Origin of the sequence: Herbaspirillum hiltneri N3, from assembly GCF_001267925.1 — a bacterium.
In the GTDB taxonomy this organism is placed as follows: domain Bacteria; phylum Pseudomonadota; class Gammaproteobacteria; order Burkholderiales; family Burkholderiaceae_D; genus Herbaspirillum; species Herbaspirillum hiltneri.
This window is the reverse complement of sequence record NZ_CP011409.1, coordinates 3,604,511-4,527,256: the sequence shown is the minus strand read 5'-3', so window position 1 is coordinate 4,527,256 and position 922,746 is coordinate 3,604,511. Positions and strand designations below refer to the sequence as shown.

816 protein-coding genes, 9 tRNA genes, 3 rRNA genes and 11 pseudogenes (2 of these 839 only partly in view) are annotated in these 922,746 nt (G+C 59.3%); 453 read left to right on the top strand and 386 right to left on the bottom strand.

Features of this window, described 5'->3' with window-relative positions:
• Positions 1 to 1,478 carry the 3' portion of an L-lactate permease gene (locus tag F506_RS20465; RefSeq protein WP_053200502.1) on the top strand. Its footprint begins 136 nt before the window's first position, so the window shows 1,478 of its 1,614 coding nt (coding positions 137–1,614); its start codon lies beyond the left edge, outside the window; it ends in the stop codon at positions 1,476 to 1,478.
• A 90-nt stretch (positions 1,479 to 1,568) separates the two neighbouring features.
• Positions 1,569 to 2,384, top strand: coding sequence for an SDR family NAD(P)-dependent oxidoreductase (locus F506_RS20460; RefSeq protein WP_053200499.1), 816 nt, complete (start codon positions 1,569 to 1,571; stop codon positions 2,382 to 2,384).
• Between the two features lie 84 nt (positions 2,385 to 2,468).
• Here F506_RS20460 and F506_RS20455 read toward each other — a convergent pair whose 3' ends face one another.
• On the bottom strand, positions 2,469 to 3,386 hold the full coding sequence (locus F506_RS20455) for a LysR family transcriptional regulator (protein ID WP_053200497.1): 918 nt from the start codon (positions 3,384 to 3,386) through the stop codon (positions 2,469 to 2,471).
• A gap of 262 nt (positions 3,387 to 3,648) precedes the next feature.
• Between F506_RS20455 and F506_RS20450 the strand changes: the two genes are divergently transcribed.
• From F506_RS20450 to F506_RS20420, 7 genes are all read left to right on the top strand, one after another.
• The gene (locus F506_RS20450) at positions 3,649 to 4,752 is read left to right on the top strand and encodes a porin (protein WP_083458123.1); all 1,104 of its coding nucleotides are present in this window, start codon (positions 3,649 to 3,651) and stop codon (positions 4,750 to 4,752) included.
• A 58-nt stretch (positions 4,753 to 4,810) separates the two neighbouring features.
• Complete coding sequence (locus F506_RS20445) at positions 4,811 to 5,857, top strand: ABC transporter substrate-binding protein (protein ID WP_053200495.1); 1,047 nt, start codon at positions 4,811 to 4,813, stop codon at positions 5,855 to 5,857.
• A 181-nt stretch (positions 5,858 to 6,038) separates the two neighbouring features.
• Positions 6,039 to 6,848: an ABC transporter permease gene (locus tag F506_RS20440; protein WP_235471259.1), complete on the top strand. Its 810-nt coding sequence runs from the start codon at positions 6,039 to 6,041 to the stop codon at positions 6,846 to 6,848.
• Complete coding sequence (locus tag F506_RS20435) at positions 6,845 to 7,624, top strand: ABC transporter permease (RefSeq protein WP_053200491.1); 780 nt, start codon at positions 6,845 to 6,847, stop codon at positions 7,622 to 7,624. Before F506_RS20440 ends, F506_RS20435 begins: the two co-directional genes overlap by 4 nt.
• Positions 7,625 to 7,630: 6 nt before the next feature.
• On the top strand, positions 7,631 to 8,647 hold the full coding sequence (locus F506_RS20430) for an ABC transporter ATP-binding protein (RefSeq protein WP_053200489.1): 1,017 nt from the start codon (positions 7,631 to 7,633) through the stop codon (positions 8,645 to 8,647).
• Between the two features lie 37 nt (positions 8,648 to 8,684).
• On the top strand, positions 8,685 to 9,650 hold the full coding sequence (locus F506_RS20425; RefSeq protein WP_053200487.1) for a nucleoside hydrolase: 966 nt from the start codon (positions 8,685 to 8,687) through the stop codon (positions 9,648 to 9,650).
• 154 nt (positions 9,651 to 9,804) lie between these two features.
• Entirely contained in the window at positions 9,805 to 10,878 is a 1,074-nt protein-coding gene (locus tag F506_RS20420; RefSeq protein WP_407638192.1) for an adenosine deaminase family protein, read from the top strand.
• A gap of 151 nt (positions 10,879 to 11,029) precedes the next feature.
• On the opposite strand, the gene F506_RS20415 is transcribed toward F506_RS20420, so the two are convergent.
• Complete coding sequence (locus F506_RS20415; RefSeq protein WP_053200485.1) at positions 11,030 to 12,106, bottom strand: hypothetical protein; 1,077 nt, start codon at positions 12,104 to 12,106, stop codon at positions 11,030 to 11,032.
• Between the two features lie 205 nt (positions 12,107 to 12,311).
• Here F506_RS20415 and F506_RS20410 point away from each other — a divergent pair, with 205 nt between their 5' ends.
• Genes F506_RS20410 through pdeM form a run of 4 tightly spaced genes read left to right on the top strand, consistent with a single transcriptional unit; the run spans position 12,312 to position 18,249 of the window.
• Entirely contained in the window at positions 12,312 to 13,352 is a 1,041-nt protein-coding gene (locus F506_RS20410; RefSeq protein ID WP_053200483.1) for a ligase-associated DNA damage response exonuclease, read from the top strand.
• Entirely contained in the window at positions 13,345 to 15,024 is a 1,680-nt protein-coding gene (locus F506_RS20405) for an ATP-dependent DNA ligase (RefSeq protein ID WP_053200481.1), read from the top strand. Before F506_RS20410 ends, F506_RS20405 begins: the two co-directional genes overlap by 8 nt.
• Positions 15,005 to 17,569, top strand: a complete 2,565-nt coding sequence (locus tag F506_RS20400) for a ligase-associated DNA damage response DEXH box helicase (RefSeq protein WP_235471258.1) — start codon at positions 15,005 to 15,007, stop codon at positions 17,567 to 17,569. The genes F506_RS20405 and F506_RS20400 overlap by 20 nt, the downstream gene beginning before the upstream one ends.
• Entirely contained in the window at positions 17,566 to 18,249 is a 684-nt protein-coding gene (pdeM, locus tag F506_RS20395; RefSeq protein WP_053200479.1) for a ligase-associated DNA damage response endonuclease PdeM, read from the top strand. The genes F506_RS20400 and pdeM overlap by 4 nt, the downstream gene beginning before the upstream one ends.
• 6 nt (positions 18,250 to 18,255) lie before the next feature.
• Here the strand turns inward: pdeM and F506_RS20390 are convergent, their stop codons facing one another.
• Together F506_RS20390 and F506_RS20385 are read right to left on the bottom strand one after the other, a co-directional pair.
• Positions 18,256 to 19,623 carry an iron-containing redox enzyme family protein gene (locus tag F506_RS20390; protein WP_053200477.1) on the bottom strand — a complete coding sequence of 456 codons (1,368 nt, stop codon included), beginning with the start codon at positions 19,621 to 19,623 and terminating at the stop codon, positions 18,256 to 18,258.
• A 442-nt stretch (positions 19,624 to 20,065) separates the two neighbouring features.
• Positions 20,066 to 20,440 (bottom strand): hypothetical protein, encoded by a 375-nt coding sequence (locus F506_RS20385; protein ID WP_053200475.1) that lies wholly within the window; start codon positions 20,438 to 20,440, stop codon positions 20,066 to 20,068.
• Between the two features lie 325 nt (positions 20,441 to 20,765).
• Here F506_RS20385 and F506_RS20380 point away from each other — a divergent pair, with 325 nt between their 5' ends.
• A complete protein-coding gene (locus F506_RS20380; protein WP_053200473.1) occupies positions 20,766 to 21,122 on the top strand; it encodes a hypothetical protein in 357 nt (118 codons plus the stop codon).
• 19 nt (positions 21,123 to 21,141) lie between these two features.
• Here F506_RS20380 and F506_RS20375 read toward each other — a convergent pair whose 3' ends face one another.
• The 9 genes from F506_RS20375 to pdxR form a co-directional block, all read right to left on the bottom strand.
• Positions 21,142 to 21,816 carry a GntR family transcriptional regulator gene (locus F506_RS20375; protein WP_053200471.1) on the bottom strand — a complete coding sequence of 225 codons (675 nt, stop codon included), beginning with the start codon at positions 21,814 to 21,816 and terminating at the stop codon, positions 21,142 to 21,144.
• A 123-nt stretch (positions 21,817 to 21,939) separates the two neighbouring features.
• Positions 21,940 to 23,220: an amidase gene (locus tag F506_RS20370; RefSeq protein WP_053200469.1), complete on the bottom strand. Its 1,281-nt coding sequence runs from the start codon at positions 23,218 to 23,220 to the stop codon at positions 21,940 to 21,942.
• A gap of 156 nt (positions 23,221 to 23,376) precedes the next feature.
• Positions 23,377 to 24,363: an ABC transporter substrate-binding protein gene (locus F506_RS20365; RefSeq protein ID WP_083458121.1), complete on the bottom strand. Its 987-nt coding sequence runs from the start codon at positions 24,361 to 24,363 to the stop codon at positions 23,377 to 23,379.
• Positions 24,345 to 25,106 (bottom strand): ABC transporter permease, encoded by a 762-nt coding sequence (locus F506_RS20360; protein ID WP_083458118.1) that lies wholly within the window; start codon positions 25,104 to 25,106, stop codon positions 24,345 to 24,347. The genes F506_RS20365 and F506_RS20360 overlap by 19 nt, the downstream gene beginning before the upstream one ends.
• Positions 25,107 to 25,119: 13 nt before the next feature.
• Positions 25,120 to 25,911, bottom strand: coding sequence for an ABC transporter ATP-binding protein (locus F506_RS20355; protein WP_053200463.1), 792 nt, complete (start codon positions 25,909 to 25,911; stop codon positions 25,120 to 25,122).
• A gap of 333 nt (positions 25,912 to 26,244) precedes the next feature.
• The gene (locus F506_RS20350) at positions 26,245 to 28,167 is read right to left on the bottom strand and encodes a hybrid sensor histidine kinase/response regulator (RefSeq protein ID WP_053200461.1); all 1,923 of its coding nucleotides are present in this window, start codon (positions 28,165 to 28,167) and stop codon (positions 26,245 to 26,247) included.
• 164 nt (positions 28,168 to 28,331) lie between these two features.
• On the bottom strand, positions 28,332 to 28,652 hold the full coding sequence (locus F506_RS20345; protein WP_053200459.1) for a DMT family transporter: 321 nt from the start codon (positions 28,650 to 28,652) through the stop codon (positions 28,332 to 28,334).
• A 58-nt stretch (positions 28,653 to 28,710) separates the two neighbouring features.
• On the bottom strand, positions 28,711 to 29,169 hold the full coding sequence (locus F506_RS20340) for a carboxymuconolactone decarboxylase family protein (protein ID WP_053200457.1): 459 nt from the start codon (positions 29,167 to 29,169) through the stop codon (positions 28,711 to 28,713).
• A gap of 123 nt (positions 29,170 to 29,292) precedes the next feature.
• Entirely contained in the window at positions 29,293 to 30,717 is a 1,425-nt protein-coding gene (gene pdxR, locus F506_RS20335) for a MocR-like pyridoxine biosynthesis transcription factor PdxR (RefSeq protein WP_053201814.1), read from the bottom strand.
• A gap of 198 nt (positions 30,718 to 30,915) precedes the next feature.
• Between pdxR and F506_RS20330 the strand changes: the two genes are divergently transcribed.
• Together F506_RS20330 and F506_RS20325 are read left to right on the top strand one after the other, a co-directional pair.
• On the top strand, positions 30,916 to 31,524 hold the full coding sequence (locus tag F506_RS20330) for an FMN-dependent NADH-azoreductase (RefSeq protein WP_053200456.1): 609 nt from the start codon (positions 30,916 to 30,918) through the stop codon (positions 31,522 to 31,524).
• Between the two features lie 144 nt (positions 31,525 to 31,668).
• Complete coding sequence (locus F506_RS20325; protein ID WP_053200454.1) at positions 31,669 to 32,940, top strand: HD-GYP domain-containing protein; 1,272 nt, start codon at positions 31,669 to 31,671, stop codon at positions 32,938 to 32,940.
• Between the two features lie 112 nt (positions 32,941 to 33,052).
• On the opposite strand, the gene F506_RS20320 is transcribed toward F506_RS20325, so the two are convergent.
• On the bottom strand, positions 33,053 to 34,870 hold the full coding sequence (locus tag F506_RS20320; RefSeq protein ID WP_053200452.1) for a hybrid sensor histidine kinase/response regulator: 1,818 nt from the start codon (positions 34,868 to 34,870) through the stop codon (positions 33,053 to 33,055).
• Positions 34,871 to 34,990: 120 nt separating this feature from the next.
• Here F506_RS20320 and F506_RS20315 point away from each other — a divergent pair, with 120 nt between their 5' ends.
• From F506_RS20315 to F506_RS20305, 3 genes are all read left to right on the top strand, one after another.
• Positions 34,991 to 35,617, top strand: coding sequence for a response regulator (locus F506_RS20315; RefSeq protein ID WP_053200450.1), 627 nt, complete (start codon positions 34,991 to 34,993; stop codon positions 35,615 to 35,617).
• Between the two features lie 155 nt (positions 35,618 to 35,772).
• Positions 35,773 to 37,179 (top strand): transferrin-binding protein-like solute binding protein, encoded by a 1,407-nt coding sequence (locus F506_RS20310; protein ID WP_144424133.1) that lies wholly within the window; start codon positions 35,773 to 35,775, stop codon positions 37,177 to 37,179.
• Between the two features lies 1 nt (position 37,180).
• Positions 37,181 to 38,599 (top strand): surface lipoprotein assembly modifier, encoded by a 1,419-nt coding sequence (locus tag F506_RS20305; protein WP_083458116.1) that lies wholly within the window; start codon positions 37,181 to 37,183, stop codon positions 38,597 to 38,599.
• A 7-nt stretch (positions 38,600 to 38,606) separates the two neighbouring features.
• Here the strand turns inward: F506_RS20305 and F506_RS20300 are convergent, their stop codons facing one another.
• From F506_RS20300 to F506_RS20280, 5 genes are all read right to left on the bottom strand, one after another.
• Positions 38,607 to 39,542: a cupin-like domain-containing protein gene (locus F506_RS20300; protein ID WP_053200445.1), complete on the bottom strand. Its 936-nt coding sequence runs from the start codon at positions 39,540 to 39,542 to the stop codon at positions 38,607 to 38,609.
• An 83-nt stretch (positions 39,543 to 39,625) separates the two neighbouring features.
• On the bottom strand, positions 39,626 to 40,087 hold the full coding sequence (locus F506_RS20295) for a cupin domain-containing protein (RefSeq protein ID WP_053200443.1): 462 nt from the start codon (positions 40,085 to 40,087) through the stop codon (positions 39,626 to 39,628).
• 73 nt (positions 40,088 to 40,160) lie between these two features.
• Positions 40,161 to 41,468 carry an MFS transporter gene (locus F506_RS20290; RefSeq protein ID WP_053200441.1) on the bottom strand — a complete coding sequence of 436 codons (1,308 nt, stop codon included), beginning with the start codon at positions 41,466 to 41,468 and terminating at the stop codon, positions 40,161 to 40,163.
• 33 nt (positions 41,469 to 41,501) lie between these two features.
• On the bottom strand, positions 41,502 to 42,260 hold the full coding sequence (locus F506_RS20285) for an aldolase (protein WP_053200439.1): 759 nt from the start codon (positions 42,258 to 42,260) through the stop codon (positions 41,502 to 41,504).
• Between the two features lie 93 nt (positions 42,261 to 42,353).
• Positions 42,354 to 43,232, bottom strand: coding sequence for a LysR family transcriptional regulator (locus F506_RS20280; RefSeq protein WP_053200437.1), 879 nt, complete (start codon positions 43,230 to 43,232; stop codon positions 42,354 to 42,356).
• Positions 43,233 to 43,982: 750 nt separating this feature from the next.
• On the opposite strand from F506_RS20280, the gene F506_RS20275 reads away from it, so the two are divergent.
• Positions 43,983 to 47,627: an Ig-like domain-containing protein gene (locus tag F506_RS20275; RefSeq protein ID WP_053200435.1), complete on the top strand. Its 3,645-nt coding sequence runs from the start codon at positions 43,983 to 43,985 to the stop codon at positions 47,625 to 47,627.
• Between the two features lie 219 nt (positions 47,628 to 47,846).
• Here F506_RS20275 and F506_RS23870 read toward each other — a convergent pair whose 3' ends face one another.
• From F506_RS23870 to F506_RS20255, 4 genes are all read right to left on the bottom strand, one after another.
• Positions 47,847 to 48,182: an IS3 family transposase gene (locus tag F506_RS23870; protein WP_144424132.1), complete on the bottom strand. Its 336-nt coding sequence runs from the start codon at positions 48,180 to 48,182 to the stop codon at positions 47,847 to 47,849.
• A 161-nt stretch (positions 48,183 to 48,343) separates the two neighbouring features.
• Positions 48,344 to 49,132, bottom strand: coding sequence for a 2OG-Fe(II) oxygenase (locus F506_RS20265; RefSeq protein WP_235471257.1), 789 nt, complete (start codon positions 49,130 to 49,132; stop codon positions 48,344 to 48,346).
• A 61-nt stretch (positions 49,133 to 49,193) separates the two neighbouring features.
• Positions 49,194 to 50,027 carry a hypothetical protein gene (locus F506_RS20260; protein ID WP_053200433.1) on the bottom strand — a complete coding sequence of 278 codons (834 nt, stop codon included), beginning with the start codon at positions 50,025 to 50,027 and terminating at the stop codon, positions 49,194 to 49,196.
• Positions 50,028 to 50,067: 40 nt separating this feature from the next.
• Positions 50,068 to 51,081 carry a hypothetical protein gene (locus F506_RS20255; RefSeq protein ID WP_200907693.1) on the bottom strand — a complete coding sequence of 338 codons (1,014 nt, stop codon included), beginning with the start codon at positions 51,079 to 51,081 and terminating at the stop codon, positions 50,068 to 50,070.
• 452 nt (positions 51,082 to 51,533) lie between these two features.
• Here F506_RS20255 and F506_RS20250 point away from each other — a divergent pair, with 452 nt between their 5' ends.
• Both F506_RS20250 and F506_RS20245 read left to right on the top strand, forming a co-directional pair.
• The gene (locus F506_RS20250) at positions 51,534 to 51,896 is read left to right on the top strand and encodes a transposase (protein WP_053200431.1); all 363 of its coding nucleotides are present in this window, start codon (positions 51,534 to 51,536) and stop codon (positions 51,894 to 51,896) included.
• Between the two features lie 15 nt (positions 51,897 to 51,911).
• A complete protein-coding gene (locus F506_RS20245; protein ID WP_144424131.1) occupies positions 51,912 to 52,163 on the top strand; it encodes an integrase core domain-containing protein in 252 nt (83 codons plus the stop codon).
• A 495-nt stretch (positions 52,164 to 52,658) separates the two neighbouring features.
• Here the strand turns inward: F506_RS20245 and F506_RS20240 are convergent, their stop codons facing one another.
• Positions 52,659 to 53,324, bottom strand: coding sequence for a hypothetical protein (locus F506_RS20240; protein ID WP_144424130.1), 666 nt, complete (start codon positions 53,322 to 53,324; stop codon positions 52,659 to 52,661).
• A gap of 67 nt (positions 53,325 to 53,391) precedes the next feature.
• Complete coding sequence (locus tag F506_RS22895; RefSeq protein WP_083458112.1) at positions 53,392 to 53,565, bottom strand: DUF1289 domain-containing protein; 174 nt, start codon at positions 53,563 to 53,565, stop codon at positions 53,392 to 53,394.
• Positions 53,566 to 54,310: 745 nt separating this feature from the next.
• On the opposite strand from F506_RS22895, the gene F506_RS23710 reads away from it, so the two are divergent.
• From F506_RS23710 to F506_RS20205, 8 genes are all read left to right on the top strand, one after another.
• Positions 54,311 to 58,081 carry an ATP-dependent DNA helicase gene (locus F506_RS23710; RefSeq protein ID WP_083458110.1) on the top strand — a complete coding sequence of 1,257 codons (3,771 nt, stop codon included), beginning with the start codon at positions 54,311 to 54,313 and terminating at the stop codon, positions 58,079 to 58,081.
• A 651-nt stretch (positions 58,082 to 58,732) separates the two neighbouring features.
• Entirely contained in the window at positions 58,733 to 59,272 is a 540-nt protein-coding gene (locus F506_RS20230; RefSeq protein ID WP_144424129.1) for a Pycsar system effector family protein, read from the top strand.
• Between the two features lie 12 nt (positions 59,273 to 59,284).
• Entirely contained in the window at positions 59,285 to 60,658 is a 1,374-nt protein-coding gene (locus tag F506_RS20225; protein ID WP_053200421.1) for a nucleotide-binding domain-containing protein, read from the top strand.
• 229 nt (positions 60,659 to 60,887) lie between these two features.
• Positions 60,888 to 61,091 (top strand): hypothetical protein, encoded by a 204-nt coding sequence (locus tag F506_RS20220; RefSeq protein WP_053200419.1) that lies wholly within the window; start codon positions 60,888 to 60,890, stop codon positions 61,089 to 61,091.
• A 14-nt stretch (positions 61,092 to 61,105) separates the two neighbouring features.
• A complete protein-coding gene (locus F506_RS23450; protein WP_158443145.1) occupies positions 61,106 to 61,258 on the top strand; it encodes a hypothetical protein in 153 nt (50 codons plus the stop codon).
• A 13-nt stretch (positions 61,259 to 61,271) separates the two neighbouring features.
• Complete coding sequence (locus F506_RS20215; protein WP_053200417.1) at positions 61,272 to 61,601, top strand: hypothetical protein; 330 nt, start codon at positions 61,272 to 61,274, stop codon at positions 61,599 to 61,601.
• Positions 61,602 to 61,655: 54 nt separating this feature from the next.
• Positions 61,656 to 61,922 (top strand): helix-turn-helix domain-containing protein, encoded by a 267-nt coding sequence (locus F506_RS20210; RefSeq protein WP_053200415.1) that lies wholly within the window; start codon positions 61,656 to 61,658, stop codon positions 61,920 to 61,922.
• Positions 61,923 to 61,926: 4 nt separating this feature from the next.
• Entirely contained in the window at positions 61,927 to 62,145 is a 219-nt protein-coding gene (locus F506_RS20205) for an AbrB/MazE/SpoVT family DNA-binding domain-containing protein (protein ID WP_053201812.1), read from the top strand.
• A 40-nt stretch (positions 62,146 to 62,185) separates the two neighbouring features.
• On the opposite strand, the gene F506_RS22890 is transcribed toward F506_RS20205, so the two are convergent.
• Positions 62,186 to 62,374: a DUF1289 domain-containing protein gene (locus F506_RS22890; RefSeq protein WP_083458107.1), complete on the bottom strand. Its 189-nt coding sequence runs from the start codon at positions 62,372 to 62,374 to the stop codon at positions 62,186 to 62,188.
• 1,755 nt (positions 62,375 to 64,129) lie between these two features.
• Here F506_RS22890 and F506_RS20195 point away from each other — a divergent pair.
• The 15 genes from F506_RS20195 (at position 64,130) to F506_RS20145 (ending at position 75,344) form a co-directional block, all read left to right on the top strand.
• Entirely contained in the window at positions 64,130 to 64,495 is a 366-nt protein-coding gene (locus F506_RS20195; protein ID WP_144424128.1) for a hypothetical protein, read from the top strand.
• A gap of 64 nt (positions 64,496 to 64,559) precedes the next feature.
• Positions 64,560 to 64,895: a hypothetical protein gene (locus tag F506_RS23345; protein ID WP_144424127.1), complete on the top strand. Its 336-nt coding sequence runs from the start codon at positions 64,560 to 64,562 to the stop codon at positions 64,893 to 64,895.
• 339 nt (positions 64,896 to 65,234) lie between these two features.
• Positions 65,235 to 65,519 carry an immunity protein Imm33 domain-containing protein gene (locus F506_RS22885; RefSeq protein ID WP_083458105.1) on the top strand — a complete coding sequence of 95 codons (285 nt, stop codon included), beginning with the start codon at positions 65,235 to 65,237 and terminating at the stop codon, positions 65,517 to 65,519.
• 96 nt (positions 65,520 to 65,615) lie between these two features.
• The gene (locus F506_RS20190; protein WP_053200409.1) at positions 65,616 to 66,017 is read left to right on the top strand and encodes a lysozyme inhibitor LprI family protein; all 402 of its coding nucleotides are present in this window, start codon (positions 65,616 to 65,618) and stop codon (positions 66,015 to 66,017) included.
• A gap of 155 nt (positions 66,018 to 66,172) precedes the next feature.
• Entirely contained in the window at positions 66,173 to 66,622 is a 450-nt protein-coding gene (locus F506_RS20185; RefSeq protein WP_053200407.1) for a hypothetical protein, read from the top strand.
• Between the two features lie 108 nt (positions 66,623 to 66,730).
• Positions 66,731 to 67,123 (top strand): hypothetical protein, encoded by a 393-nt coding sequence (locus tag F506_RS20180; protein WP_053200405.1) that lies wholly within the window; start codon positions 66,731 to 66,733, stop codon positions 67,121 to 67,123.
• Between the two features lie 208 nt (positions 67,124 to 67,331).
• Entirely contained in the window at positions 67,332 to 68,558 is a 1,227-nt protein-coding gene (locus tag F506_RS20175; protein WP_053200403.1) for an IS256 family transposase, read from the top strand.
• 377 nt (positions 68,559 to 68,935) lie between these two features.
• The gene (locus tag F506_RS20170; protein WP_053200401.1) at positions 68,936 to 69,328 is read left to right on the top strand and encodes a hypothetical protein; all 393 of its coding nucleotides are present in this window, start codon (positions 68,936 to 68,938) and stop codon (positions 69,326 to 69,328) included.
• 727 nt (positions 69,329 to 70,055) lie between these two features.
• Complete coding sequence (locus tag F506_RS20165; protein WP_053200399.1) at positions 70,056 to 70,421, top strand: hypothetical protein; 366 nt, start codon at positions 70,056 to 70,058, stop codon at positions 70,419 to 70,421.
• Between the two features lie 115 nt (positions 70,422 to 70,536).
• Positions 70,537 to 70,971 (top strand): hypothetical protein, encoded by a 435-nt coding sequence (locus F506_RS20160; RefSeq protein ID WP_053200397.1) that lies wholly within the window; start codon positions 70,537 to 70,539, stop codon positions 70,969 to 70,971.
• 57 nt (positions 70,972 to 71,028) lie between these two features.
• Positions 71,029 to 71,550 (top strand): hypothetical protein, encoded by a 522-nt coding sequence (locus F506_RS20155; protein WP_053200395.1) that lies wholly within the window; start codon positions 71,029 to 71,031, stop codon positions 71,548 to 71,550.
• Positions 71,551 to 71,619: 69 nt separating this feature from the next.
• Positions 71,620 to 72,069 (top strand): hypothetical protein, encoded by a 450-nt coding sequence (locus F506_RS22875; protein ID WP_083458103.1) that lies wholly within the window; start codon positions 71,620 to 71,622, stop codon positions 72,067 to 72,069.
• Positions 72,070 to 72,899: 830 nt separating this feature from the next.
• Positions 72,900 to 73,187, top strand: a complete 288-nt coding sequence (locus F506_RS23340; RefSeq protein ID WP_144424126.1) for a hypothetical protein — start codon at positions 72,900 to 72,902, stop codon at positions 73,185 to 73,187.
• An 801-nt stretch (positions 73,188 to 73,988) separates the two neighbouring features.
• Positions 73,989 to 74,783: a hypothetical protein gene (locus F506_RS20150; protein WP_144424125.1), complete on the top strand. Its 795-nt coding sequence runs from the start codon at positions 73,989 to 73,991 to the stop codon at positions 74,781 to 74,783.
• Positions 74,784 to 74,855: 72 nt separating this feature from the next.
• Positions 74,856 to 75,344, top strand: coding sequence for an HAD family hydrolase (locus tag F506_RS20145; protein ID WP_053200391.1), 489 nt, complete (start codon positions 74,856 to 74,858; stop codon positions 75,342 to 75,344).
• Between the two features lie 677 nt (positions 75,345 to 76,021).
• Here the strand turns inward: F506_RS20145 and F506_RS20140 are convergent.
• The 3 genes and pseudogenes from F506_RS20140 to F506_RS23335 form a co-directional block, all read right to left on the bottom strand.
• Positions 76,022 to 77,062, bottom strand: a complete 1,041-nt coding sequence (locus F506_RS20140) for an AAA family ATPase (RefSeq protein ID WP_053200389.1) — start codon at positions 77,060 to 77,062, stop codon at positions 76,022 to 76,024.
• 297 nt (positions 77,063 to 77,359) lie between these two features.
• A pseudogene (locus F506_RS23705) lies at positions 77,360 to 77,533 on the bottom strand (AAA family ATPase); the annotation flags it as partial.
• 192 nt (positions 77,534 to 77,725) lie between these two features.
• A complete protein-coding gene (locus F506_RS23335; RefSeq protein ID WP_200907692.1) occupies positions 77,726 to 78,013 on the bottom strand; it encodes a hypothetical protein in 288 nt (95 codons plus the stop codon).
• 656 nt (positions 78,014 to 78,669) lie between these two features.
• Here F506_RS23335 and F506_RS20135 point away from each other — a divergent pair.
• On the top strand, positions 78,670 to 78,969 hold the full coding sequence (locus F506_RS20135) for a hypothetical protein (protein ID WP_053200387.1): 300 nt from the start codon (positions 78,670 to 78,672) through the stop codon (positions 78,967 to 78,969).
• 125 nt (positions 78,970 to 79,094) lie between these two features.
• Here F506_RS20135 and F506_RS20130 read toward each other — a convergent pair whose 3' ends face one another.
• Positions 79,095 to 79,865: a hypothetical protein gene (locus F506_RS20130; protein ID WP_053200385.1), complete on the bottom strand. Its 771-nt coding sequence runs from the start codon at positions 79,863 to 79,865 to the stop codon at positions 79,095 to 79,097.
• Positions 79,866 to 80,023: 158 nt separating this feature from the next.
• Positions 80,024 to 80,608, bottom strand: a complete 585-nt coding sequence (locus F506_RS20125) for a hypothetical protein (protein WP_053200383.1) — start codon at positions 80,606 to 80,608, stop codon at positions 80,024 to 80,026.
• Positions 80,609 to 80,861: 253 nt separating this feature from the next.
• Here F506_RS20125 and F506_RS20120 point away from each other — a divergent pair, with 253 nt between their 5' ends.
• The 3 genes from F506_RS20120 (at position 80,862) to F506_RS20110 (ending at position 90,717) form a co-directional block, all read left to right on the top strand.
• Positions 80,862 to 84,911, top strand: coding sequence for a helix-turn-helix domain-containing protein (locus tag F506_RS20120; RefSeq protein WP_053200380.1), 4,050 nt, complete (start codon positions 80,862 to 80,864; stop codon positions 84,909 to 84,911).
• Between the two features lie 30 nt (positions 84,912 to 84,941).
• A complete protein-coding gene (locus tag F506_RS20115) occupies positions 84,942 to 88,808 on the top strand; it encodes an NACHT domain-containing protein (protein ID WP_144424124.1) in 3,867 nt (1,288 codons plus the stop codon).
• Positions 88,809 to 89,274: 466 nt separating this feature from the next.
• Positions 89,275 to 90,717 carry a HipA domain-containing protein gene (locus F506_RS20110; RefSeq protein WP_053200376.1) on the top strand — a complete coding sequence of 481 codons (1,443 nt, stop codon included), beginning with the start codon at positions 89,275 to 89,277 and terminating at the stop codon, positions 90,715 to 90,717.
• Positions 90,718 to 90,751: 34 nt separating this feature from the next.
• Here the strand turns inward: F506_RS20110 and F506_RS23865 are convergent, their stop codons facing one another.
• The 7 genes from F506_RS23865 to F506_RS20080 all read right to left on the bottom strand — a co-directional run bounded on the left by F506_RS23865 (position 90,752) and on the right by F506_RS20080 (position 100,014).
• On the bottom strand, positions 90,752 to 91,048 hold the full coding sequence (locus F506_RS23865; protein WP_407638248.1) for a helix-turn-helix domain-containing protein: 297 nt from the start codon (positions 91,046 to 91,048) through the stop codon (positions 90,752 to 90,754).
• Positions 91,049 to 91,298: 250 nt separating this feature from the next.
• A complete protein-coding gene (locus tag F506_RS20105) occupies positions 91,299 to 93,596 on the bottom strand; it encodes a hypothetical protein (RefSeq protein WP_144424122.1) in 2,298 nt (765 codons plus the stop codon).
• 5 nt (positions 93,597 to 93,601) lie between these two features.
• Positions 93,602 to 94,162 (bottom strand): hypothetical protein, encoded by a 561-nt coding sequence (locus tag F506_RS23330; RefSeq protein WP_144424121.1) that lies wholly within the window; start codon positions 94,160 to 94,162, stop codon positions 93,602 to 93,604.
• Positions 94,163 to 94,280: 118 nt separating this feature from the next.
• On the bottom strand, positions 94,281 to 95,237 hold the full coding sequence (locus F506_RS20100) for a PDDEXK family nuclease (protein ID WP_053200372.1): 957 nt from the start codon (positions 95,235 to 95,237) through the stop codon (positions 94,281 to 94,283).
• Positions 95,230 to 96,207 carry a hypothetical protein gene (locus tag F506_RS20095; protein ID WP_053200370.1) on the bottom strand — a complete coding sequence of 326 codons (978 nt, stop codon included), beginning with the start codon at positions 96,205 to 96,207 and terminating at the stop codon, positions 95,230 to 95,232. The genes F506_RS20100 and F506_RS20095 overlap by 8 nt, the downstream gene beginning before the upstream one ends.
• 602 nt (positions 96,208 to 96,809) lie before the next feature.
• Positions 96,810 to 98,135, bottom strand: coding sequence for a helix-turn-helix domain-containing protein (locus F506_RS20090; RefSeq protein WP_144424120.1), 1,326 nt, complete (start codon positions 98,133 to 98,135; stop codon positions 96,810 to 96,812).
• Between the two features lie 469 nt (positions 98,136 to 98,604).
• Complete coding sequence (locus tag F506_RS20080) at positions 98,605 to 100,014, bottom strand: hypothetical protein (protein ID WP_053200364.1); 1,410 nt, start codon at positions 100,012 to 100,014, stop codon at positions 98,605 to 98,607.
• 883 nt (positions 100,015 to 100,897) lie between these two features.
• Here F506_RS20080 and F506_RS20075 point away from each other — a divergent pair.
• Positions 100,898 to 101,395: a DUF6471 domain-containing protein gene (locus F506_RS20075; RefSeq protein ID WP_053200362.1), complete on the top strand. Its 498-nt coding sequence runs from the start codon at positions 100,898 to 100,900 to the stop codon at positions 101,393 to 101,395.
• 104 nt (positions 101,396 to 101,499) lie between these two features.
• Positions 101,500 to 101,970 carry a protein-tyrosine phosphatase family protein gene (locus F506_RS20070; RefSeq protein WP_053200360.1) on the top strand — a complete coding sequence of 157 codons (471 nt, stop codon included), beginning with the start codon at positions 101,500 to 101,502 and terminating at the stop codon, positions 101,968 to 101,970.
• Between the two features lie 234 nt (positions 101,971 to 102,204).
• Here the strand turns inward: F506_RS20070 and glmS are convergent, their stop codons facing one another.
• Positions 102,205 to 104,022, bottom strand: coding sequence for a glutamine--fructose-6-phosphate transaminase (isomerizing) (glmS, locus tag F506_RS20065; protein ID WP_053200358.1), 1,818 nt, complete (start codon positions 104,020 to 104,022; stop codon positions 102,205 to 102,207).
• A gap of 147 nt (positions 104,023 to 104,169) precedes the next feature.
• Here glmS and F506_RS20060 point away from each other — a divergent pair, with 147 nt between their 5' ends.
• Positions 104,170 to 104,634 carry an Lrp/AsnC family transcriptional regulator gene (locus tag F506_RS20060; RefSeq protein WP_053200356.1) on the top strand — a complete coding sequence of 155 codons (465 nt, stop codon included), beginning with the start codon at positions 104,170 to 104,172 and terminating at the stop codon, positions 104,632 to 104,634.
• A 37-nt stretch (positions 104,635 to 104,671) separates the two neighbouring features.
• Here the strand turns inward: F506_RS20060 and glmU are convergent, their stop codons facing one another.
• Positions 104,672 to 106,030 carry a bifunctional UDP-N-acetylglucosamine diphosphorylase/glucosamine-1-phosphate N-acetyltransferase GlmU gene (glmU, locus tag F506_RS20055; protein WP_053200354.1) on the bottom strand — a complete coding sequence of 453 codons (1,359 nt, stop codon included), beginning with the start codon at positions 106,028 to 106,030 and terminating at the stop codon, positions 104,672 to 104,674.
• Positions 106,031 to 106,281: 251 nt separating this feature from the next.
• On the opposite strand from glmU, the gene F506_RS20050 reads away from it, so the two are divergent.
• Genes F506_RS20050 through F506_RS20025 form a run of 6 tightly spaced genes read left to right on the top strand, consistent with a single transcriptional unit; the run spans position 106,282 to position 112,394 of the window.
• Positions 106,282 to 107,340, top strand: a complete 1,059-nt coding sequence (locus F506_RS20050) for a glycosyltransferase family 4 protein (RefSeq protein WP_053200352.1) — start codon at positions 106,282 to 106,284, stop codon at positions 107,338 to 107,340.
• A gap of 27 nt (positions 107,341 to 107,367) precedes the next feature.
• Positions 107,368 to 108,408 (top strand): hypothetical protein, encoded by a 1,041-nt coding sequence (locus tag F506_RS20045; RefSeq protein WP_235471256.1) that lies wholly within the window; start codon positions 107,368 to 107,370, stop codon positions 108,406 to 108,408.
• Positions 108,409 to 108,413: 5 nt separating this feature from the next.
• The gene (locus F506_RS20040; protein ID WP_053201811.1) at positions 108,414 to 109,751 is read left to right on the top strand and encodes a glycosyltransferase; all 1,338 of its coding nucleotides are present in this window, start codon (positions 108,414 to 108,416) and stop codon (positions 109,749 to 109,751) included.
• Positions 109,752 to 109,809: 58 nt separating this feature from the next.
• Positions 109,810 to 110,511, top strand: a complete 702-nt coding sequence (locus tag F506_RS20035; protein ID WP_053200350.1) for a class I SAM-dependent methyltransferase — start codon at positions 109,810 to 109,812, stop codon at positions 110,509 to 110,511.
• Between the two features lie 60 nt (positions 110,512 to 110,571).
• Positions 110,572 to 111,696: a DegT/DnrJ/EryC1/StrS family aminotransferase gene (locus F506_RS20030; RefSeq protein ID WP_053201810.1), complete on the top strand. Its 1,125-nt coding sequence runs from the start codon at positions 110,572 to 110,574 to the stop codon at positions 111,694 to 111,696.
• Entirely contained in the window at positions 111,693 to 112,394 is a 702-nt protein-coding gene (locus tag F506_RS20025; protein WP_053200348.1) for a WbqC family protein, read from the top strand. Before F506_RS20030 ends, F506_RS20025 begins: the two co-directional genes overlap by 4 nt.
• Before the next feature lie 40 nt (positions 112,395 to 112,434).
• Here the strand turns inward: F506_RS20025 and F506_RS20020 are convergent, their stop codons facing one another.
• The 5 genes from F506_RS20020 to F506_RS20000 form a co-directional block, all read right to left on the bottom strand.
• Positions 112,435 to 113,160: a class I SAM-dependent methyltransferase gene (locus tag F506_RS20020; RefSeq protein WP_053201809.1), complete on the bottom strand. Its 726-nt coding sequence runs from the start codon at positions 113,158 to 113,160 to the stop codon at positions 112,435 to 112,437.
• A 2-nt stretch (positions 113,161 to 113,162) separates the two neighbouring features.
• On the bottom strand, positions 113,163 to 113,942 hold the full coding sequence (locus F506_RS20015; protein WP_053200346.1) for a phytanoyl-CoA dioxygenase family protein: 780 nt from the start codon (positions 113,940 to 113,942) through the stop codon (positions 113,163 to 113,165).
• A 5-nt stretch (positions 113,943 to 113,947) separates the two neighbouring features.
• Positions 113,948 to 114,637, bottom strand: a complete 690-nt coding sequence (locus F506_RS20010; protein ID WP_200907691.1) for a class I SAM-dependent methyltransferase — start codon at positions 114,635 to 114,637, stop codon at positions 113,948 to 113,950.
• Between the two features lie 85 nt (positions 114,638 to 114,722).
• On the bottom strand, positions 114,723 to 115,646 hold the full coding sequence (locus F506_RS20005) for a glycoside hydrolase family protein (protein WP_053200342.1): 924 nt from the start codon (positions 115,644 to 115,646) through the stop codon (positions 114,723 to 114,725).
• A gap of 15 nt (positions 115,647 to 115,661) precedes the next feature.
• Positions 115,662 to 116,318: an acetyltransferase gene (locus tag F506_RS20000; protein ID WP_053200340.1), complete on the bottom strand. Its 657-nt coding sequence runs from the start codon at positions 116,316 to 116,318 to the stop codon at positions 115,662 to 115,664.
• A gap of 115 nt (positions 116,319 to 116,433) precedes the next feature.
• On the opposite strand from F506_RS20000, the gene F506_RS19995 reads away from it, so the two are divergent.
• Positions 116,434 to 117,273 (top strand): phytanoyl-CoA dioxygenase family protein, encoded by an 840-nt coding sequence (locus tag F506_RS19995; protein ID WP_053200339.1) that lies wholly within the window; start codon positions 116,434 to 116,436, stop codon positions 117,271 to 117,273.
• Between the two features lie 68 nt (positions 117,274 to 117,341).
• Here the strand turns inward: F506_RS19995 and F506_RS19990 are convergent, their stop codons facing one another.
• The gene (locus F506_RS19990) at positions 117,342 to 119,288 is read right to left on the bottom strand and encodes a glycosyltransferase (protein WP_235471255.1); all 1,947 of its coding nucleotides are present in this window, start codon (positions 119,286 to 119,288) and stop codon (positions 117,342 to 117,344) included.
• Here F506_RS19990 and F506_RS23325 point away from each other — a divergent pair, their 5' ends adjacent.
• The 5 genes from F506_RS23325 (at position 119,289) to F506_RS19970 (ending at position 123,847) form a co-directional block, all read left to right on the top strand.
• Positions 119,289 to 119,501 (top strand): hypothetical protein, encoded by a 213-nt coding sequence (locus F506_RS23325; RefSeq protein WP_144424119.1) that lies wholly within the window; start codon positions 119,289 to 119,291, stop codon positions 119,499 to 119,501.
• A 96-nt stretch (positions 119,502 to 119,597) separates the two neighbouring features.
• Positions 119,598 to 120,374 (top strand): glucose-1-phosphate cytidylyltransferase, encoded by a 777-nt coding sequence (gene rfbF, locus F506_RS19985; RefSeq protein WP_053200337.1) that lies wholly within the window; start codon positions 119,598 to 119,600, stop codon positions 120,372 to 120,374.
• Positions 120,375 to 120,384: 10 nt separating this feature from the next.
• Positions 120,385 to 120,936 carry a dTDP-4-dehydrorhamnose 3,5-epimerase family protein gene (locus F506_RS19980; protein WP_053200335.1) on the top strand — a complete coding sequence of 184 codons (552 nt, stop codon included), beginning with the start codon at positions 120,385 to 120,387 and terminating at the stop codon, positions 120,934 to 120,936.
• Positions 120,933 to 122,156 carry a class I SAM-dependent methyltransferase gene (locus tag F506_RS19975; protein ID WP_053200332.1) on the top strand — a complete coding sequence of 408 codons (1,224 nt, stop codon included), beginning with the start codon at positions 120,933 to 120,935 and terminating at the stop codon, positions 122,154 to 122,156. Before F506_RS19980 ends, F506_RS19975 begins: the two co-directional genes overlap by 4 nt.
• 29 nt (positions 122,157 to 122,185) lie before the next feature.
• Complete coding sequence (locus F506_RS19970) at positions 122,186 to 123,847, top strand: hypothetical protein (protein WP_053200330.1); 1,662 nt, start codon at positions 122,186 to 122,188, stop codon at positions 123,845 to 123,847.
• A gap of 51 nt (positions 123,848 to 123,898) precedes the next feature.
• On the opposite strand, the gene rfbD is transcribed toward F506_RS19970, so the two are convergent.
• The 9 genes from rfbD to F506_RS19925 all read right to left on the bottom strand — a co-directional run bounded on the left by rfbD (position 123,899) and on the right by F506_RS19925 (position 132,049).
• The gene (gene rfbD, locus F506_RS19965; protein ID WP_053200328.1) at positions 123,899 to 124,834 is read right to left on the bottom strand and encodes a dTDP-4-dehydrorhamnose reductase; all 936 of its coding nucleotides are present in this window, start codon (positions 124,832 to 124,834) and stop codon (positions 123,899 to 123,901) included.
• On the bottom strand, positions 124,831 to 125,376 hold the full coding sequence (gene rfbC, locus F506_RS19960) for a dTDP-4-dehydrorhamnose 3,5-epimerase (RefSeq protein ID WP_053200326.1): 546 nt from the start codon (positions 125,374 to 125,376) through the stop codon (positions 124,831 to 124,833). Before rfbC ends, rfbD begins: the two co-directional genes overlap by 4 nt.
• Positions 125,377 to 125,388: 12 nt before the next feature.
• Positions 125,389 to 126,294, bottom strand: coding sequence for a glucose-1-phosphate thymidylyltransferase RfbA (gene rfbA, locus F506_RS19955; RefSeq protein ID WP_053200324.1), 906 nt, complete (start codon positions 126,292 to 126,294; stop codon positions 125,389 to 125,391).
• Entirely contained in the window at positions 126,291 to 127,358 is a 1,068-nt protein-coding gene (gene rfbB, locus F506_RS19950; protein ID WP_053200322.1) for a dTDP-glucose 4,6-dehydratase, read from the bottom strand. The genes rfbA and rfbB overlap by 4 nt, the downstream gene beginning before the upstream one ends.
• A gap of 30 nt (positions 127,359 to 127,388) precedes the next feature.
• Positions 127,389 to 128,399: a UDP-glucose 4-epimerase GalE gene (galE, locus tag F506_RS19945; RefSeq protein ID WP_053200320.1), complete on the bottom strand. Its 1,011-nt coding sequence runs from the start codon at positions 128,397 to 128,399 to the stop codon at positions 127,389 to 127,391.
• A 33-nt stretch (positions 128,400 to 128,432) separates the two neighbouring features.
• Entirely contained in the window at positions 128,433 to 129,512 is a 1,080-nt protein-coding gene (rfbG, locus tag F506_RS19940; protein ID WP_053200319.1) for a CDP-glucose 4,6-dehydratase, read from the bottom strand.
• Between the two features lie 350 nt (positions 129,513 to 129,862).
• Complete coding sequence (gene ttcA, locus F506_RS19935; protein WP_053200316.1) at positions 129,863 to 130,813, bottom strand: tRNA 2-thiocytidine(32) synthetase TtcA; 951 nt, start codon at positions 130,811 to 130,813, stop codon at positions 129,863 to 129,865.
• A gap of 23 nt (positions 130,814 to 130,836) precedes the next feature.
• Positions 130,837 to 131,232, bottom strand: coding sequence for a dihydroneopterin aldolase (locus F506_RS19930; RefSeq protein WP_016835279.1), 396 nt, complete (start codon positions 131,230 to 131,232; stop codon positions 130,837 to 130,839).
• 43 nt (positions 131,233 to 131,275) lie between these two features.
• Positions 131,276 to 132,049, bottom strand: coding sequence for an SDR family oxidoreductase (locus F506_RS19925; RefSeq protein WP_083458333.1), 774 nt, complete (start codon positions 132,047 to 132,049; stop codon positions 131,276 to 131,278).
• A gap of 88 nt (positions 132,050 to 132,137) precedes the next feature.
• Here F506_RS19925 and F506_RS19920 point away from each other — a divergent pair, with 88 nt between their 5' ends.
• From F506_RS19920 to F506_RS19900, 5 genes are all read left to right on the top strand, one after another.
• Positions 132,138 to 133,283, top strand: coding sequence for a class I SAM-dependent methyltransferase (locus F506_RS19920; protein ID WP_053200314.1), 1,146 nt, complete (start codon positions 132,138 to 132,140; stop codon positions 133,281 to 133,283).
• 13 nt (positions 133,284 to 133,296) lie between these two features.
• A complete protein-coding gene (locus F506_RS19915; protein WP_053200312.1) occupies positions 133,297 to 133,491 on the top strand; it encodes a DUF2905 domain-containing protein in 195 nt (64 codons plus the stop codon).
• A gap of 9 nt (positions 133,492 to 133,500) precedes the next feature.
• Positions 133,501 to 134,157, top strand: a complete 657-nt coding sequence (locus F506_RS19910; RefSeq protein WP_053200310.1) for a response regulator — start codon at positions 133,501 to 133,503, stop codon at positions 134,155 to 134,157.
• Positions 134,154 to 135,458, top strand: a complete 1,305-nt coding sequence (locus tag F506_RS19905) for a sensor histidine kinase (RefSeq protein ID WP_053200308.1) — start codon at positions 134,154 to 134,156, stop codon at positions 135,456 to 135,458. The genes F506_RS19910 and F506_RS19905 overlap by 4 nt, the downstream gene beginning before the upstream one ends.
• A 90-nt stretch (positions 135,459 to 135,548) precedes the next feature.
• A complete protein-coding gene (locus F506_RS19900; RefSeq protein WP_053200306.1) occupies positions 135,549 to 137,036 on the top strand; it encodes a DegQ family serine endoprotease in 1,488 nt (495 codons plus the stop codon).
• Between the two features lie 78 nt (positions 137,037 to 137,114).
• Here the strand turns inward: F506_RS19900 and kefC are convergent, their stop codons facing one another.
• Together kefC and kefF are read right to left on the bottom strand one after the other, a co-directional pair.
• The gene (gene kefC / locus F506_RS19895; RefSeq protein ID WP_053200304.1) at positions 137,115 to 138,914 is read right to left on the bottom strand and encodes a glutathione-regulated potassium-efflux system protein KefC; all 1,800 of its coding nucleotides are present in this window, start codon (positions 138,912 to 138,914) and stop codon (positions 137,115 to 137,117) included.
• A gap of 21 nt (positions 138,915 to 138,935) precedes the next feature.
• Entirely contained in the window at positions 138,936 to 139,499 is a 564-nt protein-coding gene (gene kefF / locus F506_RS19890) for a glutathione-regulated potassium-efflux system oxidoreductase KefF (protein ID WP_053200302.1), read from the bottom strand.
• A 279-nt stretch (positions 139,500 to 139,778) separates the two neighbouring features.
• Here kefF and F506_RS19885 point away from each other — a divergent pair, with 279 nt between their 5' ends.
• From F506_RS19885 to F506_RS19865, 5 genes are all read left to right on the top strand, one after another.
• Positions 139,779 to 140,822: a gamma-glutamyl-gamma-aminobutyrate hydrolase family protein gene (locus F506_RS19885; RefSeq protein ID WP_053200299.1), complete on the top strand. Its 1,044-nt coding sequence runs from the start codon at positions 139,779 to 139,781 to the stop codon at positions 140,820 to 140,822.
• 230 nt (positions 140,823 to 141,052) lie between these two features.
• Positions 141,053 to 141,358: a DUF883 family protein gene (locus tag F506_RS19880; protein WP_053200297.1), complete on the top strand. Its 306-nt coding sequence runs from the start codon at positions 141,053 to 141,055 to the stop codon at positions 141,356 to 141,358.
• A gap of 17 nt (positions 141,359 to 141,375) precedes the next feature.
• Positions 141,376 to 141,768, top strand: a complete 393-nt coding sequence (locus F506_RS19875) for a phage holin family protein (RefSeq protein ID WP_053200295.1) — start codon at positions 141,376 to 141,378, stop codon at positions 141,766 to 141,768.
• Positions 141,769 to 141,789: 21 nt separating this feature from the next.
• Entirely contained in the window at positions 141,790 to 142,191 is a 402-nt protein-coding gene (locus F506_RS19870) for a hypothetical protein (protein WP_053200293.1), read from the top strand.
• 66 nt (positions 142,192 to 142,257) lie between these two features.
• Positions 142,258 to 142,914 (top strand): OmpA family protein, encoded by a 657-nt coding sequence (locus F506_RS19865; RefSeq protein WP_053200291.1) that lies wholly within the window; start codon positions 142,258 to 142,260, stop codon positions 142,912 to 142,914.
• Positions 142,915 to 143,018: 104 nt separating this feature from the next.
• On the opposite strand, the gene F506_RS19860 is transcribed toward F506_RS19865, so the two are convergent.
• On the bottom strand, positions 143,019 to 143,600 hold the full coding sequence (locus tag F506_RS19860; protein WP_053200289.1) for a c-type cytochrome: 582 nt from the start codon (positions 143,598 to 143,600) through the stop codon (positions 143,019 to 143,021).
• Between the two features lie 204 nt (positions 143,601 to 143,804).
• On the opposite strand from F506_RS19860, the gene F506_RS19855 reads away from it, so the two are divergent.
• Positions 143,805 to 143,880: transfer RNA gene (locus F506_RS19855), tRNA-Arg, on the top strand.
• A gap of 97 nt (positions 143,881 to 143,977) precedes the next feature.
• On the opposite strand, the gene F506_RS23320 is transcribed toward F506_RS19855, so the two are convergent.
• The 3 genes from F506_RS23320 to F506_RS19845 all read right to left on the bottom strand — a co-directional run bounded on the left by F506_RS23320 (position 143,978) and on the right by F506_RS19845 (position 146,368).
• The gene (locus tag F506_RS23320) at positions 143,978 to 144,982 is read right to left on the bottom strand and encodes a tyrosine-type recombinase/integrase (protein WP_144424118.1); all 1,005 of its coding nucleotides are present in this window, start codon (positions 144,980 to 144,982) and stop codon (positions 143,978 to 143,980) included.
• Between the two features lie 46 nt (positions 144,983 to 145,028).
• A complete protein-coding gene (locus tag F506_RS19850) occupies positions 145,029 to 145,412 on the bottom strand; it encodes a hypothetical protein (protein WP_053200287.1) in 384 nt (127 codons plus the stop codon).
• A gap of 74 nt (positions 145,413 to 145,486) precedes the next feature.
• The gene (locus F506_RS19845; protein WP_144424117.1) at positions 145,487 to 146,368 is read right to left on the bottom strand and encodes a hypothetical protein; all 882 of its coding nucleotides are present in this window, start codon (positions 146,366 to 146,368) and stop codon (positions 145,487 to 145,489) included.
• 432 nt (positions 146,369 to 146,800) lie between these two features.
• On the opposite strand from F506_RS19845, the gene F506_RS19840 reads away from it, so the two are divergent.
• From F506_RS19840 to F506_RS22855, 3 genes are read left to right on the top strand one after another with little or no spacing between them, the layout of a single operon-like run.
• Positions 146,801 to 149,500: a TnsA endonuclease N-terminal domain-containing protein gene (locus F506_RS19840; protein ID WP_158443143.1), complete on the top strand. Its 2,700-nt coding sequence runs from the start codon at positions 146,801 to 146,803 to the stop codon at positions 149,498 to 149,500.
• A complete protein-coding gene (locus F506_RS19835) occupies positions 149,497 to 150,657 on the top strand; it encodes an ATP-binding protein (protein ID WP_083458089.1) in 1,161 nt (386 codons plus the stop codon). Before F506_RS19840 ends, F506_RS19835 begins: the two co-directional genes overlap by 4 nt.
• Positions 150,650 to 151,999, top strand: coding sequence for a TniQ family protein (locus F506_RS22855; RefSeq protein ID WP_083458086.1), 1,350 nt, complete (start codon positions 150,650 to 150,652; stop codon positions 151,997 to 151,999). The genes F506_RS19835 and F506_RS22855 overlap by 8 nt, the downstream gene beginning before the upstream one ends.
• A gap of 98 nt (positions 152,000 to 152,097) precedes the next feature.
• Here the strand turns inward: F506_RS22855 and F506_RS19825 are convergent, their stop codons facing one another.
• From F506_RS19825 to F506_RS22850, 3 genes are all read right to left on the bottom strand, one after another.
• Positions 152,098 to 153,714 (bottom strand): hypothetical protein, encoded by a 1,617-nt coding sequence (locus tag F506_RS19825; RefSeq protein WP_144424116.1) that lies wholly within the window; start codon positions 153,712 to 153,714, stop codon positions 152,098 to 152,100.
• A 12-nt stretch (positions 153,715 to 153,726) separates the two neighbouring features.
• Complete coding sequence (locus F506_RS19820; protein WP_053200274.1) at positions 153,727 to 153,921, bottom strand: hypothetical protein; 195 nt, start codon at positions 153,919 to 153,921, stop codon at positions 153,727 to 153,729.
• Positions 153,922 to 154,277: 356 nt separating this feature from the next.
• On the bottom strand, positions 154,278 to 154,523 hold the full coding sequence (locus F506_RS22850; protein WP_083458331.1) for a helix-turn-helix domain-containing protein: 246 nt from the start codon (positions 154,521 to 154,523) through the stop codon (positions 154,278 to 154,280).
• Positions 154,524 to 155,110: 587 nt separating this feature from the next.
• On the opposite strand from F506_RS22850, the gene F506_RS19805 reads away from it, so the two are divergent.
• Together F506_RS19805 and F506_RS22845 are read left to right on the top strand one after the other, a co-directional pair.
• Positions 155,111 to 155,560, top strand: coding sequence for a hypothetical protein (locus F506_RS19805; protein ID WP_144424115.1), 450 nt, complete (start codon positions 155,111 to 155,113; stop codon positions 155,558 to 155,560).
• Between the two features lie 64 nt (positions 155,561 to 155,624).
• A complete protein-coding gene (locus F506_RS22845; RefSeq protein WP_083458083.1) occupies positions 155,625 to 155,876 on the top strand; it encodes a hypothetical protein in 252 nt (83 codons plus the stop codon).
• A 15-nt stretch (positions 155,877 to 155,891) separates the two neighbouring features.
• Here the strand turns inward: F506_RS22845 and F506_RS19800 are convergent, their stop codons facing one another.
• Positions 155,892 to 156,530, bottom strand: coding sequence for a hypothetical protein (locus F506_RS19800; RefSeq protein ID WP_053200266.1), 639 nt, complete (start codon positions 156,528 to 156,530; stop codon positions 155,892 to 155,894).
• Between the two features lie 205 nt (positions 156,531 to 156,735).
• Between F506_RS19800 and F506_RS19795 the strand changes: the two genes are divergently transcribed.
• Positions 156,736 to 157,200 (top strand): hypothetical protein, encoded by a 465-nt coding sequence (locus F506_RS19795; protein WP_053200261.1) that lies wholly within the window; start codon positions 156,736 to 156,738, stop codon positions 157,198 to 157,200.
• A gap of 510 nt (positions 157,201 to 157,710) precedes the next feature.
• Here F506_RS19795 and F506_RS19790 read toward each other — a convergent pair.
• From F506_RS19790 to F506_RS19775, 6 genes and pseudogenes are all read right to left on the bottom strand, one after another.
• Complete coding sequence (locus F506_RS19790; RefSeq protein WP_053200259.1) at positions 157,711 to 158,715, bottom strand: DUF4238 domain-containing protein; 1,005 nt, start codon at positions 158,713 to 158,715, stop codon at positions 157,711 to 157,713.
• Positions 158,705 to 159,901, bottom strand: a complete 1,197-nt coding sequence (locus tag F506_RS23315) for a hypothetical protein (protein ID WP_144424113.1) — start codon at positions 159,899 to 159,901, stop codon at positions 158,705 to 158,707. Before F506_RS23315 ends, F506_RS19790 begins: the two co-directional genes overlap by 11 nt.
• Before the next feature lie 43 nt (positions 159,902 to 159,944).
• The gene (locus F506_RS23310; protein ID WP_144424112.1) at positions 159,945 to 160,562 is read right to left on the bottom strand and encodes a hypothetical protein; all 618 of its coding nucleotides are present in this window, start codon (positions 160,560 to 160,562) and stop codon (positions 159,945 to 159,947) included.
• Positions 160,563 to 160,642: 80 nt separating this feature from the next.
• Positions 160,643 to 160,819, bottom strand: a complete 177-nt coding sequence (locus F506_RS23580; RefSeq protein WP_268762610.1) for an ATP-binding protein — start codon at positions 160,817 to 160,819, stop codon at positions 160,643 to 160,645.
• A 70-nt stretch (positions 160,820 to 160,889) separates the two neighbouring features.
• A complete protein-coding gene (locus F506_RS23440) occupies positions 160,890 to 161,288 on the bottom strand; it encodes a hypothetical protein (protein WP_158443141.1) in 399 nt (132 codons plus the stop codon).
• 226 nt (positions 161,289 to 161,514) lie between these two features.
• Positions 161,515 to 161,685, bottom strand: a pseudogene (locus F506_RS19775) (helix-turn-helix domain-containing protein); the annotation flags it as partial.
• Positions 161,686 to 161,805: 120 nt separating this feature from the next.
• Here F506_RS19775 and F506_RS19770 point away from each other — a divergent pair.
• Positions 161,806 to 162,801, top strand: a complete 996-nt coding sequence (locus F506_RS19770; RefSeq protein ID WP_083458074.1) for a quinone oxidoreductase family protein — start codon at positions 161,806 to 161,808, stop codon at positions 162,799 to 162,801.
• A gap of 168 nt (positions 162,802 to 162,969) precedes the next feature.
• Complete coding sequence (locus F506_RS19765) at positions 162,970 to 164,103, top strand: branched-chain amino acid ABC transporter substrate-binding protein (protein ID WP_053200252.1); 1,134 nt, start codon at positions 162,970 to 162,972, stop codon at positions 164,101 to 164,103.
• Positions 164,104 to 164,114: 11 nt separating this feature from the next.
• On the opposite strand, the gene F506_RS19760 is transcribed toward F506_RS19765, so the two are convergent.
• Positions 164,115 to 164,969 carry a D-hexose-6-phosphate mutarotase gene (locus F506_RS19760; protein ID WP_053200250.1) on the bottom strand — a complete coding sequence of 285 codons (855 nt, stop codon included), beginning with the start codon at positions 164,967 to 164,969 and terminating at the stop codon, positions 164,115 to 164,117.
• Positions 164,970 to 165,097: 128 nt separating this feature from the next.
• Here F506_RS19760 and F506_RS19755 point away from each other — a divergent pair, with 128 nt between their 5' ends.
• The 4 genes from F506_RS19755 to F506_RS19740 all read left to right on the top strand — a co-directional run bounded on the left by F506_RS19755 (position 165,098) and on the right by F506_RS19740 (position 169,383).
• A complete protein-coding gene (locus tag F506_RS19755) occupies positions 165,098 to 166,372 on the top strand; it encodes an E22 family MetX-like putative esterase (protein WP_053200248.1) in 1,275 nt (424 codons plus the stop codon).
• Positions 166,373 to 166,497: 125 nt separating this feature from the next.
• Positions 166,498 to 166,710, top strand: coding sequence for a hypothetical protein (locus F506_RS19750; protein WP_053200243.1), 213 nt, complete (start codon positions 166,498 to 166,500; stop codon positions 166,708 to 166,710).
• 112 nt (positions 166,711 to 166,822) lie between these two features.
• Positions 166,823 to 168,385 carry a M20/M25/M40 family metallo-hydrolase gene (locus tag F506_RS19745; RefSeq protein ID WP_053200240.1) on the top strand — a complete coding sequence of 521 codons (1,563 nt, stop codon included), beginning with the start codon at positions 166,823 to 166,825 and terminating at the stop codon, positions 168,383 to 168,385.
• Positions 168,386 to 168,501: 116 nt separating this feature from the next.
• Positions 168,502 to 169,383, top strand: coding sequence for a PhzF family phenazine biosynthesis protein (locus F506_RS19740; protein ID WP_053200238.1), 882 nt, complete (start codon positions 168,502 to 168,504; stop codon positions 169,381 to 169,383).
• A gap of 5 nt (positions 169,384 to 169,388) precedes the next feature.
• Here F506_RS19740 and F506_RS19735 read toward each other — a convergent pair whose 3' ends face one another.
• Positions 169,389 to 169,982 carry a hypothetical protein gene (locus tag F506_RS19735; protein WP_053200236.1) on the bottom strand — a complete coding sequence of 198 codons (594 nt, stop codon included), beginning with the start codon at positions 169,980 to 169,982 and terminating at the stop codon, positions 169,389 to 169,391.
• Positions 169,983 to 170,251: 269 nt separating this feature from the next.
• Between F506_RS19735 and ilvD the strand changes: the two genes are divergently transcribed.
• Positions 170,252 to 172,114: a dihydroxy-acid dehydratase gene (ilvD, locus tag F506_RS19730; protein WP_053200234.1), complete on the top strand. Its 1,863-nt coding sequence runs from the start codon at positions 170,252 to 170,254 to the stop codon at positions 172,112 to 172,114.
• 106 nt (positions 172,115 to 172,220) lie between these two features.
• Here the strand turns inward: ilvD and F506_RS19725 are convergent, their stop codons facing one another.
• From F506_RS19725 to F506_RS19705, 5 genes are all read right to left on the bottom strand, one after another.
• The gene (locus F506_RS19725) at positions 172,221 to 173,780 is read right to left on the bottom strand and encodes a sensor domain-containing diguanylate cyclase (RefSeq protein ID WP_053200230.1); all 1,560 of its coding nucleotides are present in this window, start codon (positions 173,778 to 173,780) and stop codon (positions 172,221 to 172,223) included.
• Between the two features lie 188 nt (positions 173,781 to 173,968).
• Positions 173,969 to 174,952 carry a sensor domain-containing diguanylate cyclase gene (locus F506_RS19720; RefSeq protein ID WP_053196450.1) on the bottom strand — a complete coding sequence of 328 codons (984 nt, stop codon included), beginning with the start codon at positions 174,950 to 174,952 and terminating at the stop codon, positions 173,969 to 173,971.
• 200 nt (positions 174,953 to 175,152) lie between these two features.
• Positions 175,153 to 176,184, bottom strand: coding sequence for a tetratricopeptide repeat protein (locus F506_RS19715; protein ID WP_053196452.1), 1,032 nt, complete (start codon positions 176,182 to 176,184; stop codon positions 175,153 to 175,155).
• 54 nt (positions 176,185 to 176,238) lie between these two features.
• The gene (locus F506_RS19710) at positions 176,239 to 176,598 is read right to left on the bottom strand and encodes a nucleotide pyrophosphohydrolase (RefSeq protein WP_200907690.1); all 360 of its coding nucleotides are present in this window, start codon (positions 176,596 to 176,598) and stop codon (positions 176,239 to 176,241) included.
• Between the two features lie 117 nt (positions 176,599 to 176,715).
• The gene (locus F506_RS19705; protein ID WP_053196454.1) at positions 176,716 to 177,537 is read right to left on the bottom strand and encodes a MipA/OmpV family protein; all 822 of its coding nucleotides are present in this window, start codon (positions 177,535 to 177,537) and stop codon (positions 176,716 to 176,718) included.
• 179 nt (positions 177,538 to 177,716) lie between these two features.
• On the opposite strand from F506_RS19705, the gene F506_RS19700 reads away from it, so the two are divergent.
• The 6 genes from F506_RS19700 (at position 177,717) to F506_RS19675 (ending at position 186,105) form a co-directional block, all read left to right on the top strand.
• Positions 177,717 to 178,415 carry a response regulator gene (locus F506_RS19700; RefSeq protein ID WP_053196457.1) on the top strand — a complete coding sequence of 233 codons (699 nt, stop codon included), beginning with the start codon at positions 177,717 to 177,719 and terminating at the stop codon, positions 178,413 to 178,415.
• 267 nt (positions 178,416 to 178,682) lie between these two features.
• Positions 178,683 to 179,981, top strand: a complete 1,299-nt coding sequence (locus tag F506_RS19695; protein WP_053196459.1) for an ATP-binding protein — start codon at positions 178,683 to 178,685, stop codon at positions 179,979 to 179,981.
• 370 nt (positions 179,982 to 180,351) lie between these two features.
• Complete coding sequence (locus tag F506_RS19690; RefSeq protein ID WP_053200228.1) at positions 180,352 to 181,677, top strand: MFS transporter; 1,326 nt, start codon at positions 180,352 to 180,354, stop codon at positions 181,675 to 181,677.
• Between the two features lie 66 nt (positions 181,678 to 181,743).
• Positions 181,744 to 182,652, top strand: a complete 909-nt coding sequence (locus F506_RS19685; protein ID WP_083458069.1) for an isocitrate lyase/PEP mutase family protein — start codon at positions 181,744 to 181,746, stop codon at positions 182,650 to 182,652.
• Positions 182,653 to 182,744: 92 nt separating this feature from the next.
• Positions 182,745 to 184,292 (top strand): methyltransferase regulatory domain-containing protein, encoded by a 1,548-nt coding sequence (locus F506_RS19680; RefSeq protein WP_053200226.1) that lies wholly within the window; start codon positions 182,745 to 182,747, stop codon positions 184,290 to 184,292.
• 139 nt (positions 184,293 to 184,431) lie between these two features.
• Positions 184,432 to 186,105 carry a sensor domain-containing diguanylate cyclase gene (locus F506_RS19675; RefSeq protein ID WP_053196705.1) on the top strand — a complete coding sequence of 558 codons (1,674 nt, stop codon included), beginning with the start codon at positions 184,432 to 184,434 and terminating at the stop codon, positions 186,103 to 186,105.
• Between the two features lie 2 nt (positions 186,106 to 186,107).
• Here the strand turns inward: F506_RS19675 and F506_RS19670 are convergent, their stop codons facing one another.
• Positions 186,108 to 187,034, bottom strand: a complete 927-nt coding sequence (locus tag F506_RS19670; RefSeq protein ID WP_053196707.1) for a LysR family transcriptional regulator — start codon at positions 187,032 to 187,034, stop codon at positions 186,108 to 186,110.
• Between the two features lie 772 nt (positions 187,035 to 187,806).
• Complete coding sequence (locus tag F506_RS19665; protein ID WP_053200224.1) at positions 187,807 to 188,481, bottom strand: flagellar basal body L-ring protein FlgH; 675 nt, start codon at positions 188,479 to 188,481, stop codon at positions 187,807 to 187,809.
• A 600-nt stretch (positions 188,482 to 189,081) separates the two neighbouring features.
• Here F506_RS19665 and F506_RS19660 point away from each other — a divergent pair.
• From F506_RS19660 to F506_RS19555, 22 genes are all read left to right on the top strand, one after another.
• Entirely contained in the window at positions 189,082 to 189,867 is a 786-nt protein-coding gene (locus F506_RS19660; protein WP_007882427.1) for an ABC transporter ATP-binding protein, read from the top strand.
• Between the two features lie 169 nt (positions 189,868 to 190,036).
• The gene (locus F506_RS19655; protein ID WP_053200222.1) at positions 190,037 to 191,047 is read left to right on the top strand and encodes an ABC transporter substrate-binding protein; all 1,011 of its coding nucleotides are present in this window, start codon (positions 190,037 to 190,039) and stop codon (positions 191,045 to 191,047) included.
• Positions 191,048 to 191,899, top strand: coding sequence for an ABC transporter permease (locus F506_RS19650; RefSeq protein WP_053200220.1), 852 nt, complete (start codon positions 191,048 to 191,050; stop codon positions 191,897 to 191,899). It begins immediately after the preceding gene.
• A 14-nt stretch (positions 191,900 to 191,913) separates the two neighbouring features.
• Positions 191,914 to 192,678: an SDR family oxidoreductase gene (locus F506_RS19645; protein WP_053200218.1), complete on the top strand. Its 765-nt coding sequence runs from the start codon at positions 191,914 to 191,916 to the stop codon at positions 192,676 to 192,678.
• Positions 192,679 to 192,715: 37 nt separating this feature from the next.
• On the top strand, positions 192,716 to 193,255 hold the full coding sequence (locus F506_RS19640; RefSeq protein ID WP_053200216.1) for a cupin domain-containing protein: 540 nt from the start codon (positions 192,716 to 192,718) through the stop codon (positions 193,253 to 193,255).
• Between the two features lie 22 nt (positions 193,256 to 193,277).
• Positions 193,278 to 194,177 carry an alpha/beta fold hydrolase gene (locus tag F506_RS19635; RefSeq protein ID WP_053200214.1) on the top strand — a complete coding sequence of 300 codons (900 nt, stop codon included), beginning with the start codon at positions 193,278 to 193,280 and terminating at the stop codon, positions 194,175 to 194,177.
• Between the two features lie 10 nt (positions 194,178 to 194,187).
• Positions 194,188 to 195,021: an IclR family transcriptional regulator gene (locus tag F506_RS19630; RefSeq protein ID WP_053200212.1), complete on the top strand. Its 834-nt coding sequence runs from the start codon at positions 194,188 to 194,190 to the stop codon at positions 195,019 to 195,021.
• A 5-nt stretch (positions 195,022 to 195,026) separates the two neighbouring features.
• The gene (locus F506_RS19625; RefSeq protein WP_053200211.1) at positions 195,027 to 195,842 is read left to right on the top strand and encodes an SDR family oxidoreductase; all 816 of its coding nucleotides are present in this window, start codon (positions 195,027 to 195,029) and stop codon (positions 195,840 to 195,842) included.
• Positions 195,835 to 197,571: a thiamine pyrophosphate-binding protein gene (locus F506_RS19620; RefSeq protein ID WP_053200209.1), complete on the top strand. Its 1,737-nt coding sequence runs from the start codon at positions 195,835 to 195,837 to the stop codon at positions 197,569 to 197,571. Before F506_RS19625 ends, F506_RS19620 begins: the two co-directional genes overlap by 8 nt.
• A gap of 19 nt (positions 197,572 to 197,590) precedes the next feature.
• Positions 197,591 to 198,391, top strand: a complete 801-nt coding sequence (locus F506_RS19615; protein ID WP_053200208.1) for an aspartate dehydrogenase — start codon at positions 197,591 to 197,593, stop codon at positions 198,389 to 198,391.
• A 19-nt stretch (positions 198,392 to 198,410) separates the two neighbouring features.
• Entirely contained in the window at positions 198,411 to 199,895 is a 1,485-nt protein-coding gene (locus F506_RS19610; RefSeq protein ID WP_053200206.1) for an aldehyde dehydrogenase, read from the top strand.
• Between the two features lie 64 nt (positions 199,896 to 199,959).
• Positions 199,960 to 200,931 carry a VOC family protein gene (locus F506_RS19605; RefSeq protein ID WP_053201805.1) on the top strand — a complete coding sequence of 324 codons (972 nt, stop codon included), beginning with the start codon at positions 199,960 to 199,962 and terminating at the stop codon, positions 200,929 to 200,931.
• Positions 200,932 to 200,945: 14 nt separating this feature from the next.
• On the top strand, positions 200,946 to 202,091 hold the full coding sequence (locus F506_RS19600) for an FAD-dependent monooxygenase (protein WP_053200204.1): 1,146 nt from the start codon (positions 200,946 to 200,948) through the stop codon (positions 202,089 to 202,091).
• An 11-nt stretch (positions 202,092 to 202,102) separates the two neighbouring features.
• Positions 202,103 to 202,432: a hypothetical protein gene (locus tag F506_RS19595; protein WP_053200203.1), complete on the top strand. Its 330-nt coding sequence runs from the start codon at positions 202,103 to 202,105 to the stop codon at positions 202,430 to 202,432.
• The gene (locus tag F506_RS19590) at positions 202,432 to 202,665 is read left to right on the top strand and encodes a recombinase-like helix-turn-helix domain-containing protein (protein WP_053200201.1); all 234 of its coding nucleotides are present in this window, start codon (positions 202,432 to 202,434) and stop codon (positions 202,663 to 202,665) included. Before F506_RS19595 ends, F506_RS19590 begins: the two co-directional genes overlap by 1 nt.
• A gap of 32 nt (positions 202,666 to 202,697) precedes the next feature.
• Positions 202,698 to 203,744: an aromatic ring-hydroxylating oxygenase subunit alpha gene (locus F506_RS19585; protein WP_053200198.1), complete on the top strand. Its 1,047-nt coding sequence runs from the start codon at positions 202,698 to 202,700 to the stop codon at positions 203,742 to 203,744.
• 16 nt (positions 203,745 to 203,760) lie between these two features.
• Positions 203,761 to 204,183 carry a RidA family protein gene (locus F506_RS19580; RefSeq protein ID WP_053201804.1) on the top strand — a complete coding sequence of 141 codons (423 nt, stop codon included), beginning with the start codon at positions 203,761 to 203,763 and terminating at the stop codon, positions 204,181 to 204,183.
• A 12-nt stretch (positions 204,184 to 204,195) separates the two neighbouring features.
• On the top strand, positions 204,196 to 205,146 hold the full coding sequence (locus tag F506_RS19575) for a PDR/VanB family oxidoreductase (RefSeq protein ID WP_053200196.1): 951 nt from the start codon (positions 204,196 to 204,198) through the stop codon (positions 205,144 to 205,146).
• A 305-nt stretch (positions 205,147 to 205,451) separates the two neighbouring features.
• A complete protein-coding gene (locus F506_RS19570) occupies positions 205,452 to 206,537 on the top strand; it encodes a porin (RefSeq protein WP_053200194.1) in 1,086 nt (361 codons plus the stop codon).
• A gap of 126 nt (positions 206,538 to 206,663) precedes the next feature.
• The gene (locus F506_RS19565; protein WP_053200192.1) at positions 206,664 to 208,364 is read left to right on the top strand and encodes a methyl-accepting chemotaxis protein; all 1,701 of its coding nucleotides are present in this window, start codon (positions 206,664 to 206,666) and stop codon (positions 208,362 to 208,364) included.
• Positions 208,365 to 208,529: 165 nt separating this feature from the next.
• A complete protein-coding gene (gene folE, locus F506_RS19560) occupies positions 208,530 to 209,237 on the top strand; it encodes a GTP cyclohydrolase I (protein WP_053200190.1) in 708 nt (235 codons plus the stop codon).
• Between the two features lie 5 nt (positions 209,238 to 209,242).
• The gene (locus tag F506_RS19555) at positions 209,243 to 209,668 is read left to right on the top strand and encodes a BLUF domain-containing protein (protein ID WP_053200189.1); all 426 of its coding nucleotides are present in this window, start codon (positions 209,243 to 209,245) and stop codon (positions 209,666 to 209,668) included.
• A 68-nt stretch (positions 209,669 to 209,736) separates the two neighbouring features.
• Here F506_RS19555 and F506_RS19550 read toward each other — a convergent pair whose 3' ends face one another.
• Both F506_RS19550 and F506_RS19545 read right to left on the bottom strand, forming a co-directional pair.
• Entirely contained in the window at positions 209,737 to 211,002 is a 1,266-nt protein-coding gene (locus F506_RS19550) for an HD-GYP domain-containing protein (RefSeq protein WP_053200186.1), read from the bottom strand.
• Positions 211,003 to 211,301: 299 nt separating this feature from the next.
• Entirely contained in the window at positions 211,302 to 212,720 is a 1,419-nt protein-coding gene (locus F506_RS19545) for an MFS transporter (protein WP_053200184.1), read from the bottom strand.
• Between the two features lie 324 nt (positions 212,721 to 213,044).
• Here F506_RS19545 and F506_RS19540 point away from each other — a divergent pair, with 324 nt between their 5' ends.
• The 9 genes from F506_RS19540 (at position 213,045) to rrf (ending at position 222,851) form a co-directional block, all read left to right on the top strand.
• Positions 213,045 to 214,535 carry a HAMP domain-containing sensor histidine kinase gene (locus F506_RS19540; protein ID WP_053200182.1) on the top strand — a complete coding sequence of 497 codons (1,491 nt, stop codon included), beginning with the start codon at positions 213,045 to 213,047 and terminating at the stop codon, positions 214,533 to 214,535.
• A 13-nt stretch (positions 214,536 to 214,548) separates the two neighbouring features.
• The gene (locus F506_RS19535) at positions 214,549 to 215,052 is read left to right on the top strand and encodes a hypothetical protein (RefSeq protein WP_053200180.1); all 504 of its coding nucleotides are present in this window, start codon (positions 214,549 to 214,551) and stop codon (positions 215,050 to 215,052) included.
• Between the two features lie 15 nt (positions 215,053 to 215,067).
• Positions 215,068 to 216,441 carry a sigma 54-interacting transcriptional regulator gene (locus F506_RS19530; protein WP_053200178.1) on the top strand — a complete coding sequence of 458 codons (1,374 nt, stop codon included), beginning with the start codon at positions 215,068 to 215,070 and terminating at the stop codon, positions 216,439 to 216,441.
• A gap of 220 nt (positions 216,442 to 216,661) precedes the next feature.
• Positions 216,662 to 217,015, top strand: a complete 354-nt coding sequence (locus F506_RS19525; protein ID WP_053200176.1) for a BON domain-containing protein — start codon at positions 216,662 to 216,664, stop codon at positions 217,013 to 217,015.
• 621 nt (positions 217,016 to 217,636) lie between these two features.
• Positions 217,637 to 219,168: ribosomal RNA gene (locus F506_RS19520) — 16S ribosomal RNA — on the top strand.
• A 116-nt stretch (positions 219,169 to 219,284) separates the two neighbouring features.
• A tRNA-Ile gene (locus F506_RS19515) sits at positions 219,285 to 219,361 on the top strand.
• Between the two features lie 9 nt (positions 219,362 to 219,370).
• Positions 219,371 to 219,446, top strand: a tRNA-Ala gene (locus tag F506_RS19510).
• A 284-nt stretch (positions 219,447 to 219,730) separates the two neighbouring features.
• Positions 219,731 to 222,604 (top strand): 23S ribosomal RNA (locus F506_RS19505).
• Positions 222,605 to 222,738: 134 nt separating this feature from the next.
• Positions 222,739 to 222,851 (top strand): 5S ribosomal RNA (rrf, locus tag F506_RS19500).
• The 16S, 23S and 5S rRNA genes sit together here with 2 tRNA genes alongside, the layout of an rRNA operon.
• 813 nt (positions 222,852 to 223,664) lie before the next feature.
• On the opposite strand, the gene F506_RS19495 is transcribed toward rrf, so the two are convergent.
• The 15 genes from F506_RS19495 to F506_RS19425 all read right to left on the bottom strand — a co-directional run bounded on the left by F506_RS19495 (position 223,665) and on the right by F506_RS19425 (position 237,788).
• A complete protein-coding gene (locus F506_RS19495; protein WP_053201803.1) occupies positions 223,665 to 224,279 on the bottom strand; it encodes a HupE/UreJ family protein in 615 nt (204 codons plus the stop codon).
• A 75-nt stretch (positions 224,280 to 224,354) separates the two neighbouring features.
• Complete coding sequence (gene ureG / locus F506_RS19490) at positions 224,355 to 224,984, bottom strand: urease accessory protein UreG (RefSeq protein ID WP_053200173.1); 630 nt, start codon at positions 224,982 to 224,984, stop codon at positions 224,355 to 224,357.
• Positions 224,985 to 225,060: 76 nt separating this feature from the next.
• Positions 225,061 to 225,741 carry an urease accessory protein UreF gene (locus F506_RS19485; protein ID WP_053200171.1) on the bottom strand — a complete coding sequence of 227 codons (681 nt, stop codon included), beginning with the start codon at positions 225,739 to 225,741 and terminating at the stop codon, positions 225,061 to 225,063.
• Positions 225,742 to 225,755: 14 nt separating this feature from the next.
• Positions 225,756 to 226,265: an urease accessory protein UreE gene (gene ureE / locus F506_RS19480; RefSeq protein ID WP_053200169.1), complete on the bottom strand. Its 510-nt coding sequence runs from the start codon at positions 226,263 to 226,265 to the stop codon at positions 225,756 to 225,758.
• 8 nt (positions 226,266 to 226,273) lie between these two features.
• Entirely contained in the window at positions 226,274 to 227,974 is a 1,701-nt protein-coding gene (ureC, locus tag F506_RS19475) for an urease subunit alpha (protein WP_053200168.1), read from the bottom strand.
• Positions 227,974 to 228,297 carry an urease subunit beta gene (locus tag F506_RS19470; protein WP_053200166.1) on the bottom strand — a complete coding sequence of 108 codons (324 nt, stop codon included), beginning with the start codon at positions 228,295 to 228,297 and terminating at the stop codon, positions 227,974 to 227,976. Before F506_RS19470 ends, ureC begins: the two co-directional genes overlap by 1 nt.
• Positions 228,298 to 228,308: 11 nt before the next feature.
• Positions 228,309 to 228,611 carry an urease subunit gamma gene (locus F506_RS19465; protein ID WP_007881339.1) on the bottom strand — a complete coding sequence of 101 codons (303 nt, stop codon included), beginning with the start codon at positions 228,609 to 228,611 and terminating at the stop codon, positions 228,309 to 228,311.
• A 34-nt stretch (positions 228,612 to 228,645) separates the two neighbouring features.
• A complete protein-coding gene (locus tag F506_RS19460; protein WP_053200165.1) occupies positions 228,646 to 229,542 on the bottom strand; it encodes an urease accessory protein UreD in 897 nt (298 codons plus the stop codon).
• A 132-nt stretch (positions 229,543 to 229,674) separates the two neighbouring features.
• Complete coding sequence (urtE, locus tag F506_RS19455; RefSeq protein WP_053200164.1) at positions 229,675 to 230,373, bottom strand: urea ABC transporter ATP-binding subunit UrtE; 699 nt, start codon at positions 230,371 to 230,373, stop codon at positions 229,675 to 229,677.
• Between the two features lie 33 nt (positions 230,374 to 230,406).
• Positions 230,407 to 231,261: an urea ABC transporter ATP-binding protein UrtD gene (urtD, locus tag F506_RS19450; RefSeq protein WP_053200162.1), complete on the bottom strand. Its 855-nt coding sequence runs from the start codon at positions 231,259 to 231,261 to the stop codon at positions 230,407 to 230,409.
• A complete protein-coding gene (gene urtC, locus F506_RS19445; RefSeq protein ID WP_053200160.1) occupies positions 231,258 to 232,373 on the bottom strand; it encodes an urea ABC transporter permease subunit UrtC in 1,116 nt (371 codons plus the stop codon). The genes urtD and urtC overlap by 4 nt, the downstream gene beginning before the upstream one ends.
• Positions 232,370 to 233,986, bottom strand: a complete 1,617-nt coding sequence (gene urtB, locus F506_RS19440; RefSeq protein WP_053200159.1) for an urea ABC transporter permease subunit UrtB — start codon at positions 233,984 to 233,986, stop codon at positions 232,370 to 232,372. Before urtB ends, urtC begins: the two co-directional genes overlap by 4 nt.
• Before the next feature lie 208 nt (positions 233,987 to 234,194).
• Positions 234,195 to 235,448, bottom strand: a complete 1,254-nt coding sequence (gene urtA, locus F506_RS19435) for an urea ABC transporter substrate-binding protein (RefSeq protein ID WP_007881331.1) — start codon at positions 235,446 to 235,448, stop codon at positions 234,195 to 234,197.
• A 233-nt stretch (positions 235,449 to 235,681) separates the two neighbouring features.
• Positions 235,682 to 236,518, bottom strand: a complete 837-nt coding sequence (locus F506_RS19430; protein ID WP_053200158.1) for a ferritin-like domain-containing protein — start codon at positions 236,516 to 236,518, stop codon at positions 235,682 to 235,684.
• A 94-nt stretch (positions 236,519 to 236,612) separates the two neighbouring features.
• Positions 236,613 to 237,788: an MFS transporter gene (locus F506_RS19425; protein WP_053200157.1), complete on the bottom strand. Its 1,176-nt coding sequence runs from the start codon at positions 237,786 to 237,788 to the stop codon at positions 236,613 to 236,615.
• A 171-nt stretch (positions 237,789 to 237,959) separates the two neighbouring features.
• On the opposite strand from F506_RS19425, the gene F506_RS19420 reads away from it, so the two are divergent.
• Positions 237,960 to 238,898 carry a LysR family transcriptional regulator gene (locus tag F506_RS19420; protein ID WP_053200155.1) on the top strand — a complete coding sequence of 313 codons (939 nt, stop codon included), beginning with the start codon at positions 237,960 to 237,962 and terminating at the stop codon, positions 238,896 to 238,898.
• Positions 238,899 to 238,907: 9 nt separating this feature from the next.
• On the opposite strand, the gene dapA is transcribed toward F506_RS19420, so the two are convergent.
• From dapA to infA, 5 genes are all read right to left on the bottom strand, one after another.
• Positions 238,908 to 239,777, bottom strand: a complete 870-nt coding sequence (dapA, locus tag F506_RS19415; protein ID WP_053200153.1) for a 4-hydroxy-tetrahydrodipicolinate synthase — start codon at positions 239,775 to 239,777, stop codon at positions 238,908 to 238,910.
• Positions 239,778 to 240,078: 301 nt separating this feature from the next.
• On the bottom strand, positions 240,079 to 240,732 hold the full coding sequence (locus F506_RS19410; RefSeq protein ID WP_053200151.1) for an HD domain-containing protein: 654 nt from the start codon (positions 240,730 to 240,732) through the stop codon (positions 240,079 to 240,081).
• A 217-nt stretch (positions 240,733 to 240,949) separates the two neighbouring features.
• Positions 240,950 to 241,162 carry a cold-shock protein gene (locus tag F506_RS19405; RefSeq protein ID WP_053200149.1) on the bottom strand — a complete coding sequence of 71 codons (213 nt, stop codon included), beginning with the start codon at positions 241,160 to 241,162 and terminating at the stop codon, positions 240,950 to 240,952.
• Positions 241,163 to 241,393: 231 nt separating this feature from the next.
• Positions 241,394 to 241,705, bottom strand: coding sequence for a hypothetical protein (locus tag F506_RS19400; RefSeq protein ID WP_235471253.1), 312 nt, complete (start codon positions 241,703 to 241,705; stop codon positions 241,394 to 241,396).
• A gap of 25 nt (positions 241,706 to 241,730) precedes the next feature.
• Entirely contained in the window at positions 241,731 to 241,994 is a 264-nt protein-coding gene (gene infA, locus F506_RS19395) for a translation initiation factor IF-1 (protein ID WP_007881321.1), read from the bottom strand.
• Positions 241,995 to 242,456: 462 nt separating this feature from the next.
• Between infA and F506_RS19390 the strand changes: the two genes are divergently transcribed.
• Together F506_RS19390 and F506_RS19385 are read left to right on the top strand one after the other, a co-directional pair.
• Positions 242,457 to 242,711 carry a DUF1488 family protein gene (locus F506_RS19390; RefSeq protein ID WP_053200147.1) on the top strand — a complete coding sequence of 85 codons (255 nt, stop codon included), beginning with the start codon at positions 242,457 to 242,459 and terminating at the stop codon, positions 242,709 to 242,711.
• 239 nt (positions 242,712 to 242,950) lie between these two features.
• Positions 242,951 to 245,554 (top strand): DbpA RNA binding domain-containing protein, encoded by a 2,604-nt coding sequence (locus tag F506_RS19385; protein WP_053200144.1) that lies wholly within the window; start codon positions 242,951 to 242,953, stop codon positions 245,552 to 245,554.
• An 81-nt stretch (positions 245,555 to 245,635) separates the two neighbouring features.
• On the opposite strand, the gene F506_RS19380 is transcribed toward F506_RS19385, so the two are convergent.
• The 3 genes from F506_RS19380 to F506_RS19370 form a co-directional block, all read right to left on the bottom strand.
• Complete coding sequence (locus tag F506_RS19380; RefSeq protein ID WP_053200142.1) at positions 245,636 to 246,940, bottom strand: LLM class flavin-dependent oxidoreductase; 1,305 nt, start codon at positions 246,938 to 246,940, stop codon at positions 245,636 to 245,638.
• A 9-nt stretch (positions 246,941 to 246,949) separates the two neighbouring features.
• Positions 246,950 to 247,924: a sulfonate ABC transporter substrate-binding protein gene (locus tag F506_RS19375; RefSeq protein WP_053200140.1), complete on the bottom strand. Its 975-nt coding sequence runs from the start codon at positions 247,922 to 247,924 to the stop codon at positions 246,950 to 246,952.
• A 121-nt stretch (positions 247,925 to 248,045) separates the two neighbouring features.
• Positions 248,046 to 248,477 carry a hypothetical protein gene (locus F506_RS19370; protein ID WP_053200137.1) on the bottom strand — a complete coding sequence of 144 codons (432 nt, stop codon included), beginning with the start codon at positions 248,475 to 248,477 and terminating at the stop codon, positions 248,046 to 248,048.
• 180 nt (positions 248,478 to 248,657) lie between these two features.
• Here F506_RS19370 and F506_RS19365 point away from each other — a divergent pair, with 180 nt between their 5' ends.
• The 3 genes from F506_RS19365 (at position 248,658) to F506_RS19355 (ending at position 251,787) form a co-directional block, all read left to right on the top strand.
• Positions 248,658 to 248,999 (top strand): zinc ribbon domain-containing protein YjdM, encoded by a 342-nt coding sequence (locus F506_RS19365; RefSeq protein WP_053200135.1) that lies wholly within the window; start codon positions 248,658 to 248,660, stop codon positions 248,997 to 248,999.
• 36 nt (positions 249,000 to 249,035) lie between these two features.
• The gene (locus F506_RS19360; RefSeq protein ID WP_053200132.1) at positions 249,036 to 250,085 is read left to right on the top strand and encodes an oxidoreductase; all 1,050 of its coding nucleotides are present in this window, start codon (positions 249,036 to 249,038) and stop codon (positions 250,083 to 250,085) included.
• A 157-nt stretch (positions 250,086 to 250,242) separates the two neighbouring features.
• On the top strand, positions 250,243 to 251,787 hold the full coding sequence (locus F506_RS19355; protein WP_053201801.1) for a methyl-accepting chemotaxis protein: 1,545 nt from the start codon (positions 250,243 to 250,245) through the stop codon (positions 251,785 to 251,787).
• Positions 251,788 to 251,884: 97 nt separating this feature from the next.
• On the opposite strand, the gene F506_RS19350 is transcribed toward F506_RS19355, so the two are convergent.
• The 3 genes from F506_RS19350 to F506_RS19340 form a co-directional block, all read right to left on the bottom strand.
• A complete protein-coding gene (locus F506_RS19350) occupies positions 251,885 to 253,606 on the bottom strand; it encodes a methyl-accepting chemotaxis protein (protein WP_053200130.1) in 1,722 nt (573 codons plus the stop codon).
• A gap of 233 nt (positions 253,607 to 253,839) precedes the next feature.
• Positions 253,840 to 255,558, bottom strand: a complete 1,719-nt coding sequence (locus tag F506_RS19345) for a sensor domain-containing diguanylate cyclase (RefSeq protein WP_053200129.1) — start codon at positions 255,556 to 255,558, stop codon at positions 253,840 to 253,842.
• Between the two features lie 44 nt (positions 255,559 to 255,602).
• Entirely contained in the window at positions 255,603 to 256,928 is a 1,326-nt protein-coding gene (locus tag F506_RS19340; RefSeq protein ID WP_083458060.1) for an ABC transporter substrate-binding protein, read from the bottom strand.
• Between the two features lie 437 nt (positions 256,929 to 257,365).
• Here F506_RS19340 and F506_RS19335 point away from each other — a divergent pair, with 437 nt between their 5' ends.
• From F506_RS19335 to F506_RS19270, 14 genes are all read left to right on the top strand, one after another.
• A complete protein-coding gene (locus F506_RS19335) occupies positions 257,366 to 258,589 on the top strand; it encodes a Bcr/CflA family multidrug efflux MFS transporter (RefSeq protein WP_053200127.1) in 1,224 nt (407 codons plus the stop codon).
• 320 nt (positions 258,590 to 258,909) lie between these two features.
• Positions 258,910 to 259,596: a FadR/GntR family transcriptional regulator gene (locus F506_RS19330; RefSeq protein ID WP_053200125.1), complete on the top strand. Its 687-nt coding sequence runs from the start codon at positions 258,910 to 258,912 to the stop codon at positions 259,594 to 259,596.
• A gap of 90 nt (positions 259,597 to 259,686) precedes the next feature.
• The gene (locus tag F506_RS19325) at positions 259,687 to 261,339 is read left to right on the top strand and encodes an ABC transporter substrate-binding protein (protein ID WP_053200123.1); all 1,653 of its coding nucleotides are present in this window, start codon (positions 259,687 to 259,689) and stop codon (positions 261,337 to 261,339) included.
• Positions 261,340 to 261,430: 91 nt separating this feature from the next.
• Positions 261,431 to 262,384: an ABC transporter permease gene (locus tag F506_RS19320; protein WP_053200121.1), complete on the top strand. Its 954-nt coding sequence runs from the start codon at positions 261,431 to 261,433 to the stop codon at positions 262,382 to 262,384.
• A 2-nt stretch (positions 262,385 to 262,386) separates the two neighbouring features.
• On the top strand, positions 262,387 to 263,304 hold the full coding sequence (locus F506_RS19315; protein ID WP_235471252.1) for an ABC transporter permease: 918 nt from the start codon (positions 262,387 to 262,389) through the stop codon (positions 263,302 to 263,304).
• Positions 263,301 to 264,359, top strand: a complete 1,059-nt coding sequence (locus F506_RS19310; RefSeq protein ID WP_053200119.1) for an ABC transporter ATP-binding protein — start codon at positions 263,301 to 263,303, stop codon at positions 264,357 to 264,359. Before F506_RS19315 ends, F506_RS19310 begins: the two co-directional genes overlap by 4 nt.
• Positions 264,352 to 265,356: an ABC transporter ATP-binding protein gene (locus tag F506_RS19305; protein WP_053200117.1), complete on the top strand. Its 1,005-nt coding sequence runs from the start codon at positions 264,352 to 264,354 to the stop codon at positions 265,354 to 265,356. The genes F506_RS19310 and F506_RS19305 overlap by 8 nt, the downstream gene beginning before the upstream one ends.
• Before the next feature lie 61 nt (positions 265,357 to 265,417).
• A complete protein-coding gene (locus tag F506_RS19300) occupies positions 265,418 to 266,629 on the top strand; it encodes an amidase (RefSeq protein WP_053201799.1) in 1,212 nt (403 codons plus the stop codon).
• Positions 266,616 to 267,146: an ureidoglycolate lyase gene (locus F506_RS19295; RefSeq protein WP_053200115.1), complete on the top strand. Its 531-nt coding sequence runs from the start codon at positions 266,616 to 266,618 to the stop codon at positions 267,144 to 267,146. The genes F506_RS19300 and F506_RS19295 overlap by 14 nt, the downstream gene beginning before the upstream one ends.
• A 151-nt stretch (positions 267,147 to 267,297) precedes the next feature.
• Positions 267,298 to 268,176 carry an EamA family transporter RarD gene (gene rarD / locus F506_RS19290; RefSeq protein ID WP_053200113.1) on the top strand — a complete coding sequence of 293 codons (879 nt, stop codon included), beginning with the start codon at positions 267,298 to 267,300 and terminating at the stop codon, positions 268,174 to 268,176.
• A gap of 67 nt (positions 268,177 to 268,243) precedes the next feature.
• Positions 268,244 to 269,911 (top strand): energy-dependent translational throttle protein EttA, encoded by a 1,668-nt coding sequence (gene ettA / locus F506_RS19285; RefSeq protein ID WP_053200111.1) that lies wholly within the window; start codon positions 268,244 to 268,246, stop codon positions 269,909 to 269,911.
• 163 nt (positions 269,912 to 270,074) lie between these two features.
• Positions 270,075 to 271,232 (top strand): branched-chain amino acid ABC transporter substrate-binding protein, encoded by a 1,158-nt coding sequence (locus F506_RS19280; protein ID WP_053200109.1) that lies wholly within the window; start codon positions 270,075 to 270,077, stop codon positions 271,230 to 271,232.
• Positions 271,233 to 271,454: 222 nt separating this feature from the next.
• Positions 271,455 to 272,375: a ketopantoate/pantoate/pantothenate transporter PanS gene (gene panS / locus F506_RS19275; protein ID WP_053200107.1), complete on the top strand. Its 921-nt coding sequence runs from the start codon at positions 271,455 to 271,457 to the stop codon at positions 272,373 to 272,375.
• 115 nt (positions 272,376 to 272,490) lie between these two features.
• Positions 272,491 to 273,081 carry a molybdopterin-dependent oxidoreductase gene (locus F506_RS19270; RefSeq protein WP_053200105.1) on the top strand — a complete coding sequence of 197 codons (591 nt, stop codon included), beginning with the start codon at positions 272,491 to 272,493 and terminating at the stop codon, positions 273,079 to 273,081.
• A 47-nt stretch (positions 273,082 to 273,128) separates the two neighbouring features.
• Here F506_RS19270 and F506_RS19265 read toward each other — a convergent pair whose 3' ends face one another.
• The gene (locus F506_RS19265) at positions 273,129 to 273,707 is read right to left on the bottom strand and encodes a DUF4337 domain-containing protein (RefSeq protein ID WP_053200103.1); all 579 of its coding nucleotides are present in this window, start codon (positions 273,705 to 273,707) and stop codon (positions 273,129 to 273,131) included.
• A gap of 215 nt (positions 273,708 to 273,922) precedes the next feature.
• Between F506_RS19265 and hisC the strand changes: the two genes are divergently transcribed.
• Positions 273,923 to 274,990 (top strand): histidinol-phosphate transaminase, encoded by a 1,068-nt coding sequence (hisC, locus tag F506_RS19260; protein WP_053200101.1) that lies wholly within the window; start codon positions 273,923 to 273,925, stop codon positions 274,988 to 274,990.
• 34 nt (positions 274,991 to 275,024) lie between these two features.
• On the opposite strand, the gene F506_RS19255 is transcribed toward hisC, so the two are convergent.
• The 5 genes from F506_RS19255 to F506_RS19235 all read right to left on the bottom strand — a co-directional run bounded on the left by F506_RS19255 (position 275,025) and on the right by F506_RS19235 (position 280,735).
• Positions 275,025 to 277,088 (bottom strand): 2Fe-2S iron-sulfur cluster-binding protein, encoded by a 2,064-nt coding sequence (locus tag F506_RS19255; RefSeq protein ID WP_053200099.1) that lies wholly within the window; start codon positions 277,086 to 277,088, stop codon positions 275,025 to 275,027.
• Positions 277,089 to 277,110: 22 nt separating this feature from the next.
• Positions 277,111 to 277,722, bottom strand: a complete 612-nt coding sequence (locus F506_RS19250; protein ID WP_053200096.1) for a glutathione S-transferase family protein — start codon at positions 277,720 to 277,722, stop codon at positions 277,111 to 277,113.
• Positions 277,723 to 277,832: 110 nt separating this feature from the next.
• Positions 277,833 to 278,735 carry a LysR family transcriptional regulator gene (locus F506_RS19245; RefSeq protein WP_053200094.1) on the bottom strand — a complete coding sequence of 301 codons (903 nt, stop codon included), beginning with the start codon at positions 278,733 to 278,735 and terminating at the stop codon, positions 277,833 to 277,835.
• A gap of 71 nt (positions 278,736 to 278,806) precedes the next feature.
• On the bottom strand, positions 278,807 to 280,027 hold the full coding sequence (locus tag F506_RS19240) for a YbfB/YjiJ family MFS transporter (protein WP_053200092.1): 1,221 nt from the start codon (positions 280,025 to 280,027) through the stop codon (positions 278,807 to 278,809).
• A 111-nt stretch (positions 280,028 to 280,138) separates the two neighbouring features.
• On the bottom strand, positions 280,139 to 280,735 hold the full coding sequence (locus F506_RS19235; protein ID WP_053201798.1) for an HD-GYP domain-containing protein: 597 nt from the start codon (positions 280,733 to 280,735) through the stop codon (positions 280,139 to 280,141).
• Between the two features lie 104 nt (positions 280,736 to 280,839).
• On the opposite strand from F506_RS19235, the gene F506_RS19230 reads away from it, so the two are divergent.
• Genes F506_RS19230 through F506_RS19220 form a run of 3 tightly spaced genes read left to right on the top strand, consistent with a single transcriptional unit; the run spans position 280,840 to position 283,230 of the window.
• Positions 280,840 to 282,030, top strand: a complete 1,191-nt coding sequence (locus tag F506_RS19230) for an MFS transporter (RefSeq protein WP_053200090.1) — start codon at positions 280,840 to 280,842, stop codon at positions 282,028 to 282,030.
• A 27-nt stretch (positions 282,031 to 282,057) separates the two neighbouring features.
• The gene (locus F506_RS19225) at positions 282,058 to 282,510 is read left to right on the top strand and encodes an META domain-containing protein (protein ID WP_235471251.1); all 453 of its coding nucleotides are present in this window, start codon (positions 282,058 to 282,060) and stop codon (positions 282,508 to 282,510) included.
• Between the two features lie 24 nt (positions 282,511 to 282,534).
• The gene (locus F506_RS19220) at positions 282,535 to 283,230 is read left to right on the top strand and encodes an alpha/beta fold hydrolase (protein ID WP_053200087.1); all 696 of its coding nucleotides are present in this window, start codon (positions 282,535 to 282,537) and stop codon (positions 283,228 to 283,230) included.
• A gap of 220 nt (positions 283,231 to 283,450) precedes the next feature.
• Here F506_RS19220 and F506_RS19215 read toward each other — a convergent pair whose 3' ends face one another.
• Positions 283,451 to 283,717, bottom strand: coding sequence for a hypothetical protein (locus F506_RS19215; protein WP_053200085.1), 267 nt, complete (start codon positions 283,715 to 283,717; stop codon positions 283,451 to 283,453).
• Between the two features lie 148 nt (positions 283,718 to 283,865).
• Complete coding sequence (locus tag F506_RS19210; RefSeq protein WP_053200083.1) at positions 283,866 to 284,837, bottom strand: NAD(P)H-dependent flavin oxidoreductase; 972 nt, start codon at positions 284,835 to 284,837, stop codon at positions 283,866 to 283,868.
• Between the two features lie 244 nt (positions 284,838 to 285,081).
• Between F506_RS19210 and F506_RS23755 the strand changes: the two genes are divergently transcribed.
• Positions 285,082 to 285,204 carry a hypothetical protein gene (locus F506_RS23755; RefSeq protein ID WP_268762584.1) on the top strand — a complete coding sequence of 41 codons (123 nt, stop codon included), beginning with the start codon at positions 285,082 to 285,084 and terminating at the stop codon, positions 285,202 to 285,204.
• 118 nt (positions 285,205 to 285,322) lie between these two features.
• Positions 285,323 to 287,152 carry a methyl-accepting chemotaxis protein gene (locus F506_RS19205; RefSeq protein ID WP_083458062.1) on the top strand — a complete coding sequence of 610 codons (1,830 nt, stop codon included), beginning with the start codon at positions 285,323 to 285,325 and terminating at the stop codon, positions 287,150 to 287,152.
• Positions 287,153 to 287,230: 78 nt separating this feature from the next.
• Here the strand turns inward: F506_RS19205 and F506_RS19200 are convergent, their stop codons facing one another.
• The 3 genes and pseudogenes from F506_RS19200 to F506_RS19190 all read right to left on the bottom strand — a co-directional run bounded on the left by F506_RS19200 (position 287,231) and on the right by F506_RS19190 (position 288,900).
• On the bottom strand, positions 287,231 to 288,139 hold the full coding sequence (locus F506_RS19200; protein WP_053200081.1) for a hydroxymethylglutaryl-CoA lyase: 909 nt from the start codon (positions 288,137 to 288,139) through the stop codon (positions 287,231 to 287,233).
• A gap of 75 nt (positions 288,140 to 288,214) precedes the next feature.
• A pseudogene (locus tag F506_RS19195) lies at positions 288,215 to 288,589 on the bottom strand (NAD(P)-dependent oxidoreductase); the annotation flags it as partial.
• Positions 288,571 to 288,900: an MFS transporter gene (locus F506_RS19190; RefSeq protein ID WP_456152201.1), complete on the bottom strand. Its 330-nt coding sequence runs from the start codon at positions 288,898 to 288,900 to the stop codon at positions 288,571 to 288,573. The pseudogene F506_RS19195 and the gene F506_RS19190, both read right to left, overlap by 19 nt.
• A 533-nt stretch (positions 288,901 to 289,433) precedes the next feature.
• On the opposite strand from F506_RS19190, the gene F506_RS19185 reads away from it, so the two are divergent.
• From F506_RS19185 to F506_RS19170, 4 genes are all read left to right on the top strand, one after another.
• Positions 289,434 to 290,759, top strand: a complete 1,326-nt coding sequence (locus tag F506_RS19185; protein ID WP_083458060.1) for an ABC transporter substrate-binding protein — start codon at positions 289,434 to 289,436, stop codon at positions 290,757 to 290,759.
• Between the two features lie 44 nt (positions 290,760 to 290,803).
• Positions 290,804 to 292,126 carry a sensor histidine kinase gene (locus tag F506_RS19180; RefSeq protein ID WP_083458058.1) on the top strand — a complete coding sequence of 441 codons (1,323 nt, stop codon included), beginning with the start codon at positions 290,804 to 290,806 and terminating at the stop codon, positions 292,124 to 292,126.
• A gap of 29 nt (positions 292,127 to 292,155) precedes the next feature.
• The gene (locus tag F506_RS19175; RefSeq protein WP_053200075.1) at positions 292,156 to 293,175 is read left to right on the top strand and encodes an alcohol dehydrogenase catalytic domain-containing protein; all 1,020 of its coding nucleotides are present in this window, start codon (positions 292,156 to 292,158) and stop codon (positions 293,173 to 293,175) included.
• A 276-nt stretch (positions 293,176 to 293,451) separates the two neighbouring features.
• Positions 293,452 to 294,318, top strand: coding sequence for an SDR family oxidoreductase (locus F506_RS19170; protein ID WP_053201796.1), 867 nt, complete (start codon positions 293,452 to 293,454; stop codon positions 294,316 to 294,318).
• Between the two features lie 148 nt (positions 294,319 to 294,466).
• Here F506_RS19170 and F506_RS23515 read toward each other — a convergent pair whose 3' ends face one another.
• Entirely contained in the window at positions 294,467 to 294,643 is a 177-nt protein-coding gene (locus F506_RS23515) for a hypothetical protein (RefSeq protein ID WP_167552709.1), read from the bottom strand.
• 277 nt (positions 294,644 to 294,920) lie between these two features.
• On the opposite strand from F506_RS23515, the gene F506_RS19165 reads away from it, so the two are divergent.
• Complete coding sequence (locus F506_RS19165) at positions 294,921 to 295,412, top strand: DUF421 domain-containing protein (RefSeq protein ID WP_053201795.1); 492 nt, start codon at positions 294,921 to 294,923, stop codon at positions 295,410 to 295,412.
• 129 nt (positions 295,413 to 295,541) lie between these two features.
• On the opposite strand, the gene F506_RS19160 is transcribed toward F506_RS19165, so the two are convergent.
• Complete coding sequence (locus tag F506_RS19160; protein WP_053200073.1) at positions 295,542 to 296,516, bottom strand: MBL fold metallo-hydrolase; 975 nt, start codon at positions 296,514 to 296,516, stop codon at positions 295,542 to 295,544.
• 255 nt (positions 296,517 to 296,771) lie between these two features.
• Between F506_RS19160 and F506_RS19155 the strand changes: the two genes are divergently transcribed.
• The gene (locus tag F506_RS19155; RefSeq protein ID WP_053200071.1) at positions 296,772 to 297,680 is read left to right on the top strand and encodes a LysR family transcriptional regulator; all 909 of its coding nucleotides are present in this window, start codon (positions 296,772 to 296,774) and stop codon (positions 297,678 to 297,680) included.
• 92 nt (positions 297,681 to 297,772) lie between these two features.
• Here F506_RS19155 and F506_RS23435 read toward each other — a convergent pair whose 3' ends face one another.
• Positions 297,773 to 297,943, bottom strand: a complete 171-nt coding sequence (locus F506_RS23435; RefSeq protein WP_158443140.1) for a hypothetical protein — start codon at positions 297,941 to 297,943, stop codon at positions 297,773 to 297,775.
• A gap of 91 nt (positions 297,944 to 298,034) precedes the next feature.
• Here F506_RS23435 and F506_RS19145 point away from each other — a divergent pair, with 91 nt between their 5' ends.
• The 3 genes from F506_RS19145 to F506_RS19135 all read left to right on the top strand — a co-directional run bounded on the left by F506_RS19145 (position 298,035) and on the right by F506_RS19135 (position 300,937).
• A complete protein-coding gene (locus F506_RS19145) occupies positions 298,035 to 298,817 on the top strand; it encodes an SDR family NAD(P)-dependent oxidoreductase (protein ID WP_053200067.1) in 783 nt (260 codons plus the stop codon).
• A gap of 435 nt (positions 298,818 to 299,252) precedes the next feature.
• Positions 299,253 to 300,008 (top strand): SDR family oxidoreductase, encoded by a 756-nt coding sequence (locus F506_RS19140; protein WP_053200065.1) that lies wholly within the window; start codon positions 299,253 to 299,255, stop codon positions 300,006 to 300,008.
• Positions 300,005 to 300,937 (top strand): sigma-70 family RNA polymerase sigma factor, encoded by a 933-nt coding sequence (locus tag F506_RS19135; RefSeq protein WP_053200062.1) that lies wholly within the window; start codon positions 300,005 to 300,007, stop codon positions 300,935 to 300,937. Before F506_RS19140 ends, F506_RS19135 begins: the two co-directional genes overlap by 4 nt.
• Before the next feature lie 39 nt (positions 300,938 to 300,976).
• On the opposite strand, the gene F506_RS19130 is transcribed toward F506_RS19135, so the two are convergent.
• From F506_RS19130 to F506_RS19120, 3 genes are read right to left on the bottom strand one after another with little or no spacing between them, the layout of a single operon-like run.
• Entirely contained in the window at positions 300,977 to 301,390 is a 414-nt protein-coding gene (locus tag F506_RS19130; protein ID WP_053200059.1) for a GFA family protein, read from the bottom strand.
• 39 nt (positions 301,391 to 301,429) lie between these two features.
• Positions 301,430 to 301,894 (bottom strand): SRPBCC family protein, encoded by a 465-nt coding sequence (locus F506_RS19125; RefSeq protein ID WP_053200058.1) that lies wholly within the window; start codon positions 301,892 to 301,894, stop codon positions 301,430 to 301,432.
• Positions 301,891 to 302,217 carry an ArsR/SmtB family transcription factor gene (locus tag F506_RS19120; protein ID WP_144424109.1) on the bottom strand — a complete coding sequence of 109 codons (327 nt, stop codon included), beginning with the start codon at positions 302,215 to 302,217 and terminating at the stop codon, positions 301,891 to 301,893. Before F506_RS19120 ends, F506_RS19125 begins: the two co-directional genes overlap by 4 nt.
• Before the next feature lie 304 nt (positions 302,218 to 302,521).
• Here F506_RS19120 and F506_RS19115 point away from each other — a divergent pair, with 304 nt between their 5' ends.
• Together F506_RS19115 and F506_RS19110 are read left to right on the top strand one after the other, a co-directional pair.
• The gene (locus tag F506_RS19115; RefSeq protein WP_083458056.1) at positions 302,522 to 304,144 is read left to right on the top strand and encodes a methyl-accepting chemotaxis protein; all 1,623 of its coding nucleotides are present in this window, start codon (positions 302,522 to 302,524) and stop codon (positions 304,142 to 304,144) included.
• Positions 304,145 to 304,364: 220 nt separating this feature from the next.
• Positions 304,365 to 305,141 carry a substrate-binding periplasmic protein gene (locus F506_RS19110; RefSeq protein WP_053200056.1) on the top strand — a complete coding sequence of 259 codons (777 nt, stop codon included), beginning with the start codon at positions 304,365 to 304,367 and terminating at the stop codon, positions 305,139 to 305,141.
• A gap of 318 nt (positions 305,142 to 305,459) precedes the next feature.
• Here F506_RS19110 and F506_RS19105 read toward each other — a convergent pair whose 3' ends face one another.
• The 5 genes from F506_RS19105 to F506_RS19085 form a co-directional block, all read right to left on the bottom strand.
• Entirely contained in the window at positions 305,460 to 305,825 is a 366-nt protein-coding gene (locus tag F506_RS19105; RefSeq protein ID WP_053200054.1) for a YunG family protein, read from the bottom strand.
• A gap of 115 nt (positions 305,826 to 305,940) precedes the next feature.
• Positions 305,941 to 306,921: a GNAT family N-acetyltransferase gene (locus F506_RS19100; RefSeq protein WP_053200052.1), complete on the bottom strand. Its 981-nt coding sequence runs from the start codon at positions 306,919 to 306,921 to the stop codon at positions 305,941 to 305,943.
• Positions 306,922 to 307,016: 95 nt separating this feature from the next.
• Positions 307,017 to 307,658 (bottom strand): glutathione S-transferase family protein, encoded by a 642-nt coding sequence (locus F506_RS19095; RefSeq protein WP_083458053.1) that lies wholly within the window; start codon positions 307,656 to 307,658, stop codon positions 307,017 to 307,019.
• 65 nt (positions 307,659 to 307,723) lie between these two features.
• The gene (locus F506_RS19090; RefSeq protein ID WP_053200047.1) at positions 307,724 to 308,095 is read right to left on the bottom strand and encodes a nuclear transport factor 2 family protein; all 372 of its coding nucleotides are present in this window, start codon (positions 308,093 to 308,095) and stop codon (positions 307,724 to 307,726) included.
• Between the two features lie 43 nt (positions 308,096 to 308,138).
• Positions 308,139 to 309,788 (bottom strand): methyl-accepting chemotaxis protein, encoded by a 1,650-nt coding sequence (locus tag F506_RS19085; protein ID WP_083458051.1) that lies wholly within the window; start codon positions 309,786 to 309,788, stop codon positions 308,139 to 308,141.
• Between the two features lie 344 nt (positions 309,789 to 310,132).
• Between F506_RS19085 and F506_RS19080 the strand changes: the two genes are divergently transcribed.
• Both F506_RS19080 and F506_RS19075 read left to right on the top strand, forming a co-directional pair.
• On the top strand, positions 310,133 to 310,399 hold the full coding sequence (locus tag F506_RS19080) for a hypothetical protein (protein ID WP_053200045.1): 267 nt from the start codon (positions 310,133 to 310,135) through the stop codon (positions 310,397 to 310,399).
• 167 nt (positions 310,400 to 310,566) lie between these two features.
• On the top strand, positions 310,567 to 311,988 hold the full coding sequence (locus F506_RS19075; protein ID WP_407638191.1) for a sensor domain-containing diguanylate cyclase: 1,422 nt from the start codon (positions 310,567 to 310,569) through the stop codon (positions 311,986 to 311,988).
• A gap of 55 nt (positions 311,989 to 312,043) precedes the next feature.
• Here the strand turns inward: F506_RS19075 and F506_RS19070 are convergent, their stop codons facing one another.
• Positions 312,044 to 312,454, bottom strand: coding sequence for a GNAT family N-acetyltransferase (locus F506_RS19070; RefSeq protein ID WP_053201792.1), 411 nt, complete (start codon positions 312,452 to 312,454; stop codon positions 312,044 to 312,046).
• Positions 312,455 to 312,537: 83 nt separating this feature from the next.
• The gene (locus F506_RS19065) at positions 312,538 to 313,461 is read right to left on the bottom strand and encodes an AraC family transcriptional regulator (protein WP_053200041.1); all 924 of its coding nucleotides are present in this window, start codon (positions 313,459 to 313,461) and stop codon (positions 312,538 to 312,540) included.
• 119 nt (positions 313,462 to 313,580) lie between these two features.
• On the opposite strand from F506_RS19065, the gene F506_RS19060 reads away from it, so the two are divergent.
• Positions 313,581 to 314,612, top strand: a complete 1,032-nt coding sequence (locus F506_RS19060; protein ID WP_053200038.1) for an SDR family oxidoreductase — start codon at positions 313,581 to 313,583, stop codon at positions 314,610 to 314,612.
• Between the two features lie 105 nt (positions 314,613 to 314,717).
• Here the strand turns inward: F506_RS19060 and F506_RS19055 are convergent, their stop codons facing one another.
• The 4 genes from F506_RS19055 to F506_RS19035 form a co-directional block, all read right to left on the bottom strand.
• On the bottom strand, positions 314,718 to 315,266 hold the full coding sequence (locus F506_RS19055; protein ID WP_144424108.1) for a hypothetical protein: 549 nt from the start codon (positions 315,264 to 315,266) through the stop codon (positions 314,718 to 314,720).
• 122 nt (positions 315,267 to 315,388) lie between these two features.
• Positions 315,389 to 316,054 (bottom strand): hypothetical protein, encoded by a 666-nt coding sequence (locus F506_RS19050; protein WP_053200035.1) that lies wholly within the window; start codon positions 316,052 to 316,054, stop codon positions 315,389 to 315,391.
• Between the two features lie 121 nt (positions 316,055 to 316,175).
• Positions 316,176 to 316,757, bottom strand: coding sequence for a hypothetical protein (locus F506_RS23295; protein ID WP_144424107.1), 582 nt, complete (start codon positions 316,755 to 316,757; stop codon positions 316,176 to 316,178).
• Between the two features lie 471 nt (positions 316,758 to 317,228).
• The gene (locus F506_RS19035; RefSeq protein ID WP_053200029.1) at positions 317,229 to 317,678 is read right to left on the bottom strand and encodes a hypothetical protein; all 450 of its coding nucleotides are present in this window, start codon (positions 317,676 to 317,678) and stop codon (positions 317,229 to 317,231) included.
• Between the two features lie 101 nt (positions 317,679 to 317,779).
• Between F506_RS19035 and F506_RS19030 the strand changes: the two genes are divergently transcribed.
• Positions 317,780 to 318,790, top strand: coding sequence for a hypothetical protein (locus F506_RS19030; RefSeq protein WP_144424106.1), 1,011 nt, complete (start codon positions 317,780 to 317,782; stop codon positions 318,788 to 318,790).
• Positions 318,791 to 318,918: 128 nt separating this feature from the next.
• On the opposite strand, the gene F506_RS19025 is transcribed toward F506_RS19030, so the two are convergent.
• From F506_RS19025 to F506_RS19010, 6 genes are all read right to left on the bottom strand, one after another.
• Positions 318,919 to 319,314, bottom strand: coding sequence for a hypothetical protein (locus F506_RS19025; RefSeq protein ID WP_053200024.1), 396 nt, complete (start codon positions 319,312 to 319,314; stop codon positions 318,919 to 318,921).
• A gap of 73 nt (positions 319,315 to 319,387) precedes the next feature.
• On the bottom strand, positions 319,388 to 319,825 hold the full coding sequence (locus F506_RS23290; protein ID WP_144424105.1) for a hypothetical protein: 438 nt from the start codon (positions 319,823 to 319,825) through the stop codon (positions 319,388 to 319,390).
• A 546-nt stretch (positions 319,826 to 320,371) separates the two neighbouring features.
• Positions 320,372 to 320,644 (bottom strand): hypothetical protein, encoded by a 273-nt coding sequence (locus tag F506_RS23285; protein WP_144424104.1) that lies wholly within the window; start codon positions 320,642 to 320,644, stop codon positions 320,372 to 320,374.
• Positions 320,645 to 320,997: 353 nt separating this feature from the next.
• Positions 320,998 to 321,546, bottom strand: coding sequence for a hypothetical protein (locus F506_RS23280; protein WP_144424102.1), 549 nt, complete (start codon positions 321,544 to 321,546; stop codon positions 320,998 to 321,000).
• A gap of 299 nt (positions 321,547 to 321,845) precedes the next feature.
• Positions 321,846 to 322,079, bottom strand: a complete 234-nt coding sequence (locus F506_RS19015) for a hypothetical protein (protein ID WP_144424103.1) — start codon at positions 322,077 to 322,079, stop codon at positions 321,846 to 321,848.
• A 268-nt stretch (positions 322,080 to 322,347) separates the two neighbouring features.
• A complete protein-coding gene (locus tag F506_RS19010; RefSeq protein WP_235471245.1) occupies positions 322,348 to 323,100 on the bottom strand; it encodes a LysR family transcriptional regulator in 753 nt (250 codons plus the stop codon).
• Between the two features lie 317 nt (positions 323,101 to 323,417).
• Between F506_RS19010 and F506_RS19005 the strand changes: the two genes are divergently transcribed.
• The gene (locus tag F506_RS19005; RefSeq protein WP_083458047.1) at positions 323,418 to 324,191 is read left to right on the top strand and encodes an SDR family oxidoreductase; all 774 of its coding nucleotides are present in this window, start codon (positions 323,418 to 323,420) and stop codon (positions 324,189 to 324,191) included.
• Positions 324,192 to 324,748: 557 nt separating this feature from the next.
• Here the strand turns inward: F506_RS19005 and F506_RS19000 are convergent.
• Positions 324,749 to 325,546 carry a transporter substrate-binding domain-containing protein gene (locus tag F506_RS19000; RefSeq protein ID WP_053200017.1) on the bottom strand — a complete coding sequence of 266 codons (798 nt, stop codon included), beginning with the start codon at positions 325,544 to 325,546 and terminating at the stop codon, positions 324,749 to 324,751.
• 483 nt (positions 325,547 to 326,029) lie between these two features.
• On the opposite strand from F506_RS19000, the gene F506_RS18995 reads away from it, so the two are divergent.
• Positions 326,030 to 327,700, top strand: a complete 1,671-nt coding sequence (locus tag F506_RS18995) for a methyl-accepting chemotaxis protein (RefSeq protein ID WP_053200015.1) — start codon at positions 326,030 to 326,032, stop codon at positions 327,698 to 327,700.
• Between the two features lie 106 nt (positions 327,701 to 327,806).
• Here F506_RS18995 and F506_RS18990 read toward each other — a convergent pair whose 3' ends face one another.
• The 4 genes from F506_RS18990 to F506_RS18975 all read right to left on the bottom strand — a co-directional run bounded on the left by F506_RS18990 (position 327,807) and on the right by F506_RS18975 (position 331,346).
• Positions 327,807 to 328,538 carry an amino acid ABC transporter ATP-binding protein gene (locus tag F506_RS18990; protein ID WP_053200013.1) on the bottom strand — a complete coding sequence of 244 codons (732 nt, stop codon included), beginning with the start codon at positions 328,536 to 328,538 and terminating at the stop codon, positions 327,807 to 327,809.
• Positions 328,519 to 329,175: an amino acid ABC transporter permease gene (locus F506_RS18985; RefSeq protein WP_053200011.1), complete on the bottom strand. Its 657-nt coding sequence runs from the start codon at positions 329,173 to 329,175 to the stop codon at positions 328,519 to 328,521. The genes F506_RS18990 and F506_RS18985 overlap by 20 nt, the downstream gene beginning before the upstream one ends.
• On the bottom strand, positions 329,172 to 329,885 hold the full coding sequence (locus tag F506_RS18980; RefSeq protein WP_053200010.1) for an amino acid ABC transporter permease: 714 nt from the start codon (positions 329,883 to 329,885) through the stop codon (positions 329,172 to 329,174). The genes F506_RS18985 and F506_RS18980 overlap by 4 nt, the downstream gene beginning before the upstream one ends.
• A gap of 561 nt (positions 329,886 to 330,446) precedes the next feature.
• Positions 330,447 to 331,346, bottom strand: coding sequence for a LysR family transcriptional regulator (locus tag F506_RS18975; RefSeq protein WP_053200008.1), 900 nt, complete (start codon positions 331,344 to 331,346; stop codon positions 330,447 to 330,449).
• A gap of 280 nt (positions 331,347 to 331,626) precedes the next feature.
• On the opposite strand from F506_RS18975, the gene F506_RS18970 reads away from it, so the two are divergent.
• Positions 331,627 to 332,829, top strand: a complete 1,203-nt coding sequence (locus F506_RS18970; protein WP_053201791.1) for a M20 aminoacylase family protein — start codon at positions 331,627 to 331,629, stop codon at positions 332,827 to 332,829.
• Positions 332,830 to 332,967: 138 nt separating this feature from the next.
• A complete protein-coding gene (locus F506_RS18965) occupies positions 332,968 to 333,885 on the top strand; it encodes a glutaminase (RefSeq protein WP_053200006.1) in 918 nt (305 codons plus the stop codon).
• A 206-nt stretch (positions 333,886 to 334,091) separates the two neighbouring features.
• On the opposite strand, the gene F506_RS22835 is transcribed toward F506_RS18965, so the two are convergent.
• From F506_RS22835 to F506_RS22825, 6 genes are all read right to left on the bottom strand, one after another.
• Complete coding sequence (locus F506_RS22835; RefSeq protein WP_083458045.1) at positions 334,092 to 334,784, bottom strand: SIR2 family NAD-dependent protein deacylase; 693 nt, start codon at positions 334,782 to 334,784, stop codon at positions 334,092 to 334,094.
• A 68-nt stretch (positions 334,785 to 334,852) separates the two neighbouring features.
• Entirely contained in the window at positions 334,853 to 335,401 is a 549-nt protein-coding gene (locus tag F506_RS23275; RefSeq protein WP_144424102.1) for a hypothetical protein, read from the bottom strand.
• A 100-nt stretch (positions 335,402 to 335,501) separates the two neighbouring features.
• On the bottom strand, positions 335,502 to 335,930 hold the full coding sequence (locus F506_RS23270) for a hypothetical protein (RefSeq protein ID WP_144424101.1): 429 nt from the start codon (positions 335,928 to 335,930) through the stop codon (positions 335,502 to 335,504).
• Between the two features lie 73 nt (positions 335,931 to 336,003).
• Positions 336,004 to 336,387: an SMI1/KNR4 family protein gene (locus tag F506_RS22830; protein WP_083457563.1), complete on the bottom strand. Its 384-nt coding sequence runs from the start codon at positions 336,385 to 336,387 to the stop codon at positions 336,004 to 336,006.
• A 203-nt stretch (positions 336,388 to 336,590) separates the two neighbouring features.
• Positions 336,591 to 336,995 (bottom strand): ester cyclase, encoded by a 405-nt coding sequence (locus F506_RS18955; protein ID WP_053201790.1) that lies wholly within the window; start codon positions 336,993 to 336,995, stop codon positions 336,591 to 336,593.
• Positions 336,996 to 337,104: 109 nt separating this feature from the next.
• A complete protein-coding gene (locus F506_RS22825; protein ID WP_083458042.1) occupies positions 337,105 to 337,428 on the bottom strand; it encodes a VOC family protein in 324 nt (107 codons plus the stop codon).
• A gap of 53 nt (positions 337,429 to 337,481) precedes the next feature.
• Between F506_RS22825 and F506_RS23430 the strand changes: the two genes are divergently transcribed.
• Together F506_RS23430 and F506_RS18950 are read left to right on the top strand one after the other, a co-directional pair.
• Positions 337,482 to 337,637 carry a hypothetical protein gene (locus F506_RS23430; protein WP_158443139.1) on the top strand — a complete coding sequence of 52 codons (156 nt, stop codon included), beginning with the start codon at positions 337,482 to 337,484 and terminating at the stop codon, positions 337,635 to 337,637.
• A gap of 68 nt (positions 337,638 to 337,705) precedes the next feature.
• Positions 337,706 to 338,698: an SLAC1 anion channel family protein gene (locus tag F506_RS18950; protein ID WP_053200002.1), complete on the top strand. Its 993-nt coding sequence runs from the start codon at positions 337,706 to 337,708 to the stop codon at positions 338,696 to 338,698.
• Here the strand turns inward: F506_RS18950 and F506_RS18945 are convergent.
• Positions 338,695 to 339,660, bottom strand: a complete 966-nt coding sequence (locus F506_RS18945; RefSeq protein ID WP_053200000.1) for a GlxA family transcriptional regulator — start codon at positions 339,658 to 339,660, stop codon at positions 338,695 to 338,697. The genes F506_RS18950 and F506_RS18945 overlap by 4 nt on opposite strands.
• Before the next feature lie 28 nt (positions 339,661 to 339,688).
• Positions 339,689 to 340,315 carry a flavin reductase family protein gene (locus F506_RS18940; RefSeq protein ID WP_053199997.1) on the bottom strand — a complete coding sequence of 209 codons (627 nt, stop codon included), beginning with the start codon at positions 340,313 to 340,315 and terminating at the stop codon, positions 339,689 to 339,691.
• Between the two features lie 126 nt (positions 340,316 to 340,441).
• Here F506_RS18940 and F506_RS18935 point away from each other — a divergent pair, with 126 nt between their 5' ends.
• The 4 genes from F506_RS18935 to F506_RS18920 are packed head-to-tail and all read left to right on the top strand — an operon-like array spanning position 340,442 to position 345,173.
• The gene (locus F506_RS18935; protein ID WP_053199995.1) at positions 340,442 to 342,331 is read left to right on the top strand and encodes an ABC transporter permease; all 1,890 of its coding nucleotides are present in this window, start codon (positions 340,442 to 340,444) and stop codon (positions 342,329 to 342,331) included.
• Positions 342,328 to 343,104, top strand: a complete 777-nt coding sequence (locus tag F506_RS18930) for an ABC transporter ATP-binding protein (RefSeq protein ID WP_053199993.1) — start codon at positions 342,328 to 342,330, stop codon at positions 343,102 to 343,104. The genes F506_RS18935 and F506_RS18930 overlap by 4 nt, the downstream gene beginning before the upstream one ends.
• Positions 343,101 to 343,826, top strand: a complete 726-nt coding sequence (locus F506_RS18925) for an ABC transporter ATP-binding protein (protein WP_053199991.1) — start codon at positions 343,101 to 343,103, stop codon at positions 343,824 to 343,826. The genes F506_RS18930 and F506_RS18925 overlap by 4 nt, the downstream gene beginning before the upstream one ends.
• A gap of 33 nt (positions 343,827 to 343,859) precedes the next feature.
• On the top strand, positions 343,860 to 345,173 hold the full coding sequence (locus tag F506_RS18920; RefSeq protein ID WP_053201789.1) for an NAD(P)/FAD-dependent oxidoreductase: 1,314 nt from the start codon (positions 343,860 to 343,862) through the stop codon (positions 345,171 to 345,173).
• A gap of 18 nt (positions 345,174 to 345,191) precedes the next feature.
• Here the strand turns inward: F506_RS18920 and F506_RS18915 are convergent, their stop codons facing one another.
• Positions 345,192 to 346,943, bottom strand: a complete 1,752-nt coding sequence (locus tag F506_RS18915) for a putative bifunctional diguanylate cyclase/phosphodiesterase (protein ID WP_053199989.1) — start codon at positions 346,941 to 346,943, stop codon at positions 345,192 to 345,194.
• Positions 346,944 to 347,213: 270 nt separating this feature from the next.
• Here F506_RS18915 and F506_RS18910 point away from each other — a divergent pair, with 270 nt between their 5' ends.
• The gene (locus tag F506_RS18910; protein WP_053199987.1) at positions 347,214 to 348,941 is read left to right on the top strand and encodes a methyl-accepting chemotaxis protein; all 1,728 of its coding nucleotides are present in this window, start codon (positions 347,214 to 347,216) and stop codon (positions 348,939 to 348,941) included.
• Between the two features lie 211 nt (positions 348,942 to 349,152).
• On the opposite strand, the gene F506_RS18905 is transcribed toward F506_RS18910, so the two are convergent.
• A complete protein-coding gene (locus tag F506_RS18905) occupies positions 349,153 to 349,626 on the bottom strand; it encodes an Lrp/AsnC family transcriptional regulator (RefSeq protein WP_053199985.1) in 474 nt (157 codons plus the stop codon).
• A 135-nt stretch (positions 349,627 to 349,761) separates the two neighbouring features.
• On the opposite strand from F506_RS18905, the gene mdeB reads away from it, so the two are divergent.
• From mdeB to greA, 7 genes and pseudogenes are all read left to right on the top strand, one after another.
• Complete coding sequence (gene mdeB, locus F506_RS18900; protein ID WP_053199983.1) at positions 349,762 to 352,473, top strand: alpha-ketoglutarate dehydrogenase; 2,712 nt, start codon at positions 349,762 to 349,764, stop codon at positions 352,471 to 352,473.
• Positions 352,474 to 352,738: 265 nt separating this feature from the next.
• The gene (locus tag F506_RS18895) at positions 352,739 to 353,593 is read left to right on the top strand and encodes an undecaprenyl-diphosphate phosphatase (protein ID WP_053199980.1); all 855 of its coding nucleotides are present in this window, start codon (positions 352,739 to 352,741) and stop codon (positions 353,591 to 353,593) included.
• Between the two features lie 18 nt (positions 353,594 to 353,611).
• Entirely contained in the window at positions 353,612 to 354,484 is an 873-nt protein-coding gene (locus F506_RS18890) for an undecaprenyl-diphosphate phosphatase (protein ID WP_053199979.1), read from the top strand.
• Positions 354,485 to 356,272, top strand: a pseudogene (recQ, locus tag F506_RS18885) (DNA helicase RecQ); the annotation flags it as partial.
• A pseudogene (gene carA, locus F506_RS18880) lies at positions 356,268 to 357,302 on the top strand (glutamine-hydrolyzing carbamoyl-phosphate synthase small subunit); the annotation flags it as partial. The pseudogenes recQ and carA, both read left to right, overlap by 5 nt.
• Positions 357,295 to 360,528, top strand: a complete 3,234-nt coding sequence (gene carB / locus F506_RS18875; RefSeq protein ID WP_053199975.1) for a carbamoyl-phosphate synthase large subunit — start codon at positions 357,295 to 357,297, stop codon at positions 360,526 to 360,528. The pseudogene carA and the gene carB, both read left to right, overlap by 8 nt.
• A 203-nt stretch (positions 360,529 to 360,731) precedes the next feature.
• The gene (gene greA / locus F506_RS18870) at positions 360,732 to 361,214 is read left to right on the top strand and encodes a transcription elongation factor GreA (RefSeq protein ID WP_053199973.1); all 483 of its coding nucleotides are present in this window, start codon (positions 360,732 to 360,734) and stop codon (positions 361,212 to 361,214) included.
• 129 nt (positions 361,215 to 361,343) lie between these two features.
• Here greA and F506_RS18865 read toward each other — a convergent pair whose 3' ends face one another.
• The gene (locus F506_RS18865; RefSeq protein ID WP_053199972.1) at positions 361,344 to 361,808 is read right to left on the bottom strand and encodes a YhbY family RNA-binding protein; all 465 of its coding nucleotides are present in this window, start codon (positions 361,806 to 361,808) and stop codon (positions 361,344 to 361,346) included.
• 96 nt (positions 361,809 to 361,904) lie between these two features.
• On the opposite strand from F506_RS18865, the gene F506_RS18860 reads away from it, so the two are divergent.
• The 5 genes from F506_RS18860 to phoB all read left to right on the top strand — a co-directional run bounded on the left by F506_RS18860 (position 361,905) and on the right by phoB (position 367,989).
• Positions 361,905 to 362,549, top strand: a complete 645-nt coding sequence (locus F506_RS18860) for an RlmE family RNA methyltransferase (RefSeq protein WP_053199969.1) — start codon at positions 361,905 to 361,907, stop codon at positions 362,547 to 362,549.
• 326 nt (positions 362,550 to 362,875) lie between these two features.
• The gene (gene ftsH, locus F506_RS18855) at positions 362,876 to 364,759 is read left to right on the top strand and encodes an ATP-dependent zinc metalloprotease FtsH (RefSeq protein ID WP_053199968.1); all 1,884 of its coding nucleotides are present in this window, start codon (positions 362,876 to 362,878) and stop codon (positions 364,757 to 364,759) included.
• Positions 364,760 to 364,933: 174 nt separating this feature from the next.
• Positions 364,934 to 365,785 carry a dihydropteroate synthase gene (gene folP / locus F506_RS18845; RefSeq protein ID WP_053199964.1) on the top strand — a complete coding sequence of 284 codons (852 nt, stop codon included), beginning with the start codon at positions 364,934 to 364,936 and terminating at the stop codon, positions 365,783 to 365,785.
• A 42-nt stretch (positions 365,786 to 365,827) separates the two neighbouring features.
• Complete coding sequence (gene glmM / locus F506_RS18840) at positions 365,828 to 367,165, top strand: phosphoglucosamine mutase (protein WP_053199962.1); 1,338 nt, start codon at positions 365,828 to 365,830, stop codon at positions 367,163 to 367,165.
• Positions 367,166 to 367,293: 128 nt separating this feature from the next.
• On the top strand, positions 367,294 to 367,989 hold the full coding sequence (gene phoB / locus F506_RS18835; RefSeq protein ID WP_053199960.1) for a phosphate regulon transcriptional regulator PhoB: 696 nt from the start codon (positions 367,294 to 367,296) through the stop codon (positions 367,987 to 367,989).
• Positions 367,990 to 368,059: 70 nt separating this feature from the next.
• Here the strand turns inward: phoB and F506_RS18830 are convergent, their stop codons facing one another.
• Both F506_RS18830 and F506_RS18825 read right to left on the bottom strand, forming a co-directional pair.
• Positions 368,060 to 369,358: a c-type cytochrome gene (locus F506_RS18830; protein ID WP_053201788.1), complete on the bottom strand. Its 1,299-nt coding sequence runs from the start codon at positions 369,356 to 369,358 to the stop codon at positions 368,060 to 368,062.
• A 19-nt stretch (positions 369,359 to 369,377) separates the two neighbouring features.
• Positions 369,378 to 370,118: a c-type cytochrome gene (locus tag F506_RS18825; protein ID WP_235471241.1), complete on the bottom strand. Its 741-nt coding sequence runs from the start codon at positions 370,116 to 370,118 to the stop codon at positions 369,378 to 369,380.
• Between the two features lie 177 nt (positions 370,119 to 370,295).
• On the opposite strand from F506_RS18825, the gene F506_RS18820 reads away from it, so the two are divergent.
• A complete protein-coding gene (locus tag F506_RS18820; RefSeq protein ID WP_053199958.1) occupies positions 370,296 to 370,859 on the top strand; it encodes a sigma-70 family RNA polymerase sigma factor in 564 nt (187 codons plus the stop codon).
• Between the two features lie 452 nt (positions 370,860 to 371,311).
• Here the strand turns inward: F506_RS18820 and F506_RS18815 are convergent, their stop codons facing one another.
• Positions 371,312 to 373,735 (bottom strand): penicillin-binding protein 1A, encoded by a 2,424-nt coding sequence (locus F506_RS18815; RefSeq protein WP_053199955.1) that lies wholly within the window; start codon positions 373,733 to 373,735, stop codon positions 371,312 to 371,314.
• A gap of 394 nt (positions 373,736 to 374,129) precedes the next feature.
• Here F506_RS18815 and F506_RS18810 point away from each other — a divergent pair, with 394 nt between their 5' ends.
• Entirely contained in the window at positions 374,130 to 376,040 is a 1,911-nt protein-coding gene (locus tag F506_RS18810) for an ATP-binding cassette domain-containing protein (protein WP_053199953.1), read from the top strand.
• A gap of 50 nt (positions 376,041 to 376,090) precedes the next feature.
• Here the strand turns inward: F506_RS18810 and F506_RS18805 are convergent, their stop codons facing one another.
• Both F506_RS18805 and murJ read right to left on the bottom strand, forming a co-directional pair.
• The gene (locus tag F506_RS18805; RefSeq protein ID WP_053199950.1) at positions 376,091 to 376,930 is read right to left on the bottom strand and encodes a SirB1 family protein; all 840 of its coding nucleotides are present in this window, start codon (positions 376,928 to 376,930) and stop codon (positions 376,091 to 376,093) included.
• A gap of 91 nt (positions 376,931 to 377,021) precedes the next feature.
• The gene (gene murJ, locus F506_RS18800; protein ID WP_053199948.1) at positions 377,022 to 378,572 is read right to left on the bottom strand and encodes a murein biosynthesis integral membrane protein MurJ; all 1,551 of its coding nucleotides are present in this window, start codon (positions 378,570 to 378,572) and stop codon (positions 377,022 to 377,024) included.
• Between the two features lie 281 nt (positions 378,573 to 378,853).
• On the opposite strand from murJ, the gene rpsT reads away from it, so the two are divergent.
• A complete protein-coding gene (gene rpsT, locus F506_RS18795) occupies positions 378,854 to 379,120 on the top strand; it encodes a 30S ribosomal protein S20 (RefSeq protein WP_034294187.1) in 267 nt (88 codons plus the stop codon).
• Between the two features lie 256 nt (positions 379,121 to 379,376).
• Here rpsT and F506_RS18790 read toward each other — a convergent pair whose 3' ends face one another.
• The 3 genes from F506_RS18790 to F506_RS18780 all read right to left on the bottom strand — a co-directional run bounded on the left by F506_RS18790 (position 379,377) and on the right by F506_RS18780 (position 380,878).
• Complete coding sequence (locus F506_RS18790) at positions 379,377 to 379,817, bottom strand: DUF192 domain-containing protein (RefSeq protein WP_144424100.1); 441 nt, start codon at positions 379,815 to 379,817, stop codon at positions 379,377 to 379,379.
• Positions 379,818 to 379,966: 149 nt separating this feature from the next.
• Positions 379,967 to 380,158, bottom strand: coding sequence for a hypothetical protein (locus F506_RS18785; protein WP_016834805.1), 192 nt, complete (start codon positions 380,156 to 380,158; stop codon positions 379,967 to 379,969).
• A gap of 153 nt (positions 380,159 to 380,311) precedes the next feature.
• Positions 380,312 to 380,878, bottom strand: coding sequence for a pseudouridine synthase (locus F506_RS18780; protein WP_053199946.1), 567 nt, complete (start codon positions 380,876 to 380,878; stop codon positions 380,312 to 380,314).
• 186 nt (positions 380,879 to 381,064) lie between these two features.
• Between F506_RS18780 and icd the strand changes: the two genes are divergently transcribed.
• Entirely contained in the window at positions 381,065 to 382,318 is a 1,254-nt protein-coding gene (icd, locus tag F506_RS18775; protein WP_053199944.1) for an NADP-dependent isocitrate dehydrogenase, read from the top strand.
• 146 nt (positions 382,319 to 382,464) lie between these two features.
• Here the strand turns inward: icd and cspE are convergent, their stop codons facing one another.
• Positions 382,465 to 382,668, bottom strand: coding sequence for a transcription antiterminator/RNA stability regulator CspE (cspE, locus tag F506_RS18770; RefSeq protein WP_009665919.1), 204 nt, complete (start codon positions 382,666 to 382,668; stop codon positions 382,465 to 382,467).
• 339 nt (positions 382,669 to 383,007) lie between these two features.
• On the opposite strand from cspE, the gene clpS reads away from it, so the two are divergent.
• Positions 383,008 to 383,322: an ATP-dependent Clp protease adapter ClpS gene (gene clpS, locus F506_RS18765; protein WP_053199942.1), complete on the top strand. Its 315-nt coding sequence runs from the start codon at positions 383,008 to 383,010 to the stop codon at positions 383,320 to 383,322.
• On the top strand, positions 383,319 to 385,625 hold the full coding sequence (gene clpA, locus F506_RS18760) for an ATP-dependent Clp protease ATP-binding subunit ClpA (protein WP_053199940.1): 2,307 nt from the start codon (positions 383,319 to 383,321) through the stop codon (positions 385,623 to 385,625). Before clpS ends, clpA begins: the two co-directional genes overlap by 4 nt.
• Positions 385,626 to 385,787: 162 nt before the next feature.
• Here the strand turns inward: clpA and F506_RS18755 are convergent, their stop codons facing one another.
• From F506_RS18755 to F506_RS18730, 6 genes are all read right to left on the bottom strand, one after another.
• Positions 385,788 to 386,876 (bottom strand): M48 family metallopeptidase, encoded by a 1,089-nt coding sequence (locus tag F506_RS18755; protein ID WP_053199938.1) that lies wholly within the window; start codon positions 386,874 to 386,876, stop codon positions 385,788 to 385,790.
• A gap of 12 nt (positions 386,877 to 386,888) precedes the next feature.
• The gene (gene dut, locus F506_RS18750) at positions 386,889 to 387,338 is read right to left on the bottom strand and encodes a dUTP diphosphatase (protein WP_050475703.1); all 450 of its coding nucleotides are present in this window, start codon (positions 387,336 to 387,338) and stop codon (positions 386,889 to 386,891) included.
• Between the two features lie 37 nt (positions 387,339 to 387,375).
• Positions 387,376 to 388,584, bottom strand: a complete 1,209-nt coding sequence (coaBC, locus tag F506_RS18745) for a bifunctional phosphopantothenoylcysteine decarboxylase/phosphopantothenate--cysteine ligase CoaBC (RefSeq protein ID WP_053199937.1) — start codon at positions 388,582 to 388,584, stop codon at positions 387,376 to 387,378.
• Positions 388,585 to 388,687: 103 nt separating this feature from the next.
• Positions 388,688 to 389,197 carry a signal peptidase II gene (lspA, locus tag F506_RS18740; RefSeq protein WP_053199934.1) on the bottom strand — a complete coding sequence of 170 codons (510 nt, stop codon included), beginning with the start codon at positions 389,195 to 389,197 and terminating at the stop codon, positions 388,688 to 388,690.
• Between the two features lie 80 nt (positions 389,198 to 389,277).
• Positions 389,278 to 392,172, bottom strand: a complete 2,895-nt coding sequence (gene ileS / locus F506_RS18735; RefSeq protein ID WP_053199932.1) for an isoleucine--tRNA ligase — start codon at positions 392,170 to 392,172, stop codon at positions 389,278 to 389,280.
• Positions 392,173 to 392,278: 106 nt separating this feature from the next.
• Positions 392,279 to 393,256 (bottom strand): bifunctional riboflavin kinase/FAD synthetase, encoded by a 978-nt coding sequence (locus F506_RS18730; protein WP_053199930.1) that lies wholly within the window; start codon positions 393,254 to 393,256, stop codon positions 392,279 to 392,281.
• Positions 393,257 to 393,531: 275 nt separating this feature from the next.
• Here F506_RS18730 and F506_RS18725 point away from each other — a divergent pair, with 275 nt between their 5' ends.
• Positions 393,532 to 393,987: a GNAT family N-acetyltransferase gene (locus tag F506_RS18725; protein WP_053199929.1), complete on the top strand. Its 456-nt coding sequence runs from the start codon at positions 393,532 to 393,534 to the stop codon at positions 393,985 to 393,987.
• Positions 393,988 to 394,021: 34 nt separating this feature from the next.
• On the opposite strand, the gene F506_RS18720 is transcribed toward F506_RS18725, so the two are convergent.
• The 12 genes from F506_RS18720 to atzF all read right to left on the bottom strand — a co-directional run bounded on the left by F506_RS18720 (position 394,022) and on the right by atzF (position 406,116).
• Positions 394,022 to 394,714 (bottom strand): GntR family transcriptional regulator, encoded by a 693-nt coding sequence (locus F506_RS18720; protein WP_053199927.1) that lies wholly within the window; start codon positions 394,712 to 394,714, stop codon positions 394,022 to 394,024.
• Between the two features lie 41 nt (positions 394,715 to 394,755).
• Positions 394,756 to 395,136: an oxalurate catabolism protein HpxZ gene (gene hpxZ / locus F506_RS18715; protein WP_053199926.1), complete on the bottom strand. Its 381-nt coding sequence runs from the start codon at positions 395,134 to 395,136 to the stop codon at positions 394,756 to 394,758.
• Positions 395,133 to 395,819 (bottom strand): cysteine hydrolase family protein, encoded by a 687-nt coding sequence (locus F506_RS18710; RefSeq protein WP_053199924.1) that lies wholly within the window; start codon positions 395,817 to 395,819, stop codon positions 395,133 to 395,135. The genes hpxZ and F506_RS18710 overlap by 4 nt, the downstream gene beginning before the upstream one ends.
• Positions 395,816 to 397,414: an ABC transporter ATP-binding protein gene (locus tag F506_RS18705; RefSeq protein WP_053199921.1), complete on the bottom strand. Its 1,599-nt coding sequence runs from the start codon at positions 397,412 to 397,414 to the stop codon at positions 395,816 to 395,818. The genes F506_RS18710 and F506_RS18705 overlap by 4 nt, the downstream gene beginning before the upstream one ends.
• A 2-nt stretch (positions 397,415 to 397,416) precedes the next feature.
• Complete coding sequence (gene biuH, locus F506_RS18700) at positions 397,417 to 398,112, bottom strand: biuret amidohydrolase (RefSeq protein ID WP_053199920.1); 696 nt, start codon at positions 398,110 to 398,112, stop codon at positions 397,417 to 397,419.
• A gap of 24 nt (positions 398,113 to 398,136) precedes the next feature.
• A complete protein-coding gene (locus F506_RS18695; protein ID WP_053199918.1) occupies positions 398,137 to 399,057 on the bottom strand; it encodes an ABC transporter permease in 921 nt (306 codons plus the stop codon).
• Positions 399,050 to 400,192: an ABC transporter permease gene (locus tag F506_RS18690; RefSeq protein WP_053201785.1), complete on the bottom strand. Its 1,143-nt coding sequence runs from the start codon at positions 400,190 to 400,192 to the stop codon at positions 399,050 to 399,052. The genes F506_RS18695 and F506_RS18690 overlap by 8 nt, the downstream gene beginning before the upstream one ends.
• Positions 400,193 to 400,303: 111 nt before the next feature.
• Positions 400,304 to 401,401: a BMP family ABC transporter substrate-binding protein gene (locus tag F506_RS18685; RefSeq protein ID WP_053199916.1), complete on the bottom strand. Its 1,098-nt coding sequence runs from the start codon at positions 401,399 to 401,401 to the stop codon at positions 400,304 to 400,306.
• A gap of 71 nt (positions 401,402 to 401,472) precedes the next feature.
• Complete coding sequence (locus tag F506_RS18680) at positions 401,473 to 402,318, bottom strand: ABC transporter ATP-binding protein (RefSeq protein WP_053199914.1); 846 nt, start codon at positions 402,316 to 402,318, stop codon at positions 401,473 to 401,475.
• Entirely contained in the window at positions 402,315 to 403,172 is an 858-nt protein-coding gene (locus F506_RS18675; protein WP_083458039.1) for an ABC transporter permease, read from the bottom strand. Before F506_RS18675 ends, F506_RS18680 begins: the two co-directional genes overlap by 4 nt.
• Before the next feature lie 2 nt (positions 403,173 to 403,174).
• A complete protein-coding gene (locus tag F506_RS18670; protein ID WP_053199912.1) occupies positions 403,175 to 404,218 on the bottom strand; it encodes an ABC transporter substrate-binding protein in 1,044 nt (347 codons plus the stop codon).
• A 32-nt stretch (positions 404,219 to 404,250) separates the two neighbouring features.
• Positions 404,251 to 406,116 (bottom strand): allophanate hydrolase, encoded by a 1,866-nt coding sequence (gene atzF / locus F506_RS18665; RefSeq protein WP_053199910.1) that lies wholly within the window; start codon positions 406,114 to 406,116, stop codon positions 404,251 to 404,253.
• On the opposite strand from atzF, the gene F506_RS18660 reads away from it, so the two are divergent.
• On the top strand, positions 406,115 to 406,393 hold the full coding sequence (locus F506_RS18660) for a hypothetical protein (RefSeq protein ID WP_053199908.1): 279 nt from the start codon (positions 406,115 to 406,117) through the stop codon (positions 406,391 to 406,393). The two genes, atzF and F506_RS18660, sit on opposite strands and share 2 nt — an antisense overlap.
• Positions 406,394 to 406,453: 60 nt before the next feature.
• Here F506_RS18660 and F506_RS18655 read toward each other — a convergent pair whose 3' ends face one another.
• Positions 406,454 to 406,915 (bottom strand): YidB family protein, encoded by a 462-nt coding sequence (locus F506_RS18655; protein WP_053199906.1) that lies wholly within the window; start codon positions 406,913 to 406,915, stop codon positions 406,454 to 406,456.
• A gap of 176 nt (positions 406,916 to 407,091) precedes the next feature.
• Entirely contained in the window at positions 407,092 to 407,817 is a 726-nt protein-coding gene (locus tag F506_RS18650; protein ID WP_053199905.1) for a 16S rRNA (uracil(1498)-N(3))-methyltransferase, read from the bottom strand.
• Positions 407,818 to 408,129: 312 nt separating this feature from the next.
• Between F506_RS18650 and tkt the strand changes: the two genes are divergently transcribed.
• From tkt to F506_RS18620, 6 genes are all read left to right on the top strand, one after another.
• Positions 408,130 to 410,124, top strand: a complete 1,995-nt coding sequence (tkt, locus tag F506_RS18645) for a transketolase (protein ID WP_053199903.1) — start codon at positions 408,130 to 408,132, stop codon at positions 410,122 to 410,124.
• Positions 410,121 to 410,708 carry a GNAT family N-acetyltransferase gene (locus tag F506_RS18640; protein ID WP_053199901.1) on the top strand — a complete coding sequence of 196 codons (588 nt, stop codon included), beginning with the start codon at positions 410,121 to 410,123 and terminating at the stop codon, positions 410,706 to 410,708. Before tkt ends, F506_RS18640 begins: the two co-directional genes overlap by 4 nt.
• Positions 410,709 to 410,717: 9 nt before the next feature.
• Complete coding sequence (gap, locus tag F506_RS18635) at positions 410,718 to 411,731, top strand: type I glyceraldehyde-3-phosphate dehydrogenase (protein WP_053199900.1); 1,014 nt, start codon at positions 410,718 to 410,720, stop codon at positions 411,729 to 411,731.
• Between the two features lie 184 nt (positions 411,732 to 411,915).
• On the top strand, positions 411,916 to 412,380 hold the full coding sequence (locus F506_RS18630) for a hypothetical protein (RefSeq protein WP_053199898.1): 465 nt from the start codon (positions 411,916 to 411,918) through the stop codon (positions 412,378 to 412,380).
• A 174-nt stretch (positions 412,381 to 412,554) separates the two neighbouring features.
• Positions 412,555 to 413,244, top strand: a complete 690-nt coding sequence (lepB, locus tag F506_RS18625; RefSeq protein ID WP_053201783.1) for a signal peptidase I — start codon at positions 412,555 to 412,557, stop codon at positions 413,242 to 413,244.
• Between the two features lie 89 nt (positions 413,245 to 413,333).
• Positions 413,334 to 414,062, top strand: coding sequence for a class I SAM-dependent methyltransferase (locus tag F506_RS18620; protein WP_053201782.1), 729 nt, complete (start codon positions 413,334 to 413,336; stop codon positions 414,060 to 414,062).
• A gap of 65 nt (positions 414,063 to 414,127) precedes the next feature.
• Here F506_RS18620 and glnE read toward each other — a convergent pair whose 3' ends face one another.
• On the bottom strand, positions 414,128 to 416,857 hold the full coding sequence (glnE, locus tag F506_RS18615) for a bifunctional [glutamate--ammonia ligase]-adenylyl-L-tyrosine phosphorylase/[glutamate--ammonia-ligase] adenylyltransferase (RefSeq protein ID WP_235471567.1): 2,730 nt from the start codon (positions 416,855 to 416,857) through the stop codon (positions 414,128 to 414,130).
• Between the two features lie 347 nt (positions 416,858 to 417,204).
• Between glnE and F506_RS18610 the strand changes: the two genes are divergently transcribed.
• From F506_RS18610 to F506_RS18590, 5 genes are all read left to right on the top strand, one after another.
• On the top strand, positions 417,205 to 421,368 hold the full coding sequence (locus F506_RS18610; RefSeq protein ID WP_053201780.1) for a YhdP family protein: 4,164 nt from the start codon (positions 417,205 to 417,207) through the stop codon (positions 421,366 to 421,368).
• 61 nt (positions 421,369 to 421,429) lie between these two features.
• Positions 421,430 to 422,236, top strand: coding sequence for a carbon-nitrogen hydrolase family protein (locus tag F506_RS18605; protein ID WP_053199895.1), 807 nt, complete (start codon positions 421,430 to 421,432; stop codon positions 422,234 to 422,236).
• Positions 422,237 to 422,282: 46 nt separating this feature from the next.
• Positions 422,283 to 423,743 (top strand): metalloprotease TldD, encoded by a 1,461-nt coding sequence (gene tldD / locus F506_RS18600; protein ID WP_053199893.1) that lies wholly within the window; start codon positions 422,283 to 422,285, stop codon positions 423,741 to 423,743.
• Between the two features lie 327 nt (positions 423,744 to 424,070).
• Positions 424,071 to 425,135, top strand: coding sequence for a 3-deoxy-7-phosphoheptulonate synthase AroG (aroG, locus tag F506_RS18595; RefSeq protein ID WP_053199892.1), 1,065 nt, complete (start codon positions 424,071 to 424,073; stop codon positions 425,133 to 425,135).
• Between the two features lie 157 nt (positions 425,136 to 425,292).
• On the top strand, positions 425,293 to 425,787 hold the full coding sequence (locus F506_RS18590) for a VOC family protein (RefSeq protein ID WP_053199890.1): 495 nt from the start codon (positions 425,293 to 425,295) through the stop codon (positions 425,785 to 425,787).
• 120 nt (positions 425,788 to 425,907) lie between these two features.
• Here F506_RS18590 and F506_RS18585 read toward each other — a convergent pair whose 3' ends face one another.
• Entirely contained in the window at positions 425,908 to 426,393 is a 486-nt protein-coding gene (locus F506_RS18585) for a YajQ family cyclic di-GMP-binding protein (RefSeq protein WP_053199888.1), read from the bottom strand.
• A 164-nt stretch (positions 426,394 to 426,557) separates the two neighbouring features.
• On the opposite strand from F506_RS18585, the gene murB reads away from it, so the two are divergent.
• A complete protein-coding gene (murB, locus tag F506_RS18580) occupies positions 426,558 to 427,583 on the top strand; it encodes a UDP-N-acetylmuramate dehydrogenase (protein WP_053199886.1) in 1,026 nt (341 codons plus the stop codon).
• Between the two features lie 84 nt (positions 427,584 to 427,667).
• Here murB and ppnP read toward each other — a convergent pair whose 3' ends face one another.
• Genes ppnP through argF form a run of 4 tightly spaced genes read right to left on the bottom strand, consistent with a single transcriptional unit; the run spans position 427,668 to position 430,718 of the window.
• Positions 427,668 to 427,982, bottom strand: coding sequence for a pyrimidine/purine nucleoside phosphorylase (ppnP, locus tag F506_RS18575; RefSeq protein WP_016832939.1), 315 nt, complete (start codon positions 427,980 to 427,982; stop codon positions 427,668 to 427,670).
• Between the two features lie 31 nt (positions 427,983 to 428,013).
• Complete coding sequence (gene argG, locus F506_RS18570; RefSeq protein WP_053199884.1) at positions 428,014 to 429,354, bottom strand: argininosuccinate synthase; 1,341 nt, start codon at positions 429,352 to 429,354, stop codon at positions 428,014 to 428,016.
• A gap of 54 nt (positions 429,355 to 429,408) precedes the next feature.
• Positions 429,409 to 429,807 carry a VOC family protein gene (locus F506_RS18565; RefSeq protein WP_053199882.1) on the bottom strand — a complete coding sequence of 133 codons (399 nt, stop codon included), beginning with the start codon at positions 429,805 to 429,807 and terminating at the stop codon, positions 429,409 to 429,411.
• Positions 429,804 to 430,718, bottom strand: coding sequence for an ornithine carbamoyltransferase (argF, locus tag F506_RS18560; RefSeq protein ID WP_053199880.1), 915 nt, complete (start codon positions 430,716 to 430,718; stop codon positions 429,804 to 429,806). Before argF ends, F506_RS18565 begins: the two co-directional genes overlap by 4 nt.
• A 351-nt stretch (positions 430,719 to 431,069) precedes the next feature.
• Between argF and F506_RS18555 the strand changes: the two genes are divergently transcribed.
• On the top strand, positions 431,070 to 433,211 hold the full coding sequence (locus F506_RS18555) for a TonB-dependent receptor (protein ID WP_053199879.1): 2,142 nt from the start codon (positions 431,070 to 431,072) through the stop codon (positions 433,209 to 433,211).
• Between the two features lie 66 nt (positions 433,212 to 433,277).
• On the opposite strand, the gene rsgA is transcribed toward F506_RS18555, so the two are convergent.
• From rsgA to F506_RS18540, 3 genes are read right to left on the bottom strand one after another with little or no spacing between them, the layout of a single operon-like run.
• A complete protein-coding gene (gene rsgA, locus F506_RS18550) occupies positions 433,278 to 434,183 on the bottom strand; it encodes a ribosome small subunit-dependent GTPase A (protein WP_053199877.1) in 906 nt (301 codons plus the stop codon).
• 2 nt (positions 434,184 to 434,185) lie between these two features.
• Positions 434,186 to 434,539, bottom strand: a complete 354-nt coding sequence (locus F506_RS18545) for a 4a-hydroxytetrahydrobiopterin dehydratase (protein WP_053199876.1) — start codon at positions 434,537 to 434,539, stop codon at positions 434,186 to 434,188.
• Between the two features lie 10 nt (positions 434,540 to 434,549).
• Positions 434,550 to 435,824 (bottom strand): M48 family metallopeptidase, encoded by a 1,275-nt coding sequence (locus tag F506_RS18540; protein WP_053199874.1) that lies wholly within the window; start codon positions 435,822 to 435,824, stop codon positions 434,550 to 434,552.
• Between the two features lie 137 nt (positions 435,825 to 435,961).
• Between F506_RS18540 and orn the strand changes: the two genes are divergently transcribed.
• Together orn and F506_RS18530 are read left to right on the top strand one after the other, a co-directional pair.
• A complete protein-coding gene (orn, locus tag F506_RS18535) occupies positions 435,962 to 436,552 on the top strand; it encodes an oligoribonuclease (protein WP_053199873.1) in 591 nt (196 codons plus the stop codon).
• A gap of 54 nt (positions 436,553 to 436,606) precedes the next feature.
• Positions 436,607 to 437,368 carry a sulfite exporter TauE/SafE family protein gene (locus F506_RS18530; protein WP_053199871.1) on the top strand — a complete coding sequence of 254 codons (762 nt, stop codon included), beginning with the start codon at positions 436,607 to 436,609 and terminating at the stop codon, positions 437,366 to 437,368.
• 21 nt (positions 437,369 to 437,389) lie between these two features.
• Here the strand turns inward: F506_RS18530 and F506_RS18525 are convergent, their stop codons facing one another.
• Positions 437,390 to 438,082 (bottom strand): UPF0149 family protein, encoded by a 693-nt coding sequence (locus F506_RS18525; protein ID WP_053199869.1) that lies wholly within the window; start codon positions 438,080 to 438,082, stop codon positions 437,390 to 437,392.
• A 98-nt stretch (positions 438,083 to 438,180) separates the two neighbouring features.
• Here F506_RS18525 and F506_RS18520 point away from each other — a divergent pair, with 98 nt between their 5' ends.
• Both F506_RS18520 and F506_RS18515 read left to right on the top strand, forming a co-directional pair.
• A complete protein-coding gene (locus F506_RS18520) occupies positions 438,181 to 439,176 on the top strand; it encodes a serine/threonine protein kinase (protein WP_053199867.1) in 996 nt (331 codons plus the stop codon).
• Positions 439,177 to 439,192: 16 nt separating this feature from the next.
• Positions 439,193 to 439,774: a DNA-3-methyladenine glycosylase I gene (locus tag F506_RS18515; RefSeq protein ID WP_053199865.1), complete on the top strand. Its 582-nt coding sequence runs from the start codon at positions 439,193 to 439,195 to the stop codon at positions 439,772 to 439,774.
• A gap of 87 nt (positions 439,775 to 439,861) precedes the next feature.
• Here the strand turns inward: F506_RS18515 and F506_RS18510 are convergent, their stop codons facing one another.
• From F506_RS18510 to F506_RS18500, 3 genes are all read right to left on the bottom strand, one after another.
• Positions 439,862 to 441,295 carry an NAD-dependent succinate-semialdehyde dehydrogenase gene (locus F506_RS18510; protein WP_053199864.1) on the bottom strand — a complete coding sequence of 478 codons (1,434 nt, stop codon included), beginning with the start codon at positions 441,293 to 441,295 and terminating at the stop codon, positions 439,862 to 439,864.
• Positions 441,296 to 441,462: 167 nt separating this feature from the next.
• The gene (gene namA / locus F506_RS18505; RefSeq protein ID WP_053199862.1) at positions 441,463 to 442,578 is read right to left on the bottom strand and encodes an NADPH dehydrogenase NamA; all 1,116 of its coding nucleotides are present in this window, start codon (positions 442,576 to 442,578) and stop codon (positions 441,463 to 441,465) included.
• 168 nt (positions 442,579 to 442,746) lie between these two features.
• Positions 442,747 to 444,564 (bottom strand): ABC transporter transmembrane domain-containing protein, encoded by a 1,818-nt coding sequence (locus F506_RS18500; RefSeq protein ID WP_144424099.1) that lies wholly within the window; start codon positions 444,562 to 444,564, stop codon positions 442,747 to 442,749.
• A gap of 297 nt (positions 444,565 to 444,861) precedes the next feature.
• Here F506_RS18500 and egtD point away from each other — a divergent pair, with 297 nt between their 5' ends.
• Positions 444,862 to 445,830, top strand: coding sequence for an L-histidine N(alpha)-methyltransferase (egtD, locus tag F506_RS18495; RefSeq protein ID WP_407638190.1), 969 nt, complete (start codon positions 444,862 to 444,864; stop codon positions 445,828 to 445,830).
• An 81-nt stretch (positions 445,831 to 445,911) separates the two neighbouring features.
• Positions 445,912 to 447,126 (top strand): ergothioneine biosynthesis protein EgtB, encoded by a 1,215-nt coding sequence (gene egtB / locus F506_RS18490; protein ID WP_083458033.1) that lies wholly within the window; start codon positions 445,912 to 445,914, stop codon positions 447,124 to 447,126.
• Positions 447,127 to 447,211: 85 nt separating this feature from the next.
• Here egtB and leuA read toward each other — a convergent pair whose 3' ends face one another.
• Complete coding sequence (leuA, locus tag F506_RS18485; protein ID WP_053199860.1) at positions 447,212 to 448,915, bottom strand: 2-isopropylmalate synthase; 1,704 nt, start codon at positions 448,913 to 448,915, stop codon at positions 447,212 to 447,214.
• A 621-nt stretch (positions 448,916 to 449,536) separates the two neighbouring features.
• Between leuA and F506_RS18480 the strand changes: the two genes are divergently transcribed.
• Genes F506_RS18480 through F506_RS18465 form a run of 4 tightly spaced genes read left to right on the top strand, consistent with a single transcriptional unit; the run spans position 449,537 to position 453,159 of the window.
• Complete coding sequence (locus F506_RS18480) at positions 449,537 to 450,169, top strand: paraquat-inducible protein A (protein ID WP_053199858.1); 633 nt, start codon at positions 449,537 to 449,539, stop codon at positions 450,167 to 450,169.
• A complete protein-coding gene (locus F506_RS18475; RefSeq protein WP_053199855.1) occupies positions 450,166 to 450,921 on the top strand; it encodes a paraquat-inducible protein A in 756 nt (251 codons plus the stop codon). Before F506_RS18480 ends, F506_RS18475 begins: the two co-directional genes overlap by 4 nt.
• Positions 450,914 to 452,542 (top strand): PqiB family protein, encoded by a 1,629-nt coding sequence (locus F506_RS18470; protein WP_053199853.1) that lies wholly within the window; start codon positions 450,914 to 450,916, stop codon positions 452,540 to 452,542. The genes F506_RS18475 and F506_RS18470 overlap by 8 nt, the downstream gene beginning before the upstream one ends.
• Positions 452,542 to 453,159 carry a PqiC family protein gene (locus F506_RS18465; RefSeq protein ID WP_083458031.1) on the top strand — a complete coding sequence of 206 codons (618 nt, stop codon included), beginning with the start codon at positions 452,542 to 452,544 and terminating at the stop codon, positions 453,157 to 453,159. Before F506_RS18470 ends, F506_RS18465 begins: the two co-directional genes overlap by 1 nt.
• A 106-nt stretch (positions 453,160 to 453,265) precedes the next feature.
• On the opposite strand, the gene F506_RS18460 is transcribed toward F506_RS18465, so the two are convergent.
• Together F506_RS18460 and fabI are read right to left on the bottom strand one after the other, a co-directional pair.
• Positions 453,266 to 454,699: a DEAD/DEAH box helicase gene (locus F506_RS18460; protein WP_053199849.1), complete on the bottom strand. Its 1,434-nt coding sequence runs from the start codon at positions 454,697 to 454,699 to the stop codon at positions 453,266 to 453,268.
• Positions 454,700 to 455,111: 412 nt separating this feature from the next.
• Positions 455,112 to 455,894, bottom strand: a complete 783-nt coding sequence (gene fabI, locus F506_RS18455; RefSeq protein ID WP_053199848.1) for an enoyl-ACP reductase FabI — start codon at positions 455,892 to 455,894, stop codon at positions 455,112 to 455,114.
• A gap of 267 nt (positions 455,895 to 456,161) precedes the next feature.
• Here fabI and F506_RS18450 point away from each other — a divergent pair, with 267 nt between their 5' ends.
• From F506_RS18450 to F506_RS18435, 4 genes are read left to right on the top strand one after another with little or no spacing between them, the layout of a single operon-like run.
• Positions 456,162 to 457,979 carry an extracellular solute-binding protein gene (locus F506_RS18450; RefSeq protein ID WP_053199846.1) on the top strand — a complete coding sequence of 606 codons (1,818 nt, stop codon included), beginning with the start codon at positions 456,162 to 456,164 and terminating at the stop codon, positions 457,977 to 457,979.
• A gap of 46 nt (positions 457,980 to 458,025) precedes the next feature.
• Positions 458,026 to 459,084 carry a microcin C ABC transporter permease YejB gene (locus tag F506_RS18445; protein ID WP_053199844.1) on the top strand — a complete coding sequence of 353 codons (1,059 nt, stop codon included), beginning with the start codon at positions 458,026 to 458,028 and terminating at the stop codon, positions 459,082 to 459,084.
• Complete coding sequence (locus tag F506_RS18440; protein WP_053199842.1) at positions 459,081 to 460,130, top strand: ABC transporter permease; 1,050 nt, start codon at positions 459,081 to 459,083, stop codon at positions 460,128 to 460,130. Before F506_RS18445 ends, F506_RS18440 begins: the two co-directional genes overlap by 4 nt.
• A complete protein-coding gene (locus F506_RS18435; protein ID WP_053199839.1) occupies positions 460,127 to 461,737 on the top strand; it encodes an ABC transporter ATP-binding protein in 1,611 nt (536 codons plus the stop codon). The genes F506_RS18440 and F506_RS18435 overlap by 4 nt, the downstream gene beginning before the upstream one ends.
• A 207-nt stretch (positions 461,738 to 461,944) precedes the next feature.
• On the opposite strand, the gene tssJ is transcribed toward F506_RS18435, so the two are convergent.
• From tssJ to F506_RS18390, 13 genes are all read right to left on the bottom strand, one after another.
• Positions 461,945 to 462,463, bottom strand: coding sequence for a type VI secretion system lipoprotein TssJ (gene tssJ, locus F506_RS18430; RefSeq protein WP_053201776.1), 519 nt, complete (start codon positions 462,461 to 462,463; stop codon positions 461,945 to 461,947).
• A 31-nt stretch (positions 462,464 to 462,494) separates the two neighbouring features.
• Complete coding sequence (gene tssG / locus F506_RS18425) at positions 462,495 to 463,454, bottom strand: type VI secretion system baseplate subunit TssG (protein WP_083458317.1); 960 nt, start codon at positions 463,452 to 463,454, stop codon at positions 462,495 to 462,497.
• Between the two features lie 86 nt (positions 463,455 to 463,540).
• The gene (tssF, locus tag F506_RS18420) at positions 463,541 to 465,340 is read right to left on the bottom strand and encodes a type VI secretion system baseplate subunit TssF (RefSeq protein WP_053199837.1); all 1,800 of its coding nucleotides are present in this window, start codon (positions 465,338 to 465,340) and stop codon (positions 463,541 to 463,543) included.
• Positions 465,341 to 465,359: 19 nt separating this feature from the next.
• Complete coding sequence (tssA, locus tag F506_RS18415) at positions 465,360 to 466,934, bottom strand: type VI secretion system protein TssA (RefSeq protein WP_053201774.1); 1,575 nt, start codon at positions 466,932 to 466,934, stop codon at positions 465,360 to 465,362.
• Between the two features lie 5 nt (positions 466,935 to 466,939).
• Positions 466,940 to 470,470, bottom strand: a complete 3,531-nt coding sequence (locus F506_RS18410) for an ImcF-related family protein (protein ID WP_053199836.1) — start codon at positions 470,468 to 470,470, stop codon at positions 466,940 to 466,942.
• A gap of 41 nt (positions 470,471 to 470,511) precedes the next feature.
• Entirely contained in the window at positions 470,512 to 470,826 is a 315-nt protein-coding gene (locus F506_RS22820) for a PAAR domain-containing protein (RefSeq protein WP_167552708.1), read from the bottom strand.
• Positions 470,823 to 472,106 carry a hypothetical protein gene (locus tag F506_RS18405; protein WP_053199833.1) on the bottom strand — a complete coding sequence of 428 codons (1,284 nt, stop codon included), beginning with the start codon at positions 472,104 to 472,106 and terminating at the stop codon, positions 470,823 to 470,825. Before F506_RS18405 ends, F506_RS22820 begins: the two co-directional genes overlap by 4 nt.
• Before the next feature lie 9 nt (positions 472,107 to 472,115).
• Positions 472,116 to 474,269 (bottom strand): T6SS phospholipase effector Tle1-like catalytic domain-containing protein, encoded by a 2,154-nt coding sequence (locus F506_RS18400; RefSeq protein WP_235471239.1) that lies wholly within the window; start codon positions 474,267 to 474,269, stop codon positions 472,116 to 472,118.
• A 2-nt stretch (positions 474,270 to 474,271) separates the two neighbouring features.
• On the bottom strand, positions 474,272 to 474,754 hold the full coding sequence (locus F506_RS22815; protein ID WP_158443138.1) for a DUF3304 domain-containing protein: 483 nt from the start codon (positions 474,752 to 474,754) through the stop codon (positions 474,272 to 474,274).
• Positions 474,755 to 474,782: 28 nt separating this feature from the next.
• Positions 474,783 to 474,938: a hypothetical protein gene (locus tag F506_RS23425; RefSeq protein ID WP_158443137.1), complete on the bottom strand. Its 156-nt coding sequence runs from the start codon at positions 474,936 to 474,938 to the stop codon at positions 474,783 to 474,785.
• 29 nt (positions 474,939 to 474,967) lie between these two features.
• Positions 474,968 to 475,450 carry a DUF3304 domain-containing protein gene (locus tag F506_RS22810; protein WP_083458023.1) on the bottom strand — a complete coding sequence of 161 codons (483 nt, stop codon included), beginning with the start codon at positions 475,448 to 475,450 and terminating at the stop codon, positions 474,968 to 474,970.
• 28 nt (positions 475,451 to 475,478) lie between these two features.
• Positions 475,479 to 476,378: a DUF4123 domain-containing protein gene (locus tag F506_RS18395; protein WP_053199831.1), complete on the bottom strand. Its 900-nt coding sequence runs from the start codon at positions 476,376 to 476,378 to the stop codon at positions 475,479 to 475,481.
• A 31-nt stretch (positions 476,379 to 476,409) separates the two neighbouring features.
• Positions 476,410 to 477,564, bottom strand: coding sequence for a DUF2345 domain-containing protein (locus F506_RS18390; RefSeq protein ID WP_053199829.1), 1,155 nt, complete (start codon positions 477,562 to 477,564; stop codon positions 476,410 to 476,412).
• On the opposite strand from F506_RS18390, the gene F506_RS18385 reads away from it, so the two are divergent.
• A complete protein-coding gene (locus F506_RS18385; protein ID WP_235471236.1) occupies positions 477,460 to 478,359 on the top strand; it encodes a helix-turn-helix domain-containing protein in 900 nt (299 codons plus the stop codon). The genes F506_RS18390 and F506_RS18385 overlap by 105 nt on opposite strands.
• Positions 478,360 to 478,461: 102 nt before the next feature.
• Here the strand turns inward: F506_RS18385 and rbsD are convergent, their stop codons facing one another.
• The 8 genes from rbsD to gloB form a co-directional block, all read right to left on the bottom strand.
• Complete coding sequence (rbsD, locus tag F506_RS18380) at positions 478,462 to 478,854, bottom strand: D-ribose pyranase (RefSeq protein WP_053199825.1); 393 nt, start codon at positions 478,852 to 478,854, stop codon at positions 478,462 to 478,464.
• Positions 478,855 to 478,869: 15 nt separating this feature from the next.
• Positions 478,870 to 479,784, bottom strand: a complete 915-nt coding sequence (gene rbsK, locus F506_RS18375) for a ribokinase (RefSeq protein ID WP_053199824.1) — start codon at positions 479,782 to 479,784, stop codon at positions 478,870 to 478,872.
• 60 nt (positions 479,785 to 479,844) lie between these two features.
• The gene (locus tag F506_RS18370) at positions 479,845 to 480,843 is read right to left on the bottom strand and encodes a LacI family DNA-binding transcriptional regulator (protein WP_053199822.1); all 999 of its coding nucleotides are present in this window, start codon (positions 480,841 to 480,843) and stop codon (positions 479,845 to 479,847) included.
• A gap of 88 nt (positions 480,844 to 480,931) precedes the next feature.
• Positions 480,932 to 481,906 carry an ABC transporter permease gene (locus F506_RS18365; protein ID WP_053199820.1) on the bottom strand — a complete coding sequence of 325 codons (975 nt, stop codon included), beginning with the start codon at positions 481,904 to 481,906 and terminating at the stop codon, positions 480,932 to 480,934.
• A gap of 40 nt (positions 481,907 to 481,946) precedes the next feature.
• The gene (locus F506_RS18360; protein ID WP_053199818.1) at positions 481,947 to 483,488 is read right to left on the bottom strand and encodes a sugar ABC transporter ATP-binding protein; all 1,542 of its coding nucleotides are present in this window, start codon (positions 483,486 to 483,488) and stop codon (positions 481,947 to 481,949) included.
• A gap of 117 nt (positions 483,489 to 483,605) precedes the next feature.
• On the bottom strand, positions 483,606 to 484,568 hold the full coding sequence (locus tag F506_RS18355) for a sugar ABC transporter substrate-binding protein (RefSeq protein ID WP_053199816.1): 963 nt from the start codon (positions 484,566 to 484,568) through the stop codon (positions 483,606 to 483,608).
• Positions 484,569 to 484,914: 346 nt separating this feature from the next.
• Positions 484,915 to 486,441 carry a transglycosylase SLT domain-containing protein gene (locus F506_RS18350; RefSeq protein WP_053199815.1) on the bottom strand — a complete coding sequence of 509 codons (1,527 nt, stop codon included), beginning with the start codon at positions 486,439 to 486,441 and terminating at the stop codon, positions 484,915 to 484,917.
• Between the two features lie 317 nt (positions 486,442 to 486,758).
• A complete protein-coding gene (gene gloB, locus F506_RS18345) occupies positions 486,759 to 487,541 on the bottom strand; it encodes a hydroxyacylglutathione hydrolase (protein ID WP_053199813.1) in 783 nt (260 codons plus the stop codon).
• Between the two features lie 73 nt (positions 487,542 to 487,614).
• On the opposite strand from gloB, the gene F506_RS18340 reads away from it, so the two are divergent.
• The 4 genes from F506_RS18340 to F506_RS18325 all read left to right on the top strand — a co-directional run bounded on the left by F506_RS18340 (position 487,615) and on the right by F506_RS18325 (position 489,887).
• Positions 487,615 to 488,406, top strand: coding sequence for a class I SAM-dependent methyltransferase (locus F506_RS18340; RefSeq protein WP_053201773.1), 792 nt, complete (start codon positions 487,615 to 487,617; stop codon positions 488,404 to 488,406).
• An 87-nt stretch (positions 488,407 to 488,493) separates the two neighbouring features.
• Positions 488,494 to 488,943: a ribonuclease HI gene (rnhA, locus tag F506_RS18335; RefSeq protein ID WP_407638189.1), complete on the top strand. Its 450-nt coding sequence runs from the start codon at positions 488,494 to 488,496 to the stop codon at positions 488,941 to 488,943.
• A 32-nt stretch (positions 488,944 to 488,975) separates the two neighbouring features.
• Positions 488,976 to 489,701 (top strand): DNA polymerase III subunit epsilon, encoded by a 726-nt coding sequence (gene dnaQ / locus F506_RS18330; protein ID WP_053199811.1) that lies wholly within the window; start codon positions 488,976 to 488,978, stop codon positions 489,699 to 489,701.
• A 111-nt stretch (positions 489,702 to 489,812) separates the two neighbouring features.
• Positions 489,813 to 489,887: transfer RNA gene (locus tag F506_RS18325), tRNA-Val, on the top strand.
• A 54-nt stretch (positions 489,888 to 489,941) separates the two neighbouring features.
• On the opposite strand, the gene F506_RS18320 is transcribed toward F506_RS18325, so the two are convergent.
• Positions 489,942 to 491,327: a sensor histidine kinase gene (locus F506_RS18320; protein WP_053199809.1), complete on the bottom strand. Its 1,386-nt coding sequence runs from the start codon at positions 491,325 to 491,327 to the stop codon at positions 489,942 to 489,944.
• Positions 491,317 to 491,991, bottom strand: a complete 675-nt coding sequence (locus tag F506_RS18315) for a response regulator (protein WP_053199807.1) — start codon at positions 491,989 to 491,991, stop codon at positions 491,317 to 491,319. Before F506_RS18315 ends, F506_RS18320 begins: the two co-directional genes overlap by 11 nt.
• Positions 491,992 to 492,156: 165 nt before the next feature.
• Here F506_RS18315 and F506_RS18310 point away from each other — a divergent pair, with 165 nt between their 5' ends.
• From F506_RS18310 to mdtD, 5 genes are all read left to right on the top strand, one after another.
• Entirely contained in the window at positions 492,157 to 493,182 is a 1,026-nt protein-coding gene (locus F506_RS18310; protein ID WP_053199805.1) for an ABC transporter substrate-binding protein, read from the top strand.
• Between the two features lie 48 nt (positions 493,183 to 493,230).
• On the top strand, positions 493,231 to 494,244 hold the full coding sequence (locus F506_RS18305) for an ABC transporter substrate-binding protein (RefSeq protein WP_053199803.1): 1,014 nt from the start codon (positions 493,231 to 493,233) through the stop codon (positions 494,242 to 494,244).
• Between the two features lie 157 nt (positions 494,245 to 494,401).
• Positions 494,402 to 495,223, top strand: a complete 822-nt coding sequence (locus F506_RS18300; RefSeq protein ID WP_053199801.1) for an ABC transporter ATP-binding protein — start codon at positions 494,402 to 494,404, stop codon at positions 495,221 to 495,223.
• A gap of 71 nt (positions 495,224 to 495,294) precedes the next feature.
• Positions 495,295 to 496,149 carry an ABC transporter permease gene (locus F506_RS18295; protein ID WP_029363220.1) on the top strand — a complete coding sequence of 285 codons (855 nt, stop codon included), beginning with the start codon at positions 495,295 to 495,297 and terminating at the stop codon, positions 496,147 to 496,149.
• Positions 496,150 to 496,189: 40 nt separating this feature from the next.
• On the top strand, positions 496,190 to 497,557 hold the full coding sequence (mdtD, locus tag F506_RS18290) for a multidrug transporter subunit MdtD (protein WP_053199799.1): 1,368 nt from the start codon (positions 496,190 to 496,192) through the stop codon (positions 497,555 to 497,557).
• 21 nt (positions 497,558 to 497,578) lie between these two features.
• On the opposite strand, the gene F506_RS18285 is transcribed toward mdtD, so the two are convergent.
• Both F506_RS18285 and F506_RS18280 read right to left on the bottom strand, forming a co-directional pair.
• A complete protein-coding gene (locus F506_RS18285) occupies positions 497,579 to 498,265 on the bottom strand; it encodes a Fe2+-dependent dioxygenase (RefSeq protein WP_053199797.1) in 687 nt (228 codons plus the stop codon).
• Between the two features lie 27 nt (positions 498,266 to 498,292).
• Positions 498,293 to 500,545 (bottom strand): TonB-dependent receptor, encoded by a 2,253-nt coding sequence (locus tag F506_RS18280; RefSeq protein WP_053199795.1) that lies wholly within the window; start codon positions 500,543 to 500,545, stop codon positions 498,293 to 498,295.
• A gap of 335 nt (positions 500,546 to 500,880) precedes the next feature.
• Between F506_RS18280 and F506_RS18275 the strand changes: the two genes are divergently transcribed.
• The 5 genes from F506_RS18275 (at position 500,881) to F506_RS18255 (ending at position 504,542) form a co-directional block, all read left to right on the top strand.
• Complete coding sequence (locus F506_RS18275; RefSeq protein ID WP_016833287.1) at positions 500,881 to 501,549, top strand: response regulator transcription factor; 669 nt, start codon at positions 500,881 to 500,883, stop codon at positions 501,547 to 501,549.
• A gap of 63 nt (positions 501,550 to 501,612) precedes the next feature.
• The gene (locus tag F506_RS18270) at positions 501,613 to 502,974 is read left to right on the top strand and encodes a sensor histidine kinase (protein ID WP_053199794.1); all 1,362 of its coding nucleotides are present in this window, start codon (positions 501,613 to 501,615) and stop codon (positions 502,972 to 502,974) included.
• A gap of 82 nt (positions 502,975 to 503,056) precedes the next feature.
• Entirely contained in the window at positions 503,057 to 503,275 is a 219-nt protein-coding gene (locus F506_RS18265) for a hypothetical protein (protein WP_053201771.1), read from the top strand.
• On the top strand, positions 503,275 to 503,775 hold the full coding sequence (locus F506_RS18260; protein WP_053199792.1) for a SecDF P1 head subdomain-containing protein: 501 nt from the start codon (positions 503,275 to 503,277) through the stop codon (positions 503,773 to 503,775). Before F506_RS18265 ends, F506_RS18260 begins: the two co-directional genes overlap by 1 nt.
• 113 nt (positions 503,776 to 503,888) lie before the next feature.
• Complete coding sequence (locus tag F506_RS18255; RefSeq protein ID WP_053199790.1) at positions 503,889 to 504,542, top strand: DUF1345 domain-containing protein; 654 nt, start codon at positions 503,889 to 503,891, stop codon at positions 504,540 to 504,542.
• An 85-nt stretch (positions 504,543 to 504,627) separates the two neighbouring features.
• Here the strand turns inward: F506_RS18255 and mgtA are convergent, their stop codons facing one another.
• The gene (mgtA, locus tag F506_RS18250; RefSeq protein ID WP_053199788.1) at positions 504,628 to 507,390 is read right to left on the bottom strand and encodes a magnesium-translocating P-type ATPase; all 2,763 of its coding nucleotides are present in this window, start codon (positions 507,388 to 507,390) and stop codon (positions 504,628 to 504,630) included.
• A 789-nt stretch (positions 507,391 to 508,179) separates the two neighbouring features.
• Between mgtA and F506_RS18245 the strand changes: the two genes are divergently transcribed.
• Entirely contained in the window at positions 508,180 to 508,362 is a 183-nt protein-coding gene (locus tag F506_RS18245) for a hypothetical protein (RefSeq protein WP_053199787.1), read from the top strand.
• Between the two features lie 221 nt (positions 508,363 to 508,583).
• Here F506_RS18245 and F506_RS18240 read toward each other — a convergent pair whose 3' ends face one another.
• Positions 508,584 to 509,774 (bottom strand): diguanylate cyclase, encoded by a 1,191-nt coding sequence (locus F506_RS18240; RefSeq protein WP_083458017.1) that lies wholly within the window; start codon positions 509,772 to 509,774, stop codon positions 508,584 to 508,586.
• A 193-nt stretch (positions 509,775 to 509,967) separates the two neighbouring features.
• Here F506_RS18240 and dacB point away from each other — a divergent pair, with 193 nt between their 5' ends.
• Positions 509,968 to 511,401, top strand: a complete 1,434-nt coding sequence (gene dacB, locus F506_RS18235) for a D-alanyl-D-alanine carboxypeptidase/D-alanyl-D-alanine endopeptidase (protein ID WP_053201769.1) — start codon at positions 509,968 to 509,970, stop codon at positions 511,399 to 511,401.
• Between the two features lie 47 nt (positions 511,402 to 511,448).
• On the opposite strand, the gene F506_RS18230 is transcribed toward dacB, so the two are convergent.
• The 4 genes from F506_RS18230 to F506_RS18215 form a co-directional block, all read right to left on the bottom strand.
• A complete protein-coding gene (locus F506_RS18230) occupies positions 511,449 to 512,489 on the bottom strand; it encodes a GGDEF domain-containing response regulator (protein WP_053201768.1) in 1,041 nt (346 codons plus the stop codon).
• Between the two features lie 73 nt (positions 512,490 to 512,562).
• Positions 512,563 to 513,063, bottom strand: a complete 501-nt coding sequence (locus F506_RS18225; protein WP_053199785.1) for a TPM domain-containing protein — start codon at positions 513,061 to 513,063, stop codon at positions 512,563 to 512,565.
• Positions 513,063 to 513,908, bottom strand: coding sequence for a TPM domain-containing protein (locus tag F506_RS18220; protein WP_053199783.1), 846 nt, complete (start codon positions 513,906 to 513,908; stop codon positions 513,063 to 513,065). The genes F506_RS18225 and F506_RS18220 overlap by 1 nt, the downstream gene beginning before the upstream one ends.
• Positions 513,909 to 513,926: 18 nt before the next feature.
• The gene (locus tag F506_RS18215) at positions 513,927 to 514,520 is read right to left on the bottom strand and encodes a LemA family protein (RefSeq protein ID WP_053199781.1); all 594 of its coding nucleotides are present in this window, start codon (positions 514,518 to 514,520) and stop codon (positions 513,927 to 513,929) included.
• Positions 514,521 to 514,658: 138 nt separating this feature from the next.
• On the opposite strand from F506_RS18215, the gene pyrF reads away from it, so the two are divergent.
• Positions 514,659 to 515,477 carry an orotidine-5'-phosphate decarboxylase gene (pyrF, locus tag F506_RS18210; RefSeq protein WP_053199779.1) on the top strand — a complete coding sequence of 273 codons (819 nt, stop codon included), beginning with the start codon at positions 514,659 to 514,661 and terminating at the stop codon, positions 515,475 to 515,477.
• 96 nt (positions 515,478 to 515,573) lie between these two features.
• On the opposite strand, the gene F506_RS18205 is transcribed toward pyrF, so the two are convergent.
• The 3 genes from F506_RS18205 to thiL form a co-directional block, all read right to left on the bottom strand.
• Entirely contained in the window at positions 515,574 to 516,053 is a 480-nt protein-coding gene (locus tag F506_RS18205; protein WP_053201767.1) for a CinA family protein, read from the bottom strand.
• 138 nt (positions 516,054 to 516,191) lie between these two features.
• The gene (locus F506_RS18200; protein WP_053199777.1) at positions 516,192 to 516,728 is read right to left on the bottom strand and encodes a phosphatidylglycerophosphatase A family protein; all 537 of its coding nucleotides are present in this window, start codon (positions 516,726 to 516,728) and stop codon (positions 516,192 to 516,194) included.
• Positions 516,725 to 517,690 carry a thiamine-phosphate kinase gene (gene thiL / locus F506_RS18195; protein ID WP_053199775.1) on the bottom strand — a complete coding sequence of 322 codons (966 nt, stop codon included), beginning with the start codon at positions 517,688 to 517,690 and terminating at the stop codon, positions 516,725 to 516,727. Before thiL ends, F506_RS18200 begins: the two co-directional genes overlap by 4 nt.
• A 252-nt stretch (positions 517,691 to 517,942) precedes the next feature.
• On the opposite strand from thiL, the gene F506_RS18190 reads away from it, so the two are divergent.
• Complete coding sequence (locus tag F506_RS18190) at positions 517,943 to 520,255, top strand: NADP-dependent malic enzyme (RefSeq protein WP_053199773.1); 2,313 nt, start codon at positions 517,943 to 517,945, stop codon at positions 520,253 to 520,255.
• Between the two features lie 123 nt (positions 520,256 to 520,378).
• Here the strand turns inward: F506_RS18190 and F506_RS18185 are convergent, their stop codons facing one another.
• Positions 520,379 to 521,395, bottom strand: coding sequence for a zinc-dependent alcohol dehydrogenase family protein (locus tag F506_RS18185; protein ID WP_200907686.1), 1,017 nt, complete (start codon positions 521,393 to 521,395; stop codon positions 520,379 to 520,381).
• Between the two features lie 118 nt (positions 521,396 to 521,513).
• Between F506_RS18185 and F506_RS18180 the strand changes: the two genes are divergently transcribed.
• Positions 521,514 to 522,422: a LysR family transcriptional regulator gene (locus tag F506_RS18180; RefSeq protein WP_053201765.1), complete on the top strand. Its 909-nt coding sequence runs from the start codon at positions 521,514 to 521,516 to the stop codon at positions 522,420 to 522,422.
• Between the two features lie 140 nt (positions 522,423 to 522,562).
• A complete protein-coding gene (locus F506_RS18175) occupies positions 522,563 to 524,698 on the top strand; it encodes a TonB-dependent receptor (RefSeq protein WP_053199771.1) in 2,136 nt (711 codons plus the stop codon).
• 87 nt (positions 524,699 to 524,785) lie between these two features.
• On the opposite strand, the gene F506_RS18170 is transcribed toward F506_RS18175, so the two are convergent.
• Positions 524,786 to 525,463: an alpha/beta hydrolase gene (locus F506_RS18170; protein WP_053199769.1), complete on the bottom strand. Its 678-nt coding sequence runs from the start codon at positions 525,461 to 525,463 to the stop codon at positions 524,786 to 524,788.
• A 125-nt stretch (positions 525,464 to 525,588) separates the two neighbouring features.
• Between F506_RS18170 and F506_RS18165 the strand changes: the two genes are divergently transcribed.
• Positions 525,589 to 526,236 (top strand): hypothetical protein, encoded by a 648-nt coding sequence (locus tag F506_RS18165; RefSeq protein ID WP_235471232.1) that lies wholly within the window; start codon positions 525,589 to 525,591, stop codon positions 526,234 to 526,236.
• Positions 526,237 to 526,243: 7 nt separating this feature from the next.
• Here F506_RS18165 and mog read toward each other — a convergent pair whose 3' ends face one another.
• Complete coding sequence (gene mog, locus F506_RS18160) at positions 526,244 to 526,867, bottom strand: molybdopterin adenylyltransferase (protein ID WP_053199767.1); 624 nt, start codon at positions 526,865 to 526,867, stop codon at positions 526,244 to 526,246.
• Positions 526,851 to 527,453, bottom strand: coding sequence for a ribosome biogenesis factor YjgA (gene yjgA / locus F506_RS18155; RefSeq protein WP_053199766.1), 603 nt, complete (start codon positions 527,451 to 527,453; stop codon positions 526,851 to 526,853). The genes mog and yjgA overlap by 17 nt, the downstream gene beginning before the upstream one ends.
• 69 nt (positions 527,454 to 527,522) lie before the next feature.
• Here yjgA and pmbA point away from each other — a divergent pair, with 69 nt between their 5' ends.
• From pmbA to F506_RS18145, 3 genes are all read left to right on the top strand, one after another.
• On the top strand, positions 527,523 to 528,887 hold the full coding sequence (pmbA, locus tag F506_RS18150; RefSeq protein WP_053199764.1) for a metalloprotease PmbA: 1,365 nt from the start codon (positions 527,523 to 527,525) through the stop codon (positions 528,885 to 528,887).
• Between the two features lie 25 nt (positions 528,888 to 528,912).
• On the top strand, positions 528,913 to 529,164 hold the full coding sequence (locus F506_RS23260; protein ID WP_144424097.1) for a hypothetical protein: 252 nt from the start codon (positions 528,913 to 528,915) through the stop codon (positions 529,162 to 529,164).
• Positions 529,165 to 529,283: 119 nt separating this feature from the next.
• On the top strand, positions 529,284 to 530,882 hold the full coding sequence (locus F506_RS18145) for an MDR family MFS transporter (RefSeq protein ID WP_053199762.1): 1,599 nt from the start codon (positions 529,284 to 529,286) through the stop codon (positions 530,880 to 530,882).
• 80 nt (positions 530,883 to 530,962) lie between these two features.
• On the opposite strand, the gene F506_RS18140 is transcribed toward F506_RS18145, so the two are convergent.
• Together F506_RS18140 and puuE are read right to left on the bottom strand one after the other, a co-directional pair.
• Positions 530,963 to 531,808, bottom strand: a complete 846-nt coding sequence (locus F506_RS18140; protein WP_144424096.1) for an outer envelope protein — start codon at positions 531,806 to 531,808, stop codon at positions 530,963 to 530,965.
• Between the two features lie 73 nt (positions 531,809 to 531,881).
• Positions 531,882 to 532,841, bottom strand: a complete 960-nt coding sequence (puuE, locus tag F506_RS18135; protein ID WP_053201762.1) for an allantoinase PuuE — start codon at positions 532,839 to 532,841, stop codon at positions 531,882 to 531,884.
• Between the two features lie 155 nt (positions 532,842 to 532,996).
• On the opposite strand from puuE, the gene uraH reads away from it, so the two are divergent.
• Positions 532,997 to 533,350 carry a hydroxyisourate hydrolase gene (gene uraH, locus F506_RS18130; protein ID WP_053199760.1) on the top strand — a complete coding sequence of 118 codons (354 nt, stop codon included), beginning with the start codon at positions 532,997 to 532,999 and terminating at the stop codon, positions 533,348 to 533,350.
• An 84-nt stretch (positions 533,351 to 533,434) separates the two neighbouring features.
• Here uraH and F506_RS18125 read toward each other — a convergent pair whose 3' ends face one another.
• A complete protein-coding gene (locus F506_RS18125) occupies positions 533,435 to 533,995 on the bottom strand; it encodes a gamma carbonic anhydrase family protein (RefSeq protein WP_053199758.1) in 561 nt (186 codons plus the stop codon).
• Between the two features lie 257 nt (positions 533,996 to 534,252).
• Between F506_RS18125 and F506_RS18120 the strand changes: the two genes are divergently transcribed.
• From F506_RS18120 to F506_RS18110, 3 genes are all read left to right on the top strand, one after another.
• Positions 534,253 to 534,969 carry a DUF4198 domain-containing protein gene (locus tag F506_RS18120; RefSeq protein ID WP_053199756.1) on the top strand — a complete coding sequence of 239 codons (717 nt, stop codon included), beginning with the start codon at positions 534,253 to 534,255 and terminating at the stop codon, positions 534,967 to 534,969.
• 244 nt (positions 534,970 to 535,213) lie between these two features.
• Entirely contained in the window at positions 535,214 to 535,621 is a 408-nt protein-coding gene (locus F506_RS18115) for a DUF2946 domain-containing protein (protein ID WP_053199754.1), read from the top strand.
• Between the two features lie 94 nt (positions 535,622 to 535,715).
• Positions 535,716 to 537,983, top strand: a complete 2,268-nt coding sequence (locus F506_RS18110; RefSeq protein WP_053199752.1) for a TonB-dependent receptor — start codon at positions 535,716 to 535,718, stop codon at positions 537,981 to 537,983.
• A gap of 71 nt (positions 537,984 to 538,054) precedes the next feature.
• On the opposite strand, the gene F506_RS18105 is transcribed toward F506_RS18110, so the two are convergent.
• On the bottom strand, positions 538,055 to 539,437 hold the full coding sequence (locus tag F506_RS18105; protein ID WP_053199750.1) for an NAD(P)H-dependent oxidoreductase: 1,383 nt from the start codon (positions 539,435 to 539,437) through the stop codon (positions 538,055 to 538,057).
• 159 nt (positions 539,438 to 539,596) lie between these two features.
• Between F506_RS18105 and F506_RS18100 the strand changes: the two genes are divergently transcribed.
• Positions 539,597 to 540,556 carry a LysR family transcriptional regulator gene (locus tag F506_RS18100; protein ID WP_053199749.1) on the top strand — a complete coding sequence of 320 codons (960 nt, stop codon included), beginning with the start codon at positions 539,597 to 539,599 and terminating at the stop codon, positions 540,554 to 540,556.
• A 56-nt stretch (positions 540,557 to 540,612) separates the two neighbouring features.
• Here the strand turns inward: F506_RS18100 and F506_RS18095 are convergent, their stop codons facing one another.
• The 3 genes from F506_RS18095 to F506_RS18085 form a co-directional block, all read right to left on the bottom strand.
• Positions 540,613 to 540,801, bottom strand: coding sequence for a hypothetical protein (locus tag F506_RS18095; protein WP_053199747.1), 189 nt, complete (start codon positions 540,799 to 540,801; stop codon positions 540,613 to 540,615).
• A gap of 441 nt (positions 540,802 to 541,242) precedes the next feature.
• The gene (locus tag F506_RS18090; protein ID WP_053199745.1) at positions 541,243 to 543,012 is read right to left on the bottom strand and encodes a methyl-accepting chemotaxis protein; all 1,770 of its coding nucleotides are present in this window, start codon (positions 543,010 to 543,012) and stop codon (positions 541,243 to 541,245) included.
• A gap of 197 nt (positions 543,013 to 543,209) precedes the next feature.
• Positions 543,210 to 543,938 carry a YdcF family protein gene (locus F506_RS18085; protein WP_235471230.1) on the bottom strand — a complete coding sequence of 243 codons (729 nt, stop codon included), beginning with the start codon at positions 543,936 to 543,938 and terminating at the stop codon, positions 543,210 to 543,212.
• Between the two features lie 228 nt (positions 543,939 to 544,166).
• Between F506_RS18085 and F506_RS18080 the strand changes: the two genes are divergently transcribed.
• Positions 544,167 to 545,480: an HdeD family acid-resistance protein gene (locus F506_RS18080; protein ID WP_083458312.1), complete on the top strand. Its 1,314-nt coding sequence runs from the start codon at positions 544,167 to 544,169 to the stop codon at positions 545,478 to 545,480.
• Between the two features lie 389 nt (positions 545,481 to 545,869).
• Positions 545,870 to 546,709, top strand: a complete 840-nt coding sequence (locus tag F506_RS18075) for an alpha/beta hydrolase (RefSeq protein WP_053199740.1) — start codon at positions 545,870 to 545,872, stop codon at positions 546,707 to 546,709.
• Between the two features lie 680 nt (positions 546,710 to 547,389).
• Here the strand turns inward: F506_RS18075 and F506_RS18070 are convergent.
• From F506_RS18070 to F506_RS18060, 3 genes are all read right to left on the bottom strand, one after another.
• Positions 547,390 to 548,787: a GGDEF domain-containing protein gene (locus F506_RS18070; protein ID WP_053199738.1), complete on the bottom strand. Its 1,398-nt coding sequence runs from the start codon at positions 548,785 to 548,787 to the stop codon at positions 547,390 to 547,392.
• A 271-nt stretch (positions 548,788 to 549,058) separates the two neighbouring features.
• Positions 549,059 to 549,496 (bottom strand): hypothetical protein, encoded by a 438-nt coding sequence (locus tag F506_RS18065; protein WP_053199736.1) that lies wholly within the window; start codon positions 549,494 to 549,496, stop codon positions 549,059 to 549,061.
• Between the two features lie 106 nt (positions 549,497 to 549,602).
• Entirely contained in the window at positions 549,603 to 550,223 is a 621-nt protein-coding gene (locus F506_RS18060) for a helix-turn-helix transcriptional regulator (protein ID WP_235471224.1), read from the bottom strand.
• Positions 550,224 to 550,346: 123 nt separating this feature from the next.
• Between F506_RS18060 and F506_RS18055 the strand changes: the two genes are divergently transcribed.
• Positions 550,347 to 551,765 carry an MFS transporter gene (locus F506_RS18055; protein ID WP_083458014.1) on the top strand — a complete coding sequence of 473 codons (1,419 nt, stop codon included), beginning with the start codon at positions 550,347 to 550,349 and terminating at the stop codon, positions 551,763 to 551,765.
• 14 nt (positions 551,766 to 551,779) lie between these two features.
• The gene (locus F506_RS18050; RefSeq protein ID WP_053201761.1) at positions 551,780 to 551,971 is read left to right on the top strand and encodes a hypothetical protein; all 192 of its coding nucleotides are present in this window, start codon (positions 551,780 to 551,782) and stop codon (positions 551,969 to 551,971) included.
• Here F506_RS18050 and F506_RS18045 read toward each other — a convergent pair.
• The gene (locus F506_RS18045) at positions 551,911 to 552,501 is read right to left on the bottom strand and encodes an IMPACT family protein (RefSeq protein ID WP_053199730.1); all 591 of its coding nucleotides are present in this window, start codon (positions 552,499 to 552,501) and stop codon (positions 551,911 to 551,913) included. The genes F506_RS18050 and F506_RS18045 overlap by 61 nt on opposite strands.
• Before the next feature lie 18 nt (positions 552,502 to 552,519).
• The gene (locus F506_RS18040) at positions 552,520 to 553,404 is read right to left on the bottom strand and encodes a hypothetical protein (protein WP_053199728.1); all 885 of its coding nucleotides are present in this window, start codon (positions 553,402 to 553,404) and stop codon (positions 552,520 to 552,522) included.
• 164 nt (positions 553,405 to 553,568) lie between these two features.
• Between F506_RS18040 and F506_RS18035 the strand changes: the two genes are divergently transcribed.
• A complete protein-coding gene (locus F506_RS18035; protein ID WP_053199726.1) occupies positions 553,569 to 554,210 on the top strand; it encodes a LysE family translocator in 642 nt (213 codons plus the stop codon).
• 42 nt (positions 554,211 to 554,252) lie between these two features.
• Here F506_RS18035 and F506_RS18030 read toward each other — a convergent pair whose 3' ends face one another.
• From F506_RS18030 to F506_RS18025, 3 genes are all read right to left on the bottom strand, one after another.
• Positions 554,253 to 554,849, bottom strand: a complete 597-nt coding sequence (locus F506_RS18030) for a gamma-glutamylcyclotransferase (RefSeq protein WP_053199724.1) — start codon at positions 554,847 to 554,849, stop codon at positions 554,253 to 554,255.
• Between the two features lie 151 nt (positions 554,850 to 555,000).
• The gene (locus F506_RS23510; protein WP_167552707.1) at positions 555,001 to 555,153 is read right to left on the bottom strand and encodes a hypothetical protein; all 153 of its coding nucleotides are present in this window, start codon (positions 555,151 to 555,153) and stop codon (positions 555,001 to 555,003) included.
• 209 nt (positions 555,154 to 555,362) lie between these two features.
• Positions 555,363 to 556,229 carry a LysR family transcriptional regulator gene (locus tag F506_RS18025; RefSeq protein ID WP_053199721.1) on the bottom strand — a complete coding sequence of 289 codons (867 nt, stop codon included), beginning with the start codon at positions 556,227 to 556,229 and terminating at the stop codon, positions 555,363 to 555,365.
• A 112-nt stretch (positions 556,230 to 556,341) separates the two neighbouring features.
• Here F506_RS18025 and bla point away from each other — a divergent pair, with 112 nt between their 5' ends.
• The 6 genes from bla to F506_RS23505 all read left to right on the top strand — a co-directional run bounded on the left by bla (position 556,342) and on the right by F506_RS23505 (position 564,431).
• Positions 556,342 to 557,244 carry a class A beta-lactamase gene (bla, locus tag F506_RS18020; protein WP_053199718.1) on the top strand — a complete coding sequence of 301 codons (903 nt, stop codon included), beginning with the start codon at positions 556,342 to 556,344 and terminating at the stop codon, positions 557,242 to 557,244.
• Positions 557,245 to 557,523: 279 nt separating this feature from the next.
• Positions 557,524 to 559,137, top strand: coding sequence for a methyl-accepting chemotaxis protein (locus tag F506_RS18015; protein WP_053199716.1), 1,614 nt, complete (start codon positions 557,524 to 557,526; stop codon positions 559,135 to 559,137).
• A gap of 415 nt (positions 559,138 to 559,552) precedes the next feature.
• Complete coding sequence (locus tag F506_RS18010) at positions 559,553 to 560,887, top strand: MFS family transporter (RefSeq protein WP_144424095.1); 1,335 nt, start codon at positions 559,553 to 559,555, stop codon at positions 560,885 to 560,887.
• A gap of 91 nt (positions 560,888 to 560,978) precedes the next feature.
• On the top strand, positions 560,979 to 562,838 hold the full coding sequence (locus tag F506_RS23700; RefSeq protein WP_053199714.1) for a sensor histidine kinase: 1,860 nt from the start codon (positions 560,979 to 560,981) through the stop codon (positions 562,836 to 562,838).
• Entirely contained in the window at positions 562,801 to 564,141 is a 1,341-nt protein-coding gene (locus F506_RS18000) for a sigma-54-dependent transcriptional regulator (protein WP_053199712.1), read from the top strand. Before F506_RS23700 ends, F506_RS18000 begins: the two co-directional genes overlap by 38 nt.
• Before the next feature lie 149 nt (positions 564,142 to 564,290).
• Positions 564,291 to 564,431, top strand: a complete 141-nt coding sequence (locus F506_RS23505; RefSeq protein WP_016833343.1) for a hypothetical protein — start codon at positions 564,291 to 564,293, stop codon at positions 564,429 to 564,431.
• A gap of 34 nt (positions 564,432 to 564,465) precedes the next feature.
• Here the strand turns inward: F506_RS23505 and F506_RS17995 are convergent, their stop codons facing one another.
• Entirely contained in the window at positions 564,466 to 564,885 is a 420-nt protein-coding gene (locus tag F506_RS17995) for a hypothetical protein (RefSeq protein WP_053199710.1), read from the bottom strand.
• Between the two features lie 158 nt (positions 564,886 to 565,043).
• Here F506_RS17995 and F506_RS17990 point away from each other — a divergent pair, with 158 nt between their 5' ends.
• Entirely contained in the window at positions 565,044 to 566,087 is a 1,044-nt protein-coding gene (locus tag F506_RS17990; RefSeq protein WP_053199707.1) for a dienelactone hydrolase family protein, read from the top strand.
• Positions 566,088 to 566,103: 16 nt separating this feature from the next.
• On the opposite strand, the gene F506_RS17985 is transcribed toward F506_RS17990, so the two are convergent.
• Positions 566,104 to 566,763: a thiopurine S-methyltransferase gene (locus tag F506_RS17985; RefSeq protein ID WP_053199704.1), complete on the bottom strand. Its 660-nt coding sequence runs from the start codon at positions 566,761 to 566,763 to the stop codon at positions 566,104 to 566,106.
• 134 nt (positions 566,764 to 566,897) lie between these two features.
• Here F506_RS17985 and F506_RS17980 point away from each other — a divergent pair, with 134 nt between their 5' ends.
• On the top strand, positions 566,898 to 567,332 hold the full coding sequence (locus tag F506_RS17980) for a DUF6566 family protein (protein WP_053199701.1): 435 nt from the start codon (positions 566,898 to 566,900) through the stop codon (positions 567,330 to 567,332).
• 134 nt (positions 567,333 to 567,466) lie between these two features.
• On the opposite strand, the gene F506_RS17975 is transcribed toward F506_RS17980, so the two are convergent.
• Positions 567,467 to 569,572 (bottom strand): TonB-dependent siderophore receptor, encoded by a 2,106-nt coding sequence (locus tag F506_RS17975; protein WP_053199699.1) that lies wholly within the window; start codon positions 569,570 to 569,572, stop codon positions 567,467 to 567,469.
• A 283-nt stretch (positions 569,573 to 569,855) separates the two neighbouring features.
• Between F506_RS17975 and F506_RS17970 the strand changes: the two genes are divergently transcribed.
• The 10 genes and pseudogenes from F506_RS17970 (at position 569,856) to F506_RS23250 (ending at position 581,614) form a co-directional block, all read left to right on the top strand.
• Positions 569,856 to 570,866 (top strand): zinc-binding alcohol dehydrogenase family protein, encoded by a 1,011-nt coding sequence (locus F506_RS17970; protein WP_053199697.1) that lies wholly within the window; start codon positions 569,856 to 569,858, stop codon positions 570,864 to 570,866.
• 7 nt (positions 570,867 to 570,873) lie between these two features.
• A complete protein-coding gene (locus F506_RS17965) occupies positions 570,874 to 571,995 on the top strand; it encodes a mannitol dehydrogenase family protein (RefSeq protein WP_053199695.1) in 1,122 nt (373 codons plus the stop codon).
• Positions 571,996 to 572,133: 138 nt separating this feature from the next.
• On the top strand, positions 572,134 to 573,048 hold the full coding sequence (locus tag F506_RS17960) for a GntR family transcriptional regulator (RefSeq protein ID WP_053199693.1): 915 nt from the start codon (positions 572,134 to 572,136) through the stop codon (positions 573,046 to 573,048).
• 290 nt (positions 573,049 to 573,338) lie between these two features.
• Complete coding sequence (locus F506_RS17955; RefSeq protein WP_053199691.1) at positions 573,339 to 574,352, top strand: aldo/keto reductase; 1,014 nt, start codon at positions 573,339 to 573,341, stop codon at positions 574,350 to 574,352.
• Positions 574,353 to 574,807: 455 nt separating this feature from the next.
• The gene (locus tag F506_RS17950; protein WP_053199690.1) at positions 574,808 to 576,394 is read left to right on the top strand and encodes a sugar ABC transporter ATP-binding protein; all 1,587 of its coding nucleotides are present in this window, start codon (positions 574,808 to 574,810) and stop codon (positions 576,392 to 576,394) included.
• Positions 576,387 to 577,370 carry an ABC transporter permease gene (locus tag F506_RS17945; protein ID WP_200907685.1) on the top strand — a complete coding sequence of 328 codons (984 nt, stop codon included), beginning with the start codon at positions 576,387 to 576,389 and terminating at the stop codon, positions 577,368 to 577,370. Before F506_RS17950 ends, F506_RS17945 begins: the two co-directional genes overlap by 8 nt.
• 131 nt (positions 577,371 to 577,501) lie before the next feature.
• Positions 577,502 to 578,404, top strand: a complete 903-nt coding sequence (locus F506_RS17940; RefSeq protein WP_235471566.1) for an ABC transporter substrate-binding protein — start codon at positions 577,502 to 577,504, stop codon at positions 578,402 to 578,404.
• Between the two features lie 459 nt (positions 578,405 to 578,863).
• Positions 578,864 to 580,212 (top strand): annotated as a pseudogene (locus F506_RS17935) (tyrosine-type recombinase/integrase).
• Between the two features lie 458 nt (positions 580,213 to 580,670).
• Complete coding sequence (locus F506_RS17930) at positions 580,671 to 581,402, top strand: hypothetical protein (protein ID WP_053199683.1); 732 nt, start codon at positions 580,671 to 580,673, stop codon at positions 581,400 to 581,402.
• A gap of 8 nt (positions 581,403 to 581,410) precedes the next feature.
• The gene (locus F506_RS23250; protein ID WP_144424094.1) at positions 581,411 to 581,614 is read left to right on the top strand and encodes a hypothetical protein; all 204 of its coding nucleotides are present in this window, start codon (positions 581,411 to 581,413) and stop codon (positions 581,612 to 581,614) included.
• A 485-nt stretch (positions 581,615 to 582,099) separates the two neighbouring features.
• Here the strand turns inward: F506_RS23250 and F506_RS17925 are convergent, their stop codons facing one another.
• Both F506_RS17925 and F506_RS17920 read right to left on the bottom strand, forming a co-directional pair.
• Entirely contained in the window at positions 582,100 to 583,704 is a 1,605-nt protein-coding gene (locus tag F506_RS17925; RefSeq protein ID WP_144424093.1) for an OmpA family protein, read from the bottom strand.
• Between the two features lie 271 nt (positions 583,705 to 583,975).
• The gene (locus tag F506_RS17920; protein ID WP_144424092.1) at positions 583,976 to 584,986 is read right to left on the bottom strand and encodes a hypothetical protein; all 1,011 of its coding nucleotides are present in this window, start codon (positions 584,984 to 584,986) and stop codon (positions 583,976 to 583,978) included.
• Between the two features lie 93 nt (positions 584,987 to 585,079).
• Between F506_RS17920 and F506_RS23695 the strand changes: the two genes are divergently transcribed.
• Both F506_RS23695 and F506_RS17910 read left to right on the top strand, forming a co-directional pair.
• Positions 585,080 to 585,394 (top strand): hypothetical protein, encoded by a 315-nt coding sequence (locus tag F506_RS23695; protein WP_235471222.1) that lies wholly within the window; start codon positions 585,080 to 585,082, stop codon positions 585,392 to 585,394.
• A gap of 880 nt (positions 585,395 to 586,274) precedes the next feature.
• Complete coding sequence (locus F506_RS17910; protein ID WP_053199676.1) at positions 586,275 to 587,588, top strand: YagK/YfjJ domain-containing protein; 1,314 nt, start codon at positions 586,275 to 586,277, stop codon at positions 587,586 to 587,588.
• 147 nt (positions 587,589 to 587,735) lie between these two features.
• Here the strand turns inward: F506_RS17910 and F506_RS23245 are convergent, their stop codons facing one another.
• The 3 genes and pseudogenes from F506_RS23245 to F506_RS23690 form a co-directional block, all read right to left on the bottom strand.
• A complete protein-coding gene (locus tag F506_RS23245; protein ID WP_144424091.1) occupies positions 587,736 to 588,737 on the bottom strand; it encodes a DUF6602 domain-containing protein in 1,002 nt (333 codons plus the stop codon).
• 222 nt (positions 588,738 to 588,959) lie between these two features.
• Entirely contained in the window at positions 588,960 to 589,412 is a 453-nt protein-coding gene (locus tag F506_RS17905; RefSeq protein ID WP_053199674.1) for a hypothetical protein, read from the bottom strand.
• A gap of 515 nt (positions 589,413 to 589,927) precedes the next feature.
• Positions 589,928 to 590,101: pseudogene (locus F506_RS23690) on the bottom strand (transposase); the annotation flags it as partial.
• 133 nt (positions 590,102 to 590,234) lie between these two features.
• On the opposite strand from F506_RS23690, the gene F506_RS22800 reads away from it, so the two are divergent.
• The 14 genes and pseudogenes from F506_RS22800 to F506_RS23240 all read left to right on the top strand — a co-directional run bounded on the left by F506_RS22800 (position 590,235) and on the right by F506_RS23240 (position 614,602).
• Positions 590,235 to 590,468 carry a helix-turn-helix domain-containing protein gene (locus tag F506_RS22800; RefSeq protein ID WP_083458007.1) on the top strand — a complete coding sequence of 78 codons (234 nt, stop codon included), beginning with the start codon at positions 590,235 to 590,237 and terminating at the stop codon, positions 590,466 to 590,468.
• Positions 590,465 to 593,260 (top strand): type I restriction endonuclease subunit R, encoded by a 2,796-nt coding sequence (locus F506_RS17895; protein ID WP_053199669.1) that lies wholly within the window; start codon positions 590,465 to 590,467, stop codon positions 593,258 to 593,260. The genes F506_RS22800 and F506_RS17895 overlap by 4 nt, the downstream gene beginning before the upstream one ends.
• A gap of 31 nt (positions 593,261 to 593,291) precedes the next feature.
• A complete protein-coding gene (locus F506_RS17890; RefSeq protein WP_053199666.1) occupies positions 593,292 to 594,995 on the top strand; it encodes a type I restriction-modification system subunit M in 1,704 nt (567 codons plus the stop codon).
• Complete coding sequence (locus F506_RS17885) at positions 594,992 to 596,566, top strand: restriction endonuclease subunit S (RefSeq protein ID WP_083458004.1); 1,575 nt, start codon at positions 594,992 to 594,994, stop codon at positions 596,564 to 596,566. The genes F506_RS17890 and F506_RS17885 overlap by 4 nt, the downstream gene beginning before the upstream one ends.
• The gene (locus tag F506_RS17880) at positions 596,563 to 598,365 is read left to right on the top strand and encodes a restriction system-associated AAA family ATPase (RefSeq protein ID WP_053199664.1); all 1,803 of its coding nucleotides are present in this window, start codon (positions 596,563 to 596,565) and stop codon (positions 598,363 to 598,365) included. Before F506_RS17885 ends, F506_RS17880 begins: the two co-directional genes overlap by 4 nt.
• Positions 598,365 to 599,480 carry an HNH endonuclease gene (locus F506_RS17875; RefSeq protein WP_053199662.1) on the top strand — a complete coding sequence of 372 codons (1,116 nt, stop codon included), beginning with the start codon at positions 598,365 to 598,367 and terminating at the stop codon, positions 599,478 to 599,480. Before F506_RS17880 ends, F506_RS17875 begins: the two co-directional genes overlap by 1 nt.
• 441 nt (positions 599,481 to 599,921) lie before the next feature.
• Positions 599,922 to 600,290: pseudogene (locus tag F506_RS22795) on the top strand (helix-turn-helix domain-containing protein); the annotation flags it as partial.
• 452 nt (positions 600,291 to 600,742) lie between these two features.
• Positions 600,743 to 603,355 carry a filamentous hemagglutinin N-terminal domain-containing protein gene (locus tag F506_RS17870; RefSeq protein ID WP_053199660.1) on the top strand — a complete coding sequence of 871 codons (2,613 nt, stop codon included), beginning with the start codon at positions 600,743 to 600,745 and terminating at the stop codon, positions 603,353 to 603,355.
• A gap of 38 nt (positions 603,356 to 603,393) precedes the next feature.
• The gene (locus F506_RS17865) at positions 603,394 to 605,142 is read left to right on the top strand and encodes a ShlB/FhaC/HecB family hemolysin secretion/activation protein (RefSeq protein WP_053201757.1); all 1,749 of its coding nucleotides are present in this window, start codon (positions 603,394 to 603,396) and stop codon (positions 605,140 to 605,142) included.
• A 40-nt stretch (positions 605,143 to 605,182) separates the two neighbouring features.
• The gene (locus tag F506_RS17860) at positions 605,183 to 606,037 is read left to right on the top strand and encodes a peptidyl-prolyl cis-trans isomerase (protein WP_235471219.1); all 855 of its coding nucleotides are present in this window, start codon (positions 605,183 to 605,185) and stop codon (positions 606,035 to 606,037) included.
• Between the two features lie 81 nt (positions 606,038 to 606,118).
• Positions 606,119 to 612,943 (top strand): two-partner secretion domain-containing protein, encoded by a 6,825-nt coding sequence (locus F506_RS17855; RefSeq protein ID WP_235471218.1) that lies wholly within the window; start codon positions 606,119 to 606,121, stop codon positions 612,941 to 612,943.
• A 9-nt stretch (positions 612,944 to 612,952) separates the two neighbouring features.
• Positions 612,953 to 613,270, top strand: coding sequence for a hypothetical protein (locus tag F506_RS17850; protein ID WP_053199657.1), 318 nt, complete (start codon positions 612,953 to 612,955; stop codon positions 613,268 to 613,270).
• A 167-nt stretch (positions 613,271 to 613,437) separates the two neighbouring features.
• The gene (locus tag F506_RS22790) at positions 613,438 to 614,040 is read left to right on the top strand and encodes a MalM family protein (RefSeq protein WP_083458001.1); all 603 of its coding nucleotides are present in this window, start codon (positions 613,438 to 613,440) and stop codon (positions 614,038 to 614,040) included.
• The gene (locus tag F506_RS23240) at positions 614,033 to 614,602 is read left to right on the top strand and encodes a hypothetical protein (RefSeq protein ID WP_144424090.1); all 570 of its coding nucleotides are present in this window, start codon (positions 614,033 to 614,035) and stop codon (positions 614,600 to 614,602) included. The genes F506_RS22790 and F506_RS23240 overlap by 8 nt, the downstream gene beginning before the upstream one ends.
• A 190-nt stretch (positions 614,603 to 614,792) precedes the next feature.
• Here F506_RS23240 and F506_RS23235 read toward each other — a convergent pair whose 3' ends face one another.
• The 3 genes from F506_RS23235 to F506_RS23685 are packed head-to-tail and all read right to left on the bottom strand — an operon-like array spanning position 614,793 to position 615,867.
• Positions 614,793 to 615,137, bottom strand: coding sequence for a hypothetical protein (locus F506_RS23235; protein WP_144424089.1), 345 nt, complete (start codon positions 615,135 to 615,137; stop codon positions 614,793 to 614,795).
• A 51-nt stretch (positions 615,138 to 615,188) separates the two neighbouring features.
• Positions 615,189 to 615,509 carry a hypothetical protein gene (locus F506_RS17845; protein ID WP_144424088.1) on the bottom strand — a complete coding sequence of 107 codons (321 nt, stop codon included), beginning with the start codon at positions 615,507 to 615,509 and terminating at the stop codon, positions 615,189 to 615,191.
• Between the two features lie 19 nt (positions 615,510 to 615,528).
• Positions 615,529 to 615,867 (bottom strand): hypothetical protein, encoded by a 339-nt coding sequence (locus F506_RS23685; RefSeq protein ID WP_235471217.1) that lies wholly within the window; start codon positions 615,865 to 615,867, stop codon positions 615,529 to 615,531.
• A 170-nt stretch (positions 615,868 to 616,037) separates the two neighbouring features.
• Between F506_RS23685 and F506_RS22785 the strand changes: the two genes are divergently transcribed.
• Positions 616,038 to 616,286, top strand: a complete 249-nt coding sequence (locus F506_RS22785) for a helix-turn-helix domain-containing protein (protein WP_083457997.1) — start codon at positions 616,038 to 616,040, stop codon at positions 616,284 to 616,286.
• Positions 616,287 to 616,364: 78 nt separating this feature from the next.
• Here the strand turns inward: F506_RS22785 and F506_RS17835 are convergent, their stop codons facing one another.
• Positions 616,365 to 617,309 carry a DUF932 domain-containing protein gene (locus tag F506_RS17835; RefSeq protein ID WP_053199650.1) on the bottom strand — a complete coding sequence of 315 codons (945 nt, stop codon included), beginning with the start codon at positions 617,307 to 617,309 and terminating at the stop codon, positions 616,365 to 616,367.
• Between the two features lie 113 nt (positions 617,310 to 617,422).
• On the bottom strand, positions 617,423 to 617,755 hold the full coding sequence (locus tag F506_RS22780; protein ID WP_083457995.1) for a hypothetical protein: 333 nt from the start codon (positions 617,753 to 617,755) through the stop codon (positions 617,423 to 617,425).
• A gap of 607 nt (positions 617,756 to 618,362) precedes the next feature.
• On the opposite strand from F506_RS22780, the gene F506_RS17825 reads away from it, so the two are divergent.
• From F506_RS17825 to F506_RS17805, 5 genes are all read left to right on the top strand, one after another.
• A complete protein-coding gene (locus tag F506_RS17825) occupies positions 618,363 to 618,575 on the top strand; it encodes a hypothetical protein (protein WP_144424087.1) in 213 nt (70 codons plus the stop codon).
• A gap of 3 nt (positions 618,576 to 618,578) precedes the next feature.
• On the top strand, positions 618,579 to 618,842 hold the full coding sequence (locus tag F506_RS17820; RefSeq protein ID WP_053199645.1) for a hypothetical protein: 264 nt from the start codon (positions 618,579 to 618,581) through the stop codon (positions 618,840 to 618,842).
• Between the two features lie 180 nt (positions 618,843 to 619,022).
• Complete coding sequence (locus tag F506_RS17815; protein WP_053199644.1) at positions 619,023 to 619,226, top strand: hypothetical protein; 204 nt, start codon at positions 619,023 to 619,025, stop codon at positions 619,224 to 619,226.
• A gap of 36 nt (positions 619,227 to 619,262) precedes the next feature.
• Positions 619,263 to 619,907, top strand: coding sequence for a hypothetical protein (locus F506_RS17810; protein ID WP_144424086.1), 645 nt, complete (start codon positions 619,263 to 619,265; stop codon positions 619,905 to 619,907).
• Between the two features lie 42 nt (positions 619,908 to 619,949).
• A complete protein-coding gene (locus tag F506_RS17805) occupies positions 619,950 to 620,582 on the top strand; it encodes a hypothetical protein (protein ID WP_053199640.1) in 633 nt (210 codons plus the stop codon).
• 709 nt (positions 620,583 to 621,291) lie between these two features.
• Here the strand turns inward: F506_RS17805 and F506_RS17795 are convergent.
• Together F506_RS17795 and F506_RS17790 are read right to left on the bottom strand one after the other, a co-directional pair.
• A tRNA-Lys gene (locus tag F506_RS17795) sits at positions 621,292 to 621,367 on the bottom strand.
• Positions 621,368 to 621,761: 394 nt separating this feature from the next.
• Positions 621,762 to 622,079, bottom strand: a complete 318-nt coding sequence (locus F506_RS17790) for a DUF2726 domain-containing protein (protein ID WP_268762609.1) — start codon at positions 622,077 to 622,079, stop codon at positions 621,762 to 621,764.
• Between the two features lie 253 nt (positions 622,080 to 622,332).
• Between F506_RS17790 and F506_RS22775 the strand changes: the two genes are divergently transcribed.
• The 3 genes from F506_RS22775 to F506_RS22770 all read left to right on the top strand — a co-directional run bounded on the left by F506_RS22775 (position 622,333) and on the right by F506_RS22770 (position 626,076).
• Complete coding sequence (locus F506_RS22775) at positions 622,333 to 623,100, top strand: site-specific integrase (protein WP_235471216.1); 768 nt, start codon at positions 622,333 to 622,335, stop codon at positions 623,098 to 623,100.
• Positions 623,101 to 623,215: 115 nt separating this feature from the next.
• Positions 623,216 to 625,363, top strand: coding sequence for a DEAD/DEAH box helicase (locus F506_RS17780; RefSeq protein ID WP_053199634.1), 2,148 nt, complete (start codon positions 623,216 to 623,218; stop codon positions 625,361 to 625,363).
• Positions 625,360 to 626,076 carry a DUF2290 domain-containing protein gene (locus F506_RS22770; RefSeq protein ID WP_083457992.1) on the top strand — a complete coding sequence of 239 codons (717 nt, stop codon included), beginning with the start codon at positions 625,360 to 625,362 and terminating at the stop codon, positions 626,074 to 626,076. The genes F506_RS17780 and F506_RS22770 overlap by 4 nt, the downstream gene beginning before the upstream one ends.
• Positions 626,077 to 626,428: 352 nt before the next feature.
• Here the strand turns inward: F506_RS22770 and F506_RS17775 are convergent, their stop codons facing one another.
• Complete coding sequence (locus F506_RS17775; RefSeq protein WP_053199633.1) at positions 626,429 to 627,253, bottom strand: spermine/spermidine synthase domain-containing protein; 825 nt, start codon at positions 627,251 to 627,253, stop codon at positions 626,429 to 626,431.
• Here F506_RS17775 and F506_RS17770 point away from each other — a divergent pair.
• Together F506_RS17770 and F506_RS17765 are read left to right on the top strand one after the other, a co-directional pair.
• Positions 627,252 to 627,533: a hypothetical protein gene (locus F506_RS17770; protein WP_144424085.1), complete on the top strand. Its 282-nt coding sequence runs from the start codon at positions 627,252 to 627,254 to the stop codon at positions 627,531 to 627,533. The two genes, F506_RS17775 and F506_RS17770, sit on opposite strands and share 2 nt — an antisense overlap.
• 91 nt (positions 627,534 to 627,624) lie before the next feature.
• Positions 627,625 to 628,320 (top strand): P-loop NTPase family protein, encoded by a 696-nt coding sequence (locus F506_RS17765; protein ID WP_053199629.1) that lies wholly within the window; start codon positions 627,625 to 627,627, stop codon positions 628,318 to 628,320.
• 48 nt (positions 628,321 to 628,368) lie between these two features.
• Here the strand turns inward: F506_RS17765 and F506_RS17760 are convergent, their stop codons facing one another.
• On the bottom strand, positions 628,369 to 628,863 hold the full coding sequence (locus F506_RS17760) for a DNA-deoxyinosine glycosylase (RefSeq protein ID WP_053199627.1): 495 nt from the start codon (positions 628,861 to 628,863) through the stop codon (positions 628,369 to 628,371).
• 125 nt (positions 628,864 to 628,988) lie between these two features.
• Here F506_RS17760 and F506_RS17755 point away from each other — a divergent pair, with 125 nt between their 5' ends.
• The 3 genes from F506_RS17755 (at position 628,989) to F506_RS17745 (ending at position 630,819) form a co-directional block, all read left to right on the top strand.
• The gene (locus tag F506_RS17755) at positions 628,989 to 629,738 is read left to right on the top strand and encodes an SDR family oxidoreductase (RefSeq protein WP_053199626.1); all 750 of its coding nucleotides are present in this window, start codon (positions 628,989 to 628,991) and stop codon (positions 629,736 to 629,738) included.
• A gap of 27 nt (positions 629,739 to 629,765) precedes the next feature.
• Positions 629,766 to 630,209 (top strand): Mpo1 family 2-hydroxy fatty acid dioxygenase, encoded by a 444-nt coding sequence (locus F506_RS17750; protein ID WP_053199624.1) that lies wholly within the window; start codon positions 629,766 to 629,768, stop codon positions 630,207 to 630,209.
• Positions 630,210 to 630,366: 157 nt separating this feature from the next.
• A complete protein-coding gene (locus tag F506_RS17745) occupies positions 630,367 to 630,819 on the top strand; it encodes an outer membrane lipoprotein (protein WP_053199622.1) in 453 nt (150 codons plus the stop codon).
• A 91-nt stretch (positions 630,820 to 630,910) separates the two neighbouring features.
• Here the strand turns inward: F506_RS17745 and F506_RS17740 are convergent, their stop codons facing one another.
• The 3 genes from F506_RS17740 to htpG form a co-directional block, all read right to left on the bottom strand.
• On the bottom strand, positions 630,911 to 631,507 hold the full coding sequence (locus tag F506_RS17740) for a GNAT family N-acetyltransferase (RefSeq protein WP_053199621.1): 597 nt from the start codon (positions 631,505 to 631,507) through the stop codon (positions 630,911 to 630,913).
• Positions 631,497 to 632,003, bottom strand: a complete 507-nt coding sequence (locus F506_RS17735; RefSeq protein WP_053201754.1) for an FUSC family protein — start codon at positions 632,001 to 632,003, stop codon at positions 631,497 to 631,499. Before F506_RS17735 ends, F506_RS17740 begins: the two co-directional genes overlap by 11 nt.
• Before the next feature lie 146 nt (positions 632,004 to 632,149).
• Entirely contained in the window at positions 632,150 to 634,063 is a 1,914-nt protein-coding gene (gene htpG / locus F506_RS17730) for a molecular chaperone HtpG (RefSeq protein WP_053199619.1), read from the bottom strand.
• A gap of 717 nt (positions 634,064 to 634,780) precedes the next feature.
• On the opposite strand from htpG, the gene F506_RS17725 reads away from it, so the two are divergent.
• The 6 genes from F506_RS17725 to F506_RS17700 all read left to right on the top strand — a co-directional run bounded on the left by F506_RS17725 (position 634,781) and on the right by F506_RS17700 (position 650,262).
• A complete protein-coding gene (locus tag F506_RS17725) occupies positions 634,781 to 636,262 on the top strand; it encodes a TolC family protein (RefSeq protein ID WP_053201753.1) in 1,482 nt (493 codons plus the stop codon).
• 17 nt (positions 636,263 to 636,279) lie between these two features.
• Positions 636,280 to 637,059, top strand: a complete 780-nt coding sequence (locus F506_RS17720) for an OmpA family protein (protein WP_053199616.1) — start codon at positions 636,280 to 636,282, stop codon at positions 637,057 to 637,059.
• A 74-nt stretch (positions 637,060 to 637,133) separates the two neighbouring features.
• Complete coding sequence (locus F506_RS17715) at positions 637,134 to 638,435, top strand: HlyD family type I secretion periplasmic adaptor subunit (protein ID WP_407638247.1); 1,302 nt, start codon at positions 637,134 to 637,136, stop codon at positions 638,433 to 638,435.
• A 70-nt stretch (positions 638,436 to 638,505) separates the two neighbouring features.
• On the top strand, positions 638,506 to 640,179 hold the full coding sequence (locus tag F506_RS17710; protein ID WP_053199612.1) for a hypothetical protein: 1,674 nt from the start codon (positions 638,506 to 638,508) through the stop codon (positions 640,177 to 640,179).
• Positions 640,180 to 640,220: 41 nt separating this feature from the next.
• The gene (locus F506_RS17705) at positions 640,221 to 641,939 is read left to right on the top strand and encodes a peptidase domain-containing ABC transporter (RefSeq protein ID WP_053199610.1); all 1,719 of its coding nucleotides are present in this window, start codon (positions 640,221 to 640,223) and stop codon (positions 641,937 to 641,939) included.
• A gap of 268 nt (positions 641,940 to 642,207) precedes the next feature.
• On the top strand, positions 642,208 to 650,262 hold the full coding sequence (locus tag F506_RS17700; protein WP_235471215.1) for a calcium-binding protein: 8,055 nt from the start codon (positions 642,208 to 642,210) through the stop codon (positions 650,260 to 650,262).
• A 49-nt stretch (positions 650,263 to 650,311) separates the two neighbouring features.
• Here F506_RS17700 and F506_RS17695 read toward each other — a convergent pair whose 3' ends face one another.
• A complete protein-coding gene (locus tag F506_RS17695; protein ID WP_053199608.1) occupies positions 650,312 to 651,826 on the bottom strand; it encodes an aminotransferase-like domain-containing protein in 1,515 nt (504 codons plus the stop codon).
• 164 nt (positions 651,827 to 651,990) lie between these two features.
• Here F506_RS17695 and F506_RS17690 point away from each other — a divergent pair, with 164 nt between their 5' ends.
• The 7 genes from F506_RS17690 (at position 651,991) to F506_RS17660 (ending at position 657,099) form a co-directional block, all read left to right on the top strand.
• Positions 651,991 to 653,013 carry a threonine dehydratase gene (locus tag F506_RS17690; RefSeq protein WP_053199607.1) on the top strand — a complete coding sequence of 341 codons (1,023 nt, stop codon included), beginning with the start codon at positions 651,991 to 651,993 and terminating at the stop codon, positions 653,011 to 653,013.
• A complete protein-coding gene (locus F506_RS17685) occupies positions 653,010 to 653,366 on the top strand; it encodes a DUF2917 domain-containing protein (RefSeq protein ID WP_053199605.1) in 357 nt (118 codons plus the stop codon). Before F506_RS17690 ends, F506_RS17685 begins: the two co-directional genes overlap by 4 nt.
• On the top strand, positions 653,366 to 653,956 hold the full coding sequence (locus F506_RS17680; RefSeq protein WP_200907684.1) for a LysE family translocator: 591 nt from the start codon (positions 653,366 to 653,368) through the stop codon (positions 653,954 to 653,956). The genes F506_RS17685 and F506_RS17680 overlap by 1 nt, the downstream gene beginning before the upstream one ends.
• 28 nt (positions 653,957 to 653,984) lie before the next feature.
• On the top strand, positions 653,985 to 654,887 hold the full coding sequence (locus tag F506_RS17675) for a DMT family transporter (RefSeq protein WP_053199601.1): 903 nt from the start codon (positions 653,985 to 653,987) through the stop codon (positions 654,885 to 654,887).
• Between the two features lie 155 nt (positions 654,888 to 655,042).
• Complete coding sequence (locus F506_RS17670; RefSeq protein ID WP_053201751.1) at positions 655,043 to 655,501, top strand: RidA family protein; 459 nt, start codon at positions 655,043 to 655,045, stop codon at positions 655,499 to 655,501.
• 75 nt (positions 655,502 to 655,576) lie between these two features.
• The gene (locus tag F506_RS17665) at positions 655,577 to 656,770 is read left to right on the top strand and encodes an aminotransferase-like domain-containing protein (protein WP_053199599.1); all 1,194 of its coding nucleotides are present in this window, start codon (positions 655,577 to 655,579) and stop codon (positions 656,768 to 656,770) included.
• On the top strand, positions 656,770 to 657,099 hold the full coding sequence (locus tag F506_RS17660; RefSeq protein ID WP_053199597.1) for a DHCW motif cupin fold protein: 330 nt from the start codon (positions 656,770 to 656,772) through the stop codon (positions 657,097 to 657,099). The genes F506_RS17665 and F506_RS17660 overlap by 1 nt, the downstream gene beginning before the upstream one ends.
• Positions 657,100 to 657,173: 74 nt before the next feature.
• Here the strand turns inward: F506_RS17660 and F506_RS17655 are convergent, their stop codons facing one another.
• Both F506_RS17655 and F506_RS17650 read right to left on the bottom strand, forming a co-directional pair.
• Positions 657,174 to 658,265: an MBL fold metallo-hydrolase gene (locus F506_RS17655; protein WP_083457991.1), complete on the bottom strand. Its 1,092-nt coding sequence runs from the start codon at positions 658,263 to 658,265 to the stop codon at positions 657,174 to 657,176.
• A gap of 89 nt (positions 658,266 to 658,354) precedes the next feature.
• Positions 658,355 to 658,738, bottom strand: a complete 384-nt coding sequence (locus F506_RS17650) for a tautomerase family protein (protein WP_053199595.1) — start codon at positions 658,736 to 658,738, stop codon at positions 658,355 to 658,357.
• Positions 658,739 to 658,889: 151 nt separating this feature from the next.
• On the opposite strand from F506_RS17650, the gene F506_RS17645 reads away from it, so the two are divergent.
• From F506_RS17645 to F506_RS17630, 3 genes are all read left to right on the top strand, one after another.
• Positions 658,890 to 659,750, top strand: a complete 861-nt coding sequence (locus F506_RS17645) for a LysR family transcriptional regulator (protein WP_053199593.1) — start codon at positions 658,890 to 658,892, stop codon at positions 659,748 to 659,750.
• Positions 659,751 to 659,962: 212 nt separating this feature from the next.
• Positions 659,963 to 660,415: an Hsp20 family protein gene (locus F506_RS17640; protein ID WP_053199592.1), complete on the top strand. Its 453-nt coding sequence runs from the start codon at positions 659,963 to 659,965 to the stop codon at positions 660,413 to 660,415.
• 580 nt (positions 660,416 to 660,995) lie between these two features.
• Positions 660,996 to 662,210: an MFS transporter gene (locus tag F506_RS17630; protein WP_053199589.1), complete on the top strand. Its 1,215-nt coding sequence runs from the start codon at positions 660,996 to 660,998 to the stop codon at positions 662,208 to 662,210.
• Between the two features lie 36 nt (positions 662,211 to 662,246).
• On the opposite strand, the gene F506_RS17625 is transcribed toward F506_RS17630, so the two are convergent.
• The gene (locus tag F506_RS17625) at positions 662,247 to 663,239 is read right to left on the bottom strand and encodes a hypothetical protein (protein WP_053199588.1); all 993 of its coding nucleotides are present in this window, start codon (positions 663,237 to 663,239) and stop codon (positions 662,247 to 662,249) included.
• A gap of 154 nt (positions 663,240 to 663,393) precedes the next feature.
• Complete coding sequence (locus tag F506_RS17620) at positions 663,394 to 664,128, bottom strand: siderophore-interacting protein (RefSeq protein ID WP_053199585.1); 735 nt, start codon at positions 664,126 to 664,128, stop codon at positions 663,394 to 663,396.
• A gap of 32 nt (positions 664,129 to 664,160) precedes the next feature.
• Here F506_RS17620 and F506_RS17615 point away from each other — a divergent pair, with 32 nt between their 5' ends.
• Positions 664,161 to 664,625, top strand: a complete 465-nt coding sequence (locus F506_RS17615; RefSeq protein ID WP_053199583.1) for a MarR family winged helix-turn-helix transcriptional regulator — start codon at positions 664,161 to 664,163, stop codon at positions 664,623 to 664,625.
• Between the two features lie 399 nt (positions 664,626 to 665,024).
• On the opposite strand, the gene F506_RS17610 is transcribed toward F506_RS17615, so the two are convergent.
• The 4 genes from F506_RS17610 to F506_RS17595 all read right to left on the bottom strand — a co-directional run bounded on the left by F506_RS17610 (position 665,025) and on the right by F506_RS17595 (position 671,602).
• Positions 665,025 to 666,233, bottom strand: coding sequence for a multidrug effflux MFS transporter (locus tag F506_RS17610; protein WP_053199581.1), 1,209 nt, complete (start codon positions 666,231 to 666,233; stop codon positions 665,025 to 665,027).
• Between the two features lie 167 nt (positions 666,234 to 666,400).
• Positions 666,401 to 668,713, bottom strand: a complete 2,313-nt coding sequence (parC, locus tag F506_RS17605; protein ID WP_053199578.1) for a DNA topoisomerase IV subunit A — start codon at positions 668,711 to 668,713, stop codon at positions 666,401 to 666,403.
• A gap of 32 nt (positions 668,714 to 668,745) precedes the next feature.
• Complete coding sequence (locus F506_RS17600) at positions 668,746 to 669,588, bottom strand: lytic transglycosylase domain-containing protein (protein ID WP_053199576.1); 843 nt, start codon at positions 669,586 to 669,588, stop codon at positions 668,746 to 668,748.
• Positions 669,589 to 669,601: 13 nt separating this feature from the next.
• Entirely contained in the window at positions 669,602 to 671,602 is a 2,001-nt protein-coding gene (locus tag F506_RS17595) for a DNA topoisomerase IV subunit B (protein WP_053199574.1), read from the bottom strand.
• A gap of 173 nt (positions 671,603 to 671,775) precedes the next feature.
• Between F506_RS17595 and F506_RS23220 the strand changes: the two genes are divergently transcribed.
• A complete protein-coding gene (locus tag F506_RS23220) occupies positions 671,776 to 672,015 on the top strand; it encodes a hypothetical protein (RefSeq protein ID WP_144424084.1) in 240 nt (79 codons plus the stop codon).
• Entirely contained in the window at positions 671,979 to 672,659 is a 681-nt protein-coding gene (locus F506_RS17590; protein ID WP_053199571.1) for a nitroreductase, read from the top strand. Before F506_RS23220 ends, F506_RS17590 begins: the two co-directional genes overlap by 37 nt.
• A gap of 6 nt (positions 672,660 to 672,665) precedes the next feature.
• Here F506_RS17590 and F506_RS17585 read toward each other — a convergent pair whose 3' ends face one another.
• From F506_RS17585 to F506_RS17560, 6 genes are all read right to left on the bottom strand, one after another.
• Complete coding sequence (locus F506_RS17585) at positions 672,666 to 673,841, bottom strand: acetyl-CoA C-acyltransferase (protein WP_053199569.1); 1,176 nt, start codon at positions 673,839 to 673,841, stop codon at positions 672,666 to 672,668.
• Complete coding sequence (locus F506_RS17580; protein ID WP_053199564.1) at positions 673,838 to 675,241, bottom strand: AMP-binding protein; 1,404 nt, start codon at positions 675,239 to 675,241, stop codon at positions 673,838 to 673,840. The genes F506_RS17585 and F506_RS17580 overlap by 4 nt, the downstream gene beginning before the upstream one ends.
• Entirely contained in the window at positions 675,241 to 675,843 is a 603-nt protein-coding gene (locus F506_RS17575) for a biotin transporter BioY (RefSeq protein WP_053199562.1), read from the bottom strand. Before F506_RS17575 ends, F506_RS17580 begins: the two co-directional genes overlap by 1 nt.
• Before the next feature lie 34 nt (positions 675,844 to 675,877).
• Positions 675,878 to 676,471 (bottom strand): energy-coupling factor transporter transmembrane component T family protein, encoded by a 594-nt coding sequence (locus tag F506_RS17570; protein ID WP_053199560.1) that lies wholly within the window; start codon positions 676,469 to 676,471, stop codon positions 675,878 to 675,880.
• The gene (locus F506_RS17565) at positions 676,471 to 677,256 is read right to left on the bottom strand and encodes an energy-coupling factor ABC transporter ATP-binding protein (protein ID WP_053199558.1); all 786 of its coding nucleotides are present in this window, start codon (positions 677,254 to 677,256) and stop codon (positions 676,471 to 676,473) included. Before F506_RS17565 ends, F506_RS17570 begins: the two co-directional genes overlap by 1 nt.
• A 100-nt stretch (positions 677,257 to 677,356) precedes the next feature.
• Complete coding sequence (locus tag F506_RS17560; protein WP_053199556.1) at positions 677,357 to 679,891, bottom strand: EAL domain-containing protein; 2,535 nt, start codon at positions 679,889 to 679,891, stop codon at positions 677,357 to 677,359.
• Between the two features lie 299 nt (positions 679,892 to 680,190).
• Here F506_RS17560 and F506_RS17555 point away from each other — a divergent pair, with 299 nt between their 5' ends.
• The 8 genes from F506_RS17555 to F506_RS17520 all read left to right on the top strand — a co-directional run bounded on the left by F506_RS17555 (position 680,191) and on the right by F506_RS17520 (position 689,480).
• Positions 680,191 to 681,522, top strand: coding sequence for an ATP-binding protein (locus tag F506_RS17555; RefSeq protein WP_053199554.1), 1,332 nt, complete (start codon positions 680,191 to 680,193; stop codon positions 681,520 to 681,522).
• 27 nt (positions 681,523 to 681,549) lie between these two features.
• On the top strand, positions 681,550 to 682,899 hold the full coding sequence (locus F506_RS17550) for an HD domain-containing phosphohydrolase (protein ID WP_053199552.1): 1,350 nt from the start codon (positions 681,550 to 681,552) through the stop codon (positions 682,897 to 682,899).
• A 32-nt stretch (positions 682,900 to 682,931) separates the two neighbouring features.
• A complete protein-coding gene (locus tag F506_RS17545; RefSeq protein WP_053199550.1) occupies positions 682,932 to 683,750 on the top strand; it encodes a response regulator in 819 nt (272 codons plus the stop codon).
• Between the two features lie 5 nt (positions 683,751 to 683,755).
• Entirely contained in the window at positions 683,756 to 684,079 is a 324-nt protein-coding gene (locus F506_RS17540; protein WP_053199547.1) for a hypothetical protein, read from the top strand.
• Positions 684,076 to 684,927: an HDOD domain-containing protein gene (locus F506_RS17535; RefSeq protein ID WP_053199546.1), complete on the top strand. Its 852-nt coding sequence runs from the start codon at positions 684,076 to 684,078 to the stop codon at positions 684,925 to 684,927. Before F506_RS17540 ends, F506_RS17535 begins: the two co-directional genes overlap by 4 nt.
• Positions 684,928 to 684,960: 33 nt before the next feature.
• Entirely contained in the window at positions 684,961 to 686,433 is a 1,473-nt protein-coding gene (locus F506_RS17530; RefSeq protein ID WP_235471213.1) for an ATP-binding protein, read from the top strand.
• Between the two features lie 138 nt (positions 686,434 to 686,571).
• The gene (locus tag F506_RS17525) at positions 686,572 to 687,729 is read left to right on the top strand and encodes a substrate-binding domain-containing protein (protein WP_407638188.1); all 1,158 of its coding nucleotides are present in this window, start codon (positions 686,572 to 686,574) and stop codon (positions 687,727 to 687,729) included.
• Positions 687,730 to 687,746: 17 nt separating this feature from the next.
• Positions 687,747 to 689,480, top strand: coding sequence for an ATP-binding protein (locus tag F506_RS17520; protein ID WP_053199542.1), 1,734 nt, complete (start codon positions 687,747 to 687,749; stop codon positions 689,478 to 689,480).
• An 18-nt stretch (positions 689,481 to 689,498) separates the two neighbouring features.
• Here F506_RS17520 and F506_RS17515 read toward each other — a convergent pair whose 3' ends face one another.
• The 4 genes from F506_RS17515 to F506_RS17500 form a co-directional block, all read right to left on the bottom strand.
• A complete protein-coding gene (locus tag F506_RS17515) occupies positions 689,499 to 690,851 on the bottom strand; it encodes an amidase (RefSeq protein ID WP_053199540.1) in 1,353 nt (450 codons plus the stop codon).
• A 31-nt stretch (positions 690,852 to 690,882) separates the two neighbouring features.
• Positions 690,883 to 691,557 carry a DUF2848 domain-containing protein gene (locus tag F506_RS17510; RefSeq protein WP_053199538.1) on the bottom strand — a complete coding sequence of 225 codons (675 nt, stop codon included), beginning with the start codon at positions 691,555 to 691,557 and terminating at the stop codon, positions 690,883 to 690,885.
• A gap of 103 nt (positions 691,558 to 691,660) precedes the next feature.
• On the bottom strand, positions 691,661 to 692,983 hold the full coding sequence (locus F506_RS17505) for an MFS transporter (protein WP_053199536.1): 1,323 nt from the start codon (positions 692,981 to 692,983) through the stop codon (positions 691,661 to 691,663).
• Between the two features lie 343 nt (positions 692,984 to 693,326).
• Positions 693,327 to 694,256 carry a LysR family transcriptional regulator gene (locus F506_RS17500; RefSeq protein ID WP_053201748.1) on the bottom strand — a complete coding sequence of 310 codons (930 nt, stop codon included), beginning with the start codon at positions 694,254 to 694,256 and terminating at the stop codon, positions 693,327 to 693,329.
• Between the two features lie 135 nt (positions 694,257 to 694,391).
• On the opposite strand from F506_RS17500, the gene F506_RS17495 reads away from it, so the two are divergent.
• From F506_RS17495 to F506_RS17455, 9 genes are all read left to right on the top strand, one after another.
• Complete coding sequence (locus F506_RS17495) at positions 694,392 to 694,760, top strand: VOC family protein (protein ID WP_053199534.1); 369 nt, start codon at positions 694,392 to 694,394, stop codon at positions 694,758 to 694,760.
• 368 nt (positions 694,761 to 695,128) lie between these two features.
• Complete coding sequence (locus tag F506_RS17490; RefSeq protein WP_053199532.1) at positions 695,129 to 696,103, top strand: MurR/RpiR family transcriptional regulator; 975 nt, start codon at positions 695,129 to 695,131, stop codon at positions 696,101 to 696,103.
• On the top strand, positions 696,100 to 697,083 hold the full coding sequence (locus F506_RS17485; protein ID WP_053199530.1) for an isoaspartyl peptidase/L-asparaginase family protein: 984 nt from the start codon (positions 696,100 to 696,102) through the stop codon (positions 697,081 to 697,083). Before F506_RS17490 ends, F506_RS17485 begins: the two co-directional genes overlap by 4 nt.
• Positions 697,084 to 697,112: 29 nt before the next feature.
• A complete protein-coding gene (locus F506_RS17480; protein ID WP_200907683.1) occupies positions 697,113 to 699,026 on the top strand; it encodes a dipeptide ABC transporter ATP-binding protein in 1,914 nt (637 codons plus the stop codon).
• A gap of 64 nt (positions 699,027 to 699,090) precedes the next feature.
• Positions 699,091 to 700,659, top strand: coding sequence for a glutathione ABC transporter substrate-binding protein GsiB (gene gsiB, locus F506_RS17475; protein WP_083457985.1), 1,569 nt, complete (start codon positions 699,091 to 699,093; stop codon positions 700,657 to 700,659).
• A gap of 154 nt (positions 700,660 to 700,813) precedes the next feature.
• Positions 700,814 to 701,734, top strand: a complete 921-nt coding sequence (gene gsiC / locus F506_RS17470) for a glutathione ABC transporter permease GsiC (protein WP_053199529.1) — start codon at positions 700,814 to 700,816, stop codon at positions 701,732 to 701,734.
• 8 nt (positions 701,735 to 701,742) lie between these two features.
• On the top strand, positions 701,743 to 702,648 hold the full coding sequence (gene gsiD, locus F506_RS17465; RefSeq protein ID WP_053199527.1) for a glutathione ABC transporter permease GsiD: 906 nt from the start codon (positions 701,743 to 701,745) through the stop codon (positions 702,646 to 702,648).
• 26 nt (positions 702,649 to 702,674) lie between these two features.
• Positions 702,675 to 703,730, top strand: coding sequence for a DmpA family aminopeptidase (locus tag F506_RS17460; RefSeq protein WP_053199525.1), 1,056 nt, complete (start codon positions 702,675 to 702,677; stop codon positions 703,728 to 703,730).
• The gene (locus tag F506_RS17455) at positions 703,727 to 704,551 is read left to right on the top strand and encodes a M55 family metallopeptidase (RefSeq protein ID WP_053199523.1); all 825 of its coding nucleotides are present in this window, start codon (positions 703,727 to 703,729) and stop codon (positions 704,549 to 704,551) included. The genes F506_RS17460 and F506_RS17455 overlap by 4 nt, the downstream gene beginning before the upstream one ends.
• Here the strand turns inward: F506_RS17455 and F506_RS23215 are convergent.
• The 21 genes from F506_RS23215 to F506_RS17350 all read right to left on the bottom strand — a co-directional run bounded on the left by F506_RS23215 (position 704,548) and on the right by F506_RS17350 (position 722,945).
• Complete coding sequence (locus F506_RS23215) at positions 704,548 to 705,240, bottom strand: 4'-phosphopantetheinyl transferase family protein (RefSeq protein ID WP_144424083.1); 693 nt, start codon at positions 705,238 to 705,240, stop codon at positions 704,548 to 704,550. The two genes, F506_RS17455 and F506_RS23215, sit on opposite strands and share 4 nt — an antisense overlap.
• Positions 705,218 to 705,667: a hypothetical protein gene (locus tag F506_RS17445; protein ID WP_053199520.1), complete on the bottom strand. Its 450-nt coding sequence runs from the start codon at positions 705,665 to 705,667 to the stop codon at positions 705,218 to 705,220. The genes F506_RS23215 and F506_RS17445 overlap by 23 nt, the downstream gene beginning before the upstream one ends.
• A gap of 31 nt (positions 705,668 to 705,698) precedes the next feature.
• Positions 705,699 to 706,952, bottom strand: coding sequence for a beta-ketoacyl-ACP synthase (locus F506_RS17440; protein WP_053199517.1), 1,254 nt, complete (start codon positions 706,950 to 706,952; stop codon positions 705,699 to 705,701).
• Complete coding sequence (gene fabG, locus F506_RS17435; protein ID WP_053199514.1) at positions 706,949 to 707,686, bottom strand: 3-oxoacyl-ACP reductase FabG; 738 nt, start codon at positions 707,684 to 707,686, stop codon at positions 706,949 to 706,951. The genes F506_RS17440 and fabG overlap by 4 nt, the downstream gene beginning before the upstream one ends.
• On the bottom strand, positions 707,683 to 708,165 hold the full coding sequence (locus F506_RS17430; protein WP_235471204.1) for a hotdog family protein: 483 nt from the start codon (positions 708,163 to 708,165) through the stop codon (positions 707,683 to 707,685). Before F506_RS17430 ends, fabG begins: the two co-directional genes overlap by 4 nt.
• Position 708,166: 1 nt before the next feature.
• The gene (locus F506_RS17425; RefSeq protein WP_053199511.1) at positions 708,167 to 709,369 is read right to left on the bottom strand and encodes a beta-ketoacyl-ACP synthase; all 1,203 of its coding nucleotides are present in this window, start codon (positions 709,367 to 709,369) and stop codon (positions 708,167 to 708,169) included.
• Positions 709,366 to 709,947 carry a DUF3261 domain-containing protein gene (locus tag F506_RS17420; RefSeq protein WP_053199509.1) on the bottom strand — a complete coding sequence of 194 codons (582 nt, stop codon included), beginning with the start codon at positions 709,945 to 709,947 and terminating at the stop codon, positions 709,366 to 709,368. The genes F506_RS17425 and F506_RS17420 overlap by 4 nt, the downstream gene beginning before the upstream one ends.
• On the bottom strand, positions 709,938 to 711,176 hold the full coding sequence (locus F506_RS17415) for an NAD(P)/FAD-dependent oxidoreductase (protein ID WP_053199507.1): 1,239 nt from the start codon (positions 711,174 to 711,176) through the stop codon (positions 709,938 to 709,940). The genes F506_RS17420 and F506_RS17415 overlap by 10 nt, the downstream gene beginning before the upstream one ends.
• On the bottom strand, positions 711,160 to 713,595 hold the full coding sequence (locus tag F506_RS17410; protein WP_235471203.1) for an MMPL family transporter: 2,436 nt from the start codon (positions 713,593 to 713,595) through the stop codon (positions 711,160 to 711,162). Before F506_RS17410 ends, F506_RS17415 begins: the two co-directional genes overlap by 17 nt.
• Positions 713,588 to 714,214: an outer membrane lipoprotein carrier protein LolA gene (locus F506_RS17405; RefSeq protein ID WP_053199505.1), complete on the bottom strand. Its 627-nt coding sequence runs from the start codon at positions 714,212 to 714,214 to the stop codon at positions 713,588 to 713,590. The genes F506_RS17410 and F506_RS17405 overlap by 8 nt, the downstream gene beginning before the upstream one ends.
• Entirely contained in the window at positions 714,211 to 714,672 is a 462-nt protein-coding gene (locus F506_RS17400) for an acyl-CoA thioesterase (protein ID WP_053199504.1), read from the bottom strand. The genes F506_RS17405 and F506_RS17400 overlap by 4 nt, the downstream gene beginning before the upstream one ends.
• Positions 714,665 to 716,254 (bottom strand): HAL/PAL/TAL family ammonia-lyase, encoded by a 1,590-nt coding sequence (locus F506_RS17395; protein WP_053199501.1) that lies wholly within the window; start codon positions 716,252 to 716,254, stop codon positions 714,665 to 714,667. Before F506_RS17395 ends, F506_RS17400 begins: the two co-directional genes overlap by 8 nt.
• On the bottom strand, positions 716,241 to 717,236 hold the full coding sequence (locus tag F506_RS17390; RefSeq protein WP_200907682.1) for an LpxL/LpxP family acyltransferase: 996 nt from the start codon (positions 717,234 to 717,236) through the stop codon (positions 716,241 to 716,243). The genes F506_RS17395 and F506_RS17390 overlap by 14 nt, the downstream gene beginning before the upstream one ends.
• Positions 717,233 to 717,979, bottom strand: coding sequence for a glycosyltransferase family 2 protein (locus tag F506_RS17385; protein WP_053199499.1), 747 nt, complete (start codon positions 717,977 to 717,979; stop codon positions 717,233 to 717,235). The genes F506_RS17390 and F506_RS17385 overlap by 4 nt, the downstream gene beginning before the upstream one ends.
• Positions 717,976 to 719,787: an AMP-binding protein gene (locus tag F506_RS17380; RefSeq protein ID WP_053199496.1), complete on the bottom strand. Its 1,812-nt coding sequence runs from the start codon at positions 719,785 to 719,787 to the stop codon at positions 717,976 to 717,978. The genes F506_RS17385 and F506_RS17380 overlap by 4 nt, the downstream gene beginning before the upstream one ends.
• On the bottom strand, positions 719,780 to 720,337 hold the full coding sequence (locus F506_RS17375; RefSeq protein WP_053199494.1) for a COG4648 family protein: 558 nt from the start codon (positions 720,335 to 720,337) through the stop codon (positions 719,780 to 719,782). The genes F506_RS17380 and F506_RS17375 overlap by 8 nt, the downstream gene beginning before the upstream one ends.
• Complete coding sequence (locus F506_RS17370; RefSeq protein WP_186447168.1) at positions 720,324 to 720,611, bottom strand: acyl carrier protein; 288 nt, start codon at positions 720,609 to 720,611, stop codon at positions 720,324 to 720,326. Before F506_RS17370 ends, F506_RS17375 begins: the two co-directional genes overlap by 14 nt.
• Before the next feature lie 10 nt (positions 720,612 to 720,621).
• Positions 720,622 to 720,888: a phosphopantetheine-binding protein gene (locus tag F506_RS17365; RefSeq protein WP_053199489.1), complete on the bottom strand. Its 267-nt coding sequence runs from the start codon at positions 720,886 to 720,888 to the stop codon at positions 720,622 to 720,624.
• 3 nt (positions 720,889 to 720,891) lie between these two features.
• The gene (locus F506_RS17360; RefSeq protein ID WP_053199487.1) at positions 720,892 to 721,674 is read right to left on the bottom strand and encodes a lysophospholipid acyltransferase family protein; all 783 of its coding nucleotides are present in this window, start codon (positions 721,672 to 721,674) and stop codon (positions 720,892 to 720,894) included.
• A 37-nt stretch (positions 721,675 to 721,711) separates the two neighbouring features.
• Positions 721,712 to 722,485 (bottom strand): beta-ketoacyl synthase chain length factor, encoded by a 774-nt coding sequence (locus tag F506_RS17355; RefSeq protein WP_083457983.1) that lies wholly within the window; start codon positions 722,483 to 722,485, stop codon positions 721,712 to 721,714.
• 373 nt (positions 722,486 to 722,858) lie between these two features.
• Positions 722,859 to 722,945, bottom strand: a tRNA-Leu gene (locus F506_RS17350).
• A 151-nt stretch (positions 722,946 to 723,096) separates the two neighbouring features.
• Between F506_RS17350 and F506_RS17345 the strand changes: the two genes are divergently transcribed.
• Positions 723,097 to 725,052, top strand: coding sequence for an APC family permease (locus tag F506_RS17345; protein WP_053199482.1), 1,956 nt, complete (start codon positions 723,097 to 723,099; stop codon positions 725,050 to 725,052).
• A 19-nt stretch (positions 725,053 to 725,071) separates the two neighbouring features.
• On the opposite strand, the gene F506_RS17340 is transcribed toward F506_RS17345, so the two are convergent.
• The 4 genes from F506_RS17340 to F506_RS17330 all read right to left on the bottom strand — a co-directional run bounded on the left by F506_RS17340 (position 725,072) and on the right by F506_RS17330 (position 727,974).
• On the bottom strand, positions 725,072 to 725,470 hold the full coding sequence (locus F506_RS17340; protein ID WP_053199480.1) for a surface-adhesin E family protein: 399 nt from the start codon (positions 725,468 to 725,470) through the stop codon (positions 725,072 to 725,074).
• Between the two features lie 37 nt (positions 725,471 to 725,507).
• Positions 725,508 to 725,636 carry a hypothetical protein gene (locus F506_RS23750; protein WP_268762579.1) on the bottom strand — a complete coding sequence of 43 codons (129 nt, stop codon included), beginning with the start codon at positions 725,634 to 725,636 and terminating at the stop codon, positions 725,508 to 725,510.
• 145 nt (positions 725,637 to 725,781) lie between these two features.
• Complete coding sequence (locus F506_RS17335) at positions 725,782 to 726,798, bottom strand: DctP family TRAP transporter solute-binding subunit (protein ID WP_186447170.1); 1,017 nt, start codon at positions 726,796 to 726,798, stop codon at positions 725,782 to 725,784.
• 99 nt (positions 726,799 to 726,897) lie between these two features.
• On the bottom strand, positions 726,898 to 727,974 hold the full coding sequence (locus F506_RS17330) for a tartrate dehydrogenase (RefSeq protein ID WP_053199478.1): 1,077 nt from the start codon (positions 727,972 to 727,974) through the stop codon (positions 726,898 to 726,900).
• Between the two features lie 97 nt (positions 727,975 to 728,071).
• Between F506_RS17330 and F506_RS17325 the strand changes: the two genes are divergently transcribed.
• A complete protein-coding gene (locus F506_RS17325; RefSeq protein WP_053199476.1) occupies positions 728,072 to 728,995 on the top strand; it encodes a LysR family transcriptional regulator in 924 nt (307 codons plus the stop codon).
• A 15-nt stretch (positions 728,996 to 729,010) separates the two neighbouring features.
• On the opposite strand, the gene F506_RS17320 is transcribed toward F506_RS17325, so the two are convergent.
• Entirely contained in the window at positions 729,011 to 730,078 is a 1,068-nt protein-coding gene (locus tag F506_RS17320) for a substrate-binding domain-containing protein (protein WP_053199474.1), read from the bottom strand.
• A gap of 161 nt (positions 730,079 to 730,239) precedes the next feature.
• Between F506_RS17320 and F506_RS17315 the strand changes: the two genes are divergently transcribed.
• A complete protein-coding gene (locus tag F506_RS17315) occupies positions 730,240 to 731,883 on the top strand; it encodes an OFA family MFS transporter (RefSeq protein ID WP_053199473.1) in 1,644 nt (547 codons plus the stop codon).
• A gap of 160 nt (positions 731,884 to 732,043) precedes the next feature.
• On the opposite strand, the gene F506_RS23420 is transcribed toward F506_RS17315, so the two are convergent.
• Positions 732,044 to 732,211 carry a hypothetical protein gene (locus F506_RS23420; RefSeq protein WP_158443136.1) on the bottom strand — a complete coding sequence of 56 codons (168 nt, stop codon included), beginning with the start codon at positions 732,209 to 732,211 and terminating at the stop codon, positions 732,044 to 732,046.
• Positions 732,212 to 732,384: 173 nt separating this feature from the next.
• Here F506_RS23420 and F506_RS17310 point away from each other — a divergent pair, with 173 nt between their 5' ends.
• The 5 genes from F506_RS17310 to F506_RS17290 are packed head-to-tail and all read left to right on the top strand — an operon-like array spanning position 732,385 to position 738,478.
• Positions 732,385 to 732,864, top strand: a complete 480-nt coding sequence (locus F506_RS17310) for a formate dehydrogenase subunit gamma (protein WP_053199470.1) — start codon at positions 732,385 to 732,387, stop codon at positions 732,862 to 732,864.
• Complete coding sequence (locus F506_RS17305; protein WP_053199469.1) at positions 732,861 to 734,423, top strand: formate dehydrogenase beta subunit; 1,563 nt, start codon at positions 732,861 to 732,863, stop codon at positions 734,421 to 734,423. The genes F506_RS17310 and F506_RS17305 overlap by 4 nt, the downstream gene beginning before the upstream one ends.
• A 39-nt stretch (positions 734,424 to 734,462) precedes the next feature.
• Positions 734,463 to 737,342, top strand: coding sequence for a formate dehydrogenase subunit alpha (gene fdhF / locus F506_RS17300; protein WP_053199466.1), 2,880 nt, complete (start codon positions 734,463 to 734,465; stop codon positions 737,340 to 737,342).
• Between the two features lie 30 nt (positions 737,343 to 737,372).
• Positions 737,373 to 738,212, top strand: a complete 840-nt coding sequence (gene fdhD / locus F506_RS17295; RefSeq protein ID WP_053199464.1) for a formate dehydrogenase accessory sulfurtransferase FdhD — start codon at positions 737,373 to 737,375, stop codon at positions 738,210 to 738,212.
• Between the two features lie 29 nt (positions 738,213 to 738,241).
• Positions 738,242 to 738,478, top strand: coding sequence for a formate dehydrogenase subunit delta (locus tag F506_RS17290; RefSeq protein WP_053199461.1), 237 nt, complete (start codon positions 738,242 to 738,244; stop codon positions 738,476 to 738,478).
• Between the two features lie 48 nt (positions 738,479 to 738,526).
• Here F506_RS17290 and F506_RS17285 read toward each other — a convergent pair whose 3' ends face one another.
• The 3 genes from F506_RS17285 to leuC all read right to left on the bottom strand — a co-directional run bounded on the left by F506_RS17285 (position 738,527) and on the right by leuC (position 742,038).
• Positions 738,527 to 739,849: a 2-hydroxycarboxylate transporter family protein gene (locus F506_RS17285; protein ID WP_053199459.1), complete on the bottom strand. Its 1,323-nt coding sequence runs from the start codon at positions 739,847 to 739,849 to the stop codon at positions 738,527 to 738,529.
• A gap of 73 nt (positions 739,850 to 739,922) precedes the next feature.
• A complete protein-coding gene (gene leuD, locus F506_RS17280; protein WP_235471199.1) occupies positions 739,923 to 740,630 on the bottom strand; it encodes a 3-isopropylmalate dehydratase small subunit in 708 nt (235 codons plus the stop codon).
• On the bottom strand, positions 740,623 to 742,038 hold the full coding sequence (gene leuC / locus F506_RS17275) for a 3-isopropylmalate dehydratase large subunit (RefSeq protein WP_053199457.1): 1,416 nt from the start codon (positions 742,036 to 742,038) through the stop codon (positions 740,623 to 740,625). Before leuC ends, leuD begins: the two co-directional genes overlap by 8 nt.
• Before the next feature lie 144 nt (positions 742,039 to 742,182).
• On the opposite strand from leuC, the gene F506_RS17270 reads away from it, so the two are divergent.
• A complete protein-coding gene (locus tag F506_RS17270; RefSeq protein ID WP_053199455.1) occupies positions 742,183 to 743,094 on the top strand; it encodes a LysR substrate-binding domain-containing protein in 912 nt (303 codons plus the stop codon).
• A gap of 460 nt (positions 743,095 to 743,554) precedes the next feature.
• Here the strand turns inward: F506_RS17270 and F506_RS17265 are convergent, their stop codons facing one another.
• The 5 genes from F506_RS17265 to F506_RS22760 form a co-directional block, all read right to left on the bottom strand.
• Positions 743,555 to 743,938 (bottom strand): c-type cytochrome, encoded by a 384-nt coding sequence (locus F506_RS17265; RefSeq protein ID WP_235471198.1) that lies wholly within the window; start codon positions 743,936 to 743,938, stop codon positions 743,555 to 743,557.
• A gap of 36 nt (positions 743,939 to 743,974) precedes the next feature.
• Positions 743,975 to 745,735 (bottom strand): GMC family oxidoreductase, encoded by a 1,761-nt coding sequence (locus F506_RS17260; protein WP_053199452.1) that lies wholly within the window; start codon positions 745,733 to 745,735, stop codon positions 743,975 to 743,977.
• Positions 745,736 to 745,744: 9 nt separating this feature from the next.
• Positions 745,745 to 746,509: a gluconate 2-dehydrogenase subunit 3 family protein gene (locus tag F506_RS17255; protein WP_053199450.1), complete on the bottom strand. Its 765-nt coding sequence runs from the start codon at positions 746,507 to 746,509 to the stop codon at positions 745,745 to 745,747.
• 189 nt (positions 746,510 to 746,698) lie between these two features.
• On the bottom strand, positions 746,699 to 748,408 hold the full coding sequence (locus F506_RS17250; RefSeq protein ID WP_053199447.1) for a methyl-accepting chemotaxis protein: 1,710 nt from the start codon (positions 748,406 to 748,408) through the stop codon (positions 746,699 to 746,701).
• Positions 748,409 to 749,222: 814 nt separating this feature from the next.
• Complete coding sequence (locus F506_RS22760; protein ID WP_083457981.1) at positions 749,223 to 749,618, bottom strand: GFA family protein; 396 nt, start codon at positions 749,616 to 749,618, stop codon at positions 749,223 to 749,225.
• 120 nt (positions 749,619 to 749,738) lie between these two features.
• Between F506_RS22760 and F506_RS17240 the strand changes: the two genes are divergently transcribed.
• From F506_RS17240 to F506_RS17220, 5 genes are all read left to right on the top strand, one after another.
• Positions 749,739 to 750,635 carry a LysR family transcriptional regulator gene (locus F506_RS17240; RefSeq protein ID WP_235471197.1) on the top strand — a complete coding sequence of 299 codons (897 nt, stop codon included), beginning with the start codon at positions 749,739 to 749,741 and terminating at the stop codon, positions 750,633 to 750,635.
• A 142-nt stretch (positions 750,636 to 750,777) separates the two neighbouring features.
• Positions 750,778 to 751,431, top strand: a complete 654-nt coding sequence (locus F506_RS17235; RefSeq protein WP_053199439.1) for a hypothetical protein — start codon at positions 750,778 to 750,780, stop codon at positions 751,429 to 751,431.
• A gap of 445 nt (positions 751,432 to 751,876) precedes the next feature.
• Positions 751,877 to 752,464 carry a hypothetical protein gene (locus F506_RS17230; protein WP_053199437.1) on the top strand — a complete coding sequence of 196 codons (588 nt, stop codon included), beginning with the start codon at positions 751,877 to 751,879 and terminating at the stop codon, positions 752,462 to 752,464.
• A gap of 146 nt (positions 752,465 to 752,610) precedes the next feature.
• Positions 752,611 to 753,174 carry a hypothetical protein gene (locus F506_RS17225; RefSeq protein ID WP_144424082.1) on the top strand — a complete coding sequence of 188 codons (564 nt, stop codon included), beginning with the start codon at positions 752,611 to 752,613 and terminating at the stop codon, positions 753,172 to 753,174.
• A gap of 109 nt (positions 753,175 to 753,283) precedes the next feature.
• Positions 753,284 to 753,688 (top strand): VOC family protein, encoded by a 405-nt coding sequence (locus F506_RS17220; RefSeq protein ID WP_053199433.1) that lies wholly within the window; start codon positions 753,284 to 753,286, stop codon positions 753,686 to 753,688.
• A gap of 132 nt (positions 753,689 to 753,820) precedes the next feature.
• Here F506_RS17220 and F506_RS17215 read toward each other — a convergent pair whose 3' ends face one another.
• Positions 753,821 to 755,935: a TonB-dependent siderophore receptor gene (locus tag F506_RS17215; protein WP_053199431.1), complete on the bottom strand. Its 2,115-nt coding sequence runs from the start codon at positions 755,933 to 755,935 to the stop codon at positions 753,821 to 753,823.
• Positions 755,936 to 756,347: 412 nt separating this feature from the next.
• Between F506_RS17215 and F506_RS17210 the strand changes: the two genes are divergently transcribed.
• From F506_RS17210 to F506_RS17160, 11 genes are all read left to right on the top strand, one after another.
• On the top strand, positions 756,348 to 757,409 hold the full coding sequence (locus F506_RS17210) for a LacI family DNA-binding transcriptional regulator (protein ID WP_144424081.1): 1,062 nt from the start codon (positions 756,348 to 756,350) through the stop codon (positions 757,407 to 757,409).
• Between the two features lie 186 nt (positions 757,410 to 757,595).
• The gene (locus tag F506_RS17205; RefSeq protein ID WP_053199426.1) at positions 757,596 to 758,402 is read left to right on the top strand and encodes a transporter substrate-binding domain-containing protein; all 807 of its coding nucleotides are present in this window, start codon (positions 757,596 to 757,598) and stop codon (positions 758,400 to 758,402) included.
• Positions 758,403 to 758,653: 251 nt separating this feature from the next.
• Complete coding sequence (locus tag F506_RS17200) at positions 758,654 to 759,352, top strand: amino acid ABC transporter permease (protein ID WP_016832033.1); 699 nt, start codon at positions 758,654 to 758,656, stop codon at positions 759,350 to 759,352.
• A complete protein-coding gene (locus tag F506_RS17195) occupies positions 759,349 to 759,999 on the top strand; it encodes an amino acid ABC transporter permease (RefSeq protein ID WP_053199424.1) in 651 nt (216 codons plus the stop codon). The genes F506_RS17200 and F506_RS17195 overlap by 4 nt, the downstream gene beginning before the upstream one ends.
• Positions 759,986 to 760,720 (top strand): amino acid ABC transporter ATP-binding protein, encoded by a 735-nt coding sequence (locus F506_RS17190; RefSeq protein WP_016832037.1) that lies wholly within the window; start codon positions 759,986 to 759,988, stop codon positions 760,718 to 760,720. The genes F506_RS17195 and F506_RS17190 overlap by 14 nt, the downstream gene beginning before the upstream one ends.
• The gene (locus F506_RS17185) at positions 760,717 to 761,463 is read left to right on the top strand and encodes a sugar phosphate isomerase/epimerase family protein (RefSeq protein ID WP_053199422.1); all 747 of its coding nucleotides are present in this window, start codon (positions 760,717 to 760,719) and stop codon (positions 761,461 to 761,463) included. Before F506_RS17190 ends, F506_RS17185 begins: the two co-directional genes overlap by 4 nt.
• A gap of 38 nt (positions 761,464 to 761,501) precedes the next feature.
• A complete protein-coding gene (locus F506_RS17180) occupies positions 761,502 to 762,446 on the top strand; it encodes a sugar kinase (RefSeq protein WP_053199420.1) in 945 nt (314 codons plus the stop codon).
• 19 nt (positions 762,447 to 762,465) lie between these two features.
• Positions 762,466 to 763,425: a 2-hydroxyacid dehydrogenase gene (locus F506_RS17175; protein WP_053199418.1), complete on the top strand. Its 960-nt coding sequence runs from the start codon at positions 762,466 to 762,468 to the stop codon at positions 763,423 to 763,425.
• Positions 763,426 to 763,653: 228 nt separating this feature from the next.
• Positions 763,654 to 764,409, top strand: coding sequence for an electron transfer flavoprotein subunit beta/FixA family protein (locus tag F506_RS17170; RefSeq protein ID WP_053199417.1), 756 nt, complete (start codon positions 763,654 to 763,656; stop codon positions 764,407 to 764,409).
• Between the two features lie 12 nt (positions 764,410 to 764,421).
• On the top strand, positions 764,422 to 765,372 hold the full coding sequence (locus F506_RS17165; RefSeq protein ID WP_053199415.1) for an electron transfer flavoprotein subunit alpha/FixB family protein: 951 nt from the start codon (positions 764,422 to 764,424) through the stop codon (positions 765,370 to 765,372).
• Between the two features lie 129 nt (positions 765,373 to 765,501).
• Positions 765,502 to 767,301 (top strand): acyl-CoA dehydrogenase, encoded by a 1,800-nt coding sequence (locus F506_RS17160; RefSeq protein ID WP_053199413.1) that lies wholly within the window; start codon positions 765,502 to 765,504, stop codon positions 767,299 to 767,301.
• A gap of 40 nt (positions 767,302 to 767,341) precedes the next feature.
• Here F506_RS17160 and F506_RS17155 read toward each other — a convergent pair whose 3' ends face one another.
• A complete protein-coding gene (locus F506_RS17155; protein WP_053199412.1) occupies positions 767,342 to 767,758 on the bottom strand; it encodes an NINE protein in 417 nt (138 codons plus the stop codon).
• A 272-nt stretch (positions 767,759 to 768,030) separates the two neighbouring features.
• Between F506_RS17155 and rpsP the strand changes: the two genes are divergently transcribed.
• The 11 genes from rpsP (at position 768,031) to trpS (ending at position 776,779) form a co-directional block, all read left to right on the top strand.
• Positions 768,031 to 768,285: a 30S ribosomal protein S16 gene (gene rpsP / locus F506_RS22755; protein ID WP_083457979.1), complete on the top strand. Its 255-nt coding sequence runs from the start codon at positions 768,031 to 768,033 to the stop codon at positions 768,283 to 768,285.
• Positions 768,286 to 768,379: 94 nt separating this feature from the next.
• Entirely contained in the window at positions 768,380 to 768,934 is a 555-nt protein-coding gene (gene rimM / locus F506_RS17145) for a ribosome maturation factor RimM (RefSeq protein WP_235471196.1), read from the top strand.
• A 46-nt stretch (positions 768,935 to 768,980) separates the two neighbouring features.
• A complete protein-coding gene (gene trmD / locus F506_RS17140; RefSeq protein ID WP_053199406.1) occupies positions 768,981 to 769,727 on the top strand; it encodes a tRNA (guanosine(37)-N1)-methyltransferase TrmD in 747 nt (248 codons plus the stop codon).
• 133 nt (positions 769,728 to 769,860) lie between these two features.
• Positions 769,861 to 770,244, top strand: coding sequence for a 50S ribosomal protein L19 (gene rplS / locus F506_RS17135; protein ID WP_007879931.1), 384 nt, complete (start codon positions 769,861 to 769,863; stop codon positions 770,242 to 770,244).
• 70 nt (positions 770,245 to 770,314) lie between these two features.
• Complete coding sequence (locus tag F506_RS17130) at positions 770,315 to 770,980, top strand: CoA pyrophosphatase (protein WP_053199404.1); 666 nt, start codon at positions 770,315 to 770,317, stop codon at positions 770,978 to 770,980.
• Between the two features lie 197 nt (positions 770,981 to 771,177).
• Positions 771,178 to 772,134: a CobD/CbiB family protein gene (locus F506_RS17125; protein WP_053199402.1), complete on the top strand. Its 957-nt coding sequence runs from the start codon at positions 771,178 to 771,180 to the stop codon at positions 772,132 to 772,134.
• 201 nt (positions 772,135 to 772,335) lie between these two features.
• The gene (locus tag F506_RS17120; protein ID WP_016836400.1) at positions 772,336 to 772,680 is read left to right on the top strand and encodes a DUF3579 domain-containing protein; all 345 of its coding nucleotides are present in this window, start codon (positions 772,336 to 772,338) and stop codon (positions 772,678 to 772,680) included.
• A 151-nt stretch (positions 772,681 to 772,831) separates the two neighbouring features.
• A complete protein-coding gene (gene fumC, locus F506_RS17115; RefSeq protein ID WP_053199399.1) occupies positions 772,832 to 774,220 on the top strand; it encodes a class II fumarate hydratase in 1,389 nt (462 codons plus the stop codon).
• A 245-nt stretch (positions 774,221 to 774,465) separates the two neighbouring features.
• On the top strand, positions 774,466 to 774,798 hold the full coding sequence (locus F506_RS17110) for a hypothetical protein (protein WP_053199397.1): 333 nt from the start codon (positions 774,466 to 774,468) through the stop codon (positions 774,796 to 774,798).
• A gap of 58 nt (positions 774,799 to 774,856) precedes the next feature.
• Positions 774,857 to 775,420 (top strand): glycine zipper family protein, encoded by a 564-nt coding sequence (locus tag F506_RS17105; RefSeq protein ID WP_053201739.1) that lies wholly within the window; start codon positions 774,857 to 774,859, stop codon positions 775,418 to 775,420.
• 300 nt (positions 775,421 to 775,720) lie between these two features.
• Positions 775,721 to 776,779, top strand: a complete 1,059-nt coding sequence (gene trpS / locus F506_RS17100) for a tryptophan--tRNA ligase (protein WP_200907681.1) — start codon at positions 775,721 to 775,723, stop codon at positions 776,777 to 776,779.
• Here trpS and F506_RS17095 read toward each other — a convergent pair.
• From F506_RS17095 to F506_RS17085, 4 genes are read right to left on the bottom strand one after another with little or no spacing between them, the layout of a single operon-like run.
• Positions 776,776 to 778,182, bottom strand: coding sequence for an ATP-binding protein (locus F506_RS17095; protein ID WP_407638246.1), 1,407 nt, complete (start codon positions 778,180 to 778,182; stop codon positions 776,776 to 776,778). The two genes, trpS and F506_RS17095, sit on opposite strands and share 4 nt — an antisense overlap.
• 17 nt (positions 778,183 to 778,199) lie before the next feature.
• Complete coding sequence (locus tag F506_RS17090) at positions 778,200 to 778,928, bottom strand: response regulator (RefSeq protein ID WP_053201737.1); 729 nt, start codon at positions 778,926 to 778,928, stop codon at positions 778,200 to 778,202.
• An 8-nt stretch (positions 778,929 to 778,936) separates the two neighbouring features.
• Complete coding sequence (locus F506_RS23500) at positions 778,937 to 779,080, bottom strand: hypothetical protein (protein ID WP_167552699.1); 144 nt, start codon at positions 779,078 to 779,080, stop codon at positions 778,937 to 778,939.
• Positions 779,077 to 779,448 (bottom strand): GFA family protein, encoded by a 372-nt coding sequence (locus F506_RS17085; protein WP_053201275.1) that lies wholly within the window; start codon positions 779,446 to 779,448, stop codon positions 779,077 to 779,079. Before F506_RS17085 ends, F506_RS23500 begins: the two co-directional genes overlap by 4 nt.
• A gap of 184 nt (positions 779,449 to 779,632) precedes the next feature.
• Here F506_RS17085 and F506_RS17080 point away from each other — a divergent pair, with 184 nt between their 5' ends.
• The 3 genes from F506_RS17080 (at position 779,633) to F506_RS23745 (ending at position 781,728) form a co-directional block, all read left to right on the top strand.
• Complete coding sequence (locus F506_RS17080) at positions 779,633 to 780,355, top strand: cytochrome c biogenesis CcdA family protein (protein WP_053201273.1); 723 nt, start codon at positions 779,633 to 779,635, stop codon at positions 780,353 to 780,355.
• A gap of 12 nt (positions 780,356 to 780,367) precedes the next feature.
• Entirely contained in the window at positions 780,368 to 780,895 is a 528-nt protein-coding gene (locus tag F506_RS17075) for a thioredoxin family protein (protein WP_053195612.1), read from the top strand.
• Positions 780,896 to 781,098: 203 nt separating this feature from the next.
• Positions 781,099 to 781,728, top strand: coding sequence for an alpha/beta fold hydrolase (locus F506_RS23745; RefSeq protein ID WP_053199393.1), 630 nt, complete (start codon positions 781,099 to 781,101; stop codon positions 781,726 to 781,728).
• A gap of 145 nt (positions 781,729 to 781,873) precedes the next feature.
• Here the strand turns inward: F506_RS23745 and F506_RS17065 are convergent, their stop codons facing one another.
• The 4 genes from F506_RS17065 to F506_RS22750 all read right to left on the bottom strand — a co-directional run bounded on the left by F506_RS17065 (position 781,874) and on the right by F506_RS22750 (position 787,638).
• A complete protein-coding gene (locus F506_RS17065) occupies positions 781,874 to 784,504 on the bottom strand; it encodes a fimbria/pilus outer membrane usher protein (RefSeq protein ID WP_053199391.1) in 2,631 nt (876 codons plus the stop codon).
• A gap of 85 nt (positions 784,505 to 784,589) precedes the next feature.
• A complete protein-coding gene (locus F506_RS17060) occupies positions 784,590 to 785,348 on the bottom strand; it encodes a fimbrial biogenesis chaperone (protein ID WP_053199389.1) in 759 nt (252 codons plus the stop codon).
• 127 nt (positions 785,349 to 785,475) lie between these two features.
• Positions 785,476 to 786,039, bottom strand: a complete 564-nt coding sequence (locus F506_RS17055) for a fimbrial protein (protein ID WP_053201736.1) — start codon at positions 786,037 to 786,039, stop codon at positions 785,476 to 785,478.
• Positions 786,040 to 786,864: 825 nt separating this feature from the next.
• Entirely contained in the window at positions 786,865 to 787,638 is a 774-nt protein-coding gene (locus F506_RS22750) for a fimbrial protein (protein ID WP_158443135.1), read from the bottom strand.
• 411 nt (positions 787,639 to 788,049) lie between these two features.
• Here F506_RS22750 and F506_RS23210 point away from each other — a divergent pair, with 411 nt between their 5' ends.
• On the top strand, positions 788,050 to 788,457 hold the full coding sequence (locus tag F506_RS23210) for a hypothetical protein (RefSeq protein ID WP_144424080.1): 408 nt from the start codon (positions 788,050 to 788,052) through the stop codon (positions 788,455 to 788,457).
• A 52-nt stretch (positions 788,458 to 788,509) separates the two neighbouring features.
• Here F506_RS23210 and F506_RS17045 read toward each other — a convergent pair whose 3' ends face one another.
• A complete protein-coding gene (locus F506_RS17045) occupies positions 788,510 to 789,178 on the bottom strand; it encodes a response regulator transcription factor (RefSeq protein ID WP_053199385.1) in 669 nt (222 codons plus the stop codon).
• Between the two features lie 358 nt (positions 789,179 to 789,536).
• On the opposite strand from F506_RS17045, the gene F506_RS17040 reads away from it, so the two are divergent.
• Entirely contained in the window at positions 789,537 to 790,001 is a 465-nt protein-coding gene (locus tag F506_RS17040) for a fimbrial protein (protein ID WP_053199383.1), read from the top strand.
• A gap of 116 nt (positions 790,002 to 790,117) precedes the next feature.
• On the opposite strand, the gene F506_RS17035 is transcribed toward F506_RS17040, so the two are convergent.
• A complete protein-coding gene (locus F506_RS17035) occupies positions 790,118 to 790,930 on the bottom strand; it encodes a ferredoxin--NADP reductase (protein ID WP_053199381.1) in 813 nt (270 codons plus the stop codon).
• Between the two features lie 262 nt (positions 790,931 to 791,192).
• Here F506_RS17035 and F506_RS17030 point away from each other — a divergent pair, with 262 nt between their 5' ends.
• The 4 genes and pseudogenes from F506_RS17030 (at position 791,193) to F506_RS17015 (ending at position 794,965) form a co-directional block, all read left to right on the top strand.
• Entirely contained in the window at positions 791,193 to 792,947 is a 1,755-nt protein-coding gene (locus F506_RS17030; RefSeq protein WP_053199379.1) for an autotransporter assembly complex protein TamA, read from the top strand.
• Positions 792,935 to 793,462: pseudogene (locus F506_RS17025) on the top strand (HAD-IA family hydrolase); the annotation flags it as partial. The gene F506_RS17030 and the pseudogene F506_RS17025, both read left to right, overlap by 13 nt.
• An 11-nt stretch (positions 793,463 to 793,473) precedes the next feature.
• A complete protein-coding gene (locus F506_RS17020; protein ID WP_053199377.1) occupies positions 793,474 to 793,845 on the top strand; it encodes a Rieske (2Fe-2S) protein in 372 nt (123 codons plus the stop codon).
• A gap of 79 nt (positions 793,846 to 793,924) precedes the next feature.
• A complete protein-coding gene (locus F506_RS17015; RefSeq protein WP_053199375.1) occupies positions 793,925 to 794,965 on the top strand; it encodes a S49 family peptidase in 1,041 nt (346 codons plus the stop codon).
• Positions 794,966 to 795,037: 72 nt separating this feature from the next.
• Here the strand turns inward: F506_RS17015 and F506_RS17010 are convergent, their stop codons facing one another.
• Positions 795,038 to 795,790, bottom strand: a complete 753-nt coding sequence (locus F506_RS17010) for an SAM-dependent methyltransferase (RefSeq protein ID WP_053199373.1) — start codon at positions 795,788 to 795,790, stop codon at positions 795,038 to 795,040.
• Positions 795,791 to 795,989: 199 nt separating this feature from the next.
• On the opposite strand from F506_RS17010, the gene F506_RS17005 reads away from it, so the two are divergent.
• Positions 795,990 to 797,447: a Ppx/GppA phosphatase family protein gene (locus tag F506_RS17005; protein ID WP_053199371.1), complete on the top strand. Its 1,458-nt coding sequence runs from the start codon at positions 795,990 to 795,992 to the stop codon at positions 797,445 to 797,447.
• A 65-nt stretch (positions 797,448 to 797,512) separates the two neighbouring features.
• Here the strand turns inward: F506_RS17005 and F506_RS17000 are convergent, their stop codons facing one another.
• Together F506_RS17000 and F506_RS16995 are read right to left on the bottom strand one after the other, a co-directional pair.
• On the bottom strand, positions 797,513 to 799,171 hold the full coding sequence (locus F506_RS17000) for a peptide chain release factor 3 (protein WP_053199369.1): 1,659 nt from the start codon (positions 799,169 to 799,171) through the stop codon (positions 797,513 to 797,515).
• A 238-nt stretch (positions 799,172 to 799,409) separates the two neighbouring features.
• Positions 799,410 to 800,774, bottom strand: a complete 1,365-nt coding sequence (locus tag F506_RS16995; protein WP_167552706.1) for a DUF3300 domain-containing protein — start codon at positions 800,772 to 800,774, stop codon at positions 799,410 to 799,412.
• Positions 800,775 to 801,122: 348 nt separating this feature from the next.
• On the opposite strand from F506_RS16995, the gene F506_RS16990 reads away from it, so the two are divergent.
• The 5 genes from F506_RS16990 (at position 801,123) to F506_RS16965 (ending at position 806,399) form a co-directional block, all read left to right on the top strand.
• Positions 801,123 to 801,199: transfer RNA gene (locus F506_RS16990), tRNA-Pro, on the top strand.
• Positions 801,200 to 801,807: 608 nt separating this feature from the next.
• A complete protein-coding gene (locus F506_RS16980; protein WP_144424079.1) occupies positions 801,808 to 803,148 on the top strand; it encodes a lipopolysaccharide biosynthesis protein in 1,341 nt (446 codons plus the stop codon).
• Positions 803,145 to 804,503: a hypothetical protein gene (locus F506_RS16975; protein WP_053199363.1), complete on the top strand. Its 1,359-nt coding sequence runs from the start codon at positions 803,145 to 803,147 to the stop codon at positions 804,501 to 804,503. The genes F506_RS16980 and F506_RS16975 overlap by 4 nt, the downstream gene beginning before the upstream one ends.
• Before the next feature lie 397 nt (positions 804,504 to 804,900).
• Positions 804,901 to 805,935, top strand: coding sequence for a methyltransferase domain-containing protein (locus F506_RS16970; protein WP_158443134.1), 1,035 nt, complete (start codon positions 804,901 to 804,903; stop codon positions 805,933 to 805,935).
• 387 nt (positions 805,936 to 806,322) lie between these two features.
• A tRNA-Arg gene (locus tag F506_RS16965) sits at positions 806,323 to 806,399 on the top strand.
• A gap of 140 nt (positions 806,400 to 806,539) precedes the next feature.
• Here the strand turns inward: F506_RS16965 and F506_RS16960 are convergent.
• From F506_RS16960 to prfB, 7 genes are all read right to left on the bottom strand, one after another.
• Entirely contained in the window at positions 806,540 to 807,490 is a 951-nt protein-coding gene (locus tag F506_RS16960; protein WP_235471187.1) for an amino acid ABC transporter substrate-binding protein, read from the bottom strand.
• 201 nt (positions 807,491 to 807,691) lie between these two features.
• The gene (locus F506_RS16955; protein WP_053199357.1) at positions 807,692 to 808,480 is read right to left on the bottom strand and encodes a MetQ/NlpA family ABC transporter substrate-binding protein; all 789 of its coding nucleotides are present in this window, start codon (positions 808,478 to 808,480) and stop codon (positions 807,692 to 807,694) included.
• Between the two features lie 14 nt (positions 808,481 to 808,494).
• Positions 808,495 to 809,157: a methionine ABC transporter permease gene (locus F506_RS16950; RefSeq protein WP_053199355.1), complete on the bottom strand. Its 663-nt coding sequence runs from the start codon at positions 809,155 to 809,157 to the stop codon at positions 808,495 to 808,497.
• Positions 809,154 to 810,164, bottom strand: a complete 1,011-nt coding sequence (locus tag F506_RS16945; RefSeq protein ID WP_053199353.1) for a methionine ABC transporter ATP-binding protein — start codon at positions 810,162 to 810,164, stop codon at positions 809,154 to 809,156. The genes F506_RS16950 and F506_RS16945 overlap by 4 nt, the downstream gene beginning before the upstream one ends.
• Before the next feature lie 226 nt (positions 810,165 to 810,390).
• Positions 810,391 to 811,017: an outer membrane lipoprotein gene (locus F506_RS16940; protein WP_083457971.1), complete on the bottom strand. Its 627-nt coding sequence runs from the start codon at positions 811,015 to 811,017 to the stop codon at positions 810,391 to 810,393.
• Positions 811,018 to 811,195: 178 nt separating this feature from the next.
• Positions 811,196 to 812,746 (bottom strand): lysine--tRNA ligase, encoded by a 1,551-nt coding sequence (lysS, locus tag F506_RS16935; RefSeq protein ID WP_053199349.1) that lies wholly within the window; start codon positions 812,744 to 812,746, stop codon positions 811,196 to 811,198.
• A gap of 104 nt (positions 812,747 to 812,850) precedes the next feature.
• Positions 812,851 to 813,955, bottom strand: a protein-coding gene (gene prfB / locus F506_RS16930; protein WP_144424078.1) for a peptide chain release factor 2 whose coding sequence is annotated in 2 segments (ribosomal slippage) — positions 812,851 to 813,873 and positions 813,875 to 813,955 — 1,104 coding nt in all. Because the reading frame shifts where the segments join, the coding sequence is not laid out codon by codon here.
• Positions 813,956 to 814,098: 143 nt separating this feature from the next.
• Here prfB and F506_RS16925 point away from each other — a divergent pair.
• From F506_RS16925 to F506_RS16905, 4 genes are all read left to right on the top strand, one after another.
• Positions 814,099 to 816,054 carry a PhoX family protein gene (locus tag F506_RS16925; protein ID WP_053199347.1) on the top strand — a complete coding sequence of 652 codons (1,956 nt, stop codon included), beginning with the start codon at positions 814,099 to 814,101 and terminating at the stop codon, positions 816,052 to 816,054.
• A gap of 263 nt (positions 816,055 to 816,317) precedes the next feature.
• A complete protein-coding gene (locus F506_RS16920) occupies positions 816,318 to 817,043 on the top strand; it encodes a hypothetical protein (RefSeq protein WP_053199345.1) in 726 nt (241 codons plus the stop codon).
• A gap of 153 nt (positions 817,044 to 817,196) precedes the next feature.
• Positions 817,197 to 818,213 carry a GlxA family transcriptional regulator gene (locus F506_RS16915; RefSeq protein WP_053199343.1) on the top strand — a complete coding sequence of 339 codons (1,017 nt, stop codon included), beginning with the start codon at positions 817,197 to 817,199 and terminating at the stop codon, positions 818,211 to 818,213.
• 234 nt (positions 818,214 to 818,447) lie between these two features.
• Entirely contained in the window at positions 818,448 to 821,591 is a 3,144-nt protein-coding gene (locus F506_RS16905) for an efflux RND transporter permease subunit (RefSeq protein WP_053199340.1), read from the top strand.
• On the opposite strand, the gene F506_RS16900 is transcribed toward F506_RS16905, so the two are convergent.
• The 4 genes from F506_RS16900 to F506_RS16885 all read right to left on the bottom strand — a co-directional run bounded on the left by F506_RS16900 (position 821,560) and on the right by F506_RS16885 (position 827,430).
• A complete protein-coding gene (locus tag F506_RS16900; RefSeq protein ID WP_053199338.1) occupies positions 821,560 to 823,179 on the bottom strand; it encodes a diguanylate cyclase domain-containing protein in 1,620 nt (539 codons plus the stop codon). The genes F506_RS16905 and F506_RS16900 overlap by 32 nt on opposite strands.
• Positions 823,176 to 824,543 carry a TAXI family TRAP transporter solute-binding subunit gene (locus F506_RS16895; protein WP_053199336.1) on the bottom strand — a complete coding sequence of 456 codons (1,368 nt, stop codon included), beginning with the start codon at positions 824,541 to 824,543 and terminating at the stop codon, positions 823,176 to 823,178. Before F506_RS16895 ends, F506_RS16900 begins: the two co-directional genes overlap by 4 nt.
• Positions 824,544 to 824,660: 117 nt before the next feature.
• Positions 824,661 to 826,355: a single-stranded-DNA-specific exonuclease RecJ gene (gene recJ / locus F506_RS16890; RefSeq protein ID WP_053199334.1), complete on the bottom strand. Its 1,695-nt coding sequence runs from the start codon at positions 826,353 to 826,355 to the stop codon at positions 824,661 to 824,663.
• 10 nt (positions 826,356 to 826,365) lie between these two features.
• On the bottom strand, positions 826,366 to 827,430 hold the full coding sequence (locus F506_RS16885) for a hypothetical protein (protein ID WP_053199332.1): 1,065 nt from the start codon (positions 827,428 to 827,430) through the stop codon (positions 826,366 to 826,368).
• A gap of 238 nt (positions 827,431 to 827,668) precedes the next feature.
• Here F506_RS16885 and F506_RS16880 point away from each other — a divergent pair, with 238 nt between their 5' ends.
• Positions 827,669 to 828,934: a lipoprotein-releasing ABC transporter permease subunit gene (locus tag F506_RS16880; protein ID WP_053199330.1), complete on the top strand. Its 1,266-nt coding sequence runs from the start codon at positions 827,669 to 827,671 to the stop codon at positions 828,932 to 828,934.
• The gene (lolD, locus tag F506_RS16875) at positions 828,927 to 829,643 is read left to right on the top strand and encodes a lipoprotein-releasing ABC transporter ATP-binding protein LolD (protein WP_200907680.1); all 717 of its coding nucleotides are present in this window, start codon (positions 828,927 to 828,929) and stop codon (positions 829,641 to 829,643) included. The genes F506_RS16880 and lolD overlap by 8 nt, the downstream gene beginning before the upstream one ends.
• 40 nt (positions 829,644 to 829,683) lie before the next feature.
• Here the strand turns inward: lolD and F506_RS16870 are convergent, their stop codons facing one another.
• Positions 829,684 to 831,231: a methyl-accepting chemotaxis protein gene (locus F506_RS16870; RefSeq protein ID WP_053199328.1), complete on the bottom strand. Its 1,548-nt coding sequence runs from the start codon at positions 831,229 to 831,231 to the stop codon at positions 829,684 to 829,686.
• A 547-nt stretch (positions 831,232 to 831,778) separates the two neighbouring features.
• Between F506_RS16870 and argE the strand changes: the two genes are divergently transcribed.
• From argE to F506_RS23860, 5 genes and pseudogenes are all read left to right on the top strand, one after another.
• A complete protein-coding gene (gene argE, locus F506_RS16865; RefSeq protein ID WP_053201732.1) occupies positions 831,779 to 832,951 on the top strand; it encodes an acetylornithine deacetylase in 1,173 nt (390 codons plus the stop codon).
• A gap of 68 nt (positions 832,952 to 833,019) precedes the next feature.
• On the top strand, positions 833,020 to 833,817 hold the full coding sequence (locus tag F506_RS16860; protein WP_053199326.1) for a TatD family hydrolase: 798 nt from the start codon (positions 833,020 to 833,022) through the stop codon (positions 833,815 to 833,817).
• Between the two features lie 2 nt (positions 833,818 to 833,819).
• Positions 833,820 to 836,348 (top strand): DNA internalization-related competence protein ComEC/Rec2, encoded by a 2,529-nt coding sequence (locus F506_RS16855; RefSeq protein WP_053199324.1) that lies wholly within the window; start codon positions 833,820 to 833,822, stop codon positions 836,346 to 836,348.
• A gap of 104 nt (positions 836,349 to 836,452) precedes the next feature.
• Complete coding sequence (locus F506_RS16850; protein WP_053199322.1) at positions 836,453 to 837,268, top strand: alpha/beta fold hydrolase; 816 nt, start codon at positions 836,453 to 836,455, stop codon at positions 837,266 to 837,268.
• Positions 837,269 to 837,384: 116 nt separating this feature from the next.
• A pseudogene (locus tag F506_RS23860) lies at positions 837,385 to 837,498 on the top strand (hypothetical protein); the annotation flags it as partial.
• Here F506_RS23860 and F506_RS16845 read toward each other — a convergent pair.
• The 7 genes and pseudogenes from F506_RS16845 to lptM all read right to left on the bottom strand — a co-directional run.
• A pseudogene (locus F506_RS16845) lies at positions 837,499 to 838,254 on the bottom strand (alpha,alpha-trehalose-phosphate synthase (UDP-forming)); the annotation flags it as partial.
• A 69-nt stretch (positions 838,255 to 838,323) separates the two neighbouring features.
• Positions 838,324 to 840,177 (bottom strand): glycoside hydrolase family 15 protein, encoded by a 1,854-nt coding sequence (locus F506_RS16840; protein WP_144424077.1) that lies wholly within the window; start codon positions 840,175 to 840,177, stop codon positions 838,324 to 838,326.
• Positions 840,178 to 840,270: 93 nt separating this feature from the next.
• A complete protein-coding gene (gene otsB, locus F506_RS16835) occupies positions 840,271 to 841,026 on the bottom strand; it encodes a trehalose-phosphatase (protein ID WP_053199321.1) in 756 nt (251 codons plus the stop codon).
• A 223-nt stretch (positions 841,027 to 841,249) separates the two neighbouring features.
• On the bottom strand, positions 841,250 to 842,695 hold the full coding sequence (locus F506_RS16830) for a sodium:solute symporter family protein (protein WP_053199319.1): 1,446 nt from the start codon (positions 842,693 to 842,695) through the stop codon (positions 841,250 to 841,252).
• Between the two features lie 198 nt (positions 842,696 to 842,893).
• A complete protein-coding gene (locus F506_RS16825; RefSeq protein ID WP_200907748.1) occupies positions 842,894 to 843,607 on the bottom strand; it encodes a DNA-3-methyladenine glycosylase in 714 nt (237 codons plus the stop codon).
• 53 nt (positions 843,608 to 843,660) lie between these two features.
• Positions 843,661 to 844,956 (bottom strand): diaminopimelate decarboxylase, encoded by a 1,296-nt coding sequence (gene lysA / locus F506_RS16820; protein ID WP_053199315.1) that lies wholly within the window; start codon positions 844,954 to 844,956, stop codon positions 843,661 to 843,663.
• 22 nt (positions 844,957 to 844,978) lie between these two features.
• Positions 844,979 to 845,233, bottom strand: a complete 255-nt coding sequence (gene lptM, locus F506_RS16815) for an LPS translocon maturation chaperone LptM (protein ID WP_235471186.1) — start codon at positions 845,231 to 845,233, stop codon at positions 844,979 to 844,981.
• A 40-nt stretch (positions 845,234 to 845,273) separates the two neighbouring features.
• Between lptM and cyaY the strand changes: the two genes are divergently transcribed.
• A complete protein-coding gene (cyaY, locus tag F506_RS16810) occupies positions 845,274 to 845,609 on the top strand; it encodes an iron donor protein CyaY (RefSeq protein ID WP_053199311.1) in 336 nt (111 codons plus the stop codon).
• 126 nt (positions 845,610 to 845,735) lie between these two features.
• Here the strand turns inward: cyaY and F506_RS16805 are convergent, their stop codons facing one another.
• The 9 genes from F506_RS16805 to glpD all read right to left on the bottom strand — a co-directional run bounded on the left by F506_RS16805 (position 845,736) and on the right by glpD (position 857,537).
• Positions 845,736 to 847,967, bottom strand: coding sequence for an autotransporter family protein (locus tag F506_RS16805; protein WP_053199309.1), 2,232 nt, complete (start codon positions 847,965 to 847,967; stop codon positions 845,736 to 845,738).
• A 236-nt stretch (positions 847,968 to 848,203) separates the two neighbouring features.
• Positions 848,204 to 849,685, bottom strand: a complete 1,482-nt coding sequence (glpK, locus tag F506_RS16800) for a glycerol kinase GlpK (protein ID WP_053199307.1) — start codon at positions 849,683 to 849,685, stop codon at positions 848,204 to 848,206.
• A gap of 251 nt (positions 849,686 to 849,936) precedes the next feature.
• Complete coding sequence (locus tag F506_RS16795) at positions 849,937 to 851,664, bottom strand: ABC transporter substrate-binding protein (protein ID WP_053199306.1); 1,728 nt, start codon at positions 851,662 to 851,664, stop codon at positions 849,937 to 849,939.
• Positions 851,665 to 851,792: 128 nt separating this feature from the next.
• Positions 851,793 to 852,074 (bottom strand): DUF2160 domain-containing protein, encoded by a 282-nt coding sequence (locus F506_RS16790; RefSeq protein WP_053199304.1) that lies wholly within the window; start codon positions 852,072 to 852,074, stop codon positions 851,793 to 851,795.
• A gap of 2 nt (positions 852,075 to 852,076) precedes the next feature.
• On the bottom strand, positions 852,077 to 852,895 hold the full coding sequence (locus F506_RS16785) for a carbohydrate ABC transporter permease (protein ID WP_053199301.1): 819 nt from the start codon (positions 852,893 to 852,895) through the stop codon (positions 852,077 to 852,079).
• Entirely contained in the window at positions 852,892 to 853,791 is a 900-nt protein-coding gene (locus F506_RS16780; RefSeq protein ID WP_053199299.1) for a carbohydrate ABC transporter permease, read from the bottom strand. The genes F506_RS16785 and F506_RS16780 overlap by 4 nt, the downstream gene beginning before the upstream one ends.
• Before the next feature lie 3 nt (positions 853,792 to 853,794).
• On the bottom strand, positions 853,795 to 854,883 hold the full coding sequence (locus F506_RS16775; protein ID WP_053199297.1) for an ABC transporter ATP-binding protein: 1,089 nt from the start codon (positions 854,881 to 854,883) through the stop codon (positions 853,795 to 853,797).
• Position 854,884: 1 nt separating this feature from the next.
• Positions 854,885 to 855,970 (bottom strand): ABC transporter ATP-binding protein, encoded by a 1,086-nt coding sequence (locus F506_RS16770; RefSeq protein WP_053199295.1) that lies wholly within the window; start codon positions 855,968 to 855,970, stop codon positions 854,885 to 854,887.
• Between the two features lie 46 nt (positions 855,971 to 856,016).
• Positions 856,017 to 857,537 carry a glycerol-3-phosphate dehydrogenase gene (gene glpD, locus F506_RS16765; protein WP_053201730.1) on the bottom strand — a complete coding sequence of 507 codons (1,521 nt, stop codon included), beginning with the start codon at positions 857,535 to 857,537 and terminating at the stop codon, positions 856,017 to 856,019.
• 142 nt (positions 857,538 to 857,679) lie between these two features.
• On the opposite strand from glpD, the gene F506_RS16760 reads away from it, so the two are divergent.
• The 3 genes from F506_RS16760 to F506_RS16745 all read left to right on the top strand — a co-directional run bounded on the left by F506_RS16760 (position 857,680) and on the right by F506_RS16745 (position 860,372).
• Entirely contained in the window at positions 857,680 to 858,438 is a 759-nt protein-coding gene (locus F506_RS16760) for a DeoR/GlpR family DNA-binding transcription regulator (protein WP_053201729.1), read from the top strand.
• Between the two features lie 109 nt (positions 858,439 to 858,547).
• On the top strand, positions 858,548 to 859,030 hold the full coding sequence (gene gspG, locus F506_RS16755; RefSeq protein WP_053199294.1) for a type II secretion system major pseudopilin GspG: 483 nt from the start codon (positions 858,548 to 858,550) through the stop codon (positions 859,028 to 859,030).
• A 110-nt stretch (positions 859,031 to 859,140) separates the two neighbouring features.
• A protein-coding gene (locus tag F506_RS16745) for an IS3 family transposase (RefSeq protein ID WP_144424076.1) occupies positions 859,141 to 860,372 on the top strand; the annotation gives its coding sequence in 2 pieces (ribosomal slippage) (positions 859,141 to 859,506 and positions 859,509 to 860,372; 1,230 coding nt in all).
• A gap of 49 nt (positions 860,373 to 860,421) precedes the next feature.
• On the opposite strand, the gene bamE is transcribed toward F506_RS16745, so the two are convergent.
• Complete coding sequence (bamE, locus tag F506_RS16740) at positions 860,422 to 860,919, bottom strand: outer membrane protein assembly factor BamE domain-containing protein (RefSeq protein ID WP_053199291.1); 498 nt, start codon at positions 860,917 to 860,919, stop codon at positions 860,422 to 860,424.
• A 188-nt stretch (positions 860,920 to 861,107) separates the two neighbouring features.
• On the opposite strand from bamE, the gene rpsO reads away from it, so the two are divergent.
• The 3 genes from rpsO (at position 861,108) to F506_RS16725 (ending at position 865,402) form a co-directional block, all read left to right on the top strand.
• The gene (gene rpsO / locus F506_RS16735; RefSeq protein WP_016832358.1) at positions 861,108 to 861,377 is read left to right on the top strand and encodes a 30S ribosomal protein S15; all 270 of its coding nucleotides are present in this window, start codon (positions 861,108 to 861,110) and stop codon (positions 861,375 to 861,377) included.
• A 310-nt stretch (positions 861,378 to 861,687) separates the two neighbouring features.
• The gene (gene pnp, locus F506_RS16730) at positions 861,688 to 863,820 is read left to right on the top strand and encodes a polyribonucleotide nucleotidyltransferase (RefSeq protein WP_053199289.1); all 2,133 of its coding nucleotides are present in this window, start codon (positions 861,688 to 861,690) and stop codon (positions 863,818 to 863,820) included.
• Positions 863,821 to 864,112: 292 nt separating this feature from the next.
• Positions 864,113 to 865,402 (top strand): NAD(P)/FAD-dependent oxidoreductase, encoded by a 1,290-nt coding sequence (locus tag F506_RS16725; protein WP_053199286.1) that lies wholly within the window; start codon positions 864,113 to 864,115, stop codon positions 865,400 to 865,402.
• An 80-nt stretch (positions 865,403 to 865,482) separates the two neighbouring features.
• Here F506_RS16725 and F506_RS16720 read toward each other — a convergent pair whose 3' ends face one another.
• From F506_RS16720 to pxpB, 6 genes are all read right to left on the bottom strand, one after another.
• The gene (locus F506_RS16720; protein ID WP_053199285.1) at positions 865,483 to 866,487 is read right to left on the bottom strand and encodes a DUF2891 domain-containing protein; all 1,005 of its coding nucleotides are present in this window, start codon (positions 866,485 to 866,487) and stop codon (positions 865,483 to 865,485) included.
• Between the two features lie 112 nt (positions 866,488 to 866,599).
• A complete protein-coding gene (locus F506_RS16715; protein WP_053199283.1) occupies positions 866,600 to 867,586 on the bottom strand; it encodes a DUF979 domain-containing protein in 987 nt (328 codons plus the stop codon).
• Positions 867,583 to 868,302: a DUF969 domain-containing protein gene (locus F506_RS16710; RefSeq protein WP_053199279.1), complete on the bottom strand. Its 720-nt coding sequence runs from the start codon at positions 868,300 to 868,302 to the stop codon at positions 867,583 to 867,585. The genes F506_RS16715 and F506_RS16710 overlap by 4 nt, the downstream gene beginning before the upstream one ends.
• 96 nt (positions 868,303 to 868,398) lie before the next feature.
• Entirely contained in the window at positions 868,399 to 869,139 is a 741-nt protein-coding gene (gene pxpA, locus F506_RS16705) for a 5-oxoprolinase subunit PxpA (RefSeq protein WP_053201728.1), read from the bottom strand.
• Between the two features lie 24 nt (positions 869,140 to 869,163).
• Positions 869,164 to 870,174, bottom strand: a complete 1,011-nt coding sequence (locus tag F506_RS16700; protein WP_053199278.1) for a 5-oxoprolinase subunit C family protein — start codon at positions 870,172 to 870,174, stop codon at positions 869,164 to 869,166.
• The gene (pxpB, locus tag F506_RS16695) at positions 870,171 to 870,824 is read right to left on the bottom strand and encodes a 5-oxoprolinase subunit PxpB (protein ID WP_053199275.1); all 654 of its coding nucleotides are present in this window, start codon (positions 870,822 to 870,824) and stop codon (positions 870,171 to 870,173) included. The genes F506_RS16700 and pxpB overlap by 4 nt, the downstream gene beginning before the upstream one ends.
• 154 nt (positions 870,825 to 870,978) lie before the next feature.
• On the opposite strand from pxpB, the gene F506_RS16690 reads away from it, so the two are divergent.
• From F506_RS16690 to F506_RS16590, 21 genes are all read left to right on the top strand, one after another.
• Positions 870,979 to 871,533 carry a winged helix DNA-binding protein gene (locus F506_RS16690; RefSeq protein WP_053199273.1) on the top strand — a complete coding sequence of 185 codons (555 nt, stop codon included), beginning with the start codon at positions 870,979 to 870,981 and terminating at the stop codon, positions 871,531 to 871,533.
• 48 nt (positions 871,534 to 871,581) lie between these two features.
• A complete protein-coding gene (locus tag F506_RS16685) occupies positions 871,582 to 872,562 on the top strand; it encodes an NAD(P)H-quinone oxidoreductase (protein ID WP_053199271.1) in 981 nt (326 codons plus the stop codon).
• A 119-nt stretch (positions 872,563 to 872,681) separates the two neighbouring features.
• Entirely contained in the window at positions 872,682 to 873,437 is a 756-nt protein-coding gene (gene tpiA, locus F506_RS16680) for a triose-phosphate isomerase (protein WP_083457969.1), read from the top strand.
• A gap of 30 nt (positions 873,438 to 873,467) precedes the next feature.
• Positions 873,468 to 873,842: a preprotein translocase subunit SecG gene (gene secG, locus F506_RS16675; RefSeq protein WP_029363012.1), complete on the top strand. Its 375-nt coding sequence runs from the start codon at positions 873,468 to 873,470 to the stop codon at positions 873,840 to 873,842.
• Between the two features lie 109 nt (positions 873,843 to 873,951).
• Positions 873,952 to 874,036: transfer RNA gene (locus F506_RS16670), tRNA-Leu, on the top strand.
• 116 nt (positions 874,037 to 874,152) lie between these two features.
• The gene (locus tag F506_RS16665; protein ID WP_029363013.1) at positions 874,153 to 874,512 is read left to right on the top strand and encodes an NADH-quinone oxidoreductase subunit A; all 360 of its coding nucleotides are present in this window, start codon (positions 874,153 to 874,155) and stop codon (positions 874,510 to 874,512) included.
• A 3-nt stretch (positions 874,513 to 874,515) separates the two neighbouring features.
• Positions 874,516 to 874,992: a NuoB/complex I 20 kDa subunit family protein gene (locus F506_RS16660; protein WP_029363014.1), complete on the top strand. Its 477-nt coding sequence runs from the start codon at positions 874,516 to 874,518 to the stop codon at positions 874,990 to 874,992.
• Between the two features lie 18 nt (positions 874,993 to 875,010).
• Positions 875,011 to 875,607, top strand: coding sequence for an NADH-quinone oxidoreductase subunit C (locus F506_RS16655; RefSeq protein ID WP_053199267.1), 597 nt, complete (start codon positions 875,011 to 875,013; stop codon positions 875,605 to 875,607).
• A complete protein-coding gene (locus F506_RS16650) occupies positions 875,607 to 876,860 on the top strand; it encodes an NADH-quinone oxidoreductase subunit D (protein ID WP_053199265.1) in 1,254 nt (417 codons plus the stop codon). Before F506_RS16655 ends, F506_RS16650 begins: the two co-directional genes overlap by 1 nt.
• Positions 876,861 to 876,949: 89 nt before the next feature.
• Complete coding sequence (gene nuoE, locus F506_RS16645) at positions 876,950 to 877,441, top strand: NADH-quinone oxidoreductase subunit NuoE (protein WP_053199263.1); 492 nt, start codon at positions 876,950 to 876,952, stop codon at positions 877,439 to 877,441.
• Positions 877,438 to 878,733 carry an NADH-quinone oxidoreductase subunit NuoF gene (nuoF, locus tag F506_RS16640; RefSeq protein ID WP_053199262.1) on the top strand — a complete coding sequence of 432 codons (1,296 nt, stop codon included), beginning with the start codon at positions 877,438 to 877,440 and terminating at the stop codon, positions 878,731 to 878,733. The genes nuoE and nuoF overlap by 4 nt, the downstream gene beginning before the upstream one ends.
• Before the next feature lie 91 nt (positions 878,734 to 878,824).
• Positions 878,825 to 881,152, top strand: coding sequence for an NADH-quinone oxidoreductase subunit NuoG (nuoG, locus tag F506_RS16635; protein ID WP_053199259.1), 2,328 nt, complete (start codon positions 878,825 to 878,827; stop codon positions 881,150 to 881,152).
• Positions 881,152 to 882,231 carry an NADH-quinone oxidoreductase subunit NuoH gene (gene nuoH, locus F506_RS16630; protein WP_053199257.1) on the top strand — a complete coding sequence of 360 codons (1,080 nt, stop codon included), beginning with the start codon at positions 881,152 to 881,154 and terminating at the stop codon, positions 882,229 to 882,231. The genes nuoG and nuoH overlap by 1 nt, the downstream gene beginning before the upstream one ends.
• Positions 882,232 to 882,253: 22 nt before the next feature.
• The gene (gene nuoI, locus F506_RS16625) at positions 882,254 to 882,742 is read left to right on the top strand and encodes an NADH-quinone oxidoreductase subunit NuoI (protein WP_016832378.1); all 489 of its coding nucleotides are present in this window, start codon (positions 882,254 to 882,256) and stop codon (positions 882,740 to 882,742) included.
• Between the two features lie 136 nt (positions 882,743 to 882,878).
• Positions 882,879 to 883,523, top strand: a complete 645-nt coding sequence (locus F506_RS16620; RefSeq protein WP_053199256.1) for an NADH-quinone oxidoreductase subunit J — start codon at positions 882,879 to 882,881, stop codon at positions 883,521 to 883,523.
• Between the two features lie 13 nt (positions 883,524 to 883,536).
• Positions 883,537 to 883,845: an NADH-quinone oxidoreductase subunit NuoK gene (gene nuoK, locus F506_RS16615; RefSeq protein ID WP_016832380.1), complete on the top strand. Its 309-nt coding sequence runs from the start codon at positions 883,537 to 883,539 to the stop codon at positions 883,843 to 883,845.
• Between the two features lie 137 nt (positions 883,846 to 883,982).
• Positions 883,983 to 886,088 carry an NADH-quinone oxidoreductase subunit L gene (nuoL, locus tag F506_RS16610; protein WP_053199254.1) on the top strand — a complete coding sequence of 702 codons (2,106 nt, stop codon included), beginning with the start codon at positions 883,983 to 883,985 and terminating at the stop codon, positions 886,086 to 886,088.
• A 20-nt stretch (positions 886,089 to 886,108) separates the two neighbouring features.
• Entirely contained in the window at positions 886,109 to 887,602 is a 1,494-nt protein-coding gene (locus tag F506_RS16605; RefSeq protein ID WP_053199252.1) for an NADH-quinone oxidoreductase subunit M, read from the top strand.
• A gap of 161 nt (positions 887,603 to 887,763) precedes the next feature.
• A complete protein-coding gene (gene nuoN, locus F506_RS16600) occupies positions 887,764 to 889,275 on the top strand; it encodes an NADH-quinone oxidoreductase subunit NuoN (protein WP_053199250.1) in 1,512 nt (503 codons plus the stop codon).
• A gap of 13 nt (positions 889,276 to 889,288) precedes the next feature.
• Complete coding sequence (locus tag F506_RS16595) at positions 889,289 to 889,603, top strand: DUF2818 family protein (RefSeq protein WP_029363020.1); 315 nt, start codon at positions 889,289 to 889,291, stop codon at positions 889,601 to 889,603.
• Positions 889,604 to 889,691: 88 nt separating this feature from the next.
• Complete coding sequence (locus F506_RS16590; protein ID WP_053199248.1) at positions 889,692 to 890,267, top strand: NUDIX domain-containing protein; 576 nt, start codon at positions 889,692 to 889,694, stop codon at positions 890,265 to 890,267.
• 86 nt (positions 890,268 to 890,353) lie between these two features.
• Here F506_RS16590 and F506_RS16585 read toward each other — a convergent pair whose 3' ends face one another.
• Positions 890,354 to 891,424: an alpha/beta fold hydrolase gene (locus F506_RS16585; protein WP_053199246.1), complete on the bottom strand. Its 1,071-nt coding sequence runs from the start codon at positions 891,422 to 891,424 to the stop codon at positions 890,354 to 890,356.
• A 144-nt stretch (positions 891,425 to 891,568) separates the two neighbouring features.
• Positions 891,569 to 893,245, bottom strand: coding sequence for an electron transfer flavoprotein-ubiquinone oxidoreductase (locus F506_RS16580; RefSeq protein WP_053199244.1), 1,677 nt, complete (start codon positions 893,243 to 893,245; stop codon positions 891,569 to 891,571).
• A 275-nt stretch (positions 893,246 to 893,520) separates the two neighbouring features.
• On the opposite strand from F506_RS16580, the gene F506_RS16575 reads away from it, so the two are divergent.
• The 12 genes from F506_RS16575 (at position 893,521) to F506_RS16520 (ending at position 906,822) form a co-directional block, all read left to right on the top strand.
• Positions 893,521 to 893,931, top strand: coding sequence for an acyl-CoA thioesterase (locus F506_RS16575; RefSeq protein ID WP_053199242.1), 411 nt, complete (start codon positions 893,521 to 893,523; stop codon positions 893,929 to 893,931).
• Between the two features lie 125 nt (positions 893,932 to 894,056).
• A complete protein-coding gene (locus tag F506_RS16570) occupies positions 894,057 to 895,208 on the top strand; it encodes an ABC transporter substrate-binding protein (RefSeq protein WP_053199240.1) in 1,152 nt (383 codons plus the stop codon).
• 308 nt (positions 895,209 to 895,516) lie between these two features.
• Positions 895,517 to 896,407: a branched-chain amino acid ABC transporter permease gene (locus F506_RS16565; protein WP_053199237.1), complete on the top strand. Its 891-nt coding sequence runs from the start codon at positions 895,517 to 895,519 to the stop codon at positions 896,405 to 896,407.
• Positions 896,408 to 896,412: 5 nt separating this feature from the next.
• Positions 896,413 to 898,371 (top strand): branched-chain amino acid ABC transporter ATP-binding protein/permease, encoded by a 1,959-nt coding sequence (locus F506_RS16560; RefSeq protein WP_200907678.1) that lies wholly within the window; start codon positions 896,413 to 896,415, stop codon positions 898,369 to 898,371.
• Between the two features lies 1 nt (position 898,372).
• Positions 898,373 to 899,101, top strand: coding sequence for an ABC transporter ATP-binding protein (locus F506_RS16555; RefSeq protein WP_053199234.1), 729 nt, complete (start codon positions 898,373 to 898,375; stop codon positions 899,099 to 899,101).
• Between the two features lie 351 nt (positions 899,102 to 899,452).
• On the top strand, positions 899,453 to 900,361 hold the full coding sequence (locus F506_RS16550) for a LysR family transcriptional regulator (protein ID WP_144424075.1): 909 nt from the start codon (positions 899,453 to 899,455) through the stop codon (positions 900,359 to 900,361).
• 282 nt (positions 900,362 to 900,643) lie between these two features.
• Positions 900,644 to 901,603, top strand: a complete 960-nt coding sequence (locus F506_RS16545; RefSeq protein ID WP_053199230.1) for an SMP-30/gluconolactonase/LRE family protein — start codon at positions 900,644 to 900,646, stop codon at positions 901,601 to 901,603.
• A 95-nt stretch (positions 901,604 to 901,698) separates the two neighbouring features.
• On the top strand, positions 901,699 to 902,715 hold the full coding sequence (locus tag F506_RS16540) for a TRAP transporter substrate-binding protein (protein WP_053199228.1): 1,017 nt from the start codon (positions 901,699 to 901,701) through the stop codon (positions 902,713 to 902,715).
• 2 nt (positions 902,716 to 902,717) lie between these two features.
• Positions 902,718 to 903,338, top strand: coding sequence for a TRAP transporter small permease (locus F506_RS16535; RefSeq protein ID WP_053199225.1), 621 nt, complete (start codon positions 902,718 to 902,720; stop codon positions 903,336 to 903,338).
• The gene (locus F506_RS16530; protein WP_053199223.1) at positions 903,322 to 904,608 is read left to right on the top strand and encodes a TRAP transporter large permease; all 1,287 of its coding nucleotides are present in this window, start codon (positions 903,322 to 903,324) and stop codon (positions 904,606 to 904,608) included. The genes F506_RS16535 and F506_RS16530 overlap by 17 nt, the downstream gene beginning before the upstream one ends.
• Positions 904,609 to 904,664: 56 nt before the next feature.
• Positions 904,665 to 905,630 carry a hydroxymethylglutaryl-CoA lyase gene (locus tag F506_RS16525; RefSeq protein ID WP_053199220.1) on the top strand — a complete coding sequence of 322 codons (966 nt, stop codon included), beginning with the start codon at positions 904,665 to 904,667 and terminating at the stop codon, positions 905,628 to 905,630.
• Between the two features lie 10 nt (positions 905,631 to 905,640).
• Positions 905,641 to 906,822 carry a CaiB/BaiF CoA transferase family protein gene (locus F506_RS16520; RefSeq protein ID WP_053199218.1) on the top strand — a complete coding sequence of 394 codons (1,182 nt, stop codon included), beginning with the start codon at positions 905,641 to 905,643 and terminating at the stop codon, positions 906,820 to 906,822.
• Between the two features lie 119 nt (positions 906,823 to 906,941).
• Here F506_RS16520 and oxlT read toward each other — a convergent pair whose 3' ends face one another.
• The 3 genes from oxlT to F506_RS16505 all read right to left on the bottom strand — a co-directional run bounded on the left by oxlT (position 906,942) and on the right by F506_RS16505 (position 910,608).
• Positions 906,942 to 908,213: an oxalate/formate MFS antiporter gene (oxlT, locus tag F506_RS16515; protein WP_053199217.1), complete on the bottom strand. Its 1,272-nt coding sequence runs from the start codon at positions 908,211 to 908,213 to the stop codon at positions 906,942 to 906,944.
• Between the two features lie 267 nt (positions 908,214 to 908,480).
• The gene (locus F506_RS16510) at positions 908,481 to 909,248 is read right to left on the bottom strand and encodes a GntR family transcriptional regulator (protein ID WP_053199215.1); all 768 of its coding nucleotides are present in this window, start codon (positions 909,246 to 909,248) and stop codon (positions 908,481 to 908,483) included.
• Positions 909,249 to 909,342: 94 nt separating this feature from the next.
• A complete protein-coding gene (locus F506_RS16505; RefSeq protein WP_053199213.1) occupies positions 909,343 to 910,608 on the bottom strand; it encodes an MFS transporter in 1,266 nt (421 codons plus the stop codon).
• Positions 910,609 to 910,899: 291 nt separating this feature from the next.
• On the opposite strand from F506_RS16505, the gene F506_RS16500 reads away from it, so the two are divergent.
• The 4 genes from F506_RS16500 (at position 910,900) to F506_RS16485 (ending at position 916,878) form a co-directional block, all read left to right on the top strand.
• Positions 910,900 to 911,487 carry a pyridoxamine 5'-phosphate oxidase family protein gene (locus tag F506_RS16500; RefSeq protein WP_053199211.1) on the top strand — a complete coding sequence of 196 codons (588 nt, stop codon included), beginning with the start codon at positions 910,900 to 910,902 and terminating at the stop codon, positions 911,485 to 911,487.
• Positions 911,488 to 911,597: 110 nt separating this feature from the next.
• A complete protein-coding gene (gene imuA, locus F506_RS16495) occupies positions 911,598 to 912,311 on the top strand; it encodes a translesion DNA synthesis-associated protein ImuA (protein ID WP_053199209.1) in 714 nt (237 codons plus the stop codon).
• Positions 912,241 to 913,719, top strand: coding sequence for a Y-family DNA polymerase (locus F506_RS16490; RefSeq protein ID WP_053199206.1), 1,479 nt, complete (start codon positions 912,241 to 912,243; stop codon positions 913,717 to 913,719). The genes imuA and F506_RS16490 overlap by 71 nt, the downstream gene beginning before the upstream one ends.
• A 12-nt stretch (positions 913,720 to 913,731) precedes the next feature.
• A complete protein-coding gene (locus F506_RS16485) occupies positions 913,732 to 916,878 on the top strand; it encodes an error-prone DNA polymerase (RefSeq protein ID WP_053199205.1) in 3,147 nt (1,048 codons plus the stop codon).
• 84 nt (positions 916,879 to 916,962) lie between these two features.
• On the opposite strand, the gene metE is transcribed toward F506_RS16485, so the two are convergent.
• Complete coding sequence (metE, locus tag F506_RS16480; protein ID WP_053199203.1) at positions 916,963 to 919,254, bottom strand: 5-methyltetrahydropteroyltriglutamate--homocysteine S-methyltransferase; 2,292 nt, start codon at positions 919,252 to 919,254, stop codon at positions 916,963 to 916,965.
• 115 nt (positions 919,255 to 919,369) lie between these two features.
• Here metE and F506_RS16475 point away from each other — a divergent pair, with 115 nt between their 5' ends.
• From F506_RS16475 to F506_RS16460, 4 genes are all read left to right on the top strand, one after another.
• Positions 919,370 to 920,269 (top strand): LysR family transcriptional regulator, encoded by a 900-nt coding sequence (locus F506_RS16475; protein ID WP_053199201.1) that lies wholly within the window; start codon positions 919,370 to 919,372, stop codon positions 920,267 to 920,269.
• Positions 920,270 to 920,618: 349 nt separating this feature from the next.
• Positions 920,619 to 921,059 carry a hypothetical protein gene (locus tag F506_RS16470; protein ID WP_053199200.1) on the top strand — a complete coding sequence of 147 codons (441 nt, stop codon included), beginning with the start codon at positions 920,619 to 920,621 and terminating at the stop codon, positions 921,057 to 921,059.
• A 15-nt stretch (positions 921,060 to 921,074) separates the two neighbouring features.
• A complete protein-coding gene (locus tag F506_RS16465) occupies positions 921,075 to 921,632 on the top strand; it encodes a hypothetical protein (RefSeq protein ID WP_144424074.1) in 558 nt (185 codons plus the stop codon).
• Positions 921,633 to 921,893: 261 nt separating this feature from the next.
• Positions 921,894 to 922,746, top strand: the 5' portion of a protein-coding gene (locus tag F506_RS16460; RefSeq protein WP_053199196.1) for an alpha/beta hydrolase family protein. Its footprint extends 11 nt past the window's final position; only the first 853 of its 864 coding nucleotides appear in the window; the start codon lies at positions 921,894 to 921,896; its stop codon lies off the right edge, out of view.

Here is a 922,746-nt window from a genome sequence, read left to right as displayed (position 1 = left end):
TGTTGATCTGCGCCGTGGTGGCGGGCTTCATCTATGGCATGCCATGGGCGACAGTCGCCAATGTCGGTGTCTACGGCGCGGTGTTCAGCGTGCTGACCGTGTTGTGGATCATCGTCAACGCGATCTGGTTGTACAACCTGACGGTGCGCTCGGGCCACTTTGCGGTGTTGCGCGACAGCTTTGCGCTGATCAGCGACGATCCGCGCATCCAGGCGATCCTGATTGCATTTAGTTTCGGTGCGCTGATTGAAGCGCTGGCCGGCGCCGGCACGCCGGTGGCAATCGCCGGCGCGATGCTCGTGGCGATCGGCCTGCATCCTTTGAAGGCCGCCGTGATTGCACTGGTGGCCGATACTGCGCCCGTGGCGTTCGGCGCGCTGGCGGTACCGATCACAACGCTGGCGCAAGTGACCGGCCTGTCGTTCGAAGAGCTGGGGCATCACGTCGGACGCCAGACGCCGGTGGTCGCGGCTTTTGTGCCGCTGGCGCTGGTGTGGATCATGGACGGCAAGCGCGGTCTGCGCCAGACCTGGCCGGCGGCAGTGGTGGCGGGAGTTGCTTTCGGCGCGGCGCAATGGATCAGCGCAAGCCATTTCTCGGTGGTGCTGGCCGACGTGGTGGGCGCGCTGGCTTCGGCTGCCGGCGTGATGGTGCTGCTGAAATTCTGGAAGCCGACGAAGTTGCCCGCCGACGCGTTCCAGAACGACGTCACCAAGCAGGCCGAGCATATAGCTATCGGTCACTCGCGCAAGCAACTGATGCTGGCCTATGCGCCGTACCTGCTGATCATTGCGATCTTTACCGTGGTGCAGTTCGGCCTGGTGCAGAAGTGGCTGGGGGTAGGCACCTTCAAGTTCGCCTGGCCGGGTCTGGCTATCAGTACGCAGGAAGGCAAGTCCATCGGCACCATGTTCACGCTCAACAGCTTGTCGGCAGCCGGCTCGTTGCTGCTGCTGGCCGGCGTGATCAGTGCGATGATGCTGAAAGTATCGGCGCGTGCTGCGGTGGAAACCTACGGCAAGACGCTGGTGCAGATGCGCTGGGCGGTGCCGACGGTGCTGTGCGTGATGGCGCTGGCCTTCATCATGAATTATTCAGGCCAGACCGCGACCTTGGGGCGCTGGCTGGCGGGGACGGGATCGGCGTTTGCCTTCCTGTCGCCGGTGATCGGTTGGATCGGCGTGGCGGTGACCGGCTCGGACAATTCTGCCAACGCCCTGTTCGGCGCTTTGCAGGTGGCGGCGGCGCATGAGACCGGCTTGTCGCCGGCGCTGCTGGCGGCGGCCAATGCCTCCGGCGGCGTGCTCGGCAAGATGATTTCTCCGCAGAGCCTGGCGGTGGGTGCAGCGGCGGTCGGCATCATCGGGCAGGAAGGCCTGATCTTCCGCAAAGTGATCGGCTGGAGTCTATTCTTCCTGCTGATGATGGCGACGCTGGTGTATCTGCAATCGACGCCGGTGCTGTCGTGGATGCTGTAAGCGCGGGGAATGTCTTCCTGCAGCAATGATGATTTTTATAACGAAGCTGCCGCGCGTAAGTGCGCTGCGGCTTCATCGAAGGAGCAAGCAATGCAGGACTACAAGAAACTGTTCGACCTGAGCGGCAAGACCGCCGTGGTGATCGGCGCCGCCTCAGGTATCGGCAAGGCATCCGCCGAGGCCATCGGCAGCCTCGGCGCGCAGGTGATCTGCGCCGATGCCGACCTGGCCGGCGCAGAGGCCACGGCGCAGGAAATCTCGGCCCTCGGGTTGGCGTCGGCAACCGCGATGAAAATCGACGCCGCCGACGGCAAGGACATTGAGGTGCTGGCGCAGCATGCACTACAACTGCTCGGCAAGATCGACATCGCCGTCAGCACGCCGGCGCTCAACATTCGCAAGCTGATCATTGACTACACCGAAGAAGAATACGACCGCGTGATGAATCTGAACATGAAGGGCGCCTTCAATTTCTTCCGCAGCTTTGGGCGGCCGATGATGAAGCAGGGTTTTGGCAGCATCATTGCATGCTCGTCAATGCGCGCCGTAACGATCGAGCCGGGACTGGGCGTGTATGCCGCGTCCAAGGCCGGCATCGCACAACTGGTGAAAGCCTTTGCTGCCGAGATGGGACCCTACGGCGTGCGCGTCAACGCCATCACGCCGAGCATCATCGAGACCAAGTTGACCGCGCCGCTCAAGGAGCGCGCGGACATCTTCAAGACCTACGCCGGCCACACCGTGCTCAATCGCTGGGGGCAACCGTCGGAAGTCGGTTCGGCTGCCGCCTTCCTGGCGTCGGACGCGGCCAGCTATATTTCTGGAAGTTCGCTGCTGGTGGATGGCGGCTGGACCGCGATCGATGGTCCGCCGACCGGGCTGACGTCCACGCGGCCATCGGAATAGGAACGCTGCCGATCAGGAAAAACGCCACGATCCACGTGGCTTTTTTATGGGGAATGGGTGGCGTTGCAAGCCCATCCCACGATGTCAGAACCAGTGATTGGCCTGTTTCAGGTCATTGCGCAATTCTCGGAAGCAGTGATCGGTCCATTCGCTGCGGCTGACTTCATTGCGCCGCATCAGCACGATCTTGCGCTTGAGCGTGGGGAAGCGCAGCGGGGCGACATGCAAGGTGTCGTCGCGCAGGTAGCTGGTGTACAGACTCGGCATGATGCCAACGGCGATGCCGGAGCGCACCACACCGTACAGCGATTCGCTGTGCACCATCTGATAGCGGCGCGATGCCGCCAGGCCATGCTGCAGCAGCGCGGCAGAAGCGAATTCCCACACGCTGCCCTGCGCGAACATCACGATTTCCTCGCCGGCCATCTGGCGCCAATGGACTTCTTTCGAGTCCGACAGTGGGTGGTTTTTCGACACGATCAGCACCAGTTCATCCTCAAACAGCGTCACCGTATCGAGAGACATGGAATCGGGCGGCTTGATGCCGACGCAGAAATCCAGCTTGCCCGTATGCAAGGATGACAACAGTGCATCGTTGGGCATATCCGACAACAGGATCTCGACGTGCTCGTCGTGCGCTTCGTTGTAGCGCGCGATGACCGCGGCGGTCAGCGTCACCGCCGACGGAATAGCGCCGATGCGCACGCGGTGGCGGCCGGTGCCGATGGCGTGGCGGATGTCGTCGAAGGTATTGGTGGCGGTATTGAGCAGGTGCTTGGCGTATTCCAGCACCACCGCGCCTTGCGCCGTCAGCGCAATCTGATGCGTGGTGCGGTCGAACAGCTTGGTGCCGAGCTGGTTTTCCAGCTGTTTGATCGAGGCGCTCAGCGCCGGCTGGGTCACCGAGAGCTGCTCCGCCGCCTTGCTGAAACTGTTGGTGCCGGCGAGCGTGGCGAAGGCCTGCAGGTGGCGCAGCGTGACCTTGTTGGTGAGCTTGATCATGGCGATGGGGCGCGGTTGCGGCGTGGTCGGTTGGCGGTCGGCATATCGTTTACGGATTAATTCGGTACCGATTCCGCATGGTTATAAGTTTAATTTATTAAATTATAAATATAAACAAATTATATTATTGTTTGACATCGCCTATTCTCCACTTCGGCAAACAGAATTCAAACGAAATCGATATCCGGTGTTCACGGGATCGATGTCCGACTTTACTTTGGCCTGAGGGCCTTTTTCCCGGGGGATGGTGATGAAACAATGGATGATCGGCGCAGTCGCAGTGCCAGCAATGCTGGCCGGGGCTCAGGTGCATGCACAAAGCAAACTGGAAATTTACGGACTGATTTCGGGCGGCGTCGGCTATCTCACCAACCAGGGCGGTCCGCATAATCTGGAAGCGCTGAGCGGCACCAACCAGAATCCGCGCATCGGTTTCCGCGGCCAGGAAGATCTGGGCGGCGGCTCCAAGGCCATCTTCAATTTGGAGAACGGCTTCAACGTGATGACCGGCGCAGCGGCGCAAAACGGCCGCCTGTTCGGCCGCCTGTCGTATGTCGGCCTGAGCAATACCGACTTCGGCACGCTGACGCTGGGACGCCAGTATGAAGCCGTCAAGGACTACCTCGGCCCGGTCGTGATCGCCAGCAACGGCGTGCACATCGGCGACAATGACAACGGCTACAACAACCTGCGCGCGCAGAATTCGGTCAAGTACATCAGCCCGACATTCAGCAACTTCAACGTCACCGCACTCTACGGTTTCGGCGAAGCGGCGGGCGACGCCAGCATCAACCGCGTCATGAGCATCGGCTCGGGTTACAAGAGCGAGCGCTTCAAGTGGGCCGTCGCCTACACCCAGATGGACACGCCGAACAGCAGCAAGAGCCCGGACGGTGCGATGAGCAACGACTACGCCAGCTCGCTGCTCATCTTCAACAAGAGCGCGGTCAACAGCACCATCGGCGTGCGCAAGCAGCGCATCGCGGGCACCGGCGGTTTCTACACGGTTGGCAACACCGATTTTGGCGTGATGTACAGCAACGTCAAGTACGACTACCTGGACAACACCAAGCTGACGCTGCAAAACCTGGACCTGAATCTGGTGAATCACTTCACGCAGGCTTTGAACCTGGGAGCATCCTATTTCTACACCGTCGGCAAGTACGACACCATCAACACCAATCCGAAGTGGCATCAGTTCAACTTCCAGGCCGACTACTTCCTGTCCAAGCGCACCGACGTCGCGATCACCTACAGCTACCAGATCGCTGCGGGCGACGCCAAGAACGCAACGATCTTCGGCTTCCCCTCGTCCAGCGACAAGCACCAGGGTGTCCTGATGATCGGCATGCGCCACGTGTTTTAAGATCGCGGGAAGCGCTTCGGCCTAAAATGGGCATCGCATCCATGTTGAAAGGAATCTCATTTTGAAAAAAGCATCACTGGCGGGTCTGGGTCTGAGCCTCGTTACGGGTTTGCTCAGCCTGACCGCCGCGTCTGCCCATGCCGAGAAGCGTACCCTGGTCCTGTCGGCCTATCCGATTGCCCAGCCGCTGTTTGCCAAATACGTCTATACGCCGTTCAAGGAAAAATGCGGCTGTGAAATCGTGGTTGAAACCGGCAACAACGCCGACCGCATCGCCAAGCTCGATGCGCGTCGCGACAATCCCGTGGTCGACCTGGTGCTGCTGTCGGACTTCGGCATGCTGGAAGCCGCGCGCAAGGGCCTGATCCAGCCGCTGGACTATGGCCGGCTGAAGAACTACGGGCAGATCTACAATTTCGCCAGGAATCCGATCGGCGGCAACTTCGCCGTTGGCTACACCATCTATTCGGTCGGCCTGGTGTATCGCACCGACAAGATCAAATCGCTGGCGTCGTGGAAAGACCTCTGGCGTGCTGACATGAAAGGCCATCTCTCCCTGCCTGATGTCAGCACGACCCAGGGGCCCCTGGCGCTGCAGATGGCGGATATCGCCTGGAACGGCAAGGGTGACGATTTCGCTACCGGCATGCAAAAGATTCTCGACATCAGGAACAACGTCGTGACCTTCTCCAAGAACAGCGCGCAGTTGTCGTCGCTGTTCGCCCAGGACGAAATCTGGGCGGCGCCGGTGGCGCGCTTCACCTGGGCGCAGCTGGCCAAGACCGGCTTGCCGCTGAAGTGGAGCATCCCCACCGAAGGCCAGGCCGCCGGGATGAACGTGATGGGCATCGTCAACAAGTCCAGGAATGCAGACCTGGCTTATCAGCTCATCGACTTCTGGCTCTCGAAGGAAGTACAGACCGCGCTGGCGATGGACCTGGTGGATTCGCCGGTCAACACGCAAGTCGTCCTGCCGAAGGACAAGGCCGAGTTCAACACTTACGGCGCCGATCACATCGCTTCGCTGAAATTCGTCAAACCGGAAACCCTGCTCAAGCATCGCTCGTCGTGGATGGAGCAGTGGAACAAGGGCATCAGCAAGTAGCAGGCCGCGGGCGGGGCCAAACATCCTGCCGATGCAGGAGCCGCCCGGTGCTCGCGCAGCGCCGGGCTTGTGCATTTGCAACGACGGATACAACAGAAGCAACAGAAACAACAGAAACAGCAGCAGAGGGAAGAGGGAGTCCAGGCCGATGTCGGTGCATCATAAAAAATGGAACGGCGTCATGCTCGTCATGCCGGCGTTGATCTTCACGGTGGTGTGTTTCCTGCTGCCGGTGCTGGCCCTGCTGCTGGAAGCCTTCCGCGTCGACGCGCCGGCGGCGCATTGGGGTCTGGGACGCTTTGCCGATTTCTTCGCCGAGCCGCTCAATCGCCAGGTGTTCCTGCGTACGCTGCGCATCGCCGCGCTGGTGACGCTGGTGTCGGCGCTGCTGTCCTATCCGGCCGCCCAGGCCATCGTGCGTGTCGCGCCTCGCTATCGCGGCATGGTGCTGGGCATGATGATCCTGCCGCTGATGGTGTCGCCGATTGCGCGCACCTACGCCTGGATCGTGCTGTTCGGCCGCAACGGCGCCATCAACTCCGTCCTGCTCTCGCTGGGCCTGGCCGATGAGCCGCAACGCCTGCTGTTCAGCGAGATGGCGGTGTTCGTCGGCCTGCTGCAATTGCTGCTGCCGCTGATGCTCATGTCGCTGGTGAGTTCGATGGAAAACCTCTCGCGCGACATCACGCTGGCAGCCTCCACGCTCGGCGCCAACGCCTGGCAGGTCTTCACGCGCGTGACCCTGCCGCTGACGCAGGAAGGACTGATCGTCGGCGGCACGCTGGTGTTCACCGGCTGCGTCACCGCCTACGTCACGCCGGCCTTGCTGGGCGGACCCAAGGTGCTGATGCTGGAAACGCTGCTGTACCAGAAGGTCAGCGTGGAAAGCGACTTCGGCACCGCCAATGTCATCGCGGTGATCCTGGTGCTCATGACGCTGGCCGTCAACGCCGGATTGAAACGCATCTCTTCCAGCCGGAGCACAGTATGAAAGAAGGTTTGTTTTCGCGCGCCATGCTGTGGCTGGTGTTCCTGTTCTTGCTGGGGCCGTTCGTCATCGTGTTCCTGGCCGGCTTCAGCGCCGGCGACACGCTGGCGTTCCCACCGGCTTCGTATTCGCTGCGCTGGATCGGCGAAGTGCTGGTCGCAGACGAGTTCCAGCGCGCCTTCTGCACAAGCCTGGAAATCGGCCTGCTCGCCACCGTCATCGCGCTGCTGCTCGGCGTGCCGGTGGCCTACGCCATGTCGCGCATGCCGCCGCCCGGCATGGGGGCGATCAAGCAGGTCCTGACCTCGCCGCTGATCATTCCCGCCATGCTGGTGGGACTGGGCCTGTTGCGCCACTTCGTGCTGGTGGCCGATGCGCCGGTGTTCCTCGGCCTGCTGGTCGGCCACATCGGTCTGCTTACGCCGTATGCCGTGCGCGTGGTCTATGCCAGCCTGGTCAACCTGCGCGTTGACATCGAGGAAGCCGCCGTCACCTTGGGCGCATCGCGCCTGCAGACCTTCTTCCTGATCGTGCTGCCGAACATCCGCAGCGCCGTGATCGCCGCATTCTTCCTGGCGTTCGTGACCTCGTTCAACCAGGTGCCGGTCTCGCTGTTCCTGACCGGTCCGGGCATCAGCACCTTGCCGATCGAAATGCTGGGCCATATGGAAAACAGTTTCGATCCTTCCATCGCGGCGTTGTCGACGCTGCTGGTTCTGTTCACCATGGCCTTCGTGCTGGTGACGGAAAAGGTGCTGGGCATTTCAAAATACATGTGAGACACGATGAGCTATCTTGAACTACATCAACTGGCGCTCGGCTACGGCAAGAACAAGACCGCCGTCGAACACCTGGACCTGGCGGTGGAGCAGGGTGAACTGATCTCGCTGCTCGGTCCCAGTGGCTGCGGCAAGACCACCACCATGCGCGCCATCGCCGGCCTGATCGACCTGCGTGCCGGCAGCATCATGCTGGACGGCCGCGACATCGGCCGCCTGCCGCCCAACAAGCGCAACATCGGCATGGTGTTCCAGTCGTACGCGCTGTTCCCGCATCTGAACGTATTCGATAACGTCGCCTTCGGCCTGCGTCTGCGCAAGGTCGACGCGGTCACGCTGCGCAGCAAGGTCGAACGCGTCATCGCCGCAGTCGGCCTGAGCGGCTTCGAAACACGGCTGCCGGCGCAGATGTCGGGCGGACAGCAACAGCGCGTGGCGCTGGCGCGGGCCATCGTGATCGAGCCGAAGTTGCTGCTGCTGGATGAACCTCTCTCCAACCTCGACGCCAAACTGCGCGTGCAGATGCGCGCCGAGTTGTGCCGCATCCAGCGCGAACTGGGCATCACTATGCTGTACGTGACGCACGACCAGGAAGAAGCGCTGGCCTTGTCGGATCGCATCGTCGTCATGAACGGCGGCAAGATCGAGCAACTGGACATTCCTGAAAATCTCTTCAACGCGCCGCGCACGCGTTTCGTCGCCAACTTCATGGGTTTTGAAAACCTGTTCGACTATCGCGAAGGCTTCCTCCACGGGGAAGGCGGCAAGCTGCCGTTCGCCGTGGCGCCGCCGGCCGGCACCGTGTGCGCCGGCTGGCGGCCGGAGCGCGTGACGGTCGGGACCGGTCCATACAATGGCACGGTGCTGTCGCGCGGCTTCCTCGGAGATGCGGTGGAATATCTGCTGCAGACACCCGTCGGTCCGGTCAAGGGCATGGCCGCCGCGGCCACGGCGCGCTGGCGCGAAGGCGACAGCGTCGACTTCGCGTTGCCTGCCGGCCAGGCTCTGTTGTTGCAGGCCTGAGGGCATTTCATAAAAATAACAGGCAGGAAAAAACATCATGCAAAAAATATGGCTCGATACCGATCCCGGATTTGACGACTGGCTCGCCATGCTGCTGCTGTCGGCCAACCTCGACGTCGAATGGCTGGGCGTCTCGGTGGTGGCCGGCAATGCACCGCTGTCGGTGACCTACGACAACGCCCTGCGCATCCGCAAGCACTATCACCTGGAAGTGCCGGTCTATGCCGGCTGCGAAGCGCCGCTCAGCGGCGCCGTCGAGACCGCCCAGTGCATCCTCGGCGACGACGGCATGGCCACCACTGGAGAACCTTTGCCGACAGTGGATATCGGCCAGGTCGAACGCGAACTGGAACAGCAGCAAAAGCGCAGCCCGCTGCCGCACGCCGTGGATGCACTGATCGAAGCGGTGCGCCGGCATCCCGGCCAGCTCACGCTGATGTGCATTGCGCCGCTGACCAATATCGCCACCGCTTTGCAGCGCGCCCCCGACATCGCTCCGCAGATCAGGGAGATCATCCTCATGGGCGGTTCGGCCGACCAGGGTAATCACACCGCTGCGGCGGAGTTCAACATCTACGCCGATCCCGAAGCCGCCGATATCGTCTTCAACGCCGGCGTGCCGTTGCGCATGTTCGGGCTCAACCTGTGCCGCCAGTTGCTGGTGACCGCGACCGAAGTGCAGCAAGTACGCGCACTCGGCACCCTGCGGGCCAAATGGCTGGCAGGCTATTTCGAAGCTTACCTGCGCATCCGCAGTCCCGACGGCTCGGTGCCGATGCCGATGTACGACCCGGCAGTCGCGATCTATCTGCGCCGTCCGGAGCTGTTCAGCTTCAAGCCTGCCCGCGTGGACATCGAACTGCAGGGCAAGCTGACGCGCGGCATGACGGTGTGCGAATTCCGTGTTCCGCGCCGCGCCGCAGCCAATGTCGAGGTCGCCATGACGGTCGACGGCGAGCGCGCCATGGCCTGCATGATGCAGGAGTTGCTTGGCGCCCTGTAGTCGTCGGTCGCTTTGTTGATCGCCTTGCCGATCACTTTTTCCGCAGTGCCGCCACGGAGATGGCGACAACCGCTTTTGCATATGGATATGGATGTGCGCTTTATGAGAACAATGGATGCTTCCGCCGTCGTTGCCGCCGCTACGGAGCATGGCCATGCTTGACGCGGAAATCGACACGGCCGGTCCCCTGAACCTGGAGCAGTTCGTGCGCGCCCTGCCCAAGATGGAGCTGCATTGCCATCTGTTTGGCACGGTGCGTCGCCAGACGTTCATCGACCTGTCCGTCAAGGCCGGCAACCGCATCTCGCACGACGAGATCGAGACCTTCTATACGCGCGGCGAAAAGCCGGTCGGCGTGCTGCGCGTGTTGCGCGCACTCGACGCCCACCTGATCCAGGGACCGTCCGACCTGCATCGCATCACCTACGAATATCTGGAAGATGTGCATCGCCACGGTGTGCGCTACACCGAGTTCTTCTGGAACCCGACCGGCACCGTGCGCGTTTCCGGCATCAGCTACGCCTCGGCGCAGGCCGCCATCGTGCTGGCGATTCGCGACGCGCAGCGCGACTTCGGCGTGATCGGCCGGCTGATTCCCAGCATCGACCGGGAAGCCAGCCCCGACGAAGCGGTGGCGATGGTCGAATGGATGTGCGCGCATCGCCAGCCGGAAGTGATCGGCATCGGCATGGATTATCGCGAGAACGACCGGCCGCCGGAACTGTTCTGGAAAGCCTATCGCGACGCGCGCGCCGCCGGCTTCCGCACTACCGCGCATGCCGGCGAGTTCGGCATGCCGTGGATGAACGTGGAAAGCGCGATCGATCTGCTCAAGGTCGATCGCATCGATCACGGCTATACGGTGGTCGACAATCCGGCCTTCCTGCAGAAATGCAAAGAGCGCGGCATGATCTTCACGGTGGTGCCGACCAATTCCTACTATCTGCGTACGCTGGAACCGGCGCGCTGGGCGCTGGACCACCCGATCCGCGCGATGGTGCGCGCCGGCCTGCGCGTGCATCCGAATACCGACGACCCGACGCTGCATCTGGTGACCCCGACGCGCGCCTGGCTGATGATGATGGAATTCGGTTTCGGCATCGACGACATGCACGGCTTCATGCTCAACGGCCTGGACGCCGCCTGGATCGACGACGACCAGCGTCGCCAATGGCGGCAGGAATGGAGCGCTGCGTTCGAATCCCTGCGCGGCCGGCTCGCGATGTAATTGCCCCACAAAAAAGCCGCGCCCTGTGAGGGGCGCGGCTGGTTTTCAAGCCTCGGCGGCAGCTGAATCAATGCATCAGCAGCACGATGAGGATGATGATGGGAATCGGGACCCCCAACAACCAAAGCAGTATGGCTCCCATGCTGATCTCCTAGCTCAAAGTAACGGATTCGTGAGTGGTGCGGGCGATGTCGCGATTGCCGTCGACGGTGGGTTCCACCGCCGTGTACACCACGCGATCCTTGCGGTCGCGCAGACGGCCGCCGAAGGTTGCCGCCAGGCTGGCGATGAATGCACCGCACAGCAACGCCACGAACATCCACAGCGAACCGTAAGCCGCTGCCTTGCGCGCCGTGTCGGCAGCTTCCTTGGCCTTGGTGGCGGCGTCATCGACGGCCTTCTTGTAGGCGGCGTAGCTGTCGTCGACGCGTTTTTCCGCCTCGGCCTGGCTGATGCCGCTACGTTTTGCGATCACTTGCGCCACGTAGGTCTTGTCGCCGGCAGGCAAGGCGCCGGTGCGCAGGGCATTGGCGAAGATGCGCATCACCTCGTTGCGCTGTGCAGGCGCCAGCGGCGGGCTATCGGCGGCGACGGCCAGGGGTGCGGCAGGAGCAGGTGCAGGAGCAGCATCGGCGGAAGCCGGTGCGCCGGTCTGCGTGCCGGTTGCCGGAGCACGGAACAGCGAGTCGATGAAGTAGCCGGAGACGTTATCGGCGCCTGCAACGGCATTGCCGTCCGGGGCCGCAGCAGCGCCGCCGGCAGCCGCCGTGGCGCCCGTGGCAACTACTGCCGCTCCGGCCGAGCCGGCCACCTTGGCGCCGCTCGATATCACGCTGCCGATGGCCGTGCTGAGCAGCGCCGCCGTCGCCAGCGATGCCACCGCCCACGCCAGGAAGCCGTGCGCGGTGTCGCGGAAATACACTTCATCGGTATGCACGCTGGCCCACTTCACGCGCAGGCGCCCGGCCATGTAGCCACCGATGGCCGATGCGGCGATCTGGGTGAAAGTGATCCACGCGATGGTGGTCCAGCCTATGGTCTGCGCGCTGAGACCGCTGCCGGACCAGGGCGAAACCGATGAAAATCCCAGGCCGAAGCCGAGGATCACCAGGATGAAGGACAACGCCGCCGCGGCAAACGCGCCCGCGAGGATGGCTCCCCACGAGACGCCGGACGCGGCGCTGTCGTCCCCATTGACTGCATGTGCATGCAGGTTGCTATTGATCATGTCGATCTCCTCTAGAGTGTTCTTGTCACGACAGCAAATGTACCCATAGCGCTTACCGCCAACCATAGGACGATCACGTCACCTTTCGTAGGATTTGCGGCAGGCAGGAAGGTGGCCGACGCGACAAGCGGGCATCCGCTGACAGCGCCCGTGCCGCGTCCCGATTACAGTGGAAGCTTTCCATCATCCTTTTTGCAGGAGCGGCATGAGCGACCTGGTCGTGGTGCGCAAGGAAGGCCTGTATTGCGTTCCCGGTGATTTCTATATCGACCCCTGGCGTCCGGTGGACCGCGCCGTGATCACGCACGCCCACGCCGACCATGCCCGTACCGGGCACGGCCACTATCTGGCGACCGCCGACGGCGCCGGCATCCTGCGCGCACGTCTCGGCGAGATCCGTCTGGATGCTTTGCGCTACGGCGAATCGGTTACCCATAACGGCGTCGCATTGTCGCTGCATCCGGCCGGCCACGTGCTCGGTTCGGCGCAATTGCGCATGGAATACCGCGGTGAGGTCTGGGTCGCCTCCGGCGATTACAAGCTGGAACAGGACGGCACCTGCGCGCCGTTCGAGAGCGTGCGCTGCGATACCTTCATTACCGAATCGACCTTCGGCATGCCGATTTACCGCTGGCAGCCGCAGGCCGAGATATTCGGCGACATCAACGCCTGGTGGCGTCGCAATGCCGGGGAGGGTCGCACCAGCGTGCTGTTCTGCTACGCCTTCGGCAAGGCCCAGCGCATCTTGCACGGACTTGATCCGACTATCGGCAGCATCGTTTGCCACGGCGCCGTGACGCCGCTCAACGCGCTCTACCGCGAAGCCGGCGTAGCTTTGCCGCCAACCCTGGCGGTCAGCGACGTCGAGGACAAATCGGTGTTGCGGCAAGCGCTGGTGCTGGCGCCGCCATCGGCTGCCGGGTCACCGTGGATGCGCCGTTTCGGCGACTACAGCGACGCCTTCGCCAGCGGCTGGATGCGCCTGCGCGGATCGCGCCGGCGACGCGGCGTCGATCGCGGGTTCATCCTGTCCGATCACGCCGACTGGCCCGGCCTGCTCAGCGCCATCGCTGCCACCAGCGCATCGCGCATCATCGTCACGCATGGACAAATTCCGATCATGGTGCGCTGGCTGCGACAGAACGGCCTCGATGCCGGCTCCTTCGATACCGAATACGGCGGCGAAGAAGAGGTGGAGACCGATAAAGAGCATGAGGAAGAGAAAGGGGCAGGCGGCCATGCGTGACTTCGCCCACCTGTATGCGGAACTCGATGCCACCACCGCGACCAGCCGCAAGCTCGAGGCGCTGCAGGCTTACTTTCGCCATGCCGACGCCGCCGATGCGGCATGGGCGGTGTATTTCCTGGCCGGCGGCAAGCCGCGCCAGGCGGTGCCGACAAAGTTGCTGCGCCACTGCGCGATGCAATATGCGCAGCTCGACGAATGGCTGTTCGATGAGTGTTACCAGGCCGTCGGCGACCTGGCCGAAACCATCGCCCACGTCCTGCCGCCCGCCACGCGCGACGACGATCTCGGACTGAGCCTGTGGATGGAGCAGCGCGTGGCACCCTTGCGCGGCGCCGATGCCGAAACCGTCCGCGCGGCGCTGTTCTCGTATTGGGACGTGCTCGACTGGCAGGGCCGTTTCCTGCTCAGCAAGCTGATCGGCGGCGGCTTCCGGGTCGGCGTCTCGAAACTGCTGGTCACGCGCGCGCTGGCCGTGGTTGCCGGCGTCGACGCCAAGACCGTCGCGCAGCGCCTGGTCGGCTGGACCGACCGCGGCACGCGGCCCACCGCAGCCGGCTTCGCCGAGTTGATTGCACCGCCGTCCGAAGCCGATCGCCAGCGTCGCGGCGGCCAGCCTTATCCCTTCTTCCTGGCGCATCCCTTGCTGGCCGATCCCGCCACGCTGGGCGATCCCGGCGAATGGCAGATCGAATGGAAATATGACGGCATCCGCGCACAGCTGGTGCATCGTGAAGGACGCAGCTGGCTGTGGTCGCGCGGCGAGGAACTGATCACCGACCGCTTTCCGGAACTGGCGCAGTTGCCGCTGCCCGAGGGCGTGGTCATCGACGGGGAGATCGTGATCCGGCGCGGAGGCGGCAGCGATGGCAATGAAGGTGTCATTGCGCCCTTCGCCGACCTGCAAAAGCGCATCGGCCGCAAGACGCTGTCGGCCAGATTGTTGGCCGATCTGCCGGCGGCGCTAATCGCCTACGATCTGCTCGAACTGGACGGGCAGGACCTGCGCGGCAGGCCGCAGCAGGAGCGACGTGCACTGCTGGAAAAACTCGCTGCAGACGTCCCCGGCCTGACCCTCGCCCCCGTGATCGGCCCCGCCGAAGCCGCCGACTGGAGCGCGCTGGCGACCCTGCGCGAAAGCGCTCGCGCACGCGGCGTCGAGGGCATGATGCTGAAGGCGAAATCGTCGCACTACGGCATCGGCCGCACCAAGAACGTCGGCACCTGGTGGAAGTGGAAGATCGATCCCTACTCGGTCGACGCCGTCCTGATCTATGCGCAAAGCGGCCACGGCCGGCGCGCTTCGCTGTACACCGACTACACCTTTGCCGTGTGGGATGCCGAAGATGCGGCCGGAGAGCGCCGGCTGGTGCCCTTCGCGAAGGCCTATTCCGGATTGACCGATGCCGAGATCGCACGCGTCGACCGCATCATCCGCAGCAGCACCGTGGAAAAGTTCGGACCGGTGCGCAGCGTCAAGCCGAGCATGGTGTTCGAAATCGGCTTTGAAGGCATCGCCGCCTCGCCGCGCCACAAGGCCGGCATCGCGGTGCGCTTCCCGCGCATCCTGCGTATCCGCGACGACAAACCGATCGCGGAGGCGGACAGCCTGTCGACCTTGCAAGCCTTGCTCAGCGAAGCGGAAGGACATCATGCTGCGCGCACGGCCTGACGACACCGGCGACGAGGTTCCACCCGTTGCGGCAAGATCGCGCAGCACGCCGGTGGAGCGCTGGTTCGCCGCGCAAGGCTGGAAAATCTTCGCCTTCCAGCGCGACACCTGGCAAGCCGCCCTGCGCGGCGAGTCGGGCCTGCTGCATGCCAGCACGGGCTCCGGCAAAACCTATGCGGTCTGGTTCGCCGCCCTGCAGCATGCCGTACCGGCGTTGGCCAAAGCCGGTCCCTTGCCCTTGACGGATATGCCTGCCGCCGGCGCCAGGCGTACCAGGGCAATCAATCAGACCGGCCTGCGCATCCTGTGGATCACGCCGATGCGCGCGCTTGCGTCCGACACCGCGCGCGCATTGGAAGCGCCGCTGAACGCCTTGTTGCCCGCCTGGACCATCGGCAGCCGTACCGGCGATACCTCCGGCAGCGAACGCGCGCGCCAGCTGCGCAGCTTGCCGAGCGCATTGATCACCACCCCCGAAAGCCTGTCGCTGCTGCTGAGCCAGGATGACGCCGCCGCGCGGTTCGGCAAGCTTGACGCCGTCATCGTCGACGAATGGCATGAGCTCATGGGCAGCAAGCGCGGCGTGCAGACGCAACTGGCGCTGGCGCGTCTGCGCCGCTGGCGGCCGCAGCTGATGGTGTGGGGCTTGTCAGCCACACTGGGCAACCTGCAGCAGTCGAAGGACGCCCTGCTCGGAGAAGGGCGCGGCGTGCTGGTGCAAGGCAAGACGCGCAAGAAGATCGTGGTCGATACGCTGATTCCGGCGCATCCCTCGCGTTTCGCCTGGGCCGGCCATCTCGGCCTGCAGATGCTGCCGGCGGTCGCGGCGGAGATCGACGGCCACGCCAGCACGCTGGTCTTCACCAACACGCGCTCGCAGGCCGAGTTGTGGTACCAGAATCTGCTGGCGGCGCGGCCCGACTGGGCCGGGCTGATCGCGCTGCATCACGGCTCGCTGGACCGCGAGGTGCGCGACTGGGTCGAGCTGGCGATCAAGAACGGCCAGCTCAAAGCGGTGGTCTGCACTTCCAGCCTCGACCTCGGCGTCGACTTCGCGCCGGTCGAGCGCGTGCTGCAGATTGGCAGTGCACGCGGCGTCGCGCGCCTGCTGCAACGCGCCGGCCGCAGTGGTCACTCGCCCGGACGCGTGTCGCGCGTAACGCTGGTGCCGACCAACACGCTGGAATTGCTGGAAGCCGCCGGCGCGCGTCACGCCGTCGCCGCCGGCCAGGTCGAGCAACGTCCGGTGCCGGATACGCCGCTCGATGTGCTGGTCCAGCATCTGGTGACGATTGCGCTGGGCGGCGGCTTTCGTTCGCAGGAATTGTTCGACGAAGTGCGGACCGCCTATTCCTACCGCGCGCTGCGTCCCGACCAGTGGCAATGGGCGCTGGATTTCGTCGCGCGCGGCGGCCAGAGCCTGACCGCCTATCCGGAATATCAGCGGGTGGCGCCCGATGCCGACGGCGTCTATCGCGTGCCGGATGCGGCTATTGCACGCCGCCATCGCATGAGCATCGGCACCATCGTGTCCGACGCCAGCATGCAAGTGCAATACTTGCGGGGCGCGCGTATCGGCACCATCGAAGAAGGCTTCATCGCGCGTCTGCGTGCGGGTGACCGTTTCCTGTTCGGCGGTCGCATGCTGGAGTTCGTGCGGGTGCATGAAATGACCGCCTATGTGCGTCGCGCCACCAGCGGTTCCGGCGCCGTCCCGCGTTGGCAGGGCGGGCGCCTGCCGCTGTCGTCGACGCTGGCCCATGCCGTGCTCGATTGCCTGGAAGAAGCCGCGCACGACGCGTACCGCGGTCCCGAAATGCAGGCGATGCAGCCTTTGCTGGCCTTGCAGCAGCAATGGTCGGCGCTGCCCACTGCGCGCAAACTGGTGGTCGAACATCTGCACAGCCGGGAAGGCCATCATCTGTTTTTCTATCCGTTCGCCGGGAGACTGGTGCATGTCGGGTTGGCGGCATTGATTTCCTATCGGCTGGCGCAGCGGCGGGCTGCAACGTTTTCTATCGCGGTCAACGACTACGGTTTCGAATTGCTGAGCGCGACGCCGATCGACGTCACCGATCTCTTTCCGGCGGCGGACATGGACGGCGCCTTGTTCTCTTCGGCGCATTTGCTGGAAGACGTCATCGCCAGTCTCAACGCCACCGAACTGACCCAACGCCGCTTCCGTGAAATCGCGCGTATTTCCGGGCTGGTGTTCCAAGGGTTTCCCGGACAGCCGAAGAGCACGCGCCAGCTGCAGGCGTCGGCCAGCCTGTTCTTTGAGGTGTTCCGCAAACACGACGCCGGCAACCTGCTGCTGACGCAGGCGCAGACCGAAGTGCTGGAGCAGGAACTGGAATTGCAGCGCCTGCGCGAGACGCTGGAGGAACTGCGCGGCCGCAGCCTGCAGGTATGCAACATCGCGCGCGCGACGCCGTTCGGCTTTCCGCTGATGGTGGAGCGCTTCCGTGAAAAGCTGTCGACTGAAAAACTCAGCGATCGCGTGGCGCGTATGCTGCAGGAACTGGAAAAGGCGGCGGCGCGATGACGGCTGCTCATTCAGCCGAAGGCGGTGCGCTGGACGTCACTGTGTTCGGCGAGCAACTGAGCTTGCTATCGCAACGCGCCTTGCTGTGGCGCGCGCGCAAGATGCTGATCGTGGCCGACATCCATTTTGGCAAGGCGGCGGCGTTCCGCGCCGGCGGCATCCCGGTGCCGCACGGCACCACGCGCGCCAACCTGGACGCGCTGGATGCCCTGGTCGCGGCACATGAGGTCGCGCACATCGTATTCCTCGGCGATTTCCTGCACGCCAGGACCGCACGCGCACCGGCCACCATGCTGGCCTTGCAGCGCTGGCGCGAGCGTCATCCTGATTTGCAGCTGACACTGGTGCGCGGCAATCATGATCGCCATGCCGGCGACCCGCCGCCGCAGCTGGACGTGGACGTCGTCGATGAGCCGTGGCGGGTCGGGCCGCTGGCCTTGTGCCATCACCCGCAGGAAGCGGTGGATGCCTACGTGCTGGCGGGACATATCCATCCCGTCGTGCGGCTGGCGGTGGGGCGTGATTCGCTGCGGCTGCCGTGTTTCGTCTTTGGCGCGAAGCAGGCAACGCTGCCGGCCTTCGGTGCGTTCACCGGCGGGTATGACGTCCGCGGGGAGCAGGGCGAACAATTATTCGTCTGCACCGACGACCGCGTGTTTGCCTATCCGCGCTCACCCTGAGGACGATCAGCCGCGCAGCACGGCGCTGAACTTGCGCGTCGCTTGCAGTCCTTGCACCGAATGATGCGAGCCGGGCGACAGGGCATCGATCAGCGTTGCGGGATTGGTGCTTGCTGCAGTGGCGGTGTCGGCGCCCACCAGATGCATGCCGGCGCGGCCGCGGGTGACGGGTTCGCGTGCCGCCCGCACCCGGGCAGCGGCGCGGAACGTCATGCCGCGCCCATGGCCGTCGGCGCGTGTGATCCAGTCGTACAAGAGCTGCTGTTCGCGCGGGCTGAAGACGCCGAACATCTCCGCACCGGCGCCGCTGATCAGTCGCCAGAAGCGGCTCTCCTGCGGATCGCTGCCGCGCTTGATCCATCCCGCACGCTCCAGCTCGTGTAGGAAACGGCCTGCGTCTTCCGGGTTGTCCAGCCATTCGTTGACGGTCTTGCCGGCGAAGCGGCAGTAATCCGAATGCATATTGCGGCCGACCGCGGCCTTCTCTTGCAAGACCGCGATCAGCGCACGTTCGGGATCGAAGCCGGCGATCACCGAGGCGGTGTCCATGCCGAGATCGTTGAGACGATAGCCGTCGCGCACGCGGCGATAGAAGCCGGCCGGATCGTCCTGCTGCGCAGCGATGTCGGCCACCGCGTGCGCCGCCTTGCGGGCGTGGCCGGTGGCGGCGTTGTCGATGGTCACGTGCAGCGTGAAGTAGTACGGATCGATACCGAGCTCATTGAGTTCATAAGCGCTGATCAGCAAATGCAGCGGCAGTTGCTCATAGCCCAGGTTATAGCCGATCACTTCCGGCAGGAAGCGCTCGGTCTGATAACCGAGCGCCAGCTGAATCGCGCCTTGCACGAAATGCTCGTCGGAAAGATCCTGCCAGTCGTCGCAGTCGTGCGCGGCCAGCAGCTTCTGGTAGAGCGTGACGTGATTCATGGCGGGGTCGCCGTCGCCGAGTTCTTCCAGATAGGTCAGGATCAGCGGGCGGAACGCCGGACGTTCCCAGTACGCCAGCGTGCCATACAGCCACGAGCCGTCGACCAGCTTGGTCGGCGCCACCGCTCGGATGAAATTGAGCGCATGCGAACGCGTCGCGAAGTAACGGCGCGGCGCGCCATCCTTGCGCTCCGCGAGGTAGGCGGCGTAGCGCTCGCCGACGTCCGCAACGCGTGTGGTCACCCACGCCTGCAGGTCATCGGGGCAGGCCGGCATGTCGCACGGCAAATCCTGCGCGCGCATCAGCTGCGCCTGCAGATAGCGGGCGCCGTCTTCGCGCGCCATGCGGGAAGGCTTCGGCACCGACAAGGCGCGGTAGAGGGCCGCGCTGGAGACGGGTGTCGCCTCGTTGGGCGGGGCGATAAAAGATGTTGCGATGGAAACCATGATGCCTCAACACGAAAAGGGGACAGCCTTTATCTTCAGGCAGCACGCGTTCCGAGGTAATAGGCCGATCACGCAGTTTGAAGTCGGACGAGACCTGATAGCGACGTCATCCGGGCCGGCGCATTGCATGCGGGTCTTACTGCAACAACAGCAATGCGCCGACTGACGCCGGCTGCTGCACGGTCTATTCTGAAAACATGCACCGTTCAGCAGTGCAGCAACCCAGGAGACCGTACCCAGGAGACCGCCATGGATAGCCGACATCACCCGAAAACGCCCGTCGTCATCGCCGCCGGCCTGGTCGCCATGATCGGCATCGGCGCCGTGTGCCTGCTGCGCCTGTTCTGGTTCGGCGTGTAGATCTCTTCGTACTTGCCGCCGGCCATAAAAAAGCCGCCCGCAGGCGGCCGAAAACCCCAAAGACTATTCCTGCCTCAGTACATCAGCTTTGCCTGGAGCCGGAGCCGCCTTGATTGCTCTGATTGCCTTGTTGCTTGTTCTGATCGTTGGCCCCGGATTGCTGCCCTTGACGCGAGCCTTGCTGATCCTGTTGCTTGTTCTGCGACTGGTTGGCTTGCTGGTGCGAACGTCCGCCGCCCTGCGTGATGCTGGAGTTATCGGCGTCGGCGCCGCCTTGCTGACGACCCGAGCTGGCGTTGTTCTGGTCTTGCTGATTGCGCGAACCCTTGTCGTTGCCGGCTTGTTGCTGGCCTGCATTCTGGCCCTGGCCGGATTGCTGGCCGCGTTGCTGGTTTTGCTGATCCTGCTGCGCTTGGCCGGGTTGTTGTTGCTTGCCGTCGTTTTGTTGATTGGACATGTCATTCTCCTCGTGATCCGGTCGGTGGAAGACGCCGGCGGAATTGACCGAAGATCCGTTGGCGAGGAATCATCTTGCCTGCAAGCCGGCGCCGTTCCTATCGGCGCAAGGCGCATCCGGTTGTGGGCCGACATGACCGCCGCTGTCAGTGGATTGCTCACACGAAACGCTGTTGCCGATGCGTTGCTTTCCCGCCGGAAACCGGGAATTCACCTATAGAGAGGGCATGTCTCAATCGCTAGGATGAGATCTTCGGCGCCCTGAACATGATTTCCGCACGCCTGCATGAACACTCCCGCGCCGCCGTCTGCTTGGAGAAACGCACTTGATTCATGAAGTCACAGATTATTTCCCATGGCTGGGAGCCTGCCTCACGGTATTCGTGCTGATCGTGGCGGCCGCCATCTTCGTGCTGCGCCTGTATCTGGTGGAAAGCCGGGTCGACCGGCAATGGCGCGATTGCGAGGATTTCCCGTTGCTGTGCAGGAGCGCCTGCGACGACACCATCACGCCCGACGAAGCATGGTGGTGCGCCGAACCGGGAGAAACCGATTCCGGCGCCGACCGCCTGAAACGCCGCCGCTACGCCTTGCACAAGGCCGTCAAGATCCTCACCATTGTGGCGCTTGCCGCTTGCACCCTGCTGATTGCCGGCGTTTTGTTCGCGGCTTTTATTGAATGAGCCGCCTGGTTTCGCGCAGTCATGCAGCGGATGTGGTGAGACGGCGCAGTTCCTGCTCGTTGACGGAATCCTGGATTGCCGCCAGCGTCTGTTCCAGATGCTGCCTGACAATCTTCTCGACGCGCTTGCCGTTTTTCTTTTCGTAGCCTTCGAGGATCATGGCATGCTCGTCGTTGTCGGCCTGCAGGATTTGCGGATGGATGAAAATCGAAAGCGACACGTACGGCTCCGCTACCACCAGCAGATTTTTGACGATGTCGTAAAGCCTGGTGTCTTCTTCGCTCATCATCAGTTTCAGATGGAATTCGCGATTCAGCGCCGACCACCGGTGCGGATCGGTGGAGGTGCACATGTCGGCGTGGATCTCGTGCGCGGCACGCAGTGATTCGGGCGAGATGGAGTCGACCGCCTTCTTCGCCAACAGCGGCTCGAGCGCGATGCGTAATTCATAGATCTCGGCGACGTCCTTGACGGTGAGTCCCTTCACGACGACGCCCTTGTTGGCGTCGATCAAGACCAGGCCTTCCGAGCGCAGGCCACGGAAAGCTTCCCTCACGGGTGTCGTGCTGACCTCGAAACGTCTGGCCACCTCGTCTTGCCGCAGTTTGTCTCCGGGCTGATATTTTCCGGACAATATGTCGGTCCTCAGCAGGCTGAGCACGTATTGTTCGATTGTTTTAAAGGCTTTCGGCATCCGTGAATTATATAGAACTCATTTCATGAACAGGCATGCGCGCGAGTCTCGTCCGGGATGCCGTGCAAGATGCGAATCGGGGCGGGCCGGCTGTCCCGGCCCCGCCCCGTGGCTGTTCCGGCGTCAGGCGAGAGGAACCGCCACGGCGGGTCCTTTCAATGACGGCAGAATGGTGCTTAGCCATTGACCGGTTCGCAGCAGCGCCAGGTCGTCGTCGGCGCGGCCTATCAATTGGACGCCGAACGGCAGGAAATCCATCGATACGCCGGAAGGCGTCGTCACCGCCGGCAAGCCGAGCAGGGTTGCCGGTGCGCAAAACGATGCGTCGCCGGTTTTCTCGAGTCCCTTGAGCGCGGTGGTCGGCGAGGTAATCGCCATGATGGCGTCCAGTCCGTCCAGCAAGCCGTCGCGGCCTGCGCGCAACTGCTGTACACGTGCGATCAGCGCAGCATAGTCGGCGTCGCTGATGCCGGCGCCGCGCGCGACCAGTTCGCGCGTGTAAGGTCCGGCCAGTTCGCCGGCATCCTTGATGTCGTCATGGATGGCCTTGCGCGCCTCGTAAGCCAGCACACCATTGGTCAGCGCCAGCATGTCACGGATATCGGTCCCAAGGCCGACTTCCACGCATTCCACGCCGTGTGCTTCAAGGCGGCGCACTACGGCGTCGAAGTTCTGTTGCACTTCGGCTTCTACCTGAGCCCAGTTCGAGGAGCGGTAGACGCCTATCCTGCGCGGTTTGACGCCGGCGGCAAAGTCCGTGGATACTGCCGCGCCGAACGCGCGTCCGCGCACCACGATCTCGTGGCAGATCGCGGCCCAGCGGAAGTCGGAGGTGATGAAGCCAAGATGATCCAGCGTCGGCGCCAGCGCATGCACGCCGGTGGTGGGGATCAGGCCGTAGGTCGGTTTGTAGCCGACCGCGCCGCAGTAGGAAGCGGGACGAATGATGGAGCCGACGGTTTGCGTGCCGAGCGCGATGTCGACGATGCCGGCGCCGACCGCGGCGGCCGAGCCGCTCGATGAGCCGCCCGGGCTGTGCGCGGCGTTCCATGGATTGACGGTGGCGCCGGGGTCGCGCCAGGCGAATTCGGTGGTGACGGTCTTGCCGAAGATCACTGCACCGGCTTCGCGCAGGCGGTTGACGATCCAGGCATCTTTGTCAGGCCGGTTGCCGAGGAAGATCTTCGATCCGTAAGTGGTCGGCATGTCAGCCGTGTCGATCAGGTCTTTGATCGCCACCGGTACGCCGGCCAGCGCGCTGCCGGGGTTGCTGTCATTGCTGTCATTGCGGACGGCCGGATAGTCCGGCGGGCGATGATTGAATGCCCGCAGTTTGCCGTCGATCGCGTCTGCGGCGGCGATGGCCCGTTGCAGGCTGCTGCCGTGGATATTGTCTTTGGTCATGATTGCTCTTCAAAAATGAACGGTCGTCGCCACTGTACTCCAGGATGGCGGCAGGGCGGCCGTGGTCAGTTGCTTGCACAATTTCGATCGGGGCAAGACCGGCAACGCATGTTGATCTGGTCTTGCGGACGGTAAAAAAATCCCGCTGCCGACTGCTTACTTTGCACCGGCCTTTTCGGCGAAGCTGTTGTCGACCGCGCTGTCGTAGGTTACTTCACCCTTCTTGATGTTGCCGATCGAAACCTGCAAGTCGAGCCCGGCCTGGAAGGCTGCCTTGGAAATCGACGGTGTGGCCGGATAGATCTTCTGGTCCAGCATGCGTTTCACTGCTGCTTCCACCACGCTCTTTTCCAGCGTCGGGAATTCCGCCACCGCGACGCGGTAAGCGACTTGCGGCGAGGTCTGCATCAGCTTCTCGGCGTCGGCGATGGCGCTGACGAAGCCTTGCACCATTTGCGGCCGTTTCTGTATCGTCGACTTGAGCGTGTCGATGGTCGAGAACGCATACACGCCGTCATATTGCTTGGCGAAGTCATGCACGATCTTGTAGCCGTTGGCCAGGGCCTGCTCCACTTGCGGCTGATACAGCGTCGCTGCAGCGGCGCGGCCGGCGGTGACGGGGGAGATTTCCGTGCCGATCGACACCGTGTTGAGCTTGACGCCGGACAGGCCCTTTTCCTTCAGCAGGTTTTGCAGCAGGTAAGTGCTGGTCGACGGCGGCAGTGCGGCCGAGATGGTCTGGTCCTTGAGGTCCGCGACTGACTTGATCGGCGAGTTCGGCGGCGCCACCATCCATACCGGCACGCCTGCAACCACCATTGCCACGTTGACCAGTGAGGCGCCCTTGAGATTGGCCAGTACCGCCGTCATCGGATCCTGCAGCGAGAAATCGGCATGGCCGCCGATGACCGCTGCCACACCCTGGGCGCCGCCGCCGGCGGTCACCTTCTGCACCTCGAGGCCGTATTTGGTGAACAGACCTTCATTCATCGCCACATACAGCGGCAGGTACTGAATCGACTGAAAGGCCTGATAGATCACGGCCTTCTCCGCGCCAAAGGCGGTGGGTGCTGCAGCGCAGGAGGCGGCGATCAGCGTGGAACCGAGCAGCGTGCGGAAGTACTTCATTGTGCGACTTTCCATGAAACGACCCTTTCTTCGATTAATTGGACAACCCAGGTAAGAACTGCCGCCATCAGAGTCAGGATGATGACTCCGAGCCAGACACTGTTGAGATCGAACAGCGAGCCGGCGACGAACACCGCGTGGCCCAGGCCGCTTTCGGATGCGATGAATTCGCCGACTACCGCGCCGATCAGCGCGAAGCCGATGTTGATGCGGAAGATCGAGAAGATCCACGGGACCGATGCCGGTACGATCAGCTTTTTGAAAACCATGGCCCGCGGGGCCTTGAATGATTTGAAGAGGTTGAGCAAATCCTTGTCGACTTCCTGCGCCGCAGCGCAAGCCGAAATCATCGCCACTGCAAACGTCGAGATGCCCGCCAGCCAGATCTTCGAGGTCATGCCGGAACCGAACCAGATGATGATCAGCGGACCGAGTGCGATCTTGGGAATGCTGTTGAGCAAGATGGAAAATTGCTCGACGATGTCCGAGGTGCGCGGATAAAACCACAGCATCAGTCCCAGCCCGATGCCCAGACCGCTTCCGAGCACCAGGCCGAGCAGCGTCTCAGCCAGCGTCACCCAGGTGTCGTAGAGCAGTTGCCCCCTGGTGAACCCGATCAGGGCGGAACGATAGATGCCGAGCGGCGAGCCGAGCAGTTGACCGTTGATGACGTTGGTTTGCGCGGCCATTTGCCACAGGATGATCAGGGTCACCAGGATGGTGGCGACGATCATGGTTGCGCCGTTGTTCTTTTTCATGGGTTCCTTTCGATCAGACGCCGGCATGCGCGACGTCGCTGGCGCGCAGGGCGTTCCAGATTTCCTTGTGATACACCGGGAATTCCCGCGCTCCGCGTGCTGTGACGGCGTCACGGTCGCCTTCCACCGACAGCACGATGTGTTCTTCGCGCGTGATCTTGGCGGGCCGCCCGCCGAGCACCACGATGCGGTTGCTCATGGCGATGGCTTCGTCGATGTCGTGGGTGACCAGAATGATGCTGGTGCGATCGGTGCGCGTCAGGCTGATGACGTCGTTCTCCAGCATCAGGCGGGTTTCGTAGTCGAGCGCGGAGAAAGGTTCGTCCAGCAGCACCACGGTAGGATCCGACAGCAGCGTGCGTGTCAGCGCCACGCGCTGCTTCATGCCGCCCGAGAGCGAATGCGGATAGGCGTTGGCGACGGATTCGAGGCCGTAACGGGCCAGCATCGCCAGTGCGCGCGTGCGGTCGGCGTCGGTGACGGGGCGTTGCAGTTCGATGCCCAGCACGGCGTTCTCGAGGATGGTGCGCCAGGGCAGCAGCAGATCTTTCTGCAGCATGTAGGCGATGCTGCCAGGCCGGCCGTCGGGGCGCGCACCTAGGGAAATCTTGCCGGCGCTCGGCGTGAGCAGACCGGAAATCAGGTTGAACAAAGTGCTTTTGCCGGCGCCGCTGCGGCCGACAATGGCCACGATTTCGGCCTGCCCGACGTGGAAATTCAGGTTCCGGAAGATCCTGATTTCTTCGCCGTTGGCTTTGATGAAGGCATGGCTGAGGTTGTTGACTTCAAGCAGGTTCTCCAACATGTGCTCCATAAAAGATGAGGACGCCGCCGTCCACGGATCGGTTGAGAATGTTGCCTATTGATAATTATGCATAATGCATAATCTATTTCCTAAGCAGAAGGCGTGCCAATGGTATGGGCCGGGCGCCGGTCGGAAGCCGCGCAAGGTATGCGAACGGCAGCCGACGGCTTATTGCGGCGTACGCCGGTAGGGAAGGGGACGGGGGAAAGGAGGGGCAGTGTAGCCGGGCCGATGCATTGCCGGGCTGCGGATGGCGCACGGAATGCGTGCGCATGTTGCACCGCTCCCAAAGTTGGCGCGCGCATGCACTGCACGCCAACCAGGGACGTCACATCAATTCTTGCTGCGCAGGATCCTGGCCAGGTCGGCCAATTGATAGGGCTTGTTGAGGAACGCGAATTCCTTGCTCAGCTGCTGGTTGGACGTCAGCGCCGGGAACGGATGGCCTGACGCAAGGATGATCTTGGTCGTGGGATGGCGCTGCCGCGTAATCTGCGCCAGCTCGATGCCGCTGATGCTGTTGGGCATGATCACATCAGTAAACAGGATGTCGATCTGCGGCGCGCGCTCCAGCACTTCCAATGCTTCGGCGCCGTTGGTGGCGGTGTAGGCTTCATAGCCCATGGTGCGGAACAATTCGGCGGTGATGTCGAGCAGGTCGAGCTGGTCGTCGACGATCAGTACGGTTTCCGTGCGTTGCTTGTCGGCGTTCTGCGCATTTTCGGCGTCGGCATCGGTGTCGACGGGGATGTAAATCGTAAAACAGGTGCCGACGCCGACTTCGCTCGAGAGCGTGACCTCGCCGCCCGATTGCGTGATGAAGCCGTACACCTGGCTCAATCCCAGGCCGGTGCCCTGGCCGGCTTCCTTAGTGGTAAAGAACGGCTCGAACACGCGCGCCTGTACTTCCGGGGTCATGCCGCTGCCGTTGTCGGTCACGCTGATCTTGGCGTAGACGCCGCTCGGCAGCGTGCCCACCGCCTTGTCCCGCAGCGTCAGCTTGTCGGTGGCGATGGTGACCTTGCCGCCGCCCGGCATCGCCTGCGTCGCGTTGACCACCAGGTTCAGCAGGGAAGTCTCGAAGCGTGTGGCGTCCAGTCTCACCATGACCGGCGTGGGGTGCTTGCGGATGTCGAACTGGATCGACGAGTTGCCCGCGCGCCGCAGCACCGATTCGAAATCGGCAATCAGTGTATTGACCTCATGCGTTTCCGGTTGCAGCGGTTGTTGCCGCGCGAACGACAATAGCTGCTGGGTCAGGATCGCGCCGCGCGACAATGCCCGGCGGATGCTTTCCATCGAGCGCGAATTTTCCAGTTCGGGAAACTGCACGGTCAGCAATTGCAGACCGCTCGAGGCCACCGCCAGAAGATTGTTGAAGTCGTGCGCCACGCCGCCCGTGAGCTGACCCAGTGCTTCCATCTTCTGCGACTGGAATAGCGCCGCGTTGGCGCGCGCCAGGGCCAGCGCGGTCTCGCGCCGTTCCGTGACGTCGCGCGTGACCTTGGCGAAGCCGATCAGATCGCCCAGCTCGCTGCGGATCGCGTCGACGATCACGTGCGCCCAGAAGGTGGAGCCGTCCTTGCGTACGCGCAGTCCTTCCTGTTCATAGCGACCCTGTTCGGCGGCTGTCATCAGGGCGCGCTCGGGAAGGCCGTCGTTGCGGTCCGTCTCGGTGTAGAAGTTGGAGAAATGCGTGCCGATCACTTCTTCCGCCGTATAACCCTTGATGCGCTGCGCGCCGGCGTTCCAGTTGGTGACCTTGCCTTCCGGCGACAGCATGTAGATTGCATAGTCGGTCACGCCTTGCACCAGCATCCTGAATTGCTGCTCGCTGGCCTGCAGCGTCTGCGCCGCGAGCTTATGCTCGGTGATGTCGCGCGTGATCTTGGCGAAGCCGAGCAGTTCGCCGTCGTCGGCGATGATCGGATCGATGATGGAACTGGCCCAGTACGTGGTGCCGTCCTTGCGCAGGCGCCAGCCTTCGTCCTCGAACTTGCCGTCGCGCAGCGCTACGTCGAGCGCGCGCTGGGGCAGGCCGGCTTCGCGCTCCGGCAGGGGGTAGAACACGGAGAAATGCGAACCAAGGATGTCTTCGCTGGAATAGCCGGTGAACTGCTGCGCGCCCTTGTTCCAACTGGTGACCTTGCCCTGCGGGTCGAGCATGTAGATGGCATAGTCGCGGATGGCGGAAATGATCAGCTGGAAGCGCTGTGCATCGGTGAGCGCCAGGTGGGCGGGTTGACTGCTGTGCATCGGTGTTCCTTATCGAGGGCCTCCGCGCATGACCGGACGCAACAGCGCTGCATGCTCACCAGCATGGGCCAGCAGAGGGTATGGTGCAGTATGCCGGGAGCGGCACAGTCTTTCAACCTCGACGCTGTGTAGGACTCCCGGCAACGGCGGCGCCCGGGAGAAGGTCAGCTTGTAGCCACCAGCTTGAGCCCGATCACACCTGCCAGGATCAGCGCAATGCACAGCAGGCGTAGCGGCGCTATCGAGTCGCCCAGCAGGACCATGCCCAACAGCGCCGTGCCGGCCGCACCGATGCCGGTCCATACCGCATATCCGGTGCCTACCGGCAGCGTGCGCAAGGACAGCGACAGCAGGATCACGCTGGACAGGCCGGTTGCGACCGTCAGCAGCGAAGGAATCAGGCGCGTGAAGCCGGCCGAGGCCTTCATGCCAAAGGCGAAGCCGATTTCAAGTACGCCTGCAATGCTCAAGAGTAGCCATGCCATGGGAGATATCCGTGGTTAATGCGCCGGGCCGTGCGGCCGGGCGCGATGAGAAAATGCCTTAAGCGGAAGCTGCAGCAGCAGCAGGGGCGGGACGGAAAGCAACACCGAAACGATTGAAGGCGTTCATCAGGCCAATCGCGTAGGTGAGATCGGCCAGTTCCTTGGCGTTGAACTCGGCTGCGGCCGCGGCGTAGTCGGCGTCGGGCACGCCGGTCTCGGCAACGCGGGTCACGCTTTCGGCCCAGGCTAGTGCGGCGCGTTCGCGATTGCTGAACAGGGCGCCGCCTTCATGCCAGACCGGCACCAGCACCAGCTTGTCGATGGCCAGGCCGGACTTGAGCAGGTCGCGGGTATGCATGTCGATGCAAAAGGCGCAGCCGTTGATCTGCGACACGCGCAGGTAGACCAGGTCGATCAGCGCCTTTGGCAGGCTGCCTTTGAGTAGGGAGGAGTAGACGCCGCCGAAGGCCTTGTAAGTTTCAGGTGACGCGTTGGCGTAGTCGATGCGCTTGTTCATGATGAGTCCTTGTGTTTGTCATTGAAGAGACTCCATGGTGCGCCGGCTTGGCCTAGTCTGGAAGGTCCATAAATAGACTTGGATTATGGACCATGACGGCGGATGCGACATGGCGTCCATCACTTACAGAAGCGCCAGGATGCGCCGTCCAAGCGCTTCGGCGGCAGCTTCGGAGGCCACGTTGGTGAAGTTGACCAGCAGCGCCGGCACGCGCGCGCCGTCGGTGGTCCAGTCGGTCAGCGCTTCGGCGTACAGGCCATCCTCGCGCATGCGCGCCACCAGCTTGCGGTCCGACATGCGGCCGCGCAGGCGCAGGATCAGGTGCATGCCGCCGGGCGGCGATTCGATGCGGATGTACTTGCCGAGCACGCGCTCCAGTCCGTTGCGGACGGCGTCGCGGCGTTCGACATAGAGCTTGCGCATGCGCTGGATGTGGCGTGCGAAATGCCCCTCCGCAATGAAGGCGGTGACGATCTCCTGCGTGAGCGCCGGAATGCCTGCGGCAAACACCTGGCTGACCGCCGCAAAGCATTCCACCTGCGACTCCGGCACCACTAGGTAGGCCAGCCTGATACTTGGGAACAGCACCTTGCTGAAGGTGCCTGCATACAGCACGCGACCGTCGCGGTCGAGGCTCTTGAGCGCCGGCAGCGGGCGGCTGACGTAGCGGTATTCGCCGTCGTAATCGTCCTCGACGATCCAGGCGCCGCTGCGCGCCGCCCATTCCAGCAAGGCCAGCCGACGCGGCAGAGATAGCGACACGCACAGCGGACTCTGATGCGCCGGCGTGACTACGGCCGCGCGTGCGCGCGGCGTTGTGGCGATGCCATATGCGACCTGCATGCCGTCTTCGTCGACAGGCACCGGCACTGCGTTCATACCCATGTGTGCCAGCAACTCGCGCGTGGGAGGATAGCCGGGATCCTCGACCCAGATGCGGTCGCCGCTTTTCAGCAAGGAGTGGCAGATCAATTCCATGGTATGGCGGTAGCCGGCAGTGACGAACACCTGAGCCGGAGAACATCGGATGCCGCGCGACAGTTGCAGGTAAGAAGCGATCTCGGTGCGCAGCGCCGGCAAACCGTAGACCGAGGGGTGCGCCATGTCGGCTGCTTGCATGGCGCGCACACAACGCGCTCCCAGGCGCGCCCAGATCTTGCGCGGGAAGGTATCGAGCGCGGGCAGGCCCATTTGGAACGGCAGGATGGAATCGGGCCGGAAACTGCTGGCCGGCGCCTGGTCAGGTGGCGGCAATCCGGCCCCGGCCAGACGTGGCCTGAGGTCGGGCGTGACGATGGTGCCGGCCTGGCCGCGCGCCTGGATATAGCCCTCCGCCGCCAGCAGTGAATACGCTGCCTCGATGGTGCCGCGCGCCAGTCCCAGTTCCTGGGTCAGCGCGCGGGCCGACGGAATACGGTCGCCAGGCTTGAGCACGCCGGCGGCGATGGCGCTGCGGAAACGGTCGTAGATTTGGCGATAGTACGGCGCCGTTGCCTGCGGATCCAGAGGCGCAAGGGGACTGGCGGGGCTGGTCTTGGGGGGAAGCATGGTCTGGTAAAAGTTGTCTCGGAATTTGAAATTGACCATGCCATGATGCTACTGGTGCCGATGTACAGGCAAGGCGAATTTATTCCATCATGGATCAATCAAAATGCCAATTCATGGATCTTGGGGATGAAGCATGGGGCTTCTTAAAATGAACGCCAATGTCTCAATCCTGAAACCTGAACTTCGAATGAATCAACAATGAACATTTTGCATCTCAGCTGCAGCCCGCGGGGGCAAGAATCCGAGAGCTACCGGCTCTCCCAGAAAATCATCAGCTTCCTGCAGAGCCGTACGCCTGCACTGGCGGTAGTCCGGCGCAACGCCGCCGAGGGCGACGTGGCGCATGTCGACGCCAACTATGCCGACGTGCTAGGCGCGGCCCGGGAGCCGGCGGGATTTTCTGTGGAGGGTTCCATCTCCCGTTCGGAACAACTGATCTGCGAGCTGGAGCAGGCCGATGCAGTTCTCATCAGCACACCCATGCATAACCTGACGGTGCCGTCAGCATTGAAGGCGTGGATCGACCATGTGGTGCGTATTCGGCGCACCTTCGATGTAACCCCGCAGGGAAAGATCGGCACGCTGCGCGACCGGCCGGTATACATCGCGGTGTCGTCCGGCGGCGTGTACTCCGGCGAGCGAGCGCGTCAGCCGGATTTCCTGACGACCTATCTGAAAACCATTCTGGCATCGATCGGCTTGCACGACCTGCATTTTTTCTCGGTGCAGGGGACGGCATTCGGCCCGCATGCGCTGGCTCAGGCCCGTGCCGACGCGGATCAGGCGCTGCGCAAGCACTTCACTTGATACAGCTCGGAAAACTATTTCATTTTTAACAATAGGTAAAAAAAAGAGTCGCGCTTTGCACGTTTGCAATACTATTTGGGCCGGAGAGATAATCAACGCTAAAACAGCGCGCCATTCGTCCTAGCCTGAGCAGATTGCAGAAACATGAGCCTTTTGAAAAAGATCAAAGTCGACGAACTCGAACTGGGAATGTACTTCTGCGGCTTCGAAGCTGCATGGCTGGACCACCCGTTCTGGAAAAATCGCTTCCTGCTGAAAGACGTCGCCCATCTGAAGCAGGCGCGCGGCAGCGGGATTATGTATTGCTGGATCGACGTCGAGCAGGGCAAGGACGTCGCGGTGGAAGAGCCGGAACAGCAGGAAGCAGAACCAGAGGCCGGTCCGGAGTCCGGCGCTGAACCCGTAAGCGCCGAAGCCGCACCGGGTTTGCGCGATGAATTGCCGGTCGCCATCGGCGCCGATCCTTTCTTCGAAGAGCTGGAGCAGGCGCAACGGTTGTGCGAAAACGCCAAGGACACCACCAAGGCGATGTTCGCCGACATCCGCATGGGCCGCGTCATCGACATGGACCGCTGCGTCGACCTGGTCGATCAGGTGACGGCGTCGATCATGCGCAACAGCGCCGCCATGACCAGCATCGTCCGGCTCAAGCTTGCCGACGACTACACCTACATGCATTCGGTCGCCGTCTGCACGCTGATGGTGGCCCTGGGCCGCACCATCGGCATGGATGAACCCGCCTGCAAGGAAGCCGGTCTCGCGGGTCTGCTGCACGACGTCGGCAAGGCCTTCATCCCGGTGCCGATCCTGCACAAGGCGGGCGGCCTGACGCCGGCCGAATTGGACATCGTGCGCCGCCATCCGGTGCTCGGCTACAACCACCTGATCAAGAATCCCAACATCCCGCAATACGCCATCGAGGTGTGCCTGCATCATCACGAAAAAATCGACGGCACGGGCTATCCCGACAACCTCAGCGGCGCCGGCATTTCATTGCTGTCGCGCATGGCGTCGATCTGCGACGTCTACGACGCGGTGACTTCCGACCGTCCCTACAAAAAAGGCTGGGATCCGGCCGAGTCGCTCACCGCCATGGCGTCCTGGAGCGGCCATTTCGACAAGACCCTGCTGTCGGCCTTCGTCAAGACGCTCGGCATCTATCCAATTGGGTCGCTGCTGAAAATGGAATCCGGCCGCCTCGGGCTAGTGATCCGCCAGAGCGCGGGCGGGCTGACCAAGCCGGTGGTGAAGGCGTTCCGCTACGACAACAACGGCGACATCATCGATTCGGAAATCATCGACCTGTCCGATCCGGCGGCAAGCGACAGCATCCTCCAGCGCGGCGGCGAGGAATGGCTCAAGTACAACGGACTCAACAAACTGTGGATGCAGCCGATGACGTTGCAACCGCGCTGATCAGGTACGGTTTCCATCTCCGGGATCGCCCGGTTGCGCGGAGCGCATCTCACACCTTCGATGTGGCAATCGCGGCATTCCTCCGCCTTCAGTGCCGCCTTTAGTCCCACCTTCAGTCCCGCTCACTGCTCCGATGCCGCGGCTCCAGCAGCAGCTGCGAGATGGCTGCGCGCAGTTGCTGCGGGTCCAGCGGCTTGTGCAGCACCTGATAGCCGCTGGCGCTGGCCAGTGCGATGCCTTGCGGCGAGGTGTCGCCGGTGACGATGATGGCCGGGACCTCGTCGCCGGTGGCCTGAAAGACGGCGCGGATCACATCGATGCCGGTGACGTTATCGGCCAGGCGGAAGTCGCTGATCACCAGGTCCGGCCGGTGCGCGTCGTCGTGCAGTGCCGCCAGCGCCTGTTCCAGCGAACGCGCGAAGAGCACGGTGTAACCCCAGCTGTGCAACAGGATCTGCATGCTGTCGAGCACCTGCTTGTCATCGTCGACCACCAGCACGGTGGCGTTCGGTGTGGCGGAAGCGCTGGCGACGGGAGCCGGGGTGGCAAAAGCGGGCTGAACGTCCGGCGGCGCGGCGTCAAGAGGCCCGTGCAGGCGCAGCGAGAAGCACGAGCCTCTGCCCGGGACGGAGCGCAGGCCGATGCGCGCATCGATCAGCTGGGCGGTGCGCTGCACGATCGCCAGTCCCAGTCCGAGGCCTTGCTCGCGGTCGCGGGCGATGTTGTGGACCTGGTAGAACTCGCGGAAAATATGCGCGAACTGATCGACCGCGATACCCACGCCGGTATCGATGACGCAGATCTCCAGCGCCTCGCCGTCGATGCCGCCGCGGCGCCGGCAGGCGAGCAGGATCTTGCCGTTTTCCGTATAGCGCACGGCGTTCGAGAGCAGGTTGGCCAGGATGTTGTGCAACAACACCGGATCGGTGTCGAGCCAGGCCGTGGTGGGCCTGACCTTGAGCTGCAAGCCCTTGGCGGCTGCGGCCTGGGCGAACTGGTTGGCCAGCAGAGTGAAGGTTTCCTGCACGCTGAAGCGGTGTTTTTCGATCCGCACCACGCCGGCATCGAGGCGCGAAATATCCAGCAGCACGTTCAGCAACTGCGACATGCCGGTGAGCGCCGACTGCAACCGGCCGGCCAGCATGTCGACCGTGCCGGGCTCGATATGCGGCGCCTGGGCCACCGTGCGCAGGGTGGCGATATACAGGCCGAGCGCATGCACCGGCTGGCGCAAGTCGTGGCTGGCCGCGGCGAGGAACTGCGACTTGCTGCGATTGGCTTGTTCGGCGCGTTCCTTCTCTTCGGTAAGCTGGCGGATCAGGGCATTGTTCTCGAAGCGCAGCGCAATGGCGTCGCGCACGGTGCGCTGGATCACCCGGCTATACGCCAGGTTGACGCCCAGCAGGAACAGCGACAGCACGCCAAGCACCGAAAACAGATGGGTGCCGTGCGCAAACGAGCGCATGGCGAACGGCAGCACCGTCGGCAGGGCATAGACGTAATAGGCCGGCCAGAACGACGACAGCGACGCCACCGAGCCGCCGGTCATGCCGGCCAGCACGATGCAGATGTAGACGGTCACGATGGTATTCTCGGGAGAGAAAAACAGCAGCCCCATTGCGCCCCACAGGCAGCCGGATACGCCCGCCCACGCGACGTAGCGCCAGCAACGGCGCGATGTCGTGGCCTCTGCAGCGGTGCCCAGGCTGCGGCGATCGCGCCACACCAGCACGATGCGCAGCGCGGTGACCAGATAGATCGCCGCCGCCCAGCCGAGCAACGCGGCATGAGCCACTTCGTTCCACAGCAGGAACATCGTCAGGCCCGCCACCGCAGCATTGCCGAGGAAGATCGGCGGCGACTGGCGATACAGCGTATTGACCAGTTCCAGATACACTGAGCGGTCCTGGGTGGGGAGCAGGCGTGTCATTGTGGTGGGATACCGTTGGCTACGGGCGGCAGGCTTGCCGGGTTGCAAGGCAGTTTACTGTAGAACTCATTTGATCAACAGGCGCGAGCGCGGGCTTGCCTTGCTGGGGAGAAGGCGGGAATGAAAAACATAGTGCTGGCGGAAGATCACGCGATCATTCGCGACGGTCTCAAATTGCTTGTTTCGACGCGGCCGAATCTGTGCGTGGTGGCCGACACCGGCGACGGCGGCGAGGTCGAGCGGCTGCTGCGCGAACACCAGCCGGACCTGCTGCTGCTCGATCTCGACCTGCCCGGCCTGCACGGCATCGAGCTGACCCGGCGCATCAAGGCCTCCTTGCCGAACGTGCGCGTGCTGATCCTCACCGGCAGCCCCGGCGCTGCATCGGTGCGAGCGGCTTTCGAGGCCGGCGCCGACGGCTATGTGCTCAAGCATGAAAATGCCGATGAACTGCTGCACGCGATTTCCCTGGTGCTGTCGGGCATCGTCTATCTCAGCAAGGGGCTCGGCAGCATGACGGACTTGCCGTCACCGCCGGTGCCGGCAGCCCTCACCGCGCGCGAACAGCAAGTCCTCGCGCTCATCGCCCAAGGCGCTTCCAGCAACGACATCGCCGCCCGGCTCCATCTGTCGGTGCTGACGGTGCGCAAGCATCGCCAGAACCTGATGGTCAAACTGTCGCTGCACAACGTCGCCGAAGTCACCGCCTACGCCCTGCGCAGCAACCTGTTCGCCCCTTCGCCTTAGAGCCCGTTCGCGACCGGCGACGGGATCGTGAACAGGTTCTTAATCACCGCAGCCGCGGCAAATACTACAAATGCAGTATTTACCCCCGTCCCGCCCGGTTTTAGCATGATGCCCACAGAAAACAATCGCCGCTATCGGCAATTCAAGGGGAGAGCATGCCAACCACTCGTCAGCCGCACGTCCGGGGGCTTCGTCACAGCGGATCCGCACTGCGTATTCCTGCAATGATCCGCCTGTCGCTGGGTTTGCCGTTGATGGCGCTGGCGACCGCAGCGCCGGCGCAGGTTCCGGCAGGAGCATCGCCGGTGAACATGGAAGGGATGGAGCTGACGTCGATTTTTTCGCTGATCCAGCAGCAGCGCGCAGAACTCCAGAATGCCGATCCCGGTCAGCAAACGAAGCAAGGGCAACAGCAACGGGAGAAGGAAGCTCTGCAGTTCAAGGAAACCCTGGAACGGCTGCAGCAAAAGATAAAACAGCAAGAACGAACGAAGCAGGAACAGCAAACGGCGCAGGAGCAGGCCGGGCAGCAACTGGCGAAACGAGAGCAGCAGGAGCAGCAGGGGCAGCCCGGGCAGCAAAAGACAACGAAGGAATCGCAGCAGACGGTGCAACAGGAGCAGGAGCTCAAGGAAACACTGAAACAACCGCAACAACAGGTGAAGGCGCAGGAGCAGACGAAACAAGAGCAGACAAAGCAGGCGCAACAGACATCCCAAACATCCCAAACGCCGCAAACGCCGCAAACGCCGCAAACGCAACAGGCTCAACAGACAAAACAAGACCTGCAGCAAGAAGCGAAACAAGAAATAAGACAAGAGCTGCGGACCGCATCGCAATCGTCGCTCACGCCTGAAATCGCACCCCCGGCGCCACGCCGGCAGCAGCTGCTTGCCTTGCTCGGCGATGGCGAAACATCCCACGCCGCACCGGCGACGCCCGGCGAGGTCGCGGCGCATCTGGCTTTGGGCCAAGGCAGCGCCGCTGCTGCCGTGGGGATCAGCGCGGGAGGCATTGCCACCGCACCGGCGGGAGTAGCGGCGGCATTGCAGGCGGCCATGCTCGCCGGCGCCGTAGCGAGCAGCAGCGACACCAATACCGCATTGCTGCAACAGCGGCAGGAGCAGGCCGCCGCGAACGCAGCCCAACAACAGTCGTTCGCTTATGTCACGGCCAACATGGTCACGCCGCTGGCGAGCTTTCCGACGTCCATGCAAGCCACCTATACCGGTCCGGTCGGCGGTACGCTCAACTCGGGCGCGAGCGTGAGCGGCACCTTCCAGGCCACGGTCGATTTCGCGACGATCAAGAGCGGCGCTCCGGTTGTCCCGGGGAGCATTACTTTCGCCAACGGCCAGGGCAGCACGACCTTTACGCTATCGCTGCTGGGCGGCTACCTCGGCGGCTCGATGTCGGGCACGTATGGGGGGCAAGCGGTGACCGGATTCGTGATGAACGGCCGCTTTTACGGCCCGACGGGCGAACGACTGGCCGGCAGCTGGTCCATGCAGAACGGCGGCGGCTCATTGACCGGAACAGGTTCGTACAAGGCGCAGCGCTGACATGAGCGCATCTCTTTCCCGGTCGTCCCTACATCGCGCCGTGCCGCGCGCGTTGTGTCTGACTCTGTGCTTTGCAGCGGTCATCCATCCCGCCCGTGCCCAGAGCGATGCCGATGCCGGCGGGCGGCAAGCGGCGCTGCGCGAACAGAATGCGCTGGAGCTGGCGTTCGCGCGTCGCGCCCTCGCCGAAAAACGTCCCGACCTGGCCTGCGCGCTGCTGCGCGACACGCTGCCGCAGGACGATACCGAAGCCGAACGCATGCTGCTGCTGGGACGCTGTTCCAGCGCCACGCATGCGCGCGCGCAGGCCGAGCAATACTATCGCCGCGCCGTTGCGCTGGCTCCCGGCGCTGCGGCGCCCAGGATCGAGCTGGCCGGGCTGTATCTGGCCATGGGACGCCAGGCGGATGCTGCGACCTTGCTGACCGAGGCCGCCGGCGCCAGCGAAGGCCAGGCGCGCGCGATGCTGGATCAGCTGTCGGCGCAATTGCGCCCCAACGATCCGGTCTCGGCCAGCCTGGGTTCCAGGGACAAGCCATGGGCGTTGCAGTTGTACATGGGCATGACCTGGGACGACAACACCAATGCCGGTCCGGTCTCGCGCAGCGTGCCGGCCGTCATTGGCGGGATTCCGGTCACTTTCGACCTGGTGGAAGAGGCCATGCCGCGCAAATCGGCAGGCGCCGCCCTGGGACTCAACGGCAGCTACGCGGTACGGTTGGATGAGCGTTTCTCGCTGCTGTTCCAGGCGGCATGGTTCGGCACCGGTTACTTCGATCGGCAGGACTACAACAACGACAGCACCACGCTGGCGAGCGCGCTGGTCTATAGCGACAAGGCCTGGTCCGCCAGTCTGCAGCCCAACGTGCGCTACTCGCGTCTCGACGGGCGCTTGCAGGAAACGTCGCCGGGCCTGGTGAGCCGTGTTGCGCACGCACTCAACGACACGGTCTCGCTGACCGCCATCGGCGGCTATGCCAAACGCGTCGTCCACACCGACAGCAGCCGCGATGCCGATACCTGGCAGGGCGGCATGGGCGCGATCGCGCAACTGACGCCCAATCTGCAAGTCGGCGGCGAATATCTGTGGCAGCGCGAGCAGGCCCGCGCCGCGGTGTATTCACGCCGCCTGTCCGGTCCCAGCGTCTACCTGCAATATCGCGTTCATCCCGATGTGCTGCTCGGCGCCAATCTGAGCTACACCGATGTGCGCTACGACCAGGCGATGGCCTTGTTCGACCAGCCGCGCATTGATCGCCAGGTGATCGGTTCGCTTTCGGCGCTGTGGGACGTCAGCCGCTACGCCGGACGCAACATGGTGATCCGTGCGCAGTACACGCACATCGACAATCCTTCCAACATCGGCTACGGCTACTTCCGCCGCAACATGGCCAATCTGGGCGTGCAGATGCAGTTCTGAAGGGCGTTCACGCCGGGGCGGCGCCGCTCAACACCAGCGGCTGCGCCCTGGCCCAGCGATTGGCCGACAGCGAAAACGTCAGCGCGCGCACCTGGTGGTACCAGCCCGCCGGCACATACAGCAATTCGCCCGCTTGCACGATGCATTCGGTCAGCGCCGCCTGGCGCGCCAGTGGGAACCTGTCGAAATCCGGCGCTTCGGGATCGAAGGGCGAGCCGAACAGGATAGCGTTGGCCTCGCGCGGATAGAGGAATTCATCGTGATGCGGTGGCGCCAGAAAGATGCGCTTGGCGCCGCGGATCTGCGCAAAGATGTTGTCGTCGTAGTCGCAATGCAACGGGGTCACCGTGCGTGCAGGACCGAGCCAGAAACGCGGCGGCCCCATCTTCCTGAAATAGGCCGGCCAGTGACACAGCCTGTTCAGCGCCCGCATTTCCAGATTGCCCACGTACGGCGGCAAGCCGGGATCCGCATCGGCGTCGGCCACCAGATCGAGATATTCCCGCAGCGGCATGTCCTGCATCGCGCGGTCGGTGGCGAACGCGGTGTTGACGTAATCGCCGACCCGCGCGCGCACCTGCAGCTCGCCGAAATCTTCGCGCAGGTCTTGCGGCGTCAGTGCGCACAGCGGCCATTTTTCGACCAGATCGGTAATGATGAACGGCAGGCCTTTCGCTGCCTGCGCATTGAATGCAACGGCGTCGAGGACGCCGACGCGCGGTACTTCGGAGAGGGGAGGCAGGCCGCGGCTCGCGTGCCGGATGGCCTCGCGCATGTCCGCGATCGAGGCGACCCCGCGCACCTGGGCGTCTTTCTGTTCGCGGGCCTGTTTTCTGGCGAGCGCAGCTTCCGGCGACAGAGGTGTGTCCGGCCGTGGCGGCAGCAGTCGGGCTGATCGGGAGGGGGCCGGCGACCCTTGCCTGTCGGTCGGTATCTTGTTCATCGTCCGCGATTTTACTATGCCCGTCGCGATGGCTTTCGCCACGTCCCGACTTGCTCCGGGGCAGGTGCAGACAATGTCTGCGCCTATTTTTCCTGTTTCGTCACGGGGGCGCGTTGCGTCTTTATCTGCTTGCGGGTAGCCGGGTCGAAACCTGCGCTATTCCTGAAGATGTTGGGTTTGCGATAGATCGCCAGGATGATGCAGCCCTCGGCGCTGTGGGTCTCGTGCAGCGAATCCTTTTTGCGCCAGACGTATTCGCCGGCGTGGGCGATGCCGTCGTGGTCGGAAAACGATCCCGCCAGCACATAGCTTTGCTCCAGGTCGGCATGCCTGTGCATCGGCAAGGTGGTGCCCGGCTGCCAGCGCAGCAGGCAGGTCATTTCACCGGCTTCCTTGTCTTCGTAGAGCACCTTGATTTCAACGCCCTCGAATTGCGACGGCTTCCAGTCCATTTCCTGCGGACGGACATAGGTCGAACCGCCCACGGTGGGCGACAGCCGTCCGCTCAGGCGTTCGTCAAAGGACTTGTCGGCTTTCTGGTTCATTGCACGTCTCCTCGGTTTTTGCGGGTTTGCCTCCTCATCGCAGCGTACTGCAATGGGAGGCCGGATGGAACAGTCAGTCGTTCGCCTTCATCAGTGACACGCTGGCAACGGCAATGACGCCGAGGCAGGTCAGCCAGGTCGCCAGCAGCAGCGGATTGCCGTGGTTGATCTTGAGCAGCCAGGTCGCGACCAGCGGCGCCAGCCCGCCGCCGATGGCGCCGGAGACCTGCACCGCCAGCGAGATGCCGCTGTAGCGCACGTGCGGCGGGAACTGCACCGAGAACAGATTGCCCTCCGGACCGTAGAGCAGCGAGTAGATCACGCCGATCGCAATCACCATCGCCAGATAGATGTAGGCCTCGGTGCCGGATGCCAGCAGCCTGAAGAACACGAAGCCGAACAGGCAGATGCCGATGGCGCCGAGCGCAAATATCTTGCGGTGCCCGAACCGGTCGCCCAGTATTCCGGTCATCGGCATGAAGAACAGTGCAACCAGTGCGCCGACGATGATGGCGTTGAGCATCAGGCCCTTGGTCAGTCCCAGCTGCAGGGTGCCGTAGGACAGCGCAAAGGTGGCGACGGTGTAGAACCAGGTGACTTCCGCCAGGCGCGCGCCGCAGACCGTGAGCAGGCTTTTCCAGTGATGCTTCAGGACGTAGACGACCGGCAGCTTCACTTCCTGGCCGTGCTTCTTCATGTTCTCGAAGTCGGGCGATTCGGCCACCTTGATGCGGATGAACCAGCCGACGATCAGCAAGGCCACGCTGGCGACGAACGGAATGCGCCACGCCCAGCCCAGCATGTCCGCCTCGGGCAGGCGCGCCACGGCGGCCATCGCCAGCGATGACAGGATCAGGCCCGGCGCCACGCCGGTTTGCGGCAGGCTGCCGAAGAATCCCTTCTTGCCTTTCGGTGCATGCTCGACCGCCATCAGCACCGCGCCGCCCCATTCGCCGCCGACCGCCAGGCCCTGGATGATGCGCATGATCACCAGGATCACCGCCGCCCAGTAGCCGATCTGCTCGTAGGTCGGAATCAGGCCGATGATGATGGTCGGGATCCCCATCATCAGCAACGTGATCAGCAGCATCGACTTGCGTCCGATCTTGTCGCCGAAGTGGCCGAACACGATGCCGCCCAGCGGCCGCGCCAGGAAACCGACGGTGTACGTGGCGAAGGACGCCAGCGTGCCCGTCAGCGGGTCGAAGGCCGGGAAGAACAGCTTGTTGAAAATCAATGCGGCGGCGGTGCCGTAGATGAAGAAGTCATACCATTCGATGGTGGTGCCCAGCATGCTGGCGATGCCGGCGATCACGTGCTGGCGGCTTTTCTTTTCCTCGTGCGGGACGCTGCGCGCGTCCAGTTCTGCATTTCCTTGCATTTCGTCTCTCCTCTTTTTTCTTGTGTATCCCGGTCAGCGGGAAGCGTCGTCCTGGCGGCACCAGTAATCGAAGGTGCCTTTGACAATCGACGGCTTCAGCAGGTAGTCGTGCGCCTCGGCGGCGAGATGATCCGGCAGCGGCGTGGTCGGGCCGAACACGCGCGCGCGGACCTGCATCCGTGCCGCGCGTTCCAGATAGACCGCCAGATAGGTGGCTTCCTCCACGCAGTCGCCGGTGGTCAGCTGGCCGTGACTGGCCAGGATGATCGAGCGGTTGCGGCCCATCGCTTCGGAGATGATCACGCCTTCCTGATCGGCGATCGGCACGCCCGGCCAGTCCGGCAGGAAGGCGCAGTCGTTGTGGAACGGCGTCATGTCCATCTGCGATACCACCAGCGGCTGCCTGGCCGCCGCCAGCGCCGAGACGTAGGGAGAGTGAGTGTGGATGATGCTGTTGCAGTGCGGCCGCGCCTTGTACACCCAGAGATGGAAGCGCGTCGCGGGATTGGCCATGCCCGTGCCGGACAGGGTGTTGAGGTCGCCGTCGACCTCGATGAAATCTTCCGGCGTGGCTTCGTCGAAACCGAGGCCGAAACGCAGTGTCCAGTAAGCGCCGGCGCGTTCGGAGCGGGCGCTGATCTGGCCCGCCAGACCGGCTTCCTGTCCCGTCATCGCCAGGATGCGGGCCGCATAAGCGAGCGTCTCGCGCAGCGAGCGATTGCTCTTGCCGAGATGCTGCTGCATTTCCTGCGTGGCTCGCTGGTCGAAATACTCCTTGCTTCGCAGTTCCATCACTTCTCCTCATCTGGTTTGGAATGGGAGGAAGTATTGGTGACGGACTTTATTTAATCCATGACGCCGGATGCATAGCTGCTATGCATTTTTTTATTTGCTGTGCTCCAGCGCAATATCGAGGATGAAGTCGACCAGCGCCGTCTTCGCGCGCCCCTTCCTGGTGATGGCGACGATGCGCCGCTTCAGCGCGGGACCGGCCAGCGGCACGCGCACCAGGCCGTAGTCGTGCAGCAATTCCGCGGAGATGCGGTCGGGCAGAACGCAGCATGCCGAGGTCAGCGAGACCAGCTTGAGCATGGCGTCGACGGTTTCGACTTCCGCCGAGATCTTCGGCGTAAAGCCGTGGCGGTCGAGCATGCGCCGCAACGCGTAATGCGGCGGGAAAGCCACCAGCGGAATCTCTTGCGCCGCCAGATCGACCGACGCCTTGTTCACCAGTGGCGAGCTGGCCTGCACCACCAGCACCATCGTCTCTTCAAACAGCGGCGTGATGTCCACCGCATCGGTGGCGACCGCCGTGTCGTAGACAAAGCCGATCTCGGCCTTGCCCGCCTCGACCAGATCGACCACCTCCGGCGAGCTCCTGCCGACCACCGAAATATTCACCGCCGGCCGCTGGCTCATGAAGCTGGCGACCACGTTGCCCATGAAGTAGTAGCTCAGCGTGTGGATGGTGGCGACCTTGATGCTGCCCGTGGTCCGGCCTTGCTCGTTGCGCAACTGCCTGACGACATCGTCGATGGCATCGTAGGCGGGGCGCGCGGCGTCGCGCAAGCGGATGCCGGCCTCGGTCAGCTTGATGCCGCGACCGTTGCGGTCGAACAGCTGATTGCCGACCTCGACCTCCAGGCCGGCCAGCGTGCGGCTCAGGCTGGACTGGCTCATGCCGAGCAGATTGGCGGCTTCCGAGAGGGTGGGGCAGCGGCAGATCTCGAGGAAGAGGCGGACTTGATGATCGGCGTGTTTCATGGCTTGGCTGAGGTGGCTGAGGTGGTGAGGCGGCTGATTTCGGGTGACGGTGCCTGAGTTGTGATTTTGCGATAAGTCGGACGTCTTCGATAGCCAATTCTGACATTTCTCAGCCAGGCCTGGGTCTGCAAGGGCGTGATGCATCCGGGGGAAGACCGGCGAGCAGGAATCGCAGTACGCCGACGCACCTCATTTTCCCCTCAGGCCCGACAACGCGCGCTATCCCTGATAGCAAACAAAATCTAAAAAGTGAGACACCCGGTCAAGTCCCGAAAAAAAGTGAACTACACTCGCGTGCGGAAACCGGGCTGTCCATCAACAAAGACAAGGCCGCCACGCAAAACCGGAAAGGGTTTACGGAGAGTGACGTCACGCGTTCGTCACTTTCTCCGCGTCGTCGGAAACGCCTGCGCAGCACAGAAGCAGATTAAAAAAACAAGAGTGCGCCTTTGTCTCTGCGGCGTATTCACGGATGCCGTTTTCATCTAAAAAATCCCGGCCACAGCGACATCAGATTGCGAACACCGGCTTCAGAACATTCGCACGGCCATCCAGGGGGATGCATGCTTCAACCTAGTTCCATCGGCGTCGCAAGCCGCATTCTTTCATCGTCACCAATGTCGCCGTGGCGACGTGCATGTATTGCCACAAGCGGGATATGGGCAAGCGCGATTGCACTGGCGACGGCGCCGCTGCTGACAGTGGCGCTGACGTTGCTGCTGCTGCTGGGAAGCTGGGTCAATCCGGCCTATGCTGCCGTTTCTCCTTGCGGGGACAATCACAGGCGCAGTCGCCTCCGGCCAGCAAATTCAGCTTCACTTTGACACTTGTTCGTCCAGCCGATGGAACGGCATTCTGACGAATCCCGCAAATGGCAGCATCGTCGCAGCAACTCCTGCGACGGGCGACACCAATACCTACATTACCTACTCCAACAACGGCAACGGCCAACTTTCGGATACGTTCACCGCCAAGGACGAAAACGACAACACCATTACCTTCAATATCACCGTGGGTGCAGCGACTTCGCCGCCGGTGGCAGGCCCGGCCAGTCTGGCGGTGACATACAACAGCACGCTCAACCCGGTGACGCTGTCGCTCAGCGGCGGCGCGACGGCATCCGTGGCGGTCTCCAGCCCACCGTCGCACGGCGCGACCCTCATCAGCGGCACCACCATCAGGTACACCCCGGCCATCGGCTACAACGGCCCGGATTCGTTCGCCTACACCGCCACCAATGCAGGCGGAACCTCGGCACCGGCAACCGTGAGCGTGACGATGACGGCGCCGACGATTACTGTGTCGCCAAGCGGCGCCGCACTCAGTGCGACGACGGTATCGGCATTCAACCAGTCGTTCAGCGCCGGCGGCGGCAGCGGTCCTTATATCTACAGCCAGACCGGCACCTTGCCCGCCGGCCTGAGCTTCAATGCCGGTACGGCAACGCTGTCGGGAACGCCGACCGAGGCCGGAACCTTTTCCTTTACGGTCACCGCTGCTGACAGCTCCACCGGTACCGCTGCCACCGGTTCGCGCACTTACACGCTGACCGTGACGGGGCCGACGATCAGTGTGTCGATCGGCGCGGCCACGCTCCAGCGCGGCGTACCTGCCACTCTGCAGGCGAGCGCCAGCGGTGGCAGCCCCGCGTACACCTATACCGTCATCGGCGGTGCGTTGCCGACCGGCCTGAATCTGACAGCAGCCACCGGCGCCATCACCGGCACGCCTTCTGCGGCCGGCGCGTATTCCTTTACGCTCAGAGCAACTGACGTCAATGGCTTCAGCGGAACACAAGGCTTCGCCGGCAACGTCGGTGCGGGCGCGCCGATTGCCACTGCGTCCAGCGTCACGGTCGCTTATAACAGCGGCGCCGGCAGCTACACGATTGCCGCATCGCTGAGCGGCGGGGCCGCCACTTCGCTGACTGTCACCACCGGTGCGACGCATGGCTCGGTCGCGGTGCTCAGCACCTCATCGTTCAGCTATACACCGACCATCGGCTATGCCGGAGCGGATTCGTTCTCTTACACGGCGACCAACGCGGTCGGCACATCGTCACCGGCGACCATCTCTGTCACGGTCGGTGTACCGACTGTCAGCATCACGCCATCCGCGACATGGAACGCCACGGTAGGTACCGCCTATAGTCAGACGCTGATCTGGAGCGGCGGCAGTGCGCCGTACAGCGCGGTCAGCGTGACGGGCCTGCCGACCGGTCTTGCCTACACCACAAGCGCCACCGGCGCGTCCATCACCGGTGCGCCGACGCAGAGCGGCAGCTTCTCGGTCACGGCATCCGCCAACGACAGCACCACGCCGACGCCGGTGACCAAATCGCAGGTGTTCACGCTGACGGTCGGCGAGGCCGTTCCCGTGGCCGCAGCCGACAACGCCACCACGAATGCCAATCAGGCGGTGACGATTCCGGTCACCCTCAATGACACTGGCTCCATCACCAGCGTTGTCGTGGCAGGCAACCCCGCACACGGTACCGCCGTCGTCAACGGCTTGAGCATTGTCTATACGCCCGCCACCAATTATTTCGGCAGCGACAGCTTCACCTATCTGGCGACCGGACCAGGCGGCACTTCGCCGGCGGCCACGGTCACCGTCACGGTAGCTGCGCTGGCGGCGCCTGCCTCGCCGCCGCAAAGCGCCAGCGTGCGGCCCGGCCAGTCGGTGACGCTGCATGCCGGCGCTGCTGCCGCCAACGGTCCGATTACGGCGGTGACGATTGTCGGCGCACCAACTTCCGGCAACGCCGTGGTCGGTGGCACCGACATCGTCTATACCGCTGCCGCCGGCTTCAGCGGCAACGTGCAATTCACTTACACGCTGTCGAACGTCTTCGGCGCCTCGGCCCCGGTGACGGCCACGATCAGCGTCGGCGCGGTGCCGGTAGCCGTCAACCAGAGCATCTCCGGCGCGGCCGGCGCCACGGTGTCGGTCGATCTGACCACGGGTGCCACCGGTGGTCCCTTCACTGCGGCGACGCTCGGTGCAATCAATCCTGCGGCAGCCGGCACCGCTGCCATCGCCAGTGCCGGGGGTGCACCCCTCCGCTTGAGCTTCACACCCGCAGCGGCGTTTACCGGCATCGCCACGGTGAGCTATACGCTGACCAATGCGTCCGGTACGTCGGCTGCCGCGACCGTGAACATCACCGTCGCCGCGCGCACCAATGCTGCCAACGATGTTCAGGTCAAAGGTCTGGTCGCCGCGCACAGCCAGAGCGCGAGTCGCTTCGCGACGGCGCAGCTGGGCAACTTCAGTCGCCGCCTGGAAAGCCTGCACGGCACCGGCTGGGCGCAGTCCAGTTTTGGCCTCGGGTTTGCCCAGCCGGCCGCGCCGGTCAAGCCGCTGCTGGCGCAATGGAATGAGGATGAAATCGATCGCGTGGTCGGTTCGCCACTGCAGGCCGGCATGCGCAAAGTCGGCTGGCCGTTGCTGAGCCAGGCCGGCAAGCCTGCGGCCAAATCAGCTGCGGCTGCGGCAGATGGCAATGGCCTGGCTGCATTGCCGGAACTGCCGGCCAAGCCTGAGCAGACCAGACAAGAACTGTCGCTATGGATCGCCGGCACGGTCGACTTCGGTCAGCGCAACGCCAACGGCCAGCAGGAAGGTTTCCGCTTCACCACCAACGGTGTCAGCATGGGCGCCGACTATCGCCTCAGCGATCAGATCACCATCGGTGCTGGTACCGGTTACAGCCGCGACCGCAGCGATATCGGTGAAAACGGCAGCAAAAGCATCGGCCAGAGCGTAGTCGCCACCGTCTATGGCAGCTTGCGACCAACGCCGAACATTTTCATCGACGGCATGTTCGGTTACGGCGCACTCAACTTCGACTCGACCCGCTATGTGACCGATGACGGCAGCTTCGCCACCGGTCAACGCGGCGGCAAGCAACTGTTCGTGGCGCTGTCGAGCGGCTATGAGTTCCGCGGCGACAGCTGGATGTGGTCACCGTACGGCAAGGTCGATCTGACGTCCACCACGCTGGCGCAATATACCGAAGCCGCCGCCGGCAACAATGCACTGACCTATTTCAAACAACGCGTGCGCACCAGCAGCGGTACTTTCGGCCTGCGTACCGAAGGCCGGTACTTGAGCCGTTTCGGTATGTGGACGCCGCGCGCCAGGCTTGAATACCGCCGCCAGTTCTCCGGCGCCGGCGAAGCAGGAATTTCGTATGCAGACCTGGCCTCGTCAGGCCCGGCCTACGTGATCCGCTCGGACGACAGTTTCACCGGCAACTGGACAGCCGGCTTAGGCATGCGATTGCTGATGGCCAGCGGCGCGTCGCTGATCGTCGACTACAGCAGCAATCTCAATGTCGGGCAGGGGCGGTATTCGTCGATCCTGCTCGGGGTTAATGTGCCGTTGCGCTAAATAGCGATGTGAAAAAGGTGTGTGAATGCCGCGTTAACATGCGGTCAAATGACCACAATGAATAAAGTTGGTCGACAAAGTACGTGCTAAGTGTTTGATTTAAAAGAAATAGAATTTGCAGTTAAAGTTGGCCGAGCCATAGCCCTATAGGTAGTTAGGGGCAGAGCATAATTAAAAAAGTTGGTCGTATAGTTGAAAAGCGAAGCCATGGCAGCCTAGTTACGGTTTGGAGATGGCGTAGCCGATCATCTTGCGACTGCAGGCGTCCAGAACGACTGCCAGATAGATAAAGCCAGAAGCGATGCGGATGTAGGTGATATCAGCAACCCAGACACGATCCGGCTCCTTTGGGATGATGTTGCGATAACGGTTAGGGAACACTGCGAGATTGCTCTCAGCGTCTGCAATGGGCTTGAACCTGCGCCGGTGATGCGCATGCAGCTCGTTCTCCCGCATGACTCTGGCAACACGCTTGTGGTTGATGACATGGCCTCGTGCCTTGAGCTCCAGGGTGATACGCCGATAGCACCAAGTCAGAAAAGTTAACAGACCCAAAATCTAATTCCGCAATACTCTCTAAGTGGTGTTCGCCGCTGATTCCGGTGCATGCGCTGTACCCGGCGCGCAAATTTCTGCCGGCCAAGTTGCGCGTTTTTCTTGAAACCTTGCAGGCCTGGGACGGTCCGTTCTGGAGCAGGTAGGTAGTCGGAGGAGGGTCAGTTCTTGCGGTAGGCGAATCTGGATAGATTGAGGTCTGCGCGCATTCTGATCAGATCTTCAATGTCTTTATTGTTTCTCTGTTCTTCTCTCGGCGCGAACAATGCGCGTTCCCGCCGGTCGGCGCTTTCTGCCGGCTTGCAGAGGTAGTAGATCGCCAGGCTTTTTCTGTAGATGCCTTCCGGCTGGACTAGGGGGCGATTCATGCCATGCCAGGAATTTTGCGTCGTATCGAACAGTACGGCCCGATTGAATTTCGGCGCTATTTCCTTGATCAGCTTGTCGGGCTGCCGGGCGACTTCATCGTTCGACCAGAACCCCAGATGTCCGCCATGCTTTTCCTCGAGTTGTTCAGACACGTAGATGATCAGGTTCAGTTTTCTTTGCAGACCCAGTTTGGGATGAATGGAATAATCCAGATGCGGATTCAGGTTTCCTCCGACGCCATGGATATGCCAGCCGCCGCCATGCAGGCCCAGATCTGAATGCAACGTCACTCCAGTCAGACGCGATAACGCAGCGACAAACCGTTCCGAATTCAGATGCTGGAACAGCTGGTAAGTATCTTTTGGGAAAATATTCCAGTCGTTCAGTGCTTTCTTGTCCTCAATCTGGTTTTTGTAGCTGAACCATTGCGGCGCGTCGTAACCAATGAACTCATCTTTTATTTTTTCCAAGCATTCTTCCGCAAGAAAATCATCGACGACAACGTGATCGAAGGGCACGGCGTTCTTGAAGCCAGCCATCGCCTTTTCCAGATTGTGAAGATTGACAAATTTTTCCATCATTCCTCTGTTCCCTTCTCATTTCGTCTTTTTTTACCTACCCCTCGCAGTGAGGAGATACTTCTTAAAGTTGGACGATGTGCTGTTCGTCTGTGAACTCCGGATCGCAGCGGATCAGCACGCTTTGGCGCAAGGCAAGGTAGTCGTCCAGGTAGTGTTGTCTCTGCGATTTCATGTAGGCCAGTTTCAGTGCATTGAGCATTCTAAGTTCATCGCGGCACGGAAAGTACAGCAGTGGAACGAACGGCATTTGATAGTTGGCAATCTTCAGTTGGGGCGTCAGGGCCAGGAGGGCGGAGGCGATGCGTTCGATGACGAATACCTTGGTCTGCACCTGGCTTTTTCCATAGCTTGCGGCTGTGTTGAGCCGTGCGCTCAAATCGTTTTTTTTGTACTCTGCGATGTCAAAAATACGTTCGGTAAGGGCAAACCACCTGCGCCAGAAAACGGGCTTCGCGATGATGTAATTGCAGAAGACGCTGGTGCGAAAATCGTTGATCAACGACTTGAAATCAATGTGCACATCGATATGACGGAAGAAATCCTCCGTGACCGAGAGCATCCCCGGGTGGCATTTTTCGCCGTGCTCGAAAACGTTCAGATAGCATGCGGAGTCCGCCAAGGACGGCGAAAACGTATAGACATCGGCGTCTGGATTGTCCTTCATGAACGACGCAAGCATCTTTGCCGTCAAATGCGTTTTGGTTCTGAATAGCGGCGACAGGAAGCCGTAGTAACTGGTTTCCTCGAGCACGTTCTCAAGAAAGTAATGACGTATTCCCCAGTATTCACGCCAGTCAGAACGCGGGTTTCCTACGATTTCCAAAGGCATGAACCCTGGATCCAACATCGCTTTGCTGGCCTGGTCATAATGAAATTGGAAGATGTTGATAGTCATCAGACGAGCGGATTTAACCGTAGAAAAGGGGTTCCTGTGATCATGGGGATTGGCGAAGGGCGGGATTGTTTTTCCCCAAGCGCGCAGGATCCATGCCGGCCCCTATCTCGAAAAAATTGACATAGGGTTCGTGATCGAAGGTCGTGTCGCAATGCATCAGAACCTTGTTGCGCAGGGAAAAATAAATTTCCAGGTATTCCGCATCCCACGAATCCAGATAAGCGACTTTGAGCGCATTGAGAAGCGCCATTTCTTTGCGATAGGCGAAGTAGTTGGTATTTTCTTGCCAGGGCATTGATTTGATGTCGAAATCGTATACCTGCAAATCTGGAAGCAGCCCCAGGAGCAGCGACGCGATGCGTTCGACAATGAATACCTTCATCGCCAATGGCGCCTTGTGATACTCCGTGATGCCATTGAGCTTCTGCGCCAGCGGGCCGCCCTTTTTCTCAGCGATGTCGAAGAGTCGTTCGGTGATGACAAACCACTTTTTCCAGAAGACCGGTTTGGCGATGACGTAATTGCAAAAAACGGCACTGCGGAAGTCGTTGATGAAGGTCGTGAAATCGACGTTGATACCGAGCACGTCGAGGAATTCCTTCATCACCGGGATCATGCCCGGATGGCATCTGTTGCCGTGCTCGAAGACATTCAGATAGCAAGCGGCATCCTGGATCGTCGGCGAAAACGTATACACGTCGCCTCCCGGATTTTCTTTCATGAAGGAGAAGACGCGTCCCGAGTCAAGACATGTCTTGCTCTTGAAGAGCGGAGACAGGAAGCCGTAGTAGTCATGCTCTTCCAGCGTGGTATCGAGGAAGTATTGCCGGATCGCCCAATATTCACGCCAGTCAGGACGTGGATTGCCGGCAATCTCCAACGGGATAAAACCCGGGTCGAGCATGTTCTTGCTGGCCTGGTCATAGTGCAACTGAAAAATATTAATTTTCATTCGACAGTGTTTCAACGGTCTTGCATTTTTTATTGTTGTTTCATCCCGCAGTTTCGCAGGCGGAAATTCCCCCCGATGCGCTCGCACCGGAAAAAGCATCATCGTTGTTCAGTGCGTCATTCTAGGTGCGGCGGTCGCCGCCGTATGTCGCACGTTTGTGCTACACGCCTCCTTCGCAGGAGGTATTTCGAACGCGCGCAATGGCTCGTCGCCATTGCCGTAAACTATTATCATCGACCGGAAGAAGAGGGCTTGACCGCCTGTCTCACTTTTTGAAAATATTTTTCCCCAGCCGGGTTATCTGCTTTTCCCGGACACAAGTAAAATGGAGAGCAGGAGGGCGGAACGTCCGCAGCTCATATCCGACGTCGATGATGTGAAAGGTTCAAAGCGCAGAGCGTGCATCGCAGGCTGGTCTTCGGCAGCACCTGGCAGGTCAACTGTAGTTTTGCATCGAAAACTGACCCACTTAGTGGAGTGAACCCCCTCGGGCTGGACCAAGGCCAGTCGATGAAGTGATACGCTTGTCGAGCCTTCTCCAGAGGAGCGACACCATGGCAGCACGATGTCCATATCGGCGGCACAGTCTGCAGTTCAAGATTCAGATCTGCAGTGAAGTTCGCAGCGGCAAACTCGGGCGGCGAGAGGTGCTCAAGACTCATAACTTGTCGGCCAATCTCATGCAGATGTGGCTAGGACAGTTTGATCGCGGTGAGCTGGATCGGGAAGATGCTGCTGCATCAACGGTTGCAGAGTATGAAGCGCACATTGCTGCTTTAGAGCGGAAGGTCGGCCAGCTCACGATGGAACTCGATCTCCTTACAAAAACACCACGACTGCAACTCGTCAGCAACAACGAGAACTCATCGATCATCAGCGGCCCCAGGCCTGCTCCATCCGACGAGGCTGCCAAATGATCGTATCGGGACGCATTGGAAGAGTTTGGCTTACTTGGTTCGATGAGCGCGCCGGCCAATCCTTACCAGAATGCACAAGCCGAAAGCTTCATGAAGACGCTTAAAGTCGAAGAGGTCTATCTGGCGGGTTATGAGAAATTCGGCGATGTGGCCACGAGGCTGCCATACTTTATTGAAGAGATATACAACGAACGGCGCATGCATTCGGCGCTGGGATATCAATCACCGAACCAATTCGAAGCGCAACAAGTTCGGCAAGCGGCTTAGTTTCTCGATCACCCTTGGTCCAGCCCGAGGGGTTCACTCCATATCCATTGACTTGGAAGTCGGTGGTTTATCAGTATTGGATGGATGAAGTGTTTGAAAAAAAATTCAAGCAATAGTCCGACTAAGACCATTGCTTGAAGAAGTTACCTGACTGTGGCCAATAGTCAAAATTGAACCATAGGGGCCGTACGGGGATTTGCGATCCAACTGTAATTCGTACGATCCAACTATATTCCATACGGTCCAACTTTATTCCCTATTGACACACTGCGGTAGACAATTGATACCGTCGGTTTCACGAGGCTTCCAATTTTTAACACATTGATTTCGTTAGAAATCAACTCCGAAACCGAGGTATCTTCGGGGCCAATATACCTGTAGCTTCTATAGAAATTGCGGCGGAATAAATTGTTCCATCGGTTCGTCCGACCAGCCTAGCTTTGCGGCCCTCAATGGGGGTTTTTGATATGCCCTGTTGCGAGTCTCCGTTGCCGCTCAACCATTCTCTTCACGAGAAATTTTTATGGCATCGTTGAATTGAACCGTTTGTTCCAATCGGAGCAAGATTGGTGTTACGTTCCAGCTTGAACCATCTAATCCAGGCATTGCCACAATGAATCCGGTTCTGGTGAGTCCGCTGGCAATGGCGGTCAATTCGTCAGGGCTAAAATGGATTAGAGAGGATTGGATTTGAGGCCAGTAGTTTGAGTTCAAATCAATGGCTTTGAGGAGCTCTCTGCGTTGACGTTCTTTTATAAAGGCCGCCAAGACATCCAGTTCCTCTCCCCTTAATGACTCAATAACACCAGCAAATGAGAGAAAGTCATCGGCACTGAATCCCGGATGCGATTTGTGTCCGACAACTAGGCGAGCCAAGATACGCAAATTCTTGTGTGCGGCGCCAATCATCGCAGCTTGGTAATACCGAGCAGATTTTGCGACGAATCCGTCTGGGTCAGCAGCAAGTCGCTCGTGATTTGCAACGTGCCGCAGCTCTTCCCACAGAATTTTCTTCGATTCCTTCTGCCTCTTTTCATTTAGATTCAGCAAAATTTTCAGTACAGGAGCTGCGACGGAGTTCGCGGCGGTTAATGAAGGGCATGCAATCGTTACTGCTGCAAAAAACAGGTCAGTGTAGTTATCTCTGTTGTCGTTTGGCATATGTGGTTTCTAATCGGTTATTTTTCTACTGCAATTAAATAAGCTATTTGAGCTCAATTTTCTTTGTCTATTTTCGGATTTCCTTCATCCGTATTTTCGCGCGTTCCACGGTCGCTTTCTGCTCCTTGTACTTCATCTTCTTCCACTTTTTGATTTCTGAGGTGGAGCGGCCGCAGCCGGTGCATACGTCATGCTTCAGGTGACACAATGAAATGCAGGGGCTCTTGATTTCTTTCGACATGTTGTGAACGGTAATCGGACTATCGGCCGAGTCTATATCTAGTTGGAGAGCAGGACGTCGTGCTGAACATCCCAAGTATGAAAGAGATAATTGAGTCCATACAGGTGAGGGTACCAGCCTTGTGAAGGGGCGAGTTATTCATCACGGCAGTCATTGGCTCCTGCCGGAGCAGCCAGATGTTGTATCCGAGTGAGTGTCATTATGACAATAAACTTGCAGCGCGGCCGTGGTGAGTTGTGTAGCAAGACCCATTAGGTGAGATTTTCCGCTACGCCCAGTAAGGCTTTGCGGGAAGTGAGAATCATCGACTGAGATAAAGGGAACCATAACTTGAGATTCTCCTCGGCACGGTAGCGTAGCGCACATCAGACTTTGGATGCCTCTGACGCTATCGCAAAAGAACGCATTCAAGCGACTGAGTCTGAACCATCGGACGCAGAATTGAACACAGGTGCGATTTCTAGCGATGCCGAAGACGATGATTAGTTCTTGTGTCTTCGGCCCAGGATAAGCTGCAGGTGCGTGCCAAGGAATTCTCAGACCATGCTCGCTGCAGCCGCAGTGAGCGTCTCCATCTCTACACGCCGCACGCCGACTATACATCGTGCATACCCAACAAACTTATCGGTTTTACGCATTGCCTAAGCGCACGTTGTCGTGCAAAGTAGCTACGCGCGAAAAGTAAAGTGCAACGCTCCGGCATCGTCGTCACGAGTGATAGAAAAACTAGAAAAAGGGAAAAAGCATGGCCTTTATAAACCATTTGTCCGTTCGGGTTCCCTGGCATGATGACCAGTGGCGTGGGACAGTGTGCAAGAAGCCGCGCGAAAACGTAGCGTGCGTCGCTCTTCCTGAAATTGCTGCAAAGAAGATGGACGATGCTGAAGAATGTGTGGCCGGACACCGTTTCGATGAATTGTCCGAGTCAGAACTGCCACCATGCGTACGTGAGCGTGTATCGTTCATGGCGCCATTCGCGCTGCGTAGAGATTTCATCCATCCCTACAAGAGAAGCGCGACACCGGAACATCGTGACCTTAAGGCAATGACGCAACAACAGCCTGCGTTCTCAGCTACATGTATCCCGTTTAAATGGATGCGCCGGGAGCACGCAGATACATTATCCGCTTCGTGGCATCTTGATTTTGACCCCGCACGCGAACCGACCGAGCCTGATTGGCTGGTCAACAGCGGGTGGATTCAGAATGGCCGCAATCAACGTGCGATGCTTGATGGGTTTTTCTCGGCAATCAAACCTGACGATTCGTTGTGCTTCTTTTACGCTAAACAAACGCCTTTTTCGGACAATGCGCGCCGGGTTATCGTTGGTATCGGCCGCGTCAAGCGGGTCGGCAAACCTCTGCAATACGAGCGTGAGGGCCGTGCGGCTGATGCCGATACCTCGTATGTTTGGGACGTGACCATTGAACATTCGATTCGGCCAAGTGATGGAGATGGCTTCCTGCTGCCATATGCGGAGCTGGTAGCAGCGCAGGAGCTCGGTGCTGTTATTGACTGGGACCGGTGCCTTGCATTTTCGCCCGAAGGACTAACTGCAGAATTTTCATACGCTGCGGAGCATGTCAGCCACGACGGGGCAATCTCCGCACTTCTCGAGTGCAAACATGCTCTTGAAGCAGCGCGGGCCGTTCTTGTGGATGGCGATGCCATCCCGAAGGCGCTTCGATGGATTGATTCCCGAATATCAGAACTGTGGAATTTGCGGGGCGCTTACCCCGGGCTTGGTGCCGCGTTGACTGCCCTAGGTGCCCAACACGGAAACTTCCTGGCGCTGCACTTGGCTGAACAGTTGGGCGACAATGAAGACCCTTGGCCCCTTGTAGACAAGGTCATGCGAAATCCGATTTCCCTGCCTCCGACACTTCGAACGATAGTGACAAGTGACTTAACAGCAGTGTGGAAGAACTTGAAGCCAAAGCGGCTTGAGCTTCTCAAGCTCTTGGCGCGGTTTGCAGTGACCAACGAACAAGCGGACCGGTTCTTCGTTTCCGCGGTCCGAAGTGCGTCCGGCCTCGACTATGTCGATGAGCAGTTGCTCGATAACCCGTACGTCATCTACGAAGGCGACAGGTTTTCATCCCCGGCATCGGATGAGCACACGCTCGAGCGTGTGACGCTAGAGACCATTGACCGCGGGGCGTATCCTGCAGAAGCGGTGGCCTTGAAGCATCCGCTACCAGAACCTTCTCGTATGTCCGGCGCGTTGGACAAACGTCGAATCCGAGCGCTGGTCATTGGACAGCTCGAGCATGCGGCAGAAGCCGGGGGGCATACGATGCTCCCTGAAGAGATGGTAATCCTGGGTATTCGAAGTGCGAAACTTGAGCCGCCTTGTCCTGCTTCAGAGGATGTGATTGAGGCAGTTGCTGAGTTCTTCCCTTACGAAGTATTTCGCGTCGCCCTCAAGGGTGGGAAGCCCGCGCTACAGCTTCAGCGCTACGTCGCGTCCAAGAAAATGCTTTCGAAGGAGATTCACAATCGAGCGCTTATCGGCAGGCGCTTTGAAATCCAGAATGACTGGAGAGCTCGGCTGGATAACCTTCTGCCGCCACTCGATGAAGCTGACAAGGACGAAGAGCGTGCACGAGATGAAAAAGCTGCAGCGCTGGCCGAGCTGGCGGCATCTCGCTTCTCCATTCTGATTGGTCCAGCCGGCGCCGGCAAGACCACGGTGCTCAAAGCGCTATGTGAGCATGAGGACATTGCCAAAAAAGGGGTGCTTCTATTGGCGCCGACAGGCAAAGCCCGCGTTCAGCTGAGTCAAAAATCTGGACAGGATGCGTCGACCCTCGCTCAATTCCTGTTGGGATGCGGAGCGCGGTTCGATAGCAGAACAGGCGTCTACAAGACCGTCGTTGGGGCTCCCTATGATGGCTGCAAGACCGTAATCGTTGATGAAGCTTCAATGCTCACTGAAGACATGTTGTCCGCACTTTTCGACGCTATCAAAGGGACCGTTGAAAGAATTATCCTGGTGGGTGACCCAAGACAGTTGCCTCCAATTGGTGCCGGCAAGCCGTTCTTCGACGCGGTGACTCACCTCACTCCAGAGACCGATGGTCAATTTCCACGGGTGGGGAAAGGGTACGCGGAGTTGACCATCCAGCGTCGCCATAAGGCCTCTGGCGAAACGGACAGTTTTCCGCTCGACCTGCAATTGGCGAACTGGTTCAGTGGGCGCCCATTGGCACCAGGCGAGGATGAGGTCTGGTCCATACTTGGTGGCCCGGGAGATACGACCGGCCGCGTGACGACGCATCGCTGGGACTCGGTTGAAGAACTACGCAAGACGATGTTGGAATGCTTGTGCAAGGAACTGGACCTGAAGGGGGTAGACGACCAGCAAGGGTTTGCCCTTAGCTATGGGGGTGTCGCGAAGAACGACTATGTACGGTTCGAAACTGGTGCTGCCTCGCGAGTCGATGACTGGCAGGTGTTGACGCCATTGCGCAATGACGTCTTTGGAGCCAAAGACATCAATCGCCTGCTGCACCGTACCTTTCGCAAGGATGCAATTTCTTGGGCTAACAACGGCCGCCGTAGCGGCGCCAGGACTACTCCGCCCAGAGGGATGGAGGAAATTGTCTACGGTGATAAAGTTATCAACGTTCGAAATCACAAGCGCAAGCATGTGAATCCCACCGAAGGGGCGCTTCAGTACATCGCCAATGGCGAAATCGGCGTCGTTGAGGGCGAGATAGCTGCAAGTGGTTCTAACCACGAGCCATGGAGGACGAAAGTTGAATTTTCTTCACAGCAAGGATTTGTTTATAACTACGGGAAGTCAGATTTCGACGCGGATAGAGGCCCGTCGCTCGAGTTGGCTTTTGCTGTCACTGTTCACAAAGCACAGGGGAGCGAGTTCGAGACCACTATTCTTGTGCTTCCTAAGAAGAGCCGGCTCATAAGCCGCGAGATGCTGTACACGGCCTTGACGCGCCAGAAGCGACGGGTGGTCATTCTGCACCAAGGCGAATTGGCTGACTTACAGCAATTGGCAACTGACGACAACGCTGTCATTCCAGCCCGTTTCACGAACTTGTTTGAGAAAGAGGCGCCGGAACTTCTTCCCGCGCCAGTGCAGGTGGCTGGCAAGTGGCTTGACGAGAAGTTGATTCACAGGTCGAGGCGGGGGACGTTACTACGGTCGAAGTCAGAGGTCATCATCGACGATGCGCTCGCCGCACACGACATTGATGCCGCCTACGAAGTCCGTTTCTATGGAATTGACGGAAAGGGGTACCGCCTTCCTGATTTTACAATCGAGGACCAATCACTTGGCAGGACCATTCTCTGGGAACATTGCGGCATGCTTGCCGATACAGGTTACGCGGAGCGATGGGAAAAGAAGTTGGAATGGTATCGACAAAATGGTGTCAAGTTGCTTTCCGAGGGTGGCGGTGAAAGAGCCTCCTTAGTGGTGACGATGGATGACGCACGCGGGGGTATCGACGGAAAAGCAATCGACGAGCTCATCGAGGAAATATTTGATTGATTGTTCGGACGGCAGAAATCGTTCTCTGCCGTCCTCCTAACGAGAAAGCAAGATGCATCGCGACCAATTGACCGCCGAAATCGAACATTTGGCATTTGAATTTTTCATCTGTTTCTCACGTGTTGCTGCCGATGCCAAATTGACCCAGGATGCCGGAAAGCGTTGACCTACCCCGATAGCAAACGCTGGCCCAGTCAGAGGTTGCGCAAATTTCTGCAGGGTCAGTCAAAATCAGCATCCTGGGTCAATTCGACATCGACGCCAACAGACAGGGCTCAGTAAGTACGAAAAAACTCGTAAATCAAAGAGAAGCTTTTTCATGAGAGTCCGCTTGGGGTCGAAAGCGGCCACTGGCGACAATCTAATACAAAAAGGCCACCTATTACGGTGGCCTTTTTATTTACTAAGCCATGTTCAGAACAATATTGCAGAGCTATCAAAATTCATCTATCGATAAATATCTCAACGGATGCGTCCCTAAATCTCAGCTTATGGGTCCTGCTACAAGTTGCGCTAGTGCGCCTCGACCTTTAATCAGTCTCCCTTATCTTTATAAGGGGGCTGCTGTGTATTCATTGGCAATTCTCGTGCCATAATAAAAATCCAATCTCACAAAAAATGTAGGGGGGCTGCATGGCAGATGGGGCGCCAATGGATTTGAAGCGCGCTGAAAATCAGCAAAAGCTTCTCTTGGAAATTCTCAAGCGATACGACGTCTATGTCGGTGCCACGAACGCCAAAATAGCGGTCATACTTTCTTACTGCATGGCCTACGTGGGAGGCGTGGCTTTCAAGGTTATCGACCTCTCGGCCAAACGTACCGCGGATTGGTCTTGGTGGCTGTCCCTTCTCTTTGCCGGCGTATCAGTGGCCGCCACTCTCTATGCCGCCTACCAGGCATACGAAGCGCTAAGCCCCAAGACACCACTTGGGCGGGCCCAACATGAACAGCCGTCTATCGTTTTCTTCGGGGATGTGGCGAACCTCGCTGGCGGTCGCGACGGATATGTCAAACGCATCAACGAAATAACCGATTCAGAGATAGTCGAAGATTTGGCACGTCAGGTACATGTAATGGCCGGCGTCGTGTCAGCGAAGATGGGGACTCTTAATGGCTCCATCCGGGTTCTTGCTAAGGTGCAGCTTCCCTTAAGCTTACTGGCAATCTTCTGTCTGTGTTTGACGACCTAAAGAGCCCGGGCCATGAACAAAAAAAATCAAGAACTGTTCCGTTCCAGTTTCGAGTCAATGTTGAAGTCAGATGGCTTCGCCACTCTCGAAAAATCCAACAAGGTTCTCGCCGAGGCAGTTAGGCGCGCAGATTCAGTTCACGTTTTTGATGGTGCTGACGGTAGCGGTTTCGGACTTGCGCAAGCAGACGCAGACGAATATACGATTCAGCGTCCTATCCGTGAATGGTTTGGGAAAACCGGTATCAATACTGGAAACATCGGCGCGCATCCCGATTTTGAGTATTTGGACGGAACGGATGCTGTTCGAAAGCACCACATCACAACAGTCTTCATCGACATCAAGAATTCCACACGTCTCTCACTCCGTTATGACCTAATGGTTGTTAGAAAGATTAAGAATTCGATTCTGCGGGCCGCTTCGGAGACAGTGCGAGCATTGGACGGCCATGTCCATCGGTTCATGGGTGACGCGCTAATGGCCTACTTTGGGGGGATTAGCCAGGACAGAGAAAGCGCATGCATGGCTGCCATCAACTGCTCAGCGATGCTACGCCTGCTGATGGACGAGTCCATCGGGCCGGGACTGCTAAAGCAAGGTATTGAGCCGGGAGACATCGGCTTCCGTGTTGGTATTGACTATGGCGGAGACGACGACGTTCTCTGGTCGTCCTATGGATACACCGATGTGTCGGAAGTGACTGCCACCTCATTTTTTGTTGATGCGGCAGCCAAGCTTCAGTCAATGGCGTCGAAAGACCGTGCGATGCTCGGCAACAACCTAGTGCGGCACCTGGATTTTCCGGAAATGTACATCGGAAGAAAGACCGAAATGCAGAATGGAAAACCTGTTGAAGTGCAGTATCTGCGTCCGAACTACACATTGCCAGATGGTAATAGCCACAATTACGAGATTCACGAACTCAAGTTCAAGGATTTCGCGAAGTTGCTGCCAATTCCCTTGGACATGCGCGAGGGCTTGGTGAACGGTACGAAGGCCCACGCTGGGATTAGCTTTAAAGCCTACTCACAAGACACACACCTTTCAAATGAATACAAATCTCTTTCCAGATGCGTCAACAAAGGCACTAGGATTTTCTTTCAAGTCCACATAGAAGCTCACGCACTCGACGGCCTTCGTTTGCCTCTACGAGGTGAATGGACTAGAAAGAATCATGGTCAGGAAGCTGTGGATGATGGAATGGGACATGATGAACATGGCACCTTCGACGTCCGGCCTAACGCAGCGAATCGTGGGCGAGAGGCCAAGGTATATAACTGGGACCGAGAGGCCAAATATCGAGGTATTCACACTATGGAGGTCAGAATCTTCGACACTCGGAACGAGCTCATGTTTGCCGACATCATTGGCATCCATATCCGCTAAAGAAGTGAACCTGTTTTTACGGCAGGATTTCTTGCTTTTCGATTCGCCCTCTTTATTGGCAGCGGGTTTGCTCGTTTGCCACGCTGGCATCATCATTTTTATTGCGAAGCTTGATATATCAAGCATTACATATCGCAACGCTCGGTATATCGCACGCGCGAGCCAACTGTCTTGCCTCCTAGCTTTCCCCCACCTAGACTGATTGCATTGATGCCACCGCGGAAATGCCATGAGCAATGTGGATATCGCTCCTTCAATAGATTTAGATGTGGCGCTTAAGAAGCTTCACCAGCTGCAGCTGGTGGACGGCGACTTGGGTGCGCAATATTGGTATCAAATTTCGTTGTTGCTAAAGGAGGCTGCGCAATACCGACAACGTGCCTTATCGGCCGAGCAGAGACTCGACAAGATTCAGACCTTGTTGAATGAATAGGAGAGGAACGGAAAATGACCATCGATACCAAATTTACGCACTTGACACCTGAAGGAGGGAACGTGTTTGCGGATTTGGGGTTTGAGCCAGAGGACGCGGCGACCCTGCAGCTCGGTTCGCAAAAAATTATTCGAGAGAAGTTGGTCGTTAAAAACTCCTTGATGTAAGGGCGCTCGACTGATGAAAAACCTATCTGACATCTCCGATTTTCTCAGAAACGAGTTGAGTCAATACGCGTTCAACTACGACGACCTGGATGCTAGCCTGGGATTTTCCGCCGGCACCATTGTCAAAATTCTGGACGAGCAGGGAGACTTCAGTGTGATGGAGTTGATGTCTTTGCTGGACCGGCTTGGCTACGAAATTGCTATTTTTGACAAAAAGGTGCTGCAGCAGTTTATAGATGGGCCCAACGGACCGGCTCCACCGTTGACAGTCAAGACCGGAGTCCAACTGGCGCTCGATAAGCTTCATGAAGCCACCGTAAGCGGTTCCCCGTCACCGCTGTAAAAAAATGAAATACTCAATATTCGTAGTAATTGCCGAATACATCTTAAACACTGTATGAACGAATTTACTGTGCAAGGCCCTGACACTCTTAGCGTGCTGCTGCAGGCCTATCGCAAAGAAGCACGGATGACGAAGAGAGAAGCCGCTCGGCGCCTCGGCATCAAGAAACAGGCGTTCTCCGCTCTGGAACGCAATCCTGGGGCGGTCAGCACGGAGAGGGTACTGAAGTTGTTGAATGTGCTTGGCGTAGAAGTCGTCATGCGCGCCAAAACGGAGGGGCCAAAAGGCGTGTCGACGTTTCGCGGTGGTCCCGCCTGGTAGCGCTATGACCAAATTAGTCACATTGACATCCAAGGGGCGGGTCACGCTACCTAAAGAGCTGCGTGCCAGTCTCGGCCTTGAGCCTGGTGCCAAGCTGACGTTCTCACAGCTGGCTGATGGGACCGTGATAATGCGCGTCAAGCATCAGAAGTTGTCTGACCTCGCGGGCATCCTGACCGGACAGAATCAACCATCTGTCACTATCGCGGATATGAAACGTTGACTGATTTTTGCGTGGAGAGGTATTGACGCCGGCAACTAGCCTATCGCTTCCCTTCTTTCTTGCGGATTTCCTTCAGCCTTACCGCCGCGCGCCCCACGGTCGCCTTCTGTTCCTTGTGTTTCATGCCCTTCCAATCCTTGATTTCAGATTTGGAGCGGCCACAACCAGTGCAGACATCGTGCTTCAAATAACAAAGTGAGACACAAGGGCTTTTAACTTCTTTACTCACCGTCGGTTCCTGGATGTGTTGATTTAGACATTCTCAGACATGCTAGCGGAAGATGGTTTTTCAATAGTAAGCCAGAGTTTGCATAAAAACTAAGCGATTGCGGCTTGAGTCGCAGGGAGTCTTGGGGCAGAGGATGCCGTCTAGTTACCCAAAGGTTAGAGGGTACGGCGAGGAATCGAGTATGACCCGGAGCGAGGCTGTTCGGCGCCTCGGCATCACTCAATTAGGCGTGCTCTGTTCTGGAGCGCAATCCGGGGTCGGTCTTAAGCTATTGAACGTGTTCGGTGTAGAAGTCGTCGTATGTGCCAAAAGGAAGGGCCCCAGAGCTGTGTCTGCATATCTTGTCGGCCCTGCTTGGTGGGCATATGACCAGATTGGTCAATTGACATCACAAGGGGCGGGTCACGCTGTTTAAGTAGCTGCGGTCCGTCTCGGCCTGAGGCTTCATTGGATAAGCATTTCAGGCTCGGATGATTGTCACTGTGAACAGACAGACGGCTTCCGTGTAGGTATAGGAAAAGCAATCCAATCACTTTTCTCTGATTATCGGCATGTTCTGGGGGGGGGAATGCAGGTTCTAATCGAGAAATTCTCTATTTCGTCAAAAGTGCATCCTGGGGAAGAAGTCCATGTAACCATTCAGCGCGACACTGCTTATGAGTCTATCCGCCGGCTTAAGGGCACCTTCCAAGTGGACCTTTACGTCGGTGCTCATCGCTTGGAACAGAATTACTATGGCTTAACGGAGAGTCAAGCCAAAGAAACAGTCCTTCGGTATCTGCTCGAGCAGGTTGACGGCATAGCGCCGCCATTGCATTAGGTTGAGGTCTCTTTCTCCGGCCCCCACAATTTCCACAAAACAGGCTAGGCGGAGTCCAGTTGGCGCGTGACAAGCGTAAGGAATAGCCGAAACAGCTCTTTGAATATGTGTCGGAACGGCGCCCGCGATATCCGCTTGGAATTTTCGTCCCAGGAGTTTCGCGCTCGGTTGACCAAGCACCCCGTTCAGATGGAGGACAGCGTCCTATGGCCCCATCTCTGCTTACCTACACCTCGCCTTCTTGCCACTACAGCGGGCTTTTCGTCGAATTCAGCGACCAAGAAAATATAGCGCATTCCGTGAAGCTCCCGCAAGGGAAGCGGTTCTTAGAAATTACATTCCTCTAGTTTTGAGACAATCGTTAGAGACAAACGGCTAGTTTTAGGACATTTCGCGTCGACTTCATCTCACCATTTGCTGGTAGGGGCCGCTTATTCGCTGCTTTTAAAAGTGACGACAAACTTCGGTCCAGCGGAGGTCTGGGATAAAACAAGATGACGCATCTCAGATATGTGAATTCATAAAGATGGTCAGATGATTGTCAGTTCTGGATGCAATCATCAGTTGCAGACGAATATATGGCCTGCTAAGGCAGAAATCAGCCAGTAGCAGACTTGCAAAGACCTAGAATCACAGTAGCGTTCTTGAATAGTCGAATACAGACCAGTTCTTCAAGCCAGGTTCGCACAAGTTTTCAACTTTTTCGCTGATACGAAATACACAGCCCAATGAATTTTTTCAATAGTAGCCAACTACGGCGTCATTTTAAATGGCCGCTGGTAGCAATCTGGACTGGGTTCGCTCTGTACGCTGCATCTGTTTTCGTTCTGAGTCCGTACAGCACATTTCATGACGTAGACACTAGCTATTTGAATTATCCATTATTGTCTATGGCATCGGCCTCGCTGCTAGCTCTGCTTGTCTTGATAGCTCCTATGAGGAAATTCCTGAAAAATCATCCGGTAGTGGAGGCCGGGTTCTGGATTCTGGTCGTATTAATTTTTCTGTCTTATCAGATTGCATTGGCGACTAATATTATTTTTGATAAAAGCCCATCCAAAAAAATCGATGTCTGGGTTAAGCAAAAAGTGGCATATACCGGAAAGGGTGCCCATCTGACATTGCTTCTAAATGGGCCCCGAATCGACTACCAGCGGCAAATCTTGAATGTAAGACCCGAAGTCTTTGACCACGTCAAATTGGGAGACCAAATTTCATTGTCGGTACATACCGGAGCGCTCGGTCTACTTTGGTTTGATGGCTCTTGGAGTAAGGTGCCATTCGACGAGAAGCGGCCATAGATATCCGTAGACGCCTAGCAATGCGCTCTTCGTTACCACATAAAATTCAATAAAAGAACGTGAAATGTCTAATCAACTATCGGCTATTTTTCTTCTTCTGTTTCTTGTAGCGACAACGATTTTTCTCTATAGAGAAAAAATGAAGTTTGAACGACCTATTGGGGCCTGTTTAGTTGGGTGGCGATTGATTTGTATTGGTGCTGTAATTTTCTGGTTGGCTGGAGTAGGTACTCTTTGCAAGCACCTTGGAGATGCAGACGCAACTGGCGGAGTGACAATACGGTTCGCAGACATGGATATAGGCGACCATGTATTTTTTTATCTGCTGTTTGTCGGTGCATTTGTAATGTTTTTAGGCTTTGCAGTAGTTTTTGTATATCCGTGCACAAAAAGGAAATAGATGTTTGGCCATGTCAGATATCAGCTTTCGCCATTCGCCAATTGACTTTCTCAACATGCGAGGGCGTCAACTTAAAATCGTGATAGCCGTAATTAAAAAAGCAAAAAATGAGGTAAAAAATGGCAGCTCCAAATGGTCCAGATGACGAAACGTGGCAGCGTATGAGTCCTCGTGAGCGAAGAACTTACTGGATAGTTATTTCATTGGTTTTTGGAATAATTGGAGGCGCGTTCTTGTTTAAACTATTGAAAAAGTCAAGGCGCCAACTCAACAATCGAAGACGTCCACAACCGGCCAGAAGCTGGCAATCTCTATAACGCACAAAAAATTGGGAAATCTATGAGCTGGCTATTCGCAGACCCACCTAATATGGCCGTTATCTCGCATCGACGAATCGTTGAAGGAGCAAGTCCAATCTCATTTGTTTCACATGATGAAGATGATGGCGGTTGGCAGTTTTTTCCAAATTCTGATGGAGCATTGGACGCCTCCGAAGCGGTGGTCGCTAGCTTCAAAAGCATCGTTAATATTGACTCTTCAATCGTTGAGCTTGCTGACCTTCCATTAGGATGGTGCGCTCGGCGCACGTCACCAACGGGGCAATGGACTCGAGAGAAAATATAGAGGCACTACGGCTGCAATCGGCCAGAAGCGGACCTTCTCGCTGGCACGGCAACCCTATAGAACCGCTCACGACCACATAAAAAAAGCGACAATGAAATGAAACGCCAGTTACTTATCCTTCCTATCCTCTTGATGTGTCAGGCCGCACATGCGCACGATGAGAACCCGTTCACGCCGGAGTTCCAGCGTTGCGAAGCCAAAACTGAGGGGGTGACGCCTGATGCCATGGACTGCATCGATAAAGAATTCACCCGCCAAGACAAGCGTCTGAATCAGGCGTATCAAGCACTTCTCTCAGCATTGCCAAAGCGTAAGCAAGATGAATTGCGTAAAGCGCAACGGGCGTGGCTTGAGTACACAGAAAAGGATTGCTCGTTCCTTTACGATGGGCAAGAGTTCAATGGTCAAGATGACCGACTGAATGCGGCCTATTGTTCCGCTAGAGAACGCGCAGAGCGAGCAACGGCATTGCAGCAGTTGCTCAATCGAATTCAGTAAGGTACGACTTATCGGTCAAGAGCCGGCATTCGAACTGGTATGCAGCTTCCACATTTGCTATGGAAATCTATTAATAAGTTGTATTACCACGTTCGTTTTCCCGATATGTATCACGGCGAAATCTATATTTTCACCTTTAATTTCAGGAGCACATAATGGAACCGAAAGCCTTACGAACGAAGCCTCAGGCCGTCCGCAAAGCTATTAATCTTCTTTGGGCATCAACATTTGGCATAGGTTTGATAAAAACAATATTGGACTATTCGCATTGGAGCACCTTAGGTACCCCGATATTCCGTTTTTCTGTTCTGCTAATCACATCGGCGGTTCTGGTCTTATTAATTTTTAAAATGTCAGAAGGGAAAAATTGGGCAAGAATCACTTGGCTTGTTTTTTTCGTTCTTGGCCTGTTGCCGTCTTTTCTGACAATCAAAGGCGAACTGTCTCGTTCCCTTCTCTTGGGGGCGATTTCCATTATCCAAATTCTTGTTCAGATTTATGCAGGATATTTGCTTTTTTCAAAGGGGGGCGGCGTTTGGTTCCGCAAGCTGAACCAGTCTGATGAGCAAACAATAGGGCAAGCCCGCCTAGATAATTCCGTGTGAGGAAAAATCGCTGTCGAATGCTTCGCGAGTTCGAATTCCTCACGATAACTCAAGAAACGGAAATGTCCGCAGTCCGCCAATAGCTGACCTAAAAAAAGAAATAGCGGCATGACAAACATGACCATGAAGAAAGACCTTCAATTATTGTGCGCAGTTGGATTCGTTTTCTCTGTAGTCACCTTTCTTATCTCATTAGGCAAAGGGACTCCAATGTATAGCCGCGACGTCAATGTCCTATCCGCACTGGATATCTCAGTTGCTGTTGGATTGGCTGTCATCATCGTTTTTTCGCTGGGAGCACTACTTGTAAATAACTTTATTTATGCTGGTCAAAAGAAAGATTGGCGAGATTTTTGGTCGAAAGACATGCTTGAATATCTTTATCATCCGACTGTTACAGAGACATGGAGAATCGCACGCGGAAGGATGATATTGTTTCTCGCCACTTTTTTCATCACGTGGATAATCGGCATATTTTGTGTATTTTTGCGAACCCATTAGCGGAAGTCCGCAATCGGCCAGAAGCGAGCGTTCGCAGGAAAGTAAAAACTCGGTATTTGGTCTCTGCATAAGTCTACGTAGGTGTGATATCCACTGGTAAACTGCTCGCGCATTACAAACTAAGAACCATTACAAGGGAAGAGGGCCTGTACATAATTTTGTGTAAACGGACTATTGGCAGGAAACTGTCGCCTTGTCCGGAGCCACAATGAGTAAGAAGAAACACGACGTACCAGAAGAACTACTGGCTGGATTGCTAGCCAATTACAAGAATCCCGAAGATTTGATAGGTGAAGAAGGCCTGTTGAAACATCTCACCAAGCTGGTGGTGGAACGGGCGCTGGAAGCCGAGCTGAGCGAGCACCTTGGTCATGACAAGCATGGGAGCGTTGCCAATGACACGGGCAACACCCGGAACGGCAAGAGTCGCAAGACGCTCAAGGGTGAATTTGGCGAGCTGCCGATTGAAGTTCCCCGCGACCGTCATGGCAGCTTTGAACCGAAGCTGGTGACCAAGCATCAGACGCGTTGGGCCGGGTTCGACGACAAGATTATGTCGCTGTATGCCCGTGGCATGACGGTACGAGAGATTCAGGCACACCTTGAAGAGATGTACGGCACCGAGGTGTCACCCAGCCTGATTTCGTCGGTCACTGACGCCGTCGTCGATGAGGTCAAGGCATGGCAAGCCAGGCCATTGAATCCGATTTACCCCATCGTTTATCTGGACTGCATCCATGTCAAAGTGCGTGAGGGAACGGTGCGGGTAAAGGCCGTCTATCTGGCCATCGGTATCACCATGGACGGCGAGAAGGAAGTGTTGGGGCTGTGGCTGGCGCAAACGGAAGGTGCCAAATTCTGGCTGCAGGTCGTCACCGAGCTGCGCAATCGTGGTGTGCAAGATATCTTCATCGCCTGCGTGGACGGCCTGAAGGGCTTCCCAGATGCCATCGAGGCCGTCTTCCCGGAGACCACGGTTCAGCTGTGCATCGTCCATATGGTTCGATACAGTCTGAATTACGTTTCGTGGAAACGACGCCCGGAAGTGGCGGCAGACCTTCGACTGATTTACCAGTCGGCCACCGCCGAAGAGGCAGAACTTCGACTCCGTGAATTTGAAGAGAAATGGGATGCAGAGTATCTACCTATCGGCCAATCCTGGCGGCGCAATTGGCCCCGCCTGATTCCGTTCTTCGACTATCCGCCGGAAATTCGTAAGGTCATCTACACGACCAATGCTATCGAGTCAGTCAACATGAGTCTGCGCAAGCTGACGAAGAATCGGGGGGCGTTCCCTACCGATGAGGCGCTCGTCAAACTCTTTTACCTGGCATTGCGCAACATCAGTAAAAAGTGGACACTGCCAATCCGGGATTGGAAAGCTGCGCTAACCAGGTTCACCATCCAGTTCGGTGAACGTATTTCTATGAATTAAACGAAACCCCGTTTACACAAAAATTCGCACACGCCCACGTCTCAAGGGGAAAATTATTATGACGTTGCGACATGGCCCAGTTCCCGATGGGAGGCAAATGTTTGACGTATCCGCCCAGGAAACTGTCGAGCTTGCAGGACAATCGGGTCTGCAAGTAAGACATGTCAGCGAACGTCAGGACATGTTCAGTCGGAACGATGTGAGTTGGAGCATAGTTGTTTTGGAAAAGATATAGCGCTGGCTATTGGTCTTCGGAGCTTTACTGTCGAAGGTCCGTAATCGGCCAGCAGGAGACATTCTCCTAAGAATAAATTTCTAGGCCACAAAATTACAAGTCAATATCCGTTCCCATACGAAAGCTGTTTACAGGAGATAGCATGAAAACTGATTGGAATCAGATTCGGAAAATGATGAATGCAGCAATTGATACTTGCGAGAAAATTGAGAAGCTTGGTTACACGGAACAGCATCGAAATCTCAATGCTGTTGTGAACGGACAGAAAGTTAACCTTCACGATTTCATGGTTAGCGCGTGGACGTACCCCGAAATTGTTCGTTATCAAATAATCCGGCAACGGCACGAGAAAGGAGTAAATCTTCCTTATATTCCTGAGTCAGCTCGAATTTTGACTGCAATGGCTTCTGCTTGCGCGGAGCTAATCGGAGCTTCTGAAGAAGCTCCAGCGCAAGATGCGATTAAGAATTTAACCGACTGGTATGCCAATCATCTTGTTTCGAGCCTGCAACAGGCAATAGGTCCTACTGACTGATACGTTTCAGTAGGCCCGCTATCGGCCAGAAGTAAAAAAATTTTGTGTCGTTTTTTTTGCTTAGCACAGCGAAGGAATAATAATTTGGTTGAGTTCATCGGAAGCCTTATAAGGTATCTCGTGTGCGATACCTTTCTATCAGGTGTGGGGTACTTTATAGTCAAATTCCTCACTCTGGGCCGCTATCCTCGCACCTTGGATTTGCGTAAGCCAACCTCGCCAGATTTTGAAATCTTAGCCATGGTCGGTTTGCTCGGAATTGTTGTATCGGTCATTTTTCTCACATGGGTAATTCGTTAGTGACTATGACCGCAACCGGCCAATAACGGACTAACAACAAACAAAAAGAAGGGGTTTCTGAAGATGGAATATTTTGCTTATTCTTTATGGCGAATTGCGGGTTGGATTATTCCAGTGTTGTGGCTAGGAGCAGCTTGGCTGTCGTGGTCAAATAGTTTGAAGAGTATTGCTGTTCTGTTTTTCTGCGCGTTCCTTTTTTCAACAATTTGGAATTTTCTATTCCTCCCAAATGGCGCATTGCCCGGCCAACCATTATCTATCAATCCAGTTACCGTTTTTTATGACGATGCACCATTAGGATTTCTTCTCTCTTGCTACTTACCTGTGCTCGCGAATGCATCCCTTGTTAGTGCGATTGCTCTACTCATAATTCGCAAATCTAACTGACGTCCGCAATCGGCCAGTAACGGTCATTCACATTTTAAGAATGAATATAGACGACATCCTTAACCAAATCGATAAAAATGCTCAGCCAGATGATGACGCATTTGATTTGCTATTGGTTTCGCACAGCGGTTCGCGCAACGCATTCTGCGAAAGCTTCACCAAAGAAGTTGCGCAGCGCTACCTAGATAATTTGTTGGAATTCGATAAAGCCGACTGTGCAATAAACTCTTTGTCTGCTTGGGCACCTCTTGAAACATTTTCTGAATTTTCTTGGACCATATATAGAGCCTTCGACGAAGGTGAATATTTGCACCCTGGACAGCTAGCAGGCACGAATGAAGAGTTGTACACCAAGCCTATGCTCCGCAAGGTTCTGAATACGGTCCCTTTGAAATCCGATAGTTAACCTCCGCAACCGGCCAGGAGCGGGCATGCGCGGATACCATCTATTTGATGTTGCTCTACTAATTACTGCATGGCAGTATGCCGCATCCGAATTTCAACAATGACAAGGTTCATCCATGCGCCACCTCATTACACTCGTACTCCTTACATTGTCTTCTCTTGCGTTCGCGAATGCGTCCAACCTGCAGGAGGGCCAAGTGTGGGCATACAAGACGCGGCCCGGTGAAAGTGAGTCAACGGTTACGGTGCTGAAAATTGAACAGTACAAAGACCTTGGACAAGTGATTCACGTCAGAATAGATGGGATTCGAATGCGTAATCCAATAAAGGGAAATATCGTCACGGACATACCCCATTTACCGTTTCGGAGTGCGGCTGTACAGCGAAGCGTCACGAAGCTAATACGCAAGTCATCGACGGTGCCGGATTTTAAGGAAGGCTATGACACGTGGAGACAAGCCTACGACGTGGGAAAGGCAGGTGCGTTTGAAACCGACGTCGCCGCGACACTCAATTCCTTGCTCGGAGCTTCTTGGGAGTTGAAAAAATGAACTCGGTGATAGTCGCAAACCGGCCAAGAGCAGACTGCGAGATAGTTTGACAACAAAATGGACACTCAGAAATTGCTAAGCCTAGATGACGCCAAGTGGAAAGAATTTGAAGGAGGTTATCGCTCTCCGTACGATGCGTCGTTTGCGCTACGTTCTTTGCGCGACGGCGTGGATGTTTGGGATGAACTCTGGAATGAGCTTCATCACCAGGGCGACGTTGGTATTGCTTCTTACGCAGCGGTACCACAGTTGGTGGCCATTGCTGCGACATTAGTACGTAGAGATTGGAATTTCTACGGTCTTATTGCCACTATCGAAACTGAGCGTCACCGCAAGGGGAATCCCTCAGTTCCGGACTGGCTGATGGAGAGTTATCAGGATGCCTGGCACCAAGTGATGGAGATTGCCGCCGCAGATTTGGCACGGAATTGTGAGGCACTTACCGTGCAGACTATTCTTGGGGTTCTCGCGCTGGCAAAGGGAGAGATTAAGTTGGGGGCACTACTTTCGACTGTAGATTCATCTGAAGTGGATGAGTGGGTCGAACAACGTCTTGGTTGGTCGGAACAATATCGCTGATAACGTCTGCAATCGGCGGCAGCAGCAGTCGTTGATAAACCAGTCCATAAGCTACGGAAGATACATATTATGTCTCTGGACATGAATCTTGAGATTGAAGGTGACTCGCCAGATTGGGCAGCCTTGGAAAAGGCGGCAAAGGCTGCTGTAGTCGGGGAATTGACCAATTCATTTTCGCGTCCCCCAAAAAAAGGATTTTTGTCTAATTTTTATAAAACGGAAGAGCAATTTGATGGTTGGTTTTTGAAGTCGAGAACGTCTTTCCATCTTCACAAACAAGCAAGTATTGGGAATATCACTGCTGAAGGGCGGCATGGCTGTGATTTCAAAGTACGATATGTAATGGTCTTTCGCCCTCTGAATAGCGGATTTGACGAATTCGTAGAGGAAATCCGGATTTTCTTAAGTACCTTAGCGGACCTGTCTCCAATGCAATTCGTACTCTCATTTCAGTACGAAGGTGTCTATGCAATTCGCAATGCGACTGGCTTCAGCTTCAATTGGGATAAACCAAAATAGAGATAACGCGCCAGATGCCCGCAACTGGCCAGAAGCAGCCACTGTCTTAGAGCAAATATTGAGAAAAAGAAAAATATGAATATCAAGAGTCGTATTTCAGCAAGCGGCGCTTTGCTTGCTCGCCTCAAAATTCTCCTGCTAGAGAATCGCGGACATGTATATCTTCCAGGGATAGACAACATGTTGACGCAACTGACCGTAATCGAAACAGATGAGGTTCAGCGCATTGAGCGGGCCAGAGCTACTTTTTAAGGAATGCTTGGAGGCGCTGGGACGTTGGCGGATTTCATGATTTAGACAACAAATCAAACTACGACAGATACGCTTAACGCGGAGTTGAATCAAATCATATCGAATCTCAGGGACTTACTTGAGTGCGAATTAGAAGATAAGAGAATGCCTAACAGCCAAGATACAGCTCTGAAGTGGCTTCGCCTATTACAAGACCAAGCGTTGCCACTTCGTAGTGTTTTTTTCGAGCAGGTCGCAGCCGGAGCTGTGACGTCGCTTTGTGACTGTGGGTGTAACGGTTTTGACTTTCTTGTTCCTGATGGAGCAATCGTTGCGCCTCTACAATCAGGTTCTGGCCTATTTTGCGAGCTTGCGTTTGAATCCAATCTATCGGAAGAAATAGACATTCTTCTGTTCGCGGATGTGCGTGGCAATCTATGTCGAGTCGACGTAACTTACGGAGCTGGCAATCACGATGCTATGCCTGACAACATTACTGCGACGAGGTTGATAGGTATTTGGCCCTCGCAGAGCTAGGATGTCTCCAATCGGCCAGACGCAGACATCTCGAGCAACCACGGTTTAACAATAGGATAGGTATGCTTCATCCGATTTTTTATGTCGATTTTAATGAGATGGTAGATGCCACTACTGTACTTCTGTCTCAGCGTGACACGAAGGTGGACTCTTCTGGTCGGGCAGTCGAGCTATCCGAGGGTATGGTCATCACTGTTTACATGGACGATGTCGATGACAATGGACATGCTGATAAGTTGATTGCTCACGGCGAGGTAACCAGAAACGTAGCTGATGGCTGGAGTAGCCACGTCAAATGGTGTTGTCGAATTGATGACGATGGTATAAGACCTCAATCTAAAATCGGTTGAGTTATTAGCAAGTGCAATTTACTTCGGCTACCGTCAAGAAGAAGACTCTTCATCAAACTACTTAAATCCAAATTTTCGCAGACTAATATGGCCTCTAACGACGGATATGATTGCTTTCGCAAACTCGCAGAAGAGCTCTCACGACTTGGGCGAGAGGACGAAGCCCACCAAGTTCATGACGCAATGACAGCTGCTGCCACAGGGATGGAATGTCTTGGCGAGCTTGGAGTGGTCCTGGCGAGGCTACGCAAAAATCCCATGAATTTTCCAGCGAGCTCCGCAACACTCATCACATCCTGTATTTGTGCCGTACAGCTTGCTTGGCCAAATTACAATTAGATTGTCGCGATTGCTTCCGCAATCGGCCACAACGGACATATAAATTTTATTGCTACCTATGACCCCTGAACAGCGAGCTGCACGAGTGCGAAAATTGGTCAGTGCGGCCAAGGCGCTCTTGACATTACAGGTCGGACTTTTTGTTGGGGCTAGCCGCATTGAGAACGTGCTCCGAACCCTTGGTAGTGAGTTCGATACTAAGCACAAGATATTTTCGGAATTTACGAAAGCTGTACCAAAAGATATTCCCGTAGGAAGTGCACGCCTTTGGTGGGACGCAGAAGCAATGCTTAAAACAGATTTGAAATTAGCGTCAGTGGAAGAGCGCTTTCGCGTAAAACTCTTGGCTGAATGCGTTGTCATCATTCGACAGTACGATTAACTTAAGATGGATATCCGCAACCGGCCAGAAACAGACGTTTATCGCGTTGCCTAATTTCATCCGTCTACCTGATTGACGAAATGCTCAAACGAATTCGAACCCTATTGCAACCTAGAGCGCCGTTACCGAACTCCCGAGTTGATTCAGATGGCTTTGTCTATGTGACCGAAATAGATGCAGAAGCTTTGCGTAGCGTCAGCGTGGGTGCCACAGTACGCAACAGTAATGCCGCGCCGCCCTGGATAGTTGTAAATCATTCGTTGGCTGCCGTCTTGGTTTCTCGCTGGCCGGGCAGATTACTCCGAGTTAAGATTCTCGAAAAAGCAAAAGAACAACCAATGGCCTACGCCAACTATACGAGGGCCACTGCAGTCGTAGTGGTTGAGGAATTGACGGCGTCCTCCCTTCTGGGAAAACATGGTGTGCTCTTGGCGGAAGTTCTTGGCAGGATTAGCACTTTGACGCGTGATGAAGCATTTGCTCTATCTGTGGCCCTCCAACCGCAATCGCGAGAAGTCTATTCCAACGCTTGGAAAAAATGGCTCACCAAAGTAGATGGGAATTCGGTTTATCTAGGTGCCAGTCAAGAAGATACTTTGCAAATTCGGGTCGGGCATGAAGTATCGCCAGTGGGCTACGCTCTTTCGCTGGTGTCATCCATGATACTGAACCGAGGGCAAGTAGTGAATGGCCCTGCCGCAATTACTGTTGATGAGGAGGGTGAGATAGAACTGCAATCACCTTGGAGCGGGGCTGCCACTGCGTTGATGCATGCAACTATGGCCTATGGTGCCCCTGATTTGCTAACTTTGGAAGATGCTGTAGTTTTGAAATTTCCTTGGGACACTGTAATGAAAGAACCAACTGGTAGTTGATGCATTCAATTTTGAGACAGCCGCAATCGACCAGAAGATGACATCAAATCTAAGAAATGCTTACCGAATACTATGCCCATCAAGCTAGTTATATTTGATTTGGACGAGACGCTAGTTCATGCGCGCCTGGAGCCCTTGGCACAGCCTGCTGATTTGAGATTTTCTGACTATTTCATCTATATTCGACCATATGCGGCGGACCTGATTAAATTTGCATCCGTGAAATTCTCAGTCGCAGTGTGGTCTTCCGCAAGCCCTGAATACGTTGAGTTTATAAGTAATGCACTTTTTGGAGACCAACATGGTCTTCTCTTTCGCTGGGATGTGCAGAAATGTGTGCAAAAGGTAGACTCCCGCACCAATGGCTATGTGTACATCAAAGACCTTCGGAAGGTAATGAAGCATGGCTATCAAGTAGAGGAAATTGTTATCGTCGATGACAGTCCTGAGAAAATTCAACGGCAGCCTCGCTCTCACCTCGTTGTTAAGCCATTTCACGGTGACAAGCAAGATAAAGAATTGCACTTGGTAATAGCAAAGCTAGGGGAAATGGCGGCCTAGATGGCCGCAATCGGCTAACAGCAGACTCTCACTTAGAAGAGGCTTGAATATGAAAATCGTTGTGCTTTTCCTTGTCGGTGCGCTCTTGTCCGCATGCGCGACGTCTAAACAAATTATTGGCCCAAGTGGCTCACCAGCCTATGCAATTAGATGCGGTGCGGCGGTACTAAGCGCGTGCTATGAGAAAGCTGGAGAAGTCTGTCCGAACGGATACAACATCTTGACTAGCGACGGTGCTCGATATCTCGGCCAGCTTGGCAATGCCAATATTTCAGGAGGGTATGGGTCCGCGACATCCGTGCCGATGATTACGCCGAACAACCTACTCGTCGAATGCAAAGCGGCGAAGTAGCTAAGACGGCTACTGCGACTATCGGCCGGGAGCTGCCATCCATCTGTTTGATGCCCTAGGCATCATTTATCGAGCTACAATTTAACCGGGCTGTTGCAAGAGCATTTTGGTGAGGGCGTAGTCGGTGGTAGAGTCTTCACCTTGTTGGGCAACGGATTCAACCGATGAATTCGGGATAGAGGCATCGGGAAACCGATGGTGCTCGGAACCGGTCGAAAGACTAGCTAACGAGAGGTTGCGGCTAACCCGGCCCCATATTGTTGCCAGCCGTTTATGTATGAAGACTGGGCCTGCTACGATGCGGAAACATATTGCTCAGTCTATATCAAGCATCAGCTTCGATGAAATCATCGCGAAGTGCCTCTAGCCAAGCTTGAACTTCCTGAATATATCCGGGCCAATGTGGAGAACGGCTAGCGACCCTGACAATTAATGCCAAACTTACGACCCTGTCGTAGTTGAGAGCTTCAATAATTTTTCCGATAAAGCTATGCGTGTCGTCCACCACTTGAATTTGGTTTGCAATCTGCACAACCTCTTGCGCCTCATCGTCCAACGGGGCAGGTAATGTGCGAATCATCATGTGAAGTTGTGGCTCTGGGGCTTGAGCAATGCCTGCCATTGGACAAAATTGTCTAACTGCACCAACAATTTGTTGACGTCTGTCTGCCGCATCTGCCTCGGTACCCGACAGCGCGCTATTGGCTCGTTCCAACTTCGCCTCTGGACTTGTGTAGACGTCACCGTCTAAGACGAATAGTTGGTGAGCAAAGTTGTAGTTGCCACTCAACATCAATCCAGCGGCAAGCGTGAAGCAGTTCGTTGCAGCACCGAAAGGTGTAATCGTTGTGAATCGTTTCATTTGCATTGAGATAAGCACTTGCCCAACGATGGCACGAGCCATTTCGTCTTCTACAAATATCTCTAATGCACGATGAGGTGCTCCGGTTAGTCGCTGCATAGCATCTGGTTTTGTATTGGAAAAGCAATATGTCTTTCCCCCCACAGTATGAAGATGCTTGATGCTCACATACTCAGGCAGTTCAAGTACCGCTTCTCTATGCGTAGTGAAGACGACCTGAAGCGACATCTCATCAGCTCTTTCGTGGATTATTTTTAATAATTCTTTCAAAGCGGCTGTATGGAGAAGCAAGTCAATTTCGTCAATCAAAATCAAGGCGTACTTTGGAGCGCCATAGACAATTAATAGCATATACAAAGCACGCTGTTCGCCGGCACCCATTGCCAATGACGAATAGCGGGCCCCACCCTCTAAAACCAATCCGTTGTACTGACGTCCGGAAGCCGCTTTGTGCACATTGACCTCTACGTAGCGTCTGTTGAACACTAAGCTCATCTTATCCATGATGGGCTGCGCGTCTTCATGAGGCGAAGTCACGTACCTAATGATGTTCGAGTATGTCTCTTGTTCAATAGTCGGGACGCAGGTTCGAATCCCAATGAATGCTAAAGGCCTGTGAGGTCTACGCTCATATCGAGGCACCCATCGGTCTAGGTCTTTCTTATAAGGCGTCCGAACGTCTCCAAATACCTGTACTCCATCGCGATAGGAATGTACTAAGGTCAGAGAACTTCCCGCCCACGTCGCATCGGTCGTTGGTGTGAAAAAATCCTTGAACCGCCAATTGGGTTGGATTCCTTCTTCTGGCGGTTGGTAACAGCAGGCTAGAGCATGCAATATTGTCGATTTACCGCATCCGTTTGGCCCCAAGATAGCGGTGAGGGGTTTTTCGTCAAAACGAATCTCCTGCAACCCAGATATACCCTTCAATTTTTCTATTACAAGCGAACGTGTTACCTGCTGACTTGTTGGCATATTTTTCTTAATTATAGGTTTGTACTTCCCTCCCGAACCACTACGTGGAGCAGTGTCCGGCCTGCATTTTTACATCATTGCTATCTCAGTTTGCGACCAAGTCTACTGCTCTGTTAATACCTGGAGGCGGCTGCTTAGCGACAGCGTAAGCTGAGCGTCGGCAGTATTTTGCACAAATGCAAATTTTATTCGTCAATATCTATATTCACATTCTATTTTTTGTCTCTTTTTATCTCCGGCGTCGTCTCTTTCAAACATCCTCTGTATTTCCTCGTTATTGCCGTCAATATCATTCGGTACGTTAAATTTTCCCTTTGCTCGTCCTAACCGTACTGCTGACGATGCTGTCGGAGCCACTAATCCGGCCATCGTTTGGCCATCCCGCACAACAACAATCTCTTGCTCGTAGCTACGCTCGATGGCTTCAATCAACTGACGAGCTTCGGGTCCCAAGCAAGTTATGTCTAAGATTTTCATCATGTTCCTCCAGCTTGAGAGCGCGGATAGCTAATTAAGATGCTGGGTCTATGTCTTCCCTTTTACGCCTTAGTTATCCGCTCAAAATCCGCTCATTTTTCTCGAATCCGCTCAAAATCCGCTCATTTTCAGAAAATCCGCTCAATTTTTCGAAGGTCTTACGTTGCTCGAATTGCAAAAGGTTGCGTTGCACGCTCCGCGACCTAAACTGAAATCACCGTGACCAATCTTGGAAATGCCATGAGCAACGCAGACGTCGAGTCATCGATAGACCTGGAGGTAGCGCTGAAGAAGCTTCACAGGCTGCAACATGAAGACGGTGACTTGGGGGCGTAATACTGGTATCAGATTTCATTGCTGCTGAAGGAAGCCGCGCAGTATCGGCAACGGGCCTTAACAGCCGAGCAGAAGCTGGACAAGATTCAGAATTTGTTGAGTAGAGTTGATTTGGCAAAGGCGAGAAATCACCCTTCGGTGAAGGAGTAAATGGAAAAAGAATATCGAGACCGAATTGACACATGTGACGCCTGTCGGAGGCAACGTATTTGTGGACTTGGGATTTGAGCCGGAGGAGACCGCAGCCTTGCAAGCAGAGTCACAAAGACTTATTCGAGAGAAGTTGGTCGTCAAAAATTCCTTGATATCAGAGCGCTCGATTGATGAAAAACCTATCTGACATCTCTGGCTTCCTCAGGAACGAGCTGAGCCAATACGCGTTCAACTACGACGACTTGGATGCGAGCCTGGGGTTCGCTGCCGGCACCATCGTCAGGATGCTGGACGAACAGGGTGACTATAGCGTGATGGAGCTGATGACGTTGCTGGACCGGCTTGGCTACGAAATCGATATTTTTGATAAAAAGATATTGCAGCAATTTATAGCTGGCCCTAACGGACCAGCTCCACCGCTAACGGTCAAGACCGGAGTCCAACTGGCGCTCGATAAGCTCAGGGAATAGCCGGAACAGCTTTTTGACTTTATGTCGGAACGGCGCCCACGTTATCTACATGGATTTTTTCATTCTTGTGTCTTGTGCTCAATTTCGCAACGTTGAGTGACATTTCTCTATACTTCTGCGTACATTCAAATTCCGCTCTTGGGGCCTCCTCTCCCTGGCGCATCTTGGGAGTCGTTATCAAGAGAATCATCCGCGACGTTTCCAGCGTTAGGGGCGAGGCCAGAATTCTGAGTCTGGGGCGTTGATGGAGTATTGCTCGAATTTTGTGAGGGATATTTTTGCATCCACGCATGGACTTGCTCAATAGAAAACAGCGGAATCTGAACACATTCCTGCGACGTTGGGTCGCTCACTAAAAATCGCAGAGTTTCTTCCTGGGAGCCGCTTGTTTCCTTCATTACCCATTTCACATATGCTTTGAATTCCTCGCGCGAGAGTGAAAATTCACTGTTGCCCTTGAAAAAGCCCTCGGCAAATTGGCTGCCCAGCATGCGTGTTGTAGCTAGAGGTTCAAGGGCTAGCAGTCTGCTCGACTGGCCGAACACTGACTGATTGCAAGCTTCGTGACGATAAATGTTGACCTTGGCAATCCCTGTTTCCAAGTCTACCCAAGATATGAAATGGCACTTATCGTGTGGGACGCGCATAGGAATAGTAGTGTCTAACTTTTCGCAAAGTTGTCTCCTTCGCCATTTCCGATTCTCAGCAACGCAGGTTGCGTGCGAAGCCTTGAATTCGATAATCGAGTATCTTGTCGAGTCTGAAATGACGAAATCTGCACCTAGCTCCACATCTTGATGGCCGACCGGAAACGCATGAAATTCCCAGTTATAGATTTTTGCCTTCTTAGCCATAAATGCGCTGAAGTTAAATGAGAAAGCTGCTTCGTTATCCATTAATACTCTCCATTAATATCATGACATCGCTATTCGTCAAATTGAGGATAGCCTCTTCATGACATTGACGGCCTTGTGCCGCCATGGCATTGCATAGCGGCTATATTCCAACGAAGGACACTAACCTAAAGACGGTGTTGTTGTTTGCATCGGGGTTCTCACTTCAGCTTAATTTTCATTTCAGGGCGTTGGTCCAGAGAGCCAATCTTCCATGAGTAGGTGCCGAAAAGGCCGAAGAATTTTGGCTCGCTCGTGGCGTTGTGAGAAATCACAGTCGCGTTTTTCGGAAGAATTACTTCCAATGTGCCATCTATCTTGATTCCCAGTTTGGACAATTCTTGTACATCCTTTGCGGCCAGCTTCGGAGACGTAATGGTGATGACTCCGTCCTTTGCATGGGTAACTGAGAAGATATCCATCATCTTCAGATTTTCACCAGCCTTTTTCTTTGCCAGCAGTTTTAGCTGATAACGACCATGGCCAAGGTACTCGGCCGACTGGACCAGCGGGTCATTCTTCATTTTGGTGGCTTCAGCTTTCAGACCCTCCTCGTCCTTCGCTCGCAGTGACCCAGTTTTCTTTTCCTCAGCGGCAGCCATGGCATGCACTGCGGTGCCATCGTAGCTGAAGGTATAGTCGCCATTCGCAGCGAAATCGACCTTTGCCTTAAACGACTCTGGAATAAGGCAGCCAGTGAGCAGAGCGGCGCAAGTGGCTGCGGTAGCCAACAATTTTTTGGACAAATCATTCCCCTTCTTTTGAGTTTCTTAGTAGTAAGAATAATAAGGTCGCTTAAAGATTGCCTAATGTCAACTCTGTCAACATCTTCCAGACGCAATAGTTGTGCGCGGCGCTAATAAGGTTCGGTTTTCTGTGTTCGCCGTTTCTTATGATTTTTCCCTCTATAAGTGAATAAACGCACTGAAATAATTCAAGGTTTGCACAATGATTTTTTTCTGATACACTTTTTTATGTGTTTTTGAAATGGATTCAATCATGACGCGTAGCGCTCCACCTCTGGTCTATTCAGATTTTGGCGAATTGCTTATTACCCTCCGTACCGCGGCGGGCTTCGCAAAGCAACAAGAGTTAGCAACGGCTTTGGGGGTAACTCAACAGACTGTAAGTCGTTGGGAAAAGGGCATTGCGCGGCCGCGCCTGAAAGATATGCCTGAGCTCGAGAAAGTGGTGCGTGCTCAAGATGGCGAGCTCGTGAGGGCTGCCAAGTATCGAGAGGGGCCAAAAGAGGTGCCATCTGAAACCGCAACTTCATATGACCGCCCCCTCCCACTTTCAGCCTTACCGCCCGATACATTTGAAAGCTTTTGCGCTGCCTTTTTGGGCCGGAGGTATCGAGAACGTAAAGGAGAAGTGCAGCGCTATGGAGCTACCGGACACAAGCAACACGGAATTGATATTGCTGTAAAAGGAGAATTCGGTACTCATACCTTCCAATGCAAACGGGTTACCGAATTCGGGGCACAGAAAGTCCACACCGCGGTAGCAGAGCAGACATATTCCGCGGACCTAAAGGTACTCTTGCTGTCTAGTGTGGCAAGCCCGAAGGCTCGTGATGCAATGGCGGCGCATAAGAACTGGGAGTTATGGGACAAAGAGGACATCACTCGAAAGTTTCATGAACTCCCGATGACAGACCGATTGGATTTGGTTGACCGATATTTCAGCGGGCAGCGCTTAGACTTGTTGGGAATCCTTGATGCGGGACCTATTCAGACCCCGGACGTATTCTTCAAGCCTTTCTTAGTCCCGGACCGCTTTTTTAATCATGCGTGGGAGCTGATTGGTAGAGATGCGGAGGTTTCACAAGTTGTGGACTACGTAATAGACGGGGGTGTAGTGCTGACTTGCCTTCTCGGAGCTCCGGGCGCCGGCAAGAGCCGCATACTCCGAGAGATTTCTCGACGCTTGGTAGACACCTCTAACTTTCATGTCCGATTCGTGTCGCCAACGGAGGAGGTGAAAGCTCATCATTTAGAAGGGCTGCGTGACAGTAACGGTGGCACAACAATACTTGTCGTTGATGATGCGCATGAACGAGAGGACTTGAGTGTCCTTTTGCGATATGCAGCCGTCCCAGAAAACAAAACCCGCCTACTTTTGGCGCTCCGGCCATATGGGAAAGAAGCGCTACGGCTTCAAGCTGCCGACGTAAGTCTTTCAGGAAGTCTTGTTGGATTCGTAGAAATGCATCCTCCAACTCGGGCGCAAGCCAAAACACTGGCCGAGTCGATTCTCTCTGAGTGCAAAGGCCCCTTGGAAGCTGCTGAAGAAATCGCCAAGGCGACGTTTACCACTCCGTTGGTTACAGTCTTGGCGGCACAGCTGGTTGCACGCGATGCCGTGTCGCTGGAGCTCTTGGGAAAGGCAGAGGAGTTTCGAACTTATGTATTGAAGAGCCTCCAGGATGTCATTGCAGTCAAGCTGGTCACCGGTCAGGACGTCGAAAGAATGAGAGCCGTTCTACGCGTTATCGCGCTCCTGCAGCCAATCATTCCGGATGACCCTAGCTTGCTTAATATGTTATCGAAGGTCGAAGGAGTTGAGCAACCGGAAGCGAGTCGTTTGATGCGCCTTCTTAGTGAAGCCGGTGTTCTTTTCAAACGAGGTGTCCGCTCAAGGCTTGCTCCAGACTTGCTTGCAGATGAAATCATCCGCTCAAACTATCTACACCCTGACGGCACCGCTAACGACCGAGTAACGCAAGTCTTCGAGTTCGCGGTAGCTGACCAGTTGAAGAGCTTGTTCGTCAATCTTGGGAGGCTTGATTGGCGACTACGTGAAGGAAAGACCGACGACAGCCCGCTGTTAAATACTCTGGGTCCTAAACTCCGTTGGCAAGGGCGTCACCACAATCCACATGTCGACGCTGTGGCGGCTGTTGCTTACTATCAGCCGAGATTCGCATTGAACTTCGCAAAACGCCTCATTTCCGATGGCCATGGGGATAGTGCATCGGTATGTAATATGGTGCGCTATGCAGGATATACATACGACCATGTCCAAGAGGCGTGTCAACTTCTATGGCAAGCGGGACGCAACGATGCTCGCGAGCTAGGCCAGCATCCTGGTCACGGCATTCGTGTTCTCAAGGAACTGGCTACATTTCAGCTGAATAAGCCAGTTGAATATGTACAGGAAGTTGTGAGGTTCGCCTTAGCGCTTCTCGAACGCCCCCCTTCTCTAACCTCTGTGTATACGCCTTTTAGTATTCTTGAAGGGGCTCTGGTTACTGAAATCGAAGCAACAAGCTACTCTCGCATGACGATGACTTTCAGTCGCTATCAACTGTCTTTGGATGCGGTGCGGAGTGTTCGAGATGAGGTGACGGAGGCTTTGCTTAAGTACCTGCGAGAAGGGCCTGACCGCAAGGCATTTATTGCGGCACAAACGCTTTCTCAGGCTCTACGGGGGCCAATGCATGGCGACACAGCGGAGAATTCCTGGAAGCGTGAGCATCTTAAGCTCTTGCAAGATATCAAGCGGGTTCTTCATGACGTCTACGTAGCGCCTCCGGTTTTAGTTCGAATTGGACAGGCGGTCGCATGGCATGCATTCTATGGACACTCAGAGACCGCGGCAGATGCAAGCGAAATCTTGGCATTAATAAATAGAGACTTAAGAACTCGGCTCGTGCGGGCGCTTATTGATGGTTGGGGAACAGAGACTTGGCGTCTCCGAGAGTCAGAGCAAAGAGAGGAGCATGAAGGCGAGCGAGAACTCCTAACAGCTGGGTTGATAGAAAAATTCTCTGACCCTGGTAGTCTTCTCATCGAGTTAAATCACTGTTTGGAGAGTATCGAAAACATAGCCGGGAAGGGGTATGGTGCGTCCTACATTCTTGTAAATCACCTGCTCGATTTCGCGCCAGGACTTGCTACCGAACTGCTGCTTAAGAACAAGGAAGAAAAGGCCGGTCAACTTGCTCTCTATGTTGGTAAGGCACTGAGCATAGTTATTGAGAATGGAGATTCGCAGCTGCTGAATGAATATCTCAACCGTTCAGAAGGCTCAGATGAGGTCATGGCTCAGCTTGCGGAAGCGTATGCACGATTCAGTTCCTCCCGCGCTTATACAGAGAGCGAGATTGAGCTCTTTCGACGAATCTTTAGGTCCTCTAGTTCTCGTGTGTTGTTCTCGGTCGCAGGACTCGCGCGTCAAATTGCCGTGAGAAATCCAACCTTAGCAGTAGAACTTATTTGTCTGACGGATTTTTCGGTCAATCTAAGAGCAACTCACGAAATATTCATGTGGCTAGCTGGCGGAGACGTGATTCCGAAGAGTATCGTCGCTCAACGGCGAAGTGAGCTTCTTGAGAAACTTATTGTGCTCGATGAGTTGGAAGACTACTGGGTCCGTGGTTTCCTAACTGCTGCAATTAAAGAAGACCCCGCAGCGGTAATTGCTCTTGTTAAAGCACGTCTGTTAGAAGCGGCACGTCGTGAGGGCTGGTCATATACGCCACTGAGCAAAGAACATGGGGGGAAAGGGCTTGGACTCATGGAAATAGAGACAGGCCCAAGCCTCTTGGCGGAGTTGCTTGATTGGGCTCTTCGGGAGTCAGAAATTGAGAAAATAGTAAGGCGACTTGGGGAGGTCGTGGCGGGCCTTTGCGGAAACTATGACCGGCTAGTGCTTGATGTGCTGCTGGCATGGTTGTCTTCTGGCACGAAAGAACATGCTGCGCTCGTTGCCAGAATATTACGTGAGAGTCAGTCAACTCTCCTATATCAACATTCTCAGTTTATCAAAGACATCCTCAATGCCGCGGAACTCATTGGCGACGAAGCGCTGGATGATATTAGGTCGTCCCTTGTAGCGGCAACACGCTCCGGGGTTCGAAGTGGAACACCAGGTCAACCTTTTCCACAAGACGTGCAACTAGAGCAGCACTGTATAGAAAAACTGGCTGCTATTAGTCGCGTCGAGCCGACATTTGAGTTCTACGATGAGCTGCTTAAAGATGCTCGCTATTCAATTGCACAAGAACGTAGGTCGAGATTCGCAGTTGAGGACGACGATGATTAATAATAGAAAAATAGTCTGAGGCAGAGGAACATGAGCAGCCATATTATTAAAAACTTTGGTTCTACAGAGGCACCTTGGCAGCTGAGCGAAGAGGAAGCTAAAAGACAGGCTGTTCCTTCATTGCGAGGTTATATCTATCAAATTCATGCGTCCGTAGCTGCATGGATGAAACTCCCTATAAACGGTGAGCTGCACCTAGAAGTAGCGGAAGACTATGCTGAGCTACTTTCAACACCAAAAAACGTTGACGAAATTCTTCGAGTAGTTCAGGTAAAAGAGACGCGCGAATCAGGTTCCGTTACATTGAATTCAGTGGATGTACAGAAAGCGGTTCTTACACTATTTTCACTTCAGGAAAATAACCCGGGGCGAGAAGTATTCATGACGTTTTTGACCACCTCGCCGATTGGATATGAATATAAAAATCCTCTCCCCAGTGGCGTACCAGCATTGAAACAATGGGAGGCTGCAGCAACAAGTGGTGACGTCACTGAACTTCATGATGCCCTTAAGTTGCGGTTCTTAGACGGTCCATTCTCGAATTTTCTTCGAAATTGTACGAGTGCTCAGTTGCACAATCGGATTCTTAGGTGTTTGAGCTTTGCTTGCGACGCATCGCCATGGGAGCAATTAGAGAGGGATGGACGGGAATATCTCCGTAGCATCCGGAGCGAAGTTGACGCAGAAATTAGCACTGCTGGCGACGCCTATGATGCAATTTTGGCAGCCGTAGTCCGCAAGGTCTTGCAAAAAGAGAGTCGCATGTTAGACCGGAAGCAATTTCTCGATACCTTTGCTGAGGCCACTGCATATTCCTTGCCATCTCAAGTTGCAGCAGACCTCATCTCTCAAGCTACTCGTACACGAGAATCTTCAGGTACTCAAGGCTCAGCTTCTTCAAACATTAGTGAAGAGTCGCTTAAACAACTCGCAAGAAAACTGTGTGATTTCGGTAGGCCCCCATCATTGCTATTGTTGTTTCCTGATGTAGCGTCAGCTACTCAAACGGCTCTGGATTGCCTATCAACGGTAGACCGCTGGGTGATAGATGAAGAGACTGCCAATAGCAAGGACGCTCTGAGACTGCGTTTTGAGGACCTTCTTCAATACGGAGACGTGCATCACCTTATCTACGCCGCTCCAGGCTCGGGGAAAAGCCATTCGTTGCATCATCTCGCAGAGACTATTTTGCGTAAATGGGAGACCCCGAGCAAAGCCTCTGAGGTGCCCGATGGTGGTTTTGGTATCGTTGACGAGTTTAGTAAATTTCCTATTTTGCTTCCCATAGGCGGATTGAAAACTGCAGATTCAGTCATGTCAATTATTCGGACCATGCAACCCGAAATCGACCCGATTGCATTATTGCAGCATGAAAATGTCTGCGTGTTGCTAGATGGCTGGTCTGAATTCGCAACGAACGACTCCAATGAGCGAACAATTCTTCTCCAGGCACTTGATGGCGTCCGTACCATCGCAACCGCTCGGCGGCTGGACAATAGTGACGCAACTTTTAAATGCTGGTCTTTGGCGCGCTTGTCCCCCAACGAAATTCAAGATGTTCTTCGCCAAGATTCTTCCTGCCTAGATGCTCTCGATGAACAGGTCGTCGACCTTCTTCGGTTGCCACTTATGTTATCTCTGTATCTTCTGTTAGGAGGTGAAACGTCAACTCAAGGGGAACTTATTGCAAATTTTCATCAGCACGTTTCAAAAAAATTACCAGAAAAGTTTGACGATGTCCTTGCAGATGCCGTCTCCACGCTTTCCCTAAAGGACGAACGCTCTTATGTTCATTTTCTTGCCGCGCTCCGTAAGGCGGCAACTAATTGTCAAATAGTAGAACCCCAGGAGGTACTGCATAAACTGGGAACGCTGATGCAGCGTGGCAAAGTTGTCGTTGCGATTCACGATTTATATTGGAGTTGGTTATCTGGTGTAGGTATATTGCGTGGTTCCAAAATTAACCAAGCGTTAACTGAATTGGCGACTCGAGAGAGTTTAAATCTCGCGTTGCAGTCAGGCGAAATTGTCGAGCCAACACTTATTGCCGAAATTGCGAATACAGATGTGGTTCTGGCAGCTACATTCGACGCGAGTCTCCACAATGTATCTACAAATTCGTGCTTGGCCTTGACACTTAAGAAGATGTTCGAACATCCTCATTTTTCTGTTAGATGCCGCGCCGCTATCGCCGGGGTGCGGACAGGGCGCTCCCATTTTTTTGGTAAAGCACTGTTGGTCATCGACGAAATGGCAAAGGAAAAACTATATGTGCCGGAGTTAGTGGATGCACTCGATATCGCCGTCCTTTTTGCCAATCGCTCTGCATTAGGGGCATGGCTCGGCGGCCCAGGCACCGATATCGTGGCGGACGCAATTGCGGCTAACGGGAGCGGCCAATGGGTACCATGGTTAGAGCAAATGTTCGTGAGCGGTCAGCTTGGCGCACATCAGGCGTTGTACATCACTCTTGCGTGTAGCGCAGAGATTCCGAAGTGGGGATTTGAACATCTTCCATCCTTGGTAGCCTCAGAGCCATGGAAACTTCAATTCACAGCGAATCGCAGGGTAAACAGGCAACTTGCTGTTTGGCTAAGCCGTAACTATCCGGTGTTAAGCGGAGGGAATTTTTCGTCTGGATGGGATAGCAACCGGGTGCTTGTCTCTTGTGGTGATGATGCTGTCTTTGAAGAGTTACTAGCGAATTTCCCGTCTATGGCGCCAAGCAGTCAAGAAGTCTTGTCTATGGCAATACCTGAACTGGGGGACGAGTGGGTCGCAAAATTTCAAAAAATAGCATTCTCTAAGCCCGGACGCCAGAATTGCCGTCGTTTAGCAGAAACTGTTAGCTCAAAAATTGACGACTCAACAGCTCGCGAGTGGATAGCTTGTGGTTACTACCTTGAGGGGTGGGGAGTTCTTGTTGCTCGCCATGGAATAGACATGCTGCCGGAACTGATGAGGGAGCTACCGTATTCGTTCGCGGGCCATCCAAATATCCAAGCTCTTGAGGTTATATCTACCATCAAAGGCCTGCCTGCTTCATTGCTTGATGAATTCCATCAGAGACTGTTTTTCAATACAACAGACGGTGCTGCTCTTCAACCTAGAGTCATCGAATACGTGATTAAGACAGCAGCAGCGATACGGCCACTAGGGATGGCGTGGCTCATCAAGATGAGCTTTAACACTTCCATTTTTTTGAATAGTTACTACGGAAGGCGGCTCCTTGAGCATTACAGAGAGTGGTCTCGTGACACAGGCATGGTCGTGAACGTTGGTCCTAAAAACTCTTCTATGTTGTTCGATGAGATGTTTGCGACCACACATTTCATTACTAAATGGGATGAAATTTGGGGGGCAGAGGCATTGCGCTCCGTTCCAAAAGTGGCAATCAAAGCTGTGATTGGCTCATTTTCTCTTGATGACGATATGTCAAAAAAAATTCTCTTGGGATTTAAAGGTTTGACGACGTTCAATCCTGAGCTGTTTGAGAGAATGATTAATAGCACCATGCTGGCACCTTTAATACCAGATGTATTTTCTGAAGTTCTTAACCAGGTACCCCCAAATCAGCTTCTACAACTCGTTCAATCAGACGACCTCGAGGACGTACCCATATTCTATGCGCTTCGTTCGGCTACTGAACCGTCGTTCCGCGACGCGCATATGATATTAGTGAAGCGCTTGATATCCGAGCCGCTTAATTTGCACTATGTCCGCAACGTAGCAAATATGTTGAAGAATTATGACCGTGAGCAGCTTATTGAGTTTTTCAGTTCTATGCTCACGTCTGAGGGAACGCCCGGGAACGATTGTCTACATTGGTTGTTACGCGAAGTATGCACTTTGCGTCGTGAGCTGTTCATTGATGAACAGGGGCGACTACTATGTTAGTCGCAAACATTTACACGCGTCCCAAGGAGTCAACTTAGAGTTGGCTTAGCGCGAATCGACGGGCATCTAGTTGCGATACGGTTAAGGGGGTGGTAGTCGCAACCTGTTGTTAGCTAGTCTTTGACCGGTTCCAAGCACCAGCGACGTGCGTCGCTGCCTCTACTCCTGGTTCATCGGCTGAACCCGCTGCCCATTAAATGAAGGCTCTTGCCACCGACTACGCCCTCATTAGAGGCTCTTGCAGCCCTCGTTAATTTTAGCAAGAAATATCCTATTGCCCGCGCGGAAAATGTCGCAGGAGAGCCGCATTTCTATGTTCGATAAATCAAACCGTAATCCGGCTATGCTCGATATATCAAGCACCGCGTCCCTTCGACTAAATATGCGCTGGATAAGCCATTGCGAACATCTTAAAATCGCTTAAGAGCTTCCCTCGAGCAATGGCCATTCATGTCGGAGGCCGTCCATGACCTACAAACTTCTTGCAATCAGCGATAGCCAAAGAATTGGTGAGTTATTCTGTGAGAGCCTGGATGACCTGCATAAATTCCACTATTCGCGCAATTGGCGTGAGTCACCTCAAGCGTTCCCACTCTCGTCGCACATGTCGCTCAGCCGGGAGCGAATACCGTCATATACCATCCGCCGTTACCTGAATAACTTGCTCCCGGAGGGAGAGGCGCTTCATGTGGCCGCTGCTCGAAACAAAGTGTCAATAGCTAACACCTTAATCTTGGCGTTACGACTTGGCCAAGAGCCCGCAGGAGCTGCGAGTTTCGTGTGGGACGCAGATAATGTTGTTCTTCCCAATGTTCAGAAACCATTTCGCCGATATATCAGCGACGAAGAGCTGGCGCAGCGTATTCGAACTCGAGACAAGAATCCATTCTCAGTGTGGGGCGGCCGGTTATATCAGCAGCTCGCAGGCGTCCAAGATAAGTTGCAGATTCTGGTCGAGAACGGCGAGTTCTTTCTTGTGGGCGGCTCTCTTTCATCGACGCATATCATCAAGCCAGAAACGCGTAATCCGAAAACCCCTTTCATGGTTGCGAATGAGCATTTCTGCATGTCGCTCGCAGCGGCCCTTGGCCTGCAGGTAGCTTCAGTAGGTATTCGGAGGACCCCGGAACCGGTTCTTCTAATTGAGCGATTTGACCGCAGCGTGGAATACAACGTCCATGATGGACAGTGCGGAGCAATCGTACGCCGTCGTCATATCATCGATGGCTGCCAGGCTCTCAACATGCCAGCTGAATGGAAGTATGAATGTCCTAAGGGACATACGCCCTCTAGGAATGTACCAAGTATCGGCGTAAGTTTCGAAAAATTATTCTCACTTCGACCTTACTTTAGTGTGCCGGCGCAAGTCGTGAAGGGTATTCTTCAATGGGCGCTCCTCCAATTGCTTATCGGGAATAGCGACGCTCATGGCAAGAATATTTCGTTTTTCCAGACTCATGATGGACTCGCTCTAGCTCCGATGTACGACTTGGTGTGCACACAGGCATATGGGGATGCAGTGGCGCAAGAGATGGCAATGGCTTATGGCGGCACATTTCAATTGGTTAAGGTGGACGCTCAACAACTCCTAAAATTTGCAGGTATTGCCGGCGTTACTGCTAGATTGCTTGGAGAGGAACTGGCGCGACTAGCTTCCGCTGCTTTTGTCCACGCCAAACGCTTGGCGATTGATAGCATCTACACCGATGACGAACGTGCCTTCCTGTTATCAGTCACCGACTTCGTGTCATCTCAAGCCAAGAAAATGTTGAGATTTGCTGGAGACATCTATGTACATGGAAATCCGTCGGGGGTCCATCTGGGGCTGGCAAAAGATAAATTTGAGGCGCCGGCCGATATCGATGCAACGAATTCAGAAATTGGGCGCATGTTTAACGGCGACGATTGAACTTGTGTTCAGTCGCTCCTGGTTGCGTTTGGTCCTATTCTGATTTTTCAATTCTAATTGCTTTCTTTAGGACGACTCGAGTACGTCTTCTGGCTTCACGCAGGCGAAGTGTCACAAGAGTGGCGGAACCTTCATCGAAAAGGTCTCCAATAGTGGCACCAGGAGAAAGAACCTCGAGGTAGCGGAGGATGTTACCAATCGCCACACTGGAATCACCGTTCTCAATCCTGTACGCAGTATTTCGAGAAATCCCTGTGAGTGCCGCAGCATCTTCTTGTCGCATTGGGTGGGCATATCTCAGCCGTACGAGCAGAGCTCCAATCTTGGTCATCTGGCTGGCCAAATATTGGGGAACGGGAGCTGCGTGCTCACCTGTATTAAACTTTTGCACCTAAGCTCCGAGGTTTTATGACCTCCGGACTGGCGTAGTCTCGAAGGAACTTAATCTTGGTAAGAAACTTTACGGCACAGGAGTCCGTATCATCGTCATAGATTGCGATGGTTTCTTGCGTTGAATTGTTATGTTCCATATGTCTCCTTAAATCCGAGTAGATTTGCTAGTGCGCCTTTCGCGCTGCGGGTTAGAAATCGGTGAAAAGTTCCTGCTCATCATCAATCGAACTTTGATAGGTCGGCGGATGTGCGACGTGTGTTTCCGGACTAGTAGGCGTCGCGGGCATTTGAGGGAAATCCTCAACCATTGTTTCTACTTCATCTCGGTCGTGAACAGCACGTGCTTTAGTCCGTGGTTTGGCATCGCGGACGTATTCAGGAATCTCATCGTCAGCGTGTTCTTCGACGTCATCGATTCGGTCTTGTGTCATCTTTGAAACCCCATTCCTGGATGACTCAATCAATCTCTTCATGAGGATTTCTGCTTCAACGACCGCTTCTTTGCCGATAAAATGAGCCTCGGCGCCGAGGAATTTACGCACAATCTTTTGGTATTCGATGGAGTAATCCGTTCCGTCTTCGTTGAATTTTTTAGTTTTTCCCGTTGGCTCGAGTATGCCCAATCCAAAACCATCCAATTCCCACAGCAATAAAAATGGAGCATCTGGAATTACGTAGTATTTGATGGATACCGACGCACCACCGTGTAGACGTGCGTAACTGCGTGCGAATAGCTTAAGTTCATTCGAACTGAAATCATGAGTCCCGTGGCGCAGAAGCCCATCGCGATTGACCTTTCGAGTTTTTTCCTCGCAAAGACGCCTGAAGACATCATCGGGAGCGAAGTCCCAAGAAGCATCGCCTGTCCTGGCGAGCTTGTTCGCCTTGTAGATTTCAGCTGGACTGCCCATTACCGGTTTGCTAATTTCACCCTTCATATGGTCTGGAGTCAGAAGGTGGCTAGCGTTCGTCAGGAGATTGCGGCGACTGATGGCGGTCAACAGCGCTTGCATAAACCTTTCCATTGAGATAGCTCCGTCGGGGGCGGTCAATCTCCGAGTTCGGTCCTTGGCTTGGTCTCCGGTTTTCTTGGTAGAGCCAGGTTGTTCCGCCAAGGCAGTTTGGAAATACCCCATGACTTCTTCGGCAGGGCCTTTCGCTGGCGGTGTGCCAGGTGCAGCCATGCTCGCATGCATCCGAAAGCGTCCGACGAGAGAGGTGGTCGTGGCCATCGAAATGCCGGGGCCACGGTCTGTAAAAACCTCGCTGGCGCAGCCGTAGACGAAGCCTTTGAGGTGAGAGACTTTCCAACGCATAAGTATGCGAGTCTTGGGGATGGCTGCATTAAAGACGCAACGGCGATAACCATCACCGTTTTCGGCCCCGAAGGTCACGTGCCAGCCGACGATTGCTGAACTGTGCGGGCATACACCTAAAAGAACTGTGGGCTTCCCGCGACCTTCAATTTTGATTCTGTGATTTCCATATAGGAGAAAATTATCTGCGGTCGTTCCATCAATCTGCAGCACTGGCAGTTGGTCATGGAGGATGTCGTGCACGCTACCGCCCTTCGACCCGGTGGGAACGGGCTTCTTAGCCTCACGTTCATCGCGGAACTCCTTCAAGAGCTTACGCCCTCTTATTTTCATGTTTTGGTCGGAAGGGAGAATTCTCGGATTGATAGGAACATAAATCCGGTGACCCTCTTTATCTCGAGTCGTTGCGACCCTACTCAAAGTCCAGCGTAAGAAAATAATCGGAAAGCTGTCATCGGTGTCATAGGCTTGTTCTTTTATGAAGTTGGTATACTCAGCGAGCAAATGTCCGGTCAGTCGTAGAACTTGGTGCCCTTTCTTCTTGAACGTTCCCTGTGTTTTTGGAGGGCGGCCGCATCGAATAGGCCGGCCATCCGCATCCTTCAAGTTGAGACGAGAGACTTCTGGTGCACCTTTGAGCCAGTTGTGGTCAACGAGCGCATTTTCGTGTTTCCCATAAAAAAGATGCCGTTGAATCCACTTGCGAACTGAATCCTCGTCTACCGAAAATCTATCAGCCGCAACTTTTACGGACTCAGCCTGGGCACGTCTGTCCGAAAGTATGCGGTCTCCCCAAGTGACATCGATAAATGCAACAACTTGGCGCCGAAGGTCGAGCTGGCTATTGGTGCCGAGAGGAAATGCAAGTTCATTCATCTGTTCCGGGTGGCCATGTTCTGCGACTCGCAACAGTTTTCCTCGACTCATGGCATCTTCGACGAATTCACGGGTCCATACAATGCGGTCTCTAATATGTTCAGAAGGAGGGGCGGCTGTAAACGTACGTTTCTTTCCACCAGCTTTTAACGACGTCAGTATGGCTGTGCCAAGTCGCAGTGCAAAGACGTGCGAATCGTTGTGACCAATTATGCGAAAAATGGCCTCGCATCCACGGCTCGTGACTAGAGACACGTTGCTGTTTCGAACGAGCACAGGTTTGTCTTTATTCATGATTACTAAATCGATTTCAAGATGCGTGTTCCTCTATTCCAATGTCTATGCATCAATGCGTTAGGATGCCGACCGTAAAAGAGATGAATTTCATACCAACCGCGTACGTCACACTGAGCTGCATTAAAGCGAAATGAGGCGTGTTTGATTGCACACCTATAACTGAACTGGTCAGCGAGAATAGTCATTCCGAAGCTGCGGTCGAGAAACTGAACCGCAGCGCGACGCAAATCAAGCTCTGAGTCTTCTCCAGAAGGAATGGATGTCTCTGTCATGTGGAGCGGTATAAATTTGTCTGGAGTCGGCCGAAGCAAGCAGTGATTAAACCTAGGCATGTAAAAATCCTCAGCCCAGATTTCCCAACTCCTAGCATTCCTCGGTGGCCCGTTTGGGGAGAACACCGGCGCGCCAGAATAAGGAAAATTTACTTTTCCAATTTCTATTGCGCAGACCTCCTTGGGAGTTGTATCCAGAATGCGATAGATGGCGAGTTTGCCGCTTTCTTTGCATAGGCTAACTGTGGAGTTGCGCTCAAAGTGAGGTAGTGGAATCAAAGGATTACTCATGGCATGCTCCTTGACTTGCTCTTAATCCCGACACCAAGATAGGGGTGAGAGGAGCAATACGAGAAGCCCCTCATGCTTTCAAATATCGCTTCTCGTATGAAAGATATGCAATAGATTTTCATTTGACCGGTAACCACGGGTTACTCCAAAAATTGATGACAGGCTGGTTGGGCATTTGTAAATGAAGTGGCTTATGAGGAAGAAGGTCATGCACGTGGTCGACTCTCAAATAGCCTAGAAAATTTGCTATTCCGAAAACACGGTAAGTCTCGTGACGAGACCAGCCAAAATGTTGAGCGGCATCTCGAATTTCCCAATCGCAGATGTCCAATACGGTTTTGTTTGACATGTATTCGCCTAAAGCTGCAGCGCGAACTTGATATACTTCGACATCCTCGACGTAGCGCATGTTTTCAAAAAGACGTCGACAGTTAATTTCTAACTGGCTAGGCATTGAGTGCTCGGTAATAAATTGATGCGTAAAATTCCAGCTATCGACCAGACCGAATTCTTTTTTGTGGCGCTTGATTTCTGACGTCTCGCTTGTGAATTCATAAGGTTTGACTGAAACAGCGTGGTAGTGAAACTTGTCTCCTGCTCTGAGGGTCGTCATAAAGTCGAGCGTAATCTTGAGGTGCTTGGGTAATCGCAAACCGGCATGCTTGCAGGCCAGATAATCAGCCCGGCCCCACAAGGCATATTGCGCACGGATTTCAACGATGTTTGGGTCAAACTCGGCGCAAACAAGGAAGCGACGTTCAAGCGCCGATTGGCAAGGTACAACTCCTCCCGCTTTAAAGCTGTAATAGTTGCCGGCGATGCCGATTCGTCCTTCGCTCGCCTTCTTCCAATGGCGGTACTGCGGCGCCGAGAGTTGTCCGCGCGGGTCTCGCTCCGGCAACTGAGGTGGCCAGGTGAGGATGGTCGATGTTTGCAAGCGAGTCAGGTCGAAGCCGGAATAATTCACGGGTGCTTTGAGTCCTGGGGCGATTGAGAGCCGTCCCGTTTGGACGATACGTTCCTCGTCGGCTGGCGTGAACGGAATCGTTATTGCGTTGGAAGGATATCTAGGCATAAGCTACCTCCACGTCGAGCTCAGCCTTATTCTTGCCCTGTTTCTTTGTCATAGGCGGCTGCATTTCTTCGATACGTTTGCGAAAGTCCGCGATAGTTTCTGCATATTTCGCAATCAACGCCTGAGCCTCATTCGATGACAGACTCAAGCTTGGGCTCGATTCGCACGGAAAATTCGACAACAGATAGGTCTTGGTAATGCGCTGCATTGGCGACGTTTCGATAGAAAGGCTGTACTTTCTGGTCAAGTGTTCGGTCAAACGAGTCAATAAAGCGTCGATGCCACATTTTCTCGAATGTCTTTTTGAGGCTGGGCCGTGCTTCTCAAAGAAAGTTGTGTCGACAAGGGAGAAATGCCGCATCGCTCCGTGCTGCTCCTTTTTATTCCTTAATTCGGAGCGAGTGATATTCGGATTTTGGCGAAGCTGGTCACTTAACCATATCCGGTGTGCGTTCTCAAGTCGTTGCTGTTCAGGCTGACAAAGGCTATTGAAGTGGTCGATGTATTTCTGCCCTGAGCGGTGTCGGCTCTTTCGGCGTACCTTCAGCTTTTCCGGCTCAGCTTCAGCACTAGAGAATTTGATGCGCTCATGCTCTTTAGCTGCCACATACATAGATTGAAAACCATCAAGTCCTTTATTGATTGTGTACAGAGCTGCCAAGTGATGAATTGGATTGCGAACATATCCGTCATGCAAGTCTGCCCCGACCAGTCTGCGTGCAGTCAATTTACGGATTCCAAGGTATTCAATAGCGTCACGACCACAGGATTCTTGCATCGCTTCAAACAATCTCGAATCTGATTCGTGCCTAGTTCTCTGACGGAAATCAAATATATGGCTGAGTATCTTGGTGACCGACTTAGCAGAAAGGTCCGTAGGTTTTTCCCCAACCATGATTTGGTCTGCCATAGTGGCCAATCCGATTCCCATCTCCATCCCAAGGTTGTCCGTTATCTTGATAGGTTTCATGCTGCGGCGTTTGCATATGCATCTAGTTGATATTTTCCAGTTCGTCCGCTTGCGTCGATGACCAGCCTCGCAAACGTCGCAAAACGTCATGAGTGGTTCTTTGTGGGACGCACACATAAAAATTGCCGGCGCGAGATGTTGCCGTCTCCACGTCGCGTATCCTTGTTTCTTCAGGTCGGACTCCACGCATTTATGGCAGAGCGCCATACGACTTCTCGGTGACTGAGACAGACCTAGTAGCCCTACAATACCTGGTACGGACGCTCCATCGTGATGGGCGTGTAGAAGGGTGACTTCGTCGGGAGAAAGAAATGGGGAAAATAGAGGAACGCGGGTATGTCCCTCTCTCAACGCACTGGCGCTAGGAAGTCCATGGACATTATTGCTGTACCACTCCAGCCCAGTTGGATACGCCAATCCAGGGCGTCCTGATTTTCTGTCTTTAATATTCGGCCCACTCAGCGTTCTGGAGAAGCTAAGGTCTAACGAATGTCGACGAATATAGAGACCGACATCCTCTGAATCCACGAGTGCCATAGTCACGGAGAGTTTGGGAAATGAAAATGTTTCCGATTGATGCCCCGAAATATATTGAGAGCCTTTCACTTGAGAACCTTTCGAATAGACGACGAACGCAAGCCTAACTTTTTAGCGTAAGACTCCGGGCTCCGATTGAAGCGTTCTCGAGCGAGAGCAAGACGTTTCGCTGTTAGCTCTTCGGATGGACCTTCCGCGGCAGCTTGTTCAAGGGCAGTGGGGGAGGGGGGATTTAGCTCCAGCTCCTGCAGAATTCGACTAAGAACGAACTGCACTTGAGTCTGTGTCAGCGAGGAAACGAGTCCATCTTTCTCGCACTTATTCAAGGCGTACGCTGGCACGCCGATTCGTTTGAGCAAGTAATATTTTGAGTGACGTTTCGCAGTCTCGGTCGGTGTTTCGTTGCTGTTTTTTGTGGCCAGAAGTGCTGTCTTCAATGGCTTGAGCACTTCTTGTGGCGGAATACGGGCATCGGCGACTGACACGCAAGTTACGTCTGGTTTGATTTTGTCGAATCGATTCTTGTCGTTTCTTTGTAAGCGTGTGTATTCATTCGGTAGCAGGCGTCTTAATTGCTGAGTGGAGAAGGTGGGGTTCATATTTTTTGCGCGTTCCCAACTCACCAAATCAGCATTGACCTGGTCGGCAAGTGCAGTCTTGCTAGGAAGAGGTTGGTTGGTGGTGGCCTTGCGCCAACGATATGCTTGAGAAAGTGACACATCATATTTGTCAGCTATTTCTTTAGGAGTCATTTTTTCTAAATAATCCTTGGCGACGTCCGTTAGATTCTCTTTGAGTTTCCTATTGGTCGCGGCAACGACGATTTCATGAAAATCGCAGAACGCGCTAAGGACCGCTTGCTGAATATTTAGGGCTGCAGCGGTAGCTTTGAGAGTGCGATGCTCTGCCAGCGCGGCGACGACGGCATCTGTTAAGGGAGTCGGTCTATCCGGCCGCCGCTGAACGTCGTTTGATGCCATCGTGCGAGGAGCTGCTATATAGGAGACGTTCTCGGCGAACCAGCGGAGCAGGATGCAGATTTCCGGATGCACATCTTTATTGAGGCTGGTCAGGGCGGTGAGATTAGTGCGAATGAGATGCTCATCGCCGACAATAAAGTTCAAGCGTGTTTCAGGAAAAGCACCTTTGAAATACTTAGCGAAGGTAGCCTGTAGTTCAGTGATTCTTGTGCGGCCATTTTCATCTATCCAATTGGCTTCACGCAACGCTTGGACAACATCTTCCTTGTGATACTTTGATTTTTCCATTGAGATTGTCATGCAATGCTCAATACGTTTTCCAAGTTCCATAGTCATTTCAATTTGATATCTATTAGGAGTTAGTTGGCACTCTTGATGAAAGAGACTCATTTGACCGTAAGCTGCCTGCATTGGGATTCCATGCTTTGGGCAGATGGATATATGTAAAGCACCTGAAAGGCGGTCGACATAAGAGAATCCTTCCTTTTTTTTTGAGCCTCAGTACATTCCGGGCACTCAAGGTATGTGCCGTCGCAGGTGCCTAGCAATAGCGGCAATCGGCATAGTCGGACAGGACCTCGATGCATTGAAATCAATCGAACCCGTTGAGATGTGATTTTTTCTTTCCGCAAGCCGCAGCAGTAGAAGTTGAATTCTGTGTGGTTCTCAATGAAAGTATCGATATCACCGTAGGTATCGCCGAAAACCCGTTGGAATTCGCCAAGATGACTGGGCATACCGTCTAGTCCTGGTTGCCTCTCAAGCAGTTGGCGACAAATCTTCAGCAAAGACCCCGAGTCCAAGTAGCTCATGATGCGTCTCAACAGGCTATTGAGAATTTCCCCGTCAGGCGAGTGCGGAAGGACCAATAGGTTGGGCTTCATCTGTCTACGTTTCTGGTGTCAAAAATTGGGGAAAGCCATCCGTTTACAGTGGGGTCGTTAAACATTGGCGTAGGCATGTAGTCCAGATTTTGGAGAATCCGAATTTGGTCGTCTTTCTTAGGTTTGAACGTCATGCTCGTGATAGCTCGCATAGTCGATTGATGAAGCATCAATCGCGTACCGAAAATGTTAAGAACTTCCTCTCTAGTTAACTTTCCTGGATGAAGAAGTTCAGACCTGGAAATTAGAGACAGATGCAATGCCTCGAAGCCTTGTTTGAGCCATCGGTAGTTTCCAAGAGTGGCCTCGTAAATCCACATGGGAAGCGCTGCAGGCATTGCGCAGTCTTCTGGAATGAAGCCTTGCTTCCAAAGCCAAGCCACGATTTTTTGCCACAAACCCTTGGGCTGTTCTTTGCCATCCTCAGAAGCGATGTGCTTCGGAAGGGCAAATCTGTCCATGTGCAGACCCGGTCCGTTGAATAGATTTCCGTTCAACTTGTTCATATAAGTTGCCGAATAGAGGAATGCGCTAGTCCCAGAAACTAGGATGGGGATGCCTGAGAATTCTCTCAGCTTGAGTAGGAAGCTGAAGATGCTAGAAGTCTTGCTATTGACGTTGGCCCAACCTCCGCCATCGAGAATAAATATGCCAACATTCAGCATTGTGCAAAGGGCAATCGCAACGTTCTCTGGCGTGCCTCTGTTCTTTCCCCTACCACCAAGCAACTGAGATAGAGCATTGATTTCGACGGTGTGATTGCTGATGCCGGCCAAGACCTGATAGCGCAGGTCTCGAAATAATCCTTCGAGTGTCCCGCATGTCGGATACCGTAAAAATATGCATGGAAATATATACATGAGCTGAGGTACAGGATGCGTTCCTTCTACTCTGAACGGCTTACCCAGCATTTGCACAAAGCGTTCCAGTGCGGCGGTACGTCCCATGCCGGAGGGCCCCGTCATCCAGAAGCTGGTGTCAGTGAAACTGGATAAACATGGAGGGATGGGACGCAGGTTCCCACCATTTTTAATCTCTGTGCAGGCATGGAAATACAGACGAAACGCTTCATCGCCAAATAGTTTGGACTGATAAAACCTCCGGACTCGCGCGTTGACTTGTGCAAAAAACGTGCTCGTCTCTTTGACAACCATATGCGCGCCAGGGAAGTCGTTTGTTATTGCATCAAGCTTCGTATTGATGTCGGCGTTCTGAAGCTCTTTTGCCCTGGGGTTGCCCGACTTCCGCATTCTCACCGTGATTTCATCCATGCTTTTTGGACGCATTAGTTCAGTCATCTCATTTCCACTAAGGTCGCTTACCGCTAGTGACCAGGGCAAAGGTTCGATGGCTTTCGTGGCAAGGATGGGGAGAGGGTCGTCGCCGACTACAATTTGGTTCTGCATCGCGGCACCTCATTGACGAGAGCTTCGAGGCGAGGTCGCCGAATTCGCGGAACTGCAGGCAAGCCACGGCCTGCCAATTGAGCCTCATTCGAGACGTGACCTGAGTCTCGCGCAGCAAATGTGCGGACGGCAAAGGGCCGTGCAGAATTTTGGGGAAGGTTTTTCGGCGGCGGCCCAGGAAGAGGGCGGCCGCCGTCGAGGATGCGGTTATCCATTGAGTGGTCTCATATCAAGTCGCGCAATTTTTAGGCGCGATTGTTGACAGCGTACGCCGTTCATGAGACCATCCGCGCGTGAAGGGTTTGCGGGCGTCCAAAACGGCGTACCGATTAACAAATCCAGTGGGAGGTACCGGTTGCAGCCGGTACCTCCCATTTTTATTTGGGAGGTACCTCCACTGGATAAGCGGCGTAAGTTGTAGGTGAAGCGAGCGTAGTCCCGTGATTTCTGGCTGGCAGTCGGGCTACTTACATCCTCCGGGTTTTGAAATGCGAAAACGTGCAACGTCCCTTGACAAAAATGGCATTCTTGTTATACCATTGTTTAATGGGGTATATGTTTTTAAAAAATATAGTGGCCGGGCAGTATATAACGGTAAACAATTTTTCTGCAATGCCATTTTTGGCTCCTGAATATTCTCTTTTTCCTTGGTAGCTTCCCCATCTCTGGATGTTGTGGGCCAAGCTTCCGCAGAATTAATAAATTCCTCTGTAGTGCGCAATGTGTAATAAAACTGCTGGCGGAACTGTGCCAGTGAAATACAATTGCCTGGAAGCGTAATTGCTATCCACGCGGCAAAATAAGCTGCCGCAGACTACCTTTAAAAACTTAAGCGTAGATAGCGTTTACGTTAGTCCGAAAAATCCAAAATTCAAGGAAATTCATGAGCGATATAAATGCTCAGTGGGTTAGCTTGGCCGCGCGTGTTGTCAGAGTTGCTTTGGCGAGAAAGGATGTTGGATATGCGGAGCTCGCGAAGCGCTTAGCCGAATTTGGCGTGACGGAGGACGATAAGACTCTTGCCGCTCGAGTGGCTGCGGGAAGAGTTCGCTTGGTTCTCTTTCTCCAAATACTTAGTGCAATTGACGCGGAGTTACCTCAAATATGGTGGCCTCCAATTTTCGCAAATGACACTTGGGATGGCCGTTCCAGGGCAGTCTTGGAGGCCGAACGTACTCAATTGGCACCGATGGAAATTGAGGAACTCGCCCAGCGTCTCGGCGAGCTGAATGCCGGATTTACTCAGAAGACCCTGGTTGAGCACGTTACTAGCGGAAATCTTTTTTTGCCTGAATTTTTGCGTTGCTTGGTTGTTTTGCGCAGTAGAAGTCTTGACCCATATATTGAATATCGAGACCTCCTCGCCGCCGCTCGTTCTTGATATTTGCGGTCTCTATCGATTTCTTTCCAGCGCAACATTGCGATTCTATGGTGGCTCCCCTAGAGTATAAAAACACATGTATTCACATGTTTTTTTAAAAGCATATGCCACTCTCTTCACGTACATTATTTAGTCGTCTCTATGCCCCACCGGTTGACGGCACCAGGCAGGCAATTGCGCTATCGCGTAGTGAGGCGGAGAAGATTCCATTTTTGGATACTGTTGCAATTATCTCAATAACGGCTCCCGAGAAGTCCCCGGCAGAACTGGCAGCCTTTTCGCACATCTTGCGACTCAGTTTCGCTGATGTTGATTTTCTGGCGACGGCCAATCTCTCAAAGCGCGCCGAGGCGAGGCTTAAAAAAGCGTTCACTCAAGAGCAGGCGCGTCAGGTGAAGGTCTTTGTAGAGAGCCTACCTTCAGGTATTCGAACAATCTTGGTTCATTGTGAGGGAGGCTTTTCTCGCTCTTGTGCAATTGTTCTCGCGCTGAATGAGCTATACGGTTGCGTCGTCGACCATGGTCAGCTTTCGGAGGCGAATCCATCCGTTCTAAAGCTGATGACGGGGCGCTAAGGTAAGGAACTTGCGTTCAGGCAAAACGGGTGAGGGTGGCCTCAATCTGTGCTGTGCGACGGGTAGTTGTTGCGGCCATTTGTACGCACGAAATGTAGCGATAAATGAAAGCCTCGGTTTGGCTCGTGAGCGACAGTTTTGAGTCCGTCGTGGGGTAACAACCGACTCTATTAGAAGGAGCGAAACCGAGGCTTTTAATAATCTACCGCACACACTAGTCACAAAAGTCCCCCCTCACTCCACCGTCACCGACTTCGCCAGATTCCGCGGCTTGTCCACATCCGTCCCGCGCGCCAGCGCGGTGTGATACGCCAGCAATTGCAGCGGCACCACGTGCAGGATCGGCGACAGCAGGCCGTAGTGTTCCGGCAGGCGGATGACATGGACGCCTTCGCTGGAGGCGATGCTGGAGCCGGCGTCGGCGAAGACGTACAGCTGACCGCCGCGTGCGCGCACTTCCTGCATGTTGGACTTCAGCTTCTCGATCAGCGCGTCGTTCGGCGCGACCGTGACCACCGGCATTTCTTCCGTCACCAGCGCCAGCGGACCATGCTTGAGTTCGCCGGCGGCGTAGGCTTCGGCGTGGATGTAGGTGATTTCCTTGAGCTTCAGGGCGCCTTCGAGGGCGATCGGGTAGTGCAGGCCGCGGCCGAGGAACAGGGCATTTTCTTTGCGTGCGAAGGCTTCGGCCCAGGCGGCGATGCTCGGCTCCAGCGCCAATACGCTTTGCAGCGCGGCGGGAAGGTGGCGCATGGCCTTGAGGTGTTCGGCTTCCTGCTCGTCGCTGAGCAGGCCGCGGGTTTGCGCCAGCGCCAGCGTGAGCAGGAACAGCGCCGCCAGTTGCGTGGTGAAGGCCTTGGTCGAGGCGACGCCGACTTCGACGCCGGCGCGCGTGATGTAGGCCAGTTGCGATTCGCGCACCATGGCGCTGGTGGCGACGTTGCAGATGGTCAGCGTGTGCTGCATGCCTTGCGCGCGAGCGTGCTTGAGCGCGGCGAGGGTGTCGGCGGTTTCGCCGCTTTGTGAAATCGTCACTACCAGCGAGTTCGGATTCGGCACGCTGTCGCGATAGCGGTATTCGCTGGCGATTTCGACGTTGACCGGAATCCTGGCGATCGACTCGAGCCAGTATTTGGCGGTCAGGCCGGAGTAGTAGCTGGTGCCGCAGGCGAGGATCAGGACCGAATCGACGCCCTTGAACACCTTGTGGGCACCGTCGCCGAACAGCTCCGGCATGATGCCGCTGACGCCTTCGAGGGTGTCGGCGATGGCGCGCGGCTGTTCGAAGATCTCCTTCTGCATGTAGTGCTGGTAGGGGCCGAGTTCGACGGCGCTGGTGAAGGCCTGCACGGTCTTGACTTCGCGCGTGACGCTCTTGCCGGCGGCGTCGACGATCCAGTAGCGTTGCAATTGCAGGTCGACCACGTCGCCTTCTTCGAGGTAGATAATCTGGTCGGTGGTGCCGGCCAGCGCCATGGCGTCGGAGGCGACGAAGTTCTGTCCTTCGCCCACGCCGACGATCAGCGGCGAGCCTTGGCGCGCGGCGACCACGCGGTGCGGTTCATCGACGCAGAACACGGCGATGGCGTAAGCGCCGGCGAGGCGGCGCACGGCTTGCTGCACAGTCTCGAACAGGTCGCCGGTATACATATGGTCGACCAGGTGGGCGATGACTTCGGTGTCGGTCTGGCTTTCAAAGACGTAGCCGACGCCTTGCAGTTCCTTGCGCAGTTCTTCGTAGTTCTCGATGATGCCGTTGTGGACCAGCGCGATGCGGTCGCGCGAGAAATGCGGGTGGGCATTGTGCGTTGCCGGAGCGCCGTGCGTGGCCCAGCGTGTGTGGGCGATGCCGGTGAAGCCGGCCAGGTGGGTTTCGGCGACCTGTTTTTGCAGCTCCGCGACACGCGCGGTGCTGCGCGAGCGCTGCAGCTTGCCGTCCATGTGCACCGCCACGCCGCAGGAATCATAGCCGCGGTATTCGAGGCGCTTGAGGCCTTCGAGCAAGATTGGAGTGACGTCTTTTTGCGCAACCGCGCCGACAATGCCGCACATATGCTGCCTTTCGAAATTGGGTGAATGGCGTCATCTTAGGTCAGGGGTGTTGAAATAAGATTTCTAAATTGGCTTATATTTGATTTATTATTGCTAGAGTTATTCTTGGTGAAATAATATTTCAAATTAATGAAATAAGTTTATCTTATGACGATCAATCTAGATGAGTTGGACCGCCGCATCCTGAATGCCTTGCAGGAAAACGCGGCGCAAACCAATTTCCAACTGGCCGAGCATGTGCACGCGTCGCCGCCGACTTGCCTGCGCCGCGTCAAGCGGCTGGTGGAAGCGGGCGTGATCACGCGCCAGGTGGCGATTCTCGCGCCCGAAAAGCTGGGGCCGGCCCTGACCGCGATCGTCGAGATCACGCTGGACCGGCAGGGCGATGAGGAGCAGGTGGAGTTTGAGGCGCTGATGGCGGCGGAGCCGGCGGTGCTGCAATGCTACCGGGTGTCGCCGGGGCCGGATTTCGTGCTGATGGTGCAGGTGGCGGACATGCCTGCGTATCACGGGCTGGCGCATCGCCTGTTCGCCACGCATCAGAACGTGCGCAACGTGCGCAGTTATTTTTCGATTCACCGCAGCAAGTTTGAAACCCGCATCGCGGTTTGAACGGCTTCGGAGCGATCCGGGCGGCGTGCTTTTCTGATTACTTCTTGATCTTGACCGGACGCGTCCAGCCCGGCAGGGAGAGTTGTTTGGCGCGCGACAGCGTCAGCTGGCCTGCCGGCGCATCCTTGGTCAGTGTGGTGCCGGCGCCGATGGTGGCGCCTTTGCCCACGCGCACCGGGGCGACCAGCTGGCTGTCGCTGCCGATGAAGGCGTCGTCTTCGATGACGGTTTCAAACTTGTTGACGCCGTCGTAGTTGCAGGTGATCACGCCCGCGCCGACATTGACGCCCGAGCCGATCACGGCGTCGCCGATATAGGCCAGGTGATTGGCCTTGCTGCGTGCGGCGATGCGGCTCTTCTTCACTTCCACGAAATTGCCGATGTGCACTTCTTCGCCGAGTTCGGCGCCCGGACGCAGGCGCGCGTACGGGCCGACCTGGGCCGACGCGCCGACCACGGCGCCGTCGATGTGCGAGAACGGTTTGATCTGGGCGCCCTTGCCGATGCGCGCGTCCTTGACGATGCAGTTGGCGCCGATGACGGCGCCGTCATCGATGTCGACCTTGCCTTCAAAGATGCAGTTCACGTCGATGCTGACATCGCGACCGCAGGACAGCGTGCCGCGTACGTCCAGCCGGGCCGGGTCGAGCAGCGTGACGCCCTGTTCCAGCAGCGCGTTGGCGACGCGGCGCTGGTAGGCGCGCTCAAGCTCGGCCAGTTGCACCTTGCTGTTGACGCCAAGCGTCTCCGTCACATCGGCCGGGTTGGCCGAGACGACGTCGACGCCGTCGGCCACCGCCGCAGCGATGACATCAGTGAGGTAGTACTCGCCCTGGGCGTTGTCGTTGGACAGTGCGGCCAGCCAGGTACGCAGCCTGGCGGTCGGGGCGGCGATGATGCCGGTATTGATTTCGCAGATGGTGCGCTCGGCTTCGCTGGCATCCTTTTGTTCGACGATGCGCGTGATCTTGCCGTGCTCCCGGACAATGCGGCCGTAGCCGGTCGGATCCGGCACGGTGATCGTCAGCACCGCCAGCTTGTCGTTGCCGGCGGCGGCCATCAGGCGTTGCAGCGTGGCCGGGGTAGTCAGCGGCACATCGCCGTACAGCACCAGCGTGGGTGCGTCGTCATCCAGAAAAGGCAGCGCCTGCGCCACTGCATGGCCGGTGCCGAGTTGCGGTTCCTGGCGGGCAAAGGAGAGTCCGGCGTCGGCGAAGCTCGATGGAACCGCGTCACCGCCGTGGCCGTAGACCACGCACAGTTGCGTCGGCGACAGTGTCTTGGCGGTGTCGACGACATGGCCCAGCAAGGATTTGCCGGCGAGCGGGTGCAGGACTTTCGGCAGCGCGGATTGCATGCGCTTTCCCATGCCGGCGGCGAGGATGACGATGTTCATGAGTGGTGTGGAAAAATAAGGCGAAAGTGTAGCATGGGGCTGGCGTACAGGATGGTCGGGAATCTTGTTCATATGCAAAGTTGAGGGCTAATTGTGCGCTTTCTCGGCGTTTTGACTGCTCAAGTCGGCATTAAGATGGCAACTGGTTAAAGCTGCCCCTTGCTGGGGTGGGCGCCGTTCGCTCATGAAAACGCAAAAAGACAAAAACGGCGGCATCAGATCGACACAGAGACAGTTTTTGAAGGCAGTGCATGAAGATTCTCCTTTTGAATGACGAGTTTTACACCACCGGCGCGAGCATCGCCATGCTGCGTCTGGCGGAACGACTGGTGCAAAACCATGAAGTCTCGGTCATGTCGCGTATTGAAGGCGATGGCGAGATCAAAAAATATTTCGAAGCCCTCGGCATTCCCATCGTCAAGGATATTCAGGCCGACGCCATCGACCTGTTGATTTCGAATACGATCCTGTCCGGCGCCCATGTGGCGGCAGCCGCTCCGAAAGTCCCGGTGATCTGGTGGGTGCACGAGGCTGAAATCGGGCGCGACATGCTATTGCGTTTTCCGCAACTGGCCGATGGCTTCAAGCATGCGTCGCACATTGTGATGCAGACCGAATTTCAGCGGCTGGTATACGGCAGCTTCCTGTTCGACAGCCCGGCCAAGGTGCACGTGCTGCCGTTCTGGAACGATGCCATTTACCGCCTGCAGGATTTCGAGCCGGCGCCGAAGCCCGCGCAAAAAAAACGCGTTCTTTGCATCGGCACCGTTGAGCCGCGCAAGCGCATGGCCGATACCATCAACGCGATCGACAGTCTTGAAGCCGATCTGCGCAATCAGATCGAATGCATCTTTATCGGGAAATATCTGCAGTTGCCTCCCGGCGCTCAGAAACTGGTGGATGCCTTCCCCGATCGCTATCGCATGCTGGGCGAATTGCCCAACGAAGTGGCGTTGTCGTACATGGCGTCGGCCGACGTATTCGTGCTCGCCAGCGACAGTGAGTCGCAGCCGCTGACGATCTGGGAAGCCTTTGAGCTGGAAGTGCCGGTCTGCCTGTCCGACCTGGAAACCTATCGTCACATCGGCCTGCGTCACGGGCGCAATGCAATGATGCATCCGGTCGGCAATGTCGAAATTCTGGCTTCCAACCTGCGGTTGATGCTCGCCAGCGACACCTTGCGCAAGTCCGTCACCAAAGCCGGCAAAAGCTTGCTGCTGAAAAATCTGGCAAGCGACTGGACCGAAGAATTCGAACGTCTGGTGTATCGCACGCAGACCGAATCCGAAATCAAGAAACTCGGTTACTGAACCATTTCACCCAAATTGGACTTGAAGATGAACTTCAATGCACGTCTGACAACTTTGCTGCAGATGCCGATATCGCCGCTCACCTGGGACAGCGTTCTGAAAGAATGCGATCGGCTTGAATCGGAATTTTTACATATCCCATCGAACTACAAATGGACGCTGGACTACTTGCGGTTTCAGGTAGAGCGCGAGCGCGGAAATCAGAGTGCGGCCTTGTGGCATCTGAAGGCGGCGATCGCGACGACGCCTTACAACAACGACATCCTTGGCGACTACAAGGAGATGGTCAAAAAGACGTCAGGCATCAAGAATCTGGTGATGATCATTACCAGCAAGCGCAACGAGGCGAAGGCCTTAAGTCTGGCGGCGCAGTTTGATCGCAGCAATATTGAATACATGATCATCAGCGGCGCCGATACACCGTCAATCGGACATGTGCGCGCGTTGCAGGTCGACGTATCCGACAGTTATGAGTCAACTCCGCAAAAAGTGGTGGCTGCGCTGGCATGGGTTTATGAGAACATCGGCAATAACGTCGGTGTCATGAAGGTCGACGATGAAATGAGTTTGCACGATGCCGCCAAACTGCGGCAGAGTCTGACGCAACTGATGCGCGAAAATGCCTATGCCGGGGTGCCGGTATCCAGTCTGGATCATGACCGGTGTTATCACTGGGGATTGTGTAACGACCACGACCTCAATCGTCGTGTGTATGGACGTCCTGTCTTGCGCGCCTGGGCCGCCGGCGGTGCCTATTATCTGGGCCCAGGTCCATTGGAAAAGGTAGTCATCTCCCTGCTGCGTTTCCCCGGGCTATTCGAGGGAGAATATTATGATGACAAGCTCATTGGTGATGTCCTGGTGTTCGAGAATGTGAATCTCACGCCGCGACACGGCTATGACGAGTTTGGTTTCGGTATTGCCGGTGCCGTGGCCCCGGCGGTGAATGCCAGCCCCGGTGCGGCTTTGTCCCTCGCGGCTGCACCTGCGGCACCGGTTGCAGCACCAGTTGCTCCTGCACCCGCGACGGGCGGCGGCTTCCTTAAAACTACTCCCCTCTCCAAATGACGACCATGGACCCCATTTACCTTCATCTTGGTTGCGGAGACAAGAAATTCCAAGGCTTCGTCAACATCGACCTGGATTCTCCTGGCGCAGACATGCACCTGGATCTGACCAAGCCTCTGCCATGGGAGCAAGGGACGGTAACAGGTATCTACAGCGAGCATTTTTTTGAGCACGTAGCGCAGAATCAAGGGATTCGTCTGTTGCATGAATGCCGTCGGGTTCTCAAACCGGGCGGACTGGTGCGCATTGCCATGCCGGATCTGGAATACATGATCGGCGATTACGTCAACAACCGCGTACATCCTGATTGGGCTCGCTTCGGCATGCCATGGACGGCGAGCCGCTGTGAGCGCTTGAATATCGCGATGCGCTGGTGGGGACATCAGTGGATTTATGACGAAGAAGAATTGATTCGCATCGGAAAAATGATAGGCCTTGAACTGGTTGGTCGCTGCCAGTACGGCATTAGCAGCGATCCGATGATGAACAACCGAGAATATCGCGAGTCGTCTCAGCTGATCGTTGAATTCCGCAAGCCGTTGCGGCAATTGAGCAGCGACGCCAATCCGTTGGTCAGTATTGTCATGCCGGCTTATAAGGCGACCTATTTCAAGCTGGCCCTGGAAAGTGCGCTGGCCCAGACGTATCAGAACATCGAGATCGTGGTCAGCGATGACTGCCCTAACGATGCGATTGAAGTCATCACACGTGAATACGGTGAAAAAGACACGCGTATTCGCTACTTGCGCAATCCCAAAGCCGGTCAGGACATTGGTAGATCCAATCATTGTCTTTGCCTGAGTGAGGCCAAAGGGGAGTTCGTCAAATTCCTCAATGACGACGACTTGCTTGCGCCCAATTGCGTGCAGCGTATGGTCACGGCATTTGCCGAGCACCCTGATATCACCTTGTTGACATCTAAGCGGCAACGGATCGACAAGCTTGGGAATTTCCTTGGCGACATCACTGCGACACAGTTGCCGGTTTCAGTCGATTCCATTATCGACGGCCTCTCTCTGGGAACGGCCCTGTTGTCGACCAAAATCAATTTTGTCGGTGAGCCGAGCACGGTGATGTTCAGGAAGTCCGAACTCGACGAGGTCAAGCCTGATTTCATGTCCGTTGATGGACAGGAAATCTCATGGGCTTCCGACGTTGCGATTTACGTCAATCTTGCTTTGCGCGGCAATACGATTTATCTCACGGAAGCGTTGAGCTATTTCCGTATTCACGAAGAGCAAGGGCAGGTTGTCTCCGCCAACATTGCGCAGGCAGAGTCGGATCGATGCTGGGAAATCATGCGTGGATTCTGGACGCGACATGAGTTCAACAAGACGCCGTAACGCCGGCACCCGCCGACGTCCAGTCGTCTGGCAATAAATTTAATGAACGGAGTCGGTGATGCAAGAAAAATTTGACGCTTGGGAAAATTACTACAGCGAACTGAGTTCGTTGCTTTTTCCCAATGAATATGTTTTGAGATCGTTTGTCGGTGGTTATCCAAATCTGAGGATTGACAAGAACTATCGCGGCAAGAAGATCTGTGATGTTTCCTGTGGCGATGGCCGTAACTCGGTGTTACTGCATAAACTGGGTTTTCAGTTATTTGGTACCGAAGTCACTGAAAAAACAGCGCAGATAACACAGCAAAAATTGCAGGATCATCCGTTCCAGATTCGCAGTGAGATTAAGTCAGGGACCAACGTTAACATCCCGTTTGAATCTGATTTCTTTGACTATCTTCTTTCCTGGAACGCAATCTATTACCTGGATAACAGAGCCTCGGATATCGAAGATCATATTGCCGAATACGCCCGCACGCTGAAATCCGGTGGCTATATGGTATGTTCAGTGCCAACCAGTAACTGCTATTCCCTCATCGGTTGTGAAGATTTGGGCGGCAACCGGATTGAGGTCAATCCTCCGGAAAACAAATGGGGAAACGGGCTGCTGAAAGGTACTTTGATGTATCGTTTCAATTCGTTTGAGCATATTGAAGAATTGTTCGGTGCGCATTTCACCAATTTCTCAAGGGCCAAGATATCCGATGATTGTTTCGGCTTGCCGCTTGAATATTTCGTGTTCGTTTGTCAGAAAAAATAAAACCTCGGCATGGTGATGTCGCAGGATGAGGCCAGGTTGGTCGTAAGGCATATGAAGCATATGAGCGATAAGGAACCGATATTTGTAACCCGCCCGGTGTTGCCACCGTTGGAGGAATTCATTCCCTATTTGCAGGAAATTTGGGATGCCCGGATCCTCACCAACGGTGGGCCTTACCATCAACGTCTGGAAGCAGCGCTGTGTGACTTTCTGGGGGTCGCGCATATTTCCTTGTTTGGCAACGGCACGCAGGCGTTACTCACAGCGTTGCAGGCGGCGGACATCGACGGTGAAGTGATTACCACGCCGTATTCCTTTATCGCGACAACACATTCGTTGTTATGGAACCAGCTGAAGCCGGTATTTGTCGATATCGATCCGCAGACGCTCAATCTCGATCCTGCGCGTATTGAAGCTGCAATTACGCCTGCGACCAAGGCGATCATGCCGGTCCACTGCTACGGGCACCCTTGCGATGTCCACGCAATTCGAACAATCGCCGACAAACATGGCCTGAAGGTAATTTACGATGCCGCTCATGCCTTTGGCGTACAAGATGCACAGGGCAGCATCCTCAAGTACGGCGACTTGTCGGTCCTGAGCTTTCATGCCACGAAAGTCTTCAACACCTTCGAAGGAGGGGCGATTGTCAGTCACGACAAAGAAACCAAGCAACGCATTGATCAATTGAAGAATTTCGGTTTCGAACGAGATGGCAGTACGGTCGCCTTATTGGGAACAAACGGCAAGCTGAGTGAAATCCATGCAGCCTTTGGCCTGCTGCAACTGAAGGACATCGGGTCGGCGCTACAACAGCGGCAGGTGATAGATCAACGATACCGGCAAAAGCTGGCTGCTATTCCTGGCGTGACTTGTATCGAGGGCCTCAACGAAAGTACCGCCAACTATGCGTATTTCCCGATTCTTATCGACGAGGCTTATCCATTGTCGCGAGATGCCTTGTTTCAGCACTTGCAAGACAAGGGCATTTATACGCGCCGCTATTTCTATCCATTGATCTCGAATTCTCCCGTGTATTGTGAGCTCCCATCTGCCGATGCTGCGAACTTGCCGGTAGCGACCCGAGTTGCGAATCAGGTGATCTGTCTCCCCATTTATCCGGGTTTGTCGGAAGAGCAGGTGGATACGGTTATCGCGGCGATCTCGGAGGCCGGGCGCGCATGACACGGCTGGCGATCATGCAGCCTTATTTTTTCCCTTATATCGGTTACTGGCAGTTAATCCAGGCTGCCGATCGTTTTGTCATCTATGACGATGTGAATTACATCAACCGTGGATGGATCAATCGCAATCGCTTGCTCATCAACGGTGAGCCGACATTGATCACTTTACCGTTGCGCCAGGCTTCGCAGAACAAGAAGATCTGCGATATCGACATTGCACCGACCGCTGAGTGGCTTAAGAAAATGCTGCGCATGGTCGAAGTGACTTATAAAAAAGCACCTTACTTCAATGACGTCTTTCCGGTCATCGAAGGTGTCCTGACTTATGAGCGCAGCAATCTGGCCGACTACCTCGCGCATCATCTGCAGACGATGGCGAGCTTCATGGAGATCGAGACGGAGTTTGTCGTGACCAGTCGCGACTATGCCAACAGTCAACTGGCCGCGCAGGAGCGAATCATCGACATCGCCCGGCGAGAACAGGCCGACGTCTACATCAATGCACAAGGTGGAAAAGAATTGTATGATGCCGCTTCATTCTCCCAGGTCGGCATCGACTTGCGTTTCATCGCGATGCGACCTTTGCCCTATCCTCAGCGAGGTTCCGGATTCACACCCTATCTTTCGATCATCGATGCGTTGATGGAAGTGGGGCCGAAACAAATCAGGTCGCATCTGGACGCTTACGACTACGTCTGAGACGACCTGTCGCAGAATCTGGAGTGGCGGCGGCTGTGGCTCAGCCGGTGCAGACCACAAAAACACTTGCCGTCAGATCCGGATACTTCATTCCCAGCTTATAGCATCCGTCGAAAAAGGCATCATTGATAATGCCTGCGCGATAGGCGGAATCAAACTGGAAATTGGCCAGTGGTTTGAACAGGATGCCACCGCGTTGTTCCACCTGAAAGCCGGCTTGCAGTGCTTCATGCTCCAGTGTGTCAAGGCTGTAAGTTACCCGATGGCCATGATTTTTCTCGCCCTCTGTGACCGCCGCATTGAAATCGATGAGTCCCATGTTGACGGCAATTTGACGTGATGCTGCATTGGCGTTCGGCACGACGATAAACAACCGGCCTGACGGGGTCAGCCATTCACGAATTTTCTTCAGCACCAACTGGGGATCGCTCAAATGTTCGAGCGTGTGCACCAAAAAAATATTATCAAATCGTTTGGCCGGGGCAGCTTCTTCAAAACGGCTGAGGATGAAGTCGACGTTGCCACCGACATTTTTCCGTGCAATATCGATCAGGTCGGAAGAACCCTCGATAACCGTAATGTCCTGAAAGAATGGTTGCAGCTTCTTGGTGAATTCGCCGTGATAGCAACCCATTTCCAGGACATTGCCTGGCCGGAAATAACAGGACAAAGCCTTGATCATGTAGTTACGGTGGATGTAGTCGAAATCGTAGGCGTACAGACGATTTTCGGTATCCTGATACTCAGTGTTCAGATCGCGAGCCATGTTCATCCTTGATTGGGGCGATACATCCGCTTTGCCGGCGGTTGATACCATTCGTCCAGCGTTGCGGGAACACGTGAGTTGTAGCCAAGAATCTGGCGCAAGTTCTCGTCGTAGCTGTCGCCTTTGTCATAGCCGAGGGCGCGCGGATAATCGAACTGCTGTTTCATGAACGGCTTCGAAAACATCGGTGTCACCGAGCGGCGCAGCTGATCTGTTTCATTATTGCCGCCGGCATGCCAGACGTTGGAGTTGAACATCAGGATGCTACCGGCCGAACCGAGCGCCTGTTCCGCATGCTCTTTGAAGTACTCGTCGCTGGGTTTGGCTTCGCTCTTGTGAGAGCCGGAGAGCATCCATGTGGATCCATTGTGCGGAGTGAAGTCGTCAAGCATCACCAGCGTATTGAGCAATAGCGGGATCGCTCCGGAATACGAGCGGATATCGCGATGCACACGCTGCGCGTACGACACTGAAGCACGCGTGTTGATAGCGCCGCCGTAGGAATTAAGAATGAACTTGCCGCCGAAGTAGCGCTCGATGAAGTCGTAAATGGGATACGCCTTCAGGCAATCGAGATAGCTTTCAAATTGTCCGATCAGGTGATGCACCGTAAAGCTGGTGTCCTGATCGATCCCATTCTTGATCTGGTATTCGCGGCAGATTTCATACGCGGGATGAATGTCCTCGCGCATGCGGGAAATGATATCGGCGGGGATGGCGTTTTCGAAAACGATCCATCCTTTTTCTTCCATCAGTACATCGTAATCCTGAGTCGAAATCATATTGATTACTTGATGGTCACGATGCACTTGGACGGATACAACTCGCACTTCTCAAGAGAGTATTCACTGGTCTTGAAGACTTCCTTGAATGCCAGTGCCTCGCCTGGGGATTCGGGCCAGGTCAGTTCGTCCATGAGCAAAATGCTGCCGGAAACCAGATGCGGCTTGATTGCCTTGAGCGCCGCTAAAGTCGGCTCGTACAGGCCCATGTCGAAGTAGGCGAAGGCGATGATGCTCGATGCATTATTGGCAAAAAAGTCCGGAGCAGTCCTGGTGACGTCGCCGGCAACCAACGAGTGGACACCGCGCTTGTGACCAATGACGTTGTTGCCTTCATGAACTTGCAGCAACTCATTCAGGTAATCCTTGTAGCTGGCCTGAGTCGAATAGGAATTCTCAACCCAGACGCCGCTTTCCTGCCGATCCTTGTCGCTCGGTTTGGAATAGCCTTCAAAAGTATCGAAGCCGACGATCTGGCGCTGCTTGTTGAAGGGCTCGTAAATGGCGCGCAGGTTTTCCAGCAGGACCAGATTGTGGCCGTACCAGGTGCCAAATTCCACGAGCATCCCGGGAATATGCTTGAAACGCTTGTACAGGTCGTTGAGCACGATGAACTTCACCAGTACTGAGCTGCGGGTGTACAGGCCGACATTGAAGAGCAGATCTTCTTGCGACAACGGACTTTTTTGATACATCTCCAACAACTTTTCACGGAAGGCGAATTGCGCATCCGAGGCTGTTGATTCGAGTTTGTAAACGTCGTCCTGAATATTGTTTTGATTACTCATCATTGCTCCAAAGGGCTAAGCCGAATCCTGTCGTGCCAAACCGGTTTCCGTTGTACAACATGTATTTCTTGTCTGCTGCCTTGAAAATGAAAGGATAGCAGGTCATGAGAGAGTCCCAACCTTCGGGTGATGGCGGGATGCCGTCGTCATCGTAGCGTGTCCAGGTCTTGCCGTCGACGGATTCGGCATAGCGGATCCGGTAGGAGCCGGCGCCGTTGCGGTAGTCCTGCGATGCGCGGGAGCAGAACCACATTTTGAAGATGCCGTCTTCCTTGATGACGCAAGGACGTGAGAAGGCTTCCGTCTCGAAGCGGGACGTCAGGCAGTGCTCCGGATAGCGCGTGAAATTGTAACCGTCTTGCGATTCGGCATATTTGATGACATACAGCGGTTCATATTTTCCATCCACTTGCAGCCAGCTGACGCCGGAGACGTACCACATCTTCCACAGGCCATCATCGAACAGAATGGTCGGCGTGACGGCAACATAGGGCTCCGTTGCTGTTCTGTCCATGATCGGGCCTTCGAACAACTTCTTGAAATGCAAGCCGTTGTCGTCTGATACCGCCACGCCCATGGAATTGTGATACGGCACCGTCAGGCGCTGGTTCCAGCCGCTGTAGTACAGATAAGTCTTGCCGTCTTTTTGGAGCGCATAGCTGGGCATGACGCCGTCGTCGTCAAAGGTCCCCGGTTTGCCGAAGCCGAGGCAGGGTTCCGAATGACGGGCAATGATTTTGCCGGGATCGTTCTTGTCGAGATCCACGGCATAGCACAGGCTCTTGCCGGCCGCGTTCCGGGTGGAGATGAAGACGCGGACTAGATCGTCAAGCACGAGTGTTGTCGGTACCTGGGCATGTGATCCGACCCATTCCTTGTCGGGGTCAAAAATTCTGCCGAGCTTCTTCCAAGCCATGTTTTTCCTAAAAATTTAAAAGTCCAGTTCCTGGCTGCTCTTCGCCGCCCGTGCTGGAGACCCGATGTACAGCTGCCACTCTTGCGTGTTCTTGGAGATCAGAGCGCCCATCGCCACGCATGTGCCTTCCGCAATCGTGCAGTTATTGGTGATCGTGGCGTTGACGCCGAACCATGAATAGGAGTGCACGGTGCAGTGACCCGACAAGACGACATGCGAAGTGAAAAATACGTGGTCTTTGATCTCGCCGTGATGGCCGATGTGATTGCCGCTCCACATGACGACGTTGTTGCCGATTTTTGTAAATGGCTGTAGCGTATTGTCTTCGAGAATGAAGCAGTTTTCGCCGATTTGGTTGTCGTTGACGGTGGCGTGCGGACTGACGTACGAATAGAAACTGTAGCCTTTTTCCTTGCCTTCCAGATAAATCGATTCCCGCAGGCGATTCATTTTTCGTCCGGTCATCGGAACGAACAACTTATATTCGGAAGGAGGAAAATAGCTGGTGACGGATTCATACGGAACAACCGGCAAGCCTTCGAAAAATTTGCTCTCCGGGACATACTGCTCATGCACGGTAAAGCCGACGACTTCAATGGTCGGATCTTTTTTCAGATAATAGTGCGCCAGCTGAGCCGTATCCAAAATGCCGAAAAGGATAACTTTTTGCATTGTAGTCTCCAGAGTTTCTCAATATGAATTAGACCAGAATCACAAATAGGGCATAAGGTATATATTGCACGAAAAACAGGCTCTCATTCGGGTATTGGCAAAGGAAATTTAGCTTATGGGCAAGATTCTTGATCGGGATCAAATCCGTTTTTATAAAGAAAACGGTTATTTGGAAGCAGAAGATATTTTCGACGTGGCGCTCCTTGACGAGACGCTGCGTCACTTCAATCTGTCTTTCGTTCAGCAGCTGGAGCGTCGTAATCTGGCGGTAGAGCCGGGCGCCACGCTCGATGCCCTGCACAAGAACATGGCGACGCTATTGGGCGCGGATGTCCAGCTATATCTGGCGACTTTGCGCATGTGCTCCAAGCTGTACGGGGTCTATCGTCTGATGACGGAAGAGCGCTTGCGCAGCGCGGTCGAAGATCTGGGTGTCACGACGCCGTTGTTCCAGACCACGCCGGTACTGCACCTGATGTCCAGGCAACTTGTGATCCCCGGCGGCTATCAGGGCTTTGATGTGCATCAGGATTGGACTTCGGTACAGGGTAGCCTCGATACCGTCACCACCTGGATTCCCTTCATGGATATCGACGCCAATCTTTTTACCATGGAGGTTGTGCCGGGAAGTCATCTGAAGGGGCTGGCGAGCGGGGTTCAGGAAGAAAACATTTTTCGGGTCGACGAAAAGCATTTTTCCGAAGGTGATTTCGAACCGGTGCGCGTCCGTAAAGGCGGGGTCTGCCTGATGTCCAACTTTACCGTCCATCGCAGTTCACGCAAGGGAGATGATCGCATGCGTATTTCCGTCAGCGGCCGCTACGAAAATGCCAGCGAGGCGTCCTTTGTTGAGCGTGAATACCCGTTTACGCAATCTAAGTCGCTGCATCGCGGGTTCATCACCGAGAATTTTCCATCGCAGCAGCGCGTTCAGGATGTGTTTCAGGTGAAATGATGGGGCGGCATTCGGTATTTGCCGGATGCTGCATTCAACGCGCTAGTGGTTAGTGGTGGTGACAAGCCTCAAGAACACAGCAGGTCGTAGACCTGATCATACAAGGCTGATTTTTCGCGTAAGTCATAGTCCGCTTTTACCGCAGCTTGCCCGGCCTGCGCCAACGCATGGCGCTTTTCCGGCGATTCAATCAGCAAGGTGATGGCCTCCAGCCAAGCCTGATCCGAATTCGGCATCAGCAGGCCGGTATGATCGTGCGTCACCACCTGGTTGTAGACCGAAACGTCGCTGAAGATGGACGCGATACCCGCTGCGGAATAGTCCAGCCACTTGATATAGCTCTTGCACTGGTTGTATTCGTCGGAGGCCAGCGGAATCAGTGCAATATCCCAGTTCCACTCCTTGAGCTGGGCGGCATAGTTGACGTACTCGTGGACGAAGGACAGGAAGGTCGTTTGCGGGTGATTTTCCCAGCCTTTGGGGCACTCCCAGCCGACGAAGTAGATGTGCAAGCGCGCGCCGTACTGTTCCACCAGCGTGCGCAGCGCCTTGTCCACCAATGCAAAGTTGGACGGTTGTATCGACGAACCCAGCAGGCCGATGGTGATGTTGCCGTCACGCCGCTGCGGCACCGGCCGGTAAAACATGTCGTAGTCGATGAAGTTCGGCAGGATATGCACGTTCGGATTAAGCGGTCTGTATTTCTCGGCCAGGAACTGTGTCGACACCACCACCGCTTTAGCGTGCTTTACCGTGTATTCGATGCCGGCTTTCCAACTGGCGCCGGCAGCGGCTTCGGGGTGGTCATGCGGAATGTCGTTAAGCAAATCATCGGATTCGTAAATGACCGGTTTGCCCAACGCAAAAATGGCTTGCAGCGATTCAATCGGCAATAGCCCCGGTGTAAAGCGATGCAGGAGTATCAGGTCGGCTTCTGCAATGGCGTCGGTCTGCAGCTTGCCGTCGCGGATGCCCCAGACCAGTTCCCAATCGTCTTGCAAATGCGCAAAGGGTCGAATCAGGCGAATCTGTGGACAAGGGCTCCAGGTCGATTCGACCGAGTAGACAAGCAGGCGCTTCTTGCGGCGCGCCGGCAGTGCTTTACGTGCAGGAGCAGGCGCAGGTACTGTCGCCGCCGTTACCGGATTGAAGTGCTTTTGCGTCGCGTCGACAAACGCATCCAGTTGCGTCCAGAAATTTTCGGTCAGTCGCTGATAAATGGCCGGCGCCTGTCCGACGGTCGCTTTGGCATGGGCGATCTGTTCGGTGGAGTTGCCCCAGGCCGAGCCTGCGCCGTTCAGGTACCCAAGCCCGAACATCGGTTTGCTCAGTGAGGTGGGATTGGGCAGGTAGACCACCGGACAGCCGCACAAGATGGCTTCGTAACAAGCGGTCGAAGGCTCGTAGGTGTACATCAGTTCAGCCTGGCGAAACAGCGACGCCAGCTGTTCGGGCGAGCGTTGCGGCACTCGTAGCGAGACCTCGGTGGCATGTTGTGTGACCGGATCAACCGCGCCGCCTTTGCTGAGGTGGCGATTGAACCATACCAGCGCGCCATGGCGCGGCTTGTCGCTTGGTTCGTCGTGAAATACGGCGTCATTGACCAAAGGCGTCGATAACACGCCGGCGCTCATGGCGTCCGGGATCAGTTCTTCCCGGTGCGCATAGATCAGGTCGCCGGTACCCCAGTTCAGTGCTTCTTTGCTCAGGGCGCCCGGCGTATTGAGCAGATAACGAACGACATTGGGGGCGCTCAGCGGATTGCCGCTGATGACTTCCGGATAGATCACGATCGGATTGCGACCGTTTTTGATGTGTTCGTTAATGATGTCCTGTGTCAACCGTGGGGCATGCAGGCTGTTCAGGCTGGCATCGGTAACATAAGCCTCTTCGCCGGCGAGATTGAGCGCGTGGCAAAGGTAATGCAACGCTTTGCCGCCGCCGGAGTTTGCCGGAAACGCCGGGCTATAGATGTAATAGGGGGAATGCAGCCGGGCAAACAAGTCGTGTCTCATGTGGCAATCGTATTCTCGGTAGGTGCTCGCGAAGCGTGGCTGGCGGTTCCGATCGAGTATATCAGCGTATTTTTTGCCTTAAATTCAAAGATCACAGCAAAAAAAGGCCTAAATCGGCTTATTGATGGCTCAGGTGAATTCCTAAAAAGCCAAATTGGCGTCGATAAACCGCGCAGTCCTTGGGATGTCGCCATGGCAAAACAGGTAACATAGCCACCAGAAAATGCATATTCAAAGGTAATTTCGGCGTCAAATTGCGCGAGCGGCGTACCGTCGCCGATAGTGCCGATTCAGTTGAGGGAGCGGAAATTGAAAGTCGTCATTCTTGCGGGTGGCCTGGGCACACGTCTCGGCGAAGAAACCGATGTGCGTCCGAAGCCGATGGTGGAAATCGGCGGCAAGCCCATCCTGTGGCACATCATGAAGAGCTATTCGCACTTCGGTTTCAACGAATTCGTGATCCTGCTCGGCTACAAGGGCTTCCTGATCAAGGAATACTTCGCCAACTATTTCCTGCATCAGGGCGACGTCACGATCGACCTGGTCGACAACAAGGTCGAGGTGCATCGCAACAAGTCCGAGCCGTGGAAGATCACGCTGCTCGAGACCGGCCTGCACACCCAAACCGGCGGCCGCTTGCTGGCGGCGCGCGATTACCTGGGTGATGAAGATTTCATGCTGACCTACGGCGACGGCGTGGCCGACGTCGACATCAAGGCGCTGGTCGCTCATCACGACAGCCACAAGGCGCTGGTCACGATGACCACTGTGCAGCCGGAAGCGCGTTTCGGCATGGTCAACACCGATGAAAAAGGCTACATCAACGACTTTCGCGAAAAACCGCCCGGCGACCTGGGCTGGATCAATGGCGGCTTCATGGTGTGCCGCGCCGGCGTGTTCGACTACCTGCAAGACGGCGAAGCCACCATCTTCGAGCGCGCACCGCTGGAAAACATTGCCCGCGACGGCATGCTGCTGAACTGGCAGCATCACGGATTCTGGAAGTGCATGGACACCTTGCGCGACAAGATCCAGCTCAATCAGCTGTGGGACAGCGACGCGGCGCAATGGAAAAAGTGGGCGTGAGTCCGTTCGCATGAAGACGATTGCCTCTGATATCGCCGGCGTGCTGGTGGTCGAAACCGATCGCCGCCGCGACGAGCGTGGCGGTTTTGCCCGCTGGTTCTGCGATGCCGATCTGGCCGACGCGCTGCAAGGCGCCGTCATCCGCCAGATCAACCATTCCCATACGGTACAGCGCGGCAGCGTGCGCGGCATGCATTTCCAGCACGCGCCGCATGCCGAGAAGAAAATCATCCGCTGTCTGACCGGCAAGATATTCGACGTGGTCGTTGACCTGCGCCGCGGCTCGCCGACTTTCCTGGCCTGGCGAGGGTTTGAACTCGAAGCGGGAGACGACCGCGCCCTGCTGATTCCGGAGGGCTGCGCCCACGGTTTCCAGGCGCTGACCGATGAGGTGCAGATGCTTTACCTGCATACCGCTCCCTATACGCCTGCCGCCGAAGGCGCGCTGCGCTTCGATGATCCGCGCATCGCCATCGCCTGGCCGTTGCCGCCGCAAAACCTGTCCGAACGCGATCTGCAGCATCCATTGCTGAGCGCCGATTTTTCCGGGATAACTTTATGAAATGCCGTCACTGCCAGACCGAACTGCACGATACCTTCATCGACCTCGGTTTTTCGCCGCCGTCCAACGCCTACCTGCGCCAGGAAGACTTGCTGCGCCCGGAGACGCATTATCCGCTGCGCGTGATGGTGTGCCGCTCGTGCTGGCTGGTGCAGACGCAGGACTACGCGCATTACGACCAGCTGTTTGAATCCGACTATGCGTATTTTTCGTCGACTTCGACGACCTGGCTCCGGCATGCCGCCGACTACGTCGACATGATCGTGGGCCGTCTCGGACTCGGCAAGGATTCCAAGGTGGTGGAACTGGCCGCCAACGACGGTTATCTGTTGCAGTATGTGCAGCAGCGCGGCATTCCCTGCCTAGGTGTCGAGCCCACCACCAGCACCGCCGATGCGGCGCGCGCCAAGGGGATTCCGATCGTGGAGGAATTCTTCGGCGTCAAGCTGGCGCAGGACATCGTCGCGCGCGAGGGCAAGGCCGATCTGATCGCCGCCAACAACGTGCTGGCGCATGTCCCGGACATCAACGATTTCCTCGGCGGCATGGCGGTATTGCTGAAGGACGAAGGCACCATCACGATCGAGTTTCCGCATCTGCTGAACCTCATTGAGCAGAGCCAGTTCGACACGATTTATCACGAGCATTTTTCCTACCTGGCGCTGGGCAGCGTCGACCGCATGATGCGCACGCTGGGTCTGCGCGTGTATGACGTGGACCAGATCCCGACGCACGGCGGCAGCCTGCGCGTGTATGCCTGCCACCTGAACGCGGCGCATCAACCCGGCGCGGCGCTGGAACGCGTGCAGCGCCAGGAGAAGGAATTCGGACTGGAAGCCATCGGAACCTATCATGGATTCCAGGCCCGGGCCGAAGCCATCAAGCTGGCACTGCTGCAATTCCTGCTGGAACAGAAACGCGCCGGCAAGAAGGTGCTGGCCTACGGCGCCGCCGCCAAGGGCAATACCTTGCTGAACTATTCCGGCGTGCATGCCGACCTGTTGCCGCTGGTGGCCGACGCCGCCGGTTCCAAGCAGGACAAGTACATGCCGGGAAGCCACGTGCCCATCGTAACGCCGGCTGCGCTGCTGGCGGCGCGTCCGGATTACGTGCTGATCCTGCCGTGGAACCTCAGATCCGAAGTCGAGGCGCAGCTGGCCGAGATTCGCAGCTGGGGCGGACAGTTCGTGATCGCCGTGCCGGAACTGCAAGTCTGGTAAGCACCTGAAAACACAATACGGCACGCGTCATGAACATCCATCTCTATCAGATATCCCGTAGTCCCGAAGCCGGCTTCCTGCCCTTGCAGGAAGGCGACCGAAAGGACTGGGGCGACTATGCGGCGATCCGCGCTTACTTCATGAATGAGGCGGTCGATGAAGAGGCGCTGTACGGATTCTTTCCAGCCGGGTTTGCCCAGCAGAGCGGCATCGGCGCCGCCGACGTGGTGCAGTTCGTCGAGCGCCATCCCGGCAACGACGCCTATCTGTTCGTGCCGAATCAGCGCGATGCGACATGCTTCCTGAACGTGTTCGAAGAAGCCGAGTTCCGTCATCCCGGCTTCCGCCAGCTGGCGCAGGATTACCTGTACGCCGTTGGTCTGTCGCTCGATCTGCGCGAGTTCGTCACCGACTCCCACGCCACCGCGCATACCGGCAATGTGCTGGCCAAACCGGTGTTCTGGAAAACCTGGTTCGACCTGTGCGAACAAGTCTTTGCACTGGCCGAGTCCGGCGACGGTCCGCTCGGCGTCGGGCTCAATGCCATGACGGACGATACGCCGCCTGTCGCGATGAAAGTCCGGCTGACCGAACGCGTGGCCTCGCTGGTGCTGGCGCTGGACCGGCAGTTGCGCGTCGCGGTGTTCGACCACGCGGCGCGGCCGCTGTCCGATCTTGCTTCGCTGGCTTACCGCGACAAGCTGCCGCGGCTCGACGCGATGAAACGCGACTATCTCGCCACCGGCGACATCGCGTTGATCGACAGCTTCCTGGAACTCCGGAACAGCATCCTGCAATACGCTGGAACAATGCCGACGCCGGCGCAAACGCCGGCTCCGGCCCCGTCCCATGCCGCCGTCCCGGCACGGGACGCCGAACTGGTCTACGGCTGCATCACCCACGTCGAACTGCCGATCCGTTTCCCTGATTTCGTCACGCCGATCTACCTCGGCGAATCGCAGGCGCCGGGCCGCATGAACCTGCGCGAGCTGGCGCCGAAATGGGTGCCTTACCATCCTATCGTCGGCGGCATGGTCGGCAACTTCGCGCTGCGCAACTACATCCTCGAGCATCACCCCAATGTCAAGCGCATCGGGGTGTGCATGTACCGCAAATTCATTTCGCGCGAGCGTATCAGCGGTGTGCCGGCGGAAGACAACTGGATGATGGATGTGGTGTCGGACAAGGAGCTGGAACGACAGACCTTCGACAGCATGCTCGACCCTGGCGCCGGCGATCTGCTGGTGGGCAAGACCTGCGGATTCCTCGCTGATGGCCAAAGCGCCGGCTACCTAAAGCATTACGCGCGTGCGCATCACGTCGAAGACCTGCTGCGCTTTGCCGCGGCGGCAGTGGAACTGGGTGTTTTGCACAGCAACGAAGTGGAATTGTTTTTCGACGAGCAGGTGTTCTTCATGGGCGGCGTCGAGCTGGGCGTGTTCCCGGCCGGCTTCTGGCTCAAGAGCATCGCCGACATCGAGGCGGTGGCGTGGACTTGCGTACAACGCTATGACGTCAAACGCGAAGGTTATCAGTCGCGCGCCTGGGCATTCTGTGCCGAGCGGCTCGGCAGCTACCTGCTGCTGCGCTACTTGCGCTCGATTTGCGGCGGTGACAATTTCGAACAATACATGGGCCAGTTGAACCTGATCACCCGCGGCGACCAGACGCTGTACGTGCCGAGCAACTGAGGCACTTCTTTTCTTCCGGTGCGATCGCACCAGAAGAAAATTCCTGCATTCTCACGCCAGCTTGCGTCCCTCGGCCAGGCCGTATTCACGCACGATATCCTTCAGGCACGCGGCGACGTCAGTCTGCCATGATGGCATCGTCACGCCGAAAGCAGACGTCAGCTTTGCACCAGACAGACGCGAGCTCTTGGGACGATGCGGCGGCACCGGATAAGTGCTGGACGGCACCGGTGTAATGACGGCGCTGCCGCCGACCTTGACCGGTACGTTCAACGCCTGCAACTGATCGACGATGAACGAGGCGTAGCCGTGCCATGAGGTTTCGCCGGCGGCGGTCAGATGATAGATGCCGCTGGTGTCGCGCACGCGATCGCGAGAAATCTCTGCGCCGCCATTGAGCACCAGGCGGACGGTCACGTCGCTGATGGTCTTGGACCAGGTCGGCGCACCGAACTGATCGCCGACGATGGTGAATTTCTCCTGTTCCTGCGCAAGACGGATCACGGTTTTGAGGAAGTTGCCGCCGCCGACGCTGTAGACCCAGCTGGTGCGCAAGATCCAGTAGGCCTCGCAATTGCGCGCGATGGCTTCTTCGCCGGCGCATTTGCTCTGGCCGTAGACGTTGATCGGATGGGTCTTGTCATCCTCGTCGTAGGGTGTATCTTTCGTGCCATCGAAGACGTAGTCGGTCGAGTAATGCACTAGCGGGGCGCCGAGCCGTTGCGCCTCTTCGGCGATGATGCCGGGCGCTTCGCCGTTGATGCGCGTGGCCAGCTCGGGCTCGCTTTCAGCCTTGACCACGGCGGTATAGGCGGCCGGGTTGATGATCAGGTCGGGGCGGGCGGCGCGGATCGCATCGCGCACCTGATCCAGGTCGGCCAGGTTCATCCGGGCGCGCGAGAGCGAAATGATTTCCGCCTTGCCTCGCAGGCTCAGCGCCAGCTCGTTGCCGATCTGGCCGCTTTCGCCGGTCAACAAGATCTTCATGCGAACACCTCGGCGTCGGCCAACAGCTTGCCTTGCACATCCTTGGCCGACAGCACGGGCTCACCTGCGATTTGCCAGTCGATGCCGATGGCGGGGTCATTCCAGAGGATGCTGCGCTCATGCTCCGGCATCCAATAGTCAGTGGTCTTGTAAAGGAACTCAGCGTAGTCGCTGCGCACCACGAAGCCGTGGGCAAAGCCGGGCGGGACCCAAAGCTGGCGTTTATTCTCGGCCGATAGCACCGTGGCGACCCAGCGGCCGAATGTGGGTGACGCCCTGCGGATGTCGACGGCGACGTCCAGCACTTCGCCAGCCGTTACGCGCACGAGTTTGCCTTGTGCATGGCGGATCTGGTAGTGCAGGCCGCGCAACACGTTACGGGCGGAGCGGGAATGGTTGTCCTGTACGAACTCGGCGGCAATGCCTGTCAGCTCTTGAAACCGTCGCGCGTTGAAGCTCTCGTAGAAGAAGCCGCGATCGTCGCCAAATACCTTTGGTTCAATGATCAGGATGTCAGGAATGGCGGCGGGAATGATTTGCATGATAAGCAATTCTCAATAGCTCAGGTCGGTCAGCAGGCGCAAGAGGTATTGGCCGTACGCGTTTTTCTTTAGTGGTGCGGCCAGCTGCTCAAGTTGCGCAGCATCGATGTACCCGCGCCGATAGGCGATTTCTTCGGGACAGGCGACTTTCAGGCCCTGGCGTTTCTCGATGGTGGCAATGAACTGTCCCGCTTCCAGCAGCGACTCATGGGTGCCGGTATCGAGCCAGGCGATGCCGCGTCCCATCAGTTCCACCTGCAACTGGTTGCGGCTCAGGTAGGTGCTGTTGACGTCGGTGATTTCGAGTTCGCCGCGCGCCGACGGCTTGATGCTGTCGGCGATATCGCAGACCTGGTTGTCATAGAAGTACAGACCGGTGACGGCGTAGTTCGATTTCGGCTGCTGCGGTTTTTCGACGATGCTGACCGCGCGGCGGCTCTGGTCGAATTCAACTACGCCGTAGCGTTCCGGATCGTTGACATGATAGGCGAAAATCGTGGCCCCATCGGGCGCCGCAGAAGCCGCGCGCAATTGCGTTTCGAACTCGCGGCCGTAGAAAATATTGTCGCCGAGGATCAGCGCCGACGGTGCGCCATCGATGAAGCGGCGGCCGATGATGAACGCCTGTGCGAGACCGTCCGGTGAGGGTTGCACCGCGTAGCTCAGGTTCAGGCCCCATTGGTGGCCGTCGCCCAGCAGTTCGGTAAAGCGGGGCGTGTCCTGCGGTGTGGAAATGATCAGGATATCGCGGATGCCCGCCAGCATCAGGCTGGTCAGCGGGTAGTACACCATCGGCTTGTCGTAGATCGGCATCAGCTGCTTGGAGATCACCGTGGTCGCCGGATACAGGCGCGTACCCGAGCCGCCGGCAAGGATGATGCCTTTGCGTTCGGGCAGGATGCGTGCTGCTGTCGTCATGATTTTTCCTTGCCGCCGTATTGGAGTTCCAGCCATTTCAGATAGCCGCCCGAGCGCACGTTGGCGACCCATTGCGGATTGTCGAGATACCAGCGCACGGTTTTGGCGATGCCGGTTTCAAAGGTCTCGCCGGGTTTCCAGCTCAGTTCGCGCTCCAGCTTGCGGGCGTCGATGGCGTAGCGGCGGTCGTGGCCGGGGCGGTCTTGCACGAAAGTGATCTGGTCGCGGTAGCTGCCGGCGGCCTTGGGTTGGAGTTCGTCGAGGATGTCGCACAGCGTCTGCACCACGTCGAGATTCGTTTTTTCGTTCCAGCCGCCGACGTTGTAGGTTTCGCCTGGGATGCCGCGCGCCAGCACTTCGCGGATCGCGGTGCAATGGTCGCTGACGAACAGCCAGTCGCGGACCTGCTGGCCGTCGCCATAGATCGGCAGCAGCTTGCCGTCGAGCGCGTTGAGGATCACCAGCGGAATCAGCTTCTCGGGGAAATGATAGGGACCGTAATTGTTGGAGCAATTGGTGGTCAGCGTCGGCAGGCCATAGGTGTGATGGTAGGCCCGCACCAGATGGTCGGAGGCGGCCTTGGACGCCGAGTAGGGGCTGTTGGGCGCATACGGCGTAGTCTCGCTGAAGGGCGCGTCGCCGGGTCCCAGCGTGCCGTACACTTCATCGGTCGAAACGTGCAGGAAGCGGAATTCTTCCTTGGCGCCGGCAGGGAGTCCGGACCAGTAAACCCGCGTCGCTTCCAGCAAGGTGAACGTGCCGTTGACGTTGGTCTGGATGAACTCGCCGGGGCTGTGAATGGAGCGGTCGACGTGGCTTTCCGCGGCAAAATGCAGGATCGCGCGCGGCTGGTGCTGTTCGAACAAGGCGTCGATCGTCGCGCGGTCGGCGATGTCGGCCTGCACGAAGTGATAGCGTGCGTCGCCGTCGAGGCTGCTCAGGTTGTACGGATTGCCGGCATAGGTCAGTTTGTCGATGTTGAGCACGTGCTCATCGCTGCGCGCGAGATAGTCGAGGATGAAATTGCTGCCGATGAAGCCGGCGCCGCCGGTCACGAAAATCATGATCTGTTCCAGTTTCCAGTTGTGCTGCAGTTAGATGCGAAAGCCGTTCGGGTTTCCCTGTTGCCAGCGCCAGCTGTCGGCGCACATGGTTTCCAGCGAGCGGGTTGCTTCCCAGCCGAGAGTGGATTTGGCCAGCGCCGTGTCGGCATAACACGCCGCAATATCACCGGGCCTGCGGGCTGCGATTTCAAACGGGAGCGTTTTGCCGCAGGCCTTTTCGAAAGCCTTGACGACGTCCAGGACGCTGTAACCGATGCCCGTGCCGAGATTGACGGCAAAGCATTGCGGCTTCTTAAGGTACTCCAGCGCGTTGAGATGGCCGACGGCCAGATCGACGACATGGATGAAGTCGCGTACCCCGGTGCCGTCCGGCGTGTCATAGTCGCCGCCCCAGATATTCAGTTTGTCGCGTTTCCCAATGGCGACCTGGGCGACGAACGGCATCAGGTTGTTGGGAATGCCTTGGGGGTCCTCGCCGATCAGACCGCTTTCGTGTGCGCCGACCGGATTGAAGTAGCGTAACAAGGCAATGCACCAGTCGGGATGCGCGATATGAAAATCGCGAAGCATGTCCTCGATCACGATCTTGCTGCGACCATAGGGATTGCTGGCTGAAAGCGGATGCGATTCGGTCAGCGGAAGGTATTGCGGATTGCCGTAGACCGTGGCCGAAGAGCTGAACACCAGGGTTTTGACATTTGCCGCCTGCATCGCTTCCAGCAGACGGACAGTGCCGACGACATTGTTGTCGTAGTACTCCAGCGGCTTGACGACCGATTCGCCGACGGCTTTCAAACCTGCAAAGTGAATGACGGCGTCGCATGCGTGTTCGCGCAATGCCTGCTCGATCGCTGCGCGGTCGCGAATGTCGCCCTTCACCAGTGTCAGCGTTTTACCGGTAATTTTTTCGACACGGCGTGGCGCTTCGGGAAAGCTGTTGCAGAAGTTGTCGAAAACAACGACCTGATGCCCGGCCTTGAGCAGTTCCACGCACGTGTGAGAACCGATATAACCTGCACCGCCTGTAACGAGAATGTTCATCTGAATTCCGACCTCGATTGATATAGCCGGGAATTATGTCAGATTCTGGTAGAACTCAATCTGGCTTTCGCTCAGCGCGCGCAAGTCTTCATTGTTGATATAGCCTCCATACCACTGCGCGGTCAATTCCAGCGCGGTATACAGTTCCATCTTCGGGATCCAGTCCAGCCGCTGGCGCGCCTTGGAAATGTCGAGGCGCAGGAACGCGGCTTCGTGCGGCGCACCGGCCTGGCTCTCCAGGCGAACTTCTACCGGCTGCACTTCGTTCTTTTGCAGCGAATGGTTGAAGGTCGCGCATAGCTGGCTGACCGTTTGCAGGTCGGTGTCGGCCGGACCGAAGTTCCAGCCTTCGGCGAATTGCTGGCCTGATTCATACAGTTTTTGCGCCACTTGCAGGTAGCCCGACAAGGGCTCCAGCACGAATTGCCAGGGGCGGATCGCGTGCGGGTTACGGATGCTGACGGCTTCTTCTTTTTCCAGTGCGCGGATGAAATCCGGAATCAGTCGGTCGTTGGCGAAGTCGCCGCCGCCGATGACGTTGCCGGCGCGTACGGTGGCGATCGCAGCCTTGGTATCGCCGCCTTGCTGGAAGTACGAACGGCGATACGCCGAGGTCACCAGTTCTGCAGCACCCTTGCTGCTGCTGTACGGATCGTGGCCGCCCATCGGGTCGTCTTCGCGGTAGCCCCACAGCCATTCGCGGTTTTCATAGCATTTGTCGCTGGTCACCACGATCACCGAGCGCACGTTCGGCGTATGGCGAACGGCTTCCAGCACGTGCGCGGTGCCCATCACGTTGATGGCGAAGGTATCGATCGGCGTGTTGTAGGAGTCCCGCACCAGCGGCTGCGCCGCCAGGTGGAACACCACATCCGGCTGTACCGCCGCCATGGTGTCGCTCAGGTGTTTGAGGTCGCGCACGTCGCCGGTGGTGGTCTGGACGCAATTCTGGAGACGCGCCAGATGGAACAGGCTCGGATTGGTCGGCGCCGGCAACGAATAGCCGTAGACCTCGGCGCCCCAACGGTGCAACCACAAGGTCAGCCAGCTACCCTTGAAGCCGGTATGGCCGGTGATGAATACGCGCTTGTCGCGCCAGAATTGTGCTGCCATCAAACTTCCTCATGCACGAAATAAGCAGTGGTCGGCATGGGCAGAGGTGCGGATGGTGGTTCCATCACGGTGGCGGAAGGGTTGATCACCAACTTCCTTTCTGAGGCCCCCTGCGGCTGTCGCGACTTTCTTGATTTGATTGATATTGTGGTTCTTCTGCGTATTGCCCGGGAGTACCGGAAATTACGCAGATGACGGTCAAATTAAATCATGGGGCGCAACGGCTTCAAGCGATGATCAGGAGGGTATTTGGCATCCAATCCGTGCAAATATGGCCTTTGTAAATAATTTTTTACACATAACGTCCTCCAAACTGCGCCGTTATGCGTAACCGATATTCACTTTGCAGGTTAATCGCCGAGGTGTAGCGAAATCACATTCTGTCCGGCAGGTGCACCGGTCGCGCAGGGATCTTCGTCGAAAGCGATGTCGCCGTTGGCGTCAGCCTCGCCGGTGGCCTTGAGGTTGGCGAAGTCGAACAGATTGCGGTCCATCAGATGCGAGGGCGCGACAGTCGAGAAGGACGCGAAGATATTGTCGACGCGGCCCGGGAATTTCTTTTCCCATTCGCGCATGAGGCCCTTGATCTGCTTGCGTTGCAGGTTTTCCTGGCTGCCGCACAGATCGCACGGAATGATCGGGAATTCCTTGACCTCGGCGTAGCGGGTGAGGTCGGCTTCCTTCACATACGCGAGCGGACGGATCACGATCTGCTTGCCGTCGTCGGACTGCAGCTTGGGCGGCATGCCCTTGAGTTTGCCGCCGAAGAACATGTTCAGGAAAAAAGTCTCGAGGATATCGTCGCGATGATGCCCTAGGGCAATTTTTGTTGCGCCGAGTTCTGTTGCAACGCGGTAAAGAATACCGCGCCGCAAACGCGAACAGAGCGCACAGGTGGTTTTGCCCTCCGGGACGACGCGTTTGACGATGCTGTAGGTGTCCTGGTTTTCGATGTGATAGGCCACTCCCAGTTTTTCCAGATAGGCGGGCAGGATATCGGCCGGGAAATTCGGCTGTTTCTGGTCCAGGTTCACCGCGACGATGTCGAAATGGATCGGCGCGCGTTCGCGCAGCGTCAGCAGGATATCGAGCAGCGCGTAGCTGTCCTTGCCGCCGGACAGGCAAACCATCACCTTGTCGCCGTCCTCGATCATGTTGTAGTCGCCGATGGCCTGGCCGGTCAGGCGGCACAGGCGCTTGTGCAGCTTGTTGTTTTCGTAGGCGAGTTTTTCCGCTTGCTTGACCGAAGTCGTGGCATCGGCGCTGTTGGCGAGTGTGGCGTGTTCGAGCAGATCGTTCATCTTGGGTCCTGCAAATAGAGGTATTAGAGCGCTTCTTTGACGCGGAAGACTTCCACGCCGACCGAATCGCAATCGGGATAGACGTCCGGCTTCTCGGTGGAAACGCGGACGGCGCGCACCTTCGGATGCGCCAGCATGGCCTTGACGACGTCGTCGCACAAGGTTTCCTGCAAATGAATGTGGCCCTGCGCCATGCGCTTGGCGATGGTGCTGCGGATGAAGTCGTAATCGACCACTTCCTGCAACTGGTCGTGTTCCGGCGTCGACATGGCCAGCGGGATGAACAGGTCGACATTGATCAGGATACGCTGCTCGCCCTTCTTCTCGAATTCGTGCACGCCGATGTTGATCAGCACTTCATAGTTGCGCAGGAACAGGCGGCGGCAATCGTTCAGTTCGGGATGGGAAAGAGAAAACATGGAATCCAGACAAAAGAGATAAAAGATAAAAAACCAGGAGCGCCTACCTGGCCAGGAACATCACGTCGCGTTGCAGCGGCACCAGGTGCTGGCCGCCGTCGACCAGGATGGTGGTGCCGGTGATCGCCTGCGCGGTGGCGACGAAGCAGACCGCGGCGGCGACGTCGTCGGGCGTACTGCTCTTGCCCAGCGGCGTCACGCGATGGGCTTTCCGGAACGCCGCCTCGCTCTGGTCGCCCGAGACCATGGTGATGCCGGGCGCCACGCCGACCACCCGCACGCGCGGCGCCAGCGCCTGCGCCAGCAAGGTGGTGGCGCTTTGCAGCGCGGCCTTGGACAGCGTGTAAGACAGGAAATCGGGATTCGGATTGTACAGCTTCTGGTCGAGCAGGTTGATCACCACGGCCTGGCGGCCTTCCGGCGTGGCGTCGTACAGGGCCTGCGCCAGCAGCACGGGCGCGCCGACATTGGCGCGCATGTGGGCGTCCAGCGCAGCCATCGAGAAGCTCTCGGCCCGGTCTTCGCGGAACAGCGAGGCGTTGTTCACCACGCACGCCACCGGCCCGAGCCGGCCTGCCTGGCGCACCAGCGCGCGTACCCCGGCTTCGTCGGCCAGCTCGCAGGGCAGCGCGATGGCGCGCCGGCCCAGCGCAGCGATCTCGGCGACCAGCGTTTGCGCTTCGGCCGCCGATTTGCCGTAATGCACGGCGATGTCCCAGCCGTCGCGCGCCAGTGCGAGCGCGATCGTGCGGCCGATGCGTTTGGCGGCGCCGGTGACGAGGGCAACTTGTTGTCGAGACGGAATCATGATGTTCATTTCGTGGTGGATGCCGGGGCGGAGCGCCGAATGACGGCATGGGTCAATCGCGAAGGCCGTGACGGATTCAAATACAATACGCCCCATCATGCAATTGCAACTACCCGAACCCTCCGCCGACGCGCTTGCCGCTTCCCGCTCTCTCCAGCTTCTGATCGCCGGCGATATCCGGCGCAACGGCGGCTGGATTTCGTTTGCCCGCTACATGGAGCTGGTGCTGTACGCGCCCGCACTGGGCTATTACAGCGGCGGCGCGGCCAAATTGGGCAAAGACGGTGATTTTACAACCGCACCGGAAATTTCGCCTCTTTTCGGCGCCACTTTGGCCCATTTGGCGACAGAATTGTTTCCCCAGACCGGCGCAGCCATCATGGAGTTCGGCGCCGGCACCGGCAAACTGGCCTTCGATATCCTGAGCGAGCTGCGCGCAGCCGGTCAATTGCCGCAACACTATTACATCGTCGAGATCTCGGCGCAGTTGCGCGCGCGGCAACAGGAAAAGCTGCGCGACTTCCCGCAGGTGCAATGGCTCGACAGCCTGCCGGCGACGTTTTCCGGCGTGGTGATCGGCAATGAAGTGCTCGACGCGATGCCGGTGCAATTGGTGGTGCGCGGCCAACAGGGCTGGCTGGAGCGCGGCGTGGCGCTCGATGCCGCGGGCGCCTTGACGTTCGCCGACCGCGTCGGCGATGCCGCTCTCGCCGCGCAGATCCCCGACGGCGACGCGCTGCCGGTTGGTTACCTGACTGAAGTCCACCCCATCGGCGCCGCGTTCATGCAATCGCTGGCGACGATGTTGCAACAGGGAAATTCTGCGGTGCTGCTGATCGACTACGGATTCCCTGCGGCGGAATATTATTTCCCGGGACGCGTGCAGGGCACGCTGATGTGCCACTACCGCCACCACGCGCACGCCGATCCGTTCTACCTCCCGGGTTTGCAGGACGTCACCGCGCACGTTGATTTCACCGCCATGGCGCGTGCAGCGGTCGAGGGCGGCCTGGACGTGCTGGGCTATTCCAGCCAGGCGGGATTCCTGCTCAGCGCGGGCATCGGCGAGCTGCTGTTGCGCACATCGCCGGAACAAAGCGCACAATACCTGCCGCAATCCAACGCCGTGCAAAAGCTGATTTCGCCCGCTGAAATGGGCGAGCTGTTCAAAGTGCTCGCCGTGGGCAAGAACGTCGACTGGCCAGAGCGCCTGTTGGCGCATGACCGTACCTACCGCCTGTAACCAGAGAGTTCATATGATTCGTTGGGTCGTCGTCATTTTCATCGCCGTGATCGTGTTTTCCAGCCTGCTGCCGTGGCTGGAAAAGCTCGGCATCGGCCGCCTGCCGGGCGACTTGCGCTTCAAGCTGTTCGGTCGCGTGTTTTCGCTGCCGTTTGCGTCGACCATCCTGATTTCGGCGGTGGTGTTCTTGCTGGCGCGCTTCCTGTAGGAGACTGCCATGCGCATTCTGCTGGTCGAAGACGATCTGATGGTGGGTGAAGCGGTGCGCAAGGGGCTGCGCCAGGACGGTTTCGCCGTCGACTGGGTGCAGGACGGCGTTGCGGCGCAACTTGCGCTGCGCCAGGAGGATTACGCGCTGGTCCTGCTCGACCTCGGCTTGCCGCAAAAGAACGGCCTGGACGTGTTGCAGGAGTTGCGCGCGTCCGGCAGCAAGGTGCCGGTGCTGATCGCCACCGCGCGCGACGCCGTCGCCGACCGTGTCGCGGGGCTCGACGCCGGCGCTGACGATTACCTGATCAAGCCTTACGACCTAGAAGAGCTCTCGGCACGCATGCGCGCCTTGCTGCGCCGCCAGTCGGGCCGTGCCGACAGCCTCATCGAAGTGCGCGGCGTCAGCCTGAATCCGGCCACGCGTGAAGTCTTGCTGCAAGGGCTGCCGGTAACGCTGTCGGCGCGCGAATTCACCTTGCTGCAGGCCTTCCTGGATCGTCCGGGCGTGGTGCTGTCGCGCGCCCAGCTGGAAGAAAAGCTTTACGGCTGGGATGATAGCGTCGACAGCAATGCGGTCGAAGTCCATATTCACGCCCTGCGCAAGAAGCTCGGCAGCGACTTCATCAAGAACGTGCGCGGGATCGGCTATCTGGTGCCCAAATGAATTCCATCCGACGACAATTGCTGCTGTGGCTGGCGCTCGGCCTGAGCGCCGGCATCCTGCTGGCCGGCGTCGCGCTGTATTTCCAGGCGCGCGGCGAGGCTAACGAAATCTTCGATTACCAGATGCGCCAGATCGCGGCGTCGCTGCCGCGCCAGGCGTTTGCGCCGATCGCGCCGGGTCAGGACATCCCCGGCCTCGACGACGAAATCATGATGCAGATCTGGGACAGCACCGGCACCGTGATCTACCACTCGCACTCGCGCAGCGTGATGCCGCAGCAGGCCGAGCTGGGTTTCGCCGATGTCCCCGGACCGGGCGGCATGTGGCGCGTCTACAGCGCACAGATCGGCAATACCGTGGCGCAGGTCTCGCAACCGCAGAGCGCGCGCAAGCAGGTGGCGGCGCAGGCGGCGGTGAAGACGGTGATGCCGCTGTTGCTGCTGTTTCCCTTCCTCGGTGCGCTGATATGGATCGCGGTCGGCCACGCGCTGGCGCCGGTGCGGCGCGCCGCCGCCGACGTGCAGTCGCGCGACATGCACACGCTGGCGCCGGTGGCCGATCATGGCTTGCCGCAAGAGATCCGGCCGCTGACGCATGCTTTCAACGACTTGCTTGAGCGCCTGCGCCAGGCCATGCAGACGCAACGTGCCTTCGTGGCCGACGCCGCGCATGAGTTGCGCACGCCGCTGACGGCGTTGCGCCTGCAGGCGCAACTGGCCGAGCGTGCCACCGGCGACGAGGAGCGCCGTGCTGCTTTCGCCGATCTGCGTCACGGCCTTGAGCGCGCCACGCATCTGGTGCATCAGCTGCTGACGCTGGCGCGCCAGGAACCCGGCGTGCAGGAACTGGCACCGCTGGAACTGGCGCCGCTGTTGCGCAGCGTGGTGCAGGATTACGCGCCCCTGGCGGAACACAAGGGCATCGACCTCGGCATGACGGCGCAAGTGGCGGGCTTCGTCAACGCCAATGCCGACGCTTTGCGCATCCTGTTCGGCAACCTGTTGTCGAACGCGCTGCAGTACAGTCCGGCCGGTACTGCCGTTGATGTCGCGATGCGCGCGCAGGGCGATACATTGATCGTCACCGTGCAAGATCACGGCCCCGGCATTCCCGAGCAGGATCTGGAGCGCGTGTTCGACCGCTTCCACCGCGCCGCCAACGTGCTGCCGTCGCAGCCGGGCAGCGGCCTCGGCCTGGCCATCGTGCGCCAGATCGCCGATCTGCACGGCGCGCGCGTGCGGCTGGAAAACACCGGCGCCGGCTTGCGGGCGGAGGTCGTCTTTTCCCCAGCCAAGGTGTAACAGTTTGTTTCCTTAAGTCTGTCTTAATTTTCGCGATTTACGCTGCATTCCATCGGGTGGAGAGGCCATCCGTTTCGCAAGGAGTGCACCATGAATCGCCGTACCGTTTTCGTTCGCAATACGCTCGCCATCGCGCTGGCCGCCGTTGTCGGCGGCAGCTACGTGTATTTCCGCGGCGCCGAACTGCCGGCAGTGCAGGCCGCGATCCTGCCGGCGCCGGTGACTGTCGCAGCAACTGCCACTGCTGGCGGCGCTCCGGGATCCGCATTGGCGGCGCCGACCGATTTCTCCGGCATCGTCGAGCGCGCCGGCCCCGCAGTGGTCAACATCAGCGTGACCGGCAAGGCGAAGCGCGTGTCCGACGAGGCTTCCGATGATGTCGATCCCAACGATCCGTTTTCCGAATTCTTCAAACGCTTCGGTCCGCAATTCCAGCAACAGCCGCGCACGCCGCAGATCATGCGCGGCCTCGGCTCGGGCTTCATCATCAGCCCGGACGGCCTGATCCTGACCAATGCCCATGTGGTCGACGGCGCGCAGGAAGTCACCGTCAAGCTGACCGACCGCCGCGAATTCAAGGCCAAGGTGCTGGGTGCCGACAAGCAAAGCGACATCGCCGTGATCCGCATTCCGGCCAAGGATTTGCCGACGGTGCAGATCGGCAACCCGGCGCTGGTCAAAGTCGGCGAACCGGTGCTGGCGATCGGCTCGCCCTACGGCTTCGACAACACCGCGACGGCCGGCATCGTCAGCGCCAAGTCGCGCAGCCTGCCGGACGACAACTACGTGCCGTTCATCCAGACCGACGTCGCCGTCAATCCCGGCAATTCGGGCGGCCCGCTGTTCAACCTGAAGGGCCAGGTGGTCGGCATCAATTCGCAGATCTACAGCCAGACCGGCGGCTATCAGGGCTTGTCGTTCTCGATTCCGATCGACGTCGCCATGAAGGTCGAGCAGCAGCTGGTTCAGCACGGCAAGGTGACGCGCGGCCGCCTCGGCGTGTCGGTGCAGGAAATCAACCAGGCGCTGGCGGAATCCTTCGGGCTGAAGAAATCGGAAGGCGCACTGGTCAGTTCGGTGGAGAAGGGCAGTCCGGCCGAAAAGGCGGGCGTGCAGCCGGGTGACGTGATCCTGCGTTTCAACGGCCAGGCCATCGATCACTCGGTGGATCTGCCGACGCTGGTGGCGGACGCCGTGCCGGGCACCACGCAAAAGATCGACGTGATGCGCAACGGCACGCTCAAGTCGCTCAACATCACCATCGGCGAGCTGAAGCCGGCCAAGGAGGCGGCGGCCAGCCGTAACGAGCCGCAGGGACGGCTGGGGCTGGCGGTGCGCCCGCTGGACAAGAGTGAACAGCAGCAGATCGGCGTGCACGGCGGCTTGCTGGTGGAAGACGTCAACGGTCCTGCAGCGGTGGCGGGCATTCAGAGCGGCGACGTGATTCTGTCGCTCAACGGCAATGCGGTGACCAGCGTGGAGCAGCTGCGCAGTCTGGTGGGCAAGGCCGGCAAGAGCGTGGCGCTGCTGGTGGAGCGCGGCGACGACAAGATCTTCGTGCCGGTGTATCTGAACTGAGTCGGTTGATCTGAAGCGTGCAACAAGAAAAGGCCGGACCGCGACAGCGTCCGGCCTTTTTCATGCTGCGCGGGACGATCAATCCCAGCGATGCTTGTCGCCGTCGCTGATGGCGTCGTTGTCGCTGGCGAACATCGCCTCCAGTTCTTCACGCGCCTGCACCGCCATCGACACCATTTGCTGCTGATCCTTGTAATGCGGATACAGCTTGTGCAGCGTTTCGATGTTGTGGGCGCGGAATTTCATTGCCGCGCGGTGCGCGCGATACGCACCGAAATCCAGCTGGCGCAATACCTGGCGGCCCATCTGCAGCGCGCTCTCGAAGGTCTCGCGTTCAAGCACGGTGACGCCGCGGTCCATCAGGTCGTACAGGTGCGTGACGTTGCGCGCGCGGGCCGCGATCTTCAGGTGCGGGAAGGCGCGCTGCACGGCTTCCACCAGCTTCAGGCTGGCCGGCGCATCGTCGATGGCGATCACGATCAGGCGTGCCTTGGCCGCGCCCGCGGTGCGCAGCAGGTCGATGCGCGTGGCGTCGCCGTAGAACACCTTGAAGCCGAACTTGCGCAATGATTCGACCTGGTCCGGATCGTGGTCGAGGATGGTCAGACCGATGCCGTTGGCATGCAGCAGGCGACCGACGATCTGGCCGAAGCGGCCGAAGCCGGCGATGATCACCGGATTCTCCTGCGGCTCGATGTCATCCTCGGGTTGCCTGCCGCGCGCCTGCAGGCGCGGCAACAGCACGCGATCGTGCAGCAGCAGAAGCAGCGGCGTGATCACCATCGACAGCGCCACCACCACCACCAGGATCGACGAGATGCGCGGCGTCAGCACCTGCGCGGTCGCGGCCGCGCCGAACACCACGAAGGCGAATTCGCCGCCCTGCGACAGCAGGAACGCAAAGAATATCTGCTGGTCGCGCGGAATGCGGAAGCATTTCGCCAGCCCGTACAGCACTACGGTCTTGATCACCAGGAAGCCCAGCACCATGCCGAGGATCAGCCACGGCTGCTCCAGGAAAATGCCGAAGTCGACCGACATGCCGACGGCGATGAAAAACAGGCCGAGCAACAATCCCTTGAACGGCTCGAGGTCGCTCTCGAGCGCGTGGCGGTATTCCGAATCGGCCAGCAGCACGCCGGCGAGGAAGGTGCCAAGCGCCATCGACATGCCCACCGATTGCATCAGCAGGCAGGTCGCAATCACCAGCAGCAGCGAGAACGCGGTGAAGATTTCGCGCATGTCGGTCTTGGCGATGATGCGCAGAATCGGGCGGATCAGGTAGCGGCCGCCGAAGATCAGCAGCGCGATCACGGCGACCACCTGCAGCGTGTGCAGCCAGCCCTGGCCGCTGCCTTGCGCCACCGCCACGCCTAGCAGCGGGACCGCCGCCATCATCGGGATCGCGGCGATGTCCTGGAACAGCAGGATGGCGAAGCCGGCGGAACCGGCCGGCGTGGCTGTCAGTTTGCGTTCGCCCAGCGTCGCCAGTGCGATCGCGGTGGACGAGAGCGACATGCCGAGCGCGCCGATCAGCGCCACGCGCCAGTCGATGCCGACCGCCAGCGCCGCTCCGAACAGGCCGAGGCTGACCAATCCGACCTGCGCGCTGCCCCAGCCGAAGATGTGCCGGCGCAGCGACCACAGCCGTTTCGGATCGAGCTCGAGACCGATCAGGAACAGCAGCAGCACGACGCCGAATTCGGAGAAGTGCAGGATGTCCTCGACTTCGCTGATCAGTCCCAGGCCCCAGGGACCGATGGCGATGCCGGCCAGCAGATAGCCGAGTACGGCGCCCAGGCCGAGCTTCTTGGCGATGGGCACGGCGACGACGGCGGCCAGCAGGTAAATCAGCGGATGCAGCAGAGTTTGTTCCATGGTGTTCTTGTCGTCCCGGCGTTAAGGTGAAGAAGCGGCGGCATCCGGCCAGGCCGGATAGCTGTCGAGCAGGGCGCGGTAATTGGCCGCGTGCATGGTCATGGCATCGTTGCCGATCTGGTGGGCGCCGTGCAGCAGGTAGGGCGTCTTCCAGTGCATGCCGCACAGTCGCGCGGTCTGCTGGTAAGGCGGCAGGAAGTCGTCGAAGGAATGGCCGTGGCGCCCGCCCGGCTGATACGAGGTCTCATCGCCGCCGGTGGTCGCGACCAGCCAGAAATCCTTGCCGCGCAGGGCGTCGCCGCCCGGGCCAAAGGCCCAGCCGCGTTCCAGCACCAGGTCGGTCCATTCCTTTTGCAGCGCCGGCATGCTGTACCAGTGGATGGGGTGGTGAAACACGATCAGGTCGGCTTCGTGCAACTGGGTCTGTTCGTAGTCGACGTCGATGTGGAAATCGGGATAGCACTCGTACAGGTCATGGATGCGCACGTTGGGCAGCGTGCGGGCAGCATCGATCATGGCGCGGTTGGCGCGCGAGCGTTCGTGGGCCGGATGCGCGTAGAGGATAAGAATGCGTGAAGTGGTCATGTAGGAGCATGCCTGAGCAAGAAATAAGCCGGAAAGAAGTCAGAAAGGATTGGAACATATATCGCTGGTCTGTTGTCTGGATTATTGAATAAGGATGGGAAAGCGCCAGTCATCACTGAATAAATTTCTACGGATGCCGCGATTCATTCATCGTCATTCTGCGACTGCCCGGTCCGCAAGCAACTGCCCAAAGCAATTCAATGCGCTTATACTTTGGCAATCCTGTTCGCGGACGCAGCACCTGGTCACAGCCATTGATAACAACCCAACATAGCCGCCATGTCCGATATTAGCGATTCCGAAGCCAATCAACCGAGTTCTCCCCGACCGCCCCGCCCTGATGCGCCTGCCGCCGATGCAACGGCGCCGACGCAGGGACAACAGCCGCAGCAAGCTGCTCCGCAACAGGCGCCCCAGCAGGGCCAGCCGCCGCATGCTCCGCATCCGGCCTACTCGCCGCCGCCTCCCGACACGCCTTGGGCGCAGACCTGGCGGCTGCTGGGCGCGCGCTTCAAGGCCATGTCCGACAAGGCCGGCCGCCGCATCATGCAGCGCACCCTCAAGATCGGCATCTCCGCACGCATCTTCCATCCCGAAAGCGGCGCCAAGGGGCTGCGCGGCAAGACGCTGCAATATCTCGAAGAATCCATCGCCCAATGGGTCATGTCGCGCGACGTGCTGGTGTTCATGATCCCCACCGTCAACACCAACGGGCTGGTCCATCCCAGCAATATCCGCCTGCGCGACTACGCCAAGCATCTCGACGGCCTGGTGCTGCAGGGCGGCGCCGACGTCTCGCCGCAGAGCTACGCGGAGGCCGCTACGCGTCCCGAATGGAACGGCGACCGCGTGCGCGACATGTACGAGCTGGAGCTGCTGCACGAATTCATCGAAGCAGGCAAGCCGGTGCTGGGCATCTGCCGAGGTTGCCAACTGATCAATGTCGCATTCGGCGGCTCGCTCTACCAGGATATCGCCACCGACGTGCCGACGGCGATCGCTCACGTCAACGATCTGTACGACAGCAATTATCACGAACTCAAGTTCCCGCCGGGATCGACCCTGGCCTCGCTGGTCAACACCGGCAGCGCGGTGGTGAATTCCATCCACCACCAGGCCGTGAAGGATCTGGGGCGCGACCTGTCGATTGAGGCGGTGTCGGGCACCGACAACATCGTCGAAGCGATCCGTTATCGCAAGGCGCCGTTTGTGATGGGCTTGCAGTGGCATCCGGAGTTCCACCGCGCCGGCGGTCCCGAGTTGCTTGATTGCATGCCTATCTTGGACAGTTTCCTGCGAACGGCGCGTGAAACGCGTTTTTGAACGTTTTCGCCGTTGCTGAAACTTATATAGAGGAAAGCTATCAAAATGAGCCTGCATTGCAGGTCTTTTCGGACGTTGCGGAGATTGGCAATAGCCCGGAACGACAGGCAGGCAGATACTGCAGAAACTGCAGGTATGCAGCGGCGCGCTGACACCGGCGCCAATGCTCAGGCTCCCGCCCATTCAATCGATTTCGTTCGCTTGAGCATTTAATCAATAGGAGAATCTCCATGACACAGTCCGCCCTTAAAACAGTGAGAAACGATATGAAAACCCTCGTCAAAGATGCGCAAGAATTGTTCCGTGAAGCAGCTGCAGCGACCGGCGACAAAGCCGACGAACTGCGCAGCAAGGGCCTGACAATGCTGGAAGCGGCGGTCGAGGCGGCGCAAAACGCGCAAGCCGTGGCCATCGAAAAAGGCAAGGAAGTCGCTGCCGCCACCGACGACTACGTACATGAAAACCCATGGCGCGCCGTGGCGATTTCGGCCGGCGTCGGCTTGCTGGTCGGCCTGGTCATCGGTCGCAGCAAGTAATCGGACGCGCCGACACAATGGAGCATAAAAACGCGCAGGCGGAGCCGGCCAATCCCGGTCTTACCGCCGGATTGCTGGGCATCGCCAGGAACCTGCTCGGGCTGATCATCAACCGCATCGAGCTGGCTTCGCTGGAGCTGTCGGAAATCGGCGGCAACCTGGTGAAGTTCCTGGTGCTGTTCACGCTGGCGGCGATTGCGATCTGGTTTGCAATTGCGTTCTGGACCGTGTTGCTGGTGTTCCTGGCCTGGGATTCCTGGGGCTGGAAGATCCTGATCGTGCTCGGTGCGTTCTTCACCGCCGCTGCGGCGGCGATCGGTTGGTATGCCTTCGCGCTGCTGCGCAACGGCAAGCTGGCCTTGCCCGCCACGATGGCGGAGCTTCGCAAAGACCGCGACGCGCTGCTCTGACCTCAGGGAAACGGGAAAATCATGCCTCAAACTGACTGGAAACCGGACGTCCCGCTGGAGGAACGCAAGCGCAAGCTGCTGGCCGAAGGCGCCTTGTTCCGCATCGGCATCATGCAGGCGCGCGGCACCGTGCGCGCCAATCTGAATGCCGAATCGCTGGCCAAGGGGGCCCTCAACCGCATCGTCGGCGCGGTCTCCGCCACCTTCAGCGGCGCCTTGTCGGGCAAGGGCGGCAACCTGCAGTCGCTATCGCCGCTGCTGATCGGCGGCATCTCGCTGTTGTCCAAACGCTATCTGCGCAAGCCGTTGCTGTATGGCGCGGTGATCAGCGCCGGCGGCGCTTTCGCGTATTACCTGACGCGCCGCAAGGATCGCCAGCAGGGCGTCGCCGCCGAGGAAGCTTCCACGCCTGATGGCGAATAAATCAAATTGATATCGATGCCCGCCGTTCGGCGGCGCATGGGAACCACACGAACAAAGGAAATCATCATGCGTAAATTAACCCTCGGCGCGCTGGCGCTGACTCTGGCTGCAACCGGTTGTGCGGACATGACTGCGACCCAGCGCGGTACGGCTACGGGCGCCGGTATCGGCGCCGGCGTGGGCGGCATTCTCGGCGCTGCAACGGGCGGCGGCGGTGGAGGCCGTACGGCAGCGGGCGCCGCCATCGGTGCAGGCCTGGGCGCCGTGATCGGCAACGTCTGGTCGAACCGCATGGAGAACCAGAAGCGCGCCATGGAGCAGGCTACCCAGGGCACCGGCGTGCAGGTGACGCAGACTCCGGACAATCGCCTGAAGCTGGAAATCCCGAGCGACATTTCCTTCAATACCGGTCGCGCCGACATTCAGCCGAACTTCCGCGCAGTGCTGGATAAATTCGCCGCCACGCTGAACGAAAATCAGGCCACCACGGTGAACATCATCGGCCACACTGACAGCACCGGCAGCGACGCCGTCAACAATCCCCTGTCGATGGAGCGCGCCGCCCGTACGCGTGATTACCTGACCGCGCGCGGCGTCTCGCCGGGACGTTTCCACATCGACGGCCGTGGTTCGCATGAGCCGCTGGTGGCCAACGATACGGAAGCCAATCGGGCAAAGAATCGCCGCGTTGAAATCTTCGTGGCGGAGCCCCAGCAGCGCTGATCTTGGTTTGTTCAGGCAATAAAAAAGCCCCGCAGTGCGGGGCTTTTTTACAACGCGTTGCGGAATAGTCGAGATACCGGCAATGCCTGTTCAGTCAATATTGATTATTTCTTTTCTGCGGGTGCGGCAGCCGGAGCAGCAGCAGCGTCGGCTGGTGCCGCTGCCGCGGCGGCAGGAGCCTTCACTTCCGGGTCCTTGAACTTGGCGCCGGACTGGTTGGCCATGTAGACCACGGTGCGGGCGATTTCCACGTCGTCCAGATCAGGATTGCCACCTTTCGGTGGCATTGCGTTCAAGCCGTTGATGGCATGCGCCAGCAGCTTGTCGTAGCCTTCGCCGATGCGCGCTTTCCAGGCGGCCGGATCGCCGACCTTCGGCGCGCCTGCGATACCGGCACCGTGGCAGGCTGCGCAGGTCGACTTGAAGACTTCTTCGCCGCTCAGCAATTGCTTCGGCGCGCTGGAATCACGGAAGGTGAAGCCTTCGGAGGCCACGGGCTTGATGCGCGCGGCGATCATTTCAGGGGTTTGGCCGGCGGAACCGGCGCCGGTCGTCTGGCCGTTGGTGACGTACTCAACCAACAGGACGATACAGACGATGGGGATCAGAAAACCTGCCGATACGGCAGCGATCAACTGCTTTGGCGTTTTGATTGCGGATTCGTGCTCGTTATGTGCGTCGCTCATAGTTCCCTCAGTGCAATATTCTTCGAAAGCGTTGACCCGAATTTATGGAAAATCGGTGTTTATTACTGTTTAGAGAAGCGCTGTCTCGCCCAACCTTAGATTATAGACACAATGTAATTCCTTGGGAACGGAAAATAGTTGCCCGCCGTGGACGAGCGGATGGAAAAACTGTATCCTTCATCCCTCTTCGACGTTCGTCCCAAAGCGGCTGTAGCTCAGTGGATAGAGTATTGGCCTCCGAAGCCAAGGGTCGTGGGTTCGATCCCCGCCAGCCGCACCAGATTTGCAGTCCCCCGTTTCCCCCTCTGTGGTTTGGGAATCATAATTATGCCGTTTGGCATGCATATGCATCCCAATCAATTGGATGTGTCTCTCATCTACGGTAACGCTCCGGTCAGAGCTGTTTGCATTTTACCAATGCTTTCTCCGAAGCTGTCCGTGCTGACCTGTGCAGCAACATGCCGGACAACATGGTGTGACCGAATATGTTGTCCAATTTCAAATTGCGGTACGCCATGTAATACTCCGTCCGCGACAAAAGCTTTTCGCAATTTTGATATCGAAGTTTGCATATATCGAACACCCTCGAGCATTTCCGGAGCATCACTTTTTAGAATGTGAGCAATTGTCCACGGGTCTAAGGCGCGTTCCGTATTTTTTCGAGCAAAGAGCGGGACATCTGTTTCGTGATCCCCAGGTATTTCAGGTAATCCGCGTGAGATGCGATAGCGTTGTATAGCCTTCATTGCTGAAGTTGGAATCAATACCTTCGTCCGTTTCGATTTCTGAGTGTTTTCTACCCAAATAAACCATTGATTCCCCCCATCTGACCTTATGTCAACCATCTTTGCTTTCGCGAGCTCAGATCGTTGTAGCGAAGTCCAATAGACGAATACCGCTAAAGCGTTGCTGCGCTCACTGTTCGCTCGCATTCCAAATTCAGGTGCCGGTGAGTTTAGCCAAGTGTTGTAAGACTGGTGCCAATTTGCCCGTTCTTGGGCCGAGGCGATGGCCGTGGAAGGAGTTCCCTCGTCGACTAGAACATCCGGTACTGCATCCATGGGGTTGTCAGCCCTGATGCCTTCCCTGCGGAGATTTTCAAAGAGACGGCATAATACATTTCTTGCCTGAGTGACAGTGCTTCGTTTTTTTTGTTGCTGCCTGTTTAGATCAAGATCCAATTTGCCCAGGGCGAAGTCGGTCAAATAACGAGAAAGATCATCGCTGTCGATCTCTGTAAAACTCGTTTTTACAGCCCAAAGCCAGGACGACAGACGCTTGAATTCGCGATGGTATGTGTTACGCGTATTCTCAGAACGATAGGCGGTAAGCCATTCATTAATGGCCGTGATTGCCTTTCCATCAGTGGCTGAGATTTGCATGATGCATTCGTATAAATATCTACCATATTAATAATATCGTAGATTTTTAAATGCACGAAGGTAATTTTTTTGTGAGCGTCCGATGGATTGAAGTTCCTTTGGTTGCCACGGTCGCATTCAACAGATTGAGGCAGCTATTGGTGATCCCTTCCAGAAGTAAGAAATTCAATTGTTCGTCGCCACTATCCCACTCCACCAAGATCATCTCCTTGGTCTTCAAATCTAACTCGCACCAGAACTTCATCTTGGCGTAATCCGTGAAAGTTATTTTGATTGTGGCGTTGCTACTCCGCTTTATTTCGCATATCTCTTTCAATCGAGTCCGCAGGCATGTTCTTGTTACTTTCAATGATGTTGCGGTGGAGATATCGAAGGCTTCCACATCGATTAATTTGATGGCCGCAAGCTGGTTAGAGTTGATTGATGTCATGTCACTCTCCTTGGTAGATAAGGACAGTTTTACATGTGAACTTTGGAAATCAAGAGGTCTGCGTGCAGTCCGCTTCACAATATGTCGGGCGGCCAATATCCAACTTTTGGATTGAGCACGTCTACCTCCTCTTGTTTGGTCAAGAAGTCGGCACAAATCGCTACAAAATTCGGCGCGTAGATCTGTTGAAGAAAACGAAGCACATCAAAATCCTTGGAGCTGGTGCTCGTTTCTTGCTGTTGCCTAGCAAGATTTTTTGAAATATCAAGAGGTGCCAAAACATCCGGCCATTCAACGGAATGAAATTCAGTTAGGGGGGCATTGAAGACGGTCAAGGGCAACAGATGTAAAAACGGATGCTTGTGCCGTTCTCTCTCGGCTTGGGCCCATGCAGCCGATAGGCAGAAGTAAGCGACTACATCTCCTCGCAGCTTGCTTTCATAAAGCATCATCAGTATGGCTGACAGAGCGCCAATGCCGATCCGCCGGTCTTGGATCATAGCAAACGACTTTGTCAACAGGTTGCCAGCAAAGAAATTTGAATACCAGATGTCATTGACTGATGTTGGACCTGGCTTTTTTTTGAGCCTGATACGGTCGGCCTCGCGCAACTCATCTTCTAAATCAAATGCCTGTTGGAATATAGGCGGTAGATCGTATCTGCTCCGTAGCAAGTTCGCCCAAGACCATTGGTCTCGTGTCCACAGGCTCCAAAGGGGGGCTGAATAATAGCTCTTCGTACCAGGCAATGCCTTGTCAATACGCATAAGGCGGGCTTTGGATGGTGCCACTAGGCCACGGTGATATCGCGACCAAATGTTGTTCCACTTCCCATCGGTACCTAACACCTCGTCTATCCCTAGCCCTCTTTCTGCAATCTCTTTATAGACGACCGCAGTCCAAAATTTTGTTCTTGTTTTTTCAAATCGATTACGCAAAGGTCTCCCTGTTGTCATAAAAACCTTTCAAAACAGGTATTTGCGCATAAAACTAAGATTCTGGGTCTTGCTAAGACATGCTCTTGAAATCTGAAAGCTCTCGGGTAACGTGTACTCAAGAGTTGCAGTAACAGCAGACGCAAATGAGCTGCTCGCAATTTGAAGGCAAGCCGGCACCCAGGTGCTCGACCTTGTAAAGCGGAATGACAGTGAAAGATTTGAGAGGGATTAGCGCGTAACACTTAAATGAACGCCCAATAAGGAAGTAACTCCCGACGTCCCCGTCGTGAGTCAATGTGAAGCAATTCAAATCGACGAATGGTTTCATCATTGCTTACCTGCTCTTGTCAGTCAAGAGCAGCCGGGGAGATGTTTGTTCGAGAAATCTACCATTCCGAAATGGGGCATTCAAAGAAAGTATTTCGGCTGCTATCTCGCTGGAGAATACATATGCTCACCAACGAACAACTAGAAAAATTGATGAATGACCTGGGGCTTACACCAGAAGCCAGGGCAGTGGTGGCGAACATACGCGGCAGTGACCCATCGCGGCGAACTCAGAGTTCGCCAAAGAGCGTCAATAGTCGCTATGCCAGCAGAAAAATGGGACAAGTCATCCAAGCTGAGAGTCGCTCGTTGGAGCTAACTGCGGTGACTTTATGGGAGCACGATGACGATGTCTACGAATACTATGATCAACCACCTCAATTGAGATTGAATACTAAAACGACGCTTGGACAGGTGACTGGTTACGGCTACACCCCGGACTTCTTTGTATTGGCAAAGGATTTTATTGGTTGGGTTGAATGCAAAAAGACCGAATTCCTAGAGGGAGAGGTGGCGAACGGAAAGACCACATTTATCTTTGAGAAAAATCAATGGCTGCACGTACCCGGCTCGCAATATGCAAAGAGCCTTGGACTCCAATTTGAAGTATTTACAGAATGCTCTTTTTCATCGGCTCAACTTAACAATACCGTGTTTCTTGAAGACTATTGGAGGGTGGGTTGCGCCGCTATCGGACTGGTCGAACAAAAAGAGATCCGGAAGTTATTTGAAGGCGCGCCTTTCCTTACCCTGGGAAATCTAATTGGTCGGGGTGGAGATGGCACCGCCGACATCATCTACAAAATGCTGGCGGATGAACAGCTGCATTTCTTGGCGGAGGAGGAGCATTTATCAGAGCACAGTAGTACGAAAATATTCCTGGAAATTGCGGAAGCTAAGGCATATTCCTTTCGGAAAAAGATAGCGCTTACACAAGATGCGGAAATATATCAGTCGCCAGTGATCACCCTCGCAGTGGGGAGCCGACTGAAATGGAAAAACAAAATCTATGAAATAGTCGAGGCAGGCGATGATAATCGCTGCCTCAAAGGACCAGACGACAGAGCTATCTTCTTGCCCATCGATGATCTTGAAAGACTCATCGCAATAGGTGATATCAAATCCGGTGAGCCGGAAGAGACGGCACGAGCTGAGGCGGCTACAATTTGCAATGGCGCACATCCGAAAGAAATCGAAGATGCCTTGGAGCGCCTTCAGTGCCTGAAGGAGCCTGAAAGAATTTTTTCCGTCACTGGAAAAAAACCTTGTCCCCGTATTCGACGTACTTGGGAAGCTCGTGCACGCAAATCGAAAGAGTTATATGGCTGCGAATATATCTTACTCATCGACCGCGCAAAGTCACGAGGGAATCGTACGCGCAGGCTAGTGCCGGCGGTATTGGACGAAATTGGGAAGATGGCCGAGGTCTGGAAGACAGAAGATATATCTGTTAATGCTATTCACGCAATGCTCGCCGCTGTTTGCACGGAAAAGGGACTATTGATACCTAGCGTGAAGGCATTGCGGCGAGAACTAAAAAATCGCGTTAAGGCGTATGACCAGACGCTTGGAAGTCAAGGTGAGAAAGCGGCATACATACAGAAAGAGTTTGTGTGGTTCCTTGATAGAACCTCTCCGCCACATGGAGAGCGTTTTCTTGAAGTTGCACATATAGATCACACGAAGATGGACGTGCATCTAATTGACAGTCTCCATGGCGGCAATCTTGGCCGACCATGGTTGTCGCTCCTCATTGATGCCTATACGAGAGTTATCTTAGCGTTTGTGCTGACCTACGATGCGCCCAGCTATCGGACATTGATGCTGTTGATGAGAGAGTGTGTTCGGCGTCATCACCGGGTCCCTCGGACCATCGTATCGGATGCGGGTAGCGAATTCTTAAGCGCTTACTGGGAGCAGCTTCTCGCCCGACTCGAAATCACTAAGCGCGAGCGCCCGGCGGGCCAAAGCCGTAATGGATCTGTCATTGAAGCAGCTTTCGGTGTCGTGGATAAGGACTTTACGCACCAACTTACTGGAACAAGCAAGCGCCTCAAGAAGCCTCGTGGCGTGTCTCGTTCTCATGACCCTCGAAAACACGCGATATGGAACCTCCCCGTACTGACGGAAGAGCTCGATAAATACATCTACGAGGTTTATCCAACTTTGAACCATTCCGCTCTGGGCACCACTCCCCAACAGGCAATGGAGCATAGTAAGAAAATGGGAGGCTCCCGTGCATGGAAGTATGTTTCGTATGAAGAATCTCGCGTGCTGTTTCTCCCTAGCTATGGCAATTCGCAGATCACTCTGATACCCGGACGCGGACTGAAGGTCGGCCCGTTTCATTACTTTTCCAACGAGCTTCAGGCGCCGGAATTAGAAGGAAAACGTTTCTTAGTGCGGTACGACCCGTTTGATCTTTCCTATGTCTATGCCTATGTAAACCGGCGTTGGCGCCGATGCGAGACTCCGATGGCCGGTCATTTGAAGGGTCGCACGGAGAAGGAAATTGCCCTCATCACCGATGAGTACAACGCAAAGTATCGCCAGAAAGGGAAGAAGCTCAAAGAAACGTTACCTGACTATGGCCGCTATTTGCAGCAGACGTTTGAGAAGGAAAACATTCTCAAACAGCAAAAACGCGACGCGGAGCTGAATAAGTCTATCGACCTCGAAGAGCATAACGATACTGAACCTGTCGCTGGTGAGCCGGAGAATCAAATCCCGTCACAACAGGTGCAGATAATTCCAGCGCTCCTTGGAGGTACAACCGTTTCGCCTAAAAAACTGAGTAAATTTCAATTTCGGGAATACAAATGATCAATAAAAAATATCAAGAGATCTATACGGCCTACTACCATTACCGTACTGATCATCCATTTTTGTATCGTGCTCACAGCGATGTCCTTGCCGCGCTAGAGTGTGAGAGCGGCTCCGGCATTGTCATCGTCACTGGGCCATCTGGGGCAGGAAAGTCAACAATGGCGCAGAAGCTGTATTCGGAATTCATTCTTCAGAATATGTCGGACCTCGAAGGCCGCCGTGACATCATTCCTGCTGTGCTTGTAGAGGCGGTGGCCAACCCTAAAAAGGTATTTGACTGGCATGATTTCCTAGTCAGACTCATGATAGCGACCGGCGAGCCTTTGGTTGACGAGAAAATTGCTGCTTTTACGCAGGGTGAATTATTCAGCAAGCTTCCCAAGCAAGAATATCGTGGCAGTCAAAATGTCAGCGTTTTGCGCAAATCTCTGGAAAATTGCTTGAAGCATAGAAACGCCAGAGTTGTATTCATTGATGAGGCGCATCACATGCTCAAGGATGAATTGCAACGTACACACATGTTCGACACCATCAAATCTTTTGCTACGTTGACTAACACTACTGTCGTCCTTGTTGGTACATACGAACTGCTTCATATTCGGGACATGAGCGGTCAGTTGGTCCGTCGAAGCAATATCATTCACTTCCCCCGTTACGACGCGCGAAATGCTGAGCAACTGGGCTGGTTTCAAGACACCTTACGACAACTTTTGACGAAACTCCCAGTTCCCTGCACCATTTGTGTCGATGACCTGACCACATTGTTAGATATCTACAACCGCTCGCTCGGCTGCGTGGGAATTCTTAAGCCCTGGCTGGATAAGGCCTTAAAAGCATATTTTCAAGATTTGAGCGAGTACGAAGAACTCAGTGAGGTCGACCGATCTCGAAGTGAGGCGCCCATCTTCGATTTGGATCGTTTGAAGGCTTGGGCGCTGCCCAATAAGGCTCTGAGACGGTTGATTATCGAAGCAACGAATGGAGAAGCCGCGTTGTCGGACATTCCCATTGAAGATATCGCTGAATTGCTCGGCACCGCTGAAAAGATGCCTGCGTCGCAGTCTCCCAAAGCTGTTTCACCTAAGAAAACGAAAGGAAGAATCGGGATTCGTAAGCCGCACCGCGATCCAGTAGGAGCGCAGAACCATGTATGAGGAACTACCATGGGATGATGATATACGATCATTTCGGGAGAGTCGGAGCAGGCTCTTTAGGCTCGAATTCATGAGAACTGAGGATGGCGTTCCCGAGGGGCTCCGATCCTATTTTCTACGGCTCTCTCGTGAGCACATGGTGAGTCCTCGTCGGCTGATGAAAAAAGTCCTTGCCGATGAAGTACCCGAATTGGCGTCGATCTTATCTAATCGTTTTTTTGTGAAAGATGCCGGGCCGATCGATGGTCTCGGAAAATATGCCAGGATATTTTCCGAGACCATCAATCAGCTGACTTCAAGAGACGACCTGCAGGATTTGACACTCTTGAAGTGGATGCCAGTTTTGCCTAAAAATGGTGAAGGCATCTTGGCTCGTTATCCTCGATGGTGCCCTATTTGTTATTTGGAACAGAGGATAAAGGGTGTCTCGACATTTGCACCTCTGTCTTGGTCACTCCGGCTGTATCAAACTTGCACCAAACACTTCGTTCAGTTGTTAGAGCGCTGCCCAGGTTGCAGTAGGCACCAACCGTTTATCTCCTCTTTTCCAAATATTGGTCGTTGTGGCTATTGTGGACGCTCACTATCTGACGTCGTCTGTGCAGACACTCTTCCTGTCAATGTCGACGTAGAGTTGGCCCTAGAATCCATGGCGCGAAACTCTCAGTCTCCGGCCAAGGTCTCACTTGAGTATTTTTGCAGCAATGTTCGTACTGCCATCGCGGTACATGCGCAAGATAACAAAGCGTTATTTTGCCGCCAGATGGGATGGGACAATTGGACGGCTAATGCATGGCTTTCAAAAGGACATAAGCCGTCGCTCCCCAGTTTGCTTGCGTTAGCGATCGCATGCGGGGTCGATGTCTTCGATTTATGTTCTCAGAATCTCGATTTTTTCTACCGGCCGGCGACGCAGTGTGGAGCGCGGATGCGTTCGCGTGTTTGCCGGGCGCCTAGGCCTTTTTTGAGGCATACAAACTGGGATGAGGTATTTGACCTTCTCACGACAGAGCTGCATCACAATTCCGCGAAAACGGTTAACGAACTAGGTCGGCGCGTACGATTGCGGCGCAGCGCGTTGAAATATTGGTTTCCAGAAGTGTGCGGACAAATAAGCGAACGCTATCGGAAGCAGAAGAAGATGACGGCTTCTATCGCCATCGATTATCGGCGCGGCGTCCTGGAGTCTGTTCTCGGTAGCTTAGCGGTGCATCGTGTGCCTCCATTTCGTCGCGTCGTGGACAAATTTCTGAAGCAACATGGCTTGGCACTAGCACGCCCTGAGCTAGCCAAGGTGTACTACCAATATCTGGTGGTGCATGGATTTGTGGAGCCTACTTGAACGTTTTCTCGCGAATGCGTAGGCAGATGTATAGCGGCGCTAGAATAAAGGTCAGAATCCTTCGTATGTGTCGCCAAGGATAATTGGGTGGTGTCGATCTATGTTCTTATTGGCCGAGTGGGGCCCTGATCGGCTGTTTGTAGCGCTTGAAAAGGGGCTCCCTCCTCGCGATTCCAAGTTAGGACAATGCCGTGAGGAAGTCCAACGAGCGCCGGCAAATTTAAATGAATTAGCAGGCAGGACGACACCGGAATGTCTGCAGTGGGGTCAATGAGAACAATCCCGACCAGGCTTTCTGGCGTATTCGCTTTCGTTTGAGCACCGTATTGCGCAACCTGATGTATCTCTAGCATCCAGACGCGTTTAGGCATTTCCATCAAGCGAATCTTGTCGCGCAGTTCTGGAACCATGTGTTCCGTGGCTGCCCACCGACGCAATTTCCTTTTTTCCACCAATAGCAGTCGTACCGCGAGACTTGCCGTCAATGCAGTAAGTCCAGCATCATCGAGTAAATTCTCGCTCTTAAATCCTTGTAGAATCTCGCCAAAAAAACTGGTGGCGATTGTAATAGCCTCTTCGCCTGTCATAAAGACATCAACAGGCAGAAGTGGAATCGCGTACGCAGCGTACTTGAAAGAATATTCTGCGACGGCACCGGCGGAAGCTTCAAAGTCGCGGTACGGGCCGGTATTGTCATTGTGGATCAGCAACGCAGGCACCCAACTCGCGGCATGAGCGCAGGACAAAGCTAGTCCGCTCGGAAGGGTGATGGTCGTTCTAACGTTAGCTGCCCTCGCCTCATCCCATTTGTGGCCGATTGCGACAACAGCGTGCCCTCCTGAAGGAGGAAACAAAATTAGCACAACCGGTATTTCAGATTCGATATAGGCATGGACGATTTTTGACGCGGTATCGATGGCCAACTGGTCCATTGGTTCTTGATCGTTGGCACCGTGCGACAGCTGGATCGTATGAGGTGAATAGCCTGCAGCGCGAATCGCTTCGATCATTTGCAGTTGAGTCAGACCGTTGCGATTTGGTCTAATTCGCCCGTGAACGAAGTACTTCGTCGCAGCATCCGTAATTTGAGCTGGGTCGTACGCGCGATCGCCTTCTCTCTTGCGCAGTGTTCGCAATGCCATCCAAATAGACGCTTGTGCGCATGCGCCCACAGCGTTGTCTTGTTGCATGAATGGTGTACCACTGACGGAGAACTCCACGCCGGCGATATGCACTGGAAAGGCGTCTAAACAACGAATGAATCCGTTCGCTGTATTCGCAGCCAAAATAGAAGCACCAATCGGACTTTTAATGATTGGCCGTAACGTCAGGAATCCCAAATAGCTAGCTTTGGATACGCGGTCCAGATAGACGAGCACTTCTTCGTCAGCAGCTGCATTTTGCGCAAAAAAATGGAGTCGCGTGCAAAAACGAGGGACGTCGGCAAACTGACGACTGTAATACGCGCCGAACTCCGCTAGAAAATCAGGATCGGGAACACGCATCTGAACAAGCATCGTGGTCGCTTTGGCTTCGACCAAGGTTTGGATGCAGTTCAACATTGGAAGATGATTCATCCCGCTCCTAAAAGCGCCAAGTTTCGTTAGCTCTTTCAGTTGTTCTCGGATGAGTTGTTCCAGGTCCCCAGCGTTGGCGAATGTTTTTAGTTGTAATCTATCAGCCATAAAAAAGCCGCCTGATGAGGCGGCTTCCATATTAAAACGATTTTAGAATATCGTCACAGTCGCGCTCTCTTCGAGCGCGCGACGCTGTTTCGAGCGAATTTCTTCTACTTTTTTATTCATCGTTTCGGACAGTTGTTCGCGTACTGTTTGTGCTTGGTCAGCGGTGAATACATGTTTCTTTTCATTACCACGCGCTGCTTCCAACACGAATAAGCCGAGTGCGGTATCTGATCTCATGACTCTTTCTCCTGACATACCATTTTAGTCGTCGTCGATAGCGTATCGACAGTAATTTCGACTGACCCTTATTGGATCGAGTTCAAAAATTAAGCTGAAAATTATATACGATAACGTCAGCTACAACGGCTATCCCCTTGTTACACAACGCTTTTTACGTTGCGTAAATTCAATATAGCTTAATAGTTCTCGAGATGACAAATAAATTTATGCTCTTTTTTGTACTCTGTTTCTACGTTGTCTGCGCATAAGTGGCTTTTAAACAGCGACGAGTTCGAGCGCAAATTGAGCGCGGAAGAATTTAATAGATATTATCTATCGAGGACTTTTTGGCTATAGGTGGCGAGGAATTCTTGTCAGAGGTCGGCGCTCTGACTCAGCTGTGCCAATGTGGTGTTCAGTGCATGCGCAATGCGAAGGACATTCAATACGCTGACATTGCGCTCACCTCGTTCAATTTTACCCATGTGACTTCGATCAATCTTTGCGAGATCTGCGAGTGCTTCCTGGGAGAGGCCAATATTCTTCCGATGAAGTCGTACCGCCGCTCCGAGGGCGACGAGATCTCCATTGATATCGACTTTAGAAGAGGCTCTTGGCATGCCGTATATCGTCGTTCTATAATGCAATAACGACCACGGTATTTACGACCCATTTTGCTTTGAAATTGCCAGCATGCGCAGGGGCGCATTGTCTGTCGACCCATCTCAGGGCGCCATCACAAGGGAATTTCCATTGGATAAGATTGAATGCCCCCATTGCCGTCGGCAATGCACGCCAAAACTATGGCACTATCGTCCGGTCTTGGCGCTTTGCGGTACATGGCGACGCAACATCTATGTCCCTTCTGTGGTGGGGTGATGTATCAAACGGGAGGCCAACTGAGCTTCTTTGGCTGGTTGGTGACGTTGATCGTCGGCAGTATCTTTGCGGTAGGGCTCGTCGCGCAGCTATTTAAAAGCAAAGATATAACGGAGGTTCTTACGGGAATCGGCTCCGTTGTATTTTGGGGTTTCATCGCCTATAAACTGTATAAGCGCTTCTGGAAATAGAATGCCAGCTTCGGTTTCTGGCTTGAGGCGATGGCCCTTCCTGCAGCGTCGGCTTTTGGGCTAGTTTGCATTCAGAATGCCTTCAGCGGGTAATCGGGGCCGCACCTGAAATAGGCGTTTACTAGCGTGGTCTTCCTATGAGCATTCCATACGTAGCGCCAGAGGTGCGCACTACACTTCCTGTTTCAAGATGGGCTGTTAGTGAGTTAATTTTGCGTATGCAGAATCAGGGAAGCAATGCTGACGTCCTAGGCGCGCTCGAAGCTCATTGCTTATATGGGATACAAAAACACGGCGCGGATGTCATCTCCGACTTCCCTGTTTGGCAATTTATTTGGCCAGTGCCTTACTTGATCAGAAAAATCTTGCCCTATTTTTCTGAAAAGCCGGGAGCCGAGATACATGTATTTTGGACCGTTGCATGCGATGAACTCAACGAATTGTCGCCGGCGGAGGTTCTCGCCGGCATGCCGTATGAAACACGGGAGTTTGTCGATGAATGCCAAAGAAGGTACATGGTGCAAACGAGCCAAGAGCGCATAAAACGCCTACTTTCCGTGGTTGAGAGCTTAGACGTCTATTTATAGAAAAGAGGCCGCATGAGGTACTTCCAGCTCGAAGATAGCTGCCATCAAGCTAATCGGGGTCACTATGGATATTGACTTGAATATCGCTTTTGAGAAGTTACGTCAGATGGAATTAGAAGACGGTGACCTTGGAGCCGTCTACTGGCATAAGGTAGCAATGTTGTTGCGCGATGCCCATCAGCATCGCGAGCGAGCGCTTGCAGCGGAAGAGCAAGTCAGGCGGATGCGTAGTCGCAAAACTAAACCTGTACTAAGTTCACGCTTTGATCCACCCGTCGGTTCCGAACGCTATCTGCTTAAGCGCTTTTCACCCTGAATGAACACCCGCGCTTTATTTGGGCACGTTTCCATCTAGGTCGAAATCATAAGCTCCTGACTTAATCTTCTTCTGAGCTTTCTTGAAATATCCATCTGGAACAGGAGGACTGGAAGTGCGCGCGTCATCCATTCGATCCATGAGGGCATGAAACTCCTCTTCCAGAGTATCGAACGAATCGTTAGCTTTAATCTTTGCGGCCTGCCGAAACCTATCTTGAAGTACTTTAAAACGGTGGGCACTATCGGCAATCGTTTTCAAACTAATGTCGAGTTCCAATGCCTTAAATATCGCAGGAAACAGTCCGGCCACCATGGCGCTAATTGCGATTAACCAGTCGTATGCGGGGTCCCGGACCAAGATACGAGCGCTGGCGAATGTCCCGGCAATGATCGGCACAACGATAAAAATAACCCGCCAAACACGAACTCTCTTGAGCCATTCGTAAAGAGCCGTTGAGGTGTAAAGGCATGAGTCTGCATATTTCAGCGGCTCGTGGACACTCAGTTCAGTTTGAGTAGGACACTCAAACCGGAACGAGCTGGGCAGCGCGACGGCTAACTGGACAGAACGAAGCGTCAGAAGTCCGTTATTGTGAATATGTGCAGCTGCCGCGCCAGTCAATTGCGTTATAACCGCGCCACTAAGTAGCACTTCAATCGCACCATCTTTTTACATGCCAAATGCTTCATCCAATTGCATTTCTAATGCGCCACTGATTTGCAGCTAACATCGCCAGCGAATTGCAAATCAGACGCGCCCCCTCAGCCTCGCCTATTTTGCTATCCAACTGCATTCAATAATATGACCTTAAACTCGATACAATTCACCAGTAACAACTCAACAAATAAAGGAAGAGATGCTTTACCGTGGAGTGGACAAAAAGACTGACGCTGCGAACGACGGGAAGTTACTTCCGAAGGGTACACTCGTCGAAGTTATGGCGCAGTACGACGGGCGGTGGAAGATGGATGGAACCATAGTTGCTGGGCCGGCGCAGTCCAATACTGCTCGCGCGCACCAGTTGAATACAGGTCTTTACGGGGGATGTGGAGTTTCCACGTCGCGCTCTGAGAAAGTTGCTATCCGGTTCGCAACGGGCGATGGCGTCGAAGATGGATTTGTGTACGTAATTGACGAAGAAAAACTCGCTGACGCTAATATAGCTGCGTGGGAATTCAAAGACGCCGCCGAGCCACAGGAACAAGAGGTAACTCTGATCCCGCTTGATGGTCAAGCGCTTCCGGATTCAGTCTTGGTGGACAAGTACGAGGTTACAAGTGACGGGAGCGTTGTCGCAAAGAGGCTCTTGCAGCATCCTTGAATGACGTTGGGTAGATGAGGGGGAATTCCGTGAAACTATTGGCGGGTGCCATCGTATTTGCAACTGTTATCATTGCGGTCCTGTTTCGGTACGAGTTCTCCGGGAATGGGGCAATTCGAAGCGACAGGTGGACAGGGAAAACCGAGTTAGAGTGCGAAGTTGCTGACCGGACGGGCTGGCACACTGAAGCAGAATGCAATGGTAAAGCCAATTGAATACGGAGGAGGAACTCTCTGTGCTGAAGATACTGATTTGGTTGTCGGCAATTCCAATATGGTTTTTCGCCGGCCTGTTTTTTTATATTGTTTTAAGCGAAAAATTGAATGTCGGCGAGTTCGCGGCGCGCGTGATTGGATGGTTAGTCCCGCCAGTAATATTTGCAGCGTGGGTTGTCTCGGGACGATAGCTAAGATTGTCGCAAAAAATCCTAGAAAGACAATAGCAGCAAGACTTTGCCACGATGCAGTGGAGATTGCCGATAGTATAGAGGCATAGCCATACGCATTTCCCTCAACGAGGCCGAATGCCCATATCTTCAGAGACCTGAAACAAAGATTTCCAAACTCTCTGACCTGCATTTGTCGCAGTAGCAAGGCTTGAGATTAAATCCTTGCTACTGCCCAGGATGAATTGGTGAGCTGAAGAAGCAATCAGTAGGTTTATGGCACGGACTTGTTCCTCAGGAGCCATGTGCTTTTCCACTCCGGACATTCTGGGGGTAGAAATAAGACACACGTCGGAGCTAAGAGGCATGGCTCGAGTGGATAGTTTGAAGCCAGTTTGGCCACGTTTATGTGTCGGAAAAAGTACCACTGGGCTGTCACCTGTTACGAATGGCTCACCTTCCGGCGCCAGCAGAATGGTGATACGGGACTGCCATAAAAAATGACAAATCATCGGCATCAGCCTTAAAACAGCTGGCAGTACAGAGTGTGATCCGTACTCAATTTCGTATTCGTCGGAATGCACGTATGTAAATAGCTCTTCCGCTGTAAGCCCATCGTCATTAGGACCATCCTCGAGCAGACGCTTTGCCGCTTCGAGCGATGAAACCTGGCTTCGAAGTTCCTGTTTATGGAGATCCGCAAAAAGAGCCTGATAAGAGCGGATCATGTCATAAGAGCGACAGAATGCCGCGCCCCAAAAGAAGCACAGCCAGAACCGATCCTCCTCAGTTATCTCATCTCCATTCAGTACCCGTTTTATCGCAGGTGTAGACATTTCCTCCACAACAGTGAAGAAGTGCTCCACCTGATAGTCAGGGGCGCCTTGTTCATTCGGCAAAGTGTAAAGGTCCGAAATCCATCCCATTTTGCGAGGCTGGGCATCATTAACAATACGGCCGAGCTTAAAGATATAAGCCCACAGAGCGCCATCTTTTCCGCGAAATCGCTCTTGATAAGTTACTGGCACGAAGTGCTGGTTAACTGGCTTTTGTGGATTTCTGTTCTTTTTAGCTACAAGTTCCTTGATCGTATTTTCGACTCTGTAAAAGAAAACGTATCTATCGTCCATCGATCCCCTCCGAAGCGTGGATCTCCATTGCAATGCGCTGCTGATGTGATGCATGTTCCAAGAGAAAAGACATCATTGCGTCTGAAATTGGATGCTCAACCCAAAAATCGCCGTAAGTCGCCAAAAATCTGGGCCAATGAGACTCCACGATCCCTTGACGCCGTTTTTCTGGCCGAATCCATACCCAGTCAAGTGACCAGCAGATGGTATTTTCTTTCGCTTCCGAGCGAAAAGAGCAGGCACCTTCAATGGTACCTTCGGGAGAAATGAATAGATATCCGTCTGCATTGGCATCGCGATCACGCAGATTCTTCGTCAGTGTCCACTGTACAAAATCAAAACCCATTTCCCTTTTGAATGCTCGGGCACGATCATAAATGGCTTGGTGCATCCATAGCGGAGAGTTGGCCGTAATGCGAATGATCGAAGGTCCAGCATTATCGGCAAGTAGCCGGCGCTCAGGTTTTGGCTGCAACACCGATAATATTTGTTTGTGATAACGGCGATGACCTCCTTCTTCGTCCGGATCACCTGAAAAATAACTCGTGCCACATATATCGCAGTTAACTTCCACTTTGGGCTTCGGCAGCTTCCATTTAGGCCCGGAGATTTCAATTTTTTGCGTCCTAGAATCATTGGTCGTTATTTGGACGCAGTAGCCATTTGGAGTGTGCAATCGTTTTTCTTCATCCGGATGACTTGGCGGAGTACTCTGCTGGGCACTTCGTAGAAGAAACCTCGTTCTTTGACGATCAGATGCATATTGGTATATACAAAGTTCGGCAACCGTTAATTGCTGCAATCTCCGAATAGCTGGGAGTAGATCATTCACTAGAGGCTGAACCAACATGTTGAAGCCGAAGTGCTCCAAATAGATTGCTAAGCCAGCGACATTGACGGCACTCATATGTATCGTGCCGCTGGGTTCTGAACGTTTGTAACGCGGCCGGTAGAACACATATTCTAGAGGCAACTCCAGTGCCTTTGCCAACTCGATCAAATTCATTTTGTAGAGTCGATCATCGAATGCCTCGAAGAGCGCTTCCATCATTGGAATGTCAGCCCATCCCTTTGCTTTGATTGATTGCCAAATATCGCGCCAACCAGTCCGTTGTAGAGGAACAGGTTTTATCAACTGTTGTGCGACGAACTCAAGGACAATGGCTGGTAGACGCAAACCTGACATATATGTTTTCCAATACTGATGATCTAATGCGATAACACTATCGTCATGGTGTCACGGTGTCCGATTGTGCGCGCGTGAACGCACCACACTCGTCCGCAAAGGGGCATCTTCGCCCCCCGACAGAATTTTCGTATTCAACGGTTCCACACACACCACTGTGAAAATCTAAATTTGGTTCCGGCGCTACCTGTCGGTGGTAGATCCTCCCTCCAAAAATTCCACATACTTGCATTACAGGATTTTGCTTAAGCTGCGAATAAAGATAGTGAAATATTTCTTCTAAGAAGTTATTTACTTTTTCGTCAAAAAAATCCATTCGCTCGAAAATGTCTGCAACCTGAAATTCTTCTCCTTGTTGCAAAATTCCACTATGTGAATAGCTGATCAAACCAGAATCAGATGATGCTCTGCACATACCTACATTACTATGTGTCAAGGCGTCGCGGAGATACAGTAATTCCCAGTACCAATCGGCCCGCTTAAACGTTTCCTCAATTGTTTCAGGAAGCCCAACCAGCTTTCCCTCCTTGATATTTTGAAACGTTTTACGAGTTGAATCGGGAAGTCCTTGGCAATTGGATTTGTAAATTGCAGGCGACAGTAAATCTTGGACACGGAATCCGGTCTGAGCTAGACACTTAAACCGGTTCAAGTTGGTCACCTAATCCAGCAAGAAACTAACGTCGGCATCGCAAACAGTGTTACGACGCCTGATGCAGAGATTTGGCAGTATGGGCGCCGTTACTCTTCCGCGAGTGAATTTTTACCTCGAGTTTTTCGCATCGACTCACCTTTCAGTTGGATCTTGTATGCCTGATGAACAACTCGGTTCAGCACTGCATCAGCAATGGTGGGATCACCGCATGCAAAAAAGACTGGAAACCATACGACGATACGGCAAAGCTGACTTTGGATCAGTACTACGCAAAACGTGGCGATCTTTGTCTCTATGTCGGCAAGTTCCCAGTAGATATCAGTCCTCGGGACCTTAATCCTTCCATAAGCGTCTCGGCAATACCCTGTCAAAACAAATTCCCTCCACGCCGTCTTCCAAATCAGCACCGCAGAAATCCATTACGCAGCGGAGCCATGCGGGGGCAGCTCGACGGCCCAAGGTGAGCTGCATCGCACGCCGCTTTCCCCTTTGCAGATAGGCATTCTTATCACCCGTGAACGTCCGCGAGCTTTCACGCAACCCGTAGTACAGTACCCGCATATCCTTTGAACGAAATACACAACTGGCGTGATTTTCTGTTACGCTTCGCTGTATTTTTGCCAATGTGAATTTTGGTGACAATTGACGCGCGGAATCAGAGCAGAATTCATTTCCACCGCTGCGGATCAGTTCAAGTCCAACGGTTGGCTCGCCCGTATTGATCTGCTGCAAAGTACCCCTCGAAATTCGACCAATTAAAATGGATGGGTCTTTACCATGAGCGACGCACAGGACACACAGCGGCAGCACTTCCTCCAATTCTGCAAGACGAAGCAGTTCCCGCTGTACTTCTCAGCATTCACCAACGCTGCCCTTAGGGTCAGCGGTGGCACTGCGCTGGTGTCGAGCCCGGACGGCCCGCCCCCGTTCTGCAGGCTTGTGCCAGTCGATGCAGACGGCCGCGCGGCAGGCGATCGAACAGGCGCAAGCGGATCGTGCCTTCCAGCGCGCCGATGCGACGCGACACGGTCGAGTGTTCCACCGCAAGCTCGCGCGCCGCCGCCGACAGGCTGCCGCCGCGCGCAAGACTGAGGAAGTAGCGCACGTCGTCCCAAGAGAGCTGTTCCAGAGAAATCGCGGGTTTGGATGATTTTTGCACAGGACTTGCGCCTAAATAGAGAATTCCGTTTGATTTTGCACGAAGTTATTCTGAGCGTCCACTTTCCTCATTTGTTACCGGAGCACAGACATGACCGCAACCACTTCCCAGCCCCAGCTTATCGAGTTGTCCGCCTACGGCGACACCGCCAACTTCGAGCTCGTCACACGCACCTTGCCACCATTGGCGCCGGGTGCGGTACGGGTGCGCCAGCACATCGCGGGCGTCAATTATGTCGACGTGTACCAGCGCGTCGGCCGCTATCCCTTGCCCTTGCCGGCGGTGCTCGGCGTGGAAGGCAGCGGCGTGATCACGGCAGTCGGCGCCGGCGTGGACGGCGCACGCGTGGGGCAGCGTGTGGCGTGGTCGGCGAGCAGCGGCGGGTATGCCAGGCTGGTCGACATCGCCGCCGAACGCGCCATTGCCTTGCCCGACAATGTCTCGTTCGAGCAAGGCGGCGCCGGCCTGTTGCGCAGCATGACCGCTTACCTGCTGCTGAATCACTACGGCCGCCTGCAGCCGGGCCAGACTGTCCTGGTGCACGCCGCCGCCGGCGGACTCGGGCTGGTGCTCACACAATGGGCCAAGGCGATGGGCGCGCGCGTGATCGGCACCGTCAGCAGCGACGAGAAGGCGGCGCTGGCGCAGTCGCGCGGACTGGACCATGCGATCAATTATCGTGAACAGGATTTTGTCGCCGCAGTGCGCGAACATACCGGCGGTCTCGGCGCCGACATCGTGGTGGACGGCATAGGCGGCGCACACTTCCTGCGCAGCATCGAGGCATCGCGCAGCGGCGGCATGGCCGTCACGATCGGTTCGATTTCAGGCGAAGGTGCGCCGGCCGAAGCGCTGGCGGCTGCGCAGTTGCGCGGCGTGTTGATGGAGCGTCCGAGCATCCTGTCCTTCAGCAAGGACCTGGCGCAATATCGTCTCGCCACCGCAGCCGCCATGACGCGGCTGCAAGCAGGGCTGGTCATCGACGTTGCCGGGCGTCTGCCGCTCGCGCACGCCGCCGAGGCGCACCGCTTGCTGGAAGCCGGCGCGGCGCAGGGCGCTTTGTTGCTTGAGATGGACCGGCAGTAGAAGATACGACCGCGCAGCTGTGGCTCGTGCGCCACGCCCTAGCTGCGGAACAGGAGGAGCAATGCCGCGCTTCTTGTCGAAAAGACAATTTACTGGCGCGCGCACAATGAATCGACCACCCACTACCAATCACGCCGCAGCCGTCAAGGCGCGGAAGCGGGAGATTCGATGAAACTGTGCATCTTGTTGCCGGCGCTCTTCCTGTCCGTTGCGGCGCACGCCCAATCCGTCGACGCGACCGAGCAGCTGGTGCTGGTCGGCGTCGCCGCACCGCTGACCTCACCGCGCACGGAGAGCGGCATCGCCGCGGTCCGGCTGGCCTTCGATGAGGCCAACCGTCGCGCCATCCGCATCGGCGGCAAGCAGCTGGTGTTCCGCCTGCTGGTGGAAGACGACAAGGGCGACGCCCTGTTCGCTACGCCCATTGCGCAATATTTCATCCGCTCCAAAGTGGTCGGCGTGATCGGTCACTGGAACAGCGGCCCCAGCATTGCCGTGGCAGGGCTCTACAGCGCCGCCGGCATTCCGCAGATTCCGATCGCGACCACCAGTAGCCGATTCCCTCGAGAGGGTTTGCGCACCATCTTCCAGGTGCAGGGACACGACGGCGTCGGCGCCGTGCGCCTGGCGGAATTCGTCGTCCGCAATTTGCAGGCTGCGCGCATAGCCGTGATTGAGGACGGGACTGCGTATGGCACCGACTTCGCCGATTCCTTTGTTTCCGGGGTGCGGCGCGCCGGCGGCCTCATCGTCAGCCGCGAGGCCATCAGCAGCAAGACCTCGGATTTCAATCCTGCGCTGAACAACGCGCAGAAGATCAACGCCGATGTCATCGTGTTCGGCGGCGTCGTGACGCAAAGCGCCTTGCTTGCGCGCAGCATGATGCGACGGGACATGAACGTCAGGCTGGTAGCCACCGGAGGCACTGCGACCGGCCTGTTCGTGCAGCTCGCGGAAGGAGTGCAGGGCAACGTGTGGGCGCTGGAAACCGGCGTGCCGCGCGATCGCCTGCCGGGCTGGCGCGAGTTCAACGACAAGATGCGCGTCCGCTTCAAGGGCGAGATCACGCACTATGCCCTGTTCGCCTACGATGCCGCGAACGTCCTCGTCGCCGCCATCCAGAAGGCCGGCTCGGTCGACCCGAAAGCCGTCACCACCGCCTTGCACGAGATCCGCTACCCCGGCTTGACCGGCATCGTTTCCTTCGATGCGAACGGTGCGGTGATCAACCCGGCTTACACGATCTATCACCTGGAACAGAGCAAATGGTCGGTGGAAAAAGTGCTGCTTGAAAAACAATGAAGCAATGAAGTTCAGACCGCCCGTCCAAGACGCTGCAAACCGCGCCAGGTCGCTTGCGGCGACAAGCGCACCGGATGTCCGATCTGCGCCGCCTCGATGCACAGCATGCGGGTCCAGTCCTGCGCCGGCATGTCGCCGAGTTGCGCGGCCTTGATCGGGCCCGGATTCCAGATCACGCTGTCGGCGAAACCTTGCTGCTCGATTTGCAGGAACTGCTTGCCGTCTTGCTGCAGAACCAGAGCGGCCGGCGGCTCCCAATAGATGTTGTCGGTTTCATCGGCGATACGCAGCACGCTGCCGTCGTGGATCGCCTCGTCGTTGCCGACGGTGGTGTCGGTGAAGCGCACCTTGCCGAGTTGTGCGACGCCGGCGTTGCGCACGTCAGGCGTGGCCAGGTAGGTGTGCAGCGCAGTGGTGAAATCGAACGCGCTGTCGCCGGTGTTGGTGACGTTGAGCGCGACGCTGACCCAGCCGGCGCCGAGCTCGACCTGCAGCTGCAAGGCGAAGCTGTGCGGCCACAGCGCGCGCGTGGCGTCCGAGTCCGACAACGACAGGCGCGCATACGCGACGTCCTGGCCGGCGCCGCTCAATACGTCGCCGTCGATCTGCCAGACCAGGTTGCGCACCAGGCCGTGCTTGGGCAGGGCGCCGCGTCCGGAAAATTGCGGAAAGCACACCGGCACGCCGCCGCGGATGGAGGCGCCAGGCTTGAGCGAAGGCTCCGGTGTGCAATACAGGTGTTCGCGGCCGTCGGCGGTTTGCCACGACAGCAATTGGGCGCCGTACAGGCTGATGACGGCGCTGTCGCCGTGGGCGTTGTGCAGTTGCAAGAGACCGGCGACGTCGGGCAGTTTGGCAGTAGGCAAGGGAAGTCTCCGTAATGAATGCAAGCCCGTATTTTTACACAGGGTGGTTGTGACGCGCCGAGGCTTGTCGTAAAGTGGCTGCTCCGCATGCAGGGCACTGCACAATCAAACGATCCGGAGACGACTTCATGATCCTTGTTCGCCGCGTGTTTTTCTCATTGACGTTTTTTGGTGCGCTGTCAGCCTTGTCCGGCGCCGCCTTCTCCGCGCAGCCGCAATTGCAGGCGCGGCAGTTGCAGCCGCAGGCGCAGCTACAGTCGCAGCCACAAATGCAAGCGGCGCAGCACAGCACGGCGCCATTGCCGCTGGTGACCAAGCAGGTTTTCACGCTGCCGTCCTATACCACCGTCGGCGGCCAGGAAATCCGCAACGTACGCGTCGGCTATGAGACCTACGGCAAGCTCAACGACGTCGGCGACAACGCCATTTTCGTCGCGCACTTCTATTCCGGCACCTCGCACGCCGCCGGAAAATACAAGGACAGCGACGCCGCACCCGGTTACTGGGACAGCATCATCGGCCCGGGCAAGGCGATCGACACCGACAAGTATTTCGTCATCAGCGCCGATACGCTGGTCAACATCAATACCAAGGATCCGATGGTGACCACCACCGGTCCGGCCTCGATCAACGCCGCCACCGGCAAGCCTTACGGCATGAGCTTCCCGGTGGTGGCGATGCGCGATTCGGTGCGCGTGCACAAGCAATTGCTCGACAAGCTCGGCGTGCGCCAGCTGGTGGCGGCGGTAGGCGCATCGGGCGGTTCGATCCAGGCGATGGAGTGGGCCGCGCTGTATCCCGATTTCGTCAAGCGCGTGGTGCACGTCATCGGTCCCGGATTCGACATCAGTCCTTACGTGATCAGCCTGCTCGACGTCTGGTCGCTGCCGGTCCGGCTCGATCCGAAATGGCGGCAGGGCGATTACTACGGCAGCGGCGAGCCGGATGACGGGGTGGCCGCCGCGCTCAAGGTCGTGACCGTGCAGACGCGCCACTGGGACTGGGCGCAAGCCGCCTTCGGCTATGCACCTGCGGATCCTGCCAAGCCGCCCGGCGCAGCCATGGGCAACCAGTTCAAGATCGAGGCGGCGCTGGAAGCCGGCGCCCGCGCACGCGCCAAGGTGGCCGATGGCAACAGCATCATCTACATGTCCAAAGCCAACCAGCTGTACCACCTCAGCGACGACGAGGTCAAAGGCATCAAGGCCAAGATCCTGTTCATCCCGAGTTCGACCGACCTGGTGTTCCCGCTCAAGCTGTCGTCGGAGGCATTGCAACGGTTCAAGAAACTGGGTGGCCGCGGCACGCTGTATCTGCTGCAGGGACCGGGCGGCCATCTGGAAGGCGTGCTCAATATCGACAAGGCGGCCGGCATGATCGAACGCTTCATCAATACGCCCTGATGGCGCCGGGTTTACAAATCTTTAAATCGTTTTACCTGGAATGACGCCTGCGCGGGTTTCGGTCCGCGCGGCGAATGGCTATGCTGAGAGCAGGAGAATTACCTACAACCTGCAGGGAGCCAGCCATGAGCATTTCATCCGTCACCTCGTCCTACAGCAACGCGATCTACGACAACGTGGTCGCGCCCGTCAAAAACGCCGCCGCCAAAGTCGGTAATGAAATCAGCGACACCGTCGACACCGCTGTCGATGCCGTCAAGTCCGCGGCCCACACCGTGGCCGACGAAGTGTCGGACGGTTTCAAGGCGATCGGCAGCATCATCGATACCTCGGCTTGAAGATATTGCCTGGACCATGCGCGTGCACCGGCGCGCATCCGTGAATTATTTTCAAGGCGGCGGGAGCAGTGATTTCTGTATCATGTGGCATCCATTGCCAACAGGAAATCACATGAAGAATCTCTCCCGCCGCTCGCTGTCCTTCTCGCTGACTGCAGCCTGTGCCGCCGCCGTGATGCTGTGCTCCGCATCGCTGCAGGCCGCTGAAGTCAGCGTCGCGCAAACGTCCGCGGCCGCCAAAGGCACTTTCCGGGAATGGACCGAAGTGCTCGCCATCCCCAACGACTCCATCGTCGCCGCCGACATCCAGCGCAATACCGCCTGGTTCGAGCAGGCCTTCCAGCGCCGCGGTTTCCGCACGCGCCAACTGGCCAACGATGGCAAGCCGATGCTGTTCGCCGAACTGCCGGGCAACAAGGCCGGCGCCACCACCGTATTGTTCTATGCCCATCTCGACGGACAAGCAGTGACGCCGTCCGAATGGCAGCAGGAAAGCCCGTGGAAGCCGACGCTCAAGCAGCGCAACGCCGCCGGCCAATGGGAAGCGCTGCCGATCGAGCAGCTCTATGGCGCCAATCCGAATCCCGAATGGCGCTTGTTCGGCCGTGCAGCAGCGGATGACAAGGCGCCGATCATGATGATGCTGGCCGCGTTCGACGCCTTGAAAGCCAGCGGCGCGACGCCGTCGGTCAACGTCAAGATCATCCTCGACGCGGAAGAAGAAAAAGGCTCGCCGTCGCTGGGCAAGGTGATCGACCAGAACCAGGCGCTGCTCAAGGCCGATCTGCTGGTCGTGCTGGACGGCCCGATGCACGCCAGCAATCTGCCGACTCTGGTGTTCGGCAATCGCGGCGTGGCCCAGGCTACGCTGAAAGTGTTCGGCCCGCGTCAGGACAGCCACAGCGGCCACTACGGCAACTACGCCGCCAATCCGGCGCAGACCATGGCGCGCCTGCTGGCGTCGATGAAGGATGACGACGGCCGCGTGACGGTCGCCGGTTACTACGACGCAGTGAAGCTCGACGACGAATCGCGCCGCGTCATGCGCGCGGTGCCCGACGATGAAGCCGCGCTGCGCAAGCGCCTCGGCATCGCTCAGGCCGAGAAGGTCGGCCAGAACTATCAGGAAGCGATGCAATATCCGTCGCTGAACGTGCGCGGCATGCAGGCCGCAGACGTCGGCCCCAAAGCGCGCACCATCGTGCCGGGCGAAGCCATCGCCGAGCTCGACCTGCGCACCGTGCCCGAGACCGATCCGCAAGTGCTGCTCGGTTTGCTCAAGGCGCACATCGAGAAGCAGGGCTTCCACCTTGTCAACGGCAAGCCCACCGACGAAGAGCGCGCGCGTTATCCGAAACTGGCGGCGCTCGACTACGCCCGCGTATCGGCCTCCAGCATGGCGGTGCGCACCGACCTCGCGTCGCCGATCGGCAAATGGCTGCGCAGCGCCTTCGTCAAGACTTACGGCAAGGAGCCGGTGCAGATCCGTATGATGGGCGGCACCGTACCGACCGGCGCCATGGTGGGCGCGCTGAAGATTCCGTTCGTGATCGTGCCGCTGGTGAACGCCGACAACAACCAGCACAGCGCCAACGAAAACATGCGTCTTGGCAACTACATCGACGGCGTGCAAAGCCTGACCGGCATCCTCACCGAACCGTTCCCGGCAAAATAACCCGGCGTAAAACTTGCGCTTTACCCACACATCGCGAAACAAAGTGACGGTCTCCGTGCAGTATTGTGTGGTTGCGCTAGAATCCCCTGAAGCTCAAATACTTCGGGGGATTCATTTTGCAGGTCGACGCACAGATCGTTAACGCCTTCATTGACGGCACGGCCGGCGGCAATCCTGCCGGCGTTGTCCTCGACGCCGATGCACTGACCACCGAACAGAAACTCCACATCGCCCGCCAGCTCGGCTTGTCCGAGACCGCTTTCGTGTCTTCCTCGCAAAGCGCTACGGTCAAGCTCGAATTCTTCACACCGACGCGGCAGATCCCGCATTGCGGTCACGCCACCATCGCCACGTTCTCCTTGCTGCACAAGCTCGGCATCATCGGCGAAGGCAATTTTTCCAAAGAGTCCATCGACGGCAACCTCGATATCCTGATTGCCGGCGAGATGGTGTTCATGGAGCAGCGCGCGCCACAGTACCGTGCGCTCGATGCCGCCGGCTCCGGCTTGGCCGCGCGCATTGCCGCCTCGCTCGGCCTGGCGCCAGGGCAGTTGCACGCCGGTCTTGCACCGACCGTGGTGAACACCGGCAACGCCTTCCTGATCGTGCCCTTGCCGGATGAGCAGACGGTCTCGGTTGCGCGACCGGATGCAGCGCTGATTGAAGAGATCAGCAATGAACTCGACGTGATCGGTTACTACGTGTACTCGGACATGACCACGGTGAGCGGCCGCCATGCCGGCGTGCGCATGTTTTCGCCGCGCTTCGGCATCCCGGAGGAATCGGCTACCGGTACCGCAGCCGGACCGTTGGCATGCTACCTGCACGACCACGGCGGGGTGAAGGACCACGAAATCATCATCGAGCAAGGCTACCTGATGCAACCGCCTTCGCCGAGCGTGATCAAGGTCAAGCTGACCGTGGACGACGGCCGCATCACGCAGCTGATGGCAGGCGGCACTGCAAAAGCGACACGCCTGATCAAGCTGGACGTATAGGAGCCTTATTGGCTCTGTTCCACCTGGAACATCAATCCCTGCTGGATGATCTCCGCCGACAACAAGCGCTCGCCGATGGCGATCGTCATGCGCTGGCCGGGATTGTTGATGGCGTTGTTGACCAGGCGCTTGATCTGATCCGGCAGCTTGGCCTTGTCGCCGTCGGTGACGATGCGCGCAACCGTTTCCGCGCACAGGAAAAATTCATCGCGGGCGCCCTCGGTGCGGCTGGCCAGCAAGACGCCGATGGTCTTGAGGTCGCCATCCTTGGCCAGGCTGCCCATCAGCGAGGTTTGCGCCGGCCCCACCTGGGTCTGGAAGGTGTGCTTCTCGCCGCCCTTGTGCAGTTGCGTGACGTCGATCGCATACAGCGGCGCCATGCGTGCGGCGTTGTCGTCCTTGCGGTCTTCCAGTACGTCACGCACGCTGCGGTTGAATTTGGTGGCGAACAGCGTCGGCGAAATCGCCAGCGATTTTTCGGTACTGGCCTGCGCGTGCAGCTTCTCGTCGACCGAGCGGTCACAGGCACCCAGCAAGGCCAGCGGCAGCAGCGCTGTCAGCAATGCCGCCGCACTGCGGCGGATGATGTTGTTCTTCATGATTTCCCCTTCTCGATTTTCTTCATTTTCCTGTGGCCACAGCCTGAATCCAGGCGAAATGCAGGCTCCCACTCAAGCATACTCAACATTCGGGATTTTTATTGCTGGAAATAAACACGTTTTTCCGTGCGGCCGTTTTCAGAAGCGATGGCTCCTCTTATATGCAATACGAATTACAGGCCACCAAATCATATATTGGACAACTTGCTGCGCACACGGCACTCTTGCGCACTTGAATCGTAAATCCGCCTTCTGAGGAGACACCCACCATGCCAGTCTATCGTTCCCGCACCACCACCCAAGGCCGCAACATGGCCGGCGCCCGCGCATTGTGGCGCGCCACCGGCATGAAGGACGGCGACTTCGACAAGCCTATCGTCGCGGTGGTTAATTCGTTCACGCAATTCGTGCCGGGCCACGTGCATCTGAAGGACCTGGGTCAGCTGGTGGCGCGCGAAATCGAAGCATCCGGCGGCGTCGCCAAGGAATTCAATACCATCGCCGTCGATGACGGCATCGCCATGGGCCACGGCGGCATGCTGTACTCGCTGCCGTCGCGGGACCTGATCGCCGACTCGGTCGAATACATGGTCAACGCCCACTGCGCCGACGCCATGGTGTGCATCTCCAACTGCGACAAGATCACCCCCGGCATGCTGATGGCGGCAATGCGTCTGAACATCCCGGTGGTGTTCGTCTCCGGCGGTCCGATGGAAGCCGGCAAGGTGGTCAAGGTCGTCAACAACGATCGCAAGGTCATCAAGCTGGACCTGATTGACGCCATGATCAAGGCCGGCGACAACACCGTATCCGACGCCGATGTCGCTGAAATCGAGCGTTCCGCCTGTCCTACCTGCGGTTCGTGCTCGGGCATGTTTACCGCCAACTCGATGAACTGCCTGGCCGAAGCGCTGGGTCTGGCGCTGCCGGGCAACGGCACCATCGTCGCCACCCACGCCGACCGCAAGGAATTGTTCCTGGGCGCCGGCCGCCTGATCGTCGAACTGGCCAAGCGCCATTACGAGCAGGACGACTACTCGGTCCTGCCGCGCAGCATCGCCAGCAAGGCCGCGTTCGAAAACGCCATGGCGCTGGACGTCTCGATGGGCGGCTCCACCAACACCGTGCTGCACTTGCTGGCCGCCGCGCATGAGGCGCAGGTCGAATTCACCATGGCCGACATCGACCGCATCTCGCGCAAGGTGCCGTGCCTGTGCAAGGTCGCGCCGATGACCGACAAGTACCACATCGAAGACGTACATCGCGCCGGCGGCATCGTCGCGATCCTGGGCGAACTGGCGCGCGCCGGCCTGCTCGATACCTCGCTGCCGACCGTGCACAGCAAGACCATGGGCGAAGCGATCGAAAAATACGACATCCGCGTCAGCAGCGATGCAGCCGTTCACAAGCTGTTCCGCGCGGCACCGGGCGGCGTGCCGTCGCAGACCGCGTTCTCGCAAGCCGAGCGCTACGAGCACGGCGACCTCGACCGCAGCGCCGGTTGCATCCGCGATATCGAGCACGCATATTCGAAGGACGGCGGCCTGGCGGTCCTGTACGGCAACATCGCCGAAAAGGGTTGTATCGTGAAGACCGCCGGCGTGGATGAAAGCATCCTCAAGTTCTCCGGCAAGGCGCGCGTGTTCGAGAGCCAGGACGCCGCAGTCGAAGGCATCCTCGGCGACACCGTGCATGCCGGCGACGTCGTCATCATCCGCTACGAAGGTCCCAAGGGCGGCCCAGGCATGCAGGAGATGCTGTACCCGACCTCGTACATCAAGTCCAAGGGTCTCGGCAAGGCATGCGCACTGTTCACCGACGGTCGCTTCTCGGGCGGTTCGTCCGGCCTGGTGATTGGTCACGCTTCGCCGGAAGCGGCCGAAGGCGGCGCCATCGGCCTGGTGGAAGAGGGCGACATGATCGACATCGACATCCCGGCACGCACCATCAACCTGCGTGTTGCGGACGATCAGCTGGCGCAACGCCGTGCAGCGATGGAAGCACGCGGCCGCGACGCCTGGCAGCCGGTCAACCGCGAGCGCGTCGTCTCGCAGGCGCTGCAAGCCTATGCCGCGCTGACCACCTCCGCCGATCGCGGCGCGGTGCGCGACTTGTCGCAGCTCAAGCGCTGATCCGGTAGTTTCTTCATCAACTGACCCGCATCCAGCCCTGGTTCACGGCGCGGATGCGGGCAGTGCAAGTCAATCCCACTTCTTGTTTTTCTTGTTTTTCTTGTTTTCAGGCTGGCTCGGTCGCAGCGCAGACGCGGTTGCGGCCCTGGTTCTTGGCCTGGTACAAGGCCAGGTCGGCTTGCCGGATCAGCGTTTCCGGCATATCGCCGGCGCGCACCGGCGTGAGCGCATCGATGCCGGCGCTGACGGTGACGTTGCCGATCGGATTGCCGGCGTGCGGGATGTTGAGCGCTGCGATCTTGCCGCGCAGTTCTTCGGCGATCTGCAATGCCGTCGCGACATCGGTGCCGGGCAGCAGCACCGCCAGTTCTTCACCACCGTAGCGCGCAGCCAGGTCGCCGCTGCGGCGCGGCACCGCTTTCACCGCCCGGCCGATCTGGCGCAGGCATTCATCGCCGGCCGCGTGGCCGTACAGATCGTTGTACTGCTTGAAGCGATCGACGTCGATCAGGATCAGCGCCAGCGAACTGGCGTTGCGCGTGGCGCGGCTTAATTCTTCCTGCAAGGCCAGATCGAAATGACGGCGATTGGCCAGGCCGGTGAGGCCGTCTTCCAGCGCCAGCCGTTGCAAGGTGGCGTTGAGTTCGTTGAGCGAATCGCGCGTTTCGCGCAGAGAGATTTCAGTCTGTGCGCGCAGCTTGATCTGGCGCACCAGGCGCCAGCCGATAAAGGCCAGCGTCAGCACCAGGATGCCGATGCCGCAGGCGTGCATGATGGTGTCGCTGACCCAGCCGGCCAGCACTTCATCATGCGACAGCGCCACGAAAATGAACAGTGGGTAATATTGCAGGTGTTCGTAGGCGGTCAGGCGCACTTCGCCGTCCACCACCGATTTCATGGTCATCAGGCCGGCGGCGTTTTGGGCGATATGGTCGCGATACATCGGCAGGTCGGCCATGCTGCGGCCGACGTATTTTTCGTACAGCGGTCGCCGTACCAGCGTCGTACCCGCATTGGTGCCGAGGAAGATGACGCCCTTCTTGCCGACGTCGAAGGTGTCGTAGAACTTGCGGAAATATTCCAGGTCCAGCGCCGCCAGGACGACGCCTGCGAAGCTGCCGTCCTCGTGATTGACGCGGCGCGAGACGGTGATGACCCAGGTGTTGGTGGTGTTGCTCTTGATGAGCGGTCCGACATACGCGTCTCGGGTGGCGTGGTCGCGATGGAATTGGAAATATTCACGTCCGGAAACGTCCAGTTGTGCATACAGCGGCGTCGAATCGATTACCGAACGGCCGTACTCGTCAAACGCGAAATAGGCGTGGACCTGACCGAGTGCAGTGGCGCTCTGGCCCATCAGCGAGGCCAGCTGTTCGCGGCCGGACGGAGTGTAGCCCTCGTTCTCCACCAGTTTCACCATGCCGATCAGCGATACGTCAGCCGATTTGATGGTGTCGTCGGCATGACGCTGCACGGCGCGCGCCACATTGGTCAGCGCAACAGTGCTGTCGGACAGCTGCTCGCGGCGCGCGACGCCGAGCTGGACCAGGTCGACGATGATGAAAAGCGCACACACCAGCAGAACGAAAGCGATCGCGAGGTTGGCGACGGCGGCGGGTTTGCGCGAGCCGGGTTCCGGCGGCGGCTCAGTGACGCCCAAATTCATGCTGCTCTCCCCGGTAGTGAAGACGGCCCATGATACAAGAACGGGTGCAGCCGCATTGGAAAAACGGAGCGGGGTGCTGCTCGGACCCCGGGCACGATCTGTGGCGAGAAGCCGTCATGGTTGCCGGGCCGCGCGCAGCGCAACCGCAACCGGGTCCACGGGGAATTCCAGGGACTCCGGGGACTTTCTCAGTGGCGGTATTTGCGCGGCAGAAGCAGGTCGAGCAGCGCGGCGAAGGCGCCATCGTCATGGTGGCCATGCTGTTTCTTGTCTTCGTACATGCGTGCATCGGCGCATCGCATCAACTCCGCGATCGATGTCGCGGCGTCGCTGTTGACGTGGCCGACGCTGTAGCACAGTTTGTAGGCGCGTTTGACGGTGCGGTTGTGCAGCTTTACCGCTTTTTCCAGGAAACGCAGGGCGACCTCAGCCTGCGGCTTGCCGGTGTTCGGCAACAGCACCGCGAATTCATCGCCGCCGAGGCGTCCGACGATGTCGGACTGGCGGAAGCTGCGCGACAGGATCGCGCTGAAATCCTGCAGCGCACGGTCGCCTTCGGCGTGACCGAAACGGTCGTTGATCTGTTTAAACAGGTCAAGATCGAAATAGAACAGCGAGACCGGCTTGCCGAGCCGTTTGCAGAGACTCAGTGCCTGTTCCGACATGGCTTCGAAGCCGCGCCGGTTGGGAATGCGGGTCAGTTCATCGATGGTCGCCAGTTCCAGGGCGAACAATTCCTGCTCGGCCATTTTTGCGAGATCGCGCAACAAGGCCTGGTCGTCATCGTCGAACGCGCGCGGCTGGTCGTCGATCAGGCACAGCGTGCCGAGCTGGTCGCCGTTGCCGACGCGGATCGGACAACCGGCATAAAAGCGCACGCGGGATTCGCCCATGCGCAGCGGATTACCCTCGAAGCGCTGGTCCAGCACGGTGTCCTGCACCACCAGCAGATCGGCGGCGGCGAAGGCATGGCGGCCGTCGTCGTGTTTTTGCAGGGGCCACGGACGATGCGCCTCCACCAGGCTGACGAACGCCACCGGCACATTGAACAGCCGTTTGGCCAGACGCGTCAGGCGTTCGAAGCGCATCTCCGCCGACGAAGCGAGCAAGCCGAATGCATGCGATGCGTTCACTTGATAGAAATCATGCGGCGACATGTCAGGCATCTTCATGGGCTGTACTCGATTCAGGGCAAACGGGCTAATCAAACTGGTCTTTTGCACAGCATGTTTGGCAACATTCTCGGCAGAAGGTATTCCCGGTAACGACAGGCCTGCCGTTTTCTGAAGCGAGGCCGATGAAATTTACACTTGTAGCATCGGCATGTTTTTGTGGAAATATTTTTAAAAGGAAATTATTTGCCGCAACAGGATCAGGATTTAGCCTCGTAGTAGGCACCGCCCATGCCGTCGACGGTAAATTGCATGCGCAAGACGCGTTCGGCGCCACAGAAGTAGACATGCCAGCTTTCAGTCCACGCGCCCTGGATAGGATAGGTGCCGGCCACCAGCGGTTGCTTCAGCGGCAGCCAGACGGCGTTGTTGACGGCGCTCACGTCCTTGATCGACATCAGGCGGAAATCCTTGCATAGCGTCGAGTTGGGCGTGCCGCTGCGTTCCGATGCCAGGGCTGCGGCCGTCATGACGGTCGGGATGGCGTCGGCGATCAGTTTGGGCGCGGCGCGCGAAGGCCCCAGCGTGTCCACCTGCTGCGCCAGCGCCAGGTATTTTTGATAATTCGGCGACAGGTCGGGGATGCCGTCGAGCAGCGTGCGGATCTGTTTGGTGGTGCCTGCGCCGCTTTGCTCCAGCAGCAAGGTCGCCAGCATCAGCCGGGCCGGCAGATAGCCGGCGGCAGCGGCGCCGGCCAAACCGTCGATGGCTTCGATCTGGTCGCCGCGCTCGGCGATGCTGCGGCGCGCGATGGCGGCGTACTGGTGGTCGTCGGCCTTGCCGTTGACCATGAACTGGTTGGCCGGATCAAGTGTATAGGCTTGCCACAAGCCATAGCCGGCACGCTGGTCGCCGCCGGCGATGGCCTTGCGCGTCCAGGCGCGCGCTTCGGGGAAGTTGACGGGCAAGCCCTTGCCCGGCAGGTTGAGATCGCCGTAGATTGCGGCACAGGTCGGCTCGCCGCCTTCCGCGCATTCGCGCGCGAGCTTGGCGCCTTGTTTGATGTCGCGCGCGGTGCCGAGGCCGCGCAAGGTCATCAATGCGAGGAAGGACTTGGCGCGGTTGTCGCCCTGCGCGGCGAGTTGCGAAAACTCGCGGTAGGCGGCGTCGTATTTTTGCTCGCCGTAGGCGTTGAGCGCGCTGTTGATGTCGGCATGCGCCGGCAAGGCAATAGCGGACAACAAGCCGGGGAACAAGCAAAGCAAGGCGGTGCGGATGAGGGACTGCTTCATGGTGATTTCCGAAGTGCGAAGCCGTCTATTCTAATCCGCCTGACTCGTCGGGTTTCAATACTGATCGTACTTGCGCGATTGTCCCCTGACCTTGTCGGCCGGGTATTTCTCGCGGTTGAGTTGCATCTTCTCGATCACGGCGTCGTAGAGATCGACATCGAGGCGGTCGGCCAGGCGGATCAGATAGACCAGCGAGTCGGCCAGCTCGTGGCGCACGCCGGTGCGGCGCACATCGTCGAGTTCCTCTTGTTCGCCAGTCTTGAGCCACTGGAAGTGTTCGACCAGTTCGGCCACTTCGACCGACAAGGCCATGGCAAGGTTCTTGGGGGTGTGGAATTGCTGCCAGTCGCGTTCTTCGGCGAACTGGCGCACGATGTCGCGCAGGGCGATGAGGTCGGAGGAGGGCATGGTCATGGTCGGTCCGGTGTGGAGGAAGAACAAGGACCAGACTATAGCGCCGATTGCCGCGAGCGGTGCCGCAGGCGTCCGCCGAACCAGTCGCCGGACGCCTCTGCCGAGGATGCTTGCGCGTCAGAAGGTATAGTTGACGGCAGCCATGGTGCCGTAGTTGGTGCGCGCTTTCACGATCGGGCTGTCGCCGGCTTTCTTCATGTAGCGGGTCGCTTCGGTAGCGGCCAGCAGCGACCAGTTGTCGTCGAAACGATGGGTCCAGGTGATCGCGGCCTTGACGGCGTACAGCCCGGAACCCGGCGTATATTTTGTGTAGCCGCTGGTCGCGCTCTGGTTGGCGGTGACGCCGAAATAGCTCTGGTTGTAATCGTTGCTGCCGAAGTGTGCACTGCCGGCCACGGCCAGCTTGTCCCTGGGCATGGTCATCACCGTGGCGTCGGCCTTGGCGTAGTAGGTGCGGCCGCGGTCGCGGTTGCTGAGCGGCTGTGAGGCGCCGACGCTGAGCGTGAGGCTTTGCGTGAGGCGATAGCCCAGGCTCAGGTTGAGCAGCGCCGCGCCCTTGACTTCGCCCATGCCCCTCAGCTTGTCGGAGCCGGGTTTGAAGCTCTGGTTGGAATCCTTGCGGCCGGGGTCGTAGCCGAGCGCCGCCGAGGCGATGAACTGGTCGCCGAAGCTGTGGCGATAACCGATGCCTTCGCCGGCGTCGATGAAGCCGCCCCAGGGGGTGACCACGCTGATGACGGGCAGCGCGACGGCCTTGTATTCGTCGCTGCCGGCGTAGCGCGGCATGTAGGCGGCGCCCAGGCCCAGCGTGATCTTGGTTTCGCTGTCGGCGGCGGCCTGCTGCGCCGACGCCGGAAGCGGAATGGCAGCGATCGCGGTGAGGGTGGCAGCTACGGCTGCATTGGCAACGATGCCAATGCGGCGGTGAGGATGCGTCATGGTTTCTCCTGTGATGAATGAGCGCCATTGTCGGCATCTGCTGCGGTGAGGTCTGTTGGAGTTTGGTAAGGAAACTGTGCGTCCATGTGTCAACATGTGTTTGTTTGTAATGCGCCGGTCCACGGCCTTGGGACGCGGCTATCATGCGCACGGGAAGCTCATTGGAAAAGCCGTCAGGGATGAAAAAAATACTGTTGATCGAAGACGACGTACGTCTTGCCGAATTGATATCGGAATATCTGTGCCGCTACGATTTCGAAGTAGCGGTGGTGCTGCGCGGCGATCAGGCATTGGCTGCGGTTGCGCGCGAAAAACCCGACGTGGTGATCCTCGACCTGATGCTGCCCGGCATGGACGGCATGGACATTTGCCGCCAGCTGCGCAAGGACTCTTCCCTGCCGGTGATGATGCTGACGGCGCGCGCCGACATCTTCGACCAGGTCACCGGCCTTGAAATCGGCGCGGACGATTACATGCTCAAGCCGGTGCAGCCACGCCTGCTGCTGGCGCATCTGCGCGCCATCCTGCGCCGCCACGAAGGTCAGCCCGAAGCGGCCGAGGTGCGCCAGCTGCAATTCGGCGAATTGCAGATCGACCTCGCCGCGCGCCAGGTATGCTGGAAGGGCGAAGAAATCGATCTCAAGACGTCCGACTACAACCTGTTCGTGATCCTGGTGCAGGCCGCCGGCAAGGTGCTCAGCCGCGACGAGTTGCTGCGGCGCTGGCGCGGCATCGACTTCGACGGCATGGACCGCACCGTCGACGTCAGCATTTCGCGCCTGCGCAAACGCTTCAACGACGACGCGCAGGAGCCGCGCAAGATCAAGACGGTATGGGGCCGCGGCTATCTGTTCAGCCCGATCGCCTGGGAGGACTAGAACTCATTTCACTAATAATCGTGAGATGCGTTTGACTCAGAAAGGGCGCTGGCAAGGCGTGCGACGCGTCGCGTGGCGGTGCCACGCGCAAGGAGCGCAACGCAGCCAACGCCCTTTCTGAGTCAAACCCTTCGGGAACGTCCTGTTTGGGTGTATTGCTGCGTTGCGCCGCTTGCCAAGGGCCCACCCTTGGCTGCGCGACGCGCCTTGCACTACCTCCCAAACAGGATCGTTCGCACTCACGATTATTAGTGAAATGAGTTCTATATGCTCCGTAATCTGGTGCGCCTGTATCTGGTGATTGCGGCGCTGGTGGTGGCCTCCATCCTCGTCGTCAACTACGGTTTCCCGCACCTGTTCGCCGGCCAGTTCACCAAGGCCGTGCGCGCCGGCTTCAACGGCGAGAGCTTCATGCTCAATCGCCTGTTGTCCGGCCGCAGTCCGGCCGAGCAGGAAGCGTTGCTGGCGCAATTGCGCGCGGCGGCGCCGGAACGCTACAGCCGGCCCGTGCAGACGACGGAGCAACTGCCGCAAGCCGTGCGCGAACAACTGGCGCAGTATCGTGTCGGCTGGGAAATCACCGGCAGCAAATGCTGCGTGGTCTACGTCAGGCTCGACGACGGCGGGCTGGTGCGGGTGCAGTCGCTGGAGGAATTGCCGATGGTGGAGGTGGTGGCCTACGCGCTGGTCTTCGCCACCATTCTGGCGGCGGTGTGCATCTGGCTGATTCCGCATTGGCGCGACCTGGAAAAGTTGCGCCTGGCGGCCGCGCGTTTCGGCGGCGGCAGGCTGGACGCCCGCGTCGGTTTGTCGGGGCGCTCGTCGATCCGCCAGTTGAGCAGTCACTTCGACCGCATGGCCGATCGTATCGGCAAGCTGATCCATGCGCAGCGCGACATGGTCAACGCGGTCTCGCACGAATTGCGCACGCCGTTGTCGCGGCTCGAATTCGGGCTCGATATCCTGCAACACCATGCGCAGGATTCCGCTACCGAAAATCGCATCCTCGGCCTGCGCAAGGACGTCGAGGAACTTGAGGCGCTGGTCGCCGAATTGCTCACGCTGGGCATGCTGGAACATGACCGTCAAGGCGTCTTCACCGAGACCGTGGCTTTGCCGGAATTCCTGCGCGATACCTGCGGGCTTACGGCCGAAGCCCTGGCTGTGGGCAAGCTGGAGTTGCGCTGCAGCGTCGACGCGCAACTTGCGACCGTGGTCACCGAGGCGCGCACCCTGGCGCGCGCCTATTCCAACCTGGTGCGCAACGCCGCGCAGCATGCGAATTCTGTCATCCGCGTGCGTGCCGAGCCGGCGGCGCCGGATGCGTGGACGCTGGTGGTGGAAGATGACGGCGCCGGCATTCCGGAAGCCGAGCGCGAGCGCGTATTCGAATCCTTTTACCGGCTCGACCAGAGCCGCGATCGCGCTACCGGCGGCTACGGCCTCGGTTTGTCGATCGTGAAAAAAATCGTCGCGCGCCACGGCGGCAGCATCCGCGTCGGCAGCAGCGAACTGGGCGGGGCCATGTTCGTCATGCGTTTCCCGTTGCGGCAATTGCCGCCCTGAAAACAGAACTGCACGGAATCAGAAACCGAATTCCGGACGGAGGTAGGCGGCCAGCCAGATCAGCATGGCGATCGTGGCGGCAAACAGAATCTTGTTGCTCGGCATCGCGAGGGTTTTCTTGTTGTGGTGCCCGGCATTCTAGGCCGGCAAAGGCGGCGCAGGTATATCTATCTGTGGGCTAACTGTTTAAATTTGTGCCGGTCCGGCATTCCCCAGTCCCCTCTCATTCGGATTGGTAAGACCTTTCTACCTTCCAATCGTTATCTCGCTATAATCTGGCTTCCCCGCGGGCAAGAACAAGCACAGCGCCGGGGGCAGGCGGCATCTCGACATGCCGTTCTGATAACAGACCTCATCCAAAGGAGACAACATGGCTCACGCCAACGTAGCATCGGCCGGCGCGCTGGACGCCGGCACCGAGATCGGCAAGCGCGTCATCGGCAAGCTGCATCGCAAGATCGTCTGGTACTGCTTCTTCCTGTTCATGATCAACTACCTCGATCGCGTCAACGTCGGTTTCGCCGCGCTGACAATGAACGCCGACCTCGGACTGAGCGCCAAGGTCTACGGTCTCGGGGCGGGAATTTTCTTCCTCGGCTACATCGCCTTTGAAATCCCCAGCAACATGATCCTGCACAAGGTCGGTCCGCGCATCTGGATTGCCCGCATCATGGTCACCTGGGGCATCGTCGGCTGCGCCATGGCGTCGATCCAGGGCGAATGGAGCTTCTATGCGCTGCGCTTCCTGCTGGGTCTGGCCGAAGCCGGTTTCGCGCCGGGCGTGCTGCTGTACCTGACCTACTGGTTCCCGAAGAAGGAACGCGGCAAAGCCGTCGCCGGTTTCATGCTGGCGACCGTGCTGTCGTCGGTGGTCGGCGCACCGCTGTCGGGCTACCTGCTCAGTTCCACGCACGGCTGGTTCGGGCTGGCAGGCTGGCAATGGATGTTCATTCTGGAAGGCGTGCCGGCCGTCATCATGGGCGTGGTCACCTTCTTCTATCTGGTCGACCGTCCTGAACAAGGCAACTGGCTCAACCAGGAAGAGCGTCACTGGCTGACCACCACGCTGGCCGCCGAGCAGGAAAAAAATGCCGTGCATGCGCAGCATGAATTCCGCGAGATCTTCCGCGACAAGCGCATGTGGATCCTGACGCTGATCTACATGTTCAACGCCGTGGCGATTTATGGCGTGGTGCTGTGGCTGCCGCAGATCGTCAAGAGCCTGGGCGGCCTGAACAATTTCCAGACCGGCATCGTGTCGGCGATTCCGTTCATCTGCGCCGCCGTCGGCCTGGTGCTGGTGGCGCGCAGTTCCGATCGTACCGGCGAGCGCAAGATGCACACCGCCTGCGCCGGCCTGTTCGGCGGCGTCTTCCTGGCGGCCAGCGCACTGGTGCCGTCGCCGGTGCTGGGCCTGGTGCTGATCTGCATCGCCGCGATGGGTTTGTGGGCGACGCTGGGCGTGTTCTGGACATTGCCGACGCAATTCCTGACCGGCGCTGCGGCTGCCGGCGGCATCGCCATGATCAACGGCTTTGCACAGATCGGCGGCTTCATCGGTCCGTATCTGGTGGGCTGGATCCGCGAAACCACGCATAGTTTTTCCACTGCCCTGCTGGTGCTGGCGGTCAGTCCGATGATCGGTTTCGTGCTGTGTGCGACGCTCAAGATCAGGAACGATCGCGCGCTTGAATAACGCGGCACAGGTCCGGACACACTGCGCCGCCGTCACCGGCGGCGCAACTTTTTTGCAGGAAGCGACATGACACAGAACGCGATACAGAACGCGATACAGGTGGCGACACCAGCGGAGAAACAAGATGCGGCACAAGACGCAGCGCCGGCGCTCACGCTGGCCCAGCGCCTGCGCCGGCCGGGCATCGTGGTGGCGCCCGGTTGCCACGACGCGCTCGGCGCGCGCATCTATGAGCAGGCCGGTTTCGAAGCCGTCTACATGACCGGCAACGGTCTCTCCGCCAGCCTGCTGGGCGCGCCCGACATCGGCCTGCTCGGCATGAACGAGATGGTCGGCCGCGGCCGCGCCTTCGCCAACGCCGTAAAGGTGCCGGTGATCGCCGATGCCGACACCGGCTACGGCAACCTCAACAACGTCGTGCGCACCGTGCAGGACTACGAAGCCGCCGGCGTCCAGGCGATCCACCTGGAAGACCAGGTCACGCCCAAGAAATGCGGCGCCATGAAAGGCCTGGCGCTGATTTCCAAAGAAGAGCATGCCGACAAGATCCGCATCGCCGTGGCGACGCGCAAGAGCCGCGACTTCCTGATCATCGGCCGCTCCGATGCACGCATCCCGCTCGGCCTGGACGAAGCGATCGCGCGCGGCCAGGCATATGCCGCCGCCGGCGCCGACCTGGTGTTGCTGGAAATGCTGCAGTCCGAAGACGAGATGCGCAAGGCCATCGCCGCCATCGATGCACCGCTGATGTTCAACGCCGTCGACGGCAAGACGCCGCCGCTGACGGCGAGCCGGTTCGAAGCGCTCGGTTTTCGCGTGTTGAGTTTTCCGATCTCGGCGACGCTGGCGTATACGCACATGATGCGCAGCTTTGCGCAACACATCCGCGCCACCGGCAGCGCGTTCGGCGCACCGGCGGGAGCGGTGACGATCGCCGAGTATGAAGCAGTGCTGGGCATCGACGGTTACCTGTAAGAACCGGTAAGAACCGGCAAGAATCTGTGAGGAGAGACGCCGTGCCGCGATTCTGCGACACTGCGGATTCCTCACATCAGAAAACCGACCTCATGAACGGCAACTGGACCGACGGCTACGTCACCGACATCGGCTATACCCACGGCTACTATCCGCAACTCAATCCGGCGCGGCTGCAACTGGCGTTAGCCGCCGCCGGACTCGACAGTCCGCTGGTGCGCACCGCCTGCGAACTCGGCTTCGGCCAGGGCCTGAGCATCAACATCCACGCCGCCGCATCGCCGGTGAGCTGGTACGGCAACGACTTCAATCCGGTCCAGGCCGGCCATGCGCAAACGCTGGCGCAGGCGTCCCGCAACGGCGCGCAACTGGAGCCGGCCAGCTTTGCCGAATTCTGCACGCGCGAGGATTTGCCGCAGTTCGATTTCATCGCCATGCATGGCATCTGGAGCTGGGTATCGGCCGAGAACCGTGCGCTCATCCGCGACTTCGTCGAACGTCGCCTCAAGCTCGGCGGCGTGCTTTACGTCAGCTACAACACCCAGCCCGGCTGGGCCGCGTTCATGCCTTTGCGCGACTTGTTGCTGCGCCACTTCGATATGCCCTCCAACGCCGGCAAGGGCAGCGCCGAACGCATCGATGCGGCGCTCGATTTCGCCGAGCGGATGTTCGCCGCCGATCCGGTCTACGCGCGCGCCAACCCGTTCATGCAGGAGCGCATCGGGATCCTCCGGAAGCAGAGCCGGCATTACCTCGCGCATGAATATTTCAACCGCGACTGGCACGCCGAGTCGTTCGCAGACATGGCGGCGATCTGGTCCGGCGCCGGGCTGGAGTTCGCCTGCTCGGCGGACTTCCGCGACCATCTCGACATGGCCAACCTGACGCCGGCGCAGCGCGAATTCTGCGACGCCGTCGACGATCGCCACCTGCGCCAGAGCGTGCGCGACTTCATGGTGAACCAGCAATTCCGCCGCGACTACTGGGTGCGCGGCGCGCAGCCGCTCGATGCCGCCAGCCACCAGGCGCTGCTGGCGCAACAGCGTGTGGTGCTGCTGACCGCACCCGGCCAGATCCCGATGACGCTCAAGACGGTGTCTTCCGAGATCACGCTGAACCAGCATATCTACGGCCCGGTCATCGCCGTGCTGGCCGACGGCCTGCCTCACTCGCTGGGCGAGATCGCCGGCATCGTCGGCAGCCGCAACCTCGGCTTGCAGCAAGTGCTCGACACGCTGATGATGCTGATCGGTAACGGCCACGCCGCGCCGGTGCAGGCCGATTCCGACATCCTGCATGGCCGCGACGGCAGCGCCGCCCTGAACCGTCATCTGATTGCGCAGGCCGTGCACGGCAATGCCGACGGCGATATCGAACATCTGTCCAGCCCGGTCACCGGCGGCGGCGTGCCGGCCGACCGCATCCAGCAATTATTCATGCTGGCGGTGCTGGAAGGGCAGGAGACGCCGGACGCCATCGTCGGTTTTGCGTGGCGGCACATCTCCGCCGGCGGCAAGAAGATCGTGCGCGACGGCGTGCGGCTGGAGGACGAGCAAGACAACCTCGATGAGCTGAGCCTGCAGGCGCAGCGTTTCTTCGTCGAGCGGCTGCCTTTGCTGCAGGCCTTGCAGGTGATCTGATGCAGCGGAATTTCCCGATGGAAATGCGGGAAATCTCGAATCTTTGCAAGGTCTTGCGGCAATTGCGCCAGCCAAACTCGGGTACCATTGAACCGGTTTCCGGACTGGATCGAACGGCATTTCCGAGAAGAAAAATATTTTGAACAATCTGTGGCGAGTCAAATGGACGCTCAAGGCCAAGGTCATCATGGTCGTGGTCGCTGCCGTCCTCGTGACGACGGCGGTGATTGTCGCCGTTTCGCTGACCGTCATGAAGCGCGACATCAAGGCGCTGATCGGCGCGCAGCAATACACGACGATCAAGATGATCGCCACCGCCCTCGACGAGAGCTTCCAGACGCGCCGCATCACCCTGCGTTCGCTATCGCAGGGTTTGCCCCCGGCAGCGCGGCATGACCCGCACCTGCTGCAGGTCTACCTCGCCAGCCACACCAGCCTGACCGAGCTGTTCTTCAATTTCTCGGTGTTCGGCGCCGACGGCCAGCTGCTCGCCAATTTCATCGACACCAACGCCATCGGCCGTTTCAACGTCGCCGACCGCGAATACATGCAGCGCACCCTGGAACAAAAGCGCGGCGTGATTTCCGAACCGCTGCGCAGCCAGATATCGAAGCGCGCCATCGTGCTGATGACCGAGCCGGTGTTCGACGACAGCGGCAACATCGTGATGGTGTTCGTCGCCAGCATCGATTTGCAACAAGCCAATTTCCTCGGCCAGTTCACCAACATCAAGGTCGGCAAGACCGGCTTCATCTACATCATCACCTCCAAGGGCGTGATCGTCGACCACGCCGACAAGGCGCGCATCCTGCAGCATGTCGACAGCGCCGGCGGCAAGAGCGGCGGCACCCAGCAGGCGCTGGCCGGTTTCGAAGGCAGCATGGAAGGCCTCAGCCGGAGCGGCCAGCCCGCGCTGTTTTCGTTCAAGCGCATGCAGACGGTGGATTGGATCATCGGGTCGATCTATCTGCAGAACGACGCTTTCCAGCCGATCCGCGACATGCAGGACAAGGCCTTGCTGCTGTCGCTGGTGATGGCCGTTCTGGCCGGCTGGCTGGCCTGGCTGATCATGTCGCGCCTGATCGATCCGCTGCACCGGCTGCACGGCCACATCCAGAAAATCCGCAGCGCCAAGACCTATGACGAAGTGCCGCTATCGTATCGGGAAGACGAGATCGGCGACCTCGGCAGCGCGTTCAATTCCCTCATGCGCGAGCGCAAGGATGCCGAGATGGAGCTAGACCAGGCGCGCGTCAATCTGGAAAGCATGAACAAGGCGCTCGAACGGCTGGCGCTGGAGGATGATCTCACGGGCCTCGCCAATCGCCGCCAGTTCGATCTCAGCCTGCAGGAAGAATTCAGCCGCGCCATGCGCAACGGCAATTCGCTGGCGCTGGTGATGATCGACGTCGATCACTTCAAGCAATACAACGACATTTACGGCCACCTCGCCGGCGACCAGTGCCTGCGCAAGGTCGGACGCGTGATCAAGGCGCAGCAGACGCGTCCCGGCGACCTGATGGCGCGCTACGGCGGGGAGGAAGTGGGCATCCTGCTGCCCGGCGCCGACGAGGCCGGCGCGATGGCGGTGGCCGAACGCATCCGCATGGCGGTGCGCCAGCTCGGCCTGCTGCATGAAGGCAACGAAGCAGGCATCGTCACCATCAGCGCGGGCGTGAGCGCGTTCGTACCGATCCGCGACGTCGACGCGCCCGACAAACTCATGCGCGCCGCCGACAAGGCGCTGTATCTCGCCAAGGCGCAGGGCCGCGATCGCATCTGCAGCAGCAGCGATTTGCCGGCCTCGTCCTGATTTCAGTTTTTCTTGTATTGGCGGGTGATCTTCTTCGCCAGGTCGAGGAAATTCTTTTCCGCCGGCGAGATGCTGGCGGTACGGCTCACCAGCGTGATCGGCGCCACCAGCGTCGGCCTGGCGTCACGGATGCGGCAATACACCACGCTGTCGCGATGGAAATCCTTCATCGATGCCGGCACCACCGAGATGCCGCCGCCGGCCGCGACCAGGCTGATGTTGGTCAGCATGCGTTCGACTTCGGAGGCAATGTGCGGCGTGAATCCGGCGTTTTCGCACGCTTCGATCAGGCGTGAATACATGCCCGGTGCGCCGTGTCTCCGGACCAGAATGAACTGTTCGTCTGCCAGCGCGCGCAGCGATACGGTCGGCATGTCGCCTGTCTGTTGCTTGCCGAGCAGCGCATGTCCCATCGGCAGAATCAACAGCATTTCTTCATCCAGCAATTGCAGGAAGCCGATGCCGCGCGGCTGGCTGACCGGCGCGCGCAGGAAGCCGAGGTTGACCTTGCCGTCTTCAATCTCTTCGGTGAGTTCGGCGGCGTTGCCTTCGCGCAGGTCGAGATGCACGCCGGGGTAGGCATCGCGATAGGCGCGGATGATGCCGGGGATCAGCGGATGCGCTGCGGCCGAGCTGGTGAAGCCGATCACGATGGTGCCTTCGAAGCCTTGCGCCGCGCGCGCCGCCTTGGCTGACGCCAGTTCGACGCTGCGCAGGATGGCTTTGGCTTCCTGCAGGAAAGCGGCGCCGCCGGCGGTCAGTTCGGCGCCTTTCGGGTGGCGGCGGAACAGGTCGAAGCCGAGTTCCTTTTCCAGCATCCTGATCTGGTGGCTTAGCGGGGGTTGCTGCATCTCCAGCCGTTCGGCGGCGCGCGTGAAGTGTTGTTCTTCGGCGACTACGAGGAAGTAGCGGAGGTGGCGGAGTTCCATTGTTGTTATCTCTTTTGGGTTTGGAAGTCTGGATGTGAATACATTTTACATCTGCTGTTCTGCTCCGACTTCGCTGTTCTGGGTAGCTTATTTGTTTCTCTCTTCGGACGGCCGGGGTTGCCGGGGGCGGCCCGGCAGCCGCTCACTTTCTTTGCTTCGCCAAAGAAAGTAAGCAAAGAAAGGCGACCGCGATTCGTCGCCTCGCTGCGCGGGGTTCCCGTTGGTGACGTGCTCAAATCGGGAAGGGAAACAAACTCGCTTCGCTCAAACAAGTTTCCCTTCTTTTTCCGATTTGAGCACGTCACCAACGGCGACTCATAAGCGGAACTTCTTTTTCGGCTCGCTTCGCCTTGCCTTGGGTGGCTCGCCTTCGGCATCGTGATTCTCATTCTTTCTTGGACTGACTGCGGAGAACTGTGACTTTCACTCCACCTCCGTCTCCTGGCGATGCGCAGCGAGCCAGTCTGGCAGTCCGCTTGCGAGTAGCCGGTGGCGGCAGGTGCAAATCGGATAAAGAGGGGAAACTTGTCTGAGCGCAGCGAGTTTGTTTCCCCTCCCGATTTGTACCTGACGACGCCGGGAACCCCCGGCAGGGGGCTACGAACCAGCGGTCGCTTCTTTTGCTTACTTTTCTTGGCGAGACAAGAAAAGTGAGTAGCCGCCGGGCTACCCCCGGCAGGGTCGTCCGAAGAAAGAAAAGAATAAGCTACAGAACAACGGCAAGTCGGAACAAACAGCGCCGTTCCCAAAGAACAGCGCCAAGCCCTCCCCATCACCAGAACGTCAAAACACTCCTGAAAAACTGCTGCATCCACCCCTGCGAATTGGCATCCGCCACAGTCCCCCCGCCAACCTGCTCCAGGCGAGCATCCGCCACATTGCTGGAAGAAACCACGTTCCCGCCGCGAATATCGCGCGCCCTCACCACCCCCGAAAACCGCAAGGTATTGATCGACCCGTTCAAGCCGATGCGCTTCTCGCCCGCCACCACCAGGTTGCCGTTGGGGAGCACCTCGATGATCGACACCATCAGGCTGCCGGTCATGCTGTTGCTGTTGTCGGTCTGGCCGTTGCCCTTGAAGGAGTCGCTGCCGGTTGCCGTCGCATTGATGTTGAAGACCGACGCCAGCAGGCCGCTCATGGACGAGCCGGCGCCGGGGCCGACTTGTTTCAGGCTGGTGTCGCGGCTGTTGGAGGTGGTCGACTTGTTGCTGCCGGTGAGCGACTCGGCAATCTCGATCTTGAGGATGTCGCCGACGTAGTGCGTGGTCGACTCTTCAAACAACTGCGCGCTGCTGACGCGGAAGATCGCACCGTTGTTCTCGATGTTGGCCACCGGATAAGCCGGCCGCACGCTGGTCGGTCCCTGCACCATCGGCGGCGGGCTGCTGCACGCGCTTAATACACATAACAGTCCTGCACTTGCGGCAATGCGTCCCTGAATCATGATCTTCCCCCTTGGCAAACCGATAACCGGCAACGGGTCCTGCAAAGGACAGGCCCTCGCGGCAATCATCGGGGCAAAGGCTGTAAGCGGAAGTTAATGCGCTGTAAATCAGCGAAAACGCCTCTCAAGAGGCGTGAAGATACTTCAAGGAATGTGAAGACGATGCGTATCGCCATCAGTACCGGCACCGCATCCGTTGTCAGTTCAGCAATTTTCGGTGAGAGACGCTGTTCCAAAAGCCGGCTGGAATTGGTGCAAACCGCACCGGTGCGGCGCGCCGGCGCGTTTCTTTGGTGAGCGACTGTGTGAAATATGAGACAAAACCACTATTTTTCGTGTGGCACAAACCTTGCGATAAGAGGAAAACAGTTCTTATATAAATCATCAAACCATATATGAAACAAAAAGCACTATCTTTTTACGGAATATCTGCTATATTCCAATCGTATATCTTTCATATTTGGTTCGTAGTTTTATATATGAGACAAACCGCGTTTGTGCCGCTGTGCCGCGCCGGATCCCTCCCGGCAAATGGCTCCAGCAAACGACGGCTTAATGAGGCGTGAGGGCGCCAATGCCAATCAACCAGCCAGAGGCAACATGATCGAGATCGAATTTCGCAACGTCGGCAAGAGTTTCGTCGACCGCCAGACTTCCCAGGCGCGCGCCGCCGTCACCAACGTCAACCTGTCGATCCGCAGCGGCGAAGTGGTTTCCATCATCGGCCCGTCGGGCTGCGGCAAGAGCACCTTGCTGAACATGGGCGCCGGCCTGTACCTGCCCACTTCGGGCGAAGTCATCGTCGGCGGCCAGCGCGTCACCAAGCCGGTCCGCAACGTCGCTTTCATGCTGCAAAAAGATCTGCTCATGCCATGGCGCAATATTCGCGCCAACGTTTCGCTGGGCCTGGAGATCGACGGCGTCAGCGCCGCCGAGCGCAAGCGCGTAGCCGACGAGCTGCTGGCCAAGTGCCACCTCAAGGGCTTTGAAGAACACTATCCCTACCAGTTGTCCGGCGGCATGCGCCAGCGCGCCGCATTGGCCCGCACGCTGGCGGTGGATCCGCAAGTGCTGCTGATGGACGAGCCGTTCTCGGCGCTGGACGCGCAGACCAAGATGGTCTTGCAGCAGGACCTGGCGAAGATGCTGTTCGAGAAGAAAAAGACCGCGCTCTTCATTACCCACGACCTGGTCGAAGCAATCGCCTTGTCGGACCGCCTGCTGGTCATGAGCGAACGTCCGGGCACCATCATCGAAGAGATCGAAGTCAACCTGCCTTTCCGCGACAACCCGCTGGAGCGCCGCAAGCTGCCTGAAATCGGCCCGCTGCAAGGCCGCCTGATGGAGTTGCTCAAGGTAGGCAAAGAAACCGCCGAATTGCACTAGCGCGACTAACAAGACGTCGCTGGCGGCGTTGCGATCCCTTGCCGTGCTATCGCACTGTCTGCGGAAACGCGCCTTGCCACCAACGTCTTGCTAGCCGCGCTGAAGAAACAAAAACAGAAGTCCCGAACATCCAACCTGATCACCACCGAACAATAGGAGTGAAGCAAGCATGAAAAAATTTCTCGCCTCTTTCTGCAGCAAGCTGGTCCTGAGTGCCGCCGTTGCCGCGACATTCGCCGCTACCGCAGTGGTGCCGGGCATCGCCCAGGCCGCCCCGGAAGAAGTCACCTACCTGCTGCCGGCGCCGCCGAATTCGCCCGCCTTCGCACCGTGGGTGCTGGCGCAGCACAAGGGCTACTACGCCGATGAAAACCTCAAGATCAACTTCATCGTCGCCAAGGGCGGCGTCGACGTCGCCAAGCAGATCGGCGCCGGCAACGCGGTCATCGGCGGCGCCATCGGCGACACGCCTATCGTGGTGCGCGCCAACGGTATTCCGGTCAAGGCCATCGCCGTTCTGGGCGCCGGCTCCATCACCATGGTAGCCGCCAACGCCGGTGAAAACATCAAGTCGCTCAAGGACCTCAAAGGCAAGACCGTCACGGTGATGTCGTACACCGACACGACGTACTACGCTTTCCTCGGCAGCCTGAAGACTGCCGGCCTGTCCAAGACCGACCTGCAGATTCAGGCCGCCGGTCCAGCCGGCGTGTGGCAGGTGTTCACTGCAGGCAAGGCTTCGGCATTCGCCGGCGTGCCGGACTGGGTCGTCAACTCAACCGACGCCGGCGCCAAGGTCGAGCTGCTCGACAACGGCGGTTTCAAGAGCATGGCGCAAGCGATCCTGGCCTCCGACGACACCATCAAGAACAAGCCCGAATTGCTCAAGCGCCTGGTACGCGCGACCCTGCGCGGCATGCAGGACATCATGAAGGACCCGAAAGCCGCCGCCAATGATTATGTCGCCGCGCTGCCCGCCTACAAAAGTAAGGAAGCCAGCATCGAAGCCACCTTCGAGATGTATCGCAAGTACGTCTATGCCAATCAGAAGACCCTCGGCCAGATCGACGCCGCCCGCATGGACAGCGTGCAGAAGTTCTATGTCAGCGAAGGCATCGTGACCAAGGCTACACCGGTCAACGAACTCTTCACCAATCAATTCGTCGGAACAGCAAGATAAATGGATACCTCTACTACAGCCAATCCCATGACCAAGCCAGAGACCACCATCACCGCCAAGGCTGCCCGCCCGCTGCTCAACGAGCGTGCGCGCACGGTCTGCGGCAGCCTGGTCGTACTGGTGCTGTTCCTGGCCGCATGGCAATGGGGTCCGGGCTGGCTCGGCATGCCCGAATACATCCTGCCGAATCTGTCGCACGTGCTCAAGGAATCGGTGGTCATGTGGAACAACAATGACCTGCTGACGCACTTCGGCATCACCGCCATGGAAGTGGTGTTCGGCTTCCTGTTCGGCGCGCTGCTGGGTCTGGCGGTCGGCGTCGCGCTGGGTTTGTCGCCGCGCGCCGAGGCGATGCTGTCGCCCTACATCCTGGCCTTGCAGATCGCGCCGAAAGTCGCCTTCGCACCGCTGTTCGTGATGTGGCTCGGCTACACCATCTACCCGAAGATCATCGTCGCCGTGCTGATCGTGTTCTTCCCGATCATGATCAACGTGCTGTCGGCCATCCGCACGGTGGACCCCGACATGGTCAACCTGGTGCGCACGCTCAACGCCGGCCGCTGGCAGATCTTCCATCTGGTGGAATTCCGTTCGGCCTTGCCGGCGCTGTTCTCGGGCCTGCGCATTGCATCGACGCTGTCGGTCATCGGCGTGACCGTCGGTGAACTGGTCGGCGGCAACCAGGGTCTGGGCTACCTGCTGGTCGACGGCGAAGGCCAGGGCAATACCGCCGCCGTGTTCGTCGCCATCTGCGCACTGACGCTGATCGGTATCGTTACCTACGGCGCCGTCGTGTGGGCCGAACGCCGCGTGCTGCATTACCTGCCCAAAGTGCACACCAGCACGGTCTGACGGAGCCGCCGAAAATGACTACTTCACACCAACTGCTGGCCGGCCGCCGCATCCTGATCACCGGTGCGGCGCGCGGACTCGGCCTGGCCTTCGCCACCGCCGCGGCCGAAGCCGGCGCCAGCGTGGCGATGGCCGACATCCTGCAAGACACGCTGCAGACTGCGGTTGCCGACCTGCAAAAACGTGGGCTGACCGTCGCCGGCTTCACCGTTGACCTTGCGGATCCGCAATCCATTGACTCCTGCGCCAAGGCATCGGTGCAATGGCTGGGCGGTCTCGACGGCCTCGTCAACAACGCCGCGATCACCAACTCGGGCGGCAAGGCCACGGAGCAACTCGCCATCGAGATGTGGGACAAGGTCATGGACGTCAATGTGCGCGGCACCTGGCTCATGACCAACGCCTGCCTGCCGGCTTTGCGCGAGTGCGGCCGCGGCAGCGTCGTCAACCTGTCGTCGGACACGCCGCTGTGGGGCGCCACCAACCTGTTGGCCTACGTCGCCAGCAAGAGCGCGGTGATCGGCATGACGCGTTCGCTGGCGCGCGAACTGGGCGGCGACAACATCACCGTCAATGCAGTCGCACCTGGCCTGACGCTGGTCGAAGCCACCGAATACGTACCGAAAGAACGCCACCAGACCTACCACGACCGCCGCGCCATCCAGCGCGACCAGTTGCCGGAAGACGTCTGCGGCGCCGTGATTTTTGCCTTGTCCGATCTGTCCCGCTTCTATACGGGACAAGTCATGGCCGTCAACGGCGGCTTCGTGATGAATTGATTGATGAAATTTCCCTGACCTACCAAGGAGAGAAAAGATGACCGACATGTCCGAACAAAACAACGTCAAGCGCAGCTGGGACCAGCCTGAAGGCAGCAGCTTCAGCGCCTGGATGGAATCGCGCGTGGCGCGCCTGTCCACCCGCAAGTACGACTGGGACGCGTTGAAGTTCCAGGCTGACTACGATCCGAAATTCCGCCGCGCGCAAATGCGCTACATCGGCACCGGCGGCACCGGCGTGGCGGCCGACGCCAACGTGATTCCGTCGGAACACTTCACCTTCTCGACCATGATCATCCCGGCCGGCCACGAAGGTCCGCCGCACCTGCACATCGATGTGGAAGAAGTGTTCTTCGTCCTGCGCGGCAAGCTCAAGCTGGTGCTGGAAAAAGACGGCGAGCGTTTCGAGACCATCCTGACCGACCGCGACGTGGTGTCGGTGCCGCCCGGCGTGTACCGCGAAGAAATCAACATCGGCGACGAAGACGCGCTGATGTGCGTGATGCTGGGCGCGAAGAAGCCGATCACGCCGACCTATCCGCCGGAACATCCGCTGGCTGCCATCAAGCGCGGCTGATCTCAGTCCACCGGAACCTGCCATGACCGCGCTCGCCTCCACCTCCGTCACCTGCGCCGAAACGCTGAAGGACTCCCTGAGCCTGCTCGAGGGACGTTTCGCGGAAAGCACCGTCGACATCGGCAACGGCGGCATCGTGTCCTATCGCTCGTGCGGACGCGGTCCGGCGATAGTGCTGCTGCACGGCATCAGCTCGGGTGCGGCCTCGTGGTTGCAATGCGCGCTGCGTCTGGAAAAAGACGCCCAGGTCATCGCCTGGAACGCGCCCGGCTACGGCCGCTCGACCGCACTGCCGCAGATGCAGCCGAGCGCCGCCGATTACGCCGCGCGTCTGGAACTGTTCCTGGAAGCATTGGGCATCGGCAGCTGTCTGCTGGTCGGCCATTCGCTCGGCGCCATGATGGCGGCGGCCTACGTCGGCCGCAGCTACAAGCGCGCCTCGCGCCTGCTGCTGGTCAGTCCGGCGCAAGGCTACGGCAGTGAAGCCAGGCGCGAACGCGGCCGGCAGATTGCACAAGAACGTCTGGACGTCCTGCGCACCATCGGCGTCGAAGGCATGGCCGAGCGCAGCCCGGCGCGCATGCTGTCGGCGCAGGCCGGCGAAACCGAGCGCGCGTGGGTGCGTTGGAATATCCAGTGGCTCAATCCGGCCGGCTACACCCAGGCGGTGCATATGCTGTGCGGCGACGCACTGCAGGCGTATGCGCCCAACGGCATGCTGGGCCACGTGCCGGCGGAGATATATTGCGGCGTCGGCGACGTGGTGACCACCGCCGACGACAGCCGTGAGCTGGCCTGGAATCTGAACTTGCCGTTCCATCTGATCGACAATGCGGGCCACGCCTGCTACATCGAGCAGCCCGGAGCGGTTGCAGCAGCGATATGTCGCCAACTCAGCGGTCACCTTTATAAACTTTCCTAGAAAAACAATCATGAACAAACCAGTGCTGCCAGAAGATGAATCGCAAGAGAAATACCTCGTTCCAGGCCTGGAACGCGGCTTGCGCCTGCTGTGTGAATTCAGCCGCCAGGACAAGACCCTGTCGGCGCCGGAACTCGCGCGCCGCCTCGACGTGCCGCGTTCCACCGTGTTCCGCCTGCTGACCACGCTCGAGCGCATGGGCTTCGTCGAGCGCAACGACGGCGGCCGCGACTACCGCCTCGGCATGGCCGTGCTGCGTCTCGGCTTCGAATACCTGGCCTCGCTGGAACTGACCGAAATCGGCCGTCCGCTGCTCGATCGCCTGCGCGACGAAATCGGCTACTCATGCAACCTGGTGGTGCGCGACGGCCGTTCGATCGTGTACGTCGCCAAGTCGGTCACGCAAACCGCCTTCGCCAGCCACGTCAACGTCGGCACCCGCCTCCCTGCACACGCCACCGTGCTCGGCCGCGTGCTGCTGGAAGACCTGACCCTGGCCGAACTGCGCGAGCTGTATCCGGAAGAACACCTGGAAGTCTTCTCCAGCAACACGCCCAAGACCGTGGTCGAGTTGTTTGACATGGTGCAGAACGACAAGCAACGCGGTTACGTGCTGCAGGAAGGCTTCTTCGAAACCAGCATCTCCACCATTGCCGCACCGGTGCGCGACCACTCCGGCAAGGTGGTGGCCGCGATGGGCGCGACGATCCCGTCGCCGCACATCGACACCGACCAGCTCGACCTGATCGTGGTCAAGGTGCGCGATACCGCCGGCGAACTGTCGCGCCTGCTTGACCATGCGCCGGCGAAGTCGGGCAAGGTCGTCAACATGTGGCGGGAGTAAGGGCAATGAGCATGATTGAACTCGAAGGCAAAGTCGCCGTCGTCACCGGCGGCTCTTCGGGCATCGGCCTGGCGACGGTCGAGCTGTTGCTCGAAGCCGGCGCGGCGGTGGCTTTCTGCGGCCGCAACCAGGAACGTTTGCAACAGGTGGAAGCGCAGCTGCGTGCGCGCTTTCCACAAGCAAGACTGTTTTCGTCGGTCTGCGACGTGCTGTCGCAGGAACAGGTGCAAGCCTTCGCCGCCGCCGTGGAAGAAAAACTCGGCGCGGTGTCGATGCTGGTCAACAACGCCGGCCAGGGCCGCGTGTCGACCTTCGCCGACACCGAGGATGCGGCCTGGACCGAAGAGCTGCGCCTGAAATTTTTCTCGGTAATTTATCCGACCCGCGCCTTCCAGCCGCAACTGCAGCGCATGAGTGCTGCGCACGGCGAAGCGGCGGTGGTCTGCGTCAATTCGCTGCTGGCGATCCAGCCCGAGCCGCACATGGTGGCGACCTCGGCCGCGCGCGCCGGCATCCATAACCTGGTGCGCTCGCTGGCGACGGAATTCGCTGCACAAAAAATTCGCGTCAACGGCATCCTCATCGGCCTGGTGGAATCCGGCCAGTGGCGTCGCCGCTATGAGGCGCGCACCGGCGCCGACCTCGACCTGTCCTGGGAACAATGGACCCGGGCGCTGGCGCAAAAAAAGAATATTCAACTCGGCCGTCTCGGTCATCCACAGGAAGCCGCCCGCGCGATCGTTTTTCTCGCGACGCCGCTTTCTTCGTACACAACAGGCAGCCACATCGATGTTTCAGGAGGACTTTCCCGCCATGCCTAAGCAAACTCAGCAAGTAACCGTCGGCTGCGCCATCGCCGCCTTCCTCGAACAATGCAACGTCAAGGCGGCATTCGGTGTGATCTCGATCCACAACATGCCCATCCTCGACGCCTTCGGCGAGCGCGGCAAGATCCGCTTCATCCCGGCGCGCGGCGAAGCCGGCGGGGCCAACATGGCCGACTCGTATGCACGCACCACCGGCGGCCTCGGCGTCTGCCTGACCTCCACCGGCACCGCTGCCGGCAACGCCGCCGGCGCCATGGTCGAAGCACTGACCGCCGGTACGCCGCTGCTGCACCTGACCGGCCAGATCGAAACGCCTTACCTCGATCAGAGCCTGGCCTACATCCACGAAGCGCCGGATCAGCTGTCGATGCTCAAGGCGATCTCCAAGGCCGCCTTCCGCATCCGCAGCACCGAGACTGCCATCAGCACCATCAAGCTGGCCGTGCAAACCGCACTGACGCCGCCGATGGGCCCGGTCAGCGTCGAGATTCCGATCGATATCCAGGCGGCGCTGATTCCGATGCCGTCCGATCTGTGTCCATTGCCGATCGCCGTGCAAGCGCCGTCCGAACACGCGCTCGATGAACTCGCCGCGCGCCTGTTGAAGGCCGCGCGTCCGCTGCTGTGGCTGGGCGGCGGCGCGCGCCAGGCCGGCAAGCAGGTGCAGCGCCTGCTCGATCTCGGCTTCGGCGTGGTCACCAGCACCCAAGGCCGCGGCATCGTGGCGGAAGATGATCCCCGCTCGCTCGGTTCGTTCAACCTGCACAAGCCGGTCGAGAATTTCTACCAGACCTGCGACGCCATCGTCGTGATCGGCTCGCGCCTGCGCGGCAATGAAACGCTGAAGTACGAGCTGAAACTGCCGCGCCCGCTGTACCGCATCGACGCCGATCCGTCGGCCGAGGGGCGCTGCTACAACAGCGACTATTTCGTTTGCGGCGATGCTGCGCTGGCGCTGGAAGGTTTGGCGGATCGTCTTGAGAAACAGAAAAACGCGATGAAGGTCGACCCGGCCTTCATCGGCGACTTGCAAAAGGCGCGCGACGCTGCCGTCGCCGGCCTGGTCGACGGTCTTGGCCCTTACAGCGCGCTGGTCGAGCAAGTGCAGAAAGCTGCCGGCCGCAAGTTCAACTGGGTGCGCGACGTGACCGTCTCCAACAGCACCTGGGGCAATCGTTACCTGCGCATTTTTGATCCGCTGGCCGGCGTGCACGCCCTCGGCGGCGGCATCGGCCAGGGCCTGGCAATGGGCATCGGCGCCGCCATCGGCGCGGCGGTGACCGCCTCGGGCAAGAAGACCTTCACGCTGGCCGGCGACGGCGGCTTCATCCTCAATCTGGGTGAACTCGCGACCGCCGTGCAGGAGAAGGCCGACATGGTCATCGTGCTGATGAACGACAAGGGTTACGGCGTCATCAAGAATATCCAGGACGTGCAGTACGGCGGCCGCCGCCATTACGTCGACCTGCACACGCCGGACTATGCGCAACTGTCGCAGGCGCTGAGCCTGCGTCACGCCCGTGTGAGCAACCTGGCCGATGTCGACAGCGCATTGAAGACCGCGTTGTCCGAATCCGGTCCGTTCCTGCTGGAAATCGACATGCTGGCCATCGGCAGCTTCAAGACCGCGTTTGCCGGTCCGCCGGTGACCGAAAAGGCCGCGACCGCCGCTGCTTCCGTCGCCACCGGCAAAGCCGCTGCAGTGCCAGCCACAACCGTCTGAAGAAACTGAGGAGAAACCCATGCTGCATGTTTCGATGATCGGTTGCGGCGCCATCGGCGTCGGCGTGATGGAGCTGCTGAAAAGCGATCCGGAAGTCGCCTTCGATGTCGTCATCGTCCCGGAAGCCAACATGGCGAACGCCCGTTCCGTGGTGTCGTCGCTGGCGCCGAAGGCGCGCGTCGAGACCCGCCTGGGTGAAGACCGCCCGGACCTGCTGATCGAATGCGCCGGCCACCATGCGATCGAAGAGCACATCATCCCGGCGCTGCTGCGCGGCATTCCGTGCATGGTGGTCTCCATCGGCGCGCTGTCGGAACCCGGCCTGGTCGAGAAGCTGGAAGCCGCCGCACGCGAAGGCAAGACCCAGGTGCAATTGCTGTCGGGCGCCATCGGCGCCATCGACGCGCTGTCGGCGGCGCGCGTCGGCGGCCTGGAGTCGGTGGTCTACACCGGGCGCAAGCCGCCCAACGCGTGGAAGGACACGCCCGCTGACGGTCCTTTCGATCTGGCCAACCTGTCGGTTGCGACGGTGATATTCGAAGGCAGCGCGCGCGAAGCGGCGCGGCTGTATCCGAAGAACGCCAACGTCGCCGCGACGCTGTCGCTGGCCGGCCTCGGACTCGATCACACGCAAGTGCGCCTGTATGCCGATCCCGGCGTGACGGAAAACGTCCATCACGTCGAAGCCAAGGGCGAGTTCGGCGGTTTTGAACTGACCATGCGCGGCAAGCCGCTCGCGGCCAATCCCAAGACATCGGCGCTGACCGTATTCAGCGTGGTGCGCGCGCTAGGCAATCGTGCGCATGCGCTGTCCATTTAAGTGATGTGAACAACTAATCATGACCGAACTGAACCTCAACGAAACACTGCCGATCTGCGTCGCAGGCGAGTGGCGTCCGGGCGGCGGCGATCGTTACGCCACGTTGTATCCGGCCACCGGCGAAGCCGTCGCCTATCTGAATGCCGCCAGCGTGGCCGATGTCGAAGAAGCCATCGTCGGCGCCGACCGCGCCTTCCGCACCAGCGGCTGGGCGCAAAAAAAGCCACATGAACGCGCGATCATCCTGTATCGCGTCGCCCAGCTGATCCGCGAACGCGGCGAGGCATTGGCGCAGCGCCAGCGTCTCGACAACGGCAAGCCGATCACCGAAACGCGCAACCTGGTCGGCAGCGCCGCCGCGACCTTCCAGTTCTTCGCCGCGGCGTGCGAGACGCTGGAAGAGACCATCACGCCGATGCGTGGCGACAACCTGACCATGAGCGTCTACGAAGCCATGGGCGTGGTCGCCGCGATCACGCCGTGGAATTCGCCGATCGCCAGCGAAGCGCAAAAGATGGCGCCGGCGCTGGCCGCCGGCAACGCCGTGGTGGTCAAGCCCGCCGAAGTCACGCCCCTGATGGCGCTGGAACTGGCGAAGATTTGCGAAGAGGCCGGCGTGCCGAAAGGCCTCATCAGCGTGTTGCCCGGCAAGGGCTCCGTGATCGGCGACGCCATCACGCTGCATCCGCTGGTCAAGCGCGTGTCCTTCACCGGCGGCACCACCACCGGCAAGCACATCGCCCACATCGCCGCCGACAAGATGATGCCGGTCTCGCTGGAACTGGGCGGCAAGTCGCCGACCATGGTGTTCGACGACGCCGATCTCGACCATGCCGTGGCCGGTGTGCTGTACGGCATTTTCAGCAGCTCGGGCGAATCCTGTATCGCCGGTTCGCGCCTGTTCGTGGCGCGCGGCATCTACGACAGCTTCATGGAGCGCCTGGCGGCGGGCGCTGCGGCATTGCGCGTCGGCGACCCGGCCGACGAGCGCACGCAAATGGGCCCGCTGATCACCGCGCGCCATCGCGAAGGCATCGAGTCCTATGTCTCCATCGGCGTCGCCGACGGCGGCCGCATCCGCACCGGTGGTACGCGTCTTGCAGGCGACCAGTTTGCGCGCGGCTACTACTACGCGCCGACCATCATCGAAGGCGTCACCAACGACCAGCGCATCTGCCAGGAAGAAATCTTCGGCCCGGTGCTGGTGGCGATGCCGTTCGACGACGAAGAGGATCTGATCGCGCAAGCCAACGACAGCGTGTACGCGCTGGCGGCCGGCATCTGGACGCGCGACTACAAGAAGGCCTGGCGTTTCGGCCGCGCGGTGCAAGCCGGCAATGTGTGGATCAATACGTATAAACAGTTTTCGATTTCGACGCCGTTCGGCGGCTGGCGCGACAGCGGCCTCGGACGCGAAAAGGGCCGCCTCGGCATCCTGCAATACATGGAGCAGAAGAGCATGTATTGGGGACTGAATGAAAACCCGCTGCCGTGGGCCGGTTAAGTCAAATGCGTTAATCGCCGCCGCGGCCGTGAAGCACGCGCCGGGCGGCAACAAGGAGCAACAAATGGATGTATTGGGTATCGACGAAATTACGTACGGCGCGGACGATCTGCCGACCTGCCGCCAGTTCTTCCTCGACTGGGGCATGACGTTGGCGCAGGAGAGCGCCGACGCGCTGGTGTTCGAATCGCAGAACGGTTGCCGCGTGGTCGTACGCAGCAGCGCCGATCCGGCCTTGCCGCCGGCCATCGAAGCCGGTCCGACGCTGCGTGAAGTGGTGTGGGGCGTATCGTCCGCCGAGGTGCTGCCGAAGTTTGCGGAACGCATCAAGGACTTGCCGGGCTACCTCAACGACGGCAAGCGCGTCGGCTGCACCGATCCGAACGGCCTCGCCGTGCGCTTCCAGGTTTCGCAAAAGCGCGAGGTCAAGGTCGAGTGCGCCACCATGAACACCTGGAACGAAAAGAACCGCATCAACCAGCGCAGCCCGGTCTATGACCACGCCTCGCCGATCGAAGTCGGCCACGTGGTGTTCTTCGTCAAGGACGTCAGGGCCTGCGAAAAATTCTACTGCGAGAACTTCGGCTTCGTGCCGTCCGACCGCTATCCGGAACGCGGTGCTTTCCTGCGCTGCGCCGACGTCGGCGGCCACCACGACATCTTCCTGCTACAACCGCCGGAAGCGCGTTCGGGGCTGAACCATGTCGCCTTCACCGTGCGCGATATCCACGAAGTCTTCGGCGGCGGCATGCACATGTCGCGCAAGGGTTGGGACACGCAACTGGGCCCGGGCCGTCATCCGATCTCGTCGGCGTATTTCTGGTACTTCAAGAACCCCGCCGGCGGCCTGATCGAGTACTACGCCGATGAAGACCAGCTCGACGCCGACTGGGAGCCGCGCGATTTCGAACCGGGTCCGACCGTGTTCGCCGAATGGGCCATCGACGGCGGTATCGACGGCAATACGCGCCGTCAAAAGAATGCGCAGGGGCCGACAGGAAAATTCCTGACCGACCGTCAACCGACCCACAAGTAATCGGAGCAAGTGATATGTCTTCTTTCAAAATCGGCATCCTCGGCGCGGGCATCGGCGGCCTGACCGCCGCTATCGCGCTGCATCGCGCCGGCCACGACGTGGTGGTGTACGAGCAGTCGAAACAGTTCCTGCGCGTCGGCGCCGACATCAACCTGACGCCGAATGCGGTGCGGGCGCTCGACGGTCTCGGCATCGGCGCAGCAGTGCGCCGCACCGCCGCGCGTCCGACGCATCGCATCAGCCGCACCTGGAACACCGGCGAAGAAACCTCGCGCCTGGAAATGGGCGATACCGCCGAGAAGAAGTACGGCGCGCCGCAACTGACCATTCATCGCGCCGATTTGCTGGCCGCACTGGCCGAAGTATTCCCGGCCGAGCGCGTGCAGTTCGCCAAACGCGCCGAAGCCATCACGCAGGATACGCAGGGCGTCACGCTGAACTTCACCGACGGCAGCACCGACAAGGTCGACCTGCTGATCGGCGGCGACGGCATCCACTCCGCCGTGCGCAGCGCCATGTTCGGCAAGGAAAGCCCGCGCTTCACCGGCGTGGTCGCCTTCCGCGCCGTGATCCCGGCCGACAGCGTGGCGCAGGTGCCGAACCTGCAAGCCTTCACCAAATGGTGGGGACCGAATCCGGAGAGCCAGATCGTCACCTTCCCGCTCAACTGCGGCAAGGACATCTTCATCTTCGCCACCACCGCGCAAGAAACCTGGCATCTCGAATCGTGGACCACGCCGGGCAGCGTGCAGGAACTGCGCGACAGCTATGCCGGTTTCCACCCCGACGCCACCGCGCTGCTGGACGCCTGCGACGAAGTATTGAAGACCGCTTTATACGAACGCGATCCACTGCCGCAGTGGTCCAAGGGCCGCCTGACGCTGCTGGGCGACGCCAGCCATCCGATGATGCCGTTCATGGCGCAAGGCGCCGGCATGGCGATTGAAGACGCCGTGGTGCTGGCGCGCTGCCTGGAAAAGGTGGCGACCGTCGATGGCATCGCCGACGCGCTACACACCTACGAAGAACTGCGCCTGGAGCGCACCAGCAAGATCCAGATCGGTTCGCGCGGCAACAACTGGTTGCGCGAAGGCGGCAACGCGGATTGGGTCTATGGCTACGACGCCTGGTCGGTGCCGCTTGAAGCAGAAACGGTCTGAGGGGCTGAGTAATGAACGACGCCAAATCAGATCTGATGCTGCTGACCGTGCTGCTCAGGCACGACCAGTCCAAGAACCTGGAAGACATCCAGGCGCACATGAAGAAGGTCGGCTGGTGGGATCGCTTTCCCGTCGAAGGCACGCGCGTGGTGTCGTGGACCGTGGCCATGGGCCTGGGCCAGATCGTCACGCTGGAACTGCCGCCGGCTTTGCTGCCGCTGGTGAACGTGGAGCTGGAACGCTCCGCCTGGGGCGTGTTCCGCACGGAATGCTACCCGACTTACGATTTTGTACCCGTGCGTGAGCGTATCCGCGAGCGCGTCAAGAATGGAGGCCAATAATGGTTGCAACCGTCACAGAGGTTTATCTCAATCCCCATCAGGCGCGCCGTCGTGCGCCGACCCAGTACGAAGATCTGCTGGGCGATTCCATCGAGCGTGCCTACGGCGCCGGCATTACCGAGCTGGCGGCGCTGGTCGCGCATCTCAATCGCACCGGTCCCGGCTGTCCGTACAACAACGGCGTCTGGACCGAAGAAAATTATCAAGAAGAGATTGCACGCCTGGCGGCTTAAGCCGGCGGCCCCTACCCTCAGGAGAATAGTCAATGAGAACGACAGCCAATGATCCGGTCGACGCGGTCCTCGCCGTTGGATTGAAAGACTTGTGGTACCCCATCTGCCCTTCCGAATTCGTCGCCGAGCGTCCGGTGTCGCTGCGCCGCCTGGGCAAGAAGTTCGTGCTCTGGCGTGAAGCCAACGGCGCCCTGCACGCGCTGGAAGATCACTGTCCGCACCGCGGCGCCCCGCTGTCCATGGGCATCGCCATGGGCGACCGCATCGCCTGCGGCTACCACGGCGTACAGGTGCGTTTCGACGGCGTCGTGATGAGCGTGCCGGGCAGCCCGGGCTGCAAACTGGAAGGCGCAAAGGCCACCCGTTCGTATCACGTCACCGAAGCCTGCGGCGCGATCTTCCTGTTCAACGCCAGTAGCGACATCGCCGAACCGCCGCCGTTGCGCTTGCCGGAAGAACTGACCAGCCCGGAGTACTCCAACTTCCTGTGCTACACCGAATGGAAGGGCGACTATCGCTACGTGCTGGACAACGTCATGGATCCGATGCACGGCACCTTCCTGCACAAGCAATCGCACTCGATGGCCGAAGGCGACAACACCGCCTCGTTCGGCATCCGTGAAACCGACATCGGTTTCGTGTTTGAAAAAGAAGGCCAGCGCGACGTCAACTTCGACTGGACCGAATGGGCCGACACGGATTTGCACTGGATGCGCCTGGCGATCCCGTATCCGAAGACCGGTGGTCCCGGCGGCAGCTTCGTCATCGTCGGCAGCTACACGCCGATCGTCGACAACATCGCGGCGGTCTTCCACTGGCGTTGCCGCAAGCTGACCGGCTGGCAAAAGGACACCTGGCGTTTCCTCTATCGCAACCGCCTGGAAGCGCGCCACTGGAACGTGCTGGAACAGGACCGCGCGGTGCTCGAAGTGATGGAACCGGACGCCAACCAGCGCGAAATGCTGTACCAGCACGACATGGGCATCGTCCGCCTGCGCCGCCACATGCGCAAGCTCGCCAAGGAACAGCTGGAGAAGGAAGCGGCGGCGCAGGAAAACAAACCGGCGAAGGCAGCGTGAGCAGATGAGTAAGCAGATGACCGCGGTTCGTCACATCAAGACCGGCAAGGTGGCCGAGCTGGCCACCGCGACCTGGTCCAACTGCCTGGTGATCGGCAATGAGATCGCCATGTCGGGCATGACCGCGCATCCGGCTTCGCGCAATAGTGTTTTGTCGACCTACGAGCAGACCCTGGTGGTGCTGGGCAAGGTGCGTGATCTGGTGGAGGTTGCCGGCGGTACGCTCGGCAGCATCTACAAGCTGGTGATTTACGTGAAGGATATCGCCGACAAGGATGAAGTCGGTCGTGCGCGCCGCGATTTCTTCGCGGTGCCGCAGCCATGTCCCTTCCCGTGTTCGACGCTGGTGGAAGTCAGCGGCCTGGTGTTTCCGGAATTGACGGTCGAGATCGACGCATTTGCACGGCTCGATATCGATTTGCAGCAAGCAGTTTCCTGATTTGGATTTCTTATGAGCAGCTCTCTTCTTTCCGTCCGTGTCCAGGCCATGCGCTTTGAAGCGCAGGGCATCGTCAGCGTCGAGCTGATGTCGCCCGAAGGTGCGGAACTGCCGGCCTTCGAAGCCGGTTCGCACGTCGACCTGCACCTGGGCAACGGCGTCGTGCGCAGCTATTCGCTGTTGAATTCGCCGGCCGAGCGTCATCGCTATGTGGTCGGCGTGCTCAACGATCGCAACAGCCGCGGCGGCTCGCGCTACGTGCATGAGCAGTTGCGCGTCGGCGCGACGCTGACGATCTCGGCGCCGCGCAACAACTTCCCGGTCGACGAGAGCGCCACGCATTCGGTGCTGGTCGCCGGCGGCATCGGCATCACGCCGATCTCTTGCATGCTCAATTACCTGCGCGGCAAGGGCAAGTCGGCCGAGCTGCTGTACTGCGCGCGTTCGCGTGCGGAAGCGGCCTTCGCCGGCGAGCTGTTGCAGCAGCCGGGCGTGAGCAGCCATTTCGATGCCGAGAAAGGCGCGCCGCCGGACCTGCGCGCTTTCCTGGCGAGCAAGCCGAAGGACGCACATTTCTACTGCTGCGGCCCGACGCCGATGCTGAACGCCTTTGAAGCAATCTGCGCCGAACTGGATTTGCCCAACGTGCACATCGAACGTTTCGCCGCGGCGGAAAATGTCGCGGCCGTGCAGGGCGACGAATACGTCGCCGAGCTGGCGCGCAGCAAGAAATCGGTCACGGTGCCGGCCGGAAAATCCCTGCTCGATGCGCTGCTTGATGCCGGTCTCGACGTCGAGCACAGCTGCCGCGAAGGCGTCTGCGGCGCTTGCGAAACCAAGGTCCTCGAAGGCGAACCGGAACATCGCGACGGCGTGCTGAGCAAGGCGGAGAAGGCCTCGAACAAGATGATGATGGTGTGTGTGTCCGGCTGCAAGGGACGCCGCCTGGTGCTGGATTTATAAGGAGCTTCCGATAAAGCATCGCTAGCCGCGTTGCGCCAACTTGCCGTGCATTCGCACTGTCTGCGTTGACGCGCCTTGCTATCGATACTTTCTCGAAACCTCTGTGTAGTGCTGAGAAATGCCCGCGCAAGCGCCGGGCATTTTTTTGAGCCTGAACATTTTTGTGGAACGTTGATTCATGGGTGAAACAAATCGTCCGACGTTGAGCCCGACGGTCCAGGTAAAAGATTCACCTCTTATGTGCGCGGGGCAGATGAGAGCAGTGAACGCGGCGTCAGCCGTGCTTAATTGAAGGGGAGTTTTTCATGAAGAAGGTACTCTTTGCCGTCGCCGCCACCGGCTTCGCGGCAAGCGCATTCGCCCAGAGCAACGTGACGATCTACGGTAGTCTGGACGCCGGCGTGGCATATATCAGCAATCTTGGCGGCGGATCGGTCGCGCGTCTGGATCAGGGCACCATGCAACCGGACCGTATCGGGTTTCGCGGCACCGAAGATCTGGGCGGCAACCTGAAGGCCAATTTCCAGTTGGAAAGCGGTTTCTATACCGACAGCGGCGCCCAGCCGACGGCCGGCAAACTGTTCAACCGCTACAGCACGATCGGCCTGTCCGGCGACTTCGGGGCGGTGACCATGGGCCACATGCCCGACATCGTGTTCGACTACGTGGGCAAGCTGTCCAACGGCTATCAGCTGACCAACTGGTACCTGTTCCACCCGGGTAACCTGGACAGCCTGGCCAACACCTACCAATTCGACAATGCCGTGCGCTACACCTCGCCGACCTTCTCGGGCTTGCAGTTGAGCGGCATGTACGGTTTCGGCGAAGTTGCCGGCGACAGCAACAACGGCCGCAACGTCAGCACCGGCGCCACTTACACCAACGGCCCGTTGCGCGCCGCACTGGCGTATTCGAAGCTCAACAACCGTGCAGCCGGCTACGGCGGCGCGTTCCTGCAGAGCCTGGGCCTGGGCACCGCCGCGACGGTGTTCAGCAGCCTGAGCACCACCGCTGCAGGCGTCGGCTACACCATTGGTCCGGTGCGCCTGAACGCCGACTACACCCAGGTCAAGATCTCGCTGCCAACCGGCGTCACGCCGAAGCAGAAGAACTTCGACCTCGGCGCAGCCTGGCGCTATGCAACGGCTGACACGCTCAACTTCGGCTACGGCTTGTCCAAGCTGGAAAGCGCACGCTGGAATACCTTCAGCCTGAGCCACGTGCATGCGTTCTCCAAGCGCACCGAGTTCTACGTGCAGGCGGCCTATCAACGCGCCGGCGGCAGCGCGCGCTTTGCGGTCATGAACGGCACCGGCGCCGGCGGCGCTACCGGCGTGTCCGGCAGCGACACCCAGCTGGTCACGACAGTGGGCATGCATCACTCGTTCTAAGCCGCACATATCGTTGTAGTACGAACCGGCGCCGACCGACATCCCGGCGCCGGTTTGTTCAGGACGCATTTCATCAACGGGCACGCGCGCCGGTTGACGAAATGCGTTCCAGGGGAGCATGAAAAAATGAAGAAACTGAAACTCGGAACGCGGCTCGGCCTTGCGTTCGGCCTCGTGGTATTGCTGCTGATCGGCATCACAGGCCTCGGCATCCAGAGCCTGGGCGCCTTGCATGACGGCACGCAATTGATCGTCAAGAATCGCTATCCGCAAGTGGTGGTGGCCAATGACATCGTGCTGCAGATCAGCGACAACGCCATCGCGATGCGCAACATCCTGCTGATCGACGATCATGAAGCCTTGCTCAAGGAAATCCAGCGCATCGAAGACGGCGAAAAAGGCATCAACGCCAGTCTCGCGACGCTCCAGCAGATGCTGTCGAGCGACATGGGACGCAAGTCCTACGGCGAAATCTCGGCCCTGCGCGCAACCTATGAAAAAGGCCAGAGGGAATTCCTCAAGCTGGCCGCCACCGGCGCCACCATGGATGCGTCGCAGCTGCTGCTGACGTCCTTGCGCAACGACCAGCAGAACTACATCAACCGCGTCAAAGGCTTTATCAAGGGCGGTTCCATCGTCATGGCCAAGAGCAGCGCCGAGGCCAGCGATCTCTATCACGGCAAGACCGTCATCATGCTGGTCATGGCGACGGCGGCCGTACTGCTGGCCTGCGGTTTTGCATTCTGGATCACGCGCTCGATCACGCGCCCCGTCAATCATGCGGTGCAAGTGGCGCGGAGCGTCGCCGCCGGCGACCTGAGCAGCCATGTCGAGGTGAACTCGCAGGATGAAATCGGCCAGTTGCTGATGGCGCTCCGCGACATGAACGGCAGCCTCACCACCATCGTGTCGGAAGTGCGCACCGGCGCCGACACCATCGCCACCGCCTCGTCCGAAATCGCCACCGGCAATCTCGACCTGTCGTCGCGCACCGAGCAGCAGGCCGGTTCGCTCGAAGAAACCGCGGCGACGATGGAGCAGCTCACCGCCACCGTCAAACAAAACGCCGAGAATGCGCGCCAGGCCAACCAGCTCGCCGCCACGGCGTCCGACGTCGCCACGCATAGCGGTTCGGTGGTAGCGCAGGTGGTGACGACGATGGGATCGATCAGCGACTCGTCGAAGAAGATCGTCGATATCATCAGCGTCATCGACGGCATCGCGTTCCAGACCAATATCCTTGCCCTGAACGCAGCGGTGGAAGCGGCGCGCGCCGGCGAACAAGGGCGCGGTTTTGCGGTAGTCGCCTCCGAGGTGCGCAGTCTGGCGCAGCGCTCGGCCACCGCCGCCAAGGAAATCAAGGCGCTCATCGACGACTCCGTCGAGAAGGTCGACATCGGCAGCAAACTGGTCGCCCAGGCCGGCGGCACCATGGACGAGGTGGTCGCCAGCGTCAGGCGCGTGAGCGACATCGTCGGCGAGATCAGCTTCGCCAGCCAGGAACAAAGCTCGGGTATCGGGCAAGTCAACCAGGCCATTACGCAAATGGACGAGGTCACGCAACAGAACGCCGCGCTGGTCGAGCAGGCCGCCGCCGCCGCGCAATCGCTGCAGGATCAGTCGGCCAACCTGGCGCGGGTGGTGGGGGTGTTCCGCCTCAACGCGCACGATGCGCCACGGCTAGGGACGCCGGCCGCGCCGGCAGCACGTGTTGCGGCACGGGCGGTGCCAGCTCCTGCGCCTGCAGGGAAGCCGGCGCTGGCCTATGGTTCCGGCAGGGCAGCGCCGCCATTACCGTCCGGCGACGGCGATTGGGAGACGTTCTGAGGTTGCGCCGAGGATTCAGGTAAGACGATGATTCAGGTAAAACGATTCTTCGGCCGCGCCGGCCCAATACCGGATGACCGCGCCACGGCTCGCATATGAAAGCGTCGTTTCGGGGCATAATGTCGACAATTTCATTCGCACTGCGCCTTCCCGCGCAATTCCACAATGGCAACAGACCAACCACGACCAAGCCTGCACGACGAACTGGTGTCGACGCGCATCCGTGCGCGCATCAAGGCTGCCGGCGTCCGTTTTCACGCCAACGACAATATCTCCGCCTTCATTGAAGAGGGCGAGCTCGATGCCTTGCAGGCTGAAGTGCAGGCCAAGCTGGCGGGCGTGCTCGAGAGCCTGGTGATCGATGTCGAGAGCGACCACAATACCCAGGACACCGCCAAGCGCGTGGCCAAGATGTATCTGCAGGAAGTGTTCCACGGACGCTACCGGCCGGCGCCGCCGGTGACGGAATTCCCCAATATCGAACGCCTCAACGAACTGATGATCGTCGGGCCGATCACGGTGCGCAGCGCCTGCTCGCATCACCTGTGTCCGATCATGGGCAAGGTCTGGGTCGGCGTGATGCCGAATGAACATTCCAACCTGATCGGCCTGTCCAAATATGCGCGCCTGATCGAGTGGATCATGAGCCGTCCGCAGATCCAGGAAGAAGCCGTGTCGCAAGTGGCCGGCCTGCTGATGGAAAAGCTGCAGCCGGACGGCCTGGCGATCGTGATGGAAGCCGATCACTTCTGCATGCACTGGCGCGGCGTCAAGGACACCGAGTCGAAGATGATCAACAGCGTCATGCGCGGCTCGTTCCTGCGCGACGCCAACCTGCGCCGCGAATTCCTCGCACTCATCCGGAAGGGGTAACCATCATGCTGGTTCGTCTGATCTATGCAAGCCGCGCCTGTACGCCGATTTCCCAGGAACAGGTCGACGCCATCCTGGCGACGGCGCGCGGCCACAATCCCGCCAAAGGCATCACCGGCGTGCTGTGCCACAGCGAAGACGTGTTCGTGCAGGCCCTGGAAGGCGGCCGCGAGCAGGTCAACCAGCTGTACGCGCGCCTGTTGCAGGACCCGCGCCACAAGGACGTGATTCTGCTGTGCTACGAGGAAATCGGCGTGCGCCGCTATTCGTCGTGGACCATGGGCAAGGTGCGGCTGGACAAGGTCAACCGTTCGCTGTTGCTGAAATATTCCAGCACCGGCGTGCTCAATCCTTATGACGTGTCGGGTTGCGCCACGGTGGCGCTGCTGGAAGAGTTGGCCGAGACCGGCGCCTTCGCCGTCCGTGACTGAGAACGGCTGATAACGCGCCGGCGGCGGCGTGTCATCAGTGCCGCTTGCTCAAGTTTAAGTGCCCAAGTTCAAGTAATTACCGTCGACGCCCAGATCGTTTCCAGATTGGGCAGGTGCAGTTTGGCCGGATCCGCATGCGAGGCGATCTTGTCGCCGCTGCGGGTGGTAGCCAGGTCGATGATCTCGATCGGCAGCGGCGCCATCGTCAGCGCCGAGAAAAACACTTTCACCTTCGGCGTGAGTAGCGATCCCGGATGTTGGTCGATCACAATGCCGACCTTGCCCGAGTGCATCACCACGCAGGAGCCGGTCGGAAAAATCCCCACGCTCTTGATGAATGCCTCGAGGATGGTCTCGTCGAAATGGCCCTGGTTGCTGGCCATGCGCTTGACCGAATGGCCCGGCTCCCAGCCCGGCTTGTAGGGGCGGTTGGACGTGATGGCGTCGTAGACGTCGCACACCGCGCCCATTTTCGCCACCATGGAAATCTGATTGCCCTTGAGGTTGAACGGGTAGCCGCTGCCGTCGATCTTCTCGTGATGATGCAGCGAGACATCGAGTGCGGCGTCGCCGATGCCGTCGACGCCGCGCAGGATGGCATGGCCGGCTTGCGCGTGTTTCTTGACGGAGGTGAATTCGTCGTCGGTGAGCTTGCCGGGTTTGTTGAGGATGTCCGCAGGCACTGCCATCTTGCCGATGTCGTGCAGCAGCCCGGCGATGCCGGCCTGGCGTGTTTCTTCCGGTGACAGCCCGAGCTGGTGGCCGAGCGCGATCATCAGCGCACACACCGCCACCGAATGCATGTAGGTGTAGTCGTCGGCGGTCTTCAGGCGCGCCAGGCTGATCAGCGCGCCGGAGTTGCGCGCTACCGAAGCGGTGATTTCCTGCACCACCGGCATCGCCTGGCGTACGTCCAGCGCCTTGCCCATGCGGGTCTCGTTGAACATCGTCATGATGGCCTTCCTGGACGCGGTCAGGACGCGCGCGGCTTGCACGCGTTCCTGTTCGGCGCCGACCTGAACGACGATTTTGGCTGGCCTTGAGCGGGTGGGTTCGGCGGGTATGTCGATTGCTGCAGCATCGGCAGCAGCTTCCGGAGTTGATTCGGCGGCGACGGGCGCGGCCGCTTTGGGCTCGTCTTCCATGACGATGTCACGGCCCTTGCTGGTATCGATCAGGATTTGTTCGATCTTGGCGGAACGCAGCGTCTTGAGGTCTTCGTACTTCTCCAGCTTGAAGGAACCCCGCCAGAATGGATGATTCATCCACGGGCCTGGAATCTCCTGGACATACATGCCAAGACGCAACTGATCGGGTGCAATACGCTTCAACACTGCCGGTCCTCCGTGGACGCTTATTGTTAGGGCATCTCATCTCTGCGGATGGGGTACGCTCTCCATGTTGCTGCTCTGAAACTTGCGTGGGTGCTGGACTTGCGAGGATCCACGCTTAGCGATTGCATGTCCCATCGTAGCAGAACCTGCTCGGAATGTGGCTGTTGTATTTGTACTGCGCGAGGCTTGAAAAAAGAAAAAAAACGGGTCGTTGCAGACGATCCGCACCGATGCGGTACGGATCGTTTTGCAAGAAGAATGCGGACTTGAAGCGGACTTGAAGTGGACTTGAAGTGGACTTATTTCGGCGCCGGCGGCGCGTAAGGATTGGTGGTCAGCAGACGCAGGAAGCTGGCGAGGCAGGCGGCGCCTGCAAAGCCGGCGCCGAGTCCGAGCGCGATGCGTGAGCCGTGCAGTTCCGACAGGCTGAAACATAGCGCCACCAGCGCCGCGCCGATGCTCTGGCCGAACAGCCGCGCGGTGGCGACGATGCCGCTGGCGCCGCCGCTGCGATTGGGCGGCGCGCTGGTCATCAGGGCTTTCAGATTGGGCGACTGGAAGAAGCCGAAGCCCATGCCGCAGACGAACATGCGCCAGGAAATCTCGAACACGCTCGGCGCCGCCGGCATCAGCGTCATCAGCATCAGGCCGACACACAGCAGCGCCAGGCCGAAGCCGCCGAGGATGCCGGCCGGATAGTGATCCGACATGCGTCCGGCGATCGGCGCCATGATGGCAACGGCGACCGGCCATGGCGTCATCAGCAATCCGATTTCAACTTGCGAGCGGCCGAGGTCGTGATGGAAGAAGAACGGCAGCGACACGAACGCCAGCCCTTGCGCAGCGAACGAACACACCGCCGTAATGGCCGACAGCGAGAACATCGGCCGGCGGAACAAGTCGACCGGCAGCATCGGCGCCGGGTGCGAGGCTTCGCGGCGCATCAGCAGATAGCCGCACACCAGCGCGGCTACGAACTCCAGCGCGACCACGGCGGGCGCCGCCTGATGCGCGCCTTCGCCGATGGCCATGATCAGCAGGCCGAAGGCGGCGGCGTTGAGCAGCGCGCTCTTGATGTCGAAATGGTGAGAGGACTTCGGCGTGTACGGCAGCGACGGTATCGCCATCAGCAGGCCGACGATGCCGAGCGGGACGTTCACCGCGAACAGCCATGGCCACGGCGCGATCGCCAGGATGCCGGAGGCGACGCTGGGGCCGACGGTAAACGAGATGGCGACGATGAGCGTGTTGATGCCGACGCCGCGGCCGAGCGAGCGGGTCGGGTAGATGTAGCGGATCAGCGCGGTATTGACGCTCATGATGCCGGCGCCGCCCAGGCCCTGCAGGAAGCGCGCGACGGTGAGCGCGGGTAGCGACCAGGCCACGGCGCACAGCAGCGAGGCAGCCGTGAACAGCGCCAGACCGGCGATATAGATGCGGCGATAGCCGACGATTTCGCCCAGTGCTGCCAGCGGCAGCAGCGACACCATCATGGCCAGCTGGTAGGCGGTGACGATCCAGACCGAGGCGGCGGGGGTGGCGTTGAGATCGCGCGCCATGACCGGCAGCGCGGTGTTGGCGATGGCGGTGTCGAGCGTGGCCAGGCCGACCGCGATGAGCAGCGTGATGACGGCGATGGCGCGTTTGTCGGCGGGCAAGCCTTCACCGGCGATGACGACGGGGTGGGCAGCAGGGGTCTTGGACTTCGGAGGTTCCATTGCGATGCGGAGTAGTGGCAGGGACGATGTGGCGGCCGGCCGGTGCGCATGGCTGCTGTTGAATCGCAGGAAACAGGGGTGCAGCGCGGCGGGCCGGAGCTGCGGTCATGATATACGGGAACCGCCGGAGCTGCTGGCGGGAGGCATTTCGCGGGGATTGTGCATAGGTGGCGGTTTAAAGTATTTTCTAGAAGTTATAAGATACTTTTCTACTCCCGCCTCGGCGTTGTTTACAATGATGCTCCACCCTAGCGAGAAAGATTCATGCTCAAGCAAGCTGCCTTACAACAGCCGGTATCTCGTTCCTCAGCCGCCCGGCCAGTGATGTTGCCGGGATTGTCATTTCGTCAGCTGCTGCTGGCGGCGTTCCTGTTGATCGCCGCGCTGCTCAGCGGTACCTCGGTGCATGCCTTGTTCACGCTGGAGCGCATGTCCGTCCACAGCCGCGAGACCGCCGGCCAGGCTGTGCGCCTGACCGAGCAGGCGCAGCGGCTGGCCGAACGTACCGTTGCGATGGAGCGCAGCGCGCGCCAGTACCTGGTGCTGGACGATCCGGCTTTCCGCGATCGTTACGCCGAGGCATGGCAACAAGCCAAGGCCGCGCTGGCCGAATTGCAGGAAGCGCTGCCGCAGGCGCCGGCCGAAACATTCAATTCCTGGAATAGCTACGGCGAAGCGGCGTGGACGGTATTGCAGGCGGACCAGGCGCCTGCGACGGCCGTCGATCCTGCACCGGCAGCGGCTGGGAAGCGCAAGCAGGCGGCGCGCAAGGTCGAGGCGCGCAAGCCTGACCAGCGTGCGCTGTTCCAGGCCTTTGCCCATCTGCCGGCGCTCAACGAACAACTGGCGCTGGAAAGCAAACGCGAAGTCGAGCGTCGCAACAATACCTTGTCCAACGACCTCGAGCAGCAGCGCAAGATGCTGAGCTTCCAGGTGATCGGCGCCATCGTGCTGGCGGTACTGCTGGCGTTCTGGTTCGGGCTGTGGCTGTCGCGGCCGCTGGCGCGCATCGAGCTGGCGATCAGCCGCCTCGGCGAAAACCGTTTCGACCAGCCGATCGTGGTCAAGGGGCCGGCCGACTTGCGCCGCCTGGGCCAGCAGCTGGACTGGCTGCGGCAACGGCTGGCCGACCTGGAGGCGGAGAAGTCGCGCTTCCTGCGCCATGTTTCGCATGAATTGAAGACGCCGCTGGCGGCCTTGTGCGAAGGCGCGGCGCTGCTCGATGATGAAGTGGCCGGCAAGCTGACCGACAGCCAGCGCGAGATTTCGCGCATCCTGCGGCAGAACACGCAGGCGCTGCAGACCCAGATCGAGGATCTGCTGCGCTATAACGAAGTGGCCTTCGATGCCCAGCACATCAACCGCCTGCCGGTGGATTTGCGCGCGCTTCTATATAAGGTGATCGATGACCAGCGCTTGCAATGGGTGGCGCGCGACCTCAAGGTTGAAGTCGAGGGCGGTGCGCGTACGGCGGTGCTGGATCCGGACAAGTTCGCCATCGTGCTGGCCAACCTGCTGTCGAACGCGGTGCGCTTCAGTCCGCGCGGCGGCACCATCCGTTTCGTGCTGTCGGGACATGCCGGCCGCGTGCGGCTCGATTGCATCGACCAGGGACCGGGCGTGGCGGCGACCGATGCGGCGCGGATTTTCGATCCCTTCTACCAGGGCCTGAACCAGCCGCAAGGTGCGCGCCACGGCAATGGCATCGGCCTGTCGATCGTGCGCGAGTACGTGCTGGCGCACAATGGCGAGGTGCAATTGGTGGCGGGCCCGGGCGGCGCACATTTCCGCATCGAATTGCCGGATGAAAGCTGAACACTGATCAATCATGAAATCCAGACTACTTCCCCTGCTGCTGACTCTATTATTGGCCGCCTGCGCCACGCCCGCGCCGGAGGCGCCGACCGCCACCGTCAAGCTGGTCACGACCGTGGGCGGCATGGACGATCTGCTGGCGTATCACCAATCCTTGCGCCGCTTGTCGCCGCAGGAGCTGGGGCGCGAGCTGCAGGCGCTCAATGCGCGTCACGGCGGCGCCATGCTGGCCATGCAAAAAGCCATGGTGCTGGGACTGACGCACGACGCCGGCGACCTGACGAAGGCGCAGGCGCAACTCGGATCGGTGCTCAGCGCGACGGACTCCGATGCGGTCGCGCTGAAGCCGCTGGCGCAACTGCTGGTGAGCAATTACGCCGAGATGCGCCGCCTGAGCGACAACGCCGAGAAGGCCGGCCAGCAGGCGCGCGATAATCAGCGCCGCCTCGACCAGCTGAGCGAAAAGCTGGAGGCGCTCAAGAACATCGAGCGCACCCTGCCCGGCCAGCCCAAATAGCGTCCCCTTATATAGATGAGCACACCGCGCCACCTGCTGCTGGTCGATGACGACGCTGATTTGCTGCAATTGCTGTCGCTGCGCCTGACCGCGAACGGTTACCGCGTGACCGCCGTGGCGAGCGCGGAAGCGGCCCAGGCGCAACTGGCGATCGACCTGCCGGCGCTGGTGATCAGCGATATCCGCCTGCCGGGCAAGGACGGGCTGGCGCTGTTCGACGAGATCCGCGCGCAATATCCGGCGCTGCCGGTGATCTTGCTGACCGCGCACGGCACCATTCCGGACGCCGTCGAGGCCACCACCCGCGGCGCCTTCGCCTACCTGACCAAGCCCTACGACGCCAAGATCCTGCTGGCCAAGATCGAGCAGGCGCTCAGCCTGACCGCGTCGGCTGACGGCAATGCCGACGATGCCTGGCGCGAAGAATTGATCAGCCGCAGCCCGCGCATGGCGGAAGTGCTGTCGGAAGCGCGCCTGGTGGCGGTGTCCGATGCCAGCATCCTGATCCGCGGCGAAAGCGGCACCGGCAAGGAATTGTTGGCGCGCGCGATCCACCGCGCCAGCCGCCGCCCCAAGGCGCCGTTCATCGCGGTCAACTGCGCCGCGATCCCCGAACAGTTGCTGGAGTCGGAGCTGTTCGGCCACGTCAAGGGCGCCTTCACCGGCGCGGTCGAGCATCGCAAGGGTTTGTTCCAGGCGGCCGACGGCGGCACGCTGTTCCTCGACGAGATCGGCGACATGCCGTTGCCGCTGCAGGTGAAGCTGCTGCGCGTGCTGCAGGAGCGCACGGTGCGGCCGGTCGGCTCCAATGACAGCACTACGGTGGACGTGCGCATCCTGTCGGCGACCCATCGCAACCTGGATGCGGCAATGGCCGACGGCTCCTTCCGCGAAGATCTCTATTACCGGCTCAACGTGGTCACCTTGGCGCTGCCCCTGCTGGTCGAGCGGCGTGAGGATATTGCGCTGCTGGCCAATCATTTCCTGCAGGCAATCGCCGCCAGGTACCAGAAGAAGCTCAACGGCTTCGCTCCCGATGCGCTGGAAATACTGATGATGGCGTCCTGGCCCGGCAACGTGCGCCAGCTATATAACGTGGTCGAGCAGGTGTGCGCCTTGTCGACCGCGCCGCTGATCCCGGCTGCGCTGGTGCAGCGCGCCTTGCGGGTGCCGGCGCTGGAGGTCCTGCGCTATGCGGATGCCAAGCAGCGGTTCGAGCGCGACTACCTAATTCAGCTGCTGAAATTGACCGACGGCAACGTCACCGATGCGGCACGGCTGGCCGACCGCAATCGGACCGAGTTCTATCGTCTATTACAGAAGAATGGGCTGGATCCACGGCTTTTCCGCGGAGATGAGGACGACGTCGCCGTCGAGCGACAAGAGTAAATCCTTTGAAATCAATGGTTTAGGATTTGAGTTTGGCAGGGCGTCGCTCTCAGGCGACGAAAAACGGCGGTTTTGGGCGAGAAATCGCCGGCGGATTCGGCCAGAATACGCCAAGTCGTTGAAATCATTGAATTAATTCATCCTGGCATGGCCTTTGCGAAAGAGAGGGCAGGTAGCGCGAATGCGTTGTCTTTCTTTTTCACACTATAAGGACCTCATCATGCAAAAGACCAAAGCCATCTCGACACTGGTTGCCGCCGCCTTCCTGACCGCCGCCACTGCGGCCCCTGCCGTCTACGCAGCGGATACTTCCACCGGTTCGTCCTCCGCCAGCACTACGCAGAAAGCCGGCGCTTATGTAGACGACTCCGTCATCACCGCCAAGGTCAAGGCCGCTTTCGTTGAAGACAGCCAGGTGTCGGCCCTGAAGATCAAGGTCACCACCAAGAAGGGTATCGTCACCCTGGCCGGCGCAGTGCCTAATGCCGACGCCGGCCAGCACGTATTGCAGCTGGCGGCAGCGATCGACGGCGTGAAGGACGTGAAGAGCGAACTGACCATCAAGAGCAGCTAATTTGCTGCACTGCTAATCACCGGTAGTTAAGCAAGAAAACCGAGGCCATCCCGTCAGGGATGGCCTCGGCGTTTTTGTTTTAAAAATTATTTACCGGCGCAAATCCAGAGCGGTAGCGGGTTTGCGGGGAGTGAGGATAAAAAGTTTAAATAATTTTTCAAAAACAGTTGCACGGATTGGAAAAGCTTTGCTATAGTTCGCCTCCCCGCTGACAGAGCGACGCAGCAAACAGCAAGACGCAGCGCGCCGGAGGTGGGGAAAGGAAGTAAAAAAGGTTTTAGGAAGTGAGAAGTTGGTAGTAAAAATTTTTAGTGAAGCGTTAAAAAAGTAGTTGACGCAAATTAAAAAACACTACATAATCTCGTTTCTCTGCTGCTGACAAACAAAACGATTTGACAGCGACGCAAGCGGCACTTCGGTGCGGCGCGAAGCAGGCAAGGTTCTTTAAAAATTAACAGTCGATAAGTGTGGGCGTTTAATGAAGTGCGACAGACCTTCGGGTCTGGAAACTTTAAATATTTTTAAACGCTCACGAAGAAATATAGGTAAGAAATTATCTGTCAGTATTTTGAGTGAGTGACCGATTCGAAAGAATCAGCCAGCAATGGCAAAACAGAGATTGAACTGAAGAGTTTGATCCTGGCTCAGATTGAACGCTGGCGGCATGCCTTACACATGCAAGTCGAACGGCAGCACGGAGCTTGCTCCTGGTGGCGAGTGGCGAACGGGTGAGTAATATATCGGAACGTGCCCTAGAGTGGGGGATAACTAGTCGAAAGATTAGCTAATACCGCATACGATCTACGGATGAAAGTGGGGGATCGCAAGACCTCATGCTCATGGAGCGGCCGATATCTGATTAGCTAGTTGGTGGGGTAAAAGCTCACCAAGGCGACGATCAGTAGCTGGTCTGAGAGGACGACCAGCCACACTGGAACTGAGACACGGTCCAGACTCCTACGGGAGGCAGCAGTGGGGAATTTTGGACAATGGGCGCAAGCCTGATCCAGCAATGCCGCGTGAGTGAAGAAGGCCTTCGGGTTGTAAAGCTCTTTTGTCAGGGAAGAAACGGTCTTGGTTAATACCTGGGGCTAATGACGGTACCTGAAGAATAAGCACCGGCTAACTACGTGCCAGCAGCCGCGGTAATACGTAGGGTGCAAGCGTTAATCGGAATTACTGGGCGTAAAGCGTGCGCAGGCGGTTATACAAGACAGATGTGAAATCCCCGGGCTCAACCTGGGAATTGCATTTGTGACTGTATGGCTAGAGTGTGTCAGAGGGGGGTAGAATTCCACGTGTAGCAGTGAAATGCGTAGATATGTGGAGGAATACCGATGGCGAAGGCAGCCCCCTGGGATAACACTGACGCTCATGCACGAAAGCGTGGGGAGCAAACAGGATTAGATACCCTGGTAGTCCACGCCCTAAACGATGTCTACTAGTTGTCGGGTCTTAATTGACTTGGTAACGCAGCTAACGCGTGAAGTAGACCGCCTGGGGAGTACGGTCGCAAGATTAAAACTCAAAGGAATTGACGGGGACCCGCACAAGCGGTGGATGATGTGGATTAATTCGATGCAACGCGAAAAACCTTACCTACCCTTGACATGTACGGAATCCTGAAGAGATTTAGGAGTGCTCGAAAGAGAACCGTAACACAGGTGCTGCATGGCTGTCGTCAGCTCGTGTCGTGAGATGTTGGGTTAAGTCCCGCAACGAGCGCAACCCTTGTCATTAGTTGCTACGAAAGGGCACTCTAATGAGACTGCCGGTGACAAACCGGAGGAAGGTGGGGATGACGTCAAGTCCTCATGGCCCTTATGGGTAGGGCTTCACACGTCATACAATGGTACATACAGAGGGCCGCCAACCCGCGAGGGGGAGCTAATCCCAGAAAGTGTATCGTAGTCCGGATTGGAGTCTGCAACTCGACTCCATGAAGTTGGAATCGCTAGTAATCGCGGATCAGCATGTCGCGGTGAATACGTTCCCGGGTCTTGTACACACCGCCCGTCACACCATGGGAGCGGGTTCTGCCAGAAGTAGTTAGCCTAACCGCAAGGAGGGCGATTACCACGGCAGGGTTCGTGACTGGGGTGAAGTCGTAACAAGGTAGCCGTATCGGAAGGTGCGGCTGGATCACCTCCTTTCTAGAGTGCGCATGATTTAAGCGCTCACACTTATCGTCTGTTAGTAAAGAAGAACAGTTATATCGGTTGCGGCGGCGGCATAGTCTGCTGGCTGACTGCTGATTACTGATCCAAGCGGGTCTGTAGCTCAGCTGGTTAGAGCACCGTGTTGATAACGCGGGGGTCGTTGGTTCGAGCCCAACCAGACCCACCAAAGAGTTTCGGGGGTTTAGCTCAGCTGGGAGAGCACCTGCTTTGCAAGCAGGGGGTCGTCGGTTCGATCCCGTCAACCTCCACCAGAAACATCAAACCTAAGTCGCATGCAAAAGCGTGTGGATTTAGGTTTGGTCTTTTAGTGATCAATAGCTGTTTTTGTTCTTTAACAATCTGGAAGAAGTAAAGTATTCGTCAACGACGAGCGCCAGGATTTCTGTCCTTGTGTGAGAAGTTGATGGGTGTGATTGTATCAATCAAAGTATTACGAAGTGATCTTAGCAATTAGAAGACTTACTTTGGCAATACGGCAAACGCTAAACTCAAAAAACTCTATAACGCTCTCTGGGAACAGAGGCTAACGTTATAGGGACAAGTGAATAAGTGCACATGGTGGATGCCTTGGCGATTACAGGCGATGAAGGACGTAGTAGCTTGCGATAAGCTGCGGGGAGCTAGCAAACAAGCTTTGATCCGCAGATTTCCGAATGGGGAAACCCACCCGCAAGGGTATCACTGACTGAATACATAGGTCTGTGAAGCGAACGCGGCGAACTGAAACATCTAAGTAGCTGCAGGAAAAGAAATCAACCGAGATTCCCAAAGTAGTGGCGAGCGAAATGGGACCAGCCTGCAAGATTTAGCACCATTGATAGTAGAACGGAATGGAAAGTCCGGCCATAGAGGGTGATAGCCCCTTATACGAAATCAGTAGTGTGGAACTAGGCTTGCGACAAGTAGGGCGGGACACGTGAAATCCTGTCTGAACATGGGGGGACCATCCTCCAAGGCTAAATACTCGTAATCGACCGATAGTGAACCAGTACCGTGAGGGAAAGGCGAAAAGAACCCCGGAAGGGGAGTGAAATAGATCCTGAAACCGTGTGCATACAAACAGTAGGAGCCTCGTAAGGGGTGACTGCGTACCTTTTGTATAATGGGTCAGCGACTTACATTCAGTGGCAAGGTTAACCGAATAGGGAAGCCGTAGAGAAATCGAGTCCGAATAGGGCGTTCAGTCGCTGGGTGTAGACCCGAAACCAAGTGATCTACTCATGGCCAGGTTGAAGGTGCGGTAACACGCACTGGAGGACCGAACCCACTAATGTTGAAAAATTAGGGGATGAGCTGTGGGTAGGGGTGAAAGGCTAAACAAACTTGGAAATAGCTGGTTCTCTCCGAAAACTATTTAGGTAGTGCCTCAAGTATCACCATCGGGGGTAGAGCACTGTTATGGCTAGGGGGTCATCGCGACTTACCAACCCATTGCAAACTCCGAATACCGATGAGTGCGAGCTTGGGAGACAGACGTCGGGTGCTAACGTCCGGCGTCAAGAGGGAAACAACCCAGACCGCCAGCTAAGGTCCCAAAGATTGGCTAAGTGGAAAACGAAGTGGGAAGGCTAAAACAGTCAGGAGGTTGGCTTAGAAGCAGCCATCCTTTAAAGAAAGCGTAATAGCTCACTGATCGAGTCGTCCTGCGCGGAAGATGTAACGGGGCTAAGCCAGTCACCGAAGCTGCGGATATCAATTTATTGATATGGTAGGAGAGCGTTCTGTAAGCCTGCGAAGGTGTCTTGTAAAGGATGCTGGAGGTATCAGAAGTGCGAATGCTGACATGAGTAGCGATAATGGGGGTGAAAAGCCCCCACGCCGTAAGCCCAAGGTTTCCTGTTCAACGTTCATCGGAGCAGGGTGAGTCGGCCCCTAAGGCGAGGCAGAGATGCGTAGCTGATGGGAAGCAGGTTAATATTCCTGCACCGTCGTTAGATGCGATGGGGGGACGGATCGCGGAAGGTTGTCCGGGTGTTGGATGTCCCGGTTCCTGTATCAGAGAAGGCTGTTAGGCAAATCCGGCAGCGTAATTCAAGGGTATGGGACGAGCGAACTTGTTCGCGAAGCAATCGGAAGTGGTTCCAAGAAAAGCCTCTAAGCTTCAGTCTAACGAGACCGTACCGCAAACCGACACAGGTGGGCGAGATGAGTATTCTAAGGCGCTTGAGAGAACTCGGGAGAAGGAACTCGGCAAATTTGTACCGTAACTTCGGGATAAGGTACGCCCTAGTAGTTTGACTGGCCTGCGCCAGAAGGACAAACGGGTTGCAATAAAAAGGTGGCTGCGACTGTTTAATAAAAACACAGCACTCTGCAAACACGAAAGTGGACGTATAGGGTGTGACGCCTGCCCGGTGCTGGAAGATTAAATGATGGGGTGCAAGCTCTTGATTGAAGTCCCAGTAAACGGCGGCCGTAACTATAACGGTCCTAAGGTAGCGAAATTCCTTGTCGGGTAAGTTCCGACCTGCACGAATGGCGTAACGATGGCCACACTGTCTCCTCCCGAGACTCAGCGAAGTTGAAATGTTTGTGATGATGCAATCTACCCGCGGCTAGACGGAAAGACCCCATGAACCTTTACTGTAGCTTTGCATTGGACTTTGAACCAATCTGTGTAGGATAGGTGGGAGGCTTTGAAGTAGGGACGCCAGTCTCTATGGAGCCATCCTTGAAATACCACCCTGGTTTGTTTGAGGTTCTAACCTTGGTCCGTTATCCGGATCGGGGACAGTGCATGGTAGGCAGTTTGACTGGGGCGGTCTCCTCCCAAAGTGTAACGGAGGAGTTCGAAGGTACGCTAGGTACGGTCGGACATCGTGCTAATAGTGCAATGGCATAAGCGTGCTTAACTGCGAGACTGACAAGTCGAGCAGGTACGAAAGTAGGACATAGTGATCCGGTGGTTCTGTATGGAAGGGCCATCGCTCAACGGATAAAAGGTACTCTGGGGATAACAGGCTGATTCCTCCCAAGAGTTCATATCGACGGGGGAGTTTGGCACCTCGATGTCGGCTCATCACATCCTGGGGCTGTAGCCGGTCCCAAGGGTATGGCTGTTCGCCATTTAAAGTGGTACGTGAGCTGGGTTTAAAACGTCGTGAGACAGTTTGGTCCCTATCTGCCGTGGGCGTTGGAAGTTTGAAGGGGGCTGCTCCTAGTACGAGAGGACCGGAGTGGACGAACCTCTGGTGTATCGGTTGTCACGCCAGTGGCATTGCCGAGTAGCTAAGTTCGGAAGAGATAACCGCTGAAAGCATCTAAGCGGGAAACTCGCCTTGAGATGAGACTTCCCGGGGGTTTAACCCCCCTAAAGGGTCGTTCGAGACCAGGACGTTGATAGGTCAGGTGTGGAAGCGCAGTAATGCGTTAAGCTAACTGATACTAATTGCCCGTGCGGCTTGTCCCTATAACATTAGCTGTTATAGCTTTAGAGTTTTATGTGTTTGCCTTGTGCATCACACCCAATATATTTACTTCTTCCCAGATTGCGTTGTTTGGCAACCCAGCTTCAACGGGACCCAAGCAACACTACAAGTTATGCCTGATGACTATAGCAAGTTGGTACCACCCCTTCCCATCCCGAACAGGACCGTGAAACGACTTCGCGCCGATGATAGTGCTGCAACCAGTGTGAAAGTAGGTCATCGTCAGGCTATTAATTAAGCTCAAGCCCCATACCGAAAGGTGTGGGGCTTTTTGCTGTCCGCGTTATTTGTAATGCTCTCCTTCCTGCCTCACTTCCACTTCGCCTGCTCCCCAGTCTCCGCGTTTGACCCGCCGGCATCCGCTATACCTCTCCGCTTTAACCCGCCATCTCCACCTCACGCAGGAAAATCCTGGCTTCCGGACGGCCTCATTCTCTTGTTCTTCCCTCTCCATGCCGGTACCTGCTTCTTCTAATTACTGATCAATGGGCTTGGTCGAGATCTCTCCCAACTGCGCGATATTCAAAAAATATCGGCTCTCTCAGGCGGAGCGATACCTGATCGTTCCAGCCTCGGCAGGAATACCCACTGACAGTTGCAGTCAATTAAGCGAAGAACGAATAGTTTTGCGTGCAGAAATATCATATATGGACGGCTGGACATCTGCTGCACGCAGATGGGAGATATAAATCATGGCGCCCCAAGTCGGCCGCGCTCGCCCCCTGGGAAGTACGTGGAAAAGCACGCCAGGCATCCGGCTACCATTTCGTGTTCCGGTACTTAGCGAAGCTGGATCGGTTCGCGCCTTGGATGAGGAATGAGGAAGAGAGATGAAGAACAAAGAGAACAAAAAATCACACCTACGGCCTCCGACGGCAAATATACTTAAACACCGGGTGTAGACCCATCTGCGATATCCATCAAGATCCGAGGGTACAAACAAAAAGGGCCGCGTCCTTCGACGCAGCCCTCCCTTCATCCTGCCCGGCGCAGCGAGCACCCCGCAGGATGCCGCTTCACCTCAATCAGGCTTCAATTCAATTAAGCAGCGGCCAGCAAATAGACGCCGACTGCGGCAATACCGACGCCGCCGATACGCACAAGCTTGTCCGCCATCTGCTTGCCCGCAAACAGGCCGATCCCGAGCCCGGCCGCATGCAGCAATGCCGTAGCCAGCACGAAGCCGGCGCCATATAGCGCGGCCGAGGAACCGTGCGGCAATTCACTGCCGTGCGCATAGCCATGGAACACCGCAAACAAGGACACGACCACAGTGCTTGCCCACAAAGGCATGCGCACAGCGAAGGCGATCAGCAAGCCAAGCACCGCCACAGAAGCGGCGATGCCTGTTTCAGCAGCAGGAATGCTCAAGCCGGCAAACGCCAGCAGCGCGCCAACCACCATCATCAGCGGAAACGCTAGCGGCAACACCCACATCGCCGAACGCTTGTTTTGCGCGGCCCAAAGACCGACCGCCAGCATCGCCAGCAAGTGATCCACGCCAGAAAAAGGATGGCTGAAGCCGGCGCCGAAACTCATCGACGCGGACATCAGCGAATCCGGGTGGCCGGGATGCGCCAGCACGCTGGTGCTGGTCAGCGCCGCGATGGTCAGCGCGCTCGCGCGTGCGAGGTTTTTGCTGGAAATACGGAACATGTTTTTCTCCTTCAAATAAATCTTGTGAATGCGCTCATGCGCCAAACGAACCAAGGTGGCAACCAGTCTTCCACTTCACTTCTTCTCATCCAGCAAGCCTTGCTTGCGGATGTACTCAATCACCGTCTCGACACCGTCGCCGCTGCGCAAATTGGTGAACACAAACGGCCGGTCGCCGCGCATGCGCTTGGCGTCCTGGGCCATGATGTCCAGATTGGCGCCGACATAAGGCGCCAGATCGGTCTTGTTGATGATCAGCAGATCCGAACGCGTGATGCCGGGGCCGCCTTTGCGCGGAATCTTCTCGCCGCCGGCGACGTCGATCACGTAAATGGTCAGGTCCGACAATTCGGGACTGAACGTTGCCGCCAGATTGTCGCCGCCGGATTCTACCAGTATCAGGTCCAGATCCGGGAAATCCGCACTCATGCGCGCGATCGCTTCGAGGTTGATCGAGGCATCCTCGCGGATCGCCGTATGCGGACAGCCACCGGTCTCGACACCCATCAGGCGCTCCGCCGGCAGCGCATCGGCGCGCAGCAGGATCTCCATATCTTCCTTGGTGTAGATGTCATTGGTGATGACGGCCATGTCGTAACGGTCGCGCATGCGCTTGCACAACATTTCACACAGCGCCGTCTTGCCGGAACCGACCGGGCCGCCGATGCCGACGCGCAATGGATTGGGAGAGGAAGGATTGCTCATGATTGTCTCGATTAAAAACGGATTCTATAAAAATTCAAATGAATCTGGGTATCTGGCCAACTGCCAGGCCCACACACTAGGAACGGTACAAACGGCTGTATTGCACTTCGTGCTGCATCGACAGCAGCGACAGGCCGGGCGACCAGTTCGACAACTCGTCGTCAGCCAGTTCCTGCGCGGTCCTTGCGGCCGCGTCCAGCTCCGGCTGCAGCGACAGCAGCAAGCGCTGCCCGGCAACCTGGCCGAGCGGCACCGACTTGACGCAAACCAGCACCTGATTTTCAGCCCAAGCGAACAGCATGCCGAGCAGTGCCGCGTCATGCGGTACGTTCAGCGCCACGGCGGAATAAGCCAGCGCCGTCGGCAACGGCACTTCGCCTTGCGTCACCATCAGATCGAGCAAGGACTCGTCGCCGATCTTCAGATCGATGGCCAGTTTGCTCAGCGAATATCCCATCTGTATCGTCTCCGCGCGAAACTCGGCAGTGTCGCGCGCTGCGATGAAACGCTCATTCCACATCGCAACCGCGCTTGCATCGCGCGCAGAAAATGCCTGCAGCAGGCGCCACAAAATCGGCGCTTCAAAACGCGCAACGACCTCATGCAGCGAATCGACGATCCACGCGCGCGCACCGGCTTCGTTCTTCACCGTGCCGTTTTCAATGGCCGCTTCCAGTCCTTGCGAATAGCTGTACGCGCCGATCGGCAGCGACGGACTGGTCAGCTGGAGCAAATGGAGCAGGGCCTGTGCTTGCATGGATGATCCGGGAATCAGGACTTGTCGCCCGGCCGATGAATCTTCTGGCGCACCGGAATCGGCGCCAGCGGATGATGATGGTCGTCGCCGTGGTGATGATGGCCGCCGCCGTAGGCGCCTGACTCCGGCTCGAACGCGGCCTCTTCTTCAATCACCAGAGCGCCCAGGCCTTCCAGCATTTCCTTGAGCACCGGATCCTTGCGGATGCGCAGGAAACCTTCGCCGACCTGTGCCTGCGTGTGGCGATTGCCGAGATGGAAGGCGCAGCGCAGCAGCTGATGCGGCGAAGCGGCCTCGACGCGATAAGTCGCCTCTTTGGCGGCATTGATCTTCACCACGCGGCCGTCATCGCCGCGCAGCAGATCGCCGTTGCGCAGCACCGTACCGCGTACGGTGAAGACGGCAACGTCCTCGCCCGACAGCAGGGTGGCGCGCAGCCGGCTCTTCTCGCGCTGGTCGTAAGGTAACAGCAATTCGCCGTCGATCTTCTCGGCGTGTTCGATCTTGGTGTTCAGGGTCAGCATGATTTTCTTCAGAACAGGAAATAGCGTTGCGCCAGCGGTAGCACCTTGGCCGGCTCGCACACCAGCAACTCGCCGTCGGCGCGCACTTCGTAGGTTTCGGAATCGACTTCCATCTTCGGTGTCAAGCCATTGTGGATCATGTCGCGCTTGCGCAGGTTGCGCATGCCTTTCACGGGTACGACCGGCTTGCTGAGCTTGAGCATGTCGCCGATGCCGGCGTCGAAAGCGGATTGCGAGACGAACGTCATCGAGGTCTTCAAGCCGCCGCCGTACGCACCGAACATCATGCGGTAATGCACCGGCTGCGGCGTCGGGATCGACGCATTCGGATCGCCCATCTGCGCTGCGGCGATCATGCCGCTCTTGAGGATCATCGACGGCTTGACGCCGAAGAAGGCCGGTTTCCACAAGACGATATCGGCGACCTTGCCCACTTCCAGCGATCCGACCACATGCGAGATGCCATGGGTGATCGCGGGGTTGATGGTGTACTTCGCGATGTAGCGCTTGACGCGGAAATTGTCGTGGCGCGAAGGATCTTGGGCCAGCGAGCCGCGCTGCGTTTTCATCTTGTGCGCCGTTTGCCAGGTCCGCATGATCACTTCGCCGACGCGGCCCATGGCCTGCGAGTCGGACGACATCATCGAGATCGCGCCGATGTCGTGCAGGATATCTTCTGCAGCGATCGTCTCGCGGCGGATGCGCGACTCCGCGAAGGCGATGTCCTCGGCAATCGCAGGATCGAGATGATGGCAGACCATCAGCATGTCCAGGTGCTCGTCGAGCGTATTGACGGTGTAAGGCCGCGTGGGATTGGTCGACGAGGGCAGCACGTTGCCTTCGCCGACGGCCGCGATGATGTCCGGTGCATGACCGCCGCCCGCACCTTCGGTGTGGAAGGTGTGGATGGTGCGGTCCTTGAAAGCGGCAAGCGTATGTTCGAGGAAGCCGCCCTCGTTGAGCGTGTCGCTGTGAATCGCCACCTGCACGTCGAGGCGATCCGCCACCGACAGGCAGTTGTCGATCGCCGCGGGAGTCGAGCCCCAGTCTTCATGCAGCTTGAGGCCGATGGCGCCGGCGTGGATCTGTTCTTCCAGCGGCGTCGGCAAGCTGACGTTGCCCTTGCCGAGGAAGCCGAGATTCATCGGAAACGCATCCGCCGCCGACAACATCGAATGGATGTGCCACGGACCAGGCGTGCAAGTCGTCGCTGCAGTGCCGACCGCCGGTCCGGTGCCGCCGCCGATCATCGTGGTGACGCCGCTCATCAGCGCTTCTTCGATCTGCTGCGGGCAGATGAAGTGGATGTGCGTGTCGACGCCGCCGGCCGTGACGATCATGCCTTCGCCGGCGATGATTTCGGTGGCGCCGCCAATGGCCATGGTGACGTCGGGCTGGATGTCAGGGTTGCCGGCTTTGCCGATGCCGGCGATCTTGCCGCCCTTGATACCGATGTCGGCCTTGACGATACCCCAGTGGTCGACGATCACGGCGTTGGTGATGACGGTGTCCATCACGTCTTTGTAGTTGCGCTGCGACTGGCCCATGCCATCGCGAATCACCTTGCCGCCGCCGAACTTGACCTCTTCGCCATAGGTCGTGAAATCCTTCTCGACCTCGATGAACAGCTCGGTATCGGCCAGGCGCAAACGGTCGCCGACGGTGGGGCCGAACATCTCGGCATAAGCCTGACGTGAAATCTTGGCCATTATTTATTTCCCTTCTTGTCGAGTGCGCCCATCACCTTGGCATTGAAACCATAGACCTTGCGCTCACCAGCCAGCGCCACGAGTTCCACCGTGCGTTCCTGGCCCGGCTCGAAGCGGACAGCGGTGCCGGCGGCGATGTTCAGGCGCATGCCGTAACCGGTCTGGCGATCAAACCTGAGCGCCGGATTGGTCTCGAAAAAATGAAAATGCGATCCGACCTGGATCGGGCGATCGCCGCTGTTGGCGACGGTCACGCTTACCGTGCGGCGCCCGACATTGAGCTCAATGTCGCCGGGTTCGACCAGCATTTCTCCTGGAATCATGATGGCGCCTCTCAAGGAATAGGGTGGTGAACCGTGACCAGCTTGCTGCCGTCCGGGAAGGTCGCTTCAACCTGGATATCCGGAATCATCTCCGCCACGCCATCCATGACATCGGCGCGCGACAGGATCTTCGTCCCCTCCGACATCAGTTCGGCGACGGTGCGTCCGTCGCGTGCGCCTTCCATGATGGCGGCGGTGATCAGTGCCACTGCCTCCGGATAGTTCAGCTTCAGGCCGCGCGCCTTGCGCCGTTCGGCCACCAGCGCTGCCGTGAAAATCAGCAGCTTGTCTTTTTCCCGTGGGGTGAGTTCCATGCGTTCTCCTCGATTGTGTCCAGGTACTGCTTATTTATGTATTCCAGATGCGCGGGACAATAGCCTCGCGCTGCATCAATTCAGGACGGATGCGCTGCCATGCATGCGTCAGCCATTGCCGCGCCGCCTGGCTGGAGTTGCCCAGATAGCGCAGCACCAATACCTGTTTCATCTGCGTCGCGCCAGTGCGGTCATTGCTATCCCGCGTCAACGCGCCGGTCTGTTCGCGCAGTTCGCTGAGGAAGGCGGCGTTGATCGGCAGGCCCACTGCAATCAGCGTGGCGCTTACCGTAAAACCGGCCAGCGCCAAAGGACTCGTCATCGACGAAGTGCCTGCACGCAAGGTACCCTGTTCAAACCAGACCAGCTTGCCGCCGCGACGAATGCTGGTGCACTGGCTCACGCGACCGCTATTGAAAGACTCTCCCGACGCGGTGCGGCCGAAGCACAGGATCTCGCCGCCGATATAACAGGCATCCGCGGCCAGGTCGACCGAGTGTTCCATGCGCACGTCGGCATCGTTGAAGAAGATGGTCTCCTGCGGCAGCCATTCCAGCGCCGCGCCGGCGGTTGCCGTCAGCGACACCTGCTGCTGCGAGACGAAACCGTTGGCGCGATACCATTTGCCGGCGCCCGGCGTGGTCAGCAACGCGTGGGCGTTGTCGCCGACACGGGCGGAAATGTTCAGTACGTCGCCGCCGAGGATGCCGCCCGGCGGATGCACGATGACGGCGTGGCAGACGGCGGGGTGTTCTGGGTACAGCGGCTTCTGCACGCGCAGCGGGCCGAAGTGGCTGCGCTCGATCATGCGCGTGGTGCCGGCATCGTCGGCGAAGCCCAGCGTCAGCCGCGCCTTTTCATGGCGGTTGGCGGCAGGGACGTTGAGGTCCGATTCCGTGACGGCAGCGGCAGGATCGATGATACGTTTCATGCAATATTCTGATTGTGCGACATGAGGATGGAGAGCAGCGCAGGCCTTCGTTTATAGCAGACCTGCAGGCAAAACGCACGCCGGCCTGACTTGATCATCCGGCAACATGGCGCATACCGCGCGCCGAATGCACTACACCGCCAGATGTTTCTTCACGTCCTCGTTATCCATCTCCGCCTGCACGCCCGAGGCCACCACTTCGCCGCGCGACATCACGACAAAGGTGTCGGCCAGTTCGCGTGCAAAATCGAAATACTGCTCGCACAGCAAAATACCGATGTCGCCGCGCTGGCGCAGCAAGCTGATGACGCGGCCGATGTCCTTGATGATGGACGGCTGGATGCCTTCGGTCGGTTCGTCGAGGATGATCAGTTTCGGTTCGGCCAGCAGCGCGCGGGCGATCGCCAGTTGCTGCTGCTGACCGCCCGACAGATCGCCGCCGCGACGGTGCAGCATTTCCTTGAGCACCGGGAACAGTTCGTAGACTTCACCCTTGATGGTCGACGCCTTGCGGCCGGATTGGGTGGCCATGCCCATGAGCAGGTTCTCTTCGACGGTCAGGCGTGCAAAAATCTCGCGGCCCTGCGGCACGTAGGCGATGCCGAGCGCAGCGCGTTGATGTGGTTTGAGGCGCGTGATGTCCTTGCCTTCCAGCGTGACGTTGCCGGCGGCGACAGGCAATACGCCCATCAGGCATTTCAGCAGGGTGGTCTTGCCGACGCCGTTGCGGCCGAGCAGGGACAGGCATTTGCCTTTTTCGACATTGATCGACACGCCGCGCAGCGTATGCGCGGCGCCGTAGTATTGGTTCAGTTGATTGACTTGCAGCATATTCTTCTCGTCTCCGGATCCAGCGGCCTAAGTTCAGCGGCCCAAGTACACTTCAATCACGCGATCATCCGATTGCACTTGCTGCATCGTGCCTTCGGCCAGCACCGAGCCTTCGTGCAGCACGGTGACCTTGCCGCCTTGCGAAATCTCTTCGACGAAGCCCATGTCATGCTCCACCACCATGATCGAATGCTTGCCGCGCAGCTCGTTGAGCAGCTCCGCCGTGCGCACGGTTTCGGCATCGGACATGCCGGCCACCGGTTCGTCGAGCAGCAGCAATTGCGGCTCCTGCATCAGCAGCATGCCGATTTCCAGCCACTGCTTCTGGCCGTGCGAGAGCAGGCCGGCGACGCGGTTTTCCTGACCGTTCAGACGGATCAGTTTGAGGATCTCCTCGATCTTGCCGACTTGCTCCGAATTCAGGCGCGCGAACAAGGTCGTCTTCACGCGCTTGTCCATCTTCATCGCCATCTCAAGATTCTCGAATACCGAATGCTGCTCGAACACCGTCGGCCGCTGGAACTTGCGGCCGATGCCGGCGTGGGCGATTTCGTACTCGGTCATCCTGGTCAGGTCGATGGTCTGGCCGAAGAATGCGGTGCCGGCAGTCGGCCGCGTCTTGCCCGTGATGACGTCCATCATGGTGGTCTTGCCGGCGCCGTTGGGACCGATGATGCAGCGCAGTTCACCGACCGAGATGTCGAGGTTGAGGTTGTTGATCGCCTTGAAACCGTCGAACGAGACCGTGATGTTTTCCAGATACAGGATGGCGCCGTGGGAGGTGTCGAGGCCGTCCTGCTTGATGCGTGCATACGAGGTGCCGTGGTCAGCGTGCTGGCCGTTGTCGACGGTCTCTTGCGGCGCCGCCCGGTTATACATTTCGCTCATGCGGCCTCCTTGGCGGGATCTTGTTTCTTCAGTTTCTTGATCAGACCCAGAATGCCTTGCGGCAGGAACAGCGTCACCAGGATGAAGATCAGTCCCAGCGCATACAGCCACAGGTCCGGGAAGGCGGCGGTGAACCAGCTCTTGAGTCCATTGACGGTGAACGCGCCGATGATCGGGCCGAGCAGCGAGCCGCGGCCGCCGACAGCCGCCCAGATCACCATTTCAATCGAGTTGGCCGGCGACATTTCGGACGGATTGATGATGCCGACCTGCGGCACGTACAGCGCACCCGCGATGCCGCACAGCACCGCCGATAACGTCCACACGAACAGCTTGAACCACAGCGGGTTGTAGCCGATGAACATCAGCCGCGATTCGGAATCGCGCACGCCCTGCAGCACACGGCCCAGCTTCGACGTCACGATGGCGCGGCACAGCAGCAGGGAACCGAGCAGGAACGCCAGCGTCACCAGGTACAGCACCGCCTTGGTCGACGGCGCCGTGATCGTGAAGCCGAGGATGCGCTTGAAGTCGGTGAAGCCGTTGTTGCCGCCGAAGCCCGTATCGTTGCGGAAGAACAGCAGCATGAAGGCGAAGGTCATTGCCTGCGTGATGATCGAGAAGTACACGCCCTTGATGCGCGAACGGAAGGCGAAGTAACCGAACACGAAGGCCAGCAGCCCCGGCACCAGCACCACCAGCAGCATGGCGAACCAGAAGTGCTCGGTCATCCACCAGTACCACGGATAGGCTTTCCAGTTGAGGAACACCATGAAGTCCGGCAGATTGCTCTGATACACGCCGTCGCGGCCGATGGCGCGCATCAGGTACATGCCGTGCGCATAGCCGCCCAGCGCAAAGAACACGCCGTGGCCGAGCGACAGGATGCCGGTATAACCCCACACCAGATCCAGCGCCAGCGCCGCCATCGCGTAGCACATGAACTTGCCGATCAGTGCGATGGTGTAGCTGGAAATCGACAGCGGATGACTGGCCGGGAAGATCAGGTTGAGGATGGGCAGCAGACCCAGGATCACGGTAAAGACCACGATCCCGATCCACGCCGGACGTGAAAACAGCGAAGGTTTAAGGGGAAGATTCAGAGTACTCATTCCACGCTCCTGCCTTTCAGTGCAAACAGGCCTTGCGGGCGCTTTTGGATAAACACGATGATGAACACGAGGATGGCGATCTTGGCCAGCACGGCGCCGGCGACCGGCTCCAGGAACTTGTTCACCTCGCCCAGGCCGAACGCGGCGATCACGGTGCCGGCCAGTTGGCCGACGCCACCCAGCACCACCACCATGAAGGAGTCGACGATGTAGCCTTGGCCGAGGTCGGGGCCGACATTGCCAAGCTGCGACAAGGCCACGCCGCCCAGACCGGCGATACCGCAACCGAGACCGAAGGTCATCATGTCAATCTTGCCGGTCGAGACACCCACGCAATCGGCCATGCGGCGGTTCTGCGTGACGGCGCGCACGAACAGGCCGAGCCGTGTCTTGTTCAGGATCAGCCACACCGCGAACACCACGAACAGCGCGAAGAAGATGATCACGATACGGTTGTACGACAGCACCAGCGAACCCAGCACGGTGATGCCGCCCGACATCCAGCTCGGGTTGGCGACCTCGACGTTTTGCGCTCCGAAGATCGAGCGCACGCCTTGCATCAGCATCAGGCTGATGCCCCAGGTGCACAGCAGGGTTTCGAGAGGACGACCGTAGAGCCAGCGGATCACCAGGCGCTCCAGCGCGATGCCGACGGCCGCCGCAACGATGAAGGCAGCCGGCAGCGCGACGACGATGTAGGCGTCGATTGCGCCCGGGAAGAATTTGCGGAACACCAGTTGGCACACATACGTTGTGTACGCGCCGATCATCAGCAGTTCGCCGTGCGCCATGTTGATGATGCCCATCAGGCCGAAGGTGATCGCCAGGCCCAGCGCGGCCAGCAGCAGCACGCTGCCCAGCGAGACGCCGTAGAACAGCTTGCCGACGAACTCGGTGATGGATAGATGGCGGTCCAGCGCCGACAGCGTGCGGACTGCTTCGATGCGCACGCCTTCATCGGTTTCGACATAGCTGCCGTCAGGATTTTTGGCCAGCATTTGTTCCAGCACCGGCTTCAGGTTGGCGTTGGTAGTCTCGGCCAGCGCTTTGACGGCGGCCTTGCGTGCTGCCGCGTCAGGTGCATGCAGGTTGGCGGTGGCGACAACCTGTTTGAGCACTTCCTGGATTTGCGGATCCTTTTCCGCCGCCAGCGCCTTGCTGATCAGCGGGGTTTGCGCAGCGTCGGCGGTCTTCAGCAATTCCGTCGCAGCCGTCAGCCGTGTGGCGCGATCCGGCGAGAACAGCTTGAGTCCCGACAGCGCACCTTCGACGACACCGCGCAGGCGATTGTTGATGGTGATGCCCTCGGCGTCGTCAGGCGCTGGGCCGGTCTTGTCGGTGGCGGGATTGAAGGCATCGCTGTCTTCGATGATCAGCACGTCGCCGGCAGGCGTGGCGTACAGCGCATCGCTGTTGATGGCATTGAGGATTTTCTGGGCGTCGGCATTGGCCAGCGCAGCGATCTGCGTGACGGCGGCGATACGCGCATCAGGGTCGTCGCCGGCCAGCGGCTTGAGCAGCGCCGGATCGATCGCGGCATGCGCGCTGATCGCCTGGGTGCACAGCCAGCCTGTCAGCAAGGTGGACGCAATTATCTTGGGAAGAAGTCTCATGGTTCTTTTCGGTGGCAAGGCAAGACGGAAAGAAAGTCGGTCTCGCGGCGCTTATCTGAGATTCATGTCCGCATTCCAGCAAAGAACTTTGGTGCGGAGCGGAGCATGGATTGCACCGGACGGGATGTCGAACGCCCGGTGCAAGGTCTTGCAAACCGCCGCATGGAACATGCAGCGGGGACTGCTCAAAACATGGCAAGCGACTGCCTTACATCTTTTGCTTGCTTTCGTTGCCCGGGATGTACGGGCTCCATGGCTGCGCACGGATGGTGGTCTTGGTCTTGTTGACCACGTTGAACTGACCGTCGGCCTTGATTTCGCCGATCATCACAGGTTTGTGCAGGTGATGGTTGGTCTTGTCCATTTCCAGCGTGTAGCCGGACGGCGCCTTGAAGGTCTGGCCGCCCATCGCTGCGATCACCTTGTCGGTGTCGGTGGTCTTGGCCTTCTCGACTGCCTGCTTCCACATGTAGATGCCGACGTAAGTCGCTTCCATCGGATCATTGGTCACGACGGTGTCGGCGTTCGGCAGGCCCTTGGCCTTGGCGTAGGCTTTCCACTTCTTGATGAAGGCGGTGTTGACCGGGTTCTTCACGGACTCGAAGTAGTTCCAGGCAGCCAGGTGGCCGACCAGCGGCTTGGTGTCGACGCCGCGCAGTTCTTCTTCACCCACCGAGAACGCCACGACAGGCACGTCGGTCGCCTTCAGGCCGGCGTTGCCCAGTTCCTTGTAGAACGGCACGTTGGAGTCGCCGTTGATGGTCGAGATCACGGCAGTCTTGCCGCCTGCTGCAAACTTCTTGATGTTGGCGACGATGGTCTGGTAATCGGAGTGGCCGAACGGTGTGTAGACTTCATCGATGTCGGAATCCTTCACGCCCTTGCTGTGCAGGAAGGCGCGCAGAATCTTGTTGGTGGTGCGTGGGTACACATAGTCGGTGCCCAGCAGGACGAAGCGCTTGGCGCCGCCGCCTTCTTTCGACATCAGGTATTCGGTGGCGGGAATGGCTTGCTGGTTAGGCGCTGCGCCGGTGTAGAAGACGTTCTTTTCCAGCTCTTCGCCTTCGTACTGGACCGGGTAGAACAACAGGCTGTTCAATTCCTTGAAGACCGGCAGCACCGATTTGCGCGAGACCGAAGTCCAGCAGCCGAAGACGACGGAAACCTTGTCTTGCGAAATCAGCTGGCGCGCTTTTTCAGCGAACAGTGGCCAGTTGGATGCGGGGTCAACGATCACGGGTTCGAGCTTCTTGCCCATGACGCCGCCGTTGGCGTTGATTTCATCGATTGTCATCAGCGCCACATCTTTGAGCGATGTTTCGGAGATGGCCATTGTGCCCGACAGCGAGTGCAGGATGCCGACCTTGATGGTATCCGCGGCGAACGCGGCTGGGAGCCAGGAGGATGCTGCAAGTGCGAACGCGCCGAGTGCTGTTGCTTTTAGGATAGTACGACGTGACATGAAGTGCTCCTACAGTTAGAAGAATCAATGAGAGTTTGTTGACTGCCTTCCTGCTTTAGCAGATTGCGTGCCAATGACAGTTCGTCAATCTCTCTTGATTTTTCCGGCTTTGCGGAAGCGGGCGCAGACTATTGCACCATTTTAGTGACGGCAAAAATGGTGGCGGTACGTTGTCGTGCGGTTTACGGTGATTTGCCCCAGAACAGAGCAAATCGGCGGGTACATGTTTGTTTTTAGCGCAAAAACACGTATTGCATCAGTTGGCGGATAGGATATTGCACCCAGCTTTGCACCTTGGGCGGCAGCTCCAGCGGGCGCATGATCATCTTCAAGGTCATGTCCGGCGTCAAATTGGTGCGCACGATGGCGTTCATGCGTGCGCTCAGCTGTCTTAAGTAAGCGGGATCACCGGCGCGCAACGGCTCGCGGAATTTCAGCGCATGACGGATGGCGCAATCGGCGTCTTCGTTGCGCATTTCCAGTGTCCGGCGACCCAAGGTGCCGAGTACGCGCGAGCGGCTGATGCCTTCGCTCCGGCTATATTGGCGGAAGTATTTGTAGAAATGCTTGTAGTGGTTGACCTCGTCGTGCGAGATGCGCGCCGCCAGTTCCTGCAACACCGGTTCCTGCACGCTGCGCGACAGCGCGCGGTAGTAGGTCGCGGTGCCGGTTTCGACCACGCAGCGCGCCGCCATCTCCAGCGCCTTGGTCGGTTCCAGCAGTTCGACCTTGCAGTAGCCGGCATATTCGGCGAGGAAGCCGTCGTAGGCCTGTTGCCAGTCGAATTCGGGCCAGACATGCTCGACGTAGGCACGCAATGCCGCGCCGTGCTGCAACTCCTCCACTTCCCATTGTTCGCGCAGCCACGCGGCCACTTCTGCATTGTCGCGGAAGAAGTCGACCAGGTTGTGGGTATACAGATCGGAGCCGCTTTCGACGAACGAGGCGCAGGTCACCAGGTAGAAAGTGTTTTCATCGTCGCGTACGCGTTGCAGATCGATGCGCGAGAAATCCAGATCGGCGATGCGCCAGCGTGGTTGGTATTGTTGCTGCGTTTCCTGGCTTGCCACGTTACCTCCTCGACAGATTGAGATAACGGTATGACGAAACCTGCACGCCTTGGTTCGCCGCCTCCTGTTGGCGATTTGTAACAGCGCGCCAGGTTCAGCGGCGATGTTGTCCGTATGCCAAGCAGGCGATCGTGGCGGAGAACAGCAATTGCAACAGGCACACCGCCGTCCAGCCGCCCAGCTTCCACGCAAATCCCGACAGCGCCGCACCGATCGCGCCGCCGATGAACAGGAGGCCGACGAACAGGCCGTTGAGACGACCGCGCAATTGCGGCGGCAGCAGGTTGATCTTGCGGCGTTCCAGCGTCTGGTCGGCGGCCACACCGCCGTCGAGCAGGATGGCGGCAACCCCCAGAAACACCAGCGCCATGCCGGCGTGCGCATGGACATCAAAGCCGCCCCAGCCGCTGCCGGCGACGCCCGCGATCAAGCCCGCTGCGAGCATCCCAAGATGGCTCAGATGGGAGGCCAGGCGCCCCCGTCCGCGATCGCCGGCGCGGCCCGCGAAGGGCGTCGCGCACACTGCGCTGGCGCCGACCAGCGCGAACACGGCGATGCCGCCTGCGCCGAGCGAAAAGGGTTCCTGCACCAGCAGCAAGGCAATCGTGGTCCAGTACGACATATACGCCGCCATGCCGAGCGCTCCGGTCAGCGCGCCGTATTGCAGGACAGGCTCGCTGCGCAGCAATTGCCACAGCGAGGCCAGGATGTCCCGGTAACGCGGGGTTTGTTGCGGATGACGCTCCGGCAATACGCGGCCCAGCACCAGCGCCAGCATCGCCACGATCAGCGCCAGCAAGCCGTACACCGCACGCCACCCCGCCACGCTCGCCAGCCATCCGGCCATCGGACGCGACAGCATGATGCCCAGCATCAGGCCGCTCATCACATTGCCGATGACACGGCCGCGATGCGTTTCTTCGCTCATGAAGGCGGCCATCGGCACCAGCATCTGGATCGCACTCGACAAGACGCCGGCCAGGAAAATCGCCGTCAGGAACAGCCAGGTGTGCGTGCTGAACATCGCCACGCCGAGACAGGCGGCGCAACCCGCCAGCAGCCGCACGATCAGGCGGCGATTCTCATGCAAGTCGCTGAGCGGCACGATCAGGAACTGGCCGCAGGTGTAACCCAGCAGCGGCAGCATCGCAATCAGGCCGATGGCGCCGCCGGGAATCTGCATCGCCGCGCCGATCGCCGCCAGCATCGGCTGCACGGCGTAGAGATTGGTGACGATGACGCCGACCGCTGCAGCGAACAGGAGCGTCATCGCTGCGCTCATTCGCGTGGAGGCTGCGGGGATATCGGCACGGTCTTGGGAAAGCTTGCTGCATTGTTCCATCGGGGCTCCTGGCATCACGGGTATTGCGGGAGGCCAGTATAGGCAGCGCATTATTATGCGACAATTGAATTATTGTCATAGATATTATGCGAGATTGTTTTGAACACGCGAGACCTGCAAGCCTACGTCGCCGTCATTGAAACCGGCTCCATCGTCGCGGCCGCCGCGCGATTGCATCTGACCCAGCCGGGCATCACGCGGCGCGTGCAAAGCCTGGAAAGCATGCTCGGGGTCGCGCTGCTGGATCGCCAGTCCAAGCCGCTCAAGCCGACTTCGGCCGGGCGCGACATCTACGATATGGGGCGCCGCGTGCTGGCTTCGGTCGACGACATGATGGATCGCGTGTCGCCGCAAGCCGGCGCGACCGGTGAACTTCGCCTGGGCGTGCCGCCGTTTTTGTCGGAAGCGGCCTTGACGACGCCACTCGATTGCCTGCGCACCGAATTCCCGAAACTGAGCGTGCGCGTGACCGCCGCCTGGTCGCCCGGATTGATGGAGATGCTGGAGAAAAACATCATCGACGCCGCCGCCATCATCGTGCCCGATGGGGTATCGCCGCCGGAGCGGTTCCAGGTCCACAAGCTGGGCCGCGAGCCTGCCCTGGTGGTGGCGGCGAAGTCGCTCAAGCTGCCGCGCGGCGAAGTTGCGCTGGCCGAATTGGCGCAGCATTCATGGGTGCTCAATCAGGATGGTTGCGGTTTGCGCAGCGCGATCCGGCTGGCCGTGGAAGCGCGGCGCCAGCCGTTTACGGTGGCCGTGGAAGCCTTCGGCGCCGAGTTGCAGTTGTCACTGGTGGCGCGCGGCGTGGGCATCGGCATCACCACGCCGAGCGCGCTCAAACGCAGCGCCTTCCGCAAACAGATACGCGTGCTGACGGTGCCGGAATTCGACAACGGCATGGGCGTCTGGCTGGTGCATGCACCGGGTTTGGCCAGCGGCAGGCTGGCCGCGCCGTTGCTGCGCTTTCGCCGCAGCCTGGCAGACATCCTGCGCGAGCAGGGCATCGCCAGCGGCGCTGCCGTTACCGGCTTGCCTTAACCCGGTCGGTTACAGGCAGCCGAGCCGCGACAGCTCACGGCGCAAGCGCTCGTGCAAAGCCGGCGAGCTGGCTTGCATCGGTGCGCGCAACTCGTCGCGCAGCATGCCCATCATCGACAGCGCGGTCTTGATCACGGCCGGATTCGGTTCGGCGAACAGCAGGCGGATCAGCGGCAGCAAATCGTAGAATTGTTCGCGTGCTTCGACCAGACGCTGCGCTCGCACCAGTTGCGCCACGCGCACGAACAGGTCGGGACGGATGTGCGCCGCCGCAGTAATCGCACCGCTGCCGCCGAGGCACAGCGTCGTAAAAATCTGTTCGTCTTCTCCCGCCATAATTTGCAAGCCGCCATGCGCGATCAGGTCCATGGTGGCCGCCGCATTGCCGCCGCAGTCCTTGACGGCGACGATGCGTTCGTGGCCGGCGAGCGCGAGGATGGTGGCGGCATCGATGTTGATGCCGCTGCGGTAGGGGATGTTGTAGATGATCACCGGTGCCTCGGCGGCATCGGCCATGGTCAGAAAGAACGCGCGCAGGCCTTCCTGCGAAGGGCGGATGTAATACGGCGCTGGAATTAGCAGGCCGGCGACCGGGCGTTGCTGGATTTTCTGCATCTTTTCCAGCATCGCGGCCTGGCGATTGCCGGCCAGGCCCATCGCCACCGGACAGCCGGGAACGGCGTCGAGAATGGCGTCAAGCACCGCGAGCTGTTCGCCGTCGTCGAGCGCGGCGGCTTCGGCAGTCGAGCCGCAGGCGACCAGGCCGGACACGCCGGCGTCGAACATGCTGCGCGCGAGCGCCTGCAAAGCGGGGAAATCGATCTTGCCGTCGTGGAAGGGCGTGACCAGGGGAATCCAGATACCGTCGAAAGAACGCATTGCTACTCTCCATGAAGATTACAGACCGTGAATGTCTGTCGGCAGGTGCAAGGAGAACTAGCGAGGGGAACGTGTCCGGTCTGCGTTGGCCATCCTGTCAGCCCACCTGACAGGACAGCGCGCCCCGGTCAGATGAGCGACTGTTTCTTTTGTTTACCGGCCGCAGCTGTGCGTGCGCGTACTCGTGCAGCCAGGGCGTACAGGCTGAGCGACAACAGGCAGGACAGGGCGGCGATGAACATGAAGGATGAATGCAAAGTAAAACGATGAATCGATTCTAGCAGCATTCCGCAAAATGGTTTCAGCTGCCTTCCCATTCCGACAAAAATCTTGAGCGGAAGTCGCGCAGCCATTGCATGCGCTGTTCAGCGAGGCGGCGCCCGGCACCGGTCTGCATGGTCGCAGGCAAGGTTTCCAGTTTGCAGGCGATATGGTCGAGCGCGTAGCGGCGGTCATCCAGTGCGCGATGTTCTGCGCGCGCGTCGCCGGCATGCGCCAGCTGGCTGCCCATGCGGCCGGCGGTATAGAACATGCGCGCCAGCCCGACTGCGCCGAGCGCGTCGAGACGATCAGCATCCTGCACGATCTGCGCTTCGATGGTGGTTGCTACAATGCCGGCGGAAAAACTGTGCGCCTCGATGGCGTGCGCGACGGCATCGAGTTTCTCCGACGGGAAGTCGAGTTGCTGCAAATGCCGGCGTGCAAGCTGCGCCGCTTGGCGTGAGGCAAGATGACGCTGCGGATCGTTCTTGGGCAGGTTAACGAGGTCGTGCAGATAGCAGGCGGCCTGCACCACCAGCGCATCGGCGTCGGGATAATCATCGAGCAGGATGCGGGCGGACTGCCAGACGCGATGCAGGTGGTTGATGTCGTGCGCGCCGTCGCTGTCGGCGTCGCTGGTCGCGCCGGCCAGTACCGCCAGTCGCGCGGACCAGTCTTGCTGAGGAAGATGCATGGATGTCGCCGGAGAAAATCACGGAATCGCGATGATAGCCGAAGCAGGCCGGCCCGGAATGCAACAAAGCCCGCCGTAGCGAGCTTTGTCATTCCGCAGAAACTGCGGCGCCGGGATTTTTCCATCGGCGGCCCATGCTATCTGCGTGGTGCCGCCGGTTTGTCGATCCCGGACTTGGATGCCGTGAAGACCAAGGTCCTCACGTCACATCACGCGATCAGATCGCTTTGATATTGGTGGCTTTTTCGCCCTTGGGACCAGTGCCGCGATCGAACGAGACGCGCTGGTTTTCGGCCAGGCTCTTGAAGCCGTTCGATTGGATGTCCTGGAAATGCGCGAACAGATCATCGCCGCCTTGATCAGGGGTGATGAAGCCGAAGCCCTTGGCATCGTTGAACCACTTGACCGTACCTGTTTGACTTGTAGACATGTTTTTACTTCCTTGAAAAAAATGAGGGACAACGCCCGAAGCGCACCCGAGACCAAGAAAGATGTAACCGAAGAGAGTCCGACAGAGGAGGCTCGCAAGCGAGCTCAAGAGGAGAGACCAACAATAACGACGACTTGATGTAAGTGCAAATTTGAATATACAGGTAAACCTGGGGATTACCTAAACATATCGAGATTTAATTCGCGACATGTCCGCATGCGGCAGCAGCGTTCAGCGATACCCGTATGTCGGCGCCGGTGTGCGTTGCTGCAGCTGAACGATCGCGCGCTGCAGGCGTTCCTCGGTGCGTTTGGTGCGGGAAGCATTGCCGGACGTGGTCAATTCCAGATCCGGAAAATACACGCGCACGGATTTCGCTGCGGTGATCAGATCGAGCCGGTGCGCATGTTCATGCGTGAGGTCGGCGCCGATATCCCAGACGCACTCGACCAGCTCGACTTCCAGCGCAGCCGCCAACGCCATCGCCTTGGCGGAAATCGCTGCAGCGCCGTTACTGCGCTCTATGGGTGTCGCGTTCGACATCGCAATCTCGTTGCGTACCGGGATATCAGTAGCGACGGCGTTGCTGTCCGCCACCGACCGGTCCGCGCTTTTCCAGATGACGGAAAGTGATGCGGCCCTTGCTCAGGTCGTAAGGAGACAGTTCGAGTGTGACTTTGTCGCCGGCCAGGATGCGGATATGGTTCTGGCGCATCTTGCCGGAGGTGTAGGCGATCAGTCGATGACCGTTTTCCAGGTTCACGCGGAAGCGCGAATCGGGCAGGACTTCTTCGACGAGGCCGTTCATTTCAAGTAATTCTTCTTTAGCCATGGTGGTTTCCAAATAAGGCGACCGGCAGGCGGCAGCTTGCAAAAGGCTGCAACAACATCCGCCGAAGATCGCAGAAAAAAGAGGCCGGTTACCGCTTGAGCGGACCAGTGCGGTTTTGTTTTTCGCCCGGAAGCAGCACCGCGTGCACGTGCAGACATGCGGAGAGACTTGGCGCCGGATGCACAATGTCGCCGGCGGCAGGACTGCTACAGAACGGGCCGCGTGCCGGAAAACTAGTGCAACGAGAGGCTGGCGCGGCCGGAAAGAGTGGAGACTGGCGATACGGCAGGCCGGTCTGGGAACAGGGCGAGACCGCCCAACGAGCCTCTATTATACATTGTCTGCAGTGAACCCGCCCAATCCTTCCGGAAGCCGCGCCGGCCCGGCGTGATCGCCGATTTTGATTGCTATTCGCCGGACTTACGCGCACTATGGGTGGATTATCCGATTAAAGGAAAAGCCATGTCGCAGTCTGTTACCGAAGTGAAATTGACCAACGCCGGCGTGATTTTTTCTGTATGCGTGGAGTTCGTCAACCGGGAGTGCTTCATCTCCAACGAAGCGCTGATCAAGCTGGCCTCGCAGATGTTTACGGCGATCGGGCCGATGCGCACTTTCCGCGAACTGGAAGCCAACATCACCGGCGTCGCGCGTCGCCTGGTGCACGCCGGAGTGCAAGGCTCGCCGCTGCAGCTGACACCGAACACTTTCCAGTAAATTCCCTCCGGGCGGGTGGTTTTTCCATCCGATTTTCGTCTGCCGCCCTGATTCTTGTTGCCGGGCATTGTTTGTCTCCCCGGCAACATCTCCACCTGCCATCGGTCAAGAAAGCGCCCGTTTCCACCGCCGGTGCGCGTTCTGCTGCAACTTAACATCGCTGAGCGCGTCACAAGCGGGTAAACTGCATCCCCATGCGGCCGCGCCCTGCGGTCCCAAAAAAGAACCAGTGAGTCCTCATGTCCGAAGCCCCCCTTCCCTTGTTTTCCGACCTCAATCTCAGCGAACCGCTGTTGCGCGTGCTGAAAGAGCTCGGTTACGAATCGCCGTCGCCGATCCAGGCCGCGACCATCCCCATCCTGCTGAGCAACCGCGACGTGCTGGGCCAGGCCCAGACCGGCACCGGCAAGACCGCCGCATTTGCACTGCCGATCCTGTCGCGCATCGATATCCGCCAGACTGCGCCGCAGGCGCTGGTGCTGGCGCCGACGCGCGAACTGGCGATCCAGGTGGCCGAAGCCTTCCAGCGCTACGCCACGCACATCCCCGGTTTTCAAGTGTTGCCGATTTACGGCGGCCAGAGCTACGGTCCGCAGCTGAGCGCCTTGCGCCGCGGCGTGCACGTCGTTGTCGGCACCCCCGGCCGCGTGATCGACCATCTGGACAAGGGTTCGCTCGACCTGTCGCAACTCAAGACCATGGTGCTTGACGAAGCCGATGAAATGCTGCGCATGGGTTTCATCGACGACGTCGAATCGATCCTGAAAAAGACCCCGGCAACACGGCAGACCACGCTGTTCTCGGCCACCATGCCGGCCGTCATCAAGCGCATTGCCAAGACTTACCTGCGCGATCCGGCCGAAGTCACCATCGCCGCCAAAACCGGCACCGCCGAAAACATCCGCCAGCGCTACTGGCTGGTCAGCGGCATGCACAAGCTCGACGCGCTGACGCGCATCCTCGAAGTCGAACCGTTCGACGGCCTGATCATTTTCTCGCGCACCAAGCTCGGTACGGAAGAGCTTGCCGGCAAACTGAAGGCGAGAGGGTTTGCCGCCGCCGCCATCAACGGCGACGTCCAGCAGCAGCAGCGCGAACGCACCATCCAGCAATTGAAGGACGGCCAGATCGACATTCTGATCGCCACCGACGTCGCTGCACGCGGCCTCGATGTGGAGCGCATCAGCCACGTCATCAACTACGACGTGCCTTACGATCCGGAAAGCTATACCCACCGCATCGGCCGCACCGGTCGCGCCGGCCGCAGCGGCGAAGCCATCCTGTTCATCACACCGCGCGAAAAGAACCTGCTCAAGAGCATCGAACGTTCGACCCGCCAGCCGATCACGCAAATGAACCTGCCGAGCGTGCAGGCCGTCAACGATGTGCGCGTGGCGCGCTTCAAGGAGCTGATCGGCGAGACGCTGGCAGCCGGCGAACTCGACGTCTTCCGTTCGCTGATCGAAGATTACGAGCGCGAAGAAAATGTCACCGCAGTCGACATCGCCGCCGCACTGGCCAAGATGGCGCGCGGCGACGTGCCGCTGCTGCTCGACAAGAACCAGCGCGAACCGGAGTTCGTGCGCAGCGATGACCGCGCGCCGCGCGAACGTCCCGATCGCTCGCCGCGTGCAGAACGTGGCGATCGTTCGGAACGTGCGGAGCGTCCAGGCTACGCACCCAAGGAGCGCATCGTGCGCGCCGCCGATCCCGGCATGCAGACCTTCCGCATCGAAGTCGGCCATCAGCACGGCGTCAAGCCGGGCAACATCGTCGGCGCCATCGCCAACGAAGCCGGCATGGATTCCAAGCACATCGGCCGCATCGAAATCTATGACGACTACAGCGTCCTCGACCTGCCGGACGACATGCCGCCAGACCTGATCGATCACCTGAAATCGGTACGCGTGGCCGGCCAGCAATTGCAGATCAGCCGTGACGGCGGCGTCAGCGACGCACCGCGCGCGGAAAGAAGCGAGCGCAAGGAACGTCCTGAACGCGCCGAGCGCACTGAACGTCCTGAGCGCACCGAGCGCGCGCGTCCGACCAAGGCCGATTTCGCTGCCCACACGACGCAGACTTACCGCATCGAAGTCGGTCATGAGCATGGCGTCAAACCGGGCAACATCGTCGGCGCCATCGCCAACGAAGCCGGCATGGACGCCAAGCACATCGGCCGCATTGAAATCTTCGACGACCACAGCGTGCTTGATCTGCCCGGCAACATGCCGGACGATCTGCTGCAACACCTGAAGAAGGTCTGGGTCGCCGGCCAGCAACTCAAGATCAGCGTCACTGACGAACGTCCGCCGATGCTGCGCGCCGAACGCGGCCCGCGCGGCGATCGTCCCGAGCGCGCCGAACCGGCTCCTGCCGCTGCGCCGGTTGAAGAGCCGCGCAAGACCAAAGGCAAGGAAAAAGGCAAGCCGGAATTCCAGATGCAGACTTTCCGCATCGAGATCGGCCGCGCCCATGCAGCGACCGCAGCCAGCATCGTCAACGCCATCGCCACCGAAGCCGGACTCGAAGCCAAGCACATCGGCCGCATCGACATCCATGACGACCACAGCACCCTGGATCTGCCGGCCGGCATGCCCAAGCCGTTGCTGCATCAGTTGAAAGTGGTCGAGATAGCCGGCCGCAAGATGAACATCAGCATCATCGGCACCGGCACCGAGCATCACGACAAGACGCCGGCGAAGAACTCCACGCCGCCCAAGGTCAACAGCAGCGCACGCGCCGGCCGTCCCGGCGACAAGCGTTCCGACAAACGCGATGGTCGCCCGGACACACGCCTGTCCGGTCATGCCAAGCCGCATCGCAAGGGCGGCAAGCCGGAGTAGCTCGCGGCAATTGGCACGATGAAATGAAAAACGGCGCGAAGCGATTCGCGCCGTTTTTCATTCATGCAGCGGCGGTCGTCGTCAGCGCAAATAACTGCGCAGGGTATCGCCCTCGTAATCCAGCCGGAATTGTCCGCGGCGTTGCAACTCCGGCACCACCAGATCGACGAAGTCGTCGAAGCCTTCCGGCAAATGCGCCGGCGTGATCACGAAGCCGTCCGCGCCTTGCTGCGCCACGATGTTCTCCATCCAGTCAGCCACCTCCGCAGCCGTGCCGGCCACCTGCGGCACCAGCACGCCGCCCGCGTACAGCCTGCCGATGTCGGCCAGCGTGAGACGGCCTTCGCTCGACAATTCCTTCACCAGTCCGAACAGGCCCTGCATGCCGGCCACCTGGATGTCGTCGATCGGCGCATCCGGCGCATGCGCCGAAAAATCCACGTTCATATGGCTCGACAAGGTCGACAGGCCGACGATGGGATCGACCATCGCATTGTGCTGCGCGCGCTTGTCTTCCGCCTCGGCCTTGCTCTTGCCGACGAAGGGCATGAGCGCGGTCAGCACCTTGATGTCGGCAGGCTGGCGGCCGAACTTGCCGGTGCGGCCCTTGAGGTCCTGATAAAAACGCTGCATGCGCGCCAGATCGGGCTGGATGCCGAACACCACCTCGGCCCAGCGCGCCGCAAAGTCCTGGCCGCGATGCGACGAACCGGCCTGGATGATCACCGGTCCACCTTGCGGCGACGCCGGAATATTGAGCGGGCCGCGCACGTTGAAATGCGTGCCGCGATGATCGATCGCATGGACACCGTCGGGATCGGCGTAGCGTCCGCTGCCGCTTTCCAGCAGCAGCGCTTGCGCATCCCAGCTGTTCCATAACTTGTGCGTGACCTCGAGGAATTCATCGGCGCGGTCGTAACGTTCGTCATGTCCCAGGGTTTCACGCAGGCCGAAGTTGTCGGCCTCGCCCTGGTTCACCGAGGTCACCACGTTCCACGCCGCGCGTCCCGCGGACAGATGGTCGAGCGTGGAGAACTCGCGCGCCAGGCTGTACGGTTGCGAGTAGGTCGTCGAGCGTGTGGCGCCGAGTCCGATGTGCGTCGTCACCGCGGCAATTGCACCGAGCACCGGCAGCGGATCCATGCGCGTCGCATCCTGGTCGCCGTGCGCCACGCCATAGCGATGGCTTCCGCCGAAGCGCGTCGACACCGCCAGCCGGTCGGCGAAAAACAGCAGGTCGAACTTGCCGCGTTCCAGCGTCTGCGCAATGCGCTTGTAGTAATCCAGCGTCAGGAATCCGCCTGGCGCGCTGCGCGGATGGCGCCACAGCACCTGGCTGTGGGCCGCATTGCCGGCGATCAGGAAGGCCGCGAGATGTATCGTCATCTGAGGCGCTTACAACAGTGCTTCGCCGTAAACCTTGTCCTTGACCTGCACCGGATTCTTGATCAGGTTGAGCTTGTAGAAGGCTTCGGCGATTTGCTGCTGTTCCTGGATGATGCCGGCGTCGATCGGCACCGTGGTGTAGTTGCGGCGTTCGGTCGCCAGGCGCAGCACCTTGGGATCGACGCCCAGCTGCGGCGCCAGCAGGTCGGCGGTTTCCTGCGGATGGGCCTGGGTCCAGTTGTTGGTCTTCTTCAGTTCGGCAAACAGGACGCGGATGATGTTCTTGTTCTGGTCGACGAACTTCGGCGCTGCCAGATGGAAGGTGCGGTTGTTCGACAGACCGGTGCCGTCGCGCAGGATGCGCGGGCGTGTCGAGATTTCCTGGCCGGCCAGGAAGGGATCCCACAATCCGGCCGCGTCGACGTTGCCGGACTGGAAAGCCGCGCGCACGTCGGCAGCGTTGGAGACATATACCGGTACGATGTCGTTGTAGCTGAGGCCGGCTTCCTCGAGTGCGCGCACCAGCAGATATTGCACGTTCCAGCCGCGGCCTAGCGCCACCTTCTTGCCCTTGAGCTCCTTGATCGAGCGGATGGCCGAGTCCTGCGCGACGAAGATGCCGATGCCTTTCGGATACGGTTGTTCGGCGGCGAGATAGACCGCGTTCACGCCCGAGGCGTTGGCGAACACCGATGGCGTATCGGCCGCGTGGCCGAAGTCGATGGCGTCGGCGTTGAGAGCTTCGGTCAGCTGCGGCCCGGCCGCGAACTCGAACCACTTCACCTTCCAGCCCAGCGGCGCCAGCACCTTTTCCAGGTTGCCGGTGCCCTTGAGGATATTGAGCGTGTTGAACTTCTGGTAGCCGATGCGCAGCGTGCGCTCTTCGGCGGCGTTGCTCCAGCCGGCGGCGCCGGCCAGTGCGGCCGCCGCGGCGCTCTGCAATACCAGGCGGCGTCTGTTCGATGTAGTGGATGCTGTTGTCATGTCTTGCCCCCGAAAAGTGTCAAGACGTCAAGACTAAACAAAGCGACGTTTCAGCAGAACGAATGCTTTCGATGATGCTTACGCGATTTCTGAATATATCGGCGTGGCAGAAGAACCGGACTCAGGCGCCGCCCAGCAGATCGTGGGCGTTGAGAATGGCGAAGGCGATGTCCGGATTGTTTTCCAGGCATTTGCGGATTGCCGCCGGTACTGCCTGGCGGGTTTTCTTGCACAGGCCGGGACGCTCTTCCAGCAGGATCAGGAAGCCGCGCACGGTGCGCACTTCGCGCGGACTGGGAGCAATGCGCAAGACCACGCCGAGTTGCTGGTAAAGCAGTCCGGCGACGTACTGCAAATCGTCGTAGCTGGAAATGCGCTCGATGCGTTCGAGCAGCCTGCGCTCCTGCTCCTGGGTCAGCATCAGCACGCGCACGTCGGTGTCGGGGTTGGTCGCGGCGCTGTCGAGCAGGCTCTCGCGATCGCACACGCAAGCGCCCGGCGGGCACTCCTTGCGCAAGCGATGAACGGGAATATGGGAAAGCGACTGCAGCATGCCAACTCCTGCCTGAAAACATTCAACGACGATGGGCGGAACGCATCTCACGCTTATCGGTTTATCCGGTGAAATTCGTTCCAGTATAGCGGGCTAGTGCGGGAGAAGCATGGCCGGGCGGTATACTGTGCGCTTGGCGGCACGCATCCGGCGCGCCACCGCATCGTCACGAAAGTCATCATGAGCACCTTGCCCCCCTGTCCGCAATGCCAGTCCGAATTCACCTACGAAGACGGCGCCCTGTATGTTTGCCCCGAATGCGCCCATGAGTGGCCCATCAAGCCCGCCGAAGCGGAGGAGGACAGCGGCAAGGTCTGGCGCGACGCCGCCGGCAACATCCTGCAGGACGGCGATACCGTCACCGTGATCAAGGACCTCAAGCTCAAGGGCGGCGGCGGTGTGGTCAAGATCGGCACCAAGGTCAAGAACATCCGTCTTGTCGACGGCGACCACGACATCGATTGCAAGATCGATGGTTTCGGCCAGATGGGCCTGAAGACCGAGTTCGTCAAAAAAGTCTGAGAACCTGTCCACGATCTTAGAACCGGGAGCGCATCCATGTCCGAGAAATTGAAGCTGGGTTTGATGGGCTACGGCTTTGCCGGCAGCACTTTCCACGCGCCGGTGATCGCCGGCAGCGGGCGTACCGCGCTTGGGGTGATCGCCACCTCGCAGGCCGGACGCGCTCGCGCCGATTATCCCGAGGCCGACATCGTGCCGGACTTCGATGCATTGATTGCACGCGACGACATCGCTTGCATCGTCGTCGCCACGCCCAACGACACCCATTTCGATCTGGCGCGCCGCGCCCTGGAAGCGGGCAAGCATGTCGTGGTCGACAAGCCGGTCACCTTGTCCGGTGCCGACGCGCAAACACTGGCGCGACTGGCGGCACAGCGCGGGCTGCTGTTCGCGCCCTTCCACAATCGCCGCTGGGATGGCGACTTCATGACGCTGCGCACGCTCATCGCGGACGGTGCGCTCGGCCGCGTGACGCATTTCGAATCGCACTTCGACCGCTTCCGCCCGGTCATCCCGAAACGCTGGCGCGAAGAAGCGGCGCACGGCGGCGGGCTGCTGTTCGACCTCGGCCCGCATCTGATCGACCAGGCGCTGGCCTTGTTCGGGGCGCCGCAGTCGCTGTCGGCCACCGTGCGACAGCAGCGCGACAACGCGCAGGTGCCGGACTACGTCCATTTGCAATTGCACTACGCCGACAAGGAAGTGGTGCTGCATGCCAGCGCGCTGAGCGCGTTGCCGCCGCCACGTTTCACCGTGCACGGCACGCGCGGCAGTTATCTGATCAACGGACTCGACGTTCAGGAAGATCAGCTGAAGGCAGGCTTGCGTCCGGGCGATGCCGGTTTCGGCAAGAATCCGCCGGGATGGCTGCGGCAAGCTGACGGTGATCAGGACCGGCAGGGCGAACATGCCACCCTGGACGGCGACTACGCCGGCTTCTATCGTGCGCTGGCCGACACGCTGCTGGACGGCAAGCCGTTCCCGGTACCGGCGCAGGATGCGATCGATGTCATGACCATCATCGACCTGGCGCTGCGCAGCGACGCCGAAGGCATACGTGTGCCGTTCACGCGCGGGGAACGCTGAACAGATCGTCTCGAATGCTGCTGCGCAACAGTGTTGCTTTCGCCCAAACTTGTGTTTGCCATACCGGAAAAACGCGGTAATCTGCATCAGGGTCCGGACCAGAACCGGCACCAGGGAAACATAAACACAACGACAGTGCGCGGGGATGACAGCCATCATGAAACAACTTTCCAACATGCGGATTTCCGGTCGCCTGATTACCGGTTTTGCCATCGTCCTGCTGCTGGCGATTATTTCCACCACAACAGGGCTGGTCAACGCCAAGCGCAACTCCGACGCCACCCGCTCCATGATGGAACTGCCGCTGGCCAAGGAGCGCCTGGTGGCCGACTGGTTCGTCCTGACGTATTCGGCGATCGCGCGCACCTCGATGATCGCGCGCAGTTCCGACGCCAAGCTGTCGGAGACCTTCAAGGACGTCATCGCCGCCAGCGTGGTATCGGGCAGCGGCATCATCAAGAAGCTTGAACCGCTGCTGAGCTCGGATGACGAGAAGGCCTTGTTCAAGGAGATTATCGCCGCTCGCAACAAATACCAGGCCGCCAAGGAACTGGTCATGAATTCGCGCAAGGCTGGCGACGCCGATGCCGCCGAAAAAGCCTACAAGGACGCCTTCGATCCCGCCGCCAGATTTTATTCGGACAAGGTGCACGCCCTACTCGACATGCAGCGCAATGCCATCGATCGCATGGCGTCCGACATCGACAAGACCAATGCGCGCGGGATGCAGCTGATGCTGTTGCTGGGCGTACTGCTGGTCGGCATCAGCGTGGTTGCGGTGCTGATCATTTCGCGCAGCATCACCAGGCCACTCAAGCGCGCGCTCGACGTCGCGCGCATGGTCGCCGCCGGCGACCTGACCGCCCACATCGAGAAACAGGGCAAGGACGAGATCGCCGAACTGATGCAGGCGCTCGACGAGATGAACACCGGCCTGCGCAAGATCGTCTCTGAGGTCCAGATCGGCACCGATTCGATTTCCACCGCCGCCAACGAAATCGCCTCCGGCAATTTCGACCTGTCGTCGCGCACCGAACAGCAGGCCGGCTCGCTGGAAGAAACCGCCGCCTCGATCGAGCAGCTCACCTCCACCGTCAAGCAGAATGCCGAAAACGCGCGCCAGGCCAACCAGTTGGCGCAGAACGCTTCCGACGTTGCAGTCAAGGGCAGCGGCGTGGTGTCGCAAGTGGTCGATACGATGGGCGCGATCAACGAGTCCTCCAACAAGATCGTCGACATCATCAGCGTCATCGACGGCATCGCCTTCCAGACCAACATCCTCGCCTTGAATGCGGCGGTGGAAGCAGCGCGCGCCGGCGAACAAGGCCGCGGCTTCGCGGTGGTGGCGTCGGAAGTGCGCAGCCTGGCGCAGCGCTCGGCTGCGGCCGCCAAGGAAATCAAGGCGCTCATCGGCGACTCGGTGGAAAAAGTGGGCTCCGGCAGCAAGCTGGTGGAGCAGGCCGGCGCGACCATGAGCGAGATGGTGGAGAGCGTCAAGCGCGTGACGGCGATCATGAGCGAAATCGCCACCGCCAGCCAAGAACAAAGCCAGGGCATCGAACAGATCAACCAGGCCGTCACCGAAATGGACAACACCACGCAGCAGAACGCCGCGCTGGTGGAACAGGCTTCGGCGACGTCGGAACTGTTGCAGACGCAAGCCGGCAAGTTGGCTGAAGCAGGGCGGCACTTCAAACTGTAAGCGGCTGCAAGAAATAAAAAGGGCGCCCGATGCAAGTCGGGCGCCCCTTTTTTCAGCGTGCGATCAAGATTTCATGATCGCATCTGCTCGCTGCGGGTCAGAATGTTTCCCAGTCATCGGGGTTCTCCTTGATCGCCGCCGGGCGCGGTTGAGGCGCTACGATGGCGCGGGCTTTCGGCTTATCGTCGCGCGTCGATGATTGCGTGGCAGCGATGACCGGACGCTGCGGCGTAATGTTCCGCGGCGGTGCTGCCGTTTTCGGAGCGGCCGCCACCGCGTTGGCGTCGAGTTTGAACACGCTCACCACCTGTGCCAGTCTGGCCGCCTGCTCCTGCAGCGAACCGGCCGCCGCCGCCGCCTGTTCCACCAGCGCCGCATTCTGTTGCGTGACCTGATCCATCTGCGTAATGGCGTGGTTGACTTCGCCGATGCCGGTGCTTTGTTCCTGCGTGGCCGAGCTGATTTCGGCGACGATGTCGCTCACGCGTTTGACGCTGCTGACCACCTCGGTCATGGTCTTGCCGGCTTGCTCCACCAGGCGTGTGCCCGAACCGACCTTGTCGACCGAGTCGTCGATGAGGGATTTGATTTCCTTGGCCGCCGAGGCCGAGCGTTGCGCCAGGCTGCGTACTTCCGACGCCACCACCGCGAAGCCGCGGCCTTGTTCGCCGGCGCGCGCCGCTTCCACTGCGGCATTCAAGGCAAGGATATTGGTCTGGAAGGCGATGCCGTCAATGACGCTGATGATGTCGACGATGCGACGCGACGATTCGTTGATCGCACCCATGGTGTCGACCACCTGGCCGACCACGGCACCGCCTTCGACCGCGACACTGGATGCGGTCAGCGCCAATTGATTTGCTTCGCGCGCATTGTCGGCGTTTTGTTTCACGGTCGAGGCCAGTTGCTCGATCGCCGAGGCGGTTTCTTCCAGCGAGCCGGCCTGCTGTTCGGTGCGCGAAGACAGGTCGAGATTGCCGGTGGCGATTTCGCTGGAGGCGGTGGCGATGGTGTCGGCGCCGCTGCGCACTTCGCGTATGGTCTTGAGCAGGTTTTGCGACATGTCGTGCAGGCCTTGCAGCAACTGGCCGATTTCATCCTTGCGATCCACCACGACATGCATGCTGAGGTCGCCGGCTGCGACTGCGGAAGTGGCCTGCACGGCGCGGCGCAGTGGCCGTGTGATGCCATCCGACAGGCGCCACGATGCGATGATGCCCACCAGCAGCGCCAGCACGCCCACCGCAATCAGGATTGTGCGGCCCGAGCGGTACTGTTCATCGACAATCGCCGCGTTGCGATTGATGACATCGCGCTGATGCGTCGCGACGGCATTCACGCGTGCGGAATATTCCTTCATGGCAGGAATCAGTTCGTTGTCCAACCCCGCCAGCGCAGCCGCCTCGTCGCCGCCTTCCTTGAGTTTGATGAGCTTGTTGCGCAAGTCGTTGTAGACCTTGCGTTGCACCAGCAGGGAGTTGAACAGCTTGCGCCCTTCATCCGACTTGATCAGCTCGTCGAGCTGCTTCTGGACTGCACTGGTGCGATCGACCGTGCCGGCCATCTGGTCCTTGAAGAACTTTTGATGATCGGCGTTGTTGCTCTTGATGACCGCGAGCGTGCGCACGCCGTTGGCGTCGATGTTGGCGGCCCATTCGGACGCCAGCCGTTCTTTCTGCAAGTCCAGCGCGATCATGGTGGCGGTGCGGCCGCCGATATCCTGCAGTCGCCAGACGCCGACGATCGTCATCAACGCCAGCAAGGACAATACCAATGCAAAACCCAGACCCAGGCGCGAGCCGATGCGCATATTTTTCATTTGATTTTCTTTCGTCTCAATATTGTTTTTTGTGCAACCTGCATGGGAACGCACTCGGGGGGATCAAATGTTCCCAACATTGCATCCTAGTCCGTCGGCATGGCCGGCAATCCGTGGAAAAGGCCGGGAAATAAGTTCCAGTTAAGGACCTTTATGTATGGCTGCCGGCATCGCATTGCAGCAAAGTTGTCGGCTTGTTCACATCGCGGCAGATCGCTGCCGGAGATTGGAGATCATCCCGTCGCGCCGGCAGGATCGCTCAGCGCCACGCGGTTGCGGCCAAGTGCTTTGGCCTGATACAGCGCGACGTCGGCCAGCCGCAGCAGCGTGTCGGTGCTCATGTCTTCATCGACCTGAACGGCGGTGACGCCGATGCTGCAGGTGACGCAGCCGAACGGTGAATCCTCATGCGCGATCTGCAGGGCGGCAACGGCATTGCGGATATTCTCGGCGAGCTGCATGGCATTGGCGCTGTCGCTTTCGGCCACGATCACGGCGAACTCTTCGCCGCCGTAACGCGCCGCCAGGTCGGTAGCGCGGCGCGAGCTGGTGCGGAGCACGCGGGCGATGGCGCGCAGGCAATCGTCACCGGCCAGGTGGCCGTAGCGGTCGTTGTAATTCTTGAAATAATCGACGTCGAGCATCATCAGCGCCAGCGGTTTCTGAGAGCGCACCGCGCGCCGCAATTCCCCGCCCAGTGCCTCGTCGAAACGGCGCCGGTTGGCGATGCCGGTCAGGCTGTCGGTGGCGCTCAGCGCTTCCAGCTGATGGTTGGCCTGTTCCAGTTCACGCGTGCGTTCGGCCACCAGTTCTTCCAGACGCTCGTTGTGCTGATGGACCTTGCTGGCCATCTCGTTGAAGCGCTGCGACAGCACCGCGATTTCATCCCGGCCTTCGTAGTCCATTCGGATCAGGTAATTGCCGGTGCGGGTCGCTTTCATCACGCCGACCAACTGCTTGAGAGGCAGCGAGATGCTGCGCGCGATGATGAACGACAGCACCAGCGCCAGGATGAAGCACAGCACGCCGATGGCGATGATCTTGTTGCGGATCGAACGCACTTCGGTGTTGAGCGCATTGAGCGGCGTGATGTTGACCACCATCCAGTTGGTGTGCGGCACCGGCGCGAAAGCGGCGAGCTGCTGCTTGTTGTCGCCGTCACGGTAAGACACGAAATTGTCGCGGCCCTCTGCCACGTTGCGGGCAACGGCGACGACCAGGCCTGACTCCGGCGCATTGCCGTCGGCAGCATTGGCGCTCACGATGACATGGCCGTCGCGGGCATCGATCACCAGCATGCGCGAACCGTATCCGAGGTTGACCGATTCGAAGATGCGCGAGAAGTGCAGCGGGCGCAAGCCGACGAACAGCGTGCCGGCGACGCGGTTGTTGCTTTTGAACAGGATGTCGCGCAGCATCACCACGCTGTTCTGCCCGGCGGCAGTGCTGTAGACGTCCCAGTAGGGACGGCCCTTCATGTCGGGAGCATCTTCGGCGAAGCGCGCGACGCCGTCGCCGAGCTGGGCGAACACCTGCGGATCCATGATGCGGTGGCGGCGGTCGAGCACGTATTTCTGATTGACGTATTCGAAGGAGCCGTAATTTTCCAGCAGCAGGCGGATGATCTCGCCATGCCCGGCGGCGCGCTCGGCAGGGTTCTTGCTGTAGTAGCCGGCGAGCGCATTCTGCATGCGCTCCGACATCGCCAGTTCTTCGCTCGAGGATTCGATCTTCTCGATTTGCTGGAGCATGTTCTGCGCTACTTGCTTGACCAGTTCGGCGGCGAAGATGCGCACCTTTTCCTGCGAGGCGCTGCTCGATTCGCGATACGCCACGATGCCGGCGATCACCAGCGGCAGCATTGACACCAGCAGGAAGGAATTGATCAGCCGATAGCGGATCTCGATCCGGCGCAGCAGCTTGAGCGACAGCAGGTCGAGCATCTTTCTCATGCGGCGGCGTCCTTCCGGCGAAGTGCGGGTGCGCGGCTCATGGCTTACTTGTTCTCCGTGCGCGCTTCATGGCGGATCGACCTGTCGAGCGTCAGCGCCGCCTGCCGTGGCGAGGTCTTGCCGAACAGGACCGATTGCAGCAGCGGATGCAGCAACTCGATGGTATTGGTCGGCAGGTAAGAGTAATAAAGCGGCGCCGTCAGCGGCGCCTGCGTCACCTGACGGACGTAGTCGACGATCAGCGGGTCGCTCACCACCTTGCCGCTGACCTGCTTGAGCGGCGGGATGTTCTGGCGCTTGTTCTGCTGGATCGCAAATCCCTTGCCGTAGATGAACTCGAGGAACTGCAACGCCGCCTTCTTGCGCGGCGTGTCGCACACGGCGAAACCGGTCTCGCTGCCGACCACCGGCACCACTGTCTTGCCGCGCGCGTTCCAGGGCGGCACGAACACGCCGGTGTCGAAATCCTTGCCGTGCATCAGCGCGCCCGACGACCACGTCCCCTGGAACGCCATCGCCGCCTTGCCGTCGGCGAACAGCCGTATGCCTTCGTCATAGCTGGTGTTCATGAAGCCGCGCTGCAGGTACCCCTTGTCGGCGATCAGCTTGATCCGGGCGAAGATGTCGACGGCGTCGCCGTTGGCGAGGTCGAGGCTGCCGTCGGCGATACGCTGTTTCCAATCGCGCGGATGGTGCGCCGCCACGCCGTTGGCGAAGCCGAAACTGAACGGCCCGTTGGCCAGCGTGTTGGGAAAGGCGCCGGTCCAGACCATCGGCGTGAAGCCGGCTTTCCTGAGTGCGGCGCAGGCCGCCAGGAATTCTTCGAAGCTGGTCGGCGGTGCGGCGATGCCGGCGCGTCGGAACATTGCCTTGTTGTAGTAGATCAGCGTCGCCGCAACGCCGCCGGAAATGCCGAAGCGCTTGCCGTGCCGGCTGGTCCAGTCGGGTTTGAGCGATTCCAGCATGTTGTTCCAGGCCGCAGTCTCGCCGAGATCGGTCAATATGCCCTGTTCCGCCAGCTCGGCGCTGTAGGCGTTGGGATTGACCGAGACCAGGTCGGGCAAATTGCGGGTGGCGATCTTGGGCTTGAGGTTTTCTTCGACTGAATTGCCGATCATGAATTGCACATCGACGCTGATGTTCGGATGGGCGCGATGGAATTCGTTGGCGATGCGATGCATCTCGTCGGGCCAGTCGGGCGCCCACACCAGTGCCGTGATCTGCGTTTGCCCCAGCGGGGTTGGTCCGGAAGAGACCGTGTCGGCATCCTGTCCGCACGCCCCCAGCAAGCACAGCAGGAAAGCAGGAAGCAACCGGGTGACAGGGAACATGGCCCGCGCGGCGATTCTTGTTATTCTTCCCTCACTCATGAATCTTCCTGAAGCTTCCCCAAAGATACGGCTCAAAACATTCTGAGTAGTACGAGAGTGTCGGTCAAACAAGCAATTCTGACGGCATCTCATGTGAATTATTGTCGATGATCAGTGTGCCATCTTTTTGGTTAATTGCTGAATGAATGTTGAGTGATCATCAAAAAAAAGATTGCGAGAGCCGTAACTGCCGGTCGTGCCAGGATCGCGCGGTACCAATCCGGAATGTATCGCGTGTCTGGTGTTGCCGCATTGCCGTACCGCAATCGTCGCCTGAAGGAATACCCGTCAGCCGGTATAATGCGGCATGCGCGTTTTCCTGCGCGCCACGCTTCTCCTCTCATGTTCCGATCGTTCCCAGCCTTGTCTTCTTATGCCGGCCATCAACAAGGCCATCAATAAGCCATCGGCCGGATTCGGACTTTTGTACTTTCCTCATGCAAACAGATTCTTCGCCTTTTCAGGGCAAACGTCTTCCCGGCTGGTTGATCCTGATGGCCGCGCTGACGGCGATGGGCGCCTTGTCGATCGACATGTACCTGCCCAGTTTTTCCTTCATCGCCAAAGACCTCGGCGTGGCCAGCAGCACCATCCAGCTGACGCTGTCGACTTTCCTGAGCGGGCTGGCGCTGGGACAGATGTTCTACGGCCCGATCAGCGATCGCTTCGGCCGCAAGCCGCCTTTGTATTTCGGTATCTGCCTGTATGTGCTGTCCTCGATCGGCTGTACGTTTGCCCCCAACATTGAAACGCTGCTGGTGCTGCGTTTCTTCCAGGGCCTGGGCGGCAGTTCCGGCATGGTGATCCCGCGCGCCGTGGTGCGCGACAAGATGGGCGCCGACGGCGCGGCGCGCGCGTTCTCGATGCTGATGCTGGTGTTCGGCCTGGCGCCGATCCTGGCGCCCTTCATCGGCGGCCTGTTGCTGACGTTTTCGACCTGGCGCGCGATCTTCGCGACGCTGACCGTATTCGGCGGGATCTGCCTGATCTGCACCCATCGCGTGATGGAAGAAACACGCGACCAGGCGCACGTGGTGCCGCTGCATCTTGGACGCGTGCTGCGGCAGTATCTCGGCCTGTTGCGCCATCGCCAGTTCATGGCCTACGTGTTGTGCGGCGGCCTGATTCAGGCCGGTCTGTTCGCCTATATTTCAGGCGGCCCGTTCGTGCTGATCGAATTGCACGGCATCAAGCCGCAGAACTTCGGTTTCGTGTTCGGCGCCAACGCCATCGGCCTGATTGCCTGTTCGCAGATCAATGCGCGCCTCGTGCTCAAGCGCAGCGCCGACCGCGTGCTCGGCAAGATCATCTGGATTCCCGCGATCCTGACCACCATCGTGGCGGTGCTGGTGGCCTGCGGTTATGAAAGCCTGCCGCTGCTGCTGATCGGCTTCTTCGGTTTCCTGTCGTGCCACGGTTTCGTCGGTCCCAACGCCTCGGCCATCGCACTCGCGCAGCAGGGCAAGCAAGCCGGCACGGCGGCGGCGCTGATGGGCACGCTGCAGTTCGGCATCGGCATGCTGTCGGGCGTGATCATGGGCGTGTGGCACGACGGCACCGCCTTGCCGCTGACGACGCTGATGGCGGTGTGCGGCATCAGCGCGCTGCTGTTGTACCGCTACGTTGCGCGCCACACGATGCAGGTCCCGCGTCCGGCCTGACGTTCTTCTTCTTCTCCGGTGACGATGCCAGTTGGCTGATCGTCACTGGGCGCAAGAATCTGCGCCCGGTCGTGCAGGACGCATTCTCCATTTTCCATTCGGAAGGCGTGCACGCTTAGCGATCCATCGCTGCATGAAATTTGTGCAGCGGTGTATTTCGGCGCATCTTCGCTACCGCTGCCGGCGTCCGAAAACACTCCCTCGCATTCTCCCGCAACCGCCGTCACCGCTGCGCAACCGACGTTTCAGCGGACAGGTGGCATGTCAATTGCTATATCGCCTCTAGCGGTCTGACCAGTCAGACCAAAAAGGGGAAACCGATGAGCATGCCCAATATTGCCGCACAAACCTTGCAGCGCCAGATCCTGTCCGGGACGTACAAGACCGGACAGATGCTGCCGGGCCAGCGTGATCTTGCCGAGTCGCTCGGCATCAGTCGCGCATCGTTGCGCGAAGCACTGTCGATGCTGGAAGCGCTCGGCTTCATCCGCGCCATGCCCGGCAAAGGCACGCTGGTGACGTCGGGGCGCAGCAGCGCAGCCAACGCGTCTGCGCGCAGCGGCGCGGCGCTGCCGTCATCGGCCGAGCTGCAATCGACCTTCCAGCTGCGCTACGTCTTCGAACCGGCCGCCGCCGCGCTGGCTGCGCGAGTCATCAACACCCACACCACGCCGCGCTTGTGGGGTGTGCAGGCGCGCTTTGAAGACGCGCTGAAAAACGTCGACCTGGTCGGCGCCTCGCAAGCTGATCTCGAATTCCACCAACTGATCGCGGAGCTGTCCGGCAACGGCGGGCTGCTGCAAGTGGTGCGCGATTTCGAAACGCGCATCAGCCACAGCCAGCGCCTGCCGTTTGCTGATCACTCGCGCATCTGGGAAACCGCCGAAGAACATCGCGCCATCGCCGCCGCCATTTCCGCCGGTGACGCCGAGGGCGCCCGTGCCGCCATGCAACGCCATTTGCTGCAGACCGCCGCGCGCGCCGGCATCGAGTTCCTCCAGCCCTGATCACCCGAATTCGCCTGATTTTCTTTGTACCGACCTCAAGCCCGTAAGCATCATCCTTCGCCGTTCTCAACAACAAAAGGAAGCATCGACATGAAACTGACCAAACCAAGCGCAATCACTCTGGCCTGTACGCTGGCTTTCGGCTTGCTCACCTCGGTCGGCGCGCACGCTGAAAAAGTGCTGCGCATCGCCATGACCGCCGGCGACATTCCGCGCACCCTGGGCCAGCCCGACCAGGGCTTCGAGGGCAACCGGTTCACCGGCATCCCGATGTACGACAGCCTGACGCAATGGGATTTGTCCAAGGCCGACAAGGCCAGCGAAGTGATTCCCGACCTGGCCGTGTCCTGGGCGGTCGACGCCAAGGACAAGACCAAGTGGATCTTCAAGCTGCGCCCGGGCGTCAAGTTCCATGACGGCTCCGCTTTCAACGCTGACGCCGTGGTGTGGAACGTCGCCAAGGTGCTCGACAAGGACGCGCCCAACTTCGATCCCAGCCAGGTCGGCGTGACCGCATCGCGCATGCCGACGCTGCGCACCGCCAGGAAGATCGACGACCTCACTGTCGAGCTGACCACCTCCGAGCCGGACTCCTTCCTGCCGATCAACCTGACCAACCTGTTCATGGCCTCGCCGCTGCAGTGGGCCAAGAAACTGGCCGCGGTGCCGGGTTCGGTGAGCGACAAGGCTGAGCGCGCCAAGCAGGCCTGGGCCGCTTTCGCTGCGGACGCCTCCGGCACGGGGCCGTTCAAGATGACCAAGTTCGTGCCGCGCGAGCGTCTCGAGCTGGCCAAGAATCCCGGATACTGGGATCCAAAACGCCGTCCGCAAATCGACAAGGTCGTGATGCTGCCGCTGCCGGAAGCCAATTCGCGCACCGCCGCCTTGCTGTCCGGCCAGGTCGACTGGATCGAGGCGCCCGCACCTGATGCGCTCGACACCATCAAGGCGCGCGGCTTCAAGATCTACTCCAATCCGCAACCGCATGTGTGGCCGTGGCAGTTGTCCTTCGTGCCCGGCTCGCCGTGGCTGGACAAGCGCGTGCGCTACGCCGCCAACCTGTGCGTGAATCGTCCGGCGATGAAGCAATTGCTGGGCGGGCTCATGGGCGAAGCCACCGGCACCGTCGAGCCGGGCCATCCATGGCGCGGCAACCCGAGCTTCCATATCAAGTACGACCCGGACGGCGCGCGCAAGCTGATGACCGAAGCCGGCTACTCGGCCGCCAAGCCGCTCAAGGTGAAGGTGCAGATCTCGGCGTCCGGTTCCGGCCAGATGCAGCCGTTGCCGATGAATGAATTCATGCAGCAGAACCTGAAGGCCTGCTTCATCGATGTGCAGTTCGACGTGATCGAATGGAACACGCTGTACACCAACTGGCGTATCGGCGCCAAGGATCCAAGCGCGCACGGGTCGGACGCGGTCAACATCAGCTTCGCGGCGATGGATCCGTTCTTCGCGATGGTGCGCTTCGTCAGCAGCAAGGCGGCGCCGCCGGTATCGAACAACTGGGGCTTCTACAGCAACCCTGAAGTCGACGCCATCATCGCCAAGGCGCGCACCACCTTCGACGCCAAACAGCGCGACGCCTTGCTGGCCCAGCTGCACGCCAAGATCGTCGACGAAGCGCCATTCGTCTGGGTCGCGCATGACACCGGTCCGCGCGCCATCTCGGCCAAGGTCAAGGGCGTGGTGCAGCCGCAAAGCTGGTTCATCGACATCGCCACGATGACGATGGACTGAGCCGCCTGAACCGATGTTGTGAACATTGCGCGTGGCACCGCGAGGGCGGCGCCGCGCGCAAGCAAGACAGCAATACTTACCAAAGACGCCCATGATTTCCTATCTGATCCGCCGCGTACTGTATGCCATGCCCATCATGCTGGGCGTCGCGTTCCTGTGCTTCATGCTGGTCCATATCGCACCGGGCGATCCGCTGGTGGCCATCCTGCCGCCGGATGCATCCGGCGATCTGCAGAAGCAGCTGATGGAACTTTACGGTTTCAATCGCAGCTATCCCGAACAGTTTTTCAGCTGGGTCTGGCGTGCCGTGCACGGAGATCTCGGCAGTTCCATCGCCACCGGACGGCCGGTCGCGCAGGAGGTTTTCAAGGCGGTCGGCAATACCTTCATGCTGGCGGCGCTGGCGACGCTGATCGGTTTCTTCTTCGGCTCGCTGTTCGGTTTTGTCGCCGGCTATTTCCGCAACTCCTGGGTCGACAAGATCGCCTCCTTCATTTCCGTGGTCGGCGTCAGCGTGCCGCATTACTGGCTCGGCATGGTTCTGGTCATCATCTTCTCGTCGCAACTGATGTGGCTACCCGCCACCGGCGCCGGACCGGACGGATCGGCCGCGTGGATCTGGGATGTCGAGCACGTCAAATACCTGATCATGCCGGCCGTGACGATGTCCTTCATCCCGATGGGCATCATCGCGCGCACCGTGCGTGCGCTGGTGGCCGACATCCTGGCGCAGGAATTCGTGATCGGCCTGAAGGCGCGCGGCCTCGGCGAATTCGGCGTGTTCCGCCACGTGGTCAAGAACTGCGCACCGACCGCAATGGCGGTGATGGGCTTGCAGCTCGGCTACCTGCTGGGCGGCTCGATCCTGATTGAAACCGTGTTCTCCTGGCCCGGCACCGGCTTCCTGCTGAACCAGGCGATCTTCCAGCGCGACCTGCCGCTGCTGCAAGGCACGATCCTGGTGCTGGCGCTGTTCTTCGTGTCGCTGAACCTGCTGGTCGACATCCTGCAAACCGTGTTCGATCCACGCATAGAAAGGGCATGATCATGTCTACCCTGCAAGCGACTGCTGCAACTCCCGCAACTTCCGCAACTTCTGCCATCCATCCGCCGGCCTACAAACGTTCACGCGGCCATTGGGCCAACGTCGCCGCGCGCATCGTGCGCAATCCGCTGGCGATGATCGCCGCCGTCATCCTGCTCACGCTGATCGGCATCGCCGTGTTCGCGCCGTGGATCATGCCGGCCGATCCTTTCGCCACATCGATGTTTGCGCGCCTCAAACCGATCGGCACGCCTGACCATCTGCTCGGCACCGACGAACTCGGACGCGACCTGTTATCGCGCCTGATGCTGGGCGGACGCCTGTCGCTGTTCATGGGCATCACGCCGGTACTGACGGCGTTTGTCATCGGCAGCGGCATCGGAATTCTCGCCGGCTATGCCGGTGGCTTCATCAACACCGTCATCATGCGCACCATCGATGTGCTGTATGCATTTCCTTCGGTGCTGCTGGCAATCGCCCTGTCGGGCGCGCTCGGCGCCGGCATCGTCAATGCGCTGACGTCGCTGACCATCGTGTTCATTCCGCAGATTGCGCGCATCGCCGAAAGCGTAACCACGCAGGTGCGCCGCAGCGACTACGTGGATGCGGCGCGGGCCTCGGGCGCCGGCGCCTTCACCATCGTGCGCGCCCACGTACTGGGCAACGTGCTCGGGCCGATCTTCGTGTACTCCACCAGCCTGATTTCGGTGTCGATGATCCTGGCCTCGGGTTTGTCCTTCCTCGGTCTCGGCGTCAAGCCGCCCGAACCGGAGTGGGGCCTGATGCTCAATACCCTGCGCACGGCGATCTACACGCAACCCTGGGTGGCGGCGTTGCCGGGGGCATTCATTTTCATCACATCGATTTCGTTCAACATGTTGTCCGACGGTTTGCGTTCGGCGATGGAGGTCAAGCAATGACAGACGAACGCGATATCGGCGGACCGCGCCAGCCTCTGCTGCAGGTACGCGACCTGCTCAAGCATTTTCCACTCAAGGGCAAGGGCTTGCCGTTCATGCCCTTTGCCTCGCCGCGCAGTGCAGTGCGCGCAGTCGACGGCGTCAACTTCGACATCCTCAAGGGCGAGACGCTCGGCGTGGTCGGTGAATCAGGCTGCGGCAAGTCGACCACGGCGCGCGTGCTGATGCAGCTGATCAGCCAGGACAGCGGCGAGCTGGTGTTCGACGGTGAAACGGTCGGTTCGCGCGCCCTGCCGCTGCGGCAGTTCCGCCGGCAGACGCAGATGGTGTTCCAGGACAGTTACTCTTCGCTCAACCCGCGCATGACGATCGAGGATTCGATTGCTTTTGCTCCCACGGTGCACGGCCTGCCGTCGCGCGAAGCGATCACGCGCGCGCGCGACCTGCTGGCGCGTGTCGGTTTGCAACCGGAGCGTTTCGCCGGCCGCTATCCGCACGAGTTGTCCGGCGGCCAGCGCCAGCGCGTCAACATTGCGCGCGCGCTGGCGCTGGAGCCGCGCCTGGTGATCCTCGACGAAGCCGTCTCGGCGCTCGACAAGTCGGTCGAGGCGCAGGTGCTCAATCTGCTGCTCGACCTCAAGCAAGAGTTCGGCCTCACCTATCTGTTCATCAGCCACGACCTCAACGTGGTGCGCTTCATCTCCGACCGCGTGCTGGTGATGTATCTCGGCCAGGTGGTGGAAATCGGCTCGTCCGACCAGGTGTTCGATCATCCCAGACATCCTTACACGCGCGCCTTGCTGAAATCGATGCCCAGCATGGATCCCTTGCAACGCACGATGGAAGCGCCGCTGGCCGGCGATCCACCCAATCCTATCGACCCACCCGGCGGTTGCCGCTTCCATACGCGTTGTGCATTTGCGGCACCGGTATGCAGCCAGCGCGCGCCGACGTTCTCCAGCGACGACAGCGGCCACGGTGTCGCCTGCCTGCGCTACGAAGCCGACACCGCGTCCCAGTTCGATTCCGTTTTCAGCGAGGCCGGCCATGCATGACATGATTACCCTGCGCGATCTGCAAGTGCAGTTCTTCGCGCCGAAGAAACTGATCCGCGCCGTCAACGGCGTCAACCTCACCGTCGGCCAAGGTGAAGTGGTGGCCCTGATCGGCGAGTCCGGCTCGGGCAAGAGCGTCACCTTGCGTTCCATCATGCGCCTGCATTCCGAACGTTCGACGCGCATCAGCGGGGGCCTCGAAGTCGACGGCAAGGACGTGCTGAAGATGTCGCAGCGTGAGCTGGCGGCGCTGCGCGGCGACACGGTGGCGATGATTTTCCAGGAGCCGCTGCTGGCGCTCGATCCGGTCTACACCGTCGGCGCGCAGATCATCGAAGCCATCCGCCGCCACAAGAAAGTATCGAAGGCCGAGGCGCACAGGCAGGCACTGAGCCTGTTCCAGAAAGTCCGCATTCCCAGTCCCGAACGCCGCCTCGATGCTTACCCGCACGAGATGTCCGGCGGCATGCGCCAGCGCGCCATGATCGCGCTGGCCTTGTCGTGCTCGCCCAAAGTCCTGCTGGCCGACGAGCCGACCACGGCGCTCGACGCCACCGTGCAGATCCAGATCCTGCTGTTGCTGCGCGATCTGCAAAAGGAACTCGGCCTGTCCATCGTCTTCGTCACGCATGACATCGGCGCAGCGGCGGAAGTGGCCGATCGCATCGCCGTCATGTACGCCGGCAAGATCATCGAGCAGGGTCCGGCAGCCGAGTTGCTGACGCGGCCGCGCCATCCCTACACCTTGTCGCTGCTCAAGAGCCGCAGCCACGGCGCCCTGCAAAAAGGCCAGCGCCTGGAAACCATCGGCGGTGCGCCGCCGGACCTGAGCAACTTGCCGGCCGGCTGTGCGTTCGCCGAACGCTGCCGATATGCCGCCGCCGAATGCGCCGGCGTGCAGCCGCGTGAGGAGACATTGTCGCCGGGCCATGTGGTGAGCTGTTTGCGTGTACACCAGATTCATCAGATCAACCCGGTCGCCGCAGCGACGCATTGAACCGTCCCGTACCATGAGCAATCAGATCAATACCTTCTCTTCCCGTCCGAAAGAATCATCCATGCCCGTCGACGCGTCAGCAAGCTCAGCAGCACATTGTTTCGTTCCCTATCCCGCCCCGGCGGTGACGGCAATTTCATCGGGCCCGCTGTCGGGGCTGCGCTTTGCGGTGAAAGACATCTTCGACGTCGCCGGCTATCCGACCGGTTGCGGCAATCCGCACATGCTGGCGCTGTCGGGCATCAAGACGGCATCGGCGCCGTCGGTGACGGCACTGGCGCAAGCGGGCGCCACTTTCGTCGGCAAGACCTATACCGATGAACTGGCGTTTTCGATGAACGGCAAGAACGCCCACTTCGGCACGCCGCGCAACGGCGGCGCGCCCGGCCGGATTCCAGGCGGCTCCAGTTCGGGGTCGGCCTCTGCGGTGTCCAACGGGCTGGCGGATGTTGCACTCGGTACCGATACCGGCGGTTCCGTACGTGCTCCCGCCAGCCACTGCGGGCTGATCGGCCTGCGTCCCACGCATGCACGCGTGAGCCTCAAGGGCTGCATGGACCTGGCGCAGTCGTTCGATACCTGCGGCTGGTTCGCACGCGACATCGACAGCTTTGCACGCGTCGGCGAGGTGCTGCTGCGGGACGATACCTGCCTGCTGCCCGACGGCGCACCGGCGATGCCGCAGGTGCTGGTGGCAGCCGACGTGCTGGCCTTGCTCGAGCCGCGCGTGCAGGACGTTTTCATGCAGACGCTGGAGCGCCTGTCCGGCCTGATCGGCACGCCGCTGCCGGTCAAGACCGCGACGCCGTCGTTCGACTCCCTGTACTGGGCGTTCCGCCACATCCAGGGATACGAGGCCTGGCAGAATCACGGCGACACCATCACCCGCCATGGCCTGCAACTCGGCCCCGGCGTCGCCGAGCGCTTTGCCTGGTCGAGCAAGATCACGCCACAGCAGATGGAAGAACACAGCAATGTGCGCCAGCGCTTCAAGGAAGATTTCCTGCGCCTGCTCGGCGACGACCGCGTGATCGTATTGCCGAGCATGCCGGATATTGCGCCGCTGCTGAGCGAGTCGGAAGAGGTGCTGGAGAACTATCGCAACCAGGCGGTGCGGATGTTGTGCCTGGCCGGCTTGTCCGGTTGCCCGCAGATTTCGCTGCCGCTGATGACGCTGGACGGCGCGCCGTTCGGCTTCTCCCTCATCGGACCGCAAGGCAGCGACCAGGCGCTGATCCGCCTGTCGAGAAAGTTCATCGATGAGCTCGCCTGAGTTGTCCTCGCCCGTCCGTGTCATCGCTGCACAAGCCTTGACGCCTGCCGCGTTCGCGCCGTTCGGCGACGTCATCGCGCCGAACGGCGATGGCCGCGGCAACAGTTCGCCGATCAACGACGGCACGGCGCAACGCTTCGATGACCTGACCCGGCTCGACGTCAGCGAGCAGGGCGGTGAAGCCTGCGCAGCAATCTTTCGCACGCAGGACGGTACGCATGTGGCACCCTATGCGCTGACCATGTTCGAGCGGCATCTGCTGGGCAGCCAGAGTTTCGTACCGATGGCGCAGGGGCGGATGCTGGTGGTGGTGACGCAGGGCGGCGACGGCCCCGATGAAGACGCCATCCAGGCCTTCATCGTCGAGCCGGGCCAGGGCGTCACGCTGCGCCGCGGCGTCTGGCACCACCCGATGATCACCGTCGGCGGCGCCGACGTGTTCGTGATCGAGCGGCGCGCGGCGCAGGTCGATTGCGAGATTACACGTATCGAAGGCCGTTTCGTCGTGACGCTGTAGTCCCCCTGCGCCACGCAAACTCCGGCGTCTCCAGCCGGAATGGAAAAATCCTGTGATAATGGCCTTGCTGCCGCGAAACTTTCCCAAGTTTTCGCGGCGCTTCCATTTTTGCGCTGCCGCTTTTCATCCTTTGCCCATCTATTAGGTCGCCATGTTTTACGCGATAAGCTGTTTCCTCCTGTGGGGATTGTTCCCGCTTTACTTCAAGCTGCTGCAGGACGTCTCGTCGTTCGACATCGTGTTGCAGCGCATTTTCTGGTCGCTGCTGTTTCTGATCGCGGTGCTCTCCTGGAAACGCCAGTGGGCCTGGCTCGGCGCGGTGGTGCGCAAGCCGCGCGTGCTGCTCGGCTTCCTGGTCAGCGCGCTGCTGTTGTCGGGCAACTGGGTGCTGTACGTGTGGGCGGTCAACAGCGGCCGCATCGTCGACGCCAGTCTCGGCTATTTCATGAGTCCGCTGGTCAGCGTCTTGCTGGGCTACGTGATCCTCAAGGAAAAGTTGCGCCCCTTTCAATGGCTGGCGGTTTTCATGGCGCTGGGTGCGGTGTTGTGGCTGACCTGGAGCAACGGGGCGTTGCCGTGGATCGGGCTGGTCATCGCCGCCACCTTCGGCGTCTACGGCCTGCTGCGCAAGATCGCCTATCTCGGCGCACTGGAAGGCCTGGCGCTGGAAACCATCCTGCTGGCGCCGCTGGTGCTGGCGATCCTGGCGGTCACCGCGGCCAATGGCGGCAACGGTTTCCTGCAAGCCTCGCCGATGTCGCAGGTCCTGCTGGTGCTGTCTGGCCCGGTGACGGCGATTCCGCTGCTGTTGTTCGCCCGCGCGGCGCGCCGGATTCCCTTGTCTTTGTTGGGATTGCTGCAATACATCTCGCCCACGATGCAACTGCTGACCGGGGTTTTCATCTATGACGAACCGTTCGACGGGCCGCGCCTGACAGGTTTCGTGGTGATTTGGGTCGCGCTGGCTGTATACTCCGTGGAAGGATTGTGGCGCCTGTGGTCCGCCAAGGGCCGCGCACTGAGCGCCTGAACCTGAGGCCTCAGGCTGCATCACGGTACCCAGCAAATTTTTCTACCTTCATTATTGGCATCCAAACATGGCTCAATACGTATTCACTATGAACCGCGTCGGCAAGATCGTGCCGCCGAAGCGTCAGATCCTGAAGGACATTTCGCTGTCCTTCTTCCCCGGCGCCAAGATCGGCGTGCTCGGCCTGAACGGTTCCGGCAAATCGACGCTGCTCAAAATCATGGCAGGCATCGACAAGGAAATCGAAGGCGACGCGACTCCGGCGCCCAACCTGAACATCGGCTACCTGCCGCAGGAGCCGCAGCTCGATCCGGAAAAGAACGTGCGTCAGGAAGTCGAAAGCGCGCTCGGTGAAGTGTTCGAAGCGCAAGCCAAGCTCGACGTCGTCTATGCCGCGTATGCGGAAGAAGACGCCGACTTCGACGCGCTCGCCACCGAGCAGGCGCGCCTGGAAGCGATCATCTCCGCCTCCGACGGCAACAGCCTGAACCAGCAGCTGGAAATGGCCGCCGACGCATTGCGCCTGCCGCCTTGGGACGCCAAGATCGCCGTGCTGTCCGGCGGTGAAAAGCGCCGCGTAGCGCTGTGCAAATTATTGCTGTCCAAGCCTGACATGCTGTTGCTCGACGAACCGACCAATCACCTGGACGCCGAATCGGTGGACTGGCTGGAGCAATTCCTGCTGCGCTTCCCCGGCACCGTCGTGGCGATCACCCATGATCGCTATTTCCTCGACAACGCCGCCGAATGGATCCTCGAACTGGACCGCGGCCACGGCATTCCATGGAAGGGCAATTACTCTTCCTGGCTGGAGCAGAAGGAAGCCCGCCTGAAGCAGGAAGAAGCCACCGAATCGGCGCGCCAGAAAACCATCGCCAAGGAACTCGAATGGGTGCGCCAGAACCCGAAGGGCCGCCAGGCCAAGAGCAAGGCGCGTCTGTCGCGCTTCAACGAGCTCTCCGAACACGAATACCAGAAGCGCAACGAGACCTCGGAAATCTTCATCCCCGTGGCCGAACGCCTGGGCAATGAAGTCATCGAGTTCAAGGGCGTCAGCAAGGGCTACGGCGATCGCCTGCTGATCGATAATCTGAACTTCAAGATTCCAGCCGGCGCCATCGTCGGCATCATCGGCCCGAACGGCGCCGGCAAGTCGACCTTGTTCCGCATGCTGGCGGGCCGCGAACAGCCGGACAGCGGCGAACTGGTGCTCGGCCCTACCGTGCGCATCTCGCTGGTCGATCAGTCGCGCGAAGACCTGGAAAACAAGAAGACCGTGTTTGAAGACGTCGCCGCCGGCGCCGACATCCTCACGGTCGGCCGTTTCGAAATGCCGTCGCGCGCGTATCTGGGCCGCTTCAACTTCAAGGGCGGCGACCAGCAGAAGATCGTCGGCAATTTGTCCGGCGGTGAACGCGGCCGTCTGCATCTGGCCAAGACGCTGCTGCAAGGTGGCAACGTCCTGCTGCTCGATGAACCGTCCAACGACCTCGACGTGGAAACCCTGCGCGCGCTGGAAGACGCGCTGCTGGAATTCGCCGGCACCGTGCTGGTGATCAGCCATGATCGCTGGTTCCTTGACCGTATCGCCACGCATATCATCTCGTTCGAAGGCGATTCGCAGGTCAGCTTCTTTGACGGCAACTACCAGGAGTACGAAGCCGACAAGAAGAAGCGCCTCGGTGAAGAAGGCGCCAAGCCGAAGCGTATTCGCTACAAGCCGGTCACCCGTTGATACCGTAATTGCCATCGCGCAACCATGCCCCGCTCTGCGGGGCATTTTGTTTATAGCGCCACAATGTAATGGTGGCGTCTTTTCGTATTTTTTTGATCGAGTCGTAACTCCGCGTGAGGTATAAGAACAAGCGTTTGCTAAGACAAGTTCACACGGAGGTGACATGCTTTTCCCGAGATATCGACGCATGCTGATGCTATGCGTATTGTCGCTGGCGCTGTACGCTTCCGGAGCGATCGCCGGCGAGGAAGTCCAGACCGTGACGATAGGCTTTGTGGGCGCACTCAGCGGCGTATCGGAAAGTTTCGGCAAGGGCCTGGCCAACGCAGCCGAACTGGCGATCTTCGAAGCCAACCGCAATCCTTTCAAGATCAATGGCAAACGGGTGCAATTCCGCCTGGTGCGCATGGACGACCGCAATGACGCCGAACGCGCGCGGCGTGTGGCGACGGCGCTGGTGCAGGCCGAGGTGGTTGGCGTCATCGGCGGCACCAACAGCAACACCAGCATCGCCGTGTCGAAGATTTTTGCCGATGCCGGCATACCGCAAATCTCGCCCACGTCCAGTTTCCGGAGGTACACCGACCAGGGATTCCGGACGACCTTCCGCATGCTGGGCATTGATGACGATGCCTGTATTTACCTGGGTGAGTACGTCGTCAAGGAATTGCATGCGCAGCGCATTGCGGTCATCGACAACGGCACCACCTTCGGCGTCAACGTCAGCTCGCGCTTCAGCGAGGTGGCGCGTGAACACGGCGGGGTCATCGTCAGCCGAGATTCGGTCAGCGATGTGTTGATGAATTTCGGCGAGATCCTGCGTCGCGTCAAGGCGCAGGACATCGATGCCGTTTTCTTCGGCGGCTATTCCGAGCAGACCAGCATGCTGGCGAAAAGCATGCTGCGCGAGGAGGTCAAGGCGCGTCTGGTGACGTCGATGAACGGCATCGTAGGGTCGTCATTCCTGATCTCCAGCGGCATCGCCGCCAACGGCACGGTGGCCCAGGAAACCGGCATGCCGTTCAACAAGATGCCGGGCTGGAAGAAGTTCGAAGCCGATTTCAGTCAGCGTTTCGATTTCCAGATTTCCATCATGACGCCGTACGCCTACGACGCAGCGCATGTGCTGATGGCCGCTGTACGCCAGGCCAATTCGCTCAATCCGCACAAGATTACCAACGCCTTGCACGAGATCAGTTTCAAGGGCCTCACCGGCGTCATCGCCTTCGACGCCGTCGGCAATCCGCGTTCGCCGTCCTATACGATCTACGAAGTGCAGAACCAGAAATGGAAACCGATGAAGACCAATACGATGCGCTGAGACGGCGTAGTCCAGCGTCCGCAAGGCGCCTGCCGGCAAGGATTGGCGCGCGCAGGTAAAATGACGCCCTCGTGTTTCCACAAGACGCACGGCCGAGGCCGGCGCGACCGCATATCAGCTTTTATTCAGTGCATTCGTTACCGCCTCCGTTTCACTCGCGCGCCATCCGCGGAGCTACTCTTCATTCTCTTTTTTCCTTACTCCGCCGAATCGATCTCAATCATGCTTGCCAGTCTTACCCGCCTGTTTCCTGTCTGGGCGCTGCTGCTGTCCGCCGCCGCGTATTTTTCTCCCGCCACCTTCACGCCGATCGGTCCGCACGTCACGCTGCTGCTGACGCTGATCATGCTGACCATGGGCGTCACGCTGACGCTGGACGATTTCAAACGCATCGTCAAACGCCCGGCGCCGGTTGCCGCCGGCATCATCCTGCACTACCTGGTGATGCCGCTGGCCGCCTGGGCGATCGCCAAGCTGTTGCGCATGCCGCCTGACCTGACCGCCGGCATGGTGCTGGTCGGCAGCGTCGCCAGCGGCACGGCGTCGAACGTGATGATCTATCTGTCGCGCGGCGATGTTGCGCTGTCGGTGACGATCTCGACGCTGTCGGCGCTGGTGAGCGTATTCGCTACGCCGTTGCTGACCGAGTTGTATGTCGATGCTTCGATCCACTTCGACGCGCATGCGATGCTGATGAGCATCGTGCAGATCGTGGTGGTGCCGATCGTGGCGGGCCTGGTGCTGAACCTGTTCGCGAGCAAGCTGATCCGCCGCATCGAACCTTACCTGTCGCTGGTGTCGATGGTCGCGATCCTGCTGATCATTGCAGCGGTGGTCGGCGGCAGCCAGGCCAGCATCGCCTCGGTCGGTCTGGTGGTGCTGGTGGGCGTGATCCTGCACAACGCCATCGGTTTGCTGGGCGGTTACTGGGGCGGCCGTCTGCTCGGCTTCGACGAATCAATCTGCCGCACGCTGGCGATTGAAGTCGGCATGCAGCACTCCGGCCTCGCGGCTGCGCTGGGCAAGCTGTATTTCACGCCGCTGGCGGCACTGCCAGGCGCGCTGTTCTCGGTCTGGCACAATCTGTCGGGGTCGATGCTGGCCGGTTTCTGGCGCGGTCGTCCACCGCAAGACCGGGCCTGACGCCTTTACCGATACAAATGAAAAAAAGCGGACTCCGGTCCGCTTTTTTGTCGCCGTCGCCGGCATTTATCGGGCATCATGCTGCGCATCGCCTGTGCTGAACAAGGAGACCATCATGAAGAAACGACAATTCCTCGCCGCCGGCCTGCTCGGCATGAGCGCCACCGCCATGGCCGCCAACAAGAAGTCGATTGCCTGCAGCGCTGCACAAGATGCCGGGCCGGTGCTGCTGACGCTGACCGGCGCCATCGGCGCAGGCAATCGCGGCGCGCTCGATCCGGCGCTGGATCAGATGATGGCCAAGCAGAAGCTGCAATTCAACCGGGCGCACACCTTCGACTTCGCCTCCCTGAGTGCTTTGCCGCAGACCACCATCAAGCCCACGCTGGAATACGACAACAGGCAGCATGTGCTGAGCGGCCCCTTGCTGGCGGATGTCGCCCACGCTGCCGGCGCAAGCGCGGCGCGCGACGTGCTGCTGCGCGCCGTCGACGGCTATGCGGTGCAGGTGGCGCTGGCCGACATCCGCAAGTATCGCTTCATCGTCGCCACGCATCTGGACGGCAAACCGATTCCGCTTGGCGGCCTCGGTCCCCTGTGGGCGGTGTACGATGCCGACAGTTTTCCGGACATCATGGAAAAACCGATCAGCGCACGGTTTGCGCTATGCCCATGGGGCATGTATCACATTGAAGCAAAAACCTGAGCACCTCTGCCTGCTCTCGCTGCGCAGGGAGAGCAGGTTTCAGCGACTCAGATATGCATCGCCGCCAGCGAGCCCAGAATCACGCTCGCGCCGGCCGCCGTGTAGGAAATCTTCTTGAGCCAGTCCTTGCGCGTGAGCAGCGTGATCGCCGCCAGCGAGATGGCGATCTGGATCGCCGTCATGGCCTGCGCCCAGCGGTGGTGCTGGTGCAGTTTGACTTCGGACAATTCGTCCCATGCCTTGGATTCTTCTTCCAGCTTTTCAGCGGCCTTGCGGATGTCTTCCTTCTCCGACTTGTAGCGTTCCGCGGCGGCATTGTATTTCGCTGAATCGACACCGGGAATCGTTGCAGCCAGTTCAGCCAGGTTCTGGCGGCTGGACTTGGCCTGGTAATAATTCCACTGGTTGGCGGCCTCGGTCTTCTTGATGGCGGCGTTGTTCTTGTTCATCGCGGCTGCGTTCTCGGTGGAACCGGCCTGGAAGCTGAACAGCGCGCCGACGGTCGCCATGATGGCGGTCATGACGGCGATCTTGCCGGCGAAGTTGTCGCCGCTGCCATGGGCGTGTTCGGCGACGTGTTCCAGATGATGTTCGTGCGGGCTTGGGACTTCGTATTCTGTGGCCATGCGGATGCTTCCTTCGCTATCGTTATCTGTTGTTATCGAATTGTTATGTCGCGCCCGGGACCGCTCCTGATTGCTCGCAGTTGCTTCCAGGCACGTCGCGCAACCCTCCTTGCGCATGCCCTTAATGCGCCAGCCGCCTCCCCAGTTGACGCGCGCCGGGCCCGGGTTTGTTACCATTGCTGTTTTATTGCAGAAGCAGCGCGAAAACCATTCCCATGAGCAAATTCTGGAGCCCCATCGTCAGCCGCCTGACGCCTTATACCCCCGGCGAGCAGCCCAAGATCAGCAAGCTGGTCAAGCTCAACACCAACGAAAATCCCTACGGTCCGTCGCCCAAGGCGATCGCCGCCATGGCGCAGGAAATCGGCGACAACCTGCGCCTGTATCCGAACCCGGACGCCGAACCGCTCAAGCTGGCGATTGCAAAACGCCACGGCTTGTCGCCGTCGCAGGTATTCGTCGGCAACGGTTCCGACGAAGTGCTGGCGCATGCTTTCCAGGCGCTGCTCAAGCATGGCGCGCCGATCCTGTTCCCGGACATCACCTACAGTTTTTATCCGACCTACGCCAGTCTGTATGAAGTGGAATATCGTGCGGTGCCGCTGGCCGAGGATTTCACGATCCGCGTCGACGACTATCTCGGCCAGGGCGAGGCCATCGGCGGCATCATCTTCCCGAATCCGAACGCACCGACCGGTTGCCTGCTAGCGCTGGATGAAGTAGAGCGCCTGCTGGCCGGCAATCCGGATCGCGTGGTGATTGTCGACGAGGCGTATATCGATTTCGGCGGCGACAGCGCCATCGATCTGGTGACGCGCCATCCGAATCTGCTGGTGGTGCAGACGCTGTCCAAGTCGCGTTCGCTGGCCGGGCTGCGGGTCGGCTTTGCTGTCGGCCATGCCGATCTGATCAGTGCGCTGGAACGGGTCAAGAACAGCTTCAATTCCTATCCGCTGGACCGTATCGCGATCGCCGGCGCGACTGCGGCGATGGAAGACGATGCGCATTTCGACCGTACCCGCAACGCCGTCATCGCCAGCCGCAGCAAGCTGGCGGACGAACTCGCATCGCTCGGTTTCGAGGTGTTGCCGTCGGCCGCCAATTTCGTCTTCGCGCGCCATCCGCAGCATGACGCCGCCGGCCTGGCCGCCAGCTTGCGTGGCGACGGCATCATCGTGCGCCATTTCACCAGCGCGCGCATCAATCAGTTCCTGCGCATCACGGTCGGCACCGATGAAGCCTGCGGCGCACTGACCGATTCGCTGCGCAAGCATCTGGCCTGAGGTCCGGACGGCGCACCTTGATGCTGCCCGGGGACTACAGTTCCAGGTGCAGCGTCGCGCAACCCTCGGCCGGCATCGCGCAGCAGGTCAAGGCTTCATCTTCCGCCACGGCGAAATCGGGCGTCTTCGCATAAGTCACTTCCCCTTGCAGCACGCGGGTCCGGCAGGTGCCGCAACGGCCGTCGCGGCAGCTTGATTCCGGATCAAGGCCGCGCTGTTCCGCCAGTTCCAGCAGGGATCCGCTCTCCGGCGTCCAGCGTGCTTCCTTGGCCGAGCGCATGAATACCACAGGTACCGCATGGGCCGCAGGCGGCGCCAACGGAACCCGCGCCGCCTGCTCGTCGACCTGGCGTTGCAGGCCGGACGGGCCGAATGCTTCCGCATGGATGCGCGCGTCGGTCACGTTCATGGCGCGCAAGCCGTCATACATTTGCTGCATGAATGCAGCCGGACCGCACAGATAAAAATCGTAATCGTCAAAGGGCAAGCTCTGCTTCAGCAAGGCGATGTCGATGCGTCCTGATACTTCGACATCCTGCTCATTCTGATCGGCCTGGCTCACTACTCGCACGTGGCGCACACCGCCCTTGCCGGCGCTGACCAGGGCGGCGATCTCTTCGCCGAAGGCCAGCCCGGTCTTGCTGTGCGCCGACTGGAACAGCCACACCGGCCGCTGGTAGCGCTTGCGCATGCCTTCATGGACCAGGTGACGCAGCATCGCCAGCATCGGCGTGACGCCGACGCCTGCGGCCAGCAGCACGGCGGGACGGCGCACCGAGGCATCGATGGTGAAGTTGCCGGCCGGCGCGCGCATTTCGATGATGTCGCCGACCTTGATCTTCGTGTGCAGATGGTCGGAGAACAATCCCTGGCGCTTGACGCTGATGCGCAGGAACGCGTCGGAGGGGGCGCTTGACAAGGTGTACTGGCGGATCTGCATGCCGCCCCCGGCAACCGGCAGCCTTACCGAGACATGCTGTCCCGCCATGACGGCCGGCATGCCGGCGCCGTCGTCCGGCAGCAGATGGAACGAGCGGATGGCCGCGCTTTCAGCAACGATCCTGCTGACGCGGAAGGGCCGCCATTGCGTGGCGAGTTCAGCCGCCTTCAGGCGGGCGGCGGCATCTTCCCAGCTGCCGGTGATCAGCGCGTTGGGCGAGGCGCCGGCAGGGACGTCGACCCATCGCAACGGCAAGGCGGCGGGCCGACGCACGATTTGTTGCGGCGTGAAGCGCCACATGCGTTCCGCACCCATGAAGGCAGCTACTTCGGGCGCATTGATGATGACTTCGGCGCGTCCGCTCAGTTGCAAGAGATCGCCGTTGCGGAAATCGACAAACACCAGGCCGGCGCGCGGATTCAGTAAAAAATTTCCCAGCGTGTTGAAGAACAGGTTGCCGGAGAAATCCGGAATCGTCAGCACGCCGTCGTCGTCGATGCGCACGAAACCGGGTTTGCCGCCGCGATGCGAGGCGTCGACCTGTTTCTTGCCATCGCGCACCACGTACGAAGCGACGTAGAACGAATCGGCCGCACGGATCATGGCGGCCGCGTCGGCGTCGAGCGCCGGCAGCTTGCTGACCGCACCGGCAGGCGCATCGGTGAATTCATATTGACGCAACTGGATATATTGCGGGCAGTTGCCGTAAGCCTGGGTCACGTCGATGTTGAAGCGCTCGTCCGATTGCCTGCTGACCAGGCCGTTCATGCGATTGCGGCGGCGGGTGTGCAGCTCGATGCCGAGCATGCCGACGCCGTCGCCGTCTTCCATGCCGGCGTCGGCGGGGTCGAGCGGATCGCGCGGGAGCTCGAGCGTGAGTTTCTCGGCGGTGTCGGCGTGCATGAAGCCGGGCCGGGCGGCACGCAAGGTGGCCCACACTTCGCCTGCCGTATCGACGGCGCCCAGGATCACGAACGGTAACTGCGCATAAAACTCGCGATGCTGGTCAGGCATCCAGGCCCGCGACATCTGGTTGCGGCCGGGGCCCACCATGCGTTCGACGGCGCCGACACTGCGCTGCATGGTCAGCTCGCCTTCATGCCAGGGGGAGGCGGAGGGCGCGATTGATGTAGCTTGGGTCGGCTGTGTCGAAGTCATGACGGTGCTCCTCTGCTATACGTTATGCGGCCAGGCCGACGGCGGTTTTCTGGAATGCGACGAAGCCCGGCAGCGCTTCGATCCGCGTCAGCCATTGGCGGGTGTGCGGATAGGCGCTCAGGTCGACGTTGCCTTCGGGGGCGCTGGAGATATACGAGTACAGCGCAATGTCGGCGATGGTGGCTTGCTCCGCCGCCAGCCATGTGCGTGTCGACAGTTCCTGCTCGACCAGCGTCAGGATGGCGTGGGCGCGGCGGATCGCATCCTCGGCATCGATCGGCGCGCCGAACACGGTGACCAGGCGCGCGGCAGCCGGGCCGCGGGCGATCTCACCGGCGGCTACCGACAACCAGCGTTGCACGGCAGCGGCGATGGTCGGATTTTCCGGCAGCCAGTCGGTGCGTCCGAGCGACTTGGCCAGGTAAACCAGGATGGCGTTGGAATCGCTGACGACGGTGTCGCCGTCTTGCAGCACGGGAACCTGGCCGAAGCGGTTGAGCTTGAGCAGTTCAGGGGATTTTTGCTCGCCCTTTTTCAGGTCGACCAGCACCAGTTCATGTTGCGCGCCCAGCAACGAGAGGAACAGGCGGGCACGATGCGAATGGCCTGACAGGGGATGGTAGTAGAGTTTCATGGCAGCTCCAGGTGGTGTGTTGAGGAGTTGCCAGTGTTGCTGATAACGCAGATGAAGAGAATCGCCGCCAGGGACAATGGACTATTCCCGGTTTGAGAATAATGCGGGGCTTAATCCATTCCTGACCGCTTCCTGCGCAGTTCCCCGACGGCAAGATCGAGGAAGGCGCGCACCTTGCGCGCGGCATGGCGGCCTTCATGCTGCACCACATGCACCGGCAGCGTCGGTGTTTCATGCTCGCGCAACACCTCCACCAGCCGGCCGTCCGACAGCTGCGCCGCCACCATGTAGGACAGCACCCGCGTGATGCCGAAGCCGTCGAGCGCAGCGATGATCGCTTCATCGTTCGACATGACCGTCATGCGCGGCTGCACGCGCACGATGGTGCTCGTATCGCCTTTGGTGAAGCGCCAGTCCGGCGAGGTCGCGACGCCGTTGGAGGACACGATCACGTGCTGCCTGAGATCGTCCGGTGTTTGCGGCGTGCCGTGCTCGCGCAGATAAGAGGGCGAAGCGCACACTACGCGCCGCACCGTGCCGACGGGGATCGCCTGATAGCTGGAGTCGGCCAGCTGGCCGATGCGGATTGCCACGTCGATGCCCTCGTCCATCAGGTTGATGATACGGTCGGAAAAACGGCATTCGACTTCGGCTTCGGGATAGCGCCGCAGGTACTCCACCACGATCGGCGTGACGTACATGCGGCCGAACATGGCTGACGCCGTGACCACCAGGCGACCGCGCACCGCGCCGTGGGCGCCGGCTGCCAGGTCCTCCATTTCGGTGATGTCGGCCAGCACGCGGCGGCAGTCATCGGCGTAGCGCGCACCGACGTCGGTGACGCGCACGATGCGCGTGGTGCGCGTCAGCAGCCGCACGCCGATGGCTGCTTCCAGATCACCCACGGCGCGCGTGACCACGGGCGGCGAGATCTTCATCTTGCGTGCGGCCGCGGCGAATCCGCCTTCATCGACCACCGCGAGGAAAATCGCCATCGACTCAAGTCGGTCCATATCGTTCCTGTTTTTCGTAAAGGCTGATCGTGGTGTCAGGGTATCCGGATTATGCCCGACATCAGCGGTGCTTAATTCTTCCGCAGATGCAGTGGCCGCTGACGCCACGCCAGCAGCGCCCCGATCAGCAATGCCAGCGCTGAAAACAGCAGGCCTTGCTGCAGGCCGCCGCTGCGGTCGGCGATCCAGCCGACGATGCTGGGGCCGACGATCTGGCCCGCCGCGAACACGATCGTGAAGGCGCTGATGCCGAGCGACCAGCTGGCCGGTGGCAGGTTGTGGCGCACCAGCGCGGTGGTCGACGCCACCGCCGACAGGAATACGCCGCCGAACAGCAAGCCAGAGATGAACACCGCCGCCGGCGCCGCCGTCACGGCCGGCAACAGCGTCGCCACGCTCAGCAACGCATTGAGGATGGCAAGTGATTCACCGCCTTTGAACTTGTCCAGCATGCCGGCCCACAATCGCGAGGACGCCATCACGGCGAGTCCGAGCAGCGTGTAGAACAGCGTGATCATCGACGCCGACATGCCCTGCTCCTTGAGCAGCGCAATCACGAAAGTCATGTAGCCGATGTAGCCCAGCCCGAACATGAAGTAACTGGTCAGCCCGAAGCTCAGCGTGCGCATCCGGAAGCGTCCCGCACCATGGGTCTGCGGCGGCAGCGCCGGAATGCGCAGCGCCGGCGGCGCCATGAAAGCAGTCGCGACCAGGCTCAGCAGTCCCATCGCCAGCCACGCCCACTGCCAGCTATGGGCGACGCCATGCGCGGTAGCGGCGGCCATGGTGGCCGGCACCAGCCAGGCCGACGCGACGATGCCGATGCCGCTGCCACCGTAGAACAGGCCCAGCAGAAATCCCGCGCGTCGAGGGTGCAGCGCCGCCAGGCGGCTGATCAGGATGCCGCCGGAAATGAAGATGAAGGCGCTCACCGCGCCGGTCACGATGCGCAGCGCCAGCAGCGTCGCGGTATCGATGAACAGCCCCGACAGAATGATGAAGAAGGCTGTCGCCAGTGCGCCACCGATCAGCATCTTGTGCGTGCCGAAGCGGCGCATCAGCGGCGGTGTGATGAGTGCGCCGAGCAGGTAGCCGAGGGCATTGCCGGTGTTCATGCCGCCTGCGATCAGGTAGGGCCAGCCGAGGTCGGTGCGCATCGGCGACAGCAGCAGCGCATAGGAAAAGCGCGCCACGCCGAGCGCGATGGCGGTGCCCAGCGACAGGGCGAGGGCGGTCAGCAACGGATGGCGCACGATGAAATCCCGCTCGGCGGCGGCGATCGGTTCTGGCATGAGATTGTCTCTTGGATATCGCGGCTGCCCTGCTGGAGCGCCGCTGTAAGTATTGTTGTAGTGCCGCGCGTCCGTGCTGCCGCGGCGATGCCAAGAGTGTAGCGGAACTTGTCAGTGTTCGTTGGCGCAGAGTTGCAGGCAGGCGTCGACTGCCGCCGGGTCCAGCCTGATGCCGCGCAGGCGGCTGATTTCTTGCAGCGCGGCGGGCATGCCGAGGCTCTTGCGGTAGGGGCGGTCTTCGGACATCGACTCGACGATATCGGCGACGGTGAGGATGCGCGACTCCAGCAGAATATCGTCGCCGCGCAGGCCGCGCGGATAGCCGGAGCCGTCTATATATTCATGGTGCGCATGGACGATGTCGGCGACCGGCAGCGAGAAGTCGATGCGGTTGAGCACCTCGTAGCTGGTCTGCGCGTGGGTCTTGATCAAGTCGAATTCGGCCTCGCTGAGCTTGCCCGGCTTGTTGAGGATATCCAGCGGGATATTGATTTTGCCGATGTCGTGCACGCGTGCGGCCATATGCAATGCCTGCAGGCGCGGCGCATCGAGTTCCAGGCGGCGGCCGATCTGCAGCGCCAGCGCGGCGACGCGGTCTTCGTGCAGCGGGGTGTAATTGTCGATCAGGTGTTGCAGGGCGAGCAGCGCGTCGAGGGCCTGGGTCTGGAGGGTATGGATTGTTTGTATCGGGTCGGCGAGGTCGGGCATGCAAAAAAATGAAACGGCTGCGAGGGTGAATGGAATGAACATCATCGGCACATGCGGGATGCGAGATAATGGCAGCCGACGCAGTTTATTCCTCTCTGGATTGCATGACAACCGACCTGACCCTGGATTCGACTCCTGATTCGACCGCCGATGCGAATGCCGGCACGTCCACATGGCGTGCTCGCTGGCGGCGCAGCGCCATTCCGTTTTTCTTTTTCATGCTGGGATTGTTGTACGCCAGCTGGGCGGCGCGTATTCCGTCGATCCGCGACAACCTGCAGCTCGATGCGGCCACGCTGAGCATCGTGCTGCTGTGCGGCGGTCTCGGCGCGGTCGGCTCGTTTCCGCTGGCGGCCTGGCTCAACGCGCACTACGGTCCGCGCCGTACCACGTGGTATGCAGGGCTGGTGCTGCTGCTGACCTTGCCGGCGCTGGGCATTGCGCCCAACCTGGCGCTGCTGATGCTGTTCAGCGCGATCTACGGCGCCGCCTCGAGCTGCTTCGACGTCGCCATCAATGCGCTCGGCGCCGTGGCGGAGAAACAGGCCGGGCGTTCCATCATGTCGCTGCTGCATGCATGGTTCTGCGTCGGCACTTTCAGCGGCGCCTTGCTGGGCAGCGCCGTGGCCGCACTTGAGGTGACGCCGGTCTGGCATTTCCTCGCGCTGGGAGTATTGTTCCTGCTGCCGCTGCGGCTGGGTTACAAGGCCATGCCCAACGACCGGCCGGAGCCGAGCGCGGACAAGAAGATCTTTGCGATCCCGCACGGCCATCTGGTGGCGCTCGGCCTGATCGGATTCTGCGGCGCGATCGTCGAGGGATCGATTGCAGACTGGAGCGGTCTGTACATGAAGGACCACATGCGCGCCGGCGACGGCGGTGCGCCGCTGGCGTATGCCGGGTTCGCCGGCATGATGCTGCTGGCGCGGCTGGTGGGCGACCGCCTCAAGGAGCGCTGGGGCGCGCGCAAGGTGGTCGGTTTCGGTGCGCTGCTGGCGGCGGTGGGCGTGTTCATCGCGGTGGCGGCGCTCAATATTCCGATGGCCATCGGCGGTTTCGCGATTGCCGGCACCGGCGTGGCGATGGTGTTCCCGTTCGTGTTCAGCGCGGCCGGACGGCATGGCGCCATTGCGCTGGCCGGCGTCGCCACGCTCAGTTACAGCGGCGGCCTGATCGGACCGCCGGTGGTCGGTTTCCTGGCGCACGGCTTCGGCCTGCAAGCGGGCCTGGCGTTCATCGGCACGCTGTGCATCGCGGTGGCGCTGGCGGCCAGCCGGGCCAAATGGCTGGAATGATTTTCTACCTTGAAGAGGGCATCGATCATGAAACGATATCTTGCAATGATGGCGGCGCTGTTCGGACTGGCAGGCTGCGCTTCGCAACCGAGCGGCAATGACGGCGCCGCACTGACCAGCGTACGCTGGGAACTGACCAGCTGGCCGGGCCATGAGATTCCGCGCGGCGGCGAGGGCAGTGCGCCGGTGATCCTGAGCTTCCAGGATGACGGCGCCCGCGCCAGCGTCAGCGGGCGGGCCTGGTGCAATCCGTTTACCGCGCCGTACGTACTGCGCGACGGCGGTCGCCTGACCATCGGGCATGCCGCCGCAACCCGCATGGCCTGTCCCGGCAAGGCGATGGAGTTCGAGGCGGTCTTCCTCGACTGGTTGCAGGCGCTGGAACGCTACAAGATCACCGGCCGCACGCTCGAGCTGTTTGCCGCAGACGGCGACGTCATGACCCTGCAGGCGCGCGAAAAAACGGCAACACAAAAATAATCTGATTGGGAAGAGAACAACAATATGCGCGATCTGGTTTTTCTACCGGGCTTCATGCTCAACGCGTCCTTGTGGGATGACATGTGCGGCGACCTGGCCACGCTCGGCACACTGCATTTCGGCGACCTCGGCCAGGACAGTTCCCTGGACGCGATGGCCGAACGCGTGCTGGCCAACGCGCCGGAAAAATTCGTGCTGTTCGGATTTTCGATGGGCGGCTTCGTGGCCCAGGCAATCACGCTGAAAGCACCCGGGCGGGTGCTCGGCCTGGGTTTGCTGAACACCTCTTCGCGTCCGCAAAGCGCGCAGGAATCGGCCTCGACGCTGGCGCAGATCGCGCTGGCGGAAAAGGCGCCGTTCAAAGGCCTGACCTCGCGTGCGCTGGCGTCATCGATGCATCCCGACCGCGCCGGCGACACCGCGTTGCTGCAGCGCCTGCAAGCGATGGCGCTGCAAAACGGCAAGGAAGTTTTCCTGCGCCAGCTGTCGACGCTGCGCGACGGCAGCTATGCCGACCTGCATCGCATCTCCTGTCCGGCGCTGATCGTGGCAAGCGATGCCGATCGCTTGCGCACGGTGGAGGAATCGGAAGAAATGGCGCGGCGCATTCCGGCTGCGCATATTGAGATCGTGCGCGATTGCGGCCACATGACTCCGATGGAAAAGCCGCAGGAATTGTTCGCCATCATTCGCGAGTGGATGACGGCGTCGAGGCTCTGACGAAGTCCACGGCCGTCGCTGATGCCGCGATGGCGGCAGAACTGCGCCGCCCAAATGCAATACGCCGCTGATGGGCGGCGTATTGTATGACTGGTGTACGGCTGGTCCGGCAACGCCGCTTGCGGCCGTGTGCTCAGGCGCCTGTCGGCCTTTGAATCGTCTCTTGATTTTCTGTCAATGCGCGCTGTCCCGCGCCGCTGAGTACGTTCGTCTGCGATGATCAATGCGACTTGTCGAACGGGTCGTCCTTGCGCGGTGCTTCGCTGGCGCGTTTGCCGGCGCCCTTGTTGATCTCGTCGAGACCGCCGCTGCCGCGCAGATCGGTGTCCACCTGGCCTTCGCGGATGTCCTGATAGGCGCGCCGCATCTCCTTCTGCTCGACGTCGCTGCGCTGGCTGTCGCCGGACTGGTCTTGCTCATGGGGCAGACGCGCCTTGTTTTCCGGCTTCGGGTGGCGATCTTTTCTGGTGCGGAGAAAGCTGGTCATAAAATCCTCACGTTGTAGGGTGTTTGAGACCGTACGACATACAAGCGCGTGAGAAGTGCCGCGAGTTACAAACTCATTTGCAAATAGCGGCGTTGTCCGACAGAAGCCGTCTGTCGGAGCTGCTTCGGACCACCTCCGGATGACCGGTTTACAGCGCCAGGCGTCGGCGCGCAGCCACGTATTCGGCTTCCAGGCGATCCACCATTTCAGCCACGGTCGGCACATCGTCCATCAGGCCGACCGCCTGGCCGGCGCCCCAGATGTCGCGCCAGGCCTTGGCCTTGGTGTCGCCGCCCGAGCCGAAGTTCATCTTGGTTTTGTCCGCTTCGGGCAGGTTTTCCGGATCGAGGCCGGCGTTGACGATGGACTTCTTCAGGTAGTTGCCGTGCACGCCGGTGAACAGGTTGGTGTAGACCACGTCGGCCGCGGTCGAGTCGACGATCGCCTGGCGATATTCGTCGCTGACGTTGGCTTCCCGGGTCGCCAGCCAGCGCGAACCGATGTAGGCGATGTCGGCGCCCATGGCCTGCGCCGACACGATGGCGTCGCCGGTGGCGATGGCGCCCGACAGGATCAGCGGCCCCTTGAAGAACTTGCGCACCTCGCCCACCAGTGCGAACGGCGACAGCGCGCCGGCATGGCCGCCGGCGCCGGCGGCCACCAGGATCAGGCCGTCGACGCCGGCTTCCAGCGCCTTCTGCGCGTGGCGGATCGAGATGACGTCATGCAACACGATGCCGCCGTAGCTGTGGATGGCGTCGAGCATTTCCTTCGGCGGCGCGCGCAGGCTGGAAATGATGATCGGCACGCGATGTTTCACGCAGACTTCCACATCGTGGGCAAGGCGGTCGTTGGACTGGTGCACGATCTGGTTGACCGCGATCGGGCCGATGACGGCGTCGGGATGCGCCGCCTGGTGGGCCGCCAATTCCGTCTGCAATTGGGTCAGCCAGACATCGAGCTGCTCGGCGGGACGCGCATTCAGGGCGGGGAAGGAGCCGACGATGCCCGCCTTGCACTGCGCCGCCACCAGCGCCGGACTGCTGGCGATGAACATCGGTGAAGCAATGACGGGCAGGCGCAGGTTCTGCAGCACGGCTGGGAGGGCGGAAGTGGGCATGGCGGCGTCTCATCGTTGTAGGTAATCGGCAGATTATAAAATATAAAATCTTACGACCGTGCTTTTTATGTTGTTGCATAGAATATTTTTTACTTCCGCCTGGACATATTGTTTTGTAAACATGTTATGTTTTCCACAAGCCAGTCGAAGACAGTTCTACGCATCCGTACGCCACACCTACTTGCAGGTGCGTAGCAGTGCCGTTCTGGCCTACAAAAAGGTAATCTTTTTCCGAGGGGGATATATGGATACCTTCCTGATCGTGGCCGCCATTGCCGGCGGACTCGTCGTCGCGGCGACCGTTCACAGTCGCTACCTGCATGCACGTCTCCGGCACGTGCGCACTCGCAGTCGCTACAAGCACTGACGCTTTTCATCTGATCGCCATCTGACACGTGGCGCCGTCTTGCACGGCGCCACGCTGCCTTCACACGTCCCTATCCTTTGATGCGGGCGGAATCTCTTACGGAAATAGGGGAACGGCAATGCGTAAACTGTTCACGCTCAAGCGGAGTTTTTTCTTTTTCTTCATCATCCTGGCGGTGCTATCGCTGCTGATGTTCGGCGCATTGCAGATGATCTTGCGAGCGCAGCACGAAATCGAAAGAGCCGGCGACTCGCGTTATGAGTCCTACAAACTGGCCAATGAAGTGCGCAGCAACTCCGAACACCTGACTCAGTCCGTGCGCAGCTACGTCGTCACCGGAGATCCGCGCTACGAGAGCATCTATTGGGATATCGTCGCCGTCAGCAGCGGCAAGAAAGCACGCCCCGACGGCCGCACCGTATCGATGACCGATCTCATGAAACAAGCCGGTTTCACCGACCAGGAATTCGCCAAGCTCAACGAAGCGCAGTCGCTCTCGACTGCGCTGATCAAGACCGAAGAAATCGCCATGCACGCCGTCAAGGGCGAGTATGACGACGGCTCCGGGAAGTTCGCGAAGAAGGATGCTCCGGACCTGGAAAAGGCGCGCAAGCTGGTGCACGACGACGTCTATGAAAAGAACGCCGCCTCCATCATGCGCCCGATCAATGAATTTCAAAAGCTGATGGACCAACGCACCGGCAACGAACTCGACAAGGCGCGCCGCGACGGCAGCATCGCCTACGCCGTCGGATTGGCCATGCTGGCCCTGATGGTGGTGGTCTCGGTGGCCGTGCTGTATGCGCTGTACGTACTGATCAAGAAGCAGCTCGACCAGAGTCTCGCGGTTGCCGAACGGCTCGCCACCGGCGACCTCACCGCCGAACTCAAGGTGGAGCGCGACGACGAAATCGGCCGCCTGATGGGCGCCATCAACGGCATCGGACAGGGACTGGCGGGCGTGGTCGGCAATGTACGCACCGGCACCGAAACCATCAATGTCGCGTCGAAAGAAATCGCCACCGGCAATGCCGACCTGTCCAATCGCACCGAATCGCAGGCCTCCAGCCTGGAAGAAACCGCCAGCTCGATGGAAGAACTCACCTCGACCGTGCGCCAGAACGCCGACAACGCGCGCCAGGCCAACTCGCTGGTGACCTCGGCGTCGGAACTCGCCGTCAAGGGCGGCAAAGTGGTCGGCGACGTCGTACACACCATGGGATCGATCAAGGAGAGTTCCAGCAAGATCGTCGACATCATCAGCGTGATCGACGGCATAGCGTTCCAGACCAATATCCTGGCATTGAATGCGGCAGTGGAAGCCGCGCGCGCCGGCGAGCAGGGCCGCGGTTTTGCCGTGGTGGCCTCCGAAGTGCGCAGCCTGGCGCAGCGCTCGGCGTCCGCCGCGAAAGAGATCAAGCAACTGATCAGCGACTCGGTCGGCAAGGTCGACGCCGGCGGCAAGCTGGTCGACGAAGCCGGTTCGACCATGAACGAGATCGTGACCTCGGTCAAGCATGTGGCCGACATCATGGGCGAGATCACCGCCGCCAGTCAGGAACAAAGCACCGGCATCGAGGAAGTCAATCGCGCCATCACCCAGATGGACGAGATTACGCAGCAGAACGCCGCGCTGGTTGAACAAGCTGCGGCCGCCGCCGAAAGCCTGCAGGAGCAGGCCGACTTGCTGGCGCAGGCGGTCAGCGTCTTCAAGTTGTCCGGCAGCGAGCATGGCCGCCCCGCACAGCCGGCCAGGCATGCCGCGCCTGCAGCGACGTCTCCTGCAGCGCGCAAAGTCACGCCGGCGCCCGTGGCCAAACCTGCGAAAGCGCCGGCAGCAGCGCCGAAGCTGGCGCAAAGCAAAGCCGCATCGGCACCAGCATCGGCAGGCGCTCTCAAGCCTGCCGCCGCCGGCGCCGATGACGGCAATTCATGGGAAGAGTTCTGAAGCAACGGCATGAAAAAACGGCATGGTCGCTACACGACCATGCCGTTTTTTCACGACCAAAAACCAAGGCGCGCGTGACTATCCCAGGCGCTTCGCCGCAATAGCATTGCCGGCGCGGCTGACAGCCTTGCGCCCGAGGTGCTGCGAAATGAACTGGCCGGCATCGACCACGATGTCGAGGTCGATGCCGGTCTCGATGCCGAGGCCCTGCATCATGTACAGCACGTCTTCCGACGCGACGTTGCCGGTCGCGCCCTTGGCGTAAGGGCAGCCGCCCAGTCCGGCCACGGATGAATGGTAAATCGTGATGCCGACTTCCAGGCTGGCGTAGATATTCGCCAGCGCCTGGCCGTAGGTATCATGGAAATGTCCCGACAAGCCGTCGATGTTGAACTCCCGGATGGCGGCCTGCATCACCGGCGCCACCTTGTTTGGCGTGGCAACGCCGATGGTGTCGGCAATGTCGATTTCATCGCAGCCGAGATCGCGGAAGCGGCCCACCACGTCCGATACCGACGACAGCGGGACTTCGCCCTGATACGGACAGCCGAAGGCGCAGCTGACTGCAGCGCGCAAGCGGATATTGTTCTGCTTGGCCGCCAGCGCGACTTCGCGGAACCGCTCGATCGATTCGGCGATGGAGCAATTGATGTTCTTTTGCGAGAACGCCTCCGAGGCCGCACCGAAAATCACGACCTCGTCCGCACCGGCTTCCAGCGCAGCCTCGAAGCCTTTCATGTTGGGCGTCAGCGCCGAATAGATCACCCCCGGCTTGCGCGCGATCCCGCGCATCACTTCGCCCGAGGTCGCCATTTGCGGCACCCATTTCGGCGACACGAACGAGGCGGCTTCGACGTTGACGAAGCCGGCCGAGGTCAGGCGATTGACCAGCTCGATCTTCAGTTCGGCGGAGATGGTTTCCTTCTCGTTCTGCAAGCCGTCGCGCGGACCGACTTCAACGATTTTGACTTTCTTGGGCAAGCTCATGGGTGTCTCCTTTACCTATGCTCTGGGTAGTTTTTGATGATATCAGGTTGAGTTTTCTGCGTCGGCCGCCGCCGCTCAATACCCCTTGCTGCGATCGACCAGTCCGACCACCGCCTCACCGCGTTGCAAGGCGACGATCTTCTCGGCGATCTGGCGGGCCGCCTCGCTGCGAACGGTCAATGCGGAAATATGCGGCGTGACGGCAATGCGCGGATCGGTCCAGAACGGATGCTGCGGTGGCAAAGGCTCTTCCTGGAATACGTCCAGCGTGGCGCCGGCGATCTGGCCGCTTTCCAGCAAGGGCGGGAGATCGGCTTCGACCAGATGGCCGCCGCGCGCCAGGTTGATCAGGTAGGCGCCACGCGGCAACTGCGACAGGGTCTCGCGATTGAGGATGCCGGCGGTGTCGGGCGTGAGCGGCAGCATGCAGATCAGTACGCGCGCGCCGCGCCGTCGGCGCCCATCTTGTCGCGCACCACGGCGCGCGGGATCACCATGCCGGAACTGCCGCCCAGGCCCTGGAAGAAACGCAGCACCAGCAGCGTTTCAATGTTGGGGGCAAACGTACAGCCGATCGAGGACAGCACATACAGGCAGATACCGAAATACAAAGGCGGCTTGCGGCCGAAGCGATCGCTGATCGGGCCGTAGAACATCTGTCCCAGCGCCAGCCCGCTCAGGAAAGTCGACAGCGTCAGCTGGATGGTGCTGCTGGCCACGCCGAGGTCTTTGGCGATGAAGGAAAAACTGGGCAGGTACATGTCGATCGACAAGGCGCCCATCGCCGTCAGCGCGGCCATCAGGATCAACCAGCCGGGAAGACGTTTGCCCTGAAAAGGCGAAGAATCTGTTTGCATGAGGAAAGTACAAAAGTCCGAATCCGGCCGATGGCTTATTGATGGCCTTGTTGATGGCCGGCATAAGAAGACAAGGCTGGGAACGATCGGAACATGAGAGGAGAAGCGTGGCGCGCAGGAAAACGCGCATGCCGCATTATACCGGCTGACGGGTATTCCTTCAGGCGACGATTGCGGTACGGCAATGCGGCAACACCAGACACGCGATACATTCCGGATTGGTACCGCGCGATCCTGGCACGACCGGCAGTTACGGCTCTCGCAATCTTTTTTTTGATGATCACTCAACATTCATTCAGCAATTAACCAAAAAGATGGCACACTGATCATCGACAATAATTCACATGAGATGCCGTCAGAATTGCTTGTTTGACCGACACTCTCGTACTACTCAGAATGTTTTGAGCCGTATCTTTGGGGAAGCTTCAGGAAGATTCATGAGTGAGGGAAGAATAACAAGAATCGCCGCGCGGGCCATGTTCCCTGTCACCCGGTTGCTTCCTGCTTTCCTGCTGTGCTTGCTGGGGGCGTGCGGACAGGATGCCGACACGGTCTCTTCCGGACCAACCCCGCTGGGGCAAACGCAGATCACGGCACTGGTGTGGGCGCCCGACTGGCCCGACGAGATGCATCGCATCGCCAACGAATTCCATCGCGCCCATCCGAACATCAGCGTCGATGTGCAATTCATGATCGGCAATTCAGTCGAAGAAAACCTCAAGCCCAAGATCGCCACCCGCAATTTGCCCGACCTGGTCTCGGTCAATCCCAACGCCTACAGCGCCGAGCTGGCGGAACAGGGCATATTGACCGATCTCGGCGAGACTGCGGCCTGGAACAACATGCTGGAATCGCTCAAACCCGACTGGACCAGCCGGCACGGCAAGCGCTTCGGCATTTCCGGCGGCGTTGCGGCGACGCTGATCTACTACAACAAGGCAATGTTCCGACGCGCCGGCATCGCCGCACCGCCGACCAGCTTCGAAGAATTCCTGGCGGCCTGCGCCGCACTCAGGAAAGCCGGCTTCACGCCGATGGTCTGGACCGGCGCCTTTCCCAACACGCTGGCCAACGGGCCGTTCAGTTTCGGCTTCGCCAACGGCGTGGCGGCGCACCATCCGCGCGATTGGAAACAGCGTATCGCCGACGGCAGCCTCGACCTCGCCAACGGCGACGCCGTCGACATCTTCGCCCGGATCAAGCTGATCGCCGACAAGGGGTACCTGCAGCGCGGCTTCATGAACACCAGCTATGACGAAGGCATACGGCTGTTCGCCGACGGCAAGGCGGCGATGGCGTTCCAGGGGACGTGGTCGTCGGGCGCGCTGATGCACGGCAAGGATTTCGACACCGGCGTGTTCGTGCCGCCCTGGAACGCGCGCGGCAAGACAGTGGTGCCGGTGGTCGGCAGCGAGACCGGTTTCGCCGTGTGCGACACGCCGCGCAAGAAGGCGGCGTTGCAGTTCCTCGAGTTCATCTACGGCAAGGGATTTGCGATCCAGCAGAACAAGCGCCAGAACATCCCGCCGCTCAAGCAGGTCAGCGGCAAGGTGGTGAGCGACCCGCTGATCGTCGACTACGTCCGTCAGGTGACGCAGGCGCCGCTGACGGCGCCGCTTTATTACTCTTACCTGCCGACCAATACCATCGAGTTGCTGCATCCGCTGCTGCAATCGGTCCTGTTCGGCAAGACCTCGCCACGGCAGGCGGCGCTGACGCTCGACAGGTCGATCCGCCATGAAGCGCGCACGGAGAACAAGTAAGCCATGAGCCGCGCACCCGCACTTCGCCGGAAGGACGCCGCCGCATGAGAAAGATGCTCGACCTGCTGTCGCTCAAGCTGCTGCGCCGGATCGAGATCCGCTATCGGCTGATCAATTCCTTCCTGCTGGTGTCAATGCTGCCGCTGGTGATCGCCGGCATCGTGGCGTATCGCGAATCGAGCAGCGCCTCGCAGGAAAAGGTGCGCATCTTCGCCGCCGAACTGGTCAAGCAAGTAGCGCAGAACATGCTCCAGCAAATCGAGAAGATCGAATCCTCGAGCGAAGAACTGGCGATGTCGGAGCGCATGCAGAATGCGCTCGCCGGCTACTACAGCAAGAACCCTGCCGAGCGCGCCGCCGGGCATGGCGAGATCATCCGCCTGCTGCTGGAAAATTACGGCTCCTTCGAATACGTCAATCAGAAATACGTGCTCGACCGCCGCCACCGCATCATGGATCCGCAGGTGTTCGCCCAGCTCGGCGACGGCGTCGCGCGCTTCGCCGAAGATGCTCCCGACATGAAGGGCCGTCCCTACTGGGACGTCTACAGCACTGCCGCCGGGCAGAACAGCGTGGTGATGCTGCGCGACATCCTGTTCAAAAGCAACAACCGCGTCGCCGGCACGCTGTTCGTCGGCTTGCGCCCGCTGCACTTCTCGCGCATCTTCGAATCGGTCAACCTCGGATACGGTTCGCGCATGCTGGTGATCGATGCCCGCGACGGCCATGTCATCGTGAGCGCCAATGCTGCCGACGGCAATGCGCCGGAGTCAGGCCTGGTCGTCGCCGTTGCCCGCAACGTGGCAGAGGGCCGCGACAATTTCGTGTCTTACCGTGACGGCGACAACAAGCAGCAGCTCGCCGCTTTCGCGCCGGTGCCGCACACCAACTGGATGGTGGTCAACATCACGCCGCTCAATGCGCTCAACACCGAAGTGCGTTCGATCCGCAACAAGATCATCGCCATCGGCGTGCTGTGCTTCATCCTGGCGCTGGTGCTGTCGTTCATCATCGCGCGCAGCATCTCGCTGCCTCTCAAGCAGTTGGTCGGCGTGATGAAAGCGACCCGCACCGGCAATTACCTGATCCGAATGGACTACGAAGGCCGGGATGAAATCGCGGTGCTGTCGCAGCGCTTCAACGAGATGGCCAGCAAGGTCCATCAGCACAACGAGCGTCTGGAAGAACTGGTGGCCGAACGCACGCGTGAACTGGAACAGGCCAACCATCAGCTGGAAGCGCTGAGCGCCACCGACAGCCTGACCGGCATCGCCAGCGAATGGTCGGTGCAGTTCCCCGGTTACCTTGCCGGCGCCGTCGAGGCGGCACGGACCGGCGTGCAAGCCTTGCCGCAAGAGATTTTCTGACGTCTTTCCACTGATCGGAGCAAAACAGCATGAGCACCACCTATCGCGCCATGAGCGTCATCCGTCCCGGCGTCCTCGAAATAACCGAGAAGAACGTGCCCGTCCCCGGCGCCAACGAAGTCCTCATCGCCGTGGAAGCCTGCGGCATATGCGGTGCTGACATCGGCGACATCGAAGGAACCGGCGTGCAGCCCGGGCGGGTTCCCGGACACGAAGTAGTGGGACGCATCGCGGCCCTCGGTCACGGCGTATCGCCGCGTTGGAAACTCGGGCAGCGCGTCGGCGCGGGCAGGTTGGGCGGCCATTGCAACGAATGCGACCAATGCCGTCAGGGCCGTTTCCAGTTATGCCGCAATCAGGACTTTATGGGGGCCACGCGCGATGGCGGCTATGCCGAGATGATGCTGGTCAAGGACACCGGCCTGGTTTCCGTTCCTGACGACTTGCAGGCAGAGGAAGCCGCTCCCATTCTTTGCGCGGGCATCGCCACTTTCAATGCGCTAAAAAAATCCGGGGCGCAGGCCGGAGATACGATGGCAGTCCTGGGTATCGGCGGGCTCGGCCATATGGCGCTTCAATATGCACGGCACATGGGTTTCAGGGTTGTCGCCGTCGGTCGCGGCGCTGATATCGCCGAAGAAGCCCTGGCGCTCGGTGCGCACATCTACATCGATACCGATGCCGAAGATGCCGCATCAAGGCTCATCGGCCTGGGCGGCGCCCAAGCCATTATCAGTACACTCAGCGGCACAGAGGCTCTCGCCAAGTTGCTTCAAGGTCTTGCCCCTCAGGGACGGGTCATCCTGCTCGGCGCCGGCCGTGATCCCCTTCCTGTCTCTACCGGCCACCTGGTGGGTGGCCAGCGCAGCATTCTCGGCTCCCTCACCGGCACTCCGTACGAAAGCGAGAAAACCCTGGACTTCAGCGTGATGGCCGGCATAAGGCCGCGCATTCAAACCTTGCCCTTGGCGCAAGCTAACGAGGCGTACGGAAAAATGAAATCCGGGGACGTCAAATTTCGCATGGTCTTGACCATGCGACATGCGTGATTCGCCGGGGCGCCATCTGAAAATATATCGATGCGCTTATCAGGCGGTTCTTGCGATTTGCACAAGGAAACTCCACGGCCGATAGGTGGACTTGCTGCCGAAGCGACAATTTCCGGAAGACCGCTTGAGCTGCTTCAGGATGCAGTCCGGAACAGGTCGCAGATTTATTCCGGAATTATGAGAGATCGTCTGACGGCAGCATCCGTCATCGGCTGCTTTATTCTTGCCGTCGTTTGTTCCAGCATGGACACCTTGACTGTCAACAGGAGACTCGCCATGCCGACATCCGATAACCAGACCAGCATGCCGCCACAGCATCAGAATCACCAGCCCGGCGATGAATATTTAATGCAGCCTCATCCCCAAAGCTCCCCGAAGCTGCTGGCCCCTGGAACCCGGCTGAGCCAAAAGGTGGCGCTCATCACCGGCGGGGACAGCGGCATCGGCCGAGCAGTGGCAATCGCTTTCGCAAAAGAGGGAGCGACGGTAGTTGTTGTTTATCTTGACGAGCATGAGGATGCGGTCGAGACCCAGCGCTTGGTGCGCGAGGCAGGGAGCGAGTGCTGGCTCGTCTCCGGCGACGTGGGGTCTGAAAAATTCTGCAAGGAAGCCGTGCAGGCGGCTATCGACAAATGCGGCAGGCTGGATATTCTTGTCAATAACGCCGCCCAACAATTCCCTTCCAGCGACATCGAAAAGATCACGGAAGAACAGCTCGAAAAAACCTTTCGCACCAACATCTTCTCGATGTTCCATATGGTCAAGGCTGCGCTGCCTTATCTGGTTTCAGGAGCACGCATCATCAACACGGCCTCCGTGACGGCTTACCGTGGCAGCGGACATCTGCTCGACTATTCGGCTACCAAGGGGGCGATCGTGGCTTTCACACGTTCGTTGGCGCAACAACTCGTCAAGCATGAGATCCACGTCAACGCGGTGGCGCCGGGCCCCGTCTGGACGCCGTTGATTCCCGCAAGTTTCTCCGCAGAGGAAGTTGCGAAGTTCGGTACCAATGTTCCGATGGGGCGTCCCGGCCAACCTTACGAAATTGCGCCTTCATACGTGTTTCTCGCAACCGATGGTGCAGACTACATGACAGGGCAGGTTCTGCATCCCAACGGCGGTGAAATCATCAATGGATGAGTGTCTTTCTTGCGCTCGACGGTATCCGTTGCTGTAGTGAACGGGCCTGCGGAAGGAGGCCTTGCTGCGTACGATAATCCGAATATCTGCAATCATCTCAAGGCCGCGTCTCCGAAGAGACGCGGTTTCCCTTTACGCACGAAGAACGCTATTTGGTGTTCTTGTGACTTTGTTGGCCGGCCTTCACATGCTGATCATGGCTGCCGCCACGTGCGCCCGCGGATTGCGATTGATTCGACGAACCGGAGTTCGCATTCTTGTGACTCTGCTCACCGGCCTTGACATGCTGCTCATGGCTACCGCCACGGGTATTTTGAGTTGACATGGTAAGTTCTCCAGAAAAATTGCCGCACCTGAATTGACGCAGCAGTGAAGAAGTGTAGAGAGCTCCTTGCGTCTTGCTTAGCAGAAGATATCCATTTCAAGGGTAAGGAAGAACTGTCAGTCCTGTCGGCGGCCTTTACGCCGTCGTTCGTTGGCGAGGTTACAAGCGAGCGATGTATTTGTCCTACATGAAGGGATGAGATTGACTGCTAGTCGAGAGGGATTTTGCCACCCACAATATCCGCTTACCGATGGTTTTCATGCACGTGGAGGATAGGATGAACATCGACTGGTCAGCACTCTTTCAATTCAGTGTTCCCATCGAAGAAATCGTGGTGCGCGGAACATTGATGTATGCATTCCTGTTCATCCTCTTTCGCCTGCTGTTGAGACGAGATGTCGGAAACGTGGGCATCAGCGATTTTCTGTTGGTAGTCATCATCGCGGATGCATCGCAAAATGGCATGAGCGGAGATGCCAATAGCGTCCCGGATGCGATGCTGTTGGTGCTCACTTTGACGTTCTGGAATTACGCCATCGACTTCGCCAGCTATTATTCCAAACCACTGCAGCGCCTCCTTGAACCCCGGCCACTGACGTTGATCAGAAACGGAAAAGTCTTGCGCCGGAACATGCGCAAGGAGTTTGTAACGATGGCGGAGATCGAGTCGAAACTGCGAGAAAACGGCGTAACGGATATTTCCCACGTGCGGGAAATGATCATGGAAAGCGACGGGGAAATCAGTGTCATCCGAAAGGATCAGAAATGACGGGTTTCACGAATATCGCCATTACTATTGCCAATACCGGGGTAGCCGGACCCGACGACACCCCCGCCGGCACCAGGGCCGGGACGGCATATTTCACCGGGGGTCACCGTCGGGTGGAGCCACTCCGCTTCAGTTCTGTTTCACGCCGCTAAAGGGATAGGGGACGAATTGATATCCGGTGCGTGTACGCAGAAGATGGCCGAGCCCTGGGAACGGCTGGTGAGCAGCGGCGACAATGGCCCGATCCGCGGCGGCTTCGGCAAAGATCTTCGCTCTGGCCTTGGCGGCCATTGGAGAATCGGTGTCGAAGACAATCGTGACCTGCGGCTGTGCGAACTGGATCGCGCCGACGTGCATGACGTCTCCCCACACCAGCATGCGCTGCCCCTCCGACTCCACTTTGTAGACCGTGTGGCCGAGGGTGTGTCCGGCTGCTGAAATGGCATGGATGCCGGGTGTCAGCTCAACGTTGCCGTCGAAGGGCTTGAGGCGTCCCGCCTCTTTGTAGGGCTTGAGCGCGGCCTCGGCGAACGGGAAGAACGAACGATGTCCTTCCGGCGCCTTTTTGGCCTGTTCGCTGTCCGTCCAATAGGAAAGTTCGCGCCGGTCAAGGCGAATGACGGCATTGGGAAATGCCTCGCCGGATGGCGTGAGCAGCCCGCCGACATGGTCCGGGTGGAGATGGGTGAGGTATATCTCGTCGACTTGTTCGGGGCGGTAACCGGAGGCCGTCAGGTTCTTCAACAGCTGCCCGAGGCTTGGCCCAAAGACGCCGCTGGGGCCGGTGCCGCTATCGATCAGGATAAGCTTGTCGCCGGTGTTGATCAGAAAGCCGTTCACCGAAGCGGGGACCACAGGTCCCTGGAACGTCGCATCCAGCGCCTTTCTTATTTTCTGGGGAGTCGTGTTGGTCAGCAGCTTGCCCGGTTCCAGATCAATGGTCCCGTCATGCAGGGCGGTGATCTCGAACTGGCCCAGCATCAGCCGATAGAAGCCGGGTGCCTGAAATTTCTGCATGGGCGCTGCGGCCCAGCATGCTCCCGCGAGCATGGCGGCGGCCATGAACGAAGCGCCGCGTAACGCAATTTTTGTTGTCAGATTCATTTTTATCTCTTGAGTAAAGGGAAGGCCGGTCAGGCGCGCCGGGGTTTGAATGACACCGTGGGCGGTGACCGTGGGATGAGTTTAAACGGAATAGTTTTCTCCATTGGCGAATATCAAGAAGCATATTGGATAGTTATTTGATCCAATTGTTGACTGGCCGTACAATCGCCGACAGAGCGCGGGTCGCCCGGGCGCAAGTCCAGATCATATCCGAACGCCTGGCCACAATTCACATGCCTTCGTCGCAGAGAAACCATGTCTGAAGACAAGCTCAACGGAATTTCCACTTTTTTGACGGTAGTCGAGGCCGGCAGTTTTGCTGCTGCGGCAATCCGGATCAATGTCACCCGCTCGGCGGTGGCCAAATCGATCGCAAAGCTGGAAGCGCGCCTCGGTGTTCGGTTATTCCACCGAACTACCCGGCAACAGACGCTGACCGACGAGGGTGGGCGCTACTATGAACATTGCAGCCGGTTGATGGCGAATCTGCGGGATATGGAATCGGCGCTGCACGACGGCCGGCAAGGATTGGAAGGCCGTATTCGCGTCAGCGCGCCCCTCCTTTTCGGGCGCCGCTGCGTGGCGCCGGTACTGCGGTCGCTGATGCGCGCGCATCCCCGGCTTGAGCTCGAGGCAGAATTTTCAGACATGATTGTCGACGTGCTGGCCGACGGCTTCGACCTGGCGATCCGAATCGGATCCATCGCGGATTCAACCAGCCTGGTTGCGCGCAAGATCGGAAGACAACAAATGGCAATCTTCGCCTCGCCCGCTTATCTGGCGGCAAATGGCCGGCCATCGAGTGTGGCCGACTTGAGGCAACACACGGGCATTCTCTACGGACGCACGCCCCAGGCGCGCATCTGGCGTGTTCGCGATGTGGACGGCTCCAGCCAGGAAGTGCTTCTGCATGGCCGCGAGCGCTACGACGATCTCCAGGTCGTCGCCGATTCCGCCGTCCAGGGCGGTGGATTGGCCTGGTTGCCGCGCTGGCTGGGTGCGCCCCACGTGGCTGCCGGAGAACTGGAACTCGTCATGGACATGGACCGGGTGCTGTCGGTCGACATCCACGCGGTGTGGCCGCAGAATAAATATCTGCCGCTGAGGACGCGGACGTTGATTGACGCCCTGACGGCTGAGGTTCCCATCCTCATGGGGGAATAGCCTGATGCCGTCGGGATTTCTTTGCGGTGCCGACGACCGATCATTTGCCTCCATAAAATCCGGCTGAACGAAACACCCTCGCCGGGCTACGCTCAGCTTTCTTCGTCTCCGCCCATCGGCGGTTGATTCTGCCCTTCCTTCATCCCGCCGCCCAGATGACGCGCTTCGATGTCCTGCGCACCGATTCTTCCGGCGCGTGCGTGGCTCCTTTTGCCGCGCCCAAACGTCTTGGCTACACATGCATGGCAGACGTGCTTCATCAAGTCTCTCGTGTATTGCCGGCAAACGCCGGCTCTCGCCATGTCAGGCCCCTGCGGCAACGACGTTTCCATCGTATGAAGAAAGGAAGTAATTGTGCAGCTTAAAGACAAGTATGTAATCGTTTATGGTGCAGCGGGAGCGGTGGGAAGCGCCGTCGCCCGCGCCTTCTCCCGGGCAGGGGCCACAGTGTTCCTGACGGGCCGGAATCTTGCCGGCGTCCAGGCCGTCGCAACGGGCATCGGCGGCAAGGCGGAGGCGGCCGTGGTCGATGCGCTCGACGAGCAATCCATCGAAGCGCATTTGAAATCGGTGATCGACAGGGTCGGAAGAGTCGACGTCTCCTTCAACGCTGTCGGCATCCGCAATACAACGCTGCAGGGTGTCGCCTTGAGCAATCTCGATATCGAGCAGTTCTCGCTGCCGATCGCCACCTACACCAGGTCCTATTTCTTGACGTCGCGGGTCGCCGCCAGGCAGATGATCCGGCAAAAATCAGGCGTCATCATGACCGTGACATCGACTCCGTCACGGATAGGCATCCCGTTGATGGGCGGCGTGGGGCCGGCGATGAGCGCGGTGGAGTCCCTGACCCGTGGCCTGTCCGCGGAGCTCGCGCCTCACGGCATTCGCGTAATCGGTCTTCGCCCTCATGGCATGCCGGAATCGGACACGATCAAGGAAGTGTTTGGGCTGCATGCCAACGCGTGGGGAATATCGAGGGAACAATTCGAGGAACTGATTGCGGGGCGTACCCACACGCGCCGGCTTTCCTCGCTCACGGAAATGGCCGACATGGCGGTCTTTGCCGCCTCCGACCAGGCAAGCGGGCTGACCGGGACGATCTTCAATCTGAGCCTGGGAAGCCTGGACGACTGAGTTCGGCGCATGCGTCTGCGGCTGCCTGAACAAGCTGCGTGCGGGCGTTGCGCACCTTATGTCGGTTGCGCAACGCCCGGCAAGCCATGGCGCCGGTCATCGCCGCATCACGTCAACCGGTCCATATCCTGAAAAGAACACATCATGAACAAACGCAAGCTCTCGCTGAAGAAAACGACGGAACATCGCAGCTACACCACCGGCTTCGTGGTGAGCCGATTCAGAAGGGGGCGCGGGCAACCCGATGCGAGCGACGCTTGACGGTCATGTTCCAAGTACACTTTGGAAAATTCGCCTCGAATGCCGGGATCCCGGATAACCGGTTCGGTATGTCAGACGGTGGAGTGGAGCAGGGTGTCGGGTCAGGTCTTGCAGATTGGCTCTTTTTTCAAGGCTCATTCGTCTTAGCGATACCTGGACAACGGAGTGCAAATCATGAATCTCAACAGCAAGAATGTCGTCGTCACCGGAGGAAGCCGCGGCCTTGGGCTCGGGCTGGTCGAAGCTCTGGTGGCGCAGGGCGCCAAGGTGACGGTCGTCGCGCGCGGCGCCGATGCACTTGAATCCGTGCGAACCCGCCTGGGTGTCGCCACGATCCCGGCCGACGTAACGGACGAAACGGCTGCCCATCGCATCCTTGGGGAGGTCCGGCCGGATATTCTCGTTCTCAATGCCGGCGCGCAACCCCGGATGGCGCGCTTGGATCAGGTGAGCTGGGCCGACTTCACGGTGGCCTGGGATACCGACGTCAAGGCCGGGCTCTATTGGCTGCAAGCGGCGCTCAACCTGCCACTCAAGCCCGGAAGCCGTGTCCTCACGGTGTCGAGCGGCGCGGCTGTGAACGGTTCGCCGCTATCAGGAGGCTATGCCGGTGCCAAGCGCATGCTCTGGACCATGGCCAGGTACGCCAACGGCGTCTCTGAAAAAAAGAACCTGGGAATCGGCTTCCAGGCGATCGTGCCGCAGCAGATGGTTCTCGGCACGGGAGTCGGAGATGCGGGAGCCAATGCTTATGCGCATGTCGCAGGCATTACGCCGGAAGAATTCGTCGTTCGCTTCGGCGCTCCGATGCCACCCCGCCAGTTTGGCGACATGGTCGTTTCCCTGCTGGAAGATCCGCAATTCGCCGATGCCGTCGCGTTCGGAATCAAAGGTGCGGGGATCTCGGTACTGGAAGGAGCCGCAGCGTGAGCGCCGGGCCGCCCGCCGGCAACGACGAGCGCAGAGCGGAGATCCTTGCCGTGGCCGGCGCGTTGCGGCCGGAGTTGCACCGCTATTGCGCGCGCCTCATGGGATCGGTCTTTGATGGAGAAGATGTAGTGCAGGACACGCTGATCCGGGCCTTGGAAGCATTGCCGGAATTGGATGAGGCGACGCCGCTGCGGCCGTGGCTGTTTCGGATTGCCCATAACCGCGCTCTCGACCTGTTGCGCAGCCGGGCAGTGCGCAAGGCCGAGCCAATCGCAGCGGCTTCGGACGTCGTCGATGCGGCCAACCCTGACCCCGTGGAGATGCTGATGCGCCAGGAAGCTGTTAACACCGCAGTATCTCGCTTTGCGGAACTGCCTCTTGTTCAGCGCAGCGTAGTCATCCTGAAGGATGTGCTCGACGAATCGCTGGTGGAGATCGCCGTTCTTCTCAATCTCACGGTCGACGCCGTGAAAGGCCACCTGGCGCGGGGACGTGCGCGCCTCCGGGAAATCAATGCACTAGCCGGCCAGCTTCCGGCCCTGGCTCCTGGCCCGGCGTCCGATGCGGTCGCGCGCTATGTGACACTCTTCAACCAGCGCAACTGGGACGGCCTGCGGACCCTCCTGGCCGACGACGTCAAGCTCAACCAGTCGACGTATCCGCTTCGAGTCGGCGCAGCCGACGTCGGTTTGTTCTTCACCATTTATGCCAAGATTGACGGCGTTTGGCTCGTCCCTGCGTGGCTGGAGGGGCGGGAGGTGATCGCGGTGTTCGAAGACCGTAACAATCCACGGCCCAGCTATGTCATGTGGCTCGAATGGCAGAATGGAAGAATCAGTTTCATTCGTGACTATCGCTATTCCCGCTATGTCGCTGCCGATGCGGAGCTGACGCTGGCGCCGCAGGCTGCATCGTCAGGCCAAGAGTAAATACAGCGCTTTGTCCTCAAGCGCTCCAGGCGCGTTCAATCATCCGGGCGGCATCTTGTCGAAGGCAGGCAGGGCCGGATCGAGGTAATCCCATGCCTGAGCGCGCATGCGATAGGTCACGGCCTGCGGCTTGTACCGGCCCGGATCGTCGAGGCTTGCCGCATGCACGGTAAAGATCTGCGGCATGGCCGAAAACCGCAGGTAGACCGGTGAACCGCAGCGCGGGCAGAATGCCCGCGTCTTCACATTGCCGCTATCGGCGACCATGTCCCATTGCGTTGCGTCGCCGCTGAGTTTCACGCCGTCGGCAGCGAATGTCAGATAGGAACCATGTCCGGTGCCGCTCTTGCGCTGGCAGTCACGGCACTGGCAATGGTTCATGAAAAACGGTTCGCCCGGGATTTCGTATCGAATCGCGCCGCAAGCGCAGCCGCCGGTGTAGGTCTCGCTCATCTGTCTCTCCTGTGTTGAAGTGCCGTTCGCCGGTGTTTTTCAGTGCGGCACGTCGGTAAAGTTGCCCAGGCTGGGTACGACCTTGCGCCAGCCTTCGCGCATGTTTTGGAATGCGGTGTCGTTGGTGGGAGTGACAAAGCCTGAGTGCACCAGCCGCAATCGGGTACCCTCCGGAACTTCGGTCAGTGTGAACGTGACGATCGTATCCAGTCGCGAACCATATCCCTTGTTGCTCTCATGGCCACCCTTCCAGGCATAGACGAAGCGCTCGTTGGGTACGACCTCCAGCACTTCGCAATGGATGGTGCCGTCCCACTCGCCGGCCGGCTTGGTTTGATAGGTGAAGCGCGTTCCCTTCACGGGAGCGAAGCCCTGCGGTTCCATGAGCCAGCGGGCCATCAATGCTTCCGAGGTAAGGGTCTTCCAGATCGTCTCGGGTGCATGAGGAAAGACTTCATCCACCACGATTTCCTGTGTGGGCAATTTCAAGGCGCTGTCATTCATGGATCAATTTCCTTCAAGAGGGTTCTGAGATCGGCAAAGCGCTTGCTCCAGAACACGCCGTAGTGGCTCATCCAATCGGCAAGCGGCGCCAGGCCTTTGGGTTCGGCGCGATAGAACACGTTGCGTCCCTGTGCGCGATCGGCGACCAGGCCTGCGCGCTTGAGGGAGCCCAGATGCTGTGAGATGGCGGACTGGGTGACGCCGCTGCCCTCGGTCAGCTCAGCCACGCTGATTTCGTGCGCATGCACGATCCGTTCAAAAACGGCGCGCCGCGTGGGATCGGCGAGGGTGCGCATGACGGTGTCGAGAGAAGTGGTTTGCATGATGGTGTTTATATTAGTAATTGCTAATGTATAAGTCAATGCTAATTTGTTGAGTCTCGCCAAATCTCTTCGGTCGCGTGCTTCATTTGAAATAGCTCGTGTTTAGTTTCCGGGCGGTACGACATTCTGCTTGCCGGCTTAGGGTTAACCCTGATATCGGCAAACATGTTTCTTCGCCAGAATGACCCTAATAGCAAGCGACTTCGCTTAGAATTATTAAAAAGATAATGTTTAGTGGAGATGATCGAACGTTCTGAATAAAGTATTTCTTTGAAAAAATAACTCGCATTTCCTTGGGGGAACTATGTCGTCATTTCGAAACATGAAAATCGGTACCAAATTGTCGTTGGGCTTCGCAGCACTGCTCGTGCTGACCATTATCCTGGCGGGGATTTCGCTCTACAGCATCATGTCTTTAACCCGCTCCATCAAGTCGGCAGACATTGTGCAAGAGCAAAAATTGTCGCCGCTGTATGTCGCCCGGGAGGCGTTGGACCAGACCGGTCTTGCCGCCCGCAATGCCTATGTCTTCCGCAATGACGCCGACGCACAAAAAGAGCTCAAAATCGTTGATGAGCAAAAACGTATATACATGGACACATTGAAGACCCTGGAGCCCGTGTTTCCCGACAACAAGGACTTTGAAAAGGCGAGGGCGGGATTGCTGCAAATGGCGGAAGAGCTCAAGCGCCCGCGTAACTACCGGGAAGCAGGGAAGATGGAGGAGTTTCGGGATTTCCTTGTCAACGAATGCAGCCCTTTACGGAGGCAGATCGTTCTGGACATCAACAAAGTCATTGCCCAAGTCGAGGCAGAAAATGTGCAAGCTCATGACTTGACCGAGCAAATGGCGAAGCAAGCGGTCACCCTGGTGGCGGTATTGACGCTCGTCGTCGCAGTTGTTTCAGGAATAGTCGGCGTCCTCATAACCCGAGGTTTGCTGAAGCAATTGGGCGGCGAGCCTGCCTATGCAGCCGATATCGCCCGCAAGATTGCCGCAGGTGATTTGTCATGCGATGTGCAAACCAAGCCTGGCGATGATGCGAGTCTCCTGTTCGCCATCAAGAGCATGCGGGATAGCCTTTCTTCCATCGTGTCGCAAGTGAGGGAAGGCACGCAGACGATAGAACAAGCCTCTTCTGAAATTGCTTCGGGAAATCTCGATCTTTCTGCAAGAACCGAGCAGCAAGCCGGCTCATTGGAAGAAACCGCCTCGGCAATGGAGCAGATCACGTCTACCGTCAAGCAGAACGCCGATAACGCAAGGCAAGCGAATCAACTGGCGGTGTCGGCGTCCGATGTGGCTATCCAGGGTGGTGAAGTGGTAGGCCAGGTCGTCACAACGATGGCAGGGATTAATGACTCGTCGCGCAAGATCGTCGACATCATCAGTGTCATCGACGGCATCGCGTTTCAGACCAATATCCTCGCGTTGAATGCCGCAGTCGAAGCTGCGCGGGCCGGTGAACAGGGACGCGGCTTCGCCGTGGTTGCCTCCGAAGTGCGCAGCCTGGCTCAGCGCAGTGCCGCCGCAGCGAAAGAGATCACCGTCCTGATCAACGATTCGGTGTCCAAGGTCGAACGCGGCAGCCAATTGGTCGAGCAGGCCGGCCAGACGATGGTGGAGGTTGTCACAAGCGTCAAACGGGTGACAGACGTTGTTGCTGAAATTTCCAACGCAAGCCAGGAGCAGAGCAACGGCATCGTCCAGGTAAATCTTGCAATCACCCAGATGGACGAAGCCACTCAGCAAAACTCCGCGCTGGTGGAAGAGGCGGCAGCGGCTGCAAACGCGATGATGGAACAGGCCGCATCGCTGGCCGGGATCGTCTCCACCTTCAAGTTGCGTGACGGCTCCGCGGTACTGACATCCGGAGACGCAGGCAGAAGGATGCCGCAGGCAGTGGCGCGGCTGCAGATGGTTTAGAGACCGAAAGCCCGCTTGCGGGCTTTCGTCTTTGCAGACGTTTTCTCCTGTCCGGTCCGGACACTTCGATCCCTGCAGGGATCGCACCTGCGAGCAACCGTCCTGGAGAAAACCAATCTTCCCAACAGTTTGCGGCTTCAGCCTCCACAATCAGTCCTATTCGGTTTATCGTATAGAAACAGTACGCAAAATATTAAAAAAATTCGCTGGGAGACCGATCATGTCCATTTTGATCCGATGTGTCTTGCTTATTGCGCTCACCCCTTTGGCAGCCTTGTCGCAAGATAAGGAATGTAAAAAAGTCGTCATTTCGGCTGACTCCGACTACGCACCGCTGCAATGGTACGACGGAAAAAATCTGACCGGCGCCAGCATCGAAATCGCGACGAGTGCGCTGACCGCCATGGGCGTCCCCTATGAGGTGCGTTACGTCGGTCCTTTCCACCGCGTGCTGAAGAGCGCACAGGAAGGCGAGATCGACATGATCTCTTCCCTCAAGGACACGCCTGAAAGACGCGAGTATCTGACCTACACCAACGTCGCGCTGTTCCCCAATCCCATTGCCGTATTCGTTGCAAGGGGGCGCAGCTTCAGCTATACGGGATGGAACGATCTGATCGGAAAAAAGGGCGGCATCACGCTTGGCAATCAGTTCGGGAATGGCTTCGATGAATTTCTGAGAGCACATTTACAGGTGGAAGCGGAGCAAAAAGCCTATATGAATTTCAAGAAACTTGAACTGCATCGTATCGATTATTTGATTACCGGGTACTACAGCGGATTGGCCTTCTTAGCTGCGTCCGGACAAAACGACATGTTCGTTGCCCTCAAACCGTATGTCTCGGAGTCTGATAATTTCATCGCCATGGCCAGGGCAAGTCCATGCATCAAACACCTGAAGGCCCTGAATCTCCAACTGGATACCATGCGCCGCGAAGGCAAACTCAAGTTGATCCTGGACAAGCATATGGCACTGCTACCCAAGCGAGCGAACTGACAATAAATACCTGCGGCCGTGGAAACGCGTGCGTTCACATGACTATCCCGATCTCGACTGCCGGCCAGGAATGGGGATACCTGCTATCGATCCCGGCGCAGCCGCTGGCAAAAAAGTCAACACGTAACAAAATATCGATGGCGATTTCTTGAGTGCTATTGAATACGTATACACAACACTATCCCTTTGTATTCAGCATTTATATCTGGCGTTTAGCGGGAGAGAATTTTTACCGGCGGGATAGGGAAAAGAGCTAGCGTGGCGATGTCCGGCCGCTCCCGCGTAGAGCGGGGCTGCGGCCGGATAGCGCCATCGGCGCTAAAAGGCTCTGGAAAGTCGCTCTTTGATGAGAGCGTACTTTTCACCGGACGTGTCTGACAGTGCCAATTCACGCGACGAGGGCGTGTCATCGTAGGGGATGGGTTCAGAAAATTGGCTTGCGGTCAGGTCCCACTTCACGTTCTCAATCGAGTTGTAAAAGTGCGTTCCACCTGACGTTTTCGTGCTGAGAATTTCACCACCGAAAAAATCCTGCACAACCAGGGACGTGATGCTGCAATGATTCTGCGCCGGGTTGGATGGTGACCATGCGCCCGTCGGGCTTGACGTATCCGCAGACCATACGGAAGCGATGGCCCTGTATAACTCCAGTGGCGTTGTGAACGGATTGACCGGCGATTGCATATTGTTTTCCTCGGTTATGGGGCTTGATTCCAGTCATTCTACTATTGTGGGTACCAAGGACTGTTCTGGATGACTGCGCCAGACTGTCGAGAGTCGAACTCAATAGCTCATGTTGCTAGAGTAGCTTGCTCCAAACTTTGGCGTGCCGTCCTGTTCCGTAGTAGTCAACCAACATGCCGTGATCTGCATCGAAGATCCGATCGTAGAATCCCCAACTCGAAAGGTAGCGTGGGCCGCTGTTGACCAGTAACCCAATGGCTCTGGCAGCTTTGGCTTCTTCAACTACCGCCGCTAACAACGATCGCCCGATTCCTTTGGTTCGCATGAAATCGCGATGTACGAACACATTGAGCAATTCCAAATAATCCGGCGCATTCAACAAAACATGGGCACTCATGCGCGAGTCCGGCCGTGAAAGCCCCATGCAAGCAATGGGGATGTTCGTTGAATCGCAAGCGACCAGATAACTACGGTAGCGTCCCTCATCGTCCGCAGCACCTGCCATATAAGTTTTGATCGCGGCGATCTCGGATTCGACAACCTGGCCCGAGTGCAAATCGCGCACGTGCTGCCGTAACACAACATCCAGATGCTGAATATCTGCCCGGCACAGCCATCGGATGTTCCCAAGCTTACTATTGAGCAATGCTGGCGTTATGCTTTTGGGACGGCAGGTATAGAAAATGTCCCAATCCTCTTCACTGGTTTGCTCAAAGCCATGGTCTCGATAAAAACGATTAGCATCGCTCTCGCGCAGGGCGGCGAGATTGACGGGACATCCCCGGCGGCTGGCATCGGCAAGAATTCGCTTGAGGACCTGCGCGCCGATTCCTCGCCCCTGCCACAGGGGATGGATATAAAGATGTCGGAGAGTGTGGACGCCTGGATGACGATCCAACGAGAAAAAGCCGATAGTTCGGCCATCGGCCACGATGCGGTAGCAGGTTTCCGGGTTGAACGTCGATGTGAATCGTTCACGTGCGCGCCGGGCATCAAATCTGCCGACTCGCTCCAGACTTTCGCGCATGGCAACAATACGCATCCCGACAAGTTGTTCAAGATCGGATTCTTGGGACTGCATGAAGGCGACGAGCATTGAGTGTTATGGCTATTCAAAGTGGGCCGGTGGCCAAAAACCGTGGATTCAATGTGAATCGCAGGACAGGTACGCTCCTGGAGGAAAACGCTCTCTCAGGCCAATGTATTTTGCTGCACAAAAATACGTTGAGCCGTCGGCCGCTCGCGGTAGTGTCTAAACCAGCCTGACAAAGCCTCATATTGATCAAGGACATTTATCCCGTGAACTCTGGCGAATTCTAAAATAGCTGCCAGTGTGCAATCCGCCATCGTCACATTTTCGCCCATCAGGAATGGTCCCCCTGCTTTGATCATTTCATTTAAATAACTCAAACCGACGGGAAACTGAGTCTTGAAGTGCGCGGCAATTGCCGGGTCCGGAAAGCGGTCTCGTTGGGTAACTGTCGCCTGCACATAACGGGCGAGTGGATAAAACACTCGAATTTCCGCGACTCGCTCGGCGGCGCGAGCTTTAGCCCGTTCCACCGGCGTTGGACCAAACATTGTTGGTTCAGGAAACAGTTCTTCAAGGTATTCGACGATTGCGAGTGATTCATGGATGAACGAGTTTTCAGCCACTTCCAGAACAGGCACTTTAGCGAGTCTGTTGCGCGCAAGATGAGCAGGTTCCTTTTGTTTTCCTCCCGCCAAGCTAATTTCGTCAACTCGAATAACATTTTCCATCGAATTCTTCTCGGAAATATAAAGTCTTACCCGATCAGGCGAGGGCGCTCCTGGAAGGAAATAGAGCTTCATGCTTGTCCTTTACGATGTCCCGTTTCTGGCCGGCAGCGATTCGGCGTAACACCAAGTGCCGATTTTCACGACACTAACGTCCCTTGATGAAAAACGATTTTCCATTTTCCATCGCTTTTTCTCCACAATGTCGTTCTTCGTGTAAGCCGGCCAGGCTGCTGCAACAGGTAACTGATTTGGTAGAGATCGTCTGCCAGCTGCCGGATGCGAAATTCGCTACAAGAAAAAGTATCTTCCTCTTGCGCCCGGTAGCGCTCCAGCAAGGTTTCGACTACCGAGCTGCGACTGTAGATCTGGCCGCTTGCGCCGATCTCCCAAAAATCGTCGGCAGTCATGTCCAGGAGCGCCTCGCGACTGGTCCCATATTCCCGGCAATGAAAAATGGGCTCGCGAGCGCTGAGTTCGGCTAGCACGGCGTCCAGTTCGGATACTGGCATTCGATTTCTTTCCAAGGATGTGTCGAAGAGCCCGGCCCCTGCGTTACGCAGCGATTCTGTTTACCGGGGACGTTGGGGGAAGCGTGATGGTTTTTATCGCCGCAGGGTGCGCCATCGCGGAAACGCCTGATGCCTCCACCTTGAAAATAGCCACAGAGGCGAGAAGGCGGGCTGCCTGATCGGCCATTGCCTGAGCAGCAGCGGTTGCCTGCTCGACCAGCGCGGCATTCTGCTGAGTGACTTCGTCCATCTGAGTTATGGCGATATTGATCTGGGCAATACCGGTATGCTGTTCGCTCGAGGCCGCCGCGATCTCACTCATGATATCCGTGACGCTTTGTACGGACTGGACGACTTCTGCCATCGTCTTGCCGGCGTCCGACACCAATTGCGATCCCGTGTTGACGTGTTGAACCGAGGTGCCGATGAGATCTTTAATCTCCTTCGCCGCTAATGCACTGCGTTGCGCCAGCGTACGCACTTCGCTGGCAACAACCGCGAAGCCCCTGCCTTCTTCCCCCGCGCGCGCTGCTTCTACGGCTGCATTGAGCGCAAGAATATTGGTTTGAAAAGCAATTGCCTCCACCGACGCAATAATCTCTGTGACTTTGCTGGAGCTTTCTGAAATATCAGACATCGTCTTCACGACGCCCTCCACAACTTGCCCGCCCTTTAAAGCGGTAGCCGAGGCGGAGTTCGCCAGTGTGCTGCCTTGCCGTGCATTGTTTGTATTTTGCTCAACAGTGGAAGTGATTTCCTCCATGCTGGAAGCGGTTTCCTCTAGCGACGCCGCCTGTTCTTCTGTGCGCCGAGACAAGTCGTGGTTGCCTTGTGCAATCTCGCCAGCGGCTGTCGCAATTGACTCCGCAGAGTGCTGGATACCGATCACCACATCGTTTAGTTGGCTACGCATCTTCTCCAGTGAGACCATCAGAATATTGGGACTGGCTGAATTCAAATCCAACGCCACGGTCAAGTTTCCCTGCGAAATTTCACTTGCGACGTATTGCGCTTGACTCGGTTCTCCTCCCAGCTGTTTCAATATACTTCTGACGATTAAAAGCGCAGTGAGAATTCCCAGAAGAAGTGCGACGGTTGCAGCAGTGAGAGTGGTCGCGCGCAATTTTTGATATGTCGCCTCGGCCTCGCCAGCGGCTTCTTCATTGAGCTGGTCTTCAAGATTGACGAGTTCTGCAAGACGATTTAGCCAGATCGTTTGTTTGGGGCGAATTTCTTGAACAAGAAGGGGGGTGATCGAGGCGACATCGTTACTCGCTCCCAGCGCAGCGGCTTTCTCCAGAAGAGGGGTTACTGCTGCTTCGTCGGATTTTAGCGCCGCGTATAGTTCACGCTCCTTCTGGGTAGTTCCTGGCGCCTGCGTAAATAGCTTGCCTAGTTCTTGATAAGCATCGGCGTATTTCTTCTCTAGCGGTTTGAGGCGAGCCAACTCGCTGTTAATAAGCTGCTGATCCGTAAACAAGGCCAGATTTCTTACGACAAGAGCGCGAGTTTGCACGCTCGTTGCCATTTGGTTCGCCAACTTTGCCTCGGCATTGTTGACATAGGTAATTTCGTTCAGCTTCTCCCTGAGACTCGACATTCCGGAGATGCCAAAGATTGCCACTGCAATCAGTGCTGCCAATACGACTGTAAAACCAATAGTGAGCCTTGTGGATACCTTCAGATTGGTCATTTCCTACTCCCTTAGAGAAGCGTTGTTCAACAATTGTGGATTGCGCGTCGCCAGAGTCAGAGCATCGACTCGGCATCCAGCCTCGTTCTCATTTTTGTTGTAAGACGCATCCTTTCCCCGGGGTGAATGCTCATCATATCTGGACGTTGGGTCTTCGTGCTACGCCATCGCCAACCTGCGCAGCAGTAGGCCGATGCCGGAAAGCGCAGGGATGCGGGGGCTTTCGCTGGGAGGCTTCATGCCTCACGCCCATTCAGGAAATCCCCTATATGCGGACAACATTCTATTGAGTATGCTTTTATCGTGGAATAGGCAGTCGACCTTCGTTTCTTCAAAGGCGCAACTTGGAATTCACCGATTTCTGGCAAGGAAAAATCCATGTATTCGGCCTATTGGCGCTTCTTTGTATCGGCGTGGCGATGGCATGGCGGCTTCTTCGTTCTCTAAACAATGCGGCAATTGAGCGCGAAGCAAAAGAGGCCGAAGACTTCGCCCAGCATCTGGCCCACATGGTGTACATGGAACAGTATGCGGTGTGTCCCGAAAGAGAACGAAGAAGAGCCCTGGACGAAGCTGCGTCGATATGCAAACAGCTCGAGAGGCAAAGCTGAGCAAGAGGTGCTGAATGTTTAACCGATCAAGAATATCTGCGTCAGGCGTAGCGAGAATTTTCGTTGTGTCGGTATGTCTCGTCATCGTGGTGCTCGAATTCTGGTCGGGGCTGCGAGAGCATGATGTCGAACTCACAGAGTCCACTAGAGCGACGTCGAATGTCGCTATGGCGCTGGCCCAACACGCCGATCAGACGTTCAACGAGGTCGACATCGTCCTGCTGGGTCTCCTTGAACGACTGGAAAAAGATGGCAATTCCAAATCGGGACTCGCGCGTACTCATGATCTGATGGTGAGCCGCGTCGGTGGCCTGCCTCAGCTTGCGGGCCTGTTCGTCTATGATGACCAAGGGAATTGGGTTGTAAATTCTCAGCCGACCTTGGAGAAAAGATTCAATAATTCAGACCGCGATTACTTCATTTATCACCGTCTCCATCGTGTAGAGAAGCCATTCATTGGAAAGCCGATCAAAAGTAAATCAACCGGACAGTGGATACTCACGATTAGCCGACGCATCAACAAGATTGACGGTTCATTCGGCGGGGTAGTGCTTGGTACTATCGATTTATCTTTTTTTCAGCGTTTTTACGCACAATTCGACATCGGTAAAAATGGGGCGATCATGTTGGGAAGCCTCGACGGTACCGTATTGCATAGACGCCCACTTCTTCCTGACTCCGTCGGCAAAAATTTGGAGAATTCACCTCTGTTTCAGGAACATGTGAGGCGTTCAGGATCCGGTTCCGTGGAAATACGTTCGACTCAGGATGGCGTCGTCCGGATTAACAGTTTCAGATATCTGGCTGACCATCCGCTGTTTATCATCGTAGCGATGTCAAAAGATGAAGTGCTCGCCGAATGGATGTTCCATGTCTGGGTTCGCGTGATTGGCGTGGCGGCGGTGCTGATCATCTTGTACTACGGCGGTACGAAAATGGTTGCGCAAGTCAAGCGTAGAGAGGTTGCAGAGCTGGACGCAATCAAGTCGAAGCGTAAGCTTGAAAGTCTTTATAAGACGCTGGAAGCTCAATCTCAGAAAGATGGACTCACTGCTGTTTTCAACCGGCGTTACTTTGACGATTCGCTTTCGTCACAACTAGCTCTGCTCAACCGTTCGGGAGGGATACTATCCCTCATCATGGTCGACGTCGATCACTTCAAACGATTCAACGATACCTATGGACATGCAGCCGGGGACGTCTGCCTGCAGCGAGTAGCTGCAGCCATCCAGACAGCTGTTCAGCGGGAGGGCGATGTGGTCGCTCGCTACGGAGGAGAAGAATTTGCGGTCATATTGCCGGAGTGCGATAAGGCTGGTGCGTTGATCGTAGCGCGCTCGCTGATCAATAGCCTTCACGAAGAAAAAATCGAGCACGCTTCCAGCGGTACCGGATTTATCACTGTGAGCGTCGGAGTTACGTCGATTGCCGTTGAGCCCGGCCATGCAATAACACCGCGCAAAATGATCGAGGCGGCAGACGAGGGCCTATATCTTGCAAAGGACCAAGGACGAGATCAGGTGATATTTCGCGAGTTTTCCCCTCAAGCACGGAACCGAATACTTTGCTTTGATGAGGAGGCCGCTTGAGAGGTTTTCGTAGTTGATTTTCTTTTTCTGAAGGTTCGCTTCTGGCCGGAGCTGACTAAGTGATTCGCAAGAACATTCCGGCCTTTTGAGGCGGCATTGAGACCTCAAAGCCGTATCGTTTATAAAATTCAGGCGTTCCGTGATCGGCCATCAGGCTGACGTAGGCTGTTGCTGGTGCGGTTTCATGGATGAATGCCATTAGACGTTCCATAATCATGCGACCGAGTCCCTTTTTTTGATGATCCGGCAGGACGGCAATATCCACTACCTCAAAGAAACATCCACCATCACCAACTATCCGGCCAATTCCAACCGGCGTGTCTTCGGCGTACACAACGACGCTGAATAGGCCATTCTGCAGGCCAATGGTGGCAGCTTCAATGGATTTTCTACTCAGCCCTGCGGCTAATCTTATTTCAACGTAGGTGGTTGCACTAGGTACTTCTTCGCGAAGGTAATAATCCATGTTCGCAATCTTGGTATGTTGAGAGGTCTGTTTTCTGTCCGTTACGGACATGTCGCATCTTAACGGATCGCGTCCTGACCCCGTCAACTGCCGGCTCGCGCTGTTATCCGATAAGTCTTCGGTGATGTTCCTGTGATGCGCTTGAACGCATTGCTGAAAGCACTCTCTGACGTATAGCCCAGCGACTGCGCCATTGTGGCGACCGGCAAATTTCCTTCGCGCAAAGCGCGTTGCGCGAGGCGCATGCGCCACTCGGTAAGGTAGGTGAGTGGCGCCACGCCGGCGGCAGTCTTGAAACGCGAAGCAAAGGTCGTGCGGGACATGGCGCAGGCTTCGGCGAGTTCTTCCAGATGCCATGCGCGACCGGGGTCCCCGTGCATCAGGCGTAATGCGGGGGCAAGTCGGGGTTCACCCAGCGCGCGCAGCCAACCGGTCGGCGCAGGCCCTGAATTATTCAGATGTGCTCGCAAGATCTGAATGAACAGCAACTGCGCCAGCTGGGCCGACGCCAGCTGGCTGCCCGGCAAGCTGGCTGCTCGCTCGTCCATCAGCTGTCCCAGCAGCCATCGAAAACTGGCTGCTTGCGGCGTCGTGGCGGGAACATGTATCCATGCCGGCAAGACATCCCGTAGCAGTCTGCCGCTGGTCGGGTCGAGCAGGACGTGTCCGCCGATATGCTCGAAGTCTTGCCCGTCCCCGACCATTGCCGTTGCATTGCCCGATCCTGAGAACAATGCCATGGCGTCGACTGCCGGCACGCCAGGTGCGCTGGCCAGCGTAAATGCGCGTGGCGCCGTCAGCAGACCGACGTCGCCGGTGTCGAAGCGAATCGGTTCCGGTTCTCCGTCGAGCTCGATCCAGCAGCTTCCCTTCACCACCGCGAAGAACTTGATTTTTTCCGGTGCCGGGAAGCGGATGGCCCACCTGCCTCCCGCCGTGAAACCGCCGGTGGCGAGCGATTCGGCACGCGTGAATTTAAGGATGTCGGAGAATGGATCTGTCTGCATTTCCGTACTATTGCGCAAGTAATGAGGATTTACAAGTATTCATAATACGAGCTCAAAGCCTTATCTTCTCTCTACTTTGGCGCTGGCTACTTCAGCTGGCGCGTAATCAGGGAAATGACATGAGCGATACCTTAGTACTGGTAACTGGCGGGACCGGATTCATTGCGCAGTACTGCATGATTGCGCTGCTGCAAGCAGGCTATCGGGTGCGCACCACGGTGCGCGATCTGGAGCGGGAAGGGGAGGTCCGCAGCTACCTCAAGGTTGGCGGCGTTGATGCGGGCGATCGCTTGTCCTTTGTCGCGACCGACCTCGGTACAGACTTGGGATGGGGCGAAGCTGCTGCCGGATGCAGCTACGTTATGCACGGTGCTTCGCCTACGCCATCGGGCGACCAAGTGCTGGAAGAGGATTGGATCAGGCCCGCAGTAGACGGCAATTTGCGTGTGCTTCGCGCCGCGCGAGATGCCGGCGTCAAGCGCGTGGTGCTGACTTCCGCCTTCGGCGCGATTGGCGTCGGTCATCCTCCCATGAAGCGGCCTTTCGATGAAACCGACTGGAGCGACCTCAATAGTGGATCAGTCGCGCCGTATCAGAAGTCCAAGACCCTCGCCGAACGCGCGGCTTGGGAGTTTATCGCTGAAGAGGGACGTGGTATGGAGTTGGCGGCGATCAATCCGGTGGCAGTCCTCGGCCCGGTGCTGGGCGAGGATTTCTCGCACTCGATTCGCCTGATCAAGTTCATGCTGGATGGCCAGCCGGCATGCCTGAAGATTAATTCCGGCTTCGTCGACGTGCGCGACGTCGCCGATCTGCACCTGCGGGCGATGACCGATCCTGCCGCTGCCGGTGAACGCTTCCTGGCAATTTCCGGTGAGAGCATATGGATGATCGAACTCGCTGACGTCTTGCGCCGCCGCCTTGGCGACAGGGCCGGTAAGGTACCCACGCGCGTGATGCCCAACTGGATGGCGCGCCTGGCCGCCAATCAAAATCCGACAATGCGCGCTGCCGTACCGCTCTTGGGGATCAATCTGAACGCCACCAGTGAAAAAGCGCAACGCCTGCTCGGATGGACTCCGCGCTCGCGAGAAGACGCGATCGTGGCAACGGCAGAGAGCCTCATTCGGCTGGGGCTGGTGGGAAGCTGAGTGTGTGTGGCGGGCCGATTTTCATTAAGCATTTTACTATTCAACGTACGGCAGCTACTGGCCGATTGCTGACTATGCTGCTTCGACCTGTGAATACAGAATGCACTAGAAAACGACTAGTTTTCCTAGACTAAATGCATCCTCAAAATCCTCTGCCACATCACCGACCCAGCTGCAAGGAAAATGACCGTTTAAATACCAATACGCCAATTCGCTGTAATACCTCGATTGATAGAAATCCGAATATTCAAAGGCAATACAAATGCGCAACATATCGCTACTAGAGAACTTATAGATCAAGTCGTCAGGCATGCCATTTTCATTGCCTGCTTCATTTCTTTTTTTGTTGCTGAGAAGATATGCAATATGGGGCTTCATTTCAGCAATTTTGGTATTCCATAGTTGATACGCATCTCTATGGTTTTGATGCAAATACATAGAAATTTGATTCAATGATTCTACAGATGCGTCATCGGACGCCGATGACGTACAGTGAGCCACTGCCTGATCCCAGTTCGAAACAAAGATCGTTTCAATGTGATCGTTAGGCTTCATAACTTTTCCGACCTGAGAAAACCATTGGACCTCTGCGAGGTCATCGAGAAACGCTACAGTTCTTGAGTGCATAGTATTTTTTGCCGATTCTGTTTTCAATGGCCTTCTTACTCGTCATTTCGTAATGCCCGCTGCTGGTCGATTGCGGACCTCCTCTGACTGCGCCGATAGTTAGAGTTGCTGTCGACAATTATCAAATGTACATGCGCTTGTCATAGATATTACTTCTGGCCGTTTGATTTCTTAGGATGTAGCGCCACCTGGATTTGCAGCACCACATTAAAGCGGGGCTCTTCGCCTGGTTCATGACCCGTGATTGTTTTGGCTAACAATACCCATGCTTCGTTGCCGTAGTCGTCGTACCATATTTTTTGTACTCCTTGTGCACCGCCGGGTAAATTAATATATTTTTTTCTCAACTGATCAGCAGACTTGGACACCGGATTGTGCTTGTTCATCTCGTCGTCCAGTATCCATCCAGCCTGCTCCATCTGGCGGGCTATATCTTGCAGCCGCCGCCAGGTCTCGTCCGTCTCCGCTGATTGTCGGTATACGCCAATGCCGAATGAGCGAATTGTGGTGTGCCCGTAACCGACGTTTACATTCATGTATCCGACATTATCGAGTTGCATCCGATGATGCGGGTCTCGATAGATAAAGGTATGCGGCTGGTCGGTGACGAAGCCAACAGGCGTAGGCAGCGGTCCTAGCTTGAAGGTCGAATGCTGGATCGCCTCGTCCCAAGTATCACCGATCTTCGCCTCAATTGTCGGCAGCACCTTCTTTTCCTTGTCGTTCGTGTTCACGGTTTCTCCGCAGCCGTTCAACGCGACGGTCATCCCCAGAAATGCTAGTAGCTGAAGCCAGCGAAGCAAGCTTATTTTCATATCCACTCTTTGGATGGCCACGCCTTGAGCGCTACTGGTTGGCCGAGGCCGGATGCAAGGCGCATTAATTGATAGATGTTGCATAGAATAGGTTTGTGTCTGTTACTGGCCGATAGCGGACTCAACCCCAAAACCAAATCATCCCGAGTTTTTCTTCGCACGCATGCTGGAGGAATCGATGCAAAGAACTAACATCCGAAATAGCATCTTGTATTGCATCTTCCTCATCTTGTTCAGTTTTCTGGGCATAGGCGCGAGCTCGTTCCTGTACTGTTGCAGTATCGAGCGCGAGCAGTAGCTCACGAAGCTCAGTGACTTGCACAGATTGAAAGGCATGAGCAAATCCAAGTCCAACCTTGCCGAGCTCAAATGCAGAGCCGAGCATTTCACCACGATACTGTCCTCCAACATTGGGGAAATTTCCCAATCCTTCAACGGCCGAGTGCGTTCCGTTGAGAGCGAAGTACAAACCGCCTTGGAAATACAACGTCGTATATTCAGCCTCTATTTCCGGCCAAGGACATCCGACGTCCGCGTCAATCTGTTTAATTACTTCGCGCTTGGAGAGCCATGAACCGATGGTTTCAGTCTTGGTAATTTGGGGGCGCTGCCCTGCCAGGAACCTTTTCGTGTACCCAGGGCTTCTCTTTAGATAGTTAATTTGCTCGTCGCTGGCGGTGCATAGATTTAGCTGGTAGCCCATTTTCCCTCTCTGTTTTTTTATGTCTGTTACTGGCCGTTTTCGGACATTGGGCCGGGAAAATCAACCGGTCGTATTGTCTTACGCCCCAATTTGATTTTCAGAGATGCTTCTTCAGAAATCTGGCCCTCTCATCCACCGTCTGATAATGAAAATCGCGGCAGCCAGTAGAGTCACTAGGCCAACTACGAGAAAGGAGAGTTTGATGAACTCGCCCTTGCTCCAAAACTCATAAGCCAACACGAGCAGATATAGCAGGCCAGCGAAAGCACCCAGTATCCAAGAAATTCCTTCGAGGTTGTTCGCGACTCCTTGTAGGCGCTCTCGCCAACGACGAGAATGAAATGGTCCTTCGATCATGTATCGCTTTCAAAAATCTGATGGAGATATCAATAGCCGCCAAAGTTTAAAATCGCCGTGCAAGCTTTTCTGTGTATCGAGATGTCCGGTTCTGGCCGATTGCAGACTTTGCTATCAATATGCTTCACCGCATGTAATGGCGTCGTGAAGGGCTTGCTCCGCAGCGCCGCTCTGTAGAGCTGACAGTAGTTGACTCAGAATTAGTTCCTCTTTTATCGAGGTCGACTTCCGAAGTAGCTGGTGAGCATTGTAGATGCCGTAATAGGCGAACTCCACCTGCTCGGGCAGCTCCAAATCACCATCTTGGAGTGCAGCGATAGGCTCTCTATAATGACTAGTCACAGATACGTCAAATGTGATGGATTCGATTTCTTTGATAGCGTTAAGAGGCAAATCTATCTCAAGAATTTGGGTGCTGCCAGTAACCGCCTCTCGATACTCAAAATGGCTATCTTTGGGGAAGTGTATTTGCCAAGAATCAAGAGCACGTTTGGCCAAAAAGAGAAAAGCCACGCGCCTTCTTTCTGCGCTTAATGAGAAGAACTGATTTGCTAGTTGCTTCATGAATCTGCTCGAATTTATAGATGATTTTCAAGTGCCCGAAGGGCCGCTCCTGTCCGATTACGGACATTATCAAGAACGGGTTTTTCATCGTTGGAGAATTGATGTCGATTCAAATTGCCTCACAAACCAATACTGACTCTATGGCCACCAGTAAGGTGGCGGGCGACAAGAAAGTTTCGAGCAACCTTCCATCGGGTCAAAGCACATCCGAGACCGTAGCGGCACAAGCGGCTACGGTGACACTCTCCAGTCAAGGGCTTGAGCTGGCTAAGTCTGCCACCAGTGAGGGAGTTGAACTTTCAAAATCAGTTGAAGTTACAACTGCCAAACAAAAGGCGGTCGGAGTTTTGCCTCCACCTAACGTTGCGGCATTTGAGGCCGATGCATCATTGCCACGCAGTGAGCTCATGGCCAAGTTCGAGAAAGCGTTACGTAGCTTGCCTAGGACGAACATTGCAGAAGTCCCGAGAAGCAAGGACCCAGACCGTTTGGCCCAAGCTCTGAGGGCAACCCACTATGCTTGGGGAAATGGAACCAGCCCATTCGCTTCGCTGACAAGGAATGAAGTAGTGGCTATCTATTACGACGATTCTGGCAGCTACACTAAGAATGAACGGATGGCTGCAGTCAAACAGCTGAATGAAATCGACAGCAATCTCTGGAACGGACCTACAACTAAAGCCGCCAATACTGGTGATTGGCGCGAGGTGACGGAGATGGGTCTCAAAATGTACGATGAAGCGCTACCCATCGAGAAAATGAGATACCCAGCCAATTACAAGATGGAGCTGCAGCAGCTTCTGGCGTACGACAATGCCAAAGCGGGAGGTCCTATAACGAACGAGCGCAGAGAAACGCTGCTGGAAATGATGGAGGCACTGAACCGCCTCCAGCCGGAGGCTACAGGTGGAAACGCAGGCCAAGAAGATATTGCAAGGCCCTGGAATGACTCCTGGTCCGAAAAACTCTCAAGCCTGCTGAAGAGCCTGGCTGAAAATGGAGAAAAAGACAGTGCCAAAACGGATGCCCGCATGGTAGGAGACGCCAGCGAAGTGACGCCCGACTCTTCGCAAACTAACGCCGCTGACTCAACCTCTTCGCTTGCGCAGTAGAGGGTTTCGGTGCCTCCGCAAGGGCGCTACGGCATTCACAAACCGTTGCCTGATGATTCATTCTTAGGGAAGGTCTGCTTCTGGCCGTTTGCGGACAAGGTATTTTTTGCTTGCAGAGAGAAAAAATCTTAAGGTTGATAAGACTGTAATTTAGGATTCTCGGTGCTGAACACAGACACGCATTCATTAATTCCAGCGATTAAGTACTCTTTTGTATCCGGGAACATATCTAGCATGCAGCTTCCAAGGCGTGGTCGCTCTTGGTCTAGCCAACCACCTTCCTGGATATTAAACAACCATCCCATCGGCGTTGAACAAATGGGCCAATATTCCATGAGGTCGCGTTCGTCAAGAACCCTAAAACCCATCGTGAAATCGAATGTCACAATGCATCCTGATTCGCCATATACATCGGCGACATAAATTTTCAACCCATCTAAGGGAAGGTACTCTATCCGCGTGATTTCCGTTCCACGTACGAATGCGAACTCAGGCTCCAAGGAATGTGCAGCAACTTTTTTCATGGCATTCTTATAGCAATTTTTCTGTTCGGTCGGCTCTTGGCCGATTTCAGAATTTGATGCTCGACCAATTTAGTCAATAAAATCGCTCGCGCTTTTCGCCCATAGGCGTGCTCGTCGATATATAGCCCCGTACATCATCGTACAAAGTGAGAAATAAAACACTCTTGCTTTTGACTGAATCTTTAATGCGACTACGTACAGGTACTCTCCTGTGATGCTGTTTGCCATCTGGTGTATCCCAGCTCACTTCGAAGTCATCAGGAATCGTCATATCAAGGCGCATAAAAATAATAGAATCGCCATTTGATTTGGAGCTAGGCTTGAAATGCTCACCCAACTCCCCGTAACGATAGTGGATATTCATAGCTTGACTAAGGCTATCGTCAACCATTAATCGAAATGCATAATAGACACGGTCGTTCGGCCCTGCGGCACAACCGCATAGAGTCATCGCTAATATCGTTCCAATCAAAAGCGTAATCCACCGTCTATTTTTTATTTTAAACATCATTTATTCATTCCCATTCGGCTGATTTTCCGGATTCCGAGACGTCCAAAATAACTCAGATATGTCCCATCCAATGTCTGCGTCTGGCTGATTGCGGAAATTTTTCGCTACGTCGCAGAAATGCTATTGGGACCTGTGCGATTTTTCCTCTTCTGATAAATCTTAAACCCGACAGAAACGACGCATAGAGGTATGGAGATAAATATACATACCAAGATTCCTAAGTAGAATCCGCCGAGGCCGGCTATTAGTAGAAATGAGGCCCAGTTAATCGTCCCGACGGTACATTGTCCAAGTGAGTATGGATTTGGATTGCAGCCTGGAATACACCAAATAATCAAATGCGCCAAGAGGCTGATTGCAAATGGGATGCTTCCGCTCACGAATGCTATTTTCTGCAATGTTCTAGGCGTAATTCGCATGTTGTTGTGTTGCCTCGAAATGGGGATGAATAAGAACTAGCAAGTTTAGCTCTTTGCATGTCGGCTTCTGGCCGATTGCGGACTTCGTAATCTAGTTACAGGGCCCGATAGGCTCAAAGCGTCCGTGTCAGTCTGTCGACTTGAAACACGCAGTGAAAAAGCCCTTTCGATCTTCGTCTTCCATGTAATCTTTTTGGTCTTTAACTGAGAATGGCTTTCCGGTAAAAACTTCTCCATTTACGTAAAGTCGACCATTTCTCGTAAGTGCGATATTTTTTTCTGAGGGCTTAAAAGGAAAAGTCGGTGCAATGGTGTCGTACTCCCAGTCGCCTGTTTGCATCACCAATTTTGTTCCTACTATCTTTCCACGAACGCCGGCTACTATGGCCTTATCTGACAAAGTATTCTGGTCTCGTACTCCGCAGACGATTGTTCCTTTTTAACTAGAACAATCGATATCCGAATCTCAAAATCAGGCTCTGGATCTTCTTTGGTACAAGCGAACTTGCACACGGTGTCGATTCTGCTCCACCTACCCGCGAAGGATTGTGCTGCGCATGCGGAAGAAGCAGGGTACGCGACAAGAGCCAGAGTGAAAATTAGGCTAGCGCTATTCATAAACTGATCAAAACGCTTCATACATCTCCCCAATAATTGTCCGGTTTCATGAATTGTAACTAAGCCATAGTCATAGTTTTAGACGAAATTCTGGTGACGACAGAAGTCCGCTCTTGGCCGGAAGCGGTCACCCCATTAGCTTGCTAAACACTGTGATATCGCTGCTAGTGGCGAAGACAAATGAGTTTCCGCTAAACGAAAATCCAAATGCACGGAAGTCGTCAGATGCGATATGTACACAGCCTGTCTGATGGCCTTCGACCAAAGCAGACTTATAGGGACCACAGAAGAATAAATCGAATTAGGCCAGTTCGGCGCCGCACTTTCTAACGACTCGCCGCTTTTGTTGGAAAGTGGTAAGCCACCACCTGCTAATCCGGCCAGTTGTACCCGCTCGTCTTTTAAGGGGCCGATGCCTTCACAAATCAAGGAGCATGCGGAATACCAGTCGCCATCGACCTGGTCGTCACGTGCAATTTTTCTCCCCTGCGTGCAATCGATCACACCTCTGCCGGCGCTGGAAACAACCAAAAGCAACTCGGATCGTTGCGAGAAGCCTATTTCGGTTAGTCCCCCAACGGCGAATGTACCGGTCTTTCGCCAGCCAGGCGGACACGGTTGAGATGGAATCTTCGATAATAATTGGATGAGTCTTGCACGATTATTTTTTTCGTATTCGTTCATGATGCGCCAATACATTCTTCGTTACAGGAGAGTCTGTTTCTGGCCGTAAGCGGAAGTACGCGGTGCCGCGGAAGTACGACCTATCCCTCCCGGTCAATCGCCTCCTTCGCCTCCATGGTTGCATATTGAAGGGCATCCTGACGATGCTTTATCGGCGCACGTCGGGGCGACTCTAAGCGACTACCCGCGATATCCGTCTGCCAGAGCCAGCCATTACCCGCCAGTGGTTGCATCATTTGGATAGTGACTCGCTTCCCCTTGTATTCGAATTGCTCGTCAGCCATGGTGCTTCCCCAAAGTTAATCTTTCTTGGCAACCAGGATGAAATCTTGAATTACTGCGATAGTCCGCTCCATGAATTCGCGCGCATCGGCCGAAGGGGAAAGATTTTCCTCAATGGAGTCAAGCTGTCGCTGAAGGAGTATTTGCAAAAGACGCGCCTGCTCAGGGGGCTGGACGGCGCAAAGCGAATAGAGCACGGCTTTCATACCTGTAATTTCCGCTCGCGCTTTGTCCCATTCAGTATTTGTCATCCTCTTCTCCCTTTAGATTTACTTTGAGGACAGTATAGCGGTTGCGTCAGATGGCGGCTCTTGGCCGAAAGCGGACGTCAAGTATGGGCATTTTGCGAGCTGAATTACCCCATCAAAGCAGGCCCCTTGATGTGGCAATTTTAAATTTGATCAGCCAGGTTTTCTTCGAAAAATTCTGTGACTGCCCTGAGTCGTGCAGAGATGTATTTCCGTCGAGGCCAGACCAAGCTGATGTCCCGCGCCTCATCGATGAAAGTACCGAGGATTGTCATAATGTCCGGATGCTGCAGTTCGCCACCAGCGATGCACGATTGAACATGCCGATGCCTACACCGGCACTTACGGCCGACAGGATCGTCTCCAGCGTATTTGAGGAAAGATTGCCACTTACCGGTACGCTGAACGGCCCTTGTGGGCCAGTGAACGGCCATTCATTCATCTCGTTGTAGATTAGACAGTTGTGATGGGCCAGATCGGCAGGACTGGTGGGAGTGCCATGCTGCTCGAAGTAGCTGCGGGCGCCAACACACACCAACGAGGTAGTCGCCACCCGCTTGACGACCGCATCGGGATGCCGGGCCGGGCTTATCCGGATAGCCAGATCGACGCCGTCTGCCAGCAAATCTCTCACGCCGTCAGACAGATGGAGATCAAGCCGGATCTGCGGATAGAGCGACAGCAATTTAGGAACTAGCGGAAGCACATGCAACCTTCCGAAGGTCGACGAGGTGGCGATTTTGACCAAACCGGAAGTTTCAAGCGTGCTGTTCATCAGTTCGCCGTCAACCTGCTCCATCTCTTCGAGCAATGGCTTGGTGCGCTCATAGTATTTGCGCCCATGGTCAGTTAAGGTCACCCTACGCGTGCTCCTGTTGAATAAGCGAACGCCAAGGCGCCTCTCTAATGAGCCCACAGCCTTGCTGACCGACGATTGCGAATCGTCGATGCGGCGAGCAGCGGCAGAAAAGCCGCCTGCCTCGACGACCGCTACGAACGCAGTCAGCTCCTGATATTTGTTCATTACTGCTCCGTTGATGCCGTTTTTATCCATATGCATCAGGCGCGCTGATGCTGTTACGGGCGCCTATTTATTCTAATTTAGAATTATTGAAATTCAATTTCTGCTGATTATCGATTAATTTTTCTTAAATTACCATTCACTCGCTGGCAAACAGAGAATCCGCCCCTGCCTGCCGAACGGCTGCGTGGCAGATTCCCTGACGACAGTTCGGCCCCTGTTTCCAGGTGTTCAGCGGTAACGTGACCTCGACGTTTGCTTGCGCTGTAACGGCCTGGGATACCTGGGGTGACCCAATATCGAGCAAAAGGACTTGAACCATGAATGCAGCAAACCGTAATGCAGAAGCAATGTCGGCTCCATCCTTGAACCTGGCTGGAAAGAAGGTAGTGATAGTTGGCGGGAAAAGCGGTATTGGCCAGGGAATAGCGCGAGGTGCGCAGGCTGCCGGGGCGACCGTGATCGTGGCCAGCCGCCGCGTTGCCTCCGCACAGAGTCGTCCGGACCTGATCGGATTCGAGCAGGTGAGCCTCGATATGGGCGACGAATCAAGCGTTCGAAGCGCTTTCGAGGCGATTGGACCGTTCGATCACCTCGTCGTCACGGCAGCGCCGGATATTGGAAGCTGGGGCGTGTTCATGGATGCGGATATGAGCGGGGTCCGCAGCTATATGGAAGGTAAGTTCCTGGGAACATGGGCCTGTGCACGATATGCAGCGCCCAATCTGCGCGCTCATGGCTCGATCACCTTCCTCAGTGGCGGCATGGCCGTGCGGCCTAAACTCGGCTTCACTGCAGTCACTTCCGCCTTTGCGGCCGTGGAGGCATTGTCCGGCTCCCTTGCTGTCGAATTGGCCCCGACACGCGTCAACACGATTCGTCCGGGATTCATCGACACGGACATGTGGGGTTTTCTGCCTGTGGAGGCACGTGCAGGCTTGAAGAAGAAAGTGGAAGAATCTTTTCCTGCGCGACGAGCAGGCCAGGCGGAGGATATTGCTCACGCTGCCCTGTTTCTGATGACCAACCCTTACGTCACCGGCACTGTCCTCGAGGTATCGGGCGGTGAAAATCTGGTGGCAAGCGTATCTTGATCTACTCTTCACCGGCTTTGCGGAGCAAACAAGGCTTCGCAAAGCTACGACCGCCGTTCGCTGCTAGTCTACGCTGAGCCGATCTCCAATCCTCGTGCTTCAGCGTACATTAGTGTCCACTTTATGCAAAGCATTCAACGGCACGATAAGTCGGTTTCTGGCCGCTTGCGGACGGAATACGGCGAGTGCTCCAAAGTCAAAAGCCACCCATACAGGTGGCTTTTGACTTTTGAAACGGCATAGCGGAATCAATTTTCGACGAATGTTAATCAGGTGGCCGTAACGTGACAATGAATACGGGTACTTATTGAATTGACGAACTTCGGGACACTAACATCATCGTATCGTGGAAACAGGCCGGAGGATCAGGTGCTAAAGATCGTAAATCCTGAGACCCCCGATAGATATGTACTAGGACTACACCAGATCAATCCCGGCTAGGCTCTAGTCATCGTCGAAGAAAAAATTAGTGCCGCTCCTGAGAAGACTTGGCACGACATTTAAGGAGCGACTGTCCGGTCCAAAAAATATCGTGAGTGCTAGTCACTTGCATCGCTTTACTCGTAGGTAGTTGCCAGTTTTTCCGGCAGCGGCGCATTCAACCACTTCTTGACGAGAGCATTAAGCTCACCCGACTTCTTGGATTTTGTCAGAATCTCGTTGACCTTAGCCTGCAATGGCGCTTCGCCCTTGTTAAGGCCGATCACACATCGCGATTCCTGAATCGTGTATTTAAAGACAGGTTTGTGGTCGGGATCCTTTTCGCCGAGCGTGATCGCCACAAAGTCGCCGGTGCCTATCAATTTGACCTGGCCCGAGACATAGGCGGAGATCAACGTATTATTGTCTTCATAACGCTTGATCACCGTGCTCGCCGGCACAGTCTTGGTCAACTGAATATCTTCAAAAGTGCCGCGCGCCACGCCGACGGTCTGATTCGCCATGTCCGACGGACCACTAACCTTGATCTCCGATGCACCGAACAGGCTATTGTTGAACGGCGCGTATGGCTGAGTAAAGTCCAACACTTTGTCGCGTTCGGCGTTACGGCCTAATGTCGAAATTACCAAGTCGACCTTGTGCGTTTGCAAGTAAGGAATACGGTTAGCACTCGCAACCGGAACCAACACCACTTTGACGCCGAGACCTTTGGCGACGAGTCGGGCAACGTCGATATCAAGTCCTTGCAACTGCAAATCAGAATTGACCGAGCCGTACGGTTGAAAATCTTGAGGGACCGCGATACGGATGGTGCCGGATTTAGTGATGTCGGATAGCGCATCGGCACGCACACCGAACGCGGCCAAAGCCAAGGTAATGGCAGAGAAAAGCACTAGAAGTTTCGCGAATTTCATTTCTTCCCCAAATTAAACATGTAGTAAAACGCACTTCAGATAATGAGGTGCACGGTAAGCGACCGCAAGAAAGACACAGCAATGCCAGAACAAGAACAGCGATAAAAAATTAAGCCTGAAGCCATCAAGTGACGTGATGAACACCTAGTTCGGTTTTCCGTTATTGCGACGGCAAGTTTAGGAGTGCGATCACGCTATGTAAACTACCGTTTAGGCATAGATTTCATGTTTTTAAAGTATAAGCAAAACTTCCTTGAAACCCTTATAAGTATTGGGAACCGGCTTAAATCGTCAGTGCCCCAATTTTAGTGATTGGCGATAGCAAATCTATGCCAAGTCGATGCAGCTGAAATGATCGGGGAAACTATTTCCAACTTTCTCACATACCGTAAAAGGATCGGGGAAGTGTGATGCAGATCGCTACGCAACGTTGAGCCGGAGGTCACTCAACGCAGCAATTGCGTCAAATATCAAGGAGGAAGAATGAAACGCTTGAGCAACATGAAAATCGGAGATCGTCTGGCCATCGGCTTTGCCATCATTCTGGCACTATCCATCGTCAGTACCGGCATCGGCATCTGGCGCATGCAGGTAGTGTCAAAGGTGACGCGCGCCATGGTTGACGAATCGGTACGCAAGGAACGATTGATCTCGGCCCTCAACACGAATCTGCGTGGGGGAATTTTGCGTACGATCGCGATTTTGCGCAGCACGGACCAAATGCTCAATGCGTTTTTTCTTAATGAAGATTTAATCGCAAAAAAAGATGCCGTTGCCTTGCAAAAGCAGATCGGATCCTTGCTGGTCAGCGACGAAGAAAAGGAGCTCTACAGGCAGGTGCTGGAACAGCAGGTCAACTACGCCAAAATCAATTTTCATTTGATGGAGCTCAAATCCAATGGCGACGCCGAGGAAGGAAATCAGATTCTGGTGCAAGAATTCGTGCCTGCTTCTAAGCGCTATCAGGCAACATTGCAAAAACTGCTCGAATGGGAGCAAGCCGAAATCGACAAGACTTCTCTGCAGATTGATGTCATCGCCGCCCAAAGCCGTATTCTTTTGCTGATTGTAGAAATCGCTGCGCTGCTTTTTGGCGTGTCGTGTGCGTGGCTGCTTACACTGAGTATAGTTCGGCCTCTCAGGCAGGCAGTGGAAATTTCGAGAAAGGTAGCTGATGGAGATTTGACTACGGAGATCCAGATCAAGAGGACGGATGAGGTCGGGCAATTGCTGATGTCATTGCAGGCCATGAATACCAATCTCCGGAATATCGTCAATAACGTGCGTACCGGCACCGTCACCATCGCGACAGCGTCGCGTGAGATTGCCGCAGGAAACATGGATTTGTCCTCTCGCACCGAATCGCAAGCCAGCGCACTTGAGGAGACAGCATCTGCGATGGAGGGACTGATCTCGACCGTACGCAGCAACGCGGACAACGCGCGCGAAGCCAGTGAGCTTGCCAGTTCCGCTTCAAGCATCGCGATCGAAGGAGGTAATGCCGTCGATGACATGGTGCAGACCATGGGGGAAATCAATGCATCCTCGAAGAAGATCGTTGATATCATCAGCGTGATTGACGGTATCGCTTTCCAGACCAATATCCTTGCTTTGAACGCGGCCGTTGAAGCCGCGCGTGCAGGTGAACAGGGTAGAGGTTTTGCGGTAGTTGCATCTGAAGTGCGTAGCTTGGCACAGCGTTCGGCAGCCGCCGCCAAAGAAATCAAAGCGCTGATCGATGATTCGGTCAAGCGGGTAAGCAACGGCAGCATGCAAGTGGAACGCGCCGGCGCCACAATGGCCAATGTTGTCACCAGCGTCAAGCGCGTAACCTCCATCGTGCATGAAATCAGCGAGGCCAGCCAGGAACAAGCCGAAGGTATAGAGCAAGTCAATGATACCGTCACGCAGCTTGATCATGTGACGCAGAAAAATGCTGCGCTGGTGGAGGAAGCCGCATCGGCTGCCGACGCAATGCAACAGCAAGCGGCCAATCTTGCCAAGCTGGTTAGCGTGTTCATCACAGATTCATCAGCGCTGGTTGCCGACAGCAATGTCGCGGCATCGCATGTGGCGACAACAGCATCTCCAGCCTCGCCCGCATTGTCTGCACCGAAGAATGGAGCAAGTCTCAGAAAACTATTGCGCGCTTGATACCTGTCGCCAATCCGATCCAACCTGGCTTCATCTAAAAAAACGCCGGCATCCTCATGAATGCCGGCGTTGAAAAATGGCCTTTGTTCTGTGTCCATTCAGGAGATCAGACACTGACCATACCGAGGAATTGTTGGAGCTCAGGGGTCTTTGGTTTGCTGAAAAATTCTTCCGGTGGCCCAATTTCATGCACTCTTCCTTGGTGCATGAATACCACGCGGTCGCACACTTCACGTGCAAAGCGCATTTCATGCGTAACCATGACCAGCGTCATGCCTTCGGTAGCAAGCTTGCGCACTACACCCAATACTTCGTTGACCAGCTCCGGGTCAAGCGCCGAGGTAATTTCGTCGCATAACAAGGCTTTCGGTTGCATGCTCAGTGCTCGCGCAATCGCGACACGCTGCTGCTGGCCGCCAGAGAGCTGATCGGGATAACTGTCGAATTTTTCCGCGAGGCCGACACGTGTCAGATTTTGTTGTGCGATTTCTCGCGCCTGCTGCTCTTTCGCGCCCTTGACGATAATCGGAGAGATCATGACGTTGCGGCCTACGCTCAGATGGGGGAACAAATTGAACTGCTGGAAGATCATGCCCACGCGCAGACGCAATTCGCGCAACTCGCGTTCACTACGGCCAAGCAGAACATCACCGACGCTGATCAAACCTTCATCGATGGTTTCCAACCCGTTGATACAGCGTAGCAGTGTGCTTTTTCCGGAGCCGCTTTTGCCGATGATGGCAATGACTTCGCCGGCATTGATTTCAAGGTCGATGCCTCTGAGGACAGCATTGTTCCCGTAACTCTTTTTGACGTTCTCAATGACGATGAGCGACATTGAACTTCCTTTCCAAGAATTGACTATATTTTGACAGCGGCCAGCACAGCACGAAGTACATAAGACCGACCAGCCCGAAGACGATGAACGGTTGAAACGTGGCGTTGGTGATGATGGTGCCGGCCTTAGATAACTCGACAAATCCGATGATCGAGGTGACCGCCGTTCCCTTGATGATTTGAACGCCAAAACCCACAGTGGGAGGAATGGCGACACGCAGTGCTTGTGGCAAAACGATATAGCGCATTTGCTGAAAGCGATTCATCGCCAGACAGGCTGAAGCTTCCCATTGGCCACGTGGAATTGCATCGACGCAACCACGCCAGATTTCTGCGAGAAAGGAGGCGCTCCATAACGTTAGTGCTACGCCGGCAGCGAGCCAAGCAGACACCTCGGTACCGAACAGTGCAATACCGAAGAACACCAGAAACAATTGCATTAGCAGCGGTGTGCCCTGGAACACTTCGATATAGACGCGGATGATGTCGCGCAGGATGCGATATCTGGAATTGCGCATGAACAGAAGCACGAGACCTAGCGTGCCGCCTAACAAGAACGACAGTAGGGACAATGCCACTGTCCAACGGAGCGCCAGTAATAAATTGCGGACAATGTCCCAGATCGTGAAGCTGCTCATGCCTGGCCTCCCTTGAGAATGGCGATGGGTTTCGGTGCTTCGACACTGGGTCGATGAAATACGAAACGTCTTCCTATGTAATGCAAGATCTGCCTCAACAGAATCGCCATGATCAGGTAGATAAGAGTGGTGACCAAATAGGCTTCGAAGGCTCTGAAGTTGCGGCTCTGGATGAAGTTAGCGGCAAACGACAATTCTTCTACTGAAATCTGTGAACATATCGACGAGCCGAGCATGACAATCACGATCTGGCTCGACAGTGCTGGCCAGACTTTTTGTAAAGCGGGGCGCAGGATGATATAGCGGAAAACCTGTAGTCGCGTCATCGACAGACTCAGCGCTGCTTCAATTTGACCGCGCGCAATTGCGGATACGCCGGCACGGATTATTTCGGTGCTGTACGCGCCGAGATTGATCACCATGGCGATAATCGCCGCCTGTAATTCGGTGATCGTCACGCCGATACTAGGCAGACCGAAAAAGATAAAAAATAGTTGGACCAGAAAAGGAGTATTACGGATCAACTCTACATAAGCGCTGATAATCAGCTTGAGCCAGCGTGGCCCTTGAGTGCGCGCCCAAGCGCCGAAGATACCAAGTGTGACGCCTGCAACACCGCCGACGACGATTAATCGTATCGTCATCAACACGCCTTGTTCAAGCACCTTTGTATACTCGAGGACAGAAGAAAAATCGAACTGGTAGATCATCAAACTTCTCGCTAGGTAAATGTTAGCCGTTATATTTAATCTTTAGACGTGTCGACTCCCGAGCGCTCAAGCCTCCCTGCCGACGATTGGCTGAGACTTTTAGTCGCGTGACAGATATGCCGTAACGGCCCAGCAGTTCTGAGCTGGGTGCCCCATTCAAATGAGTGAAGCAAAAACGTAATGGAAAATGGACGAAATCATGTTTGACGGAAAAATCGGTCAGAACATGTTCTATATTTTCTGGTTTGTCGGTCTCCTATGCTGACCGGAAACGATTGAAAAAAGATAATCGCCAGGTAAAGACTCAGGTCCCTTTTCAAGCTTCCGATATTGCAATATTTTTCATTATTATCAGAGCATATGCAGAAGTCGGCGGTTTGAAAATTACTGTTTTGCTATTGTTTCTATGCTTGTTAAGTATAGATGCTTGGATTAGCTATAGCCGGTGGGATTGTCATGTTGTTGGTCTCATGCGACGAGTCGGATCAAGCCAGTGAAGGACATTGCTGACGATGCACCGGACCATAAACTTGGTGCGATGCGAGTCGCTCTCGTGGTCTTTTACGACTTGCTATGGGATCCACCATCATTCATGACTTCCGCGAAGGCTCGCAGAATAGGCGAATCATTTTCGCTGAGGAAAATGAATTCGACATCATGGACATCAGGTATGTCGGCGTGCTGATGCAGCACGACGCCGCTAGGGCTATTGTATTTCGATGCTTCCGATACGATGGAGTAGCCCATGCCGGCCGCAACCATACCCAGAGTAGAGCCAACGTCCGTTCCGACAAGAATTTGTTTGGGCGTCAGACCTGCGGCCATGCACTGCTGTATCAGATAATCGTGATACTCGGGAGCGCGATCACGCGGGAACCAGACACAAGGCTCATCCTTCATTTCACTGAGCCGATCAGGTGGTTGTCCCGCGTACTTATGATCGCTCGAAACCGCAAGCATCAACCCCGAGCGCAATACCTTTATACCGGATAACTGTTTGTCAGCAAGATCGCGAAACGCGATAAAGCCCCCGTCCATACGTTCTTCTTTGACGTCCAGCAACTGCCGTGGCGACAACGCCGGTTCCAGCATCAATGCAACATCAGGGAATATTTCGCGGAATCGACGCAGTCGTCTCAATAATTCAGGATGGGCGGTGTGATTGGGAGAGATACCAATGCGCAGCGAGCCGAGCTTGCCGGAAGCGGCGCGCAGGGCGCGCTTCTTGGCGTCCTCAAGATCGATCAACAATTTGCTGCAATCTTTCATAAATTGCGCACCGGCTACCGTGAGCTGGGTGCCTCTGATGCTGCGTTGGAACAATTGGGTTCCCAATTGTTCTTCCAGATCGTGAATTTGGCGACTGAGCGCCGGCTGGACGATATTCAGTTTGCGCGCCGCTTCGGCCACACTACCGTGCTCGGCGACGGCTAAGAAGTAGCGAAGATGTCGGATTTCCATGATGAGCGATATACCTTGAAGGTATTTTATCTATACAAAAACAGTAATTTTCAAGTCTGGGGAACGTACCTACAATCGGCCTCCAATACTTTCCAATCCCGGCCTCTTCCCCGTTCTTATTTTCGGGGGTTCATTCTTGTCCAGATACTACCGCCCTTATTTGCTGCCGCTCTGATGTTCAGGTCAATCTGAAATGCGTCGACAGGTTTACATGCGTGAAATGTGATTGCCGGAACGACCTTGACAACATGTCAACCATTCAAATTATACGATGCAAAATATGAATTTAATAAAAGAAATTGAAACTTCACGTGCCGAATTTTCACACATCCGACGCGATTTACATGCTCATCCCGAGTTGGCTTTTGAGGAGGTAAGAACCGCCGATGCTATTGCCGCCAGCTTGAAAAACTGGGGGATTCCGGTACACCGCGGCTTAGGCGGTACGGGCTTGGTCGGCATCATTCGGAACGGCAACAGCACGCGCGCCATCGGTTTGCGCGCTGACATGGATGCGCTGCCGATTCAGGAGTTAAACAGGTTCGAACATGCCTCTCAATATGCAGGAAAAATGCATGCTTGCGGTCATGACGGACATACCGCGATGTTACTGGCCGCAGCTTGGCATCTCAATGCGACACGCAATTTTGACGGCACCGTCTATCTTATATTTCAACCTGCGGAAGAGGGAAAAGGTGGTGCTGCGAGTATGATCACGGACGGTTTGTTCGAGCAATTTGAAATGGAATCGGTCTACGCCATTCACAACTGGCCGGGCATGCCACTTGGTTCTTTCGGCGTTAACTCGGGTGCCATCATGGCATCTAGCAATGAGTTTAAGATCACTTTGCGTGGCAAAGGATCGCATGCCGCGTTGCCACAGCATTCCATTGATCCGGTGGCGGCGATGGCGGCGTTGTCGCAGGCATTGCAAACTATCTTGACGCGCAACAAGCGTCCCAATGATGCCGCCGTATTATCAATTACTCAAATGCAGGCAGGTGAAGCCAGCAACGTCATTCCCGATTTCGGCTGGATCGGGGGCACGGTGCGCACGTTCTCGATTGACGTGCTCGATCTGATTGAGTCACGCATGCGCGAAATGTCAGAACATTTGGCACATGGTTTCGGCTGTGACGCAGAAGTCGTATTCAATCGCAACTATCCGCCCACTATCAACCATCGCGCAGAAACTGCCATTTGTGTCGAAGTCATGCGCGATGTTGTTGGTGCAGAAAACGTTGATGCTGATATCGAAGCACCTCTCAGTTCCGAGGATTTTTCTTTCATGCTACTCGCCAAGCCCGGCTGCTACGCCCTGATCGGCAACGGCGACGGCGGCCACCGCGATCACGGCCACGGATTGGGGCCATGCATGCTGCACAATACCAGCTACGATTTCAACGATAACCTGTTGCCAATTGGCGCCACCTACTGGGTCAGGCTGACCGAACGTTTATTGGCATTGACGAGCCAAGGATAACATCCGGTAACGCCGATGTATGACCCATTGATGGCAATAGATTTATGTTTAAGACAGTGAGAGGTTGGATTCAGAATTCCGCGAAGCGACCGCAGGAGTCTCCTCATCCAACAACTGGAAAGTAAAACCTGTTACCAAATGCATGATATTCAAGACTGTATTAACCGGGTCGCTATCCAAGCGCGGCCGCTCGCCACGCAAGGTCAGCTAGCCGGCTATATACCTCCACTGATGCGTGTAGACCCATCCAAATTCGGTTTTGCTGTGGCCACCCTAGATGGAAATGTCTATACGGCGGGTGATGCAGATGAACCGTTCTCCATTCAAAGTATTTCAAAGCTCTTCGCTCTCGTGTTAGCGTCGAGTCGTGAGGGAGATTCGTTGTGGATGCGTGTCGGCAGGTTACCTAGCTCAAACCAGTTCAACTCATTGTTGGAGCTGGAACTGGAGTCTGGTAAGCCGCGTAATCCATTTCTGAATCCTGGTGCGCTAGTTGTATCGGATTTGCTTTATAGCCGAAATACGCAAATGGAACGAGCGGTCGTTACACTTATGCGTGAGCTCTCTGGCAATCCAAGTATTAACTATGACACGGAAGTGGCGGCAGGCGAATTCGCTTTTGCTCACCGCAACAAGGCCGCTGCCTATCTGATGAAAAGCTTTAACAACTTCAACAACGCAGTTGATGAGGTGGTAAGTGCGTATTGTGCCCAGTGCGCGATCGCAGCCAGCTGTCGAGACTTGGCAGTTTCTGCACTTTTCCTGGCGAACGCCGGCGTCGATCGCGATGGTCGACAGATTCTTCAATCTCGCCAAGTACAACAAGTCTGTGCCCTAATGATGAGCAGCGGCACCTATGAAGCGTCTGGCGAAACCGCCTTCAGCATTGGTTTGCCAATTAAGAGCGGCGTTGGTGGAGGTGTGCTGGCAGTGATTCCACGATTTGGTGCGGTATGCGCCTGGTCGCCACCATTAGATAAGACAGGGACTTCGATTGCGGCTATCAAAGCAGTCGAACTGTTCGCCATCGAAATGCATAAAACGGTATTCGCATAAAGGTTGGGCAGTGTTCGTGGCTAGCTCATGTAACTTTGTGCTGCTGAGGCAAGATGGAAATCAAGTTCGTAGAAATCTAACCCACTTTCTATTTCTTGAGAGAATTAAAGAGCAATTCTTATAACTCGCCAAGACTTTATTCAATTTTGAAATTGTCTGACAAGTCCGCTCCTGGCCGATTGCGGATGTTCGTTAGAACCAACGGCTCAGGGTTTTCGGCCTTCTATCCAGCAATTCACAATATGGGGAACGACCGTAGTTGCACTACCTCTTAAAAACCTATGCCCATACGGCGGATGCATTGCATCAACAGAGACTATGTATTTCTCTGATGAGAATTTTGCTTTCTTCAGTAAGCCGGCGGCCGGATGGACGGTTAGAGAGGTCCCAACAGTAATTATCTTTTCCGCATTTGCGAAGTGTTTTTCCGCCTCCCTCATAAATCTTACTTCCTCTCCGAACCACACAACATCAGGCCTCAACTGGCTTCCCTTTTCACATATATCGCCGATTTCTAAGGTTGGCGCATCCAGCTGATAGGTCAAGTTTGGGTCGAGGGAGCTGCGCGCCCTCAATATTTCGCCATGAAGGTGAATTACGATGGATGAGCCAGCCCGTTCGTGTAAATCATCAATGTTTTGAGTAACTACAACAACATCGAAGAAATCCTCCAAACGAGCGATTGCACTATGCGCCTCGTTGGGTTTAGCGGATAAAACAGCTCGTCGACGCTCATTGTAAAAACTCAAAACGAGTTCAGGATTTTTGGTCCATCCTTCAGGGGAAGCAACCTCTTCGACGGCATATTCGTTCCACAATCCCCCCATGTCGCGAAAGGTCCTAAGGCCGCTTTCGGCACTTACACCTGAACCACTGAAGATGAGGACTTTCTCTTTCATATTTTTCTATGGCAATAAACCACTTAATAAGTATGACTGGCTGGTTCTGGCCGGAAGCGGTCACCCCATTAGCTTGCTAAACACTGTGATATCGCTGCTAGTGGCGAAGACAAATGAGTTTCCGCTAAACGAAAATCCAAATGCACGGAAGTCGTCAGATGCGATATGTACACAGCCTGTCTGATGGCCTTCGACCAAAGCAGACTTATAGGGACCACAGAAGAATAAATCGAATTAGGCCAGTTCGGCGCCGCACTTTCTAACGACTCGCCGCTTTTGTTGGAAAGTGGTAAGCCACCACCTGCTAATCCGGCCAGTTGTACCCGCTCGTCTTTTAAGGGGCCGATGCCTTCACAAATCAAGGAGCATGCGGAATACCAGTCGCCATCGACCTGGTCGTCACGTGCAATTTTTCTCCCCTGCGTGCAATCGATCACACCTCTGCCGGCGCTGGAAACAACCAAAAGCAACTCGGATCGTTGCGAGAAGCCTATTTCGGTTAGTCCCCCAACGGCGAATGTACCGGTCTTTCGCCAGCCAGGCGGACACGGTTGAGATGGAATCTTCGATAATAATTGGATGAGTCTTGCACGATTATTTTTTTCGTATTCGTTCATGATGCGCCAATACATTCTTCGTTACAGGAGAGTCTGTTTCTGGCCGATTGCAGTCCTCTTCTGGCGAATACTTACGATGGATTTGAGAATAATTTTTTGTCTATATGTAGCCAATCTCATCCCAATCAACATCTGGTCGAAACGGCAGCGTATTGTTTCTTCTCCATTGAGATATAGCTGTTTTAAAGCCGGAAGGGGGACGCAATTCCACGTTCTGCTGTCGTGAGTAATCTGGAAGATGATCAATTCTTTCTTCCAATACTTCGGCGTATCTTCCGCCCATCGGTATGAGCCATTCGCCGTGATCCGCAATGATCTTCCAGACTAAGGGAGGAAACTCACTTCTTTGCAGCACTTGAATTTCAAGTATGTTTGTCCAAGTAAATTGGCAACTTAGTTCGTGGTTGTCGTACAAGGAAAATGTATTTAAATCGGTATCAAAGACAAGAACAAAGCGATCATCGATTTTTCTCTGCCAATGCTTTTCCACTTCAGGAAACCGCAGTGCCTTGATCCACTTATCGAGCATATTTTTCTTCTCCTCGCGTAGCATTGTAACGACAACTCAATGGCTGCTAGTGGCTGGAAGCGGACGAGCTAATTCACTTTCGTTCCACGCATACCTGTTGATACCACAGCTCGAGCGTTGACCATCGTTCGCTTGTTGCGCCGTCGTGAGACCAATACACAATATCTCCGTCAGACGTAATGCAAAAATAGTCGCCGTTATCTTCGATAAACGGTAAATAGTGACGAGGAACTCCCATCACTTTCCATGCGGTTTCTGCAATCTCCACCAAGTCACAGTATCCCGACCCTGGCAAAACGACTGCTGGAGTGAACACTGCATTCGCTACGTCTCCTCCACTAAGAAGAAACTTTCGATAGTCCGGATGAAATTTCATCCCTAAACTATTTTCAGCAGCATCAATCTCCAAGTCTGTCGGGAGGCGAAAGGGGCTATTTTTTGCATCAACTTCGTTCATATTTTTATGCTCTTGGCTTTAGGAGAGAAGTCTGCAACTGGCCGATTGCGGACACATCACCCTAGCCGCAAAGCTCTCCCATGAACATGATATCGGCAAGATGGCGAGGCACTACTTTTCGACGCCGATCGTAGGGGCCGATCTTCTATCTGATTTGCACCAGGCGATCGTCGGGAACGCTAATCGTGAAGGGAGTAGCCGTGCTAGGGTCTTACTTGCGCTTCAACTGCCATCTTATCAATGACCGAGAAAACTTCTATGATCTTCCCTGCTCGCAACGTGTAAAAAGCATGCTCGTGGAACACGATATGCCGTCCATTGACCGGAACGCCGAGGATCTCTCGGACAGGCGTGCAGGAAAAACGTAGCCGTGAGGCGATATGACTCTCGTTAGCGACGACGAGATCGGCGTTGAAATAAAGGTCCGGGATGTCTCGAACGTTCTCTTCAAGCATGGCCCTGTAGCCACCTAACCCGAGCGGGCGCCCATTGTGGATCACATCGGCGGCCACGAATTCGCCAAGCTCGTTCCAGGCACGGGCATTCAGGCAGGCAATGTATTGCTTGTACATGCCGGCAGTCGCTGGTTCTTGTGATGTCTCATGCATCGTAGGAGTCTCCATTCGTTACCGTTTTGGCATTTTCCATATTGAATCCTTCCTTTGCTTACCTCTGCCGGACTACATACGTCTGTTGTGTCTTCTGTCTTAAAGAATGTCATGAGCCTTTGAATGCTGGGGCATGGCAAGCAACGCATGGCTTGTTCCCTTCTGGGTCTCGAAAATACGCGCCGTAGTAATTGGCATGGTATTGATGGCGCAATCCTGGCGGCTCCTCGCATGCACCATCATTTTCCAGGGCGATCTCATACGCCGCCCGAACAGCGGCCCTGGAAGCCGCTGCGAAGGCGACCCTCTGTCCGTTCCCTGCTTGATCTGCACTATGCCATCCTGCCCATGGTTTGCCTAGGTCGCAGAATCGCAGCTCAACACCGGTAGGCCTTTTCTTTTTGTCGCGCAAAAACTTCAGGAACTCCCGCAACGCGCCAGTTCCTTCCCGGCCCGGCGAGCGGCCAGGTCGGCATGTTGGTCTGCATGTCGATCGGCATTTCCCGCTCCGGCAAGACACTGATCACCGATCCGATCTGCGCCGTCGCATCGTTCCACGCCGGCGCCGTGTCATATCACAACACCCCTGATCGTTTTCGGGACAACCGGGAACGCTTTTGGGACAAGCGCCGGCAGCGATGAATCACGCCTGCAGCGCTGGTGCAGAATCCAGACATCCGGTGACACACCGCATCCCACATGGAGTCTGTATGGAAACTGCCTCAACCAGTCGCGCCGCCACTCCGGCAGCGCGAACGCAATCCGTTCGTCATCTTCCGGTCAGCCTGTTCGGCTCCGTCATGAGCATCGCCGGCCTGGCGCTGGCCTGGCGTCTTGCCGGCAAGGCCTATGGCGTCACTCCTGCCGTGTCCGACACCATCGGCGTCGTTGCGCTGGCCTTGTTCGCCGTGCTGGCGCTGTCCTATCTTGGCAAACTGCTCCTGCATCCGGAATTGGTGAAGGCGGAATTTTCGCATCCCGTCATCGGCAGTTTCTTCGGCACCGTCGGCATCAGCATCATGCTGCTCTCCAGTGTGATCGGCAGCTACAGCAGCGCCGCCCAGCTGGTGGTCTGGTGCATCGGCACCCTTATCACGCTGGTCCTGAGCGCGCTGATGATCTCGCGCCTGCTCAACGGCAACGCCGCACCGACGAGTGCAGTGCCCGCCTGGCTGATTGGCGGCGTCGGCAGCCTCGACATCGTTGTGACGGGCGGCAGCTTCACGGCGGGCTGGACGCATGAGGTGAACTTGTTGGGAGCCGCCATCGGCAGTGTCAGCGCGATTGTCTTCTTCATCCTCATTTTCTCGCGGCTGGTTCATCACGATCCGCTCGGCGCCGCCATGCGTCCTTCGAAGATGATCCTGATGGCGCCGTTCGCCGTCGGTTTCATCGCCTACGTCAACCTCGCGCAAAAAGTGGACATGTTCGCCGCGCTGCTGTTCTACTTCGGCCTGTTCCTGTTTGCGATCATCCTGTATCGCCTGCTGGTGAAGCCGGCGCCGTTCTCGGCGACGTGGTGGGGCATCGGCTTTCCGATGGCGGCCATGACCAATGCGGCGTTTGTCTACGCCGGTGCGGTGGGCGGGAAGGGGCTGGGCTTCATCGCCGCGCTGCTGCTGTTCGTGCTGACCACGTCGGTTACCGTACTGTCGTTCCGCACGCTGCACGCTTTGTTGACCGGGCGCTTGCTGAGCGCCTAGTCCCGGCCTGCGCGAAAGCCGTCCCTGTACGCCTTTGGCGTGGTGTTCAGCTGACGCGAAAAGATCATGCGCATCTGCGTCGCGTTGCTGAAGCCGCAGCGGAAGGCGACGGTCTTCAGCGGCACGTCGGTCTCTTCCAGCAGCTTGCGCGCGAAGTCGATACGCACCTGCTCGACGAATACCGACGGCGTCACGTTTGCATGCTTGGCGAAGGCGCGCGAAAAGGTGCGGCGGCTGACGCCGACCGCGTCGGCGATTTCTTCGATGGTGAGAGCGTCGCTGATGTGATCGGTCACGTACTTCAGCACCTTGGCCACCAGCGAATCCTCACCCGGTCCGACGGCGAGATAAGGACTGTATTGCGATTGTCCGCCTTCGCGGCGGATGTAGACGATCAGGCGCTTGGCCACCTTGACGGCGAGCTCATGGCCCCAGTCTTCGGCCACCAGCGCCAGGCACAAATCGATGCCGGCGGTGACGCCGCCGCAGGTGAACAGATTGCCGTCGCGTACGAATATCTTGTCGGGCCGGACGTTCAGTTCGGGAAATTGCCTGGAGAGGCGCTCGGCATGGTCCCAATGCGTCGTCACTTCCCGGCCGGCCAGCAATCCGGCGTGTCCCAGCAGGAAGACGCCGTTGCAGACCGCACCGAATTTCGCGGCGCCGCGCACGCGTTCGTTCAGCCAGTTCATGAAGGCGGCGTCCGGCCGGTATTCCGGTACGCGCGGGCCGCCGGCCACCAGCAGCAAGTCGCTGTCGGCATGAAAATTCGGATAGTCGACATGCACCCGGAACTCCATCCCGCTGGAACACATGACACTGTCGGGACGTTCGCCCACCAGCGTGATCTGATAATGATCCCTGGCCGGCAGCAGCAGGTTGGCCTCGGAGAACACGTCCAGGGGGCCGGCCACGTCCAGCGCTTGTACTCCGTCAAAGACCACCAGGGTCAGCTTCTTCATTGTTTCACGCTTTCTTCCATGCTTTCTCTTATTTCGCCCAGCCGCGCGGACGCGACAATTCAAAGTTGGCATCGCTGCGGGTGCGGCCGTACCAGTCGCCGCCCATGCGCGCCAGCAAATTGAGTTTGACCGGATCGGGCAGTTGCTTGTCGTTGAGGATGCTCTCGTCAAAATGCGCGGCCAGCACGCGGCCCAGCACGATGTGGCAGGATGGCGCATCGGCGGGATAGGGCGTGCAGCTGGCCAGTTCGCATTCGAGGCTGACCGGCGCGTTGGCGACGCGCGCCGGCAGCACCAGCGTCGAGGGCGCGGAGGCGATGCCGCAGCGTTCGAATTCGCTGACGTCGGCGTCATACGAAAACGAGGTCTCGTTCATGGCGTCAGCCATGTCGAAGCTGACCAGGTTGACCACCAGCTGGCCGGTTTCCTGCACATTGCGCACGGTGTCCTTGATGCTGCCGTCGCGCTGCACCAGCGGTGAAATCATCACCGTCGGCGGCTTGCCGGTGATCATCTGAAAGAAGCTGAAGGGAGCGAGATTGCTCACGCCCGCGGCCGACACGGTGGACACCCAGGCCACCGGCCGCGGGATGACGGCCGAGGCCAGCCAGCTATACGCCTGGCGCGGATCAACCTGGGAAAAATCGAGAAACATGCAGACTCCATTGTTGTTGGGACGGGCGCACGGCACGTTTGGCGGCGCGGCATCGTATACTCTAGCCCAATATTCCCCGATGGCGTACGCACAGGCCGCACCGCCGTCCTCCGGCAAATGCATGCAATGACTTTTTCCAGCCTCGCAGTACAACTGATCAACGGCCTCGCCGACGCCTCCGCCATGTTCCTGGTGGCGGCCGGCTTGTCGCTGATCTTCGGTGTCACGCGCATCGTCAACTTCGCCCACGGCTCCTTCTACATGCTCGGCGTGTTCATTGCCTACACGCTGGTCAGCCTGATCGGCGCCAGCGGCGTCGGCTTCTGGAGCGCGGTGCTGCTGTCGGCCTGCGCCGTGGCGCTGCTCGGCGCGCTGGTCGAGATCACCGTCCTGCGCCGCATTTATCGCGCACCCGAACTGTTCCAGTTGCTGGCCACCTTTGCGCTGGTGCTGGTGCTGAAAGACGCCGCCCTCTACCTGTGGGGACCGGAAGACCTGTTCGGTCCGCGCGCTCCCGGCCTGGCCGGTTCGGTGGAATTGCTCGGACGCCGCCTGCCGCAATACGACCTGGTGCTGATCGTCATCGGCCCGGCCGTGCTCGGCCTGCTATGGCTGCTGCTCAACCGCACACGCTGGGGCACGCTGATCCGCGCGGCGACGCAGGACCGCGAAATGGCCGGCGCCCTCGGCATCCACCAGTCGTGGCTGTTCACCGGCGTGTTTGCGCTGGGTTGCTTCCTTGCCGGCCTGGGCGGCGCGCTGCAGGGGCCGCGCATGCCGGCCACGCTGGCGCTCGACCTGGAAACCATCGGCAACGCCTTCGTCGTGGTCGTGGTGGGCGGCATGGGTTCGATCGGCGGCGCTTTCCTGGCGGCGTTGTTGATCGCCGAGATCAAGGCGCTGTGCGTCGCCTTCGGCCAGGTCTCGATTGCCGGCGTCGTCGTCTCGCTGTCGAAGCTGACGCTGGTGGCGGAATTCCTCGTCATGGCGCTGATCCTGGTGCTGCGTCCCTGGGGCCTGCTGGGCAAGCCGCAGGTCGCCAGCCGCGTCGCCGGTCCGCCGGAAGCGCCGCTGCGCCCGGCAAACAAGCTGCAACGCGGCCTCGGCCTGGCCGGTCTGGCCTTGTTGCTGGCGGCGCCGCTGCTGGCCGGCAGCTTCCCCTACCTGAGCGTGCTGCTGGTGGAAATATTGATCGCCGTGCTGTTCGCCGCCAGTCTGCATTTCATCATGGGGCCGGGCGGCATGCATTCCTTCGGCCATGCCGCCTATTTCGGACTGGGCGCGTATGCGGCGGCGCTGGTGTTGACCGGCCTGCGTTTGCCGATGGAGATGGCGCTGATCGCCGGCCCGCTGGCGGGCGCCATTGGTGCGCTGCTGTTCGGCTGGTTTTGCGTGCGGCTGTCGGGCGTCTATCTGGCGATGCTGACGCTGGCGTTCGCGCAGATCGTCTGGGCCATCGTGTTCCAGTGGGATGAGGTCACCGGCGGCAGCAACGGCCTGGTCGGCATCTGGCCGGCGGCGTGGGCATCGTCGCCGACCGCCTTCTACTACCTGGCGCTGGCGTTCAGCGTGGCCGGCGTATTGTTGCTGCGGCGCGTGCTGTTCTCGCCGTTCGGCCATGCCATGCGCGCCGGACGGGATTCGCCATTGCGCGCCGAGGCCATCGGCATCGACGTCAAGCGCGTGCAATGGATGGCCTTCATCGTCGCCGGACTGTTCTGCGGCATGGCCGGTGCGTTGTTTGCGTTTTCCAAGGGCAGTATCTCGCCGGAAGCGATCAGCGTGAACCGATCGGTCGACGGTCTCGTGATGGTCATGCTGGGCGGCATCCAGACGCTGTCCGGACCGGTGGCCGGCGCCGCGGTGTTCACCTGGCTGCAGGACGTCATCGCGCGCGAGACGGATTACTGGCGCGCCTTGCTCGGCCTGGTGATCCTCGCGCTGGTGTTGTTGTTTCCGGGCGGGATCGCCAGTGTCTCGAACAGATGGCGCAAGAATGACGAGGAGGTCGCATGAGCCTGCTGCAAGTACGCGATCTAGGCAAGAATTTCGGCGGCGTCAGGGCGCTCGACGGCGTGTCGTTCGATCTGCCCGAAGGCCAGTTGCTGGCCTTGCTGGGGCCGAACGGCGCCGGCAAGTCGACCTGCTTCAACATCCTCAACGGTCAGTACAGGCCCGACGCCGGCTCGGTGCATTTCGACGGGCGCGAGATCAGCAATGCACGCCGCAGCATGAAGCCGCGCGACGTCTGGCGTCTCGGCGTCGGCCGCACCTTCCAGGTCTCCGCCACCTTCAGTTCCATGACGGTGATCGAAAACGTGCAGATGGCGCTAGTCTCGCGCAAGCGCAAGCTGTTCAGCCTGTGGCGTCCTGCGGCAGGCATGTATCGCGACGAGGCGATGGAATTGCTGGCCCAGGTCGGCATGGCCGCACAGGCGCAACGTCCCTGCGGCGTGCTGGCCTATGGCGACGTCAAGCGCGTCGAATTGGCGATCGCGCTCGCCAACCGTCCGCGCCTGCTGCTGATGGATGAACCCACCGCCGGCATGGCGCCCGGCGAGCGCAACGAACTGATGGCCTTGACCAGGGAGCTGGTGGTCGCACGCAAGCTCGCGGTGCTGTTTACCGAACACAGCATGGACGTGGTGTTCGCCTTCGCCGATCGCATGATCGTGCTGGCGCGCGGCCGCATCATCGCGCAAGGCGATGGCGAGACCATCCGCAATCATCCGCAGGTGCAGGAGGTGTATCTGGGCTCCGGAACAACCTTCGGGCAGGAGGCGCAATGACCGGCGTGAAGGCAGACACATTGCTGCGGGTGGAAAACCTCAACGCCTGGTATGGCCAGGCGCACATCCTGTTCGACGTCGGCTTCGAAGTCGGGCGCGGTGAAGTGGTGGCGCTGATGGGACGCAACGGCGCCGGCAAGTCGACCACGATGAAGGCGGTCATGGGATTGCTCGACCGCGCCGACGGCAAGGTCGTGTTCCGCGGCCGGGACATCAGCCGCGCCCGGCCGCACACGATTGCGCGCATGGGCATGGGTTATGTACCGGAAGACCGTCGCATCTTTTCCGAACTGAGCGTGCTAGAGAATCTTGAAGTCGGCCGCCAGCCGCCGCGGCCCGATGCCTTCGCGTGGACGCCGCAGCAGCTGTTCGAACTGTTCCCCAATCTCGGCGAAATGCCGCAGCGCGCCGGCGGCCGCATGAGCGGCGGCGAGCAGCAAATGCTGACGGTGGCGCGCACGCTGATGGGCAATCCCTATCTGGTGCTGCTGGATGAACCGTCCGAAGGCGTGGCGCCGGTGATCGTCGAACAGATGGCCAACATGATCTTGCGGCTGAAGCAGGCCGGCATGGCGATCCTGCTGTCCGAGCAAAACCTGCATTTCGCCGGACTGGTCAGCGACCGTGCCTACATCCTGGAAAACGGTCATATCCGCTACCAGGGCACGATGGCGGAGCTGGCGCGCGACGACGCCGTGCGGCGCGCTTACCTGGCGGTGTAGTTTGGCAAACTGGGTATACTCGCGCTCATGACCATGCCCGCTTCCTCCGCTTCCTCTGCTTCCTCTTCAGAAACTCCCGCTGCGCCGTCCACGCGCCACGTCGTCGTCATCGGCGCCGGCGCAGTCGGCCTGATGAGCGCGCTGCATGCCCTCGACCAGGGCTTGCAGGTGACCATCGCCGATCCGGGCCGGCCCGGCGGCGAGCATGCCTCCAGCTACGGCAACGCCGGCTGGCTGTCTTCGCATTCAGTGTTGCCACCGTCCGAGCCGGGCGTGTGGAAGAAGCTGCCCGGCTTCCTCGCCGATCCGTTGGGGCCGCTGTCGGTGCGCTGGCGCTACCTGCCGCGCACCTTGCCGTGGCTGCTGCGCTACCTGGTAGCCGGTTCCACGACCGCGCGCATCAGCGCTACTGCGGCGGCATTGCGGCCGCTGCTGCAGGGCGCGGCGTCGCTGCACAAGGCAATCGCGGACCAGGCCGGCGTCGGCGACATGATCGATCTCGGCGGCCTGCTGCACATCTATCGTTCGCGCGAGCACTTCGAAGCCGACGCAAGGGGCTGGGGCATTCGCCGCAAGCTCGGCATCGGCTGGCAGGAGTTGTCGGCGCAGGAGCTGCATGCGCGCGAACCGGACCTCGACCCGGCCTACGGTTTCGGCGTGCTGATTCCGGAAGCCGGGCATTGCCGCAATCCCGGCGCGTATATCGCGGCGCTGGCCGCGCACGCCTGCGCACGCGGGGCACGCCTGACGGCGGCGACTGCAACAGGTTTTCGTTTTGAAGGAGAGAAGCTGGCGGCGGTGCTGACGGATGCCGGTGAAATCGCCTGCGACGCCGCCGTCATCGCCGCCGGCGCACAGTCGAAGGCACTGGCCGCGAAGGCCGGCGACAAGATCCCGCTGGAAACCGAACGCGGCTACCACGCCATGGTGCTCGCGCCGGAGGGCCGGCCACGCACGCCGATGATGATCATGGACCGCAAGGTCATTGCCACGCAGACCGCAGAAGGCTTGCGCGTCGCGGGACAGGTCGAGATCGCGTCCTTCGACGCCGCACCCGACTGGCGCCGCGCCGAGATCATGCGCGACCTCGCGTTGAAGCTGTTCCCGGCATTGCCGCGCGATTTGCCGGCGAACCGCGTGCGCTATTGGCTGGGACGTCGCCCCAGCATGCCGGACGGCTTGCCCTGTATCGGACCGTCGTCGCGCAGCATAGACATCATCCACGCTTTCGGCCACGGCCACATCGGACTCGGCTCGTCGGCGCGGACCGGTCGCCTGGTCGGCCAGTTGCTGGCGGGGCAGGCGCCCGAGATCGACCTGGCGCCGTTCAGTGCGCGGCGTTTCTGATGCCGTGTTGCGTCGGTTTCAAGTGAGATAAGTCAGGAATTCATCCGCCGCCACCGGCCGCGCGAAGAAATATCCCTGCACTTCGTTGCAACCCCATTCCTTGACCAGGCCCATGATCTCTTCCGTCTCGACGCCTTCGGCGACGATGCGGTAGTCGAGGTCTTTGGCCAGCGCGATGATGGAACGCACGATGCGCTGATCGCGCTGGCTGGCGTGGACATTGCGGATCAGCGATTGATCGAGCTTGACCGTGGTGGCCGGCACGTATTGCAGATAAGAGAAATTGCTGTAGCCGGTGCCGAAGTCGTCGAGCGCAATGCTCATGCCCAGGCTGCGGATGTCGTGCAGGGTCTGCAACACCTTTTCGCTGTTCATCCACAATCCTTCGGTGCATTCGATCTCGATCTGCGACGGCGAAATATCGTAGCGATTGCACAGTCCGGCCAGGCGGGCGCAGATGTTCGGCTCTTCCAGATTGCGCGCCGATACGTTGAGTGCAATCTTCGGATGCTTGCCGATTGCGGCCCATGCGCGCATCTGGCGGAACGCGTTTTCCAGGACCCAGTCGGTCACGGGTTTGACCAGCGCAGTCTTCTCCACCAGCGGAATGAACTCGGCCGGCGAAATCGGGCCGAGCTCGGCATGGGTCCAGCGCAGCAGCGCTTCGGCGCTATGGCAAGTATTGCCGGCGAGCGCCAGCTTGGGCTGGAACACCAGGCGGAATTCATCGGCGTGCAGCACTTGCGGAATATCGTTCAGCAAGCGGAATGCACGCCGGTGGGTATCGTCTTCCTGCTCATTGTAGATCGACCAGCGGCGCTGTTCGCTCTGGGCTTGCTTGATCGCCGCCAGCGCCTTGCGCGGCGCATCGAGCACGCCGTCGCGGTCGGTATTGAAACTCACCATGCCGGCGTTGAGCGCCAGGTTCAGCGGGATGTTCTGGATATGCAGCGGCGCATCGAAGGCTTCATCCATGCCGTCCAGCACCGCATGGAAACTCTCCACGTCATGCGCATGCGACAGCAGCGCGAAACGCGTGCCGACGATATGGAACACCGTGGCATGTTCATGCATCAGCGTCTGCAGGCGCCGGCCGGTATTGCGGATGAGTTCGTCGTAGGCTGCGGCGCCGAGCGCACTGGCGATGTCATGCGCTGCCGCGGCATCGGGCATGTCGAGATAGACCAGTGCGCGTTTTTCCACGGCGCCCATCGAGACCAGCAGATCGAGCTCGTCGGCCAGCTGATGCGAATTGGCCATGCCGGAAATCGGATCGAGCCGGTCCACTGCGCGGCGCAGCGACAAGTGCGACATCACCAGCGAGGCCATGCGCTGCAACTGGGCGCGGTCGTCTTCGCTCAACGTGCGCGGCGTCTTGTCGGCGATGCAGAAGCTGCCGATGGCGTGGCCGTCGGCGGTCAGCAGCGGCGCACCGGCATAGAAGCGCACCGCGCTCGGACCGGTCACCAGCGGGAAATCGCGGAAGCGCGGATCGAGCAGCGTGTCTTCGATCACCATCGGTTCGGCGGTGCGGATGGTGTAGTCGCAGAACGATTCCTTGCGCGGCGTCTCGCGCAGTGCCAGACCGACGCTGCGCTTGATCCACTGGCGTTCGCCGTCGATCAGCGAGATGAAGGCCATCGGCACCTTGAAATGCCGTGCCGCCAGCTGGGTGATGTGTTCCAGTCCGTCCGCGACCTTGCTGTCGAGCACGGCCAGCGCATCGATTTGCTGCAAGGCCAGAATGCGCTCTGTCTCTCGGGTATCCATTACTGCTGCCTGTAGGTAATTTTCATGATGGGTGCATTGCTGCCCGCGCCAGGCTGCAACCCCCTTTGCAACCCGCGTCGACTGCACATGATAGCGGTTGCCGAAAAAACAAGCCCGATGCCGCCCGGTTTCCACAAGGAAAGCATGTGCTTTCATCCATTCAGGAAAAGCCCGATATTCACCCGCCCCGATCTGTCTGAAAATCCGTCCACCCACTAGCAATACCCGGCAGTCCCAGAAGACCCTCATACAACCCCAAGGAAGAACAACATGAAGAACTGGAAAATCGGCGTCCGCCTCACTATTGGTTTCGGCGTCGTCCTGGCACTGCTGGTCGCCGGAGCGACGTTCGGCCTGCGCCAGGTCTCGAAGCTGAACGACCATGTCGAGTTCATTACATCGGTCGACGAAGGCAAATTGCTGGCGCTGAGCAAAGTCCAGTTCGCCATCGGCCTGCGCGCCGTCGCCGCTCGCAACCTGGTGCTGGTGACCGACCCGGTGCAACAAAAAGGGGACATCGAACTGGTCACCAAAGCGCAGAAAGACATCGACAGCGGCATGGCGGAGTTGACCGCCCTGATGAAGAATCCGGCCGACGCCACTGCCCAGGAACGCAACATGCTCGAACAGCTGCGCGCGCTGGAAGCCAAATACCTGCCGATCGCCACCAAAATCGGCGCACTGGCGACTACCCAACAGACCGAAGCAGCCAAGGCCTCGCTGATCGCCGAGTGCATGCCGCTGCTCAAGCAGGTGATCGCCCATATCTCGGAATTCAATGTCGTGATGCGTGCCCGCACCCATGAAAGCGTCACCACCGCGCAAGAAGCCTACGAAGTATCGAAGTGGACCATGTTTGCCCTGAGCGCCGTCTCGCTGCTGCTCGGTTCGCTGATCGCCTGGTGGCTGACCCGTTCGATTTCGCGTCCGCTGCAAGAGGCCGTGACGATTGCACAAAATGTCAGCACCGGCGACCTGACCAGCACCATCACCGTCGACAGCAAGGATGAACTGGGTCAACTGAAACTGGCGCTCAAGGAAATGAACGACAACCTGTTGCGCATCGTCGGCGACGTCCGCCACGGCACCGACACCATCGCTACCGCCTCGGGCGAAATCGCCAGCGGCAACCTGGACCTGTCGTCGCGCACTGAACAACAAGCCGGTTCCCTCCAGGAAACCGCGTCGGCGATGGAAGAACTGACCGCCACCGTCAAGCAAAACGCCGAGAACGCACAGCAAGCCAACAAGCTGGCGACAACCGCCTCCGACATCGCCGTCAAGGGTGGCGCTGTAGTGGCCCGCGTCGTCGAAACCATGACATCGATCAATGAATCGTCGAAGAAGGTCGTCGACATCATCGGCGTCATCGACGGTATCGCATTCCAGACCAACATCCTGGCGCTGAACGCTGCGGTCGAAGCCGCACGTGCCGGTGAACAAGGCCGCGGTTTCGCGGTGGTGGCTTCGGAAGTGCGCAGCCTGGCCCAGCGTTCGGCTTCGGCAGCAAAAGAAATCAAGCAACTGATCGGCACCTCGGTGGCCGAGGTCGACGCCGGCGCAGCGCTGGTCGATGAAGCCGGCGCCACCATGGGCGAGATCCTCGACAGCATCCAGCGCGTCACCAGCATCATGGGCGACATCAGCTCGGCCAGCGACGAACAGACGCGCGGTATCGAACAGATCAACAACGCCATCACACAGATGGATCAGGTCACGCAGCAAAACGCCGCGCTGGTGGAAGAGGCCGCAGCCGCAGCAGCCTCGATGCAAAGCCAGACCAGCAGCCTGGCCGAACTGGTCAGCGTGTTCAAGCTCGACGATCAGCATATGCACTACGAGACAGAACGGACAACACAGGCAACACAGGTAGCTCAGGCTGTCGTCCCGAAGACAAGCCGCAACGCCGTCCCGGCCAAAGCCGCCCAGGTGCATCATCTGCCGAAGCCGGCCGGCGCACCGACATTGTCGCTGGATAACCTGAGCTACGCCGCGTAATCCGGCAGGCGCTCAAGGCAGGCAATCTGCAGCTCAATGAATTTGTAGTGGGGGTAGTAGGAAGTGTGTGGGGGGTAGTAGGAAGTGAGTAGCAAGGTAGTGGGGTGAGGGAATGAGGTGCAGCACGGCCTCATTAACCGATGTGAGAACATCGGTGTGCAGGCGGTTCGCAGCAATGCGATCCGCCTTTTTTTTGGACCAACGGATCGGGTCAGCGCGGCAGGTTGCCCAGCGGCAGCGCGGTCTTGTACTTGACCTGCTTGAGCGCGAAGCTGGAGCGGATGTTCTTGATGCCGGGAATCTTGGTCAGGTGGTCCAGCACGAAATGTTCGAGCGCCTGCAGGTCCGGCACCACGAGGCGCAACAGATAGTCTTCGTCGCCGGTCATCAGGTAGACCTCCATGACTTCGTCGAAGGCGCTCACCGCCTCTTCAAACTGCGCCAGCGTCCCCGACTCCTGTTTCTCCAGGCTGATCTTGATGAACACGTTGACCTTGAGTCCGAGCAGGTGCGGGTTGCCCAGTGCGACGTAGCGCGAGATGATGCCTTCATTTTCCAGCCGCTTGACCCGCGCCAGCGTCGGCGACGGCGACAGGTTGATCCTGGCGGATAGTTCGAGATTGCTGAGCGCGCTGTTTTGCTGCAGCATGCTCAAAATACGTAAATCGATGGCGTCGAGTTCCATATGCAGAATTTATCTCCGTGAATGATGTGATGGCGGCATATCTTGCTGTTTATTGTATGTCAAAGCGGTGATTTCAGTGACTCATGCGGCCTGCTCAGGCGTACAGTGATCAACTTACCCGGAGGAGACAAGAAAGTGGATCTGTCATCAGCAAGCGGCATCGCCAAAGACATCGATATCGACGCCCAGGAAACCCAGGAATGGCTGCAGGCGCTGCAAGGCGTATTGCAGGAAGTCGGACCCGACCGCGCGCGCTTCCTGCTGTCGCGCATGTCGGCCGCCGCCCAGCAATGGGGCATCAACTGGCGCGACGCCCGCAACACCCCCTATATCAATACCATTCGTCCCGAGCAGGAGCCGCCGTTTCCGGGCGGCTCCGACGCCCAAGCGATAGAAGAACACTTGGCCTCGGTCATGCGCTGGAATGCGCTGGCGATGGTGGTGCGCGCCAACCGCGCCTACGGTGAACTGGGCGGCCACATCGCCAGCTACGCCTCCGCCGCCGACTTGTTCGAAGTCGGCTTCAACCATTTCTTCCGCGCGCGCCATGAGGACGATGCGCAATTCGCCGGCGACCTGGTCTACTTCCAGCCGCATTCGGCGCCGGGCATTTATGCCCGCGCTTTCCTGGAAGGCGCACTGACCGAAGACGACCTCGGCTTTTACCGCCGCGAGATCGAAGCCAAGAAGCACGGCAAGCAAGGCCTGTCGTCGTATCCGCATCCATGGCTGATGCCCAACTTCTGGCAGTTCCCGACCGGCTCGATGGGCATAGGTCCGATCAATGCGATCTACCAGGCGCGTTTCCTGCGCTACCTGGAACATCGCGGCCTGCTGCAAGATCAGGGCCGCAAGGTGTGGGGTGTGTTCGGCGACGGCGAAATGGACGAGCCGGAATCGTTGGCGGCGCTCTCGCTGGCCTCGCGCGAAAAACTCGATAACCTGATCTTCGTGGTCAACTGCAATCTGCAGCGCCTGGACGGACCGGTGCGCGGCAACGGCCATATCGTCGACGAACTGGAGACGATCTTTGCCGGCGCCGGCTGGAATGTCGTCAAGCTGCTGTGGGGTTCGGACTGGGACAGCCTGTTCGCGCGCGACAAGGACGGCGAACTGATCGATGCGCTCAACCGCACCGTCGACGGCCAATTACAAACTTTTGCCGCCAACGACGGCGCCTTCAACCGCGAGCACTTCTTCGGCCAGTCCGCCGGCACGCGCCGCATCGCCGAGACGCTCACCGACGAAGAAATCAACCGCCTGCGCCGCGGCGGCCACGACATGAAGAAGATCCATGCCGCTTACGCCGCCGCCGCCAACCATCGCGGCCAGCCGACCGTGATCCTGGCGCAGACCAAGAAGGGCTACGGCATGGGCGCGGCCGGCGAAGGCAAGATGACCACGCACCAGCAAAAGAAGCTCGACGAGGAAGTGCTGATTGCTTTCCGCAACCGCTTCAAGCTGCCGATCAGCGACGAGCAATGCAAGAACCTGGCGTTCTACAAGCCGGCCGGCGACAGCGCCGAGATGAAGCATCTGCTGGCGCGCCGCGCCGCGCTGGGCGGACGCATGCCGCGCCGGGTCGCCAACGCCGACGGCAAGGCCCAGTTGCGCGTGCCGGCCATCGAGACCCACGCCAGGTTTGCGCTCGACGCAGAAGGCAAGGAAATGTCGAGCACCATGGCGCTGGTGCGCATGCTCGGCAGCATGCTCAAGGACGCCGACCTCGGCCGCTACGTGGTGCCGATCGTCGCTGACGAAGCGCGCACCTTCGGCATGGCCAACCTGTTCCGCCAGGTCGGGATTTATTCCTCGCAAGGCCAGTTGTACGAGCCGGAAGACATCGGCTCCATCCTGTCCTACCGCGAAGCCAGGGATGGCCAGATCCTCGAAGAAGGCATCACCGAAGCCGGTGCGATTTCGTCGTGGACGGCGGCGGCGACCAGCTATTCGGTGCACGGCCTGCCGATGCTGCCGTTCTACATCTACTACTCCATGTTCGGCTTCCAGCGCATCGGCGACCTGATCTGGGCGGCGGCCGACCAGCGTGCGCGCGGCTTCCTGATCGGCGCCACGTCCGGCCGCACCACGCTCGGCGGCGAGGGCCTGCAACACCAGGACGGCAGCAGCCACGTGACCGCCGCCGGCATCCCCAACTGCGTCTCCTACGATCCGGCCTACGCCTACGAAATGGCGGTCATCGTCGACGACGGCATGCGTCGCATGCTGGAGCGCAACGAAGACGTGTTCTATTACGTCACCGTCACCAACGAAAACGAAGTGCAACCGAGCTTGCCGCAGGATCGCGACGTCAAGGACGGCATCTTGCGCGGCATGTACTGCCTCGAAGAAAAAGCCGGCGCGCAGGTGCGCCTGCTGGCAGCCGGCCCGATGCTCAAGGAAGCCTTGTCAGCCGCGCGCACGCTGCAGGAGCAGTTCGGCGTCACGGCCGAAGTCTGGAGCGTCACCAGCTTCACCGAGCTGGCGCGCGACGGCATCGCAGCGGAACGCCGGGCACGCCTGCAGCCGGGCGCGAAGAACGACCTGCCCTATGTCACGCAGCAACTGCAAGCCGGCAAGGCGCCCGTCATCGCCGTCAGCGACTACGTACGCACCTTGTCCGAAAGCATCCGCGCCTACGTGCCGGCGCGTTACGTCACGCTCGGCACTGACGGCTTCGGCCGCAGCGACACGCGCGCCAATCTGCGCGACTTCTTCGAAGTCGATGCACGCTGGATCGCCTACACCGCGCTGACCGAAGTGTTCGGCGCCGATGCCGCCAGGCTCAAGGATGCCGCAGCCCGGCTGGGCGTCGACCTGGACAAGCCCCTGTCGACTTCGGTCTGATCGTTTGGTAGTAAAAACCTCGCCGCTTATCCGTGCGGCGATGTGAACGCCACCCGTCGCCACAAGCGCGGGTGGCGTTTTTTATTGGCGGCATTTCTCATTGCTGACGCAGCCCTGACATTATTCGAGAAAATTCCGCCAAGGAAGCGGACTTTGGCGCAAAACCACCACCTTCCGCGCCAAGCCAGTAAAATGCTGACTTCGCCCGGCGTTGCCGCCGGCAAACACTGATTCAGCTCACCCACTTTCCCTCATTTCCCTCAGCATGGACACTATCCTCGCGCTCAAAGCGCTCATCATGGGCATCGTAGAAGGCCTGACCGAATTTCTTCCGATTTCTTCCACCGGACATCTGATCCTTGCCGGCAGTCTGCTCAATTTCGCCGGTCCGGGTTTTTCCAAGGAAAAAGTCGACGTCTTCGAGATCGTCATCCAGGCCGGCGCCATCCTGGCGGTATGCTGGGAATATCGCGTACGCATCGCTTCGGTGCTGGGCGGCTTGTTTACCGACCGCAAGGCGCAGCGCCTGGTGATCAACCTGATCATCGCCTTCCTGCCGGCGGCGATCCTCGGTTTCCTGTTCAGCAAGAAGATCAAGGCGGTGCTGTTCGCACCGGTGCCGGTGGCGATCGCCTTCATCGTCGGCGGCCTGGTCATCCTGTGGGTCGAGCGCCGCAACAAAGGCCGTATGGGCTACTCGTCCTCGCGCATTGATTCGGTCGACGACATGACGCCGCTGGACGCCTTCAAGGTGGGCTGCGCGCAAGCCTTCGCGCTGATTCCCGGCACCAGCCGTTCCGGTGCCACCATCATCGGCGGCATGCTGTTCGGCCTGTCGCGCAAGGCGGCCACGGAGTTCTCGTTCTTCCTGGCGATCCCGACGCTGTTCGCCGCCACCATCTATTCGCTGTACAAGGAACGCGCGCTGCTGAGCGCCGCCGACGTGCCGCTGTTCACGGTCGGCACCGTGGCCGCTTTCGTCTCGGCCTTCCTGTGCGTGCGCTGGCTGCTGCGTTACATCAGCTCGCATGATTTCACCGTGTTCGCGTGGTACCGCATCCTGTTCGGCCTGGTGATCCTCGGCACCGCCTACACCGGCGTCGTGGCCTGGGTCGAGTAAGACAAAAAAGGAAATATCGTGGCAAATGCGTGCAGCGCCGGTCTGGATATCGGTTTCGCCTCTCTCGACTATCTGCAGATCGGTTTCCTCGGCGTGGTGCAAGGCATCACCGAACTGCTGCCGATCTCGTCCACGGCGCATATGCGCATCGTGCCGGCGGTATTGGGCTGGCACGATCCGGGGGCGGCGTTTTCGGCGGCGATGCAACTGGCGGCGCTGGCTGCGGTGGTCAGCTATTTCTGGCGCGATGTCTCGGCGGTCACCACCGGCAGCATCGCCGCGTGGAAACAGCGCGATTTCAACAGCCCGATGTTTCGCCTGGCCGTCGCCATCGTCCTGGCGACCATCCCCATCGGCATCGCCGGACTGGCCTTGTCGCACGTGCTGAACGCCTGCGGCTCGCCGCTGCGCAGCCTGTCGGTGATCGGCTGGTCGTGCATCGCCATGGCGATCTTGCTGGCGATTGCCGAGCTGGCTTGCCGCCACCGTCGCAGCGTCGACGAGATGCGTTTGCGTGACGCGCTGATCGTCGGCATTGCGCAGGTCGGTGCGCTGATTCCAGGCGTGTCGCGTTCGGGTTCGACGCTGACTGCCGCGCTGTTCCTCAATTTCAAGCGGGAAGAAGCGGCGCGCTTTTCCTTCCTGCTCGGCCTGCCGGCGATTGCGCTGGCCGGTCTCAAGGAACTGGCCGTGCTGCTGCACGCGCAGATTCCGCTGCAGGCATGGTCGCTGCTGCTGTTCGGCATCGTGGTGGCGAGCCTGTCGGCGTTTTGCGCGATCTGGGGATTGATGAAATTCCTGGAGCGCTTCTCGACCTGGCCTTTCATTGTTTATCGCGCAGCACTCGGCGCGTTTTTGCTGGTTGCGGTCAGCAAAGGGTACTTGCACTAAATGTCAAAAATCGTGTCAGAGCGCGTTGAGGAGCAGCAGGGTAAGGCGCTGCACATACTCGAAACCGTATTCGGCTACCCGTCGTTCCGCGGCCAGCAGGCCGACATCGTCCAGCATGTCGTACAAGGCGGCGACGCCCTGGTGCTGATGCCGACCGGCGGCGGCAAGTCGCTGTGCTATCAGGTGCCGGCCCTGGTGCGCGACGGCGTGGGCGTGGTGGTGTCGCCGCTGATCGCGCTGATGCAGGACCAGGTCGATGCGCTCGCTGAAGTCGGCGTGCGTGCGGCCTTCCTCAACTCCACCCAGACCTTCGACGAAGCGATGCAGATCGAGCGGCGCGTGCGCAGCGGCGATATCGACTTGCTCTATGTCGCTCCCGAACGCCTGATGACGCCGCGCTGCCTGGACCTGCTGGAAGCGGCGCACATCGCATTGTTCGCCATCGACGAGGCGCATTGCGTATCGCAATGGGGTCATGACTTCCGCCCCGAGTACATCAAGCTGTCGGTGCTGCATGAGCGCTTCCCCAACGTCCCGCGCATCGCGCTGACCGCGACCGCCGACCAGCAGACCCGCGAAGAAATCATCCATCGCCTGCAGCTCGAAGACGCGCGCCAGTTCGTGTCTTCCTTCGACCGCCCGAACATCCGCTATCAGATCGTCGAGAAGGCCAACGGCCGCAAGCAGCTGCTCGACTTCATCGAGAGCGAGCATCCCGACGACGCCGGCGTGGTGTATTGCCTGTCGCGCAAGAAGGTCGAAGAAACCGCCGAATTCCTCAAGCAGAGCGGCATCAACGCGCTGCCGTATCACGCCGGCATGGACTACGCCAAGCGCACTGCCAACCAGGCGCGGTTCCTGCGCGAAGACAAGATCGTCATGGTCGCCACCATCGCTTTCGGCATGGGCATCGACAAGCCCGACGTGCGCTTCGTCGCCCATCTGGACCTACCCAAGAGCATCGAAGGCTATTACCAGGAAACCGGCCGCGCCGGCCGCGACGGCTTGCCTGCCAACGCCTGGATGGCCTACGGCCTGCAGGACGTGGTGCAGCAGCGCCGCATGATCTCCGAGTCGGAAGCCGACGAAACCTTCAAGCGCGTGCTCGGCATCAAGCTCGACGCCATGCTGGGACTGTGCGAGACCTTGCATTGCCGCCGCGTGCGCCTGCTCGACTATTTCGGCCAGCATGGCCAGCAAGCCTGCGGCAACTGCGACATCTGCCTGACGCCGCCGGTATCCTTCGACGGCACCCTGATGGCGCAAAAGCTGCTGTCGACCGTCTATCGCGTCGAGCAGCGCTTCGCCGCTGGCCACGTGCTGGATGTCTTGCGCGGCATCGATGGCGACAGGGTCAAGCAATGGCGTCACGACCAGTTGTCGGTGTTCGGCATCGGCAGCGAGTATGGCGAAGCCGAATGGCGCGCCGTGCTGCGCCAGGTCATCGCGCTCGGTTTGCTGACCGTCGACCACGAAAACTACAGCTCTCTCAAGCTGACCGAAGAGGCGAAGCCGGTCCTGCGCGGCGAACAGAAAATCCAGTTGCGCCAGTACCAGAAACCGGTCAAGCCGAAACGCACGTCCTCCAAATCCAACTACGCCGAAACCGATCTCTCGACCGAAGAGCAGGGGATCTTCGACAAGCTGCGCTGGTGGCGCGTCGAGACCGCGCGCAAGCACAACGTGCCGGCCTACGTCATCTTCCACGACGCCACCATGCGCGAAATCGCCAAGGCCAGGCCGTCATCGCTCGACGACCTGCGCGGCGTCACCGGTGTGGGGGACCGGCTATCAGGAAATTCTGACCGACCCCAGCTACAGCCGCCAGATCGTCACACTGACTTACCCGCATATCGGCAACACCGGCGTCAATGCCGAAGACGTCGAAGCCTCGCAGATCCACGCTGCCGGCCTGATCATCAAGGATCTGCCGCGCCTGACCTCCAATTTCCGCACCAAGCAAACACTGACCGAATACCTGCAGGCCAGCAACATCGTGGCCATTGCCGATATCGACACGCGCAAGCTGACCCGCATCCTGCGCGAAAAGGGCGCCCAGAGCGGCGCCATCGTCGCGGGTGAGACCGACATCGCAGCGGCAACCGCCAAGGCGCTGGAACTGGCGCGCGGTTTCCCGGGGCTGGCCGGCATGGACCTGGCCAAGGTGGTGTCGACCAAACAAGCCTACAACTGGACCGAAACCGAGTGGAAACTGGGTCGCGGCTACGGTCAGCAAATCACGCCGAAATTCCACGTGGTCGCCTTCGACTACGGCGTCAAGTACAACATCCTGCGCATGCTCGCCGAGCGCGGCTGCAAGGTCACCGTGCTGCCGGCGCAGGCGACTGCCGCCGAAGCGCTGGCCCTGAATCCGGACGGCATCTTCCTGTCCAACGGTCCCGGCGATCCGGAGCCATGCGACTACGCGATTGCCGCATCCAAGGAACTGATCGAGCGCGGCATCCCGACCTTCGGCATCTGCCTCGGCCATCAAATCATGGCGCTGGCTTCCGGCGCCAAGACGCTGAAGATGAAGTTCGGCCACCACGGCGCCAATCACCCGGTCCAGGATCTGGACTCCAAGCAAGTGCTGATCACGTCGCAAAACCACGGTTTTGCAGTGGATGCCGCGACCTTGCCTGCCAACTGCCGTGTCACGCACGTGTCGCTATTCGATGGCTCGCTGCAAGGTTTTGCCCGTACCGATAAGCCCGCGTTCTGCTTCCAGGGCCACCCCGAAGCATCGCCCGGGCCGCATGACATCGCCCCCCTGTTCGATAAATTTGTGGCGATGATGGAGAAAAAGAAACATGCCTAAGCGTAACGACATTAAAAGCATCCTGATCATCGGCGCCGGTCCGATCATCATCGGTCAGGCCTGCGAATTTGACTATTCCGGTGCGCAAGCCTGCAAGGCGCTGCGTGAAGAGGGCTACAAAGTCATTCTGGTCAACAGCAATCCCGCGACCATCATGACCGACCCTGAAATGGCCGACGTCACCTACATCGAGCCGATTACCTGGCAAGTGGTGGAACGCATCATCGCCAAGGAAAAGCCGGACGCGATCCTGCCGACCATGGGCGGCCAGACCGCGCTGAACTGTGCACTCGATCTGCACCGCAACGGCGTGCTCGAAAAATACGGTTGCGAACTGATCGGCGCCTCGCCGGAAGCCATCGACAAGGCCGAAGACCGCTCCAAGTTCAAGGACGCCATGACCAAGATCGGTCTGGGTTCCGCACGTTCGGGCGTATCGCATTCCCTGGAAGAATCATGGGCCGTGCAGAAGGAACTGGGCTTCCCGGTCATCATTCGCCCATCGTTCACCATGGGCGGCACCGGCGGCGGCATCGCCTATAACGCCGAAGAATTCGAAACCATCTGCAAGCGCGGCCTGGAAGCATCGCCGACCACCGAACTGCTGATTGAAGAATCGCTGATCGGCTGGAAAGAGTACGAGATGGAAGTCGTGCGCGACAAGGCCGACAACTGCATCATCGTCTGCTCGATCGAAAACCTGGATCCGATGGGCGTGCATACCGGCGACTCCATCACGGTCGCCCCAGCGCAAACGCTGACCGACAAGGAATACCAGATCATGCGTAACGCCTCGCTGGCGGTGCTGCGTGAAATCGGCGTCGACACCGGTGGCTCCAACGTGCAGTTCTCGGTCAATCCGGCCGACGGCCGCATGATCGTCATCGAAATGAATCCGCGCGTGTCGCGTTCGTCGGCGCTGGCTTCGAAAGCGACCGGTTTCCCGATCGCCAAGATCGCTGCCAAGTTGGCGGTCGGTTTCACGCTGGACGAGCTGCGCAACGAAATCACCGGCGGCGCGACCCCGGCTTCGTTCGAACCGTCGATTGACTACGTCGTTACCAAGATTCCGCGCTTTGCGTTCGAGAAGTTCCCGCAAGCCGACAACCATCTGACCACGCAAATGAAGTCGGTCGGTGAAGTCATGGCGATCGGGCGCACCTTCCAGGAGTCGTTCCAGAAAGCGCTGCGCGGCCTGGAAGTCGGCGTTGACGGCATGAACGAAAAGACCACCGACCACGAAACCATCAAGGAAGAACTGGGCGAGCCCGGTCCCGACCGTATCTGGTACGTGGGCGATGCATTCGCGCAAGGTTTCACGCTGGAAGAAGTGCATGGCCTGACGCACATCGATCCGTGGTTCCTGTCGCAGATCAAGGAAATCGTCGACATCGAATTGTGGCTGGAAAATGGCCAGACACTGGAAGGCCTGGACAAGGCGACGCTGTACAAGCTCAAGCAAAAGGGCTTCGCCGACCGTCGCCTGGCCAAGCTGCTGAAGGTCACCGACACCGCCGTGCGCGAGAAGCGCCATGCGCTGAACATCCGTCCGGTCTACAAGCGCGTCGATACCTGCGCGGGCGAATTCTCGACCAACACAGCGTACATGTACTCGACCTATGAGGAAGAGTGCGAATCGAAGCCGACCGACAAGAAGAAGATCATGGTGCTGGGCGGCGGTCCGAACCGCATCGGCCAGGGCATCGAATTCGACTATTGCTGCGTCCACGCTGCGCTGGCAATGCGCGAAGACGGTTACGAGACCATCATGGTCAACTGCAATCCGGAAACCGTCTCGACCGACTACGACACGTCCGACCGTCTGTACTTCGAATCGCTGACATTGGAAGACGTGCTGGAAATTGTCGCGCTGGAAAAACCGGTCGGCGTGATCGTTCAGTACGGCGGCCAGACCCCGCTGAAGCTGGCGCTGGATCTGGAAGCCAACGGCGTGCCTATCGTCGGCACCTCGCCTGACATGATCGACGCCGCCGAAGACCGCGAGCGTTTCCAGAAAATGCTGCAGGACCTCGGTCTGCGCCAGCCGCCGAACCGCACCGCACGCACGGAAGCCGACGCACTGCGCCTGGCGCAGGAAATCGGTTATCCGCTGGTGGTGCGCCCTTCGTACGTGCTGGGTGGCCGCGCGATGGAAATCGTCCACGAGCAACGCGACCTCGAGCGCTACATGCGCGAAGCGGTCAAGGTCTCGCATGACTCGCCGGTGCTGCTGGACCGCTTCCTGAACGACGCGATCGAAGTTGACGTCGACTGTCTGTCGGACGGCGAGCGCACCTTCATCGGCGGCGTGATGGAACATATCGAACAAGCCGGCGTGCACTCGGGCGACTCGGCTTGCTCGCTGCCGCCATACTCGCTGGCGAAAGACACCATTGACGAACTGAAGCGCCAGACAGCACTGATGGCCAAGGGCCTGAACGTGGTCGGCCTGATGAACGTGCAGTTCGCCATCCAGCAAACCGAAGTCGACGGCAAATTGCAAGACGTCGTCTTCGTGCTGGAAGTGAACCCGCGCGCATCGCGCACCGTGCCGTTCGTCTCGAAGGCAACCGGCCTGCAACTGGCGAAGATCGCCGCGCGCTGCATGGTCGGCCAGTCGCTGGACAGCCAGGGCATCAAGAACGAAGTGATCCCGCCTTACTTCAGCGTCAAGGAAGCCGTGTTCCCGTTCGTGAAATTCCCGGGCGTCGACACGATCCTCGGACCTGAAATGAAGTCGACCGGTGAAGTCATGGGCGTGGGCAAGACCTTCGGCGAAGCCTTCGTCAAGTCGCAGCTGGGCGCCGGCGTCAAGCTGCCGACATCGGGCAAGGTATTCCTGAGCGTCAAGGGCAGCGACAAGCCGCGCGCGGTCCAAGTGGCGAAGGACCTGGTCGGTCTCGGTTTCCTGATCGTTGCGACCAAGGGGACAGCCAGCGCCATCAGCGCCGCCGGCATTCCCGTGACCACCGTGAACAAGGTGGTCGAAGGTCGTCCGCATATCGTCGACATGATCAAGAACAACGAGATCACGCTGGTGGTCAACACGGTCGAAGAAAAGCGTACGGCGATTGCCGACTCCGGCGCCATCCGTACTTCGGCGCTGGCGGCGCGCGTGACGACGTTCACGACCATCGCCGGCGCAGAGGCTGCGGTGGAAGGCATGCGCCATCTGGATGCGCTGGATGTGTATGATTTACAAGGGCTGCATAAAGCTATACACTAAACCCACATACACGTTTTATTGCTAGCCACAGAGGGCATCTGAGTATTCGATGCCCTCTGTGTCTTTTTTAACGGCAAACTCTGTATTTGCCCGCGAGGGCTGTTGGGACATTGCGTTGGACGGGCGACCGTCTCAGGGCAATGTCCCAACAGCCTTATGGGGCAAGTCATACAAAAGTGCCTCATTTTTTTGTTGAGAGTTTTATGAGTACAGTTCCCATCACCAAGTATGGTGCAGAGCTTCTGAAGGAAGAGTTGCAGCGTCTGAAAACCAAAGAACGTCCGGCGGTCATCAACGCGATTGCCGAAGCGCGTGCGCAAGGCGATCTGTCGGAAAATGCCGAATACGATGCCGCCAAGGAGCGCCAGGCTTTCATCGAAGGCCGCATTGCCGACCTCGAAGGCAAGCTGGGTTCGTCGCTGGTCGTCGATCCGGCGACATTGAGTTCGGGCGCCGATGGCCGCGTGGTGTTTGCCGCGACGGTTGATCTGGAAAACCTGGACAGCGGTGAAAAGGTGACCTACCAGATCGTCGGTATCGACGAAGCCGACATCAAGGTGTCGAAGGTGTCGGTGACGTCGCCGATCGCACGTGCATTGATCGGCAAGAGCGCCGGCGACGTGGTTGCCGTCGAAGCGCCGTCCGGCGTGCGCGAGTATGAAATCCTGGAAGTGCGTTACGTTTAAGCCGTAGCGCAAAGGCCGGCGCAGGCGCTGTTGATGAATGCTGTTTGAAATCGACGGCGCTGCGGCGGTAAAAAAATGCCCGCTGTCGCGGGCATTTTTTCTTGTGCTGACCGGATGAAAAACGGCCCGTCAGCCCATGGATTTCTTGGCGCTTTTCTGACGCGGTTTGGCGCGCTTGATCGAGCCGCCTGCGGTAACGCGTTCGTTGCCCTTGATCATGACCTTGGTCACCGATGGACGCTTGGTGCCGCTGGCGCTGGGTTTGACGATGGTGACTTCGCGCATGCCCTTGCCGCGTGTTTCGCTGCGTTCCTTGATGGCGTCCTTTTTCGGACGGAAGATCACCAGCAGCTTGCCGATGTGTTGCACGGGAGCTGCTTTCAGCTCTGCGCAGATGGTGTCGTAAATCGCGATGCGCGCTTCGCGATCATCGCCGAACACGCGTACTTTGATGAGGCCATGGGCGTTCAGGCTGGCGTCGATTTCTTTGGTAACGGCCGGCGTCAGGCCGCCTTCGCCGACGATCACGACAGGGCTCAGGCCATGCGCTTCGGCACGCAATTCACTGCGCTCTGCAGGAGTAAGTTTCAACATAGTTTGTTTCCGGTGGGAGAGCGGCTTGTAGCCTGAGGCCGGCAAGAACCGGACCGAACTCTGTCCCTCAATATTTAAAACCAGTATTCTACGCGAATGGCAAAGAAGAAATTAAACAAAAACTGGCTGCACGATCACATTAACGACCCGTATGTGAAGCTTGCGCAGAAGGAAGGCTATCGCGCGCGCGCGGCCTACAAGCTCAAGGAAATCGACGAGGAAGAGAAGCTGATCAAGCCCGGCCAGGTCATCGTCGACCTCGGTTCGACGCCCGGCAGCTGGTCGCAATACGCCCGCAACAAGCTGGCCGGTCTCGAAGGCGGAGGCATCCGCGGCACCATCATCGGGCTGGACATGCTGCCGATGGATCCGATCGCCGACGTCCACTTCATCCAGGGCGACTTCCGCGAGGAAGACTCTCTGCGCCAGCTGGAAGCGATCCTGGATGGTCGCCAGGTCGACCTGGTGCTGTCCGATATGGCGCCGAACCTTTCCGGCGTGGCGATTTCCGACGCGGCGCGGGTCGAGCATCTTATCGATCTGGCAATTGAATTCGCTCAGGCGCACATGAAGCCGACCGGCTCCGTCCTGGTGAAATGCTTCAACGGCACCGGTTACAACGAGCTGGTGCACAAATTCCGCGCCGAATTCAAGACGGTGACGTCGAAGAAGCCCAAGGCCAGCCGGGACAAGTCGTCGGAAATTTTCCTTTTGGGCAAGATCCTGAAAAATCCGAAGTAAGTCCTGCGGTGTCCGGTGTTTTATCGTAAAACTTGCGTGATAAACCGGCGTTTAGCCCATTTTTCTCCTTGATTTCACGCTATCCGGCCACACATCGACTGCAGGGAGCCTTCCTTTTTGCATGTCCGAAAGGCATCGTTTGCGCCGGTTTTGAAGGCGTTTCCGACGTGATGTTGCCGTCTTTCCGCATTCAAGTTTGTCCGCCTGTTTGCCGTAGTTCAGAGCAGGACTGCCGGTATGGACGGTTTCCTAGTAAGCGCAGATGAATCCGAGTAAAATCGGATATATATAAGGTAATGAGGCGCGCTCGCGTCGGAGGAGTTCTAGTGAACAACATGTTTTCCAAAGCCGCCATCTGGGTGGTCATCGCGCTTGTGCTGTTTATGGTCTTTAAACAGTTCGACAGCCGCAGCCTGGCGTCGGGCGCTACACCGATCGCTTACTCCGACTTCATCAGCGAAGTAAAAGCCGGTCACATCAAGGACGCCACCATCGAAGATCGCAGCATCGTCGCGACAACCCAAGATGGCAAAAAGGTCAAAACCGCCGCGACCTATCTGGACCGCGGCCTGGTCGGCGATCTGCTGAACAACGGCGTGAAATTCGACGTCAAGCAGCCTGAAGAACAATCCTTCCTGTCGCAAGTATTCATCTCCTGGTTCCCGATGCTGTTGCTGATCGGCGTGTGGGTGTTCTTCATGCGCCAGATGCAGGGCGGCGGCAAGGGCGGCGCGTTCTCCTTCGGCAAATCGAAGGCGCGCATGCTCGATGAAAACAGCAATTCGGTCACCTTTGCCGACGTCGCCGGTTGCGATGAAGCAAAGGAAGAAGTGCAGGAGCTGGTCGAATTCCTGCGCGATCCAACCAAATTCCAGAAACTCGGCGGCCGCATTCCTCACGGCGTGCTGATGGTTGGTCCTCCGGGTACCGGTAAGACATTGCTGGCTCGCGCAATTGCCGGCGAAGCCAAGGTGCCGTTCTTCACCATCTCCGGTTCCGATTTCGTTGAAATGTTCGTCGGCGTGGGCGCATCGCGCGTTCGCGATATGTTCGAGAATGCCAAGAAGCACGCACCGTGCATCATCTTCATCGACGAAATCGATGCAGTCGGCCGCCATCGCGGCGCCGGCATGGGCGGCGGCAATGACGAACGTGAACAGACACTGAACCAGATGCTGGTCGAGATGGATGGCTTCGAAGCCAACTCCGGCGTCATCGTGATCGCTGCAACCAACCGCGCCGATGTACTGGACAAGGCGTTGCTGCGTCCGGGCCGTTTCGACCGCCAGGTGATGGTCGGTCTGCCGGATATCCGCGGCCGCGAACAAATCCTCTACGTCCACATGCGCAAGGTGCCTATCGCGCCTGACGTCAAGGCCGATATCCTGGCGCGCGGCACGCCCGGCTTCTCGGGTGCCGACCTGGCCAACCTGGTTAACGAAGCCGCATTGTTCGCCGCGCGCCGCAGCAAGCGCCTGGTGGAAATGCAGGACTTCGAAGACGCCAAGGACAAGATCGTCATGGGTCCGGAACGCAAGTCCGCCGTGATGCGCGAGGAAGAGCGCCGCAATACCGCCTTCCATGAATCCGGCCATGCCGTCGTCGCCAAGCTCTTGCCGAAAGCCGATCCGGTCCACAAGGTCACGATCATGCCGCGCGGCTACGCACTCGGCCTGACCTGGCAGTTGCCTGAGCATGACCGCGTCAACATGTACAAGGACAAGATGCTCGAAGAGATCGCCATCCTGTTCGGCGGCCGTATCGCAGAAGAGATCTTCATGCATCAGATGTCGACCGGCGCTTCCAACGACTTTGAGCGCGCAACCAAGCTGGCGCGCGCCATGGTGACCCGTTACGGCATGTCCGAAGCGCTGGGCACGATGGTCTACGAGGACACCGAGCAAGACGCCTACTTCGGCCGCATGGCATCGAAGACCGTTTCGGAAGCGACGCAGCAAAAGGTCGATGCGGAAATCCGCAGCATCCTTGACACGCAATACGCGCTGTCGCGCCGCCTGCTGGAAGAGAATCGCGACAAGGTCGAAGTGATGGCGCAAAAGCTGCTCGAGTGGGAAACCATCGACGCCGACCAGATCAGCGACATCATGGCAGGCAACGAACCGCGTCCGCCGAAGTCCGGTCTTCCGGCCAAGAAGTCTTCCGACAATACGCCAGGCGATATTTCGCCGACCGCTACCGCTCCCGCCTGATCACGGGGCAGGGCACGAAGCTGGTCTCGGGGTGAGGAGCAATCCTCGCCCTTTTTCTTTGTTTCGTCTCCAGGCGGTTAGCTGACAGCGGCATGCAGTCCGGAGGCGGGCGAATCAATAACGACAATATCGCCTTGGGCGCCTCAGGCGCCAGTTTGAAAAGATGCAGCTTCAATGAATCAACACTATCTACAATGCGGGCGCTATCGCCTTCCCATCGCGCCGGGGCGCAGGCCTCTGGTCATGGGCATCCTCAACGTCACTCCCGATTCCTTTTCCGACGGCGGCAGCTACTCTGCGCTTGAGTTCGCGTTGTCGCATGCCGAGCAGATGATCGCCGATGGCGTCGACATCATCGACATCGGCGGCGAATCGACCCGCCCCGGGATTCCGCCGGTGCCGCTTGACGAAGAGCTGCGGCGGGTGATGCCGGTGATTTACGCCCTGCGCGATTGCGGCAAGCCGCTGTCGATCGACACGTACAAGCCGGAAGTCATGCGCGAGGCCTTGATCGCCGAGGTGGACATGATCAATGACATCAACGGCTTCCGCGCTCCCGGCGCCATTGACGCGGTCAAGGACAGTGCTGCCGGTCTGTGCATCATGCACATGCAAGGCGATCCGCAAACCATGCAGCAGCAGCCGAGCTATGGCGACGTGGTGGAGGAAGTCACCACCTTCCTGCAGGAGCGGGTCGTCGCTCTGAAAGCGGCGGGAGTGGAACATGATCGCATCTGCATCGATCCCGGTTTCGGCTTCGGCAAGAGCGTTGAGCACAATTACGATTTGCTGCGAAATACGCGCCGGCTGATCGATACGCTCGGTCTCCCGCTGCTGGCCGGCATGTCGCGCAAATCCATGATCGGCGCGATCACCGGCAAGCCGCTCGACCGGCGTCTGGCCGGCAGTCTTGGCGCGGCCTTGGCAGCGGCGGCACAAGGTGCGATGATCATTCGTGTGCATGACGTTGCGGAGACCGTGGACGCACTCAATGTGTGGCAGGCCGGCATGGCCGCTACGGTGTGAAAACAATTTATAAAAATACCTGACAAGAGAGAGCTCAGAATCATGGCAGCAAAGTATTTTGGTACCGACGGCGTGCGCGGACGCGTGGGAACTGCGCCGATCACGCCCGATTTCGTCATGCGCCTCGGCTACGCCGCCGGCAAGGTATTGACCAAGTCGTGGTCTTCTTCGGCCAAGCCGACGGTGCTGATCGGCAAGGACACGCGGATTTCCGGCTACATGCTGGAAGCCGCGCTGGAGGCCGGTTTCGCCGCTGCCGGGGTGGATGTGATGCTGGCCGGTCCGGTGCCGACGCCGGCGGTAGCCTACCTTACGCGCGCGTTGCGGCTGTCGGCCGGCGTGGTGATTTCCGCGTCGCACAATCCGTACCATGACAATGGCATCAAGTTTTTCTCAGCGTCGGGCAACAAGTTGCCGGACGCAGTGGAAGCCGAGATCGAAGCGGAACTCGAGCAGCCTATGGATTGCGTGTCTTCCGAAAAGCTGGGCAAGGCCAGGCGCCTGGACGACGCCCAGGGACGTTACATCGAATTCTGCAAAAGCACTTTCCCGAGCGACCTCGATCTGCGCGGCATGCGCATCGTGGTCGATTGCGCGCACGGCGCCGCCTACCATATCGCGCCGCACGTGTTCCACGAACTCGGCGCCGAAGTCATCACGATCGGCAACAAGCCGGACGGCCTCAATATCAATGAAGGTTTTGGCGCGACGGCGCCGGAGGCCTTGTCCCGCTCCGTGCTGGCCAACAAGGCGCAAATCGGCATTGCGCTTGACGGCGACGCCGATCGCCTGGTGATGGTCGACGCCGCCGGCCGTATCTACAACGGCGACGAGCTGCTGTACGTGATGGTCAAGGATCGTCTCGCCGCCGGGGCGGTGCCGGGAGCAGTGGGCACGCTGATGACCAACATGGCGCTGGAAGTGGCCTTCAAGAAAATGGGCATCGGCTTCGCGCGCGCCAAGGTGGGCGACCGCTATGTACTCGAAACCCTGCAGGAGCGCGGCTGGCTGCTGGGCGGCGAAGGTTCGGGCCATCTGCTGTGCCTCGACAAGCACACCACCGGCGACGGCATCGTCTCGGCGCTGCAGGTATTGTCCGCGCTCAAGCGCGCCGGCTTGAGCCTGGCCGACATGACGGCCGACATTCGGCTCTATCCGCAAGTACTCATCAATGTGAAGATCCCTGCCGGCTTCGACTGGAAAACCAATCCCGGCATGCAAGCCGAAAAGGCCGCCGTAGAAAAGGCGCTGGGCGACAGCGGCCGCGTACTGATCCGTCCTTCCGGCACCGAGCCGTTGATTCGCGTGATGGTCGAGGCGCAGCAGGCTGACGTTGCGCAGACGATGGCCAGGCGGATTGCTGATAAAGTAACGGCCTGAAGCGTGCGTTGACGCCGGTCGGTCCGACCGGCTGCAGGCGCACGGGGCAAGGGGCAGGCCGGGAAGGGCTGCCGCCCGCTGATGCCGCTCCATGGCGTCGCCCATTACAAGTCAAAACATATCCGCGAATGTCAAAAGACCAGTTACACATCTTGTTAGTCGAGGACGAGCCCAGCATCGCCGAACTGCTGCGGTTCACCATGCAGGGCGCCGGATTCATTACGTCCATCGCCAGCGACGCGGCGCAGGCACGCAAGCTGATCGCCGACGCTTTGCCGCATCTGGTGTTGCTGGACTGGATGTTGCCCGATACATCGGGCCTGGGATTGTTGAGCGAATGGCGCCGCGACGCACGCACGGCTGCTTTGCCGGTGATCATGCTGACCGCCAAGGGCATGGAAGAAGACAAGGTCAAGGGGCTCAACGAAGGCGCCGACGACTACGTCACCAAACCGTTTTCGCCGAAAGAGCTGGTGGCGCGTGTGCAGGCGCTGCTGCGCCGCAAGGCGCCGGAAGTCGGACAGCAGAGCCTGGCCTATGGACTGGTCGGCATCGACACCGAACGTCATCGCGTGACGGTCGATCGGCAGGAGATCACGCTCGATCAGGCCGAATTCAAACTATTGCGCTACCTGGTGGCGCATCCAGAGCGTATTTTCTCGCGCGCACAATTGCTGGACAAGGTCTGGGGCGACCACACCTTCATCGAAGAGCGCACCGTCGACGTCCACATCATGCGCCTGCGCAAATCGCTGGGCGCCGCCGCCGACTACGTCAAGACCGTGCGCGGCATGGGCTACAAGCTCAGCATGGAAGAAAAATAGTCCGGACACCTTGCGACGGCGTTCACTGCCGTCGCTGCAACTGCATGGCGCTTCGCTGCACCGCGCACCGTCAATCCAGCGGAATCGAACGGTGGCGATTCACCTCCTGCGGCGACACAAAGCCCGCGCGATTATCCCAGCTGTTCCGGATGTACGACACCACGGCAGCCACTTCCTGATCGTTGAGCATTTGTCCGAACGGCGGCATGCCGTAAGGACGCGGATTGCCCTCCGTGGACGGCGGGAAGCCGCCGTTCAACACCATCCTGATCGGATTCACGGCCGAACCCATCGTCAAGGCACGGTTGCCGCTCATCGGCGGATAAGCCGCCGTGTTGCCCTTGCCGTCGGCCTTGTGGCATTCGGCGCAATGCTGCTCATAAATCTTCGCACCCGCCTGCATCATGCGATCCGCCGCGGCCTTGTCCGGTTGCGGCGTATCGAGCGCGGGCGGCGGATCGTTTTGCGGCAATGATTTCAGATATACCGCCATGGCCTGGATGTCATTGTCGTCGAGATGCTGCAGGCTGCGGCTGACGACTTCCGCCATCGGGCCGAACACGGTGCTGCGCGGCGACACGCCGGTTTTCAGCAAGGCGGTGATGTGTTGCAGCTCCCAGTTGCCCAGGCCGGCTTCGGCGTCCGACGTCAGCGACGGCGCGTACCAGTTCATGATCGGGATCAAGCCACCGCCGAGGTCGGATTTGGCGACCGTCGCGCCGAAGGCGTTGCGCGTGGTGTGGCAGGCGCTGCAATGGCCCAACCCCTGCACCAGATAGGCGCCGCGGTTCCACTCCACGGATTGTGCGCTGTCGGCGCGATAAGCCCCGGGTGTGAAGTACAGCGCGCGCCAGCCGGCCAGCAGGATGCGGTTGTTGTATGGGAAGCGCAGCGCATGTTCCTGGCTGGGTTGGCGCACCGGCGTCACGGTCTGCATGTAGGCGAACAGTGCGTCGGAATCTTCGCGGGTGATCTTGGTGTAGTTCGTGTACGGGAAGGCCGGGTAGAGAAAGCTGCCGTCCTTCGATTTGCCATGATGCAGTGCGCGCCAGAAATCGTTCGCGCTCCAGGAGCCGAGGCCGGTTTCCTTATCGGCCGTGATGTTGGGCGCATACATGGTGCCGAATGGCGTCGAGATGGCGCGTCCGCCCGCATAAGGCTGGCCGCCCCGTGCGGTGTGGCAGGCCATGCAGTCGCCGGCGCGGGCGAGATAAGCGCCGCGTGCAACCTGCCGTTCGGTGGCGGGAGCCGGCGGAGCCGATGCGGTCGCTGCACTTTCCGCGTCGTAGTGATCGATGAACTCGGCGCCGATGATGACGGCCGGCACGACGATGATCAGCAACAGCAGCGCCAGCAGGATACGTTTGATGGATGTCATGGCGTGCTCCCTATTCCGCCACGCTACCGCAAGGCAGTGGCAACTTGATTGCCGCTGCGGCGGCGGGGCGTGCGCCTTCCGGGACGGTTTGCGCGGCCAGCCAGCTGCTGGCGGCGTTGATGTCTTCCAGCGACAGCCGTTGCGTGATCTGCGCCATGCAATCCGGCGCCTTGGCTTTGCGTACGCCGTTTTTCCACGCGCCGAACTGCGAGTTGATGTAGTCGCGCGGCAAGCCGATCAGGCCGGGCACGGCCGGGGCCACGCCGGTCAGCGCCTGGCCGTGGCAGGCGATGCAGGCCGGGACTTTTTTGCTGCTGTCGCCGTTCATGACCAGCGTGCGCCCGCGTTCCAGTACGGCCGGCGTCGCTTCCACCGGCTGCGGCGCCGGATAGGGCGGATGCTGGGCGGAGAAATACGCGGCGATTTCGTGCAGGTAAGCGTCCGACAAATGATCCAGCAGGTAAGTCATCAGCGGATACTGGCGATGGCCATCGCGGAAATTGGTCAGTTGATTGTAGAGATAGCCTTCCGGCTTGCCAGCGATGCGCGGATAGTAGCCGTCGCTGGAAGCGCGGCCTTCCTTGCCGTGGCAGGCGGTACAGGCGGCCACGCGTTGGGCGATGGTATCGGGCAATTGCTGGGCGTGGGCAGGGGCAGCGGCGACAATCCAGAGCGCCGACAGCGCCAGTAGCGCAACGTGCGCAATGCGAGAAAATCGTGCGGCAACAGGTGAAAGCATGAGGCTGGCCATATAGTCTCGTTGTAAGTTATATGAGGCGAGCTGATCGGCGACGGAGTCGAATGATCGCGTGGTGTTCGCATTGTAACGGAGCGCTCCTTTATTATGCCTGCACACCCGTTATGCAAAAATCGAAGTACAGTACGGGCTGTTGCAGTACAGATCAATGATAAAAGGCAAAATCCAATCATGAGCGACAAGTCCTTCGAGCAGGCCGTCGTTGCCGAGCGCAGCATGCTGGTGCGGTTCGCGCGCCTGCATTTGCAGGAAGACGCCGCCGAAGATGCCGCCCAGGAAACCTTGCTGGCGGCCTTGCAGAACCCGGCCGGTTATTCCGGCAAATCCGCGTTGCGCACCTGGCTGGTCGGTATCCTCAAGCACAAGATCATCGACGTGTTGCGCAAGGAAAAGAAATACGTCCAGGCCGGCCCGGCGGAAATCGGCGATCCGGGCGACTTCGACGTTTTGTTCGACGATACCGGCCATTGGGCCGAGGCGCCCGCCGACTGGGGCAATCCGGCCGAAACGCTGCAGCAGGCGCAGTTCTTTGACATCATGGATTTTTGCCTGAACAAGCTGACGCCGGTGATGGCGCGGGTGTTTTCCATGCGTGAGCTGTTCGAGTTCGAGATTGCGGAAATCTGTAAAGAGCTGAAGATCACCGCCGGCAATTGCAGCGTCCTGCTGTATCGGGCGCGCATGCAGCTGCGCTTGTGCCTGGACCAGAACTGGTTTGAAGGGCGCAAGGCCTGAGGCCGGATCTGACCCGCCGAACTTTCCTTCCGTCTCCGCAGCCGTTACAATAGCGCCCACGCCCCCGTAGCTCAGTGGATAGAGCGATCCCCTCCTAAATACAATTGGGCACCGGCATCCGAAAGGCGCCGCGTGAATGGAGTCAAATTCGGTGAACCCTGACAGCGCCTGTTTCGTACAAGCGGCTGCTGGCAATACCGAGCCAAGCCGCATCGGATCTCATGGTGCGGAAGGTGTAGAGACTAGACGGCTCCGGCCTGCGGACTGCAAGTCCATGGCCAAGGTATAGTCCAGACCACAAACAAGTTTCTTGGTGGCGAAAGCCATGGTGGTACGAAGGGATAGGTCACACGTTCGATCCGTGTCGGGGGCGCCAGACAAAAAAAGCGCAGAAGATTTTCTTCTGCGCTTTTTTCTTTTTGCGGCCGGATCAGTGGCGGATCAGTGACGGATCAATGGCCCTGATACAGATTCTCCTTGCCCGGCGCCTGCGAAGAGGAGGCCGGGCCGGACGATGGCGCCGCCTGCGTTTCCGAGTTCGGATTCTTCGACCAGCCGAAGAAGTTCGACAGCGCATCGACTACGCCGCCGCCTTCAACTCCCAGCGAGGCGACGAAACCGTTGCCCGGCGTGAAGTTCTCATAATACGGTTCGCCGTCGATGAACCGGATCCCGGCCGGCGCCGGCGTATCGGATTGCGGCGTTCCGCGCAGCGCCACGCCCATGTAATCGACCCAGATCGGCAATGCCAGTTGCGCGCCGAATTCCTTGCTGCCCAGGCTCTTGGGCTGGTCGTAACCCATCCACACCACGGTCGTCAACGTGCGCTGATACCCGGCGAACCAGCCGTCGAACGCATCGTTGGTGGTACCGGTCTTGCCGGCCAGATCGGTGCGTTTGAGCGAATTGCTGCGGGCCCCCGTGCCACGCTGCGCCACCGATTGCAGCAGGCTGGTCATGATGTAGCTGTTGCGCTCGTCGATTGCGCGCGGAGCGTTGTTGCCGACGATCAGCGGATCCGCCTTGGACAGCACCTTGCCGCGGGCGTCGGTGATCTGTGTGATCAGGTAAGGATTGATCTTGTAGCCGCCGTTGGCGAAGATGGCATAGGCCGACGCCAGCTGCAGCGGCGTGGTTTGACCTGCTCCCAGCGCCATCGGCAGGTAAGGCGGCACCTTGTCGGTATCGAAGCCGAAATGCTGGGTGATGAAGTCCTGCGCATACTTCACGCCGATCGCGTCCAGCGTGCGGATGGCGACCAGGTTGACCGATTTTTGCAGCGCGGTGCGCATCGCCATCGGACCGGCCGGCGGATCGTCGTCCTTCGGTTCCCAGTTCGGCTGGCCGTTGCCGGCCGGATAGGATACCGGTGCATCGTTGATGATGGAGGCGGGGGCAAAGCCTTTTTCCAGCGCCGCCGAGTAGATGAAGGGCTTGAAGGTCGAACCGGGCTGGCGCCAGGCTTGCGTGACGTGGTTGAAGTTGTTCTGCGTGAAATCGAAGCCGCCCACCAATGCCCGGATGGCGCCGTTCTGCGGCGTCACCGATACCAGCGTGGCTTCCACTTCAGGCAACTGCACGATCTGCCAGTTCTTTTTGCCGTCCTGCATGACGCGGATCACCGCGCCCGGGGCGATGCGGATTTCCTTCTTGGCCTTGGGGCCCAGTGCGGCTGCGACGAACTTCAGCGTGTCGCCCGACAGCGTGATCTTGTCGCCGCTGCGAATCACCGCCTGGATTTGTTTCGGGTCGGCTGACACCACGACGGCGGCAAGAATGTCGTCATTGTCGGGATAGTCGTCCATGGCGTCGTCGATGGCCTGGGCGCGATCTTCCTCCTTCGACGGCAGCTCGATGGTTTCTTCCGGGCCGCGATAGCCGTGACGGCGGTCGTAATCCATTACGCCCTTGCGCACCGCATCGTAGGCGGCCTTCTGGTCAGCGGCGTTGATGGTGGTGGTGACGGTGATGCCATGGGTATAGGTGTCTTCCTTGTACTGGGCGTACACCATCTGGCGCACCATTTCATTCACGTATTCGGCGTGCACGTTGTACTGGTTGCCTGGCGCACGCACTTGGATGTCTTCCTTCACAGCTGCGTCGTATTCCTTTTGCGTGATGTATTCGAGGTCGAGCATGCGCTGCAGGATGTATTGCTGGCGGATATGCGCCCGCTTCGGATTGACGATCGGGTTGTAGGCCGAAGGCGCTTTCGGCAGGCCTGCCAGCATCGCGGCCTGGGCCAGCGTGATGTCCTTGATGTCCTTGCCGAAATAGGTGCGCGCGGCGGCGGCGAAACCGAAGGCGCGTTGACCCAGGTAAATCTGGTTCATGTACACCTCAAGGATCTGGTCCTTGCTCAGCGCCGCTTCGATCTTGTTGGCCAGCAGCACTTCATACAGTTTGCGCGAGACGGTTTTTTCCTTGGTCAGGAACACGTTGCGGGCGACCTGCATGGTGATCGTGCTGGCACCCTGGCTGGCGTGACCGCGCACCACGTCGGTCGCGATGGCGCGCGCGATGCCGATGTAGTCGATGCCGCCGTGCTGGTAAAAACGGTTGTCTTCGATGGCCAGCACCGCATTCTTCATATTGGCCGGAATGTCGTCGAGCTTGACCAGGCTGCGCTTTTCTTCGCCGAATTCGCCGAGCAGCACGTTGTCCGCGGAGTAGATGCGCAGCGGAATCTTCGGCCGGTAATCGGTGATCACATCCAGCGAAGGCAGGCGTGGATTGATGAAGATCAGCGCATAGGCGATGATCAGCGCGCCGATGATGACGAGGCCGAGCACCGAGAAGGCAAGGAACTTGGCGATGTTGGGATTGAGGAAGCCGCGTTGAAGCGAAAGACGGTGCAAGCGAGAGTTAAAGCGCATGGTTATTGTTGGAAACCGTGGCAAAGTCAGGGTGGCGCGCGCCAGCCTGATCTTGAAGCGGCTTCATAGTGAAGGGCGTGCCGTATCTTACAACATGGGCCGCGCGCAACAGCCGATCCAAGGCCGATCAGGACCACGATTGTGTTTCCAAATGTATGCGGGAGCCCGTTTCGGCGCGGGGTCGTAATAAAAGAACATCAAACGGACGCCGTTTGTTGTTCATTGGCAATGGATTGCGCAGGTCGCAAGGGCTGAAGGTGCCCGGACTCCTCTTGGACGCAGCATAGATACACCATCACCGCGCGCAATCGGTACAATGCGGTCTTTCTTCTTTAATTGAGTCGCGGCCAAGGCATTCCCGCCCCGACCTTCGATCTCATCCCTCGGCATACTTATGGCAGTCATTTCCCTCTCCAATGCGCAACTCGCATTCGGACACGTCCCGCTTCTCGATCACGCGGAATTTTCGCTGGAAACCGGCGAACGCGTCGGCCTGATCGGCCGCAACGGCACCGGCAAGTCGTCCTTGCTGAAAATCATCGCCGGCGTTTCCCGGCTGGACGACGGTTTGCTGGTGATGCAGCAGGGCCTGAAAATCGCCTACGTCGACCAGGAGCCGCATTTCCCCGCCGAGATGACGATCTTCAACGCGGTCGCTTCCGGCCTGGGCGAATTGCCGGCGCTGCTGGCCGAATACGAATCGCTGACCGGCCAGTTCGGCGGCGACAACGACGAAGCGCTCATGGAGCGCATGCACGATATCCAGCTGATCCTCGACGCGGCCGACGCATGGAGCCTGAACAACAAGGTCGAGACCACGCTCGACAAGCTCAACCTTAAGGGCGAGGCCCTCATCGGCGAACTGTCAGGCGGCATGCAGAAGCGCGTGGCGCTGGCGTGCGGTCTGGTTGGCGCGCCCGATGTGCTGCTGCTGGACGAACCGACCAACCATCTGGATTTCGGCTCCATCATGTGGCTCGAGGGCCTGCTGCGCGACTACAAGGGCAGTGTGCTGTTCATCACGCATGATCGCAGCTTCCTCGACAACGTCGCCACGCGCATCATCGAACTCGATCGCGGCAAGTTGTTGTCCTTCCCGGGCAATTTCAGCACCTATCAGACCCGCAAGGAAGAGTTGCTGGACAACGAAGAAGTCGAGAACGCCAAGTTCGACAAATTCCTGGCGCAGGAAGAAGTCTGGATCCGCAAGGGCGTCAAGGCGCGCCGCACGCGCGACGAAGGCCGTGTGCGCCGGCTGGAATCCTTGCGCCTGGAGCGCAGCGCGCGCCGTGACCGCCAGGGCCAGGTCAAGCTGGAGGTGTCGTCCGGTGAACGTTCCGGCAAGATCGTGGCGGAACTCGAAAACGTCAGCAAGTCCTATGGCGCCAAGACCATCGTGCGCGATTTCAGCGGCATCCTCATGCGCGGCGACAAGGTCGGCCTGATCGGCCAGAACGGCGCCGGCAAGACCACGCTGCTGAAGCTGATCCTGGGTGAAGAAACCGCCGATGCCGGCACCGTCCGCCAGGGCACCAAATTGCAGGTCGCGTACTTCGACCAGATGCGCACCCAGCTCAATGAAGAAGCCACCCTGGCCGACACCATCGCGCCGGGCAGCGACTGGGTGGAAGTCAACGGCCAGCGCAGGCACGTGATGACGTATCTGGGCGACTTCCTGTTCGCGCCGGAACGCGCGCGTTCGCCGGTGCGCACCTTGTCCGGCGGCGAGCGTAACCGCTTGTTGCTGGCGCGTCTGTTCGCCAAGCCGGCCAACGTGCTGGTGCTCGATGAACCGACCAACGATCTCGACATCGACACGCTCGAACTGCTGGAAGAATTGCTGGAGGATTATGAAGGCACCGTGTTCCTGGTGAGCCATGACCGCACCTTCCTCGACAACGTCGTCACGCAGGTGATCGCCTCTGAGGGCGACGGCGTCTGGAAGGAATATGTGGGCGGCTACAGCGACTGGGAGCGCGTGCGCGCCAGCACGCCGGCAAGTGTGAAGAAATCGGACGGCAAGAGCGAATCCAAACCGGCGGAACTGCCGGTGGCGGCGCCTGCGGTCGCCAAGCCGAAGAAGCTCAGCTACAAGGAACAGCGAGAACTCGAAGAGTTGCCGAAGCTGATTGCACAACTGGAAGAAGAGCAGGCGGCAATTTCCGCCAAGCTGGCCGATCCGGATCTGTACAAGGCGGGCGGCGAAGAAGCGGGGCGCCTGAATGCGCGTTTCGCCGAAATCGACGGCTTGTTGCTGGAAAATCTGGAGCGCTGGGAAGTGATCGAAGCGCGTTCGAAGGGCTGATCAGTAGTCAGTAATCAGCAGCGCCGGGTCGGCGTCTCCAACATCGGTTGTCAGTTGGGGCGCCGGCTGGCGTGACGCAGTTCCGGCAGCTTCTCACGCATGCTATCGGCGTCTTCCGCATCGGGACGCAAGGCCAGGTAGGCTTCCAGATCGTCCAGCGCCGCCTGCGGTTCGGCCAGGTTGGCGTACGCCAGGCCGCGATCGCGGCGTTCGGTAATTTCATCGGGCAATAAAATCACCAGGCGCTCCTGCACCTCGAGTACGCCTTGCCAACGCTGGGAGTCGGTGAAGATGGCTTTCAGGTTGCGCAGCATGCGCGTCAGGATTTCGCGCGGATGGGCGGCGCGCAGATACGCCGCCAGCGGCAACTCGTCGCCGTATTCCTGCTGTTCGAGGTACGGTTCCAGGCGCTCTTCCAATTCTTCGCGCGACAGGCTGGCGCCATTCATCGGGTCGAGCACGATGTCGCCCGATTGCACCGACAGTTTCATCAGGAAATGGCCGGGGAAGGAAATGCCCTTCATGTTCAGGCCGATCTGCTGTCCCAATTCCATGTACACCACCGCCAGCGAAATCGGAATGCCGCGGCGCGACGTCAGCACACGATGGATGTAGCTGTTATCGGGATCGTAATAATTATTGATGTTGCCGGCGAACGCCAGCTCCTGGAAAAAAAAGTGGTTGAGCATCCGCAATTTTTGAATGTGCGATGCATCAGGGGGCAGACGCTGCTTCAACTTGAGCGCCAGGGTGTCCATCTCGATCTGGCACGCGGACAAATCCAGATCGGGCTGCGCATCTTGCCCCAGCGCCAGAGCCGATTCAAAAAGCGGAATCGAATCGTCTTGACGAACCAGCGAAGAAAAATATTCGAGCGGTGTAAGCGTCATATGTTGATCATGCTATCAAAATATGCGCGCTTGTGAAATGTTTGGCTGGCAATGGCGCGTCAACGCAACATTGCCCCGGGCAGGTAAGTTCTCAACGGCCAACGCGCTTGAAGTCGCGGAATCGGAATCCCATCGCCATCAAGGCGCCGAAATACACCACGCCGCACGCCGCAAACACCAGCAGCAACGCGCCGATGCGCTCGGCGGGGTGGGCGCGCATGGCGATCCAGTCGAAATGCCGCGCCACCGCCAGGGCCACGCCGCCGAGCAGGAACAGCGCGCCGGTCAGCTTGATCAGGAACATGCGCCAGCCCGGTTGCGGGGTATAGATCTTGCGGCGGCGCAGGCCCCAGAACAGGAATCCCGCGTTCAGGCAAGCGCCCAGGCCGATCGACAAGGCCAGTCCGGCATGGGCGATCCAAGGCACGAAAATGTAGTTCATCAGCTGCGTGGCGATCAGGACGCCGATGGCGATCTTGACCGGGGTGCGGATGTCTTGCTTGGCGTAGAAGCCGGGCGCCAGGATTTTCACCAGGATCAGGCCGATCAGGCCGACGCCGTAGGCGATCAGCGCGCGGCCGGTCATGTCGACCGAGACCGTGTCGAATTTGCCGTAATGGAACAGCGTGGCGGTCAGCGGTTCCGACAGCGTGGCCAGACCCACCGCGCACGGCAGCGCCAGCAGGAAGGTCAGGCGCAGGCCCCAGTCCAGCAGTGCGGAATATTCGGCCATGTCGTTCTCGGCATGCGCATTCGACAGGCTGGGCAACAGGATCGTCCCGAGCGCCACGCCGAGCAAGGCGGTCGGGAATTCCATCAGGCGGTCGGCGTACGACAGCCATGACACGCTGCCGTGCGCCAGGCGCGAGGCGATGTTGGTGTTGATCATCAGGCTGATCTGTGCGGCCGAGACGGCGAATACCGCCGGTCCCATTTTCTTGAGCACGCGTCTGACGCCTTCATCGGACAAGCCGATCATTGGATTGAGGTAGAGGCGCGGCAGCATGCCGATCCTGATCAGTGCAGGGATCTGCAAGGCAACCTGCAACACGCCGCCGACGAACACCGCAAACGCCATTGCATAGATCGGCTGGTCGAGATAAGGGGCGACGAACAGGGAGGCGAGGATAAAGGAGACGTTCAGCAGCACCGACGTGAATGCGGGAATCTTGAATTCACGCCAGGTATTGAGGATGCCGCCCGCCAGCGCCACGAAAGACATGAAGCCGATGTACGGAAACATGATGCGCGTCATGACCACCGAGGCATCGAAGGCGTCCTGGTTGTATTTGAGGCCGGTGGCGATGAAGTACACGATCAGCGGCGTGGCCAGGATGCCGGCAATGCTGGTGGCGACCATCACCCAGATCAGCACCGTTGCCACGTGGTCAACCAGGTCTTTGGTGGCGACGTCGCCTTTCTGGTTCTTGTATTCGGCCAGGATCGGCACGAAGGCCTGCGAAAAGGCGCCTTCGGCGAACAGCCGGCGCAACAGGTTGGGAATGCGGAAGGCGACGTTGAAGGCGTCGGTATAGGCCGAGGCGCCGAATGCGCGTGCGAACAGGATTTCTCTTGCGAGACCGGTAATGCGGGAAAGCATCGTCATGCCAGAAACGGTGGCAAGCGTTTTATGCAAGTTCATGGGACGGCATTATAGCTTTCCGTTTTCGGGGGCGCTCCAGGTTTGCGGGAGCGAAGAGGATGGCTTTGGCGCCGAGGCGGTTGGATGAGCGCTTGCCGGGAACGTTCGCCGATCATCTTGCAATTTGGCAATTAAGCCGCTTTTGCAACAGGGCGGCGGCGATAGTCAGGCTGCATTTGCCAGTTTGAGGAAAAATGGTTATAATCCGTGGCTTTACAGAATTCCGCCTCGCAAGTTATCAAGATTGCGATGCTCTCGATCTCGATTTAGGATAATTATTCATGGCAAATACCGCACAAGCACGCAAACGTGCTCGTCAAGCTGTTAAGCAAAACGCGCACAACTCCAGCCAGCGTTCGACGCTGCGTACAGCAATCAAGGCTGTTCGCAAGGCGATCGAAGCAGGCGACAAGGCTGCTGCGACTTCCGTGTTCCAGGCTTCGGTGTCGACTATCGACAGCATCGCCGACAAGAAAATCATTCACAAGAACAAGGCCGCTCGCCACAAGAGCCGTCTGGCTGCTGCCCTGAAGGCACTGGCTGCTTAATCAGCTATTCTTGTAGCTGTCGGCATTTGCCCGGGAAGCATGCAATGCGTGTTTCCTGATCCGGCAAGAGCGCCGATGTAGGAATGCAGAGATGAACCCGCCCAAGCGATTTGGCGGGTTTTTGCATTTCTTGTCGTTTGATTAATGCTGTTTTGATTAGTGCTATTGTGATCCGGTGGTCGCCCAATCGCCGCCGTCTGCAATGCATCGCAATCGGCCTGCCTGAGGCTTGTACCCAGCCTCAGGCGGCAACTGTTCAGCGTGGCAGGCCTTCGATCACCGTGCCGGGTTTGATATTCTTCTGCTTGAACCAGCCCTTGTTCATTTCCAGGGCGTAGGTGGCGGGCTTGGATGCGCAATGCGAATCCAGCGTCTGCTCCTTCATTTCCTCGATATTGATGATCTTGCCGGTTTCGTCCATGAAGGCGACCGACAGCGGGATCAGCGTATTCTTCATCCACATGCACACGCCGGCCGGCGCGCCGAATGCGAACACCATGCCTTCGTTGGCGCCCATCTTGTCGCGGAACATCAGTCCTTGCTCGCGCTGCGCTTCGGTGGAGGCAACTTCGGCCTTGATCAGGTACAAGCCCGCATTGAGGGTGGTGGTCGGGAATTTCTGGAGTTGCTGGGCCTGGCCGGGCAGAGCGACTGCAACCGCGGCGAGGGTGGTGAGCACAGTGAGGAAACGACGCATGATGGGGCGGGGATGGACGTGGCTGTATGAGAAATCGACTGCAGATCCGAAATCTGCCGGAATCCGGCGATTATAAAGGAAGCCGACAAATGCAGCGGACATGAAAAAAGGCAGGACTAGCCTGCCTTTTTAGTAATGCGAAAGCAAGATTACTTTGCAGCGTCAGCAGCAGCAGCCTTCTTTGCCTTCTTGGCCTTGTGGCCCTTCTTGGCCTTCTTAGCCTTCGGTGCAGCAGCTTCAGCCTTAGGAGCGTCAGCAGGTGCAGCAGCAGGAGCTGCAGCTTGTGCGAACACGGAAGTTGCGAACAGACCAGCGATCAGAGCGGCGATCAATTTTTTCATTTTGCAGTCCTTCAATTTAACATGTTAAGAAGACGGTGATTCTCATGAATCATTGCCAATAACGACGCGCCGAAGGCTTGGTTGACAAAAAATTCCAAAAAACAAAATTTCTTTACGGACTGTCCTTGAAAAGCCGATTTTGTCAGTTTTTTGTCAGGTTTGGCGGCGAAATTCCTGAGGATCGACGGTTTTCCACTCTCCCGGAAGCAGCGGATCGGTGGCCAGCGCAAACGGGCCGATGGCAATCCGGACCAGTCTCAGGGTGGGCAGTCCGACGGCGGCCGTCATGCGCCGCACCTGGCGATTTTTTCCTTCCGATATCTGTATCGTCAGCCAACTGGTCGGGTGATTCTTGCGCTCGCGAATGGGCGGATTGCGCGGCCACAGCCAGCCCGGCTCCTGCACGTGGCGGACTTCGCTTTTTTGCGTCACGAAATCACCGAGATCGAGCGGATTGCGCAGGCGCTCCAAGCTGCCTGCATCGGGCGTGCCTTCCACTTGCACCAGGTAGACCTTGGGTTGCTTGCGCGTGGGGTGGCTGATGGCATGCTGGAGTTCGCCGTCGTCGGTCAGCAGCATCAATCCTTCGCTGTCGGCATCGAGGCGGCCGGCGGGGTAGATGTCGGGAATGTCGAGGTAATCGGCGAGCGTTTCGCGATCATCTTGCGCCGAAAACTGGCACATTACCTGATAGGGTTTGTTGAATAAAATGAGGGGCATGCGTCAGTGTCGCAAAAACATCACGTCCAGTAAAATACTCGTGCATAATATAAATCAATGTCTTATGTCTTATATGAGACTTGATCCTGAATTCAATTGCCCCGGCTGTGATGGTGCGCGCACTCGGGGCGCGTCCGCAGCGAGGTCGAATTTCCTCTCTTTTCCGCACTATTTTCGGAGACCGTAATGTATCAGCACATTCAGGTGCCGGCCGAAGGTAAGAAGATTACCGTCAACGCCGACTTTTCCCTCAACGTCCCGGATCATCCGATCATTCCGTTCATCCAGGGCGACGGCACCGGTCGCGATGTGACGCCTGTCATGCTCAAGGTAGTGGACGCTGTGGTCGCCAAGGCATACGGCGGCCAGCGCAAGATCAACTGGATGGAAATCTACGCCGGCGAAAAATCGACGCAGCTGTACGGCGCTGACGTCTGGCTGCCGGAAGAGACCGTCGCCGCAGTCAAGGAATTCGTGGTATCCATCAAGGGGCCGCTGACAACGCCGGTCGGCGGCGGCATTCGTTCGCTCAACGTATCGCTGCGCCAGCAACTGGACCTGTATGTCTGCCTGCGTCCGGTGCGCTATTTCAAAGGCGTCCCGTCGCCGCTGCGCGAGCCTGAGAAAACCAATATGGTCATCTTCCGCGAAAACTCGGAAGACATTTACGCCGGCATCGAATGGCAAGCCGGTTCGGACGGCGCCAAGAAGCTGATCGACTTCCTGGTCAAGGAAATGGGTGTCAAGAAGCTGCGCTTTCCCGAGACTTCCAGCCTCGGCATCAAGCCGGTATCGCAGGAGGGCACTGAGCGCCTGGTGCGCAAGGCGATCCAGTACGCCATCGACCATGACAAACCGTCGGTGACGATCGTCCACAAGGGCAACATCATGAAGTTCACCGAAGGCAGCTTCCGCGACTGGGCCTATGCCCTGGCGCAGAAGGAGTTCGGCGGGGTGGTGATCGACGACGGTCCATGGGTCAGGATCAAAAATCCGAAGACCGGCCGCGACATCATCGTCAAGGACGTGATTGCCGATGCATTCATGCAGCAGATCCTGCTGCGTCCCGCCGAGTACAGCGTGATTGCGACGCTGAACCTGAACGGCGACTATATCTCGGACGCGCTGGCGGCGCAGGTGGGCGGTATCGGGATCGCTCCCGGCGCCAACATGTCCGATTCCGTGGCGATGTTCGAAGCCACGCACGGCACCTCGCCGCGCTATGCGGGCAAGGACTACGTCAATCCGGGTTCCCTGATCCTGTCGGCGGAAATGATGCTGCGCCACATCGGCTGGACCGAGGCGGCGGCCTTGATCATCGAAGCGATGCAGAACACGATTTCATCGAAGAAGGTGACTTACGACTTTGCGCGCCTCATGGAAGGCGCGACGCAGGTGTCGTGTTCGGGCTTCGGCGATGCGATGATCGAGAATCTGTAGTTCGGCGGGCGATTCTCGCTGAAGGAGGGCCGGCCGGGTTGCCGGCCTTTTTTATTGTCGGTTGCAACTGTTGTTCGCGAAGGGGGCAGGCGTAAAAAAAGCTCCTGTCGAAACAGGAGCTTTTTACAAAAGCGACTTAATACGAATTAAGGAGCCTGGATGTTGGAAGCTTGCTTGCCTTTGGGGCCTTGCGTGACTTCGAACTGTACTTTTTGACCTTCTTTGAGGGTCTTGAAGCCGTTCATTTGAATTGCCGAGAAGTGTGCGAACAAATCTTCACCGCCGTCATCCGGAGTGATAAAGCCGAAGCCTTTAGAATCGTTGAACCACTTGACTGTACCTGTTGCCATAAAAGCATCTTTCAATTAAAAAAAATCACACGAGCCGTAAAAGCAAGAAGCCTCGCGAGATTGAATCTTCCGCAGCCCCCCTTAAACTTGCCCCCTTCGTATTAACAAGCAGTAACTACTTATCAATGAATTCCATTGTTCTCGTTAAAAATGCAAAAGTCAAGTCGTTTTCAACGGAATTATTAAGCTTTTGTTCCGTGAATTGAATGAGACGCTCTTGATTTAGGATAAATAAGCGTTATCTGCGCACTATCAGGAAAACGCGTAATATCTAATTTAATTAGGTATTTTCTTCATGTTGTGCGGTGCACAGTGGATTGATGGTTTTAGAATAAATGCATGGCAACCAAGCACGATAATGATAACGGTACGGTCCTGGCGCGGCAGGAGCAGAAGCTCAAGCCGCCCCCTATGTACCAGGTATTGTTGTTGAATGATGACTATACGCCGATGGAGTTCGTCGTCGCAGTCATTCAGGAGTACTTCAACAAAGACCGTGAAACTGCGACGCAGATTATGCTCAACGTTCACCGCGATGGGAAAGGTATGTGTGGTGTGTATCCCAAAGATATCGCATCCACAAAAGTTGAACTCGTTTTAACCCACGCTCGAAAAGCAGGGCACCCCCTGCAATGCGTGATGGAGGAAGCATGATTGCGCAGGAATTGGAAGTCAGTTTGCACATGGCCTTTGTCGAAGCCCGGCAATCCCGTCATGAATTTATCACCGTGGAACATTTGCTCCTCGCGCTGCTGGATAATCCATCGGCCGCGGAAGTGCTGCGCGCGTGCTCGGTCAATATCGACGATCTGCGCAAGACGCTGACCAATTTCATTACGGACAATACTCCGACCGTGCCCGGCACGAACGAGGTCGACACGCAGCCCACGCTGGGATTCCAGCGCGTGATTCAGCGCGCGATCATGCACGTGCAGTCGGCGTCCAACGGCAAGAAGGAAGTGACCGGCGCCAACGTGCTGGTGGCGATCTTCGGCGAGAAGGATTCGCACGCTGTCTACTATCTGCATCAACAGGGCGTGACCCGCCTGGACGTAGTCAATTTCATTTCTCATGGTGTGCGCAAGGATCAGCAGATCGATTCGCAAAAAGCGCCTGAAGGAGCGGAAGACGTGCAGACCGAAGGCCAGCAAAAGGAAAGCCCTCTCGATCAGTTCACCCAGAATCTGAACAAGGCCGCCGCAGAAGGCAAGATCGATCCGCTTATCGGCCGCGACGCCGAAGTCGAGCGCGTGATCCAGACCTTGTGCCGCCGCCGCAAGAACAACCCGCTGCTGGTCGGCGAGGCCGGCGTGGGCAAGACGGCGATCGCCGAAGGCCTGGCATGGCGCATCACGCAAAACGACGTACCGGAAATCCTCAAGAACGCCGTGGTGTATTCGCTCGACATGGGCGCGCTGCTGGCCGGCACCAAGTATCGCGGCGACTTTGAGCAGCGTCTGAAGGCCGTCCTCAAGCAATTGAAGGATGCGCCCAACGGCATTTTGTTCATTGACGAAATCCACACCATCATCGGTGCAGGCTCGGCCTCGGGCGGCACGTTGGATGCGTCGAATCTGCTCAAGCCTGCGCTGTCGAGCGGTCAGCTGAAATGCATCGGCGCGACTACCTACACCGAATTCCGCGGCGTCTTCGAAAAAGATCACGCGCTGTCGCGTCGCTTCCAGAAGATCGACGTCAATGAACCAACCGTCGAACAGACCATTCAGATTTTGCGTGGCCTGAAGTCGAAGTTCGAAGAACATCACGGCGTCAAGTATTCCGCTTCGGCGCTGACCTCGGCAGCCGAACTGGCCGCACGCTTCATCAATGACCGTCATCTGCCCGACAAGGCAATCGACGTGATCGACGAAGCCGGCGCAGCGCAGCGCATCCTGCCGAAGTCGAAGCAGAAGAAGACCATCGGCAAATCCGAGATCGAGGAAATCATTTCCAAGATCGCGCGCATTCCGCCGCAGTCGGTCAATCAGGACGACCGCACCAAGCTGCAAACGATCGATCGCGACCTCAAGAACGTCGTGTTCGGCCAGGATCCGGCGATTGAAGCGCTGGCATCGGCCATCAAGATGGCGCGCGCCGGCCTGGGCAAGACCGACAAGCCGATCGGCTCCTTCCTGTTCTCCGGTCCGACCGGCGTGGGCAAGACCGAAGTGGCGAAGCAACTGGCCTTCATCCTCGGCATCGAGCTGATTCGTTTCGATATGTCCGAATACATGGAACGCCATGCTGTGAGCCGTCTGATCGGCGCGCCTCCGGGCTATGTCGGTTTCGATCAGGGCGGTTTGCTGACCGAAGCGATCACCAAGAAGCCGCACGCCGTGCTGCTGCTGGACGAAATCGAAAAAGCGCATCCGGATATCTTCAATATCCTGCTGCAGGTGATGGATCACGGCACGCTGACCGACAACAACGGCCGCAAGACCGACTTCCGCAATGTCATCATCGTGATGACCACGAATGCCGGCGCAGAAAGCCTGCAAAAGCGTTCGATCGGTTTCACCGACAAGAAGGAAGCCGGCGACGAGATGGCGGATATCAAGCGTATGTTCACGCCGGAGTTCCGCAATCGTCTGGATTCGATCATCAGCTTCCGTGCGCTGGACGAAGACATCATCCTGCGCGTGGTCGACAAGTTCCTGATGCAACTGGAAGAGCAACTGCACGAGAAGAAGGTGGAAGCCGTATTCTCGGACGCATTGCGCAAGTTCCTGAGCAAGAAGGGCTTTGATCCGCTGATGGGTGCACGTCCGATGTCGCGCCTGATCCAGGACATGATCCGCAAGGCGCTGGCCGACGAATTGTTGTTTGGTCGCCTGGTGGCGGGAGGTCGCGTCACCGTGGAGCTGGACGACAAGGATCAGGTCAAGCTGGAATTCCCCGAAGGCGACGATCCGACGCCACCGCCGGAAGAGCCGCAAGAGAAGCTGGAAGTCGAGTAAGCCGTACCCCATCCCGGCGCTTCGCAAGAGGTGTCGGGAGTGGGCAAGCAAAAAGGCCGGAACGTTTGATCGTTCCGGCCTTTTTGTTTTTGCGGCGTGTTAGTGAGTGAGGCTGTTCATGAAGACGTCCTGCGGCAAGCACAGGACATCCGGCGCTTGGAATTACGGCGTCAGCGGCTTGCCTGCTGCCTGCTTGGCCCTGAGCGCCTGCACGGACTTGTCGATTGCCGTCATGCGATACGCCGTACCCGGATGCAGCGCGGTATAGCCGCTTGGCACGCTAGCCGGATACTGTGTTGCCAGCCGTTGCCAGAACGCGGCATAGCCATCGATGCCGTAACCGGCGCGTACCAGCATGTACAGCGCCAGATTGTCGGCCGCCGCGTCGAGATCCTGCGGATACGGGCGAATGCCGCCGGTGCCCGCGGCCGCAGTTGGATCGGGGCGTGCGCGCATCAGATTGTCGATGACGCTGCCGGTAGTCGCCACCATGCGCTGGCGAATCGCGTGGCCCAGCGAGTTGTGGGCCATGTCCTTGGCGATCAGGTAGGCCAGCTCTTCATCGGTCTTGGCGAAATTCATCATGCCGCGCGTGATCAGCACGCGACGGCCGTCGGCGTAAGTGTTGACGTTGTCGGCGTTGCCCAGCTCGATGCTGAAGGCGCAGGCCAGCGTCAGCGGCACGATGGCGGTTTGTTGCGCCTTGTTGCGCAACAGGGTCAGCTTGACCGGCGTGCGGCCGCTGACGAGCGGGCCCAGCAGGTTGGCGGCCTGGCGCTCGGCATCAGGGCCTTGCTGCAGCGGCTTGTCGGCCACTGCGACCAGCACGTCGCCGCGTTGCACGCCGCTCTTGGCGGCGCCGCTGCCGGGCAGCACGCCGGTCACTTGCAGGCGATCGTCGAAGCCCAGCGACTGCGCCGCATCGGTGAACTCACTCGGATAGGAATACTTGTTCTTGGCGGTGAAGCCGAGCAGGTTGCGCGCGTTGCCGCGGCAGAGCTGGGCATTAGTGGTCAACAGCGGCGCGGCCACGTTGTACAGCCGGTCCTGCTGCGCCGTCAGCGTGCGCAATGCAGCCTGGTCAGGCGTCAGCACTGGCGCCTTGACGGTAGCCGGTCCTGCCGCGGACTGCGCCGGCTTATTGAGCGTGTTGTTGTCTTGCGGCGTGACACATGCTGCGAGCAATGCCGCCGGCATGATTGCCAGCGCGATTTTTATTTTTCCCCAATAAGCCAGGTGTCGAGCGTGCATCCAGTGATCTCCTTAATGTTTGCCAGTGCTGCCGAAGCCGCCCGCGCCGCGCTCGCTGCTGTCGAATTCCTCGACAACGTTGAAACCGACTTGCAAGACCGGCACGATGACCAGTTGCGCCAGACGCTCCATCGGGTTTAGGACAAATTCGGTCTGGCCGCGGTTCCATGTCGAGACCATCAATTGCCCTTGGTAGTCGGAGTCGATCAGGCCGACCAGGTTGCCCAGCACGATGCCGTGCTTGTGGCCCAGACCGCTGCGCGGCAGGATGATCGCGGCATAACCCGGATCGGCCACATGGATCGCCAGGCCGGTCGGGATCAGATGCGTGGTTCCCGGTGCGATCGTCAGCGGCGCGTCCAGGCAGGCGCGCAGATCCAGACCGGCGCTACCGGCGGTGGCGTAGGCGGGCAGTTGATCTTTCATGCGCGGGTCGAGGATTTTGACGTCGATAGTTTTCATGGGAACAAAAGTAATGAAGTTGAAAGTCTGTGATGGATCAGCGAGCGACGGTCTGCGTCAGCCGATGCGCAATCTCGCGCACCAGTTGCCGCGCCAGCGTCTGTTTGTCGGCGCGCGGCAGGCTGGTATGGCCCTTGTCGTCGAACAGCGTCAGCGCGTTCTCATTCTTACCGAAGGTCTGATGGCCGATGTTGCCGACCAGCAGAGGGATGTTTTTCTTCACGCGTTTGGCGGCGCCGTACTGTTCGAGGTTTTCGGACTCGGCTGCAAAACCCACGCAATACGGACGCTTCGGTAACGCCGCCACGTCGGCCAGGATGTCGGCATTTTGCTCGAAGGACAGTTGCAGGCTGTCGTCGTCCGCGGTTTTCTTGAGCTTCTGATCGCTGACGTTGGCAACGCGCCAGTCGGCCACTGCCGCCACCGCGATGAAGATATCCTGTCCCGACACGTTGGCAAACACCGCGTCATGCATTTGTTGCGCGGTCCGTACATCGATGCGACGCACGCCATACGGTGCGTCCAAAGCCGTCGGACCGGATACCAACACTACCTCGGCCCCGGCTTCGCGTGCAGCGCGGGCGAGGGCATAACCCATCTTGCCCGATGACAGATTGGTGATGCCACGCACCGGGTCGATCGGTTCAAACGTCGGTCCTGCCGTCAGTAACACGCGGCGGCCTGCCAGCAACTTGGGCTGAAAGGCCGCGATGATTTCTTCCAGCAGTTGCGCTGGTTCCAGCATGCGGCCGTAACCGACTTCGCCGCAGGCCTGGTCTCCTGAGTCGGGGCCAAGCAGCACGATGCCGTCTTGCTTCACCTGCGCGATGTTGCGCTGGGTCGCCGGGTTTTGCCACATCTCGACGTTCATGGCCGGGGCGATCAGCAGCGGCACGCCGTGCGGACGCGCCACGCATAGCGTCGAGAGCAGGTCGTCGCATGCGCCATGCGCCAGTTTGAAAATGAAGTCGGTAGAGCAGGGTACGATCACGATCGCGTCGATGCCGCGCGTGAGATCGATATGCGGCATGTTGTTCCCGATGCGCGCATCCCACTGGTCGGTGTAGACCGTGTTGCCGGTCAGCGCCTGCATCGTGATGGTCGTGATGAACTGCGTCGCCGCCTGCGTCATGACGACTTGCACCGACGCACCTGCCTTGCCGAGGCCGCGCGCCAGTTCGGCGGCCTTGTAGCAGGCCACGCCGCCGGTCAGGCCGAGAAGGATTTTTTTGCCAGCGAGATCCATTGCCTTACTCCTTATAGAACTCAATCGTGACGACCGCAGCAATTAAGCAACTGAGTAACTGAGAAACCATGCAAACAAGTTGCCGCGGCCTTGCCGTTCGACACTATTTGCCGACGCGGCGCAACTCATCCAGCACAAACAATACCGCACCCACGCAGATCGCACTATCGGCGATATTGAACGCCGGCCAGTGCCAGTTGCCGACGAACACGTCGAGGAAGTCGATCACGTGGCCGTACACGATGCGGTCGATCACGTTGCCTATCGCGCCGCCGAGGATCAGCGCAAGCGCCCAGCAAAACATGCGTTGGCCGGCATGCTTGCGCAGCAGGTAGATGATGTAGATCGCGGCGGCAATGCCGATCGCGGTAAACAGATGGCGCTGCCAGCCCGATTCCGCTGCCAGGAAGCTAAATGCGGCGCCCTTGTTATAGACCAGCACCAGGTTGAAGAAGCCGGTGACCGGACGCGATTCGCCGTAGTGGAACAGTTTGACGATCGTGATCTTGGACAACTGGTCCAGCAGCAGCACGATCAGCGAGATGCCCAGCCATGGCAGCAGGCTGTTGTTGTTGCTGGAGCTGGGCATGAGGCGTTTTTTATTGGAAGCCATGGGAGATGGATACGGACGTGGATGAGATAGGAGGAGAAAGCCGGCGCATGTTCTTTGTCATGCGCCGGCTTGCCTGATGCTTACGCGAAGTGGCGGTCTTCGCCGCGGCCGAACAGATTGGCGACGCAGCGGCCGCACAGGCCTTCGTGCTCGGGGTGTGACCCTACATCGGCGCGATAGTGCCAGCAGCGCTCGCATTTCTGATTGGCCGACGGCGTAACGACAATAGCTTCGTCCGCTTCCGCCGCCACTGCAGTGACCTTGGCCGCCGAAGTGATCAGCACGAACTTCAGATCGTCGCCCAGGCTTTGCAGCAGCGCCACCTTGTCGCCGCTGACCTTGAGTTCGACTTCCGCCTGCAGCGACGAGCCGATGTTGCCGGCGATGCGGACTTCTTCCAGTTGCTTGGTAACGGCGGCGCGCACTTCATGCAGCACGTTGAACTTGGCCACCAGCGCGTCGGCTTGCGCCACTTCCGGCAGCGTGTAATACGTCTGCGTGAAAATGGTTTCGCTGCTGTCGGCAAATGCTTCCTTGCTGGCAAAGAAGCTCCATGCCTCTTCCGCCGTGAACGACAGCGTCGGCGCCATCAGGCGCAGCAGCGCCTGGGTGATGTGCCAGATCGCGGTCTGCGCGGAACGGCGTGCGTGCGAATCGACGCCGCTGGTATACAGCCGGTCCTTGAGGATGTCGAGGTAGAAGCCGCCCAGGTCTTCCGAGCAATACATCTGCAGCTTGGAGACAACCGGATGGAATTCATAGGTCTCGTAATGCGCGAGGATTTCCTTCTGCAGGTTGGCCATGTTGGCGATCGCATAGCGATCGATCTCCAGCATTTCGGCAACCGGCACGGCGTTCTTTGCCATGTCGAAATCGGCCGTGTTGGCCAGCAGGAAGCGCAGCGTATTGCGGATGCGGCGATACGCTTCGGTGACCCGTTTCAGGATTTCGTCGGAGATCGAGATCTCGCCGGAGTAATCGCTCGAGGCCACCCACAGGCGCAGGATTTCCGCGCCCAGCGAGTCGGCGACCTTTTGCGGCTCGACCCCGTTTTTTAACGACTTCGACATCTTGCGGCCTTCGCCGTCGACCACGAAACCGTGCGTCAGCAGCGCCTTGTACGGCGCGCGACCGTTCAGCATCGAGGACGTCAGCAGCGAGGAGTGGAACCAGCCGCGATGCTGGTCCGAACCTTCCAGATACAGATCGGCCGGGAATTGCAACTCCTGCTTGTGCGAACCGCGCAGCACGGTCTGATGAGTCGAGCCGGAATCGAACCAGACATCCAGCGTGTCCTTGTTCTTCAGGTATTGGTCGGCTTCATCGCCCAGCAATTCCTTCGGATCCAAAGCCTGCCATGCCTCGATGCCGCCTTGCTCGATACGCTGGGCGATCTGTTCCAGCAGTTCGGGCGTGCGCGGATGCAGCAGGCCGGTTTCCTTGTGCACGAAGAAGGCCATCGGCACGCCCCATTGGCGTTGGCGCGACAGCGTCCAGTCGGGACGGTTGGCGATCATGCCGTGCAGGCGCGCCTTGCCCCATGCCGGGAAGAAAGCGGTGTCCTCGATGCCTTGCAGCGCGGTTTCGCGCAGGCTCTTGCCGCCATCTTTCGGCGTGTTGTCCATGCTCGCAAACCATTGCGACGTCGCACGATAGATGATCGGCGTCTTGTGGCGCCAGCAATGCATGTAGCTATGGTCGAACATCACCAGCTTGAACAGCGAGCCGACTTCTTCCAGCTTGGCGCAGATCGGCTTGGAGGCTTCCCAGATCGTCAGGCCGGCGAACAGCGGCAGCGACGAGGCGTAGCGGCCGTCGCCCATGACCGGGCTGATGATGTCGTCATCCTTCATGCCGTGCGCCTTGCACGAGACGAAGTCTTCGATACCGTAGGCCGGCGCCGAGTGGACGATGCCGGTGCCGCTGTCGGCGGTCACGTAGTCGCCGAGGTAGATCGGCGACAAGCGGTCGTAACCGGGATCGGCCTTCGCCAGCGGATGATGGAAGGCGATCAGCGACAGCGCTTCACCCTTGGTGGTGGCGATGACCTTGCCTTCCAGTCCGTAGCGTTGCAGGCTGGCTTCGACCAGGTCGTTGGCCAAGATCAGCAAGGTCGGTTCGCCGTTGCGCTCGGTCTGCACCAGCGCATAGTCGAATTCCGGGTGTACGTTCAGCGCCTGGTTGGACGGGATGGTCCACGGCGTGGTGGTCCAGATGACGATGTAGCCCTTGTCCGTCGGCAGCTTGGAGAGGCCGAAGGCCTTGGCGATCTTGTCGTGTTCCGCAAACGGGAAGCCGACGTCGATGGCCGGGTCGCGCTTGTCCTGGTATTCCACTTCCGCTTCCGCCAGCGCCGAGCCGCAATCGAAACACCAGTTGACCGGCTTCAGGCCGCGATAGACGTAACCTTTTTCCAGGATCGTGCCGAGCGCGCGCAGCTCGTCGGCCTCGTTGGAGAAATTCATGGTCTTGTACGGATTGTCCCATTCGCCCAGCACGCCCAGGCGGATGAAATCCTTCTTTTGCAGCTCGATCTGTTCGTTGGCATAAGCGCGCGCTTTGGCTTGCACTTCGGCCACCGGCAGGTTCTTGCCGTACTTCTTTTCGATCTGGATTTCGATCGGCATGCCGTGGCAATCCCAGCCCGGCACGTATTGCGCGTCGAATCCGGCCATGTTGCGGGCCTTGACGATCATGTCTTTCAAGATCTTGTTGACGGCGTGCCCCAGATGGATCTCACCGTTGGCGTACGGCGGGCCGTCATGCAGGATGAACTTCGGACGATCCGCCGACGCCTTGCGGATGCGCTGATACAGCTTCTTGCTTTGCCATTCCTTGACCCATTGCGGCTCGCGCTTGGCCAGGTCGCCGCGCATCGGGAACGCGGTCTCGGTCATGTTGACCGGATATTTGCTGACCGGCTTGCCTTCAGGTTTGCCCGGCTTGTTTGGCTTGGAGGATTCGTTGTTCGACATAAGTTGTTTTCAGTTAAATTCTGGAAATCGGTGAAGGCTGCTGCGCCTGTTGATACGGTAAGAAGCGTCGCCGGGAATCAATGCCGGCGAGCGGGGCGGGCCAGCGTCAAATTCGATCGGTGGCGGACACGGCGAAACTCGCCTGTTCCTTGAACCAGGCACGCGCCTGTTGCGCATCGCGCTCAATGGCTGCCGTCAATGTCGGCAGGTCGACGTATTTCTCTTCGTCGCGCAATTTCTTCAGGAATTCCACGCGCAGCAGCTTGCCGTAGCAGTCGCCGCTGTAATCGAAGATATGCGTTTCCAGCAGCACGCGACCGCTGTCATCCACGGTCGGACGCACGCCCAGGCTGGCGACGGCCGGCAACGGCTTGTCGCCCAGTCCGTGCACCTGCACGATGAAGATGCCCGACAGCGCCGGATGCTTGTGGCTCACGCGCATGTTCAGCGTCGGGAAACCGATGGTGCGGCCGAGTTTCTTGCCGTGCACCACGTGGCCGGAGATCGCATACGCATGGCCCAGCAACTGGCGCGCGTGCGGGAAGTCCGCCTTCGCCAGCGCCGCGCGGATCGCCGACGACGAAATCCGCACGCCGTCGTTGTTCACGTTCGGCATGGTGTGCACTTCAAAACCGTATTGCTTGCCGGCCTCGATCAGCGTCTGGATATTGCCGGCGCGGCGCGAGCCGAAGCAGAAATCTTCGCCCACCAGCAGCCAGCGCACATGCAGGCCCTGAATCAGGATCTTTTCGATGAAGTCTTGCGGCGACAGGGCCGCGAAGTTGGCGTTGAAATGCTCGACGATGACGCGATCGACACCGGCGTTGGACAGCGATTGCAGCTTGTCGCGCAGGTTGGCGATGCGTGGCGGGGCTTTTTCAGGGGTGCTGGCCAACTGCGCGAAGAACTCGCGCGGATGCGGTTCGAACGTCATCACGGCGGCATCCAGGTTCAGGCGGGTGGCCGCTTCGCGCACCTGCGCCAGCAGCGCCTGGTGGCCACGGTGCACGCCGTCGAAGTTGCCGATCGTCAGCGCGCAGGGCGCACGCGATTCGGCATTGGGAAGTCCGCGAAATACCTTCATGGAAGAGGTTAAAAGTGATGCCGTTGCAAAAGCCTTCCATTATAAATGTTTTCGAAGGCCTACCCCTGATTTGGCGGCGAAACGGCGGGAAACAAGCGGCGGAGGAAGCCGGTTCCGGCCGGCGAGATCGGTTTTTTTTAGGAAAAATGACAAAACGGCAATTGTTTTGCGTGGGAAATATTGTCAGCCATTAATCCCGTTCTGCCCGTCCATTGGCATAATGGTCGACGCCGGCAGAATTTCGCTTCACAAAATACACCCATGAGGAAGCAGCGATGCACATAGAAATCGACGATCTTTCACGCCCGGAAATTCACGCCTTGCTCGAAGAGCATTTGCGCAATATGCGCGAGATATCGCCTCCCGAGAGCGTGCATGCACTCGATCTGGACAAGCTGCGCAGTCCGGACATCACGTTCTGGACGGCGTGGGAGGGACCGGCCCTGATTGGTTGCGGCGCGCTCAAGGAGCTCGATAGCCTGCATGGCGAGATCAAGTCCATGCGCACCCCCGAGGCGCTGCGTCGCAAAGGCGCAGGCCGGGCGATGCTGACGCATATTCTCGAGCAGGCCAGAGCGCGCGGTTATGAGCGTGTCAGTCTGGAGACCGGATCATTCGATGCATTCAAGCCGGCGCGGCAACTCTATGAGAGCGTGGGGTTCGTTTACTGCGGCCCGTTCGGGACTTACTGCGAGGATCCGAGCAGCATGTTCATGAGTTTGCGTCTGTAGGATCCGGCGGGACCGCGGACGAACCGTCTGCCGGCTAAGGCAGCGTTTTCAGTTGTTCCTGACGCGCCTCGGCCAGCATCCAGATCGTGATCTTGCGCACTTCCAGCTTGCTTTGCGTGATGTGGGCGCGCAGCAGGATTTGCGCTTCGGTGGCCTTGCGCTTGGCGATCAGCTTGAGGATCTTGCCGTGTTCTTCATAGGTCGCCAGCACGCGGTTCTTCTTGAGGAAGTCGAGGCGACGCACGATACGGATCTTTTCCGTCACTTCCGTGTGGATGCGCGTCATTTCCTCATTGCCGGCGGCGGCGACCAGGTTGGTGTGGAAGCTCTCGTCGAGCTCGGCCACCTTGACGGCTTCGCTTTCGCGTTCTTCTTCGGGTACCAGCCAGACGGCATTGAGCGCCAGCAGGCCGGGCGCCGGATCGGGGTTCTGGCACAGTCGCTCCAGCGCGGCCATTTCCAGCACGATGCGCAGGTCGTAAAGATTGTCGAGCCGGTCGAAATCGATCGGCCGCACCTTCCAGCCGCGGCGGAAACCGACGTCCAGATAGCCCTCGCGCTGCATCCGGAACAAGGCGTCGCGCAGCGGTGTACGCGAGACGCCGTAGGACAGCGCCATTTCGGTTTCGGTGAAATTGTCCCCCGGCAGCAGGCGGAAATTGAAGATGTCTTCCTTGAGCCGGTTGTAAACCTGTTCAGCGAGCGGATTTGCAGCAGTTACGGTCATGGCGGAACGTCGTCAATACAAAAGGGAAATCGGAAAGAGTTTTACGGCATCAGGCTGACATGGGCGGCGACGATACGCCAGCCCGCGTCCATGCGCACCCAGGTTTGCATCTGGCGGCCGATTTTATCGGAGTCCGCGCCGGTAAACTCGGTGCTGACAGTAGCATAGTCGCTGCCAAAGGTCGTGACCACCGTGCGCTGCAGCGTGCGAGAAGGATGTACCGGCGCGCAGCTCCGGCGGTACTGGCGGATCGCTTCGCCGCCGAGCAGGATTTCGCCGACGCCGTAGCGCACCGTCTGCGGGTCGTACCAGAACCAGCGGTCTAGTGCGGGTACGTCGTGGATCAGCAGGGCGTGTTCGTAGTCGGCGAAGGCCTGCGCCACCTCTTCCACGATATGCGGCAGATTGACTTGCGGACTCATGATGTGGTTTCTCCGGAGGTTTCCTTGAATGCGGTTTGCAGGGTCGACAGCGGCGCTTGCCAGCCGACGATGCCGCCCTGGGCGGTCAGCATGGCCAGCGTGGCCTGGTGGAAGACGGGAAAGTAACTGGCGCAGGCATCTTCGACGATCAGGCATTCGTAGCCGCGATCGTTGGCTTCGCGCATCGAAGTCTGCACGCAGACTTCCGTCGTGACGCCGGCAAACAGCAGATGCGTGACGCCGCGCGCTTGCAGTTCCGTATGCAGGCCGGTGGCGTAGAAGGCGCCCTTGCCGGGTTTGTCGATCACCAGTTCGCCGTCTTGCGGCGCCAGCAGCGGCAGGATCTGGTTGCCCGGTTCGCCGCGCACCAGGATGCGTCCCATCGGACCTTCGTCGCCAATGCCCAGCGCGGGATTGCCGCGTTTGAGCTTGGCCGGCGGGCAATCGGACAGATCCGGCAAATGCGATTCGCGGGTGTGGACGACCAGCAGGCCGTTTTCCCGCGCCAGCGCCAGCAGTTTCGCCACCGTCGGCACGATGGTGGTCAGCGGCCGCACATCGTTGCCGAGCACGCTGCCGAAGCCGCCTTCCTCGACGAAATCGCGCTGCATGTCGATCACCACCAGCGCCGTGTGGCGGCTGTCGAACTGGTAGGGGTAAGGGATGGCATCGACGGTAATCATGCGGTCTCCAGGTGAACGTTGTGCGCCGATGCTTCCGCATGTCCGCCATGCCCCGCCATCCAGCGTCCCAGTTCGGCGCGGTCGGCGCCGGCGGCCTCAGTGGCCTCAGTGGCGTACACGATGGCGCCGCCGGTCATGACCAGGATGCGGTCCGACAGCTCCAGCAACTCATCCAGATCCTCGCTGACGAGCAAGACTGCAGCGCCCAGCGCACGCGCCTGCAGCAGGCGCGCATGGATGTCGGCGACCGATGCGAAGTCCAGGCCGAACACCGGATTGGCGACGATCAGGACATTGACGGCATCTTCCTGCCGCGTCGAGTCGCCCAGTTCCCGCGCCAGCACGGCGCGTTGCACGTTGCCGCCCGAGAGCGTGCCGATGGCGCGTTCCGGCAGCGGCGGTTTGACGTTGAAAGCGGCGATCAGGGCCTGCGCCTGCTTGCGCATGGCCGCCCGATTGACGCTCCAGCGCAGCCAGCCGCTACGGCGAAACGGGGCTACGTCGAAATTGCGCAATGCCATGTTTTCCGCGACATTCATGCCGGAGATGCACGCATTGCGCAACGGCTCTTCCGGCAGCGCGAAGACCTTGCGTTCGCGCATTTCGGCGCGGCTGGCCCGGTAATCGGCGCCGTTGATTTGCACCTCGCCGGACAAGCGGCGGCGCTGGCCGAGCAGGGCTTCCACCAGTTCCTTCTGGCCGTTGCCGGAGATGCCTGCCAGGCCGACGATCTCGCCGCGCCTGACCTTCAGCGAGAGCGCATTGACGGCGGTGACGCCGCGGTCGTTGAGCACCAGCAAGGAATCCACATTCAGTCCGACCGGCGCATCGGCGGGTACGGGCGGCCGCGCCACGGCTTCTTTTTCCACGCGCGCCTGTCCCATCATCCAATGGGCGAGTTCGGCCGGACTGGTGTCGGCTACCGCCGCGCTGCCGACCAGCCGCCCCTTGCGCAGCACCGTGACATCGTCGGCGTAGGCGGTGACTTCGTGGAATTTGTGCGTGATCATCAGCACGGTCAGTTCTTCGCGGCGCGTGAGGTCGCGCATGAGGCCGAGCACTTCGTCGGCTTCCTGCGGCGTGAGCACCGAGGTCGGTTCGTCGAGGATCAGCAGACGACGGCGCAGGTAGAGCTGCTTGAGGATTTCGAGCTTCTGCTTTTCGCCGGCGGACAGGCTGCTGACAAGACGATCGAGGTCGAGCCGGAACGGCATCGCCTCCATGAATTCTTCCAGCACCTGGCGCTCCAGATTCCAGTGGATGCGCCAACGCACCAAGCCGCGCGCCAGCAACAGATTCTCGGCCACGGACAGACTCGGCGCCAGCGTGAAGTGCTGGTACACCATGCCGATGCCCAGCGTGTTCGGCACGCGCGGGCCGCGGATGTCCACCTCGCGGCGGTCGGCCTGGATGATGCCCTGGTTAAGCGGGCTGTAACCGACCAGGCCCTTGACGAGCGTACTCTTGCCCGCACCATTTTCGCCCAGCAGCGCATGGATGGTGCCGGCCTTGATCCTGATCGACACCTCGTCCAGCGCACGGAATTCGCCGAAGGATTTGCCGGCGCCGATGACTTCCAGCTCGAGCGCGTGCATGATTATTTTCCTATCGCTTGCAGCAGGGAAGAAGAGTCCGATACCGCGCCGAACACGCCGCCCTGCATCTTGATCATCGACAGCGCAGCCAGGTGGTTGTTGTGGTCGGTGGCCCCGCAGCAGTCGGCCAGCATGACGCATTCGAAGCCGCGGTCGTTAGCTTCGCGCATGGTGGTGTGGACGCAGACGTCGGTGGTGATACCGGTCAGGATCAGGTTGCGGATACCGCGCGTGTGCAGCACCAACTCCAGATCGGTGGCGCAGAACGAGCCCTTGCCGGGTTTGTCGATGATGATCTCGCCGGGCAACGGCGCCAGTTCCGGAATGATCTCCCAGCCCGGTTCACCACGTACGAGGATCTTGCCGCAGGGACCCTCGTCGCCGATGCCGGCGCCGTTGGCGCCGATCCGGCGCGAGCGCCAGCGCTTGTTGGCGGGCAGGTCGGACAAATCGGGACGATGGCCTTCGCGGGTATGGATGATGGTGTAGCCGCCGGCGCGCATGGCGCTCAGCACATTCCTGATCGGCGCGATCGGTGCGCGCGTGAGCGACAGGTCGTAGCCCATCTTGTCGACGTAGCCGCCGATGCCGCAGAAATCAGTCTGCATGTCGATCACGACCAGCGCCGTGTTGCCCGGCTTGAGCGCACCGTCGTAGGGCCACGGGTAGGGTTCGGACTGGATGAACAATTCGGACATGTCGGTTTCTCCGGTAGCAATGAATTATCGTGTGAGGCTGAGTTCGCCCGGCGCGCTCGACAACGTGCGGTCGGGGCGGCAGGTCAGGATCATGATCAGCAAGGTCAGCGCATAAGGCGCGGCGTTGAACAGGTAGTAGCCCGAGGTCACGCCGACTGCCTGCAAGGCCGGGCCGAGTGCGCCGGCGGCGCCGAACAGCAGCGCGGCCAACAGGCAGCGCAGCGGCTGCCAGCGCGCGAAAATCACCAGCGCCACCGCCATCAGGCCTTGCCCGCTGGACAGGCCTTCGTTCCAGCTGCCGGGGTAGTAGAGCGAAAGATAAGCACCGCCCACCGCCGCCAGAAAGCCGCCGCAAGCCGTGGCGACGACGCGTGTCAGATTGATGCGATAGCCGAGCGCGCGTGCGGTCTCGGCGTGGTCGCCGACCAGGCGCAGCGCCAGTCCCCAGCTGGTGCTCGACAGGCCCCATTGCAGCGCCGCCGCCAGCAGGACGCCGATCACGAACAAGGCGTTGATTTGCAGCGCGTGATGGATGGACGGATTGCTGCTCCAGCCGCCGAGATCGATGGACGGCAGCATCGCGGCTTGCGGCTGGATGAACGGCTTGCCGAGGAAGAACGCGAGGCCGGTGCCGAGCAGCATCAGCGCAATGCCGAAGGCGATGTCATTGACCCGTGGCAGCGAACACACGAGCCCGTGCAAGGTCCCTAGCAACATGCCGGACACGCCTGCCGCCAGCACGCCCAGCCAGGCCGAGCCCGAGAAGAACGACACCGCATAGCCGGTCATCGCGCCGCAGACCAGGATGCCTTCCAGGCCGAGATTCACGCGGCCGCCTTTTTCTGTCAGACATTCGCCGAGACTGACGAAGAGGAAGGGCGTGCCGACCCGGATGGCGCCGGCGAACAAGGCCAGCAGTAAGGTGGTGAAATCGAAATCAGACATGGCTGGTCTCCGCGACGGTGGCCGGCGAGGGTTGCGCCTGCTGCTGCCAGCGCATCTTCAGGGCGCCGAGGCGGCCGGTGACGGCCTCCCACGCCAGCAGGTTGCAGAACAGCAGTCCCTGCAACACCAGCGTGGTGGCGTCGGGCAGATCGAGGCGGCGTTGCAGCAGGCTGCCGCTGGCCTCGACGCCGCCGATGACAACCGCGCAGACGATGATGGCGAGCGGATTCTGGCGCGCCGCGAAGGCCACCAGGATGCCGCTGAATCCGTAGCCTGCCAGCAGCGCGCTATTGGCGCTGCCGTGCACGGCGGCGACTTCGAACATGCCGGCCAGGCCCGCCGCTGCGCCTCCCATGGCGCAGGCGATCAGCACGAGCCGATTGACCGGCAATCCGACCAGGCGCGCCGTGCGGCCGTTGCCGCCGGCAATCGCCATGGCGAAACCGATGACGCTATGGCGCAGGAAAATCCACGCCGCCACGCAGGCCAGCGCTCCCCAGACCAATCCCCAATGCACGTCGAGGCCGGGTAGCGGATTGATCAGATAGGCTTCGGGCAACGGTAGCGTGGACGGTTTGTTGAGACTGGCAGGATCCCGCAGCGGGCCTTCCACCAGATGCTTGAACAACGCGACCGCGATGTAGGAAAGCAGCAGGCTGGAGATGGTCTCGTTGACGCCGCGCCATTGGCGCAAGGCGCCGCACAGCGCGATCCAGAGTCCGCCCGCAATCATGGCAACGATGGCCATGGCCGGCAGCATGATCCACGGCGACAGCGCCGGCAGGAATGACGGGAACACCGCGGCAAACAAACCGCCCATCGCCAGCGCGCCTTCGCCGCCAATGACGATCAGGCCGACGCGGGCAGGCAACGCCACGCACAGCGCGGTCAGCAGCAAAGGCGCGGCGCGCTGCAAGGTATTTTGCCAGGCGAACATCGAGCCGAATGCGCCTTGAAAAATCAGCAGGCAGGCTTCGGTAGCGGGTTTGCCCTGCACCAGAAGGAACAGCACGAACAGCAACAGTGCACCGGCCAGCGCGCACAGCGTAGGCAGTACCGGCGCCAGCACGATGCCGGCACGGGCCCGGAGCCGTAGGGTGAAAGCACTGTTTTTCGCGCGGTCGTGTGTGGTCATGGCGATCAATGAACAAGGAATGGCGAAAAAAGTCAGATGGCGGTGGCGGCGTTGCAGCGACATGACTGCGTCGCTGCAGCGCGCCATGCCTCACATGGCATTAAGCAGTTTTCATACCTGGCCGACGACGCCCGCCACCAGATAATTCATCTTCTCCAGTGCGACGTCGGTCTGCACTTGCGTGGTGCCGGCCGGGATCACGACCGCGCCCTTGTTGTCCTTGATCGGACCCTTGAAGATCTGGAATTTTCCGGCCAGCATCTGTGCCTTGACGTCGTCGGCCTTCTTCCTGGCGGCGGCGCTGACGTTCGTACCGTAAGGCGACATCTTGACGAAGTTGTCCTTGAGGCCGCCGCGCAGGAAGTTGATCATCGGCTTGCCTTCGAGCGTGGCCTTGACGATTTCCGTATAAGGCGTAGCCCAGTTCCACTCGGCGCCGGTGAGGTAGCCCTTGGGCGCGAGCGCGGCCTGGCTGGCGTGATAGCCGCAGGTCATGATGCCGCGCTTTTCGGCGGTTTCGACGATGACCTTGGGGCCGTCGACGTGGCAGGTGATGACGTCGCAACCCTGGTCGATCAGGCTGTTGGCGGCTTCGGCTTCCTTGACCGGCAGCGACCAGTCGCCGGTGAAGATCACGTGCGTGGTGATGGACGGATCGACCGATTGCGCCCCCAGCGTGAAGGCGTTGATGTTGCGCAGCACCTGCGGGATCGGCTTGGCGGCGATGAAGGCCAGCTTTTTGGATTTGCTCATGTGGCCGGCGACCACGCCGGACAGGTATTCGCATTCCTCGATGTAGCCGAAGAAGCTGCCGACGTTCAGCGGGTGTTTGCCCTGCGTCCACAGGCCGCCGCAGTGAGCGATGCGGACCTTGGGATATTTCTCGGCGACTTTCAGCACATGCGGATCGAAGTAGCCGAACGAGGTCGGGAAGATCAGCGAGGCGCCGTCCTGCTGGATCATCGCTTCCATGGTCTTTTGCACGGCAACGGTCTCGGGTACTTTCTCTTCTTCGATGACCTTGATGCCCGGCATTTTCTTGATGATCGCAGCAGCCTGCGCATGCGACTGGTTGTAGCCGAAATCGTCGCGCGCACCGACATAGATGAAGCCGACCGTCAGCGGTGCGGCGGCCAGCAGGTCCAGCGGAAATGCTGCGCCCAGTGCAGCGGCGCCGGTCAGTTTGAGAAAGTCACGACGGTTGTTCATCTTTGGCTCCAGTCAAGGGAAACGTTGGTGGTGTTGTTGGCAAAGCGGTGTTCAAGAAAATCATGCGCACATCATCGGGGCGGTTGCGCCGTGGCTTCTCGCCGGACTTCAGTCTGGAAAATGTCCAGGCTCATCTTCTTGGCGTCGATGAAACGCGGCTGCATCAGGGTCTCCACCGTGCGCGGACGGGCATCGTCGTAATGCAGGATGTGTGCCACCTTGGTGGGACGTTTGGTCAGCAGCAGGATTTCGTCGGCGAGATAGACGGCCTCTTCCAGATCGTGCGAGACCAGCATCATGGTGGTGCCGGTCTGCATGAACACCTCCTGCAGTTTTTCGCGGATGAACAGCGTCATCTCGAAGTCGAGCGCGGAGAACGGTTCATCGAGGAACAGCACCTCCGGCCCCGGCGCCAGTGCACGCATGATGGAGGCGGTCTGCTGCTGGCCGCCCGACATTTCATACGGGTAGCGGTTGAGGTCGAACTTGACGTCGAAGGACGCGACCAGCTCTTCTACCCGGCGGTTGATCTCGGCCTTGGATTTGCCTTCCAGCTTGAGCGGATAGGCGATGTTGTCGATGGTGCGCAGCCACGGGAACATCGCTTCGCGATAGTTCTGGAAGACGTAGCCGATCTTGGTGTCGGCCAGCGATTTTCCGTCGAACAGAATCTGGCCCGAGTCGATCGGGATCAGGCCGGCGATCATGTTGATCAGCGTCGATTTGCCGCAGCCGTTGGGGCCGAACACCGAGACGATCTTTCCCTTGGGGATATCGAGGTCGAAGTCCTCGTACAAGGGCCAGCCGGCGAAGTATTTGGTCAGCCCGCGGATCGTGATGTGCGTGCCGGGCGGACCGGGGCGAAAAGGAACTTCCGGCTCTTCGTGCTTCAGTTTCGGGGAAATGACGACGCTCATCTTCCGCTCCAGTGGACGATACGTTTTTCGATCACGATGAACACCACGTTCAACGCATAGCCGAGCGCGCCGGCGGCCAGGATGGCGGCATACATCTCGCGCACGTTCAGCACTTGCTGGGCGTCGATGATCTTGTGGCCGAGACCGTTTTCGGAACCGATGAACATCTCGGCCACGATCACGATCACCAGGGCCATGGACACCGCGCTGCGCAGGCCGACGAAGGTCGGCTGCAGGCTTTCCCACAGCAGCACATCTTTGAATATTTGCCAGCGCGATGCGCCCATGACCTTGGCCGCCATGACGCGCTGCTTGCGCGCATTGAGCACGCCGTAGGCGCTGTTGAACAACACGATCAGCAGTGCACCGAAAGCGGCGATGGCGACCTTGTTGATGTCCGACACACCGAAGATCAGCAGGAACAAGGGGATCAGGGCCGATGACGGCGTCGAGCGGAAAAAGTCGATCAGGAACTCCACGCTGCGATAGGCGCGCTCATTGCTGCCCAGCAGCACGCCGAGCGGTACGCCGACTACCGCCGCGATGATGAAGGCTTCCAGCGTGCGCATCACCGTCACCAGAAAATCCGTCAGCAGGGCGCCGCCGGCCAGCCCGTTGACCAGCGTGATCAGCGTCGCTGCCGGGGTCGGCAGCAGGATCGCCTTGATCCATCCCGCGCGCACCACCAGGTCCCAGATGATGAACAGGGCGACCGGACCGACGATCGGCAGGAGCTTGCCCAAGGACGGCGGCGTGCGGCGTTTCCTGATGGAGGGAGCAGGTTTGGTCGCGGTGGCCGGAGCGGTTGCGAGGTCCGGTTTCGAAGCGCCGTCGGCAGTGAGGGAGTCGGCCATGATCAACCCTTGTAGAGAAGTGAATCGACGATCACGCGCGAGGCGAAAATGCCCTTGTCGACAAACAGGTCGTAGAACTTCTGGAAGTAAGCGACGTCGCTGGCCTTGAACTCGTTGTAGAGCATGTAGGACGCCAGCGGTACTTCGTTGGTGAGCGAGCCTTCGATGGCGGTATAGCCCTTGAGATACGGGCGCGCCTTGTCCGGCGTCTTGCGGATCAGTTCGATGCCGCGGGTGTAGGCGGCGATGTATTTTTTGGTTTCGGCCGGATGCTTCCTGATGAAGTCGGTGGTCAGCGCCGCTGCGCCGCCATGCCATGGCGCGGTCGGATTACCAAGGATGTACTTGGCGATGACGCCGGCCTCCAGCACGCGGGTAGTGTTGTTCATGCGGCCGACGGTGCCGGTCGGTTCCAGCGTATAAACGGCATCGACCTGACCGGCGGCGAGTGCGGCGACATGCTGGCCGATCGGCAGTTCGGTGACGAACGCGCCGGTCGCGCCGGCGCGTTCGAGCACGGTCTTGGCCAGCGTGACGTTCTGGATGCCGGGGCCGGAGGCGACTTTCTTGCCCTTGAGTTCGGCGATCGATTTGATGGCGCTGTCTTTCGGCACCAGGAATTCGTCGAGCACATATTGGGCGTTGCTCGGATTGGTGGCGAAGATCTTGAACAGACCCGGTTGCGCGATTTCACCAATGGCCAGGTTGCCGGCGCCGGTGCCGTTGGCTGAACCGTCGGCGCGGCCTGACAGCATCGCCTCCATCACCTGTTGTGCTCCCGCGAACTTGATCGGCTGCACGTCCAGGCCGGCTTCCTTGAAGTAGCCGGCTTCCACTGCTGCGTAAAAAGGCAGGCCGGCGGCGACCGGCCAGTAACCGATCCGGATCGGTACGCTCTGCGCGCGCAGGATGGCGGGTGCGCCGCCCAGCGCCAGCGTGGCGGCGACGGTGCCGGCAGTGCCGAGAAAGCGGCGCCGTTGGAGCGCCCCGGCCTGCGCTGGGGCGCAGGATTGGTTCGCCGTCGCAGTGGTGACTGTTTTTTTCATGCTGGCTCCGTAAGGTGAGGTCGGAAGGTCGATCAGATCTTTGCAGCGAGGTAGGCAGTCCAGCCACCGTAGCCGGTGATGTCGCGCGCGTTGTCCAGCGCCGCCGGTTCGCAGATAAAGCCTTTGACGCTGCTGCCGTCGGCCAGCTCCATCGTGCCGATGCCGAGAGGCGCCGGAATCGCGGCGACGAAGCTGCCGAAATTGCGCAGCGGCATTTCCCAGACTTCGGTGAGAATGGCGGCGCCGCTATCGTCGCTATCGCCGTGATCGTTGCTGGTGTCATTGACGCGCACCAGGCCCGGTTTGGCCGGCGTGGTGTTGGCCAGCGCGTACAGGCGGTAATGCTTGCTGGTCGAGGTGCTGGCATGCAGGCGTGCGCCCGCTTCCAGCAGTTGCCAGTTCAGCGGCTGGCCGCTCAGGTGGGCGCCGACGACGCCGACCTTGACGGTCGGTTCATTGAAGGGCAGCGGCGCAGCCGCCACGGCGTCGGCCTGCGCCGCACCGCCGAGCAGTTGCTGAAATCGCGCGCCGGCTTCAGCCAGCAGGTGGTCGGAGCCGGCCGGGCCGATCAGCGTGATCCCGGCGGGCAAGCCATCCTTGCGCCACACCGCCGGGATCGCCAGCGCCGCCATGTCCATCAGGTTGACGAAGTTGGTGTAATAGCCGAGCTGCGAATTGCGCACGACCGGATCGGCTTCCACCGCGGCGATGGTCGGCATCGTGGTGGTGGTCGGCACCAGCAGCAGGTCGATGTCTTGCAGCAAGGTCTCGGCTTCTCGGCGCAGTTCGGCCAGACGGTATTGGCTGTTGAAGGCGTCGACGGCGCTGAACTTGTCGGCTTGTACGGTGATCTCCCGCACCACCGGATGGATCGCTGCGTTGCCGGTGTCGAAGAAATCGCCGAGCGCGGCGCGTCGTTCGGCTACCCATGGCCCCTGATAGAGCAACTGCGCGGCATCGGTGAACGCGTCGAAAGGAATGCGCGTGATGCTCACGCCGGGCATGGCCGCAATTTTTTCCAGCGTCTGTTCGAACGCCAGCCTGGCCTGGTCGTCGCCATAGAACTCGGGTCTGGCCGGTACGGCGATGCGATAACCGCGGCGTTTGACGCCGAGCATGGCCGGCGTGCGCGAATAGGCGTCGGCGGCATCGAAACCGGCCGCGCTTTGCAGCACGCGCCAGGCGTCGGCGACGTCGTGTGCAAAGATGGAGATGCAATCGAGCGTGCGGCACGCCGGCACCATGCCGCTGCCGCTGAGCAGGCCGCGCGTCGGCTTGAGCCCGACCAGATTGTTGAAGGCCGCGGGCACGCGTCCCGATCCGGCGGTGTCGGTTCCCAGCGAGAACAGCACTTGCCCCAGCGCGACGGCAACGGCGGAACCGGAGCTGGAACCGCCCGACACATAGTCCGGCTGCAACGCATTGCGCACCGCGCCGTAGGGCGAGCGCACGCCCACCAGGCCGGTGGCGAACTGATCCAGGTTGGTCTTGCCGATCAGCACTGCGCCGGCTTGCCGCAGGCGTGCAACCACGGTGGCCGTGACTTGCGGCACGTAGCTGAATTCAGGGCAGGCGGCGGTGGTCGGCAACTCGGCGACGTCGATATTGTCTTTCACCGCGAACGGGATGCCGAACAGCGGCATGGTGTCGAATACCGCTTCGCCCTTGATCTGCAGCATCAGGTCGAGTGCGGCCGCCTGCTGCCTGAGCATCTTGGCGGGCACGCGATGGATCCAGACCTCGGTGCGATCGGACTGCTCGATCTGCGTCAGCAGGTCGCCGATCAGCTTGCTCGGCTTGAGGCTGCCGGTGCGATAGGACGCCAGCACATCGGCGATGGTTCGCTGCGGGGCGACCGGGTTCGGGGAGGCGTAATGGGGCAGAGTATTTGCTGACATGGATATATTCATTCTTGAATACAAGATGAAAAATATTAAGCAGATAGCATGCCAGCGGGTTTTTGAGAGGCTTGCGGGGACGGCGGAAAGTGGTGAAACGGCTTGCCGCAGCTTGTTTGGCGGCATTGCAGCCAACGCTGCAAGGAGCGAAGACCGTTGGCGGAAAGGAGCCGTGCTTGATCGGAAGCGGGGAGAAATGCGTTCGATTGGCGCATCCGGCAATGCCAATCTGGTGCCTGCACCAGATTTTGGTGCAGGCGGTGATGCGTGCGGCTAGGGTGCAGTCAGGGATGACAGGGCAACGGCGCGGCGATTGCGCCGTCGCCCTTCTCCGGAATCAGGCGGACTTGCCGCCGAGAAAGCCGCCGAGCAGGTTGCCGATTTCCGAACCGAGATCGCCTCCGGATTCCGGCACCTGGCCGTTTGGCGTCAGATGATCGACCAGGCCGGGAAGAATCTGGGCCAGATGGCCGGCGATATCGCCTTGCGGAATCCCGGACGCTTGCGCCAGATTGCCCAGCTGATCGTCGCCCAGCGCTTGCGTCAGCTGATCTCCCGAGACCGGCTGGTTTTGGCCGGTGCCGATCCAGGAGTCGACGATCTGGCCGAGGCCGGCGTTTTGCAGGTTGCCCAGCAAGCCGCCCAACCCGCCTAAACCGCCACCGGACTGATTATTGGCAAGCATGCCGAGTACTGCCTGAATCAGCGCTGCTTTCGGATCGCTGCCGCCGATGGTGCCGCTGTTTGCGTTGCCGGTATTGTTGGCGAGTGCGCCGAGTACGCTGTCGAGTAAGCCCATGACAATTCTCCTGAATCAATAGTAAGGATGGCTCCGGCAAGACTGCATGACCGGAGACGGATCGCAAAAAAGATGCAACGTGAGGTAGTGCAACGGCCTGGCGCTCTCCGGCGTTGTCGAAAAAAGGGGAGATATCCGGCATTCCCCTGTTTTTGCTTTCGTTCGCTTCTCCCTCCTTACATCTCGCCCCAGATTGCATTGATCGCCGCCAACGCACTCAGGCCGGCGGTTTCCGTGCGGAGCACGCGCGGTCCCATCGACAGCATCAGCGCGCCCTGATTGCAGGCGAGGTTTTCTTCGGTTTCGGTAAATCCGCCTTCCGGTCCGATCACCAGGCTCAGCGCCTGCGCCGGATGATGACGCGCCCAGTCGGACAGCGATTGCTCGCCGCGCGGGGACAGCAGGATGCGCTTGTGCAGGTCGCTCTGGCCGATCCAGCTATTGAATTCGGTCAGCGGCGCCAGATGCGCCAGGCGGTTGCGGCCGCTTTGTTCGGCGGCGGCCTGGACGATGCCTTGCCAGTGGCTCTGCTTTTTTTCGGCGCGCTCGCTATTGAGCCGCACCACGCAGCGTTGCGCCGACAGCGGCTGGATCGCGGCCACGCCCAGTTCCATGGCCTTTTCGATGATCCAGTCCATCTTCGACGCTTCCGGCAGCGCCTGCGCCAGTGTGACGGCGTAGGACAGTTCGGCTTCGCGCGGCGAAAAGGTCTTGACCTCGGCGTGCACGCGCTTCTTTTCCATCTGTGTGATGACCGCCGTATATTCGCCGCCCTGGCCGTTGAACAGCGTGATCGGATTGCCCAGCTGCATCCGGATCACCTGGACATGGTGCGCAACCTGATCGGGCAGGGCCAGCGTCATGCCGATGGCCAGGGAGTCGGGACAGTAAAAACGGGGCATGTGGTGGGCGATCCGATAGAAAAATGGCAATTGGCGATGACTTGAGGCAACGACTTGACGGCGGCGTCGGCAAAAACGGGTAAAAAATTGTTTTTTGACATGCCCCGGCGGGCCGTGGGCATGGGCCGATTTTAATTCTTTGGGCTGGTCTCTGGTAAAATAGTTGGCTCAGTCTGGCTCGTTCCGGGAGTTCATCCGGGCCGGCCGGCAAGGCATCCGACACGCGCGCGTTAATTAACGTCAGGTCTGGTCAGGCCTGAATTGTTCGTAACGACGTAGTTCGACCGCAATCCGCAACTCTTTGACATCGACATGACTTCCACACTCCCTACCGACAAGATGGCCAACGCGATCCGCGCGCTGGCGATGGACGCAGTACAAAAAGCAAACTCAGGACACCCAGGCGCGCCGATGGGGATGGCGGAAATCGCAGTCGCATTGTGGGCCAAGCACTATCGCCACAATCCAACCAATCCGCAATGGGCCAACCGCGACCGTTTCGTGCTCTCGAACGGCCACGGCTCGATGCTGCAATACGCGCTGCTGCACCTGACCGGCTACGACCTGTCGATGGAAGAGATCAAGAACTTCCGCCAACTGCATTCCAAGACCGCCGGCCATCCGGAAGTCCATATCACCCCGGGCGTGGAAACCACCACCGGTCCGCTCGGCCAAGGCATCACCAATGCCGTCGGCATGGCGCTGGCTGAAAAGCTGCTCGCCGCCGAATTCAACAAGCCCGACCTGGCTGTCGTTGATCATTACACCTACGCCTTCGTCGGCGACGGCTGCCTGATGGAAGGCATCTCGCACGAAGCCTGTTCGCTGGCCGGCACATTGCGCCTGTCCAAGCTGATCGTGCTGTATGACGACAACGGCATCTCCATCGACGGCAAGGTCGAAGGCTGGTTCAAGGACGATACCCCGAAGCGTTTCGAAGCCTACGGCTGGAACGTGATCCCGGCGGTCGACGGCCACAATGTCGAAGCGGTCAACTCCGCCATCCATCAGGCCAAGCTGGCCGACAAGCCGACCCTGATCTGCTGCAAGACAGTCATCGGCAAGGGTTCGCCCAACCTGGCCGGCACCGACAAGGTCCACGGTGCAGCGCTGGGCGACAAGGAAGTCGCCGCCGTACGCGAAGCGCTGGGCTGGACTTCGGCGCCGTTTGAAATCCCGGCCGACATTTATTCCGCATGGGACGGCAAGGCGCAAGGCCAGCAACTGGAAGCCGACTGGAACAAGCTGTACCAGGCATACCAGGCCAAGTACCCGACTGAAGCCGCCGAACTGGTGCGCCGCCTGAAGGGCGAACTGCCGGCCGGTTTCGACGCGGCAGTGCAGGCTTACATCGCCAGCACCATCGACAAGAAAGAAACCATCGCCACCCGCAAGGCCAGCCAGAATGCGATCCAGGCCTACGCGCAAGTGCTGCCTGAATTCCTCGGCGGTTCGGCCGACCTGACCGGCTCCAACCTGACCAACTGGAAAGAATCGGTAGCCGTGCGCGCCGACGTCGCCGGCAACCACATCAACTACGGCGTGCGCGAATTCGGCATGAGCGCGATCATGAACGGCATCGCCCTGCATGGCGGCTACATCCCGTTCGGCGCGACTTTCCTGACCTTCTCCGACTACAGCCGCAACGCATTGCGCATGGCGGCGCTGATGAAGCTGCGCGCGCTGTTCGTGTTCACGCATGACTCCATCGGCCTGGGCGAAGACGGTCCGACGCATCAATCGGTCGAACACGTTTCCAGCTTGCGCCTGATCCCGAACCTGGACAACTGGCGTCCATGCGATACGGTCGAGTCGGCCGTGGCATGGGAACAAGCGGTCAAGCGCAACGACGGTCCGAGCACATTGATCTTCTCGCGCCAGAATTTGCCGTATCAGGAGCGTACCTCCCAGCAGGTCGCGGACATCAAGCGCGGCGGCTACATCCTGAAGGAAGCCAAGGACGCCAAGGTCATCCTCATCGCCACCGGTTCGGAAATCGAACTGGCGGTCAAGGCTGCCGACGAACTGGCGGCGCAAGGCATCCCGGCACGCGTCGTGTCGATGCCGTGCACCGATGTGTTCGATCGCCAGGACTCCGCCTACAAGGCCAGCGTTCTGCAACGCGGGGTACCGCGCGTGGCGATCGAGGCCGGCGTGACTTCCACGTGGTACAAGTATGTCGGCCTGGAAGGCGCCGTGGTCGGTATCGACACCTTCGGCGAATCGGCTCCGGCCGGCGTGCTATTCAAGCATTTCGGCTTCACGGTCGAGAATGTCGTCGCCAAGGCAAAGCTGATCCTGGCATGAGTCTGACCAAGGTCCCAGGGCAGGGTATCACCAACATCGTCGGTCCGGTAACGGTCCGGCGTGCAACAGTCGGCGATGCCGCCCTGATCGCTCAGGTGCGTATCGACAGCTGGCGCGCCGCTTACCGCGGCCTGATTCCAGATGCCTATCTGGACGGCATGAAGGTGGAAGACAGCACGCGCATGTGGACGCGCGTGCTGAGCGCGGCGTCCGATGCCGCCTGCACTTTTGTTGCCGAACTGGACGGCGAACTGGTCGGTTTCGCCGCCGGCATCACGCTGGCGGAACGCAAGCTGGATTTCGATGCCGAACTGACGGCCTTGTACGTCTTGCCTTCGGCCCAGCGCGCCGGCATCGGCCGCCGCCTGCTGACCGAGGTGGCTGCAACACTGGGCGCGGCAGGTGCGCCCAACATGCTGGTCTGGGTGCTGGCGCAAAACAAAAAGGCGCGCGATTTCTACGCGCACCTTGATGCGCAGCTGCTGGCAGAACAGACTTTCAAGTGGGACGAACTGGATTTGATCGAAGTCGCCTACGGCTGGCGCGATATCCGATCCATCGGCAGAATTACTACTGTTTCTTAAGGAGAAAACATGACTATCCGCGTCGCAATCAATGGCTATGGCCGCATCGGCCGCAACATCCTCCGCGCTCACTACGAAGGCGGTAAGAAGCACGACATCCAGATCGTGGCGATCAATGATCTCGGCGATCCGAAGACCAACGCCCACCTGACCCAATACGACACTACCCACGGCAAGTTCCCCGGCACCGTGACAGTCGACGGCGACTCCATCGTCGTCAACGGCGACCGCATCAAGGTGCTCGCGCAACGCAACCCGGCTGAACTGCCATGGGGCGAGCTGGGCGTCGACGTCGTGCTGGAATGCACCGGCTTCTTCACCACCAAGGAAAAGGCCAGCGCCCACCTGAAGGGCGGCGCCAAGAAGGTCATCATCTCCGCACCGGGTGGTAAGGACGTCGACGCAACCGTCGTGTTCGGCGTCAATGACGGCGTGCTGAAGGCGACCGATACCGTGATCTCCAATGCATCGTGCACCACCAACTGCCTGGCGCCGCTGGTCCAGCCGCTGCACGACAAGATCGGTCTGATCAACGGCCTGATGACCACCGTCCACGCTTACACCAACGACCAGGTCCTGACCGACGTCTATCACGAAGACCTGCGCCGTGCTCGCTCGGCCACCCAATCCATGATCCCGGCCAAGACCGGCGCCGCTTCCGCAGTCGGCCTGGTGCTGCCTGAACTGAACGGCAAGCTGGACGGCTACGCGATTCGCGTGCCGACCATCAACGTCTCGATCGTCGACCTGTCGTTCATCGCCGCGCGCGACACGACCGTGGACGAAGTCAACGCCATCATGAAGGCCGCTTCCGAAGCCGGTCCGCTGAAGGGCATCCTGACCTACAACACCGAACCGCTGGTGTCGGTCGACTTCAACCACAACCCGGCATCGTCGAACTTCGACTCCACGCTGACCAAGGTCTCCGGCCGTCTGGTCAAGGTTTCCTCGTGGTATGACAACGAATGGGGCTTCTCGAACCGCATGCTGGACACGACAGTAGCGCTGGTTTCGGCAAAATAATCGTCATTTTTGATTGATCCGGCCTAATTTGGCTTCTTTTCTTCGCATGCTTGTCAGGCGATGTCTAAGAAAATATCTTGGGCGGATCAATAACCAGGCGATGTGTTCTGGAAAGGCTGTTGCAAATCCGTTTTGCGATAGCCTTTTTTATTGACGATTCAACAATAATTAATCGAGGGCTGTAATGTCGTCATCTTCTTCAACACCGATTTTGCGTAGCCGCGGCGTCAAGCTGATCGCCATGCTGGCCCTGAGCTTCACCCTCGGCGCCTGCGACTATGTCGCCAGCTTCACCAAACCCAAGCAGACGCCCGAAGAAGCCAAGGCCGAAGGTATCGCGCTGGGCGCGGGTTGCCGCCAGGCCGGGCAGAGTCTGGAAGATTGCTACCAGCGCAACCCCGACAAGCTGAAGGCGGGTATTTTCGCCGGCTGGAAGGACATGCACGAATACATGGCGGCCAAGAATATCCCGACCGTGGTGCCGCCGCCGGTGCCTGAAAAGACCGAAGCCGATACCGCCAAGGAAAAGGAAGCGCCGAAGGACGACCGCGCGGCACGCCGTGAGCGCCGTGAGCGCGAGAAGGCTGAAAAAGCCGACAAGGACAGCAAGAGCAAGGACGGCGGCGACAGCAGCTCAAGCAAAAAGTGAGTAGACTGGGGGCGGGAGCGAATCGCCTGTATCGGTTCGCTGCGCACCGACCGGGACCGGGCAGTCAACAGTTTACAGCTCACTGTCTGAGGTTCAAGGTCTGAAATTCAAGGTCTGAAGTGCAGATCTGTTACGCGCCCCGCCAGTCGGGGCGTTTTTCATGGAATGAACAAGATGCAAGCCATCAAGAAACTGATTTCCGCCAACAAGGGCTTCCTGTGCTTTTTGCTCGGCATGCTGCTGATCCGCAGCGCCGTGGCGGACTGGTACGGCGTGCCGTCGGCATCGATGTATCCGACGCTGCTGATCGGCGACCGCATCATTTCGAACCGGCTTGCCTACGACGTCAAGCTGCCGTTCACCGACATCGTGGTCGGCCGCATTGCCGATCCCCAACGCGGCGACATCGTCACCTTCAGCTCGCCGGAAGACGGCACGCGCCTGGTCAAGCGCCTGATCGGCTTGCCCGGCGACATCGTCGAGATGCGCGACGAGCAACTCGTCATCAACGGCAAGCCGATGACCTACGACGCCGCAGCAGCCGCGCCGGCGTCGCACCGCATGCCCGATTACGACGGCAGCCAGATGATCGTCAGGGAAAGCCTGCCCGCCATGGCGCACGGCGTAATGCTGCTGCCCCAGCGCATGGCCTTGCGCAGCTTCGGGCCGCTGACCGTGCCGGCCGGGCAATACCTGGTGCTGGGAGACAATCGCGACGACAGCAAGGATTCACGCTATATCGGTTTCGTGCCGCGTGCTTTGCTGACCGGCCGTGTCAGCCGTGTGATGTTTTCGCTCGATCCGCAACGTCATTATTTGCCGCGCGTAAAGCGTTTCGGCGCGGCGTTGCAGGACGCCGGTTAAGCGGGCGTTGCGCGCTGAAGGGGGGCAGGTTTTGCATTTCTTGACAATGCAGGGCATCATGCTCGCTCGCCATGCAAGACAACTACAATATGAACGCTCCCCTGATCGTCAAGTCGCCGCACATCCATCCCCACGTCCCCGAGACCGCCTTCGGCATCTGGTTCCTGCAAACCAACACCTGGACCTTGCACGTGCTGGAACGCGCTTTCAAGGATATCGAGCCGCTGATCCCGGAGCGGCGTGCATCGTATCCGGTGGTGGCCGACGTCGGTTGCGGCTGGGGCCGTTCGCTCAAGAAGCTGCATGATCGCTTTGCGCCCCAACGCCTGATCGGGATGGACATCGATCCGGCCATGCTGGACGCTTCCGCGAAGGAGGCCGCCGGCGCCGGCATCCGTGCGGAATTCATCCAATGCTCAAGCTCGCACATGACGCTGGAAGACAATAGCGTCGACCTACTGTTTTGCCACCAGACTTTCCATCACCTGGTCGAGCAGGACGAGGCGATCCAGGAATTTTTCCGCGTACTCAAGCCGGGCGGCATCCTGCTGTTTGCCGAGTCGACCAAGCGCTACATCCATTCATGGATGATCCGGCTGCTGTTTCGCCATCCGATGGAAGTGCAGAAGACTGCTGGCGAATATCTGGCGCTGGTGCGTAGCGCCGGCTTCCAGGTTGCGCCGCAGTCGATTTCCTATCCCTATCTGTGGTGGAGCCGCGAAGACCTGGGTCTGCTGGAGCGCGTGCTGCGCATCAAGCCGAATGCGGTGCGCGAAGAAACCCTGATCAACCTGGTCGCGGTCAAGCCGTCCGTCTGAATCCGACATCCGATGCTGCGGCAGCCGGTCCGTTCAGTCCCGGCCGCAGCATCTGCAAACTAGCGTCATCCCCCGAACACTTCTGCCCACAGCCGCTTGACGCTGTCGCTTTCTTTTTGCACGCGTTCGACGGGGGTGCGTGCGCGCTCTTCGCCTTGCAGCCGGATCTGATGCTGCAGCTTGCGGAACAGGCGATAGGCGCCGGCGACTTCATCGGCCAGCGCGGCGTCGATCAGTCCCAGCGAGCCGCATAATTTGAGCAGCGCGATGTTGCCGATGTCGCCGGTCAGCTGCTGGTATTGCGAGGCGTATCGCAGCACCAGGAATTGCACCAGGAACTCGATATCGATCATGCCGCCGTCGTCATGCTTGAGATCGAACAGCGTACTGGGATTGGGATGCGCCTGGTGCATCTTCATGCGCATGCCGAGCACTTCCTGGGTCAGTTTCTGCGGGTCGCGCTCCTGCCGCAGCAGGTCTTCGCGCAGGGCTTCGAAACGGTTGCCGATGCCGGTGTCGCCGGCGCAATAGCGCGCTCGCGTGAGAGCCTGGTGTTCCCACACCCAGGCCGAGGTGCGCTGGTATTTTTCGAAGGTCGCAAACGACGATACCAGCAGGCCGCTGGCGCCGTCCGGCCGTAGCGCGATATCGATGTCGAACAGCGTGCCGGCGGGCGTGTGGGACGTCATCCAGGTGATGAAGCGCTGCGCCAGCTTGGCGTACAGGCCGGGCGCTTCCTGATCGTCGTCGTCATAGAGAAACACCACGTCGAGGTCGGACACGTAGCCGAGCTCCTTGCCGCCCAGCTTGCCGTAGGCGATCACGGTGAATTGCGGCGCTTCGCGATGGCGGTTGGCGATGGTTTGCCAGACCGCCTGGATGGTGGCGGCGACCAGGATGTCGGCCAGCGCGGACAGGTGGTCGGCCAGATGCTCGACGCTGAGGTCGCCTTCCAGATCCTGCGCCAGCAAGCGGAACAGCTGGGCGTGATGGACTTCGCGCAGGATGTCCATTTGCCGCTCGGTGTCGCCCGGCGCGGTATCGAGCTGGCGCTGGCAATCCTGGGCGAACGCCGGCCAGTCGGGTTGGGCCTTGAGGTTGCGGTCGTCCAGCAATTCGTCGAGCAGGATGGGATGCTGGGTCAGGTATTGTGCGGCCCAGTCGCTGGCCGCCATCATGCGGATGACCCGCGTCAGCGCATGCGGGTATTCGGTCAGCAGCGCCAGATAGGCGGCGCGGCGCGCAATCGCCTCGAAGAAATCAAGCAGCCGGCGCAAGGTCGGCAGGCGTTTGTCGGGCATCGCGCCGATGATCGGCAGCGCCGAGTTGATCAGCGTCATCAGCCGCGTGCGGCTGGCTTCCGGCAGCGATTGCAAGCGTGGCGACTGCAGTGTCGCCAGCACGCGCTGGGTAGCGCCGTCGACGTCGTCGTAGCCGAGCAGGGTGAGCGTATCGGCGATCGACTCGGCGCTCTCGCCGTCGTTGAGTTCGCAGGCGGCGCCGTCGCCTTCCGAATCCGCCCGATCGTCGGTATTGCTGCCGCCTTGCTTGTCGCTGAAGATGGTGTCGAATTGTCCGGCCACGATGCGGCGATGGCGTTCCAGTTCCGCCAGCAATGTGGCGACGTCGCCGTAACCCATCATCTGCGCGACGATCAGCTGGTCGCTGTCGTTGACCGGCAGCGTGTGGGTTTGCGCGTCTTCCAGATATTGCAGGCGATGTTCAAGGTTGCGCAGGAAGGTGTAGGCTTCCAGCAATTGTTCGACCACGGCCGGCTCCAGCAAGTTCTTGTCGGCCAGCGTGCGCAGGGTGACGCGGGTGGAGCGGTCGCGCAGTTCGGGGTCGCGGCCGCCGCGGATCAGCTGAAACACCTGGCTGGTGAATTCGATTTCCCGGATACCGCCACGGCCGAGCTTGACGTTGTTGCTGCGTTCCGGATGCAGCGACTCCTGACGTTTGACCTCGGCGCGGATCTGCGCATGCATCGAGCGCAGCGCGTCAATCGAGCCGAAATCCAGGTAGCGGCGATAGATGAACGGCCGGCTGATCGCTTCCAGCGCGGCGATGTCACTTTCCGTGCCAGTCAGTGCGCGGGCCTTGGTCCAGGCGTAGCGCTCCCATTCGCGGCCCTGGCGGATCAGGTATTCCTCGACCATGTTGTGGCTGGCCACCAGCGGGCCGGAGGCGCCATTGGGGCGCAGCGCCATGTCGACACGGAAGGTGAAGCCGTCACCGGTGATCTCGGACAGCGCCGCGATCAGCTTCTTGCCCAGCCGGATGAAGAATTCATGGTTCGACAGCGAGCGCTGGCCGGGCTGGTCGGCCAGCGTGTCGCCGTCTTCGGGATAGACGAAGATCAGGTCGATATCGGAGGACACGTTGAGCTCGCCGCCGCCCAGCTTGCCCATGCCCAGGACGATCATTTCCTGTGCGTTGCCCGATTCCTCGCCGATCGGCATGCCGTAGAGGGCGGTCAGCTCCTGCATCAAGGCCTGCAGATGGGTCTGGACGGCGAAATCGGCGAATTCGCTCATGGTCCGGACGACTTCGGCCAGATCGGCCTTGCCGCTGAGATCGCGCTCGATCAGCGTGCAGACGATCAGGTTGCGCAGCCGCCGCATCGGGCCGTTGAGCGCGGCCGCGCCGGTTTCCGAAGCGCCGGCGGCATTGATATCATTTTGTAAAACGCGCTCGAAAACCGCGCGGTCCAGGGATAATTGCGAGAATTCCGCCAGTTGGGCGGGGCGCGCTGCATCGGCATTGGCCCAACGGGCCAGGAACCGGGAGGCCGTCATGCTGTCGAGGAGGGAGTTAGTCACAAATTGTCGGGATATCGGGTTGAATACGAGGTTAAAGATGGTAAAGCCAGGGGTTTCCTCCTTGAAAACGGGCATCCGTCCTCTAGGTCAAACCACGCTTCCATGCGATGATGCAGGGCTAAGAACTTGTTCACGATCTGTAGCGAGAGGTCGTCAGCCGGTGTCGGACGGAGCGGAGCTCAGTTGCGTAACCCTTGGAATGTACTTGAGTACATGAGGATTCCGAGCACCGCCCGGCGCCGGATCACGGCCTCGCAGTAAGATCGTGAACAGGTTCTAAGACGTTTGTTTCATTCTACCGTGAGTTTTTCCTCTTGCCCCTGATGTCCGAAGACCAACACGACGCTATTTCGCCGACCAGCCGTCGCGCTGCCGCCTGGGGCGCGGCCAAGAGCTGTTATTACCATCTGAGCAGCGCCACGCGCCGCGTCATCGGGGTCGTCTTCAAGCTGCTGGTGCTGGCGTACTTCGTGTTTTGTGCGCTGTTCCTGACGCTGCGCTACGGCATCCTGCCGGAAATCGACAGCTACAAGGGCGACATCGAAAAGATCGCCACGCGCGCCGTCGGCCGTCCGGTCACCATCACGGATATCGACGCTGCATGGAGCGGGTTGCGGCCGCAGCTGGAACTGACCGGCGTCGTCATCTACGACGCCGCGGGGCAGGCGGCGCTGACCTTGCCCAAAGTCTCCGCCACGTTGTCCTGGACCACGGTGCTGGTGGGCGAGCTGCGTTTCGACAATCTGACTATCCTGCGGCCCGATTTATCGGTGCTGCGCGACGTTGACGGCAAGTTCTTCGTCGCCGGCCTGCCGGCCTCCAGCGGCAAGGACAACAGCGCCGGCGCCGACTGGCTGCTGTCGCAACGCGAAGTGGTGATTCGCGACGGCAAGATTCGCTGGCGCGACGACAAGCGCGGCGCACCCGAGCTGGCACTCGACAAGGTCGACCTGGTGCTGCACAACCAATGGCGCCTGCACCAGATGGCGCTGAAGGCAACGCCGCCGGCGGACTATGCCGCGCCGCTCGATGTGCGCGCCAATTTTTACCATCCCAGCTTCGCCAACAAGATCTCCGACGTGACGCGCTGGAAGGGCACCCTGTACGCCGATGTGCGCAACACCGACCTCGCCGTCTGGAAGGCCTACGTCGACTATCCGCTGGAACTGAACCAGGGGCGCGGTTCCGTGCGCGCCTGGCTGGACCTGGATCACACCAAGGTCGCCAACTTTACCGCCGACCTCAGCCTCACCAATCTGTCGGCGCGGCTGGACAAGAAACTCGAGCCGCTGCAACTCGCGCGTGTCAGTGGACGCATATCCGGCAGCGAGATCTACGCTCCCGACCTGCAGGACGGCATTCCGACTTTCGGCGCCAACGGCCACAAGCTGACGCTGAGCAATTTTTCACTGGAGACCGACGACGGCTTCGCGCTGCCGCCGACCACGATTTCCGAAGTGTTTGAACCGGCCACGCGCTTCCGCCCGGAAAAAATGATGGTGGAAGCAAAACTGCTCGACCTCGCCATTCTTTCCGACCTCGCCGGCCGTCTGCCGCTGACCCCGTCGCAGCACAAGCTGCTGGCCGATCTGGCGCCACGCGGCCAGCTCAAGGATTTCTCGGTGCAATGGGAAGGCAGTTATCCCGAGGTGCGCGCCTATCGCATCCGCGGCGCCTTCAGCGGCTTGGGCATGCAGCCGCAGGCAGCGCGCCTGGCCCAGCCCAAGACCGCGACGCAAGCCGCGCGCGCCGGCGCGCCGGCAATTCCCGGCTTTGCCAACCTGGACGGACAGATTGACGCGACCGAACGCGGCGGCAAACTGAGCGTGGCGTCGCAGGACGCGGCGCTGCAACTGCCGGCATTGTTCGCCGATGCCGCCATGCCGTTCGACAAGCTCAACCTGCAAAGCCATTGGGAAATCCAGAAGAACGAAATCCTGCAATTTCATATCGACAGCCTCGACTTCGCGCAGGAGGGCGCGGCCGGCACGCTCAGCGGCAACCATACGCTGCCGCTGCAAGGCAAGTCGCCCGGCGTCATTGATCTGAAAGCCAGGCTGTCGCGTTTCGACCTGCAGAAATTGTCGCGGTATCTGCCGCTGCACACCTCCAAGCCGGCCGTGGATTGGATCAGCGGGGCGTTGCTTGACGGCGAGGCTACCGATGTCGACATCGTCGCGCGCGGGGACCTTGCCGACTTCCCGTTCCGCAACGTCAAGCCGGGGAGCAAGAATCCTGGCGAATTCAAGGTTTCCGGCAAGTTCGACAAACTCAAGATCAACTATGCGCCGTCGCATACCGGCAAGGATGGCAAGTCGCCGGAATGGCCGCTGCTGGAGGATGTCCGGGGCACCATCTCGATCGACCGCACGCGGCTGGAGATTCTGGCCGATTCGGGCAAGACCCACGGCGTCGCGGTGTCGGACGTGAAGGCTGTCATTCCCGATTTGCTGAATGCCGAATCGTCGCTGGAAATCGACGGCAGCGCGGCCGGCGCGATGCCGGATTTCCTGCGCTATGTGAAGGACAGTCCGGTGGCGCACTGGATCGGCAATTTCACCGAAGACAGCCAGTCCACCGGCAACGCCAGGCTGCAATTGAAGTTCCAGTTGCCGCTGCATCACATGATCGAGGCCAAGGTCGACGGCGCGCTGCAATTCCTCAACAACGACGTGGCGCTGCTGGCTGGATTGCCGACCGTCTACCGCACCAACGGCAAGCTCGAGTTCAATGAAAAAGGCTTCAACCTGAACGGCATCAAAGGCATGTTCCTCAACGAGCCGGTCACGGTGGCGGGCGGCACCCAGCGCGATGGTACGACGCTGGTCAAGGTCGACGGCGCGATCACCGCCGACGGCTTGCGCAAGGCCTACGGCGAACCTGTCCTCCAGCGTTTGCTGGGCCGTCTGAGCGGCGCTTCGCGCTATACCGCCACGATCGCGGTGCGCCAGCATCTGCCGGAAATCACCATCGAGTCCAGCCTGCAGGGACTGGCGGTGGATTTGCCGGCGCCGATGCAGAAGACCGCCGGCGAAAGCTGGCCGTTGAAGTTCGAAATCATCGGCATGCCTTCCGCCGACCCCTTGCTCCAGCGCGATGAACTCAGACTGTCGCTCGGTTCGGTCCTGGCGGCGCGCTATCAGCGCCAGAAGGTGCCCGGCAAAGCCGACTGGCAGGTGCTGAGCGGCGGCATCGGCTTCGGCCAGGCGGCGCCGCAACCGGACAGCGGCCTGGCGATATACGCCAGCGCCAAATCGATGAACATCGATCAGTGGATGAGTTTCCGCTCGGCCATGCTGCAGCAGGCCGACGGCAGCGAGGGCGCTCCCGATCCGGGCCTGAGCGCCTATCTGGAACCTGACGTGATCGCCGGACGCACCAGCGAATTGCTGCTGATGGGCAAGAAACTCGACAATGTCGTGCTGGGCGCTTCGCATCAGAACAAGGCCTGGCAGGTGAACATTTCTTCCGACCAGGCCACCGGTTACGCCACCTGGAGCGAATCGGGCAGCGGCCGCGGACTGGGACGCGTCACGGCCCGGCTGGCCACGCTGAATATCCAGAAGGGCGCCGGCGCCGATCCTGCCGACCTGCTGGAAAACAACGCCGCGGCCGCCGACAGCACCAATAGCGCCAGCCGCATCCCGGCGCTGGACATCGTGGCGGAAGATTTTCGCCTGTTCGGCAAGAAGCTCGGCCGCCTCGAACTCAACGCCAACAACGTGCGCGTCAGCGTCGGCAGCGAATGGCGCATCAACAAGCTCACGCTGATCAATCCTGACGCCGAGCTGCGCGCCGCCGGCAACTGGATGGCGTTCGGTCGCAACAACACCTCCAACCTGACCTATGCGCTGGACATCAACGATGCCGGCAAGCTGCTGGAACGCTTCGGTTTCGTCGGCGTGGTGCGCGGCGGCAAGGGGAAACTCGACGGCGACGTCAGCTGGAAGGGGTTGCCGTATTCGCTGGACATTCCGACCCTCAGCGGCCAGGTCCATATGGACATGCATTCGGGCCAGTTCCTCAAGGTCGACCCGGGTGCGGCCAAGCTGCTCGGCGTGCTCAATTTGCAGGCGTTGCCGCGTCGCCTTGTGCTGGATTTCCGCGATGTGTTTTCGGAAGGCTTTGCATTCGACAACATCGTCGGCACTGCTTCCATTGCGCAAGGCGTCGCCACCACCGACAATCTCAAGATGACCGGCGTGGCGGCGTCGGTGCTGATGAACGGTTCGGCCGACATCGCCAGGGAAACCCAGAACCTGCACCTGGTGGTGATCCCCGAGGTCAACCTCGGCACGGCGTCGCTGGTGGCGCTGGCGATCAATCCGGTGGTCGGCGTCGGCACTTACCTGGCGCAGCTGTTCCTGCGCAACCCGCTGATGAAGACGCTGACCTTTGAATATAATGTAACCGGGTCCTGGAGCGATCCGCTGGTCGTCAAGCAGGAGCGCACCCCCGACGCCAACAGCAAACCTGCCGCCAAATAATATTCATACGGCATTCCGATGACGCCGCTTTCCGGCGCAACCGATTTCCAGCGAGGCTGACATGAATGAAACGTACAAAGTCGCGGCGATACAGATGGTGTCGACGCCCGAGGTCGAAGAGAATTTCGCGGCCGCGCGCCGGCTGGTCGGACAAGCCGCAGAGCAGGGCGCGCAACTGGTGTTGCTGCCGGAATACTGGCCCATCATGGGCATGCACGAAAAAGCCAAGCTTGCGCACGCCGAACAAACCGACATCGGCAAGATCCAGGATTTCATGGTCGCGCTGGCGAGCGAGTTCAAGGTCTGGCTGATCGGCGGCACCTTGCCGATGGCCTCCGAAGAAGCCGACAAGGTGCTCAACACCACCATGGTCTATGACCCGGCCGGCCGCCGCGTGGCGCGCTACGACAAGATCCATCTGTTCAGTTTCGTGCGCGGCGAAGAGGCTTACGACGAAGCGCGCACGATCGTCTTCGGCAACGAAGTCGGAGGCTTTACCGCGCCGTTCGGCAAGGTCGGCCTGTCGATTTGCTACGACCTGCGTTTCCCCGAGTTGTACCGTGCCATGGGAGACTGCGCGCTGATCGTGGTGCCGGCGGCATTCACCCACACCACCGGCCAGGCGCACTGGGAAACCCTGCTGCGCGCCCGCGCCATCGAGAACCAGTGCTATATCCTGGCGTCGGCGCAAGGCGGCAAGCATGTCAACGGCCGCCGCACCTGGGGGCATAGCATGCTGATCGATCCGTGGGGCGAAGTTGTCAGCGTACTGGCCGAGGGCGAAGGCCTTGTTATCGGCGACATCGACCCCCATCGTCTACAATACGTACGTGAAAGCCTGCCTGCGCTCAAGCATCGCAAGCTCTAGGTGCATGCAAGGCACCCAACAGTTGCTGTAATTAAATAAATAATTTATGAAAACATTCGAACCCAATCTCAGCGCGCTCGGCGTTGCACGCGATGTCCTGCTCACGCCGTTCGGCCTCGACGAAGCCAAATTGCTGAAAACACTGGGCACCATGTTTACGCACAAGGTCGATTACGCCGACCTGTATTTCCAGTTCACCAAGAGCGAAGGCTGGAGCCTGGAAGAGGGCATCGTCAAGACCGGCAGCTTTTCCATCGACCAGGGCGTCGGCGTGCGCGCCGTGTCGGGCGACAAGACGGCGTTCTCGTATTCGGATGAAATCTCGGAATCGATCCTGCTCGACGCCGCTGCGGCAACCCGCACCATCGGCCGCCAGGGCGCCGGCCGCGTCAAGATCGCCGGCAGCATGCAAGCCAACGGCGGTCGTTCCCTCTATTTGCCGCACGATCCGCTGACCTCGCTGGATGCGACCGCCAAGGTCAATCTGCTGGAACGCATCGAACGCATCGCCCGCGCCAAGGATCCGCGCGTCGTGCAAGTCATGGCCAGCCTGGCCGGTGAATACGACGTGGTGCTGGTGGCGCGTAGCGACGGCATCATCGCCGCCGACATTCGTCCGCTGGTGCGCGTGTCCATCACCGTCATTGCCGAACAGAACGGTCGCCGCGAAATGGGCAGCAGCGGCGGTGGCGGTCGCTACAGCTATGCTTACTTCAGCGACGAATTGCTGGAAAAATACGCCTCCGAAGCAGTCTCCACCGCCTTGGTCAATCTCGACGCACGTCCGGCGCCGGCCGGCCCGATGACCGTCGTGCTCGGACCGGGCTGGCCCGGCATTCTGCTGCACGAAGCGATCGGCCACGGCCTCGAAGGCGACTTCAACCGCAAGGGTTCGAGCACCTTCTCCGGCCGCATCGGCGAGCGCGTCGCCGCCAAGGGCGTCACCGTGGTGGATGACGGCACTATCGCCGATCGCCGCGGTTCACTCAATATCGACGACGAAGGCAATCCGACCCAGTGCACCACGCTGATCGAGGACGGCATTCTTAAGGGTTACATCCAGGACACCATGAATGCGCGCCTGATGAAGATGCCGGTGACCGGCAATGCGCGCCGCGAATCGTTTGCACATCTGCCGATGCCGCGCATGACCAACACCTACATGCTGGCCGGCGACAAGGATCCTGCCGAAATTCTGGCGTCGGTGAAGAACGGTTTGTATGCCGTCAACTTCGGCGGCGGCCAGGTCGACATTACCAACGGCAAGTTCGTCTTCTCGGCGAGCGAAGCCTACATGATCGAGAACGGCAAGATTACCTATCCGGTCAAGGGCGCCACGCTGATCGGCAACGGTCCTGATGTGCTGAACCGCGTTTCGCTGATCGGCAACGACATGAAACTCGATTCCGGCGTCGGCGTGTGCGGCAAGGAAGGCCAGAGCGTCCCGGTCGGCGTGGGTCAGCCGACCTTGCGCATCGATGGCGTCACGGTGGGCGGTACGGCATAAATTGTGCGTGGAGGGCATTGGGTGACGGTTTAAATGCAAAAAAACGTCATTCAATGCGGTTTTTGTGAAAAATTAATGACCGGTGTTGCCAAAGCCGGGAAATTGTTGCATTATCGTTTTCTGTTGTAATTAACCATAGATCGAACAATGTCTTTCGTCCGCGCTTACTTCTTTTATTTTTACTTTAGCTATTCCAGCCCCACGGCGGTGAAAAGCGGTAAGCGTTCGTAAGTAGAGACCAAACCGAATTTCTAAAAAACCGCCAGTGATGGCGGTTTTTTTTTACCCATTCGAATTCCCAAATTCAGATTGCAATCAGGAGAAAAAATGCCGCGCACCGACGATCTACGTATCCGAGAAATGAAAGAACTTACACCTCCCTCGCACCTGATCCGCGAATTCGGCGGCAGCGAAAAAGTCGAGAACACCACCGCGGAATGCCGTACCGCCTTGCATCGCATCCTGCACGGCCAGGACGACCGCGTCATGGTCGTGATCGGACCCTGCTCGATCCACGACACCAAGGCCGCGATGGAATACGCACGCCGCCTGGTGGTCGAGCGCGAACGCTTCAAGGGCGAGCTGGAAATCGTCATGCGCGTCTACTTCGAAAAGCCGCGCACCACGGTCGGCTGGAAGGGCCTGATCAACGATCCGTACATGGACAACAGCTTCCGCATCAACGACGGCCTGCGCACTGCGCGCGAGCTGCTGCTGAACATCAACGAGCTCGGCCTGCCTGCCGGCACCGAGTTCCTCGACGTGATCAGCCCGCAATACATCGCCGACCTGATCAGCTGGGGCGCCATCGGTGCGCGCACCACCGAATCGCAGGTGCACCGCGAACTGGCTTCCGGCCTGTCGTGCCCGGTCGGTTTCAAGAATGGCACCGACGGCAACATCAAGATCGCCGTCGACGCCATCAAGGCGGCGTCGCAGCCGCACCATTTCCTGTCGGTCACCAAGGGCGGCCACTCGGCCATCGTCTCGACCGCCGGCAACGAGGATTGCCACATCATCCTGCGGGGCGGCAAGGCGCCGAACTATGACGCCGCCAGCGTGGAAGCTGCCTGCCAGGACATCGCCAAGAGCGGCCTGGCGGCGCGCCTGATGATCGACGCTTCGCACGCCAACAGCTCGAAGAAGCCCGAGAATCAAATCCCTGTCTGCGCAGACATTGCCGGCCAGATCGCCGGTGGCGACACCCGCATCGTCGGCGTGATGGTCGAGTCGAATCTGGTTGCCGGTCGCCAGGACCTGGTGCCGGGCAAGGAACTGACCTACGGCCAGTCGATCACCGACGGTTGCATCAACTGGGAAGAAAGCCTGGGCGTGCTGCAAGGTCTGGCGGACGCGGTCAAGCAACGCCGTCTGATCGGCGACAAGGAATAAGAACCCTTGGAATGTAGTTGCAGGCAGAACAAGAAGCTCCGCATGTCGGGGCTTCTTTTCATTCCGGCACTGTATGTTGGCTTGGCATTCCGTCAACTTGATTTTTGAGGCACAGGGCGCACAATGAGCGTCCTGATTTCATCAAAAGGAGACAAGCATGGCCAATCCTTCCCAAGTCAAGGCGATCCCCGACGGCATGCACACGCTGACGCCGCATCTGGTCTGCGCGGGCGCTGCGCAGGCGATTGAATTCTACAAACAGGCTTTCGGCGCCATCGAACTGGCTCGCCTGCCGGGCCCCGACGGCAAGCTCATGCATGCCATGGTGCGCATCGGCGATTCGTCATTGATGCTGGTCGATGAAATGCCCGAGTGGGGCTCGCGCGGTCCGCACCTTCTGGGTGGTTCGCCGGTCACCATCCATCTTTACGTGGAAGACGCCGATGCCGTGTTTGCTCAGGCGCAGTCGGCTGGCGCCACGGTCAAGCTGCCGCTGTCCGACATGTTCTGGGGCGACCGCTACGGCCAGCTCGAAGACCCGTTCGGTCATCGCTGGTCGATTGCCACGCACCAGCGAGATCTGTCGCCTGCCGAGATCAAGGAGGGGATGGACAACATGAGCAAGGAACAGAAGCTGCAATGCGGCCCGTAACGTGCGGCAACGTGCGCTGCAATGAAAAAACGCCGGCATGCACCGGCGTTTTTCTATTGCTGCTTCATGAACTCACGTCATAAGTTCACGTCACAAGCTCACTCCCCCAACTTCAGAAGATCAATCGCGGAAGTTATTGAATTCCAGCGGCAGATCCTTGATCTCCTTGCGCAGCATCGCCATGGCGGCCTGCAGGTCGTCGCGCTTGGCGCCGGTCACGCGCACGGCGTCGCCCTGGATGCTGGCCTGCACCTTCATCTTGCTGTCCTTGATGACGCGCACGATCTTCTTCGCATCTTCGGTCTCGATGCCGTTCTTGATCTTGATCACTTGCTTGACCTTGTCGCCGCCGATCTTTTCAATCTTGCCGTAGTCGAGGAAGCGCACGTCGACGTTGCGCTTGGTCATCTTGTTGGTCAGCACGTCGGTCACCTGGCTGAGCTGGAATTCCGAGTCGGCGTAGGCGGTCAGCTCGCGCTCTTTCAGTTCGACGCGGGCGTCGCTGCCCTTGAAGTCGAAGCGGGTGGTGATTTCCTTGTTGGCCTGGTCGTTGGCATTCTTGACTTCAACCAGATTGGCTTCGGAGACGGTATCAAACGATGGCATGGCGATTTCCTTTATATCCTGTGGGCGCGCGCAAGGTGGGAAAAACTGAGACAGGGCGCTTGCACCCGAAAGATGTGATTTTAACGGACAACCGGCTTTGCGGCTATGCCCGCGCCGTGTCTGCACGTGGAACAAGCCGTCGGGCAGGCTATAATCCTGCGCTTATGTTTCCCATTCCAGTTCAGCGCGATTTCTCCCTGCGCCATCTCAATACCTTCGGCATTGACGCCAAGGCGGCCGCCTATTTGACGGTCGATGACGCCGATACTTTGCTCGCGGTAAAAAACGACAAGGAATTGTCGGTGCTGCCGCGCCTGGTCCTCGGCGGCGGCAGCAATCTGCTGCTGACGCAGGATTTCGCAGGCCTGGTGCTCCACATGCGCAGCGCCGGCATGCGTATTGTCGGCGAGGACGAAACCTTTGTGTACGTGACCGCCGCCGCCGGCGAAAACTGGCATCGTTTCGTGCAGTGGACCCTCGATCTCGGCCTTGGCGGATTGGAGAACCTGTCCCTGATCCCCGGCAGCGTCGGGGCGGCGCCGATTCAGAACATCGGCGCTTACGGGATTGAAGTGAAAGATCGCTTTCACAGCCTGACGGCTTTCGATTTCATCGACGGCAAGACATTTACGCTCGACAATGCCGCGTGCCGGTTCGCTTACCGGGACAGTGTTTTCAAACAGGAACTGCGCGACCGCGCCGTGGTGCTCGACGTGACGTTTGGCTTGCCCAAGCAATGGCAAGCCAATATGAATTATGCCGACGTCATGCAGGAATTGTCGCTGCGGCAAATCACCGTGCCGTCGCCGCGCGACATTGCCGACGCGGTGATTGCGATCCGCACGCGCAAGCTGCCCGATCCGGCGCAGATCGGCAACGCCGGCAGCTTCTTCAAGAACCCCATCGTGCCGGCGCAGCAGCGCGAAGCCTTGCTGGCGCAACATCCGCAACTAGTGAGTTATCCGCAGCCCGATGGCGGCTACAAGCTGGCTGCCGGCTGGCTGATCGATCAGTGCGGCTGGAAGGGCAGGTCGCTGGGTGCGGCCGGCGTGTATGAAAAGCAGGCGCTGGTGCTGGTCAACAAAGGCGGCGCCAGCGGCAAGGAAATCGCGGCATTGGCACAGGCCATCCAGGCGGATGTGCAGGCCAGATTCGGCGTGAAGCTGGAACCGGAGCCGGTGTTTATCTGATCCGGTTCACGGAGAAAAGCGACACGCAAACAAAAACGCGGCCAGGAAAACCTGGCCGCGTTTTTGTTTGCTGCGTTCCGGCGATTAACCGAAGTGGCAGACGTAATCCACCGTCTCGGTCACTTCGATCTCGAAGCTGGAGTCGCCCGGAACGTTGAAGCTGGTGCCGGCCGCATAGGTCTTCCAGGCGTCTTCGCCCTTCAGGCGGACGTTGCAACTGCCGCCATTGATTTCCATGATTTCCGGTGCGCCGGTGTTGAACGTCAGCGACGAGGGCAGGATTACGCCCAGCGTCTTCTTGGTGCCGTCGGCGAAAATCACGGTATGCGAAACGCACTTGCCGTCAAAGTAAACATTGCCCTTTTTGAGGACGGTAACGTTGTCGAATTGAGTCGTCATGTTGTCTTGGTTCCGTTGAGAGGTTGCGTAATTACTTCGCGTTCTTGTCTTTTTCCAGCAGCGGCAGCGACACGGCGTTGCTGGTTGCCAGCAGGCCGGTGCTTTGGTAGATCGCCAGCTTCTGACGGGTGTCGACGATGTCGAGGTTGCGCATGGTCAGCTGGCCGATACGGTCCTGCGGCGTGAAGGCGCCTTCGCCCTTTTCCATGGTCAGGCGTTCCGGTTGATAGGTCAGGTTGGCCGACTCGGTGTTGAGGATCGAGTAGTCGTTGCCGCGGCGCAGTTCGACGGTGACTTCGCCGGTGATGGCGCGTGCGACCCAGCGTTGTGCGGTTTCACGCAGCATGATCGCCTGCGAATCGAACCAGCGGCCTTGATACAGCAGGCGGCCGAGCTTGCGGCCGTTGTCGCGGTATTGCTCGATGGTGTCTTCGTTATGGATGCCGGTGATCAGGCGCTCGTAGGCAATGAACAGCAGGGCCAGGCCCGGCGCTTCATAGATGCCGCGGCTCTTGGCTTCAATGATGCGGTTTTCGATCTGATCGCTCATGCCGAGGCCGTGACGGCCGCCGATGCGATTGGCTTCCAGGATCAGGTCGGTCATGCTGTCGAAGGTTTTGCCGTTCAACGCGACCGGACGGCCTTCTTCAAAACGGACGGTGACGGTCTCGGCCTTGACTTCGACGTCGTCGCGCCAGAACGCTACGCCCATGATCGGTTGCACGATCTTGATGCCGCTGTTAAGGAATTCCAGGTCTTTCGCTTCGTGGGTCGCGCCGAGCATGTTGGAATCGGTCGAGTAGGCCTTTTCCACCGACATCTTGTAGTCGAAACCGGACTTGATCATGAACTCGGACATTTCCTTGCGGCCGCCCAGTTCGTCGATGAAGGTATTGTCCAGCCATGGCTTGTAGATGCGCAGGTTGGGGTTGACCAGCAGGCCGTAGCGGTAGAAACGCTCGATGTCGTTGCCCTTGAAGGTGCTGCCGTCGCCCCAGATGTCGACGTTGTCTTCGCGCATCGCGGCCACCAGCATGGTGCCGGTTACGGCACGGCCCAGCGGTGTGGTGTTGAAGTAAGTCACGCCGGCAGTAGAGATGTGGAAAGCGCCGCTTTGCAGCGCTGCGATGCCTTCGTTGGCCAATTGTTCGCGGCAATCGATCAATCGCGCCAGTTCCGCGCCGTATTGCATGGCCTTCTTCGGAATCGCGTCGTAGTCAGGCTCGTCCGGCTGACCCAGGTTGGCGGTGTAGGCGTAAGGAATGGCGCCTTTCTGGCGCATCCAGGTCAGCGCGGCGCTGGTATCGAGGCCGCCGGAGAAGGCGATGCCGACTTTTTCGTTGACCGGAACGGATTGCAGGATATTGGACATGATGTTCGTAGTGGCTAGTGATGGCGGATTGTTGAACTTGCTGGTTTGCCGATGCTACGCGGGCGCGTGGCAGACAACTTCGATGTTGTGCCCGTCCGGATCGCGGACGAAGGCGCTGTAGTAATCGGGGTGGTAATGCGCACGAATGCCGGGAGCGCCGTTGTCCTTGCCGCCGGCTTGCAGGGCGGCCTGGTAAAAGGCGTCGACCGGGCCTCGCGAATTCACGCGAAAGGCGAAATGCAGCGTCGGGCTGTGCGCCGGCTTGCCGGCGGTGGCACGCGCCAGCCAGAAATCAGGCTTGGGTGCTTCGCCGAAACCGGCAACGTCGGTGTCGCCAGTGACCGACGCGGGCAACTCCATCAGCAATGTGTAGCCGATGGGCGCCAATGCCTGGGTATAAAACGCCTTGGTGCGATCGTAATCGGAAGGAGTAAAGCCGGCATGGTCGATCATGCTACTTTCCCCAGGACGAGATATTCGAGCAATGCCTTTTGCACATGCAGGCGGTTTTCGGCTTCTTCCCAAACCACCGATTGCGGACCGTCGATGACTTCGGCGGAAACTTCCTCGCCGCGATGCGCCGGCAGGCAGTGCATGAACAAGGCGTCCTTGCGTGCACGCGCCATCTTGGCCTGATCGACGATCCAGCCGTCAAAGGCTTTCAGGCGCGCAGCGTTTTCATCTTCGTAACCCATGCTGGTCCAGACGTCGGTCGTCACCAGATCGGCGTCCTGGCAGGCATCGGCCGGATTGGCGAAGAAGGTGTAGCGTCGGTTGCCAGGGCTGACCTGCTTCATATCGATATCGTAGCCTTTCGGCGTCGAGACGTTGACGTGGAAGCCGAACACTTCGGCGGCTTGCAGCCACGAATACAGCATGTTGTTGGCGTCGCCGATCCAGGCCACGACCTTGTCCTTGATCGAACCGCGTTGCTCGATGTAGGTGAACACATCGGCCAGTACCTGGCAGGGATGCTGCTCGTTGGTCAGGCCGTTGATGACCGGCACGCGCGAATAGGCGGCGAAGCGGTCGATGATTTCCTGGCCGAAGGTGCGGATCATGATGACGTCGCACATGCGCGACATCACCTGTGCAGCGTCTTCGATCGGCTCGCCGCGGCCGAGCTGGCTGTCGCGGGTGTTGAGGTAGATCGCCGCGCCGCCGAGCTGGTGCATGCCGGCTTCGAAGGACAGGCGGGTGCGTGTGGAATTCTTCTCGAAGACCATGACCAGCGTGCGATCGGCCAGCGAGTGATGCGGCTCGTAGTTTTTGAATTTGCGTTTAATCACACGCGACCGCTCGATCACGTACTCATACTCATCAAGCGTAAAGTCGGAAAACTGCAGGTAGTGTTTGATTGCCATAAATAAAAACGGCGGCCAGTGGGCGCCTGCCGCCGATTGTTGTAACTGCTTCAATTATAAGGGATTCGGGGCAAAAAGATACCCAAAAGCAGGCATGAGAGGGCCAACTTGCAAGAGGCGTGGGTATGCAGGCTTGCGGCGCAAGGAGAGAACTCGCGAATGTCTGAAAACTTGCCTTTCTTGCAATTCAATCCGGACTTTTTTTGTTTTTGAATTGAGCTTCCTCGGTATGTATCTGGAAGTTTTGTGATTTATCGCCAGATTCAGCATTATCATCGTTTAAAATGAGAATTATTCTCATGTAATTCACTAGAATGCGCTTCCTTTCAAGCCCCCATCAAGTGAATCTACATGTCCATTTCCTCCTCTCGTTTGCGCCTTCGGCCACTTGCAATTGCAGTCTGTTCCCTTGCGTCGGGGTTTGACCATGCCTGTGCAGCCGATAGCGTCGGAAGCGACGTAGCCAATCTCCCCGCCATTGAAATCCGCAGCAAGCGCAGTCACTACGATCCGCGCCCGGCGTCCGTCCATACCGCCACCAGAACCGATGCCGACGTGCGCGACATTCCGCAGACCGTCAACAGCATCAGGGTGGACGACGTCGCTTCCTACGGCGGGCAGACCCTGGCCGATGCACTCAGCGGCGTGCCCGGCATCTCCAACACTTCCGACACGCGCTTCGATTCATTCCGCATCCGCGGCTTTGCCGGCGCGGGTGACGTGTTCCTCGACGGTGTGCGCGACGATGCGCAATACGTGCGCAGCCTCGGCAACATCGAGCGGGTGGAAGTGCTCAAGGGACCGGCCGCCGTGCTGTACGGACGCGGCAGCGGCGGCGGCGTGATCAATCGCATCAGCAAGCAGCCCGGTCATGACGTGCAAAGCAGCGTCAGGGCGGTTGCAGGCAGCTATGGCCGCATTGGCGCGGCGGCAGATGTGAATCAGGTGTTGTCCGCAGAATGGGCCATGCGCATCAACGCCGGGCGCGACCATGCCGGCAGTTTCCGGAACGGCGTCGACAGCACGCGGCAATACCTGGCGCCGTCGATCAAGTGGGACAACCAGCGCACCAGCTGGCTGCTGCAGCTCGAGCAAGGCGAATTCGAGCGCGTGCCGGATCGCGGCATGCCTGCCGGCCGGCGCGCCAACGGCGCTTATTTCCTGCCGCCGGCCCCTCGGTCCACGACCTATGGCGCGCTCGGCCGCGACTTCATCAAGGACACCAGCACCTACGTCCGTTCGACGTTCGAACACAAGCTCGATGCGCAATGGAAGATCCGCAACGTACTCAGCCAGCTCAATCTCGACAGCCGCTTCGACAACACCTTCGCCGGCAACCTGACCGGCATCGGCAACAGCGGTGTCACGCGTTCGCGCTGGCAACAGGATCTGCAACACCGCAACTGGCAGGGCAATCTGGAACTGGAAGGCAGGCTCGATGCCGGCGGCGTGCAGCACCAACTCCTGTTCGGCGCCGAATATAGCAACGAAAATCGCTATCCGCGGCTATGGCGCGCCAACGCTTCCACGGTGTCGATGATGGCGCCCGACAACCGCCCGGACAACGGCGCCGCGCCCGCTCTCAATACAGACAGCATCCATCGCGCGCGCGGCCATGCGCTGTATGCGCAGGATCAGATCAGCCTGTCGCCGCAGTGGCAATTGCTGGCGGGGCTGCGCTGGGATCATTTCGAAGCGGACTCGCTGAGCCTGCTCAACAACGGCCGCGCGCGGCGTACCACGACGGCGCTCAATCCGCGTCTGGGCGTGGTATGGTCGCCGCTGGCGGCGCACAGTTTCTACGCGTCCTATAGCAAGAACTTCATCCCGCCGGGCGGCGCCGACACCATCAGTCTGAGTACGGCAAGCGCCGGCAGCAACGTCAATGCGCTCGATCCCCAGTTCAGCCGACAGCTCGAAGCCGGCGTCAAGAGCGAATGGTTCGACAAGAAGATCAGCACCACGCTGGCAGTCTTTCAACTCGATCTGTATAACCGCCGCACCCAGGTTTCTTCAAGTCCCGATTTGTTCGTGCTGACCGGGCTGGAACGCAACCGCGGCGTCGAGCTGGGCATCAATGGCCAACTGGCGACGGACTGGTTCATCCGCAGCGGCTTCAGCGTGCAGAAAGCGCGTATTGTTGAAGCGAAGTCGTGCGCAGCCTGCGGCGTCAACGTGCAGGGCAAGCGCTCGGCCGGCGTCTCCAGCGCCAACGGCAGTCTGTTCATCAGCTATGCGCCGGCGCAGGGGTTCTTCGCGGAAACGGGCGTGATCCATGAAGGTTCGCGCTATGTCGACATCGCCAACCAGCTCGACCTGCCGGCCTACACCCGCTGGGACGCCAAGGCCGGCTACCGTTTCCCCCAGGTCGAACTCACGCTGGCCGTCACCAACCTGACCAACCGCAGTTATTACGCGACCTCAACCGGCTTGTCGCAGATTATGCCGGGCACACCGCGCAGCGCTTTGTTGAGTGCGGCCTACAGGTTCTGAACATTGTCGCGCGCAATAAAAAAGCCGCTCCATTCCGGGCGGCTTTTTACGTCGGGATGGCGACGGTCAGTACAGTTTCTGCGATGACTCATGCAGCAATTGCGCGTACAGCTGATGCCGCATCGGCGCGATTTCTCCGCTTTCGACGGCTGCCAGCACGGCGCAACCCGGCTCGGTCAGGTGATGGCAGTTATAGAATTTGCATTTGCCCAGATGTGGCGCGAATTCGCGGAAGGCGCGTTCCAGCATGCCTTCGCTCAACTGGTACAAACCGAATTCCTGAAAACCCGGGGAATCGATCACCGCCGTATCGTCGCTCATCGTATACAGGCGCGTGAAGGTCGTGGTGTGCTTGCCGGTGTCGAGCGCGGCGGAGATTTCGCGCACGGCGATGTCGGCGTCCGGCACGATCAGGTTGATTAGCGACGACTTGCCCATCCCCGACTGGCCGATCAGGATGGTCGACTTGCCCTGCAGGAGCACGAGGAACGCGTCGCGTGTAGCGTCCGGCTCCGCCTGGGCCGAGACTTCGTGGATCGGATAGCCGAGCTTGCGATAGACCTGCAGCCGTTCGCGTGTCTTCGGCAGGGCGGCGACGATGTCGGTTTTATTGAGGACGATATGCGCGTCGACGCCGGCCGACTCCGCCGCGACCAGCGCCCGCGAAATCAGGTCGTCCGTGAACCCTGGTTCCGTCGCCACCACGATGAACAGCTGCGTGACGTTGGCGGCCAGCAGTTTCGATTTGTATTGATCGGAGCGATACAGCAGCGTCTTGCGTTCGCCGATGGATTCGATGACGGCCTGATTCGCCGACGTGCGTTTGAGGTTGACTTTGTCGCCCACCGCGACGTCGCTTTTCTTGCCGCGGGTGACGCATTGCAGTTTCTCTTCGCCGACTTGCGCGAGGTAATGACGGCCATGCGCAGCGATGACGGTGCCGATTTCGACTGTATTTTTACTTGCAGCCATGCTCAGGAAAACGTCTGGTGGAAAATCGCATCCACCTTGGCGGCGCAGATGAAATCGTTGATCGACAAACCGCCGCGTCCTTCGTTGACGCTATGCGTATCGAACTTCGCGACACAGCGGTTGTAGGTCACGACCAGTTCCGGATGATGGTCTTCGGCGTGGATGACGTAGGCGATCGCATTCACGAACGCCAGCGTCTCGTGGTAATCCTGGAAGGAAAACGACTTGACCAGCTTGCCTTGGTCCAGTGCCCATCCCGGCACCAGCGGCAGATACTGCTGGATGCCGGCATCGTCGAGGGCCGCGACCTGATGCTGGCTTTTCTGCGCCAGCAGGGTTTGGGTTGTCAGTGTCATGGCGTGCTCCTTAATGTGCCGCGTTCAGTGTGTCGTGCAGTTTTCCTATCCGCAGCGAGGCGGGCGGATGCGAATCGTAGAAGGCGGAATGCAGCGGATCCGGCGTCAGCGTCGAGGCATTGTCCTCATACAGCTTGACCAGCGCCGACACCAGGTCTTGCGCGTTGGTGTGCCGGGCGGCGAAAGCATCGGCTTCGAACTCGTGCTTGCGCGACGACAGCGACGACAGCGGCGACAGCAGGAAAGTGAAAATCGGCAGCGCCAGCATGAACAGGATCAGCGCCATCGCATCGTTGTTGCCGAACAGCAGCGGATTCACGCCCAGGCCGGTGTAGAACCACGCCTGGCCCTTCAGATAGCCCAGCAGCGCCAGGAAAGCCAGCGAGATGGCGAACATCACGCCGATGCGTTTGACGATGTGCTTGAGTTTGAAATGGCCCAGCTCATGCGCCAGCACTGCTTCGATTTCGTGCGGCGCCAGGCGCGCCAGCAGCGTGTCGAAAAACACGATGCGCTTACCCGCGCCAAAGCCCGAGAAGTAAGCGTTGCCGTGCGCGCTGCGCTTGGAGCCGTCCATGACGAACAAGCCCTTGGAGGCGAAGCCGACGCGCTGCATCAGGCTCTCGATGCGCGCACGCAGGCTGTCGTCGTCGAGCGGCGTGAACTTGTTGAACAGCGGCGCGATCACGGTCGGATACAGCACCAGCATCAGCAGTTGGAAGCCGCTCCACACCAGCCATGCATAGAACCACCATAACGCGCCGGCGCGGTCCATCAGCATCAGGATCACCCACAGCAGCGGCAGCCCGATGGCGGCGCCGATCAGGCCGGTCTTGACGGCGTCGACGAAGAACAGCGTGCGGGTCATCTTGTTGAAACCGAAGCGCGCTTCCAGCACGAACTGGCGGTAATAGTCGAACGGCAAATCAATCAGGCCGGAGATCACCGCGAAGGACGCGATCAGGCACAGCTGGTAAATCATGCCGGGGCCGCCTAGCGATTGCAACAGCAGGTTTGACAGCAGCTGCAGTCCGCCCAGCAGCGTAAAGCCGACCAGCACGGCGGCATTCACCAGCAGGGCAAGGATGCCGAACTTGGTGCGCGCGACGGTGTAGTCGGCTGCTTTTTGATGCGCCGCGAGCGGGATTTTTTCGGCGAATTCAGCCGGCACTGCGCTGCGATGCGCCAGCACGTGGCGGATGTGGCGCGAGCTGAGCCAGAACCGGACAAGCAGGGTCAACAGCAGAAAACCGACAAACAAAACCGAAAACGTGAGTGAATACATTCTTTCCCTGTGCGAAAATGGCGGTCGTCAAGACCGCTCAAAAAAATTCGATGAAGATGGCGAACCGGATGTGCTGAGCGGCCGAATTCAGCAGCACATCAGCTGCACATCAAGCAGAACCTGTAGAAAGAACAATTATGTCACAAGCCACCGACACCAACGCCGCTCCTTATGCTATTCCGGCCCGTCCGAACGAGTTCAACCTGATCTGGGTCGATATGGAAATGACCGGCCTTGATCCGGACAACGACCGCATCATCGAAGTTGCCGTGGTGGTAACAGATCCCGAACTCAACGTGTTGGCCGAAGGCCCGGTGTTCGCGATCCACCAGCCGGACGAAATCCTCGACGGCATGGACGCCTGGAACAAGGGCACGCACGGCCGTTCCGGCCTGATCGAGCGCGTCAAGGCCTCGACCGTGACCGAAGAAGAAGCGTCGGCGGCCCTGATTGCCTTCCTCAAGCCTTTCGTGCCGGCCGGCAAGTCGCCGATGTGCGGCAATTCGATTTGCCAGGACCGCCGCTTCATGGCGCGCGGCATGCCCAAGCTGGAAACCTTCTTCCACTACCGCAACCTCGACGTGTCCACGCTCAAGGAACTGTGCCGCCGCTGGAAGCCTGAACTGGCAAGCGGTTTCAAGAAGCACCAGAAGCACACCGCGCTGGCCGACATCATCGAGTCCATCGAAGAACTGAAGTACTACCGCGAGCATTTCATCAAGGAGTAATCCGCTGATGACCATGCCGACGATGCAAGCGCGAGTGCGGCCGGAGACGGCAGCTTGATCCAGGATCCGCTGTTCTACGCGGCGGCGATCCCTGCGGTGCTGATCGTCGGCATTTCCAAGTCCGGGCTGGGCGGCGGCTCGCTCGGCATCCTCTCCATTCCCATCCTGTCGCTGGTTGCCTCGCCCTCGGTCGGCGCCGCGATCATGCTGCCTTTGCTGATCGCCATGGACATCATGGGGCTGATCACTTTCCGCGGCAAAGGCGACCTGCGCAACCTGCGCATCCTGATTCCCGCAGCGCTGGTCGGCATCGCCATCGGTGCGCTGACCTTCCGTTTCACCTCCGACGCCATGCTGCGCGGCCTCATCGGCATGCTGTCGATCGGCTTCGTGGCGCAGCGCCTGCTCGGTCGCAGCCGCGTGTTGCCGCCGACCCTGCCCAGCGTTGCGCGGGGTTCGGTGTGGGGTGCGATGTCCGGTTTCACCAGCTTCATCGCCAACGCGGGAGGACCGCCGTTCGTGATTTATCTTGCGCCCCAGCAACTCGACAAACTGGTTTTCGTCGGCACCTCGGTAATTTTCTTTTCGGTCATCAATGCGGTGAAAGTCGTGCCGTTCATACTGCTCGGCCTGTTCGACGCACGCAACCTGACAACCTCGCTGGCCTTGCTGCCGCTGGCGCCGGTCGGATATTGGCTGGGCTTGAAACTGCTGATGAAGGTCGACCAGGTGCGCTTCTACCAGATCACGATTGCAGCGCTGTTCGTGGCCGGCTGCAAGCTGCTGTGGGATGCCGCCGGCGCTTATCTCGGATAAGCGCCGGCTTTCAAAAGCTGCCTAGGCCTTGTCGGCGCCGCAGCACTTCTTGTACTTCTTGCCGCTGCCGCATGGGCAGTCGTCATTGCGGCCGGCCTTGGGGCCGTCGCGGCGCACGGTTTCCACCGCCGACTTGCGGTGCGGCAGCCAGTATTTGTAGATGTGCGGAATTGCCGATTCGACCTCCACCGCCAACTTGTGCGTCTTGACCGGATCTTCGACCAGCGCGATTTCTTCCTCTTCCAGTTCGTCCGAGCCGAGCAGGTAAATCGGACGTATCAGCGGGGCCAGGTTGGAATGGAAAATCGGATCCCATTCCTTGGCGCGCATCTGGATGCCTTCCCAGAAACCCCACGACCAGGCTTCGCCGTCGAGCAGGCTCTTGCCCTCGTGTTCGCGTTCGCAGAACAGCGGCTCGTACTCCTTGGGCGCGACTTCCAGCGTGATGGCGATTTCGTTCATGCTGCGTGCGATCAGCCCGGTGATGCGTTCGGCTTCCTTGGGATTCTTGAATTTGGGCGTGTCTTCCGGCTTGCTGCCCCAGACGCGCGGCAGCCATTCGGCCATCAGGATTTCCTGCGGGCCGATCACCAGCGCGGTGAGGAAGCCGTGCAGCGTATCCATGGTCATGGCGTCTTCGGCGCAGCGGTCGGACAGCAGGAAGTCGTCGAGTTCGTCGAACTCTTCGTCGGAGAGAGGTTGGTCGAGTTGCATAGTGGACATCCGTGTTGCGAATAAAACCGCAGTTTAATTGCTATTGGCTTGCGAGGCGAGGATTACCGCAGCTCTTCACGGGCACGTACAATACGGCCATGACCGATTCCACCACCGTATTCAACTTCGCCGGGCTGTCGCCGGATACCGTGCTCGATGCACTCGACAGCGTCGGCCTGTACGGCGACGGTCGCCTGCTGGCGCTCAACAGCTATGAGAACCGGGTCTATCAGGTCGGCATGGAAGAGGGACCGCCGCTGGTGGCGAAGTTCTACCGGCCGCAGCGCTGGAGCGATGAGGCGATTCTGGAAGAACATGCCTTCGTCAACGAGCTGGTCGGTCAGGAAATCCCGGTCGTTCCTGCGATGCAACTCAGCAATGGCCGCAGCCTGCAGGAATTCCAGGGCTTCCGCTTTGCGGCCTTCACGCGTCACGGCGGCCGCGCGCCTGAGCTGGACAACCCCGATACGCTGGAATGGCTGGGCCGCTTCATCGGCCGCATCCATGCGGTCGGCATGCAGCGTCCGTTTGCGTACCGGCCCGCGCTGAACATCGCCACCTTCGGCGAAGAGCCGCGCGATTATCTGCTGGCCAATGATTTCATCCCGATGGATGTGCTGAGTTCGTACAAGAGCACGGTCGATCTGGCGCTCGACGGCGTGCGCCGCTGCTTCGACCGCGCCGGCGACATCCGGCAATTGCGCCTGCACGGCGATTGCCACGTCGGCAATGTCTTGTGGACCGATGCCGGTCCGCATTTCGTCGACTTCGACGACAGCCGCAGCGGTCCGGCGATCCAGGATTTGTGGATGCTGCTGTCGGGCGAGCGCGGCGAGATGGTGCGCCAGCTGTCCGACCTGCTGGCCGGCTACGAGAGCTTCTGCGAATTCGAGCAACGCGAGTTGTACCTGATCGAAGCCTTGCGCACGCTGCGCCTGATCCATTACTCGGCATGGCTGGCGCGACGCTGGGAAGACCCGGCGTTTCCGCAAGCCTTCCCGTGGTTCAATACGCAGCGTTACTGGCAGGACCGGATTCTGGAATTGCGCGAGCAAATCGCGCTGATGGATGAACCGCCCTTGTGGCCTTTATGAAATGAGTGAGAAAGCAATGAGCGTACAACGCTGCGCCTGGGTCAATCTCGACAATCCGCGCTACGTGACTTATCACGATGAAGAATGGGGCGTGCCTTGCCACGACGAGACGCGCCTGTTCGAAATGCTCAACTTGGAAGGCGCACAAGCCGGCCTCAGCTGGGAGACCGTGCTGAACAAGCGCGAGACCTATCGCGCCGCATTCGATCAGTGGAATCCGGAAAAGATCGCGCGCTATACCGACGCCAAGGTCGCCAAACTGCTGGCCGATCCGGGCATCATCCGCAATCGTCTCAAGGTCGCGGCGACCATCACCAATGCGCAAAGCTATCTGCGCCTGCGCGACGACGTCGGCGGCCTCGCTCCTTTCCTGTGGGCGTATGTGGACGGCAAGCCGATCCGCAACAAATGGAAGAATCTGAGCGATGCGCCGGCCAAGACGGCGCTGTCGGACCAGGTGTCCAAAGACCTGCTCAAGCGCGGCTTCAAGTTCGTCGGTTCGACGATCATTTACGCTTACCTGCAAGGCATCGGTATCATTGACGACCACGTCGTCGGCTGCCACTGCCACGGCCGCAAACACAAGCTGCCCAAGTAACACCGCCATATCGGCACGCAATGAAAAAAGCCCGCGCTCAATCAAGAGCGCGGGCTTTTTTTACGATGCAGAACGCTTATACCTCAGTTATACGTCCAGCTGCGAAACGAACTTGGTGTTGACGTACGCTTCGATCGCTTCGGTGCCGCCTTCGGAACCGTAGCCGCTGTCCTTGATGCCGCCGAACGGGACTTCCGGCAAAGCCAAGCCCAGATGGTTGATGGTGATCATGCCGCTTTCGACGCGCGAAGACAGCGCGTGCTTGGTTTGCGCCGACTTGGCGTAGGCGTAGGCAGCCAGGCCGAACGGCAGGCGGTTGGCTTCGGCGATCACTTCGTCGAGCGTGTCGAAGGAATTGATCAGCGCCAGCGGGCCGAACGGTTCTTCATTCATCGCGCGCGCCGACAGCGGCACGTTGGTCAGCACGGTTGGCTCGAAGAAATAACCCTTGTCGCCCACGCGCTTGCCGCCGAAACGCAGTTGCGCACCTTGTTCAACAGCGTCGCTGATCAACGCTTCCAGTGCCGCGATGCGGCGCTTGTTGGCGACCGGACCCATGGTGGTGCCGGCGACCGTGCCGTCGCCCACCTTGAGCTGGCTGGCGGCGGTGATGAACTTGTCGACGAAGGCATCGAACACATTCTTTTGCACCAGGAAGCGGGTCGGCGACACGCACACCTGGCCGGCATTGCGGAACTTGGCCATCGCCAGTTGCTTGGCGGCGGCGTCGATGTCCGCGTCGTCGAACACGATGGCCGGCGCGTGGCCGCCCAGCTCCATCGTGGCGCGCTTCATGTGGGTGCCCGCCAGTGCGGCCAGCTGCTTGCCGACCGGGGTGGAACCGGTGAAGGAAATCTTCTTGATGATCGGATGCGGGATCAGGTATTCGGAGATTTCCGACGGCACTCCATAGACCAGGTTGACCACGCCGTCAGGGATGCCGGCGTCGGCAAACGCGCGGATCAGTTCGGCCGGTGAGGCCGGGGTTTCTTCCGGCGCCTTGACGATGATGGAGCAGCCTGCAGCCAGCGCCGCGGACAGCTTGCGCACGACCTGGTTGAGGGGGAAGTTCCAGGGCGTAAACGCCGCCACCGGACCGACCGGCTCCTTGATCACCATCTGATAGGCGTTCGGCACGCGCGCCGGCACCAGGCGGCCGTAGGTGCGGCGGGCTTCTTCGGCGAACCAGTCGATGGTGTCGGCAGCGCCCAGGGTTTCCGCCTTGGCTTCCGCCAGCGGCTTGCCCTGTTCCAGCGTCATCAGCAGCGCCACTTCATCGGCGCGTTCGCGCAGGATGTTGGCGGCCTTGCGCATGATCTTGGAGCGCTCGAAAGCGGATGTCTTGCGCCAGGTGTCAAAACCTTTTTGAGCGGCATCCAGCGCAGCGTCGAGGTCTTGCTTGTTGGCGTGGGCGATGTGGCCGATGACTTCTTCGGTGGCAGGATTGACGACCGGAATGGTGCGGTCCGAGACACTGGCAGTCCAGCGACCGTTGATGAAGAGTTGAACGTCTTTGTACATGGATATCTCTTTGCAGATCGGGTGGGTGAAAAGCGTGGACGTAAGGCCGGGTGTTGAATTCATCCGGCGCTGTCTCAATGCGGAAATCGGGAAACGAAATGGCAGGTCTCAGTTATACCACGCCATGCAAAACCGCGCCGGCCGTGCCAGCCGGCGCGTGCAATACATCAGTCCAGGTCGCTGTAGTCAACGTTTTCGCGCAGCGGCGTCTTGCTCGATGCGGCGCGCACGTATTGCGGCGGCCAGGCGATGTTTTCCTTGAGTTCATCGGCGGCGTGCAATGGCCAGTACGGATCGCGCAGCAGCTCGCGCGCCAGCAGTACGAGGTCGGCCTGTTCGGTGCGCAGCACGTGTTCGGCCTGGGTGGCGTCGGTAATCATGCCGACGGTGCCGGTGGCAATTTTGGCTTCGTTGCGCACGCGCGCGGAGAAGGCGGTCTGGTAGCCGGGACCGGTCGGGATGACGGCAGTGGCGACATTGCCGCCGCTGGAGACGTCCACCAGGTCGACGCCGGCTTCGCGCAGCAGGCGCGAGACGGCGACGATGTCGTCCGGTGTCAGGCCGCCGTCGGTCCAGTCGGTGGCCGAGACGCGTACGAACAGCGGCAGGTCGGCCGGCCACACCTTGCGCACGGCGGCAACCACTTCCAGCAGGAAGCGTGCGCGATTCTCCAGCGCACCGCCGTATTGGTCGGTGCGGTGATTGCTTAGCGGCGACAGGAATTCGTGCAGCAGGTAACCGTGTGCGGCATGCACTTCGACCACCTTGAAGCCGGCCTTGAGCGCACGCTGCGCCGCATCCGCAAATGCCTGCACGCGTTCGGCGATGGCGGCGACGCTCAGCTCGACCGGCGCCTTGAACGTGGCGTCGAACGGCAGCGCCGACGGACCGACGGTTTCCCAACCGCCTTCCGCTGCCGGCACGGTGCCGGCTTTGCCTGCCCAAGGACGCCATGCGCTGGCCTTGCGGCCCGCGTGCGCCAGCTGGATGCCGGCGAACGAACCCTGGGTTTCGATGAAGCGCGTGAGGCGCTGCAACGGTTCGATGTGTTCATCTTTCCAGATGCCGACATCTTCCGGCGTGATGCGGCCTTCAGCCAGCACGCCGGCGGCCTCCACGATCACCAGCCCGGCGCCGCCGACGGCGCGGCTGCCCAGATGCACCAGGTGCCAGTCGTTGACGAAGCCGTCCTGTGCGGAGTATTGGCACATCGGCGAGACGACAATGCGGTTGGGCAGGGTCAGTCCGCGCAATGTGAACGGAGAAAACAGTTTGCTGCTCATCGGAAACTCCTGGTTGTACGCGTGGCGCGCCGAGGACATGCGTCGCGCGGATTGAGGAAATGACGGAAAGTGGTTGTTGCCTGAAACCGAAAGTCTATTTTATTTTTTGAAAGCGCGTATGACGTTGCCTGTGCCGGCATCCTGCCGGCGACCAGGCAGCGGGCAAGCTCAATCGGTATTGAACTGCAGCGCCGCCAGGCTGGCGTAGAGACCATTTTGCGCGATCAGTTCGGTATGCGTGCCGGTCTCGACGATGCGGCCGTGTTCCACCACGATGATGCGGTCGGCGCGCTGCACCGTCGCCAGCCGGTGTGCGATGACCAGCGTGGTGCGGCCGACCATGGCTGCTTCCAGTGCGGTCTGGACCAGCCGCTCCGATTCGGCGTCGAGCGCGCTGGTGGCTTCGTCGAGCAGCAGCAACGGCGGATTTTTCAGCAGCGCACGCGCAATCGCGATGCGCTGGCGCTGGCCGCCGGACAGGCGCACGCCGCGTTCGCCGAGGAAGGATTGGTAACCTTGTGGCAGGCGCTCGATGAACTCGTGCGCGGCGGCCATTTTTGCTGCGGCAATGACTTCGTCGTCGCTGGCGTCGGCACGACCGAAGCGGATGTTCTCCAGCGCGTTTTCGGAAAAGATCACGGTGTCCTGCGGCACGATGCCGATGGCGCTGCGCAGTGCCGACAGGGTCAGGAAACGGATATCGACGCCGTCCAGCGTGATCCTGCCCTGTTGCGGATCGTAGAAGCGCAGCAGCAGCTGGAACAGCGTGGTCTTGCCGGCGCCGGACGGACCGACCACGGCAATCGTCTCGCCGGGTTTGATGTCCAGCGACAGATGCATCAGCGCGTTGCTGTCGGGACGCGACGGGTAGTGGAACACCACGTCCTCCAGTTGCAGGGCGGCGCCGTTGGCGGTGCAGGAGGATAAAGATGCGGGCAGTGTCTCCGGCAGCAGCACCGACTGCACCGGCGACTGCGCCGCCAGCAGGTCGAGCAGGCGTTCGGTGGCGCCGGCCGCGCGCTGGGTGTCGCCGAGCACTTCCGACAAGGCACCGATGGAACCGGCCACGAGCGACGCGTACAGGATGAACTGGCCGAGCTGGCCGCCGCTCATGCTGCCTTGCACGACCGCATGCGCGCCCAGCCACAGCACGAACACGATCGCGCCGAAGACCAGCAGGATCGCCATCATGGTCAGTACCGAACGCGCGCGAATGCGCTGCATGGCGGTGTGGAAAGCACGCTCCACCGAGGTGCCGAAACGCCTGGCCTCGATCTCTTCATGCGTGAAGGCCTGCACGGTCGGCATGGCGTTGAGGATTTCGCCGGCCAGCGCCGAGGCGTCGGCCACGCGATCCTGCGATTCGCGCGACAGCTTGCGCACGCGGCGGCCGTAAAACACGATCGGCAGGACCACCGCCGCCAGCATCACGATGATGATGGACGACAGTTTGACGCTGGTGATGAACAGCATGACCATGCCGCCGATGAACAGCAGTCCGTTGCGCAGCGCCATCGAAATGCTGGTTCCCACCAGCGTCTGGATCAGCGTGGTGTCGGTGGTCAGTCGCGACAGCACTTCGCCGGTCTTGGTGGTTTCAAAGAACTGCGGGCTTTGCGTGACGACGTGGGCGTAGACGGCGCTGCGCAGATCTGCAGTGACACGTTCGCCCAGCCACGACACCATGTAGAAGCGCGCTGCGGTCGCCACGCCGAGGATGCAGGCGACGCCGAACAGGGCGAGGAAATACAGATCGATATGCAGCGTGCTGGCCGCGGCGTCGGCGCCTCCGATGCCGCGACTGCCGAAGCCCAGATCGATCATTTGCCGGAACGCATAGGGAATCGCCAATGTCGCCGCGGCAGCCACGATCAGCGCCAGGCCGGCCAGCAGGAATTGGCGCTTGTAGGGTTGCAGGAAGGGGAGCAGGCCGATCAGGGTTTTGATGCTGCCTTTGGCTGGTTCTGGTTTGATGCTTGATGACATGTTGGCAAGATTCTTGATGTTGATGAAGCAACTTTGGCGGCTGGATGTCGGATTTTTTATCGGGTGGTGAACCACGCGATTGATTGCAAGTCGATAGAATGCGTAAGTATATGCACTCGGCAGATAGGCAAGCGGGTGTTTATTTGTATCTGAACGAGCTTGAAATGCGCCGTCTGCGCGCCATATCTGGTTCTTCAATCGCGGTCTAGTGTATTGCATGTGTCGATACCGTGCCGGTCGCGCCTTGGTCGCGCCTCGGTCGCCCCTATATAGTGCCGTTTCAACAAGGAGAGCAAATTGGCTCAAGGATTGTTGCAGGACATGCAGGACGACTGGTCGGAAAACTGTCCCGTCCGGAACGAGTTGCAAGACGGCCTGACGGCTGCCGCCGCAAGCATTTCTCCCAAATATTTTTACGACGCGCTCGGCTCCACCCTGTTCGAGGCGATCTGCGCGCTGCCGGAATACTATCCGACCCGCACCGAAGCGCAGATCTTCGATCAGCATGCCGATGACATCGCCGCGACGGTCGGCAAGGGCGTGACCATGATCGATCTCGGCGCAGGCAATTGCGCCAAGGCGGCGCGCCTGTTCCCGTCGCTGCAGCCGCGCCAGTATGTACCCATCGATATCTCGACGGAATTCCTGCGCGATGCCGTGAGCGGTCTGCGGCAGAAATTCCCGGCGATTCCGATGCAGGAAATCGCCATGGATTTTTCCGCGTCGCTGCAATTGCCGTCGACGGTCGGACGCGAAAATCGTCTCTTCTTCTATCCCGGTTCTTCGCTCGGCAATTTCGCGCCGGACGAGGCGCTGCAATTCCTGCGCCGCATGCGTCACGGCTTGCAATTGGGGGAGGGCGGCGGCGTTTTGCTCGGTATCGACCTGGTCAAGGAAAAAGCCGTACTCGATGCCGCCTACGACGACGCGCTCGGCGTGACCGCGGCGTTCAACCGCAATGCACTGCTGCACGTCAATCGTCTGCTCGGCAGCGATTTTGCGGTCGACGACTGGCAGCATCGCGGTTTCTTCAATCCGGAATTGTCGCGTATCGAGATGCATCTGGAGGCGCGCCGCGACCTGACGGTGACATGGTGCGGCGGCGAGCGGACGTTCCGCCGGGGTGAACGCATCCATACCGAAAACAGCTACAAATTTACGCCGGACGGTTTCAGCGATCTGCTGCGCCAGGCCGGTTTCGGCCAGGCCAGGATGTGGTTCGACCCGCAAAAATGGTTCATGCTGTGTTACGCGCGGCCGGTGTAAGAACGTGTTTACGATCTGTTTAGCGGCAAATCAGGGTCGCGCAGTAAGATCGCAAACACGTTCTAAGAGGAGAGGAGCAGCATGCATAACGAGACGGCCGCATTGACGGCAACGAACGCGGCCATTGCCGATGACTTCCTGCGCACGCGCGAGTATTCGATGATCCTCGCAACGCCCCTGTCCGATGAGGATTGCGGCGCGCAATCGATGCCCGACGCCAGCCCGGTCAAGTGGCACCTGGCGCACACCAGCTGGTTCTTCGAAACCTTCATCCTTGAAGTCTACGAGCCCGATTTCGCGCCGTTTCATCCGGCTTTCCGGGTGCTGTTCAATTCGTACTATGAAGGCGTCGGCGACAAGCATCCGCGCCCGCAGCGTGGCATGCTGACGCGCCCGTCGCTGGCCGAGATCCGCGCGTATCGCGCCAACGTCGACCTGCGCATGCAGGCTTTGCTGCTGTCGGATATCTGCGATGACAATTGCCTGCGCCTGCTGGAACTGGGCATGCAGCACGAGCAGCAGCATCAGGAACTGATCCTCACCGATGTCAAGCACCTGCTGTCGCTCAATCCGCTGAAGCCGGCCTACCTGCCGCGCGCCTTGCAGGCCATGCCGGTGCAGACCGAGCTGGAGTGGAATACCTTCGACGCCGGCGTGGTGGAAATCGGCTACCGGAACGGCGGATTCTGTTTCGACAACGAGCTGCCGTCGCATCGCCAGTTCGTCGAATCGTTCGCGATCGGGTCGCGCCTGATCAGCAATATCGAATACCTGATGTTCGTTGAGCAGGGCGGCTACGAGAATCCCGCTTACTGGCTGTCGGCCGGCTGGGACTGGCGCAGCAGTAATCAGATCGCGCATCCGCTGTATTGGCAGCGTCAGGATGATGGCGCCTGGCGCGAGTTCACGCTGCATGGCATGCTGCCACTGGACCCGCATGCGGCGGTGCTGCATTTGTCCTATTACGAGGCCGATGCGTTCGCGCGTTGGGCCGGTGCGCGTTTACCGACCGAAGCGGAGTGGGAATATGCCGTCGGCGAGTTGGGCAACGAGGGCCGGCAGTTCTTCGGTACGGCCTGGCAGTGGACCTCGAGCAGCTATGCGCCGTATCCGGGATATGCGATTCCCGACGGCGCGGTGGGCGAGTACAACGGCAAGTTCATGGTCAATCAGTATGTCCTGCGCGGCTCGTCGGGTGCAACACCGCTCGGACATTCGCGCGCGAGCTACCGCAACTTTTTCCCGGCTACGGCGTGCTGGCAGTACAGCGGCATTCGGCTGGCGCGATCGCTGTGAAAAATCCTCTGCGACACAAAGCAAAAAAGAAAGCAAAAAAGCCGCCGGTTGGATAAACCGGCGGCTTTTTTTTGCGTGACCCGAATCAGGCTGCTTTCGCTTTTGGCGAAGAAGACTGATTTGCGCTCTGGTCGATCGCGATCTGGCGATTGACGGCGCTGAGGACGGCCTTGAACGAGGCGGTGACGATGTTGGCGTCGATGCCTACGCCGAAGCCGGTCGGCGCTTCGTTCAGGCGCAGTTCGATGTAGCTGGCGGCTTGCGCGTTGGCGCCGGCGCCGATGGCGTGTTCGTGGAAATCCATCAGTTTGATGTCCAGCCCCAGCGCATTGACGAAGGCGTCGATCGGACCGTTGCCGGTGCCGCGCACGGTGGTTTTCTCGCCGTTGCGCTCGATGTCGACTTCGATCCTGATCGATTCTTCATGCGAGGTGTCTTCCGACATGCGGTGCGCGCGATAGACGTAGGGCGCGCTGCGGTCCAGGTACTCGCTCTTGAAGATCGTGTAGATATCGGTGGCGACGATTTCCTTGCCGCTGGCGTCCGCTTCGCGCTGGATGGCGCGGCTGAACTCGATCTGCAGGCGGCGCGGCAGGGCCAGGCCGTATTCCTGTTCCAGCAGGTAGGCCATGCCGCCCTTGCCGGACTGGCTGTTGACACGGATCACGGCGTCGTAGCTGCGGCCCAGGTCGGCCGGGTCGATCGGCAGGTAAGGCACTTCCCAGATGGCGTCCGCTTGCTGCTTGGCGAAACCCTTCTTGATCGCGTCCTGGTGCGAGCCGGAGAAGGCGGTGAACACCAGGTCGCCGACGTAAGGATGGCGCGGGTGGACCGGGATCTGGTTGCACTCTTCCACGCATTGACGCACGGTGTCGATGTCGGAGAAGTCCAGGCCGGGGTGGACGCCTTGCGTGTACAGGTTCAGCGCCAGCGTGACCAGGTCGACGTTGCCGGTGCGTTCACCGTTGCCGAACAGGCAGCCTTCGACGCGGTCGGCGCCGGCCATGACGGCCAGTTCGGCGGAGGCGACGGCGGTGCCGCGGTCGTTATGCGGGTGCACCGAGATGATGGTCGACGAGCGGTATTTCAGGTTGCGGCACATCCATTCGATCTGGTCGGCATAGACGTTCGGTGTGCTGCATTCGACGGTCGACGGCAGGTTCAGGATGACCTTGCGTTCCGGCGTGGCGCCCCAGGTTTCGCAGACGGCGTCGCAGATTTCCTTGGAGAAGTCGAGCTCGGTGGTGCTGAAGGACTCAGGCGAATACTCGTAGCGCCATTGGGTTTCCGGACGGGCGTCGGTGAGTTCCTTGACCAGCTGGGTGCCGGTGACGGCGATGTTCTTGATTTCGTCGCGCGACATGTTGAAGACGATCTTGCGGAACGCCGGTGCGACCGAGTTGTACAAGTGCACGATGGCTTGCTTGGCGCCGGCCAGCGAATCGATGGTGCGGCGGATCAGTTCTTCGCGCGACTGGGTCAGCACGATGATGGTGACGTCGTCGGGGATGCGGTTCTCTTCGATCAGCTTGCGCACGAAGTCGAAGTCGGTTTGCGAAGCGGACGGGAAGCCGACTTCGATTTCCTTCAGGCCGATTTGCAGGAGCATTTCAAAGAAGCGCAGCTTGCGTTCCGGGCTCATTGGTTCGATCAGCGCCTGGTTGCCGTCGCGCAGGTCGGTGCTCATCCAGATCGGCGGCTTGGAAATGAACTGATTGGGCCAGGTGCGATCAGACAACGGGATCGTCGGGAATGCGCGGTATTTTGCTGCCGGGTTGCTTAACATCATGGTGGAACCTCTTTAATTTGTCACTGCTGTGGAACAGGGAAATTCATTCGATGTGGCTGGAGAAAAGGGCCGCCTGACTGCCACTAACGCAAGGCCAGGCGACCGATCGGTAGCTTTAGCGGTAGCAGCGCCGACGCACATGCAGCGATTTTCGCGGCGATCAAATCGCCGGAAATCAGGAATGCAGTGATGGACGTGAAATGCATGGCCGGCTTTTCAGGAAAAATTTACAACTTTTTAATTGTGCCGCCATGTGCGCCTGAATACCCATTTCGGATGATTGTCAGACCATGACCAGCGAGGAAACTGCAAAACTACAGGGAGAAACCGGGGAGAAGCTCAGATCAGCGCGAAGCTGGTAGTAGCGTCACTAGTAGCAACGCTAGCAGGGCGCCAGCGAAGTGCGATAGTGTCAGGGAGAATTGTGTTGCGGAGTTCATTCGGCCACTTTAGAAGATTGCCGTTTGAATTGTCAAGCTTTATCTTCCCGATGACGGCCAATTCCACCCAATTCCGCCGAATGTGCCCGGAAAGCGAGCCGATCTAGTCATTTTTTGTTGTTAGAATCCAAGTTTTCCTAATTAACCGATAAGTCATCAATTTGAGCCTTTCACCTTCTCCATGCAAGAGCGCCCCGACCTGATCGTTTGCGAAGAGTGCGACGCGGTGCATCGCCGGCCGGTGCTTGCGCATGCCGAAGTCGCCCGCTGCCTGCGCTGCGACGCCGAGCTCGAGCGCGACACCGGCAGCCGCTTTGAGCGCTTGCTGCCGCTGACTGTGGCCAGCCTGATCATGTTCGTGATCGCCAACAGCTTTCCCATCGTGCAGATCGAACTCCAGGGGCTGACCAGCAAAACCACGCTGTTCGGCGCGGTGATGGTGCTCAACACCGAAGGCATGTCGCTGGTGGCGATGCTGGTGCTGTCCACCACGATCCTGTTCCCGCTGGTGCAGATGCTGGTGCTGGTTTATCTGTTGCTGCCGGCCGCGCATGATGTACGCCGCCCGGGCGTGAAGATACTCTTGCGCCTGATGCAGGTCGTGCGCCCCTGGGGCATGGTCGAGGTATTCCTGCTCGGCGTGCTGGTGGCGCTGGTGAAGCTGTCCAACATGGCGGCCGTGCTGCCTGGCGTGGCATTGTGGGCGTTCGGTGCGCTGACTGTCCTGCTGACGGTCGTGGTGTCGTTCAATCCGCGCTACCTGTGGCGGATTCTGGTCAGCGAACGCAGCAGCAGCGGGGAGCCGGTACGATGAGCGCGGCTACGCACGAGGCCGGTGTCAACGGCGTCAATGACGCGCCGGCGCGGGATGTTGCCGCTCCCCGCCTCGACAGCGCCATCGCCACCGATATTTTCCCTTGCCATCATTGCGGCACGGTCTGGCAGGGCGCGCAGCAGGACGAGCAATGCGAAGTCTGCCACGCGCCGCTGCACCGGCGCCGCATCGACAGTCTCAATCGCACCTGGGCGTTCCTGATCGCCGCCTGCATCATGTACATCCCGGCCAACATGATGCCGGTGATGATCACCTCGACGCTGCTCGACGAGCAGCGCGACACCATCATGAGCGGCATCATCTATTTCTGGGTGTCGGGATCATGGGAGCTGGCCATCGTGGTGTTCGTCGCCAGTTTCATGGTGCCGCTGTTCAAGCTGGTGGCGCTGATCATCCTCACCGTCAGCGCGCGCCGCCGAAGCAGTTGGCAGCGTTTGCAGCGCGCCAAGCTGTACCGCGTCGTTGAAACCATCGGCCGCTGGTCGATGCTGGATGTCTTCGTGGTGTCGCTGCTGACGGGACTGGTGCAGATAGAAGGATTCGCCCGGATCACCGCAGGTATCGGCGTGGCGGCGTTCGGCTCGGTAGTGGTGCTTACCATGCTGGCGTCGCTGAGCTTCGATCCGCGGCTGATCTGGGATGAGGCCGAGTCGGAAGCAGATTCGGAAGCCGATTCGGAGGCCGGGCCGGCCGCAGAGAGAGAGCAACAAGAAAAGGATAGCAATGACTGAACCAACGACGCCCACATCGCCACCGAACCGGCCGGAACCAAGGCGCGAACGCCGGCGCAACTGGCTGCCTTCGCTGGTCTGGCTGATTCCCATCGTCGCCGCCGTGGTCGGCCTGACGCTGGTGGCCAAGATCCTGGTCGAACGCGGCCCGGTCATCACCATCAGTTTCATCTCGGCCGAGGGCCTCGAGGCAGGCAAGACCAAGGTCAAGTACAAGGATGTCGACATCGGCCAGGTGCAGTCGATCACGCTCAGCAAGGATCGCTCGCACGTGGTCACCACGGTGCAGCTGACCAAGGAGGCGGAAAGCTTCACCGCCGACGACACGCGTTTCTGGGTAGTGCGTCCGCGCGTGGCGGCATCGGGCATTTCGGGATTGAATACACTGCTGTCGGGCGCGTACATCGGCGCCGACGCCGGCAAGTCGGAAGAAACCAAGAAGGAATTCGCCGGCCTCGAGCAACCGCCCATCATCACGCGCGACACCTCGGGCAAGCAGTTCGTGCTGCATGCCTCCGATCTCGGCTCGGTCGACATCGGCTCGCCGGTGTTCTACCGCCGCATCAAGGTCGGCCAGGTCGCGGCCTATGACCTCGACCAGGATGGCCGCGGCGTGACGCTGCGCATTTTCATCAATGCACCCTACGACAAGTTCGTCGGCATCAGTTCGCGCTTCTGGCACGCCAGCGGTTTCGACATGCAGATCAACGCCAGCGGCTTCAAGCTGCATACCCAATCGCTGGCGACGGTGGTGCTCGGCGGCATTGCGTTCAAGAGCATCGACGATCTCGATTCGCCGGCGCCCGCCAGGGAAAATACCAGCTTCCGGCTGGCCGAAGACGAAGCCGCCGCAATGAAGGAGCCGGACGGCCGCTCGCAAACCGTGCTGCTGTATTTCAACCAGTCCCTGCGCGGCCTCGAGCCGGGTGCGGCGGTGGACTTCCGCGGCGTGGTGCTGGGCGAGGTCAAATCGATCGGCATCGAATACAACGACAAGACCCGCGAGTTCGTGATGCCGGTGGTGGTGGAGCTGTATCCCGACCGCCTTGGCCGCAAGTTCAACGAGCAACAGGAATCGCGCTATACGCCACGTCAACGCCTGAAGTATCTGGTCTCGCGCGGCCTGCGCGCGCAATTGCGCAGCGGCAGCCTGTTGACCGGGCAGGTGTACGTGGCGCTCGACTTCTTCCCGAATGCGGCGCCGGCGCAGATCGATATCGACAGGACGCCGCTGGTGTTCCCGACCATACCGAACAGCCTCGACGAGATCCAGAACCAGATCGGCGACATCACGCGCAAGCTCAGCAAGGTGCCGTTCGACAAGATCGGCGACGACCTGCGCAAGACGCTGGCGACGCTCAACCGCACCCTCACCGGCGCCGAGCAGACCATGAACAAGATCAACAACGACGTCGCACCGGAAATCACCGCCGCCATGCGCGATGCGCGCAAGACGCTCAGCGCCGCCGAACGGACCTTGTCCGAAGATGCGCCGTTGCAGCAGGACGTGCGCCAGACCATGCAGGAGTTGTCGCGCGCGGCGGCGTCGATTCGCGTGTTGACCGATTATTTGCAGCAGCATCCGGAATCGCTGATTCGCGGCAAGCAGGAGGATAAATAATGCAGCGCAGTGTCACTTTCATTTCGTTGGCGGCGGCAGCGCTGCTGCTGAGCGCCTGCGCTTCGGCGCCGACGCGTTTCTATACGCTGGCGGATACGGCCGCACCTGCCACGGCCGCAGCCAGAGCGATCCCGACCGGACAGACCTACATCGAAGTCGCCCCGGTCGCCGTGCCGGAACGCCTGGCGCGACCGCAGATCGTGGTGCGCACCGACGCCACGCGCGTGGATATTCTGGAACAGGACCGGTGGTCCGCGCCGTTCAACAACGAGTTGCGCGACGCGTTGGCAAGCGGCGTGGCAAACCGGCTCGGTGCGGTCGACGTGACGCGTGGCGGCCGTCCCGTCAACCAGCCGGTCTATCGCATCGTGGTCGAATTGCGCCAGCTCGACGCGGTCAAGGGCGGCAAGGTCGATGCCGCTTTCGGCTGGACCATCACGCGCAGCGACAATAGCAGCAGCGCGGTGTGCCGCCTGACGGTGGTGGAGCCGGCAGCAGGACTGGGCGTTGACGGCGTGGTGCAAGGCATGCAGCGCGCAGTGGCGAATGCGGCCGACGCGATTGCAGCCGATGTGACGGCATTGCGGGCAGGGAAGACCGGCGTCTGCAGCAGCTGATTGCCTGATTTGTCCGTTCGAAAATGACAAAGGCCGCTTCAATGAAGCGGCCTTTTATTTTGGCGTGCCCGGCATATTCACCGGCACGCTCAGTTCTTACTGCGGATCAGCGATCGCCGTACGAGCGACGTGCGCCGCCGTCGGAGCGTGCGCCGGCGCCCTTGTAGCCGCCGCCGTCCTTGCGCGGACCGCCGCTGCCGGCAGGTTTGCCGCCGAAGCTGCGACCGCCGCCATTGCCATTGCCGCTACCGGCCGGACGCGCCGGACCGCTGCGGTTGTCGCCTGGACGCCAGCCGCCCGGCTTGCGCGCGCTGCGTGCAGGCGCTGCCGTCTTCTTCGGCTCGTAGCCTTCAACGATGTCGACGGGAATCGGTTGCTTGGTGAAGCGTTCGATACGTTTGACGTGCATGCCTTCAGCATGGTTGACCAGCGAGACGGCCACGCCATTACGGCCGGCACGACCGGTGCGGCCGATACGGTGAACGTAATCTTCCGGGAACTTCGGCAGATCGTAATTGAACACGTGGGTGATGCCTGGCACATCGATGCCGCGAGCAGCAACGTCGGTTGCCACCAGCACGCGCACCTGGCCGCGGCGCATGCCGTCCAGTGTGCGGTTGCGTGCGCCCTGGTGCATGTCGCCATGCAGTGCGGCGGCGGCGAAACCGGCGATGTTCAGACGGTCGGCGATGGTGTCGGCGTCACGCTTGGTGGCGGTGAAGACAACAGCCTGGTCCATGGTGACGTCGCGCAGCAGGAAGTCGAGCAGGCGATTCTTGTGCGACAGGTCGTCGACGAAGTGAACGCGCTGGGCGATGTTTTCATGCTTGGTGGCGGAACCGGCGATCTGGATGATCTGCGGTGCATTGGTGATGCGCTTGGCCATGTTGCCGACGACGCCATCCAGCGTTGCCGAGAACAGCATGGTTTGACGCGTTGCCGGTGTTGCAGCGACGATCTTTTCGATGTCTTCGATGAAACCCATGTCGAGCATGCGGTCGGCTTCGTCCAGGACCAGGATTTCCAGTTCGGAGAAATCGATCTTGCCCGAATCCATATGGTCGATCAGGCGGCCAGGTGTCGCCACCAGGATTTCAGGATTGCGCGACAGCAATTGCATCTGTTTCGGGTAAGGCATGCCGCCCAGGATCGACACGGCCTTCAGGCGGCGCATGTGGGCGCAGTACTTGTCGGTGGCGGTGGTCACTTGCAGGGCCAGTTCGCGGGTCGGGGTCAGCACCAGCATCTTCGGCTGTGCAGCACGGAAACGCGGACGTTCGCCGCGCGCCTTGGCGGCTTGCGCTTCCTGGTTGGGAGTCTTGGCGCCGGCAGCGGCAGGCGCCATCGAGGCGAATTTATGCAGCGACGGCAGCATGAACGCTGCGGTCTTGCCGGAGCCGGTCTGCGACGACACCAGCAGATCCTTGCCGGCGATGGCCGCAGGGATAGCCTGTTCCTGGACCGGAGTCGGCGCGGTGTAGCCGGAGTCGGTCAAGGCTTTGATGATCGATGGGTGCAGGCCTAGTGTTTCAAAAGTCATGTTTTCTTTCGTTTAGTATGAGCGCCAGACAAATGCAATGCAGCGCAACGATGGCGTCGGATTGACCGAGCACAGCGAGCGCACAGCAAATGCGGTGAACGCAAAAAAGCAACGCCAACCAACGAAATGACTATGAAAAACAAAGAAATTTCGGCACAAAAGCTTTGCGCCGGGACGGTGTCACTTAGAAAGTAAGGACACTCAAGGCGGGAGGGCTTTTACTACGTACTGTCGACTGTCTAGCGCGACAATTAGGGCTTGCGAAGCTACTGAGTAATCCAGCCAGTGGACCGGAGTACGGTTTGTACGTCGTATTGCAACGCACAAACCGAATCATACAGGAAAATATCGAAGTTGGCACTAGGGCTTATTCGGAGATTTTCCTCGAACAAGCCCTGAATTCCAATTCCTCTTATTCAGAGATACCGCCGACGACACGCGAAAAGCCGCCGTCCACATAAGTGATTTCACCGGTAATGCCGCCGGCCAGGTCGGACAGCAGGAAGGCCGATGCATTGCCAACGTCCTCGATAGTTACGTTGCGGCGCAACGGAGCGTGATCGGAGACGAAGCCCAGGATCTTGCCGAAGCCCTTGATGCCGCTGGCGGCCAGCGTCTTGATCGGACCTGCGGAGACGCCGTTGACGCGCACGCCCTTGGGGCCGAGCGATTCCGCTAGGTAGCGCACGCTGGCTTCCAGCGAAGCCTTGGCCAGGCCCATGGTGTTGTAGTTCGGCACGACGCGCTCGGAACCGAGGTAAGTCAGCGTCAGCAGCGCCGAGTTCTGGCGCAGCAGCGGCAGCGCGGCCTTGGCCATTGCCGGGAAGCTGTAGGCCGAGATGTCGTGGGCGATCTTGAAGCCTTCGCGAGAGAGGCCATCCAGGAAATCGCCGGCGATTGCTTCAGCCGGCGCAAAGCCGATCGCGTGCACCAGGCCGTCGAGCTGATCCCAGGACTTGCCCAGATCGGCGAACAGGGCATTGATCTGCTCATCGCTGCCGACGTCGCAATCGAAAATCAGCTTGGTGTCGAATTCTTCCGCGAACTTGGTGATGCGGTCCTTGAAACGCTCGCCGACATAGGTGAACGCCAGTTCCGCGCCTTCGCGCTTGCACGCCTGGGCGATGCCGTAGGCGATGGAACGATTCGATAACAAACCTGTGATCAGGATTTTTTTGCCTTGCAGAAATGCCATGTTGACTCCGAGTGATTCGCCTTTGAAGCGGCAGCAGGCTGAAAGCCGCGCCGGATCAGGCGAAATAAGGGGGATTCCGGTTCTATGCAGTATATTTGCGCGGAACTGGGCAAGATTGTAGGGGCTAGCGACGGCGGGGGCAACTTTTGAGGTTCTTGCCGCCACGACTTATTGCTATTGTGTAAAAATTTATTCTGTAAAATAGCCGAATTGATTTTAAGTAGCTTGCAACTTTCAGCAACGGGCAATTCGACATGACAAGCACGCATGCGTAAATTCACTCTCTCCACATTGCTTCTGAGCTTCGCGGCAACAGTCGGATTCAGCGGCCCGGTTTTCGCCGATCACGCCTTCTCCCTGTACGACACGCCCAAATATCCCGCCGGTTTCACCCATTTCGATTACGTCAATCCCGATGCCCCCAAGCGCGGCACGCTGTACCTCGCGAATCCGGACCGTCGCACCAGCTTCGATAAATTCAACCCGTTCTCGCTCAAGGGAGTCGCGGCGGCGGGCGTATCGACGCTGATGTTCGAGACGCTGGCGATCGGTTCCTCCGACGAAGTCGCCACCATGTACGGCCTGCTGGCCGACGACATGACGCTGGCGCCGGACCGCATGGCGATGACCTTCCACCTCAATCCCAAGGCGCGCTTCAACAATGGCGACCCGGTCACCGCAGCCGATGTCAAATATTCCTACGACACGCTGCTGGCCAAAGGCGCGCCGCAGTTCAAGTCGATGTTCGCCGACGTCAGGCAATGCGTGGTGGTCGATGCGCAGACCGTACGCTTCGAATTCAAGACCCGCAACCACGAGCTGCCGCTGATCGTCGGCGGGGTGCCGGTGTTCTCCAGGAAGTGGGCTGCCGGTACCGCGTTCGACAACATCCAGCTGACGCCGCCGATCACCAGCGGTCCCTATCTGATCGACGCCTACGACGTCGGCCGCAACATCACCTACAAGCGCAATCCGGCCTATTGGGGTACGGATATCCCGGTGCGCAAGGGCAGCTTCAATTTCGAGCGTATCGCCTATCGCTTTTACAAGGATGACGTGGCGCGGCTGGAAGCTTTCAAGGCCGGCGAGTTTGACGTCGTGGTGGAATACAGCGCCAAGAACTGGGTGCGCAACTACAACGGCCCCAAATTCGCCAGCGGTGAAATCGTCAAGCGCGAACTCAAGCATTCCAACGGCGCCGGCATGCAGGGCTTCGTCATGAACCTGCGTCGCAACCAGTTCAAGGATGCGCGCGTGCGCCAGGCGCTGGGACTCGCGCTTGACTACGAATGGATGAATCGCCAGTTGTTCTACGGCCAGTACACGCGCATCTATTCCTTCTTCAACAACAGCGAGTTGGCCGCTACCGGCGCGCCGGAAGGCGACGAACTGAAATTGCTGGAATCGATCCGGGCTTCCGGCACAAAGATCGATCCGACCGTGTTCGGTCCGGCGCCCATACCACCCAACACCAATCCACCCGGCTCGCTGCGCGGCAACCTGCTGCAGGCACGCGAATTGTTGCGCCAGGCCGGTTGGGAATACCGCGACGGCGCCTTGCGCAACGCCAAGGGCGACGTCTTCGCCTTCGAGATCCTCGACGATCAGTCGGCGTTGTCGCGCGTGATCAGCATCTACGTACGAAACCTGCAAAAGCTCGGCATCCAAGTCACGCAGCGTACCGCCGATTTTGCGTTGGTGGCCAAGCGCATGGACGAGTTCGATTACGACATGACCAGCATTCGCTTCCCTGACGTCAGCAGTCCGGGCAATGAAATGTTCGACATGTTCGGCTCCAAAGCGGCCGACGAAAAAGGTTCCAACAACGTCTGGGGACTGAAGGACAAGGCCGTCGACAAACTGGTCGAAGCGCTGGTCGCGGCGAACACGCGCAAGGATCTGGTCGCCGCCGCACGCGGACTGGATCGCGTCCTGCTGCACAAATACATCGTGGTGCCGCAGTGGTACTCGTCAACGCACCGCGTGGCCTATCGCAACCGTTTCGGCATTCCCGCCGTGGCGCCGCTGTACTACCAGGCCGACCCTTACGTGATCTCTAGCTGGTGGGAAGTGTCGCCGAAATGAACCCTGTGATCATCACCTTCATCCTCACTAATTTGCCGGTGCAGCCATGAATCTCTGGTCCTATGTCCTCAAGCGCATCCTGCTGATGCTGCCGACGCTGCTGGGCGTCGTCGTGATTACCTTCGGTGTGATCCAGTTCGTGCCGGGCGGCCCGGTTGAACAGGCGCTGATCGAAATGAAGGGCCTCGGCGGCGGCGGTGAAGCCTCCGGCGGCGGCGCCTCGCAATACCGCGGCCGCCAGGGCGTCGACGCCGAGCGCGTCAACGAGATCAAGGCGCTGTACGGTTTCGACAAGCCGCCGGCCGAGCGCTTCTGGCAAATGCTCAAGGGCTTCGCCACCTTCGATCTGGGCAAGAGCTTCTACCACCATGGCGACGTCTGGCAACTGGTGAAATCCAAAATGCCGGTGTCGATCACGATCGGCTTGTGGACCTTCTTCCTGACTTACCTGATCTCGTTGCCGCTCGGCATCGCCAAGGCGGTGCGCGAGGGTAGCGCTTTCGATTCCGCCACCAGCGCGCTGGTGCTGGTCGGTTACTCGATTCCCGGCTTCGTGCTTGGCGTGTTCCTGCTGGTGGTGTTCGGCGGAGGGAGTTTCGTGCAGTGGTTCCCGCTGCGCGGACTGACCTCGGACGATTGGGCCACGCTGTCGCTGTTGGGCAAGGTCAAGGATTACCTGTGGCACATCACCTTGCCGGTGATCGCCTCCGTCGCCGGCTCGTTCGCGGTCATGACCATGCTGACCAAGAACACCTTCCTCGAGGAAATCCGCAAGCAATATGTGCTCACCGCACGCGCCAAGGGCCTCTCCGAAAACACGGTGCTGTACAAGCACGTGTTCCGCAATGCGCTGATCCCGCTGGTGACCGGTTTCCCGGCGGCCTTCATCGGCGCTTTCTTCACCGGCAGCCTGCTCATCGAGACGCTGTTCTCGCTCGACGGCCTCGGTCTGCTGTCGTATGAGTCGGTGATCCGGCGCGATTATCCGGTGGTCATGGGTACGCTGTATCTGTTCACGCTGATCGGCCTGGTGGTAAAGCTGCTCGGCGATCTTTGCTATGTCTGGGCCGACCCGCGCGTCCAGTTTGAAAGTCTGGCCAAATGAGCGCGACCGCCTTGATTCCAACTCCTTCGGTTTCCCCGGGCCGCCGCATCTGGCTGCGCTTCCGCCAGAACCGCAACGGCTATGTGAGCCTGATCCTTTTCCTGATCCTGTTCGTGATCAGCCTCGGCGCGGAACTGGTCTCCAACGACAAGCCGCTGGTGGCGAGCTACCACGGCAAGATTCTGTTCCCGATGCTGCACGACTATTCGGAAAAGGCCTTCGGCGGCGACTTCGAATCGCCGGCCGACTACCTCGACCCCTTTATTCAGGACCAGTTCAGGAAGGACGACAACTGGGCGATCTACCCGCCCAATCACTATCGCTTCGACACGCTCAACTATTTCGCCAAGCAACCGAACCCGGCGCCGCCGTCTTCGGAGAATTGGCTCGGCACCGACGACCGCGGCCGCGACGTGTTTGCACGTCTGCTGTACGGCTTCCGCATTTCCATTCTGTTCGGCCTGGCGCTGACGGCCACCGGCGTGGTGCTGGGCTTGCTGGCAGGCGCGTTGCAGGGTTATTTTGCCGGTCGCACCGACTTGTTCATGCAGCGCATCCTGGAAATCTGGGGCTCGATGCCCGAGCTTTACCTGCTGATCATTTTTTCTTCGATCTTCGAACCCAGCATCGGCTTGTTGCTGGTGCTGTTGTCGCTGTTCGGCTGGATGGGTTTGTCGGATTACGTGCGCGCCGATTTCCTGCGCAACCGCAATCTTGAATACGTGCAGGCGGCGCGTGCGCTCGGGCTGTCGAACATGCAGATCATCTGGCGCCACGTGCTGCCCAACAGCCTGACGCCGGTGGTCACCTTCCTGCCGTTCCGCATGAGCGCATCGATCCTGGCGCTGACCAGCCTCGACTTCCTCGGCCTCGGCGTGCCGCCTTCCACGCCCAGCCTCGGTGAACTGCTGGCGCAAGGCAAGAACAATCTCGACGCCTGGTGGATCGCCTTGTCGACCTTCATCGTGCTGACCGTGACCTTGCTGCTGCTGACCAATATCGGTGACGCCTTGCGCAATGCCCTCGATGTGCGGAGGAAAGCATGAGCCTGCTCGATATCCGCAATTTGTCGGTGCGCTTCGGCAACGCTACGGTAGTCGACGACGTCAGTTTCAGCATCCAGCCCGGCGAGAAGTTCGGGCTGGTCGGCGAATCCGGTTCCGGCAAGACAGTCAGCGCCTTGTCGGTGCTGCGCCTGAATCAGGATGCGCATTACGATGGTCAGATCCTGTTCAACGGCGAAGACATCCTGCAAAAGAGCGAGGCCGCCATGCGCGGTGTACGCGGTATGGACGCGGCGATGATTTTCCAGGAGCCGATGACGGCCTTGAATCCCTTGTTCACCATCGGCAACCAGATCGCCGAGGTGCTCATGCTGCATGAAGGTCTGAATGCCAGGGCCGCGGCACAGCGCACCGTGGCCTTGCTGGAAAAGACCGGCATTCCTGAGCCCGCCCGGCGCGCACTGGCCTATCCGCATCAACTGTCCGGCGGCCAGCGCCAGCGTGCGATGATCGCGATGGCGCTGGCTTGCCATCCGAAGCTGCTGATCGCCGACGAGCCGACCACCGCGCTGGACGTAACAATCCAGGTGCAGATCCTGGAGTTGCTCAATCAATTGCAGCGCGACGAGAACATGGCCGTGCTGCTGATTTCGCACGATCTCAACCTGGTGCGCCACTTCGCCGATCGCGTCGGCGTGATGGAAAAAGGCAAGCTGGTCGAGACCGCCGCCACCGGCGACTTGTTCGCCACGCCGCAGCAAGCCTACACACGTAAACTGCTGGCCAGCCGGCCGCAGCGCAATGTCGAGGAGGTAGTGCCGGATGCGCCGGTGCTGCTGAACGCCGACAGGCTGCGCTGCACCTTTTCGATCAGGCAAGGCTGGCTGAGCAAGAAGAAATTCGCCGCCGTCGACGACGTCAGCCTGACGTTGCGCAAGGGCGAAACGGTCGGCATCGTGGGCGAGTCGGGTTCCGGCAAGTCGACCCTGGGCATGGCCTTGCTGCGCCTGTCGACCGCCACGGTCGAAGGCGACATCCGCTTCGACGGTCAGCAGGTCAGCGCCATGAGCTCGGCCGCCGTGCGGCCCTTGCGTGCGCGCATGCAGGTGGTGTTCCAGGACCCGTTCGCCTCGCTGTCGCCTCGTCGCACCGTCGCGCAGATCGTCGGCGAAGGACTGGCCTTGCATCAGCCGCAATTGAGCGCCGCGCAGCAGCGCGCCGAAGTGATCGAGGCACTACACGAAGTCGGCCTGTCGGAAGACATGCTGCAACGTTATCCGCATGAGTTCTCCGGCGGCCAGCGCCAGCGCATCGCTATTGCGCGTGCCGTGGTGCTCAAGCCTGACCTGCTGTTGCTCGATGAGCCGACCTCGGCGCTCGACGTCACCGTGCAGCAGCAGGTGCTGCAACTGCTGGCGCAACTGCAGCGCAAGCATGGACTGGCTTACCTGTTCATCAGCCACGACCTGGCAGTCATCCGCGCCATGGCGCATCAGGTGCTGGTGATGAAGGACGGCAAAGTGGTGGAAAGCGGGGCGGTCTCCGAGGTCCTGCAGCAGCCCTCGCATGCTTATACCCAGCGGCTGCTGGCGGCGGCGACTTATGCCGCAGATGAGCTCCCGGATCATACGAACTCTGCAATTTCCTAATAGACTGTTGAAATTTTTCCCAATGTAAGCAGAGTTTACGATGCGGCCGTTATTGATATCGTGTTTTTATTCTGGGAAGAATACGATGCGGGGAAGTGATGAAATGCAGGAAATCCTGTTCACAGGTGCCAAGTTGGAAGACTTTGTGTCGAAGGAGCATCGGTTGCGGCCAATGCGTGACTTGGTTCAACGACGCACTTAAGAGGCTCAACTCTCGCTAGCTTGCAGTTCCAGAACGCTCTCCCGAACTTCTATCTTTACCGGATCGGTTTTCTTCCACTGCTTTTTCGGCAGGATCAGTTTCCATTGCGAGGTTTTATCCATATCACGGAAGAAGGCAACGACACCCACGTATTCCGCTTCGCTGTTCATTGCTTCACTGATGCTGGCATTGGCGTCCGGACGCAACACAATATCTTTGGTCGCCAACAAATCCGGCTTCAAAGCGTCAATGTCATCGCGCTGCAATTGCATATAGTCCAGCTTCTCAAAATTCTTTGCGGTCTTCAATTGATAAATCCGCACCACCGTCGACAATGAACGCCCGCCGCTGTCCGGGTTCAACGACGAACGCGCAAGCAGATCGATATTCATCGTCTTGATTTGCGTCGTGAAGGCCCATTTCGCTGCATCCACGGCGCTGTCTTTGGTCGCTTGAAAAGCACCACAACCGGCAAGCCCAACGAGCACGCATGTCGTCGCGCCGATTTTAAATTGATTTCTCATGATTTGATTCCTTTTATCTTTGTTGAACACTTCAATGTGCCGTTCCCGATCCGTCATAAATACCGAGCTGAACGCGCACGGCACGGTCATTTTTATTTACCAATGCGGGATCGGGCAATCTGCTTGAATACCCTAGCCGCACGTCGCTCGAATTCAAGGCCGGCGCGGGCATCAGTTCCGGTCTGACCTCCATGTGCAGGTGCGCCTGCGCCTCATAGCCAAGATAGAACTGCAACAAGGCCATCACCTCCTTGTGTTGCGCTTTCCCCGGCATCAAGCCAAGTACCGACTCCCGCGACTGCGGACGCAGCACCACCCGGATCGCGTTGGCACGATCGTAAAAGCCACGACCCAGGACGCAGTTTTGTCCCAACGGCATGCGCTCAAAGTCAGTCAAGTGAATCCATACCGGATGAAACTCTTCCACCTCAATCTGCGCATCCGGGACCGCATGCTGCAAGACCCCGATTAATCCTTCCGCAGTGCGTGTCTTTTGCCCCGCCAGGCCCAGCATCGAAAGTAATTTACGCGTACCGACATGTTGTTGCGTCTTGGCGGCGTTGCCGATCCCCAACCCAGCAAAACTCAACAAATAGCGCGAGATGTCGTCTTGCCCATTGGACCTGAATCCGGCCGGATACCGATACTTGCGCCATACCCGGTAAAACTGCGTGACGATACGATGGTGAAACATGTCCAAAAATGCCGCCAGCGGTTCGGCGCCTTCGCGGTTCTGGGCGATTTCATCGATGAAATACGCGGGCATGCGCGCATCGACGCCATACAAGCCCAAAAACGTCGTGCGTACCGACGGCGGCGCTGTCGGATCATCGTCATCGCGCTCGATCGTATCGATTTCCCGGTTGGAAAATCCCAGACGCTTGCGCGACCGAAAACGCACCGGCTCCAGAGTCGGCGAATCGCTGCTGCCCAAGGCAGGAAGGTGCGGTGCGGCCAGCTCCAGTAATTCGCAGAACCGAAAAAAATTCATCTGCGGCGCCTGCTCCAGCAAGGCGGGCAGCAAAGGCCGGTCAGACTCACCGCGGACGACCGGTGTCGGCGTCAGATAAGGCGCATTCAAAACGGTGCTCCTTCGCCTTTGGTATCGCCCCAGATGAGTCGTCGGCCGCTCGGTTGCGCCACGACCACCAGCCGGGTGTACAGATTTAAGGTGGCATACAGCGACAGGAAACGGTTCAGCATCTCGCCGAATAATTCAATATCCCCCTCGCCGGCAAACTGGTTGCCGTTCAGGGTGACTTCAATTTCCACGCCGCGCAGCAACCCGCCCTTGTCCAGCTTTTGCAGAGGACGATGACGCACATCGATAATGGCGTCGATGCGGCGTTTGTTCATCTCGCCTTCCGTCCAGTCATACAACGCCAGACTGCCGCGCAATATCTCGGCATCGAGCAAGGACAGATAATTGGGCGCCAGATGCGACAGCACACGCCAATGAAAACGGTCGCCGGTCGGTGGATACACCGGCAAGGTGGGTGCAGTCAGATTGCGCACCGCGCTCACATTGGCAAAGCCACCGCGCATGCGGCGGATTCCTGCTTCTCGCCATCCTTTACGTGGCAGCATGCCATTGGTTCCTGTGACCGACAGCGACAGAATTTCCTGCGGCAAACGATCCTGCTGTTCCCAGAGATGTCCGCCCAGCACCAGCCAGGCGTCGACATTGCCCGACGGGCCGCGCCGCATACGCGTATGGAAATACCGCTCCGGCATATCGTGGCGTAGCATGCCGCCGCGATGACGGAACGCGGCAAACGGCGCGTATTCAAAACGCTCGCCCGATGCAACCTCAAAGCCGCGTACCGACTCGACCGCATACACCTCAACGTGCTCGCCGTGATGCGCCATGGCATGTACCCGATACTCAGTCTCCAGATGGGTGGCGCTGATCGGATCGGCTTCCAGCTCAAAAAGATTCACCATCGGTGTACAGTACAAACGCACGTTGTCGGTGCCAAAGCGCATGTCGTCCGGATAGGATTTTTCCAATACCACTTCCACATCGAAATACGGCGCATCCAGAGGAATGGTCTGCATGTCCAGTCCGAGTAGATCGACGAACATGAATTTTTCCGGAAAGGTGAAATATTCCAGCAACAGCTGATAGCCGCCGAAGGCATTGTCAGCCTTCGGCCATAGCCGCTGGTCAGCGGCAAAGCCGGCAGGCTCCAGCCGCAAGTCCGGCATGAGCTGCGGTGCGCCGGGAGCATGGGCAGGATGCCCCGGCACACGTACTTGCACGGCCAGCGGCGCTGCCGTCAAGGCCTTATATAACGCCAGAGCCACCGGACGGTCGGCGTTCAGATACAGCCGCAGGCGCGGCACAGTCAGCAACTCGCGCTGTGCTTGTCCCTGTACAGCCAGGCGCAGGCGGATGACAGAACGGCCGTCGTCCCGCGTCAGCGGCGCCGCCTCGATCAATTTCAGGGGGTACAAATCGACGTCTTGCGTCGTCCGATAGATGCACTCGACGCTCTCCTCGCCAATGGGGTCGGAGACCGCCTCCAGGCCGGCTTCCAGTACCTCATGCCGTTGCAGAACGCCATATTCCGGCGTGAGCTCCAGAATCGACAGGGAGGGAATCATGCGCAGATAATGCGGCCACAGCATGCTGACCAGTCCTTCGGTCAGCTCCGGCAACTCATCGTCGAGTTTGTGGCGCAGGCGTCCCATCAAAAAGGCAAAGCCCTCAAACAAACGTTCGACATGCGGGTCGCGCTCGCCAACTCGGTCGATATTGAGCATGCGCGCACGGTCGGGGTGAGCCTGTGCAAATTCCTTGCCGGCTTCGCGCAGGTAGCGCATTTCTGCTTCGTAGTAGCGCAGGATGTCGTGGTCTTTGGTGGGTGTGGTCATCGTGTGAGGAGGGTTAGGGTCAAGCCAAGCCAACAGCACGCGCCGGGTCCAGCGCTGTCAACTCGCCAGCTAGTACATCCATGCGCGGGACGATGACGGCTTTGTCTGCGTCCTTGCGGCTGACGCGCAGCTTGAGTAAGCGCAGCAGGTGCAACTTGGCATCAAAGGCCAATGCTGGTTCCCAGGCATACAACATGTAACGCTGGGCTGTGGCATCGGCAGTCGTCAGTAGATGCACCGCCGTGTCTTGCCGCTCGGCGCGTTCGGCCACGCGCGCCATCACCAGTTGCCGGAGAAAGTAGTCGCGTTCGCCTTTCTGGGAAGGCAAGCCTTGCAACCACGCGAAGGCCGTCTCCAGTCCTCGCTGCGCCAACATGTCGTTGGCTTGCGCCTCCATTTCAGCCCAGTCGACGTGACCGGATGTCACGGCGACAGGCGCAACCGGTTCGCCGCGTTCGATGTCGCGTACTGTGGCATGGCGCGCGATCCATTCCAGTGTCACGTCTTCAGCGAATGGCGTACCGTCGTCAAAGGACAGCCTCTCAATACCTGGCAAGCGTCCCAGCATCAAGGCGCAATCGGTGGCGGCCAGATCGCGGGCCTGCGCATAATCTCCGCCGCCATGTTCTTGCGCCGTATGCGCGTAGTACTGCAAATCCAGCCAGAAATGATTGGCGCCTTCGGCGAATGCCTGTTCCACGCGGTCGAGCAGTTCCGGCCATTGCTTTTGCAGCAGCAGGCGTTTTAATTGCGCGCGCAGTTCGGTGCGCGGCGCGACCAGGCGGGTCTTGCCGCTGATGTCATGCGGCGGCACGTCAATTAACGTGTCCCAACGCACACAGCGCAACAGGCGATACGCAGCCAGATAGCCGTGCGGCTGCTCGCGCAAGAACAAGGCCATCTGCCGGGCGCGTTCCAGCAGGTCGCGGCTGGAAGCAATCTCACCGGCAGCGGGTAAGGCGGTATTGACGCCCGGAGCACTCGGTGCCGACACGGCAGACAAGGGGGATTCGTGTGCGTTTTCCATGCAGGATTCAAAGCGGCGGTACAGTCCATCAAGTTCCGGCCGCGCCGCTTCGGGCCATGTTGCCGTGCGCTCGGTGAGCAAGGCCAGCGCCGACAAACTGCGTTCCAGCAGCACGCCTTCCAGACCTTGCACGCGCTCCAGGCGATTGGCGAAGGTGGCGCCGGTTAGCCATTCCAAGGCGACCTTGCGGCTTTCGGCGCGTCGCGGCAGCAGTTGATCGCCGAAGCGATCCACCAGCGCCGAGAGCAGCTCCAGGCCCGAGGCCAGCCCTTCCGCACCCTCTTGACGCAGACGCCCGTAGACGTAATACACGGCCGGACGCACATCCTTGGCGCTGTGTTTTAACAGGCGTTCGGCGCTGTCGACGATCAGGGTGTCGTCGATATCGGAGAATTTAGCGACTTCTTCCTTGATGGCTAAAAAGTCGTCGTCATAAGTCAGGTCGCCGCCTATAGGCGAGTCCGGACTGATCGGCTGCAACCAGTCATCCCAGCGCGCTTGTGTGGAACGTGCCAGATCGGTAGGGGGGCGACTGCCGAACAAAGCATGCAAGAGTTTGTTCATCATGATGTTCACTTTCTGGTGGCGGCACCACGCGACGCCGCCACAAAAATCCGCGACGGCAACGCAAAATCACGCAAAGCCAGCATTTCCAGTGGCCCGCGTCCGGCTTCGGTACGCATCACATACGACAAGGGATACACCAGCTCGGCAGAGGCTGGCGCCATCGGTGCGCGCGGCATCAGGTTGTCTGGATCAAGCTTGGAGGCGGAGCTGATCACTGGTGCACTGATTACTGGTACGTCGGGTGTCGCCTGCCAGGTCAGTTGATAGGTGGCGCTGTCGATCGGTTCGATGCGGGCGCGCTCCAAGAGACGCACCAAGGCCCAGCGACCGGAGAACTCATAGTGCTTGTTGGTACCGGCTTGGTCGGTCTGCCATTGCAGGAGCGTGCCGGCATCCTGCGTCTGGTTGACCGGCCACACCAGGTTTTGCCATGTCTGGGGTCCGTTGCGGTAGCGCAGCTTCTGGGCATCGATGATCAGCGTGCTGTCCTCAATGCCTGGCGTGGGCATCGGTTTGAGTTCAAAGCGGTATTGCGGCTCTCCTTGCACCAGCAGGCGTGCACCAAGGCGTTGCAGCGTATTGATTGCTGCCAGAAAGCCTGGATCGAAATTGAGTTTGCTGCCGGCGTGGGGTACCCATTGGTCTGCTTGCAACTCCAGCACGCCCGCCAGTTGCGACTGCAGGAAGCTCGCAATCAAACCGCTTTGCGGTCTCAGGAATCGGGCCAGTTCCGGCAAGGAGGCATCGTTGTCGGTTTGAGCAAATGGGTAGCGGCCGCTGAATGCCTTGTACCAGGCTGCCGCGACGGTGTTGTTCCAGGCTTCGTTCAAGCCGGCCTGCGCCGGTTGCAATACCGTCTGCGTGGCTTGCACGACGGGCCGCACGAACAGTGCATCCCCCATGCTGGCCCATTGTTCGCCCAGACTGGCGGCGACCAGTTGCGCATAGGCTTGCGTGTCGGCCAGTTCGGAACCTTTTCCCTGAAATAGCGATAAGGCCAGTTGTTTGGCTTGTGCTTCGGCGTCGGGACTGCTGTTGATCTGTTGCAGTCGCAGGCGCAAGGCGCTGATGCGGTCCAGATACCGTTGCAGGCTCAGGTCGCTGTTGGCTGGCACATGGGTGTTCGTGCTGTCGGCGCCGCCATTACCATTGCCATTACCATTGCCATTGCCGTCGGCGTTGCCGATCAGGCGCAATACCGGGCTGAAGGTGCTGCCCAGCGGTCCGGCCGGGTCATTTTGCAGGGCTGGCGGCGTCGTGGCTTTGGTGGCGGTGAGAAGGTCTTGTGCCTTGGCCACCAGCGTGTCGGACAAGGATGCCTGCCGCACACCGGCAGTCCCCTGGTACTGCAAGGATTTCATCAGGGCGATGACCGGCGACTGGCGCGCATCAGTCATCAACTTCAATTGTTCAATGGCCGCCGGCATGGTCGGGGCTGCCTCCCATTGCACGTTGTTCATGAACATCTGCCATTGCTCGGCGTACTCGGCAAAGTATTGTGCGGTCAAGGCGGCCTGCAAGGCTTGCGGCGATTGGTCCGGGGTCTGCGTTGCTGGCTGCGCCTGTCCGGTCAACACCCAGTCGCGGGCGACCGTATTGCGTTTGGCGGCTTCGACAATGGCCGGGGCGATGGCGCCTTCATAAGCCTGGCGGGTGAAGACGCCGGACACGATGGCGTGGTTGCGGATCAGTCCGCGCGGGTCGGTCCCCACGGTCAGGGACGCCAGCGTCTGGTCAGGATACTTGTCAGTCGCGGCGGTGACGATATGGCGATACAGCGTGGTGTCGGCATGCTGTACGCCGATGGCGGCCAGCAAGGTCTGGCGGGCCGCTTGCACCAGGCCGGCGCTGGGGGTGATTTTCCAGTCAGGATGGGCGGCCAGATGGTTGCTGTAGAAGGTCAGCAGGCGTTCGCCCAGATCGCGCTGCTCGCCTGCCAGGAGATGAGCATCGAGCTGCCAGCGACGAATCAGCTGCGGCGTCAGGAATGCGGTGTCGCTGCGTGGCGGCTCGGCCAGCATCAGGTAACTTTTAAGTGCCTGATGACCGTCCAGCGCAAAGCTGCCGGCCTGCTTGTCGAGTTGATCGCTGCGCAGCTGCGCTAAGTCGATCAACTCGGTTTCCAGCATTTGTTGCACGGGTGCGACCAGCAGGTGCTGGCTGGCCTCACGGTACGGCGCCCACAGTGCTTGCAGGATTTCCTTGTCGCGATTCAACCCAAAACGCGTCAGCAACGGCGCATGATGCGCGGTGCGGTATTCGAAACGGCTGATTTCCTGTTGCACGTTGAGGAGCGCGCGCAAGCGGCTGGCGACCTGCGGCGGCTTTTTAAGGCGCTGTGCGACTTGCTGCAGAGCCGTGATGTCGGTTTGATTGATGACGGCGGAGGCCAGCATGCCGGTCATCCAGATGCCCAGGCCGGTCAGCGTAATGACGCTCAATACTGTTTCGGGGTGAGCGCCGACGCGACGGCCGCGTTGCGTGCGTACGACATTGCTCAAGTGACGCCACAAAGGCAGATCGGCACTGCTCATGGGATCTTTGCCTGCAGTGGCCACGCCGTGTGGATTGGGAAAGGGAGCAAAGAATGCACCTGTCACGACCTGATTCAGCCCGGCAATCCATGGCGCCAGAACCTTACTGCGGCCCTCAAGGCGTTGCGACAGTTCTCCGGCGTAGCGGTCATCTCGCTTGTCACCCAATTGCTGCACCGTGATCGATGCCAGGCGGCGACATAGCGAGAGCAAGCTTACTTCAATTTCCCTGGCATCGGCATGCGGAGCAAACTCACTACCCACCACGGCGCCATGATCCTGCTTATCGTTTCTATGCAGATCCAGCACCAACACCGGCGCACGCCAATGTAGCTCTTCTGCAATACGCGCCAAGAGCAAGCTATAGGTGCTGCTGGCACGGCGAGTCGAAGCCAGTGCACTCGCCTGACCCACGGTCAGTACTACCGCATCAATCGGACGACGGCGACGTAGTTTATAGAGTTGCTTTAACCAGGCCACGTCAGGCTGACCTTCGCTATCGGTGCGCGCAAAAAACAGGACAGCGTCTTCCGTGATCGCATAACTCTGTTCTTCCAGCTCCGGCAACAATTTCGTCACCGCCGCATTATCGCCAGTCAACAGCAGAAAACGCTGGCGATAATGCCAACGCCAACCATGACGCGCACGCATCTGACCGGGCAAATTCTCAAAAGGAGAAGCATTCGGCGTCTTTTGCGGGACGGCGGACGTATCAATATCGGCCGCTCGGTTATAAAAACCAGCCGGCATGGCATGACGCACGACGGGAACCTTCAACTTCAAGGATTTCATCACATTGCGCCATGCGTCGGAAAGCCGCCCCCATCCATCAAACAACATCACCAGCGCACACAACAAGGCGCTACCAGCGATCACTGAAGACCATAGTCTGATGGACTCGGGGGTAGTAATACCAAAAAACTTCCCCCAGATCCGGATCCCCGCCTCTAGTACGACAGCGAAAATCAAAATACATAGAAGGTCTAAGCGTAATTTTTGCATGATGAAATACTTGTTATTGTCAAAATAAAAAAGCCAACGACCTATATCTCGGTATAGGAGGTGTTTTGTGAAGCAAGCAAACGCGGCCTGGGGTCGCAACGGCATACGCATAAGTCGTCGCTCAACGCCGCCTCACGGCCATCGGAGCCGGTCGAGGGAATGCGCGGACCGACGCAGATAATCTTGCCCATGGTCTTACAGGCAGGACACCAGACCGGATCGTGCTCGTAGGCTTGTTCGCGATCGCCAAGATCGCCAAGACGGTCGCTGCTGTTTCCCGCTTTCACGGTACCGTCGGCGGTAGTTTTATCGCCCTTGCAATATCGTAACGTCGCATCGAAATTCTCCTGTGTCATGTCGCTGTCGCTGACGCGGCAGCGTTACTCTGTGGTGGCCCGCGCAACACTGCGCAATCGACCGTGTGTTCTTGCGCACAGAGCAGTAGTCGGGCGCCGCCATCCACCGCTGCTGCATGCGCGCATGCCAGCGCCAGCCAGGGGGCGGCGATGCCGGTGTCCCCTACGCTTGCATCGAGAAGGACATCGTTTGCATCGACACCCAGTTGACTTGCCGGAACGCTCCATTGATGGTATTGGCCTGGATCCAGACCGGCACACCAAATCTGCCGCAAACTTTTTCCTTCCAGCCTGGCCCATTGCAGTGCGTGCGCCAGGCTCTCTCTTACCTCCTGATGACGTGCGCGCTCCGGGCGATGCAGGTAGCGATTGGCCGCGATACGATACTGATAAGCCAGGGCCTCCGGCATCAACAGCACGGCAGCGCCGGCTTCGGCAGCACCTTCTGAGGGCGGCGTATCCAGCAAGGCGCGCAGCTGCACAGTCACCATTAGCCGGGCTTCCTGATACTCCGCTTGCAGTGCGTGATCGAGCCAATCATCCAACGTCATCAAGTCCGCTGCTGCCGCCACATGATCGACGTCGGCCGCACGCAAAGCCCGTGCATCCCAGGCGGTTTGCCACAGTGCGGTGACTGTTTCGGCGGGCAACGCGCAAGCTACGTTCAACTGCACGGACAAAGGCACGCGCGCTGGCAAGGCCTGCAGGCGGGTATTGAGGCCTTGCAGCAACCGCGCAAACAGCCAGCCCAAGGTGGCGTGTTGGCGCTGACGGTCATTGGCGGCGTAGCCAGTATGCAGGTGAACATCGGGCATCTCCAGCCAGCGCGCTTTCACGGCCTGCGCACCAGGAATCAGCGGGGTATTCAGCTTCAGTTCAAGCGAGCCGTTAGCCATCGCCGCAATGGCCTCCCGATTTTGTTGCTCGTCGCCGGATAGACAGTAGGCGGTATCGATCAACGCCAACGGCTGGCTGGCATAGTCAAACACTTGCGCACGATATTGCTGACACACTTCGTTATGCGCCAGCGCGTCGAGTACCGCCCCCTCATGCATGGCATAACGGCGCAGCACCACCAGCGCCGCCAGCCCCGTCGGAAATCCGATCAACGTGATCCAGAACTGCGGTGTTTGAGTCGGCATATCCGCCGACCACATCAGCAACACGGTGGCGACACCGCCCAAGGTAAGCACTGCAAACACCGACATCCAGAGCCAGAAGCGTGGTTTGTCGGCGGGAACGGCAACTTCGTTGGGCAGTTGTGCAAAATCGACAGCCATGGCGTCCCCCTACGGCAAGAACACATGACGCGGCACCAGATAGCCGCCGCCTTCGCGCAGCGTCCCGGTTTGCGTGGTGATGACGCCGCTGCGCAATTCTTTGGCGTCGCTGTCCTTTTGCACCGGGAAGATCGGATTGCCTTTGGCGTCCTGCGTCAGCAGGGTGGCTTCGTCGTCGGTGAAGGCAATTCGGCGCTGTATGGCTTCCATCTCACCAATGCGGCCGTTAAACCGGGCATTCTCTGCCTGCCTAGCCAGCTCAGCCTTCTCGTCCAGCACGTCTTGCAGCTTGGGATTGGCTTCTTTGGCCTGTTGGAAGTTCTGCCAGGCCTGATAGTGGTAGCGGTCATTCTTCGACGGCGGCTTGGTTTGCCACTCGCGTATCTTTTCTGCCTTCTCGTTTGTGCTGATGTAACCGGCCAGATAGAACCCGGCCAGAGAATCGTGCACCTGCTCTTCCAGCAAGGCAATGCCGTTGCTACTCGACTGCCCCTTTTGTTCTTCGAAGACCTGGAGCGCCAGCGCTTCCCAGGTGTCGGGATGGGCGCGCGCATCCGCCCGTTGCAACTGCGTCTGATTGGCGATCTGTTCATTGCCTGGCCCATACAGCTTGATGTCGTCGCCGTAGACATCGCGCTGTCTTGGCCGTCCGCCCTTGGCGCGCTCGGCCAGGAGTTGCATGTCGCCCTTGAACAAGTCGTCGTAACTGACCATGTCTTGCTGTTCTTGCGGGGTGGCGCGCTGACAGGCGGGCAGGTGTGCCATGCGGCCCAGCCAGCGGGAGCGAAAACGGTAGTACAGCGACATGTGTTTCTGGATGTGTTGATCGTACGTGCCGCCGAAGTTGTTGGTGGCAGGATCTTCCCCGGACTTGTCATTGGCAGATGGCTCGACAGACTTCTGACCGTCGGTAGCGGCTTCCTCTGGCGTACCAGCACGCAGCCATGCGGCCATATAGGCATTCCAGTTCGCGGCCAACTCGGGACTCAAGGCGAAGTCGGCTTGCAGATCGGAAGGCATCTGGCGATAAGTCACCAAGGGCACACCCGCCAGGCGGGCGATTTTATGCATATGCAGCAGCGGCACCTGAGACACCATCTGGCCCACGGTTATGCCGCGTCCCTGCTCCTTGGGGCAATAGCCGCCACCGACATCAGAGTGCACGCCGGGGTATAGCACTTCGTGCACATTACCGCCTTTGACGCGCGTGATGGGGAAGTTCATGCGCTGCTCGTGCGCGGCAATATAGTGCACGGTTTTTTTGACCAGCGAAGGCAACGCCGTCAAAGTCTCCGCCGCCCAGCTGAAGTGGCCATCGGCAAACTTCAAGAGCGTGGTCTTGGAAGCGGAGTCGGCAATACCAATCGACGCCACACTGTCGAACAGGCCAAGAAAATTGATCTGTATCGGCATACCCGCCAGGGTGTTCTTCTCCTCCAGTGCAGCGTGAAGCCAGTAGCAGAAGCTGCGCGCCTCAATGGCGCCGCGAGAAAAACCGAACACGGCCACGCGAATCATGGGAATGCGCGGCTGGATGATGATGTCACGCTGGGCTTGCAGCTTGTCGTTCAGTTCATCTCGCAACTGTGTGAACCATTTTTGGCGGCGCACGTGCTCGGGATATTCTTTGTCGTAATTCTGTTCGACGTCGCGAGTGTAGCTTTTTAGTTTGGCGGTGATTTGGTCGTCCGAATATAGAGCACGATTTTCATTAAAGGCCCGGTGTACAGCGTTATAGACTTGCAATATGCCAAATAGAATTCGTGCCTGTCCTCCCTTACCCATGGATTTGCCATCCTTTGTTTCGCTCCATTCTTGATTCTCTGGGAAGCGAGTGCCAACACCGGGGATATAAAAGCGGAAGCAGCTGGAATCCTTCAAATAATCTTGTCCTTCAATATGCTTATGAACCTCAAATAATCTAACAATATTAGTGTGTCCATTTTGGGGTTGATCACGATCCATGTTGTTATTGGTACCGTCAAAAAACAGACCAATTCTGACCATTTTTTGGCAGGGCGGAAGAGGGTTTCCGCTTGGTGTGCGTACCACCGGCGCTCTGAGTAAATCCTTCAGAGCAATTTCTTCTTCCTCCGTTGCCATCAGTTCTTTTTCAGCATCAGCAACGATCTTTATGGGAGCTGAGTAGATTGGTGCGCTCATGACTATTGATCCTCCGGCGGGGGATTTGTCAATGCCATGGAAATGGGATGCCCCGGATTTCCCGGCCCATCAAATGCAGCAGCAACTACCCGTACCTGATCATTTTTAAAAAAATGAACATAGATCGTTCCTGCTTCGTCATACCGCATGATATTGGTTGTTTTCTCTATGAAATCGCGACCATTCGGCTTCCAGCGAACTTTGACCGTCATGCCCGGAGTCCATTTTTCTGGCAAAAGGTAACCTGCTGCAATTGTTCCTCCACAACTGCCACCTGCCATGCGCCTCCTAGTCAGCTCCCCTACATAAAACTGAGATATGTAAGGAGAACCTTCATGCGCTACACATTCAATTGATACCGCAATTTCAGGCACATACACATAAGGTTTCGTTTCTTTTTTCGTCTCCGCTACGACGGGTGCAGTTGCGTTACAAGCGCTTAATGCAGCGATACTGAATATCAGCAATGCTTTTCTAATCATCATTTTTATTTCCTCGTTGGACAGAAAGCCGTCAGGCGCAAATTTCATGTGTTTGTAATTTTTGGCGAGGCGGAAGAGGGTTTCCGCTTGGTGTGCGTACCACCGGCGCTCTGAGTAAATCCTTCAGCGCGATTTCTTCTTCCTCCGTTGCCATCAGTTCTCTTTCAGCATCAGCAACGATTTTCACGGGAGCTGAGTAGATTGGTGCGCTCGTGATTATTGCTCCTCCGCTGGGGGAACGATGACATTCTCTGGTATGGGATGTTTTGGACTCTGTGCCGCATATCTTGCAGATGAAACCACCCGTACCTGATCATTTTTTAAAAAATGAACATAGATCGTTCCTGCTTCGTCATACCGTATGATATTGGTTGTTTTCTCTATGAAATCGCGACCATTCGGCTTCCAGCGAACTTTGACCTTCATACCGGGAGTCCATTTTTCTGGCAAAAGATAGCCCGCCGCAATTAACCCACCGCAAGTACCACCTGCCATGCGTCTTCTCGTAGGTTCTTCCACATAGAACTGAGAGATGTAGGGAGCTTCATCATGTGAGACACATGAAACAGACACAGATATCCTAGGTATATACACATACGGTTTCGTTTCTTTTTTTGTCTCCGCTACGACGGGTGCGGTTGCGTTGCAGGCAGTTAAGACAGCCACACTAATCAGTAAAAATATTTTCTTCACCACCATTTTTATTTCCTTTTGTGGATTATCTAAATCACGCCATAGAGGCCGTTATTCCTTGCGTTTGATACACGTCGAGCATGGCTGTGATTTCATTACTATTTCGCGCATTCAAACTGCGTCTGGTAAGAACTCTACGGTCTTCCGCATCTTTAATATGACGTTGATCCATTTCTCCCAGCGCGGCTTTTATTTTTTCAAATAAGGTAGATATTTTTTCGTCGTGACACATCTCCGTCGTGCTATCGACCACTTCCGCTAAAATTTCATCCGCCTCAGCACTATCGACCAACGCCACAAACTGCGCCTCGCTGAAGGGAATGCAGTCAATGTCGCCATAGTCTGGTGTCGCGTACAGCCCAGCGTCGTGGCAGGTACCAGTGATCGTGGCCATACCCCCTCGACGGTCAATGGTGTGCCATGCGGTAATGCCACTCAATAACGCTGCACGCTGGTCCTCATCGAATACCTCCAGGATGTCCGGTAAACCAACGCTATCGGCAAAGCGAAGAGGCAATACCAGCGTGTCCGGCGTCTCGATCTGGCTAAAACGCACTAGGTGTTTTTGCAGGGCGAACAAATCCAGCGGACTTTGAATGAAGGTAAGCATCGGCTTGCCGCCGGTTCTGGCAAGAAGATTGGTGAGCATGCGCGTACGGTTATCATGGTCAACGATCACCAAGAACGGCGCGCATTCTTCCAGCGCTTCAAGCCGAGACGCGGTATAAAGCGAACGCACATAATGCGTCTTGACGGCCTGACTTTGTTGCCACAACAACGCACTGCCCCAGGCATCGTCAAACGCGCAGTCAATCAGGGCGTAGGTATGCAGCGGCGACTCGGCCTGCTCCCTGCGCGCTTGTTCGATTGCGTTCAGTGCCGCATCCAGCAGCTCTGGCAGATTGTCTTGGTGAGGGTCAACGCCGAAGAACATGGTGATTCCTTTGGATGAAATGAATCGAGTCTCAAATATTCGGTACCGAGGTCTTCGCACGGGCTCGCAAGGCTTCTTTCAAGCACTCCTTACACACACTCTTAGGCAATTGCGGCAAGGCCGGAGGCAAGGAAGCAGGGCCTGGTCGTCCATGACTACCCGCTTTCACAACGCTTGCGCCGGGCGTGCCGTCTTCGATGCCGGAGGCGTTGATGCGGATATAGGAACCGCCGCATTTGAGCAACAGTTCGTCTTTGGCCTCGACGGTGACACGCCCGTTGGCGCTGGTGATGAACATGTTGCGGTCGGAGATGATGTTGATGTCGTCGCTTTGCGCCTGGATCTCGACTTTGCCCTTGGCGGCAAACAACTTCATACCGAGTTTTTGCGCAAACAGCGAGACTGCTTCACCAGCTGCCGCCGTAAATCGCTTCATGACGCTGATGTCGGCATTGCCGCCGGCAGTCGCAATGAAATGCTCTTGCGCCGCCAATTGCAAATGGGAACCGGAAGTCAGCGCAATACCGGCTGGTGCGCTGGCCAGGATGCCTGCTCTTTTGAGAGAGAGGAGCGTGTCGTTGAGCAACGCACGTTGCTGTTCACAGTCGGCCGCGAGGGCCTGCGCCGCGTTTGCTGATTCTGCCAGGGATTGCGTTTGCTGCAAGGCCTGTTCGAGCAAGGTTTGTGCGGCCTGCATGTCCAACTGTTTACCTTGCGCTCCTGGCTGTGCATCTGCATTGATGAACACGCCTTTACCGCCCCGGATCGCCGCGTGCGCATCGGTGCGCAATTCAACACCTTGTCCACGCTCCTTGCGCTGGCTGTCCACCAGATGCCCCAGATTGAGCTGGCTTTTACCGGAATGCTCGGTGCTGAGCTTGATGTGTTCCTGCCCCTTCCAGTCTTCCATGCGCAGCTTGTTGTTGCTCTGCGTGCGGATGACGTTGCGGCTCAGCCAGCGGTTCTCGGTGGTGATGTGATCCGGGTGACGGCTGTTGTGGTGCAGGTGGGCGATGTAGGGTTTGTTCGGATTACCGTCCATGAAGGCAATCGCCGCTTCCGTGCCGTCGATGATCGGGAAGTGGAAACCCGTTTCGTTGGCGCCGGCAAATGGTTTCGCCAGACGCAACGGGGCGCTCACCTCCGCGCCATCCTGACCAACCAAGGTGTAGAACGCCGTCAGCAAGCAAAAGTCATTGCCGATCTTTTGGGGCTGGAGCAGGTCTCCATTCAGCAGAAGTTCTCTGGTTTGCGTGGTTGGACATCTGCCCAACGCGCTCTGCTGGATCAAAAATTTGGCAAGCCTGATTCACCGCCGCCCGAAGACATCACAACTTTCCACATTCCCGACGAAAAAAAGCCAACCCAGTACAAAACTATTTACAAATCTGAGCCGTGGAACGCCATTCTGAAGCTCAGTAATATCCCGCAGCGTTGCATCTTGGACCGCGGACACATGCTGGAAAGTTCGGCAGAGGAAACCTTGATCGCTATCAAGGAAAACGAGGGGTGGGTAGTGATTCCTGGTGCGAAGGCACCTGAAGGAAGACCTGCTTTTAAGGTTCTCCGGATGACCCCTTTACCGGCCCCGCGTATTGCAGCATTGGATGATTGTGCAGATATTCCAGACGGGATTACCGCGTTGTTCGCCAGGCAAGGGATACAAGTTTCTGCCTTCAATGATGTTGACTCGCTGTTGGAAGTCGTACGTGTGCAGCCATTTGAAGCTTATATTCTGGATTGGAGCATCGATACGGATGTGACGTCCGAACCGGCAATTGAATATATTCGGGAGGCTCAACAGTCAAATGTGCCCATCACCATTCTGACCGGCGAGTTGCGAACTCAGCAAACCGTCGGCTCTGATATCGCTCGCATGGTAGAACGCTACAAAGTCTCTGTTGTCGAAAAACCCGCCATCCTGGACATTCTCGTCAAGACCTTTTACAACATTCTCTTTCATATTCCTGGGCGAAACTAGCGTCAATTTATCAACCTCCAGGCCAGACATTCTTTTTATTCGATGCCTAGCTTCAACAATGCGATTGTGCGATTTCGATCCGGCGCCGGGGAGTAATATCCTTTAAAACGTCACGCCCGAAATCAGGATGATGTTGGCGTAAGGAGTGAACTCGCCGGTGCGTATCACTGCACGCGCCTGCTGCGTGCGGCGTTTGAATTCCTCATGCGGCAAGGTCTGCTTGCCGGCCAGGCCGAGCAGCCCGACTTGCTGCGCCAGTTGCGGGCTGCGCTGAGCCAGTTCGTCGGCCAGCACATGATGTTCGACGTGCATTTCGGCCAGCACGGTTTGCAGCGTATCCATGAAGCCGGGGACGCCGCGCGTCAGCGCCAGGTCGATCAGTGGCACGCCGGGAGGAACCGGCAGGCCGGCATCGCCGATGACGATGCTGTCGCCGTGGCCGAGCGAGGCGATCAGTTGCGACAGCGCGATGTTGAGCAGCGGTGTTTTCTTCATGTCGGTTCTCCTTGCTCAGTCTGCCACTTCCCGGCGGGAAGGAATGGATGTTTGCGCGCCCACGCGTGCCACGCTGATGGCTGCCGCACGCTGGCCCAGTGCGATGGCCTCGGCTTCGCTGCGGCCTTCCGCCAGCGCGGCGACAAAACCGCCGATGAAGGTGTCGCCGGCGGCGGTGGTGTCGACCGCCTTGACCGCTTGCGCGTCGACATGTTCGGAGCCGGATTCCAGCGCCGCATAGACACCTTTGTCTCCCAGCGTGACCAGCACGTTGGTCGAGCCGGCCGCACGCAACTTGCTGATCACTGCGGCGATCTGTTCGTCATTGTCAATTCCGCTGGCGGGCATGCCGGCCAGCATCGCAGCTTCGATTTCATTGGGCACCAGGTAATCGATTTGTCCCAGTAATTCGGTCGGCAAGGCTTGTGCTGGAGCCGGATTGAGCACCACGGTCTTGCCCAGCGCATGCGCCAGCCGGATGGCGTGGATCACGGTCGGCAGCGGCGACTCCAGTTGCAGCACGACGATGCGCGCCTGTTCGATCAGGCCGCGTGCGGCGTCGATGTGGGCCGGGCTGAGTTCGGCGTTGGCACCGGAAGCCAGCACGATGCTGTTCTGGCCGTTGTCGTCGACCAGGATGGAGGCGATGCCGGACGCCGTGCCTGCAATCGTCGTGACATGGCTGTCGTCGATGCCGTCTTTGCGCAGCGCGGCGCGCAACTCGGCGCCGAAGGCGTCGTCGCCCAGGCAGGCCACCATCGCGACCTTGACGTCGTCTGCGCTCAGGCGTGCACAGGCCACCGCCTGGTTGGCACCCTTGCCGCCGGGGATGGTGCGGAACTGGCCGCCGGTGATGGTTTCTCCCGGGAGCGGCATGCGCGGCACGCGCAAGACCAGATCCATGTTGATGCTGCCGATGATGACTATCATGTGTTTCCGACCGGTTGATGAATGGTGTTGTTGAATGGATGCCGTTGTGCCGCCATGCGCTTACGTTGCCGAACGTACGGTCGAACCGCGCACATGCAATTGCGGCGTGATGGTCTGGCGCTGCACCGGGCGCGTCGGATCGGCAATGCGTTCGAGCAGGCATTGCGCAGTCAGCTGGCCTAGCGTGCGCGTGTTCTGCGACACGCTGGTCAGCGGCGGGTGGACGAAGCTGGCCAGGTCGATGTCATCGAAGCCGATTACCGACAAGGCGTCCGGCACGTCGATGCCGCGCTCGGCGGCGGCACGCAGCGCGCCGATCGCCATCAGGTCATTGCAGCAGAAAATGGCGTCTGGCGCTTGCGCGCCGGAGAGCAGCGCACGCGCTGCGGCATAACCGCCGGCGCTGGTGAAGTCTGCGTAAGCCAGCTGATCCGGCGCGATGGCGATGCCGGCGGTTTGCAGTTTGCGGCGCAAACCGGCGATGCGTTCCGAGGAAATGTCCAGGCTTTCGGGACCGCCGATGCAGGCGATGCGACGGCGTCCCAGCGCCAGCAAATGCTCCGCTGCCAGCGCGCCGCCGGCGGCGTTGTCGACCGCCACCAGGTCGATCGCCATGTCTTTCGGCGCGCGGTCGAGCAACACGGTCGGCACTTTCATCTTGCGCAGCAGTTCGCCGTCGGTCTGCGCCAGCGTCGCCACGATCAGGCCGTCGCAGCGCTTGGTCAGCAGCACGTTGAGATAGTCGCGCTGCTTGTCGGGATCGTCGTCGGAGTTGCACAGGATCACGCTGTAGCCGGCCTGGTAGCAGCTGTCTTCAATCCCGCGCGCCACTTCCGAAAAATACGGATTGGTGTTGTTCGGGATGATCAGGCCGATACTGCCGGTGGCGTTGCTGCGCAGCGAGCGCGCCAATGCGCTGGGTACGTAGGCCAGCGCCTCGACTGCCACCAGCACGCGGTCGCGCGCCTCGGCGCTGACCGGGCGGGTCTTGTTCAGCACGTGCGACACGGTGGTGTACGAAACACCTGCGTGGCGCGCTACGTCCTTGATGGTTGCCATGTTTTTCTTGTCGCTGAATGTATGTTGTCCGGTACGGCCTGGCGGGTATCAATGCATGTCAATGCGTGTCAATGCGTGTCAATGCGTGTCAATGCGTGTTGCGTTCGCCGCGGCGGCGATAGGTGTCGAGCACGACGGCAGCGACGATCACCAGGCCGGTGATGATGCGCTTCATCGGTTCGGACACGCCGATCTGCGCCAGCCCGGCTTCCAGTACCGAGATGATCAGCACGCCGATGAAGGTGCTGATGACCGAGCCGCGTCCGCCCATCAGGCTGGTGCCGCCGATCACGACCGCCGCGATCACCTGCAGCTCCATGCCGACGCCGCCGTTGGGATCGGCCGCTTCCAGGCGCGACACCTGGAACAGTGCACCGACGCCGGCCAGCAAGCCCATCAGTGCGAACACCAGGATCTTGCTCGGACGCGGATCGATACCGGCCAGGCGCACCGCTTCTTCGTTGGTGCCGATGCCGATCCAGTGGCGTCCGAGCACCGTGCGCGTCAGCACCAGGTGGCCGATGACGACGACTGCAATCGACGCGATGAAGGCCGGCGACAGGCCGAGGAAAATCGGCGAGCTGATGCCGTCGACCGCGCTGCCGATGTATTCGGTGCGGGAATTGGTGACCTGGTAGGCCATGCCGCGCGCCATTTCCAGCACGCCCAGCGAAACGATGAAGGAGGGAATGCGCCAGCCGACCGAGATCAGGCCGGTCAGCATGCCGCACAAACTGGCGACGAGGATGCCGAGCAGGCCGGCGGCAAACAGCGGCCAGCCCCAGCGCACCATCGCCATCGACAGGATCGATGCGGCCAGCGCCATCACCGATCCGACCGACAGATCGATGCCGCCGACGATCAGGACGAAGGTCATGCCGACCGCCATCACGACCAGCGTCGGGATGTCGTTGGAGAGCGTGCTGAACGTGCCCAGCGTGAGGAAGTTCTCGCTCAGGAAGGAGAACAGCACGCACATGGCGAGCAGGGCGCCGATCAGGCCGAGGTAGTTCTTGACAGCGGACAGGCCGTAGACGGAAAAGGTGCGGTTGGGATGGGTCATGATCTCGGCTTATTGTGCGTGTGTGTTGGTGTCGTCATGGTCAGGCGGTTTGTTCCGCGGTAGCGGACGGCGAATTCATGTAGCCGCTGAACGCCGCGGCGAGAATCGCTTCCTGGCTCCATTGGCCGCGTTCGAAGGTATCGACCAGTTTGCCTGCGCTCATCACTGCAATGCGGTCGCAGATCAGCATCAGTTCGCGCAGGTCGCTGGAGACGATCAGCAGGCCCTTGCCCTGGCGCGACAGATCGGCCATCAGTTTGTAGATGTCGAATTTGGCGCCGATGTCGATGCCGCGCGTCGGTTCGTCGAACAGCATGATCGGGCAATCGCGGTAGAGCCAGCGTGCGATGACGACTTTCTGCTGGTTGCCGCCGGACAGTTCACCGGCTGCTTGCGAGCCGTCGCGCGAGCGGATGCGCAGGCGCTTGATGTAGTCGCCGGCGACGGTCGCTTCGGCGTCGCCGTCAAGAAGTCCCATCTTGCTGACATCGCCGAGTTTTGCCAGCGTGGTGTTGACGGCGATCGACTGCGGCAGCAGCAGGCCCTGGCTCTTGCGGTCTTCGGTGATCATGGCGATGCCGGCGGCGATCGCCTGTTTCGGCGAGCGGATATCGGCCGCTTCAGCCTGGTCGCCGATGAAGACTTCGCCCTGATCGGCGCGGTCGGCGCCGAAGACCAGGCGCAGCAGTTCGGTGCGCCCCGAGCCGATCAGGCCGGCGATGCCGAGGATTTCTCCGGCGCGCAAGTCGAACGAAGCCGGCGCCACGGCGTTGCCGCGGCCCAGATTGCGCACGCGCAGCAGCGGTGCGCCGATCTCGCGATGGCCGAGATCAAGTTCGGCTTCGGCGGCGCGGCCGACCATCAGTTGCACCAGTGCGTCGCTGCTGTAGCCGTCGATCATGTCGTCGCAGACCAGTTTGCCGTCGCGCAGCACGGCGATGCGGTCGGCGACCTGTTTCAATTCTTCCAGGCGGTGCGAGATGTAGATGATCGCCACGCCTTCCGATTGCAGCCGCGCGATCTGCGCGAACAGCAATTCCACTTCGCGGCTGGTCAGCATCGCGGTGGGTTCGTCCAGCACCAGCAGGCGGCAGCTGCCGATCAGGTTGCGCGCGATCTCCACCATTTGCTGATGGCCGACGCCGAGTTCGCCGACCGGCGTCCACGGATCGATGTCGGTCAGGCCGACCGCTGCCATTTGCGCTTGCGCCAGTGCGGCCAGTTTCGGCTTGTCGATCCAGCCGAAGCGTTGCGGCAACTGGTTCAGGAACAGGTTTTCGGCGATGCTCAGCGTTGGGATCAGATTCAGTTCCTGCATCACCATGCGGATGCCGAGCTGTTCGGCCTCGGTGCGCGAGCGTGGCTGGTACGGCTGGCCGTCGAGCCGCATGGCGCCGGTGGTGGATTGCACCAGGCCGCAGACGATTTTCGACAGCGTGCTTTTGCCGGCGCCGTTTTCGCCGGTCAGCGCGAGGATCTGGCCCGGACGGATTTCCAGCGAGACCTCGGCGAGCACCGGTTCGATGTAGGTCTTGCCGATGCCGCTGAGCGACAGCAAAGCCGGGGATGATGGATTGGACATGCAGTCTCCACCGTAAAGGTGTGGTTCAGGAATTCGGTGTTGCTTGATTGCGGTGTGGGCCGGTGTGGGCAGAACGCACACGCTGCACGCGCGTCCCGCCCGGTATTTCTCTATGGCTTACTTGCTGTCCTTGGTCACCAGCTGGACCTTGGTTTCAACCGCGCCGCTCAGGCTGCTTTGCGGCTTTTTCTCGGCCAGTGCTTTCAGGACCGTTTCGATGCCGAACACGGCTTGCTGCGAAGCGAACTGATCGGCGGTCGCCAGTACGCGGCCGTCCTTGAGCATCGGCTTGATGGCGTTGATGTTGTCGTAGCCGACCACCAGCACCTTGCCGGTCTTGCCGGCAGCCTTGACTGCGGCCACCGCACCCAGCGCCATGTTGTCGTTGCCGGCCAGGATCGCCTTGATGTCAGGATTGGCGTTCAGCATCGAAGCGGCGACCTTGTTGCCCGGATCGATTTCCCATTGGCCCGATTGTACCGACACCACCTTGGCGCCGGCTGCACCCATGGCGTCCTGGAAGCCCAGCGTGCGTTGCTGTGCATTGAAGGTGGTCGAGACGCCTTCGATGATCGCGACCTTGTCGCCGCTCTTGATCTGCTTGGCCAGGAAGTCGCCGACCAGCTTGGCGCCCTTGCGGTTGTCCGGGCCGACGAACGGCACCGTGATGCCCTTTTCCTTCAGCGCGGCGTCGTCGAACTTGTTGTCGATGTTGACCACGATGATGCCGGCGTCGATGGCCTTCTTGATCACCGGCACCAGCGCCTTGGAATCAGCCGGTGCGATCACCAGGCCGCTGACCTTGGAGACGATCATCTGTTCGACGATCTTGATCTGGTTGGCGGTGTCCTGCTCGTCCTTGATGCCGTTGGCGATCAGGTCGTATTGCGCGGCATGCGCCTTCTGGTGCTCCTTGGCGCCGTTTTCCATGGTCAGGAAGAATTCATTGGCCAGCGACTTCATCACCAGCGCGACCTTGGGCTTGGCGGCAGTTTGGGCCTGCGCCAGCACGGGCAGGGCCGGCAGGGCGCAAACGAGGACGGCGGCGGCAATCAGCTTGAGGCGGATACGTTTATTCATGATGTCTCCAGATTCCAGATATTCGATGTGAGCAGCAATTCGTGTGGATCGGCATGCTGTTATTGGGGTGTTCTGCATTTGCGCGCAAACGTTTGCGCGACTGAATCATAGCACCGGATTTCCGGAAAATGAAGGCGCGCGGAGCGATGACTTATGCGGCGGCGCGGCAGGCGATGCACCGTATTGTCGACATATTCCGAGAAGAAAATAGCGAATTGATGGGGATGCGCCCGGCAAAAGCGCTATGAAGCCTGTCGTTTTGCAGTGCGGGAAAAATCCGCCGAAATAAAAAAGGCCGGGAACGCGTCCCGGCCTTTCCGTCGTCGCTGAACCTGCTCTGCCGATATCAGCGGCGGCGGTTGCCGCTTTCCGACGCCAGCGTGATCTGCGCGGCGCCTTTGCGCGCCGGCGCCGGCGCGGCGCGGGTGTTCTTGGCCACCACGGCGGGCGCCTTGCGGATAGGCTTGGCCGGGGCATGGATGACCTGGCGTACGCGTATCGGCGCGGCGGCAGGCGTCTGGTAAGGCACTTGCAGCTGCAGGCTTTGGCCGTTGGCCAGCGTGTCGCGGTGCAGGCTGTTCCATTGCTTGATCTGGACCACGCTGACGCGGTAGCGGCTGGCGATCGAGGCCAGCGTATCGCGCTTCCCGGCCTTCACGTAGATACGCTTGAAGTCGGGCACGTCCGGCGCCACGGCGAGGCGGGCGCTGTCGGCCATTTCAGGCGTGATGTCGGCTTCCATCGAGGTTTCGGTCTTCGGCACCAGAATCATGGAGCCGGCTTTCAGGACCATCTTCGGCGGGATCTGGTTGACGCTGCGAATCACGTCCGGCGTGGTGCCGAAGCGGCTGGCGATGGTTTCGATGCGCTCACGCGCACTCGACACGGTATGGGCGGTCCACGAGCTCAGCGCCTGCGTGAACTTGGACATGTTGGTCTTGAACTTCTCGGCGTTGCTTTCCGGCAGCAGGATCTTGGTGTCGTCGCCGCCGATGATGACCGGGCGGTTGAACTGCGGGTTGAGCGCCTTGAACTCGTCGAGCGACAATTCGGCCAGTTGCGCAGCCACCTTCACGTCGATGTTGCGGGTCTTGCCGATGGTGACGAAGTAGGGCTGGTTGTCGACCTTGGGCAGGTCGATGCCGAAGTCGCCCGGCATGGCGATGATGTTCTTGACGGCTTGCAGCTTCGGCACGTAGTTGCGCGTCTCGTTGGGCATTTGCGCCGACAGCGTGTTGAAATCGATCGGCAGGCCGGCGGCCAGGTTGCGGTTGACGGCGCGCTGCACCGAGCCTTCACCCCAGTTGTACGCGGCCAGCGCCAGTTGCCAGTCGCCGAACATGCCATAGAGTTTCTGGAGGTAGGTCAGCGCTGCATCGGTCGAGGCCAGCACGTCGCGGCGCTCGTCGGTGAACAGGTTTTGCTTCAGGTTGTAGTCGCGCCCGGTCGAGGGAATGAACTGCCACATGCCGGCCGCTTTGGCGGTCGACAGCGCTTGCGGGTTGAAGGCGGATTCGATGAACGGCAGCAGCGCCAGTTCGGTCGGCATGCCGCGCTTTTCGAGTTCCTGCACGACGTGGAACAGATAGCGCGATGCACGCACGGTGGTACGCTGGATATAGTCAGGGCGCGAGCTATACCACTGGGTCTGGTTGTCGACCAGCGGGTTTTCCAGATTGGGAATGCCGAAGCCCTTGCGGATGCGCGCCCAGATATCGATGTCTTCCATGCCCGGCAGCGCGGACGAAGGATCGTTCGGATTGATGGCGTTGAAAGCTGCGGGGTAGATCGAGATGTCGTTGGCGTGGGCCAGGAGGGGGGTACCGAGAGAGAAAAGCGTTGCGATCGCCAGTTTCCGGAATGTTAGCTGCATGGGTACGTGATCCTGTGCCTGAGGCTGAAGAAGCGTTTAACTTCGCATTGTAAATTCACCGGTCGTCTCGGATGCACGCCACCTCCTTCCAGGAAGTATGTGTCCGAACGAAAGCAATGATGCGTCCGGCGGTTCTGTCATTAAAAAACAACAAAATCGCCCGTTTATCTAAAAACGGCTTGCAAGCCGGTGGATTTGGAGACTAGACGGAGTGTACGTAAGCCCCTTTTCACTCGTCAAGTAAAAATTCACTTATGTTACAAAGCTTAAGCCCTTGATTCGTTTGGTATTTGTCCGAAAAAGGACCTATTCACGGTCTATTTGTAGGTATTCTTCCATTCGCGCAGCGCGCCGAATGTTTCTGCCGGATCAACTTGTTTCCCTGAGGCAGGCAAACGGCCGGCTTCTTGCAAGCGGGCGATGACGGCGGTTTCCTTGTAGCGCAGGAAAGGGTTGGTGGCGATTTCGAGCGCGATGGTGGTGGGTACGGTCGGCTCGTTGCGGGCGCGTTTGGCCTGTTCCACATCGATGCGCGCGGCCAGCGCGGCGTTGCCCGGTTCGATTTCGCGCGCGAAGCGCAGGTTGGACAGGGTATATTCGTGGGCGCAGTAGACTTTGGTGGCGGCGGGCAGGGCGGTCAGTTTGTTGAGCGAGGCCACCATCTGCTGCGGCGTGCCTTCGAACAGGCGGCCGCAGCCGCCCGCAAACAGCGTGTCGCCGCAGAACAGCCAGCCCTGTCGTGCGGCGTAGTAAGCAATGTGACCTTTAGTGTGACCCGGTACGTCGATGACATTGAGGTCGAGGCCGAGGGCGGCCAGATGCACCAGGTCGTCTTCCCACAAGGGGTGGGTAATCGTCGGAATCGCTTCGCCGGCGGGGCCGTAGACCGGAACTTGTCCATGTTGCAACAAGGCCGGAACGCCGCCGACATGGTCAGCATGATGATGAGTCAGTAGAATAGCGGCCAGCGTCAGGCCGTGTGCCTCGAGCGCTGCCAGGACCGGAGCGGCATCGCCCGGATCGACGATCGCCGCATTGACGCCGTCATGAATCAACCACAGGTAATTATCGTCAAATGCAGGAACTGTCAGAACACTCAAGGATGTGGATGAATCAGAAGATGCGGACGATGCTGCTGGCTGGATGGCTGACATGGTTGGGCGGGCGCGCGTGATGGCGGAAGTCGATACGGATTCGGGAAAGGCCATTATAGCCCTCGACGACTGGCTGCATACGCCGATGGGCAACTACGTCCGCGCCTGGGAGCAGAAGCACCTGGACGCGCTCACAGCCGATATTTTCGGATTCAACGCGGTGCAGATCGGCATGCCGCAGATCAACGCGCTGCAAGCCAACCGCATGCCTTATCGCTGGCTCACCGACAATTGCCTGCCGACCGAAGCCTCGGCCGGCTTGCAGGAAGGACGCGAGATCCCGCTGGTGGTGGCGCATGATTTTTCCGAGCTGCCGTTCGCCACGCAAAGCCTCGACCTGGTGGTGCTGCCGCACGTGCTGGAGTTCAGCGCCGAACCGCATCAGGTGCTGCGCGAAGTCGAGCGCGTGCTGATCCCGGAAGGCCAGGTCATCATCTGCGGCTTCAATCCGACCAGCCTGTGGGGCGCACGCCAGGTAGCAGGCCGGCTGACCGGCGCCCACTTCCTGCCGCAGGACGGCGAATTCATCCGCCTGCCGCGCCTGAAGGACTGGCTCAAGCTGCTCAACATGGAAGTCAACCGCGGCCACTTCGGCTGTTATGCGCCGCCTTGCGCCACCGATAAATGGCTGGACCGTTTCCACTTCATGGAAAAAGCCGGCGACCGCTGGTGGCCGTATTTCGGCGCGGTCTACATCGTGCAGGCGATCAAGCGCGTCAAGGGCATGCGCCTGATCGGCCCGGCCTGGAGCAAGCAAAAGGTCAAGGTGCCCAAAGGCATGCCCGCGACCAATCGCATCCATAAGGAATAGAATGCCGCCTTCCCGCCAAAAAGCGGGAGGGCATCATCAACGATCTACATCAACGACCAAAGTAATCAGGCAATGACAGAAGCAAGCATGAACAAAGAAGTGCTGGACCGCGTGGAAATCTACGCCGACGGCGCCTGCAAGGGCAATCCCGGCACCGGCGGCTGGGGTGCGCTGCTGATAGCGGGCGGCCGCGAGAAGGAGCTGTGCGGCGGCGAACGCAACACCACCAACAACCGCATGGAACTCAAGGCCGTGATCGAAGCGCTCGGTGCCTTGACCCGTCGCTGCGACGTCACCGTCTACACCGACAGCCAGTACGTGCAAAAAGGCATCAGCGAATGGATCCACGGCTGGAAGGCGCGCGGCTGGAAAACCGCAGCGCGTGAACCGGTCAAGAACGTCGACCTGTGGCAGGCGCTTGACGCCGCGCAGGCGCAGCACAAGATCGAATGGCGCTGGGTCAAGGGCCACGCCGGCCATCCCGGCAACGAGCGCGCCGACCAGCTCGCCAACCGCGGCGTTGAAACCGTCCTCTGAGCGCAGGCTCAGCACCAGCTAACGGAATCCTCATGCGACAAATCGTCCTCGACACCGAAACCACCGGCCTGAACGCCCGCACCGGCGATCGCGTCATTGAAATCGGCTGCGTTGAATTGCTCAACCGCCAGCTGACCGGCAACAACCTGCACTTCTACATCAATCCCGAGCGCGACTCCGAAGAAGGCGCGCTGGCGGTGCACGGACTGACCACCGAGTTCCTCAGCGACAAGCCCAAGTTCGCCGAAATCGCCGACGAGTTCCGCGACTACGTGCGCGGCGCCGAAATCATCATCCACAACGCCTCCTTCGACGTCGGCTTCCTCGACGCCGAATTCAAGCTGCTCGGACTGCCGCCGTTCAAGGAACACGTCGACAACGTCATCGACTCGCTGCAAATGGCCAAGGAACAGCATCCCGGCCGCCGCAACTCGCTCGACGCGCTGTGCGACCGCTACGGCATCTCCAACGCCCACCGCACCCTGCACGGCGGCTTGCTCGACGCCGCGCTGCTGGCCGAGGTCTACCTGGCCATGACGCGCGGCCAGAACAGCCTGACCATGGACCTGGCTGCCGGCGGCGGCGATGAAGACGGCGCCGTCAAACTCGAACTGGCGCCACTGGCCGATGTCATCGTGGTTGCCGCCACCGAAGCGGAACTGGGCCTGCACGAAACCGTCCTCAACACGCTCGACAAGGAAGTGCGCGGTACTTGCGTATGGCGCAAAGAACCCGAGCCGGAAGCGCCGCCGGCGTAAATTGTTTGGAAAAAATAAGCAGAAACGACAAGCAGCTTGCCCGCAGCGGCAATTCTGTGTCATAATTCGGGCCGCTTCACACCAACCCTCGCGGTGGGTGGCGACAGCAAGGGAAGGTTAGCTCAGGGGTAGAGCACTGCATTCACACTGCAGGGGTCGCAAGTTCGAAACTTGCACTTTCCACCAGGATTCAAAAAAGCCAGCGTTCGCGCTGGCTTTTTTCATTTCAGCGGCGAATATTCAAGGCCGCGTGCAAATCGGCAACTTCACCGTCACCGTCAATCCTTTTCCATCCCGGTCCGTCCCCAAGATGATCGTCCCGTGCGAAGCCTGCACGATTTCCTTCACGATCGCCATGCCGAGGCCGGCCCCGTGCTGGTCCGGTGCTGCGTTCCGATAGAAGCGTTCGAACACGCGTTCGCGTACTTCGGCGGGAATGCCGGGGCCGTTGTCGGCGACGGTGATGATGACTTCCTTGTTGTCTTCCAGCGCCACGCCGACGGTGACCTTGCCGTGTTCCGGGGTGTAGCGCAGCGCATTGTCGATCAGGTTCATCAGCATGCCGGAGAACAGCGCCTGGCTGCCCATGACCCAGGCTTCGTCGACGGCTGTCTCCATGCCGAGGTCGATGTGCTTGCGCTGCGCCAGGCTGACCAGTTCTTCCAGCACCGTCGCCGCCAGTCCCACCAGCTCGATCGGCTGGCGCGGGAAGGCGGTGCTGTTGGACGCCTCCGCCTGCGACAGTTGCAACAGCTTGTTGGTCAGGTCGGTCATGTTGCGGCTGCTGTCCTGCAGCGCTTGCAAGACTTGCGGCAGGCGCTGCGGATCGTTGAGCTGGCGCGCAAACTGGATCTGCGAATCGATCAGCGTCAGCGGCGTGCGCAACTGGTGCGCGGCGTCGGCGATGAAGCGCTTCTGCACCGCGACTTGGGTGTTCAGGCGCTGGATGTACTGGTTGATGGCGACCACGATGGGGCGCAGTTCCACCTGCAGCTCGCCGGCGCGCAAGGGCGTGAGCGAATTGGGTTCGCGCGTGGCGAGTTCATCCTTCACGCGCAGGATCGGGCGCAGCTCCATCGTCAGGCCGACCACCACTAGCGCAATTGCCAGCAGCAGCATGACGATCTGGCGATGCAGCGCGGGGCGCCACAATTCATCGAGCAGCTGTGCGTGGCCGCGCATGGTCTGGCCCACCGACACCGCCACCATGCGCAGCGTGCCGTTGTCGTACAGCGCGCGCACGTAGCTGACCACGCGCAGCGGCTGGTTGTTGAAATACGTGGTGGCGTAGGCGGGTGCGATCAGCGAGAAGTCGATGTCGACCGGGAAGTCCGGACGCCCGGCCAGCAGCGTGTTGTCATCCATCAGCACCTGGTAATAGACCTCGTCGTGGTCGGGTGAGGCGAACATTTCCAGCGCGGCCGGCGGGATGTTGACGACCGGGGCGCCGTCTTCCCACGTCACCTGGCCGGCGATCATGCGCGCCGACGCCAGCAGCGCGCGGTCCTGCACCAGGTCGGCGCTGGCGACCGCGCTGTCATGCGTGAAGCTGGTGCTGACGCCGACGTAGACGGTCAACGGAATCAGCAGCCACAGCAGCAGCCGCAGACGCAGGCTAACTATCATCTTTTTGTTTCAGCAGGTAGCCCAGGCCGCGCAGCGTCATGATGGCCGCCTGCGAGGGTTCCAGTTTCTTGCGCAGGCGCGAGATGTAGATTTCGATGGCGTCGGCGCTCGGTTCTTCGGACAAATTGAAGATGCCGTTCACCAGTGCATTCTTGGATACCGTCTTGCCCTGCTTGAGCATGAGGATTTCAAGCACGTCGTGTTCGCGGGCGGGCAGCGCCAGTGTCTTGCCGGCGATGGCGAACTGGCGCGTGTTGCTGTCGTAGCTGAGGTCGCCGCAATGGATTTCGGCGGCCTTGTCGGGCGTCTGGCGGCGGATCAGCACCTTGATGCGGGCCACCAGCTCGCGTACTTCAAAGGGTTTGACCAGGTAGTCGTCGGCGCCGGCGCCGAGGCATTCGACCTTCTCGTCGATGGAGCCGCTGGCGGTCAGGATCATCACCGGCACCGCGTTATGACGCTCGCGCAGGCGGCGCAGCACGTTCTTGCCGTGCATCTTGGGCAGCATCAGATCGAGCAGCACGACGTCGTAGTTTTCCGTGTGCAGCACGTGATCGGCCATCTCGCCGTCGCTGGCGACGTCGACGCTGAACTTGTTTTCCCTCAGGATCTGCGTGAGCCAATGCGCCAGCGGCGGGTTGTCTTCGATCAGCAGCAGTTTCATGCAAAAGCCTATATTTTTTGTTGCGGTGCACAGAAGAAACACCGGATTTGGAAAGCTGGATGAAGGTTTCCGGTTCTTAGAATAGCGCCAACTATATTAATAAGAACTTGAGTGAACTGCTTGCACCCTGCCGGCAGTCTTCCATCTCATTCAGGAGGCATCATAATGCGTCAACGCTTCAATGTGTGTGCTTATGTCATCGGCACCTTGTTTTCCACTGCGCTGCTGAGCGTGGCTGTCCCATCGGCGGCCCAAGCCGCCGACAGCAAGATCACCATCATGGTCGGCGGCATCAACAAGCTGATCTACCTGCCGCCCAAGCTGGCGGAAAACCTCGGTTATTTCAAGGATGAAGGCCTCGACGTCGAGCTGCAGTCGCAGCAGGCCGGGGTGGACGCCGAGAATGAATTGCTGGCCGGCGCCGTCCAGGCGGTGGTCGGTTACTACGATCATTCCATCGACCTGCAAAGCAAGGGCAAGGAAGTCCAGTCCATCACCCAGCTGCTGGTGGTGCCGGGCGGCATGGAGATGGTGCGCAGCGACCTCGCAACGCAAGTGCGCAGCATGACCGACCTCAAGGGCCGCACGCTGGGCGTGACCGGTCTCGGCTCGTCATCCAGTTTCCTGGCGCAATACCTGGCCAGCCGCAGCGGCCTCAAGACCAGCGACTACTCGATGCTGCCGGTCGGCGCCGGCAATACGCTGATCGCCGCACTCAAGCAAAAACGCGTCGACGTGGTCTGGACCACCGAGCCGACCACTTCGATGCTGCTGGCCAGCGGCGAAGCCAAGGTGCTGGTCGACATGAACAGCGCCGCCGGCACGCGCGCCGCGCTGGGCGGCCTGTATCCAGCCTCGGCCGTGTACGTGCAGGGCGCCTGGCTGAAGACGCACAAGCCCGAAGCCGCCAAGCTGGCGCGCGCATTTGTCCGTACACTGCAATACATCCAGACCCATAGCGCGGAAGAAATCGCCGCCAAAATGCCGGCCGACTATTACGGCGGCAACAAGGCGCTGTACGTGCAGGCCTTGAAGGCCTCGCTGCCGATATATTCGCCGGACGGCAAGATGCCGGCCGAAGGTCCCGAAGTGGTGCTCAAGGTGATGGCGGCGTTCAATCCCAACATCAAGGGTAAGAAAATCGATTTGTCCAAGACCTACACCAACGAATTCGTGAACCAGGTGAAGTAAAGACTTGCTCCACCATAACAATTTGAATCATTCCTTCCAGGAGACTCCATGAACAAGAACATCCGTCGCACGCTGATTTCGCTGGCCGTAGCCGGCGCCACCATGATGGCCTTGCCGGGTACGGCGTCGGCCGCAGGCAAGATCACCATCATGGTCGGCGGCATCACCAAGATGGTTTACCTGCCGGCCAAGCTGGCCGAACAACTGGGCTATTTCAAGGAAGAAGGCCTGGACGTCGAGCTGCAATCGCAGCCGGCCGGCGTCGATGCCGAGAATGAATTGCTGGCCGGCGCGGTGCAGGCGGTGGTCGGCTTCTACGACCACTCCATCGACCTGCAAAGCAAGGGCAAGGAAATCACCGCCATCGTGATCTTCGGCCAGGTCCCGGGCGAGGTGGAACTGGTCTCGACCAAGGCCTCCGCCTCGATCAAGAACATGGGCGACGTCAAGGGCAAGACACTGGGCGTGACCGGCCTCGGCTCGTCGACCAACTTCCTGACGCAATACCTGGCGTCGCGCTACAACATCACTTCCAAGGAATACTCGGTGCTGCCGGTCGGCGCCGACAATACCTTCATTGCCGCCATGAAGCAGGGCCGTATCGACGCCGGCATGACCACCGAGCCGACCGTGTCGCAGATGCTCAAGACCGGCGAAGCCAAGGTGCTGGTCGACATGCGTTCGGTGGAGGGCACCGTGAAGGCGCTGGGCGGCCTGTATCCGGCATCCAGCCTGTACGTGCAGCGCAATTGGCTGAACGGCCACAAGGACGACGCCACCAAGCTGGCGCGCGCTTTCGTGAAGACGCTCAGGTTCATCAAGACCCACAGCGCCACCGAGATCGCCGACAAGATGCCGAAGGACTACTACGGCAACAACAAGCCGCTGTACATCCAGGCGTTGGAAAACTCGCTGCCGATGTATTCGCCTGACGGCAAGATGCCGGTCGGTGGTCCCGAAACCGTGCTGTCGGTGCTGGCCGGTTTCAACCCCAACGTCAAGGGCAAGCACATCGACCTGTCCAAGACCTACACCAATGAATTCGTGAACCAGGTCAAGTAATCCGGGTTCTGCGGCACGCCCGTTTCCATTTCTATTTGCCGGGCAGGCCTGTTTCAACCAAGCGCGAGCAGCAGACACCTGACGCGGGCGTTCTCCGGAATGTCCGCGGAGGGACGTTTCGCGGCCAGCAATCCAAAAAACAGACGAGAGAGTCTTCATGAATCAAACCGCCACCGCTTCCGTAAAACCAGTCAACAAGCTGGATACGCCGGCCATTGAGCTGGACAACGTGTCGTGCCGCTTCATCACCGCCGACGGCAACGTCACCGTCGCCTTGCGCGATTTTTCCATGAGCGTCGCGCGTGGCGAGTTCGTTGCCGTAGTCGGCCCTACCGGCTGCGGCAAGTCGACCACGCTGAGCCTGATCACCGGTCTGCTCAAGCCGACCATCGGCCAGGTGCGCGTGATGGGCGAGCCGGTCAACGGCATCGATCCGCGCATCGGCTTCGTGTTCCAGAACGACGCCGTGTTCCCGTGGCGCAGCGTGCGCGACAACGTCGCCGCCGGTCCGCTGTTCCGCGGCAAGCCGAAAGAGCAGGCTTACGAACTGGCCAACGAATGGATCCGTCGCGTCGGTCTCGACAAGTTCGGAGACCACTATCCGCATCAATTGTCGGGCGGCATGCGCAAGCGCGTGGCGCTGGCCCAGACCTTCATCAACAGCCCTGAAATCCTGCTGATGGACGAGCCGTTCAGCGCGCTCGACATGCAGACCCGCACGCTGATGCAGGACGAACTGCTGCAGCTGTGGTCGGCGCATTCCGGTTCGGTGGTGTTCGTCACCCACGACCTGGAAGAAGCTATCGCGCTGGCCGACAAGGTCTATGTGCTGACAGCGCGACCGGCCACTCTGAAGAGCACCTACCAGATCGACCTGCCGCGGCCGCGCGTGATGGATGAGGTGCGCTACGAGCAGCGCTTCATCGACATCTCGCGCAAGATCTGGTCCGATCTGCGTGAAGAAGTGCAGATCAAGTAGGCGTTCTCCACAGAGATATTTTCTGCTCCTTACACCACCAACGACAATACACGACAAGACAGGTGAGCAACATGACACAAGTAAATACAAGCCGCGCCATGAGCCCGGAAGCGATCGCCGAAGTCGAACGCGAAGCGCAACGCAAGATCAAGCAACGCTACTGGCTGGTGATTTCACTGCGCCTGGCGATCCTGGTCATCATCCTCGGCGGCTGGGAATTGTCCGCCACGATGCAATGGATCGATCCTTTCTTCTTCTCGCAGCCGTCGCTGATCGTGATCCAGATTTATGACTGGATCATGGAAGGTACCTCGCAAGGCCCGTTGTGGGTGCAGGTCATGGTGACGCTGGAAGAGACCGTGCTGGGCTTCCTGATCGGTTCGGTCGCAGGCATCATTGCCGGCATCGCGCTGGGCCGCAACAAGCTGATGTCGGACGTGTTCAGCCTGTACATCCAGATCGCCAACTCGATTCCACGTGTGGTGCTGGGCTCCATCTTCGTCATCGCGCTGGGCCTGGGCATGGCGTCCAAGGTGGCGCTGGCGGTGGTGATGGTGTTCTTCGTGGTGTTCGGCAACGCCTTCCAGGGCGTGCGTGAAGCCGACCGCTACATGATCGCCAACGCGCAGATCCTCGGCGCCTCGCGTCGCCAGGTGACGACGGCGGTGGTGATTCCGTCGGCATTGAGCTGGATCCTGGCGAGCTTGCACGTGAGCTTCGGTTTCGCGCTGGTCGGCGCCGTCGTGGGCGAGTTCCTCGGCTCCAAGCAAGGCATCGGCCTGCTGATCTCGACGGCGCAAGGTGCGTTCAACGCCAGCGGCGTGTTTGCGGCAATGATCGTGCTGGCGGTGGTGGCGCTGTTGGCGGACTACCTGCTGACGTCGCTGGAGAAGCGTTTGCTGAAGTGGCGTCCGGCGGCTTTCTGATCTTGTTGCCGGATCGCGAGGGACGATAGAATCTTGTTTTATGTCCCTTAATTCTTCCCGTTCTCAAAAAGCCCTGTTGTGGATCGTCGCATCGGGCTTTTTCATGCAGACGCTGGACACCACCATCGTCAACACCGCCTTGCCTTCCATGGCCGCCAGTCTTGGCGAGCCGGTGCTGGCGATGCACCCGGTGGTGGTGTCTTATACGTTGACGATGGCGTCGCTGACGCCGGCCTCCGGCTGGCTGGCGGACCGTTTCGGCACCCGCCGCGTCTACTTCCTTGCCATTCTTCTCTTCGTGCTCGGTTCGCTGCTGTGCGCCAATGCACACTCGCTGCCGCAGCTGCTGCTGGCGCGGGTGGTGCAAGGCGTGGGCGGTTCCATGCTGCTGCCGATAGGACGCCTGGCCGTGCTGCGCAGCGTGCCGGGGGCGCAGTACATTTCGGCGCTGGCTTTCATTTCGATTGCCGGGCAGCTCGGTCCCGTGGTCGGTCCGGTGACGGGCGGCTGGTTGTCGCAGACCATCGGCTGGCACTGGATTTTTCTCATCAACGTGCCGGTCGGCGTGATCGGCATGTTCGCCGTGCATCGCTTCCTGCCGGGCGAAGAGATCACGTCGCCGCCGCGTTTCGACATGTTCGGCTGCGCGTTGCTGTCGACCTGCATGGTGACCTTCTCGCTGGCGCTGGATGTGCCGATGGACGAGCATCGCACATGGTGGAGTGCCGGCTTGTTCGGGATTTCAGTGCTGACGGTGTGGCGGTATGTCATCCACGCGCGGCGCGACGAGCAGCCGCTATTCCGGCTCGGGCTGTTCAATGAACCCAATTTCAGCGTCGGCCTGATCGGCAACCTGGTTTGCCGCATCGGCTCGTCGGCGGTGCCGTTCCTGTTGCCGTTGCTGTTGCAGGTCAAGCTTGGTTTTTCGCCTTTGCATGCAGGCCTGGTCCTGTTGCCCGCGGCGGTGGCCGGCACCATCGCCAAGCCGTGGATCGCACCGCTGGTGCGCCGCTACGGCTACGAAAATTTCCTGCTGGTGAACACGATCATGGTCGGCGCCGCCATCGTTTCGTTTGCGTTGATTACGCCGGCCTGGCCGATCTGGATCGGCATCGTGCAACTGGCGGTCTTTGGCGTGTGCAACTCGATGCAGTTCGCGGCGATGAACAGTGTCACGCTCAAGGGACTCGACAGCAAGGACGCCGGCAGCGGCAACAGCCTGTTCTCGATGGTGCAGATGCTGGCGCTGGGCCTGGGCGTGACCATCGCCGGTTCCATGCTGAACGGGCTCGATGGCGTGGCGTGGGCGAGGGAGTGGAGCTTTACGCTGACCTTCGTCTGCGTCGGCATCGTGACCTTGTTGTCGGCGCTGGTGTTTCGCCGGATGGATGCGCGTTACTTCAATTGACTTTCACCTGCTGTCACTTGCCTATGTATCGCTCCACTGCCGCAGCAGGTTGTGATAACAGCCGACCAGCGTGCGTCGCGCCGTCTCGTCGGCGCCGGTCCGATTGAGCGTCTGGATGGCATTGTCCATGTCGAACAGCATGCTGCGCCGGCCGTCGTCGCGCACCAGGCTTTGCACCCAGAAGAAGGACGCGGTGCGCACGCCGCGCGTCACCGGCGTCACCTGGTGCAGGCTGGTGGCGGGGTAGACCAGCATGTCGCCGGCTTCCAGCCTGGCCGAATGCATGCCGTAGGTATCATGGATCTGCAGTTCGCCGCCGTCGTAAGTCGCCGGATCGGACAGGAACAGCGTTGCGGAAATATCGGTGCGCAATTTGCGGCCGGTATGCGGATCGATCCGCACGCTGCCGTCCACATGCGCGCCGAAGGTCATGCCCTCGCCGTAGCGGTTGAACATCGGCGGATAGACGGTATTGGGCAAGGCCGCGCTGATGAAGAGCGGGTTGCGTTCCAATGCCGACAGGATGATGCGCTGGCACTGTGCGGCGACCTCCGAACGCTCGTCGATCTGCTGGTTGAACTTGACCGGCGCGCCTTGATAGCCGGCCGTCGCACGGCCATCCACCCATGCCGGACCGGCCTGTTCCAGGAGCTGGCGTACGGCATGGAGTTGTTGCGCGTCGAGCAGCTTGGGAATGGCGATCAGCATGGGTGGATTTCTTTCACTTGCTTCAGACTACATACGATAGTTGACCGAGATCATGCCGGTGCGGCCGGTGCCGGGCACCGAGCGTCCGCCGTCGGACTGGATCAGCGCATCGTAATACATTTTGTTCGTCAGGTTGAAGAGGTTGAAACGAACGTCGTATTGTTTCTGCGTGTAGGCAACCGTAGCGTCCCAGCGGGTGTAGCCGCCAACCTGCACTGTATTGGTTGCGTTGGCGTAGCGTTGCGACATGTAGGTGGCGCCTCCGCCCACTTGCCAATGCGGCATGACGTCGTAGGTGGTCCAGGTGGTCAGCGTATGCTTGGGCGTGTTGGTCGGGATCTTGCCGACTGCCGTGTCGCTTGCCGCGCCGCTGAGGACTTGCGCATCGAGGTAGGTATAGCCGGCTGCGACTTGCCATTGCTTGTTGATGCGGCCGGTGGCGCCGGCACGTGCGCCCTTGACGCGCACGTTGCCGCTCAGCTCGTACACGCCGGTGGACACCAGCGAGCGGGCGTTCTGCTTGGTGATCTGGAACGCCGCGGCATTCAGGGAGAGGTTTTCCGCCACGTCCCATTTGCCGCCCAGTTCATAGGAGCGGTTCTTCTCCGGATCGAGGTTGTTCTGGCCGGCAGTCCCGGTCAACTGTTCCAGCGAGGGGTTGAACGAGGTGCCATAAGACAGGTAGTAGGACTGCGCTTCTGACGGCTGCCAGATGCCGCCGGCGCGTACGCTCAGGAAATTGACGGTCTGGTTGGCGCTGGCCAGATTGGTATTGTTCGCGACTTTGGGCGTGTTGCCCGAGTTGATGGAATTGGTGATGCTGGCGATGTAGCGGTCATAGCGCAAGCCGCCGACCAGCTTGAATTGCTTGCTCAGTTCAAGCGTGTCGCCGAAGTAAGTGGCGATGGTGTTGGCGCTGCCGCCTTGACGGTTGCCGGCCTGGCTGACGACGCCGGCGCCGGCTGCGCTGTAGGCCGCGCTGACCACGGGAATACAGTCGGCATAACCCGAGGTCGGGGTGGCGGCGCCGGTCAATGCCACGCCGTTGCAGCTGCCGTTGCGATAGTAAGCCTGGTTGTCATAGCCGTCATGACCGACTTCGAGTCCAACCACCAGGTCGTGCTTGAAGCCGAGCGCGGTGATTTTTCCGGTGAGTTCGGTCTGGTTGAAGATCGAGTAATCGTGGATGTCGCGATCATGGCTTTGCGCACGGACATACAGGCTCGACAGCGGCAAGCTGCTGGCTGCTCCGGTCAGCGCAGTGAACCCTGCGCCGGAGACGGTGCCGATGGTGTTCGGCGCCGTTTCCACTGCATTGGTGTGGACGTAGTTGAACTGGGTCTGATTGCGGATGGTGAAGTCGGGCGTGAGCTTGTGCTTGATGCCGGCGTTCAGCGAAACCACGTCCTGGTCGGTGCGGTCGCTGTTGAGGCCATATGCGGTATCACGGTCGACGCCGACCGGATGGCCGTTCAGCGGCGGCAGGCCGTAATCGGGCTGGTCGTGGTTATGCTGGATCAGCGCCGAGAGGGTGATTTCCGTCGAGGTGCCGAGGCCGGTGACATACGAAGCCGCCAGTCCGAAATCCTGAACATTGATCTGGTTGCGGGTCGAAGCAGCGCCGTCCTGCGCCATGGCGGAGATACGGAACGCCGATGTGTCCGACAACGGCTGGTTATGGTCGACGGTGGTGCGCACAAGACCGTTGGTGGTTACCGATGCGGAGACTTCGGTGGATTCCTTCAGGTTGGCCTTCTTGGTGACCTGGTTGATGATGCCGCCGGTTGAACCGCGGCCGAACAGCATCGACGACGGGCCCATCAGCACTTCGATTTCGTCCATCGCGAAGGTGTCGCGATAATACTGGGCGCGGTCGCGGAAGCCGTCCAGGTAGATATCGGTACGCGCCGAGAAGCCGTTCAGGTTGATGTTGTTGCCGATCTGGCCACCTTCCGCGCCGCCCAGCGTGATGCCGGCGACATTGCGCAACGCGTCCGACAGCGACGTCGCGCCTTGCGATTGCAGCAATGCCTTGTTGACCACCACCACCGATTGCGGCACGTCGTGCAGGTCGGCCGGGAGTTTGGTCAGCGCGGTCGTCGCGGTGTTGAAATCATCGCGCTTGCCTTCGACGACGACTTCCTTGAGCGAGGAAGACGGCGCTGCAGCATTGGCAGGGGCAGGGGCAGCGGCAGGGGAGGAAGTTTGTTGCGCATGCACGGCAACTGGCGCGGCAAACACGGCGACAAGTGCTGCGGCGATCGGCGTAAGACGGTTCATTTTGGCGTTTTCTGTCTGGTTGGGTCACATGAAGGCTGGCTGGCGAGGAGGGCGCGGGACCGTCTGGCTGGCTGAATGCAGTACGGAATAATTGATTTCGATTCTCATTCCGATTGCTTGTGCGCTAGATTAAAGCGGCGTGCTGTCGACGTGCTGACATTGAACTGACAAAATACTGACTTTGACTAAAATAAACCGTTGATCGCGCTCAACTCGCTTTCCGGAGGAATTGCCGGCGCTACAATACGTTCCTTGCAGCGCTGAATTGCTTCGTGCTGTCCGATGTGCTTGTGAATTGCCCTGGCGCAACCTGAATTTCTCATCTGGTCCCAAATATGAACGTTCTGCTGGTGGAAGACGATCTGGTGCTGGCCGACGGCCTGTCGCGCATGCTCAAGTCGCATGGTCTGAGTGTCAACACGGTCAACAACGGCACCGACGCCGACGCGTTGCTGCAGCGTTACACGGCGACCGTACTGGTGCTCGACATCGGCTTGCCAGGCCTGGACGGTTTTGAAGTGGTGCGTCGCCTGCGCGCACGCGGCAGCAACATGCCGGTGCTGCTGCTGACGGCGCGCGACACGATTCCCGATCGCGTGCACGGCCTTGAGCTGGGCGCCGACGATTACCTGGTCAAGCCGTTTGCAACGCCGGAACTGGTGGCGCGCATCAAGGCGCTGATCCGCCGCAGCAGCCCGCAACCGACACAGCTCACCATTGGCGGCCTGTCGCTCGATACGTCTTCCAAGCGCGCCACCATCGACGGCAAGAAGGTGGATTTTTCGGTGCGCGAATGGACCGTGCTGGAATACCTCATGCAGCAAGCTTCGCGTGTGGTGTCCAAGCAGCAGATCATCGATGCCGTGCTGCCGTGGGGGGAAGACGTCACGCTCAACGCGGTCGAAGTCTACGTCTCGCGCATCCGCACCAAGACGGCAGGCTCGGGCGTCGCCATTCGCACCATTCGCGGCTTCGGCTACATGCTCGAGAAGAGCGAAGCCTGAGGCATGCTGCGACAAACCGGCATGTCCTTTTTCCGCCGTGCCGGCTAGGCGCCTGAAACCGCCATGCGCGCCAGCATCAAGATAAATCTCCTCAAATGGCTGATCGCGCCGCTGCTGGCGGTGAATCTGATCGGCGCCGGCCTGACTTACTGGCTGGCGTGGCTGCCGGCGCAGGACGCCTTCGACCAGAGCATCACCGACGCCGCCTGGGCGCTGACCTCGCAGATCAAGCGCGTGCGCGGCAAGACTTCGCTGGAGTTGACCAAGCAGGCTGAGCAGATGCTGCGCTCGGATCATTTCGACACCATGTATTTCGTGGTGCGGGACGCCAACGGCGAGACCCTGGCGGGCGATCACAATTTCCCTCAGGTCAATCAGGTTTCCGAGCCGAACGAGCCGGTTACCTACGACGGCGTGATGAACGGCGAACAGGTGCGTATCGCCGCGCTGTACGTCAGCATCGAGCGCACGCCGATCTACATCGGTATTGCCGAGACTTTCCGCAAGCGCAACCAGACCCACTATGTGATCCTGATTTCTCTGCTGCTGCTGGATGGCGCGCTGACCTTCTTCTCGATTGCGATCGTGATGATCGCGGTCAACAAGGGCCTGAGTCCGCTGCGTGAATTGCGCCAGAATCTCGACCAGCGCAATCACGACAACCTCACGCCGATCGAATTCAAGGACACCGCCGAAGAGCTGTCGCCGGTGATCGGGGCGATCAACAGTCTGTTGGAAAACATCCGCAAGGCCGCCAGCGCGCAGCAGAATTTCCTGGCCAATGTCGCGCACCAGATCCGTACGCCCTTGACCGGCCTGCGCCTGCAATTGGAGTGGTTGCATCAGCGCCATGCCGACGAGCCGGAGACAGCGCATTCCACCGAGCTGATGACCTCCTCGGTCGAACGCATGGTGCGCCAGAGCAACCAGCTGCTGGCGCTGGCGCGCGCCGAACCGAGCCGCTTCAAGCCGACCCATCTGGAAGATCTGCTGCTCGACAAGCTGGTGGAAGAGTCGGTGCAGCATTTCATCGAACAGGCCGACAAGAAACAGATCGACCTCGGCTTCGATCTGCAGCCGGCGCGCATGAAGGGCGACCGCTTCATGCTGCGCGACCTGATCGACAATCTGGTCGACAACGCCGTGCGTTATTCGCCGCCGCAGAGCACCGTCACGGTGAGTTGCCGCGAGCAGGAAGACGCCACCTTGCTGACGGTGGAAGATTCCGGCCCCGGTATCGCACCGGAACATCGTGAACTGATTTTCGACCGTTTCTACCGGGTCAACGACAAGATCGCGGGCAGCGGACTGGGCCTGGCCATCGTGCGCGACATCGCCAAGGACCACGGCGGCGAGATCACGCTGACCTCGGGCGAGGCCGATTGCGGGACGGTATTTACGGTGCGTTTCCCGCGTCAGGCCTGAGTTTTCACTGAGCGTGAAAATTGCTCCGAACCTGTTCGGCATGCCTCTGTCCAATCCTCTATCGCCATTGATGGAGGTATTCATGACAGAGCAAGTCCTACAAAGCGGCACCCACATCGCCCGTTTCGACGCGGTCAAGAAAGACGAAGATGTGTTCGAGGCGCAAGTCTTCGTGCGGCTCACGCGCGAACCGGAAGTCGCCGAGACCTACATCCCGGCAGGCCTGTTCGGCTCCATGCAGGAAGCATTGGACAACGCCAGGCAGCGTGCCGAACGTGCACTCAAGGAGCACGAATTCTGATGCAGGTCGCAGCCACTTTCACTTCGCTCACTTCGCTAACTTCGTTCAAACGCACTCTTGCCGTACTGATTCTGAGCACCGGCCTGGGTGCCTGCGCCACCGGTCATTCACAATCCGGAACACGCTTCGAGATTCACGCTGCCAGCCTGGCAGAAAGTCCGGATTGGCAAAAAGCCAACTTGCTCGATGATCCCGGCACCACGGTCTACGTTGCGCCGGAAGTCTTGCTGGACAATTCCGATGTCGCCCTGGCCAACGCCAGGAAGGACCTTGGCGGGCAGGTGCTGATCGTGATCCAGATGACGCCGGCCGGCGCGATCCGCATGGGCATGGCGTCGCGCGTGCTGCTGCGTCAGCGCATGGCGGTGATGATCAACGGCGAGGTGATGACGGCGCCGGTGGTGTCGGCGCCGCTGTCGGGAAATCGCTTCGCCATCACCGGCTTCAGGTCGCTGGAGGAAGCACAGGAAATCGCCCTGGGCATCGCGCCGAAGAAGTAATCAAAAAAGTGATGCAGCAAGATGCGTCCGACCGGCGACCCACGCAGCCGGCCGTGCGCATGATAAGGTTGCGGCAATTCAATTGCCGCCGGGTCGCGCGACCCGTCCACACCATGTCCATCGCCCGTCATATCGTCCAGGTTCATCCGCGTTTGCTCATCGCTGTCGCCGTCGGCGCAGCGGGGTATTTATTGTGCGCCGAGGGGGAGCTCATCACGCGCTTGTTGACAGGCTGGAACGCCGGCGTTGCCTGCTATTTGCTGACGATCTGGGTGATGATGTTCCGCTCCCGGGCAGCCGACACCAAACGCCTCGCCGAAAAGGAAGACGAAAGCGCGCAGCTGGTGCTGGTGACCGTCTGCGTAGCCGCCATCGCCAGCCTGGCCGCCATCGTCATTGAACTGGCCGGCGCTTCCCATCTGGAGAACGGCAAAAAGCTGTTGCACTATGCGTTCACCGGCGGCACCGTCTTGGGCTCATGGTTCCTGATCGGCACCGTTTTCACCTTGCACTATGCGCGGCTGTTTTACGCCGAGGACGGCAACGACGAGCCGCCGCTGCGCTTTGCCGACGGTGAAAAAAATCCGGACTACTGGGACTTCCTCTATTTTGCGTTCACCATCAGCGTCGCAGTACAGACCTCGGACGTCTCCGTCGGCACGCGCGCTTTGCGCAAGACCGTGCTGGCGCATTCGGTGATCGGCTTCCTGTTCAATGCGGCGATCCTGGGCTTGTCGATCAATATCGCAGCGAGCCTGGTGAGCTGACCCATCGCGGTGTCGGCACGCGGCACGCAATAAAAAACGGGATGCGTTTGCGCGCATCCCGTTTTTTTACGTCGCTAAGCCGGCGTTATTGCCAGCCATAGCGGCGGGTGTACCACTTCTTCATCAGCTGGATCAGCGCGGCGTAAGCGATCAGGATCGCCAGCAGCCACGGGAAGTAGCTCAGCGGCAGCGCCTGCAGCTTGAAGTAGCTGGCCAGCGGCGACATCGGCAGGATGATGCCGATGGCCATGATGACCAGCGTCATGCCCATCAGCGGCCACGAAGCGCGGCTCTGGAAGAACGGAATGCGCTTGGTGCGGATCATGTGCACGATCAGCGTCTGCGACAGCAGGCCTTCGATGAACCAGCCCGATTGGAACAGGGTCTGGTGATCCGGCGAGTTGGCGCCGAACACGAACCACATCAAGGCAAACGTGCTGATGTCGAAGATCGAGCTGATCGGACCGAAGAACACCATGAAGCGGCCGATTTCGCCCGGGTTCCAGCGTTGCGGTTTTTCCAGGAATTCCTTGTCGACGTTGTCGAACGGGATGGAAATCTGCGACACGTCATACAGCAGGTTTTGCACCAGCAGATGCAAGGGCAGCATCGGCAGGAAGGGCAGGAAGGCGCTTGCCACCAGCACCGAGAAGACGTTGCCGAAGTTGGAGCTGGCCGTCATCTTGATGTACTTGAGCATGTTGGCGAAGGTCTTGCGGCCTTCCAGCACGCCTTCTTCCAGCACCATCAGGCTCTTTTCCAGCAGGATCAGGTCGGCCGCTTCCTTGGCGATGTCGACGGCGGTATCGACCGAGATGCCGATGTCGGCTGCGCGCAAGGCCGGCGCATCGTTGATGCCGTCGCCCATGAAACCGACCACGTGGCCCTTGTCGTGCAGCACGCGCACGATGCGTTCCTTATGGGTCGGGCTGAGCTTGGCGAAGACGGTGGTCTTGTCCACGGCGACGGAGAGTTCCACGTCGCTCATTTTCTCCACGTGCGAACCGAGCAGCATGCCGTCGACTTCGAGGCCGACTTCGCGGCAGATCTTGGCGGTCACCAGCTCGTTGTCGCCGGTCAGGATCTTGACGGTCACGCCATGTGCGCGCAATGCGGCCAGCGCCGGTTCGGTCGATTCCTTCGGCGGATCGAGGAAGGCGATGTAGCCGATCAGCACCAGATCCGACTCGTCGGCGACGCTGTAGGTCTCCTTGGTCGGCGGCAGGTCCTTGGCGGCCACGGCCACCACGCGCAGGCCTTCGGAGTTCAGGCTGGCGGTGGTTTCGCGGATTTCAGCCAGCAGTTCGGGCGTGAACGGCACGATCTCACCGTTGTTGCGTGCGTGGGTGCAGATCGAGACGATTTCTTCGACCGCGCCTTTGCAGATCAGCTCATGGTGATCTTCGCGTTCGCTGACGACCACCGACATGCGGCGGCGCTGGAAGTCGAACGGGATTTCATCGACTTTGCGATAGGCCGAGGCGAGCGCCATTTCACGTTGCAGTTCAGCGTGTTCCAGCACGGCGACGTCGAGCAGGTTCTTCAGGCCGGTCTGGTAGTAGCTGTTGAGGTAAGCGTATTGCAGTACTTCATCGTTCGGCTCGCCCAGGATGCCGGTGTGGCGCTCGAGGAAAATCTTGTCCTGCGTCAGCGTGCCGGTCTTGTCCGTGCACAGCACGTCCATGGCGCCGAAGTTCTGGATCGCATCCAGGCGCTTGACGATGACCTTCTTGCGCGACAGGGCGACAGCGCCTTTGGCGAGCGTCGAGGTGACGATCATCGGCAGCATTTCAGGCGTCAGGCCGACCGCGATCGACAGGCCGAACAGGAAGGCCTCGACCCAGTCGCCCTTGGTGAAGCCGTTGATGAAGAAGACCACCGGGGTCATCACCAGCATGAAGCGGATCAGCAGCCAGCTGACCTTGTTGACGCCGGACTGGAATGCGGTCGGCGTGCGGTCGGTGGCGGTGACGCGTTCAGCCAGCGCGCCGAAATAGGTGCGCTTGCCGGTGGTCAGCACCACGGCCGTGGCCGAGCCGCTGACGACGTTGGTGCCCATGAAGCACAGGTTGTCGAGCTCCAATGGATTGCCTGCGTCGAGGCCGCGATGCTCGGTGAATTTTTCGACCGGCAGCGATTCACCGGTCATGGCCGCCTGGCTGACGAACAAGTCCTTGGCCGCCAGCAGGCGCAGGTCGGCGGGGATCATGTCGCCGGCCGACAATTGCACGATGTCGCCGGGCACCAGCTTCTTGATCGGCACTTCGACGCGGCGCGCGCCCTTCGGATGCAGCGTGACGTCAAAGTAGCGCTGGGCCTCTTCGGCGATGTCCTGCACGATGTCGTGACGGACTACGGTCGCAGTGTTGCTGACCATTTCCTTGAGCTTGTCGGCGGCGGTGTTGGAACGCGATTCCTGGATGAAGCGCATCAGCGTCGACACCACCACCATGGTGCCGATCACGATCGCAGCCTTCATGTCCTCGGTGTAGTAGGACACGGCGGCCAGCACGGTCAGCAACAGGTTGAACGGGTTCTTGTAGCAGTGCCACAGATGCACCCACCAGGTCAGCGGCTTTTCATGTTCGACTTCGTTGGGACCGACTTCAAGACGGATGGCATCGGCTTCCTGTTCGGTCAGGCCGTCGGTGCGTGAACCGAGCTGGCGCAAGAGTGCGCCGAGATCGGTTTGCGACGACGATACCAGGCTCTGGGCGATGGTTTGCGGGACTTCCTTGGTGGTCGGCGAGCTGCGGAACATGTCCACGCCGAGGCGATGGAAGTGGCGATCCATGCCGCGTGCACGGATGAAGTTCGCGAAGGTTTCTTTCAACAGATCCAGATTCATGATGAGGCTCTTTTTCTTTTTGCAGCGGTTTGCAGTGTGGACGGCGCATACGTCAGGAACGTGAGGCGGTCCGGTTCGTGCAGTTATCGGAAAGAAAGATGAGGAAAGCGTCAGACTGTAACGAATCCTCCTGACATCTCGATGACAGCAGGCAATCAGGTGTGGGATAAATCGGGCATAAGGCCTCCGCAGGTCAGGTTTGCGAAGACCCTTTCATCGGTAATTGTTCCATCGACGGCATGCGCACGGCGCCGGCAGCCGGGCCGGGCAATGGCAGGTCCGGCCGACGCGCAGTCTGAACTGTGGCGCTGGCCGCGAGCGGCATCGGCGATCAATGCATAGGTGCCGGATGTGTATGGCCGCGAGCCATGCAGCATCCGGACATGCGCCGGTGCGGGTCGGTCTGTAGCGTGCTGTGTTGTGCGGTGGAAAAGGCCTGCACGCGGGATATTACAAGCGGTGCATGCCTGCTGCCGTCATTTGCTCCTGCAAGATGACGGCAGGGGAAGTCCTGCGTTATCTTGCCGAGGCGAACCGGGAGGTTTCCCGGCAACAACTGTCACTCGAACAAGTGCCCATGAGAGGGACTCCATAAAATAAGAACGGGCGGAGTCTACTCCCGCGACCGGGCATGGTCAAGCTTATTCAGCAACACTCGGAAAATAAGGGGCATCGCTGCAAGCGGCGCGGGATGTGCGCTGCAGGGCGGCGGCATCGAAAACATTCCTTGTTTTATGCGAACGGCGTCCTATACTCAAATCATAAAGAAGACAGTAGGAGACAAAAATCATGCCTAATATCGTCACGAACAATCTCATGTTCTTTTTGCCGATGGCATTTGCCGGACTGGTGCTGTTCGGCGAGGTGCCGGTAGCGTCGAAATTTGTGAGGACGGTATTGCGAACGATTGGCGCTGTAGGTGGGGCGCTGATTGCGCTTTTAGTGCTGGAGGTACTGCCAGTGCTAATTTAAACGAGCTTTCTTGCTCGTTCGCCGCGCAAGCGGCGGTGGCTGGAACGCCGGGGGGAGTCGGCATCATTGGTATGCGTGTACTCCGGAAACTCGTCGGGCGTTCCACCTTTTTCCCGAAGCCGTTGCGTCATTCCCTAAGATGACGCAGCGGTTTTTTTCTTGTTTCCCGTGCTGCTTCTCTTCCTTCCTTCTTCCTTCCTTCTTCCTTCCCTTTCCCTTCCTCATTCTCCTTCGGCTACCAGGCAATCGCGTCCGCGATCCTTGGCGCGATACATCGCGTTGTCGGCGCGTTGCAGCCAGGAGTAATGCGCCTCCATGTCGCCATGGAAGGACACCAGGCCGGCGCTGATGGTGCAGCCCCATAGCGAATTATGTTCATGGCGATGCCGGCGCACCTGCTCGATCAGGCGTGCCGCCAGCGTCTCGGCTTCGCTGAAACTGATGTCGCGCAGGATCACCACAAATTCCTCGCCGCCGTAACGGCCGATCAGGTCGTCCGCACGCAGGTTGTCGCGTAGCAGCTGGGCGAAATTCTTGAGCACTTCGTCACCCACCAGATGGCCATGGGTATCGTTGATGTTCTTGAAGTGATCGAGATCGAGCAGCAGCAAGGAGGAGCGTTGCTTGCGTTCGCGGCAGATGTTGAATTCCTCGATCAGCAGGGTTTCCCAATAACGCCGATTCAGCAGGCCGGTAAGACCGTCGCGCTGGCTTACGGTCTCGAATTCGCGCGAGCGCTCGGCTAGCTTCTTGGACATGTCGTAAGTCGACTTGCCCAGCGCCAGGGGATACAGCGCGAGCATCGGCAGGCAGGCGACGACGGTGTAGATATCGGATTGCGGCAGGAAGCGGAAGTCGAGCAGCAGCAGGCCCAGCAAGGCGCCCACGACGCTGCCGACGAGGCCGCGCAGGAACAGCCGCGTACCGCCTGCGGCGATGTTGTCCATCGACAGCATCGCCAGGATCACGGCGCCCGGCACCAGGTTGCCTTGCATGGCGATGAGCCAGAAGCCGCCGAAGGCGGTGTCGATCACCAGATTGAGGCGCTCGGCGCGATATGGGATCTTGCTGCGCAGTGCCAGGCGATAAGCGAGATGCGGCCACAGGTAGCCGTGAAATGCCAGCAAGGCCCACAGGGGCCATCCGACCGGATTTTGCAGGAAGCCCGCCGCCACGCAGAAAAAACCGATCGACAGGCCGATCACGCGCAGCTGGTAGATGCGCTTGACGAAGCGCACGCCTTTGCCGATCAGTTCTTCGGGCGACGGCGAGTCGCCGAACGCGCGTCGCGCGCGCCGGAACGAGAAGTAGGAAGCCGATCGCCCGTGGGAACTGTCGGCGCTGTGGCTGCTGTGGCTGCTGTGGCTGCCCTGGTCAGCGTGGGTGCGGGAGGGGGCGTTGCGATGCGACATGTCAGGAGTGCTTTCCGATGTTGGCATGCCGGCCACCGCGGCGTTCTTGTCTTGTTGTCGGGCATGATTTGCACCCAGCCAATATGTCTAGGTTACAACAACTGTCCCGCTGTCGCCAGAAGAGCGCACGGAAATAGAGGCGAAAAGCCGACATATAATGCCGGGTCCCTTCCTATTGGTCCTGTTGGCCCTCATGCAGATACTCAAAGAATTCCGAATCCTGGCGCTGTGCGCTTTCGCCGCTTGCGGCATCGCTTCCGCGCAACATCTGGCGGCGCAAGAATTGCCGCCGGCCGTGAGCGGTGCGCTCAGGCAGGCGAAGATACCGGTGCGTACTGTCGGGGTGTTCGTCCAAGCCGTCGACGCAACGCGTCCGATGCTGGCCTTCAATGCGGCGGCGCCGTTCAATCCGGCTTCGGTGATGAAGCTGGTGACCACCGATGCTGCACTCGAATTGCTCGGCCCCGCCTTCAGCTGGAAAACCCAGGCCTACATCGACGGCGTGCTCAACGACGGCGTGCTGCTGGGCGACCTGAGCATCAAGGGCAGCGGCGACCCCAAGCTGGTGATGGAGAGCTTCTGGATGTTCCTGCGCCAGATCCGCGCCAAAGGCGTACGCGACATCCGCGGCAACGTCGTGCTGGATCGCAGTGTGTTTGAAGAGAACGTGTACGATCCGGCGCAATTCGACGGCGATCCGCAGAAGCCCTACAACGTCGGTCCCGACGCCTTGCTGCTGAACTACAAGACGGTGGCGATCCGCTTCATGCCGGACGAGGTTGCCGGTCAGGTCAATGTGGCCATGGAGCCACCGCTGTCCGGCTACGTCATCACTGCGCCGCGCTTGTCGAAAGAAGCAGTCTGCGGCGACTGGCAGGGCAAGTTGCAGGCCGACGTCGGCGTCGGCGCGGCGGTCTTCAATGGCGCTTTCCCGGCTGCCTGCGGAGAAAAGGTCTGGTACGTCCACCCCTACCGCATGAGCGCCACGCAGTATTTTGGCGCGGTGCTGCGCCAGATGTGGAGCGAACTGGGCGGCACCATCTCGGGCAAGGTCATGCCCGGCAATGTCGCGCCGGTGGCGCGGCTGCTGGCGGAGTGGCAATCCCCCGCCGTGCCCGAAGTGATCCGCGACATCAACAAGTACAGCAACAACGTGATGGCGCGCCAGCTGTTGCTGACGATCGGTGCGCAGGCATCGCAGGCGCCCGGCAGTACTGCGCGCGGCGCCCAGGCGATTCGCGGCTGGTTGTCGGCCAAAGGCATAGGCGCCGATGAACTGGTGATTGAAAACGGCGCGGGTTTGTCGCGCAACGAGCGCATCGCTCCGGCTACGCTCGGCCAGGTGCTGGTGGACGCGTTTCATTCGCCGGTGATGCCGGAGTTCATCGCCTCGATGCCGCTGGTCGGCTACGACGGCACCATGCGCAAGCGTCTGAATGACAAAAGCGTGGCAGGGCAGGCGCACATCAAGACCGGTTCGCTGAACGACGTGCGCTCCATCGCCGGCTACGTGCAGGCGGCGTCAGGCAAGATGTACGTGGCGGTGTTCCTGATCAATCATCCGAACGCGCCGCTGGGACAGGCGGCGCAGGATGCCTTGCTGCAATGGGTATTTGAAAAAGGCTGACGACCGGCGTCGCGGAGCGCTGCTCGCTTCGTTGCTCATTCTGCTGTTCACTCTGCTGCGCTAACGCGGTTGCGGCCGCTTTGCTTGGCGCTGTAGAGACAGTCGTCGACACGCTTGATGAGGCCGACGATGTCGCCGCCCTGCACCGGATACGCGGTGGCGGCGCCGACGCTGATCGTGACGTGATAGGCCGCCTTCGAGGTGGTGTGCGCAATGCCGAGACCGGCGACCGCCCGGCAGATTTTTTCGGCAAGTTCCTTTGCGCCGGCGGCGTCCGTGGCGGGCAGGATGACCGCGAACTCTTCGCCGCCGTAACGCGCCGCCAGATCGGCCGGACGCGCACCGCCGGCGGCAATGGCTGCGCCGACGCGGCGCAGCACGTCGTCGCCGGCAACGTGGCCGTAGGTGTCGTTGTACAGCTTGAAGCAATCCACATCCATCAACAGCAGCGACAGCGGTGTCTTGTCGCGTTGCGCGCGCAGCCATTCCTGCTTCATGTAGTCGTCGAAATAGCGCCGGTTGGCGATGCCGGTGAGACCGTCGGTATGCGTCAGGCGCTTGAGTTCGGCGTTGCTGGCTTCCAGCTGCTTCTGGCTTTCATGCAGGGCGGCGTAGGCGGCGTCGCGTTGCAGCAGGTTGATGTAGGAGCGCGAATGGTAGCGGATGCGCGCGACCAGTTCGATGGTGTCGTAGGACTTGACCACATAGTCGTTGGCGCCGGCCAGGAAGGCGTCTTTCTTGATCAGCGGTTCGTCGGTGCTGGACAGCACGATGACCGGCACGTTCGCGAGCAGCGCGCTGCTGCGGTATTGCCGCACAAGGTCGAGCCCGTCGGTGTCGGGCATGACCAGGTCTTGCAGGATGACGGTGGGTTGGCAGGCTTCGGCCTTGGCCAGCGCATCGGCGGCCTTGCTGCAAAAGTGGAAATCGATGTCGGTTTCAGATCGCACGGCGCGCCGGACTTTTTCCTGGACCACCAGCTGGTCGTCGATGAGCAGCACGCTAAAGCGGTATTCCTGGGCTGCGATGTCTGATCGTTGAGAAGGTGTGGCGGGCTGGTGCGAGTGCTCGGGACCGGATGTGCTCATCATTCCCCCATTTTTGTTTTGAGTCGAAGCTTGAACAGAACCTTGGCGGCAGGGCGCCGGTCGGACGGCGATGTCAGAGCATCAGCGGCCGGTTGGAAATCTCGTTTTTGTGCTGCGATGTCTGGGGGAAATGCAGGGCCAGCAATCGGTTCAGTTGCGCCAGTGCTTCCAGCGTGCCGTCATGATAAATCCCGTCGGCGAAGCTTCGGGTCATTGTACTGCAAACCGATTCCCAGTCAACGCGCTTGAGGGCACGTCCGACGGTGCGATCGGTAACGATTTCGACGCGGTGATCGGCCAGGTTGAGGTAGATCAGCACGCCGCTGTTTTCTTCGGTGTCCCAGATGCGGTAATGCGAGAACAGCTCATGGGCGCGGGCGCGCGAGGATTCATTGCGCAGCACTGCGCCCAAAGGCAGCGCGGCTTCAATCACCAGACGTACTTCAGCACGATGCTGCGTTTCACCGGCGCCGATGCAGGCCTGGATCGCCAGCAGCGTTGCCGGCGGGAAGGCGGCGCGCGCCGCGGCGCGAGTGTGGCGCAGGTGCCTGAAGAAGCGCATGAATGTGTTCATCACCAGTCCCCCGAGGCGCCGCCGCCGTCAAAACTGCCGCCGCCGCCCGAAAATCCGCCGCCGCCACTACTGCCGCTGCCGAAGCCACCGCCTCCAAAGCCGCCGCGTCCGCTCCTGCTTGCGCTATGCGCGGCCTCGTTGAGGATGCTGCCGATGATCACGCCGGCGGCGTTGCCCCATTCATTGCTATTGAGTTTGTTGCGGCCGGTGGTGCGGCGTCGCGCCAGCAGCAGCGCCGTGAAAAACACCGCCAGCATGATGACCAGGACCGCGACTTCAAGCCAGGCGGCGTCGTACTGGCCTGCGGCCTCTTTCTTTTCCGCCGGCGGAAGATTCTCTCGATCGAGCAGGCTGGTCAGCGCCGAGATGCCTGCAGCAAGGCCCCCGTAGTAATCATTCTGGCGGAAATGGGGCGCGATGACGTCTTCCAGGATGCGTTTCGACTGGGCGTCGGTCAGGCTGCCCTGGACACCGCGGCCGGCTTCGATGCGCAGGCGCCGCAAGGCTTTGGTGTTGTCTTTGGCGACTATCAGGATGACGCCGTCGTCAACGCCTTTGCGGCCCAGTTTCCAGGCGTCGGCGACGCGGATGCCGTATTGCTCGATGGCTTCCGGTGCGGTGCTGGAGATCAGCAGAATGGCGATCTGGCTGCCGGTGCGGGTTTCGTAGTCGGTCAGGACCTGGTCCAGCGTGCGCCGCTGCTGCTCGTCCAGCATGCCGGCCTGGTCCGTCACGTGTGAAGTCAGCGCCGGAACGGCGACGAAGTTCTGCGCGCCGGCACCTTGAAAGGCACCGGTCAGCAGGACCAGCAGAGAGAACGCCAGCAGGCGAGGGAAGTGCAGCATGGAGGAATCAGATCAGGCTTATTTGCCGAAATTGACGGCAGGCGCGGTGGAAATCGCTTTCTCGTTTTCGACCGTGAAAGACGGCTTGACCGGATAGCTGAACATCTTGGCGGTGATGTTGGTCGGGAAGCTCCGCGCCAGTACGTTGTATTCCTGCACGGCGACGATGTAGCGTTGACGCGCCACGGTGATGCGGTTTTCGGTGCCTTCCAGTTGCGACTGCAGGTCACGGAAGCTGGTGTCGGCCTTCAGCTGCGGATAATTTTCCGACACGGCCATCAAGCGCGACAGCGCCGACGACAGCTCGCCCTGCACCTGCTGGAACTTGTTGAAGGCTTCCGGATTGTTCAGCACTTCCGGCGTGATCTGGAAGCTGGTTGCCGCAGCGCGCGCCTTGGTGACGGCTTCCAGCGTTTCTCTTTCGTGCGAGGCGTAGCCCTTGACGGTGTTGACCAGGTTCGGAATCAGGTCGGCGCGGCGCTGGTACTGGTTCACGACCTCGCCCCAGGCGGCCTTGGTGGCTTCATCCTTGGCCTGGAAATCGTTATAACCGCAGCTGCTCAGTGTCAGGACGGAGGCGGCGATCGCCAGCCATGCAAACCATTTTTTCATTGTATGCCTCGAGAAGATAAGGAGATTCGTTACTTTGCTGAGTACTGCCGGCGCCGTCAAGCCGATCAAGCGGGTGAAGCGAGTGAAGCGGGCTGCGGGCGCGTTACAATATCGCATCTTTGCATATTAAGGCTTACCGTGACATTTATCGAACAATTATCCGCTGCGTGGAAGACCAATAATTCGCTGCTGTGCGTCGGACTCGACCCGGATATCGCCAAATTTCCCGCGCAGTGGAAGGACCAGCCCGACGCCATTTTTGCTTTCTGCAAAGGCATCATCGACGCCACCGCCGATGTGGCCTGCTCGTTCAAGCCGCAGATCGCCTACTTCGCTGCCCTGCGCGCGGAAGACCAGCTGGAAGAAATCTGCACCTACATCCGCACCACCTATCCGCACATCCCCATCGTGCTCGACGCCAAGCGCGGCGACATCGGCGCCACCGCTGAACAGTATGCACGCGAAGCGTTCGAGCGCTACGGCGCGCAGGCGGTGACGGTCAGCCCGTACATGGGGTTTGACTCGGTTGCGCCGTATCTGGAGTGGAAGGACCGCGGCGCCATCGTGCTGTGCCGCACCTCGAACGCGGGCGGTTCCGATCTGCAATTCCTGACGGTCGACGGTGTGCCGCTGTATCAGCATGTGGCGCGGCTGGTGGCGGACAAGTGGAACACCAACGGCCAGTGCGGCCTGGTGGTCGGCGCGACTTTCCCGGAAGAACTGGCGCAGGTGCGCGGCATCATCGGCGACATGCCGTTGCTGGTGCCCGGCGTCGGCGCGCAGGGCGGGGACGTGGCCGCGACCGTCAAGTCGGGCAAGACCGCAGACGGCGGCGGCATGATGATCAATTCGTCGCGTGCGATCCTGTATGCCAAGCCGCAGGCAGGCGAAGATTACGCCGCAGCGGCGCGGCGCGTGGCGCTTGAGACGCGCGACGCGATCAATCAGTATCGTTAAGGGAAGTACCGGCGTGCGGCATGGCCGCCGCCAAAGTAAAAAGAGCCGTCGCGATCATCTCGCCGCGGCTCTTTTTCATGCGGGTTCGCCTGCCATTCAGGTCAGCAGGCGCAGCAAGCCCTGCAGCGAATGAATCACGGCTTGTTCACGCACTGCGCGGCGGTCGCCGGTGAACACCAGGCGTTCGGTGAAAGTCTGGTCGCCGACTTTCCAGCCGAAGCAAACGGTGCCGACGGGTTTGCCCGGTACGGCGCCGCCCGGGCCGGCGATGCCCGTGGTGGACACGGCGACGTCGGAGCTGCTGTTGGCGATCGCGCCTTCGGCCATGGCGGCCGCGATTTCTTCGCTGACGGCGCCATGCTGGGCGATCAGCGCTTCGGAAATCTCGAGCAATTCGTTCTTGGAGGCGTTGGAATAGGTGACGAAGCCGCAGTCGAACCATTCCGAAGAGCCGGCGATTTCGGTGATGGCCTGGGCGACGCCGCCGCCGGTGCAGGATTCGGCGGTGGAGAGCAGCAGGTTCCTGGCTTTGAGCGCGAGTCCGACGCGCGCGGCGAGGTCAGTCGAGGTATCCATGTTGATGTCATCCTTCAGGGTTGGCGGGTGGTCAACGTGATGGGCGCGATGAACGCCTTGATGAACATCGGCATGAAATATTTCATGGAATAGTTCGTCGCATTCCCATGTGCTCAGCATACTCTTGTTGATGCGATTTTACATAGAGCGCCAGAACGCAAATACCAACAGCGTGTAAAACGCCGCCACGATGTCATCCCACATGACACCGAAGCCGCCCTTGAAGCGGCGATCGAAATAGGCGATCGGCGGCGGCTTGACCATGTCGAATACGCGGAACCAGAAAAAGGCCCAGCATTGCGTCTTGAAGTCGGCCGGCGTCAGTACTACCAGCACCAGCCAGAACGCGATGATTTCATCCCACACCATGCTGCCGTGATCGGGGGCGCCGAGGTCGCGTCCGGTGCGATGGCAAGCCCACACGCCGATGAAGAAGCCGATGAAGATGATCAGCAGCCAAGCCGATGGCGTGAATACGGCAGGCCAGCGCAGGTTCAGCACCGCATAGGCCAGCCACGCGAATAGCGTGCCGGAGGTGCCCGGCATGATCGGCGAGAGGCCGCTGCCGAAGCCCTGTGCCAGCAGGTGCGCCGGATGCCCCAGCATGAAGCGCGCGGTCGGGCGCACCGGTTTGGTCGAATACGCCTTGCGGCCGGAGTCTATTGTTGTTGTCATGAACTGAAATGGTCGAAGGAAGAAGGTGCCAGGTCGAGCGGTTCGCCGCCGGCGTCTACCAGGCGCAGGCCCGGCATGGATTCGATGACGCCGGCGCGGGTGACATCGACGCCGGCTTGTTCCGCCGCGGCGAGCACCTGTTCGCGGCGGCTTTGCGGTGCGGTGAAGCAGAGTTCGTAGTCGTCGCCGCCCGAGAGCGTGAAGGTGCGGCGCAGGGTTTGCGCCTGCGTGCGCAGCACCGGGCCGGCCGGCAGCGCATCAACGTCGAGGCGGGCGCCGACGCGCGAACGCGCGAGGATATGGCCGAGGTCGCCCGCCAGGCCGTCGGAGACGTCGATGGCGGCATGCGCAATGCCGCGCAAGGCGATGCCGAGCGCCACGCGTGGCGTCGGCTGGTGCATGCGCGCAGCAGCGGCGTGGAGTGTGGCGGCATCGAGGGGGAGCTCTTTCCGGTAGCCGGCCAAGGCCAGCCGCGCATCGCCCAGTGTGCCGGAAATCCAGATGTCGTCGCCGTCGCGCGCGGCGTCGCGGCGCAGCGCCTGGGTGAACGGCACTTCGCCGAATACCGTGATGCTGATCGTCAGCGGCCCCTTGGTGGTGTCGCCGCCGATTAGTTCGCAACCGTGTTCATCGGCCAGTTTGAGCAAGCCCTGCGAGAATGGCGCGAGCCAGTCTTCGCGCGCCTCGGGCAGGGCGAAGGCCAGCGTGAAGGCGATCGGTTGCGCACCCATGGCGGCCAGGTCGGACAGATTGACGGCCAGGCATTTGTGGCCGAGCGCGTGCGGATCGGCATGAGGGAAGAAATGACGGCCTTCCACCAGCATGTCGGTCGACACCGCCAATTGCATCCCCGGGGCCGGCGTCAGCAGCGCGCAGTCATCGCCGACGCCGAGTGCGGCGCGACTGTCCGGCGCCATCGGACGCGTGAAATAACGGGAGATAAGTTCGAATTCGCTAAGCATGGGCGTGATTGTAACCAATACATCAGGGATATTACGCGCTCGGCTTCGATGAATTTCGGTACATTCTGGTGCGTTTTTTGGCCCTCATTGGTAGGACCACCGGGGAATCGGTTTTTTTGCGGAACCCGCACCGGTAAAGGCTCGCCGAATGCCGCGGTGCACCATAAGAGGCCCGCATCCGCGCTATGAGAGCGAGCCGACCTCTGCTAAAATCTCAGGTCTTCGACAAGTCTAGAAAAGAGAACGCAGAGTATGGATTCGATGATCAGCAAGAAAGAAGAATTGCGTCAGCAACTTCGCCAGGCAGCGCTGGAGTACCATGAATTTCCAACGCCGGGCAAGATCAGCGTCACGCCCACCAAGCTATTAACCAATCAACGAGACCTGTCTCTGGCGTACTCGCCGGGCGTCGCTGCGGCCTGCGAAGAAATCGTCGCCGATCCCGCCAACGCATTCAAATACACCGCGCGCGGCAACCTGGTTGCCGTCATCAGCAACGGCACCGCCGTGCTGGGCCTGGGCAACATTGGTCCGCTGGCGTCCAAGCCGGTGATGGAAGGCAAGGGCGTGCTGTTCAAGAAGTTCGCCGGCATCGACGTCTTCGATATCGAGATCAACGAAACCGACCCGGACAAGCTGTGCGACATCATCGCCTCGCTGGAGCCCACTTTCGGCGGCATCAACCTGGAAGACATCAAGGCGCCCGAGTGCTTCTACATCGAGCGCAAGCTGCGCGACCGCATGAAGATCCCGGTCTTCCATGACGACCAGCACGGCACCGCGATCATCGTCGGCGCAGCGATTCTGAACGGCCTCAAGGTCGTCGGCAAGAGCATGAAGGAAGTCAAACTGGTGGTCTCCGGAGCGGGCGCTGCAGCGCTGGCCTGTCTGGATCTGATCGTCGATCTCGGCTTCCCGATCGAGAATATTTACGTCACCGACCTGGCCGGCGTGGTCTACAAGGGCCGCACCGAACTGATGGATCCGGACAAGGAACGCTTCGCGCGCGAAACCGATGCACGCACCCTGGCCGACGTGATCCCTGACGCCGACATTTTCCTCGGCGTGTCCGCCGGCGGCGTACTCAAGCAAGACATGGTCAAGAAGATGGCGCCGCGTCCGCTGGTGCTGGCCCTGGCCAACCCGACCCCGGAAATTCTGCCGGAAGACGTCATGGCCGTGCGCGACGACGCCGTCATCGCCACCGGCCGTTCCGACTATCCGAACCAGGTCAACAACGTCCTGTGCTTCCCGTATATTTTCCGCGGCGCGCTGGATTCGGGCGCGACCACCATCACGCGTGAAATGGAAATCGCCGCGGTGCACGCGATTGCCGAACTGGCGCAAGCCGAGCAATCCGACATCGTCGCCGCCACTTACGGCGTGACCAATTTGTCGTTCGGTCCGGAATACATCATTCCGAAGCCGTTCGATCCGCGTCTGATGATCAAGATCGCGACAGCGGTCGCACGCGCTGCCGAGACTTCCGGCGTCGCCGCCCGTCCGATCCAGGACATGAACGCCTACGCCGAAAAGCTGGAACAGTTCGTCTATCACAGCGGCACCTTCATGCGCCCGATCTTCCAGGCCGCCAAGAAAGCGCCGGAAGCGAAGAAACGCATCGTCTTTGCCGAAGGCGAAGAGGAACGCATCCTGCGCGCCGTGCAAGTCATCGTCGACGAATGCCTGGCCAAGCCGATCCTGGTCGGCCGTCCCGAAGTGCTGGAACAGCGCATCAAGAAATTCGGCCTGCGCCTGCGCCCGAACGTCGACTTCGAAGTCATCAATCCGAACTTCGACGCCCGCTATCGCGACTATTGGCAGACTTTCCTGGAAATGACCAAGCGCCGTGGCGTCACCGAGCAATACGCCAAGCTGGAAATGCGCCGTCGCCACACCCTGATCGGTTCCATGGCGATCCACAAGGGCGACGCCGACGGCATGATCTGCGGCACCTACGGCACCACGCAACTGCACCTGCACTACATCGATCAGGTGCTGGGCAAGCGCGAAGGCGTCAATGTCTACGCCGCCATGAACGGCGTCATCCTGCCGAGCCGCCAGCTGGTGCTGGTCGATACGCACGTCAACGAAAACCCGACTGCGGAAGAACTGGCTGAAATCACCATCATGGCTGCGGAAGAAATGCGCCGCTTCGGCCTGCACCCACGCGCCGCGCTGCTGTCGCATTCCAACTTCGGCTCCAGCAATAGCGATTCGGCCGTCAAGATGCGCAAAGCGCTGAAGCTGATCCAGGAACAGGCGCCGGAACTGGAAGCCGATGGCGAAATGCACGGCGACACCGCACTCGATCCGAAGCTGCTGGCGCAAATCATGCCGGATTCGCCGTTGAAGGGCGACGCCAACCTGCTGGTGATGCCGAACATCGACGCCGCCAACATCGCCTACAACCTGCTGAAGACTGCATCCGGCAACGGCGTGGCCATCGGTCCTATCCTGCTGGGTTGCGCCAAGCCGGTGCATATCCTGACCGCATCGGCGACGGTGCGCCGCATCGTCAACATGACCGCCTTGTGCGTCATGGACGCGATGTCGGAGCGCTGATCCGAACTGATCGGCAAGTCTGAACAAAGCGGCGCATTTCGAAAGAAATGCGCCGCTTTTGTTTGTGCCGCGTTCAGCGGGATGCAACCGGCTTCAATCTGCTTCAACCTGCTTCAATCTGCTTCAATCCATGCGCACGACGAGTTTGCCGAACGGACCGCGATCAAGATGATCGAGCGCGGCAGGCAGGTCGGCTAACCCGTAGGTCTGGTCCAGAACGGGGCGGAGACTGAGATGATCGACTGCGCGGATCATGTCTTCCAGCGCGCGGCGATGTCCCACGCCGATACCCTGGATAGTCGGCCGGCCGAGGAACAGCGGCACGCTCGGGCTGTGGATTGCCGCCTCGCCCAGTGTGCCGATCACCGACACGCGACCGGCCTGTTTCAAGGCCTGCAGCGACAGCAGCAGGTTGTCGCCGCCGACCATTTCAAGCACGTGGTCGGCGCCGCGTCCGTCGGTGATGTCGCGCACGGCGACGTCCCAGCTCGGCGTCTTGCGGCGGTTGATCGCATGCGTGGCGCCCAGTGTTTTTGCGCGCGCCAGCTTGTCGTCGTCGCCGGAGATCAGGATCACCCTCGCGCCATGCGCCGCCGCGAATTGCAGGGCGAACAGCGACACTCCTCCGGTGCCCTGGATCACCACGGTCTGGCCCGCATGCAGATGACCTTGCTCGACCAGTGCGAACCAGGCCGACAGTGCCGCGCAGGGCAGGGTGCTGGCGTGGGCGTCGTCCAGCGTCGTCGGCGCATGTACTGCCCATTCCTGTTTCAGCACGACGTATTCCGCCAGCGCACCCGTCAGCGGTCCGCCCAGGGTCAGCGCGTGCGCCGGCCAGGGACCGTCAATCCAGTCGACCCAGAACGTCCCCAGCACGCGGTCGCCCGTGCGGAAGCGGTTGACGCGCTTCCCCACGGCCACCACGGCGCCGCTCAGGTCTGATGCCGGCACCAGCGGCGGAGTGATTTGCAGGCCGCCGCTGCCGTCTTCGATATTCAGCTTGTCGCGATAATTCAGCGCCGCCGCAGCGACCTTGATCAGGATTTCATCTTCTCCCGGCGTCGGAATCGCGACCTGCTCCAGTTTCAGGTGCTGCCGGCCGAATTGGGGGAGACGCCATTGCCGCATGGTGTTGCTCATCACTTGCTCCTTTGATCGATGGGATGGGCATGAGTCTATCGGCGACTTGTTTAGTCATGTGGTGGCATGTTTTCCTTTGAATGTAGAATTTAATTCTTCAATTGAAAGGAGCATGATCATGAGCGACCGGCTCAGCGGCATTGCCGTTTTTGTCCAGGCGGTGGAGGCGGGCAGCTTTGCCCGTACGGCTGAACGCATGCACCTGTCGCGTTCAGCCGTGGCCAAAAGTATCGCCCGACTGGAGGAGCGGCTGGGCGTGCGGCTGTTTCACCGCACCACGCGCAGCCAGAGCCTGACCGATGAAGGGCAGGCGTATTACGACCGCTGCCTGCGCGCACTGGATGAACTCGAAAGCGGCGAGGCAGCGGTCAATACCGGCCGCAGCGTGCCGAGCGGGCGCGTGCGGCTGAGCATGCCGGTGCTGTTCGGACGGCGTTGCGTGGCGCCGGTTCTGGTGCGGCTGGCGCAACGCTATCCGGCGCTGGAATTGACGGCCTCGTTCACCGACCGCGTCGTCGATCTGGTGGACGAGGGTGTGGATCTGGTGATCCGCAGCGGCCCCCTGCTCGACAGCAGCGGCATCGTTGCGCGCCGCCTCGGTGAGCAGGAAACCTGCCTGTGCGCAGCGCCGGCCTATCTCGCCCGCCACGGCATGCCGCAGACCATTGCCGATCTGGCGCAGCACAGCGCCATCTTGTATGGCCGCAACAGTCGTGATGCACAAATGAAGATGCGCGACGAAGAGGGGAGGTTGCGCGACGTTGTCATTCCTCATCAACTGCGGTTCGACGACCTGGAGGCCATCGCCGAGGTTGCGCTGGACGGCGCCGGGCTGGCGCGCCTGCCCTACTGGAGCATTGCCGGATCTCTGGCGCAAGGGCTGCTGGTGCCGGTACTGGAGGAGGCGTCCCAAGTGTCTTTCGAGATGCATCTGATGTGGCTGGCGAGCCGGCATGTGCCGCAGCGCTTGCGCGTCGTCATTGACGAGCTGATGGCGACCTTGCCGCCATTGCTGACGAAAACCTGACGTATAACTGCAACATACTCCCCACAATTCACCGTTTTACGGGGTGCCTCCCTCCAAATTGATGCAAGAATTTACACAGGGTTACAATTGAAAGATAATATTAATGAGAACGATTAACATTAATAATGAGGTAGGGAACAATGGAGTTTCGCATCAAGCCAGGTTACCTGGCAGTCCTGGCGACGCTGTCGCTGACATCGATCACCGCTAACACCGCATTGGCGCAAAGCGCCGGCAGCTTGCCGGAAGTCCAGGTCACCGGATCCCGCACCGACGGCTACGTCGCCCCGACAGCCATCAGCGCCACCAAGAGTGAAGCGCCGCTGCGCGATATTCCGCAAACCATCAACGTCATTTCCGCCGAAGTCATCCGCGACCAGCATGCGACTTCGCTGCAAGACATCCTCAGGAACGTGCCGGGAGTGGGCCTGTCGACCGGCGACGGCCAGCGCGACCAGGTGTTCATCCGCGGCTTTACCGCCATCGGCGATCAGTTTGTCGACGGTTTCCGCGACGACGCGCTGTACTTCCGCGACCTGTCCAACGTCGAACGCCTCGAAGTCATCAAGGGCCCGGCTGCCGTGCTGTACGGTCGGGGTTCATCGGGTGGCCTGATCAATCGCGTCAGCAAGAAGCCGGGTGTCGACATCAGCGACGTCAGCGTCAGCCTCACCAGCACGGCGGGCCGTCGCGGCGAGATCGACCTCGGTCGCAGCGGCGAAACCGTTTCATGGCGCCTGACCGGCGCGCGCGAGCAATCGGACAGCTACCGCGCCCAGCAGTTTCTCGATCGTACTGCCATCGCACCGTCGGTCGAGTTCAAGATTTCGTCTGACACCAAGCTGTTGCTGCAAGCAGATTACATCGAAGATCGCCGTCTGACTGACTTCGGCATTCCGTCGTATCAGGGCCGTCCGGTCAGCGTCGATCCGGGTAAATACTATGGCGCCGCCAACGCACGCGATGCGGATTTCAGCCAATCGCGCGTAGCGTCGACCGCGGCGACGCTGACGCATCGCTTCAATGACAGCCTGTCGCTGCGCAACGCGTTCCGCTACTACGACTATCACCTGAATCGCAACAACACCAATATCAGCGGCAACGTCAACGAAGTTGCACGTACGATGTCGTTTGGTCACGCTGCGTTGAGCCGTGATGAAAACGGCTGGTTCAATCAGACCGAGCTGACGCAGAAACTGATGATTGCCGGCACCAGGCATGAAATCCTGTACGGCGTGGAAGTCGGCCAGCAAAGCAAGGATTCGGTAAGTTCCAGCGGTCCGACGTCGGGGCCGACCTCGATCTTCAATCCGGTTTTGCCGGTTATTAACCCAAGCGCAGTGACCGCGACCAACCGCACCTTCGGGACCTATGACACGCTGGCCAGCTACGTGCAGGATACGATCGCTTTCAGCGACCAATGGAAGGCGTTGCTGGGTGTCCGCTACGACAGTTTCAAGCAGCAGTCGCGTGTTGTTACGACCAGTACCGCAAACTTGTCGCGTACCGACAATGCCTTCAGCCCGCGCGCCGGCTTGGTCTGGCAACCGAGCGAGACGCAGTCGTACTACCTGTCGTGGAGCCGTTCGTTCCAGCCGTCCGGCGAAACATTGCCACTGGCGACCAATAACGCGGACCTTGCGCCCGAAAATACGCGCAATACTGAAGTGGGTGCGAAGTACGATTTTCTTGACGGTCGAGCCAGCGCTACCGTTTCGGTATTTCGTCTTGAGCGCGACAACATCAAAGCTGCCGATCCCATCACCAGGGTGATTATCCCTGTCGGAAAACAGCGCACGGATGGCGTGGAACTGACCTTGAGTGCAGATTTAAAGCAAGGTTGGAAGGTGCTGACCGGATATGCCTACCTGGATGCCAAGGTGACCGACTCGATTGCCGTTGACGGCAGTACCAACGTCGCCGGCAGCCCGACGGTTGCCAATAACGTCCCGATCAAAGGAAAACGCGCCACGTTGACTGCCATGCATTCTGCCAACGTGTGGCTGACGAAAGAAATCGGCAATGGCTTTACGCTGGGCGGCGGCGCCAACGCCGTCGGCAGCCGTTTCGCCAATCCGGGCAACACCGTGAGTCTGCCGGGTTACTTCACGGCCGATGCAATGGCGGCATACAAGGCCGCCAACTACTCGGTGCAGCTGAACATCAACAACATCTTCAACACCGGCTATATCGTCTCCGGCCACGGCACCAGCCCGAACCTGAGCTTGCCGGGCGCACCGCGCAATGTCGCACTGACGCTGCGTTACTCGATGTAAGCGACGCCGTTCCGGTACGCCGGAGCACAATGAAAAAAGCCTGCGATGTCGTTCACATCGCAGGCTTTTTCTTTGGCGGCAAATTCTTTACTTCGGCAAGACCCGCGCCAGCCATTGGCCGATGTCGTCCACTTCTTCCTGGCAGACCGAATGCTGCATCTGGTATTCATGCCACTCGATGTCATGGCCGAGCGCCTTGAGCGCATCGCGCGACTGTTCGGCGCGAGCGATGACGACCACCGGATCCTGGCGGCCATGGGCCATGAAAATCGGCGTGGCGTGGTTGGCTGCGTGGCGTTCCGCCGCGATCGTGGCGGCCAGCGGCAGGTAGCCGGACAGGCACATCAGACCGGCCAGTTTTTCCGGGTGGCGCAGGCCGGTTTGCAGGGTCATGGCGCAGCCTTGCGAAAAGCCGGCCAGCACGATGCGTTCGGCCGGAATGCCGCGCGCTTTTTCCTTCGCGATCAGTGCTTCGACCAATGCCTGCGATGCGCGCAAGCCGGGTTCGTCTTCGCGGCGCACCAGGTCCGGAGCAAAAATGTCGTACCAGGCGCGCATCACGTATCCGCCGTTGATGGTCACCGGCATGGTCGGCGCGGTCGGGAAAATGAAGCGAATCGCCTGGCTGCCGGACAAGTCGAGTTCGCGCACGATCGGCACGAAGTCGTTGCCGTCGGCGCCGAGGCCGTGCAGCCAGATCACGGCGGCGGCGGGATTGGGAGCGGATTCGATTTCGATGGTCTGGAGCAGGGCGGGTGCGGACATGTATTTTCTTCGGGTCAGGTTTGCGCAGCTTGGTGCACAATAACGATTTGCGGCGGAGATGCCGGAAGCGCCATGATACGACGATCCCGGCGGAAAATCTCCGGCCTGCCCCGGATGGAGACCCCATGATGAAAAAAATCGCTGCGCTGGTGCTCCGCGCACTGACCCTGACTTTGACTTTGACGATCACGGCCATGCCGGCGGCGCACGCTGCGCTGCTGGAAGGCAACGTGTTCCAGCCCAACGGCGAGAACCTGATCATCCAGCCGCCTTCCGGCTGGCGCCTGGCTTACATGAACGGCGACCCCAACGGCGACTATGTGGTCGAGTTCCTGCCGCAGAATGAAAGCCATGATTCCTGGCGCGAAGGCTACATGTCGGTGCAGCGCGGTGCGGCATCCGTCAGCCCGGGCGTGCACATGTCGACGCAGATCGTGCAGCGTGTGCTGCAGGGCGCGCAAAACGGCTGCGCCGGCCACTTTACGGCAATGAAGCAGAAGGATTCCATGACCAACGGTGCGTACACCTCGATCAGCGGCGGATTTTGCGACCGCTACGGCGCAGCGGCGCCGTTTGGCGAAGGCAGCCTGGTGGCGGTCATCGAAGGAACCAGGAATCTGTTCCTGGTGCAGTTCGGCTGGCGGCCGTCGACTCCGAACGAATTGAATGGATATCCCCTGCGCATCACGCCGCAGCGTTTGCAGGTGCTTCTGGACCAGATCAATCGTGCGATGTTGTGCGGCGGGGCAGATCAACTGAGCTGCCCGCGCTGAGGACGGACTATTTGGCCGGGCGGATCGCCGATTTGGGACGGAAGGCCTTGCAGACCGTTTCGTTGGTCTCGATGTAGGGGCCGCCGATGAGATCGATGCAGTAAGGCACGGCGGCGAAAATGCCGGCGACCTGTTGTTTGCCGTCGGCGTCCTTGACGCCTTCCAGCGTTTCGCGGATGGACTTGGGCTGGCCGGGCAGGTTCATGATCAGGGCGGCGCGATCGGCGCCATCGTTGATTTCGCGAATCACCGCGACCTGGCGCGAGAGGATCGCGGTCGGCACGAATTGCAGGCTGATCTGGCGCATCTGCTCTCCGAAGCCCGGCATTTCCTTGGTGCCTACCGCCAGCGTGGCTTCCGGCGTGACGTCGCGGCGCGAAGGGCCGGTGCCGCCTGTAGTCAGCACCAGATCGCAACCGACTACATCCACCAGTTCGATGAGCGTCTGTTCGATTTGTGCGCGGTCGTCGGGGATCAGGCGGGTTTCCATGCGCCAGGGACTGGCCAGCGCGGCGCCGAACCATTCTTGCAAGGCCGGAATGCCCTTGTCTTCATAGACGCCACCGGAAGCACGATCAGAGATCGACACCAAGCCGATCAGCAGTTCATCCGGATCAGTCTTCTTGCTCATCGTTCAATTCGTCCGCGTCATCTCCCGCAGCATTGCCGCCACGCGACGCAGCCTGCAGTTGCTTGAGGATCTGGAAAATTTCGCGATACGCCTTGGGCGGCTTGTTCTCGGCCTGCTCCTTGCGCGCATTGCGAATCAGCGTGCGCACGTGCTGCACGTCGAGATCGGGATGCTGGGCAAGTAATTCGGTGAGGGCGTTGTCGTCTTTCAGCAACTTCTCGCGACGGCGTTCGAGCGCGTGCATGGCGGCGGTATCCGCTTTGGACAGGCCGCGCCAGCTGTCGAGCGTCCTCTGGATGGCGGCGATCTCGTCTTCCTCCAGGGTGCGCATCTTCTTGCCGACGTATTGCATCTGGCGGCGGCGACCTTCGTGATCCTTGATCTGCTGGCATTCGAGGATGGCGTCACGCACATCTTCGGGCATGGGGACGCGCTTGACGCGGTCGCGCGGCTCGGCAACCAGTTCTTCGCCCAGTTTCTGCAACGCGGTCATATCGCGTTTCAGCTGGGATTTGGAGGGACGGTCGTATTCCTGCTCGAATTCGTTGGATTGGAAGCCGCAGGACCCGCGATTGGGATTTGGCATGATTCAGAAAAATAAGCTAAACGACTGCTATCATACCCGTTTTATACGCATTCCGAAGAAAACAGCCCAATGAGCGATACCGTATTTACCCACAGTCAAGACCAATTGAAGCAGCTTGCACAGGATGTGTTGCGTTATGCCAAGGAAAAAGGCGCGTCGGATGCGGCGGTTGACATCAGCGAGGGCAGCGGACTGTCGGTAGCGGTACGCAAGGGCAAGGTCGAGACCATCGAGCAGAACAAGGACAAGGGTATCGGCGTCACCGTTTATCTGGGCGAAGGCCGCAATGTGCGTCGCGGCAACGCCAGCACTTCGGACTTTTCGCAGCAGGCGCTCAAGGAAACCGTGGAAGCCGCCTACAACATCGCGCGCTTCACCGCGATCGACGACTGCGCCGGCCTGCCTGACGAAGAAAACCTCGAATTCCATCCGCGCGATCTCAAGCTGTGCACGCCGTGGCTGATTAGCGCCGAAGAAGCCGTCGAGCTGGCGCAGCGCTGCGAGGCCGCAGCGCTGTCGGTCGACAAGCGCATCACCAACAGCGAAGGCGCGAGCGTCTACGCGCAGCAATCGCATTTCGTCGCCGCCAATTCGCGCGGCTTCATCGGCGGCTATCCGTTCTCGCGCCACACCATTTCAGTGGCGCCGATCGCAGGCAAGGGTTCCAACATGCAGCGCGACGACTGGTATTCGTCGATGCGCGATCCGAAGAAGCTGGCCAAGCCGGAAGCCATCGGCCGCTATGCCGCCGAACGTGCATTGGCGCGCCTGAATGCCTGCAAGCTGTCCACGCGCAAGTGTCCGGTGCTGTTCGAGGCGCCGCTGGCGGCAGGTTTGCTGGGCGCTTTCGTGCAAGCGGTGTCGGGCGGTGCGCTGTATCGAAAATCGACGTTCCTGCTCGATTCGCTGGGCAAGCAAGTGTTGCCCGACCATATCCAGATCCTCGAAGATCCGCACGTCATCGGCGGCGTCGGTTCGGCTCCCTTCGATGATGAAGGCGTCAAGACGCATCGCCGAGAGGTGGTCAGGGACGGCGTTGTGCAAGGCTATTTCCTGTCGACCTATTCCGCGCGCAAGCTGGGTATGGAAACCACCGGCAACTCCGGCGGTTCGCACAACCTGTCGATCACTTCATCGCTGACTACTGCGTCCGACAATTTCAAGGGCATGCTGAAGAAACTCGGCACCGGCCTGCTGGTGACGGAGCTGATGGGGCAGGGCGTGAATTACGTGACCGGTGACTATTCGCGCGGCGCATCGGGCTACTGGGTCGAGAAGGGCGTGATCCAGTATCCGGTGGAAGAAATTACCATCGCCGGCAACATGAAAGACATGCTGCGCCAGATCGTCGCCATCGGCAACGACACCCTGATCCGCGGCACCAAGGAAACCGGCTCCATCCTGCTGGAAAGCATGACCATCGCCGGCGACTGAGGCTCGTTTCGCAAGGACGCCGGACATGCCTGCCATGTCTGTTTCCGCCGTCACCGGCGTTTGCGCCATTGGCTCAAACGCCGAGTCATATGTGCGCACACGGGCGCGGATCATTTCCCTTGCACAGCTCGTCGCGCCCCAGCGTTTCCACGTGCGCAACAGCCGGGATTTGCAACCGTCGGACGACACGGAGGTGTTGTCTCACATCCGGGCATCGACGTTTTCGATCGGCTTTCAGCGCGTCTGCGGCAGAGATCGCCGGCAATTGTTAAAATAGCCGTTCAGTCACTTCAGGCTGGAGCCTGAGACGCCTGTGGTCGCGCAAGACAAGTCGCTCTGGTTGCTTGTCGAATCGCCAACATGCGTCGATCGGCACCGGCCATCGATTCTCCCGCCATGTCTCCACATAAAGAAGCCGCTCATTCAAGCGGTCAAGTCTTGCCTTTCCGCGAATCCCTGATGGCCACGCTCGGCATCTGCTTCGTCATCATGCTGGTGGCGCTGGACCAGACCATCGTCGGCACCGCTTTGCCGACCATCGTCGCCGAGCTCAAGGGTTTCGATTTGTACGCCTGGGTGGCGACTTCCTATCTTCTGACGTCGGTGATCACCGTGCCGATCTTCGGCCGGCTTGGCGATTATTTCGGCCGCAAGCCTTTCCTGATCGCCTCCATCATCATCTTCGTGATTGCCTCCATGCTGTGCGGCATGGCCGACAGCATGCTATTCCTGGTGCTGGCGCGCGGCCTGCAAGGCATCGGCGGCGGCATGCTGGTTGGCACCGCGTTCGCCTCGGCGGCGGATCTGTTCCCCGATCCGCACATTCGCCTGCGCTGGCAAATCATCCTCAGCGCGGCTTACGGCATCGCGACCTCGGTGGGACCGTCGCTGGGCGGTTTCCTGACGCAATCGCTGGGCTGGCGCTGGACCTTCTACGTCAATTTGCCGGTGGGCCTGGTGTCGCTGTTTTTTGCGATGCGCTACATCCCGCACATCCGTCACCACAAGAATGCCGGCAAGATCCGCCTCGACTGGATCGGCGCCGTATTGATTTCAGTCTCGCTGGGCAGCCTGCAACTGCTGGTGGAATTGTTCCCGAAGCGCGGCCTGACCGGCGGCATGCTGGCTTTGCTGGTGGTCGCCATCGGTGCGTTTTACGCCTTGTGGAAATGGGAGCGCCGCGTCGAGCAACCTATCGTCCCGTTTGAAATGTTCAAGGACCCGGCGCTCTCCAGCCTGTTCCTGTTGTCGGTGCTGGCCGGCTTTTCGATGTTCTCGATGCTGATGTATGCACCGCTGCTGTTCCAAGGCGGCTTCGGGATGTCGCCGCGCGAAGCGGGTCTGCTGATCACGCCGCTGGTGGCCTGTATCACCGTGGCGAGCATCGTCAACGGCCGCATCGTCACCCGCATTCCCAATCCCAACATGATGATGTACGTGGGCTTCGTTCTGATTGCGCTGTCCTGCCTGGGTATCGTGCTGTCGCAACGCGATACGCCGACCGGTTTCATGCTGGCGACGATGCTGGCCGGCGGCTTTGGTCTTGGGCTGGTGTTGCCCAACCTGACCGTCTTCGCCCAGCAGGCTGCAAGCCGCGAACATCTCGGCATCGCTACCGCCTTGCTGCAATCGCTGCGCATGATCGGCGGCATGCTCGGTACCGCCGTGACCGGCACATTGGTCACGCAGATGTACGGCAGCGGCGTGGAACGTGCGCTGGAAAGCGATCACGCCGCCCAATGGCTGGCTGAATTCAAGGACCCGGAAATCCTCGTCAACCACGACATCCAGTCGACGCTGCTGGCGCAAATGCTGCAAGCGGGACACAACGGCTCGGCCTTGCTGGAGGCTGCGCGCGAGGCGCTGGTCGGCGCTATCCACATGGGCATCGCGCTGGCCGTCGTGTCGGCGCTGATCGGATTGTGGATGGTGCGGCGGGTGCCGCTGATCCGGTTCACGCCGAATGAAAAGGTGGAGACGGTGTTGTCCGAATAGAACAATCGGTCATCGGTAATCTCGGCGAGGAACAAAAAAGGGGACGCAAGCGCGTCCCCTCTGCATTTTACGTCCAGGTTCTAGAAGTGATATTCGGCGCGCAGCATCGGCGTCTTGGCGAACGAGCCCGGCACCGTCGAGCGGTTGCCGAACTTGTTGCGCCAGTATTGATATTCCAGGCCGACGCGGAAGGTGTTCTTGCCCATGCCTAGCGGAGTGCCGACGTCGTACATGATCTGGCCGTCGAAGTTCAGTTCCGGGCTGGTGCTGTTGCCGAACTCATCCTTGCCCTTGGCGGCGATGTAGTTCATGTAGCCTTCGAACGCGAAGCCGCTGGTGCCGAACGGAATCCCCCAGGCCGCGTTGAACATCGGATGCGTGTCGTAGGAGTAGCGGTTGGCGATGCCGACCGGCTTGTTGCTTTCCCAGAGCGCAAAGATGCTGAGGTTGAGGAAGCCAGGTACGTCCATCATCAGCGTCGGACCTGCGACCCACATGCGCTTCTTGGAGCCGTAACCCGGATCGTTCTTGGTGTTGAGGTCGACGCCCAGCGTGAAGCCGACGCCGCGCGCCGGACCGAACGCCAGGTCCTTGCCGCTGATCTTGCCGATGTCGAGCGTGTGGCGGTAAGTGAGGTAGGCTTCCTGCGCGTTGCTGTCCTTGTTGTCGGACATGAGGAAGTCGACGTTGAGGAAATTGGTGCCGTACTTGTAGCCGCTGGCATGCGTGAAATTGATGATGTTCTTGCTGATGTCCTGCGTGTTGAACGGCTCCGCGAACTTGGTGCCGTAGCGGTAGCCGATGGAATTGTCGCTCCAGTCGGCGCCGTGCGCGTGCTGCACGGCGGCCAGTGCCGACACTCCGATCAGGCCGGCTGCGAGATGTCTGCCCAGTGGCGTGCGCACGATTGCGTTTGCTTGCTGCATGGTGTCTCCTCCATTGAATGGTATATGTGTATTGCTTTTTTATGGTTTTCCGTGGAGCCGCCACGGCGGTAGATCAAACTTTGAACGGATGTGTCGCGCGCCAGTGGTCGGCGATGTCGATGCGGCGCGTGATCCAGACCTTGTCGTGCCGTTGCACATAGTCGAGGAATCGCGCCAGCGCCGCCGCGCGTGCGGGCCTGCCGACGATGCGGCAGTGCAGGCCGACCGACAGCATCTTGGGGCGGTCGAGCCCGGCCGGATCGCCTTCGGCGTACAGCACGTCGAAGGCGTCTTTCAGGTAGTCGAAAAATTGCGTGCCGGTGTTGAAACCTTGCGGCGCGGCGAAGCGCATGTCGTTGCTGTCGAGCGTGTAGGGCACGATCAGTTGCGGCTGCAGGCGTGGTTGCAGCTGTGACGAGGCGCCGTTGCCGATCCGGACGTTTTCCCAATAGGGCAGGTCGTCGGCGTAGCTGTCGGCGTCATAGGCGATGCCGCCGTGTTCGGCCACCAGACGGCGGGTGTTGGGTGAGTCGCGGCCGGTGTACCAGCCCAGCGGCGCGTTGTTGGTGATGTCCTTGATGATGGCGATGGCTTCGGCGATATGACGTCGTTCGGTGGCTTCGTCGATGTTCTGGTAACTGATCCAGCGCAGGCCGTGGCAGGCGATTTCGTGGCCCAGTTCAAGGAAGGCGGCGGTGGCTTCCGGATTGCGCTGCAGCGCGCGCGCCACGCCGAACACGGTCAACGGCAGCCTGCGCTCCTCGAACAGGCGCAGCAAACGCCACAGGCCGGCGCGCGATCCGTATTCGTAGAGCGACTCCATGCTCATGTGACGCGCAGGGAAACTCTGGGCGCCGATGATTTCAGACAGGAAGGTTTCCGAGCCGGCGTCGCCGTCGAGCACGCTGTTCTCCGCGCCTTCTTCGTAGTTGAGCACGAACTGCAACGCGATGCGCGCGCCGCCGGGCCAGCGTGCATGCGGGGGCGTGCGGCCGTAACCGGCCAGGTCGCGCGGGTAAGTGGGATCTGTCATGTCTCCTGCCTTGGAATCGTTTTTTTGCATCTTCGCCGAATTATGTCTTCAGAATTGATTGCCGATATAACGGTGAACGTATATGGACCTGATCACAGCGGTATATCATTTGCGACTGAAATGATCTACAAAATTTGTCAACGAGAGGAAACACAATGGGAAAACTGAGTACCCACGTTCTGGACGTCACCCAGGGCAAGCCGGGCGTCGGCGTCAAGGTGGCCTTGTTTGCGGTCCGCGGCAACGAGAAGGTCTTGCTGAAAAACGCCGTCACCAACAGCGATGGCCGCTGCGATGCGCCGTTGCTGCAAGGCGACGAATTGCAGGAGGGACGCTATGAACTCGTGTTCGGCGCGGGCGACTATTTTGCCGCGCAAGGCGTGCAGTTGCCGGCGCCGCGTTTCGTCGATGAAGTGGTGCTGGCGTTCGGCATCGCCGACCCGGCACAGAATTACCACGTGCCGCTGGTGGTGTCGCCTTGGTCGTATTCGACGTATCGCGGCAGCTGAACACAGCGCTCGACGGACGTAAAAAAATCCGGCCCCTCTATCAAGGAGCGGCCGGATTTTTCATGGGCGATCGGAAAAATCCGATCAGAACTCGTTCTGCAGTTTCTTGTAGCCCTGCACCAGTTCATTGTTGGTCCGGGCCACGTCTTCCGAAAATTCGGAAGCCTGCGCCGACACGCGCGGCAAGGCGTCGAGATCGGTCTGCGGGCCGATGCGCAAGGTAGACGGCACGTAGAAGCCCGGCGGCAGGTTGCAGCCGTCTACCACCGCGTTGTAGCGCACTACGCAACCATCGCCGATCACGCAATTGAACAGCACGCTGTTGAAACCGATGAAGGCGTCATGGCCGACGGTGCAGGGACCATGCACGATGGCGCGGTGGGCGATCGACGTGCGTTCGCCGATGGTGACGGCGCCGCCGGACTTGGAGTGGATCACCACGCCGTCCTGGATGTTCGAATGGGCGCCGATGACGATGGCGTCCATCTCGCCTTTTTCGTTGACTTCATCGGCACGGATGACGGCATAGGGGCCGATGAAAACATTTTCGTGGACGATGACCTTGCCGCACAGGATGGCGGTCTGGTCGACGTAAGCGGATTCGTGGACTTGCGGCATATCGCCGGAGGGATTGCGACGAAGCATGGGGACTTTCTCCTTGAGCTGGCCGGGTGACCTGGCCTGAAATTGGACTGCGGCTGCCTGCGCCGGGGAAGGCGCGAGGTTTTGCCGGTGAAGAGCGGCGCCCATTGTAGGGGGCTTTTCGGATTCAGGGTTTTGTCAGTCTCTGATATAATGATAATCATTCTCGATAATAAACATGCCAAGCCGCAAGCCAGGTTGAAGAGAGTTTGTCGTTTTTCATCATAAAAAAACACCTAGCCCCTGAAAGGAAGCATTACATGAAACGTCTCGTCATTCCCGCCTTGCTGTCCACATTGCTGTTGGCCGCGTCCGCGCAGGCTCATCACGTCTGGTTGCAGCAGGACGCCAAGTCCGCCAACCTGTACTTCGGCGAGTTCGGCGAAAACCTGCGCGAAACTTCGCCGGGCCTGCTGGACCGCTTCGTGCAGCCGAGCGCCGTGCTCCTGGGCGCCAACGGCGACAAGACGCTGGACGTGAACAAGGGCAAGAACGCCTATGCGTTATCCGCTCGCGCCGGCAAGGGCGAATCGATCGTTGCAGAAGAAGCGCACTATCCGATCCTCGAACGCAAGACCGGCGACACCATGGCGCGCACCCTGTGGACTCCGGCCGCGCGCCTGGTCACCAGCTTCGCAGAACAGGCGCCGCGCCTGACGCTGGATATCGTGACCACCGGCAAGCCGGGCGAATTCAAGCTGGTCTACAAGGGCCAGCCGCTGGCCAAGACCAAGATCTCCATCATTACCTCGGCAGGCTGGGGCAAGGAAGGCCGCACCAATGAACAAGGCCTGGTGAACTTCGATCTGCCATGGGAAGGCACCTATGTCGTGGAAGCGCACCACATCGACAAGACCGCCGGCGAGCGCGACGGCAAGCCTTACGACGTCGCCAGCTTCGTCACCAGCCTGACCGTGGCGCAGACCAAGGGCATCAAGGCGCTGCCAACGCCGCCAGCCGCAACGCCGAACAAGTAAGCCGGACAAGTAAGCCGGACAAGTAAGCCGGACAGTTCACCCCTGCAGGCATCTCTCCATGCAGGGGTGCGACAATTTGCCGCACCCGCTTTCATCCGCTCTCGCCGTGGCGGCCTGCATCGTTTGCAGACCGCCACCGGCCAGCCTTTCCAGCCGTTACCTCCCCGCTGCATGCACCTTGCCGCCGGCCTGAACTCCGCTGCCGGCGCTGTATTGCCGCGCATGTGCGTGCTACATTCGCAAGATGGGGAAGCAGACATCGGGCCGTTCGAGCCCATCCATCCGCAACACAATCACCGCGTGGACCGCCATTCTGGCGGTGCTGCTGATGGTGCTCGCTCCGACGTTTTCCGTGGCGTCCCAAGCGTGGTCGCAGGAGCGTGGCGGCTCCTTCTGGATGGAAATCTGCAGCGCCTTGGGCGACAAGGCCGCCAACGACGGTGACCGCGACAGCGGCAAAAACACCTCTTCTTCATCGCATTGCCCGTATTGCCTGATGCATGCCGATGCCGTTGCTCCACCGCGGCAACAGAGGCTGGCGGAGGCCGTATTCACCATCTCGCATTTCCTGCCGCGCCTGTTTTACAGCGCGCCGCAGCCGCTGTTCGCCTGGACCGTAGCATCGTCGCGGGCGCCGCCGGCTGTTGCCTGAATGCCGTGGCGACCGTTGATGGTTGCCTTCCCAGTTCAGTCAACCTGTGCAGGCGCGGCCTTTGTCCGCACCTGCACCGCCGGTCCGGATAAACATGAAAAATACCAATCCATTCCCATTCCCTTTGCGGCCCCTGCTGCTGGCGATGATCGCCGCTTGGAGCCCGCTCAGCCAGGCCCAGGCCCAGCTCCAGGCGCAGTCTGAAGACAGCGCCGCCTTGCCCGAAGTCGTCGTCAAGGAGTCGCGCTCGGTCAGCGAAAAGAACCGGCTGCCGACCACCACCGAAAGCATCACCGCGGCCAAGGCGGCCGATACCGTCAATGCGACCAGCGTCGAGGACACGCTCAAGTATCTGCCCAACGTGCTGGTGCGCAAGCGCTACATCGGCGACACGCAGGCGCCGATGTCCACACGCACCACCGGCATCAATGCCGGCGCACGCAGCCTGATCTACGCCGACGGCATGCTGCTGTCGGCGCTCATCAACAACAATAACGGCAACGGTTCGCCGCGCTGGTTCATGGTCGCGCCGGAAGAAGTCGAGCGCGTGGACGTACTGTACGGTCCGTTCGCCGCGCAGTACCCCGGCAATTCCTATGGCGCAGTGACCGAGATCGCCACGCGTATGCCGGATCACTTCGAAGCCAGCGTCAAGGCCAATACCGCGTTCCAGGATTTCAGCCAGTACGGCACCAGCAACACCTACCGCGCCCAGGAATTCAGCGCCACGCTGGGCAACCGCAGCGGCGACCTGTCGTGGTGGTTCAGTGCCAATCACCTGGATAGCTACAGCCAGCCGGTGACGTACGTGACCGCGGCCACCGCGCCGGCCGGCAGCATCGGCGGCTATGCCGCGCAAGACCGCACCGGCAAGAACATCGTCGTGCTCGGTGCGAACGGCCTGACGCACACCGTGCAGGACAACGCCAAGATCAAGCTGGCCTATGATTTTTCGCCGACGCTGACTGCCGCCTACATCCTGGGCTATTGGCAGAACCAGGCCGATTCACATGGCCAGTCCTACCTTCGCAACGCCGCCGGCGCCACGGTCTATCCCAGCGGGATGGCGAGCAACAACACCGGCCAGGAACAATGGATGCAAAGCCTGTCGGTCCGCCGCAAGACGCAGGGCGCGTTCGACTGGGAAGCCATCGCCAGCAATTTCTACACTGCCAAAGACATCGTCCGGACGTCGACCGGCGCCTATCCCGCCGCGCAAAACAGCGGCAACGGCACCATCGCCGACGCCGGCGGCACCGGCTGGAATACGCTGGACCTCAAGGGCGTCTGGCGTCCGGACGGTCTCAAGGGCGCGCACATCGTCAGTTTCGGCGGCCACTACGATCAATACAAACTGGTCAGCCCGACTTACCTGACAGGCAACTGGGTTTCCGGCGGCAACGGCGCCTTGTCGACCGATTCGCGCGGCAAGACCGAGACGTCCGCCGTATGGGCGCAGGACGCCTGGCGCCTGGCGCAGGACTGGAAGGCAACCGTGGGCGGGCGCTATGAATGGTGGCGTGCGTTCGGCGGCTACAATTATGCGACGGCCAGCGGCGGCATCAACCAGCCGGAAGTGCGCAACTCCGGTTTCTCGCCCAAGCTGTCGGTGGCATGGACCCCCGGCGAGCAGTGGCAGGTCACCGGCTCGTTCGGCAAAGCCTTGCGTTTCCCGACCGTGGGCGAGCTATATCAGAACGTGCAGGGCAGCGATGGCATCTTCCGCCAGCCGAATCCCAACCTGAAACCGGAGCGTGTGCTGTCGAGCGAACTGGCGATCGAACGGGCGCTCGACAAGGGCAAGGTACGCATGTCGCTGTTCCAGGAAGACGTCTCGAACGCCCTGATCTCGCAGACTGCCACGCTGGGTACGGTGGTATCGTCCTATACGCAAAACATCGACAAGACGCGCCAGCGCGGCGTCGAACTGGTGCTGCAAAAAGACGACGCGCTGATCCGCGGACTAGAGATCAACGGCAGCCTGACTTACGTGGATGCGCGCATTCTGGGCAACAGCAGTTTCGTCTCGGCCACCACCACTTCGGTCGGCAAGCGCACGCCTTACGTGCCGGAATGGCGCGCCACGCTGGTCGGCACTTACCGTCCCGACGACAAATGGGCTTACACGCTGGCCGGACGCTACAGCGGCCGCTTGTACGCCACGGTCGACAACAGCGACATCAACACGCACACCTACCAGGGTTTCGACAGCTACGTCGTGTTTGACGCGCGGGCGCGCTACAAGGTCGACAAGCACTGGAGCACCGCCGTCGGCATCGACAACATCACCAACAAGGATTACTTCCTGTTCCATCCGTTCCCGCAGCGGACCTTGTTTGCGGAGTTGAAGTACGACTTCTGATTTGTCTTCACCCCAAAAAAGCCGCCGCCCGGTATCACTCCGGACGGCGGCTTTTCCCATGTCCGTTCGGATCAGGCGGCGATGCTGCTGCGCGGCGCCGCCAATCCCATTTCCTTGCGGAACAGCGCTTCCATTTCACGCCGCACCTGGATCGCCTGCACACTGCTGTCGATGGCGACGTCGCTCCAGCGCACCGCCTGGCCGGCCGCAATCGGACGCTGCAGCACGATGTGATGCGCCAGACCGATCGGCAACGCTTCGGCGTTGAGCGAATCGGCCGCCGGCATCAGTTTGCCGTAGACCATGTGACCGCCTTCGCCGTCGAGTTTCTCGCCCGGTTTGAGATCACGCTTGGCGGTGGCGACGGTGTCGCCGCTGAATGCCAGCGTGCTGCCGGTGGCCTGGCCACGCACGGCGATGTTGGCCACCGAGATGCCGAGTTCGAGACCGATCAGGTGATACGGTTTGTACATGGTGGCGTAGCGGCCGCTGGCGTCGGTCTTGAGTCCGTACTGGGCGAAGCAGTCGCGCACGTAATCGCTGGGCGCTTCGAAGGTCACGTACACGCCCCAGCGCAAGTCGCGGAATACCGGACGGCCGTCGCGCTCCAGCGATGACACGACTTCCACCGTGCCGGAGTGCGACAGGATGCCGCCCGCCGACGATGGCTTGAGCAGGTTAGGCAGATCGTCCACGCCGCAGGGCGGGAAGGCCAGTCCGTCAGCGCCCGGCGTCAGGCCGCAGGCGTTGGCGACTGCGCCCATTTCCAGCGCCGACTTGGTGCCGTCCAGGAAGGAGTTGAACATCTGCGCATTGAAGTCGCCCGAAGCGACCTGCGCCTCGCTGAAACCATAATGGCCCCACACCGTGTCAGGCGTCGACTGGTGATACACCGGCAAATACTTGGTGCCCTTGCCGGCGCACACCACGTCGAAGCCCGAGGTGCGCGCCCAGTCCACCATCTCGGCGATCAGCGCAGGCTGGTCGCCGTAGGCCATCGAGTAAATGATGCCGGCTTCGGCCGCACGGCGCGCCAGCAGCGGTCCCGCCAGCGCATCGGCTTCGACGTTGACCATGATGATGTGCTTGCGGTGCCGGCAACACAACAGGGCGTGACGGATACCGGTGGCGGGGCTGCCGGTGGCGTCGATGACGATATCGAGTTGCGGATGCGCGATCATCGCTTCGGCATCGTCCTGCACGAAAGTGCTGCCGTCGCGCAGCGCTTCTTCCCACGAACGCGCGGCGTGCATGTCGTCTTTCCAGCCGACGCGCGCGAGCGCCTGTTTGGCGCGCGCCGGCGAAAGGTCGGCGATGCCGAGCAGATGCACGCCGGGTGTGCGCGGCACTTGCGACAGGAACATCGAGCCGAACTTGCCGGCGCCGATCAGGCCGACCCGCACCGGTTTGCCGGCCTGGGCCAGGGCCTTGAGCTGATGGAACATGTTGGACATGCTGTCTCCTTTTTTAGGTTTGTCGCCCGCGTGGACATGGAGTGAGCGCAATTGCGCACCCGAGGGCGTAAAAGCAGAAAAAGAGTAGCATTGGGATTTTTCCCGGTAAATGCCGAATATCACACACTTCATGTGCAAAAAATCGCATACGGAAACACCATGAACAAGTTCGACTGGAACGACCTGCAAGCCTTCCTCGCCGTGGTGCGCGCCGGGCGCCTGACCGTGGCCGCGCGCCGGATCGGCATCGATCATTCGACGTTGAGCCGGCGCATCGCCGGACTGGAGGAGTCGCTCGGCGTGGCCTTGTTCGACCGCCGCTCGGCCGGTTATGCGCTGACCGTCGAAGGCGAGCGTCTGATCCCCGAAGCCGAAGCAATGGAGAGCCTGGCGGTGCGCATCCATGCGCGCCAGGATGATCCCGCGCAGGGCCTGACCGGCTCGATCCGCATCGGCACGCCGGAAGCCTGGGGCACGTATTTCCTGGCGCCGCAACTGAGCCTGCTGGCGCAGCGCCATCCGGAACTCGAGGTGGAGCTGATCGCTAATCCGCGCATGTTCAGCTTGTCCAAACGCGAGGCCGACATCGCGGTAAGCATGACGCGACCCGAGCAGGGGCGCTTGTATGCGCGCCGGCTCAACGACTACGAACTCGGCATTTACGCCGCGCGCGATTACCTTCGCCGGAAGCCGGCCATCAACGAAAAGTCGCAACTGGAGGCGCATCCCTGGGTCGGCTACGTGGAAGACTTGATGTGGTCGCGCGAACTGGATTACCTGTCCGAGATTTCACCGGCGCTGCGGCCGCGCATGCGCATTTCCAACATCATCAGCCAGATGGCGGCCGTGGTCGGTGGGGCAGGTCTGGGCGTGTTGCCCTGTTTCATGGCGCGGCGCGAGAAAAAACTGGTGCGCTTGTTGCCGCAAGTGAAATTGCATCGGTCCTATTGGCTGATCACGCATGCCGACGCGCGCGATATTTTGCGCGTCAATGTCGTGGCGGATTTCATTGCGGAGCGGGTGGCGGCGGAAGGGGTGTCGTTCTGGCTGGATGATGAAAACGCGCTGGCGACCGATGAAACAGGCGGCGCGATGATGTCAAAAAGAAAACGCGGATAATCGGTTCGAAATGCAGGCAGAAGGGGAGACGGAGAGAAGGAATTTCCACCGGGAGCTTAGTTGCTCCTGGCTTTTTCGATCGTGGAGCGCGCTGCTTCCATCAATGCAGCCGGCTCTTCGGCATCGGAGTCGAGGTAGTGGTTTTCCAGGTTGATTGCCAGATTGCTCATTTTTTCAGCAAGGTCGGCAAGTGCGACGCTGAGCTCGCACATCAGGCTGGACATTGTTTTGGGAGAGTTTTCCATGTCTCTTTCCTTAAACGGCTTCGACAGGACGGACCTGTCAGAGCTGCTGGATTTTCACAGACGGTCGACAATTAACTGGCCAAATTTACCGGTCTATTTTATGCCGATTCCCAGTTTGACTGTGGGCTGAGCAAAAAGTGCACGCAAGAAGTGTGCTTGCCGGGGCCAATCTGTCGCATCGGAGATACTTGATGTCGGTGGTGACCTGGCCATCCGCCAGTTCATCTTGATCCCATGGCAAGTTTTCCCTCGGGATAATGGCGTAGCCGTCGACGTTCTTGCCGGCAACGTTACCAGGCCGAGATTATGTTTGGTGTCAGAATGGTTGTTGCCGCGTAAAAAAAAGACATAAAAAAGGGCTTGCAGTTGCATGCAAGCCCTTCGTTTTACTGCTGTTTCTCCTGCCATTCACTCCCATTCACTCTGGCACAGGAATGTCCGTCAGAAGGTCTCCCAATCCGAATCGGAATCAGGCATCGTCGGTTTCGGTCCCGCCGATTTGGCCGGCGCCGAGGCGATGCGTGGAGCAGTCGCAGCGGCAGTCGCTTTGGGTTTGGCGGCGATGGGAGCCGGCCGGGCCGGCGCCTTCGCTACGGCAGCGCGCACCGGTGCTGGTGCCGTTGCTGGCGCTGCAGTCCTGACAATCGGTGCAGCTTGCGCCTGCGTGGCGTCGAGCTTGAAGCGACCGACCAGCTGGGCCAGCGTGGCGGCCTGGTCCTGCAGCGATTGTGCGGCGGCGGCGGCTTGTTCCACCAGCGCGGCGTTTTGCTGCGTGCCTTCGTCCATCTGCGTGATGGCCTGGCCGACTTCGCCGATGCCGGCGCTTTGTTCCTGGCTGGCCGAGCTGATCTCTCCGACGATGTCGGTCACGCGCTTGACGCTGGCGACCACCTCGTTCATGGTTTCGCCGGCTTGCTGCACCAGCTTGCTGCCGACGTCGACCTTGGACACCGAATCGTCGATCAGCGTCTTGATTTCCTTCGCTGCAGCCGAGGAGCGTTGCGCCAGGCTGCGCACTTCCGACGCCACCACCGCGAAGCCGCGGCCTTGTTCGCCGGCGCGTGCGGCTTCCACCGCTGCGTTCAGCGCCAGGATGTTGGTCTGGAAGGCGATGCCGTCGATCACGCTGATGATGTCCACGATCTTGCGCGAGGATTCGTTGATCGATCCCATCGTGTCGACCACCTGGCTGACGACCGCGCCGCCCTGGATCGCAACCTCGGATGCGGATACCGCCAGCTGGTTGGCCTGGCGCGCGTTGTCGGCGTTCTGCTTCACGGTCGAGGTCAGTTCTTCCATCGCGGAAGCGGTTTCTTCCAGCGAGCCGGCCTGCTGTTCGGTGCGTCCCGACAGGTCCAGGTTACCGCTGGCGATTTCGCTCGATGCGGTGGCGATGGTGTCCGCCGACGACTTGATGTTCGAGATCGTGTGCGTCAGCGAATCGCGCATGCGCTTGAATGCATACACCAGGCTGGAAGTGTCGCCCGGTGCGGTGTGGATGGCCAGCGTCAGGTCGCCGTCGGAAATGCGGTTGGCGATTTCCGCCGCGTCGCCGGGGTCGCCGCCGATGGTGCGCAGGATGCTGCGATTGTTGACGACCACCAGGGCGATCAGCACGATCGCGAAGCCGGCCACGATGGCGATCAGTTGATAGACCGATTGCGTGAACGCCGCATTCACGTCGTCCATGTACACGCCGGTGGTGACGATCCAGTCCCATGGCTCATAGCGGAAGGCATAGGAAGTTTTCGGCACCGGATCGGGCGAACCGACTTTCGGCCAGATGTAATTGATGAATCCGCCCTGAGGCGATGCAGCGGCCTTGGAGATATCGACGAACACCTGATTGCCGGCCGGGTCCTTGAAATTGGTCAGGTCTTTTCCGTTCAGCTCGGGCTTGATCGGATGCATGACGGTCACGGCGGACGAATTGGAGACCGAGAAATAGCCATCGGTGCCGTAGCGCATCATCTTCACGCGCGCCAGCGCGGTCTTCTGCGCTTCTTCCTTGCTCATCGTGCCGTTCTTGGCCAGCTCGCCGTATTCCTTGATGGTGCTCATCGCGACTTGCGCCACGTTGATCAGATCTTTCTTGCGCTCTTCAAGGCGGATGTTGTGCGCCTGGTAAGCGTTGAAAATTGAAATGGCGAGCAGTGCGATCAGGCTGATGACGAGCGGCGCCCACAGACGTTGTTTGAATGAAAGTTTCATCCCATGGTCTCCAGAGTTTTCTTTGATTAAAGTTGAAATGAGCGGCGTGTCTGCGCATGCCTTGAAAACTTGGATACAAATACCCGAGTTGTCGTCCGGAATGCTGCCCGGACTGTGTCGTTAACGGCCCGACAACAGGATAACTTTAAACGTGGTAGAAAAAAAGAAAGCCCCGATTAGTGAGGCTTTCCTTGGCCTTATCGGCTTTTGTTTGCGATGGGTCGCAACGCGTACCAGAGTGAGCCTAACCATTCGTGCAACGCGTAGTTGCTGCGTCGCAATCCTTCGCCTCCCGGCAGCCAGTCGTTGAGCGTAAGGCGTTCATCGCTGAAAAAAATCGTCGGTGCCGGGATGACGTCGATGCCTTGCTTATGAAAGCTCCGTACCGCGCGCGGCATGTGCATGGCGTCGGTCACAAGCAGCACCTGTTGCACGCCGGCATTGCGCAGGATCGGCGCCGTCAGCCGCGCGTTGTCTGCGGTGGTGTCGGACGCCTGCTCCTGCCAGCGCGTAACGACGCCGAAGTCGTCGTGCAGGCTGCGCGCCATCACTGCCGCTTCGCTTTCGGCCGAGCCGTCGGGTTTGCCGCCGGTCACGAGAATCGGCAAGCCGCCATCGCGGTGCAGGCGCGCGGCGTATTGCAACCGCGCCAGCGTGATGAACCCCGGCTTGTCCTGATGGCCGTATTCCGGTGCATTCGATAGGCGCGCACCGCTGAGCACGACGATGGCCTGTGCCGCCGGAGGAATCGATGCCAGCGGCGGCGTCCGCATTTCCAGCGGCGCGACCAGCAGCAGGGCGCCGGCCCGCGTGCTGAACACCAGCAACAATGCCAGCGCTGTCCAGCTCAGCCATATCGCCCTTGGCCGGCGTTGTCGCAACAGCAGCCCGAGGGCGCCGAGCAGCACCATGTTCAGAGGAAACATCAGTACCGCGCCGACAAGTGTGGAAAAGAGGAGCATGGATGGTCTAAAGAGAGAGGGCTGCCCATTGTCGTCGATTCTTTCCGTTGGGAACAAGCATCGCGACGACGGTAAAATGGACGCAGGGAAATAGATCGGACCGCGCAGGGCGGTCATCTGAAGGGGGGATCGAACGTGATACGTCTGGTGTTGCTGTTGTTGGGAGCGGATTTTATCCGGCGTTATTGGCATGTGCTGGCATTGATCGGGCTGGCTTGGGCAGTCATCGGCATCGGCCTCTGCGTGGATGCGCTCGACGGCGTGCTGGTGTTTCCACTCACGTTGTTCGGCTGGCTGTTGCTGCTGGAAAGTCTCGCCACCTTGTTCCTGGCGTCGAGCGGCGTGGGCGCGCAAAAGACGCTGCGCCATGTCAAGGGCGGTCTGTTCCTGCTGACTGCGCTGCTGATCATTTCGTCGTATCCCACCAGCGATATGCTGCTGGCCATGTTATTCGGCACGGCCTTCACGATCGGTGGCGGCTTGCAAATCATCTCGGCCGCCATCGTGCGTTTTCCGCGTTGGCGCATGGCGGTGGCAGGCGGTGTCGGCCAGATCCTGATTGCGATTTTTTTCTTCCAGCCTTACCCAACACACTACAAAGGCACCGTGCCGTATTGCCTGGGCATGGGGTTGATCTTCAGCGGCTGGAGCATGATCTGGCTGGCAAGCCGTTCGCGCCGTTTGCCGCGCGAGAGTTCCATGTCGCAACTGGACTATCGCAACGCCGGCTCCGGCCGGCCGCTCGATGCGGGCAGCTACGATGGGCAGCCGCCGGCGATGGCGCCGGCAGTCGCCACTTCGGCGACGCCGCTGACGGTGCATGTCTGGACGCCGGCAGGTTCGGCCCGCGAAGAAACGCTGCATCGTCCCATCGTCGATCGCTACATCGCGGCGGTTGATGCCAGCGGCCGCATCTCGACCGGCCACGCGGCGCTGGAGATCGCACCGAGCCTGTATATCAGCCTGTATCCGGCGGTTGAGATCGATCGTTCGCCGGGCGAGTTTTCGCGCCTGCTGCGTGCGACGCCGGACAACAATGTGCGCGGACGCTATTTGACCGACTATCCGTCCGAATCGGCGGCGTGGTGCGAATCGACTGAAAAGATTTCTTTCCGCGATTACGATGCGCATCGCCTCCAGCAGTTCTGGCAAGACTATCGCCGCGAGGAGATTTACAACCTGACGCATCGCAATTGTTCCAGCACCGTCGCGCATGCGCTGGAGGCTGCATTGGAAGGTGTGATCGGCAAGCGCGCCGATCGTTGGCCGAGCTTCGTCAAGATCCTGTTCTCGCCGGAAGTCTGGGTCGCCAGCCACATCCGCAAGCGAGCGATGACGATGGCATGGACGCCGGGGCTGATACTCGACTATGCACGTGCATTGCGCGCGGTCGTACATCCGCGTCCGCTATCCTGGCTGGCCAGCGTGCAACTGGCGCTGCGACGTGTGCGTCGTACACGCCGTCGCGAGCGCATCGAAATCGCGAGCCGGAATTCGTCGGTCTGAGGGGCAGTAGCCGCAGGCACTGGCGCCGGGCGATAGGGGGAGCTTGTCCTACAAGGCAATCCGGCATCGTCCGATTGGTGGAGCGCGGAAGCGAATTTATTATCTGGTCTCGATACCGGAGTTGGCGGTTAGAAAATATACCAACACCAATTCCTCAGGAGCGCCCGGCGCGGCGTTCCACAGCCACCGGACGATCTGCATCGCGATTTTTTTGAGCAGATTGTCCGGCGCGTTTGTTTTCCGGTTGTCTGCCGCTTATCTGTCGTGTTTCCGATTTTCCTTGCTGCGCATATTCCGCTTTTACTCAGTGGGGGGCGATGCTGTGCATTGCCGGTTTTTAGGGCAATATGCAGACGTCCGTGATCTCCCCTTCAAGGAAACGCAGCGCCATGTCCGACAATAATCAAAATACGGGATTCCTCCAGGCCGCCGACGGCGTGCGGCTTTTCTATCGTGACTACCTGCATCCGCAGCCGCGCGGCGCCATTGTGCTGGTGCACGGGCTGGGTGAGCATGGCGGTCGCTACATCGAGCTGGCGGGAATTTTACATGCAGCCGGTTGCTCGGTGCGGATTCACGATCATCGCGGTCATGGCCGTTCGGAAGGTGCGCGCGGCAGCGTGCAGGCGAACGATGATTTCCTTGATGACCTCAAAATCGTGTTCGACGATTTCGCTGCTCTCGCGCAGGCCACGCCGTTTTTGTTCGGCCACAGCATGGGCGGCCTGGTGGCGGCGCGCTTCGCCACCGGGGGCTGGTCCAAGGTGCGCGGCCTGATACTGTCGTCGCCGGCGCTGGCAATCCGCATGTCGGGCTTCCAGAAATTCCTGCTCGCGCTGACCACGAAACTCGCGCCCGGGTTCGCCGTTCCGACCAGCCTGCCCGCGCAGCGTTTGTCCCATGATGAGGCAGTGGTGCGCGACTTCCGCGGCGATCCACTCAATCACGGCAAGGTGGCGGCGCGGGTGGTCAATTTCATGCTGGATGCGATGGCGTGCGTGCAGCGCGATGCCGGCACGTTTACTTCACCGTTGCTGTTGCAGTTCGCCGACGACGATGCCTTTGTCGATCCTGCCGGCAGCCGGGCATTCTTCGCGCATGTGCCGCAGGTCGACAAAACCATGCATTGCTACGACGACGCCTTCCATGAGATTTTCAACGAATCGCCGGAGCGTCGTTTGCGCGCGCAAAACGACCTGGCAGCATGGCTGGAATTGCACCTGCATTGATAAGTTGTCGGCTGCGTTTTTGTTGCGTTGCACTGCAGACCCTGCGGGGTAAAAACTTAACCCCGATTTGCAAGTGTAAATTGTCCTCAGGGCTGGCCGCTGGGCAGATTGGTGAAGCCGCAGCGACTGTCAAAACCCACGAAACCGGGCACGCAGGCACAGCCGGAGATGGCCAGCGCCAGTGCGGTCGCGAGGAGGAGAGTCATGATGCGCGGCATGAGAGGTCTTTCGAAATGAAGGGAAGCGAAATGGAGCGTGGAGTGTAATGCCAAGCGAGCACGGCCACCCAGCTCCATAACGACGGCAGGGACGGTTACTTGAACGGCGCGAAAGGATTGTAAAGACGCGGAAAGAGGAGCGTTGCGCTGGAGGAAAAGTAAAAATAAAGCGAAAAACAAAAACAAAAGGGCGGAAAAATCCGCCCTTTTTTCATTTCAGACCTGGCTGCGGTGGCCCGCAGCAGGCTTGCCGCCATGGATCAGCGTGTCGACGCGAAATAACGTGCGACCATTGCAGCGATCAGCAGGGTGTATGGCAGGACGTCGATCAGGATACGCATGGTAGGCTCCGCAAGAAAGTGAGTTATGTTGCGTTGCAGTATGCGTGTTTCAGATGACCTTTTCCAATTTTGATTACCAATACCAGTTATCGGTTTGTTGAATATCTGGCTCCCAACCCGCTCAGCTCATGAGGAAAGCCGGTGGTGCCGGCGTGACTAGTTCACGCGGGGCGGTGCAGACCTTGTTGCGGCCGCTTTCCTTGGCCTCGTACAAGGCCTTGTCGGCTGCCAGCGCCAGTGCGCTCGTGCTGGCGCCCGGACCAGGCACCGTGGCCGATACGCCGATGCTGAGCGTGACCTGGCCCAGCGGCTGATTGTCGGCGTGCGGGATCGACGCCGCAGACAGATTGAGCAGCAGGCGTTCGGCGACCAGGCGGGCGCCGGCGGCGTCCGTGTTGGGCAGAATGACCACGAATTCCTCGCCGCCGTAACGGGCCGCAACGTCGCCGGGACGGTTGATCACGCGCAAGAGCTGCTGCGCGATCTGGCGCAGGCAGTCGTCGCCGGCCAGGTGGCCATAGCAATCGTTGTATTTTTTGAAATGGTCGACGTCGATCATCAGCAGTGCCAGCGAACGTTTGTCGCGGCGGGCGCGATTCCATTCGATTTCCAGCACCTGGTCAAAGCAGCGCCGGTTCGACAGCGCAGTCAGGCCGTCCTGGTTGGCCTGCGTCATGAGGATCTTGTTGGCGCCGGCGATGCCGTGATACAGCCGCGTAATGCCGTACAACTGCGAAATCAGGACCACCAGCGAAGTGAACAGGCTGGTTATCTTGGCAAAATACCAACCCAGGGAAAAGCGCGCGCCGCCATACAGCGTCAGCCAGACGTCGATACAGGCGGCGACCATGCCGACCATGACCCACAGCCGTTCCGGTTTTTCTTCGCGCATGCGCATCACGCAAAGCAAGCCGATGGCATTGACGCCGAACACCAGCGCCGGAACCAGGATGGTTGAATCATCGAAGAAGTTGCGGCCGTTGCGGAACACTTCCGGCAAATAAGGCAGGCCCAGCGTTGCCCCCAGCGTCAGCAGCGCCACCACGGCAATCGTGGCGAGGATGGATTTGCGCACGCTGGTTGCAGTGCCGGCGGTGTCGTCCGAACTCGTCGCGTAGCGGATGATCAGGAGGCCGAAACCGGTATGCCAGCTACACCAGAGCCATACCGCGCTGCTGTTGCTGCCGATGATGGGCGCTTCCATCAGGCCGCCGGGAAAGGCTGCGATCAGCGGCACAAAAATCACCGTCACGAAAAAATAGGCAGCGCCCAGCCGGATCGAGGACTCCTTGCTTTCGATCAGTCCTTTGGCAAACAGCAGCGAGGCCAGGATGATGTTAACCACGATCATGGCGATGCCGAAGGCGCTCATGTACCCGGGAATCGGCAGCAGGGGCGTCGTCGCCAGCGGCGTGGCGATGACCGCCGACAGCACCAGCAGCCCGACGATGACGCGAGCCAGGCGAACCTGGCGCGGGCTCACGCCGGCATCCTTGATGAGATAGAGTTCTTCGTCCATGAGAGGTTCTTATTGTCGATTTTCCCCACATCTTAGTGCCGGGGAAGTTCATCCGCTCGTGAAGAATGATGGTTAATTGATAATTTTCCGGAGAGTGTTGTTATTTCGGCGAGAGTGTTTTCCTGAGGAAATCTTTGCCGCAGGATCATCATGAAAGCCGTATGCCATGGGCGTTGCAGGGATGCATCAATTTTCCGGAAGGCATTAAAAAAGCGCGGACCAGCCGCGCTTTTTTGAATAGTCCGGAAATCGCTCCGGACACCTTCATGTTTTACTTTTGCTGTTCCAGGGTAGCGCCGCCCTGGTCGCTACCGATGAATATCTTGTAGACGCCGGCATTTTTCAGATCCACGGTGATCTTTCTGGTTAAGGGATAGGTCTGGCTATTCAGCGAATGCACCGGCTTGACGCTGAAATCGTAGCTGGTCCCCGGCTTGAGCCAGATGCTCAACTGTTCGCCGGACTCGATCTGCGCCAGCACCACATCATTGATCGCCAGCTCCAGCGGTGCATTCCCGGACAGGAAAGACTTGCTGCGCGAGAACTGCACTTCGGCCGTTCCCGACGATTGCGATAGCATGCTCTTGATATAAACGCGCGCTTGCGGCACTTGTCCGGTCGGCGTTGTCCGCTCGCCGGCAGGCTGGATTGCGCAGGCGCTCAAAGCCATCGTCAGCGCCAGCAGGCAGGTGGTCATCGGTGTCTTCATTGCAGCTTCCTTATATGGGGATTTTTTCATGTTGTGTGAACAGGTTCCGGGAGCGATTCTGACATGAAGCCGACGGCATTGCCTATACAACTTTGCGTCTACGGCATCAGGTATTGCTGACGCGGTAGACGCAGCGCCGCGCACCGGCCAGCAAATGCTCTTCGCGCGTGACCGAGGCGTCGCCGCCGATGACTTCGCGGAACAGCTGCAGCTCCGAGCGGCAGAAGCCCTGGCAGCTGGTCGCCGCCGCGCAGATCGGGCAATGGTCTTCGATCAGCAGCCAGTCCTTGCCGTCCTTTTCGACGCGCGCCATGTAGCCTTCGGCGGCGCGCAGGGCGGCCAGCTTGTCGAGCTTTCTGGGAATGCTCGCAAGGCCGCTGCAGGCCTTCAGGTAATCCTTGCGCATCTCGCCTTCGCGTTGGGAAATCAGGCGGTCCAGTCCCTCCTCGCCGAACAGCTGTCTGATCGAGCCGATCAACTGGATGGTCAGGTAGGCATGCGTATCGGGGAAGCGCGCATGGCCGGCTGCGCTCAGTTCCCAGTTCTGGCGCGGACGTCCGGCGCCGGCGGCGGCTTCCTGCGCGCCGCTGATCAACTCTTCCGCCAGCAGCTTCTGCACCTGCAGGCGCGCGGCTTCCGCCGTCATTGCGAGCTCCTGCGCCAGTGTCGCCGTGGAGGCCGGGCCGCGCGTCTTTAGCCGGAGCAGGATGCGCTCAGCCGTGGACATGTCTGCGTTATTTTCCAAGTTTTTACTTGTGTAATTCATTGTGCAGGTTTAGCATGCGTTCAAATAATATCCAAACAAACGCTTGTATATTAGGCGTTATCCACCAGAATGTCGAGGTTATCCATGCATGCAGAAACCGTTGTTTCCACCTCCTGGAGCGAACTGCTGACCGGCCGCAACCTGTTGCGCTCGGTCGCATTGACCGGCGGCGTTGCGCTGCACGCGATCAATGTCCACATCGTCACCACCATCCTGCCGTCGGTGGTGCGCGACATCGGCGGCCTGGCGTATTACGCCTGGAACATCACACTGTTCGTGGTCGCCTCCATCGTCGGCTCGGCGCTGACCAGCAAGCTTCTCGACAAGCTCGGACCGCGCCGCGCCTATTTGCTGGGACTGGCGGTGTTCACGCTCGGCTCGGTCCTGTGCGCCACGGCATTGTCGATGCCATGGATGCTGGCCGGCCGAAGCGTGCAAGGCCTCGGCGGCGGTTTGCTGGCGGCGCTCGGCTATGCGCTGATCCCCATGTTGTTCGAGCAGCGCCTGTGGTCGCGTGCGGTGGCGCTGGAGTCGGGTATGTGGGGCGTGGCGACTTTGCTGGGACCGGCGGTGGGCGGACTGTTCGCCGCCGACGGCGCCTGGCGGCTGGCCTTCTGGTGCCTGTTGCCGGTGGCGCTGCTGCAGGCACTGATCGTGGCCGGGCAGCTGGGCGGCAAGCCGGTGCGGGGCGATGCCGCAGCTTCGGAGCCGGTGCGCATTCCGCTGCTCAAGATTGCCTTGCTGGCGCTGTCGGTGCTGCTGGTGGCATTCGCCGGGCAGGTTGACGATACCGGCGGCAAGTTGCTCGGCGTCGCGGCCGGACTGGCTGCCGGGGTACTGGTCGCCTGGCTTGACCGGCGTCCCGGCGTGGCCTTGCTGCCGACCGGCGCCTATCAGTTGAGTACCGCGATGGGTAAGGTCTTTGCCTGCGTCTGCCTGCTCATGATCGGCAGCATGACCGAAATCTTCGTGCCGTATTTCCTCCAGATATTGCATGGCTACGCGCCATTGCAGGCTGGTTACATGACGGCCGCCATGGCCGGCGGGTGGAGCCTGGCCTCGCTGCTGAGTTCGGCGCGCAGCGGCAAGGATGCGGATCGGATGGTGCGCCTCGGGCCGCTGGTGATGACGCTGTCGCTGCTGGCGCTGGTGGTGCTGTTGCCCGGCGACGTCGATGTCGCGGCTGAAGGCTTGTGGCTGGCGTTGGCGCTCGGTGGTGTCGGTCTCGGCATAGGACTGGGATGGCCGCACCTGCTGACCCGCGTGCTGAAATCGGCGCGCCGCGGTGAAGAAAATCTCGCCTCGGCCGGCATCACCACCGTGCAGCTCTACGCCATGGCGATCGGCGCTGCGCTGGCGGGACTCACGGTCAACGCCGCCGGCCTGACCGAGCCGGATGGCGCTGACGGCGCTCGGCAAGCAGCCTATGCCTTGTTCGCCTGCTTTGCGGTGACGCCGGCGCTGGCGATCGTGTTGGCGCGCCGCGTGGCGCGAGACCGGTGAGCGAAGCCTTTTCCATGATAACGACGACCGTGACCGAGCAGGCCGACGCTGATCAAGTGAGCGAAATTGAATACCACCTGGTGGTGGCCGAATTCGATGCCTTGTGGGGACACCCGCGCAGCGACGCCAACCGGCGCCGCATGGATTACATGATCGGCGTGATCACGGCGTTTGAAGAAAGCCGCGGCAAGCTGTCCGCAAGCTGAGCCAGTCCGGCAGCGGGAAGCCGGATATGCAGGCGCGCCAACGTATCGTGGCGGCTGCCGAGCAGGGCGTATTGTTTCTGTTGCAGCCAGTAGCGCAGCTGCGATTCGTCGGCATAGGCGATGGCGATTTCCACTTCCGCCCAGGCGATGCGTTCGATGCGTTGCGCCTGTTTCAGCGCGGTGGCGACGGCGTCGGTGTAGGCGCGCACCAGGCCGCCGGCGCCGAGCTTGATGCCGCCGTAATAGCGTACAACCGCGGCCAGCACGCCATCAAGCTCGTGATGGCGCAATACTTCCAGCATCGGCCGTCCGGCCGTGCCCGAAGGCTCGCCGTCGTCCGACATGCCGGACTGGCCGCCAGCCATCAGCGCCCAGCACACATGGGTAGCGGAGCGATGTTGGCTGCGCAGATGGTCCAGCTGACGCAGCGCAGCGTCACGGTTGTCCACCGGCATGACGATGCCGATGAAGCGGCTCTTGCGGATATCGAGTTCGATCTCGACCGCGGCGGTGAGCGTGTAGACCGGCAAGGTCGGCTATCGCGGGGATCAGGCGGTCACGCCGCGCAGCGCGTCGATCTGCGCCTGCAGGGCCTGGTTTTCCGCAGTCAGCGCCGCGATGCGCGCATTAAGGGTGGCGATCTCGGCGCGCAATGCGGGGGCATCGTCGCCGGCTTCGGACCACGGCGGCGCGGCGCCATCGCTCGCACTGGTTGCCCCGCTTGCAGCGACGACTTCGGGAGCGGCGCGCGGCGTACGGTTGGCGGCTTGTTTTTCGCGCACCATCTTGGCGGCCTGGCGCAATTCCTTCTTGCCGCCGGCGACCGCCGTGATTTGTTCTTCGCTCGGCAGCGACGCTACCGCGGCGGCGGCGTTGATCGAGATGGTGCCGGTGCGTACCGCTTCGACCAGCTCCGGCGCGGCGGTCTTGCGGATCTTCTCGATCTGGCCGATGGTATTGGAACTGATGCCGGCGACGCGCGCGATGTCTTCGCGGGTCTTGATGGCGGCGCTCGGGATCGCAGCTTCTTCGGCCGGTTTGTCGGCGCTTTCTTCCGGCGTCGCGCCTTCGCCCCTGGCTGCGATGCTGGCATCCATTTCGGCGCGCACGCGGGCGGAGATGATGTCGCGCTTGCGCAGCGCCAGGACGCCGCGCTGGAAGTCGGTCACGCTGCGGCGGCCGAGCTGGTTGTCGATCATCCACAGCATGACGTCGTCGATTGAATTGAAGCTGGTGTTTTGCACGGTCTTGAATTCGATGCCGTACTTGCGGCAGATTTCGTAGCGGTTGTGTCCGTCGACCAATACGTCGCCCCACAGCACCAGCGCATCGCGGCAACCTTCGGCCAGCAGGCTGCGTTCAAGGGCGGCGTATTCGTTGGCGGTAAGCGGGTCGATGTATTGGAGGAGTTCGTTATTGATCGTGATAGTCATGGCATTCCTGGACCGCCCCGGCGAATCGGAGGCGGACCGGAATTTTACACTACCGTCCGGGCTACGTTCCCTTGTCAGGCGCATCCCCACCGGCATGCAGCGGCGCGGAAATCCTGCGGCTGATAGAATCGCAGTTCCCCTCACATTAACGAAACGGAAGCAACATGGATGCCTTGTTCTTCATCCCCGTCGCCATCATGCTGGCGCTGGTGCCAGGTCCGAATAATTTTTGCGCGCTCAACAACGGCATCCGCCGCGGCGTCGGCGTGGCGCTGCTGGCCACGTTCGGGCGCGTGACGGCGTTCGCGATTTTCCTGACGGTGTCGGCGGTGGGTTTGGGCGCAATGCTGCTGGCTTCGGAAGCGGCCTTCACGGCGGTGAAGTGGGTCGGTGCGCTGTATCTGTTCTATCTCGGCTGGCGCGCATGGCGCAGCCGTGAATTCCACGGGTTGGAACTGGCCGACGGCGTCGAGCCGGGCGCAGTATCTCCGGCGGCGGCGCAGAAAGGCGCGTTCGCGCTGGTCATGCAGGAGTTCCTGCTCGGCATCACCAATCCGAAGGCGATCATGCTGTTCGCCGCGATCTTCCCGCAATTCATCGATCCCGCACGGCCGGCCGCGCATCAGTTCCTGGTGCTGGGCTCGATCTACCTGTGCGCAGAATTCGTGTCCAGCGCAGTGTATTCAGCCTGCGGCAAGCAGATCCGCCGCTACATCCGCACCTCGCGCGGCGTGGCGCGCCTGAACAAGGCCACTGGCGGTTTCTTCATCGGCGCCGGCGCCTTGCTGCTGGCGGCGCGCCAGTAAGTCAGCAGTCAGTAGCTCAGCAGGTTCTCAGGGATGCGGCGTTCACGTCGCATCCTTGTCCTTTTCCGCATTCATCTCTCCCAGCAATTGCAGGTGGCGCTCGATCTCGAACACGTGAGGATCGTCCTTGCCGAGTTCGCGCAAGGCCACGGCGAGTCCCAGCAGGTAATCGGCGTTGCGTCCGCTCGGACCTTCGGCGCCGGCGATCTGGCGCGCAATGTCGCACTCCGGCGCCGGACCCAGGAAGGCGGCGTTTTCTTCGGTGGCGATGTAGATCAGTCCTTCGGTGCAACTGCCGTCTTCAAACAGGATGTCGGTGGCCAGGCGCAGATAGCCGTTCTTTTCGCGATAGTCGAGATGGTCGAACACTTCCGGTGTAATCAGGTAAGCCATGCCGGCGCAGGTCGCGCCTTCATCCCGGATCAGCGTCACGACCCGGCCGGGCGCCTGCACGGTGCCGCGATGATCGTGCGAGCCTTGCCAGAAACGCCGGCTCCAGCCGACGATGTGCGCCGGCCGGCGCTCGATGAAGGGAAAGTCGGCCTTGAAGATCAGCGATCCGTACCCGAACAGCCACACGCTGTCATGTTGGTCGAAACGGGTCATGGACTTGTTGCGGGCGATGGTGTTGTCGGACATTGCAGACAGTGCGCGCCGGAAGGGCGTAACGGATGTTGATCTGCTGAAATTATAAGGGCAAGCGCCGAAGGGAGGGGCCGGGCTGAAGGGCGGAGAAAATGCGGCCTGGGCGGACAGCGGGCCGCCCAGGCAAGTCGGAAGTCAGTTCGTGTCAGTTCTTGCGCTGACCCTGTTCCATGTTGGACAGGCCGGAGTACATGCCGCAGCAATGCGGCTCGCCGCGGTGCGAACCGGTCGTCAGGGCGCTGGAGTCGTTGAGATAATCAACCAGTTTCCGATACAGCGCAGCGAAGTATTTTTTCATGATGTCCCCCGTTTCCTTGTTGGGTTGAGACACGTTGCAAGCCGCCTGACCTTGTCGGGATACGACCTGCAATCCGCATTTGTAAACGATTACATTGGCCTCGAGAAGCTTGATGCGATACGGATGTAAATAGTTTATATCATTTATTTTACGGCGTGTTCTCTTTCACAACTATCAGGCATTTCCTGATACGCGATGTGGCCTTTTGTCTACGCCGCAGGGATCGCATGCGCCAGCAGCCAGTTGCGGAAGACTTGCATCGCCGGCGTTTCCTGCCGCGATTTCAGGCGGGTGAGCCAGTAGGCGCCGTCGCTGATGGAGATGTCGAAAGGGCAGGCCAGCCGGCCCTGCCGGAGTTCGCGTTCGAACATGTTGACCGGCAGCAGCGCCACGCCGGCCTGTTGCGCCACCGCTTCAGCCATGGTCAGCGAGGAGTCGAACACGAAGCCGCGGATCGGCGGGCAGGGCGCACCGGCGGCGGCGAACCAGTGGTTCCATTCGTCGGTGCGGTACGAACGCAGCAGTGTTTCGCCGGCCAGATCCTGCGGGCGGCGCAGCCGTGCCGCCAGCGCCGGCGCGCACATCGGCGACAACGGAGCGGCGAACAGGCGCTCGGCGTCGGTGCCGTGCCAGGCGCCGTCGCCGAAACGGATCGCGTAGTCCAGCCCTTCGCCGGCCAGGTCGACGCGGTTGTTGTTGGTCAGGAGGCGCAGATCGACAAACGGATAGGTCTGCTGGAATTCGCGCAGCCGCGGCATCAGCCAGCCGACCGCAAACGTGCCGACCGCGCCCAGCGTCAGCACTTCGCGCATCTGGCCGTTCTCGAACTGGCCCAGCACGGTGGTGATGCGCTCGAAGGACTCGGCCAGTACCGGCAGCAGCGCCAGCCCTTCATCGGTCAGCGCAAGGCCGCGCGGCAGGCGACGGAACAGCGTCACGCCGAGGCGCTCTTCAAGATTCTTGACCTGCATGCTGACGGCAGTCTGCGTCACGTTCAGCTCGTCGGCGGCCGAGGTGAAGCTGAGGTGGCGCGCCGCCACTTCGAAAGCGCGCAAGGCATTGAGGGGCAGATGCATGGATCGTCCGGATATCAGTTTTTCTAGGGTCTGGGGCAAATTATCGTGAATTGCGATGGCGTCCCTTGCTGCCTATCATTTCGCTTCGTCTCCAATTTTGCAAGGAAAAATGATGATCGACAGAAGATATTTTCTCGCCATGGCCGGTTCGGTATTGGCGGGCTGTGCCGGCAGCGCATGGGCGGCTGGCGCAGCTGAGGCAAAAAAATCTAAGGACTCACCTTCCGTTGTGTCACGCCTGGCCAAGCTGGAAGCAAGCGTCGCCGGGCGTCTCGGCGTGGAAATCCTCGACAGCGGCACAGGCCGTCGCTGGGGCTATCGCGCCGACGAACGCTTCCCGATGTGCAGCACCTTCAAGTTCCTGGCGGCTTCGGCCGTGCTTCGGCGTGTCGACACCGGCGCTGAACAGCTCGACCGCCGCATCGTCTACGGTGAAGACGTGCTGGTGAATTACTCGCCCACCACCAGCAAGCATGTCGGCGGCGACGGCCTGTCGCTGGCGCAACTGTGCGAGGCTGCCATCACGCTGAGCGACAACACTGCGGCCAACCTCATCTTGCATAGTCTCGGCGGCCTCGGGCCTTTCAACAAATTCGTGCGTTCGCTGGGCGACGACACGACTCGCCTTGATCGTTTCGAGACCGAGCTCAATACCTCCATCCCCGGCGATCCGCGCGACACCACGACGCCCACGGCGATGACCGGCAACCTGCAAAAAGTCCTGCTCGGCGATGCCTTGTCGGCAGCGTCGCGACGCCAGATCACGGCCTGGATGCTGGCCAACAAGACCGGTGACCGCCGCGTGCGCGCCGGCATGCAGCCAGGCTGGAAAGTGGGCGACAAAACCGGTTCGGGCGACTACGGCACCACCAACACCGTCGCCATCATCTGGCCGCCGCAGGGGGCGCCGTTGCTGGCATCGATTTACCTCACCGAAACCAGGGCGCCGGAAGAGCAGCGCAATGCGGTCCTGGCGGAAGTCGGCAAACTGATCGTCAGCGGTCTCAACCGGTAAGCATTTGTTCAATCGGCAAGATCGTGGTATTTCCGGCAACACTTGAAGGTCGATCTTGCCTAAGCGCTAATACTATTTTCGTTTTTCTGATGCCTTTTGTGCAACATCAACCTCAAAGCCCCGATCTGCGGGGCTTTTCGGCGTATGTTGCAGCTAATCAAACATCCCGTTTTGATTTGTAATGGCGACCTGCCCGGCGGTGCCGGGCGGATCGGGGTCGCCCCGAGAATTTAAAAAACACGTCGTAGCAGCGGCGGTAAAACGGGATGGAAAAAAGTAATGAACATTATCGGAAACATGCGAATCGGCAAGCGCCTGGCTTTGGGCTTCGCCGTCATTCTGGCCTTCTCCATCGTGATCACGGCCATCGGCATCTGGCGCTTGCAGACGGTGTCGTCGGCCACGCGCGAGATGATGAGCCAGCCCCTCCTGAAGGAGCGCCTGATCGGCGACTGGTACGCCAACCTCGCCAGCGGCATCCGCCGCACCATCGCCATCGCCAAGAGCAGCGATCCGGCGCTCGGCCCGTATTTTGCGGCGGAAGCGGCCGCTTCGTCCAAGGGCTCCGGCGAGTACCAGAAAAAGGTTGAAGCACTGCTGGAAAGCGATGAAGAAAAGAAGCTGTTCCAGAAGATCGGCGAGCAGCGCAAGCTGTATCTCAGCTCGCGCGACGCGATCAACAAGGCCAAGGCCGCCGGCAACATCGAGGAAGCCGAGCGCGTGCTGGAAAAGGATTTCGTACCCGCATCCAACGCCTACCAGGACACCATGCGGCAACTGGTCGAACTGCAGCGCAAGGACATCGACGAGACCGCCAAACACATCGATGTCATCGCCGAAGACAGCCGCATTTTGCTGCTCGCGCTGGAAGGTCTGATCCTCGCGCTGGGCGTGCTCTGCGCCTGGTACCTGACGGTCGGCATCACGCGTCCGATCAATTCCGCCGTGACGATTTCGCGCCGCGTCGCCGAGGGTGACCTGACCAGCGACGTCCAGGTCAGCAGCAAGGATGAAACCGGCCAGTTGCTGCAAGCGCTGCAAGACATGAACATCAGCCTGCGCGGCATCGTGAGCAACGTGCGCACCGGCACCGACACCATCGCCACGGCCTCGAGCGAAATCGCCGCCGGCAACCTCGACCTGTCCTCGCGCACCGAGCAGCAGGCCAGCGCGCTGGAAGAAACGGCGTCGTCGATGGAAGAACTGATCTCCACGGTCAAGCAGAATGCCGACAACGCGCGCCAGGCCAACCAACTGGCCGTGTCTGCATCCGAAATCGCGACCCAGGGCGGCGGTGTGGTCGGCCAGGTGGTCGACACCATGGGCGCGATCAACGACTCGTCGAAAAAGATCGTGGACATCATCAGCGTCATCGACGGCATCGCCTTCCAGACCAATATCCTTGCCTTGAACGCCGCTGTGGAAGCCGCGCGTGCCGGCGAACAGGGGCGCGGCTTCGCCGTGGTCGCCTCCGAAGTGCGCAGCCTGGCGCAACGCTCCGCAGCCGCCGCCAAGGAAATCAAGGTACTGATCAACGACTCGGTGGAAAAGGTCGGCAACGGCAGCAAACTGGTCGAGCAGGCCGGCGCGACGATGGCTGAAGTGGTCAACAGCGTCAAGCGGGTCACCGACATCGTCGCCGAGATCAGCTCCGCCAGCGAAGAGCAGACCACCGGCATCGAGCAGATCAACCACGCCATCACCCAAATGGACCAAGTCACCCAGCAGAACGCCGCGCTGGTGGAAGAAGCAGCCGCCGCTGCCGCCTCGATGCAGAGCCAGGCCGACAGTCTGGCGCAGCTGGTCAGCGTGTTTACGCTGAGCGGTACGCCCGCCTTGCCGGCCGTGCGCCGCACCATCGACATCACGCCGACGGAACCGCGCCTGCGCTGATCCGCCGGACACGCTGCAACAGGAAGCCCGGCCCGGCAACGGTCCGGGCTTTTTTATCGGCCTGCATTCTGGCTGGATATCCGCAATCTGCGTGTCCGGGATTCCGGATGTTCGCAAGGAAAGCGCTTTCCTTGCCGCAACAGATTTCGAAAACCCGTTTGAAATCAGACGCTTGAGCAAGCTCCGCTTACTGGCACGATGCCTGCATACAGGTCTCCAAAACAAGAAAGCAGGAGACAGATGTGAGGCCGCTTCCTCCGCCGCAACCCGGCAAACCAATGTCCTTTTTCGCTCCTGTCGCACCGCCTTGGCGGCAGCGATTGCAGGCACGCGCCTGACACCAACATCAAACAGCCGGTTTGCCCCGTGATTTTTCGCGGAGCGCCGCCGGCCGCTTACAAACCTGGAGATAGCAATGACCCAAACAGTTTCCACCACGCCACCGACGCCGGCTCCGGCCGCATCCGTCGCTACCGGACCATCCACCACCAGGCAGCGCATCTTCGCGATCCTGGGCGCCTCGTCGGGTAACCTGGTCGAGTGGTTCGACTTCTATGTCTATTCGTTCTGTGCGATCTATTTCGCACCGGCCTTCTTTCCCAAGGGGGACACCACGACGCAACTGCTCAATACCGCCGGCGTGTTCGCCGCCGGTTTCCTGATGCGTCCGATCGGCGGCTGGCTGTTCGGCCGCATCGCCGACAAGCACGGCCGCAAGACCTCGATGATGATCTCGGTGCTGATGATGTGCGGCGGCTCGCTGATGATCGCCTTCCTGCCTACCTATGCCGTGATCGGCACAGCGGCGCCGTTCCTGCTGCTGGTGGCGCGCCTTTTCCAGGGCCTGTCGGTGGGCGGCGAGTACGGCACCAGCGCGACTTACATGAGCGAAGTCGCACCCAAGAACAATCGCGGCTTCTTCGCCTCGTTCCAGTACGTCACGCTGATCGGCGGCCAGTTGCTGGCGGTGCTGGTGCTGGTGGTCATGCAGCAGACGCTGAGCAATGAGGAGTTGCGTTCCTGGGGCTGGCGTGTGCCGTTCGTGCTGGGCGCATGCGGCGCGCTGATCGCGCTGTACCTGCGCAAGTCGCTGACCGAGACCGCTACCGACGAGACCCGGAAGAAGAAGGAAGCCGGTACCTTCGCCGGCCTGTGGAAGCACAAGCGCGCTTTCTTCACCGTGGTCGGCTTCACCGCCGGCGGCTCGCTGATGTTCTACACCTTCACCACCTACATGCAGAAATACCTGGTCAACACCGCCGGCATGGATGCCAAGACCGCCAGCGCGGTCATGACCGGCGCGTTGTTCGTCTACATGATCCTGCAGCCGCTGTTCGGTGCGCTGTCCGACAAGATCGGCCGCCGCAACATGATGCTGCTGTTCGGTGCGCTGGGTACCCTCTGCACCGTACCCATCCTGCATATGCTCAAGGACGTCACCGACCCGTACGCGGCCTTCGGCCTGGCGATCCTGGCGTTGTGCATCGTCAGCTTCTACACCTCGATCAGCGGCCTGATCAAGGCCGAGATGTTCCCGCCGGAAGTGCGCGCGCTGTGCGTCGGGTTGTCGTACGCGGTGGGCAACGCCATCTTCGGCGGCTCGGCCGAGTTCGTCGCGCTGTCGTTCAAGGCGGCCGGTATGGAGTCCAATTTCTACTGGTACGTGTCCGTCATATGCGCGATCGCCTTGCTGATCACTTTCTGCATGCGTGATCCGAGCAAGGTCGGCTACCTCAAGGACGAAGACTGATGGAGTTGCGGCAAGCAAGGCAGGAGAGGGTAAGGCAGGGTGCTCCAGCGGGTATCATGGCGGCATCCATGTTCAGCGCACCTCTCCAGCCATGACTTCCCGCAAATTTCCAATATTGATCGCCGTCGGCGCGCTGTGCGCGGCGGCGGTTTTTTTTGCGTCGTACTTCGTCGCGGCGGAAAAGGCCCGTAGCGACCTGCATGCTGCCGGCGAACGCCAGCTGCAAATCGTCGCGCTCGACCTGCAATCCATCCTCGACAAGTTTGAGATCATGCCGTACGCGCTGGGTGCATTGGCCGATGTCGACCAGGTGTTGCATCATCCCGGCGATGCAGCTGCGGTGCAGCGGCTCAACCTGAGCTTGCAGGCGATCCAGATGCAGTCGAAGGTGTTGGCAATTTACATGATGGATGCGCGCGGCATGACGCTGGCGGCCAGTAACTGGAACGAGGAAACTAGCTTCGTCGGCCGCGATTTCGGCTTCCGGCCCTATTTTGCAGAGGCGCTGGCGGGCGGCTCCGGACGTTTTTATGGCATCGGCAATATCTCCAGCGAACCGGGCTATTTCATGGCCCAGCCGATTTATCCGGCCGGTACGCCGCGCGGGGAAGGCAAGCCGATCGGCGTGATGACGGTCAAGGTCGACCTGTCCGAGTTCGAACACACCTGGCGCAGCAATGAAGATCCGATCACATTGGCCGATCACAGTGGCGTGGTGTTCCTCAGCAACCGCCCGGAATGGAAATATCACAGCCTGCGCCCGCTCGACGGCAAGCTGCAGCAGGAGCTTGCCGGCACCCACCAGTACGCCGATCAGCCGATCACGCCGGTGGCCGAGATGCCCAAGCCGTTGCGGCGCGGTTTCGGCGATCACGTCTCGCGTTCCATCGACAAGCAGGACTGGCAACTGATGCTGTTTCCATCGCAGTCGCGCATCAATCGCATTGCCATGCTATGGGCCATGTGGGTGGCGCTGATCATGGCGATCGCGGCGATTTCGCTGTGGGCGATCTACCAGCGCAGGCGGCGCTTGCAGGAACGGCTTGAATCGCGCGACGCATTGCGCCGTGCAGCGCAGGAGCTGGACGCCACCATCGCCGTGCGCACCCAGGAGCTGCGCGTGGCAAACCAGGCGCTGGAAGGAAAATACGTCACCCTGCAGCAGACCGAAAGCCTGCTGCGCTCGACGCAGAATGAGCTTGTCCAGGCCGGCAAGCTGGCCATGCTGGGGCAGATGGCGGCAGGCGTCACGCATGAGCTGAACCAGCCGCTGGCGGCGATTCGCGCCTTCGCCGACAACGCCGTGCAATTCATGCGTCGCGGCCAGTTGCCGCAAGTGGAAGAGAATCTCGAACACATCAGCGGCGCCAGCGCCCACATGGGCAAGATCATCGCCCAGCTGAAGGGCTTCGCGCGCAAGAGCGGCGACGCGATCGCCGTGGTCGATGTGGCCCAGACGGTGGAGGCGGCGGTGCTGCTGCTGCGCAACGAGTTCCGTCAGCAGGCAGTGGCCATCGAGATCGATGTGCGCAGTCCGGTGCAGGTGATGGGCGACGTGGTGCGCACCGAGCAGGTGCTGATCAACCTGCTGCGCAATGCCATCGACGCGGTCGAGACGGTCGAATACGTCGCCGACAAGCGCGTGACGGTGATCGTCGGGCACGAAGCCGGCGAAGCTGTCATCCGCATCCGCGACAGCGGCCCGGGCATTCCTGACGAAGTCGCGCCGCACCTGTTCGAACCCTTCTTCACCACCAAGCCGAGCGGCAAGGGCCTCGGGCTGGGACTGGCGATATCGTCGTCGATCGTGCAGGCGATGAATGGCCGCCTGTCGGCGCATAATCTGCCCGAGGGCGGCGCCGAATTCATCGTGCGCTTGCCGGCACCGGCACCGGACCCTGCATCAGCAATTCATGGAGACATCATTGACCGCACTCGCCATCCTGATTGAAGACGAACAAAGCGTGCGCAAAGCCACCACGCAAACGCTGGAGCTGGGCGGGTTCAGCGTGCAGGCCTGCGCCGACGCCGAGCAGGCCTTGCCGTTGCTGCACGCCGGTTTCGCCGGCATCGTGGTGACCGACGTACGACTGCCGGGACGTTCCGGCCTGGAAGTGCTGGCGCATGCGGTCGCCGCCGACGCCGACCTGCCGGTGATCGTGGTGACCGGGCATGGCGACGTCGCCATGGCGGTGGAAGCGATGCGGGCCGGCGCCTATGATTTCATCGAAAAGCCCTTCGCCGCCGACCGCCTGCTGGAGACCGCACGGCGCGCGCAGGAGAAGCGCAACCTGGTGCTCGACAACCGCCGCCTGCGCGAAGCCTGGCTGACCGATCCCGCCACACCGGCGCTGGTGGGCCAGTCGGCGGCGATGGAGCGGATCCGTACGCTGATCCGCAGCGTCGGTCCGACCTCGGTCGACATCCTGATCAACGGCCAGACCGGCGCCGGCAAGGAAGTGGTGGCGCGCCAGCTGCACGCCGCCAGCGAACGCAAGGGGCCATTCGTGGCGATCAATTGCGGCGCATTGCCGGAGAGCGTATTCGAAAGCGAGATATTCGGCCACGAAGCGGGCGCGTTTACCGGCGCGCAAAAACGCCGCATCGGCAAACTGGAATACGCCAACGGCGGCACGCTGTTCCTCGATGAAATCGAAAGCATGCCGATGGCCTTGCAGGTCAAGCTGTTGCGCGTGCTGCAGGAGCGCAGGCTGGAGCGCCTGGGCGGCAACGAGTCCATCGCCGTCGATTGCCGCGTCATCGCCGCCAGCAAGGCCGACCTGCTGCAGCTGAGCGCGCAGGGCGCATTCCGTGAAGACTTGTATTACCGCATCGGTGTGGTCAGCATCGATTTGCCGCGCCTGCGTGACCGGCGCGAAGACATTCCGCTGCTGCTGGCGCATTTCATCCACGCTGCGGCAATCCGGTATGGCCGGGCGGCGCCGCCCTGGACGGCGGCGCTCATGGCGCAGTGGCAGCAACGCGACTGGCCCGGCAACGTACGCGAGCTGCGCAACTTCGCCGATCGCTGGGTGCTCGGCGTGGCCGACAGTAGCATGGCCGATGCCGCCGCCGCGACTGCGGCAGCCAGCCTGCCGCAGCAACTGGATGCCTATGAGCGCACGCTGATCGAGGATGCGCTGGCGGGGGCCGACGGCAACGTCGCGCTGGCGGCGGAGCACCTCGGCATTCCGCGCAAGACGTTATACGACAAGATCAGGAAATACGACCTGGCGAATGCGCGCGGCGGCTGAGCACGCTGCCAGGCAGACGCGTTATCCTTTGTTTTCGGGACGGCCTGGGTTAGACTCCTGCCCAAGGGAAACAAGAGGACGATTCCACGCTGCAGCAACGACTTGCAGCAGCGACTTGCGGCGTCGACCTATCACTATCGGGGAATATCATGAAGCGTTTTATCGCCATCTCGCTGGCTGCCTGCATCGCCTTTATCCTGTGCGCATGCGAACGCACTGAATTCGAAAAGAAATCCGAACGCGACGCCGACGCCCGCCGCGCCATCAACACCAAACCGAAGTCGCAATGACGTCAGTGAAGCCGACTGGCGGCGGGGGCGCCGTTCAATAGCCTTGCTGCCAGTTTTTCGGGGTCTTGTAGGCGTGGCTGACGACAATGCGCGTCGCCGCAATCAATCCGCTCAGTCCCAGCACCAGCTGCGTCAGCCTGTCGCCGGGCACGGCCCATACCGATGACGACGGCGCCGCGATGCCGGTTGCGGCGCTGATCACCGGCGCCACCCATTCCGCTTCTTCCGTCACGTCCAGCAGGATGTCGCCTTCCGGCGTCGTGTGCAGGTACACCTCGCCGCCCAGTTCCATGCAGAAACAGATGCCGTAACCCTTGGTGTTGTCCTTCTTCACGGCCTGCTGCAAATCCCGGTTGTAACTATCGATCCACGCTTCCACGTCGTAGGTGGTGGTGAGCACGATCCATGGGCGGGTCGGCTGGATGTCGGGAGAGTCTTGATCTGGGTCTTGCATTGGCTGGACGTCGTCGCTGGCTGAGGGAAAACAGCATTATCGCTTTATTTCGAGGGGAGTAGCCGTCAAGGCGTTCGCAATCTCCGGCTTCTGACGCACTTGTCAGCCAAGATGCCGTGCTTGCTGGCATGATGGAGTGCATTTTTGGGAAAGAAGACATGAACTCGAAAAAAATATTCCGCCATCTCCGCCATCTTCGTCACCATGCGCAGGTACTGATGCCGCTCCTGGCGCTGTGCTCCATGCTGTCCTGGTCCGGTACCGCCTCCGCCCAGCAAAAGTTGAGCTTCCCTTCGGCTGAATACGCCAACAAGTTCGAGATGGCCAAGAAGGCCGGCAAGCCGATCGAGATTTTCGGTTACCTGACGCTGCCGCCGAATCCGCCGGCCGGCAAGATTCCCGTGGTCGTGATCGCGCACGGCAGTGCCGGCGTGGAAGCCAAGGACACGGATTTCTGGGCGCCGTATTTCAACAAGCTCGGCTTTGCTGCCTTCGTGGTCGATTCGTTCACGCCGCGCGGCGTCGAGAGGACGGTGGAAGATCAGACTCTGGTGAGCAACGCCGCCGACACCGCCGACGCATTCTTTGCGCTTAAATTCCTCGCCGCCGATCCGCGCTTCGACGCTGACCGCATCGGCATCATCGGTTTCAGCCGAGGTGGCGTTGCGGCCAATGAAACAGCGGTCAAGTCCTTTCGCGACAACGTGCTGCGCGAAAACAAGAATCTGCAATTCGCCTTCCATATTCCCGCTTTCCCCGGCTGCCAGAATTCACGCTTCCGCAAGAACGGCAGCTACGACAAGACCGGTGCGCCGATGCTATTCCTGATGGGAAGCAAGGACGACTACACGCCTGCCGCGTTCTGCCTCGATCAGATCAAGGGCATGCAGGAGGAATATCCGGGCGTCATTGATTACCGCGTCTACGACGGCGCGCATCACAGCTTCGACGGCAATCAGGGCGTGCACTACCTCCGACTCGCCACCTCCACCCGCAACTGCCCGATGACCGAAACCGACATCGCCAGCTGGAGCCGCCACCTGGTCGGCAGCAGTGACAAGCTGTCGGCGGCGGAGGAGCGCAAGATCTACAAGGATTGCACCAGTGTCGGCGTCACCGTCGGTTCGTATGACAATCGTTACCGCGAACTGGCGAGCAAGGACGTGGAGGATTTCCTGCGCAGGATCGGGCAGCTCAGGTGAGGTGCGATGAGGGCAATCAGCGTTTGCGCTGCAGCTGATAGACCACCGTATCGAGCCTGCTGACGCCGCGCTCGCTGAATTTCGGCTCCTTGTCGAGGATGTCGCGACGGTCGATCACCAGCGCGGCGGAATGCGCTGCGAAGATCTCCTGCACCTCCGCATCGCCGACTGAGAAGGGCGGCCCGTCCATCTGCTCCTGCGGATAATCGAGGGTGATCAGGATGCCGCGATAGTGCGCGGACAACTGGCCGTAGACGTGCTGCGCATAGCGTGCGCGCATGTCGGCCGGCAGCGCCACCAGGGCGGCGCGGTCGTAGACGCCGACGCATTCCGACAGCAGCCCCGCATCCAGCTTGAAAATATCTCCGCAAATGATCTCGACATCGCCGGCCGCATAGTGGCGGCCATAAGCGGATTCATGGATTTCCGGCTGCAAGCGGTTCTCGTCGAAGAACTGTTCGACCGCCAGCTGCGACAATTCCACGCCCAGCACGCGATGTCCCTGCGAGGCCAGCCACACCATATCGAGCGACTTGCCGGCCAGCGGCACCAGCACCCGGCAACCTTGCGGCAGCGCCAGCGTCGGCCAGTATTTTTGCAGCAGCGGCGTCACGCGGTTTTGATGAAAATGCGTGCGTCCGTCGCGCCAGCGCTCCAGCCAGAATTCTGCATCCATGAACTTGTCCTGTAAATTTGTTTGACGCATATTGTAGCCGCCTGCAGGAAGGACGAGGCAAGGGCGAGGCATTGCCTCCATGCAAGAGGGGCATATGCTACGATGCTCGCAGATTATCTATTGAGGCAGAAACAATGGCGCAGTACGGTTCCACCCATCGCGGCAAACACTTCATCGTGGTCGACAGCACGAAGCCCGGCCAGAAGGGCGTGTTTTGCAGCATCAAGGTCGACGGTGAAGACGAATACCCGGACATCAAGGGCTCGCCCTTCGAGACGGTCCACGCCGCGCAGATGGCCGGCGCGGCATTCGCGCGCGCGCTGATCGACTCCGAACTTGACCTCGACTCTTACGAACACAAGGGCTACTTCATCCGCGCCAGCGGCAGCGAACAACGCGACGGAACCTGGATCGGCGCTTACCAGCTGCATCGCAACGACAATCCGGTGCCGTTCCGCCGCGCCAACGTCACCCCTTTCCGCGGCAACACGCGCAAGGAAGCGGAAGACCACGCGGTGGCGGTGGCGCGCGAGGTGATTGATGAAGAGGTGGCTGCGGGGAAGTTGTAAGCTTTAGCGGAAGCCGTAATCCGCGCAAGAGAAGCGATTTGCAAAACATCCCGCCCGCCGGCGGGATGTTTGTTTGAGGCACAAGATGCAAGAGATGCAAGAGATGCAAGAGATCATAAAGCCTCTTGCACAGATCAAAAGTCCATCTTCAAACGACCGACCACACTTCGCTCCGTCCCCGGAATGACATACAGATTGCCCCACGAGCCGGCGTAGTAGTTGCGATTGAACAGGTTGTGCACGTCAACGGACAGTCGCACGGTTTTATTGATTTGCCAGTAGCTCAGCAGCTTCACCGTTGCATAGGCCGGCAAGGTGTAGGTATCTGCGGTGTTGCCGGAGCGATTGCCTACATAGTTGACGCCGCCGCCCAGGCCAAAGCGACTCCCGTTTGCCAGGGCATCTTCACGCATGGCCAGCAGGCCGGCGCTAAAAGCAGGGATGTTCGTCAGGCGGGTTCCGGCTGCCAGTGTCTTGTCCTTCGTTACGCGGGCATCATCCCAGGAAAAATTCCCGGAGACACGCCAGTTGGTGTTGATCTGACCGAAGACATCCGCCTCGAAACCGGTGCTTTTCACCTCGCCCGCAGCCACCGAGAAACCAGCTACATCGCTGGATGTCAGTACGTTGGTCTTGGTGATGTCATAGACCGCGAAGGTGGCGCCCAGACGTTCATCCGGGGTCTGCAATTTCACGCCCGCCTCATAGGCGGTGGAGTGCTGCGGATCAAAAGCCTTGCCGTTGATGTCGGTGCCGCTATTGCCGCGAAAGGATTTTCCGGCGGAGATGTAATACGAACTCCAGTCGTTGGGCAGATAGGTGATGCCTGTACGCGGTGAAACCGCACTTTGCTGCCGCGAGCTGGAGGAGACGGTCGGCACGCGGTTGCGAACCGTCTGGTTGTACTGGTCCCAACGCAAACCGCCCAGTAATTTCCATTGCGGAGACAGGCTGATCTGATCCTGGACAAACACGGCCTTCACACGCTGATATTCATCCGAACTGGACGTCCGTGTAATCAGCGCCGGTAACGCCGTGCTATAGACCGGGTTGTAGATGTCAATGGGGGTGTTGGCGGAACGCAAAATCTCCGTGTTCATCCACAGCCTGGAAGCTTCCGTGCCGAACAGGACGGTGTGGCCGATGCTGCCGGTGTTGAATTTTCCTTCCAATTCAGCCTGGAAGGACACGTCCCGTGACGGCAATTGACGCCAGGTCCGACGCCTGTTCAATGTGCGATTGTCCGCGGCGAGCGAGTCCGCCTCGGTGTAGTAGCCATCGAAAGTGCTCTCCTTGTAACTCGCGCCGAAACGTGCGCGCCAGTTTTCCGACAGCGTGCGATCAAGTGTCAGCTGATGCGTATTACTGGTCATGTTCATGTTGCCGTCCGATGGCTCGTTCAGAACCCGGTCACGGGGAAGCGTTCCCAGTACTCCACGCACATTAATCAGGCCGCGGTCGAGCGGCGTACTTGACTGCAAAAATTCGCCTTCGTAGTTCAGCATGGTGTCTTTGTCGATCACCCACGCAATGGCCGGCGCGATCAGGGAGCGGCGATTGCTGAGCAGGTTTGAGCGCGTGTCTCCTTCTTCACTCATCACGTTGAGGCGATAGGCGACGCTCTTGCCGAGCGGGCCGGTAGTGTCCAGGGTTGCGCGCTTCAGCCCGCTGCTTCCAACGCTGAACTCGGCGACGTTCTTCTGTGTAAATTGCGGTTTCTTCGTGACGATGTTGATGGTGCCGCCTGGCTCGCTACTACCGTAAATCGCCGATGCCGGACCTTTCAAGAACTCGAACCGTTCCACTGTGGCGGTGTCCCGACGCGGATTGTAGCCACGAGAGCCGGGAAATCCATTGACCAGAAATCCCATGTCGGTGCTGCTGAAACCACGGATGCCAAAGTTGTCCCACGTGCCGCCGAAGTCATTGAGTCGCGTAATTCCGCTGACGAAATCGACGGTGTCGGCCAAACGCAATGCACCAAGGTCTTCAATCTGCTGCGCGGTCATGATGCGGACGGCCTGGGGCACTTCGCGCAAAGGAGTGTCGGTACGGGTTGCGCCGCTGCTGCTCGTCGCGTGGTACGACTGAGGCGCTTTGTCGGCGACCACATTGATTGAGGGGAGTGCGGATTCGGTGAGCGTATTGCCTGCGGTCTGGGCTAATGCCAGGTTGTTGGCAGCCAATAGACTGACCGCTAAAAACCGGCGTGAACGGGGCGTCCCTTTGAGCAAATTCATATATTCCGACTAAAAATAAGAAAAGCCGGAATATAAATGAGAATCGTTATTCTTTGTAAAAAAGTTCGCGATCGGAGGCAAGCAGTTGGTGATTTTCTGAAACTTCTTGTAGTTTATTTTCTTGTATTATATATTTATAAAACATTAAAAATAGAACGCTTTCCTCTTCTCATTCATCTTTGTTCGATTTTTATCCTTGCATTTATCGCTTGGAGTTTCGGCTCCTTGAATTTGTATCTTAAATATAATAATCATTTAAATATCTCTGAAAGCGCTGGAAACAATGAAATGTATCGTGTGTGATACCCCGGGCGTCCTGCGTATGGAGCAGAGGCCAGTGCCAACCCCAGGTCCTGACGAAGTGCTGATTCGCGTAAGGCGTATTGGCATTTGCGGCACCGATATGCATATTTTCAACGGCAAGCAACCGTTCCTGGAGTACCCCCGCGTCATGGGGCACGAATTGTCGGGAGAAGTCGTGCAGGCGCCAGCCGGGTCCGGCCTGGCTGTCGGTAGTCAAGTGGCGGTCATGCCTTATATGGCTTGCGGTGAGTGCGTCGCCTGCCGCAAAGGGAAAACCAACTGTTGTACCAAAATCCAGGTGCTCGGCGTCCATTGCGATGGCGGCATGACCGAATTTCTGTCGGTCCCCGAAAAGTTTGTCGTGGAAGCCGACGGTATTTCGCTCGATGACGCCGCAATGATCGAGTTCCTGGCGATCGGGGCGCATGCGGTGAAACGTGGCGCGGTCGGTCCGGGAGCAAACGTGCTGGTGGTGGGAGCAGGTCCGATCGGGATGGCGGTAATGCTCTTTGCCAAGCTCAAAGGAGCGGTTGTCACCGCGCTTGATACGCGCCAGGACCGGTTGCAATTTTGCCGGGATGCCTTGCAGGTGGCGCAGACCGTCGAAGTCGGTCCAGGCGACAAGGAGCAGCTTTCCAAAATGAGTAACGACGAATTCTTTGATGTCGTGTTCGACGCCACCGGAAATATCAAGGCGATGGAAAGAGGCCTGGAGTTCGTGGCCCACGGCGGGACCTATGTACTGGTCTCGATTGTCCGGGACACGCTGTCGTTCTCGGACCCGGAGTTTCACAAACGCGAAACCAGTCTGCTTGGCAGCCGCAATGCCACAATAGAAGATTTCCAGGATGTCATTGCTGCAATGAGGGCGGGTTTGGTGCCGACGAAATTGTTGAATACGCACCGTGCCGGCCTGGACGAATTCACCGAGATTTTGCCGCACTGGATGGCGCCGTCCACCGGTGTCATCAAGGCCATTCTCGAGGTATGAGTCGACAATGAATCCCATTTTGCAATTTGGCACCAGTCGATTTTTGCAAGCCCACGCCGACCTGTTCATCAGCGAAGCGCTGGAGAACGGCGATGCCCTCGGTCCGATCACGATAGTGCAAACCACCGACAGCGCACAAAGTGCGCGCCGGGTTGCCGCATTCAATCAGCCGGGCGGGTTCCCGGTTCGCATACGGGGCCGGCGCAACGGTGTTGCGCTCGACCGCGAGCAACGGGTTACTTCCGTTACGCGTGCGCTGCAGGCCAGCCACGATTGGCCGCAAATCCGCGAAGAGATGTGCACCAGCGTCAAGGTGATCATTTCGAATGCGGGCGACACCGGCTATGTGCTGTCGGACGCGGATCATCCAGGCTTGCTCGAAAGCGATATCGCGCCCGCAGGTTTTCCGGCGAAGCTGCTGGTGCTGCTCCATGCGCGATTCAAACGCAATGCTGCGCCTGTCACGCTGTTGCCCTGCGAATTGCTTGTCAATAACGGCACGGTGCTGAGCGAATTGGTCGTCAAGCTGGCGCGCGACTGGTCGCTTTCCGAGGAGTTCGTCACCTACTTGAAGACGGACTGCATCTGGGTCAATTCATTGGTCGACAGGATTGTGTCGGAGCCGCTTGAGCCTGTCGGCGCCGTAGCCGAGCCCTATGCACTTTGGGCCATTGAACGGCAGCCGAACATGTTGCTGCCTTGCCGCCATCCGGATATGGTCGTGACCGACAAGCTAGAGCCCTACGAGAGGCGCAAGCTGTTTTTCCTGAACCTCGGCCATACGTTTTTAGCCGAGCAGTGGCAAATTGCAGGAGGCCCTGCAGAGATGACCGTACTGGACGCGATGACGGATCACTCGTTGTCGTCGCAACTCGTGGCGCTGTGGGAAGAGGAGGTCATGCCGATTTTCCGCGCCCTGGGCGAAGAAGACGAAAGCCGTGCCTATCTGGAACAGGTGATAGACCGCTTCAGCAATCCATTTCTGGTTCATCGCCTCTCTGACATTGCGCAGAATCACGCAGAAAAAAAACGCCGGCGTTTCGGACCTGTGCTGGCCCTGGCGGCCGGGCAGGGACTGGCGATTCCGCAGAATCGTCTGCGGGCGGCGCTGGCGAGGACCGCTGCCTGAGCGGTTCATCCGGCAGTGTCGCGCCGCTCCGGCTTTCGATTGGCGGGCTCATTTAGTGAAAACGACTATTAACGAATTTGACTATAATGCTATCCAATTCAAATACCCGGGCGGCTGACACCGCGCCTGCAGAATTTCATGGCAAAGCCTCCAACCGTATTCAAAAGGTGCACGAACCTGCTTTTGCAATTCATCGCCGAAAATGTGGCGGTGGGAGAAATGCTGCCGACCGAGCACCATTTGACAACAATTTGCCAGGGGAGCCGAACCGCAGTACGCAGTGCGATTTCCTACCTGAATACCCGGCGCCTGATCAACAGTCTAAAAGACCGGCAGTTGATCAGAAAGCCCATTGCCGGCGATTATTTCGACGTCGCGGAATTGCAGTCGGGAGCGGACCGCATCCAGCAGGTGTTGATGGAGCGCGTCTACCTGAGAGACATGCCGCCGGGTACCGAGTTCTCGGAAGCGGAACTGGCGCGCGAAGCCGACGCAAGCACCGTGAGCGTGCGCGAGTTCCTGATTGGTTTTTCCCGCTTTGGCTTGATCGAGAAGAAGCCTCGGGGCGGATGGCGTCTCTGCGCGTTCGATCTTTCATTCGCCGAGGAACTGGCAGATATGCGGCAGATGTTCGAATTCGCCGCGGTCGAACATTTTGCAACGTTGCCTCCATCCGATCCCGCCTACAAGGAACTCGCGCGGCTGATTTCCCGCCACGAACGCCTGGCGGCGAAGATCGAAACGCGGGGCAGCGAATTTCCTCCGCTCGACCGCGAGTTCCACACCTTCCTGATCGGCCTGTTGAACAATCGCTTTGCTCAGGGATTCTACGATATCGTTTCCTTCGTCTTTCACTATCACTATCAGTGGGACAAAAGCGACGAGATGGATCGCAACAAGCATGCGTTGCAGGAGCATCTTTCCATTCTGCGCGCGCTCGCGGATTGCGATGCGCCGCGGGCGCTGAGCTGCATGAAAACGCATTTGAATTCCTCTCGCCGCACCATGCTGCAAGCCATCCGCAACCGCGAACGCAACTTCTCGCATACCTGACCCTGCGAGCCCGACGGCTTCGCAACAGGATCAGGCTCACAGCCTCTTTCATCTACCGTCTTGCCGATGCTTTCCTGAGGGGAGGGCTTGCATGATGGGCACTCCTGCGCGAATGGTCCCGTCGAGCCTGTTGCCCACGTCGACGGAAGACGATTTCCCGATTGCGCGAACCTTGACGAGGGCCGGCGATGTCGCGGCGTTCGCGTCGGCCTGTCAACATTTTGAATCTACCGGCCCAGCTTGTTCCCGTCACGGGCAATCTGACGCCGGTGTAACTTGAGAAGACCCGTATGCTCGCTAAGGATTTGTCACTGTTGCCGCGCAGCCGTTTGCCGCTAACCAAGCTAGGCTTGGGATGCGCCCCCATTGGCGGACTGTATCAAGCGACTTCCGAAACGGACGCGCGCACCGCCGTGGATGGCGCCTGGGATCTTGGACTGCGTTATTTCGATACCGCACCCTATTACGGCTCCACCTTGTCGGAGCATCGTCTTGGTGCGGCGCTCAGAGAACGCTCGCGCGACGAATATGTCATCAGCACCAAGGTGGGCCGGCTGATGAAGCCCGACGCCGGCGTTCGTCCGGGGGACAATGATTGGGCTGCGCCACTGCCTTTCCGCGCGCATTACGACTACAGCTACGGCGGCATTCTTCGTTCGCATGAGGACAGCCTGCAGCGCCTGGGGACCTCGCGTATCGACATCCTGTTCGTCCACGATATCGGTCGCGCGACGCACGGAGAAAAACACGATCACTACTGGCAGCAGCTGACCGCCGGCGGAGGCTTCAAGGCCTTGGACGAACTGCGCAGCAGCGGGCAGGTGGCTGCAGTCGGCTTGGGTGTCAATGAGTGGCAAATCGTTCATGACTGCATGCAGATCTTCGACCTCGACTGCACCTTGCTCGCCGGCCGCTATACCCTGCTTGAGCAAGAATCCTTGTCGCCTTTGCTTGAGGCCTGCGAGCGTCAGGGTAACGCCATCGTGATTGGCGGTCCGTTCAACTCCGGTATCCTGGCCGGAAGCCGCAAGTTCAACTATGCCGACGCCCCGGCCCGGATTGTTGCGCGCGTCGAGGCGCTGGAGGCGGTATGCCGGGAGTTTTCGGTGCCGCTGGCGGCCGCCGCTCTGCAATTTCCGATGGCGCACCCGGCAGTTGTTTCCTGCATACCTGGCGGTCGGGATCTGGCGCAGTTACAGCAAAACGCCGAGTGGTTCGATTCGCCCATCCCCGCAGAATTATGGCAAACACTCAAGCAGCGCGGGTTGCTGGACGATGCGGCTCCGGTCCCGGCGGGAGGCTAATCATGCGCATTGCGGCGGGAAAAAGAATAATAAGAAGGCAGAGGTCTCGATGAAAAGCGGACTCAGGCCGTCGCCAAGGCTCCGCGAGATGCCCATGAAATACGGGCCGCCGATGAAAATGGTTGATTCATTTTTTTGTGTATTATATATTTATAAAACATTAAAATTAAAGATGGCATTTCAAAACGGCTACGCTGGACTAAGCCGACTCTTCATCATTTGATGGATTCACTCGTTTTCTTTGTTTAAAGGGTATCTGCTGTCGCCAATAAATCGCTTTTCCCTGAATGATTTTTAAATACAATAAACAAACATGTCGGACGGCAGCGGAACGATCTGCTCCCTTCGATCGGAGACACCGAAAAGCGTCCACGACGTTGCCAAAACAATCGGCCTTGATTTCGGTTTAATAAGACAGACTGCATAGTGCGCCCACGCACTATGGGAGCAAAAATATGCAACACCCATGCGTTCCAGCGATGTCCGGAGGCAGTCCGGAGTCGGCATTGGAATATATTCTTGCATTGCAAAATGTGACGAAGCGTTTTCCCGGCGTACTCGCTCTCGACCGCGTCAGCTTCAATTTGAAAAGAGGCGAGGCGCACGCATTGTGCGGCGAAAACGGTGCCGGAAAATCGACGCTGATGAAAGTCATCAGCGGGGTCTACCAGGCGGACGACGGGGTGCTTCTGTACAAAGGTCAGGAGTGCCGTTTCGGATCCAGCGTGCAAGCTGAGGCCGCCGGCATTGCGATCATCCATCAAGAACTGAACCTGATCCCCCACTTGTCCGTAGCCGAGAATATTTTTCTGGCCCGCGAGCCGAAAAAGGGACCCTTCGTCGACCGGGTGAAAATGCTTGTCGACGCCCGGTCTCTGTTGGATAGATTGAACGTACGGATTGACCCGACGGCGTTGGTCAAATCGCTTTCCGTTGCACAGCAACAGATGGTGGAGATCGCCAAAGCCCTGTCCCTCAATGCGGAAGTCCTGATCATGGACGAGCCGACTTCTTCGCTCACAGAGAGTGAAACTCAACAGTTGTTCCACATCATCAACGAGCTCAAGCGTCAAGGCGTGAGCATTGTTTATATATCGCACCGTTTGGACGAACTGAAGCACATCATCGATCGGGTGACCGTCATGCGGGATGGAAAATTCGTCGGCACCGATGAGTTTTCAGAAACAAGCCTCGATGACATCGTATCGAAAATGGTCGGACGAGCCCTCGATGAAACCTTCCCCGAAAGATTGTCCTGTCCTACGCAGGAAAACCTGATGACGGTAAGAAATCTGTCTCGAAAAGGAGATTTCGGTCCGATTGATTTTGACTTGCGACGCGGTGAAATTCTCGGCTTTGCCGGCTTGATGGGCGCAGGACGCACCGAAGTCGCGCGGGCGATTTTCGGCGCGGACCCCATCACAAGCGGCACTGTTCAGATTGGCGATGCGGTCGTCACGATCAAATCTCCCAAAGATGCGATCGGGCACGGCCTGGCTTATCTTTCGGAAGACAGAAAGGATCTCGGTTTGGCCGTCCGCATGTCGGTGGCCGCCAACATCACCCTGACCAATATGGCGGCAGTATCAAACGCCGCGGGCTTCATCGACTTCGCCCAGGAGGACGCGGTCGCCAAGAAGAATATTCAGGCGCTCGGGATCAAAACGCCGTCCCCCGCCCAGATCGTGAAAAATCTCTCGGGTGGAAATCAGCAAAAAATCGCCATCGGCAAATGGCTTTTCCGTCATTCCAAAATCATTCTTTTTGACGAACCCACCCGCGGCATTGACGTGGGCGCGAAGTTCGCCATTTATCAGTTGCTTGACAAGCTCGCATCGGAAGGTATCGGGGTCGTTCTGATCACATCGGAACTCCCCGAAATCATGGGGATGACCGACCGCGTTGCTGTTTTTCACCAAGGGAAAATAAGCGGGATAGTCAACACGAAGGAAACATCCCAGGAAGAGATCATGCACCTCGCTTCTGGTCGTACAACGAAGCAAGCAAAAAATAACGATGAACCAGGAGGCAGGCATGAATGAAAAACACAAAGATCTGATACAAAAATTTGCGGCGTTGGGCAGCTTGTCCCTGCTGGTGCTGGTTTTCTCGCTCACCAGCGACGCTTTTTTCTCTGTCAGCAACGGCATGAGCGTTGCGCTGCAAGTTACCTCGATCGCTTATCTCGGCATCGCTGCGACCTGCGTCATCATCACCGGGGGTATCGACCTGAGCGCAGGTTCGGTGTTGGCGCTGTCCGGGGTTGTCGCCGCATTGCTGGTGAAATCCGGCGTCCCGGTCGTCATCGGCATGTTCGGCGGCATCGCCGTCGGCGCGATATGCGGGGGCATCAATGGATTGTGTATCACCCATCTTAAATTACCGCCTTTTATCGCCACGCTGGGCATGATGCTGATCGCGCGCGGTCTGGCGCTGCAGATTACCGGCGCGCGCGCGATATCAGGGCTTGGCGAGTCCTTCGGCGAACTTGGAAACGGCGTGTTGTTTCGGATTGAACATGACAACGGCGGGACTTTTCCGGATGTGCTCTTCCCGGGCATTCCTTATCCGGTGGTGTTGATGTTCGTGATCGCCATCGCGATTTCCGTCATGTTGAGCCGCACCACTTTCGGACGGCATATCTATGCAGTCGGCTCCAACTCGGAGGCTGCGCGCTTGTCGGGCGTCAAAGTAAGCAGTGTGACGCTGTGGACCTATGTCATTGCCGGGGCATTGGCGGGTCTGACCGGATGCGTTCTGATGTCCCGTCTCGTCACCGCCCAGCCAAACGAAGGCGTCATGTATGAACTCGACGCCATCGCCAGTGCCGTGATCGGCGGCACCTCGCTGATTGGCGGCATCGGCAGCATTTCAGGCACGTTAATCGGTTCCTTTGTCATCGGCATTCTGCGCAACGGACTGAACATGAACGGCGTATCAAGTTTTATTCAGCAAATAATTATCGGATTGGTCATCCTCCTCACGGTCTGGATCGATCAAAAACGCAATCGCCGGTAAGGACAGCGAACCGCCGGTTGATTGGCGCAATCGTTGTGAACAAGCGGTACCACATTTCTATAACACTACTGGAGACAGCAATGAACTATACAAAGAAGATTGCACTGAGTTTGACAGCGGCGGCATTCGCGATGGTCGTGAGTCCGGCATTTGCCGCAGGCGGAGAAATCGCCGTGATCGTCAAAACGACGAATTCCAATTACTGGCAAAACGTCCAAAAAGGAGCGGCGGCGAGCGCCAAGGACGCCAAAGCCTACACGATGACATTCCAGGGCCCCGCATCGGAATCGGCCATTGCGGATCAGGTCAACATGGTTGAGAACGCCGTCACCCGCAAGGTTGCCGGCATCGTGCTGGCCGCTTCCGATCCGGATGCGCTGATTCCTGCATTGAAAAAGGCATGGGAAGCGAAGATTCCGGTGGTGCTGATCGATTCCATGGTCTCGGACGCCGGAAAGAAATATTACCAATCGTTCCTGTCAACAGACAATGAGGCAGCAGGAGAGCAAAGTGCCAAGGCGCTCATTTCCCAAGTCGGTAAAACCGGAAAAATCGCCATCATGTCTTACGTGGCCGGCGCCGGGTCTGAAGTGGGCCGGGTAGGCGGTTTCAAGAAATACATCGAGGCAAATTCCAAGCTGCAAATTGTCGGCCCTTACTATTCCCAATCCCAGATGGCGACCGCGCTGAATCAGACCACCGACGTATTGGCGGCGAATCCTGATCTGAAAGGAATCTTCGGCGCCAATGAGCCGACGGCCGTGGGAATGGGCCGTGCCATCGTGCAAGCCGGCAAAGCGGGCAAGATCGTCGCGGTTGGTTTCGACGGCAATGAAGACCTGAAGAACTTCGTCAAGGACGGAACGCTGTACGCAACTGCGGTCCAGGGCTCTTATTCGATGGGTTCCCTGGGCGTCAAAACAGTGATCAGCCTGATCGAGGGAAAGAAAGTCCCGGCCTTCGTCAACACCGGCGTGGTCATTGTCACGAAGGCAAACGTCGACCTTCCTGAAGCCAAGAACGTGCTGTATTGAGCGTTCAATATCGGGGCTGTCGTTCAGGAGATGGCCAGAAGTGAAATGCATGGGACATCTCTGTTCGTTCCCATTCCGGAATGAACAGGGGTGTCACAGTCACACGCTTTATTTACGCGTTTCAGTTCAACGACCAGCCGTCGAATCTCGACCAGCTGGTCGTTGCTGTTTTCGAGACCAGGATGCCGAGGGCATAGACGAAAAAAAAGCACCGCGATGACTCGCAAGTGCCTGATTTCCTTACTGCAAATTCTTTGGTGGGGCGTGAGTGACTCGAACACTCGACCTACGGATTAAGAGTCCGAAGGTATTTAAATTTATTGGCGTTGATTAAAATTCATTTATTTTCTAATTCCCTTTAATTTAAAGGGTTGTAAGGGATTTTTCTAAATATTATTGTTGACTTGAATAGATTGTTTTCCGTACGATTTGCCTACACGGTGCCTACACGGAAAATGCATGACCAAACAAAATTTTACAGCAGCACGGGTGGAGAGCCTTCAATGTGAGGCAGGTAAACAACAAACAATCTACTGGGATGCCAAGACACCGGGGTTTGGTCTAAGGGTCACTGCCGCTGGTTCTCGGGCCTATATTTTTGAATCAAGGCTATTTGGCAAATCCATTCGGGTAACTATAGGAGACGTCCGTGTCTGGGATCTAGGACGAGCCCGTACGGAAAGCAGCAGACTCAAGACTTTGATCGATGATGGCAAAGATCCGCGTGAAGTCCGTGCTGAGCAGCAAGCTGCACATGAGGCAAGAAAAGTAGAGGCACGTCGACGTGACGTTACTTTTAGTGAAGCTTGGGGTGAATACTTAGATAGCCGCAAGATATATTGGAGCGAGCGGCACTATCAAGACCACCTGCAGCATGCCGACCAGGTGGTCAACCTAAGAAGCGTGGTAAGGGCGTGACCCGCTCAGGCCCTTTGGCGGAGCTGCGTTCACTGAAACTATCTGAGTTGACTGGCGTGAAGATCGCGGAATGGCTGGCAAGCCAGTCGACGGAGCGTCCGACTATGTCCGCGCTGTCGTTCCGGCTATTGCGGGGATTTATTCGTTGGGCCGCTGAGACTCCTACGTATCAAGGGGCCATTGCTATAGACAGTTATAAAGCGCGAGATGTCAGAGATGCGCTGCCACGTGTAAAAGCGAAAAGTGGGGACTCTCTCCAGCGGGAGCAGTTGAAGGCGTGGTTTCTTCATGTGCGTGACATTGGAAATCCAGTCATTAGCGCTTATTTACAAGGGCTGTTGATCACAGGAGCACGCCGAGAAGAATGGGCAAGTTTGCGATGGGAAGATGTCGATTTTCGTTGGAGAAGCTTAGTGCTGGATGACAAAGTAGAAGGGACGGGGGGGCGAACCATCCCGCTTACTCCCTATTTGGCTAGCGTCCTGTTGTATCTGAAGAGCCTGAACGAGATGCCTCCCAATGCACGTCAGCTCAGAGCCCTGGCTGATAAGGGAGAACAATGGCGTCCATCGCCGTGGGTCTTTGTCAGCAAAACGTCGGCCGATGGCAAGATTGCAGAGCCACGCATTGCACATAACGGCGCTTTGGCCGCTGCTGAGCTGCCACACCTTACTTTGCACGGGCTACGTCGCTCGTTTGGTACGCTGGCTGAATGGGTGGAATGCCCGTCTGGAGTCGTTGCGCAAATTATGGGGCATAAGCCGTCGGCTATCGCTGAAAAACACTATCGCCGTCGCCCGTTAGATTTGCTGCGTATGTGGCATGACAGAATCGAAGTCTGGATGCTTGAGCAAGCTGGCATCGAGTTTCAATCTGAGAAGGTCGCTTGATTTCTCTGTTCAAATACTTTGACTTCAGTAGCGAATGTGCCTAAGAGGGGGCGGTTGGGTCTTCCTTTTTAGCAATGATTGGTGACTTTGCTTAATTATTCTTTTAAGTTAACTTATAGCGGTTGTGTGTTTGATAGTGAAGTGACAAAATCGTTAAGCCGGGTCGAGGGGCCATAAAGTACGGCAACAGATAACAGGTTCATTTTGATGGGATACTGTTCTGGAAAAGAGTGCTTCAGTCACGCTGAGTAACCGACCACAACAAATAAACAAAGGGCTTTTATGAGTGGAAATAAAAATGGCGGAAACAAGCCAAGTATACCGGTTCCAAGTGGATCACGCCCCTCAAGCACCACACTGATTCATCGGAATCCAGGGAAGGTAACTGGAGGAGTGCCCTCGACAGGCATGATAAAAATTCCGAATCCGAACAAGACGGGCGGAGGCAGCGGTAACAAATGAGTGTTAACGACGGGAAGGGGGATTCCGAAACGGTCAAGTTAGCTGGGGAACTGGCAGCTAAAGACACTGCTGTTGAAGAGAAGGCCCTAGCTGAAAAGGCAGCTGAAGATGAGCAAAAGTTGCGGCAAAAAATTTATGAAGATTTGTGCAACGAGGCTCGGAAGCGGCAGCTTTCCAGCTCGGAGAACTTTGACAAATCCATCTTGACCTATTCTGCGAGCGGCCTAGCGTTATCGCTGGCCTTCTTGAAGGATTTTATTCCGATTACGAAGGCAGAACTTCCTTGGGTTCTATATGGTTCTTGGGTGTGTTTTGTGGTGTCAATTACACTTACCACACTCTCATTTGCAATCAGCTACAGAGCTCAGGAAAAGGCGATTGAGTATTGCGAGAAATATTACATTGATAGGATTGAGTCATATTTCAATAAGCAGTCGTGCTGGGACGTAGCACTGAAGTGGGCTAATCGAGTCTCGAGCGTTACATTCATTGCGGCAATTGTGGCTACGTCGTGCTTTATTGGTTTCAATCTAAAAACTGCCAGCGAAATTTTGGAGAAGAAGATGTCTACTTCTGCAATGGCACCAGCACTCGTTCACCCATCGGGACCCGTAGCGGCGACACCTAACGTCGCTGGTGATGCGAAAGTATCATCACGAAGTACCAAGACAGAACGTGTAGTTACAACGACGGTAACGAGCATCGTTACCATAACCGGCACACCCTAAGGATAGCCATGGCAGATAAAGATATTGGCCGCACAATCATTCAAGAAGGCGTAGGAACGGCCTCGATGACCAAGATTTCAAGCAACGGCGCGATTTTGCAGAAAGGTATTCCCAGCGCTGGCATGACGAAGATAACCCCGCCTGCGCCGGTGGGCACCGGTGGCACAGCACCAGCTCCTACGGTCCCTAGGAACCAAAATTCGAGCAAGTAAGTCCGACTGCCTTGGCGTGGAGAAAATGCTTCGGAGCCTCTCCTGCCAATGCCACATTTAGAGGGAAGGAATCGTTTATGAGTGAAAAGAAAACCGTAAGAGGCTATGCGGAAGATGGCATGCCTAAAGCGCAGATGACGAAAATTCAAAGTTCGACTGGGACTTCGCAGAGAGGCGTTCCTTCCGCAGGGATGACTAAAATACCCGCATCGTCGACAAGTTCGACAGGAAACGGTACATCGGGAACATCTGGTTCTGGAAGCGGCTCGAGCGGCGGTAGTAAATAATTTCAAAGAACTTGTTTTTCCACGTCAGAGAATTCCGGCTTAGCCTAGAATCCTTTTTTCTGGAAAGAGAGACTGGCGCGATGCTGTGGCCGTTGTATTAGGGGACCGATCTGAAAATCCAATTTTCCGATGAACTAGAATTTTCTACGTTAAGAACGGATGATCTGCCGCGCATTTCTTTGACTATCAGGATTTTTTTTATGTTTTGTTCTTGACCTTTTTGAAGTATAACTTGACGGAAACTCGCCGATCCGCTGCGTAGCATTCTGATAGCATTTTCATATCAGTGATTCCCGGGCAACGGCCAGCCGACACAGTGCGAGACCCTTGAGGTTCGAGTTCAAGAACGACATCCGGCTTGATATTCAGCTTCGAGTCATTTTTAAACGCATCATAAATTTTTTTAGCTCTTTGCGATGAGAGTCGCTGGTTTCCGCTTTCTAATACCATCGGATCAGCAAATCCAAAAAATGTAATTCGCGCTAGCTCCCAATTGCTGGACTTCTTACTGATCGTCGCCCTGAACTCATTTTTGAGGTCAACAAGCTGCTGTACATCTTCTGGTTCGAATTTCCCGGATGGAAAATTGATTCTTTTAGACAGTTCATGGCAAGTCAGTGTTAGATTTCTGAGCACAGCGATCTCTTTCGAATCTACTTCTACCTCAGGTTTTCCTTTCAGACCCAAACGGAGAAGTGAGCGAGTTCCCATGCCGTGCCAAAGCACGTCTACACCGGAAATCGTAGCGCTCCCATCTGACGATCTACAAATGTCTAATATACGGTCTGAGTCATAATCGGTTTCCTCTATTGTCTTTAATGAGTCACCTCTAGCTCGGACGGAGGCTTCAGGTTGGCTTAGGCCTAGCCAACCAAACACACTTCTTGTAAGTTTGAACTCACCCTGAGTTCCATCCCAAAAAATAGGGAGCAACGTGGCGACTCCAAAGACAGTGAGAGTGAGTAGCATCTGCGGGCCCATGACTGTGGATTTTCCCGAAGATGTGTTTTTATCGAATTCTCCGAATGCGATCGACAGTAAGACCGCAACACACATTGCGCTGAGAACAAAAATAAGACCTGATGATTCTCCAAGGCCGATTGCTAAAATCGAAAAAATGAGTCCCAAAAAATATACAAATGATTTTCCTAGGACGTCGAATGCAACTTCTCCCGTTGTCTCAAAAATGGGTGGCCCATGGATGCTCTTGGTGAAGGAGTCAATTCCTTTTCTCTTGGCATGGAATCTTGCCCCTGCGATAAGAAGCGTGATAGCAATGAAAACGCCACCAAATAGCAAGAAAAAGTTGAGGTCCTGATCCTTAACTAATAACGCGATGCCGCCAGTCGCTAGCACGCAAACGACCCCTCCAATGACGTACCACAGGAGAATAATGGGAAGTCTTTCTGATTTGGCTGGCGCAAACTTGTAAAAGCTTTCTTTCACTACCCAGAGTGGTGTTAGCAGGAGCATTCCGCTCGCAGCAATCATCCAGAAGAACACAACGTATCCAATGGTGATGAAGACCAAAAATAAGGTGTCGCCAATGTTTAATCCGGAGGGAAAGAAATGTAATGCTCCGCCAAAATAAAGAAACGATAAAAGGATTCCATATGAAATAAACAGAGAGGGGATTAGTTTTCGAGCTGTTTCTATATGTGTTGCTAGCGTTTTGGCTTTGGATTCTTCGGTTAGCGCAATTTCTTTTGCTTGTTTTACGTCGTCAGAAACAGAAGGGGCGTTAGTCATATCGCGGAAGATTTGTTTTTTATGGCAGTTATGAAAAGAAGTTGATAACTCCAAGTCCTGTGGAAGAGAAATGGTAATGATTCTATATCGCAGGCATTTATTTAAAAGTCCGATTCAATCAGCAATGAATATCAGCCTCCCAATCTACCTGATTACGTTAGCTTTTCTGGATGACGCTAAGCGGCTAAAAGCGTCAATTGAAGAGCAGTCGTATCCCAGTTGCCCTAGAAGAAATGCAATTTCTTCGTGACATGACCGAGACAGTTCAGAACTGTGCATTAGCGCTAACATGCTCATCCTTGAGCAAATACAGGAGGGCATCTGATTAAGCACGATGCTCAAGACGCGTAATGGTATCGTTGATTATTTCTTCGGCGGCTTTGCAGTTCTTTCGAATAGCGCGCTCCATTACCGGTATTGCCTCTTTCGGATAAATATCCAGAGTGTCTTTAATAGCGCGAGCCGCTGGGAATTTGTGGCCTTGTAGTTGATAGAGCATCCATCTATCCCAGCAATGCAGGCCTGCTAAGCCACTCATGAGCGCGTCATGACGTGTAATTTGCACTTCGTCATCCTCTTCGGCGTCGAGTAAATCGGTGCTGAAAAAATCATTCAACAGGCGTTCTGCAGTGAGATCTTTTGCAAATGCCGGACGCAAGGATTTACGGCGGGCGGCGTATTGGTAGATAAATTCGCGAATCTGTCGCTTCAAATCCGGTAAAGAAAATTCCATTTTGGTATCTAAGAGAATGCCGAATTGTTCAACGGAGCGTCCGTTTTCTTCGCGCTCGTCCGCTGCATACCTCAGGCCAGGGTGAAGATGGATAGGTTGGCGGATTTCTTTTGCGAAGAATTTCAGATCGACATCGTCTTCGGGCTTGTAATGCCTGGCTTCTTTTAAGGCCAGCGCTGCCGCACGCAACATATATTGCATATCGTTGCCATGTAGCAAATCGCTCAAGCGAAAGTAATTCGCTGCAGGTACATCCCACTGTAGTGCCTCATCCCTAAATATCCCACCTACTTCGGCAAGTCCTCGATTAATCAAGTCCAGCATCGTTGGCGGGTATAGCCTGCCGTGCCGGTGGGCAAGAGGAAAGCCTATCTGAACTGTGTCCCAAGCCAGATCCATGAAACCTTCCGTATCGATTTCAGCCTCTGTTGCCCCAAGCCTCATCCAATATTTTCTGATTTGTAGATCAATTTCTAACAGTTTCTGAAATTCAACACTACGTGATTGTCGTGTAGCGCGAATCGCGTATTCGAGCGGAAGCGCCTTGCTGACAGCGTTTTTTAGGTGGTGGTACAGCGCGTTATCTATCTTTTTCTTTGTCATGGTCACACTCGGGAGCGCCCTCGGGTACATAGATCAATTGGCCTCAATTCCCTATGATGGATGTGCATCTTTCGCAACTACAGGAGTCGATCAATGGATTTTAACAAGCAGCAAGCACATCACGCGTTCTCGCCGTTCAGTCACCACGGCATGAATCACGTCAGTGAATTTCAGCAAGGCCATCATACCTTCGCCAAAACGGAACTTGGCATCTCAACGTCATATGCGAGTAGTCGATCTCTGACGACGGAAGAATTTGCCTACGCATTGGGTTTGCAACCTCAGTCGATCCGAAAGCGTTACTCGGAGACAGGTAGCTATTTCGACGTCAAACCAGCGAAGCTTCCAAATGGACGGTTGCGTTGGTGGAGTGACGACGTTAGGAAATTGTTGCGTATGGACGCCTAGTGTTGGTTGGCAGAGCGTCATATGCCAGTGGTAAATAACGTGCTTTAAGGCAAGATTTTTAGTGCGTAAACTCTGTCATTTCAGCGACTGCATTATTGCCAATTTAAGCATGTTGTTCAGACGATTCTGTGGCAATGAGCCAGCAATAAAGCCATGAAATCTTAGTTTTTAAATCAAAAAACTTAGTTCCTTTTCATATTTTACGCGGACTTTCGTTGAGTCTTTGATCTAAATGTGCAGTCAGGGGCTGCATGTTCCTGCAACCATCGCAGCGTAATTTCCTGCAATGGGCAGAGGCAATATAGCGCATTTTTTCGTTATTTCTTGCCCTTTAATTCGGCATAACTTTGCAATTTGGAACAGAGAAAAACCTTGTGATCTCCGGCATTGAGGCATTCCAAATCTCTGCAATTTCAGCGATTTGGGATTCTCGTGACTTCTGGTTATTAATGGGATCAATGACAGATATTGCTAATTAGATAACAATGTCGATTGCTAAGCTGCTATCTCAACTTGCAATGCTGCAAGTAAGACTGCAACAAAAGGTAATGTATTCAGGTTTGGCATCAAGGGCAAACCTAGTTTTCATAAAAACGAGCTTTTAACAAAGAGGTGATGCACCAGCATCGACTACCTGATAACCAACTGCCTACTCCTTCGTTTGCAAACGAAGGAGTGGATGCGTTCTCGCTGGAACGAAACAACAGCAGGATCAATGAGGACCACACCCTAAAGCGCTCAAGGCTTCATCGTGCGGAAACGCTGTCCTCGTATCGCTTAACAGTCATGTTAAACATGAACCAGCAAGCCGTTACGTTGGCGGACTTTACTGCAAACACTCAGCGCCCGATGCGCCGAGTGAATTACGATAGGAATAACGATGGACCAAGAAAATGAATCTCGCCAGTTGGGCATGCAGCAGGTTTGTGCTGCGGCATTGGAACAGGAATTCAATGCTGTCACTTCAGTAGATGGTAAGACTTACATGGTCGGTGATCGGACGGCGCGTCTGGCTCGGCTGATCCAGTTTGTTGATTTGGTGTTGAAATCCAAGAGCGTGGCCTTCATTGTGACGGGTCAAGGCATGTATGAGCGGCGAGCGAAGGAGGCGTCTAAGCTCGCCGCCTTTTACAAGGGCTTCCATGTGTTCTACACCCTGTACTCCGTGGATGTCGAATATAGCCCAGACATCGCCTTGTTCTTCGAATGCGTACGTAATCACCCTGTGCGCACTTGCACGTTCGAAAAGTACAATGCTTCGATCACGAGTGAATTGATTGAAGCTGACGTGTTCAATCAGTTCATTGAGGACATGCGTACCCAAGCCAAAGCGCAGGGAACAAACAAGAAGGTCAATGATTGGGCGCGCAATGCTCGCAAAAATCAGGCTCGCTTAGTCGAATATTTAGACGCTAAATTCGACCAGCATTCTCGGTTGGAGGTCGTGCGTGTTGACTTGCTATATCGGGAAGCGAGCTTGGACAAGGCGAGTTATCCTGCTGCCAATGGGCGCTTGCATAATGCGGCTCACCAAGAGCAGCGGCATTTCTTGTATGGTCATGAGTTACCTAAAGAACGCGAGACCTTTGCCCGTATTGATGTTAATGCAGCAAAGGCCGACATCACGCGTTTCCTCAAGGAAAAGCACCGCGAATTGGCTTTTGAATACTTGGTGGGCTATGTCATTAAAATGGAATGGTCACGATGGAGTGGCTACCACTTTCATTGCGCATTTCTTTTCGATGGTGCGCATGTACAAAACGGTTATTGGCTTGCAAAGCAACTGGGCGATTATTGGGCGCAAGTCACGGACAATCGTGGCTTTGCGCATAATTGCAATCAGGATCAGCGCAGCTATCGGAACTGGGGCATTGGTCGTGTGGAGGCTCACGATGTCGAGAAACGTGCGTCGCTCTATCTCGCTTTATCCTATCTGACCAAACGTGATCAATACGTACGCGTCAAGCCAGGCGAAAAGCATCGTGTCTTCCAGACCGGCGGATTGAAGCCTTATAACAAGAACATCGGTCGCCCACGTAGCAAGGGTGTTTCGGCATCTGAACCTTGGCCTGCGAAAGTGCAGTCGACCAGACCGAGGAAGGCGTCGAATGTCGAAGTACTTAATATTCCGTTGATGGACGTGACTAACCTGGCAGGGACGAGTGCCGAAGCGTCAGGTACTGCAAGCCAGTAAAAAATCACAGGCTGTCGATATAGTTTGGATGAAGCGCTTGTATCGAGGCGGATGTCGGTTGCAGCCAGACGAAAAGTTCTGGCTGCGTCTGGATTGAAGCATGCATCCGTCGATGTGAGTTTTGGTTAGGTATCTGCACCGTAAAAATTAACTCAGTGGGTAAAATTGAAATTCGAAACCTCGCGGAGAAGTTGAATGTGCTTTCGAGCTAAATTGATATACCCACGTCGCTGACGCTGCAATCGCCATTTCGGCTGCAAATGTCAAGATGTGTTGATTATCGTTATCAGCCGATAACCACCTCCATCCACAATCCGATTCTTCATGTCGAGGAAACGAATAAGGTATAGATCGGACTTCCCCTGAGGCATCTTCTTGCGTGAAGTAGTACGATAAGAAACCGTCTTCAATACTCAAAATAAAATTATGCCGAATTGGAAAATCCTTGAGCCTCGGTTCATAAAGATCATTTAATGTTTCACCAAACCGGCGTGAAGTGGGGCCACAGTTAGCAGGCCAATTTATTTTTTCGCACACCAGAAAGGAAACCAAATTGTGCTGCTCGTAGTAATCCGGATTGAAATTGTTTTCGACCAAATTTTCAATAAAGATTCGCTCGTTAAACATCTCACCTAAAATTTCATCTTTCTCCCCGTTCGATGCCATCAACGCAACGGCAGCAACTGCGTCAATTGGAGCAACCGGCAATCCAAACGGCGTCATCTGGTGGCGTATTTTTTTCACGTCCATCAATTTTGATAAACATAATTTAAGATCTGAAAAATCTAGAACTGATTTTACTTCCCCGATACCAACACAGGTTTCAACAGGATATAAAGCCCGACCGCCAGCAATCTCGAGTAACGGGGTAGCGTCACGCTCGAAAAGAACTATGTCACATTGACTACTCGTGCTTCCGTCAGTTGAGACAACGAAGCCATCACCAATACCCAAGCGGGCGGGTAGAAAAGACGCCAATAACTTGCGAATTAAATTTTCTCTGTAACGTCCAAATTCGCCGGGATGATGCAAGCCATTGCGAGCTTGATCAGACGCGAAGAGCATTCGACTAAGGTCAACATAGTCCTTACGGAATTTTTCTGCGGTACTTAATGCTAATGTTTCAAGAGGGGATTTGTTTCGTAGCATTGCTTTGTTTATATTTGGATTTATAAATACCGATCGCAAACGCCATGCATGCTGACGAGATCCATTCGCTGGCGGTTCAGCGACCGGATGAAGTGACCTTGAGCACAAGGTTAGAAACTGTAGCGTTTAACATTTTTCGATCAGTTCGGAATACTGAGCAATTGAATCCGATCTCCCCACCTGCCCATGTGTCTAACCCGGTCAGATGGGATGCTTAGCATTTCATTCTTCGACCAAACGAGCGAGCCACGCAGGCAAGCGACTTCTGGAATAAATGGAGTCCCCCTGAAAATGAGCAAGCTCATTGGGCTGCAACATTGTTTTGTTGATAGAGACTGCGTTGTCAACGAGTGACCAAGAAATTGACTGCAGGACAATGTTGAAAAGAAAGCCAACGCACTTAGGACACTCTCCAAAATTACCACCCATTTCGGGACCACCCTTGAATAAAGCCTGTTCAAGCGTGCCACATTTGGGGCAAGAAACGCCGACTATGGCATGCAACCCCGTAGTGGTTTCAACAATACCAACAGCCGAATGAACGGCGTTTCCCTGGATCATTGCAATTGCCAACACGAGATTTTGTTTATCACATCTTTGCTGGAGGAACGCATCCGTCAGACCTCTGATCATTTTCCAATCGACGGTATATATAAACTTCGTATCCTCAGTCATGAGTGTCCTTGTTCTTGGTTAGCTGAGTGCAAACGTTAACGAATTTTATCGATGACATCGAACAATCTGTCCAGGTGTCCATGCCGTGGAGATTTTACCGAAAACTGACCATTTGAGACACACCAGGCCCCATGGCGAGAGATATCTAGGCGTTTAAACATCTCACGCAACACCTTGTGAGGGATCGTACGATCCGTGTCGCAGCCTTTGCCGGACGTTAGAAGTGAATCAATTGGACGGGGCAATTCTGCGAGCAAATCAACAGATAGTTAACAACACGTCAGAAAAAACGGCCAAACTTTGACATGGCAGTAGGAACTGCCAGCACACATTCGAGAGTGTCGAGCTGTGTTATTGGGAAGTGTTGATGATCTTCTGCGCGCGCTCTGCATGATGCAATAGCGCGGCACGTCGATAAAAGATAACGGGCTCTCGGCATGTTGTCGCCCTTTTGCCCTTGTGACACTTGATGGAAGGAATGCTTTGCGATGTACTTGATACGTGAATACACGCATTCCCGAGGCGACTTCCTTGAGTATGGACTTCTCTAACGACAGATCTGCCACGATCTTCTTCATCCTTGCATTCTCTCGCTCAAGCTCCCTCAACTTCTTAGCCTGGTCGACCTTAAGGCCGCCGTATTCCTTCTTCCAGCGGTAGTAGCTTTGCTCTGAAATACCTGCATCTTTGCCCGCCATGGAGCGATTGTGACCTGCTCCAGGAGGCAGACGCAGCGCTTTTCCATGGTCACAGAGCCGATGCTCTGCTAGACTTAAAACGATTTAAGACGACTATGAAGGTCAACCCCTGAACGCCAATGCCATGAACACTGAACCGTGGGTCACTACCGAACAAGTTGCTCAGCACTTGGGCGTGGTAAAAGAAACCGTCTACCGCTGGCGTGAGCGCAAGGGGCTGCCCGCGCATAAGATTGGCCGCCTGTGGAAATTCCAATTGTCCGAGGTCGATGAGTGGGTGCGCGTGGGTGGGGCGGATGAAGATTTGGAACGCAGAAACGTAAATCACACAGCTGTGCCAGAGGCAGGTAAAGCATGAGCAAATCCGAGGCACAAACCCGTTTTGACCTCATTGACCAGCAGCTTGCGCAGTCTGGTTGGAACGTCAAAGACCCTACGCAGGTGATAGAAGAATTCGACATTCTAACGGCTTTGCCGCGAGGTGCTGCAGAGTCTGCCCCCCCCTACGATGGTCACCAGTTCAGCGATTACGTCTTGCTGGGTAAAGACCGCAAGCCTGTAGCCGTGATTGAGGCCAAAAAATCCAGCCGGGATGCCGCCATAGGCCGCGAGCAGGCCAAGCAATACTGCTACAACATCCAGAAGCAGGGAGGTGAACTGCCGTTCTGCTTCTACACCAATGGCCACGACATCTATTTCTGGGATCTTGAAAACGCCCCGCCACGCAAGGTCATGGGCTTTCCGACGCGGGACGATCTGGAGCGTTTCGCCTATATCCGCCGCAACCGCAAACCACTGACGCAAGAGGTCATCAACACTTCGATTGCGGGACGCGACTACCAGATCCGTGCGATTCGTTCGGTGCTCGAAGGCATAGAGCAGAAAAAACGCGATTTCCTGCTGGTGATGGCCACAGGTACCGGCAAAACCCGTACCTGCATAGCCATGGTCGATACGCTGATGCGCGCTGGCCACGCCGAGAAAATCCTGTTCCTCGTGGACCGTATTGCACTGCGCGAGCAGGCGCTGGCCGCTTTCAAGGAATATCTGCCCAACGAACCGCGCTGGCCCAATGTTGGTGAGAAACTGATTGCCAAAGATCGTCGCATCTATGTTGCTACGTACCCGACGATGCTCAACATTATTCGTGACGAGGCGCAGCATTTGTCGCCACACTTCTTCGACTTCATCGTTGTAGATGAGAGCCACCGCTCAATCTACAACAGCTACGGCGAAGTGCTCGCCTATTTCAAAACCATCACGCTTGGTTTGACTGCAACACCTACCGACATCATTGATCACAATACCTTTAAACTTTTCCATTGCGAAGATGGCTTACCGACCTTTGCCTACACTTATGAAGAGGCCGTGAACAACGTGCCGCCTTACCTATCTAACTTTCAGGTCATGAAAATTCAGACTAAGTTCCAGATTGAAGGTATAAGCAAGCGCACCATTTCATTGGACGACCAGAAAAAACTAATTCTACAAGGTAAAGAAGTTGAAGAAATCAACTTCGAAGGCTCGCAGTTAGAAAAGCAGGTGATCAACAAAGGCACCAACACCTTAATCGTCAGGGAGTTCATGGAGGAATCCATCAAGGATTCCAACGGAGTACTACCCGGCAAGACCATCTTTTTCTGCACTACCAAGGCGCACGCCCGGCGCATGGAAGAAATCTTCGACAAGCTCTACCCGCAGCACAAAGGTGAGTTGGCCAAGGTACTCGTATCCGATGATCCGCGCGTTTATGGCAAGGGCGGTTTGCTGGATCAATTTACCAACAGCGATATGCCGCGCGTTGCTATCAGTGTGGACATGCTCGACACCGGTATCGACGTGCGCGAGATCGTTAACCTTGTGTTCGCCAAGCCAGTGTATTCCTACACTAAGTTTTGGCAGATGGTGGGGCGCGGTACGCGTTTGCTGGAAACCAGTAAACCCAAGCCCTGGTGTACGGACAAGGACGTGTTCCTGATTCTTGATTGTTGGGACAATTTTGAATACTTCAAGCTGAACCCCAAAGGTAAGAAACTCAAACCACAGCTACCTTTGCCTGTCCGTCTTGTTGGCTTGCGGCTGGACAAGATCGAAAAAGCCATAGATGGCGGCCATCACGAAATTGCCGAACGCGAAACCAAAAAACTGCACTTGCAGCTCAACACCTTGCCGCAAACCTCCGTAGTCATCAAGGAGGCAGCAGCAGCGCTGAACCGTCTCCGAGAAGAAAATTTCTGGAACATACTCAACCACCAGAAGCTGGAGTTCCTGCGCGCCGAAATCAAACCGCTGTTTCGCACCGTTTCGGAAGCCGACTTCAAAGCCATGCGCTTTGAACGCGACCTTCTAGAATATTCCCTCGCCCTGCTCAACGAAGAAAAGGAACAAGCCGAAACCATCAAGGAAGGCATCATCGAACAGATTAGCGAACTGCCGCTCTCGGTCGGTTTCGTGAAGCAGGAAGAAGCTCTGATCCGCGCCGCCCAAACCAACTATTATTGGGCAAAAGCGGATGAAGAGGCCTTCGACGACATGGTCGTCAAGCTCGGCCCTCTGATGAAGTTTCGCGAACAAAGCTCCACTCAAGAGCAAACGCATCTTGATCTGAAGGATGAACTTCACAAGAAGGAATGGGTGGAATTCGGGCCACAGCACGAGGCCGTTAGCGTCAGTCGTTACCGCGAAATGGTCGCGGCTTTGATCGTCGAACTCACAGAGCACAACCCGGTGCTGCAGAAGATCAAAACCGGTGAAGTTGTGAGCACCCAGGAAGCCAACGAACTGGCCGAGCTACTGCATGAGGAGCATCCGCACATCACCGAAGCCCTGCTGCGCCTAGTCTACAAAAACCGCAAAGCGCACTTGATTCAATTCATTCGCCACATTCTCGGCATCGAGGTGCTACAAAGTTTTCCCGATACGGTCAGCGCAGCTTTTGATCGATTCATCCGCACGCACGCCACCCTTAACGGTCGCCAGTTGGAGTTTCTGGGATTGCTGAAGAGCTTTATCGTTGAGCGCGAAAAGGTGGAAAAACGGGACCTCATCAACACGCCTTTTACGGTCATTCATCCGCAGGGCATCCGCGGCGTGTTCAGTCCGGCCGAAATCGATGAAATCCTGCAGCTCACTGAGCGACTGGCCGCATAACGCCCCCATATAAACCCAAGGAATTGAGCGCATGCTACAAAATAACTCCGAACTCAAAAGCAAGATCGACCAGCTCTGGAACAAATTCTGGAGTGGAGGCATTAGCAACCCGCTCACCGCCATCGAGCAGATTACTTATCTACTATTCATGAAGCGGCTCGACGAGCTGGATCAAAAAAAACAGGCCGATGCTGAATTCACTGGCGAAAAGTACATCTCAAAATTCGAAGGAAAATGGATTCCTCCCGAATATCGCTCCAAAGCAAGAGATGATGACACTCCGAAAGAAGCCGACAAACGTCACGCCGATGCCAAGATGTATGAAATCGAAAAGCGCACGTTGCGCTGGAGCGAATTCACGCATATGCAAGCCGAAGAAATGCTGCAGCATGTGCAAGGCAAGGTGTTTCCGTTCCTAAAAGATCTGAACGGTGCCGACTCCAACTTCACCCATCATATGAAGAACGCCGTGTTCATCATTCCCAAGCCGGCCCTGCTGGTGGAAGCGGTAAAGACCATCGACGAAATTTTTGAAGTGATGGAACGCGACTCACGGGAGAACGGCCAAGCCTTCCAAGACATCCAGGGCGATGTCTATGAGATGCTCCTATCGGAGATCGCAACTGCTGGCAAGAACGGTCAGTTCCGCACCCCGCGCCACATCATCAAGATGATGGCAGATCTGGTGCAGCCTCAATTGGGCCACAAGATCGCCGATCCGGCCTGCGGCTCCGGCGGCTTTTTGCTAGGGGCTTATCAGTACATCGTCACCCAACTCGCCGTCAAGGCGGGCACCACGGGCCTCACACCCGATGAAGACGGCTTTGTGCGGACCTCGGTCGCGGCTGCCCTCACCGAAAAGGCCCAGGCCATTCTGTCCAGCTCGCTGTGGGGTTACGATATTGACGCCACGATGGTGCGCCTGGGGCTGATGAATCTGATGATGCACGGCATTGATGAGCCGCACGTCGACTACAAGGACACGCTGAGCAAGAGTTTTATCGAAGAGTCCGAGTACGACATCGTGATGGCCAATCCGCCCTTTACCGGCAGCATCGACAAAGGCGACATCAACGAAAGTCTTCAATTGGGTACTACTAAGACCGAGCTGCTGTTCGTCGAGAATATCTATCGGCTGCTAAAGAAAGGCGGCACCGCTTGCGTAATCGTGCCGCAAGGTGTGCTGTTTGGTTCTGGCGGCGCCTTCAAGACCTTGCGCCAGATGCTGGTCGAGCGTTGCGACCTTAAAGCTGTTATCACGTTGCCTAGCGGCGTGTTCAAACCCTATGCCGGGGTCAGCACCGCTATCCTCTTATTCACTAAGGTGTGGGGGCCGAAAGACAAAGTCACCCAGCCCGCTACTGAATACGTCTGGTTTTACGAGATGACCGCTGACGGTTATACCTTGAACGACAAACGTGACAAGGAAGAGGGATTTGGTGATCTGCAGGACATCATTGCCAAGTACCACGCTCGCAAGATCGATACAGGCATCGACCGTACTGCAAAGTGCTTCATGGTGCCGCGTACTGAGATCGAAGCTGAGGATGGCTATGACCTTGGACTCTCCCGCTATAAGCAAGATGTGTTCGAAGAAGTTCACTACGACGCCCCGACGCTGATTTTAGATCGACTGCTCGAGGCCGAGGTGGGTGATGCTAGCGAAGAAGATCTTGCTAAGGTGCAGAGAGGCATCGTGCGCGAGCTGCTGGAGTTGCGGGGGATGGTAGGATGAAGAAGCAGCAACTCCATACCGTCGCAAAGATCATCGCTGGACAATCGCCGCCCTCGTCAACGTACAACTCAAAGGGCGATGGTTTGCCTTTCTTTCAAGGGAAGACAGATTTTCAGGAAAAGTACCCACGAGTTCGTCTCTGGTGTAACAGTCTAAAAGCAAAAGAAGCCAAACCAGGCGACATCCTTATGTCTGTTCGAGCACCAGTTGGCTCAGTGAATATTTGTGATCAGAAATCAATCATCGGCCGTGGGTTGGCGGCGATTAGAGCGAGCTCAATTCTAGACCCTGATTTTCTTTACTTTTTTTTGAAGTCAAACGAGCAGACGATTGCAAAATTAGGTACAGGCTCGACGTTCAAAGCTATTACGCAAGACACTTTAAAGAAAGTAGAAATACCCCTCCCTCCGCTCGACGACCAAATTCGTATTGCCAACCTGCTTGGCAAAGTGGAAAAACTGATCGCCCAGCGCAAACGCCACCTGCAACAGCTCCACGACCTGCTCGAGAGCGTATTTCTGGAGATGTTTGGAGATCCAGTGAGAAATGAGAAAGGGTGGGATAAGACCGAACTGAAGGCCTTCGGAAAAATTTCCACGGGCAATACGCCACCAAGAAATGACTCCACAAATTACGGCGACGATTTCATCGAGTGGATCAAAACCGACAACATTACGGCTGATGCCGTTTTCGTCACGCCGTCTGCCGAGCATCTCTCAGAGACAGGGGCTCGGCGTGGTCGAACCATCTCAAGTGGGGCATTGCTGGTTGCTTGCATCGCAGGCAGCGTGGAGTCAATTGGCCGTGCAGCGTTGACTGACAGAACAGTGGCTTTTAATCAGCAGATTAATGCCATCCAACCTGGCAAGGACGTCAATCCGTTATATCTGTATAGCTTGTTTAGATTCTCCCGGCCTTATATACAGAGTCAAGCCACGAAAGGAATGAAGAAGATTTTGACCAAAGGGGATTTCGAGCTGATCAAGATGATCAAGCCCCCAATTGATCTTCAAAATCAATTTGCAATTGTCGTCGAAAAAATTGAAGGCATCAAGACTCACTATCAGCAAAGCCTAACCAATTTGGAAGTCCTCTATGGCGCGCTGAGCCAGCAGGCATTCAAGGGTGAACTGAATTTGTCGCACGTGCCCTTGCCGGACATAAGACTAGAGAAAGAGAAAACCGTGGATGCAGAACCCTTGCCGGCTCGCGCTGACGAAAGCCTTGCCATCTATCTGCCCGATACCGATAACTTACTCAATGCCATTGAGAATGTCGATGCAAGAAACGCACTGATCACACAATGGCTGGAAGCCTATCATAGCCAATTGGGCAGCATGCCGTTTTCGGTACAGCGCTTCATGGCGGCTGCGCAAACCCGCTTGGCGGAACTGCATCCGGAAACCGACTTCGAGCTGGGCGCTAACGACTACGAGTACGTAAAAACCTGGGTGTTCGAAACTCTGACCGATGGTCGCCTCCAGCAATCGCGCAACATTACAGGGCGTGACGAAAGTGGGGAACCGATTTTTGGCAATCTCATAGAAATTAAGCGCGGAGCTCGGCCTTGAAACTGCTAAGTCTCAAAATTACGGATCCAGCGGGCTTTCGCAGCCTGCATTGCGGTTTTGTACATTACTTTCGCAGTGAACTTGACCTGCAGGCCGAACTGGACAACTCCGAAGGCTTCGCGCCTTTTGTTTGCGCCGGCCCTAACGGAAGCGGCAAATCCAATCTGCTCGAAGCGCTTGCGGCGATCTTCTTCCAACTGGAGGTGCAGCGCGTGCGCCGTAATTTTTTACCAGACGCTTTTGCCTCGGATGACAATCCAAATGGAATTAAAGACAGTGACGGCACCCCGAATGCGTTTGAACTGGAATACCTGATAATGCTGCCTCATGGCGCTTTACCCGAGCGCGAACGCTATGCCCACGTTCGAGTGATCAAGGTAAGTGAGACGTCACCTCAGATGTATTGGTTGAATCCAGAAAATTTTGTCACTCGTAGTGACGGTCTTGCTTCCGATGGTTTGTGCAGTGAGCGCGAGCGGGAATTTCTTTTGCCGGAGTATGTTTTGGGCTATTCCTCGGGCGAAAACGAGATCCTCAGTTTACCCTTCTTCAAAATGCGTTTCGTGCAATTTGATGAATATTGGAATTGCCTAAAGGAGCAACTGCCCTATCTTGGCCGACCAGAATCTCGCTTAGCCTACCTTGATAGCGAATTCAGCCAAGCTATTCTGCTGTGCAATCTGTTGCTACAGGATGATGACGCCTTACAGCCTTTCCGCGAGGATGTGGGTATCGAAGCTTTGCTTGAGTTTCGCATAGTCATTCGACGCAGCATTACGGCCTCATCCGATGTGGCCACAATATTCGGCAGCGATCATCCTGCATTGATGACGGACAATGAGACCGGTGAATTCAGAATCAACCTGATGCACTTATTAGAGGCTGATTCAAAATCGGCTGATAATTTTGACCCAATTGTTACGCGGTTGAAGCGTTGCGCTACATGCTGGTACGAAGATGAAACTACAGATACTCTGGTTCTAGACTACTGGGTAAATCAGGAAGCACGTGAGGCATTTCGCGAAAACTTCGATTATGCATTTTACAAATCACCTCTCGCATTGTTCCAAGCATTTCAGGTCTTGCTGACGCTAAATCTTTATGCAGTGGCTGAAGGGCTCAAGGAGGATGTCTATCGTTCAGGTAGTCACTACGTCAGCGAGACTGTGCCTAGATTGGCATCAGATCAGCGCATCATGCGTTTCAAGTTTGTCCGCTTTATCAAGCAGGATGTGACTGAACCGATGATGCTGAAAGGATTGTCGGATGGGGAGCATCAGCTATTGCATAGTCTTGGGATGAGTCTACTGTTTCGTAATACAAATAGTCTTTTCCTTCTAGACGAACCGGAGACCCATTTCAATCCTGATTGGCGAGCTAATTTCATCAGTCGCTTGCGCCGGTGTTTGCCAGACAAGGCTAATGACAATGTTGGCCAAGAAATATTGATTACGACGCATTCGCCATTCTTAATCTCAGACAGTAAACCTGACAAGGTACTGGTCTTCGAGAAAGACAAGTCTACCGGTGAAGTCAGAATTAACCCACCACACTACAACACGCTGGGCGCCTCGATCAACAAGATCACCATGAGTACCTTTGGCAAGCGCGAAACTATCGGCGGGCGAGCGCAGGAAGTTCTCGATGGCTTGCGTGGGCGGTTTGAGAACGGTGGTGAGGACAAGGACGCGCTCATCAACGAAATCCACCAAAAACTCGGCGATTCTGTAGAAAAGGTGCTACTGATCACGGCCATTCTCGATAGTTACGATCCTGGTAATGGGGGGAGGAAAGACTGATGCTGTTTCCTTATACCTACGTGCCACACCAGATGGAGAAGATGCAGACCTTTATCGACTTCATTTTTCACGAAGTGTGGTGCAAGGCAACTCCCGAGATCAACTTCTCATTCAACTCGTGTAGCGGCAATCCTGAGTTATTTGAAGTCATGAAGAAATTTTTTTACTCTGACAAGAAGAATGCTGATTTTTTCTATGGCAACGTTGAACGAATCTACGGCCATTTCACTCACCTGAATTTAAAACAGATTCGTAGGTTGAAATGGTGGTACTTCAGCAACAATGATATTGAGCGGCTCTGTGCCAACGATCAGTCACTCCATCCAGCGCATTACAAGGACATCGAGCGCAAATATCCCACGTTACTCAAAGACCTTCGCATATTTTTTTCAGACCTTTATGACTTCGATGCTTCCGATATTAAAGCCAAGGTCGGCACCATTAATGATCACTACAAAGCCTTTGTGACCGTCAACAAAACGAGCAAATGCCCATTCTGCGGCATCAATGATCTGCTGGGGGAGTATCACAGTAAGCGCGAAGCGTACGACCATTATCTCCCCAAGGTGCTGTACCCATTCAATTCCATCAACTTTAAGAACCTCGTCCCTGCCTGCCACCACTGCAACAGCAGCTACAAGGGCCGCAAAGATCCGAGATACACACCAAAAGACCCTGCCGGCGCGTTTGTTCGCCGTAAGGCTTTTTACCCTTTCTCAACATTACCTTACGTCGTCGATATAAAGATAACTTTGCGACACGCGGACATTGAAAATCTGACAGCAACGGATATCAATTTGGCGTTTGGCCCACCAAACATCGCCGAACAAATTGATACATGGAAGGATGTATACGGAATTGTGGAAAGGTATCGAGGAAAACTGCTTGGTGGTGACGGCAAAGCGTGGCTCGTCGAAGTGCTTGATGAGTGGCGCTGGAGCGACGACACCGCCGGCGCAGAGGGTAAGAAACCTGATGAATATTTGCGAGATGTGGCCCGTCACACCCTAAAATCCCCCTATGCTAATGCCAATTTCCTAAAAAATGGCTTCCTTCACGGCTGCAAAACGGTGGGGCTGTTTGAGCCAATCGTAAAAGCAGGAACTGCGCCATGACGGATAGCTTCAGCTTTTCTATTGGCGATTATAAAAAAATCACGCGGCCGTTTTCCAATGATTTCCGAAATGAAATCCTGGTCTGGCAAAAGTCCCGTCATCACAAAAATAGGACCTATCATGCACCCTGTCTGTGACAGTCGGGTATTCCATGTGCTGGCACAGATTGATATTTTTGCATCATCGCAGGCGAACGCGAAACCGCCACTATCATTGCTAAAAGCCAAGTTAACCCACCAATATCAAAAAAAATTCTACGAGTTTCTACGAGGCTGACGCTCAGACGTAAAAGGGACTAACGATTCTTTTACGCAAAGTGCTTTTTAACCGTTGTTTGTAGTTTTGCATCGAAAACTGACCCACTTTGCTGGGAATTTTGCATCGAAAATTGACCCACGTTTGAGACACAATCCTACCTAAGCAATCAGGTAGGAGATTGGAGTGATCGACGAGGCATTACTAGGAATTATTCGGCGCTGGCACTTACGTGACCAGATATCGCTAAGGGAGATCGCCAAGCGACTTGGCATCTCCAGGAACACCGTTAGACGTTACCTGCGCTCTGAAACTGTAGAGCCAGCCAACGCTGACCGGCGTTCAGCCAGTGCTCTGGATGTGTACACATTCAAACTATCCGCATGGCTTAAAACCGAATCCACCAAATCTAGGAAGCAAAAGCGCAGTCTCAAGCAGATGCACGCAGACTTGTGTGTGTTGGGATTTGAAGGCTCTTATGATCGCGTTGCCGCGTTCGCTCGGCAATGGAAAGTGGATCAGTTATATAGGGTCAATGCTGCGAGCAAAGGAACAGCATGTTGTAAGAAAGGCCAAACGCTTTATTAGATTTGATTAAAGCATCATTGCCCCGTGAGGCGCTGTCTCGGCTTAGCGTCCCGTAGAACGCCTGCATTCATCGTTCTTTTTTACGCAAAATTATCTTCACAATCGAGTTAACAAGCTATCGAAAAAGACGGGCGATTTGCGCAAAATGACGTTCTCCCATCTCTCTCCCAAGACAAAAAAAGGACCAAAGTAAAGTCAGTTCATGTAGTCAACATCATATTACTAGTATGTTGTTGTTTGTTGTCGCATGGACATTTCTATGTGGAAAACGTTTCTGTATAAACACAGGCTTACACCGGTAAAGCTGTGTAAAACAAAACGAGAACAGCAGTGACCGCAACCTCCTTACAAGAATGTCCGGTCAGATTGTGCCGGTCTCCAGAACTAAGTTGTGAAACAAAAAATCTGGAAAGTAGGGGATGGGGTCTTCATTTCGCTCCCGCGTGGGGCGTGTCGTCGTGGGTGCGACACTTTTACAAACATCCATTGCACATGCAGCGGGCATTGTCGTCGATGGTGGCACCGCAACGAGCGTGTCGACGAGCGGCGCGCGTCAGACTGTCAACATTGCGCCAGCGGCGTTTGGTGTTTCGCACAATACTTACACGGAGTTCAATGTCGGTCCCGGTGGCGCGATATTGAACAACGTCGGCGTCAATGCGCGCAACATCGTCAATCAGGTCACCAGCACTAACCCGAGTCTGATTCAGGGCGATATCACGGTGCTCGGCTCACGGGCCAATGTGATCATTGCGAATCCCAACGGCATCACGGTCAACGGCGGCAGCTTCGTCAATACCGGCAACGTCGCCCTGACCACCGGACAAGTCAGTTTTAACGACATCACGCTGTCGCCGGGCAACGTACAACGCAACATCATCCTGAACACCTCCCAGGGCCAGATCGTGATCGGTCCCAATGGCCTGAGCGGCGCCATGTTGGACCTGGAGTTGATTGCCAAGCAAATCACCGTCAACGGGGCAGTCCTCAATACTGTCGGCAATAGCGCTGCGCGCATTCGTACGGTGGCCGGCGCCAGTCATTCGGAAATTGACGGCAGCGTCTCGCCGACCGACTTGATCAGTACCTGGATTGGGCATACGGCGACTGGCACCAGCAACCCAGGAGCGACTGCGCTCGACATCACCGCCCTCGGTAGTTTGACTGCTGGCCGGGTGGAGCTCGTGGTCACGGAGCAGGGCGCAGGTGTCCGGCATGCCGGGGCCATCTATGCCAATGTGGGCGACTTCACGATTGCCGGCAATGGCGACCTGCATGTCGACGGTGGCCGCATCCAGGCAGTGAACGATATTGTCGTGGCCAACGCGTCGGTGGATAGCCAGAGCAATAACGGTGTCGCAGCATCACTCCAGGCCGGACGCACGATCGATATCAGCGCTGCACAGGTGGCACTGACGGACGCCAATCTGAGTGCCGGTCAACGCGCAGTTGACGCCGGTGGCAATGTGATCGTTACACAGCGCGGCAATATCCTAATCGGCACCGACGGTGTGGCGGGTTTGCATGATCTGACGTTCAGTCGCACGACCTTTGATGCTACTGGTGGCATCGGTTTGTATAACGATGGCCAGCAAGTGTTGATCAATTCCAGTCAGTTGTCCGCCGAGCAGGACGTGATCGTCAAAAGCCGTAATATCGCGCTTTCGGCAGGCACACCGTCATCGCTTGGCAGCAGCGCCAGTCTGACATCCAAAACAGGTTCGGTGACCGCAACCGCGACCAATTCCGTGACGTTGTCGGGCTCGTCGGTCAACGGCGCGACAGGGGTGGTCGTCAACGCCAACAGTTTCACTGCCAATGCGATACGTAGCAGCGACGGCAAGCAAAGTGTCAAGAGTGCGACGCTATCACTGACGGGAGACGTTCTGATTACCAGCGCGGGAACGACCACATTGACTGCAACCGATGTCTTCGCCGCGCAGAATGTGATCTTGCAGAACACCGGATTCTCTGCATCCAACGATGGCGAACTGAATAGTTCTGTGGTTGCTTCCAACGGTGGCCTGTTGGTCAACAGCAGTGGTGATATTCGCAACATCGGCAGCCTGCTTCAGGGGCAGGTTCGTATTGCAGGAAATGCCGCGTCGACCGGCGCCGTGACCTTGGCCGCGCTCGGTTCCGTGTTCAATCAGTCGCCGTCGGAAAGCGTATTGGGTGCGATTTTTGGCGTCAATGACGACGTTGTTGTGCGGGCCGCTGGGAATATCACCAATCGCAATGCGCGCATGATCAGCAACAATCGCTTGTCGCTGACGGCGGGTGGAAACGTGGTGAACGTCATCGACAAGACGCCGGGCGCCAACGGCGAGCAAGGAGCCGCCTATGCCAACAGTAGTAGTCAGTGGTTGTTTTTTACGCGGCGCAATACCGGCTTTGACGTCGATTATGGCGTCGTCACCATGCCGAGTCAGTTGGCTTATCTGGTCGGAGAGACCGGTATCGACGTACAAGCGGCCAATTTCACCAATCAGGGCGGCATCGGTCTGGTCAACAACGGCAACATGAACATCGCCGTGACCGGCGCTTTTCACAATGAAGCCTTGTTCGACGGCAGCGCACACTATCAGCGCAGCTGCATGATCTTTTGCAGCGCCAGCGCTTCCAGCACGATTACCAGTCATGGCGGTACGCTCACCGCCAGCGGCAACATCAGCATCACTGCGGGAACGGAAGCGGCCAACATTGGTGGCGATGTACTTGCCCTGGGCAACCTGACCGTGACTGCTCCGCGCATCTACGCGCAAGGCGTGGTGGGTTATCGCGCCTATTCGCAAAGCGGCATGAAGACCTGGTTCGGCAGTAGTTGGGCGCGTTTGTATGCGACCGACACCGGCGGCTCGTGGCTGGCGGGGAGCAAGCTGACCTTGAACGGACAAGGCGTCATCGATGGCGGCAGTTTTGCCGGCATGACGGAGATCGTCGCTACCAACGGCATCTTGACCTTGCGTGCGCCGCGGCGCGATCCAGTGTCGATAGAGAATCATCTTGGTGTGGGAAGCGGCTTATGGTGACGCTGGCGCATCCGATGATGAGGTCACGTAACAACTCCATGCCCGGGTTCATCCGCAACTTGGCGGTTGTTGCTGCAATTGAATTCGTCACGATGACCAGTGCGCATGCGCAGGTTCCACGTCCCGAGCAAGATCCCGCGCAGCGCCTGCTGCAAGAACAACGCGACCGCGAGCGGCAGCGTGAAGCGACGCAGCCGGCGCCACAAATCGAGATTGCCAAGCCGGAGCCGAAGGCGCCCGACGTGGTCACCGACGTCGAGCAAGTACCGGAGAAAGGGCCGACGTTCCAGATCCATCACATCGATGTTGTCGGCAACACCGTGTTGCCGGACGATGAAGTGCAGCAGATCACACAAGCCTTTGTCGATAAAGCCCTGGGCGGCGCCAGAATCAATTTGCTGCTGCGACGATTTACCGAGGCGTTCGTCAAGCATGGCTTGATTACTACACGCGCTTATCTTGGCGAACAGAATCTGCGTTCGGGGGTACTGGTGATCACCTTCGTGCCCGGCAAGGTGGAGTCTATTGAGCTCAATGGTCAGGCGCTGTCGCCGAGCAAGCTGGATGCATCGCCGGATAGCGGTGGTTGGCTGACTGACGTTGGGGTGAAGATGGCGCTTCCTACTGCGCCTGGAGAATTGCTCAACCTGACCGATCTGGAGCAGGGCGTGGAGCAGATCAACCGCATGCGGCGCAATAAGGCGGAGTTGCAGATCTTGCCGGGCAGCTCGCCGGGAGGTTCCGTCATCGGTCTCAACAACAAGGTTGGGGATCGGCTGTGGTTTAGTGCCGGCATCGACAACTACGGCAGTCAGCAGACCGGACTCAACCGCACGCGTCTTGGCGTGGAGGCCGACAATCTGTTGGGATTCCAGGAAATTCTGTCGTTCAACTATAGCGGCAGCCGCGAGACCAATGCTCTGGTCGGATCGGCTTCGGTTCCCTTTGGGTACAACACCTTCAGCTACACCGCCTCCGTTTCCGAATACCAGTCACTGATCGGCGACACCGCGCTCTTATATGGCAATACCGTGAGCAACGCCTGGGGCTGGAACCGCGTCATCTCGCGCAGCCAGACGTCGAAGACAGCCATCGACACGACCTTGTCGCTACGCCGGGCCGACCGTGACATCAACAACCTGACGCTTGATCCGCAAAAACTCACCGTACTACGTGTTGCCATCAACACGCTGTTGCGCTTTCTGGTGCGGCAGCAACCGGCGACGCTGACCCTGGAAGCGGGTGTGTCGAAAGGCTTGCGTGCCTTCGGTGCCAACAAGGACAGTCCACAGATTCAGGACAGCGAAGCGCACGGACAATTCACCAAGCTCGATGTCAATGGGGCGATTACGGCAGCATTGCCCTCTATTGCTGCAGCGGCGTTCACCTGGCGAACTCAGGTGAGTGGTCAGTGGACGCAGCAAGCGTTGTTCGGTTCAGAGCAGATTTTTGTGGGCGGCATGTCGTCGGTACGTGGCTTTCGTGAAAGTGGCATCAGCGGTGACCGCGGCATGTACGCCAGAAATGAAGTGATCTGGGCTAATGCGCCAACGTTGAGCGACATCCATTTTGAGCCGTATGCATTTTTTGATGCGGGTATGACTGAACTGATTTCCGAACAACACACCAGAAAACTGTCCGGCATCGGAGTCGGAGTTCGCATGCAGCTGCAACTAGCAAAGCACGCCTGGTCGAGTGAAATCACCTTGGGGCGGCCCGTGCAGCAACCGGACTACCTGGAAAAGAGAAGCGCCTTGTTGCTGGCTACCCTGAATTGGTCTTACTAGCACCTAACAGGATTATTTTGAATTTTTATTTAGAGAAAACATGAACTCCACACTCTCCCAAAAAATCGCCATTGGCATCGTCTATGGCATGTTGTGCACACCGTTGTTGTCGTTTGCCCAGACGGCAGAAAAGACGGCGTTGCCGGCGGGTGTTGCCGCCATCGTCAACGGCAAGAAGATTCCGGAATCGCAAATCCAGGAAGCGGCCAGGCTGACCGGCTTGCCGGATTCTCCGCAATTGCGTGGTGCAGTTAAGGCACAGCTGATCGCGCGTGAATTGTTCCGTCAGCAAGCTGAAAAAAACAAATCGCTCGAGAACCGCCCTGAAGTAAAAAAAGCAATGCAGGACGCCAAGGAAGCCGCTGTCATCCAAACCTATTTGCGTGACGCCATCAAGCCGACTCCGGTGACCGAGGTGATGGTGCGCGAGCAATTCAATGCCATCGTTGCCAGTCTTGGCCCGAATGAATACAAGGCGCGCCTGATCCAGGTAGCTGACGATACCGCCGCACAAAAGGTGTTGGAACAACTGAAGTCCGGTGCTGATTTCGCCCAGCTGGCGGCGCAAGTGAGCAGCGCCAACAATAAAACCAAAGGCGGCGAACTGGAATGGGTCAGCTTCAAGTTACCGGCGCAGGAAGGCAAGACCCAAAACTTGCCGCTACCGGTAGCACAAGCAATCTCTCAACTGGTACCAGGCGGCCTGACACAGACACCGGTGGTCTGGAACAACGAACGTTATGTGATCAAGCTGGATCAGCTTCGTCCGACACAGATTCCCCAGTATGACGACGTCAAGGGCGCATTGCGTCAAACCATGGAGCGCCAGGCACTGGAGCGCGCCACGATGACGCTGGTCGGCGATCTGACCAAGTCGGCCAAGATCGAACAATAAAAAGAGCGGCAAGCAACAAAAAATAGGCAGTAACAGCCAGTGTGCAGTAGCGGTATAGAAAAGAAAAAAACGGGAATCATCATGCAGCGCGCCACCCAACCAGCAAGCTCCTTCGGAAACAAGGGCGTCTCGGCAGAGACCGCTCTGACAGAGTCGTTCCAATTGTCGATTGGCACCGGCCCCAAGCCGCGGCCCTTTTGGCAACGGAGTATCTCTGCACTATTGGTGGTCACGTTATGGATGGGGCCGCTGCAATTTGTCTGGCAGGATGCAAAAAATTCCGCATCGCAGCTGGGCGACAGCATTGAGAGTCAGGTGGCGCGCCATGGCTATAGCGAATGGCAGGTGTTTGCCGTTGAGGTCAAGAAGAGCGTTGCTGCTGCCGAGCATGACGGCAACTGGATGCCGACCTTGTCATTGTTCGAGAGCAGGCTGCCGGGCTATCTGGCGGCAATGGGAGTACGGATTACCCGTGGTTTGCCTAGCTTGCAGTTTGGTACTCCCGCATTTGCAGCGCCGATTGCCGATCCGGCGGCACCAATCCGGTTTCAGCCGCAGGTCACGCAGAGCACCGGCGTTGGCGGCGGTGTTCCTGTTGTTAACATTACAGCCCCCAACGCTGCGGGTATTTCGTTGAATCAATACAGCCAGTTCAATGTCGATGCCATCGGCCTGATTCTCAACAACAGTCTGATCAGCGGTGGCAGTACCTTGGGCGGCACTGTGACGGCCAACGGCAATCTGAGGGGTCGTACGGCGTCGCAGATCATCAATCAGGTGACGACACAAGGCAGCGCCAGCCGCATTGCCGGAACGATCGAAGTGTTCGGTACCCAAGCCGATGTGATCATCGCCAATCCGAACGGTATCAATTGCACCGCCTGTGGCTTCATCAATACGCCGCGCGTCGTCATGACGACCGGCACACCACAATTCTTGTCGGCGCGTGGTGGCGTGAGTAGTAGTTTCGACAATGCCAAGGCGTTGTCTTATGACGTGCGCGGCGGTCATATCCAGATCGAAGGATTGGCCGGTGTGACCGGCACGCCGGGCGCCGGTATTGAGGGCAGCGCCGGTGTCATTGATTTGATCGGCGGCAGTATTGGCGTCAATGCATCGATCAATGCTGGCCAGCAGATCAATCTGATCAGCGGTCAGCAGTTGGTGTCCGAAGCGGTGGCAGGGCAAGGCAAGGTGGATAGTGACTATAGTGTTGCGACCAACGGCTCTTCGCCTAACTTCAGCGGACCGGATCCGACGCTGCAAATTGATGCTACCGCCTTTGGGGCGATGAACGCTGGTCAGATCAAAGTGGTCGCCACGACCGCCGGTCTCGGCGTCAAGGCTGGCGTTCTCAATGCCAACAATGGCAATGTCACCATTGATGCCAATGGCAACGTCAACGCAACGAACGTTTATGGCAGCCAGGGCGCGACGATCAGAGCCGATGGTAGCGTCAGCGCTGGCACGGTGACCAGTTATGGTGCCGCATCCTTCAATGCCGGTACGGATGTCACCGTCGGCCAGATAACCGCCGCCAATAACGCGCAGATTACCGGGCGCAACATCGCGATCGGCAATGCCGTTGTGGGCGGTGCGCTGACGGTCAACGGTAGCGGCAACGTCACGACCAGCCAAAGTGGCGCGATTGTGGGTGATGCTCAGTTTACGGCGGGAGGTGGTTTTACCAACACCGGTAACTGGACTGCCGGGGGCAATTTAAACATCAGTGCCAATACCGTCGGCAACGCCTTGTCCTCGCAACTGTCCGGATTGGGCAGTACCACCGTCACCGCAGGTAGCATGGTCAACTACGGCACCTTGTACGGCGACAACCTGCGAGTCACCTTGTCCGGTGGATTAGACAATACCTTCGGTAGCATGTTGGCAAAGACTGCGATGGTTGCCAACGTTGGTAGTCTGGTCAGCAATCTGGGCGGCACGATGTATGTCGGGGACCCTAACGCTGCGGCAAACGCTGCACCTGCCGGCGATCTGGCGTTAACGGTCTCCAGTTCTGGTAGCAGCTTCAACAATCTTGGTGGTTTGATTGCGGCCAGCAACGGCCTCACTGTCAATGCGGTCAATGCGGCGCTTGATATGTCAGGCACGGCGACCGGGCGGCTGAACGCGGGTGGTGCACTCGCCGTCAACGCTGGCCTATTGGTCAACAGCGGCTCCTGGCTGGCAAGTGGCAGCAGCGTCTCGTTGTCTGGCGTGAACGGTATTGTGAATGCCGGCGTGGTTCAGAGTGCTGGCAATCTCACGCTGTCCTCTTCGGCCGGTGTGATCACCAATGGTGGAGCCTTGGTGGCAGGGCAAGATCTGACTCTCAACGGCACGACCAATAACATCGCTGGTGCGATCTTGCATGCCGAGCGTGATCTGACGATCAATGGCGCGGGCACGAATGCCGGCACCATGGAAGCACTCAGGAATGTTTCGCTGCAAGGCAGTGACTTTAATAACAGCAAAGGCATCATTCAAGCCAATAATAATTTCTCGGCAAATTTGACGGGGACGTTGACTAACGTTGCGGGGACGATTGCGGCGCAGAAGGATGTATCGATTCAGGCGGCGACTGTTAATAATGATAGGGCTGCGCCGGTGACAGCGGTGTCTACCATGCAGCAGATAGTTGACGTTGATTTTGTCGGAAATACCTATCTCGGGGTGTACACCTTAAGCTCAGTTAACGCATCGAACGCCGGGGGGGCACCTGTTCCAAGTTCCATCAAGACAGACGTCTATATTTCTACACTTTTTGGTCAAACCACGTCGGTTGATCGCACTGCGGGGACATTGACTATCTCTGAAAGTTGTGACAACGCCTTTTGTTCGCAAACTAGTACTCGAACCTACGAGCTACCAAAAGTTGACCAAGTGATGGTAAAGCAGACTGAGGGAGCTGCAGGTCAGATTTTAGCCGGAAATAACTTGGTTGTGACGGCTACGACCTTATCGAATCGCGGTAGTACCATTTCCGCTGGAAACAACCTTGTCGCCAATTTATCCACATTGAGTAACGGCGCATCTGATTCTTTCATCACCTACCGCGCCGGCGAAACCGTCAATCAAGCGTCGTTAAACGCGTTCTTACAGGCCGCTCAAATTGATTTGACCAATTTGACAAGATTTGCGAATGTAAGATCTGTGGTCGAAGCACCATCACAGTTAACGGGCAGCGTTTTTTCGCAAGCCCAATCCGTTGTTGCGCTAACTAACGTTGTTGAGACTTCGGTTCTTGGTACACGTGGCATGCTTCGCGCAGGTGCAAATGTTTCACTGAATGGCTCCGGCAATCTCGTCAATGCAGGCGATCTGGTAGCCGGCAACAACATCAACATCACGCTACCCGGAAACTTCGTCAACCAAGGGACTTATCAGTCTTCATTCACGACCAGACCAGGTTGCTTGCCGAGCGCCACCTGCCGTGAAGACAACGCGCACGTCGATACCTTTGCTTATCAACAGACTTCTAACAGTGTGGTTGCCGGTGGTACGTTGACCGTCACAGCAGGCACCATTACGAATAACTTCGGCACATTGTCTGCCCGCAATAATGTCAACTTAAGCGCCAACAGTCTGGATAACCTGGCCGGGACCATCCTGTCGACCTCCGGCGACGTCAACATCGCTGCGGCAAGCATCACCAACCGCGTCGTCAGCCCGGTGACGACCCACGTTAGTTACGGCGATGTCAATCCTGAATTTGCATTGGGCTGCAATGCCGGCGGAACGTATAAAGGCAGCGAGTGCAATATCGATCGCGAGAACCAGGCCAGTGCTGCGGCGATTATCAGCGGCGCGCGCAATGTCAATGTCAATGGTGATTCCCTAGTGAATACAGGCGGTTTGATTACCGCCGGCGCTGACGCCAATATCAATATTTCTGGTTCAGTCAGCAATACCGCGGTTGCCTTGAACACCTACTGGCAAGGACACTGGACCGAAGAAACCTGCTGGTTCTGCAGCGACAAAGAGCACTACACCAATGGCGTCATCGCTGACGGTACGCAGATTGCCGGCATCCAGGCGGGCAATGCCTTGACCGTGATTTCCGGCGGCAACGTACTCAATACGGGGAACTTGTTTGGCAGCGACGTGGCGTTGAGTGGTTTGAGTCTGACCAATGGCATCACTGATACACGCCAACCGACAGCGGCGTCGACAGTGGCGCCGCAATGGATTCCTATCGGACCAAGCGGTGACGCAGTGAGCGCTGACGGTACGCCGAGTACATTGGCGCCGGTGTATGCGGTGAACGTGTCGGGCGGCGATTTGTTGTCGTCGTTCGGACCGAGTTTGCTGGTGGCGAATCTGCCGCCCGCGTTGCGTCCCGAGACCAATCAGTTCTACTACGATGCCTCTACTGAGAGCAATCTGATCCGTCAGGAAGCGATCAAACAGACCGGTTCCGGCACCTTCGTCAACGGCGTGGCATGGAGCTCTACCAACAATCTCAGTATTGACGACCAGCAGAAGGCGGTCCTCTACAACAACGCGATTACCTACGCAACAGAAAACAATCTGCAACTGGGCAAGCCGCTAAGCTCTGCGCAGATCAGCGCGCTCGACAAGCCGATGCTGTGGTACACGGAACAGACGGTTCCTGATCCGTCCTGTTCTTTCACGAGCACTGTCTGCGGCACAGTCAGTGCCTTGATGCCGCAAATCTACCTGCCGCAAAACTATGCCGGCTCCACCTCTGGTGGTGTCATCAGCGGCAACGACGTCAAGCTGACGTTCAAAGACAGCATCACCAATACCGGGATTATTCAGGCGACCAATCTCGACGTTAAGACGGCCACGCTCACCAACGAGCAGCGCAGTGTCGACATCGGCACCTCGGCCTACAAGGTGCAAGGCGGCTGGATGGAGTACACCGGCACGCAATTGCAGCCGGGCGGTTTCATGTCCGCCGTCAATCTCAATGTGCAGGCAGATCGTATTACCTCCATCGGCGACGCGTTCCGGGTAGTCAATACGGACGGCACGCCGAATACCGCAGGCACTGCGGCGTTGCTGAGTTCATTGCGGCAGCAGCTGGGAAGTGATTTCACAGAGATCACACCGCACGACAATATTCAGACGAATTTCATCAAGGATACGAGTGGGCCGGGGGCGTTTGGGCAGGTGCTTATTATCGCGATGGCGATTGCTTTGGCGGTGGTCACTGGCGGGGCGGCCGCAGCGGCACTTGGCGGAATGCAACAGGCTGCATCGGTGGCCATGCTTGATGCCATTGCAGCTGGGGCAACATTTACAGAAGCCGCAGCTGTCGGCGGCATTATGGCGAGTGCCGCAGGCGGGATTATTGTCGGGGCAGTTTCTGCTGCGGCCGGAGCAATGGCCTCGAATGCATTTACCCAACTAGCGACGACAGGTTCACTGAACATTGGAAGTGTATTCAAGGCAGGGGCGGTATCCGGGCTGACGGCTGGATTGACACAAGGCACACTCGGCGACACAGGAATGAACACGCTCAGTAACGGTGTTGTGCAAGGGAATCCGCAAATAACGTTAGCGAATGTGTCCTCAACGGCGCTGAAGATTGGCGAGCAGGGGTTGATTTCCGCTGGCGTCAATACGGCAATTAATGGAGGAAGTTTCGGGACAGCGTTTCTGAATAATGTCGTCAATAGCACAGCGGCGGTGGGGGCCAATGCCATCGGAGATTTCACGCCTACATTGACTAGCGATTTGGGAACTGTCGGAAAAGAGATCGCCTATCTGGCAGCTCACGGTTTGTTGGGTTGTGCCGCGAGTGCAGCGGGGGGGAGCGGATGCGCGAGCGGGGCTATTGGTGGAACAACCAGTGCCGCTCTGACTCCTTACATTGGTGCTGCGGTGCTAGGTGATCAAACGGAATTAAGTAACGAGCAGCTTGCGACTGTCACGGCTTTAGCAATGCTGTCCGGTGGTGCAGTTGCCTCCTTGTTGGGTAAGGATGCGGTCGCCGCGGCAACCGCCGCTCAGAATGAAGCAATGAATAACTGGGCAATGCATATCCGCTTGTTGCCCGGACAGAAATCTGAGGCAGAAAAACTAGCTCAAGCTCAGCAGGACTGTTCGCCGACCAATCCAGGGGCCTGCTCGGATGCGCAGGCCTTGAGTAGCGTTTCAGCACAACGAGATGCAGCGTTAGCTAAAGCGTGCTCCTCTCCGTCTTCGGCCTCGTGCGCATTCCAGAAGTTACTGGCAACGGCGACAGGTAATGATGTCCAGTTTGTGAACGGCGTGGCAACTGCAACGCCTGCACCGCAACCATCTAGTTCGCAGCCAAATGTGGGCGCGGCAACGCTCGATAACATGCTTGGCAATCCACTAGCGGGGATATTTGGTGGACTTGCCTATTACTTTGGGGGTTCCAATTTGGATGCGTTTTACGCATCTCAATTGGGAACGGCTACAGATGGTTTGTTGGCGAGTATATCGGGCTTCAATTTACCTAAGGCTCCAAGAATTGTCGGGGCAAGTAATGCAGTGATTCCGAGTGGATTTGCAAGCAACGAGGCATTTACCCAATTTGGCGTCAATATGCGAAATGGATTGAGCGCTGCTGGTTACACTGATGCCGAACCGATTCTTCAGGGGAGCGCAGTTACCGGCAAAAGCTTTGCAACTGGACGACCGTTTGATGTGGGACGCGCGAGTGATTTTGACGTTGCGATTGCAAGCCCAAAGTTATTGCAAGCTGCTGAAGATGCAGGTATCGGATTGCGTTCAGGTGGCACTCGTACGGGGCCACTGAGCGCAGCCGATTTGAAGTCTCTAGGTTTACAGGACTTGGCAAATCAGATGAGTCAGCAGGCAGGTAGAGATGTAAATTTCATGATTTACAATTCTACGGCGAGTGCAACTCAAAGAGCACCGAGTATTGTCCTACCGAATTTATCAAGGTGAAGTATGAAAATGTATGACCTTTACGGCATTTTATCTGTTGACCTCGAGGAGGCTAAAGCGTCCTTAGAAGCTGCTTTCGATATTGATTTTCAGGCAAGAGAGAGTGCTTATCAAGGAGGAGAGTATTTCATTTTCGGTAAGCGGACTGAGGAAAATTTCGTGCTAAAAAGAAATGTGGACCCTATTGATAAAGAACCTGTGGAAATGAAATTCCCAGAATATCCGATCTTGTTGTACGTCAATGACACGCCACGTTCGCTGGATTTGCAGAAAAGAATTAATCAAAAAGCAAGTAAATTTATTTTATTGAGAAGTCAGAATTTGTAAGAGGATAGGGCGCTGTAGGCCTGCTATCGTTTTTCGAGTGTCAGTGAAAATCATCAACCGATAGTGTGGCTTAAATGCATTGGTATTTTTTCATGCGAGGAATACCGCTTTCGTTGCGTAGGGTGCATTAACGAATTGGTACCAAAGGTTAATTTAAACGGAAATTTATGACAAAGAAAATACGCGTTTTATCCAAGTTGAGGTTTCATGGCGCTGGGCTTGCATTCGTCTCATTAGTTATGCTCGTGGGTTGCCAGAGTGCACCGATATATACAGCACCACCAGAGCAATCAAGTATCTGCTGTGCTTCGTACAGTCAAATGCACTTCAGCACACTCAAAGAACATGCGGTAACGACAATCGCTTTTGACCCGAAGTCTTTTTCTACGTTTAAATCGCCAGAGGGAGTGGCATTATTTTCTGCGTATAAACTTCCCGACAGCGCCGGCGTCTCGCAGGTGAGGGTTAGCCTTTCTCAATCATCTGGATACCTTCCACAAGCGACCGTTGCGAGACCTTTTCTGATCTTTCTCGATGAAAATAAGAATGTTATAAGATTCGACAAAATTGATAATCTTCTAGTCAGAAAAAAGAGAGCCATCTTTGCATCGACGTTTCAAGGATCTGCGGAAATTCCTCCACGTGCGATCTATCTCATTGTCTATACGGCACCATCTACTGCGCCGCGTCTGATTATGTTCTCCGAGAATGGCACGGCCTATGCGATACCAAATACCTATACAGGGAAGGTTGACGTCTCAATTGATTAAATTTCCCATATCAAAAAAATCCCGCATAAAAAGTTTGATTTTTACGCTGCTTTTGGCCGGCTGCGCCGCGCCTGACTATAAGAGCGCCACCACGGACTCCGCCCGAGTCAGATTCACCCTTGAGGGCATCGGGGTGGCCAACGTAAAGCAATACCCTGATGCACAATGTTTGCTGACTTCTGATGGTGCTATTGCATTTGTCGGGAGACTATTCGGTCCTGATATGACGCTGACAGAGCATGTATCTCAGCGGATCAGCCCTCCAGCCAAACTAAAAATGCCGTTGAGCGATACTTATCGGTCGGAGCAATATGTCGAAATCTCTGTGCCGCCTGGGCGACCATTCGTTTATGGGATCACTTGGTGGAAATCAAAGGCGACATCCAATTTCATTTTATATACAAAGTTCTTCAGATTTACGCCGAATGAATACACGGACTATGAGATCGTTGTAGATGGGGACAACGGATTTCGTAGTCGGGAATTTGAAATCGAAAAGAGCGGAAATGAGTATGTTCGAATTTCGGCTAATCTGGCACAGACAATTTTTCCTTGCCATTGAGTTGTTCACCAACGATCGGTTTGCACTCTTAGCTGAGACGAAATCTCTGCTCTGACTATGCATTTCGGCGGTAACTAGGATGATTGTGAGGAGGATGCTTGTCCTCCTCACTAGGAACACCTTTTGACCTCATTCGCTTCATTCATCGAACAAAGCTATTGACGACATGGACTGTTAATCCCGTATCGGCTCAATTGCAATTGCGTAATGCCAAGAATCGAAAATCGGTTCTCTTCGCCCAACCCAGTACTTTGCCTGCGTTGGGATTGGCATCACTCCATCCCTCGACTTCGGTGAGTTGAATAAAGCCTTTTACCTCTTTGTTAACAGTAAAGGAGGCATTTGCTTTTTTAAATTCCACTTTGCTACTTGCCTCGTCTGGTGCACTGAAAATGAAGACGGGCTTCTTCAATTCCAGATAACCATTCTTGGCTACCGTCGTTTCTGGGCCGACGCATTGACCGATAGCGCTTTTTGCATGAGCTGTTGACATGGTCGAGAGAGCGATTGCGAATAGGGTAACGAGTTTTTTCATGATTCTATTCTTTGGTAGTTAGGAAAGGAAAAAGGGCGTTGATAATAGGGCTTAACCATTCATGCGGATTAGAACCATGACGATAAAAATACCCAGAACGATGAACTTCGCATTGGGAGGAATCGTCTTGAGTTCATCGTCCTTCTGAAAATAAACATTGCCGGTAAAGGCAATCAGAAGGAATAAAGGCATGAAGACAAAGACGCAGACAAAAGCAAACCATCGCTTGCGGTACCAAGGGACTTGGTCATACGAGGCGTAAGACACGGCAGCCGTCGTGTTCACCATGCGTGCGGCGCCGCACTGTGGGCATGTCGGAGCGCTTTCATGGACTTGATGAGCGCAGTGAGGGCATGAGACGAGGGCATTCATAGTGGTTCCTAAAGAGAAATTAATGAAGGTTGCCAAGGCAAATGAGCAGGCCAAGGGAAGACAAGGTGACAGCAATGATGGACAAGGTACGTCCCTGCTTTTTCTGATAAAGGGCCGTGCCCGCTAGCAGCAGCCCCAGCGTGGTGAGAAAGACGATTCCTGTGACTTGATCCTTATCCCTAGGATTGAAATCGAAGCTGCAGAGGAAGCCCAGGGCTCCGAGAATGATGGCGACAATGGGCATCCAACTGATTTTTGTGGAGGTAGTACTACTTGCTTGTGGCGCCCCGCAATGCGGGCAATGTGGAGCGCTCTCATGAATCTGTTTGCCGCATCCACGGCAGAAGATCATGCTCATAGACATGCCTTTCCTATTTTTAGTACCCGAATGGTTTGGGTGTTTTTGATGTCGAAATTAATGGCTCAAGAGCCAAAATGCTGACTATAAAATCAAACCTAAAGTGTGTATTTAGTGTTGAATTTTATCAACAAACCCAAAGTGTGTGGAGTTTTAAGTTCTGACGCGAGATGCTCCGAGTTGTGCAAAGACAACAACTCAAAGAGTGTGGAGCCCAGCTACTTTTTGCCTCAAACATCCGGCGAATTCGCTTGGAGCGACAATTGACGCAGGAGCAAGTGGCTGAAGCTGCAGACCTTCACACTAATTACATTAGCTCTGTCGAACGAGGCGAGCGAAATATCTCGATTTGCAATATTGAGCGGATTGCACGCGCCTTGAATGTGCCGATGTATGTACTTCTAAAAAGTCCCGAATAGCTTTTGCGCAAAACGGAAATGTTTTAAATGAAAATGCCCGGTGAGTGGAACTCAACCGGGCTTTATGACGGCTACGGATCACTGCACTAGCAACATTGCTTGTCCCAATGATTTCTGTTTCAAGACCGCGCCGGCTCCGAACCAGGCAGAATCGAGACGATGGTCTTGACTACGTGCACGGCGTTCGTGGTCAACGTACTCCGTCACCGCATTCAGTAGGCCAAATACGGTCCCCTTAGCTGAACTCAATTCAGCCCCACGACCTCCACCGTCATACAGCTCCCTTACCTTCTTCATGGCGCGCCCATTGACTGTATTGGGCGTGCTGGCAATCTCGTTGAACAATCGCCGTATGAAGTTCTCAGCTTCCTGATTTGTCACCTTGCGCTCAGAGAGCGTTTTCATGCGATAGATGAAACGATCCCAACTGGAGACTGAGATGTCTAATTGTTTCTTCACGGTTTCAGCGTTAAATGCGGTGGAATGAGGGACTTTGATGGCGCCAGTACCGTTGGTGAGAGCGACGGCAAGCGTGTTGTTGCAGACGACGCGTACGCTGGTAAATTGCGCTGTAGTGGCTAACGTACCATCGCATGCTGTTGCCAACAGTAGGTAGCCATTGACGATATCATTACGCTTGATGGCTGCGGACTGGTTGGTCTTGGCTAAGGCCCACACCTTGCGGCCACCTTTTAATACGCCAGCCGTCTCCAGCTCGAAGCCGCCTGCCTCTGTCAAATCCCGATAGAACTCCAAGATTTCTCGTGGTTGGACGACTTGATAACGGCTAGAGACGACCGACAAGGCTTGCTCTGTGTCGGAGCGGAACAAGACTTGATGATCCGGATAAAGTACGCTGGTACGCTCCTGGCTATGAAAGTATACCGGCGACTGACGAATCTTCCAGTTCATCCCAGCTTGTTCTGCCCAGACTTCAATCGGTTGTTTCTCGGTAAGACGATTGCCGAGGCCGTGCCAAGGTGTTGTGTTGGTATAAGCCATTGAATTGATGAGATGTGCCATTTTTAAATTCCTTAAAAATAGAAAAAGCCACGTTCTGCACACTGACAAAGCAGTGGCAGAGCGCGACCAATTGAAATGAGTAGAAATGAGAAGAGAAAGCGCCTGCGGTAAGGCTATTCGGGTGAGGCACTAAAAACTTGATGACAGTCGCGGCACTCGAAGTTGTCTAGCACGTTGGTGTCGACCATGTCGCCTAAGGCGACGCCGGCAAGACCACCAGCGCTACCACCGACAATGCCGCCAATGATGGCACCAGCCAAGCCGCCTAAAAGAAGGCCAGCAGGTCCAGCGAAAGCACCGACTGATGCGCCGGCTTCAGCGCCGCCAAGAACCCCCGAAAACCCCGCAGCAGCGCCAGCGAGTGTCCCTAATGAACCGGCAACTTTCTTGCCATAGTCTTTAGACTGAATCCGAAAAGATTGGCAATGAGGGCAAGCGATCGTCATACTCGCCCTCCACGAAAGGGCCGTCGCAGGCTATGGGTAACAAACCGCTGATACATGCCGGCGGTAAGAGTCAGTAAGGATTGCATTCTTGTTCCTTAATTGAGAGAGGGATCAACCGAACGGAATAGGCAAACCTATCCGATCGCAAGTAAGGAATATGTGGCTGAGATTTTATTGAATGAGAATGGCAGTGGCAGGCTGTCTTTAAAGTAAGGACGCACTGCGAGATAGGGCGTTCTTTCACGTGTACTTTCCAGTCCGTGATATCGTGAGTCTTAACTTGCAATTGGGGATGCGAAATGCGAGACTTCTTCGACTATCGAGGCTACACAATCGGAATTAAGATGATTGCGACTAAAGATGGGAAATGGACCAATAGCACGACGTTCGAGGCCCCAGAAAAATCCTTTCAGTTTCCAGCTACCACGTTCGTTCCCGCTGCAAACGACGCCGTCACCGGCAGAGCAGAAGTGCTCGCGCGTGCGAAGGCACTCCTCGACCAGACACCTGGCGCAGAGAGACGAATAGCTTACAAGCTCAGCGGGTCGGCCATTAGAGAGGGTATACGTTGATCGTGCTAGGATTCGTCCAAAAAAACGGTGGGGATATGCTACAAAGTGATGAGTACAAGGCGTTGCTCAAGGAATACGAAGATTGCGATCAACGACGGATTGCTTTTCAGATGAAGGCCTCTAAGCTGTTGGACGCTGGAGATATCGATGGCGCAGTGGCGGAGTTTCGCTTGGCCACCACGGAAAGCGATACATCTGTCGTGATCTTCGGAAAAATGGTCATGGCCAGCGAAAAGAAAAAGGAATGAGCAATGAGAAGCGTCGACACGGGTTACAAGCAGCCAAAGGGAAACCCCGCGCAAGTTGGGAAATACTTGGTGTATGGATCGAGCCGGCCTGCTGTGAGAACGGAAAAATTCGAGGCGTGGTATTGGATTGATATACCCGGCATTCCTCCTACCCGCGTGGAGGGGGAAAAGCAGTTCGGCACTGGCACCTATGAGACTATCGGCTTGGCTGAAATCGCTGGTGTTCATTGGGGCATAGAACGAGCAAAGACTTTCCCGCAGGAGTAAAGGTTGGGGCTCCGTCTTCGTGATTGACTGGCGCCGGCAGGCGCACGGCGACCATGTCGACTTCCTCGAGGTTTTGTACGGACTTGCAGTGCGTGACCGGCACGTCGGCGGCGTGAGGGTCTTGTTGGCACGTTCGCGCATGCTGAGGTAGCTCAACCGACAGACACTGGCAATGGTTGGGTGGCGTTCATCATCAAGTTCAACGGAACAGTGCTCCCGGGATTCATCGATCAAGCCACGTTGATCGGCATTGGGGGCCTAACCACAAACAATCAGGTTACGCTGTTCACGCAGAACGTGGCGAAGATCGCGGCCGCGGTGCGTAAGAAGCTTCCAGCGCCGCTGGCCCCGTACATCTCCGTGACGGCCGATGACCTGAAGTAGCTGTGCTACGATCTCCTCAAAAATAAAGGGGATCGAATGAATCGATTTAATGCCGGATACAGCGTCTTTACGTTGGCGTGGATGACTGTGGTTGTTGTTCAGACTTTCTTTTGTTTGTCTGCGTCGGATTGGGCGACATGGGTTGGCTCTATTGGGACCGTTGGTACATTGATTGGCGCTGTGTGGATCGCCAACACAGAAGCACGTCGGCGCAATAATGAAGATTTGATGAGGGCTACCGTGGTGGCCGCAGGGCTCACCCCGAGTGTTTGGGCACTAATTCAGCACCTGTCTCGCTTCAGTGCCTATCTGTCGTTTGGTTCCGACCAAACCTACGTGCAGACTGCAAACCAAATTTTCCGCGGGCACGCAGAATTTCCTGCGTTGATGCCTTCCGAATCCCAACTCCTTGCGCTGACCTCGTTGGGAAACAAATGTGCGATGCGTTTGGCACACGCAGTTTCGTTGGTCAGCGTGGCAAAGCAACAGATCGCTGCTGATGCGGCTGCCACAATTGCAAGCGACAAACCGCTTAGCCGGCATATGAGTGCTAGTTGGGTCAAAAAAATTGACGTAGTTCACGATTACCTCTTGGTCGTGCATCACGATCTCGAGGCGGCGGCACAGGCATATGTGACCCAACCGACTGGACAAGAACTTTGGGGTGAAGAAAATTTCTAGCGACTGTTGTGCTACGCTTCTTTCAAAATAATTGGGGAATCGATGCAACATGCATTCTTGAAAGCCGCGGGATTCTTCATGACTGCGACGGTCATATGGCTGTGCGGCTACCTTTTCGGGCTCTTTGGCGCCCATCCTCCCACCAAGGAATCTGATGCCGCAACTTGGGCCGGAGCGTTCGGCACTTTTCTTGCCTTCGGTGGTACCGTTTGGCTTGCGACCAATGAAACGCGACGCCGCGAGCGTTCTGAACTGGTGGCTGCACAGTTGCTTGCCGCCAGTATGGTTTTGCGACTTGCACATGCAGCTTCTGCTCTTACAAAGGCAAGCAGGAAAATCGATGAAGCCGGCAAGGTCGATGTAGGGCTTGGTCAGTTTAGCGATGCGGCTTTGGAGATGGAGTCGATAGATTTGTGGACTCCCGTCGATCTGACGCAACTTGCGGCTATACCGACGCTTGCGGTTCGTCTAGCTGAGAGCGGCGACCAGATCAAGACCGCCATTATCATTTTGCGACAGTTTCCTGCTAAACCAGCTGCGAACGACGGCCCGCGTAGAATGGAGTTCGCTCGCAAACTGTATCCGAATCTCGCTGCTACCCAGAAAGTAGTTAACGCATGTTCGGACGAATGTCGGCATGCTGCCAATGCGCTTCAAATCCACAGCTTTCGATAACGTTCTCGCTCGGGGAGACGTTTCTAGGAGCAGACGTGCGTCGACTTCAGTGTGCGTCACGCCGCCTCCGCAGCATTCAACGGGCCCCCTAGGTATGTAACCAGATCGCGCAGCAGCTTGTCGTATTCGTCGGTCATCAACATGAAATTGCCGTCGAAGCGCTCCGGGTCGCCAAGTAAGCAGGATCTTATTCCACTCGAGGTCCGACTGTTTCTGCGAATCGCTGAAAAATTGGACAAGCGGGAGTACTCTGAAATTTACGGAGTTAAGTATCTTCGCTCGCTGTATAACCTGCAACGGGAAACGTTGATTCGGGCCACGAGCGACTCGAAGCAGGCTGGCGACTAGCTTTCTCCCGGCCGTAGTTTCAACAGTCGTTATGATAGTCATCAACGCCGATGTAGCGACAACGAATAGGCGATTCATCGGATCGAAGGTTATAAGGGGCGACGGATAAAGCGAGGACGTGAACATCTGGGTCCCCGAAATCAAACCAGCATAGTAGCGGGTAGTCTTTAACGTAAGGGCGCCCCGCGAAGATAAGGTCGATTGGAATGACGCGTTTAAAAGGGGCGGGTCTGCCTCGAAATGCTCGGTAGCAAACGAACTGCATAGACTCGTGTTGACCGTAAATGCCTACATGGCGCCTACACGGAAATGAAAAAGAAAAAGGGTTACAACGATATACGCTGTAACCCTTTGTATTCTTTGGTGGGGCGTGAGTGACTCGAACACTCGACCTACGGATTAAGAGTCCGCTGCTCTACCAACTGAGCTAACGCCCCTCTCTGTTTGAGAGAGGACGCATTATAGGATGCCTTTTCTATATCCGCAAGCTCTTTTCGTTTATCTTCTTCTACTGCCAGGGTTGCCAGCATTTCCCCATAGCTGATTCCCGCAGCGTCAGCGATTTTCATCGCAGTTCGATAGTCAGGCAAGCGTTCGGCCTTCGCATATCTATCAAGCGTTTTCTGTGGCAATCCCCATGCTTTCGCAGTCGCATTTACCGACTGTCCATTCAGCGCTTTCGCTATTAATTCTTGATAGCTCATAGGTATTCCCAACTAGAAAATTAAGTCCACTCGGACTAGTATCTCATTTAGACCGAACGGACTTAGACCGTTCAGGCTGATGGGTAAACCATATCACAAAAAAACAAAGGGGCAATGCTATGGGCTGTTATAGCGACGTGAAGGTGTTTGGCGGTTGCAGCTGGTATTTGTCTTGGGCGACGATGCCGAAGTCTTTACGGACCTGCTCTACATTCGGCACGTTGTTGTACCTAATCACTCGATACCCAGCATCCGTTAGTAATGCTTGGCGTTCCCTGTCTAGTCTTTCTCGGTTTTTATGGCTCGCATCGTCTAGTTCTATTACGGCTAGAACTTCAAACGCTTTGCTGAGAATCACGAAGTCGGCGATTTTTCTGTCAAATCTATTCCTCGTTGCTCGCGACTTTGTTTTAAGCATGGCGGAGAAAGCGACTTGCCCAAGCACTACGTGCTGGTTCAGCGCTTCTACGTCGTCATAGGTTCCGCTGTTGAGGAAAGTTGAGTATTGCAAAGTGGCTATTTCTTCCTCTCAGCGGTTAACATTTTGTCTTCTCATTGGGGGATAAGCATAAATGCTGCCGGGGAAAACATGGGACCATGCCGTTGAGCGATGGCTGCACGAGCAGTCACATAAGGCGTCTATACGTTCCGATCAGTCAATTATTGGTTGGCTTAATACCCATCTATCTGGTGTCCCGTTGAGCGATATTGATCGTTCGGTGGTTGCTGCTATCCATCATAAGAAACTCGCCACCGGCGTTGCTAACGCTACTGTTAACCGTACGTTAGCGCTTCTGCGCGCCATTCTTCTCCGTGCAGTACATGATTGGGAGTGGTTAGATTCGACTCCTAAAGTTAGGTTGCTTCGCGAGCCAATACGGCGAATACGCTATTTAACTCACGCCCAGGCCATACGACTGCTGAGTGAATTACCGGAACATTTGTCTGATATGGCAACGTTTTCGCTAGCAACGGGATTGAGAAAGTCGAATGTGACAGGTTTAGAATGGTCTCAGGTAGATATCAGACATAATCAGGCATGGATTCATGCGGACCAAGCAAAGGCGAAGAAAGCTATCGCTGTACCTTTAAATTTAGATGCCGTCCGCGTTCTTACCAAACGTATTGGCCTGCATCAGCGATATGTTTTTAGCTATAAAGGGCGGCGTATCGAGAAAGTCAGTACTGCGGCGTGGTACAAAGCTCTTAAAAGAGCTGGAATTAGCGATTTTCGATGGCACGATTTGCGCCATACTTGGGCGAGTTGGCATGTACAAAATGGCACGCCTCTATACGTCGTTCAGGAACTAGGGGGGTGGGAAAGTTACGAGATGGTTCGGCGGTATGCTCATCTTTCTGCCGCTCATCTTAAAATATTTGCGGACAATCTGAGTCCGCTTATAAAGCCGAGTGCACTGATAGCTACTTCATCAGCTGGATTGGAAAATTCGTTGTCAATTTCTTGAATAGTCCATAATGTTGTTTTGTTCTCCAATATTAATTAAGCGGTGATCTATCGCCCCCCTTCATGTGGGGAGGGGCTGGACATCATCGAAAGCTAAAACACGCATCGGAAATGTCATGATTGACGTAATAAGAGGTTCATCAAAAGACAAACCAGAAGCTTCGCGGATTTTGGCGGAGACACTACAGCGTCTTGAGGGACTATCGGGTTACCTTTATATCGGTTATCCCATTATGGGATCTCCGACAGGCCCGGTTAAATTCGACGCCTTGCTTATGTCTAGGCAATATGGTCTGGTAGCTTTCGATCTTGTTGAAGGCATGGATGTCGCTGATTTTCGAGTCAGGCAAGATGAAATTGCATCGATGCTGGACGTTAAATTAAAGCCCTACTCGAAATTGAAGACAGGACGTAGTCTGCAATTCGATATCAATGTGGTGACATTTGCTCCCGCAAAGAAAACTGAGAATTTCGTTAGTGAGCCCCCTTATTTTGTTGCAAACGAACATTCACTTTTAACGACTTTAAGTAATTTTCGTTGGCCGTTTGCGGGAAGCGCGAACGATCCGCTTTTTGGCGAACTGGTGGCGGCCATACAGGTTGTTAGTTCTATTCGATCTGGTCGTCAGAAACGTGAGCCAGTTAATTCGAATTCTAAGGGGGCTCGGTTAAAGAGGGTTGAAGATTCGATTGCAAATTTGGATCAACATCAGTCGCAAGCTGTTATTGAAACTGTTGAAGGCGTACAGCGTATCCGTGGACTTGCTGGTTCAGGCAAGACAATCATTTTAGCTCTTAAAGTTGCTTATCTACATTCGCAGAATGAGGATTGGCGTATAGCAGTTACCTTTAATACGCGCTCGTTAAAAGAGCAATTTAAGCGTTTAATCAATCTATTCACAATTGAGCAGACTGGGCGAGAGCCCGATTGGGATTGCATTGATATATTAAATGCATGGGGTGGCCCGGGTGATAAGGAACGCGACGGTATTTATCATAAGTTTTGTCGGGCGCATAGCCTGGAATTTTTAGATTTTTCGTCTGCCAAAAATCGTTTTGGCGATAGAAAGCATTTTGCTGGAGCTTGCACTGAAGCATTGGCGAAAGTTGTAGAAGAGCACCCACTATATGACGTGATCTTGGTCGATGAAGCGCAAGATTTTCCTCCAGAGTTCCTTCGACTTTGTTATCGTTTTTTATGCTCGCCGAAGCGCTTGGTCTACGCATACGACGAATTGCAGACTTTGACCGGCGATTTTGTCTTGCCGCCCGAGGAGTTGTTTGGCAAAGATTCTAACGGGGAACCATTAGTTCGATTGAATACTGACGAGACATCAGGACCGCGTCAGGACATTATTCTTGAAAAATGCTATCGAAATTCTCGGCCGGTTCTTGCCACGGCACACGCCTTGGGATTTGGCGTATATCGGCAGAAAGGACTGGTTCAGTTCTTTGAGCAAGATAGCTTGTGGTCTGACGTTGGATATGTAGTGGAGGATGGTGATCTTGAAGGAGGAAAGGTGGTGACGTTGGGACGTACTTCTGACACATCGCCAATCTTTCTTGAGGACCATTCCCCAATAGATGAACTGATTCAATTTCAGACTTTTGAATCTAGCGCAGATCAAACTGCATGGTTAGCGCAAGCTATTAAAGACGATATTCGCGTCCAAGAGCTCAGGCCTGAGGACATTGTGGTTATCAATCCAAATCCTCTTACTACTCAGAAAGAGGTTGGTCCCGTTCGAAATGCATTATTTGCGCATGGTATTAATAGTGAACTCGCCGGAGTTAGCACTTCTACTGACGTCTTTAGTAAAGCAGGGGCTGTAACCTTCACTGGTATTTTTCGTGCCAAGGGTAATGAAGCGGGTATGGTCTACATTATTAATGCACAGGATTGTTTTACCTCTTGGAGCCCAGCTGAGGTTGCACTCGTACGCAACAGGCTTTTTACTGCGATTACTCGCTCTAAGGCCTGGGTTCAAATTCTTGGCGTTGGTCCGAATATGGAGGCGTTGAAAGCCGAGTGGGAGCAACTAAAAGCTCAGGCGTATCGCCTTCGTTTTCTTTATCCCACAGATGATCAGAAACGTCAGTTGCACTTGATTAACAAGGAGCTTGTGGGGCGGCCCAGGAAGGGGCGTAATCGCTTTGATTTACGTACCCATGAGCTATATAACGCCGTAAAGCGAGGCGAGTTTGATCCAGATGAAGTGATTCGGACCTTGGAGATGATGAAGGCTGCACGGGATAAGTCATGACGCCAGCTGCGCTACTTCGACAAATCAATGCCCTATACTCTCGCGCAATTTTGAGTAATCTTTCTGTCAAGCAGTTTATGCCTACTCAGAAAAATTCGTCGTACGTCGGGGGCGACGGTGTGGTAACTCCTGCACTTTTAATCGGCGACCTACCCTCGACGTCTGCTTTGAAAAATATCGCTTATGCGGATATTTACGATGACATCAATTTAAAGGACGCCTACCATATCAAGCTCCCGGATGGTGGTCTCATTTCCTTTCAATATATATTCGAATTGGGGGGAGAGGAAAAGCTAATTAAACATCGTTTAGCTTACTTTCCTTGTAGTGTTTTGCCTACTATTGAAGAAGCCCCTGAATTGTATGAGCGTGATGAATTGTTTGGCGATATTCTGATGAACCGAATTGTGCGATTTCCAATTCGTATCGACTACGATCCCAAGAATCATAAGGAAGTTTTTCATCCTAAATGTCATCTGACTTTAGGGCAGTTTCAAGAATGTCGTATTCCTATTGCAGCCCCCGTTATGCCATACGTATTCCTATTGTTTGTGGTGCGCAATTTTTATTCGCGCTTGTACAAACACAATATGAACATTTTTGAAAAACGAATGCCGTATGTGCCTCTTGATTTTACAATTACTGAATCGGAGCGCCGCATTTCTCATTTCGTGATGGGGCGTAATCGACGTAGTGAATACGTATCAGCGTAGAAGGACGACTTCGGCGCTCAACATGAACGGATTGGATCGTTCTTAGTGCGCGCCCATACGGCGGCAAGGTCGTGATTTATTTCTTAAGTAGTGAGATTTTTCAAGACAAAATGCTGATGATTTTTTGTCTTTGAGGAAGATGCTTTTAAGAGTCCGCTGCTCTACCAACTGAGCTAACGCCCCCCGATGAAGAGGCGTGATTATAACCCGATTATTTTCAAACTTGGAAGCCCCTTTTTGAAAAAATCTAAAAAATATCCATCTCCCCCTGAAAACCCGCGCCGGGGCAGCAATCCAGCTGCATAGGGGGATGATCGAGGGACTTGCCGGACCTGTTAAGCGGACGCGTCGCTCAGAAATTGCTCTTGATCCCGTTCACCCAGGATTTCGCCGGCAGTTTGGTGGCGGCCTTGATTTCTTCCGCGCGCTCGTACAGGGCGGGGAAATCGAAGTCGACCGCTTTCCGGAAAGCGATCGCGACGACGTTGCCGTCATGGACTTCGGGCAGCGAGACGACCTGGTCGAAGGCGTAGCGCATGGCCTTGAGGTTCTTGGCGTAGCTGGGATGGTCGCCGAACAGGTTGACCGTCATGACGCCGTCTTCGCTGAGGCTGTCGCGGCAGGCTTTGTAGAATTCCGGCGTGTCGAGCATCGGGCCGCGTGCGGTGGCGTCGTACAGGTCCACCTGCAGCGCATCGATGGTGCCGTGGCGCTGCTCGTCGTGGATGAAGTCGTCGGCGTCCATTTCCAGCAGCGACAGGCGAGCGTCTTCGGGCGGCAGCTTGAACATGCTGTGGCAGATCGCAATCACCGACGGATTCAGTTCGACCGCGGTAACGTTCGCTGCGGGAAACTGGCGGTAGCTGAACTTGGTCAGCGCCGCCGTGCCAAGGCCGAGTTGCACGATGTGCTGCGGCGCCCGATTGAACAGCATCCAGCTCATCATCTGTTGGGCGTATTCGAGCTCAATCCAGTCGGGCTTGCGGATGCGCATGGCGCCTTGCACCCATTCGGTGCCGAAATGCAGGTAGCGTACGCCTTCCTGCTCCGACAGCGTGACCGGTGCGAAGCGCGGCTTGCGCGGCGCGGCGGCTTTTGGCTTGGATTTGGCCTTGTCCGGGGCAGGACCGGCCTTGGTGTTGGCTTGCGCCTCGATGGATTTGCGTTTGATCAGCATGATGTTGCCCGAATTCGAATTGCCGAATGATACCTTGCCGGGAGGGGCGGCACGCAGAACGGGGTGGCTCGCGGGGCAGGGAGTCGTTTTGCCGCCTTCGCTTGACGCCCGGCGCGCATGTTCAGCTACACTGGCGTCCATGCTCAAGAAAATACTCTTCATCCTCCGGCTTGCCATCGTCTTTGCGGGCATCGTGCTGTTCGGGCGGGCGGTGCAATATCTGATCCTGAACGGCGGCTTCAACGGCTCCTTCTACGATATTATTTTCTTCCGGTCATAGTCCTATCCGGTCCGTTCCTGGCACGCTCATTGCCTGCTGTTGACGTTCTCGTCTCTGCTCAACATTTACTCGTTTAAAAGGATCCACAGCAATGAGTCACATTCACTTCATCGGCGGTGAAAAAGGCGGCGTCGGAAAATCGCTGGTCTCCCGGGTGCTGGCGCAATATTTCATCGACTGGAACATTCCTTTCCGCGGTTTCGACACCGACAAGTCGCATGGCGCGCTGCTGCGGTTCTACGGCGATTTTTCTGCGCCGATCGTGCTCGATCAGCACGATGCGCTCGACCCCCTCATTGAACGCGCACTTGAGGATCCGCAACGGCGCATCCTGGTCGATCTCGCCGCCCAGACGCAGCAGTCGCTGGCGGCATGGATCGAAGATTCGGGCGTGCTCGATTTTGCCGCCGAGCACAACATGACGCTGACCTGGTGGCACGTCATGGACACCGGGCGCGATTCGGTCGACCTGCTGCGCAAGTGGCTCGATCAGTTCGGCGGGCGACTCAAGCTGGTGCTGGTGCTCAATGAAGTCCGCGGTGATCGCTTCGACATCCTGGATGCTTCGGGCGAGCGTGAGCGCGCAGAACAATTGGGGGCGAGCGTGATCCACCTGCGCCGCTTGCCGGACACCACGATGCAAAAGATAGATCAGCAAAGCGCCAGTTTCTGGGCTGCACTGAACCATCCCGATCGCGCCACTACCGGCCTGGGACTGCTGGAACGGCAGCGCGTGAAGGTCTGGCTCAATCGCGCTTACGGCGACATCGGCAAGCTCGCGCTGTAGAGCAAGGCTTGTTTGCGGGAGGCGGTACGCCGGTAGCGTTCCCGCAGATCAATCGTTCGCATCCCGAAGGCTGAGCCATTGCTCCAGCTTCTTTGCATAAGCCATCGTATGCGCCGGACTGCTCGACGGCAGCAGCACGATGCGGTAGTGCGCCGCACGCTCCTTCAGCATCTTCAGCCCCAGCTTTGCGGCAGTGCCGCCGTTGAAGCCTATTGTCCTCAGTTGGGGCAGCTCGTCCAAGAGGCCGATCAGGTCATTGCCGGCGTGGTCGGCGATGCTGCTGTCGAGACTGCCTTCGCGGCGCGCCTCGGCGATCACATCCCATAATCCCACGCCATGCCTGAGCAGGGCCTGCAGGCGCTGCTCGTATTCCATTGCGCGCAAATCTTCACCGACCACTTCCGATATCAGCGCCCAAAATTTGTTTTGCGGATGCGCATAATACTGGCTGTGCGCCAGCGAAGCGTCGCCGGGCAGGCTGCCGAGGATCAGCACGCGGGTGTTGGCGTCGGTGACGTGGGGGAAGCTGCGTTTGCGTGTCATGGATGCGCGAGGGGCGAGGGCGAGTTGAAATATTTTCAGGCCGTCACGCGGCCGGGGGAATAAGGCTACACTAGTTTTCTCCTCGCCTTCACGGCGCCTCACGACAACATACAAGGATAAAATTCATGGGACAACCAGTCATTATCGTCACCGGCGGCAGTCGCGGCATCGGTGCTGCAGTTGCACAATCGGCAGCCGCGCGCGGCTACGCAGTCGCCATCAGTTACGTATCGAACCGCGCCGCGGCCGACGCCGTGGTGGATGGCATCGTTAAGTCCGGCGGCCGGGCCATCGCCGTGAAATCGGACGTGGCGGTGGAGGCCGACATCCTGCATCTGTTCCAGACCGTCGACAAGGAACTCGGGACGCTGACCGCGCTGGTCAACAATGCCGGCATCCTGGAACACCAGTCCCGCTTTGACGAACTGACTGCCGACCGCATCAATCGCGTGCTGCTGACCAACGTCACCGGCAGCCTGCTGTGCGCGCGCGAAGCGGTGCGCCGGATGTCGACGAAGCACGGCGGCAAGGGCGGCGCCATCGTCAACCTGTCGTCGATGGCGGCCAAGCTCGGCGGTCCCGGCGAATACGTCGATTACGCCGCCTCCAAGGGCGCGATCGACGCCTTCACCATCGGCCTGGCCAAGGAGGTCGCCGCCGAAGGTATCCGCGTCAATGCCATCCGTCCCGGCCTGATCTACACCGACATCCACGCCAGCGGCGGCGAAGCCGGGCGCGTCGATCGTCTCAAGGACGCCGTGCCGATGAAGCGCGGCGGCAGCGCCGAAGAAGTCGCCAATGCAATCCTGTGGCTGCTGTCGGAGGAGGCATCCTATGCGACCGGCACCTTCATCGACATCTCGGGCGGCCGCTGATTCTTGTCGTTAAGTCGGGAGGCAGGCATGAATGCTCTTACCCATCGTCGCATCGACGTGCTGCTCACGCGCTACGCCGAAAGCCATCAGCATCGCGTCAACGAGCTGATCCATTGCGTGTGCGTGCCGGCCATCGTGCTGGCCTTGCTGGGCCTGTGCTGGGCGCTGTCGCCGCTGCTGGCGGCCGGTCTGGTGCTGGCGTCGCTGGCCTACTATGTCACGCTGTCGCCGCCGTTCGCGTTGGGCATGCTGCTCATGGCCGGCGCGATGCTGCTGGTTCTGGCGGGCATGCCGCCGCAAGCGGTGTTGCCGGCATCGGCGGCGATCTTCGTGGTGGCGTGGATAGGGCAGTTCATCGGCCACAAGATCGAAGGCAGGAAGCCGTCGTTTTTCGAAGACGTCCGCTTCTTGCTGATCGGTCCGCTGTTCGTGCTCAGCCTGCTTTACCGGCGTTTCCGCATCCGCTACTAGAGGCCGGGGAACAAAGGCGCAAAAAGCCGGTCAAGAAGCGGTCTGTATTAAAATGGCAAGAGTTGTTTGCCATGCCTGACATGCCAGAAGATGGTATTCAGCACGAACGCCGCCCACTGTTCCCCATGACCGGGCAAATTTTCCGTTGGAGTCTTGTATGAAGAAATTGTTTTTAATCGCCGCTCTCAGCACGCTCGCCGCAGGCTGCGCCGTCACCCCGAATTCCGCCAGCGTGTACAACACGCGCCAGGCGCAAGGTGAACAGACGGTGCGCATGGGCGTGGTCGAGTCCGTTCGCAACGTCACCATCGACAAGGGCTCCAGCGGCGTCGGCACCATTGCCGGCGGCGCGCTGGGCGGTATCGCAGCTGGTTCCAATATCGGTGGCGGCAACGGCGCGCTGGCTGCGGGTATCGTCGGCGCCCTGATCGGCGGCGTCGCCGGCAACCGCGCTGAAGCCAGCCTGGCCAACAAACCGGGCCTGGAAATTACCGTGCGCCTGGATAACGGCGAACTGCGCGCCATTACTCAGGATGCGGATGAACTGTTCCGTGTCGGCGAACGCGTGCGTTTGTTGTCGTCGGGCCGCACTACGCGCGTTACACACTGAATATGCACTGAGCAGGATCGTTCGCGATACGAACCGCCGTGTTCCGGTCACCAGGCCGGATCCGGCGGTTTTTTCATGGGCCTCATGGGCTTCAGGGACGCAAGGGAAGCGGCTGTTCGAAGCCGTCGTAGGCTGCCTGCAGCAGCCACTGCTCGCGCCGGAGCCGGTACAGCACGTGCACGCAGAGCGGATGGCCGGCTGGCAGACGCGGATGTTCGAAATTCTCTTCCGCGCGCGTGTACATGCCGAGGCGCTGCATGACGGCCTGCGAGCGTTTGTTGCCGGCCGTGGTGAAGGAGACGACCTCCTTCATGCCGAGCACATTGAAGGCATGGCGCAGCACCGCTTGTGCAGCCTCGGTGGCGTAGCCTTTGCCCCATGCAGGCCGAACCAGGCGCCAGCCGATTTCCACCGCCGGCGTGAAGTGCGCCTCGAACGCCACCCGCAGCAAACCGACGAAGCCGGCGAACTCCAGCTCGCCGGGGATTTCCAGCACCCACAAGCCGTAGCCGTGTTCATTGAAGTGTTCGTCAATGCGCCTGACCAGCAGCGCGTTGTCGGCGGGGCTCAGCACAGAGGGGAAGTAGCGCATCACTTCAGGATCGGCCGTCATCGCTGCACAGGCTGCGGCGTCGCCCGTGCGCCAGGGACGCAACAGGATGCGTGAATGGCGCAGTTCAGTCGCCATGGCGCAGGCGATTGACGAAGCCGATGTAGACCACGGTTTGCAGCAGCGCGACGGTGCTGCCGGCGATCACTTCGGATACGCGCAGCAGCGCCAGATGCAGTTCCTCATGCAGGCCGCCGCCGGCAAACGCCGCCGACATCAGAATCACCACCGTGGCCGGTCCCAGCCGCCAGTTGCTGGGATAGTTCTGCCACAGCATGGCCACCAGCACCGCGCTGGTCAGTGCGATCAGCATCGACAGGAACGTGGCGCCGAAAATCACCAGGCACAGGCAGGCGATGATCGCGCCAGAGATGGTGTTGATCAGGCGCGCACGGAAATTCGCCTTGGCGATGGTCATGTCCGGCTCGGTCACGATGATCAGCGAAATCATCGCCCAGTACGGTTCCGGCAAGCCGAACGCCCGCAATCCGTACCACAGGATCAGCGAGCCGGAGAGGATCTTGATGAGGTAGACCAGCGCATTCTTGCGCGGGTTGATGAAGTGGAGTTCCATGATCTTTTTGGGCAATGCCGGCAGGGATGAATGACTGTATAGGATCATGGCCCGCCGTGGCAACCAGAAATCGCCGGCCGTAAACGACGGCGGCGGCCCGAAGGCCGCCGCACCGCTTACCGCTTGCTTTCCCTATCGGCAAGAACTCATTTCGACGCCATGCCCAGCAACATGTCGTTGAGGCGCTTGACGAAGCCGGACGGATCCGTCAATGCGCCGCCTTCAGCCAGCAAGGCCTGGTCGAACAGGATGTGCGACCAGTCGTCGAACTTGGCGTCTTCGTACTTCAGGCGCTGCACCAGCGGATGATCCGGATTGATTTCCAGAATCGGCTTGGCTTCCGGCGCATCCTGCCCGGCCGCCTTGAGCATGCGCAGCAGGTTGCCCGACAATTCGTTCTCGTCCGCCACCAGGCAGGCCGGCGAATCGGTCAGGCGGAACGTCACGCGCACGTCCTTGGCCTTGTCGCCCAGCGAGGTCTTCATCTTCTCGACGAGGTCCTTGAACTGGGTTTCGGTTTCTTCGTGCTGTTTCTTCTCGGCTTCGTTTTCCAGCTTGCCGAGATCGAGGCCGCCCTTGGCCACCGAGGCCAGTTCCTTGCCGTCGAAGTCCTGCAGGAACGACAGCATCCATTCGTCGACGCGATCGGTCAGCAACAAGACTTCCACGCCTTTCTTGCGGAAGATTTCCAGATGCGGGCTGTTCTTCGCCGCGTGGAAGTTCTCGCCGGTGACGTAATAGATCTTGTCCTGGCCTTCCTTCATGCGGCCGATGTAGTCGGCGAATGACGTGGTCTGCGCGTCGGAATCGCCGTGCGTCGAAGCGAAGCGCAACAGCTTGGCGATGCGTTCCTTGTTGGCGGCGTCTTCGCCGATGCCTTCTTTCAGCACCTGGCCGAACTCGTTCCAGAAGCCCGCGTACTTGTCTTTCTGTGCCTGGTCATCGCTGTTGGCCAACTCTTCCAGCAGGCTCAGCACGCGCTTGGTCGAGCCTTCGCGGATGGCCTTGACGTCGCGCGACTCTTGCAGGATTTCACGCGACACGTTCAGCGGCAGATCGGCCGAATCGATCACGCCCTTGACGAAGCGCAGATACACCGGCATCAGCTGCTCGGCGTCGTCCATGATGAACACGCGCTTGACGTACAGCTTGATGCCGCCGCGCTTGTTGCGATCCCACATGTCGAATGGTGCGCGGGTCGGGATGTAGAGCAATTGCGTATATTCGCTGCGGCCTTCGACACGGTTGTGCGTGTAGGCGAGCGGCGCGCCGAAATCGTGCGAGATGTGCTTGTAGAACTCTTCGTACTGTTCCGGCGTGATGTCGGACTTGCTGCGCGTCCACAGGGCACTGGCCTGGTTGACGGTTTCCAGTTCGTCCTTGAGAACAGTTTCCTTTTTCTCTTCGTCCCATTCTTCCTTCTGCATCAGGATCGGCAGGGAAATGTGGTCGGAGTATTTGCGGATGATGTTCTTCAGCTGCCACGACGACAGGAATTCGTCTTCGCCTTCGCGCAGGTGCAGGATGATGTCGCTGCCGCGGCCCGGCTTGTCGATGGCTTCGATCGAGAACTCGCCGGCGCCTTCGGATTCCCAGCGCACGCCTTCATTGGCCGGCGTGCCGGCGCGACGGGTTTCGACCGTGATGCGGTCGGCGATGATGAAGCCGGAGTAGAAGCCGACGCCGAACTGACCGATCAGCGCGGCATCCTTTTGCTGGTCGCCCGACAGCTTCGAGAAGAATTCCTTGGTGCCGGACTTGGCGATCGTGCCCAGATGCGAGATCGCTTCCTCGCGATTCATGCCGATGCCGTTGTCGGAGATGGTGATCGTGCGCGCAGCCTTGTCGAATGCAACCGTGATCTTCAGTTCCGGGTCGTTCTCGAACAGCGCGCTATTGTTGATTGCCTCGAAGCGCAGCTTGTCGGCCGCGTCGGACGCGTTGGAGATCAGCTCGCGCAGGAAGATTTCCTTGTTCGAATACAAGGAGTGGATCATCAATTGCAACAGTTGTTTGACTTCTGCCTGGAATCCCAGGGTCTGCTTCTCGGGTGCAGCCATGTTTACTTACCTCGTGAATAAAAAAGGAGTGACGGATTCAAAAAAATTGCGATTGCGGCTCAGAGAGCAGGGAACCCCCCTGAGCGTGGCGACCGCGTATTTTAAGGAGAATGCGGCTGCTTGGGCGAATTTCAATGACCAGGGAAGAAAAATTTCCGGGCGGGAATGTTGGTGGCACGCCAATTGCTGACGGTGTCATACGCACACAATAATTGGTCCGCAAAATGCCGACTGCGCGGTGACATCATCAAACTGGTGCATGCGTTTGTCGACAATCAAGCGAATCAAAGCGTCAATTGACGGTAACTCGTTGATTAAATATGTGTTCTTTGAATGCGAGCAGATTCTTGGTGTTGTCTAACGTATAATGCGGCAGCAACAATAAAGGCCCCATCAAAATCAAAATAAAAAGATATGGCATTTCCGGGGACGATTGAAGTTGGTCAGGTTGCGGGCTCATTTAATTTCATTCGTATGATGGGAGGGGTGATCAGTCTCCGGATTGATCAGTTGTATCTAACAATGACATATAGAAACAAGACGTTAGTCTTTGGTGCGCTGTTCTTATCGATCGTCTCGGACGTAGTTGCAGCATCGGACGCCATTACATTGCCCGCGCTTTCCAGTGGAAAATTTCTCTCCGGAAATTTAAATTCCGGAAGGGCTTTGCTCGCGCAGGCAAAAACCGATGCGCCCGCCTTGGATGTGCCGCCGCAAATGCGAGTAAATCCAGAGCGCGATGAAAATGCCGCGTCACGGCAGGCCAGTGTTAATGGAGCAAGCGATGCCGCCGCCAGGGCCGATGCCGCCGCCGCATCCAACGATGAAATCCTGGCCCTGCTACGCCAGTCCGACTCCGGTTTCACCGGCAACGCCATCGACCTGCCTTACGTCAATTCGGAAACCGTCGGCGACGAACAGGTGCCTTTCCTGACCCTGGATCAGGTCATCGAACTGGCGCTCAATAACAGCTACAGCTACGCCGCCACTTCGGCCCTGGCCGACCAGGCCGGCTACGCCGCCAAGGCCGCGCTGGGACAACTCGGGCCTACGCTGGACGTGCGCACGCAAAAGGGGCGTGAGTATTCTTCCCCGGCCTCGTTCCGGGATGACAACGGCAATATCGTCCAGGCCGACCAGCACAAGCGCTGGGATGCCACGCTGATCGGTCGCCAGCCGATTTTCGCGCCGGGTTCCTATTTCGACTTCCAGAAGCAGCGCGCCATGTCGCGCGCCGCCGACCAGCGCCGCGACGATGCGCGCGAGTCGCTGTACTACGCCGCCATCAAAGCCTATTACGACGTGCTGCGCGCCTATGCCTCGCTGTCGTTTGCGCGCAGCTATGCACAACGCATGAAAGACTTGCTCGACTACATGGGCAAGCGCGTCGAAGGCGGCGGCGCCAGCAAGATTGACTATGACCGCGTGCGCGGCCGCTCGCTGCAGGCCGATTCCGCCATTCTCGAAAGTGAAGGCACCCTGGAAAGCGCCATGGTGACGCTGACCCAGCTGATCGGCCGGCGCGTGCAGCAGGTGCAGGTGCCTGAACGCATGATGCCGAAAGTGCCGCCGACATCGCGCCTGGCGTTGCAGGACGTCTACGACAACAACCCCGGCATCCGCGCCGCGCGCAGCGACACCGAGGCGGTGCGGGAAGAACTGAAGTCGGCGCGTTCCAAATTCTCGCCGTCCTTCGCGGTGGAGTGGACGCAGGCCAAGACCCGGGGCGCCGGCGGCGACCAGACGCTGGTGACGGATCGCCGCCTGATGCTGGTGCTGACCATGAACCTGCTCAATGGCGGTTCGGATGCGTACTACCAGAGCCAGATCGGCGCCAAGCTGGTGGAAAAAAGCAATACCGCGGCCGACCTCGAGCGCAAGCTCAAGGAGCAGGTCGAGATCAATTACCGCACGCTTGAGGCAGTCAAGAAGCGCATGAATATCTCGCGCGACATCTATGAGAACAATGCCAACGTCGCCGACGTCTTCCTCGAACAGTTGTCGACCGGCAGCAAGCAACTGCTCGACGTGCTCGACGCCTATCAGCAGGCTTACCAGACGCGCATGGATTTTGCATTGCTGCTGTTTCAACAGGCCGATATCAGCTACCAGATATTGCGCAATACCGGGCGGGCGTGGACGCCTCCCGACAACAAATCGTCCGACCGGTTGAATGACCAGTCGCGCAACGGCAAATAGGAAAGGCTGGGGACACGATGGATGGGGGAGGCAAGGAACAGAATTTCTGGCCGGGGTTCGTGGATGCGTTGTCCAACGTCGTCCTGGTCATGATTTTCGTGGTCGTGGTGTTCGTCGTGACGCTCTTCTACTATTCACAGAAGCTGGCGGAGATTCGCGTCAGCAAGATGGTCACCAAGGGCGAAGTCCAGGTCCAGAGCGGGTCCACCAAGGTCAAGCCGGACGCGATCGACGCGCCGCAAGGCGCGGATGCCGATACCGCACGGCTCAAGAGCGAGAACCGCGACAAGAGCAACGAAATCGACAAGCTCAAGCGCGAGATCGCCGATCTCAAATCGCGCCAGGCCGCGCCGCCGCTGCAGGCCGACGCCGGCAGCTTGCGCAGCGACGCCGCAGCGGGTGGCAACAACAACATCCAGGTGCGCGTCGAGAAAGCCAAGGAAATCGCGCCCGGCACCAACAAGGTCGACGGCGACAGCAAGGCGGTGGTGTTGCATTTCGAAAAAGAAACCACCGAGCTAAACGCCGAAGGGGCCAAGACGCTCGACGGCAGCATCGGCGACTGGGTGCGCCGCGTGAAATCGCAGCAGGGCAAGATCGTCATCACCGGCGTGATCGGCTCGGCCGAGTTCACCGAAGCCCGCCGCCGCGCCTATTACCGCACCGTGGCGGTGCGCAATCACCTGATTGACGCCGGCGTCGACAAGGAGCGCGTGGTCAGCCGCGTCTCCACGTCCGAGAACAGCGCCGAAAGCAATGCCCGCGTGATCATCCAATACCTGGCGGGTCAAAAATGACGAAGCTGCCCAACGACAATTTGCGTTGGGACCTGCGCCTGCGGCTACTGCTGCAGGCGCGCAGCCGTCGTTTGATGCGCCTCGTCGCGCCTCGCGTGGATCGCGAGCTGGGCGATCACCAGGAGCTCGCGCGCCCGCGCCAGTTCATCCTCGTTACCGTATTCCTGCTGCTGTGCCTGCTGGTGTGGTCGTGGTTTGCCCAGATTGACATGGTGGTGCGCGGCGCCGGCCGCATCGTCGCTTCCGAGCACAACCAGATCATCCAGCATCTGGAAGGCGGCATCGTTTCCGCCATCCTGGTGCGCGAAGGCGCCACGGTGAAGAAGGGGCAGACGCTGATTTCGATTGCCGACGTGCGCGCCAACGCGGACCTCGGCGAAGGCAACGTCAAGATCCTCGGCCTGCGCGCCCGCATCGCGCGTCTCAAGGCGGAAGCCGCCGGCGCGCCGGCGGTGGCGATGTCGCCCGAGTTGCGCAGCGACGATCCGGCGGTGCAGAGCGAGCTGGCTTCGTTTGCCGCGCGCCAGTCCAAGTTGACGCAGGAACTCAGCGTGCTGCGCGAACAATCGGCGCAGCGCCAGGCCGAAGTGGGCGAAGCCGTCAGCCGCCAGAAGAGCCTGGTATCCGAATTCGATCTGGCGCAACGCCAGTACAAACTGGTGCACGGCATGTTCGAGCGCAATGCCGCCTCGCAGCTGGAAGACATCCAGGCCCAGTCCAAGGCGCAGGATGCGCAGAGCCGTCTTTCCGCCACCAACGCCATGATCCCGCGCCTGACCGCCGCCATCGCCGAAGCCCAGGCCAAGATGGGCGAAGCCGCCTCGCGCTTCCGCGCCGATGCGCGCAGCGACCTCACCGTCAGCGAAAACGAACTGGCGCGCCTGCAGGAAGAAATCAAGTCGCGCAACGACCGCGTATCGCGCTCGGAAGTGCGGGCGCCGATGGACGGCATCGTCAACCGTGTGCTGATCAATACCGTCGGCGGCGTGGTCAAGCCGGGCGACGCAATCATCGAAATGACGCCGACCGACGACAAGCTGGTGATCGAAGCGAAGGTGGCGCCGACCGATCGCGCCCAGTTGATGACCGGTGCGCCGGCGCGTGTGAAGGTTTCGGCCTACGACTACGGCGTCTACGGCGCCATGAAGGGTGTGGTTACCGAGGTCAGCGCCGACACCGTGCCGGAAGAGCGCGGCGAGCGCTTCTACCGCGTCAAGATCGAGGTCACGCGCGATCCCAAGCTCGATACCGGCCTCCCGCTGATGCCGGGCATGACCGCCACGGCCGACATGATCGTCGGTCGCCGCACCGTCTGGCAATACCTGATGTCGCCCCTGAGCCGCTTCGGCCAGACGGCGCTCAGGGAGCCGCGTTAGTCGTTAGTCCTGGAGCCGCGATGAACACTGAATTTTTCCTATCCTGTCCTTACTTTCGGAACCTGAACGTATGAAAAACCTGCGCAAATTCTATGCACTCGCTGCGATACCGTCGCTGTTCCTGCTGCTCGGCGGTTTCCTGTTCAGGGATTTCGTCCTGCACGCGATCCGGATCAATCCGTTCCTCAACCTGTTCATCATCAGCGTGGCGGTGTTCGGCGTTTCGCTGATCGTCTACAACATGTGGCGCGTGAACTGGGAATACAACAAGCTCGCCTTGTTCTATGCGCGCGTCAACGGCGGCGAGTCGATGGAAGACCTGGTCAAGGCGCCTGAGTTTCAGGACAGCGAAATTGCCAAGGTGCTGGTCAGCGTCGCCAACACCAAAGGCCGCCTGACCTCGCGTATCGAACAGGAAACCATCGAACGCTCGCTGTCGGACCTGCAGGCCCACTTGGAAGCGAAGACCGAATTCCCGCAATTTCTGACCGGCTTCATGATCGCGCTCGGCCTGTTGGGTACCTTCATCGGCCTGCTCGAAACGCTGGTCGGCACCGCGGCGCTGATCGACGGCTTCGGCAAGGCGACGCAGGGCGGTGACATGGATGCGTCGTTCATGCATCTGGTTTCCGACCTGCAAAAGCCGCTGGCCAGCATGGGCACTGCGTTCTCGGCCTCGATGTTCGGCCTGATCGGTTCGCTGGCGCTGGGCTTGACGCTGACGCCGCTGCGCGCCGCCAACAAGAAACTGGTGTCGCGTGCGCGCGAGTGCATCAGCGACATGGTCCAGCACGTGATCCACGACATGAGCGGTCCCGGAGCCAACGCCAGCGGCCGCCAAGGCGTGTCGGAGCAATTCCTCGCCGAGTTCCTGCAAGATCTGATGGTGCTGCAGCGCGAATCCATCATGGCCGCGCGCGCCAGCTCGGAAGCCTCGATGCAGGCCGGCATCAAGCTCGAAGGCATGAACGACCGCCTGCAGAATATCGTCGAGCTGTTCCACGCCAGCATGGATGAATCGAAGAACCTGCGCCAGCTGGTGTCCTTCGGTCCGCGCATGCATGAAGTCGGCCAGCAGACGCTGGAAGAAATCCGCAACGTCGGCCAGATCATCAATCAGAAGATGACCTCCGCGCGCGACCTGACACAAAGCCTGTCGTTGCTGGAAGAGCGCCTGTCGGTCAACGGCGATATCGCCCTGCGCAGTTTCGACATGTTGCCGAAGATCGTTTCCACGATGGAAAGCGGCCAGATGTCGCTGTCGTCGGCGCTGACCTCCTTGCAGGCGCAGCAGTCGGAAGCGGCCAACATGACCGAAAAGACGGCGCAGCATATCGCGCAGATGCCGACCTTGCTCAACCAGATTTCCATCCGCATTGCCGACGAACTCGGCGCGATCCAGCATCAGGGCGAAATCCACTCGGCCGTGTCCGAGCGCCTGGGCGAACTGGGCAAGGCCATCGGCGAGAATTCCAGCAACATGACGCGCGACGCCTTGTCGTCGCGCCAGCTGCAGATCGACCTGGCCAAGCACATGGCGATGATGAACGACCGCGTCAAGAACCTCGGCGCCATTCCGACTTCGCTGACCTCGATCACCGAAGCGCTGATGCGCCAGAACATCAATACCCAGACCGTCATCGACGAAATGCGCAGCGGCCGTCAGACCATGGTCAAGGATTTGCGCCTCGAAATGCGCGAAGCGATTCGCGAACTGTCGATGATCAACAAGGAAGCCAGCTGAGGCCGGCGGCCTTGGCAGCCATGTGAAGTGTGAACGGACCCATGAACGAGAGCGATCAGATCTACGTCGACCAGCCGCAAGCCGATTTGCGCTCATTGCGCAAGGACCCGGTGTACCTGACGCTGATGCGCGCCTACGGCGGGCGCTTCGTCGAGATCGTCGTGGCCGGCGTGCTGATCAACGTGTTCGGCCTGTTCATGCCGCTGTATTCGCGGCTGGTGTACGACAAGGTGATCGGCAACCACATCACGGAAACGCTGTGGGCGCTGACGCTGGGCATGGTCTTGTTCATCGTGCTGGAGCTGGTGCTGCGGGTGATCCGCATGTACTACATTGAGCAACTGGCGGGACGCTTCGACATCGAGTTCGACGGCAAGTCGGTGCGCCGCCTGCTGGAGTCACGGGTCACCGCGCCGGTCGGGGTGGTGCTGGCCAAGTACCGCGACCTCAGCAGCGCACGCGACCTGCTCTCATCGAATTACATGCTGATGCTGATCGACTTGCCGTTCCTGGCGATGTATCTGGTGGCGGTAGGCGTGCTCGGCGGCCATCTGGTATGGGTGATTCTGGTGGGCGGCGCGTTGCTGGTGGCGTCGCAGCTGCTGTGCAAGATTCCCGCGACCGACTACGGCAATGCCGCGATGACGTCCGGCATCGGCAAGATCGACAAGCTCGCCAGCCTGGTGTTCGGCATGGAGACATTGAAGACCTCGCCCTTGCAGGACCGGCTGGTCAAGGCTTTCCTCTCGGATGCCGCCGACAACGCGGTGAGCCAGGCCAAGAGCCGGTTCTGGATGAACGCCGGCTACGCCTTGTCGACCGTGGGCTACACATTGATCTCGGTGGGTACGCTGGTGGTGGGCGTGTACCTGGTGGAAGACAACGCGCTCACTGTCGGTGCGCTGATCGCCACGTCGCTGCTGATCAGTCGCGCGACGTCGATGCTGTCGTCGGTGACGATGGTGCTGGGACGCATGGAAATGTTCCGGCGCGCGCGCGCCGCGTTCGAGGAGATGTTCGACGATACCGGACCGGAGCAGGTGATCGCCGACGTGCTGCGCCAGGACATGCGCGGTCTGATCCAGGTAGTCAACCTGACGCTGCATCTCGACAAGCATGAAAAGCCGGCGCTCGACAACGTCTCGCTGACGATCCAGCCAGGTGAAAAGGTCGGCATCGTCGGCCGTTCCGGTTCCGGCAAGACCACGCTGATGCGCGCGCTGGCCGGTTTGCACAAGATCGACGCCGGCAAGGGCCAGGTGCTGATCGACGGCGTGGCGGTGGCGGCTTACGCGGCGCCGGTGCGCATGCGCTGTATCGGCTACAAGCCGCAGGAGCCGTTCCTGTTCGACGGCAGCCTGGCGGCCAACATCTTCGTGGGCGACCGCATCGGCAGCGACGAATATGAAGCGGCGCTAGCGGTATCCGGCGTGGACGACCTGATTGCGCGCGGTGAGCTGCGTCTGGACCAGATGCTCAAGGCGCCCGGCAACCTGTCCGGCGGTCAGCGCCAGATGGTAGCGCTGGCGCGTGCGGTAGCGGGCATGCCGACCGTGATGCTGCTGGATGAACCGACTACCGGCATCGACCTGTCGACGGAAACCAGGATCATCCAGAAACTCATGGCGTATTCGGCGCAACGCACTCTGGTGGTGGCGACACATAGCACCGCTCTGCTCAGGTGCATGGATCGCATCATCGTGCTCAACGACGGCAAGATCGTCGCCGACGGACCGAGCGCGGCGATCTTGCAGCAGTAGTAACGGTAACAGCAACAATAGCAGCAACAGCGGCAACAGCAGCAACAGCGGCAACAGCAGCAACAGCAGCAACAGCGGCAACAGCAGCAACAGCAGCAACAGCAGCAACAGCAGCAACAGCAGCAACAGCAGCAACAGCAGCAACAGCAGCAACAGCAGCAACAGCAGCAACAGCAGCAACAGCGGCATCGAACGGAAAAAGGGCAGTGCGGCGAAGCCATCGTGCGCTGCCATGATTATGTGATTGACTTCCTCAGCGAGGTTTGACATGGCGACAGCAGCTTCATCGAAAGCAAGTTCGGCAAATCCGGCCAATTCGGCAAACGCAGCCAATGCCGCGCAGGCCGTCACCGGCTCCGCGCGCGTGACCATGCCCGATCAGAACGGCAGCTTCCATCTCAACGTGCCGCGCGGTGCGGTCAAGCACGTGCAGGTGGTGGACGTCGACATGGTCCTGCAGCTTGAAGACGGCAGCAAGGTCGTCCTGGCCGGCGGCGCGATGGGCGCCATGGACGAGAAGTCGAAGATTGTTTTCGCCGATGCCTCGCAGGACACCGGCCGCTTGCTCGACCTGGTCGGCAAGATCCCGCTGCGCAACAATGACCAGTCGCTGATACTCAATTCCGATCCGGTGAATACTCAGGACCGTGCCAATAATTCCGATAGCCACGGTGTGCCGGAAAACCACTTCACCTCCAACAACAATTCGGCCCAGGTCAATCCAGCCGCCACCAGCCAGTTGGCCAAGATCATCCAGGACAACGCCGGTTCGCTGACCAGCAACGGCCTGCAAAATCTGGTGCTGCCGTCGATCCCGGTGCCGCCTGCGCCGCCGGTGACGACCGGCGCCGATTCGCTGATCAAACAAGTATCCCCGGAGATATCGGAGCGTCCGGGTTCGGTGCTGACACCGATCGTGGTGGGCCCGCAAACGCCGGCGATGACGCTCAACCTGCTCAACCTGACAACCCAGACCCAGGTCGGCAGCGTGCTGCACGGCAGCGGCGGCTCGGTCGCCTCGGCCATCGACGGTTCCAACTCGGTGCAGTTTGCGCCGCAGGTGATCAACGCCGGCAACGATGTCCATACCATCTACGCCACCAGCAGCAACACGCAGAGCGATTTCATCAAGATATTCAAGGTCAACGTCACCGGCGACGGTACCGTGAAATCCGTGCTGATCAGCGGCGTGCCGTCAACCATGACGATTTTGAACGCGGTCAATCTGGGTGGCGGCAACTATCAGATCACGCCGGCTGCCGGTGAAAAGACCTTCGACCTGCAAGTGCAATACACCACCACGGCGGCCGATCCGACCCGGCCGACGGCGCCGACGGCGACCATCAATTTCGACGTGTCGGTGCTGACCAGCGATGGTCTTACGCACCTGCTAGATTCGCGCGTCGTGGTGATCAAGGATGCCAGTTCCTACACCGACCTGACCTATCTCGATCCGGCCACCGGCAAGAGCGTATGGGTGTTGCCGGCGCAGGGCGTGCCGCATGAAATCCATGCCGGCGACGGCGGTGTCACGATCTACGGCAGCAACGCCAACGACCTGCTCTATGGCGGCGTGGGCGTGGACACCATTATCGGCGGCAGCGGCAACACCTATTTCGAAGGCGGCGCCGGCGCCGACGTGCTGACTGGCGGTACGCAGGGCATCAATACGGCCGGTTACAAGAATTCCGCTGCGGGCGTGACGATCGATCTCGTCACCGGCGTGGGCACCGGCGGCGACGCCCAGGGCGACGTGCTGAGCAACATCCAGAACCTGATCGGCAGTGCTTCCAGCGACACCTTCGTTGCCAACGGCAAGGTCAATCGTCTCGATGGCGGCACGGGAGGCTCCGATACGGTGTCCTACGCGCATTCGACGGCCGGCGTGACGGTCAACCTGATCACCGGTCTGGGCAGCAACGGCGACGCCGAAGGCGATACCTACGTTCATATCCAGAATGTGATCGGCAGCGCGTCCGGCGACATGTTCATCGCCAACACTCAGGCCAATAGCTTCAACGGCGGCAGCGGCGGTTCCGACACGGTTTCGTACGCCAGCTCGGCGGCCGGCGTGACGGTCAACCTGAGCACCGGCGTCGGCACCGGCGGTTCGGCGCAGGGCGACACCTATGTCCATATCCAGAATGTCATCGGCAGCGCCTTCGCCGACACCTTCGTCGGCAATATCGACGTCAACAATTTCGACGGCGGCAGCGGCGGCCAGGACACGGTCAGCTACGCCAACTCGGCAGCCGGTGTGTCGGTCAATTTCGTCAGCGGACGCGGTGTCGGCGGCGATGCCGAAGGCGACACCTACAGCCACATTCAGAACGTGATCGGCAGCGCCTTCGATGACGTCTTCATCGCCGGCATCGACAGCGTCAATTTCAATGGCGGCAGCGGTGGTTCCGATACCGTCAACTACGGTGCGTCGACCGGCGGCATCATCGCCAACATGGTCACCATGACCGGCAGCGGCGGTTACGCGCAGAACAACACGTATACCAACATCCAGAACATCGTCGGCAGCTCGTCGGGCGACATCTTCGTTTCGGGCGCGGGCGCCAACCATTTCGACGGCGGCTCGGGCGGTTCGGACACGGTCAGCTACGCCTCGTCGAATGCGGGCGTCGTCGTCAGTCTGTTCGACGGCAGCGCCAGCGGCGGCTATGCTCAGGGCGACACGCTGCTGCATATCCAGAACGTCATCGGCAGCAATTTCAACGATCTGTTCATCGCCAGCGCCGACAACAACCGTTTCGACGGCGGTGGCGGCGTCAATACCGTGAGTTATGAAAAGTCGGTGGGCGGCGTGACGGTCGACCTGACCAACACCATCGGCACCGGCACCGGCAGCACCTACGCCAACGGCGACTCGTACGTCAACATCCAGAATCTGATCGGCAGCATTTACGACGACATATTCATCGCCAGTGCGGATGCCAACAGGCTCGATGGCGGTCTTCAATCCGTTCACAACCGCGTCAGCTACGAGAATTCCAATGCCGGCGTGACGGTGGATCTGAACTACACCGACGGCACCGGCACGTTCGGCGGCTATGCCGCCGGCGACCAGCTGATCAACGTCCAGGACCTGACCGGCAGTTCCGGCAACGATACCTTTGTGGCCAGCAATGTCGCGAACAATTTCGACGGCGGCGCCGGCTCCAATACCGTCAGCTATGCCGCCTCCAATGCGGGCGTGACGATTGACCTGGTGCTGGGCGGCGGTAACGGCGGCTATGCGAATGGCGACACATATCTGAACATCCAGAACATCATCGGCAGCACAGCCGATGACATGTTCATCGCCAACGGTGCGGCCAACCGCTTCGACGGCCTGGGCGGCACCAACACGGTCAGCTATGCCAAGGCCAGCGACAGCATCGGCGTGGTGGTCGACCTCGTGAACAATGCGGGCAGCAACGGCTTCGCAGCAGGCGACACCTACGCCAATATCCAGAACGTCATCGGCTCGACCAATGACGATACCTTTATCGCCTCGTCGGTGGCCAACGTGTTCGACGGCTTGCAGGGTTCGGATACGGTGAGCTATGTGTATTCCAATGCCGGCGTCACGGTCAACCTGGTCACCGGGCTGGGCGCCAACGGCTATGCGACAGGCGATACCTACGCGAACCTCGAGAATGTCATCGGTTCCTCGTTTGACGACTTGTTTGTTGCCAGCAGCGATGTCAATAGCTTCGACGGCGGTACGGGAACCGTGCACAACCGCGTGAGTTATACGTCGTCAACGGCGGCGGTGACGATCGATCTGACTAAAACCGACGGTACCGGAACCAGCGGTGGTTTCGCGCAGGGTGACAAGTTCGTCAACATCCAGGATCTGACGGGCAGCCAATACGACGACACCTTCGTGGCGAGCAACGCCGCCAACAATTTTGACGGCGGTACCGGATGTGCCCACAATCGCGTCAGCTATGCGGCATCGGCGGCGGGAGTGACGGTCGATCTGACTCAGACAGACGGCAGCGGCACCAGCGGTGGTTTTGCGCAGGGAGATACACTGGTCAACATCCAGGATCTGACCGGCAGCCAGTACGACGATCTGTTCATCGCCAGCAATGTCGCCAATTACTTTGACGGCGGCGTGAGTGCGGCGGGTTCGCACAACCGCGTCAGTTATAAATACTCCGACGCCGGCGTGACGGTGGACCTGACCAAGACCGACGGCACCGGTACCAGCGGCGGTTTCGCCCAAGGCGATAAATTTGTCAACATCCAGGATCTGACCGGCAGCCAGTATGACGACACCTTCGTGGCGAGCAGTGACGCCAACAACTTCGACGGCGGCATCAGCGCGACGGGATCGCATAACCGCGTCAGCTATGCGGCATCGACGTCGGCAGTGACGGTGGACCTGACCAAGACCGACGGCACCGGCACCAGCGGCGGTTTCGCCCAGGGCGACACGTTGATCAACATTCAGGACCTGACCGGTAGCCAGTACGACGACACCTTCGTGGCGAGCAGTGACGCCAACAACTTCGATGGCGGCGCCAGCGTCACCGGATCGCACAATCGCGTCAGCTATGCCGCATCGACGGCAGCGGTAACCATCGATCTGACCAAGACCGACGGCACCGGCACCAGCGGCGGCTTCGCCCAGGGCGACAAGTTCATCAACATCCAGGATGTGACCGGTAGCCAGTACGACGACACCTTCGTGGCCAGCAGCGACGCCAACAACATCGATGGCGGCGCCAGTGTTACCGGATCGCACAATCGCGTCAGCTATGCCGCATCGACGGCAGCGGTAACCATCGATCTGACCAAGACCGACGGCACCGGCACCAGCGGCGGCTTCGCCCAGGGCGACAAGTTCATCAACATCCAGGACCTGACCGGCAGCCAGTACGACGACACCTTCGTGGCCAGCAGCGACGCCAATAATTTTGACGGAGGCAGCGGATCGGTTCATAACCGCGTGAGCTATGCAGCATCGGCGACGGCAGTGACGGTGGATCTGACCAAGACGGATGGCACAGGCACCAGCGGCGGTTTTGCACAGGGTGACAAGCTGGTTAACATTCAGGATCTGACCGGAAGTTCGGGCGATGACACCTTCATCGCCAGCAGCGACGGCAACTATTTCGACGGCGGTGTCAGCAGCAGCACTTCGCACAATCGTGTGAGCTATGCGGCATCGACGGCGGCAGTGACGGTGGACCTGACCAAGACCGACGGTACCGGCACCAGCGGCGGCTTTGCCCAGGGCGACAGGTTCGTCCGCATTCAGGATCTGACCGGCAGCCAGTACGACGACACCTTCGTGGCCAGCAGCGACGCCAATTATCTGGACGGCGGCGCCAGCGTGGCTGGATCGCATAATCGCGTCAGCTATGCAGCATCGACGGCGGCGGTAACGGTCGATCTGACGAAGACCGACGGCACCGGCACCAGCGGTGGTTTCGCGCAGAACGACAAACTGATCAATATCCAGGACCTGACCGGCAGCCAGTACGACGATACCTTCGTGGCCAGCAGCGACGCCAACAACTTCGATGGCGGCGTCAGCGTGGCGGGATCGCACAACCTTGTCAGCTATGCAGCATCGACGTCTGCGGTGACGGTAGACCTGACCAAGACCGACGGCACAGGCACCAGCGGCGGTTTCGCCCAGGGCGACAAGTTCATCAATATCCAGGATGTGACCGGCAGCCAGTACGACGACACTTTTGTGGCCAGCAGCAGCGCCAACAACTTCGATGGCGGTACCAGCGTGACGGGATCGCACAACCGCGTCAGTTATGCAGCATCTACGGCGGCGGTGACGGTGGACCTGACCAAGACCGACGGCACCGGGACCAGCGGCGGTTTCGCACAAGGCGACAAGTTCGTCAATATCCAGGATGTGACCGGCAGCCAATACAACGACACCTTCGTCGCGAGCAGCGCCGCCAATAATTTCGACGGTGGCGTCAGCGCCGCGGGATCGCACAATGCCGTGAGCTACGCAGCGTCTACATCGGCGGTGACGGTGGACCTGACCAAGACCGACGGTACCGGCACCAGCGGCGGCTTTGCCCAGGGCGACACGCTGATCAACATCCAGGACCTGACCGGCAGCCAGTACGACGATACCTTCGTGGCGAGTGCCGACGCTAACTATTTCGACGGTGGCGTCAGCGTGACCGGCTCGCATAACCGCGTCAGCTATGCAGCATCCAATGCGGCTGTCACGGTGGATCTGAACTCTACCAACGGCAGCGGGACGTCCGGCGGCTACGCGGCCGGCGATCGCTTCGTCAACATTCAGGACATCACCGGCAGTTCCGGTAACGACACGTTCATCGCCAACGGCGTGGCCAACAATTTTGATGGCGGTCTTGGTTCCGACACGGTCAGTTATTCGGCCTCGACGGTTTCCGTCACGGTCGATCTGAGTTCCGGCGGGGCCGGCGTCGGCGGTTTTGCGGACGGCGATACCTACACCAGCATTGAAAACGTGATCGGCGGCAGTGCGGCCGACTTCCTGACGGGCGCTGCGACCGGGGCGACGGTGCTTACCGGCGGCGGCGGTGGCGATACGCTGACCGGGGTGGCGTCCAATCGCGCCAATACCTATGCCAGCTATGCCGGATCCGCAGCGGTGACCGTCAATCTGAATGCCACCGACGGCAGCGGCACCAGCGGCGGCGATGCCGCCGGCGATAAACTCAGCTTCATCGACAACCTGATCGGCAGCAGCAACGACGATATCTTCGTCGCCAACAACCAGGCCAACAACCTGAACGGCGGGGGCGGATTCGATACGGTGAGCTACACCAGTTCCGATGGCGGCGTAACGGTTAATTTGAACACCGGCATCGGCGCGAATTTTCATGCACAGGGCGATGTGTATACCAGCATCGAAAACGTCATCGGCAGCGGCTTCGCCGACACGCTGACCGGCGCCGGCGCCAACAAGACCATCCTGACGGGCGGAGGTGGCGGCGATACCCTGACCGGGGTGACGGCCAATCGCGCCAATACCTTCGCCAGCTACGCTGGTTCGGCGAGCGGGGTGACCGTCGACCTGAACGCGACGGACGGCACCGGCACCAGCGGCGGTGATGCTGCAGGCGACAAGCTCAGTTTCATCGACAACCTGATCGGCAGCAGCTTCAACGATACCTTCGTCGCCAACGGTCAGGCCAACAGCTTCGACGGCGGCGCCGGCGGCGTCGACACCGTGAGCTATCTGGCGTCAACCGCTCTCGTTACCGTAGACCTGTCGAACACGACGGGCGCGGGCACTAGCGGTGGGTTCGCCCAAGGCGACAAGTTCACCGGCATCAGCAACCTGATCGGCAGTAATTTCGACGACGTCTTCTTCGCCAGCTCCGCGGCCAACGCCTTCGAGGGCAGCGGCCATGGCGCCAACGGTGATACGGTCAACTATGCGCGTTCCGGCAATGCCGTGGTGGTCGATCTGTTCCATCACACGGGTTCGGCGGGCGTGGATGCCGCAGCCGGCGGCGGTGTGTCGTTCTCTACCGGCGATACCTACAGCAATATCCAGAACGTGGTCGGAAGCAGCTACAACGACACGTTCTACGGCGACAGCATCGCCAACAAGTTCGACGGCGCCGGCGGCACCAGCGATACCGTCAGCTATGAATACTCCAACGCCAACGGCGCCATCATCGCCAATCTCGGTACGCATGCGGGCACCGGCGGCGACGCCAATGGCGACACCTACACCAATATCGAAAACCTGACCGGCAGCGCCTTCCTCGACAGCACGCTGACCGGCGACGCCAACGCCAATATCCTGACGGCCAAAGGGACGGCTACCACCAATGCGTTCAGCGGCGGCGGGGCGGCGAGCGGCACCGATGTCTTCAATGTGGTGGATGGCGGGACCAACAGCGTGGCGGTCGGCACCGGCCTCAATACGATCAACGTCAGTGCCGGTTCGCATAGCTCGCTCGGTGCGCAGAGCGACATGGTCAACCAGACCACGGGGCTGTCAAACATCTCCACCATCAACGGCGCCGCCGGCACGACGACCTTGCACTTCGCCGATCTTGGCAGTTCCATCACCCTGGCCAATTTCGCCAACAAGGTCACCGGCATCACCACCCTGGATATGACCAGCGGCGTCGGCACCAATATCGTGATTACGGCCGCCGATGTCATCAGCATGGGCATGCCCAGCGGCGCCTCATCGCACATTCTGACGGTCAAGATGAGCGGTAGCGAGAGCTTGCAGATCGCGGCCAACGGCTCGGACCACTATGTCTACTTCCCCGGCACCACGGACTATGCGTTTTACAACGCGTCCAATGTGGAAGTTGCGCGGATTCACCTGGCCTGATCCATTTCTCCGCCTTTCCGCTACCTGAATTGATCAGGTAGCGGAAGTTTCAGCGTCCAAGTTCTTCATCCAGAAAACGCCAGATCGCCGGATCCGTCATGCTGGCGACGTTGATGCGCATCTTGGTGGACGGCAGCTGATTCGGCGAGAACAGGCTGCCCGGCGCCAGCAGGAAGCCCTGTGCCATGGCCTTCTCGGTCAGCACGCTGGTGTCGCGTCCGGCATCGGCCCACACGAACATCCCGTTGGACGTCGCGGTGCCGGTGCTCAGGCCGACTCTTTCCAATTGCCGCACCACCTTGTCGCGTACGCCGTTGAGCCGGTTGCGCAGCCGTTCGGTGTGCTTGCGATAGTGGCCTTCGGACAGAATCTTGTAGACCACGCGCTCGCCGATTTCGGTGGTGGTCAGCGTTGACAGCATCTTGCGGTCGGCCAGATGGCGCGCCAGATCCGGCGAGGTGGCGATGAAGCCCACGCGCAGATTGGCCGACAAGGTCTTGGAAAATCCCCCCAGATAGATCACCCGGTGCAGCTGGTCCAGCGCCGCGATGCGCGTGGCCGCCTGGCCGCCGGCGCCTGCTCCCGCATTGCCGGCATGCATGTCGCAATAGATGTCGTCCTCGACGATGGTGAAGTCATGTTCTTCGGCGATGCGCAGGATCTGGAACGCCTTGGCCGCCGACAGCGAGGTCGAGGTGGGGTTGTGCAGCACCGAGTTGATGACGTACAGGCGCGGCTTGTGCAGCGCCGCCAGCTCGGCCAGTTTGGCGATGTCGGGGCCGTCGGCCAGGCGCGGGATGCCGACTACCTTGGCGCCCATTGCGGCAAACGAGCCGAACATCAGGAACCAGGCCGGATCGTCGACGAAGATCACATCGCCGGGACGCAAGAAATGGCGCGCCACGATATCCAGCCCCTGGGTTACGCCGGAGGTCATCAGGATCTGTTCGGGTGCGGCGGAAATCTCCAGCTCGGCCAGCTTCAGCTGCAACTGCTGGCGCAGCGGCAGGAAGCCTTGCGGCGTGCCGTAGCTGAGCAGCAGCGACTGGTTCTGCCGGCCCACCGCGCGCAGGCCGTTGGCGATCAGGTCGCCGTCCAGCCAGTCGGGCGGCAGCAGGCCGCCGCCGGGCATTTTCTGCGCCGGCATCTGGCGGAACATGTTGCGCACCAGCCAGACCACGTCGAGCTGCTGCGGTTGGGGAGTCCCGTCACCGCTCGGATTGTGGCCGGCGGCCGATAAAACTGTACCGGTCATTGACGGATTGGCAACAGGCGAGCGTTCGCGCACGAAGAAACCGGAGCCGCGCCGCGATTCAAGGAAACCCTGCGCCACCAGGCGGTCGTAGGCTTCCACCACGGTAAAGCGCGAGACGCCGTGCAGATCGGCGAACTGGCGTATCGACGGCATCCGTGCGCCGGTGCGCAACAGTTTATCGTCGATGCGCGACTGCACCGTGCGCACGATCTGATCCACCAGCGAATCGCCACTCTCGCGCGACAGCAGCGGCAAAGTCGTCGGTACCGCAGCGGGCGGCAGGCTTTTAATACGGGCTGTATTGGTCATTTTACCGTGACAATGTAAGCAGTTATTTGGTTAAGTGTACTGGTACTGTACTGGCGATGTCGATTAGGATAGACCCATGTCAAGAGCGGCGTCAATCAGGAAGATCGCCAGGCCCCGACTCTTGTTCAATTGACCAGAAGCAGATTCATACACAGGAGACTTTCATGACCCATTTGTTGCCAACGCATGCCGAGATCGAGCAAGCCGCCAAGGCTGTGTATGCCGCCATGCCGGCGACGCCGCAATATGCGTGGCCGCTGCTGAGCGAAGCGCTCGGCGCCGAGGCCTGGGTCAAGCATGAGAACCATACGCCGACTGGCGCCTTCAAGATCCGCGGCGGTCTGGTCTACCTGCAGAACCTGGCGCAGCGTCCGCGCCAGCAGCAGGTGCGCGGCGTGATTTCCGCTACGCGCGGCAATCACGGCCAGTCGGTCGGCTTCGCCGCACGCCGTTACGGTATCCCGGCCACCATCGTGGTCCCGCAGGGCAATAGCCGTGAAAAGAACGCCGCCATGCGCGCCCTGGGCGTCGAGCTGGTGGAGTTCGGTCAAGAGTTCCAGGAAAGCCGCGAGCACGCCGCCCTGCTGGCGCAGCAGCAGCAACTGCACATGATTCCTTCGTTCCACCGTGACCTCGTCAGCGGCGTGGCGACGTACTGGATGGAGTTGCTGCGCGCGCAACCCGACCTCGACGTGTTGTTCGTGCCGATCGGGCAGGGCTCCGGCGTGTGTGCCGCCGCTGCGGCGCGGCGTGCGCTCAATGTGCGCACCCGCATCATCGGCGTGGTGTCGGCGCATGCACTGGCTTACAAGCTGTCGTTCGACGGCCGCAGCAAGATCGAATCGCCGGTAACGACCGTGATCGCCGACGGCATGGCTTGCCGCGTGCCGGATGAGGCGTCGCTGGAAGTGATCCTGAGTGAAGTTGACGAAGTGATTGCGGTCAGCGACGACGAAGTCGCCGCAGCGATGAAGCTGTATTTCACCGCCACCCACAACGTTGCCGAGGGTGCAGGCGCTGCGGCGCTGGCCGCAGCGATGCAGATCCGCCATCGCCTGCAGGGACAACGCATCGGCCTGACGCTGTCGGGCGGCAACGTCGATCACGACATGTTCGCGCAGATTCTCTCGCGCCCCGGTCAGGAAGCGCAGCTGGCGGACGTCAATCAGCAAAGGAGGGTGGCATGACTGCACTGACGCGCGAACATCATCATCTGCACCTGGGCGCCGGCGCGCTGGCCTCGGGCAAGTTCGAACGCAGCCGCCTGCTGCTGGTGCGGCGCGGCTATGTCTGGGTCACCCAGGAGGGCCGTCCCGAAGATTTCTGGCTGCATGCCGGCGATGCGCTGATCGTGCAGCCGGGCCGCACCGTCGTGGTCGAGGCCGTCATCGCCAGCGAGATCTTCATGGAAAATCGCAGCAAGCCCGGTGCGGGATTGTGGCTCAAGGCGCGCTGCCTTGCCGCGCGCAGCTTGTGGCAGCGCGGCTTCGCGCGGCCGGCGCAGCTTTCGCAGTCGGCCATCCGTCAGGGAGGCCATTGATGGAAGCCTTGTTGCCGCTGGCCTCGTTTGCCTTCGTCACGTCGATCACGCCGGGGCCGAACAACATCATGCTGACCTCGTCGGGCGTGTGGTTCGGTTTCCTGCGGTCGATTCCGCACATGCTCGGCATCACCTTCGGTTTCGTGGTGCTGCTGGCGATCTGCGCCGCCGGCATCGGTAGTCTGGTGATTGCCGTGCCGGCCATTCACGTGCTGCTGAAGATCGCCGGTTCCGGCTATTTGCTGTACCTTGCGTGGAAATTGCGCAGCATGCGCTTCAGCCAGGATGACGGCGCGCACGTGCGGCCGATGTCGTTCATGGGAGCGGCGCTGTTTCAGTTCGCCAATCCCAAGGCCTGGGTGATGGCCGTTACGGGCGCGTCCGCGTTCCTGCCGCTGGTGCAGCCGGTGTGGCTGGCCATCACCATTTATTGCCTGGTGTTCGGCGTCATCAATCTGCCGTGCGTCGGCGTGTGGGCCGGCGCCGGCGCAATGTTGCGGCGCTACCTGACACAGCCGTTGTGGCGCGCCGTGTTCAGTACGGTGATGGTGTTGCTGACCATTTATTCGGCGCTGGCGATCTGGTTGTAGTTCTAAAAATAAACACACAGGGACATTGATGAACAACGAATCAAAAGGGATGTGGCTGGGTTTTATCGGGGTGGCGATATTCAGCCTGACGCTGCCGTTCACCCGCGTTGCCGTGGCCGAACTGAATCCGGCCTTCGTCGCATTCGGCCGTGCGGTGGTGGCCGCAGTATGCGCGATCGGCATGCTGTGGCATCTGAAGGCGCGGCTTCCGAGTCGATTGCAATTGCGCGGCCTGCTGGTGACTGCGCTGGGCGTGGTGGTCGGGTTTCCCTTGTTCTCATCGATCGCCATGCACTACGTGCCGGCTTCGCACGGCGCGGTGGTGGTGGGCTTGCTGCCGCTGGCGACAGCCTTGTTCGGCGCACTGCGCTTTGGCGAGCGTCCTTCGGCCGGATTCTGGATTTCGGCGCTGATCGGCAGCATCATCGTGATCGCTTTTGCCTTGCGCCAGGGCGGCGGCAGTTTCCATACCGCCGACTTCGCGCTGTTCGCGGCGGTGGTGGCGGCGGCGATGGGCTATGCCGAAGGCGGTCGCTTGTCGCAAAGCATGGGCGGCCAGCAGGTGATTTGCTGGGCGCTGGTGCTGTCGATGCCGGTGGTGTTGCCGGTAACGATCTGGCTTGGCATGCATTATGGCGTCCAAGCTTCGCCGCAGGCGTGGATGTCGTTTGCCTATGTGTCGTTTTTCTCGATGTTCATCGGATTTTTCTTCTGGTACAAGGGGCTGGCGCTGGGCGGTATTGCGCGAGTCGGCCAGGTGCAGTTGCTGCAGCCGTTCATGACGCTGGTAGGAGCGGCGGTGATTGTCGGCGAAACCCTGGATGCGAGCCATTTGCTGTTTGCGACGGCAGTTATTGCCGTTGTGGCAATTGGACGGCGCATGGCGATCCGTCGGGCCCCGGTCGTCGGGGCCGGCTTGACCGGGCGCTAATTCAATCCGGGCAACGCTTTTCACGATGTTCTCCATCACAAAGTCGCGATATTTGCGATAATGGCGGACTAATTGTTTTCATTTCGAAACGTGCTGCCTTGCCGGACGTCAATACGCTGACGACGGCGATCAGCCACAGCAAACAGGAGCACCGCATGTCCGTCTACGAAAAACTCAAAGCCCTGAATATCGAATTGCCAGCCGTGGCCGCACCGGCCGCCGCCTATGTCATGTATGCGCAAACCGGCAACACCGTATTCCTGTCCGGCCACCTGGCCAAGAAGGACGGCAAGGTATGGGTTGGCCAGCTCGGCAAGGACACCACGACGGAACAGGGCAAGCTGGCGGCCCGCGCGGTGGCGATTGATTTGCTGGCGACATTGCAGGCGGCTTGCGGCGGCGACCTCACACGGGTCAAGCGCATCGTCAAGCTGATGAGCCTGGTCAACTCGACCGGCGATTTTACGGAACAGCATCTGGTGACCAACGGCGCCTCCGAACTGATCGGCGAATTGTTCGGCGAGCAGGGCAAGCACGCACGTTCGGCTTTCGGCGTGGCGCAGATTCCGATGGGCGCATGCGTCGAGATCGAACTGATCGCCGAGATCGCATAAAGCTCCAATTTGATTGCAGGACTGGCAAATGACCGGTTCGCGCTTTGTACTACGACCCTATTTTTGGCAGGCATCATGAAAATCGAAAACCCCAATCCACTGCAGTGGAATTTCTCCAAACGTTCGCAGCAACTGCAAAGCTCGGCCATCCGCGAAATCCTGAAGATCACCATGCGTCCGGAAATCACGTCGTTCGCAGGCGGCTTGCCTTCGCCGGCGACCTTCCCGGTCGAGCGCATGAAGGCGGCGTTTGACACCGTGCTGACGCAGCAAGGCAAGATTGCGCTGCAATACGGCCCGACCGACGGCTACGGTCCATTGCGTGAATGGGTAGCCAATTCGCTGTCCACCGACGGCGCCAGGATCTTGCCGGAACAAGTGCTGATGGTGTCCGGCTCGCAACAAGGCCTGGACCTGCTGGGCAAAGTGCTGATCGACGAAGGCAGCAACGTGATGGTGGAAACACCGAGCTATCTGGGTGCGCTGCAGGCGTTTTCGATCTACGGTCCGAACTTCATTTCGGTGCCGAGCGATGAGCAGGGCCTGATTCCTTCCGCCGTCGAAGAACTGGGCAAGGGTGCGCGTCTGCTGTACTCGCTGCCGAACTTCCAAAACCCGACCGGCCGCACGCTGCCGCTGGAGCGCCGCTTCGCGCTGGTGGAAGCCTGTGCACGCCTGGGCCTGCCGCTGATCGAAGATGATCCGTACGGCGCGCTGAGCTACCGCAACGATCCGCTGCCGAAGATGCTCAACATGAATCCGGCCGGGGTGATCTACATGGGTTCGTTCTCGAAAGTGCTGACTCCGGGCATCCGGCTCGGCTACGTGGTGGCGCCGACGCCGCTGATCCTGAAGATGGAACAGGCCAAGCAGGCGGCCGATCTCCACACGGCGCAGCTGACCCAGATGGTGGTGTACGAAGCGGTCAAGGACGGCTTCCTGCAAACGCATATCCCGACCATCCGCAAGCTGTACGCCGACCAGTGCCAGGCCATGCTCGACGCGCTGCAAACCTACTTCCCGGCCGGCACCAGCTGGACCAAACCGGAAGGCGGCATGTTCATCTGGGTGACGCTGCCGAAGCACATCGACAGCGGCGCCTTGCTCAAGGAAGCGGTCGAACAGCACGTCGCCTTCGTGCCGGGCGCACCGTTCTACGCCAACGAGCCGCAACACAATACGCTGCGCCTGAGCTTCGTCACCGTGCCTCCGGAAAAAATCCGCGCCGGTGTCGAGCGCCTCGGCAAACTCATCGCCGCCAAGCTGTAATGGAGATCGGCAACCTGCCGTTCGGCACGACCGACTGGAGCACCGTCGAGCGTACCGAACACAAGGGCGACAGCGGCATGGCCACCTGGCGCACGCGCCAGTTCGGTCCGATTCGCGTCCGCATGGTCGAGTACACGCCGGGCTATCTGGCCGACCACTGGTGCAAGAAGGGCCATGTGCTGCTATGTCTGGAAGGGGAGTTGCATACCGAGCTGGACGACGGCCGCACTTTCCTGCTCAAGGCCGGCATGAGCTATCAGGTGGCCGACAATGCGGAAGCGCACCGGTCATCGACGTCGACGGGTGCGAAGCTGTTTATTGTTGATTAGTGCGTTGGCGGCAGCTTGTTCAGAGAATCGCAGGGAAAGAAATTTCCCTGCGATTTTTTTATGCGGCGACCAAATCAATCCAGTTTTATCGTCTCGCCATGCTTGAGCACGGTAAATTCCTGCGCCGGCAATCCGGCTTTCTTCACCGCCTCGGCCAGCAACTGAGGCGGTTCGTCGAGCGGCTCGTCGGCCAGTTCGAAGGTCCCCCAATGAATCCCTATCGAGCGCCTGGCGTGCACGTCCTTGTGGATTTGCACCGCCTGTTCCGGATCGACGTGCTGGCCCTGCATGAACCAGCGCGGCGCATAGGCGCCGATGGGAATCAGCGCGAAGTCGAAACCGCCGAACTTGCTGGCGATGTCCTTGAAGTCCTTTGAATAGCCGGTATCGCCTGCGAAGAATACCGAAAACGGATGCGGGGCGCCGTCGGCGGTCCTGATTACCCAGCCGCCCCACAGTGTCTCGGAGCGGTCGGTCAGGGTGCGCGCCGACCAGTGCTGCACCGGCACGAAGCTGATATCGAGTTGGCCGGCGCTGGTCTTGTCCCACCAGTCCATTTCGCGCACGTTGGTGATGCCGACGCCGGCCATCCATTCTTTCACCCCCAGCGGCACCAGGAACAGCGGCGGTCCGCCGGCCTGGCGATTGAGCTGCTCGACGCTGGCCTGGTCGAGGTGATCGTAATGATTGTGCGAAATCACCACCACGTCGATGTGCGGCAATTGTTCCGGCGTGATGTTGAGCGGCACCTTACGTTTGGGGCCGATGAAGCTGAACGGCGAGGCGCGCTCGGAGAAGATCGGATCGGTGATGACGTTCATGCCGTTGATTTGCAGCAGCGCAGTCGCATGGCTGATCCAGGTCGCGCTGGTGACGCTCTTGTTGGCCTGCAGCCAGGCGATCTCCGGCGTGGCCATCGGGAAGTGGTAGTTGTTGGCCGGCGCTTTCGGCAGGCCTTGCGTGAGGCGCTCCCACTGCCACTTCAGCAGCGACGCGCGCGGTTCCTGCGGAGTGGTGTTGCGGAAGCCGGACGGCGTGCGATTGGGTTTGTCGGGATCGTAATATTTGCCCGCTGCAGCGCAGCCGGCGCTGACCAGCGCCAGCACCAGGGCGATGCGGCGCAGATAGCTGCGGGAAGTCTCGGGCTTGGAACTGGTTGTCGGCATGGGGGCAAGGACGGCAAGGCAAGTTGATCGGGCTTGCCATGCTATCAGCTATCCAGGGCCTGGGTGGGCGGGCAGCTTACCGCGCGGATTCACAAGGCATATTGCGCCAGCCCATGGCCGAACGACCAGTTCTCCTTGTTCACTTCGACCAGGTTGATGAAGATGTCCTCCGGGCGGATGCCGGGTTGCTGGTTCAGGCGCTCGACGATGCGTGCGTAGAGCGCTTTCTTCTGCTCGATGGTGCGTGTGTTGCTCACGGTCAGCTGGATCAGCACGAACTTGTCGCTGCGCGCTATGTTCATGTAGGTCTTGCTGAAAACGAAGTTCTCCGGATCGTACTCGTCGATCACCATGAACTTGTCGTCTTCCGGCACATTGAAGCTTTCGACCATGGCTTCGTAGAGGTTGTCGAGAATGGCCTGGCGGTATTCGCGGGTCTCGCCGCGGCGGATGAAGACTCGGGCAAAGGGCATAGTGTTCTCCTTGAAAAGGTGATGAATCGCGGTGGGTATGCAGGCATCTTAGATCAGGTGTATCATTTTTAAAATACATGGTTATATATTTCAATGATATTCATTTGAAATGATTGACGCCCATCCATAAGCATTCCCAATGAGCCCGAAAATGGAACCAACCCAACGCCCGCTTGACCTCGACGCCGTCCAGGCTTTCGTCCTGGTTGCAGATATGCAAAGTTTTACGCGGGCGGCGGAGGCGCTGTACACCACGCAGTCCGCCATCAGCCTGAAGCTCAAACGCCTGGAAGACCGCCTCGGCCGCCGCCTGCTTGAACGCACGCCGCGGCAAGTGCGCCTGTCTTCGGACGGGCTGGGTTTCCTCGACGCCGCGCGCAACTTGCTGACGGCGCACGAGAGGGCGCTGGGGCGCATGGAGACGTCGACGGTGCGCCTGAGTCTGGGCATCAGCGATCACGTTGCCGGCGACGGCCTTCCCGCCATCTTGGCGCAGATCAATGCGTTCGATCCGGGCGTGGTGGTCGAGGTGCGCATCGGCGCCTCGCGCGACTTGCTCGCCATGTACGACCGCGGTGAACTGGAAGCCGTCATCGTGCGCCGCGATGGCGAGCGCAGCGACGGTGAACTGATCCAGGAAGAACGCATGGGATGGTTTGCCGCGCCGCAGTGGCAGCCGCGCGCCGGTGAGCCGCTCCGGCTGGCGACGTTTTCGCCCAGTTGCGGTATCCGCGAACTGGCGGTGCGGCGTCTGGACGATGCCGGCATTGCGTGGACCGAAGTCTTCGTCGGCGGCGGCGTGCATGCCGTCGCAGCGGCGGTCACGGCGGGACTGGCGGTGACCGCCTTGTTGTATCGCGTCAAGCCGGCCGGCGCGATCGACGTCGGCAAGAGCATGAAGCTGCCGTCGCTGCCGCTGGCGCAGGTGATGCTGCATACCAGCGTGCGCGATACGCGTGCGCAAGGCGTATTGCGCACGGTTGTTGCCGCGATGAAAAATGACGGACGCTAAAAATCAGGCCTGAAAATCAAGAGTAAAAATCAAGGATGAAAATCGACGTCAAAAAAATAATCGACGCCATAAAAAAATCTCTTGAAAAGAAAAAGTATGCACGTATATCGGTAACAAGGCAGCGGGAAACCGGCTCAAACCGCCCGTCGGCCCAGCGGATGCTCAATGGAGGTTCGCGCCCATTTATCGCTTTTTCTTACGAGGATACTATTATGCGTACTCACGACTTTTCCCCACTTTACCGTTCCGCAATCGGCTTCGATCGCCTGGCTCAACTGTTCGACAACGCGCAGCGCGCGGATTCGCAACCGAGCTATCCGCCCTACAACATCGAGCTGGTTGCCGAAGACAAATACCGCATTACCATGGCCGTGGCCGGTTTCAGCAGCGCCGAAATCGACATCGAAGCCGAGAATGACACACTGAAAATCGTCGGTCGCAAGCAGAAGGAAGACCAGGCCGTCAACTTCCTGCATCGCGGCATCGCAGCGCGTGATTTTGAACAGCGCTTCCAGCTTGCCAACCACATCAAGGTCGTCGGCGCTCAACTGGAAAACGGCCTGCTGAGCATCGAGCTGGTGCGTGAAGTGCCCGAAGCGCTGAAGCCGCGCAAGATCGAAATCAACGGCGACAATGTTCATCGCCTGGAACGCAACGCCGCTTAATCTCTGAGTAGTTGCTGTTGTTGTAGATGTACCCGTAGTCTGTAGTTGCAGTTGAAACTGATGTTGAAGACGGTTGTAGCCGTAGATGTACCTGTAGCTGTAGAAGCACCGCCGGTGGCAATATTGCCGGCGCCCGACAAAGCCCGCTCTAAGCGGGCTTTGTCGCGTCTGCGCGAATCGCTTGTTTTGTGCGGCGGCGGGGGACGCCTGCGCACCAATAAAACTATTCTGTATAATCGACGGCAAATAACGAAACAGAACGTCCTGGGTTAAGCTGAAGCTGCATCCCCTTGCCGGCCTCCTGCTTCGTTACGTAAGCGTTCACGTCAACCAACGCGTCATTCACGTGCATGTCTGAAGGTTCAGGCAGCGATTCCATCGCACGCACGTGTATAACGCCAAGGTGAAAAATTGACGATACGCTCACTTCCCCGGGACGGGCCTGCCTTGTCCCTCTCGAACTTCCCCGCAGCCAAGGCTGCATCGCATTTCCTCGCTGACATACTGACCTCCGCGCTGATCGCCATGCCGATCAACGATTGCGCGCGTCCGCACATTTCCATTCGGGACCGATAACATCATGACCACAACGACACAACAATCCGAGCAATCTAACCCGTCCGACGACAGCGTGGCCGGTGGGCTGCTGCCACTGGTCGCCATCGTCTTCACCAGTTTCCTTTGCATCGGCATACCGTTGCCGGCTTTGCCGCTGCACGTCAACGGCGTGCTCGGTTTCAGCGCATTGACGGTGGGCTGGGTGGTGGGGATCCAGTCATTCTCGACGATTCTCTCGCGCAAATTTTCCGGTTCGTATTGCGACCGGCATGGTCCCAAACGTGCGGTCGCCGTCGGCTTGCCGATGGCGGCGGTAGCCGGACTGCTGTATCTGGCGTCGACGCTGATCGCCGACGCCGGCGCCAGCCTGGTGGTGCTGTTCATCGGCCGCCTGCTGATGGGGCCGGCGGAAAGCCTGTTCCTCACCGGCACCATGACCTGGGGCATCGGCCGCGTCGGCATGCAGCGCACCGGCAAGGTGATGGCCTGGCAGGGCATCGCCATGTTCGCTGCACTGGGACTCGGCGCACCGATCGGCATCGCGATCCAGCAGCGCTTCGGCTTCGCCGGCGTGGCGCTGACCACCATGGTGTTGCCGCTGGTCGGCCTGGCGATTGCGGCGACCTTGCGCGCGCTGCCTGCATTGGGCCGCAAGGGCGGCGGCGTGGCCATGTCGGAAGTGCTGCGCCTGATCTGGCGCTTCGGTCTCGCGCTGGCGTTGAGCGCCATGCCCTTCGCCATCATTACCAGCTTCCTGGTGCTGCTTTACGCCACCAACAACTGGTCGGGCGCGGGCATTGCGATCCTTGGTTTCTCGGCCGGCTATGTCGGCGTGCGCCTGTTCTTCGCCCATCTGCCGGATCGCATCGGCGGCGCCAAAGTCGGCGCGGTATCGGTGGCGATCGAACTGGCCGGACAATTGCTGCTGTGGCAGTCCCACGATCCGGTCATGGCCGGCCTGGGTACGCTGTTGACCGGCATCGGTTTCTCGCTGGTGTTCCCGTCGATGGGCGTACAGGCGATGGCGCGCGTGCCGGCGCATTCGCGCGGGCTGGCGGTGGCGACCTTCATGGCCTTCATCGATCTGGCGGCGGGACTGACCGGTCCGGTGGTGGGCGTGCTGATCGGCTACTTCGGTTACGGCGCAGCGTTCCTGGCCGGCGCGGTGGCCTGCGTGCTGGCGCTGTTGCTGATGCTGTCGGGCATGGCGTCGGCGCGGGCAGGGCGGCCGGCCTGACGCCGGCGCCGGATCACGGTCTCGCGGCAACGGCGTCTAAGGAGCACTTGCTTCGTCGTGCTTCAGCCAGGGCGAGGAGGCGCTCCAGAAAATGATGTCCACGCCGAGATAATGCTCCGCGTAGTCCGTGAATTCCTGGCGCGTGAATGGCTTTTTTGTCCGGGGATTGGTGTAGGTCAGCGTCGGTTCTTGCACCGCCATCGCCACGAGGGGAAGTTTTCCTTTGTAACGATGAAAAAAGGGATACGCGTTTTTCATCTGGGCTTTTTTATGCGGCACGATATCGGGGCCGCCCAGGCCTATCCCGTCTTTTTGCGCCAGCGCGAACAGGCGCGACATGTAGCGATGATCGTTGTCCCATTCGCAGGGCCAGAAATTCACGTACTGCACGACATGGGAATGCCGGAACGCTTTTCGCGCCATGGCCATGTTCTCCATTTCGGCGTTGAAGTATTTGTCGCAACTGAATCCAGTCTTGTCGTTCCTGGTCTTCGGATCGATCGCGGTTTCCGGCAGATTGATCCCCATCACGCGGCCGTCGAATCTGGCGGCCAGAGCCTGCAACAGCCGCTGATAGCGTTGCTGCACGGCCGGATTCCATTGTTGCGCCACCCAGCCGGAGGCCACGGGCTTGTTCTCTCCCGGATTGTCATACTGCGCGACGATGCCGCCCAGGTAGACCGGATCGGTCTGCAGATACTGCGGCACGAATTTGTGGGTGGGTTCGAAGAATCGATCCTGAATCTGGATGAACAGTTTTTTGTTCAAGCCGTTCAGGTAGTCCAGGTCCTTCTCTATTTGCGCGAAATCGTAATGATCTTTTTCTTTTTCCAGGGCGCTCCAGTTATAGACCACCTGTACCCCGCCGATGTCCGGGCGCCTGATCAGCGCCTCCAGGCCGCTCAGGTCACGCGAGCCGGTATAGAGAAAATCCTGCAGCGGCGCTGCACCGGCCTGCATCGGCAGAGACGCCGCCAGGATGGAAAGCAGCAGCGTTGCGGCCCGCAATATGTTGATCCGTGAATGCATGGTTCTCCTCGTCCGTTGGTGATGTCGCAAGTGACATCAAGTGGACAGGAGCGGATCGGCGTAGTTGCATTTTTGACATGCGTCTATCAGGGAACGAGGTGTCGGCGGCGCACATGACGTCGCACGCAGGTGCAACGTCAATGCCGCTGACGATTCAGTCAAGCTTTTCGTGGAAATCGGAGGCGCCGCGCTTCCAGTAGGCGGACACGCGCATGGCTTCCTTGGGATGCTGCTTCTCTTCCGCCAGCACGACGCGCAAGGCTTTCATCACCACGGCTTCACCGGCGGCCCAGACATAGCCTTCGCCGGCCGGCAGCGTCAGCGTGCGCACGGCGGCAAGCAGCTCCTCACCAGAGCGCACCCATTTCACGTCGAGGTCGGTGCGGGTTTCGAACCGGCGGACGTCGCCCTCCGGTGCTTCGATGACTGCCATCACCTTGGCGCCGGCAGGCAACTCTCCAAGGCGGCGCGTGATCGCCGGCAAGGACGACAGGTCGCCCGCCAGGAAATGCCAGTCGTAATCGACCGGCACCACCATCGAGCCGCGCGGGCCGGCGATGACGGCGTCCATGCCGACCTTGGCCTGGCGCGCCCAGTCGGTGGCGGCGCCTTCGGCATGCAATGCAAACTCCAGCGTCAGCTCTTTGCGTTGCGCATCGTGGCCGATCGGCGTGTAGTCGCGCCGCACCTGGACGCCGGCCGCATCCTGGAACACGAACTTGATGTGATCGTCGAACGACAGCGAGGTGAAGTCTTCCAGCGCGTCGCCGTGGAAGGTGACGCTGAGCATGTTGGCTCCGGTGGCGCGGATGGCCGCGACTTTGACCTCGCGGAATTTGAGTTCATAACGGACGCGCTGCACTTCGCGAGAGATCGATTTGGTTTCCATGATCACAAAAATTGGTTGATAATGTCATCATTATGAGAAAACAAGTTGACAAAGTCAATCAATCACCTGCGGCCGAAAGGGTCTTTGACGCCATCCATACGGTGATGCACCTGTATCGTTCCGGCCGTTCGCAAGCGTTTCGAGACGACGAACACGGCATCACGCATATGGAAAGCCGCGTGCTCAACTACTTCGCGCATCATCCCGGGGCCACTCAAAAAGACCTGGCAGCCCATTCGGGACGCGACAAGGCCCAGCTGACCCGGCTGGTGCGCAGCCTGCGCGACGGCGGCTATCTGGAGTCGAAGGAAGACGTGAAGGACCGGCGCAGCACCTGCCTGCAATTGAGTCCGCAGGGCCAGGCTTTGCATGGCGAGCTGATGAAGTCCGGTGCGCAGATATTGGAGCGCGCAGTGGACGGTTTGTCATCTGAACAATGTGAAGAGCTGGTGCGATTGCTGGAAATCATCCAGGGCAATCTGGAAAGCGGGCGCTAGGAGTTCGCGTGGCGGGCGTCTTGCCGCCTTGGATTGCTGGCCAAGGGAGCACCCTTGGCGCGACGGGAGGGTTTGCCTGGACGCAAACACCGTTACGTGGGCGGATCGCAGGCGATCCGAAACTCCCACTACCGCCTTGAACTACATCTCAACAGGAAATGAATCCTAGCCTTGCTGAGCGTCGCGCGCGGCGACTTCTGCGCTGAGTTCTTCCAGCATGCTGTTGAGCAGCTTGGCGAAATAGATGCGATAAGTTGCTTCCATGTATTTGATTCGACGGATTTTCCGCATGGCATTCCTTAGATTGTTGACAAGATTTCAGGACCATCTCTGATGATCGGTGCCGGAGTATAGCGCAACCGGACGATGCGCCTTGATTTGAACCCGTCTCACACAGGTTCAAGCTGCCGGTGCGCCGGCGGGCGCTTCCAGGTAATGCAGCAGCTTGCCGACCATGCTGACCACCGTCAGCCCCAGGATCACGAAGAAGATCGCCATCGGTGTCAGGCTATGGAACGGCACGAAACCGGCCAGCCCCATCATCAGCGACGACACCAGCAACAGCGCGAAGCCGAGAATCGCGCTGGTCAGCCCGGCAATGTGCGGGAAGATGGAATTGCCCTTGGCCATCAGCGTCGGATACATCGCTCCCGCGCAAAACGCCATGAACAGCACCGGTATCGTCAACGTCCACACCTGCAAGCCGACCGTCAGCGCCAGGATCAGCATCGCGACCGCCGCGCCCGTCATCACGCGCGCGCCGATGCGCAGGCGTTGTTCCGGCGTCGGCAAGCGCGGGTGATGAATCCGGTTCGAAATCCCGCCGAGGAAATACATCAATCCGATCGCCAGCGCCAGGTAGCCGAAATAGGTCGGCGGTTTGTGCAACGTCTCCTGGACCATGAACGGGCCGACGATGTTGAACACCAGCAGGATGCTGTAACACAGCCCTTGCGCGAGGAAGCAACTCTGGAACACCGGGCTTTTGAGCACCATGCCGGCGTTCTTGAGCAAGGTTTTCGGATTGAGGTGCACCGGCTGCCTGAGCGTCTCCTTGTAGCGCGACAGCACTGCCCACATCACGAACGAATAGATCAGCAGGAAGGTCAGGCAAGAACGCCAGCCGAATGCGGTCTGCAGATGTGCGCCGATGACCGGGGCAAGAATCGGCGCCAGTCCCCAGGCGATGGCCATGTAGGTGAACGCATGCATCAACGCCATGCCGGAAAACGAATCCGTGATGATCGCCTTCGACAGCAGGTTGGTCGCGGCGATGCCGAAGCCTTGCAGGCAGCGCGCGAGAATGAAGGTTTCCAGGTTATTGGCCGCCAGCGTCAGCAAGCAGCCGCAGGTAAACATGGCCAGTCCCAGGATCAGCATTTTCTTGCGGCCGTAGGCATCCGCCAGCGGTCCGAAGATCAGTTGGCCGAAGGCATACGCCATCAGATAGATCGACACGCTCGACTGGATCGCCTGCGCGGAGGTCTGGAAATATTGCGCCATCGTCGGCAGCGCCGGGACGTAGATGTCGATTGCCAATTGGCCCGCAGAGGCCAGCATGCAAATGAAAAAGATGAGGAAGCGCGGATGGTTCGCGGTGGTATTCATGAAAATGACAGCCGGAGGAGGGGTGAAAATCCTCTATTGTGACGGCTTGTCGGATAGTCTGCTGAGTGACGGCCAGGACGGGCGGGAAGCAATGTAAAAAGGGCAGCCCAAGCCGCCCTTTTTACATTGCCGGGGACCGGATCATTGACCGGATCCCTGTGTGGATTTTACGAAATAGCCGCCAGCGCGGTCGCCTTCAGCTTCGACTCCAGCGCCTTGCCTTTGCGGGCGCGCTTGCCGATGTGCAGGCCCAGTGCGACGGCGGACAGCGCGACTTCCTGCGCTTTGCCGCCGCGACCGGTGCCGGACACCAGTACGCCCTTTTGGGTGATGGCCTGCGCAGCCAGCAGCTTTTCGTTCTTTTCCAGTTCCATCAGGATCACGCCACGGCCGCCGCTGGCCAGGGTCTTGATCTCGTCCAGACCGAACACCAGCAGGCGTCCTTGTCCCGACAGGCAGGCGATGGCGCTGGCGCCGGCCGGCATCGGGCGCGGGGCCAGCGGCATGTCGCCGTCGTCCAGCGTGATGAAGGCCTTGCCGCTCTTGTTGCGGCTCAACATGTCGCCGAGTCTGGCGGTGAAGCCGTAACCGGCGTCCGACGCCAGCAGCATGGAGGTATCGACCGGACCTGCGAAGTAGTGCAACAGGCTGTTGCCGCTACCGAGGTCGACCAGCGTGGTGATCGGCACACCGTCGCCGCGCGCGTTCGGCAGCGAGTTGACGCCGACCGTGTAGATGCGGCCGTTGGAGCCGAACGCCAGCAGGTTGTCGATGGTGCGGCACTCGAACGCGCCGTACAGGCCGTCGCCGGCCTTGAACGTGAATTGCGTAGCGTCATGGCCATGGCCGCCCCGTGCACGCACCCAGCCTTTTTGCGAAATGATGACGGTGACCGGCTCGTCGATGACCTTCTGTTCGAGCACGGCTTTTTCGGCTTCCTCGATCACGGTGCGGCGAGCGTCGCCGAACTGCTTGTCGTCGGCTTCGATTTCCTTGATGACCAGTCGCTTCATGGAAGCCGGATTGTCGAGCAGGTCTTGCAGCGTCGATTTCTCGTTGCGCAATTCGGCCAGCTCCTGCTGGATCTTGATGGTTTCCAGGCGCGCCAGCTGGCGCAGGCGGATTTCCAGGATGTCTTCGGCCTGGCGGTCAGAGAGTTTGAAGGCCTCGATCAGCGCCGGCTTCGGCTCATCCGATTCGCGGATGATGCGGATGACCTTGTCGATGTTGAGCAGGATGGCTTCGCGGCCTTCGAGGATGTGGATGCGGTCCTCGACCTTTTGCAATTTGAATTGCGTGCGGCGCGTGATGGTGGCGAAGCGGAAGGTGATCCATTCGCTGAGGATGTCGCCCAGGCCCTTCTGGCGCGGACGGCCATCGCCGCCGATCATCACGAGGTTGATCGACGAGCTGGTTTCCAGGGATGTCTGGGCCAGCAGCGTGTTCATGAATTCGGTCTGGTCCTGGTTCTTGCTCTTCGGTTCGAACACCAGGCGTACCGGCGCTTCGCGTCCCGACTCGTCGCGTACGGCATCGAGCATGGCCAGGATGCTTTGCTTCTGCGCCTGCTGTTCCGGCGTCAGCGTTTTCTTGCCGAGCTTGATCTTGGGATTGGTCAGCTCTTCGATTTCTTCCAGCACCTTCTGAGACGACACGCCCGGCGGCAATTCGGTGATGACCGCCTGCCACTGGCCGCGCGCCATGTCTTCGATCTTCCAGCGCGCGCGCACTTTGAGACTGCCGCGGCCGCTCTGGTAGATCTCCGCGATCGTCGACGGCGGCGTGATGATCTGGCCGCCGCCGGGGAAGTCCGGGCCGGTGATGTGGGTCATCAGTTCTGCGTGCGTGATCTTCGGATTGCGGATCATCGCCACGGCGGCGCGCGCCACTTCGCGCAGGTTGTGCGACGGGATTTCCGTGGCCATGCCGACCGCGATGCCGGAGGCGCCGTTGAGCAGCAGGAAGGGCAGGCGCGACGGCAGCAGTTTCGGCTCTTCGGTGGAGCCGTCGTAGTTGGGCTGGAAGTCGACCGTGCCCATGTCGATCTCGTCGAGCAGCAATTTGCTGATCGGCGTCAGGCGCGCTTCCGTGTAACGCATCGCCGCAGCGCCGTCGCCATCGCGCGAACCGAAGTTGCCCTGGCCGTCGATCAGCGGATAGCGCAGCGAAAAGTCCTGCGCCATGCGTACCAGCGCGTCGTACACCGACTGGTCGCCGTGCGGATGCAATTTACCGAGCACGTCGCCGACCACGGCCGCCGATTTGCGCGGCTTGGCGGTGGCGTTCAGGCCGAGTTCGTTCATCGCGTACAAGATGCGGCGTTGCACCGGCTTCTGACCGTCGGCGACGTCGGGCAGGGCGCGGCCTTTGACCACCGAAATGGCGTAGTCGAGATAGGCGCGCTCGGCAAAGGTCGACAGCGTCAGCGATTCGCCTTCGGGCGGTACAGCTTGTTCAAACAGGTTGGCTTGTTCAGTCATGTGGCTGGGTTGCGTTCAAGTTCAGGTAATGGTTATTCGACGGAGGTCGGCGACGGCGGCATGCTGCGCCGGCCCGGCAGAATGATTTCGACGCGGCGCGGCTTGTCGGAACTACCGGCATTGCCGGTATTGCCGGTATTGTTTCCTGCACTGCCGCCCGGTTGGTACAACTGGTAGAACTGCGCCACCAGCTGGACGTAATTGCGCGTTTCGGGATACGGCGGAATCTGGTTGTTGTACTTCTGTACGGCGCGCTCGCCGGCATTGTAGGACGCGATCGCCAGCTCCAGGCGCTTGGGGAACAGCACCTGCAGATCGCGCAGGTAGCGCGCCGCCAGGCGGATGTTGATGCGCGGGTCGGTCAGCTTTTGCTGGATGGTCTTGCGGCGGTCGCCTTGCACGCCGTAGCGTTCGGCGGTCTCCGGCATGATCTGCATCAGGCCGATGGCGCCCTTGGGCGAGACAGCGCCCGGATTGAAGCCGGATTCGGCCGCCATGATCGCCTTCAGCAAGGCCGGATCGACCGAGAACTCCCTGGCGCTCTGGTCCAGCATGGCTTCATACTTTTTCAGGTTCGGATGCTGCAGCATCAGCTTCATCAGCGGCGACGACATGTTCGGCCGGGCATCGACGCCGGGCACGCCGCGAGCGATCTTGTCGGAGTCGAAGGTAGCTTCGCCGCGCATGAACAGCTGATAGCGCTCGTCGAGCTTTTCGGTCGACACGTGCGCGGTGCCGTCGGCGTCGATATAGCCGTAGACGTCGGCGTGGGCAGCCGGTGCCATCAGGCACAGCACCAGCAATGCGCTCGCAAGGAGGCGCTGCCCGCGTGTGCGATCGTTGCTGTCGATGCTGATACCGTTGACGACGTTCATCCCGTTTTCCTGATCAGATATCCGCTTCCGCCTCGTTGCCATGCTCTTCGATCCAGGCGCGGCGCGAGGCGGCTTCGCCCTTGCCCATGAGCATGGTGAAGCGCGCTTCCGAGGCGATGTGATCCAGCTCGCCCAGGGCGACCGGCAGCAGGCGGCGGGTGTCCGGATTCATGGTGGTTTCCCACAGTTGTTCCGCGTTCATTTCACCCAGGCCTTTGAAGCGCGAGATACTCCATGCGCCTTCCTTGAGGCCGTCCTTGCGCAGCTTGTCTTCGATCGCTTCCAGTTCGCCGTCGTCGAGGGCATACAGCTTCTGCACCGGCTTCTTGCCGCGTGCGGGCGCGTCGACACGATACAGCGGCGGGCGCGCGATGCAGATATGGCCGAGGTCGATCAGCTTGGGGAAGTGCTTGAAGAACAGCGTCAGCAGCAATACCTGGATGTGCGAACCGTCGACGTCCGCATCGGAGAGGATGCAGATCTTGCCGTAGCGCAGGCCGCTCAGGTCGGGGGTGTCGTTGTAGCCGTGCGGATCGACGCCGATGGCGACCGCGATGTCGTGGATTTCATTGTTGGCGAACAGGCGGTCGCGCTCGGTTTCCCAGGCGTTGAGCACCTTGCCGCGCAAAGGCAGGATGGCCTGGAATTCCTTGTCGCGGCCCATCTTGGCCGAGCCGCCGGCGGAGTCGCCCTCGACCAGGAAGATTTCGTTGCGGGTGATGTCGTTGGATTCGCAATCGGTCAGCTTGCCGGGCAACACGGCCACGCCGGAGGATTTCTTCTTCTCGACTTTTTGCGCCGAACGCAGGCGACTTTGCGCCTGCTTGATGACCAGGTCGGCCAGTTTCTTGCCGTATTCGACGTGCTGGTTCAGCCACAGCTCCAGCGCCGGGCGCGAGAAGGTCGACACCAGCCGCACGGCGTCGCGCGAGTTCAGGCGTTCCTTGATCTGACCCTGGAATTGCGGATCGAGGACCTTGGCCGACAGCACGAAGGACACGCGTGCGAACACGTCTTCGGGCAGCAGCTTGACGCCCTTGGGCAGCAGCGAGTGCATTTCCACGAAGCTCTTGACCGCCGAGAACAGTCCTTCGCGCAGGCCGGACTCATGCGTGCCGCCGGCCGAGGTCGGGATCAGGTTGACATAGGATTCGCGCACCACGTTGCCTTCTTCGGTCCACGCCACCACCCACGCCGCGCCTTCGCCTTCGGCAAAACCTTCGGCGTCGGGGCCGGCGTATTGCTCGCCCTCGAACAGCGGGATCAGCGGATCGGCGCTGGTCGATTGCGCCAGCGATTCCATCAGGTAGCCGCGCAGGCCCTGATCATATTGCCAGGTCTGCACGTCGCCGGTCTTGCCGTTGATCAGCGAGACCTTGACGCCCGGCAGCAGTACGGCCTTGGAGCGTAGCAGGCGTTGCAGCTCTTGCTGCGAAATCGTCGGCGAGTCGAAGTACTTGGGGTTCGGCCAGACCGTCACGCGGGTGCCGGACTTCTTGTCGCTGGCGCTCGCCGGACGCGACTGCAGCTTCTCGATCAGGTCGCCATCGGCGAATGCCAGCGTGTGGACGCCGCGTCCCTGTTCATCCTTGCGCCAGACCGTGATTTCCAGGCGCGAGGCCAGCGCATTGGTGACCGACACGCCGACGCCATGCAGGCCGCCCGAGAAGGCATAGGCGCCGCCGCTGCCCTTGTCGAACTTGCCGCCGGCATGCAGGCGCGTAAAGACGATCTCCACGGTCGGTACGCCTTCGTCCGGATGCAGGCCGACCGGGATGCCGCGGCCGTCATCCTCGACGCTGACGCTGCCGTCGGGATTGAGCGTGACCATGATGTTCCGGGCGTGCCCCCCCAGCGCTTCATCGGAGGCGTTGTCGATGACCTCTTGCAGGATGTGCAGGGGATTCTCGGTGCGGGTGTACATGCCCGGACGCTGTTTGACCGGTTCCAGTCCCTTGAGGACACGGATGGATGATTCGCTGTAGTCGGACGGGGAAGTTTTTTTAGTTGCCATGCAGATGAGGATCGAATCGGAGAATCAGGGGAAATCGGAAAATCAAGGGTAAGGCAGCCGGCCATGCGCCGCCGAAGCTTTGCCAAATGCGCATTCTAATGAAAAATCAGCGGCGGCAGGAAGTTTGCGGGCGCTTGTTGTAGCCGCTTTGACAACTGTTTCCGGCGCGAGGATTGATTGCCCTGCAGGAAAACTCGCTCAAACATGGTGTTATCTGCTTTATTGGTGTAATTTTCCCGCAACTTCAGGGACTGTCGCGCAGGGATTGCATTTTTGATCAGCTTCCGCTGATCGCAGACGGCAAGGAAAAAGATCTGCGCAATCCGGCCGCCACAGCTTTTCCTGACAACAACATCATCACGAATAGCGCCACGCCATGCCTGACCAGAATTTCCCTTTCGCCGAACTGCTGACCCGGCGCAACTCCACACGCCGCTTCCTCGACCGGCCTTTGCCGGAAGGCATGCTGGCCGGCTTGCTGGCGCTGGCGCGGCGCGCACCGAGCGGCGCCAATCTGCAGCCGGGCGAATTCATTGCGCTCGAAGGCGATGCGCGGGCGCGCTTGTCGGCGGCGCTGGTGGAGGCTTTCCGCGCGGGTCGGCAGGAGCCGGAAGACTATTCCTACTTTCCGCAGCCGCTGCCGCAGTCCTTGCGGCGTCGCCAGGTGGCCGCCGCCAAGGAGCTGTACGGGGCCTTGCAGACCGGACGCGATGATCGCGCCGGACGTGACCGGCAGTTCGAACGCAATTTCAATTTCTTCGACGCGCCGGCGGCGCTGCTGGTGACCATAGACGCGCGCATGGGCAGCGGTTGCTACATGGATCTGGGCATGTGCCTGTACGGCCTGATGCTGGCGGCCGCCGCGCAGGGACTGGGCAGTTGCGCCATCGGCGCGCTGGCGTCATATCCGGGTTTGATCCGCTCGACGCTGGGACTGGGCGGCGAGCATCACATCGTGTGCGGCATTGCGCTCGGCTATGCCGATCCGGAGGCGGCGGAAAATACCGTGAGAACCGAACGCCTGAAGCCGGAAGAGTTTTTCAGAACCTTGCGATAGCCGTCTTCAGCAACGCTCGACGACGGCTGCAGCACCGAGGCCGCCTGCCGCCGCAATCGTCGCGAGGCCGATGGCGCCGTCCGGTGCTGCATGCCGCATGTCCGCCAACAATCTCACCAGGCTGATTGCGCCCGATGCGCCGATGGGATGACCGCGGCCGAGTCCGCCGCCGTGGCGATTGAGCTGCGCCGGCGAGAGTGCCAGTGCGTCGCAGAAAGCGATTGCCTGCGCCGCGAAGGCATCGTGCAATTCCACTCCCCACAGGTCATCGATTTTGCTCGCGATGCGCGCCAGCGCCGCCTGCGCGGCATCGATGGCGGCCAGCATCGGCGTTTCGGGCAGGCCGCCGACACTGACGCCGGCTCGCCATGCGAAATGCGGGTGCAGGTTCAACCGGCGTGCGGCGTCACGCGTCGCGATCACGACGAAGGCGGCGCCGTCGGCGCTTGGCGAGATGGCGATGCGGCTGACGGCATGGCGTTGCCGGCTCGCTTCATCGACGCTGCCGTCATCGGACATGGCCACCACCGGCATGCGCGTCAGGTGACGCTGCTCGAGCGTGCGCGGATAGCTGTCCAGCGTCGCCGCGCCGATGGCGATGATTTCATCCCGGATATGGGCGCGCGCGGCAACGGCGCGTGCATGGCTTTGGACCGCCCATGCATCCTGCTGCTCGCGCGTGATGCCGGCCGTCAATGCATGGCGCGCAGCGGCCTGCAACATGCCGGGGTCGCGCGCCGGATCGGGAGCGAAGGCGGGACTGTCGTAGGCGATCGCCGCTTCGCCCGCATGGCGCGGACGATGCAGGCGGACCGGCGCGCGGCTCCATGCCTCGACGCCGCCCGCGATGACGACGTCGGCGTTGCCGGCGGCGAGCATGCCGTGGGCGAGGGCGACGGCGTCGAGTCCGGCGCAACATTGGCTGTCGACCGACAAGGCCGGAATGCAGTCGGCGAAACCGGCCGCCAGTGCCAGCATGCGCGCCGGGTTGCCGCCTGCACCCATGGCGTTGCCGGCGATCACGGCGTCGACGGCGGTCAACGGAATACCGAAGCGTTGCAGGATGCCTTGCACGACGGGGGCGGCGATCTCATGCGGTTGCAGTTGCGACAGCGCGCCGCCGAGCGGCGTCACCGCGCTGCGGCCCCAGCCGAGGATGACGGCGTCGTCCATGGAATTCATAGCGCTTGCAGCGCCGGCATGGCCGGATCGCCGAGTTGCTGCGCCAGTTGCTTGTGATCGGTCTTGCCGCTGGGCGTCAGCGGCCAGTCGCTGCAGGCGTAGAAGCGGCGCGGGACCTTGTAGGGCTCGAGTCGCTCGCGGCACCAGGCGCTCAGCGTTTCCGGGCTGACAGGTTCACTGAGTTTCAGCAGTGCCGCCACCTGCACGCCGCGCACGGCGTCGGGGATTCCCTGCACCGAGGCGGCCGCCACGGCCGGGTGGGCGGCCAGTACGCTTTCCACCTCTTCGGGGAAAAGGTTCTTGCCTTGCGCCAGCAGCATGCGTTGTTGCCGGCCCAGCAGATGCAGGCGGCCGAATTCATCGAGATGGCCGACGTCGCGCACCGACAACCAGTCGCCGTCGCGCAGCAGCGCCGGCTGTTCGTCGCTGTCCCTGAGCGTGACGTAGTCGCTGAAGACCATCGGGCTGCGTACGTAGATCAATCCTGGGGTGTCGGGCGCCGCCGCATCGATGCGCACCTCGACGTTGCTGAACGGGCGGCCGACAACGTGGTCGGGCAGGTTGCTGTCGCTGTCGGTCCAGGCGATGAAACTGGTTTCCGAGGCACCGTAGAACTCGACGATGCGCGCCTGCGGAAACAGTTGCTGCAGCTCCGGCGTGCGGGCGCGGTTCCACGGCGCGCCGCCGATCATGAGCAACTGCACGCCGGGCATCGCCGCCAGCTTGCGCCGCTGCGCCAGTTCCAGCATCAGGATCAGCTGGCTCGGCACCGCCACCATCGCGCCGGCATCGCCGCGGGACAGCGTGTCAAGCGCGGGGCCTGCGGCGAAGCGCGACTGCAGGCGCACGCCTGCGCCGCTCCACAAGCCCAGCAGCGCGCCGAACAGAAACGTCGAATGCGACAGCCGGCCCGGCACCAGCATGGTGGCGGCAGCGCCGGCGCCGAAGCTTTCCAGGCAAATGTCGAAGCTGCTGGTCCACGAACCATGGCTGCGGCGAAAACCTTTGGGCAAGCCGCTGCTGCCGGAGGTGAAACCGATGTAGAACGGCGAGGACGAGACGGCTTCGGCGAGCGCGGTTTCGGCGCCGACACCGGCGGCTATGCGCGCCAGAATTTGTGCGCGCACCGCAGTCGGCCAGTCGGGATCGCTGACGGCGGCGGTGCGGCCGGAGGCAATGATGGCGAGAAAACTGAGCAGTTGCGCCGATGCGTCGGGCACATCGTCGACCCAGCAAACTGCGGGGGAATCGGATTGCCGCAACGCCGCCGCACGCACTGCAACCTGCTGCGCCAGCGCAGCGAAGTCGAAACGCGTGACGCCGTCGTCGATCGCCGCGGTGTGCGGCGTTGTCTCCGCCCAATGCGCCAATGGCGCGTGGACGGTGTCGAACCGGGGCATCAGTCGCGGTCCAGGCGCCAGGAAGGCATGCCGCGTGCGACGCTTTGCACGAGCACGGCGCAGACCGCGCACTTGACCAGGTCGCCGGGGACGAAGGCCAGCACCGCCAGTGTCGCTTGCGTGGCGCTCAGGTGCGCCGCCAGCATCAGGCCGATGATGCCGAACAGGTACATGACCACGATGCCGCCGATCAGCGACGACAGGAAGGCGGCGACCAGAAGACCTTTGCCTTTGGCGTCGGGCATGCGCTTCATGAACTGGCGCATGGACACGCCGCAGACAACTGCGCCGATCAGCCAGCCCAGCAGGAAACCGGCCGACGGCGCCACGAACACGGCGATGCCGCCGCGTCCGCCCGACAGCAGCGGCAAGCCCAGCGCCACCGCCACCAGGAACAGGCCGACGGTGTAGAACGCGCGCTTCGGCCCGAGCAGGCAACCGACCAGCATGATGCCCAGCGATTGCAGCGTGATCGGCACGCCGAACGGCAGGTCGATTTTCGGGATCAGGCCGAACACCGCGATCACGGCGGCGAACAGGGCGATATAGGAAAGTGAGCGGGTAGAGGTCATGGTTGCGGGAATGGCAGGAGTGGGCTTCATCGACGAATCTCTTTCGTAACTAGGAAAAGGTGGGCTAACCGCCGAGCCGCGCAGCGAGTGCATCGGCTACGCGCTCGGCAGTCTGCAGCGCGCGTATCGCCAGCGGGGCCAGCAGGCGCAGGCCGCCGCTGCGGCCGGTGCGTGCGCGATGGGCGTCGTCCAGACGCTGCCATTGCGCATGGAAATTCTCGGCGAAACGCAGCGTCAGGCCGATTGCCAGGGCGATGCGCCCGACCGGCAGGCCGCAGCGGCGCAACGGCCACAGGATGGTTTCCAGCACGGTCAGCAAGTCGTCGAAACGGGTCGTGATGGTCAGCATCAATGCCAGCATGGCGGCGGCCATGATACGCAGCGCGCTGACCATGCCGATGGCGGGATTGCCCATCGCCCAGTGGAAGCCGGCGATCAGCGCCGACACGATCAGCAGTCCGCGCAGCATGCGCCACTGGCGCCAGCCGGCCGGGCCGAGCGAGGCAAACAGCGCCAGCACCACCGCCGCAGCGATCGCAATTCCGCGCACGTCGGCGGTCAGCATCAGCACGGTGCCGCCGAGCGATAACGCGACCAGTTTGAGCCAGGCCGGTACGCCGTGCAGCCAGGTTCGCCGTGTGGAGTAGAGGCTGCGCATTACGTCGCGTCGGCCTGCGCCGCGTGTTGCAAGACTTCTGCAGCGGTATTCACGGCGCTGCGCTCGCGCACGTCCTGCGCGTAGGCGGCGCAAATTTCACGGCCCGGTCCGTCGGCGCGCAGCCTGCCGTTGTCCAGCCACAGGACGCGTTCAAAATCCTCCACGTGATCCAGCAGGTGCGTCGACAGGATGATCTGCTGGCTGGTGGCGGCGATTTGCGCCGACAGGCGCAACTGGCTCGGCAGGTCGAGTGCGGAATAGGGTTCATCCAGCAGCAGCGTGGCCGGCGTCGTGATTTGCAGCGCCATCAGGCAGACCTGCTGGCGTTGGCCCTGGCTCAGTTCGCCAACGGCGCGGTCGGCCCAGTCGGGCAAGTTGCGCGCTGCAAGGAAGTCGCGCGCCTGTTGCCGCGCCAGCTGCTTGCCGATGCCGGCGGCGGTCAGGCTGAAGGCCAGTTCTTCGGCCACCGTGGGGAAGATGATCTGGTCGTCGGGGTTCTGGAACATCAGGCCGACATGCCGCGGCAGCTTGCGGCGTTCGCCGGCGTCGCCGGTGCGGCAGCCGTGCACGCTCACGCGGCCGCTCTGCGGCTGATCCAGCCCGCAGATCAGGCGGAACAGGCTGCTCTTGCCGGCGCCGTTGTCGCCGACTACGCCGATGCGCGGCTCGGTCAGGTGCAGGTCGATCTGTTCCAGCACAATCCGGTCGCCGCGCGACAGCGTGACCGATTCCAGCCGGATGCCGGGCGTCGCCGTGCCGGCGGGGGGCAATATTTTCAGGGTCATAGAAGATGATCGGCTATCTGCGCCGTAGGGTCGCCATTATATGACAGCGGCGACCGGGGATCGGCGTGCTTGCCTGCAGGAAACGCAGCCGCCGACGGCGTCACGCGCGCAGCGTCGCTTCGAACTTTTCGAAAGCCTCGTGGATGACGGCTTCCAGTTGCGCATTGTCCCAGGGCTTGACGAGGAATTTATAGATGGCGCCCTGGTTGATCGCCTGCGTGACTGCCTCCAGGCTGGCCTGGCCCGTCAGCATGATGCGCACGGTGTCGGGAAACATGTACCTGACTTTTTCCAGCAGCTCCGTGCCCGGCATGTCCGGCATCTGCTGGTCTGTCAGGATCACGCCAATGTGATGGCGGGACAGGATGTCGAACGCGTCGGCGACCTTGCTGGCGGTAAAAATCTGGTAGCCGGAGCGGCCCAGCACCCGTTTCAGCGCGGACAGGATATTCACTTCATCGTCGACGATCAGCAGCGAGCGCGCATACGGCAGGCGGCGGATGGTATCCAGCGGCAAGGAAACATCGCGCGCCAGAAACGAGGTGCATTCTTCGGCCGACATCGCTGCACTGAAATAGTAGCCCTGGATCTTGTCGCAGCCTTCTGCATGCAGCAACTTGAGCTGATTGATGGTCTCCACGCCTTCGGCGATCACTTCCAGGCGCAGGCTCTTCGCCAGTGCGATCACGGAGCGGCAGATGGCGAGGTCGTGAGGATCGTCGACCAGGTCGCGCACGAAAGATTTGTCGATCTTGAGCCGGCCGACCGGGAAGCGTTTCAGGTAACCGAGATTCGAGTATCCGGTGCCGAAATCGTCGATCGACAGCGTCACGCCGAGCTTGCGCAGGTGGACCATGATCGCAATGCTCTTTTCCGGATCATCCATCGACACGCTTTCGGTCAGCTCCAGTTCAAGGTGGTGGGCGTCGAGCCGGGATTCTTCGAGGACGTGACCGACCAGCACGCGCAGGTTTTTTTCATTGAATTGCATCGCCGACAGATTGACGGCGATCATCACTGGCGGCAGGCCCTGGTCTTGCCATTGCTTGCATTGGCGGCAGGCTGCGCGCAGCACCCACTCGCCCAACGCCAGGATGGTTTCCGACTCTTCGGCCAGCGGGATGAATTCCGCCGGCGGCAGCAAGCCGCGTTCCGGATGGCGCCAGCGCACCAGCGCTTCGAAGCCGGTGATTTTTCCATTCTTCAACGACACCTGAGGCTGGTAGTGCAAGACCAGTTCGTCGCGCTGTATTGCCTGGCGCAGCTGGTTGGCAAGGACATGCCGCGCAGAGATTTCCTGATTGAAGCTGCGCGTATAGAACTGGGTATGCTCATACGCACTGTTTTGCGCGCGATGCAGGGCCACCTCGGAAAAATGGAACAGCGATTCCGCGGACCGGGTGTCGTCGGGATAAAGCGCAATGCCGATCTTTGGCTGGAGATGGATCTCCTCCTGGCCGGGAATCGAATAGGGAGCTTCCAGCGTGCGCAGCAGGTGCTGCACGACGGCGTCGACGTCTTCCCGCTTCACGTGTTCGATCAGCACGGCGAAGACGCGGTCGGCATATTGTGCGATGGTGGTCGGTCCCGGCGGTTTCCACGCCTGCAGCCGCCCGGCGATGGCGATTGCCAGCGCAACGCCGGCCTGCGCGCCGAGCGCATCGCGTAGACGGGCCAGTCCATTCAGCTCCACCAGGATATGCACCACCGAACCAGCGTGCGGATCGTTGCGCAATGCCGCCTGCTCAAGGCGATCGCGCAAGACGGCCCGATTCGGCAATCCCGAGATCTGGTCGAAATGGCTGAGGCGATAGACTTTTTCCTCCGCTTCCTGCCATTGCGTGATGTCGATGCCGCTCAGGATGAAGACGGTCCTGAAGTGGTCGTTCTCCAGGACGCTGACTGAACAGAGCAGCGTCCTGATTTGTCCGTCCTTGGTCAACCATTGGTTCTGGAACTGCAAGGGGAAAGACGAGCGGTCTGCGCTCAGATAGCGTTCTTTTTCATTCTGCGCCTGCGTCGGGGGGAAGAAAATATCCCAGAAACAGAGTCCCCGGATATCGTCGCTTGCGTAACCGGTGGCTTTTTCACCGGCCTGGTTGAAGCGCAATATGCGGCCTTCGGCATTAAGCATGACGCCTACCGCGCCGGCGCTGTCGAAGACGGCCGACAACAGTGTGCTTTCCGCGAACAGGATTTCCTCGGTCCTGCGCCGGATCGCGCGCTCATGGGATTCCCGCAGCGCGCGTCGCACCGAAGATGGCAAACGGGCAATGTTGTCTTTCAATACATAATCGTAAGCGCCTTGTCGCAATGCCTGAATGGCAAGTTCTTCGCCGATGGTGCCGGAAACAAAAATGAAGGGGACGTGGGGATATTGTTCACGGGTAATTTTCAGCGCGGCCAGCCCGTCGAAGTCGGGCAGCGAAAAGTCGCACAGGATGACGTCCGCCGGAGTTTGCAGGGCGGCCAGGAAATCAGCCTCGGTATCCACGCGGAGCAGGGAAGGCGCGAGACCGGACCGGCGCAGTTCTTGCTGGACCAGCTCGGCATCGTCGACGACGTCTTCGACAAAAATGATCCGAAGGCCTTCTTCCGAGTATGACGGATGTTCTGACAGGGCTGCTTTGTACATGGTGCCTATGAAAGAAGAATGAGCCAATGAGCGCGCGACGTTTCAGTTTCAATAGCAACCGGTGAGGCAGGTTCGTCGGGCTATGTTATTCCGATAGGAAGTGAAAGACAATGCGGAAGAGAATTGAATTGCCGAGCAGTAGTTTTGCTGATAATAATGTGAACTATCAACGTAAGTATCGTTGAGTAAGGGAAATCCAAAGTCGAGAAAATAAGAAAGTATTAATTTCGACTCCGGCATCACCGCTGTGCCTGTTAAGACTGTTGACGAACGTTTCGCAGGGCCTTCGTATATTTTCCATGACACAACAATTCGAAACGTTTGAATCGAGTCCCTTGTCGCCGGCCGACAGGGTGGTGGACGTCGTGCCGGTGGATATCGCACAGCGATTTGAATACCTGATTGCCAACACCCCGGCAATTATTTACAGCAGTGTCCCGTCGGGTGATTTCAAGATGACCTTCGTGAGCGAAAACGCCGCGCGCGTGCTCGGCTACGATCCGAAGGAAATGGTTGCAGATCCCAATTTCTGGTTCGACCACATCCATCCGGACGATGCGCCGGATATCTTTTCCAGCCTCGCCATGCTGTTCGTCGAAGGCGAGCGCGCCTATGAATACCGTTTTCTGACCAAGGACAAACGTTATTTGTGGATGCACGACAGTCTGCGCCTGATCCGCGACGAGAATAACAATCCGGTGGAAGTCATCGGCTCGCTGACCAATATCACGGAACGCAAATTGATGGAGGAGGCGTTGCAGCGCACCGGCGAGGAGCAGCGCAGCCTGATCAACAAGTTGAAGGAAGCACAGGAACAGCTGCTGCAATCCGAGAAAATGGCCTCCATCGGCCAGCTTGCCGCCGGCGTCGCGCACGAGATCAACAACCCGGTCGGGTTTGTCAGTTCCAACATGAAATCATTGCAGACGTATGTCGACCAGTTGCTGGACGTCATCGCGCGGCAGGAAGCATTGCTGTCGGACGACAGCCTGAGCGAGGACCTGCGGCAGCAAGCGCGGCAACTAAGCGCCACCGCCGATCTCGCGTACCTCAAAGGCGACGTGGTCGAGCTGATCGCCGAGTCGCTGGACGGCCTGAAACGGGTCAAGGACATCGTCCAGTCGCTCAAGGATTTTTCTCATGTGGGAGAAAGCGACTGGCAAATGGTGGACATCCGGAAAGGCCTGGAGAGCACCATCACGATCGCCAACAACGAATTGAAATACAAGACCGTGATCGAGCGGCAATACGGCGAGCTGCCATTGATCAAGGGGCTGGCGTCGCAGCTGAATCAGGTCTTCATGAACTTGCTGGTCAACGCCGCGCATTCGATCGCCGAACGCGGCACCATCCGCATCCGGACCGAATGCAAGGAGGATTGGGTCTATATCCAGGTGGAGGACACCGGATGCGGTATTCCTCCGGAAAACTTGTCGCGCATCTTTGAACCGTTCTTCACGACCAAGCCGATCGGCAGTGGCACCGGGCTGGGCCTGTCACTGTCTTATGGGATCGTGCAAAAGCATGGCGGCCGCATCGATGTCCAGAGCGAGATCGGCGTGGGAACGCGTTTTACGGTGTGTTTGCCGGCGACGCAAATCAAGGAAAAACTCCAGCAAGACGCTGGTTGAATCGGGTTTTAGTCAAGAGGATCCTGTATGTCGAATATCGCTATTGCCGCCACTGATACGAAAACGGAAAACGCATTGCCGCCGCCGGTGATCTTGCTGGTCGATGACGAGGCCAGCATCTTGTCGTCGCTCAAGCGTGTGTTGCGGCCGAAGGGATATACCTTGATCACCGCAGAAAGCGGCGCCGAGGGTTTACGCTTGCTGGAAGAACATCCGGTGGACCTGATCGTTTCCGACATGCGCATGCCGGAGATGAGCGGAGCCCAGTTTCTCGGCAAGGCCAAGGAACGTTTCCCTGAGGTGATGCGGATCTTGCTGACTGGTTATTCTGAAATCACGGCGACGATTTCGGCCATTAACGACGGCGGCATCTATCACTATTTGCAGAAGCCGTGGGATGAACAGGATCTCCTGCTGACGATACAGCGTGCGCTGGAACAGCAACATCTGAAAAAAGAGGCGGCGCGGCTCAACGACCTCGTGCGCAAACAGAACGAAGAGCTCCAGACGTTCAACGCCCGCCTGGAAAAGCAGGTCCAGTCGCGTACCGAAGAAATTCGCCAGACCGTCATGTTCCTGGAAAGCAGCCAGGCCGAGATCAAGCTCAATTTCCTGACGATGCTGAAGGTCTTCTCGAACATGATCGAACTCCGTTCGGGCATGCTCGGTGGGCAATCGGATCGTGTCAGCGGACTCTCGCGCAAGCTCGGAAAGAAATTCAAAATGCATGACGTGCAGTTGCAGGATCTGGCGATCGCCGGGCTGCTGCATGCGATCGGCAAGATCGGCTTGCCCGACGAGTTGATCCGCAAGCCGCTGGAAAAGATGTCGGGCGAAGAGTCGCGCACCTTCATGGCGCATCCGGTGAAGGGACACATGGTGCTGACGCCGGTGAGCGCCTTCGACGAGGTCGGTCGCCTGATCCTGTATCAATACGAACGTTACGACGGGCGCGGCACGCCCGAGGGCATGAGCGGCGAGGCCATTCCCCTGGGCTCGCGCATACTGGCGGTCGCTCGCGACTTCGAGGCGCTGCGTTCGGGCGCGATCGCGACGTTGCCGCTGCCGCTCGACAAGGCCGTCCAGCTCATCAAATCCCAAAGCGGTCACCGCTACGATCCGGAGGTGGTGCTGAATTTTGTTGCATTGGTTGAAGAAGGGGATTCCGCGGTGGCGGAACGCGCCCGCGACATCAAGTCGCGCGACCTGGAAGTCGGCATGCAGCTGGCGCAGGACCTGCGCACCAAGGACGGCGTGCTGCTCATCGTGCGCGACTCCACCATCACCGCCAACAACATCATGCAGATTCGCAAGTTCGAGCAGCTCGACGGATCGTCGCTCGAGATATCGGTCAAGATACTGGACAACGCGGCATAGCCTCTCAGTTCACTCATCCGGAGGTCAACATCATGCTGGAGCAAACAGTTGCCGAGCGGTCGCCGCGGACCTTGCTGCTGGTGGACGACGAGATCAACATCCTGTCGGCGCTGAAGCGTTTGCTGCGTCAGGACAAATACGACATCGTCACTGCCAACAACGGCCAGGAGGCGCTGGAGGCGCTCAAAAACGGACCGGTGGACGTGATCGTCACCGACCAGCGCATGCCGGGCATGACGGGAGTGGAATTTTTGCGTCTGGCGAAAGAGTCCTATCCCGACACGGTGCGAATCGTGTTGAGCGGCTATACGGAATTGCAGTCGGTGACCGATGCGGTCAATGAAGGCGCCGTGTACAAATTCCTGACCAAGCCGTGGGATGACGGCCAACTGCGCGGCCACGTGGCGGAAGCGTTCAGGCGCAAGGAAATGGCGGACGAAAACCTCCGATTGCAGCAGCAATTGCAACTGGCCAACCTGGCGCTGGAAGACACCAACAAGGAGCTCGACAGACTGTTGAAGGTTCAGGAGGAACGCATCGAGACCGACGAAGTCAGCTTGAGGGTCATCCACGAAATCCTCGAGCACTTGCCGACGCCGATATTGGGCATGGATGATGAAAAAAATATCGTCTTCGTCAATGCCGCGGCGCAATCGCTGTTCGGTGAAACGATGCTGTTGCTCGGCATGAAAATGGAGGCGGCGACTCCCGCTCTGCTGCCGGCATGGGAACTCAATAGCGAGGAAGTCGCCATCAACGGCCGCGTCTACAAAGTACTGACTCATCCGATGGGACGCAACTCGCGATCGCGAGGCAAGCTGATGACTCTGATCAAACTAACCGACGACTGACAGCCATGGCTTCCACTGATATTTTTCTGGAGATCGCTCTTGACGATGCCGCACCGGGGATGACCCTCGCGCAGGCCGTATTTGTCCAGGGAGGCGTGTGCCTCATGGCTTCCGGCAGCGTGCTCACCGACAAGTCCATCCAGGCGCTGAAGAAGCGCGGCTTGCACGCCGTGCAGATCGTGGCGCCGGTCAGCGACGAAAAGAAAGAGGCGTTGCTTGCAGCCTCATTGGCGAGGCTGGACGAGTTGTTCATGCATAGCAAGGACAGTGTGCCCAACCGGAAATTGCTCGAGTGCCTGCGCCGTTACCGGCGGGAGACGGCGTCATGAACGGGGTGACCGAGCAGGATATCGCCGGCGCCGTCTCACGCCTGCCGGCCTTGCCGAATATCGTCCTGGAGCTGATCCACGCGCTTGACAACAAGGATGTGGACACGCATACCCTGGCGCAGAAAATCTCCTACGACCAGACGCTGACGGCAAAAGTGCTGCGATTGGCGAATTCGTCGTTCTACGGCATGCAGAGCAAAATCGGGTCGATACCGCATGCCATCACGGTGCTGGGTTTCAACAGCGTGCGTTCGCTGGTGCTGGCCGCAGCCGTGGTCGACACATTTGCAAACCACGCAAGCGAAGATCTGGATCATGCCCACTTCTGGAAACATGCCATCGGCACCGCGTTGTGCGCCAAGGCGATCGCTGTGCATCGCGGCGCCAATCAGGACCAGTCTTTCATCGCCGGCCTGCTGCACAATATCGGCAGGCTGGTGCTGGCGACTTGCTCGCCGCTGCGCTATCGGGACGTGTTGCAGCGATGCGCGCAACATGACGAGGATTTGCTGGCGGCCGAGATCCACGTATTCGGCATCGATCACAAAACGGCCGGGAAGGCCGTGCTGGAATACTGGAAATTTCCCGCCGCGATCGTCGGGACGCTGGTCTCCGGACAGGAGGGGGCGCCGGCCCAGGGCGATGCCGCGGCGATCGCAGCTGTCGCTGATGCGATCGCCTACGCCCTTGATCTGAGTGGCGGCCAATACGATCGCGTGCCGTCGATCCCGGTCGCCGATTGGGACAGGCTGGCATTGAAAGAATCTGTGCTGCTGGACATCTTCGCAACAACGGAAATGCAATTCGAAGAGGCGTGCGCGATTCTCGGAGCAACGGGAAAGGCATGATCAGCCGATTTTATTCATTTCAAGGAATACGCCGTGTCATTCGTTCAATCTCAGCAGGCCTCGCTTGAACCGCAGATATCCGAGTTTTTCGACGGTTGCCCGGTTCCTGCTTTTGCCATTGACAGCCATCACGTCATTACCCATTGGAACAAGGCGTGTGAACACGTGCTGGGCGTGCAGGCATCGCAGATGGTCGGCACCAGGAACCAATGGAAGCCGTTTTACCTCTACGAACGCCCGGTGCTTGCCGATCTCATCGTGGCCGGATCGCTGGAGAATGTCGTCGGCGTCTACTATCACGACGACGACAAGTTTCGTAGTTCGGTCGTGATCCCCGGCGCGGTGGAAGCGGAGCGATTTTTCCCTCATCTGGGCGACTCCGGCCGCTGGCTGTATTTTTCCGCAGCGCCGCTGCGGGCGCCGTCCGGAGAGATTGTCGGCGCCATCGAGGTGCTGCAGGACATCAGCGCCCAGAAGACGGCGGAGCTGGACTTGCGGCGCATGCATCAGGAACTCGAAATGCTGGTCGTCAAACGGACGCACGAACTTGCCGCCACCAATGCCAAGATGGAAGAAGACATCTTGCGGCGGACGGCGGCGGAGGCGGAACTGGTAAGGCGTAACTCGGAACTCACCGAACTCAATCGCAAGCTGTCCATGACGCAGGAGCAGCTAATGCAATCCGAGAAGCTGGCCTCGATCGGCCAGCTTGCTGCAGGCGTCGCGCATGAAATCAACAATCCGATCGGCTACATCTTTTCCAATTTCAGCACCCTCGAAACCTATGTCGGCTCGTTGCTGAGGATGCTGGGCGCCTATGAAGCACAGGAACTCGACCGCGGTTCGGAGTCGGCCGCCAGGGAACTGGCGGCGGTGCGCGACGAGGTCGAGATCGATTTCCTAAAGGAAGACATCCCCGCCCTGATGAGCGAATCCCGCGAAGGCATCACCCGCGTGCGCAAGATCGTGCAGGACCTCAAGGACTTCTCGCGCGCCGATACGGCGCTGGAATGGCAATGGGCGAATCTGCACCAGGGCATCGATTCGACGTTGAATATCGTGAATAACGAAATCAAGTACAAAGCCGACGTGGTCAAGAACTACGGCGTGTTGCCCGACGTGGAATGCTTGCCCAGCCAGATCAATCAGGTGGTCATGAACCTGGTCGTGAATGCGGCGCACGCCATCGACGGTGCGCGGGGGACGATTACCATCACGACCCGGATCGTTGATACGGGTGCGGACGTGGAGATAGAAATCGCCGACAACGGTTCCGGCATTACGCCGGAGAACCTGTCGCGGATCTTCGATCCGTTTTTTACCACCAAGCCGGTCGGGCAGGGGACGGGGCTGGGATTGTCGTTGGCCTACGGCATCATGCAAAAGCACCACGGCAGCATCAATGTGAGGAGCGAGCTGGGCGCCGGAACCACGTTTACACTGCGATTCCCCATCCGGCACGACGCGGGCGGCGACGCTGGCCAGGGAACATCAGGAAATCCCTGAGACGTCCATGAGACGCGACTTCTGAATTTCCTGATGCCGCTGCCTGGCTGAAACAACTACTCTTCCGACAGGGACGGCCGATATGGCATGGCGGCCGACGCCATCGGCGATCGCAGACGGATGAGCAGCGGGAGGAGCATGTCTTTTTATTCAGGATTGGTGGCGTTGACGCTCTGCCTGCTGGCGGGGACGAGTCACGCGCAGACGAAACCGGCAGGGCCGGCGATGCCGGCGCAAAAAAAGGGGCAGATCAGCGAGTCTGCCGATGTCGCCTGGCTCAGCGATATGCAGGCACAGGTCAGGAAAGCCAGCGTGCACGGGCAGCCCTGGCCGGGGCCGCAATCCGGACCGCCGGCGCGCGCGGGGGTAACGGTCGCGGTACTGAGCGAGGATTTGAGGAACGGCGGCATTCTGGGCGTGGTCAAGGGCATCGGCGAGGCGGCCAAAGTCATCGGCTGGAACACAAAGATCATCAATCTCGGCGGCAACTCCGCCGACCGTAGCGCCGGTTTCGCCGCAGTGGCGGGTTTGAAGCCGCAAGGCGTGATTCTGGTGGGCATTGACGCCAGGGAGGCGCACGCCGAACTGCAGGCGCTGGCGAATCAGAAAATTCCCATGGTCGGCTGGCACGTGGGGTCGCAGGCCGGTATTCCGGCGTCGGGGCCGGTGGCCATGAACGTGTCTACCGACCCGCTGGAAGTCGCGCGCATCACGGCCATGGCGGCGGTAGCCGGCTCGCGCGGCAAGGCCGGCGTCGTGATCTTTACCGACAGCCGTTTCGAGATCGCCAAGGCCAAGGCCGAGGCCATGGCAAGCGTCATCAGGGCTTGCAAGGGATGTACATTGCTGGAAATCAGGGACGTTGCGATTTCACACAGCGCGGAACTGATGCCCGGCGCCACGAGGGAGTTGCTCAGCCGCTACGGCAAACGCTGGACCCATGCGTTGGCGATCAATGACATTTACTTCGACTATGCGGCCATCGAACTCACCAAGGCAGGGCTGCCCAGCAACGCCGTCGAGATGATGTCCGCCGGTGACGGCAGCGCGGCGGCATTCCTGCGTATCCAGGCCGGGACGTTCCAGACCGGCACGGTTGCCGAGCCGCTCAATCTGCATGGCTGGCAACTGGTCGATGAAATGAACCGGCTGCTGGCGCAACGTCCGGTGTCGGGTTTCCTGTTTCCGGTCCACCTGGTGACCACGGCCAATATTGCCTTCGATGGCGGCCCGCTGCTGCAATACGATCCGGACAACGCATACCGCGATATCTACCGGCGCATCTGGCGGCGCTGAAGGGGCGAGGGGAACGCATGCATTTCAACGCTTTCCAGGTGTGGCGGCCACGGCTGCTCAAGACCCAGTTCCTGTTTGCGATTTCGGGTCTTGCGGTGCTGATGCTGGCCGGAGGCGTCACGGCGATATACGCCTTGCATTCCGCCGTGGCGTCGACGAAATCGCTGGCGGAGGAGCGCCTGTTGCTGATGCAGCAAGCACAGGATCTGGTCGAGCAGACTTTCCTGATCGAGCGGGAAGCTTATTTGCTGTCAGGCGCTTCTTCCATCGCGGCAACGACGGCAAGTTACACGGAAATCGTCAAGCATGTGGAAGCGGTCGATCACCTGGTCGATCAACTGGCGAAGGGCGGCGACGATGTCGCCGTCATCGAGTTGCACCAGGCGGCGCAGCTGTTCCGCAATACTGCCAATATCATGGCGCAGTTGCGCGAAAATGAATTGCGTGCACCCGGGCTGCCGCCGGCCGGACTTGCGCAAGGCGGAGTGCAGGACGCTGTAGCGGTTGCGCCGTTCCGCGCCGAGTTGCAGCGGCAGTCCAAGGCGCTGGTGGACTCCGCCCGGCAGCAGTCGACCCGGTTCACGCAGGACTATCGCGTCGCGGTGCGGGAGCTGGCCGAAACGTCGGTGCGCAATCAACGCTGGATCACCGGCTTGCTGGTCGTCAGCCTGGCGCTGGCATGGCTGGTTGGCCACGGCTTCCTGGGGCGGCAGGTGCTGGCGCGCTTGCAAAAGGTTAGTCATAGCCTGCGCCATGGCGATCCCGGCGAGGAATGTTGCAAGGTACCGGTGCAGGGCGCGGATGAGATCGGCGAGATGGCGCGCGCGGTGGAGCAATTTCAGGCCGATCGCGTGCAGCTGGCGGTCGCCCACCAAACCTTAAAATTGGAAAAGACCCGGCAGGACGAGCTGATCCGCAAGCTGGCCGATGCCCAGAGCCAGCTGCTGCAATCGGAAAAAATGGCCTCGATCGGTCAACTCGCGGCGGGCGTGGCGCATGAAATCAACAATCCGGTGGGCTTCGTCAATTCCAATCTCGGGACCTTGAAGCGCTACGTCGATGAAACCCTGGCGCTGCTGTCGGCCTACGAACAGTCTGAAGCGGAGATGCCGGACGAGACCCGGCGCGCGCTGGCCGGACACAAGGCGCGTATCGACCTCGATTTCCTGCGCGAGGATATCGCCAGCGTGTTCAGCGAGTCGCAGGACGGGTTGCAGCGGGTGATCCGCATCGTCAAGGATCTGAAGACCTTTTCGCACGTCGACGAAGCCGAAAAACAATGGGCGAACCTGGAACAGGGACTCGACAGCACGTTGAACGTGGTGTCGCATGACCTCAAATACACCGCGGAAGTCCGCAAGGAATATGGCGGCATTCCGGACATAGAATGCCTGCCGTTCCAGTTGAATCAGGTCTTCCTCAACCTGCTCGTCAATGCCGGTCAGGCGATCGAGGGGCGCGGCCGCATCGTATTGCGCACCGGCCATGATGAAGACCTGGTCTGGGTGGAAGTGGAGGATAGCGGCAAGGGAATTCCGGAAGCCGATCTGGAACGGATCTTTGAACCGTTCTTCACCACCAAGCCCGTTGGAACCGGAACGGGCCTGGGACTTTCGCTTTCCTACGGTATCGTTGCCAAACACGGCGGCAAGATTGCCGTGCGCAGCGAAGTCGGGAAAGGAAGCGTGTTCCGGGTCAGCTTGCCGAGGCGCGCTGTTCTGTCGCCCGCCGCAGCCCAGGCCGCGGCGTGAGCCGTCATTTCTGCCGGTTCAATTCTTCAGCACCGCCTCCGCCGCCAACGCGATTGACAGCAGGCGATGGTCATTCCCGCCCGCTGCCGCCAGGCTCAGTCCCACCGGTGCATTTCCCTGTCCATGGCAGGGCAGCGATATGGCGCAGCCGTCGAGGAAATTGATCATGGTCGGATTGCGCAGGATCAGGCCGTTGGCGGCGTAGTAAGCGTCGTCGCTGGCTTGCAGGTCGGCGATCTTCGGCGCGACGATGGGCACGGTCGGCATGATCATCGCGTCGAAGCCGGCCAGTTGTCTTTCCACTGCAGCGATCCAGCGGCGACGGCTGTGGATGACGTCGAGCAGGTCGGCGGCGCCCATGTCCTTGCCGCGCTTGATGCGCGACACCACACGCTGGTCGTAGGCCGCTTCGCGCTCGGCGATCAGCTTGCGATGCCAGGTCCAGGCTTCGGCGGCGGTGAAACCGCCCTTGGCATTGATCGAGGCCAGTTCGCTGAAGGCGTCGATCTTGCTCTCGACGATCACGGCGCCGGCCGCCGACAGGCGCGACAGCGCCGTTTGCAGGGCGGCGGCAACCTGCTCGTCGATGCCGTCCAGCACCACATTGGTCGGCATCAGCAGGCGCAGGCCGCGCAACGGATGCGTCACCGGCGCGACGAAGGTTTCGCCGGCCAGTACGGCATCCATCTTGGCGCAGCACATCACCGTCGGCGCCATCGCGCCGATCGAATCGAGGTACTCGGACAGCGGCAACACGCCTTGCATCGGGACCCGGCGCGCGGTCGGCTTGAATCCGGTGAGGCCGCACAGCGCCGCCGGAATGCGGATCGAGCCGCCGGTGTCGGAACCGACGCCGGCCACCGCCATGCCGTCCGTCACCGAAATCGCCGCGCCCGATGACGAGCCGCCCGGAATGCGGCCGCCGTCAATATCGCGCTGCCACGGATTGCGTGGCGTACCGTAGTGAGGATTGATGCCGAGGCCGGAGTAGGCGAACTCGGTCATGTTGGTGCGGCCGACGATCACCGCGCCGGCGGCGATCAGGCGCTGCACCACCACGGCGTTCCCAGTTGCGGCCGGATAGCCGCGCAGGGCGACCGACCCGGCCAGCGTGGTTTCGCCGGCGACGTCGAACAAGTCCTTGATGGAGACCGGCAGGCCGTCGACAGGCGAGCGCGTCAGGCCCGCGGCCCGCAGCGTATCGGAGGCGCTGGCGGCGGCACGCGCGCTGTCGGCGTAGAGCCGCGTAAAGACGCGCGCGCCTTCGCCGTCGGCTGCGGCGGCGAGGTCGAGGGCGCGTTCGGTCAGTTCGAGCGAGCTGCTGCGGCCGGTGCGCAGGTCTTCGCTGTGTTGGTGCAGGCTGGGGATCATGGCGTCAGGAGTGGAAATGATTGAGCAACGATTAGGCGACTTCGGCGAGGATTTCCGCTTCGTAAGTGTGGCGCAGCGAACGCTGGCGGCGCGGATCGAACAACTCCATCGTGAACGACGTCGCCGGACGGATGCCGCCGATGGCGCCAACCGTGCCGCAGGTCATGCCGCTGCCTGCGGGCAGGATATCCTTGCCGCCCGTGAAGCCGGCGATCAGGTCTTGCGGCGTGCGCAGGCTGGCCAGCGTGCCTTCCTGATACAGGACTTCGTTGCCGTTTTCCTTGATCCAGGAGCGGATCACCAGCTCGTCCCAATAGGCGGCGACATCGGCCAGTTTCCAGGCGACGGCGGCTACCGGTTTGATGCAGGCCTGCTTGGAAAACGCCACGCTGTGGGCTTCCAGCTTGCGGTCGGTGTGGTCGGAGGCGATGCTGACGTACAGTTCGCCGCCGGCGTTGAAGACGAAGGTCTCGACTTCGCCCGACGACTCGCCGCCGAGCACCTGGACCGTCGCCGATTGCGTGAGCTGGTTGCTGGCTACGCGGTAATACAGCGGCACCGCGCTCGGACGTGGAATACCCAGTGCGGCCAGTTCTTCGATGTGATGCTCGATGGCGGCCAGGTCGCGACCGGCCCAGCCGGCGATGATGAGATTGTCGATGTCGACGTTGAGGGTTGCTGCGTCAGTGTGGAAAGAGAGTTTCATAGGGCTGCTTCAGGTGCGTGAAAAAAGGGTGCGCCGCCGGGGCAGAAATGCAGGAACAGAACGGCGGCGCAGGGACAACTCGGAAAATAATCGGGCTTAATAATCAGGCTTGTGTTTTCTTGACGAACACGACCACCAGGAAGCTGGCCAGGAACTCCAGCGCGGCGACGAAGTACAGGCCCGAGGACAGCGAACCGGTGCTGGTCTTCAGCGCGCCGATCATGTAAGGCGCGACGAAGCCGGCCAGGTTACCGATCGAGTTGATCAGCGCGATGCCGCCCGCGGCCGCAGTGCCGGCCAGGAACGCGGCAGGGATCGACCAGAACACCGGGAATGCCGCGAGGATGCCGATGGCGGCGAGCGTCAGCGCGCACAGCGCCATCACCGCGTTGCCCAATGTCAGGCCGGTCAGGATCAGGCCGACGCTGGCGATCAGCGTGGCGATGGCGCTATGCATGCGGCGCTCGCCGGTCTTGTCGGAGTGGATGCCGTTCCAGATCATGGCCAGCGTGCCGGCGATGAACGGGATGGCCGAGATCAGGCCGATCTGCAGGTTGCCCTTGATGCCGATCTCCTTGATGATCGACGGCGTCCAGAAGGCGATGGTGGCGTTGCCGCTGACCACGCAGAAATACACGGCGGCACACAGCCACACGCGGTAGTTGCTGCAGGCGTCCTTGAACGACAGGTGCTTGCTGGCGGAAGTGTTTTCGGCGACCAGCGCCTGGGTGACGGCCTGTTGTTCGGCGACCGAAAGCCATTTGGCGTTGGCTGGTTTCTCCGGCAGGTACAGCAGCACGAAGACGCCGGCGATCAGCGAAGGAATGCCTTCCAGGATGAACAGCCATTGCCAGTTGGCGAGGTGGCCGACGCCTTCCATCTGGCTCATGATGGTGCCCGCGATCGGACCGCCGACGGCGCCGGCAATCGCGAACGAGGTCATGAACAGGCCATTGACGCGGGCGCGGCGCTGGGCCGGGAACCAGTAGGTCAGGTACAGCACGACACCGGGGAAGAAGCCCGCTTCGAACACGCCCAGCAGGAAGCGCAGGACATAGAACGACGCAGGCGTGGTGACATAGGCCATCGCCATCGAGGCCAGGCCCCACAGGATGGTGATGCGCGCCAGCGTTTTGCGTGCGCCGATTTTTTCCAGCAGGAGGTTGCTCGGCACTTCAAACAGGAAGTAGCCGATGAAGAAAATACCGGCGCCGAGCCCGTAGATCGCCTCCGAGAATTGCAGGTCCTGCAGCATCTGCAGCTTGGCGAAGCCGACGTTGACGCGGTCGATCCAGGCCAGCACGAACAGGAAGACCAAGAAGGGGATCAGTCGCCAGGCGATTTTTTTATAGGTGACTTCCATGTCCACCGCGCCGGGCGTGTGGATGGAGGTCGCCGTCGGGGATGTTGCCGATGTCGAGGTCATGCTTGCCTTCTCCTGCTTTTGAGATTGATTGAGCGGTCGCCCGATTCTCACAGCACGAGAACATGCAGGACATCGGAAATGTCTCGGTGAAATCGTAGCTGGAAAATGCCTGGCGGAAATCTGTCGTTTGGTTTGCACCGGCATTTGCATCCGGCGCCATGAACGATCTTGTGATCTTGGGTGAATTCAGTATGCGTAGCGAGGGCGGCGCTGTCCAACAAGAAATTGTTGGCGCAGATGATTGGAAAATCTTATGAGCAAAAATGGGTGGGCTGCTGCGCCCTTGTGGTGCTGTTCGCAAAAACGGTTGCAGGCCTTGCCGGTTCTATCTTGCGGATGATCGCTACTGCGCCTGCGACGGCAATCGCGCGATCTCCTGTCCCCAATTGAGTGCGAAGTCGGCAGCGGTTTCCTGGGCGATGCGGGCGACGGTTTCGGTCAGCGGGTTCTCATTGTCGGAACGAAAACATGCCAGCATCACCAGCGCCGGAAACTCGACGTCGACCCGCAGCGTGTGCAGGATCTCTTCGTTGAGCTCGCGCTGGATGATGGCCGGCGGCACCGCCGCCACGCCGAAGCCGTCGGTGACCAGCCGGATCATGGTGGCGACCGAGGCGATGCAATTGACGTGCAGTGCGCCGCGTTCGCTGCCGGAAAACAGGCGCTCGATCACCGCATGCGGGCCCGAGTTGCGCGCGAAGCTGATGATGGGGAACGTCGCCAGGTCGGACAGGCTCAGCGTTTCGCTGCCGATGTTGAGCTTGGGACTGCCTACCCAGCGCATCGGGAATTCGCACAGGTTGAGATTGGTGATATGGGCGCCGGCCACCGGCTCGGCCTGCAGCACGATGTCGAGGTTGCCTTTGCTGAACTGTTCGCGCAGGTGGATGGTGGTGTCGCTGGCGATTTCGATCTGCAGGCGCGGGAACATCTTGTGCACGCGTCCGAGGAAATCCGGGAACCAGCTGTGCACGATCGATTCGATCACGCCGATGCGGATCACGCCGGCGTAAACCTGCTTGTCGGACATGTCGTCCTTCATCTCGCGCATCAGCTTGACCATGCGCTCCGCATACACCAGCGCCTTGCTGCCGTCCGTGGTCAGCGTCACTTCGCGCGCGCCGCGGTCGAACAGGCGCACGCCGAAATCCTGTTCCAGCGTGGCGATGCGGCTCGACACCGCCGCCTGCGTGGTGTGCAGGCGCTCGGCGGTCAGGCGGAAATTTTTCAGCTTGGCGAGCCAGACGAAGGTTTCGAGGAAGCGGATGTTCATGGCCGCCATTCTCTCAAAGCCGCGGCTATTAAGCCAGCAGGCGTTTTCGGCGTCGCCAGCGGCGCTTGCGGCGAAGGGATAGAATTCTCGCAGAATATTTCCGCAGCCAGCCTGCCGCCAGCAAAGAGGATTCCCATGCCAGTCACCGCCATCGATCATATCCAGCTCGCCATGCCCGCCGGCGGCGAAGACGCCGCCCGGCGCTTCTTTGGCGGCATCCTCGGCATGCCGGAGCTGCCCAAGCCGGCTGCCTTGCAGGCGCGCGGCGGCCTGTGGTTCCAGTGCGGCGTGCTGCAACTGCATCTGGGCATCGACAAGGAATTCCAGCCGGCGCTGAACGCCCATCCGGGGCTGATCGTCGATACGCTGGCGCCGATGATGGCGGCGTTGAAGGAGGGCGGCTTTCCGGTGCAGGAGGATGCGCCGATTCCCGGTTTCATCCGCATCTATACGGCCGACCCGTTCGGCAACCTGATCGAATTGCGCGAAGTCGTGCCGCGCTGAAACCTGTTGCGGCATCGTCTCATCTCACCCCGCAAATAATTTCCTGTTGTTCCTGTCCGGAGGGCCGTCGTTCTGCTTCACTGCAGCATGACGGTCTCGCATCGGCGTGTTTTCACGGTGGCTGGCGCATGTCTTTTTTCGGCGTCGCAAGCGTGGACGCGGGCCGGAGTTAGTCGCGTCGCCAGGATTCCGCTTTGGTGCAACGCACCCGAATTTCCCCAAATTTTCTCGCTATCGCGGTGCATCTGCGCGCGCTAAAGGTGCAAAGATTTTTACTTTCATTTTTGAAAGGATATTTTCTTTACTTTTGAAAATAATGAAAATATATTTACATTTTTTGCAGCCTTTCCGATTCCGGCCAACGTCACATGCACAATTCAAAGACCACATCCTTGCAAGGCGGCGGCGCAGTGGCGCGCGTGCTGGGCAAGCTGTATCCGAATCTGTCTAAGGCGCATCGCAAGACCGCCGACTACGTGCTGGCCAACACTTTTCGCGCCGCCACCATGACCATCGACGAATTGTCGGAGGCCGCCGGGATTTCGCTGGCGACCGCCAACCGCTTCGCGCATGCACTGGGTTTCGACGGCTATGCGCCGTTCCGCAATGCGCTGGTGGCCGACTTCGCCTCGTCGCTTGCGCCGGTGGAAAAGATGCGTCACGAAGTTCAGAAGAGCGCCACCAGCGTGGAAATCATCTCCGCCGCGCTCAGCAACGACATCCGGAATATCGAGGCCACGCGTCAAAGCCTGGTGCCCGAACATTGCGATCAGGCCGTCGAGATGATTCTGAAGGCCGAGCGCATCTTTGTGATCGGCTTCGGCGCCAGCGCTTTCCTGGCCGGCATCATGGTGCATGCGCTCGAACCGTTCTGCCGCACCGTTCTGTCGGGCGTGCATCCGGGCGGGCCGTCGCAGACCGGCCGCCAGTTCTTCAAGCTCGATGAGCGCGACGTCGTCATCGCCATGGCCTATCCGCGCTATGCCACCGACACGGTGCGCCTGGCGCGCCGCGCAGTCGAGAAGGGCGCCAGGCTGATCGCCTTCACCGACTTGCCGCATTCGCCGCTGGTGCCGTTGGCCGACGTGACCATCTATTCGCAGACCGAGCGGCAGTTGTCGCCGACCTCGGATGCCGCCGCGCTGGTGCTGATCCAGGCGCTGTGCGATGCGGTCGCACATCGCGCCAAGCGCTCGGTGCAGGCCGCGTCGGAGATGACCGAATTCGTATTGCCATGGCTGTACCAGGCCGAGCAGCATGAGCCGGTTCGCATGACAAAAAAAGCCGCCGCCGCTGTCACCACCGCCAACGGCCGGCCCGCAACAAAGAACAGGAAATCATGAACACCCCAGTCATCGCCATCCACGGCGGCGCGGGCACGATCACGCGCAGCGCGCTGAGCGCAGCCGACGAAGCCAATTACCATCGCGAACTCCACGCGATCCTGAAGTCCGCGCAAGCGGTGCTGACTGCCGGCGGCTCGGCGCTCGATGCGGTCAGTGAAGCAGTGCGGCTGCTGGAAGACTGTCCGCTGTTCAACGCCGGCAAAGGTGCGGTCTATACCCGCGCCGGCACGCATGAGCTCGACGCCGCCATCATGGATGGCGCCACGCTCAAGGCTGGCGCGGTCGCCAATATCACCTGCGTGCGCAACCCGGTACTGGCGGCGCGCGCCGTCATGGAAAAAAGCGCGCATGTCTTGCTGGCAGGTTGCGGCGCCGACGCCTTTGCACGCCAGCAGGGCCTGGCGATCGTGGATCCGACCTACTTCCATACCGATGCACGCCATCAGCAATGGCTGCGTGTGCGCGAGCAGAGCGGCATGATGCTGGATCACGACGCGGCGGCGTTCACCTTCAAGGAGTCGGCGCACGGATCTGCGCCGGTCGATCCGATCGATCCTGACAATAAATTCGGCACTGTCGGCGCAGTGGCGCTCGACATGCACGGCAACGTCGCGGCGGCAACCTCCACCGGCGGCATCACCAACAAGCAGGTCGGGCGCGTCGGCGACACGCCGCTGATCGGCGCGGGCTGCTATGCCGCCAACGCGACTGCAGCCATCTCCGCAACCGGTACCGGTGAAGTGTTCATGCGCACCGTCGCCGCCTACGACGTCGCGGCGCGCATGGCCTATGCGGGCGCAACCTTGCAGGAAGCCATGGAGCAGGTGGTCATGCAGGTGCTGCCGGCTTACGAAGGGCGCGGCGGCCTGATCGCCGTCGACGCGCAAGGCAATCTGGAGCTGTCGTTCAACACCGAAGGCATGTATCGCGGTTATGCCCGTGGCGGCGACACGCCGGTCACGGCAATCTATAAATAAGCAGTAGCGAAGGACGCAACGAAATGGCCATGCACGATCAACAATCGCCGATCTCCGATATCACAGGTAGCGCAGGCAGCGCAGGCAGCGCACAGCGCGTGCTGACCGTCGACAATCTCGGCGTCACCTTCACCGGTTCCGAACGCACGGTGGAAGCGGTGCGCGGTCTGTCCTTCCATGTCGACAAGGGCGAGACGCTGGCCATCGTCGGCGAATCGGGCTCCGGCAAGTCGGTGTCGTCGCTGGCCATCATGCGCCTGATCGAGCATGGCGGCGGTCGCATCGTCTCCGGCAGCATGCAGTTCCAGCGCCGCAACAATAGCGGCGACAGCGCACTGGACCTGGTCAAGGCGCCGCAATCGACCATGCGCAGCATCCGCGGCGCCGAGATCGCGATGATCTTCCAGGAGCCGATGACCTCGCTCAATCCTGTCTTCACGGTGGGTGAGCAGATTGCCGAATCGATCCGCCTGCATCAGCGCAAGAGCCATTCCGCAGCCAGCGCCGAAGCGCTGCGCATGCTGGAGATGGTGCGCATCCCGGAAGCCAAACGCGTGCTCGGCCGCCATCCGCACCAACTCTCGGGCGGCATGCGCCAGCGCGTGATGATCGCGATGGCCTTGTCGTGCAAGCCGTCGCTGTTGATCGCCGACGAGCCGACCACGGCGCTGGATGTGACCATCCAGGCGCAGATCCTGCAATTGATTCGCTCGCTGCAGGAAGAAATGCAGATGGCGGTGGTCTTCATCACCCACGATATGGGCGTGGTGGCGGAGATCGCCGATCGCGTCGTCGTCATGTGCCGCGGCGAAAAAGTGGAAGAGAATGATGTGCGCAGCATTTTTGTCGCGCCGGCCCATCCTTACACGCAAGCCTTGCTGGCGGCGGTGCCGCGTCTGGGCGCAATGACCGGTACCGACACGCCGTCGCGCTTCGGCATCGCACCGAGCGCCGAAGCCAAGCCGGACGCCATCGCCGAAGAACTGCAGGCCGCCTCGGAGATCGCGCAGCAGCGCCAGCCTATCCTCAAGGTCACCGACCTGACGACACGCTTCGACGTCAAGAGCGGCATCTTTGGTCGCGTCAAACAACGGGTGCATGCGGTCGAACGCGTCAGCTTCGATCTGTATGCCGGCGAGACGCTGGCCATCGTCGGCGAGTCCGGCTGCGGCAAGTCGACTACCGGCCGCTCGCTGCTGCGCCTGGTCGAAATCAGCGGCGGCAAGGTCGAGTTCGGCGGCCGCAACCTGGCGGAACTGCCGCGTTCGGAATTGCGCGAACTGCGCCGCGACATCCAGTTCATTTTCCAGGACCCGTTCGCTTCGCTCGACCCGCGCCTCACGGTCGGCTATTCCATCATGGAGCCGATGCTGGTCCATGGCATGAACGAAGGCGCGCAAGAGCGCGTTGATGCGCTGCTTACGCGCGTCGGTTTGCTGCCGGAACATGCACAACGCTACCCGCATGAGTTTTCCGGCGGCCAGCGCCAGCGCATCTGCATCGCGCGCGCCCTGGCCCTGAATCCGAAGATCGTCATCGCCGACGAATCGGTGTCGGCGCTGGACGTCTCGATCCAGGCGCAGATCGTCAACCTGATGCTGGATCTGCAGGCCGAGCTCGGCATCTCGTTTATCTTCATCTCGCACGACATGGCGGTGGTGGAGCGCATCAGCCATCGCGTCGCGGTGATGTACCTGGGCCAGATCGTAGAGATCGGTCCGCGCCGCGCGGTCTTTGAAAATCCTCAGCATCCTTACACGCGCAAACTCATGGCTGCCGTACCGGTGGCCGATCCCGAGCTGCGCCACTTGAAAAAAGGCTTGCAAAACGATGAGATCCCCAGCCCCATTCGCGCCATCGGAGACGATCCGCTGGTCGAACCTTTGAAGCAAGTCGGCCCCGGCCATTTTGTTGCAGAACATCGTATTTCCGCTGCGTTTTAATGTTTCCAGTGTTTTTTAGTTTGTTGTCGCCTCTTTAATCTTTCAGAAACCCAGGAGCCTAACCATGACTACCCACTCTTCCCGTCGCGGCACAACTGTCATCCGCTGGCTTGCGCTCGGCGCCATCGGCACCACCATGCAGTTCGCCGCCGTGCATGCCTGGGCCGCCAAGAGCGTCACGCTCGCGGTCGCCTCGACCTTCACCACGATGGACCCTTATGACGCCAACGACACGCTGTCGCTGGCCGTGACCAAGTCCTTCTATCAAGGCCTGTTCGCGTTCGACAAGGACCTCAAGCTGGTCAACGTGCTGGCCGAAGGCTATCTGGTCAGCAAGGACGGCCTGGAATACACCATCCGCCTGCGCCAGGGCGTGAAGTTCCATGACGGCACCACGTTCAAGGCCGATGCCGTCAAGGCCGTGATGGACCGCGTCACCAATCCCGACAACAAGCTCAAGCGTTACGTCCTGTTCAATCGCGTGGCCCGCACTGAAGTACTGAACGACTACACCGTCAAGATCGTGCTGAAGGAGCCGTTCTCGGCCTTCATTAACGTGCTGGCACATCCGTCGGCGGTGATGATTTCGCCGGCTGCGCTCAAGCAATGGGGCAACAAGGACATCGCCTTCCACCCGGTCGGCACCGGCCCGTTCAAGTTCGTCGAGTGGAAACAGACCGACTACATGAAGGCCGAGAAATTCGCCGGCTACTGGAAGGCCGGCTATCCAAAGGTCGACGAAGTGATCTGGAAGCCGGTGGTCGACAACAACTCGCGCTCGGCGATGATGCAGACCGGCGAAGCGAACTTCACCTTCCCGCTGCCGTATGAGCAGGCCGAGCTGTTGAAGGGCAAGGGCGCACTGGACATCGTGACCGGTCCTTCCATCATTCAGCGCTACATGTCGATGAACGTCAGGCAAAAGCCGTTCGACAACGTGAAGGTCCGCCAGGCCATCAACTACGCGATCAACAAGGATGCGCTGGTCAAGGTCGCCTTCAGCGGTTATGCCGTACCGATGGACGGCGTGCTGCCGCAAGGCGTGGACTACGCGGTCAAGACCGGCCCATGGCCGTATGACGTGAAGAAAGCCAAGGCGCTGCTGGCCGAAGCCGGTTACCCGAACGGTTTCGAAACCGAACTCTGGTCAGCCTATACCCACACCACCGCGTTGAAGATCATCCAGTTCCTGCAACAGCAACTGGCGCAGGTCGGCATCAAGGTCAAGGTGCAGGCGATGGAAGCCGGTCAACGCGTCGAGAAGGTCGAGAGCGCGCCGAATCCGGATACCGCACCCGTGCGCCTGTATTACGCCGGCTGGTCGTCGTCGACCGGTGAAGCCGACTGGGGCCTGCGTCCGCTGCTGGCATCCGAAGCCTTCCCGCCGAAACTGTTCAACACCGCTTACTACAAGAGCGACAAGGTCGACAGCGACATCGCCCAGGCTCTGACCGTGACCGATCGTACCCAGAAAGCGGCGTTGTACAAGGATGCACAGACTGAAATCTGGAAGGATGCGCCATGGGCCTTCCTGGTGACGGAAAAGGTCTTGTACGCACGCAGCAAGAACCTCAAGGGCGTGTACGTGATGCCCGATGCGTCGTTCAACTTCGATGAAATCGAATTGAAGTAAGCGCCGTAGCCGGAAGCAGCAAGGGCTCCGCCGGGATGGCGGAGCCCGCGGCACCGCAGTCGTGCAGCATCGTATTTTCAGAATTCCCGGCAGTCGCCCAGGCAAGTCAGGCGGGCGGTTGCTCCCCAGCAGTTGAATCATTGCAGGACGCGCCATGTTTTCTTATGTTTTAAAACGTCTTCTGGGCTTGATCCCGACCCTGTTGCTGGTCGCGGTGATGGTGTTCCTGTTCGTCCACTTGCTGCCCGGCGATCCGGCGCGGCTGGCGGCGGGGCCGGAAGCCGACGAGCAGACCGTGGCGCTGATCCGTGCCGATCTTGGCCTCGACCAGCCAATTCATAAACAGTTCGTGCGCTTCTTCGTGAACGCCGCGCATGGCGACTTCGGCACTTCGCTGCGCAGCAAGTTACCGGTCAGCCAGGAAATCATGGAACGCTTCTGGCCGACCTTGTGGCTCACCGTCACCAGCATGATCTGGGCGGTGATCTTCGGTTTGTTCATCGGCGTCTTCTCGGCGGTGTGGCGTAACGAATGGCCCGACCGCGCCGGCATGACGCTGGCGGTCTCTGGGATTTCCTTCCCGCCGTTCGCGCTGGGCATGGTGCTGATGGAAGTATTCTCCGTGCAACTGGGCTGGCTGCCGACGGTGGGCGCCGACAGCTGGCGCCATTATGTGCTGCCGTCGCTGACGCTGGGCGCCGGCGTGGCGGCGATCATGGCGCGCTTCACGCGCTCCTCGTTCATCGAGATCATGAAGGAGGACTTCGTCCGTACTGCGCGCGCCAAGGGCCTCAACGAGCGCATCGTGATCGCCAAGCATTGCCTGCGCAACGCGCTGATCCCGGTGGTGACGATGATGGGCTTGCAGTTCGGCTTCTTGCTGGGCGGCTCCATCGTGGTGGAAAAAGTCTTCAACTGGCCCGGCATGGGACGCCTGCTGATCGACGCCGTCGAAATGCGCGACTATCCGATCATCCAGGCCGAGATCCTGTTGTTCTCGCTGGAATTCATCTTCATCAATCTGATTGTCGACGTGCTGTACGCCGTCATCAATCCGAGCATTCGTTACAAGTGAGGCAGCGCATGTCGACTTCCATTACCCCTGCCGCAAATCCCGTGGCCGCAACGGCCTCCAAACCGATCCGCACGCCCTGGAGCGAGTTCTGGCGCAAGTTCAAAAAGCAGCCGCTGGCCCTGGCGGCCGGCGCCTTCGTGCTGTTTCTGGTGGTGATCGCGATCATCTCGCCGTACATCTCGCCGTACGACGCCGAGAATTATTTCGACTACGACGCGCTCAACGCGGGGCCGTCCCTGGCGCACTGGTTCGGCGTCGATTCGCTGGGTCATGACATTTTCAGCCGCATCCTGGTCGGCACGCAATTGTCGCTAGCGGTGGGATTTTCGTCGGTGGCGGTAGGCGCCATTGCCGGCACTTTCCTGGGGCTGGTGGCCGGTTACTACGAAGGCTGGGCGGATCGCGTCATCATGCGCATCTGCGACGTGCTGTTTGCGTTCCCCGGCATCTTGCTGGCTATCGCCATCGTGGCCATCCTGGGCAACGGCATGACCAACGTGATCATCGCGGTGGCGATCTTCAGCATCCCCGCGTTTGCCCGGCTGGTGCGCGGCAATACGCTGTCTCTTAAGCAACTGACCTACATCGAAGCGGTGCGCAGCATCGGCGCCAACGACATGACGATCATTTTGCGGCACATCTTCCCCGGCACGATTTCATCGGTCGTGGTGTATTTCACGATGCGCATCGGCACCTCGATCATTACGGCCGCCAGCCTGTCCTTCCTCGGCCTGGGTGCGCAACCGCCGACGCCGGAGTGGGGCGCCATGCTCAACGAGGCGCGCGCCGACATGATGACGGCACCGCATATCGCGATCTTCCCCAGCCTGGCGATCTTCCTGACGGTGCTGGCGTTCAACCTGCTCGGCGACGGTCTGCGCGATGCGCTCGATCCGAAGCTGGATCAGAAATAAAGGCGCGTCTTTCCGCCGGCAATTCCATGAGCAAGATATCTCCTCCACACATCGGCCGCCTGCCTGCCGGACCGGCGGACAGCATCGCCGACGTGCCCGGCGTGACGGTCGGCCATTGCACCCTCAACTACGGCGCGATCCAGACCGGGGTCACGGTGGTGCGTCCGCATGGCGGGGATCTGTTCCGCCAGAAAGTCCCGGCTGCAGCGGTGACATTCAACGGCTTCGGTAAAAGCGTCGGCCTGATGCAGGTCGAGGAACTGGGCGTGCTCGAAACGCCGATCGCCCTGACCAATACCTTCGCCGTCGGTGCAGTGGCCATTGCGCAGACGCGCGCCGCCGTGGCCGACAATCCCGGCATCGGGCGCAGCCTGCCCAGCGTCAATCCGCTGGTGTTCGAATGCAACGACGGCTATCTCAACGACATGCAGGCCTTCGCGGTGGAAGAGCAACATTACCGCCAGGCGCTCGACAATGCCTCCGGGACGGTGGTGCAAGGCGCAGTCGGCGCCGGTCGCGGGATGTCGTGCTTCGATCTCAAGGGTGGCATCGGCAGCGCTTCGCGCAAGGTCGCAATCGGCAGCGCTGAATACACGGTCGGCGCGCTGGTGCTGGCCAATTTCGGTAAATTGCCCGATCTGGTGGTGGACGGCGAACGGCTGGGCAAGACCCTCAAATGCCTGCAAAAACGGTTCGACGAACCCGAGAAGGGTTCCATCATCATGCTGATCGCCACCGATGCGCCGCTCGACGCGCGCCAGTTACGCCGCCTGGCGGGACGCGCCGGCGTCGGCCTGGCGCGCACCGGTTCGGTCTACGGCCACGGCAGCGGCGACATCGCGCTGGCGTTTTCCACGGCGCAGACGGTGCCGCATATGGCCGATGCGGCATCGCCCGCACTGCATTTTTCCTGCTTGCACGACAACCTGCTCGACCCGTTTTTTTACGCGGTGGCAGACAGCACCGAGCAAGCCATCCTCAATGCCTTGTTTGCCGCGGAAGCGGTCAAGGGCAGGGACGGTCACCAGCGGCGCTCGCTGAGCGATTTGCTGGAGATCCTCGCCACCATGGAGCATGCATGAACATCCTGATTTCCGTCGACATCGAAGGTATTGCCGGCGTATTCCATCCCGAGCAGACGCGTCCCGGCAACGGTGAATACGAACGCGCGCGACGCCAGATGACCGAAGAAGCCAATGCCGTCATCCGCGGCGCACTGGCCGGCGGCGCCGGCAACATCGTCGTCAACGACTCGCATGGCAGCTTTCGCAACCTCTTGCCCGACCTGCTGCATCCGGACGCGCGGGTCGTGCTGGGCAAGCCGCGCGTATTGGGCATGATGGGCGGCGTGGCCGGAGACGTCGACGCCGTCATGATGGTCGGCTACCACTCGCGCTCACAGACCGGCGGCATCCTGGCGCACACCATCAACAGCTTCGCGTTTTCACGCGTCTGGCTCAATGGCGCCGAGTTGGGCGAAGCGGGGATTTACGGTGCGCTGGCGGGCGAATACGGCGTGCCGGTGATTTTCGGCAGCGGCGACGACGTCTTCATCAAGGAAACCGCGCCGCTGTTCCCGCACGCGCATTTCGCCGAAATCAAGAAAGCGCATGGCGCCAACAGCGGCGATTCGCTGTCGCCGCAGCAGGCCTGCACTCTGCTGGAAGAGGTGGCGCAGGAGGCGGTGCAGGCCGCGCGCGCCACCCAGATGCCGAAGTACCGCATTGAAGTCCCGGTCACCTGCCGCCTGCAGGTGCAGACGCCGGCGCTGACGGACCTATTCTGTCAGTTGCCGATCGTCGAGCGGGTGGATGCGGTGACGCTGAAGTTCGACGCGCCGTCGGTGGAGTTCGTGGTGCGCGTGCTCAACAGCCTGTCGGCGATGTCGTTCATGCTGCGTTAGACGTCAAGTGTCTGCAGTTCAATGATGTCGAACGAGGTTAGCTCCTGGGCCGCACATACGCCGATGTGCAGGCAGGAGTGTTCGATGGCGAAGCAATTCCAGCCCGTATTGCAGGAAATCTGGCCGGTCTTTTGAGTGAAATTGCCACGCAGCTTGTACAGCGCTTCCTGGTTGTTCCACAACCGATAAAATCCCTCCTCCCGGCGTAGCTCGTCGAGACCGGCAAGCCATTCTCTTCCTGCATCGTCGAATGCGGCTGCACCCAGTTCTTTGACGTCTCGCGCAGGCATTTTGTTTTCAATGTCGAGCCCGATGGCGCAAGCAGTGCTTGCCATGCAAGCAATCCAGCCACGGCTGTGTGAGATGCTGAAATGAAAATCGGGTGTGGGAGAGAGTGAGGAAAATGACAGGACAGGCGCATGGTGTTTGCGTTCGGCAACGTCCACGTGCCTCGCAGCCGGTCCTAGCAGATGGCGCGCCGCATGCCGCAGAAGCATGCGGCCCAACACGAATTCGCGAGCGCGCGCGGTGCGCGAAAAGTGCTTGAGACGGTGACGTTCATCCGAGGCAAGCAGCGTGTGGAATGAGGCCAGCTTGCCGTCGGAGATCAGGCCGCCGTCCAGCAGCCAGAGCGTGGCCGCGGGAAGGCTTGCTGAGGACGCCTGATTACTTGTCGGCGATTTTGACAAAATCGCCCTTTAAGGCAACACCAGCAACGATGGCGCCTGCGTGGCATTCGAACTTGCTTGTGCTGGCCATTTCGTCTTTCTTGTAATAGCTGACGATATTGACCACCGCATTTGCACCCAATTGCTTGGCGCGCGTCTCGAACGCGAGGAGGGCGGAAAGGAATGCCCAGTTGCAGGCAACTTCGTCGGACTTGCCGAAGGAGTTGGTCTTGCGATTGGAAAAGTCAGTGGCCAGTTTTTCAAGAACTGCCGGATGCGGCTGGTCTGCAAAATAGAACTTCACGGTCCCGCTCAGCTTGCTTTCGGCGTCCTTGGTGTTGAGGCCATCCTCGATGGACAGAAGATGCTTGGTATCGCGCGCCTGGGCCGGCAGGCTTGCGACGCTCAGGATGCTGGCGGCAATCAACAGAGAGCAGATTTTTTGCATGGTTTTTTCCTTTTCTGGTGGATGAGCGAAATCAGGGGTGGCGTTTGAAAATCAGCGATGTATTGATCCCGCCGAACGCAAAATTGTTCGACATGATGTATTCGCATTCGAGTGCACGGCCTTCCCCGGCGATGTAGTCGAGTTCGCCGCACTCCGGGTCGACGCGCGTCAGATTGATGGTCGGGGCGAACCAGTTGGCGTGCATCATCTCGATGCTGAGCCAGGCTTCCAACGCGCCGCAGGCGCCCAGCGTGTGGCCCATGTAGCTCTTGAGTGAACTGATCGGCGTCCGGTCGCCGAATACGCGCGCGGTGGCGTTGGACTCGGCGACGTCGCCCTGTTTGGTGCCGGTGCCGTGGGCGTTGATGTAACCGATTGCGGCGGCGTCCAGGCCTGCATCGGCCAGCGCCATGTCGATGGCGATCTTCATGGTGTCGGCGTTGGGATTGGTGACGTGGCTGCCGTCGCTGTTGGTGCCGAAGCCGACGATCTCCGCATAGATGCGGGCGCCGCGCGCCTGCGCATGTTCCAGGTCTTCCAGGATCAGCGTGCCGGCGCCTTCGCCCAGCACTAGGCCGTCACGTTGTTCGTCGAACGGGCTGGGCGTGATGGCCGGCGTGTCGTTGCGCACGCTGGTGGCGTACAGGGTGTCGAACACGGCAGCTTCCGAGGCGCACAGTTCTTCCGAGCCGCCCGCGATCATGGCGATCTGGCGGCCGCTGCGTATCGTTTCATAGGCGTAGCCGATACCCTGGCTGCCTGAGGTGCAGGCGCTGGAGGTGGTGATGATGCGGCCGGTGACGCCGAAGAACACACCCATATTGACCGGCGCGGTGTGCGCCATCATCTTGAGGTAGGTGTTGGCGTTGATGTTCCGGGTGCTTTTTTCCGTGAACAGCATGCTGAAGTCGGCAACTGCACTGGGCGTGCCGGCCGACGAACCGTAGGCGATGCCGATGCCGCCGTTGCGCAGCAGCGGATCGTCGAGCAGACCGGCGTCGGCCAGCGCCCATTCGCTGGCGCGGGTCGCCAGCACTGCGACACGGCCCATGCTGCGCGTGCTCTTGCGATTGTAGCGCTCGGACAGTTCGAAGGCCGCAGCCGGTGCTCCGAGGCGCGTATGCAGGCCGTTGTACTCATCCCATTCAGGCATGCGCACGACCGCGTTGCGATAGCTCCGAAGGTGCTCCTGCGCGCTATGCCAGTCGTTGCCGATGGGGCTGATGCCTGCCATGCCGGTGACGGCGACGCGGCGTTCTTGCCGGGAGCGATTGTTTGCGGTCATACCAAGCCTCCGTTGACCGAGATGACCTGGCGCGTGATATAGGCGGCATCTTCCTGCATCAGGAAGCTGACTGCCGATGCGACTTCTTCCGGCTTGCCGGCGCGGCGCGCGGGAATCATCCTGACGATTTCCTCCATCGGCAATTCGTCGGTCATGTCGGTATCGATCAGGCCCGGCGCGACGCAGTTGACGGTGATGTTGCGCTTGGCCAGTTCCAGCGCGAGCGCCTTGGTGGCGCCGATGATGCCGGCCTTGGCGGCGCTGTAGTTGACCTGGCCGCGATTGCCGACCATCCCGGAGACAGAGGCCAGCGTGACGATGCGTCCAGGCTTGCGGCGGCGGATCATCGGCATCACGAGCGGATACAGCACGTTGTAGAAGCCATCGAGATTGGTCTTGAGCACGCTGTCCCAGTCGACGCCGGGCATGGCCGGAAAGGCATTGTCGCGTGCGATGCCGGCGTTGCAGACCACGCCGTAATAAGCGCCGTGCTGCTCAACATCCTGCAGCAGGATGTCGGAGGTCTGCGCCCGGTCGGCGATGTCGAACTGCAGTACGCGCGTGCTGCGTCCCAGCGCCTCGATCTCTTTCGCCACTGCGTCGGCGGCATCGCGCCGGCTGTGGCAGTGCAGGACGATGTCGTAGCCGTCGCGCGCCAGGCGCAGCGCAATCGCCTTGCCGATGCCGCGGCTGGAGCCGGTGACCAGGATGGTGTTGTTCCCCGTTGTTGTCATGATGAACCTTCTTGTAGAAATTCCCTGGCGTCATGCGGCTGGAAGACTGAAATTGTCGCCTGCGCCAGTTGTTGTTGTGAGTCCGCATCCTTGATGCTGCAGGCGAACGATCCCAGGCCGTTGTCGGCCTGCAGCAGTTTCTCGACTTCGACGTGCAGGGTGCTGCCGGTGACGAAGCAAGGCACGCTGGCGTCGTAGCGGCGCGCACCGAGCAGGAAGCCGATCTTGACTGCTTCACCGCGCTGTTGCGCATGATAACCGGCCCAGGCGGCGATCGCCTGCGCCATGTATTCGATGCCGACCCAGGCGCCGACGCCGGCTCCGGTCTGGAACATGCTGTCGTCGGTGATGGCGACTTCCGCGCACAGCTTGTCGGCGTCGGCGCTGACCACGCGGTCCAGCAGCAACATGGGAGCGGCATGCGGAACCAGGGTGGCGATCTGCGGAAATTGCATTTCGGTTTGCATTTTGGTCTGCATTTCAGTCCCTCCTCAGGATCAGCGCCGCGTTGCTGCCGCCAAAGGCGAACGAATTGCTCAACACATAGCGGGGAGGTTTGCCCAGCGATTCCCCGACCCGGACGACATGCAGGGCCGGTAGCGCCGGATCGGCGTGGCCGTCCCACAGGTGCGGCGGCAACATGCCGGCAGGATTGCCGTCTTGCATCGCCAGCCAGCACAGCCCGGCTTCGATGGCGCTGGCGGCGCCCAGGGCATGTCCCGTGAAGGATTTGGTTGAACTGACCGGCACCTCTGCGCCGAACAGCTGGTGGATCGCTTTCGATTCCATGGCGTCGTTTTGCAGTGTCGCCGTACCGTGGAGATTGATGTAGTCGATCTGCTCCGGCGCAATCGCGGCGCGTTGCAGCGCCTGCCTGATCGCCAGGGTGGCGCCGATTCCATCCGGATCGGGCGCGGAAATATGATGAGCGTCGGACGATTCTCCCCAGCCGCACAGTGCAACGGTGGCGGCCTCAGAGCTCATGAGAAACAGCGCGGCGCCTTCGCCGATGTTGATGCCGCGGCGGTTGATGCTGAGCGGGTTGCAACGCTCGGCGCTGACCGAATCCAGCGAAGAGAAGCCGGCGATCGTGAAGTCGCACAGCGTATCCACTCCACCGCTGATAACGGCGTCGCATAGTCCCATGCTGATCAGGCGTGCGGCGCTGGCCATGGCTTTGGCGCTCGATGAGCAGGCGCTGGAATGGACATAGGCCGGGCCGCTCAGGCCCAGTGTCGTCGCCAGCGCAGCGGCAGGCGAGCCGAGTTCCTGCTGGCCGTAATGGAACTGCTGGGGAAATTTCCCGTGGGCGACGTAATGTCTGAAGGCCGCTTCGCCTTCCGCAATGCCGGAGGTGCTGGTGCCGAGCACGATGCCGATGCGATCCGGACCGAAGCGCGCGATCAGCGCCTCCACTTCAGGGCGTATCTGCGCAAGCGCGGCAAGCGCGACGCGATTGTTGCGGCTGCGGTCCCGCAGCGGCAGATGCGCCGCCGTGGGCAGTTCTTCATCGGGAACGGTGATGCTGCCGACGATGCGCGGAACGCCGTTGAGTGCGTAGCGCTCGTTGGCGCGCAACCCGCTGTCGCCGGCGAACAGGCGCTGCCGGATGCCGGCATGCGTGGCGCCGAGCGAGCAAATCATGCCCAATGCGTTGAGATAAATGGTCCTGGTGCGCGTCATGGTGCGGTGACAACCGATTGAATGGTCAGCTTGTAGCGATAGCGCAAATTGGTCAGGATTACCTTGCCGCCCCACGCTTTGCGGTCAGGATAATCGATTTGTGCGATGACTTCGCGATGCAGCAGCAAGGTCCGTTGCATGCCGTCTTCCTCGAGTTCCCAGCCGGGCGGCAAAGCGGTGCGGATGGCAGCGGCCGGCCACAGCGTCAGTTGCACGTCCTGCAACACGTCTTCCCCCTGAACTTCCTTGGGCAGCATGAAGTGGCGCCAGGTTTTCAGTTCCTTGCCGTCGTAGTGCAAGGACATGACGCGCTGGCCGAAAGCCAGGCCGACCAGGTCGAGATGGTCCGGTTCGATTTCAAGCACGGTATCGATGTCATCGGTGCGGCCGGCTCGTTCCACGGTCAGGTGCTGTTGCAGGCTGATCGAGGCGCCGAGTGAAGCAGGCGACAGCTGCAGATGCAGCCGGGCCGACGGCGCCGGCGGTTCCGTCGGTGCGGTCGAGCAGGCGGACAGCAGCAGCGCCATGGCTACCGCAGCCGCGCAGAAGATCAACGGAGCCGGAAAATTCAGGCGCATATGCTTTCCAGTGCGGTCAGGCGGCGTTTGCTCTCGCTTACGAACGGATTGCTGAGATCCCAGGCGTAGCCGGCCAGAATCGATGAAATCATGCGGCGGATTGCCGGCTCCTGCTGTTCGTGGAAGATGATCTTCTGGAAGCCGCCGGCATACCAGGATTCGACGAATGTGCGGAAGGTGTTGACGCCGTTCTTCAGCGGGACTGCATAATCGGCTTCCCAGTCCACACTCTCGCCGGCGAGCATGCGTGAGAGGGTTTCCGTGGCCAGACTGGCGGACTTCAACGCAATCGTCACGCCCGAAGAAAAAATCGGATCGAGGAATTCGCCGGCATTGCCGAGCAGCGCGAAGTTCTTGCCCCACAGCGAGGTGACGTTGGCGGCATAGCCGGAAATGGCGCGCGCCGGCGTATCCCATTCGGCGTGCTGCAACAGGACGCGCAGGGCAGGGTCTTGCATGACCAGGGTGCGCAGCCTGTGCGTTTCGTCGCCGGCAATGGTGGCCAGGAAGGACGCTTCGGCCACCACGCCGATGGAGCAGCGTCCGTGGGCAAAGGGAATCAGCCAGTACCAGACGTCATGATGTTCGGGATGTACCGTGATGCGAATCTTGTTGCGATCGAATTGCGGATCGCGGATGCCGTCGGCGATGTGCGTAAAGCAGGCGCCGCGCAGGGGAAACCCGGATGGCCGCACCAGGTCGAGCAGGCGCGGCAATACCCGTCCGAAACCGCTGGCGTCGAGGATGAAACGGGATTCGATCGTGTAGTCGCGACCATCGGCGTCGCGCATTTGCGTGCGTGGACGCTCGCCGTCCAGGTCGACTGCGGTGACACTGTGGCGATAGCGTATCTCCGCGCCCTGGAGTTCGGCTTGTTGCGCCAGCAGATGGTCGAAATCGGCGCGCTGCACCTGATAGGTGGTACCCCAGCCGGGCGAATGCTTGTCGCGGAAGTCGAATGCGGTCTGGCGTTCTCCGCAGACGAAGGAGGCGCCGTTCTTGAACTGGAAACCGTGTTCCACGACTGCTTGCAACATGCCGGCCTGTTCCAGATAGACCATGCTTTGCGGCAGCAGGCTTTCGCCGATGGAGAAACGAGGAAATTGTTCGCGCTCTACCACCAGCACCTGATGGCCGCGGCGACGCAGCATGGCTGCAGCCACGGCGCCGGCCGGACCGGCGCCGATGATAAGGATGTCATGCTGTTCGGTACTATTGTTTAGTTTCATGAGGGCTCAAAGAGGAAGAAGCGGCACCGCGAAAACACGGCGAAATGAGCCAGACCAAGGCCATGCCGATCAGCATGGTCAATCCGAATGCATGCAAGGGAGGACTGTTGCTGAGCGCCAGCAGTCCGAAAGAAAGCAGAGCGCTGATCGCCGACAGGCCCACCGTCAGCCAGGAAAAGCGCTGGTGACGATCGGTTGGCTCCTGGAGGAAGATGCCGTAGTCGACACCAAGTCCCAGCAACAATAGACAAGCCAGCACGTGGAATAGTTGCAGCGGCTGCCCGGTCAGGCCGAACAGCGCCAGCGTCGCCAGCGTCGCCACCAGCGGCGGCGCAATCGCCCGCCAGGCGGCGCGGCGATAGCGCAACGTGAGCAACAGGAAAATGGTGAAGTAGGCCGCCAGCAAGGCCCATGTCATGTATTCGCGGTAATAGCGCAGCACGGCAGAAATATCCGCCACCTTGTCGACCCATTGCACGCCTTCGCCAGGGGCGGCGGCAGCGGCCAGCAGCGGCAAGCGCCGATAGTCGTTGAGGCCGCGCACGGCGACGATGCTGGCGTACTGCGCGCCGGTTTTTCCCAGCCACAGGTGACGCCAGGGCTGGCCTGCCGGTGAGTCGATGAATGCCTGCGGCAGCAGCGGCTTGCTGTGCGCCAGCAAGCGTTGGCGCAAGTCTTGCTGCCATTGTTCGGTTTCATCGACGGCTGCGGCAATGGCGGCAAGCGGGCCTTGCGGCGTCAGCAGGGCCGAGGCGATCAGGTCGCGATCGGATTGTTGCTGCCTTTGCGATGGCACCCAATTGGAAACGGCCTGCACGCCGCTGATCATTTTCTTGGCGATGAGGTCTTGCAATCGTTGCTTCAGTTGCTCCTCGCGCTGCAAGACTTGTTCCGCCGTGTCGCCGCGCACCAGGTAGAACTGGGCAGGCGTCGGCGTGTCGAGAAGTTTGCCGAGTTTGATCTGATCGTCAATGAGATGCTGCGGCGTCTTTTGCAGCGCACGGATATCGTCGCTGACGTTCAGGCGCGCCAGCCCGGCCGCGGTAAAGACGGCAAACACCGCCAGCAGGAGATAGCTGTTGCGGTTGGCGCTGAACCGTGGCCAGCGATTGATGCTGTGGCTATAGCGATCTGCCGGCGCGGTGCTGCGCAAGGTGTCGGCGTGGATCAGTGCCGGAAACCACAGGATCACGGTCAGCCAGGCAAACAATAGTCCAAGCACTGAAAACACCGCCATCTGGCGCAAGCCGGGGAAGGGCGTCAGCGCCATCCCGAGATAGCCGATGATGGCCGCCAGCAGCATCAGCGCAAGGCCGGGCAGCAGACGCCGCAGCAATTCGCGTGAATCGATCTGCGCCGCCGTGCCGAGCCGCGCGCACAGAAAGTAAATTGCATAGTCCTGTGCGATGCCCACCAGACTGGCGCCGAATACCAGCGTAAGCAAATGCAGGCGGCCAAACAGCAGCCAGCTGACCGACAGCGCACCGAGGCAGCCGATGGCGATGGACAAGGCAATCAGCGCAATCGGCCTGAGCGAACGAAACGTCAGCCACATTAGCAGCACAATGCCGATCAGCGAGCCGGCGCCGATGGTGGTCATCTCGCTGCCGGCCTGTTGGCTGCCGGCGGCGGCATGGAGGATGACGCCGGCGGTGATGATTTCCGCATCGGGAACCGCTTGTTTCGCAGCCCGGCCGGCCTGGTCCAGCAATGGAATGATTTGCTGCTGGGCGGAAATCGAAAATGCCGATTGCTGCAGGTTCAGCAACAGCAGCACATAGGAGCGGCCGCCGCTGTCGACGAACAGGCGGCCATCGCGCGGGCGTACCGGGGTTTCTTGCGCACGCTCCTGCACCCAGCCGCCGAACAGGCCGAACGGGTCATCCTGCCACGCTCCCAGCCGGGGGCCGCCGAAAGCGCCATACATCGTGCTGAGCGCCAGCTGGCTCCACTGTTGCGGCGAGTCGTTGCGCAGCTTGTCGCGCTGATCCTGTGTCAGCAACATCAGGCGGCTCTGGTCGAAGCTTGCCAGCCAGGCTCCTTGCAACTGCGCGGCATCGGCCGATAGCGGCTGCAGCAACGCGGCCTGTTTGCCGATGACGGCTTCATAGGCCGATGCGGCTTGCATCGCCTTGTTCCAGTCCGGTTCGCCGATGAGGACCACAACTTTTTGCTGGGCGCTGTCGACCATGTGGGCAAAGGCTTGCTGCATGACGTCGTCATGGCGCGACGACGGCAGCAGGGCGAGGATGTCGGTATCCGGGCTGGCGCGTTGCACCAGCCACAGGTAAGCGTTGTGGCCGAGCAGCACCGCGACTACCAGCAGCCATGCCAGCGCCAGGCCTCGCCCTGCACCGCGCAAGGATTTACGCGACGAGGGGGCCGAGGCGCTATTGTCCTGGTCGGCCGGTTCAGTCAAACATCGCTCCTTCTTCCGCAGTCATGGCCTTGTCGCCGGTCTGGATGGCGGAGAACACGATCTCGGTATGGTCACCGGAGGCTTCCTGCATGATGACCTTGTTGACGTAGGCGCCGCCTTCGAGGCGGATGTCGCCGATGGCTTTGGCCAGGCCGGGTTCACGCGCCTTGAGGGCGACATTCCAGTTGCCGTTCCTGATGGCGCCGTCCAGTTCGAAGAGCTTGTCGAGCTGGCTCAGGTCGCCCGCCAGCAGCGAGAACAGCACGTTGTTGATCATCTTGACGACCGGTTCCTGCTGCGCATCAAGACGCATGGCGACGCGGCCGTTTTGCATCTGCACGATGGCATTGCGCGTGATGCGCAAGGTGCTCGGGAAAGGTTGCAGCGTCTGCCACAGGATGCCCTTGCCGGCTGCAACGCAGAAGCGGCCGTTCGACAGCAGGGGCTTCTTGATACCGGTCAATTGCTTGGTCTGATCGAAGCGGCCGCACATGACGGCGGGTTTGGCCAGCGCAGCCTGGATTTGTGCGACCGGCGCCGCCGCCTCGGCAGTGGCGCCCATTGCGGCAAATACAATCAGGGCAGCGTGCGCAGCCAATGTGCGAAGAGTAAGAGTCATGTCGGTTCCGGATAAGGTAAGCCCAGTTTTTGCCACAGCACCGGCGGACTGAGGAAGCACATCTCGCGCTTTTCCATCTGCACCGCCACTTGCGTGGTAACGCCGCGCGTGAGGCGCTGCCCGCTGGCGGCATCGGTGACGAGATATTCCATCTTCAGCCGGTTTTCCCATTCGACGATGGCAGCGCGGACCTTGATGCGCTGGCGGAAGGTGGCCGGATTGGAATAGCGCACCTGCAGGTCGATGATCGGCCACATGTAGCCGGAGTCTTTCATCTCGCCGTAGTTGTAGCCGATCTTGTCGAGCAGCGCGCAGCGGGCTGCTTCAAAATATTCAATATAGCGGCCGTGCCAGACCACTTCCATCGGATCGATGTCGTAGAACTGGACTTGCAGTTCCACCTCGCCGGTCCATGGCGAATTGGCCAGCGTCATCTTCCCTTGGGGGAGCTCAGTCATACAGGCTCCAGGCGCGTGCGCGAATGCGTTCCAGCAGCAGACGCAGGTCCGGCTCCAGCATGCGGTCTTCGGCGATCGGGGCGATGTCGGCGCACAGCGCTTCCTGCATCGCCGCCAGGCGGCCGCCGGGAAGTTCTGCCAACGGAATTTCGGGATTCTGCTCGTTGCGCAGCCATACGCCCTGGCGCACGGTGATCAGCAGCGCCGCGACGACTTGCTCGGTCAGCTCCAGCACGCGCAGGCAGTCGCGCGCGGCGATGGTGCCCATGCTGACCTTGTCCTGGTTGTGGCACTCTGTCGAACGCGAGAACACGGAGGCCGGCATGGTCAGTTTCAATGCTTCCGCGGTCCACGCCGAGGCGCTGATCTGCAGGGCCTTGAGGCCGTGATTGATGGCCGCGCGCGGACCCTTTGCGCCGGACAGATTGGCCGGCAGGCCATTGTTGTAGCGGTTGTCGACCATCAGGGCCATCTGGCGATCGAGCAGGTCGGCGATGTTGGCGACGGCGTTCTTCATGCTGTCCATGGCGAACGCGATATGGCCGCCGTAGAAATGGCCGCCGTGCAGCACGCGTTCATTGTCGGGATCGATCAGCGGGTTGTCGTTGGCGCTGTTGAGTTCGTTTTCAATATAGCTGCGCAGCCATGGCAGGGCGTCGGTCAGCACGCCGATCACGTGCGGCGCGCAGCGGATCGAATAGCGGTCCTGCAGGCGTTTCTCGTTGCGCAGCGGCTGGTCGCAGCGCAGGTCGGCCTGCAACCAGCCGGCTACCTGCTGCTGGCCGGGATGCGGCTTGACCGAGAACAGCGTGGCGTCGAAATGGTGGGCGTTGCCGTCCAGCGTGAAGCTGGCCATGGCGGTGATGCGCGTGGCCAATTGGCAGAGGTATTCGGCGCGCTGGTAGGCCATGCAGGCCAGCGCGGTCATGACGGCGGTGCCGTTCATGATGGCCAGTCCTTCCTTCGGACGCAGTTTCAGCGGCGTCAGGCCGGCGGCTTGCAGCGCTGTGGCAGCGTCGACTTGTTCGCCGCGATTTTTCTCTGTTCCCCAGACCTTGCGTTCGCCGCACAACACCGCAGCCAGATAGGAGAGCGGCGTCAGGTCGCCGCTGGCGCCGACCGAACCTTCTGCCGGGATCAGCGGCAGAAGGTCGTGCTGCAGCAGGGCGGCGATCTGGTTCAGCAGGCCGACGCTGACGCCGGAATAGCCTTTGCTCAGCGAGGTCAGGCGCGCCGCTAGGATGGCGCGCGTCTGTTGCGGCGAGAACAGTTCGCCGAGGCCGCAGCCGTGATAGGTGTAGAGATGATGCGGCAGTTCCGGCACCAGTTCCGGCGGAACGTTGACCGTGCACGAATCGCCGTAGCCGGTGGTGACGCCGTAGACGGTGCCGTCTTCGCGCAGCAATCGGTCGAGGAAGTCAGCGCCGCGCCGGATGCGGGCAAGGAAATCCGGCGCGTCCGACAGCGCCGCGCGTGCGGAACCGGCGGCGATGGCGTTGACGTCTTCGATGCTAAGGGGGCCGGAGCCGAAGGTGACGAAAGCGATGTCGTCCGAAGATGTCGAGGTATCAGTGTGGCGCATGGTGGTTGTCCGAGGAGGGCTGAAGCCGGGGTTGGGGCTGGGCCCAGAAATCATAGAAATTGAACCATTGAAAAGGCGTCTGCAGGCAATGATGCTCGAGGCGTGCGGCATAGTCGGCCGCCAGTTCGCTGAACAGTTGCTCGCGCTGGCTGCGCGGCAAGCTGATCCGTTCACGGAAAGGTTCGAAGCACAGAGTCGCACCATCGCGCGTGCGCTGCGAAAACATCAGATAAGTCGGACATTCCAGCAAGCTGGCCAGGACATACGGACCGATCGGGAACGGCGCCTCTGCGTCCAGGAAATTCGCGGTCGCCACGCGCGGCGATGGCGAGACCGGCACCCGGTCGCCGGCGATCACGACGAACTCGCCGCGGGCGACTTTGTCCGCCAGCAGCACCGCCGTGGCGGGCGTCATGTCGGTGACCTGGATCAGGTCGAGCTGGCTGCGCGGATCGAGCTGCGCCAGCATCCGGTTGAACGCCTGGGCGTGTTTGGTGTGCACCAGCACGGTCAGTTTCAGCTCCGGATGATTGCGGCCGGCTACGCGGCACAGTTCCAGATTGCCGAGATGCGTGCAGATCAGCAGGCCGCCGCGTCTGGCGGCGATGGCTTCGGCGACGATCTCGCCGCCGCTGACGCTGACTTTGTCGAGCGGGAACAGGCCGCCCCACAGCAACATCTTGTCGAGCAGGCTTTCGCCGAAGGCGGCGAAGTGGCGCAGCGCGCCGCGCAGACCCGAGGGAATGTGCAGGTCCGGACGTCGACGGCGCACGTGCGCCAGGTAGTCGAGCGAGGCCGCGCGGGCGGCCGGATTGCGCGCCATGTACCAAAGCAGCACCGGATACAGCATCAGGCGGAACGGCCAGCGTCCGAAGACGCGGTAGACCGCGAACAGCAGGCGCATGCCGCCGATGAAGCTGACTTCGTTGATGTGCGCCCAGTGCCGGCTTGACGCGGCTGCCGGCTTCAATGTTTCGCTCATGTTGCAATCTTTCGCAGCTTGCGCGCCAACAGCAGGGGCGCGCGCCACAGCATGCCGAAGAACAGCACCGTGTGCATGCGTGAAATCAGCACGTTGTCGAGCCACATCTTGAAGTGCGAAACGCCGTCACTGGGGTAGCGCACGCGCGTGGGCAGGTTGATCACTTGCACCCCGCGCCAGTGCAGGCGCACCAGGATTTCGGTGTCGAAGTCCATGCGGCTGCCGATCTTCTGCGCCGACGTCAATGCAGTGACCGCCGCCAGCGGATACAGGCGGAAACCGCACATGGAATCGCGGATGTCGAACGACAGCGTATTGATCCAGACCCACACGTGCGTCAGATAGCGCGCGTACAAGCGTCCCTTTGGCACGCTGTCGTCGTAGACCGGGCAACCGTTGATGACTGCCCGTGGATGGCGTGCGGAGAGTGCGACAAAGCGCGCCACGTCGGCTGCATCGTGCTGGCCGTCGGAGTCGATTTGCAGCGCGTGGCTGTAGCCGTGTTGCGCCAGATGATGCAGGCCGGTCAGCACGGCGCCGCCCTTGCCGCGGTTCGCGGAGTGGCGCAGCAGCGTCACCTCATGCGGATGTTCGGCGGCCAGCCGGTCCAGCACGGCGGCGCAGGCGGCACTACTGCCGTCGTCGACCAGTATGCAGTGGAGACCGTGCGCCAGCACCGCCGCCAGTACGCCGGGGATCGCCAGTTCATGGTTGTAGACGGGAATCACGACGCCGGTCTTCATGCCGCCTCGCCGAACAGGATGCGGCCGCTGGCGTGCTGGCCGTTGGCTGAATGCAGGCGGAACGCCAGGGTGTTTTTCTGTGTATCGTTCTCGAGTTCCAGCGTCAGCGTCGCGCCGGGCGTGACGACACGCTGGAACTTGAGGGCTTGCAGGGCGCGGAAGTGTGCGGGCAAGTCGAAATACTGTCGTCCCAGCGCCAGGGCCCAGTCAAGCTGGACGACGCCGGGCAGGATCGGCGCCTCGGGGAAATGGCCGTCGAAATACAGCAGGTCCGGCGGCACGTGCAGTTGCAGAACGACGCTGTGCTCACCGCGTTGCAGCACGGTTTGTCCGGGCCACAACGGCCGTTTCGTCGAAAGCGGGCTGGGAGTTGGTTCGAGCAATGCGGTCAGCGCCGCCACGGTTGTCTTGCCCTGCGGATTGGCGGGCAGGGCGTCGAGGTAACGCCACAGGCGCGGCAGCGCCACGCTTTCAATGGCATCGGCCAGGACGGCGCGCAAGCGGTTATTGAGCGCCAGCTTGCCTTGCTGGTCCAGCACGGTGCGACCGGCCTCCGTCGGCACGACGAAGGCGGCAATGCGTTCGCGCCGTGAGGAGGATGGCGAGGATGGGGAGGATGGGGACGAGGAGGACGACAACGAGGATCGCACCTCGTGGTGAACTAGCACGCGCGCTTCCGCTACCAGCGGCGAGGCCAGCAGGAGCTGTTCGATCTGGTCCAGCGAGATGCGTTTTTCTTCGAGCTTGACGATGCGGTCGGCGCGGCCGCGCAAATGGAAGTTCTGCTTTGTTGCGAACTCGACGCGGTCTGCCATGCGCAGCCAGTGGTCGTCCGGCAGATGCGGCGAGCGTACTTCGAGGCAATCGTGGTCGCCGTTGAGCCGGACCTCGACGCGCGGCATCGGTCGCCAGCTGTCATCGCGGACCGTCCCGCCGATCTCCTGCGGCTGGCGCCAGGCGATGCCGCCGGTTTCCGAACTGCCGTAGATTTCAATCGGGCGATGGCCGAGCAACTGCTGCGTTGCCGCCGCCACATCGGGCAGCAACGGGCCGCCGGAAGAGAAGACGGCTTGCAACCGGGAGATGTCCGGTTGGACCGGGCTGTCGGGCAGGCGCTTCAGGTGCGCGGGGCTGGACAGCAGCAGCCAGGGACGCTGCGGCGCGATGGCGGCCAGGTCTTCCGGAAAGAAGGCGCTGCGCGCATGAATCGCGCGGCCGGCTGCGAGCGGCCACAACACCTTGAAAAGCAGACCGTAGATATGCTGGTGCGAGACCGTCGATACAACGTCGGCCGAGCCTGCCTGCGTGCCGAACAGCGCTTCCAGCGTGGCGACTTCGGTAGACAGCTGCGATAGTTTTTTCGGGATTGCCTGCGCTGCGCCTGTGCTGCCGGAGGTGTAGACCACCAGCGCCGGAGCGTCGCGGTGGAGTTGTTGCGGCGCGTGGCCCGTATCAATGGCCTCGGACGTCGACAGCGGCTGTAACGGTTGCAACGCTGCATCGAATTCACCGATAAAACCGTCGACTTCCAGCGCCAGCGCCTTGCAGGTTTCGGCCAGCGTGTCGCTGGGCAGGTAAATGGTTCTGCCGGCTTGCCAGGCGCCCAGCAGCGCCGCGGCGAAGGCGATCGTGTCCTGCAGGTACAGCGCGAATCGCATGCCGGGCCGGCGCAACAGCAATTGTCGCCAGCCGGCAGTTTCCTGGATGAATTGGGCGTGCGTGACGGCTTCGCCATCGCGCCAGCCGGTCACATGGCTGTCAGCGCGTGCAGCCAGCGGCAGTGCCGGTACGTCGATGAAATCAGGCATGGTGTTGACGCCTGACATAGAGCCGGACCAGATATTCGCCGGCAAACAGTGCGCCCATGAACACATAGGAAATCAGTCCGGTGTACAGCGACCAGACAGCTTCCGACGCCCACACCGCCGTGGCGAAAGCAATACCGCCGTTGAATGCAAAGAACAGGCACCAGACCTGGGTCACGCGGCGCGTATAAGCGACGGCAAAGGGCGGCAGCTCGGGATCCTGAACGCGTGCGAAGCGTTCGATGATCGAGGGTGGGCGCAGCAGGCTGGCGCCGAACAGGGCCAGCATGCCGATGCTGATGGCGACCGGGTAGAGTTTGAGCGGCAGCAGCGCGTTCCAGAACAGGGCCGGCGCCGCCAGCAGCAGTGCGGCCAGACTCATCCAGCGATAGCGCTGGCCCATCCTGAAACTCAGCAGGCGCAGCGCCGCCACGCCCAACAGCACCAGCGCGAGCTGGCGCGGTTCGATCTTGCCATGGGCATACCAGACCAGCAGCGGATAGACCAGGATGACCAAAGTGGTCAGGACCTGGGGGATATCAGGCCTTTTCATTCACAGCGTCCGCCTGCAGCAGCGTCGCCAGCACATCGACCACGTCCTGCACCGTGCGCACGGTGCGGAATACGTCGGGTTGTATCCGCTTGCCTGTCATCTGGTTCAGTTTGACCACGATGTCGACGGCGTCGATGCTGTCGATGTCGAGATCGGAATACAGATTCGACTGCGGTGTGATCTTCGCTTTGTCGAGCTCAAACATGTCGTGCAGCATATCGACGATCCAGACGGTGATCTGGTCCTTGGTCATGGAGGGCGCTAAGGTGTTCATGATGATTCGTTTATTGTTGGCGGTGGCTGGCAATCAGGGCGGCAAGCGATTGCACCGAGGCGAAGTGCTTGCGTGTTTCTTCCGAGTTCGCGGAGAGGGCGACGCCGTAGCGCTTTTGCAGTGCGACGCCGAGCTCAAGCGCGTCAATCGAATCCAGGCCGAGACCGTCGCCGAACAAAGGGGCGGCGGCGTCGATATCGGACGGACGAATGTCTTCCAGTTGCAGAACGTCGATGATGAGTTCTTTGATTTCTTGGTCAAGGTCAAGACTTGGCATTGCCTAGCTTTCTTTCATGAAATAGTTTTGCAGGTAATACGTAAGCTGGCGCGCGGCAAGGGTGGGATTGCCGGCGTCGCCGGTCACCCCCGGGATATCGCGGATATCGATATCCTGCTGAATCTCGATCTCGAAGTGTGCCATGGTTGCCGGCACTTTCCACCATTTGTTACCTTTGCCCAGCGTGGCCGGTGTGCAACGGATAATTACCGGCGTAATCGCGCACGCGCCGCGCACGGCGACGTTGGCGGCGCCGCGCTTGAAGCTCATGTTGCCGTCGGCCGGAGTGCGTGTTCCCTCCGGGAAAATGATCAGGTTGCCGCCACTGCGCATCGAGCTGATGCAGTCGTCGACCAGTTCCGGTCCTTGCGTATTGCTGATGTAACCGGCTGCACGCACCGGGCCGCGAGTGAAGGGATTGCGCCACAGGCTGCTCTTGACGATGCAGTCGGCCTGCTTGACGAAAGCCATCAGCAATACGGTGTCGATCAGGCTGGGATGGTTGGCCAGGATCAGCAAGCCCTTGCGCTGCAGCCGTTCCCGGCCTGAAATGCGGTAACTCAGCACGCCCAGCGTGCTCATCAGCTCGACGAATGCACGAAAGCTCAGGCGAATGATGCGGCGCGCCCAGATAGTACGGGATTGTTCGTCGCGCACGAGGAGATTGAGCAGCGGGAAGATGAAAAGGCGCAGCGCGAGGCCCCCGACGCCGAAGGCGGTGAAGCTGATTGCTGTACAACCTACTCGCCAGTATTTGTTGAGCAAATGGGGTAACCGCTTGAGCATTTGCCGAGTCGACTGAGTGACGGGCTTGCCCGACGGATCAAGCATGACGGCTCCAGCACCAGCGACGGCCGCTTGCGACCCGGTCCAGCTCGGCGTCGCGCCGCAGGAAGAAGCGCAGGATATCAAGGCCGCCGGGCGCGGCAATGTCTGCGGCAGGCGCAGATTCGCTGTCCTCGGCCGTCCACGAGAGGGAAAACCGTTCGCCGGCGCCAGTACCGGCGCCGGCGTCGGCTTGCAGCAGCCACGCCCAGGCAAAACTTTGTTCGGCGCAGTCGGCGTAGGCGGCGAAAACTTCCGGCGGCGAATGGTCTGCCATTACCAGCAAGACTTGCGGTGCGCCGTCGGCGAGCAGGCCGCAGGCCTCGATGAGCGCATGCTCGACCGTGCTCGGACCTGCTGCAATAGCGATGTTATTGCTGCGATCGCCGCGTGCGATCGACCACAACCCGCCATTGGCGTTGTGCACGGACAGGCTGAACGAGGTCGGCGACAGCGGCGCGTGTTGCGCCAGCTCCTGCAGCAATTCGACCGAACGCGCGCATTCACCGTGGCGCGAGGCGAAAATCACCGGAAGATCGGAGGGAACGGCTTGTTCGGGCAGGCAGGCATAGGCGGTTTCGAGCGCCATCTTGCCCGTGGCGCTGGCACGGCGGCGCAGCATGGGCGGCATTTGTGCGACCTTGGGGTCGGCAGCCCCGGCATTGATGTCTGCGCGACCGTGAGCCCACCCCAGCCAGTCGGCGGCCGTATGCAGACCAGGCGCCCAGGCCGTATGCGATGCAACGGAAAAACTGACATCCCCAAAACGCATATTTCTATTCGTATGCTGTTGATTGACCATGCTCTCTTCGCTGACGTTATCGTTGTTTCAATATCCTGGCCCAGCCAGGACAGATCGGATAATCGCCGCGACCCCCGCGCATTTTTTGTGAATGTGATAACGAGAGCAGGCTTGTCGAACGTTAAAAAAAGTAAAGCAAATATTACGATAAAAGCTACGCGAGTAATTCGATTTTTGGACGAATATTCAGGCCAAAAAAAAGGCAGGGACGAATAATCGTTCCTACCTGTTTTGTTTGCCGGCGCCTGTTTCATGCGCTGTTGCTTATTTCAGCTTATTGCATATTCTTTATTGCTTTTTTGCCAATCGTATATTGGCACATTGCTGCGTGCTTCCGCACTACTGGTGCCGGGAGCCGGAATCGAACCGGCACGGTGTCACCACCGCGGGATTTTGAGTCCCGTGCGTCTACCTATTCCGCCATCCCGGCAACGCAAGACCGCGATTATGACCCATTTTGGAAGACCGGGCAATACCTTCATTGACTTCCTGACATGACGTATGATGCCGCAGTGCAGTACAAAGGGGTATCATCGCCGCTTGAACGAAAAAAATGCTGATCAGTATCTGGCACACATTGCATGTTGAAGATTCGAGAAATTCTGTTGGGCAAGGCGCTGGATCCCCTCAAGAGCGAGACGCGCCATTCGCTGGCCCTGGTGGCTTTTCTGGCGTGGGTGGGATTGGGGGCGGATGGTTTGTCGTCCTCGGCGTACGGACCGGAAGAGAGCTTCCGGGCGCTGGGCGAGCATACCCATCTGGGCCTGTACCTGGCGCTGGCGACTGCACTGACGGTCTTCATCATCGCACTGGCCTATAACCAGGTCATCGAATTATTTCCCACCGGAGGCGGCGGCTACCGTGTCGCCACCAAGCTGGTCGGCCCTTATCTCGGCCTGGTTTCGGGCGTGGCGCTGATCCTCGACTATGTGTTGACCATCGCGATTTCGGTCGCCTCGGGCGTCGATGCGCTGGCGTCGCTGTTGCCGCTGGGATTTCAGGATTACAAACTGTGGGCCGAAGCATTCTTTGTCGGCGTGCTGATCGTGCTCAATCTGCGCGGACTGAAGGAGGCGATCCGTTTCCTGCTGCCGGTGTTCCTCGGCTTCGTCGCCACCCATCTGGTGTTGATCGTCTACGGTATTTTCGTGCATGCGGAATACCTGTCGGGCTTGGTGCCGAGCACGCTGGCCGATACCGGCAGCCTGACCCGGCAAATCGGCTGGGCTGGCGTGGCGAGCATGCTGCTGCTGGCGTATTCGCAGGGCGGCGGCACCTACACCGGGCTGGAGGCAGTCTCCAACAACGTCAACATGCTGGCCGAACCGCGCGTGCGCACCGGCAAGGTGACCATGCTGTACATGGCCTTGTCGCTGGCATTCACGGCCGGCGGCATCTTCCTGCTGTACCTGTTGTGGGATGCGCGCCATGTCGACGGCGAAACCCTCAATGCCACCACTTTCCGCCTGATCATCGACAGCATGGGCATCGGCAGCCAGTGGCTCAACGATGTCTTGCTGGCGGTGGTGCTGGCGTTCGAGGCCGGACTGCTGTTCGTGGCAGCCAACACCGGCTTCCTGGGCGGACCGGCGGTGCTGTCCAATATGGCGGCCGATTCGTGGGTGCCGCATAAATTCCGCTACCTGTCGACGCGGCTGGTGACGCAGAACGGCATCCTGGTGATGGGCATCGCCGCACTGGCGATCCTGTTCTGGACCCAGGGCAGCGTGACGTTGCTGATCGTGCTGTATTCGATTTCGGTGTTCCTGACCTTCGCCATCTCGCTGTTCGGCCTATGCCGTTACTGGTGGCGCCAGCGCCGGCAGCTGGCGCACTGGAAGCGGCGCTTCCTGCTGTCGCTGGCGGGCTTCGTGATTTGTTCCTCTATCCTGTCGGTGCTGTTGTACGAAAAGATGTTCGCAGGCGGCTGGGCCACGGCCGTGATCATCGCCGGCATTGCGGCGCTGTGCATCTACATCCGTAATCACTACCGGGAAACCAAGGAGGCGATCCGTTCAGTCGACCAGATCTTCTCCAGCCAGCCGTTCGGTCCCGGCACGGAGACGATCGTGCCGGATCCGGTCAACCAGACTGCCGTGTTCATCGTCGGCACCTCGCGCGGCGGCGGCCTGCATGCCTTGCTGTGGGTGCAGCGCATGTTCCCGGGGCACTTCAAGAACTTCATTTTCGTCAATGCGCGCACCGTCGATTCGCATGCCTACGGCGGCGAGGGCGCGGTCGAGCAGATGCGCGCCGAGGCGAGCGCGACGCTGCAGTTCTTCGTGGATTTCTGCCGCAGCCATGGCATGGCGTCGTCGTCCTACCTGGGCTTCGGCACCGACGCCGTACAGGAAGTGACCAAGCTGTGCTTCGACATCAGCCGGGAATATCCGAATGCGATTTTCTTCACCAGCAAGCTGATTTTCGAGCAGGACAACTGGTTCATCCGCCTGCTGCACAATCAGGCGGCGCTGGCGATCCAGCGCCGGTTGCATTTCGACGGCCTGCAGATGGTGATCCTGCCGATGAAAGTGTGAATCGGACGGGCAGTCCGGATTACTTGAGATTGCAGATGACCTTAATCATCTGTGCACCGGTGGACCCGGGTACGGCGTCTTGCAGCTTGGTGTCGCCATAGGCGAGGTAAGGAGAAAACAGTGCGCCGCCCTGGGCGTCCGCCTTGGCGTACATGGTGCGGCTACCGAAGCCGATGCGCTTGTCGTCGCAATCGATGTAAGCGACGGAGACTTCCGACGAGTAATACTTGCCGTGGCCTTGCAGCACTTGTGGCTTGGTCCAGTTAAGCAGGATGTTGGCTTGCACAATGCTGCGTCCGCGCTCGATGCTGGACTTGTCGACAAAGAAGGTGCCAAGGTCATTGTCGCCGAGCAACGACCATTGCGCGGCAAACACCTGGTTCGACACCAGCAACAACGCCAGCACTGCAAATTTCATCTTGTCCCGTTCGGTGAGAGTGCGGTGTTCATGCGCATCATGACAGCATGAGCGCCAGCATGGCCACATCGTCTTCCAGCATGATCAGCAGCGTCACCGACCACAGCAGCGCATAAGCGCTCCATGCTGCGGTGAATCGCGTGAGTTGCGTGAGTCGTATCTTCATCAGTTTTGCAGGAGGACATCCGGTCATTTTACGGCGCAAATCCTAACACGGCATGAGGCTGCTGTAGTTCCGAAATCGCCACAGACGCAAAAAAGCCGGCGTTCTCGCAGAAAACGCCGGCTCCGGACTGCTTATTTATCTGCGCCTATTTACCGTCCGGCCCGCGCCCGATTTCCTTGTAGATGGATTGGATCAGGTCCTTGCCGATGCGGTCTTCCATCTCGCGATGGACCTTGTACTGGATGGCCTTCCATTCATTCTTTTCTTCCGGCGTCATGCTCAGGATTTTCATCTTGCCGGTTTTCCGGATGTCTTCCAGGGCGTCGTCGTTTTCTTTCTTGGCGTTGCTGTTGAAATACTCGGTGGCGTCCTTGACCGCCTTGTCCATGACCGGCTTGAGATCGGCAGGCAGCGAATCCCAGAAGCGCTTGTTGGCGATGAACACATAGCCGTGATAGCCGTGCTCCGAGATCGTCATGAACTTCTGCACTTCAAACAGCTTGGCGGTACTGACGATGGAAGGCGGGTTTTCCTGGCCATCCACCACACCGGTCTGCAAGCCCTGGTAGATTTCGGACCAAGGCATCACCTGCGGCAGCGCACCCACCACGCGGGTGCGTGCATCGATCACCTTGGAAGATTGAATGCGGATCTTCATGCCCTTGATGTCGGCGGGTTTCTGAATCGGCTTGTTGGAGGTCCAGTCGAGAAAACCGCTGTCCCACATCGCCAGCCCGGTCAGGCCCTTGGCGTCGAGCTTCTTCAGCAGCGCGTGGCCGATCGGCCCTTGCGTCACCTTCTGCGCCTGCGCCATGTTGTCGAACAGGTAGGGCAGGTCGAACACTTCGAACTCGCGCACCCCCATCGGGCCGAATTTGCCGAAGGTCGGCGCCAGCATCTGCACCGAACCCATTTGCAGCGCTTCCAGCTCTTCCTTGTCCTTGTAGAGCTGGCTGTTGGGGTAAACCTCGACCTTGACGCGGCCGCTGGTGCGCTCTTCGACGATCTTCTTGAAATAGTCCGCGGTCTTGCCCTTGGATGTGTTGGCGGCGACGACGTGGCTGAATTTGATGACAATCGGTTGCTGCGCGGTTTGCGCCTGCGCCGCTGCGGTGAATAGGATGATGGCCGCGGTTGCGGCAATGGCTTTCCAGTGTTGCATGGTGTCTCCTCCTGTCTGGGGTGGCGCCCGTTTGAATGAGGCGGCCGCGCTTCTACCGAGCGCGGTCCGCATCCGGACGTTCAGTTTGGATTTACTGCGTCAGATCGCCGCAGCAATCGCCTTGCCGACCGACGTGGTGTCGCCGCTGCCGCCCAGGTCGGGAGTCTTCGGTCCTTCCACCAGCACTTTTTCGATTGCGGCCAGAATGGCGTCGTGGGCTTGCTTGTACTTCGGATTGCCGTTACCGAGGAAGTCCAGCATCATCGCGCCGGACCAGATCGTGGCGACCGGGTTGGCGATGTTCTTGCCGGCGATGTCGGGCGCCGAACCGTGCACCGGCTCGAACAGCGACGGCAGCTTGCGATCCGGATTGAGATTGGCCGACGGCGCGATGCCGATGGTGCCGGCGCAGGCCGGGCCGAGGTCGGACAGGATGTCGCCGAACAGATTGGGCGCGACCACCACGTCGAAGCGCTGCGGATTCAGGACGAAATGCGCGGTCAGGATGTCGATGTGGTACTTGTCCGTCTTGACGTCGCCGTACTGCTTGCCCATCGCTTCGACGCGCTCGTCCCAGTAGGGCATGGTGATGGCGATGCCGTTGGACTTGGTGGCCGAGGTCAGGTGTTTCTTCGGACGGCTTTGCGCCAGGTCGTAGGCGAACTTGAGGATGCGGTCGACGCCGTGGCGCGTGAATACCGATTCCTGAATCACGATTTCGCGGTCGGTGCCTTCGTACATGCGGCCGCCGATGGACGAATATTCGCCTTCGGTGTTTTCGCGCACCACGTAGAAATCGATGTCACCGGGTTTGCGGCCGGCCAGCGGGCAGGGCACGCCGGGCATCAGGCGCACCGGGCGGAGGTTGACGTAGAGGTCGAAGTCGCGCCGGAATTTCAGCAGCGAACCCCGCAGCGACACGTGGTCGGGCACTGTGGCGGGCCAGCCGACCGCGCCGAAGAAGATCGCCTCGAACCCTTTCAGCTGATCGAACCAGTCATCCGGCATCATCTTGCCGTGTTCGGCGTAGTAGCCGCAGTGGGCCCAGTCGAAATGGGTGTACTCAATCTCGATGCCGAATTTCTTCGCTGCGGCGTCGACCGCACGCAAGCCTTCGGGGATCACTTCCTGGCCGATGCCGTCGCCGGCGATGACGGCTATCTTGTGTTTGGTCATGGTATTCGCTCCTTTGCTTTGAAAAATCAGACGGAAATCATAACGGCCTCCGGCCTCGCTATAATTCACGGATCGGTTACTTCATAAAACACGAATCGTGAACAATCAAAACGTTGCACCTCCCTTGCTGGAGGATTTGCGTTTGTTCTGCGTGGTGGCGCGCAAGAACAGTTTTGCCGAATCGGCCAAGGAGATGGGATCGTCGCCGGCATACGTCAGCAAGCGCATTGCGCTGCTCGAGGCGGCGCTGGGCGTACGGCTGTTCCATCGCACCACGCGCAGTGTGGTGATGACCGAAGAGGGCAGCAACGTGCACGAATGGGCGCGCCGTATCCTCGACGACGTCGACCAGATGATGGAAACAGTGAGCAGCGCCAAGCAGGTGCCGCGCGGGCTGCTGAAAATCAGCACCAGCTTCGGGCTGGGCCGCAAATACGTATCGCCGCTGCTGTCGGCGTTCGCACGCCTGCATCCGGCCTTGCGCATCCAGCTTGAATTGTTCGATCGCCAGGTGGACATGATCAATGAAGGCTTCGACCTCGACATTCGCGTCGGGCCGGTGCATGAGCCGCATCTGTTCTCCAAGCGCATCATTGCCAGCCAGCGCGTGCTGTGCGCCAGTCCTGATTACCTCAGCCGCCACGGCGCACCGCAGACCTTGTCGGACCTGACCCGGCATCAATGCCTGGTGATTCGCGAGCGCAATCAGTCATTCGGTATCTGGCGCATGATGGGGCCGAAGGGCGCCGAGACGGTCAAGGTAGCCGGCGGGCTGGCTTCGAACCACGGCGAGATCATCCATCAATGGGCGATCGACGGCCACGGCGTGATCCTGCGCTCGATCTGGGACGTCGCCGCCAGCCTCAAGGAAGGCAGCCTGGTGCGCGTGTTGCCGGGCTATTTCCAGGAAGCCGATCTGTGCGCGGTGTATCCGCTGCAGCTGAAGAATTCCGCCAAGGTCAGGGAATGCGTGCGCTTCCTGCAAAAAAATCTGAATGTGCACGCCGTGCGTGCGCGCTGAGCATATCCGCGAAGTTCAGGAAAAAGCTTCCTGCACGCTCTGTATCTTGCCGGTATCGGCGCTCTCGTAGCCGGCCAAATCGTCGACCACGGCGCGAAATGTCGGCGATTGCAGGATATCGACCACCGCGCGCACCAGCGGGTCATTCAATGACGCCGTCGGCAGCGCAAAGAAATAGCGTTCGCGCACCAGCGGGATAAAGTCCAGCCCGAAGCGATGCGACGCCGTCTGCACGCCGAAGCCGACGTCGGCCATGCCGCTGGCGATGAAGGCGGCGACCGCCGAATGGGTGAATTCGGTATTCTCGAATCCGTTGATTTTCTTGTGCGAGATTCCTTGCCCGGCCAGCATCAGTTCCAGCAGCATGCGCGTGCCGGAGCCGGCTTCGCGGTTGACGAAGCGCAAGTCGCTGCGGGTCAGGTCGGCCAGGCCATGGATGTTCTTGGGATTGCCGGTGGCGACGAACAGGCCCTGGCTGCGCACCGCCAGGTGGATCAGGCAATCGCTGCGCTTGTTGAGCCATTTGGCGTAGGTGGCGATGGCCGGTTTTTCAAATTCTCCCAACGGCACATGGAAGCCCGCCAGGTCGCATTCCTGGCGCGACAAGGCAGCGACGGCGTCGGTGCTGTGGCGGTAGCGCACTTCCACCGGCAGCTTGGCCTGGTTGAACTGGTTGAGCAGGGCGGCCACCGCGAAACCGTGGCTGGCGTTCAGGCGTACCGTCTTGGATTTGCCCTCGACGGTTTTTCCCAATTCGACTTCCAGTTCCGAGGCCAGGCTGTCGAGCGTCGGCGACAAGCGCGCACTGACCATGCGCTCGGCCCACAGCAATTTGCTGGCGAAGGGCGTCAAGGTGGTGCCGCGTCCGCGGCCGCTCGCAATCAGGCTGTGGCCGAACACTTGTTCCGACGTGCGTAGCAATCCCCAGGCGTGCCGGTAAGAGTGGCGTAACTGTTGCGCCGCCTTGGCGATCGAGCCGGTTTGCTGGACCGCCGTCAATAGTGCAAGCAGTTCCGTGGTGTCGAGCGGGGAGTCGTCACCGTGGGCGATTTCCCAGTGGGGCTTGATGTTGACCTTGTACATTTATATGAAAAAAATAGCATATTGAGTCGGTAGAATTTCAATGATACCTTCGCGGCAGTAAGCGTAGTTTATAAAAACTATAGGCATATATTTGCATAAATAGCTGAAATTCTTCGACTTGCATATAATTGCCGCCCCACAACATCAAAGAGGAGGGAATAATGGCCTTCGATTTCCTGGAAAAGGAACACACCATCGCCAAGCCCGGTTTCAACCGCTGGCTGGTACCGCCTGCTGCACTGGCAATTCACCTGTGCATCGGCATGGCATACGGTTTCTCCGTATTCTGGCTACCCCTGTCCAAGGCGCTCGGCATCAAAGAGTCGATCGCATGTGCACCGGATACCGGTTTTTTCGCGCAAGTATTCTCCACCACCTGTGACTGGAAGATTTCCATGCTGGGCTGGATGTATACGATGTTCTTCGTCCTGCTCGGCATTTCCGCCGCGATCTGGGGCGGCTGGCTTGAGCGCGCAGGTCCGCGCAAGGCCGGCGTCGTCTCCGCGCTGTGCTGGTGCGGCGGCTTGCTGATTTCCGCCTTCGGCGTCTATACCCACCAGATCTGGCTTATGTGGCTCGGTTCCGGGGTGATCGGCGGCGTCGGTCTCGGCCTCGGCTACATTTCGCCGGTGTCGACCCTGATCAAATGGTTCCCGGACCGTCGCGGCATGGCGACCGGCATGGCGATCATGGGCTTCGGCGGCGGCGCGCTGGTCGGCAGCCCGCTGGCCGACAAGCTGATGAAGCACTTCGCTACCCCGACCTCGGTTGGCGTATGGGAAACCTTCGTCGCCATGGCAGTCATCTATTTCATCTTCATGATGGCCGGCGCACTGGGCTACCGCGTTCCGCCGAGCGGCTGGAAGCCGGCCGGCTGGACGCCGCCGGTCACCGCCAACAGCACCATGATCACGCAAAACCACGTGCACGTGAGCAAAGTCTGGGGCATTCCCCAGTTCTGGCTGGTGTGGCTGGTGCTGTGCCTGAACGTGTCGGCCGGTATCGGCGTGATCGGCATCTCGTCGCCGATGCTGCAGGAAGTGTTCGGCGGCCATCTGCTGGGCGTCAACGTCGGCTTCAGCGATTTGTCGATTGAGCAAAAAGCGGCAATCGCCGCGATCGCAGCCGGCTTCACCGGTCTGATCAGCTTGTTCAACATCGGCGGTCGCTTCGTGTGGGCGTCGTGCTCCGACTTCTTCGGCCGCAAGATGACTTACGTGATCTTCTTCGTGCTGGGCTTCATCCTGTACGTGAGCCTGCCATGGTCGGCCAAGTCGGGCAGCATTGCCTTGTTCGTCGGCGCGGTCTGCATCATCCTGTCGATGTACGGCGGTGGCTTTTCGACCGTCCCGGCCTATCTGGCCGATTTGTTCGGTACACAGATGGTCGGCGCGATCCACGGTCGCTTGCTGACCGCCTGGGCGACCGCCGGCATCCTCGGCCCGGTGGTGGTGAACTACATGCGTGAATACCAGCTTTCGCTCGGCATGCCGCGCGACCAGGTCTACAACACCACGATGTACATCCTGGCCGGCATGCTGGTGCTGGGCCTGATCTGCAACCTGCTGGTGCGCCCGGTCGCCGCCAAGCACTTCATGACGCCGGAAGAACTGGTCCGTGAAAAGCAACTGGCGCACGAAAAGTCGTCCTCGGACAACACCGCCACCATGTCGTCGGACGACATGGCGCTGGTCGGCCGCGGCGGCAATCCTGCGCTGATCGGCGCGGCATGGCTGGCAGTCGGCATCCCGCTGATCTGGGGCATTTCGCTGACGCTGCAAAAGACCGCAGTGCTGTTCAAGTAATTGAACGCGATGTAGTCGAGACGTAACAGGCAATATCAGGCAACAAGGCCGCCGCGAGGGTCACAACTCCGCGGCAGCCGTTTCACCGGTCATACCCACGTAGTGTTCTGTACCAACCCGATGCATTGTCCACAGGCAGGGAGAACATGAAATCGCTTGATCATTCGTCGATCGGATCGCGTGCCGCCATGCGCTTTAGCGCAGCGCCCGGGTTCTTGATCGCATGCTTCATTGGCGTCGCTGCAGTCCTTGCAGTCGCGTTCCACTCCTTTTTCTTTTCCCGATTTCCGAACTTTGCGGCGCCGTTCGCGCAGGCAGGGATCGTCATAGGCATCGCCGCCGGCTCGCTATGCGCCGCGCACAAGACGGCATCGCAGCGCCGCCGTCTTGTTCACGTGAGGACCGGACGGCGAGATTAGGCATGTTTTTTCCACCGCCCGGCAAGATAAAAATACATACCGGGACAGACAGCGGTTCAGCAGTTCAGCAGGAGACGAAACAATGAACAGACAACAGCCTTTCGACGTCGGCGCGGTCAGGGACGTCATCGCCGCGCGTCGGCACATGCCCGGCGCCATGCTGCCGATCCTGCACGGCATTCAGGACGCGGTCGGTTTCGTGCCGGCCGATGCGGTGCCGATGATCGCCGACGCGCTTAACGTATCGCGCGCCGAAGTGCACGGGGTAATTTCCTTCTACCACCATTTCCGCCAGCAACCGGCCGGCAAGCACGTGGTGCAGGTGTGCCGCGCGGAAGCCTGCCAGTCGGTCGGTTCCGAAGCGCTGGCCAGGCATGCAGAGAAAGCGCTGGCCTGCGCTTTCCATGAAACCACGGCCGACGGGCAGTTCACGCTCGAACCCGTGTATTGCCTGGGCCTGTGCGCCTGCGGTCCGAACGTGGTGGTCGACGGCGAGCTGCATGCGCGCGTCAGCGCCGACAAGCTCGACCGGCTGCTGCAAGCCAAGCGAGGTGCGGCATGAGCGTCACCGTTTATGTGCCGCGCGACGCCGCGGCGATTGCCTTGGGAGCTGACGATGTGGCGGCGGCGGTGCTTGGCGAAGCCGAAAAGCGCGGCATCGAGGTCAATATCGTGCGCAACGGCTCGCGCGGGATGTTCTGGCTGGAGCCGCTGGTCGAGGTTGCCACCGAACAAGGCCGGGTAGCCTACGGCCCTGTCGATCCGGCCGACGTGGCAGGCTTGTTCGACGCCGGTTTCCTGGCGGACGAGGCAGAGGCATTCGAACATCCGCTGGCGCAAGGCCTGACGGAAGAAATTCCCTATCTGAAAAAACAGGAGCGCCTGACCTTTGCCCGTGTCGGCATCACCGATCCGGTGTCGCTGGAAGACTATCTGGCGCATGAAGGTTATGTCGGACTCAAGCGTGCAGTGGCGATGGGCAGCGAAGCCATCGTGCAGGAAGTACTGGATTCCGGCCTGCGCGGACGCGGCGGCGCTGCGTTCCCGACCGGCATCAAGTGGAAGACGGTAGCCGGCGCACAGGCCGTGCAGAAGTACATCGTCTGCAATGCCGACGAAGGCGATTCCGGCACCTTCTCGGATCGCATGGTGATGGAAGGCGATCCCTTCGTACTGATCGAGGGCATGACGATTGCGGGCCTGGCAGTCGGCGCGACGCAAGGCTACATCTACGTGCGTTCCGAATATCCGCACGCCATCGCCGCGCTCAACGAGGCAATCGCCGCGGCCGCTCAAGGCGGCTACCTGGGCGACAATGTGCTCGGCTCCGGCAAGGCGTTCGGCCTGGAAGTGCGGATGGGCGCCGGCGCCTACATCTGCGGCGAGGAAACCGCGCTGCTCGAAAGCCTCGAAGGCAAGCGCGGCGTGGTGCGCGCCAAGCCGCCGCTGCCCGCGCTGGAGGGGTTGTTCGGCAAGCCGACGGTGATCAACAACGTGATTTCGCTGGCGACGGTGCCGATCGTGCTGGCGCGCGGCGCGGCGTTTTACAGGAATTACGGCGTCGGCCGTTCGCACGGCACCTTGCCGTTCCAGCTGGCCGGCAACGTCAGATACGGCGGCCTGGTCGAGAAAGCCTTCGGCCTGACCCTGCGTCAGCTGCTGGAAGACTTCGGCGGCGGCACGCTGAGCGGCAGGCCGATCCGCGCGGTGCAGGTGGGCGGCCCGCTAGGCGCCTATATGCCGCAACAGCAACTCGACACGCCGCTGGACTATGAGGCCTTCGCCGCCATCGGCGCGATGGTCGGCCACGGCGGCATGGTGGTGTTCGATGACGGCGTCGACATGGCGCAGCAGGCGCGCTATGCGATGGAGTTTTGCGCCATCGAGTCCTGCGGCAAATGCACGCCATGCCGCATCGGTTCGACGCGCGGGGTCGAGGTGATCGACAAGATCATTTCAAACGACAACAGGCCGCAGCAGATCCACCTGCTGCGCGACCTGTGCGACACCATGCTCAACGGTTCGCTATGCGCCATGGGCGGCCTGACGCCGTATCCGGTGCTGTCGGCGTTGAATCATTTTCCAGAAGACTTTGGTTCGCCGGCTGAAAAAGCCGCCTGAGCCGAACCTGTTCCACGTATTCAGCAAGGAGTTGTCGCCATGAACCAGCTCAACGAAACAGATTACGGCACGCCGGCGCGTGTCTCCGAACAGGAAGTCACCCTGGAAATCGACGGCGTCGCCGTCACCGTGCCGGCCGGCACCTCGGTCATGCGGGCCGCAGTGGAGGCAGGCATCAACGTACCCAAGCTGTGCGCCACCGACAGCTTGGAACCGTTCGGCTCCTGCCGCCTGTGCCTGGTCGAGATCGAAGGCCGCGACGGCCGCAAGATGAAAGGTTATCCGGCTTCCTGCACCACGCCGTGCGAACCGGGCATGAAGGTGCTGACGCAGACGCCCAAGCTGGCCGATATCCGGCGCGGCGTGATGGAATTGTATATTTCCGACCATCCGCTCGATTGCCTGACCTGCCCGACCAACGGCAATTGCGAACTGCAGGACATGGCCGGTACGGTCGGCCTGCGCGAGGTGCGCTACGGCTACGAAGGCGAAAACCACATCGAGATGAAGAAGGACGAATCCAATCCTTACTTCACCTACGATCCGTCCAAGTGCATCGTCTGCAACCGCTGCGTGCGCGCCTGCGAAGAAACGCAAGGCACCTTCGCGCTGACCATCAACGGCCGCGGCTTCGAGTCGCGCGTCTCGGCCGGCCAGATGGACAGTTTCATGGAATCCGAATGCGTCTCCTGCGGCGCCTGCGTGCAGGCTTGCCCAACCGCGACGCTGACCGAGAAGACCGTGATCATGATGGGGCAGGCCGAGCACAGCAAGGTCACCACCTGCGCCTATTGCGGCGTCGGCTGCGCGTTCAAGGCCGAGATGAAGGGCAACGAAGTGGTGCGCATGGTGCCGTACAAGGACGGCAAAGCCAACCACGGCCATTCCTGCGTCAAGGGCCGCTTTGCCTGGGGTTATGCGACTCACAAGGACCGAATCACCAAGCCGATGATCCGCAGCAAGATCACCGACCCGTGGCGCGAGGTGTCGTGGGAAGAGGCGCTGAGCCACACCGCCAGCGAGTTCCGTCGCATCCAGACCAAACACGGCAAGGACTCCATCGGCGGCATCACGTCTTCGCGCTGCACCAACGAAGAAACCTACCTGGTGCAAAAGCTGGTGCGCGCCGCCTTCGGCAACAATAACGTCGACACCTGCGCGCGGGTCTGCCATTCGCCGACCGGCTACGGCCTCAAGCAAACCTTGGGCGAGTCGGCCGGCACCCAGACCTTCGACTCGGTGATGAAGTCCGACGTCATCATGATCATCGGCGCCAATCCGGCGTCGGCGCACCCGGTGTTCGCCTCGCAGATGAAGCGCCGCCTGCGCCAGGGCGCGAAGCTGATCGTGATCGATCCGCGCACCACTGAAATGGTCAAGTCGGCGCACATCCAGGCCGATTACCACCTCAAGCTGCGTCCCGGCACCAACGTGGCCGTCATCACCGCGCTGGCGCACGTGATCCTGTCCGAAGGCCTGCAAAGCGAGGAGTACATCAAGGAACGCTGCGACGTGCAGTCCTATGAGCAGTGGAAAGAGTTCGTGCTGCGTCCGGACAATTCGCCGGAAGCCATGTCGGCCGTCTGCGGCGTGCCGGCGGAAGAACTGCGCGGCGCGGCGCGCCTGTTCGCCACCGGCGGCAACGGCGCGATCTATTACGGCCTGGGCGTGACCGAACATGCGCAAGGTTCGACCATGGTGATCGGCATCGCCAACCTGGCGATGGCCACCGGCAACGTCGGCCGTGAAGGCGTCGGCGTCAATCCGCTACGCGGCCAGAACAACGTGCAGGGTTCCTGCGACATGGGTTCCTTCCCGCATGAATTGCCGGGCTATCGCCACATCTCGGATTCGACGGTGCGCTCGCAGTTCGAACAGGCCTGGGGCGTGACGCTCAATCCGGAGCCGGGTTTGCGCATTCCGAACATGTTCGACGCTGCGCTCGACGGCAGCTTCAAGGGGCTGTATTGCGAGGGCGAGGACATCGTCCAATCCGACCCGAACACCCAGCACGTCGCGGCCGCCTTGCAGCAGATGGAATGCATCGTGGTGCAGGACCTGTTCCTCAACGAAACCGCCAAGTACGCGCATGTGTTCCTGCCGGGTTCGTCCTTCCTCGAAAAGGACGGCACCTTCACCAACGCCGAGCGCCGCATCTCGCGCGTGCGCAAGGTGATGCCGTCGAAGTCCGGCAAGTCCGACTGGGAAGTCACGGTGGCGCTGGCCGAAGCGCTCGGCTACCCGATGCCGTACAATCATCCGTCGGAAATCATGGATGAAATCGCGGCCCTGACGCCAAGCTTCCACGGCGTCAGCTACGACAAGCTGGAGCGCCTCGGCAGCATCCAGTGGCCGTGCAACGACGCGGCGCCGGAAGGCACGCCGATCATGCACATCGGCAGCTTCATCCGCGGCAAGGGCAAGTTCCTCAATACGCAATATTTCGCCACGGACGAGAAGGTGACGCAGCGTTATCCGCTGATCCTGACCACCGGCCGCATCCTGTCGCAATACAACGTCGGTGCGCAGACGCGCCGCACGGAGAATTCGCAATGGCACGATGAAGACCGCCTGGAAATCCATCCGCACGACGCCGAAGACCGCGGCGTGCGCGAAGGCGATTGGGTCGGCATTGAGTCGCGCGCCGGACAGACGGTGTTGCGCGCGACGGTAACCGACCGGGTGCAGCCGGGCGTGGTCTACACCACGTTCCACTTCCCCGAGTCGGGCGCCAACGTGATCACCACCGACAACTCGGACTGGGCCACCAATTGCCCCGAATACAAGGTGACGGCGGTACAGGTCATGCCGGTCTCGCAGCCGTCGCAATGGCAGCAGCATTATCAGGAGTTCCATCGGGAACAAGTGCGTTTGCTGCAAGGGGAGAAGGTGTCTCAGGAACCTTTGGTCACCAAATAACGAACAACGCAATAGAGAAAGAAGCAGTCAATGAACGCATGTCCCATTCCTTCGCCCGACGACACCCCTGCGGAGTTCGCTACGGCGGCTCGCGTCGAGGTGGAGAAATGGCGCGACGGCCGGTGTGAAGCCGTCACCGACGTGGTCGCCGAAGAAGTCCCGATCGCGCTGGAGTACAACGGCATTTCGCACGCCGTGATGATGGCTACGCCGGCCGACCTGGAAGATTTTGCGCTCGGCTTTTCATTGACCGAAGGCATCCTGGCCGATCCCGGCGAACTCTATGATTGCGAGATCGTGCAGGGCGCCGAAGGTATCCAGGTGCAGATGAACGTGGCCACCGAGCGTTTTGTCGCGCTGAAGGAAAAACGCCGCAATCTGACCGGCCGCACCGGCTGCGGCTTGTGCGGCGCGGAAACGCTGGAGCAGGCGGTGCGCCATCCGGCGGCGGTGCAGGCCGGCGCGCTGCAATTTTCCGCCGGCACGCTGCATGCGGCGCTGGAGGCGATGCAGGCGCAGCAGCAACTGCAGCAGCAGACCGGCGCCACGCATGCGGCGGCATGGCTGGGCCGCGACGGCAAGATCAAGCTGGTGCGCGAAGACGTCGGCCGCCACAACGCACTCGACAAACTGATCGGCGCATTGGCCGAAGACAAGCAGGACTTTTCGGCAGGCGCCGTGATCATCACCAGCCGCGCCAGTTACGAAATGGTGCAAAAGGCGGCCACCGTCGGCATCGGCTTCATCGCCGCGATTTCGGCGCCGACCGCGCTGGCGATCCGGCTGGCGAAGGAAACCGACGTTACGCTGATCGGCTTCGTGCGGCGGCAAGGACATGTCGTCTATGCCGGATCGCATCGCCTGGTCTGACGATGATCTAACAGAATCGAGACAACATCATGAACCTTCAGCACCTCGTCAAGATGGCCAACCAGATCGGCGATTTTTTCTCGACCATGCCGGATCGCGCGCAAGCCGAAAAAGATCTTGCCGCGCACATCAAGCGTTTCTGGGAGCCGCGCATGCGCCGCGCTTTGCTCGAGTATGTGGAGCAGGAGGGCGGCTCGGAACTGAGCGAGATCGTATTGGCGGCGGTGAAGGCGCATACCGCCGATTTGCAGGTCGCGGTTCAGTAGTGCGGCGCCCGCACGGTGGACACTGCACTAACCGACAATCGTTCCGGTCTAGCTGAAGAATTTCAGCAGAAGGGTGGCGCACACGATCATGACGGCGCCGCCGATGCGCGTGGAGATCTGTGCGAACGGCATCAGCCCCATGCGATTGGACGCGGACAGAATCGCAACGTCGCCGGTTCCTCCCAGGCCGCTGTGGCATGCCGTGACGATGCCCGACTCCACCGGATACATGTTGAGCCACTTGCCGACGAAGAAGCCGGATGCCACCAGCGAAACCACGGTAGCGGCGCAGACTGCGAAGTAAGCCGGCGTGAAGGCATGCACCAGATCTTTCCACGATACAAACAGCGCACCCAGGCCGACCAGGATGGCAAACGTCAGGTTGCCGGAAACGAACTTGTACATCTGGTAGGCGCCCAGTTCGACTTTCTCGGGAACCAGCTTGACCACCTTCAGCAAGGCCGCGCTGATGATCATCAGGATAGGACCGGGAATGCCGGTGTATTCCGACAGCACCGCGCCGAGGATGAAGAAGGCGCAGCTGACCAGCAGGCCGGCGCCCATCAGGCCGAGGTCAATCGGGACATTGGTGTGATCGGTCTTGAGCAGGTCGACATCTTCCCCGGACTTGACCAGGAAGCCGTTGCCATTCAGATGCGGCTTCTTGTCGCCAATCCAGCGCAGCACACCGCTCGACAGAATCGCGACGACATTGCCCAGCAGTGCAGCAGGGACCAGCATGGCGATCAGTTCTGCCTGCGGCTTGCCGAGGATTTCGGAATAGCCGATGGAGAGCGGCAGTATTCCTTCGCCGATGCCGCCGCCGAAGATCGGAATGATGATGAAGAAGAAGGTGTGCCTGGGCGTGTAGCCAAACAGCCAGCCGACGGAAATGCCCACCGCGATGGCGACGATCGAGCCGATCAGCAGGGGCGGGAACATGCGCATGAAGCCCTGCACCAGCACCTTGTGGCTCATGCCGAGGATGCTGCCGGCAACCAGGCAGGCGATGTACAGATACTGCAGATTCGCCGTCTTCATGGTGGTGGTGATGGCCTTGAGCATTTCCGGATCCATCAGCTTGAAGCCGATCAGCGCCGAAGGCACAAACAGGCACAGAATCGCCGCGCCGCCGATGTGCTTGAAGACGGGCAGCCGACTGCCGATTTCGCCGAGCAGAAATCCGGCGAGCATCAGCACGGCAAAGCCGCCGATCATGTCGTTGGGCAGCTTCTTGTTGGTTGCGGCAAGGATGGTGATCGCCGCGATGGCGACATAGACCGGCAAAGGCAGCGGCCCGATTTTATAGTTGCTGATGGCTTGCCATATGCCTTGCCGGGTGCGTGGTGACGCGATTGAAGTTGCTTCCATGTGTGTCTCCGTAGGTGGAGCGGCGGCCTTTTTTTCTTGTGTGGCCGGCCGCCGCTTGATTCAAGAAATGCTGCTAGCGGTTACCTGAGGGTTTGGCGGGCGAGCTTGCGTTGATGCGTGCTCTTGTGGCGTGAGCGATGTCATGCAGCCAAGGACGTCGTTGCCAGTGCTGCTGCTGGAACGCGCTGATCTCGTCTTGCAGCGACAAGGTCGCGCCGATGACGTCGAGGCCCTCGAGGAACATGCGACGATGCCGGGCCGACAGGCTGAATGCGGCTTCCACTCTGCGGCTCCTGACCGTCATGCTGTTGACGTCGATCAGCACCTCGCTGGTCAGCGGATCGGACACGTCTTCCATGATTCTTTGCACGTCCGTTTCAGGCAGCATCACCAGCAGCAAGCGGTTGTTCATGGCGTTGCTGTAAAAAATCTCGCCGAAACTGGGGGCGATGACCGCGCGGATGCCGAATTGCTGCAAGCCCCACACCGCGTGTTCGCGGCTCGAACCGCAGCCGAAATTGCTGCCGGCGACGATGATAGAGGCGCCCTGATACGCCGGCTGGTTGAGAACGAAATCGGGGCGCAGCCGGTGATCGGCGTCATGGCGCAGGTCATACAGCAAGCCTCGGTCCAGGCCGGTTTTATCGATGCCGCGCAAGAACTGCTTGGGCATGATCTGGTCGGTATCCAGATTCGGGGTGGGCAGCGATGCGGCGATGCCTTCGATGCGCGAGGTATCCGCAATATTCGAAATATCCGCGATGCCGGTCGTGTCAGACATGGTTTTCTCCTAATTTGCGAACATCGGTGATGTAGCCGGTAATGGCCGCTGCGGCCGCCATCGCCGGGCTCATCAGATGCGTGATGCCGCCGCGTCCCTGGCGTCCTTCGAAGTTTCTGTTGGTGGTGGAGGCGCAGCGCTCGCCCGGCAGCAGGAAATCGTCGTTCATCGCCAGGCACATGGAGCAGCCTGGCTGGCGCCACTCGAAACCGCTGTCCATCAGTATCCTGGCGATGCCTTCCCGCTCGGCCTGCCTGCGCACGGCGCCGGATCCCGGCACCACCATGGCGCGCACCGACGGCGCCACTTTGCGTCCCTTGACGATGCCCGCCACGATGCGCAGATCTTCGATACGGGCATTGGTGCACGAGCCGATGAACACCCGTTGCACGGCAATGCCTTCCATGTTCGTGCCGCTTTGCAGGCCGGTGTAGCGCAGCGCCTGTTCCGATGCGGCGCGCACCACGGGGTCTAGTTCGGATGCCGGCGCGGGGACTTTTCCGGTTACCGGCACGGCCTGGTCGGGGCTGGTGCCCCAGGTGACGTAAGGGGCGACTTCATTCGCATCGAATACATGTTCGACATCGAACGCGGCGCCGCTGTCGCTCTGCAGCGTCGCCCAGTCCGCAAGTGCGGCATCCTTGTACTGAGCGGCGATTTCCGGCGCGTGTTCCATTACGTATCGGATGGCGGCGTCATCGGGGGCGACCAGGGCGCCGCGTGCGCCGGCTTCCACGGCCATGTTGCAGAGAGTCATGCGCGCTTCCATCGACAGCGCCGCGATGGCGCTCCCCTGAAACTCCACCACGTAGCCGCGCGCGCCTTGGGCGCCGATACAGCCGATGATGTACATGATCAGGTCCTTGGCGCTGGAGCCCGGCGGCAGCACGCCATCCACGCGGATGCGCATGTCCCTGGCCAGCCGGTACACCAGCGTCTGGGTCGCCAGCACGTGCTCGACTTCCGACGTGCCGATGCCAAAGCCGAGCGCGCCGAACGCGCCATAGGTCGTGGTGTGGCTGTCGCCGCACAGCACCACCATGCCGGGGCGGATCATGCCCAGTTCCGGCGCGATGACGTGTTCGATGCCCTGCAAGGCATCGTTGGTGTCGAACAGCACGATGCCGTGTTCGCTGCAGTTTTTTGCGAGATTGCTGGCTTGCAGCGCGGACGACGGATCCTGGATGATCCGGAAACTCACCGGATGCGTCGGGATGATATGGTCCACCACCGACAAGTGCTGGCCCGGCACGGCCACCGGGCGTCCGGCTTCGTGCAGCCCGGCGAATGCCTGCGGGCTGGTGTATTCGTTCATGATGTGCAGGTCGGCATAGAGCAGCACGTTCTGCTCGTCGAGCCGCGCCACCGTATGTGATTCCACCAGTTTTTGATACAGCGTCCTTGCCATGTTGCCTCCTCCTTGTGCGCTCGTGCGTTCGCGGGCTTCAAGCTGCGCAAAAACTTTTGCGCACTTCATGAGGAGGAAGTGTAATAATTCTGCGGATATTTATAATTCATATTAATTACATTTATTATTTAGTTAATTTTAATAATGGACCGTGTATCCGACCTGGAGTTTTTCATTCAGCTGGTGAAGCAGGGATCGCTGGCTTCGCTTGCCAGAGAGCTGGGCGTCACACCGCCGGCGGTGACGTCGCGGCTGGCACAGATCGAAAAGCGACTCGGCGTCAGACTGCTCAATCGCACCACGCGCCGCATCAGCGTGACGCATGAAGGCGAGGTGTACCTGGCGACCGGCGCCAAGCTGCTGGCGGAACTGCAGGAACTGGAGCAGACGGTCTCCAGCAGCCGCGGCGTCCCCAAGGGCATGCTGCGGGTCAACGCCACCTTCGGGTTCGGCCGGCGCCACATCACGCCGGCGATCGCGGCATTCGTACGGCGCTATCCGGAAGTGGAGGTGCAGCTGGAACTCACCGACCGCTCCATCAACCTGGCCGACAAGGCATTCGACATCGGCATTTGGTTCGGCACCGTGCCGGACTCAAGAATGGTCGCCAGGAAAATCGTCTCGAACAAGAGATTGCTTTGCGCCGCGCCGGCCTACCTGAAAAGAGCCGGTACGCCGTTAGTCCCCAGAGACCTGCAAACGCACCAATGCATCGTCTTGCGCGAAAGCGACGCCGCCTACGGCACCTGGCATCTCGCGCGCGGCAGCAAGCAAGAGACCGTCAAAGTCCGGGGCAGCCTGAGCACCAACGACGGCGAAACCGGGGTCGTATGGGCGCTGGAAGGCCACGGCATCCTGATGCGTTCCGAATGGGATGTGCATGCCTACATCAAGGCCGGCAAGCTGGTGCAGGTGCTGGGAGAATGGTCGCTGCCGGGAGCGGATATCTTTGCCGTCTACCCGGAGCGCGCGCATCTTTCTGCCAAGGTCAGTGCATTTATTGATTTTTTGACGACGTGGTTTGCCAGGGAAGCAGGGTGGGCGAACAAGGGGTAGGCGTTTTATGTTTGTGAAAGGATCAAAACAGAATGCTGTATCGATGTATTGGCTGGGAGGAAGAGGCAATGTGGAGCGCCAAGCTTCTTCTGCCGTAGTTGCTTATCGCCTCGGGCATGATGCCGATGTCCTCTGCCTATGCCGGCAATGGAGAGACGCTGCTCATTGGAAGATGCGCGATGTGCCACGGGGCGGATGCGGAAGGTTCAGGTCCGCTGAAGAGACGACCAACGTCCAAAAACGACCGAGGCTGTGTAAAAACGCAAATTTTCAAAAAAATCGTGGAGAGAAAGACTCTTCCCGATATTGAGAAAATTGAACGAATGCCGATTTTTCGATGGCTTGGAATTCTCCACGTTTTTACACGGCCTCAGCAGTTTTCGGACACTGGAAATCTCCGCCGATCTCACAGAATTCCAGCACGAACCACAAGCCGTGCTGGCGGACAGGCCCGGACTGCTTATTTGATCGTATTCAGATACGCAATCAGATCGGCGCGCTGCCTGGCGTCGGCAATGCCGGAGAAGGGCATCAGATTGCCCGGCACCACTTTTTGCGGATCGGCGATGTAGGTGTCGAGGGTCTTTTCATCCCATGTCAGATTGGCGCGTTTGAGCGCCGGGCTGTAGCGAAAGCCTGGCGCCGCCGCCGACCTGCGGCCGACAATCCCCAGCAGGCCGGGGCCGACGCCGTTGCTCGCTGTCACGGCATGGCACGCCGCGCATTGCGCATAGACTTGTTTTCCGGCGTTGACGTCTTGCGCATGTGCAGGTGTCGCAGCACCTGCCAGTACGATCGCGGCAGTAAGTACTGCCTGACGTAGTTGCGGTATTTTATTCATCATTGTTGACTCCTGAAAAATTTCAATCGCTGTTTTTCATCACAGCATGCGTGGACGCTGCACGTATTGCACCAAGTCGTCGCCTAGTCGCAGCGCCAGTGCCGCCAGCGGGCCGGTCGGGTTGTAGCCGGCGTTGTGCTGAAACACCGATGCGCCGACCACGAACAGATTCTGAGCATCCCAATGCTGCAAGTGCGGCGAGACGACGCTGTGCGACGGATCAGAACCCATAGCGGTGCCACCGGTGATGTGCGTGGTCTGGTACGCTCGGATGTCGAACGGACTTTTTCGTGGTACCGCCGGACCGACGATGTCGGCTCCCATGGCCTTGGCGATGTCTTCCATCTTCTTGGTGACGTATGCCGACATCTTGGTTTCGTTGTCGCGCCAGTCAAAAGTCATGCGTACCAGTGGCTGGCCGTAAGCGTCCTTGTATACCGGATCGAGGTCGAGGAAGTTCTCCGTGTTCGGATAACAGCTGCCCTGGATCGACATGCCGAAAGAGTGTGCATACCAGTCGACGTTGGCCTGCTTCCACTTGGTGCCCCAGCGGGGCGTGCCCGGCGGCAGGCGGCGTGCAACAATGGGACGGCCGCTGAACATGTTGGCGCTGATCATGCCACCGCCGAGGAAGCCGAGGCCGGTATGGTCAAAGTTGTCGTTGTTGAAGTCGTCAATCACCGTGCCGGTGCTGCCGGTGGACAGGAACGGGTTGGTCCAGCGGTCCTTCATGAAGACGTTCACCGACGAGGTGGTCTGGTAGCAGAAGTTTTTACCGACCACGCCCTTGCCGGTGGATGGATCATAGGGGGTGCCGATCTTGTCTAGCAGGAGCAGCTTGGTGTTGGTCATGGTGAACGCGCCCAGCACCACGACATCCGCCGGCTGTTCGTATTCCTGGCCACTAAGCAGGTCGAGATAACGCACGCCCGTGACGCGCTTGGCCTTCTGATCATAGTTGACGCCCAGTACATGGCTGTTCAGACGCAATTCAAAACCCTTGCGCTGCTTGAGCATCGGATACAGCAAGACTTCCGGAGAACCCTTGGCTTGCGCTTCACAAATGAAGCGTTCGCAGTGGCCGCAATACTGGCACTGGCCGAGCTTCTGGCCGTCCGGATTGGTGTACACGCCGGAGGAGTTGGCGGCCGGAGTGGGAAACGGATGGTAGCCCAATTTTTCGGCAGTCTGCCGGAAGATCGAACCGGCTTCGGTTATCTCCAGCGGCTTTTGCGGATATTCGCCGCGGCGCGGCGCTTCGAACGGATTGCCGCCTGGCTGTTTTTTTCCGTTGATGTTACCGGCTTTGCCGGAGATGCCGAACAGCTTCTCGAACAGATCGTGGTGCGGCTCCATTTCCTTGTAGGTAACGCCCCAATCCTGCAGCGGCATATTGACGGGAATTACCTTGGCGCCGTAGCGATTGACGTAGTGCGTGCGCAAGGTCGGTTCGTACTCCGACCAGCGCCAGGTGTGGCCGTTCCAGTGATTGGCCGCGCCGCCCATGCCTTCACCGGGCAGGAAGGCTTCCATCCAGCGTACCGGCAGCGAGGTGTCGTTGCGCGAATGGCGCAGCGTGTAGGTCTGCACATTCCATTTTTGCACCAGGCCCTGGCGCACGTCCCAGCGCAATTCGTCGCGTTGCGACGGCAGCTTGGCTTCGGCACCGCTGGTGTGGTCGCCGCCGCGTTCCAATACCAGCACGTCGATGCCCTGGTCAGTCAGTTGACGTGAAACAAGGCCCGCAGTGAGGCCGCCACCGACGATCACGACCGTCCGCTTTTGCAGTTTTTTAATCATGGTGAGTCCTTAGCTGAAGTCGAGGATGGACTTGGGATCTTTCGCGCCGGGGAAAGGCTTCCCGCGATAGTTGACCATGTCGAGGGTGTGCGTCGCCGGCAAGCCGGGATAGCCCAGCATCTTCCAGAAAACCTTGTTGTTGTTGCCGCCGTAGAGCGGGTCGGCGTAACAGGCTTGCGTGAACAAGGGGTAGACCAGCTCGTTGAACCACGCTGCCAGCGGGACCGCCTCATCGATGACCTTGCCGTCAGCAATCGCGGCCAGGAAAGCATCGGCTTCCGCCGGTTGTAGTTGGTCGAAGGTCTTGCCGAATTTTCCTTGCGCCTGGCGATTTGCGGCTTCAACGCCGGCCTTGAAAAACTGCTCGGGCGTGAGCGGCAGCTGCAGGCCCAGCTGCGGCTTGCCTTGCGTCCAGGGGCCGTGCATGTAGCGGCCAGCGCCTTTTCCGTAGGCACCGCCCAGTTGGCGGTCCATGAAAATCGCCAGGCCGCAGTCGACGCCGTTGGGCGTGAACTGATCGGCCGGACACATCACGTTGACCATGGTTTCGGTGAACGCGGCTTCGTCGGCGCTGAAGCATTCATATCCGATCAGGCCCGGTGCGGATACCGGTGTCGCGGGATCTTGCGCGGCATGCGCGCCGGTTACTGCCACGGCGGCGGCGGCGCCGCTGCCGACGGCCAGCGGAGAAGAAAGGGAAGCGCTGCCTGCGACGGTGATGACCTGTCGCAGGAAGTGGCGACGCGGTGGGGGTTGAGTGGTGTCGTTACTCATCTGTGCCTCCTTATTGCAAGTGGGTGAGATTGTGGTGTGCGCTGAGCGGTCCCGCCGCATTGAGATGGCGACAGGGAGGCCTCAGCATGGCTGCGTAAGAAATGGAATACCTGAGCAGACCTTCGGCTCTCTGCTCAGAAAGAATGCCCGGACGACAGTGGCATACACGAATAAAGCCGCCTTGTACGATCAGAAGGTTTCCCAGTCGTCGCCCGACGTTGCCGTCGGCTTGGCGATGTCGGAGGCGGGTGAGCTCAGTGCTGCCACCGGACGTTTCGCCGCAGGCGACTTATGTGGCTTGGCGATCGCCCGGGCTGCCTGCGGGAAGGCGACAGCCCGGGGTACTGCGCTTTGTTGTTCGATAAGCTTGAAAATCGACACCGCATCCTTGAGCGACAGGGCCTGTTGCTCCAGCGACTTGGCGGCCGCGCTGGCTTGCTCGACCAGCGCGGCGTTTTGTTGCGTCGCTTCATCCATCTGCGTGACAGCGCGCGAAACTTGATCGATGCCCGAACTTTGTTCGCTCGAAGCAGAAGAAATTTCCCCCATGATGTCGGTTACGCGCTGCACAGCGCCAATGATCTCGCTCATGGTCTGGCCGGCCTGGCCGGCCAGCGTGGAACCGGTCTGCACGCGCTCCACCGATAACATGATCAGGTCCTTGATCTCTTTGGCTGCGCTGGAAGAGCGTTGCGCCAGGGCGCGCACTTCGGTCGCAACCACCGCAAAACCGCGTCCTTGCTCGCCGGCGCGTGCTGCTTCGACGGCAGCATTGAGCGCCAGGATATTTGTCTGGAAGGCGATGCCGTCAATGATGCCGACGATCTCGGTGATCTTGGTCGAACTGTCCCGGATTTCATCCATGGTGGTGACGACCCGGCTGACCACGTCGTTGCCGGCACTGGCGATCTGCGAAGCGTTGACGGCGAGCGTCGATGCCTGACGCGCGTTGTCAGCGTTGTGCTTCACGGTGCTAGTCAGTTCTTCCATGCTGGACGCAGTTTCCTCGAGCGAGGCGGCTTGTTGTTCTGTGCGAGAAGACAGGTCGAGGTTGCCGGCGCTGATTTCCTTGGTCGCGGTGGCGATGGCATCGCTGCCGGTGCGTACGGTGGAGACGGTCTTGGTCAGATTTTCTTGCATCCTCGATAAGCCCTTTAACAACTGGCCCATTTCATCGTGCGAGTGCACGTTCACCCGATGCGTCAAGTCGCCTTCGGCGATGTCATCGAAATGTTTGAGCGCCTGTTCGATCGGACGCGAGATCGCGCGGCGCAGAGAGAACCAGCTATAACCTGCCAGCAGCAGGCCGATCACCATTGCCGCGATGGAAATCATCCTGAAGTTTTCGTAGCGTGTCAGCGAGTCTTCGTAGTTTTGACGTGCAGCGTCGGTTTCATATTCATTGAGTAGCGTGCCGCTTTTTTGCATCGCCGTGTAGACGGTGCCGACCAAACGCGCCTTGTCGGAAATCTGCTGGCGATCCCCGCCTTTGATCGCGTCTCGGAATTCGTCTATGGCTTTTTCGGTCTTGGTCAGACCGTCCGTGACTTCCTGCACCAGTTTCTTGCCCTGATCGCTTTGCGGTAACGCTGCATACTTTGCCCACCACTCCAGCGCCTGCTTTCCGACATCTGCTTCGGTTTTGTACATTTGCTGCGCCCAAGCCGGGTCGGTAGTCAGCGCAGCCTGGTCCAGCGAGGTGCGTTGCCGGCCGACCCACAACAAGGTATTGTCGGCAGCCACGGTCTTGGGCATGCGAACCTGATACAGCTCGCGGTTGATCTTCACGACGGTGGATATGCCGAAGAGGCCAGTGGCACCGATGGAGAGTAGTAGCGCGGAAAGGACGGTCATGACAAGTGCGAGACGCGACTTGATTGTCAGGGAGGCAAGTTTCATGTTGGGTATTTTTGAGTTATTAGTGACTGTGTTAGTGACTGTTGATGTTTGACCGTACCTTCGTAATCGACTTGAAATACGTTAACGCTTGGCAAACTCACATTGATTGAACAAATTCATCTGAGACGAGGGATGTACTTTTTTATCAATTCCTGCGTGTGCTTCAAAGAATACCGACTATCTTCCTCATTCCGGAGCTTAGGAATTTCATTACTTAACGGCGAACGAAATGATGTTCTGAAGTAATTTTTCTGCTAAAAGCAAAAAATTTACAATTGAGCAGACGTCGCTATCGAAATGGGAATGCGCTTTGTAAAAAGCGCCTAGGGAATGGTGATAATTTAACAACCAATTGACGCGACAGACACATTCCGTGCGCTTCGCTCACGGGGCACGTTGCCCACACCAAATCCTACGGGTGCCGGCACTCTCTGACGAAAGAATGCAGAAAGATAGGTCAGGCTGGGTAGTCAGTGTCTAGACTTCGGGCGAAATGGCTACCTAATCTGCGCTAAGCTAAGAAGTTAAGTGTTGATACTCTCGCCATCTTTCCCCGATGGCTCAAGATGGTTGAGGCACGGTCTCTTCGGTGCCGCTATCAATCTGGTGAGTTACGGTCGGAAGTGAATTATGTTGACGGCCATGAACATGGTGCTTGCCGTAATTTCATAAAATGGTCAATTGGCAACAGAAGGTCAGTATGAGTACGGTCGAATCCGGTGAATAGAAGTATTGGCGGGAGGACGGGAGCTTGACGTAATGGACGGCCGCAATCGGCCAGATGCAGACGTTCTCTCTCAAAGTGAACCGATTCTTAATATTCGTCGTGTTGAGGAAGCTGATCTGTAATATGGTACCAAGGTGCCTTGCTTCCGACAAAAACATGTCGTTGTGCCTGCACGCCCGGGTCTGTATCCAGGGTCCCCAAGGGGAAGCCAAACACTTCCGGATTTTCGTCGAAGCGCGTCAAAAGACTCGATCCACATTCACTGCAAAATCCTTTGTGCTCACCAGATGAGGACTCGTAGAACTTAACGAATTCCTCTCCTGATATCCATTTCCAATCTTTACTCGCTACCTTGGCGCGCGTTCGAAACGCAGATGCATGCAGCTTTCGGCACATCGAGCAATGACAATTTAGGACATCGGTCAGCAGGCCGTCAATTTGATACTGCACGCGGCGACAAAGGCAGCTTCCTCGTTGAGTCATGACATTTCCCACTTGGGTTGATATATGAAGATTCGGTGTCGGAAATCATATGGTCCTTCCGAGGTTTGATAAAGTAGGTCCTTGTTAATGGATTCTTTATCTTTCCTAAATAATCGACACATGGATCAACTTTTCAATATGCAAGTTTTCTGCCAGATAGTTGATTCCGGCAGTATGGCGCAAGCTGCGCGAGTATTAGGGCTGGCGCCTGCAACTGTCACGATGCTATTAGCTCGTACCGAAACGAAACTGGGCGCTCGATTGCTCGATCGCACGACTCGTCGCATCAACGTTACGGAAGCAGGGCGCCTTTGGTACGAACATGCAAAACGAATCGTCGAGCAATCTGCAGAAGCAGAGGAGGCGATACGCAGCCTCGCGGCAGAACCACGTGGCTCTCTTCGAGTAGCATTGCCACTAGGCGTAGCGATGACCTTCATCTATCCTCACCTGCATGAGTTCTCAATACGTTTCCCTAAAATAGATCTCGATCTGCAGGTAAATGACCAGCTGGTTGATCTTGTTGGAAATCGTTTTGATCTGGCCTTCCGCGCCGGCCATGCCAAAAATTCCGATCTTATAGTTCGGAGGTTATTGCCCTATCGCCGCGTCACCTGTGCAAGTCCCAAATACATCGCACAATATGGAGCGCCAGAGCATCCGGATGATCTGCCTCAGCACCAATGTCTTCTGTATCGTCATGAGCCACATGCTTCGCATTGGAATTATCAAATCAATGGCGTCAGCAGAAAGGTTTCTGTTGCAGGGATGTATACGAGCAACGAATCGCATGCACTGCTTGCGTGGGCACGGACGGGTCTGGGGGTCACCATTCAGCCCGAGTGGCTCGTCGCTGATGATCTACGGAACGGACGCCTGGTTCGCTTGCTGGAGGAATATGCAATACATATTCCGTCTGAGTTGCCGGCTATCTACGTAGTCTTTCCAAAAGCTCGTAGGCGCCCGGCGAAGGTCGAAGTTTTTGCTCAGTTCTTCGCTGCGAAAATGGCTGTGTAACAATGCGTCCGCAACCGGCCAGAAACAGACACTCACCAAACTCTATTTTATGACCCCTCTATCAATGAGTGAGCGTTATTGCGCTTCATATCTGCCACCATACGACCAGCGGCACCGAAGGCGGGGCCACTTAAAGACGTACATGAAGCGATGGCTTCAGTTACTCGCATTTCTGGGAATGATTGCGGCATTGAATGGCTGCGGTGAAACCGTGAATACGAGCGAAGAGAATAAGATAGCGAAGCCGATAATTGAGGCGCAGATCGGTGATACGTGGAACGAAGTGATCCAACGTTCAACGCTAAAATTGGAGGCGCTACCTAAGTCTGGTGGAGTTGTTATAGACCGGCCTCATACGTTTATCTATCGAGATCCGCGTCATCGGATGCAGCTCGACGATGTCAGATACGTCAACGTGTTCATCGGGTATGAGAAGACGACAATTCGTTCGTTTGGTATTGGCCCCTACCGAGAATCAGAAGGAGTAGAGGAAACATGGAGACGTCTGCAAGACATCATTCACAAGATGGAGCAGGCAGGGTGGATCCCAGACGATGATACGAACATACGTAACCCCAGTGCAAAATCAGCAAAGCAGCTACTTAGCCAGTATCGAGAATTGCCAGGTGGGGCACGAGGAGGCGAAAGATTTTGGTATGACGAGTACGGTAACGAGGCGTGGGTGGAGTTGGTGAAAACGATCACGGGCCAAGCGCCGGGTGAAGAGCCTCGCTTCAACGTGGTGCTTCAGATCCAAACAGCGATGTACCCCAAGAAACCAAGAGATCAGAAGTAATATCTATAACAAGTGCAAGCGTATGTATCAATTCAATAATTTTTGACAGCGCATCTAACGTACCGGCCAATCAAAGGAATGACCGCAATCGGCGGTGCGGACATAAAAGAGGAACTGATAAATGAACATTGATCCGACACAAGAAATCGACAGACATAAAGCACTTTGCTGCCCCTATTGCTTCATATATACCCCTTGGTCAAATGAGTTTTGGTACACAAGAGTTTGCGGGCATTGCAATCAAAAGTTCTTTGTATTTCGAGGGCAATACTTGAGACGCAAGGAGTGGTATGTTGCTCAAACCATCATCGTTCTATGTGGCTTGGTGGCTGTTGCACTGATCATCCTTAGATAGAAGCGTCCAAAATCGGCCAGAAACAGCCATTCAAATCAAGGAATGATTGCGCGCTTCAGGAGTGGGTTGCCTTCAAAGAGTTAGGATTCAATGATCGATGCAGAACAAGCGAAGACCCTGGTACTTCGTCACAGTGAGGCTTCATCCCAGGGTAGGGAACGCTTTGCTATCCAGTCCTGTACGCTGTCTGAGCGTGGTGATTACTGGATCATCCGCGCCAACAGTGAGGACTTTGTCGTCCGAGGTATCCAGGAACGTTGCTACGTCGGGGTAACTGCTCATCTTGTCAATGCTGTTTCCGGCCAAATCGAAACCGTCGGCAGCGCACGGAGTGTCGATCAGTACCTTGAAGACAAGTACGATGTCGCCGCAGCCGGGGCTATGTACTACGTGCTGGGTCCCGGATTTGGGAAGGACGACAAGCATGCTGTTATTCTGCTCCGGCAGAAACTTGAGTGTTCGCTGCAGCAGGCAGTGAAACTTGTTTTACCCGCGTCATCCAGTTGGCTTACTGGAACGCGGCGTACGCTTCTGCATATGAAAGCGATGCTGCTTCGAGAAGGAATTTCCACATGCATTCAACTTCGCAAGAGCCCGATCCCTGCAGAATTGATCGATGACTCAGTTTGGCATTGGGATGCACTGAAGTCAGTTTTAAATCGGGTAGCGGCGAAATGAAATCCGATTTTCGGACCACTGGTCAAGTAGACTGACGCCCAGTCGTCTTCCCAGGTTCGCAATGGGGATAGCAATCGGCCAGTCGCGGCCCGTGGTGAATCAATAGACAGGCTTGCTACACAGCTTCGCGTCACAGTGGAACGCCGATGTTGGCTATGTATTGCAGCTACGAAAAAGGACCAAGAAGAATGAAATGCTTCCACAGCCGGTTAAAGCGCGTTTTGTTTTTGCTGTTTACTTGTTGCTCACTGAATTGCAGCGCATTTGATGTTGGCGGCTATAAAAGCGGTATGAGTTTGCAGGAGGCCAAAATAAAGGCAGCCGAGCTGAGAGATATTGTCAACGGCACGGATTCGGCCCTGGCCATCAGCCGTTTCAACTCCGAGACGCGCGGATTTGATACCTACGCACTATTGTTTTGCGAGAATCACTTGTATCAGATTAATCGCCCGCAGTCGTTTTCGGCCTCATCGTTTGTCACTCTTCTAACGAACCATTTAAATCAATATGGACCGCCGGATATCGTGTCTGGACGTCATCCCATGCTTGATTACAATCACATTCAAGAGGTCGAGTTCAAATGGCGAACGGCGTCAGACACCATTATATTGGCAGTCAATTCTCCCGAGAAATTGGACTCGATACCCAAATTGGTCCCCGGCATGATTCAAGCGTATGTAGATACCCGTATTCAGTGTCCAAAAAATTAGAAATACATCACTGATGTTCAGATAGCCGACTGGAAATCACGTAGAACGCGCATCAACGCATGTCTGCTAACGGCCAGAAGCCGTCCTTCAAACAGGCTAAGGAACCATTGTGTTTTCCCATATTTTCGTGAGCGTCAGCGATTTCGACCGAGCCTTGAATTTCTATCGTCCCGTCATGGACAGCCTTGGTGTCGAAATGCGGTTCTGTGAACCGGACAAGCCGTGGGCGGGATGGCATAGCGCAGACGGTGAGCGCCCATTCTTTGTCATTTGCAAGCCCCATGACGGGCAGCCTCATCACTCAGGGAACGGGCAGATGGTTGCGTTCGCAGCGGCTTCCAGGGCCGCTGTTCGGGTGACGCATCAGGTTGCCCTGGCGAACGGCGGCACCTGCGAAGGCTTGCCGGGGCTTCGTCCGCAATACCATGCCAATTACTATGGCGCCTACTTTCGGGACCCGGACGGGAACAAGTTCTGCGTTGCTTGCCATGTCCCGACACTTGACGGCTCATGACACTTTTAACAAAAGCAGGACCCCGCCAGGATCTGCCGTCGCTCACGTCATAAGACGGCCGGAAATCCGCATCAATAGCGATGGTTCCCAAGAGGAACATCCGGACGGCCATTTTGCGTCATAAGGTCGGGCTCAGTAGCGATAACCCAGCGTCAGCATCACGATGCGGTCGTCGCCGAGCGCAACGGCATTGGCCAGGCCGCCGGCGTAGTATTGCGTGTTGAAGATGTTCTTGACGTTCAGGGCGGTGCGCCAGCGCGCGGCATTGTAGGCGACGCCGACGTCGGTGAGCACGTAACCCGGCAGCGAATAGCCGTTGGTGCGTTGGCGGCTCTGGCCGTGCACGCCGCCATTGAGCTCCCAGCCGGTTAGTTCGCCTTTGAAGCGGTAACGCGCGCTGGTGTTGAAGTTGTGGCGCGGGACGTTGTCCAGCCATTGACCGTTGGTCGTGACCTTTTGTCCGCCGTCGTCGCTGATCACGGCCGAGGTGTAGGAATAACCTGCCATCAGGCTCACGCCGTTCCTGAAGTCGCTGGTGATGCCGATTTCCCCGCCTTGCGAATGCTGCTCGCCGACCGCGATCTTGAAGGTGGTGTTGTTCGGATCGGTCTGCAACACGTTGCGGCGGCGCAGATCGAACAAGGCCATGTTCAGGTTGGTGACGCCTTCATCCAGTTCCACCTTGACGCCGGCTTCCCACTGCTTGCCTGTTTCCGGCTTGAAGGTATTGCCGCCGACGTCGGTGCCGGCGTTCGGGTAGAACGACGTGGAATAGCTGACGTACGGACGCACGCCGCGCAACACTTCAACCATCAGCGCTACCGAGCCGGTGTTGGCGCTGGCGGGATTGTCCGTGTGCGTAGCGGTGCGGATGTTGTCCGAATAGGTGGAAGCGTTGTCGCGGCGGAGGCCGGCCAGCAGCTGCCAGCGGTCGCCGAACTGGATCTGGTCGCGCAGGTAGATGCCCAGATCGCGCACCGTGGTCGAGGTGTTGGTGCCCGGCGTGGCGGGGCAGACCAGGCGTGCGCCGTAGACCGGGTTATAGACGTTCAGCGCGGTCACCGTGCAGGCGAACGAGCGCACGTCTTCGCGCGTGTTCAGGTAATCCGAGCCGAAGGTGATCTGGTGCTTGCCGGCCGCAGTATTGAAGCTGCGCTGCAAGTTGGTGTCCATCGTGAAAGTCTGGCCATTGTAGGTCTGGTCGGTGCCGGTGCGCGTCAGATTCTGGCTGGTGGCGGTGAGCGCGTTGTTGGCAACCAGTTGGCCGCTCATCGCGAACTGTTGCCAGCGCAGGTTGTTGTTCAGCGTCCAGCCGTCGTCGAAGCGATGCGTCAGCGCGTAGCCCAGGCGTGTTTCGGTGGCGTTGTACGGCCGCGCCGCAGGTTCGCCGATGAAGAGGCTGCGCGGCAGCGTGCCGTTGCGATTCGGGTTGATCGATCCCGACAGCGGCAGGCCTTGCTGGCGGATGTAGCCGCGTTCCTGAAAGCTGGTCAGGATGGTGAAGTCGGTGCGCGCGCCGAGATCGAGCGAGAGAGACGGCGCGATATAGCGGTTCTTATACCACACAAAGTCGGTCGCGTCATTGGCATTGGAAATCAGGCCGTTGATGCGGAAGGCTTGCTTGCCGTTTTCCGACAGCGACTTGTTCAGGTCGATTGTCGCCTGGCGGAAGTCATGGCTGCCGACTGTGACGTCGGCATTGGCGAAGTCGTAGCCTTGCGGACGTTTGCTGACCATGTTGACCAGGCCGCCCGGCAGCACCAGTCCGTACAGCAGTGAGGCCGGTCCCTTCAGCACTTCCACTTGTTCCAGGCCGAACAGCTGTTCGGCGACACGATTGGAGGCGGCAGTGCGCAGTCCGTCCAGATACAGCGAGTCGGACGCCACCTGGCCGCGAATGATCAGGTCATCCCATCCGCGCCGGCCGTATTGGCCGGAGACCACGCCAGGCGCATTCTTGAGCGCGTCTGCGAGCGTCACGGCCTGCTGGCTGTCGAGCACGGCGCGCGGCACCACCGAAATGGACAGCGGCGTCTGTGACAACGGCACGGATGATTTGTTGACTTGCGCTTTCACCGCGCTGTAGCGGTTTTCTCCATCGCCGTCGGCGGTCACGTTCACGGCGGGCAACTGGTTCGTGTCTGCGACGGTCGCCGGGGTGGAAGACTCTGTGGTTTGCGCCAGCAGGATCGACGGTGCAAGGGTAATCAGCCCGAGAAGGGCGGTGCGGGTGCGTTTAACGGACATGAGAGCGGGGGAGGTAAATTGTGATAATGAGAACTATTTCTATTTATTGTATCGTCTCATATCGCGATGCAGCAAATGATTTGAGAGATATTTTGTAGTTCTTGCCCGGCTTGTTTGTCACTGAAATTTGCCTGACTCAGTATCAGCGCATGGGCCAGGCATGACGACGAGAGTATCCGGGGGATACGCCGCCGACATTTTTTCCCGGGGGAAATGTCGGGATCCCTTTCATCCTTTTCCATCAAATTTTTCATGTGAAATAGTTTGCCAAACAAATTTTCGGCTGTTATCTTGGAACCGGTTCCAAAGATTCATCATAAAAAAGAAACCTGGGAACCCGTAGCACAAATCAATCGATTATCGGTAGATAACAATCAACGATTTGGCAGGTAGAGTGAGACAAAAATCCAATATGCAACACATGCGCAGCGCCGGCGCGGGCAAGGTCACGATTGCCCAGGTCGCACGCGAGGCGGGTGTGTCGAAGACAAGTATTTCACGGTATCTCGGCGGCGAACTTGACGCCTTGTCGGCGCCCCTGCGCGAACAGATTCGCAGCACGATCGCCCGGCTCGGCTATCAACCAAGCCAGATGGCGCGCGGCCTCAAGGGCGGGCGCACCAAGCTGATCGGGATGCTGGTGGCGGACATCCTGAATCCGTATTCGGTCGCCGTGCTGCACGGCGCCGAAGCGGCTTGCCAGGAACACGGCTACACGCTGATGCTGTGCAATACCGGCAACGACGAAAAGCGCGAGAAGCAATCGCTGGCGGCTTTGCATTCCTACAGCGTGGAAGGCCTGCTGTTCAATACGCAGGGGCGCAATGTGACGCCGCTGAAGGAATTGGGACAGGCGGCGTTTCCGGTTGTGCTGCTGGACCGGCGCGTCGAGGGCTGTGATTTTGACCTGGTCGGACTGGACAACGTCGGCGCGGCGCGCATGGCAACCGAGCATCTGCTGAGCAGCGGCTATAGCGATATCGGCCTGGTGGTGCAGCCCTTGCAGGGCGTCAGTTCGCGCCAGGGACGGCAGGCCGGCTTCCTGCAGGCAATGTCGACACGACCTGACTGCCATGGCGAGACGCTGGAAGTGCACATCGACCAGCCGGGTCACGTGGCGACGACCGTGCACGAATTCCTGAAGCGCCGACGTAATCAGAACGGTGACGGCAGGGTCGCGATTCTGGCCGGTAACGGCATGGTGTCGCTGCAGATTGCGCTGGCGCTGCAAAGCATGAAACTGCGCTTCCCGGAAGACATCGGTCTGCTGTGTTTCGATGAACTGTCTTGGTCGCCGCTGGTGGGCAGCGGCATCAGCACCATCGAGCAGCCGACCTACGACATCGGCTTTGCCGCGATCGAGCGCCTGCTGGCGCGCATCAATGGCGAAAGCGCACCGCGTCGCGAGATTTTGCTGGACGGCCGCCTGATTCCGCGCGGCTCGAGCAAGCTGGCTCAGGACATGGTTTTATAAAGAATTCTGGAACCGATACCAGAAAAATCAAATGCACAAGCGATGCATCACTGCCCAGAAAAAAGCAGCAAAAGAAGCAGTAAGAAAGACGTAGACAGTCGTACTACAGCGGGCGCAAGCCTATAACGAGGACGTTCATCCGGCTCCCTTATCCAGGGCAGGGGATGACGAAAAGGAGACTACACCATGAGCATCAAGAATCTGTTGAGCACCAAATTCATCGCGCTGACCCTGGCCGCTACCTGCGCAGTCGGCGCGGCAGCCAGCGCCAGCGCCCAAACCGTGGCCGACCTGATCAAGAAGGGCAAGGTCACCATCGGCGTCGTCAGCGGCACACCGCCGTTCGGCAGCGTTGACGCCAAGGGCGAACCGATCGGTTACGACGTCGACGTCGCCAACCTGATCGGCAAATACCTGGGCCTGCCGGTGGAAATCGTTCCGCTGGTGCCGCCTGCACGCATTCCTGCGCTGGAATCCGGCAAGGTCGACTTCCTGGCCGCGACCCTCGCTCCGACGCCTGAACGCGCCAAGTCGGTGATGTTCACGATTCCTTACAGCGGCTTCGAGTTGTCCATCGTCGGTCCGGTCGCGTCCAAATTCAAGAACCTGAACGACCTGGTCAAGAAGAAGGTCGGCGTTTCGCGCGGCAGCACCAACGATACTGCGCTGACACGTCTGGCGCCGGCCGGCACCGTGCTGGTCCGTTTTGAAGATGACTCCACCGTCACACAGGCTCTGCTGAGCGGCCAGGTAGATGCGATCTCGATCCCGAACACCATGGCCAACGAAATCGTGAAAACACGCGGCGCCGGCAAGATCGACGTGAAGTTCCCTTACTCGGTGCAACCGAACTCGATGACCGTTCGCAAAGGCGCATTCGATCTGCAGCAATGGCTCAACAACTTCATCTACTACGTCAAGCTGAATGGCGAACTGGATGCGATCTCGCGCAAATGGGCGGGTTCGCCACTGCCGAATCTGCCAGTTTTCTAAAACCTGCCAACGATCCTGCTGCGAGACCATCATCTGGCGTCGGGCGGAGCTCGGAATCCTTACGTGCTTGAGTACGTTCCAAGGGTTTCAACTGAGCTGCGCTCCGGCCGCCACCAGCTGACGGCCTCTCGCAACTGATCGCAGACAGGTTTGGATGCATTGCGTTGATCTCCGTTGAATTAAAAAGACGGGGCTTGGCAAGGCGGGTTCTTACCATGGGACCCGCCAAGTGAATCGGCAAGGAGTAGACGATGTCTTATGATTTTCAGTTTGCGTTCATCTTTCAGCACATGGACCAGCTGTTGTGGGGAGCTTTGCTCACCATACGGCTCAGTGCGCTGTCGATGATCTGCGGTTTGGCGGTGGGTATCTTCGGGGCGATCGTGAGCATTCACGGTTCCGCGCCGGCCCGCTTTGCGGTCACTTCCTACGTGGAACTGATCCGCAGCACGCCTTTCCTGGTGCAGTTGTTCATTATCTTTTTCGGCTTGCCCGCTGCGGGTGTGCAGGTCGACGCCAATGTCGCGGCACTGGTGGCGATGACGGTCAATCTCGGTGCGTATTCGACCGAGATCGTGCGCGCCGGCATGATGGCGGTCCATCCTTCGCAAATCGAAGCGGCGCAGGCGCTGGCGATGACGCGCTGGCAGGTGATCCGGCACGTGGTGCTGACGCCCGCATTGGAGAAGGTCTATCCGGCATTGGCCAGTCAGTTCACGCTGATGATGCTGGCGTCGAGCGTGGTGTCGGCGATCTCCGCCGAAGAGTTGACCGCGAGCGCCAACCTGCTTGATGCGGAAACCTTCCGCAGCTTCGAAATTTACCTGATCGTGATGGGGCTCTATATTCTGCTGGCGTTGCTGTTCCGCCTCAGTTTCTGGCTCATCGGTCTGGTTGTGTTTAAACGCCGCCGCCGTCTTGGCGTAGCGCGGCCAAGGGGGAACCGATGATTGCCGAATTTTCCTGGGACCAGTTCATCTTCTTGTGGGAAGCTGCGCGCTGGACCGTGCTGTTGTCGGTGCTGGCGTTCATCGCCGGCGGCGCCGCCGGTTTCGTCGTGGCGCTGATGCGCACCTCGCATCTGCAGATTCTGCGCACCTTGTCGGCGGTGTATATCCAGATCATCCAGGGCACGCCGGTGCTGATCATCCTGTTCCTGTCGTTCTACGGACTGGCGATCTATGGCTTCAAGCTGCCGCCGATGGTGGCGGCGACCATCGCCATGACGATCTACACCAGTGCCTACCTCGGCGAAATCTGGCGCGGCTGTATCGAAGCCGTGCCGGTACCGCAGTGGGAGGCGTCGACCGCGTTGGCGATGACGCGCTGGCAGCAGCTGCGCTATGTGATCCTGCCGCAGGCAGTGCGCATTTCGCTGCCGCCGACGGTCGGCTTCCTGGTACAAATCGTCAAGAACACCTCGATTGCCTCCATCATCGGTCTGGTCGAGTTGACGCAGGCGGGCAAGCTCGTCAGTAACGCGACTTTCCAGCCCTTCCTCGTCTTCCCGATTGTCGCCGCGATCTATTTCATCTTCTGCTATCCGCTGTCGCGATTCAGTTTTGCCCTAGAAAGGAAATTCCATGCCCATCGTTGAGATCGAGAACATCACCAAGAGCTTCGGCAGCAACCAGGTCTTGAATGGGATATCGTTGTCCGTCGAGCGCGGACAGGTTATTGCGGTCATCGGCCGCAGCGGTTCGGGTAAAAGCACCATGCTGCGTTGCATCAATGGCCTGGAGACGATTGATGGTGGTAGCATCAATGTCGCCGGTCACAAGCTCACCGCCAAGCATGAGCACCTGATCGAGCTGCGCAAGGATGTCGGGATGGTGTTCCAGCACTACAACCTGTTCCCGCATCTGACCGTGGAGGAGAACGTCATGCTGTCGCCGCGCATCGTCAAGAAAGTGGCGACCGAAAAAGCGCGTGAAACCGCGATCAAGGTCCTCAAGCAGGTCGGCCTCGATCACAAGCGCGACGCCTATCCGGAGCAATTGTCGGGCGGCCAGCAGCAGCGCGTGGCGATTGCCCGGTCGCTGGCGATGGAGCCGCAGGTCATGCTGTTCGACGAAGTGACCTCGGCGCTGGACCCGGAGCTGACGCAGGAAGTGCTGAAAGTCATGGAAGAACTCGCAAGGGGAGGGATGACTATGTTGCTCGTCACGCACGAAATGGAATTCGCCCGGCGCGTCGCCGATCTCACCGTGTTCATGCATCAGGGCAAGGTGTGGGAAGCGCGTCCGTCGAAGGAATTCTTCTCCGATCCGCAAACGCCGGAAGCGCGCCAGTTCGTTGGCGCCGGCAACATCAAATGAAGACCCCCGTATTGGTTGCGGCCTCGGCCTACGGCGCAGATTTCGTGCGCCAGGTCGGGCATGCGCACCTGATTCCGATCGTCGCCGCAGCCGGTGCGGCGGGGTTGGAAATACGCCGGGAATTGTTTGTCGAGCTGCCCGATTTCGAGGACCTGCACGGACTTCTGGCGAAGCACAAGCTGTTCTCGGTGTATTCGGCGCCGATCGAGTTGTTCCGCCAGGATGGTTCGCTGGCGCGCGATGAACTCGATCAGGTGATGGACGAGGCGCAACAGCTGCAGTCGCGTTTCCTTAAAGTGTCGCTGGGGCATTTTTCGCCGGCCAGCAACATGCTGGACTGGTCGCGTTTCGTCGCGCAGGCGCCCGTGCCTTTGCTGCTGGAAAATGACCAGACCGAACATGGCGGCAAACTGGAATCGATCGCCAATTTCCTGGCCGTCTGTTCCGGCACCGGCGTCCCGGTCGGCATGACCTTCGACATGGGCAACTGGCGCTGGAGCGGCGTCGATGCCGAAGTGGCGGCCCGCACGCTGGCGGCGCACGTGCAATACGTGCATTGCAAGGGCGTGTGGAACGACAAGGGCAAGCTCAAGGCGATTCCGCTCGATGAAGACGACGCCGTCTGGCGCCGCCTGTTTTCCCATTTCCCGCGCGGCGTGCAGCGCGCCATCGAATTCCCGATCATCGGCAAGGACCTGGAAGCGATGACCCGCGATTACGTGGCGATGCTGGCTTCGGCCTAGGCGCGTCGTCTGCCGTACACCATCAGAGAGAACAAGTAATGCAAACACAACTGGACGTCGTTACGTACGGCGAAGCACTGGCGTTGTTTGTCGCGGACGAAGTCGGCGATTTCGCGGATGTTGAAAAATACACGCGCCGCCTCGCGGGCGCGGAAACCAATGTCGCCATCGGCCTGGCGCGCCTGGGCCTGAAGGTTGGCTGGGTCAGCCGCGTCGGCAACGATTCCTTCGGCCGCTTCATCTGCAAGCGCGTTGCCCAGGAAGGCGTCGACGTCAGCCACGTGGCGACCGACAAGGAATTCCGCACCGCGATCCAGCTCAAGGCCAAGGCCGTGGATGGAGGAGATCCCGCCATCGAGTATTACCGCAAGGGTTCGGCCGCGAGTCATCTGTCGCAGGTCGATTTCGACGAAGCCTATTTCGGTGGCGCACGCCACCTGCATACGACCGGTATCGCCGCCGCCTTGTCGCCGACCACGATGGCGTTCGCGCATCACGCACTGGATTTCATGCGCGCACGCGGCAAGACGATTTCCTTCGATCCGAATCTGCGTCCGATGCTGTGGCCGTCGCAGGAAGTCATGGCGCAGAAGCTCAACGAGCTGGCGTTCAAGGCCGACTGGGTGCTGCCCGGCCTGAGTGAAGGCAAGATCCTGACCGGCCACAGCGAGCCGCGCGATATCGCCGCGTTCTATCTTGAGCGCGGCGTCAAGCAAGTCATCATCAAACTGGGCGCGGACGGCGCCTACTTCCGCAACGCCAGCGATGAAGGCATCGTGGCCGGCGTCGCGGTCAAGGAAGTGGTCGACACGGTCGGCGCCGGCGACGGTTTTGCCGTCGGCGTGATCAGCGGCTTGCTGGAAGCCTTGTCCATGCCGGAGGCCGTGATGCGCGGCAACCGTATCGGTGCATTCGCCATCCAGGTGGTGGGCGACATGGAAGGTCTGCCGACGCGCGCACAACTCGACGCCGCTTCCGCCTGACGCCATTCGGGAATATCCAATGAAACAACATGTAGTCGTATACAAGAAGTTGCCGGAGGATTTGCTGCAACGCCTGCGCGATGAATTCGAGGTCACCTGTTTCGAAACGGTCAACGCCGGCAACCGCGCCCAGTTCCAGGCGGCGCTGGCGACGGCGCAGGGCATCATCGGCGCCAGTTTGCCGATCGGCAACGACCTGCTGGAGGCGGCTCCCTTGCTCAAGATCGCTTCGACGGTGTCGGTCGGCGTCGACAACTTCGACCTCGATTATTTCCGCAAGCGCGGCCTGATGCTGGCGCATACGCCGGGCGTGCTGAACGAGGCGACGGCGGACGCGATCTTTTCACTGATTCTTGCCAGCGCGCGCCGCGTGGTGGAGTTGGCGGAATTCGTCAAGGCCGGCAAATGGAAGGGCAGCATCGGTGAGTCGCTGTTCGGCGTCAACGTGCATGGCAAGACGCTGGGTATGCTCGGCATGGGCCGCATCGGTGGCGCGGTGGCGCGGCGGGCGCATCATGGTTTCGGCATGAAGATCGTGTATCACAACACGCGCCCCAATCCCGAGGCGGAAGCTTCGCTGGCGGCGACGTATGTGACGCGCGATGAACTATTTCAGCAGGCCGACTTCGTTTGTCCGATGCTGCCGCTGACGGCGCAGACCGAGCGCACCATCGGCGCGCGCGAGTTCGGACTGATGAAGCCGAGCGCCATTTTCATCAATGCCTCGCGCGGACGCATCGTTGATGAGGCGGCGCTGATCGAGGCGCTGCAGCGCAAGACCATTTACGGCGCGGGACTTGACGTCTTCGAACAGGAACCATTGCCGGCCGATTCTCCGTTGCTGCAATTGCCCAATGTCGTGGCCTTGCCGCATATCGGTTCGGCCACGCACGAAACGCGTCGCGCCATGGCCGAACTCGCCGTCGACAATCTGATTGCCGGCTTGCGCGGCGCACAACCGGTGCATCTGGCGGTGTAATTTTCCTCTGCGGAATCCGGACGGCGTCGTCCGGAAACTCCGCTGACATCCTTTCCAAAAAAGCTGTTCCAAGGACTTTCGCTGCGGCGATTTAGTGTGTATGCTTCACACATTAAAAAGAACGATCGTGCTAAATTTGAATGGTGTCCGGCTTTTGCCGCACTTTTGCTTTTATAATCACTGTTCAGTTAACGTTTACGTCAATTCGATTTTTCCAAGGACCAGGCGATGAAAGTATTAGTCCCCGTCAAGCGGGTAGTAGATTACAACGTCAAAGTACGCGTCAAATCCGACGGTAGCGGTGTCGACATCGCCAACGTCAAGATGTCGATGAACCCGTTCGACGAGATTGCGGTGGAAGAAGCCACGCGTCTCAAGGAAGCCGGTAAAGTCACCGAAGTCATCGCGGTTTCCTGCGGCGTGACGCAATGCCAGGAAACCCTGCGCACCGCCATGGCCATCGGCGCCGACCGCGGCATCCTGGTGGAAACACCGGCCGAGCTCGACCTGCAACCGCTGGCTGTCGCCAAGCTGCTCAAGGCCCTGGCCGACAAGGAGCAGCCGCAACTGATCATCCTCGGCAAGCAAGCCATCGACGACGACTCCAACCAGACCGGCCAGATGCTGGCGGCGCTGCTGGGCTGGCCGCAAGCCACTTTCGCCTCGAAGGTCGTGGTCGAAGACGGCAAGGTCTCGGTCACCCGTGAAGTCGACGGCGGCCTGGAAACCCTGTCGCTGACGCTGCCCGCCATCGTCACCACCGACCTGCGCCTGAACGAACCGCGCTACGTCACGCTGCCCAACATCATGAAGGCCAAGAAAAAGACGCTGGACATCGTCAAGCCGGACGATCTGGGCGTCGATGTCGCCCCGCGCGTCAAGACCCTCAAGGTCGCCGAGCCGGCCAAGCGCAGCGCAGGCGTGAAAGTGCCTGACGTCGCCACGCTGGTGGCGAAGCTCAGAAACGAAGCCAAAGTCATTTAAGGAAGAGACAACATGACCGCACTCGCAGCGTTAGTTATCGCAGAACACGACAATGCCAGCCTCAAGGGCAGCACACTGAACACCGTCACCGCCGCAGTACAGACGCAACTACAAGCCGGCGGCAACGTCCACGTCCTGGTCGCAGGCCACAATGCCAAGGCCGCCGCTGACGCCGCCGCGCAAATCGCCGGCGTAACAAAAGTCCTGCTGGCCGACGCACCACACTTCGCCGACGGCCTCGCCGAGAACGTCGCCGAGCAAGCACTGGCCATCGCCAAGGACTACACCCATATCCTGGCCCCGGCCACTGCCTACGGCAAGAACATCCTGCCGCGCGTGGCCGCCAGGCTGGACGTGGCGCAGATTTCCGAGATCACCAAGGTCGACAGCCCGAACACCTTCGCGCGTCCGATCTATGCAGGCAATGCGATCGCCACCGTGCAATCGACTGATGCGATCAAGGTCATCACCGTGCGCACGACCGGTTTTGATGCTGCAGCAACAGGCGGCAGCGCAGCGGTCGAATCGTTGACGGCCGTGGCCGACTCCGGCAAGTCCAGCTTCGTCTCGCGCGAAGTGGCGAAGTCGGATCGTCCTGAACTGACCGCCGCCAAGATCATCGTCTCGGGCGGCCGCGGCATGGGATCGTCGGAAAGCTTCAAGATCCTCGAACCGCTGGCCGACAAGCTCAACGCCGCCATGGGCGCCTCGCGCGCCGCAGTCGATGCGGGCTATGTGCCGAACGACTGGCAAGTTGGCCAGACCGGCAAGATCGTGGCGCCGCAGCTGTATATCGCCGTCGGTATTTCCGGCGCGATCCAGCATCTGGCCGGGATGAAGGACTCCAAGGTGATCGTGGCGATCAACAAGGATGAAGAGGCGCCGATTTTCTCGGTGGCCGATTACGGCATCGTCGGCGACTTGTTCGAGGTCGTGCCCGAGCTGGTCAAGCAACTGGGGTAAGCGGCAATACCAAATCGGCCCTCTCGCATGACAGGGCCGATTTTTTAGCAGCGGCAATATGACAAGCAGTAAAAACGAATGCGTAAGCAGCGCAACAACAGATTGCGTACACAGGATCAGGAGTCGGAGATGAGCTACGTCGCACCATTGAAGGATATGCTGTTCGTCATGAACGAACTGGCTGGATTGTCGGAAGTCAACGCATTGCCCAACTGCGAAGACGCCACACCGGAAACCGTGGAAGCCATTCTGGAAGAAAAGGCCAAGTTCTGCAGTGAAGTGGTGGCGCCGCTCAACCATTCCGCCGACAAGGAGCCGAGCTCCTGGAGCGATGGCAAGGTCACGACCAGCAAGGGCTTCAAGGAAGCATTCAGGCAGTTTGGCGAAGCAGGCTGGCAGGGCGTGCAGCATCCGGTCGAATTCGGCGGCCAGGGCCTGCCGAAACTGGTGGCGACGCCCTGTATCGAAATGCTCAATTCCGCGAATCTCTCTTTCGCACTGTGCCCGCTGCTCACCGACGGCACCATCGAGGCGTTGATGACGGCCGGCACCGAGGAGCAAAAAAGTACCTATCTGACCAACTTCATCTCCGGCAAGTGGACCGGCACGATGAATCTGACCGAGCCGCAAGCCGGTTCCGACCTGGCGCTCGTGCGTACGCGTGCGGTGCCGCAGGACGACGGCACGTTCAAATTGTCGGGCACCAAGATTTTCATCACCTACGGCGAGCACGACATGGCCGAGAATATCGTCCATCTGGTGCTGGCGCGTACGCCGAATGCGCCGGAAGGCGTGAAAGGCATTTCGCTGTTCATCGTGCCGAAGTTCCTGGTCAAGCCGGACGGTTCGCTGGGCGAGCGCAACGACGTGCATTGCGTCTCGATCGAACACAAGCTCGGCATCAAGGCCAGCCCGACGGCAGTGCTGCAATTCGGCGACCATGGCGGCGCCGTCGGCATGCTGGTCGGCGAAGAAAATCGCGGTCTGGAATACATGTTCATCATGATGAACGCCGCGCGTTTCGCGGTCGGTATCCAGGGCATCAGCATCGCCGAACGCGCCTATCAACAAGCCGTGGCCTACGCCAAGGACCGCGTGCAATCGCGCGACCTGGCGGGTTCGGCCGGCGCGGTCACCATCATCCACCAGCCGGACGTGCGCCGCATGCTGATGTCGATGCGTTCCCAGGTGGAGGCGTCGCGCGCGCTGGCGTATGTCGCCGCAGCGGCGTCGGACGCCGGTCATCATCACGCCGACGAAGCGACCCGCAAAACCAACCAGGCCGTCTACGAATACCTGGTGCCCATCGTCAAGGGCTGGTCGACCGAGTTGTCCATCGACGTCACGTCGACCGGCGTGCAGGTGCATGGCGGCATGGGCTTCATCGAAGAAACCGGCGTCGCGCAGTATTACCGCGATGCGCGCATCCTGGCGATTTACGAAGGCACTACCGCGATCCAGGCCAACGATCTGGTCGGCCGCAAGACCTCGCGTGACGGCGGCGCCGTGGCCAAGGGTATCATCGGCCAGATCCACAAGACCGAAACGGCGCTCGCCGCCGGCACAGGTGAGTATGCCGACGACCTGCAGGCGATCCGCAAGCGCCTGGTTGACGGAACGCGCGCGCTGGACGACGTGGTCAACTACGTGGTCGCGAATATCAAGACCGACATCAAGGGTGTGTTTTCAGGCAGCGTGCCGTATCTGAAGCTGGCCGGCGTAGTGCTGGGCGGCTGGCAAATGGCGCGCGCTGCGCTGGTGGCCGTCGACAAGCTGAAAGCCGGCGAGGGTGATGCGCAGTTCTACAAGGCCAAGATTGCGACTGCGCGTTTCTATGCGGATCACGTGTTGACCCAATCCTCGTCGCTGCGCGCTGCAGTGGTGGAGGGCAGCGCCGGCGTGCTGGCGCTGACCGAAGAGCAATTCTGATGCGGGGGCGCTCGCCGGCGTGACCGGCGGGCGCCCCGGTTCAGCCGTAAGCGCCGCCGGTGAAGAGCAGATCGAAACTGCGCGCCATCAAGGCGATCACCGACATGGCACCGACGCCGAGCGTCAATACCAGGATCAGCGCCAGGACCCAGTGCGATTCCGATTTCTTGCCGGATGCCGGGTTGCGGGTCGCATCCCATTTTTCGTCCGGCGTCAGTCCGATGACGAGGGCTTCGAGGAAGCCGCACAATACCGACAGCGCAAACAGCATGCCCATGAACAGCGGCTGCGAGTTGCTGAACGTCCAGATCAGCAGCGCCGACACCGGCAAGGTGGCGAGATGCAGCCAGCCGATCGGGTCTTTGCGGCCGGCCATATAAAAGCGATGGATGCCGATGCCGCCGAAAACGGCGGCCAGGAAAGTCGTGAAGGTCTTGTTCTTGTGCTGAATTGTCATGAAGCTAATTTCTCGATGGCAAAAGAAGGCGCAGGATCGGCCTGCAGTGTTGTAAAAAAACTGCGCCTAGTATAGCCGCAGGAAAGGGCGTCCCGAAGACCGTTTCGGGGCGCGTCGCCCTGAAAAGGGCAAAATCAGGCGGGAAGGACGGAAGGAGCCGGACCGGTTCCGCGCCCGGGTCTGGCCGCTTTCCCGTATTCATCTTGCTGCGTGGCCGGTAATTCGGCTATAATCACCAGCTTTTCCGTGTTCGAACACTTTTTGGAACCATTATGGTCGTTATTCGTTTAGCTCGTGGAGGCGCCAAGAAGCGCCCATTCTTCAACATCGTTGCAACTGATTCGCGCAATCGCCGCGACGGTCGCTTTATCGAGCGTCTGGGTTTCTACAACCCGGTTGCATCCGGTAAGGAAGAATCCTTCCGTATCGCTCAGGACCGCCTGGCTCACTGGGAAGGCGTCGGCGCACAGCTGTCCCCAACCGTTGCCCGTCTGGTCAGCGAAGCAGGCAAGAAGGTCGCTGCTTAATTGCAGTTGCATTCGGCTTTAGTTTCGCAAGCGTATTGGTAAGGCAGGTTTGTCGCGCACATCACAATCAGGCGTTGCAGTTCCCCCGGATCTGTTGACGGTAGGTTACATCTCAGGTGCTTATGGTATTCAGGGATGGGTGCGGGTCAAACCTTATTCAGCGGATGCAGATGCTCTGCTGGGCGCAAAAACCTGGTGGCTGGACAAGCCGGAGTTGCGCGATGTCGAGATGATGCAAGCCAAGTCCCACAGCGGTGATGTGGTGGCAAGGTTAATGGGAGTGGCTGGTCGTGATGCCGCCGAAGCGCTCAAGGGCGCCGTGGTGCAGATCGCGCGCAGCCACTTTCCTGCTTTATCCGACGGAGAATTTTACTGGGTCGATCTGATCGGCCTGGCAGTTGAAAACATGCAGGGCGAGTCCCTGGGCGTGGTCAGCGATCTGATGGACAACGGGGCTCACCCGATCCTGCGTGTCGCGGTTCCCACCGTTCCGGTTGAAGTGCAAACTGAAGTTCAGGTCGAAATTCAGGCTGAGCGCGCCGGCGGCAAGGCTGCTGCAGAAATCCTGATTCCGTACGTTGACCAGTTCGTCAAGACCGTCAGTCTGGCGGACAAGAAAATCGTGGTCGACTGGGGACTGGATTATTGATCCGGCAGCGCCATTCGTAATATTGAAATATTGAAAAAGGTGCCGGATGCAATTTGACGTCGTCACGCTTTTTCCCGAAATGTTTGCAGCGTTGACGCAGTCCGGCGTAACCCGGCGTGCGTTCGAGCAAAAGAAGTGGGGCTTGTCGCTGTGGAATCCGCGGGATTTCACTAACGACAATCATCGCACCGTGGACGATCGGCCTTATGGCGGCGGACCCGGCATGGTGATGCTGGCCAAGCCGTTGCAGCAGACGCTGCAGGCGGCGAAGCAGCGGCAACTCGACATGAATCTGGCGGCGCCGCGCGTGGTGTATTTGTCCCCGCAAGGCAAGCCGCTGACGCATCAGCGCGTCATGCAGTTTGCTGAAGACGCCGGCGTGGTGTTGCTGTGCGGTCGTTACGAGGCGATAGACCAGCGTTTGCTGGACAGCCATGTCGACGAAGAAATCAGCCTCGGCGATTTCGTGCTGTCGGGCGGTGAATTACCGGCGATGGCGCTGATGGATGCCGTGATCCGGCAATTGCCGGGCGTGCTCAACGACGGCAGCTCGGCGGTTGAAGACAGTTTCGTCAACGGCTTGCTGGATTGTCCGCATTACACGCGTCCTGAAGAATATGAAGGCGTGGCGGTGCCGCCGGTGTTGATGGGCGGCCACCATGCAGAAATCGTGAAGTGGCGACGCGAGCGGGCGCTTGAAGCGACCGCGAAGAAGCGTCCCGACCTGATCGCCAGGGCGCGCCAGGACGGCTTGCTGAGCAAGGCGGACGAGAAATTTTTAAGCAGTTTGTAGCAAAGCAGCAAAAGTGCGGACAAGGCCGGAAGACAACTGAAGGCGGCGTTCGTTGATCAACCCCATCCTCTACCGGGCAGGTCGACTCAGTCGACGAAGTGAGCGCCGGCAAGATGGCATTCGGAGTATTAAAATGGATCTGATCCAGCAATTAGAGCAAGAAGAGATCTCGCGTCTCGCAAAGAACATCCCTGACTTCGCGCCAGGCGATACAGTTATCGTCAGCGTCAACGTGGTTGAAGGTACGCGCAAGCGCGCCCAGGCTTACGAAGGCGTCGTGATTTCGCGTCGCAACCGTGGTCTGAACTCCAACTTCATCGTCCGCAAGATTTCGTCGGGCGAAGGCGTTGAGCGTACATTCCAGTTGTACTCGCCGCTGATCGCATCGATCGAAGTCAAGCGTCGCGGCGATGTCCGTCGCGCCAAGCTGTACTATCTGCGTGAGCGTTCCGGCAAGTCGGCACGTATCAAAGAGAAGCTGCCTAACCGCCGTGGCACTGCCAAGGCTGAAGCGTAATCTTCGGTATTTGCTTGAAAAAAGGGCGTCTTCGGACGCCCTTTTTGTATTCAATCTTTGAGGTGCAGTCTTGGCAATTTTTGATCCTCTCGATCTTCCGATAGAGTCCGTCGCCGGCGAGGCGAGGCTGGATGCCGAGCGCATGCAGGAGGATAGCCTGCGCCGCCGTTTCGCCGAGGCGCGCCCCTGGACACCGGAAATCAACGTCGAACAGCAACTGCGCCAGTCGGCCGGTACGCCGCGTCCGGCGGCGGTGCTGATGCCCATCGTGCTGCGCGAACAAGGGCCGACGCTGCTGTTCACCCAGCGCACCGCCGATCTCAAGGACCATGCCGGGCAGATCAGTTTCCCGGGCGGGCGCACCGAACTGAGCGATGTTTCGCCGGTTGATACCGCATTGCGCGAAACCGAAGAAGAAATCGGCCTGGCGCGCCGCCATGTCGAAGTGATCGGTTCGCTGCCGGAATATTTCACCGGCACCGGCTATCGTGTCACGCCCGTGGCCGGCCTGATCCGGCCGCCGTTTGACGTGGTACCCGATCCGCGTGAAGTGGCCGAAATCTTCGAAGTGCCGTTGGCCTTCCTGATGGACGGCATGAACCACCAGCGCCGCACCATCGAATTGCCGAATGACCTCGGCCGCCGCACCTTCTACACCATGCCCTACGAACGCTTCTTCATCTGGGGCGCGACCGCCGGCATGCTGCGCAACCTGTTCCATTTCCTGCGCAGCTGAGAGCGGGGCAGCGGCCTGAAGAGGGCCGCTCATAGGGGAAATATCTCCCGCCGACAACATAAAACCTCAGAAATACTTGCTGCCGTTGTATCATTTAGCTGTTTCCGCGAAGGTCGTGCGCTCTGTGCGAACTCATATTCGCTTGGCAATAAGTACACCAACAAGTACACAAATAAGACTCACCAAAAGGCGGCTTGATGACATTTCTTTCCATACTCTTTGCGCTCCTGATCGAACAACTGAAGCCGTTGCGGGCGGACAATCCGATTTACGCCGGGATCAAATCCTTCGCGGCCCGGATTGAAAACTGGTTCAACGCCGGTCATGCGCATCATGGACGTCTGGGATGGTTTGTCATGGTCGGTGCGCTGACGGTGCCGGCCGGCCTGATTTACTGGGTCTGCCTGCGCATCAGCCCGCTGGCGGCGCTGGCCTGGAACGTGCTGATTGTCTACATGACGCTGGGCTTCCGCCACTACAGTCACTATTTCACCTCGATCCAGCTGGCGCTGAACACCGGCGACGACGTCGCCGCGCGCGCCTTGCTGGCCGAATGGACCAAGGAAGACACTTCCGACCTCGACGTGAGCGAGATTTCCCGCATCGCCGCCGAAAAAGCGCTGGTCACCACGCACCGCCACGTGTTCGGGGTGTTCTTCTGGTTCCTGATGCCGGTCGGTCCGGCCCTGGCCGTGATGTACCGCGTATCGGAATACCTGGCGCGCGCCTGGAACGAGCCGGATCACATGAAGCAGGAAGTCTTCGGCCGCTTCGCCGAACGCGCGTTCTACTGGATCGACTGGATTCCGGCGCGTTTCACTGCGGCGGCGTTTGCGGTGGTCGGCAATTTCGAAGATGCGATCTACGCCTGGCGCAATTTCGCCGATCGCTGGACCGACGAAGCCGTCGGCATCATCCTCTCGGCTGGTGGCGGCGCCATGGGGGTACGTTTCGGCACGCCGGCGGAATCCGCCTCGGGCGTGTTGCCGATCGATGCCGCGACCGTCGATTCGACGCTGGAGTCGACCGATGGCTTCCCGGGCGATCCGCCTTCGCCGCGCACCTTGCAAAGCACGGTCGGCCTGGTCTGGCGCGCCATATTGCTGTGGATGTTCCTGTTGCTGCTGTTGTCGGTGGCGGTCTGGCTGGGGTAGAGGCGAGGCAAGGCAAGGCAGGGCGGGCTGACATGAAACCGGTATTGCCCGCAAGGCAAGGTTTTTGCGGGCCGCCCCGGTTGTCCAGATAGTGGTGTATCTCAAGTCTTCTATAAGATATAATACTTGGGTTTCGTCGGCTTCCCTCCCAAGAGGCAGGAAGCCATTTATGTGGCAAACGCCAGAGAACGAATTGCACGCATGGCAGATCCCATCAATACCACCAACGAGCCGGCACAAGAATTCATCATCATGGGTCTGACCCAGGATGGGAAGCAGTTCCGGCCCAGCGACTGGGCCGAACGTCTGTGCGGCGTCATGTCCTGTTTCCGCCCCGAAGGTTCGGGCGGCCGCAATGCTCACCTGCAGTATTCCCCCTACGTATTGCCGACCATGATCAACGGCGTCCGCTCGGTCGTCGTCAACGAAGCGCTGCGTGCGCTTGAGCCGCTGGCTTATCATTTCGTCCTGAATTTCGCCAAAGACAACAACCTGCAGGTGATTGACGCCTGTCTGCTCCCGGATCCCGCATCCCGCAAGCCCTAGGACGTATTGCATCAGCATCCGCCGGCAATTGCGCGGATACTGATGCAATCAGTTCTTGTTGTCTCCTATCGCTCAAGCCGGCAGCGTGCGCCAGAGCCGTACGAGATGTAGCGGTTCCACGGAACCATATTTCCTGCGGAGAAGAAGCATCATGAAACATCGAATTGAACGCGACACCTTCGGCCCCATCGAGGTGCCTGACGATCGTTTGTGGGGCGCGCAAACGCAACGCTCGCTGCACCATTTCCATATTTCCACCGAACGCATGCCGGCCGAACTGATCGTCGCGCTGGCGGCAGTCAAGCGCGCCTGCGCGACGGTCAACCGCGACCTCGGCAAGCTCGACGCAAAAAAGGCGGAAGGCATCGTTGCCGCCGCCGACGAAGTCATCGCCGGCAAGCATCCGCTGGAATTCCCGCTGTCGGTCTGGCAGACCGGCTCCGGCACGCAAAGCAACATGAACATGAACGAAGTGCTGGCCAATCGCGCTTCGGAACTGCTGGGCGGCGTGCGCGGCGAAGAGCGCAAGATCCATCCCAACGACGACGTCAACCAGAGCCAGTCGTCCAACGATATCTTCCCCACCGCCATGCACGTGGCGGCCAGCCTGGCCGTCGCCACCCACCTGGTGCCCATGCTGCACAAGCTGCGTGCGACGCTGGAACGCAAGTCGGAAGAATTCAAGGACATCGTCAAGATCGGCCGCACGCATTTGCAGGACGCCACACCGCTGACGCTGGGCCAGGAATTCTCGGGTTACGTTGCGCAACTCACGCACGCCGAAATGGCGATCATTTCGACGCTCAATGCCGTCAGCGAGCTGGCGGCCGGCGGCACCGCAGTCGGCACCGGCCTCAATGCCCATCCGGAATTCGGCGCGCGTGTCGCCGCCGAGCTGGAGAAGCACTACGGCTTCCCGTTCAAGACCGCGCCCAACAAATTCGCCGCGCTGGCCAGCCACGATGCCCTGGTGTCGGCGCACGGCGCCTTGAAGACGCTGGCGGCGGCGCTCATGAAGATCGCCAACGACGTGCGCTGGCTGGCTTCCGGCCCGCGTTCCGGTCTCGGCGAGATCACCATCCCGGAAAACGAACCGGGCAGCTCGATCATGCCGGGCAAGGTCAACCCGACGCAATGCGAGGCGCTGACCATGCTGTGCGCGCAAGTGTTCGGCAACGACGTCGCGATCAATATCGGCGGCGCCTCCGGCAATTTCGAACTGAACGTGTTCAAGCCGGTGATCGTCCACAACTTCCTGCAAAGCGTGCGTCTGCTGGCCGACGGCATGGACAGCTTTGACGACCACTGCGCGCAGGGCATCGAAGCCAACCGCGACCGCATTGCCGACCTGAGGGAGCGTTCGCTGATGCTGGTGACCGCGCTGGCGCCGCATATCGGCTACGACAAGGCCGCCAAGATCGCCAAGCAGGCGCATCACGACGGCACCACGTTGAAACAGGCTGCGCTGGCCCTCGGTTATGTTACCGAAGAGCAGTTTGCGCAGTGGATCAAACCGGAAGAAATGACCGGGCCGAAGTAACTTCTTGCGGGCCTTGACGGCCGGTTTTCAGCAGGATTTCCGCTTTGCCTACACGCCGCTTCCAAAGAGCGGCGTGTTTGTTTCCGCTCTCCGGAAACCCGCATGTATCAGGCTTTGTAGCGCCATGTACAGCTTTCTTAAATAGGGTTACGAATTGAAACAAAGCCGTTGAAATCTTGCCGTTTTGCGTATATTGAATGGAGCGGGATGGCGCGTGCCGTCTCTACGAAATACGCGAGGCGAAGATGAGAAAAGCAGCTTTGTTGGGATTGCTTGCGCTGGGTTGCATGGCGGCAAGCGGGGCAAGTTCAGCACACACCCGTTTCGGTGTGTACATCGGCGGGCCGCTCTGGATACCGCCACCGGCCTACTATCCGGCGCCGGTCTATTATCCGCCGCCGGTGTATGTCCAACCTGCCGCACCGCCGGTCTACATCGAACAGAGCCCGGCGCAGGGAAACTACTGGTACTACTGCCAAGAATCCAAGGGCTACTACCCCTATGTCCAGAGCTGCCCCAGCAACTGGATGAAGGTCGTGCCGAACGGTCCGAGCGGCGGTCAGCCGCCGCCGCAATAAAGTGCGGTCGCAACCAGACTTCAGACAAATTCCGGACATCCTTTTCAAGGACCTCATCGTGAAACCAATCCATAAAACAGCCGGTACGCTCGGCGCCGTCGCCGCCTTGCTCGCACTGGGCGGCTGCGTCAGCGTGCCGACCGGCCCATCGGTCATGGCCATGCCGGGCAACGGCAAGTCGTACGAGCAATTCCGCGGCGAGCAGATGCAATGCCAGCAATATGCCCAGGAGGCCATCGGCGGCCAGGCACAATCGACGCAAAATAATGCCACCAACAGTGCCGCAGCAGGCACTGCCATCGGTGCCGTGGCCGGCGCATTGATCGGTGCGGCTTCAGGTAACGCCGGCGCCGGTGCCGCGATCGGCGCCGGCGGCGGTTTGCTTGTTGGCAGCGCGGCCGGTAGCAACGCAGCGGCGGGTGGCAATTATTCGATGCAGCAACGCTACGACATGACCTACAGCCAATGCATGTACAGCAAGGGCAACCAGATCCAGACGCAGCAGGCCGCCACGGTCTACAGCTATCATCCGCGCCGTTACTATTACGCACCGCCGCCACCGCCTCCGGGTTACTACGGCCCGCCCCCGGGATATTACGGTCCGCCGCCGGGCGCATACTGATGTCCTGAGCGCATGAACATCCAACAACCGCATCGTGCAAGCGATGCGGTTTTTTTAATGGAAAGCCGGTGTGGGCATGGCTTTTGCAGTGCATCATGCCCAAGCCTTGATGCTATACTTAACGGATGCAATCCAGAATTCATCCCTCACTACAACTCCGGCATTGGTGGCGCACCTGATTCGGGTGGCCCGCTTTTGCACAGCTTTGTAGTACAGCTTTTGTCAATGTGATGCCGCCGGTCCGGGCGGCATTGTTTTATGCGGCGAGACTGGCGGCGTTCCGAAATTACCGGAGTGACCATGTCCTTGAATGATTCGCCAGCATCCGCAACTTCCATTGTTTCCAACAAGCCGTCGACTGCGCGTCCCATCGTCCTGACCGGCGACCGTCCGACCGGTCCTTTGCACCTGGGCCATTACATCGGCTCGCTGGTGTCGCGCGTGCAGTTGCAGGACGAGGCCAGCCAGTTCCTGTTGCTGGCCGATACCCAGGCCATGACCGATAACGTCGGCCGTCATCAGAAAGTCACCGAAAACGTCGTCGAAGTCGCACTCGACTACCTGGCCGTCGGCATCGATCCGGAAAAATCCACCATCTTCATCCAGTCGCAAGTCACCGAGCTGTACGAGTTGTCGATGCACCTGCTCAATCTGGTTACCGTATCGCGCCTGGAGCGCAACCCGACCATCAAGGAAGAGATCCGCCTGCGCGGTTTCGAGCGCGACATCCCGGCCGGCTTCCTGACCTATCCGGTCAGCCAGGCAGCCGACATCAGCGCCTTCAAGGCCACGCTGGTGCCGGTCGGCAACGACCAGTTGCCCATGATCGAGCAGACCAATGAACTGGTGCGCCGCTTCAACAACGTGGTCGGCAAGGAAGTACTGGTGGAATGCAAGGAAGTGCTGTCCGAAACCGGACGCCTGCCCGGCATCGACGGCAAGGCCAAGATGAGCAAGTCGCTGGGCAATGCGATCGCGCTGGGCGCCTCGCCGGCCGAGATCAAGCAGGCGGTGCAGCGCATGTACACCGACCCCAACCATTTGCGGGTTGACGATCCGGGCCAGGTAGAGGGCAATGTGGTGTTCGCTTTCCTCGACGCCTTCGAGCCGGACCGTGTGGCGCTGGAAGAGCTGAAGCAGCATTACCGCCGCGGCGGTCTCGGCGACAGCGTGCTCAAGCGTCGCCTCGAAGGCCACCTGCAGGAATTGCTGGAGCCGATCCGCACCCGCCGCGAGCAATGGCAGCAGGATCGCGGCGAAGTGCTGGCGATCCTGCGTCGCGGCACCGAGCGAGCGCGCGCAGCGGCGGCGCAGACCGTCTCGGAAGTGCGTGGTGCGCTCGGTCTTAACTACTTTTAACGCGCCCGTTTTGTCTGCTTCAGCGGCAGCGACAGCAAGACTTCCAATCCGCCTTTGGCGTGGTTGCGCAGGTCCAGCAAGGCGCCGTGATTTTCCGCGATATTGCGGGCAATCGTCAGCCCTAGCCCGGTGCCGCCGGTATCGCGCGAGCGCGATGTTTCCAGCCGGTAAAAAGGTTCGAACACCGTTTCCAGCTGGCTCTCGGGAATGCCGGGGCCGTGATCGCGGATGCGGATCAGCACCCGGTTGGGCAACAGGTCGTCGAGCGCGATCGATACCTCGGCGCGCTGGCCGTACTTGAAGGCGTTGTCGAGCAGGTTGGTCAGGCAGCGGCGCAGTGCATTGGGTTGGGCCACGACAAAGGCGCGCGTGCGTCCCTGCAGTTCAACCTGCTGGCCGGCGTCGGATGCATCGGCGCACACGCTGTCGAGCAGGGAGTCGATGTCCAGCCGCTGCATCGCTTCCGATGAATCCATGCTGCGCGCCAGGTCCAGTCCCTCGCGCACCATGATTTGCATCACGGCAAGATCGTCCACCAGCTTCTGCTGCAATTCCTTGTCTTCCACTTTTTCCAGCCGCAGGCGCAGGCGCGTCAGCGGCGTCTGCAAGTCATGGGTGATCGCCGCCAGCATGTGCGTGCGATGCTGGATCTGGCGCCGGATGCGCATCTGCATGGCGTTGAAAGCCTTGGCCGCCTGGCGGATTTCGGTCGGCCCTTTTTCGGCCAGCGGCGGGTGATCGATGTCGCGTCCGAGTTCGGTCGCGGCGCTGGCAAGATGCTTGATCGGCCGCGCCGCCATGCGCGCCACCACATACGCCAGCATCGCGATCAGCACCAGGAACAGCAGGATGTAGGGACTGCCGGGAGGACCCATGCCGCCGCGACCTCGCAGCGCAGGGGGATCGCCCGGCATGTGCAGGCGCAGGCGCAGCAGCGCCTTGTCGCGCAGGCTGACATAGATCACGCGGCAGGTGTCACTGTGCGGTCGTTCATTGCGGTTGAGGCCTGGAGCGTCCGCAGGAGCGTTGCGCGGTCTGCGCGGCGCGCAGTCGGTTTCGCGCTGGACCACGACCTGGCGATCTTCGCCCAGCCGCGATTTCAGGATGTCGGCCATCGGGCTGGTGCTTGGTCTCTGCGTATCGCCGACCTCGTTGACGACGGCAGCTTCAAAGCCGAAGTTGTCGGCCGCGTGCAAGACCACGTCGCGCGCTTCCGGGGTGAGCGGGTCGAGCGCCTGCACCACCTGCTCGACGCGCTCGGCGACGTGCTGGTAGCGCAGTTCGCGCATGGTGTTGCGACGCTCGTTGGAGGCCAGCCAGGTGGTCGTGACCGTCGCCACCAGGATGCCCGCCAGCAGGATCAGGAAGACGCGGTTGCCGATCGAGCCGAAGAACTCGCGCAGCGGGGCGAAGAGATGATTCATCCGGCATCCTCCGATGTCACGGCCGTGGCCAGCACATAACCCTCGTTGCGAATGGTCTTGATGATGGTCGGGGTGCGGGCGTCGTCGCCCAGCTTCTGGCGCAGGCGGCTGATCTGGATATCCACCGAGCGATCGAAGGGATCGGCTTCGCGGCCCTGGGTCAGTTCCAGCAACTGGTCGCGGTTGAGAATGCGATTGGGATGGTCGAGGAAGACCTTGAGCATGCGGAACTCCGCGCCCGACAAGGCCACCACCACGCCTTCCGGATTAAGTAGATGGCGCGCGGTCAGGTCCAGCGTCCAGCCGGAGAAATGCATGGTCTTGGCTTCCGGGCGCATCATGCTCGGCGGCAGCGCCAGGGTCCGGCGCAGCACGCTGCGTATGCGTGCGAACAGTTCCCGCGGCTCGAACGGCTTGGCCAGGTAGTCATCGGCGCCCATTTCCAGGCCGAGGATGCGGTCCAGCGGTTCGCCGCGCGCGGTCAGCATGATCACCGGCACGTTCGACTGCGCGCGCAGGTTGCGGCATAGCGTCAGGCCGTCCTCGCCGGGCAGGGTCAGGTCCAGCACAATCAGGTCCACGCGCGTTTCATCGAGCACCTTGCGCATGTCGGCTCCGTTGGTCGCCGTCAGCGTGCGAAATCCATTGGCGTCGAGGTACTCCGCCAGCAGGGTGCGGATTTCGCGGTCGTCGTCGACGACCAGAATGTGAGAATTTGTATCCATGCCGGCGATCATACCCCAGCTCGTTTGCGGCGGCGCGCCGGCGCCGTGCTGGCAACGTTGAGCAGCGAGCAATACACCGGCTTCGCCAGCTCGGCCGCAAAACCTCCCATCGCAAAGACGAATACCGCCAGAAAGCGCCGCAGATACCTCATGCGTCCTCCAGCACCGACAAACTGGCGCCGTCGGCCACGGAGGCTTCCAGTGCATACGGGTCGACGCCTTCGAGGCAGCCTACGTTGGCGCGCCAGAGATTGGACGCCTTGCGGGTCTGATGGAACGGATAGATGCCGCAGTGCTTGCAGAAATAGTGTTTCGCCGTGCGCGTATTGAACTGGTAGAGCGTCAGCGACTCTTCGCCGCTGACTATATTGACGTCGGCGACGTCGATCATCGGCGTCATCAGCGCGCCCTTGCGGCGGCACAGGCTGCAGTTGCAGCGTCCGGCCGGCGTCAGCGCCGTACGTACTTCAAAACGGACGGCGCCGCAGTGGCAGGAGCCTTTGTAGAGTTTTTCGGTCATGTTGTTCTCCTTCAGGTGGTTGGCAATGACTGCTTTATAAAACAACTCTCCGGATGATTTGTGTCCCAATGTATCTGGCTGGTACACATACACAAAACATTGCACCCGTGCGGTGTTGCAGACACAAGCCAGATACGTGCAGGCGTTCCAATACGGTCATCGCAACCAACATTGGAATGCCACCATGCACAACTTCATCGAAACGCCCTTTGCCCTGCTGGCCGGTCTGCTGACCATCGCCTCGCCGTGCGTACTGCCGGTGCTGCCCATCTTGCTGGGCAGTTCGGTCACGGAACCGGGCAAGACGCCCAACCGCACCCGGCCGCTGTTCATTATCGCCGGCTTCATTCTGAGTTTCTCGGCCTTCGCCATGTTGCTCGGCGCGGTGTCCAGCACCGTTCACGTGGCGCAGGAAGCCTTGCGCAATACCGCCATCGCGCTGCTGGCGCTGTCGGGTCTGCTGCGCCTGTGGCCGCGTCCTTACGAATGGCTGGTGGCGCATTTGCAGGCGCCGCTGCAACGCATGCACGGCACTGCCCCGAAACCGCCGAAAGAACATGCCGGCAACACCGGCGGCTTCGTCCTCGGCATGTCGCTGGGCGCAGTCTGGACGCCCTGCGCCGGTCCGGTGCTGGCCTCGATCCTGGTGCTGGTGGTCAAGGCGCAAGACCTTGGCTGGTCGGCGCTGCTCTTGCTGATGTATGCCATCGGCGCCGCCATTCCCATGCTGGCGATTCTCTATGGCGGACAGTACATCACCCGCCACGTTCGTGCCGTGTCGCGCCACACCCAACGCCTGCAACAGCTGTTCGGCGTGCTGGTGATGCTGACCGCGCTGGCGATCTACCTGCAATACGACGTGCTCATCACCGCCACCCTGTCTTCCCTGTTCTCTTCGTCCAATTGAAAGGATTCCATCATGCTCTCCCGACTCAAGACCATCGCCGCACTGACCGTGCTCGCCACCGCAACCTCCACTGCCGCATCGGCCGGCGCACTCAGCAAGAGCGTCGCCGCGCCGGAATTCACCGGCGTCGACAAATGGCTCAACAGCGAACCGCTGACCATGCAGCAACTGCGCGGCAAGGTCGTGCTGGTCGACTTCTGGACCTACACCTGCATCAACTGCATCAACACCCTGCCCTACGTCAAATCCTGGTATCAGAAATACAAGGACCAGGGCCTGGTGGTGGTCGGCGTGCACACGCCGGAATATCCATTCGAGCGCAGCACCGACAACGTCAAGACCGCCATCAAGCGTTTCGGCATCACCTACCCGGTCGCTCAGGACAACCGCTACGCCACCTGGAGCGCCTACAACAATCAGTACTGGCCCGCCTTCTACCTGATCGACAAGAAGGGGCAAGTGGTCTACACGCACTTCGGTGAAGGCCAGTACGCGCAGACCGAAGCCGCCATCAAGAACCTGCTGGCGCAGCCGCAGTAACCCGATTCAACCTTAGAACGTGTTTGCGATCTTACTGCGCGACCCTGATTTGCCGCTAAACGGTACTCAACATCCTCATGTACTTATGTACATTCCGGTGTTTCCGTGCCGTTTGGCGACAACTGAGGGCCGCTCGCTACAGATCGTAAACACGTTCTGAGTCCAACCGCCGCATCCACAGCCATCAATACCAAGGAGAAAAAATGTCCGACCAGATCGATCAACGCCGCCGCCGTTTCTTCGGCGCCGCAGCAGCCACCGTCGCCACCGCTCAACTGAGTTTCAGCGCGCTCGCCCATGCACAGACACAGACCATCGCAGCCGGCGCCTCGCCGGCAACGGCAGCCGGCTTCACCTCGATCAAGCAGATCGATGCCGGCGTGCTCAACATCGGTTACGCGGAACTCGGTCCGGCCAACGGCAAGCCGGTCATCCTGCTGCACGGCTGGCCGTATGACATCCACAGTTTCGCCGACGTCGCACCGCTGCTGGCCGCTGTCGGCCATCGCGTCATCGTGCCGCACCTGCGCGGCCACGGCAGCACCCGTTTCCTGTCGGCCGACGCGGCACTGGCGGCGGGCCTGATCGCCGAAGTCGCCGACGACGAGAACACGCTGCCACGTACGCTAGCGCTGGCCGAGACCATCGCCGCCAAGTCGCCGTTGGCGTTGCGGCTGGCGAAGGAAGCCATGCTCAAGTCGTATGAGCTGGGCCTGGAAGCCGGACTGAATCTGGAGAGGAAATCGTTTTCCCTGCTGGCAGCCAGCGAGGACAGGCGGGAAGGAATTGCGGCGTTCAAGGAAAAACGCACAGCGCAGTTTATCGGACGCTGAACGCGAGCAAGCCGTAGCGGCAGCTGTATCACCGGCAGCCGCATCACAAACGATTGCCTCACAGGCACTACCGCGAGGACATTGCGCTGTAGCAAAAGAAAAAAGCCATCTTGTGGATGGCTTTTTCTTTGGGCGGTGCGATTGATCAGCGCGTTACGCTTTGACCGGGATCCGCCGCTTTTCCAACGATCTTGACATCCGGCTTCTTGCCGGCGACTTGTGGCGTGAACTCGCAGCGCGCTTCTGCGGTGTCGAACACGATGCCTTTGGCGTCCTTCGGGCGCGGCGGCAGCTGGTACTGCACCGAACATTGCTCGGTCGCAGCCTGTCCCCATTTCACCACCAGGCGTCCGGCGTCCTCGTTCGATGCACGCACGAACACACGACCACCCTGCCCTGCGAGGCCGATTGAATTGCCCTCGCCGTCTAGCACTTCCGCGCCGAACGGCACTGCGTCACCATTTGGCAGCGTCACCTGGAACAGGATGGAACGGCCGCTCACGGTCGGATATTTCAGCATCACCACGGCGCCGGAACGCGGCGCCACGCGCTGGCTGGTCATCGCCAGTTCGACGTCGGTCGAGCTGCCTTTAGGATCGATGGCGACCTCGTTGAGGCGGTATGGCGTCAGGTAAGGTACGACCGCGTAGCCGCGACCGTCCACTCGTACGCCGGCGGTGTTGAGCATGGCGCCTTCGGCGTCGCGCGCCTCGACGATGCCGATGGTCTCACCCACGGACTGGGCCAGGGTGACGCCACCCGGATGCGCGACGATGGCGCCGGACGCCTGCGCCGACATTTGCGTCGTTCCCCGGCTGCCGTAACCGTAGCTGCCGCCGACGTTGGCGTATGCAGCCCGGTACTGGCCGTTCACGGAGCTGTTCGAAGAACCCGGGTTCTTGCTTGCGCTCATGCCGTAGCTGAAGGCATTGTCTTCTCCCAGCACGCCGTTGAGCGTCGATTGCAGGCTGGTTCCGCCGCGACTGTCCTTGCTGACGTTGGCCGACAGCGTCGGTGATTGCGCTTCGCGTCCGAGGGGCATGGTGGCGCTGGTGAAGTATTGCGTGCTGGTGGTGCCGGTTGTCAGCTCCTTCTGACGCTGTACGTAGACGCTGTAACTGATCGACTTCCAGTTATTGTTGTAGCCGGCCTGGTATTGCATCGTCGATCCGTCGCGGTTCCAGTAGTTCTGCATGGAACTGCTGAGATAAAAGGAACCGTTCTTTTCACCCAGGGACTGATTGATCAGCAGTTGCAGCTGGCTGCGCTGACGGTCGATCTGGCTACCCAGGGGGCCCTTGGCGATCCGCTCCTTCGCCGCCAACAAGTCTTGCAGGCGCATGAAGCCGCTGCTGGAATAGCGATATGCCGCCAGCGAGACATTGGTGCCGGTGTCTTTCAACAATTTGCTGTAGTCGGCCCGGTAACTCTGGCCGGAGCGCGTGTCCTGTTCCGACACCTTGGCGTGCGACTGCGTCACGCTCGCCGACAACGCACCGACCTCGGTATTGAAGGCTGCGCCGCCTACTGCCGACAGATAGTCGTTCGCCGCCTGCGCGCCGCCGAACAGGGTCAGGCTGTTGGTCATGCCGCGCTCATACGTGGCCTGGACGAAATTGGCTTGCAATGCTGCACCATTTCGCGTGCGGCCGGCGGTGACGCTGTAGCGGCCGACGCCCGGACGCAGCAATTGCGCCACCGACGCATACGGCACCGTGAAGCTGGTGCGGCTGCCATCGGCCTCCGTAATCACGACCGACAGATCGCCCCCGTAACCGGTGGAGTACAGATCGTTGATCTCGAACTGGCCGGGAGCAACGGTAGTCTCATAGAGGATGTTGCCGCCTTGGGAAACCGTCACCTTGGCGTTGGTCTTGGCGACGCCGCGCACCACCGGCGCATAGCCGGTGAGGGAATCCGGCAACATGCGATCGTCAGAGGCCAGGCGTACGCCGCGGAACGAGAAGCTGTCGAAAAACTGCCCGGTTGTGTACGTGTCGCCGAGGGTCAACTGGCTTTTTAGATCGACGAGCTCGCGCTGCAGATAGGTCGCCGTGTTCTGGAAACGTATCTTGCCGCCGCTTTGTTTCGTCGCCGTGGAGAAATTGCGCAGGCGCCAGTCGCCCAGATTGACGCCGCCGTTGAGTCCCAGATAGTAAGAGGAATTGGGCGGCGATCCAGGCGTACTGGTGCGATAGGTGTTGAAGTTGTAGCCGAGGATCGCCGCATTGACGCCGCGGTCCCACGAGTCCGGATTGACGTAGCCGCGCGCCTGCCTGCGCAGCGAGATCTGCGGAATGCTGACATTCAGGCGCAGCTCGGAATTGTCGAACAGTGCGGTCGCTCTGGGAACCAGCTCCTCGATGTTGAGGCAGCTTTCCGGCGTCGCCTGCTTGATGGTGGCAAACGTCTCGGGTGAGAGTTTTGCAAAGTCGATGCCGGCCATGTCAAGGAAAGCGCGATCAGGACAAAACCTCACGTTGGTCGGATCGCCGTCGATACTGCGAAGAACCACATCCGAGCGCCCCGCCCACGTTTCATTCACGTAGATGTCTGCGCGATAGGTGCCCGCCTGGACCGGATTGCCGTTCTTGAAACGCGACAAGTCCAGCGACTTGCCTTCCTTGCGCTGCAGGAAGGAGTCATTGAACTGCGCTTGCGCCAGTACAGTCGGTTTTTTTTGCGCATAGGCGGCGCAAGGGGGCAACGCTGCAAGCATGACCAGGACCATGCTGCACAAGGGCTTGCGCTTAAACGTCTGTCGAATGGATTTCATAATTTCTGCTTTGCTCTCTTGCAAGCGCCTATAGCGTTTCAATAACGGTGAAAATGACATGACAAGATATTGACCGCCGGAGCGATCACTTCGATAACACGCCTTCACCGAGGATGGCGCCGCCGTAATCGTTCAGGAATTCGAATTTCACTTTTTGCCCAGGGGCAGGCATGCTCTTCAAGTCCTTGAGCGGATATTTCTGGGTACCACCCGGTGCCACCATGCCGCCCTCACTATTCATGATGTCGGCTCCACCTTCCACTGCGGAAGTCAGGCCGGCGTTGATGAGACTGAAGTAATACGGCGTCGGGTTCCTGACCTCGAGCGCGTAGCCGGAACCTTCGCGCACGACAGTCCATGCAAACTGCGTCGGCCCCTTGGAATAGGCTTCCTGGCTGTCCAGCGCCTTGGGACGGTAGAACACCTTGATGCGTGTACGGAAAGCCATTTGCATGAGGTTGGCGTTTTCCGCTTCCAGGTCAACCGGACGCGGCGGTATTTCGAGCAGGTTCAAATAGAAGACCGATTCCTTGTCTTGCGGCAGGGGTTCCCGCGTATGGATCATGCGCAGCGTCTGCCCTTGGCCCGGTTCGATGCGGAACAGGGGCGGCGTGAGGATGAAAGGCACTTTGGTTTCATCCGGCTTGGCGCTAATGTCACCGGCGTCCATCCACGTCTGGACCAGGCCGGGAGAGACTCCCTCGTTGCTAAGGCGTACGGAAACTTCTTTTTCGCTGGATGGAAAAATTACGCGTGTGCCGTGAATGACCACGCTAGCCCAGCTGGAGGCGGCGCTGGCCACCAGTAGCAAGGCAACGGCTGTTCTTGTTATGTTGCGTTTCATATGAATCCCTTTTTATTGCTGTGAATGAACCCGGGTGAACAAGGCTGATGCCCGACACCCGAGTCCAGGTGCAAAGATGGCGCCAAAGAAAGCCGGTCCAGGACCGGCTTTCTTTGCGTCGAACAACTTATTGGAAGTCGAGGCTGTACTGAACAGTGGTCAAGACCGTACCGGCTGTTGCTGCACCACCGGTCGCCACATACTTGGAACCGTACACAAGCGTCGCACCGGCCACACCGGCAGCGCCGACGAGTGGCACGTACGCAGTGTTTTGCGCGCCGGCCGCTGAGCCAACAGCGATATCCGTACCATCCGAATTGACCAGGCCGACTTGAACGTTGGTGGCTGTACCAGTCGCATTTTTCAGACGATGGGTAGTGATATCAACTGTCGAACCGCCTTCGAAAAATGCACGTACAGCACCGTTTGCAGCAGGAGCAGCGCCGTTTTGGGAGCAATTGGTCAGAATGATCTTGATCGAGTCGAGCTGTTGACCAGCGACTTGGCCCGCAGCCGAAAGTGCCGAGGTCGGCACCTTCGGCATATTGACCGTGAAGTCCGGGCTGCCGCCGTTGATGGTGCAAGTCTGAGGGGTGACGGAACCGACGAAGGTGATGGTACCGTTAGCCGCCTGGGAAGCGATAGGCGCTGCTGCGACAGCCAGCAAAGAAGACAGAATGATTTTTTTCATGGTGATACTCCAAATTGAATTTAAAAATTTTCGCAATTCATGCAGACGCCTGAACCTGCAAAAAACCTCGCTACCCATGCCGCACCTTCATCCGATACCGCCGGATAGTGTTGCCTTGCGTAGCCATCATTGCGTTGAGCGTGTCGCTTTTTGGTTCTGACACATTCATCACAGGACGCATCATAGGGATTCTCCGACGGCAAAAATATAAGAAAACTCTCAAACTATTTTTGGTGAAAAAAACCGACACAAGGCAACGGCGTCAAATTTCCCAAAAGGAATTTGGAAGACCGGAAGAGGTGCAAAAGCAATGGAAGAGAAGTCGTCGTCAACGTGGAAGAAAGGCGGCTGACTCTACGTCCCGTCCAACACGACTTAACGGAAATGCCGGTCGTCGTGTCATGCGCCCTCCTGCACGGCGCCGACAGTCGGGCAGCGTTAGCGCTGTGCAGACAAGAGAAGCACGACTGGAGATGCCGCGTCGTGCCGCGTCCTTCCGCAGCACGACGACATCGACTTCGACGAGCGCCAGGCGCAGAACAAATCGCAGAACGAGCAGGAATCCACCTCCCGGCTCAAGGAGCGCGGCGGCAGCGGCCAGGATGGTGAAGGTGAAGGCTAAGAAAGGAACTTGCTGGAACAGAACCAAGATGGTGGTCTCAGGCGAGCATGCGGTGAGGTGGTGGCGCTTACCCCGGCATCCTGGGCATTACGCTTGTTGCGAGGATGAGGGGATGATGGCGCTGAGGCGTATTGATCGCGACGACGACGAACAGACCGTTTGTGTGTCTGTCCGTCGCTCTGTCGATTCGTGCTCACATCGATTTATTGGTACGACACCGTCGCCACCACGCGGCCGGCGACCCTGCCCGGGCTGACGGCAGCTTTGGTCTGGTAGTACCGTACCGTGTAGGGATTATTGAATACGCCGCTGGCTGCGCTATTGGGCGTGCCCGGCTCGAAGCTCCCGAAGGCAATCGGCGCACTGGTGGTCCGGTTGATGATTTGCAGGCCGATACCACTCGCGTTGCCCGACCCCTGATCGGTCTTGATGACGCCCGGAGCACCAGAGGAATCCTGAGCGGCGGTATCGAATGTCAACCCCACGCGCACGTCCGGCGTCATGCTGGAACAGTTCAGCGGGATATTGAAATCCTTTGCGCTCTCGACATGGCCGATACGGGTAAACTTCCCCAGCGGCACTGGAGACAGGGTTTCTGTGATGTTGCCGATGGAGCAGGTGCCGTTTAAGACTCTCGGCCCAGAACTGGAGTTAATCGCAATAACGCCCCCCCCCGGCGCTCTGATTGCAGCCCAACCAGTTCCAGGCGCATACTGTCCTACAGCGGGCTTAGAAGCAGTAGCACGGCTAAAGGCTTCTACATGTACTCGTTTATATTTCAGACGTACAGTGGCCGTCACCTCCTGCGTGAAAGTACCGTCCGGGAACTTGTGCTTATCCCACCCACCGTTATCCGGAGTGCGTGTAGTAACTGCACCTGAAATATCGATATCTGCCTGATATACTGTAAGATAGCTGTCCGGATTCTGTACGGTGGTGTCCATAAGCCCAGATGTCACACGTTTCGTTTCGATCACGTTGACACTTCTATATGCGTCGCGAGGAACTGGAGCGCAAGCTATCGTAAGCGTCCTCCTCCACTCCTCCTGATAAACAATATCTCCAACGTTTCCCGCACGACCGCTAACCAGCTGCGTTGGTGTGAAAACCCAAACTGTTGATGGCGAAAAACGACACTCCGCCCTCGCTTCATTTGCCCCCCACAGCAATAACAAGGCAAAACAAACCCACCCCCTGACAAACAACCCGCAACGACCAGACATAGCACTTCCTTCACAAATCCATTAAACGATGGCAACCCAAGGCCCGCGCATCCAGGCGGGAGAGAATGTGGCTCCGAGAACCGATGGCGCCATCATAAAGAGCGTCAATGCGCCGGGATATGAGAAAAATCTCAAATGACGTGGCGCTGAAGAATATTTCGCCGCATGAGCTTGGATCTACTACGCGCCGATAACGCCGCCAAAGCCGGTATCAAGAATCGAAAATTCGAGGCCGCTATCGGCGATTCGTCTCCTGCCGCCGTGCTTCGGTTGCGTGCGGAAATTCAATGCAGTTGCCCCGAAAAACCGAAAAATAATCGGCTGGACCGGACATGCAAATCGCCGCGCGTTTGTACGCAGTGCGAAGAACAAAGCACGAAGCAACGCCCGGACACGCGTACATCCCGCGTCACAGATGCGGAAGAGAAACGGAAAAGAAAAACAGGAAGGAGAAAGAAAGAGCGCGCCCCATCTGCTGCGCTCAGTCGAAGACGATTGTTTGCTGCTTTCGAGCCGGAAGAATCGGTCGCGCATCAATGGCAGCTTCAATCTGTTTTGTTGCCGCCTGTGTGACTACTGCTGCCAACCCCCAATTGTTTATCAACTGTCCATCGGACAATAGAAATCAGATCATGCCGGTTGCGTAGGCGTACTTGATCAGGTCTGCGTCGGTAGTCAGGCCCAGCTTGCGCATGGCGTTGTTCTTGTGCGTGCTGACGGTGCTTGGCGTGCGCGACAGGCGATCGCAGATGTCACCCAGCGAACAGCCGCCGACGAACAGCCGGACCACTTCCAGTTCGCTCATGGTGAGCTCCTTGTTTTGCGCGAAGGCGTCGCCCTGGGCCCAGCTCATTTCCAGTTCGCCGCGCAAGGAGACCGGGAAATAGACCTGTTTGTTCGATTGCGTGGCCAGGCAGGCGCTGACCAGTTCCTCGGCTTTTTCCTTCTTGCTGATGACCGAGAAGACACCCATGCGATACAGGCGCTTGACCACGGCGCTGTTGTTCATGGCCGTGTAGACGATCAGCTTGGTCGACGGAAACTCCGTGCGGATGCGCTTGATGAGGATGAAGCCATCGGCCTCGTCCTTCTCTTCGGTGGGCATGGCGAAGTCGGTGATGACGACTTCGCACGGCGTGCGCTGCAGGGACTCCAGCAGTTCGTCGCCGGTCTGCGCCATCAGCACGATGCGGAATTCAGGCAGGCGGCCCAGTTCGTGTTTGAGTGCATTGAGCACTACCGGATGATCGTCCGCAATCGCGATTTGCAGGACCTTATTCAAAATTAAACTCATACATTCTCCTATCATTAATTTGCACGCTTAGCAGCTTCAACCATACGCACTTCGTGCATGTGCGATATGCCCCTCAAAAAATATATGCTCTGGAGTGGCTGCCATCTCGCTTGGTTCCCTGCTGTTTTTCGCCAATCTGCGCAAACTGTTTTTCCTCCTATGGAGCGCGGCGAAAAATATTTTTTTTCGATTTTTTAAAATTGCGAAAAAGCAACAGCAAACAAAACTATCGCGACATATAATCTAGAAAAATTTCAATTAAATATAAGTAGCACCCTCTCAAATTCTCGAAAAAATTCGATATCACATCGAATTGCCTAGCCCGTTTCAGCAGCCATTTTTCGAGGAGTATCAAGATATGTCCACCACCATCCGTTTTCAACGCCTTGCCGTTTTCGGCATCATCAGCACATGCTCTTCGCTGGCTTTCGCTGTTGGAGGAACCATACGCTTTTCCGGCGCTGTCGTCGAATCGGCATGCACCGTGCAAAACCAGGCGATTGACATGAAGACGCTGGCTGCCTCGCGCACCGGCAGCCAGATTCCGTTGAGCGTGTATTGCAACGCCAGCCAGTCCGTGCGGATTTCCATGCAGGACATGGGTACGGCGACCGGCCGCAGGACTTTCGACGGCGGCGTTGCCGGCGCGGAAGTTGCCATCAGTCATGGCGCGGCGACGATCGGTCCGGGCGACGCGATCAACTACAGCTTCAAAGGGAAACAGGAAGTATCGGTGCCGCTGACGGCAACCTTGCGCAAGGCGGCCAACGTCGATGCGGCGAGCATGCACAGCAGCGTGCTGATTTCTTTCGACTATCGTTAAGGTCTGTTCACGATCTTGCCGCCAGGCCGTCAACAGGTTCCTGGAAAGCAAAAACGGACGCGTTCGCCGGATGGCGTTGCGCGTCCGTTCAGTCATGCGTGCAAAGCACGCAGCCGTCACCAATAATCTTCCGTGATGAACTGCCCCCCGCCCGCGCGGCGGCATGGGCCGAGTCCGCGCTCGCGCAGAATTTCGCGCACTTCGGTGATCATGTCGGGATTGCCGCACACCATCAGCCGTGATGCCTCGGCATTGATGTCGAGGCCGGCTTTGCGCTCGAGGCTGCCGTCACGCAATGCGCTGGTGATCCGTCCGTGCAGGCGCTCGGGATGTGCGGCGGCATCATCGCGCGTGGTCATGGGAATCAGCTGCAAGCGGCCCGGCAGGTTTTGCGCGGCGGCCTCTTCGCGCAAGGCCTGGAATTTGTCCTGATAGGTCAGTTCATCTTCGTGGCGCACGCAGTGGACCAGCACCAGGTTGCGGAATTGCCGCCACACCTCGGGCTGCTGCAGGATGGACAGGTAAGGTCCCAGTCCGGTGCCGGTCGCCAGCATCCAGAAGTCGTCGCCGCCGCCAAACCGGTCGGGCGTCATGAAACCGTAGCTGAGCTTTTCGACCCACACCGGATCGCCCGGCTTGAGGACATTCAGCGCGGTGGTGAACAGGCCGTCGGGAACCACGATGGCGTAATACTCCAGTTCGTTTTCCGCCTCGGCCGAGGTGATGGAATAGGCGCGCCAGATCATTTCGCCGTTGACCTGCAAGCCCAGCCGCGCGAATTGGCCGGCTGTAAAACGATATTCAGCGGGACGCGTGGTCCGGAAGGTCAGCAGTTTGTCGGTCCAGCGATGCATGGAAACCAGGGTTTCCTGCGTGGCCTTTTCGGTTGCCGGGATTTGCGCGTTCACGTCCTTGCTCCTTGTTTGCATCCTGAACGGCCATCGCCGTCCGGGAAAATTCTCAAAAATGCCCCGTCAGGGGTTTGCTTCATTCGATACGCCGCTTTGGCGGATACAATGGCGGCTGTGGCTTCGAAGGCTGTTTAAACATCCTTTCCGAGCCAATAGCCATGTGCGTTGCAGGGGAACTAATCCCCTCCGGCAGGGCCACAACCAACATCCTAACCGCACTTCAGCCTGAACGTCCCGGCAAGTGCCTGATTACAAAAAGTCTGGAACCCGCGAACACCCGATGAAATGGACTTGCCGATTAGCGATTGCCCTCCTGTCCTGCGCTGCCGGCGCGGCGCATGCCGCCTACAAGGTTGACATCACCGCGCCCGATACGCTCAAGAAAATCCTCAAGGAACATCTCGATCTGGTGCGCTATCAGGATCGCGCGGACCTCAGCGAAGAACAATTGCAGTTCCTGCTCGACACCGTCAGCGACCAGGTGGTGCAGCTTGCCTCGACCGAAGGCTATTTTTCGCCTAAAACCGAAGTTCGCCTGGAGAAGAACGGCACGCAGGAAAAACTGGTGCAGTTACATGTCGATGCCGGCCCGCAGACGAAGATCAGTTCGGCCGATGTCGAGATCTCCGGCGTCGCCGCCGAGCAAGACCCGGAGCGCGTGAACGATATCCGCAAAACCTGGGCGCTGCCTGTCGGCGCACCGTTCCGCCAGGAAGACTGGGACAAGGCCAAGAACCAGGGGTTGGATAAACTGCAGCAGCACAAATATGCCGCCGCCCGCATCGCCCGGTCGCAGGCCAGCGTCGACCCCGACGACCAGCAGGCCGACCTGAGCGTGCAATACGACAGCGGCCCGCGCTTCACGCTGGGTCCCTTGCAGATCAGCGGCGCCAAGCGCTATCCCGAAAGCATCATCCGCAACGTCAATCCGCTCAACGTCGGTGAAGAGTACGACGTCAACCGCCTGCTGTCGCTGCAACGCCAGATCCAGAACACGCCTTATTTCAGCAATGCCATCGTCGGCATCGACAACGATCCCGAAAACGCCGACATGGCGCCGGTCAAGGTGCAGGTCACCGAATTCGCGACCCAGCGCATCCGCACCGGTATCGGCTACGCGACCGACACCGGCGCCCAGGTCGAAGGACGCTATTCGCACTACAACGTGTTCAACAAGGCATACGTCTTCGACAGCCAGTTGCGGCTCGAACAGAAGCGCCAGTACGGCCTGCTCAACCTGGCCATGCCGCCCGACAGCAAGGCCTTCGTCAACAGCGTCAACGCTTCGATGGAACGCACCCGGCTGGAAGGCGTCGACCTGCGCAGCCTGCGCACCGGCATCAAGCGCGCACGCACGGGGGAGTTCTACGATACCGCTTATACGCTGACGTATTACCGCGACCAGCTGCAACAGGAAAACGGCGCCACCCTGCCGCCGGACACCGTGGTGTCGCAAGGCCGGCACCAGGCGTTGGTGCCGGGCTTCTCGTGGGCGCGCCGCAATGTGGACGATCCCATTTTCCCGCGCAAGGGCAACCTGCTGACGCTGGAAACCGGCTTCGCGCTCAAGGGCGTGGTCACCGACCAGACCTTCGGCCGCCTGTACGGACGCTTCAAGCAATACCTGCCGGTCGCCAAGCGCGACCTGATCATCCTGCGTACCGAGCTCGGCGGCGTGTTCACCAAGGGCTCCGCATCCGAGGTGCCGGCGTCGCTGCTGTTCCGCGCGGGCGGCAACGATTCGGTGCGCGGCTATAGTTACCAGAGCATCGGCAATGAAGTCAACGGCACCGTCTATCCGACCAAATACCTGGTCACCGGCAGCGCCGAATATCAGCGCTGGTTCACTGAAAAATGGGGCGCTGCGGTGTTCTATGATGTCGGCGCCGCCGCCGACAACTGGAACAACAAGACTTTCTATAACGGCGTTGGCGCCGGCGCGCGCTGGCGCAGCCCGGTCGGCTCGCTCAACCTCGACCTGGCCTACGGCGTGCAGAAGAAGCAAATCCGTCCGCACATTTCGCTGGGCATGTGATCGGCCTCGGCCTGCAGGATGCCATGCAGGCGGCGATTCCGGACGTTGATCCGAAATACTATCCGCGCATCGTGGAGCGCTATCGTCACCATTACCTGGGCCAGGACAAAGACCTGAGCCTGTTCGACGGCGTGCGCGAGATGCTCGACGATCTCGGCCAGCAGGGGTATTTCCTCGCGGTCGCCACCGGCAAGAGCCGCGTCGGCCTCAACCGTGCGCTCAACAGCACCAATCTCCTGTCGGCGTTCGACGCCACGCGCTGCGCCGACGAAACTTTTTCCAAGCCGCATCCCGCCATGCTGCAGGAGCTCACCCGCGAACTCGGCCAGGAAATGGGCCGCACACTGATGATCGGCGACACCACCCACGATTTGCAGATGGCGCTTAATGCGGGGGCGGGCGGGGTTGCGGTAGAATTCGGCGCGCATCCGGTGGAACAGTTACAGGCGCTCAATCCGCTGTATTCCGCCGGTTCCATCAAAGTGCTGCACCAATGGCTCAATGACAACGCTTAGGAAATACGGCTATGGAAGAAACGGCGATCCCGGTATGCGCCTCGGCTGAAATCGAGGAGGGCGGCAAAGGCCGGCGCTTTGCAGTGTCGGTGCACGGCGACGACGCCACCGGCTTCGTGGTGCGCTACGGCGGCGCCGTCTACGGCTACCTGAATCGCTGCGCCCATGTCCCGATCGAACTGGACTGGGCCGAAGGCGAGTTCTTCGAATCGAGCGGCCTGTATATCATGTGTGCAACACATGGCGCGGTGTATGCGCCCGATAGCGGAAAATGCGAAGGCGGCCCCTGTACGGGCGCGCGTTTGCGTAAGATCATGGTGTTCGAAAAAGACGGCGCAATCTTCTGGGCGCCCGACGATTATGTAAGGCCCGCGCTGGCATAAGCCATGCGGGAACCCCGGCAGCCCCCGCCAGCGCAGCCAGCATGTGCGGCATCGGCAGGCTGCCGTTCCGAGTGACGATATGAGCAATAACGAATTTGAAAACCCCGAGGCGCAGCCGCCCAAGCCAGCTGAGCCCGTGCCGCCCACTACCGGCGCCACCGCAACGGCGGCTGCGGAAGAGAAGAAGGGCGGCTGGGAGCGCGACGTGCTGGAAAAGCTGGCCCTGTTCGCCGTCAAGGAACAGCGTGCGCGCCGGCGCTGGAGCATCTTCTTCAAGATCGCCGGCCTGGCCGTCTTCGTGTTCGTGGTCTGGAGCGCCTTCAACTACACCAAGTCGGAAGCGGAGCCGGTCGGCACCCATACCGCGCTGGTGGAAATCTCCGGCACCATCGAAGCCGAAGGCCGCGGTTCGGCCGCAGCGGTGATCCCGGCGCTGGACAAGGCATTTGCCGCCGACGATTCGATGGGGGTGATCCTCAAGATCAACAGCCCCGGCGGCAGCCCGGTCCAGGCCGGCATGATCAACGATGAAATCGTGCGCCTGCGCAAGGAATATCCGAAGAAGCCGCTGTACGTCGTGGTCGAGGAAATGTGCGCCTCCGGCGGCTACTACATCGCTGCGGCGGCCGACAAAATCTACGTCAACAAGGCCAGCATCGTCGGCTCCATCGGCGTGCTGATGGACGGTTTTGGCTTCACCGGGCTGATGGACAAGGTCGGCGTCGAGCGCCGCCTGCTGACTGCGGGCGAGAACAAGGGTTTCCTCGATCCGTTCAGCGCCCAGAATCCGAAGCAGAAGGAATACGCTCAGCAGATGCTCAATGAAATCCACCAGCAATTCATCGACATGGTGCGCAAGGGCCGCGGCCAGCGCCTGAAGGAAACGCCCGAGACATTCTCCGGCCTGTTCTGGACCGGCTCCAAGGCGGTTGAGATGGGCCTGGCCGACGGTTTCGGCACCGTCGACAGCGTGGCGCGCGATGTCATCAAAGCGGAAGACCTGGTGGACTACACCCAGACCGAAGGCTTGCCTGAGCGCGTGCTCAAGAAATTCGGCGTGGCGGTCGGCAGCGGCGTCGCCAAGTCGATGGTGGGCAGCAACGGATTGCAACTGCGCTGATTCCGCAATTCACGCAAAACAGCCGGCGAAGATGACTGCATCTTCGCCGGCTGTTTGCTTTTCAGCGTTTTATCAATCCGCCAGCAGCAGGAATACGGTCGGTTTCTTGTGAAAATCAGGCGTCTTGCCGGCGCCAAGTTCGCTCTTCCATTTAGCGGCGGTCTGCGTGCGGATCGCTTCGGTCGCCAACGTCAGATCGGTGGCCACGCTGATCAGGGTACTGCCGTTGCAGGCGGAGGCCAGCGCTTCGAGCATGGCGCCGTTGCGGTATGGCGTTTCGATCAGCAGTTGCGTCTGCCTTTCCTGGCGCGAACGCTCTTCCAGCTGCCTGATGCGTTTGGTGCGTTGTGCAGCATCGGTCGGCAGATAGCCGTTGAAGGCGAAACTCTGGCCGTTGAGGCCGCTGCTCATGACCGCCAGCAACAGCGACGAAGGTCCCACCAGCGGACGCACCTGAATGCCGTGTTGATGCGCCAGGCGCACCAGGTTGGCGCCCGGATCGGCCACCGCCGGTACGCCCGCTTCCGAGATCAGCCCGGCGTCCTGGCCGGCCAGCAGCGGCGCCAGCAAGGCCGGCAGCGCGGCGGCTTCAGTGTTGACGTTGAGTTCGGCGATGCGGATTTCCTGCAGCGGTTTGGCCAGCGGATGACGCACATTGACGAGTTTCAGGAAGGCGCGCGTGGTCTTGGCGTTTTCCGCGATGAAATACTCGAGACGCGCGGCCAGCATCTGCACCTCGGTCGGCAGGATGGACGCAAGCACATTGGAGTCCGCCGTCTCGGCGGGGCCCAGCGTATTGGGCACAAGATAAAGAATACCGGGCATGTCTAAGTCGTTAAAATAAGGGCTGGCGCTATTAGACCTGATTTCACCGCTGCCTGCGAGCTTTCGCAGGGTCTGCAGGGCAAGTCTTATGCGGTTGTCATGAAACTGTCATGCTAGACAACTATTGTGTCGGTTCAGCAGAAACATAAATTAGCTAAATAATTTCCGTACAGCTTTAACACCCTTCGAAAGGGAATGAATGTTTGCAGCAGTAGATCTTGGTTCCAACAGCTTTCGCATGCACATCGGCAAGCATGAAGGGGACGCCATTCGCGTCATCAAAAGCGCGCGCGATCCGATTCGCCTGGCAGCCGGCCTGGACAAGAACGGCAGACTGACGCCGCAGGCGATTGCCGGCGCGGTCGAGTCGCTGGCCCGCTTCCGCACCATCCTGCGCGATTATCAGCTCGACGCGGTACGCGTGGTTGCGACCAATACCCTGCGCGTCGCCAGGAACGCGCACGAATTCCTGCCCGATGCCGAACGTGCGATCGGCTATCCGGTGGAGATCATTTCCGGCGAAGAAGAAGGCCGTCTGATCTACATGGGCGTCGCCGGCGCGCTGGCCCTGCCTGACGAAGATCGCCTGGTGATCGACATCGGCGGCGGTTCGACCGAAGTCATCCTCGGCCACGGCAGCGATGTGCGCCGGGTCGAATCCTTCGGCATCGGCACCGTCAACCAGAGCCAGGCTTTTTTCGGCGACGGCTACATCAATGAAGCCGCATTCGAGCGCGCCATCTTGTCGGCGCGTTCGCATGTGGAAGATGCCGTGGTGCCGTTCGGCGCCCAGCATCGCAGCAAGGTCTACGGTTCGTCCGGCACCATGCGAGCGATCGCCGACACGATCGCCAAGAACGGCATGGGCGACGGCCGCATCACGCCCCAGAGTGTGGAAGAGCTCAAGCAGCGCCTGATCGCCTTCGGCCACGTCGATCATATCGAACTGGCCGGCATGAAACCGGACCGCGCCGCCGTCATCATGGGCGGCCTGGCGGTGCTGATCGGCCTGATGCAGGAATTGAATGTCTCGGTCATCTCGCCGGTCGAAGCCGGCCTGCGCATGGGCGTGATGTGGGACTTGCAATTGCGCGCCACGCAGCGCGACCGGCGCGAACAATCGGTGGACGATTTCAGCCGGCGCTTCCACATCGACGAATTGCGCGCGCGCCAGGTGGCGGAGACCGCGCTCGGCTTCTTCCAGATGCTCAAGCCCGGCAACGAAGCCTACGCCAAATACCTGAACTGGAGCGCCTTGCTGCACGAAGCCGGCCTCATCGTGTCGCAGAGCAGCTACCACAAGCATTCGTCCTACCTGATCGCCAACGCCGATCTGCCTGGTTTCACCACCCGCGAACAGCGCGTGATGAGCACGCTGATCCTCGGCCAGAAGGGCAACCTGCGCAAGATCGGCGAAGTGGTGTCCGATCCGGACTTCGCCAAGGCGGTGCTGGCGCTGCGACTCGCGGTGATGTTCATGCATGCGCACATCACGCTCGATCTCGACGACATCCGCCTCAAGATGAAGAGTCGCATCGATATTGAAATCAAGCGCGATTGGCTGCGCGATCACCCGACCGTGTCTTACTGGATGCAGAAGGAGCAGGAGTGGTGGAGCGGCATCGGCGTCGATTTATCCATCCGCGTGAATGCCTGAAGAAGACTTTCCGGCATAAAAAATCCCCGCATCTGGCGGGGATTTTTTATTGATGCAGCGCAGCCTCAGTCAAGCTTGGCGGCATGTTCGCGCGTGGCGTGGAAGGTGACTTCCGGCCAGCGTTCCTGGGTCAGGCGCAGGTTCACGCCCGAGGTCGCCAGGTAGGCCAGGTTGCCGGCCGCGTCGTGCGCCAGGTTGAAACCGGCGGACGATTTTTCGAAATCTGCCAACTTCTTCTTGTCGTCGCAAGTGACCCAGCGCGCGCTGCTGATGCTGGTGCCTTCGAACACGGCGTCGACGCCATACTCATTGAGCAAACGGCTCGCCACCACTTCAAACTGCAGCACGCCGACCGCGCCGAGGATCAGGTCGCTATTGTTGGTCGGCTTGAAGACCTGCACCGCGCCTTCTTCGCCCAACTGCTGCAGACCCTTGTGCAATTGCTTGATCTTGAGCGGATTGCGGATGCGCGCAACGCGGAAGAAATCCGGTGCGAAATAAGGAATGCCGGTGAACTGCAGCAGTTCGCCTTCCGAGAAACTGTCGCCGATCTGCATGTTGCCGTGGTTGGGCAGACCGATGATGTCGCCGGCGTAGGCTTCTTCCACCTGTTCGCGGCTGGACGCCATGAAGGTGACGACCGACGATACCTTGATCTCGCGATTCAGGCGCAGGTGCTTGAGCTTCATGCCGCGCTCGAAGCGTCCCGAACACACGCGCAGGAAGGCGATGCGGTCGCGATGGGCGGGGTCCATGTTGGCCTGGATCTTGAAGACGAAGCCGGAGAACGGCGCTTCCTTCGGTTCCACGCTGCGTACGGTGGCGTCGCGGCTGCCTGGCGCCGGGGCCCAGTCGAGCAGGGCGTTGAGGATTTCGCGCACGCCGAAGTTGTTGATGGCGGAGCCGAAGAACACCGGCGTCTGGATGCCGGCCAGGAACTCGTCCAGGTTGAACGGATGCGACGCGCCGTGCACCAGTTCGACTTCCATCTTGAGCTGTTCGATCTCCAGCGGGAACATCTCGACCAGCTTGGGATTGTCGATGCCCTTGATGATTTCGACGTTGCCGTCGGCGCGTTCTTCACCGGCCTTGAACAGCATGATTTCGTCGCGCAGCAGGTGATACACGCCGCGGAAATTCTTGCCCATGCCGATCGGCCAGGTCACCGGTGCGCACTGGATCTTGAGCACCGATTCAAGCTCGTCGAGCAGTTCCAGCGGATCGCGCGTTTCCCGGTCCATCTTGTTCATGAACGTGATGATGGGCGTGTTGCGCATGCGGCAGACGTTGAGCAGCTTGATGGTCTGCTCTTCCACACCCTTGGCGGCGTCGATCACCATCAGCGCCGAGTCGACCGCCGTCAGCACGCGATAGGTATCTTCCGAGAAGTCCTGGTGGCCCGGGGTGTCGAGCAGGTTGACCACGTGGTCGCGGTATTCGAACTGCATGACCGAGCTGGCTACGGAGATGCCGCGCTGCTTTTCGATTTCCATCCAGTCGGAGGTGGCGTGGCGGCCGCTCTTGCGCGCCTTCACGGTGCCGGCCAGCTGGATCGCGCCCGAGAACAGCAGCAGCTTTTCGGTCAGCGTGGTTTTACCCGCATCGGGGTGGGAAATGATGCCGAAGGTGCGGCGGCGCTGAACTTCGCGCACGATCAGTTCGAGCGGGGCCTTGCTGGTCGAGCCGGAGTCTTCGTTCGCGGAATCGGGAGTAATGTCTTGCATCGTGAGTCGGTAGGTCGAAGGCGTTGAAAGCGATGAGCGCCCTGTACGGCAGGCGGCCTGCGTGGCGGCTGCCGTCGTTCAAGGGAATGTGACAGAAATAGAAAAAGGGCTGGAGAAGATCCAACCCTTTTGTTTCCCGGCGCTCTAGGCGCCTGGTCACGTCTCGGAAGCCGCGATTATAGCGTATTCGCGGCCATTCTCCGCGTTCTGGACGCAGGTCGCGGGTTTCAGGCAGGCACTATTTCCTGTCGGGGCGATCGGGACGGTCCGGACGGTCGGGGCGCTCCTCGCGTGGCTGGGGCCGTGGTTCGGGACGCGGAGCTTGTTCGTGGCGTTCCTGCGGCGGCGGCGCGGCATGGACGGCGGGAGCCGGGCGCGGCGCTTGTACTTGCGGCTCGGGGCGCTGCATTGCCTGCGCAGGAGGCGCGCGATGTGTTGCTGGTGCTGCCTGCGGTTCCGGACGGTGCTCCGGGCGCGGTGCGTTGTCAGGCCGTTCTGCACGTTCGGGACGCTCAGTGCGATTCGGATGTGCGGCGGCTGGGGATGGAGCAGCGGGCGCAGGGCGAGTCTGCGGTGCTTGCTGAGGGGTCTGCAACTGCGGTGTCGGCGCTGGTCGTTGCGGGGCCGCAGCGTTGTTCGGTGCAATCAGGTTTGCTTGCGCAGGCCGATTCTGGTCGCGACGGTTGCCTTGGTTTGGCGCCATCGGAGCGGCGGCGCCGGACGCCGGATTGGGGCGCGAAACATTGCCCACATCCGGGCGGCGATCGTCGCGGCCATTGCGCGGGCTGTGCTGCCACACCACCGGCTTGTTGTTGACGACCACATTCTTGGTCACGTTATTGGTGACGTTGACATTGTTGATGCGCACGTTGTTGACCAGCACATGATGCTGCCGCCAATCGGGACGCGCCTCGCTGTAGACCGAACGCACGATGCCGGTGCCGACGCCGAAGGAAATGCCGATCGAGACGTTATAGCTGGGCGGGCGATAGCGTGGCGGCGGGGCCCAATAGACCGGCGGACGCTGCGGCCACCACCAGCCGCCGTACACCACGGTCGGATTGTAGTAAGGCACGTAGATGACTTGCGGATTGACCGGCTCGATCACGATGATCTGTTCCTGTTGCACGATGCGCTGCTGGTTGCTCGATTGCAGGTTGCCCGCGATCTGGGCCTTCATGCGCAGGTTTTGCACCGTGTCCATCACATTGGCCTGCTGCGACAGGAATGCGTCGCCGAGGCGTTGCGTCCAATCCAGTTTGTCGTTCATCATCGCCAGCACCGACGGAAACTGCGCCAGCGATTTCACGCTCGGATCCCACGGCATCGGCGCAATCGAGCGTGCCAGCGCATCGCCCTGCAGGCCGGGACGGCTGTCGACGAAGCGCGCGGCCTGGACCACTTCCAGCGGATAAGTGGCGGCCATCAGCACTTGCGCGAGCAGCGAATCGGGATACAGTGCGACCGGCGCCAGCATCTGGTCCAGTTCTTCCTGCGAAAATACCGCAGGCGGACGGTTCATGTCTTGCGCTGACACATTGGATAGGCCGGATGCCATCGAAAAGAGGGCGGAGGCGATCCAGGCGAGGGTTCTCTTGTTCACGGTGATTCTCCTTTGCTCTTGGCGCGCGAGGTACCGACGATCGCTGATAAACGATTTACGCCATTGCCGGCCTTGCACCGCACGCAAAAAATACGGGGTATCAATTCAGGCAACGCGGCTCACGCGCTGATGTCCTTATCTTCGATCAGGGAATCGCAACAAGGTGTAACCAAACTGCAAGGGATGTTTCATCTTCCGAAGCCGGATGGGAAGCGCGAGGCACGATTGCGTCGAACGCGGAAAAACATGAGTCTTCGCGTACGCTCATAGGAGAAATTTTAAAAATATTGAAGAAAATGTGAAGAAGGTGTTGACCGAACCCCCATGTCGGGATATTATCTCGCTTCTCGGAGTGTAGCGCAGCCCGGTAGCGCACCTGGTTTGGGACCAGGGGGTCCAAGGTTCGAATCCTTGTACTCCGACCAAAATATCTGTATCAATATCAACGGCTTAGATCATCAAGATCTAGGCCGTTTTTATTTGCGCGCGACTTTTCCCATCACCTTTTCCCATCACCTATCTACGACCCTGAGCAACGTCATCGTGTCGCGTGCGTGCTGCACGCTATTGGCCAACCCCACCAGGCACTTGGCGACACTAACCATCGAGTTGCAGTGTCGCATGACTGGCTCTTCCATCATGAGGTGTGCGATGAGCAGTCCGTAAATCTGGTGCTTCTGAAGGCGTCGAAGGTAGCAGGCATTCCGGCATGGCGCCGACTTGGCATCTACCTTGGGATGACGATAGGAGGTTACAGCTCTTGGGTAGAGGAAGGCGCTGGTGTCGGCCACTCAGTGGCAAATGGTCGAGCGATAAGGATGCTGCACCTATAAAGCCGAGAACAAACAAGATAAAAATCGGTCCATGTTGATGGCCGCATGATCTAAAGCGAAGGTGGCGTAGATGAAAGCGGTGGGTCAGCGTCATGTTTGACTGTCCATTTTGTAGATGGATTCCGCAATACCGCGGCTTGATACCTAATTTCGTCACGCTTCGCTGCTCACGCGCCTGTCTACTCGTTCTGGATTCAGCATTGGCACTGAAAAATGCGGCCGGGCGAGAGCAATTCAAATTAACTCATCTGATCGTGGGAAGCATGATGCTCGCTCGTATGTTGCCTCGCGCATTGACACTTTTTAAGACGGCTTTTAGCGTCGCGTCCGCGAGATTTTTTTCAATAGCACTGTTCGCTCTTTCTGCACGCCACTTTTCCCAGCACGAAAACGGAGTTTTCATTTATGCCATTACATTGCCTCAGCTTTTAATTCAGTTGGGCACCATTGGCTGGTTGAATGTAATCAGACGGGAGATAGCCCGAAGGTCGGAGATGCCTGCAAACCTTTTCAAGGGTTTCGTACTCCGTTCAATTCAGATACCGTTGCTTCCCGTTTTGGCGATTGGAGTCGGTTTAGTTCTATTTTCGTTCTTAAAGAGCGACGACCAAAGCCTGTTCTTATGTGCCGCAGCAATTACAGTTGTTTATGCTGTGGTGGCAATTCTCCGAGAATATCTAATCGCTCTTGGCACGCCAGCTTTCAGCATTGTGGCATCTGAAACGATCCCTTTTGGATTTGCCAGTATCTGCATATGGTTTTTCCCGCCAGCGCACGCCACTGGCGCTGCGCTCTTATTCCTGTTAGGGCTATTAGTCTCCTGTGGGCTGCAGATTCCGGTGGCGATGCGCGCGTTGAAGCCTTATATCAAGCAAGGCAGGCCGGAGTACAGAACTCGTTCCTGGATCCGTGCAGGAGGATTCTCTTTGCTGGGATTCGGAGGGAGAACAGTGCTGGATAGACTGGACACAATTGTATTGGCGACCTTGGCGCCAGCAGTGCAGTTCGCTCACTATAACTCGGCGCAGAGGGCCACGGTGCTATTGATGGTTGCACCGATGGTCCTTTTGCCGGTCTTTTCACCTCACGTAAGTAAGGCATTTTTGCTTAATGACATTCCACTATTACGCCGTGAAATGTTATTGCAAACAGCAATCGTCGCTACCTGCGTACTCCCGTTAGCATCAATATTGATACTTTATCCAGATGCCGTCATGGGCTTTCTGTTTGGTGAAAAATACACCACGTCTAATCAAATACTTGGATTGATTGTATTTTCCCAAGTGATGTTCGCTCTTTCTCTGCCGTGGAGCAACCTGACGCTGATGAGTGATAAAGAAAGCACCTATGGATATGCACATATTCTGGTGCTGCTATTGGTCTTTCCTATCGCATTGGGGATGGTCCAAGCTTGGGGCGCCTACGCAATTGCCCTTGCGTCATTAGTCGCAAACACGGTTTTGTTTTCTGTATTTTTCGGTCTCGGGATGTACGATCTTATGGTGGACGAAGGAGATGCATATAAAGGGGCGTGTCTGTGATCGTCGCAAAGATTTTACTGATTTTGGTATTTATTCTTGCATGGTTGAAATCGCGCCGATCTCGGCAAGCCGAGCCAAGCGATTTTTTTATTCTCTCCTTTCTGCTTATTTATGTACCTGGCTTCCTATTCAATCCAACTGGGCAGACTAGCCTTAATGGATTGCATTTGGGTGAAGCGGCGGCCAGAAGGGCGGACTTTGGCATGATGATGGTGTTCGGTATCAGCACGCTCATGTTCACCTTGCGGAAATATGTCGAGCAAAAGTTTCCTGTCTTAACGAATTTGAGCGAAGCATTTACGTCATCGCGAATTTCTGGATTTTTTGCGGGCGTGGCCGCCATTTTTACTGTGGCTTTTTTTACAGGCCTGTTATTAAACGCTGATTTCCGCGAGTTCAAGTTAGACACTCTCAAATTCCTCACTTTTCAGTTTCAGGGTATAGATTATAGGTTCGTGCGCAACGAAAAATTTTTAGAGTCTTGGTTAATCGAGAGCTTTCTTGGAAGGGCCAGATTTACGATCATTCCAATTTTATTTTGTTTCGCGATCTATCCGTTGCTAACACGGAAAAAAATAGTTTTTGGCATCCTTGCCGCGACGGTGATTTTTGTAGCTTTACCTGCTTCACTGTCCAAACTTCCTATTTTTTTCTTTTGCGGATATGGCGTTATTTTAGTCGCCACTAGATATCCTCGCTTCCTCGATATCCGTCTTCTTTCTGCCATGCTTTTCATCGTCGCGACGATCATCGTTACGATGCTCGTTGTTTTATACACTGCGCAGTATCAAAACGCCGTCATCGGAGGATCCGTACTGCCTCTAAATCTTGCGGTTGAAAGAATATGGGGGGAGACATATTCGGTTGTCGTGCGATATTTTGCAGTGTACCCAGACATGCTGCCTTTTACCGGTTTAAGTGGCATTAATGTGCTTGCCAAACTGAGTGGGATACCCCCGCGCTGGCCCGACGTCGAAGTGGCTTTAACTTTGCTTGGCCCGGATAGTGGTAGCAATCCCGGTGTTTTTTTTCTCGGGGGTTATGCTGCGTTTGGCATGCCAGGACTTTGCATATTTGCGCTGCTGGGGCCGCTTGTTCTATGGTGTTTGGATTTCATAGGGAGGCGAATCCAAATGAGGCCGATTCGTGTCACCTACTTGGCAGTGTTGGGAATGAATGCGGTATTCTTAAACCAAATCGCTTTACAGACTGCCTTGTTGACCTATGGACTCGCTATAGTGCCGATCTTTTTGTTTTTCCTAGATCGCGTATTTTTGAAGGTGTGGCTTCCGCGTCGAATTCCGGGGGAATCGAAACCAACAAACGGTGTGTTTAATGCTGTCGACGAAGGGTAATTAATCCCTTCTGGGCGTCAGCGTTCATTCCAATTTTCGAAGGATCCGCTTTGCGGCATTGAAGCTGAGGGGGACCGCAAGAGTCGGCCCCCACACGGGCTAGTTTGGTGCAGCCGCTTAGCCACTTGTTGACATGTAGCTAGCGACCGTTTATGGGGTTCTGCTTCGACACCATTGGTAGAACAAATAGATTTTCCGCGAGGGGGTATGCCAGAACCAACAGTCGAGATCTCGGACGAGCAATACCGGATGCCCTTGGACAGTCAAGCTCAAGGCAAGGAATTGTCGTCAGTAAATACTGACTTTGCGCCTTATAATGCGATGCAAACAAGTATTGGCATATAGTTGTTACCAATCAATATTTGCATTTCTCAGAACAACAGAGGCGCTGACAACGATGCTGCAAAAAATTAAAAGTAAGTTAAGTTCTGGTATTGGAATTCGAGTTGGAGAATACCGGGCGTCGTTTCGCATCAGTCGTGTGCAGGAGAGCCGCGCCCCGTCAAATCCGATGCTATCAGCGTTGGACGTTCGGCAGGCGCTCTACCTACGATCCAAATTTGATTTTCTTGCGCAGTTTGACCTTCCAATTGAAGAAAATACTGCATCAGGTGTTCTGAATTTCTACTACAAGCTGTTACCTTCATTAAATGGAGAGGCGCGTGAAGTAGCCGCGCGAAATGCCCTGCGTGAGCTTCAAAAGAAGGTTCCGAACTCCGCCTTACGTGAGCGTATTACCTTGGAAATCGCCAAGAGCGATCTTCGAAATGGGATCCCTGATCGCAGCAAGGTGCTGCGCGAGACCGAACTGCGGGATAGTTTGGAGAATGCCTTGGCGGTTTCGGATGCTGCCTACGGGGCTAATTTAGTGACGGGCTCCTGGCCGCACGTTTCACGGGGCAGCGCATTGAAGTACTTTTTTCAGAATCATGACCACCTACTACGCGGCAAGCGTATCCTTCATTTCAGCCCGGAGGAGGAGCTGCGGGAATGGATTCAGTCAATTCGTTCTGATGCGTCGATCGAATATATGACGTCAAATATTGTGGGCGATGACGTCGACACGAACCAAGATCTGACAAATATTACATTGAAGACTCAGTTTCATGTGATTATTTGCCATCGGGTCCTAGAGCATGTTCTTGATGATGCAACGGCGATGTCGGAGCTATTTCGGGTTCTGGTTCCGGGAGGTGTTTTGAGTGTGTCTGTGCCTCAGAGCATGCAGTTAGCGAAGACATGTGAATGGGAAATACCAGACGAAACTCACCACGGTCACGTTCGCCACTACGGTGCGGATTTCAAGGATCGACTGACGAACGCGGGATTCCGCGTGATTGATGAGCGATGGCTGCTTGATCAAGCCGAAGACCGCCTAAAGGAAAACAACGCTTTTCCACTTAGAATGTATCTCGCTTACAAGCCTTTTTAGCGTCACATATTAAACGACAAAAAGAGCCCACCTCGTGTGGGCTTTTTCAATTTTGAGAGAACACTACCGACTCCCGTTGGGAGAGTGGGCCCCCCCCTTCTATTCAATGATTGATGTCAAAATCTGACTGATCTAAATTCGAGATTGAGCGACTTTTGCGCGACTCTCCTGTGCCGTCATAGGTACAACTCTGCTATAATCTTGAAACGGACAGAGTCAAGTCTTTGATTTATAAAGACACTAAAATGTGTGGTCTGGTTTGGGACCAAGGGGGCCAAGGTTCGAATCCTTGTACTCCGACCACACATAAACGGGCTGTCGAAAGACAGCCCGTTTTCATTTCCGAAGACGATTTCAAGCGCCGTCATTTCTGCTTGATTCCCCGATCTGCCCTTAGCTCAACCGGATAGAGCAATGGCCTTCTAAGCCATAGGTTAGGGGTTCGATTCCCTTAGGGCAGGCCACCTCATCCTCGTCATTCCTTGCGCTTTCAGGCACTTGCCGATTCGTCTTGCGAGCTGCGTTCGTTCCAGCGATAACCCCCCATGCATGCTGCGCCTGTCATCCGTGGATAGCGGAAGCATTGGCGGCAGGCGCCATGAAGTCAATTGGTGATCTTGTCCGTCGGATAGCGCAGCGAGTCGCGCAGGATATAACTCATCGGCATGTCCAGCGAGCGCTTGTCGGGGCCGATCGGTTGCATGAACCAGCGATTATAGAGACGGTAGATTTCTCCGCTGTTGGCCAGTCTGGCCATTTGCCGGTCGACCATTTTCTTGAATTCCGGATCGTCGTTGCGCAGCATGATGGCGTAGGGTTCCACCGACAGCGGTGTACCGACGATGGCGAATTTCTCGGGATCGACGGCATTCTCGCGTGCGCCGTATAGCAATATCTCATCCATGATGAAGGCGTCGGCCATGCCGTGCTCCAGCATCGAAAAACACTCCCGGTCGCCATCCCGTTCAACCACAGTCAGGTCGAGGTAGCGAATGTTGCTGCGCTTGTTGATCACATCAATCATCGCCGTGGCGCGTGTGGTCACCACGCGTTTGTTGCGCAGGTCATTCCAGTTCTTGATGGAGGATCCGGCTTTCACCAGCATGCGCACGCTGGTGAAGAAATGCGGGATGGTGAAGGCGAATTTCTTGCGGCGTTCGGCGTTGTTGGTGCTGACGCTGCATTCCAGGTCGGCGCGGTTGTCGAGCAATGCTGTGAAACGGGATGAGGCATTGACGGGCAGGTACTGGATCTTGATGTCCGGCATGCGCAGTTCCTGGCGGATGCCCTGGATGATCTTGCGGCAGAGTTCGACGGTATAGCCGCTGACTTCGCCATCCGGCTCGATCACCACGAATGGCGACAGATTGTCCACGCTTCCCATGAACGACAGGACGATGGTTCTGGTTTCGCGGATCTTCTTGATGGTGTCGCGGGCGGAGGCGGTTGCTGCAAGCGTGCTGAGCAGGATGACAAGAAAAAGGAAAGGGAATAATCGGTTGAAGCGCAATCGGGCGGTTGACGCCGGGGAAGAGAACAAGGGAGCGTAGTTCATGTGGGACGGTCTTTCCTGCAACAACACCGGCTGATCTTATGATGCATGTTGTCGAGATTCAAGCGCAGAAGTCCCGTGATATTCCTCAGCATTGAAAAGAAACAGATTAATAAAAATAATTCGATCGAACACGCAAATTAATTCTGCATAAAAAAAGCCCGGCATGCCGGGCTTTTTCATCAGGCTTTGCAGAAGGCTCGATCAGAACGCCGGCACCACCGCACCTTTGTATTTTTCCTCGATGAATTTCTTCACGGCAGGCGAGTTCAGGGCGGCAGCCAGTTTCTTGATGGCGGCGCTGTCCTTGTTGTCCGTGCGCGCGACCAGCAGGTTGGCGTAAGGCGAGTTGGCATCTTCGATGAACAGCGAATCCTTGACCGGATTGAGCTTGGCTTCGATCGCATAGTTGGTGTTGATCAGCGCGACATCCACCTGGTTCAGCACGCGCGGCAGCGTTGCAGCTTCAAGCTCGCGGAATTTCAGTTTCTTCGGATTGTCGGTGATGTCTTTTTGCGTGGCCGAGATGCTGCTCGCATCCTTCAGTTTGATCAGGCCGTTGCGGGCCAGCAGCAGCAGGGCGCGGCCGGAGTTGGACGGATCGTTGGGGATGGCGATGGTGGCGCCATTCGGGATGTCGGCGGTCTTCTTGTATTTTTGGGAGTACGCGGCAAACGGTTCGACGTGGACCTTGGTCACCGGTACTTCAATGTCGTTCTTGTGGCTCTTCTTGAATTCATCCAGGTAAGGCTGGTGCAGGAAGAAGTTGCCGTCGACTTGCTTTTCGTTGGTTTGGGCGGCAGGTTGCACGTAGTCGGTGAACACTTTCACCTGCAGGTCGACGCCTTCCTTGGCCAGCGTCGGCTTGATGAATTCGAGGATCTCGGCATGCGGCACCGGCGTGGCGGCGATGACCAGCTTGTCGGCGGCTTGTGCTGCGGCGGCGAACAGGGTCAGGGATGTGGCGAGCAGAAGAGACAATTTGCGTGACATGTATTACTCCTTTTTTATTTACGTGTGAAATGCAGGACCAGACGATCGCCGAAGAACTGCAGTAACTGCACCAGTACTACCAGGACCGCGACGGTGACGATCATCACCTCGGTCTGGAATCGTTGATAGCCGTAGCGGATGGCCAGGTCGCCCAGGCCGCCGCCGCCGATGACGCCGGACATGGCGGCGTAGGACATCAGCGTGATGGCGGTGATCGTGACGGCGGCCAGCAGGCCGGGCAAGGCTTCCGGCAGCAGCGCGCCGAAAATGATCTGGTGTGTTTTGGCGCCCATGGCCTGGCAGGCTTCGAGCACGCCGCGGTCGATTTCGCGCAAGACGTTTTCGACTAGGCGCGCAAAGAAGGGCGCGGTGCCGATCACCAGCGGCGGAATGGAACCTTCGACGCCCAGCGAGGTGCCGACCAACAGCAAGGTGATCGGAATCATCACGATCAGCAGGATCAGGAACGGCACCGAGCGCAGCACGTTGACCGCCAGCGACAGCACCAGATATATCCCGCGTTGCGCCAGCAATTGCTTGCGCGCGGTGAGAAACAGCAGGATGCCCAGCGGCAGTCCGATCAGCACGGTGAAGAACAGCGACAAGCCGGTCATTGCCAGCGTCTCCAGCGTGGCCTGGCCGATGTCGCCCCAGTCGATGACGGAGAAGTCGATCATGCCAGCACCTCGTGATGAATCCGATAGTGATCGAAATGCGCGAACACCTTGGCGAGGTCTTCGTCGCTGCCGTTGAGCTCCACCAGCAACTGGCCGTAAGGGATGTCCTTGATGCGCGAAATCGTGCCTTGCAGGATGGTGATCACCGCCTGCGTGGCGGCGGTGATGTTGGTCAGGATCGGCTGGTAAGTGATGTCGCCGACAAACGTCAGGCGCACCACCTTGCCTTTGATATGTTCGAGGCCGATGCCGTCCTGCTGTTCGAAGGTGTGGCTTTCGGCGACCAGCTTTTGTGTCACGGCATGCCGGGGATGGAGGAACACGTCGGTGACCTTGCCGCTTTCGACGATGCGGGAGTCGTCTATCACCGCGACGCGGTCGCAGATGCTGCGTATCACCTGCATCTCATGCGTGATCAGCACAATCGTCAGGCCGAGCTTGCGGTTGATGTCGAGCAGCAGGCGCAGGATCGATTGCGTGGTTTCCGGATCGAGTGCGGACGTGGCTTCATCGCACAGCAGCAGGTGCGGATAATTCGCCAATGCGCGTGCAATGCCGACACGCTGCTTTTGTCCGCCGGACAACTGCGCAGGATACTTGTCGCGGTGTTCGGACAGGCCGACCAGCTCCAGCAATTCAGAGACGCGCGCCGCCCGTTGTTCGCGCGTGTACTTGCCGGTGATCTTCAGCGGCCAGTCGATATTGGCGGCGACGGTTTTGGCGTTGAGCAGGTTGAAGTGCTGGAAGATCATGCCAACGCGCTGGCGCAATGCATGCAGCTGCGCGCCGTCGAAACGCGTGATGTCTTCGCCTTCGATGAAGATGCTGCCCGAGCTCGGACGTTCGAGCAGGTTGAGCGTGCGGATCAGCGTGCTTTTACCGGCGCCTGAGCGGCCGATGACGCCGAAGATTTCACCTGCGTCGATATGCAGGTTGATATCGGTCAGTGCGGTGATGTCCCGGTTGGCAACTTGATAGTTTTTGTGGAGATGCTCGATGCGAATCACGGGAGTAAGAATGAATGAAAAGAATGAATGAAGTAGCGATCAGTCTAGCAGCACGGTAATAGAGCGTGAACGCATAAATAGTTGAATGCTTATTCGGTTTTGTAATGAGCGAGGACATAAAAAAGCCGTGTCGGCACAGGGCAGACACGGCTTTTTAACAACTGTAAAACAAGACCGGAACGTACTATCCGGCAGGTTGCTGCATCCCGATGCAGCCGGTCAACAATCAGCCGCGGCTGGTCAGGTGACCGTTCACGACGCGCACCTGATCGCCGACGCGCCAGCCTTCACCCGACTGCGGGAAGGAACGGACGCTGCCGTTTTCCATACGGACGTCGACTACATAGCTGGTGGTGGTGCGGGTGTGTTTTTCCACTTCGTTACCGGCATAACCACCGGCGCCTGCGCCGGCGACCGTGGCGAGCGTACGGCCGTTGCCGCTACCGATCTGGTTACCCAGTACGCCGCCGAGCACGGCGCCGGCCACAATGCCTACGCCACTGGCTTTAGGCGTGTGCTGAATTGCGCGCACAGCCTGCACTTCGCCGCAGCTGGAGCAACGCGCCACCGCTGCCGGAGCAGGGTTGCCGTAGCTATTGCTGTTTTGTTGGGCTTGCTGGGCGTAATTGGCCTTGGGCGCCGGTTGCTGGTTGTTTTGCGCCTGCTGCAGCTGTTGCGGCGATTGCGGTGCGGTGGTCGCATCCGTCATGGCCTGCTGCGGCGCGACGCTGCTGTTCGATGTCGGCAGCAGACCGGTGATGGCAGCGACGCCAACCAGACTGACCAGCGTCACCGCGACAGCAGCGGTGGCGACAAGGGGATGAATGCGGCTGGGTGATTTGACGACTTCCATGATGGGCCTCTCCGTATTGGTGTTGATGTGAGGCGATTATGGAGTACAAGCCATCGGGAAAAAAGACGGATAGTGTGTCAGTTGTAAAAACTTGTATCTCAATGTAGGACAAGCCGGAAAGGCCTTGTAGGCGCTTTCCGACTTGTCTGTTTTTCCGGCTTGGAAGAGGGCTTTTCGGTCAGTCTTCGCGGCGCAGATGCGGGAACAGGATGACGTCGCGGATGTTCGGCGAATCGGTGATCAGCATCATCAGGCGGTCGATGCCGATGCCGCAGCCACCGGCCGGCGGCATGCCGTATTCGAGCGCGCGGATGTAATCGGCGTCGTAATACATGGCTTCTTCGTCGCCTGCGTCCTTCGCGGCGACTTGCGCCTGGAAGCGCGCCGCCTGATCTTCGGCGTCATTCAGCTCGGAGAAGCCGTTGGCGATTTCACGGCCGGTGATAAACAGCTCGAAACGCTCGGTGATGCCGGCCACCGTATCGGAGGCACGCGCCAATGGCGAGACTTCAACCGGGTAATCGATGATGTAGGTCGGTTCCCACAATTGCGATTCAGCGGTTTCTTCGAACAGCGCCAGTTGCAGCGCGCCGATACCGGCCTTGGCCAGGGGAGCCTGGTCGGTCTTGACGCCGAACTTCTTGAGCGCGGTGCGCAGGAACTCGATGTCGCCCAGTTGCTCGTCGGTGTATTCCGGCGCGTACTTCTTGATGGCGCCGGTGATGGTCAGGCGCTGGAACGGCTTGGCCAGATCCAGTTCGCGGCCCTGGTAGGTCAGCGTCGCGGTGCCGTGCGCATCGATGGCCGCCTGGCGGATCACCTGTTCGGTGAAGCTCATCAGCCATTGGTAGTCGACGTAGGCCGCATAGAATTCCATCATCGTGAATTCCGGATTGTGGCGCGGCGAGACGCCTTCATTGCGGAAGTTGCGGTTGACTTCGAACACACGGTTGAAGCCGCCGACCACCAGGCGCTTCAGGTACAGCTCGGGCGCGATGCGCAGGAACATCTGCATGTCCAGCGCATTGTGATGCGTGATGAACGGTTTGGCTGCTGCGCCGCCGGGGATGGTATGCAGCATCGGGGTTTCGACTTCCATGAAGTCGTTCTTTTCCATGAAGCGGCGGATCGACGACATCGCAGCGGTGCGCGCCTTGAAGGTGCGGCGCGTTTCTTCACTCATGATCAGGTCGACGTAGCGCTGGCGGTACTTGGTTTCCTGGTCCGACAGGCCGTGGAACTTGTCCGGCAGCGGGCGCAGCGACTTGGTGACCAGGCGCAGGCCGGTCACCTTGACCGACAGTTCGCCGGTCTTGGTCTTGAACAGCGTGCCTTCGGCGCCGAGGATGTCGCCCAGGTCGTAATGCTTGAAGGCGGCATGTGCAGCTTCGCCGGTGACGTCGTTGGTGACGTAGAGCTGCATGCGGCCATCGGCGCGCGGGCCCGATGCGTCCTGCAAGGTCGCGAACGAAGCCTTGCCCATCACGCGCTTCAACATCATGCGGCCGGCGATCGAGACCTTGACCGGATTGGCTTCCAGCGCCTCGTTGTCGAGCTCGCCGTATTGCGCATGCAGGGCGGCGGCGTTGTGTTCGGGGCGGAAGTCGTTCGGGAAGGCGACGCCCTGTTCGCGGATCGCGCCGAGCTTGGCGCGGCGTTCGGCGATGATGGCGTTTTCATCTACTGGCGGCTGCTGTGGCTGTGCGGCGTTATCGTTTTGTGTGGTCATGATGTCGGAAATTCGTTAGTAAGAATGGGCAGGGAAAGAACCGGACTGCCGATCTGCGCCGCAGCAGCGTACTGCTGCGGCGGGGATCAGTATCAGTATTCGGATCAGACGCCTTGTTTCAGCGATGCGGCAATGAAACCATCCAGATCGCCGTCCAGCACGGCCTTGGTGTTGCCCATTTCAAAGTTGGTGCGCAGGTCCTTGATGCGCGACTGGTCCAGTACGTACGAGCGGATCTGGTGGCCCCAGCCCACGTCGGTCTTGGAGTCTTCCAGTTTTTGCTGCTCGCTCATGCGCTTGCGCAGTTCCAGTTCGAACAGCTTGGCGCGCAGCATGTCCCACGCCTCGGCGCGGTTGCGGTGCTGGCTGCGGTCGTTCTGGCATTGCACGACGATGCCGCTGGGGCCGTGCGTGAGGCGCACCGCGGAGTCGGTTTTATTGATGTGCTGACCACCGGCGCCGGAGGCGCGGTAGGTATCCACGCGCACGTCGGCCGGATTGATGTCGATCTCGAAGGATTCATCGACTTCCGGATAGACGAACAGGCTCGAGAACGAAGTGTGGCGACCGTTGGCGGAGTCGAACGGCGATTTGCGCACGAGACGGTGCACACCGGTTTCGGTGCGCAGGAAGCCGTAGGCGTATTCGCCCTCGACCTTGATCGTGGCGGTCTTGATGCCGGCGACTTCACCGTCCGACTGTTCCAGGATTTCAGCCTTGAAGCCCTTGCGTTCGCAGTAGCGCAGATACTGGCGCAGCAGCATGGACGCCCAGTCTTGCGCCTCGGTGCCGCCGGCGCCTGCCTGGATGTCGATGAAGCAGTTGTTCGGGTCCATGGGATTGCTGAACATGCGGCGGAATTCCATGCCTTCAACCAGACCCTTGATGGTTTCTGCGTCGGCTTCGATGGCTTCCAGCGTCTCTTCGTCCTTTTCCTCGCGCGCCATCGCGAACAGGTCGCGCGTGTCATTGAGGTCGCCGTCGATCTTGATCAACGTATGGACGATGTTTTCCAGGGATTTCTTTTCCTTGCCGAGGTCTTGCGCGCGCTTGGGATCGTTCCAGACTTCCGGATCTTCCAATTCGCCGTTGACCTGATCGAGTTTCTCCGACTTCACATCGAAGTCAAAGATACCTCCGTAATTCAGCTGCACGCACCGCGAGGTCGTCCAGCAGGGATTGGAGGGAATTAAGGCGTTCTGCTTCCATGATTATGTCTTTTGCAAACCAAACCTCGCATTATACAAGACTGGAACGGCATATCTCCTGTCACAAAGGCGTCATGTTGGACGATTAGCATCACGCGATTCCGTCAGGTAACTGTCAGACATTGTCAAAAAGGAAAAATGCCCATGAAATCAGCCTCCCGCCAGATCAGCACGCCAACGTCAAACGGCGCCGAAATCCAGCCCAAACGCCGTGAATTGCTCAAAGTATTCGCAAGTGCGCCCTTGTTGCCGCTGACGCTGTCGGCATCGGGCCTGCTGGCCGGTTGCGCCACCGCATCCAACCGCAGCGGTTTCGCTTCGGCCTCGTTCAGCGGCATGGCGGCGCCGTCGCTGGCGAATCCTGCGGCCATGGCGACCACCACCGTGGCCTCAAGCCTGGACGTGGTGTTCCGTGACGGCGCGAAGCAGAGCTATCAGCTGACCTACCAGCCGTTTTTCATGACCGGCGACATGGTGCCGGACGGCAAGGGCGGCAAGCTGCTGGCCGGCGGCTACTACGACATCAACAACCAGCCCATCATCGACCGTTCGGTGCCGGGCAAGGAGCGTCACTTTTTCTCGGATTGCCCGGATGGGTCTTCGCTGCTGACGCTGAAGGGCGCGCAAGTGCCCGGCGTCAACGGCAACACGGTGTTCGCCGTGGTCCAGTTCGAATACACCACGCGCGACCAGAAGCAGGCCGCGATGTACGGCCAGTTGCCGTCGCCGATCGCGGTGCTGACGCTGGACCAGGACCCGGCCACCGGCAAGCTTTCGCTGGTGAAGTATCACAATGTCGATACGTCCGCCGTCAACGGCCTGTGGATCACCTGCGGCGCCAGCCTGTCGCCATGGAATACCCATCTGTCGAGCGAAGAGTACGAACCCGATGCCACCGCCATCGCCGGCAACCCGCAGTTCCAGGCCTTCAGCAAGAACCTGTTTGGCGACGCGACCCGCGCCAATCCCTATCACTACGGCCATTTGCCGGAAATCACGGTGCACGCCGACGGCAGCGGCAGCGTGGTCAAGCATTACTGCCTCGGCCGCATTTCGCACGAGCTGGTGCAGGTCATGCCGGATCGCCGCACCGTGCTGATGGGCGACGACGCCACCAACGGCGGCCTGTTCATGTTCATCGCCGACCGTGCAGCCGACCTGTCGGCCGGCACGCTGTACGTCGCCACCTGGACCCAGACCTCGGGCGTTGGCCCCGGCGCCGGTACGCTCGGCTGGGTGCGTCTGGGTCATGCGACCAGCGCCGAAATCAAGGCGCTGGCCGACAAGCTCAAGGCCGCCGATATCATGGACGTCAAGACCAGCGATCCGCAGGATGCTTCCTATACGAAGATCCCGTTCAACGGCAAGACCAACTGGGTCAAGCTGAAGCCCGGTATGGAGCAGGCCGCCGCCTTCCTCGAGACGCATCGCTACGCCGCGCTCAAGGGCGGCAGCCTTGGTTTCACCAAGATGGAGGGCACCACCGTCAACGCCAAAGACAAGATCGCCTATTCGGCCATGTCCTATGTGCAGACCTCGATGCTGGACGGCTCCGGCGGCATCAAGGTGCAGGGTCCGAAGGCTGGCGCGGTCTATGCGCTGAACATGAAGGGCGGCCAGAACGACCTGTCCGGCACGGCCATCGACAGCGCCTGGGTGCCCGTCGACATGGCTCCGCCGGCCGCGCTGGTGGGCGAGGACCTGAAGCAGGCCGACGCGCTCGGCAACCTGGCCCACGCCGACAAGATCGCCAATCCGGACAACATCAAGTTCTCCGAAAAGCTGCGCACGCTGTTCATCGGCGAAGACAGCGGCATGCACGTGAATAATTTCCTGTGGGCGTACAACGTCGACACGAAACAGCTGTCGCGTGTCCTGTCGTGTCCGGCGGGCGCCGAATCGACCGGTTTGCATGCGGTCGACGAGATCAACGGCTGGACTTACGTGATGAGCAATTTCCAGCACGCCGGCGACTGGGAAAAACCGCTGCACGACAAGGTGAAAGATGCACTGGACCCGCTCGTGCGCGCCAACTACAAAGACCGCTTCGGCGCCACGGTCGGTTACCTGACCGGGATGCAGTTGCCGACGCAAGCCTGATTGCGCTGACGGAGGGATGTTGGAAGAGAGGCTGCGGCCTCTCTTTTTTTGCGTCCGCAGCATGAAAAAACCATGTCCGGCGACGAAAATGTCAACGCATGCGCGGCATGTCGTTATATGCTTGCCTCGATTCTCTGGATGCCGAAGCAGTTTCCCGACGTGCGCCACAGGTACGATGCACATGGCCGGGACCGATTTCTTCGCCGGACGAAATGGGCGCCGAACTCATTTCACTCTCCGGCAGTCATAGCGGAATGCAAAAAATGAGACCAACCGCCGCCGCCTGTTCCACCATGTTCGCCATCGTGCTGCTGGCGGCCTGCTCATCTGCTCCCACCCCGCGCGGCGAGGTCAAAGGCGCTTCCGCCAGTTCGCGCGAAATGGGGCAGTCCGACACCAACCGCGTCGCCACCCTGGCCATGCGCGCCAATCTTGAGAGCCTCTACCTGCTGATGGACAAGCTCTACCGCCGCAATCCCGGCGAGTGGAAAAAAACCGGCGCCAGCCGCGAAGAGGTCGTCAAGCGCGTACGCGAGGCCGTCGAAAAACGCCAGACCTGGGACGACCTGCAAGGCAAGCACGACATCGCTGCCATGGCGCTGGCGCTATCGCCGGATTTCAAGGGCGACCGCGTCGCCGCCTTCATCTACGCCACGGCCGACATGATCGTCACCGCCCACGGCGGCAAGATCGAGTTCTTCCTGATTGACGGCCTCGACGCCCAGTACTTGTACAACGCCGCACGCAATATCGAAACCGCGGCCTGGATGCTGAGCAACCGCCGCAACACCGCCGGCCAGCCGCTGCTGCTGTCCGACGAGATCAACGCTGCCGAACGCAATCTCAGTTTCGAGCGCGAGTTTGGCAAGATCATCGGCCGCCTCGACTTGCTGGCCGAATTCATTACCGAAAAATATCGCCGCGCCGGCATCAGTTACGTGCAAAACCTGCTGGGCGGCTCCTTCCTGCAATTCCTGCCGGTGCGCTGAACGGCAACAAGACCGCGCGGCAACATCCACATATTCTCATTCGCCATTCACCGTGATGGCGGAATATGTCCGGTGATTGTCCGGGCGCGTCATCGTGGGGCCGATGCCGATGCGGTAACATGAGCCCCATCCAGTCACCGATCAGAGGGAACCATGGCCGCCTCCACCAGCACCGACGCCGGCATCCCGGTCTATTTCCTGTTGCGGGAATCGCTGCTGACGCTTGACGTGATCGGTCCGGCGGAAGTCTTGCGCTACGCCAACCGTTTCGCCGAACAATCAGGGCGCGCGCCGTATTTCGACCTGCATTTCATCAGCGTGCATCGGGAAGTGGGCACCTCGGTCGGCCTCACCATCAGCGGTTTCGAGGAGCTGCCGGAAGGCTTGCCGGACGATGCCATTCTGGTGCTGAGCGGCTGCGTCGGCCGTGACGACGACTTCAGCAGCGCCGCCGACCAGCTGGTGGTGGCCTGGCTGCGCCGGCATTGCACCGTACGCCACAAGCTGGTGTGCATCTGCACCGGCACGTTGCTGGCGGGTTACGCGGGCCTGCTGGGGCAACGCAAGTGCACCACTCATCACAGCCATATCAAGGAATTGCGCGGTATTGCGCCCGCCGCCGAGGTGCTGGAAAACCGCATCTTCGTCGAAGACGGCGACCTCTGCACCAGCGCCGGCGTCACGACCGGCATCGACCTGGCGCTGCATCTCGTGGCGCAAATCGCCGGTCACGCCTGCAGCGCCTCGGTGGCGCGTTCGCTGGTGGTCTACATGCGCCGCACCGGCGCCGATCCTCAATTGTCGCCGTGGCTGGTGGCGCGCAACCACCTGCATCCGGCGGTGCATCGCGTGCAGAACGCGGTGATCAAGGATCCCGCCGGCGACTGGAGCGTGGCGCGGCTGGCCGAGATCGCCTGCACCAGCGAGCGCCATCTCACGCGGTTGTTCCGCGAACATACCGGCGACAGCCTGGTCGATTACATTCATCGCATCCGCATCGCGTTGGCGCGCGACCTGCTGGTACAGTCGCCGTTCGACATGGAACATGTGGCGGAGAAGGCCGGCTTCCATTCGAGCCGGCAACTGCGCCGCGTGTGGAAGAAATTCGAAACCCATCCACCTTCGATGCATCGCGAACAGGCCGAGGCAGGCGCTGCGCGGGTCGCCTGATCCCGCCCGCGTTCCTGGAAAACTGCCGCGAATGCACACTTTTTCTACATCTTTTTCCGTGCGTCGGGGCTATGATCCCGCCTGGACGCAGGGAATGGATGCACCGTCGTAACTATCCTCCTGCTCTCCGGGATTGCCCACCACACCAAGTGCCGCTCCCGCACATCGACGCGCTTAAACGCCAACGCGCAAACATATGGATTTAGGGCCACCGCGCCCGACAGGAAAAGAAGCATGCCGCAGTTCTTCATCAACCGCCCGGTATTTGCCTGGGTGGTCGCCATTTTCATCATCTTGCTGGGACTGATCGCGTTGCCGCAGTTGCCGATTGCGCGTTATCCCACCGTGGCGCCGCCCAGCGTCAGCATCTACGCCACCTATCCCGGCGCCACGCCGCGGTCGATGAACGACTCGGTGGTCAGTCTGATCGAGCGCGAACTGTCCAGCGTCAAGAACCTGCTGTACTTCGAATCGTCGTCGGACACTTCCGGTTCGGCGCAGATCACCGCCACCTTCAAGCCCGGCACCGATCCCGACCTGGCGCAGGTGGACGTGCAGAACCGCCTGAAAACCGTCGAGCCACGCCTGCCGCAAGCGGTGCGCCAGAACGGCCTGTCGGTGGAAGCGTCCGGCTCCGGTTTCCTGATGCTGGTCGGACTGACGTCGCCGTCCGGCAAGTTCGACGAGATGGCATTGGGCGACTACATGGCGCGCAACGTCGTGGATGAATTGCGGCGTATCGGCGGCGTCGGCCGCGTGCAGTTGTTCGGCGCCGAACGCGCCATGCGCATCTGGGTCGATCCCGCCAAACTGATCGCTTACAAGTTGTCGATGAGTGACGTCAGCAGCGCCATCAGCCAGCAGAACGCGCAGATCGCGCCGGGCCGCGTGGGCGATTCGCCGGCGCGGTCGGGCCAGCGCGTGACGATTCCGCTGACTGTCGAAGGTCAGTTGAAAACGCCGGAGCAGTTCGAGCACATCGTCTTGCGCTCCACCAGCGGCGGCGCCCAGGTGCTGCTGCGCGACGTCGCGTGGGTGGAGCTCGGCGCGCAAAGCTTTGCCTACGCCAATCGTGAGAATGGCCGTCCGTCGACCGCCGCCGCGATTCAGCTTTCGCCCGGCGCCAATGCGGTGCGCACGGCACAGGCAGTGCGCGAGAAGATGGCGTTGCTGGCGCAGACGATGCCGGCCGGCATGGCGTATTCGGTGCCGTTCGACACCGCGCCGTTCGTCAAGATATCGATACAGAAAGTCATCGTCACGCTGATCGAAGCGATGGTGCTGGTCTTCCTCGTGATGTTCCTGTTTCTGCAAAAGGTGCGCTATACGCTGATCCCGGCCATCGTCGCGCCGATCGCCTTGCTGGGCACCTTCGCGGTGATGCTGGTGGCCGGCTTCTCCGTCAACGTGCTGACCATGTTCGGCATGGTGCTGGCGATTGGCATCATCGTCGACGACGCCATCGTGGTGGTGGAAAACGTCGAACGCCTGATGGCGAGCGAAGGCCTGTCGCCCAGGGAGGCGACCTCGCGCGCCATGCGTGAAATCACCGGGGCCATCGTCGGCATCACGCTGGTGCTGACGGCGGTGTTCATCCCGATGGCGCTGGCCAGCGGCTCGGTCGGCGAAATCTATCGCCAGTTCACGCTGTCGATGGCGGTGGCGATCCTGTTCTCGGCATTCCTCGCACTGACGCTGACGCCGGCCTTGTGCGCCACCATCCTCAAGCCGATCGGCCCGGAGTCGCATGCAAAGCGCGGTTTCTTCGGCTGGTTCAACGCGCGTTTCGAACGCATGACGCAGCGTTATGAAAACGGCGTGGTGCGCCTGCTCAAACGCAGCGGCTGGGTGATGCTGCTGTTCGCGGCGCTGGTCGCCGCGCTGGCGACGGCCTTCACCTGGTTGCCGTCGGCCTTCCTGCCGGAAGAAGACCAGGGCTATTTCATGACCTCCATCCAGCTGCCGTCGGACGCCACCGCCGAGCGCACGCTCGACGCGGTCAAGGTGTTCGAACGCCATCTGGCGTCACGGCCGGCGATCGACAACAACCAGTCCATCCTCGGCTACAGCTTCGCCGGTTCAGGTCCCAACGCGGCGATGGCCTACACCATGCTCAAGGACTGGGACCAGCGCAACGGCGCCACCGCGGCCGATGAAGCGGAGCACGCGCGCAAGGCGATGGAGCCGGTTGCCGATGCCGTCAGCATGAGCCTGCTGCCGCCTGCGATCGACGAACTCGGCAACTCATCGGGCTTCACGATGCGCCTGGAAGATCGCGCCAGCCAGGGCTATGCAGCCCTCAAGGAGGCGCAGGCAAGCCTACTGGAGGCGGCGAGGAAAAGCCGCATCGTCGGCGACGTGTATGCCGAGGAACTTCCGAGCGGCGCCAGCGTGCGCCTGGAAATCGATCGCCGCAAGGCGCAGGCGATGGGCGTCTCCTTCAATGCCATCAACGAAACCTTGTCCAGCGCCATGGGCTCGCTGTACGTCAACGACTTCCCCAACGCCGGGCGCATGCAGCAAGTGATCGTGCAAGCCGACGCCTCGGCGCGCATGCAGGTCGAGGACGTCATGAGGCTGCACGTGCGCAACGCCGGCGGCGGCATGGTGTCGCTGTCGGAACTGGTCAAGCCGGTGTGGGGCGTATCGCCGCAACAATTGGTGCGTTATCAGGGTTATCCGGCGGTACGCATTTCCGGCGCGCCCAAGGCGGGCGCATCGAGCGGCGAAGCGATGGCTGAGATGGAGCGCCTGGTGGCGCAATTGCCGCCGGGTTTTGCGCTGGAATGGACCGGCCAGTCCTTGCAGGAGCGCCAATCCGCCGCGCAGGCGCCGATGCTGATGGCCTTGTCGGCGCTGGTGGTGTTTCTGGTATTGGCGGCGCTGTACGAGAGCTGGGCCATCCCGCTGTCGGTGATGCTGGTGGTGCCGCTGGGTCTGCTCGGAGCGGTGCTGGCGGTGGTGTTGCGCGGCATGCCCAACGACGTGTTCTTCAAGGTCGGGATGATCACGGTCATGGGCTTGTCGGCCAAGAACGCGATCCTGATTGTCGAGTTCGCGCGGCAGTTGCGCGCGCAGGGAAAGGGGCTGGTCGAGTCTGCGGTAGAGGCGTCGCGCCTGCGTCTGCGGCCGATCCTGATGACTTCGTTGGCGTTCGCGCTGGGCGTGCTCCCCTTGATGCTGGCCGGCGGAGCGAGCGCGGAAACGCAGCGCGCCATCGGCACCGGCGTGTTCGGCGGCATGGTCAGCGCCACCGTGCTCGCGGTATTTTTTGTGCCGGTGTTTTTTGTCTTCGTGCTGGGATTCACTGAGCGGCTGGCGCAATGGCGTCAGCAACGAAGCAGGATCAGGCAGGTGTCTGCGCCGCCGTTTCCGTGACGAGCGCGATGACGTAACAGCCGCGGCCCTTGTTTTTGGCGTCGTACATGGCCTTGTCGGCCGCTTGCAGCAGGATGTCGGGATCGCAGTACGTCTCGCACACGGCAATGCCGATCGAAACGCCGAGCTTGTAGTCGCCTTGCCCGATCTGCAGCGGCTCAGCGACGACGCGGATGCATTTCTCCGCCAGCGCGCGTGCACCGTGTTCCAGCGGCGCGCCGAGGTCGGTCGCCAGCAGCACGAATTCGTCGCCGCCGACGCGCGCCAGTGTGTCGCTGTGGCGCGCAACTTTCTGCAGCCGCTGAGTGATTTCCTGCAACACCTGGTCGCCGGCCTTGTGACCGAGCGTATCGTTGATCGGCTTGAAGCCGTCGAGGTCCAGGAACAGCAGCGCCACCCCGCGCTGGGTCTGTGCAATCGCCTGCTGCATGCGTTCGGCCAGCATGATCCGGTTCGGCAAACCGGTCAGCAAGTCGTGATGCGCCTGGTGCTGCAGTTCCGACTGATGCGTCTTGAGGCGTGACAGCAGGCGGTTGAAGGCCATGGTGAGATGGCCGACTTCGTCGTTGCGGTAAACCGGCAGCGGCGCCAGCATCAGCTCGCCGCGCGTCATGCGTTCGGCCTGGTCGGCAGCGCGCCGCAACGGCCGGAAGAACCATACGATGACCAGAATGATCAACAGGAAAATCACCGTAGCTTGCACAGCACCGCCGCGCACGATGAACGCCTGGACCCGATCCACGGTCGGCAATGCCGCTTTCACCGGCAGGCGCGCCACAACGAACCAACCGGTGCTGGGCACGTCGGCGATGGCCTTGATCTCGTCGATATTGCCGTTGGCGCCGACGCCGCTGCCGCGATAACCGTCGACCGCCTTGTCCAGCATGGGATCGACGCCGACATCGGGCAACGGTTTGAAAATCAGGTCCTTACGGCTGGAGGCAAGGATCAGGCGCTTGGCCGGAGACACCAGCAGGAAGCTGCCCGACTCGCCCAGCCGCGCCTGCTGCAAATGATCGAGGAAGCCGGTCGCCGCCAGCGCCGTGGCGCCGCCCAGCACGGCGACAAACTTGCCGCTGGCGTCGCGTACCGGCGTCAGCATAGGCAGGATGGGGTATTGCCCGTTCGCAGGCAGCAGCGGTTCGCCGATGACGAATTTTCCTTCCTTGGCCAGATGGAAATCCGGAAAAATCGCCAGCGACAGATTGCGGCGGCCGACTGCTGCAGGATAGTCGACGATGATCTCGCCGTTGGCGTCGGTGACAAACAGTCCGGTGGAGAACAGCGGTTGCAGCTCTTGCCGTTCGCGCAGCCAGGCACGCAATTTTTCCGGCTGGCCCAGCAATTCCGTCGGCAGCATGCGCGCCAGCTGTTCAAGGAAGCGGCGCCGTTCGACGATGCGGTAGTTGATGTCCTGCGCCAGGTAACTGGCGATCGTGCTTTGCTGGTCGGCGGCGACTTCGCTGAGATCGTCATGCAGGAAATTGGTCAATACATGAAAGCGCGCCACCGCGCTGGCGAGCACGACCAGAGTGCCGAACAGGACCAGGCGGGTGACGAGGCTGTTGAAGAAGCGGGTGTAATTCATAGGGGAGACGCAGGTGTCATTGTTATTGTTCGTTGATTCGCAGCTTCGCTGACGCGGTCGCGCACCACGCGGATGGCTTGCTTGAGCGCATAGACGTCGCCGTAATAGCGTTGCGGAATGTCAATCTGGTTGGCGTTGGCGTCAATCTCCTCGATTTCGGCATGCCACTCGGCGAGCTTTTCGTCAGAGGGATCGTGGGTGTTCCAGATCTCTTCTTCCAGCAGATGGATTTCCTTGTACCACACGACCAGGCGTTTTTTCATGCTGGCCTCATAGATGCGCGGCACCGCCTGGATCAGGCCGAACAGCACCGCGATGAACGGCAGCAGGATGGTGAAGCGGCGTTCGATGAAATTAGCCAGCCAGAACGGCAGGTAGCGTTGCAGGAACGGTCGGCCGGATTTGAAATAGCGGCGCGTCTCGTCGGAGATGTTGAAGTCCTCGATGTTCTGGTTCGGGAAGTAATTGCGCGGCGTGAAAAAATCCGGCGCGTTGTGGATCACGTTGGCGGCGTCGAGCAGCAGGTAGGCCAGCGCCGGATGCAGCGACTCCTTCGACACCAGCATGGCGGTGGCGGCCAGCAGCGTGACGTCGTGGGAGGGGAGATCATTGATCAGGCTGGTGGCGCCGCGCGGATAGGTGATCTTCGACAGCGAGGGAAACTTTTGCACCAGCGCATCGGCTTGCGAAAAACTCATCAGCTTGATGCCGCTGTTGAGCAGCGTGTGGATCAGCTGGCTGTCGGCGCGTCCGATGAAGAAGGCTGCGTCGATCTTGTTGTTGAGCAGCTGTTCGTAGGCGTTGTTGCCGGCCAGTTCTTCCAGCGTGGAGTTGTTGGTGGTGATGCCGTTTTCGGTGAGCAGGTCGTTGGCGACAATGCGCAGGCCGCTGCCCGGCAGTCCCAGCGAGATGCGTTTGCCGCGCAATTGCGACAAGCGGTCGTAGGTGGCGTTGCCCTGATAGAAGACCCAGATCGGTTCATACGAAATCGCGGCGATGGTCTGGATGCCGGGCGCCTGTTCGCTGTTGCCGGTGCCTGACTGGATGAAGCCGACCTGGAATTCGCTGTCGTCTTCACGCAGGCGCTGGAAGTTCTCCACCGAGCCGGATGACGTGCGGATGTCGAGCGTGATGCCGTCGCGTTTGAGGATCTCCGCATAGCGTTGCGCATAGTTGTGATAGATGCCGCCTTCGGCGCCGGCGGTCATCACGATCTTGCCCTGGGTAGCCGGCTTGAGCATCGCCAGTACGATCCAGCAGACCGCCAGCAGCACCAGCGAGCCGATCAGCATCAGGCGCCGCAGCCGCTGCGGCGTCATCGGCGGCTTCTGGATCCGGTGCAGCGGAAGAGGAGTCTTGGGCATGGGTCGCTGCTATTTTTGCTTGTTGGCGCCCGATCATCTGTCGGGCGCTGCTTGTGCCGCCGGCTTGCCTCTTTGCTGTCAATTTCCTGACGGCGTTTCTAAGAACTTGTTCAGGATCTAAGCCGGTTCTGCGTGTTCCACCATCAACTGTACCTTGGTCGTACCGTTATATTCGTTGGCATCCAGTCTAAATGCAACCGTTGCGTAATCGGGAAGCGCATCCGTGTTGCCGAACCAGATCGCATCGTACTTCTGGCCGTTCTTTTCCAGTAGCAGTTTCAGGTGCTTTTCCTTGAGGATGCGCTGGCTCAGCACGCGGAAGCGGTCGCAGAACACCGGCGGAGCAAAGCCTTGTCCCCATACCTGGTCGTCCATCAGGCTGATGAAACTGACCGAATAATAGGCGTCCTCGAGCGCACCGTCGGTTTCCACCACGCGTTCGAGCTGATTCTGGCTTAACCAATCTTTACCTACTTCTTCAAATGCCTGGGCGAAGGCGTCGAAGGCTTCGGCGTGGATCGTCAGGCCGGCCGCCATCGCATGGCCGCCGAATTTGGTGATCACCGAAGGCGCATGCTTGGACACAAGATCCAGTGCATCGCGCAGGTGGAAGCCGGCGATCGAGCGGCCGGAACCCTTGATCAGGCCTTCGTCGCCGGGGGCAAAGGTGATGGTCGGGCGATAGAATCTGTCCTTCAGGCGCGAGGCCACGATGCCGATCACGCCCTGGTGCCAGGACGCGTCGAACACGCTGATGGTGCGCCGGTCCTGCGGGTTGAAATCGTCCAGCAGGTTCAGCGCGGTGTCCTGCATGCCGGCTTCGATGTCGCGCCGTTCGCGGTTGATGGCATCGAGCTGCTGGGCGATGGCCCAGGCGCGGCCTTCATCGTCGGTGGTGAGGCATTCGATGCCGAGCGCCATGTCGGCGAGGCGGCCGGCAGCGTTCAGACGCGGACCGACCGCGAAACCGAGGTCGAACGGCGTAGCGCGGCGCGCTTCGCGGCCGGCGGCGCGGAACAAGGCCGCGATACCGGCATGCATGCGGCCGGCGCGCATGCGCTTCAATCCTTGCGCCACCAGGATGCGGTTGTTGGCGTCGAGCTTGACCACGTCGGCGACCGTGCCCAATGCCACCAGATCGAGCAGCGTATCGAGCTTGGGCTGGGTCTGGGCGTCGAAGATGCCGCGCTTGCGCATTTCCGCGCGCAGCGCCAGCAGGACGTAAAACATGACGCCGACGCCGGCCAGGTTCTTGCTCGGGAAGCCACACGCCGGCTGGTTCGGATTCACGATCACGCGCGCATCCGGCAGGCTGTCGCCGGGCAGGTGATGGTCGGTGACGACGACATCGATGCCGCGCGCCTTGGCGGCGGCGACGCCGTCGATGCTGGCGATGCCGTTGTCGACGGTGACGATGATGTCGGGCGATTTTTCGCGGATGGTCAGCTCGACGATTTCGGGCGTCAGGCCGTAGCCGTACTCGAAACGATTGGGCACGATGTAGTCGACTTGCGCGCCCAGGCTGCGCAGGCCGCGCAAGCCCACCGCGCAGGCGGTGGCACCGTCGCAATCGTAGTCGGCGACGATGACCATCTTTTTCCCGGCGGCAATGGCGTCGGCCAGATAGACCGCCGCCGCATCGATATGAAGCAGGCCGGAGGGGGCAATCAGGGAGCCCAGTTCGCTCGATAAATCCTTGGCGCTGAGCAGGCCGCGCGCGGCATAGACGCGCGCCAGCACAGGATGAATGCCGCTGTGAATCAGGCCGTCGACGTCGCGCGGGTCGTAGCTGCGGGTGGCAATACGGATCATGGCGTCAGTCTCATGCGGCAAGTTTGGCCAGCGAAGGCTTGGTCCAGAACCTGCGCAGCGACGAGGCGGTGACCGTCACGTGCTGCAGTTTGTCCTGGCCGGTGAGCACCAGCGACAGCGTGGCGAGACGCTTGCTGCGTGCGGCTTGCAGCAGCGGCGCGAACCACAGGGTGTCGAGCGCTTCCATGCGTTGCAGCCAGTAGCCCCATTCATCGGTCAGTCCCGGTTCCAGCAAATCGCTCAGCAGCAGCAAACCATGCTCGCCGGGTGCGGCCAGCACGCCATCGGGCGCCGCGCTGTGCTGCGCGGTTGCGGTCAGCGCCTGCGGCCAGCCGTTCAGGTTGAAGCTGGCCTGATACATTGTCGACGGCGCGGTCGATGCGGCAGCTGCGCCGCCCCAGATCCAGAGCGAGTTGACCGGCTTCTTGCCGTGCATCTCGCGCTCATCGTTGATCGATTCGGAAAACCACTGCATCTGCACTTCATTCTGCAGCTTGCGCCAGGCCAGTTCGCCCGGACCTTCCGGCATCCAGATGTCGATGTTGCGGCCGCTGGCGGCTTGCGGCGACGAGGTGCGCAGGCCGGCCCAGTCGTCGGCGCGCAGCAGCCAGGTGGCGGCGTCGACATAGACCAGCGTACGGCCGATTTCTTCGAACAGCGGCAAGGCGGAGTTGAACAGGCGGCGCGATTCGGCTTCTTCAAGATCCAGTTGACCGATGTCGGTCAGCACCAGATGGTCACGTGCGACGTGGATGTGTGCCGGTTGCACAATGAACCAGTGGCCTTCGGCGGGCACGGGCGGCTGGACGCGATTGCGCAGCACTGCTGCTGCGGCGGCCGGGCTGTTGCCGCGCTCATCCTGCTGCGGCGTCGGCGCGGCCAGGTTGAAGCGTTCAGCCAGCCAGTGCTCGTGCGGCAATGCACGGGAGAACGGATCGAGATGTTGCAGCGGAGCGGCAGTCTTGCTGCGCGCCAACAGCATGGCCAGTGCGGGAGCATTGCATTCGCGCACCAGGTCGCGCGCCATTTCGGCTTGCGGCAGACCGAAAGGGAGAAGTATGTCGAGATGATTCATGCCGCGATTGTAGGCGAAAATCGCAGTTCTGGCCGAAAACCCCCTATGGAAGCGGCTTGTCGGCGGGTGTCGAAATGGTAAAAAAGTGTAGCGGTAAAAACTTGGCGGGCGTTTCGGGGTCTCATCGGGCGTTCACCCTAAGTGTCCCCGGGTCCAATGGGACAGTGAAAGATGACGGAGAGTGTGGCAAACTGGCGCATTGTCGTCCGGCATCGTTTCCAGAAAAGAGAGTCAAGGTTTGAGTCTGATAAAAAATTTACCGTTCGAATGGCTGGTCGGCATTCGCTATACCCGGGCCGGAAAACGTAGCGGCCGCAATAGTTTCATCTCCTTCATTTCCCTGATTTCCATGGCCGGCATCGGCCTCGGCGTAGCGGCGCTGATCGTCGTGCTGTCGGTGATGAACGGCTTCCAGAAGGAAGTCCGCGATCGGATGCTGTCGGTGCTGTCGCACATCGAAGTGTTCGACGCGTCCGGCGCCATGCCGGACTGGCAGGCGGTGGCCAGGCAGACCTTCCAGAACAAGGAAGTCATCGGGGCGGCACCCTACGTGGCGGCGCAGGCGATGATGACGCGCGACGACAATGTGCGCGGGGTGGCGATTCGCGGCGTGTTGCCGAGTGAAGAGCCCAAGGTTTCCGATGTGGCGGGGCAGGTCAAGCAAGGCAAATTCTCCGACCTTAAGCCGGGCGAATTCAACATTGTGCTGGGCGGCGAGCTGGCGCGCAGCCTGCATGTGACGCTGGGCGACAAGGTCACGCTGATTGCACCGCAGGGGCAGGTGACGCCGGCCGGCGTGCTGCCGCGGCTGAAGCAATTTACGGTGGTGGGGATTTTCGAGGCCGGGCACTACGAGTTCGACTCGTCGCTGGCCTTCATCCAGATTGAAGACGCGGAGCGATTGTTCCGCCTCGACGCGCCATCCGGCGTGCGCCTGCGCATCAAGGACATGCTGCAGGCACCGCAGGTGACGCAGGAATTATCGACGCAACTGACCGGCAATCTCTACCTGCGCGACTGGTCGCAGCAGAACAGCAACTGGTTCGCGGCGGTGAAGACCGAGAAACGCATGATGTTCATCATCCTGACGCTGATCATCGCCGTGGCGGCGTTCAACCTGGTGTCGACGCTGGTGATGACCGTGACCGACAAGCAGGCCGACATCGCGATTCTGCGCACGCTCGGCGCGTCGCCCGGATCGATCATGAAGATCTTCGTGATCCAGGGGGCGCTGGTGGGACTGATCGGGACGGCGCTGGGCGTCGCGTTCGGCGTGCTGGTGGCGCTCAATATCGACGTGATCGTGCCAGCCATTGAACACCTGTTGCACGTCCAGTTCCTGCCCAAGAGCATTTACGTGATTTCCGAATTGCCGTCCGACCTGATCTGGTCGGATGTGTGGACCATCGGCGGGGTGGCGGTGGTGCTGGCCTTCCTGGCAACGCTGTACCCGAGCTGGGCAGCCGCGCGCGTCAAACCGGCGGAGGCGCTGCGCTATGAATAACCTGACGAACGACAACATGAATCAACGAGACCAGGCAGTGCTGTCCTGCCGCGGGCTGGGCAAGACCTTCACACAGGGGAAATATTCGGTAAAAGTGCTCAACGGCATCGACATCGACGTCACGCCCGGCGAGCAGGTCGCTATCGTCGGCGCATCCGGTTCGGGCAAGTCGACGCTGCTGCATCTGCTGGGCGGCCTCGACACGCCGAGCGCGGGCAGCGTTACCCTGCAGGGCAAGGATTTCGCCAATCTGGGCGAAGCTGCGCGCGGCGACTTGCGCAATGCGGCGCTGGGTTTTGTCTACCAGTTCCATCACTTGCTGCCGGAATTCTCGGCGCTCGACAACGTCGCCATGCCGCTCATGATCCGTCGCGTCAAACGCGATCAGGCGCAGGAACAGGCGCGCACGATCCTGGCCCGCGTCGGCCTTGAAAATCGCGTGCGTCACGTGCCGGGCGAGCTGTCCGGCGGCGAGCGCCAGCGTGTAGCCCTGGCGCGCGCGCTGGTCACGAATCCGGCCTGTGTGCTGGCCGACGAACCGACCGGCAACCTCGACCGCAGCACCGCCGACAAGACCTTTGAACTGATGATCGAACTGTCGCAGACGCTGGGTACGGCTTTCGTCATCGTCACCCATGACATCGAATTGGCGCGCCGCTGCGGCCGCGTGCTGCGCTTGTCGGAAAACGGCTTGCAGAGCAACGCTTGATTTGATCCGTGGGTGGCCCGACGGTCGTCCCGATGAGCGCCTAGGCCCGCAGTCTGAATACGGAAACGACTTCCGACAGTGTGGAGGCTTCTTTTTCCATCGATTGCGCGGCGGCCGCCGCTTCCTCCACCAGCGCAGCATTTTGTTGGATGGTTTCGTCCAGCTGCGCAATTGCACGGCCTATGTTTTCGATGCCGTCGCTTTGCTCCTGGCTGGCGCTGCTGATTTCGCCGACGATATCGGAGACCTGTTTTACGCTGGTGACGATTTGCGTCATGGTAAAGCCGGCTTGTTCCACCTGTTTGCTGCCGGTATCGACCTTGGATACGGATGCATCGATCAGAATCTTGATTTCTTTGGCGGCGGCCGATGAGCGTTGCGCCAGACTGCGCACTTCGGAGGCAACGACCGCAAAACCACGTCCCTGTTCGCCGGCGCGGGCGGCTTCGACGGCCGCATTGAGCGCCAGGATATTGGTCTGGAAAGCGATGCCATCGATCACGCTGATGATGTCGACGATTTTTCTCGACGATTCATTGATGGAGCTCATGGTATGAACGACTTCGCCGACAACATCGCCGCCTTCCTGAGCGATGGTCGACGCGGAGGTCGCCAACTGGTTCGCTTGCCTGGCGTTGTCGGCATTTTGCTTCACGGTCGAGGTGAGCTCTTCCATTGCCGACGCGGTTTCTTCAATCGAGCTTGCTTGCTGTTCGGTCCGGCTGGACAAATCCCGATTGCCTGTGGAGATCTGAGCGGATGCCGTGGCGATCGTGTCGGTACCTGTTCGCACATTGCCGACAATGCCAAGCAGGCTTTCGTTCATGTCGCTTAAGGCGCGCATCAGCTGGCCTGTTTCGTCAGTGGAAGTTGCTGCAATCCGGGTGGTAAGGTCTCCGGACGCCACTTGTCTGGCGACTTTGACTGCTTCTGCCAACGGTTTGGAGACGACATTGGCGATCCAGATGGCCAATCCCAGGCCGATGACGACAGTAACGATCAGTTGAGAAAAAATCCAGATACGGGATAGGGAATAGATTTGATTGGCATGAACGTAGGAAGCGACGGCGCCGTCCTTATTGACCTTGATCAACTCATTCAGAACATCTTCGACATCCCTGATGGCTTTCAGCAGCTCGATGTCGCTGAAGCTTGTCGCTTCTTGCGTTTTGTTTGCGTTCAACAGCACCAGCATTTTCTGATTTTGCGCCAGATATTCAGATATGCGGGAGGCAAGTAATGGAAAAATCCGCATTTCCTCAGGCGCGCTCGCCATCGATTTATAGCTTTCCACTGCGGCGCGCAGTTTTTTTGCCCTGTCTGTCAGACGCGTTATGTATTCAGGTCGCTTTTCGATTTCAATCGCGAGAAGATGCAGTTGATCGATGCGGAATTGACGGGTTGACGCCTTTGTTTCTGCCAGCAGTACAGTGGACGGCAACCAGTTTTCCATGATTTCCGAAGAGGATTGTTTTACTTCAGTGATTTGCTTCAACGCGAAGATGCCGAGCGCTATGCACAGGACAAGAACAATCAGGAACGAAATAATAAGTTTGTGTGAAATTTTTAAGTTGTAAAACCAGCGCATGATTTCTCCCAATGAAAAATGAGTTTTCCCCTTTGAATATCAATGTGACTTCGTATTGATCTGCTCATTTGCGTCTTTGAGACGCCGGCAGATTTCTTATGGAGAGGACGGTGCCGGTTCTATTTTTCCGGTTCGCTATGGTCCTGATGAAGCCTTCGGGAGAATGCTCACGTCTTTCAGGAAATGCACAATGGCAATATTTTTCTTTTACAATGCATCGCTGTCTGAGGGTGAGCGATGTCCAACCGGATTTATACGGCGATCAAACAGGCTTTTTGGCGTTACTTCGAGTTGATGCTTAACCCAAAAAGGTCGGGAAGACAGATGGCAGAGGGTGTGGAGAGTACCGGCCGACTTTTCAATGGCAGAGAAGATTTATCCGGGTTCGTTGCTCTTTTGCGAATCTCGTCCTCATCTGCGCTGAACCGCCAATAATTTCATTTCCTCATGGAAATTTTGTCGCCACTGGCATGCAAGCCTGGTGCATACCAGAGACAATGAGAGATGGACAATGAATAAGCATAATGAAAAGGAATGCATGGAAATGATGAACACACGTCAATGGCTTGAGCAACTGGTCGCCTTCGATACCACCAGCCGCAACTCCAATCTCGAACTGATCACGTCCGTGCGCGACAGCCTGCAGGCGCAAGGCATCACGCCGTGGTTCGCGCACAATAAGGAGCGCACCAAGGCCAACCTGTTCGCGACGCTGCCGGCCACGGAAGGGCCGGAAGCCGGCACGATCCAGGGCGGTATCGTGTTGTCCGGTCACACCGACGTGGTGCCGGTCGACGGCCAGAAGTGGGACAGCGATCCGTTCACGCTGACCGAACGCGACGGCTTGCTGTACGGTCGCGGCAGCTGCGACATGAAGGGTTATATCGCCGCCTCGCTGGCGCTGGTGCCGGAGTTCCTCGCGATGTCGCGCAGCAAGCCGCTGCATCTGGCATTTTCCTATGACGAAGAAATCGGCTGCGCCGGTGCGCCGAGCATGTTGGCCGAGCTGCAGGAACGCGGCATTCGTCCCGACAGCTGCGTCGTCGGCGAGCCGACCAACATGCAGGTAGTGGTGGCGCACAAGGGCATCAACGCCTTCACGTGCCGCGTGCACGGCAAGTCGGCGCATTCCTCGCTGACGCCGCAGGGCTGCAACGCCATCGAACACGCTGCACGTCTGATTTGCGCGATCCGCGATTTCGCCGATGCCTACAAGGTCAACGGTCCGTACGACACGCTGTATGACGTGCCGTTTTCCACCATGACCACCAACCAGATTCGTGGCGGCATCGCGATCAACACGATTCCCGATCTGTGCGAATTTACCTACGAATTCCGCAATTTGCCCGGCATGTCGCCGGACAAGATCCAGTCCCAGGTCACGCAATACGTGCGCGATCAGTTGCTGCCGAAAATGCAGGCCGAATATCCCGACGCCAAGGTCGACATCGGCATCATCGCCGCCAGCCCCGCACTGGAAACAGCCGAGCAGGAAGCCATCACGGCGCTGGTGCGCGCGCTGACCGAAGACAACGAAAAACGCAAGGTTGCCTACGCCACCGAGGCCGGGCTGTTCCAGCAAATCGGCATCCCGACCATCGTGTGCGGTCCCGGCGACATCATCCAGGCGCACAAGCCGAACGAGTTCGTGGCGATTGCGCAATTGCAGCGCTGCGAAGAGTTCCTGCGCAAGCTGGGCCGTTCGCTGCAAGCCGCCTGACGACCGGTACGGCGCCGCATCGCGCCGTTCGGTTTTTTCCTGAATTGCCGGCATTTTCTGGATCAAGTATGTGGATTGATACGCACTGCCATCTCGATGCCGGCGAGTTTGCCGGCGAGGAGCTCGCCGTCGCCGACGACGCGGCCGGGCAGGGCGTAGGCATGATCGTGGTGCCGGCGGTGGCGCCTTTCAATTTCGACGCGGTTGCACGGCTGGCGCGGCAACGCGGCAATTGCGCGTATGCGCTGGGCATCCATCCCTTGTATGTTCCGGGCTGCGACGAGAGCGACTTGCTGGCGCTGCGCCATGCAATCGAAGCCGCGCTGAGAGACAGACGCTTTGTCGCCATCGGTGAAATCGGACTGGACTTCTTCGTGCCCGCCCTGAAAGAGCCGGCCATGCGCGACAAGCAGGAGCACTTCTACAGCGAGCAACTCAAGCTGGCGCGCGAATTCGATTTGCCGGTGCTGCTGCATGTGCGCCGCTCGCAAGACATCATCCTCAAATATCTGCGTCGCATCGCCGTGCCGGGTGGCATCGCGCACGCCTTCAACGGCAGTTTCCAGCAGGCCGAGACTTTCGTCGGACTGGGTTTCAAACTGGGCTTGGGCGGCGCGATGACATTCCCGCGTTCGCTGCAGATACGGCGGTTGGCGGCGGAGGTCCCGCTTGACGCCGTCGTGCTGGAAACCGACGCGCCCGACATCTCGCCCGCGTGGCTGCATCCTCAGCGCAATACGCCGGACCAGATTCCGCGTATCGGCCAGGTACTCGCCGAATTGCGCGGCATGGATATCGCGGACGTGGCCGCAGCCACCAGCGCCAATGCGCACGCGGTGCTGCCGCGCCTGGCTGCGGCGACATAAGCATGCGCAGCGCGATTCTCGGTTTCGCCGCAGGAATTGCCTTTTTGCAGATGCAGGCGCAACTGCTTCCCTTTGAAGGGCATATGGCGTTGCTGGCAGCGGCGGTCCTGCTGTTGACGGTGTGCTGGCGGCTGCGCAGCGCCGGCGCCCGCGCCAGCGGAGGGGGGCGGACCGTCCTGCGCATTGTTCTGTTCAATATCGCCGGACTCTGTGCCGGCTTCGCCTGGGGCGGCCTGATGGCGCAAAGCCGGCTCGACGACGCTTTGCCGGCAGCATGGGAAGGCCGCGACATCGTGGTGGTGGGGACCATCGACAGCCTGCCGTATCGTTTCGAGCGCGGCGTGCGCTTCAATTTCAAGGTGGAGAGAGTCGGCACGCAAAATGGCGGTACGCCGCCGGTGCCGCAGCGACTCGCTTTGTCCTGGTACAGCCCCGGCGCATTCGGCCAGGCCGGCGGCGAGCCGCTGCAGGCGGTTCCCGAGGTGCGTCCGGGTGAACGCTGGCAATTTACGGTGCGTCTGAAGCGTCCGCATGGCAACGCCAATCCGCATGGTTTCGACTACGAAGTCTGGCTGCTGGAACAGAACCTGCGTGCGACCGGCTCGGTGCGATCCGACCAGCAATCGGCCTACAAGAATCATCGCCTGCAGGAGTTCATCCGGACGCCGTCCAACGCCATCGAGCGCGGTCGCTCCTGGCTGCGCGACCGCATCATGTCCGCGCTGCCGAAACAGCGATACGCCGGCGTCATCGTTGCGCTGGTGATCGGCGATCAGCGTGCCATCGAACAATCCGACTGGAGCATATTCAACCGTACGGGCGTCGGCCACCTGGTGGCGATTTCCGGATTGCACATCACGCTGATCTCGGGCCTGTTCGGCGCGTTCTTCGGTTTGCTGTGGCGATGTTCGTTCGTCACGCGGGCGCAACTGCCGTTGCTGATGCCCGCACCCAAAGTGGCGGTGCTGGCCGGTTTGCTGGCGGCGCTGGTCTACGTGCTGCTGGCGGGGTTCGGCGTGCCGGCGCAGCGCACCTTGTACATGCTGTGCGTGGTGGGGCTGGCGTATTGGACGGGGAGGCTGACGCATATTTCCTATGTGATGTCGCTGGCGCTGGCAGTGGTGCTGCTGTTCGATCCGTGGGCTTTGCTGTGGCCGGGCTTCTGGCTGTCGTTCGGCGCCGTGGCGATCATTCTGTACGCTTCCTCCGGGCGCATCGGCGCGGACATGCCGGCCGAGCCGCAGGTCCTGACCCCGGTGCAGCGCCATCGCAAGCCCTCGTACATGGCGAAGAGCTGGCGCTCGCTGCGCGCGGGCGCTTATACACAGTATGTCGTGACGCTTGGCTTGTTGCCATTGACGATGGTGCTGTTCGGGCAGTACTCGCTGCTCAGTCCGCTGGCCAATGCGGCGGCGATTCCCTTGATCACCATCGTGATTGCACCGCTGTCGCTGCTGGGCAGCATCTTGCCGCCACCTTTGTCGCAGTGGCTGTTGCTGACCGCGCATGCCGTGCTGGAGTGGCTGGTGCAGTTGCTGGAGTGGCTTGCGGGCCAGCCGTTTGCAGTCTGGCAGGCGCCGTTGCCGCCGCTATGGATATTTGCAGTGGCGCTGGGCGGGACCTTGCTGCTGTTGGCGCCGCGCGGCTGGCCGGCGCGCTGGCTGGGGCTGTTCGGCTGGCTGCCGCTGATTTTCAATACCCCGGCCTGGCCGGAGCAGGACCAGGTCCACGTGACGGCCTTCGACGTCGGGCAGGGCATGGCCTTGCTGGTGGAGACGCCGGGACATCGGCTGCTGTACGACACCGGTCCGTATTACTCGCCGGAATCCGACGGCGCCAATCGCGTGATCGTGCCGTATCTGCGCGCACGCGGTATCGATCACCTCGACGCCGTGGTGATTTCGCATAACGACAATGATCATTCCGGCGGCGCGCTGTCGCTGTTCAGGGAGATCGCCGTCGACCGCGTGTATTCATCGCTGTCGCCGACCAGCGCAATCGTGCAGGCCGCGCCCGATCACAAGCGCTGCCAGGCCGGACAGCACTGGCGTTGGGACGGCGTGGCGTTCGACATGCTGTATCCGGCGCCGGTCAGTTACACCAGCGACAAGTGGAAGCCCAACGCGCGCAGTTGCGTGCTGAAAGTCAGTCTGGGCAAGCACGCCATCCTGCTGCCCGGCGACATCGAGGCGGTGCAGGAAGACGAACTCGTCAACGGCGCCGGCGCCGCCCAATTGCGCGCCGACGTTCTGGTGGCGCCGCATCACGGCAGCGGCACGTCGTCGACGGAAGCTTTCCTGCAGGCAGTGCAGCCGAGCCTGGCCTTGTTCCAGATGGGTTATCGCAACCGCTTCAATCATCCCAAGCCGGAAGTGCTCGAACGCTATGGCCGCATGGGCATACGCGGCTTGCGCAACGACGAGGCGGGCGCCATTTCACTGCAATTCGACAAGGCGGGCGACAAGGCGGGCGGCAAGATAAGCGTGCAGGAATATCGCCGCGAACATGCGCGTTACTGGTACGAGAAATAACAACCGAAAAAAGCACGCCGCACACTGAAAAAGCACGCCGGAAAAGGCTGACGCCGCGCATTAATTGCCAGATAATCCGGCAATCGATACCTCCATTTCAATTCATGAACCACCAGCCGACCTTGCCGATTCTGCATTTCGCCCACGCCAACAGTTACCCGGCCGGGACCTACGGCATGTTCTTCGACCAGTTGCGCGCGCACTACGATGTGCGCGCCTTGCCCATGCATGCGCACAATCCGGCTTACCCGGTGGATGACGGCTGGCGCAAGCTCGGCAAGGAATTGGGCGAGGAACTGGCGCAACGCTACAGCGAACCGGTCATTCTGGTCGGCCACTCCATGGGCGGCATCCTGAGCCTGCTGGCGGGGCGCAAACGTCCCGACCTGGTGCGCTGCGTGGTGTTGCTGGATTCGCCCATCGTGGCGGGGTGGCGCGCCTCCACGTTGCGCCTGCTCAAGCTGCTGCGCATCGAAAGCCGCCATTCGCCGTCTGTGGCATCGAGCCGCCGCCGCAACGCCTGGCCGGACATGGAGGCGGCTTATCAGCACTACGCCGCCAAGGCCATGTTCGCGGCGTGGCCCGAGCGCGTGCTGCGCGATTATGTCGCCCACGGCGTCGAGCCGGAGCCGTCCGGCGGCGTCAAGCTGCGCTTCACGCGCGAAACCGAAACCGCGGTCTACCGCACCATCCCCCATCACTTGGGGGCATTGACGCGGCGACAATATCCGGTGCCGGTCGGTTTCGTCGGCGGTATCGATTCGGTCGAGTGCCGCCTGGCCGGACTGGACGCCACCAAAAAGCTGGCGGGGCGTCATTTCCGGCAGATTCCGGGGGGCCATCTGTTCCCGATGGAAGCGCCCGAAGCCGCCGCACAGGCGACCCATGAAATGATCCAGGGCTTGCTTGCAGGGAAATAAATTGCGGGGAATTGCAGCCGAAAATCTGCTGCTTCCGCAAAAGAGGGGGATGAAAAGCGGACGGTTTGGGGTATAATTCGAATTTCCCGCACGTGCCGTTCGGCACCTTCTTTGTAATGACCAAGTTTGTATTTGTCACTGGCGGCGTCGTGTCTTCCCTGGGTAAAGGGATTGCCGCCGCGTCTCTCGCTGCGATCCTCGAATCGCGCGGCCTCCGAGTCACCCTTCTTGCGCGTATTCTCGAAGGTGTCGCGCGCCTCGCGGGCGCGGCCGAGACGCTGGAAGTCGTCGACGTCGATGCCGATCGGAAAGGCCTTGGCCTGCACCGTGCTGTTGAAGGCGCGGAACTGGCTCACGCCGACGGTCTCGGCGGTGGCCTCGGCTTTGACGTAGTGCGAGAAATGCAGCAGATCGGCTTCGGTCTGGAAGCCGACCAGGTCATAGGCGAACAGCGCGCGCATCAGCCATTCGTGCGAAGGGATCGCCGCCAGGATCTGCTGCGGCGGCAACGGGATGTGCAGGAAGAAACCGATGCGGTTGCCGCAACCCATGGCGCGCAATTCGGCGGCCAGCGGAATCAGGTGATAGTCATGGATCCAGATCAGGTCGTCCGGTTTGAGCAGCGGCATCAGCTTGCGCGCAAATAGCTGGTTGACGCGCCGATAACCGCTCAGGTGGCCCGACTCGAAATGCGCCAGGTCGAGACGGTAATGGAACACTGGCCACAGCACGCCGTTGGCGTAGCCGCGGTAATAGGCGTCGTGGTCTTCGGCGCACAGGTCCAGCTCGGCCAGCGTCACCGGTCCGGCCTGGTTGACGTGCAGCGCGCCTTCTCCGGGCGTACCGTCTTCGACGACCTTGCCGCTCCAGCCAAACCACAGGCCGCCGGTGCGTTTGAGGGTTTCGCCCAGCGCCACCGCCAGTCCCCCGGCCGCCGGCTTGCGCGGATCTGCGAGACGATTAGAAACGACGACGAGGCGGGACATGGCGAAACTCCTTCTTTGTTGTTGTGTGGGCCGGAAAAATGCGGGCAATCGGGTTCGGTAATGGCGTCGTTAAATCACTGACTCCCATGAAGCGGAGAGTCTCATCGCGCAATTGATGATGCCGACCATCGAATAGGTCTGCGGGAAGTTACCCCACATCTGGCCGGTAATCGGATGCGTGTCTTCGGACAGCAGGCCGACGTGGTTGCGCGCCGCCAGCATGGCCTCGAAAATCTCGCGCGCCTGTTCCTTGCGGCCGATGCGTGCGAGCGCGTCGATGCGCCAGAAGGTGCAGATGTTGAAGGCCGTCTCGGGCCGGCCGAAATCATCGGGCGCTTCGTAGCGGCGCATGTAGGGACCGTCGCACAGGTATTTCTCCAGTGCGTCGACGGTGGCGATGAAGCGCTTGTCGGTCGGTGCGATGAGGCCGACTTCGACCATCAGCAAGACGCTGGCGTCGAGGTCGCGGCCGCCGAAACTTTCGGCGTAGGTCTGGCGCTCTTCGTTCCAGGCTTCGGTCAGGATGCGTTTGCCGATCATGTCGGCGCGCTCGTGCCAGTAGCGCGCACGCTCATCGAGTTCGAGCCGTGCGGCGATCTTGCCGAGGCGATCGCAGGCGGCCCAGCTCATCAACGCGGAGGACGTATGGATGCGCGAACGCGTGCGCAGCTCCCACATGCCGGCGTCGGGGCGGTCGTACATTTCAAAGGCGCGTTCGCCGACGGCTTCCAGATGCTTGAACTGCTCGGCGCCGGCGCGATGGTGCAGGCGCGCGTCGTGGAAAGCCTGCGCCGCGCCGAGGACGATGTTGCCGTAGACGTCGTGCTGGAAATGTTCGTACGCCTGATTGCCGACGCGCACCGGCGCGTGATGGCGGTAGCCCGGCAAATGGTCGAGGATCTGTTCCGGCAGCGCTTCTTCCAGGCCGATGCCGTACAGCGGCTGCACGTGGCCGCCGGCCGAACGCACCACCACGTTGGTGAGCCAGCGCAGGTAGTCTTCCATCGTGCCGAGTTCCGAAATGCTGTTGAGCGCGCGCACCACGAAGAAGGCGTCGCGCAGCCAGCAGTAGCGATAGTCCCAGTTGCGTGCACTGCCCGGTGCTTCCGGCACGCTGGTGGTCATGGCGGCGATGATGGCGCCGGTGTCTTCATACACCGACATCTTGAGCGTGATGGCGGCGCGGATCACGGCAGCCTGCCACTCCAGCGGCGTGGCCAGGCTGCGGCTCCAGTTGCGCCAGTAGGTGATGGTTTCCTGCTCGAAACTGCGGGCGGTGTCGCCGATGCCGCCGGTCAGCGTTTCGTCGGGACCGAGCAGGAAGTTGAACGGCCGGCTGATCACGAATGCGGTCTCGTCGAGCAGGTAGCTGATCGGGGCGTCGGTGTTCAGGCGCAGTGTCATCTCGGAGCCGACGTAGCGCACGTGATTGCTGCCGCGGGTGATCTCGGGCACTTCGCGGCCCCAGTCGAAACGCGGCCGCAGCAGCACGCGCAGACGCGGCGCGCCGTTGAGCGGCAGCACCCGGCGCACCAGCGTCTGCGGCCGGAAGAAGCGGCCGCGACTCGGGAAGCGCGGCGCGAAGTCGGTGATCTCGACGCCCTGCCCCAGGGTGTCGTACAGCCGCGTTTTCAGCACGGCGGTGTTCGGCTCGTACCACTGCTCGCTGTGCGAAAAATTCTCGAGTTCGAAACTCCACAGGCTGCCGCTCTCGCCCGGATCGAGCAAGGCGTTGAACACCGGATCGCCGTCGAAGCGCGGCAGGCAGCACCAGACCACGCGACCGAGCTTGTCGATCAGCGCGCTGTAGGAACAGTTGCCGATGACGCCGAGATCGAGGGAAGAAGTGGAAGGCCGGTCACCGTCGTTGCTCACGCCGATGGAGGTGTCGTTGCTGGGGGTATCGATGGATGACGTGCTCATGCTGCCTTTCCTCTCTTTACTTTTCTTGTTGTCGCCGAAGCGCTGATGCCGGTGGTGTCGCTCGCTGAATGTCGTTTGAAAATCCTGTTGATGTCAGACCCGCGGAGCAGCCCGCAACGCCTGCTCCAGCCACTGATGCAAAGCCGCCGGATTGTCCAGCCGCATCTGCGCCCGGCTCTGGCCTTCGCCGATCTTGACGCCGAGTCCGCTGCCCAAGGTCTGCACCCAGTCGAAGCCGGCCTCGTCGGTGATGTCGTCGCCGACGAATACCGGACGGCGTCCGGCGAACGGCGCCTCACGCATGAAGGCGGCGATGGCGTCGCCCTTGTCGGCCAGCGCCGCCTTGGCTTCGACCACCATCTTGCCGCGCAGGACGCTGAAGCCCGGCACGTGCGTTCCCACATCGGAGACCGCATGGTTCATCGCCTCGATACAGGCCTGTTCCAGATGCGGCGCCTTGCGGTAGTGCAGCGCCAGCGCGCCGCGCTTGGGTTCCAGCAGCAGGCCGGGATGACGCGCGACGAACGGCGCCAGCCGCTCCATCAGCGGTTCGGTGGCGGGCGCGGCGAGTTGCACCAGCCGCCCGGACGCATCGCGCCGCTCGAGGCCGTGCACGCCGGCGGCAGGCAGGCGCAAGGGCGCCAGGTAATGGTCGAGCTGCGCCACCGGCCGCCCGCTGACGACCGCCAGCGCACCGTTCGCGCGTGCTTGCAGCTGCTGCAGCATCTCGATCAGGTCCGGCGCCGGGACCACGCTTTCAGGCTCGGGAGCCAGGTTCACCAGGGTGCCGTCGAAGTCGAGAAACAGTGCATCAGCGGCAAAATCGTATTCATGAGTTTGCAGAGACATGCTCAATGAGGTCGATTTAATACTGATTAGTTCCAATTGGTTTTTCGACAACAATTTCCCGATGATGCCGGAAATCGACGAACTTCAGCAGACGGGAAATGCGAGGCGAACGGTCGCGATGACCATTGCAAAAGAGGCGGGAAAGAGAACGAGGAAGGTGCTGCGCTGCTTGCGCGATCCGCAAGAAAATGCGAATCGCGCAGGCCGGGAAATCAAGAAAAAATCAGTCGGTGCTCAACGCTGCCGGCACCTGCGGAATCGGCGCCACCAGTTGCGGCAGCAGCGAACCGAACACCATGCCGCCTACGCTCATCAGCAAGCCGGCCAGTTGCGGCGGCCACAGGCCTTCCGGTGCGACGTATTCGAGCGTGATCCAGGTCGCCAGGCCGAGAATCATCGCGGCGAGCGCACCCTGGCGGGTGGCGCGCTTCCAGTACACGCCGAAGGCCAGCGGCACGAAGGCGGCGACCAGCGTCACCTTGTAGGCGTTTTCAACCATCTGGTAAATGCTCGACTGGCTGTTGAGCGCCAGCGAGGTCACCGCGACCGTGAACAGCAACACCACCACGCGCATCGAGAACAGGAATTCCTTGTCGTTCTTCCAGGGGCGGATTTCCTTGATGACGTTTTCGGTGAAGGTCACCGATGGCGCCAGCAGCGTCGCGCTGGCGCAGCTCTTGATCGCCGACAGCAAGGCGCCGAAGAACATCACCTGGGCGAACACCGGCATTTTTTCCATGATCAGCGTCGGCAGCACCAGTTGCGAATCGGTTTCGAGCAGGCGCGACACCATGGCCGGGTCGATCAGCGTGGCCGAATACGCCAGGAAAATCGGGATAAACACGAAGCCGAAGTAGATCACGCCGCCGAGGATGGAGGCGTTGCGCGCGATCTTCTCGGTCTTGGACGACATCACGCGCTGGAACACGTCCTGCTGCGGGATCGAGCCCAGCATCATGGTGATCCACGCGGCAAAGAACCACATCACCTCCCTGAGCGAGGGTGCGGGCCAGAAATTGAATTTGCCGGCATCGGCCGCATGCTGGATCACGACGCCGGGGCCGCCAACCATGCCGGAGACTTCCCAGCCGATGTAGAGCATGCCGACCACCACGATGATCATTTGCAGGAAGTCGGTGATCGCCACCGCCCACATGCCGCCCATGAGCGTATAGACCAGCACGCTGGCGGCGCCGATGATCATGCCCGCCTGCATCGTGATGTAGCCGCCCGAGACGACGTTGAAGACCAGGCCGAGCGCCTTGATCTGCGCCGCCACCCAGCCGAGGTAGGAAATCACGATGCAGATGGTCACCAGCATTTCAGCGGCGCGGCCGAAGCGCTTCTTGTAGTAATCGCCGATGGTCAGCAGATTCATGCGATACAGCGGCCGGGCGAAGAACACGCCCACCAGGATCAGGCACAGCGAGGAGCCGAAGGGATCGGCGATGATGCCGCCCAGGCCTTCCTTGAGGAAGGTCGAGGACACACCCAGCACCGCTTCCGAGCCGAACCAGGTGGCAAACACCGTCGCCGTCACGACCGACATCGGCAAGGCCCGGCCGGCCACCGCGAAGTCCTTGCCGCTCTTGACGTACCTGCTTGCGTAAAGACCGATACCGACTGAAATCACCCAATAAAGTATGACGAACCAGATCAGGGCATTCATGCATGTTCCTTACGCAAAAGGGGCTGAAAAAGAGGCTGAAAATGAGCGGGACGACAGGCGAAAACGCGCATTATAGCGGCATTAACGCCGAATTTTTTCGTCCCGACAGCAGCGTGTCAGCAAATTTCGCGCCATCGGCGGTCGGCGTTGAAAACCGGGATATTGACTTCCGGCAAGCCCCGGACCCGCAACCAGGGGTCAGTCCGGAACGGGGATCACGCCGTACGGGAATTCCTGCACGGCCGCCGGATTGCCGTCGCGCCCGACCCAGCGATAATCCGTCGGTGCGGCCTGCCCCCTGCGCAAAGGATTGCGCGTGCAATGGCGGGCGTAAGCCGGATCGACGAAGCGATAAGGGAGATGTTCGTCGCGGCCGGCCGGGATGCCCAGCCGCGTGGTTTCGATCAGCGTCGGCGGCGCTTCGCCGACGTCATCGACAAAGAATACACCGGGATCGAACACGCCGGCATCCCACTCGGGTACGCGCAAGGCCAGCGCTTTGCACAGCAAGGTCTGGCCAGCACAGAGCCTGTTCAGCGGACGGGGGCCGCCTGAGGCGTCGGGATTTTCCGCCTGCATCACCGCCAGCGCGGCGGGACCGGCGATCGCATCGATCCAGGGATAGGCCGATTTGATCAGGACCGCATTGCCCGGACCGGCGGCGCTGAAGTTGAGCGAATCGCCGCCGCGCGCGTAGTACATGTAAATGGTGCCGCCGTCCATGAACAGGGCGCGGCGTTTGTGGGTGTAGCCCAGCGAGGCATGGCTGCCGCGCTCATCGAGGCAATAGGCTTCGGTTTCGATGATGCGGGCGGACAGCCACTGGTTTTTCCAGCGCCGCCGCAAGACCTTGCCGATCAGGGCGCGCGCCAGCGCAGGGCTGTCCTGATTGAAGAACGTTGCATCCAGCATGTTGAACCGGGCCGCGTCGGTTGCACTCATGCGCTTGCCCGCCGATGCCGATATCAGCCGGCGATGGATTCCAGCGCGAACAGGTCGGCCGGATTTTCGCGCTTGCGGATCAGATGCGCTTTGTCGCCGTCCACCAGCACTTCGGCGGCGCGGCCGCGCGTGTTGTAGTTGGAGGCCATGGTCATGCCATAGGCGCCGGCCGACATCAGCGCCAGCAAGTCGCCCGGTTCGATCGCCAGTTCGCGGCTGTGCGCCAGCCAGTCGCCGGATTCGCACACCGGACCGACCACGTCATAGGTCCTGGCGGCGTCCTGGCGCTGTTGCACGACCTGCACGCCATGCCAGGCTTCGTACAAGGCCGGGCGCATCAGGTCGTTCATGGCGGCGTCAACCACGGCGAAATTCTTGGTCTCGCCATGCTTCAGATATTGCACTTCGGTCAGCAGCACGCCGGCATTGCCGACGATGGAGCGGCCCGGTTCGAACATGACCTTGATCGCACGGCCGGCGTATTTTTCCTTGCGCCAGGCCTCGACGCGGGCGAACAGGCGGCCCAGGTAATCGCCCACCGGAACCGGTTGTTCGTCGTCGTAGGTGATGCCTATGCCGCCGCCGATGTCGAGGTGGTGGATGGCGATACCTTCGGATTCGAGCTGGTCGATCAGTTCGATTACCTTGTCGAGCGCTTCCAGCAACGGTGCATCGTCGAGCAATTGCGAACCGATGTGGCAGTCGATGCCGACCACTTCGATATTCGGCAGCGCGGCGGCATCGCGGTAGCAGGCCAGCGCATCTTCATAGGCGACGCCGAACTTGTTTTCCTTGAGGCCGGTGGAGATATACGGATGGGTCTTGGCGTCGACGTTCGGGTTGACGCGCAGCGAGATGCGCGCGCGCTTGCCGGCTTCGCCCGCGACTTCGTTGAGGCGATGCACTTCCGGAATCGATTCGACGTTGAAGCACAGGATGTCGTGTTGCAGCGCCAGGCGCATTTCGTCGCGCCCCTTGCCCACGCCCGAGAAGATCACCTTGCGCGGATCGCCGCCGGCGGCAATCACGCGCAGCAGTTCGCCGCCCGAGACGATGTCGAAGCCGGAACCGAGCTTGCCCAGCACATTTAGCACGGCAAGATTGGAGTTGGACTTGACCGAATAGCAGATCAGCGCGCCGCCATTGTCGCCATTTTCAGTGCGACCGGCTTTCTTGCAGGCATCGGCGTAGGCCGAGAAGTTGGCTGTCAGCGCCGCCTTGGAATAGACGTACAACGGCGAGCCGAACTGCTTGGCCAATGCGTTCAGAGGCAGATTTTCGGCATGCAGCACGCCGTCGCGGTAAGAAAAATGGGACATGGAAATAAGAAGCGGCGAAGGATTATTTGGAATTGCCGGCAGGTGCGGAAGCCGGAGCGGGCAAGGAGATCGCCGGCACACCGGCGTCATCTGGTGCGGCCGGTTTGCTCATGTTGTCTTCAGGTGCGGGTGCGGTGCGCACGCGCTCCGCCGGCGGCTTGCCGATGTAGAGCGGGCCCTTCTGGCCGCAACCGGCCAGCAACAACGCCAACAACGGCGCCAACAGGGCAGCGCCGAGCAGCGGACGGGCGGGAGAAAAATGAAATGGAGACTTCACGATAGAATCACGGGTTTACATCAATGTCTCGGAGTGTAGCATGACAGAATCAGAATTCCTGGCCCTAGCGGATTCCGCGCTGAACGCGATCGAAGCCGCGCTGGAGCAGGCCACCGACGACACCGAGCTCGACGTCGAATGCAGCCGCAGCGGCAATGTCCTCGAAATCGAGTGCATCGACAACGGCTCCAAAATCATCGTCAACAGCCAGGCGCCGATGCAGGAATTGTGGCTGGCCTCCAAATCGGGCGGCTATCACTTCAAATACGACGGCAAGCAATGGCTGAGCGCACGCGATGGCGCCGAACTGTACGCCACGCTGTCGGCTTCGGTCACCGAACAGGCCGGCGTCGCGGTGACGCTCGGCGCGCCCTGATCCGCACTGGAAATTTCGCTAAAGAAATAAAAACGCGGCGCGAAATCATCGCGCCGCGTTTACCTTGAACGATTGCCGCCGCCGGTACGGCGGCGATCGGAAAAAACGGCAGAGCAGAAGTTGTGCTTACCAGTTGTAGCGGTAAGCAACTTGTCCCGCCACACCTTCATCGCCCTGGCCGCTCAGCTGATGGCGATACTTCAGCGCCGCCGACAATTGCCCCTGCTTCGACACGCGGCCGGTGATGCCGGTGCCGATTTCGCCCCAGGTCTTGTTGCTGTTCGCCTGCAAGGCCTCGTCACCGACCGTGACCGTCGCCGGGTTCAGGAAATTGCGCAGCAGATCCAGCGTCAGGTAAGGCGCCGCCGCAAGCGGCATATCGCCGTCGGCCATTTCGCGGAACAACCGCACACCTACGCGGCCGCGCGCGCCGTGATTGCCCTTCACTGAAATCGCCGACATGTAATCGCTGAAGCTCTTCGAGTTCAGGTACTGGTAGGTCAGCTGCACCTGCGGCTCGACCCGCAGGCTGCTGCCGCCGACGGCGAACGGCTGGCCGGCTTCGGCCGACAGCGCCATACCCACGGCCTTGTTGGCGGCCATACGGCCGTAGATGTCCTTGTAATTGTTCTGGTACCAGGTCAGCTGGCCGTTCAGATCGAGGTACCCGCCATCGGCGCGGTAGCCGGTCCAGTAGCCCCCGGCACTGTAGGCGCGCGTCTTCACGTCGCCGGTGTTGTTGCCGTTGGGCGCCTTGAGCACGGTGCGCAGGTCGTCGTAGAAGCGCGCATTGGTTTCGCCCAGCGTCACGGTGGCGCCGGCGTGCGTGCTGCTGCCGTCCGGATTCGATGCCAGCGTCCAGTCCTTGCCGAATTGCATGAAGGTCGTATGTGCACTGGTGCTGAGATTGTCATGCGCATCCTGGTTGAATTGCGAACCCTGGATGCGCCCCCAGACGCCGTTTTCATCTTGCGTCTTCTTCTCGGCACGGGCCGGATTTCCGAAGTCGCCGATGCGTTCCTGCAGCGAGCCAATGATGGCGTAACCGTAATCCTGGTTCAACCCTGGCGTCATCATGTAACCCGGCACTGCAGCGCGGAAGGTCGAGCGCAGATACCAGTCGGCGGGACGATTCTGACCACCCTGGTTCAGGAAATATTCATATGCGCCCGCTTCCAGCGGGCCGCCGATCAATTTGAAATTGTCGGCCGGCGAAGCGCCGTCGATCTGCACCACACGGATGCCGTCACCTTGCGTCCGGGCGCCGCGACCGCCGGCATTGGCGATACGCACAAAATGCGCGCCGCTGGCGTTGCCGCTGACGTGCAGCAAATCGGTCGGGCTCGCGCTACCGCCCAATTTGGTGTTCATGGACAGCAGTCCTGCCGTGCCGTCCAGCGAACCGGTGACAATCGTTTTGAACACATTGCCGCTCGGCGCCAGGAAGTTGACTGTGCCGCCGTTGAGCGTCAGCGAGGTCAGGTCCGAATCGGCGGTGACGTTCCAGGCGCTGGTGCTGTCGACCGTCATCGACATCGGATCAACCATGCCGGTCAGGGTCGTGCCGTTTTGCAGGAACACACGTCCCGTGCTGGCGCTGTCGGAAATCAGATTGCCCTTGATATTGACGCCGTCGGCCACCAGCTTGACCACGCTGCCGTTTTGCAGATTCAGCAGATTGCCGTTGATATTGAGGTTGGTGCCATTCCTGATCGTGATATCGGCCGCACCGCCGTTGGCGCGAATGATATCGGCGTTCGCGTCTTGCATCGACAATGCCGAACTGTCAATAACCAGCGTACTTGCCGGCGCGCCGCCGGTAATGAGCACGGCATGCGCACCGGTGCCGGAAGTATGCAGGTTGACGCCTGTCAGACTCACCGTCGCACCACCCGACAAACTCACGCCGGCAGCATTGGCACCGGTCGTGTTCAACGTGGATCCGACCAGATTTGCCGAACCACCACTGGCGTTCAGGGCCGAACTACCGGCGCCTTGGGCAGTGATGCCGGAACCGACCGCAGTGAAGCTTCCCGACGCCACGTTCACTGCATGGTTCGCACCCACCATGCCGGCCGAGTCGAAATTCAACCGCGATCCTGTCGTCATGGCGATGCTCCCTGTACCGGAGACACTCGCGCCGTGCCCCGCATAAATGGGATTGCCGAAGCCATCTGTGAGGCTCATTCGGTTCACGGTGACCGTCACGTTGGGGTCCACCATCACCGAAGTGCCGGTGCCGGAATTGATCGGGGAATTCTGGTTGCTGGAAACATGACTCTGCGCCGATACCTGCAGCGATACTGCTGAGAGACCAATGGCTAATGCGATGGCATGCGACATCTTGCTGCGCGGCATGCATGCGGCGCCGGCTGGCTGTTGATTCTTCACTTTTGACACACCCTATACACTCAATTGAAAACGGCCGCGTCTTCCGAATGCCTGCGATTCGGAAACGGCCACACCTTCGCAGCGCTTCATCACGGATGAAGTGCCAGCTGCGAAGGGAGTGCATGTTAGGGATTAGGGGTGTGAAGCTATATAGGACAATTCTCAATTACATTTCGTAACAAGCCAATACAACAGCCGCCGGCTTAAACGATGCTGACCTGCTTGATAGCGCGCTCCCAGGTTTGGATTTTGGTCTGCGCTTCGTCGCGGCTCATGGTCGGCAGGAAGGTGCGTTCCATGCGCCAATGCGCAGACAACTCCGGCAGGTCGCGATAAACGCCGGTCGCCAGGCCGGCCAGGCTGGCCGCGCCCAGCGCGGTGGTCTCCGTGACTTGCGGGCGGATCACGGGGATGCCGAGCAAATCGGCCTGGAATTGCAGCAGCAGATTATTGGCCGACGCGCCGCCGTCGACGCGCAGTTCCGTGATCGGCGACACCGCGTCGCGCACCATCGCCGTCAGCAAGGCGGTGCTCTGGAAAGCGATCGATTCCAGCGCAGCGCGCGCAATGTGCGCTACGGTACTGCCGCGACTGAGGCCGACGATCGCGCCCTTGGCCGAGGGGTTCCAATATGGCGCGCCGAGCCCGGTAAACGACGGCACGAACACCACGCCGCCGGAGTCGGGCGCCGAGGCCGCCAGTTCTTCCACATCCGTCGAATTCTTGATGGCCTTGAGGCCGTCGCGCAGCCATTGCACCACTGCGCCGCCAATGAAGACGCTGCCTTCCAGTGCGTATTGCTTGCGCTCGCCGACCTGGCACGCCGCCGTGCTGATCAATCCGTTGCGCGATTGCGCGCACTGGTCGCCGGTATGCAGCAGCATGAAGCAACCGGTGCCGTAAGTATTCTTCGCCATGCCGGGCTGGAAACAGGCCTGGCCGAACAAGGCCGATTGCTGGTCGCCGGCGATGCCGCCGATCATCACCGCCGCGCCCAGATGTCCGGCATCGGTGCGGCCATACAAATGCGCCGAAGGGTGGACTTCAGGCAATAGCGAACGCGGCACGTCCAGCCATTCCAGCAGTTCTTCATCCCAGCTGCCGGTATGAATATTCCACAGCATGGTGCGCGATGCATTGGACACGTCGGTGACATGCAGTCGTCCGGCCGTGAGGTTCCAGATCAGCCATGCATCGACCGTGCCAAAGGCCAGTTCGCCGCGCCGTGCGCGCTCGCGCAGGCCGGGCACGCTGTCGAGGATCCAGTGCAGCTTGGTGCCGGAAAAATACGGATCGAGCACCAAGCCGGTCTTGGCCTGGATGGCGTCGGTCAGGCCGCGCTCGCGCAGCCCGGCGCAGATGGCTTCGGTACGGCGGTCCTGCCAGACGATGGCATTGTGCACCGGCTTGCCGCTGGCGCGGTCCCACACGACCGTGGTCTCGCGCTGATTGGTGATCCCCAGCCCGGCCAGGTCGGCCGCCTTGATGCCGGCTTGCGCCAGCACCTGGCGGCAAGTCTGCAGTTGGCTGTTCCAGAGATCCATGGGATCGTGTTCGACCCAGCCGGGCTGCGGAAAAATCTGGCGAAACTCTTGCTGCGCGGTGGCGACGATGGCGCCGGTTTCGTCGAAGATGATGCTGCGCGAGCTGGATGTGCCCTGGTCGAGAGCGAGCAGATATGCCATGTTTTGCCTCGGGAATATGTCTTTAAATGCCTTGCGGTGAAGACCACAGCGTAACAACGATTGCCTTGTGCTGGAAGAAAAAACGTCATTCCGGAAACTCCCGGAATGACGTCGTGGCGCTACTTGAAGTTTCGGCTTCCTGCAGAAGCGTAGCGAGCGGTCCGAGCTCTGGAGGAGAAGCGCAGCCGTACGCTAGTACGGCGAGCATCGCAGTCCGGAGATCGGATCGCGCTTAGCTTATGCGGGAATGCCTAGCGAACTTTGCCGTCCTTCCAGGCTTGCAACAATTTGTCGTAAGGGATGGTTTCGCCCTTCGGCTTTTCGTTGGCCAGCTTGGTCCATGGCGCGCCCTTGTCGGACATCCAGGTCGCAGGATCTTTCTTGTCGTTGAGCTTGGGCGCGCAGTTCTTCATGCCGGCGCGCTGCAGGCGGGCCATGATGCCGTCCATTTCCTCGGCCAGATTATCCATCGCGCCTTGCGGCGTCTTCTCGCCGGAAATCGCGGTGGAAATGTTCTTCCACCACAGTTGCGCCATCTTCGGATAGTCAGGCACGTTGTTGCCGGTCGGCGTCCACGCCACGCGCGCCGGGCTGCGGTAGAACTCGATCAGGCCGCCGTACTTGGCCGCGTTCTTGGTGAAGTATTCCGAACGGATGTCGGAATCGCGGATGAAGGTCAGGCCGACGATCGATTTCTTCAGCGACACGGTCTTGGAGGTCACGAACTGGCCGTACAGCCAAGCCGCGGCCATCTGGTCAGGCGGCGTGCTCTTGAGGAAGGTCCAGGAACCGACGTCCTGGTAGCCGTTCTGCATGCCTTCTTTCCAGTACGGACCGTGCGGCCCCGGCGCCATGCGCCACTTCGGCGAACCGTCGGTGTTCACCACCGGCAGACCCTGCTTGGTCATGCCCGCAGTGAAGGCGCTGTACCAGAACACCTGCTGCGCGATGTGACCTTGGGCTGGAACCGGACCGGCTTCGGAGAAGGTCATGCCGAGCGCTTCCGGCGGTGCGTACTTCTTCATCCAGTCGAGGTACTTGGTCAGCGCATAGACTGCCGCCGGCGAGTTGGTGGCGCCGCCGCGCGACATCGATGCGCCTACCGGCGTGCACTTGTCAGCCGCCACGCGGATACCCCATTCGTCGACCGGCAGGCCGTTCGGCAAGCCCTTGTCGGCAGCGCCGGCCATCGACAGCCAGGCATCGGTGAAGCGCCAGCCCAGCGATGGATCCTTCTTGCCGTAGTCCATGTGACCGAAGATCTTCTTGCCGTCCAGTTCCTTGACGTCGTTGGTGAAGAAGGCCGCGATGTCTTCGTAGGCAGACCAGTTTTGCGGCACGCCCAGTTCATAGCCGTACTTGGCCTTGAACTTGTCCTGCAGGTCCTTGCGCGCGAACCAGTCGGCACGGAACCAGTACAGGTTGGCGAACTGCTGGTCGGGCAGCTGATACAGCTTGCCGTCCGGCGCGGTCGTGAAGCTGGTGCCGATGAAATCCTTCAGGTCGAGGCCGGGATTGGTGTATTCCTTGCCGGGGCCGGCCATGTAGTCGGACAGCACCACGGTCTGGCCATTGCGGTAGTGAGTGCCGATCAGATCGGAGTCGTTGACCCAGCCGTCGTAGATCGACTTGCCCGATTGCAGCGAGGTCTGCATCTTCTCGACCACGTCGCCTTCCTGGATCACGTCGTGCTTGACCTTGATGCCGGTGATTTCCTCGAAGGCCTTGGCCAGGGTTTTCGATTCATAGGCGTGGGTGTCGAGGGTTTCCGACACCACGTGGATTTCCTTGACGCCCTTGGCTTTCAGTTTGGCGGCGGCGTCGATGAACCATTGCATTTCGCTCAGCTGCTGCTGGCGCGACAGCGTGCTCGGCTTGAATTCGGTATCGATCCACTTCTCGGCCGATTTGGTGTCGGCCCAGACATTGCCTGCCACTGCGATCGCAGCAGCCAGCACGGTAAGTTTGAATTTTTGCATCACGTCTCCTCGTCACCTTCCCAAAGATGGTCGCGCCGGAGAGGGAAGGACATTCCCCGAACGCGTTATTTCATTTCAGGTTTTTTATTCTGAGCAAACCGGAAATTGAATTCTTGGTATACGCAAAGTTAGCCCTTACGCATGACGATAACCAACGCCAGCAAGCCGAGCGCGGCCGCATACCACTGATCCAGGTCGGTCAATCCGACCCATGCCAGATTGATATAGGCGGCACTCAGCAAGCCGATGAACAAGCGGTCTCCGCGCGTCGTGCGCAGCGGCAGGAAGCCCTTGCGCTCCACCGTCGGCGAACGGATTTCCCAGATCGTCATGCCCACCAGCATGAGCGCGATACAGATGAAAAAGACGGCAATCGGCGGCGTCCACGACATCCATGAAAAAGCAGCCATCGTCACACCCTCCCCATCGCAAAACCCTTGGCGATATGGTTGCGCACGAACCAGATCACCAATGCACCCGGAATGATCGTCAGCATGCCGGCGGCGGCCAGAATGCCCCAGTCCATGCCCGCCGCCGAAGCGGTGCGCGTCATGATTGCGCTGATCGGCTTGGCGTTGACCGAGGTCAGCGTGCGCGCCAGCAGCAACTCGACCCAGCTGAACATGAAGCAGAAGAACGCCGTCACGCCGACGCCCGATTTGATCAGCGGCAAGAAGATGCGGATGAAGAAGCGCGGGAACGAAAAGCCGTCGATGTAGGCGGTCTCGTCGATCTCGCGCGGTACGCCCGACATGAAGCCTTCCAGGATCCACACCGCCAGCGGCACGTTGAACAGCATGTGCGCCAGCGCCACGGCGATGTGGGTGTCCATCAGACCCACCGTCGAGTACAGCTGGAAGAACGGCAGCAGGAACACCGCCGGCGGCGTCATGCGGTTGGTCAGCAGCCAGAAGAACATGTGCTTGTCGCCGAGGAAGCGGTAGCGCGAAAACGCGTAGGCCGCCGGCAATGCCACCAGCAGCGACAGCACCGTGTTGATGGCGACGTAGATGATGGAATTGATGTAGCCGGAATACCAGGAGGCGTCGGTGAAAATCACCTTGTAGTTGTCCAGCGTCGGCTGGTTCGGCCACAACGTGAAGACCGCCAGCGTTTCTTCGTTGGTCTTGAGCGAGGTATTGAACAGCCAGTACAGCGGAATCAGCGTGAAGGCGATGTACAGCGCCAGCGTCAGCAGGCGCGGCCAGTTGTTTGGCTTGCTTTTGTTCATGATTGGCTCCCGTGCTCTTGCGCACCGCTTTGTCCGCCATTCCCGGCACTTTGCATCCAGTTGTACAAGACGAAGGAAAGCAACAGGATGATCAGGAAATAGATCAGCGAAAACGCCGCCGCAGGACCCAGGTCGAACTGGCCAACCGCCTTCTGCGTCAGGTACTGGCTCAGGAAGGTGGTCGAGTTGCCGGGACCGCCGCCGGTGAGCACGAAGGGTTCGGTGTAGATCATGAAGCTGTCCATGAAGCGCAGCAGCACCGCGATCACCAGCACGCCGCGCATCTTGGGCAGCTGGATGAACCGGAACACGGCCCAGCGGCTGGCGCCGTCAATCTGCGCCGCCTGATAGTAAGCATCCGGGATCGAGCGCAAGCCGGCGAACGCCAGCAAGGCAACCAGCGGCGTCCAGTGCCAGACGTCCATCACCAGCACGGTGATCCAGGCATCAAGCGAATCGGACGCGTAGTTGTAATCCATGCCGAGCCGGCTCAACACATAACCGCCCAGGCCGATATCGGCGCGGCCGAAGATTTGCCAGATGGTGCCGACCACGTTCCACGGGATCAGCAGCGGCATGGCCAGGATCACCAGCGCGGCCGAGGATTTCCAGCCCTGCGCCGGCATCGACAGGGCCAGCCCGATGCCCAGCGGAATCTGCACCAGCAGCACGCAGAACGAAAAGATCAGCTGGCGCAGCAGCGCCGAATGCAGCTCGCTATCGCGCATCACGGCGCGGAACCACTCGAGGCCGACGAACACGCTCTGTTCGGGACTGATGATGTCCTGCACCGAATAATTGACCACGGTCATCAGCGGCACGATCGCGGAGAACGCGACCGTCAGAAACACCGGCAGGATGAAAAACCAGGCCTTGTTGTTGTATGGCTTGTTCATGACCTATCGCCCTATCCTTTCGTCATTGCTGAAGAAGATCGTCTCCGCTTTCGCCAGGCGCAGCCACTGTTGGCCGCCGTCCAGCTTGACCGATGCATCGAGCCTGGCCTTGACGATCTGTCCGCCGAACTCTGCGGTGAGCAGCTGGCTGGTGCCGAGATGCTGGACCTGCACGACGTTGGCGCTGACTGCGCCGGGCGCGCCGGCAGCCGCGAGCTCGACGAATTCCGGCCGGATGCCGAGCTTGAGCTCGCCACTGGCGTTCTTGAGCGCCTGCAACTGGCTGGCGTCGACGCCTACCCGCTGCTGGCCGATCACGACGGCGTCGCCATCAATCTGCAGCGGATAGAAATTCATGCCGGGACTGCCGATGAAATAGCCGACGAAGGTATGATCGGGACGCACGAACAGCGCCTCCGGCTTGCCCTGCTGCACCACTTTGCCGTTCGTCATGACCACCACTTCGTCGGCAAAGGTCAGCGCCTCCACCTGGTCATGGGTGACGTAGATCAGGGTCAGTTTGAGTTGGTGGTGGATCTGTTTGAGCTTTTGCCGCAACTGCCATTTCATGTGCGGATCGATCACCGTCAGCGGCTCGTCGAACAGGATCGCGGCGACGTCCTTGCGCACCAGTCCGCGCCCCAGCGAGATCTTTTGCTTGGCGTCGGCGGACAAGCCGCTGGCGCGCTGCTTGAGGTCGCGCGTGAGCTCCAGGATCTCGGCGATTTCATGCACGCGCGCGCGCACTTCGCTTTCGGCCACCTTGCGATTGCGCAGCGGGAAGGCCAGGTTGTCGAACACGCTCATGGTGTCGTACAGCACCGGGAACTGGAACACCTGGGCGATGTTGCGCTCGCGCGTGGGCATCTGCGTCATGTCCTTGCCGTCGAACAGCACCTGTCCTTCGGACGGCACCAGCAAGCCTGAGATAATGTTGAGCAGCGTCGACTTGCCGCAGCCGGACGGGCCCAGCAAGGCGTAGGCGCCGCCGTCTTCCCACACCATGTTCATCGGTTGCAAAGCGTAGTCCTGCAACGACGCCGGATTGGGTCCGTAGGCGTGACCGAGATTGCGGAATTCAATACGTGCCATGTCAGTCTCCGTGCGGGGCGCTCAACAGGCGCCCCTCTGTATCGAACAGGAAAATCTGCGCGGCGTCGATGTGGACCTGCACCGTACTGTCGATCTCGAGCGCATGTACGCCTGGCAGTTGCGCCACCAGCGCAGCGCTGCCGTGGCGCAGGTGCAGATAGGTTTCGGAGCCGCTCAGTTCGGCCAGGCCTACCGTGCAGACAAGCGTGACACCGGCGCCTTTGTGTGCTTTCAGGCGCACATCGTTGCAGCGAACGCCGACCTGGCAACGCTGGCCGGCCGCCAGCGCAAGATGACGGCCGGCCACGGTCAGCACGCTGCCGTCGTCAAGCGTCACGCTGCCATTGGCGCTGGCTGTTGCCGCCAGCATATTCATCGGCGGATCGTTAAAGATGGCGGCCACTTCGGTCGAGGCTGGCGCATTGAACAATTGCAGCGTCGGACCGAACTGCAGCAAGCGGCCGGCATGCATCACGGCGGTATGGCCGCCGAGCAGCAAGGCTTCCTGCGGTTCCGTGGTGGCGTAGACCACGGTGGTGTCGCCGTTGGTGAAGAGGGAAATCAGCTCGGAACGCAACTCCTCGCGCAGCTTGTAGTCCAGATTGACCAGCGGCTCATCCAGCAATACCAGCGGCGCGCGCTTGATCAATGCCCGCGCCAGCGCGGTGCGCTGCTGCTGGCCGCCGGACAGCTCGCCCGGCAGGCGTTGCAGCAAGTGTGCGATGTGCAGTTTCTCGGCAATCTCGGTGACGCGCTGATGGATCTCCTGCTGCGGCAACTTTTTCAGGCGCAAGGGCGAGGCAATGTTTTCGTAGACGCTCAACCCCGGATAATTGATGAATTGCTGGTACACCATGGCGAGGTTGCGCTCGCGTACGCCAACGCCGGTGACGTCCTTGCCGTCGACCAGTACGCTGCCGCGGTCGGGCTTGTCCAGTCCGGCGATGATGCGCATGAGCGAAGTCTTGCCGGCCTGTGTCGGGCCCAGCAAGACGTTGATGCCGCCCGTCGCCAGCTTCAGATCAAGCGGGTACAGATGCGTTTCCGCTCCGACCGACTTGCTCACTTGTTTTAATTCCAGGGTCACGCTGTCTCCTTGCTGCTGTTCTGTTTTTTACTTGCGGCGCAGGTCTTCAGGACGGGTTGCGCTCCGTCAGCCATTGCTGCAATCGCTCCACGTGCTGCGGCCGGCAATACAGGCCCAGCTTGCTCCGGCGCCACAAGATGTCTTCTGCGCTGCGCGCCCATTCAACGTCGTGCAGATAGCGCGCTTCTACCTCATGCAGTCCGGGAGCCAGTTCTTCTCCGAGATCGGCCAGGCCGGTGACACCTTTGAGCAGACGTTCGGCGCGGCTGCCATAGCTGCGCGCATAGCGCTGCGCCAATGCGGACGGCAGCCACGGATGGCGTTCATGGAAGGCCGCCAGGAAGCGCGCAAAGTCGTAGCGCCGGACCAGTTTTCCGGCCTGCTCAAGATCGCCGCCGGGCAGCGGCGCATCGGCGGTCCACGACGGCGCCTTGAGCCCCAGCCGCGGGGACAGAATTGCCAGTGCCTCTTCTGCGAGCTTGCGATAGGTGGTGATTTTTCCGCCCCAGACATTGAGCATGGGCGCGCCGCTGTCATTGCATTCGAGCAGATAATCGCGCGTCACGGCGGAGGCGTTGGAGGAATTGTCATCCAGCAGCGGACGCACGCCGGAATAGGTCCACACCACGTCTTGCGCGGAAATCTGGCGCGTGAAATAGCGATTGGCCATGTCGCACAAGTAATCGATTTCCTCTGCGCTGATTTCGACCTTGCCGGCGTCGCCGGTGTATTCCAGATCAGTGGTGCCGATCAGCGTAAAGTCATCCTGATACGGGATCGCAAAAATAATACGCTTGTCGGGATTCTGAAAAATGTAGGCGTAAGGGTGGTCGAACAATCGCTTGACGACGATATGACTACCCTTGATCAGACGCAGGCCGTAGCTCTTGCTGGCACCGGGAACGGCGTCGGCAAACTGCGCGGTCCACGGGCCGGCGGCGTTGACGATCGCGCGCGCCTGCACCTGGATGCGGCCGTCCTCTTCGTTCTCCAGCGTGGCATGCCAGAGCTCGCCTTCGCGGCGTGCGGCGGTGCATTTGGTGCGGGTAAAAATCCGGGCGCCGCGTTCGCTGGCGTCGAGCGCATTGAGCGCCACCAGACGGGCATCATCGACCCAGCCGTCGGAGTAGACGAAGCCGCGGCGGTAGCCGCCCTTGAGCGGTTTGCCGGCGGCGTGCTGATCCAGTTTCAAGCCGTACGAGGCTGGCAGGATCTCGCGTTTGGCGAGATAGTCGTACATCAGCAGGCCGGCGCGGATCAGCCAGGCCGGGCGCTGGCCGGCATCGTGCGGCATGACGAAACGCAGCGGCCAGATGATATGCGGAGCAGCGCGCAGCAACACTTCACGCTCCTGCAAGGCCTTGCGCACCAGTTTGAATTCGTAATACTCGAGATAGCGCAGCCCGCCGTGGATCAGCTTGGTGCTGGCCGAAGAAGTATGCTGCGCCAGATCGTGCTGTTCGCACAAAATCACGCGCAAGCCGCGGCCGACCGCGTCACGCGCAATACCGGCGCCGTTGATGCCGCCGCCGACCACCAGAAGATCACATTCAAGAAGTGTGTTCAACTTGTCTCCGGAATTTTTATTTGCCGTATTGTATTTTTTGGCTACGATACGCGACAACGTGAAAACAAATCAACAATTATTTTGTTGTTTTCAATTCGATTATGTTTTTTAATGTTCATATGATCGTTAACCAATTCCCATGATGCTCAATCCGCGGCAACAAACCTTGCTCGACTGCGTGCGCAAGCACATTACGATTTCGGTGGAAGAACTGGCGCAGCAACTCGACGTGACGACGCAAACGGTGCGGCGCGACGTCAAGGCGATGGTGGACGCCAAGTTGCTGGCGCGCTATCACGGCGGCGTCGGCCTGCTCTCCTCGACCGAAAACATCGCCTACCCGCAGCGCCAGGTGATGAACGCCGAGGCCAAGCAACGCATTGGCAAGGCGGTCGCCGCGCGCGTGCCGGACGGCTGTTCATTGATCCTCAATCTGGGAACCACCACCGAAGAAGTGGCGCGCGCGCTGCATCAGCACAGCCACCTGCATGTGGTGACCAACAACCTCAACGTCGCCAGCATGCTGGCCAGCAATACCTCGTCGGAAGTGATCGTCACCGGCGGTGTGGTGCGCGCGCGCGACCGCGGCATTGTCGGCGAGGCAACTATCGACTTCATCCGCCAGTTCAAGGTCGACATCGGCATCATCGGCATTTCCAGCATCGAGCTCGACGGCGTGTTGCGCGACTTCGATGCGCGCGAAGTCAAAGTGGCGCAAACCATCATTGAACAATCGCGGCAGGTCTGGCTGGTCGCCGACTCGAGCAAGTTCGGCCGGCAGGCGCTGGTGAAGATGGCGCACCTGTCGCAGATCGACGTCTTGTTCACCGACGCGCCGCCGCCGCCAGAACTGGCGAAATTGCTGCAGGAAACCGAGGTCGAGGTGGTGCTGGCGACCTGAGCGGAAACAGTATCCGGGAAGGAACCTTCAGACATTCCGACTCCGCAATACCAAAGCCGGCGCTTCGGCTTTATACTCTCGCATCTCGCTTTACTGGAAAGAAAGTCCGATGCGCCGCATAGTTACGCGACCCGTTTCTCCCACGCAACTTCTCACGCAATTTTTTCCGCTGCAGCGCGGCCTGAGCAAATTACAGATGTTGACTGCAATCGCAGTCATCGCCGTCGTGGCCGTGGTCGCCGCACCGCGCCTGATCAACGTCGTCAACCATGCCCATAGCCCGCAAATCGTGACGGCCGAGCAGGACATCGCCGAGATCGAAAAGGGTCTGCAACTGTACAAGCAGGACAACGGCCGCTATCCAACCACCGAGCAAGGCTTGCTGGCGCTGATCGTCAAGCCGGGCCGCGCGCCGGTGCCGAAGGAATGGAAAATCGGCGGCTACCTCGACCGCCTGCCGCGCGACCCCTGGGGCAACCCTTATCAATATCGGGTGTCGGAAGACGGCAATGGCTTCGATGTGTTTTCCTTCGGAGCCGCCGGTCCTGATGCGGGCGTCGACCAGGCCGGCGTGATTCGCGCCAGACACTGACATTGACACTGACGCCATGAAAAAAGCCACGGCATGCCGTGGCTTTTTTATTGCGCTTGACCCGTCCTGGAATAAGTTGACACTTTTTCGAAGAGAGGAAGGAGTGTCAGATGGAACAAGAGAAACGTCGCAGCCAGCGTGATTACAGCCTGGCTTTTAAATTGAACGTTGTCGAGCAGGTAGAAAAAGGCGAGATGACGTACAAGCAGGCGCAAAAGCGGTACGGAATACAAGGCCGGTCGACAGTTTTGGTATGGTGTCGCAAACATGGCTTGCAGGATTGGCGCCAACCGCAGGGGCCGAGCAAGCGGAGAGCGCAGATGACCAACAAACCAACTAAACCACTAACACCCGAGCAGCGTATCAAGGAGCTGGAGCGCCAGCTTAAGGACGAGAAGCTGAAGTCGGCCTTGTTCGAGAAGGTGATCGATATCATGCGCGATGAGCACGGGGTGAGCGTAAAAAAGCGTGCCGGCAAGCTATCTGTAGTGGTGAAGTCCAAGGACTGAGCATACAGAAGGCTTGCCATCACATAGGCATGAGCCGTCAGGCGTTTTACAAGCGTTGCCAGCGAGAACAAGATCTGGCGCATCAGGCGTATGCCGTAGTGAAGCTGGTGCAACCGATACGGCTTCGCCAGCCGCGCATAGGGACACGCAAACTACATAGCTTATTGGGTAGCAGCTTTGCCGGAACAGACCTGAAGGTTGGTCGGGATCGACTGTTCCATATTCTGAGGCAGGCGCGCATGCTGGTGCAGCCACAGCGGGCCTATCACAAGACCACCGACAGCCATCATCGCTTCCGGCGTCATCCCAATCTGCTCAAGGCCGGGCCGGCGCAAGTGGTGCCGACGGGGCCGGAACAGGTCTGGGTTGCCGATATTACCTACCTGCCCACACGAGGCAAGTTCGTCTATCTGAGCCTGGTGACGGATGCTTGGTCACGCAAGATCGTCGGCTACCACGTGCATGGCAGCTTGCAGACAGAGGAAGTCAGTCAGGCGCTCAAGATGGCGTTGCGTGAGCGTCATGGCAGTACGCCGGTGATTCACCACTCTGACAGAGGCATCCAGTACTGCTCGACGTATTACCAGGACATCCATCGTCGCCATGGATTGGTATGCTCGATGACGGATGGGTATGACTGCTACCAGAATGCATTGGCAGAGCGAGTCAACGGCATCCTCAAGGGAGAGTTCTTGCTCAACCGTCCGGCGGACTTGCCTCAAGCGGCAAAGATGGTGGCGCAATCGGTTCGGATCTACAACCAGGAACGGCCGCATACGGCCTTGAAATACAAAACGCCCGATGCGGTGCATCGGGCGTCTTTGTTGCAATAAAACCTGTCAACCTATTTTAGGACTGGACAATGGAGCGGGACGATAGCGATCAGAAGCGCAAGCGGCTGTCGTCATAACGCGGATCGGGACCGTTTTCGACTTTGCGAACAATGCCGTTGTCGTCGAAATAGACCGTCATCTGCGAGTTCCAGACGCCGCTTTCCTTGAAACCGTAGTTCCACGCCTCGAACGGGATGCGCGCATAGCGCATCACCTCGGTCGGACGGCCGACGATACGCAATACATCGTTTTTGGTGGCCTGATCGACCTTGATCGACTGGAATTTCTGGACGGTCCACACTTGCTCGTAGGAAATAAGGCGTCCGTCCGGGCCAATGCGGGCCATGTAGGCATATTGCCCGAAAGGACCCGGAGCGTACTCGAGCAAGTGGGTATTGCCGTCCGGATAGACGGCGGTTGGCCGGCCCAGACGGGCGACCACCTGATCTTCCGTATCGCCGGGATTCACCGGCGGCGCGAGCAGGGAGGCACAGCCGCTCAGGGAAAAGGCGGCAGCCGCTAAAACAGGCAGAAGAAGGCGTTTCATGGACAGTTGGAGATGAGTTGGTGAAGAAAATATCCCGTGACGCATGTGATTCTACGCTTTTCGGGTAAGTATTTGAATCTGCTGGGCTTTTGCTATATACTTGCGCCTCTGGTCATTTCGGCCAGTTTTTATTTTTGTTCACGGTATGCAGGGTAATCACTCCGCGCACCGCTTGTGAAAGGTATAGCATGTCAATCGAAAAAACAGCCAAGGCTGCCATTATTACTGATAACGCCCGTGGTCAGAACGACACCGGCTCCCCGGAAGTTCAAGTTGCGCTGCTCACGGCACGCATCAACGACCTGAACGGTCACTTCAAAGAACACAGCAAGGATCACCACTCCCGTCGTGGTCTGATCAAGATGGTTAACCGTCGTAAAAGCCTGTTGTCCTACCTCAAGGGCAAGGATGCCGACCGTTACCGCGCACTGATCGAAAAACTCGGTCTGCGTAAGTAATTTTGTTCCCTCGTACCATTCAGGTTCAGGGTTCATAGCCAAAATGCCTGCGTCAGTTTCTGACGCGGGCATTTTGTTTTTTGCGATTCCGCTTTGTCTGGTTGTCGATGTTTTCCGGTTCGCAAAAACTTCTTTGCAGTACCGCGATCCCATCCAATGATCGTGATTCGTAAGATGCATGCCCCGGTTGCTGTTTCGCCGGTGGCGGGCATCTGTGGTGAGGTGAACGACAGCGCCTGAAAATCTGTCGGCAAAAAAGAATCCCTGCCAAGCAAGGCAACGCGGGGGTTCAATATAGAAAGGAAATACCGTGTTCAATAAAGTTACTAAAACCTTCCAGTATGGACAACACCAGGTCACGCTGGAAACCGGCGAAATCGCTCGCCAGGCTTCCGGTGCAGTCGTCGTTTCGATTGAAGACACTGTTGTGCTGGCAACGGTCGTGGCCCGCAAGGATGCCAAGCCAGGTCAGGACTTTTTCCCATTAACCGTCGATTACATCGAGAAGACTTACGCTGCGGGTCGCATCCCCGGCGGCTTCTTCAAACGTGAAGGCAAGCCTTCCGAAAAGGAAACACTGACATCGCGCCTGATCGATCGCCCGATTCGTCCGCTGTTCCCTGAAGGTTACCTGAACGAAGTGCAGGTCATCATCCACGTTCTGTCCGTGAATCCTGAAATCGATCCGGACATCGCTGCGATGATCGGTGCGTCGGCAGCGCTGTCGATCGCCGGTATTCCGTTCAACGGCCCGGTCGGCGCCGCACGCGTCGGTTACATCGACGGCCAGTACATCCTGAACCCGACAGCAACGCAACTGAAGACGTCGCAACTGGATCTGGTTGTCGCCGGCACCGAAACCGCCGTGCTGATGGTCGAATCCGAAGCCAAGCAATTGTCCGAAGAAATCATGCTGGGCGCAGTCGTGTTCGGTCACGATCAATCGAAGGCAGTCATCAACGCGATCCACGAACTGGTGCGCGACGGCGGCAAGCCTGAAGTCGAATGGACGGCTCCTGCCAAGAACGAACCGCTGATCGCCCGCGTCACCGAACTGGCCAACGACAAGCTGCGTGAAGCCTACCAGACCAAGGACAAGCAAGCGCGCACCGCCAAGCTCAAGACCGTCACTTCCGACGTCAATGCAGCGCTGGCAGCCGATGCTGCCGCTGCCGGCACCCCGGCGGCAGATGCGGCCGAAGTCGGCGGCATCCTGTTTGACCTGGAAGCCAAGATCGTCCGCTCGCAAATCCTCGACGGCGAACCACGCATCGACGGCCGCGATACTCGCACCGTGCGTCCGATCTCGATCCGCACCGGCGTGCTGCCACGCACCCACGGTTCGGCATTGTTCACCCGCGGTGAAACTCAGGCGCTGGTCATCGCGACCCTGGGTACTGCACGCGACGAACAAAAGATCGACGCGCTGATGGGCGAGTACACCGACCGCTTCATGCTTCACTACAACATGCCTCCGTTCGCGACCGGCGAAACCGGCCGCGTTGGTACGCCAAAGCGCCGCGAAATCGGACACGGCCGTCTGGCCAAGCGCGCGCTGATCGCCGCCTTGCCGGCAGCTGACGAGTTCAGCTACTCGGTGCGTCTGGTGTCGGAAATCACTGAATCCAACGGTTCCTCGTCGATGGCTTCGGTCTGCGGCGGCTGCCTGGCATTGATGGACGCCGGCGTGCCGATGCAGGCACACGTGGCCGGTATCGCCATGGGCCTGATCAAGGAAGGCAGCAAGTTCGCCGTCCTGACCGATATCCTGGGCGACGAAGATCACCTCGGCGACATGGACTTCAAGGTGGCGGGTACTGCCAACGGCATCACCGCACTGCAAATGGACATCAAAATCCAGGGCATCACCAAGGAAATCATGCAGGTCGCGCTGGAACAAGCCAAGGAAGGCCGCGTGCACATCCTCGGCAAGATGCAGGAAGCCGTTCCGGCCGGCGCAGGCGAACTGTCCGACTTCGCTCCACGCCTGATCACCATCAAGATCAATCCGGAAAAAATCCGTGACGTGATCGGCAAGGGCGGCGCAGTCATTCGCGCGCTGACCGAAGAAACCGGCACACAGATCGACATCAGCGACGAAGGCGTGGTCACCATCGCTTCCGTTGACGCTGGTGCAGGCCAGGAAGCCAAGCGCCGCATCGAAGAACTGACCGCTTCCGTCGAAGTCGGCAAGGTCTACGAAGGCACCGTCCTGAAGCTGCTGGACTTCGGTGCGATCGTTCAGGTCCTGCCAGGCAAAGATGGTTTGCTGCACATCAGCCAGATCGCTAACGAGCGCGTCAACGCCGTTGCCGATTACCTGAAGGAAGGCCAGCAAGTCCGCGTCAAGGTTCTGGAAACCGACGACCGCGGCCGTCTGAAACTGTCGATGAAGGCCGCGCAAGAAGGCACGGAAGCGCCTGCTTCGCAAGACGCGCAGTAATTCGTCTTGTTTGCACCGCGGATGCAGGCACTGCCTCATCCGCGAGCCGCAGTCAGATAGTATCGAATCCCTCAGGACGAAGGTCCTGGGGGATTTTTGTTTTTGGTTTGCCTTGGTTATTTGTCGGAAAGCGCCGCATGCCGCTGTCGGACGTGCGCCGATTCGTGTCAGTACACCTTGCCCGGGCCAGCCGCCGGGATTACGCTCGGGGTATTGGTTTGAGACAATACGGGCGTAATCTGTTCCGGACAATTGGAGGAGCATCATTTCATTCGAATCTGAAAGGAGTTCCATGCCTCACGTGATCATCGTCGGTTGCGGTTTCGGCGGCCTCGCCGCGGCACGCGCACTGGCCGGTGCCAAGGTCGACATCACCATGATCGACCGCAGCAACCATCACCTGTTCCAGCCGCTGCTTTACCAGGTCGCTACCGCGGGCCTGTCGGCGCCCGCCATCAGCGCGCCGATCCGCAGCATTCTCGCGGAGCAGCGCAATGTCACCAGCCTGATGGCTGCCGTCGCCGATATCGACGTGGCGCGCAAAACGGTCGTCCTCGAAGACGGCAGCGAAATTGCCTACGACTACCTGATCGTTGCCGCAGGTTCCACGCACAGCTATTTCGGCCACGATGAATGGGCCCCATTGGCGCCCGGCTTGAAAACGCTGGAAGATGCCTTCGATATCCGGCGCCGCATCCTGATGGCGTTTGAATACGCTGAACGCGAAGATGATCCGGTGCGCCGCGCGGAATGGCTGACCTTCACCGTCATCGGCGCCGGCGCCACCGGGGTCGAAATGGCGGGCACGCTGATTGAGATTGCGCGCCATACCTTGCGCGGCGAATTCCGCCGCATTGATCCGCATCAGGCCAATGTGGTGTTGCTGGAAGGCTCCGACCGCGTGCTGGCAGCTTTTCCACCTGACTTGTCGGAAAAGGCGCGCATGCAGCTGGTCAAGCTCGGCGTCGACGTGCGCACCGGCAGCCGCGTCACCGGCATCGACCAGGAATGCGTACGTTACACCGACCGCGACGGCGACCAGCGACTCGCATCGCGCACCGTGATCTGGTCGGCGGGTGTGGCGGCATCGCCGCTCGGCAAGGCGCTCAACGTGCCGCTCGATCGGGCGGGCAGGGTGCCGGTGGGCGGCGAGCTATCGATTCCCGGCCATCCGGAAGTATTCGTCATCGGCGATCTTGCCGCGGTGACTTCCGAAGGCAAACCGGTGCCGGGCGTATCGCCGGCCGCGAAGCAAATGGGGCGTGTCGCCGCGCGCAATATCCTCGCCCACATTGCCGGCAAGGCGCCGCAGAACTTCGTTTACCAGGACTATGGATCGCTGGCCACGATCGGTCGCAAGGCCGCCGTGGCGATGGTGGGCAAGCTGAAATTTTCAGGCTATCCGGCGTGGTTGTTCTGGTTGTTCATCCACGTCTATTTCCTGATCGGCTTCCGCAATCGCTTGATGGTGATGACGGACTGGGCGTGGGCTTACCTGACCTTCAAGCGTAGTGCACGCGTGATTTCCAGCGCCATCGACACACCGCCGTCGAAGCCGCGCGACGAAGCGCCGACATCGTAATTGACGCGCCAATGAAAAGGCCGGCATAGGGATGCCGGCCTTTTTTTCGTCTGCAGGTCGTTTGCAGTTCGTCTGCTTCGTCAGTCTTCCAGCGCCAGTAGCGCGAAGCTGGCAAGCCAGTGACCGCCGCTGTAATGGCTGCCGACGACGTGGTCGACGCTGGCTTTCAGGTGGCGCGCGATCGCGCCCGACAATGCCGCTTGCGCCGGATGACCGGCCGGCAGATGCCGGGCGATGTGTTTCATGCACCAGGCGCGGCTCAGGTTGAGACCGTCGAGGTGGGCGATCTTTGGATCGGTGCGGTCGCTGACTTGCGCCGGTTGCATCAGGCGCTCGGTCTTGTCGATTTGCGGCAGGAATGTATCGAACCATTCCGGGAATGCGGTGGCGTCAAGGACCTTGCTCATCAACAGCGCTTCCGTCAGCGCTGCGGAGATATATTCGTCGCCGCCCGGTTCGTAATGCGCCGGATAGTTGACGTCCTGGCCGTAGTAATTCCGTGAGGCCTGAACGATGGCGCTTTCAAGCTCGCTGTCACCTGCGGCGCGGGCGTAGTCCAGCGCCAATGCCAGTGCGAACGCCGTGTTGTAATGCGTGCCGACGCGAATCGGGTAGGTCAGCTTGCCCAGATATTCCAGCAGGCGCTTGCGGATTTCCAGCGTCAGGGGTTGCATCGCGGCCTGCCAGGCGGCTGCGCGCGGATGCGAAGATGCCGCGAGTTCCTGCGCCAGGCCGAGGATCCAGCCGAAGCCGTAAGGACGCTCGAAGGAAGCGCGGCCGCCGACCTGGAAGTAGGCGGTTTCCTGTGCCATCAGTTCGGGCGTGAAGTGTTCGTCGAAGATCGCGGTAATCTTGTCTTGCGTCGGTAGCGCCGGATACAGCTTCGCGCAGCGCAACAGCAGCCAATAGCCGTGGACCGCCGAGTGCCAGTCGTAGCAGCCATAGAACACCGGATGCATGGCGCGTGGCGACAACACGTCTTCGGCGCCGTGGAGCACATGCATGATGTGGTTGGGATATTCCTGGCGGAGGTAGGTCAGCGGCATCTCGGTGTATGCGGCGGCCAGTTCTATAGTGAGTTGCATGAGAATTTTCCGATTTTCAGATCAGGGCGGCAGAGCGTGTTTTTCCGGCCATTTGTTGCGCGCGGCCGGCGCAACAAATGGCCGGCCGCGATTAGCATTAATGGAAGACAAATTAACGGAACACGATGAAATACATCAGCAGGATATTGGCTGCCAGTAGCGTGATGCCGGTAGGAATTTGCACCTTGATGACCTGGTACTTGTCCTTGAGCTCCAGCAGCGCCGCCGGCACGATGTTGTAGTTGGCGGCCATCGGCGTCATCAGCGTGCCGCAATAACCGGCCAGCATGCCGATGGTTACCAGCGGCGCCGGATCGGCATGTTGACCGACGATGATGAAGGGCAGGGCGATACCCGCAGTCATGACAGGGAAGGCAGCGAAGGCATTGCCCATGATCATGGTGAAGAGCGCCATGCCGACGCAGTAGATCACGATCAGCATGAAACGATTTTCAGGATTGACGAACAGGCCGACAACCTGCTGTACTGATTTCCCGGTTTGCGCTGCCACGAAGACGCCGCCGAGCATCGCCAGCATTTGCGGCAAGACCGCAGCCCAGCCAATGGCGTCGAGCAGCCGGCGCGATTCACGCACGGCATGCAGCGGCGTGCCGCCGGTCAGTTTCCAGCCCGCCAGGATGGCGCAGATACAGCCGACGCACAATGCCGCCAGTGTCAGTTGCTTCTGGTCGAGCAGATAGACACCGCCGATGGCCACGCCCTTGAGCAGAAGGGTGCACAACACCGTCACCACCGGAATCAGGATGGCCGGGACAAAAATCCAGTTGCCGTACTGATTGGCCGAGGCCTGACGTTGCTCGGCGCTGCGCTGCTTGTAAGTGCCGATCGACAGCAGGCCGAAACCGGCAATCAGCGAAAGCAGGATGACCACGACGCCGATGATGCGGTAAGCCAGCGGTTTGCCCAGCGAAGACACCAGCAAGTCGCTGAACAGGAATACCGAGCCGAACAGAAACCAGAACAGCGCGGTGGTCAGGCGTTTGGGGTTGCCTTTGTCGCGCAATGTCATGCCGACCAGCAGCATGACGATGACGCCGATGAGGTAGTAGATTTCGTTGATCGTGATAAGGGTATTCATGCTGTCACCTCTTTTCCTTCGGATTTTTGCCAGGCATTGACGTCGCGCTGAATGCCGGCATCGAGACGCACCAGGCGGAACATGTGAATGGCCAACGCCGCAATCGCGGTTGGGATGGCCCACAAGCCGAGATGCAAGGGTTCAACGTTGGTGATGCCGTTTTCCTTGAGGAAGGCGTCGATCAGCAGCACCGCACCGAAGGCGAGGAAAATGTCTTCGCCGAAGAACACGGCGATGTTGTCACAGGCTGCGGAGTGGGCGCGCAGTTTGTCGCGGATGTGTTGCGGCAAGTCGCCATAGCGCGCCGTCGCAGCACCCTCGACCATGGGGGCAAGCAGAGGCCGCACGGTTTGCGCCTGGCCGCCGATATAGGTCAGGCCGAGTGCGCCAAACACCTGGCGCAGGATGAAGTACAGCATCAGGATGCGGGCCGACGTCGCGCTCGCCATGCTGGATATCCAATCTTGCGCGCGCTCCTTCAGGCCGTAACTTTCCAGCAGGCCGATGATCGGCAGGATCAGGACATACACGGCCAGCGAGCGGCTGTTGATGAACTTCTCGCCGAAGGTCTCCAGCAGCATGCCGAAATCCATGCCGACTGCAAGGCCGGTGGCGAGACCGGCGACGGTAACGACCAGCAGTGGATTGAAACGAAAAGCGAAGCCTGCAACGACGATCGGAATCCCGATCAACGGTAGCAAAATCGAGCTATCCATGGACTATCTCCCAAGTAGGAATGGTTATTGTGAATTGACTGCTGACGACGAAAAATCCAGAACGACAAAACGACCAAAAACGACGGTGGAACGAAATCAGGACGGCGCACGGATCGCGATGTGCTCGCTGCCCAGGCGCGTGCGAATCTGGCGGGCAAATTGCAAGGCATGCGCACCGTCGCCATGCAGGCAGACGGTCTGCGCGTTGACCTTGACTACGCTGCCGTCGATGGCGGTGACCTGCTTGTCCTTGACGAATGAAATCGTTTGCGCGATGGCTTGCGCTTCATCCTCGATCATGGCGCCGGGCAGCGTGCGGCTGACCAGGCTGCCGTCGGCGTTATAGGCGCGATCGGCGAACACTTCTTCTATCGCAGTCAGGCCGGCTTGTTTTGCCGCGCTGATGAGTTCGCTGCCGGCCAGGCCGAACAGCGCCAGTTCCGGATTGAAGGTGCGGATCGCGGAGCAGATCGCGTGCGCCAGCACAGGGTCCCGGGCGGCCTGGTTGTAGAGCGCGCCATGCGGTTTGACGTGCACCATGCGGCCGCCTTCGGCGCGCACAATGGCGTCGAGCGCACCCAATTGATACAGCATGGCGCTGATGATTTCTTCGGGCGACAGGTTCATGGCGCTGCGGCCGAAATTTTCGCGATCGGGAAAACTCGGATGGGCGCCGATGGCGACGTGGTTCCGGATCGCCCAGCGCACGCTTTGGCGCATGGTGTTGGCGTCGCCGGCATGCCAGCCGCAAGCGATGTTGGCCGAGCTGACCAGGGTCAGCAGCTGTTCGTCATTGTCGCAGCCTTCGCCGAGATCGGCGTTGAGATCGATGTGCATGAGCTGTCCTTGCATGAGCTGTCCTTATTTGCGATATTGCGTGGCGCGCGACCAGTCGAGCGCGGCGACGGTTTGTTCGACATGGGCCAGATAGCGCTGCTGTTCTTCCCATGCATGCAAGGCCTGTTCCAGATCGCAGAGTTGCAGTTGCAACAAGCCGTTGAGCGGGGCCTGCGCCAGTTTCCACATGTCCGCCGCAATGACCACGCCGATCTTCGGATAGCCGCCGGTGGTTTGCGCATCGCCCATCAGGATGATGGGTTGGCCGGAAGGCGGCACCTGGATCACGCCCGGCACCACGCCGTGCGAGAGCAGGTCGCGGCTTTGCTTGCGCTTCAGTTCCGGGCCTTCCAGCCGATAGCCCATGCGGTTGCTGTTGGGCGTGATGCGCCACTTGTCCTGACACAGCGTGTTGCGGGCGGCGACCGTGAACTGTTCGAATTCGGGGCCGGGTAGTACGCGCAGCGTGGTCAGTTTGCTGCTGTCATTGGATTGCGCGCTGAGGCCGCTCCACTGCGGCGAACGCACGCCGAAGGCGGGGCCGCTGGCTTTGACGCCGGCATCGCCCAATGGCAGGCGATCACCCTTGCGCAATGCGCGGCCTTGATGTCCGCCAAAGCCTGCTTTCAGGTCGGTGCTGCGCGAGTCGAGAATGACCGGCACATCAATGCCGCCCGCGACCGCGAGGCAGGTGCGCATGCCTGGGGTGCCGCCACGACCGACGTGCGCCAGGCGCAGGGTTTGGCCGGCGCGCACCGGCATGCTCCAGTATGGCGCCAGCGGTTTATCGTCGAGCCGCGCGTCGAAATCGTCGCCTCCGAGCGCAATGCGCGTATCGGCGGTGAAGCGCAGTTCGCAGGCTCCCATGGTGATTTCCAGGCCGGCTGCGCCGGCGTCGTTGCCGACCAGCAGGTTGGCGGTGCTGAGCGCCAGTGGATTGAGTGCGCCGCCGGGATTGATGCCGAGCCGGCGATGGCCGGGACGCCCGAGGTCTTGCACCGACGTCAGCACGCCGGGTTGGATGATTTCCATCATTTTGCGATCCGTTCTACGGTGAAGCGGACGCGATCGCCCGGGCGCAACAGGGTTGGTGGATTTTGTGTCGGATCGAACAGCGACAACGCCGTGCGTCCGAGCAGTTGCCACCCGCCAGGCGACGCCAGCGGATAAATCCCGGTCTGTTCGCCGCCGATGCCGACGGAGCCGGCGGGAATCGTCAGGCGAGGTTCGTTCTGGCGCGGGGTGGCAAGTTGCGGATCGAGGCCGCCCATATACGCGAAGCCGGGCATGAAGCCGATGAAGTAGACGACGTATTCGCCTTCGCTGTGGCGGCGGATGACTTCCGCTGTCGAGAGGCCGGTATGGCGAGCGATGACGTCGAGGTCCGGGCCGTCGGCGCCGCCATACACGACCGGGATGTCGACGTCGCGGCCGCTCAGTTGGCCGGCGTCGACATGTTTCCAGCTGGAGAGGATGCGCTTCGAGACGGCGTCCATGTCGGCAACCGGCCGGCGCAAGATCAACGTCAGGTTGTTCATGCCGGGCACGACCTCGGCCACCTCCGGCCATTGCGTCGCTGCATCGGCAATGCTCCAGATACGTTGTTGATGCGCCAGGGTGGCCGGCGGCGGCAGATTGCACAGCAGTGCGCCGTCGCCGAGGAAGTGGAGTTGGGGTTGAATCATTGTCATCCGAATCTGGCTGGAAGGCTTGCGCCCGTTAATCCCGAGGGATCATACATTTCGGACAAGGTATAGACAATATATAGATAAATTATTTATTTAAGATTGCTATATAGTGTCGTGGTTGTACGAACATTTTCACGATAGAAAAGCCCTTATGAGCGACAAATCCCTTAAAAACACGCCGGAACAGGCCGTGACACAAAAATCTCCGACCAAAATCGTCTCTTCCAATCATCTCGTTTCCGAGCGCAGCGCAGAGCTGTCCGAGCTGGAATATGCCCTGATCATGGCAGGCAATGCGTTCAATCGCTGGATGATGCGCTGCATGATGGCTGCGGGTGCTAAAGATATGACGGCAATCGAGGTCTCTTTGTTGCATCACGTGAACCACCGCGAACGCAAGAAGAAACTCGCGGACATTTGTTTTGTCCTGAATATCGAGGATACGCATGTTGTCACTTATGCGCTCAAGAAACTGGTCAAGGCCGGTTACGTGAAGAGCGAAAAGGCCGGCAAGGAATTGCTGTTCTCGACTACCGACGAGGGCCAGCAGCTTTGCATGCGCTACAAGGAAGTGCGTGAGCGCTGCTTGATCGAGGTGCAGGTCGACAGCGGCATCCAGAACCAGGCGATCGGCGAGGCCGCGCAATTGTTGCGCAGCGCCTCCGGTTTGTACGATACCGCCGCGCGCGCGGCCGCATCGCTGTAAACAGTCGGTTCGTCATTGCTGACGCCGTCGCGGCGTCAAAGGAAAAACATGCGGGCAATTGAAATTACCGAATTCGGCGGGCCTGAAGTACTGCAGTTGTGCGAACGGCCACTGCCGCAGCTTAAAAACGGCGAAATCCTGATCAAGGTCCATGCCGCCGGCGTCAATCGTCCGGACGTATTCCAGCGCCAGGGCAACTATCCGGTGCCGCCGGGTGCTTCGGACCTGCCGGGGCTGGAAGTCGCCGGCGAAATTGTGGATGGCGACCTCAGCGGCAGCACGTTCAAAAAAGGCGATCTGGTGTGCGCGCTGGTGCAGGGCGGCGGTTACGCCGAATACTGCGCTGCGCCGCTGGCGCAATGCCTGCCCGTGCCGCAAGGCCTGAGCGCGCTGCAGGCAGCGGCGCTGCCCGAGAATTTTTTCACCGTCTGGAGCAACGTGTTCGAACGGGCGCGCCTTGCTCCAGGCGAAACCCTGCTGGTGCAGGGCGGTTCGTCGGGCATCGGCGTGACCGCGATCCAGATTGCGGCGGCGCTGGGGCATCGCGTGTTCGCGACCGCCGGCTCGGATGACAAGTGCCGCGCCTGCGAAGCTCTGGGAGCGGAACTGGCCATCAACTACCGTACCGGAGATTTCGAAGAAGCCGTCAAGGCGGTCACCGAAGGCCGCGGCGTCGACGTCATCCTCGACATGGTCGGGGGCGATTACCTGCCGCGCGAAATCAAGACCCTGGCCGACGACGGCCGGCTGGTCATCATCGCCTTGCTGGGCGGCGCCAAGGGACAACTGGACATGAGCCAGATCCTGCGTCGCCGCCTGACGGTGACGGGTTCGACCTTGCGCCCGCGTCCGGTGGAGTTCAAGGCGTTCATCGCTCATCAATTGCAGGAGCGCGTCTGGCCGCTGCTCGCCAGCGGCAAGGTGAAACCGGTGATCTACAAGACTTTCCCGCTGGCGCAGGCGTCGCAGGCGCACGCGCTCATGGAATCGAGTGCGCATGTCGGCAAGATCATGCTTGCGCTGGATTAAATAAAACTGCGGAAGGGCCAGATACCCCGGCGTTTGGTTTGACCGGGTTTGCCGCGGCGCGATAGAATGCGGGGTTATTCAGAATTCTCCCCTTAATTCGTCCTTTGGCTCTCCCTTTTATGCGCCGTAAATTAGTTGCCGGTAACTGGAAAATGAATGGCAGCCTCGCTGCCAACGCCGCTCTGGTCGCCGATATCCGGGCCGGTCTCGTCAGCGCCAATGCCGATGTCGCCGTATGCGTGCCTGCTCCTTATCTGGCGCAAGTGCAGGCGGCCGTTGCCGGCTCCTCGCTTGCCTTGGGCGCGCAAGACGTTTCCGCCCATGCAAGCGGCGCCTATACAGGGGAAGTGTCGGCAGCCATGCTGGCTGAATTCGGCTGTAAATATGCCATCGTGGGCCACTCCGAGCGTCGCGCCTATCACGGCGAAAACGACGCGGCGGTCGCCGCCAAGACGGCGGCGGCGCTGAAGGCAGGTCTGACGCCTGTGGTCTGCGTCGGCGAGACGCTGGCGGAGCGCGAAGCAGGGCGCACCAACGACATCGTCGGCGGCCAGCTCGATGTGGTGCTGGCGGCGCTGGATGTCGCCGACGTACAAAAGATTGTGGTGGCGTACGAACCGGTCTGGGCCATCGGCACGGGCAAGACGGCGACGCCCGCCATGGCGCAGGATGTGCACGCGATGTTGCGCACACGCCTGGCTGCGAAAAATGCTGACGCCGCCGTCAGGGTGCAAATCCTCTACGGTGGTAGCATGAAACCCGATAACGCCAAGGAACTGCTGGCCATGTCGGATATCGATGGTGGTCTGATTGGTGGCGCGGCTCTGAAAGCGGCGGATTTCCTGGCGATTGTCCAGGCTGCCCAGGGCAACTGATTGTTTGTTGTTTTAATTTAAGATGGCTATATGAATACTTTATTTACTGTTATTGTTGTCGTTCAGGTGCTCGCGGCGCTGACTATCATCGGTCTGGTTCTGCTGCAGCACGGCAAAGGGGCGGATATGGGGGCGGCGTTCGGTTCGGGCGCGTCGGGCAGCTTGTTCGGCGCCACGGGTTCTTCCAACTTCTTGTCGAAGTCGACCGGCATCGCTGCCGCGATCTTTTTTGCGGCCACTCTCGCGCTGGCATTCGTCGGCAATCATCATGTTTCGCAATCCGGCGGCGTCATGGATAATCTGCCTGCTCCGGCAGCGGCAATTCCGGCAACACCGGCTGCATCGGGCGCTCCCGCCGCAGCTCCTGCTAATCCTGCAGATCAATCGAATCAGATTCCGAAATAGTCTTTTGCGCAGAGTGTAATAATGCGCAAAACTTAAAGCAGTTTGTGAAGTTTTAGTGCGATTGTGCATTGAACAAGAGCATCAAAACGGGTTACAATTGCAGTCTCAAGCCGACGTGGTGAAATTGGTAGACACGCTATCTTGAGGGGGTAGTGGCGAAAGCTGTACGAGTTCGAGTCTCGTCGTCGGCACCATGAAATACCGAGAAAAGCCAGCAAAGGACTAAGTCCCGAGCTGGCTTTTTGTCGAGGAAAAAGCTGTTTGATATTGAGAATCATTCCGCTAATTATCAACAAACCTACGCCAAATCGTGAACCTCGAAAATTACTTTCCAGTTCTGTTGTTTATCCTAGTCGGCATCGGTGTTGGTGTCGCTCCTCAGTTACTCGGTCGTTTGCTCGGTCCTCACCGGCCTGATGCGCAAAAGACCTCTCCTTACGAATGCGGCTTTGAAGCTTTTGAAGATGCCCGCATGAAATTCGATGTGCGGTATTACCTCGTCGCCATCCTGTTCATTCTGTTTGATCTCGAAACTGCATTTTTCTTCCCGTGGGGCGTTTCCATGCGCGACCTGGGCTGGTCTGGCTACATCACGATGATGGTGTTCATCGCTGAATTTGTTGTCGGTTTTTGGTACATCTGGAAAAAGGGTGCCCTGGATTGGGAGTGAGCCATGTCAATTGAAGGCGTATTAAACGAAGGGTTTGTTACCACCTCGCTGGATAAGGTAATCAACTGGACCCGTACCGGCTCCATGTGGCCGATGACCTTTGGTCTGGCGTGCTGCGCGGTTGAGATGATGCACGTCGGCGCATCGCGCTACGACCTGGATCGCTTCGGCATCATGTTCCGTCCGTCGCCGCGTCAGTCCGATGTCATGATCGTTGCCGGCACGCTGTGCAACAAGATGGCGCCGGCCCTGCGCAAGGTGTACGACCAGATGGCCGAGCCGCGCTGGGTGATCTCGATGGGATCCTGTGCCAACGGCGGCGGCTACTATCATTATTCGTATTCCGTCGTGCGCGGTTGCGACCGCATCGTGCCGGTCGACGTGTATGTTCCAGGCTGCCCGCCGACAGCTGAAGCGCTGCTGTATGGCGTGATCCAGCTGCAAAATAAGATCAAGCGCACCAATACCATTGCGCGCTAAGAGAGTGGAAGGGTCAGTATGACTACAAAATTGGAAACTCTCGAAGCTGCCTTGCGCAATGCGCTTGGAGGGTATCTTCAGAATTTGACAGTGTCTTTGGGTGAGATCACGGTAGTGGTCAAGTCCACCGATTATCTCTCGGCGATGCGCGTTCTGCGCGATCACGCCGATACCCGTTTCGAAGAATTGATGGACCTGTGCGGCGTCGACTACTCGACGTACGGCGACGGCGTCTGGGATGGTCCGCGCTTTGCGGTGGTCTCGCATCTGCTGTCGCTCACGCATAACTGGCGCGTTCGCGTGCGCGTTTTTGCGCCGGACGACGAGCTGCCGCTGGTGGCCTCGGTCATGAACATCTGGTCCGCCGCCAACTGGTACGAGCGCGAGACCTTCGACTTCTTCGGCATCCTGTTCGACGGTCACGACGACTTGCGCCGCATCCTTACCGACTACGGCTTCATTGGTCATCCGTTCCGAAAGGACTTCCCGGTGTCGGGATATGTCGAAATGCGTTACGACGCCGAGCAGAAACGAGTGATCTATCAACCCGTAACGATTGAGCCGCGTGAAATCACGCCGCGTGTCATTCGTGAAGAAAACTACGGGATTAAATAATGGCTGAAATCAAGAATTACACGCTGAACTTTGGTCCACAGCATCCGGCGGCGCACGGCGTGCTGCGTCTGGTGCTCGAGCTGGACGGCGAAGTCATTCAGCGCGCCGACCCGCATATCGGTCTGCTGCATCGCGGCACCGAAAAGCTGGTCGAGCAAAAAACCTACCTGCAATCGGTTCCGTACATGGACCGTCTCGATTACGTGTCGATGATGTGCAACGAGCACGCCTACGTCATGGCCATCGAGAAGCTGCTCGGCATCGAAGTGCCGCTGCGCGCCCAGTACATCCGCGTCATGTTCGACGAAATCACCCGCCTGCTGAACCACCTGATGTGGATCGGCGCACACGGTCTGGACGTCGGCGCGATGGGCGTGCTGCTGTACGCCTTCCGCGAACGCGAAGACCTGATGGATTGCTACGAAGCGGTGTCCGGCGCACGGATGCATGCAGCCTACTATCGTCCGGGCGGCGTGTATCGCGACCTGCCGGACACGATGCCGCAGTACAAGGCGTCGATCATCCGCAACGACAAGGCCATCAAGCAACTCAATGAAAACCGCCAGGGCTCGATGCTGGACTTCATTGAAGACTTCACCAACCGTTTCCCGAAATACGTCGACGAGTACGAAACACTGCTGACCGACAACCGCATCTGGAAGCAGCGTCTGGTCGGCGTCGGCGTGGTCTCGCCGGAACGTGCGATGGCAATGGGCTTTTCCGGTCCGATGCTGCGCGGTTCGGGCATTGAATGGGATCTGCGCAAGAAGCAGCCGTACGAAGTCTACGACTTGCTCGATTTCGACATCCCGGTCGGCAAGAACGGCGACTGCTATGACCGCTACCTGGTGCGCGTGGAAGAAATGCGCCAGTCGAACCGCATCATCAAGCAATGCGTCGAGTGGCTGCGCAACAACCCGGGTCCGGTCATCATCGACAATCACAAGATTGCACCGCCGCCGCGCGTGGACATGAAGTCCAACATGGAAGACCTGATCCACCACTTCAAACTGTTCACCGAAGGCTTCCACGTGCCGCCGGGCGAAACGTATGCAGCGGTTGAACATCCGAAGGGCGAGTTCGGCATCTACCTCGTGTCGGACGGCGCCAACAAGCCTTACCGCATGAAGATCCGTGCGCCCGGTTATGCGCATTTGCAAAGTCTCAATGAGATGGCCAAGGGTCACATGATTGCCGATGCCGTAACCATCATCGGCACGCAAGACATTGTGTTTGGTGAAATCGACCGGTAAAGCCGGTCTCTGGATGTTTTTGAAAACCCATTAGGTTCTGGGGAATATCCGATAAACCCGCGCGGGTTCTCAAAAAACCATGCGCACGGATGGCCAACGATATGCTGTTAAGTCAAGACGCTCTAAAGAAAATCGATCGCGAACTCGCGAAATACCCGGCGGATCAACGCCAGTCGGCCGTCATGTCCGCGCTGCGCATTGCGCAGGACGAACACGGCTGGCTGCCTGCCGAGCTGCAACAGGAAATCGCCGACTACATCGGCATGCCTGCGGTGGCCGTGCAGGAAGTCGCCACGTTCTACAACATGTTCAACACCAGCCCGCAGGGCAAGCACAAGATCACCGTCTGTACGAATCTGCCATGCCTGCTGTCTGGCGGCGACCGTGCGGCGCATCACCTGAAGCACACGCTCGGTGTCGGCTACAAGGAAACCACCGCCGACGGTCAGTTCACGATCGTCGAAGGCGAATGCATGGGCGCATGCGGCGACGCACCTGTCATGCTGGTCAATAATCACCGCATGTGCAGCTGGATGTCGAACGACAAGATCGACGCGCTGCTGGAGGAACTCAAGAAATGACTTGTCTGCACGATCGTCATATCAAACCGCTGATCCTGGCGGATCTGGATGGCCAGAACTGGCACCTGGAGGATTACGTCAAGCGTGGCGGCTACGAGTCGCTCAAGCGTATCCTGGCTGAAAACATCACTCCTGAACAAGTCATCGCCGAGCTCAAGTCTTCGGGCTTGCGTGGTCGCGGCGGTGCGGGTTTCCCGACCGGCCTGAAGTGGAGTTTCATGCCGCGCCAGTTCCCAGGACAGAAGTACCTGGTCTGCAACAGCGATGAAGGCGAACCGGGCACGTTCAAGGACCGCGACATCATTCGCTACAACCCGCACTCGCTGATCGAAGGCATGATCATCGGCGGCTACGCAATGGGCATCACGGTCGGCTACAACTACATCCACGGCGAAATCTTCGACGCGTACCTGCGTTTTGAAGAAGCGCTGGAAGAGGCGCGCGCTGCGGGCTTCCTGGGCGACAACATCCTCGGCACCAATTTCAGCTTCCAGCTGCACGGCCACCATGGTTACGGCGCCTATATCTGCGGCGAAGAAACTGCGTTGCTGGAGTCGCTGGAAGGCAAGAAGGGCCAGCCGCGCTTCAAGCCGCCGTTCCCAGCCAGCTTCGGCCTGTACGGCAAGCCGACCACGATCAACAATACCGAAACCTTCGCAGCTGTCCCGTTCATCTTCAAGATCGGCGCGCAAGCCTACGCCGACATCGGCAAGCCGAACAACGGCGGCACCAAGATCTTCTCGATCTCCGGTGACGTCGAGCGTCCGGGCAATTATGAAATCCCGCTCGGCACGCCGTTCTCGACGCTGCTGGAACTGGCTGGCGGTATGCGCGGCGGCAAGAAGCTCAAGGCGGTGATTCCAGGCGGTTCGTCCGCTCCGGTGATCCGCGGCGACGTCATGATGGAAACCACCATGGACTACGACGCCATCGCCAAGGCCGGCTCGATGCTGGGTTCGGGCGCGGTCATCGTCATGGATGAAACGCGTTGCATGGTCAAGTCGCTGCTGCGCCTGGCGTATTTCTACTACGAAGAATCCTGCGGTCAATGTACGCCGTGCCGCGAAGGCACAGGCTGGATGTACCGCATGGTCGAGCGTATCGAAAACGGTCACGGCAAGCTGGAAGACCTCGATGTGCTCAATTCGGTTGCCGACAACATCCAGGGCCGCACCATCTGCGCGCTGGGCGATGCGGCGGCGATGCCGGTGCGAGCTTTCATCAAGAACTTCCGCGAAGAATTTGAGTATCACATCGAGCACAAACACTGCTCGGTGCCGGCTTATATTTAAGCGGCAAGCAGCACGGCAAGACATGCGAACGGCGACAAGGCAGGGCGCATGTCTTCAAGGTCAAAAGAATACTTAGCTTGGGCAAAAAGCCATGGTTGAAATCGAAATAGACGGCAAAAAAGTTGAAGTGCAAGAAGGCAGCATGGTTATGGATGCTGCCAACAAGGTCGGCACTTACATTCCTCATTTTTGTTATCACAAAAAATTATCCATTGCGGCCAACTGCCGCATGTGTCTGGTCGACGTCGAAAAGGCGCCGAAGCCTTTGCCTGCCTGTGCGACCCCGGTCACGGCGGGCATGATCGTTCGTACCGCGAGCGACAAGGCGGTCAAGGCGCAAAAAGGCGTCATGGAATTCCTGCTGATCAACCATCCGCTGGATTGCCCGATCTGCGATCAGGGCGGCGAGTGCCAGCTGCAGGATCTGGCGGTCGGCTACGGCAGTTCCACTTCGCGCTACGAAGAAGAAAAGCGCGTCGTGCCGCCGAAGGACGTCGGTCCGCTGATCTCCATGAAGGAAATGAACCGTTGCATCCACTGCACACGCTGCGTGCGCTTCGGCCAGGAAGTCGCCGGCGTCATGGAACTGGGCATGCTGGGTCGCGGCGAGCACTCCGAGATCACCACCTTTGTCGGCAACACCGTCAACTCCGAACTGTCGGGCAACATGATCGATCTGTGCCCGGTCGGCGCGTTGACATCGAAGCCGTTCCGCTACGCTGCGCGTACGTGGGAATTGTCACGCCGCAAGTCGGTCAGCCCGCATGACAGCCTCGGCGCCAACCTGATCGTTCAGGTCAAGGGCGGCAAGGTCATGCGCGTTCTGCCGCTGGAAAACGAAGCAGTCAACGAATGCTGGATTTCCGACAAGGACCGCTTCGCCTACGAAGCGCTGGACAGCGAAGAGCGCCTGACCAAGCCGATGCTGAAGCAAGACGGCAAGTGGCAGGAAGTCGAATGGCAAGTTGCACTGGAATACGTCGCACACGGCCTGCGCAATATCCGCCACGAACACGGCGCCAGCGCCATCGCGGCGTTGGGTACACCGTATTCGACGCTGGAAGAACTGACATTGCTGCAAAAAGTCGTGCGCGGCCTGGGTTCGGAAAACATCGATTTCCGCCTGCGTCAATCCGACTTCGCGCTGGACCACCAGGTCAATCCATGGCTGGGCATGTCCATCGTCGAATTCTCTGAACTGAATCGCGCCCTGATCATCGGCTCGTTCCTGCGCAAGGATCATCCGCTGCTGACCGCGCGTCTGCGCCAGGCAGTCAAGAGCGGCGCCAAGATCAGCGTCCTGCACGCCGCCGACGACGACCTGCTGATGCCGGTCGCCAACAAGATCATCGCGGCGCCATCCGCATGGCTGGCAGCACTGAGCGGCGTCGTTGCCGCCGTGGCGCAAGCCAAGGGTATAGCTGCTCCGGCCGGCTTCGAGAACATCGAAGCGTCGCAGGAAGCCAAGCAGACCGCAGCCAGCCTGCTGTCCGGCACGTCCAAGGCCGTGTTGCTGGGCAACGCCGCTGCGCAACATCCGCAAGCATCGCAACTGCACGCCGCCGCGCAATGGATCGCCGAACAAACCGGTGCCAAGCTGGGTTACCTGACTGAGGGCGGCAACGCCGTCGGCGGTTACCTCGCCAACGCGATCCCAGGCAAGGACGGCGCCAACGCGCTGCAGGCTTTCGCGCAACCGCGCAAGGCCTACTTGCTGCTGAACGCCGAACCGGAACTCGACAGCCACGATGCGCAGGCCGCCGCCGCCGCGCTGAAGCAAGCCGAAATGGTCGTCGTGATGTCGGCATTCAAGCACGGCGCCGATTATGCCGACGTGTTGCTGCCGATCGCACCGTTCACCGAAACTTCGGGCACTTTCGTCAACGCCGAAGGCCGTGCGCAAAGTTTCAACGGCACCGTCAAGCCGCTGGGCGACGCCCGTCCGGCATGGAAGGTGTTGCGCGTCCTGGGCAATCTGCTCGGTCTGCAGAATTTCGACTACGAAACGTCGGAATCGATTCGCGCCGAAGTCATCGGCACTGAAACCGATCTGTCGGCTCGCCTGAACAACCTCGCCAAGCTGGCCCCGCAAGCAGGCGGCGTTGCCGCCAACGGCGCGCTGGAACGCCTGGCCGACGTGCCTATCCATTTTGCCGATGCCATCGCACGCCGTTCGCCGGCGCTGCTGCAAACGCAAGACGGCCAGGCGCCGAAGGCATGGCTGTCGTCGGCCTTGTCGCAAAAACTCGGCATCGCCGCCGGCGATCGCGTCAGCGTCAAGCAAGGGCAGGGCAGCGCGCTGCTGACTGCAGCCATCGACAAGACCTTGCCGGAAAACGTCGTACGAGTAGCAGCCGCCCATGCAAGCACCGCCAATCTGGGCAGCATGTTCGGCGCAATCGTTGTGGAGAAAGCGTAATGGATCAACTGATTGCCAACATCAACGCAGTCGGCCCCACGTATCTGGGTACGGCCTGGCCGTATGTCTGGACCTTCGTCTGGAGCCTGCTGAAGATTCTGGTCGTGATGGTGCCGCTGCTGGGCTGCGTTGCTTACCTGACGCTGTGGGAGCGCAAGCTGATCGGCTGGATGCACGTCCGTCTCGGTCCGAATCGCGTCGGTCCTGCCGGTCTGCTGCAACCGATTGCCGATGCGCTGAAACTGATCTTCAAGGAAGTGACCACGCCGGCGCGCGCCAGCAAGGTGCTGTTCTTCATCGCGCCGATCATGACCATCATGCCGGCGCTAGCCGCCTGGGCGGTGATCCCGTTCGGACCGGAAGCGGTCATCGCCAACGTCAATGCCGGTCTGCTGTTCGTCATGGCGATCACTTCGATGGAAGTCTACGGCGTGATCATCGCCGGCTGGGCGTCCAACTCGAAGTACGCGTTCCTTGGCGCCATGCGCGCCTCGGCGCAGATGGTGTCGTACGAAATCTCGATGGGCTTCTGCCTGGTCATCGTGCTGATGGTGTCCGGCAGCCTGAACCTGATCGACATCGTCACCAGCCAGGGCAAGGGTTACTTCGCCGATCACGGCCTCGGTTTCCTGTCGTGGAACTGGCTGTCGCTGCTGCCGATTTTCGTGATCTACATCGTCTCGGGCATCGCTGAAACCAACCGCCACCCGTTCGACGTGGTTGAGGGCGAATCCGAAATCGTGGCCGGTCACATGATCGAATACTCGGGCATGTCGTTCGCGATGTTCTTCCTGGCCGAATACGCCAACATGTGGCTGATTTCGATCCTGACCGCGCTGCTGTTCCTGGGCGGCTGGGCATCGCCGCTGAGCATCCTGGACTTCATTCCGGGCTGGATCTGGCTGGGCATCAAGACCTTCTTCATCGTGTCGCTGTTCATCTGGGTGCGCGCATCGTTCCCGCGCTACCGCTATGACCAGATCATGCGTTTGGGCTGGAAAGTGTTCATTCCGCTGACATTGGTGTATCTGGTGATCGTTGCGACCTGGATGCAGACCTCGTGGAATATTTGGAAGTAATGTAAAGGCTGAGGTGAGAAGCATGGAAGCTATTAAGGATTTTTTCGGCAGCCTGATGTTGCGGGAGCTGTTCAAGGGCCTGGCCCTGACCGGCCGTTACCTGTTCGCGCGCAAGATCACGATTCAATTCCCGGAAGAGAAGACGCCGCAGTCGCCGCGTTTCCGCGGTCTGCACGCCTTGCGCCGCTATCCGAACGGTGAAGAACGCTGCATCGCCTGCAAGCTGTGCGAAGCGGTTTGCCCTGCGATGGCGATCACGATCGAATCGGAACAGCGTGATGACGGTTCGCGCCGCACCACGCGTTACGACATTGATCTGACCAAGTGCATTTTCTGCGGTTTCTGCGAGGAATCGTGCCCGGTCGATTCGATCGTTGAAACGCACATCCTGGAATACCACGGTGAAAAGCGCGGCGATCTGTACTACACCAAGGAAATGCTGCTGGCCGTTGGTGATCGTTACGAAAATGAAATTGCCGCTGCACGTACTGCAGACGCTGCATATCGTTGATTGAGTTCGGGACGGCATGCGTGCAGGTTGGTGCGTGCCGCTGAGATGATCGGGTCTGAGGCTCGTTGGATAGCCTGATCGATGGATCGGGCGATCGAATGATCTGATGCTGGTTTAGCCAACTTTTTGGTTGATTATGGAATTTAAAACTGTCTTGTTCTATGCGTTTTCGGTGGTCCTCGTGCTCGCCGCATTACGCGTCATTACGGCCCGCAATCCGGTGCATGCGGCCCTGTTCCTCGTGCTGGCCTTCTTTTCTGCGGCCGGTATCTGGATGTTGCTGAAGGCGGAATTCCTCGCCATCGTGCTGGTGCTGGTCTACGTCGGCGCGGTGATGGTGCTGTTCCTGTTCGTGGTGATGATGCTCGACATCAATCTCGACAAGATGCGAGAGGGCTTCTGGGGATACTTCCCGCTGGCCGCGACCATCGGCGTGATCATCGTCCTGGAAATGGCGGCGGTGCTGCTGCGCAGTTTCTGGGCGCCGGAAGCGCAAGTGCCGGCTGCAGCCAATACCATCGGCACCACCAAGGCGCTGGGCATGCAGATCTACACCGAATACGTCTACGCCTTTGAAGTCGCTGCCGTGATCCTGCTGGTCGCCATCGTGGCCGCCGTGGCGCTGACGCTGCGTCGCCGCAAGGACAGCAAGTACTTCTCGCCGGCTGATGCAGTCAAGGTCAAGAGCACCGATCGCGTTCGCTTGGTCAAGATGAAGGCAGAATCCACCCGCAACACCGGCGACGATGCACAGGCATCGGGCGCGGAACAACAATCCTAAGGGGCGCGCAATCATGACTCTCTCGCTCTCGCATTATCTGATCCTCGGCGCGATCCTGTTCGCGATCTCGATCGTCGGCATTTTCCTCAATCGCAAGAACGTCATCGTGTTGCTCATGGCAATCGAACTGATGCTGCTGGCGGTGAACATGAACTTCATCGCCTTCTCGCATTACCTCGGCGATGCGGCAGGGCAGATCTTCGTGTTCTTCATCCTCACGGTCGCGGCTGCGGAATCCGCAATCGGCCTGGCCATCCTGGTGGTGCTGTTCCGTAATCTGGACACCATCAACGTGGAAGATCTGGACACGCTCAAGGGATAAGCGGATCGGTTGAGCTTGGTTTTGAGTGTTGGTGCATTCGCAGTGCACATGGATTGAATGTAAATTTCATTTAAAGATGGGTGTTCTCCGAGAATCTTCCCGATTCGAAGAGAACCCAAATAGCGATAAGGTTCATCATGGCGGGGCAACTTAACCCACATCTTCTTTTGGCCGTACCACTGGCGCCGTTGGCCGGTTCTGCGATCGCAGGCCTGCTCGGGACGAAGTTCTTCGGCAATGTAGTCGGCCGCAAGGTTTCGCACACGGCGACCATCCTCGGCGTGTTGATCGCACTGATCATTTCCGTCCAGACCTTGCTGGCGGTAATCGACGGCGCGACCTACAACGGCACGCTGTACACCTGGATGACGGTGGCCGGACTGAAGCTGGAAGTCGGCTTTCTGATCGACAGCCTGACGGCGATGATGATGTGCGTGGTGACCTTCGTGTCCCTCATGGTGCACGTCTACACCATCGGCTACATGAAAGACGATGACGGCTACAACCGCTTCTTCTCGTACATCTCGCTGTTCACGTTCTCGATGCTGATGCTCGTCATGAGCAACAACTTCCTGCAACTGTTCTTCGGCTGGGAAGCAGTGGGCCTGGTTTCCTATCTGCTGATCGGTTTCTGGTACACCCGTCCGACCGCGATCAAGGCCAACATGAAGGCCTTCCTGGTCAACCGCGTCGGCGACTTCGGCTTTATCCTCGGCATTGGCCTGTTGCTGGCCTACGCCGGTTCCATGAATTACGGCGAAGTGTTTGCCAAGCGCGGCGAGTTGGCTCAGCTGACGTTGCCGGGCACCGACTGGATGTTGCTGACCGTGGCATGTATCTGCCTGTTCGTCGGCGCGATGGGCAAGTCTGCGCAGTTCCCGCTGCACGTCTGGCTGCCTGATTCGATGGAAGGCCCGACCCCGATTTCCGCGCTGATTCACGCGGCGACGATGGTGACCGCCGGCATCTTCATGGTGACCCGCATGTCGCCGCTGTTCGAACTGTCCGACACTGCCTTGTCCGTGATTCTCGTGATCGGCGCAATCACCGCGCTGTTCATGGGCTTCCTCGGCACCATGCAGACCGACATCAAGCGCGTGGTGGCATATTCGACACTGTCGCAGTTGGGTTACATGACCGTCGCGCTGGGCGCCTCGGCTTATTCGGTCGCCGTATTCCACCTGATGACGCACGCATTCTTCAAGGCGCTGCTGTTCCTCGGCGCCGGTTCCGTGATCATCGGCATGCACCATGACCAGGACATGCGCAACATGGGCGGCCTGCGCAAATACATGCCGATCACCTGGATCACGTCGCTGCTGGGTTCCCTGGCGCTGATCGGCACGCCGTTCTTCTCCGGTTTCTATTCGAAGGACAGCATCATCGAAGCTGCCGCCGAATCCCATCTGGCGGGTTCCGGTTTTGCCTACTTCGCCGTGCTGGCCAGCGTGTTCGTGACCGCGTTCTATTCGTTCCGCATGTACTTCATGGTGTTCCATGGCGAAGAGCGTTTCGGCAAGGCCGATGCACATGGCCATGATGATCATCATGCACCTGCTGCTGCACACGGTGCGCACGACGATCATGCACACGATGCGCACGGCCATGATGACGATGCGCACGACGACCACGAACATCACGGTCTGGCCCCGGGCCAGAAGCCGCACGAGTCGCCGCTTGTGGTGACATTGCCGCTGATCCTGCTGGCCATTCCATCGGTCATCATCGGTTTCTTCGCGATCTCGCCGCTGGTCTTCGGTGATTTCTTCAAGAACGTGATTTTCGTCGGCGAAAACCACAAGGCTCTCGAAGAGCTGGCGCATGAATTCCATGGTCCGATCGCGATGGCGGTGCATTCGCTGACATCCGCGCCGCTGTGGCTGGCGATTGCCGGCGTGGTGACGGCGTACTACTTCTACATGGTTAACCCGCGCGTTCCTGCCTGGTTCAAGGACAAGTTCAGCGCGATCTACACCTTGCTGGACAACAAGTACTACATGGACAAGTTCAATGACGTCGTATTTGCCGGCGGCGCGCGCATGCTGGGCTCCGGCCTGTGGACTATCGGCGACAAGGGCCTGATCGACGGCCTGGTCGTCAACGGCAGCGCCAAGGTCGTCAACTGGTTCTCGAAGGTCACGCGCCTGTGGCAATCCGGTTACATCTACCATTACGCTTTCGTGATGATTATCGGGGTGCTGGGTTTCCTGGTTTGGTTCATGCCGTTTCCGTTTGGCAAATAAGCTGTAAGAAGATAACAACCATGATGCAGTCAACTTTTCCTCTCCTTAGCCTCGCGATCTGGTGTCCGGTCGCGTTCGGCGTACTCGTCCTGGCCGTGGGCCGTGACGACAATCCATCCATCGCGCGTTGGCTGGCGCTGCTCGGCGCCGTCGTCAGCTTGCTGGTGACTATCCCGCTGGTGCTGCATTTCGATGCCGCCGCCCACGGTTACCAATTCGTCGAAAAGACGCCCTGGATCGATCGTTTCAACATCAGCTACTTCCTCGGTATTGACGGCCTGTCGCTGTGGTTCATTCCGCTGACCGCTTTCATCACCGTGATCGTGGTGCTGGCCGGCTGGGAAGTGATCCAGAAGCGCGTCGGCCAATACATGGGCGCATTCCTGATCCTGTCGGGCCTGATGATTGGCGTGTTCTCGGCACTCGACGGCATGCTGTTCTATGTGTTCTTCGAAGCGACCCTGATCCCGATGTTCATCATCGTGGGTGTGTGGGGCGGCGCCAACCGCGTGTATGCGGCGTTCAAGTTCTTTCTGTACACCTTGCTCGGTTCGCTGCTGATGCTGATCGCGCTGATCTATCTGTACATCGTGTCCGGCGGCAGCTTCGAAATCCCGACATGGCATCAACTGCCGCTGTCGATGATCGAGCAAAAACTGCTGTTCTTCGCATTCCTGATGGCGTTTGCGGTCAAGGTGCCGATGTGGCCGGTGCATACCTGGCTGCCTGACGCCCACGTGGAAGCGCCTACCGGCGGTTCGATCGTGCTGGCTGCGATCATGCTGAAGCTCGGTGCTTACGGTTTCCTGCGTTTCTCGCTGCCGATCGCTCCCGACGCCAGCCATGCGCTGTCCGGTTTCATGATCACGCTGTCGCTGGTCGCCGTGATCTACATCGGTCTGGTTGCGCTGGTGCAGCAGGACATGAAGAAACTGGTGGCGTACTCGTCGATCGCCCACATGGGCTTCGTCACGCTGGGCTTCTTCATGTTCAACGACATGGCGGTGCAGGGCGGTATCGCACAGATGATTTCCCACGGCTTCGTGTCCGGTGCGATGTTCATGTGTATCGGCGTGCTGTACGACCGCATGCATACCCGTGAAATCGCCCAGTACGGCGGTGTGGTCAACAAGATGCCGCGCTTCGCAGCGTTCTTCATCCTGTTCTCGCTGGCCAACTGCGGCTTGCCTGCGACCTCCGGTTTCGTCGGCGAATTCATGGTGATCCTGGGCGCAGTCAAGTTCAACTTCTGGATCGGCCTGCTGTCGGCAACTGCCCTGATCCTGGGTGCGGCTTACTCGCTGTGGCTGACCAAGCGCGTGATCTTCGGCGCGGTGACCAATCATCATGTGGCGGAACTGACCGACGTCAACAAGCGCGAATTCTTCATCCTCGGTCTGCTGGCGATTGCCGTGCTGGTGATGGGTCTGTATCCGGCTCCGGTGACGGACACCATGCAGACTTCGGTTAGCGATCTGTTGAAGCACGTGTCGGTCTCCAAGATCAGCAATTAAAGCAACAAAGCGACGGCGCTGCTGAAGCATGCAGCGCCGGCGCCAGGAAGCAATTCGGTACGACGTTTCGAAACAGGCAGGGCAGGCGAAGTGCAGGCCCGCTGAAAACGGCGGCAACGGTAAGCGGACAAAATACGCGGACGAAACTAAGCGGTAACTAAATGAACAACATGAATCTGATCCCTGTCTATCCGGAAATATTTCTGCTGATTGCGACTTCCGCAATCCTGCTGATCGATATGTTTTTGCCGGATGCAAAGCGCGTCATTACCTACGTGCTGTCCCTGCTGGCGCTGGTAGTGTGCGCGGTGCTGACCTTCACCAACTACGCGAGCGGCGAAACGGTCTACACCTTCAGCAACATGTTCGTCTCGGATCCGCTGTCGAGCCTGCTGAAACTGTTCTCCTATCTGGCCATCGGCCTGACGCTGATCTACGGCCGCCAATACAACACTGACCGCGGCATCGTCGGCGGCGGCCATCTCGGCGGCGAATTCTATGCGCTGGCGCTGTTCGCGCTGCTGGGCCAGATGGTCATGATCTCGGGCAATAGCTTCCTGTCCATTTACTTGGGCCTGGAACTGATGTCGCTGTCGCTGTACGCGCTGGTCGCCCTGCGCCGCGACAATGTCGGTTCGACCGAAGCCGCGATGAAGTACTTCATCCTCGGCGCGCTCGCTTCCGGTTTCCTGCTGTACGGCATCTCGATGCTCTACGGCGCCACCGGTTCGCTGGAACTGAACGACGTCTTCCGCGCCATCGTCTCGGGCACCGTCGACCGCAATGTGCTGGTGTTCGGCATCGTGTTCGTGGTGGCGGGCCTGGCGTTCAAGCTGGGCGCCGTACCATTCCACATGTGGGTGCCTGACGTCTATCACGGCGCACCGACGCCGATGACGCTGCTGATCGGCGGCGCGCCCAAGCTGGCTGCGTTCGCGATGGTCTTCCGCATCCTGGTCGAAGGCCTGCTGCCGCTGGCGATCGACTGGCAACAGATGCTGATGGTGCTGGCCGTGCTGTCGATCATCATCGGAAACGTGACGGCGCTGGCGCAGACCAACATCAAGCGCATGCTGGCATACTCGACCATCTCGCACATGGGCTTCATGTTGCTGGGCATGATGTCGGGCGTGGTCGACGGCAACCTGTTCCAGGCCGTCAACGCTTACAGCTCGTCGCTGTTCTACGCAATCACTTATGTACTGACCACGCTGGGCACCTTCGGCGTGATCCTGCTGATGGCGCGCTCCGGTTTCGAAGCCGACACGCTCGACGATTTCAAGGGCCTGAATCAACGCAGCCCATGGTTCGCCGGCATCATGCTGGTGCTGATGTTCTCGCTGGCGGGCATTCCTCCGATGGTCGGCTTCTACGCCAAGCTGTCGGTGCTGCAAGCGGTGCTGGGTACCGGCCAGATCTGGCTGGCCGTGCTGGCCGTGGTGTTCTCGCTGGTCGGTGCGTTCTATTACCTGCGCGTGATCAAGAACATGTACTTCGATGATCCTGCCGACAACGGCAAAATCACCGCCAGCTTCGACGTGCGCATCGCGCTGAGCCTGAACGGCTTGGCCGCCCTGGTGCTCGGTCTGTGGCCCGGCCACCTGATGGACGCTTGCACCAATGCCATCGTCACCACGCTGGCGACGTTCCTGAGCAAAGTCATCGCGGCGTAAAGCGAAGCCGCCGGTGAACGTTTCCCTACTAAGCTGGTGTGTCATCGTGTTGGCGGTCCTGGCCGCCAACCTGCCTTTCTTCAATCAGCAGTTGTTCGCGCTGATCCCCCTGAGCAAGTCGCCCGATTACCGCAAGCCGGTATGGGTGCGCTTGCTTGAGTTGGTGGTACTGTATTTCGTCGTGGGCGCGCTTGCGCATTTCTTCGAAGCCAATATCGGCAACGCCTTTACCCAGCGTTGGGAATTTTATGCCGTCACCGGCTGTCTGTTCCTGGTGTTGGCGTATCCGGGCTACGTCGTGCGCTATCTGCGCAAGAGCCACGCCTGAGCTGCGCGATCCTGTGGTCCGACATGCCTGCATGTCGCGGCCACAAGCTTTTCTTCCTCCTCCACGTTTATTGATTGCCTGATCTCCCATGGACGCACATCCGGACGCACATCTCAAAGAAAGCAAGGTAGACGGCAAGCTGGTCTACGAAGGTCATTTCCTCAAGGTGCAGCGCGACACGATTCGCCTGCCTGACGGCAAACAGGCGGTACGCGAACATATCCGCCATCCGGGCGCAGTGGTGATCCTGCCATTGTTCGACGACGGTTCGGTGTTGCTGGAGCGCCAGTTCCGGTATCCGCTCGACCAGGTCTTCATCGAATTCCCGGCCGGGAAGATCGATGCCGGCGAAGATCACCTGGAGTGCGCCAAGCGCGAGCTGCGGGAAGAAACCGGCTACACCGCGACCGACTGGCAATTCGTTTGCACCATTCATAACGCGATTGCCTATTCGGACGAGCACTTGGACATCTATCTGGCGCGCGGCTTGACGGCAGGCGAGCGCAAACTCGACGACGGCGAGTTCCTCGACATCTACAAGGCGCCGCTGTCGGAATTGCTGGAACAGGTCAGGCTGGGCAAGGTAACCGACGTCAAGACGGTCATCGGCGCGTTCTGGCTGGAGAAAATCATCAACGGACAATGGACATTGCCAAGTGCGTAATCCTTTGTTCACGCATGCCGCAAATTGTCGTCAATAAAAAAGGCTTCGATATCCATCGAAGCCTTTTTCATTTGTGATTCCAGGGATCAGCGTTGCGGCAGGGCTTTCAGAAAGTCGCCGACTTGCCGCGCATAGAATTTTGAAAAGCTGGTCGTTCCATGCCCGCGTGTTTCCGCACTTGCCGGGATCAGATACAACTCCGCGTTCTTCAGTTGCTTCAGCGCCGCCGTCATCGTGCCGGTCTCAGGTGGATTACGTTCGTCATCGGCCGAATTGATCGCCAGCAGAGGCGCCTGGATGCGTGCCAGGTTCGGCATGGCATTGAAATCCGACGACGATCCCCATTGATAGATGAAGTCGTTGGCGTCCGCCGTCACCGGGGCAGCCAGGCGGTCATCCACGATCTTGTCGGCCTGCGCGCGCGTCGGCGCCAGCGCCTGATAGGCCAGGGTGCCGCCGGCAGTGGCAATGCCGAACATGGTGTTGGCCAATCGCAGCGACGGTGGCTGCGTACTGTAGTTGCCGCCGTTCCAGGCCGGATCCTGTTTGATCGATTCGACCAGCACGCGTCGCATCATCCAATTGCGGCTCGCCATCTCGATCGGCTGCGACGCCATCGGCACCAGCGCATCCATCATCGCCGGATAGGTTTCTCCCCACATCCAGGTCTGCATGCCGCCCATGGAATTGCCCATCACCAGGCGCAGGTGTTTGATGCCCAGGCCTTCCGTCACCAACCGGTATTGCGCCAGCACCATGTCGGCGTAATTGTATTGCGGGAATTTCGCACGAAGTCCGTCGGATGGCTTGGCCGATTTTCCAGCCCCGATCGCGTCCGGCATGATGAGATAGTACTTGCTCGCATCAAGCGGCTGCCCGGGGCCCAGCATCTCGCCCGCGAAATCCTTGCCGACCATGTCAGCGCCGCTGCGATAGGTGCCGTGGAGCAGCAACACCGCCGGATTGGCCGGATCGCCGACTGTGATGTAGTGCAGCTTGAAGTTGTTCAGCGTTTCACCGGTATGAAAGGTGAAGGAGGGCGCAATCCAGTCGGCTTCGCGCTGTTGCGGATAGCCGGCGGCGTGCGCCGTGGCGGATAGCAGGGAAGATGAAAGCAGCAAGGGCGCGACGATGCCCAGGGTAAGTCTCCGTATCATTTTTATGGTCCTCGTAAGAGAAGGTGGTCTTATGGGAGAGACCATACTAAATGAAATCCGCTCGCCTCGCAGCGACGGCCATGCCGAAACAAAAACGGCGCTTCGTTTGATCGAAGCGCCGTTCTTGTTTGAAGCGAAAGCCAATTACATGTTCGAGTAGTTCGGCCCGCCACCGCCCTCCGGCGTGACCCACACGATGTTCTGCGTCGGGTCCTTGATGTCGCAGGTCTTGCAGTGCACGCAGTTCTGCGCGTTGATCTGCAGGCGATCAGTATTGTCGTCATTCTTCACGAACTCATACACGCCGGCCGGGCAGTAGCGTGCTTCCGGACCGGCGTACTTCGCCAGGTTGACGCCGACCGGCACGGAAGCATCTTTCAGCGTCAGATGGATCGGTTGGTCTTCCGCGTGGTTGGTGTTGGAGATGAACACCGACGACAGCCGGTCGAAGGTCAGCTTGCCGTCCGGCTTCGGATACGCGATCGGCGTGAAGTCGGACGCCGGCTTCAGGCATTCGTGGTCGGCGTGCGAATGATGCAGCGTCCACGGCGCCTTGCCGCCGAACAGCACCTGGTCGATGCCGACCAGCAGTGTGCCGGTGTATAAACCCTTGCTCATCGACGGCTTGAAATTGCGCGCCTTGTACAGTTCTTCGTGCAGCCACGACTTCTCGAACGCGGCGCTGTAGGCCGTCAGCTCGTCGAACTGGCGACCGTCGTTCAAGGCCGCGAACACGGCCTCGGCGGCCAGCATGCCGGTCTTGATGGCGGCATGGCTGCCCTTGATGCGCGACGCATTCAGGAAGCCGGCGTCGCAGCCGATCAGTGCGCCGCCCGGGAAGGTCAGCTTCGGCAGCGATTGCAAGCCGCCGGCCGTGATCGCACGCGCGCCGTAGGCAAGACGCTTGCCGCCTTCGAAGAACTTGCGGATTTCCGGATGCGTTTTATAGTGCTGGAATTCTTCGTAGGGAGACAGGTAAGGATTCTCGTAGGCCAGGCCGACGACATAGCCGACCGCGACCTGGTTGTTCTCCAGGTGGTACAGGAAAGAGCCGCCGTAAGTGCCGCTGTCGAGCGGCCAGCCGGCGGTGTGCACCACCAGGCCGGGCTGGTGCATCTTGGGATCGATTTCCCAGATTTCCTTGATGCCGATGGCGTACGTCTGCGGGTCCTTGCCGGCGTCGAGTTTGTAGTTGGCGATCAGTTGCTTGCCCAGATGGCCGCGTGCACCTTCGGCGAAGAAGGTGTATTTGGCGTGCAGTTCCATGCCCAGCTGGAATGCGCCGGTCGGCTCGCCGTGGCGGTCCACGCCCATGTTGCCGGTGGCCACGCCCTTGACGGAGCCGTCGTCGTTGTAGAGCACTTCGGCGGCGGCGAAGCCGGGGAAGATTTCCACGCCCAGCGCCTCAGCCTGCTGGCCCAGCCAGCGGGTGACGTTGGCCAGCGAGATGACGTAGTTGCCATGATTCTGGAAACAGGCCGGCAGCATCCACGATGGTGTCTTGTAGGCCTTGCTGGCGGAGAGGAACAGGAAACGGTCTTCGGTGACTTTGGTATTGAGCGGCGCGCCGCGTTCTTTCCAGTCGGGGAACAGTTCGGTGATCGCCTGCGGGTCCATGACGGCGCCGGACAAAATGTGGGCGCCGACTTCGCTGCCTTTTTCCAGTACGCACACCGAGACTTCCTTGCCGGCTTCAGCGGCGAGCTGCTTGATGCGGATGGCCGACGACAGGCCGGCCGGACCGCCGCCGACGACGACCACGTCGTATTCCATTGCTTCGCGCGGGCCGTATTGCGCCAGCAAATCTTGAGGTTGAGTCATGGAGTGTCCCGTATGGTTTTGGTTGGAATATTTTGCGAACGATCGTGCTATTGTTCAGTATTTTGCGAGAGAATGCTAGTCTGCAACGCAAAATATGTTCGCGATGCCAAGTATTTTATGTGATTTCCCTCTTATAAGTATGGAAATGGACTCCCGCCTATCGATATGAAACGGCAAGGAATGGATCGAGACCTGGTGCAACCTCCACAGGAAAGATGAAATAAATTCAACAATGGATGAATCGCTTTAGCGCCCAATGAAAGGCAAGCCCCCGAATGACCGACAAAATACTGATTCACACCTCGCGCATGGACGTGCGCTGGGGCGACATGGATGCTTTCAACCACGTCAACAACACCGTCTACTTCCGCTACATGGAGCAGACCCGCATCGAGTGGCTGGAAGTCATCGGCGTCGGCATTGAAGCCGACGGGCTGGGGCCGGTGATCGTCAACGCGCATTGCAGCTTCCGGCGTCAGCTCAAGTACCCGGCCGCCATCGAGGTCCGGATGTACGCAAGTCCGCCCGGCCGTTCTAGTGTGGAAACTACCTACGAAATCCGCCGTGTCGACCAGCCGGAAATCATTTATGCTGATGGCGGCGCAAAGATCGTGTGGGTTAATTTCAAACAAGAAAAATCGGTTCCGCTACCTGAAAGCATCCGTCAGACCCTGACAGGTTTGTAAGTTTCGAGAAAGGTAGATGCGACAGAATCAGCCCCGATACCGATGCTGCGGAGAACCCGCGGCAGAGGAGAGTTAGTCCACAACAAGATGGTCTGGCCACATAATTAAACCCAGGAGGAAGACAAATGACTTACAAGACCCAAGCTCTGGTTGCAGCAGCATTGCTGAGCCTTTCCCTTTCCAGCCAAGCTGCCGACCCGATCAAGATCGGGGTGTCCGGTCCGTTCACCGGCGGTTCTGCACCGATGGGCGCATCCATGCGTGACGGCGTCAAGCTGGCCGTAGCCGACATCAACGCCTCCGGCGGTGTGCTGGGTCGCCAGCTGCAACTGGTCGAACGCGATGACGAAGCCAAGAACGAACGCGGTGTGCAAGTTGCGCAAGAACTGATCAACAAGGAAAAAGTCGTCGCCACCGTCGGCTTCATCAACACCGGTGTTGCACTGGCGTCGCAACGTTTCTATCAGGAAGCCAAGATTCCTGTGATCAACAACGTTGCCACCGGCAGCGTGATTACCAAGCAGTTCGACAAGGACAAAGACAACTACGTCTTCCGTACTTCGGCTGCTGACGGCATCCAGGCCAAGATGATCGCGGATGAAGCCGTCGACAAGCAAAAATTCACCAAGGTCGCGATCCTGGCCGACTCCACCAACTACGGGCAGCTCGGTCGTGAAGATCTGGAAAAAGTCCTGGCCTCCAAGAAAGTCACTCCGGTCGCCGTCGAGAAGTACAACATCAAGGACGTCGACATGACTGCGCAATTGCTGAAGTCCAAGCAAGGTGGCGCACAAGTCGTGCTGACTTACGGTATCGGCCCTGAACTGGCGCAGATCGCCAACGGCATGGAAAAGCTGAACTGGCACGTGCCTATCATCGGCAGCTGGCCGCTGTCGATGGGCAACTTCATCGACAACTCCGGCAAGAACGGCAACGGCGCCCGCATGCCGCAAACTTTCATCCAGGACGGCAATACGCCTAAGCGCAAAGCCTTCATCGAAGCCTATCAAAAAGCCTACAAGGTTGACCGTATTCCTTCCGCAGTTTCGGCTGCCCAAGGCTACGACTCGATCTACCTGCTGGCCGCTGCAATCAAGCAAGCCGGCACCACAGATGGCGAGAAGGTCCGCGCAGCGCTGGAAAACCTGAACACCAAGGTTGAAGGCGTCGTGACTACCTATGAAAAACCGTTCAGCCACACCGACCACGAAGCGATCAAGCCAAACATGGTCGTCATGGGCGAAGTGAAAAACGGCCGCGTCATTCTCGGCAAATAAATCTGACGGCAGTGTGATTCGTCGTTAAAGCATAAAGGCCAGTCCTTGCGATCCGGGGACTGGCCTTTTTCGCAGAGTTTGTTGACGATTTTTTAACTTGTATCGGAAGTGAAGGAATGTCGCAGTGGGCGAAGACGCTGACCGGCTGAACGGGCCGCGGCAATCGACGCCTGCAATGTGATGGCGAGAGCAGGGCGCAAGCCCCGCTGATCAGCCGACACGTCATTCAGCCTTCTCCTATATTTGATTGAAAATCCCGGCTGACTCAACCCGCCATTCAATGGCAAGCCGCCTCTTGGGTAGAAATAATGGATATTCTGTTACAGCTGGTTTTCAGCGGCATCGCGCTAGGCATGATCTACGCAGTGATCGCCTTCGGTTATCAACTCACTTTCGCCACCTCCGGCACTCTGAACTTCGGGCAGGGCGAAGCGTTGATGTTGGGCGCTCTGGTCGGCCTGTCCGTGGTCGGCAACATACATGGCGGTCCCTATCTCAACTATTGGCTCATGATCCCCATCGTGCTGGTCTTCGGCGCGCTGCAAGGCATGTTCGTCGAATGGATCGGCGTGCGTCCCGCCATCAAGATCAAGTCCGAATTCGGCTGGATCATGTCCACCATCGCACTGGCGATCATCTTCAAGAACGTCGCGGAAAACATCTGGGGCAAGGATGACTTGCCATTCCCGAGCCCGCTGTCGGGCGCGCCGTTCCAGATTCTCGGCGCCAACGTGCAGCCGATGCAGGTACTGGTCGTGGTCGGCGCGCTGGCCATGATGCTCGCCGTCGAAATCTTCAACCGCAAATCGATCTACGGCAAGGCCGTGGTTGCTACCTCCAACGACCGCGATGCCGCCGGCCTGATGGGCATCAACACCAGCGTGGTGATCACGTTCTCCTACGCCTTGTCGTCGGCCACCGCAGCCTTCGCAGGCGTGCTGGTGGCGCCGCTGACGCTGACCGGCGCGACCATGGGCGCCGCGCTCGGCCTCAAGGCGTTTGCCGTGGCCATCATCGGCGGACTCACTTCGGGCATGGGCGCCATTGTGGGCGGCCTGATCCTCGGCATCGCAGAAACCGTGACCGGCTTTTACATTTCGACCGGCTACAAAGAAGTCCCCGGGCTGCTGTTGCTGTTGCTCGTGCTGGCGGTCAAACCTGCAGGCCTGTTTGGCAAAACTGCGATCAAAAAGGTCTGATGAACATGAACAAGAAAATCCTCTTCATTTCCGTACTCGGCATTGCCGCACTGGCGGCGCTGCCGCTGGTCGTGCGTAATCCTTACTACCTGCATCTGGCCGAAACCATCCTGATCTACGCCATCCTGCTGTTCGGCCTGGACATCGTGGTCGGTTATACCGGCCAGGTATCGCTGGGCCACGCCGGCCTGTTCGGCATCGGCTCGTACACCGCAGGCGTGCTGTACTTCAAGCTCGGCCTGCCGTTCCTGCTGGTCCTGCCGGGCAGTATCGCCGTGACGGCGATATTCGGTGCGGTGCTGGCCTTGCCGGCCTTGCGCGTGACCGGACCATACCTGGCGATGGTCACGCTGGCCTTCGGCACCATCATCCAGATCCTCATCAATGAAATGACCTTTCTCACCGAAGGTCCGATGGGCATCAAGGTCGCCAAGCCGATGCTCGGCGCGGACAAGATGACGGAAGTCCAGTTCTTCTACGTCGTCGCCATCCTCATGGTGCTGTCGCTGATCGTAGTCCATCGCATCCTGCGCTCCAACCTCGGCCGCGCTTTCCAGGCATTGCGCGACAGCCCGATCGCATCAGACTGCATGGGCGTGTCGGTATATCGCTACAAGGTCTACGCCTTTATCATCAGCGCCGCGCTGGCCGGCCTGTCGGGCTGCCTGTACGCGTATTCGGAAGAGTACATCTCACCCAATACCTACAACTTCGAGCTGACTATCCTGTTCCTGCTGGCGGTCATCATGGGCGGTCGCAAATCGCGCATCGGTTCGCTCATCGGCGCGCTGATCGTGGTCATGCTGCCGAGCCTGCTGTCGGACATCGAACTGTTCCGCCAGATCGCCACCGTGGCGGCCGTGATCGTCGTCCTCGGCGCCATCGTCTCGGTCGTCAAGAAGACCAAGACTCCGCGTGAAATCGCCGTGCCGGTGATCGCCACCGTGCTCATGGCAGGCTTCTCCTACAAGCTGGAAAACATCACCGACTGGCGTCTCACCATCTTCGGCCTGATGACGCTGTTCGTGGTCTATTACCTGCAGGACGGCATCGTCGGTTTCTGCCGCGCGCTGTTCGGCCGCATGCTCAGCAAACGCGTTCCGCTGGCCCAGCAAATCGCCGGTGACAAGACCGAAGCCGTCATCACCACCGATGCCGTCAAGGAAGTCGGCGCAACCCTGCTCAAGGTCAACCAGGTGCTGATGCAGTTCGGCGGCCTGAAAGCCCTGAACAAGGTCGACCTCGACGTGCGCAAGGGCACCGTGCATGGTTTGATCGGCCCGAACGGTTCCGGCAAGAGCACCATGATGAACGTGCTCACAGGCATCTACCGTCCGACCGATGGCGCGGTTGAATACGACGGCCGCACCATCACCGGCCAGCCGCCGTCGCTGATCGCCCTGGGCGGTGTCGCGCGCACCTTCCAGAACGTCCAGCTGTTCGGCGAAATGTCCGCAACGGAAAACGTCCTGGTCGGCCTGCACCACACCTTCCGCAGCAACGTCGCCGACGTCATGGTGCACAGCCCGCGCTACCAGCGCGAAGAGCGCGCCGCACGCGAACGCGCCGCTGCGATCCTCGAGTTCGTCGGCCTCGCCGATCTCGCCAACGAAGAAGCGCGCAACCTGCCGTACGGCAAGCAGCGCCTGCTCGAAATCGGCCGCGCACTGGGCCTGAATCCGAGCCTGCTGCTGCTCGATGAACCGGCCGCCGGCCTCACCGCGCCCGACATCAAGGAACTGGTCGCCATCATCCGCAAGATCCGCGACGTCGGCATCACCATCATCCTCATCGAGCATCACATGGACGTCGTCATGTCGATCTGCGACACCGTCACCGTGCTCGACTTCGGCCAGAAGATCGCCGAAGGCAAGCCGGCCGAAGTGCAAGCTGACCCCAAGGTGATCGAAGCCTATCTCGGCGGCAGCGCCGGCGATTCCACCCCAACCACCGCGGGAGCTTGAGATGTTGACGATTTCGAATTTGCAGGCCGCTTACGGCAAGGTTGAAGTGCTGCACGGGATTTCGATGGAAGTGCCGAAAGGCAAAGTGGTCACCCTGATCGGCTCCAACGGCGCCGGCAAGACCACCACGATGCGCGCCATCTCCGGCATGATCAAGCCCAAGGGCGGCACCGTCACCCTGGGCGGCAAGGACGTCACCGGCCAGGACTCGCACAAGATCGCACGCGCCGGCCTGGCGCACTCGCCCGAAGGCCGCCGCGTCTTCGCCACCATGAGCGTCACCGACAACCTGCTGCTGGGCGCTTTCCCGCGCTTCACGCGCGCACGTCCCAAGGGCGACATCGCCCACGACCTGGAACGCGCGCTGGAACTGTTCCCACGGCTCAAGGAGCGTCAGACCCAACTGGCCGGCACCTTGTCCGGCGGTGAACAGCAAATGCTCGCCATGGCGCGCGCCGTGATGCTCAATCCGGAAGTGATCCTGCTCGACGAACCATCGATGGGCCTCGCTCCCATCCTGGTCGAAGAGGTGTTTCGCATCATCTTGCGTTTGAAGGAACAGGGGATTACGATGCTGCTGGTGGAACAATTCGCCGCCGCAGCATTGAACGTCGCCGACTACGGCTACGTACTGGAAAACGGCAAGATTTCCGTACACGGCCCGGCCGACAAACTACAGAACGACCCGGCGGTGCAGGCAGCATATCTCGGCGGCGGCGCACATCATTAATTATTAAAACGCCAAGCCGGCAACCGGATACCCGGACGTCCAGCATGCTGGACGCAGGGTATATTAAGGAGGAGACATACCTCTGAGACCTGACTAGGGTGCGCCGCGGCGCACCTTTTCTTTTATGAGGACGGAAAGAGTTCATATCGACAGACGGACATGCCGATGCAGCCTTTTCACCGCAGCGATTTGTTCTCGTCCCCATGCGCCTGTTTGCAAACAAGCGTATTCTAAGTGCCTGACGCCGACGTCCGCCGCCTGAATGCAGGGGATGTTCCGGATGTCTCCGATCCGACAGACTGAAGAAACGAGATCTTGCGAAATATCGATCCATTTTCCGTTCGATTGTTTTTGGCAATTCTGGAAGAAGGCAGCATTGCCAAGGCCGCCGCGCGCGAGTGCATTGTCGCCTCCGCCGTCAGCAAACGCATCGGCGAGCTGGAAGCGCTATTCCGCGTTCCCCTGCTTGAGCGCAGCGTCAAAGGCGTGACACCGACGCCCGCCGGAGAGGCGCTGCAGCATCACGCGCGCATGCTGCTGCAGACCATGGAACGCATGTACGGCGAAATGTCGGAATACGTCGAAGGCGTGCGCGGTCGCGTCAAAGTGCAGGCCAGCGTGTCGTCGCTGTCGTCGCGCCTACCGGGGGATATCCAGGATTTTGTCGGCGTCCATCACGGTATCAAGATCGAACTGGAGGAATCGTCCACGCCGGTCATTTTTCGCGCCGTGGTGGAAGGCAACGCCGATGTCGGTATCGCACCGGAGATTTCCAGCCTGGAAGGTTTGCAGACCTTTCCCTATCGCACGCTGACTCTTGCCGTCGTGATGCCGATCGGCCATCCTCTCGCGGCGCACAAGCAGATCGCCTATGTCGATACGCTGGAATATGAGCAGGTCGAGTTGTCCCGCGCCAGCGCCATGGCCTCGCTACTCGATCATGCTGCGCTCAATTTCAACCAGCCCAAGCACACGCATATCCGGGTGATTTCGTACGAAACCATCTGCCGCATGGTGGCGTGCGGCATGGGCATAGGCGTGGTGCCACTGTTCTTCGCCCATTCTCACGGCCAGACCTTCGGCCTCAAATTCATCCCGCTCAGCGACGCCTGGGCTCGCCCCATGATCTGTATCGCCGTGCGCGAAGGTGCACAACTGACGCCCGCCGCCAAGGCATTTGTCGAGCACATGAAACAGCGCGGCGTCGAAGAGCGCTTCCAGCACAGCCTGTTCGACGTCATGAACCTTCATCGCGTGTAAGCAGGCAAGTAACTCCCGGTCGTCCACTGGCGGCTTTCCCCAGGTCGTCTCTCTCCCTCGCCATCCGGTTCGCAACTCGTCGTTTCCGTTTCCCAGCCATCTCGTTTCGAGAGGGGGGGATTTCTGAATGATTGCTTGTTGCTCCGAAGGGCAAGCCACAAAATCCCTCCATGCCCGCTGTCCCGACAGCCGGCTGTGAAATCCAAAAAGAGCGGCGGGTGGCGAAATGCTGCACTGCCAATCACACATTATTTCGAGACAATTTCACTGTGAGGAGTCCCCATGCTGACCTTGACGCCAGACGACGTCGAATTCATCGGAAACGATATCGAACGCGGAGAATGCATACTTGCCACCAGATCCGGCGATCTGTTTTTGCCGGACCGCCGCGGCGGCATCAACATCATCCATCCCGACGGCGCCACCGACCGCACGATGGCGCGCGGTGCGCCGGAAGGATTCTTGCCCAATGGCATCGCCTTGCTTCCGAACAGGGACTTCCTGATGGCCGACCTCGGTCCGGGCGGCGGCGTCTGGCACATGTCGCGCACCGGTGAAATGTCGCCGCTGTTGCTGGAGTTGAACGGTCGCAAACTGGAGCCGACCAACTTCGTCGGTATTGATCGTCTGGGGCGGACCTGGGTCACCGTCAGCACTCGGCTGGTGCCGCGCGAGCAATCGATGAAGAAGGGACATGCCGACGGCTACATCGTTGTGATCGACGACCGTGGCGCACGGGTGGTCGCCGAAGGCATCGGCTTTACCAACGAGGCAATCGTCGACCCGAGCGGCAAGTGGCTGTATGTCAACGAAACCATTGCGCGCTGCACCAGCCGTTTTCCGATCCGTGACGATGGCAGCCTCGGACGCAAGGAAGTCTTCGCCCAGTACGGCGCCGGCACCTTCCCGGATGGATTCACTTTTGATGAAGAGGGCGGCATCTGGATTGTCAGCGTGGTCAGCAATCGGGTCATTCGCGCCACGCCCGACGGCAAGCAGCATACGGTGCTTGAAGACGTTGACCGGGTCTGGCTGGATGAGGTGGAGCAGGCTTTTCAGAACGGCACCTACACGCGCAAACATCTGGATTCCGGTGGCCAGCGCAAGATGGGCAATCTGTCCGGCATCTGCTTTGGCGGCCCTGATCTGAAAACCGTTTATCTGGCTTCGCTGTTCGGCTCGCGCGTGGCCAGTTTCCGCTCGCCGGTCGCCGGCGCGGCGCCGGTGCACTGGGAGTTCTGAACACCACTTGCGCCAGCGGCCGGTACAGGCAGCGACGCAAGGTTTTCCCCACCCGCATTCCATAAGCGGGACTACAGACCAGCAAGGAGACGAAAATGCGAAACAAATTGTTCGTAGGCTTATTTGCAGCCCTCATCGGGGTAGCGGCGCTGTCCGGCCTGAGCGGCCGGGCCGAGGCGCAAACTCAGCCGAGGACCATCAAGATGGCGACCATTGCCATCACCAACAGCCCCTGGCATAAAGCGTTGCAGCACTTCAAGGAACTCGTCGACAAGGAAAGCAAAGGGCGCTATTCAGTCAGCCTCTATACCGACGGCCAGCTCGGCGACATTCCTCAATTGCTGTCGGCCATGCAGGTCGGGACCGTGGACATGGGTTACTTCGGCTTGTCGTCGATCAGCTTCGTGCGCGGCGGCGAACCGCTCAACATCATTTACGTTCCTTACCTGTTCAAGAACGGCGAGTGGGCGGAAAAGATACTGAACAACGCCGAATTCAACGGCATCTACGAAAAGGTCGCGGGCTCTTCGGGCGTGCGCGTGTTCGGCGCGTGGGGTCAGCGCTCTGCGCGGGCCCTCCAGACCACCAAGGGACCGATCCGCAAGCCGGAAGACCTGCGCGGCATGCGGTTGCGGATTCCCACCATTCCTATCCTGAAAGCGTCGTTCGAGCGCATCGGCGTGCAGGTGACGCCGATGGGCATGATGGAGATCTACAGTGCGCTATCGCGCGGCATGATCGACGGCCAGGACAACGGTTTCGACCTGTCCATTCCAGCCAAGTATCACGAGACCGCGAAGTTCTGGTCGGCCACCGATCACGTCTATGAGATCGTCGGCTTCTTCGTTTCAGAGCGGCTGTGGAAGACGCTCTCCGAAGCCGACAAGGCCATGTTCAAAAAAGCCGCGCAGGAAGCCGGCGCGGTGACCACCGATCTGACCAAGAAGTTTGAAAAGGAAAGCATCGACACCCTCAAGGCTGCCGGCGTCACTTACGTGGTACCCGACAAGGCCGCGTTCCGTGCGGCATTCGCCGGCGTGGAAAAGAGCCAGGACGGCAAGCTGTGGCCGGCCGGTCTGGTCGATCGTGTCCACAAAGAACAGGGCGACTGATCATGAACATTACCGATCCACTGGAGGCGGTCATGATCAAGCAGCCGATCAGGATGCGCGATGGAGATGAGCGGGAGGAAGCGACGCGCCGCGATCGCAATGACAGGCTAACCGCGCCACTGCCGGTCAGAGTGCTGGACATGGCTACGCGCGTGGTCCTGGTGACGGCGCTGGCGGCGGTGCTGATATTCACCGTGGGCCAGGTGATCGATCGCTACGTCGTCAAGTCGACCTTCGATGCCTATGACCAGTATGCCCGTGTCGGCCTGATGTGGCTGACTTTCATCGGCATCGCCGCAGGCGTGCGCGATCGCGTCAACATTCGCATCGAACTGTTGAGCCATTTTGCTCCGCCGCGTTTCTGCAATGCGATAGCGATTGTTCTCGACCTCGCGATGCTGGCGGTGTCGGTCATCATCCTGATAGTCGGCTTGCCTTTGCTGGAAGTGGGCGGCTTTCAGGTCATCATGGGCACGTCGATGACTTACGAGATGATGTATACCGCCTTGCTCAGCGGTATGGGCCTGATGATCGTGTTTCTGCTGCTGCGCCTGGCCGACCGTTGCACCGGCGGCCGCTTCCGTTTTGCTCCCAAGGAGGACGACGATGATCATCATCATTAGCGTATTGATGTTCTTCCTGCTGCTGATGATCGGACTCGACGTCGGCTATTCGATGATCGTCGCGGCGCTGGCAGGGATGTTTTTCCATGCCGGCAGTCCAGTCGATCCGGTGATGGCGCCGATGACGCTGATGTCGAACGTCGACAGCGCAGCACTGGTAGCGGTGCCGCTGTTCGTACTGGCCGGCGAGATCATGAACCAGGGTGGTCTTACGCGCCGGCTGGTGGAATGGGCCACCGCCATGGTCGGCCATTTCCGTGGCAGCCTGTCGCAAGTGGCGATGACCACCAATCTGGTCATGGCCGGCATCTCCGGTTCCGCCGTGGCCGACGCTACCGCGACCGGAGCGATGCTGATCCCGGCCATGAAAAAGGAAGGCTACAAACCGGGCTACGCCGCCGCAGTCATCGCCGCCGGCGCTTTACTGGGGCCGATCCTGCCGCCATCGATCCCGATGGTGGTCTACGCCGTCATCGCGAACATTTCCGTCGCCAAGCTGTTCCTCGGCGGCATCGTGCCGGCCATGATGTTATTCGGCGGTTTTGTGACCATCTGTTCTTACACCGCCAAGCGCCATCACTACCTGGCCAAGCCCCGCGTGCAATGGCGTGAACAGGCGCGCAGTACGCGCATCGCCATCTGGGCGCTGATGGTGCCGCTGTTGGTGATTGTAGGCATTCGTTCCGGCTGGATTACTGAAACCGAAGCCGGTGGCGCGATCTGCATCTACGCCATCGTGGTGGGCGTGCTGATCTACCGCGACCTGCGTTTCCGCGATCTGGCCAAGGTGTTTTTCTCGGCCGGCAAGACGTCGGCGGTGATCATGTTCCTGCTGGCAGCGGCGGGGCCATTTTCCTGGCTGATGAGCGAGGCGCACATCGCGACCGCGATCGCCCACGCCGTGCTGGGTATTTCCAAGGATCCGCTGGTGGTCCTGCTGGTGGTCAATGTCATGTTGCTGCTGGTGGGCATGGTGTTTGAACCGCTGCCTGCGCTGGTGATGTTCGTGCCTACGCTGTTGCCGATCCAGGCTGCGCTGGGCATCGACCCGATCCATTTCGCCACGGTAGTGATCGTCAATCTGATGATCGGCATGCTGCATCCGCCGGTGGGGTTGCTGATTCTGATCACCTCGGCCATCGGCAAGGTGCGCATCTGGTCGGTGGCGGTCGAGACTTTGCCGTTTCTCGGATGGTCGTTGGCCGTGCTGTTCCTGATCTCCGTGTTTCCGCATCTGGTGACGTGGTTGCCGGCGCTGTTGGTCAAATGAGCGGCACACCCTGATTGCAATCGTTTTTTGAATGAATCTTGAGTAAAGGAAAGACCATGAAAAACCCTTCCGCAACGTCCTCCGGCAAACCGGACAATTGGGTCGACATCATCGAAGTCGGTACGCGTGACGGTTTGCAGATCGAGGCGAAGATCATCCCTGCGGCCAAGAAGATCGAGATCATCAACGCCATGATCGATAGCGGCTTGCGCCAGTTCGAAGTGACTTCGTTCGTCTCGCCGAAGGCCGTGCCGCAACTGGCGGATGCGGTTGAAGTGATGGCGGGTGTCAAGCGCCGCGCCGACACTTGCCTGATGGCGCTGGTGCCCAACGTCAAGGGCGCAGAGCGTGCCGCTGCGACCGGCCTCGATGCCGCAGTGCTGTTCTGCTCGGCCTCCGAAACGCACAACTTCAAGAATCTGAACCGCCGCATCCAGGACAGCATCGACGGCTTCGCTCCCATCATGGAAACCTTGCAGCAGGCCGGCATCGGTGCGGTCGGCGCGGTGGCGACGGCGTTCGGATGTCCGTTCGAAGGGGAAATCGAAACCGTCAACATGTTGCGCATCGTACGCGCCTACGTCGCGCTCGGCATTGATCATTTGACGCTGGGCGATACCACCGGCATGGCCACGCCCAACAACGTGCGGTCCACCGTGCGCATGCTGCAGGACCAATTCCCTCAGCTCAAGATCAGCCTGCATTTGCACAATACGCGCGGCGTCGGCCTCGCCAATGTCGTGGTCGGGCTGGAAGAGGGGATACGCCGTTTCGATTCCTCGGTCGGCGGCCTCGGTGGCTGTCCCTTTGCGGCCGGTGCGACCGGCAACATCTGCACCGAAGACCTGGTCTACCTGCTCGCCGAAAGCGGCTATGAGACCGGCGTTGACCTGCGCAAATCCATTGACGTCGCACTCATGATGGAACAGGCGCTGGAAAAGCCGTTGCCGGGCCAGGTGATGCGGGCGGGCGAGCGGCTCAAGCTGCATCCGAGCAGCGCCGTACCGACAGCGGCAGGCTAGGAGATCAACGATGCAACAACCTCTTTCCGGCATCCGGGTGGTCGATCTCACGCGTATTCTTTCCGGCCCGTTCTGCACGATGCTGTTGGGCGACATGGGCGCGGATGTCATCAAGATCGAAGGCCCGGCAGAAGGCGATCCGATCCGCAAAGCCGGTGCCGGCGTCAATGGGTTCAGCTGGTATTTCGCCTCGTTCAATCGTAACAAGCGTTCAATGGCACTGGACTTGCGCTCCGACGCAGGCAAGGAAGTGCTGCTGAAGTTGCTGCAAAGCGCCGACGTGCTGGTGGAGAACTTTCGTCCCGGCGTACTGGCGGAAATGGGTTTCGGCGAGGAGCGCCTGAAACAGATCAATCCCCGGCTGGTGGTCGCCAGCATCACCGGCTATGGCTCCAGCGGACCCTATGCGGAGCGGCCGGCATTCGATTTCGTGATCCAGGCAATGAGTGGTTTCATGAGCACCAACGGGGCCGAAGATCAGCCGCCGTTGCGCTGCGGCCCGCCGATCACCGATCTGGTCGCCGGCTTGTACGCCGCCTATGGCGTAGTCAACGCACTGCGTGCGCGTGACCAGAGCGGGAGGGGACAGCATGTGGATTCAGCCATGATGAACGGCATGCTCAGCATGTTCGCGTACCTGACGTCCGACTATCTCGCCACCGGGGAACTGCCGGTGCGCACCGGCAACGATCATCCCATCACTTCGCCATATGGTTTGTTCAATACCAGTGACGGCGAAATCGCCGTCGCGCCGAGCACGGACGACATCTTGCGGCGCCTGTTGGGCTTGTTGGATCTCGGGCATCTGATGTCGGACGCGCGTTTCAATACGAACAAGCTAAGAATGTTGAATCGGCGGGAATTGAATCTCTTGCTCGATGAGCGATTCAGCACCGACACCCAGGCCAGCTGGATTCAGCGCCTGAACGAGGGCGGTGTTCCCTGCGGCAAAGTGCAGAACGTCGGCGAGGCATTGAGCGATCCGCAGATACTGCATCAGCAAATGGTGCTGGAGGTGGAGCATCCGGGACGTGGCGCCGTGAGGATGGTCGGCTTTCCGGTCAAATTGTCGGCATCGCCTTGCCTCGTCAGATATCCTGCGCCTGAACACGGCGTGCATACGCAGGAGATACTGGCTGAGCTGGGATTGACATCAGCCAGGGATGCTGACGTACCTGAAAATATGGAATGAAGAGTCGCATGCGCGGCCGTCGAGTTCCGGCAACTCCTTGCATCCGGTCCGGCCGATCAAGTATCGGAATCCTCCGGACACGGATGCAAAGGAGCATCTTCTCTGGTCGGGAAACAGGCTTATCTCGCTTGCGCCAGATAACGTTTGCGCCAAGGCTTCAACACCACTAACGCCAACACCGCAGCCAGAATATCCAACGTAATAGCCGTCCCGAACACCGGATGCCAGCTGCCGGTCTTCTCATGCATCAGTGCCGCCAGCGGCCCGCCCAGAATCGATCCAATCCCTTGCGAGATATACAGCCAGCCGTAGTTGGCCGTCGCGTTGCGCGTGCCGAAGGTATCAGTCAGCGTCGACGGGAACAGTGAAAAGATCTCGCCCCAGCCGAAGAACACCACGCCCGACAACAGCACGAACAAGACCCCGTTATCGCGCGTCATCAGCCACAGCGCCATGGCGACGCCTTCCAGTGCGAAGGCGAAGAACATGGTGTTTTCACGGCCGAAGTGATCCGATACCCAGCCGAAGAACGGGCGCGTCAAGCCATTGGTCAGGCGGTCGATGGTCAGCGCCAGCGGCAGGGCGGCGAGGCCGAACACCATCACGCTGGCGACGCCGAAGTCGCGTGCGAAGCTGGCCATTTGCGAGGTCATCATCAGGCCCGAGGTGGACATCATGGTCATCATGCAGAACATCAGCCAGAACAGCGGCGTGCGCAGCATCTGGCGTGGCGTGAGATCGTTGCCGGTGGACTGCGCGACGCGGGTTGCCGGCAGTGCGGTCATCGGGTCGGGCGAACGCAATGCTTGCGAAGCGATCACGCCGATCACGGCGAAGATCAGGCCGAACTGCCACAGCGTGCTTTCCAGTCCCTGGCCGGCCAGCGCCGACGAAATCGGGAAGGTGGTCAGGATTGCGCCCATGCCGTAACCGGCGGCCACCATGCCGACCGCGAAGCCGCGGCGATCGGGGAACCAGCGCACCATCTGGCCGACCACGCCGACATACACGATGCCGGTGCCGAGTCCTCCGACCAGCCCGTAGCTCAGGTACAGCATGCCGATGCTCGAGGCTTGCGAGGCGAGCACCCAGCTCAGGCCTGACATCAGCGTGCCGATCGAGATCAGCCGGCGCGCGCCGAAGCGTTCGATCAGACCGCCCTGGAACGGCGAGAAGAAAGTCTGCAGGACGATCAGCATCGAGAACGTGATCTGCAGCTCCGACAGGGGCACGCCAAGCTTGGCCGAGAGCGGCTTGGTGAAGAGCGTCCAGACGTACTGCGGGCTGGAAATCGCCATCATGCAAATCAGGCTGATCAACAGCTGGAACCAGCGATTCTGCAGCAATCCTGTCGCGCCGAGAGGCGCTGAGGTATTGGTCAGGGTGCTCATGTTTTTCTCCTGGAATAAGTGGGAACGGCGGGGATGGCCGGAAAATGGCGCTTTGCAGGCCGTTGTCAATTTATGTATGCATAAATTTCAAAGGCAAAACGAATGCAGGAAACGTGCCATTGGGCATGCATTGCTCCAGAGCGATGAAAGAGCGCTGCGCATGCCGGAGAAATACGGCGGTGGCAGGATAAAAGCGGGAGATGATCGGTCGGAAGTGCCGGCTGGGCGTGACTTTCAGCGCCCAGTAAGCCGCACTAAATGCGTGCTTCAGCCGAAGCGTTTGCGCCGTGCGGGTGCCGGCGAGGGGTGTTGGGCCATCTCGGTGCGGACTTGTTCCAGCCGGTCGATGGTGATTTGCTGGACGACTGCGTGGCTGTCCTGGATATGCCGTTCGGCCAGCGCGCCGGCGCGTACGGCGTCGCCGGCGGCGATGGCGTCGAGGATGGCGATGTGTTCGTCGTAGGTGTCGCCGATGCAGTCGCCGTAGGCGAAGTCGAGGCGGCGCATGATGCGGATGTGGTCGGTGACCTGGCGATAGACGGCGTCGGTTTCCGGATTGCCGGCGGCGGTCACCAGCGCCAGATGGAAGCGTTCGTCGAGCGCAGCCACCGCGAGGCCGTCGCTCAGGCGTTCGGCCGGTGTTACGCGCCAGACGGCGTCGGCTTGTTCCAGCAAGGCGGCGCGCGCGGGGCCGGCGGCGGCCGTGCAGATGCGCCGCACCGCATGCAGTTCGATCATCTCGCGCAAGTCGTAGAGCGCGGCAAAGCGAGAGAAATCGATCGGCACCACCTCCCAGCCGTTGCGGAAGTAGCCGCGCACCAGGCCTTCGCTTTGCAGCCGCATCAGCGCTTCGCGCACCGGCGTGCGCGAGACTTGCAGCCGCTCGGCGACGTCGTTCTCGGCGAAACGGTCGCCGGGCAAGAGGCGGAACGCGAAGATGTCGTCGCGCAGCTTGTCATGGACGGCCTCGGCCAGCCGCAGGGCGGGGCGCCGGAGCGGCGCGTCGGCAGATGGCGGTGCGGCTTTCGATGTCATGCGTCGGTGTGTGCGGAGTGGAACGTGGCGTCAATGGTAGCGCATGCGATTTGCGTGTGCCGCTTTATCTGCGCCGCCATGTTCGCCATTCACGCTATGCCGCCGTCGCTGCCGTTGCCGCCGCCCGGCTCATGATGTTGCGGTTGAGCCGCCATACCAGCATCAGTGCTACCAGCGAAGTGCCGACGATGATGTAGCCCACGGTATCGAAATGCTGCAGCTTGCCGTCCACGCCGAACGACACGATGTGCCCGGCGATGAGCGAGGCGATGCCGCCCGACAGTTGCTGGATGGACGCGCTGATGGCGTTGAAGGAGCCGCGCTGGGTCGGTGCCGGCACCGACGACACCAGCGCCTGGAACGGGATCATGCGCGAGAAAATCCCGAGGAACAGCACCACGTTCACCACGATGATCACCGGCATGGTGATGCGGCCGAGGTGGGTGTAGACCAGCACCATGATCATCGACAGGCAGGTGCCGAACAGGAATACGCGAAACTTGCCGACGCGGTCGGCGGCGCGGCCGATCAGCGGGCCGAACACGATGGTGCACAGGCCGGTGATCAGGTACACGGTGGGCAGATGCGCGATGTCGATACCGAGGTTGGCCACCAGGTAGGCGCTGCTGAACGGCATCAGCATGAAGCCGCCGGTCATCAGCAAGGCCGTCGTGGCAAAGGCGATCAGGTAGCGCGGCTCGGTCACGGTGTGGAACAGATGCATCCACGCGGTGTGTTCCTGCTTGAGCTTGAGATGCTCGGCCACCGGCTGCAATTTCCAGAACACGATGAGGCCGCCGACCAGGCCCATGCCGGCCATGGCGATGAAGGGGATGTGCCAGTTCCAGCGGCTCGACAGATACAGGCCGATCGGAATGCCGAGCACCTGGCTCGCCGCGAACGCGGTCTGGATCATGCCCATCACGCGGCCGCGCATTTGCAGCGGGAACAGGTCGGTCGAGATCGCCAGCACGATGGAACCGATCACGCCGCCGAACAGGCCGGTGACGATGCGCGCGATCAGCAGGCTTTCAAAGGTCTGCGCCAGGCCGCACCACAGCGTGCCGATGATGAAGCCGGTATAGAAAAACAGCAGCAGTTTCTTGCGGTCGAAGCGGTCGGCGAAGCCGGCAGTGAGCAGTCCGGAGGCGCCGGCGCTGAAGGCATAGGCGGACACCACGAGGCCGAATTGCTGCGGCGTGATCTGCATGTCCGGCATGATCAGCGCGCCCAGCGGCGACATCAGCATGAAGTCGAGGATCACGGCGAATTGCAGGAAGGCCAGCACGCCGACGACGAATTTTTGGTAAGGGGAAAACTGTAAAGGAGCAGCAGGAGTTGCAGGGGTTGCAGGAGTCATGTTCTTTTCTTTCTTGATGGGGCGGGCGTGTATGCGCCGCCATATTGCATGTGCCGGTCGACCGGCGCGTGAGCGGGGTTCAATCGGCAAATCGACGGCAGCCACGGTGGGAGCGTGGGGCCGGAACCCGGGTCGGGTAGCGATGGGCAGGATGAAGACGGATCATGAGGGAAAATATTGTAGCCGAGACGAGAAATATTTCGCAGCGCCATGAGACGCCACGTATGCATGCCGCAACAAGCATGACACGATTACAATGCGTAGCTCCCTGATGGAAGGCAAGAACCGCACATGACTGCACTGAACGACATCCACGCCGCGATTTGGAAAGCGCTCGCCACCGGCGCCGGTCCGCAACGTTCGCCGTTGACAATGTGGCAAGCCGCGACCAATGGCATCGGCGAGGCCGCCGGCATGCCGCAGGTGCGTACCGTGGTGCTGCGCGATGCGGACCAGACGGGCGGCGCAATCTCTTTCCACACCGACGTGCGCTCGGCCAAGGTCGCTCAGTTGCGCGCCGATCCGCGCATTGCCCTGACCGGACTCGACCTCGGCAACTTGCTGCAGATCCGGCTCGAAGGCCGTGCGCAGATCTGTGCCGATGAGGCCGAACGGCGCGCCGTCTGGAACGCCGCGCGGCAGCATACACTGATTCTGTACCGCACGCCGTTTGCGCCGGGGACGCCGCTCGGCACGCCCGAAGCGGGCCATGTCGACGCACGGGGCGATGATGATGGTGATGGCGACGGCTATGCGAATTTTTGCGTGGTCCGTGTCGTGCTGGACCGGCTCGAGTACCTCGACATCTCGCCCGATGGCCACCGGCGCGCGGTATTTCGCCGCGACGACGGCTGGCATGGCGCCTGGATTGCTCCTTGATGGTCTCATCATTTCTTTTCGGTAACGCCGATTTTTGAGGAATCGCGCATCTCGGGTTGACTAAGCGGAGCTGGCAATATACTGTATATAAACACAGTATTCAATGCCTTATGCCTTCGCCCTTCATTAACATTATTGATAGTCCCCAAAGCATCCACAACTCCCTCTGGCTCGCGTCGCAGTTGGCGCAGGGCGGCGCGCGCTGCATCGATACCGGCTTTGCCGGCTTGTCGGCGGAGTTGCCGGGGCGCGGCTGGCCGGTCGGGGCGCTGATCGACTTGCTGTTGCAGCAACCGGGCGCGGGCGAATTGCGCTTGCTCGGTCCCGCCTTGAAAGCGCTGGCGCCGCGCCGCATTGCGCTGGTGCAGACGCCGCACGCGCCACAAGCCATCGGCTGGCGCCAGCTCGGCGTCGACGTCGAGCGCCTGCTGTCGGTGCGCGCCGCCACCAGCGCCGACGCCGCCTGGGCCGCCGAACAGATCCTGAAGTCTGACAGTTGCGCGGTGCTGCTGTTCTGGCAGCGCCATCTGCGCAAGGAGAGCGTGCGCCGGCTGCATCTGGCGGCGCAGGGCGGCAATACCTTGTTCGTCATGCTGCGTCCGCTCAGCTGCGCCCAGGATGCCTCGCCGGCGCCGTTGCGGCTGTCGCTGATGGCCGCTGCGGGCGGCGTCGATATCGGTTTCGTCAAGCGGCGCGGTCCGCAGCGCGACACTCCCTTGTTTGTATCACTGCCATCTCTGAATCTTTTGCATCATGCGTCTGTGGATCGCCGTACACCTGCCCCTGTTGCCGCTGGAAGTGTTTTATCCGAACTGGTCGGATGAGACCGCCGCGGTCGTGCTGGAGCACACCCGCGTCATGGCGGCGTCGCAGTCGGCCTGCGACGCCGGCGTGCACTACGGCATGCGCCGCGGCGGCGTGCTGGCCTTGCTGCCGCGCGCCCACATGCACGAGCGCGCCATCGAGCGCGAAGCGCAGACGCTGTCCGGCGCCGCCACCGCGCTGCTGCAATACACGCCGCAGGCCGCCTTCAGCGACGACGCCACCATCGTGCTCGACATCGGCGCGAGCCTGCGCCTGTTCGGCGGCATCCGCGCGTTATGCCGGCGCGTGCACGGCACCGTGCGCCGGCTCGGCCTGACCGCCGCCATCAGCTGCGCGCCGACGGCAGCCGGCGCCGCCTTGCTGGCGCGTCATCGCCATTTGTCCGGCCATCGTCATCCGCGCACCTTGAGTACGCCGCGGCTGCAGCACCGCCTTGATCGCTTGCCGGTCGATGCTTTGCCGGCGACGCTGCCGTATCTTGATTGGCTGAAGGGCGTCGGCTGCCGCAACCTGGCCGACTTGCGCCGTCTGCCGCGCGCAGGTTTGCAGCGGCGCGGCGACACCCGCATGCTGGATGCGCTCGATTGCGCCTACGGCGAAGCACCGGAACTGCATGCCTGGATAGAGACGCCGCCGAGCTTCCGCCAGCGCATCGAACTCACCGAGCGCATCGAACATGCCGACGCCGCGCAGCACACCGTGCAAGCCTTGCTGGCGCAGCTGTGCGGCTGGCTCACAGCGCGCCAGCTGGCGGTCACGCAGGTATGCGTGCAGCTGGAACACGAACGCGGCCGCCAGGCCGTCGCGCCGACCGTGATCGAACTCGCGCTGGCCGAACCGGCCTGGCAGGATGCACACCTGGTCCGCCTGCTCAAGGAGCGGCTGGCGCAACTCGAGATCAGTGCGCCCATCATCGCCGTGGTGCTCGAGGCTGCGCGCACCGAAGCGATGGCGCCGGCCAGCGAGAGCCTGTTTCCCGAGCCGGGCGGTGCGCCGGAGGATTACAAGCGCCTGCTCGAATTGCTGGTGGCGCGGCTGGGCGCCGAACACGTGCTGCAGCCGTCGCCGCTGGCCGACTACCGGCCGGAGCAGGCCAACCGCTGGGTGTCCGTGATGGAACCTGCTGCGCCGCTCGAGGCGCGCCCGCTGCCGCCGCGTCCGGGCTGGCTGCTGGAAAAACCGGTAGCCCTGGTCATGCGCCAGCACCGGCCGTATTACGGTTCGCGCCTGCGCCCGGTATCGCCGCCCGAACGCATCGAAGCCGGCTGGTGGAACGGCCTGCTGGTCACGCGCGACTATTACATCGCTGCAGGCGCCGACCATTGCCATTACTGGATCTACCGCGAGCGTATCGGCGACGTCGACGGCGTCGAACCGCATTGGTATCTGCACGGCGTGTTCGGCTGAGGGAGGCGCGCCATGCTTGAGACGCCGACGAAAATTCCTGATTACGCCGAACTGTTCTGTCTGTCCAACTTCAGCTTCCTCGAAGGCGCCTCGCACGCCGAAGAGCTCGCTGCGCGCGCGGTGCAGCTCGGCTACACCGCGCTGGCGGTGACCGACGAGTGTTCGCTGGCCGGCGTGGTGCGCGCGCATATGGAAGCCAAAAACGCCGGCATGAAGCTGATCATCGGCTCCTGTTTTCGGATCGAATGGGAAGCAGGACAGCCGCCGCTTACGCTCATTGCATTGGCGCAGAACCGCGAAGGCTACGGCAACCTGTCCGAACTGATCACACTGGGCCGCACGCGCGCCGACAAGGGTAGCTACCGCATCGGCATAGAGGATTTCTCTTCGCCGCAGGAGTCGCATGCCCACCTGCGCGGCTTGCCCGATTGCCTGCTGGTGCTGGCGCCGCATTATCCCGCCGACGGCGCCTTGCTGGCGCAGCAGGCCGACTGGCTGGCGCGCACGTTTCCGCAGCGCGCCTGGCTCGGCCTGACCCAGCTGTACCGGCCGCTCGACGACCTGCACCGCGGCGCGATCCAGGAGGCCGCCGGACGCTGCGGCCTGCCGGTGGTCGCGCTCGGCCAGGTCAACATGCACGTGCGTTCGCGCAAGCCCTTGCAGGACACGCTGACTGCGATCCGGCTCGGAAAGGCGGTCGGCGATTGCGGCTATGACCTGGCCCCGAACGCCGAACAGCATCTGCGTTCGCGTCTGAGGCTGGCGAATATCTTTCCCGCGGCGGCGCTGGAAGAAACCCTGCGCATCGCCTCCCTGTGCCATTTCAAACTGGACGAACTGCGCTACGAATATCCCGAGGAACTGGTTCCCGAGGGGCAGACGCCCGCCGCTTATTTACGGCAGGAGGCTTATCTCGGCGCCCACCTGCGCTATCCGGCCGGCATCCCGGAATCGGTCTCCGGCCAGATCGAGCATGAGCTGACGCTGATCAACGACATGGCCTACGAGCCGTACTTCCTGACGGTCTACGACATCGTGCGCTTCGCCAAAGACAACGGCATCCTGCGGCAGGGCCGCGGCTCGGCGGCCAATTCGGTGGTGTGCTATTGCCTCGGCGTGACGGAAGTCGATCCGACCTGTTCGACCATGCTGTTCGAACGCTTCATCAGCAAGGAGCGCGGCGAGCCGCCCGACATCGACGTCGACTTCGAGCACCAGCGACGTGAAGAAGTGATCCAGTACATCTATCGCAAATACGGCCGCATGCGCGCCGCCATCGCCGCCGCCGTGCATACCTATCGGCCGCGCGGCGTGCTGCGCGACGTCGGCAAGGCGCTTGGCGTGGACGAGTCCATCGTCGACAAGGTAGCCAAGTCGCAACAATGGTTCGACCACCGCGACAACCTGCTGGAACGCTTCGCCGAATGCGGTCTCGATCCGCAGTCACCGATTGCGCATCAGTGGGCCATCCTGGCGCGGCAATTGATCAACTTCCCGCGCCATCTGTCGCAGCACAGCGGCGGCTTCGTGATTGCGCGCGACAAGCTGTCGCGGCTGGTGCCGATAGAAAACGCCGCCATGCCGGACCGCTCGGTGATCCAGTGGGACAAGGACGACCTCGAATCGCTCGGCCTGCTCAAGGTCGACGTGCTGGCGCTGGGCATGCTGTCGGCCTTGCGGCGCGCGCTGGAACTGGTCGGCAAACGGCGCGGCGTGCCGTTCGAGCTGCCGGATATTCCCCGTGAAGATCCGGTCACCTACGACATGATCTGCCAGGCCGACACCATCGGCGTATTCCAGATCGAAAGCCGCGCCCAGATGAGCATGCTGCCGCGCCTGAAGCCACGCCGTTTCTACGACCTGGTGGTGCAGGTGGCGATCGTGCGGCCGGGGCCGATACAGGGCGGCATGGTGCATCCTTTCCTGCGACGACGAGACGGAGATGAACCGGAAATCTATCCCAATCCGATCCTCCGCGAGGCGCTGGAGCGCACGCGCGGCGTACCGATTTTCCAGGAGCAGGTGATGCAGATCGCCGTGCTGGCGGCCGGTTTCACGCCGGGCGAGGCCGATGGCCTGCGGCGCGCGATGGCGGCTTGGAAGCGCAAGGGCGGAATGGAAAAATACCAGAAGCAACTGATCGACGGCATGCTCGAACGCGGTTACACGCAAGAATTCGCCGATGCCATATTCCGCCAAATCCAGGGCTTCGGCGATTACGGTTTCCCCGAAAGCCACGCCGCCAGTTTTGCCCTTTTGGCGTATGCCAGCAGCTGGATCAAATGCCACGAGCCGGAAGCCTTCCTGTGCTCGCTGCTCAACAGCCAGCCCATGGGTTTTTACTCGCCGTCGCAATTGATCCAGGATGCGCGCCGTCATGGCGTACACGTGCTGCCGACGGATGTGACACGCAGCAATTGGGAAAGCACGCTGGAAGAGACCGGCGCCGAACGACCTGCAGTGCGGCTGGGCCTGTCGCTGATCGGGAGCCTCAAGGAGGAGCCGTCCTTGCGCATCGAGCGCGCGCGCCTGGAACAATCTTTCAGCGATTTGCAGGACTTGGCGCGGCGCGCGAACCTGCACAAGCGCGACCTGCAGGCGCTGGCTGCGGGCAATGCATTGGCGGCGTTGAGCGGCCACCGCCGTGAAGCCTTGTGGCAGGCGCTCGACGCCGCGCCCGCCAAAGACCTGCTGCGCACTGCGCCGTCCCGCGAAGAACGGCTGCAACTGGCGGCGCCGTCGGAAGCCGAAGACATCGTTGCCGATTACCGCAGCGCCGGCATGACGCTGCGGCGCCATCCGCTGGCCTTGCTGCGCACTATCCTGAGCAAGCAGAAGTTCCTGCCGCATGACGTGATGGCGACTTTCCAGGACGGCCAGTTCGCGCGCGGCTGCGGCATCGTCACGGTGCGCCAGCGTCCCGGCACCGCCAAGGGGGTGCTGTTCATCACCATCGAAGACGAGACCGGTTCGACCAACGTCATCATCTGGCCGTCGCTGGTCGAGAAGCAGCGCAACGAAGTCCTCAACGCCTCCTTGCTGGGCGTCTACGGTATCTGGCAGACCCATGCCGGCGTCAAGCATCTCGTCGCAAAGCGGCTGGTCGACCTGTCGCACCTGCTGGGCGAGATCAACGTCCACAGCCGTGATTTTTGCTGAGTTATCTTTTGCGGATGTGGCAGGCGTCAACGCAACAAAGCCCGCTTGAGAGCGGGCTTTGTTGCGTTCATACGGTCATGCCGGTCAGGCGGCGGCGCGCAACATCCTGGCGGCCGCCACCATGTTGTTCAGCGCAGGCAAGACTTCCGCCCACTGGCGGGTTTTCAGGCCGCAATCCGGATTGACCCACAGGCGTTCCGCCGGAACCCGCTCGGCTGCTTTCTTCATCAACTGCACGATATGCTCCCGGGTCGGAATATTGGGCGAATGGATGTCGTACACGCCGGGACCGATTTCGTTCGGGTAGTTGAAGTTGTCGAAGGCGTCCAGCAATTCCATGTCCGAGCGCGAGGTTTCGATCGTGATCACGTCGGCATCCATGTCGGCGATCGAGCCGATGATGTCGTTGAACTCCGAATAGCACATGTGGGTGTGGATCTGCGTGGTGTCGCCGACGCCGTTGGCGGTGATGCGGAAGGATTCGACCGCCCAGTCCAGGTACTCTTGCCACTGCGATTTACGCAGCGGCAGGCCCTCGCGCAGAGCCGCTTCGTCGATCTGGATGACGTGTACGCCGGCTTTTTCCAGGTCCAGCACTTCGTCACGGATGGCCAGCGCCAGCTGCTTGCACGATACCGAGCGCGGCTGGTCGTCACGCACGAACGACCAGTTCAGGATCGTCACCGGACCGGTGAGCATGCCCTTCATGGGTTTGGCCGTCAGGGATTGCGCATAGGTGATCCATTCGACCGTCATGGCGCGGGGACGACTGATGTCGCCGAACAGGACAGGCGGCTTCACGCAGCGCGAACCGTAGGACTGCACCCAGCCGAACTGGCTGAAGGCATAGCCTTGCAGTTGTTCGCCGAAGTACTCGACCATGTCGTTGCGCTCGGCTTCGCCGTGGACCAGCACGTCCAGGCCCAGGGTTTCCTGCTCGCGGACGCTGCGTTCGATTTCAGCTTGCATGGCCGTCTTGTAGGCGGCGGTATGAAGCCGTCCCGCCTTGAATTCGCTGCGGGCATGGCGGATTTCCGCCGTCTGGGGAAACGAGCCAATCGTAGTGGTCGGATACGCCGGCAGTTTGAGCAGGGCAGCCTGCTTGCTTGCGCGCTGCGGATAGGCACTGTCGCGCTGGCCCAGTTTGGCGTCGATACCGGCGACGGCAGCCTGCACCGCCGGGTTGTTGACGCGCGGCGATGCGCGGCGGGCGGACAGGGCGGCCTGGTTGGCGGTGAGTTCGGCTTTCACCGCGTCGCGGCCTTCGCGCAAGGCCTTGCCCAGCAGGCGCAGTTCATCCAGTTTTTGCTGCGCATACGCCAGCCAGGATTTGATTTCGGCATCGAGTTTCTGTTCGCTGTCGAGGTCGACCGGCACGTGCAGCAGCGAGCACGAAGGCGCCACCCACAGGCGCTCGCCGAGGCGTTTTGCCAGCGGTTCGATCCAGTCCAGCACGGCGTTCAGGTCCGTCTTCCAGATGTTGCGGCCATTGATCACGCCTAGCGACAGCACCTTGTCGGCGCCCAGCAGATCGATCAACGGCAGCACGTCGTCGCGGCCGTTGATGGCGTCGATGTGCAGGCCGGCGACCGGGAGGTCGGCGGCGAGCTTCCGGTTTTCCAGCAACTGGCCGAAATAGGTCGCCAGCAGCAGTTTGACGCCGCCGTTCTTCAGTTCCGCGTAGGCGGTGTTGAAGGCGTCTTGCCAGGGTGCGTCGAGTTCGGTGACCAGCACCGGTTCGTCGATCTGCACCCATTCCACGCCTTGCGCGGCCAGCGCCTCCAGCAATTGCACGTAGAGCGGAAGCAGGCGCGGCAACAGCGCCAGCTTGTCCGAGTCGTCCTTGGCCTTGCCCAATGCCAGGTAGGAGACCGGGCCGACGATGACCGGCTTGGCCTTGACGCCTTGCGCCCTGGCTTCCGCCAGTTGTTCCAGCAGACGCGAGGTGTCCAGCCTGAATTCGGTGGTCGCGTTGAATTCCGGGACGATGTAGTGATAGTTGGTGTCGAACCACTTGGTCATCTCGCCGGCGGCAACACCGCCGCAGCAAGCGCCGTGGTCCTCAGCGCCTTGGGCCGAACGGCCGCGCGCCACGCGGAAATAGTTGTCCAGCGCATCGCCGTGGAAATCACGAACACGCTCCGGCAGGTTGCCCAGCGTGAAGCTCATGTCCAGAATCTGATCGTAGAACGCGAAGTCGCCGACCGGAACCAGATCGAGGCCGGCCTGGTTATCCCAGTGGCGCCGGCGCAGTTGTGCACCCAGGTTTTTCAGTTCGTCGCGCGACGATTCGCCTTTCCAATAGGACTCCAGTGCGAACTTCAGTTCGCGCTTGGCGCCGATGCGGGGGAAACCCAGGTTGTGGATCGTGGTCATGATCTGTCAATTCCAAAAAGTGAAGAATGAGCAGATGGTAGACGCCGAATTCCATGAAGTATAATGGTATTAACTCAGTAATCCATGAGTTTTACTCATTTGAAACTGGTGAATAATGTTAGAGCGCATCCATCTCGCCGTCGTCCAGGAAGTCGAAAAACAGGGGTCCCTGACGGCCGCCGGCAATGTTCTTTGCGTGACGCAGTCGGCGCTGAGTCACAGCATGAAGAAGCTCGAGCAGCAGCTGGGGACGGATATCTGGCTGCGCGAAGGGCGCAATTTGCGATTGACGCAGGCGGGAGAATATCTGCTCGCCGTCGCCAACCGCGTGCTGCCGCAGCTGAACCAGGCCGAAGAACGCCTGCGCCAGTTCGCCCAGGGTGAGCGCGGGGCATTGCGCATCGGGATGGAGTGCCATCCGTGTTATCAATGGCTGCTGAAAGTGGCGTCGCCATATCTGGCGGCGTATCCCGACGTTGACGTCGACGTCAAACAGAAATTCCAGTTCGGCGGCATCGGTGCGTTGTTCGGCTACGAAATCGATTTGCTGGTCACGCCGGATCCGCTCTACAAACCGGGCCTGAAGTTCGTGCCGGTATTCGACTACGAGCAAGTGCTGGTGGTCGCGCGCGATCATCCGCTGGCAACAGCAAAATACGTCAAGCCGCAGCAGCTCACCAATGAAATATTGATCACCTATCCAGTCGCTACCGACCGCCTCGATATCTACAATCAATTCCTCATGCCGGCAGGCGTGACGCCCAAGCGCCACAAGGCGATCGAGACCACCGACATCATGATCCAGATGGTCGCCAGCGGCCGTGGCGTAGCCGCCTTGCCGCGCTGGTTGGTGGAGGAGTATGGCAGCAAGGTCGATATCGTGCCGATTCGCCTGGGCGCCAACGGCATCGCCAAACAGATTTTCCTCGGCGCCCGCGAAGGTGATCTGGAGATCGACTATTTGCAGGCGTTCATCGAACTGGCGCGCAAGCCGGCGGCGTTCGCAGGGGAGTAGCCGTGCACGCGGTCAATGCCTGATTGTTGGTGAAAGTTTGCCCAAGGGCCGGATTTCTTCATGTGGTGGTGCTCTCCGGACGGGCAAATAAAGAATGGTCAGTGTTTTGTCAGATACCTATGCAAACATTCAAAACGATAATGAAAAGCAATGTTGCAGTATCCCGAACAAGTCGAAACAAGACCGCACACGCGGCAGCGCTTGTAATCAATAAGGGACACAGGCGAAATAAAAGAAAACAAATCGGGGGAGGGAACAAGCACGCCATAACAATAAAACAAACATAAGCCGCGATAAAAATAGGGGCCGCTTCCTGCGGATCTCAAATCAAAAAACGGATGCTTGATTCATGTTTAAAAAAATCCTGTTCACCTCCCTCTTTCTGGCGGTGCTGTCATCGCTGTCAGGATGCGCAGTCAATCGTGCGACGGCAAGCGTCACGCCGGGCAGCAACCTGGAGGCCATGAAGACCTTCTATGTTGTGAAGTCTCCCAAGGATGAAAAAGATGTTGATCAGCTGATCAAGGACTTTCTGGTCAAGAAGGGCTATTCGGTGACGACCGGCCCTGAATTGACGCCGCCTTACCAGGCCGATGGAGTTGTCACCTACATCGACAAATGGTTCTGGGACATCACCATGTACATGCTTGAGTTGACCATCAACATCAGACAGCCGACCAATAATTTTCCTGTCGCCGTTGGAAACTCCTTCCATACCTCTTTGACCAGAAAATCACCGCCCGAAATGGTGGATGAGGTACTGACCAATATCTACAAGAACGCCAAATAACTTACGGGGAACACAATGAACTTTTCGCTGAAATCTGTTTTATCCAATCGTCTTTTTGCTATTGCTGCATTGGTGCTGGCATCGGCCGTGCTGGGCGGTTGCGCTACTCCTTCCACATCGGCGGGCATGACGCCTACCGAATTTCAGGTCACCAACAAGCACACGCAGTCGGTAGCGCTGACGGTGGATGGCGGCAAAGAAACCGGCGCCTTGGGAAAGTCGCAAATCCCGAACGACGCTTTCGCACAAGCGATCACTGACGCCATCACCAATTCAAAAACCTTTTCCAGCGTTGTGAAAGGCAGCGGCGGCGACATGTTGCTGACGGTCAGCATTTTCAATATTGACCAGCCGTCGTTCGGCCTCTCCTTCACGGTCAAAATGGAAGCCGGATGGACGCTGAAGCGCGCCGATACCGGCGCCGTCATCTGGCAGGAATCCATCAAGTCGGAACACACGGCAACGGTGAGCGATGCATTTGCCGGCATAACGCGTCTGCGCCTGGCAAATGAAGGCGCTGCGAAGGCAAACATTGCGCAGGGACTGAGCAAGATATCAGCGTTGAATTTTTAATTCCTGGCTGTCGTCGTGCACTAAAAGACCGGTTTATGTTGACCGGTCTTTTTTTTGCTTGCGATCAGAACAAACAAAGACAACTTGAGTTTTTTCATCCCGGCAAGAAAACGTTCGGCGCGTGATGGGCTGTTCGCTTGCGAGCATGGCCGTGTAGCTGCCCATGCTGATGTAGCACTTGCCGGTGCGGTGCTTTCTGTCTCATGATGCGGAACAATTCGTTTTGATCACTTGTAAAGTAATACGGAGACATTCAACGGCATGAACTCAGGCATCCGCACGCTGCACATCCCCGATCCCGATCCCGAGCGCGGCGCAAGCGCGCCGTGCGTGGTTCAATACCCGACGTTGGCTGCAGCCGTGCAGACGACCATCGGTCCCTATGTCTTCGACGCCGCGCCGGATGCGCCGATTGCGCCGGGACGGTTTCCCGTGTGCGTGGTGTCGCATGGAGGCGGTGGATCGCATCTGCTGTACCGTAGCATCGCCGGCCACCTCGCCGCAAACGGCTACATCGTCGTCAGCCCGGAACACGCCGGCGACAATCGCAACGATCGCCAGCTGTCGAACACCGATGCAGCCGCCATCGGGCGTCCGGGCCAGACATCGCGCGCACTCGACGCCGTGCTCGCGGACGCTTTTTTCCAGGCAGCGGCGGATGCGGATCGCATCGCCATGCTGGGCCATTCGATGGGCGGCTATACCGCACTGGCCCTGGTCGGCGGGCATCCGTGGTCGCGGTCGGGGGCTGCGCTGCCCGTCGTCGCGGATGCGCGCGTCCGTGCCGCCGTGTTGCTGGCGCCGGCTACCGACTGGTTCATGGCGCCCGGCGCGCTGGACGACGTGCATGTACCTTTGCTGGCGCTGGCGGGAGAACATGATCCGATCACGCCCGTGCAGAGCATCCGGAAAGTCTTGTCGCAACTGCCGGCAAGCACGCCGCTGGAATTTTCTGTAGTGCCGGGCGCCGGGCATTTTTCTTTCCTGACGCCTTTTCCCGAGGCCATGCAGCGGCCGAATTTTCCGCCGTCCCAGGATCCGCCGGGTTTCGACCGCGAACAGTTCCACCGCGAGCTGCCGGAAACCGTCCGCGTGTTTCTGGCCCGTACTCTCG

Coding starts and splice junctions, on each gene's coding strand:
- gsiC (WP_053199529.1), top strand. CDS start 700,814: ATGTTTTCTTATGTTTTAAAACGTCTTCTGGGCTTGATCCCGACCCTG.
- F506_RS19025 (WP_053200024.1), bottom strand. CDS start 319,314: ATGAAAAAAGTTGCTGCACATTCCTTGGAGCCTGAGTTCGCATTCGTA.
- F506_RS17090 (WP_053201737.1), bottom strand. CDS start 778,928: ATGGATACAAATTCTCACATTCTGGTCGTCGACGACGACCGCGAAATC.
- F506_RS17560 (WP_053199556.1), bottom strand. CDS start 679,891: ATGTACAAAGCAGCCCTGTCAGAACATCCGTCATACTCGGAAGAAGGC.
- dut (WP_050475703.1), bottom strand. CDS start 387,338: ATGAAAACTATCGACGTCAAAATCCTCGACCCGCGCATGAAAGATCAA.
- F506_RS16790 (WP_053199304.1), bottom strand. CDS start 852,074: ATGGCTGCTTTTTCATGGATGTCGTGGACGCCGCCGATTGCCGTCTTT.
- F506_RS20295 (WP_053200443.1), bottom strand. CDS start 40,087: ATGAACCAGAAAGCCGACAAGTCCTTTGACGAACGCCTGAGCGGACGG.
- F506_RS17975 (WP_053199699.1), bottom strand. CDS start 569,572: ATGAATTTGCTCAAAGGGACGCCCCGTTCACGCCGGTTTTTAGCGGTC.
- F506_RS16530 (WP_053199223.1), top strand. CDS start 903,322: ATGATCATCATCATTAGCGTATTGATGTTCTTCCTGCTGCTGATGATC.
- greA (WP_053199973.1), top strand. CDS start 360,732: ATGAGTACAGTTCCCATCACCAAGTATGGTGCAGAGCTTCTGAAGGAA.
- tpiA (WP_083457969.1), top strand. CDS start 872,682: ATGCGCCGTAAATTAGTTGCCGGTAACTGGAAAATGAATGGCAGCCTC.
- F506_RS18465 (WP_083458031.1), top strand. CDS start 452,542: ATGCAGCGCAGTGTCACTTTCATTTCGTTGGCGGCGGCAGCGCTGCTG.
- F506_RS17420 (WP_053199509.1), bottom strand. CDS start 709,947: ATGCGCCTGAATTTTCCGGCTCCGTTGATCTTCTGCGCGGCTGCGGTA.
- trpS (WP_200907681.1), top strand. CDS start 775,721: ATGTCCTTGAATGATTCGCCAGCATCCGCAACTTCCATTGTTTCCAAC.
- F506_RS18165 (WP_235471232.1), top strand. CDS start 525,589: ATGATGAAAAAAATCGCTGCGCTGGTGCTCCGCGCACTGACCCTGACT.
- F506_RS19640 (WP_053200216.1), top strand. CDS start 192,716: ATGACCGACATGTCCGAACAAAACAACGTCAAGCGCAGCTGGGACCAG.
- F506_RS20290 (WP_053200441.1), bottom strand. CDS start 41,468: ATGCAAGGAAATGCAGAACTGGACGCGCGCAGCGTCCCGCACGAGGAA.
- F506_RS20285 (WP_053200439.1), bottom strand. CDS start 42,260: ATGGAACTGCGAAGCAAGGAGTATTTCGACCAGCGAGCCACGCAGGAA.
- F506_RS18670 (WP_053199912.1), bottom strand. CDS start 404,218: ATGAAAAAAACAGTCACCACTGCGACGGCGAACCAATCCTGCGCCCCA.
- murB (WP_053199886.1), top strand. CDS start 426,558: ATGTTTCCCATTCCAGTTCAGCGCGATTTCTCCCTGCGCCATCTCAAT.
- F506_RS19355 (WP_053201801.1), top strand. CDS start 250,243: ATGAAACAACTTTCCAACATGCGGATTTCCGGTCGCCTGATTACCGGT.
- secG (WP_029363012.1), top strand. CDS start 873,468: ATGAATACTTTATTTACTGTTATTGTTGTCGTTCAGGTGCTCGCGGCG.
- parC (WP_053199578.1), bottom strand. CDS start 668,713: ATGACTGAACAAGCCAACCTGTTTGAACAAGCTGTACCGCCCGAAGGC.
- F506_RS16565 (WP_053199237.1), top strand. CDS start 895,517: ATGGATATTCTGTTACAGCTGGTTTTCAGCGGCATCGCGCTAGGCATG.
- F506_RS16520 (WP_053199218.1), top strand. CDS start 905,641: ATGCAACAACCTCTTTCCGGCATCCGGGTGGTCGATCTCACGCGTATT.
- F506_RS20435 (WP_053200491.1), top strand. CDS start 6,845: ATGAAAGAAGGTTTGTTTTCGCGCGCCATGCTGTGGCTGGTGTTCCTG.
- F506_RS20375 (WP_053200471.1), bottom strand. CDS start 21,816: ATGCCGAAAGCCTTTAAAACAATCGAACAATACGTGCTCAGCCTGCTG.
- F506_RS17760 (WP_053199627.1), bottom strand. CDS start 628,863: ATGACACGCAAACGCAGCTTCCCCCACGTCACCGACGCCAACACCCGC.
- F506_RS23505 (WP_016833343.1), top strand. CDS start 564,291: ATGAAGCGTTTTATCGCCATCTCGCTGGCTGCCTGCATCGCCTTTATC.
- F506_RS17825 (WP_144424087.1), top strand. CDS start 618,363: ATGCTACAAAGTGATGAGTACAAGGCGTTGCTCAAGGAATACGAAGAT.
- F506_RS19335 (WP_053200127.1), top strand. CDS start 257,366: ATGCAAACAGATTCTTCGCCTTTTCAGGGCAAACGTCTTCCCGGCTGG.
- F506_RS19370 (WP_053200137.1), bottom strand. CDS start 248,477: ATGCTGCAGTCGCTTTCCCATATTCCCGTTCATCGCTTGCGCAAGGAG.
- F506_RS23865 (WP_407638248.1), bottom strand. CDS start 91,048: ATGACCAAGATTGGAGCTCTGCTCGTACGGCTGAGATATGCCCACCCA.
- F506_RS19365 (WP_053200135.1), top strand. CDS start 248,658: ATGAGCACCTTGCCCCCCTGTCCGCAATGCCAGTCCGAATTCACCTAC.
- F506_RS19625 (WP_053200211.1), top strand. CDS start 195,027: ATGAGCATGATTGAACTCGAAGGCAAAGTCGCCGTCGTCACCGGCGGC.
- mog (WP_053199767.1), bottom strand. CDS start 526,867: ATGAGCAAGAAGACTGATCCGGATGAACTGCTGATCGGCTTGGTGTCG.
- murJ (WP_053199948.1), bottom strand. CDS start 378,572: ATGAACTTGCATAAAACGCTTGCCACCGTTTCTGGCATGACGATGCTT.
- puuE (WP_053201762.1), bottom strand. CDS start 532,841: ATGACAGATCCCACTTACCCGCGCGACCTGGCCGGTTACGGCCGCACG.
- F506_RS17895 (WP_053199669.1), top strand. CDS start 590,465: ATGAGCAAATCCGAGGCACAAACCCGTTTTGACCTCATTGACCAGCAG.
- rbsK (WP_053199824.1), bottom strand. CDS start 479,784: ATGATAGTCATCATCGGCAGCATCAACATGGATCTGGTCTTGCGCGTG.
- F506_RS18185 (WP_200907686.1), bottom strand. CDS start 521,395: ATGAGCAACACCATGCGGCAATGGCGTCTCCCCCAATTCGGCCGGCAG.
- F506_RS16575 (WP_053199242.1), top strand. CDS start 893,521: ATGACCGACAAAATACTGATTCACACCTCGCGCATGGACGTGCGCTGG.
- F506_RS17960 (WP_053199693.1), top strand. CDS start 572,134: ATGGCAAAGCCTCCAACCGTATTCAAAAGGTGCACGAACCTGCTTTTG.
- F506_RS23330 (WP_144424121.1), bottom strand. CDS start 94,162: ATGAGTAATCCTTTGATTCCACTACCTCACTTTGAGCGCAACTCCACA.
- F506_RS22835 (WP_083458045.1), bottom strand. CDS start 334,784: ATGAAAGAGAAAGTCCTCATCTTCAGTGGTTCAGGTGTAAGTGCCGAA.
- F506_RS20385 (WP_053200475.1), bottom strand. CDS start 20,440: ATGTCCAATCAACAAAACGACGGCAAGCAACAACAACCCGGCCAAGCG.
- F506_RS18320 (WP_053199809.1), bottom strand. CDS start 491,327: ATGATAGTTAGCCTGCGTCTGCGGCTGCTGCTGTGGCTGCTGATTCCG.
- F506_RS16720 (WP_053199285.1), bottom strand. CDS start 866,487: ATGCAACTCACTATAGAACTGGCCGCCGCATACACCGAGATGCCGCTG.
- F506_RS19170 (WP_053201796.1), top strand. CDS start 293,452: ATGCCGACATCCGATAACCAGACCAGCATGCCGCCACAGCATCAGAAT.
- F506_RS17060 (WP_053199389.1), bottom strand. CDS start 785,348: ATGAAACGCAACATAACAAGAACAGCCGTTGCCTTGCTACTGGTGGCC.
- F506_RS17685 (WP_053199605.1), top strand. CDS start 653,010: ATGACTGCACTGACGCGCGAACATCATCATCTGCACCTGGGCGCCGGC.
- nuoI (WP_016832378.1), top strand. CDS start 882,254: ATGGAAGCTATTAAGGATTTTTTCGGCAGCCTGATGTTGCGGGAGCTG.
- F506_RS22760 (WP_083457981.1), bottom strand. CDS start 749,618: ATGACTCAACGAGGAAGCTGCCTTTGTCGCCGCGTGCAGTATCAAATT.
- F506_RS16700 (WP_053199278.1), bottom strand. CDS start 870,174: ATGATGGAAATCATCCAACCCGGCGTGCTGACGTCGGTGCAAGACCTC.
- argF (WP_053199880.1), bottom strand. CDS start 430,718: ATGGCAATCAAACACTACCTGCAGTTTTCCGACTTTACGCTTGATGAG.
- F506_RS16795 (WP_053199306.1), bottom strand. CDS start 851,664: ATGCAAAAATTCAAACTTACCGTGCTGGCTGCTGCGATCGCAGTGGCA.
- F506_RS17995 (WP_053199710.1), bottom strand. CDS start 564,885: ATGCAAGACCCAGATCAAGACTCTCCCGACATCCAGCCGACCCGCCCA.
- lysS (WP_053199349.1), bottom strand. CDS start 812,746: ATGACCACACAAAACGATAACGCCGCACAGCCACAGCAGCCGCCAGTA.
- F506_RS16760 (WP_053201729.1), top strand. CDS start 857,680: ATGCTCAATCCGCGGCAACAAACCTTGCTCGACTGCGTGCGCAAGCAC.
- rpsP (WP_083457979.1), top strand. CDS start 768,031: ATGGTCGTTATTCGTTTAGCTCGTGGAGGCGCCAAGAAGCGCCCATTC.
- F506_RS23695 (WP_235471222.1), top strand. CDS start 585,080: ATGGATTTTAACAAGCAGCAAGCACATCACGCGTTCTCGCCGTTCAGT.
- nuoL (WP_053199254.1), top strand. CDS start 883,983: ATGGCGGGGCAACTTAACCCACATCTTCTTTTGGCCGTACCACTGGCG.
- F506_RS19385 (WP_053200144.1), top strand. CDS start 242,951: ATGTCCGAAGCCCCCCTTCCCTTGTTTTCCGACCTCAATCTCAGCGAA.
- nuoG (WP_053199259.1), top strand. CDS start 878,825: ATGGTTGAAATCGAAATAGACGGCAAAAAAGTTGAAGTGCAAGAAGGC.
- F506_RS20320 (WP_053200452.1), bottom strand. CDS start 34,870: ATGACACGCCTGCTCCCCACCCAGGACCGCTCAGTGTATCTGGAACTG.
- F506_RS19860 (WP_053200289.1), bottom strand. CDS start 143,600: ATGAGCGACGCACATAACGAGCACGAATCCGCAATCAAAACGCCAAAG.
- F506_RS19265 (WP_053200103.1), bottom strand. CDS start 273,707: ATGGCCACAGAATACGAAGTCCCAAGCCCGCACGAACATCATCTGGAA.
- F506_RS17550 (WP_053199552.1), top strand. CDS start 681,550: ATGTCGAATATCGCTATTGCCGCCACTGATACGAAAACGGAAAACGCA.
- F506_RS23270 (WP_144424101.1), bottom strand. CDS start 335,930: ATGCTCGATAAGTGGATCAAGGCACTGCGGTTTCCTGAAGTGGAAAAG.
- F506_RS18070 (WP_053199738.1), bottom strand. CDS start 548,787: ATGGACGAAGAACTCTATCTCATCAAGGATGCCGGCGTGAGCCCGCGC.
- F506_RS19340 (WP_083458060.1), bottom strand. CDS start 256,928: ATGAGTGAGGGAAGAATAACAAGAATCGCCGCGCGGGCCATGTTCCCT.
- F506_RS17240 (WP_235471197.1), top strand. CDS start 749,739: ATGGATCAACTTTTCAATATGCAAGTTTTCTGCCAGATAGTTGATTCC.
- F506_RS18285 (WP_053199797.1), bottom strand. CDS start 498,265: ATGCTGATCGCCATTCCCAAGCTGCTCGACGCGCAACAACTCCATGCC.
- F506_RS18920 (WP_053201789.1), top strand. CDS start 343,860: ATGCCCGCTTCCTCCGCTTCCTCTGCTTCCTCTTCAGAAACTCCCGCT.
- F506_RS17875 (WP_053199662.1), top strand. CDS start 598,365: ATGCTGTTTCCTTATACCTACGTGCCACACCAGATGGAGAAGATGCAG.
- fdhF (WP_053199466.1), top strand. CDS start 734,463: ATGAACCAGCTCAACGAAACAGATTACGGCACGCCGGCGCGTGTCTCC.
- F506_RS17505 (WP_053199536.1), bottom strand. CDS start 692,983: ATGACCTCGACATCGGCAACATCCCCGACGGCGACCTCCATCCACACG.
- F506_RS20260 (WP_053200433.1), bottom strand. CDS start 50,027: ATGACTATCAACATCTTCCAATTTCATTATGACCAGGCCAGCAAAGCG.
- F506_RS18555 (WP_053199879.1), top strand. CDS start 431,070: ATGTCCATTTCCTCCTCTCGTTTGCGCCTTCGGCCACTTGCAATTGCA.
- rfbB (WP_053200322.1), bottom strand. CDS start 127,358: ATGATTTTCGTGACCGGCGGCGCCGGCTTCATCGGCAGCAATTTCATC.
- F506_RS20355 (WP_053200463.1), bottom strand. CDS start 25,911: ATGTTGGAGAACCTGCTTGAAGTCAACAACCTCAGCCATGCCTTCATC.
- F506_RS17310 (WP_053199470.1), top strand. CDS start 732,385: ATGAACAGACAACAGCCTTTCGACGTCGGCGCGGTCAGGGACGTCATC.
- F506_RS16920 (WP_053199345.1), top strand. CDS start 816,318: ATGAGACCAACCGCCGCCGCCTGTTCCACCATGTTCGCCATCGTGCTG.
- F506_RS18255 (WP_053199790.1), top strand. CDS start 503,889: ATGTCCATCGCCCGTCATATCGTCCAGGTTCATCCGCGTTTGCTCATC.
- icd (WP_053199944.1), top strand. CDS start 381,065: ATGTATCAGCACATTCAGGTGCCGGCCGAAGGTAAGAAGATTACCGTC.
- F506_RS18910 (WP_053199987.1), top strand. CDS start 347,214: ATGAAGAACTGGAAAATCGGCGTCCGCCTCACTATTGGTTTCGGCGTC.
- F506_RS18860 (WP_053199969.1), top strand. CDS start 361,905: ATGGCAAAGAAGAAATTAAACAAAAACTGGCTGCACGATCACATTAAC.
- F506_RS17600 (WP_053199576.1), bottom strand. CDS start 669,588: ATGAACGTCGTCAACGGTATCAGCATCGACAGCAACGATCGCACACGC.
- F506_RS19180 (WP_083458058.1), top strand. CDS start 290,804: ATGAGAAAGATGCTCGACCTGCTGTCGCTCAAGCTGCTGCGCCGGATC.
- htpG (WP_053199619.1), bottom strand. CDS start 634,063: ATGGCTGCACCCGAGAAGCAGACCCTGGGATTCCAGGCAGAAGTCAAA.
- F506_RS17615 (WP_053199583.1), top strand. CDS start 664,161: ATGAGAAAACAAGTTGACAAAGTCAATCAATCACCTGCGGCCGAAAGG.
- F506_RS17380 (WP_053199496.1), bottom strand. CDS start 719,787: ATGCCTGATTTCATCGACGTACCGGCACTGCCGCTGGCTGCACGCGCT.
- rsgA (WP_053199877.1), bottom strand. CDS start 434,183: ATGGCTGCAAGTAAAAATACAGTCGAAATCGGCACCGTCATCGCTGCG.
- F506_RS17080 (WP_053201273.1), top strand. CDS start 779,633: ATGCACAACTTCATCGAAACGCCCTTTGCCCTGCTGGCCGGTCTGCTG.
- trmD (WP_053199406.1), top strand. CDS start 768,981: ATGCAATTTGACGTCGTCACGCTTTTTCCCGAAATGTTTGCAGCGTTG.
- F506_RS18515 (WP_053199865.1), top strand. CDS start 439,193: ATGAGCGTACAACGCTGCGCCTGGGTCAATCTCGACAATCCGCGCTAC.
- F506_RS16950 (WP_053199355.1), bottom strand. CDS start 809,157: ATGATCGACTTCTCCGTCATCGACTGGGGCGACATCGGCCAGGCCACG.
- ttcA (WP_053200316.1), bottom strand. CDS start 130,813: ATGAACGATCTGCTCGAACACGCCACACTCGCCAACAGCGCCGATGCC.
- F506_RS22895 (WP_083458112.1), bottom strand. CDS start 53,565: ATGTCGAAAGAAATCAAGAGCCCCTGCATTTCATTGTGTCACCTGAAG.
- F506_RS18355 (WP_053199816.1), bottom strand. CDS start 484,568: ATGAATAAACGTATCCGCCTCAAGCTGATTGCCGCCGCCGTCCTCGTT.
- F506_RS19900 (WP_053200306.1), top strand. CDS start 135,549: ATGAATCGCCGTACCGTTTTCGTTCGCAATACGCTCGCCATCGCGCTG.
- F506_RS19925 (WP_083458333.1), bottom strand. CDS start 132,049: ATGAACATCATGATTCCGTCTCGACAACAAGTTGCCCTCGTCACCGGC.
- F506_RS18030 (WP_053199724.1), bottom strand. CDS start 554,849: ATGTCCGACAACACCATCGCCCGCAACAAGTCCATGACCCGTTTCGAC.
- F506_RS23750 (WP_268762579.1), bottom strand. CDS start 725,636: ATGAAGATACGACTCACGCAACTCACGCGATTCACCGCAGCATGGAGC.
- F506_RS18245 (WP_053199787.1), top strand. CDS start 508,180: ATGCCTAATATCGTCACGAACAATCTCATGTTCTTTTTGCCGATGGCA.
- F506_RS19320 (WP_053200121.1), top strand. CDS start 261,431: ATGATTTCCTATCTGATCCGCCGCGTACTGTATGCCATGCCCATCATG.
- F506_RS19405 (WP_053200149.1), bottom strand. CDS start 241,162: ATGTCTACAAGTCAAACAGGTACGGTCAAGTGGTTCAACGATGCCAAG.
- F506_RS18280 (WP_053199795.1), bottom strand. CDS start 500,545: ATGAACCGTCTTACGCCGATCGCCGCAGCACTTGTCGCCGTGTTTGCC.
- F506_RS17835 (WP_053199650.1), bottom strand. CDS start 617,309: ATGGCACATCTCATCAATTCAATGGCTTATACCAACACAACACCTTGG.
- F506_RS17110 (WP_053199397.1), top strand. CDS start 774,466: ATGAGAAAAGCAGCTTTGTTGGGATTGCTTGCGCTGGGTTGCATGGCG.
- F506_RS22830 (WP_083457563.1), bottom strand. CDS start 336,387: ATGAACGAAGTTGATGCAAAAAATAGCCCCTTTCGCCTCCCGACAGAC.
- F506_RS17770 (WP_144424085.1), top strand. CDS start 627,252: ATGATGTTGCCCGAATTCGAATTGCCGAATGATACCTTGCCGGGAGGG.
- F506_RS20205 (WP_053201812.1), top strand. CDS start 61,927: ATGACCAAATTAGTCACATTGACATCCAAGGGGCGGGTCACGCTACCT.
- F506_RS19655 (WP_053200222.1), top strand. CDS start 190,037: ATGAAAAAATTTCTCGCCTCTTTCTGCAGCAAGCTGGTCCTGAGTGCC.
- F506_RS19835 (WP_083458089.1), top strand. CDS start 149,497: ATGATCAATAAAAAATATCAAGAGATCTATACGGCCTACTACCATTAC.
- F506_RS19600 (WP_053200204.1), top strand. CDS start 200,946: ATGTCTTCTTTCAAAATCGGCATCCTCGGCGCGGGCATCGGCGGCCTG.
- F506_RS19725 (WP_053200230.1), bottom strand. CDS start 173,780: ATGAATTTGGGCGTCACTGAGCCGCCGCCGGAACCCGGCTCGCGCAAA.
- F506_RS23420 (WP_158443136.1), bottom strand. CDS start 732,211: ATGACGATCCCTGCCTGCGCGAACGGCGCCGCAAAGTTCGGAAATCGG.
- F506_RS20100 (WP_053200372.1), bottom strand. CDS start 95,237: ATGCCTAGATATCCTTCCAACGCAATAACGATTCCGTTCACGCCAGCC.
- F506_RS17665 (WP_053199599.1), top strand. CDS start 655,577: ATGAAAATCGAAAACCCCAATCCACTGCAGTGGAATTTCTCCAAACGT.
- F506_RS20075 (WP_053200362.1), top strand. CDS start 100,898: ATGAGCGATATAAATGCTCAGTGGGTTAGCTTGGCCGCGCGTGTTGTC.
- rfbD (WP_053200328.1), bottom strand. CDS start 124,834: ATGAAGATCTTGTTGACCGGCGAAAGCGGCCAGATCGGCAACGAGCTG.
- F506_RS18010 (WP_144424095.1), top strand. CDS start 559,553: ATGACCCAAACAGTTTCCACCACGCCACCGACGCCGGCTCCGGCCGCA.
- glnE (WP_235471567.1), bottom strand. CDS start 416,857: ATGACGGCCTCCCGGTTCCTGGCCCGTTGGGCCAATGCCGATGCAGCG.
- kefF (WP_053200302.1), bottom strand. CDS start 139,499: ATGACCACTTCACGCATTCTTATCCTCTACGCGCATCCGGCCCACGAA.
- F506_RS16900 (WP_053199338.1), bottom strand. CDS start 823,179: ATGAATTACACCCGCTTCTTCAACAGCCTCGTCACCCGCCTGGTCCTG.
- F506_RS19175 (WP_053200075.1), top strand. CDS start 292,156: ATGAGCACCACCTATCGCGCCATGAGCGTCATCCGTCCCGGCGTCCTC.
- rpsT (WP_034294187.1), top strand. CDS start 378,854: ATGGCAAATACCGCACAAGCACGCAAACGTGCTCGTCAAGCTGTTAAG.
- F506_RS17965 (WP_053199695.1), top strand. CDS start 570,874: ATGAATCCCATTTTGCAATTTGGCACCAGTCGATTTTTGCAAGCCCAC.
- carB (WP_053199975.1), top strand. CDS start 357,295: ATGCCTAAGCGTAACGACATTAAAAGCATCCTGATCATCGGCGCCGGT.
- F506_RS18525 (WP_053199869.1), bottom strand. CDS start 438,082: ATGCAACTCGACCAACCTCTCTCCGACGAAGAGTTCGACGAACTCGAC.
- F506_RS19620 (WP_053200209.1), top strand. CDS start 195,835: ATGCCTAAGCAAACTCAGCAAGTAACCGTCGGCTGCGCCATCGCCGCC.
- F506_RS19715 (WP_053196452.1), bottom strand. CDS start 176,184: ATGAAGCAGTCCCTCATCCGCACCGCCTTGCTTTGCTTGTTCCCCGGC.
- F506_RS17370 (WP_186447168.1), bottom strand. CDS start 720,611: ATGAACACCTTAGCGCCCTCCATGACCAAGGACCAGATCACCGTCTGG.
- F506_RS18815 (WP_053199955.1), bottom strand. CDS start 373,735: ATGCGCTTTAACTCTCGCTTGCACCGTCTTTCGCTTCAACGCGGCTTC.
- F506_RS18565 (WP_053199882.1), bottom strand. CDS start 429,807: ATGATCGACCATGCCGGCTTTACTCCTTCCGATTACGATCGCACCAAG.
- F506_RS22820 (WP_167552708.1), bottom strand. CDS start 470,826: ATGACACAGGAGAATTTCGATGCGACGTTACGATATTGCAAGGGCGAT.
- F506_RS18950 (WP_053200002.1), top strand. CDS start 337,706: ATGGAAACTGCCTCAACCAGTCGCGCCGCCACTCCGGCAGCGCGAACG.
- F506_RS19580 (WP_053201804.1), top strand. CDS start 203,761: ATGACCGCGGTTCGTCACATCAAGACCGGCAAGGTGGCCGAGCTGGCC.
- F506_RS17525 (WP_407638188.1), top strand. CDS start 686,572: ATGTCTTTTTATTCAGGATTGGTGGCGTTGACGCTCTGCCTGCTGGCG.
- F506_RS18955 (WP_053201790.1), bottom strand. CDS start 336,995: ATGCATGAGACATCACAAGAACCAGCGACTGCCGGCATGTACAAGCAA.
- F506_RS19115 (WP_083458056.1), top strand. CDS start 302,522: ATGTCGTCATTTCGAAACATGAAAATCGGTACCAAATTGTCGTTGGGC.
- F506_RS19660 (WP_007882427.1), top strand. CDS start 189,082: ATGATCGAGATCGAATTTCGCAACGTCGGCAAGAGTTTCGTCGACCGC.
- F506_RS19485 (WP_053200171.1), bottom strand. CDS start 225,741: ATGCAAGCACAGGCCCTGCTCCATTTGCTCCAGCTGACCAGTCCGTCG.
- F506_RS16510 (WP_053199215.1), bottom strand. CDS start 909,248: ATGACATCGAAAGCCGCACCGCCATCTGCCGACGCGCCGCTCCGGCGC.
- F506_RS18925 (WP_053199991.1), top strand. CDS start 343,101: ATGACCGGCGTGAAGGCAGACACATTGCTGCGGGTGGAAAACCTCAAC.
- F506_RS16590 (WP_053199248.1), top strand. CDS start 889,692: ATGGACGCACATCCGGACGCACATCTCAAAGAAAGCAAGGTAGACGGC.
- F506_RS17385 (WP_053199499.1), bottom strand. CDS start 717,979: ATGAAGACCGGCGTCGTGATTCCCGTCTACAACCATGAACTGGCGATC.
- galE (WP_053200320.1), bottom strand. CDS start 128,399: ATGAACATTCTCGTTACAGGCGGTGCAGGTTATATCGGTTCTCACACG.
- F506_RS18725 (WP_053199929.1), top strand. CDS start 393,532: ATGCACATAGAAATCGACGATCTTTCACGCCCGGAAATTCACGCCTTG.
- F506_RS16870 (WP_053199328.1), bottom strand. CDS start 831,231: ATGCGCTGGTTTTACAACTTAAAAATTTCACACAAACTTATTATTTCG.
- F506_RS17810 (WP_144424086.1), top strand. CDS start 619,263: ATGAATCGATTTAATGCCGGATACAGCGTCTTTACGTTGGCGTGGATG.
- F506_RS16685 (WP_053199271.1), top strand. CDS start 871,582: ATGCGGGCAATTGAAATTACCGAATTCGGCGGGCCTGAAGTACTGCAG.
- F506_RS23320 (WP_144424118.1), bottom strand. CDS start 144,982: ATGCAAATCTCAGCCACTGATGGAAAGGCAATCACGGCCATTAATGAA.
- F506_RS18990 (WP_053200013.1), bottom strand. CDS start 328,538: ATGTCGCTCATCGTCATTGAGAACGTCAAAAAGAGTTACGGGAACAAT.
- F506_RS19270 (WP_053200105.1), top strand. CDS start 272,491: ATGAAGAAACGACAATTCCTCGCCGCCGGCCTGCTCGGCATGAGCGCC.
- F506_RS17285 (WP_053199459.1), bottom strand. CDS start 739,849: ATGGAAGCAACTTCAATCGCGTCACCACGCACCCGGCAAGGCATATGG.
- F506_RS19065 (WP_053200041.1), bottom strand. CDS start 313,461: ATGCAGACAGATCCATTCTCCGACATCCTTAAATTCACGCGTGCCGAA.
- F506_RS20180 (WP_053200405.1), top strand. CDS start 66,731: ATGACAAACATGACCATGAAGAAAGACCTTCAATTATTGTGCGCAGTT.
- F506_RS19765 (WP_053200252.1), top strand. CDS start 162,970: ATGAAACTGTGCATCTTGTTGCCGGCGCTCTTCCTGTCCGTTGCGGCG.
- ureG (WP_053200173.1), bottom strand. CDS start 224,984: ATGAGCAATCCTTCCTCTCCCAATCCATTGCGCGTCGGCATCGGCGGC.
- clpA (WP_053199940.1), top strand. CDS start 383,319: ATGATTGCGCAGGAATTGGAAGTCAGTTTGCACATGGCCTTTGTCGAA.
- gspG (WP_053199294.1), top strand. CDS start 858,548: ATGCGCCGCATAGTTACGCGACCCGTTTCTCCCACGCAACTTCTCACG.
- F506_RS17590 (WP_053199571.1), top strand. CDS start 671,979: ATGCCTGACCAGAATTTCCCTTTCGCCGAACTGCTGACCCGGCGCAAC.
- F506_RS19540 (WP_053200182.1), top strand. CDS start 213,045: ATGTTGCCGGGATTGTCATTTCGTCAGCTGCTGCTGGCGGCGTTCCTG.
- argE (WP_053201732.1), top strand. CDS start 831,779: ATGAACACACGTCAATGGCTTGAGCAACTGGTCGCCTTCGATACCACC.
- F506_RS19110 (WP_053200056.1), top strand. CDS start 304,365: ATGTCCATTTTGATCCGATGTGTCTTGCTTATTGCGCTCACCCCTTTG.
- F506_RS17675 (WP_053199601.1), top strand. CDS start 653,985: ATGAACAACGAATCAAAAGGGATGTGGCTGGGTTTTATCGGGGTGGCG.
- F506_RS17540 (WP_053199547.1), top strand. CDS start 683,756: ATGGCTTCCACTGATATTTTTCTGGAGATCGCTCTTGACGATGCCGCA.
- F506_RS18970 (WP_053201791.1), top strand. CDS start 331,627: ATGAATTTAATAAAAGAAATTGAAACTTCACGTGCCGAATTTTCACAC.
- F506_RS17305 (WP_053199469.1), top strand. CDS start 732,861: ATGAGCGTCACCGTTTATGTGCCGCGCGACGCCGCGGCGATTGCCTTG.
- urtC (WP_053200160.1), bottom strand. CDS start 232,373: ATGAGTACTCTGAATCTTCCCCTTAAACCTTCGCTGTTTTCACGTCCG.
- F506_RS19305 (WP_053200117.1), top strand. CDS start 264,352: ATGCATGACATGATTACCCTGCGCGATCTGCAAGTGCAGTTCTTCGCG.
- F506_RS19425 (WP_053200157.1), bottom strand. CDS start 237,788: ATGACGCTCCTGTTCGCTGCAGCGGTCGGCGTCATCGTCACCAATCTC.
- F506_RS17805 (WP_053199640.1), top strand. CDS start 619,950: ATGCAACATGCATTCTTGAAAGCCGCGGGATTCTTCATGACTGCGACG.
- F506_RS16660 (WP_029363014.1), top strand. CDS start 874,516: ATGTCAATTGAAGGCGTATTAAACGAAGGGTTTGTTACCACCTCGCTG.
- F506_RS19375 (WP_053200140.1), bottom strand. CDS start 247,924: ATGACAACAGCATCCACTACATCGAACAGACGCCGCCTGGTATTGCAG.
- F506_RS18680 (WP_053199914.1), bottom strand. CDS start 402,318: ATGAGCGTCGTCATTTCCCCGAAACTGAAGCACGAAGAGCCGGAAGTT.
- F506_RS23210 (WP_144424080.1), top strand. CDS start 788,050: ATGAGCTTGGATCTACTACGCGCCGATAACGCCGCCAAAGCCGGTATC.
- F506_RS19630 (WP_053200212.1), top strand. CDS start 194,188: ATGAACAAACCAGTGCTGCCAGAAGATGAATCGCAAGAGAAATACCTC.
- F506_RS19090 (WP_053200047.1), bottom strand. CDS start 308,095: ATGCCAGTATCCGAACTGGACGCCGTGCTAGCCGAACTCAGCGCTCGC.
- F506_RS18640 (WP_053199901.1), top strand. CDS start 410,121: ATGAGTCTGACCAAGGTCCCAGGGCAGGGTATCACCAACATCGTCGGT.
- F506_RS17510 (WP_053199538.1), bottom strand. CDS start 691,557: ATGAAACTCTCTTTCCACACTGACGCAGCAACCCTCAACGTCGACATC.
- recJ (WP_053199334.1), bottom strand. CDS start 826,355: ATGATCCGTATTGCCACCCGCAGCTACGACCCGCGCGACGTCGACGGC.
- F506_RS17165 (WP_053199415.1), top strand. CDS start 764,422: ATGACCGCACTCGCAGCGTTAGTTATCGCAGAACACGACAATGCCAGC.
- F506_RS16710 (WP_053199279.1), bottom strand. CDS start 868,302: ATGGATAGCTCGATTTTGCTACCGTTGATCGGGATTCCGATCGTCGTT.
- F506_RS20265 (WP_235471257.1), bottom strand. CDS start 49,132: ATGATGGAAAAATTTGTCAATCTTCACAATCTGGAAAAGGCGATGGCT.
- F506_RS17930 (WP_053199683.1), top strand. CDS start 580,671: ATGAGTGTTAACGACGGGAAGGGGGATTCCGAAACGGTCAAGTTAGCT.
- F506_RS19995 (WP_053200339.1), top strand. CDS start 116,434: ATGGGCAAGATTCTTGATCGGGATCAAATCCGTTTTTATAAAGAAAAC.
- pmbA (WP_053199764.1), top strand. CDS start 527,523: ATGAGCGATACCGTATTTACCCACAGTCAAGACCAATTGAAGCAGCTT.
- F506_RS17860 (WP_235471219.1), top strand. CDS start 605,183: ATGAACTCCACACTCTCCCAAAAAATCGCCATTGGCATCGTCTATGGC.
- F506_RS20400 (WP_235471258.1), top strand. CDS start 15,005: ATGCTGCGCGCACGGCCTGACGACACCGGCGACGAGGTTCCACCCGTT.
- F506_RS19795 (WP_053200261.1), top strand. CDS start 156,736: ATGCTTTACCGTGGAGTGGACAAAAAGACTGACGCTGCGAACGACGGG.
- folP (WP_053199964.1), top strand. CDS start 364,934: ATGAATCAACACTATCTACAATGCGGGCGCTATCGCCTTCCCATCGCG.
- F506_RS19650 (WP_053200220.1), top strand. CDS start 191,048: ATGGATACCTCTACTACAGCCAATCCCATGACCAAGCCAGAGACCACC.
- F506_RS19190 (WP_456152201.1), bottom strand. CDS start 288,900: ATGTACCTGCCCAGTTTTTCCTTCATCGCCAAAGACCTCGGCGTGGCC.
- F506_RS18805 (WP_053199950.1), bottom strand. CDS start 376,930: ATGACGCTTACACCGCTCGAATATTTTTCTTCGCTGGTTCGTCAAGAC.
- F506_RS18200 (WP_053199777.1), bottom strand. CDS start 516,728: ATGACAACAACAATAGACTCCGGCCGCAAGGCGTATTCGACCAAACCG.
- F506_RS22800 (WP_083458007.1), top strand. CDS start 590,235: ATGAACACTGAACCGTGGGTCACTACCGAACAAGTTGCTCAGCACTTG.
- F506_RS19695 (WP_053196459.1), top strand. CDS start 178,683: ATGCTCCGTAATCTGGTGCGCCTGTATCTGGTGATTGCGGCGCTGGTG.
- F506_RS16580 (WP_053199244.1), bottom strand. CDS start 893,245: ATGACTCAACCTCAAGATTTGCTGGCGCAATACGGCCCGCGCGAAGCA.
- F506_RS18755 (WP_053199938.1), bottom strand. CDS start 386,876: ATGCACGCTCGACACCTGGCTTATTGGGGAAAAATAAAAATCGCGCTG.
- F506_RS20015 (WP_053200346.1), bottom strand. CDS start 113,942: ATGATTTCGACTCAGGATTACGATGTACTGATGGAAGAAAAAGGATGG.
- F506_RS18000 (WP_053199712.1), top strand. CDS start 562,801: ATGGAGACATCATTGACCGCACTCGCCATCCTGATTGAAGACGAACAA.
- F506_RS19210 (WP_053200083.1), bottom strand. CDS start 284,837: ATGCCCACTTCCGCCCTCCCAGCCGTGCTGCAGAACCTGCGCCTGCCC.
- F506_RS17330 (WP_053199478.1), bottom strand. CDS start 727,974: ATGACCAAACACAAGATAGCCGTCATCGCCGGCGACGGCATCGGCCAG.
- F506_RS19360 (WP_053200132.1), top strand. CDS start 249,036: ATGTCCGAGAAATTGAAGCTGGGTTTGATGGGCTACGGCTTTGCCGGC.
- F506_RS17230 (WP_053199437.1), top strand. CDS start 751,877: ATGATCGATGCAGAACAAGCGAAGACCCTGGTACTTCGTCACAGTGAG.
- F506_RS19185 (WP_083458060.1), top strand. CDS start 289,434: ATGAGTGAGGGAAGAATAACAAGAATCGCCGCGCGGGCCATGTTCCCT.
- F506_RS20345 (WP_053200459.1), bottom strand. CDS start 28,652: ATGGCATGGCTACTCTTGAGCATTGCAGGCGTACTTGAAATCGGCTTC.
- F506_RS19665 (WP_053200224.1), bottom strand. CDS start 188,481: ATGATTCAGGGACGCATTGCCGCAAGTGCAGGACTGTTATGTGTATTA.
- F506_RS17725 (WP_053201753.1), top strand. CDS start 634,781: ATGCGAGTAAATCCAGAGCGCGATGAAAATGCCGCGTCACGGCAGGCC.
- F506_RS16855 (WP_053199324.1), top strand. CDS start 833,820: ATGCGCAGCGCGATTCTCGGTTTCGCCGCAGGAATTGCCTTTTTGCAG.
- F506_RS22815 (WP_158443138.1), bottom strand. CDS start 474,754: ATGATGATTAGAAAAGCATTGCTGATATTCAGTATCGCTGCATTAAGC.
- F506_RS19155 (WP_053200071.1), top strand. CDS start 296,772: ATGTCTGAAGACAAGCTCAACGGAATTTCCACTTTTTTGACGGTAGTC.
- F506_RS22855 (WP_083458086.1), top strand. CDS start 150,650: ATGTATGAGGAACTACCATGGGATGATGATATACGATCATTTCGGGAG.
- ilvD (WP_053200234.1), top strand. CDS start 170,252: ATGCCAGTCTATCGTTCCCGCACCACCACCCAAGGCCGCAACATGGCC.
- F506_RS20365 (WP_083458121.1), bottom strand. CDS start 24,363: ATGGAAAGTCGCACAATGAAGTACTTCCGCACGCTGCTCGGTTCCACG.
- F506_RS20330 (WP_053200456.1), top strand. CDS start 30,916: ATGAACATTTTGCATCTCAGCTGCAGCCCGCGGGGGCAAGAATCCGAG.
- F506_RS17200 (WP_016832033.1), top strand. CDS start 758,654: ATGTCTTATGATTTTCAGTTTGCGTTCATCTTTCAGCACATGGACCAG.
- pdxR (WP_053201814.1), bottom strand. CDS start 30,717: ATGCTTCCCCCCAAGACCAGCCCCGCCAGTCCCCTTGCGCCTCTGGAT.
- F506_RS16715 (WP_053199283.1), bottom strand. CDS start 867,586: ATGAATACCCTTATCACGATCAACGAAATCTACTACCTCATCGGCGTC.
- F506_RS19705 (WP_053196454.1), bottom strand. CDS start 177,537: ATGACGCATCCTCACCGCCGCATTGGCATCGTTGCCAATGCAGCCGTA.
- F506_RS18480 (WP_053199858.1), top strand. CDS start 449,537: ATGCAAGAGCGCCCCGACCTGATCGTTTGCGAAGAGTGCGACGCGGTG.
- F506_RS18610 (WP_053201780.1), top strand. CDS start 417,205: ATGTCCGAAGACCAACACGACGCTATTTCGCCGACCAGCCGTCGCGCT.
- F506_RS20145 (WP_053200391.1), top strand. CDS start 74,856: ATGCCCATCAAGCTAGTTATATTTGATTTGGACGAGACGCTAGTTCAT.
- F506_RS17445 (WP_053199520.1), bottom strand. CDS start 705,667: ATGCAAAAAATCTGCTCTCTGTTGATTGCCGCCAGCATCCTGAGCGTC.
- F506_RS19635 (WP_053200214.1), top strand. CDS start 193,278: ATGACCGCGCTCGCCTCCACCTCCGTCACCTGCGCCGAAACGCTGAAG.
- F506_RS19165 (WP_053201795.1), top strand. CDS start 294,921: ATGAACATCGACTGGTCAGCACTCTTTCAATTCAGTGTTCCCATCGAA.
- F506_RS18230 (WP_053201768.1), bottom strand. CDS start 512,489: ATGAGCACATCCGGTCCCGAGCACTCGCACCAGCCCGCCACACCTTCT.
- F506_RS17425 (WP_053199511.1), bottom strand. CDS start 709,369: ATGACGCGCACCAGGACCATTTATCTCAACGCATTGGGCATGATTTGC.
- F506_RS19720 (WP_053196450.1), bottom strand. CDS start 174,952: ATGAAGATGCCTGACATGTCGCCGCATGATTTCTATCAAGTGAACGCA.
- F506_RS20415 (WP_053200485.1), bottom strand. CDS start 12,106: ATGATCAATAGCAACCTGCATGCACATGCAGTCAATGGGGACGACAGC.
- urtA (WP_007881331.1), bottom strand. CDS start 235,448: ATGTCACGTCGTACTATCCTAAAAGCAACAGCACTCGGCGCGTTCGCA.
- F506_RS19005 (WP_083458047.1), top strand. CDS start 323,418: ATGAATGCAGCAAACCGTAATGCAGAAGCAATGTCGGCTCCATCCTTG.
- F506_RS18790 (WP_144424100.1), bottom strand. CDS start 379,817: ATGCGTCGTTTCCTCACTGTGCTCACCACCCTCGCCGCGGTTGCAGTC.
- egtB (WP_083458033.1), top strand. CDS start 445,912: ATGCATAACGAGACGGCCGCATTGACGGCAACGAACGCGGCCATTGCC.
- F506_RS19685 (WP_083458069.1), top strand. CDS start 181,744: ATGACACAGAACGCGATACAGAACGCGATACAGGTGGCGACACCAGCG.
- F506_RS19230 (WP_053200090.1), top strand. CDS start 280,840: ATGACAACCGACCTGACCCTGGATTCGACTCCTGATTCGACCGCCGAT.
- F506_RS17705 (WP_053199610.1), top strand. CDS start 640,221: ATGAACGAGAGCGATCAGATCTACGTCGACCAGCCGCAAGCCGATTTG.
- F506_RS16585 (WP_053199246.1), bottom strand. CDS start 891,424: ATGATACGGAGACTTACCCTGGGCATCGTCGCGCCCTTGCTGCTTTCA.
- F506_RS17630 (WP_053199589.1), top strand. CDS start 660,996: ATGACCACAACGACACAACAATCCGAGCAATCTAACCCGTCCGACGAC.
- F506_RS17020 (WP_053199377.1), top strand. CDS start 793,474: ATGGAAGAAACGGCGATCCCGGTATGCGCCTCGGCTGAAATCGAGGAG.
- yjgA (WP_053199766.1), bottom strand. CDS start 527,453: ATGCCAAATCCCAATCGCGGGTCCTGCGGCTTCCAATCCAACGAATTC.
- F506_RS17650 (WP_053199595.1), bottom strand. CDS start 658,738: ATGCCCTTTGCCCGAGTCTTCATCCGCCGCGGCGAGACCCGCGAATAC.
- F506_RS20350 (WP_053200461.1), bottom strand. CDS start 28,167: ATGCACAGCAGTCAACCCGCCCACCTGGCGCTCACCGATGCACAGCGC.
- F506_RS17655 (WP_083457991.1), bottom strand. CDS start 658,265: ATGCCGACAACCAGTTCCAAGCCCGAGACTTCCCGCAGCTATCTGCGC.
- F506_RS20390 (WP_053200477.1), bottom strand. CDS start 19,623: ATGGTTTCCATCGCAACATCTTTTATCGCCCCGCCCAACGAGGCGACA.
- gsiD (WP_053199527.1), top strand. CDS start 701,743: ATGTCGACTTCCATTACCCCTGCCGCAAATCCCGTGGCCGCAACGGCC.
- F506_RS16860 (WP_053199326.1), top strand. CDS start 833,020: ATGTGGATTGATACGCACTGCCATCTCGATGCCGGCGAGTTTGCCGGC.
- F506_RS17235 (WP_053199439.1), top strand. CDS start 750,778: ATGAAGCGATGGCTTCAGTTACTCGCATTTCTGGGAATGATTGCGGCA.
- F506_RS18370 (WP_053199822.1), bottom strand. CDS start 480,843: ATGGCAACCATCAAGGACGTAGCGCGCCACGCAGGTGTTTCGTACACC.
- F506_RS19465 (WP_007881339.1), bottom strand. CDS start 228,611: ATGGAACTCACCCCACGGGAAAAAGACAAGCTGCTGATTTTCACGGCA.
- pxpA (WP_053201728.1), bottom strand. CDS start 869,139: ATGCACATCGATCTCAACGCCGATCTCGGCGAAGGCTGCGACAATGAC.
- F506_RS18075 (WP_053199740.1), top strand. CDS start 545,870: ATGTCCGACAATAATCAAAATACGGGATTCCTCCAGGCCGCCGACGGC.
- F506_RS17195 (WP_053199424.1), top strand. CDS start 759,349: ATGATTGCCGAATTTTCCTGGGACCAGTTCATCTTCTTGTGGGAAGCT.
- F506_RS16490 (WP_053199206.1), top strand. CDS start 912,241: ATGCGTCTGTGGATCGCCGTACACCTGCCCCTGTTGCCGCTGGAAGTG.
- F506_RS18785 (WP_016834805.1), bottom strand. CDS start 380,158: ATGAAAAAATTGATCGCCGCTCTGATCGCTGGTCTGTTCGCAACTTCC.
- folE (WP_053200190.1), top strand. CDS start 208,530: ATGGCAACAGACCAACCACGACCAAGCCTGCACGACGAACTGGTGTCG.
- F506_RS17585 (WP_053199569.1), bottom strand. CDS start 673,841: ATGAATTCCATGGACGACGCCGTCATCCTCGGCTGGGGCCGCAGCGCG.
- F506_RS16485 (WP_053199205.1), top strand. CDS start 913,732: ATGCTTGAGACGCCGACGAAAATTCCTGATTACGCCGAACTGTTCTGT.
- F506_RS20115 (WP_144424124.1), top strand. CDS start 84,942: ATGAGCAGCCATATTATTAAAAACTTTGGTTCTACAGAGGCACCTTGG.
- F506_RS23700 (WP_053199714.1), top strand. CDS start 560,979: ATGACTTCCCGCAAATTTCCAATATTGATCGCCGTCGGCGCGCTGTGC.
- F506_RS19825 (WP_144424116.1), bottom strand. CDS start 153,714: ATGGAAGCCGCCTCATCAGGCGGCTTTTTTATGGCTGATAGATTACAA.
- F506_RS23510 (WP_167552707.1), bottom strand. CDS start 555,153: ATGAAAAAATACTTCGCTGCGCTGTATCGGAAACTGGTTGATTATCTC.
- F506_RS18310 (WP_053199805.1), top strand. CDS start 492,157: ATGCGTCAACGCTTCAATGTGTGTGCTTATGTCATCGGCACCTTGTTT.
- F506_RS18810 (WP_053199953.1), top strand. CDS start 374,130: ATGGCAGTCATTTCCCTCTCCAATGCGCAACTCGCATTCGGACACGTC.
- F506_RS17415 (WP_053199507.1), bottom strand. CDS start 711,176: ATGAAACTAAACAATAGTACCGAACAGCATGACATCCTTATCATCGGC.
- F506_RS19980 (WP_053200335.1), top strand. CDS start 120,385: ATGAAGACGATTGCCTCTGATATCGCCGGCGTGCTGGTGGTCGAAACC.
- F506_RS18435 (WP_053199839.1), top strand. CDS start 460,127: ATGAGCCTGCTCGATATCCGCAATTTGTCGGTGCGCTTCGGCAACGCT.
- F506_RS23685 (WP_235471217.1), bottom strand. CDS start 615,867: ATGAGCATGATCTTCTGCCGTGGATGCGGCAAACAGATTCATGAGAGC.
- F506_RS19845 (WP_144424117.1), bottom strand. CDS start 146,368: ATGACAACAGGGAGACCTTTGCGTAATCGATTTGAAAAAACAAGAACA.
- F506_RS19970 (WP_053200330.1), top strand. CDS start 122,186: ATGAACATCCATCTCTATCAGATATCCCGTAGTCCCGAAGCCGGCTTC.
- F506_RS17010 (WP_053199373.1), bottom strand. CDS start 795,790: ATGCCCGGTATTCTTTATCTTGTGCCCAATACGCTGGGCCCCGCCGAG.
- F506_RS19770 (WP_083458074.1), top strand. CDS start 161,806: ATGACCGCAACCACTTCCCAGCCCCAGCTTATCGAGTTGTCCGCCTAC.
- F506_RS18460 (WP_053199849.1), bottom strand. CDS start 454,699: ATGACTTTTGAAACACTAGGCCTGCACCCATCGATCATCAAAGCCTTG.
- F506_RS19235 (WP_053201798.1), bottom strand. CDS start 280,735: ATGCCCGACCTCGCCGACCCGATACAAACAATCCATACCCTCCAGACC.
- ureE (WP_053200169.1), bottom strand. CDS start 226,265: ATGCTGACCCTGAACACCAAGATCGAACACGCCGAGAAGATCGACGGC.
- F506_RS17970 (WP_053199697.1), top strand. CDS start 569,856: ATGAAATGTATCGTGTGTGATACCCCGGGCGTCCTGCGTATGGAGCAG.
- F506_RS17215 (WP_053199431.1), bottom strand. CDS start 755,935: ATGTCCGTTAAACGCACCCGCACCGCCCTTCTCGGGCTGATTACCCTT.
- F506_RS16570 (WP_053199240.1), top strand. CDS start 894,057: ATGACTTACAAGACCCAAGCTCTGGTTGCAGCAGCATTGCTGAGCCTT.
- F506_RS18175 (WP_053199771.1), top strand. CDS start 522,563: ATGGAGTTTCGCATCAAGCCAGGTTACCTGGCAGTCCTGGCGACGCTG.
- F506_RS18605 (WP_053199895.1), top strand. CDS start 421,430: ATGAATGAAACGTACAAAGTCGCGGCGATACAGATGGTGTCGACGCCC.
- F506_RS16895 (WP_053199336.1), bottom strand. CDS start 824,543: ATGCCCAAGACTCCTCTTCCGCTGCACCGGATCCAGAAGCCGCCGATG.
- F506_RS17625 (WP_053199588.1), bottom strand. CDS start 663,239: ATGCATTCACGGATCAACATATTGCGGGCCGCAACGCTGCTGCTTTCC.
- thiL (WP_053199775.1), bottom strand. CDS start 517,690: ATGCTTAGCGAATTCGAACTTATCTCCCGTTATTTCACGCGTCCGATG.
- mdtD (WP_053199799.1), top strand. CDS start 496,190: ATGTCCCTTAATTCTTCCCGTTCTCAAAAAGCCCTGTTGTGGATCGTC.
- F506_RS20170 (WP_053200401.1), top strand. CDS start 68,936: ATGAAAACTGATTGGAATCAGATTCGGAAAATGATGAATGCAGCAATT.
- coaBC (WP_053199937.1), bottom strand. CDS start 388,584: ATGGATCTCGCTGGCAAAAAAATCCTTCTCGGCCTGACCGGCGGCGTG.
- F506_RS17320 (WP_053199474.1), bottom strand. CDS start 730,078: ATGTACAAGGTCAACATCAAGCCCCACTGGGAAATCGCCCACGGTGAC.
- F506_RS17270 (WP_053199455.1), top strand. CDS start 742,183: ATGGACCGTGTATCCGACCTGGAGTTTTTCATTCAGCTGGTGAAGCAG.
- fdhD (WP_053199464.1), top strand. CDS start 737,373: ATGAACGCATGTCCCATTCCTTCGCCCGACGACACCCCTGCGGAGTTC.
- F506_RS20000 (WP_053200340.1), bottom strand. CDS start 116,318: ATGCAAAAAGTTATCCTTTTCGGCATTTTGGATACGGCTCAGCTGGCG.
- bamE (WP_053199291.1), bottom strand. CDS start 860,919: ATGAAACGCCTTCTTCTGCCTGTTTTAGCGGCTGCCGCCTTTTCCCTG.
- F506_RS17940 (WP_235471566.1), top strand. CDS start 577,502: ATGGTCGTGAGTCCGGCATTTGCCGCAGGCGGAGAAATCGCCGTGATC.
- F506_RS16650 (WP_053199265.1), top strand. CDS start 875,607: ATGGCTGAAATCAAGAATTACACGCTGAACTTTGGTCCACAGCATCCG.
- atzF (WP_053199910.1), bottom strand. CDS start 406,116: ATGTCAGCAAATACTCTGCCCCATTACGCCTCCCCGAACCCGGTCGCC.
- rplS (WP_007879931.1), top strand. CDS start 769,861: ATGGATCTGATCCAGCAATTAGAGCAAGAAGAGATCTCGCGTCTCGCA.
- F506_RS16620 (WP_053199256.1), top strand. CDS start 882,879: ATGGAATTTAAAACTGTCTTGTTCTATGCGTTTTCGGTGGTCCTCGTG.
- F506_RS19565 (WP_053200192.1), top strand. CDS start 206,664: ATGAAGAAACTGAAACTCGGAACGCGGCTCGGCCTTGCGTTCGGCCTC.
- F506_RS17340 (WP_053199480.1), bottom strand. CDS start 725,470: ATGAAATTTGCAGTGCTGGCGTTGTTGCTGGTGTCGAACCAGGTGTTT.
- F506_RS22785 (WP_083457997.1), top strand. CDS start 616,038: ATGCTCCGAGTTGTGCAAAGACAACAACTCAAAGAGTGTGGAGCCCAG.
- F506_RS18690 (WP_053201785.1), bottom strand. CDS start 400,192: ATGACCACACACGACCGCGCGAAAAACAGTGCTTTCACCCTACGGCTC.
- F506_RS19030 (WP_144424106.1), top strand. CDS start 317,780: ATGTCGATTCAAATTGCCTCACAAACCAATACTGACTCTATGGCCACC.
- ppnP (WP_016832939.1), bottom strand. CDS start 427,982: ATGACGACTCAATTCGACAACGTTACCGTCCTCAAAAAGGGCAATGTT.
- glmU (WP_053200354.1), bottom strand. CDS start 106,030: ATGAACATCGTCATCCTCGCCGCCGGCATGGGAAAGCGCATGCAATCC.
- F506_RS17170 (WP_053199417.1), top strand. CDS start 763,654: ATGAAAGTATTAGTCCCCGTCAAGCGGGTAGTAGATTACAACGTCAAA.
- F506_RS18940 (WP_053199997.1), bottom strand. CDS start 340,315: ATGTTTCTCGATTTTTCCCAGGTTGATCCGCGCCAGGCGTATAGCTGG.
- F506_RS20185 (WP_053200407.1), top strand. CDS start 66,173: ATGGAACCGAAAGCCTTACGAACGAAGCCTCAGGCCGTCCGCAAAGCT.
- F506_RS17265 (WP_235471198.1), bottom strand. CDS start 743,938: ATGATGAATAAAATACCGCAACTACGTCAGGCAGTACTTACTGCCGCG.
- F506_RS20425 (WP_053200487.1), top strand. CDS start 8,685: ATGCAAAAAATATGGCTCGATACCGATCCCGGATTTGACGACTGGCTC.
- F506_RS17490 (WP_053199532.1), top strand. CDS start 695,129: ATGCACAATTCAAAGACCACATCCTTGCAAGGCGGCGGCGCAGTGGCG.
- F506_RS19690 (WP_053200228.1), top strand. CDS start 180,352: ATGGCTCACGCCAACGTAGCATCGGCCGGCGCGCTGGACGCCGGCACC.
- rfbA (WP_053200324.1), bottom strand. CDS start 126,294: ATGACGACAGCAGCACGCATCCTGCCCGAACGCAAAGGCATCATCCTT.
- F506_RS19470 (WP_053200166.1), bottom strand. CDS start 228,297: ATGATTCCAGGAGAAATGCTGGTCGAACCCGGCGACATTGAGCTCAAT.
- F506_RS16775 (WP_053199297.1), bottom strand. CDS start 854,883: ATGGCACGTATTGAATTCCGCAATCTCGGTCACGCCTACGGACCCAAT.
- F506_RS18220 (WP_053199783.1), bottom strand. CDS start 513,908: ATGCTGCACTTCCCTCGCCTGCTGGCGTTCTCTCTGCTGGTCCTGCTG.
- F506_RS17190 (WP_016832037.1), top strand. CDS start 759,986: ATGCCCATCGTTGAGATCGAGAACATCACCAAGAGCTTCGGCAGCAAC.
- F506_RS20310 (WP_144424133.1), top strand. CDS start 35,773: ATGCCAACCACTCGTCAGCCGCACGTCCGGGGGCTTCGTCACAGCGGA.
- F506_RS17870 (WP_053199660.1), top strand. CDS start 600,743: ATGGGGTCTTCATTTCGCTCCCGCGTGGGGCGTGTCGTCGTGGGTGCG.
- F506_RS20370 (WP_053200469.1), bottom strand. CDS start 23,220: ATGACCAAAGACAATATCCACGGCAGCAGCCTGCAACGGGCCATCGCC.
- F506_RS17765 (WP_053199629.1), top strand. CDS start 627,625: ATGAGTCACATTCACTTCATCGGCGGTGAAAAAGGCGGCGTCGGAAAA.
- F506_RS19930 (WP_016835279.1), bottom strand. CDS start 131,232: ATGTTTTCTCTTTCCCATCCCGAACTGAACGATTGCCGCCGCCTGTTC.
- F506_RS17645 (WP_053199593.1), top strand. CDS start 658,890: ATGGAACCAACCCAACGCCCGCTTGACCTCGACGCCGTCCAGGCTTTC.
- F506_RS18930 (WP_053199993.1), top strand. CDS start 342,328: ATGAGCCTGCTGCAAGTACGCGATCTAGGCAAGAATTTCGGCGGCGTC.
- F506_RS17210 (WP_144424081.1), top strand. CDS start 756,348: ATGCAACACATGCGCAGCGCCGGCGCGGGCAAGGTCACGATTGCCCAG.
- F506_RS20175 (WP_053200403.1), top strand. CDS start 67,332: ATGAGTAAGAAGAAACACGACGTACCAGAAGAACTACTGGCTGGATTG.
- F506_RS23345 (WP_144424127.1), top strand. CDS start 64,560: ATGTCTAATCAACTATCGGCTATTTTTCTTCTTCTGTTTCTTGTAGCG.
- F506_RS18305 (WP_053199803.1), top strand. CDS start 493,231: ATGAACAAGAACATCCGTCGCACGCTGATTTCGCTGGCCGTAGCCGGC.
- F506_RS19200 (WP_053200081.1), bottom strand. CDS start 288,139: ATGAGCTTGCCCAAGAAAGTCAAAATCGTTGAAGTCGGTCCGCGCGAC.
- nuoH (WP_053199257.1), top strand. CDS start 881,152: ATGGATCAACTGATTGCCAACATCAACGCAGTCGGCCCCACGTATCTG.
- F506_RS20340 (WP_053200457.1), bottom strand. CDS start 29,169: ATGAACAAGCGCATCGACTACGCCAACGCGTCACCTGAAACTTACAAG.
- F506_RS20230 (WP_144424129.1), top strand. CDS start 58,733: ATGGATTTGAAGCGCGCTGAAAATCAGCAAAAGCTTCTCTTGGAAATT.
- F506_RS18110 (WP_053199752.1), top strand. CDS start 535,716: ATGAAAAATACCAATCCATTCCCATTCCCTTTGCGGCCCCTGCTGCTG.
- F506_RS18655 (WP_053199906.1), bottom strand. CDS start 406,915: ATGGGCTTACTCGACAGCGTACTCGGCGCACTCGCCAACAATACCGGC.
- tssF (WP_053199837.1), bottom strand. CDS start 465,340: ATGACCACACCCACCAAAGACCACGACATCCTGCGCTACTACGAAGCA.
- F506_RS18650 (WP_053199905.1), bottom strand. CDS start 407,817: ATGCCCCGTTTTTACTGTCCCGACTCCCTGGCCATCGGCATGACGCTG.
- rfbG (WP_053200319.1), bottom strand. CDS start 129,512: ATGGCAGCACAATTCTGGCGCGACAAGCGCGTATTCATCACCGGCCAT.
- F506_RS20005 (WP_053200342.1), bottom strand. CDS start 115,646: ATGGCTTGGAAGAAGCTCGGCAGAATTTTTGACCCCGACAAGGAATGG.
- F506_RS19915 (WP_053200312.1), top strand. CDS start 133,297: ATGATTCGTTGGGTCGTCGTCATTTTCATCGCCGTGATCGTGTTTTCC.
- F506_RS17545 (WP_053199550.1), top strand. CDS start 682,932: ATGCTGGAGCAAACAGTTGCCGAGCGGTCGCCGCGGACCTTGCTGCTG.
- F506_RS16955 (WP_053199357.1), bottom strand. CDS start 808,480: ATGTCACGCAAATTGTCTCTTCTGCTCGCCACATCCCTGACCCTGTTC.
- F506_RS17950 (WP_053199690.1), top strand. CDS start 574,808: ATGCAACACCCATGCGTTCCAGCGATGTCCGGAGGCAGTCCGGAGTCG.
- F506_RS18275 (WP_016833287.1), top strand. CDS start 500,881: ATGAACGTTCTGCTGGTGGAAGACGATCTGGTGCTGGCCGACGGCCTG.
- uraH (WP_053199760.1), top strand. CDS start 532,997: ATGGGAAAACTGAGTACCCACGTTCTGGACGTCACCCAGGGCAAGCCG.
- F506_RS20210 (WP_053200415.1), top strand. CDS start 61,656: ATGAACGAATTTACTGTGCAAGGCCCTGACACTCTTAGCGTGCTGCTG.
- F506_RS17250 (WP_053199447.1), bottom strand. CDS start 748,408: ATGAAACTTGCCTCCCTGACAATCAAGTCGCGTCTCGCACTTGTCATG.
- F506_RS19920 (WP_053200314.1), top strand. CDS start 132,138: ATGCAATTGCAACTACCCGAACCCTCCGCCGACGCGCTTGCCGCTTCC.
- F506_RS17345 (WP_053199482.1), top strand. CDS start 723,097: ATGTTGAAGATTCGAGAAATTCTGTTGGGCAAGGCGCTGGATCCCCTC.
- F506_RS19645 (WP_053200218.1), top strand. CDS start 191,914: ATGACTACTTCACACCAACTGCTGGCCGGCCGCCGCATCCTGATCACC.
- nuoE (WP_053199263.1), top strand. CDS start 876,950: ATGGCCAACGATATGCTGTTAAGTCAAGACGCTCTAAAGAAAATCGAT.
- F506_RS16545 (WP_053199230.1), top strand. CDS start 900,644: ATGCTGACCTTGACGCCAGACGACGTCGAATTCATCGGAAACGATATC.
- F506_RS19075 (WP_407638191.1), top strand. CDS start 310,567: ATGGCGCTGGCCCAACACGCCGATCAGACGTTCAACGAGGTCGACATC.
- F506_RS20160 (WP_053200397.1), top strand. CDS start 70,537: ATGCGCCACCTCATTACACTCGTACTCCTTACATTGTCTTCTCTTGCG.
- F506_RS17495 (WP_053199534.1), top strand. CDS start 694,392: ATGCCAGTCACCGCCATCGATCATATCCAGCTCGCCATGCCCGCCGGC.
- F506_RS19380 (WP_053200142.1), bottom strand. CDS start 246,940: ATGACGATACATCTCGCGGCCTTCCTGATCGCCGGCAATGCGGCCCAC.
- F506_RS19125 (WP_053200058.1), bottom strand. CDS start 301,894: ATGAATGACAGCGCCTTGAAATTGCCCACACAGGAAATCGTGGTGGAT.
- F506_RS17000 (WP_053199369.1), bottom strand. CDS start 799,171: ATGCAAGACATTACTCCCGATTCCGCGAACGAAGACTCCGGCTCGACC.
- F506_RS18440 (WP_053199842.1), top strand. CDS start 459,081: ATGAGCGCGACCGCCTTGATTCCAACTCCTTCGGTTTCCCCGGGCCGC.
- F506_RS18470 (WP_053199853.1), top strand. CDS start 450,914: ATGACTGAACCAACGACGCCCACATCGCCACCGAACCGGCCGGAACCA.
- F506_RS19790 (WP_053200259.1), bottom strand. CDS start 158,715: ATGGACGATAGATACGTTTTCTTTTACAGAGTCGAAAATACGATCAAG.
- F506_RS18265 (WP_053201771.1), top strand. CDS start 503,057: ATGACAGAGCAAGTCCTACAAAGCGGCACCCACATCGCCCGTTTCGAC.
- F506_RS17045 (WP_053199385.1), bottom strand. CDS start 789,178: ATGAGTTTAATTTTGAATAAGGTCCTGCAAATCGCGATTGCGGACGAT.
- F506_RS19330 (WP_053200125.1), top strand. CDS start 258,910: ATGAGCATGCCCAATATTGCCGCACAAACCTTGCAGCGCCAGATCCTG.
- F506_RS20025 (WP_053200348.1), top strand. CDS start 111,693: ATGACACGGCTGGCGATCATGCAGCCTTATTTTTTCCCTTATATCGGT.
- F506_RS18705 (WP_053199921.1), bottom strand. CDS start 397,414: ATGCACGCGCTCGAGCTGGAAGTCATCGGCGCCGGCAAATCCTTCGGC.
- urtB (WP_053200159.1), bottom strand. CDS start 233,986: ATGAGACTTCTTCCCAAGATAATTGCGTCCACCTTGCTGACAGGCTGG.
- F506_RS17690 (WP_053199607.1), top strand. CDS start 651,991: ATGACCCATTTGTTGCCAACGCATGCCGAGATCGAGCAAGCCGCCAAG.
- F506_RS19060 (WP_053200038.1), top strand. CDS start 313,581: ATGAGCGATACCTTAGTACTGGTAACTGGCGGGACCGGATTCATTGCG.
- F506_RS19805 (WP_144424115.1), top strand. CDS start 155,111: ATGAGCATTCCATACGTAGCGCCAGAGGTGCGCACTACACTTCCTGTT.
- F506_RS19280 (WP_053200109.1), top strand. CDS start 270,075: ATGCTTTTCCCGAGATATCGACGCATGCTGATGCTATGCGTATTGTCG.
- F506_RS20280 (WP_053200437.1), bottom strand. CDS start 43,232: ATGAAACACGCCGATCATCAAGTCCGCCTCTTCCTCGAGATCTGCCGC.
- F506_RS19000 (WP_053200017.1), bottom strand. CDS start 325,546: ATGAAATTCGCGAAACTTCTAGTGCTTTTCTCTGCCATTACCTTGGCT.
- F506_RS18540 (WP_053199874.1), bottom strand. CDS start 435,824: ATGTATTCACTCACGTTTTCGGTTTTGTTTGTCGGTTTTCTGCTGTTG.
- F506_RS18050 (WP_053201761.1), top strand. CDS start 551,780: ATGATAACGACGACCGTGACCGAGCAGGCCGACGCTGATCAAGTGAGC.
- F506_RS19295 (WP_053200115.1), top strand. CDS start 266,616: ATGAGCTCGCCTGAGTTGTCCTCGCCCGTCCGTGTCATCGCTGCACAA.
- F506_RS23335 (WP_200907692.1), bottom strand. CDS start 78,013: ATGATGAAAATCTTAGACATAACTTGCTTGGGACCCGAAGCTCGTCAG.
- F506_RS17985 (WP_053199704.1), bottom strand. CDS start 566,763: ATGGATGCAGAATTCTGGCTGGAGCGCTGGCGCGACGGACGCACGCAT.
- F506_RS19015 (WP_144424103.1), bottom strand. CDS start 322,079: ATGACAAATACTGAATGGGACAAAGCGCGAGCGGAAATTACAGGTATG.
- F506_RS17750 (WP_053199624.1), top strand. CDS start 629,766: ATGAATGCTCTTACCCATCGTCGCATCGACGTGCTGCTCACGCGCTAC.
- F506_RS20090 (WP_144424120.1), bottom strand. CDS start 98,135: ATGCAGGCAGCTTACGGTCAAATGAGTCTCTTTCATCAAGAGTGCCAA.
- F506_RS20215 (WP_053200417.1), top strand. CDS start 61,272: ATGAAAAACCTATCTGACATCTCCGATTTTCTCAGAAACGAGTTGAGT.
- F506_RS19350 (WP_053200130.1), bottom strand. CDS start 253,606: ATGAAAAATATGCGCATCGGCTCGCGCCTGGGTCTGGGTTTTGCATTG.
- F506_RS16830 (WP_053199319.1), bottom strand. CDS start 842,695: ATGAATGCCCTGATCTGGTTCGTCATACTTTATTGGGTGATTTCAGTC.
- F506_RS19680 (WP_053200226.1), top strand. CDS start 182,745: ATGAACGGCAACTGGACCGACGGCTACGTCACCGACATCGGCTATACC.
- fumC (WP_053199399.1), top strand. CDS start 772,832: ATGAAACATCGAATTGAACGCGACACCTTCGGCCCCATCGAGGTGCCT.
- F506_RS23710 (WP_083458110.1), top strand. CDS start 54,311: ATGGCCTTTATAAACCATTTGTCCGTTCGGGTTCCCTGGCATGATGAC.
- F506_RS18510 (WP_053199864.1), bottom strand. CDS start 441,295: ATGTACAAAGACGTTCAACTCTTCATCAACGGTCGCTGGACTGCCAGT.
- F506_RS20035 (WP_053200350.1), top strand. CDS start 109,810: ATGCAAGAAAAATTTGACGCTTGGGAAAATTACTACAGCGAACTGAGT.
- F506_RS17405 (WP_053199505.1), bottom strand. CDS start 714,214: ATGACTCTTACTCTTCGCACATTGGCTGCGCACGCTGCCCTGATTGTA.
- bla (WP_053199718.1), top strand. CDS start 556,342: ATGATCGACAGAAGATATTTTCTCGCCATGGCCGGTTCGGTATTGGCG.
- imuA (WP_053199209.1), top strand. CDS start 911,598: ATGCCTTCGCCCTTCATTAACATTATTGATAGTCCCCAAAGCATCCAC.
- F506_RS19245 (WP_053200094.1), bottom strand. CDS start 278,735: ATGGACCGACTTGAGTCGATGGCGATTTTCCTCGCGGTGGTCGATGAA.
- F506_RS17360 (WP_053199487.1), bottom strand. CDS start 721,674: ATGCTCAAGCGGTTACCCCATTTGCTCAACAAATACTGGCGAGTAGGT.
- F506_RS19100 (WP_053200052.1), bottom strand. CDS start 306,921: ATGCTCGTCGCCTTCATGCAGTCCCAAGAATCCGATCTTGAACAACTT.
- glmS (WP_053200358.1), bottom strand. CDS start 104,022: ATGTGCGGCATTGTCGGCGCGGTTGCGCAAAAAGACGTCACTCCAATC.
- F506_RS19575 (WP_053200196.1), top strand. CDS start 204,196: ATGAGCAGCTCTCTTCTTTCCGTCCGTGTCCAGGCCATGCGCTTTGAA.
- F506_RS20060 (WP_053200356.1), top strand. CDS start 104,170: ATGACGATCAATCTAGATGAGTTGGACCGCCGCATCCTGAATGCCTTG.
- tssJ (WP_053201776.1), bottom strand. CDS start 462,463: ATGAGAAATCAATTTAAAATCGGCGCGACGACATGCGTGCTCGTTGGG.
- orn (WP_053199873.1), top strand. CDS start 435,962: ATGTCACAAGCCACCGACACCAACGCCGCTCCTTATGCTATTCCGGCC.
- F506_RS19605 (WP_053201805.1), top strand. CDS start 199,960: ATGGATGTATTGGGTATCGACGAAATTACGTACGGCGCGGACGATCTG.
- leuC (WP_053199457.1), bottom strand. CDS start 742,038: ATGGCAAGGACGCTGTATCAAAAACTGGTGGAATCACATACGGTGGCG.
- kefC (WP_053200304.1), bottom strand. CDS start 138,914: ATGGAACAAACTCTGCTGCATCCGCTGATTTACCTGCTGGCCGCCGTC.
- F506_RS20360 (WP_083458118.1), bottom strand. CDS start 25,106: ATGAAAAAGAACAACGGCGCAACCATGATCGTCGCCACCATCCTGGTG.
- F506_RS17595 (WP_053199574.1), bottom strand. CDS start 671,602: ATGGCAACTAAAAAAACTTCCCCGTCCGACTACAGCGAATCATCCATC.
- hisC (WP_053200101.1), top strand. CDS start 273,923: ATGAGCAAATTCTGGAGCCCCATCGTCAGCCGCCTGACGCCTTATACC.
- F506_RS19240 (WP_053200092.1), bottom strand. CDS start 280,027: ATGCCAGAACCGATCGCCGCCGCCGAGCGGGATTTCATCGTGCGCCAT.
- F506_RS17030 (WP_053199379.1), top strand. CDS start 791,193: ATGAAATGGACTTGCCGATTAGCGATTGCCCTCCTGTCCTGCGCTGCC.
- F506_RS17955 (WP_053199691.1), top strand. CDS start 573,339: ATGCTCGCTAAGGATTTGTCACTGTTGCCGCGCAGCCGTTTGCCGCTA.
- F506_RS23315 (WP_144424113.1), bottom strand. CDS start 159,901: ATGTCAGGTTTGCGTCTACCAGCCATTGTCCTTGAGTTCGTCGCACAA.
- F506_RS20195 (WP_144424128.1), top strand. CDS start 64,130: ATGAGGAAATTCCTGAAAAATCATCCGGTAGTGGAGGCCGGGTTCTGG.
- F506_RS17565 (WP_053199558.1), bottom strand. CDS start 677,256: ATGACCCTGAAAATATTGCCCCCCGCCGGCACGGCGACGCCCGGCATC.
- F506_RS17715 (WP_407638247.1), top strand. CDS start 637,134: ATGCGCCTCGTCGCGCCTCGCGTGGATCGCGAGCTGGGCGATCACCAG.
- F506_RS19750 (WP_053200243.1), top strand. CDS start 166,498: ATGAGCATTTCATCCGTCACCTCGTCCTACAGCAACGCGATCTACGAC.
- F506_RS19865 (WP_053200291.1), top strand. CDS start 142,258: ATGCGTAAATTAACCCTCGGCGCGCTGGCGCTGACTCTGGCTGCAACC.
- F506_RS20150 (WP_144424125.1), top strand. CDS start 73,989: ATGCTCAAACGAATTCGAACCCTATTGCAACCTAGAGCGCCGTTACCG.
- F506_RS18060 (WP_235471224.1), bottom strand. CDS start 550,223: ATGTCCACGGCTGAGCGCATCCTGCTCCGGCTAAAGACGCGCGGCCCG.
- F506_RS20325 (WP_053200454.1), top strand. CDS start 31,669: ATGAGCCTTTTGAAAAAGATCAAAGTCGACGAACTCGAACTGGGAATG.
- F506_RS18025 (WP_053199721.1), bottom strand. CDS start 556,229: ATGCATCTGCCCCTCAATGCCTTGCGCGCTTTCGAAGTGGCGGCGCGC.
- F506_RS18100 (WP_053199749.1), top strand. CDS start 539,597: ATGAACAAGTTCGACTGGAACGACCTGCAAGCCTTCCTCGCCGTGGTG.
- otsB (WP_053199321.1), bottom strand. CDS start 841,026: ATGTCTCTGCAAACTCATGAATACGATTTTGCCGCTGATGCACTGTTT.
- F506_RS23430 (WP_158443139.1), top strand. CDS start 337,482: ATGTCGATCGGCATTTCCCGCTCCGGCAAGACACTGATCACCGATCCG.
- leuD (WP_235471199.1), bottom strand. CDS start 740,630: ATGTCTGACACGACCGGCATCGCGGATATTTCGAATATTGCGGATACC.
- F506_RS20420 (WP_407638192.1), top strand. CDS start 9,805: ATGCTTGACGCGGAAATCGACACGGCCGGTCCCCTGAACCTGGAGCAG.
- F506_RS17535 (WP_053199546.1), top strand. CDS start 684,076: ATGAACGGGGTGACCGAGCAGGATATCGCCGGCGCCGTCTCACGCCTG.
- F506_RS17890 (WP_053199666.1), top strand. CDS start 593,292: ATGCTACAAAATAACTCCGAACTCAAAAGCAAGATCGACCAGCTCTGG.
- F506_RS16905 (WP_053199340.1), top strand. CDS start 818,448: ATGCCGCAGTTCTTCATCAACCGCCCGGTATTTGCCTGGGTGGTCGCC.
- F506_RS18865 (WP_053199972.1), bottom strand. CDS start 361,808: ATGTTGAAACTTACTCCTGCAGAGCGCAGTGAATTGCGTGCCGAAGCG.
- nuoK (WP_016832380.1), top strand. CDS start 883,537: ATGACTCTCTCGCTCTCGCATTATCTGATCCTCGGCGCGATCCTGTTC.
- F506_RS19300 (WP_053201799.1), top strand. CDS start 265,418: ATGCCCGTCGACGCGTCAGCAAGCTCAGCAGCACATTGTTTCGTTCCC.
- F506_RS16535 (WP_053199225.1), top strand. CDS start 902,718: ATGAACATTACCGATCCACTGGAGGCGGTCATGATCAAGCAGCCGATC.
- F506_RS18300 (WP_053199801.1), top strand. CDS start 494,402: ATGAATCAAACCGCCACCGCTTCCGTAAAACCAGTCAACAAGCTGGAT.
- urtD (WP_053200162.1), bottom strand. CDS start 231,261: ATGAGCGAAATGTATAACCGGGCGGCGCCGCAAGAGACCGTCGACAAC.
- F506_RS20120 (WP_053200380.1), top strand. CDS start 80,862: ATGACGCGTAGCGCTCCACCTCTGGTCTATTCAGATTTTGGCGAATTG.
- fabG (WP_053199514.1), bottom strand. CDS start 707,686: ATGACAACAACGGGGAACAACACCATCCTGGTCACCGGCTCCAGCCGC.
- F506_RS17085 (WP_053201275.1), bottom strand. CDS start 779,448: ATGACCGAAAAACTCTACAAAGGCTCCTGCCACTGCGGCGCCGTCCGT.
- lysA (WP_053199315.1), bottom strand. CDS start 844,956: ATGTCCCATTTTTCTTACCGCGACGGCGTGCTGCATGCCGAAAATCTG.
- F506_RS19315 (WP_235471252.1), top strand. CDS start 262,387: ATGTCTACCCTGCAAGCGACTGCTGCAACTCCCGCAACTTCCGCAACT.
- F506_RS19400 (WP_235471253.1), bottom strand. CDS start 241,705: ATGTCGAACGCGACACCCATAGAGCGCAGTAACGGCGCTGCAGCGATT.
- F506_RS18365 (WP_053199820.1), bottom strand. CDS start 481,906: ATGACCCATCCCAACCGCACCTTTTCCGTCTACGGCCTGTCCGCTGTC.
- F506_RS16470 (WP_053199200.1), top strand. CDS start 920,619: ATGTTTAAAAAAATCCTGTTCACCTCCCTCTTTCTGGCGGTGCTGTCA.
- F506_RS16970 (WP_158443134.1), top strand. CDS start 804,901: ATGCTGCAAAAAATTAAAAGTAAGTTAAGTTCTGGTATTGGAATTCGA.
- F506_RS16605 (WP_053199252.1), top strand. CDS start 886,109: ATGATGCAGTCAACTTTTCCTCTCCTTAGCCTCGCGATCTGGTGTCCG.
- F506_RS19910 (WP_053200310.1), top strand. CDS start 133,501: ATGCGCATTCTGCTGGTCGAAGACGATCTGATGGTGGGTGAAGCGGTG.
- F506_RS22780 (WP_083457995.1), bottom strand. CDS start 617,755: ATGACGATCGCTTGCCCTCATTGCCAATCTTTTCGGATTCAGTCTAAA.
- nuoN (WP_053199250.1), top strand. CDS start 887,764: ATGAACAACATGAATCTGATCCCTGTCTATCCGGAAATATTTCTGCTG.
- F506_RS20165 (WP_053200399.1), top strand. CDS start 70,056: ATGAATATAGACGACATCCTTAACCAAATCGATAAAAATGCTCAGCCA.
- F506_RS20155 (WP_053200395.1), top strand. CDS start 71,029: ATGGACACTCAGAAATTGCTAAGCCTAGATGACGCCAAGTGGAAAGAA.
- F506_RS22850 (WP_083458331.1), bottom strand. CDS start 154,523: ATGCCAAGAGCCTCTTCTAAAGTCGATATCAATGGAGATCTCGTCGCC.
- F506_RS17990 (WP_053199707.1), top strand. CDS start 565,044: ATGAACTCGAAAAAAATATTCCGCCATCTCCGCCATCTTCGTCACCAT.
- F506_RS16960 (WP_235471187.1), bottom strand. CDS start 807,490: ATGAACTACGCTCCCTTGTTCTCTTCCCCGGCGTCAACCGCCCGATTG.
- F506_RS19745 (WP_053200240.1), top strand. CDS start 166,823: ATGAAGAATCTCTCCCGCCGCTCGCTGTCCTTCTCGCTGACTGCAGCC.
- leuA (WP_053199860.1), bottom strand. CDS start 448,915: ATGATGTTAAGCAACCCGGCAGCAAAATACCGCGCATTCCCGACGATC.
- F506_RS16915 (WP_053199343.1), top strand. CDS start 817,197: ATGGCCGCCTCCACCAGCACCGACGCCGGCATCCCGGTCTATTTCCTG.
- F506_RS19325 (WP_053200123.1), top strand. CDS start 259,687: ATGAAACTGACCAAACCAAGCGCAATCACTCTGGCCTGTACGCTGGCT.
- F506_RS17610 (WP_053199581.1), bottom strand. CDS start 666,233: ATGAATACCACCGCGAACCATCCGCGCTTCCTCATCTTTTTCATTTGC.
- rbsD (WP_053199825.1), bottom strand. CDS start 478,854: ATGAAGAAAACACCGCTGCTCAACATCGCGCTGTCGCAACTGATCGCC.
- F506_RS23250 (WP_144424094.1), top strand. CDS start 581,411: ATGGCAGATAAAGATATTGGCCGCACAATCATTCAAGAAGGCGTAGGA.
- F506_RS18820 (WP_053199958.1), top strand. CDS start 370,296: ATGAGCGACAAGTCCTTCGAGCAGGCCGTCGTTGCCGAGCGCAGCATG.
- F506_RS17575 (WP_053199562.1), bottom strand. CDS start 675,843: ATGAAGCCCACTCCTGCCATTCCCGCAACCATGACCTCTACCCGCTCA.
- F506_RS19140 (WP_053200065.1), top strand. CDS start 299,253: ATGAATCTCAACAGCAAGAATGTCGTCGTCACCGGAGGAAGCCGCGGC.
- F506_RS20040 (WP_053201811.1), top strand. CDS start 108,414: ATGGACCCCATTTACCTTCATCTTGGTTGCGGAGACAAGAAATTCCAA.
- F506_RS17315 (WP_053199473.1), top strand. CDS start 730,240: ATGGCCTTCGATTTCCTGGAAAAGGAACACACCATCGCCAAGCCCGGT.
- F506_RS19220 (WP_053200087.1), top strand. CDS start 282,535: ATGCGCGATCTGGTTTTTCTACCGGGCTTCATGCTCAACGCGTCCTTG.
- F506_RS16465 (WP_144424074.1), top strand. CDS start 921,075: ATGAACTTTTCGCTGAAATCTGTTTTATCCAATCGTCTTTTTGCTATT.
- F506_RS17620 (WP_053199585.1), bottom strand. CDS start 664,128: ATGGAAACCAAATCGATCTCTCGCGAAGTGCAGCGCGTCCGTTATGAA.
- F506_RS19905 (WP_053200308.1), top strand. CDS start 134,154: ATGAATTCCATCCGACGACAATTGCTGCTGTGGCTGGCGCTCGGCCTG.
- F506_RS18215 (WP_053199781.1), bottom strand. CDS start 514,520: ATGAAAAAATGGTTTGCATGGCTGGCGATCGCCGCCTCCGTCCTGACA.
- F506_RS18620 (WP_053201782.1), top strand. CDS start 413,334: ATGAACGCTCCCCTGATCGTCAAGTCGCCGCACATCCATCCCCACGTC.
- F506_RS23275 (WP_144424102.1), bottom strand. CDS start 335,401: ATGAACGAATACGAAAAAAATAATCGTGCAAGACTCATCCAATTATTA.
- F506_RS18260 (WP_053199792.1), top strand. CDS start 503,275: ATGCAGGTCGCAGCCACTTTCACTTCGCTCACTTCGCTAACTTCGTTC.
- lolD (WP_200907680.1), top strand. CDS start 828,927: ATGAATAACCTGACGAACGACAACATGAATCAACGAGACCAGGCAGTG.
- F506_RS19880 (WP_053200297.1), top strand. CDS start 141,053: ATGACACAGTCCGCCCTTAAAACAGTGAGAAACGATATGAAAACCCTC.
- F506_RS19875 (WP_053200295.1), top strand. CDS start 141,376: ATGGAGCATAAAAACGCGCAGGCGGAGCCGGCCAATCCCGGTCTTACC.
- F506_RS18015 (WP_053199716.1), top strand. CDS start 557,524: ATGAACATTATCGGAAACATGCGAATCGGCAAGCGCCTGGCTTTGGGC.
- F506_RS18315 (WP_053199807.1), bottom strand. CDS start 491,991: ATGAAACTGCTGCTGATCGAAGACAACCCGCCGCTGGCGCATTGGCTC.
- F506_RS17660 (WP_053199597.1), top strand. CDS start 656,770: ATGGAGATCGGCAACCTGCCGTTCGGCACGACCGACTGGAGCACCGTC.
- F506_RS19820 (WP_053200274.1), bottom strand. CDS start 153,921: ATGAGATCAGATACCGCACTCGGCTTATTCGTGTTGGAAGCAGCGCGT.
- F506_RS18660 (WP_053199908.1), top strand. CDS start 406,115: ATGGATATATTCATTCTTGAATACAAGATGAAAAATATTAAGCAGATA.
- F506_RS17755 (WP_053199626.1), top strand. CDS start 628,989: ATGGGACAACCAGTCATTATCGTCACCGGCGGCAGTCGCGGCATCGGT.
- cyaY (WP_053199311.1), top strand. CDS start 845,274: ATGACAGAATCAGAATTCCTGGCCCTAGCGGATTCCGCGCTGAACGCG.
- F506_RS18585 (WP_053199888.1), bottom strand. CDS start 426,393: ATGCCATCGTTTGATACCGTCTCCGAAGCCAATCTGGTTGAAGTCAAG.
- F506_RS19700 (WP_053196457.1), top strand. CDS start 177,717: ATGAAAAAAATACTGTTGATCGAAGACGACGTACGTCTTGCCGAATTG.
- F506_RS17375 (WP_053199494.1), bottom strand. CDS start 720,337: ATGAAAAGGCCTGATATCCCCCAGGTCCTGACCACTTTGGTCATCCTG.
- rpsO (WP_016832358.1), top strand. CDS start 861,108: ATGTCAATCGAAAAAACAGCCAAGGCTGCCATTATTACTGATAACGCC.
- F506_RS18445 (WP_053199844.1), top strand. CDS start 458,026: ATGAATCTCTGGTCCTATGTCCTCAAGCGCATCCTGCTGATGCTGCCG.
- F506_RS17255 (WP_053199450.1), bottom strand. CDS start 746,509: ATGAGTAACGACACCACTCAACCCCCACCGCGTCGCCACTTCCTGCGA.
- F506_RS19545 (WP_053200184.1), bottom strand. CDS start 212,720: ATGGAACCTCCGAAGTCCAAGACCCCTGCTGCCCACCCCGTCGTCATC.
- F506_RS18590 (WP_053199890.1), top strand. CDS start 425,293: ATGGCCAATCCTTCCCAAGTCAAGGCGATCCCCGACGGCATGCACACG.
- ureC (WP_053200168.1), bottom strand. CDS start 227,974: ATGGCCAAGATTTCACGTCAGGCTTATGCCGAGATGTTCGGCCCCACC.
- F506_RS18295 (WP_029363220.1), top strand. CDS start 495,295: ATGACACAAGTAAATACAAGCCGCGCCATGAGCCCGGAAGCGATCGCC.
- F506_RS20080 (WP_053200364.1), bottom strand. CDS start 100,014: ATGCAGAACCAAATTGTAGTCGGCGACGACCCTCTCCCCATCCTTGCC.
- F506_RS17555 (WP_053199554.1), top strand. CDS start 680,191: ATGACACAACAATTCGAAACGTTTGAATCGAGTCCCTTGTCGCCGGCC.
- F506_RS17040 (WP_053199383.1), top strand. CDS start 789,537: ATGTCCACCACCATCCGTTTTCAACGCCTTGCCGTTTTCGGCATCATC.
- F506_RS18225 (WP_053199785.1), bottom strand. CDS start 513,063: ATGAACACATTCATGCGCTTCTTCAGGCACCTGCGCCACACTCGCGCC.
- F506_RS17455 (WP_053199523.1), top strand. CDS start 703,727: ATGAACATCCTGATTTCCGTCGACATCGAAGGTATTGCCGGCGTATTC.
- F506_RS17160 (WP_053199413.1), top strand. CDS start 765,502: ATGAGCTACGTCGCACCATTGAAGGATATGCTGTTCGTCATGAACGAA.
- F506_RS19530 (WP_053200178.1), top strand. CDS start 215,068: ATGAGCACACCGCGCCACCTGCTGCTGGTCGATGACGACGCTGATTTG.
- nuoF (WP_053199262.1), top strand. CDS start 877,438: ATGACTTGTCTGCACGATCGTCATATCAAACCGCTGATCCTGGCGGAT.
- F506_RS18145 (WP_053199762.1), top strand. CDS start 529,284: ATGTCTCCACATAAAGAAGCCGCTCATTCAAGCGGTCAAGTCTTGCCT.
- F506_RS17290 (WP_053199461.1), top strand. CDS start 738,242: ATGAACCTTCAGCACCTCGTCAAGATGGCCAACCAGATCGGCGATTTT.
- F506_RS19870 (WP_053200293.1), top strand. CDS start 141,790: ATGCCTCAAACTGACTGGAAACCGGACGTCCCGCTGGAGGAACGCAAG.
- F506_RS19610 (WP_053200206.1), top strand. CDS start 198,411: ATGACCGAACTGAACCTCAACGAAACACTGCCGATCTGCGTCGCAGGC.
- F506_RS17580 (WP_053199564.1), bottom strand. CDS start 675,241: ATGCCCCGGTTCGACACCGTCCACGCGCCATTGGCGCATTGGGCGGAG.
- F506_RS19160 (WP_053200073.1), bottom strand. CDS start 296,516: ATGAATCTGACAACAAAAATTGCGTTACGCGGCGCTTCGTTCATGGCC.
- F506_RS19410 (WP_053200151.1), bottom strand. CDS start 240,732: ATGCATCTTCCTCAGCAAGACTGGTCCGCGCGACTGGCGGTACTGGCC.
- F506_RS16805 (WP_053199309.1), bottom strand. CDS start 847,967: ATGCCGCGCAGCAAGATGTCGCATGCCATCGCATTAGCCATTGGTCTC.
- F506_RS18825 (WP_235471241.1), bottom strand. CDS start 370,118: ATGGCCAGCCTCATGCTTTCACCTGTTGCCGCACGATTTTCTCGCATT.
- glpK (WP_053199307.1), bottom strand. CDS start 849,685: ATGGCATATCTGCTCGCTCTCGACCAGGGCACATCCAGCTCGCGCAGC.
- F506_RS17945 (WP_200907685.1), top strand. CDS start 576,387: ATGAATGAAAAACACAAAGATCTGATACAAAAATTTGCGGCGTTGGGC.
- gap (WP_053199900.1), top strand. CDS start 410,718: ATGACTATCCGCGTCGCAATCAATGGCTATGGCCGCATCGGCCGCAAC.
- F506_RS20300 (WP_053200445.1), bottom strand. CDS start 39,542: ATGAACAAGATACCGACCGACAGGCAAGGGTCGCCGGCCCCCTCCCGA.
- F506_RS17335 (WP_186447170.1), bottom strand. CDS start 726,798: ATGCAACACTGGAAAGCCATTGCCGCAACCGCGGCCATCATCCTATTC.
- dacB (WP_053201769.1), top strand. CDS start 509,968: ATGCAGATACTCAAAGAATTCCGAATCCTGGCGCTGTGCGCTTTCGCC.
- F506_RS20095 (WP_053200370.1), bottom strand. CDS start 96,207: ATGAAACCTATCAAGATAACGGACAACCTTGGGATGGAGATGGGAATC.
- F506_RS18730 (WP_053199930.1), bottom strand. CDS start 393,256: ATGAAGGTATTTCGCGGACTTCCCAATGCCGAATCGCGTGCGCCCTGC.
- F506_RS17780 (WP_053199634.1), top strand. CDS start 623,216: ATGATTGACGTAATAAGAGGTTCATCAAAAGACAAACCAGAAGCTTCG.
- F506_RS18180 (WP_053201765.1), top strand. CDS start 521,514: ATGAGCGACCGGCTCAGCGGCATTGCCGTTTTTGTCCAGGCGGTGGAG.
- F506_RS19130 (WP_053200059.1), bottom strand. CDS start 301,390: ATGAGCGAGACCTACACCGGCGGCTGCGCTTGCGGCGCGATTCGATAC.
- F506_RS20070 (WP_053200360.1), top strand. CDS start 101,500: ATGCCACTCTCTTCACGTACATTATTTAGTCGTCTCTATGCCCCACCG.
- F506_RS18085 (WP_235471230.1), bottom strand. CDS start 543,938: ATGTTTCCTCTGAACATGGTGCTGCTCGGCGCCCTCGGGCTGCTGTTG.
- F506_RS18340 (WP_053201773.1), top strand. CDS start 487,615: ATGGCGGAAGTCGATACGGATTCGGGAAAGGCCATTATAGCCCTCGAC.
- pdeM (WP_053200479.1), top strand. CDS start 17,566: ATGACGGCTGCTCATTCAGCCGAAGGCGGTGCGCTGGACGTCACTGTG.
- F506_RS23260 (WP_144424097.1), top strand. CDS start 528,913: ATGCCTGCCATGTCTGTTTCCGCCGTCACCGGCGTTTGCGCCATTGGC.
- F506_RS20130 (WP_053200385.1), bottom strand. CDS start 79,865: ATGGATAACGAAGCAGCTTTCTCATTTAACTTCAGCGCATTTATGGCT.
- F506_RS19105 (WP_053200054.1), bottom strand. CDS start 305,825: ATGCAATCGCCGGTCAATCCGTTCACAACGCCACTGGAGTTATACAGG.
- F506_RS17640 (WP_053199592.1), top strand. CDS start 659,963: ATGCGTACTCACGACTTTTCCCCACTTTACCGTTCCGCAATCGGCTTC.
- F506_RS16525 (WP_053199220.1), top strand. CDS start 904,665: ATGAAAAACCCTTCCGCAACGTCCTCCGGCAAACCGGACAATTGGGTC.
- F506_RS16655 (WP_053199267.1), top strand. CDS start 875,011: ATGACTACAAAATTGGAAACTCTCGAAGCTGCCTTGCGCAATGCGCTT.
- F506_RS18120 (WP_053199756.1), top strand. CDS start 534,253: ATGAAACGTCTCGTCATTCCCGCCTTGCTGTCCACATTGCTGTTGGCC.
- F506_RS20440 (WP_235471259.1), top strand. CDS start 6,039: ATGCTCGTCATGCCGGCGTTGATCTTCACGGTGGTGTGTTTCCTGCTG.
- F506_RS19755 (WP_053200248.1), top strand. CDS start 165,098: ATGATCCTTGTTCGCCGCGTGTTTTTCTCATTGACGTTTTTTGGTGCG.
- F506_RS22790 (WP_083458001.1), top strand. CDS start 613,438: ATGACAAAGAAAATACGCGTTTTATCCAAGTTGAGGTTTCATGGCGCT.
- F506_RS17740 (WP_053199621.1), bottom strand. CDS start 631,507: ATGGCGACTGAACTGCGCCATTCACGCATCCTGTTGCGTCCCTGGCGC.
- F506_RS16555 (WP_053199234.1), top strand. CDS start 898,373: ATGTTGACGATTTCGAATTTGCAGGCCGCTTACGGCAAGGTTGAAGTG.
- F506_RS18450 (WP_053199846.1), top strand. CDS start 456,162: ATGCGTAAATTCACTCTCTCCACATTGCTTCTGAGCTTCGCGGCAACA.
- F506_RS18270 (WP_053199794.1), top strand. CDS start 501,613: ATGCGCGCCAGCATCAAGATAAATCTCCTCAAATGGCTGATCGCGCCG.
- F506_RS18710 (WP_053199924.1), bottom strand. CDS start 395,819: ATGATTACCGTCGATGCCATCCCTTACCCCTACCAGTTCGACAGCCGC.
- F506_RS20250 (WP_053200431.1), top strand. CDS start 51,534: ATGGCAGCACGATGTCCATATCGGCGGCACAGTCTGCAGTTCAAGATT.
- F506_RS19310 (WP_053200119.1), top strand. CDS start 263,301: ATGACAGACGAACGCGATATCGGCGGACCGCGCCAGCCTCTGCTGCAG.
- F506_RS19615 (WP_053200208.1), top strand. CDS start 197,591: ATGCTGCATGTTTCGATGATCGGTTGCGGCGCCATCGGCGTCGGCGTG.
- F506_RS17570 (WP_053199560.1), bottom strand. CDS start 676,471: ATGCGCAGCCTCTACTCCACACGGCGAACCTGGCTGCACGGCGTACCG.
- F506_RS17185 (WP_053199422.1), top strand. CDS start 760,717: ATGAAGACCCCCGTATTGGTTGCGGCCTCGGCCTACGGCGCAGATTTC.
- F506_RS23280 (WP_144424102.1), bottom strand. CDS start 321,546: ATGAACGAATACGAAAAAAATAATCGTGCAAGACTCATCCAATTATTA.
- mgtA (WP_053199788.1), bottom strand. CDS start 507,390: ATGAATCTGGATCTGTTGAAAGAAACCTTCGCGAACTTCATCCGTGCA.
- F506_RS17260 (WP_053199452.1), bottom strand. CDS start 745,735: ATGATTAAAAAACTGCAAAAGCGGACGGTCGTGATCGTCGGTGGCGGC.
- F506_RS20045 (WP_235471256.1), top strand. CDS start 107,368: ATGAACTTCAATGCACGTCTGACAACTTTGCTGCAGATGCCGATATCG.
- F506_RS18985 (WP_053200011.1), bottom strand. CDS start 329,175: ATGAGCAGCTTCACGATCTGGGACATTGTCCGCAATTTATTACTGGCG.
- F506_RS17480 (WP_200907683.1), top strand. CDS start 697,113: ATGCACGATCAACAATCGCCGATCTCCGATATCACAGGTAGCGCAGGC.
- F506_RS17225 (WP_144424082.1), top strand. CDS start 752,611: ATGTTGGCTATGTATTGCAGCTACGAAAAAGGACCAAGAAGAATGAAA.
- F506_RS17180 (WP_053199420.1), top strand. CDS start 761,502: ATGCAAACACAACTGGACGTCGTTACGTACGGCGAAGCACTGGCGTTG.
- F506_RS18240 (WP_083458017.1), bottom strand. CDS start 509,774: ATGTCGCATCGCAACGCCCCCTCCCGCACCCACGCTGACCAGGGCAGC.
- F506_RS16825 (WP_200907748.1), bottom strand. CDS start 843,607: ATGCTGGATGCAACGTTCTTCAATCAGGACAGCCCTGCGCTGGCGCGC.
- F506_RS16725 (WP_053199286.1), top strand. CDS start 864,113: ATGCCTCACGTGATCATCGTCGGTTGCGGTTTCGGCGGCCTCGCCGCG.
- F506_RS18105 (WP_053199750.1), bottom strand. CDS start 539,437: ATGTCCAACATGTTCCATCAGCTCAAGGCCCTGGCCCAGGCCGGCAAA.
- F506_RS18780 (WP_053199946.1), bottom strand. CDS start 380,878: ATGCCCCTCATTTTATTCAACAAACCCTATCAGGTAATGTGCCAGTTT.
- hpxZ (WP_053199926.1), bottom strand. CDS start 395,136: ATGAGTCCGCAAGTCAATCTGCCGCATATCGTGGAAGAGGTGGCGCAG.
- F506_RS17395 (WP_053199501.1), bottom strand. CDS start 716,254: ATGCGCCACACTGATACCTCGACATCTTCGGACGACATCGCTTTCGTC.
- F506_RS18975 (WP_053200008.1), bottom strand. CDS start 331,346: ATGGAAATCCGACATCTTCGCTACTTCTTAGCCGTCGCCGAGCACGGT.
- F506_RS23745 (WP_053199393.1), top strand. CDS start 781,099: ATGTCCGACCAGATCGATCAACGCCGCCGCCGTTTCTTCGGCGCCGCA.
- F506_RS17175 (WP_053199418.1), top strand. CDS start 762,466: ATGAAACAACATGTAGTCGTATACAAGAAGTTGCCGGAGGATTTGCTG.
- F506_RS17015 (WP_053199375.1), top strand. CDS start 793,925: ATGAGCAATAACGAATTTGAAAACCCCGAGGCGCAGCCGCCCAAGCCA.
- F506_RS18980 (WP_053200010.1), bottom strand. CDS start 329,885: ATGATCTACCAGTTCGATTTTTCTTCTGTCCTCGAGTATACAAAGGTG.
- F506_RS22810 (WP_083458023.1), bottom strand. CDS start 475,450: ATGGTGGTGAAGAAAATATTTTTACTGATTAGTGTGGCTGTCTTAACT.
- F506_RS17390 (WP_200907682.1), bottom strand. CDS start 717,236: ATGAGCGAAACATTGAAGCCGGCAGCCGCGTCAAGCCGGCACTGGGCG.
- F506_RS16500 (WP_053199211.1), top strand. CDS start 910,900: ATGACTGCACTGAACGACATCCACGCCGCGATTTGGAAAGCGCTCGCC.
- F506_RS17850 (WP_053199657.1), top strand. CDS start 612,953: ATGTATGACCTTTACGGCATTTTATCTGTTGACCTCGAGGAGGCTAAA.
- F506_RS18095 (WP_053199747.1), bottom strand. CDS start 540,801: ATGGAAAACTCTCCCAAAACAATGTCCAGCCTGATGTGCGAGCTCAGC.
- F506_RS20110 (WP_053200376.1), top strand. CDS start 89,275: ATGACCTACAAACTTCTTGCAATCAGCGATAGCCAAAGAATTGGTGAG.
- clpS (WP_053199942.1), top strand. CDS start 383,008: ATGGCAACCAAGCACGATAATGATAACGGTACGGTCCTGGCGCGGCAG.
- F506_RS16540 (WP_053199228.1), top strand. CDS start 901,699: ATGCGAAACAAATTGTTCGTAGGCTTATTTGCAGCCCTCATCGGGGTA.
- F506_RS18500 (WP_144424099.1), bottom strand. CDS start 444,564: ATGTCATCAAGCATCAAACCAGAACCAGCCAAAGGCAGCATCAAAACC.
- F506_RS20430 (WP_053200489.1), top strand. CDS start 7,631: ATGAGCTATCTTGAACTACATCAACTGGCGCTCGGCTACGGCAAGAAC.
- F506_RS22845 (WP_083458083.1), top strand. CDS start 155,625: ATGGATATTGACTTGAATATCGCTTTTGAGAAGTTACGTCAGATGGAA.
- F506_RS23245 (WP_144424091.1), bottom strand. CDS start 588,737: ATGCTACGAAACAAATCCCCTCTTGAAACATTAGCATTAAGTACCGCA.
- F506_RS16505 (WP_053199213.1), bottom strand. CDS start 910,608: ATGACTCCTGCAACCCCTGCAACTCCTGCTGCTCCTTTACAGTTTTCC.
- F506_RS23295 (WP_144424107.1), bottom strand. CDS start 316,757: ATGGGCTACCAGCTAAATCTATGCACCGCCAGCGACGAGCAAATTAAC.
- F506_RS17670 (WP_053201751.1), top strand. CDS start 655,043: ATGTCCGTCTACGAAAAACTCAAAGCCCTGAATATCGAATTGCCAGCC.
- F506_RS18400 (WP_235471239.1), bottom strand. CDS start 474,269: ATGAGCGCACCAATCTACTCAGCTCCCATAAAGATCGTTGCTGATGCT.
- F506_RS17155 (WP_053199412.1), bottom strand. CDS start 767,758: ATGACAATTCAGCACAAGAACAAGACCTTCACGACTTTCCTGGCCGCC.
- F506_RS19990 (WP_235471255.1), bottom strand. CDS start 119,288: ATGAGACACGACTTGTTTGCCCGGCTGCATTCCCCCTATTACATCTAT.
- F506_RS18350 (WP_053199815.1), bottom strand. CDS start 486,441: ATGCAGCTAACATTCCGGAAACTGGCGATCGCAACGCTTTTCTCTCTC.
- F506_RS20220 (WP_053200419.1), top strand. CDS start 60,888: ATGAGCAATGTGGATATCGCTCCTTCAATAGATTTAGATGTGGCGCTT.
- F506_RS20225 (WP_053200421.1), top strand. CDS start 59,285: ATGAACAAAAAAAATCAAGAACTGTTCCGTTCCAGTTTCGAGTCAATG.
- F506_RS18170 (WP_053199769.1), bottom strand. CDS start 525,463: ATGTCCGCACCCGCCCTGCTCCAGACCATCGAAATCGAATCCGCTCCC.
- F506_RS20460 (WP_053200499.1), top strand. CDS start 1,569: ATGCAGGACTACAAGAAACTGTTCGACCTGAGCGGCAAGACCGCCGTG.
- urtE (WP_053200164.1), bottom strand. CDS start 230,373: ATGCTGCAAGTCAATCAACTGAACCAATACTACGGCGCCGCGCATACG.
- F506_RS19225 (WP_235471251.1), top strand. CDS start 282,058: ATGAAACGATATCTTGCAATGATGGCGGCGCTGTTCGGACTGGCAGGC.
- F506_RS18995 (WP_053200015.1), top strand. CDS start 326,030: ATGAAACGCTTGAGCAACATGAAAATCGGAGATCGTCTGGCCATCGGC.
- tssG (WP_083458317.1), bottom strand. CDS start 463,454: ATGAATTTTTTTCGGTTCTGCGAATTACTGGAGCTGGCCGCACCGCAC.
- F506_RS19590 (WP_053200201.1), top strand. CDS start 202,432: ATGGTTGCAACCGTCACAGAGGTTTATCTCAATCCCCATCAGGCGCGC.
- F506_RS16780 (WP_053199299.1), bottom strand. CDS start 853,791: ATGAACAAGCCATACAACAACAAGGCCTGGTTTTTCATCCTGCCGGTG.
- F506_RS18630 (WP_053199898.1), top strand. CDS start 411,916: ATGTCGTCATCTTCTTCAACACCGATTTTGCGTAGCCGCGGCGTCAAG.
- F506_RS17920 (WP_144424092.1), bottom strand. CDS start 584,986: ATGACAAAGAAAAAGATAGATAACGCGCTGTACCACCACCTAAAAAAC.
- glmM (WP_053199962.1), top strand. CDS start 365,828: ATGGCAGCAAAGTATTTTGGTACCGACGGCGTGCGCGGACGCGTGGGA.
- F506_RS19535 (WP_053200180.1), top strand. CDS start 214,549: ATGAAATCCAGACTACTTCCCCTGCTGCTGACTCTATTATTGGCCGCC.
- oxlT (WP_053199217.1), bottom strand. CDS start 908,213: ATGAGCACCCTGACCAATACCTCAGCGCCTCTCGGCGCGACAGGATTG.
- F506_RS17745 (WP_053199622.1), top strand. CDS start 630,367: ATGAAGAAATTGTTTTTAATCGCCGCTCTCAGCACGCTCGCCGCAGGC.
- ettA (WP_053200111.1), top strand. CDS start 268,244: ATGGCTCAATACGTATTCACTATGAACCGCGTCGGCAAGATCGTGCCG.
- rarD (WP_053200113.1), top strand. CDS start 267,298: ATGTTTTACGCGATAAGCTGTTTCCTCCTGTGGGGATTGTTCCCGCTT.
- F506_RS17520 (WP_053199542.1), top strand. CDS start 687,747: ATGCATTTCAACGCTTTCCAGGTGTGGCGGCCACGGCTGCTCAAGACC.
- F506_RS18065 (WP_053199736.1), bottom strand. CDS start 549,496: ATGAAGACACCGATGACCACCTGCCTGCTGGCGCTGACGATGGCTTTG.
- F506_RS20105 (WP_144424122.1), bottom strand. CDS start 93,596: ATGAATAAAGACAAACCTGTGCTCGTTCGAAACAGCAACGTGTCTCTA.
- F506_RS22875 (WP_083458103.1), top strand. CDS start 71,620: ATGTCTCTGGACATGAATCTTGAGATTGAAGGTGACTCGCCAGATTGG.
- F506_RS17820 (WP_053199645.1), top strand. CDS start 618,579: ATGAGAAGCGTCGACACGGGTTACAAGCAGCCAAAGGGAAACCCCGCG.
- F506_RS23515 (WP_167552709.1), bottom strand. CDS start 294,643: ATGTCAACTCAAAATACCCGTGGCGGTAGCCATGAGCAGCATGTCAAG.
- F506_RS19570 (WP_053200194.1), top strand. CDS start 205,452: ATGAAGAAGGTACTCTTTGCCGTCGCCGCCACCGGCTTCGCGGCAAGC.
- F506_RS17845 (WP_144424088.1), bottom strand. CDS start 615,509: ATGAATGCCCTCGTCTCATGCCCTCACTGCGCTCATCAAGTCCATGAA.
- F506_RS16925 (WP_053199347.1), top strand. CDS start 814,099: ATGAAATCAGCCTCCCGCCAGATCAGCACGCCAACGTCAAACGGCGCC.
- F506_RS16560 (WP_200907678.1), top strand. CDS start 896,413: ATGAACAAGAAAATCCTCTTCATTTCCGTACTCGGCATTGCCGCACTG.
- F506_RS18695 (WP_053199918.1), bottom strand. CDS start 399,057: ATGTCTGATTTCGATTTCACCACCTTACTGCTGGCCTTGTTCGCCGGC.
- F506_RS19840 (WP_158443143.1), top strand. CDS start 146,801: ATGCTCACCAACGAACAACTAGAAAAATTGATGAATGACCTGGGGCTT.
- F506_RS18965 (WP_053200006.1), top strand. CDS start 332,968: ATGCATGATATTCAAGACTGTATTAACCGGGTCGCTATCCAAGCGCGG.
- F506_RS17205 (WP_053199426.1), top strand. CDS start 757,596: ATGAGCATCAAGAATCTGTTGAGCACCAAATTCATCGCGCTGACCCTG.
- F506_RS23290 (WP_144424105.1), bottom strand. CDS start 319,825: ATGATGTTTAAAATAAAAAATAGACGGTGGATTACGCTTTTGATTGGA.
- F506_RS17735 (WP_053201754.1), bottom strand. CDS start 632,003: ATGGAACTCCACTTCATCAACCCGCGCAAGAATGCGCTGGTCTACCTC.
- F506_RS18720 (WP_053199927.1), bottom strand. CDS start 394,714: ATGACCGTAACTGCTGCAAATCCGCTCGCTGAACAGGTTTACAACCGG.
- tkt (WP_053199903.1), top strand. CDS start 408,130: ATGACTTCCACACTCCCTACCGACAAGATGGCCAACGCGATCCGCGCG.
- pxpB (WP_053199275.1), bottom strand. CDS start 870,824: ATGATTCAACCCCAACTCCACTTCCTCGGCGACGGCGCACTGCTGTGC.
- F506_RS18055 (WP_083458014.1), top strand. CDS start 550,347: ATGCATGCAGAAACCGTTGTTTCCACCTCCTGGAGCGAACTGCTGACC.
- F506_RS18905 (WP_053199985.1), bottom strand. CDS start 349,626: ATGGAACTCGACGCCATCGATTTACGTATTTTGAGCATGCTGCAGCAA.
- F506_RS18040 (WP_053199728.1), bottom strand. CDS start 553,404: ATGACTATCACGATCAATAACGAACTCCTCCAATACATCGACCCGCTT.
- F506_RS18675 (WP_083458039.1), bottom strand. CDS start 403,172: ATGGCCGACTCCCTCACTGCCGACGGCGCTTCGAAACCGGACCTCGCA.
- F506_RS17700 (WP_235471215.1), top strand. CDS start 642,208: ATGGCGACAGCAGCTTCATCGAAAGCAAGTTCGGCAAATCCGGCCAAT.
- F506_RS17720 (WP_053199616.1), top strand. CDS start 636,280: ATGGATGGGGGAGGCAAGGAACAGAATTTCTGGCCGGGGTTCGTGGAT.
- F506_RS18115 (WP_053199754.1), top strand. CDS start 535,214: ATGGGGAAGCAGACATCGGGCCGTTCGAGCCCATCCATCCGCAACACA.
- F506_RS20135 (WP_053200387.1), top strand. CDS start 78,670: ATGAAAAACCTATCTGACATCTCTGGCTTCCTCAGGAACGAGCTGAGC.
- F506_RS20050 (WP_053200352.1), top strand. CDS start 106,282: ATGAAGATTCTCCTTTTGAATGACGAGTTTTACACCACCGGCGCGAGC.
- F506_RS17400 (WP_053199504.1), bottom strand. CDS start 714,672: ATGACTGAGCTCCCCCAAGGGAAGATGACGCTGGCCAATTCGCCATGG.
- F506_RS18915 (WP_053199989.1), bottom strand. CDS start 346,943: ATGGATACCCGAGAGACAGAGCGCATTCTGGCCTTGCAGCAAATCGAT.
- biuH (WP_053199920.1), bottom strand. CDS start 398,112: ATGTCCGAATTGTTCATCCAGTCCGAACCCTACCCGTGGCCCTACGAC.
- F506_RS20030 (WP_053201810.1), top strand. CDS start 110,572: ATGAGCGATAAGGAACCGATATTTGTAACCCGCCCGGTGTTGCCACCG.
- F506_RS17055 (WP_053201736.1), bottom strand. CDS start 786,039: ATGAAAAAAATCATTCTGTCTTCTTTGCTGGCTGTCGCAGCAGCGCCT.
- F506_RS18935 (WP_053199995.1), top strand. CDS start 340,442: ATGACTTTTTCCAGCCTCGCAGTACAACTGATCAACGGCCTCGCCGAC.
- F506_RS18125 (WP_053199758.1), bottom strand. CDS start 533,995: ATGCTTCGTCGCAATCCCTCCGGCGATATGCCGCAAGTCCACGAATCC.
- metE (WP_053199203.1), bottom strand. CDS start 919,254: ATGACCACGATCCACAACCTGGGTTTCCCCCGCATCGGCGCCAAGCGC.
- F506_RS20240 (WP_144424130.1), bottom strand. CDS start 53,324: ATGCCAAACGACAACAGAGATAACTACACTGACCTGTTTTTTGCAGCA.
- F506_RS16840 (WP_144424077.1), bottom strand. CDS start 840,177: ATGAGCACGTCATCCATCGATACCCCCAGCAACGACACCTCCATCGGC.
- F506_RS17710 (WP_053199612.1), top strand. CDS start 638,506: ATGAAAAACCTGCGCAAATTCTATGCACTCGCTGCGATACCGTCGCTG.
- F506_RS17885 (WP_083458004.1), top strand. CDS start 594,992: ATGAAGAAGCAGCAACTCCATACCGTCGCAAAGATCATCGCTGGACAA.
- F506_RS20010 (WP_200907691.1), bottom strand. CDS start 114,637: ATGTATCAAAAAAGTCCGTTGTCGCAAGAAGATCTGCTCTTCAATGTC.
- F506_RS16940 (WP_083457971.1), bottom strand. CDS start 811,017: ATGGAAGTCGTCAAATCACCCAGCCGCATTCATCCCCTTGTCGCCACC.
- F506_RS17065 (WP_053199391.1), bottom strand. CDS start 784,504: ATGAAATCCATTCGACAGACGTTTAAGCGCAAGCCCTTGTGCAGCATG.
- F506_RS19585 (WP_053200198.1), top strand. CDS start 202,698: ATGAGAACGACAGCCAATGATCCGGTCGACGCGGTCCTCGCCGTTGGA.
- F506_RS20410 (WP_053200483.1), top strand. CDS start 12,312: ATGAGCGACCTGGTCGTGGTGCGCAAGGAAGGCCTGTATTGCGTTCCC.
- F506_RS18895 (WP_053199980.1), top strand. CDS start 352,739: ATGGACACTATCCTCGCGCTCAAAGCGCTCATCATGGGCATCGTAGAA.
- F506_RS19085 (WP_083458051.1), bottom strand. CDS start 309,788: ATGACCAATCTGAAGGTATCCACAAGGCTCACTATTGGTTTTACAGTC.
- cspE (WP_009665919.1), bottom strand. CDS start 382,668: ATGGCAACAGGTACAGTCAAGTGGTTCAACGATTCTAAAGGCTTCGGC.
- F506_RS17125 (WP_053199402.1), top strand. CDS start 771,178: ATGACATTTCTTTCCATACTCTTTGCGCTCCTGATCGAACAACTGAAG.
- F506_RS16785 (WP_053199301.1), bottom strand. CDS start 852,895: ATGAACAAAAGCAAGCCAAACAACTGGCCGCGCCTGCTGACGCTGGCG.
- F506_RS22885 (WP_083458105.1), top strand. CDS start 65,235: ATGAGCTGGCTATTCGCAGACCCACCTAATATGGCCGTTATCTCGCAT.
- F506_RS23755 (WP_268762584.1), top strand. CDS start 285,082: ATGGATACCTTCCTGATCGTGGCCGCCATTGCCGGCGGACTCGTCGTC.
- F506_RS20140 (WP_053200389.1), bottom strand. CDS start 77,062: ATGGATAAGATGAGCTTAGTGTTCAACAGACGCTACGTAGAGGTCAAT.
- dapA (WP_053200153.1), bottom strand. CDS start 239,777: ATGCGTTCTTTCGACGGTATCTGGATTCCCCTGGTCACGCCCTTCCAC.
- F506_RS19885 (WP_053200299.1), top strand. CDS start 139,779: ATGTCCGATATTAGCGATTCCGAAGCCAATCAACCGAGTTCTCCCCGA.
- F506_RS18395 (WP_053199831.1), bottom strand. CDS start 476,378: ATGTTCTTCGGCGTTGACCCTCACCAAGACAATCTGCCAGAGCTGCTG.
- F506_RS20305 (WP_083458116.1), top strand. CDS start 37,181: ATGAGCGCATCTCTTTCCCGGTCGTCCCTACATCGCGCCGTGCCGCGC.
- lepB (WP_053201783.1), top strand. CDS start 412,555: ATGCAAGCCATCAAGAAACTGATTTCCGCCAACAAGGGCTTCCTGTGC.
- phoB (WP_053199960.1), top strand. CDS start 367,294: ATGTCAAAAGACCAGTTACACATCTTGTTAGTCGAGGACGAGCCCAGC.
- F506_RS23500 (WP_167552699.1), bottom strand. CDS start 779,080: ATGAGGTATCTGCGGCGCTTTCTGGCGGTATTCGTCTTTGCGATGGGA.
- F506_RS16850 (WP_053199322.1), top strand. CDS start 836,453: ATGAACCACCAGCCGACCTTGCCGATTCTGCATTTCGCCCACGCCAAC.
- F506_RS18410 (WP_053199836.1), bottom strand. CDS start 470,470: ATGCAAAAATTACGCTTAGACCTTCTATGTATTTTGATTTTCGCTGTC.
- F506_RS23235 (WP_144424089.1), bottom strand. CDS start 615,137: ATGAAAAAACTCGTTACCCTATTCGCAATCGCTCTCTCGACCATGTCA.
- F506_RS19010 (WP_235471245.1), bottom strand. CDS start 323,100: ATGAACAAATATCAGGAGCTGACTGCGTTCGTAGCGGTCGTCGAGGCA.
- F506_RS18140 (WP_144424096.1), bottom strand. CDS start 531,808: ATGCAGCAAGCAAACGCAATCGTGCGCACGCCACTGGGCAGACATCTC.
- F506_RS19255 (WP_053200099.1), bottom strand. CDS start 277,088: ATGACTTCGACACAGCCGACCCAAGCTACATCAATCGCGCCCTCCGCC.
- lspA (WP_053199934.1), bottom strand. CDS start 389,197: ATGGCTTCCAATAAAAAACGCCTCATGCCCAGCTCCAGCAACAACAAC.
- F506_RS17460 (WP_053199525.1), top strand. CDS start 702,675: ATGAGCAAGATATCTCCTCCACACATCGGCCGCCTGCCTGCCGGACCG.
- F506_RS18475 (WP_053199855.1), top strand. CDS start 450,166: ATGAGCGCGGCTACGCACGAGGCCGGTGTCAACGGCGTCAATGACGCG.
- tldD (WP_053199893.1), top strand. CDS start 422,283: ATGAAAACATTCGAACCCAATCTCAGCGCGCTCGGCGTTGCACGCGAT.
- F506_RS17775 (WP_053199633.1), bottom strand. CDS start 627,253: ATGCTGATCAAACGCAAATCCATCGAGGCGCAAGCCAACACCAAGGCC.
- F506_RS17430 (WP_235471204.1), bottom strand. CDS start 708,165: ATGCAGACCAAAATGCAAACCGAAATGCAATTTCCGCAGATCGCCACC.
- F506_RS16475 (WP_053199201.1), top strand. CDS start 919,370: ATGTTAGAGCGCATCCATCTCGCCGTCGTCCAGGAAGTCGAAAAACAG.
- F506_RS17905 (WP_053199674.1), bottom strand. CDS start 589,412: ATGACTGAGGATACGAAGTTTATATATACCGTCGATTGGAAAATGATC.
- F506_RS19250 (WP_053200096.1), bottom strand. CDS start 277,722: ATGAAACTCTACTACCATCCCCTGTCAGGCCATTCGCATCGTGCCCGC.
- F506_RS19850 (WP_053200287.1), bottom strand. CDS start 145,412: ATGACATCAATCAACTCTAACCAGCTTGCGGCCATCAAATTAATCGAT.
- F506_RS17680 (WP_200907684.1), top strand. CDS start 653,366: ATGGAAGCCTTGTTGCCGCTGGCCTCGTTTGCCTTCGTCACGTCGATC.
- F506_RS19120 (WP_144424109.1), bottom strand. CDS start 302,217: ATGCAAACCACTTCTCTCGACACCGTCATGCGCACCCTCGCCGATCCC.
- F506_RS19345 (WP_053200129.1), bottom strand. CDS start 255,558: ATGAGAAAGATGCTCGACCTGCTGTCGCTCAAGCTGCTGCGCCGGATC.
- tssA (WP_053201774.1), bottom strand. CDS start 466,934: ATGATGAACAAACTCTTGCATGCTTTGTTCGGCAGTCGCCCCCCTACC.
- F506_RS17855 (WP_235471218.1), top strand. CDS start 606,119: ATGCAGCGCGCCACCCAACCAGCAAGCTCCTTCGGAAACAAGGGCGTC.
- F506_RS18035 (WP_053199726.1), top strand. CDS start 553,569: ATGGATGCCTTGTTCTTCATCCCCGTCGCCATCATGCTGGCGCTGGTG.
- F506_RS23340 (WP_144424126.1), top strand. CDS start 72,900: ATGCTTCATCCGATTTTTTATGTCGATTTTAATGAGATGGTAGATGCC.
- infA (WP_007881321.1), bottom strand. CDS start 241,994: ATGGCTAAAGAAGAATTACTTGAAATGAACGGCCTCGTCGAAGAAGTC.
- argG (WP_053199884.1), bottom strand. CDS start 429,354: ATGTCCAATATCCTGCAATCCGTTCCGGTCAACGAAAAAGTCGGCATC.
- F506_RS17120 (WP_016836400.1), top strand. CDS start 772,336: ATGGCAGATCCCATCAATACCACCAACGAGCCGGCACAAGAATTCATC.
- dnaQ (WP_053199811.1), top strand. CDS start 488,976: ATGCGACAAATCGTCCTCGACACCGAAACCACCGGCCTGAACGCCCGC.
- F506_RS19390 (WP_053200147.1), top strand. CDS start 242,457: ATGTCGCAGTCTGTTACCGAAGTGAAATTGACCAACGCCGGCGTGATT.
- F506_RS19095 (WP_083458053.1), bottom strand. CDS start 307,658: ATGAAGCTCTATTTCCTTCCAGGAGCGCCCTCGCCTGATCGGGTAAGA.
- F506_RS19070 (WP_053201792.1), bottom strand. CDS start 312,454: ATGGATTATTACCTTCGCGAAGAAGTACCTAGTGCAACCACCTACGTT.
- F506_RS18545 (WP_053199876.1), bottom strand. CDS start 434,539: ATGACACTGACAACCCAAACCCTGCTGGCGCAGAAAAGCCAGCATCAG.
- F506_RS18405 (WP_053199833.1), bottom strand. CDS start 472,106: ATGGCTGTCGATTTTGCACAACTGCCCAACGAAGTTGCCGTTCCCGCC.
- F506_RS20020 (WP_053201809.1), bottom strand. CDS start 113,160: ATGGCTCGCGATCTGAACACTGAGTATCAGGATACCGAAAATCGTCTG.
- F506_RS19525 (WP_053200176.1), top strand. CDS start 216,662: ATGCAAAAGACCAAAGCCATCTCGACACTGGTTGCCGCCGCCTTCCTG.
- F506_RS18360 (WP_053199818.1), bottom strand. CDS start 483,488: ATGTCCAATCCATCATCCCCGGCTTTGCTGTCGCTCAGCGGCATCGGC.
- F506_RS20315 (WP_053200450.1), top strand. CDS start 34,991: ATGAAAAACATAGTGCTGGCGGAAGATCACGCGATCATTCGCGACGGT.
- F506_RS19460 (WP_053200165.1), bottom strand. CDS start 229,542: ATGAAACGTATCATCGATCCTGCCGCTGCCGTCACGGAATCGGACCTC.
- ileS (WP_053199932.1), bottom strand. CDS start 392,172: ATGTCGAACAACGAATCCTCCAAGCCAAACAAGCCGGGCAAACCTGAA.
- F506_RS17440 (WP_053199517.1), bottom strand. CDS start 706,952: ATGACCGCAAACAATCGCTCCCGGCAAGAACGCCGCGTCGCCGTCACC.
- gsiB (WP_083457985.1), top strand. CDS start 699,091: ATGACTACCCACTCTTCCCGTCGCGGCACAACTGTCATCCGCTGGCTT.
- F506_RS18520 (WP_053199867.1), top strand. CDS start 438,181: ATGACCGATTCCACCACCGTATTCAACTTCGCCGGGCTGTCGCCGGAT.
- F506_RS17035 (WP_053199381.1), bottom strand. CDS start 790,930: ATGCAAACAAGGAGCAAGGACGTGAACGCGCAAATCCCGGCAACCGAA.
- F506_RS16885 (WP_053199332.1), bottom strand. CDS start 827,430: ATGAATCATCTCGACATACTTCTCCCTTTCGGTCTGCCGCAAGCCGAA.
- F506_RS17005 (WP_053199371.1), top strand. CDS start 795,990: ATGTTTGCAGCAGTAGATCTTGGTTCCAACAGCTTTCGCATGCACATC.
- namA (WP_053199862.1), bottom strand. CDS start 442,578: ATGAGCAGCAAACTGTTTTCTCCGTTCACATTGCGCGGACTGACCCTG.
- F506_RS18090 (WP_053199745.1), bottom strand. CDS start 543,012: ATGAAACTTTCATTCAAACAACGTCTGTGGGCGCCGCTCGTCATCAGC.
- F506_RS17910 (WP_053199676.1), top strand. CDS start 586,275: ATGGACCAAGAAAATGAATCTCGCCAGTTGGGCATGCAGCAGGTTTGT.
- F506_RS17365 (WP_053199489.1), bottom strand. CDS start 720,888: ATGCCAAGTCTTGACCTTGACCAAGAAATCAAAGAACTCATCATCGAC.
- F506_RS17695 (WP_053199608.1), bottom strand. CDS start 651,826: ATGACCAATACAGCCCGTATTAAAAGCCTGCCGCCCGCTGCGGTACCG.
- fabI (WP_053199848.1), bottom strand. CDS start 455,894: ATGGCATTTCTGCAAGGCAAAAAAATCCTGATCACAGGTTTGTTATCG.
- F506_RS16690 (WP_053199273.1), top strand. CDS start 870,979: ATGAGCGACAAATCCCTTAAAAACACGCCGGAACAGGCCGTGACACAA.
- F506_RS17500 (WP_053201748.1), bottom strand. CDS start 694,256: ATGAACATCCGCTTCCTCGAAACCTTCGTCTGGCTCGCCAAGCTGAAA.
- panS (WP_053200107.1), top strand. CDS start 271,455: ATGCTTGCCAGTCTTACCCGCCTGTTTCCTGTCTGGGCGCTGCTGCTG.
- F506_RS19735 (WP_053200236.1), bottom strand. CDS start 169,982: ATGAAGAACAACATCATCCGCCGCAGTGCGGCGGCATTGCTGACAGCG.
- F506_RS22770 (WP_083457992.1), top strand. CDS start 625,360: ATGACGCCAGCTGCGCTACTTCGACAAATCAATGCCCTATACTCTCGC.
- F506_RS19975 (WP_053200332.1), top strand. CDS start 120,933: ATGAAATGCCGTCACTGCCAGACCGAACTGCACGATACCTTCATCGAC.
- F506_RS19495 (WP_053201803.1), bottom strand. CDS start 224,279: ATGTTCCGTATTTCCAGCAAAAACCTCGCACGCGCGAGCGCGCTGACC.
- F506_RS19710 (WP_200907690.1), bottom strand. CDS start 176,598: ATGACCATGCCCTCCTCCGACCTCATCGCCCTGCGCGACATCGTGCGC.
- aroG (WP_053199892.1), top strand. CDS start 424,071: ATGCCGCGCACCGACGATCTACGTATCCGAGAAATGAAAGAACTTACA.
- F506_RS19050 (WP_053200035.1), bottom strand. CDS start 316,054: ATGAAAATAAGCTTGCTTCGCTGGCTTCAGCTACTAGCATTTCTGGGG.
- F506_RS20190 (WP_053200409.1), top strand. CDS start 65,616: ATGAAACGCCAGTTACTTATCCTTCCTATCCTCTTGATGTGTCAGGCC.
- F506_RS17355 (WP_083457983.1), bottom strand. CDS start 722,485: ATGCGTTTTGGGGATGTCAGTTTTTCCGTTGCATCGCATACGGCCTGG.
- F506_RS20255 (WP_200907693.1), bottom strand. CDS start 51,081: ATGATGCTTTTTCCGGTGCGAGCGCATCGGGGGGAATTTCCGCCTGCG.
- F506_RS20455 (WP_053200497.1), bottom strand. CDS start 3,386: ATGATCAAGCTCACCAACAAGGTCACGCTGCGCCACCTGCAGGCCTTC.
- F506_RS17075 (WP_053195612.1), top strand. CDS start 780,368: ATGCTCTCCCGACTCAAGACCATCGCCGCACTGACCGTGCTCGCCACC.
- F506_RS18685 (WP_053199916.1), bottom strand. CDS start 401,401: ATGAACAACCGTCGTGACTTTCTCAAACTGACCGGCGCCGCTGCACTG.
- F506_RS23450 (WP_158443145.1), top strand. CDS start 61,106: ATGACCATCGATACCAAATTTACGCACTTGACACCTGAAGGAGGGAAC.
- rfbC (WP_053200326.1), bottom strand. CDS start 125,376: ATGCAAATCATTCCCGCCGCCATTCCTGACATCCTGATCATTGAACCA.
- F506_RS20275 (WP_053200435.1), top strand. CDS start 43,983: ATGCTGCCGTTTCTCCTTGCGGGGACAATCACAGGCGCAGTCGCCTCC.
- F506_RS17515 (WP_053199540.1), bottom strand. CDS start 690,851: ATGATCCCCAGCCTGCACCAACACAGCGAAGACCTGCGCACCGGCCGC.
- F506_RS19595 (WP_053200203.1), top strand. CDS start 202,103: ATGAACGACGCCAAATCAGATCTGATGCTGCTGACCGTGCTGCTCAGG.
- F506_RS18190 (WP_053199773.1), top strand. CDS start 517,943: ATGGATTCGATGATCAGCAAGAAAGAAGAATTGCGTCAGCAACTTCGC.
- F506_RS18945 (WP_053200000.1), bottom strand. CDS start 339,660: ATGAAGAAGCTGACCCTGGTGGTCTTTGACGGAGTACAAGCGCTGGAC.
- F506_RS19670 (WP_053196707.1), bottom strand. CDS start 187,034: ATGGAACTCCGCCACCTCCGCTACTTCCTCGTAGTCGCCGAAGAACAA.
- F506_RS20450 (WP_083458123.1), top strand. CDS start 3,649: ATGATCGGCGCAGTCGCAGTGCCAGCAATGCTGGCCGGGGCTCAGGTG.
- F506_RS19555 (WP_053200189.1), top strand. CDS start 209,243: ATGCTGGTTCGTCTGATCTATGCAAGCCGCGCCTGTACGCCGATTTCC.
- F506_RS18205 (WP_053201767.1), bottom strand. CDS start 516,053: ATGGATACCTCGACTGACCTCGCCGCGCGCGTCGGACTCGCGCTCAAA.
- F506_RS19215 (WP_053200085.1), bottom strand. CDS start 283,717: ATGACCAGCTTTCTCCGCACCAGAAAAGATCGCCACCCGAAGCCGGAA.
- F506_RS17980 (WP_053199701.1), top strand. CDS start 566,898: ATGGCGCAGTACGGTTCCACCCATCGCGGCAAACACTTCATCGTGGTC.
- F506_RS17865 (WP_053201757.1), top strand. CDS start 603,394: ATGCCCGGGTTCATCCGCAACTTGGCGGTTGTTGCTGCAATTGAATTC.
- F506_RS19035 (WP_053200029.1), bottom strand. CDS start 317,678: ATGAAGCAACTAGCAAATCAGTTCTTCTCATTAAGCGCAGAAAGAAGG.
- F506_RS19205 (WP_083458062.1), top strand. CDS start 285,323: ATGCGTAAACTGTTCACGCTCAAGCGGAGTTTTTTCTTTTTCTTCATC.
- F506_RS17485 (WP_053199530.1), top strand. CDS start 696,100: ATGAACACCCCAGTCATCGCCATCCACGGCGGCGCGGGCACGATCACG.
- rnhA (WP_407638189.1), top strand. CDS start 488,494: ATGAACAAAGAAGTGCTGGACCGCGTGGAAATCTACGCCGACGGCGCC.
- F506_RS20405 (WP_053200481.1), top strand. CDS start 13,345: ATGCGTGACTTCGCCCACCTGTATGCGGAACTCGATGCCACCACCGCG.